Origin of the sequence: Streptomyces achromogenes (assembly GCF_030816715.1) — a bacterium.
In the GTDB taxonomy this organism is placed as follows: domain Bacteria; phylum Actinomycetota; class Actinomycetes; order Streptomycetales; family Streptomycetaceae; genus Streptomyces; species Streptomyces achromogenes_A.
In genome coordinates this window covers 7,384,499-8,307,244 of sequence record NZ_JAUSYH010000001.1, presented here as the reverse complement: position 1 = coordinate 8,307,244, position 922,746 = coordinate 7,384,499, and the positions used below count along the sequence as shown (strand labels likewise).

General features: G+C 72.9%; 674 protein-coding genes, 3 tRNA genes, 31 pseudogenes and 2 riboswitches (1 of these 710 running past the window's edge). Of the genes and pseudogenes, 335 read left to right on the top strand and 373 right to left on the bottom strand.

Annotation, left to right across the window (positions count from 1 at the left end; all coding sequences use genetic code 11):
• Positions 1-87: 87 nt before the first annotated feature.
• Positions 88-408 (top strand): helix-turn-helix transcriptional regulator, encoded by a 321-nt coding sequence (locus QF032_RS36545; RefSeq protein WP_307048655.1) that lies wholly within the window; start codon positions 88-90, stop codon positions 406-408.
• A 428-nt stretch (positions 409-836) separates the two neighbouring features.
• Positions 837-2,606, top strand: coding sequence for a C40 family peptidase (locus tag QF032_RS36540; RefSeq protein WP_307059431.1), 1,770 nt, complete (start codon positions 837-839; stop codon positions 2,604-2,606).
• Between the two features lie 97 nt (positions 2,607-2,703).
• Here the strand turns inward: QF032_RS36540 and QF032_RS36535 are convergent, their stop codons facing one another.
• The gene (locus QF032_RS36535) at positions 2,704-2,877 is read right to left on the bottom strand and encodes a hypothetical protein (RefSeq protein ID WP_306946169.1); all 174 of its coding nucleotides are present in this window, start codon (positions 2,875-2,877) and stop codon (positions 2,704-2,706) included.
• 224 nt (positions 2,878-3,101) lie between these two features.
• On the opposite strand from QF032_RS36535, the gene QF032_RS36530 reads away from it, so the two are divergent.
• Positions 3,102-3,737 (top strand): class I SAM-dependent methyltransferase, encoded by a 636-nt coding sequence (locus tag QF032_RS36530; protein ID WP_307059430.1) that lies wholly within the window; start codon positions 3,102-3,104, stop codon positions 3,735-3,737.
• A gap of 19 nt (positions 3,738-3,756) precedes the next feature.
• On the opposite strand, the gene QF032_RS36525 is transcribed toward QF032_RS36530, so the two are convergent.
• The 4 genes from QF032_RS36525 to QF032_RS36510 all read right to left on the bottom strand — a co-directional run bounded on the left by QF032_RS36525 (position 3,757) and on the right by QF032_RS36510 (position 9,056).
• A complete protein-coding gene (locus QF032_RS36525; RefSeq protein WP_306946171.1) occupies positions 3,757-4,329 on the bottom strand; it encodes a phosphatase PAP2 family protein in 573 nt (190 codons plus the stop codon).
• Complete coding sequence (locus QF032_RS36520; RefSeq protein ID WP_373430430.1) at positions 4,322-5,713, bottom strand: diacylglycerol/lipid kinase family protein; 1,392 nt, start codon at positions 5,711-5,713, stop codon at positions 4,322-4,324. Before QF032_RS36520 ends, QF032_RS36525 begins: the two co-directional genes overlap by 8 nt.
• A 224-nt stretch (positions 5,714-5,937) precedes the next feature.
• Positions 5,938-7,998 carry a DUF1996 domain-containing protein gene (locus QF032_RS36515; RefSeq protein ID WP_444875866.1) on the bottom strand — a complete coding sequence of 687 codons (2,061 nt, stop codon included), beginning with the start codon at positions 7,996-7,998 and terminating at the stop codon, positions 5,938-5,940.
• A gap of 245 nt (positions 7,999-8,243) precedes the next feature.
• On the bottom strand, positions 8,244-9,056 hold the full coding sequence (locus QF032_RS36510) for a hypothetical protein (RefSeq protein WP_373430429.1): 813 nt from the start codon (positions 9,054-9,056) through the stop codon (positions 8,244-8,246).
• 273 nt (positions 9,057-9,329) lie between these two features.
• On the opposite strand from QF032_RS36510, the gene QF032_RS36505 reads away from it, so the two are divergent.
• On the top strand, positions 9,330-9,737 hold the full coding sequence (locus tag QF032_RS36505) for a cupin domain-containing protein (RefSeq protein WP_307048649.1): 408 nt from the start codon (positions 9,330-9,332) through the stop codon (positions 9,735-9,737).
• Positions 9,738-9,993: 256 nt separating this feature from the next.
• Here the strand turns inward: QF032_RS36505 and QF032_RS36500 are convergent, their stop codons facing one another.
• Entirely contained in the window at positions 9,994-10,530 is a 537-nt protein-coding gene (locus tag QF032_RS36500) for an isochorismatase family cysteine hydrolase (protein WP_306946174.1), read from the bottom strand.
• Between the two features lie 247 nt (positions 10,531-10,777).
• Here QF032_RS36500 and QF032_RS36495 point away from each other — a divergent pair, with 247 nt between their 5' ends.
• The 5 genes from QF032_RS36495 to QF032_RS36475 all read left to right on the top strand — a co-directional run bounded on the left by QF032_RS36495 (position 10,778) and on the right by QF032_RS36475 (position 19,751).
• Positions 10,778-11,419 carry a lipoprotein gene (locus QF032_RS36495; protein WP_373430428.1) on the top strand — a complete coding sequence of 214 codons (642 nt, stop codon included), beginning with the start codon at positions 10,778-10,780 and terminating at the stop codon, positions 11,417-11,419.
• Between the two features lie 210 nt (positions 11,420-11,629).
• The gene (locus QF032_RS36490; RefSeq protein WP_307059428.1) at positions 11,630-14,359 is read left to right on the top strand and encodes a SpoIIE family protein phosphatase; all 2,730 of its coding nucleotides are present in this window, start codon (positions 11,630-11,632) and stop codon (positions 14,357-14,359) included.
• Positions 14,360-14,427: 68 nt separating this feature from the next.
• Entirely contained in the window at positions 14,428-17,124 is a 2,697-nt protein-coding gene (locus QF032_RS36485; protein WP_307048646.1) for a SpoIIE family protein phosphatase/ATP-binding protein, read from the top strand.
• A 177-nt stretch (positions 17,125-17,301) separates the two neighbouring features.
• A complete protein-coding gene (locus QF032_RS36480) occupies positions 17,302-18,666 on the top strand; it encodes an FAD-dependent oxidoreductase (protein ID WP_306946177.1) in 1,365 nt (454 codons plus the stop codon).
• A 119-nt stretch (positions 18,667-18,785) separates the two neighbouring features.
• Positions 18,786-19,751: a DUF1152 domain-containing protein gene (locus QF032_RS36475; RefSeq protein WP_307048644.1), complete on the top strand. Its 966-nt coding sequence runs from the start codon at positions 18,786-18,788 to the stop codon at positions 19,749-19,751.
• 22 nt (positions 19,752-19,773) lie between these two features.
• On the opposite strand, the gene QF032_RS36470 is transcribed toward QF032_RS36475, so the two are convergent.
• The 3 genes from QF032_RS36470 to QF032_RS36460 all read right to left on the bottom strand — a co-directional run bounded on the left by QF032_RS36470 (position 19,774) and on the right by QF032_RS36460 (position 22,982).
• Complete coding sequence (locus QF032_RS36470) at positions 19,774-20,790, bottom strand: hypothetical protein (RefSeq protein WP_307059426.1); 1,017 nt, start codon at positions 20,788-20,790, stop codon at positions 19,774-19,776.
• Entirely contained in the window at positions 20,787-21,155 is a 369-nt protein-coding gene (locus tag QF032_RS36465) for a PadR family transcriptional regulator (RefSeq protein WP_307060506.1), read from the bottom strand. The genes QF032_RS36470 and QF032_RS36465 overlap by 4 nt, the downstream gene beginning before the upstream one ends.
• 135 nt (positions 21,156-21,290) lie before the next feature.
• The gene (locus QF032_RS36460; protein WP_307059424.1) at positions 21,291-22,982 is read right to left on the bottom strand and encodes a serine/threonine-protein kinase; all 1,692 of its coding nucleotides are present in this window, start codon (positions 22,980-22,982) and stop codon (positions 21,291-21,293) included.
• Between the two features lie 187 nt (positions 22,983-23,169).
• On the opposite strand from QF032_RS36460, the gene QF032_RS36455 reads away from it, so the two are divergent.
• Entirely contained in the window at positions 23,170-23,847 is a 678-nt protein-coding gene (locus QF032_RS36455) for a hypothetical protein (protein WP_307048637.1), read from the top strand.
• Positions 23,848-23,934: 87 nt separating this feature from the next.
• Here the strand turns inward: QF032_RS36455 and QF032_RS36450 are convergent, their stop codons facing one another.
• A complete protein-coding gene (locus QF032_RS36450) occupies positions 23,935-24,423 on the bottom strand; it encodes a roadblock/LC7 domain-containing protein (protein ID WP_307048635.1) in 489 nt (162 codons plus the stop codon).
• 673 nt (positions 24,424-25,096) lie between these two features.
• On the opposite strand from QF032_RS36450, the gene QF032_RS36445 reads away from it, so the two are divergent.
• From QF032_RS36445 to tgmB, 4 genes are all read left to right on the top strand, one after another.
• Positions 25,097-26,287 (top strand): hypothetical protein, encoded by a 1,191-nt coding sequence (locus QF032_RS36445; RefSeq protein ID WP_307048633.1) that lies wholly within the window; start codon positions 25,097-25,099, stop codon positions 26,285-26,287.
• 251 nt (positions 26,288-26,538) lie between these two features.
• Positions 26,539-26,838 carry a DUF1232 domain-containing protein gene (locus tag QF032_RS36440; RefSeq protein ID WP_307048632.1) on the top strand — a complete coding sequence of 100 codons (300 nt, stop codon included), beginning with the start codon at positions 26,539-26,541 and terminating at the stop codon, positions 26,836-26,838.
• A 223-nt stretch (positions 26,839-27,061) separates the two neighbouring features.
• Complete coding sequence (tgmA, locus tag QF032_RS36435; protein ID WP_307048630.1) at positions 27,062-27,253, top strand: putative ATP-grasp-modified RiPP; 192 nt, start codon at positions 27,062-27,064, stop codon at positions 27,251-27,253.
• A gap of 17 nt (positions 27,254-27,270) precedes the next feature.
• Complete coding sequence (gene tgmB / locus QF032_RS36430; protein ID WP_307048628.1) at positions 27,271-28,257, top strand: ATP-grasp ribosomal peptide maturase; 987 nt, start codon at positions 27,271-27,273, stop codon at positions 28,255-28,257.
• A 169-nt stretch (positions 28,258-28,426) separates the two neighbouring features.
• Here tgmB and QF032_RS36425 read toward each other — a convergent pair whose 3' ends face one another.
• The 7 genes from QF032_RS36425 to QF032_RS36395 form a co-directional block, all read right to left on the bottom strand.
• Positions 28,427-28,675, bottom strand: coding sequence for a DUF5133 domain-containing protein (locus QF032_RS36425; RefSeq protein WP_306946186.1), 249 nt, complete (start codon positions 28,673-28,675; stop codon positions 28,427-28,429).
• Positions 28,676-29,057: 382 nt separating this feature from the next.
• Positions 29,058-30,332, bottom strand: a complete 1,275-nt coding sequence (locus tag QF032_RS36420) for an ABC transporter substrate-binding protein (protein WP_307048626.1) — start codon at positions 30,330-30,332, stop codon at positions 29,058-29,060.
• Positions 30,329-31,441 carry a branched-chain amino acid ABC transporter permease gene (locus QF032_RS36415; RefSeq protein ID WP_306946188.1) on the bottom strand — a complete coding sequence of 371 codons (1,113 nt, stop codon included), beginning with the start codon at positions 31,439-31,441 and terminating at the stop codon, positions 30,329-30,331. The genes QF032_RS36420 and QF032_RS36415 overlap by 4 nt, the downstream gene beginning before the upstream one ends.
• The gene (locus tag QF032_RS36410; protein ID WP_307048624.1) at positions 31,434-32,330 is read right to left on the bottom strand and encodes a branched-chain amino acid ABC transporter permease; all 897 of its coding nucleotides are present in this window, start codon (positions 32,328-32,330) and stop codon (positions 31,434-31,436) included. The genes QF032_RS36415 and QF032_RS36410 overlap by 8 nt, the downstream gene beginning before the upstream one ends.
• Positions 32,327-33,160 carry an ABC transporter ATP-binding protein gene (locus QF032_RS36405; RefSeq protein WP_307048621.1) on the bottom strand — a complete coding sequence of 278 codons (834 nt, stop codon included), beginning with the start codon at positions 33,158-33,160 and terminating at the stop codon, positions 32,327-32,329. Before QF032_RS36405 ends, QF032_RS36410 begins: the two co-directional genes overlap by 4 nt.
• Positions 33,157-33,939: an ABC transporter ATP-binding protein gene (locus tag QF032_RS36400; RefSeq protein WP_307048619.1), complete on the bottom strand. Its 783-nt coding sequence runs from the start codon at positions 33,937-33,939 to the stop codon at positions 33,157-33,159. The genes QF032_RS36405 and QF032_RS36400 overlap by 4 nt, the downstream gene beginning before the upstream one ends.
• Before the next feature lie 182 nt (positions 33,940-34,121).
• Entirely contained in the window at positions 34,122-35,471 is a 1,350-nt protein-coding gene (locus QF032_RS36395) for a PucR family transcriptional regulator (RefSeq protein WP_307059423.1), read from the bottom strand.
• A 301-nt stretch (positions 35,472-35,772) separates the two neighbouring features.
• Between QF032_RS36395 and QF032_RS36390 the strand changes: the two genes are divergently transcribed.
• From QF032_RS36390 to QF032_RS36380, 3 genes are all read left to right on the top strand, one after another.
• A complete protein-coding gene (locus QF032_RS36390) occupies positions 35,773-37,128 on the top strand; it encodes a diaminopimelate decarboxylase (protein WP_307048616.1) in 1,356 nt (451 codons plus the stop codon).
• 71 nt (positions 37,129-37,199) lie between these two features.
• Entirely contained in the window at positions 37,200-37,478 is a 279-nt protein-coding gene (locus tag QF032_RS36385; protein ID WP_307048614.1) for a hypothetical protein, read from the top strand.
• Positions 37,479-37,597: 119 nt separating this feature from the next.
• A complete protein-coding gene (locus tag QF032_RS36380; RefSeq protein ID WP_307059421.1) occupies positions 37,598-38,488 on the top strand; it encodes a Gfo/Idh/MocA family protein in 891 nt (296 codons plus the stop codon).
• An 80-nt stretch (positions 38,489-38,568) separates the two neighbouring features.
• Here QF032_RS36380 and QF032_RS36375 read toward each other — a convergent pair whose 3' ends face one another.
• Positions 38,569-39,456, bottom strand: coding sequence for a GNAT family N-acetyltransferase (locus tag QF032_RS36375; protein ID WP_307059419.1), 888 nt, complete (start codon positions 39,454-39,456; stop codon positions 38,569-38,571).
• Positions 39,457-39,690: 234 nt separating this feature from the next.
• On the opposite strand from QF032_RS36375, the gene QF032_RS36370 reads away from it, so the two are divergent.
• A complete protein-coding gene (locus tag QF032_RS36370) occupies positions 39,691-40,794 on the top strand; it encodes a PP2C family protein-serine/threonine phosphatase (protein ID WP_307059417.1) in 1,104 nt (367 codons plus the stop codon).
• Here QF032_RS36370 and QF032_RS40770 read toward each other — a convergent pair.
• Both QF032_RS40770 and QF032_RS40765 read right to left on the bottom strand, forming a co-directional pair.
• Positions 40,751-41,728 (bottom strand): MMPL family transporter, encoded by a 978-nt coding sequence (locus QF032_RS40770; RefSeq protein WP_373430512.1) that lies wholly within the window; start codon positions 41,726-41,728, stop codon positions 40,751-40,753. The genes QF032_RS36370 and QF032_RS40770 overlap by 44 nt on opposite strands.
• Before the next feature lie 141 nt (positions 41,729-41,869).
• Positions 41,870-42,997: pseudogene (locus tag QF032_RS40765) on the bottom strand (MMPL family transporter); the annotation flags it as partial.
• Positions 42,998-43,175: 178 nt separating this feature from the next.
• Here QF032_RS40765 and QF032_RS36360 point away from each other — a divergent pair.
• The gene (locus QF032_RS36360) at positions 43,176-43,382 is read left to right on the top strand and encodes a hypothetical protein (RefSeq protein ID WP_057581840.1); all 207 of its coding nucleotides are present in this window, start codon (positions 43,176-43,178) and stop codon (positions 43,380-43,382) included.
• A 77-nt stretch (positions 43,383-43,459) separates the two neighbouring features.
• Entirely contained in the window at positions 43,460-44,863 is a 1,404-nt protein-coding gene (gene sthA / locus QF032_RS36355; RefSeq protein ID WP_306946200.1) for a Si-specific NAD(P)(+) transhydrogenase, read from the top strand.
• A gap of 34 nt (positions 44,864-44,897) precedes the next feature.
• Here the strand turns inward: sthA and QF032_RS36350 are convergent, their stop codons facing one another.
• Positions 44,898-45,359 (bottom strand): DUF5709 domain-containing protein, encoded by a 462-nt coding sequence (locus QF032_RS36350; RefSeq protein ID WP_307059416.1) that lies wholly within the window; start codon positions 45,357-45,359, stop codon positions 44,898-44,900.
• 343 nt (positions 45,360-45,702) lie between these two features.
• Between QF032_RS36350 and QF032_RS36345 the strand changes: the two genes are divergently transcribed.
• Positions 45,703-47,175: an APC family permease gene (locus QF032_RS36345; RefSeq protein WP_307059414.1), complete on the top strand. Its 1,473-nt coding sequence runs from the start codon at positions 45,703-45,705 to the stop codon at positions 47,173-47,175.
• An 11-nt stretch (positions 47,176-47,186) separates the two neighbouring features.
• Entirely contained in the window at positions 47,187-48,146 is a 960-nt protein-coding gene (locus tag QF032_RS36340; protein ID WP_307059412.1) for a hypothetical protein, read from the top strand.
• Between the two features lie 13 nt (positions 48,147-48,159).
• On the opposite strand, the gene QF032_RS36335 is transcribed toward QF032_RS36340, so the two are convergent.
• From QF032_RS36335 to QF032_RS36325, 3 genes are all read right to left on the bottom strand, one after another.
• Positions 48,160-50,502, bottom strand: a complete 2,343-nt coding sequence (locus QF032_RS36335; protein WP_307059410.1) for a glycoside hydrolase family 65 protein — start codon at positions 50,500-50,502, stop codon at positions 48,160-48,162.
• Complete coding sequence (locus QF032_RS36330) at positions 50,499-51,251, bottom strand: HAD family hydrolase (protein WP_307048592.1); 753 nt, start codon at positions 51,249-51,251, stop codon at positions 50,499-50,501. Before QF032_RS36330 ends, QF032_RS36335 begins: the two co-directional genes overlap by 4 nt.
• A 174-nt stretch (positions 51,252-51,425) precedes the next feature.
• Positions 51,426-51,821, bottom strand: a complete 396-nt coding sequence (locus QF032_RS36325; protein WP_307048590.1) for a YybH family protein — start codon at positions 51,819-51,821, stop codon at positions 51,426-51,428.
• Positions 51,822-51,876: 55 nt separating this feature from the next.
• Here QF032_RS36325 and QF032_RS36320 point away from each other — a divergent pair, with 55 nt between their 5' ends.
• Positions 51,877-52,530 carry a nucleoside/nucleotide kinase family protein gene (locus QF032_RS36320; RefSeq protein ID WP_307059408.1) on the top strand — a complete coding sequence of 218 codons (654 nt, stop codon included), beginning with the start codon at positions 51,877-51,879 and terminating at the stop codon, positions 52,528-52,530.
• Positions 52,520-53,116 carry a hypothetical protein gene (locus tag QF032_RS36315; protein ID WP_307048586.1) on the top strand — a complete coding sequence of 199 codons (597 nt, stop codon included), beginning with the start codon at positions 52,520-52,522 and terminating at the stop codon, positions 53,114-53,116. The genes QF032_RS36320 and QF032_RS36315 overlap by 11 nt, the downstream gene beginning before the upstream one ends.
• A gap of 93 nt (positions 53,117-53,209) precedes the next feature.
• Here QF032_RS36315 and QF032_RS36310 read toward each other — a convergent pair whose 3' ends face one another.
• The 5 genes from QF032_RS36310 to QF032_RS36290 form a co-directional block, all read right to left on the bottom strand.
• On the bottom strand, positions 53,210-54,928 hold the full coding sequence (locus QF032_RS36310; protein WP_307048584.1) for a hypothetical protein: 1,719 nt from the start codon (positions 54,926-54,928) through the stop codon (positions 53,210-53,212).
• 2 nt (positions 54,929-54,930) lie between these two features.
• Positions 54,931-55,833, bottom strand: coding sequence for a carbohydrate ABC transporter permease (locus QF032_RS36305; RefSeq protein ID WP_307048582.1), 903 nt, complete (start codon positions 55,831-55,833; stop codon positions 54,931-54,933).
• Positions 55,830-56,741, bottom strand: coding sequence for a carbohydrate ABC transporter permease (locus QF032_RS36300; RefSeq protein ID WP_307048580.1), 912 nt, complete (start codon positions 56,739-56,741; stop codon positions 55,830-55,832). The genes QF032_RS36305 and QF032_RS36300 overlap by 4 nt, the downstream gene beginning before the upstream one ends.
• A 123-nt stretch (positions 56,742-56,864) precedes the next feature.
• The gene (locus QF032_RS36295; RefSeq protein ID WP_307048578.1) at positions 56,865-58,187 is read right to left on the bottom strand and encodes an ABC transporter substrate-binding protein; all 1,323 of its coding nucleotides are present in this window, start codon (positions 58,185-58,187) and stop codon (positions 56,865-56,867) included.
• Between the two features lie 273 nt (positions 58,188-58,460).
• On the bottom strand, positions 58,461-59,594 hold the full coding sequence (locus tag QF032_RS36290) for an ROK family transcriptional regulator (protein ID WP_373430511.1): 1,134 nt from the start codon (positions 59,592-59,594) through the stop codon (positions 58,461-58,463).
• Between the two features lie 324 nt (positions 59,595-59,918).
• Here QF032_RS36290 and QF032_RS36285 point away from each other — a divergent pair, with 324 nt between their 5' ends.
• The 5 genes from QF032_RS36285 to QF032_RS36265 all read left to right on the top strand — a co-directional run bounded on the left by QF032_RS36285 (position 59,919) and on the right by QF032_RS36265 (position 67,595).
• The gene (locus QF032_RS36285; protein WP_307048575.1) at positions 59,919-60,827 is read left to right on the top strand and encodes an N-acetylglucosamine kinase; all 909 of its coding nucleotides are present in this window, start codon (positions 59,919-59,921) and stop codon (positions 60,825-60,827) included.
• A 191-nt stretch (positions 60,828-61,018) separates the two neighbouring features.
• The gene (locus QF032_RS36280) at positions 61,019-62,935 is read left to right on the top strand and encodes a phosphatase PAP2 family protein (RefSeq protein ID WP_307048573.1); all 1,917 of its coding nucleotides are present in this window, start codon (positions 61,019-61,021) and stop codon (positions 62,933-62,935) included.
• Between the two features lie 544 nt (positions 62,936-63,479).
• On the top strand, positions 63,480-64,424 hold the full coding sequence (locus QF032_RS36275) for a MurR/RpiR family transcriptional regulator (RefSeq protein ID WP_307048571.1): 945 nt from the start codon (positions 63,480-63,482) through the stop codon (positions 64,422-64,424).
• Positions 64,425-64,729: 305 nt separating this feature from the next.
• The gene (locus QF032_RS36270; RefSeq protein ID WP_173985727.1) at positions 64,730-65,110 is read left to right on the top strand and encodes a hypothetical protein; all 381 of its coding nucleotides are present in this window, start codon (positions 64,730-64,732) and stop codon (positions 65,108-65,110) included.
• A 148-nt stretch (positions 65,111-65,258) separates the two neighbouring features.
• Entirely contained in the window at positions 65,259-67,595 is a 2,337-nt protein-coding gene (locus QF032_RS36265; protein ID WP_307060504.1) for a SpoIIE family protein phosphatase, read from the top strand.
• 106 nt (positions 67,596-67,701) lie between these two features.
• On the opposite strand, the gene QF032_RS36260 is transcribed toward QF032_RS36265, so the two are convergent.
• Both QF032_RS36260 and QF032_RS36255 read right to left on the bottom strand, forming a co-directional pair.
• The gene (locus tag QF032_RS36260; RefSeq protein ID WP_307059406.1) at positions 67,702-68,460 is read right to left on the bottom strand and encodes a peptidoglycan-binding domain-containing protein; all 759 of its coding nucleotides are present in this window, start codon (positions 68,458-68,460) and stop codon (positions 67,702-67,704) included.
• A 172-nt stretch (positions 68,461-68,632) separates the two neighbouring features.
• Entirely contained in the window at positions 68,633-69,466 is an 834-nt protein-coding gene (locus QF032_RS36255; RefSeq protein WP_307048567.1) for a hypothetical protein, read from the bottom strand.
• Positions 69,467-69,634: 168 nt separating this feature from the next.
• Between QF032_RS36255 and QF032_RS36250 the strand changes: the two genes are divergently transcribed.
• The 3 genes from QF032_RS36250 (at position 69,635) to QF032_RS36240 (ending at position 71,874) form a co-directional block, all read left to right on the top strand.
• On the top strand, positions 69,635-70,483 hold the full coding sequence (locus QF032_RS36250) for a bifunctional methylenetetrahydrofolate dehydrogenase/methenyltetrahydrofolate cyclohydrolase (RefSeq protein ID WP_306946218.1): 849 nt from the start codon (positions 69,635-69,637) through the stop codon (positions 70,481-70,483).
• A gap of 80 nt (positions 70,484-70,563) precedes the next feature.
• Positions 70,564-71,319: a TetR family transcriptional regulator gene (locus QF032_RS36245; protein WP_307059404.1), complete on the top strand. Its 756-nt coding sequence runs from the start codon at positions 70,564-70,566 to the stop codon at positions 71,317-71,319.
• A 141-nt stretch (positions 71,320-71,460) separates the two neighbouring features.
• The gene (locus QF032_RS36240; RefSeq protein WP_307048562.1) at positions 71,461-71,874 is read left to right on the top strand and encodes a Zn-ribbon domain-containing OB-fold protein; all 414 of its coding nucleotides are present in this window, start codon (positions 71,461-71,463) and stop codon (positions 71,872-71,874) included.
• Positions 71,875-71,980: 106 nt separating this feature from the next.
• On the opposite strand, the gene QF032_RS36235 is transcribed toward QF032_RS36240, so the two are convergent.
• Positions 71,981-72,361: a PPOX class F420-dependent oxidoreductase gene (locus tag QF032_RS36235; protein WP_306946220.1), complete on the bottom strand. Its 381-nt coding sequence runs from the start codon at positions 72,359-72,361 to the stop codon at positions 71,981-71,983.
• An 82-nt stretch (positions 72,362-72,443) separates the two neighbouring features.
• Positions 72,444-73,625, bottom strand: a complete 1,182-nt coding sequence (locus QF032_RS36230) for a MalY/PatB family protein (RefSeq protein ID WP_307048560.1) — start codon at positions 73,623-73,625, stop codon at positions 72,444-72,446.
• 39 nt (positions 73,626-73,664) lie between these two features.
• Between QF032_RS36230 and QF032_RS36225 the strand changes: the two genes are divergently transcribed.
• Complete coding sequence (locus tag QF032_RS36225; protein ID WP_307059403.1) at positions 73,665-74,705, top strand: hypothetical protein; 1,041 nt, start codon at positions 73,665-73,667, stop codon at positions 74,703-74,705.
• Between the two features lie 318 nt (positions 74,706-75,023).
• A complete protein-coding gene (locus QF032_RS36220) occupies positions 75,024-76,421 on the top strand; it encodes a S1 family peptidase (RefSeq protein ID WP_306946223.1) in 1,398 nt (465 codons plus the stop codon).
• A gap of 163 nt (positions 76,422-76,584) precedes the next feature.
• On the opposite strand, the gene QF032_RS36215 is transcribed toward QF032_RS36220, so the two are convergent.
• On the bottom strand, positions 76,585-76,755 hold the full coding sequence (locus QF032_RS36215) for a hypothetical protein (protein ID WP_107445596.1): 171 nt from the start codon (positions 76,753-76,755) through the stop codon (positions 76,585-76,587).
• Positions 76,756-76,944: 189 nt separating this feature from the next.
• The gene (locus tag QF032_RS36210; protein ID WP_306946226.1) at positions 76,945-77,640 is read right to left on the bottom strand and encodes a L,D-transpeptidase family protein; all 696 of its coding nucleotides are present in this window, start codon (positions 77,638-77,640) and stop codon (positions 76,945-76,947) included.
• 183 nt (positions 77,641-77,823) lie between these two features.
• Between QF032_RS36210 and QF032_RS36205 the strand changes: the two genes are divergently transcribed.
• On the top strand, positions 77,824-78,378 hold the full coding sequence (locus QF032_RS36205; protein WP_307059401.1) for a hypothetical protein: 555 nt from the start codon (positions 77,824-77,826) through the stop codon (positions 78,376-78,378).
• Positions 78,379-78,382: 4 nt separating this feature from the next.
• On the opposite strand, the pseudogene QF032_RS36200 reads toward QF032_RS36205, so the two are convergent.
• The 5 genes and pseudogenes from QF032_RS36200 to QF032_RS36180 form a co-directional block, all read right to left on the bottom strand.
• Positions 78,383-79,290 (bottom strand): annotated as a pseudogene (locus QF032_RS36200) (SDR family oxidoreductase).
• Between the two features lie 163 nt (positions 79,291-79,453).
• Positions 79,454-79,828 (bottom strand): DUF4180 domain-containing protein, encoded by a 375-nt coding sequence (locus QF032_RS36195; protein ID WP_307048551.1) that lies wholly within the window; start codon positions 79,826-79,828, stop codon positions 79,454-79,456.
• Between the two features lie 49 nt (positions 79,829-79,877).
• On the bottom strand, positions 79,878-80,507 hold the full coding sequence (locus tag QF032_RS36190; protein WP_306946234.1) for an MBL fold metallo-hydrolase: 630 nt from the start codon (positions 80,505-80,507) through the stop codon (positions 79,878-79,880).
• Positions 80,507-81,592 (bottom strand): S-(hydroxymethyl)mycothiol dehydrogenase, encoded by a 1,086-nt coding sequence (locus QF032_RS36185; RefSeq protein ID WP_307048549.1) that lies wholly within the window; start codon positions 81,590-81,592, stop codon positions 80,507-80,509. Before QF032_RS36185 ends, QF032_RS36190 begins: the two co-directional genes overlap by 1 nt.
• A gap of 138 nt (positions 81,593-81,730) precedes the next feature.
• Positions 81,731-82,018, bottom strand: a complete 288-nt coding sequence (locus QF032_RS36180; RefSeq protein ID WP_307059399.1) for a hypothetical protein — start codon at positions 82,016-82,018, stop codon at positions 81,731-81,733.
• Positions 82,019-82,187: 169 nt separating this feature from the next.
• Between QF032_RS36180 and QF032_RS36175 the strand changes: the two genes are divergently transcribed.
• The gene (locus QF032_RS36175; protein ID WP_057577438.1) at positions 82,188-82,553 is read left to right on the top strand and encodes a nuclear transport factor 2 family protein; all 366 of its coding nucleotides are present in this window, start codon (positions 82,188-82,190) and stop codon (positions 82,551-82,553) included.
• Positions 82,541-82,783, top strand: a complete 243-nt coding sequence (locus tag QF032_RS36170) for a hypothetical protein (RefSeq protein WP_307059397.1) — start codon at positions 82,541-82,543, stop codon at positions 82,781-82,783. Before QF032_RS36175 ends, QF032_RS36170 begins: the two co-directional genes overlap by 13 nt.
• A 155-nt stretch (positions 82,784-82,938) precedes the next feature.
• On the opposite strand, the gene QF032_RS36165 is transcribed toward QF032_RS36170, so the two are convergent.
• Positions 82,939-84,897 (bottom strand): RICIN domain-containing protein, encoded by a 1,959-nt coding sequence (locus QF032_RS36165; RefSeq protein ID WP_307048543.1) that lies wholly within the window; start codon positions 84,895-84,897, stop codon positions 82,939-82,941.
• A 218-nt stretch (positions 84,898-85,115) separates the two neighbouring features.
• Between QF032_RS36165 and QF032_RS36160 the strand changes: the two genes are divergently transcribed.
• The gene (locus QF032_RS36160) at positions 85,116-86,345 is read left to right on the top strand and encodes a glycosyltransferase (RefSeq protein WP_307050480.1); all 1,230 of its coding nucleotides are present in this window, start codon (positions 85,116-85,118) and stop codon (positions 86,343-86,345) included.
• 34 nt (positions 86,346-86,379) lie between these two features.
• Here the strand turns inward: QF032_RS36160 and QF032_RS36155 are convergent, their stop codons facing one another.
• Positions 86,380-87,054, bottom strand: a complete 675-nt coding sequence (locus QF032_RS36155; protein WP_307048541.1) for a TetR/AcrR family transcriptional regulator — start codon at positions 87,052-87,054, stop codon at positions 86,380-86,382.
• 189 nt (positions 87,055-87,243) lie between these two features.
• Here QF032_RS36155 and QF032_RS36150 point away from each other — a divergent pair, with 189 nt between their 5' ends.
• Positions 87,244-88,515 (top strand): YncE family protein, encoded by a 1,272-nt coding sequence (locus QF032_RS36150; protein WP_307059395.1) that lies wholly within the window; start codon positions 87,244-87,246, stop codon positions 88,513-88,515.
• 75 nt (positions 88,516-88,590) lie between these two features.
• On the opposite strand, the gene QF032_RS36145 is transcribed toward QF032_RS36150, so the two are convergent.
• The gene (locus tag QF032_RS36145; protein ID WP_307059393.1) at positions 88,591-90,462 is read right to left on the bottom strand and encodes an endoglycosylceramidase; all 1,872 of its coding nucleotides are present in this window, start codon (positions 90,460-90,462) and stop codon (positions 88,591-88,593) included.
• A gap of 308 nt (positions 90,463-90,770) precedes the next feature.
• Between QF032_RS36145 and QF032_RS36140 the strand changes: the two genes are divergently transcribed.
• Entirely contained in the window at positions 90,771-91,895 is a 1,125-nt protein-coding gene (locus tag QF032_RS36140) for an XdhC family protein (protein WP_307059391.1), read from the top strand.
• A gap of 235 nt (positions 91,896-92,130) precedes the next feature.
• Here the strand turns inward: QF032_RS36140 and QF032_RS36135 are convergent, their stop codons facing one another.
• Positions 92,131-92,631 carry a metallophosphoesterase family protein gene (locus QF032_RS36135; protein ID WP_306955822.1) on the bottom strand — a complete coding sequence of 167 codons (501 nt, stop codon included), beginning with the start codon at positions 92,629-92,631 and terminating at the stop codon, positions 92,131-92,133.
• Positions 92,632-92,760: 129 nt separating this feature from the next.
• On the opposite strand from QF032_RS36135, the gene QF032_RS36130 reads away from it, so the two are divergent.
• The gene (locus tag QF032_RS36130) at positions 92,761-94,734 is read left to right on the top strand and encodes a glycosyltransferase family 2 protein (RefSeq protein ID WP_307048533.1); all 1,974 of its coding nucleotides are present in this window, start codon (positions 92,761-92,763) and stop codon (positions 94,732-94,734) included.
• 121 nt (positions 94,735-94,855) lie between these two features.
• Here the strand turns inward: QF032_RS36130 and QF032_RS36125 are convergent, their stop codons facing one another.
• From QF032_RS36125 to QF032_RS36115, 3 genes are all read right to left on the bottom strand, one after another.
• Positions 94,856-95,026 carry a hypothetical protein gene (locus QF032_RS36125; protein ID WP_307048531.1) on the bottom strand — a complete coding sequence of 57 codons (171 nt, stop codon included), beginning with the start codon at positions 95,024-95,026 and terminating at the stop codon, positions 94,856-94,858.
• A 63-nt stretch (positions 95,027-95,089) separates the two neighbouring features.
• On the bottom strand, positions 95,090-95,458 hold the full coding sequence (locus tag QF032_RS36120; RefSeq protein WP_306946252.1) for a DUF6479 family protein: 369 nt from the start codon (positions 95,456-95,458) through the stop codon (positions 95,090-95,092).
• 73 nt (positions 95,459-95,531) lie between these two features.
• Positions 95,532-97,973 carry a SpoIIE family protein phosphatase gene (locus QF032_RS36115; RefSeq protein ID WP_307059389.1) on the bottom strand — a complete coding sequence of 814 codons (2,442 nt, stop codon included), beginning with the start codon at positions 97,971-97,973 and terminating at the stop codon, positions 95,532-95,534.
• 218 nt (positions 97,974-98,191) lie between these two features.
• Here QF032_RS36115 and lanKC point away from each other — a divergent pair, with 218 nt between their 5' ends.
• The 4 genes from lanKC (at position 98,192) to QF032_RS36095 (ending at position 104,978) form a co-directional block, all read left to right on the top strand.
• The gene (lanKC, locus tag QF032_RS36110; protein WP_307048527.1) at positions 98,192-100,852 is read left to right on the top strand and encodes a class III lanthionine synthetase LanKC; all 2,661 of its coding nucleotides are present in this window, start codon (positions 98,192-98,194) and stop codon (positions 100,850-100,852) included.
• Between the two features lie 82 nt (positions 100,853-100,934).
• Positions 100,935-101,051 carry a SapB/AmfS family lanthipeptide gene (locus tag QF032_RS36105; protein WP_095850724.1) on the top strand — a complete coding sequence of 39 codons (117 nt, stop codon included), beginning with the start codon at positions 100,935-100,937 and terminating at the stop codon, positions 101,049-101,051.
• 148 nt (positions 101,052-101,199) lie between these two features.
• A complete protein-coding gene (locus tag QF032_RS36100) occupies positions 101,200-102,975 on the top strand; it encodes an ATP-binding cassette domain-containing protein (RefSeq protein ID WP_307059387.1) in 1,776 nt (591 codons plus the stop codon).
• Positions 102,972-104,978 (top strand): ATP-binding cassette domain-containing protein, encoded by a 2,007-nt coding sequence (locus tag QF032_RS36095; RefSeq protein WP_307059386.1) that lies wholly within the window; start codon positions 102,972-102,974, stop codon positions 104,976-104,978. The genes QF032_RS36100 and QF032_RS36095 overlap by 4 nt, the downstream gene beginning before the upstream one ends.
• Here QF032_RS36095 and QF032_RS36090 read toward each other — a convergent pair.
• A pseudogene (locus QF032_RS36090) lies at positions 104,892-105,473 on the bottom strand (LuxR C-terminal-related transcriptional regulator); the annotation flags it as partial. The gene QF032_RS36095 and the pseudogene QF032_RS36090 sit on opposite strands and share 87 nt — an antisense overlap.
• Before the next feature lie 224 nt (positions 105,474-105,697).
• On the opposite strand from QF032_RS36090, the gene QF032_RS36085 reads away from it, so the two are divergent.
• Complete coding sequence (locus QF032_RS36085) at positions 105,698-107,848, top strand: SpoIIE family protein phosphatase (RefSeq protein WP_307050478.1); 2,151 nt, start codon at positions 105,698-105,700, stop codon at positions 107,846-107,848.
• 98 nt (positions 107,849-107,946) lie between these two features.
• Here QF032_RS36085 and QF032_RS36080 read toward each other — a convergent pair whose 3' ends face one another.
• Positions 107,947-109,470 (bottom strand): S1 family peptidase, encoded by a 1,524-nt coding sequence (locus tag QF032_RS36080; RefSeq protein WP_307059385.1) that lies wholly within the window; start codon positions 109,468-109,470, stop codon positions 107,947-107,949.
• A gap of 981 nt (positions 109,471-110,451) precedes the next feature.
• Here QF032_RS36080 and QF032_RS36075 point away from each other — a divergent pair.
• The 9 genes from QF032_RS36075 (at position 110,452) to QF032_RS36035 (ending at position 121,202) form a co-directional block, all read left to right on the top strand.
• Entirely contained in the window at positions 110,452-110,667 is a 216-nt protein-coding gene (locus tag QF032_RS36075; RefSeq protein ID WP_307048519.1) for a type A2 lantipeptide, read from the top strand.
• Between the two features lie 84 nt (positions 110,668-110,751).
• Positions 110,752-111,558: an HlyD family efflux transporter periplasmic adaptor subunit gene (locus QF032_RS36070; protein ID WP_306946265.1), complete on the top strand. Its 807-nt coding sequence runs from the start codon at positions 110,752-110,754 to the stop codon at positions 111,556-111,558.
• Positions 111,555-113,777: an NHLP family bacteriocin export ABC transporter peptidase/permease/ATPase subunit gene (locus QF032_RS36065; RefSeq protein ID WP_307059383.1), complete on the top strand. Its 2,223-nt coding sequence runs from the start codon at positions 111,555-111,557 to the stop codon at positions 113,775-113,777. Before QF032_RS36070 ends, QF032_RS36065 begins: the two co-directional genes overlap by 4 nt.
• Position 113,778: 1 nt before the next feature.
• Positions 113,779-116,601, top strand: coding sequence for an NHLP bacteriocin export ABC transporter permease/ATPase subunit (locus QF032_RS36060; RefSeq protein ID WP_307059382.1), 2,823 nt, complete (start codon positions 113,779-113,781; stop codon positions 116,599-116,601).
• 236 nt (positions 116,602-116,837) lie between these two features.
• Complete coding sequence (locus tag QF032_RS36055) at positions 116,838-118,340, top strand: MFS transporter (protein ID WP_307059381.1); 1,503 nt, start codon at positions 116,838-116,840, stop codon at positions 118,338-118,340.
• Between the two features lie 190 nt (positions 118,341-118,530).
• A complete protein-coding gene (locus QF032_RS36050) occupies positions 118,531-119,535 on the top strand; it encodes a Ppx/GppA phosphatase family protein (protein WP_307048508.1) in 1,005 nt (334 codons plus the stop codon).
• Positions 119,536-119,568: 33 nt separating this feature from the next.
• Positions 119,569-119,763 carry a hypothetical protein gene (locus tag QF032_RS36045; RefSeq protein ID WP_307059379.1) on the top strand — a complete coding sequence of 65 codons (195 nt, stop codon included), beginning with the start codon at positions 119,569-119,571 and terminating at the stop codon, positions 119,761-119,763.
• Positions 119,764-119,877: 114 nt separating this feature from the next.
• Complete coding sequence (locus QF032_RS36040) at positions 119,878-120,894, top strand: iron-containing redox enzyme family protein (RefSeq protein ID WP_307059377.1); 1,017 nt, start codon at positions 119,878-119,880, stop codon at positions 120,892-120,894.
• Between the two features lie 104 nt (positions 120,895-120,998).
• Entirely contained in the window at positions 120,999-121,202 is a 204-nt protein-coding gene (locus QF032_RS36035; protein ID WP_306946280.1) for a CDGSH iron-sulfur domain-containing protein, read from the top strand.
• A gap of 253 nt (positions 121,203-121,455) precedes the next feature.
• On the opposite strand, the gene QF032_RS36030 is transcribed toward QF032_RS36035, so the two are convergent.
• Positions 121,456-121,890, bottom strand: coding sequence for a subtilase-type protease inhibitor (locus QF032_RS36030; RefSeq protein ID WP_306946282.1), 435 nt, complete (start codon positions 121,888-121,890; stop codon positions 121,456-121,458).
• 484 nt (positions 121,891-122,374) lie between these two features.
• Between QF032_RS36030 and QF032_RS36025 the strand changes: the two genes are divergently transcribed.
• A complete protein-coding gene (locus tag QF032_RS36025; protein ID WP_307059375.1) occupies positions 122,375-123,544 on the top strand; it encodes a lactate 2-monooxygenase in 1,170 nt (389 codons plus the stop codon).
• Between the two features lie 30 nt (positions 123,545-123,574).
• Here the strand turns inward: QF032_RS36025 and QF032_RS36020 are convergent, their stop codons facing one another.
• The 4 genes from QF032_RS36020 to QF032_RS36005 all read right to left on the bottom strand — a co-directional run bounded on the left by QF032_RS36020 (position 123,575) and on the right by QF032_RS36005 (position 128,637).
• Complete coding sequence (locus QF032_RS36020) at positions 123,575-125,206, bottom strand: RICIN domain-containing protein (protein WP_307048500.1); 1,632 nt, start codon at positions 125,204-125,206, stop codon at positions 123,575-123,577.
• Positions 125,207-125,662: 456 nt separating this feature from the next.
• Complete coding sequence (locus QF032_RS36015) at positions 125,663-126,040, bottom strand: toxin Doc (protein ID WP_306946288.1); 378 nt, start codon at positions 126,038-126,040, stop codon at positions 125,663-125,665.
• Positions 126,041-126,043: 3 nt separating this feature from the next.
• Positions 126,044-126,289 carry a hypothetical protein gene (locus QF032_RS36010; protein WP_306946289.1) on the bottom strand — a complete coding sequence of 82 codons (246 nt, stop codon included), beginning with the start codon at positions 126,287-126,289 and terminating at the stop codon, positions 126,044-126,046.
• A gap of 110 nt (positions 126,290-126,399) precedes the next feature.
• Positions 126,400-128,637 (bottom strand): glycoside hydrolase family 9 protein, encoded by a 2,238-nt coding sequence (locus QF032_RS36005; RefSeq protein ID WP_307059372.1) that lies wholly within the window; start codon positions 128,635-128,637, stop codon positions 126,400-126,402.
• 344 nt (positions 128,638-128,981) lie between these two features.
• Here QF032_RS36005 and QF032_RS36000 point away from each other — a divergent pair.
• Positions 128,982-129,244: pseudogene (locus QF032_RS36000) on the top strand (AI-2E family transporter); the annotation flags it as partial.
• Between the two features lie 86 nt (positions 129,245-129,330).
• On the opposite strand, the gene QF032_RS35995 reads toward QF032_RS36000, so the two are convergent.
• Positions 129,331-130,761, bottom strand: a complete 1,431-nt coding sequence (locus QF032_RS35995; protein WP_307059370.1) for a non-reducing end alpha-L-arabinofuranosidase family hydrolase — start codon at positions 130,759-130,761, stop codon at positions 129,331-129,333.
• Positions 130,762-131,083: 322 nt separating this feature from the next.
• Positions 131,084-131,629 (bottom strand): annotated as a pseudogene (locus QF032_RS35990) (IS701 family transposase); the annotation flags it as partial.
• A gap of 98 nt (positions 131,630-131,727) precedes the next feature.
• Here QF032_RS35990 and QF032_RS35985 point away from each other — a divergent pair.
• Complete coding sequence (locus tag QF032_RS35985; RefSeq protein ID WP_307048493.1) at positions 131,728-132,294, top strand: cysteine hydrolase family protein; 567 nt, start codon at positions 131,728-131,730, stop codon at positions 132,292-132,294.
• 109 nt (positions 132,295-132,403) lie between these two features.
• Here QF032_RS35985 and QF032_RS35980 read toward each other — a convergent pair.
• Positions 132,404-135,494 (bottom strand): annotated as a pseudogene (locus QF032_RS35980) (glycoside hydrolase family 2 TIM barrel-domain containing protein).
• A gap of 297 nt (positions 135,495-135,791) precedes the next feature.
• On the opposite strand from QF032_RS35980, the gene QF032_RS35975 reads away from it, so the two are divergent.
• Both QF032_RS35975 and QF032_RS35970 read left to right on the top strand, forming a co-directional pair.
• Entirely contained in the window at positions 135,792-138,158 is a 2,367-nt protein-coding gene (locus tag QF032_RS35975) for a SpoIIE family protein phosphatase (protein WP_307059368.1), read from the top strand.
• 66 nt (positions 138,159-138,224) lie between these two features.
• Entirely contained in the window at positions 138,225-139,553 is a 1,329-nt protein-coding gene (locus QF032_RS35970; RefSeq protein WP_373430427.1) for an SLC13 family permease, read from the top strand.
• Positions 139,554-139,562: 9 nt separating this feature from the next.
• Here the strand turns inward: QF032_RS35970 and QF032_RS35965 are convergent, their stop codons facing one another.
• On the bottom strand, positions 139,563-141,650 hold the full coding sequence (locus QF032_RS35965; RefSeq protein ID WP_307060500.1) for a ricin-type beta-trefoil lectin domain protein: 2,088 nt from the start codon (positions 141,648-141,650) through the stop codon (positions 139,563-139,565).
• A gap of 468 nt (positions 141,651-142,118) precedes the next feature.
• Between QF032_RS35965 and QF032_RS35960 the strand changes: the two genes are divergently transcribed.
• From QF032_RS35960 to QF032_RS35950, 3 genes are all read left to right on the top strand, one after another.
• Complete coding sequence (locus QF032_RS35960; protein WP_307059366.1) at positions 142,119-142,943, top strand: phytanoyl-CoA dioxygenase family protein; 825 nt, start codon at positions 142,119-142,121, stop codon at positions 142,941-142,943.
• A gap of 172 nt (positions 142,944-143,115) precedes the next feature.
• On the top strand, positions 143,116-143,739 hold the full coding sequence (locus tag QF032_RS35955) for a LysE family transporter (protein WP_306946302.1): 624 nt from the start codon (positions 143,116-143,118) through the stop codon (positions 143,737-143,739).
• 149 nt (positions 143,740-143,888) lie between these two features.
• Positions 143,889-144,338, top strand: a complete 450-nt coding sequence (locus QF032_RS35950) for a nitroreductase family deazaflavin-dependent oxidoreductase (RefSeq protein WP_307048485.1) — start codon at positions 143,889-143,891, stop codon at positions 144,336-144,338.
• A 95-nt stretch (positions 144,339-144,433) separates the two neighbouring features.
• Here QF032_RS35950 and QF032_RS35945 read toward each other — a convergent pair whose 3' ends face one another.
• Positions 144,434-145,351 carry a cation diffusion facilitator family transporter gene (locus tag QF032_RS35945; RefSeq protein ID WP_307059364.1) on the bottom strand — a complete coding sequence of 306 codons (918 nt, stop codon included), beginning with the start codon at positions 145,349-145,351 and terminating at the stop codon, positions 144,434-144,436.
• Positions 145,352-145,728: 377 nt separating this feature from the next.
• Here QF032_RS35945 and QF032_RS35940 point away from each other — a divergent pair, with 377 nt between their 5' ends.
• A complete protein-coding gene (locus tag QF032_RS35940; RefSeq protein WP_307059362.1) occupies positions 145,729-146,793 on the top strand; it encodes a glutathione S-transferase family protein in 1,065 nt (354 codons plus the stop codon).
• Between the two features lie 8 nt (positions 146,794-146,801).
• Complete coding sequence (locus tag QF032_RS35935; RefSeq protein ID WP_057577503.1) at positions 146,802-147,098, top strand: DUF4235 domain-containing protein; 297 nt, start codon at positions 146,802-146,804, stop codon at positions 147,096-147,098.
• A 176-nt stretch (positions 147,099-147,274) separates the two neighbouring features.
• Here the strand turns inward: QF032_RS35935 and QF032_RS35930 are convergent, their stop codons facing one another.
• Positions 147,275-147,667, bottom strand: a complete 393-nt coding sequence (locus tag QF032_RS35930; protein WP_306946312.1) for a VOC family protein — start codon at positions 147,665-147,667, stop codon at positions 147,275-147,277.
• Between the two features lie 164 nt (positions 147,668-147,831).
• Between QF032_RS35930 and QF032_RS35925 the strand changes: the two genes are divergently transcribed.
• Both QF032_RS35925 and QF032_RS35920 read left to right on the top strand, forming a co-directional pair.
• A complete protein-coding gene (locus QF032_RS35925; protein WP_307059360.1) occupies positions 147,832-148,194 on the top strand; it encodes a DUF1304 domain-containing protein in 363 nt (120 codons plus the stop codon).
• Positions 148,191-148,754, top strand: a complete 564-nt coding sequence (locus tag QF032_RS35920) for a TetR/AcrR family transcriptional regulator (RefSeq protein ID WP_307048476.1) — start codon at positions 148,191-148,193, stop codon at positions 148,752-148,754. The genes QF032_RS35925 and QF032_RS35920 overlap by 4 nt, the downstream gene beginning before the upstream one ends.
• 120 nt (positions 148,755-148,874) lie before the next feature.
• On the opposite strand, the gene QF032_RS35915 is transcribed toward QF032_RS35920, so the two are convergent.
• Positions 148,875-149,825: a GlxA family transcriptional regulator gene (locus QF032_RS35915; RefSeq protein ID WP_307048474.1), complete on the bottom strand. Its 951-nt coding sequence runs from the start codon at positions 149,823-149,825 to the stop codon at positions 148,875-148,877.
• A gap of 71 nt (positions 149,826-149,896) precedes the next feature.
• On the opposite strand from QF032_RS35915, the gene QF032_RS35910 reads away from it, so the two are divergent.
• Positions 149,897-150,847 carry an NADP-dependent oxidoreductase gene (locus QF032_RS35910; protein WP_307048473.1) on the top strand — a complete coding sequence of 317 codons (951 nt, stop codon included), beginning with the start codon at positions 149,897-149,899 and terminating at the stop codon, positions 150,845-150,847.
• A 41-nt stretch (positions 150,848-150,888) separates the two neighbouring features.
• On the opposite strand, the gene QF032_RS35905 is transcribed toward QF032_RS35910, so the two are convergent.
• Both QF032_RS35905 and QF032_RS35900 read right to left on the bottom strand, forming a co-directional pair.
• Positions 150,889-151,995, bottom strand: a complete 1,107-nt coding sequence (locus tag QF032_RS35905; RefSeq protein ID WP_307059357.1) for an NAD(P)-dependent alcohol dehydrogenase — start codon at positions 151,993-151,995, stop codon at positions 150,889-150,891.
• A 30-nt stretch (positions 151,996-152,025) separates the two neighbouring features.
• A complete protein-coding gene (locus tag QF032_RS35900; RefSeq protein ID WP_307048469.1) occupies positions 152,026-153,480 on the bottom strand; it encodes an aldehyde dehydrogenase family protein in 1,455 nt (484 codons plus the stop codon).
• A 104-nt stretch (positions 153,481-153,584) separates the two neighbouring features.
• Between QF032_RS35900 and QF032_RS35895 the strand changes: the two genes are divergently transcribed.
• Positions 153,585-154,049 (top strand): MarR family winged helix-turn-helix transcriptional regulator, encoded by a 465-nt coding sequence (locus tag QF032_RS35895; protein WP_373430426.1) that lies wholly within the window; start codon positions 153,585-153,587, stop codon positions 154,047-154,049.
• Between the two features lie 247 nt (positions 154,050-154,296).
• On the top strand, positions 154,297-154,677 hold the full coding sequence (locus QF032_RS35890; RefSeq protein WP_307059355.1) for an anti-sigma factor antagonist: 381 nt from the start codon (positions 154,297-154,299) through the stop codon (positions 154,675-154,677).
• A 51-nt stretch (positions 154,678-154,728) separates the two neighbouring features.
• Here the strand turns inward: QF032_RS35890 and QF032_RS35885 are convergent, their stop codons facing one another.
• Positions 154,729-155,682 carry a ribose-phosphate diphosphokinase gene (locus QF032_RS35885; RefSeq protein ID WP_306946324.1) on the bottom strand — a complete coding sequence of 318 codons (954 nt, stop codon included), beginning with the start codon at positions 155,680-155,682 and terminating at the stop codon, positions 154,729-154,731.
• Positions 155,683-156,169: 487 nt separating this feature from the next.
• Here QF032_RS35885 and QF032_RS35880 point away from each other — a divergent pair, with 487 nt between their 5' ends.
• On the top strand, positions 156,170-156,868 hold the full coding sequence (locus QF032_RS35880; protein WP_307048468.1) for a DUF4230 domain-containing protein: 699 nt from the start codon (positions 156,170-156,172) through the stop codon (positions 156,866-156,868).
• 114 nt (positions 156,869-156,982) lie between these two features.
• Positions 156,983-157,621: a VanZ family protein gene (locus QF032_RS35875; RefSeq protein ID WP_307048467.1), complete on the top strand. Its 639-nt coding sequence runs from the start codon at positions 156,983-156,985 to the stop codon at positions 157,619-157,621.
• Between the two features lie 31 nt (positions 157,622-157,652).
• Here QF032_RS35875 and QF032_RS35870 read toward each other — a convergent pair whose 3' ends face one another.
• Positions 157,653-157,889, bottom strand: a complete 237-nt coding sequence (locus tag QF032_RS35870; protein WP_306946330.1) for a hypothetical protein — start codon at positions 157,887-157,889, stop codon at positions 157,653-157,655.
• A 130-nt stretch (positions 157,890-158,019) separates the two neighbouring features.
• On the opposite strand from QF032_RS35870, the gene QF032_RS35865 reads away from it, so the two are divergent.
• The gene (locus QF032_RS35865) at positions 158,020-159,060 is read left to right on the top strand and encodes a PHP domain-containing protein (protein ID WP_307048465.1); all 1,041 of its coding nucleotides are present in this window, start codon (positions 158,020-158,022) and stop codon (positions 159,058-159,060) included.
• Between the two features lie 39 nt (positions 159,061-159,099).
• Entirely contained in the window at positions 159,100-159,768 is a 669-nt protein-coding gene (locus QF032_RS35860; protein WP_307059354.1) for an HAD family hydrolase, read from the top strand.
• 272 nt (positions 159,769-160,040) lie between these two features.
• On the opposite strand, the gene QF032_RS35855 is transcribed toward QF032_RS35860, so the two are convergent.
• The 3 genes from QF032_RS35855 to QF032_RS35845 all read right to left on the bottom strand — a co-directional run bounded on the left by QF032_RS35855 (position 160,041) and on the right by QF032_RS35845 (position 163,113).
• Entirely contained in the window at positions 160,041-160,298 is a 258-nt protein-coding gene (locus QF032_RS35855; RefSeq protein WP_307059352.1) for a hypothetical protein, read from the bottom strand.
• A 450-nt stretch (positions 160,299-160,748) separates the two neighbouring features.
• Positions 160,749-162,059: an ROK family transcriptional regulator gene (locus QF032_RS35850; protein ID WP_307048459.1), complete on the bottom strand. Its 1,311-nt coding sequence runs from the start codon at positions 162,057-162,059 to the stop codon at positions 160,749-160,751.
• Positions 162,060-162,150: 91 nt separating this feature from the next.
• Positions 162,151-163,113 carry a phosphotransferase family protein gene (locus QF032_RS35845; protein ID WP_307059351.1) on the bottom strand — a complete coding sequence of 321 codons (963 nt, stop codon included), beginning with the start codon at positions 163,111-163,113 and terminating at the stop codon, positions 162,151-162,153.
• A 363-nt stretch (positions 163,114-163,476) separates the two neighbouring features.
• On the opposite strand from QF032_RS35845, the gene QF032_RS35840 reads away from it, so the two are divergent.
• Positions 163,477-164,076 carry an HD domain-containing protein gene (locus tag QF032_RS35840; RefSeq protein WP_307059349.1) on the top strand — a complete coding sequence of 200 codons (600 nt, stop codon included), beginning with the start codon at positions 163,477-163,479 and terminating at the stop codon, positions 164,074-164,076.
• 115 nt (positions 164,077-164,191) lie between these two features.
• Here QF032_RS35840 and QF032_RS35835 read toward each other — a convergent pair whose 3' ends face one another.
• Complete coding sequence (locus QF032_RS35835; protein ID WP_307059347.1) at positions 164,192-164,794, bottom strand: TIGR03086 family metal-binding protein; 603 nt, start codon at positions 164,792-164,794, stop codon at positions 164,192-164,194.
• 224 nt (positions 164,795-165,018) lie between these two features.
• Here QF032_RS35835 and QF032_RS35830 point away from each other — a divergent pair, with 224 nt between their 5' ends.
• The 3 genes from QF032_RS35830 to QF032_RS35820 all read left to right on the top strand — a co-directional run bounded on the left by QF032_RS35830 (position 165,019) and on the right by QF032_RS35820 (position 168,780).
• Positions 165,019-166,272 (top strand): FUSC family protein, encoded by a 1,254-nt coding sequence (locus QF032_RS35830; protein ID WP_307048450.1) that lies wholly within the window; start codon positions 165,019-165,021, stop codon positions 166,270-166,272.
• 28 nt (positions 166,273-166,300) lie between these two features.
• Positions 166,301-167,344 carry a hypothetical protein gene (locus QF032_RS35825; RefSeq protein WP_307048448.1) on the top strand — a complete coding sequence of 348 codons (1,044 nt, stop codon included), beginning with the start codon at positions 166,301-166,303 and terminating at the stop codon, positions 167,342-167,344.
• Positions 167,345-167,469: 125 nt separating this feature from the next.
• Entirely contained in the window at positions 167,470-168,780 is a 1,311-nt protein-coding gene (locus QF032_RS35820; protein WP_307059345.1) for a lactonase family protein, read from the top strand.
• Here QF032_RS35820 and QF032_RS35815 read toward each other — a convergent pair.
• The gene (locus tag QF032_RS35815; RefSeq protein ID WP_307048444.1) at positions 168,748-169,476 is read right to left on the bottom strand and encodes a DUF2470 domain-containing protein; all 729 of its coding nucleotides are present in this window, start codon (positions 169,474-169,476) and stop codon (positions 168,748-168,750) included. The genes QF032_RS35820 and QF032_RS35815 overlap by 33 nt on opposite strands.
• 92 nt (positions 169,477-169,568) lie before the next feature.
• Positions 169,569-170,183 (bottom strand): TetR/AcrR family transcriptional regulator, encoded by a 615-nt coding sequence (locus QF032_RS35810; protein WP_307048442.1) that lies wholly within the window; start codon positions 170,181-170,183, stop codon positions 169,569-169,571.
• 107 nt (positions 170,184-170,290) lie between these two features.
• Between QF032_RS35810 and QF032_RS35805 the strand changes: the two genes are divergently transcribed.
• Positions 170,291-171,970, top strand: a complete 1,680-nt coding sequence (locus tag QF032_RS35805) for a cytochrome P450 (protein ID WP_307059343.1) — start codon at positions 170,291-170,293, stop codon at positions 171,968-171,970.
• Here QF032_RS35805 and QF032_RS35800 read toward each other — a convergent pair.
• The 10 genes from QF032_RS35800 to QF032_RS35755 form a co-directional block, all read right to left on the bottom strand.
• Complete coding sequence (locus QF032_RS35800) at positions 171,932-172,762, bottom strand: pentapeptide repeat-containing protein (protein ID WP_307059342.1); 831 nt, start codon at positions 172,760-172,762, stop codon at positions 171,932-171,934. The two genes, QF032_RS35805 and QF032_RS35800, sit on opposite strands and share 39 nt — an antisense overlap.
• Positions 172,763-172,898: 136 nt before the next feature.
• The gene (locus tag QF032_RS35795) at positions 172,899-173,642 is read right to left on the bottom strand and encodes a PIG-L deacetylase family protein (RefSeq protein ID WP_307059339.1); all 744 of its coding nucleotides are present in this window, start codon (positions 173,640-173,642) and stop codon (positions 172,899-172,901) included.
• A gap of 28 nt (positions 173,643-173,670) precedes the next feature.
• Complete coding sequence (locus QF032_RS35790) at positions 173,671-174,972, bottom strand: alpha/beta fold hydrolase (RefSeq protein ID WP_307048433.1); 1,302 nt, start codon at positions 174,970-174,972, stop codon at positions 173,671-173,673.
• 104 nt (positions 174,973-175,076) lie between these two features.
• Positions 175,077-176,108 (bottom strand): LacI family DNA-binding transcriptional regulator, encoded by a 1,032-nt coding sequence (locus QF032_RS35785; protein ID WP_307048431.1) that lies wholly within the window; start codon positions 176,106-176,108, stop codon positions 175,077-175,079.
• Between the two features lie 91 nt (positions 176,109-176,199).
• The gene (locus QF032_RS35780; protein WP_307059337.1) at positions 176,200-177,624 is read right to left on the bottom strand and encodes a BNR repeat-containing protein; all 1,425 of its coding nucleotides are present in this window, start codon (positions 177,622-177,624) and stop codon (positions 176,200-176,202) included.
• 83 nt (positions 177,625-177,707) lie between these two features.
• Complete coding sequence (locus QF032_RS35775) at positions 177,708-178,028, bottom strand: L-rhamnose mutarotase (protein ID WP_307048427.1); 321 nt, start codon at positions 178,026-178,028, stop codon at positions 177,708-177,710.
• A gap of 17 nt (positions 178,029-178,045) precedes the next feature.
• Positions 178,046-179,128: a rhamnose ABC transporter substrate-binding protein gene (gene rhaS, locus QF032_RS35770; protein ID WP_306946369.1), complete on the bottom strand. Its 1,083-nt coding sequence runs from the start codon at positions 179,126-179,128 to the stop codon at positions 178,046-178,048.
• A 65-nt stretch (positions 179,129-179,193) separates the two neighbouring features.
• A complete protein-coding gene (locus tag QF032_RS35765; protein WP_306946371.1) occupies positions 179,194-180,186 on the bottom strand; it encodes an ABC transporter permease in 993 nt (330 codons plus the stop codon).
• A complete protein-coding gene (locus QF032_RS35760; RefSeq protein ID WP_307048425.1) occupies positions 180,179-181,246 on the bottom strand; it encodes an ABC transporter permease in 1,068 nt (355 codons plus the stop codon). Before QF032_RS35760 ends, QF032_RS35765 begins: the two co-directional genes overlap by 8 nt.
• On the bottom strand, positions 181,243-182,760 hold the full coding sequence (locus tag QF032_RS35755) for a sugar ABC transporter ATP-binding protein (RefSeq protein WP_306946374.1): 1,518 nt from the start codon (positions 182,758-182,760) through the stop codon (positions 181,243-181,245). The genes QF032_RS35760 and QF032_RS35755 overlap by 4 nt, the downstream gene beginning before the upstream one ends.
• Positions 182,761-183,034: 274 nt before the next feature.
• Here QF032_RS35755 and rhaI point away from each other — a divergent pair, with 274 nt between their 5' ends.
• From rhaI to QF032_RS35725, 6 genes are all read left to right on the top strand, one after another.
• A complete protein-coding gene (gene rhaI, locus QF032_RS35750; protein WP_307048423.1) occupies positions 183,035-184,195 on the top strand; it encodes an L-rhamnose isomerase in 1,161 nt (386 codons plus the stop codon).
• Between the two features lie 134 nt (positions 184,196-184,329).
• Complete coding sequence (locus tag QF032_RS35745; protein WP_307048421.1) at positions 184,330-186,369, top strand: bifunctional aldolase/short-chain dehydrogenase; 2,040 nt, start codon at positions 184,330-184,332, stop codon at positions 186,367-186,369.
• 5 nt (positions 186,370-186,374) lie between these two features.
• Positions 186,375-187,811 (top strand): rhamnulokinase, encoded by a 1,437-nt coding sequence (locus QF032_RS35740; protein WP_373430425.1) that lies wholly within the window; start codon positions 186,375-186,377, stop codon positions 187,809-187,811.
• A 73-nt stretch (positions 187,812-187,884) separates the two neighbouring features.
• Complete coding sequence (locus QF032_RS35735; RefSeq protein WP_307048419.1) at positions 187,885-188,640, top strand: (Fe-S)-binding protein; 756 nt, start codon at positions 187,885-187,887, stop codon at positions 188,638-188,640.
• On the top strand, positions 188,637-190,124 hold the full coding sequence (locus tag QF032_RS35730; protein WP_307059336.1) for a lactate utilization protein B: 1,488 nt from the start codon (positions 188,637-188,639) through the stop codon (positions 190,122-190,124). Before QF032_RS35735 ends, QF032_RS35730 begins: the two co-directional genes overlap by 4 nt.
• A complete protein-coding gene (locus QF032_RS35725) occupies positions 190,121-190,840 on the top strand; it encodes a LutC/YkgG family protein (protein WP_307048416.1) in 720 nt (239 codons plus the stop codon). Before QF032_RS35730 ends, QF032_RS35725 begins: the two co-directional genes overlap by 4 nt.
• 54 nt (positions 190,841-190,894) lie before the next feature.
• Here the strand turns inward: QF032_RS35725 and QF032_RS35720 are convergent, their stop codons facing one another.
• Positions 190,895-192,463 carry an FAD-dependent oxidoreductase gene (locus QF032_RS35720; protein WP_307048414.1) on the bottom strand — a complete coding sequence of 523 codons (1,569 nt, stop codon included), beginning with the start codon at positions 192,461-192,463 and terminating at the stop codon, positions 190,895-190,897.
• 82 nt (positions 192,464-192,545) lie between these two features.
• The gene (locus QF032_RS35715) at positions 192,546-193,124 is read right to left on the bottom strand and encodes a hypothetical protein (protein ID WP_307048412.1); all 579 of its coding nucleotides are present in this window, start codon (positions 193,122-193,124) and stop codon (positions 192,546-192,548) included.
• Between the two features lie 224 nt (positions 193,125-193,348).
• On the opposite strand from QF032_RS35715, the gene QF032_RS35710 reads away from it, so the two are divergent.
• Positions 193,349-194,206 (top strand): AAA family ATPase, encoded by an 858-nt coding sequence (locus tag QF032_RS35710; RefSeq protein ID WP_307048410.1) that lies wholly within the window; start codon positions 193,349-193,351, stop codon positions 194,204-194,206.
• An 81-nt stretch (positions 194,207-194,287) separates the two neighbouring features.
• Positions 194,288-195,556 (top strand): VWA domain-containing protein, encoded by a 1,269-nt coding sequence (locus tag QF032_RS35705; protein WP_373430424.1) that lies wholly within the window; start codon positions 194,288-194,290, stop codon positions 195,554-195,556.
• A gap of 80 nt (positions 195,557-195,636) precedes the next feature.
• Here the strand turns inward: QF032_RS35705 and QF032_RS35700 are convergent, their stop codons facing one another.
• From QF032_RS35700 to QF032_RS35690, 3 genes are all read right to left on the bottom strand, one after another.
• Complete coding sequence (locus QF032_RS35700) at positions 195,637-196,002, bottom strand: cupin domain-containing protein (RefSeq protein ID WP_307048406.1); 366 nt, start codon at positions 196,000-196,002, stop codon at positions 195,637-195,639.
• A 142-nt stretch (positions 196,003-196,144) separates the two neighbouring features.
• Positions 196,145-197,122 carry a pyridoxal-phosphate dependent enzyme gene (locus QF032_RS35695; RefSeq protein ID WP_307048404.1) on the bottom strand — a complete coding sequence of 326 codons (978 nt, stop codon included), beginning with the start codon at positions 197,120-197,122 and terminating at the stop codon, positions 196,145-196,147.
• Entirely contained in the window at positions 197,119-197,862 is a 744-nt protein-coding gene (locus QF032_RS35690; protein WP_307059333.1) for a helix-turn-helix transcriptional regulator, read from the bottom strand. Before QF032_RS35690 ends, QF032_RS35695 begins: the two co-directional genes overlap by 4 nt.
• Positions 197,863-198,041: 179 nt before the next feature.
• Between QF032_RS35690 and QF032_RS35685 the strand changes: the two genes are divergently transcribed.
• Positions 198,042-198,860: an SAM-dependent methyltransferase gene (locus tag QF032_RS35685; protein ID WP_307059332.1), complete on the top strand. Its 819-nt coding sequence runs from the start codon at positions 198,042-198,044 to the stop codon at positions 198,858-198,860.
• 65 nt (positions 198,861-198,925) lie between these two features.
• Here the strand turns inward: QF032_RS35685 and QF032_RS35680 are convergent, their stop codons facing one another.
• Positions 198,926-199,840, bottom strand: coding sequence for a helix-turn-helix domain-containing protein (locus tag QF032_RS35680; protein WP_306946398.1), 915 nt, complete (start codon positions 199,838-199,840; stop codon positions 198,926-198,928).
• Between the two features lie 216 nt (positions 199,841-200,056).
• Positions 200,057-200,287: a DUF397 domain-containing protein gene (locus tag QF032_RS35675; protein ID WP_306946400.1), complete on the bottom strand. Its 231-nt coding sequence runs from the start codon at positions 200,285-200,287 to the stop codon at positions 200,057-200,059.
• 130 nt (positions 200,288-200,417) lie between these two features.
• Here QF032_RS35675 and QF032_RS35670 point away from each other — a divergent pair, with 130 nt between their 5' ends.
• The 3 genes from QF032_RS35670 to QF032_RS35660 all read left to right on the top strand — a co-directional run bounded on the left by QF032_RS35670 (position 200,418) and on the right by QF032_RS35660 (position 202,454).
• The gene (locus QF032_RS35670; protein ID WP_307048398.1) at positions 200,418-200,879 is read left to right on the top strand and encodes an ATP-binding protein; all 462 of its coding nucleotides are present in this window, start codon (positions 200,418-200,420) and stop codon (positions 200,877-200,879) included.
• 28 nt (positions 200,880-200,907) lie between these two features.
• The gene (locus QF032_RS35665) at positions 200,908-201,402 is read left to right on the top strand and encodes a hypothetical protein (protein WP_307048396.1); all 495 of its coding nucleotides are present in this window, start codon (positions 200,908-200,910) and stop codon (positions 201,400-201,402) included.
• Between the two features lie 86 nt (positions 201,403-201,488).
• Complete coding sequence (locus QF032_RS35660) at positions 201,489-202,454, top strand: pirin family protein (RefSeq protein ID WP_307048394.1); 966 nt, start codon at positions 201,489-201,491, stop codon at positions 202,452-202,454.
• A 62-nt stretch (positions 202,455-202,516) separates the two neighbouring features.
• Here the strand turns inward: QF032_RS35660 and QF032_RS35655 are convergent, their stop codons facing one another.
• Positions 202,517-203,116, bottom strand: a complete 600-nt coding sequence (locus QF032_RS35655) for a haloacid dehalogenase (RefSeq protein WP_307059330.1) — start codon at positions 203,114-203,116, stop codon at positions 202,517-202,519.
• Positions 203,117-203,504: 388 nt separating this feature from the next.
• On the opposite strand from QF032_RS35655, the gene QF032_RS35650 reads away from it, so the two are divergent.
• From QF032_RS35650 to metK, 3 genes are all read left to right on the top strand, one after another.
• On the top strand, positions 203,505-203,849 hold the full coding sequence (locus tag QF032_RS35650) for a DoxX family protein (RefSeq protein WP_306946410.1): 345 nt from the start codon (positions 203,505-203,507) through the stop codon (positions 203,847-203,849).
• A gap of 43 nt (positions 203,850-203,892) precedes the next feature.
• A complete protein-coding gene (locus QF032_RS35645; protein WP_307059328.1) occupies positions 203,893-204,501 on the top strand; it encodes a nucleosidase in 609 nt (202 codons plus the stop codon).
• A gap of 83 nt (positions 204,502-204,584) precedes the next feature.
• Positions 204,585-205,808 carry a methionine adenosyltransferase gene (gene metK, locus QF032_RS35640; protein WP_307048388.1) on the top strand — a complete coding sequence of 408 codons (1,224 nt, stop codon included), beginning with the start codon at positions 204,585-204,587 and terminating at the stop codon, positions 205,806-205,808.
• A gap of 170 nt (positions 205,809-205,978) precedes the next feature.
• On the opposite strand, the gene QF032_RS35635 is transcribed toward metK, so the two are convergent.
• The gene (locus QF032_RS35635) at positions 205,979-207,343 is read right to left on the bottom strand and encodes an acyltransferase (protein ID WP_307048386.1); all 1,365 of its coding nucleotides are present in this window, start codon (positions 207,341-207,343) and stop codon (positions 205,979-205,981) included.
• A gap of 255 nt (positions 207,344-207,598) precedes the next feature.
• On the opposite strand from QF032_RS35635, the gene rfbH reads away from it, so the two are divergent.
• The gene (gene rfbH / locus QF032_RS35630) at positions 207,599-208,900 is read left to right on the top strand and encodes a lipopolysaccharide biosynthesis protein RfbH (RefSeq protein ID WP_307048384.1); all 1,302 of its coding nucleotides are present in this window, start codon (positions 207,599-207,601) and stop codon (positions 208,898-208,900) included.
• A gap of 79 nt (positions 208,901-208,979) precedes the next feature.
• Here rfbH and QF032_RS35625 read toward each other — a convergent pair whose 3' ends face one another.
• Both QF032_RS35625 and QF032_RS35620 read right to left on the bottom strand, forming a co-directional pair.
• Positions 208,980-210,203 (bottom strand): macrolide family glycosyltransferase, encoded by a 1,224-nt coding sequence (locus tag QF032_RS35625; protein ID WP_307059326.1) that lies wholly within the window; start codon positions 210,201-210,203, stop codon positions 208,980-208,982.
• Positions 210,204-210,254: 51 nt separating this feature from the next.
• On the bottom strand, positions 210,255-210,863 hold the full coding sequence (locus QF032_RS35620) for a dTDP-4-dehydrorhamnose 3,5-epimerase family protein (protein WP_307059324.1): 609 nt from the start codon (positions 210,861-210,863) through the stop codon (positions 210,255-210,257).
• A 187-nt stretch (positions 210,864-211,050) separates the two neighbouring features.
• Here QF032_RS35620 and QF032_RS35615 point away from each other — a divergent pair, with 187 nt between their 5' ends.
• Positions 211,051-212,052, top strand: coding sequence for an NAD-dependent epimerase/dehydratase family protein (locus tag QF032_RS35615; protein WP_307048380.1), 1,002 nt, complete (start codon positions 211,051-211,053; stop codon positions 212,050-212,052).
• 21 nt (positions 212,053-212,073) lie between these two features.
• Here QF032_RS35615 and QF032_RS35610 read toward each other — a convergent pair whose 3' ends face one another.
• From QF032_RS35610 to QF032_RS35595, 4 genes are all read right to left on the bottom strand, one after another.
• Positions 212,074-212,865: an AfsR/SARP family transcriptional regulator gene (locus QF032_RS35610; protein WP_307059322.1), complete on the bottom strand. Its 792-nt coding sequence runs from the start codon at positions 212,863-212,865 to the stop codon at positions 212,074-212,076.
• Entirely contained in the window at positions 212,859-213,863 is a 1,005-nt protein-coding gene (rfbB, locus tag QF032_RS35605) for a dTDP-glucose 4,6-dehydratase (protein ID WP_307048376.1), read from the bottom strand. Before rfbB ends, QF032_RS35610 begins: the two co-directional genes overlap by 7 nt.
• An 81-nt stretch (positions 213,864-213,944) precedes the next feature.
• A complete protein-coding gene (locus QF032_RS35600; RefSeq protein ID WP_307059320.1) occupies positions 213,945-215,192 on the bottom strand; it encodes an activator-dependent family glycosyltransferase in 1,248 nt (415 codons plus the stop codon).
• Positions 215,193-215,238: 46 nt separating this feature from the next.
• Positions 215,239-215,448 (bottom strand): ferredoxin, encoded by a 210-nt coding sequence (locus QF032_RS35595; protein WP_306946428.1) that lies wholly within the window; start codon positions 215,446-215,448, stop codon positions 215,239-215,241.
• 311 nt (positions 215,449-215,759) lie between these two features.
• Here QF032_RS35595 and QF032_RS35590 point away from each other — a divergent pair, with 311 nt between their 5' ends.
• The 6 genes from QF032_RS35590 (at position 215,760) to QF032_RS35565 (ending at position 227,609) form a co-directional block, all read left to right on the top strand.
• Complete coding sequence (locus QF032_RS35590) at positions 215,760-216,983, top strand: cytochrome P450 (protein ID WP_307059317.1); 1,224 nt, start codon at positions 215,760-215,762, stop codon at positions 216,981-216,983.
• Between the two features lie 63 nt (positions 216,984-217,046).
• Complete coding sequence (locus QF032_RS35585; protein ID WP_307059316.1) at positions 217,047-218,267, top strand: cytochrome P450; 1,221 nt, start codon at positions 217,047-217,049, stop codon at positions 218,265-218,267.
• Between the two features lie 5 nt (positions 218,268-218,272).
• Complete coding sequence (locus QF032_RS35580; protein WP_307048366.1) at positions 218,273-219,682, top strand: acyltransferase; 1,410 nt, start codon at positions 218,273-218,275, stop codon at positions 219,680-219,682.
• A 259-nt stretch (positions 219,683-219,941) separates the two neighbouring features.
• Positions 219,942-222,866, top strand: coding sequence for a helix-turn-helix transcriptional regulator (locus QF032_RS35575; RefSeq protein ID WP_307059314.1), 2,925 nt, complete (start codon positions 219,942-219,944; stop codon positions 222,864-222,866).
• Positions 222,867-223,587: 721 nt separating this feature from the next.
• On the top strand, positions 223,588-226,488 hold the full coding sequence (locus QF032_RS35570) for a helix-turn-helix transcriptional regulator (protein WP_307059312.1): 2,901 nt from the start codon (positions 223,588-223,590) through the stop codon (positions 226,486-226,488).
• 554 nt (positions 226,489-227,042) lie between these two features.
• Positions 227,043-227,609, top strand: coding sequence for a LuxR C-terminal-related transcriptional regulator (locus QF032_RS35565; protein WP_057583500.1), 567 nt, complete (start codon positions 227,043-227,045; stop codon positions 227,607-227,609).
• Positions 227,610-227,829: 220 nt separating this feature from the next.
• Here QF032_RS35565 and QF032_RS35560 read toward each other — a convergent pair whose 3' ends face one another.
• From QF032_RS35560 to QF032_RS35545, 5 genes and pseudogenes are all read right to left on the bottom strand, one after another.
• The gene (locus QF032_RS35560) at positions 227,830-237,339 is read right to left on the bottom strand and encodes a type I polyketide synthase (RefSeq protein WP_373430423.1); all 9,510 of its coding nucleotides are present in this window, start codon (positions 237,337-237,339) and stop codon (positions 227,830-227,832) included.
• A 61-nt stretch (positions 237,340-237,400) separates the two neighbouring features.
• A pseudogene (locus tag QF032_RS40955) lies at positions 237,401-237,898 on the bottom strand (acyl carrier protein); the annotation flags it as partial.
• A gap of 429 nt (positions 237,899-238,327) precedes the next feature.
• A pseudogene (locus QF032_RS35550) lies at positions 238,328-245,789 on the bottom strand (type I polyketide synthase); the annotation flags it as partial.
• A 150-nt stretch (positions 245,790-245,939) separates the two neighbouring features.
• Positions 245,940-247,556, bottom strand: a pseudogene (locus tag QF032_RS40950) (type I polyketide synthase); the annotation flags it as partial.
• A gap of 285 nt (positions 247,557-247,841) precedes the next feature.
• Positions 247,842-248,702, bottom strand: a complete 861-nt coding sequence (locus QF032_RS35545) for a 1,4-dihydroxy-6-naphthoate synthase (protein WP_306946443.1) — start codon at positions 248,700-248,702, stop codon at positions 247,842-247,844.
• A gap of 428 nt (positions 248,703-249,130) precedes the next feature.
• On the opposite strand from QF032_RS35545, the gene mqnE reads away from it, so the two are divergent.
• The 8 genes from mqnE (at position 249,131) to QF032_RS35505 (ending at position 258,360) form a co-directional block, all read left to right on the top strand.
• The gene (gene mqnE / locus QF032_RS35540) at positions 249,131-250,294 is read left to right on the top strand and encodes an aminofutalosine synthase MqnE (protein ID WP_307048353.1); all 1,164 of its coding nucleotides are present in this window, start codon (positions 249,131-249,133) and stop codon (positions 250,292-250,294) included.
• Between the two features lie 125 nt (positions 250,295-250,419).
• On the top strand, positions 250,420-250,737 hold the full coding sequence (locus tag QF032_RS35535; protein WP_307059308.1) for a ferredoxin: 318 nt from the start codon (positions 250,420-250,422) through the stop codon (positions 250,735-250,737).
• A 208-nt stretch (positions 250,738-250,945) separates the two neighbouring features.
• On the top strand, positions 250,946-251,707 hold the full coding sequence (locus QF032_RS35530; RefSeq protein ID WP_307059306.1) for a thioesterase II family protein: 762 nt from the start codon (positions 250,946-250,948) through the stop codon (positions 251,705-251,707).
• 49 nt (positions 251,708-251,756) lie between these two features.
• Positions 251,757-252,656 carry a menaquinone biosynthetic enzyme MqnA/MqnD family protein gene (locus QF032_RS35525; protein WP_307059303.1) on the top strand — a complete coding sequence of 300 codons (900 nt, stop codon included), beginning with the start codon at positions 251,757-251,759 and terminating at the stop codon, positions 252,654-252,656.
• 35 nt (positions 252,657-252,691) lie between these two features.
• Complete coding sequence (gene mqnC, locus QF032_RS35520; protein WP_307059302.1) at positions 252,692-253,897, top strand: cyclic dehypoxanthinyl futalosine synthase; 1,206 nt, start codon at positions 252,692-252,694, stop codon at positions 253,895-253,897.
• A 101-nt stretch (positions 253,898-253,998) separates the two neighbouring features.
• Positions 253,999-254,988 (top strand): ATP-binding cassette domain-containing protein, encoded by a 990-nt coding sequence (locus tag QF032_RS35515; RefSeq protein ID WP_306946455.1) that lies wholly within the window; start codon positions 253,999-254,001, stop codon positions 254,986-254,988.
• The gene (locus tag QF032_RS35510; protein ID WP_306946457.1) at positions 254,988-255,839 is read left to right on the top strand and encodes an ABC transporter permease; all 852 of its coding nucleotides are present in this window, start codon (positions 254,988-254,990) and stop codon (positions 255,837-255,839) included. The genes QF032_RS35515 and QF032_RS35510 overlap by 1 nt, the downstream gene beginning before the upstream one ends.
• A 10-nt stretch (positions 255,840-255,849) precedes the next feature.
• Positions 255,850-258,360: an AMP-binding protein gene (locus QF032_RS35505; RefSeq protein WP_307059300.1), complete on the top strand. Its 2,511-nt coding sequence runs from the start codon at positions 255,850-255,852 to the stop codon at positions 258,358-258,360.
• 144 nt (positions 258,361-258,504) lie between these two features.
• On the opposite strand, the gene QF032_RS35500 is transcribed toward QF032_RS35505, so the two are convergent.
• The 9 genes from QF032_RS35500 to QF032_RS35460 all read right to left on the bottom strand — a co-directional run bounded on the left by QF032_RS35500 (position 258,505) and on the right by QF032_RS35460 (position 347,353).
• Entirely contained in the window at positions 258,505-259,539 is a 1,035-nt protein-coding gene (locus tag QF032_RS35500; RefSeq protein ID WP_307048340.1) for a ketoacyl-ACP synthase III family protein, read from the bottom strand.
• On the bottom strand, positions 259,529-272,053 hold the full coding sequence (locus QF032_RS35495) for an SDR family NAD(P)-dependent oxidoreductase (RefSeq protein ID WP_307059299.1): 12,525 nt from the start codon (positions 272,051-272,053) through the stop codon (positions 259,529-259,531). The genes QF032_RS35500 and QF032_RS35495 overlap by 11 nt, the downstream gene beginning before the upstream one ends.
• 248 nt (positions 272,054-272,301) lie before the next feature.
• Positions 272,302-283,200 carry a type I polyketide synthase gene (locus tag QF032_RS35490; protein ID WP_307059297.1) on the bottom strand — a complete coding sequence of 3,633 codons (10,899 nt, stop codon included), beginning with the start codon at positions 283,198-283,200 and terminating at the stop codon, positions 272,302-272,304.
• A 37-nt stretch (positions 283,201-283,237) separates the two neighbouring features.
• Complete coding sequence (locus QF032_RS35485; protein WP_307059295.1) at positions 283,238-293,446, bottom strand: type I polyketide synthase; 10,209 nt, start codon at positions 293,444-293,446, stop codon at positions 283,238-283,240.
• Between the two features lie 66 nt (positions 293,447-293,512).
• Complete coding sequence (locus QF032_RS35480) at positions 293,513-317,551, bottom strand: type I polyketide synthase (protein WP_307059293.1); 24,039 nt, start codon at positions 317,549-317,551, stop codon at positions 293,513-293,515.
• A gap of 283 nt (positions 317,552-317,834) precedes the next feature.
• Complete coding sequence (locus QF032_RS35475) at positions 317,835-318,629, bottom strand: futalosine hydrolase (protein ID WP_307059291.1); 795 nt, start codon at positions 318,627-318,629, stop codon at positions 317,835-317,837.
• Positions 318,626-319,693 (bottom strand): glucose-1-phosphate thymidylyltransferase, encoded by a 1,068-nt coding sequence (locus tag QF032_RS35470; protein ID WP_306946474.1) that lies wholly within the window; start codon positions 319,691-319,693, stop codon positions 318,626-318,628. Before QF032_RS35470 ends, QF032_RS35475 begins: the two co-directional genes overlap by 4 nt.
• A 120-nt stretch (positions 319,694-319,813) precedes the next feature.
• Positions 319,814-334,828 carry a type I polyketide synthase gene (locus QF032_RS35465; RefSeq protein ID WP_307059289.1) on the bottom strand — a complete coding sequence of 5,005 codons (15,015 nt, stop codon included), beginning with the start codon at positions 334,826-334,828 and terminating at the stop codon, positions 319,814-319,816.
• 45 nt (positions 334,829-334,873) lie between these two features.
• Complete coding sequence (locus tag QF032_RS35460) at positions 334,874-347,353, bottom strand: type I polyketide synthase (RefSeq protein WP_307059287.1); 12,480 nt, start codon at positions 347,351-347,353, stop codon at positions 334,874-334,876.
• A gap of 384 nt (positions 347,354-347,737) precedes the next feature.
• Here QF032_RS35460 and QF032_RS35455 point away from each other — a divergent pair, with 384 nt between their 5' ends.
• The 5 genes and pseudogenes from QF032_RS35455 to QF032_RS35435 form a co-directional block, all read left to right on the top strand.
• On the top strand, positions 347,738-349,117 hold the full coding sequence (locus QF032_RS35455) for an NDP-hexose 2,3-dehydratase family protein (RefSeq protein ID WP_307059284.1): 1,380 nt from the start codon (positions 347,738-347,740) through the stop codon (positions 349,115-349,117).
• Positions 349,118-349,137: 20 nt separating this feature from the next.
• Positions 349,138-350,109, top strand: coding sequence for a Gfo/Idh/MocA family protein (locus QF032_RS35450; RefSeq protein WP_307048328.1), 972 nt, complete (start codon positions 349,138-349,140; stop codon positions 350,107-350,109).
• Between the two features lie 135 nt (positions 350,110-350,244).
• Complete coding sequence (locus QF032_RS35445) at positions 350,245-350,865, top strand: TetR/AcrR family transcriptional regulator (RefSeq protein WP_307048326.1); 621 nt, start codon at positions 350,245-350,247, stop codon at positions 350,863-350,865.
• Between the two features lie 154 nt (positions 350,866-351,019).
• Entirely contained in the window at positions 351,020-351,667 is a 648-nt protein-coding gene (locus QF032_RS35440; protein ID WP_307048325.1) for a VC0807 family protein, read from the top strand.
• Positions 351,668-351,682: 15 nt separating this feature from the next.
• Positions 351,683-351,841 (top strand): annotated as a pseudogene (locus tag QF032_RS35435) (TetR family transcriptional regulator); the annotation flags it as partial.
• Positions 351,842-352,034: 193 nt separating this feature from the next.
• Here QF032_RS35435 and QF032_RS35430 read toward each other — a convergent pair.
• From QF032_RS35430 to QF032_RS35410, 5 genes are all read right to left on the bottom strand, one after another.
• Positions 352,035-353,045 (bottom strand): pectinesterase family protein, encoded by a 1,011-nt coding sequence (locus tag QF032_RS35430; protein WP_307059282.1) that lies wholly within the window; start codon positions 353,043-353,045, stop codon positions 352,035-352,037.
• Between the two features lie 41 nt (positions 353,046-353,086).
• On the bottom strand, positions 353,087-353,974 hold the full coding sequence (locus QF032_RS35425; RefSeq protein ID WP_307059280.1) for a rhamnogalacturonan acetylesterase: 888 nt from the start codon (positions 353,972-353,974) through the stop codon (positions 353,087-353,089).
• A 571-nt stretch (positions 353,975-354,545) separates the two neighbouring features.
• The gene (gene trhA, locus QF032_RS35420; RefSeq protein WP_307048318.1) at positions 354,546-355,340 is read right to left on the bottom strand and encodes a PAQR family membrane homeostasis protein TrhA; all 795 of its coding nucleotides are present in this window, start codon (positions 355,338-355,340) and stop codon (positions 354,546-354,548) included.
• A gap of 130 nt (positions 355,341-355,470) precedes the next feature.
• Positions 355,471-356,103: a response regulator transcription factor gene (locus tag QF032_RS35415; protein WP_307050464.1), complete on the bottom strand. Its 633-nt coding sequence runs from the start codon at positions 356,101-356,103 to the stop codon at positions 355,471-355,473.
• A complete protein-coding gene (locus QF032_RS35410) occupies positions 356,103-357,374 on the bottom strand; it encodes a sensor histidine kinase (RefSeq protein ID WP_307050462.1) in 1,272 nt (423 codons plus the stop codon). The genes QF032_RS35415 and QF032_RS35410 overlap by 1 nt, the downstream gene beginning before the upstream one ends.
• A gap of 187 nt (positions 357,375-357,561) precedes the next feature.
• On the opposite strand from QF032_RS35410, the gene QF032_RS35405 reads away from it, so the two are divergent.
• Together QF032_RS35405 and QF032_RS35400 are read left to right on the top strand one after the other, a co-directional pair.
• Positions 357,562-358,311, top strand: a complete 750-nt coding sequence (locus QF032_RS35405; protein WP_307048316.1) for an ABC transporter ATP-binding protein — start codon at positions 357,562-357,564, stop codon at positions 358,309-358,311.
• On the top strand, positions 358,305-360,836 hold the full coding sequence (locus tag QF032_RS35400; protein WP_307059278.1) for an FtsX-like permease family protein: 2,532 nt from the start codon (positions 358,305-358,307) through the stop codon (positions 360,834-360,836). The genes QF032_RS35405 and QF032_RS35400 overlap by 7 nt, the downstream gene beginning before the upstream one ends.
• A 75-nt stretch (positions 360,837-360,911) precedes the next feature.
• Here QF032_RS35400 and QF032_RS35395 read toward each other — a convergent pair whose 3' ends face one another.
• Genes QF032_RS35395 through QF032_RS35385 form a run of 3 tightly spaced genes read right to left on the bottom strand, consistent with a single transcriptional unit; the run spans position 360,912 to position 363,471 of the window.
• A complete protein-coding gene (locus QF032_RS35395) occupies positions 360,912-361,577 on the bottom strand; it encodes a 3-oxoacid CoA-transferase subunit B (protein WP_307048312.1) in 666 nt (221 codons plus the stop codon).
• On the bottom strand, positions 361,574-362,269 hold the full coding sequence (locus tag QF032_RS35390; protein WP_307048310.1) for a 3-oxoacid CoA-transferase subunit A: 696 nt from the start codon (positions 362,267-362,269) through the stop codon (positions 361,574-361,576). The genes QF032_RS35395 and QF032_RS35390 overlap by 4 nt, the downstream gene beginning before the upstream one ends.
• Positions 362,266-363,471, bottom strand: a complete 1,206-nt coding sequence (locus QF032_RS35385; RefSeq protein WP_307059276.1) for a thiolase family protein — start codon at positions 363,469-363,471, stop codon at positions 362,266-362,268. The genes QF032_RS35390 and QF032_RS35385 overlap by 4 nt, the downstream gene beginning before the upstream one ends.
• A 71-nt stretch (positions 363,472-363,542) precedes the next feature.
• On the opposite strand from QF032_RS35385, the gene QF032_RS35380 reads away from it, so the two are divergent.
• The 3 genes from QF032_RS35380 (at position 363,543) to QF032_RS35370 (ending at position 366,885) form a co-directional block, all read left to right on the top strand.
• Positions 363,543-364,427 carry a LysR substrate-binding domain-containing protein gene (locus tag QF032_RS35380; RefSeq protein ID WP_307048306.1) on the top strand — a complete coding sequence of 295 codons (885 nt, stop codon included), beginning with the start codon at positions 363,543-363,545 and terminating at the stop codon, positions 364,425-364,427.
• A gap of 411 nt (positions 364,428-364,838) precedes the next feature.
• Positions 364,839-366,338, top strand: coding sequence for an arabinofuranosidase catalytic domain-containing protein (locus QF032_RS35375; protein WP_373430422.1), 1,500 nt, complete (start codon positions 364,839-364,841; stop codon positions 366,336-366,338).
• 160 nt (positions 366,339-366,498) lie between these two features.
• Entirely contained in the window at positions 366,499-366,885 is a 387-nt protein-coding gene (locus QF032_RS35370; RefSeq protein ID WP_307048301.1) for a hypothetical protein, read from the top strand.
• A 67-nt stretch (positions 366,886-366,952) separates the two neighbouring features.
• Here the strand turns inward: QF032_RS35370 and hypE are convergent, their stop codons facing one another.
• From hypE to QF032_RS35280, 18 genes are all read right to left on the bottom strand, one after another.
• The gene (gene hypE, locus QF032_RS35365) at positions 366,953-368,044 is read right to left on the bottom strand and encodes a hydrogenase expression/formation protein HypE (protein ID WP_307059274.1); all 1,092 of its coding nucleotides are present in this window, start codon (positions 368,042-368,044) and stop codon (positions 366,953-366,955) included.
• On the bottom strand, positions 368,037-369,164 hold the full coding sequence (hypD, locus tag QF032_RS35360; protein WP_307048296.1) for a hydrogenase formation protein HypD: 1,128 nt from the start codon (positions 369,162-369,164) through the stop codon (positions 368,037-368,039). Before hypD ends, hypE begins: the two co-directional genes overlap by 8 nt.
• On the bottom strand, positions 369,161-369,463 hold the full coding sequence (locus QF032_RS35355) for a HypC/HybG/HupF family hydrogenase formation chaperone (protein ID WP_307048294.1): 303 nt from the start codon (positions 369,461-369,463) through the stop codon (positions 369,161-369,163). Before QF032_RS35355 ends, hypD begins: the two co-directional genes overlap by 4 nt.
• 31 nt (positions 369,464-369,494) lie before the next feature.
• On the bottom strand, positions 369,495-371,885 hold the full coding sequence (gene hypF, locus QF032_RS35350) for a carbamoyltransferase HypF (RefSeq protein WP_307059272.1): 2,391 nt from the start codon (positions 371,883-371,885) through the stop codon (positions 369,495-369,497).
• Positions 371,882-372,679 carry a hydrogenase nickel incorporation protein HypB gene (gene hypB, locus QF032_RS35345; protein WP_307059270.1) on the bottom strand — a complete coding sequence of 266 codons (798 nt, stop codon included), beginning with the start codon at positions 372,677-372,679 and terminating at the stop codon, positions 371,882-371,884. Before hypB ends, hypF begins: the two co-directional genes overlap by 4 nt.
• A gap of 3 nt (positions 372,680-372,682) precedes the next feature.
• Entirely contained in the window at positions 372,683-373,078 is a 396-nt protein-coding gene (locus QF032_RS35340; protein ID WP_307059268.1) for a hydrogenase maturation nickel metallochaperone HypA/HybF, read from the bottom strand.
• Positions 373,079-373,218: 140 nt separating this feature from the next.
• Positions 373,219-373,323: a DUF6893 family small protein gene (locus tag QF032_RS40760; RefSeq protein WP_373430421.1), complete on the bottom strand. Its 105-nt coding sequence runs from the start codon at positions 373,321-373,323 to the stop codon at positions 373,219-373,221.
• A gap of 11 nt (positions 373,324-373,334) precedes the next feature.
• Positions 373,335-373,907, bottom strand: a complete 573-nt coding sequence (locus QF032_RS35335) for a hydrogenase maturation protease (RefSeq protein WP_307059267.1) — start codon at positions 373,905-373,907, stop codon at positions 373,335-373,337.
• Positions 373,904-375,364 (bottom strand): hypothetical protein, encoded by a 1,461-nt coding sequence (locus QF032_RS35330; RefSeq protein ID WP_307059265.1) that lies wholly within the window; start codon positions 375,362-375,364, stop codon positions 373,904-373,906. The genes QF032_RS35335 and QF032_RS35330 overlap by 4 nt, the downstream gene beginning before the upstream one ends.
• Positions 375,361-376,083, bottom strand: a complete 723-nt coding sequence (locus tag QF032_RS35325) for a DUF6084 family protein (protein WP_307059263.1) — start codon at positions 376,081-376,083, stop codon at positions 375,361-375,363. The genes QF032_RS35330 and QF032_RS35325 overlap by 4 nt, the downstream gene beginning before the upstream one ends.
• Positions 376,080-376,742: a DUF5947 family protein gene (locus QF032_RS35320; protein WP_307059262.1), complete on the bottom strand. Its 663-nt coding sequence runs from the start codon at positions 376,740-376,742 to the stop codon at positions 376,080-376,082. The genes QF032_RS35325 and QF032_RS35320 overlap by 4 nt, the downstream gene beginning before the upstream one ends.
• The gene (locus QF032_RS35315) at positions 376,739-377,275 is read right to left on the bottom strand and encodes a hypothetical protein (protein ID WP_307059260.1); all 537 of its coding nucleotides are present in this window, start codon (positions 377,273-377,275) and stop codon (positions 376,739-376,741) included. The genes QF032_RS35320 and QF032_RS35315 overlap by 4 nt, the downstream gene beginning before the upstream one ends.
• Positions 377,272-379,056 carry a nickel-dependent hydrogenase large subunit gene (locus QF032_RS35310; protein WP_306946548.1) on the bottom strand — a complete coding sequence of 595 codons (1,785 nt, stop codon included), beginning with the start codon at positions 379,054-379,056 and terminating at the stop codon, positions 377,272-377,274. Before QF032_RS35310 ends, QF032_RS35315 begins: the two co-directional genes overlap by 4 nt.
• Positions 379,057-379,139: 83 nt before the next feature.
• On the bottom strand, positions 379,140-380,228 hold the full coding sequence (locus QF032_RS35305) for a hydrogenase expression protein HypE (protein WP_307048279.1): 1,089 nt from the start codon (positions 380,226-380,228) through the stop codon (positions 379,140-379,142).
• A gap of 63 nt (positions 380,229-380,291) precedes the next feature.
• Positions 380,292-382,073 carry a hydrogenase maturation protein gene (locus QF032_RS35300; protein ID WP_307048276.1) on the bottom strand — a complete coding sequence of 594 codons (1,782 nt, stop codon included), beginning with the start codon at positions 382,071-382,073 and terminating at the stop codon, positions 380,292-380,294.
• A 186-nt stretch (positions 382,074-382,259) separates the two neighbouring features.
• Positions 382,260-382,517 carry a hypothetical protein gene (locus QF032_RS35295; protein WP_306946555.1) on the bottom strand — a complete coding sequence of 86 codons (258 nt, stop codon included), beginning with the start codon at positions 382,515-382,517 and terminating at the stop codon, positions 382,260-382,262.
• Positions 382,504-382,818: a DUF6400 family protein gene (locus QF032_RS35290; RefSeq protein ID WP_307048274.1), complete on the bottom strand. Its 315-nt coding sequence runs from the start codon at positions 382,816-382,818 to the stop codon at positions 382,504-382,506. Before QF032_RS35290 ends, QF032_RS35295 begins: the two co-directional genes overlap by 14 nt.
• A 321-nt stretch (positions 382,819-383,139) precedes the next feature.
• Complete coding sequence (locus QF032_RS35280) at positions 383,140-384,279, bottom strand: aromatic ring-hydroxylating oxygenase subunit alpha (RefSeq protein ID WP_307050460.1); 1,140 nt, start codon at positions 384,277-384,279, stop codon at positions 383,140-383,142.
• Between the two features lie 308 nt (positions 384,280-384,587).
• On the opposite strand from QF032_RS35280, the gene QF032_RS35275 reads away from it, so the two are divergent.
• On the top strand, positions 384,588-384,959 hold the full coding sequence (locus QF032_RS35275) for a tetratricopeptide repeat protein (protein ID WP_307059258.1): 372 nt from the start codon (positions 384,588-384,590) through the stop codon (positions 384,957-384,959).
• A gap of 135 nt (positions 384,960-385,094) precedes the next feature.
• Here the strand turns inward: QF032_RS35275 and QF032_RS35270 are convergent, their stop codons facing one another.
• Complete coding sequence (locus tag QF032_RS35270; protein ID WP_307059256.1) at positions 385,095-386,495, bottom strand: PepSY-associated TM helix domain-containing protein; 1,401 nt, start codon at positions 386,493-386,495, stop codon at positions 385,095-385,097.
• A gap of 177 nt (positions 386,496-386,672) precedes the next feature.
• Between QF032_RS35270 and QF032_RS35265 the strand changes: the two genes are divergently transcribed.
• On the top strand, positions 386,673-387,317 hold the full coding sequence (locus tag QF032_RS35265) for a peptide deformylase (RefSeq protein ID WP_307048269.1): 645 nt from the start codon (positions 386,673-386,675) through the stop codon (positions 387,315-387,317).
• A 13-nt stretch (positions 387,318-387,330) separates the two neighbouring features.
• On the opposite strand, the gene QF032_RS35260 is transcribed toward QF032_RS35265, so the two are convergent.
• Positions 387,331-388,749 (bottom strand): dihydrolipoyl dehydrogenase family protein, encoded by a 1,419-nt coding sequence (locus QF032_RS35260; RefSeq protein ID WP_307048267.1) that lies wholly within the window; start codon positions 388,747-388,749, stop codon positions 387,331-387,333.
• Positions 388,750-388,892: 143 nt separating this feature from the next.
• On the opposite strand from QF032_RS35260, the gene trxA reads away from it, so the two are divergent.
• The gene (trxA, locus tag QF032_RS35255) at positions 388,893-389,297 is read left to right on the top strand and encodes a thioredoxin (RefSeq protein ID WP_306946576.1); all 405 of its coding nucleotides are present in this window, start codon (positions 388,893-388,895) and stop codon (positions 389,295-389,297) included.
• A 52-nt stretch (positions 389,298-389,349) separates the two neighbouring features.
• Here the strand turns inward: trxA and QF032_RS35250 are convergent, their stop codons facing one another.
• The 4 genes from QF032_RS35250 to QF032_RS35235 form a co-directional block, all read right to left on the bottom strand.
• Positions 389,350-390,786 carry an aldehyde dehydrogenase family protein gene (locus QF032_RS35250; RefSeq protein WP_306946577.1) on the bottom strand — a complete coding sequence of 479 codons (1,437 nt, stop codon included), beginning with the start codon at positions 390,784-390,786 and terminating at the stop codon, positions 389,350-389,352.
• A 39-nt stretch (positions 390,787-390,825) separates the two neighbouring features.
• A complete protein-coding gene (locus QF032_RS35245) occupies positions 390,826-392,004 on the bottom strand; it encodes a 4-hydroxybenzoate 3-monooxygenase (protein WP_307059255.1) in 1,179 nt (392 codons plus the stop codon).
• 25 nt (positions 392,005-392,029) lie between these two features.
• Positions 392,030-393,079, bottom strand: a complete 1,050-nt coding sequence (locus QF032_RS35240) for a LacI family DNA-binding transcriptional regulator (RefSeq protein WP_307048264.1) — start codon at positions 393,077-393,079, stop codon at positions 392,030-392,032.
• Positions 393,080-393,331: 252 nt separating this feature from the next.
• Positions 393,332-394,021 carry a TetR/AcrR family transcriptional regulator gene (locus QF032_RS35235; RefSeq protein ID WP_306946583.1) on the bottom strand — a complete coding sequence of 230 codons (690 nt, stop codon included), beginning with the start codon at positions 394,019-394,021 and terminating at the stop codon, positions 393,332-393,334.
• A 100-nt stretch (positions 394,022-394,121) separates the two neighbouring features.
• On the opposite strand from QF032_RS35235, the gene QF032_RS35230 reads away from it, so the two are divergent.
• A complete protein-coding gene (locus QF032_RS35230) occupies positions 394,122-394,685 on the top strand; it encodes an NAD(P)H-dependent oxidoreductase (protein ID WP_307048260.1) in 564 nt (187 codons plus the stop codon).
• A 211-nt stretch (positions 394,686-394,896) separates the two neighbouring features.
• The gene (locus tag QF032_RS35225) at positions 394,897-395,844 is read left to right on the top strand and encodes an FkbM family methyltransferase (protein WP_307059253.1); all 948 of its coding nucleotides are present in this window, start codon (positions 394,897-394,899) and stop codon (positions 395,842-395,844) included.
• A gap of 52 nt (positions 395,845-395,896) precedes the next feature.
• On the opposite strand, the gene QF032_RS35220 is transcribed toward QF032_RS35225, so the two are convergent.
• On the bottom strand, positions 395,897-396,868 hold the full coding sequence (locus tag QF032_RS35220) for a TerC family protein (RefSeq protein ID WP_307059251.1): 972 nt from the start codon (positions 396,866-396,868) through the stop codon (positions 395,897-395,899).
• Positions 396,869-397,092: 224 nt separating this feature from the next.
• Between QF032_RS35220 and QF032_RS35215 the strand changes: the two genes are divergently transcribed.
• Positions 397,093-398,067 (top strand): alpha/beta hydrolase, encoded by a 975-nt coding sequence (locus QF032_RS35215; protein ID WP_307048256.1) that lies wholly within the window; start codon positions 397,093-397,095, stop codon positions 398,065-398,067.
• A gap of 55 nt (positions 398,068-398,122) precedes the next feature.
• Positions 398,123-399,121, top strand: coding sequence for a helix-turn-helix domain-containing protein (locus tag QF032_RS35210; RefSeq protein WP_307059249.1), 999 nt, complete (start codon positions 398,123-398,125; stop codon positions 399,119-399,121).
• Between the two features lie 65 nt (positions 399,122-399,186).
• Here the strand turns inward: QF032_RS35210 and QF032_RS35205 are convergent, their stop codons facing one another.
• The gene (locus QF032_RS35205) at positions 399,187-399,375 is read right to left on the bottom strand and encodes a hypothetical protein (RefSeq protein WP_307048252.1); all 189 of its coding nucleotides are present in this window, start codon (positions 399,373-399,375) and stop codon (positions 399,187-399,189) included.
• Positions 399,376-399,498: 123 nt separating this feature from the next.
• Positions 399,499-399,843, bottom strand: a complete 345-nt coding sequence (locus QF032_RS35200) for an ArsR/SmtB family transcription factor (RefSeq protein ID WP_307048250.1) — start codon at positions 399,841-399,843, stop codon at positions 399,499-399,501.
• Positions 399,844-400,002: 159 nt separating this feature from the next.
• Between QF032_RS35200 and QF032_RS35195 the strand changes: the two genes are divergently transcribed.
• Both QF032_RS35195 and QF032_RS35190 read left to right on the top strand, forming a co-directional pair.
• Positions 400,003-400,980, top strand: coding sequence for a quinone oxidoreductase family protein (locus QF032_RS35195; RefSeq protein ID WP_307059247.1), 978 nt, complete (start codon positions 400,003-400,005; stop codon positions 400,978-400,980).
• 136 nt (positions 400,981-401,116) lie between these two features.
• Positions 401,117-402,238, top strand: a complete 1,122-nt coding sequence (locus QF032_RS35190) for a PP2C family protein-serine/threonine phosphatase (protein WP_307048247.1) — start codon at positions 401,117-401,119, stop codon at positions 402,236-402,238.
• A gap of 97 nt (positions 402,239-402,335) precedes the next feature.
• Here QF032_RS35190 and cobN read toward each other — a convergent pair whose 3' ends face one another.
• Entirely contained in the window at positions 402,336-405,929 is a 3,594-nt protein-coding gene (gene cobN, locus QF032_RS35185) for a cobaltochelatase subunit CobN (protein ID WP_307048245.1), read from the bottom strand.
• Between the two features lie 53 nt (positions 405,930-405,982).
• Positions 405,983-406,059: riboswitch (cobalamin riboswitch) on the bottom strand.
• 103 nt (positions 406,060-406,162) lie between these two features.
• On the opposite strand from cobN, the gene cobG reads away from it, so the two are divergent.
• The 3 genes from cobG to QF032_RS35170 are packed head-to-tail and all read left to right on the top strand — an operon-like array spanning position 406,163 to position 409,610.
• Positions 406,163-407,452, top strand: a complete 1,290-nt coding sequence (gene cobG / locus QF032_RS35180) for a precorrin-3B synthase (protein ID WP_373430509.1) — start codon at positions 406,163-406,165, stop codon at positions 407,450-407,452.
• Complete coding sequence (locus tag QF032_RS35175) at positions 407,449-408,120, top strand: precorrin-8X methylmutase (protein ID WP_306946603.1); 672 nt, start codon at positions 407,449-407,451, stop codon at positions 408,118-408,120. The genes cobG and QF032_RS35175 overlap by 4 nt, the downstream gene beginning before the upstream one ends.
• Entirely contained in the window at positions 408,117-409,610 is a 1,494-nt protein-coding gene (locus QF032_RS35170) for a precorrin-2 C(20)-methyltransferase (RefSeq protein WP_307059244.1), read from the top strand. The genes QF032_RS35175 and QF032_RS35170 overlap by 4 nt, the downstream gene beginning before the upstream one ends.
• Before the next feature lie 116 nt (positions 409,611-409,726).
• On the opposite strand, the pseudogene QF032_RS35165 reads toward QF032_RS35170, so the two are convergent.
• Positions 409,727-410,470, bottom strand: a pseudogene (locus QF032_RS35165) (cobalt-precorrin-6A reductase); the annotation flags it as partial.
• An 18-nt stretch (positions 410,471-410,488) separates the two neighbouring features.
• On the opposite strand from QF032_RS35165, the gene QF032_RS35160 reads away from it, so the two are divergent.
• Positions 410,489-411,631, top strand: coding sequence for a cobalt-precorrin-5B (C(1))-methyltransferase (locus QF032_RS35160; RefSeq protein ID WP_307059242.1), 1,143 nt, complete (start codon positions 410,489-410,491; stop codon positions 411,629-411,631).
• Positions 411,632-411,665: 34 nt separating this feature from the next.
• Here QF032_RS35160 and cobM read toward each other — a convergent pair whose 3' ends face one another.
• From cobM to QF032_RS35145, 3 genes are all read right to left on the bottom strand, one after another.
• Entirely contained in the window at positions 411,666-412,415 is a 750-nt protein-coding gene (cobM, locus tag QF032_RS35155; protein ID WP_307059240.1) for a precorrin-4 C(11)-methyltransferase, read from the bottom strand.
• On the bottom strand, positions 412,412-413,710 hold the full coding sequence (cbiE, locus tag QF032_RS35150) for a precorrin-6y C5,15-methyltransferase (decarboxylating) subunit CbiE (protein WP_307059238.1): 1,299 nt from the start codon (positions 413,708-413,710) through the stop codon (positions 412,412-412,414). The genes cobM and cbiE overlap by 4 nt, the downstream gene beginning before the upstream one ends.
• Before the next feature lie 126 nt (positions 413,711-413,836).
• The gene (locus tag QF032_RS35145) at positions 413,837-415,225 is read right to left on the bottom strand and encodes a glycoside hydrolase family 43 protein (RefSeq protein WP_307048235.1); all 1,389 of its coding nucleotides are present in this window, start codon (positions 415,223-415,225) and stop codon (positions 413,837-413,839) included.
• A gap of 255 nt (positions 415,226-415,480) precedes the next feature.
• Between QF032_RS35145 and QF032_RS35140 the strand changes: the two are divergent.
• The 4 genes and pseudogenes from QF032_RS35140 to QF032_RS35125 all read left to right on the top strand — a co-directional run bounded on the left by QF032_RS35140 (position 415,481) and on the right by QF032_RS35125 (position 419,278).
• Positions 415,481-416,900, top strand: a pseudogene (locus QF032_RS35140) (amidase).
• A gap of 29 nt (positions 416,901-416,929) precedes the next feature.
• Positions 416,930-417,148 carry a hypothetical protein gene (locus tag QF032_RS35135; RefSeq protein ID WP_306946617.1) on the top strand — a complete coding sequence of 73 codons (219 nt, stop codon included), beginning with the start codon at positions 416,930-416,932 and terminating at the stop codon, positions 417,146-417,148.
• Positions 417,149-417,303: 155 nt separating this feature from the next.
• Positions 417,304-418,785, top strand: a complete 1,482-nt coding sequence (locus tag QF032_RS35130; protein ID WP_307059236.1) for a flotillin family protein — start codon at positions 417,304-417,306, stop codon at positions 418,783-418,785.
• Positions 418,786-418,831: 46 nt separating this feature from the next.
• The gene (locus QF032_RS35125; protein ID WP_307059233.1) at positions 418,832-419,278 is read left to right on the top strand and encodes a type II toxin-antitoxin system PemK/MazF family toxin; all 447 of its coding nucleotides are present in this window, start codon (positions 418,832-418,834) and stop codon (positions 419,276-419,278) included.
• Here QF032_RS35125 and QF032_RS35120 read toward each other — a convergent pair.
• A complete protein-coding gene (locus tag QF032_RS35120) occupies positions 419,263-420,225 on the bottom strand; it encodes a TIGR02452 family protein (RefSeq protein ID WP_307048229.1) in 963 nt (320 codons plus the stop codon). The genes QF032_RS35125 and QF032_RS35120 overlap by 16 nt on opposite strands.
• A 386-nt stretch (positions 420,226-420,611) precedes the next feature.
• Between QF032_RS35120 and egtA the strand changes: the two genes are divergently transcribed.
• Genes egtA through egtD form a run of 4 tightly spaced genes read left to right on the top strand, consistent with a single transcriptional unit; the run spans position 420,612 to position 425,045 of the window.
• A complete protein-coding gene (gene egtA, locus QF032_RS35115; protein WP_307059231.1) occupies positions 420,612-421,913 on the top strand; it encodes an ergothioneine biosynthesis glutamate--cysteine ligase EgtA in 1,302 nt (433 codons plus the stop codon).
• Positions 421,910-423,274, top strand: a complete 1,365-nt coding sequence (gene egtB, locus QF032_RS35110) for an ergothioneine biosynthesis protein EgtB (protein WP_306946624.1) — start codon at positions 421,910-421,912, stop codon at positions 423,272-423,274. The genes egtA and egtB overlap by 4 nt, the downstream gene beginning before the upstream one ends.
• On the top strand, positions 423,274-424,068 hold the full coding sequence (gene egtC, locus QF032_RS35105) for an ergothioneine biosynthesis protein EgtC (protein WP_306946626.1): 795 nt from the start codon (positions 423,274-423,276) through the stop codon (positions 424,066-424,068). The genes egtB and egtC overlap by 1 nt, the downstream gene beginning before the upstream one ends.
• Positions 424,065-425,045 (top strand): L-histidine N(alpha)-methyltransferase, encoded by a 981-nt coding sequence (egtD, locus tag QF032_RS35100; RefSeq protein ID WP_307059229.1) that lies wholly within the window; start codon positions 424,065-424,067, stop codon positions 425,043-425,045. The genes egtC and egtD overlap by 4 nt, the downstream gene beginning before the upstream one ends.
• Positions 425,046-425,191: 146 nt before the next feature.
• Here egtD and QF032_RS35095 read toward each other — a convergent pair whose 3' ends face one another.
• Positions 425,192-425,872: a hypothetical protein gene (locus QF032_RS35095; protein WP_307048222.1), complete on the bottom strand. Its 681-nt coding sequence runs from the start codon at positions 425,870-425,872 to the stop codon at positions 425,192-425,194.
• Between the two features lie 322 nt (positions 425,873-426,194).
• Between QF032_RS35095 and QF032_RS35090 the strand changes: the two genes are divergently transcribed.
• Together QF032_RS35090 and QF032_RS35085 are read left to right on the top strand one after the other, a co-directional pair.
• On the top strand, positions 426,195-426,371 hold the full coding sequence (locus QF032_RS35090) for a hypothetical protein (RefSeq protein ID WP_307048220.1): 177 nt from the start codon (positions 426,195-426,197) through the stop codon (positions 426,369-426,371).
• Positions 426,372-426,376: 5 nt separating this feature from the next.
• Positions 426,377-428,080 carry an aldehyde dehydrogenase family protein gene (locus QF032_RS35085; protein WP_307048218.1) on the top strand — a complete coding sequence of 568 codons (1,704 nt, stop codon included), beginning with the start codon at positions 426,377-426,379 and terminating at the stop codon, positions 428,078-428,080.
• Between the two features lie 42 nt (positions 428,081-428,122).
• Here QF032_RS35085 and QF032_RS35080 read toward each other — a convergent pair whose 3' ends face one another.
• Together QF032_RS35080 and QF032_RS35075 are read right to left on the bottom strand one after the other, a co-directional pair.
• The gene (locus QF032_RS35080) at positions 428,123-428,623 is read right to left on the bottom strand and encodes an Lrp/AsnC family transcriptional regulator (protein ID WP_307048216.1); all 501 of its coding nucleotides are present in this window, start codon (positions 428,621-428,623) and stop codon (positions 428,123-428,125) included.
• Between the two features lie 234 nt (positions 428,624-428,857).
• Positions 428,858-429,328: an Lrp/AsnC family transcriptional regulator gene (locus QF032_RS35075; protein WP_306946775.1), complete on the bottom strand. Its 471-nt coding sequence runs from the start codon at positions 429,326-429,328 to the stop codon at positions 428,858-428,860.
• Positions 429,329-429,453: 125 nt separating this feature from the next.
• Between QF032_RS35075 and QF032_RS35070 the strand changes: the two genes are divergently transcribed.
• Complete coding sequence (locus QF032_RS35070; RefSeq protein WP_307048215.1) at positions 429,454-430,860, top strand: pyridoxal phosphate-dependent decarboxylase family protein; 1,407 nt, start codon at positions 429,454-429,456, stop codon at positions 430,858-430,860.
• An 87-nt stretch (positions 430,861-430,947) separates the two neighbouring features.
• On the opposite strand, the gene QF032_RS35065 is transcribed toward QF032_RS35070, so the two are convergent.
• The gene (locus QF032_RS35065; RefSeq protein ID WP_307059227.1) at positions 430,948-432,213 is read right to left on the bottom strand and encodes an extracellular solute-binding protein; all 1,266 of its coding nucleotides are present in this window, start codon (positions 432,211-432,213) and stop codon (positions 430,948-430,950) included.
• A 230-nt stretch (positions 432,214-432,443) separates the two neighbouring features.
• Here QF032_RS35065 and QF032_RS35060 point away from each other — a divergent pair, with 230 nt between their 5' ends.
• Positions 432,444-432,659, top strand: a complete 216-nt coding sequence (locus tag QF032_RS35060) for a dodecin (protein WP_107445296.1) — start codon at positions 432,444-432,446, stop codon at positions 432,657-432,659.
• 7 nt (positions 432,660-432,666) lie between these two features.
• On the opposite strand, the gene QF032_RS35055 is transcribed toward QF032_RS35060, so the two are convergent.
• Positions 432,667-433,158: a phosphatase domain-containing protein gene (locus QF032_RS35055; RefSeq protein WP_307048211.1), complete on the bottom strand. Its 492-nt coding sequence runs from the start codon at positions 433,156-433,158 to the stop codon at positions 432,667-432,669.
• A gap of 119 nt (positions 433,159-433,277) precedes the next feature.
• On the opposite strand from QF032_RS35055, the gene rpmF reads away from it, so the two are divergent.
• The 3 genes from rpmF to QF032_RS35040 all read left to right on the top strand — a co-directional run bounded on the left by rpmF (position 433,278) and on the right by QF032_RS35040 (position 435,763).
• Positions 433,278-433,448, top strand: coding sequence for a 50S ribosomal protein L32 (rpmF, locus tag QF032_RS35050; protein ID WP_306946783.1), 171 nt, complete (start codon positions 433,278-433,280; stop codon positions 433,446-433,448).
• Positions 433,449-433,451: 3 nt separating this feature from the next.
• The gene (locus tag QF032_RS35045) at positions 433,452-434,612 is read left to right on the top strand and encodes a GTP-binding protein (RefSeq protein ID WP_307048209.1); all 1,161 of its coding nucleotides are present in this window, start codon (positions 433,452-433,454) and stop codon (positions 434,610-434,612) included.
• Positions 434,613-434,719: 107 nt separating this feature from the next.
• Positions 434,720-435,763 carry an LLM class flavin-dependent oxidoreductase gene (locus QF032_RS35040; protein WP_307059225.1) on the top strand — a complete coding sequence of 348 codons (1,044 nt, stop codon included), beginning with the start codon at positions 434,720-434,722 and terminating at the stop codon, positions 435,761-435,763.
• Between the two features lie 6 nt (positions 435,764-435,769).
• Here the strand turns inward: QF032_RS35040 and QF032_RS35035 are convergent, their stop codons facing one another.
• The 6 genes from QF032_RS35035 to QF032_RS35010 form a co-directional block, all read right to left on the bottom strand.
• A complete protein-coding gene (locus tag QF032_RS35035) occupies positions 435,770-436,858 on the bottom strand; it encodes an NAD-dependent epimerase/dehydratase family protein (RefSeq protein WP_307059223.1) in 1,089 nt (362 codons plus the stop codon).
• A 39-nt stretch (positions 436,859-436,897) separates the two neighbouring features.
• Positions 436,898-437,845 (bottom strand): lysophospholipid acyltransferase family protein, encoded by a 948-nt coding sequence (locus tag QF032_RS35030; protein WP_307059221.1) that lies wholly within the window; start codon positions 437,843-437,845, stop codon positions 436,898-436,900.
• Positions 437,842-438,624, bottom strand: coding sequence for a GNAT family N-acetyltransferase (locus QF032_RS35025; protein WP_307048200.1), 783 nt, complete (start codon positions 438,622-438,624; stop codon positions 437,842-437,844). The genes QF032_RS35030 and QF032_RS35025 overlap by 4 nt, the downstream gene beginning before the upstream one ends.
• Positions 438,625-438,988: 364 nt before the next feature.
• A complete protein-coding gene (locus QF032_RS35020; protein WP_307048198.1) occupies positions 438,989-439,738 on the bottom strand; it encodes a succinate dehydrogenase/fumarate reductase iron-sulfur subunit in 750 nt (249 codons plus the stop codon).
• Entirely contained in the window at positions 439,735-441,693 is a 1,959-nt protein-coding gene (locus QF032_RS35015; RefSeq protein WP_307059219.1) for a fumarate reductase/succinate dehydrogenase flavoprotein subunit, read from the bottom strand. Before QF032_RS35015 ends, QF032_RS35020 begins: the two co-directional genes overlap by 4 nt.
• A 2-nt stretch (positions 441,694-441,695) precedes the next feature.
• Positions 441,696-442,367, bottom strand: a complete 672-nt coding sequence (locus QF032_RS35010; protein ID WP_307060493.1) for a succinate dehydrogenase — start codon at positions 442,365-442,367, stop codon at positions 441,696-441,698.
• Between the two features lie 130 nt (positions 442,368-442,497).
• Between QF032_RS35010 and QF032_RS35005 the strand changes: the two genes are divergently transcribed.
• Positions 442,498-443,379: a LysR family transcriptional regulator gene (locus QF032_RS35005; protein ID WP_307048195.1), complete on the top strand. Its 882-nt coding sequence runs from the start codon at positions 442,498-442,500 to the stop codon at positions 443,377-443,379.
• Positions 443,380-443,481: 102 nt separating this feature from the next.
• Here the strand turns inward: QF032_RS35005 and QF032_RS35000 are convergent, their stop codons facing one another.
• From QF032_RS35000 to QF032_RS34990, 3 genes are all read right to left on the bottom strand, one after another.
• Complete coding sequence (locus QF032_RS35000; protein WP_307059217.1) at positions 443,482-445,617, bottom strand: putative bifunctional diguanylate cyclase/phosphodiesterase; 2,136 nt, start codon at positions 445,615-445,617, stop codon at positions 443,482-443,484.
• Positions 445,614-446,417 carry an SAM-dependent methyltransferase gene (locus QF032_RS34995; protein WP_307059216.1) on the bottom strand — a complete coding sequence of 268 codons (804 nt, stop codon included), beginning with the start codon at positions 446,415-446,417 and terminating at the stop codon, positions 445,614-445,616. Before QF032_RS34995 ends, QF032_RS35000 begins: the two co-directional genes overlap by 4 nt.
• Before the next feature lie 327 nt (positions 446,418-446,744).
• Positions 446,745-447,737, bottom strand: a complete 993-nt coding sequence (locus tag QF032_RS34990; protein ID WP_307059215.1) for an SCO0930 family lipoprotein — start codon at positions 447,735-447,737, stop codon at positions 446,745-446,747.
• 328 nt (positions 447,738-448,065) lie between these two features.
• Here QF032_RS34990 and QF032_RS34985 point away from each other — a divergent pair, with 328 nt between their 5' ends.
• The 3 genes from QF032_RS34985 to QF032_RS34975 all read left to right on the top strand — a co-directional run bounded on the left by QF032_RS34985 (position 448,066) and on the right by QF032_RS34975 (position 450,226).
• On the top strand, positions 448,066-448,692 hold the full coding sequence (locus QF032_RS34985) for a hypothetical protein (RefSeq protein WP_307048189.1): 627 nt from the start codon (positions 448,066-448,068) through the stop codon (positions 448,690-448,692).
• Positions 448,693-448,714: 22 nt separating this feature from the next.
• Positions 448,715-449,479, top strand: a complete 765-nt coding sequence (locus QF032_RS34980) for a bestrophin-like domain (protein WP_307059214.1) — start codon at positions 448,715-448,717, stop codon at positions 449,477-449,479.
• A gap of 216 nt (positions 449,480-449,695) precedes the next feature.
• A complete protein-coding gene (locus QF032_RS34975; RefSeq protein ID WP_307048064.1) occupies positions 449,696-450,226 on the top strand; it encodes a hypothetical protein in 531 nt (176 codons plus the stop codon).
• A gap of 103 nt (positions 450,227-450,329) precedes the next feature.
• On the opposite strand, the gene QF032_RS34970 is transcribed toward QF032_RS34975, so the two are convergent.
• Positions 450,330-450,836: a hypothetical protein gene (locus QF032_RS34970; RefSeq protein ID WP_307048062.1), complete on the bottom strand. Its 507-nt coding sequence runs from the start codon at positions 450,834-450,836 to the stop codon at positions 450,330-450,332.
• 333 nt (positions 450,837-451,169) lie between these two features.
• Between QF032_RS34970 and QF032_RS34965 the strand changes: the two genes are divergently transcribed.
• Positions 451,170-451,841, top strand: a complete 672-nt coding sequence (locus QF032_RS34965; protein ID WP_307048060.1) for a class F sortase — start codon at positions 451,170-451,172, stop codon at positions 451,839-451,841.
• Between the two features lie 27 nt (positions 451,842-451,868).
• Here the strand turns inward: QF032_RS34965 and QF032_RS34960 are convergent, their stop codons facing one another.
• Both QF032_RS34960 and lysX read right to left on the bottom strand, forming a co-directional pair.
• On the bottom strand, positions 451,869-452,708 hold the full coding sequence (locus QF032_RS34960) for a polysaccharide deacetylase family protein (protein WP_307059212.1): 840 nt from the start codon (positions 452,706-452,708) through the stop codon (positions 451,869-451,871).
• 149 nt (positions 452,709-452,857) lie between these two features.
• Positions 452,858-456,226, bottom strand: coding sequence for a bifunctional lysylphosphatidylglycerol synthetase/lysine--tRNA ligase LysX (gene lysX / locus QF032_RS34955; protein WP_307059210.1), 3,369 nt, complete (start codon positions 456,224-456,226; stop codon positions 452,858-452,860).
• Between the two features lie 86 nt (positions 456,227-456,312).
• On the opposite strand from lysX, the gene QF032_RS34950 reads away from it, so the two are divergent.
• Entirely contained in the window at positions 456,313-456,786 is a 474-nt protein-coding gene (locus QF032_RS34950) for a universal stress protein (RefSeq protein WP_307048054.1), read from the top strand.
• Positions 456,787-456,961: 175 nt separating this feature from the next.
• Here QF032_RS34950 and QF032_RS34945 read toward each other — a convergent pair whose 3' ends face one another.
• Complete coding sequence (locus QF032_RS34945) at positions 456,962-458,113, bottom strand: CapA family protein (RefSeq protein ID WP_307059208.1); 1,152 nt, start codon at positions 458,111-458,113, stop codon at positions 456,962-456,964.
• Positions 458,114-458,336: 223 nt separating this feature from the next.
• On the opposite strand from QF032_RS34945, the gene QF032_RS34940 reads away from it, so the two are divergent.
• From QF032_RS34940 to QF032_RS34920, 5 genes are all read left to right on the top strand, one after another.
• A complete protein-coding gene (locus tag QF032_RS34940; RefSeq protein WP_307059205.1) occupies positions 458,337-458,885 on the top strand; it encodes a sigma-70 family RNA polymerase sigma factor in 549 nt (182 codons plus the stop codon).
• A 156-nt stretch (positions 458,886-459,041) separates the two neighbouring features.
• Positions 459,042-459,557, top strand: coding sequence for a hypothetical protein (locus tag QF032_RS34935; RefSeq protein ID WP_307059203.1), 516 nt, complete (start codon positions 459,042-459,044; stop codon positions 459,555-459,557).
• Between the two features lie 141 nt (positions 459,558-459,698).
• Positions 459,699-460,364 (top strand): zf-HC2 domain-containing protein, encoded by a 666-nt coding sequence (locus QF032_RS34930; RefSeq protein ID WP_306946825.1) that lies wholly within the window; start codon positions 459,699-459,701, stop codon positions 460,362-460,364.
• Positions 460,365-460,572: 208 nt separating this feature from the next.
• On the top strand, positions 460,573-460,962 hold the full coding sequence (locus QF032_RS34925; RefSeq protein WP_307059201.1) for a hypothetical protein: 390 nt from the start codon (positions 460,573-460,575) through the stop codon (positions 460,960-460,962).
• A gap of 3 nt (positions 460,963-460,965) precedes the next feature.
• Entirely contained in the window at positions 460,966-462,870 is a 1,905-nt protein-coding gene (locus QF032_RS34920) for a caspase family protein (RefSeq protein ID WP_307059200.1), read from the top strand.
• Positions 462,871-462,930: 60 nt separating this feature from the next.
• Here the strand turns inward: QF032_RS34920 and QF032_RS34915 are convergent, their stop codons facing one another.
• The 3 genes from QF032_RS34915 to QF032_RS34905 form a co-directional block, all read right to left on the bottom strand.
• A complete protein-coding gene (locus QF032_RS34915) occupies positions 462,931-463,794 on the bottom strand; it encodes an Fpg/Nei family DNA glycosylase (RefSeq protein ID WP_307048045.1) in 864 nt (287 codons plus the stop codon).
• Between the two features lie 72 nt (positions 463,795-463,866).
• Positions 463,867-465,954, bottom strand: coding sequence for a SpoIIE family protein phosphatase (locus QF032_RS34910; RefSeq protein WP_307048043.1), 2,088 nt, complete (start codon positions 465,952-465,954; stop codon positions 463,867-463,869).
• 62 nt (positions 465,955-466,016) lie between these two features.
• The gene (locus tag QF032_RS34905; RefSeq protein WP_307059198.1) at positions 466,017-466,397 is read right to left on the bottom strand and encodes a hypothetical protein; all 381 of its coding nucleotides are present in this window, start codon (positions 466,395-466,397) and stop codon (positions 466,017-466,019) included.
• Between the two features lie 194 nt (positions 466,398-466,591).
• On the opposite strand from QF032_RS34905, the gene QF032_RS34900 reads away from it, so the two are divergent.
• A complete protein-coding gene (locus QF032_RS34900) occupies positions 466,592-468,013 on the top strand; it encodes a lipase maturation factor family protein (RefSeq protein WP_307059196.1) in 1,422 nt (473 codons plus the stop codon).
• Between the two features lie 72 nt (positions 468,014-468,085).
• Here the strand turns inward: QF032_RS34900 and QF032_RS34895 are convergent, their stop codons facing one another.
• A complete protein-coding gene (locus QF032_RS34895) occupies positions 468,086-468,910 on the bottom strand; it encodes an amidohydrolase family protein (protein ID WP_307048037.1) in 825 nt (274 codons plus the stop codon).
• A 70-nt stretch (positions 468,911-468,980) separates the two neighbouring features.
• On the bottom strand, positions 468,981-469,949 hold the full coding sequence (locus QF032_RS34890; RefSeq protein WP_307060492.1) for an aldo/keto reductase: 969 nt from the start codon (positions 469,947-469,949) through the stop codon (positions 468,981-468,983).
• A gap of 265 nt (positions 469,950-470,214) precedes the next feature.
• Between QF032_RS34890 and QF032_RS34885 the strand changes: the two genes are divergently transcribed.
• The gene (locus QF032_RS34885; RefSeq protein WP_307059194.1) at positions 470,215-471,570 is read left to right on the top strand and encodes an amidase; all 1,356 of its coding nucleotides are present in this window, start codon (positions 470,215-470,217) and stop codon (positions 471,568-471,570) included.
• 130 nt (positions 471,571-471,700) lie between these two features.
• On the opposite strand, the gene QF032_RS34880 is transcribed toward QF032_RS34885, so the two are convergent.
• Positions 471,701-471,874, bottom strand: a complete 174-nt coding sequence (locus QF032_RS34880; protein ID WP_266715955.1) for a hypothetical protein — start codon at positions 471,872-471,874, stop codon at positions 471,701-471,703.
• 505 nt (positions 471,875-472,379) lie between these two features.
• Here QF032_RS34880 and QF032_RS34875 point away from each other — a divergent pair.
• A complete protein-coding gene (locus QF032_RS34875; protein WP_307059193.1) occupies positions 472,380-473,162 on the top strand; it encodes an SDR family oxidoreductase in 783 nt (260 codons plus the stop codon).
• A gap of 90 nt (positions 473,163-473,252) precedes the next feature.
• On the opposite strand, the gene QF032_RS34870 is transcribed toward QF032_RS34875, so the two are convergent.
• From QF032_RS34870 to QF032_RS34850, 5 genes are all read right to left on the bottom strand, one after another.
• Complete coding sequence (locus QF032_RS34870; protein WP_306946864.1) at positions 473,253-474,761, bottom strand: SDR family NAD(P)-dependent oxidoreductase; 1,509 nt, start codon at positions 474,759-474,761, stop codon at positions 473,253-473,255.
• A gap of 104 nt (positions 474,762-474,865) precedes the next feature.
• A complete protein-coding gene (locus QF032_RS34865; protein ID WP_307059192.1) occupies positions 474,866-476,188 on the bottom strand; it encodes a wax ester/triacylglycerol synthase family O-acyltransferase in 1,323 nt (440 codons plus the stop codon).
• Positions 476,189-476,304: 116 nt separating this feature from the next.
• Positions 476,305-477,525, bottom strand: a complete 1,221-nt coding sequence (glgC, locus tag QF032_RS34860; protein WP_307048029.1) for a glucose-1-phosphate adenylyltransferase — start codon at positions 477,523-477,525, stop codon at positions 476,305-476,307.
• Between the two features lie 54 nt (positions 477,526-477,579).
• A complete protein-coding gene (gene glgA, locus QF032_RS34855) occupies positions 477,580-478,731 on the bottom strand; it encodes a glycogen synthase (protein WP_307048027.1) in 1,152 nt (383 codons plus the stop codon).
• Positions 478,732-478,769: 38 nt separating this feature from the next.
• Positions 478,770-479,579: a (2Fe-2S)-binding protein gene (locus QF032_RS34850; protein ID WP_307059190.1), complete on the bottom strand. Its 810-nt coding sequence runs from the start codon at positions 479,577-479,579 to the stop codon at positions 478,770-478,772.
• Positions 479,580-479,806: 227 nt separating this feature from the next.
• On the opposite strand from QF032_RS34850, the gene QF032_RS34845 reads away from it, so the two are divergent.
• Entirely contained in the window at positions 479,807-481,078 is a 1,272-nt protein-coding gene (locus tag QF032_RS34845) for a DMT family transporter (RefSeq protein ID WP_307059186.1), read from the top strand.
• Here the strand turns inward: QF032_RS34845 and QF032_RS34840 are convergent.
• Complete coding sequence (locus QF032_RS34840; RefSeq protein ID WP_307059184.1) at positions 481,068-482,411, bottom strand: transglycosylase family protein; 1,344 nt, start codon at positions 482,409-482,411, stop codon at positions 481,068-481,070. The genes QF032_RS34845 and QF032_RS34840 overlap by 11 nt on opposite strands.
• Positions 482,412-482,650: 239 nt before the next feature.
• Between QF032_RS34840 and gndA the strand changes: the two genes are divergently transcribed.
• Positions 482,651-484,090, top strand: coding sequence for an NADP-dependent phosphogluconate dehydrogenase (gene gndA, locus QF032_RS34835; protein WP_307048018.1), 1,440 nt, complete (start codon positions 482,651-482,653; stop codon positions 484,088-484,090).
• 655 nt (positions 484,091-484,745) lie between these two features.
• Here the strand turns inward: gndA and QF032_RS34830 are convergent.
• Both QF032_RS34830 and panD read right to left on the bottom strand, forming a co-directional pair.
• On the bottom strand, positions 484,746-485,093 hold the full coding sequence (locus QF032_RS34830) for a GNAT family N-acetyltransferase (RefSeq protein ID WP_306946879.1): 348 nt from the start codon (positions 485,091-485,093) through the stop codon (positions 484,746-484,748).
• Positions 485,094-485,128: 35 nt separating this feature from the next.
• Positions 485,129-485,548, bottom strand: coding sequence for an aspartate 1-decarboxylase (gene panD, locus QF032_RS34825; protein WP_306946881.1), 420 nt, complete (start codon positions 485,546-485,548; stop codon positions 485,129-485,131).
• Positions 485,549-486,139: 591 nt separating this feature from the next.
• On the opposite strand from panD, the gene QF032_RS34820 reads away from it, so the two are divergent.
• The 20 genes and pseudogenes from QF032_RS34820 to QF032_RS34725 all read left to right on the top strand — a co-directional run bounded on the left by QF032_RS34820 (position 486,140) and on the right by QF032_RS34725 (position 507,740).
• Positions 486,140-486,586 (top strand): hypothetical protein, encoded by a 447-nt coding sequence (locus QF032_RS34820; RefSeq protein WP_307059182.1) that lies wholly within the window; start codon positions 486,140-486,142, stop codon positions 486,584-486,586.
• A 46-nt stretch (positions 486,587-486,632) separates the two neighbouring features.
• Complete coding sequence (locus tag QF032_RS34815) at positions 486,633-487,217, top strand: Imm21 family immunity protein (protein ID WP_307059180.1); 585 nt, start codon at positions 486,633-486,635, stop codon at positions 487,215-487,217.
• A gap of 27 nt (positions 487,218-487,244) precedes the next feature.
• A pseudogene (locus tag QF032_RS34810) lies at positions 487,245-487,667 on the top strand (transposase); the annotation flags it as partial.
• A 77-nt stretch (positions 487,668-487,744) separates the two neighbouring features.
• On the top strand, positions 487,745-488,317 hold the full coding sequence (locus tag QF032_RS34805) for a TetR/AcrR family transcriptional regulator (protein ID WP_307048012.1): 573 nt from the start codon (positions 487,745-487,747) through the stop codon (positions 488,315-488,317).
• A 255-nt stretch (positions 488,318-488,572) separates the two neighbouring features.
• Complete coding sequence (locus QF032_RS34800) at positions 488,573-489,730, top strand: pyridoxal phosphate-dependent aminotransferase (protein ID WP_307048010.1); 1,158 nt, start codon at positions 488,573-488,575, stop codon at positions 489,728-489,730.
• 508 nt (positions 489,731-490,238) lie between these two features.
• Positions 490,239-491,513 (top strand): ABC transporter substrate-binding protein, encoded by a 1,275-nt coding sequence (locus QF032_RS34795; protein ID WP_307048008.1) that lies wholly within the window; start codon positions 490,239-490,241, stop codon positions 491,511-491,513.
• 217 nt (positions 491,514-491,730) lie between these two features.
• On the top strand, positions 491,731-492,681 hold the full coding sequence (locus QF032_RS34790; RefSeq protein ID WP_307059178.1) for a carbohydrate ABC transporter permease: 951 nt from the start codon (positions 491,731-491,733) through the stop codon (positions 492,679-492,681).
• Complete coding sequence (locus QF032_RS34785) at positions 492,678-493,571, top strand: carbohydrate ABC transporter permease (protein WP_307059176.1); 894 nt, start codon at positions 492,678-492,680, stop codon at positions 493,569-493,571. The genes QF032_RS34790 and QF032_RS34785 overlap by 4 nt, the downstream gene beginning before the upstream one ends.
• 111 nt (positions 493,572-493,682) lie before the next feature.
• Complete coding sequence (locus QF032_RS34780; RefSeq protein ID WP_307059174.1) at positions 493,683-494,672, top strand: alpha/beta hydrolase; 990 nt, start codon at positions 493,683-493,685, stop codon at positions 494,670-494,672.
• Positions 494,669-495,196, top strand: a pseudogene (locus QF032_RS40755) (sugar phosphate isomerase/epimerase family protein); the annotation flags it as partial. The gene QF032_RS34780 and the pseudogene QF032_RS40755, both read left to right, overlap by 4 nt.
• A 91-nt stretch (positions 495,197-495,287) precedes the next feature.
• Entirely contained in the window at positions 495,288-495,410 is a 123-nt protein-coding gene (locus tag QF032_RS34770; protein ID WP_307059170.1) for a hypothetical protein, read from the top strand.
• On the top strand, positions 495,407-496,501 hold the full coding sequence (locus tag QF032_RS34765; RefSeq protein ID WP_307047998.1) for a Gfo/Idh/MocA family protein: 1,095 nt from the start codon (positions 495,407-495,409) through the stop codon (positions 496,499-496,501). Before QF032_RS34770 ends, QF032_RS34765 begins: the two co-directional genes overlap by 4 nt.
• Positions 496,502-496,524: 23 nt before the next feature.
• Complete coding sequence (locus QF032_RS34760; protein WP_307059169.1) at positions 496,525-499,002, top strand: glycoside hydrolase family 2 TIM barrel-domain containing protein; 2,478 nt, start codon at positions 496,525-496,527, stop codon at positions 499,000-499,002.
• On the top strand, positions 498,999-499,649 hold the full coding sequence (locus QF032_RS34755) for an RraA family protein (protein ID WP_307059167.1): 651 nt from the start codon (positions 498,999-499,001) through the stop codon (positions 499,647-499,649). The genes QF032_RS34760 and QF032_RS34755 overlap by 4 nt, the downstream gene beginning before the upstream one ends.
• Before the next feature lie 9 nt (positions 499,650-499,658).
• On the top strand, positions 499,659-500,279 hold the full coding sequence (locus QF032_RS34750; RefSeq protein WP_307047992.1) for a TetR/AcrR family transcriptional regulator: 621 nt from the start codon (positions 499,659-499,661) through the stop codon (positions 500,277-500,279).
• 114 nt (positions 500,280-500,393) lie between these two features.
• Positions 500,394-503,924 carry an indolepyruvate ferredoxin oxidoreductase family protein gene (locus QF032_RS34745; RefSeq protein ID WP_307059165.1) on the top strand — a complete coding sequence of 1,177 codons (3,531 nt, stop codon included), beginning with the start codon at positions 500,394-500,396 and terminating at the stop codon, positions 503,922-503,924.
• A gap of 502 nt (positions 503,925-504,426) precedes the next feature.
• Complete coding sequence (locus QF032_RS34740) at positions 504,427-504,807, top strand: VOC family protein (protein ID WP_307047988.1); 381 nt, start codon at positions 504,427-504,429, stop codon at positions 504,805-504,807.
• A 135-nt stretch (positions 504,808-504,942) separates the two neighbouring features.
• A complete protein-coding gene (locus QF032_RS34735; RefSeq protein WP_307047986.1) occupies positions 504,943-505,719 on the top strand; it encodes an MBL fold metallo-hydrolase in 777 nt (258 codons plus the stop codon).
• Between the two features lie 109 nt (positions 505,720-505,828).
• Entirely contained in the window at positions 505,829-506,254 is a 426-nt protein-coding gene (locus QF032_RS34730) for a PPOX class F420-dependent oxidoreductase (protein ID WP_307047983.1), read from the top strand.
• A gap of 396 nt (positions 506,255-506,650) precedes the next feature.
• A pseudogene (locus QF032_RS34725) lies at positions 506,651-507,740 on the top strand (DNA polymerase III subunit beta family protein).
• Here the strand turns inward: QF032_RS34725 and QF032_RS34720 are convergent.
• Complete coding sequence (locus QF032_RS34720; protein WP_307060584.1) at positions 507,715-508,551, bottom strand: hypothetical protein; 837 nt, start codon at positions 508,549-508,551, stop codon at positions 507,715-507,717. The pseudogene QF032_RS34725 and the gene QF032_RS34720 sit on opposite strands and share 26 nt — an antisense overlap.
• Between QF032_RS34720 and QF032_RS40945 the strand changes: the two are divergent.
• Positions 508,513-508,668, top strand: a pseudogene (locus QF032_RS40945) (acyl-CoA dehydrogenase family protein); the annotation flags it as partial. The gene QF032_RS34720 and the pseudogene QF032_RS40945 overlap by 39 nt on opposite strands.
• A gap of 340 nt (positions 508,669-509,008) precedes the next feature.
• Positions 509,009-509,350, top strand: coding sequence for a winged helix-turn-helix transcriptional regulator (locus QF032_RS34710; protein ID WP_307047979.1), 342 nt, complete (start codon positions 509,009-509,011; stop codon positions 509,348-509,350).
• 38 nt (positions 509,351-509,388) lie between these two features.
• Here the strand turns inward: QF032_RS34710 and QF032_RS34705 are convergent, their stop codons facing one another.
• Entirely contained in the window at positions 509,389-509,784 is a 396-nt protein-coding gene (locus tag QF032_RS34705; RefSeq protein ID WP_307047977.1) for a nuclear transport factor 2 family protein, read from the bottom strand.
• 470 nt (positions 509,785-510,254) lie between these two features.
• Here QF032_RS34705 and QF032_RS34700 point away from each other — a divergent pair, with 470 nt between their 5' ends.
• Entirely contained in the window at positions 510,255-511,475 is a 1,221-nt protein-coding gene (locus QF032_RS34700; protein WP_307059164.1) for a metallophosphoesterase, read from the top strand.
• 101 nt (positions 511,476-511,576) lie between these two features.
• Here the strand turns inward: QF032_RS34700 and QF032_RS34695 are convergent, their stop codons facing one another.
• Both QF032_RS34695 and QF032_RS34690 read right to left on the bottom strand, forming a co-directional pair.
• Positions 511,577-511,765 (bottom strand): hypothetical protein, encoded by a 189-nt coding sequence (locus QF032_RS34695; protein WP_373430419.1) that lies wholly within the window; start codon positions 511,763-511,765, stop codon positions 511,577-511,579.
• Positions 511,766-511,842: 77 nt separating this feature from the next.
• Positions 511,843-512,412, bottom strand: a complete 570-nt coding sequence (locus tag QF032_RS34690; protein WP_307059161.1) for a TetR/AcrR family transcriptional regulator — start codon at positions 512,410-512,412, stop codon at positions 511,843-511,845.
• Between the two features lie 270 nt (positions 512,413-512,682).
• Here QF032_RS34690 and QF032_RS34685 point away from each other — a divergent pair, with 270 nt between their 5' ends.
• Complete coding sequence (locus QF032_RS34685) at positions 512,683-513,384, top strand: SDR family oxidoreductase (RefSeq protein ID WP_306946999.1); 702 nt, start codon at positions 512,683-512,685, stop codon at positions 513,382-513,384.
• A gap of 585 nt (positions 513,385-513,969) precedes the next feature.
• Here the strand turns inward: QF032_RS34685 and QF032_RS34680 are convergent.
• Positions 513,970-514,647, bottom strand: a complete 678-nt coding sequence (locus QF032_RS34680) for a helix-turn-helix transcriptional regulator (RefSeq protein ID WP_373430508.1) — start codon at positions 514,645-514,647, stop codon at positions 513,970-513,972.
• An 85-nt stretch (positions 514,648-514,732) separates the two neighbouring features.
• Between QF032_RS34680 and QF032_RS34675 the strand changes: the two genes are divergently transcribed.
• Both QF032_RS34675 and QF032_RS34670 read left to right on the top strand, forming a co-directional pair.
• Positions 514,733-515,167, top strand: coding sequence for a DoxX family membrane protein (locus QF032_RS34675; protein WP_307047969.1), 435 nt, complete (start codon positions 514,733-514,735; stop codon positions 515,165-515,167).
• Between the two features lie 306 nt (positions 515,168-515,473).
• The gene (locus QF032_RS34670) at positions 515,474-516,499 is read left to right on the top strand and encodes a 6-phosphofructokinase (RefSeq protein WP_307059159.1); all 1,026 of its coding nucleotides are present in this window, start codon (positions 515,474-515,476) and stop codon (positions 516,497-516,499) included.
• Positions 516,500-516,563: 64 nt separating this feature from the next.
• Here the strand turns inward: QF032_RS34670 and QF032_RS34665 are convergent, their stop codons facing one another.
• The 5 genes from QF032_RS34665 to QF032_RS34645 form a co-directional block, all read right to left on the bottom strand.
• Positions 516,564-517,796 carry a PP2C family protein-serine/threonine phosphatase gene (locus QF032_RS34665; RefSeq protein ID WP_307047965.1) on the bottom strand — a complete coding sequence of 411 codons (1,233 nt, stop codon included), beginning with the start codon at positions 517,794-517,796 and terminating at the stop codon, positions 516,564-516,566.
• A gap of 237 nt (positions 517,797-518,033) precedes the next feature.
• Positions 518,034-519,086 (bottom strand): hypothetical protein, encoded by a 1,053-nt coding sequence (locus QF032_RS34660; protein ID WP_307059157.1) that lies wholly within the window; start codon positions 519,084-519,086, stop codon positions 518,034-518,036.
• Positions 519,087-519,146: 60 nt separating this feature from the next.
• Positions 519,147-519,731, bottom strand: coding sequence for a TerD family protein (locus QF032_RS34655; RefSeq protein WP_306947014.1), 585 nt, complete (start codon positions 519,729-519,731; stop codon positions 519,147-519,149).
• Positions 519,732-519,847: 116 nt separating this feature from the next.
• Positions 519,848-522,202 (bottom strand): ABC transporter permease, encoded by a 2,355-nt coding sequence (locus tag QF032_RS34650; RefSeq protein ID WP_307059156.1) that lies wholly within the window; start codon positions 522,200-522,202, stop codon positions 519,848-519,850.
• Positions 522,199-522,936: an ABC transporter ATP-binding protein gene (locus QF032_RS34645; protein ID WP_307059155.1), complete on the bottom strand. Its 738-nt coding sequence runs from the start codon at positions 522,934-522,936 to the stop codon at positions 522,199-522,201. Before QF032_RS34645 ends, QF032_RS34650 begins: the two co-directional genes overlap by 4 nt.
• Positions 522,937-523,148: 212 nt before the next feature.
• Here QF032_RS34645 and QF032_RS34640 point away from each other — a divergent pair, with 212 nt between their 5' ends.
• The 3 genes from QF032_RS34640 to QF032_RS34630 all read left to right on the top strand — a co-directional run bounded on the left by QF032_RS34640 (position 523,149) and on the right by QF032_RS34630 (position 526,038).
• The gene (locus QF032_RS34640) at positions 523,149-524,444 is read left to right on the top strand and encodes a sensor histidine kinase (RefSeq protein WP_307047957.1); all 1,296 of its coding nucleotides are present in this window, start codon (positions 523,149-523,151) and stop codon (positions 524,442-524,444) included.
• Complete coding sequence (locus tag QF032_RS34635; RefSeq protein WP_307047955.1) at positions 524,441-525,142, top strand: response regulator; 702 nt, start codon at positions 524,441-524,443, stop codon at positions 525,140-525,142. The genes QF032_RS34640 and QF032_RS34635 overlap by 4 nt, the downstream gene beginning before the upstream one ends.
• A gap of 125 nt (positions 525,143-525,267) precedes the next feature.
• Positions 525,268-526,038 (top strand): methyltransferase domain-containing protein, encoded by a 771-nt coding sequence (locus QF032_RS34630; RefSeq protein WP_307047953.1) that lies wholly within the window; start codon positions 525,268-525,270, stop codon positions 526,036-526,038.
• A 252-nt stretch (positions 526,039-526,290) separates the two neighbouring features.
• Here the strand turns inward: QF032_RS34630 and QF032_RS34625 are convergent, their stop codons facing one another.
• From QF032_RS34625 to QF032_RS34610, 4 genes are all read right to left on the bottom strand, one after another.
• Complete coding sequence (locus QF032_RS34625; protein ID WP_307047952.1) at positions 526,291-527,388, bottom strand: magnesium and cobalt transport protein CorA; 1,098 nt, start codon at positions 527,386-527,388, stop codon at positions 526,291-526,293.
• A 153-nt stretch (positions 527,389-527,541) separates the two neighbouring features.
• Positions 527,542-528,210 (bottom strand): sigma-70 family RNA polymerase sigma factor, encoded by a 669-nt coding sequence (locus tag QF032_RS34620; protein WP_373430418.1) that lies wholly within the window; start codon positions 528,208-528,210, stop codon positions 527,542-527,544.
• A gap of 267 nt (positions 528,211-528,477) precedes the next feature.
• A complete protein-coding gene (locus QF032_RS34615) occupies positions 528,478-529,215 on the bottom strand; it encodes a hypothetical protein (RefSeq protein ID WP_307047950.1) in 738 nt (245 codons plus the stop codon).
• A 116-nt stretch (positions 529,216-529,331) separates the two neighbouring features.
• Complete coding sequence (locus QF032_RS34610) at positions 529,332-530,741, bottom strand: HEAT repeat domain-containing protein (RefSeq protein ID WP_307047948.1); 1,410 nt, start codon at positions 530,739-530,741, stop codon at positions 529,332-529,334.
• A gap of 183 nt (positions 530,742-530,924) precedes the next feature.
• Here QF032_RS34610 and QF032_RS34605 point away from each other — a divergent pair, with 183 nt between their 5' ends.
• Positions 530,925-533,066, top strand: coding sequence for a SpoIIE family protein phosphatase (locus QF032_RS34605; protein ID WP_307047946.1), 2,142 nt, complete (start codon positions 530,925-530,927; stop codon positions 533,064-533,066).
• 11 nt (positions 533,067-533,077) lie between these two features.
• Here QF032_RS34605 and QF032_RS34600 read toward each other — a convergent pair whose 3' ends face one another.
• Entirely contained in the window at positions 533,078-534,391 is a 1,314-nt protein-coding gene (locus QF032_RS34600) for a cytochrome P450 (RefSeq protein WP_307059154.1), read from the bottom strand.
• 222 nt (positions 534,392-534,613) lie between these two features.
• The gene (locus tag QF032_RS34595) at positions 534,614-535,969 is read right to left on the bottom strand and encodes a glutamine synthetase family protein (RefSeq protein ID WP_306947034.1); all 1,356 of its coding nucleotides are present in this window, start codon (positions 535,967-535,969) and stop codon (positions 534,614-534,616) included.
• Between the two features lie 388 nt (positions 535,970-536,357).
• Between QF032_RS34595 and QF032_RS34590 the strand changes: the two genes are divergently transcribed.
• The 10 genes from QF032_RS34590 to QF032_RS34545 all read left to right on the top strand — a co-directional run bounded on the left by QF032_RS34590 (position 536,358) and on the right by QF032_RS34545 (position 546,771).
• The gene (locus QF032_RS34590; RefSeq protein ID WP_307047942.1) at positions 536,358-536,546 is read left to right on the top strand and encodes a ferredoxin; all 189 of its coding nucleotides are present in this window, start codon (positions 536,358-536,360) and stop codon (positions 536,544-536,546) included.
• Between the two features lie 4 nt (positions 536,547-536,550).
• Positions 536,551-537,759: an NAD(P)/FAD-dependent oxidoreductase gene (locus QF032_RS34585; RefSeq protein ID WP_307047940.1), complete on the top strand. Its 1,209-nt coding sequence runs from the start codon at positions 536,551-536,553 to the stop codon at positions 537,757-537,759.
• Positions 537,760-537,770: 11 nt separating this feature from the next.
• Complete coding sequence (locus tag QF032_RS34580) at positions 537,771-538,577, top strand: acetoacetate decarboxylase family protein (protein ID WP_307047938.1); 807 nt, start codon at positions 537,771-537,773, stop codon at positions 538,575-538,577.
• Between the two features lie 33 nt (positions 538,578-538,610).
• A complete protein-coding gene (locus QF032_RS34575; protein ID WP_307059153.1) occupies positions 538,611-540,077 on the top strand; it encodes an aldehyde dehydrogenase in 1,467 nt (488 codons plus the stop codon).
• On the top strand, positions 540,070-541,050 hold the full coding sequence (locus tag QF032_RS34570) for a 3,4-dihydroxyphenylacetate 2,3-dioxygenase (RefSeq protein WP_307059151.1): 981 nt from the start codon (positions 540,070-540,072) through the stop codon (positions 541,048-541,050). Before QF032_RS34575 ends, QF032_RS34570 begins: the two co-directional genes overlap by 8 nt.
• A gap of 10 nt (positions 541,051-541,060) precedes the next feature.
• Entirely contained in the window at positions 541,061-541,906 is an 846-nt protein-coding gene (locus QF032_RS34565; protein WP_306947045.1) for a fumarylacetoacetate hydrolase family protein, read from the top strand.
• Positions 541,907-541,950: 44 nt separating this feature from the next.
• On the top strand, positions 541,951-542,598 hold the full coding sequence (locus QF032_RS34560; RefSeq protein ID WP_307050453.1) for a TetR/AcrR family transcriptional regulator: 648 nt from the start codon (positions 541,951-541,953) through the stop codon (positions 542,596-542,598).
• A 309-nt stretch (positions 542,599-542,907) separates the two neighbouring features.
• Positions 542,908-544,362 carry an APC family permease gene (locus QF032_RS34555; RefSeq protein WP_307059149.1) on the top strand — a complete coding sequence of 485 codons (1,455 nt, stop codon included), beginning with the start codon at positions 542,908-542,910 and terminating at the stop codon, positions 544,360-544,362.
• Positions 544,363-544,504: 142 nt separating this feature from the next.
• Positions 544,505-545,995, top strand: a complete 1,491-nt coding sequence (locus tag QF032_RS34550) for an aldehyde dehydrogenase (protein WP_307059147.1) — start codon at positions 544,505-544,507, stop codon at positions 545,993-545,995.
• 56 nt (positions 545,996-546,051) lie between these two features.
• Positions 546,052-546,771, top strand: coding sequence for a gamma-glutamyl-gamma-aminobutyrate hydrolase family protein (locus QF032_RS34545; protein ID WP_307047930.1), 720 nt, complete (start codon positions 546,052-546,054; stop codon positions 546,769-546,771).
• A 146-nt stretch (positions 546,772-546,917) separates the two neighbouring features.
• Here QF032_RS34545 and QF032_RS34540 read toward each other — a convergent pair whose 3' ends face one another.
• Positions 546,918-548,804, bottom strand: coding sequence for an ABC transporter ATP-binding protein (locus tag QF032_RS34540; RefSeq protein WP_307059145.1), 1,887 nt, complete (start codon positions 548,802-548,804; stop codon positions 546,918-546,920).
• 237 nt (positions 548,805-549,041) lie between these two features.
• On the opposite strand from QF032_RS34540, the gene QF032_RS34535 reads away from it, so the two are divergent.
• Both QF032_RS34535 and QF032_RS34530 read left to right on the top strand, forming a co-directional pair.
• On the top strand, positions 549,042-550,007 hold the full coding sequence (locus tag QF032_RS34535) for a lysylphosphatidylglycerol synthase transmembrane domain-containing protein (RefSeq protein ID WP_307047925.1): 966 nt from the start codon (positions 549,042-549,044) through the stop codon (positions 550,005-550,007).
• 458 nt (positions 550,008-550,465) lie between these two features.
• Entirely contained in the window at positions 550,466-551,563 is a 1,098-nt protein-coding gene (locus tag QF032_RS34530; protein WP_306947059.1) for a mechanosensitive ion channel family protein, read from the top strand.
• A 15-nt stretch (positions 551,564-551,578) separates the two neighbouring features.
• On the opposite strand, the gene QF032_RS34525 is transcribed toward QF032_RS34530, so the two are convergent.
• Positions 551,579-553,102 (bottom strand): M1 family metallopeptidase, encoded by a 1,524-nt coding sequence (locus QF032_RS34525; RefSeq protein ID WP_373430417.1) that lies wholly within the window; start codon positions 553,100-553,102, stop codon positions 551,579-551,581.
• 226 nt (positions 553,103-553,328) lie between these two features.
• On the opposite strand from QF032_RS34525, the gene QF032_RS34520 reads away from it, so the two are divergent.
• Positions 553,329-555,548 carry an NADP-dependent isocitrate dehydrogenase gene (locus QF032_RS34520; RefSeq protein ID WP_307059141.1) on the top strand — a complete coding sequence of 740 codons (2,220 nt, stop codon included), beginning with the start codon at positions 553,329-553,331 and terminating at the stop codon, positions 555,546-555,548.
• A 121-nt stretch (positions 555,549-555,669) separates the two neighbouring features.
• Here QF032_RS34520 and QF032_RS34515 read toward each other — a convergent pair whose 3' ends face one another.
• Entirely contained in the window at positions 555,670-556,011 is a 342-nt protein-coding gene (locus QF032_RS34515; protein WP_306947066.1) for a DUF5713 family protein, read from the bottom strand.
• Positions 556,012-556,098: 87 nt separating this feature from the next.
• Between QF032_RS34515 and QF032_RS34510 the strand changes: the two genes are divergently transcribed.
• On the top strand, positions 556,099-556,896 hold the full coding sequence (locus QF032_RS34510) for an N-formylglutamate amidohydrolase (protein WP_307047919.1): 798 nt from the start codon (positions 556,099-556,101) through the stop codon (positions 556,894-556,896).
• 76 nt (positions 556,897-556,972) lie between these two features.
• Here QF032_RS34510 and QF032_RS34505 read toward each other — a convergent pair whose 3' ends face one another.
• The 3 genes from QF032_RS34505 to QF032_RS34495 are packed head-to-tail and all read right to left on the bottom strand — an operon-like array spanning position 556,973 to position 559,597.
• On the bottom strand, positions 556,973-557,524 hold the full coding sequence (locus QF032_RS34505) for a hypothetical protein (RefSeq protein WP_373430416.1): 552 nt from the start codon (positions 557,522-557,524) through the stop codon (positions 556,973-556,975).
• 5 nt (positions 557,525-557,529) lie between these two features.
• Entirely contained in the window at positions 557,530-558,168 is a 639-nt protein-coding gene (locus tag QF032_RS34500) for an RNA polymerase sigma factor (RefSeq protein WP_306947073.1), read from the bottom strand.
• Positions 558,169-558,175: 7 nt separating this feature from the next.
• On the bottom strand, positions 558,176-559,597 hold the full coding sequence (locus QF032_RS34495; protein ID WP_307059139.1) for a S8/S53 family peptidase: 1,422 nt from the start codon (positions 559,595-559,597) through the stop codon (positions 558,176-558,178).
• Positions 559,598-559,758: 161 nt separating this feature from the next.
• Between QF032_RS34495 and QF032_RS34490 the strand changes: the two genes are divergently transcribed.
• Positions 559,759-562,377, top strand: coding sequence for a CHAT domain-containing protein (locus QF032_RS34490; RefSeq protein ID WP_307059137.1), 2,619 nt, complete (start codon positions 559,759-559,761; stop codon positions 562,375-562,377).
• A gap of 296 nt (positions 562,378-562,673) precedes the next feature.
• Here the strand turns inward: QF032_RS34490 and QF032_RS34485 are convergent, their stop codons facing one another.
• Both QF032_RS34485 and QF032_RS34480 read right to left on the bottom strand, forming a co-directional pair.
• Positions 562,674-563,603: a carbohydrate kinase family protein gene (locus QF032_RS34485; RefSeq protein ID WP_307047914.1), complete on the bottom strand. Its 930-nt coding sequence runs from the start codon at positions 563,601-563,603 to the stop codon at positions 562,674-562,676.
• Positions 563,600-564,286: a class II aldolase/adducin family protein gene (locus tag QF032_RS34480; RefSeq protein WP_307059135.1), complete on the bottom strand. Its 687-nt coding sequence runs from the start codon at positions 564,284-564,286 to the stop codon at positions 563,600-563,602. The genes QF032_RS34485 and QF032_RS34480 overlap by 4 nt, the downstream gene beginning before the upstream one ends.
• 58 nt (positions 564,287-564,344) lie before the next feature.
• On the opposite strand from QF032_RS34480, the gene QF032_RS34475 reads away from it, so the two are divergent.
• Positions 564,345-564,995: a TetR/AcrR family transcriptional regulator gene (locus QF032_RS34475; RefSeq protein WP_307059133.1), complete on the top strand. Its 651-nt coding sequence runs from the start codon at positions 564,345-564,347 to the stop codon at positions 564,993-564,995.
• Between the two features lie 230 nt (positions 564,996-565,225).
• Positions 565,226-565,582, top strand: coding sequence for a hypothetical protein (locus QF032_RS34470; RefSeq protein WP_373430415.1), 357 nt, complete (start codon positions 565,226-565,228; stop codon positions 565,580-565,582).
• A gap of 64 nt (positions 565,583-565,646) precedes the next feature.
• On the opposite strand, the gene QF032_RS34465 is transcribed toward QF032_RS34470, so the two are convergent.
• A complete protein-coding gene (locus QF032_RS34465; RefSeq protein ID WP_307059131.1) occupies positions 565,647-566,843 on the bottom strand; it encodes a serine hydrolase domain-containing protein in 1,197 nt (398 codons plus the stop codon).
• Between the two features lie 874 nt (positions 566,844-567,717).
• Here QF032_RS34465 and QF032_RS34460 point away from each other — a divergent pair.
• The 7 genes from QF032_RS34460 to QF032_RS34430 all read left to right on the top strand — a co-directional run bounded on the left by QF032_RS34460 (position 567,718) and on the right by QF032_RS34430 (position 584,154).
• Positions 567,718-574,812: an SDR family oxidoreductase gene (locus QF032_RS34460; protein WP_307059129.1), complete on the top strand. Its 7,095-nt coding sequence runs from the start codon at positions 567,718-567,720 to the stop codon at positions 574,810-574,812.
• A 143-nt stretch (positions 574,813-574,955) separates the two neighbouring features.
• Complete coding sequence (locus tag QF032_RS34455) at positions 574,956-579,626, top strand: beta-ketoacyl synthase N-terminal-like domain-containing protein (RefSeq protein WP_373430507.1); 4,671 nt, start codon at positions 574,956-574,958, stop codon at positions 579,624-579,626.
• Positions 579,623-579,952, top strand: coding sequence for an acyl carrier protein (locus tag QF032_RS34450; protein WP_306947095.1), 330 nt, complete (start codon positions 579,623-579,625; stop codon positions 579,950-579,952). Before QF032_RS34455 ends, QF032_RS34450 begins: the two co-directional genes overlap by 4 nt.
• A gap of 3 nt (positions 579,953-579,955) precedes the next feature.
• Entirely contained in the window at positions 579,956-580,771 is an 816-nt protein-coding gene (locus QF032_RS34445) for an alpha/beta fold hydrolase (protein WP_307059125.1), read from the top strand.
• Positions 580,768-581,961, top strand: a complete 1,194-nt coding sequence (locus QF032_RS34440; protein ID WP_307047902.1) for a glycosyltransferase — start codon at positions 580,768-580,770, stop codon at positions 581,959-581,961. Before QF032_RS34445 ends, QF032_RS34440 begins: the two co-directional genes overlap by 4 nt.
• Positions 581,958-583,070: a class I SAM-dependent methyltransferase gene (locus QF032_RS34435; RefSeq protein WP_373430414.1), complete on the top strand. Its 1,113-nt coding sequence runs from the start codon at positions 581,958-581,960 to the stop codon at positions 583,068-583,070. Before QF032_RS34440 ends, QF032_RS34435 begins: the two co-directional genes overlap by 4 nt.
• 142 nt (positions 583,071-583,212) lie before the next feature.
• Positions 583,213-584,154: an alpha/beta hydrolase fold domain-containing protein gene (locus QF032_RS34430; RefSeq protein ID WP_307060486.1), complete on the top strand. Its 942-nt coding sequence runs from the start codon at positions 583,213-583,215 to the stop codon at positions 584,152-584,154.
• A 91-nt stretch (positions 584,155-584,245) separates the two neighbouring features.
• Here QF032_RS34430 and QF032_RS34425 read toward each other — a convergent pair whose 3' ends face one another.
• Positions 584,246-585,034 carry an alpha/beta fold hydrolase gene (locus QF032_RS34425; RefSeq protein ID WP_307047900.1) on the bottom strand — a complete coding sequence of 263 codons (789 nt, stop codon included), beginning with the start codon at positions 585,032-585,034 and terminating at the stop codon, positions 584,246-584,248.
• Between the two features lie 216 nt (positions 585,035-585,250).
• Here QF032_RS34425 and QF032_RS34420 point away from each other — a divergent pair, with 216 nt between their 5' ends.
• Entirely contained in the window at positions 585,251-585,595 is a 345-nt protein-coding gene (locus tag QF032_RS34420; protein WP_307059123.1) for a cupin domain-containing protein, read from the top strand.
• Here QF032_RS34420 and QF032_RS34415 read toward each other — a convergent pair.
• Positions 585,585-586,643: a LacI family DNA-binding transcriptional regulator gene (locus tag QF032_RS34415; RefSeq protein ID WP_307059121.1), complete on the bottom strand. Its 1,059-nt coding sequence runs from the start codon at positions 586,641-586,643 to the stop codon at positions 585,585-585,587. The genes QF032_RS34420 and QF032_RS34415 overlap by 11 nt on opposite strands.
• Before the next feature lie 209 nt (positions 586,644-586,852).
• Between QF032_RS34415 and QF032_RS34410 the strand changes: the two genes are divergently transcribed.
• Positions 586,853-588,010 carry a Gfo/Idh/MocA family protein gene (locus QF032_RS34410; protein WP_307059119.1) on the top strand — a complete coding sequence of 386 codons (1,158 nt, stop codon included), beginning with the start codon at positions 586,853-586,855 and terminating at the stop codon, positions 588,008-588,010.
• Positions 588,011-588,157: 147 nt separating this feature from the next.
• Positions 588,158-588,826 carry a hypothetical protein gene (locus QF032_RS34405; RefSeq protein ID WP_307059116.1) on the top strand — a complete coding sequence of 223 codons (669 nt, stop codon included), beginning with the start codon at positions 588,158-588,160 and terminating at the stop codon, positions 588,824-588,826.
• 82 nt (positions 588,827-588,908) lie between these two features.
• Here the strand turns inward: QF032_RS34405 and QF032_RS34400 are convergent, their stop codons facing one another.
• Positions 588,909-589,943 carry a LacI family DNA-binding transcriptional regulator gene (locus QF032_RS34400; RefSeq protein ID WP_307047890.1) on the bottom strand — a complete coding sequence of 345 codons (1,035 nt, stop codon included), beginning with the start codon at positions 589,941-589,943 and terminating at the stop codon, positions 588,909-588,911.
• Between the two features lie 117 nt (positions 589,944-590,060).
• On the opposite strand from QF032_RS34400, the gene QF032_RS34395 reads away from it, so the two are divergent.
• The 3 genes from QF032_RS34395 to QF032_RS34385 all read left to right on the top strand — a co-directional run bounded on the left by QF032_RS34395 (position 590,061) and on the right by QF032_RS34385 (position 593,157).
• A complete protein-coding gene (locus QF032_RS34395; protein ID WP_307059114.1) occupies positions 590,061-591,230 on the top strand; it encodes a phytanoyl-CoA dioxygenase family protein in 1,170 nt (389 codons plus the stop codon).
• A 13-nt stretch (positions 591,231-591,243) separates the two neighbouring features.
• A complete protein-coding gene (locus QF032_RS34390; protein ID WP_307047885.1) occupies positions 591,244-592,020 on the top strand; it encodes an SDR family oxidoreductase in 777 nt (258 codons plus the stop codon).
• 132 nt (positions 592,021-592,152) lie between these two features.
• Entirely contained in the window at positions 592,153-593,157 is a 1,005-nt protein-coding gene (locus QF032_RS34385; RefSeq protein ID WP_306947116.1) for a Gfo/Idh/MocA family protein, read from the top strand.
• A gap of 131 nt (positions 593,158-593,288) precedes the next feature.
• On the opposite strand, the gene QF032_RS34380 is transcribed toward QF032_RS34385, so the two are convergent.
• From QF032_RS34380 to QF032_RS34365, 4 genes are all read right to left on the bottom strand, one after another.
• Positions 593,289-593,525, bottom strand: a complete 237-nt coding sequence (locus tag QF032_RS34380; protein ID WP_307059112.1) for a hypothetical protein — start codon at positions 593,523-593,525, stop codon at positions 593,289-593,291.
• Positions 593,526-593,736: 211 nt separating this feature from the next.
• Positions 593,737-594,654 carry an ATP-binding cassette domain-containing protein gene (locus tag QF032_RS34375; RefSeq protein WP_306947120.1) on the bottom strand — a complete coding sequence of 306 codons (918 nt, stop codon included), beginning with the start codon at positions 594,652-594,654 and terminating at the stop codon, positions 593,737-593,739.
• A gap of 8 nt (positions 594,655-594,662) precedes the next feature.
• Positions 594,663-595,739, bottom strand: coding sequence for an ABC transporter permease (locus QF032_RS34370; RefSeq protein WP_306947122.1), 1,077 nt, complete (start codon positions 595,737-595,739; stop codon positions 594,663-594,665).
• The gene (locus tag QF032_RS34365; RefSeq protein WP_307047881.1) at positions 595,739-596,758 is read right to left on the bottom strand and encodes a sugar ABC transporter substrate-binding protein; all 1,020 of its coding nucleotides are present in this window, start codon (positions 596,756-596,758) and stop codon (positions 595,739-595,741) included. Before QF032_RS34365 ends, QF032_RS34370 begins: the two co-directional genes overlap by 1 nt.
• 425 nt (positions 596,759-597,183) lie before the next feature.
• Here QF032_RS34365 and QF032_RS34360 point away from each other — a divergent pair, with 425 nt between their 5' ends.
• A complete protein-coding gene (locus tag QF032_RS34360; RefSeq protein ID WP_307059111.1) occupies positions 597,184-597,969 on the top strand; it encodes a GntR family transcriptional regulator in 786 nt (261 codons plus the stop codon).
• 45 nt (positions 597,970-598,014) lie between these two features.
• Here the strand turns inward: QF032_RS34360 and QF032_RS34355 are convergent, their stop codons facing one another.
• The 3 genes from QF032_RS34355 to QF032_RS34345 all read right to left on the bottom strand — a co-directional run bounded on the left by QF032_RS34355 (position 598,015) and on the right by QF032_RS34345 (position 600,731).
• Complete coding sequence (locus QF032_RS34355; protein ID WP_266725750.1) at positions 598,015-598,773, bottom strand: SDR family NAD(P)-dependent oxidoreductase; 759 nt, start codon at positions 598,771-598,773, stop codon at positions 598,015-598,017.
• A gap of 2 nt (positions 598,774-598,775) precedes the next feature.
• Positions 598,776-599,954: an acyl-CoA dehydrogenase family protein gene (locus QF032_RS34350; RefSeq protein ID WP_307047877.1), complete on the bottom strand. Its 1,179-nt coding sequence runs from the start codon at positions 599,952-599,954 to the stop codon at positions 598,776-598,778.
• A 204-nt stretch (positions 599,955-600,158) separates the two neighbouring features.
• The gene (locus QF032_RS34345; RefSeq protein ID WP_306947128.1) at positions 600,159-600,731 is read right to left on the bottom strand and encodes a TetR/AcrR family transcriptional regulator; all 573 of its coding nucleotides are present in this window, start codon (positions 600,729-600,731) and stop codon (positions 600,159-600,161) included.
• A 264-nt stretch (positions 600,732-600,995) separates the two neighbouring features.
• Here QF032_RS34345 and QF032_RS34340 point away from each other — a divergent pair, with 264 nt between their 5' ends.
• The 5 genes from QF032_RS34340 to QF032_RS34320 all read left to right on the top strand — a co-directional run bounded on the left by QF032_RS34340 (position 600,996) and on the right by QF032_RS34320 (position 606,705).
• Positions 600,996-601,802, top strand: coding sequence for a sensor histidine kinase (locus QF032_RS34340; protein WP_307059108.1), 807 nt, complete (start codon positions 600,996-600,998; stop codon positions 601,800-601,802).
• Positions 601,799-602,581 (top strand): response regulator transcription factor, encoded by a 783-nt coding sequence (locus QF032_RS34335; protein WP_307047873.1) that lies wholly within the window; start codon positions 601,799-601,801, stop codon positions 602,579-602,581. The genes QF032_RS34340 and QF032_RS34335 overlap by 4 nt, the downstream gene beginning before the upstream one ends.
• A 139-nt stretch (positions 602,582-602,720) precedes the next feature.
• Positions 602,721-603,800 carry an ABC transporter substrate-binding protein gene (locus tag QF032_RS34330; RefSeq protein WP_307059105.1) on the top strand — a complete coding sequence of 360 codons (1,080 nt, stop codon included), beginning with the start codon at positions 602,721-602,723 and terminating at the stop codon, positions 603,798-603,800.
• Entirely contained in the window at positions 603,797-605,554 is a 1,758-nt protein-coding gene (locus tag QF032_RS34325) for an ABC transporter permease (protein ID WP_307059103.1), read from the top strand. Before QF032_RS34330 ends, QF032_RS34325 begins: the two co-directional genes overlap by 4 nt.
• Positions 605,551-606,705 (top strand): ABC transporter ATP-binding protein, encoded by a 1,155-nt coding sequence (locus QF032_RS34320; RefSeq protein WP_307047867.1) that lies wholly within the window; start codon positions 605,551-605,553, stop codon positions 606,703-606,705. Before QF032_RS34325 ends, QF032_RS34320 begins: the two co-directional genes overlap by 4 nt.
• A gap of 258 nt (positions 606,706-606,963) precedes the next feature.
• On the opposite strand, the gene QF032_RS34315 is transcribed toward QF032_RS34320, so the two are convergent.
• The 5 genes from QF032_RS34315 to QF032_RS34295 form a co-directional block, all read right to left on the bottom strand.
• Entirely contained in the window at positions 606,964-608,151 is a 1,188-nt protein-coding gene (locus tag QF032_RS34315; RefSeq protein WP_307059101.1) for an ABC transporter ATP-binding protein, read from the bottom strand.
• Between the two features lie 90 nt (positions 608,152-608,241).
• Complete coding sequence (locus tag QF032_RS34310; RefSeq protein ID WP_306947141.1) at positions 608,242-609,075, bottom strand: carbohydrate ABC transporter permease; 834 nt, start codon at positions 609,073-609,075, stop codon at positions 608,242-608,244.
• On the bottom strand, positions 609,075-610,034 hold the full coding sequence (locus QF032_RS34305; protein ID WP_307047863.1) for a carbohydrate ABC transporter permease: 960 nt from the start codon (positions 610,032-610,034) through the stop codon (positions 609,075-609,077). Before QF032_RS34305 ends, QF032_RS34310 begins: the two co-directional genes overlap by 1 nt.
• A gap of 70 nt (positions 610,035-610,104) precedes the next feature.
• A complete protein-coding gene (locus tag QF032_RS34300) occupies positions 610,105-611,325 on the bottom strand; it encodes an ABC transporter substrate-binding protein (protein WP_307047861.1) in 1,221 nt (406 codons plus the stop codon).
• 523 nt (positions 611,326-611,848) lie between these two features.
• Positions 611,849-611,922, bottom strand: a tRNA-Pro gene (locus QF032_RS34295).
• A 100-nt stretch (positions 611,923-612,022) separates the two neighbouring features.
• On the opposite strand from QF032_RS34295, the gene QF032_RS34290 reads away from it, so the two are divergent.
• Positions 612,023-612,553: a DUF309 domain-containing protein gene (locus QF032_RS34290; protein ID WP_307059099.1), complete on the top strand. Its 531-nt coding sequence runs from the start codon at positions 612,023-612,025 to the stop codon at positions 612,551-612,553.
• A 37-nt stretch (positions 612,554-612,590) separates the two neighbouring features.
• Here QF032_RS34290 and QF032_RS34285 read toward each other — a convergent pair whose 3' ends face one another.
• Complete coding sequence (locus QF032_RS34285; RefSeq protein ID WP_307059097.1) at positions 612,591-613,364, bottom strand: sulfite exporter TauE/SafE family protein; 774 nt, start codon at positions 613,362-613,364, stop codon at positions 612,591-612,593.
• A 106-nt stretch (positions 613,365-613,470) separates the two neighbouring features.
• A complete protein-coding gene (locus tag QF032_RS34280) occupies positions 613,471-614,658 on the bottom strand; it encodes a thiolase family protein (RefSeq protein WP_307047857.1) in 1,188 nt (395 codons plus the stop codon).
• A gap of 101 nt (positions 614,659-614,759) precedes the next feature.
• Here QF032_RS34280 and QF032_RS34275 point away from each other — a divergent pair, with 101 nt between their 5' ends.
• The 4 genes from QF032_RS34275 (at position 614,760) to QF032_RS34260 (ending at position 616,852) form a co-directional block, all read left to right on the top strand.
• Positions 614,760-615,578 (top strand): alpha/beta hydrolase, encoded by an 819-nt coding sequence (locus QF032_RS34275; RefSeq protein ID WP_307047855.1) that lies wholly within the window; start codon positions 614,760-614,762, stop codon positions 615,576-615,578.
• Positions 615,579-615,674: 96 nt separating this feature from the next.
• Complete coding sequence (locus tag QF032_RS34270) at positions 615,675-616,007, top strand: WhiB family transcriptional regulator (RefSeq protein ID WP_307047853.1); 333 nt, start codon at positions 615,675-615,677, stop codon at positions 616,005-616,007.
• Positions 616,004-616,486, top strand: a complete 483-nt coding sequence (locus QF032_RS34265; RefSeq protein ID WP_307047851.1) for a Dps family protein — start codon at positions 616,004-616,006, stop codon at positions 616,484-616,486. The genes QF032_RS34270 and QF032_RS34265 overlap by 4 nt, the downstream gene beginning before the upstream one ends.
• A 33-nt stretch (positions 616,487-616,519) precedes the next feature.
• The gene (locus QF032_RS34260) at positions 616,520-616,852 is read left to right on the top strand and encodes a DUF3140 domain-containing protein (protein WP_306947157.1); all 333 of its coding nucleotides are present in this window, start codon (positions 616,520-616,522) and stop codon (positions 616,850-616,852) included.
• Positions 616,853-616,903: 51 nt separating this feature from the next.
• Here the strand turns inward: QF032_RS34260 and QF032_RS34255 are convergent, their stop codons facing one another.
• The gene (locus QF032_RS34255; RefSeq protein WP_307060484.1) at positions 616,904-618,148 is read right to left on the bottom strand and encodes an amidohydrolase; all 1,245 of its coding nucleotides are present in this window, start codon (positions 618,146-618,148) and stop codon (positions 616,904-616,906) included.
• Positions 618,149-618,415: 267 nt separating this feature from the next.
• Between QF032_RS34255 and QF032_RS34250 the strand changes: the two genes are divergently transcribed.
• Entirely contained in the window at positions 618,416-619,126 is a 711-nt protein-coding gene (locus QF032_RS34250; protein WP_307047847.1) for a response regulator, read from the top strand.
• 31 nt (positions 619,127-619,157) lie between these two features.
• Here the strand turns inward: QF032_RS34250 and QF032_RS34245 are convergent, their stop codons facing one another.
• Positions 619,158-620,021, bottom strand: coding sequence for a Cof-type HAD-IIB family hydrolase (locus QF032_RS34245; RefSeq protein ID WP_307047845.1), 864 nt, complete (start codon positions 620,019-620,021; stop codon positions 619,158-619,160).
• 70 nt (positions 620,022-620,091) lie between these two features.
• Between QF032_RS34245 and QF032_RS34240 the strand changes: the two genes are divergently transcribed.
• From QF032_RS34240 to QF032_RS34220, 5 genes are read left to right on the top strand one after another with little or no spacing between them, the layout of a single operon-like run.
• The gene (locus QF032_RS34240; protein ID WP_373430413.1) at positions 620,092-620,940 is read left to right on the top strand and encodes an SAM-dependent methyltransferase; all 849 of its coding nucleotides are present in this window, start codon (positions 620,092-620,094) and stop codon (positions 620,938-620,940) included.
• A 44-nt stretch (positions 620,941-620,984) separates the two neighbouring features.
• Complete coding sequence (locus QF032_RS34235) at positions 620,985-622,388, top strand: glutamine synthetase family protein (protein ID WP_307059096.1); 1,404 nt, start codon at positions 620,985-620,987, stop codon at positions 622,386-622,388.
• 1 nt (position 622,389) lies between these two features.
• Positions 622,390-623,622 (top strand): amidohydrolase family protein, encoded by a 1,233-nt coding sequence (locus QF032_RS34230; RefSeq protein ID WP_307047839.1) that lies wholly within the window; start codon positions 622,390-622,392, stop codon positions 623,620-623,622.
• A 15-nt stretch (positions 623,623-623,637) separates the two neighbouring features.
• A complete protein-coding gene (locus QF032_RS34225; protein WP_306947169.1) occupies positions 623,638-624,177 on the top strand; it encodes an NUDIX hydrolase family protein in 540 nt (179 codons plus the stop codon).
• A gap of 5 nt (positions 624,178-624,182) precedes the next feature.
• Positions 624,183-624,617, top strand: a complete 435-nt coding sequence (locus tag QF032_RS34220) for a (2Fe-2S) ferredoxin domain-containing protein (protein WP_306947171.1) — start codon at positions 624,183-624,185, stop codon at positions 624,615-624,617.
• Positions 624,618-624,760: 143 nt separating this feature from the next.
• On the opposite strand, the gene QF032_RS34215 is transcribed toward QF032_RS34220, so the two are convergent.
• Positions 624,761-625,702: a hypothetical protein gene (locus tag QF032_RS34215; protein WP_307059094.1), complete on the bottom strand. Its 942-nt coding sequence runs from the start codon at positions 625,700-625,702 to the stop codon at positions 624,761-624,763.
• A 390-nt stretch (positions 625,703-626,092) separates the two neighbouring features.
• Between QF032_RS34215 and QF032_RS34210 the strand changes: the two genes are divergently transcribed.
• Entirely contained in the window at positions 626,093-626,680 is a 588-nt protein-coding gene (locus QF032_RS34210) for a histidine phosphatase family protein (RefSeq protein ID WP_307047833.1), read from the top strand.
• A 35-nt stretch (positions 626,681-626,715) separates the two neighbouring features.
• Here the strand turns inward: QF032_RS34210 and hemC are convergent, their stop codons facing one another.
• Positions 626,716-627,663, bottom strand: coding sequence for a hydroxymethylbilane synthase (gene hemC / locus QF032_RS34205; protein WP_307047831.1), 948 nt, complete (start codon positions 627,661-627,663; stop codon positions 626,716-626,718).
• A 268-nt stretch (positions 627,664-627,931) separates the two neighbouring features.
• On the opposite strand from hemC, the gene QF032_RS34200 reads away from it, so the two are divergent.
• Positions 627,932-629,182, top strand: a complete 1,251-nt coding sequence (locus tag QF032_RS34200) for an alpha-hydroxy acid oxidase (RefSeq protein WP_307047829.1) — start codon at positions 627,932-627,934, stop codon at positions 629,180-629,182.
• A gap of 141 nt (positions 629,183-629,323) precedes the next feature.
• Here QF032_RS34200 and QF032_RS34195 read toward each other — a convergent pair whose 3' ends face one another.
• Together QF032_RS34195 and QF032_RS34190 are read right to left on the bottom strand one after the other, a co-directional pair.
• Entirely contained in the window at positions 629,324-653,359 is a 24,036-nt protein-coding gene (locus QF032_RS34195) for a non-ribosomal peptide synthase/polyketide synthase (RefSeq protein ID WP_307059092.1), read from the bottom strand.
• 110 nt (positions 653,360-653,469) lie between these two features.
• On the bottom strand, positions 653,470-654,702 hold the full coding sequence (locus QF032_RS34190) for a cytochrome P450 (RefSeq protein ID WP_307047825.1): 1,233 nt from the start codon (positions 654,700-654,702) through the stop codon (positions 653,470-653,472).
• Between the two features lie 180 nt (positions 654,703-654,882).
• Here QF032_RS34190 and QF032_RS34185 point away from each other — a divergent pair, with 180 nt between their 5' ends.
• Entirely contained in the window at positions 654,883-655,773 is an 891-nt protein-coding gene (locus tag QF032_RS34185) for a TIGR03621 family F420-dependent LLM class oxidoreductase (protein WP_307047823.1), read from the top strand.
• Between the two features lie 72 nt (positions 655,774-655,845).
• On the opposite strand, the gene QF032_RS34180 is transcribed toward QF032_RS34185, so the two are convergent.
• From QF032_RS34180 to QF032_RS34120, 13 genes are all read right to left on the bottom strand, one after another.
• The gene (locus QF032_RS34180) at positions 655,846-656,220 is read right to left on the bottom strand and encodes a hypothetical protein (protein WP_307047821.1); all 375 of its coding nucleotides are present in this window, start codon (positions 656,218-656,220) and stop codon (positions 655,846-655,848) included.
• 192 nt (positions 656,221-656,412) lie between these two features.
• A complete protein-coding gene (locus QF032_RS34175) occupies positions 656,413-657,534 on the bottom strand; it encodes a tryptophan dimethylallyltransferase family protein (protein ID WP_307047819.1) in 1,122 nt (373 codons plus the stop codon).
• A 19-nt stretch (positions 657,535-657,553) separates the two neighbouring features.
• On the bottom strand, positions 657,554-658,738 hold the full coding sequence (locus QF032_RS34170; protein ID WP_306947192.1) for a cytochrome P450: 1,185 nt from the start codon (positions 658,736-658,738) through the stop codon (positions 657,554-657,556).
• On the bottom strand, positions 658,716-659,957 hold the full coding sequence (locus QF032_RS34165; protein ID WP_307059090.1) for a nitric oxide synthase oxygenase: 1,242 nt from the start codon (positions 659,955-659,957) through the stop codon (positions 658,716-658,718). Before QF032_RS34165 ends, QF032_RS34170 begins: the two co-directional genes overlap by 23 nt.
• A gap of 362 nt (positions 659,958-660,319) precedes the next feature.
• Positions 660,320-661,408, bottom strand: coding sequence for a cytochrome P450 (locus tag QF032_RS34160; RefSeq protein WP_306947196.1), 1,089 nt, complete (start codon positions 661,406-661,408; stop codon positions 660,320-660,322).
• Between the two features lie 256 nt (positions 661,409-661,664).
• Positions 661,665-662,498: an ABC transporter permease gene (locus tag QF032_RS34155; RefSeq protein WP_307047814.1), complete on the bottom strand. Its 834-nt coding sequence runs from the start codon at positions 662,496-662,498 to the stop codon at positions 661,665-661,667.
• Positions 662,495-663,505: an ATP-binding cassette domain-containing protein gene (locus QF032_RS34150; protein WP_307047812.1), complete on the bottom strand. Its 1,011-nt coding sequence runs from the start codon at positions 663,503-663,505 to the stop codon at positions 662,495-662,497. Before QF032_RS34150 ends, QF032_RS34155 begins: the two co-directional genes overlap by 4 nt.
• Entirely contained in the window at positions 663,495-663,980 is a 486-nt protein-coding gene (locus tag QF032_RS34145; RefSeq protein WP_307047810.1) for a DNA-binding protein, read from the bottom strand. The genes QF032_RS34150 and QF032_RS34145 overlap by 11 nt, the downstream gene beginning before the upstream one ends.
• 177 nt (positions 663,981-664,157) lie before the next feature.
• Complete coding sequence (locus QF032_RS34140) at positions 664,158-665,291, bottom strand: histidinol-phosphate transaminase (protein WP_307047808.1); 1,134 nt, start codon at positions 665,289-665,291, stop codon at positions 664,158-664,160.
• Positions 665,288-665,524: an MbtH family protein gene (locus QF032_RS34135; protein WP_306947209.1), complete on the bottom strand. Its 237-nt coding sequence runs from the start codon at positions 665,522-665,524 to the stop codon at positions 665,288-665,290. Before QF032_RS34135 ends, QF032_RS34140 begins: the two co-directional genes overlap by 4 nt.
• Before the next feature lie 51 nt (positions 665,525-665,575).
• Entirely contained in the window at positions 665,576-666,334 is a 759-nt protein-coding gene (locus QF032_RS34130; protein WP_307059088.1) for a thioesterase II family protein, read from the bottom strand.
• On the bottom strand, positions 666,324-680,681 hold the full coding sequence (locus QF032_RS34125; protein WP_307059086.1) for an SDR family NAD(P)-dependent oxidoreductase: 14,358 nt from the start codon (positions 680,679-680,681) through the stop codon (positions 666,324-666,326). The genes QF032_RS34130 and QF032_RS34125 overlap by 11 nt, the downstream gene beginning before the upstream one ends.
• A gap of 114 nt (positions 680,682-680,795) precedes the next feature.
• Complete coding sequence (locus QF032_RS34120; protein WP_307059084.1) at positions 680,796-681,863, bottom strand: cytochrome P450; 1,068 nt, start codon at positions 681,861-681,863, stop codon at positions 680,796-680,798.
• A gap of 270 nt (positions 681,864-682,133) precedes the next feature.
• On the opposite strand from QF032_RS34120, the gene QF032_RS34115 reads away from it, so the two are divergent.
• Positions 682,134-682,937 (top strand): alpha/beta fold hydrolase, encoded by an 804-nt coding sequence (locus QF032_RS34115; RefSeq protein ID WP_307059082.1) that lies wholly within the window; start codon positions 682,134-682,136, stop codon positions 682,935-682,937.
• A 161-nt stretch (positions 682,938-683,098) separates the two neighbouring features.
• Here the strand turns inward: QF032_RS34115 and QF032_RS34110 are convergent, their stop codons facing one another.
• Positions 683,099-684,031, bottom strand: a complete 933-nt coding sequence (locus QF032_RS34110; protein WP_306947217.1) for a streptomycin biosynthesis protein — start codon at positions 684,029-684,031, stop codon at positions 683,099-683,101.
• Between the two features lie 731 nt (positions 684,032-684,762).
• Positions 684,763-685,050, bottom strand: a complete 288-nt coding sequence (locus QF032_RS34105) for a hypothetical protein (protein WP_306947219.1) — start codon at positions 685,048-685,050, stop codon at positions 684,763-684,765.
• A 304-nt stretch (positions 685,051-685,354) separates the two neighbouring features.
• On the opposite strand from QF032_RS34105, the gene QF032_RS34100 reads away from it, so the two are divergent.
• The 3 genes from QF032_RS34100 to QF032_RS34090 all read left to right on the top strand — a co-directional run bounded on the left by QF032_RS34100 (position 685,355) and on the right by QF032_RS34090 (position 688,893).
• Positions 685,355-686,536: a TetR/AcrR family transcriptional regulator gene (locus QF032_RS34100; protein WP_307047801.1), complete on the top strand. Its 1,182-nt coding sequence runs from the start codon at positions 685,355-685,357 to the stop codon at positions 686,534-686,536.
• A 258-nt stretch (positions 686,537-686,794) separates the two neighbouring features.
• Positions 686,795-687,166, top strand: a complete 372-nt coding sequence (locus QF032_RS34095; RefSeq protein WP_307059079.1) for a hypothetical protein — start codon at positions 686,795-686,797, stop codon at positions 687,164-687,166.
• A gap of 80 nt (positions 687,167-687,246) precedes the next feature.
• The gene (locus QF032_RS34090) at positions 687,247-688,893 is read left to right on the top strand and encodes a pyruvate, phosphate dikinase (RefSeq protein ID WP_307059077.1); all 1,647 of its coding nucleotides are present in this window, start codon (positions 687,247-687,249) and stop codon (positions 688,891-688,893) included.
• Between the two features lie 127 nt (positions 688,894-689,020).
• On the opposite strand, the gene QF032_RS34085 is transcribed toward QF032_RS34090, so the two are convergent.
• The 7 genes from QF032_RS34085 to tdh all read right to left on the bottom strand — a co-directional run bounded on the left by QF032_RS34085 (position 689,021) and on the right by tdh (position 694,174).
• Positions 689,021-689,094, bottom strand: a tRNA-Pro gene (locus tag QF032_RS34085).
• A gap of 109 nt (positions 689,095-689,203) precedes the next feature.
• Complete coding sequence (locus tag QF032_RS34080) at positions 689,204-689,563, bottom strand: MmcQ/YjbR family DNA-binding protein (protein ID WP_307047798.1); 360 nt, start codon at positions 689,561-689,563, stop codon at positions 689,204-689,206.
• A gap of 30 nt (positions 689,564-689,593) precedes the next feature.
• Positions 689,594-690,115 (bottom strand): GNAT family N-acetyltransferase, encoded by a 522-nt coding sequence (locus QF032_RS34075; protein ID WP_307059075.1) that lies wholly within the window; start codon positions 690,113-690,115, stop codon positions 689,594-689,596.
• Positions 690,112-690,699 carry a helix-turn-helix domain-containing protein gene (locus QF032_RS34070; protein ID WP_307047796.1) on the bottom strand — a complete coding sequence of 196 codons (588 nt, stop codon included), beginning with the start codon at positions 690,697-690,699 and terminating at the stop codon, positions 690,112-690,114. The genes QF032_RS34075 and QF032_RS34070 overlap by 4 nt, the downstream gene beginning before the upstream one ends.
• Before the next feature lie 101 nt (positions 690,700-690,800).
• Positions 690,801-691,703: a LysR family transcriptional regulator gene (locus QF032_RS34065; protein WP_307059073.1), complete on the bottom strand. Its 903-nt coding sequence runs from the start codon at positions 691,701-691,703 to the stop codon at positions 690,801-690,803.
• A 169-nt stretch (positions 691,704-691,872) separates the two neighbouring features.
• A complete protein-coding gene (locus tag QF032_RS34060) occupies positions 691,873-693,084 on the bottom strand; it encodes a glycine C-acetyltransferase (protein ID WP_306947235.1) in 1,212 nt (403 codons plus the stop codon).
• Between the two features lie 61 nt (positions 693,085-693,145).
• Positions 693,146-694,174, bottom strand: a complete 1,029-nt coding sequence (tdh, locus tag QF032_RS34055) for an L-threonine 3-dehydrogenase (protein ID WP_306947237.1) — start codon at positions 694,172-694,174, stop codon at positions 693,146-693,148.
• 303 nt (positions 694,175-694,477) lie between these two features.
• Here tdh and QF032_RS34050 point away from each other — a divergent pair, with 303 nt between their 5' ends.
• Positions 694,478-695,071 carry a GOLPH3/VPS74 family protein gene (locus QF032_RS34050; RefSeq protein WP_307047791.1) on the top strand — a complete coding sequence of 198 codons (594 nt, stop codon included), beginning with the start codon at positions 694,478-694,480 and terminating at the stop codon, positions 695,069-695,071.
• A gap of 39 nt (positions 695,072-695,110) precedes the next feature.
• On the opposite strand, the gene QF032_RS34045 is transcribed toward QF032_RS34050, so the two are convergent.
• The 6 genes from QF032_RS34045 to QF032_RS34020 form a co-directional block, all read right to left on the bottom strand.
• Positions 695,111-695,680 carry a GAF domain-containing protein gene (locus tag QF032_RS34045; RefSeq protein ID WP_306947241.1) on the bottom strand — a complete coding sequence of 190 codons (570 nt, stop codon included), beginning with the start codon at positions 695,678-695,680 and terminating at the stop codon, positions 695,111-695,113.
• Positions 695,681-695,741: 61 nt separating this feature from the next.
• Complete coding sequence (locus QF032_RS34040) at positions 695,742-696,413, bottom strand: GTP-binding protein (protein WP_306947243.1); 672 nt, start codon at positions 696,411-696,413, stop codon at positions 695,742-695,744.
• Positions 696,391-696,762 (bottom strand): DUF742 domain-containing protein, encoded by a 372-nt coding sequence (locus QF032_RS34035; protein WP_107447072.1) that lies wholly within the window; start codon positions 696,760-696,762, stop codon positions 696,391-696,393. The genes QF032_RS34040 and QF032_RS34035 overlap by 23 nt, the downstream gene beginning before the upstream one ends.
• A gap of 2 nt (positions 696,763-696,764) precedes the next feature.
• Entirely contained in the window at positions 696,765-697,199 is a 435-nt protein-coding gene (locus QF032_RS34030) for a roadblock/LC7 domain-containing protein (RefSeq protein WP_107447071.1), read from the bottom strand.
• A gap of 83 nt (positions 697,200-697,282) precedes the next feature.
• Positions 697,283-699,934 carry an ATP-binding protein gene (locus tag QF032_RS34025; protein WP_307059071.1) on the bottom strand — a complete coding sequence of 884 codons (2,652 nt, stop codon included), beginning with the start codon at positions 699,932-699,934 and terminating at the stop codon, positions 697,283-697,285.
• Between the two features lie 311 nt (positions 699,935-700,245).
• A complete protein-coding gene (locus QF032_RS34020; protein WP_307059069.1) occupies positions 700,246-701,475 on the bottom strand; it encodes an MBL fold metallo-hydrolase in 1,230 nt (409 codons plus the stop codon).
• A gap of 127 nt (positions 701,476-701,602) precedes the next feature.
• Here QF032_RS34020 and QF032_RS34015 point away from each other — a divergent pair, with 127 nt between their 5' ends.
• Together QF032_RS34015 and QF032_RS34010 are read left to right on the top strand one after the other, a co-directional pair.
• Entirely contained in the window at positions 701,603-702,784 is a 1,182-nt protein-coding gene (locus QF032_RS34015) for a Glu/Leu/Phe/Val dehydrogenase dimerization domain-containing protein (RefSeq protein WP_307047785.1), read from the top strand.
• Positions 702,785-702,826: 42 nt separating this feature from the next.
• Entirely contained in the window at positions 702,827-703,519 is a 693-nt protein-coding gene (locus QF032_RS34010; RefSeq protein ID WP_307059067.1) for a TetR/AcrR family transcriptional regulator, read from the top strand.
• Positions 703,520-703,703: 184 nt separating this feature from the next.
• Here the strand turns inward: QF032_RS34010 and QF032_RS34005 are convergent, their stop codons facing one another.
• From QF032_RS34005 to QF032_RS33985, 5 genes are all read right to left on the bottom strand, one after another.
• Entirely contained in the window at positions 703,704-704,462 is a 759-nt protein-coding gene (locus tag QF032_RS34005; protein WP_307059065.1) for an SIMPL domain-containing protein, read from the bottom strand.
• Between the two features lie 198 nt (positions 704,463-704,660).
• A complete protein-coding gene (locus QF032_RS34000) occupies positions 704,661-705,446 on the bottom strand; it encodes an SGNH/GDSL hydrolase family protein (protein ID WP_307050440.1) in 786 nt (261 codons plus the stop codon).
• A 126-nt stretch (positions 705,447-705,572) separates the two neighbouring features.
• Complete coding sequence (locus QF032_RS33995) at positions 705,573-706,280, bottom strand: DUF6250 domain-containing protein (protein WP_307059063.1); 708 nt, start codon at positions 706,278-706,280, stop codon at positions 705,573-705,575.
• 380 nt (positions 706,281-706,660) lie between these two features.
• Positions 706,661-707,632, bottom strand: a complete 972-nt coding sequence (locus tag QF032_RS33990) for a M23 family metallopeptidase (protein WP_307059061.1) — start codon at positions 707,630-707,632, stop codon at positions 706,661-706,663.
• 4 nt (positions 707,633-707,636) lie between these two features.
• Positions 707,637-707,794: riboswitch (cyclic di-AMP (ydaO/yuaA leader) on the bottom strand.
• 304 nt (positions 707,795-708,098) lie between these two features.
• On the bottom strand, positions 708,099-710,174 hold the full coding sequence (locus QF032_RS33985; protein ID WP_307059059.1) for an alpha-galactosidase: 2,076 nt from the start codon (positions 710,172-710,174) through the stop codon (positions 708,099-708,101).
• 223 nt (positions 710,175-710,397) lie between these two features.
• On the opposite strand from QF032_RS33985, the gene QF032_RS33980 reads away from it, so the two are divergent.
• Entirely contained in the window at positions 710,398-711,195 is a 798-nt protein-coding gene (locus QF032_RS33980) for a tyrosine-protein phosphatase (protein WP_307047773.1), read from the top strand.
• A gap of 8 nt (positions 711,196-711,203) precedes the next feature.
• Here QF032_RS33980 and QF032_RS33975 read toward each other — a convergent pair whose 3' ends face one another.
• The 20 genes from QF032_RS33975 to QF032_RS33885 all read right to left on the bottom strand — a co-directional run bounded on the left by QF032_RS33975 (position 711,204) and on the right by QF032_RS33885 (position 732,428).
• Positions 711,204-711,326 carry a DUF6126 family protein gene (locus QF032_RS33975; RefSeq protein ID WP_057583803.1) on the bottom strand — a complete coding sequence of 41 codons (123 nt, stop codon included), beginning with the start codon at positions 711,324-711,326 and terminating at the stop codon, positions 711,204-711,206.
• On the bottom strand, positions 711,323-711,955 hold the full coding sequence (locus QF032_RS33970) for a helix-turn-helix domain-containing protein (RefSeq protein WP_307059057.1): 633 nt from the start codon (positions 711,953-711,955) through the stop codon (positions 711,323-711,325). The genes QF032_RS33975 and QF032_RS33970 overlap by 4 nt, the downstream gene beginning before the upstream one ends.
• 96 nt (positions 711,956-712,051) lie before the next feature.
• Positions 712,052-713,437 (bottom strand): aspartate aminotransferase family protein, encoded by a 1,386-nt coding sequence (locus tag QF032_RS33965; protein ID WP_307047769.1) that lies wholly within the window; start codon positions 713,435-713,437, stop codon positions 712,052-712,054.
• Positions 713,434-715,356: a 1-deoxy-D-xylulose-5-phosphate synthase gene (gene dxs, locus QF032_RS33960; protein WP_307059055.1), complete on the bottom strand. Its 1,923-nt coding sequence runs from the start codon at positions 715,354-715,356 to the stop codon at positions 713,434-713,436. Before dxs ends, QF032_RS33965 begins: the two co-directional genes overlap by 4 nt.
• 30 nt (positions 715,357-715,386) lie before the next feature.
• Entirely contained in the window at positions 715,387-716,562 is a 1,176-nt protein-coding gene (ispG, locus tag QF032_RS33955) for a flavodoxin-dependent (E)-4-hydroxy-3-methylbut-2-enyl-diphosphate synthase (protein WP_307059053.1), read from the bottom strand.
• A 4-nt stretch (positions 716,563-716,566) separates the two neighbouring features.
• Complete coding sequence (gene hpnH / locus QF032_RS33950) at positions 716,567-717,589, bottom strand: adenosyl-hopene transferase HpnH (RefSeq protein WP_306947275.1); 1,023 nt, start codon at positions 717,587-717,589, stop codon at positions 716,567-716,569.
• A 5-nt stretch (positions 717,590-717,594) separates the two neighbouring features.
• Positions 717,595-718,236, bottom strand: a complete 642-nt coding sequence (locus QF032_RS33945; RefSeq protein WP_306947277.1) for a 5'-methylthioadenosine/S-adenosylhomocysteine nucleosidase family protein — start codon at positions 718,234-718,236, stop codon at positions 717,595-717,597.
• Positions 718,236-720,260: a squalene--hopene cyclase gene (gene shc, locus QF032_RS33940; RefSeq protein WP_307059051.1), complete on the bottom strand. Its 2,025-nt coding sequence runs from the start codon at positions 720,258-720,260 to the stop codon at positions 718,236-718,238. The genes QF032_RS33945 and shc overlap by 1 nt, the downstream gene beginning before the upstream one ends.
• 119 nt (positions 720,261-720,379) lie before the next feature.
• The gene (locus QF032_RS33935; RefSeq protein ID WP_306955843.1) at positions 720,380-721,444 is read right to left on the bottom strand and encodes a polyprenyl synthetase family protein; all 1,065 of its coding nucleotides are present in this window, start codon (positions 721,442-721,444) and stop codon (positions 720,380-720,382) included.
• A gap of 74 nt (positions 721,445-721,518) precedes the next feature.
• Positions 721,519-723,024, bottom strand: a complete 1,506-nt coding sequence (hpnE, locus tag QF032_RS33930; RefSeq protein WP_307059049.1) for a hydroxysqualene dehydroxylase HpnE — start codon at positions 723,022-723,024, stop codon at positions 721,519-721,521.
• Entirely contained in the window at positions 723,021-723,173 is a 153-nt protein-coding gene (locus tag QF032_RS40745) for a DUF6380 family protein (protein ID WP_373430412.1), read from the bottom strand. Before QF032_RS40745 ends, hpnE begins: the two co-directional genes overlap by 4 nt.
• A complete protein-coding gene (gene hpnD / locus QF032_RS33925) occupies positions 723,173-724,123 on the bottom strand; it encodes a presqualene diphosphate synthase HpnD (RefSeq protein ID WP_307059047.1) in 951 nt (316 codons plus the stop codon). The genes QF032_RS40745 and hpnD overlap by 1 nt, the downstream gene beginning before the upstream one ends.
• Complete coding sequence (hpnC, locus tag QF032_RS33920; RefSeq protein ID WP_307059045.1) at positions 724,120-725,022, bottom strand: squalene synthase HpnC; 903 nt, start codon at positions 725,020-725,022, stop codon at positions 724,120-724,122. Before hpnC ends, hpnD begins: the two co-directional genes overlap by 4 nt.
• A 356-nt stretch (positions 725,023-725,378) precedes the next feature.
• Positions 725,379-726,170 (bottom strand): ABC transporter ATP-binding protein, encoded by a 792-nt coding sequence (locus QF032_RS33915; RefSeq protein WP_307059043.1) that lies wholly within the window; start codon positions 726,168-726,170, stop codon positions 725,379-725,381.
• Complete coding sequence (locus tag QF032_RS33910) at positions 726,163-727,092, bottom strand: ABC transporter permease (protein ID WP_057582726.1); 930 nt, start codon at positions 727,090-727,092, stop codon at positions 726,163-726,165. The genes QF032_RS33915 and QF032_RS33910 overlap by 8 nt, the downstream gene beginning before the upstream one ends.
• Positions 727,093-727,189: 97 nt before the next feature.
• Positions 727,190-728,074, bottom strand: a complete 885-nt coding sequence (locus QF032_RS33905; RefSeq protein ID WP_307047753.1) for a glycosyltransferase family 2 protein — start codon at positions 728,072-728,074, stop codon at positions 727,190-727,192.
• Positions 728,071-728,850 (bottom strand): CDP-alcohol phosphatidyltransferase family protein, encoded by a 780-nt coding sequence (locus QF032_RS33900; RefSeq protein ID WP_307059042.1) that lies wholly within the window; start codon positions 728,848-728,850, stop codon positions 728,071-728,073. The genes QF032_RS33905 and QF032_RS33900 overlap by 4 nt, the downstream gene beginning before the upstream one ends.
• A complete protein-coding gene (locus QF032_RS33895) occupies positions 728,828-729,889 on the bottom strand; it encodes an iron-containing alcohol dehydrogenase family protein (protein WP_307047751.1) in 1,062 nt (353 codons plus the stop codon). Before QF032_RS33895 ends, QF032_RS33900 begins: the two co-directional genes overlap by 23 nt.
• On the bottom strand, positions 729,877-730,629 hold the full coding sequence (locus tag QF032_RS33890) for a phosphocholine cytidylyltransferase family protein (protein WP_307047749.1): 753 nt from the start codon (positions 730,627-730,629) through the stop codon (positions 729,877-729,879). The genes QF032_RS33895 and QF032_RS33890 overlap by 13 nt, the downstream gene beginning before the upstream one ends.
• Positions 730,626-732,428, bottom strand: coding sequence for a DUF5941 domain-containing protein (locus tag QF032_RS33885; RefSeq protein ID WP_306947296.1), 1,803 nt, complete (start codon positions 732,426-732,428; stop codon positions 730,626-730,628). Before QF032_RS33885 ends, QF032_RS33890 begins: the two co-directional genes overlap by 4 nt.
• A gap of 328 nt (positions 732,429-732,756) precedes the next feature.
• On the opposite strand from QF032_RS33885, the gene galE reads away from it, so the two are divergent.
• The 3 genes from galE (at position 732,757) to idi (ending at position 735,599) form a co-directional block, all read left to right on the top strand.
• Positions 732,757-733,725, top strand: a complete 969-nt coding sequence (galE, locus tag QF032_RS33880) for a UDP-glucose 4-epimerase GalE (RefSeq protein WP_306947299.1) — start codon at positions 732,757-732,759, stop codon at positions 733,723-733,725.
• Between the two features lie 145 nt (positions 733,726-733,870).
• Positions 733,871-734,806: a cation diffusion facilitator family transporter gene (locus tag QF032_RS33875; RefSeq protein ID WP_307059040.1), complete on the top strand. Its 936-nt coding sequence runs from the start codon at positions 733,871-733,873 to the stop codon at positions 734,804-734,806.
• Positions 734,807-735,005: 199 nt separating this feature from the next.
• Positions 735,006-735,599, top strand: coding sequence for an isopentenyl-diphosphate Delta-isomerase (idi, locus tag QF032_RS33870; RefSeq protein ID WP_307047743.1), 594 nt, complete (start codon positions 735,006-735,008; stop codon positions 735,597-735,599).
• 3 nt (positions 735,600-735,602) lie between these two features.
• On the opposite strand, the gene QF032_RS33865 is transcribed toward idi, so the two are convergent.
• Positions 735,603-736,121 carry an ATP-binding protein gene (locus tag QF032_RS33865; RefSeq protein ID WP_307050438.1) on the bottom strand — a complete coding sequence of 173 codons (519 nt, stop codon included), beginning with the start codon at positions 736,119-736,121 and terminating at the stop codon, positions 735,603-735,605.
• 300 nt (positions 736,122-736,421) lie between these two features.
• On the opposite strand from QF032_RS33865, the gene QF032_RS33860 reads away from it, so the two are divergent.
• Positions 736,422-737,171 carry an enoyl-CoA hydratase/isomerase family protein gene (locus tag QF032_RS33860; protein ID WP_307047741.1) on the top strand — a complete coding sequence of 250 codons (750 nt, stop codon included), beginning with the start codon at positions 736,422-736,424 and terminating at the stop codon, positions 737,169-737,171.
• Positions 737,172-737,184: 13 nt separating this feature from the next.
• On the opposite strand, the pseudogene QF032_RS33855 reads toward QF032_RS33860, so the two are convergent.
• Positions 737,185-737,349: pseudogene (locus tag QF032_RS33855) on the bottom strand (GlxA family transcriptional regulator); the annotation flags it as partial.
• 170 nt (positions 737,350-737,519) lie between these two features.
• On the opposite strand from QF032_RS33855, the gene QF032_RS33850 reads away from it, so the two are divergent.
• The 3 genes from QF032_RS33850 to QF032_RS33840 all read left to right on the top strand — a co-directional run bounded on the left by QF032_RS33850 (position 737,520) and on the right by QF032_RS33840 (position 740,907).
• On the top strand, positions 737,520-737,651 hold the full coding sequence (locus QF032_RS33850) for an LPFR motif small protein (protein ID WP_306947312.1): 132 nt from the start codon (positions 737,520-737,522) through the stop codon (positions 737,649-737,651).
• Between the two features lie 81 nt (positions 737,652-737,732).
• Positions 737,733-740,135 (top strand): Tex family protein, encoded by a 2,403-nt coding sequence (locus QF032_RS33845; RefSeq protein ID WP_307059038.1) that lies wholly within the window; start codon positions 737,733-737,735, stop codon positions 740,133-740,135.
• A gap of 184 nt (positions 740,136-740,319) precedes the next feature.
• Positions 740,320-740,907 (top strand): DinB family protein, encoded by a 588-nt coding sequence (locus QF032_RS33840; protein ID WP_307059036.1) that lies wholly within the window; start codon positions 740,320-740,322, stop codon positions 740,905-740,907.
• 4 nt (positions 740,908-740,911) lie between these two features.
• On the opposite strand, the gene QF032_RS33835 is transcribed toward QF032_RS33840, so the two are convergent.
• Positions 740,912-742,552: an ABC-F family ATP-binding cassette domain-containing protein gene (locus tag QF032_RS33835; RefSeq protein WP_307047735.1), complete on the bottom strand. Its 1,641-nt coding sequence runs from the start codon at positions 742,550-742,552 to the stop codon at positions 740,912-740,914.
• A 90-nt stretch (positions 742,553-742,642) separates the two neighbouring features.
• Between QF032_RS33835 and QF032_RS33830 the strand changes: the two genes are divergently transcribed.
• A complete protein-coding gene (locus QF032_RS33830; RefSeq protein WP_307059034.1) occupies positions 742,643-743,599 on the top strand; it encodes an FAD-dependent oxidoreductase in 957 nt (318 codons plus the stop codon).
• Positions 743,600-743,671: 72 nt separating this feature from the next.
• Here the strand turns inward: QF032_RS33830 and QF032_RS33825 are convergent, their stop codons facing one another.
• Complete coding sequence (locus QF032_RS33825; protein WP_307059032.1) at positions 743,672-745,630, bottom strand: Xaa-Pro dipeptidyl-peptidase; 1,959 nt, start codon at positions 745,628-745,630, stop codon at positions 743,672-743,674.
• Between the two features lie 231 nt (positions 745,631-745,861).
• Here QF032_RS33825 and QF032_RS33820 point away from each other — a divergent pair, with 231 nt between their 5' ends.
• Complete coding sequence (locus tag QF032_RS33820) at positions 745,862-747,355, top strand: M1 family metallopeptidase (protein WP_307059030.1); 1,494 nt, start codon at positions 745,862-745,864, stop codon at positions 747,353-747,355.
• A gap of 116 nt (positions 747,356-747,471) precedes the next feature.
• Positions 747,472-747,651: a hypothetical protein gene (locus QF032_RS33815; RefSeq protein ID WP_306947325.1), complete on the top strand. Its 180-nt coding sequence runs from the start codon at positions 747,472-747,474 to the stop codon at positions 747,649-747,651.
• A 32-nt stretch (positions 747,652-747,683) separates the two neighbouring features.
• Here QF032_RS33815 and QF032_RS33810 read toward each other — a convergent pair whose 3' ends face one another.
• Both QF032_RS33810 and QF032_RS33805 read right to left on the bottom strand, forming a co-directional pair.
• Complete coding sequence (locus tag QF032_RS33810; RefSeq protein WP_307060482.1) at positions 747,684-748,619, bottom strand: PfkB family carbohydrate kinase; 936 nt, start codon at positions 748,617-748,619, stop codon at positions 747,684-747,686.
• 29 nt (positions 748,620-748,648) lie between these two features.
• Positions 748,649-749,131 (bottom strand): macro domain-containing protein, encoded by a 483-nt coding sequence (locus tag QF032_RS33805; protein ID WP_307059028.1) that lies wholly within the window; start codon positions 749,129-749,131, stop codon positions 748,649-748,651.
• A gap of 125 nt (positions 749,132-749,256) precedes the next feature.
• Here QF032_RS33805 and QF032_RS33800 point away from each other — a divergent pair, with 125 nt between their 5' ends.
• Positions 749,257-749,970 (top strand): MerR family transcriptional regulator, encoded by a 714-nt coding sequence (locus QF032_RS33800; RefSeq protein WP_307047727.1) that lies wholly within the window; start codon positions 749,257-749,259, stop codon positions 749,968-749,970.
• 12 nt (positions 749,971-749,982) lie between these two features.
• Here QF032_RS33800 and QF032_RS33795 read toward each other — a convergent pair whose 3' ends face one another.
• The 4 genes from QF032_RS33795 to QF032_RS33780 all read right to left on the bottom strand — a co-directional run bounded on the left by QF032_RS33795 (position 749,983) and on the right by QF032_RS33780 (position 755,131).
• Positions 749,983-752,160 (bottom strand): 3-hydroxyacyl-CoA dehydrogenase NAD-binding domain-containing protein, encoded by a 2,178-nt coding sequence (locus QF032_RS33795; RefSeq protein WP_307059026.1) that lies wholly within the window; start codon positions 752,158-752,160, stop codon positions 749,983-749,985.
• Positions 752,161-752,200: 40 nt separating this feature from the next.
• The gene (locus tag QF032_RS33790) at positions 752,201-753,415 is read right to left on the bottom strand and encodes an acetyl-CoA C-acetyltransferase (RefSeq protein ID WP_306947330.1); all 1,215 of its coding nucleotides are present in this window, start codon (positions 753,413-753,415) and stop codon (positions 752,201-752,203) included.
• 11 nt (positions 753,416-753,426) lie between these two features.
• The gene (locus QF032_RS33785; protein ID WP_307059024.1) at positions 753,427-754,632 is read right to left on the bottom strand and encodes a CaiB/BaiF CoA transferase family protein; all 1,206 of its coding nucleotides are present in this window, start codon (positions 754,630-754,632) and stop codon (positions 753,427-753,429) included.
• A gap of 118 nt (positions 754,633-754,750) precedes the next feature.
• Entirely contained in the window at positions 754,751-755,131 is a 381-nt protein-coding gene (locus tag QF032_RS33780; protein ID WP_307047719.1) for an MmcQ/YjbR family DNA-binding protein, read from the bottom strand.
• A 92-nt stretch (positions 755,132-755,223) separates the two neighbouring features.
• Here QF032_RS33780 and QF032_RS33775 point away from each other — a divergent pair, with 92 nt between their 5' ends.
• Positions 755,224-756,396 (top strand): saccharopine dehydrogenase family protein, encoded by a 1,173-nt coding sequence (locus QF032_RS33775; RefSeq protein WP_307059022.1) that lies wholly within the window; start codon positions 755,224-755,226, stop codon positions 756,394-756,396.
• Between the two features lie 116 nt (positions 756,397-756,512).
• Here the strand turns inward: QF032_RS33775 and QF032_RS33770 are convergent, their stop codons facing one another.
• The 3 genes and pseudogenes from QF032_RS33770 to QF032_RS33760 form a co-directional block, all read right to left on the bottom strand.
• A complete protein-coding gene (locus QF032_RS33770; RefSeq protein ID WP_307047715.1) occupies positions 756,513-757,205 on the bottom strand; it encodes an endonuclease V in 693 nt (230 codons plus the stop codon).
• A 73-nt stretch (positions 757,206-757,278) separates the two neighbouring features.
• On the bottom strand, positions 757,279-757,602 hold the full coding sequence (locus tag QF032_RS33765) for a plasmid stabilization protein (protein ID WP_306947342.1): 324 nt from the start codon (positions 757,600-757,602) through the stop codon (positions 757,279-757,281).
• Positions 757,603-757,674: 72 nt separating this feature from the next.
• Positions 757,675-758,449 (bottom strand): annotated as a pseudogene (locus tag QF032_RS33760) (WD40/YVTN/BNR-like repeat-containing protein).
• Positions 758,450-758,758: 309 nt separating this feature from the next.
• Between QF032_RS33760 and QF032_RS33755 the strand changes: the two are divergent.
• The 4 genes from QF032_RS33755 (at position 758,759) to QF032_RS33740 (ending at position 763,204) form a co-directional block, all read left to right on the top strand.
• Entirely contained in the window at positions 758,759-759,175 is a 417-nt protein-coding gene (locus QF032_RS33755) for an SsgA family sporulation/cell division regulator (RefSeq protein ID WP_307047713.1), read from the top strand.
• Positions 759,176-759,456: 281 nt separating this feature from the next.
• Positions 759,457-761,079, top strand: coding sequence for an ABC-F family ATP-binding cassette domain-containing protein (locus QF032_RS33750; RefSeq protein WP_307059020.1), 1,623 nt, complete (start codon positions 759,457-759,459; stop codon positions 761,077-761,079).
• 158 nt (positions 761,080-761,237) lie between these two features.
• Positions 761,238-762,014 (top strand): dimethylargininase, encoded by a 777-nt coding sequence (ddaH, locus tag QF032_RS33745; protein ID WP_057582753.1) that lies wholly within the window; start codon positions 761,238-761,240, stop codon positions 762,012-762,014.
• A 215-nt stretch (positions 762,015-762,229) separates the two neighbouring features.
• A complete protein-coding gene (locus QF032_RS33740) occupies positions 762,230-763,204 on the top strand; it encodes an acyl-ACP desaturase (RefSeq protein ID WP_306947349.1) in 975 nt (324 codons plus the stop codon).
• 66 nt (positions 763,205-763,270) lie between these two features.
• On the opposite strand, the gene QF032_RS33735 is transcribed toward QF032_RS33740, so the two are convergent.
• On the bottom strand, positions 763,271-764,638 hold the full coding sequence (locus tag QF032_RS33735; RefSeq protein WP_307059018.1) for an SDR family NAD(P)-dependent oxidoreductase: 1,368 nt from the start codon (positions 764,636-764,638) through the stop codon (positions 763,271-763,273).
• Positions 764,639-764,914: 276 nt separating this feature from the next.
• On the bottom strand, positions 764,915-765,160 hold the full coding sequence (locus QF032_RS33730; RefSeq protein ID WP_173985792.1) for a WhiB family transcriptional regulator: 246 nt from the start codon (positions 765,158-765,160) through the stop codon (positions 764,915-764,917).
• 345 nt (positions 765,161-765,505) lie between these two features.
• Between QF032_RS33730 and QF032_RS33725 the strand changes: the two genes are divergently transcribed.
• The gene (locus tag QF032_RS33725; protein WP_307050435.1) at positions 765,506-766,297 is read left to right on the top strand and encodes a VOC family protein; all 792 of its coding nucleotides are present in this window, start codon (positions 765,506-765,508) and stop codon (positions 766,295-766,297) included.
• Between the two features lie 111 nt (positions 766,298-766,408).
• On the opposite strand, the gene QF032_RS33720 is transcribed toward QF032_RS33725, so the two are convergent.
• Complete coding sequence (locus QF032_RS33720; protein ID WP_307047707.1) at positions 766,409-767,455, bottom strand: LacI family DNA-binding transcriptional regulator; 1,047 nt, start codon at positions 767,453-767,455, stop codon at positions 766,409-766,411.
• Positions 767,456-767,658: 203 nt separating this feature from the next.
• Positions 767,659-768,711, bottom strand: a complete 1,053-nt coding sequence (gene ligD, locus QF032_RS33715) for a non-homologous end-joining DNA ligase (RefSeq protein ID WP_307047704.1) — start codon at positions 768,709-768,711, stop codon at positions 767,659-767,661.
• Positions 768,712-768,829: 118 nt separating this feature from the next.
• On the opposite strand from ligD, the pseudogene QF032_RS33710 reads away from it, so the two are divergent.
• Positions 768,830-769,907 (top strand): annotated as a pseudogene (locus QF032_RS33710) (ATP-dependent DNA ligase).
• Between the two features lie 68 nt (positions 769,908-769,975).
• Here the strand turns inward: QF032_RS33710 and QF032_RS33705 are convergent.
• The gene (locus QF032_RS33705) at positions 769,976-771,166 is read right to left on the bottom strand and encodes a zinc-dependent alcohol dehydrogenase (RefSeq protein ID WP_306947359.1); all 1,191 of its coding nucleotides are present in this window, start codon (positions 771,164-771,166) and stop codon (positions 769,976-769,978) included.
• 175 nt (positions 771,167-771,341) lie between these two features.
• Between QF032_RS33705 and QF032_RS33700 the strand changes: the two genes are divergently transcribed.
• A complete protein-coding gene (locus tag QF032_RS33700; RefSeq protein ID WP_307059016.1) occupies positions 771,342-772,511 on the top strand; it encodes a DUF3048 domain-containing protein in 1,170 nt (389 codons plus the stop codon).
• 22 nt (positions 772,512-772,533) lie between these two features.
• Here QF032_RS33700 and QF032_RS33695 read toward each other — a convergent pair whose 3' ends face one another.
• Complete coding sequence (locus tag QF032_RS33695; RefSeq protein WP_307059014.1) at positions 772,534-772,998, bottom strand: MarR family winged helix-turn-helix transcriptional regulator; 465 nt, start codon at positions 772,996-772,998, stop codon at positions 772,534-772,536.
• A gap of 330 nt (positions 772,999-773,328) precedes the next feature.
• On the opposite strand from QF032_RS33695, the gene pcaH reads away from it, so the two are divergent.
• From pcaH to QF032_RS33670, 5 genes and pseudogenes are all read left to right on the top strand, one after another.
• Complete coding sequence (gene pcaH, locus QF032_RS33690; RefSeq protein ID WP_306947364.1) at positions 773,329-774,102, top strand: protocatechuate 3,4-dioxygenase subunit beta; 774 nt, start codon at positions 773,329-773,331, stop codon at positions 774,100-774,102.
• A 6-nt stretch (positions 774,103-774,108) separates the two neighbouring features.
• On the top strand, positions 774,109-774,714 hold the full coding sequence (gene pcaG, locus QF032_RS33685) for a protocatechuate 3,4-dioxygenase subunit alpha (protein ID WP_307047700.1): 606 nt from the start codon (positions 774,109-774,111) through the stop codon (positions 774,712-774,714).
• Complete coding sequence (gene pcaB, locus QF032_RS33680; protein WP_307059011.1) at positions 774,711-776,054, top strand: 3-carboxy-cis,cis-muconate cycloisomerase; 1,344 nt, start codon at positions 774,711-774,713, stop codon at positions 776,052-776,054. The genes pcaG and pcaB overlap by 4 nt, the downstream gene beginning before the upstream one ends.
• A complete protein-coding gene (gene pcaDC / locus QF032_RS33675) occupies positions 776,051-777,178 on the top strand; it encodes a bifunctional 3-oxoadipate enol-lactonase/4-carboxymuconolactone decarboxylase PcaDC (RefSeq protein ID WP_307047696.1) in 1,128 nt (375 codons plus the stop codon). Before pcaB ends, pcaDC begins: the two co-directional genes overlap by 4 nt.
• A gap of 239 nt (positions 777,179-777,417) precedes the next feature.
• Positions 777,418-777,973, top strand: a pseudogene (locus QF032_RS33670) (TetR/AcrR family transcriptional regulator).
• Between the two features lie 487 nt (positions 777,974-778,460).
• On the opposite strand, the gene QF032_RS33665 reads toward QF032_RS33670, so the two are convergent.
• Positions 778,461-781,175 (bottom strand): ATP-binding protein, encoded by a 2,715-nt coding sequence (locus tag QF032_RS33665; protein WP_307047694.1) that lies wholly within the window; start codon positions 781,173-781,175, stop codon positions 778,461-778,463.
• 298 nt (positions 781,176-781,473) lie between these two features.
• Between QF032_RS33665 and QF032_RS33660 the strand changes: the two genes are divergently transcribed.
• Entirely contained in the window at positions 781,474-782,637 is a 1,164-nt protein-coding gene (locus tag QF032_RS33660; RefSeq protein ID WP_307059009.1) for a DUF2510 domain-containing protein, read from the top strand.
• A 180-nt stretch (positions 782,638-782,817) separates the two neighbouring features.
• On the opposite strand, the gene QF032_RS33655 is transcribed toward QF032_RS33660, so the two are convergent.
• Entirely contained in the window at positions 782,818-783,492 is a 675-nt protein-coding gene (locus QF032_RS33655) for a TetR/AcrR family transcriptional regulator (protein WP_307047690.1), read from the bottom strand.
• 302 nt (positions 783,493-783,794) lie between these two features.
• Between QF032_RS33655 and QF032_RS33650 the strand changes: the two genes are divergently transcribed.
• Both QF032_RS33650 and QF032_RS33645 read left to right on the top strand, forming a co-directional pair.
• Complete coding sequence (locus tag QF032_RS33650; protein WP_307059007.1) at positions 783,795-784,601, top strand: phosphatase PAP2 family protein; 807 nt, start codon at positions 783,795-783,797, stop codon at positions 784,599-784,601.
• Complete coding sequence (locus QF032_RS33645) at positions 784,598-785,629, top strand: DMT family transporter (protein WP_307059005.1); 1,032 nt, start codon at positions 784,598-784,600, stop codon at positions 785,627-785,629. The genes QF032_RS33650 and QF032_RS33645 overlap by 4 nt, the downstream gene beginning before the upstream one ends.
• An 85-nt stretch (positions 785,630-785,714) precedes the next feature.
• Here QF032_RS33645 and QF032_RS33640 read toward each other — a convergent pair whose 3' ends face one another.
• The gene (locus QF032_RS33640; RefSeq protein ID WP_306947381.1) at positions 785,715-786,533 is read right to left on the bottom strand and encodes a phospholipid scramblase-related protein; all 819 of its coding nucleotides are present in this window, start codon (positions 786,531-786,533) and stop codon (positions 785,715-785,717) included.
• Positions 786,534-786,812: 279 nt separating this feature from the next.
• Positions 786,813-786,965, bottom strand: coding sequence for a hypothetical protein (locus tag QF032_RS33635; protein WP_307060480.1), 153 nt, complete (start codon positions 786,963-786,965; stop codon positions 786,813-786,815).
• A gap of 233 nt (positions 786,966-787,198) precedes the next feature.
• Between QF032_RS33635 and QF032_RS33630 the strand changes: the two genes are divergently transcribed.
• From QF032_RS33630 to QF032_RS33620, 3 genes are read left to right on the top strand one after another with little or no spacing between them, the layout of a single operon-like run.
• Positions 787,199-788,266 carry an aromatic ring-hydroxylating dioxygenase subunit alpha gene (locus QF032_RS33630; RefSeq protein ID WP_307047684.1) on the top strand — a complete coding sequence of 356 codons (1,068 nt, stop codon included), beginning with the start codon at positions 787,199-787,201 and terminating at the stop codon, positions 788,264-788,266.
• Positions 788,263-788,439, top strand: coding sequence for a hypothetical protein (locus QF032_RS33625; protein WP_307047681.1), 177 nt, complete (start codon positions 788,263-788,265; stop codon positions 788,437-788,439). Before QF032_RS33630 ends, QF032_RS33625 begins: the two co-directional genes overlap by 4 nt.
• Complete coding sequence (locus tag QF032_RS33620) at positions 788,432-789,370, top strand: PDR/VanB family oxidoreductase (protein WP_307059003.1); 939 nt, start codon at positions 788,432-788,434, stop codon at positions 789,368-789,370. The genes QF032_RS33625 and QF032_RS33620 overlap by 8 nt, the downstream gene beginning before the upstream one ends.
• A gap of 87 nt (positions 789,371-789,457) precedes the next feature.
• On the opposite strand, the gene QF032_RS33615 is transcribed toward QF032_RS33620, so the two are convergent.
• Positions 789,458-790,126 carry an MmyB family transcriptional regulator gene (locus QF032_RS33615; protein WP_307059000.1) on the bottom strand — a complete coding sequence of 223 codons (669 nt, stop codon included), beginning with the start codon at positions 790,124-790,126 and terminating at the stop codon, positions 789,458-789,460.
• A gap of 241 nt (positions 790,127-790,367) precedes the next feature.
• Here QF032_RS33615 and QF032_RS33610 point away from each other — a divergent pair, with 241 nt between their 5' ends.
• From QF032_RS33610 to QF032_RS33600, 3 genes are all read left to right on the top strand, one after another.
• On the top strand, positions 790,368-791,021 hold the full coding sequence (locus tag QF032_RS33610) for a helix-turn-helix domain-containing protein (RefSeq protein WP_306947394.1): 654 nt from the start codon (positions 790,368-790,370) through the stop codon (positions 791,019-791,021).
• A 32-nt stretch (positions 791,022-791,053) separates the two neighbouring features.
• Positions 791,054-791,584 carry a toxin-antitoxin system, toxin component gene (locus QF032_RS33605; RefSeq protein WP_307050429.1) on the top strand — a complete coding sequence of 177 codons (531 nt, stop codon included), beginning with the start codon at positions 791,054-791,056 and terminating at the stop codon, positions 791,582-791,584.
• A gap of 296 nt (positions 791,585-791,880) precedes the next feature.
• Positions 791,881-792,141 (top strand): hypothetical protein, encoded by a 261-nt coding sequence (locus QF032_RS33600; RefSeq protein ID WP_307058999.1) that lies wholly within the window; start codon positions 791,881-791,883, stop codon positions 792,139-792,141.
• Between the two features lie 19 nt (positions 792,142-792,160).
• Here the strand turns inward: QF032_RS33600 and QF032_RS33595 are convergent, their stop codons facing one another.
• Together QF032_RS33595 and QF032_RS33590 are read right to left on the bottom strand one after the other, a co-directional pair.
• Entirely contained in the window at positions 792,161-792,877 is a 717-nt protein-coding gene (locus QF032_RS33595; protein WP_307058997.1) for a 4'-phosphopantetheinyl transferase family protein, read from the bottom strand.
• Complete coding sequence (locus QF032_RS33590) at positions 792,874-793,734, bottom strand: metallophosphoesterase family protein (protein WP_307058995.1); 861 nt, start codon at positions 793,732-793,734, stop codon at positions 792,874-792,876. Before QF032_RS33590 ends, QF032_RS33595 begins: the two co-directional genes overlap by 4 nt.
• A gap of 351 nt (positions 793,735-794,085) precedes the next feature.
• Between QF032_RS33590 and QF032_RS33585 the strand changes: the two genes are divergently transcribed.
• Together QF032_RS33585 and QF032_RS33580 are read left to right on the top strand one after the other, a co-directional pair.
• Positions 794,086-795,234 (top strand): ATP-grasp domain-containing protein, encoded by a 1,149-nt coding sequence (locus tag QF032_RS33585; RefSeq protein ID WP_306947401.1) that lies wholly within the window; start codon positions 794,086-794,088, stop codon positions 795,232-795,234.
• A 145-nt stretch (positions 795,235-795,379) separates the two neighbouring features.
• A complete protein-coding gene (locus QF032_RS33580) occupies positions 795,380-797,068 on the top strand; it encodes a carbohydrate binding domain-containing protein (RefSeq protein WP_307058993.1) in 1,689 nt (562 codons plus the stop codon).
• 340 nt (positions 797,069-797,408) lie between these two features.
• Here QF032_RS33580 and QF032_RS33575 read toward each other — a convergent pair whose 3' ends face one another.
• The 3 genes from QF032_RS33575 to QF032_RS33565 form a co-directional block, all read right to left on the bottom strand.
• Positions 797,409-800,471, bottom strand: coding sequence for an alpha-mannosidase (locus tag QF032_RS33575; RefSeq protein ID WP_307058991.1), 3,063 nt, complete (start codon positions 800,469-800,471; stop codon positions 797,409-797,411).
• A gap of 94 nt (positions 800,472-800,565) precedes the next feature.
• On the bottom strand, positions 800,566-801,903 hold the full coding sequence (locus QF032_RS33570) for a 6-phospho-beta-glucosidase (RefSeq protein WP_307047665.1): 1,338 nt from the start codon (positions 801,901-801,903) through the stop codon (positions 800,566-800,568).
• A complete protein-coding gene (locus tag QF032_RS33565; protein ID WP_307050427.1) occupies positions 801,900-802,664 on the bottom strand; it encodes a DeoR/GlpR family DNA-binding transcription regulator in 765 nt (254 codons plus the stop codon). The genes QF032_RS33570 and QF032_RS33565 overlap by 4 nt, the downstream gene beginning before the upstream one ends.
• Positions 802,665-802,859: 195 nt before the next feature.
• On the opposite strand from QF032_RS33565, the pseudogene QF032_RS33560 reads away from it, so the two are divergent.
• The 5 genes and pseudogenes from QF032_RS33560 to QF032_RS33540 all read left to right on the top strand — a co-directional run.
• A pseudogene (locus QF032_RS33560) lies at positions 802,860-803,282 on the top strand (PfkB family carbohydrate kinase); the annotation flags it as partial.
• 1 nt (position 803,283) lies between these two features.
• Positions 803,284-803,418 (top strand): annotated as a pseudogene (locus QF032_RS33555) (carbohydrate ABC transporter permease); the annotation flags it as partial.
• A pseudogene (locus QF032_RS33550) lies at positions 803,399-804,847 on the top strand (glycoside hydrolase family 2 TIM barrel-domain containing protein); the annotation flags it as partial. The pseudogenes QF032_RS33555 and QF032_RS33550, both read left to right, overlap by 20 nt.
• A gap of 40 nt (positions 804,848-804,887) precedes the next feature.
• Complete coding sequence (locus QF032_RS33545) at positions 804,888-806,729, top strand: LamG-like jellyroll fold domain-containing protein (protein ID WP_307058988.1); 1,842 nt, start codon at positions 804,888-804,890, stop codon at positions 806,727-806,729.
• 18 nt (positions 806,730-806,747) lie between these two features.
• A complete protein-coding gene (locus QF032_RS33540; protein ID WP_307058986.1) occupies positions 806,748-808,427 on the top strand; it encodes a histidinol-phosphatase in 1,680 nt (559 codons plus the stop codon).
• Positions 808,428-808,524: 97 nt separating this feature from the next.
• On the opposite strand, the gene QF032_RS33535 is transcribed toward QF032_RS33540, so the two are convergent.
• The 4 genes from QF032_RS33535 to QF032_RS33520 are packed head-to-tail and all read right to left on the bottom strand — an operon-like array spanning position 808,525 to position 812,355.
• A complete protein-coding gene (locus QF032_RS33535) occupies positions 808,525-808,980 on the bottom strand; it encodes a MaoC family dehydratase (protein ID WP_307047659.1) in 456 nt (151 codons plus the stop codon).
• A 40-nt stretch (positions 808,981-809,020) separates the two neighbouring features.
• Entirely contained in the window at positions 809,021-810,526 is a 1,506-nt protein-coding gene (locus tag QF032_RS33530) for an acyl-CoA synthetase (RefSeq protein ID WP_307058984.1), read from the bottom strand.
• 12 nt (positions 810,527-810,538) lie between these two features.
• On the bottom strand, positions 810,539-811,414 hold the full coding sequence (locus QF032_RS33525; protein ID WP_306955850.1) for an amidohydrolase family protein: 876 nt from the start codon (positions 811,412-811,414) through the stop codon (positions 810,539-810,541).
• A 23-nt stretch (positions 811,415-811,437) separates the two neighbouring features.
• Positions 811,438-812,355 carry an SDR family NAD(P)-dependent oxidoreductase gene (locus tag QF032_RS33520; RefSeq protein ID WP_307047657.1) on the bottom strand — a complete coding sequence of 306 codons (918 nt, stop codon included), beginning with the start codon at positions 812,353-812,355 and terminating at the stop codon, positions 811,438-811,440.
• A gap of 220 nt (positions 812,356-812,575) precedes the next feature.
• Between QF032_RS33520 and QF032_RS33515 the strand changes: the two genes are divergently transcribed.
• The 4 genes from QF032_RS33515 (at position 812,576) to QF032_RS33500 (ending at position 816,046) form a co-directional block, all read left to right on the top strand.
• Positions 812,576-813,001: a MarR family winged helix-turn-helix transcriptional regulator gene (locus QF032_RS33515; protein ID WP_306955851.1), complete on the top strand. Its 426-nt coding sequence runs from the start codon at positions 812,576-812,578 to the stop codon at positions 812,999-813,001.
• A gap of 79 nt (positions 813,002-813,080) precedes the next feature.
• Positions 813,081-813,875: an IclR family transcriptional regulator gene (locus QF032_RS33510; RefSeq protein WP_307047655.1), complete on the top strand. Its 795-nt coding sequence runs from the start codon at positions 813,081-813,083 to the stop codon at positions 813,873-813,875.
• Between the two features lie 94 nt (positions 813,876-813,969).
• Complete coding sequence (locus QF032_RS33505) at positions 813,970-814,407, top strand: GNAT family N-acetyltransferase (protein ID WP_307047653.1); 438 nt, start codon at positions 813,970-813,972, stop codon at positions 814,405-814,407.
• 244 nt (positions 814,408-814,651) lie between these two features.
• On the top strand, positions 814,652-816,046 hold the full coding sequence (locus QF032_RS33500) for a glycoside hydrolase family 16 protein (RefSeq protein WP_307058982.1): 1,395 nt from the start codon (positions 814,652-814,654) through the stop codon (positions 816,044-816,046).
• A gap of 134 nt (positions 816,047-816,180) precedes the next feature.
• On the opposite strand, the gene QF032_RS33495 is transcribed toward QF032_RS33500, so the two are convergent.
• Complete coding sequence (locus tag QF032_RS33495) at positions 816,181-817,089, bottom strand: helix-turn-helix domain-containing protein (protein WP_307047650.1); 909 nt, start codon at positions 817,087-817,089, stop codon at positions 816,181-816,183.
• 168 nt (positions 817,090-817,257) lie between these two features.
• Between QF032_RS33495 and tkt the strand changes: the two genes are divergently transcribed.
• The 7 genes from tkt to QF032_RS33460 are packed head-to-tail and all read left to right on the top strand — an operon-like array spanning position 817,258 to position 825,470.
• Positions 817,258-819,333, top strand: coding sequence for a transketolase (tkt, locus tag QF032_RS33490; protein ID WP_306947432.1), 2,076 nt, complete (start codon positions 817,258-817,260; stop codon positions 819,331-819,333).
• A gap of 28 nt (positions 819,334-819,361) precedes the next feature.
• Positions 819,362-819,868 (top strand): hypothetical protein, encoded by a 507-nt coding sequence (locus QF032_RS33485; RefSeq protein WP_307047648.1) that lies wholly within the window; start codon positions 819,362-819,364, stop codon positions 819,866-819,868.
• On the top strand, positions 819,865-821,409 hold the full coding sequence (zwf, locus tag QF032_RS33480; protein ID WP_307047646.1) for a glucose-6-phosphate dehydrogenase: 1,545 nt from the start codon (positions 819,865-819,867) through the stop codon (positions 821,407-821,409). Before QF032_RS33485 ends, zwf begins: the two co-directional genes overlap by 4 nt.
• Positions 821,406-822,341 carry a glucose-6-phosphate dehydrogenase assembly protein OpcA gene (opcA, locus tag QF032_RS33475; RefSeq protein WP_306947438.1) on the top strand — a complete coding sequence of 312 codons (936 nt, stop codon included), beginning with the start codon at positions 821,406-821,408 and terminating at the stop codon, positions 822,339-822,341. Before zwf ends, opcA begins: the two co-directional genes overlap by 4 nt.
• On the top strand, positions 822,334-823,974 hold the full coding sequence (gene pgi / locus QF032_RS33470) for a glucose-6-phosphate isomerase (RefSeq protein ID WP_307058980.1): 1,641 nt from the start codon (positions 822,334-822,336) through the stop codon (positions 823,972-823,974). The genes opcA and pgi overlap by 8 nt, the downstream gene beginning before the upstream one ends.
• 18 nt (positions 823,975-823,992) lie before the next feature.
• Positions 823,993-824,874, top strand: a complete 882-nt coding sequence (gene gnd, locus QF032_RS33465; protein ID WP_307050425.1) for a phosphogluconate dehydrogenase (NAD(+)-dependent, decarboxylating) — start codon at positions 823,993-823,995, stop codon at positions 824,872-824,874.
• Positions 824,875-824,882: 8 nt separating this feature from the next.
• Positions 824,883-825,470 carry a histidine phosphatase family protein gene (locus QF032_RS33460; RefSeq protein ID WP_307047642.1) on the top strand — a complete coding sequence of 196 codons (588 nt, stop codon included), beginning with the start codon at positions 824,883-824,885 and terminating at the stop codon, positions 825,468-825,470.
• A 258-nt stretch (positions 825,471-825,728) separates the two neighbouring features.
• On the opposite strand, the gene QF032_RS33455 is transcribed toward QF032_RS33460, so the two are convergent.
• Together QF032_RS33455 and QF032_RS33450 are read right to left on the bottom strand one after the other, a co-directional pair.
• The gene (locus QF032_RS33455; RefSeq protein WP_307047640.1) at positions 825,729-826,139 is read right to left on the bottom strand and encodes a VOC family protein; all 411 of its coding nucleotides are present in this window, start codon (positions 826,137-826,139) and stop codon (positions 825,729-825,731) included.
• A gap of 305 nt (positions 826,140-826,444) precedes the next feature.
• Positions 826,445-826,894 (bottom strand): PPOX class F420-dependent oxidoreductase, encoded by a 450-nt coding sequence (locus QF032_RS33450; RefSeq protein WP_307047638.1) that lies wholly within the window; start codon positions 826,892-826,894, stop codon positions 826,445-826,447.
• A 106-nt stretch (positions 826,895-827,000) separates the two neighbouring features.
• Between QF032_RS33450 and QF032_RS33445 the strand changes: the two genes are divergently transcribed.
• The 3 genes from QF032_RS33445 to QF032_RS33435 all read left to right on the top strand — a co-directional run bounded on the left by QF032_RS33445 (position 827,001) and on the right by QF032_RS33435 (position 830,335).
• Positions 827,001-827,627: a TetR/AcrR family transcriptional regulator gene (locus tag QF032_RS33445; RefSeq protein ID WP_307047636.1), complete on the top strand. Its 627-nt coding sequence runs from the start codon at positions 827,001-827,003 to the stop codon at positions 827,625-827,627.
• Between the two features lie 53 nt (positions 827,628-827,680).
• A complete protein-coding gene (locus QF032_RS33440) occupies positions 827,681-829,042 on the top strand; it encodes an MFS transporter (RefSeq protein WP_307060478.1) in 1,362 nt (453 codons plus the stop codon).
• A 63-nt stretch (positions 829,043-829,105) separates the two neighbouring features.
• Complete coding sequence (locus tag QF032_RS33435; RefSeq protein WP_307047634.1) at positions 829,106-830,335, top strand: serine hydrolase domain-containing protein; 1,230 nt, start codon at positions 829,106-829,108, stop codon at positions 830,333-830,335.
• Between the two features lie 42 nt (positions 830,336-830,377).
• Here QF032_RS33435 and QF032_RS33430 read toward each other — a convergent pair.
• The 4 genes and pseudogenes from QF032_RS33430 to ribA all read right to left on the bottom strand — a co-directional run bounded on the left by QF032_RS33430 (position 830,378) and on the right by ribA (position 834,568).
• Positions 830,378-831,578, bottom strand: a pseudogene (locus QF032_RS33430) (saccharopine dehydrogenase family protein).
• Positions 831,571-832,632 (bottom strand): saccharopine dehydrogenase, encoded by a 1,062-nt coding sequence (locus QF032_RS33425; RefSeq protein ID WP_307058978.1) that lies wholly within the window; start codon positions 832,630-832,632, stop codon positions 831,571-831,573. The pseudogene QF032_RS33430 and the gene QF032_RS33425 overlap by 8 nt, the downstream one beginning before the upstream one ends.
• On the bottom strand, positions 832,629-833,774 hold the full coding sequence (locus QF032_RS33420; RefSeq protein WP_307058977.1) for an NAD(P)/FAD-dependent oxidoreductase: 1,146 nt from the start codon (positions 833,772-833,774) through the stop codon (positions 832,629-832,631). The genes QF032_RS33425 and QF032_RS33420 overlap by 4 nt, the downstream gene beginning before the upstream one ends.
• A gap of 134 nt (positions 833,775-833,908) precedes the next feature.
• Positions 833,909-834,568: a GTP cyclohydrolase II gene (gene ribA / locus QF032_RS33415; protein ID WP_307058975.1), complete on the bottom strand. Its 660-nt coding sequence runs from the start codon at positions 834,566-834,568 to the stop codon at positions 833,909-833,911.
• A 38-nt stretch (positions 834,569-834,606) separates the two neighbouring features.
• Between ribA and QF032_RS33410 the strand changes: the two genes are divergently transcribed.
• Positions 834,607-835,371: a creatininase family protein gene (locus QF032_RS33410; protein WP_307047625.1), complete on the top strand. Its 765-nt coding sequence runs from the start codon at positions 834,607-834,609 to the stop codon at positions 835,369-835,371.
• 197 nt (positions 835,372-835,568) lie between these two features.
• On the opposite strand, the pseudogene QF032_RS33405 reads toward QF032_RS33410, so the two are convergent.
• From QF032_RS33405 to QF032_RS33385, 5 genes and pseudogenes are all read right to left on the bottom strand, one after another.
• Positions 835,569-836,627: pseudogene (locus QF032_RS33405) on the bottom strand (lysylphosphatidylglycerol synthase transmembrane domain-containing protein); the annotation flags it as partial.
• A complete protein-coding gene (locus QF032_RS33400) occupies positions 836,624-837,694 on the bottom strand; it encodes a methyltransferase domain-containing protein (RefSeq protein WP_307058973.1) in 1,071 nt (356 codons plus the stop codon). The gene QF032_RS33400 and the pseudogene QF032_RS33405, both read right to left, overlap by 4 nt.
• On the bottom strand, positions 837,691-838,884 hold the full coding sequence (locus QF032_RS33395) for a glycosyltransferase family 4 protein (RefSeq protein WP_306947460.1): 1,194 nt from the start codon (positions 838,882-838,884) through the stop codon (positions 837,691-837,693). The genes QF032_RS33400 and QF032_RS33395 overlap by 4 nt, the downstream gene beginning before the upstream one ends.
• Positions 838,881-839,279 carry a 6-pyruvoyl trahydropterin synthase family protein gene (locus tag QF032_RS33390; RefSeq protein ID WP_307047621.1) on the bottom strand — a complete coding sequence of 133 codons (399 nt, stop codon included), beginning with the start codon at positions 839,277-839,279 and terminating at the stop codon, positions 838,881-838,883. Before QF032_RS33390 ends, QF032_RS33395 begins: the two co-directional genes overlap by 4 nt.
• Before the next feature lie 111 nt (positions 839,280-839,390).
• Entirely contained in the window at positions 839,391-840,380 is a 990-nt protein-coding gene (locus QF032_RS33385; protein ID WP_307047619.1) for a zinc-dependent alcohol dehydrogenase, read from the bottom strand.
• Positions 840,381-840,488: 108 nt separating this feature from the next.
• Between QF032_RS33385 and QF032_RS33380 the strand changes: the two genes are divergently transcribed.
• Complete coding sequence (locus QF032_RS33380) at positions 840,489-841,244, top strand: CDP-alcohol phosphatidyltransferase family protein (protein WP_307058970.1); 756 nt, start codon at positions 840,489-840,491, stop codon at positions 841,242-841,244.
• A gap of 84 nt (positions 841,245-841,328) precedes the next feature.
• On the opposite strand, the gene QF032_RS33375 is transcribed toward QF032_RS33380, so the two are convergent.
• From QF032_RS33375 to QF032_RS33350, 6 genes are all read right to left on the bottom strand, one after another.
• On the bottom strand, positions 841,329-842,087 hold the full coding sequence (locus QF032_RS33375) for a YcnI family copper-binding membrane protein (protein ID WP_307058968.1): 759 nt from the start codon (positions 842,085-842,087) through the stop codon (positions 841,329-841,331).
• A gap of 70 nt (positions 842,088-842,157) precedes the next feature.
• Positions 842,158-842,763, bottom strand: coding sequence for a hypothetical protein (locus QF032_RS33370; RefSeq protein ID WP_307058967.1), 606 nt, complete (start codon positions 842,761-842,763; stop codon positions 842,158-842,160).
• Between the two features lie 70 nt (positions 842,764-842,833).
• Positions 842,834-844,054, bottom strand: coding sequence for an MDR family MFS transporter (locus tag QF032_RS33365; RefSeq protein WP_307060476.1), 1,221 nt, complete (start codon positions 844,052-844,054; stop codon positions 842,834-842,836).
• 5 nt (positions 844,055-844,059) lie between these two features.
• Positions 844,060-845,859 (bottom strand): ABC transporter permease subunit, encoded by a 1,800-nt coding sequence (locus tag QF032_RS33360; protein ID WP_307058965.1) that lies wholly within the window; start codon positions 845,857-845,859, stop codon positions 844,060-844,062.
• A gap of 4 nt (positions 845,860-845,863) precedes the next feature.
• Positions 845,864-847,396: an ABC transporter substrate-binding protein gene (locus tag QF032_RS33355; protein WP_307058963.1), complete on the bottom strand. Its 1,533-nt coding sequence runs from the start codon at positions 847,394-847,396 to the stop codon at positions 845,864-845,866.
• A 4-nt stretch (positions 847,397-847,400) separates the two neighbouring features.
• Positions 847,401-848,000, bottom strand: a complete 600-nt coding sequence (locus tag QF032_RS33350) for a GNAT family N-acetyltransferase (RefSeq protein ID WP_307058961.1) — start codon at positions 847,998-848,000, stop codon at positions 847,401-847,403.
• Between the two features lie 130 nt (positions 848,001-848,130).
• On the opposite strand from QF032_RS33350, the gene QF032_RS33345 reads away from it, so the two are divergent.
• From QF032_RS33345 to QF032_RS33335, 3 genes are all read left to right on the top strand, one after another.
• Positions 848,131-849,084 carry an ATP-binding protein gene (locus tag QF032_RS33345; protein ID WP_307058959.1) on the top strand — a complete coding sequence of 318 codons (954 nt, stop codon included), beginning with the start codon at positions 848,131-848,133 and terminating at the stop codon, positions 849,082-849,084.
• 55 nt (positions 849,085-849,139) lie between these two features.
• On the top strand, positions 849,140-849,532 hold the full coding sequence (locus QF032_RS33340; RefSeq protein WP_307047604.1) for an SCO5389 family protein: 393 nt from the start codon (positions 849,140-849,142) through the stop codon (positions 849,530-849,532).
• Positions 849,533-849,775: 243 nt separating this feature from the next.
• The gene (locus QF032_RS33335) at positions 849,776-851,521 is read left to right on the top strand and encodes a serine/threonine-protein kinase (protein ID WP_307058957.1); all 1,746 of its coding nucleotides are present in this window, start codon (positions 849,776-849,778) and stop codon (positions 851,519-851,521) included.
• Between the two features lie 113 nt (positions 851,522-851,634).
• Here QF032_RS33335 and QF032_RS33330 read toward each other — a convergent pair whose 3' ends face one another.
• Genes QF032_RS33330 through QF032_RS33315 form a run of 4 tightly spaced genes read right to left on the bottom strand, consistent with a single transcriptional unit; the run spans position 851,635 to position 856,196 of the window.
• Positions 851,635-852,993 (bottom strand): GH1 family beta-glucosidase, encoded by a 1,359-nt coding sequence (locus QF032_RS33330; RefSeq protein WP_307058954.1) that lies wholly within the window; start codon positions 852,991-852,993, stop codon positions 851,635-851,637.
• 47 nt (positions 852,994-853,040) lie between these two features.
• Positions 853,041-853,880, bottom strand: coding sequence for a carbohydrate ABC transporter permease (locus QF032_RS33325; protein ID WP_307058952.1), 840 nt, complete (start codon positions 853,878-853,880; stop codon positions 853,041-853,043).
• A gap of 7 nt (positions 853,881-853,887) precedes the next feature.
• Positions 853,888-854,874, bottom strand: coding sequence for a carbohydrate ABC transporter permease (locus QF032_RS33320; RefSeq protein ID WP_307058950.1), 987 nt, complete (start codon positions 854,872-854,874; stop codon positions 853,888-853,890).
• 5 nt (positions 854,875-854,879) lie between these two features.
• Positions 854,880-856,196 carry an ABC transporter substrate-binding protein gene (locus tag QF032_RS33315; protein WP_307058948.1) on the bottom strand — a complete coding sequence of 439 codons (1,317 nt, stop codon included), beginning with the start codon at positions 856,194-856,196 and terminating at the stop codon, positions 854,880-854,882.
• Positions 856,197-856,502: 306 nt separating this feature from the next.
• Here QF032_RS33315 and QF032_RS33310 point away from each other — a divergent pair, with 306 nt between their 5' ends.
• The gene (locus tag QF032_RS33310; RefSeq protein WP_307058946.1) at positions 856,503-858,341 is read left to right on the top strand and encodes a coagulation factor 5/8 type domain-containing protein; all 1,839 of its coding nucleotides are present in this window, start codon (positions 856,503-856,505) and stop codon (positions 858,339-858,341) included.
• A gap of 175 nt (positions 858,342-858,516) precedes the next feature.
• Here QF032_RS33310 and QF032_RS33305 read toward each other — a convergent pair whose 3' ends face one another.
• Together QF032_RS33305 and QF032_RS33300 are read right to left on the bottom strand one after the other, a co-directional pair.
• Complete coding sequence (locus tag QF032_RS33305; protein WP_307058945.1) at positions 858,517-860,706, bottom strand: elongation factor G; 2,190 nt, start codon at positions 860,704-860,706, stop codon at positions 858,517-858,519.
• A 427-nt stretch (positions 860,707-861,133) separates the two neighbouring features.
• Positions 861,134-861,823 (bottom strand): nucleotidyltransferase domain-containing protein, encoded by a 690-nt coding sequence (locus tag QF032_RS33300; protein ID WP_307047588.1) that lies wholly within the window; start codon positions 861,821-861,823, stop codon positions 861,134-861,136.
• A gap of 335 nt (positions 861,824-862,158) precedes the next feature.
• Between QF032_RS33300 and QF032_RS33295 the strand changes: the two genes are divergently transcribed.
• The 8 genes and pseudogenes from QF032_RS33295 (at position 862,159) to QF032_RS33260 (ending at position 870,460) form a co-directional block, all read left to right on the top strand.
• Complete coding sequence (locus tag QF032_RS33295) at positions 862,159-862,968, top strand: hypothetical protein (protein ID WP_307060474.1); 810 nt, start codon at positions 862,159-862,161, stop codon at positions 862,966-862,968.
• Between the two features lie 137 nt (positions 862,969-863,105).
• Positions 863,106-864,305 carry an NAD(P)/FAD-dependent oxidoreductase gene (locus tag QF032_RS33290; protein ID WP_373430506.1) on the top strand — a complete coding sequence of 400 codons (1,200 nt, stop codon included), beginning with the start codon at positions 863,106-863,108 and terminating at the stop codon, positions 864,303-864,305.
• Complete coding sequence (locus tag QF032_RS33285; RefSeq protein WP_307047583.1) at positions 864,302-864,601, top strand: (2Fe-2S)-binding protein; 300 nt, start codon at positions 864,302-864,304, stop codon at positions 864,599-864,601. Before QF032_RS33290 ends, QF032_RS33285 begins: the two co-directional genes overlap by 4 nt.
• Positions 864,594-866,037 (top strand): annotated as a pseudogene (locus QF032_RS33280) (FAD/NAD(P)-dependent oxidoreductase). The gene QF032_RS33285 and the pseudogene QF032_RS33280 overlap by 8 nt, the downstream one beginning before the upstream one ends.
• A gap of 47 nt (positions 866,038-866,084) precedes the next feature.
• Positions 866,085-867,041, top strand: coding sequence for a dihydrodipicolinate synthase family protein (locus QF032_RS33275; RefSeq protein WP_307058941.1), 957 nt, complete (start codon positions 866,085-866,087; stop codon positions 867,039-867,041).
• Positions 867,042-867,153: 112 nt separating this feature from the next.
• The gene (locus tag QF032_RS33270) at positions 867,154-868,155 is read left to right on the top strand and encodes a proline racemase family protein (protein WP_307058939.1); all 1,002 of its coding nucleotides are present in this window, start codon (positions 867,154-867,156) and stop codon (positions 868,153-868,155) included.
• 106 nt (positions 868,156-868,261) lie between these two features.
• Positions 868,262-868,996: a GntR family transcriptional regulator gene (locus tag QF032_RS33265; RefSeq protein ID WP_307060473.1), complete on the top strand. Its 735-nt coding sequence runs from the start codon at positions 868,262-868,264 to the stop codon at positions 868,994-868,996.
• A 177-nt stretch (positions 868,997-869,173) separates the two neighbouring features.
• Positions 869,174-870,460, top strand: coding sequence for a flavin-containing monooxygenase (locus QF032_RS33260; RefSeq protein ID WP_307058937.1), 1,287 nt, complete (start codon positions 869,174-869,176; stop codon positions 870,458-870,460).
• 167 nt (positions 870,461-870,627) lie between these two features.
• Here the strand turns inward: QF032_RS33260 and QF032_RS33255 are convergent, their stop codons facing one another.
• From QF032_RS33255 to QF032_RS33210, 11 genes are all read right to left on the bottom strand, one after another.
• Complete coding sequence (locus QF032_RS33255) at positions 870,628-871,797, bottom strand: tryptophan dimethylallyltransferase family protein (protein WP_307047573.1); 1,170 nt, start codon at positions 871,795-871,797, stop codon at positions 870,628-870,630.
• Positions 871,798-872,019: 222 nt separating this feature from the next.
• The gene (locus QF032_RS33250) at positions 872,020-873,366 is read right to left on the bottom strand and encodes a cytochrome P450 (protein WP_307058935.1); all 1,347 of its coding nucleotides are present in this window, start codon (positions 873,364-873,366) and stop codon (positions 872,020-872,022) included.
• Positions 873,367-873,374: 8 nt separating this feature from the next.
• A complete protein-coding gene (locus QF032_RS33245) occupies positions 873,375-873,968 on the bottom strand; it encodes a GTP-binding protein (protein ID WP_306947527.1) in 594 nt (197 codons plus the stop codon).
• Positions 873,943-874,320 (bottom strand): DUF742 domain-containing protein, encoded by a 378-nt coding sequence (locus QF032_RS33240; RefSeq protein ID WP_057582153.1) that lies wholly within the window; start codon positions 874,318-874,320, stop codon positions 873,943-873,945. The genes QF032_RS33245 and QF032_RS33240 overlap by 26 nt, the downstream gene beginning before the upstream one ends.
• Positions 874,317-874,718, bottom strand: a complete 402-nt coding sequence (locus tag QF032_RS33235) for a roadblock/LC7 domain-containing protein (RefSeq protein WP_306947531.1) — start codon at positions 874,716-874,718, stop codon at positions 874,317-874,319. The genes QF032_RS33240 and QF032_RS33235 overlap by 4 nt, the downstream gene beginning before the upstream one ends.
• Complete coding sequence (locus QF032_RS33230; protein WP_307047569.1) at positions 874,715-875,884, bottom strand: ATP-binding protein; 1,170 nt, start codon at positions 875,882-875,884, stop codon at positions 874,715-874,717. Before QF032_RS33230 ends, QF032_RS33235 begins: the two co-directional genes overlap by 4 nt.
• 432 nt (positions 875,885-876,316) lie before the next feature.
• Positions 876,317-876,401, bottom strand: a tRNA-Leu gene (locus tag QF032_RS33225).
• Between the two features lie 133 nt (positions 876,402-876,534).
• Complete coding sequence (locus tag QF032_RS33220; protein ID WP_307058933.1) at positions 876,535-877,218, bottom strand: GntR family transcriptional regulator; 684 nt, start codon at positions 877,216-877,218, stop codon at positions 876,535-876,537.
• Positions 877,219-877,574: 356 nt separating this feature from the next.
• Positions 877,575-878,522, bottom strand: coding sequence for a beta-ketoacyl-ACP synthase III (locus QF032_RS33215; protein WP_307047565.1), 948 nt, complete (start codon positions 878,520-878,522; stop codon positions 877,575-877,577).
• A 182-nt stretch (positions 878,523-878,704) separates the two neighbouring features.
• Positions 878,705-878,842: an MFS transporter small subunit gene (locus tag QF032_RS40940; RefSeq protein ID WP_444875776.1), complete on the bottom strand. Its 138-nt coding sequence runs from the start codon at positions 878,840-878,842 to the stop codon at positions 878,705-878,707.
• Positions 878,808-880,142 carry an OFA family MFS transporter gene (locus QF032_RS33210; RefSeq protein WP_307047563.1) on the bottom strand — a complete coding sequence of 445 codons (1,335 nt, stop codon included), beginning with the start codon at positions 880,140-880,142 and terminating at the stop codon, positions 878,808-878,810. Before QF032_RS33210 ends, QF032_RS40940 begins: the two co-directional genes overlap by 35 nt.
• Before the next feature lie 99 nt (positions 880,143-880,241).
• Here QF032_RS33210 and QF032_RS33205 point away from each other — a divergent pair.
• A pseudogene (locus QF032_RS33205) lies at positions 880,242-880,486 on the top strand (2Fe-2S iron-sulfur cluster-binding protein); the annotation flags it as partial.
• 7 nt (positions 880,487-880,493) lie between these two features.
• Positions 880,494-881,342: a formate dehydrogenase accessory sulfurtransferase FdhD gene (fdhD, locus tag QF032_RS33200; RefSeq protein WP_307047561.1), complete on the top strand. Its 849-nt coding sequence runs from the start codon at positions 880,494-880,496 to the stop codon at positions 881,340-881,342.
• Positions 881,343-881,380: 38 nt separating this feature from the next.
• Here the strand turns inward: fdhD and QF032_RS33195 are convergent, their stop codons facing one another.
• The gene (locus tag QF032_RS33195; protein ID WP_307047559.1) at positions 881,381-881,908 is read right to left on the bottom strand and encodes an isochorismatase family protein; all 528 of its coding nucleotides are present in this window, start codon (positions 881,906-881,908) and stop codon (positions 881,381-881,383) included.
• A gap of 118 nt (positions 881,909-882,026) precedes the next feature.
• Positions 882,027-883,016, bottom strand: coding sequence for a bile acid:sodium symporter family protein (locus tag QF032_RS33190; protein ID WP_373430505.1), 990 nt, complete (start codon positions 883,014-883,016; stop codon positions 882,027-882,029).
• A 257-nt stretch (positions 883,017-883,273) separates the two neighbouring features.
• On the opposite strand from QF032_RS33190, the gene QF032_RS33185 reads away from it, so the two are divergent.
• From QF032_RS33185 to QF032_RS33175, 3 genes are all read left to right on the top strand, one after another.
• On the top strand, positions 883,274-884,209 hold the full coding sequence (locus QF032_RS33185) for a LysR substrate-binding domain-containing protein (protein WP_307047555.1): 936 nt from the start codon (positions 883,274-883,276) through the stop codon (positions 884,207-884,209).
• A gap of 288 nt (positions 884,210-884,497) precedes the next feature.
• The gene (locus QF032_RS33180; protein ID WP_307050414.1) at positions 884,498-886,324 is read left to right on the top strand and encodes an AMP-dependent synthetase/ligase; all 1,827 of its coding nucleotides are present in this window, start codon (positions 884,498-884,500) and stop codon (positions 886,322-886,324) included.
• 125 nt (positions 886,325-886,449) lie between these two features.
• Positions 886,450-887,286, top strand: coding sequence for an aldo/keto reductase (locus tag QF032_RS33175; protein WP_306947543.1), 837 nt, complete (start codon positions 886,450-886,452; stop codon positions 887,284-887,286).
• 61 nt (positions 887,287-887,347) lie between these two features.
• On the opposite strand, the gene QF032_RS33170 is transcribed toward QF032_RS33175, so the two are convergent.
• The 4 genes and pseudogenes from QF032_RS33170 to QF032_RS33155 form a co-directional block, all read right to left on the bottom strand.
• The gene (locus QF032_RS33170; protein ID WP_307058932.1) at positions 887,348-888,049 is read right to left on the bottom strand and encodes an SDR family oxidoreductase; all 702 of its coding nucleotides are present in this window, start codon (positions 888,047-888,049) and stop codon (positions 887,348-887,350) included.
• 317 nt (positions 888,050-888,366) lie between these two features.
• Positions 888,367-889,293: a class I SAM-dependent methyltransferase gene (locus QF032_RS33165; RefSeq protein ID WP_307058930.1), complete on the bottom strand. Its 927-nt coding sequence runs from the start codon at positions 889,291-889,293 to the stop codon at positions 888,367-888,369.
• A 314-nt stretch (positions 889,294-889,607) separates the two neighbouring features.
• Positions 889,608-891,332, bottom strand: coding sequence for a glycoside hydrolase family 6 protein (locus QF032_RS33160; protein ID WP_307058928.1), 1,725 nt, complete (start codon positions 891,330-891,332; stop codon positions 889,608-889,610).
• A 60-nt stretch (positions 891,333-891,392) separates the two neighbouring features.
• Positions 891,393-892,899, bottom strand: a pseudogene (locus QF032_RS33155) (cellulase family glycosylhydrolase).
• 264 nt (positions 892,900-893,163) lie between these two features.
• Here QF032_RS33155 and QF032_RS33150 point away from each other — a divergent pair.
• The 3 genes from QF032_RS33150 (at position 893,164) to QF032_RS33140 (ending at position 899,581) form a co-directional block, all read left to right on the top strand.
• Positions 893,164-896,079 (top strand): glycoside hydrolase family 48 protein, encoded by a 2,916-nt coding sequence (locus QF032_RS33150; protein WP_307058927.1) that lies wholly within the window; start codon positions 893,164-893,166, stop codon positions 896,077-896,079.
• A gap of 341 nt (positions 896,080-896,420) precedes the next feature.
• A complete protein-coding gene (locus tag QF032_RS33145; protein WP_307058925.1) occupies positions 896,421-899,087 on the top strand; it encodes a cellulose binding domain-containing protein in 2,667 nt (888 codons plus the stop codon).
• A 110-nt stretch (positions 899,088-899,197) separates the two neighbouring features.
• Positions 899,198-899,581: a hypothetical protein gene (locus tag QF032_RS33140; protein WP_307058923.1), complete on the top strand. Its 384-nt coding sequence runs from the start codon at positions 899,198-899,200 to the stop codon at positions 899,579-899,581.
• 63 nt (positions 899,582-899,644) lie between these two features.
• Here QF032_RS33140 and QF032_RS33135 read toward each other — a convergent pair.
• From QF032_RS33135 to QF032_RS33115, 5 genes and pseudogenes are all read right to left on the bottom strand, one after another.
• Positions 899,645-900,079: pseudogene (locus QF032_RS33135) on the bottom strand (rhamnogalacturonan lyase family protein); the annotation flags it as partial.
• Between the two features lie 32 nt (positions 900,080-900,111).
• Positions 900,112-900,183: pseudogene (locus tag QF032_RS40740) on the bottom strand (hypothetical protein); the annotation flags it as partial.
• Positions 900,164-901,582, bottom strand: a complete 1,419-nt coding sequence (locus QF032_RS33130; RefSeq protein WP_444875865.1) for an IS30 family transposase — start codon at positions 901,580-901,582, stop codon at positions 900,164-900,166. The pseudogene QF032_RS40740 and the gene QF032_RS33130, both read right to left, overlap by 20 nt.
• 542 nt (positions 901,583-902,124) lie before the next feature.
• A pseudogene (locus QF032_RS33120) lies at positions 902,125-902,862 on the bottom strand (class I SAM-dependent methyltransferase); the annotation flags it as partial.
• 29 nt (positions 902,863-902,891) lie between these two features.
• Positions 902,892-903,194 carry a 4a-hydroxytetrahydrobiopterin dehydratase gene (locus tag QF032_RS33115; RefSeq protein WP_307058919.1) on the bottom strand — a complete coding sequence of 101 codons (303 nt, stop codon included), beginning with the start codon at positions 903,192-903,194 and terminating at the stop codon, positions 902,892-902,894.
• Positions 903,195-903,477: 283 nt separating this feature from the next.
• On the opposite strand from QF032_RS33115, the gene QF032_RS33110 reads away from it, so the two are divergent.
• From QF032_RS33110 to QF032_RS33095, 4 genes are all read left to right on the top strand, one after another.
• Positions 903,478-904,353 carry a helix-turn-helix domain-containing protein gene (locus tag QF032_RS33110; protein ID WP_307058916.1) on the top strand — a complete coding sequence of 292 codons (876 nt, stop codon included), beginning with the start codon at positions 903,478-903,480 and terminating at the stop codon, positions 904,351-904,353.
• A 127-nt stretch (positions 904,354-904,480) separates the two neighbouring features.
• Positions 904,481-905,344, top strand: a complete 864-nt coding sequence (locus tag QF032_RS33105) for a helix-turn-helix domain-containing protein (RefSeq protein WP_307058914.1) — start codon at positions 904,481-904,483, stop codon at positions 905,342-905,344.
• A 214-nt stretch (positions 905,345-905,558) separates the two neighbouring features.
• The gene (locus QF032_RS33100; protein WP_307058912.1) at positions 905,559-907,361 is read left to right on the top strand and encodes a right-handed parallel beta-helix repeat-containing protein; all 1,803 of its coding nucleotides are present in this window, start codon (positions 905,559-905,561) and stop codon (positions 907,359-907,361) included.
• Positions 907,362-907,446: 85 nt separating this feature from the next.
• Positions 907,447-907,893, top strand: a complete 447-nt coding sequence (locus QF032_RS33095) for a hypothetical protein (RefSeq protein WP_307058909.1) — start codon at positions 907,447-907,449, stop codon at positions 907,891-907,893.
• An 85-nt stretch (positions 907,894-907,978) separates the two neighbouring features.
• Here the strand turns inward: QF032_RS33095 and QF032_RS33090 are convergent, their stop codons facing one another.
• The 5 genes from QF032_RS33090 to QF032_RS33070 form a co-directional block, all read right to left on the bottom strand.
• Entirely contained in the window at positions 907,979-908,407 is a 429-nt protein-coding gene (locus QF032_RS33090) for an OsmC family protein (RefSeq protein WP_107446769.1), read from the bottom strand.
• A gap of 67 nt (positions 908,408-908,474) precedes the next feature.
• Complete coding sequence (locus tag QF032_RS33085) at positions 908,475-910,274, bottom strand: vWA domain-containing protein (protein WP_307058907.1); 1,800 nt, start codon at positions 910,272-910,274, stop codon at positions 908,475-908,477.
• Complete coding sequence (locus QF032_RS33080; protein WP_307047535.1) at positions 910,271-911,332, bottom strand: ATP-binding protein; 1,062 nt, start codon at positions 911,330-911,332, stop codon at positions 910,271-910,273. Before QF032_RS33080 ends, QF032_RS33085 begins: the two co-directional genes overlap by 4 nt.
• 104 nt (positions 911,333-911,436) lie before the next feature.
• The gene (locus tag QF032_RS33075; RefSeq protein ID WP_373430411.1) at positions 911,437-913,620 is read right to left on the bottom strand and encodes a phage holin family protein; all 2,184 of its coding nucleotides are present in this window, start codon (positions 913,618-913,620) and stop codon (positions 911,437-911,439) included.
• A 25-nt stretch (positions 913,621-913,645) separates the two neighbouring features.
• Positions 913,646-914,056: a hypothetical protein gene (locus QF032_RS33070; RefSeq protein WP_306947570.1), complete on the bottom strand. Its 411-nt coding sequence runs from the start codon at positions 914,054-914,056 to the stop codon at positions 913,646-913,648.
• An 85-nt stretch (positions 914,057-914,141) separates the two neighbouring features.
• Between QF032_RS33070 and QF032_RS33065 the strand changes: the two genes are divergently transcribed.
• Both QF032_RS33065 and QF032_RS33060 read left to right on the top strand, forming a co-directional pair.
• A complete protein-coding gene (locus QF032_RS33065) occupies positions 914,142-914,915 on the top strand; it encodes an MBL fold metallo-hydrolase (protein WP_307047530.1) in 774 nt (257 codons plus the stop codon).
• Positions 914,912-915,541: a DedA family protein gene (locus tag QF032_RS33060; RefSeq protein WP_307058905.1), complete on the top strand. Its 630-nt coding sequence runs from the start codon at positions 914,912-914,914 to the stop codon at positions 915,539-915,541. Before QF032_RS33065 ends, QF032_RS33060 begins: the two co-directional genes overlap by 4 nt.
• Before the next feature lie 143 nt (positions 915,542-915,684).
• Here QF032_RS33060 and QF032_RS33055 read toward each other — a convergent pair whose 3' ends face one another.
• The 4 genes from QF032_RS33055 to QF032_RS33040 form a co-directional block, all read right to left on the bottom strand.
• Positions 915,685-916,752 carry an MBL fold metallo-hydrolase gene (locus QF032_RS33055; protein ID WP_307058903.1) on the bottom strand — a complete coding sequence of 356 codons (1,068 nt, stop codon included), beginning with the start codon at positions 916,750-916,752 and terminating at the stop codon, positions 915,685-915,687.
• Positions 916,749-917,996, bottom strand: a complete 1,248-nt coding sequence (locus QF032_RS33050) for an aminotransferase class I/II-fold pyridoxal phosphate-dependent enzyme (protein ID WP_307047528.1) — start codon at positions 917,994-917,996, stop codon at positions 916,749-916,751. Before QF032_RS33050 ends, QF032_RS33055 begins: the two co-directional genes overlap by 4 nt.
• A 283-nt stretch (positions 917,997-918,279) precedes the next feature.
• Entirely contained in the window at positions 918,280-919,020 is a 741-nt protein-coding gene (locus tag QF032_RS33045; RefSeq protein ID WP_307047526.1) for a hypothetical protein, read from the bottom strand.
• Between the two features lie 238 nt (positions 919,021-919,258).
• On the bottom strand, positions 919,259-920,056 hold the full coding sequence (locus QF032_RS33040; RefSeq protein ID WP_307047524.1) for an RNA polymerase sigma factor SigF: 798 nt from the start codon (positions 920,054-920,056) through the stop codon (positions 919,259-919,261).
• A gap of 361 nt (positions 920,057-920,417) precedes the next feature.
• Here QF032_RS33040 and QF032_RS33035 point away from each other — a divergent pair, with 361 nt between their 5' ends.
• Positions 920,418-922,307 (top strand): thiamine pyrophosphate-requiring protein, encoded by a 1,890-nt coding sequence (locus QF032_RS33035; RefSeq protein ID WP_307058901.1) that lies wholly within the window; start codon positions 920,418-920,420, stop codon positions 922,305-922,307.
• Positions 922,308-922,338: 31 nt separating this feature from the next.
• Here the strand turns inward: QF032_RS33035 and QF032_RS33030 are convergent, their stop codons facing one another.
• A protein-coding gene (locus QF032_RS33030) for a hemolysin family protein (protein ID WP_307047521.1) crosses the window boundary here: on the bottom strand, positions 922,339-922,746 show its final stretch. It continues 666 nt past the right edge of the window; the window shows 408 of its 1,074 coding nt (coding positions 667-1,074); its start codon lies off the right edge, out of view; the stop codon is at positions 922,339-922,341.

Here is a 922,746-nt window from a genome sequence, read left to right as displayed (position 1 = left end):
TCACCCTCCGACCGTCATACGTCAACAGATACACGAAATGAAGTTCCGGCCTTTGTGTTCATGAAAGCTCGGACATAACATGACCTCATGGAGGGAGTACCCGAGCCACACAGCGGATGGACGTTTCTGACCAACCACGCCCGCGTACTGGCGGTCATCGCGGACAACCACAGCGCCCGCATCCGGGACATCGCCGCGCACTGCCGGCTCACCGAGCGTGCGGTCCAGAAGATCATCGCCGACCTGGAACAGGACGGCTATCTGTCCCACACGAAGGAAGGGCGCAGCAACATCTACCGGATCGAGCCGGGCCGGCTGCTGCGCCATCCCGCCGAAGCGGGACTGAGCGTGGCGGCCCTGCTGTCACTGCTGGCCCAGGACGAGGCGGGCCGCGCCCGGCGTCCGTGAGCCGGGAGGCCGTGAGCCGGGAGGCCGTGAGCCGGGAGGCCGTGAGCCGGGAGGCCGTGAGCCGGGAGGCCGTGAGCCGGGAGGCCGTGAGCCGGGAGGCCGTGAGGCCGGGAGGCCGTGAGGCCGGGAGTCACGAGGGGGATCGGCCCGCTTCTCGTGACCGACAGGGGTCGGCCGCACACAGCCGGACACCAGGATGCGCCACGACGTCGGCACGACGGTGGGCCACCACGGACACGAGACGAAGGTCACGAATACGTATCGGACATTTAACACCTCAATCTTCACACCAGGCACACAAGTTGGCTAAGTTGACGCCCAGGCCGTTCGACTGCCTTTCGGGGCAGGGGGCTTGGGTCACCCGCAACAGGGGTCGCCCGGATTCCGCCGGGAACACACCGGCGGAGCACGGAAGGAGAACGTCTTCCATGGCGACGGATCGCAGCCCTCGGTCCCCAGGCGGCGGCAACGAGCCGAGCCGGGCAGAGATCCAGCAGCGGGTCAGCTCGCTGTACGACCGGGCCGAGACCGACACGGGCACCTACAACGCCACGCGCGCCATGTCGAACCTCTCGCGCCGCAAGGTCGGCTCCGTCGCCAACAGCGGCCGCGGATCGGCCGATCCGTCACTCGAGGCGGTGGCCAAGCAGTGGTTCGACGTCGCCCGCGACAAGATCGGTCCCACCACTCCCGCGGTACTGCCGGCCGATCGCCGACCGCCCCGTCCGGCCAGGCCCGGGCCCTCCGCGGACAGTGCGACGATCCGCGAGCTCGAAGCGGCCGCGAGACGGATCCCGGAACTCACCGCACCCGCCGCGGCCGCCTCGCCCGCGGCGATCGAGGCGCGTCGCAGCGAGCCCAGGGCCCTGGAGGCCGCCGCACCGGCCGCGCTCACCGCACCCCTGCCCGCCCTCCCCGCGCCGGCCGCGCTCCCCGCCGCTCCCGCCTCCGCCGCCTCGCCCGCCGCCGCCCCCGCCGACCGGCAGGCCTCGCTCAGGAGCACCAAGGAACAGATCGGGCGCAAACTCGCCACGGCCCGTGAGGTGCTGGCCCGGGCCGTCGCCCAGCCCACGCCCTCCCAGCAGCCCGCGCTCACCGCGTTCATCCCCGCACAGTCCACGTCCTCACCCTCGATGCAGTCCCTGCCCACGGCGACCGCGCCGACGGGCTATCCGTCCGCCGTCGGACTGCCTCAGCAGCCGGCCGGCCCGCAGCCGGTCCAGCAGCCCTGGGACACCGCGGAACAGCAGGCGTTCCGTGCGGAGATCAGCGCCGCGTGGGCGGGAAAGTCCGCCGTCGCTCCCGCCGTCGCTCCGGCCGTCGCACCGTCGGCCGGGCCGGAAAGCCTCCTCGACACGGGCGGGTTCTCGTTCGCCGCACCGGCGCCGGCGTTCTCGGCATCCGACATCGCCCTGGTGGAACCGACATCCGACCACGGCGTCGCGGAACTCGGCGTCGGCGCACCGTCGTTCGGTCACCCGATACCCGGTCTCGGCGCCGCCGCGCCGGAGTCGGGCTACGCGACCTCCCCGACGGACGCGGTCGCACCGGGCTACCTCATGGACGAACTGGGGACGTTCACACCGCCCGCCGGTTACGCGTACCCGGAACTTCCGGTCACCGCATCCGAGTTCGGCTACGCCGCGGTCGGCTCCGCGCCCGCCCCGGCCTATCCCACGTCCGGACTCGGCCTCCCGGCGCCCACGCCGGACGCGCTGACCGCCCATCACGGCTACCAGACCTCCCCCGGCCCCACCGCGCCCGTGCCCCCGCTTCCCGAGCCCGTCCGGCCCACCGCACCGGCCGACGTCACCGTCAGCGCGACCGGGACGGCCTACCTGGGGAAGGCGGACAAGGCGCTCGCCTTCGCCCGTGCCCAGACCGGACGCCCCTGTGTGTGGGGAGCCACCGGGCCGGAGTCCTACGACTGCTCCAGCCTCACCCAGGCCGCCTGGAAGGCCGCCGGGGTGAGCCTGCCGCGGGCCGCCATCGACCAGGCCAAGGCCTTCACCCGGATCAGCCTGGCCGACCTGCGCGCCGGCGACCTCGTCTTCTTCTTCGACGACCTCAGTCATGTGGGCCTGTGCACGGGGAACGGCATGATGATCCACGCCCCGGGTCCGGGCGCCGCCATCCGCGAAGAGGCGATCCTTCCCTACGGGGAGGGCGCGCTGCGCGGCGCCGTCCGCCCCGCCTGAGGCCGGCCTCCGAGAGCGTCCGCGGCACGCGTCGCATGCCCGAAGAGGCCCCGAAGAGGCGCGGAGACCGGCCGCCGCGAGGTGAGCCGCCGGCCTCTCAGTGCACGGCGGGACGGGTGCGCGCCTGTGCCCGTCTGGCGTTGTTGTAGGCACGCAGAAGGAGTTTGGAGACGGCACACCGCGCTCCGTCGTAGTGACACTGACGGCACGTACGGGCATGCTCCTCGTACGCGGCGCGGGTCTCCTGCAGGGCGTCCTCGGGTGAGGTCATGGGGTCCTCCGAACGAAACGACGGTCCGCGGCAACCAGGGCTACTCACCAGTAGCTTCCGCGTCAAGAGGATTGGATCATGTTACTTACGGTAGTGGAAAACATGATTCCGGCCCGTTTCGGGAAGTCTTTCCGCTCACCTGGCGTGAACCCATCCGTGCGAAACGCCTGGGGCGTGTTTCTCCACACGCCCTCGGCGCCCGCACACCACGACGAGGAGCCGACGTGACGAGCGAGGACGACGGACAGCACGCGGCGCGGGTGTTCGACGCACTGGGGCCCGCGTACGAGAAGGCGTTCGCGCACTCGCAGGCGCACCGCAGATCCCTGGACCGGCTGCTCGGACGGCTCACACCGGGCAGCGACGTGCTGGACGTGGGCAGCGGAACCGGACGGCCCACGGCGGCCGTCCTGGCGGCCGCGGGCCATCGCGTGCTCGGCGTCGACGTCTCCCCCGTCATGGTCGACCTCGCCACGCGCCAGGTGCCGAACGCCACGTTCCGGTGCGTGGACGTACGCCGGCTCCCGCTGCGGGAGCGCTCCTTGAACGCCGTCTGCGCGTACTTCTCCCTGCTGCAGATGGAACGCGCGCAGCAGGCCGAACTCATCGGCCGACTGGCGCGGGCGCTGCTGCCTGGCGGCAGCCTCGCCCTGGCGACCGTGCCGGTGGACGTGGAGGGGGTCGACGCCGTCTTCATGGGGCAGCCGGTGCGGGTCACCAGCTACGGCCGGGACGGCCTCGTCGACGTCGTCACCGCCGCCGGCCTCACGGTGCTGGACGAGGAGAGCGTCCTGTTCACCCCCGACCACCCCGAGGCCGGCCCCGAGCCCCATCTGTTCCTGGACTGCGGCAAGCCGTAGGCCCGTCCGCCGCCGGCGTTCAGTTGCTGGAGCGGGCGGCGAGGGCGAGGACCAGTGCGGCGGCACCCGTGCCGAGGACCGCGCCGGCCACCACATCGCCCGGATAGTGCACACCGGTGTGGACCCTCGAGTAGCCCACCGCACAGGCCAGCACGCCGAGCGGGACCGCCGAGACCGGCAGCGTCGGGCCGACGGCGGCCGCGAAGGCGACGGCCGAGGCGGTGTGTCCGGACGGGAACGACGCCGAGTGCGGCATCGGCACATGCCGGCCCGGGTACGGCGAGTCCTCCGCGCGATGCGGCCGGGGACGGCGCACGAGCTGCTTGCCGAGCAGGTTGGCACTGGCGGAGGCGACGCCGATGGCCGCGACGCCGAGCACCGCGGCGCGGCGCGGGCGGCCGCCGCGCAGGGCGAGCGCGGCGGCGACCGCGAAGGAGAGCTTGGAGTGGTCGGCGGCCGCGGACAGCCGGCGCAGCGCGGTGTCCAGGGTGGGCGTCCTGGTCACGGTGACCGCCTCGTACAGGGCCTGGTCCAGGGTGGCGAGGTCACCGACCAGTCGCCGGGCGGTCAGCTTCGCTGGGCGGTCAGACATCGTAGGCCTCCTTGATCGTGCGGGGGTCGGGATGGCCGAGTGCGAGACGGGCGACGCGCCGCCAGTCGACCGTGGGGGGCGCGTAGGCCGCGCCCGGGCGGTGCCGCGGCACCCGGACCCGCAGCGCGGCGGGCCGTACCGTGCACACCACGGGAATGTCGAGTTCGAGGGCCTCGCCGTCGACGGCCACCGCGATGCGCTCGCGGTCGGCCTCGACGACGACGCGCTTGGAGGTCACCGAGGTGATGCTGCCCGCGCGCTCGCCGAGCAGGGCGAGTTCGGCGGCCTGCGCCGCGCTCTCCACCCGCACGCCGATCACCCCGAGGAGCCCGGAGTCCAGCCGGGGGCGACGGCCGCCGCCCAACGGGTCCGCGCGGGCGTACGCGTTGTTGCTGACCAGCAGCGCCTGCGGCGCGTGCACCGCGGTGTCGTCCGTGCGCACGGCCAGCACCGGGCCGGAGGCGCCCTGCAACAGGTCGGGCAGGTGGTCGAGGGCCGTGGCGGCCTTGGCGTCGCGGTAGTCGGGACTCTGCACTATTTCCGCGTACGCCCCGAACGAGACGGTGTTGACGAAGGGCCGTCCGCTGACGTCACCGAGGTCCACGCGCAGTTCGACGCCGCTCGTGAGGGCGTCGAGGCTGCGCACCGGGTCGGTGCGGTCGAGGCCGAGGTCCATGGCGAAGTGGTTGCGGGTGCCGGCGGCGACCACCAGGAACGGCACGTCGAGTTCGGCGGCCACGCCCGCGACCAGTGCCTGGGTGCCGTCGCCGCCCGCGACGCCGAGCAGGTCCGCGCCCTCGGCGACGGCCCGACGGGCCTCGGCCGCCGGGTCGACGTACCCGTCGTCGACGCCGAGCAGGATCACCCGCGCCCCGAGCGCCTCGGCGCGCGCCGCGAGGTCGTGCTTGACGACCTTGCCGCCTCCCGAGCGCACGTTCATGATCAGGACGGGTCGGCGCGGCGGCGGGGTCCTGCGGCCGTGGGTGCCCTTGGGACGGCGCACGCTGCGCAGGGCGGCCCGGGCCGAGGCCAGCGCCCCCGCCCACAGCGCGAGCGCGCCCACCGCCACCGGCCACAGCCCCGACGTCGCGTACAGCACCAGCACGCCCACGGGTGCGGTCACCGCCAGCAGACCGCCGAGCAGCCGGGGCCCGCCCCGGTGCGCCAGCATCCACCACACGCCCGCCGCGGCCAGCGCGAGCAGGGCGAACCCGGCGAGCAGCACCAGCCAGCCGCCGGACCCGGCCCCGGCCATGACGACCGCCACGCACGCGGCCACCAGCGCCAGGGCGAGCCGCGCCCAGCTTCGCGCGCGGGCGACGGCGTCCTGCTGCGCCGGGCCGACGTGCGGCAGCGCCCACTTCGATCTGCCTGTTCCGTTCACCGTGCGCCCGCCATGTTCGGAGGCTCCTTGTCGTGCGTCGACAGCACCAACGATCTCGATCAATTGTCCATGGCGCTGAGCCCCGTCGTGACCGCGCCCCCGGGACGGGGGAGCCGGGTCGGCGTTCGGGCCGCCTCGCGGGGGCCTCGCCCCGGCGAGACATACGACCGGGGGCCCGTCGCCGATGCGACGGGCCCCTGGTCGTGCCGACCGGACTCAGCAGCTCAGTTGCGCCGGGCGCCCCGGCGCAGGACGACGAAGCCGCCGATCACCAGGAGGGCGCCGAGCGCCCCGGGCCACAGATGGGCGCCGGTCTCGGCGAGGCCGCCCTGAACCGCCTGCTGCTCGGTGCCGCCGGTGCCGCCAGTGCCGGTACCCGTGTCGGCCGGAGGCTGGACCTGGGACTGCGACTGCGACTGCGCCGGAGCGGACGCGCTCGGCGGAGCGGTCGCGGGGGCGCCGATCTCGCCGCCCGAGCCTGCCGGAGGCGCCGCGGTGGCCGCCTTCGCCGACGGCTTCGCGTCGACGCGGGGCTGGTTCCTGGCCGGCGCCTCGGGAGCGGGCTCACCGGCGGACGGCTGTGCGCCCTGACCGGCTCCGTCGTCGTTTCCGGAACCGTTGCCGCCGGCGTTACCTGCGTCGTCGCCACCGGCGTTACCGGAACCGTTGCCGCCGTTGTCGTCGCCGTTCCCGTTGCCGCCGTTGTTCTCGCCGGTGCCGGTGTCTCCGTTGCCGCCGTTGTTCTCGCCGGTGCCGGTGTCTCCGTTGCCGCCGTTGTTCTCGCCGGTGCCGGTGTCTCCGTTGCCGCCGCCGTTCTGGCCGGCTCCGCACTGGCGGCCGCCGTTGATGCAGTCGACCATCTCCCGCATCAGGGACTCGTCGAAGACGTTGATGAAGTCGCCGTGGTCGGTGACCGCCTTGTGCAGCTGTTCCGGGAAGGAGTCCACCGCGAACAGCGGAGTCGTCCTGCCGCCGTCCTGCAGGCTCGGCGCGTCGACGTCGTACACGATGCGCTGCACCAGCTGCGGCACGGCCTCGAAACCGGCCGGGCAGGAGCCGTCGGCGCCGGCGAACGCCACATGGGTGCGGTGGTTGGCGCTGTCGATGTTGGAGCCGTCCCAGCAGCTCTGGAACCGGAAGGTGCGCACCACGTCGCTGCCGGACGGGCAGAGCGGGTACTTGTCCTTGAGCTGCCGGTCCTCGAACCCGGTGCAGCTCCACGACGCGTTGGCGTTGGCCGTGCCGTTGACGAAGGCCTTCGCGTCGCCGGTGATGATGCGCAGCAGCCGCGGCATGGCCGTGACCTTGGATCGCGGGTTGCCGACGAAGGTCAGCGTGACGTCCTTCGGGGTGATGATCTTGCCCGCGTTGCCCTCGACGCCGCCGCCCGGGCTCTGCGCGTCCTGCTCCTGGGCGCCGTTCTGCAGGCGCAGCACGGGCCAGTAGTAGGTCGACTTGTCGCCCTGGTCCACGCAGCTCGTCTCGGCCCTGGCCAGGTCGTCGTCGGAGGCGAAGGCAGTGTTCGACTGGTTGCCGACGTAGTCGTGGAAGTGGTGGGCGCCGTTGCTGACGCCCGGCGCCACGATCACGTTGTCCGAGTTGAAGAGGCCGCCTGCGTTGACGCCGCAACTGGTGACGAAGACGCCGCGGGAGGGGCCGGAGCGGGGGTCGGGGGTCTGCCGGGCCGGCTGGACGGAGGTGATGTCCGCGAAGTCGGCGGCGACCGGACCGTTCCCGGCCTGACCGCCGTTGCCCTGCCGGCCCTGCCCGTCCTGCTGGCCGCCGCCCTGGCCCTGACCGCCTTGGCCCTTGCCGTCCTGGCCTTGGTCGCCCTGGTCCTGGCCGTCCTGCCGGCCGTCGCCCCGGTTCTCGTCGCCCTTGCCGTCGGCGCCCTCGTCCGCCTGGTCGTCGGAGGCGCGCAGGGTGCAGGAGGCGAGGGACTCGAGGCCCTCCGGGCGGTCGCCGACCCGGTCGATGGCGACCGCGATCCGCTCGATCGTCGCGCCGCGCTTCTCCTTGAGCGGGTTCATCACCGCGTTGTCGGCGAAGCCCGCGTCCTCGCGCACGGACTGCGCCGACTGCTGGAGCTGCCGGTAGGCCGCGGCGACCTGCTCGTCGAGCACGGCGAGTTCGCGGTCGACCTCCGCGGAGGCCTGGTCCGGGACGGTCGTCAGTTTGGCGCCCACGTCCGGGCAGTCGATGGTGACGGCGCTGTTGCCGCCCTTGCGTACGGAGTTGCCCTCGGTGCCGTCCTCGGTCGCCGAGGCATAGACGTTCGCCGCCATCAGCCCGCCGCCGCCGAGGATGAGCGCCATCGCGGCGAAGCTGGCCCGCCGTCCGCCCGTCGGTCGTCTGCGCCTGTTCTGTGCCAAGGAGTGCTCCTACGCGTCGTCGGCGGCCACGGACATGAAATCCCCCGGCCTCATACGCTGCCGGACGCCGATGTGTTCAACCGCACGGCGAATTCACAGCAAGATCTCAGGCAAGCCGCGTCTCCCGCGCCTCACCGCGCACGGGGCGCCGCCGGCCGTCATCCCGCCGGAGCATCCGCGAGGCCGGGCCGCCGAGCCTGCCGCCTGCGGTCCGCACGCAGTTGCAGCAGACCCATGACGACGGCGGCGGCCACGGCGATCAGGTGCTCGCGGCCGGCGAGGTTGGGCTTGGCTATCGACTCCCACACCATCGAACCGCCGGTGAGCGTGAACACGACGGGCGCGCGGCGGACGACGGACAGATAGGTGAAGAGCCCGACGACCGCGGCGGACGGTCCGGTGTCGAGCACCTGTCCGGCCTCCGGCGGCAGTCCGAGGCCCCACGGGCCGGGTCCGATCGCCAGCATCACCCGCACGGTGAGGGTGCCGGCCAGGGTGGAGGCATAGGCGATCAGCAGGGTCCGGCGACGTCCGAGGGCCAGCTCCGCCAAGGCGAAGGCGAGGAACAACTGGGTGATGCCGGCCCACACCGGCAGGTCGAGGGCCGGGACGTACAGGGAGACCGGGGTGCGCAGCAGGGCCAGCCACAGAGGCAGGTCGCCCTGGACCCCTCCGAGCAGACGCACCGCCACCGCGCCCACGGGGTGCTGGGCGATGCCGTGGAAGAAGATCACGCCCACGCAGGCGACGACCGCCAGCAGCAGCGCGGCGGGCCCGCGCCGGACGAGCTGCCGCACGGGGTCGACGACGATGCCGTGCCACTCGCCCCGCAACGTGCGGCCGGCGAATGCGGCAGCCCGGCGGAGCGGGTTGGCGGGCGGCTTCGTCGCGGTGCTGTCGGCGCGAGGCTCGCCACCGGCGCGGCCCTCGTGAGGCCAATCCACTTCCGGGCGCAGGCGCAGCATGCTCATGGTCTCCCCAACCACTCGTCGCACGGGGTGTGTGCGAGTCCCGCCCTGAGAGACGCACAGAGCGGGCGGCAGGATCACTCGGCGGGCCGGCCTTGACTCCCGGTCACCCGGCCATCACCCACCCCCGTGTGACACGGGTGGGTTACTGTCACGGCTGTGGAACGCACTGACCAGCGGAACATGACCCCAGCCGACTTACCGGACACGGCGGGCCCCGGGGGGCTCCGGCGGGCCCGGCGCCCCGGGCCCCCCGCCGCTCCGGGCGACCGCCGCGTGAACTGCCGTCCGCCCGTCGGGAGCCGGGCCGCCGCCGAACCCGCCCCGGTTCTGCTCGCCGACGGCCTCCTCACCGAACGACTCGCCCTGGCCGCGCCCGAGGGCACCAGAGTGGTGGTCGCCGACTACGAGATCCCGCCGGGCGGCACGCTGCCCTGGCACTACCACGACGGCCGGGTCGTCGCCGTCGTGACGGCCGGGGTGCTGACCCGGACCCTGGCGGACGGCTCCGAGTGCGTGACGCCCACGGGGGCCTGCATCGTGGAGCCGGTGGGGCCGCGGGGCGTCCACATGGCGGAGAACCGGGGGTCCGGGCCGCTGCGCATCTGCGCCCTGTTCTTCCTCCCCCGGGACTGTGCGCTGTCTACGCGCGCAGACCCCCCGGCCGCGGCCGCGCCGGACTGACCGGTCCACGCTCGCGCCACGGACGGGACACGGACGGGGACACGGTTCGGGCGACCGGGTCGTCGGACGCCCGGGCCGACGCGTCAGCGCTGCGGGCGGGGGCCCGTCTCCTGGACGGGGAAGGTCTGGTCGGCGCCCGGCAGGGTGGGCCTGGGCAGGGTGGCGACGTCCGTGCGTCGGGTCAGCTCTGCCATGTGTGATGTGCCCCTCGGTGGTGGTGTGTCCGGCCGTCAGCCGCCGTGCTCTGCCGGGCCGTTCAGTTCCACAGCTCGTCGCTGTCGCACACCCGGGCGCCCATGTTGCGCCGCATCATGCTGAGCGCGGCGTCCGCCAGGTCGGCCTGGATGTGGGCGACGGCGTCCCGGGGGACGGTCACCTCGATATGGCGGATGTGGGCGTCGAGGGCGGAGTAGAGCACGCACTGTTCCGTGACCTGGCCGCAGAGCACGACGTGGTCGATTCCCTCCTGGTGGAGGAGGTACGACAGCGGGGTCTCGAAGAAGATCGAGTGCCGCGCCTTGACGACGAAGAGGGACTGCTCGTCCGGCACCAGCGGCTCGACGAGTGCCGTGTGCCGGCCGGCGAGCGCCGTGTCCAGGAGTTCGCCGTGGTGGGAGCGCCACTGGCCGAAGTTGTCGTTGACGTAGACGACGGGCACGCCCGCGTCGCGGGCCCGTGCGAGGAGACCGGCGATCACCGGGACCACCCTGTCGGCGGACGGCAGCAGCAGCTCCGCGTCCGGATGGTCGTAGGTGTTGATCATGTCGATGACGATCAGTGCGGTCTTGCTCATGCGGCTATGGGTTCCCGTTCGCCCCATGGGAACGCCGATATGACGGCATGTCACTCGTCCGCGTCACGGGACGTCACGGGGTGCGGCCCGGTGGTGCGAATCTCGGTGGCGAGGGCGGCGCACCTCTCGGTTACAGTGCTCCGCCGGCAACGCGCCGGCCCGGAGAGGAGACACAGCGGTGCGCTTTGGGGTGGGGAACGCGGGACACGCGGGTCGTGGGGGGCACGCGGGGAGGCTTCGGCGGGGGGTGACCCTGGCGGCCCTGGCGACCGGACTGGTGACGGGGTTGGTGACGGGGTGCACGACCGAGCGGGAGGGCTCGGACGCCGCGACCGGGACGTCCGGGAAGAGCGGCGTGAAGGTCGCGAAGCGCGGGGGGTCGGTGGGGGCCGCCGGGTCCGCCTGTGAGCTTCCGGTCGCCTTCGACATCGCGGAGTTCTGGAAGGCCGAGGCCGTCGACTCAGTGGACGCGTCCGCCGCCGGCACGGACCTGGCCGAATTCGGGGACCTGTTCCTGCACCAGGGCCCGGTCACCGCGGCCTGCGAGATCGACGCGAAGCCCGCCGGCAAGATCGGGTTCCTCCGGGTGTGGACCGGTGCTCCCGGCAAGGCCGACGCGCGGACCGTGCTGAAGGAGTTCGTGGCCGCCGAGCAGGAGGCGAGCGGGGCCGTGTACCGCGAGGTCGAAGCAGGTGACGTCACCGGCGTCGAGGTCGAGTACACCACCACGAGCAAGCTCCTCGAGGAGAGCAAGCAGGAGCACGCCTTCGCCGTCACCACGTCGAAGGGCCCCGTCGTCCTCCACCTGGGCGGTATGGACACCGGCGAGCACGAGGCGATGCTCCCCGCCTACGAGCTCGCCAAGAGCACCCTGCACACCACCGGCTGACGCCCGCCCGTCCGGCCTCCCGGAGCCGGTCACCCGGTCACCCGGTCAGCCGGTCAGCCGGTCAGCCGCCGAGCAGGGTGCGCGTGCTTGCGGCGGCCGGTTACCCCGTCCGGCGCTCATTTCTCCCGGCGAGCGGATGCACATCCGGTCACATGTGGCGCATTCTTGCTGTGTCGCCCCACGCGGCGGCGCACGGACGAGGTAGGGCCGATGACTGGGAGCGCCAGGGACGAGCGGAAGCCGTCCGGACCGCCGCCCGCGCTGCTGACCGGGGCCGTCACGGACGCGCTGCGGACGACGGCCGGGCGCGCGGCGGGCGTCTACCTGCGCTCGGGGAGCTCCGGGTTGCTGCGCCTCGCGGTCCTCTCCGGGCTGCCCGGCCAGCTGTTCCGTCCCTGGTGGCGGGTGAACGTGGACCGGCCGTTCCCGGTGGCCGACGTGCACCGGACGGGCGTTCCGGTGGTGCTGGCGAACGCCACGGAGGTGATGCGGCGCTATCCGCAGTTCGCGGCCGGACTCCCCTTCCAGTTCGGGTCGCTGCATGTGCCCGTCGTGGCGGAGGACCGGGCCTTCGGGGTGCTGACCGTGCTGCGGGCGTCGGCGGCCGACGCGGCGGAGGTGCAGGCGGAGGGCGAGCGGTTGTCGGCCGTCGCGGACGCCCTGGCCGCGGACCTGCTGCGGCTGGACGCGGACGGCGGGACCGTCACCTGGGACGACGCGCCGCTGTGCGTGCGTCCACCGGCCGCCGGACCTGCCCCGGGGCGCGTCGGGCGGTTCGCCTGGAACCAGGTGACCGGCGCCCTGGCCGTGGACGCGCGCGCCTGTGAGCTGCTTGGTCTGCCGGCCGGCGATTTCCCCGGCACGCTGGACGCCCTGGCCCGGGCCGTCGACCCGGCGGACGCCCACCGCCTGCCCGGCCTGCTGCACCGCACGGCCCTGGGCCGGCCCCCGTCGCTGCCGATCCAGGTGCGGACGGCCGCGGGCGGTCTGCGGTTGCTGGATCTGTGGCCTGCGACGGAGGCGGAAGCCGCGAGCATCGGCCCGGCCGCCGCACCCGCGCGGCCCGCCGTGCGCGCCGGGGAGGCACAGGAGCGGGGCCCGGCGACCGGGGAGACCTGGGGGGCGCCGGAATCCGGGGGGCCCGCCGCGTCGGACGGCGGCGGGGCCTCTGCCTCTTCCGACGCACCGCGCCCCGTCGCCGGGGTCCTCCTGGACCCGGGGCCGGGCGCGCTGGCCGACGGGGCGGCCGATCTGCTCCCTGAGGGCGTGTTCTGCCTCGACCGGACGGGCCTCGTCGTCTACGCCAATCCCCGGGCCGGCCACCTGCTGGGCGTGCCGCGGGAGCTGCTGGTCGGACGGCCGCTGTGGGAGGCCGTGCCGTGGCTGAACCAGCCCCCGTACGAGGAGCACCTGCGGGGTGTCCTGCTGTCGCCCGAGCCCGCCCACTTCGACGTGCGGCTGCCCGCCGTGGCGAAGGAGCCCGCGACGCCCCGTCCGTACGAGGGCGACTGGCTGCGGATGTCGCTGTACCCGGGCGCGGATCTCGTCACCTGCAAGGCCGTGCCCGCCGACCGTGTCCCGCACGACGACGTCCCCGAGGCCACCGGCCCGGACGCTCCCGCACCGGACGCCGCCGCCTCGGCGGCCCCGCTGTACCGGCCGATCGTGCTGGCCATCGCGCTGACGGAGGCGGTCACCGCCCGGCAGGTGTCGGCGGTGGTCATGCAGGAGCTGCTGCCCGCGTTCGGCGGCCGTCGGCTGGCCATCTACCTGCTTCAGGAGCGGCATCTGTACCTGGCCTGGGAGTCCGGGTTCCCCGAGGGCTTCCTGGCGCCGTTCGAGGGGGTCGCCCTGGACGCCCGGCTGCCCGGCGTGGAGACGCTCACCACGGGCCGGCCGCTCTTCTTCGACTCGATGCAGCAGCTGGCCGACGCCTACCCCGGTATCGAGCTCGACGCGGAGGAGGGCGCCCGCGCCTTCCTCCCGCTGATCGCCTCGGGCCGACCGGTGGGCTCGTGCATCCTCGGCTTCGACCGTCCGCGCAGTTTCGGGTCCAAGGAACGCACGGTGCTGACCGCGCTGGCCGGGCTCATCGCCCACGCGATGGAGAAGGCCCAGCGCTACGACACCGAGGCGGCCCTCGCGCGCGGCCTGCAGCAGGCCCTGCTCCCCCGCCGGCTGTCGCAGCACGCGCGCGTGGAGACCGCGGGGCGCTATCTGCCGGGCACCGAGGGCATGGACGTGGGCGGCGACTGGTACGACGTGGTGGAGGCCGGGGACGGGCTCGCCCTGGTCATCGGGGACGTCCAGGGCCACGGGGTGCAGGCCGCGGCGACCATGGGCCAACTGCGCAGCGCGGTACGCGCGTTCGCGCTCGGGGACCGGCCCCCCGAGGAGGTCATGGGCGGCACGAACCACCTCCTCATCGACCTGGACCCCGGTCAGTTCGCCAGTTGCTGCTACATCCGGCTGGACCCGTCCACAGGCCGCGCCCGGGCGGCCCGCGCCGGGCATCTGCCCCCGCTGCTGCGCCACCCCGACGGCCGGACCGACGTGGTGGACCTGCCCGGCGGGGTGGTCCTGGGGGTGGATCCGCGCGCCCACTATCCGGTGACCGAACTGCTGCTGGAGCCGGGCGCGATCCTCGCCCTCTACACGGACGGGCTGGTCGAACAGCCCGGCCACGACATCGACGAGGGCATCGCCGCGCTGCGCAGTGCGCTGGCCGAGGCCGGCGGAGCACGACGCCGCCCGGCCGCGGGGAACCCCGGCACCCCGCCCGAGGCCACCGGCGGCGCCGGCCCCTCGCTCGCCGGTGTGGCGGACCTGCTGACCGCGGCGGCCCGCCGGTCGGCGGACCGGTTCGACGACATCGCACTCCTGCTTGCCACCCGGCGCGACCGGGCCGGGCCGGGGCCGAAGCCGCCGCGGCGGGGCTGAGCGGCGCGCACTGTCACCCTGGGTGACGGCTCTCGCCTCAGGAGGCCGGGCAGTGTAGACATGAGCACATGGTCCGACTCCTGGGGCGCTCGGATGCCCGTCAGGCCCGTGGTCCCCGGGGCCCGCGGGGTCGGCGTGCTCCCGAGACCACGTTGGGCGGGCGCAGTCTCGCCGCGCAGGTGTTCGTGTTGCAGGTGGTCATCGTGCTGCTGCTGGTCGTGGCGGCCGTGGTGGCGCTGCTGCTGCAGGTGCGGCACGACAGCACGCAGGAGGCCCGCAACCGCTCCGTGGCCGTCGCGGAGACCTTCGCGAACTCGCCGGGCATGGTGGAGGCGCTGAACAGCCCGGATCCGACGGCCGTTCTGCAGCCCAGGGCCGAGGCCGCCCGCAAGGCCTCGGACATGGACTTCATCGTCGTCATGAACACCGACGGCATCCGCTACACGCATCCCAAGCCGGACCGCATCGGCAAGAAGTTCGTCGGGACCCTCCAACCGGCGCTGGACGGCGGCGTCGTGGTCGAGGAGGTCAACGGGACCATCGGCCGGCTGGTCCAGGCGGTCGTCCCCGTGAAGGCGCCCGACGGGCAGGTGGTCGGGCTGGTGTCGTCCGGCATCACGACCGAGCACGTGGGCGGCAACGCCGACCGGCAGCTGCCGCTCGTCCTCGGCAGCGCGGCACTCGCCCTGCTGCTGGCCACGGCGAGCACCGCGCTGGTCAGCCGCCGGCTGCAGCGCCAGACGCACGGTCTCGGGCCGCGCGAGATGACGCGGATGTACGAGCACCACGACGCCGTGCTGCACGCGGTGCGGGAGGGCGTGATCATCGTCGGCGGCGAGGGCGATCTGCTGCTCGCCAACGACGAGGCACAGCGGCTCCTCGACCTGCCCCCGGACGCCGAGCGGCGGCAGGTCCTCGAGCTAGGACTCGACCGGGAGACCGCCCGGCTGCTGGCCTCCGGGCGGATGGTCACCGACGAGGTGCACCTGGTCGGGGAACGGCTGCTGGCGATCAACCAGCGGCCCACCCACCTGGCGGGCGGTCCGGCCGGCAGCGTCGCGACGCTGCGCGACTCCACCGAGCTGCGGGCCCTGTCGGGGCGGGCGGAGGCGGCCCGTGAGCGTCTCGACATGCTGTACGCGGCCGGGGTCGGCATCGGGACGAGTCTGGACGTGACCCGGACGGCCGAGGAGCTGACGGCGCTGGCCGTGCCGAGGTTCGCGGACTTCGCGACCGTCGACCTGTTCGACGCCGTCCTGGACGGCGAGGAGCCCCAGACGCAGGGCACGCTGCGGCGCACGGCGGTCAGCGGGATCCGCAAGGGCGCCCCGCTGTACGCGGTGGGCGACCGGATCCGGTTCGTCGACTCCGCGCCGCAGGCCCGCAGTCTGGGCACGGCACGGGCCGTGCTGGAGGCCCGGCTGTCCCGGGCGCCGGGCTGGCGTGCCCAGGACCTGGAACGGACCGAGCAGGTCGTGGAGTTCGGCATCCACTCGCTGATCACGGTGCCGGTGCGGGCCGGCACGCTGATCCTGGGCGTGGTCAGTTTCTGGCGTTCGGAGCGGCCCGACCCGTTCGATCCGGACGAGGTGGCGCTCGCCGAGGAGTTGGTGGCGCGGGCGGCCATCTCCATCGACAACGCGCGCCGTTTCACCCGCGAGCACGGCATGGCCGTCACCCTGCAGCGGAGCCTGCTGCCCCGTACGCTGCCGGAGCAGAACGCCCTGGACATCGCCTACCGGTATCTGCCGGCGCAGGCCGGTGTGGGGGGCGACTGGTTCGACGTGCTGCCCCTGTCGGGAGCCCGGGTCGCTCTGGTCGTCGGTGACGTGGTGGGACACGGGCTGCACGCGGCGGCCACCATGGGGCGGCTGCGCACCGCGGTGCACAACTTCTCCGCACTGGATCTGCCCCCCGAGGAACTGCTGGGTCTGCTCGACGAGTTGGTGGCGCGCATCGACCAGGACGAGGCGGGCGACCAGGGCAACGCGGCCGTCTCCGGGGCGACCTGTCTGTACGCCATCTACGACCCGGTGTCCCGGCGCTGCACGATCGCCCGCGCCGGCCATCCCCCGCCGGCGGTGGTGCATCCCGACGGCCGGGTCGAGTACGCCGACGTGCCCGCGGGGCTCCCGCTCGGGCTGGGCGGACTGCCGTTCGAGACGGTCGAGCTGGAGCTGGCCGAGGGCAGCCGGCTGGCGTTGTACACGGACGGGCTGGTGGAGGACCGGGAGCGGGACATCGACACCGGTCTGGAGATGCTGCGCACGGCGCTGGAGCGGAGCGCCGACGGCTCGCCGGAGGAGACCTGCCAGGCGGTCGTGGACGCGCTGCTGCCGGCCCGGCAGGGCGACGACATCGCACTGATCGTCGCGCACACCCGGGCCCTGGGCGCCGAACGCGTCGCCGAGTGGGACGTGCCGGTGGACCCGGCGGCGGTCGGCGAGGTGCGGTCCGCGGCGATGCGGCAGCTGGCGCGCTGGGACCTGGACGAGCTGTCCTTCGCGACGGAGCTGATCCTCAGCGAGCTGGTCACCAACGCGATCCGCTACGGCAGCGGGCCCGTGCGGGTGCGCCTGCTGCGGGACCGCACGCTGATCTGCGAGGTCTCGGACGGCAGCAGCACATCGCCGCACCTGCGTTACGCGGCGATGACCGACGAGGGCGGGCGCGGACTGTTCCTGGTGGCGCAGCTCACCGAGCGCTGGGGCACCCGGTACACGCCCAAGGGCAAGGTCATCTGGGCCGAACAGCCGCTGCCCTGAGGGGGCGTGGGCCTCCGGCGTGCGGGCGTGTGTTCCGCCGCGGCGGGGCTCGGGGAGCCGCGTCCGCTCATAAATGGGGTTTATGAGCTCATAGAGTGGACCCGCGTACCGAGTTAGGCTTGCCTTAGTTTAGGCTTCCCCCGAGTCGATCTGTCACCGCTCGAAGGGAACCTGATCATGCCCCGCCCTCTGCGGGTAGCCATTGTCGGAGCCGGCCCCGCCGGGATCTACGCCGCCGACGCGCTGCTCAAGTCCGCCGTGGCCGCCGACCCGGGTGTCTCCATCGACCTCTTCGAGCGCATGCCGGCCCCGTTCGGCCTGATCCGCTACGGCGTCGCCCCGGACCACCCGCGTATCAAGGGCATCATCACCGCCCTGCACCAGGTCCTCGACAAGCCGCAGATCCGTCTCTTCGGCAACGTCGACTACCCGACCGACATCAGCCTGGACGACCTGCGCGCCTTCTACGACGGCGTGATCTTCTCCACCGGCGCCATGGCCGACCGGGAGATGTCGATACCGGGCATCGACCTCGACGGCTCCTACGGCGCCGCGGACTTCGTCTCCTGGTACGACGGCCACCCGGACGTGCCGCGCACCTGGCCGCTGGAGGCCGAGAAGGTCGCGGTCCTCGGCGTCGGCAACGTCGCCCTCGACGTGGCGCGCGTGCTCGCCAAGACGGCGGACGAGCTGCTGCCCACGGAGATCCCGGCCAACGTCTACGAGGGCCTCAAGGCCAACAAGGCGCTGGAGATCCACGTCTTCGGCCGACGCGGTCCCGCACAGGCGAAGTTCTCGCCGATGGAGCTGCGGGAACTGGACCACTCCCCCACGATCGAGGTCATCGTCGACCCCGAGGACATCGACTACGACGACGGCTCGATCGCGACGCGGCGCGGCAACAAGCAGGCCGACATGGTCGCCAAGACGCTGGAGAACTGGGCGATACGCGATGTGGGCGACCGCCCGCACAAGCTGTTCCTGCACTTCTTCGAGTCGCCGACCGAGATCCTCGGCGCGGACGGCAGCGTCGTCGGCCTGCGCACCGAGCGCACCGCCCTCGACGGCACCGGAAACGTCAAGGGCACCGGCGAGTTCAAGGACTGGGACGTCCAGGCGGTCTACCGCGCCGTCGGCTACCTCTCCGAGAAGCTGCCGAAGCTGCCCTGGGACCTCGACTCGGGCACCGTCCCGGACGAGGGCGGCCGGGTCATCGAGGAGTCGGGCGCGCACCTGCAGTCCACGTACGTCACCGGCTGGATCCGGCGCGGCCCGGTCGGCCTGATCGGCCACACCAAGGGCGACGCCAACGAGACGGTGTCGAACCTGCTGGACGACCACGCCAACGGCCGTCTGCACACCCCCGACGCACCCGAGCCGCAGGCCGTGGACGCGTTCCTCGCCGAGCGCGAGGTCCGCTTCACCACCTGGGAGGGCTGGCACCGGCTGGACGCCGCCGAGAAGGCGCTGGGCGAGCCGCAGGGCCGCGAGCGCGTGAAGATCGTCGAGCGTGAGGACATGCTGCGGGAGAGCGGCGCGTAGGCACGGTGACGGGGCCCGGGGGCGGACGCCTCCGGGCTCTTCCCTCCGGCGCGCACACCCGGCGCGCACCCTCGGCGAATCCGTTGGTCCGCAAGATCGCCGGCTGTTAGCGTCCGGGGGTGTTCTCCCTCCAGGAACCTCCTCTCTTCGCCCGGCTGCGCGATGCGCGCCGGGTGCTCGTGGCCGGCGCGGGCGGCGGTTTCGACGTGTACGCGGGGCTTCCGCTGGCGTTCGCCCTGCGGGCGGCCGGCAAGGACGTCCACCTCGCGAACCTCTCGTTCGCCGACCTGTACGGACTGCCCTCGGACGTGTGGCTGGAGCCCGACGTCGCGGCCGTCGGCCCCGACCTCGCCGTGCGCGGCGACTACTTCCCCGAACGCACCCTGGCCCGCTGGCTCGACCGGCAGGGGCTGCCCTCCACCGTGTACGCCTTCCCGCGCACCGGCGTGCGGCCGCTGCGCGCCGCCTACCGGGCGCTGGTGGACCACCTGGGCGGGGTGGACGCCGTGGTCCTGGTGGACGGCGGGACCGACATCCTGATGCGCGGCGACGAGCACGGCCTGGGCACGCCCGAGGAGGACATGGCGAGCCTCGCCGCGGTGCAGGGCCTCGACGACGTCCCCCAGCGGCTGGTGGCCTGTCTGGGCTTCGGGGTGGACGCGTATCACGGGATCAGCCACTCACTGGTGCTGGAGAACCTGGCCGAACTCGACCGGGCCGGCGCCTACCTCGGCGCGTTCTCCCTGTCGCGGCTGAGCCCAGAGGGCGCCCTCTACCTCGACGCGGTGGCCGACGCCCAGGCGTGCACGCCGGGCCACCCGAGCATCGTCAACGGCTCCGTCGCCGCGGCCGTGCGCGGCGACTTCGGCGACGTCCGGTTCACCGAGCGCACGAAAGACGGCGAGCTGTTCGTCAATCCCCTCATGGCCCTGTACTTCTGCGTCGACGCGCCCGGCCTGGCCCGCCGCAACCTCTACCTGGACCGGCTGGCCGACACCGTCCTGATGCGGCAGATCAGCTCCCGCATAGAGGAGTTCCGCGACGAGCTGCCCCGGCTGCGGCAGCCGCGCGTCTTCCCGCACTGAGGCGGGCACGCCGTTCGGGCGGTCAGCGGGCTGCGAGGTCACGGCCCCCGACGACCGCGAGGACGGCGGTCAGGAACAGCAGGGCGGCCGCCTGGACGGCGAATCCGGCCACCATCGCCGTGGGCAGGGGCATGGACACGTCGAGCCAGGTGTACGCGGCGGCCACGCGCAGCGTGAGGACCAGCAGCCCGAGCACGGCGAGGGCGAGCGCGCCCTCCCCGCCCGCGGTGCGGCCCCGGCGGCCGCGTCGCACCAGCCAGCCGAGTGCGCCGAGGACGAAGCAGGTGGTCGGCGCCCACACCGAGTCGGCCACTGCGGGCAGTACGACGACGGAGGCGCCCATCACGACACAGCAGCCGAGATGGACCGTGCCCGGTGTGCCGACGGGCAGCTCCGCCGGGGGCGCGTCGCGGTGGCAGGCGGTGCACAGGGCCAGCGCCGGCAGCCAGGCGAAGGCCGCCGCGGCGGTGGCGTACGCCGGCTCCGGCGGGGGGAAGTCGGTCACGAAGGGCGCGAGGAAGGGCCACAGGGTGGGCAGGGCGGCGAGCAGCACGCTGATCCGCGCGGTCCTGCGGCGGTCGCGCAGCAGGGCGAAGTAGCCGACCGTCCACCCCAGCGGCAGCACCCAGGCGGCGACCTCGGCCGTGGCGACGACCGGCCCCCGCCCGGTGAACCCGGACATGAACACGTCCCTGGCGAAGGTGCCGTGCGTGGACGTCCAGGTCAGCTCCAGTGCCCGGTCGGCGACCGCGGCGGCCGCCTGCAGCAGCACGGCAGCGAGCGCGAAGAGCCGGACCGCCGAGCCGAGCAGCGCGTAGCGGCGCGGCGCGGCTGCCGTGCCCAGCCGGGCCCGCAGGGCGAGGGCGGCGACGCTGGCCGCCTCGCCGAGGGTCGGCCGGCTCTGGTCCTGGAGATCGCGGTCGGTGTCCCCGAGGAAGACCTCGACCATCTCCTCCTCCCGCTGCTCGCGGTAGTACGCGGGCAGCAGCCGCAGCACGGCGCGGTATCGCGCTTCGAGAAGGGTCGTCGTGCCGGTCATGCCAGACCTCCGGCGAGTCCGGGCCCGGGGGCCGGCGGGATGACGGTTCCGGGGGCGCGGCGGCCCGCGTCGATGCGGCGTCTGGCCGCGCCGGCGCCGGCCGCCATGCGGTCGGCCTCCGCCGCCAGGGCCTGGACGCCCTCGTCGGTGACGCGGTAGTAGCGCCTGAGCCTGCCCTGCTGGACCTCCTCGCGGTCCAGGGCGATGAGTCCGTCGGCGGTGAGCCGGTCGAGCACTCCGTAGAGCGTGCCCACCCGCAACTGCACCTCGCCGTCCGAGAGTTCCTCTATCTCCCGCAGGATGCCGTAGCCGTGCCGCGGCTGGTCGGCAAGGGCCGTCAGCACGAAGAAGGCGGCCTGGGTCATGCTCCTCGATGCCATGGAACTGAATATATCGGCTCCCGATATATTCCGCATGACGAAACACCCCTTGGCACACTCCGGCCGAGGCCGGTGCGACGGTTCGGCGCCCAGGGCGTCACCGCCCGCCGCCGCCGGCCGTCAGCCGTCGTCGCGCGGGTAGGTCGCGATCACCCGTCCCTTGACGTCGGCCCGGAGGTAGCCGCTGCCGTACTCGTCGGACAGGTAGACGCTCATCGACGGCCCGGTGTCGAAGACGGTGGACCCCGGGTCGACCAACAGGTAACGGCTGGTGGGACGGGGGACGCCGAGGCTCTTCGCGGCCCGGGCCAGCAGCCCGGGCACCTTGTCCCAGTCATAGACGTCCAGGTCGACGGGGACCGCGCCGTTCATCACGGTGCCGCCCGGGCCGTCCTTCACCGCCACGTCCCCACCGCGGTACATGTACCGGTCGTAGAGCTTGGGGCGGCCCTTCACACAGACGTCGGCGATGGCGTACTCCTCGTACACCGCGAGGCTCGTCACCTTCGCCCCGCCCGTGGCCGCGGACAGCTTCGCGACGACGTTCTTGACGCCGTCCCCGCTGAGCAGGTCGACCTTCTGCGGGTCGGCCGCGTCACCGGAGGCCGCCCCCGAGGCGTCGCCGGAAGTGGCCCCGGACGCCCCGGAGGCGGCATGCCGGGCGCTCTGCGACGCGGACACGCCCGGCAGGGGTGAGGCCCCGCCGCTACCGCCGCTGTCGCCGTCGTCATGGAGGTACGGAACCAGCGTCCACGCGAGGAGCCCGGCCAGAGCGCCGGCCAGCACGGCGACGGCGACGCCCGCGCCACGGCCGCGGCGGGCGGGAGGCCGGGCGTCGGCGGGCGGGACGACGGTGACCGCGCCGGGCGGCGCCGCGGGCGGCGCGAGGGAGTACGAGGTCGTCGACGGCCGCGGAGCCTGGACCGCCGGCGGGACCGGAGCGGACGGGAAGGCCACGCCCGGCGTCGGCGCGGCGGCGGTCACGGCCGCCAGCATCAGGTCGACCCGGGCCGCGTCGGGGCGGGCCTGCGGGTCGCGCACCAGCAGCGCCGTGAGAACGGACGTCAGCGGTCCCGCGCCGCGCGGCGCGGGCACGTCCTCGCTCAGCACGGCGGCCAGGGTGGCGAGCGTGCTGCCCCTGCGCAGCGGATGGCGCCCCTCCACGGCGACGTACATGAGCATCCCGAGGGACCAGAGGTCGGCGGCGGAGCCGCCCTCCTTCCCGCTGACCCGTTCCGGAGCCATGTAGTCCGGCGAGCCGATGACCGAGCCGGTGGCGGTGAGGCCGGCGGACTCCCGGACGGCGGCGATGCCGAAGTCGGTGAGCACGGGCCGTCCGTCGGGGCGCAGCAGGACGTTGGCGGGCTTCACGTCGCGGTGCTCGATGCCGACGGCGTGCGCGGCGCGCAGCGCGGCCAGCACTTCGCGGCCCATCCGGGCGGCCTCGACCGGGGCCATCACGCCCCGTTCCAGCCGGTCCTGAAGGGAGCCGCCCTCGACGAGCTCCATCACGATCCACGGATACGTGTGTTCGCCGCCGTCCACGATGTGATGGATGGTGACGACGTTGGGATGGTGGACGCGCGCCAGCGCGCGCGCCTCGCGCAGGACGCGCTCGCGCAGCACGCCGGCGGCCGCCGGGTCGTGCTCGGCGAGGTCCGGGTCCGCGTGCCGCACCTCCTTCACCGCCACCGCGCGCTGCAGGACCAGGTCGTGGGCCCGCCACACCAGGCCCATCCCTCCCCCGCCGAGTCGCTCCACCAGCTCGAAGCGTCCGTCGACGACGCGTCTGTGGGTGCCCCCTGTGCTCATGGAGGGAGCTTAGAGGCAGCGACCGACACGCGGTGTGTCGGCCGGAGGGGCAACAGCGCGAATGGTCCGGGCGCCCACGGGCATGCTGTGAACGAGGTCACTTCCGCCGGGCCGTGCCGCAACCGCTCCCGGTCCGCTCCCTCTCCCTCACCCCCTCCTCTCGCCCTCCCCACGAAGGACGTGTGCTTTGGCTCTCCTGCACCCTGACGCCCCCTCGGCCCGCCGTCCGGGCCGCTGCTGGACGATCCGCGTGGTCGGGCACCGGGACCGCACCGCGTCGGTCACCTGCTCCTCCGCCTGCGCGATGCCGCCGCGCTCCCGGGACCTCGCGGCCCTGCGCCGTTTCGCCGAGGCCCACGCGGCCGCGCACGCCCGGGCGGCGGCGGTGCATCACGACGCCGCCTGCTGGTGCCGCCGTCAGCGGTGCGCGCCGCACGAGGACGTCCGGGTCTCCTGCGCGGGCACGGTCGTCCTCGTCCTGCGGCACGACCCGTCGGTCGGTCAGGTGTGGACGCTCAGCGAAGTGTGCTCCGCGTGCGCCCCGTTGATGCCCCACACGCGCGTGCTGAGCCGGGCGACTGCGCCGCGGCCCCGCGTGCCGGACCCGGCGGCGGCTCCGGAGGCGAACGCCCGTACGGCCGGCCCGGCGGGGGCTGCCGACTCCGGTGCGGGGCGGGAGGTGCAGGGCAGGCCCGCTCCGTCGGGACCCACGATGCCCGCCGTCGGACCGGCGCGGCTCGTCCCCGGCGGTTTCAGCGCGCCCTCCACGGGCGCCGGCGCCGGCCCGGAACGCAGCAGCGGTGCGCGGCGGCGCCCGGTCGCGGGGCGACGCGGACGCCCGGGAGCGGGTGGCGGCGCGGGGTGACGTACACCGTCCGCCGGCGACGCCTTCAGGGCGGTGGCGGGACCGGGTCCGGTTCTTCAGGGCCGGTGGCGGGACCGCGACCCGTGATCAGGGCCGGTGGCGGGACTGCGGCGGGATGCGGAGTGGCAGCGCGCCCTGGATCCGGTCGCCGGCCCGCGGCGGAGGGAACCGGCCGCCCCCGGCGTCGAAAGGCCGTTCGTCCGCGGACCGGGCGGCCATGAGCTCGGCTATGCGTGCGCCGCAGCGCCGCCCCTCCAGGTGCAGCCGGCCGACGTTGACCCGGTCGTCGGCGAGCAGGGTCAGCACGGCGGTCGGCCCGGCCGCGTAGGTCGCGAGGTAGCCGTCGGCGCCGCGTACCAGGAGTTCGCGGAAGTCGCCGCGGGCCGCCAGGTCGACCATGCGGCGTCCGACGCCGAGCGCCGCCGCGGTGAGCGCGGCCAGTCCCTCCGGCGGGACGTCCGGCATGTCCTGGGCCAGGACGAGGCCGTCGGCGCCGGCCGCCAACGCCCCCGTCAGCTGCGGCATGCGGGCGCGCAGGCGGTGCAGTTCGTCGGCGACCTCGACCTCGACGGCCATGACCGGTGTCCCTTCGGCGCGTTGGCGACTGGTGCGGAGCGAGTGCGGTGCGGCGCGGGATGGTTCGGGTGCCCCAGAGATTACGGAACGCGGCAGCCGAAGGCGACGACTTTGGCACATTCCTTTGGCATGCCCGGCGTTCGCCGACGGCAGGGGTCGGATCGTCCGCGGGGCCGCACTGCGAGGCGGCCCGGCGGGAAGGCGGGCCGGGAGCGGCTCGCACGGGAGCGGGCGCCGCCCCCGGGCGGGGGCACGGAGACGGCCGCCCGGCTCGCCCGGCGGACAGCGGCGCGGCGGGCGGGTCGGCGGGCGGCGCACGGACGGGGCCCGCCCCGAAGCGGATGGTGGGCGGGCCCCGTCCGCCGTCCCATTCTCCCGTCCCGCACCGGGAGATCCCATGAGTGCGGGGCGTCCGCCGTGGTGCACGGCGCACACCCCGGGCGGGCGGCGCGCACACTGCGCGTCGTCTCCGGCGGATGCGGCCAACCGGGCGGATTCGGACGCGTGACGGGCGTCGCGCCGGGGAAGGGGCTCCTGGAACGAGGGCGTCCTCGGGCGCCCTCGCCGCCACCCGTCGGACCGCCCACCCCCTGTGGCGAGCGATACTGGCCTTCGCGCGTCGTCGCCCCGTCGTCGCCGCGCCGCCGCCCGGCCCGCCCTCACGAATGGACCCATGCACATCGCCGCGACCGATTCGCCCATGACGCCCTCCACGGTGTGGCAGGCCCGTGGCCGCCACACCGGACCGACCGCGCCGGACGTCCTGCGCAAGAACCTCCAGGCCCTCAAGGACACCGGCGCCGTGCAGGATTTCGCGGAGCTGCCGGAAGCCGACACTCCCGACGGGGAGACGGCCTTCGAGGCCCGCTGGCAGCCCGAGGAGGACGTGACGGTCCGCGCCCGGCTCACCCTCGCCGAGTGGTCGGGCCGGGGCCAGGAGTGGACGCTGACGGCGGAGGCGGACCGCCCCTGGGACCAGCGCTGGCCGTCGCCCGCCGGCGTCTTCTGGCCCTGGGACGCGGACGCCCCGTGGGGCCACGAGACCGTCACGGGCGAGCGTTTCCTCGACGTCAACCCGCTGCCCGCGGACGACAAGGAGCTGCGGCGAACGCTCCGCGCCGCGCTGCGCGACACCTGGGCCGTGCACACCGTCGTCCACGAGGCCATGACGCCCGACGAGCAGGGCCGCCGCTCGCTGGTCCCGCTGCTCCCGCCCGGTCTGCATCACCGGGTCGTCGAGCACCGGGCCGCCCCGCACCAGCTGCGCACGGTGAACTGGGCCCTCAAGGAGTCGGGGGCGGAGGTGCCGCGCGGCGGTGCGCTGGTGCTGCCCGGCGTACCCGCTCCGGCCGACTACGACCCCGTCGCGTTCTCGGTGCGCAGCGTGTTCCTGGACGGCACGCATCCCACCGAGCTGCTGGACGCCGTGCGGCGTTTCGCCGCTCTGCCCCGGCCGCTGCCGGAGGGCGGCGACGCCGCGCTCACCGTGCTGCGGGAGGAGTGGCAGCTGCTGACCCTGGAGGAGGAACTCGCCCGTGAGCGCGCGCTGGTGACGATGTACAAGGACGCGCTGGAGGCGATGACGGAGTCCCGGGACCTGTACCGGGAGGCCGCCGAGCACGCCCACGAGGCGCTGGCCGCGTACCGGGAGGCGGCGGCCGAGGCCGACACGGCCGGAGTGCCGCGGCAGGCGCCGGCCAAGCGGACCGGCTCGCCCTTCCAGCAGCTGGGCCGGACGCTGGAGCGGTTCAAGGAGTCCACCAAGGGCCTGCGGCCGGTGCCGGCGAGCACGCCCGCCGAGGGGCCGGAGCAGGACCGCACATCCGGGCCCGGCGGCGCGGAGGCCGGCTCGACGCACCCGTAGGCGCAGGCCGCAGTGTCGCGCGCCCCGATTCGTCCCGCACGCCTGTTCCTCCCGCTGGCGGAGCCCTCCGGCCGGTCGCGTCCCTCGGACGCGGCGCCCGGGTGAGGGCGTCCGATGCGGTAATCCTGCCGGAAACGGGCATTCGAGCACCCGAAGCGGGGAAATCGACAGACAGGGACCGCGATCCGGGGTCCGGACAGGAAGCGCGGAGCACGGCCGGACGTAGCGCGACGGACCACAGGGGAGGACCCGTGGATGCGCCAACCACGCTCGTCGTCGTCGGGGCGGTGGCGGCCGTCGCGCTGTTCGCCGCGGCCGCCGCGGTGCTGACCCGGCTGATCCGGACCCGCCGGGGCCTCAGACGGGCCGGACTGCCCACCGGCCCGCGCTGGGTGTTCTGGGGGGCGGTCCTGTACTTCGTGTTTCCGGCCGATCTGCTGCCGGATCCGGTCTATCTCGACGACATCGGCATGCTTCTGCTGGCCCTTCGTTCACTGCGTCGCGCCCCCGACCGCACCACCGGGCACGTCTCCGAGCGCGTCCCCGACTGACCGCCGCGGAAGACGTTTTCACCACCGCTCGACCCGATCTCCCCTGCTCCACGCCCTGCTCGGCGCCCAACTCCCCGACGATCACGGAGAGTAGGGAAACCAACCACCCGTTCGATTCGTATAAGTGACTGAAGGGCGCACCAATCCAGCACCAAGCAGCGGGCCCGAGTGACGTCGCACAGCGGCACCGCTTGATCGAGGCAGTACCGACGAGGGAGAGACGATGCAACCGTTCACGCTCAACTACGCACGCCCCGCAGCTGAGTTGGAGTTTGCCACTCCGTATGTCTACGACCCCGGAATGCAGTTGAACGTACTTTTCGACGGCCGGATCGCCGCTCGCGACCACGCCCTCCTCAGAGAACTGGCGACCACCACCTCGACAGCGGGCTCCAAGACCCACTTCGACGACTGAACACAGGCCGACGAATAATGACCGTGCTCATCCTGACCTGTGAAGAGGACGTCACGGCGGACATGGTGGTCGTGCACCTGAACGCCGCGGGCGTCCCCGTCGTCCGGCTCGATCCGGCCGACCTGACCCATACCGTCGCGCTCTCCGGCGAGTACGTGCACGGAGCCTTCCGTGGCCATCTGTCCTCCGCCGGACGGCTGGTGAGCCTCGAAGGGCTGCGATCGGTGTGGGTCCGCCGGCCCGGCTCCCCCGCGGCCCGGGCGGCCCAGCCGTCCGCGTGGCTGACGGAGGAGGCGTCGCAGGCGCTCTACGGCATGCTCCGGGCGACCGGCGCGCGCTGGATGAACCACCCGGACGCCTCCGTCCGGGCCCGGCACAAGCCCTGGCAGTTGCGGCTCGCACAACGCAGCGGCCTGCCCGTGCCCGCCACGATCGTCACGACGTTCCCGCAGGCGGCCCGTGAGTTCGCGGACCGCTATCCGGACCTGGTCGTCAAGCCGGTGTCCGGAGCGCATCCGCAGGATCCGCCCCGCGCGGTGCCCACCACCCGGGTCCCGCCGGACGCCGACTTCGCCGCCGTCGCCTACGGTCCGACGCTGCTGCAGCGCCGGGTGGCCAAACGGGCCGACATCCGGCTGACCGCGGTCGGCGACCGCCTCCTCGCCGCCCGCAAGGAAACCGTCCCCGGCGGCGACCCCGACGTGGTGGACGTGCGCTACTCGCCCTCCGCGACGCCCTGGCGTCCCGCCGACGTCCCGCCGCGCCTGGCCGAGGCGGTGCGGACGTATCTGCGGGAGGCGGAACTCGCCTACGGCGCCTTCGACTTCGCGGAGGACGCCGACGGCACCTGGTGGTTCCTGGAGTGCAACCAGTCGGGTCAGTTCGGCTTCGTGGAGGTGGACACCGGTCAGCCCATCGCCCGTACCATCGCCGACTGGCTGGCAGGGCCGCCGACCGAGCGCGACGCCCTGCGCGCCGCCCGGTGCGGCTCCGCGGCCCCGTGAGACGCCCGGCGCGACGGGAGCTCGGGGGAGCTCCGCCGCGCCGGGCCCGTCCACCCGCCGTCGGCCCCCGCCCCGGTGCCGGTGGACCGGATGCCGACGGGCCCCGGGGCCGCATGCCGGCCGGCCCGGGGGCCGGACACCGCACGGCGGGTCCGGCCGTTCCATGGCCTCAGACGGCCAGCGACAGTCCGTCCGAGCCCTCCGCGGGCGTGCGCGTCACCGGAGCGGACTCCAGCAGGGCGTCGGCCGCGGCGACCGCCTCGCGGACGTCGGCGGTGCCCATGAGCACGCACAAGGTGTACGTCACGTCCTGGAGTTCACGAGACGCCTGCGGCGTCTCCCTCTCCGCCTGCGCGATCTTGAGCGTCGCGTAGCGGGTCAGCAAGGTCCTGGCGATTTTCGGGTCCGGAACGATCACGAGCGCCCCTCTCTCTGTTGTGCGCTGCGTGTGCCCGGACTCGAGCGAATCATGCATGACACACGGACTTCTCACTCCCCAGGGGCATGATCCGGCCAAGGCGGGCGCGGGCGCGGATCGGATGATCGCCCCGGTGGCGGTGGTCGAGCGGTCTTCCGTGCGACGACGCCACGGAAGCCGTCCGCCCGGTGGTCGTGTCGGTCGGCGGCGTCCGGTCCCGCGAGTCCACCGGCGGTCAGGGTGAGTCCCGTCGAAGTCCGGTGCGCCGGACGGTGATCGCGACGCACCGGACCTCTCCCCCCTGGCCCGCCGTCGGCCGCGGGTCCAAGGGAGATGAGCGAAGGCGTTCAGCAGCCGGGCCGCCGAATCGCCCGGGGGCCGGTCAGGAGCGGCCGGCCAGGTACTCCGTGACGCCCGGCGCCTGGTGCGCGTCTTCCACGCCCACCACACCGCCGAGCGCCTTCGCGTCCGGCTTCAGCACATAGGTGGACAGGGCGGCGGGCTTGGCGACGTCGGAGAAGTCCTGCGGCGAGCCGAGGCCGGTGTCGGCGTTCTTCTGCGAGCGGTGGGCCTTCACCACGTCCTCCCGGGCCAGGCTCCCTGCCGCGCAGGCCTTCTTGAGGTCGGCGCCGAGCAGTTGCGCGGCGTTGTAACCGGACAGCGTGCCGGCGTCCACCGGGGAGTCCGGGTACTTCTTGCCGTAGGCGGCCGCCATCCGTTGGACGCCCGGCAGGTCGGAGCTCACGGCGGGCGCCGCGCTCACCACGTTCAGCATGGCCAGCAGGGCCGGCGCCGCGGGGGTCTTCATGAGCTGGGGCGCGAAGCCGGGCGCGCTGCTGACGACGGGCACCCGCAGCCCGCGCGAGGCGGCGACCCCGACCAGCGAGGCCGTCTGCGCCGGACCCGCGCTGATCAGGACGGCCTGCACACCCGCCTTGCGCAGCGCCGACACCTGCGCCGACAGGTCCGTGTCGGTCGCCTTGATCTTCTGCGGCACGATCGTGAGCCCGGCCCGCCCGGCCGCCCAGGTGGATCCTTCCAGGGCGTTGGCGCCGTAGTCGCCCTCGAAGTAGACATGGCCGACGGAGTCGCCCTTGGCCAGTCCCTTCGTCCGGGTGAGGAAGTCGACGGCGGCGATCATGTCGACGTCGTAGGTGGTCCCGATGACCTGGACGGCGTCCTTGCCGAGCAGGGAGGCCGCCCACGCCTGCGGGAAGGTCAGCAGGTGGTCGCGTTCGATGTCGTCGAGGAGGGCGGCGACCACCGGGGATCCGATGACCTGCGGCAGGGCGACGACGTCCGGGGCGAGGTCGGCGTAGGCGGTGACCGCCTTCTGCACGTCGTAGCCGTGGTCCTTGACCACGATCTCGACCTTGCGGCCGCAGACGCCGCCGGCCGCGTTGGTCTCGTCGGCCCACATCTGCTGGGCCTGCACGATGGACTTGCCGAGGGTCGCGTAGGGGCCGGTCAGGTCGGTGAGGGCGCCGAGCCGGAGGGTCTTGTCGGTCACTCCCGGGCCCCCTTTGACGCCGTCGGCGCCTTCGGAACCCCCGCCGCCGCTCCCGGCCTTGGAGCTGCAGCCGGTGGCCGTGACGAGCAGGGCCGCGAGCGCGGCGGCGAGGACGGGGGCGCGGTGTCTGTGCTGCGTGCGGTTCACGGGGTGGGCTCCTTGGCTCGGACTGCGCTGGCGGGTGGACGGTTCGTGGCCGCCGGTGACGGGGCGGCGGGCCGCAGACGGGCGCGGACGCGGCGGGTGAGGCCGGCCAGTCCGTCGGGGGCGTACAGCAGGACGAGGACGATGGCCGCGCCGTACAGGTAGCGGGCCGCCTCGGTCGGGCCGACCCCGCCGTCGCCGGCGCCGGGGGCGGTCACCAGCGGCAGTTGGTCGGCGTAACGGGTCATCAGCAGGGGCAGCGCGGTGACGAACACGGCGCCCGCGGCGGCTCCGGCGACGGATCCCAGTCCGCCGATGACGATCATCGCCAGGTAGTCGACCGAGAGGGCCAGGCCGAAGTAGTCGGGGACCACCCGGCGGAAGGCCAGCGCCAGCAGGACCCCGGCGAGGCCGGCGTACATCGACGACACGACGAAGGCCGCCGAGCGGTGGCGGGCGACGTCGACGCCCATCACCGCGGCCGCGGTCTCACTGTCGCGCAGCGCCGTCAGGGCGCGTCCGGGGCGGCCGCGCAGCAGGCCGCGCGCGGTCCACCAGGTGGCGGCCAGCAGCACCAGTCCGAGGTACCAGAGGCGTTCCTCGCCGCCGAAGGGCACGCCGAGGACGACGAGCGAGGAGCCGTCGCCGGCGAAGGAGAACCCGCCGAGGGTCAGCGGGGGCACCGAGCGGCCGTTGAAGCCGCCGGTGACGGAGTCGGCGGTGAGCAGCACGTGGTGGCCCAGGAAGACCAGGGCGAGCGTGGCGACGCCCAGGTAGATGCCGCGCACCCGGCCCGCGACAGGGCTGAAGAGCCCTCCGGCCGCCCCGGCCAGCAGCACCGCGAGGAGCGCGGCGAGCGCGGTCGGCAGCCCGGGGCCGGGTTCGCCGGCCAGCCAGGTGTAGCCGTAGGCGCCCACTGCGAGGAAGAAGGCGTGCCCCAGGGAGAGCTGGCCGGCGGCGCCGGTGAGCAGACCGAGGCCGACGGCGCCGATGGCGGCGGCCATCGAGAACAGGCCGATGCGCAGCCAGAAGGCGTCGAGGTAGAAGGGCGGCGCGCACAGCAGGAGAGCCGCCAGGAGGGCGCCCGCGCCCTTGGGGATGCGCTCAGACACGAGCCGCTCCCTTCGCGCCGAACAGCCCGGTGGGGCGCACCAGCAGGACGGCGACCATCACCGCGTAGGGGGCGACGTCGCCGAACCCGTCGCCCAGCACGTGCAGTTCGGACTGGTAGCCCGCGGCCAGGGCCTCGGTCAAGCCGATGAGGAGACTGCCCGCGAGGGCGCCGGGCGGCGAGGCGAGTCCGCCGAGGATCGCCGCCGGGAAGGCGTTGAGGGCGATCTGGCCGGTGGTCCGCTCCAGCCCGGGGGCGGGGAACGCGGCGAGGAACACGGCCGCCAGGGCGGCGAGGGCGCCGGCCAGGCACCAGGCGAGCGTCCGTACCCGGCTCAGCCGCACCCCCATCAGGGCCGCGGCCTCCGTGTCCTCGGCGGCGGCCCGCAGGGCCAGGCCCCAGGGCGTGAACCGGAACAGGGCGAAGACGGCGCCGATGGCCAGCGCGGAGACGACGATCGCGGCGATCCGGCTGTCGGCGACGGTCACCGGGCCGAGCCGGGTCACCGAGTCGCCCCAGGGGTCGCCCAGGGTGAGCAGATCGCCGCCGATGCGCCGGGACAGGTCGGTCAGCAGCACGATGTCGACGCCGATGGTGACGATGGTCTGCACATGCGCGGCCCCGGGGTCGGGGTCGCCGCGTTGCAGCAGCAGCCGGTCCAGTGCGCCGGCGAGGCCCGCGGTCGCCAGGACGGACACCGCGAGCGCGCCGGCGAATCCCAGGTCGTCGTGGAGGACGGCGGTCAGGTAGCCGCCGAACAGCAGCAGGGATCCGTGGGCGAAGTTGAGCACGCCCGACGCCTTGAAGATGACGACGAAGCCGAGCGCGACCAGGGCGTAGACCGCGCCGAGGGCGAGACCCGCGAGGACGCTGTCGAGGAAGGCGGTCATACGGGGTCCTCTCCGGGGACGCCGAGGTAGGCGCGCAGCACCTCGGGGTGTGCGCGCACCTCGTCGGGCGAGCCGTGGGCGAGCGTCCGGCCGAAGTCGAGGACCGTGACCTCGTCGGCGAGACGCATCACCAGGCCCATGTCGTGCTCCACGAGCAGTACGGACAGGCCGAGTCGGGCGCGGACGGCGGCGATCGCCTCGGCCGTGCGGGCGCGTTCGGCGCCGTTCATGCCGGCCACCGGCTCGTCGAGGAGCAGCACGCGCGGTTCCAGGCACAGGGCGCGGGCGAACTCCACGCGTTTGCGGTCGCCGTAGGACAGCAGAGCGACGGGGGTGTCGAAGTGGGCGGCGAGACCGGTGAGTTCGGCGATCTCGCGGACCCGGTCGCGGTGCGCGCGTTGTTCGCGGACGGCACGGGGCAGGTGCAGCGCGCTCGCGGCGAAGCCGGCCCGCGACAGGGCGTGGCGGCCGAGCATCAGGTTGTCGGCGACGGTGCCCTCGGTGGTGACGATGTTCTGGAAGGTGCGGGCGACGCCGAGTGCGGCGATCCGGTGCGGGGCGAGTCCGGTCAGTTCGGTGTCCCCGAGCCGGACCCGTCCGGACTCCGGGCGGTACAGGCCCGACAGGACGTTGAAGCAGGTCGACTTCCCGGCGCCGTTGGGCCCGATGAGGGCGTGTACGGAGCCCGGCGCGACGGTGAGGGAGACGGCGCCGAGGGCGGTCAGGCCGGCGAAGCGCACGGTGACGTCCTCGACGTGCAGGGCGGGGGGCGGCGCCGGGGGCCGGTCGCCCGTGGCTCCCCGGGCGATGCGGGCGGTGCGGGCGTTCACGCGGCCCCCTGGTCGTCGGCCGGGTCGCCGAGGTAGAGGCGGCGGACCGCGTCCGTGCGCGCGAGTTCGTCGGCGGGGCCGGACAGCCGGACCTCGCCCACCTCGAGGACGTGGGCGTGGCCGGCGAGGGACAGGGCCATGCCCGCGTTCTGCTCGACCAGCAGGACGGCCGTGCCCTGGGCGTTGATCTCCCGGACCACCTCGGCGATCCGGTGCACCATGCGCGGGGCGAGGCCCAGCGAGGGCTCGTCGAGCAGCAGCAGCCGGGGCGCGGCCATCAGGGCCCGGCCGATGGCCAGCATCTGCTGCTCGCCGCCGGACAGCAGCCCGGCCGCCTGCCGCCCGCGTTCGGCGAGCACGGGGAAGAGGGTGTGCACCCGCTCGCGTGCCGCACGGACCTGCCCGGGCGCGCGCCGGCCGGGGCCGAGGCCTCCGGTGCGCAGGTTCTCCTCCACGGTCAGTCCGGCGAAGACCCGGCGGCCTTCCGGGACCTGGACCACGCCGGCCCGTACGGCCGCGACCGGGTCACGGCCGTCCAGGACGGTGTTGCCATAGCGGATCAGGCCGGCCGTGACGGCCCCGCGGTGCAGCCGGAGGGTGCCCGAGACGGCCCGCAGCAGCGTGGACTTGCCGGCGCCGTTGGCGCCCAGCAGGGCCACCACCGCGCCGTGCGGGACGGTCAGGGACACGGAACGCAGGGCCGACAGGGCCCGCCCGTACGTCACGTCGAGACGTTCGACGTGCAGGGCGGGCCGCTCCTGCGGGGGTGCCTGGGGCATCGCGGCTCCTCGGAACCGTGCCCGTGGGCACGGCGTTCGGGGGAAGGGGAGCTCACGACAGCACGGCGGACGAGGGGCGGTACAGCCGCGGCGGCGGGGTCGCTGCGCGCAACCAACGGGGGGCGGGGCGGCTTGTGCGGCTGCCCAGGCGCGGGCCGGTCCGCGCCGGGCCGGCGGCCGGGTCAGCGGGGGTAGAGACCCCGCGCCGTCAGGGCGAGGCTGACCTCCATCAGGTCGGCCGGCCGGGCCAGCGACCGGCCCGTCAGCTGCTCGTAGCGGCGCAGACGGTTGAGGACGGTGTTGCGGTGGCAGTACAGCCGCTCCCCCGCCCGCTGGGCGGAGCCGTCGCAGGCCAGCCAGGCGGCGAGGGTGTCGAGCAGGACGGCCTCGTCGGCGGGCTCCAGGTTCCCCAGTGGGCCGAGGGCCCGCTCGACCAGCGCCGCTCCCAGGTCGGGGGCGGAGACCACGAGCGCGGCCGGGAGGTGCTCGGTCAGCCGGATGGCGCCGCCGGTCCGGGGGCACAGGCCCAGCGCGACGTCCGCGAGCCGGCGGGCGTCCCCGACGGCGGCCAGGCCCGTCACGGCCGTGCTGACGCCCGTCCGTGCGCTGCCGGCGGCCGGCGCGGCTCCGGACGACCCGCTTCCGGTTCCGGTTCCGGGTTTGGGTTTGGCGTTCGGCGGCCGCTCGTGGCCGGGCCGGCCGACCGCCCCGGCGTCGGCGTCCTCGCCCAGCAGGACGATGCCGTAGTCCACCTCCACGCCGGTGTGCCAGTACACGCGGGCGCCCCGCGCGAGGGCGGCGCGCGCCCCGGCCCCGTCGGCGGGGCAGCCGGCGGTCACCGCCACCACGGCGTACCGGCCGTCCTCGGGAAGGTCCAGCGCCTGCGCGGTCTCCGGCAGGTCGGCGATGCGGCTGGCCCCGTCCAGAAGGGCGCCGGCCAGCATCCGCAGACGGTTCTCGCGCCGCCAGGCGAGCTGCCGTTCGACCTGTCGGTAGGCGTCCGCGACGAGGGTGCAGTGCTCGTCGACGAAGTTCCACACGTCGGTCGCGACGTGCACGAGCAGCCGCACGTCCTCGGGAGCGGTCCGGGCGGTCTCGTCGATGAGGCCCTGCCACACCAGGGACCCGCCCAGCCGGAACGCGTGCAGCAGGGCGTCCAGCGGGAGGCCCTGCTCCGCGCGGGTCGCGCCGATCCGCCACGAGCACCGGCGGGCCGCGTCCCGGCTGCCGCGCGGGTCCAGCAGCGAGGACACGCTGTGCCGCAGCGACCGGTGCACCTCCTGCCAGGTCGCGGTGGGGTCGCACGTCACCGCCGCGCGGTAGGCGGGCTCCTGCTCCTGCAGTACGGCGACCAGCCGGTCGGTGAGTGCGGCCAGGTCCTCCAGCAGCACCCGGGCGGCCCGGTGCAGGACCCGCAGGGCGTCGGCGTCGATCAGTGACCGCACGGGTTGCGGACGCGGCCGGTGCCCGCGGGCCGCCGGGGCGTCCTCCGCGGGACGGAACACGGTCCGTGACCGTAGGGCGTGATGCATCGCGGTCCTCCCCCGGGGCCGCTGCCCCGCCGTCCGACTCGTCCTGCCCCGAAGGATGGCATACCGTCCGGTCGGTCCCTAGGGGTGTGCAGTCTTCTTTTCGGCCCGCTCGGCCGTCCCGGTGACCGTCCGGGCCGGCCGAGCGGGCCGGTTCGGAGCGCACACGCCCTGCGCGGGGAAGACCGTCCACAGGTGGTAGCAGGGAGGGCGGGGAGGATCACCCCGCCCTCCCTGCTAGCCGGCCCCGCCCGGCCCCCGCCCGACCTCGTCCAGTTCGCCCCGCCCGAAGGAGACCGCAGACGTGCCGAGGCCCACCGAGAACCAGCAGACCGACGTCACCTCCGTCGCGCGCACCGTCCGCCGGGCCGTCGCGGACGGACTGATCGGCGAGGGCCGGCCCGTCGCCGGCTTCGTGGACGTGCGGGGTGTGCGCAGCAGCGTCGCCGCGCTGCGCGAGGCGTTCGCCCGCACGCCGGACGTCCTGCACACCTTCGCCGCCAAGGCCTGCCCGCTGGTGCCGGTGCTGCGCCTGCTCGCCGACGCGGGCATGGGCTGCGAGGTGGCCAGTCCCGGCGAGCTGCGGCTCGCGCTGGACGCGGGGTTCGCCCCGGCGCGCATCGTGCTGGACTCGCCCGCCAAGACCCGCGGGGAGATCCGCGAGGCCCTCTCCCTGGGCGTCGCGCTCAACGCGGACAACCTCGACGAACTCGACCGGATCGACGCCCTGCGCCCCGCCGACTGCCCGTCCGTGCTCGGCCTGCGGGTCAATCCGCAGGTCGGCGGCGGGTCCATCGGCGCGATGAGCACGGCGACCGCGACCTCGAAGTTCGGCGTGGCGCTGCGCGACCCGGGGGCCCGGGCCCGGGTCGTCGAGGCGTTCGCGCGGCGGCCGTGGCTGACCCGGCTGCACGCGCACGTGGGCTCGCAGGGCTGCCCGCTGCCGTTGATCGCGGAAGGTCTCGCCGCCACCCATCGGCTCGCCGAGGACATCGCCGACCGGGTCGGCCGCAGCCAGGTGACCAGTGTCGACCTGGGCGGCGGGCTGCCGGTGAACTTCGCCGACGACACGGTCACGCCCACCTACGCCGACTACGTCGCCGCGCTCACCGCCGCGGAGCCTGCGCTGCTGGACGGCCGCTACCAGGTGGTCACCGAGTTCGGCCGGTCCCTGATCGCCAAGAACGGGTTCACCGCGGCCCTCGTCGAGTACGTCAAGGACGCCGGCGGGCGCCGGGTCGCGCTCACCCACGCGGGCGGTCAGGTCGCCACCCGGACCGTCCTCATGCCGGACGCCTGGCCGCTGCGGATCTCCGCGTTCGGCCCGGACGGCCTGCCCAAACGGACCCCGCTCGTGCGGCAGGACGTCGCCGGGCCGCTCTGCTTCGCGGGCGACGTGGTGGCGCACGACCGGCCGCTGCCCGCGCTCGCCGAGGGGGACGTGGTGGTGCTCCACGACACCGGCGGCTACTACTTCTCGGCGCACTGGGCGTACAACAGCCTGCCGCGGCCCGCTGTGTACGGCGCTCTGCTAGACGAGGGCGGGGTCGCCTTCGCCGTGATCCGTCCGGCGCAGTCGGTGCGGGAGATCTCCGCGGAGAGCGGCCTGGCGCAGGCCGACGCCCTGCTGACGGGTTTCGACGCGCCGTTTCGCCACTGACGGCGTCCCGGCAGGCATCAGCGGCCCGAATCGGAGCACTCGCCAGGTTGTCGCCTGCCGAGGAGGGAACCGTGCTCTGGGTCGCCGTACTGCTCCTGCCGCTGCTGTCCGTCCTGCTGGCGGTGATGGACCGGGTCGAGACCCGCCTGCTCGCCCCGGCACCCGCCCACCGGCGTCACGCCTCGCCCCGACGTCGGCTGCGCCTGATCCGCGGCGGCGCGTCCGACGCCCCGGCACCCGCCGCCCCATCGCCCGAGGTCCCGGTCTCCGGGGTCCCGTCATCCGTGGTCCCGGTGTCCGACGCCGCCGCGGCCGAGCGCGTCCGGCCGTCGGAGGCCCGGGCCGCCTGATCTCGCAGCGCAAGCCGGGGGGTGACCCGGGGGGCGGGGTGTGCGAGGCTCACGTCGGCATGCGCGGCGAACGGGTCGTCCGTGTCACCGGCGGTTTCCTCGCAGGGAGAGTCAGCGGTATGCGCATCGGTCTGCTCGGCACCGGCCCCTGGGCGCGGATGGTGCACGCCCCCGTCCTCGCCGCCCACGACGAACTCGACCTCGTCGGCGTCTGGGGCCGGCGCGCCGAGGCCGCGAAGGAACTGGCCGACCGGCACGGCACCCGGCCCTACGACGACGTCGACGCCCTGCTGGCGGACGTGGACGCGGTGGCCGTCGCCCTGCCGCCGGACGTCCAGGCGCAGCTCGCCGTGCGGGCCGCCGGAGCCGGTTGTCATCTGTTGCTGGACAAGCCCGTCGCCACGACGGTGGCGGGAGCGCGGGCCGTGGTGCGGGCGGCCGAGCGGGCGGGGGTCGCCTCGGTGGTCTTCTTCACCACCCGGTTCGTGCCGGAGGCCGACGCCTGGATCGCCGAGCAGGCGGGCGGCGGGGGCTGGTTCACCGCTCACGCCGAATGGCTCGGGGACGTCTTCCACGCGGAGGGCGACAGCCCGTTCGGCACGCCCTGGCGCGGGGAGAAGGGCGCGCTGTGGGACGTCGGCCCGCACGCGCTGTCGGTGCTGCTGCCGGTCCTCGGCGACGTCCGGCGGGTGTCTGCCGCGGCCCACGGCCCCGGCGACACCGTCCATGTGGTCCTGGCCCACGCGGACGGCGTCTCCAGCACCCTGACGCTGAGCCTGACGGCGCCGCCCGCGGCGGCCGGCGCGGGTGTCGAACTCCGCGGCGCCGCGGGGGTGAGGCGGCTCCCCCAGGGCGACGCGGACGCCGGCCGCGCCTTCGCCCGGGCCGCGGACGCCCTGCTCGGCGCGGCCCGCGACGCGCGCCCCCACCCTTGCGACGCCGCCTTCGGCCTGCGCGTCACCGAGATCCTCGCGGACGCCGAGACCCTGCTGGCGGGCGCGGCACGCTGACTCACGTCCCCGCGAACGGTTCGTCGGACCAACGGAACCACGCCTCGCCCCCGCTGACGTGCGGCAGCGACAGCCGGCCGTCAGTCGAGCCGGAAGTTGACGCGTTCGCGGACGACCGGATAGCCGGCCTTCGCGAAGTGCGCCGCCATCGGGTGGTTGGTCCGGTCGGTGGCCGCGGCGATGAACTCCGCGCCCCGTTCGGCGAGGTGGTGCGTGCATTCGGCGAGCAGGTCGTAGGCGTAGCCGTGCCCCCGGTGTTCCGGCAGCACGCCGACGAAGCCGACGCACGGGCCGGACGGGTTGTGGGCCGGGACGTGGATGCCGGCCAGCGCGCCGTCAGCGGTGCGGGCGGTCTGCCACCACTCGCGGGGGGACGGGCACCAGCGGAAGAAGTCGATCTCCTCCTGGGCGGCCCGGTCGAGCCCGCCCTCGGCGACGGCCTTCAGCGCGTGGGCGTCGAGGGTGTCGGAGTGGATGCGGCGCAGGGCGTCGAAGAAGACCGCGTCGTCGGGCTCGGGTGCGAAGCGCAGTCGTCCGGGCCGCTCGGGCAGCCCGCACCGCGGCGTCCAGCGGTACACGAAGCGTTCCACCAGCGGGGTGTGGCCGGCCGCGCGGGCCGCCGCGTACCGGGCCTCGACGGCGGCCCGCACGACGGGGTCCGCTCGCCAGTCGCCGGGCATGACCAGCTCCAGGCCGACCCGCCAGGGCGCGGTGCGCAGGAGTTCCGCGCCCGCCGCCTCCTCGCCGTCGGCGAAGTCGAACCACTCGACCGTCAGCGGCTCGCTGTCGTCGGGTCCGCCCCACCAGGCGGCGCGGGCGACGACCCGCCCGTCGCGCAGGGCGACCCGCTTCCAGTGCGGCCGGTACGTGGCATGGCGGAACGCCTCGGCGGCGCGCAGCGGGTCGGGCAGGGTGTCGAAGAGATGGACGTCGCTCTCGTCGAGAGCGCGGATGACCAGATCGGTCACGGATTCCTCCGGGTCGCGTACGGCAGGGGGTGCGCTCCCGGGGGCGTCGGACGGACGTCAGACGCGGCACGCCGGGGTCACGGGGCGGGAGCGCGGATCAGGTGTGGACCGCATGGCGCTCGCCTCCTTCCGTGGGTGTCCGGGCGTGCTCCCACAGGTTAGGAGGCCTCCCTGGACGGCGTCCACCGGATTTCCCGGCGTGCGCCGGCCGGGCCCGGGAGGGAGCGTGGGGGTGTGGGAGAACAGGACGGGGACCGGCGGGGCTGGCTGCGGGGCGCGCCACCGCCTCGGTGGGTGCGGGCGCTGCCGCTGCTGCTGGTGGCGGGCGTCTGCGTGGCCACCCTGGTCAGTCCCAGCCCGCTGGACATCGGCTTCCTGCTGGGCGCGATCCCGCCGCTGGCGGTCCTGTCCTACGGTCCCGCGGTGACCGCGGTGCTCGGCGCGGCCGTGATCGTCATGCTGGACGTGCCCGCGTTCCAGCTCGACCGGCCGGGGCAGACCGATGTGCTGACGGTGTTCTCCGTCGCGGCCCTGAGCGTGTTCGTGGCGTTCGTGCGCCGCCGCCGGGACGTCCAGCTGGACACCGAGCGCACCATCGCGGAGGCGGCTCAGCGCGCCGTGGCGCCGCCGGTGCCCGAACGGGTCGGGCCGGTGCGGTGCGCCGGTCTGTACCGGGCGGCGCAGCGCGGGACGCTGGTCGGCGGGGACTTCTTCGACGTGCGCGAGAGCGCTCACGGGGTGCGGGCGGTGCTGGGGGACGTTCAGGGGCACGGGCTGGCGGCGGTGGCGACGGTGTCCTCGCTCCTCGGGGCGTTCCGGGAGGCGGTGCTCGACCAGCCGGACCTGGAGTCGGTGGCGGCCCGTCTGGACCGCAGGCTGGTGGTGGACTCGGCGCGGGTCGCGCACGCCGAACTGTTCGCGACGGCCGTGCTGGTGGAGTTCACCCCGGACGCGGACGCCGTGCGCGTCGTCGCCTGCGGGCATCCGCCGCCCCTGCTGCTGCGCGACGGCGCGGTCACCGAGGTGGACGTCGTGCCGTGGACGCCGCTGGGGCTTGGCCTGCCGGGGGGCGCCCCGGTCACCGCCCGCGTCCTGCCGCTGCGCCCGGGCGACCGGCTCTTCCTCGCCTCCGACGGCATCTCGGAGGCCAGGGACGCGACCGGGGTGTTCTACCCGCTCCTGGACCGGCTGCCCGCGCTGGCGGCCGGCGCCGACCCGGCGACCACGGCCGGCCGGGTCTGGACGGACGTGTCGCGCCACTGCCCCGACGTCCGCGACGACGTCCGCGACGACGTCACGATGCTGGTCCTCGCCCCGACGCCGGCGGCGGCCCGCTGAGGGTATCCGCCTCGCCCTCGGCGTCGATGTGCGGCAGGATCCGGTCCAGCCACCGCGGCGTCCACCAGGCGTGCGACCCCAGCAGGGTCATCACCGCGGGCACCATGAGCAGCCGCACGACGGTCGCGTCGATCAGCACGCTGACGGCGAGTCCGAGGCCCAGCATCTTGACGACGATGTTGTCGCTGATGATGAACGCCGCGAACACGCTCACCATGATCAGGGCCGCGCAGGTGATGACGCGGGCGGTGATCTCCAGAGCGTGGGCGACGGAGTCCTTCGCGTTCCCGGTACGCAGCCACGCCTCGTGCACCCGGGACAGCAGGAAGATCTCGTAGTCCATGCTGAGGCCGAAGATGATCGCGAACATCATCATCGGCACATAGCTCTCGATGGGCACGTCCCCGTTGACGCCCAGCGCGGGTCCGCCCCAGCCCCACTGGAAGACGGCGACGACCACGCCGTAGGAGGCCGTGATGGACAGGACGTTGAGGACGGCGGCCTTGACTGCGACGAGCAGGCCGCGGAAGACGGCGAGGATGATCAGGAAGGCGAGGCCGACGACCACGCAGATGATCAGCGGGAGCCGGCTGGCGACGATGTCGCGGAAGTCGACCTGGGCGGCCGTGGTGCCGGTGACATAGCCCTTGGCGTCGTAGCCGGAGACCGCGTCGGGCAGGGTGGTGTCCTTGAGCCGGTTGGTCAGGCCGGTGGTGACGGCGTCCTGCGGCGCCTGGGTCGAGTAGACGGTGCCGATCAGGACGTCGCCGTCCTGGGTGGGCGTCAACGGGGTGACGGTGGCCGCGTCCGGTACGGCGTTCAGCGTCTTCTGCGCCTGGGACTGCAGGTCGGAGCGCTTGTCGGAGGGGACGGACGTCTGGTCGACGACGATCGTCAAGGGGCCGTTGGAGCCGGGCCCGAAGGCGTCGGTCATCAGGTCGTAGGCGCGCCGGTCGGTGAAGGAGGTCGGGTCGGCGCCGTCGCCGATGTGGCCCAGCTGGATGGAGAAGACGGGGATGGCGAGGATCGCGATGGCGGCGACCCCTCCCCCGAGGTACTGCCAGGGCCTGCGCTCGACGCGTTTGGCGTACCGGTGCCAGGTGCCGTGCGGGGTGGCGCCGGGTTCGGCGTCGGTCTCGGCGACGGGTCTGCGCACATGCCAGCGGTCGATGTGGCGGCCGATGAGCCCGAGCATGGCGGGCACGAGCGTGAGGGCCCCGATCACGGCGGAGACGACGGTGACGGCGGCGGCGACGCCGAGTTTGCCGATGAAGGACACCCCGGACGCGTACAGTCCGGCCAGCGCGATGATCACGGTGGTGCCGGAGACGAGGACGGCGCGGCCGCTGGTGGCGGCGGCGTGTCCGGCGGCCTCGGCGGGATCGGCGCCGTCGATCAGGCTCTGCCGGTGCCGGGTGATCAGGAACAGCGCGTAGTCGATGCCCACGCCCAGCCCGATCATGGTGGCGAGGGTCGGGGAGACGGTGGCGAAGGTGAACGCGGCGGCCAGCAGTCCGAGGACGGCGAGTCCGCCCACCACGGCGATCAGCGCGGTGATCAGGGGCAGTCCGGCGGCGAGGACGCTGCCGAAGCCGATGAGCAGGACCACGACGGCCACCGCGAAGCCGATCGCCTCGCTGATGAAGTCGTTGGCCTTGGGACGGGCCAGTTCGCCGAGCGAGCCGCCGTACTCCACGTCGGCGCCGGCGGCCCGCAGCGGCTGCACGGCCTGGTCCACGCCGTTCAGGTAGGCGTCGCCGAGGGTGTTGGGCTGCTGGTCGAAGCGGATGGTGATGTATCCCGTCTTCCCGTCTCCCGACACCGGGCCGACCTTGGTGGGGCTCTGCGAGAGGGGGTTCTGCACGGACAGGACGTGGGGCAGCTTCTGCAGGTCGCCGACCGCGGTGGACATCTGCGAGCTCAGCGCGCTCAGGGCCTGCCCGTCGTCGTGCAGGACGATCTGCGCGCTGTATCCGCCGGCCTGCGGATCGTGCTCCTGGAGGACGTCGAGGCCCTTCTGGGACTGCGTGTCCGAGAGCGCGAAGTCGTCCTCGAAGGTGCCGCCGACGGCTCGGTCGATCACCTGGAGGGCGACCAGGGCCACCAGCCAGGCGATGATCACGACGAGGAAGTGACGGGCGCACCAGGCGCCGAGTCTGCGCAGTGCCCCCCGTTGGGGTTTCCCGGCAGTGGTGGGTTCCATGAGCTGGGCCTTCCATGCCGTGCGGTGTCACCGCACAGTGGTTGGGTCGCCCCGACACGGCTCATTAGACCTCCGCGCGATCATCGCGGCATCTCGGGCGGGGATGATCGGGATTGCGGGGCGCGGCCACAGGATGAATGGTGTTAGTACATTCCTTCGGACGCGAGGAGCAGACACCATGCCGACGTCACAGCCCGGCGCCGCCCGGCCCTCGCCGGACCGCACCACCCCGGACAGCCTGCTCCACACCCGCACCGGCACCGAGGTCTCGCCGGAGGACATGGTCCTCGCCACCGGTCGCGACCTCACCCCGCGCAACCTCGCGTGGGCCCGGCGCAAGCTCGACGAGGAGGGCCCCGGCGCGATCGAGAAGGTGCTCCCCTAGAACCCCCGCCGAAACCTCCGCCGCACCTCTTCCGCCGCCCTTTCCCTGGGCGCCCCCGCACTGCCAGACTGCGGAGGATGCCCGACTTCGACATGCTCGTCCTCGGATCCGGTCCCGGCGGTCAGAAGGCCGCCATCGCCGCGGCCAAACTGGGCCGCCGGGTCGCCGTCGTCGACCGCCCCGACATGGTCGGCGGGGTCTCCCTCCACACCGGCACCATTCCCTCCAAGACCCTGCGCGAGGCGGTGCTCTATCTCACCGGCCTCACCCAGCGCGATCTGTACGGTCAGAGCTACCGGCTGAAGGAGAACATCACCGTCGCCGACCTCACCGCCCGCACCCAGCACGTGGTGGGGCGTGAGACCGACGTCATCCGCAGCCAGTTGTCCCGCAACCACGTCGCCCTCTTCGCCGGCACCGGCCGCTTCGTGGACGACCACACGATCGCCCTGCGGGAGGTCACCGGCCAGGAGCGGCTGATCAGCGCCGAGCACATCGTGATCGCCACCGGCACCCGGCCGGCCCGGCCGGACACCGTCGAGTTCGACGGCCGGACCATCCTCGACTCCGACAACGTCCTGACGATCGAGCGGGTGCCGCAGTCCATGGTCATCGTCGGCGCCGGCGTGATCGGCATGGAGTACGCCAGCATGTTCGCCGCGCTCGGCAGCAAGGTGACGGTGGTGGAGAAGCGGGCCGGGATGCTCGACATGTGCGACGTCGAGGTCGTCGAGTCGCTCAAGTACCACCTGCGGGACCTCGCGGTGGCCTTCCGGTTCGGCGAGACCGTGGCCGCCGTGGAGAGGCACCAACGGGGCGCGCTGACCGTCCTCGAGAGCGGCAAGAAGATACCGGCGGACGCGGTGATGTACTCGGCGGGCCGGCAGGGGCTCACCGACGAACTCGACCTGGACAAGGCCGGGTTGGCGGCGGACCGACGCGGGCGGATCGAGGTCGACGAGCACTACCGCACGCCGGCCGGGCACATCTACGCCGTCGGTGACGTCATCGGCTTCCCGGCCCTCGCCGCCACGGCGATGGAGCAGGGCCGGGCGGCCGCGTACCACGCCTGCGGCGAGCCCGTCGGACGGATGCACCACCTGCAGCCCATCGGCATCTACACCATCCCGGAGATCAGCTTCGTCGGGCGCACGGAGGACCAGCTCACCGAGGAACGCGTGCCGTTCGAGGTGGGCGTCGCCCGCTACCGCGAACTGGCCCGCGGCCAGATCATCGGCGACGCGCACGGCGTCCTCAAGCTGCTGGTCTCCCCCGAGGACCGCACGCTGCTCGGCGTGCACTGCTTCGGCTCCGGGGCCACCGAGCTGATCCACATAGGGCAGACGGTGATGGGCTGCGGCGGTACCGTCGACTACCTGGTCGACGCGGTGTTCAACTACCCGACGCTGGCGGAGTCGTACAAGGTCGCCGCCCTCGACGCCACCAACCGGCTGCGGCAGTTGGAGCGGATGGACGACTGACCGGACCGCGCCCCCCGCTCCCCCGCGTGCCGGTCTACTCCTCGACGATGTGGACGGCGGCCTCCTCGGCGGCCGCCGCCCCGCCGTCGATGCCCACGTCCTCGGCGATCTCCTCCTTGACGGCGTCCGGGTGGGCGCCCTCGTCGGGGGCCACGAGCCGGCCCGCGCGCCGGTCGCCGGCCTCGGGGTCGACCGGCTCGCCCTCGCCGTCGGGCAGGTCGCCGACGCCGTCCCCGGCCGGCGCGGACACGTCCGGGACCTCCTGGGCGAGACGCTGGTCGAGGCTCTCGCCGTCGTGCTGCTCGGCCGCGGTGGTGCCGTACCTGGTGACGCCGAGCGGTTTCTCCGGCGGGGAGTAACCCTCGTCCAGCGCGTCGTCGTAGGTGCGTTCGTCGACGGCGTCCTGAAGGTCGAGCGGGGCCCCGCCCTCCTGCTCCTCGTCGGATCCGGTGGGCTGGTAGACGTCGTCGCCCCTCGCCTCGGACTCCGTACCCATGGGGTGCCTCCTCACTGGGCGGACTGCTGTTCTCCCCGTCCGCGTTTCCCGTGCGGCCCGGTCCAATCGCGACACATGCCACCTGCACGAGCGGCCCCGAACATTACCCAGCCGTCAATCTTGAAACCTCAAGAGTTGCGGCTATAGTCACTCGCACACTCGGTGTAACCGTCCGCCGACGCAGTGCTGAAGTCAGTGTCCTTGCGCGCCCCTCCCCGCCGACGTTCCCGAGGCCATCCCTCTTCGCGCGGCGGCGCTCCACGCAGCTCCACGTCCCACCCTCACCCCCATTCACCGCCGGACCCTTCCCCCTCCGGCGTGCACGACGAAAGCAGCGCCAACCATGAGCAACAGCACCGGCAGAGGGCTCCAGGCGAATGTGCTGAGCACCTTCGACACGGTGGTGATGGCGGTCGCGGGCAGTGCTCCCGCCTACTCCATCGCCGCCACCACGGCGGTCCTGGCGGGCGCCGTGGGCCTGGCCGGCCCGGCGGCCCTGCTGTACTGCGCGATACCCATGCTGGGCATCGCGCTGGCGTTCAGCCGGCTCAGCCGGATCGACGTCAACGCGGGCGCCAGTTACTCCTGGGTGGGGCGCACACTCCACCCCTTCCTCGGCTTCATCAGCGGCTGGGCGCTGGTGATCTCGGCGACCATCTTCATGGTGGCGGGGTCGCTGCCGGCCGGGTCGATGACGCTCGCCCTGTTCGACGAGGACCTCGCCGCGAACACCGCGCTGTCGACCGTGGTGGGTGCCGCCTGGTTCCTGGTGATGCTGGCGGTGGTGCTGGGCGGGGCCCGGCTCACCGTGCGCGCACAGCTGATCATGTCGGGGGTCGAGCTGACGATCCTGGCGCTGTTCGCGGTGCTCTGCCTGTTCCACACGGACAACGCCCTGCCGTTCGACTGGTCCTGGTTCGGCTTCGGTCACTTCGACGGGGTCTCCGGCTTCGCCGCGGGCGCGCTGGTCGCCGCGTTCTACTACTGGGGCTGGGACGTCACCAGCAACCTCAGCGAGGAGACCCGCAACAGCCGCCGCACGACCGGCCTGGCGGGACTGATCGGCGTGGGCGTCGTCTTCCTCCTCTTCGAGGTCTTCACCGTCGCCGTGAACATCGTCCTCAGCTCGCAGCAGATCGACGACAACGGCGCGAACGTGCTGGCCGCGCTGGGGGAAGCGGTGTGGCCGGGCTGGGGCGGCAAACTGCTGATCGTGGCCGTGATGCTGTCCACGGTCGCCACGCTGGAGACGACCCTCATCCAGGTGACGCGCTCGCTGTTCGCGATGGGCCGCGACCGCACGATGCCGTCGGCGCTGGGCCGGGTGCACCGCACCTGGAACACGCCCTGGGTGGCGATCGTGGTGGTGGGCGGGGTGGCGCTGGTGCTGTTCGTCGCCTCCAACGCGCTGGGCTCGGTGGGCGACATCCTCGCCGACGCGATCTCGGCGATCGGTCTGCAGATCGCCGTCTACTACGGCCTCGCGGGTCTGGCGGCCGTCGTCGCGTACCGCAAGACCCTGCTGAGCTCGCCGTCGGACTTCGTCCTCGGCGGGCTGTGGCCGCTCTTCGGTTCCGTGTTCATGTTCTGGGTGTTCGTGGAGTCGCTCGGCGAACTGGCCCCCACCGCCATCGCCATCGGCATCGGCGGGCTCGCCGTGGGGCTCGTGCCGATGCTCTGGTACTGGCGGCAGGGCAGTGAGTACTACCGGCCCGCCCGGCTGGACGCCACACGGACCGTCGAGGCCGACTATGTGCCCGACGGACGCCCGGACGAGCGATCGGTCGTCCACGAGGGCCTCTCCACCGACTTCTGAGAAGGAACGTGATGGCGCGGGACCGCTTCGCTCCCGATTTCGACCCCGACTGCGGGGACGCACCCCTTTCCTCCGTCAAGCACGACATCGTCATCGGGCGCTGGCAGGGTGTGCGGGAACTGCTGCGGTCGACCGGGCCCGACTGGCTCGCCCGCGGCCACCGGATGCGGATGCTCGCGCAGGCCTGCGCGAGCAGTTCCACGGTGGAGACCTGGCTGGCCGCCGAGCCGCACAGCGCCGACGCACTGGTGCTGCGCGCGGCCACGGAGACGGCCCGGGCGTTCAACCTGGCCATCTCCGCGGGCCGGGGCGCGCCGATCGACCAGACCCGGGTCGACGCCGCGGTCCTCGCGTGTCTGGCCGCGACCGAGGCCTATCTGGACGACCCGACGCCGTGGACCTCGCTGATCTCGGTCGCCCGCCTCTACCCGGCCGGCGTGCGACGGCAGGAACTGGCGCGCTGGTGGGACGAGTTGCACCAGCGCGACCCCTACAGCATGGAAGGGCACCTCCAGGTCCTGCACTACTACTCCGCCCGCTGGCACGGCTCGCACGGGCTGATGTACGACTTCGCCCGGGACGCGGCCGGGGTGGCTCCGCCGGGCTGCCCGCTGCCGGTGCTGGTGCAGTACGCGCGCGTGGAGGAGTTCCGCCACGCCCTCGACACCGCGCACGGGCGTGCCACCTCGGTGGCCCTCGCCCAGCACTGGAACAACGACGGCGCGGTCAGCGACGTCCGCCGCACCTGGGAACGCTGGTTCGCCGGCCGCCGGGAGGGCGCCTTCGCCCCGGGCGAGCTGCGCGACGTCAACCACCTGGCGCACGCGGCGTGCGCGGCGCGGGTCGGCGACGTGGCGGCCCCGCTCCTGGCCGGCCTCGGCCGCCGGGCGACGCGCACCCCGTGGTCCTGCACGGGCGACCCGGCCCAGCAGATCGTCAAATACCGCAGGGACCACGGGGTGCGCGACTGAGGGTGGTGCCCGGTCAGCGGACGTTGGGGCCCCGGTGCGTCGGCTGGCTGGGCGCCGGACGGGCCGGGACCGGCGGCGCGGGGCGCACGACGGGACCGTCCCCGTTCACATGGACGGGCTCCCCGTGGTGGCGGATCGTCAGCGGCGCCCCGGACAACAGGGTGTACGCGGTCTTCTCGGGGCCGATCTCCACCCGCAGGCAGCGGCCGAGCACCTGCACGCTGAAGGCGAGGCGGCTGAACCGCTCCGGCAGCCGGGGCGCGAACCGCAGGCTGTCCGCGTCCCTGCGCAGCCCCCCGAACCCGGCGACCAGGGCCGTCCAGGTGCCGGCCAGGGACGCGATGTGCAGCCCGTCCCGGGTGTTGTGCTCGAGGTCGGCCAGGTCCATCAGCGCGGCCTCGGCCGTGTACTCGTAGGCCAGCCGCAGATGTCCGGCCTGGGCGGCGATGACCGCCTGGCAGCAGGCGGACAGCGAGGAGTCGCGGACGGTCAGCGGCTCGTAGTAGGCGAAGTTGCGGGCGAGCTGCTCGTCGTCGAAGTGGCTGTCGCAGGTGTACATCGCCAGGACGAGGTCGGCCTGCTTGACCACCTGCTTGCGGTAGAGGTCGAAGTAGGGGAAGTGCAGGAGCAGGGGGTACTGGTCGGGGCGGGTGCCGTCGAAGTCCCAGTGCTGGTAGCGGGTGAAGCCGGCGTGCTGTTCGTGGACGCCGAGCTCGTGGTTGTAGGGCACGGACATCGCCTCGGCGGCGTCCCGCCAGGCGGCGCTCTCCTCGTCGTCGACGCCCAGCCGGGCGGCCTCCTGCGGGTGGCGCTCGACGGCTTCGGCGGCGGCGAGGAGGTTCGCCCGGGCCATCAGGTTGGTGTACACGTTGTCGTCGGCGACCGCGCTGTACTCGTCGGGGCCGGTGACCCCGTCGATGTGGAAGTGGCCGTGCGCGTCGTGGTGGCCGAGCGCACGCCACAGCCGGGCCGTCTCGGTCAGCAGCTCGACGCCCGTGGACCGTTCGAAGTCGCGGTCGCCGGTGGCCGCCACGTACCGCACCACGGCGTCGGCTATGTCGGCGTTGACGTGGAAGGCCGCCGTCCCGGCCGGCCAGTAGGCCGAGCCCTCGGACCCCTCGATGGTCCGCCAGGGGAAGGCCGCGCCGCGCAGCCCGAGCTGGGCCGCGCGCTCCCGGGCCGCGGGGAGGGTGTTCTGCCGCCAGCGCAGGGCCTCGGCGACCGCCACGGGCGCGGTGTAGGTGAGCAGGGGCAGCACGAACGTCTCGGTGTCCCAGAAGGCGTGGCCGTCGTAGCCGGAGCCGGTCAGCCCCTTGGCGGGGATGGCGCGCTGCTCGGCGCGGGCGCCGGCCTGCAGGACGTGGAAGAGGGCGAAGCGGACGGCCTGCTGGATCTCCTCGTCGCCGTCCACCTCGACGTCCGCGCGGGTCCAGAAGTCGTCCAGGTAGGCGCGCTGTTCGTCGAGGAGGCCCTTCCAGCCGCTGTGCCCGGCCGCGGCGAGGGCGGCCTCCACCTGATCGCTCATCGCGGGCCGGGAGCGGACCCCGGACCAGCCGTGGGCGACGAGCTTCTCCACCCGCAGCCGCTGGCCGGGCTCCAGCACGGAGGTGACGGTCAGCCGGGCCACGTCGACGTTGCTCTCGCTGCTGAGGGTGGTCCGCTCGGGGCCGCTCACCTCGTGGTCGGCGGCCACGGCGACGCGCAGCCCGCTGCGCTTCGTGCGGTGCACCAGCCGCAGCCGGCGGCCCACCGCGACGTCCTCCTCGGGTTCCAGCGGCGACTTCAGGGCGCGGGCCGCGCGCGGGTCGCCGTCGGGGTCGGGCAGGCTCTCGTTGGCCACCAGCTCGGACTGGATCACCACCCGGGAGCGGCTGCCGACGGCCTCCACCTCGTAGGCGACGGCGGCGACGGCCCGCTGGGCGAGCGACACCAGCCGGGTCGAGCGCACCCGGACCGTGGAGCCGGCCGGCGAGGTCCACTCACAGGTGCGCTCCAGCACGCCGCGCCGCAGGTCGAGCACGCGCTCGTGCGCGACGAGCCGGCCGTAGCGCAGGTCGAAGGGCTCGTCGTCGACCAGGAGTCGCAGAACCTTGCCGTTGGTGACGTTGATGACCGTCTGCCCGGACTCGGGGTAGCCGTAGCCCGCCTCGGCGTAGGGCAGGGGGTGCAGCTCGTGCACGCCGTTGAGGTAGGAGCCGGGCAGGCCGTGCGGCTCGCCCTCGTCGAGGTTGCCGCGCCAGCCGACGTGTCCGTTGGAGAGGGCGAACACGGACTCGCTCTGGGCCAGGACGTCCAGGTCGAGCCGCGTCTCGCGCACGCACCACGGCTCGACGGTGTAGGACCGGTCGGTGATCACGCGTCCCCTCCCTGCCCGATGAGGTCGTCCAGATCCTTGACGACGACGTCGGCGCCGTGCGCGTACAGCGCGTCGGTCTGTCCGACCCGGTCAACGCCGACGACGTGCCCGAAGTTCCCGGCGCGGCCCGCGTCCATGCCGGCCAGCGCGTCCTCGAAGACGGCCGCGCGGGCGGGTTCGACGCCCAGGTCGCGGGCGGCGGCCAGAAAGGTGTCGGGGCGCGGCTTGCCGGGCAGGCCCCGCTCGGCCGCCACGACGCCGTCGACCCGGACGTCGAAGAGGTGCTCGGCGTGGATGGAGCGCAGCACGTCGCGGGTGTTGGCGCTGGAGGAGACGATCGCCGTGCGCAGGCCACGCGCGCGTGCCGCCTCGACGTAGCGCAGGGTGCCGTCGTACGGCTCGACGCCGTCGGTGCGGATCCGCTCGAGGAGCAGCTCGTTCTTGCGGTTGCCGAGTCCGTGGACGGTCTGCGCGTCGGGCGGGTCGGCGGGGTCGCCCTCGGGCAGTTCGATGCCGCGGGAGGCGAGGAAGGTGCGGACGCCGTCGGCGCGGGGCCGGCCGTCGACGTACTCGTCGTAGTCACCGGCGGAGTCGAAGGGCCGGTAGTCCGCGCCCTCGCGCGCGCGCAGGAACGCGTCGAAGGTCTCCTTCCAGGCGGCCGCGTGCACCACCGCTGTCCGGGTGACGACCCCGTCGAGGTCGAAGAGGCAGGCCTGGATGTCGTCGGGAAGACCGAGCGTCGTCGTCATACAGCCCCGGTTCCCCCACAACGCCCCTCCCAACGGTGTGGCGCGCGCCACACATGCTTCCGTGACCGCCGGCCGGCCGTCGTCGTCGGCCGGACGCGGCCGCGTCCCTTGTCGTGCGCCTGTCGTGGCCCTCGTCGCGCCGGGCGTCGTGCCGGGCGTCGTGGCGCTCGTCGGTCAGTCGTGGGGGAAGGAGTGGTGCTCGTGCGCGATCAGCCAGCGGCCGTGCTCCTTGCGCAGTCCGAAGGTGAGCCGCAGCCGCAGGCCGGGGAAGTCCGCGAGTTCCTCGGGCGTGCCGCAGCGCAGCAGTGCGTGGGCGTAGGCGACGTCGTGACCGGCGGTGACGTCGAGGGTGTCGATGTCGAAGCGGGCGCCCTGGGCCTGCCAGGCGAAGAACGGCGGCCAGGCGGCCCGGTAGGCGGCAAGGCCCCGGATGCCCTCGTGCGGCGCGGGCACGTCGTACATCACCAGGTCCTCGGCGTGGTGGTCGACGACCGTCTCGAGGTCGCCCCGGTGGACGGCGTCGGCCCAGCGGGTGATCAGGGTGCGGATCTGCGTCTCGTCGTCGGACACGGGCGTCCTCCTCTCCTTGCGGGTCTCCTGCCAGGAGACTGCGACACTCTGCTGTGTGCTCACTTTCGACGATCTGGTCCGGCGGGCCCGCTCCCTCGCCGGGGACGGCGGCCGGCGCACCCTGCTCGGCATCGCCGGCAGCCCCGGCGCGGGCAAGACGACCCTCGCCGAGCGCCTGGTGCGGGAGCTGAACGGCGCCGGGGAGCCGTGGGCCGCGCAGGTCCCGATGGACGGCTTCCATCTCGCCGACGTCGAGCTGGACCGCCTCGGCCGGCGGGACCGCAAGGGCGCGCCGGACACCTTCGACGCGGCCGGTTACGCCGCTCTGCTGCGCCGGCTGCGGGAGGAGACGGACGGCGGGGACGTCGTGTACGCGCCGGGGTTCGAGCGGGTGCTGGAGCAGCCGATCGCGGGGTCCGTGCCCGTCCCGCCGCAGGTGCGGCTGGTCGTCACCGAGGGGAACTACCTGCTCCTCGGCACGGGGGCGTGGGCCCGGGTGCGGGCCGCGCTGGACGAGGTGTGGTTCTGCGAGACGGACGAGGACGAACGCGTCCGCCGGCTGGTCGCCCGGCACGAGGAGTTCGGCAAGGGGCACGAGGAGGCGGTGGCCTGGGTGGGCCGGAGCGACCGGCTCAACGCCGAACTGGTGGCGGCGACGCGGGACCGGGCCGACCTGGTGGTGCGGGTGGGAGGGCCGGATGGGGCTTGACCTCACCGTGCTGGCGCTGGACTGGGGTCGGCTGGAGCGCACGCCCTTGGCCGGGCTGCCGGGGCTGCTCCACGAGGCGGCGTGCCCCGAGGACCCGGACCCGGCCGCGGCGCCCGAGGCCGGCTGGGTGTTCCCCGCCTCACCGAAGGTGCCCTGGTGCGGCCGCTACGAGTTCTCCAGCACCACCGGGTCCTACGCGCCGCACTTCTGGGCGGGCGAGGGCTGGGACGCCGCCCGCGGGTTCGCCGACCCGGCGCTGCGGGACGCTCTCGACGGCTTCCTCCTCCCCCTGGTCCGGGAGGAGAGCGACCTGCCGGGGGCCGGCCTCCTCCCCTCGGATCGCACTCCGTGGGGCATGCGCCTGCTCCTCGTCGGCCCGCCCGCCCGGGTGGCCGGGCTCGCCGCTCACTGGGCCCGCGCACAGCCCCTGCTGGAGGGGCTGCGCACGGAGTACGACCGGCACGCGGCACGCCCCGGCGGCTCGATCGCGGACTTCGACGCGTTCACGGTGCTGCTGCGCGAGTGGGCGGTGGTGGTCGACGAGGCGACGCGGCGCGGCTGGGGACTGCTCGGGCTGCCTGTCTGACGGCCGGCCTCAGCCGCCCGCCGCACGCGGCGTCGGCCCGTCGGGGGCCGTCGTCCGGGCCGCCGGTCGGAGGACGGCGGGGCGGGCGTCCCGTCACACGGCCGGCGCGGGGCGGCCGGCGCGCAGTGCGACGGTCAGGGTGTGCGGGCCGAGTCCACCGAGGTAGACGCGGTTCCCGGTCGTCGCGTCGGTGCCGCCCACCACGGTGTGGTCCTGGCCGGGGTCGTACCGCAGTACGTCGCTCCGGTCCGGGCCGGCGAGCGGCTCGCCCGCCTCGACGACGGCCTCGATCCGGATCTCGTCGTCACCGACCCGGTAGGTCATCGGCTCCGTGGTCAGGCACCGGCGTCCGTCACCGATCGGTTCGCCGCCCCGCGTCACGCCGCCCGGCCGGAAGGTCAGTTCGAGCGCCCAGGGCACCCGCGGTCCGCTGATGTCGATGCGCAGGTCGGCGCCGTCCTCCCGCAGGTCCACGTCGACCCGGGTCGTGTGCGAGACCTCGTCCCGGGGCCGGTCCGCGAAGGACATGGCGGCCGAGAAGCGGCCCTCGTCCGCCATCCGGTAGGCGCCGTCGTCGCGCCGCCGGTCCTTCGGGAGCGGCTGGTAGTAGGCGGCCGTGAGGGTTTCGGTGAGCCGGTAGCGGTTGGCGGCGAGCTGCTGCATGTCGGCGGCGCGGAACGGGCCCAGGTCGAAGAACCCCCGCGAGAGGCGGACCGCGTCGAGGACGGCGTCGCCGGCGAACAGGCGCAGGAAGGTGGGGTTGCAGGCGAGGCCCGAGCGGATGCGCCGGTGTTCCGGCACGTCGGAGCCCCCGTACAGCACCGTGTGCGCGGTGGCCGAGGCGCGTGTGGCGAGGCGCGCGGTGGTGACGTACCGGTCGCGGGGCAGTGTCTCCGGGTCCGGTGCGGGCAGTGCGCGGCACAGGTCCGGGGTGAGGAGGGTCTCGGCGAGCAGGTCGGGGTCGTCGATGCCGCCGGCGGCCGCCAGCCGCGCCGCGCGGGCGAAGTCGCCCCGGCCGGTGCGGACCGCGAGCAGCCGGTAGTGGGGCAGGTAGGGCGCCAGCGGGAACGGGTGGTTCTGGTCCTGCCGTCGCGAGAGGACGGTCTCCACCGTGCCGTCCGGCCTGATGAGGTCCAGGGTGGCGGTGAGATTGCGTTCGACGGCGTCCAGCAGGTCGGCGCGGCCGAGGACGCCGGCGAGCAGCAGCAGCGACGGGTTGGACACATGGGCCGCGTAGTTGGCGCTCCGTTCGGAGTACAGGCCCTCCGCGTCGATGTCGACGCCCTCGTCGAGCCATTCCCCGACGCGGTCGAGCAGTCGGCCGTCGGGGAACGAGCGGTGCAGCCGGGCCAGCGCCGCGCACAGTTCCCAGCGGTGGTTCGGGGTGTGGATGCCGCCGGTCAGGAGACTGCCGGAGGCGGCGCCGGCGATCTCGGCGAGCCCGGCCGTGATCTCGCCCAGTTCGGGCCCCGCGCCGGCGGCGAGGACGTGCGCGTCGCAGACGTCGTTGACGGTGAACGCGGAGTCCGGCGGTGACTGCACGTTGTCGCCGCCCGCGAAGAGGCCGGTGGACGTCTGCGCGGCCCGCAGGGCGCGCAGGTGGGTCGCCGCGGCTGCGACGGCCCGGCCGCTGCCGTGCAGGGCCGAGTCCGCGCAACGGTACGCCGCGATCAGGGTCTTCACCCGGCGTGCCAGCGCGCGGTGGGGCATGCCGGCGGGTTCCTCGTCGGGACGGGCCGCCGCCGGGGCGGCCTCCCGGTCGGCGGCGCGGGCCACCGCGCGGACGAACTCGTGGTCGAGCGGGGTGGGCACGGTCAGTCCTTCAGTCCGGCGTTGATGTCGGCGCCCATGACGTAGCGCTGGAAGACGAGGAAGACGAGGATCAGGGGGATCATGGAGATCACCGAGGCGCCGAGCAGTACCGACCAGTTGATGTTCTGTGCGCCGACGATGCTCTGGATGCCGATCTGCACGGTGAACTTGTTGGGGTCGTTCAGCATCAGCAGCGGCCAGATGTAGTCGTTCCACCGCCACTGGAAGGACAGGATGGCGAGGGTCAGCATGATGGGCCGGGAGAGCGGCACCATGATCCGCAGGAAGATCGACAGTTCGCGGGCGCCGTCGATGCGTGCGGCTTCCACGAGTTCGTCGGGAACCGTCAGGAAGAACTGGCGGAACATGAAGCATCCGGTCGCGGTGAGCACGGCCGGGAGGATGATGCCGGCGAACGAGTTGTACAGGCCGAGGTTGCGGACGACCAGGAACTCGGGGGCGAGCATGACCTCGGACGGCAGCATCGTGGTGGCCAGGATGCAGAGGAAGAACGCCTTGAGCCACCGGTTGTCGTACTTGGCCAGCGCGTACCCGGTGCAGCAGCTGACGCCCACCGTGAGGATCGTCGTGATCACACACACGATGGCCGTGTTGATGAAGTACTGGGAGAAGTTGGCGCTCTCCCACGCCGTCTTGAAACCCGACAGGGTGGGGTTGTGCGGGACCAGCGTCAGTGGATAGGAGAACAGGTCGCTGGCCGGCTTGAGGGAGCTGAGGACGAACCACAGCACCGGCAGCCCGTACAGGCACGCCATGATCCACAGCAGTGTCGTCGCGGACACCGCCTGACGGAGTCCGCCGCTGCCCGCGCCGCGGGACCGCTTCTTGGAGACGGTCCGTCCCGGACCAGCGGCGACCGGGCGGGGGATCTCTGTGGTCTTCATCGGTTCTCCACCCGTCGGTTGACGATCAGCTGGATGATCGCGACGGCCATCAGGATGAGCATGAGCACGAACGACGCGGCGCTCGCGTAGCCGATCTGGCCCCGTTTGAAGCCGGTCTCGTAGATGTACTGGACGAGCAGGTTGTTGGAGGTGCCGGGGCCGCCGTTGTTGAGGGCGACGAACACCGGGTATTCCTTCATCGCGTTGATCGTGTTGAGCAGGATGACGATGAACGAGGTGGGCGCGATGCTCGGCAGCGTGATGCTGATGAACTGGCGCCACGGGCCGGCGCCGTCGAGCGCGGCCGCCTCGTAGTACGACACCGGCACGTTCTTGATCGCCGCGATGAACAGCAGCATCGAGAAGCCGGTCCAGGCCCAGGACGCCGCCATCACGACCACGATGAGCGACAGGTCGGCGTTCGACTGCCACGGGACGGCGCTTCCGCCGAACTGCTCGATGAGGTAGTTGACGAGTCCGAAGTTCTCGCCGAACAGCCACCGCCACAGGACGCCCACCACGATGGGCGACAGCAGCCAGGGGATGAAGAAGACGACGCGGGCCACCGACGCGCCCTTGGCGTGCTTGTTCACCACCAGGTTGGCGGCGAGCAGCGAGAGCCCGAAGTTCAGCGGGACGAAGAGCACGGCGTACAGCAGCGTCCGGGTCAGCGCGTCGTAGAAGGTGGAGTCCCCGACCAGGTGGTGGTAGTTGTCCAGTCCGACGAACTGGAACACCCCCACGCCCGTGTAGTTCGTGAAGGAGTAGATGAGCCCGAGCACCGCCGGCCAGACGAAGAACAGCGAGAAGAGCACGACATTGGCCGCGATGAGGACGAGCGGCGCAAGGATGTACTTGCTGCGTCTCCTGGGCGGGCTCGCGGACACGTCCGAGGCGCGTTTTGTCATCTTCCTGACTCCGTGCTGGTGGAAGGGATTCCTGTGGGCTCACGCCGTGAGCCCGGCATCACGTGGGCGCCCAGGGCCGGGCGGCGGTGTCTCGGTCCCGCCACCCGGCCCTGTGGCCCACGATCAGCCGCCGACCTGCTGGTTGTAGCCGGCCACGATGTTCTCCAGGGCCTTGTCGGCCGTCTGCTGACCGTTGATCGCCTTGCCGAGCTCCGTCTTGGTCGGGTCCTCGGTGAGGCTCTTGCCCTTCAGCACCCAGTTCGTCTGCGCGCCGTTGAAGTAGCCGGAGATCGGGGCGTAGAGCGGGATCGACTCGTTGTAGAGCTTGAACGCCGCCTGCGCCGCCTCGGAGGTGAAGGGGTACTTGGGGTTCAGACCGCTCTCGACCGGCAGGAACCCGGACGCCTCGCACAGCGTGCGGTAGTGGTCCGGCTCGTACAGCCAGGACATGAACTTCGTGGCGGCGGTGGCCGCGGCGCCGTTGTTGTTGAAGCCCACCATCAGGCCGCCGCTGTTGACGTCGCTGGCCTGCACCGGCTGGGCCGGGGTCGGGACGCTCGCCCACTCGAACTTCTTGATGCTTTCGGCGAAGGAGGCGACCTGCCACACACCGGACCAGTAGGCGACCACGTCACCGCTCTGGAACATGGCCGACGGGTCGGCGCCGCTGGTCCACACCGACTTCGGCATGGTCTTGTCGTCGTTCAGGCCGACGAAGTAGTTCACGGCCTTCTTGGTCGCCTCGTCCGCCGAGAACTTGCCCGAGTCGTCCGCGTGGACGTACTTCCCGCCCATCTCGTACACCATGGCGCGCAGTCGGGACGGCGACTGGTCGAAGGTCAGGGAGTACTTGGCGTTGGTCTTCTCACGGACCGTGTCCGCCGCCTTGATGAAGTCGGTCCAGGTCCAGGTCTTCTGGGGCGAGGTCGGGAAGGCGACGCCGGCCTTCTCGAAGAGCGACTTGTTGATGTACAGGCCGGACGCGGTGACGTCGGAGGGGATGGCCAGCACCTTCCCCGACGAGTCCTTGGCGATGAAGTTGGCGTTGATCTTGTTGGTCTTGTTGTTGGCGATGGAGCTGAGGTCGATCAGCTTGCCCGACCAGATCGGGTCCAGCGCCGGCACGGCCGCCACGTCGGGCAGGGAGTTCGCCTGCGCGGCGCTCTTCAGCTTCGTCGCGTAGCCGTCGTAGGGGATGTTGACGAGCTTGACGTCGACGCCGGCTTCCTTCTTGTACTGCGCCACCAGCTTCTTCCAGCCGGCGTCCTGCCCCGGAACGGTGGAGATCCAGAACGTCAGCGACTTGGAGTTCCCGCCCGAGTCGCCGTCCGACCCGCAGGCGGAGAGCAACAGGGCACCTGCCGTGGCAACGGCAGCGAGGGGAACCAGGCGGCGTATGCCGCCGAGGCCGAGTCGGCGGGAGCGCCGCACACCCACACTGGTCATCTTCGATCCCTTTTCGTCGTAGGGGACGGAGCACGGCGCCGAACGAGGCGGCACGGGTGCAGTTTGCAGGAAAGTTGCTTTCCGAGGGTGCGGCCTCGCCCGGCCGCATCGCCTTGACGGGTGGGATCCCCGGCCATGAGGGCCGTCGTCGCACAAGCGCGCCCTCGTGCGGCTGCCGTACTTCGCGTACCGGCGGGATGCTCAACCCAAGCCGACGTCCCGGCCGACTTAGAAAGCGCTTGTCCGGACATTGGCAGACCGAGTCCGAAGCCGTCAATCCTTGGGCCGCGCGGCCTGGGTCACGGTTTGGACTCCCCGGGCGACCGCGAGCCGTGCGGCGCCCGCGACGGTGCCGGAATCGCCGACCGTGCTGCTGACCACCTCGGTGGGCCAGCTCAGTCGTGCCAGCTCGGCCCGCACACCGGGCAGGAGCTGCGGATCCGCACCGGTGCTGCCGCCGAGCACGATGAGCCCGGGGTCCAGTACGGCGGTCACCGCGGCGGCGAGCCGGCCCACGTCCGCAGCGTGCCGGCCGACGATCTCGCCCGCCGTGGCCGTGCCCGCCCCGGCGAGGGCGAACAGCCGCTCGGTGGTGCGCGGACAGGGCCCGTCCGCGGCCTCCCAGGCCTCCCTGGCCCTGCGCAGCAGCGAGCGGGCGCCGATGTACTCCTCCAGGGCCTCCTGGCGCGGCTCACGGCCGTCGTCCCAGGGATAGGGCAGCCGCGCGAGCTCGCCGGCGGCTCCGTTCGAGCCGCGCAGCACCTGCCCCCCGACCACGATGCCGAGACCGATGCCCACGCCGATCCGCAGATAGCCGAAGGTGTGCCGGCCCCGGGCGGCTCCCTCGTGCAGTTCCGCGAGCGCCGCGCAGTTGACGTTGTTCTCCAGCTGGACGGGCACGCCCTGGGGCAGCGCGACCGCCATGGCGTCGAAGGCGGGTCCGGCCTTGGCGGTCGCGGGCCGCATGCCGCTGCCCAGCCGGTCCCGCGCGGCCACGTCGCCGACGGCGACCACGATGGAGCGCAGCGGCACGCCCTCGGGCAGCACGCCGAGCGCCTCGCGCACGGCGTCCGCGGCGTCCTTGCGGGAGGCGGTGGCCTCGGCGAGCAGCGCGCCGTCCAGGGCACAGCCCCTGACCCGGGTGACGGCCGGGCCGAGATCGACGGCCAGCACCGCGCCCGCGGCCGGGCCCAGGCAGTAGACGGCGGCGGAGCGACCGGTGCCGCTGGAGGCGGTGCCGGAGTGCGTGGCGAGCCGGGCGGCCTCGAGCTCCGCCACGGCGGAGGACACCGTCGGTTTGGACAGTCCGGCAAGGCTCGCGAGCTGCGGCCGGGTCGCACTGCCCGCCTGGGCCAGCACGGCGAACACGGCGCCGGCGCTCTCGGTCAGGCGGGGGGCTTCCAGCACGTCGAGTTCCACAGTTTCCCCCACACGGGTACAGGGCCGCGCGCGCCGGACGAGATCGTCTCGGCGGGCTGCGGCGATGGGATGCACCGACGTCGCGCGTTCCCGCCCCGTGCGGCCCGGCCGGGCCGCACGGTGGTCGAGTGCGCGATTCCTCTTGACGCACTGTACTTCGTTAGTTAACTTCCTAACGAACTTCACGGTACTCGCCTGCCGTGCTTCGTCAGAGGCCCGTCCCGGGGCTTCCCTAGTTCCTCCATGCCTGTTCCCTCGGTCACGGTTCGCCCGCCGTCGCAGCCCGTCAAGCGCATCGACGAAAGAGGATCCGTGCAGGACTCTCCCCCTTCGAGCCCCCTCGTGGTCGGCGTCGACGTGGGCGGCACCAAGACGCATGTGCGCGCGCTCGCGGGCGACCACGTCGTGGTCGACCACGTGCGCGCCAGCAGCGGCTGGCGGCCGCACGACCCGGCGGCCGCCGCGCACTGGCTGGTCGCCCTCCTCCGTGAGGCGCTGCCGGCGGGCGCGCGTCCCGCCGCGCTCGCCGTGGGGGCGCACGCCTGCGAGACCCCTCTCCAGTGCGCGCGGATCCGCGTCGCGCTCCAGGAACTTCTCGGCGCGCCCGCGCACCTCGTGGGCGACGCCGAGTTGCTCGTTCCGGCCGCGGGTCTGGACAAGGGCGTCGGCCTCGTGGCCGGCACCGGCTCGGTCGCGGTGGGACGGCTGCCCGACGGCGCCCCGGTCCAGGTGGGCGGCTGGGGCGCGGTCCTCGGCGACGAGGGCGGCGCCGCCGGTCTCGTCCGGGAGGCCGCCCGGGCAGTCTGGGCCGCGCACGACCGGGGCGACGCCCCCGACGCCCTCGCACACGGCCTGATCTCCTCCTTCGGCGTGCCGGAGGTCCCGGCGCTCGGCGCCGCGCTGGAGAGCGCGGCCGACGTCTCCGCCGAGTGGGGGCGGCACGCTCCCGTCGTCTTCGCGGCCGCCGCCGACGGTTCCGCACTCGCCCGGTCGGTGATCGCCGGGGCCGGCGAGGACCTCGCGTCGCTCGTCGCACGGCTCGCGGCGCGCGGGGTCGTGGTCGACGACGTGGTCGTGGCGGGCGGCACGGTGCTCGGGCAGCCCGCCCTGTACGAGGCGTTCGCCGACGCACTCGGGGCCGCGGTGCCGGGAGCGCGGCCGCAGCCGCTCACCGTGCCGCCGGTCGAGGGCGCGGTGGCGCTGGCGCGCTCGCTGCTGTGAGTCACCGCCGGCACGTTCACCCGCAGGACACGCACCGGTCGCCGGGCCCTCGCGAAAACGACACGACCCGGCCGTAGATCTTCGCTCAGACGCGTCTCCCGGCTCACGGGGCGTCGCAAGACCCTCGGACCGCAGTCGCGCACCCCCTCCCTCGGGCCCCTCGGCCGAGGCCACTCCAGGAAGGCACATCCATGCCGTCACCCGCCGGGCTCAGCTCTCCCTCGGCCGTGAACAGAAGGCGTTTCCTCAAGTTCTCCGTGGGCGGGTCGGCGGCCCTGGTGGCCGCCCCGACGCTGGCCTCGTGGCTGGCCGCCGCGGACGCCAAGGCCGCCACCGCTGCGCTGCCGTTCGTCGACGACTACAAGACGAACGTCATGGCGAACCTCACGCCCGAGACCAACGCGGTGGTCCGCGCCCTCGGCGGCTTCGCGAAGGTGTGGAAGACCGGCGGCGCCTGGAACACCGGCACGCCGCTGCGGCCCGACATCCTGCGCGCCAACGTGCGCTACTGCGTCGCGGTCACCCGGGCCCGCACGGAGGCGCAGGGCAGGGAGGCCTTCGTCTACGACCGCCAGCACCAGAGCTACTCGACGATCGCCGGCCTCGGCCCCCTGGCGGATCTCTACAAGGCCGGAGCCAAGGCCGTCACGTCGATCACCGCAGCCCCGGACGGCGTCCCCGCCACCAAGATCGACGACGCCGTGCCGGCCGACGCGCCCGCCGGCTCCGCGCTCGGCGCCGGTTCGTACGCCTCCGACCTCGGGCTGGTCGCCAAGCTCGTCGACACGGTGCGCGGCCCGTTCGCCTCCGGCAACCCCGGCAAGTACGCCTTCCAGTACCCGCGGCCGTGGCGCATGAACGAGAACAGCGAGGTCGTCGACACCGGGAAGACCGACGCGCTCGGCTTCCCCGTCTACGACTCCCAGGTGGTCGTCGTGCCGCAGCTGCTGCGCCAGCGCAGCAGCTCGCCGACGGACGACGGCGGATTCCCGAGCGGTCACACCAACGCATTCCACCTGGCGTCGCTGGCGTACGCGTACGCCGTCCCGGAGCGCTTCCAGGAGCTGGTGACGCGCGCCCTGCAGCTGAGCCACACCCGGATCGTGTCCGGCATGCACTCCACCGTCGACGTCCTCGGCGGCCGCATCATGGCCACCGCCCTCGCCGCCGCCACGCTCGCCGACCCGGCCAACGCCGAGCTCAAGGCGGCCGCCCGCGCCCAGGCACTGGCCTACTTCACCGAGAAGACCGGCACGACCGCCGACACCCTGTTCGCCTACGCGCACTCCGACGCCGACGACGAGTACGCCGACCGCGAGGCCAACGCCCGCGCCGTCGCGCCCCGGCTGACCTACGTCCTCCCCAGGGAGGGCCGCAAGGAGCCGCTGACGGTGCCCAAGGGCGCGGAGGTGCTGCTGGAGACCCGGCAGCCGTACCTCACCGCGGCCCAGCGCCGGGAGGTGCTGCGCACGACCGCGCTGCCCTCCGGGTACGTGATGCTGGACGGCTTCGAGCAGTGGGGCCGGCTCAACCTGTTCGCGGCCGCGGACGGTTACGGCGCCTTCGACCGCGACGTCACGGTCACCCTGGACGCCGCCAAGGGCGGCTTCCAGGCTGCCGACGCCTGGCGCAACGACATCGCGGGCGAGGGCGGTCTGACCAAGCGCGGTTCCGGCACGCTCACCCTCACCGGGCACAACCGCTACCACGGCGGCACCGTCGTCGAGGCGGGCGTGCTCGTGGCCGGGCACGCCAACGCCCTCGGTCAGGGCGACGTGCGGCTCACCGGCGGCACGCTGCGCGCGGGCGAGCCGGTGCGGGTGTGCGGCGCGTGGGCCCAGGGAGCCGGCGCGGTGCTGGATCTGACGCTTCGCGGGCACCACGGTCCGGCCCTGACGGTCTCCGGGCGGGTGCGCCTCGACCGGGGCTCGGTGCTGTCGCTGCGTCTCGACGCCGACCGGCCGCCGGCCGCGGGGACCACCGTGCCGGTGATCGCCGCGTCGGCGCTGCGCGGCCAGTTCGACCGCGTCGAGCTGGACTGCGCTCACCTGCGGGCCGTACCGGTGTACACCGCGCACGGCCTGTCGGTACGCCTGCTGAGGCGGTAACCCCGTCACGGCGGCCCCGGGCCGACCCGGTGCGGGCCCGTGGCCGGTCTCGGTGCCGGCCCGAGTCCGGGGCCGCCGCTCGGGCCGGGTCGGCTCTCGGTCCGGCATCACCTTCGGGACCGATGAGGGCGCGCCCGGGGCGCGGGCCGGCCGGCGGTACGGCCGGGCCCCGGGCGGGCGGAGGCGACGCGGGCCCCGGGCTGCCGGCGGCGACGCCGGACCCGGGCGGCCGGTGACCGCGTCAGGTCGCCGGCCGAAGACAACCTCGGACCCCGAGCGGCCGGTAACCACACCAGGCCCCCGGCGGCCGAAGACAACCTCGGGCTCCGGGCGGCCGTAGGCGACGCCGGACCCGGGCGGCCGGTGACCGCGCCCGGTTCCGGGCGCCGACAATCCCCCCGGGCTCCGAGCGGCCGGTGACCGCGTCAGGTCCGGGACGCGCCGTACCGGCGGTAAGGCACGATCACCGGGGGTGCGGGGGAGGCGTCCTCGCCCGCTTTCGGCCCTCCCTTGCCGGGCGGGTCCCTGAGCTATGTTGAGCCTCGTGGAAGACAAAGGAGGCGCACCGGCGCCATCGCCGCAGCAGGCACGCGCACAGGCATCCGCGATCACCTCGGGCAGAACCGGGCCGGAGACGGAGGTGTCCCCGACCTCCCGGCTGCGGGCGCTCTTCGACGGGCCTCAACTCTCCCCGGGACAACGGCGTATCGCCCAGTATCTGATCGAGCACATCACCGAGGCCGCGTTCCTGTCGATCACCGACCTCGCGGACCGGGTCGGCGTCAGTCAGCCCTCGGTGACACGGTTCGCCGCGGCGGTGGGCTTCAGCGGGTACCCCGCGCTGCGGGAGAGGCTCCAGTCGATCGCACTCGGCGCGCTGGCCGGCGGCCAGGCGGCGGAGGTGAACCGCAGCAACGAACTGCAGGCGGCGGTCGACGCGGAGATCGAGAACCTGGAGAACCTGCGGCGCGACTTCGCCGACCCCGACCATGTCATCGACGTCGGCCGGCAGCTCTCCCAGTCGACGCCGCTGACCATCCTCGGGCTGCGCATCTCCGCCTCGCTGGCCGAGTACTTCGCCTATGCCGCCCGCCGCGTCCACCCGGACGTGCGGCTGGTGACCCGGGGCGGCAGCGTCGCGTACGACGCGCTGCTGCAGTCCCGGGAGGCGGGCGGGACCTGGGTGCTGGCGTTCTCGATGCCCCGGCACGCGCAGGAGACCCTGACCGCCGTGCGGGTCGCGCGCAGCGCCGGCCTCAAGGTCGCGCTGATCACCGACCTCGCGCTGGGGCCGGTGGCCGACGAGGCCGACGCCACCTTCGCCACCGGCACGGGCTCCCGTCTGGTCTTCGACTCGTACGCCGCGCCGGGCGTGATGGCCGCGGCGCTGCTCCAGGCGATGACCGACGCCGGCCCCGAGCGCACCCAGGCACGGCTCGAGGAATACGAGCAGATCGCCGAGCAGCACCAGTTCTTCCTCCGGGAATGACCGTTTCATCCAGGACCACCCCCCTCCCACAGGCAAGACCAAAGGCATCATTGTGGGCATTTCACGCATGAATGTTTTCATACGTCTTGCAAAGCCGTCGGCATATATAAATACTGCTCACGGCCGCACCCGCCCGCGAAGGGCTCCTGTACGGGCACCCGAAGACCGCCGTCCCCTACCCACGTCGGCGCTCGGGGTGCTCGGGGCATCGCTAGCGCGAGCGCCCTAGGCGGCCCCGGTCATCCCCTGGACCGGGGCCGCCCCGAACCGTCGGACCACCGTCACGACGCCACATACCGGAAGCGATGATCATGACTCTGACGACGACGCGCATCAGCTCGGACTGGCCGTGCCAGGTCAAGACGCCCGGCAGCTACGACTGGGAGCGCTCGGCCGCCAAGTGGCTGCGTGAGCTCGTGCCCGCGCGGTACGCGAGTTACCCCGCCCTGCTGCGCCACCCGGTGCTGCTCGCCCGTCACGCGCAGATCCAGGTCCAGAACGAGGTCCGGGTCGCCCGCACCGCTCTGCAGACCGCTCGCGCCGACCTCCCCCGGCTCGGACTGGCCGAGTCCGTCATCGAGCACACCATCAAGATGTACGCGGCCGAGGTCATGCAGCTCCAGCACATCGCCCGCAGCGTCCGCGCCGTCACCCAGGCCCTGACGGAGCACAACGCCGGGCGCTGAGCGCGACGTCGCGACCGATGTCCGCGCAGGCCACAGAGCCTGGCAGGAGGGTTGCCGCAAGGCCTCGGTCCGATCCGCGCCCATGTGCCATGCTCAAGGCGTGACGAGCGAACCCGCCCTGCCCGCGGAGTCCGGCGGCGTCCCCGACATGGCGGCGCTGACCCGCGTCGTGGCCCGCCAGCGCGCCGAGATGGACCGGCTGCAGGACCTCGCGGCCACCGCGGCCGTGCTGGAGCGTGCCAAGGGCGCGCTGATGGCACAGCGCGGCTGCACCCCCGACGCCGCCCAGGAGGAACTGCACCTGAGAGCGCAGGCCGCGCGGCGGACGCTGCTGGAGGAGTGCTGGATCACCCTCGGCGCCCTCGCCGCACCGCCGCACACCGAGCCCACGGCGCCCTCCGCCGACTCACCGGAGCGGCAGAGCCCGCCGCAGCCGGCCGGCGACGAGATCGACGCCGCGGCCCTCGGCCGGCTCAGCCGGGCCCTGGTCCGGGTCGGCGGCTCGCAGGATCTCGCCCGCCGGCTCCTGGACCACCTCGCCCCGGACGTGGGCGCCGACGCCGTCATGATCTACGCGCGGCTGCCGGGCGGCGGGCTCGAACTCGTGGGGCACGCCGGGATCGACGAGACGCTGGCCGACCAGTGGGGCCGGGTGCCGCCGCTGAGCGGGATCCCCGCTCGCGACGCCCTCGAGTCCGGCCGGCCGTGCTGGCTGGAGGACGTCGACAAGGACGCGCAGCGGCATCTGCTGATCGGCGATCCGCCCCGGCGCTGGCCGACCCGGGCCTGGCTGCCGGTGGTCACCGGGGCGTCGGCCGACGTCGCGCTGGGCATCCTGCGCCGCCGTGAGGGTCCCTTCACCCCGCGCGTGCGGGAACATCTGCTGGCCGTCGCCCAGCTCTGCGCGGGCCCGCTGCGCACGTTCGACGCCCGCCCGCCCGCCGCCGGGGGCGGGGGCGGCGCGGAGGCCGTGCAGACGATGTTCGACCGGCTGCCGGTCTCCGCGGTGCTCCTCTCGCCCGTGCGTTCCGCGTCGGGGCAGGTCGAGGACTTCCGCGTCGACGCCGCCACCCGGATGACGTCCGACGCCAGCGGGCGCAGCGGGCGCGAGCTGGTCGGTCTGCGCTTCCTGGAGTGCTGGCCGGAGATGTCCGGCGAACCGCTGTGGCAGGGCTGCCTGCGGACACTGGCGGGCGAAGAGCCCTTCGAGGGCGAGCCGTTCGCCCTGCAGCAGATGATCGCCGGGTTCGGCGAGCTGTCCACCTACTCGGCGCGGGCGGCGCGGCTGGGCGAGGGACTGGTGGTCAGCTGGGTCCGCCACGACCCCTCCGACCGGCAGGAGCAACGGCTGGCGGACGTGCAGCGGCTGGGCAACCTCGGCTGGGCCACCTGGAACCTGGCGACGGGCGAGGGGGACTGGTCCTCCCAGGTCTTCGCCATCCTCGAACGCGACCCCGCCCTGGGCGTCGTCCCGCTTTCGAGTCTGCCGGGGCTCGCCCTGCCCGAGGACGTGCCGGTACTGGCCCGCTCCGTCGGGGAGCTGGTGCGCCACGGGCGGCCATGCGACGTGCCGTTCCGGATCGTCACCCGGGAGGGCGTCCGTCATCTGCGGATGGTCGCGGAGGCCGTGCCGGACGCCGAGGGCACGCCCGTCGAGGTGCACGGCTTCGTGCAGGACCTCACCGCACAGCGCAGTGCCGAACTCGCCCTCGTCGCCAGCGAGCGGGCGATGCTCACCCAGCACGGCGTGCTGCAGGCCGAACGCACGGCCGCCGCCCGTCTGCAGGAGGCGCTGCTCCCGCTGCCGAAGCAGCCCGTGCGGCTGGCCGGACTGCGGGTGGACATCGCGTACCTGCCCGCGCAGTCGGACCTCAGCGTCGGCGGTGACTGGTTCAGCGCCATCGAACTGCCCGACGGGGACGCCCTGTTCGTGGTGGGCGACGTGGCGGGGCACGGTCTGGGCGCCGTCGCCGCGATGGCGCTGCTGCGGTTCACCGCCAAGGGCATGATCATCACGGGGTCGTCGCTGACCGGGGCGCTCAGCCGGCTCAACGCCCTGCTGCTGCACTCCCGCGATCCGCACGGCTCGGCGACCATGGTGCTGGCCCGCTACAACCCGCGCGAGCACCGGCTCGTCTGGGCGCAGGCCGGCCATCCCCCGCCGCTGCTGCTGCGGGGCGGCGAGGCGCGCTACCTCGAGCGCCCGTACGGCATGCTCCTCGGTGCGACCGACGCGCCCCGCTACGAGGAGGCGGACGTCCTGCTGGAACCCGGCGACCGGCTGCTGCTGTACACCGACGGGCTGGTCGAACGGCCCACGGAGAGCATCGACCGGGGCCTGGAACGGCTCGCCCGGGCCGCCGCCCGACGCGGTCCGGCCGGTCCGGCGCCGCTGGAGCGGCTGCTCGGCGCGGTGCTGGAGCCCGACGGCCGCGACGACGTGTGCGTCCTCGACATCCGGCTGCCGAGGGACGGCGAGCGCTAGCACCGGCCGCTTCCCGCCCCGCCCGGGACAGCTTCCCACCCCGCCCGGCGCGCACCTCTCCGTCGCCCGGTCATCCCCGCCCGGCGCGCACCGGTCCGTCGCCCGGTCATCCGGTGGCGGCCGACGCGGTCCGGGACTCCAGGTCGCGGCGGGTGTCGTCGCCGTACACGCCGGTCTCGTCGCCGCGGATTCCGTACCAGAGCTGGAAACGGGCCACGGCCTCGGTGAGCACGCTGCCGTAGCGGCCGTCGGTGGGGCCGTGGTCGTAGACGTTCGGGATCCTCAGCAGACGCCGCTGGAGATCGGTCACCCGGGGGCCGCTGTCGCCCTCCCGGAGGGTGCCCGCGCCGTCGGGATCGGCGGACGCGCTCGCGTCGGCGGTCGGCGTGGGAGCGGACGCGGGTGGTTGCGCCCCGCCGGCGGCTCGGCCGTCGCGGCCGGGCAGGAGCAGTGCGCAGGCGAAGCCGAGGAGCGCGGCCGCGAGCACGGCGACGGCGGCGACCGCGACGCGGGACGGCCCGTCGGCCCGGCGGGGCGCGGTCCGGGCGGGGGCCCGTCCAGGGGCGGTCCGGGCGGCGCCGCCGGGGGCCGTGCGCGGGGCCGGCCGGACCCCGCGCACGGGTGGCGGCCCGGGTGCGCGCCGGGCACGCGCGCCGACGGCCGGCGGCGGGGGCAGTTCCCTGGTCTCGGCCTCGTCGCCCGGGGCCCTGCCAGGGAGCGGAACGGCCTCGTGGCCGTCGGCGGCGTCCTCGGTCATCTCGCGGAACAGTTCCGCGAGGGCGTCGGTGTTGCGCGGCCTCAGGACCCGGATGGGCTCCAGGACCTGGCGGTCGTGCGGCTGTCCGGGTTCCTCCGGTGTCGGCACCTGGTCTCCCTCCCGTGGGTCCCCCGGGAGGGATACGGGCGCAGGTGCCGCCGGGTTCACCGGCGCCCCGCCCGACGCGGCCCGCCGCCCGGACCGCTCCGCGCGGAAGGGCGGGGCCAGGGCCCTTCCGGCGGATCTCCGCGGCGCCCCACCGGGATCCGTCGGAAAAGCCCTAGTGGGCGAGGAAGTGGCGCAGGGAGCGGGTCGTCGCGGCGACGAAGGAGTCCCGCCCGTCCTCGTCGAGGGCGTCCAGGGAGAGGTAGGGGTTGAGGTCCTCCAGCTCCACCAGCAGCAGTTCGCCGTCCCGGGTGCGGCAGGCGTCGACGCGCTGGATGCCGTGCGCGAGACCGTTCCAGTCGACGAAGCGGTGGGCGAACTCCAGGTCCCGCACGGTGGGCCGGTACGGCTCGAGCTCCCAGCGGCGGTCGGGGCGCGGGGCGTACAGGGCGTACTGGAAGTCGTGGTCGACGTAGTAGAAGGAGACCTCGTGGACGAAGTCGACGCACGGCTGCAGGAGGAGCGAGCCGTCGGCGACGGCGGCGGCCGGCAGAGCGTCGGCCGCGACGACCCGCAGACCTGACGAGTCGGCGCCGAGTTTGGGCTTGACGACGTACCGCTCGGCCTCGGGCAGCCGGTGCAGGTCCTCGGCGCGGTCGACGGTGGGTATCACCGGGAAGCCCTCGGCGCCGAGGTCGAGGAGGTACTGCTTGCCGGCCATGTCGGCGCGGCCGGTGAGCGGGTTGTAGACGCGCACCCCGTCGCGCAGCGCGTGCTCCCGGAAGGCCTCGTACTGCGCCCGGTAGCCCATGACCGGTCCGCTGTTGCGGACGACGACGCCGTCGAAGGCGTGCATCAGCGCGGTCGCGTCCAGCGGATGGCACAGGGCGAGGTCGAAGTCCGCGCGCAGACGGGAGGAGAGGAAGACGTCCTCGTCGCCGTAGCGGCGCCCACGGGCCGGGTAGGCCAGGTCGGTGACGTAGAGGAGACGGGGGCGGGCGGCGGGCATGCGAGGTCTCCCGGTGGGCGGCGGAGCGGTGCGCAAAGATTACGTCAGCGAAAGTGCGGCCGACCTGGCGGTACGGCTGCGGCGGGCGGGACTCGTGGGTGCCGGCGGACGATGGGGTCGTACGATGACAGGACCGTCGTTCTTATCTCCTGAAGGGCTCGCGATCCCGTGACCACCGCAACACTTCTCGACGGCAAGGCCGCCGCGGCCGACATCAAGAGCGAACTCGCCCTGCGCGTACAGGCGTTGAAGGAACGCGGTGTCATCCCCGGGCTCGGCACGATCCTCGTCGGCGACGACGCGGGCAGCCGTTCCTACGTGGGCGGCAAGCACCGTGACTGCGCCCAGGTCGGCATCGCCTCGATCCGGGTGGAGCTGCCCGCCGACGCCTCCCAGGCCGACGTGGAGGCCGCCGTGCTCCGGCTGAACGCCGATCCGGCGTGCACCGGGTTCATCGTGCAGCTCCCGCTCCCCGCCCACATCGACACCCACGCGGTGCTGGAGCTGATCGACCCGGTCAAGGACGCCGACGGCCTGCACCCGACGAACCTGGGCCGGCTGGTGCTGGGCATCCCGGGCCCGCTGCCCTGCACCCCGCGCGGCATCATCGACCTGCTGCGCCGCAACCACGTGGAGATCACGGGGCAGCAGTTCTGCGTGATCGGCTGCGGCGTCACCGTGGGCCGGCCGCTGGGCCTGATGCTGACCCGCGCCACCGAGCACGCCACCGTGACCCTGTGCCACGAGGCCACGCAGGACACGGCCGCGCACGCCCGCGAGGCGGACGTGGTGGTGGCCGCGGCGGGTGTGGCCCACATGGTCCGCCCCGACTGGATCAAGCCGGGTGCGACCGTGCTGTCCGTGGGCCTCACGCGCACCGTCGAGGGCATCCTCGGCGACGTCCACCCGGACGTGAGCGACGTCGCCGGCTCCTTCGCGCCGCCGATCGGCGGCGTCGGGCCGATGACGCGGGCCATGCTGCTCACCAATGTGGTCGAGGCGGCGGAGCGGCTCTGACCGACACCGATCCGGCACTCCGTTCCCTGTAAGAGGGAACCGAGTGCCATCGGCGTGGTTCAGGTGTTACGTTCCCGTCCATGAGCGCGACTGACAAGGCGCAGCCCAAGCCGCCCATGCGGGACTCCCTGGTCGCGGCGGCCTTCCGGCTGTTCCTGGAGCGCGGGTACGAACAGACCACCGTCGACGACATCGTGGCGCTCGCGGGGGTCGGCCGGCGGTCCTTCTTCCGCTACTTCCCCTCCAAGGAGGACGTGGTCTTCCCCGACCACGAGCGGTGCCTGGCCGACATGACCGCCTTCCTCGCCGCGAGCGACGAGCGGCACGAGCCGGTGCGACGCGTCTGCGACGCCGCCCGGCTCGTCCTGCTGATGTACGCGGAGAACCCCTCCTTCTCCGTACAGCGCTACCGGCTCACCAAGCAGGTCCCCGGGCTGCGCGCGTACGAGCTGTCGGTGGTCTGGCGTTACGAGCGCGCCCTGGCCGAGTACCTGCGCGGCCGTCTCACCGGACGCACGCACGGCACCCTGCACGCCGACGTCATCGCGGCCGCGGTGGTGGCCGCGCACAACAACGCCCTGCGCTCCTGGCTGCGTTCGGACGGCCGGGGTGACGCGACGGCGACGGTGGACCACGCCCTCGGCTTCGTGCAGTCGGCCTTCGGCACTCCCCCCGCCCCCGCTGCCGCCCCCGCCCCCGCCCCCGCCTCCGCGGCGCTGTCGCCCGCCGCCGAGCACCCGGAGGACGTCGTGGTGGTGGTCGCCCGGCGCGGAACGCCGCTGTGGCGTGTGGTCCGGGAGATCGAGACGAGGCTCGAGCCGGACCGGAACCCCTGAGATCAGGGTACGCAGTGCCTTTACCTGTGACACTGAGTGCCATACGCTGTGGCCGTGCACGGCGGCACGGTCGACCGGGCACGTGCGTGCACGGGTGAACCGCGCACGTGGATTCCGGCCGAGTGCAGGGAGTTGACCCGCGTGTACCACCCCTCAGGAACCGCCGTACAGCAGACCGTCCGCTCCACGGCGGGCGTCCTCGACCGTCCGCGCGCCGACGGCGACACCATCCTCTTCCAGCGCTGCACCTGGTGCGCCACCACGATGTACCACCGGCTGCTGTGTCCGGTGTGCCAGGGCAGCGATCTGCGCACCGAGCGCAGCGAGGGCGCCGGAACGGTCCGTCACGCCACGGTCGTGCACCGCAACACCCCGGCCGCGCGCAATGTGTCGCTGGTCGAGATGGCCGAGGGGTTCGTCGTGCGCGGCAGGGTCATGGGACCGCTCGTCGGCATCCACAGCGGCGCCCGCGTCCGGCTGTCCACGGCGCAGGACCCGGTGCGCGGGGAGCCGGTCTTCCAGCTGCTCGACGAGCCGTACCGCGCCTGGCACTGAGCGCCGCGCGCGAGTGGTGGACGCGCCGCGCACCGACCCCGACGGCCGGAGAGGGCCCGGACAGCCCTACGGTCCGCACCCCCTCCCCCGCCGCGTCCTCGTCCGCTCACAGCGTGATGCGGATGCCCACCGTCCCGTCCAGCCCCCGGCGCAGCCGGCTGCCCAGCAGGGTGAGCCGGCCGAGGACGCCGTACTTGCGGGCGAGCAGCGTGCGGTAGCGGGCGGTGGTCCGCGCGTCACAGATCTCGGCGGTGGCCGGGATCTGGTCGCCGGTCGGGTTGCCCCGTACGTCGCACGGGCCGACGAGGACGTCGCCGCGCGCTCTGATGCGCTTCACCTTCCAGGCGTCGGCGGCCGACCAGGCCCCGAGCGCGTCGCCGTCGCGCACCACCCACACGGGGGTGGCGACCGGCGTCCCGTTCTTGCGGTAGCTGGTGATCAGCAGATACTTTCCCGCCGCCAGCCGGTCGAGCGACTTGTCGTCCATGGCCGCAGTCTAGGCACCCGCGCCCGCTCATCACCCCGGCGGCTCCCGCGGGACGGTCCGCCGCCGACGGTGATGACCGGCCTCAGCGCACGGCGGCGCGGGCCATCCTCCGCACCCCCTCGGTGAGGATCTCCGGCGAGGTGGCCAGATTCAGCCGCACGTGCCCGGCTCCGCCCGTGCCGAAGTCCGGTCCGGGGCTGAGAGCCACCCGGCCCCGCTCCAGGAAGACCGCGGCCGGATCGTCCCCGAGCCCCAGGGCCCGGCAGTCGAGCCAGGCAAGGTAGGTCGCCCCGCCCGGCCGGTACCCGACGCCGGGCAGGTGCTCGGCGAGGAGAGCGGTGAGCAGACGGCGGTTGTCGTCGAGGCCGGCGAGCAGCGCGTCCAGCCAGGCCGTGCCCTCGGACAAGGCCGCGGTGTGCGCGAGGACGCCGACATGGCTCGGCCCGTGGCCGACCTCCTCGGGCATCCGGGCGAGGTCGGCCGCCGCGTCGGGGCCCGCGATCGCCAGGGCCGCCTTGAGCCCGGCCAGGTTCCAGCCCTTCGAGGCCGACATCAGCGACAGACCGTTCTGTGCGCCCGGGACGGCGAGGTAGGGCACGAAGTCGCCGTCCGGGGCAGCGAGCGGGGCGTGGATCTCGTCGGCGACCACCCGTACGCCGTAGCGGTCGGCGAGCGCGGCGACGGCGGCCAGTTCCCGGGCCGTGTGCACGGTGCCGGTCGGGTTGTGCGGGCTGCACAGCAGGTGGGCGGCGCGCCCGCCGCCCGCGACGGCCCGCCGGTAGGCCTGCTCCAGCACGTCGAGGTCGAGCCGGCCGTCCGCGCCGAGGGGCGCCTCGGCGATGCGCCGGTCCATATGCGCGACGAACGCGAAGAACGGCGGATACACCGGCGGGTTGACCACCACGGCGTCGCCGGGTGCGGTCACCAGCTTCAGCATCTCGACGACGCCCAGCATCACGTCCGGTACGATCGCCGTCCGCTCGACCGCGAGCCCGTCCCAGCCCCAGCGCTTGGCGGCGAACTCGGCCAGCGCCCGCGCATAGGCCGTGCCCGACGGATAGCCGGTGTCGCCGAGCGTGAGGGCCCGCGTCACCGCGCGGACGACCGGCTCGGCGAGCGGCACGTCCATCTCGGCGACCCACAGCGGCAGGACGTCAGAAGGATGGGTCCGCCACTTCATGCTCGTGCGGCGGCGCAGCAGATCGAGAGTGAGGGCGTTCAGCGGATTCGGTTCACCTGGCGTCTCGTGCGGGATGCTGGTCATGGGCACAAGATAGGGGGCCGTGGTGTGACCTGGGATCACGTGAACGGGACAGTCGCGGCGGACGCCGCGGGCATCCGGGAGATCGCCTGCGACGAATCGGGCTCGGACGGCGAGAACCTCACCGGCGGCAACACGGATGTGTTCGCCCACGCCAGTGTGCTGCTGTCGGCCGCATCCGCCGCCGGGCACGTACAGGAGATCCGCGACCGGATCCGTTCGCCCGCGGAGGAGTACAAGGCGAACCATCTGCTCCGGGAGAAACACCGGGCCGTCCTGGAGTGGCTGCTCTCGCCGTCGGGGCCGCTGCACGGGCGTGCCCACGTGCACCTGGTGGAGAAACCCTTCTACATCGTGGACCGGGCCGTCGACCTGCTGCTGGACGATCCCGGGGCGGCCGTCTCCCTTTTCGCGGAAGGACGGCGGACGTTCACCGGGGAGGAGTGGACGTCGTTCCTGGAGGCGGCGAACCACCTGCTGTGGGTGCGTCACGACGAGCCGCCTGACACGCCGCACACGCCCGTGGCGCGCTTCTTCCACCTGGTCGACACCCTGCGCGGCCGGCATCCGGGGACACCGGCGGCGGACGTTCTCGGGCGGCTCTCGAAGGAACGCCCGCGCGCCCTGTCCTACCGCGCCGGAATCCAGGACGGTCCGTTCGTGCTCGCCCCGGTCCTCAATCCACTGCTCCCTTCGATCCTGCACACCGCGGCCCACTGGAGCGACGGCGGGCGTCCGGTCCGGCTCGCGCACGACCGCCAGAACATGCTCACCCCGGAGCGGATCGCCTGGATCGAGGGCGAGGCGCGGCGACGCGGCATCCGGCTCGCGGGGCTCCGGCTGGTCGTCTCGCGGTTCGACGCCCGGGTGCAGCTCGCCGACTTCCTGGCCGGCATCGCCCGCCGCATCGCCTCGGACGAGCTCAACGGCCGCGGCGACCCGGCGCTCTCCGCGCTGCTGCGGCCGTACACCGGCGCGGCGGCCGTGTGGGGCGACGAGCGGAGCTGGGCACGGCTGGGACCGGCCCGGGAATCGGGGGGACCGTCCGCTCCGGTCGACTCCCGCGCCCAGGGTCTTTCGTAGGCGGACGGTCCCGCAGTCCCGGGAGGTCACGTCGCTCCCGTACACCCGGAGATCCGGCCGGTCCGGCGGCCCCGGGGGCGCTGCGGTCGGGTGCGACGCGCCGCTTCCCACCGGTGGGCGTGAGGCGCCGGCAGCGGGACGCGAACGCACGAGGCCGCGGGTCTTCGCTCGGTCGGCGCGCGGTTGCCGGCCGCGATCACTTCCGGCGGCCGGCGGCTGAACACTCCCGGGTTTTCGCGCGTATGGAGGTGAGGGTGCTCAACGACCGGAGGGCCCCGCGGTGTTGAGTCCGCGCGTTCAGGGTTTCGGGAGCCAGGCATGAGGCACGTACGACGACGGACCGTCCGGCGAGTGACACGGCTGGCGGCGGTCGGCGGACTTCTCCTGGGAGGAGCCATGGTCACGCAGGCCGCCATGGCGAGCGAGCCGCCCGGCACGGCGGCGGTTCCGCGCAGCGCCGCGGAGTCCGTCGTCACGAACCCGGGGGCGGCGCTCGTCGAGAAGTTCGGCGCCGCGCGCACGGCCGGCACCTGGCTCGACTCCGAGGGGCGACCCGTCGTCGGCGTCACCGACGAGAAGACGGCCGAGGCCGTGCGGGCGGCGGGCGCCGTCGCGAAGGTCGTGTCGCACAGCATGAACGAGCTCAAGTCGGCCACGGCGGCGCTGCGTTCGGCTCCGCGGGTGGCCGGCACGGCGTGGGTGATGGACTACCGGTCCAACCAGATCGTCGTGCAGGGCGACAGCACCGTGTCGTCCTCGGACTGGTCGAAGCTGACGCGGACGGCCGGCGGTATCGGCAGCTTCGTCCGCATGGAGCGCACCACCGGCACGTTCACCACCCGGATCAACGGGGCACAGCCCATCCTGTCGACCGGCGGACGCTGTTCGGCCGGCTTCAACGTGACCAACGGGACCAGCGACTTCATCCTCACCGCCGGGCACTGCGGCCCCACCGGGTCGACCTGGTTCGCCGACAACCAGGCCAAGCAGCAGGTGGGCCAGACGGTCAACTCCAATTTCCCCGGCAGCGACTTCTCGCTGGTGCAGTACGCGAGCGGCAAGGCGGGGGCGAGCGCCGACGTGGTCGCCATCGGCAACGGCAACGGGGTACGGATCACGGGCACGGGCGACGCGGCCGTGGGCCAGCGGGTGTTCCGCAGCGGCAGCACCAGCGGACTGCGCGACGGGGAGGTGACCGGCCTGGACGCGACGGTGAACTACCCGGAGGGCACGGTCGGCGGGCTCATCGAGACGAACGTGTGCGCCGAACCGGGCGACAGCGGCGGCCCGATGTTCTCCGAGGGCATCGCCCTCGGCATCACCTCGGGCGGCAGCGGCGACTGCAAGACCGGCGGCCAGACGTTCTTCCAGCCGGTGGGCGACGCGCTGAACCAGCTGGGCGTCCAGCTGATTGTGGCGGCGCCGTCCGGCAACGGCCAGGGCGGGGCGCCCGCCTCGTCCGCCGAGCCCGCGCCGGCCGCCACCAACACCCAGTCGGCGGCCTCCCCGGGTTCGGCCTCGCCGGGCTCGACCACCCCGGTGACCGGTGGCGGCGAAACCGCCACCCTCGCCTCCCGGCTCACCGACCCGAAGAACATCGGCCCCGGTCTGCTGGTCCTGGCGGGCAGCATGGTCGCCCTGGTCGCGACCCGGTACATCCGCGCCGAACAGGACCGCAAGGCCTATCAGCGGTACTACTCGGCGACCTGGGGATGACCCGGCCGGGCGCCGACGCAGGCTCCGCCGGACACGGCGGAGCCCCCCGGCTCGGACGAAGTCCTGAGCGGGGGGCGGTGAGACCGGGAGGCGCGGGTCAGCCGGGGGGCCAGGAGCGCCGGTGCGTGGACGGAAGCGGGGCGGCCCGGTGGTCGGGAGGCGGTCAGGCCGCTTCGACGGGCTGCGGTGCGGCGGCCCACTCGAGGACGAGCCGCTGGTACTCCTCACGCTGCTCGACGCTCAGTGTCCCGCCGGACCGGAGCCACAGGGCCCTGATCTCCTCGTTGACCTCCGCGGCCGATCGCTCGGAGAGGGTTCCAACAGTGGTGGACATGGTGTGAATCTTACGGCGTCCGAGGTGAAGGCCGCGTGAGTCATCACGAATGAATCAGACATATCGGACGTGTTACTGATCACGTCCATCTGTCAACCCCCGCGGCACGGTTCAGCCCTCCGCTGAGCCCGGCGCCGGGACCCAGAGCGCCGGTCGCGCCGCGCCGCGTGACGCGGCGCGGCCCCCGGCTCAGGTGCCCGGCTTGCGCCCGTACACGAAGACGTCGTCGCCGTTCTTCAGCAGCGACCAGTACTTCTTGGCGGTCGTGCTCGTCATGTTCACGCAGCCATGGGAGCCCGGCGGGTTCCACATGCTGACGCCGACCGAGTGGAAGGCCTGGCCGCCGTCGAAGAACTGGCTGTAGGGCATGGGCACGTTATAGATGGTCGACACGTGGTCGATGTGCCGCCAGTAGATCTTCTTCAGACCCGTGCGGGTCTCGTAGCCGTTACGGCCGGTGCGGACCGGGACCGGTCCGTAGACCAGCCTGCTGCCGTCCTGGATCCAGCTGATCTGGAGGGTGAGGTTGACGCAGGCGATACGGCCCTTGTTGGTGGGGCACTTGCCCGCCTTGTTGGGCTTGTTGCCCACCGCCTTCTGCTTGTTCATGAGGTCCATCACGCCCCATGTGACGGGCCCCGCGTAGCCGATGTTCGGCGTGATGCCGTGCTTGTTCTGGAAAGCCCGGATCGCCGAGCAGTCGGCGCCCGACTGCTTGCCGTCCACGGGCCGCCCGAGGAACTTCTCCACCTGCTTCTGGTACGGCCCGGCCGACGTCGTGCAACTCGCGGCCTGGGCCGGCGCCGCGCCCAACGCGAGCGTCAACGGCGCGACCAGCCCGGTGATCCCGAGCACGACCGCCCCTCGTCTGCGTATGTCCCCCATGACCTGCCCTCTCCCTGCCACTGTTCCCGCGTTTTCGTCAACGTAGACCGGCCGGCGGGGGCCGTGGTTGTGGTAGGCACCGGTCTGTGACGAAACAGTGAACTTCCGGACCGTCAGATCAAGTGAAATGATCCGACGGTCCGTTGAGCGTCACCGTGCCCTCAGAAAGGGTTCCGTGCGGGTATGTCCGCGTTCCTCCAGCAGCTTCCCGCCCTCCTGGGCGTCGTCGTCGGCGCCCTCGGTTCGTATCTCGCGCTCGTGCGCAGCGACCGGGCAAGGTTCGCGCGCGAGCGGTCGGCGCGGTGGGAGGAGCGGCGGCTGTCGGTGTACGCCGAGTACGCGCGGGCGGTGAAGAGGTCGGTCAACCTGATGTACCGCGTCGCCTCGCACCTGGGCAACGACCCGCACCCCTATCCGCTGTCCCCGCAGGAGGCGGAGCCGCAGCTGGCGCAGGCCACCGACGGACGCGATCCGGCGGGTGAGGCGCTGGTCATGCTGGGCAGCCGCGACGTGGTGGAACGGGCGCGGACGTGGGTGACCGTGGTGATGGACATGGAGCGCTTCCTGCGGGAGGGAACACACGATCCGCGGGCCTGGCAGGCGCTGCTGGAGCGGCAGCGCGCCGGCCGCGAGGGCTACTACGCGGCCGTACGCGAGGACCTCGGCCTGCCGCCCGGCCACCCGGCACACTGGCCGACGATGCCGCCACCCTCGTCCTCGGCGTCGCCGTCGCCGTGAACGCTCAGCGGTAGCCGGTGGTGTCGGCCGGCTTTCCCGCGTCCTGCACCTCCACGAGGTAGCGCCAGGCGTCCGGACGGCTGCCGTCGAGGTCGGTGAAGCCGTACTCCCGGGCGAGGCCGCCGCTGGAGAGCGACTGTCCGTTGCGGCGGGCGACGTCCGGGTCGGCGGCGAGCGCGGCGACGGCGCTGCCGACGTAGCGGGGCGTCTCCGAGATGGCGAAGTGCGGGACCCGGTCGAGAGCGTCGCGCCAGTTGTCCTCGCGGACGCCGCGAGCATCAGCTCCGAGCGCAGCCAGCCGGGGGTGAGCGCCACGGCGGTGGCCCCCCGGGGCCCGATCTCGTGGGCGAGAGCGAAGGCCATGCGCAGGACGGAGGCCTTGGCGAGGTCGTAGAAGAAGTTCACCCGGTAGGTGTCGCGGTTGTACTCGGCGGTGCCGTCGGTCATCTCGACGACCAGTCCGCCCGGCGTGCGCAGCAGCAGCGGCAGGGCGTGGTGGCTGGTGACGGCGTGGGTCTCGACGGCGAGCCGCAGCATCCGCAGTCCGTTGTCCAGGTCGTGCTCCCAGACGGGGGTGTCCCACTCGAAGAGCTTCTCGCCGCCCCAGATGTCGTTGACCAGGACGTCGAGGCGGCCCTGCTCGTCCGCGACGCGCTCGACAAGGGCCCGCACCTGCGCCGGGTCGAGGTGGTCGGTGGGTACGGCGACGCCCCGGCCGCCGGCCTCGGTGACCAGGTCGGCGGTGTCCTCTACGGTCTCGGGGCGGTCGTACTCGGAGCGCCGCTCGCGGGTGGTGCGCCCGGTCACGTAGACGGTGGCGCCGGCCGCGCCCAGCTCCACGGCGATGCCCCGGCCGGCGCCCCGGGTCGCTCCCGCGACCAGGGCGACCCGGCCCTCCAGCGGTCCTGACATGTTCTGCCTCCCGGCTCCTCGGTGTGGGGTGTCACCACGAGGATCGCGGGAAATCCGGACGTCTTCTGTCGCCTTTCCGCGGACCTCACCCGGCCGGGCTCGGCCCGCGGGTGTCATCCGGCGGTCGTGCCCGGCCGGTGGCCGGGGTCAGCCGGTGCCGCGCTCAGCCGGTGGCCGGGTTCAGCCGGTCGTCCAGCGCGCCGTCGTCCGCCAGGAACCACAGCTGACTGCCGCGGTTCGCCTCCCGCACGAAGTCCCGCAGCGCGGAGCTCTCGGCCAGCTGCCGGGAGACGTCTCCGACGACGGCCAGCCGTATCCGGTAGTTCACGAACTTCTGCACGACCTCGCCGGCGACCCCGGACCGCAGCCGGAAGAAGTCCTCCCCGACGCGTTCCGCGGGCACGGCCACCAGCTGGGCGTCCTGGCCGAACGCGTCGCCGATCAGGTCGAGTGCGGCGCGCTCCCCGTCGAGCGGTGGGCCGTCGGGGGCGCACCGCAGGACGCGGGTGCCGTGCAGGGTCAGGAGAGTGCCGGTCATGCCCGTGAGGGTACGGCCGTCCGGTGCGGCGGCGCGCCGTCTTTTCGCGTCAGTGGCCCCGGTCGATCCACTCCTGGAGGTGGGGCGCCTCGGCGCCGATGGTGGTCGCTTCGCCGTGCCCGGTCAGCACCTTCGTCTCCGGCGGGAGGGCGAGCAGCCGGTCCCTGATGGAGGCGATGATGGTCGGGAAGTGGGAGTAGGAGCGGCCGGTGGCGCCGGGGCCGCCCTGGAAGAGGGTGTCGCCGGTGAACAGCACGCCCAGTCCGGGCTCGTGGAGGCAGACGGCGCCGGGTGCGTGCCCGGGGGTGTGCAGCACGGTGAGATCGGCGCCGGCGGCCTCGATGACCTGGCCGTCGGTCAGGTGGGCGTCCGGTTCGCGGTCCGGGTGGGTGAGCTTCCACAGCGGCAGGTCGTCGGGGTGCAGCCAGATCGTGGCGCCGGTCGCGTCGGCGAGGGCGGGCGCGGCGGAGACGTGGTCGTTGTGGGCGTGGGTGCACACGATGCCGGTCAGCCGTCGCCCGCCGAGGGCCGCGAGGATCGCGTCGGCGTCGTGCGCGGCGTCGATGACGATCGCCTCGTGGTCGTCGCCGACGATCCACACGTTGTTGTCGACGTCCCAGGTGCCGCCGTCGAGGCTGAACCGGCCGGAGGTGACGAGGCGTTCGATGCGCGCGGCCATCACAGCACCACCACCGAACGCAGGACGTCCCCGTGGTGCATCCGCTCGAACGCCTTCTCCACCTCGTCCAGCCCGATGGTCTCGGTGACGAACGCCCCCAGGTCCAGGCGGCCCTGCAGATGCAGGTCGATGAGCATGGGGAAGTCACGTGAGGGCAGGCAGTCGCCGTACCAGGACGACTTCAGCGCCCCGCCGCGGCCGAACACGTCCAGGAGCGGGAGTTCGAGCTTCATCTCGGGGGTGGGGACGCCGACGAGGACGACGGTGCCCGCGAGGTCGCGGGCGTAGAAGGCCTGCCGGTACGTCTCCGGGCGGCCGACCGCCTCGATGACGACGTCGGCCCCGAAGCCGCCGGTCAGCTCTCGGATCGCCTCGACCGGGTCGGTCTCCTTGGAGTTCACGGTGTGCGTGGCGCCCATCTCGCGGGCCTTCGCCAGCTTGCGGTCGTCGATGTCCACCGCGATGATCTTCGCCGCGCCGGCCAGCCGTGACCCGGCGACCGCCGCGTCGCCGACGCCGCCGCATCCGATGACGGCCACGCTGTCCCCGCGCGCGACCTCGCCGGTGTTGATCGCGGCGCCGATGCCCGCCATCACCCCGCACCCGAGCAGCCCCGCCACGGACGCCGACACCGAGGCGTCCACCTTGGTGCACTGGCCGGCCGCCACCAGCGTCTTCTCCGCGAAGGCGCCGATCCCGAGGGCCGGCGACAGCTCTGTGCCGTCCAGCAGGGTCATCCGCTGCGTCGCGTTGTGCGTGTCGAAGCAGTACCACGGCCGGCCCCGCAGGCAGGCCCGGCACTGGCCGCACACCGCCCGCCAGTTCAGGATCACGAAGTCGCCCGGCGCGACGTCCGTGACGCCCTCGCCGACCGCCTCGACCACGCCCGCCGCCTCGTGCCCGAGCAGGAAGGGGAACTCGTCGTTGATGCCGCCCTGCTTGTAGTGCAGATCGGTGTGGCACACCCCGCAGGCCTGGACCTGCACCACCGCCTCCCCCGGACCCGGATCCGGGATCACGATCGTCTCCACCCGCACCGGCTCGTCCCGGCCCGGTGCGATCACTGCGCGTACTTCCTGCGGCATGGGCTGCCCTTTCGTCGGCGGTCGTCCGTCCCTGTGCCGACCCTACGCTCGACTGATCGCCCGAGGGCGCGGACACCGTGAACGGGTGCGGGGGCCGCCCGGTGCTCCGGACGGCCCCCACGAGGAGAGATACGGCGCTCAGCCGAGCAGCCCGGTGACGGGGGCGGCGAGGTCGGTGACCTGGTGCAGCTCGCTCAACCGCTGGAGCGGGATCACCTTGTTGAGCTCGCCCAACTGCCTTGAGACGGGCGGGAGTTCGGAGCGGTGCTCCGCCGGGATCTGGGAGGTCGCGAGCGAGTCCAGCGCGGTCATCGGGTTGAGCCGGCCGGCGTCCGGGGCGTCGGCCGCGCTCGCCATGGGCGCCGCGAGGCCCGTGAGCCCGGCGGCGAGGGCGGCGAGGGCGGCGATGCGTCGAGTGGAGATCATGCCCTCAGCAACGCCGTGACCGGTCCGGCGGACACGGCCGGACGCCCGCGCTCACCCGACAGGTGGAGCGGGCCGCTGCGCTTGCCGAGCCCGGCTCGGCGGAGGAGCCTCGAAGGTGAGGGCCCGGCGGCACCTCTCCCCTCGGCCGCTGCCCTCCGAGGAGGTCACCATGGGCACCGCGGCAGGCTCCGCCTTCGACACCGAGGCGCTGCGCCAGGGCATTGAAGGACAGACCGCGGCGACACTTCTGTCGCTCTACGCCGACGACGCGGAACTGCGGCTCGTCGACCACAACACCCAGCCGAGCAAGCCCCGGGTGCTGCACGGTCGGGACGAGATCGCCCAGCTGCTCGACGACGTCTACAGCCGGGACATGACCCACAAGCTGGAGGAGTGCATCGTCCAGGGCGACCGTGCCGCCTACAGCGAATCCTGCCGGTACCCGGACGGCGTGCGCGTACTCGCCGAGTCGATGATCACCCTGCGCGACGGCAAGATCGTCGAGCAGACGATGATCCAGGCATGGGACGAGTAGGGAGGAAAACCGCCGGGGTCCAGGTCACCTCGCGGTTGACCTGGACCTTCTCGGTCCGGGCCGGCCCGGGCCGGTCGCGGACGTCCCGGCCCTCGCTGTCGGAGCCGGTCTTCGCGGTGGGGCGGCGGGCCACCGTCGTCCTGCTGGGGACGGCGCTGCGGGCGACCCGGCGGCGTCCGCTCCCGCCGGCGCCCGCCACGGGCCGCCGGCACCACGGCCGACGCCGGTGAGCGGCGGCGGACCCGGTGCCGCGGTCCCGCTGAGGCCTCGAGGCCTGAGAAAGGCCTGAGCCGGTGGGCTGCCGGCCACCCACGCCCAGAGGCACGGGCGGCCGGGCCGCGTCCTGCTGTGCCTGACGTCACGTCAGGCCTCGTTGCTGGTCAGGTCAGTTCAGGGTCCACTTCTGATTGTCGCCGCCGCCGCACGTCCACAGCACGATCGGGGTGCGGTTGGCCGTGGCCGCCCCGTACGCGTCCAGGCACAGGCCCGCGTTGACGTTCGTGATCGTGCCGTCGCCGTTGACGTTCCACTTCTGGTTGTTCTGGCCGGTGCAGTCCCAGATCACGACCTTGGTGCCGTTGGAGGTGCCCCGGTTGTAGGCGTCCAGGCACTTGTTGCCGTACACCACGAGTTCCTTGCGGGAGGTGTACGTCCAGGCCTGGTTGGAGCCGCCGTTGCAGTCCCAGATTTCCGCCTGCGTGCCGTTGGTGATGGTGCTGTCGAACATGTCCAGGCAGCGGCCGGACTGCTTGCCGACGACGAGGCTGCCGTCAGCGCCGGGCAGGGGCCGGACCGTGATGTCCGCGAGGGCCGGGGCGCCCGTGAAGGCGAGCGTGTTGGCGGAGCCCTTCGACAGGGCGACCTGAACGGTGATCGTGCCCTGCGTGGAGCCCGTCGGCGGGAAGGAGACGGTCGTCGTGGTCTGGCCGTTGACCTTGAGAGTCGCGGTGCGGGCGGTCGAAGCGGTGTTGGTGTAGGCGACGTCGACGACCTTCAGGCCGGTGTTGCCGGCGGTCACGCCGGAGAAGCTCGACGTTCCGGTGTACGTGCTGCCCGCCGCCTCGGTGCCACCGCTGACGGTGAGCAAGACCGAGCCGCCGGCCGGGACGTTCGCCGTGTAACCGGTGGCGAAGGCGCCGAGGTCGGCGCGGGCCCACGGGTCGCGCACGGTCGCGGAGGCACCGGTCAGGCCCAGGTCGGCCCAGCGGGCGGTGATGTTCGCGGCGGCCCCGGTCCGGTTGAGCAGGACGACGGCGCGCTTGCCGGTGCCGGCGAGGACCTTGCCGTACACCTGGAGCCCGCTGCTGTCCTCGGCGACCTTGACGCCCTGCAGGCCCCGCGCGTCCTGGTCGACGGCGAGGACCTCGGGGTTCTTGAGGATGTTCGCCGTCTCCGTCGTCATCGTGGCCAGGTTGTTGCCGGCGAGGAGCGGCGCCCCGGAGACGGCCCACAGGTTCATGTGGGTGCGGTTCTGGGCGGCGGTGAAGCCGTCCATGCCGACCATCAGCATGTCCGCGTCGTTGTAGTAGCCGGTGTGCTGGGCCGTGGGGTGCACGTTGCGGTCGAAGTTGGTCAGCAGGTTGGCCATGGACGGCTTGTTGCCGAACAGGATGATGTCGTCGTTGGTCCGCCACATCGCCCCCTGGCCTGGAGCCCAGTTCCACGGGTTCTGCCGGCCCCAGTTGCACAGCGACAGGGTCATCGGGCGGCCGGTCGTCGCCGTGGCGGTCGTGATCGCGTCGCTGATGGCCTGGAACGTCGTCTTCGCGTCGAGGCCCTCCTTGTCGCCGCCGCACCAGTCGACCTTCACGAAGTCGAAGCCCCACCGGGAGAACTGGAGCATGTCCTGGTCGTAGTGGCCCTCGCTGCCGCTGCCCGGGGCGGCGGGGCGGCCGGTCGGGAAGTAGTAGCCGCAGCCGTCCTTGCCGGCGTCGGTATAGATACCGGCCTTGAGGCCCTTGCCGTGGATGTAGTCGGCGATGGCCTTCATGCCGCCGGGCCACTCCGACTCGTCCACGGTGATGTTGCCCGCGCTGTCACGGGTGCCCTGCCACCAGCCCTCGTCGATGTTGATGTACTGGTATCCGGCCGCCGGCAGGCCCGCGGCGACGAACGCGTCGACCTGCTGCTTGATGACGTTGTAGTCGATCTTGGCCGCGAAGCTGTTCCAGGAGGCCCAGCCCATCGGGGCGGCCGGCACGGCGATCTGACGCGAGGTGGCGGCCTCGGCCGTGCCGGGCTGGGCGAACATCAGGGCGGCGACGACCGTCAGCAGCAGGGCGAGCAGCCGCGCGGCGGCGGATCTCCCGTGCCGGGCGAGGTGCGCGGGGGGTGGAGGAAACATGGGGCGGCTCCAGCTTCGGGGAAACTACTTCGATATATCGAACGAAGGTCGGCAAACCGAACGCATTGCGCGCCGAAAGTAGAACCGCCGGGGGATGAAGTCAACGGCTGCGACCGAAGTGATTGTGACCGCTCTCAAAATGCAACCGGCCGCCCGCTCGGGGTTCTTCACCCCGGTCCGGTTCCGCCGCCATACTGTCCGTCGTGCGAGTGGCGATCATGACGGCGGGTTCGCGGGGCGACGTGGCCCCCTTCACAGGTGTGGGCCACGCGCTCGTGCGTGCGGGACACCAGGTCACCCTGGTCACCCACGCGCGGTTCGCGCCGCTGGTGGCGGGCACGGGCGTCGCCTTCCACGCACTGCCGTTGGACCCGCGGGCGGAGCTGGAGTCCGCGCGGGGCCGGGGGCTGCATCGCAGCGCCACCGGCCCCGGCAAGCTGCTGCGGGTGACCCGGATGGCACGGACGCTGGTCGGGCGGATCGCCGACGATCTGCTGGCCGCCGCCCGCGAGGCCGACGCGCTGCTGCTCTCGGCCTCGGTCGCGCCCCTCGGCCACACGATCGCCGAGGGGTTGTCCCTGCCGAGCCTCGGGCTCTACCTCCAACCCGTCGCCCCCACCGGCGAGTTCGCCCCGCCGATGCTGGGCGGCGGCTCCTGGGGGGCGGTCGGCAACCGACTCGCCGGGCACGGCGTCGAGGCGGCCGTCGAGCGGATCTTCACCCCGGTGCTGCCGGCCGTGCGGGCCCGGCTGGGGCTGCCCGCCGCCCGCCGCGCCGTCACCGCTCCGCGAAAACGGCGGCGGCACGGCTGGCCGGTCCTGCACGGTTTCAGTCCGCAGGTGGTGCCGCGTCCCCGGGACTGGCGTGCGGAGCTGGACGTCACCGGATATTGGTGGCCCCACGACCGCGACACCCGGCTGCCGTCCGGTCTGCGGGAGTTCCTGGACGCGGGGCCGCCGCCGGTCTTCGTCGGGCTGGGCAGCGCGACGGTGCCCGACCCCCGGCGGCTCGGCGCCGAGATCGTCACGGCGCTGCGGCGGGCGGGGCTGCGCGGGGTGATCCAGCGCGGCTGGGCGGGGCTCACGGCCGAGGGCGAGGACATGATGACGGTCGACGAGACGCCGCACGCGCTGCTCTTCCCGCGGATGGCCGCGGTCGTCCATCACTGCGGTGCGGGCACGACGGCGGCCGGCGTACGGGCGGGCGTGCCTGCCGTGCCGGTGCCGATCCAGTTCGACGAGGGCTTCTGGGGCGAGCGGCTGGTCGCGCTGGGGGTGGCCCCGGGCACGGTCCCCCTGCGCCGGCTGACCGCCGACACGCTGGCGGCGGCCCTCGTCCGGGTCACCCGCGAGCCCGGATACGCCCGCCGGGCGGCGCAGCTGGGGGCACGGGTGCGCGGCGAGGACGGCGCGGGGCGGGTGGTGGAGGCGGTGACGCGGCTGGGGTGAGGCCGTCCGGCCGGATCAGGGGCACCGGGCGCTCCTACTGTGCGCTCCGCGGCCCGCCGGGCTCCTGTTCCCTCGGCCGCAGGATGTCCAGCAGTTGCCGGACCAGTTCGTCGACCACCTCGTCCAGGGTCGCGTCCACCCAGCCGGCGCTCCAGTCGTGCAGCAGGCCGTTGACGCTGCCGATGAAGGCCGTGGCCGCGAGGCGGTAGTCGCGCGGGGCGCCCTCGCCTCGGGCGGCGGCCGCCGTCGCCTCGGCGCAGATCAGGTCGATCCAGCGGGCCCGGCGGGCCAGGCGCTGCTCGTCCAGACGGGGGCTGACGCCGACGATCTCCACGAAGGTGATCCGGATGCGGCAGGGGTCGGAGGTGACGTTGGCGGCGTAGGCGCGGAAGATCGCGGCTGCGCGTTCGGCGAGCGGTCTGCCCTCGGCGGCGACGGCGGCGGCCATGACCGCCTCCTCGGCCCAGGCGTTCACCTGGAGGTGCAGCTCCGCCAGGACGTCCTCGAGGGTGCGGAACTCCTCGTAGAACTGGCGGGTCGACAGGCCGGCCGCCTCACTGAGCGAGGCGACGGTGGTGCCCCGGTAGCCGGGCGCGCCCCCGAACGACCGCAGCGCCGCGTCCAGGAACCTGCCCCGGCGCTCGGCCTGCCGCTGTTCGGCGGACTTGCCGCCGTAGCGGCCGGTCGGCGCCTTGAGTCTGCCCGCCATGACCCTCCCTCGTCTTCCGGTGTGCCCCCGCGGCCAATTTTGTCGTGTACGAGTCTTGTGGCGAAGGGCACCCCTTCCTTACTTTCCAGTAAGCACATTCTGAACGGGCCCGTGTTCAGACTTCGGCGGGTATTCCCCCGCCTTCGCACCCCTGCCCCTGACCTTCCCGCCCCAGAGGAGAGTGCAGTCATGGCTGCCTTCAGATCCAGGCACCTTTGCTCCATCGCCGCCGCCGTCGCCCTGACCGTCACCGCTCCAGCCGCCGTCGCGTCCGCAGCCCCGGCCGCCCAGGACTCCTCCAGCGCCGCCGCACTGCGCGAGGTGCTCTTCGTCGGCAACAACTGGGAGGGCACCGCGGACGTCATCAAGTCCAGCGGCGACTTCGCGAAGGTCGGCCGGATCAACGTGATCCCCGACAAGGACGCCCGGATGGCGGAGATCAACGGCGACCTGATCAAGTGGATCTACTTCATGGCCATCCGCAACGGCGTCGGCGAGGGCCACGACCAGTTCGTCGACGACATGTACACCACGCCGGACGGCGCGTCCGTGGTCGTCTCCCGGCCGAGCTTCGCCGACGTCGTCTCCATCGACCTGACCACAGGGAAGATCAACTGGCGGTTCCCGGTGTCGGGTTACCGCTCCGACCACATGGCCGTCTCCCCCGACGGCAAACGGGTCGCGGTCTCCGCGTCGATCTCGAACACCGTGCACGTCCTGGACATCGTGACCGGCAAGCAGGTGGGTTCGTTCAAGACCGGCGACAAGCCGCACGAGAACATCTTCACCAAGGACGGCAAGTACATCTACAACATGGCGATCGGTGACGTGAACACGTCCCAGGACGCCCCGTGGCAGGACTTCACGAAGGGCGACCGGCGCATCACCGTCGTCGACGCGAACACGTACCAGCAGGTCAAGATCATCGACATGCGGCAGCGGCTGGACGCGATCGGACTCAAGGACTACTCGGACGCCGTTCGCCCCGCGGTCTTCTCGCCGGACGAGTCCAAGCTGTACTTCCAGGTGTCGTTCTTCAACGGCTTCTTCGAGTACGACCTCGCCACGGACAAGATCACCCGGACGAAGACCCTGCCGAAGAACCCCACGACCAGCGACGACCGCACCACGTACGTCAACGACTCGCGCCACCACGGCCTGTCGATGAGTCCGGACGGCAGCAAGCTGTGCGTCGCGGGCACGATGGACGACTACGCGACGATCGTCAACCGCGCAACCCTCCAGGAAGGCCCGCTGGTCACCGCCTCCAAGCCCTACTGGGCCACGGTCAGCGGCGACGGCAAGGACTGCGTCATCTCCGAGAGCGGCGCCGACCAGGTGACCGCGATCGACTTCGCCACCGGGCAGAAGGTCGTGTCGGTTCCCGTGGGCGACCATCCGCAGCGGGTCCGGCTCGGCCATGTGGCGGCGGACTGGACAGGCACCGGATCCGGCAGCTGACGGCGGCCTTTCGGCGCCGAAGGGGTGGGTGGCGGTCGGTCGACCACCGCCCACCCCTTCGTCGTACCGGCGTCGCTACCCCACCTTCTGGGCCACCCACGCCGACAGTTCGGTGCGGGCCGCGGCCAGCTGGGTCGCGGACGGCGCGCTCGCGCCGTTGGTGACCAGTGCGAAGTGCACCGCGCCCGAGTCGGACGTGCTGAGCAGCAGGCGTCGGCTGCCCGTGCCGCCCGGTTCGACGGCCGCCGCGATCTTCGTGCCGGACGTGTAGGCCGGGGGCGCGTACACGGCGCCGAGATCGGAGACGACCGTGGTCGTGGCGGTCGGGAAGGAGGCGGGCAGATGCAGTTCGGTGGGCGCCGCGCCACCGGCCGAGCGCCACACGAGCAGTGCGTACTGGCCGGAGCCGACGAGCTGCTTCGTGGTGGGCAGGGATGCGGGGACCGGGTTCCAGGTGAGGGTGGTGGAGCCGTCGCGGGAGCGGTCCTCATAGGTGAAGGCGACGGTCGTGCCGGAGGTGGCGCTCGGGTAGACCCGGTCCAGGAGTCGCGCGTCCTGACGGAGCGTGGCGTTGCCGGAGTCGTCGAGGCGCACGGCCGACAGGTCCTCGTCGTTCCAGGCGTCGCCGCCGGTGAGCACCTTGTCGGGGTTGCCGTTCATCAACTCGTGATGGCGGCCCCAGTAGATGTCCCACTGCCACTGACTGCCGGAGAGGACCGGACCGGAGACGGCCGGGGTCGTCCACCAATTGGCGCCCTTCACCCGGGAGTCGAGCGCCTGGTACATGGCCTTGAGGACGGTCGGCGCCTTGTCGGAGACGTTGCCGGCCAGCGGATGGCCGAACTCGCTGACGACGGCCGTGGTCCCGGTCGTCGCGGCCCGGTCGCGGACGGTGCCGAAGTCGGTGACGTACTGGCCGTCCGCCGCCTTGCCCCACATCAGGATCCCGGAGATGGCCTTCTGGTCGTAGAAGTGAGTGTTGAAGACGTAGCGGGAGCCGAGCGTGCCCACGTCGAGGAGTCCGCCCTCCTGCCGCTGGGAGTCGATGTTGCCGTTCCAGAACATGTTCGGCTCGACGAAGGCGGGCTTGTCCTGCCAGCCGGCCGCGTCCATCCGGGCCCGGAACTTCACGTAGAAGGGCCACAGGAGGTCGCGTTCCCAGGTGCGGCTGGTCTGACCGGAGTCGTAGGTCCCGGCGTAGGGCTCGTTGTAGGGGTCGAAGCCGAGGACGCCGGCGAACTCCTCGGCGCTCAGGTGCTGCCTGACGTACGCCATGGTCTGCTGGGCGGTGGCGAGGAAGTTGTCCTGGACGCCGTGGGCGTTGTGCCAGAAGTCGTACTGGGCGGCCTTCACCGCGCCGTTCTGGGTGATGTTCTGGCCCCAGAAGAAGCAGATGCCGCAGGACTCGGCGGGGTAACCACCGAGGTCCACCGCCCACTTGGGGGCGCCGTCGCCGGTGTACCAGCTGCCCTGGTTGAACAGGTGGCGGGAGTAGAGGTCCTGGTGGAAGTCGGGGTAGACGCGGATGCCGGCGTCGAGGAAGGCGCGCATCTGCTCGGTGGCGGCGGCGAGGTAGCCGGTGTCGACCTGGCCGCGCACGGGCTCGGCATAGGCCCAGGAGAGCAGGAAGCGGATGGAGTTGCCGCCGCCGAGGGCGCGCAGCGCGGTCGCCGATTTCCTGGCGTCGGCGACCGAGGCGAAGGGCAGGCCCTTGTTCTCGTAGAGCTTGGTCTCGCCGGAGACGTTGTAACCGCGCAGCACGACCTCGCGGCCGTTGCCGTCGACGAAGCGGCCGTTGGACACGGTGAGGGCCGTGCCGTCGAAGGGGAGCGAGCCGGGGAACGTGGCGTCCGCGGCGGCGGGCGAGGCGCCCGCCGCCGTCAGGAAGCCGCAGAGTCCGCAGAGGACCACCAGAACAGCGAGCAGACGTGCCCGGATATTCGGCATGTCCACTACAGTCCGGCGATTTCCGTACACCGTCAATACCTTCTGACCCCCGAGTAAGTTCCTGCATATCCAGCCCAGTTGGCCACCCGACCGGTCACGCACACCAGGTACTCCCGGCGGTTCGGCGGTTTGCCGTCCGTACGGAGGCGCTCGGAGGCGCTCGGAGGCGCGCCGGGGGATCGGCGCGAGGGCGTCGCCCTCCCGACGGCGGGCCGACCGAACGGCGGACGGGGCGGCGGACGGGGCGGCGAACGCGACGACGGGCGGACGGGGCGGCGAGCGGAGCGGCGACGGATTACCGTGCAATCGTGCGTGAGATTCTGCCGGTGCTGAACGGGTGGTACGCGGCCGCTGAGCCGTTCGGGCTCGCCACCGTGGTCGCCGTCCGCGGCAGCGCGCCGCGCGCTCCGGGCGCCGCGATGGCGGTGGGCCCGGGCGGCGAGGTCGTGGGCAGTGTGTCCGGGGGCTGTGTGGAGGGCGCGGTGTTCGAGCTGGCCCAGGAGGTCCTGGCGGACGGGACGGCCCGGCGGGCGACCTTCGGATACAGCGACGACGACGCCTTCGCCGTCGGGCTGACCTGCGGCGGCGAGCTCACCCTGCTGGTGCGTGCGGTGACGCCGGACCTCGACCCGTCGTTCGGGGCGGTCGCCCGGTCGGTCGCCGCGGGCGAACCGGTGATCGTGGCCACGGTGACCGACGGCCTCGCGCCCCACGGGGCCGTGCTCGCCGTCTGGCCGGACCGGACCGCCGGCACCCTGGGGTCCGCGGGACTGGACGCGGCCGTCGCCTCCGACGCGCGCGGAGGCCTGGTGCTGGGCACCACCGGACTGCGGCACTTCGGACCGCACGGCCGGCGGCGCGAGGACACCGTCTCGGTGTTCCTGCAGTCCTTCGCCCCGCCGCCGCGCATGCTGGTGTTCGGCGCGATCGACCACGCGGCCGCCGTGGCCCGCATCGGCGACTTCCTCGGCTACCGGGTCACCGTCTGCGACGCCCGGCCGGCCTTCGCCACGCCGGCACGCTTCCCGGCGGACGTCGAGGTGGTCGTGGACTGGCCGCACCGGTACCTCGGCGGCACGCGGACCGACGACCGCACGGTGATCTGCGTGCTGACCCACGACCCGAAGTTCGACGTGCCGCTGCTGGCGGCGGCCCTGCGCCGGCCGGCCGCGTACATCGGGGCGATGGGCAGCCGGCGCACCCACGACGAACGCCGTGCGCTCCTTCTGGAGGCCGGGGTCAGCGACGCCGAGCTGGCGCGGCTGCGCTCGCCGGTGGGGCTGGACCTGGGAGCCCGTACGCCCGAGGAGGTCGCCGTGTCGGTGGCGGCCGAGATCGTCGCGCTGCGGTGGGGCGGCAGCGGCGCCCCGCTGACGGCGACGACCGGGGCGATCCACCCCCCGGCGGGCGATCAGGCGCCGCCCGCCCGGTAGTCCGGAGCGACGAGGCATCCCGGGGATTCACCGGAACGGCCATGTGTGGGGTGGCCCGTGACGGGGTACCCGCCCATAACGGACACGCATGCATGTCCCTCGGTCGTCTCACCAGTGAAGGAGGCCCAGTTGACGCAACGCACACTCGCAAGTTCCGGGCCGCCTCCGACCGCATCGGCCGGAAGCGGCCCGGTTCGTCCGTGACCCGGGTGCGCCCCGCCGACGTCGAGCGCGCTCAGCGCGGCGGCAGCCGGTGCAGGACGACGTCCGTGAGCCGGCCGCCTGCGGCGGTGGCCGTCAGATAGGTGCAGTACGGCTGCCGGCGGCGGTCCGTCGGGGAGCCGGGGTTGAGCAGGCGCAGGCCGCCGGGGGCCGTGGTGTCCCAGGGGATGTGGCTGTGCCCGAAGACCAGGACGTCCAGGTCGGGGAAGCGGGCTGCACAGCGGGCCTCCCGGCCCTGGGCCGGACCGGTCTCGTGGATCACGCCGAACCGCAGTCCGCCGAGTTCCGCGCGGGCGATCTCGGGCAGCCGGGCGCGCAGCTCGGGCCCGTCGTTGTTGCCGTGCACGGCCAGCAGCCGGCGGCTGCGGCTCTCCAGCAGGTCGAGGGTGGCCGCGTCGACCCAGTCCCCCGCGTGGACGACGAGGTCCGCGTCCGGGATCTCGTCGAGCAGCGGGGCGGGGAGCGCCTTGGCGCGCTTGGGCAGGTGGGTGTCGGACATCAGCAGGAGGCGCACGGCGACAGACTACAAAATCCGGATCAGGACGAACCAGGACAGGTGGGGCGCCGACTGCGGGGTTAGCATCGGGCTGCACGCACCCGCCGTCCGCACGGCAGGCGATCCGACGAGGGGGCCAGGAGCCCGATGCCGGTCAAGGTCAGCGTCATCGTCCCGGTCTACAACCCCGGCCGCTACATCGAGGACTGCATCGCCTCGCTGCTCGGGCAGTCTCTCCCGCCGGACGCCTACGAGATCGTCTTCGTCGACGACGGCTGCACCGACGCCACCCCGGCGCTGCTCGACGCGCTCGCCGCGCAGGACTCCCGGGTCCGCGTCGTACACCAGGAGAACTCCGGCTGGCCCGGCAAGCCGCGCAACGTAGGCATCGACGCCGCCCGGGGCGAGTACGTGATGTTCGTGGACGCCGACGACCACCTCGGCGCGGAGGCCCTGGAGCGGATGTACGACTACGGCGTCGCCAACGACGCGGACGTCGTCGTCGGCAAGATGGCCGGCCGGGGGCGCGCGGTGCCAGTGGAGCTGTTCCGCACGAGCCGCCCGCGCGCCACGGTCGAGAACGCGCCGCTCATCGACAGTCTCACCCCGCACAAGATGATCCGCCGGGCGTTCCTCGAGCGCACCGGTCTGCGCTTCCCGGAGGGGCGGCGCCGCCTCGAGGACCACGTCTTCGTCACCGAGGCCTATCTGCGTGCGGGCAACGTCGCCGTGCTCGGCGACTACGTCTGCTACTACCACGTGCGGCGCGGCGACGCCGCGAACGTGAGCTTCCAGCGGATCGACCCGGTGAGCTACTTCAAGGACCTCCGCGAGGCCCTCGACGTCGTCGAGCGGTACACCGAGCCGGGAGCCCTGCGCGACCGGCTGTTCCGGCGCTGGCTGCGGGTGGAGATGGTCGAGCGGCTGCGCGGCCGGCGCTTCCTCAACCTGCCCGAGGACTACCGCAGGGAGCTGTTCGAGGAGATCCACGGGGTCGTCGTCGAACGGTTCGGGCCGGGCGTGGCCGCTCCGCTTCAGCCCACCCAGCGGGTCGTCGCGGCCCTGGCCGCCGACGGGCGTTACGACGACGTCGTCGCGTTCGCGCGGTGGGAGGCGGGCGTCGGGCTCGCCGTCGAGCCGCGGGACGTCGAATGGCGGGGCGGGCTGCTGCGGATCGTCTTCGCGGCGGAGCTGACGCACGACGGCCGGCCGATGGTGTTCCCCGCCGCCGGGGAGCGTCCGCGGTGGCCGCCGCGGGACGTCGCCGAGGCGGTGCGCTGGCTCGGCCTGGACACCGCGGAACGCTTCGACCGGGCCTCGCCCGATCTGCTGCTGCGGGAGCGGGCCGGCGCGGCGCAGTACTTCCAGCCGGTGCGGACGGACCGGGAGCGGATCGCGGCCGCCGACGGGAACGGGGTGCGTCTGGTGCTGCGCGGCACGGCCGTCGTCGATCCCGCCACCGCGGTCAGCGGCAGCCCGCCCCGCGAGGGCCTGTGGGACATCTGGGTGAGGGTGGGCCTCGGCGGCTGGACGAAGGAGCTGCGGCTGGGCCCGGCGCCCCGGCACGGCCGGCCGGCCCCGCCCGCCGCGGTCGTCGCGGACCAGGTGGTGCTGCCCTACTGGACCGACCGGCACGCCGGACTCGCGCTGGACGTCGGCCACGCGAGCGAGCGGCTGGGCCTGGGCAGGGTCGCGGCGGGCGACGTCACCCTCGCCGGGGACCGCGGGGAGCGGTTCCATGTGCTCCTGCCGCTGCACGTGCCCGAGGCCGCCCCGGTGCTGCTGCGGCTGACGGGGGTGAAGCCGGGGAGCTCCCACGAGGTCTTCGGGACGCTCGCTCCGGGCGGCCGGCTGGACGCCGTCCTGCCGGTGGGCGATCTGGGGGGCCGGACCTGGCTCACGACGGTGTGTCTGACGCCGGAGACGGAGGGGGCGCGTTTCCATCCGCTGCCCTTCGCCCTGCACGTCGACCCGGACGGCGTCCTCGTGGTGCCCGCCCCGCAGCCGGGCGGCGTGCGCCGTACCGCCCGCCGGGTGCGACGGGTGGTGTACCGGGCGCTCGGCCGGCTCACCGCGGGCGGGCGCGTGGCGACGCGGCCGTCGCGTCGACGACGCCGGTAGGCGCCGGCGCGGGCGGGGGGACGCGTGGGCGGCGACCCGGGTCGTGCGCGCGGGGGCGTCTGCAGCGCGCGAGGGCCGGTCGGTCCTGCGCGAGGGGCGGTCTGTCGTGCGCGGCGGCCCGTCAGTCGTCGCCCCTGACGATGTTCCCCTCCGGGCCGGACCGCGTCCCGGGCGCGGCCACCGCGGGCAGGCAGGTGCGCGGTGCGGCGGAGCCGCAGCGTGTGCGGCGCGCCCTGGCCCAGCCCGTCTCGGGCCGGCGGATCGCGGGTTTGTCCTCGAGCTGCGAGGTCACGACGGTTCATCACCCTTCTCTGTCACGCTTCTCTGCCTTGTCACGATGCCCCTGAGGAGCGGGTCAGCGGGCGCCCGGGCCGCCGCTGCCGAACGAGCCGCCCGTGCCCTGGTCCCAGCGGGGCCTGGCGCCGTCGGCGCTGTCCCGGCTGCCGGTGGGTCGCAGCTCGTGCGGGGTGAGGCGCTCGCCGTCGGCCGCTCGGGGCATCTCGTTGGGTTCACGTGAGCGGCTCTCGTGGGTCGGGCCCGACGCGGGCATCCGGGGATGTTCGTGCGGCTGCGGAGGCGCCGGCTCCCGGCGGCGGATCTTGGACCCGAGCCGGAAGGCGAAGATCAGCCCGCCGACCAGGACGAGCCCGACGACGACGAACGCTACGGAGGCCAGTGCGGACCTTCCGGATGCCGCGAGGTATGCGGAGGCGAAGGTGTCCATGGGCGCCGGGTACCCTGCCCGCCGCCCGGGACACGTGGACGTCCGGCTCCAGGGACACGGGGCGTCCGGCTGTTCAGCGCTCCAGCAGCAGCTCGCTCCAGACCTGTTTGCCGCCGCTGACCGGCACGGTCCCCCAGCTGTCGGAGACGGCCTCCACCAGGAGGATGCCGCGCCCGCCGGTGGCCTCCCAGCCGGGGTCGGTGGGCTTGACCGGCGTGCGGGGCGAGGCGTCGGTGACGGCGACGCGGAGCCGGCGGTCGATGAGGGTGAAGTCGAGGCGGACCGGCCCGTCGGTGTGCACCAGCGCGTTGGTGACGAGCTCGGAGACGACGAGCAGCGCCGCGTCCATGGCGGTGTCGGCGACGCCCCAGCCCCGCAGACTGCGCCGGGTGAAGCGGCGGGCGTGCCGGGCCGCCTCGGGCACCCGCCACACCGTCCAGCCCTCGCGCCGGGGTTTGACCGCCATGCCGTCGTAGCGCAGCAGGAGCAGGGCGACGTCGTCGCCGCGGTGGGCGCCGCCGAGCAGCGCGTCGGCGACGGTGCCGAGCTGGGCGGGGTCTGCGGCGGACAGCTCTCCGGCGAGGCGGTCCAGGCCGGTCCCGATGTCGAGGTCGGCGGACTCCACGAGGCCGTCCGTGGTGAGGGCGACGACGGCGCCCGGCGTCAGCCGCAGCGGGGTCATCGGGAACTCGGCCTGCGTCAGGATGCCGAGGGGCGGGCCGCCGTCCGTCTCGGCGACCTCGGCCGAGCCGTCCGGGTGACGCAGGACGGGCGGTGGATGCCCGGCCCGTACGCACCAGGCGGTGCCGTCCTCCATGTCGACGTCGACGTAGCAGCAGGTGACGAAGAGGTCGGTCTCCAGCTCCATCAGCAGCCGGTTGGCGTGGGAGACCACCACGTCGGGCGGGTGGCCCTCGGCCGCGTAGGCGCGCAGGGCGGTGCGCATCTGGCCCATGAGGGTGGCGGCGGCGGCGCTGTGGCCCTGGACGTCGCCGATGACGAGGGCCACGTGGTGGTCGGGCATCCGGATCACGTCGTACCAGTCGCCGCCGACCTCCAGGCCCGCGGTGGCGGGCAGGTAGCGCGCGACCGCCAACCCGCCGGGGAGGTCGGGCAGCCGGCGCGGGAGCAGCTGGCGCTGGAGCATGCCGACGAGCTCGTGCTCGGCGTCGAAGGCGTGGGCGCGCATCAGGGCCTGTCCGGCGAGGCCGGCGGAGGCGGTGAGCAGGGCGCGCTCGTCGGGGCCGAAGTCGTGCGGCGCGTCCCAGCCGATGAGGCAGGCGCCTGCCATCCGGCCGCCGGCGGACAGCGGCAGGACGGCGAGGCCGCCGGGGCCGACCTCGGCGAGCGCGGGTTCCAGGGCGGTGCCGGCGGGCCAGATCCGGGCCCGGCCCTCGCGCAGCGCGGCGGCGAGTGTGGGCATGGCGCGCACGGGCGCGTCGGGCCATTCGCCGCGCCACTCCAGCTGCCACAGCTCGGGCCAGGAGTCGGGTTCGGGCGGGTCGAGGACGGTGACCACGAGCCGCTCGTTCTCCAGCTCGGCGAGGGCGATCCGGTCGGCCCGCAGCGGCTTGCGCAGGGCGACGACGGCCTGGCTGACGTCGCGGACCGTGCCGGCGGTGGCGAGCGCGGCGGCCAGGCGCTGGACGCGGGCGACGTCGGTGATCTCGGCGCGCAGCGTGGAGGCGTCGGCGACGGTGCCCTCCAGCCGGGCGGGGCGTCCGTCGCCGCCGGGTACCAGGCGGCCGTGCAGTCTGAGCCACTTCGGCGGCCCGGCGGGCTGGAGCACCCGGAACTCCAGCTCGCGGTCGCCGACCGACATGTGGTCGGCCTCGACGACGGACATCAGCGAGGGCAGGTCCTCGGGGACGGTGAGCCCGAGCAGGGTCTCCACCCGGCCGTCGAACGCGGCCCGCTCCATCGCGAACAGCTCCAGGATCGCGTCGCCCACCTCGACCCGTCCGGTGTCCATGGCCAGGCTGAAGCCGCCCGCGAGGAGCTCCTCGCCCTCGGCGCGGGCGGTCGGGGCGGGCAGTGCGACGGCGTCGGCGACCCGTTCCAGGCAGGCGCGGTCCTCGGCGTCGAACCCGCCGGGGCGCTCGCTGACGGCGAGCAGACAGCCGCCCGCGCCGTCACGGACGGGCAGGGCGGCCAGATGGAAGTCGCGGGCGGGCATCCGCCGCGCGTCCGCGCACTCGGCGACCTCGTGCGGGCCGAGCCACACCGGCCGCCCGGTGCGGTGGGCGTCGGCGGCCGGCGAGCCGCCGTCGAGGGGATAGCTCTCGCGCAGTCCGTACAGGGTCCTCGGCACGCCCGCCGACTCGGCCAGGCAGAGCAGACCGGCCTCCGGCGCGGGCGTGTAGACGGCGGCGAGGGCCGCACCGGCGAACACGAGCGCCTGTTCGAGGGTGCGGCGCACACGGTGCGGCGAGACGGGATCGGCGGTGACCGCCTTGAGGGCCGTCTCGACACCCAGAGGTCCCCTTCTGCGCTCCGCGGCACCCTCACTGACCACGTCCGCAATTACAGCGCCAATGCGGCCCGGGCGCAGCCCCTGGAACCGTTTCACGGACCACTCCGGGGGCATCGCGAGGGCCGCGCGCCCGGCTGTGCTCGAAACGGACCGAACATGTCTTTACGCATGCGTTCCGCACGGTGTTCTCGTGACACCGGTGACTGTCCGCGCCCCCGCCCGGCTTGCGAGTCTCATGGCCGGGCCACGAAGGGGGACGCATGGACAAGCGGTACGAGGTGTACGCGCTGGCGGACGCTCACTTCTACGAGACGCCCGACCGGCTCGCCGCCGGCGGGGTGGCGGCCTCGCTGTTCGACACGGCGCGCCGGCCGGTACCGGGGGGCTGGTCCTCGGGACGCGTCGGCGACTGGCTGACGATGACGCCGCTCGACGCCGACGGCAGCCCGGCGGCGGGCCCGGACCAGGGCTGGAAGATCCACGCCTCGGCCACCCGGGAGAACGCGGAGCGGATCGCGGCGATCGTGTGGGACTACTGCGTCGCGCACCGCGTCCCCTTCAAGTTCGTGCCGGGACCGCACCTGCTGCATCTGCGCAACACCAAGTACGCCGGCCGCGACACCAGCGGCAAGTTCGTCACGGTGTACCCGCGCGACGAGGAACAGCTGCACCGGGTGCTGCGGGAACTGGGCGCGCTGCTGGACGGCTTCGAGGGGCCGTACATCCTCACCGACCTGCGCTGGCACGACGGCCCGCTGTACGTCCGCTACGGCGCGTTCGCGCGCAGGTACGTCGTCGACGAGCGCGGCTCGCTCGTGCCGGCGGTGCGCGACGGGTCGGGGACCCTGGTCCCGGACCGGCGGGCGCCCTCCTTCCAGACCCCCGGATGGGTGACGCTGCCCGCGTTCCTGGAACCGCATCTCGCGGCCCGCAACACGACGACGGTGGGCGAGCTGCCCTACCGCATCGACAAGGCGCTGCACTTCTCCAACGGCGGCGGGGTGTACCAGGGCGTCGACACCCGCGACGGGCGCGCGGTGGTGCTGAAGGAGGGGCGGCCGCACGCCGGACTGGCCTCGGACGGCGCGGACGCGATATCCCGGCTGGAGCGGGAGAGGGAGGCCCTGGAGGCGCTGGCCGGCACGGGGGCGGCACCCGAGGTGCGGGACTGGTTCACCCTGGGCGACCACCGCTTCCTGGTCATGGACCTCGTGCCGGGCCGAACGCTCAACTCCTTCTTCGCCGAACGGCATCCGCTGCTCTCCCCCGACCCGGATCCGGCGGCCGTCGCCGCGTACACGGCGTGGGCGGTGCGCGTGCACCGGGCGGTGGAGCGTGCCGTGCGGACGGTCCACTCGCGCGGGATCGTCTTCAACGACCTGCACGTCTTCAACATCATGGTCGCGCCCGACGAGGAGTCGGTGTGCCTGATCGACTTCGAGGCGGCGGCCCCGGCCGGCCACAACGGCCGCCAGGTCGTGGCGCACCCCGGGTTCTTCGCCCCGCCCGACCGCCGGGGCGCCGATGTCGACCGCTATGCGCTGGCCTGTCTGCGGCTCGCCCTGTTCCTGCCCGTCACCACGCTGTTCGTGGTGGACCGGGGCAAGGCGGCCCATCTGGCGGAGGTGATCGCGGAGCAGTTCCCGGACGTCCCGCCGGAGTTCCTGGACGAGGCGGTCGCGGAGATCACCCGCTCCGTGCGCAGCGACCCGCACGCCGCCCCGGACGATGCCGGGAACGCGACCCGGACGGCCGGGCGGGTCACGCGCGTGCCGTCGGCGCCGGCCTTCCGGCTGGAGCCCGGCGACTGGCCGCACAGCCGTGACTCGATGGTCAAGGCGATCCTCGCCTCCGCGACCCCGGACCGCGCCGACCGGCTCTATCCCGGGGACGTCGCCCAGTTCTCCGACGGCGGCGGGCTCGGCCTGGCGCACGGCGCGGCCGGCGTCCTGTACGCGTTGGCGGCGACCGGCGCGGAGCGTCACGAGGAGGGCGAGCGCTGGCTCCTGGACCGTACGGCCCCGCCGCCCACCGGCACCCCGCTCGGGCTGTACGACGGGCTCGCGGGCGTCGCCCATGTGCTGGACCTGCTGGGACACCGCGGGCGCGCCCTCGACCTGATCGACGGCATACTCCGCGAGCGGTGGCAGAACCTCTCCTCCGACCTGCACGGCGGCCTGGCGGGGCTGGGGCTCGTCCTCGCCGGTTTGGCCCGCCGCACCGGCGAGCCGGAGCTGCGCGAGCGGGCGGCCGAGGCCGCCGACATCCTCGTACGGCGGCTCGCCGAACCGGTGCCGGACACCGCCGGGCGACGCCGGGCCGGGCTGCTGCGGGGTGCGAGCGGGCCCGCCCTGTTCCTGCTCCGTCAGTACGAGGAGAGCGGCGACCGGGAGCAACTGGCGGCGGCGGGCGCCGCGCTGCGCCGGGACCTGGCGTGCTGCGCGGAGCGAGAGGGAGGCGCGGTGGAGGTCGACGAGGGGTGGCGGACGCTGCCCTACCTGGGCGACGGCAGCGCGGGGGTGGGCATGGTGCTCGACGACCTCGTGTCCCATGTCCCGGACGTCGGCGCGGAGTTCGCGCGGGCCCGGGCCGGCATCCGCACCGCGGCAACCTGCCGCTTCTACGCGCAGCCCGGTCTCTTCCAGGGCCGCGCCGGCATGATCCTGCACCTCGCCCGCACCACCGAACCCGGCGCTACCCGGGCACGCCTCGACGAGCAGATCGCCGCGCTGGGCTGGCTCGCGATGCCCTACCAGGGCCAGCTCGCCTTCCCCGGGCACCAGATGATGCGGCTTTCCATGGACCTCGGCACGGGCACCGCGGGCTGTCTGCTCGCCCTGTCCGCCGCCCTCGACGCGGACGGCACGGGCCCCGGCGCCCACCTGCCGTTCCTTCCGCCGCCGCACCGGCGGCCCTCATGACGCGGCTCCCCGACGCATGACGGAGTCGTGACGCAACCCGTCCCCACGGGACGCAGCCATCCAACCGACGAAAGGACACACCATGGCCCTTCTCGACCTGCAGACGATGGAATCCGACGAGCACACCGGCGGCGGCGGCAACAGCACCGTCAGCCTGCTGTCGTGCGTCAGCGCGGCGAGCGTCCTGCTCTGTCTCTGACGGGCACGAACCGCACGACCCGCACCACCCGCACGACGCGTTCGCAGACGTCGTCGTGCTGACCGCCCCGGGCGGCCCGCTCCCCCACGAGGGAGGGGCCGTCCGGGGTCCTCCCCTCCCCGGGTCCCCGAGAACGCACGGGAGCAGCATGCCGACGGACCGGACCACCGACGACGGGCTGCTCGGCGCGGCGGCCCGGCACAGCGGCTCGCGTTGCGCGGCCCTGGGGCTGGTGGGCGTCCTGGCGACGGGCGCCGGACTGCTCCTGCCGGCCGCCCTCGGCCGGGCCCTGGATCTGCTGCTCGCCCACGCCCCCGCGACCCGCTGGGTGCTGTACTGCGCGGCTCTGATGCTGCTGCTGACCGTGCTGGACGCGTGCGAGACCGTCCTCGGCGGCACGCTCGACGCCCGCAGCACCGCCTTCCTGCGCCGCAGGGTCACCGGTCACGTCCTCGCCGCAGGCCCGCGGGTCGCCGTCCGCTTCGGGGCGGGCGACCTCGTGGCGCGGCTGGTCGGCAACGCCGCGCAGGCGGGTACGGGGCCCGGCGCCCGCGCCGCGCTGGCGGCCGCGCTCGCCGGACCCGTGGGGGCGGTGGCGGCGCTCGCCGTCCTCGACCCGTGGCTCGCGGCCGTCTTCCTGACCGGCGCGCCCCTCCTGGCCCTGCTGCTGCGCGCGCTCGCCCGCGACACCTCGGCGGCCGCGGCCGGTTACCAGCGGGCACAGGGGCGGATCGCCGACGCGCTGGCCGAGGCGATCGACGGCGCCCGCACGATCCGCGCGGCCGGCACGGCGGACCGCGACACGGCACGCGTCCTGCGCCCGCTGCCCGAGCTGTCGCAGGCCGGCCGGCGCATGTGGCGGGTGCAGGGCCGGGCGGCGGCGCAGGCCGTCACGGTGGCGCCGCTGCTGCACCTCGGCGTCGTCGCCGTGGCGGGCCTGCTGCTCACCCGGCACCGGCTGTCGCCGGGCGACGTGCTCGCCGCGTCGCGCTACGCCGTGCTGGCGACCGGCGTCGGCGTGCTGGTGGGACAGCTGTCCGGCCTGGCCCGGTCCCGGGCGGCCGCCGCCCGCCTGGGCGAGGTCCTGGCGGAGCCCGCCCGGGCCTACGGCGACCGCCGTCTCCCGCCGGACGGTCCGGGCCGGCTGGAGTTGCGCGGGGTGAGCGCCCGCCGCGGCGGCCGTACGGTCCTGGACGGCCTCGACCTGGTCGTGCCGGGCGGCACGACCCTGGCCCTGGTGGGCCGCTCGGGCGCGGGCAAGTCCCTGCTGGCCGCGCTCGCGGGCCGGCTCGCCGACCCGGACGCCGGGGAGGTCCTGCTGGACGGCGTCCCGCTCACCGCCCTCCCCCGGTCCGTTCTGCGGGCGGAGATCGCCCAGGCCTTCGACCGCCCGGCCCTGCTGGGCGCGACCGTCGAGGACACCCTCGCCCTGAGCGCCCCCGGCCGCGCCCCCTCCCCCGCCCGGGTCCGCGAGGCCGCCCGCACCGCCCGCGCGGACGACTTCGTCCGCCGCCTGCCCGACGGCTACGCCACGCTCTGCGCCGACGCCCCGCACTCCGGCGGCGAGGCCCAGCGCCTCGGCCTGGCACGCGCGTTCGCGCACGGCGGCCGCCTGCTCATCCTCGACGACGCCCTCTCCAGCCTCGACACGATCACCGAACGCCAGGTCACGGACGTCGTGTTCGGTCCCGCGACGGCCGCCACCCGGCTCGTCACCGCCCACCGCGCCACCACGGCAGCCCGCGCCGACCGGGTGGCCTGGCTGGACGGCGGACGCGTCCGCGCCGTGGGCACCCACCGGGAGCTGTGGCGGCTGCCGGAGTACCGGGCGGTCTTCGGCGCGGGAGGCGAGCCGACGGCCGACGCGCGGCCCGGGAACGGCGCGCGGTCCACCGGCGGCGAGGGCCCGGAGGGGGGCCGATGAGCACCGGTCGGGGCGGGCGACACGGGTTCGCCGTACGCGCGGGGCGGTTCCTGGCGCGACGGCGGTGGGCGCTGGTACGGCTCACCGGATGGTCGGTGCTGGAGGCCGGACAGACCTTCCTGCTCGGATACGCCCTGGCCCGGGCGCTGGACGACGGTTTCCTCGCCGGACGCGCCGACGTGGGGCTGTGGTGGCTCGGGGCCGCCGGGCTCGGGGTGCTCGCGGGGGCGTACGGCACCGCACGGGTGTACGGCGCGGTCGCCGCGCTGGTCGAACCGCTCCGGGACGGGCTGGTCGCCGGGGTGGTGCGGCGGGGGGTGCGCGAGGCGGACCGCGGGGCGCTGTCGGGTCTCACCCAGCAGGTGGAGATCGCCCGGGACGCCTTCGCCGGGCTGATCATGGTCTCCCGCTCGTTCGTGTTCACCTCCGTCGGCGCGCTGGCCGGTCTGAGCTCGCTCGCGCCGCCGCTGCTGCTGGTCGTCGCGCCCCCGCTGGCCGCCGGGGTGGCGCTGTTCGCGGTGACCCTCGGTCCGCTGGCCCGACGGCAGGAGGCGTTCCTCCGCGCGGACGAGGCGCTGGCGAAGGGTCTGGGCACCGTCTGCCCGGGCCTGCGGGACGTCACGGCGGCCGGCGCGGAGGACCGGATCGCCGCCGAAACGGCCGTCCTGGTCGACGCCGAGCTGCGCGCGGCACGCGCCCTGGCCCGATGGGGCGTGGCCCGCGTGGTGTGCCTCGCGCTGGGCGGCCACCTTCCCCTGCTCCTGCTGCTGGCCGGCGCCCCCTGGCTCCTGGCCCACGATGTGACCCCCGGCGCGCTGGTCGGCGCCCTCGCCTATGTGACGCAGTCCCTGCTCCCGGCACTGACCGGCCTCATCCACGGCCTGGGCACGAGCGGCTCACGCCTCACCGTCGTCCTGCGCCGTCTGGCGGCACCCGAGGAGAAGACCGGCACGCCCCCTCCCGACGGCGCCGGCCGACCGACCACCGCCCCACCCCCACACCACGACCCGCCCCCGACCCCGCCGCTCGGCCCTGCGAACAGCTCGCCCCACGGACCGGCGGATGTACGGGCGGTGGGGGGTGCACCGTCCGTCGCCGCTCTCTCCTTGGACGCCCTCTCCTTCGCGTACGGACCCGCCTCCGCGCCCGTCGTCGACGGCCTCACGCTGAGTCTGCCCGCCGGGGCGCATCTGGCCGTGGCGGGTCCCAGCGGGGTGGGGAAGTCGACGCTGACCGGCCTGGTCGCCGGGCTGCTGACACCCGTGGGCGGGGAGATCCGGATCTGCGGCCGGCCGGTGCCGGGCGCCGAGGCCGCCGCGCGGCGCGTGCTCATCCCCCAGGAGGCGTACGTGTTCGGCGGCACCCTCGGCGAGAACCTCGGGCACCTGCGGCCGGATCCCGTGCCCGAGGAGGAGCTGCGCGCCGCCGCCGCGGCGGTCGGGCTGGCCCCGCTGATGGACGCGCTGGGCGGGCCGGGGGCGTGGATCGACCCGGCGGCGCTGTCGGCGGGCGAGCGCCAGCTGATCGCGCTCACCCGCGCGTACCTGTCGTCCGCCCCGCTCGCCCTCCTCGACGAGGCGACCTGTCACCTGGACCCGGAGGCCGAGGCGCGCGCCGAGCGGGCCTTCGCGGCCCGGCCGGGCGGCACCCTGGTCGTCGTCGCCCACCGCGTCAGCTCGGCCCTGCGCGCCGACCGGGTGCTGGTCATGGACGGTCCGCGCACGACGTACGGAACGCACGACGAGGTGCTGCGCCGCTCCCCCCTCTACCGTGACCTGGTCGCCGGCTGGACGGCTGCGGACGGCGGGACGGCCGGGGACGGCGGACGGGCGTCACAGCCAGCCCTGCCCCTGCGAGATGCGGATGGCGTCGACGCGGTTGCGCGCGCCGGTCTTGCGGGTGATCGCCGCCATGTAGTTGCGCACGGTCCCGTGGGACAGGTGCAGGCTCCCGGCGATCTCCGCGACGGAGGCGCCCTCGGCGGCGAGGGTCAGCACGCTTAACTCCCGACGGGTCAGCGGCATCTCGGCGGCCTTGAGGAAACCGAACCCCAGCGACTCGGTGACGAAACGTTCCCCCTGAGCGACCCTGCGGATGCCCCGCAGCAGTTGCTCCGGCGTGCCCGCCTTGTCGACGTACCCGAGCGCCCCCGCCTCCAGCGCCCGTTTCAGCAGGCCCGGCCGGTGCGCACTGGCCAGGACCAGCAGCCGCGGCGGCGGCGTCCCGCCGCCGCGCGGGCAGAGGTCGCCCAGCGGTGGAATGCCGTACGCGTCGTCCGAGCAGTCGAGGTCCGCCGCGCACACGTCCGGCCGGACCGCCCCGACGCGGCCCGGCGCGCTGCGCCACGGAGTGTCCTCGACCCGCAGATCGGGCTGCCTGGACAGCCATTGCGAGAGGACCGATCTGACCAGACACACGTCGTGCACCAGAAGTACCCGGATCACTGCCGCCCCTTCAGCTCGCCGTACGCCGGCTCGTGGTGGTGAACGCGTGCCCATTGTTGGGCTCCGGGACCGCTCCACGGGCACGAAGATCCGGCCATCAGGGTGCGCGGGGGCGCACATGGGGCGGTCGTACGCCGTCGCGCGCTTCGGCCGAGGGGGCATGGAGCCGGCTCCGCGGGGTACGGGACGGCGGCTCCCGGCGGGGCCGTTCGCCGTGCGCGTCGCGCCGGCAGGGGGCAGATTTGGAGCCGGACATCCGCGCGACGCCGGGCGAGGAGGTGGTCGGCGTGCCCGAGCAGACCTCCGGCCAGGCCCCGGCGACCGTATGGGCGCCGGGCGGCCGGCCGCTGCTCTCCCTCGCGCTGACCTCGATGATGGACGCGGTCGGCGCGCACTCCGGCGCCGTGTACCTGCGTCCCGGCGACGGGACGGTCCTGGAGATGGCGGTGATGGCGGGGCTGCCCCGGTCCTTCGCCGCGCCCTGGGAGCGGGTCGGGCTGAGCGCGCCGATCCCGGTCGCCGAAGCGGTGCGCGAACGCCGGCTGGTGTGGGTGGGCGGAGAGGAGGAGATGGCCCGACGGTATCCGCGCATCGCGGTCGTCCTGCCGTACCCGTTCGCCCTCGCCGCGCTGCCCGTGGCCACCGGGACCCGGGCGTACGGCGCGGTCTTCGTCACCTGGCCCGGCTCCCACCCGCCGGAGCTGTCCGAGCGGGAGCGGCGGGAGCTGACGTCGGCCTGCGAGCGGCTCGCGCTGCGGCTGGAGCGCGCGGCGGCGCAGAATCGCGCGGTGCGGGCCGAGGCCGACGTGCTGGACTCCGGCCCGTTGGGCGGCGTCTCCGACACGCTGGGCACCGTGGAGGCGGCGCGGATGGTGGCCCGGCTGCCGTACGGGATGTGCTCACTGGATCTGAGCGGACGGGTGGGGTTCGCGAACGCCGCCGCCGCCGAGATGCTCGGCGTGCCGGTGAGCGGGCTGCTGGGCTCGCAGTTGTGGGCGGCGGTGCCGTGGCTCAACGATCCCATGTACGAGGAGCGCTACCGGGCGGCGCTGATCGGTCAGGACGCCACCTCCTTCGTCGCCCTGCGCCCGCCCTCCGAGTGGCTGTCGTTCCGGCTGTATCCGAGCACCACCGGCATCAGCGTGCGGATCAGCCGGGCCCGGTCCGTGTCGCAGATGGGGCCGGCCGAGGCCCGCTCCGGGGACGCGCCGACCCGGCTGGTGTCGATGTCGCAGGCGCTGAGCCTGGCCGGGGCGCTCACCGAGACGGTGAGCGTGCAGGACGTGGTGGGGATGGTGGCGGACGAGATCGCGCCGGCGGTGGGCAGCCGGGCGCTGGCGTTGCTCGGCGCGCGGGCCGGCCGGCTGCACGTGCTCGGGCACCACGGATATCCCGACCCGGCCACGGTGGAGCAGTTCGACGGGATGTCGCTGACCGCCCCGACGCCGGGCGCTCGCGCCGTCTCCCACGGTGTGCCGGCCTTCTTCGACTCCCCGCAGCAGTTGCGGCGCCTGTACCCGGACCGGCCCGGCGCCCCCGACGGCTTCGGCTCCTGGGCCTACCTGCCGTTGATCGCCTCCGGCCGTCCGGTGGGCGCCTGTGTGCTGGCCTACGCCGAGCCGCACCCGTTCTCCACGCACGAGCGCGCGGTGCTCACCAGCCTGGCCGGGCTGATCGCGCAGGCCCTGGACCGCGCCCTGCTGTACGACACCAAGCACCGGCTGGCGCACGGACTGCAGGCGGCGCTGCTGCCGCCGTCCCTTCCGCGGCTGGCCGGCATCGAGGCGACCGCCCGCTATCTGCCCGCCACGCGGGGCATGGAGATCGGCGGGGACTTCTACGACCTGGTGCCCTCGCCGCCGCTCGCGGCGGCCGTGATCGGCGACGTGCAGGGACACAACGTGACGGCGGCCGGTCTGATGGGGCAGCTGCGCACCGCCGTCCGCGCCTACACGACGGTGGGCCAGGAGCCGGCCGAGGTCATGCGCAGCACCAACCGGCTGCTGATCGACCTCGGCTCCGACCTGCTCGCGAGCTGTCTGTACCTGCGGCTCGACCCGGCCGGCGGCCGGGCGGTGATGGCCCGGGCCGGTCATCCCCCGCCGCTGCTGCGCCGGCCGGACGGTCGTGTCCGGGTCCTGGACCTGGCGGGCGGGCCGCTGCTGGGCATCGACGCCTCGGCGACGTACCCGACGACGGAGGTGGAGCTCTCCCCCGGCTGTGTTCTCGCCCTGTACACGGACGGGCTCGTCGAGAAGCCCGGGGTGGACATCGAGGAGGCGGTGGCCGAGCTGGGGCGGCGGCTCGCCGAGCGCGGGGACCGTCCGCTGGAGGAGCTGGCCGACGAGCTGGTGGGGCGCTACGCGGAGACCGAGGACCGGATCGACGACGTGGCTCTGCTGCTGCTGCGAGCCCGAGAAGGCGGCTGAGGGGCGGCCGAGGAGACGGCTGAGGGGGCGCCACCGGGGGCGGACGCGCGGACGGTCCGGCCCTCGCCGGAGGACCGGACCGTTCGGATGCCGCTGGGTCAGTGCGACTCGGTCACACCCGCGCCGTCCTGGTTGTTGTCGTTCTGGTTCTGGCGGCCGTTCTGCTTGCCGCCGTCCTGGTTCTGCTTGCCGCCGTTCTGGTCCGCACCGCCGTCGGCAGCCGCGTCGCCGCCGCCCTGAACGGCCTCGCCCGTGTTGTCGTCGATACCGTCACCGTTCTGGTCCACCGCACCGGCACCGGCACCCGCGCCGCCGCCCTGGACGGCCTCACCGGTGTTGTCGTCGATGCCGTCACCGTTCTCGTCCACCGCACCGGCACCCGCACCCGCGCCGCCGCCCTGAACGGCCTCACCGGTGTTGTCGTCGATACCGTCACCGTTCTCGTCCACCGCACCGGCACCCGCCTGCCCGCCGCCGACCGCGTCACCGGCACCGGCGCCGCCGTCGCCGAGAGTCGCGCCGACCGCCGCCAGCGCGGTGGTCACCGGCTGGAAGAAGGTCTCGCCGCCGACCGTGCAGTCACCGCTGCCGCCCGACGTCAGACCGATCGCCTGACCGTCCTGGGTGAAGAGCGAGCCGCCGCTGTCGCCGGGCTCGGCGCAGACGTCGGTCTGGATGAGGCCGGTGACCGTGCCCTCGGGGTAGTTCACCGTGGCGTCGAGGCCGAGCACCTGACCGTCCTTGAGGCCGGTGGTGCTGCCCATCCGGAAGACCTGCGTGCCGACGGTCGCCTCGGCCGCCTGGCTGATCGCGACCTTCTGCTGACCGGTGTTGACCTCGCTGGGCGCCTGGGTGTTCGCGTCGTCGTACTTCACAAGCGCGAAGTCGCCGTCGCCGGGGAACGTCGCCTGGTCCACGGTGGCGATCGGCTGGCCGTTCTCGGAGTCGGCCCACTGCTTGGCCGCGACACCGCAGTGACCAGCCGTCAGGAACGCCGGGGAGCCGTCGCCCGCCGTCACGTTGAAGCCGAGGGAGCAGCGCGCCCCGCCGCCGAATATCGCGTCGCCGCCGGAGACGAGCGGCCTGAGGGTGCCGGCCGACTTCTTGATGGTCGCCATGCCCGAGCCGAGGGACTGCACGGTCGAGTCGACCCGGTCCCACTTCTTGCCGGTGACGGTGGAGTCGGCGGTGACGAGGATCTTGTTCGTCCTCGGGTCGACGGCCCAGGAGGTGCCCGGGACGGTCGCCCTCGTCTTCAGCGTCTTGGCGGCCGCCTCGAGTTCGGCCGTGCTGTTCTCCACCTCGCGGACCTTGGCGCCCGCCTTCTCGGCCTGCGCCACGACGTTGTTCTTGTCGCCGGAGACGTTCACGACGTTGACGACCAGCTGCTTGCCGGCGTCGTCATAGTACGAACCGGCGAAGGCGTCACCGAGCAGCTTCTCGAGCTGGGACGCGAGGTCCGAGGCGTCGCCCGCCTTCAGGGTCTTCACCGAGGCGGCTGCGCCTGCGCCGCCGTCCTGGGAGGCGTTGGCCTGGGGAAGCAGGATGGCCGCCGCTCCGAGGGCCGCCACACCGCCTGCCGCGATGATGGCCTTGCGCTTCGTAACTCGCTTGTGACTCAAAAAACTCGACCTCCTGGGGGGACGGGGTCTGACTGCCGGTGTCGGCAGCTCCGTACATCCGTACAGCGGCGCCTGGTTGGCCATGGGTACGCAGGCGGCACGCGGGGCGTTCAATCGCGATTGCCAACTTCCTTTGCGAAACGCTGAATCGGCCATGACCCGCGACCGGCTCCGCGGGCCGGGGAGCAATCGCCCATATGGCGATGACGACCGCCGAAGCCGACAAGATCCTTTCCAGGGGTTTCGCGGCCTCGTCGCTCGCGCCGGGCCCGTCCGCCCCGGCCCAGGGAAAGGACCCGCCCGTTCCGCTTCCTCACTGGTCAACGACGCTCGCACCGGACGCCCGGGCACCGCGACGGCGGGCGTCCACGGGCGTCGCGACCCCGGGGCAGGCGAGCGGTGCGCAGACCTCCGGGCAGACCGGCCGAGGGGTTCCCTCCGATGGCCGACGGCGCGTCAGACGCCGCACGACGTCGGCCGGATCCGCGCACTGTGGCCGATTCCCATGCCTCGCGGACGACCGGATGCCCACACGTTCCGCATCCCTCCGGTGACCCTGCGTCGAGAAGGCGCGATGGAATCCCCGCTTCAGGAAATCTGCACAGCGCACGCCCAAGCGGGTCACCGTCGGGGCGGGTTCTGCACATCTGCGAAGCCCCGGCCGGGCCATTGGGGCCGGAGTGTCGGATTCGCCGCGAGGATGCAGGACGCTCATCCGAGCGAAGGCCGTCCGAGGTGTGAAGAAGTCGGCCCCAAGGCGTGGCCGCACCTGCACGGTTTGACGCTCCTGTGACGCAAGTGCCCAGGTGAGAGCGGTGATTGATTGGATGTCCGAGCCGTGGACCTGCTTTAGTCCAACGCACCGCAGGCCGCCGCGGTCTTCCGGAGACGGGAGCCCGGCGCCGGCGTTCGCGGCCGTCGTCTGTCCCCCAGAGGGGGCCGCTCCCCCTTATGAATACCCATGTGAAGGGAAGTCCCCCCATGAACTCCACCCCCCAGGTTGAGACCGTCGAGATCTCCGACGCCGAGCTGGACAACGTCTCCGGCGGTCTGGCCCTGAACGCCCTCGGCACCGTCACCGGCCTGGTGGACGGCATCGCCCCCGTCTCGACCCTGGTCGACACGGCCGTCGGCACCGTCGAGGGCGTCACCGGCCTGAGCACCGCCCCGGTCACCAACCTGGTCGCCGGTCTCTGATCGCGCCCTTGTGACCCGTTGAGTCCCGGAGCCGTCACCCGGCTCCGGGACTCGTCGGTGCGCCGAGACACCCAGGGAAGTCCTGTGCAGTTCCGTCAACAGGCCCTCGCCAAGCTCCAGTCTCCGGAGGAACTCGACCTGCCGGTGCGTTTCGCACGCCCGCAGGGCCGGCTGGTGCTGTCCGTGACGGTGGCCGTCCTGGCGGCCGCGTCCGTGTGGGCGGTGACCGGGTCGGTCACGTCCACGGTGGACGCACCCGCCGTCCTCACCCACGGCGAGGGCAGCTACCTCCTGCAGAGCCCCGTCGCCGGCCAGGTCGTCGCCGTCCTCGCGAAGGAGGGCGAACGGCTGCCCGCCGACGCCCCCGTGCTGAAGGTGCGCACGGCCGAGGGCGTCACCGTGGTGCGCACGGTCGCCGCGGGCCGGATCACCGCGCTCGCCGCCTCCATCGGACAGATCATCTCCACCGGCGCGAACGTGGCCGCCGTCGAGAAGATCGCCGGCGCCGGCGATCCGCTGTACGCCACGGTGTACGTCCCGGCGGAGAACGCGGCCTCGATCCCCGAGGACGCGGCCGTCGACCTCACCGTGCAGACCGTGCCGTCCCAGCAGTACGGCGTGCTGCGCGGCCGGGTGAAGTCGGTGGACCGCACGGCCCAGTCGGCGCAGCAGATCGCCGCGTTCCTGGGCGACAGCCAACTGGGCGAGCAGTTCAGCGAGGAGGGCCGCCCCGTGGCGGTCCTGGTCCGCCTCGAGACGTCCTCGGCGACCAAGAGCGGATACCGGTGGTCGTCCGCGGGCGGACCGCCGTACGGACTCGCCTCCATGACCACGGCCACGGGCTCGATCCGGCTGGCCGACCAGCATCCCGTCGATTGGCTGCTCCCGTGACCGCCGCCGGACAGACACGTGGCCGACGGCGGGCCGCGCCGCCCCGGCGCCCGGTCCCCAGGAGCCGGGTGAAGACCGTCCGCACACCCACGGTGCTGCAGATGGAGGCCGTGGAGTGCGGGGCCGCCTCCCTCGCCATGGTCCTCGCCCACTACGGCCGGCACGTCCCGCTGGAGGAGCTGCGCATCGCGTGCGGGGTCTCCCGGGACGGTTCACGCGCGAGCAACCTGCTGAAGGCGGCCCGCAGTTACGGACTGACGGCCAAGGGCATGCAGATGGACCTGGCCGCGCTCGCCGGGGTCGGCACGCCGGCGATCCTCTTCTGGGAGTTCAACCACTACGTCGTCCACGAGGGCCTGGGCCGGCGCTTCGGCCGCCGCGGCGTGTTCGTCAACGACCCCGCCAAGGGCCGGCGGTTCGTGCCCATGGAGGACTTCGACGGCAGCTTCACCGGCGTCGTGCTGGTGCTGGAGCCGGGTGAGGACTTCGAGCGGGGCGGACGCAGGCCCGGTGTGCTGGGCGCGATGCCGGCCCGGCTGCGCGGCACCGCGGGCACCCTGCCGGCCGCCGTGCTGGCGAGCCTGCTGCTGGTTCTGGTGGGCGCGGCGGTGCCGGCGCTGAGCCGGACCTGGATCGACACGTTCCTGATCGGGGGTCAGACCTCGCTGCTGGGCGTGCTGTTCGCGTCGATGGGCGCGTGCGTGGCGCTCACGGTCGCGCTGACCTGGCTCCAGCAGGCCAACCTCCACCACGGCCGGATCATCTCCTCGACGCTGTCCAGCGCCCGCTTCCTGCGGCATCTGCTGCGGCTGCCGGTGACCTTCTTCTCCCAGCGCAGCCCGGCCGACCTGGTCCAGCGTCTGCAGTCGAACGACGCCGTCGCCGAGACCCTGGCCCGCGACCTGGCGTCGGCGGGCGTGGACGCGGTGGTCGTCGTCCTGTACGCCTTCCTCCTCTACAGCTACGACCCGCAGTTGACGTACGTCGGCGTCGGGGTGGCGCTGCTGAACATCGTCGCCATGCGGATCGTCGTGCGGATGCGGGCGACCCGCACGGCGAAGCTGCGCGCGGACAACGCGCGGCTCACCAACACGGCCTACACCGGGCTGCAGTTGATCGAGACGATGAAGGCGACCGGCGGCGAGGACGGCTACTTCCGCAAGTGGGCCGGGCAGCACGCGACCACCCTGGAGGAGCAGCAGCGGCTCGGGGTGCCGAGCGCCTGGCTGGGCGTGGTGGCGCCGACCCTCGCGACGCTCAACAGCGCGCTGATCCTGTGGATCGGCGGGATGCGCGCGATCGAGGGCCATGTCTCGGTGGGTCTGCTGGTCGCCTTCCAGGCGCTGGTCGCCCGTTTCACGGCGCCGCTGACCCGCCTCAACGGCGTGGCGGGCCGCATCCAGGACTTCGCCGCGGACGTGGCCCGGTTGAAGGACGTGGAGAACTTCCGCGCCGACCCGCTCTACGACCGTCGCGAGGGCGCCGACTCCACGCGCCGGCTGCGCGGTCACGTCGAGCTGGAGAACATCTCGTTCGGCTACAGCCCGCTGGACAAGCCGCTGCTGACCGGCTTCGACCTGACCGTCGGGCCCGGGCAGCAGGTGGCGCTGGTGGGCGGCTCCGGCAGCGGCAAGTCGACGGTGTCGCGGCTGATCTCGGGCCTGTACGCGCCCTGGGAGGGCGTCATCCGGATCGACGGGCAGCGGCTGGAGGACATCGCGCGGGGGGCGCTGGCCTCCTCCGTCTCCTTCGTCGACCAGGAGGTGTTCCTGTTCGAGGGGTCGGTCCGCGACAACGTGGCGCTGTGGGACCCGTCGATCCCCGACGACGCCGTCGAGGACGCGCTGCGCGACGCGGCGCTCCTGGACGTCGTCCTGCGCAGGCCCGGCGGCATCCGCAGCAGGGTGGAGCAGGACGGGCGCAACTTCTCCGGCGGGCAGCGGCAGCGGCTCGAGATCGCGCGGGCGCTGGTGCGCCGGCCCAGCATCCTCGTGCTGGACGAGGTGACCAGCGCGCTGGACGCGGAGACCGAGCAGACGGTGATGGACAACCTGCGCCGGCGCGGCTGTGCGTGCGTGGTGATCGCCCACCGGCTGAGCACGGTGCGCGACAGCGACGAGATCGTCGTGCTCCGGCACGGCACGGTCGTGGAGCGCGGACGGCACGAGGAACTGGTGGCGCGCGGCGGCTCGTACGCGGCCCTGGTCAGGGAGCGATGAGATGACCGCGGTGTCCGAGGGCGAGCTCGACGTCGTGCTCGCCGCGCTGGGCCGGATGGGCTCGCGGATCGACTGCGCCGGCTCGGTCCGCCTCGATCTGGAGGGCCCGCAGGTGCTGTGGCTGGTCGCGTCGGGTGCGCTGGACCTGTTCGCGGTGGACGCCGAACAGCAGGGCCACTGGCACCACTTGGGCCGTCTGGAGGCGGGATCCCTGCTGCTGGGACCGGTCGCCGGGCCCCAGCACACCCTTGTGGCGCGTCCGTTGCGCGACTGCGTGGTGCACCGCGTCGGCCTGCGCGAGCTGTACCAGCCCGCGGACACCCGGACCTGGTCGTACGACGAGTACGGCAACCCCCTTTACGTGCCGCCGACTTCGAGTCCGCTGGAGTACGCGCTCGCCCTCGGTGTCGGCCGCGGTCTGTCGGTCCTCTTCCAGGCGCCGATGGCGACCGAGGGGTCCGCGGAGGTCCAGGACGACGACGTGTTCTGGATGCAGGTCCCGCCGGGCAGTGTGCGGTACGGCTCGCTGTACGGCGAGGAGGCGGCCGCCGACCTGCTGATGGACCCGGCGGTGTGGCAGTCCATGGTGGACCAGCAGTACCGGCTGCTGACCACGCTGGACCGCTGGATCGAGCAGCTGGAACGCGCCCACGAGACCCGTACGGCCGCCGGGATCAAGGCCGGCGAGGCGGTGCGCGCCCAGGCCGACCGGACGCTCCTCGCGTCGATCGGCGGGAAGTCGGGGCAGCGCGCGACGGCCGCCGACGCCGACGCGACCTTCGCCGCCTGCCGGCTGGTGGCGCGGGCCGCGGGGATCGCTCTCGTCGAGCCCGACCGGACGGGCTCCGACGGCGACCGGCTGGACCCGGTCGAGCGGGTCGCCCTCGCCTCGCGGGTGCGGGCCCGGGCCGTCCGCCTCGACGGCCGGTGGTGGCGTGACGACGTGGGGCCGCTGGTCGGGCACCGGGCGCTGTCCGGGGCGCCGGTCGCGTTGCTGTGGCGGCGCGGCGGCTACGTCGCCGTGCATCCGGCGACCGGCCGGGAGACGCCGGTCGAGAAGGCCAACGCGGAGGAGTTCGAGCCGCGGGCCGTGATGTTCTACCGGCCGTTGCCGGAGCGGCGGCTCAGCCCGCTCGGGCTGCTGCGGTTCTGTATGCGGGGCACCGCGGGGGACCTGACGAACCTGCTGCTCAGCGGGTTGGTGACGGTGGCGATAGGGGCGCTGGTGCCGATCGCCACCGGCAAGGTGCTCGGCGAGTACGTGCCGAAGGCCCAGCAGGGTCTGATCGCGCAGGTGTGCCTGTCCGTGATGGTCGCCGGCGTGGTCGCGGCGGCGTTCACGCTGCTGCAGAACCTGACCATCCTGCGGCTGGAGGGCCGGGTCGAGGCGACGCTCCAGCCGGCGGTGTGGGACCGGCTGCTCAGGCTGCCGACGGCTTTCTTCGCCGAGCGGTCCACGGGCGAGCTGGCCAGTGCCGCGATGGGCGTCAGCGCGATCCGCCGGCTGCTGGCGGGGCTCGGCCCGTCGGTCGCCCAGTCCGTCACGATCGGCGCGATGAACCTGGGGCTGCTGCTCTGGTACAGCGTGCCGATGGCACTGGCCGCGATCGGCATGCTGGTCGTGATCGCGTCCGTGTTCCTGGCGCTCGGGCTGTGGCAGATGCGCTGGCAGCGGCGGCTCGTCGTGCTCTCCAACAAGCTGAACAACCAGGCGTTCCAGACGTTGCGCGGGCTGCCGAAACTGCGGGTGGCGGCGGCCGAGAACTACGCGTACGCGGCCTGGGCGGCGCAGTTCGCGCGCAGCCGCGAGCTCCAGCAGCGGCTCGGCCGGATCAAGAACCTGAGCACGGTGCTGGGCTCGGTGTACCTGCCACTGTGCTCGCTGCTGATGTTCATGCTGCTGGCGGGCCCCGCCCGGGGGGCGCTGTCGGCGGCGGACTTCCTCACCTTCAACACCTCCATGACGATGCTGCTCACCTCGGTCACCTCGTTGACCGGCGCGTTCGTGTCGGCGGTGGCCGCGCTGCCGCTGTTCGAGGAGATCCGGCCGGTGCTGGAGGCCACCCCCGAGGTCCGCACCGCCAACACCCGTCCCGGCCCGCTGACCGGCGCGCTCGAGGCCCGCCGGCTCTCCTTCCGCTACTCCGACGACGGTCCCCTCGTCCTCGACGACGTCTCCTTCGAGGTGCGGCCGGGCGAGTTCGTGGCGGTCGTCGGCCCGAGCGGCTGCGGCAAGTCGACCCTGCTGCGGCTGCTCATCGGCTTCGACAGGCCCCTCTCGGGCAGTGTGCTGTACGACGGCCAGGACCTGGCGGCGCTGGACCAGGCGGCGGTGCGCCGGCAGTGCGGGGTGGTGCTCCAGCACGCCCAGCCGTTCACCGGCTCGCTGCTGGACGTGATCTGCGGGACCGGGGCCTACACGCCGGAGGAGGCGATGGCGGCCGCGGAGCTGGCGGGGCTCGCGGAGGACATCAGGCGTATGCCGATGGGGCTGCACACGATCGTCTCCGGCAGCGGGTCCGTCTCGGGCGGTCAGCGTCAGCGGCTGATGATCGCGCAGGCGCTGATCCGGCGGCCGCGCATCCTGTTCTTCGACGAGGCGACCAGCGCCCTCGACAACGAGACGCAGCGCACGGTCATCGAGAGCACCCGCAAGCTCAACGCGACGCGCGTGGTCATCGCGCACCGGCTCTCGACGGTGATGGACGCCGACCGGGTGGTCGTGATGGAGAACGGCAGGATCGCCCAGCAGGGCCCGCCGGCGCAGCTCCTCGCGGACACCGGCGGCCGGCTGCACGAGCTGGTGCGACGCCAGCTGGCGTAGAGCCCGCCGGACGCGCCCGGCCCGGTGGTCGCCCCCCCCCGGCTCGCACCCCACCCCCACCCCCGGCACCCGGCACCCGGCACCCGGCACCCGGCACCCGCGATCCGCGATCCGCGATCCGCGATCCGCGATCCACTAACGAAACTTTGCCGTTTCGCAGAATCTGGTCTAGCCTCCATGTGTACGAAACGGTTTCGTTTACGCGCTCATTGCCGACGGCCCTGGAGTGGTTCCCGATGTCCTCCAAAACCCTGACGAAAGACGCCCGCGCGGGCGCCGAACAGCATCCGTCCACGGCCTCCGCCAGGAAGTGGTGGATCCTCGCCGTGGTCGCCCTCGCCCAGCTGATGGTGGTGCTGGACGCCACCATCGTGAACATCGCGCTGCCCTCCGCCCAGGCAGACCTCGGCTTCTCCGACGGCAGCCGGCAGTGGATCGTCACCGCGTACGCCCTGGCGTTCGCCTCCCTGCTGCTGCTCGGCGGGCGCATAGCCGACCTCTTCGGCCGCAAGACGGCCTTCCTGATCGGCATCGTCGGCTTCGCCGCCGTCTCGGCGCTCGGCGGCGCCGCCGCCAACTTCGAGATGCTGGTCACCGCCCGCGCGCTGCAGGGCGCGTTCGGCGCGCTCCTCGCCCCGGCGGCGCTCTCCCTGCTCAACACCACGTTCACCGACGCCAAGGAGCGGGCCAAGGCGTTCAGCGTCTACGGCGCCATCGCCGGCGCGGGCGGCGCGGTGGGCCTGCTGCTCGGCGGCATCCTGACCGACGCGCTCGACTGGCGCTGGACGCTCTACGTCAACGTGGCCATCGCCGTCCTCGCCTTCGCCGGCGGCTGGCTCCTGCTCGCCAACCACCGCGACGCCGCGAACTCCAAGCTGGACGTGCCCGGCACCGTCCTGGTCGCCGCCGGCCTGTTCGCCCTGGTCTACGGCTTCTCCAACGCGGAGACGCACGACTGGGACTCGCCGCTGACCTGGGGCTTCCTGATCGCGGGCGGCCTGCTGCTGGCCGCCTTCACCTGGTGGCAGACCCGGGCCGCGCACCCGCTGCTGCCGCTGCGCATCCTGCTCGACCGCAACCGCGCGGCCTCCTTCTTCGCCGTGCTCATCTCCGGCGCCGGCATGTTCGGCGTGTTCCTCTTCCTCACCTACTACCTGCAGCTGAACCTCGGCTTCAGCCCGACGAAGACGGGTGTGGCGTTCCTGCCGATGGTCGGCGCGCTCATGGTCGCGGCGCAGCTCGGCACGACGGCCTTGGTGCCACGACTGGGGCCGAAGGCGGTCATCCCGCTGGGCTTCGCCGTCGCTGCGGCCGGCATGGCCTGGCTGACCGGGATCGGCGTCGGCTCGCACTACCTGAGCGCCGTCCTGCCGCAGCTGGTCGTCATCGGCCTCGGCCTCGGTCTGGTCATGCCGCCGGCCATGCAGCTGGCCACCGGCGGGGTCGCCGCCGAGGACGCGGGCGTGGCCTCGGCCACCGTCAACGCGATGCAGCAGGTGGGCGGATCGATCGGCACGGCCCTGCTGAACACCCTCGCCGCGAGCGCCGCGACGGACTACCTGGCCGGCAAGAACCCGGCGGACGAGCTGGTCCAGGCGCAGGCCACCATCGAGAGCTACACCACGGCCTTCTGGTGGTCGGCCGGCTTCTTCGTCGCGGGCGCGGCCATCGCCTTCGCGCTCTTCCGCCGCGGGGTGCCGGAGCCGGACGCGGACGCCGCGCCGGTGATCCACATGTGACGGACCGGGCGCGGGAACCGCCCACCGGGGAGAGGGGCCGCCGTCCGCACCGGACGGCGGCCCCCGCTGCCGTCCGGGCCTCGACGAACCTGCTTTGCCCCCATCTCTCCCGTCACGCTCCCTTTCGGCTCGGCGGCGGATGGAGGTTCGGGGCGGCGCATGGAGGTTTGGGCCTGGGTACTCGCGGGCCATGAGAATCAGCGTTCTGGACGTGGGGTCGAACACCGTACGGCTCGTGGTCGCCGACGCGGCGGGCGGAGTTCCGCTGCCGGTGCACACCGCCAAGTGGCGGCTGCGGCTGTCCGAACAGGTCAAACACGGTGACCCCATCCCGGAGGAGGCCGTGGAACGGCTCGTCCGGGCGGTCTCCGCCGCGGCCCGGACCGCGGACCGCTGGGCGGCCACCGGGCCCCTCGCCTTCGCCACCGCCGTGGTGCGCGCCGCCCCCAACCGGCAGGAGGTGCTGCGCACGGTCCGGGCGCGCAGCGGCGTCGCGCTGTCCACCCTGCCGGGCGAGGTGGAGGCGGAGCTGACCTTCCTAGGGGCCCGGCGCTGGATGGGCTGGCGGTCGGGACCGCTCGCCCTGTTGGACATCGGCGGCGGGTCCTTCGAGGTGGCCTTCGGCCGGGGCCGGCTGCCGGACTTCGTCGTCTCCCTGCCGTTGGGTGCGGCCCGCCTCACCCACGACTTCTTCGCCGACCACGACCCGCCCTCCCCCGAGCTCCTGCGTGATGCCCGCCGCCGGATCCGCCATCAGCTCAGGGACGTGGCCGCCCGGATCCGCTGGGAGGGTCCGCGTACGGCGGTGGCCACCTCCCGGACCTTCCAGCAGCTGGGGCGGCTGTGCGGGGCGGCGCCCGGGCGGCACGGCCCGTTCATGGACCGCACCCTGCGCCGCGGCGACCTGCGGAAAGCCATCGACACGCTGGCCGCCCTGCCCGCGGCCGAACGCGCCCGGCTGCCCGGCATCTCCGCGCCGCGCGCCGCGCAGAGCCTGGCCGGCGCGGTGCTTGGGCACACGGCGATGAAGCTGACCGGGCTCTCCACGCTCACCGTCTGTCCCTGGGCGATCCGTGAGGGCGTCATGCTGCGCCACCTGGAGGACGGCCCGGCCTGGTGGGCGGAGGTCACCCGGCTCGCCGACGACGGGGACGCACCCCCGGAGCCGGTCCCGCTGCGCCTCGCGAAACACTGAGGACCGATCCGAACCCGGCGGAAGGAAGCCACCGTGCCCGACGACGAACAGCGCCCCGACACCGGCCAGGACCGCTCCCGGACCCCGCTGGAGGAGCTCATCCAGGAGATAGAGGACGCCGAGACGCGCGTCGACGACCCGGAGGACGAGCGCTCCCGGCGCAGGGCGGAGGCCGCCGACGCCCTCGCCGCCGACCGGCGCGCCCAGGAGGAGCCCCGGAGCGACTGAGCCCCGCGAGCCGCACCCCGGAAGGGGAGCGCCGGGCATCCCCGCCGGGCGCCCCCCTTCCGTCGAACCGCAGGCCGAGGGGTGTACCGCCGCCCGCGGGGGTACCCGGCCCGCATGGCACACGACCTTGCAGGACCGCCGCTGCCGGCCCCCCGAGGCCCCCTCTCCACGGCCGTCCGCGCGTACCTGGAGGACGCGGGCCCCCTCCCGGCGACCGAGGCCGCGGCGGCAGCCTCCCCGTACGGCGACGACCTCCAGCTCGCCCTGTACCTCTGCTACGAACTGCACTACCGCGGTTTCGCCGGGGTGTCCCCGGACCTCGAGTGGGACCCGGCCCTGCTGCGGGTCCGGGCCGCGCTGGAACACCGCTTCCTGACCGCCCTGCGCACGGACACACCGGTCCACGCCTCCCTCGACGAGGCGCTGGCGGAGATCCTCGTGGAGCCGGTCGAGGGCACGGGGGTCAGCCACTTCCTGGCCGCCGAGGGCGAGGCCTGGCAGCTGCGCGAGTACGCGGCCCAGCGCTCCCTGTACCACCTCAAGGAGGCGGACCCGCACGCGTGGGTGCTGCCTCGGCTGTGGGGCCGGGCCAAGGCGGCCATGGCCGCGGTGGAGTTCGACGAGTACGGCGGCGGCCGGCCCGAGCGCGTGCACGCCCGGCTCTTCGCGGACCTGATGGCGGACCTGGGGCTGGACACCGGCTACGGCCGCTACCTCGACGCGGCGTGCGCGCAGGCGCTGGCCGTGGTCAACATGATGTCCCTGTTCGGCCTGCACCGGTCCCTGCGCGGAGCGCTCGTCGGACACTTCGCGGCGGTGGAGATCACCTCCTCGCCCGGCTCTCGGCGGCTCGCGCAGGCGATGCGCCGCGCGGACGCCGGCCCCGCCGCCGTGCACTTCTACGACGAGCACGTCGAGGCGGACGCCGTCCACGAGCAGGTCGTGCGCCACGAGGTGATCGCCGGTCTGCTCGAGGAGGAGCCCCACCTCGCGGCCGATATCGCGTTCGGCGTCGACGCGACCGGGATGCTGGAGGACCGCCTCGGCGACCGGCTGCTGGCCGCCTGGCGCTCGGGCGGGTCCTCCTTGCGGGTCCCGCTGCCCGAGCGGGAGACCGCCCGCGTCTCCTGACCGGCCCCGCCGCCCCACGGCGCGCCGAGAGGCGTCGAGAGGCGTCGAGAACCGAGGACGGGAAACGACGAGAAACGACGAGAACGAGGAGCTGGTGGTCGCCCGTGTCGAACTCCCCCGCCGACAAGCCCTGCCGGATCACCGTCCGCCGCCGGGGGCCCCTGCTCGTCGAGGGTCCGGTGGAGGTGGAGCTGGAGGACGGCACCACCGTCTCCTCCGACCGCTTCCGGGTCGCCCTGTGCACCTGCCGGCGCAGTCGCCGCTACCCCTGGTGCGACACCAGCCACCGGGACCGGGAGCGTTCCTGACGGGCCCCTGCCGCCCGAAGGCCGCACCCGCGCGGGCGGGTGCGGCCGGGTCGCGTGCGCAGAGCCGGTCGCACGCGACGGACCCGTCCGCTCGCGGCCGGGTCGTACACGAAAAGCCCGGAGGCCGGCGGCAGCCCCACACCGCCGGTCCGGCCTCCGGGTACGAGATCACAGCGGTCCCGCGTCAGGGGCTCGCACTCCCCACTTCACGAGCCTGCCCTCGGTGTCCACGGGGACCACGTGATCCCGGTCCTCAGAACGCGAAGAGGCTGCTCTCGGCAGCGTTCTTCACGCACTCGTTGGCGAAGGTGTGCGCGAAGGCCACGCGCCTGCCCTGCCACACGCCGTCCACGGTGACGACCACCGGGTCGTACTGCCGGGTGCACACGGCGTGGCCCGGGCCCGCCAGGAGTTCCGGGTCACCGCCGGCGGCGCGCAGTTCGGCGCAGGCCAGGGCGGCGGCCGGGTGCGTGCCGGAGGGCGTCGGGGCGCAGCTCAGGGTGACGGCCCGGGCCGCGTTGGCGGTGGCGGCGGTCTCTCCGTGGCCCACGGTCAGCACGAGTGCCGACGGGGCGTACAGGGAGGTCGGCGCTGCGGCCGGGGCGGCGAGCGCGGATCCGGTGAGGGATCCGCAGACGGTTGCGGCCGTGAGGCCGAGGGTCGCTGCCCAGCGCGCGGTGTTCCGCATTGTGTGCATCCTTCCGCTCGATTCGGGGGTGTGCCGGTCCGACTCGGTCGGTGCCGAACGCGGCGAGCGCGAGTCTGCCGAGTCCGCCGCCGAATCTCACATCGACCCCATGCGTTTCGGTAACCTTGCGTATTGAATCAGTGGCGCGAAGTCACCAAATTCGAACGTTCCAACGCCGAAAGCAAGCGCTTCATGATCCCTTGGGTCGATTCGGTGACCGGTTCTCGTAGCTTCGTTAATCGGCCTGAAACATTCCGCTAGCGCCCCCGAGCCCCCGACGATCTCTCCGGAGGCCGGCCGGGGCGACCGCGCACCACCCCGCGGGAGTCCCTCGAAGACCCCGGCGGGATCGCGCCCGGAGAGCCGGCACGGACCGGGACCACGGCGCCGACCCGCCGGTATGGTCGCCCCTGCGGCACCACGCCCGAGCGACTGCGCGACGGGACGACGGGGATGACGGGACGACGAGAGGCGGCACGGACGGATGGCCGAGCACTGGGGGGACTTCCAGTACGAGATCTACCTCAACGGGATGACCGGCGCGGTTCCCCGGCTGCCCACCGACCTGACCCGGCTGGAGGAGCTCACCGAGGGGCGGCTCGGACCGGGGCCGGTCGGCTACGTCGCGGGCAGCGCGGGCGACGGCAGCACCGCGCGGGCCAACCGGGCGGCGCTGGAACGCCGCCGGATCGTGCCGCGCATGCTGCGCGACGTGCGCGAGCGGGACCTGTCGGTCGAGGTACTGGGCCGCGCGCTGCCCGCGCCGCTGGCGCTGGCGCCGGTCGGGGTGCTGTCGATCATGCATCCGGAGGCGGAGTCCGCGGCGGCCCGGGCGGCGGCCGCACACGGCGTCCCGTACATCCTGTCGTCGGCCTCCAGCACGCCGATCGAGCAGGTGGCCGAGGCGATGGGGGACGCCGAGCGCTGGTTCCAGCTGTACTGGTCCAAGGACCGTGAGGTCACCCGCAGCTTTCTGGGCCGGGCGAGGGCGAGCGGCTTCACGGTGCTGGTCGTCACCCTCGACACCCCGATGCTGGCCTGGCGGCCCCGTGACCTGGACCAGGCCTACCTGCCGTTCCTGCACGGCGTGGGCACGGCCAACTACTTCACCGACCCCGCCTTCGCGGCAGGTCTCGCCAAGACCGTGCACGAGGATCCGAACGCGGCCGTGCTGCACTTCGTGAACCTGTTCGCGGACCCCGGCAAGACCTGGCCGGACCTGGCCTTCCTGCGGGAGAACTGGGACGGCCCGATCGTCCTCAAGGGCGTGCTGCACCCGGACGACGCCCGACTGGCGGCGGACGCCGGGATGGACGGCGTGGTGGTCTCCAACCACGGCGGCCGGCAGGTGGCCGGCTCGGTGGCGGCCGCCGACGCGCTGCCCCGGGTGGCGCGGGCGGTCGGCGACCGGCTGAGCGTGCTGTTCGACAGCGGGGTGCGCACCGGGGACGACGTCTTCAAGGCCCTCGCCCTCGGCGCACGGGCGGTCCTGCTCGGCCGGCCCTACGTCTACGGGCTGGGCCTGGACGGACAGTCCGGCGTCGAGCACGTGATCCGCTGCCTGCTCGCCGAGTTCGACCTCACGCTTGCCCTCTGCGGTCACCGCGGCCCGTCGACCGTCGGCCCCGAGGACCTCGTCGAGGACGGCGGCTGACGGTCCGCCCGGGCCCGGACGGACCGGGCCTCAGACGGCCCCGTCCGCCAGGTCGACGGGCCGGGCCGAGGCCGGCGCGTCGGTGCCGGCGACGGCGAGGGAGCCCGGGCTCGCCGAGGGGGCGTCGGTGAGCCAGCGCTGACTCGCCGAGTGGTCGCGCACCTTCACCACCACGTCGCTGCCCGCGTTCTCGCCGGCCGGGGCGAGCGCGAGCGCGTCGTCCCAGCGGGGCAGCAACTCGCCCTGCGCGGTGAGGTCGTAGCGGACGTCGTCGCCGCGGGCGTCGGTGGCGTCGACGCACCCGCCGAGGATGACGACGCCGGCGTCCACGTGCGAGTCCACGCACAGGTCGGGCCGGGCCACGCTGCGCACCTGGCCGTCGTCGCCGTACGACCACTGCTGGGTCACCTCGGACGAGCAGCCCGCCAGCTCGACGGAGGCGCCCGCCTTCGCCTCGCCGCGGACGTCCAGGCACAGGTCGGCGGCGGCGTTGCGCAGCCTGGTCTGCCGGGGCGTGGCGGGCAGGCGGGCGGTGCCGGGGGCGGTCGGCGAGGCGGTGGCGGTCTGCGAGTCGGTGCCGGGGACGCCGGTGCTGGAGGAGGCGGGGTCGGCGCCGCCGCCGTCCGTCCACAGGCCGGCCGCGAGCAGGGTGGTCACCAGGCCGGCCGAGGCCAGGCCGACGCCGGCGAACAGTCTGCGCGCCGAGCGCGGGCCGTCGGACGTGCGCCGGCGCGGCGTGGGGATCTTCGCGAGCAGGGCGCCGCGCCGGCCGCGGGTGCCGCCGCCGCGGTGGCGTGCCGAGCCCTTCAGGCGCACGGTCTGCTGACGGGCCCGGCCGGGCCGGGTGTCGTGGTAGCGGCGGGCGCCCCAGCCGAGCACCGCCTCGGCGAGCAGCAGGCCGAGGCCGTTCTCGAAGCCGCCGAGCTGTTCGGCGGCGGAGCGGCAGTAGCGGCACTCGTCCAGGTGCTTGCGCACGTCGGGCAGGAGTTCGCCGCCGCGCCGGATGGGCACGTCCAGCAGTCGGTTGTAGAAGCGGCAGTCCTTGCTCGGCGCGAGTTCCCGGTGGGCGCGCACGACGCCCTCGCGCAGCTTGTCGCGGGCCTGTTCGAGGGCCGCGGACACGGTCTCGGTGTCCATGCCGAGCAGTCCGGCCGCGACGGTGATCTGCTCGGCCTCGACCTCCACGTGCCACAGCACGCAGCGGGCGACCGCGGGAAGTCCCTGGAACGAGCGTTCCGCCAGCACCCGGTTCTCCGGGGTCATGGACTTCGCGGTGCGCATGCCCCGGGCCCCGGCCGGTTTGCGCAGCACGGGCAGGACGCCCGACAGCTGCTCGTCGGCGGACCACAGCCGGGCCATGTCCCGGACGGTCACCAGCAGTCGGGGGCGCAGCGCGGTGCCCGGCTCGCCCAGCTTGAGCCGGTCGAAGACCTGGTGGAAGGCGGCTGCGGTGATCATCGACGCGACGCTTCCGGAGGAGGCGAGGCAGATGACCGCGTACTCGTGCGCCGGCCGCCAGTGCCGGGCGATCAGCAGCGCCGTGGACTGGGCGACCTCGCTGTCCGCGCCGCCGCGGATTCCGGCGGCGAGGGACTCGTCGGATTCTCCGGGGCCCTCGCCCGGCGGGGGGTAGGGCGGAAGCGGAGGCTGGGGGGTGGGCACTGAGCGAATTCCTTTGGTACGTACCTGTTCGGTGCGGGCAGGGAGCGCCAATTCGCCTCCGCCGACGAACGCAGGGGACCTGGCCATGATCCCCCGCACGGGTGGTTCACCTTTGCACAACTAAGTCGCGCGCAACAAGGCGAGAGCCGAAGGCGCCCTTTGTTGATGGAAAGTCGATAAGCGAAAAGCGGCTCCCACCTCGTACGGCGTCTTTCCGCGAGGCAGGGTGTTCCGGTCGGAATCCGTTCTTGCGCCCCGTGTGAAACACGCGCACGCGGCGAGGCTCCGCGCACGCTCCCGCCGCACCGGCCCGGGTAGTTGGGTGGAACCGGCCACTTCCTCGGAGGCCCCGCGCAGGACGGCGGCTCTCCTGCGCGAAACGGCCGCCGGCCCTGTTCCTCCCGCCCTCGGCCGGCGGCCCGGAAGGTTTTCCCTTCGGCGTCCCGTGGACCCGCGTCATATCTGCCAGGAACGCAGCCGGTCCGCCGCGCCGTACACGTCGGTCTTCCCGTCGAGGAGATCCCGGGCGAGGTCGACGAGCGCGCCGTACGGCGGATCGATGCCGACGCCGCTGGTGAACATGTACGCCACCGCCGTCGCACAGGCGAAGCGGGCGTTGGCCGAGGGCAGCGGCCTGAGCAGGGTGAGCGTGTGCAGCAGTGCGGCCGCCCGCCAGGCGGGATCGGAGTCCACGCCCAGTCTGGGCGGGTCGACCCGGTGCCGGGCGACGGCCGCGACCAGGGCCGAGAAGTCGTTGACGGTGGGCTGCTCGGGCAGGACCTCTTCATGGCGCTGGAGCAGCCAGGGCACGTCGATGTGGATGACGGCTGTCATCGGTCAGGCGACCCGCCCCTCGCTCCTGGCGGCGTGCTCGTCGTCGGGGAAAGCGGCCGCGAACTCGTCGGCGTGGGACGCGAAGAACCTGCGAAATTCCTCCGCGCCCTCCTGCAGCGCCCGGTGCCGCGCGATGTCGGCGGCGGCCGCCTCCCGCACGAGTGCCTTCATCGACGTACCGCGTTCCTTGGCGATCTGCCGCAGGTCCTCCAGCTCGCGATCGCTGAACTCCACATTGAGGGCTGGCATGCCCTTCACGGTACCGCGCGGGTACTTACTCGTAAATCTCCCCAGGTCAAACTGATGACCGCGCGGTACCAGAAGATGTTCGTCCGTGCTCGCTCCCGACCGGTGGCGTCCTATTGCTGATCCGCCACGAAGGACGCCATCCGGGCCAGCGCCGCATTCCAGTTGATCGCCGTCTCGTTCGTCGACCAGGACTGAATGTCGTCGATGTAGCAGAACTGTCCGACGCACCCCTGGAGCTTGCCCTGCGCGAAGGGGTCCTGGATGCTCGAGTTCGGCCCGCCCGCGAGGGTTCCGGCCGGCGGGTCCGGCAGGCTCGGGTCGAGCTGGTGGGCGTACCAACGGCTGTGCTGACGGTGGGAGTTCACCTCGCCGTAGCCGGTGACGTACGAGATGTTGAGGGCGTTGCGGCCGAGGACGTAGTCCATGCTCTCGAGGGCCCCGTCACGGTACTTCGAGGCGCCGGTCAGGTCGTAGGCGGTGGCGATCACCACGGCGTTGTTCAGGACCTGGTGACTGGAACCCCAGTCGTAGCGGTTGCCGTCGGGCGCGTAGGGCATGCCGTACGGCTGTGCCGCCAGGGCGGCCAGATAGGTGTCCGCGCCGCGCACCACCGACCGGCGCACCTTGTCCCGTCCCGGCAGCTTGCTGGGCACGAGGGCGAGGTCGAGCCGCCCGGCGGCGGCAGTGCGGGACCAGTCGAATCCGTAGGGGACGAACACGTCGGCGGTGTGCACGGGCGAGCCGGCGACGAAGTCGGCGTACTGCTTCTCCCCCGTGGTCAGGTACAGCTCGGCCGCCGCCCAGTAGAACTCGTCGGTCGCGTCGTCGTCGTTGTAGGCGCCGCCGCCGGTGGCGTCGGCCGGGTCGGCGTACACCTTCGGGTGCGCCACGGCGGCCGCCCAGGCGGTGCGCGCCGCCTTCAGCGCCTTGGCCGCGAACGCCTTGTCGTAGGGCTTGTAGAGCCGGGCCGCCTGGGCGGCGGCAGCGGCCAGGTTGAGGGTCGCGGTGGTCGTCGGCGGGTGCAGCTCGCGCTTTTGCGGGTCGTCGTCCGGCAGCAGCGGCAGGCCCGTCCACTGCTCGTCGTGGACCTTGTGGTGGGCCATGCCCGCCAGCGGCTGTCCGGCCGGCACCTGCATCCTCAGCAGGAAGTCCAGCTCCCAGCGGGCCTCGTCGAGGATGTCCGGCGTCCTGTTGCCGCTCTCGGGCAGGGCGAGCGTGCCGTCGCCGAGCGCGGCCGGATGCCCGGTGCGGGCGTGCAGGGAGCGTTCGTAGGTGCTCATCAGCTCCCAGACCGCGATGCCCCCGTTGACGACGTACTTGCCGTGGTCCCCGGCGTCGTACCAGCCGCCGGAGACGTCGAGGGTGTAGTCGCACACCCCGGGCCGGCAGGGCACCGACGCGTCGCCCTGGTTGGGCGCGACGCCCACGTGTCCGGCGGCCCTGCCGTATCCGGGCCGCAGGTCGTCGCGGATCGCGATGCCGCTGCGCTGCGTGTAGTAGTACTTCGCCGCGTCGACGCGCAGCCGCCGATAGGCGGCCGTGCCGATGTCGAACGGGCGGCTGGTCTCCCCGTCGGCGACCAGGGTGAAGCCGGTGCCGCCCTTGCGGAAGGCGCCGAAGTCGATGGAGTGCACGCGCTGGCCGGAGGAGGCGTCGAGACCGCGCGGCACGCTCCAGCCCTTCGCGACCGTCGTCCCGGCGGCGTTCCTCAGCCGCCAGGGCAGTCTGCCGGCGGCGTCCGTCACCAGCGTGGCGTTCTTGGGCCCGCCGGGCAGGTAGGCGACCTGGTTGACGCGCACCCGCGGTCCGGTGTCGGGCTCGTACACCTCGGGCGGCACCCCGCCCAGCAGCGACACGTCGTCCAGGCAGAACCGCCAGGGGTCGGCGCTGCCGCCGACCTGGAAGGCGACCTGCCCCTGGGCGCTGTCGACGGGTGCGGTGAAGGTGTACGCGTACGACCCCGACGGGCTCAGCACCGGCGTCGCCTCGTACCAGGTGTCGTACGGCGCCGCCCCGAGGCCCACGACGGCGCGCACCACATGCCCCTCGGGCACTCCGGAGGCGCTGAAGGAGAACCGGTACGTCGTCCCCTTCAGCAGGGTGATGTCGTTCTGGCCGACGGCGGAGTCCCAGCGGTTGACGGTGCCGCCGGGCACGTCGGCGCAGAGCCGACCGTCGGTGAGGCCGGCGGTGACGTTGCTGGTCCACCACGGATCGGCGGTCGTGTCGAAGGTGCCGTTCCTGACCTGTTCGGTCTCGTCGGCACCGGCCTGCTGGGCGGGCAGCGCGGTGAGCGCCGCGCCCAGCAGGGCCGCGAGGGACAGCAGGGCGGTTCTGCGTCGGTTCACGTCCGGGCTCCTCGGAAGACGCGGGACGCTCCGCACGGAACCGGGCGGACCGATGGGAGCGCTCCCAGGGAGGGTCGAAGGACATGCTTGTTGCAGTCATGACACCCCGTCAACGGTGCGGACGAAATGACCTCGGGGCGTCGCCGCGGGGCCGCGTCGCTGGGGCGCGTCGCCGGGGCGGTTCCGCTCGGGCGCGTCGGCGGGGCCGCGTCGCTGGGGCCGCGCGGACGGCAACCGTACCGGCGGGTCGTTGTCAGTGGGGCGTCCTAGTACTGCAACGGTACTTGTTCTGAGTGCTGGGCACTTTTCAGGGGCTGTGTCCGCGTCGTTCGTGGGGTGGGCGCGGCGTGGTGTTCGCGGTGCAGATCCTCGAGGGAGCGTGCTCCAGCCGGTGATCCACAGCCGGACCGTGCAGATGCGCCCGGCGGCGATCCTGCCGGCGCTCACGGCGGGCGCCTCCATCGCCGGCATCCTCGGCATGCTCCTGTCGGTGCCGCTGACTGCGGCGGCGTTCGGCGTGCTGTCGGAGCTGCGCTCCCGGTACGGCGACGGCGCGGACCGGGCCGAACCCACGCGGCCGAAGGAGATCGCCGGAACGGCGGGATGACCCCCGGGGGCCCGCCGCCCGCCAAAGGGGAGGAACCCCAGCCGGCGGGCGGCTGGGGTTCCTTCAGGCGGTGCGTGTCAGGCGGATCAGCGTTGCAGGGTGAGGACACCCGGCCGGTACGGCCACGTCAGGTAGTCGGCGCCGTTCGGGGTGGCGCCCCTGCCCTGGTAGAGGAACTGCAGGTTGCAGGGGTTGATGGTCTTGGTCTGGTCGGGGTTGTTGCGGACCAGGTCACCGTGGCTGATGTCGTTGGTCCAGGTGGCACCGCTGTTGGCCTTGCCCGCGAAGGGGCTGCTCTCGCTGCCGGCCTGCACGGTCCACGGACCGTTCAGGTTGGAGGCGGTGTACGAGCGGAAGTAGCGCCCGTTCGCGCCCCTCGCCTCGACGATCATGAGGTACTGGTTCTGACCCTGGACCTTGTAGACCTCCGGCGCCTCGAACACCTTGTCCACGGTGTCGCTGATGACCGTCGTGTACGACGAGCCGAAGTTGCCCGGGAAGTTCGCGAGCGACATGCTCGTCTTGTAGATCTTGCCGTTGTCACCGGCGAAGAACAGGTACATGTTCTGGTCGTCGGCGATCAGGGTCTGGTCGAGCGCGCCCACGCCGCTTTCGGTGCTGGGGAGCTCGCCGGTGAACAGCGCCTGCGGCGCGGACCAGCTGTTGGGGTTGGTGGGGTCGGTCGACGTGCGGTAGTTGAACTTCCAGCCGCCGGCCCACTGGGAGGCCATCACCCAGATGTTCTTGGGCGCGAAGTAGATCAGCGTCGGCGCCACCGCGCCCTGGCTCATGGCGGTCTGGGGGGCCGTCGCCATGTCCGACCAGTTCGTGAAGGGGCCGAAGCCCATCGAGTGCCAGCCGCTGGCGTCGGCGTACGTCCCGTAGACCAGGTGCTTGCCCTGGTACGTCACGGTGGTGAAGTCCTTCTCGGAGTACCACCCGTTCGCCGGCTGCGCGAGCGGTGCGGTCGAGGTCCAGTTGTACGTCGACGGAAGAGCACACGTGGTGCCCGACGGGGTCAGGCCGGACCACTTCTGGTTGCTGCCGCCGTTGCACGTCGCGATCTCCACCGCCGTGCCGTTGGCCGTGCCGGCACCCGTGACGCTCAGGCACAGCCCGGACTCCGTGCCGACGACCGTGCCGTCGGCGTTCACCCGCCACTGCTGGTTGGTCCCGCCGTTGCAGTCCCAGATCACCGGCCGGGTTCCGGACGTGGTGGCGTGGCCAGGGACGTCCAGACACTTGTTGCCGTACACAGTCAGCTGGTTGCTGTCCGTCAGCGTCCACTGCTGGTTGTTCCCGCCCCAGCAGTCCCAGATCTGGGTGCTGGTGCCATTGGTCTGACTGGCGCCCGGCACGTCGAGACACCGGTTGGAGCCGACGCCGCGCAGGGCGCCACTACTGGCTGCCTGGGCGGTCGGACTGGCGACCAGCAGCGCCGTCAGCGAGACCAGGGTCGCGGTCGTGGCGGCGAGCACCGCGGACGGACGTCTGCGGCTGAAGCTGAGTCTGTGCATGGGGACCTCGTTTTCTGAGTGCGCGGCTCTGCCGGCCCCTCGGAGGCTGTGCGAATGGTGGTGCGGCACAACTATGTTCGTGATTTCGAACATCGATCGAAGTGTCGAGCGAGTGGATAATAAAGATCCGGCCACCGGCGTCAATACTTCTCACGGAATTCACGAGCCGGAAAAGTCACGAGCCGGAAGAAGGCCCAGTACTGCAACGGTGCTTGTTCTGATTGCTGGGCGGTTTCCAGGGGCTGTGTCCGCGTCGTTTGTGGTGGCTGATGCGGGCCTGGTGCTGGCGTCGTCGGCGCCAGTGGGACCAGTGGGACCAGTGCAAGATGTGGTCGACCGGGGTGGGGCGGCGGTCGGTGCGGCGGGCGAGGACCCAGTGCCGACGGTCCTCGCGGTGCCAGGGCCGAACCTCCACGCGGGCCCAGTCAAAGATCCGACGGCCATGGGCTCCTTCACCGCAGGACCGGCGTTTCCATTTCTGCCGCGGAAGGCCGGGAAACAGCTCGTGCACGGGATGGTCGATGGACCAGCGGGCGACGACGGTGTCGTGCCGGGTGGTGGCCATGACGTGGAAGACGTCCGCCTGCTCCAGCTCGAACCGCCAGCCCTTGCTGTAGCCGTAGGCGGCGTCCGCCGTGACCGTCCCACTCGATCCGGTTCAGCAGCCGGTGGATGCGATCGGGACCCGTGTGCCCGGCCTCCTCCGCCGGCGTCCAGCCGTTCTTCCGCTGCAGCGGCGCAACCAGATTTCGCATGCAAGCCAGCGCCGACTGCCTCGGCTCCTCCCGGTTGAACCGGTGCACGAACCGCTCATGCAGAGCATCAAGTTCCCCGCCCACAACCCGACATCAGCAAGGTCCCCACCCATAACCACACCAACGACCGAGCTGGCCAGCAGTCATGGTAAAGACCGTTGCAGTACTAGGGTGGACAGTCCGCACAGCGCTGCGAGATCGGGGAACCTCCATGACCACCCTGCCCGACCGGCCGCGTACGGCCCTGCTCGTCATCGACGTCCAGAAAGGCGTGGTGGCGGGCGCGCCCCGGCGCGACGAGGTGATCGCCAACATCCGCACCCTGATCGACACCGCCCGCGCGCAGGGGGCGCCGGTCGTCTGGGTGCAGCACTCGGACGGCGAACTGGTGCGCGGCAGCGAGAACTGGCAGTACGTCGAGGAGTTGGTCCGCCTCGACCCGGAGCCGCTCGTGCACAAGAGCTACTTCGACTCCTTCGAGGACACGGAACTGGAGTCGGTGCTCGCCGGACACGGGGTGGGCCGGGTCGTCGTCACGGGCGCGCAGACGGACGCGTGCATCCGCTCGACCCTGCACGGCGCCTTCGTCCGGGGCTACGACGTGACGCTGGTCGGCGACGCGCACACCACGGAGGACCTCAGCGAGTACGGCGCGCCGGCCCCGGAGCAGGTCATCGCCCACACCAATCTGTACTGGTCGTGGCAGAGCGCGCCCGGCCGCACCGCCGGCACGGTGGACACGGCGAAGGTGACGTTCGCGGGGGCCGAAGCGCTCTGAGGCGCTCATGCGGGCGTCGCGGACGCGCGGGCGCCGGCGTGCGGTGGCGCCCGGGCCGGTGGTCCCGGCCGGGGCGCCCCGCGGCCCGCGGCCCGGACCGGTCAGGCGGTCACGCCTCCCACCTCGTGATACGCACCGCGCCGCGGGCCGTGCCGGGCGCGCCGCTGGTGAGGCTCAGCCGGAGCTTCGAGCCGCGCACGGGGTCGAAGGTGAGCGCCGTGGGCGTGTTCGACGCGGTGGCCCAGTCGACGACCGCCCCGGTGACCGGCACGTACCGCCGGCCGTCCCAGACCTCGGCCGTCACCGAGGCGGGCAGGCTGTGCGCGGCGTCGACGGTGAAGGACACCTCCACCCGGTCGAACACCCTGGTGCGTCCGTAGTCCACCGACACCCAGTCCTTCGGCCGGGCCCCGCTGAAGGCGGGCAGCAGGGCGGTGGCCGCCTTGACGAACGCGTTGGACCACCCGGTGGCCGGGTCGCCGTCCAGCATCGCGGCCGGCAGGGTGTCCGGGCGGCCGGAAAAACTGGCGTCCGGCCTGGGGAGGCCGGCCGGGGCGGGGAGGTCCGCGGTGAAGGCGGCGGCCGGGGTGGTCGCGACCTGGCGGGCGGGCGTGGCGCGCACCGTGACCGTGCCCCCGCGCAGGCCGTCCGCCCGCGCGGTCACCTTCAGGGCTCCGGCCTGGACGCCTGAGCGCACGACGGCGAGCGCCTTGCCGTGGAAGGCGGTGCGGGTGGTGGCCTGATACCGCTCGGCGCTCTCCTGCCGGCCGTTGTCGAGGCCCGCGAGGGAGCCTCCGCTCACCTCGAAGGAGATGAGGTGCTCGGCGTCGGGCACCACGGTCCCGCGTGCGTCGACGACATCGGCGGTCACGAAGACCAGCGACCGCCCGTCCGCCGGGAGGGACCCGCGGTCGGCGGTGAGGCGCACGGCGTGCGGGGCGCCCGCCGTGCGCAGGACGTCGGTGGCGACCGTCCTGCCCTTCCTGCGGGCCACCGCCTTCAGCACGCCCGGCGCGTACGGCACCCGCCACGTCAGATGCAGCTTGCCGGCGCTGCCGCCCGGACTGGTGTAGCTGCCGGGGTAGGGCCCGGTGGTGAAGGTCTTGTCGTCGCCGGTCGCCTCGGTGGTCTCCAGGTAGGCACGTCCGTCGACGGTCCGCTTCACGTCGAACGTGCGCACGCCCAGGGACTTCCCGTCGAGGTACAGCTCGACGGTGTCGACGTTGGAGTACGCCCACACCTCGACCGTGTCGCCCGGCTCGTGGTTCCAGGTCATGGGCAGCAGGTGGACCATGGGCTCGTCGACCCACTGACTGCGGAACAGGTGGTACATGTCCTTGGGGAAGCCGGCCGTGTCGACCGCGCCGAAGAAGGACGCCTTGACCGGGAACACGTCGTACGGCGTCGGCTCGCCGATGTAGTCGATGCCGGACCACAGGAACTGCCCGGTGAACCACTTCCGGTCCCGGTCCTTCTTGTGCCCGTACTCGCCGCTCATCGTCCAGGAGGCGAGGTTGTTGTCGTAGGACGAGGTGGCCCGCCCGCCCGGGGTGTGGTTCTCGCCCGTGTTGAGGTGCTCGGGCTCCTGGTACGCGCCCCGGGTCGAGGTCTCCGAGGACGACTCGGACTCGAAGAGGAACAGGTGCGGATAGGCCGCGTGCAGGGCGTCCACGGACTGGGCGGTGTTGTAGTTGAGGCCGAGGCCGTCCAGCTTCGCCAGCATCAGGTCGGCGGCGGTGCCCTTGGCGGGCGGCCTGCGGTACTTGTCCGAGCCGATGACGAGCGGGCGGGTGTCGTCCGCCGCCCTGATCGCGGCGATGATCCGGTCGGCCATGGCGAGACCGGCGGTGGAGGTGGAGTCGGGGATCTCGTTGCCGATGGACCACAGCACGACGGCCGGCGAGTTGCGGGCCGCGAGCACCATCTCGGTGGCGTCCCGGCTCGCACCACTCGTCGAAGAACCGCCCGTAGTCGTACCGCGTCTTGCCGGTCTTCCAGCAGTCGAACGCCTCCACCAGCATCACGATGCCGAGTTCCTCGCAGACCCGGACCATCTCCGGCGAGGGCGGGTTGTGCGAGGTGCGGAACGCGTTGACGCCCATCGACTTCATGATCGTCATCTGTCGGCGGATCGCGTCGACGCTGACCGCGGCGCCGAGCGCGCCCAGGTCGTGATGGAGGTCGACGCCCTTGATCTTGGCGTGGACGCCGTTGAGGTGGAACCCCTCGTCCGGGTCGAAGCGGAAGGTGCGGATGCCGAACGGGGTGCGGCAGGAGTCGACGACCCGGCCGTCGACGCGCAGTTCGGTCTCCAGGGTGTAGCGGTGGTGCGGGGTCGCGAAGTCCCACAGCCGGGGACCCGCCACGGAGAGCTCGTGGGTCTCGGTGGTCCGCTCGGTCACGGCCACCGTGGAGGACGTACGGGCGACCGTGCGGCCGTGAGGCGCGCGGATCCGGGAGACGATCTCGACGTCCGCGCCCGCGCCGGACGCGTTCGCCACGGTGGTGGCGACCCGGACCACGGCCCGCTTCCCGGTGACCTCCGGGGTGGTGACGTACGTGCCCCAGCGGGTCACGTGCACCGGCTCCGTGACGACCAGACGGGCCTCGCGGTAGATGCCGCTGCCGGAGTACCAGCGGCTGCTCGGCAGCCGGTTCTGGACCCTGACCGCGATCACGTTGTCGGTGACGCCGTCGGTGTGCAGCAGGTCGGTGAGGTCGAAGGCGAAACCGGTGTAGCCGTAGGGGTGGCGGCCGGCCTCGACGCCGTTGCAGTAGACGGTGGAGTCCATGTAGACGCCGTCGAACTCGACCGAGATCCGCTTGCCGGCGTGCGCGGGCGACAGCGGGAAGGCGATCCGGTACCAGCCCAGGCCGCCCGGGAAGAAGCCGGTGCCGCTGGTCGTGCCGTTCTGCGTGGTGGGGGCCTGTTCGATGCTCCAGTCGTGGGGGACGGCCACGGCGCGCCAGGTGGAGTCGTCGTGGCCGGGGTCGGCGGCGTCCGCGTACCGGCCGGTGGGGTCGGAGAGGCCGCCTGGGTCGACCAGCGCGAACCGCCAGCCGTCACGCAGCGGGATCGTACGGCGCCCCGGTGCGCTCGTGGCGTGCGCGGCGGCCCGGGCCGGCGGGGCGCCGAGGACCGCTCCGGCGGCCGGTGCGGCCGCGGAGGCGGCAAGGACGGATCTGCGCGTGACCGTCATGGGCGGCTCTCCCTCATCTGGACATCAGAAACCAGAAGTGCTCACAACTCATCGTTTACTCACAGAATCTGACGACGCGACACTCCAGCCCGTCAAGGGTGCCGAAGCCCCCCGCCGCCCCCGGAACCCCTTGGGGCGCCCTCGAAGAAGATCGGCCGGTTCCGCCTCTTGACCCCGGCGCGCGACCGCTGCTTCGCCGCCCCACAGGGGTCGCGGTCCGCGCGCGGGCCGAACGCACTAGGCTGGAACGGAAGTGACGTGCCTGTTCACTGTGAGTGCCCGCGTTGGAGTGGCGAGATGAGCCCGGAGTATCCATTCGACGAGGCCGCGACGGCCCGGGCCGTCGTCGACGACGTCGGCACGCTCGTCGGGTGGAACGAGGGCGCTCGCGCCCTCCTCGGCTGGTCCCCGGACGAGGTCGTGGGACGGCCCGCGGCGGAACTCCTGACCGGACGGCCGCCCCTCCTCACCGGCTCCCGCTGGGACGGAACGGTGACTTTGCGCCACCGCGACGGCCGTACGGTGCCCACCTGGCTGCTCGCCCACCACAGCCCCTCCGAGGACGGCCGGGCCGGGCGGTGGCTCGTCGTCACCCCGCTCACCGGGAGCGACCCCGCCCCCGCGGACGAGCCGCTCGCCATGGCGGGGCTGACCCAGTCCCCCTGCGCCGTGGCGGTCTACGACGAACAGCTGCGGCTGCGCCGGATCAACGACGCGATGAGCGAGGTCATCGGGCTCCCCGAGGGGCGCGTCAGGGGACTGCGGCTCTCCGAGATCGGCGGCCGGTCGCAGAGCGCCGAACTCGAACGGCACATGCTGCAGGTGCTCCACAGCGGCCGGGCCCGGGACGTCGAGACGTACCTGCCGGCCGGCGGGGAGGACCGCGCGCGCGCCTGGCTTGCCCGGATGGCGCCGGTGACCGACCCGGCCGGCCGGATCCGGGGCGTGTGCCTGGCAGCCCACGACTTCACCGAGCACCACCGCTCCCGTGAGCGGCTCCAGTTGGTCAACGAGGCGAGCGTGCGCATCGGCAGCACCCTCGACGTGACCCGCACCGCCCAGGAGCTGGCCGAGGTGTGCGTCCCCGCGCTCGCCGACTTCGTCAGCGTCGACCTGCTCGACCCCCAGGACGGCGAACCCCCGGCCCGGTTCGCCCCGCCGGTGAGCCTGCGGCGCGCGGCACACCACTCGGTCAACCCCGGCAGCCCCGAGGCGGTGGCCAAGCCCGGTGAGGCGCAGGACTACCCGGCCGGGTCGCCGCAGGCCGACTCGCTGGCCGCGGGCCGCACCATCGTCGGCACGGTGGCCGGCGGCGGACTGGACGCTTGGCTGGCCTGGGACCCGGCCCGCGCCGCCCGGGTGCGGGAGATCGGCATCCACTCCACGATGTCCGTGCCGATCCGGGCCCGGGGCGTCACCCTCGGCGTCGCCGTCCTCACCCGGTTCCGGCGGCCCGAGCCCTTCTCCCCGGACGACGTGCTGCTGGCGGAGGAGGTCACGACCCGCGCCGCCGTCTGCATCGACAACGCCCGCCGCTACTCCCGCGAACGCGAGACGGCCCTCGCCCTCCAGCGCAGTCTGCTGCCGCGGACCCTGCCGCGCACGGCCGCCGTCGATGCCGCCTCCCGCTATCTGCCGGCCGCCCGCGCCGGGGTCGGCGGCGACTGGTTCGACGTCATCCCGCTGTCCGGGATGCGCGTGGCCATGGTCGTCGGGGACGTCGTCGGACACGGCGTCCAGGCCTCGGCCACCATGGGCCGGCTGCGCACCGCCGTGCGCACCCTCGCCGACATCGACCTGGCCCCCGACGAGCTGCTCACCCACCTCGACGACCTGGTGGTCCGGCTGTCGGAGGAGGCCGGCGGCGAGGGCAGCCCCGGTGAGGTCGGCGCGACCTGCCTGTACGCGGTGTACGACCCCGTGTCGCGGCGCTGCACCCTGGCGCGCGCCGGGCACCCCCCGCCGGTGCTGCTGCGGCCGGACGGCGCGCCCCGGCGGATCGAGCTGCCCGCCGGCCCCCCGCTGGGCGTGGGCGGGCTGCCGTTCGAGTCGGCCGAGCTGGAGGTGGCCGAGGGCAGTGTGCTCGCCTTCTACACCGACGGCCTGGTCGAGTCCCGCGAGCGGGACGCGGACGCCGGTCACCGAATGCTCGGGGAGGCTCTGGCGGACGCGCCGGGCTCCCTGGACGAGACCTGCGACCGGATCCTGCACACCCTGCTGCCGCCCGGCGGCGCCTCCGACGACGTGGCCCTGCTGCTCGCGCGCACCCGGGGCCTGCCCGCCTCCCAGGTCGCGACCTGGGACATCCCGGCCGACCCCTCGCTGGTCGCGCCGATCCGCAAGCAGGCCGTCGAGCAGCTGTCGCGCTGGGATCTGAGCGACGCGTCGTTCACCACCGAGCTGGTGGTGAGCGAGCTCGTCACCAACGCGATCCGGTACGGCTCCCGCCCCATCCGGCTGCGGCTCATCCATGACGCGACGACGCTGATCTGCGAGGTCTCCGACCACAGCCACACGGCCCCGCACCTGCGCCGGGCGAAGACCTGGGACGAGGGCGGCCGCGGCCTGCTCCTGGTCGCCCAGCTCACCCAGCGCTGGGGCAGCCGGCACACCGCCGAGGGCAAGACGATCTGGGCGGAGCTGGCGCTCCTCGAGGAGGAGTGAGGCGGCCCCCGGGCCGACCCGGCGGACGGGGCTCCCGAACCGGCCGGCCCGGGCTCTTACCCGAACATGTTTTCATGTACGGGCTCCCGGACCTCTCGATGGGCGGGCAGCGTCCCGCCCCCGTCCCGGAGAACCGCCCTGAACACCCCGCTCGCCGAAAGTCTGTCCATCCTCCTGCTCGCCGCCGCTCTCGGCTGGGCGGTGCTGCGACCCGCCGGGCGGTCGGAGGCCCTGGTCGCCGTCCCCGCGGCGGCGGTGCTGATCGCCCTGGGGGCGGTGTCGCCGGAGCACGCCCTGACCGAAGCCGAGCGGCTCGGGCCGGTCGTCGGCTTCCTCGCCGCGGTGCTGGTGCTGGCGCACCTGTGCGACGTCGAGGGACTGTTCACCGCGTGCGGCGCGTGGATGGCCCGCCGGGCGGCAGGCCGGCCCCGGCGCCTGCTGGTCGCGGTGTTCGTGCTGGCGTCGGCCGTCACGGCGGCGCTCAGTCTGGACGCCACGGTGGTGCTGCTGACGCCGGTGGTGTTCGCCACCGCGGCCCGCATGGGGGTGCGCTCGAGGCCGCACGTCTACGCGTGCGCGCACCTGTCGAACACCGCCTCGCTCCTGCTGCCGGTCTCCAACCTCACCAACCTGCTGGCGTTCACCACGAGCGGGCTCAGTTTCACCCGCTTCGCCGCCCTGATGGCGCTGCCGTGGGTGGTCGCGATCGGTGCCGAGTACCTGGTCCTGCGACGCTTCTTCGCCGCCGACCTGCCCGCCGCCGAGCCCACCGCCGACGACGGTCCGGAGCCCGAACTGCCGCTGTTCGCGCTGGTCACCGTGGCCTGCACGCTGGCGGGGTTCGTGGTGGCCTCCGCCGTCGGGGTCGAACCGGCATGGGCCGCGCTGGCCGGCGCCCTCGTCATGGCCGGGCGCGCGCTGGCGCGGCGGCGCGTGACGCCCCTGGTCGTGGTGCGGGCCGCCGCGCCGGGGTTCCTCGCGTTCGTGCTGGCGCTCGGGATCGTGGTGCGCGCGGTGGTCGACAACGGTCTGGCCGGCGCGTTGCGGCACGTGCTGCCCGGGGGCTCGGGTCTCCTCGCGCTGCTGGCCGTCGCCGCGGTGGCCGCCGTCCTCGCGAACCTGATCAACAACCTGCCCGCGGTGCTGGTCCTGGTGCCGCTCGCCGCCCCGGCCGGAACCGGGGCGGTGCTCGCGGTGCTGCTCGGGGTGAACATCGGCCCGAACCTGACCTACGCCGGATCCCTCGCGACGCTGCTGTGGCGGCGTGTGGTGCAGGAACGCGAAGAGCGCGTCGAGGTCGGCGAGTTCACCCGGCTCGGCCTGCTCACGGTGCCGGCCGCGCTGATCCCGGCCGTGGTGGCGCTGTGGGCCTCGCTCCAGGTGATCGGCGCCTGACCGCCCGGTTCAGCGCCCGGCGCCGTACCCTCCGTACCCGCCGTACCCGTACCCGCCGTACCCGTAGCCGCCGTTGCCGCCGTAACCTCCGTAACCGTATCCGCCGGAGCCGTGTCCGTAGCCGCCGGACGAGCCGGGCCGGCCGCCGGAGCAGGGGTTCCCGTACCAGCAGGAACCACCGCCCGCGCCCGGGGACGCCCCGGCGGACGCCGTCGGGGCGGCGGACGGTGTCGGAGTGGGCGCGGGCTTCGCGGCTTTCGGCGTGGGGGACGGGGCCGGGGCGTCGGAGGGGTCGCTGTCGGCGCCCCAGTTGACGAACTGCATCTGCGGGTCGGGCCGCGAGGTGTCGATCACCCAGCGCTGGGCGGCGCTGTCCACCCGGTTCTTCAGGACGAGCGCGCCCGAGCCGTCGGTGGCGGCGGGCGCCAGCGCGAGGTTCTGGCCGGAGCGCGGGACGAGCGTGCCCTGCAGCGTGAAGTCGTACTGGACGTTCCTGGCGTCCGGCTGGGCGGCGCCCGTGCAGGGCGCGAGCCGCACCGAGTAGCCGAGCCGGGAGTCGAGGCAGAGGTCGGGGGCCGCGGCGCTGCGCAGCAGTCCGCTCGGGTCGTACGCCCACTGCTGGCCGGCGGCGGAGGTGCAGGCGGCGAGTGCGGCCTCGGCGCCACTGACCGGCTTGGTCCCCTCGACGCCGATGCACAGCCCGGAGGCGACGTTGTGCAGACGGCCGCGCACGGTGCCCTGGACGGCGGCGTCGGCGCCGGTCCAGGACGGCTCGCCGGTGGCCTTGTCCGTGCCCGGCGCGTCGGGCTCCGCCGCACCGCTGTTGGCCGCCGGGGCGGATCCCTCGCCGGAGTCGATCACGGCCCACACCATGAGCGGCAGGACGACGAGCCCGCTCACGGTCAGCACCGCGGCGGCGAGGTTGCGCCGGCGGGCGGCGCGACGGGCCGCCTTCTGCGCCGAACGGCTCGCGCCGGGGCGGGAGTCGGCGTCCGTCGCGGAGCCGGGCGCGGATCCGTCGCCGGGACCGGCCGGGGCCGTGGCCGTCCCGGTCACTGTCGCGGTCGCGGTCGACGAGAGGTCGCCGAAGCGGGCCCCGATCCGGGAGGCCAGGCCGGACCGCATCCGGCCTCGGGTCGCGGGCCGGGCTCCGGCCTCGGCCGAGGCGGCCGCGAAGGACCCGTCCGTGAAGGCCTCGCCCGCATAACCGCGTGTCTTCTCGCCGGCCGGGTCGATGGACTCGCCGCGGCCCGCGACCCGGATCTCCACATAGGCCGCGGCGGCCCAGCCCAGGATGCCGTCGGCCAGGGCGGTGCCGAGCAGCCCCTCGAACTGCAGCAACTGGTCGGCGGTGTGGGTGCAGTGCCGGCAGCCGTCCAGGTGGGTGCGCAGGTCGGGGTCGAGGTCGCCGCCGCCGCGTCGGCAGGTGACGTCCAGCAGTCGGTGGTAACGGTGGCACTCGTCGTCGGTGGCGAGTTCGCGGTGCACCTGGAGGCACTCCTCCCGCAACCGCTCGCGGGACCGGCTCAACTCGCCGCGGGCGCCGTCCTCCTCGAGGCCCAGCAGGCCGGCCGGGACCGCCACGGGCTCCGCCTCGACCTCGACGTGCCAGAGCAGACAGCGGGCCGCCTCGGGCAGCCGCTGGAACGCCCGGGACAGCATGCGCCGGTTCACGGGCGGCAGCATGAGGGAGGCCGCGCGGTCGGCGATCACGCCGTCGCCGTCGCCCTCGGAGCGCAGTGTGGGATGCAGCAGGTCACGGCGGCCGTCGGCGTCCCACTCGGCCGCGATACGGCGAACGGTGACCAGCAGATGAGGGCGCCAGGCGGCCGTCGGACCGTTCTGCCGCAGGGTCTCGCCGAACAGCCGGGTGAAGGCGGCCGTGGTGAGCATGCCGGCCGCGCGCTCGTCGTCGGTGCACAGCCGGGCGTAGGCGAACGCGGCCTCCCAGTGCCGGTCCAGCAGTTCACCGACGGGATGCAGCGCGGGCGACGCCCCCGTCCACTTCTTCAGCTCCGCGCTGAGCTGTTCGTCCGTCGCGTCGAAGCGGCGCGCCGAAGGGGAATTCGACAGGCCTGCGTCATTCACGGGCTGCATTCCTTCCGGGGGCATGCGGCATAAAGTCCATACCATCGGGTTTGCGGTTCCGCCCGGGCGGCGGGACGACTCGCACAGGGTTCGGCGCCTCCGACGTCCACAGGGGACAGCTCTCGTGAAGCGTGGGGAGTGTGACGGGAGGCGTCTCGTGCGCACGATGGGGAAATCGTTGTCCGCGCGCCGACAAGGCACACCTTCGCACAACCCGACCAGGACGAACAAGGGATCACACGGTTTCGTACACGGGCCACCGGCCGCCGGATATTGACGAATCGTCAAAGCGGGATCGCCCTGTGGGGCGGTCCCGGTATTACTGTCCCTTTTGACGCCCCTTTCGGGGCATCTTTCGGGACGCGATTTCCGGACCTTTCCCTCATCCGACCGCCGCCGCCCGTGGCCCTTCTTTCGCATCGGCCGGTCCGGGGTTACGGTGCCGGTCCCGCGGCAGGCGGACCGAGGAGGCCACGCATGACAGTCACGGACAACGGCGCCGCCGGGACCCCCCGCCCGGGTGAGGCGGACCTGCGGCAGTACCGGGAGGACGGATTCACCGTCGTGCGCGGCCTGTTCACGCGGGACGAGGTCGACCGGCTGTGTGCCGGGTTCCAGGCCCTGCACGCGGCGGGGCGGCCGGTGCCCGGGCATTTCGAGCCGCGCCCCGGCGCCGTGGACCCGCTCGCCGCGTATCCGAGAGTGCTGCACCCGCACGAGATCAGTCCGCTCGCCCGCCGGGTCCTGCTCGACGCCCGACTACGGGCCGTGCTGGAGCAGTTGCTCGACGAGGAGGTGCTGGCCGCGCAGAGCATGTTCTACTTCAAGCCGCCGGGGGCCCGGGGCCAGGCGCTGCACCAGGACAACTTCTATCTGCGGGTCGAACCGGGCACGTGCGTGGCCGCCTGGCTGGCCTGCGACGAGATCGACCGCGACAACGGCGGTCTGGAAGTCGTGCCCGGCACGCACCGGATGGACCTGTTCTGCCCGGAGACGGCCGACGACCAGGTGTCGTTCGCGCGGGAGTACGTGCCGCCGCCGCCCGGGCTCGCGGCGACTCCGGTCGACATGGCCCCGGGCGACGTGCTGTTCTTCAACGGCAGTCTGGTGCACGGATCGCAGCCCAACCGGAGCGGCGACCGGTTCCGCCGGTCGTTCATCGGGCACTACGTCGGGCGCTCGGCTGAGCGGATCGGCGCGTACTACCGGACGCTGACGATGGACGGCGAGCGGTTGACCCTGCCGGTGAGCGAGGGGGCGGGACCCTGCGGCACGGAGTTCGCGCCGCCGAGCCCGCACTGACCGCGGTTCGGGGTGGGGCACGTGAAATCCGGTTGCCCTCGGGCGCTCCGCACCCGCAGGATCCAGCCATGCTCACTTTCGACGCCTCTCTGCCGCTGACGTCCGCCGCCGCTCCCCCGGCGCCGGTCCAGCAGCAGCCCGGCCGTCCCCGGAGGCGCGACGCCGCACGACGGTGACGGCCGCCCTCGTCGCGGGCCTGGTCGCGGGTTACGGCATCGCCGTGCCCGTCGGCGCGGTCGCGACCTACCTCGTCTCGCTCACCGCCCGCACCTCCCTGCGCACCGGGATGTGCGCGGCGCTCGGCGTCGCCACCGCGGACGGCCTCTACGCACTGGTCGCGACCGTGGGCGGCTCGGCCGTCGCGGCCGTGCTGCGACCGGTGCTGACGCCACTGCGCTGGGCCTCGGCTCTGGTCCTGCTGGCGCTGGCGGCCCGGGGCGCGCTGAGCGCCGTGCGCCAGTACCGGGCGCATCGGCTCGCCACCCGGTCCGGACCGCCTCCGCCCGGGCCGGCACGGGCCTATCTGAGCCTCCTCGGCATCACCCTGCTCAACCCGACGACCGTGGTCTACTTCGCGGCGTTGGTCCTGGGCGCCGGCACCGCCGACCCGGTACGGCCCCTGGAACAGGGCGTGTTCGTGCTGGCGGCCTTCGTCGCCTCGGCGAGCTGGCAGGTGCTGCTCGCCGGAGGGGGCGCCCTGCTGGGCCGCGCGCTCACCGGCCACCGGGGACGCCTGGTCACGGCCCTCGTGTCGAGCGGGGTGATGACCGTGCTCGCCGTCCGGATGGTGACGTAGGGACCGCACGTGCGGATGAAACACGCGGCCGTCGGTGTTGCAGCTCTGTGCGGGCCGGACGTGCGCGACGCGAACCACGCGAACCACGCGGACGGAGCGACGGCATGACGGCACACGGCACCAGTGACATGACGAAGGGGACGCAGACCATGCCTCTCGAAGGCGAGTACGAACCCAGCCCGACACAGTGGGTGCGCGAGCAGGTGGAGCTCTACGAAAGCTCCGGCGGCACCGAGGGCACGACCCTGCGGGAGACGGGACTGCCCGTCATCCTGCTGACGACCCTGGGTGTGAAGAGCGGCCGGATTCGCAAGACCCCGCTGATGCGCGTCGAGCACGACGGCCGGTACGCCCTGGTCGCCTCCCAGGGCGGGGCGCCCAAGCACCCCGTCTGGTACCACAACATCAAGGCCCTTCCCCAGGTCGAGCTCCAGGACGGGCCGCTCAAGCAGGACATGACGGCCCGTGAGGTCACCGGCGCGGAGAAGGCCGAGTGGTGGGAGCGGGCCGTCGCCGCCTATCCCCCGTACGCCGAATACCAGACGAAGACGGACCGGGAGATCCCGGTGTTCGTCGTGGAACCGGCCGGGAACCGCTGACCCTCCAGGTCGCGCGGGCGGCGCCCTCGCGGGCACCGCGAGCAGGAAATCCGCGGTGGGAACGCATCAGCGCGTTCCCACCGGGCACCCGAAGGTCAGGCCCCGCCGCGCTCCCCCGTCGCGGCGGGGCTTTGCGCCGTCTCTCCCGCGGGCCGGTCGGTCACGTCGAGGAAGACCTGGTCCGCCTCGGAGACCGTCGAGGCGATCGACCGCTTGATGCGCACGGCCACCTCCTCGACCCGCTCGCTGTCCAGGCCCGGCATGAGGTCCACGCGGGCCGCGACAAGAACCGAGTCCAGGCCCATCTGCATCGTGAACACCGCTTCCACGCTGTCGATCTCCGGCTGGGCGTCGAGGAGCGCGCGGATGCGCGCGCCGGTCTCGGGCGCGGCTGCCTCGCCGATGAGCTGGTCGCGGGCGTCGCGGCCGAGCCGGAAGGCGACGTAGACGAGCAGCGCTCCGATCGCCAGCGACGCGGAGGCCTCCCAGACGACCTGCCCGGTGACCATGTGCAGGGCCATGCCGATCGCGGCCAGGGTGACGCCGAGCACGGCCGTGCCGTCCTCCGCGACGACCGTACGCAGGGCGGGGTCGCGCAGGCCCGCGCTGCCGCCCTGCCGGCGCACCTGGTGCAGGGCCCGCGCCAGGGAGGCGCCCTCGGCGAGGAAGGAGACGCCGAGCACGATCAGGCCCGCCACGTAGCCACTGAGTTTCTCGTCGGCTCCCGTCCGCAGCGCCTCCACGCCCTGGAAGAAGGAGAAGCAGCCACCCATCACGAAGATCCCGACAGCGGCGAGGAGCGACCAGAAGAAGCGTTCCTTGCCGTAGCCGAAGGGATGCCTGCGGTCGGCCGGGCGCCGGCTGCGGCGCAGGGCGGCGAGCAGGAACACCTCGTTCAGGCTGTCGGCCACGGAGTGCGCGGCCTCCGACAGCAGCGCCGGCGACCCCGCGAGGACGCCGCCCAGCCCCTTGGCGACGGCGATGACCAGGTTGGCGGCCAGCGCCACGAGCACGGTGACGCGGGTCCGCCGATCGGCTGCTCCGTCGTCCGCACTGCGCGTGCTCCGCGCGTCGGGCGCGCCCGACGTGCCGGACGGGTCGGCTGTTCCGGGCGGGCCGGAGGGGTCGGACGGGTCGGCTGTTCCGGGCGGGCCGGATGTGCTCGGCCGGCCTGCACGTTCGCCTGGCGTCCCGGCTCTCCGGCCGATGCTGCGATCGTCCACCCCCTGACTCTCTCGGGCCTGCGTGTCGGCCGGGTGATCGGCGTTCCGTTCTGAAGGCGTCGCGCTCACCTTCGCCGGATTCCCCGGCCGGTCGCGATCACACCGTGCCACCGGCCGAAAACGGGGAACGCGTGGAACAGGAGACGCGACACCACCGGGAGGACGTCATGAGCGACGGGGGCGGCGACGGCAACAGCGCGTACGGGCACACGGCTTTCCGGCGCGCCAGGAGTCACTTCACCGACCGGATCACCGCGGACGGCCGGGACGGCTGGCCCGTCTCCGGGCACCGCTACCGGCTGGTGGTCAGCCGCGCCTGCCCGTGGGCGAGCCGCGCCGTGATCTCGCGGCGGCTCCTCGGTCTGGAGGACACGCTGTCCTTGGCGATCACCGATCCGGTCCAGGACGACCGCAGCTGGCGGTTCGGCCTCGACCCCGGCGGCCGCGATCCCGTCCTCGGCATCCGGTACCTCGCCGAGGCGTACGAGCGGCGGGAGCCCGGTCACCCGGGCGGGGTCAGTGTGCCCGCGGTCGTCGACGTGCCGAGCGGGAAACTGGTGACGAACGACTACCAGCAGCTCACTCTCGACCTCGCCACCGAGTGGACGGCCCTGCATCGCCCCGGTGCGCCCGACCTCTACCCGGAGCGGCTCCGCGACGAGATCGACGCGGTCATGGCCGACGTGTACGAGGACGTCAACAACGGGGTGTACCGGGCGGGTTTCGCCGACGGCCAGGACGTGTACGAGGAGGCGTGCGCGGGTGTCTTCCGGCGGTTGGAGCTGCTGACGCCGCGGCTGGCCCGGCAGCGGTACCTGGTGGGCGACACTCTCACCGAGGCGGACATCCGGCTGTTCACCACGCTGGTGCGTTTCGACGCCGTCTATCACGGTCACTTCAAGTGCAACCGCTGGAAGTTGACGGAGAACGAGGTGTTGTGGGCCTACGCCCGCGATCTCTTCCAGACACCCGGTTTCGGCGACACCGTCGACTTCGACCACATCAAGCGGCACTACTACCGGGTGCACGCCGGCATCAACCCGACGAGGATCGTCCCCCTCGGACCGGACCTGGCCGGCTGGCACACACCGCACCGCCGGGAGGAGCTCGGTGGCCGCCCGTTCGGCGACGGCACACCGCCCGGCCCGGTGCCGGCCGGTGAGGAGGTACCGGCAGCCGGCCGGGCCCGCCGTCCCTCCCCCGTGACAGAGAACATGACAGAGAAGGAGTGAGGAGATCCATGGCCAAGAAGAGGAAACTCCCCCTCGTCTACCAGCCCGTCGGATTCGCGCTGGGTTGGGCGAGCGGCGCCCTGGCGGGGCTCGCGTTCCGCAAGGCGTGGAAGGCGATCAGGCACGAGGACGACGCACCGGACGCCCTCGACCGGGACCGCGGCTGGGGCGAGGTCCTGCTGGCCGCGGCGGTGCAGGGGGCGATCTTCGCGGCCGCCCGCAGCGCCGCCGACCGCACCGGCGCCAAGGCGATCGAGCGCTCCACCGGCGTCTGGCCCGCCAAGGAGAAGGGCGGCCGCGACTGACGCCCGCCCGCCGTCGTCACGGGCCCGGGACACGGCGGCCCGGGACAGGGCGGCGCGGCGGTGCGGGGCGGGGCGGCGGCGGCGCGGAAGGCCTGGACGGCTTCCACGGTGCGGAAGCCTGCGGAGCGGCGGGCGCCTGCCGAAGGGCGGGGCCCGCCGCTCCGGGCGTTCCCGGCTCAGCCCTGCTTCGGGGCGGTCGACGGCGCCAGGCGCAGGGTGAAGGAGTGGCCCGCCGGATCGGCGTAGCCCCGTTCCTCGTGGGGGCCGGGCGCGCCTTTGGTCTCCAGGGGGCGGCCGCCCAGTCCGACCACCCTGCGTTCCACCTCGTCGAGGTCGTCGACCAGGAAGTCCAGGTGGGCCTGGAGGGAGTTCTCGGGGCGGGGCCAGCTCGGCGGGGTCGCGTTCACGTCGCGCCGGAAGGCCAGGCGGGTGCCGTCATCGCTCCTGATCTCCACGCGGTTCGCGGTCCGGTCGATCTCCTCGGCGTCCAGCAGCCCCTTGTAGAACTCGGCGAGCTTCTCGGGCTCGGCACAGTCGAGCACCACGACGCCCGCTTTCACCAGTGCCATGTCGTCGTCTCCTCCACGAGATCCGGGCCGGAGCGGAGCGCCCCGCCTCCGAACCCTGCGGTTACCCCCGTTTCGACGGCCCACCGGGGCCGGGCGACTGCCTCTGGACTTCCTGGACAGGTGTCCCGCTATAGTGGACACCTGTCCAACAAGTGAGGGAGACCATGGAAATCCTGGCGAACGTTCTGGTCGCGCTGGTGGCCGCGCTGCATCTCTACATCCTGGTGATGGAGATGTTCCTGTGGCAGAAGAAGCCCGGCCTGTCGTTCCACGGCTTCGAGCCGGAGATGGCGAAGAAGACCGCCGCGATGGCCGCCAACCAGGGGCTCTACAACGGTTTCCTCGCGGCGGGCCTGATGTGGGGGCTGATCGCGGCCGACCCCACCGGCTTCCGCGCCCAGGTGTTCTTCCTGTCCTGCGTGATCGTCGCGGGCGGGTACGGCGCCGTCACCGCGAACCGCCGGATCCTGTTCGCGCAGGCCCTGCCCGGCGCCCTCGCCCTGGTCGCCGTCCTCGTCGCACAGTGACGCGCAGGGAGCCCGAGGACCCGCGGGCGGCCCGCACCCGTGCGCGGCTGCGCTCGGCTCTCCTCGAGGAGTGCGCCGAGCGGCCGCTGGAGGAGGTGGGCGTGGCCGCCCTGGTGCGGCGGGCGGGCGTCGGCCGGGCCACCTTCTATGTGCACTATCCCGACCTGGAGGCCCTCGCCGTCGACGCCTGCGCCGACGTCGTGCGGGAGGCCGTGGAGGCGTTGCACGCCTGGCAGGGCCGCCCCGACCCGGTGCGGGCCCCGGCCGCGCTGGCGGGGTTCTTCGCGTCGCTGAGTCCGCACAGCGCGCTCTACCGCGGGCTGCTGACGCCGGGCGGCGGCGGGCCGCTCGGCCGGGTGCTCCACCGCGACCTGCGTGCCTACAGCCTGCGGGAGCGGCAACGGGCGGGCGCGGCGGACGCGCCCCTGGTCGCCTCGGCCGTCGCCGCGACCTTCGCCGGCGTCCTGGCGGACTGGCTGCACGGCGACCTGGACGGCTCCCCCGCCGAGATCGCCGACCAGGTGTGGCAGTTGCTGGTCGCGCTGCACGCCAGCCGCTGAGCGGACCCGGCCCACGCGCCCCGCGCCGAGCGCCTCCCGCCTCCCGCCGCCCGCCGAGCGGCAGCCGAGAGCGGCAGCCGACGGCGACCGCGGCAACCGACGGCGACCGGTGACCGGCGTTCAGCGGGGCGTCGTCTGGAACGTCCTGCGGTACGCCTGCGGGGAGACGCCGATGGCCGCGTGCAGGTGCTGACGCAGCGAGGCGCCCGTGGCGAAGCCGACGCGGCCGGCGATCTGGTCCACGGAGAGGTCGCTGGCCTCCAGCAGATGCCGGGCGTGTGCGACGCGCTGCTGGATCAGCCAGCGGCCGGGGCTCAGTCCCGTCTCGTCGTGGAAGCGGCGGGCGAAGGTGCGCAGGCTCATCCGCGCGTGCGCCGCGAGGTCGGCCAGGGCGAGCGGCTCGCCGAGCCGCCGCAGGGCCCAGGCGCGGGTGTCCGCCGTGCTCGCCGCGCCGGCCTCGGGGACCGGCTGTTCGATGTACTGGGCCTGGCCGCCGTCCCGGAAGGGAGGGACGACACAGCGGCGGGCCACCCTGTTGGCGAGTTCGCTGCCGTGGTCCTTGCGGACGAGGTGCAGGCAGACGTCGACGCCGGAGGCGGCTCCCGCCGAGGTCAGCACCTGGTCCTCGTCGACGAAGAGGACGTCCGGGTCGAGCTCGACGTGCGGGTACCTGCGGCGGAACTCCTCCGCGACACACCAGTGGGTGGTGGCCCGGCGGCCGTCGAGCAGGCCCGCGGCCGCGAGCACGAACGCGGCGGTGCAGATGGACACGAGGCGCGCCCCGGGACGGATCCGGGCGAGGGCCGCGGCGGCCGCGTCGGGCAGGTGGTCGGTCATCCGATCGGGCGCGACCGGGGCGATCACCACGGTGTCGGCGGTCTCCAGAAGCTCGGGGCCGTGCTCCACGCCGACCGTGAAGTCGGCGTTGGTGCGCACCGGCCGCCCGTCGACCGTGCAGGTCAGCACCTCGTAGTGCCCGTCGGCCGCGCCGAACACACGGCTCGGGATGCCGAGTTCGAAAGGGTAGACGCCGTCGAGGGCGAGGACGACGACGCGGTGCTTCGCAGGCATGGCACGATTCTATCGGAAGTTGGCAATCGTGCCATTTCCCGGCCGGGGGCGGCCCGGCAGGCTGGTTCACCATGAGCACTGTGAACACCATGCGCACCATCGGCCAGAGCGTCCTCGGCGGCCCCGAGGTCCTGAGGGAAGAGGAAGCGGAGCGGCCCGCGCCGGGCCCGAACCAGGTATTGGTGCGGGTGCGCGCCGCGGGCGTCAACCCGACCGACTGGAAGCACCGCGCCACGGGCGGCTTCCTCGGCGAGCCGCCGTTCGTCCTGGGCTGGGACCTCTCGGGGACGGTGGAGGCGACCGGCATCGGCGTGGCTTCCTTCGCCCCCGGCGACGAGGTCTTCGGCATGCTGCCGTACCCCTACGGCCACGGCTCCCACGCCGAGTACGCCGTCGCGCCGGTCCGCGCCCTGTGGCACAAGCCGGCCGGGATCGACCACGTCCAGGCCGGTGCGCTGCCGCTGGTCTCGCTGACCGCCTGGCAGGCGCTGGTGGAGACGGCCGGCCTCGGAGCCGGGCAGCGGGTACTGATCCACGCGGCCGCGGGCGGCGTCGGGCACGTGGCCGTGCAGATCGCCAAGGCGCGCGGGGCGTACGTGATCGGCACGGCCAGCGCGGGCAAGCACGGCTTCCTGCGGGAACTCGGCGCCGACGAGACGATCGACTACCGGGCGAGCGACTTCACCGAGGCCGTGAAGGACGTCGACGTCGTCCTGGACACCCTGGGCGGGGACACCTCGGTGGACTCCCTGCGCGTCCTGCGACCGGGCGGGATCGTGGTGTCGATCCTGCCGGTCGGTTCCGGAGAACTGCACGCCGAGGCCGAGCGCCTCGGCGTGCGGGCGGTGCGGATGCTGGTGGACGCCGACCGGGCCGGGATGCGAGAGATCGCCCGGCTGGTCGAGGCGGGGCAGCTGCGCGCCACCATCGCGGGGACGTTCCCGCTGGCCGGGGCCGCCGAGGCGCACAGGCTCGGCGACACCGGCCGGACCACCGGGAAGCTGGTCCTTACGGTCGACTGACGAGATGTCAGAACGCCGGCGGGAGCGGATTCGCCGGAAGATCAGAACGTCAGGACCGGCTTGATGGTCTTGCCCGAGGTCATGTCCTGGACCGCCCGGTCGATGTCCGCGAACGGGTACGTGCCGATCAGACGGTCCAGCGGCAGCCGGCCGGCCTTGACCAGCTCGACCAGGGCGGGGATGAAGCTCCGTGTCTCGCTGTCGCCGAGGGTGAGGCCGACGACCCGCTTGCCGCCGAGCAACCCGTTCACGTCCAGGGCGACTTCGCTGCCGAAGGGCGGTGCGCCGACCACCACCAGGGTGCCGCGGGCGGCGAGCGCGTCGACGCCCTGGCGCAGCACGGCGGTGTTGCCCGTGGTCTCCACGATGCCGTCGGCGCCGCGCCCGCCGGTGATCTCCGCGAGGGCGTCACCGAGGGCGTCCCGGCCGGCGTCGACGGTGTGCGTGGCACCCAATTCCTCGGCCAGTGACAGGCGTTCGGCGACCCGGTCGACCGCCACGATCGTGGTGGCCGGGGTGAGGGCGGCCGCCATGACCGCCGACAGGCCGACGGCTCCGGCCCCGAGGACGACGACGGTGCTGCCCGTCGTGGGCCGGAGCACGTTCCACACGGCGCCGACGCCCGTCTGCACGCCGCAGCCCAGGGGGGCGATCGACGCCAGCGGCACGTCGGGGTCGACCTTGACGAGGCTGCGCTCGTCGACCAGGGCCCGCTCGGCGAACGAGGACTGGCCGAAGAAGTGGCCACCGAGCGGCTCGCCGTCGCGGCTGAGCGTGCTGGTGCCGTCCGCGCGGCGGCCGCCGAGGAGGTTCAGCGGCAGCCATGAGGCGCAGTAGGCGGGGTGGCCGCCATGGCAGTTGCGGCAGTCCCCGCAGGAGGTGAAGGACAGCACGACGTGGTCGCCGGGGGCCACGGCCGTGACGGCCGCGCCGACCGCCTCGACGACCCCCGCGCCCTCGTGGCCGAGGACTCCGGGCAGCGGGAAGGGCAGTCCGCCGCTCGCCACGCCGAGGTCGGTGTGGCACAGTCCGGCCGCCACGAGCCGGACGACCGCCTCGTGCGGCGCGGGGTCCTCGAGGACGACCTCGGAGAGGGTGAAGGGCGCTCCGGCGGACTCGACGACGGCGACACGTGTGGTGATGGTCATGGGTGCGACTCCCTTGCTTTCGCGGCGCGTTCAGTCGAGCGAGACGACGACGGACTTGACCTTGGTGTACGACTGGAGCGCCTCGGGGCCGTACTCGCGGCCGAAGCCGGAGTCCTTGACGCCGCCGAAGGGGACGGCCGGGTCGAGCATCGCCCAGTCGTTGACCCAGACGATGCCGGCCTGGAGGCGGTCGGCGACGCGGTGGGCGCGGGCCAGATTGCCGGTCTGGACTCCCGAAGCCAGGCCGTACGGGGTGGAGTTGGCGAGCGCGACGGCCTCGTCCTCGTCGTCGAAGGGCTGGACGGTGAGGACCGGGCCGAAGATCTCCTCCTGCACGACACGGGAGTCGTTCGCGAGGTCGGCGATGACGGTGGGCCGGTAGTAGTAGCCGCCGTCGAGGTCGAGGCGCTCGCCGCCGCAGACGATGCGGGCGCCCTCCTTCCGGGCGAGGGCGACGTACTCCTCGACCTTGTGCAGGTGCTTCTCCCCCGCCATCGGACCGACGACGGTCTCCGGCCGCCGGGGGTCGCCGACGGGCACGCCCGGCACGGCCTCGGCGAGGATGTTCAGCATCGTGCTGTAGACCGGGCGGGCCACCAGCAGTCGCGGGCCGCCCATGCAGAACTGGCCGGTGTTGAAGACGAAGCCCTTGATGACGGCCCCGACCGCCTTCTCCAGGTCGGCGTCCTCAAAGACGAGGTGCGCGGCATTGCCGCCGAGTTCCATGGTCACCGGCTTGAGGTTCTCGCCGGCGATGCCCGCGGCGTGCCGGCCGACGGCGGTGGAGCCGGTGAAGGCGATCTTGTCGACGCCGGGGTGGCGCAGCAGTGCCTCGCCGGCCACCGGGCCGCTGCCGGTGACGACGTTGACGACGCCGTCGGGCACCCCCGCCCGCTGGAACAGGTCCGCCATGTACAGGGCGCTGAGCGGGGTCTCGTCGGCGGGCTTGTGGACGACCGTGTTGCCGGCGGCGAGGGCGGGGGCGATCTTCGAGCCGGCCAGGATGAGCGGGAAGTTGAAGGGGGTGATCGCGGCGACGACGCCGAGCGGGCCACGCCGGGTGTAGGCGAGGGCGTTCATGGGGGTGTCGCGGTTCGCGCCGTCCAGGGCGAAGGCGAGGGAGGCGAAGTACTCGTAGTCGTTGGCCGCGTTGGTGACGTCGACGGCGTGCGCCAGGGTGATCGGCTTGCCGACGTCGAGGCTCTCCAGCCGGGCGATCGCGTCGGCCTCGGCGCGGATCAGTTCGGCCACCCGGAGCAGGACGCGGCCGCGCTCCCGGCCGCTGAGGCCGGACCACTGCCCGGCGTCGAAGGCCTCCCGCGCGGCCCGCACGGCGGCGTCCACGTCGGCGGCGCCCGCCTCCGCGACAGTGGTGACGACCGCGCCCCGGGAGGGGTCGACCACCTCGGTCCGGGCTCCGTCCGCGGCCTCGCGCCACTGTCCCCCGATGAACAGTCGACCGGGGCCGGTCTCGAAGGTGGTCATCGCCACTCCTCAGCATCGTCGCCAAGATTTCAACAAACAGGATTCCTGTTGGTTCGCAGTCTCTTTACAGACAGGTTTCCTGTCAATGCTCTAGGCTCCGACTCATGGCCGGCACCCAGACGAGCAAGACTTCGTCCGCACCCTCGCCCCACCGGGCGCCCCCGTCCCTTCTCTACATGGTGAAGCAGGTCGAGCTGGTCGTACGCTCCCATCTCGACGAGCTGGTCAAGCCGTCCGGGATCACGGCCCTGCAGTACACGGCGCTCACCGTGCTGCAGCGGCACGACGGGCTGTCGGCCGCCCAGCTGGCCCGGACCTCCTTCGTCACCGCCCAGTCCATCGCCGACCTGGTCCGGTCCCTGGAGGGGCGCGGCCTGATCCGCCGCGAGCGCAATCCGCACAACCGGCGCGAGCTGCTGATCCTGCTCACCGACGACGGGCGCGAGCTCCTCGACCGGCACGCCGGCCCGGTGCGGGAACTGGAGGGGCGCATGGTGCGAGAGCTCACGGCCGCCCAGACGGAGCAGTTCCGCGCGGCCCTGTCGACGGCCTGGCACGCCCTGTCGTAACCCTCCCGCACCCGTGCCGGCACCCGTCCCACCCACTTCCGCCACCTCTCGGACCGCTCCTCGCACCCCCCTTCGCTCACGGCGCGAAAAAACTCGGCCAGAGTCGGTTGCATTTCGAAGACATATGTCAATCGAACATGCTGGAATTCACTCCATCGGGGGTAACTTGCTGGAGCGGGGAACTGCGGTGTGCTCCCCGCCCGTTGGAGGCTCCCGACCGGTGGAGCGGGTTGGAGGCGATGTCGTCGTGCAGCACGAATCCACGGCGGGCACCCCGCATCTACGCGTCCGCCAGGACGGGGGGTACACGGTGCTGGAGTTCCACGGCGAGATCGACATCGTCGCGGCGACCGAGATCGGCCCGCACCTCGACCACGCGACCGCGGGCGCCGCGCCGCGCATCGTGATCGACCTGACCCCGGTCGAGTTCTTCGACTGCTCCGGACTGCGCCTGCTGTACCGGGCCCGCGGCCGGGTCCTCGACCAGGGCGGCCGTCTGCACCTGGTCTGCCCCCACCCGCTGACCCTGCGGATCCTGCGGGCCACCGGGCTGTCCCGGCTGCTGCCGCCCGCCGCGACCCTGGAGGCCGCCCTGGAGCGTCCCGGGGCCGCCTCCGGCACGTTATGACGGCGCCGGGAAGCGCTGCTCGACGACCCTTCCGACCCGGCCGCCACCCCGCTATTCGCTGCGCGCCGCGTCGAACAGGGCGCTGACGGACTCGCCGTTGTGGATCCGGCGAACGGCCTCCGCGAGGGCGGGGGCGATGGACAGGATCCGCAGCTTGTCGGTGTGCTGCTCGACGGGCACCGGCACGGTGTTGGTGCACACGATCTCCAGCACGTCGGGCTGCTCGCTGAGCCGTTTCAGCGCACCGGCCGCGAACAGGCCGTGCGTGCACGCCACCCGTATCGACCGCGGCTGCGACTCCCGCAACCGGTCGAGCAGTTCGAGGACCGTGCTGCCCTTGGCGATCTCGTCGTCGAGGACGATCACGTCCCGCCCCGCCACCTCGCCGATCACGGCGCTGATGCTGACCCGGTCGTCGGCGAACCGCTGCTTGGCCCCCGCCGCCACCTGGGCGCCGATCATCCGGGCGAAGGCCGCCGCCTCCTTGGCGTTGCCGAGGTCGGGCGAGACGACGGTGGTGCGGGTGAGGTCGTAACGGCGGAAGTGGGCGGCCAGCTCCCGGTGGGCGTGCAGATGGTCCACGGGCATCGAGAAGAAGCCGTGCACCTGGGGCGAGTGCAGCGTCATGGTGAGCACCCGGTGGACGCCGGCCGCCGCCATCAGGTCGGCGACCAGCCGGCCGCCGAGCGAGATGCGGGGCGCGTCCTTCTTGTCGGAGCGGGCGTAGGAGTAGTGCGGCATGACGACCGTGATCCGGCCCGCCGAGGCGCCCCGGGCGGCGTCGCACATCAGCAGCAGTTCGACGAGGTGTTCCTGCACGGGCCGGACCAGGGGCTGGACGAGGAAGACGTCCCGTTCCCGGCAGTTGGCCTGGAGCTGGACCTCCAGGCAGTCGTTGGCGAACCTGCTGAGGCGGGTGGGACTCAGGGGCACGCCGAGGTGGGCGCAGACCTCGGCTGCCAGCTCGGGATGGGCACTGCCGCTGAACACGGAGATGTCTCGCACGATCGGCTCCTCGCGGATCATGTCCGGCTGGGGCGGGAGCTCCCATGCTACGGACCGCGTCCGTTTCGCCCACCCTCACCGGCACCCCGTGGTCCGCCGGTCCCCTCCCCCACCGCTCCCGGCCCCCGGGACGTCCGGTCGCGGTCCGCCGACGGCCCCGTCGGCCCGGCGGGCGGGACGCGCGGGGCGGGATCGGCCGCCCGGGTGACGTGGCCGGCTCCGCCTGCCGCGGTCGCCGTCGTGGTCACGCCGGTCGCGCCGGTCGTCGTGGTGAGCGTGACGGGGGAGCGGCGGCCCGGGCCGCCGGAGCGGGCGGCGTCAAGGCGCCCGGACACGGCCGTCCGCAGGCCGTCGGCCGCCCGCGCTCCGGCGAGGACGCCCGGCCGGCCCGCGTGCCGGGCGGGCCCGTACGTCACAGGTTGCCAACAAGGCGGTCTGACACCGCAATTGGCGGGAATCCGTGTCCTCAGGAAGGAGGGCCGTCCGCATGACGACTTCCATCGAGCCCACCGAGCCCACCAAGGCCGACAAGCCCACCAGGCGCCTCCCCGGCCGCATGCCCGGCTGGGCCAAGGCGCTCACCGCCGTCGTGGTCGTGCTCGTCGTGATGTTCGCCGGGATCCGGCTGAGCCTGCTGCCGGGACTGCGCGACTTCTTCGGCACCGAGACCCACGACCGTACGGGCCCCGCCCTGCTGCAGTCCATCCAGGACATGAGCCGTTACGACGCCGCCTCCGGCAACTTCCAGGTCGTCGTGGACCTGGAGAAGGACGCCAAGTACCTCCCCGACGCGATCCGCGGCACCCGCACCCTGTACGTCGGGGCGGGCACCGTGGACGCCTACGTCGACCTCGGCAAGGTCGGCGACGACGACGTGACGGTCGACGAGGACCGCACCTCCGCCACGCTCCGGCTGCCGCACGCGCGACTCGGCACCCCGGCGCTCGACCCCGACCGCTCCTACGCGGTCTCCAAGCAGCGCGGTCTCCTGGACCGCCTCGGCGACCTCTTCTCGGACAACCCCGGCGGTGAACAGGCCGTGCAGAAGCTCGCGGTCCGCCACATCGGCGACGCGGCGAAGGAGAGCGAGCTGACCGCGCGGGCCGAGAGCAACACCACCGACATGCTGGAGGGGCTGCTGCACTCCCTCGGCTTCACGGAGGTGAAGGTGGTGTACGGCTCCTGACCTCGCCCTCGGCGCCGGACCTCGTGTCCGGCGCCGGACGGGAAGGCCGGCATCCTCCGGGATTTCGCGGGTAATCGCCCTGTCACGCAGGGAAGTTGACTACTGGAGGACCGCATGGCCCGTGCAGCGCTACGTCCGCTCACCGCGTTCCGCCCGCGCGGCGCCAAGGAGCCCGGAAAACCCGGAAAGTCCTGGAAGCCCTGGAACAAGACCGAGGCGCCTCCGCGGAGCGGCGGGAAGACCGACAGGAAGGCCGGAGCGAAGACCGGCGCGAAGACCGGCGCGAAGACCGGCCGGCCGCTGCCGTTCCCGCTGCGGCTGCTCGCCATGCTGTGCGCCTTCGCGTTCATGGTCGCGTTCGCCGTCGCGCTCGCCCGCATCACGCTGGAGCCGTCCCCCGCCTCGACGGCCCTGGTGCACTCCAACCTGCGGCCGGGCGACTCGCTGCGGGCCTATCTGGACCAGCCGGAACTGCGCGACGCCGCGAAGCAGATCGGCGGCAACGTGCTGCTGGGCGTGCCCTTCGGCGTGCTGGTGCCGGTCGTCGCACCCCGGGCCCGCGGGCTGCTGCGCGTACTGCTGCTGACGGCGGCCGTCATGCTGCTGGTGGAGTTCGCCCAGGGCGCGCTGGTGACCGGACGCGCCTTCGACATCGACGACGTCATCCTCAACACGACGGGCGCGCTGATCGGATACCTGATCCTGGGGCGCAGGTTCGGCCGGGCGGTGCACGCCCGCAGGCAGCGCGCGTGAGAGCGGGGCGGGGGCGAGGACCGGACCGGCCTCAGTGCGGGTTCCACGTGTACCTGTCCCCGCCCACCCAGCGCACCACGTCCGGGTCGTCGAGGTCATGGACGGTGATGCCGTACGCGGCGGCGATCTCGAGGACGTCGGTCACGTCCCTGGCCTCGCCGACCACCTCGGCGTCGATTTCCACGATGCGGAACGGAACGGGGGCAGGCTGCACACCGAGCACCATGATCCGCGGTCGGGCGATACGGAGGCTCGCGATTTCGGTCATGACATAAAGGGTAGAGCGGAACAGGTCGTCACGAATCGTTCGATCGCTGACGTACGGGCAGGACGGGCTATCGCCTCCCCCGACGTGCGGCCCGCGCGCGGGCGGTGAACTCTGGAGCCAGGAGGTAGCGATGGACCCCGTCGAGGCCCTGGACCGGATCGCCTTCCTGCTGGAGCGGTCGCTGGCCCCCACCTACCGGGTGCGGGCGTTCCGCACGGCGGGCCGCGTGCTGGGACGGCTGCCCACGGCGGAGGTCGAGCAGCGATCGGCGGCCGGGACGCTGGAGTCGCTGAAGGGCGTGGGCCCCAAGACCGCCCAGGTGGTGCGTGAGGCACTGGCCGGGCAGCAGCCGTCGTACCTGACGACACTGGAGGACGAAGCAGGCCGACCGCTCACGGACGGTGCGGGGACCGGGCTGCGGGCGCTGTTGCGCGGGGACTGCCACCTCCACTCCGACTGGTCGGACGGCGGCAGCCCGATCGAGGAGATGGGCCGGACGGCGGCGGCGCTCGGCCACGAATGGGCCGTGCTCACCGATCACTCGCCGCGGCTGACGGTGGCCCGCGGGCTGTCCCCCGAACGGCTGCGCCGGCAGTTGGACGTTGTCGAGGAGCTCAACGCGACCTGGGCGCCCTTCCGGCTGCTGACCGGCATCGAGTGCGACATCCTCGACGACGGGTCCCTGGACCAGGAGCCGGAGCTGCTGGAGCGGCTCGACGTGGTCGTGGTGTCCGTGCACTCCAAGCTGCGCATGGAGGCCCGGGCGATGACGCGCCGCATGGTCAGGGCCGTGCGCGATCCGCACGCCGACGTCCTGGGCCACTGCACCGGACGGCTGGTGAGCGGGCGCGGGCGGCCGGAGTCGGAGTTCGACGCCGACGAGGTGTTCGCGGCGTGCGCCGAGTCCGGCACGGCCGTGGAGATCAACAGCCGGCCCGAGCGGCTCGACCCGCCGCGCCGGCTGCTGCGCCGTGCGGTCGCGGCGGGCACGCTGTTCTCCGTCGACACCGACGCGCACGCGCCGGGCCAGCTGGACTGGCAGATCCTCGGCTGCGCGCGGGCCGAGGAGTGCGAGGTGCCCGCGGAGCGGGTCGTCACCGCGTGGCCGCTCGGGGACCTGCTGGCCTGGACGCGCGAGGGCCGCACGCCGACGGGAGTGGCGAGCCGCTGAGGTGGTACCCGGCGGGTGGTTCGAGAGAGAGGATCCCAGATGACACGCGCCGCCGTGTTCGACGTCGACGGCACCCTCGTCGACACCAACCACCTGCATGTCGTCACCTGGTGGGAGGCTTTCCGGCAGGCGGGCCACCGGGTGCCGACGCACGCCGTGCACCGGGCGGTCGGGCTCGGTTCCGACGACCTGATCGCCCACCTGCTGGGCGAGGACCGGGACACGGACCGGGACGCGGAGCTCAGTGCCGCCCACAAGGCGCTGTACGGCCAGTACTTCGACCGGCTGCCGCCGCTGCGGGACGCCGGGCGGTTGCTGCGCCGGCTGCGCGACGACGGCTGGACCGTGGTGCTCGCCACCTCGGCGAGCGGGTCCGAGCTGTCGGCCCTGCGCGCCGCCATCGACGCCGACGACGCCATCGCCGCGACCGCGAGCGCGGACGACGTCGAGGCGGGCAAGCCCTCGCCGGAGCCGGTGGCCCACGCGCTGGAGCTGGTCGGGGCGTCCGCCGAGGGGGCCGTTTTCGTCGGCGACACCGTGTGGGACATGCGGGCCGGCCGCCGGGCCGGGGTGCGCTGCGTGGGCGTCCTGTGCGGCGGCATCCCCCGCGCCGACCTGCTGGAGGCGGGCGCGGAGACCGTGTACGACGACCCGGCCGACCTTCTGGCGTCCCTGTCGACGAGCCCGCTGGGCGGGGAAGCGGGGTGACACACGTCACCGCGCGCCGCCGCGGACCGGGGAACACCCAGGAGTGGTCACCCGTTGAACAGACCGTGGGTGCGGACGGGACAGTGTCCCCGGGCCTCACCTTCTGCCCACAGGGACGATCGTCCGGCTGAAGCCCTGCGGCGCGTCTCGCCGAGTGGCGACCGCCGTGCGCGCCCACACTCAGACCGCCCCGACCGTGATTCCCCCGTCCGGTCGGGGCTCTCCTTTGCCCGGCTCCCCGGGTGGGCCCGGTCGGCCGTGCCCGCGAATCCTCAGGCGGACGGCTCTTCGGGCACAGGCTCGTCGGACTGGTCGATGTCGGTGTGCGACGGGCCCGGGGACGCGCCCTTGCGGCCGGTGCCCGACTCGTCGGTGTCGGGGACGCTCTCGGCCTCCGCCGGCTTCCCCGACCCCTTCGGGCCGGCGAGGTCCCAAGGGTCCTCCGCATCCGCGTCCGCCTGCTGGTCCGGCGGGTCGCGCGGGATGGGTGCGCTGGTCTCGCCCGGGCCTTCGAGGTTGTGTGCGGCCACGACGGCCTCCCTTCGCGGTCGTGCCTGCCCGGACGCCGTCCGTCCGGCGCCACGCGAGTACCTTCCAGGCGGCGCGCGAAACGTCACGCGCGGGCACGGCGGGGGCAGGGGCACGGGCGAGCCAGGGGTGTCCGACGAGTGGCCCCTGCGAGGGCGGGGAGCGGCCGGGCAGGAGCGCCGGGACAGGAGCCGGGGTGCCGGACCGGAGTGCCGGGGCAGGAGTCGCGGATGCGGACCGGTGTGCGCTCGGCAGGGGAACGCCCGAGGGCAACGGTCCGAGTGTCCGCGCAGTCATGCGCGGCGGGCCGCAGTGGCGGCGCCGCCTTCTCGGACCGATGGCCGGACGCGCTTCGGCGGCCGGGCGCTTCGCCGGCCGAGACCCCGTCAGCGCCGGTACGGGCCCCTCGGCGTCAGCACCGGCAACCGGGCTCCCGGTGGGGCGCGGGCGCCTCAGCGTGGGGCGCGTTCCTCCAGCACCGTGCGCCAGGCGGGCGCCGGGCCGGTGGGGGCGGGGTCGGGACGACGGCCGCCGCGGGCGAAGAAGTCGGCGAGCGGGAGGATCGCCGCCCCGACGGTGACGGCGTCGGGGCCGAGCCGTCCGAGCTCGACACTGACCTTCTGCGCAGGGTGGCGCAGCGCGTACGCGGTGGCATGGCGGCGCACGGCCGGCAGGAAGCGCGCCCCGAGTTGCAGGCCGGCCCAGCCGCCGATGAGGATGCGCTCGGGCTGGAACAGGTTGATCAGGTCGGAGAGGCCCGCGCCCAGGTACTCCGCGGTCTCCTCCAGCACCGCGAGCGCCACCGGGTCGGCGGTCCGGCCGCCGTCGGCGGTGTCGCCGCCGACCAGTGGGTAGGCGGCGGCGAGCATCGCCGTCAGCGCCGTCTCCTCGTCCGCGCCCTCCGGCGGCCGGCCGCCGGCCTCGCGCCAGCGCTCCAGCAGGGCCTCGGCGCCGGCGTACGCCTCCAGACAGCCGAGGGCCCCGCACCGGCAGCGGCGGCCGCGCACCCGCACGGTGAGGTGTCCCCACTCGACCGCCCGGCCGTGCTCGACCTCGGGGGTGACGAGGCAGGCGCCGACGCCCGAGCCGAAGAGGACGACGACCGCGTTGTGCGCGCCGCGTCCGCCGCCGAACCACATCTCGGCCTGGCCGAGGGTCTTCGCACCGTTGTCGATGAAGTACGGGACCGACTCGGGGAGAAGAGAGCCCTCTCGCAGCAGCTCCTCCAGCGGGACGGCGTCCCAGCCGATGGTCTGACCGTGCACGACCGCGCCGCGCCCGGGGGTGTGCTCGACGATGCCGGGGACGCCGATGCCGACGCCGAGAAGCTGTTCGGGGGCGACGGAGGCCGCCGCCAGCACCTCGGCCACGCCGTCGCGGATGTGGCCGACGATGCCGCCGACCTCGTACCGCCGCTGCTCCAACGGCTTTTCCACGCGCGAGAGTTCGGTCAGCGTCAGGTCGAACAGCTCGATCCGCACCCGGGTCTCGCCGACGTCCACGCCGATCATGTGGCCGCTGCCGGGGGCCGCCCGCAGCAGGATGCGGGGCCGGCCGCCGTCGGAGTCGACGCTGCCGGCCTCCTCCACCAGCCCGTCCGCGATCAGCTCGCCGACGACGTTGCTGATCGATCCCGAGCTCAGACCGGTGGCCGGGCCGAGCTCGAAGCGGCTCAGCGGGCCGTCGAAGTAGAGCCGCTGCAGCACAGCCGTGCGGTTGGCCCGCCTCAGGTCGCGTACCGTGCGCCCGTTCCGCCCCGTCATGTCGCTCCCTCCGAGCCCTGCCCGACCTGCAACATACCTCCGCGGACGGGCTCGACGCGATATTCGTCCAACCCTTAGTTCACGATGTGAGCTAAGAGACGTCCGTCTCGGCGATCTCGTCCAGCGCGGCGACGAGCTCCGGGGCGACCGTCTCCTGCGTCCAGCGGGCGTGATCCTCGCCGACCGCCCGGGGAACCGTCTCGGCGAGCATGATCAGGTAGAGGTAGGCGCGGTAGAGCGCGAGCCGCCGCCGGGCCGACGCGTCGAACACGGCCCGGCCTCCGGCCTCCCGATAGCCGGCGAGGAACGCCACGTCCTTCCTGATGTCGCCGAGCAGGGCCAGTGAGACGAAGTCCGCGAGCGGGTCGCCCCAGAACATCCGCTCGCCGTCGATGAGGCCTCCGATGCGGGCCCTGCCGCCGGTGCGGTCGACCAGGACGTTGCCGGGCCACAGGTCGAAATGGACGAGGCGCGGGACGGCGACGTCGTCGAGGGCGCCGTACGCGGACCTGGCGACGGCGGCCACCTCGCCGGCCGGGCGGGGCAGTCGGGCGCCGTAGTCGCGGGCGTCGGCGAGCACGGCGTCGAACATCGCCGTGAAGGCGCTGCGCCAGTCGGCGGCGAGCGGGCCGAACACCCCGGAGGGGTAACCGAAGCCGGGCCCGGTCACCTGGTGCAGCCGGGCGACCTGGCGACCCAACTCCGTTCTCAGTTCGGCCTGTTCGGCGGTGGTGAGCGCGTCGTCCCACGGCTCGCCCGGGCACATCGTCATCAGCAGCCACTGCTCGTCGAGGGCCACGACGCGCGGCGCCGGCACGGCTGCCTCGGCCGCGCCCCGGCACAACTCCGCCTCTCCGAGCAGCAGTCGGCTCTCGTAACGCAGGGCCGGTGCGGTGGGTGCGACCTTCAGCGCGTAGCCGTTGCCGTCCGTGAGGCGGAGTTCCTCGACCGTGTTGTAGGTGCCGCCGCCCAGCGGGCGCACGCGGGCCAGGCGGTCCGGCGGGATGCCCGCCGCCGCCAGTACGCTCCGCGCCCGTTCCCGGGAGTCCGTCATCGTGCGCCCGCCCCTTCCCCTCCTCGGGCCGGTCGGCCGCGTGCCCGCCGTCGGGCGTGCCGGCCGCCCACGGCCGGCCCGTCGAGCCGTGTCCTGCCGGTCCGGTCGCCGGCCCCGCCCCGCGGCCCGGTCCAGGGTACGTAACGCGCGCCGGATGCGACGCCGCACAGCCGGCACCAGCGGTCCTCGGGGCGGGAGTCGGGGCGGGAGTCGGGGCGGGAGTCGGGGTGCGGGCGGCGAGTGCGGTCCCCTTCCGGCCGTGGTCGTCGTGGACGTCGTGGACGTCGTGGACGTCGTGGACGTCGTGGACGTCGTGGACGTCGTGGACGTCGTGGACGTCGTGGACGTCGTTAGGCTGGCGCGATGACCACCGTCTGGACCGTCCGGTCCATCGCCTCGGACGACACCTCGGACCCCGCGCTGCGCCCGATGCCGTCGGAGGCGGTACGGCTGCTGGACGAGATCGGCGCCCCGCCCCGGCTGGTGGCGCACCTCAGAGCGGTCCACGACGTCGCCGCCCAGCTCGTCGAAGGGGTCGCCCGGCAGTGCCCGCGCCTGCCCGTGGACCGGGAGGCGGTGCTGTTCGGTGCGGCCACCCACGACATCGGCAAGACGCTGCACCCCGACGAGCTGTCCGGACCGGGCGCGCGGCACGAGGAGGCGGGGCGTGAGCTGCTGCTGGCCCACGGGGTGCCCGCCGAGCGGGCGCGGTTCGCCGCGACGCATGCCTTCTGGGCGGCTCCGGGCGTGACGGTGGAGGACCTGCTGGTGAGCCTGGCCGACAAGGTCTGGAAGAACAAGCGGGTCGCGGATCTGGAAGATCGGGTCGTGGCGGAGCTGGCGCGGGCGGGCGGCCGTCCGGTGTGGCAGGAGTTCCTCGATCTGGACGAGTTCCTCACGGCCGTCGGGGAGGGCGCGGACCTGCGGCTTGCCTGGCAGGCGGCGCATCCGGTCCACGGGTGAGGCGGGCCTCCGTTCCGGCCGATCAAGGCGGAGCGGGAGGAGCGGGTCGGGCCTGGCTCCCGTCCGGCCGTTCGCCAGGACCTGGCGGGCCGTACGGGAGCGGGCAGGCGCCGTCTCAGTGCGCGACGGCGGTCCAGCGCGGGTCGCGGCCGAGGAAGGCCAGCAGCGCCTGCGCGGGGTCGTGGTCCGGGGCGGGCTCTCCGGCCGGGGCGAAGACCTGGTAGGCATCGCGCAGGTGGTTCACGAGCCGGTCGGCCGCCGGCCTGATGCCCTCGGCCGTGCCCACCGGCAGCGGGCGGTCCTGACCGGTGGCGACGGCGATGTCCCAGGCGTGCACGGCGGCGTCCATGGCGGCGGCGCCGAGGGCGATCCGCAGGGGCAGCGGGCCGAGCGGGGTCGGGGCCTCCTCGGTGTCCGCGGGCAGCGCCGCGTAGGCCTCGGCCACCATGGTCAGGACCTTGTCCAGTTCGGCCGCCGGGTCGCCGTCGAGGGCGTCGGCCGGGTGGAAGGGGTCGCCGTCGGGCCGGCCGCCGGTGAGCGCCAGACCGTAGCCCTGCTGGTCGATGCGGGCGTGGTTGAGCACCTGCCGCGCCGTCCATCCGGCGCACGGGGTCGCGCTGCCCCACTGTCCGTCCCCGACGCCCGCGACGACCTCGCGCAGGTAGTCGTGCGCCTGTGTGAGGACCTCGATCCCGACCGTGCCGGCCTTGTCCGTCATGCGTCTCCCCCTCGTCTCCCGCTCGGCTCCCGCGGCCCGCGCTCTCCCGGCCGCCGAGAACAATCTAGGCACACTTGCGGACAGCCATCGTCCTGAGTGGACATTGATCGATCAGACTGTCCCGGTCGGGGCATCCGGTCGCCGACGCGGCCGATCGGGCGGCGCGATGCGCGCGGCGCTGCGGAGACGTTCGAGGCCGCGGGCGAAGGGGAACGGGAGTGAGGATGCAAGAAGTACGTGAGCGGGCGGCGCCGCTGGTGCGGTTCGTACAGCGCCACCGGGACCCCGTCGTCGTCCAGGCGCTGCGGTCGGCCGCCGCGGCCACCCTCGCCTATGTCCTCGCGCTGCGCCTGAGCCCCGAGGCGCTGCCGCTCACCGCGCCGCTGACCGCGCTGCTGGTCGTGCAGGTCACCCTCTACGCGACGCTGACCAACGGCATCCGCCGGGTGAACGCGGTGGTGGCCGGTGTCATCGTGGCCATCGCCTTCAGCCTTCTGGTGGGTCTGACCTGGTGGAGCCTGGGGCTGCTGATCGTGGCCTCGCTGGCGGTGGGGCATCTGGTGCGGGTCGACGAGTACGTGCCCGAGGTGGCGATCAGCGCCATGCTGGTGCTCGGGGTGACCACCGTCGGGGACACCGCGTGGTCGCGGGTGGTGGAGACCCTGATCGGCGCGTTCGTGGGACTCGGCTGCAACCTGCTGCTGCCGCCCCCGGTGTGGGTGGAGGAGGCCGGCGAGTCGATCGAGGGGCTGGCCCGCCGGCTGCGGCAGCTGATGCTGCGCATCGGCGACGAGGCCGCCGGCCGCACCCCGTACGAACAGGCGGCCGAACGGCTGCACGAGGCACGCCGGCTGGACCACGACATCGTCGAGGTGGACGCGGCCCTGCGGCAGGCCGAGGACAGCCTGCGGCTCAACCCCCGCGTGCGGGAGGGGCTGCTGCACCGGGTGGTGCTGCGCACCGGCCTGGACACGCTGGAGATCTGCACGGTCGTGCTGCGGGTGCTTGCCCGCACCTTCACCGACCTGGCCAAGCAGCGGGAGTCGCAGCCGCTGTTCCCGGCCGGGACGGGGGAGGTGGTCGAGCGGCTGCTGTCGGAGATGGCCGACGCGGTGGTCAGCTTCGCGGTGCTGGTGACCACGCAGGTCAGCCAGAACGCCGACGCCGCCGAGTCACGGCTCACCGCCGAGCTGCGGCAGGCCGCGGCGACCCGGGACAAGCTCGCCCAGCTCCTGCTCGAACAGCTCCAGCACGACGCCCGCCAGTGGCAGCTGCACGGCGCGGTGCTCACCGAGGTCGACCGCATCATCGACGAGCTCGACACCGAACACCGCACCCAACGCCTGCTGGAGGAACTGGACCGCAACAGCCGGGAGCAGCGTGAGCGCCGTCCGTGGCTGCACCGGCTGAGGCAACGGCTGCGCGGTCGCTTCCGGCCGCGGCGGAACCGGACCACCACCGCACGTCGTTCCCGGTGACGTACACGACGACGAGGGGAGCGCACGGATGACCGACACGACCGTACGGATCGACGGGGACATGCTGCGGCTGCCGGGCGGGGTGGCGGTGCGGTTCATGCGGACCCTGCGACTGCCGGAGCAGGGCACCCACGACCTGCCGCCCGGCCTCGGCGTGTTCCCGGTGCGACGGGTCTCCGACCACGCCGGCACCGTGCCCGCCGAGTGGCTCGCGCGCGGGGGCGTGATGCTGCCGATGTACCTGCGCGAGGCGATGTGGCTGAGCTTCGCGTCGTCCTCGGAGCCGGCCGCGCTCCAGGTCGGGGCGGGCAAGGTGTGCGCGGTCTCCGGCAGGCCGTGGAGCGACCGGCTCTCCCGGGACCCGCAGAACTACGTGGCGCTCCCCCGCCAGCCGTGGCTGGACGGCATCAACTCCGGCAGCGGCACGGTGCGCCAGTTCGTCGCGGTGCCGCTGGGCCTGGGCGCGACCGTCGAGGGCCAGGTCACCGGCGAGGAGGTGTGGGGCGGGGTGCAGTTGCAGTCGTTCCCGCTGGAGGAGCGTCGGCGCGCCGAGTGGCTGGAGGCCGAGCGCAGCCGCCGCATCCCGCTGACGCAGGACCTGATCGGCGGGGTGTTCGGCAGCCTTCCGCCCGCGGCCCCGATGGCGGGCGCGGCGCCTCGTCCGGGCGGCGCGCCGCGGGCCCGGGCGGTCGCCGCGATGGGCCTCGGGGTGGGCGGTTCGATGCGCCAGGAGGTCTACCGGGACGAGCGTCCGCTCGCGCACTACACGACGGAGCCCGCCGCCCGGGTCTTCGTGCATCTGGTGACCCCGCCGGAGTGGCGCCGGATCACCGGCGAGGAGCCGCCGCCGTCGCCGGCCGACCGCGCCGCGTACACCAGGGCGGGCCTGCCGTGGTTCGACTACTACGACGACGACGCGCAGGACGTCGCCCCGAGCGACGCCCTGGGCGCGGTGCGGCCGGTCGGCGAATGGCTCGGCGACGATCTGGATCCGTGGGAGCCGCCCGCCCCCGGCCAGGTGCAGCACCTGAAGGACACACCGGGCAGCCCGGTGCAGGACGGCGACTGGTAGCCCCCCTCCCCCGCCGTCGGCGGCCCCGGCCGCGCCGCGCTTTTGCGTTCGACGGCGGTCCGGGTCAAGGTGGCTGTCACGGCGCGGGCGGACGACGCGGACGGACGACGACGACAGGTGCGGGCATGGGCAGCGGGACGGGCGCGGCGCGCGGGGGGTCTCCCCGCTCCGGCGGAGCCGACGGCGGCCGGGGCTGGAGCCGACGCCGCTTCGTCGGCGCGATCGGCGCCCTCGGCGGCGCGACGGCGGCGTCGGCCCTGGCCGGCTGCGCGGGCGACGGGGACGGCGGTGACGGCTCGGCGGCCTCGCGGGAAACCCCACAGGCCGCCCCGCCCGGGCAGCCGTCGTCGTCCGGGCCGTCGTCGTCCGCCGCACCCGCGACCACGCCGGGGTCCGCACCGGGCGCCTCCGGGCCCCGCCCCCTCTACCTGGGCACGTACACCTCCGCGGAGGGCGGCGGGAAGGGCGTCGGCGTCGCCTCGTACGACCCCGCCTCCGGGCGGATCACCGGCGGCGGCACGATCATCGGCGTCCCGGACCCGTCGTATCTCGCGGTGCATCCGGACGGCCGCACGCTGTACGCGGTGAACGAACGCGACCGGGGCGCGGTGACCGCCGTTCGGCTCGCCGACCGGACGGTGCTGGGCAGCAGGGCCACCGGCGGGGCGCACACCTGCCATGTGTCGGTCCACCCGAGTGGCCGGTGGCTGCTGAGCGCCGACTACGGCTCGGGGAGTGTGACCGTGCACCCGATCGCCGCCTCGGGGGCGCTCGGCGAACGCACGGACCATGTCACGCACCGCCGTCCGGCGCCCCGCAGCGGTCAACGGGGCCCGCATGCGCACCAGTTCGTCACCGCCCCGGACGGCGGCCATGTCATCGCCGTCGACTTCGGCACGGACACGGTGTACAGCTACCGACTGGACGGGAAGGCGGGCACCCTCACCGAGGTCGCGCAGGCGCACACCCGGGCGGGCGCCGGTCCGCGCCACCTCGTGTTCCACCCGGGCTGCCGGTACGCCTACCTGGCGAACGAGGCCGACGACACCCTCGCCGTCTGTGCCTACGACGCGTCGAGCGGCCGGCTGACGATCGGCCGGCCGCAGTCCACGGGCGCGAAGGCGGACGTCAACTACCCGGCGCAGCCCGCCCTGACGCCGGACGGCCGGTTCGCCTTCCTCGCCAACCGCGGCGACAACAGCCTCGCGCGCTACGCCGTGGAGCAGGACGGGGCCCGGCTGCGCCTGCTCGGCACGGTGCCGGTGGAGGGGGACTTCCCGCGCCAGATCGCCCTCTCGCCGGACGGCGGCCTGCTGTTCGCCGCCAACCAGCGGTCCGGCACGATCAGCGTCTTCCGGGTGGACGCGGGGGGTGAACTGCGGCTCGCCGGCGAGCCGTTCGCGTCACCCGTCGCCGTCTGCGCGCTGCCGCTGTAGGGCGGCGCGGGGACAGGACGCGGCGGCCGCCTGAGTGAGCAGCACGTGCATGCGCTCGGTGAGCTGGGAGACGTCGTCGGCCGGCGCGTGGAAGGGCAGGCGTACGTCGCCGTGGGCGCGGGCGCGTTCGATGCGCAGCGTCAGTCCGTGCCGGTCGACGGCGAGCGGCTGGACGCGGACGGCGCCGTGCAGGCTGTCGGACCGGACGAGCCGGGTCAGCCGCTCCACGGCCTCGGGATGGGCGTCGGCGAGATGTGTCAGCAGGTGCGCCTCGGCGCCGGCCAGCGGGTCGGGCGCGGCGGCGGCGAACTCGGCGAGGTCGACGACCACCGCGCCCTTGCTCTCCTTCAGCACGACGCGCGTGGCGTGGAGGGCGAGGCCGCCGTCCTCGGGGGCGAACCAGCCGGCGAGCCAGAGCCGGGCACGGATCCGGCCGCGCACCGGGACGGGTGCGACGTCGGCGAACTCCAGCACCGCGGCCGGCTCGCCGCGCGGCGCGCAGATCGCGGCCGTGCGCAGGGCGCTGTCCTCGGGCACCCGCAGGGTCACCCGGCCGTCGTCGTCGACGGTGTGCGCGCCGACGAACTCCTCGCGCCCGCCGTCCGCGGTCACCGCGCAGGACCACGAGGCCGCGAGCACCGAGCGGGCGCGCTCGGCGGCGGCAGGCGCGGCCGCCCAGCTCTGGTCGTCACCCATCCTGAACCTCCCAAGGTAAGGCTTGCCTAACCTATCGGAGATCCGCTCGTGCGCCAACCGCCGCACCGCACCCTCCGGCGTGGGGGGACAGATCACGCCGCAGGCGCGATGACCCCCAGCAGCGCCCGTGCGCACAGGTCCCGCACCTGCTCCCGCGACAGGTCCGCGCCGCGCAGCCACTCCAGACAGACCGCCGTGGTGAACGCCAGCCAGCCGCGCACCGCCAGCCGCACCTCGGGGCGCTCCTCGAACACCGGGCCGAACTCGGGGTCGACGCCGAGGGCGGCCAGGATCTGGCGCTCCTGCGCCGCCAGCGCCCGCCGGTAGACCGTGCGTACACCTCGGTCACCGGCGGCGTCCGCCCGGTGGAACGCGCGGTAGCCGTGCGCGTGGGTCTCCACGTACTCCAGGTAGGCGTCGAGCCCGGTAGCCAGCTGCACGCGGACCGGGACGCCGGGGACTGCCGCCGTCATGCGCAGCATCCGCTCGCTCTCGCGCTCGACGACCGCCGCGAAGAAGTCCCGCTTCGTGGGGAAGTAGTGGTACAGCAGCCCGCGGGAGACCCCCGCGATCTCGGCCACCTGCTCGATCCACACCTCGTCGTAGGGGCTCTCAGAGAACAGACGCGCGCCCACCGACAGAAGCTGTTCCCTGCGCTCCCCGGTGCTGAGTCGGCGCCGGGTGCGCTCGCCCTGGTTCGCAGCCATCCCCGCACCTTACTTGACGTCCGCTCGACGACGGGACCAGACTGGGCGCGCTATTGAACCCACGTACAACATGCTCAACCTGCCGGTGCATCAAGGGAGATCGCGTCATGGCGGAGACGGGGACGACGGGCACGACGGGAACGGGGACGGCCGGGGCGGCGGTGCCGGACGCGCTGCCGAAGGGGTTCCGCGGCGCGGAGCTCGGGTGGCCCGAACTGCACCGCATCCCCCACCCGCGGCACCGGCTCCCCCTGCTGGGCGACATCCTGGGCGCGAGCCGGCGCACCCCCGTGCAGGACTCCCTGCGCTACGCCGGTCAGCTCGGGCCGATCTTCCGGCGCAAGGCGTTCAACCGGGAGTTCGTGTTCGTGTGGGGCGCCGAGCTGGCCGCCGACATGGCCGACGAGCAGCGGTTCGCCAAGCATGTGGGACTGGGCATCGCCAACCTGCGGCCCGTCGTCGGGGACGCCCTGTTCACGGCGTACAACCACGAGCCCAACTGGCAGCTGGCGCACGACGTCCTCGCTCCGGGATTCAGCCGGGAGGCCATGGCTGCCTACCACCCGATGATGCTGGACGTGGCCGAACGGCTCACCGCGCACTGGGACCGGGAGCTGGCCGCGGGCCGGGCGGTGGACGTGCCCGCAGACATGACCAAGCTGACCCTGGAGACGATCGCGCGCACCGGCTTCGGCCACGACTTCGGCTCCTTCGAGCGCGACCGGCCGCACCCGTTCGTCACCGCGATGGTCGGCACCCTCAGTTACGCACAGCGCCTCAACACGGTGCCGTCCCCCGCGCTGATGCGGCGGGCCGCGCGCCGCAACCGGGCCGACATCGCCTACCTCGACCGCACCGTCGACGCCCTGGTGCGGGAGCGCCGCGCGCAGGGCGGCCAGGACGGCGACCTGCTCGACCGGATGCTTGACACCGCCCACCCCGAGACCGGCGAGCGCCTGTCGGACGAGAACGTCCGGCGGCAGGTCATCACCTTCCTGGTGGCCGGACACGAGACGACGTCGGGCGCGCTCTCCTTCGCCCTGCACTACCTCGCCCGCGATCCCCGTGTCGCCGCCCGTGCCCGCGCCGAGGTGGACCGGGTGTGGGGCGACACGGCCGTGCCCGCGTACGAGCAGGTGGCGAAGTTGCGCTACGTCCGCCGGGTCCTGGACGAGGCGCTGCGGCTGTGGCCGACGGCGCCCGCTTTCGCGCGCGAGGCACGGGAGGACACCGTGCTGGGCGGGGAGCATCCGGTGCGGCGGGGCGGCTGGGCGCTGGTGCTGACGGGCATGCTGCACCGGGATCCCGCGGTGTGGGGTCCGGACGCCGAACGGTTCGACCCGGACCGCTTCGACGCCCAGGCCGTCCGCGCCCGCGCCCCGCACACCTTCAAGCCGTTCGGGACGGGCGCGCGGGCCTGTATCGGACGCCAGTTCGCGCTGCACGAGGCCACGCTGGTGCTCGGGCTGCTGCTGCGTCGCTACGAGCTGCGGCCGGACCCGGCGTACCGACTGCGGGTCGCGGAACGTCTGACGCTGATGCCGCAGGGGCTGCGGCTGCATCTGGAGCGGCGTGCGCCGACGCCCTCCGGAGGACCGGATGCCCCGTCGGACCGGCCGGTGGACGAGGAGCGCGAGGCCGACGGTCGGACCGGGCGCGGCGGGGCGGGCGAGCGGGGCGACGCGGACGGGACAGGAGACGCGGGCTCGGGCTCCGGCTCTGGCTCCGGCTCCGGCTGGGAGTCCTCGTCAGACCGGCGTTGTCCAGTGCACCGGACGGGCGAGTGACTTCGGCACCCTGGTGGCCGCGCTCCCCCTGGCCGCGTTCAGCTGCGGCTGGGTGAGGAAGAACGCGCCGGTGAGGTCGGCGTCCGTCAGATCGGCGTCGCGCAGGTCGGCGCCGATCATGTCCGCCCGGCGCAGGTCGGCGCCCGTGAGATCGGCCGCTATGAGACAGGCGCCGCGCAGGTTCGCACCGTGCAGGTCGGCGCCCTTGAGGCGGGCGCCCATCAGGTCGGCGCCGCGGCGCTCCTTCCGGCGTCCGCCGACGCCGGCCCGGACCAGCTCGCTCGTCCTCAGCAGCAGCACGTTGACGTCCTGCCGGTGCGCCGGGACGTCGAGCGCGACCAGCTCTCTTGGGGGCAGCAGGGTCAGTTCCTCGGTTTTCGCCAGCGCCCGGCGCAGGTCGGCGTGGACCGGGCGGGCCGCGGGCAGGCCGAGCGCCTCGGTGAGGTACCACAGGAGTTCGTGGAGCTGCCGCACGACCGGGAACACCTCGGTCATCCGGCGGGCCTCGGCCGACGGAGCGGTGCTCCGGCCACGGCCGCCGAAGGTGACCTGGGAGACCTTCTGCCCGGCGCCGAAGCAGTCGTAGACCGTACAGCCGGCGAAGCCCTTCTGCCGCAGCCGTGCGTGGATGCCGCAGCGGTGGTCCTCGCCCAGGTTCGGGCAGGGCGTGCCGGCCGGCTTGTCGATCGCGAAGTCGGCGGAGCGGGCGAAGGGCAGGGCCACACAGCACAGGCCGAAGCAGTTGGCGCAGTCGCCGCGCAGCGCCGCCGGGTCCACCGTCTCATCGTGCATCCGTCCACCCTACTGACCTGCGGCCATGCTTCGTGCACCCGTATTCCGGCCCACCGGTCCGACCGGCACACACCGCCGAAGGCGACGTCCCGCACCACCGAAGGCGACGTCCCGCACCGCCGAAGGCGACGTCCCGCTACCGGGCGAACAGCTCGAACGCCACGGCCGGCCGGCCGCCGAACCGCTCCCCCACGGAGTTCGCCACCCCGGTCAGGAACCCCCGTGCGTACGTCTCGGGCTCCTCGTCGGTCAACGCCTCAATGTAGGCGCGGTGCTCGAGCAGCGAGCCGACGGCGCGCTCCAGCCCCGCCGCCGCGTCGACCGCGTGGGTGGGTGTCGCGGAACCCGCCACGGCGACCCAGCGCACGCCGTTCCAGGGCTGGAGGCCCTGCTCGACGAGTTCCGGGAAGATCCAGCGGTTGCCGGCGTCCCCGGCCGCGTCGAGGGTGGCGCGGCCGACGGCGACGTGGTCGGGGGTGTTCCAGGCGACGCCGCCCCAGGTGTCGCGGTGGTTGAGCGTGATCACGAGCTCCGGGCGGTGGCGGCGGATCGCGGCGGCGATGTCCCGGCGCAGGGCGGGGCCGTACTCGACGACGCCGTCCCGGTGGTCGAGGAACTCGACCGTCGAGACGCCCACCACGGCCGCGCTCGCCCGCTGCTCCCGCTCGCGCTGCGGGCCGCACTCGGCGGGCGCGAGGGTGTCGATGCCGGCTTCGCCGCGGGTCGCCAGCACATAGGCGACCTCACGGCCGGCGTCGGTCCAGGCGGCGATCGCCGCCGAGCACCCGTACTCGAGGTCGTCCGGATGGGCCACCACGGCCAGGGCGCGCCGCCAGTCCTCGGGCATGGGCTGGAGCTGAGTGATCGTCGGCTCGGTCATGTCCGCAGACTAGTGCGTGACACCGGCATCACGCTTCGTCACGGACCAGGGCGAGCAGCCGGTCCAGGACGCGGGGGCCGCCGGCCCGGACGCCGTCGTGCTCGAACTCGTCGGTGACCCAGGTGCGCAGGCCCCGGATCGCCCGCGCGGTGCGCAGGGAGTGGGCGGTGTCGACGTACAGGTCGTCGTGGTAGATCGCGGCCGCGACCGGGACCTCGTTGACGGCCAGGCGGGCCGGGTCGTACAGAGGCGTCCAGTCGGTGCGGGCGGCGAGGAGTCCGGCGGTCTCGCGCAGCGGGCGCAGCGCGGGGTCGGCGTCGAACATCCAGGGATGGATCGTCTCGCCGGTGAGCAGCAGCGGGCCGTCGCCGGTGAGCGTCCTCGCGGCGTCGAACTGCGGGAACTCGGCGCGCACCCGCTCGGCGGACCACGCGGTGGGGCGGGCGTCCTGTCCGTAGATCGCCTCGTGCAGGAGGGCGTAGAGCGGGTGCCCGGCGAAGGAGAGCCGGCCCTGCGTCTCCTCCTGGAAGGCGTCGGAGAGGGCGGGGCCCTTCAGGGTCGGCACGAAGGCGTCTTCGAGGAGGTGGTGCAGACGGTGACTGCCCTCGCCGCCGCCGAGGAGGATGCCGACGGTCTGGAAGGCCTCGGCGGTGAGCCGGTAGCCGCTCGGGAGGGTCACCTCGTGGTGCAGGAGGTGGTCGGCGACGCGGCGCGCGCGTTCGACGTCCTGCGGATAACGGGCGTAGTGCGCGGCGGCCTTGCGCTCCATGCGCGGGTACGCGGCGCGGTAGACGTCGTCGGCGTGGCCGTCCAGGGCGGGCAGACCGCCGGTGATCAGGGCGGCGGCCAGGCCCTCCGGTGCGGTGGAGAGGTAGGTGACCGTGCAGAAGCCCCCGAAGCTCTGGCCCAGCACGGTCCACGGGGCGCCGCCGGTGACCTCGCGGCGGATCAGCTCGCAGTCCCGGACGATGGAGTCGGCGCGGAAGTGCGCGAGGTAGTCGGCCTGTCCGGCCGGTCCGCCGCGCAGCGGCAACGTCTGGCGGTTGGCCGGGGTGGAGTGGCCGGTCCCGCGCTGGTCGAGGAGGAGGACGCGGTACTCCTTCAGCGCGCGGCCGAGCCAGGCCGGTCGGCCGACGAAGCGGTGGGCGCCGAATCCGGGCCCGCCCTGGAGGTAGAGCAGCCACGGCAGGTCGCGGCCGGCCCTGTCGCTCGCGACGACCTCGCGGGCGTACAGCGAGATCGTCTCCCCGGCCGGGTCGGCGTGGTCGAGCGGCACGGCGAAGCGGCGGTCGGTGAGTACGACGCCGGGCTGGCGGTAGCTGAGGGACAACAGGGGTCTCCCGGGACGCTCGGTGTACGGGCCGCGACCCAGTCCAGCACATCCGCGGCCGGCGCCGTGCCCGGGGGATCACGCTCCGGCTGCTGCACAGCCGCTCAGCGCGCCGACAGGCTCGACCGGCGGACCACCAGCTCCGGCTGGAGCACCACGCGACGGTGTTCGTGCGCCCGCTTCCCGTTCTCGTGCCCCTCCTCCGTCTCCTCCAGCAGCATCTCGGCGGCCAGGGCGCCCATGGTGACGGCGGGCTGCCGGACGGAGGTGAGGGGGACCGCCGCCGCGGCCGCGAACTCGATGTCGTCGTAGCCGACGATGGCGAGGTCGTCGGGGACGCCCACGCCGGCCGCGTACATGGCCTGCAGCACGCCGAGCGCGAGCAGGTCGTTGGCGCAGAACACGGCGGTCGGGCGGTCGGCGAGGCCCAGCAGTCGGGCGCCCGCGTCCCGGCCGGCGGCGACGTCGAGCCGCTCGGTGGGCAGTTCGCGCAGCCGTTCCGGGCCGAGGCCCGCCTCGGCGAGCGCGGCCAGTGCGCCGGTACGGCGGTCGCGGACCTGGGTGAAGCCGGGCGGCCCGCTGACATAGGCGATGGAGCGGTGCCCGACGTCGATCAGGTGCCGCACCGCGAGCGCCCCGCCCGCCACGTCGTCCACCGACACCGAGCACTCGGCGGTGCCCTCGGAGACCCGGTCGACGAGGACGAAGGGGATGCCGTGCCGGCGGAAGGACTCGATGTTGCGCCCGGTCGCGTCCGCCGGGGTGAGCAGCACGCCGCGCACCCGCTGCTCGGCGAAGAGCGACAGGTACTCGGCCTCCTCGCCCGCGCTCTCGGCACTGTTGCAGACCATGACGCCGAGTCCGGCGTCCCGGGCGGCGCGCTCGGCGCCCCGGGCGACGTCCACGAAGAACGGGTTGCCCATGTCGAGGACGAGCAGCCCCATGATCCGGCTGCGGCCGGCGCGCAGTTGGCGGGCCGACTCGCTGCGGACGTACCCGAGACGGTCTATCGCCGAGAGCACCCGGGCCCGGGTCTCCATGGCGACGCTGTCCGGGCGGTTGATGACGTTGGACACCGTGCCGACGGAGACTCCGGCGGCACGGGCGACGTCCTTGATACCCACCGACTGGGCCATCAGGCGTGAACCTCCAGGTGAACGGGGCACGGCGGGACGGCCTTCACATTACCGCCATGCCGCCGGGCCTCCGGCCGAGCCGGTGCGCCGGTCATGCGGGCAGTGTGAAGTCGATGACGCGGAGCGCCGACGGGGTCGTCCCGCTCGACTTCTCCTGGTACATGAACGACAGCGTGTTGTCGGCCTTGACCCGCATCTCGTCGATGACGACCTCGCCGAAGGCGTTGAGGCCGCTGCCGTCGAAGAGGATCTTCCAGTCGGTGTACCCGGATGCCTTCGAGGCGCCGGCGATCCTGCCGAACGGGAAGATCGCGTACGCGTTGTCGTACTTGTCCAGGATGAGCTTGGTGCGCTGGCTGGAGCCGAGGACGACCGGGATCTCCGTCTTCTGCCAGCTGCCGGAGGTGTTCTTGCGCAGGTGGAAGGCGCGGCCGTTGGCGGTGCGGTCGTTGACGTAGTCGGTGGTGCACTGGCCGAAGCGGCCGGGTACGTAGCTGATGATCGCGTGCGGCCGGCCCCCGGAGTCGGTGGCCTGGCTCTCCTGGTTCATCAGCGAGTGGTCGGGGTTGAGCGGGTCCACGACGAGCCCGCTGTCGGTGACCGCGACCTTGTCGGAGCCGCCGGTGACGCCGACGACCGCGCCGGCGTTGTTGCGCCAGGTCCGGCCGCGGTCGTCGGAGTAGACGTAACCGGTGTCGTGGTTGGTGATGCCGCCGCCGGAGCACATCACGGCGCCGTTCTGCTCGCGCCAGGTGAAGAACGAGTGCAGCCGGCCGTTGACGTCGTAGTCGATGCCGTGCAGGTACATGTTGCGGGCCGTGCTGGAGCCGTGCTCGCTGGTGTAGGTGCCGGTGGAGCTGGACCACTCGCCGAGGTTCTGCCAGGTCGAACCGTCGTACTCGGCGAGGGCGTTGCGGCCGTTGCCGGATATGGCGACCCGGTAGCTGAGCTGGAGCCTGCCCTCGGGGGTGGAGACGAACTGCGGGTAGGTGAACTGGGAGGTGAGCGCGAGTCCGTCGAGGGTGGTCTGGACGGCGCCGAACCTGGACGACGTCCAGGACGTGGTCGCCGGGTTGTCGAGGAGGCCGGCGACCGACTTGACGTAGAAGAAGCCGTCGCTGTGCGAGTCCATGTTGAGGTGGAGCCGGCCGTCGGTCTTCGAGACGCCCATGGAGATGACGTTGTGCGAGTCGCTGGACTTGAGCTGGTGCGCCAGCGTCACCGTGGACCAGGTGGTTCCGCCCAGGACCCGGCGGGCGACGACCGCGTTCCGGGTGGCGGTGTACCAGGTGGCGTACTGGTAGCCCTTGTAGGTCAGCAGACCGTTCTTCTGGAACGAGTTGTTGTTGACCAGGCCGTCGTAGGACACGAAGAACACGGCCTGGGCGTCGAGCAGCGTGGTCGTCCTCCTCGTGACCGCGGGGCCGGGGTCGGCGGCGCGTGCGGTGCCGGCGGCCAGCACGGGAGAGGCTGCGGCGCTGAGGAGGGCGCCGGCCAACAGGGTGCGTCGTCTCATCTCGGGACTCCGTTGTCGTGCGAGAGCAGGGGAAGAGGGTGGGGTGGGACGTGGGGGGTGCCGGCAGTCTCCGGGTAAGGGTCTCAGGCGAGGTGGAAGACCTCGGTGAGGGGTTTCATGGCCTCGTCCGGCCGGGCTCCGTCCAGGGACTCGAAGAACGGGGCCATCTCCGCCTGCCAGCGGGCGTTGACGTCGGCGGCCTCCATGCCGGCCCGGGCGGCGGCGAAGTCCTCGGTCTCCAGGTAGCCGACGAGCAGGCCGTCGTCTCTCAGGAAGAGCGAGTAGTTGTGCCAGCCGGTGGCCGAGAGAGCTTCGAGCATCTCCGGCCACACGGCCGCGTGGCGTTCGCGGTACTCGGCGAGGCGGTCCTGTCGGACCTTGAGCAGGAAACAGACGCGCTGCATGAAGTACCGCTCCAGACCTAGAAGTTGAACTGGTCGATGTTCTTGGCGTTGAACACGGTCGGCTTGCCGAGGTTGATCACGCCGTTCTTGCCGATGGTGTACTCGGCGCCGCCGGCCTTGAAGGTCTCACCCTCGGCGCCGGTGATCTGGCCGGAGACGAGCGCCACCGCGGTCTGGGCGGCCAGCGCGCCGAGCTTCGAGGGGTCCCACAGCTCGAAGGCGTCGACGGTGCCGTTCTTGACGTAGGTGCGCATGTCGTTCGGGGTGCCGAGGCCGGTCAGCTTGACCTTGCCCTTGTACTTGGAGCCCGACAGGTACTGCGCGGCCGCCTTGATGCCGACGGTGGTCGGGGAGATGATCCCCTTCAGGTTCGGGTACTGCTGGAGCAGGCCCTGGGTCTGCTGGAAGGACTGCTGGGCGTCGTCGTTGCCGTACGCCACCTTGACGAGCTTGACGTCCTTGTACTTGGGGTCCTTCAGCTCGTCCTTCATGAAGTCGATCCAGGTGTTCTGGTTCGTCGCGGTCTGTGCGGCCGACAGGATCGCGATCTCGCCCTTGTAGCCGATCTGTTCGGCGAGCAGCTGCACCTCGGTGCGGCCGAGGTCCTCGGCGGACGCCTGTGAGACGAAGGCGTTGCGGCACTCGGGGTTGGTGTCGGAGTCGTAGGTGACGACCTTGATCTTGTTGCTCATGGCCTGCTTGAGCGCGGTGCACAGGGCGCCCGGGTCCTGCGCGGACACGGCCATCGCGTCGACCTGCTGCTGGGTCAGGGTGTTGACGTAGGAGACCTGGCTGGAGGTGTCGGTGGCGCTGGAGGGGCCGACCTCCTTGTAGCTGGACCCCAGCTCCTTCAGGGCCGCCTCGCCGCCCTTGTCGGAGGAGGTGAAGTAGGGGTTGTTGACCTGCTTGGGCAGGAAGCCCACGGTCAGGCCCTTCTTGGTGGCCGCGTTCGGGTCGGCCTTGCCGGTGGCGACGGCCGCGCCGGTGCTCTCCTTCTTCACGTCCTCCTTGGTGGTGCCGCCGCAGGCGGTGGCGGCGAGGGCGAGGGAGGAGACGGCGGCGACGGCCGCACAGGCACGGCGGAGGGATGACTTGCGCATGGTGGGTGTGTCCTTAGAGAAGAGGGCGGAGCTGTGAGGACGGTGCGTGTGGCGCATTTGTCGGTTCAGGCCGTCGGGGTCGAGGCGGCGGCTCTGCGGCCCGCCCTCGCGACGGCGATCTGGCGTGCGACCCGGGGGCCGAGCACGGAGACGACGAGCAGGACGCCCGTGACGACGATCTGCGACTGGGCGGAGACGTTGAGCAGGCTCATCACGTTCTGCAGTGCGCCGAGGAGGAACACTCCCGCGATGGCGCCGCCCAGCGTGCCCTTGCCGCCGTCGAAGTCGATGCCGCCGAGCAACACCGCGGCGACGACGGAGAGTTCGAGGCCGGTCGCGTTGTCGTAGCGGGCGCTGGCGTAGTGCAGGGCCCAGAAGATTCCGGTGAGGGAGGCCATCAGGCCGGTCACCGTGAACAGGATGAGCTTCTGGCGCTTGACGCGGATGCCGGCGAACCGGGCGGCCTCCTCGCTGGCGCCGGTCGCGAAGAGCGAGCGGCCGAACGGGGTGGCGTGCAGGACGACCACCGCGATCGCGAGCAGCACCACGAAGGGCAGGAACGCCTGCGGGAGGAAGCTGTCCCCGACCCGTCCGGCCGCGAAGTCCAGGTACTGGGTGGGGAAGTCGGTCACCGCGTCGGAGCCGAGCACGATCTGCGCGATGCCACGGTAGGCGGCGAGGGTGCCGATGGTGACGGCGAGGGAGGGCAGGCCGAGGCGGGTCACGAGCAGACCGTTGACCAGCCCGCACACCACGCCCAGCAGCAGGCAGATGGGGATGATCGCCTCGATGGTCAGGCCCTGGTTCCACAGGGCGCCCATGACCGCGCCGGACAGGCCGGCCGTGGAGGCGACCGAGAGGTCGATCTCGCCGGAGACGACCAGCAGGGTCATCGGCAGGGCGATGAGTGCGATCGGCAGGGTGTTGCCGATCAGGAAGGACAGGTTCAGCGCGTTGCCGAAGCCGTCCACGAGGGAGAAGGAGAACAGCAGCAGGACGATCAGGAGGGCGCCCACGACGGTGTCCCAGCGGATCGCGCGGGCCAGGGACTCAGGCACGGGCCTCTCCCTTCTCTACGGCCTGCACGGAGGCCGACTTCTTCTTCAGGGCGGACGCCACCCGCAGCGCCACGATCCGGTCGACCGCGATGGCCAGCAGGAGCAGCACGCCGTTGACGGCGAGCACCCAGACGGAGCTGACGCCGAGGGCGGGCAGGACACTGTTGATGGAGGTGAGGAGCAGGGCGCCGAGGGCGGCGCCGTAGACGCTGCCGGAGCCGCCGGTGAAGACGACGCCGCCGACCACGACCGCGCTGACGACGGTGAGTTCGTAGCCGTTGCCGGTTCCGGAGTCGACGTTGCCGAACCGGGCCAGGTACATCGCGCCGGCGAGGCCGGCGAGGCCGCCGCAGAACGTGTAGGCGGCGAGGATCCGCTTGCGGACCGGGATGCCGGCGAGCCGGGCGGCTTCGGGGTTGGAGCCGAGCGCGTACAGCTCGCGTCCGCTGCCGAAGTGCTTGAGGTAGTAGGCGGTCGCGATCAGGACGGCGACCGCGATGAGCGCCAGCCAGGGCACCGCCGAGAGGCCGCCGGAGCCGAAGTGGACGAAGGAGTCCGGCAGGTCGGCCGCGGTGATCTGCCGGGAGCCGACCCAGATGGAGTCGATGCCGCGGATGATGTACAGCGTGCCGAGGGTGACGACCAGGGCGGGCACCTGACCGAGGCTGACCAGCAGGCCGTTGAGCAGCCCGAAGCCGACGCCCAGCAGGATCGCCAGGGCGATCGCGATCACCGGGTTGCCGCCGCCGTGCAGATAGGTGCCGGCGGCGAAGGCGCTGATACCGAGGGTGGAGCCGACCGAGAGGTCGACGTTGCGGGTGATGACGACCAGGGACTGGCCGGTGGCGACCAGCACCAGGATGGTCGCGTTCAGCAGCAGGTCCTTGATGCCCTGCTCGGAGAGGAACTCGCTGTTGCCGGCCTGGGTGACGGCGATCATCACCAGGAAGACGACCAGGATGGCGAGTTCGCGCATCTTGAAGACGCGGTCGGCCAGCCGGGTCCCGCTGGACTTCGGCGTCCCGGCGACGGGGGCCTCATGGGATGTGGTCACCGTCATGCGGCGGCCCTCCCGGTGGCTGCGGCCATCACGGTTTCCTCGGTGGCGTCGGTGCGGGCGATCTCGGCGGTGAGCCGGCCCTCGTGCATCACCAGCACGCGGTCGGCCATGCCGAGGATCTCGGGCAGGTCGGAGGAGATCATCAGGACGGCGACCCCGTCGGCGGCCAACTCGCTCAGCAACCGGTGGACCTCGGCCTTGGTGCCGACGTCGATGCCGCGGGTGGGCTCGTCGACGATCAGCACCTTGGGGCCGGTGGCCAGCCACTTGGCGAGCACGACCTTCTGCTGGTTGCCGCCGGAGAGGGTGTTGACGCTGTCGGCGATCCGGGCGTACTTCACCTGGAGCTTGACCGCCCAGTCGAGGGAGCGGCTGCGCTCGGCGCCGCGGTCCATCAGTCCGGCCTTCACCGTGGTGCGCAGACCGGTGAGGCCGATGTTGCGCTCGATCGACATGTCCATCACCAGGCCCTGGGCGCGCCGGTCCTCGGGGACCAGGGCGAGGCCGGCGGACATCGCGGTGGAGGGGGCTCCGTTGGTGAGCGGACGGCCGTCCACCGAGACCTCGCCGGCGTCCCAGCGGTCGATGCCGAAGACGGCCCGGGCGACCTCGGTGCGGCCGGCCCCGACGAGTCCGGCGAGGCCGACGATCTCGCCGCGCCGGACCTCGAAGGAGACGTCGGTGAAGACGCCCTCGCGGGTCAGCCGGCGGACGCTCAGGGCGACTTCGCCCGGTGTGACGTCCTGCTTGGGGTAGAGCTCGTCGAGATCGCGGCCGACCATACGGCGGACCAGGTCGTCCTCGGTCATGCCCTCGATCGGCTCGCCGGCGACCCATGCCCCGTCGCGCAGGGTGGTCACCCGCTGGCAGATCTCGAAGATCTCCTCGAGCCGGTGCGAGATGAACAGCACGGCCGCGCCCTGTTCTCGCAGGGTGCGCACCACGCCGAAGAGCCGGGCGACCTCGCTGCCGGTGAGGGCGGCGGTGGGCTCGTCCATGATCAGGACGCGGGCGTCGAAGGAGAGCGCCTTGGCGATCTCGACGATCTGCTGGTCGGCGATGGACAGTCCACGCGCCGGGCGCTCGGGGTCGAGATCGACGCCGAGGCGCTGCATCAGGGCGGCGGTGGCGGCGTGCGTGGCCTTGTGGTCGATGCGGCCGAGGGCCCGCCGGGGCTGGCGGCCCATGAAGATGTTCTCGGCGATCGACAGGTCGGGGAAGAGCGTGGGCTCCTGGTAGATCACCGCGATTCCGGCGTCGCGGGCGTCGCCGGGACCGTGGAAGACGACGGACTCGCCGTCGAGCAGCACCCGGCCGGCGTCCGGTCGGTGCACCCCCGCAAGGGTCTTGATCAAGGTCGACTTGCCCGCGCCGTTCTCACCGGCGAGGGCGTGCACCTCGCCGGGGAACAGCTCCAGGGAGACGCCCCGCAGGGCGCGTACGGCGCCGAAGGACTTGGTTACGTCCCTCAGTGCCAGCACCGGGGCCGGTCCCGTGTCGGACGGGTGGGTCATGGGTGGCTCCTCGACGACGTCCGCGGGCCGGGCCGCTGAGGGCCGCCGCTACGTCGTGAAAGGTTTCAACTGGATGGCCGGGACGTTAGGCATCCCGGGCATGTCGCGTCAATGGGTACACGTCGAAAACTTTTCGATACCCGTAGGTCACGCGCGGGTCACGATGGACACGCCACACCTGGGGGGTTGACACCCGTTCGACGGCCTCATAGCTTCCCGTTCTGAATCGTTTCATCCGGGAGTCGTTCTCGGACTGATGTCACAGGAGCCCGAAGTGACCGAACTCGTCGCCGTGAAGGCCGCGTTGAAGACCCAGGCCGTCGAGACGCCGTCATGGGCGTACGGGAACTCGGGGACCCGTTTCAAGGTGTTCGCCCAGCAGGGGGTTCCACGCACCCCGCAGGAGAAGCTGGACGACGCGGCACAGGTGCACGCGGTCACCGGGGCGGCCCCGACCGTCGCGCTGCACATCCCGTGGGACAAGGTGGAGGACTACTCCGCGCTGGCCAAGCACGCCGAGGACCGGGGCGTGAAGCTCGGGGCCATCAACTCCAACACCTTCCAGGACGACGCCTACAGGCTCGGCAGCATCTGCCACCCGGAGGCGGCGGTGCGCCGCAAGGCCGTCGACCACCTGCTCGAGTGCGTCGACATCATGGACGCGACGGGCTCCACCGATCTGAAGCTGTGGTTCGCGGACGGGACGAACTATCCCGGCCAGGACGACCTCCGCGCGCGCCAGGACCGGCTCGCGGAGGGCCTCGCCGAGGTGTACGAGCGGCTGGGCGACGGGCAGCGGATGCTGCTGGAGTACAAGTTCTTCGAGCCGGCGTTCTACGCGACGGACGTCCCGGACTGGGGCACGGCGTACGCACACTGTCTGAAGCTGGGCCCCAAGGCGCAGGTGGTGGTCGACACCGGGCACCACGCGCCCGGAACCAACATCGAGTTCATCGTCGCCACACTGCTGCGCGAGGGGAAGCTCGGCGGGTTCGACTTCAACTCCCGGTTCTACGCCGACGACGACCTGATGGTGGGCGCGGCGGACCCCTTCCAGCTGTTCCGGATCATGTACGAGGTGGTGCGCGGCGGCGGGTTCACCTCCGACGTGGCGTTCATGCTCGACCAGTGCCACAACATCGAGGCGAAGATCCCGGCGATCATCCGCTCCGTGATGAACGTCCAGGAGGCGACGGCCAAGGCGCTGCTCGTCGACGCCTCGGCCCTGGCCGGCGCCCAGGCCTCCGGCGACGTGCTGGAGGCCAACGCGGTGCTGATGGACGCGTACAACACGGACGTACGGCCGCTGCTGCGGGAGGTGCGCGAGGAGATGGGGTTGAACCCGAACCCGCTCGCCGCGTACAAGGCGTCCGGGTGGGCCGAGAAGATCGTCGCCGAGCGGGTGGGAGGGGAGCAGGCCGGTTGGGGCGCGTAGGCGTCCGCCGCCACCTGTCCGTCGCGGGCCGCGGGCCCGTCCTGGCCTGCCGCCCCCGGCGGAGCCGCATGCCGACACCACTCCCCGCCCCTCGGGGCGCTTCGTCACCCGCGTTCGAGAAGTAAGGAATCCGCATGACCACCCACCCCGAAGCCGCCGCTCTCCTCGCCCGGTCGAACCGGCTCGGCGCCGATCCCCGCAACACCAACTACGCCGGCGGCAACACGTCGGCCAAGGGCTCCGACACCGACCCCGTCACCGGCGGGGACGTCGAGCTGATGTGGGTGAAGGGTTCGGGCGGCGACCTCGGCACGCTCACCGGGGCCGGACTGGCCGTGCTGCGGCTGGACCGGCTGCGGGCGCTGCGGGACGTCTACCCGGGGGTCGAGCGCGAGGACGAGATGGTCGCCGCGTTCGACTACTGCCTGCACGGCAAGGGCGGGGCCGCCCCCTCCATCGACACCGCGATGCACGGACTCGTCGACGCCCCGCACGTCGACCACCTGCACCCGGACTCCGGCATCGCGCTCGCCTGCGCCGCCGACGGGGAGAAGCTGACCGCCGAGTGCTTCGGCGACGCGGTCGCCTGGGTGCCGTGGCGGCGCCCCGGGTTCCAGCTGGGCCTGGACATCGCCGCCATCAAGGCGGCCAACCCGCGGGCCATCGGCGTGATCCTCGGCGGTCACGGCATCACCGCCTGGGGCGACAGCGCCGAGGAGTGCGAGCGCAACTCGCTGCACATCATCCGCACCGCCGAGGCGTTCCTCGCCGAGAAGGGCAGGGCCGAGCCCTTCGGCCCCGTCCTCGAGGGCTACGGCCCGCTGCCCGAGGGCGAGCGCCGCAGGCGGGCGGCCGCGCTCGCGCCGTACGTACGGGCGATCGCCTCCCAGGACCGGCCGCAGGTCGGACACTTCGACGACTCGGACGTCGTCCTCGACTTCACCGCGCGGGCCGAGCACCCGCGGCTCGCCGCGCTCGGCACCTCCTGCCCCGACCACTTCCTGCGCACCAAGGTGCGGCCGCTGGTCCTGGACCTGCCGCCCGGCGCCCCGCTGGAGGAGGCCGTGGCCCGGCTCGGGGAGCTGCACACCGCCTACCGCGAGGAGTACGCCGCCTACTACGACCGGCACGCCGAGCCCGGCTCCCCCGCGATGCGCGGCGCCGACCCGGCGATCGTGCTGGTGCCGGGCGTGGGCATGTTCTCCTTCGGCAAGGACAAGCAGACCGCCCGGGTCGCCGGCGAGTTCTACGTCAACGCGATCAACGTGATGCGGGGCGCCGAGGCGGTGTCCTCGTACGCGCCGATCGAGGAGTCGGAGAAGTTCCGCATCGAGTACTGGGCGCTCGAGGAGGCCAAGCTCCAGCGGATGCCGAAGCCCAAGCCGCTCGCCACCCGGGTCGCCCTGGTCACGGGAGGCGGCAGCGGGATCGGCAAGGCGATCGCGCACCGGCTGGCCGCCGAGGGCGCCTGCGTGGTCGTGGCCGACCTGAACGGCGAGAACGCCGCCGCCGTCGCCGAGGAGCTCGGCGGACCCGACAGGGCCGTCGCGGTCACCGTCGACGTGACGTCCGAGGAGCAGATCGCCGCCGCCTTCGAGGCCGCCGCGCTCGCCTTCGGCGGGGTCGACCTGGTCGTCAACAACGCCGGCATCTCGATCTCCAAGCCGCTGCTGGAGACGTCGGCGAAGGACTGGGACCTCCAGCACGACATCATGGCCCGCGGGTCCTTCCTCGTCTCCCGCGAGGCGGCCCGCACGATGATCGCGCAGCGCCTCGGCGGCGACATCGTCTACATCGCCTCGAAGAACGCCGTCTTCGCCGGGCCCAACAACATCGCCTACTCCGCCACCAAGGCCGACCAGGCCCACCAGGTGCGGCTGCTCGCGGCCGAACTGGGCGAGCACGGCATCCGCGTCAACGGGGTCAACCCCGACGGTGTGGTGCGCGGCTCGGGCATCTTCGCCGGCGGCTGGGGCGCCCAGCGGGCCGCCACCTACGGCATCGAGGAGGAGAAGCTGGGCGAGTTCTACGCGCAGCGGACCATCCTCAAGCGCGAGGTGCTGCCCGAGCACGTGGCGAACGCCGTGTTCGCGCTGACCGGCGGCGAGCTCACCCACACCACCGGACTCCATGTCCCCGTCGACGCGGGTGTGGCGGCCGCGTTCCTCCGGTGACGGCCGTGCGGTCCTACGCCGCCGTCGACCTCGGCGCGTCCAGCGGGCGCGTCATGGTCGGCCGCGTCGGCCCCGACACGCTGGAGCTGACCGAGGCGCACCGCTTCGCCAACCGCCCGGTCCGCCTCCCCGAGGGGCTGCGCTGGGACGTGCTGTCCCTGTACGCGGGGGTGCTGGACGGGTTGCGCGCGGCGGGCCGGGTCGACTCCGTCGGCATCGACAGCTGGGCCGTGGACTACGGTCTGCTGGACGCCGACGGGGCGCTCCTCGGCAACCCGGTGCACTACCGGGACGCACGCACCGAGGGCGTCGCCGAGAAGGTGTGGGCGAGCATGCCGGCGGCCGAGCTGTACGCGGCGACCGGTCTGCAGTACGCGCCGTTCAACACCCTCTACCAGCTGACGGCCGCCGCCTCCACGGCCCAGCTGGCGCAGGCGCGGCGGCTGCTGCTCATCCCGGACCTGCTGACGTACTGGCTGACGGGCGAGCAGGGCACGGAGCTGACGAACGCCTCGACGACACAGCTGATCGACCCCCGCACCGGCGACTGGTCGCACGCCGTCGCGGACCGGCTCGGCATCGACCTCACGTTGTTCGCCCCGCTGCGGCGGCCCGGCGACCCGGCGGGTCTGCTGCGGGACCGGGTGCTGGAGGAGACGGGCCTGACCGGACCGGTGCCGGTCACCACGGTCGGCTCGCACGACACCGCGTCGGCCGTGGCGGCCGTCCCGGCCGTCGACGAGCGGTTCGCCTACATCTGCACCGGCACCTGGTCGCTGGCCGGCCTGGAGCTGACGGCGCCCGTGCTCACCGAGGAGAGCCGCGCCGCCAACTTCACCAACGAGCTGGGGCTGGACGGCACGGTCCGCTATCTGCGCAACATCATGGGACTGTGGCTGCTCCAGGAGTGCATGCGCGCCTGGGACCAGCCCGACCTGGCGGACCTGCTGCGGGACGCGGCGGCCGCGCCCGCGCTGCGCTCGGTCGTGGACGCGGGGGACGCCGTCTTCCTGGCGCCCGGGCGGATGCCGGAGCGGATCGCCGAGGCCTGTCGCGCCTCGGGACAGCCGGTCCCGGGCACGCCCGGCGAGATCACCCGGTGCATCCTCGACTCCCTGGCGCTGGCGCACCGCAGGGCGGTCGAGGACGCCCAGCGGCTGGCCGGCCATGCCGTCGACGCCGTCCACATCGTCGGCGGCGGCACCCGCAACACGCTGCTCTGCCAGCTCACCGCCGACGCCTGCGGACTGCCCGTGGTGGCCGGCCCGACGGAGGCTGCCGCGCTCGGCAACGTGCTCGTCCAGGCCCGGGCCCACGGGCTGGTCGGCGACCGCGCCGACATACGCCGGCTGCTCGCCCGCACCCAGCCGCTGACGCGCTACGAGCCGCGCGGCGACACCGGCCGGTGGCGGGAGGCGCAGGCCCGTCTCACCACACGGTGAGACGGGGCCTCCCCCGGAGCTCCGTGGCGGGCTACTCTTCATTCATCCGATGACCGATCCCCGAGGAGCCGCGATGCGTGTCGCCCTGTTCCTGACCTGTGTCAACGACACGCTCTATCCGGACACCGGCCGCGCCGTGGTGAAACTGCTGACCAGGCTGGGCGTCGAGGTCGACTTCCCGATGGCCCAGACCTGCTGCGGCCAGGCCCACTACAACACCGGTTACCGCCATGAGGCCGAGCCGCTCGCCCGGCATTTCTCCGATGTCTTCGGCGAGTACGAGGCTATCGTGACGCCGTCCGGATCGTGCGGGGCGATGGTGCGGGAGCTGTATCCGCGGATGGGCGAGCGGGCCCGGGCGGAAGGACGCGGGGACACGCTCGCCGCGACCCTCGCCCCGGTGGTCCCGAAGACGTACGAGCTCACCGAGTTCCTGGTGGACGTGCTCGGCGTGACGGAGGTCGGCGCGTACTACCCGCACACGGTGACCTACCACCCCACCTGCCACGGACTGCGCGGGCTGGGGCTCGGGGACCGGCCCCGGCGGCTGCTCCAGGCGGTCAAGGGGCTGGAGCTCAGAGAACTGCCGGGCGCCGACGAGTGCTGCGGCTTCGGCGGCACGTTCGCACTGAAGAACTCCGACGTCTCGGCGGCGATGGGCGCCGACAAGGTGCGCAACGCCGAGTCGACGGGCGCGGAGGTGCTGTGCGCGGCCGACAACTCCTGTCTGATGCACATCGGCGGGACGATGACCCGGCTGCGGACCGGGATGCGGCCGGTGCACATCGCGGAGATCCTGGCGAGCACGGAAGCGGAGCCGGCGCTGTGAGCGGGACGTTCGTCGGGATGCCGGCGTTTCCGAAGGCCGCCCAGGAGGCGGTCGGCAACCCCACCCTGCGCGCCAATCTGCGGCACGCCACGCACACCATCCGCGCCAAGCGGGCGGCGGCGGTCGCCGAGGTGTCCGACTGGGCCGCGCTGCGCGAGGCCGGCAAGCAGATCAAGGACCACACGCTGCGGCATCTCGACCGCTACCTCGTGCAGCTGGAGGAGTCGGTCACCGCGGCCGGCGGCACGGTCCACTGGGCGGCCGACGCCGACGAGGCCAACCGGATCGTCACGCGGCTGGTCAAGGAGACCGGCGAGTCGGAGGTCGTCAAGGTCAAGTCCATGGCGACGCAGGAGATCGGGCTCAACGAGGCGCTGGAGGCCGAGGGCATCCGGGCCTACGAGACCGATCTCGCCGAGCTGATCGTGCAGTTGGGCAAGGACCGTCCCTCGCACATCCTGGTCCCGGCCATCCACCGCAACCGGGGCGAGATCCGGGACATCTTCGCCGCGGAGATGAGCGAGTGGGGGCGCCCGGCCCCCGAGGGTCTCACCGACACGCCCGCCGAACTCGCCGAGGCGGCCCGGCTGCACCTGCGGGAGAAGTTCCTGCGGGCCAGGGTCGGCGTCTCCGGCGCGAACTTCATGGTCGCCGAGACCGGCACCCTGGTGGTCGTGGAGTCGGAGGGCAACGGCCGGATGTGCCTCACCCTCCCCGAGACGCTGATCTCCGTCGTCGGCATCGAGAAGATCGTGCCGACCTGGCGCGACCTGGAGGTCTTCCTCCAGACGCTGCCCCGCTCCTCGACGGCCGAGCGCATGAACCCGTACACCTCGACGTGGACGGGCACCACGGACGGAGACGGTCCGCGGACCTTCCATCTGGTGCTGCTGGACAACGGCCGCACCGACACCCTCGCCGACGAGGTCGGCCGGCAGGCCCTGCGCTGCATCCGCTGCTCGGCCTGTCTGAACGTGTGCCCGGTGTACGAGCGGGCCGGCGGCCACGCCTACGGCTCGGTCTACCCGGGCCCGATCGGCGCGATCCTCAGCCCTCAACTGCGGGGCACGGGCAGCGAGATCGACGCCTCGCTGCCGTACGCCTCCTCGCTGTGCGGGGCCTGCTACGAGGTCTGCCCGGTCGCCATCGACATCCCGGAGGTGCTGGTGCACCTGCGCGAACGGGTCGTGCAGGGCGGACCGGTGACCCTGGAGGGCAACCGGACGGTGCTCAAGCCGGCCAAGGGCCATGCCGCCGAGCGCGCGGCGATGCGGGCCGCCCGCTGGGCGTTCGCCCGCCCCGGCGCACTGCGTGCCGGTCAGCGGCTGGCGTCGCGCACCCGCCGGCTGCACCCCCGCACCCTGCCCGGTCCGGGCCGGGCGTGGAGCGGCAGCCGGGATCTTCCGCCCGTGCCCGCGGAACCGTTCCGCGACTGGTGGCAGCGGACCAACGGCGGCGACGCCGGCGAGGGGAGGGCGAAGTGAGCAGCAGGGAACAGATCCTGGGCCGGGTCCGGCGCGCGCTGGCCGACGTGCCGCGTGACGGCGCTCCGGACGGGCCGGACGGCCCGAAAAAGTCCGACGGGCCGAACAGATCGGACGGGTCCCACGGGCCCGGGCAGGTCGCCGGGTACGAGGAGGCCGTCGCCCGGGAGTACCTGCGGGAGCACGGCGAGCGCAGCGCCGCGCAGACGGCGGAGCTGCTGGCGGAGAACCTGGCCGACTACCGGGCGCTCGTGCACCGCTGCACGGAGGACGAACTCCCGTCCCTCATCGGCCGGTTGTTCGCCGACCACGGGACGAGGACGGTTCTCGCGCCGGCGGGCCTGGACCCCGCCTGGCTGTCCGCGACCGACGTGGAGCGGGTCGAGGACCGGGCCGAGAGCACCGCGCACGAGCTGGACGGCGTGGACAGCGTGGTCACGGCGTGCGCGGTGGCGATCGCGGAGACCGGGACGATCGTCCTGGACGGCGGGCCCGATCAGGGCCGGCGCCGCATCACCCTGGTCCCCGACCACCATGTGTGCGTGGTCCGGGTGCCCGGGCAGGTCGTGTCGTCCGTGCCGCAGGCCCTCGAACGGCTCGACCCGGCCCGCCCGTTGACATGGATCTCCGGTCCGTCGGCGACCAGCGACATCGAGCTGGACCGGGTGGAGGGGGTGCACGGTCCGCGCACACTGGAGGTCGTCCTGGTCGACTGAGGCCTGCCGGACCGGGCGGACCGGGCGAGCCCGACGGGCGGCCCGGCGCCGTTCTCAGAGGTCGCGGGGCTCCAGCGGGTCGACCGCCGGACCCTGCACGACCGCGCCCCGCACGTCGAACCGCGAGCCGTGGCAGGGGCACTCCCAGGCCCGCTCGGCGCGGTTGAAGGCGACGAGGCAGCCCAGGTGGGTGCAGCGCGCGGACAGGGCGTGCAGCTGTCCGTCCTCGTCGCGGTGGACGGCGCGGCGCTCGCCGCCGACGCGGAGCACCGCGCCGTCGCCCGGCGCGAGGGTCTCGACCGACGGCTCGGTGAGTGAGGGCAGCCGGTCGCCGACGAAGTGCCGGGCCACGTCGGCCTGCTGCTTGAGGAAGGCGGCGCCCTCGCGGACCACGGAGGCGAGGCGGCGAGGGTCGTACAGGTCGTCCCAGGGGCTCGTCCCGCCGGTGATCTGCTCGGCCAGCAGACGGCCGGCCATGACGCCCCCGCTCATCCCCCAGCCGCCGAACCCGGTCGCCACGTAGGCGTGGCGGCTGCCGGGATGCAGTGGTCCGACCAGGGGGACGGAGTCGGTGGAGTCGTTGTCCTGGGTGGCCCAACGGTGGGTGAAGGTCAGGTCGCCGAAGCGGTCCGTCGCCCAGGCGCACAGGCGGGCGAAGCGCTCTTCGACGTCGCCGCCGGAGCCCGGCGTGAAGTGCTCGCCCGTCACGATGAGCAGCCGTCGGCCGTCGTCCATCGGCGCGGTGCGCACCGAGCGCGTGTTCTGCTCCTGGGTGATGTACATGCCGAGCGGGGCGCCGATGGCGTCGAGCGGCGCGGCCACCACCAGTTCGCGGCGCGGGGAGAGCCGGCTGAAGAGCAGGGCCCGGTCGAAGACCGGGTAGTGGGTGGCGACGACGACGGACCGGGCGCCCACCTCGGTCGCGGACGCCGGCGACCGGGTGGTGAGCATGCAGGGGTCGCCCTCGGTGAGGCCGGTGACCCGGGTCTGCTCGTGGATCGTGCCGCCGAGCCGCCGGATGCCGTCGGCGAGGGCGAGGAGGTACTTACGGGGGTGGAACTGCGCCTGCCCGGTCACCCGGACCGCGCCGGCGACGGGGAACGGCAGGTCCGTGTCGGTCACGTACGCGGCCGGGAGGCCGGCCTCCCTCGCGGCCTCCGCCTCCGCCTTCAGGGCGTCGGTGCGGGAGACGTCCTCGGCGTAGGTGTAGGCCGCCGTCTCCTCCCAGTCGCAGTCGACGCCGAGCGCGTCCGCGGTCTCGGCGATGTGCCGGACGGCCTCCGCCTGCGAGCGGGCGTACAGTGCGGCCGCCTCCGGGCCCCGGGTGCGGCGCAACCGGTCGTAAATGAGGGTGTGCAGGGCGCTGACCTTGGCCGTCGTGTGCCCGGTGACCCCGGCCGCGATCCGGTCGGCCTCCAGCACGGCGACGGAGCGTCCCCGCCGGGCCAGCTCCCAGGCGGTGCTCAGTCCGGCGATGCCCGCGCCGATGACCGCGACGTCCACGGTGAGCGGCCCTTCCGGCGGGGGCAGCAGGGTGCCGGGGGGCGCGGTGTCCAGCCAGTACGACCCGTGGAGGTGCGCATGATCGGGATGCACATGATCGAGGTGCGCATGATCGTCCATATCGGCCGGGTTCCCACGGCCGGGCGGATCACACCGGGATCCGGCCCCCGCGGCGTGCACGCCCACCCGGTACGCCCGTGGGTCAGGACCAGGTCATCGGGCAGCCCTGCCGCAGGGCGTACCGTGCGGCGCGCAGGTACAGGGCCGTGTAGAAGGCCGCCTCCGGGTCGTCGGCCCACGGACCCGGGCGCGCCGCGGCCGCCGCACTGGCCTCGCCGTCGAGGAACCAGTTCGTCATTTCCAGGTTGCCGCCGGTCTCCGGTATCGCGTCCAGCGGCAGGTCGAGAGGCCGGGCCAGCCGCTCGGCGAGGGCGAGGACCTGCGGCGCTCCGGCGACCACCGTCTCGTCGACGTAGGCGCTGCCGATCGGCAGCGCCACCGCCCGGTCGAGGGAGACCGGCACCAGAACGGTCCAGCCGAGGAGCGTCTCCTGCTCGTCGGGGGTGAGGTGCGCCCGGCACAGCGCGGCGAACCCGGCCATGGACGGGCTCGCCTTCTCCTCGAACCAGTTCCGCGCCCGCGTGGCGGATTCCGCCGGCAGGTACGGCGGCAGTCCGCGCCGCCGCAGCTCCTCGTTCAGCGCCGAGGCCGTGTCACCGTGGCCGCCCTCCTCCTGCCCGAACCAATCCCGCGCGTCCACACTCACCAGATACACACCCATGCCCCGCAACGTAGCGCCCGCCACCGACAACGCCCCGCGGCGAGGGACGGCTGGACGGCTCCGCCCCCTGTGGCGAGTGGCGGCGGCGAAGGCCGGGGGCGGGGCCCGCAACCGGCGGGGCGAGGGGCGAGGGGCGACGGAAGGCTGATGACAAACCGGGTGAACAAGCGCTTAGATAGTTGGCGGATCACGCTCCCAGCCCGCGCCGACCGCCGGAGGCCCCGTTGTTCACGTCCGTCGACGATGTCTCCGCCCGGCTCGCCGAAAGCGGGTACCTGGCCTCCCCCGCCGTCGCCACCACCGTCTTCCTCGCCGACCGGCTCGGCAAGCCGCTGCTGGTGGAGGGACCGGCCGGGGTCGGCAAGACCGAGCTGGCCAAGGCCGTGGCGCGGGTGGCGGGGGCCAGGCTGGTGCGGCTGCAGTGCTACGAGGGCGTCGACGAGTCCCGCGCGCTGTACGAGTGGAACCACGCCAAGCAGCTGCTGCGCATCAGCGCCGGGCGGGACGAGACCTGGGACGAGGCCCGCACCGACATCTTCAGCGAGGAGTTCCTGCTTCCCCGCCCGCTGCTCACCGCCATCCGCGGCGACGAGCCGACCGTCCTGCTGATCGACGAGACCGACAAGGCCGACGTCGAGGTGGAGGGACTGCTCCTCGAGGTGCTCAGCGACTTCCAGGTCACCGTGCCGGAGCTGGGCACGATCACCGCGGCCCGCCGCCCCTTCGTGGTCCTCACCTCCAACGCCAGCCGCGAGCTGTCGGAGGCGCTGCGCCGCCGCTGCCTCTTCCTGCACATCGGGTTCCCCGAGGAGGAGCTGGAGCGGCGGATCGTCCGGCTGAAGGTGCCGGGCATCGACGCGGCGCTGGCCGAGTCCGTGGTCCGGGTGGTGGGCGCGCTGCGCGCGATGGACCTGCGCAAGGCGCCGTCGGTGGCGGAGACGATCGACTGGGCGCGCACGCTCCTCGCGCTCGGCGCCGACACTCTGGACGAGAACGTCGTCCGGGACAGTCTGGGCGTGATCCTCAAGCACCAGGACGACATCCTCAAGGCCGGCGCGAAGCTCGACCTGGACGCCGTGTGAGCGCCGGGGTCGCCGACCGGCTGGCCCGGCTTCGCCGCCGCCCTGCGCGCCCACGGCGTCCGCGTCGGCACGGGCGAGACCGTGGACGCCGCCGAGGCCGCCGCGGCCCTGGGATTCGCCGACCGGGCGCTGCTGCGCGAGGGACTGGCCGCGACGCTGCTGCACTCGGCGGACCAGCGGCGGGTCTTCGACACCGTCTTCGATCTGTACTTCCCGCGCGGTGTGGGCGCGCCCGGGGGCGAGCCGGGCGATCGGGACGACCTGCGCGAGCGGCTGGCCGCCGCACTCGCCGAGGGCGACGACGCGATGCTGGGCCGGCTGGCGATCGAGGCCGTCGACGGGCTGGGCGGGTACGGGAGTTCACCGGGTGCGGACGGCTGGTCGTCGTACCAGACGCTCGAACGGCTGCGCCCGCAGACGCTGCTGGCGCGCGTGCGGGACGACATGCGTGCGCGGGACGGCGGTTCGGGCTTCGCCGACCGGCTGCTGGAGGACGAGATCCGGCGGCGCATCGAGGCGTTCCGCGGCCTGGTGGCCGGGGAGGCGCGCCGCCGGGTGGCGGAGCGGCGCGGGCGGGACGAGATCGCCCGCCGGGCAGTGGCCCCGACCGCGGACCGGGTCGACTTCCTGTACGCGGGCCAGGACCGGCTGGCCGAACTGCGGCGGACGGTGCAGCCGTTGGCGCGCAAGCTGGCCACCCGGATGGCGGCGCGCCGCCGCCGGTCCGCCCGGGGGTCCATCGATCTGCGGCGCACGCTGCGCGCGTCGCTCTCGACGGGCGGTGTGCCGATGCGGCCGGTGCTGCGCCGCCGGCGTCCGGTCCGCCCCGAACTGGTGCTGCTGTGCGACGTGTCGGGCTCGGTGACCGGGTTCTCCGACTTCACGATGCTGCTGGTGCAGGCCCTGCACGACCAGTTCTCCAAGGTGCGGGTGTTCGCCTTCGTCAACCGGATCGACGAGGTGACCGGTCTGCTCGAACACGGCGCGGCCGATCCCGTGGGCCTCGGCGCCCGCATCCGGGCCGAGGCACGGCTGACGGGCTACCACGGCAGCAGCGACTACGGCGTGGCGCTGGGGGAGTTCGCCGAGCGCTACGACGCCGCCGTCGGGCCCCGCACCACGGTCTTCGTGCTCGGCGACGCCCGGACGAACATGGCCGACCCGAACCTGGCCGCGCTGCGCCGGATCGCCGGACAGGCCCGCCGTCTGCACTGGCTGAACCCGGAGCCCCGGTCCCTGTGGGGCACGGGCGACTCGGCCGCACCGGAGTTCGCCGAGCTGGTCGCGATGCACGAGTGCCGCAACGCCCTCCAGCTCGGCGCGCTCATCGGCCGGCTGCTTCCCGTCTAGACCATGTCGTCGGACCGGCTGGTTTCCGTGCGGACCGTGCCGGCCCGACTGTTTCCCGTCCGGGCCGTGCCGGGCGGCCCTCAGGCCTCCTTGGCCTTCGCGTACTCCGTGGCCATCGCCCCGGCGAAGTCGTACACGACGCACTGTTCGTCGCCCACGACCCACGCGTCGTGGCCGGGCGGGACCACGAACACGTCGCCGGGGCCGACTTCACTCTCGCCGCCCGCGTCCATGGCGATGTGCATGCGTCCGGAGACCACATAACCGTTGTGGTGGATCATGCAGGTGTCCGTGCCCATGACCCCCGCCAGCGACTCGGTCCAGCGCCACCCGGGCTCGAACGTCGCCCTGGCGAAGTCGAGCCCGGTCATGTGGACGGCCTCGATGTGGCCGCGGGGGAAATCGCGGCGCTCGTCCGGCTTGTCGAGCGTCTTCACTTCCAGCATGACGCTCCTCCCTTCCGGCCGCGTTCGACCACGGCCGGGGGCGGTCTCCCCGGCGGACCTGGACGCCACCGGCGGGAGCCGCGCCCCTACGCCTCCATCGTCCGCCTGTCCACCGGGGGCCGCCATACGGGGGTGTGCGGCCTCAGACGGCGACGCCGCACAGCTCGGCGAAGCGGCCGGCGTCGACGTTGCCGCCGGAGACGATCACGCCGACGCGCCGGGGCAGATCGTCGACCCGTCCGGCGAGGAGCGCGGCGAGCGGTGTGGCGCCGCTGGGCTCCACGACGATCTTCAGCCGTTCGAAGGCGAACCGCATGGCGGCGCGGATCTCGTCGTCCGAGACCAGCGCGATCGCGTCGACGAGCCGCCGGTTCACCGAGAAGGTCAGCTCCCCCGGCGTGTGCAGGGCCTGCCCGTCGGCGATGGTGCGCGGCACCGGGATCTCGACCCGGCGGCCCGCCTCCAGCGAGCGCTTGGTGTCGTCGCCGGCTTCGGGCTCGACGCCGACCACCCGGATGCCGGGCCGCAGCCCCTTGACCGCGGTCGCGCTCCCGGCGATCAGCCCGCCGCCGCCGACCGGCGCCAGCAGGGCGTCCAACTCGCCTGTCTCCTCCAGGAGTTCGAGGGCCGCCGTGCCCTGGCCCGCCATGACGTGCGGGTGCTCGTAGGGCGGGATGAGCGCCAGGCCGCGGTCGGCGGCCAGCGCCTCGGCGATGGCGACGCGGTCGCCGGCGTAACGGTCGTAGGTGACGATCTCGGCCCCGTAGTCTTCCGTCGCCGCCCGCTTGGAGCGCGGCGCGTCCTCGGGCATGACGATCACCGCGGTCGTGCCGAGTTCCCGGGCGGCCAGGGCGACGGCCTGGGCGTGGTTGCCGGAGGAGTACGCGGCGATGCCCCGGGCCAGCTGTTCGGGGGCCAGCCGGGAGGCCGCGTTGTAGGCGCCGCGGAACTTGAAGGCGCCGACGCGCTGGAAGTTCTCGCACTTCAGCAGGACCTCGGCGCCCACGATCCGGTCGAGGGTCCGGGAGCGCAGCACGGGGGTGCGGTGTGCGACGCCCTTGAGCCGGGCGGCCGCGTCGCGGACGTCGTCGAGGGTGATCGGCAGGGGCGTGGTCGTCACGAACGTGCTCCTTCAGGGGTGTCGTCGGCGCCGTCCGCCCCGGTCGTCGGGGTGGCTCTGGCCTGCGAGAGATAGGTGTAGGCGGAGGCGCGCGAGATGCCGAGGCGGGCGGCGGTCTGTTCGATCGCGCGTCGCACGGCGAACACACCGTGTTCGTCCAGGCTGCGGAAGAGGGCCAGCCGCCGCGGCCGGTCGAGACCGGCCCAGGTCTGGTCCTGGCGCAGCAGATGGGCGTCGAGGAGGGCGTCCACGACGGAGTCGATGTCGTCGCCGAACGTGGTCGCCGGCGGGTCGGACGGCCCGGCCGCCGTCCCCGCCAGAGCGGCCAGCACCGCGCGCGCCCGGTCCACCTCGGTGACGTCCACGTTGACGCAGAGGGCGCCGAAGACCGCGTTCGTGGAGTCGCGCAGCACCATCGTGGACGACTTCACCAGCTTTCCGGCGCCGGCGCGGGTGACGTAGTTCAGCTCGTCCACGGCGGCGTCCCCGCGGGCGAGGACCCGCATGCCGATCTCGCTCATGGCGCCGCCGACCGTCCGTCCGGTCACCGCTCCGGCGACGGCGACGACGGACCTCTCCGGCCGCCGGTAGTCGTGCAGCACCACCTCGCACACCGGACCGAAGGTCGCCGCGATGCCGCCGACGAGGGGGGCGAGGGCGCGAAGGATCACGTCCCGCTCCCGCTCCCGCTCCTCTACCGGCTCTTCTTCCCGCAAGGTCTGCGGATCCTGGGACTCCATGCAGTGATTAGACCATGAGTCCAGTCACTGGACCAGTTGTCCAATCAGGCAGGGTGGCGGGAATGGACAGCCCTCCCGGTGAACCGTCGGCCAAGGGGTGGCAGTGCCAACTGACCTCTCCCTAGGATGTGTTGTCGGCCGCGCCAGTCCGTGGCACGGCGGGGATCCTGGGGGAAGAGATGCAGCCGGGCAAGCAGCTGTCCACGAAGATCGATGAAACGATCCCGACGGCCGCGCGCATGTACGACCACTATCTGGGCGGCAGGGACAACTACGCGGCCGACCGTGCCGCCTGCGAGGAGCTCGACAAGGTCGTCCCGAGCACGCGCGCCCTCGCGCTGAACAACCGGCGCTTCCTGCGGCGGGCCGTGCGGACCCTGGCGCAGGACCACGGAATCCGGCAGTTCCTCGACCACGGCTCCGGCCTGCCCACGCAGGACAACGTGCACCAGGTCGCCCAGCGCGTCGACCCGAGCGCACACGTCGTCTACGTCGACAACGACCCCATGGTCCTCGTGCACGGCCGGGCCCTGCTGGAGCAGGACGAGCGGACCACCGTCATCCACGCCGACCTGCGCGACACGAAAACCGTCCTCGACCACGAGGACACCCGGCGGCTGATCGACTTCTCGGAGCCGGTCGCCGTGCTGTTCAACTCGGTCTTCCACTGCGTACCCGACAGCGAGAGCGACGGGCCGCAGGCGGTGGTGCGCCGGGTCACCGAACGCCTCGCGCCCGGCAGCTGTCTGGTGATGTGCCAGCTGGTCAGCGAGGACGCCGAGGTCAGGGCGTTCGTCACCGACTTCATGGACAAGGCCACCCAGGGCCACTGGGGCCGGGTACGCCAGGAGAAGGACGTGGCCGCGCTGTTCGACGGCCTGGAGATCCTGCACCCCGGGCTGGTCGAGGTCTCGGCCTGGCGACCGGACACCGACGTGGCGCCCCGCCAGCTCACTCAGGAGTGGATCGAGTTCGGCGGAGTCGGCCGGCTGGGCTGACCCGCCGGGGACGCCGCGGCGGCGGCCGCCACCAAGCAGTCCGCCGCAGGGCAGTCCGCCGCAGGTCAGGGATAGCGCTGCCGTGCGGTCGACTCCAGCAGCGCGACGGAGTCACGCGGGTTCAGCGCCTCGTCGGCCAGCCGGTCCAGGGCGACCCGGTATTCCTCCGTCTCGTCCCGGTCCTCGAGGAAGGTGGCGCTCCTGATCTGCTCCAGATAGACGACATCGGGCAGATCGACGCCGGCGAAGCGCAGATAGGTGACCGGTATGGCGGGCGCCGAGGCATGGGTGACGTCGAGCGGCACCACCTGGACGGTGACATGGGGCAGGGCGGCCAGCTCCACCAGATGGGCGAGCTGCTCCCGCATCACCTCGCGGCTGCCCAGCACCCGCAGCAGCACCGACTCGTCGAGGATCGCCCACACCTGCGGGGCGTCCGTCCGGCGCAGCAGTTCGGTGCGGCGGGTCCGCAGCTCGACCCGGCGCTCCACCTCCCGTGACGTCGCCGACGGCAGCCCCCGCTCCACGACGGCGCGTGCGTAGGCGGGCGTCTGGAGCAGGCCCGGCACATACTGGATCTCGAAGGTGCGGATCGCCGTGGCGGCCTCCTGCAGCCCCACCAGCCGGTCGAACCACTCGGGCATCAGCCGCTTGTCGTAGCGCTGCCACCATCCCGGCTCCCCCGCCTGCCGCAGCAGTCGCAACAGCACGGAGGCCTCGTGGTCGTCGGCCTCGTACAACGACAGCAGGGCGCGGACGTCCGCCTCGACGGGCGGTCTGCGCCCCTTTCCGGCCTCGATGCGCGACAGCTTCGCCGGACTGAACCCGAGGGAGCGGGCGGCCTGCTCCTGGGAGTAGCCGGCGTCCTCCCGGATGCCCGACAGCTGTACGCCGACCAGCATTTTCAGCAAGGTCGGGGCGGGTTCGGCCCGGTTCAGATACGGTTCGAGGCGGGAGACGCGAGGCGACTCGACAGACATCCTGACTCCCCGTGGACCGGCAGACGACAGACCGAAAGTATCGCATCCGAAGCCCTCCGGCCGCACGCCGCAGGGGAATTGAGCCCCTTTTGCGTCCCTCGGACCCCCGGCCGGCTCCGCACGACCCGTCTCCGGCCGCTCCGTCCCGCCCGGATCCGGCCGGGCCCGTCGCGCCTCGGACTCCCATCCGGCCCCCACGCGACCTTCACGCGGCCTTCACGCCAGATGGTCGAACTCCCCGCCCTTGGCCCCCGCGACGAACGCGGCCACCTCCGCCGGCGTGTACACCAGCGCGGGCCCGTCGGGATCACGGGAGTTGCGCAGCGCGACACCCCCGCCGTCGAGGGCCGCGACCTCGACACAGTTGCCCTCGGCGTTGCTGTGGCTGCTCTTGACCCAGCGCACGCCCAGCGAGCTCGCCCGCACTCCGTTCGGCACTGACGGCATCGCAACTCTCCTCACTTGTGCGCGCAATTTCCCGTGAAATTGCACGAGGACATCGTCAGCGTGGATAATAGCCCTGTCGTCAACCGCTCTTCCGGCGCCCCGTTCTGACGTCACCTCAGGGAGATGCACCGTGTCATCACCTGCGCAGTTCCGAAGTCCTGAGTCCGTCTCCGTCCGCGACTCGCCCAGAACCGCCGCCCTGCACCTCGCGGGCAGCGAGGAGGGATTCGCCCAGGCACGCGACTTCACCCATCGCACGCTGGACTGCTGGTCCCTCGGCCACTGCGGCGACGACGCGATCACCGTCGTCACCGAACTGGCCGCCAACGCGGTCCTGCACGCGCTCCCCCACAGCGGGACGGACCGGTTCCCCGTACGGCTCAGACTCACCCTTCGGCGCTCGCACCTGGTGTGCGCCGTAACCGATCCGAGCGACAGCCTGCCCGTCTGCCCGCAGTCCACGGACGACCTCCTCGAGCACGGCCGCGGACTGCACATCATCGAAGCCCTCTCGGAGCACTGGGGATGGACCCGCCGCTTCCCCGTGGGCAAGACCGTCTGGGCCATGCTGCCGACCCACCCCTCCATCTGATCCCCGACGCCCGACCCTGACCTCTGACATGACTGCCACGAAGAGAACGACCCCGCTCGCAGGCCTGGGACACGTGCCGTGGCCCGACATCAAGGACTCCACCGGGTCCGCCGCGGCCATCCCCTCCCTGCTCACCACACTGGCCCGGGGCGACGCCGCCAGCGCCGGCCCGGCACTGGGCCAACTGCGGCGACGCATCTGCCAGTTCGGATTCGTCGTAGACCAGGCGACGGCGGCCACGGTGCCCTTCCTCTGGGAACTCGTCCGGCTCCCCCAGGTCACCTGCCGCGCGGAGATACTGCGCCTGCTCAAGAGCATCGCCGACGCCCGCCAGTGGGAGACCACCGCCGCCGCCTACCCCAAGCTGCACCACCACCCCGACGACTACGTGGGGTGGGAGCGCGAGGCCCGCCATGCCGTCCACGCCCAACGCGACGTCCTGCGTCAACTGCTGCGGGAGCCGACCCCCGACGCCGAGATGATGCGGGCCACCAGCGAACTCGCCGCCGCCCTCGACGACTGAGACGCCCCCGACCGCCCGGGGCGCCGCAGCGGACGGCCCGCCTTCCGCGCTGCGCGCCCGCGCACCCGACCGCTAGGTTGGCCCGCATGAGCAACCTTGACCGCTCGCCCGTGCCGAGCGTGTGCGGCGGCCGTGGCTTCGTCGTCGCCGAGCCCGTCCGCGAGCTGCTGAGCCCCCGCCATGTGCAGCTCGGCGGATCGACGGAGGTGCGGCGGCTGCTGCCGAACCTGGGCCGGCGCATGATCGGCGCCTGGGCCTTCGTCGACCACTACGGCCCCGACGACATCGCCGACGAACCCGGCATGCAGGTCCCGCCGCACCCGCACATGGGTCTGCAGACCGTCAGCTGGCTGCACGAGGGCGAGGTGCTGCACCGCGACTCCACCGGCAGCCTCCAGACGGTCCGGCCCCGCGAACTCGGGCTGATGACCTCGGGGCGCGCCATCAGCCACTCCGAGGAGAGCCCGCGCTCACACGCCCGGTACCTGCACGGCGCCCAGCTGTGGGTGGCGCTGCCCGACGCGCACCGGCACACCGACCCGCACTTCGAGCACCACCCCGACCTGCCCGTCGTCACGGCCCCCGGCCTGCACGCCACCGTGCTCCTCGGCGGCCTGGACGGGGTCGTCTCACCCGGCACGGCGTACACCCCCATCGTGGGCGCCGACCTCACGCTCGCCCACGGTGCGGACGTACGGCTGCCGCTCCGGCCCGACTTCGAGTACGGCGTGCTCTCGATGTCCGGCGAGGCCCACGTGGACGGCGTCCCACTGCTCCCCGGTTCCCTGCTCTACCTCGGCTGCGGCCGCACCGAACTCCCGCTGCGCGCGGAGTCCGACTCCGGTCTGATGCTCCTCGGCGGCGAACCGTTCGAGGAAGAGCTGGTCATGTGGTGGAACTTCGTCGGCCGCAGCCACGCCGAGATCGAACAGGCGCGCGCGGACTGGATGACGGGCGCCCGTTTCGGCGAGGTGAAGGGCTACGACGGCGCTCCGCTGCCCGCGCCGGAGCTGCCGCCGGGGCCACTGAAGCCGCGCGGCAGGGTGCGCTGAACCGGGAAGACGCTGCCCTGCCGCCCGCGACTCCCACCGCTCAGCCGTTCGATCGCCGTTGCTCAGACCCTGCTGGCCGTCAGGCGCTGCAACTCGGGTATCACGGCGCGCAGGTCGTCTCCCTCGACGGAGGTGGTCGCGAGCGCGCTCACCTCCGACGGGGCGTTGAAGGCGATGGCGAGGCCGACCGAGCCGAAGAGCGGGCCGTCGGTCGGGCAGGCGCCCACGGCCGCGCAGCCGCGAGGCGCGACCCCGAGATCGTCGGCACGGCGCCGGACGAACTCGACCTGGTCCGCGGGCGTCTGCGGGCGGCCGGCCTGGCCCGTGAACCTGCCGTTCCTCGCGTCCAGGCAGCGCCCCGCGTACGAGTGAAAACCGAACCGCTCGGCGAGGTGTGCGCCGATCGGGGTCCAGGTGAGGCTGGAGACGATCGGAACCAGGCCGCTGCTCCAGCACCACTGCGTGGTCTCCGCGATTCCGGGGATCATGGGGAGCCCCGCGAGCTGGGTGTGCAGTGCGTTCTCCGGGATGCCCGACCAGCGTGCCGCGTCGGTCGCCCGGGTTTCATGCACGCTCGAGGCCCCGCTCAGTCCGAGGCGTTCCTCGACGAGGCGGGACAGGCTGCTTCCCCTGGTCAGGATGCAGTCCACTGAGAAAAACACGGCGGCTAGGGCAGACATGAGTCTCATTGGAGTATGCCACCGTGAGCGGTCTCACTGGAGGCACATCCGCGATCCGTCCTTCCGGTCTCGGCGCGGGCATACGGTCTGGTGCTGACTTCCTCATCGGATGCCCGCATATCGCCGTCGTATTCGGCGGGTGAGCGGGGCCGGCGGACGACGGCAGGTTCGCCTTCGTCGCGCCCCGGTCGTGCTCGTCCAACGACCGTCCGGCGCCCGCCCCGAGCACCCCGACTACCCCGCCGGCAGCCCCTGTACCCGCAGAACGCGGAATCCAGCACTAGGGATCTCCTGGACCGATCGCGGCCAGCATGGGGACGGCCGTCAGCGCACGGTCCCTCGCCGCCTCGTCCACCGGAGACCCGTGTCCATGAACTTCGCGTCCTTCACCATCGTCCTGTCGCTGGTCCTCCTGGTCTCGGCGCTGGGCAAGCTGCGACGGCAGGAGTCGGTGGTCGCCGCGATGCGCGGAGTGGGCGTGCCCGACCCGTGGCTGCCGCGGCTCGCCTGGGTGGAGATCGCCGGGGCCTCGGGACTGCTTCTCGGGCTGGCCTACCGGCCGCTGGGAATAGCCGCAGGCGCAGGGGTGTTCCTGTACTTCTGCGGCGCCGTGGTCTTCCATCTCCGGGCGAACGACCGCAAGGGGCTCATCGCGCCGAGCGTGCTCGCCGTGACGGCGCTGCTGGCCACACTGCTGACCGTCCGGAACACCTGACACCGGCCCACCTCGACCGGCGCCCCTCAAGAACAGGAATACCGTGCTGCTCCCCGCCCTGCCCGAAGCCGCCTTCACGGCCCGTCTCCGCGGCCGCATACGTCCCGATCTTCCGTTGATCGTGACGGCGGCCGAGGCGGAGGCGGCGCACTTCGACGACACCCTTCCCGTCCTGATCACCGGAATGGGGAAGGTGCGGGCCACCGTGGAGCTCTCGTGGGCACTGTCGTCGGCACGCCCACGGGAGATCGTCAACCTCGGTACGGCCGGGTCGCTCAGCGGCTCGCTGAGCGGTGCAGTCGAGGTGTCCCGGGTCATTCAGCACGACCTGCCGGACGAGGTTCTCCACCGGCTCAGCGGGGTGCACTACGGCCGTCCGCTGACCGTACGGCCCGAACCCGGACCCACCCTGGCCACCGGTGACTCCTTCGTCGCCGACGGCCGCACCCGCACCCTGCTGGCCGAGCGGGCCGACCTGGTCGACATGGAGGGCTACGCGATCGCCTCCGTGGCCGAGCGGTTCGGCCTGCCGGTGCGGATCGTGAAGTACGTCAGCGACCAGGCCGACGAGTCGGCCGAGCAGGCCTGGCCCGTGGCGGCCGCGGTGGCCTCCGGCGTCCTGGCCGACTGGATGCGCCGGCACCTGATCTGAACCGCACCAGCAGGCGCCGGAACCCGAACCGTCCGTTCTGTGCGGTGTCCCGTCGGGGGGCGCCGCGGTACCCCAGGAGAATCATGCCTCGTCGCCTGTTCACTTCGGAGTCTGTGACCGAGGGTCACCCCGACAAGATCGCTGACCAGATCAGCGACACCATCCTCGACGCCCTGCTGCGTGAGGACCCGGCCTCCCGGGTCGCCGTCGAGACCCTGATCACGACCGGTCTGGTGCACGTGGCCGGCGAGGTCACCACCAAGGCCTACGCGCCGATCCCCCAGCTGGTGCGCGACAAGATCCTCGAGATCGGCTACGACTCCTCCAAGAAGGGCTTCGACGGCGCCTCCTGCGGCGTCTCGGTGTCCATCGGCGCGCAGTCCGCGGACATCGCCCAGGGCGTCGACACGGCGTACGAGGCCCGGGTCGAGGGGTCCGCCGCAGGTGAGGAAGGGGACGAGCTGGACCGGCAGGGCGCCGGTGACCAGGGCCTGATGTTCGGCTACGCCTCCGACGAGACGCCGACGCTGATGCCGCTGCCGATCTTCCTGGCGCACCGGCTGTCGAAGCGCCTGTCGGACGTCCGCAAGAACGGGACCATCCCCTACCTGCGCCCGGACGGCAAGACCCAGGTCACCATCGAGTACGACGGGGACAAGGCGGTCCGGCTGGACACCGTCGTCGTCTCCTCGCAGCACGCGTCCGACATCGACCTGGACTCGCTGCTGGCCCCCGACATCCGCGAGTTCGTCGTGGAGCCGGAGCTGAAGGCGCTCCTGGACGAGGGCATCAAGCTCGACACCGACAACTACCGCCTGCTGGTGAACCCGACCGGCCGCTTCGAGATCGGCGGTCCGATGGGCGACGCCGGCCTCACCGGCCGCAAGATCATCATCGACACCTACGGCGGCTTCGCCCGGCACGGCGGCGGCGCGTTCTCGGGCAAGGACCCCTCCAAGGTCGACCGCTCGGCCGCGTACGCGATGCGCTGGGTGGCGAAGAACGTGGTGGCGGCGGGTCTGGCGGCCCGCTGCGAGGTCCAGGTCGCGTACGCGATCGGCAAGGCCGAGCCGGTCGGTCTGTTCGTCGAGACCTTCGGCACCGCCAAGGTCGACGTCGAGAAGATCGAGAAGGCCATCGACGACGTCTTCGACCTCCGCCCGGCCGCGATCATCCGCGATCTCGACCTGCTGCGGCCGATCTACGCCCAGACCGCCGCGTACGGTCACTTCGGCCGCGAGCTGCCCGACTTCACGTGGGAGCGCACGGACCGCGTGGACGCGCTGCGCGAGGCCGCCGGCCTGTAAGCAGCCGCGACGACAGGGGAAGCGACAGGGGGAAGGGCCTGCGGACACCGCCGGAACCGGTGCCAGCAGGCCCTTCGCCCTGCGGACCCGGCTTCCCTCTCCCCCGGTGGTGCGGTTCAGCACGCGCACCGACTCGCCGCTCGGCCGCGCGAGTTGACCGGGAGCCGCGATCAGAGGCCGCCAGGACCGTCGGCAGCGCCGCGCAGACGTTCGGCCCACCGGGGGCTGCGCAGGGCGTCGGCGGCTTCACGGGGAACGCTCAGGTGCACGTCGCGGCTGTGGTCGTCGTCGGGGGTGGGCGTGACGAGTGCCGTCCAGGGGATGGGGCTCGCCGGGAACTCGAACCAGAACGGCCGTCCGGCGCCGAACTCCAGCGTGTACACCGGCAACCTGCCGGAGTCGTTCAGGGCGACCGTGCCGTCGAAGGCGTCCAGTGACATGCGGCTGAGGACCCGGGCCGAGCGCCCGGCCTGCCGCTGGGCCTCGAGGAAGGCGGCCTCCTGACGCACCCGGACGGGCGTGACACGCTGCACGGCGGCGCGTACCGCGGCGACGGTGTGGGCGAGGGGCTCTTCGCGCAACTCCCGGGCCGACAGCACGGCCGTGGTGTTGGACACCGCATTGCCCCCATAGCCGTGCGGAAGGCGGTCCTTCAGCACGGCCCGCAGTCCGACCACGATCCCCAGGCGCTCCTCGGCCCCGGGTTCCCGGTCGCGCAGCGCGCCGAGGACCCGCCACAGGTGTGCCCCCAGCGCCACCGCGCTGGAGGCGGGAGGCAGGTCGCGGTCCTGTCCGGCGCGCGCGGCCGCGCGCAGGGCGAGGACCTCCGCCGCGGTCAGTCGGACGGTGACCGTTCGCACCTTCCACGCACGGGAGTTGACCCTCCAGATGAACCCGAACTTCTGCCGTCCGGTGACGACCTGGTACTGCGGGTCGTCCGGTGCGGGCCGCGCCTCGCCGGCCAGGCCGTCCAGCAGCGCGCGGTCGTACGGCGCCGCGGAACCGTCCTGTCCGGCATGCGTGCGCGACCAGTGGCGCAGGAAGTCGAGGTAGCCGCTGCCGTCGACGACGCTGTGGTTGACGGCGACGCCAAGCACGGAGCCGCCTCCCCGCATGTGGGTGACCTTGACCGTGAGCAGCGGTGTGTCGTGCCCGACGACGCGGAAGGCGTTGACGGAGTGGATGTACCGGCGCAGGTCCGGTTTGGCGGAGCGGTCCGGCCCGTAGTCCGGCATGACCTGGTCGGAGTGGGTGACGGCGAACATCGCGCCGGCGTCGTCGCACACCACGCTGAGGCCGCCGTCCGGGTCACGTTCGAGGCGTCCCGTGAGCAGCGGGTGGTGCGCCAGTGTGCGGCGCAGGGAGTCGGCCAGGGCGTCGGCGTCCAGGGTCTGCCGGTAGAAGAAGGTGCGTGGTGTGGCGAAAGTCCCGTTCAGCAGGTCGTGAACGCCGAGCCGGACCCGCTCGCCGGACGTCCCTCCTGAGCGCAGGACGACGATCTGCCCGGGCTTGCCCGACGGGCGGCCGTGCTTCATGGGTGCGTCTCCAGGGAGGGGCGAAAGGCCCACGCGGGCTTGGCACTTCAGAGTGCCGGGTCCGTGACGAGGAAATCCCTAGACCTCATGCTCTTGGTGGATCCCTAGAATCGTGCGGCGTGCCTGGCCCGCGGGCGGGCGCGCGTGCTGGTCTGGGGTTCCCCCGATCGAACGATACGGGCGTGGGGACTCGCTTCGACTGCGAGCCGGCGAGCACGTCTCGTCCCCACCGGCACATACAGGAGGCCATCAGCCGTGGGGAACGACAAGACCGAGATCCTCGACCTGGTGCGGGAATACCACCGCTCCACCCTCTCATCGGGGTTCGTGCCGGGCATCACGCCCGTGCTGGCGTCCGGCGCGGTGCTCAGCGAGGACGACCGGGTGGCGCTGGTGGAAGCGGCACTCGACATGCGCATCGCGGCCGGCGTCAGCTCGCGCAGGCTGGAACGTTCGCTGGCGAAGTACTTCGGGCTGCGCAAGGCGCACCTGACCAACTCCGGCTCGTCGGCCAATCTGCTGGCCCTGAGCAGCCTCACCTCGCCGCAACTGGGCGCGGACCGGCTCAAGCGCGGCGACGAGGTGATCACGGTGGCCGCCGGGTTCCCCACGACGGTCAATCCGATCCTGCAGAACGGCATGGTGCCGGTCTTCGTCGACGTCGAGCTGGGCACCTACAACGCCGCACTGGAGCGGGTGGAGGAGGCCATCGGTCCGCGCACCCGCGCGATCATGATGGCCCATGCGCTGGGCAATCCCTTCCAGGTCCGCGAGATCGCCCAACTGGCGGAGGATCGTGGCCTGTTCCTCATCGAGGACAACTGCGACGCGCTGGGCAGCACCTACGAGGGACAGCTGACCGGGACCTTCGGGGACCTGGCGACCGAGAGCTTCTACCCCGCCCACCACATCACGATGGGCGAGGGCGGCTGCGTCCTGACGGACAACCTGGCCCTGGCGCGGATCGTGGAATCGATGCGCGACTGGGGCCGCGACTGCTGGTGCGAGCCGGGTGAGGACAACCGCTGCTTCAAGCGTTTCGAGCACCAGATGGGTTCACTGCCGGAGGGCTACGACCACAAGTACATCTTCTCCCACGTGGGCTACAACCTGAAGTCGACGGACGTCTCCGCGGCGCTCGGGCTCCAGCAGCTCGGCCGCATCGACGAGTTCGGCAAGGCCCGGCGCCACAACTGGGCCCGGCTGCGGGAGGGTCTGGACGGGCTGCCGCACCTGCTGCTTCCCGAGGCCACGCCGGGCAGCGACCCGAGCTGGTTCGGCTTCGCCATCACCGTGCAGCCGGGCGCGCCGTTCCAGCCCGGCGCCCTGATCGACCACCTGGAGTCCAGCATGGTCGCCACCCGCCGCTTCTTCGCGGGCAACCTGACCCGCCACCCGGCTTACGAGGGACAGGAGTTCCGGGTCAGCGGACCGCTCACCAACAGCGACATCACCACCGAGCGGACGTTCTGGATCGGTGTGTACCCGGGCCTGACCGACGAGATGATCGACCACAGCATCAACACGGTGCTCGAGTACGTGACCCTGCCGCACTGACCCCGCGACACGTCCACGGGGTGGGTCCCGGCGCCTGAGGTCGCCGGGACCCACCCCGTTTCGTGTGCCGACGGACCGCTCAGCCGCGCGTGGGCGTCGCCGGAACCCGCGCCGCCCACGTCTGCAGCAGGTCGGCGGCACGGGCGGCGCCGCCCGCCGTGCGGACGGCCTCCCGCATCGAGGCGAGGGCCGCGGGTCCGCCGGGGTCGGCGAGCAGATCCTCCACCGTGGCGGCGAGACGCCGGGCGGTCAGACCGGCCCGGGACAGGGCCCGGCCGACCCCGCGGTCTTCCAGCCGCTGCGCGCTCAGCGCCAGTTCGTGGGCGCGGGGAAGGGCCACCACGGGCGTGCCGTAGGACAGGGACTCCATGAGGCTGCCCATGCCCGCGTGGCACACGAACACGTCGGCGTGCGGCAGCACGGCGGGGTGCGGCAGCCAGGGGTGCGCCTCGACATGCGCCGGCAGCGACCCGAGGAGTCCGGGGTCGCTGTCGCGGCCGAGCGTCATGACGACATGCCATTCGGCCGGCGAGAACGCCTCGGCGCACAGGCGGAAGAAGTCGCCCCGGTCCCCCGACTCCGTACCCAGCGACACCAGAGCGACGCGGCGCCCGTCGTCGGGCGGTGACCAGAGGCCGGGTTCGGGTTCGGTGAAAACGGGGCCGACGAAGGCGAACCGGTCGTCGAAGCCGTCCCCCTCGATCTGGAAGGCGCGCGGCAGGAAGACCAGGTTGCGGGTGTCCCATTCGGTGCCGTACCGGCCCATCTCGTCCAGTCCGATGCCGTGTTCGCCCATGAAGTCGATCAGCACCCTGGCTCCCTCGGCCATCAGCGGATGCCCGGGGTCCCACATCTGGGCGCGCAGGGAGAAGGTCTCGTTGGCGGCGTGACTGGGGCAGACCTGGACCGGCACGGCCCCCAGGACCCGTGCGGCCACCCGGCCGGCGGCGACGGTCTCGAAGTCGTAGAGCACCACGTCGGGCGGGTCGGCCGCCAGGGCCTGAAGTGCGGCGGGGAAGACGGTGTGCACGGTGTCGACGAGCAGGTCGTAGCCGTCGCGGGCGAGCCGGTCCGGGCTGGGGTCGGCGGCACGGTAGAAGTCGCCGCGCGCGGAGACGTAGGTGACGGCGCGGGCGCCGCAGTCCTCCACGAGGGGCCCGAACCGCTCGTCGACGACGTAGGTGACCCGGTGGCCGCGGGCGAGGAGTTCACGGGCCACTCCCAGGGTGGGGGCGATGTGGCCGAAGTCGGCGAACAGCAGCAGGGCGTAGTGGCGGGCGGGCGTGGGGGCGCCGGGCGTCATCGGCTCTCCGAAAGGGTGTCTGACGGCCCGGGGACGGGCCGAGGAGGTGGTTCAGCGGGCATCCGCCCGGAGCGCCTCGTAGTACGCCAGGCAGTCCTCGTACCGGGCCAGGAGTCCGGTGTCCCGGGCCTCGGTCACGGAGATCGCCGCCGAGTCCTTCACCGACATCAGGGGGGTCTCCGACAGGCTCCAGGGCAGGGCGAGATCGGGGTCGAAGGGATCGACGTCCACTTGCGTCCCGGGCACGAACTCGGTGGAACACAGATACGACACACAGGTGTCGTCGGTGAGGGCGAGGAACCCGTGCATCAGCCCTTCGGCGACGAACAGCGTCTCGCCCGACTCGGCGGACAGCCAGTTCGTCTCGTACACCCCCCACGTGGGGGAGCCGACCCGCAGATCCACGACGATGTCGAGGACGGTGCCGCGCACCACGCACACCACCTTGGCCTGCCCCGGCGAGAGCAGCGTGCCGTGCAGTCCGCGCAGGGTGCTGCGGCGCGACACGGAGTAGTTCACCTGAGCCACCGGCACCGGACGGCCGATCTCCTCGGCCAGCCGGTCGCGCCGGAACGACTCGTAGAAACTGCCGCGTTCGTCACGGAACTGATGCGGCGTGATGTGGTAGGCGTCCGGCACGGCCATCTCTCGAACCTTCATGGTGGCTCCACCGTAGGACGTCGGGATCGAGGACCGATCGAGAGCCGGCCATGAACGGCTCAGGTCGACGCGGCCTGGAGTGATCCTCGATCAAGGGCTGCTTGAGTGGTGTCGTCAGACCCGCGACCGAGCGGGGCAGCGACGGTGACCGGGCGTGCAGCGCGCGGGCCCGGGAGGAGAGACGGCAATGCCGGAGGTCGGTGCGCTGGGGCGGCCAGGCGGTGCGGACGGGAGGTCGGGCCGCGTGCTGCTCCTCGGGGCGACCGGATTCGTCGGCCGTCATGTGGGAACCGCCCTGGAGCGGGCCGGCTACGAGGTTCTCGCCGTCGCCCGTCACCCCCGCAAGACTCCGGCGTCCTGGCGCTTCCATCCCATGGATCTCGCCGACGCCGAGCCCCGGGCCCTGGTCGAGCTGATCGACGAGGCGCACCCCGAGGCCGTGGTGAACGCCGCCGGGGAGGTGTGGTCGCCCACCGCCGACCGTATGCGCCACAGCAACCAGCTGCTCGTGGAGCGGCTCCTCGCGGCGCTGGCCGCCGCCGGACCCCGGCCGCGGCTGGTGCAGCTGGGCTCGGTGCACGAGTACAGCCCGCAGCCCCGAGGGGTGTGGCTCACGGAGTCCTCGCCGGAGGTCCCGGCCACCGGCTACGGGCGGTCGAAGCTGCACGGCACGCGTGCGGTGCAGCAGGCCGTCGCGACCGGCGCGGCGGACGCGGTGGTGCTGCGGCTGTCGAACGTCATCGGCGCCGGCACCCCGCGGGGGAGTCTGCTCGGGCAGGTGGCCACGCAACTGCTCGAGGGAACAGCCGAGGGACGTACGGCCGAGGTGCGGGTGTCGCCGCTGCGCAGCAGCCGTGACTTCGTCGACGCGCAGGACGTGGCCCGGGCCGTCGTCGCGGCGCTGCGCTCCCCCGGCGCCGTCGGGCGCGTGGTGAATGTGGCGAGTGGCGCCTCGCAGCCCGTCCGGGACATGGTGGACCTGCTGATCTCCATCAGCGGGCGCCCGGCCCGGCTCGTGGAGCGTCCCGTCACGCAGTCGCGATCGCCGACGGACACCGACTGGATGGCCGTGGAGGTGTCGGCCGCGCGCACCGTCCTCGGATGGCAGCCGCGACGCACGCCCCGCGACATGGTGCAGGACCTGTGGCGTGCCGCGGCGGAGCAGCGGGACGGGTCGGTCGACCGTTGAGGAACCGACCGCGCGCCGATGTCAGCCGGGCAGCAGGTCCAGATCGGCCGTGCTGACCCGATCGGTGAGCACATGCTGGCGCAGACGCTGCAGGCCCGGTGAGGGATCCAGTCCCAGCTCGTCCCGCAGTCGCGCGCTCAGCCGCCGGTAGACGTCGAGCGCCTCACTCCGCCTGCCGCACCGTTGCAGGGCGATGATGAGTGAGCCCTGGAACCACTCGTGCAGCGGGTGCGCGCAGGCGAGTTCCTTCAACTCGCCGACGAGGTCACGGTGTCGGCCCAGGTGCAGACCGGCGGTGATGCGCAGCTCCTCGGCCTGGAGGTGGAGTTCGTTCAGACGCAGGGCGTGCCCGTGCAGCGCCGGTCCTGGCGCGACGTCCGCGAACGGCGGCCCGTCCCACAGCAGCAGGGCCTGGTCGAGCAGCACGACGGCGCCGGCCGGGTCGCCGTCGGCGAGTACCGTCCGGGCCCGGCCGGTGAGCTGTGCGAACGCCTCCGCGTCGCAAGCGCCGGGTCTGACCCGCAGCAGGTATCCGTGGGCGTGGGTGACGAGCGGGCCGCTGTCGGCCGGCCCGGGGTCCTCGCCGCCGTGCAGCGCCTTGCGCAACTGATAGGCGTACGTCTGCACGGTGGCGGTGGCGCTGCGCGGCGGGCGCCCCGCCCACAGCTCGGACGTCAGCGCGGCCAGCGGGACGACCGTGTCGTGCCGGGCGAGCAGCAGGGCCAGCACCTGGCGGACCTTCGGCGCGGTCGGTGTGACGTCCCGGCCGTCGGCCGAGACCCGCAGCGGACCGAGAGTGCGCCAGGTCAGCACGCCTCGGCCCCCGCCGCCGGGTCGGGGCGGACGGCCCGGCCCCATACCCCGGGGTTGTCCCGGTACCAGGCGACGGTTTCCGCGAGGCCCTCGGCGAAGTCCGTCTGCGGCTTGTAGCCGAGCTCGACATGGGCCTTGCGCCAGTCCACGGAGTAGCGGCGGTCGTGACCCTTGCGGTCGGTGACGTACTCCACGCTGTCCCAGTCCGCACCGCAGGCCTCGAGGAGGAGTCCGGTCAGACCGCGGTTGTCGAGTTCGGTGCCGCCGCCGACGTTGTAGACCTCACCGGCACGGCCCTGGGTGCGGACCAGCTCGACGGCACGGATGTGGTCGTCGACGTGCAGCCAGTCGCGCACGTTCAGGCCGTCGCCGTAGAGCGGGACCTTCTTTCCGGCGAGCAGGCGGGTGACGAACAGGGGGATGATCTTCTCTGGGAACTGGTGGTGTCCGTAGTTGTTCGAGCACCGGGTCACCCGCACGTCCAGGCCGTGGGAGCGGTGGTAGGCGAGGGCGATCAGGTCACTGGACGCCTTGGAGGCGGCGTACGGCGAGTTGGGGTGCAGCGGCTGCTCCTCGGAGCAGGAGCCCGCGGCGATGGAGCCGTAGACCTCGTCGGTGGAGATGTGCACGAACCGGCCGACGCCGTTGCGCAGGGCGGCGTCCAGCAGGGTCTGGGTGCCCAGGACGTTGGAGCGCACGAACTCGGTGGCGCTGGCCAGGGAGCGGTCGACGTGGGACTCGGCGGCGAAGTGCACCACCTGGTCGTGCTCGGCCATCAGCCGGTCTGCCAGGCCGGCGTCGCAGATGTCGCCGACGACGAGCCGGTAGCGGTCGGAGTCCGCCACCGGGTCGAGGTTGGCCAGGTTGGCCGCGTAGGTGAAGGCGTCGAGGACGGTGACGGTGACGTCGTCGGGCCCGAGGGGGCCGAGCAGGGTCCGGACGTAGTGGGAACCGATGAAGCCGGCACCGCCGGTCACCAGGATGCGCGTCTGACTCATCTGGGTGCGGCGCGTCACCGGGAGTGCCGGGCGGGCGCCGTCCTCCTTCCTCGTGGGTGTGCGTGCGGCTCCGCGGACCTTTCAGCGGGCCGCGGCGAGACGTTCGAGTTCCGGGACGATGGCGTGCGGGGTGGGCATGGCGGCGGACTCGTCGCGCAGCCGACGGGCGGCCGCGGCGTGGGAGGGGTCCTCCAGGAGTCGTCCGGTGAGGTCCGTGACCCGGTCGGGGTCGGCGTCGGTGTGGTGCAGGAAGAATCCGGCGCCGGCGTCCTCCAGGGACCGTCCGCGCAGTTCCTGGTCGGCGACGAGGGTGGACATCGCGAGCTGCGGCACCGCGTTGACGAGAGCGGTGGAGAACGAGCCCCAGCCGCCGTGGTGGACCACGGCGGAGCACGTCGGCAGCAGCGTGCTGAGCGCCACCTGACTGACGGCCAGGACGTTGGCGGGCAGGTCGTCAAGTTGCTCGGCCTGTTCGGGCACGAGGGCCGCGACGATCTCGGCGTCCAGCCGTGACAGGGCGCGCAGCAGGTTCTCGACGTCGACGTAGTCTCCGCCGTAGGCCTCGGTGTTGGTACGGCCGAGAGTGACGCAGACGCGGGGCCGTTTGGGCTCCTCGCGCAGCCATTCCCACTGCACCGCGGGGCCGTTGTGGGGCACGTACCGCATCGAGACCTGGTGCAGTTCGCTCGGCGGGCGCAGGCTCGGCGGCAGGGTGTCGAGGGTGAACTGCCCGTTGAGCAGCTCTTCGTCGCACCGCACCCCGTAGGCGCGTCCGCGTTCGTCGATCCAGTCGGCCAGCGGGTCGGCGCGCTGGTCCTCGGACACGTCCTGGGCCAGCTCGACGAACGTGGCGCGGGCCTGGCCGTAGACGTCCGCGGACCACAGCAGGCGCGCGTGTGCGGCGCCGCAGGCGCGCGCGGCGATGCCGCCCGCGTAGGCAATCGGGTCGTGCACCACGAGATCGGGCCGCCAGTGCCGCGCGAGTGCGACGAGGTCGTCGAGGATCGGGTCGTTGTAGCGGGCGAACCCGTACGGGACGCTGACGGCGTACCGCTCGACCAGGCTCGCGTGGTCGACGTCGCCGTATCCGAGACGGCTCCAGTTCGCCACGTCCGCGTCCTGCGACTCACGGGCCATGGCCATCTCGTGGTGGAGGTGGTGGTCCGTGCCGATCGGTGCGGCCACCAGTCCGGTGCCGGTGACCGTCTCGTTCAGCGACGGCGCGTTGGCCATCAGCACCTCGTGCCCAGCGGCCGTCAGGGCCCAGGCCAGCGGCACCATCGTGAAGACGTGCGACTTCTCCGGCAGGCCGGCGAACAGGACGCGCATGGGTTCCTCTCCTCATCGGTTCCGTGGCGGTGGCCCGGGGCGGCGCTCAGGCAGTTCTCTCCCGGTCTTCCGCCACGGCGATGGCGCTCATCGGGCAGGACTCGGCGGCCTCCCGCACGGCGGAGAACTGTGCGGCCGCGGGTCGGTCGACCAGCAGCAGGGCCGATCCGTCGTCGCCCTGGTCGAAGACCTCGGGGGCGATGAACGCGCACTGGCCGGCGCCGATGCACTTGTCGTGATCGATCGCGATGTCCATGCGGGCCTCCTGCGCGCTCGCCGATCCGATGGGTTGCCTGGGCGCCCATCTTGCGGTGTGGGGCGGGGGATCGACCGGGCACGGACCGCTGTCTGGGAATTCCTCCAGAGATTCGGCCGTGGCGCAGGACGCGGGAGCCGGGGCGCGCGCGGCCCTGATGGCCGGTACGCGGTGAATCCCTAGACTGCGCGGCCCGCTCTGGCCGGGCACCGCGCCGCCGTGCTGGAGTGGCCGGGCGATCGGACAGCGGCGCCGGCGAGTGTACGAGGCCCGCGCGACCGTCGTACGACATCTGCGAAAGGGGAATCCGGGTGGCGCAGCAAGGCACCTCGGACGTGCTCGATTCGACACCCGGGGCCGGACGCCGGCTCGAACACCCGCCGACCGTCGAACCCGACGGCGGCGTCGCGTTGCTGGCCTGGGCGGCGCGGATGCGCGAGGACCGGCCGGTGTGGCGGGACGGCAGCGGCCATGTGCACGTGTTCCGCCACGCGGACGTGCAGCGGATCCTCGCCGACACGGCGACGTTCTCCTCGGACACGGTGGGCCGGCTGTCGGGCGGTGAGAAGCAGGCCCCGCGGGGCACGCTGCTGCTCCTGGACCCGCCGCTGCACGGCAAGATGCGCCGCCTGGTCAGCCGGGCGTTCACCCCGGGCCTGATCACCGGCCTCGAGCCGTGGATCACCGAACTGACCGGGCAACTGCTGGACGCCGCCCCCGAGAACGCCTTCGATCTCGTGGACGTGCTGGCCAACCCGCTGCCGGTGACGGTCATCGCGCGCATGCTGGGTGTCCCGACCGAGGACCGCGACAGGTTCCAGGGCTGGGCGGACCAACTGCTGTCCACCGATCCGGACGACCCCGAGAGCGTGCGCCGGATGGAGGAGACCGCGGTCGCCATCTCCTCCTATCTCCAGGGCTTCATCGAGGCCCGGCGCGAGGAGCCGAGCGGCGATCTGCTGAGCACCCTGGTCGGGGCCGAACTCGACGGCGAGCGTCTTGAGGACGAGGACATCGCGAGTTTCGCGACGCTGCTGCTGCTCGCCGGGCACATCACCACGTCGGTGCTCGTCGGTAACGCGCTGCTGTGTCTGGACCGCGATCCGGAGCTGCTGGAACGGGTGCGTGCGGACCGTTCGCTGATACCGGCGGTGATCGAGGAAACGCTGCGGCTGCGCCCGCCGTTCACCTGGATCGAGCGGGTCACCACGACCGCGGCCACCGTCGCCGGGACGGATGTCGGACCCGACACCCTCGTCCATCTGTGGCTGCTGTCCGCCAACCGCGACGAACGGGTCTTCGAGGACGCGGACGCGTTCCGCCCGGACCGTGCCAACGCCCGGCAGGCCGCGTTCGGACACGGCATCCACTACTGCATCGGGGCGCCGCTGGCCCGGCTCGAGGGCCGGATCGCCCTCGACGCCCTGCTGGACAGATACGCCCGCATCGGCGTCGATCCCGCGGTGCGGCTCAGCTGGCACGGGACGAACGTCTTCGGCGCCCGGCACCTGCCCCTGCGGGTGCACCACGCCTGAGGCGGCGGCCCACGTCCCTCCCCCACCCCCCAGTCCCGGCCTCTCTCACGACGGAGCGACCCCATGAAGACCAGGCCCGACCCGCCCGTGATCCCCTCGGAACGGGGCAGGTGCCCGTTCGACCCGCCCGCCGAGTACGCGCGGCTGCGCGCCGAGCAGCCGGTCAGCCCGGTCACCTTCGAGGTGGCGCCGAAGGACACCTCGGGCTGGCTGGTGACCCGGCACGACCTGGTCCGGCAGATCCTCGCCGACGACCGCTTCAGCCACCGGAACGAGTTGCTGGCGCATGTGGTCGCGCCGCCGTTCCCGATGACCGAGTACGCCCCACAGCCCTCGCCGCCCGGCTCGTTCGCGAAGATGGACGCCCCCGACCACACCAAGTACCGGCGGCTGCTGGCGGGTCACTTCACGCTGCGGCGCATTCAGCAGTACGAGCCGCAGCTGACGCGCATCGTGGACGGGGCGCTGGCGGAGATGGCTGCCGAAGGCTCCCCCGCCGACCTGGTCTCCGGCTTCGCGGAGAAGGTTAGCCTGCGCTCGGTGTGCTCGTTGATGGACGTCTCCCCGGAACTGATGGACGGCATCCAGGAGCACTTCTCGGCACTGATGACCCTCACGTACACGCTGGAGGAGTTCATCCACCACGTGGAGTCGATGGACGGGCTCATCCGGCCGATGGTGCGGGAACGGACGGCAGAGCGGGGCGAGGACTTCTTCGGCCGGCTGGCGGCGACCGGCGAGTTGACCGAGGACGAAATGGTCAACCTCGCCGTCCTCACCCTGGGCGGCTCGCTCGACACCACGCCGAACATGCTGTCCCTGAGTGTCTTCGCCCTGCTGGAGAACCCGGACCAGCTGGCCCTGCTGCGGGAACGGCCGGAGCTGTACGAGGCCGGCGCGGTGGATGAGCTGCTGCGGTATCTGACGATCTCCCAGATGGGTTCCAGCCGGTGCGCGCTGGAGGACGTGGAGATCGGCGACGCCGTGATCAAGGCGGGTCAGACGGTGGTCCTGGCGCTGCCCGCCGCCAACCGCGACCCCGAGGTCTTCACCGATCCCGATCGGCTCGACGTCACCCGGGTCCCCCGTAAACACCTCGCGCTGGGCTTCGGCGCACACCAGTGCCTGGGTCAGCACCTGGCACGGGCCAGCCTGCGCATCGGACTGCGCGCCCTGTTCGAGCGCTTCCCCTCGCTGCGGCTGGCGACGCCGGCCGGGGAGGTACCGCTGCGCGACCGGGCCGTGCACTACGGCGTGGACCGACTGCTCGTGTCCTGGAGCTGACGGCCGTGGCACGGAAGAACTCCGCGCACCGCGCGGCGAGGAAGGGCCTGCCCGCGTTCCGCACCACCGTCGACAGCCGTGTGGAGCGGGTGCACACCGTGCGGGCCGGTGCGGCCGACGGCGCACGGATCCGGCTGACCGGCTACGACCTGCTGACCGGTCCGTGGTACACGCCGCTGACGTTCTTCTACCGCGGCACCCTCGACGGCGCGGCGCTGCGCGACTCGCTGGCGCGCACGCTGCGCCGCTACCCCCTGCTGGCGGGGCGTCTGGAGCGGGACGCGGACGGCGGACTGAGCGTGCTCTGCAACGACGCGGGCGTCCGGTTCACCGAGGCGTTCTGCCCCGACCCGATGCGCGAGTACGGCCACGGTCTGCGCGCCGAGCCGGTCATCGGGAAGTTGCTGCGCGAAGTGAGCGCCTTCGGCGTGGTGGGTCGGGACACGCCGCTCCTGAAGATACGGCTGACCCGGATGGCGGGCGGCGGCTCCGTTCTCGGCGTGCTCGTCAACCACAGCCTGGCGGACGGCGGTAGCACCCTCGCCTTCCTGGAGAGCTGGTCGCGCGAGCACCTCGGGGTGCCGTGGGAGGAGCCCAGTCACGACCGCGCGGCGCTGGACGGGCTCGGCCGGCCGGCCACGGACTCCGCCACCCTGGAGGCGCGGGCGTTCGTGGGTGTGGGCCGGGTCCGGCACCTGACCACCACGCTGCGGGTCGGCGTCAACAAGCTCGCGACCGTCACGACCCGGTTCGGTGCGGCGGAACTGGCCGCGCTCAAGGCCGAGGCCCAGCGGACTCTGCCCGGACCGAACGCGTGGGTGTCGACGAACGACGCGCTCACCGCGCACCTTTGGCAGGTACTGAGCGAACTGCGGGGCCGTCCGGCCGACGCCGTGGAGTGGCTCGGGCTGATCGTCGGCGCGCAGAGCCGGCTGGGTGACGCCCTGCCGTCCTCCTACTGGGGCAACTGCGTCAGCAACAGCTGGACCTCGCTCGGCGCCGCCCGGTTGCGCGAGTCACCGCTGGGAGCGGTGGCGAGGGACGTGCGGCGCTGTCTGGAGAGCAACACCGAGGACAAGATCCGCGACGAGATAGCCTTCCTCGGCTCCTACCGGCGCAAGGGCGTGTCCCGGCACGTGATGTCGGTGCGGGCCCCCGACGTGTCGACGACGTCCCTGTCGGTCAACAACTGGTCGCAGTTCCCGCTGTACCGGATCGACCTCGGCGCCGGACGCCCCTTCTGGTACGAGTTCCCCGACCTGCCGGTACCGACGGTGCACATCGCGCCCACGCCCGAGGAGGACGCCGGACGGGACGTGTATCTGTGCCTGCCCGAGGCCGAGGCCGCTGTGGCGGACACCGCGCCGTGGCGGGAGCGGCTGCACAGCCGCAGCGGGACATCCGTCGGATCATGACGTCGGCGGGCCGTGCGCCGTCATGGCACCCGGCCCGGTCGAAGCCCCAAACGGGCCCAGACGGGAAAGACGGGAAAGACGGGATGAAGGCGCAGCTAGCGGAAAAGAGTGATCCGGGCTTTCTGCCGGCCCGGTTTGAGCGAAGATGGCTCATCGGGAGGGGTTCCACGTGTCAGCACCGGTCTTCACGGCCGGTCCCGCGGGGCGTGGGCACAGGTCCCGGTCGCCACCGGCGCTCCGGGAGAGAGGTACAGGGTGGATGACCGCTGCGCACGGGAGCGTTCCCCGCGAACGGCAGCCGAGGGGGCAGGGCCCGGAGCCGGTGGAGCGTGAGGGCGAACTCGCCCTCTTCGTGGAGCTCACACGGCGCACCGCGGCCGGTGACCCGGCTCTGGTCATGCTCGAAGGCCCGGACGGCATCGGCAAGACGACCCTGCTGCGCGCTCTGATCGCCCAGGCCCGCGCCGAGGAACTGCGCGTGGTCCACACCACGGCCGGGCAGGAGGGTGAGCGGCTGCCCCTGAGCACTGCCCACACCCTGCTGGCCGGCCTCGACGCGGACGTGGGCCAAAAGCCCCTGACCGCGTGGACGCACGTGGACCGGACGCCCCTGACCGCGTGGACGCGTCCACCTGACCCCGCCGGCGGGAACGCGCGGTCACGGGGGCTTGCCTGCTACGACGTCGACGGAGAGAACCCGTCCTTCGGCGTACTCGCCGAACTGCACGAGGTGGTCCGGTCCGCTGCGGCGGACAGCCCACTGGTGATCGTCGTGGACGACTCGGAGGAGGCCGACACCGCGTCGCTGCGCTTCCTCGCGCACACCGCGCGCCGCCTGGCGGGTCTGCCCGTGCTGCTGGCACTCGCCCGCCGCAGTGGCGCCGACGAGCCGGCCCTCAACGACGTGGCAGCCCTGCCTCTGTGCCGGCTGGTGCGACCACGTCCCCTGACGAGTGAGGGAATCGGCCTGCTGACACTGCGGCTGCTCGGCTCGGAGACCGACGCGGCGTTCCAGGAGTCGTGTCTCGCGGCCACCAACGGCAACCCCCTGCTCGCGACGCGGCTCCTGACGGCGCTGCGCGAGGAGCGGCTGCCGCTCACCGCGGACCATGTCGCCTCCGTGCCCGGACAGGACATCCACGGGTTCCGCCTGCGTGCGGCGGATCTGCTGCACCGGCACCCGGCGGTCACCGTCCAGGCCGCGAGGGCCCTGGCCGTGCTCGGGGACAGGGTCACACCGGAGAACGGCGCCCGCCTCGCCCTGCTGGACAGTCCCGTCTTCGCCCGCTCCCTGCTCGCCCTCGTGTCAGGCGGGCTCGTCACGTCGAACAGCGACGGAAGCTGGTCCTTCTCCCACGCCCTGCTGCGCAACGTCGTCCTGGGCGACATGTCCGACGACGAGCGCGACGCCCTGCACGGTCGGGCGGCGCGGTTGCTGCACGACGACGGGGCGAGCCCCTCGGACGTGGCCGAGCACCTGTGCCACGCGCCGTCCACGGCACGTCAGCCCTGGGCCGCCGCCATCCTGCGCGACGCCGCCCGTGAGGCCGTCCTGCGCGCCTCACCGGTCCGAGCCGTGGAGCTGCTGCGCGCGTGCGTGCCGGAGGACGCCGAGGAAGCGGGCGACCCGAGCCTGCTCCTCGAGCTCGGCGTGGCGGAGATGAGGGTCGACGCCGAGGCCAGCGTCCGCCACCTGACGGCTGCGCTGGAGGGGGCGACCGAGCCGAAACTGCGTCTCGAGGCCCTCGGCGTGCTCGCCGAGGCGCTCACCCGCCAAGGCCAGGTGGGGCGGGCGGCGGTCCTCCTGGCCCGATGTCGTTCCGAAGCTGCCTCGACCGCTTCAGGTTCGGCCGATCCGCAGCTGATGGAGGCGCAACTGCTCATCGCGGCCTCCGCCAACCGGGCCGCCTACACCGAACTGCTCCAGACCGTCTCCTTCGACCTCTCCCTGCCCGGGGACACTCCCGAGCAACGCGCTCTGCTCGCCACCCGGGCCGTCATCTCGGCGTCCCGCATGGACCGCGTCGCCGAAGCCGTCGCGGCCGCCCGCACCGTCGTCCGCCGCAGCACGGCGACCACCGACGCCCCGGTCTTCCTCGGCGCCGCCGCGTCGGGACTGCTGTACGCGGACCTGCCGCACGAGGCCGAAGTGGTCTACCAGAGGCTGGTCATAGGGGTCGACGCCCTGCTCGACCCGGGCTACCGGAACCTGCTCGCCCTCAGAGCGGAGGCGCACCAGCGACTCGGAGCCCTCGGGGAGGCGTCACGCGCCAGCACCGCAGCCCTCGCGGGCATGACCGGCGCACGGGCCACCCCGTTCGAGGCTCTGGCGCTCGCCGTGCGCCTTCACACACTGCTCGACCAGGGCGATCTGGCTCAGGCCACCCTGTTGGAGGCGGGGATACCCGACCCCGTCCAGGACGACTGCTGGCAGTGGAACGAGGTGGTGAGCGCCCGTGGCCGGCTGTGGCTGGCCAAGGAGGACCCCACGCGGGCCCTGGCCCATTTCGAGGAGTGCGCCCGCATGCAGGCGGGTTGGCAGCGCACCAGTCCGGCTGTCTCGCCCTGGTGGTACTGGGCCGGACGCACCCATCTCGCCCTGGGCGACCGCGCTTCGGCCGTCGCGCTGGCGGAGAGGGCCGTCGCCGACGCCCGGTCCGCGGGCCTGCCGTGCGCGTTGGGTTCGGGACTCGAACTGTGGGCGGCGACGATGAGCGACGACCGGCGGCCGGCCCTCCTGGAAGAGGCCGAGCAGGTCCTCATGGGCACCCGGGCCGCCCTGTGGCTCGCCCGGGTCCGGGTCGCCCGGGGCCAGGCGCTCCAGCGGCTCGGGTACAAGAAGGCCGCCCGCGAGGTGCTGCGGCAGGGCTGGGAAGAGGCGTACGGCGTCGGTTCCCTGCCTCTCCACACGGTCGCGCACCGGGCGTTGCTCGCCACCGGCGCACGACCGCGTCGTCCCGTGTCCCGAGGACCGGGCGCGCTCACACAGAGCGAGTCCCAGGTCGCTCGCCTCGCGGCCGACGGCAGGTCGAACGCCTACATCGCCGAAACGCTGTTCGTCACGCGGCGAACGGTGGAAGTCCACCTGACCTCGGTCTATCGCAAGCTGGGCTTGACGGGACGGCGAGAGCTGCGGGACTCGCTGGAGTCGCAGGGCCTCCATGACGCCGGGCACGGACAGTGACGTTCCGGTCACCACACCGCCCCGGGCGAGACCCGAACCCCTGCCGGACGTCATCGGCTTTTGTTCCGCATGACGCAACAAGGCAATGTGACGTTCATTCAGGAGAGCGCCTCGCAATGGGGGGCTGAAAGCCCGCCTTTTCCCGGCGCCCCCGCGAGACGAGGGAGCCGGGCCACACAGGCATTTCCTGCAATTGCATGCGCGTCGGCGCATCAGGCCCTCGATGTTCGCGGACGCGATCCCGCATCGGCCCGCCGCGCCTCTCACCTGGCACGCCGTGCCGGGACGACCGTAAACGACCGGCCCGCCATGCCACCCGCCTCTGCCCGGCCGGGCTTTATGCAGCTTCCGCTGGGCGACGCTTTCGTTTGCCTTCCGCGCCCCCTTGCTGGCATACCTCTCGCTATGATCTGCTGAAGCTCAAATGGCAAGGGGTATGAGTGAACTTTCAGTACATCTTCTGTATGGGCGACTCCATGAATTCTCCGCACACGGCCACTCGCACCGCCACCTTTGCCGCGCATCGCCGTCCTGAGCCGACGGGTTCTTCCGGTCCCGGCCACCGATAGCAGTCCACGGCCCGGCACACCGCGCCCCGCGCGCCGACCGAGACACGTCCGCGCGGGGGTCACCACCCGATCCGCCGGTCTCGGTGGGCACAGCGACCACGCGGTTCCGCCGGCCGAGGCAGCCTCCGCGCGCACGAGGGAGTACCAGCACGGTGTTGTTAGAACGCGAGTCAGCCCTTGCACAGGCCACCGCGGCCCTGTGCCGCACGAAGGGCGGACAGGGCTCGCTGCTCGTCGTACGGGGCCCGCTGGGGGTGGGCCGGTCGGCGTTCCTGGAGTCCGTTGCCGCCATCAGCCGGGACCACGGTTTCGTGCTGCTCAGAGCCCAGGCGTCCGCTGCCGAGGAGCGGTTCCGGCTGGGCGTGGTAGGGCAGTTGGTGGATTCGTTGCGCGGGATCACCCTTCCCGGCGACATGGCCCGCTGGCTCCGGCAGGCGAACGCCGTCCGGCGCGAGAGCTCATCGGGCGCGGCCCTTGCGAAGGGCGCGCGCTCGGCGGACCCTCGGTGGTCCGAGCTCAGCCCGCAGCTGGCGCCGTGCTGGCTGACGGCGCTGCTGAGCGCCGTTTCCGAAGCCCGGCCCGCGGTGCTCATGGTGGACGACCTGCAGTGGGCGGACACCGGGTCCTTACAGGCCCTCTCCCTTTCGGTGGCGCAACGCGCGCGACGACGGGTCCTCTTCGTGTTCTCCGTTCTTCCCGGCGACGTACGCGTCAGACGGCCGCACGTGCGCGATCTGCTCGATCCCGAGGGGTGCGCGGCGGAGCCGAACGGCGGCGGGGACCCGCTTCGGTCCCGGGCAAAGGCATCGGACCAGGTCCTGGAACTGTCGCCACTCGGCCTCAACAGCGTGCGTCTGCTCGTGGAGAAGACCCTCGGCGACGCGCCGGACGCGGTGTTCGTGGAAACCGTGGCGGTGCGCTCCGGCGGGAACCCCCTGCTGCTGCAAGCGGTGCTGGACGAGGCCCAGTACCTGAGGCTGCGTCCGACAGCGACGGACGCCGCCGTCGCCGCGACCCTGCGGCCCGAGCGCCTGCGCCGCCGTCTCGACGCCTTCCTGCGGTCGCAGCCGGACCACGTGCGGCGGTCCGCCTACGCGCTCACCCTGCTCGGCGCCGCCGCGGATGAGCGCTTCGTGGCCCGCCTCGCCGAACTCGACGAAGAGGGAGGGGCACGGGCCGTCGAAGCGCTGCGCCTCGCCGGTCTCGTGGACCAGCGCGCGTGCCGGCTCACCTCGGGGACGATCCTGCGGGACCTGGTGGAAGAGAACATGCCCGCCCAGGAGCGCACCGCCATGCGCGGAGTGACGGCCGAGCTGCTGCACCGTACCGGGCATCCGGCCGAACTCGCCGCGGAGCAGCTGATGGCGGTGATTTCCCTGCGCGGCCCGGAAGCGGTGCAGATTTTGCGCACCGCCGCGGACAGCGCGCTGCGCCGCGGTTCGCCCCGGGACTCGGCGCGTTATCTGCGCCGCGCCCTCCTCGACTCCTCGCTCTCCGGACAGCACAGGGCGAGACTGCTCGTCGACCTCGCCACCGCCGAGCGCAGTTTCGCGACGGCCGCGGCGCTGCGGCACGTCGTGGAGGCCGCGCCGCTCCTCGAATGCGTACAGGAGCGGGCCGACGCGATGCTGCGGCTGGGTCCCCTCCAGATGGATCCGCCCTCCCTGCGCATCAATGTCATCAGAGCCGCCATCACCGACGAACTGCGTCAGTCGGTCACCGAGGACTGGGTGGAGCGCGAGCTGGTGCTGCGCCTGGAGGCACGCGAGCACATCCTGTCGGCGCAGGATCCCACGCACATCCGACGGGCGCTGCGGCGCTTCCGCGACCTCGGCCCCTGCCCCCGGCTGGCCACCAAGGGCGAAAGGGAACTGGTCACGTCGCTGATGCACATCGCATTCGTCGCCAACGCCGTTCCCGCGGAGCAACTGGCCAAGTCGTGCACCCGGGTGCTGGAGCACGAGCCGCCCACGCCGGAGCACGTCCACACCACCGCGCCGTTGGCCGTGAACATCCTCGCCGGTGCGGAGCAGACGGCGGGTGCGGCCAACTGGCTGCGTGAGGCGAACCGCCTCGCCCACCGCCGCGGCGGTGATGTGGAACAGGCCGTCATCCGCTGCGAACAGGCATTGGTCGCCCTCGCCGACGGGCACCGGGCCTACGCCCGGGACAAGATCATCCAGGCCGACGCCCTCGCGGGCCCCGAGACCGGCGGGCTGCCCACCGTCTGCGCCGCCGTCCTCTCCATCGTCGCGATGCACACCGACGAGCCGGAGCTGGCGGAACAGCTGCTCACCCAGCACCGGCTGCACGCCGAGAACGAGTATCTGACAGCACTCCTGCACCTGGCACGAGGCACCCTCGCGGCACGCCGTGACGAACCGCGCACCGCACTGGGCCACTACCGGACCGCGGGCCGGCACATCGAGCAGATCGGCTGGAAGAACCCGGCCGTCCTGCCGTGGTCGTCGTGCGCCGCCCTCATGCACCACCGCCTGGGCGAACACGAGGAAGCCGTGACCGCCGCACAGTCGGAGGTGAACAGGGCCCGCGCCTGGGGGTCGGCCACCCCGCTGGGGCGTTCCCTGGTCGTCCTCGGCCGGGTCACCTCCGGACGAAGGGGCCCCGAGCTGCTCGAGGAGGCCGTCACGGTCCTGGAGAAGGGCAACAACGGATATGAGCTCTTACGGGGCTTCTACGCGCTGGCAACTCATCCCGACACACGGCGGAACCGAAGATCGACCGCCCTCGGGCGCGCGCACGATCTGGCCGACGAGCATGACGTCCCCGGGCTGGCGGAGAAGATTCGCACCAGGCTGACCGAGGGAACGAGGAAATCCATAAACCGCGACAGCCGGCTGACCCCCTCGGAACTCAGAGTCGCGCGTCTCGCGTCAACAGGCCTCAGCAATTCAGAGATCGCAAGTCAATTGGGCACGTCGTCACGCATGGTGGAGAAACATCTGACGAACGCCTATCGAAAACTCGGCATATCCGGGCGCCCGGAGCTGGCCAGAGCACTCAAGAGAGCGGACGCCGAGCAGTCACCCTGACGCCTGGCACCGCACGGGCACACCCCCACAGCAAACTTTGCACACCGCTTCGACCCGTCCCGCGAGCAACCGACAGCAGCGCTCGGCGCACCACGGGTCCGACGCCCCGTCGCCTGCCGCCAACAGCCAACACCTCCGGGTTCAAGGCGAGTTGCACTTCGGCAACGGACAGGAGACGACCTGGGGCGTCCGAACCACCGAACCACCGAACCACAGTCTTTTAGGGCCACGCAAAGGTTTGCTTGACCGCCCCATGCCATATTCCTAGGCTCGACCACAGTTGATCAGAGGCACGCAGGAAGGGTCACCGCTCGATCTCCTACCTGCACAAGCAGCACCGCGTCCGATCAAACTCTGCCTCCGGGCAGTAGATCCCCCACATGAGTGCAGAAAGACGGTGCGTCGCAGTGACCACGCGAACAGCAGGCCCCTGGCCCGACAGAGACTGGGCGGCGGCCCCGCACACTTCTTCGACCGCGCACAGGGCCCAACCCGATCACCGCCCACGCACGGAAACCAGCCGTCGCCTCTACACGGCGCACATCGACACCGGCATGCACATCGTGGCAGCGGAGCCGGATTTCTCCCGCCAGTTCGGCAGTACGTCGGCCGACATCTGCGGACGAAGTCTGTACGAGCTGCTGCACCCCAGTTCCCCCTCCGTCCTCGACCGGCACTTCAACCGGCTTTCACAAGGGCGCTGCAACCGCTTCGCCGAGCGCGTGGTCGGTCTGGGGGACGAGGGCCGGGCTTTCTCCGGAGAGCTGACGGGCATCGCCGTACAGAACACCACGGGGCTCATGGCCGGCATCGTCGTACAGGTGAGGCCGGACAAGGAGGCCCCTTCCTCAGGACCTGAGGAAGGGGTGCTCAACCCGCGTGAACGGCTTCTCAGCAAGCTCGACGCACAGGTTCTCGAGGGTGTCGCCAGCGGCTCCTCCACCGTGCAACTCGCCGCCCGGCTCTACCTCAGCCGACAGGGCGTCGAGTATCACGTCGGTCTCATGCTGCGGAAGCTCAAGGCGCCGAACAGGGCTGCCCTCGTCGCGCGCGCCCACTCCATGGGCATGCTGACCGTCGGCCAGTGGCCCCCGCGGGTCCTGCCGGAATTCATCAAGTAGCGGCACCCTCGCCGAGGTTCCGTCCCCTGCCGCCCGACCCCACCGCCTGCCGCACCAGCCGCACGCCTCGTGCGGACCTGGTGGGCACGGCCTGCTCCTCAGAGCGGCCGTACCGTCCGATCGGTACGGCCGCCGGCTCATGTCCGACGTCAACGCGTCGACGCGGTGGGGCCGTTGCCGGAGGACGAGACGGGCCGGCCTCCGGCGAGGACAGCGGCGGCTACTGTTCCAGCTCGCGGCTGATGAGGTCGAACAGTTCCTCGTCGCTGGCCCCGTCCAGCTGGTCGCCGAGCGACGGGCCGTGAACGTCGGGGCCGGATCCGAGGAGTTCGATCTCGCCCAGCAGGGTCCGCAGCCGGGCGCCGAGCAACGAGCGGGCGTCCTGATCGGGATCCGCCTTCATGATGCGGGCGATACCCGCTTCCAGGTCCGCCAGCATGGTCGCCATCGTCCCGCTCTCCCCGGACAGTTCGGCGTCGAGGTGCTGTGCGAGAGCGGCCGGGGTGGGATGGTCGAACACCAGGGTCGCGGGCAGCGCCAGGCCGGTGTCCTTGATCAGGGTGTTCCGGAGTTCCACGGCGGTCAGCGAGTCGAACCCCATGTCGCGGAAAGCCCGGTCGGCGCCCATCGCTGCCGTGTCGTGGTGGCCGAGGGCCTTGCCCGCGGCCCGCCGTACGTGCTCGAGGAGGGCATCGGCGCGCCCTTGGGGCGGCAGGGCGGCGACGCGCTCGGCCAAGGCCGTCAGCGTGGCGCCGGCAGGGGAGGGCTCGGACGGCGCCCCGAGCGCCGCCAGGATCTCGGTTGCCTGGGGGAGGGTGGTGAGCAGGGGGCTGGGACGACGGCTGGTGAACGCCGGAACGAAACGCTCCCACTCCACATCAGCCACCACCACCGAACCCCCACCACCCTCCAGCACCGACCCCAACCCCACCAGAGCACGCCCCGGATCCATCACCCGCAACCCACGACGACCCAACTCCACCGCACCCTCACCCGACACCATCCCCCCACCCGCCCACGGACCCCACCCCACCGACACACCCACCAGACCACGACCACGACGCGACTCCACCACCGCATCAGCCCACGCGTTCGCCGCCGCATACGCCCCCTGCCCCCCACTCCCCCACACACCCGCAATCGACGAGAACACCACAAACGCAGACAGATCCCAACCACGCGTCAACTCATCCAAATACACCGCACCCCACGCCTTCGCCCCCACCACCCGCCGAACACCAGCAGCGTCGATGTCGTCGATCGCCTCCATGTCCAGGACACCGGCCACATGGGCGATGCCGTCGACGCGGTGGGCTTCGAGAAGGGCGGCGACCTGGGAGCGGTCGGCGACATCGCACGCGACGACGTCGACGCGTCCCGCTCCGGCCTGCCGCAGCCGAAGGACGGTGTCTGCCAGGCCGGGAGCGTCCGGACCGCTCCGGCTGGTCAGTACGAGTTCCTCCGTCCCGCGTGCGACGAACCACTCGGCGACGCGCACCCCGAGCACACCGGTCCCCCCGGTGACGAGCAGTCGCCGCGGAGCCGGGCGGCCGTGGCTCTGCGAAGAGACCGGATCCGTTCCGTTCAGCGGTGCCGGACGCAGCCGACGGCCGAAGACCCGCTCCCCGCTCACCGCCACTTGATCTTCGCTGCGATGCGCCAGCACCGAGGCGACAGCGGCGAGTTCCCGGTCGTTGGGCGTCGTCGGCAGATCGACGAGTCCGCCCCAGCGGTCCGGGTGTTCCAGAGCGGCCACCCGGCCGAACCCCCATATCGCGGCCTGCGCCGGATCGTCGGGGGCGCGGCCGGGGCCGAACCCTGCCCGGGTGACGACCCACAGGGGCGCTGCGACGCCTGCGTCACCGAGGGCCTGAACGAGAGTCATGGTGTGCACCACGTCGGCGTCCGGACCGGAGACGACATGGTCGTCGCCGAGACCCGGAAGGGAGAGGCAGGAGAGCACACCGGTCGGCGCGATGCCGTCGATGGCCGACTCCAGAAGATCGGTGAGCGATTTCCTGTCCCGCGCGTCGCAGGTGAGCCGCTCCAGACCGGGGATGAACCTCTCGAGCCCAGCGAGGGGAAAGGCGTCAGGTCCCTGGAGCAGCAGCCAACGCCCGTCCAGAGGCGTCGGGGCCGGCAGTGCCACCGGTTCCCATCCGACGCTGTACCGCCAGCCGTCGACCTCGGCGCGCGCCACCTGCTCGCGACGCAGTTCCGTCAGCGCGGGGAGCACGGCCTCCAGCACCTCCTCGGGCACTCCGAGGGTCGCCGCCAGATCGGGGGTCCCCTCCTCCACCATCGACCAGAAGGACGCGTCGCCGTCGGAGACCGGGGGATTCGCCGACACCACCGTGCGTGCGGTGACCGTGGGCCAGAAATCGGTGTGCTGGAAGGCGTAGGTGGGCAGGTCGACGGGTGCGTCGCCCGTGCCTTCCCCCAGTACGGCCGTCCAGTCGACGTCCGCGCCGTCGACGTGGAAGCCCGCCATCGCCCGCAGGGCCGCCACGTGCTCGGAACCGTCCTTGCGCAGCATCGATACGAACAGTGCGTCACCGGTGTCGTCGGGGAGGCTGTTCTGCGCGAGTGCGGTGAGGGTGGAGTCGGGGCCGATCTCCAGGAACCGCGTCACGCCCTCGCCGGCCAGCACACCCATCCCGTCGGCGAAACGCACCGCCTCACGCACATGCCGCACCCAGTACCCCGCCGACGCCAACTCGCCCTCCACCGCGAGCCGCCCGGACACGTTCGACACCAACGGAATCACCGGAGAGTCATAGGCGATCCCCTCCGCGACCTCACGGAAGGCCTCCAGCATCGGCTCCATCAACGGCGAGTGGAACGCGTGCGACACCCGCAGACGAGACGTCCGACGACCTCGCGCCTTCAACTCCGCAGCGATCTCGGTGACGGCCGCCTCGACACCCGCGATCACCACCGCACACGGGCCGTTCACCGCAGCGACCGACACCTCCGCCCCACGGCCCTCCAGGAGTGGCAGAACCTCGTCCTCGGACGCCTGCAGAGCGACCATCGCGCCACCCCCGGGCAACGCCTGCATCAACCGCCCCCGCGCCACCACCAGAGCACACGCGTCCTCCAGACAGAACACACCCGCCACATGCGCGGCAGCGATCTCACCGACCGAATGCCCCATCAGGAAATCAGGACGCACCCCGAACGACTCCACCAGACGGAACAACGCCACCTCGACCGCGAACAACGCAGGCTGCGCCCACTCCGTACGCTCCAGCCGCTCCACGTCCCCACCGAACACAACCTCCCGCAACCCACCGCCCACCCGCGCACACACCGCGTCGAACGCCTCCGCGAACACCGGGAACGACACATACAACTCACGCCCCATCCCCACCCGCTGCGCACCCTGACCCGCGAACAAGAACGCCGTCCGACCACCCCGGAGTCCTTCGCCCACGACGGTCCGCAGTCCGGGCACACCCAGTCGCAGGCCACGCAGTTCTTCGGCCAGCTCCTGACGGGTGCCTGCGAGCACGACGGCTCGGTGTTCGAAGGAGGTGCGGCTCGTAGCCAGTGCGCGGGTCAGGTCGGACGACGAGTCGTCCCGCTCTTCGAGCATCGTGAGCAACCGTGCGGCCTGGGCGTGCAGAGCCTCTTCGCTGTGACCACTGACGAGCCAGGGCAGTACCGCTCCGTCGTCCGCCGCACGGTCTTTCGGCGGTGCCGGATCGGCAGGGGCCTGTTCGAGGATGACGTGCGCGTTGGTGCCGGACAGACCGAACGACGACACCCCCGCACGCCGCACACGCCCACCCTCCCCGGGCCACGGCTGCCGTTGCGTCAGCAGCCGCACGTCCCCGGCCGACCAGTCCACATGCGACGACGGCTCACCCACATGCAACGTCGCCGGCAACACCCCATGACGCAACGCCTGCACCATCTTGATCACACCAGCCACACCCGCAGCCGCCTGCGTATGACCCACATTCGACTTCACCGACCCCAACCACAACGGCCGGCCAGACGGACGACCCTGGCCGTAAGCGGCAAGAAGCGCCTGCGCCTCGATCGGATCACCCAACCGCGTCCCCGTACCATGCGCCTCCACCACATCCACATCCACCGCCGACAACCCCGCCGACCCCAACGCCGCACGAATCACCCGCTGCTGCGACGGACCGTTCGGAGCCGTCAACCCATTCGACGCACCATCCTGATTCACCGCCGAACCCCGCACCACCGCCAACACCCGATGCCCCAACCGACGCGCATCCGACAACCGCTCCACCAACAGCACCCCGACCCCCTCACCCCACCCCGTACCATCCGCACCCTCACCGAACGCCCTGCACCGACCATCCGCCGCCAACCCACCCTGACGACCGAACTCCACGAAAGCACCCGGCGTCGACATCACCGTCACACCACCCGCCAGCGCCAGATCACACTCCCCCGACCGCAACGCCTGCCCCGCCAGATGCAACGCCACCAACGACGACGAACACGCCGTGTCCACCGTCACCGCCGGACCCTCAAGACCCAGCACATACGACACCCGGCCCGACGCCACACTCGCCGCGTTCCCCGTGCCGACATACCCCCCGAAGTCACCCTCCGACACACTCAACAACGCCGGATAGTCCTGACCGTTCGTCCCCACGAACACACCCGTACGACTCCCCCGCAACGACCGGGGATCCACCCCCGCCCGCTCCACCGCCTCCCACGACACCTCCAGCAACAACCGCTGCTGCGGATCCATCGCCAACGCCTCACGCGGCGACACCCCGAAGAACTCCGCATCGAAACCACCCACACCCGACAGAAAGCCACCACGACGGGGATACTCGCCGGCCTTGCCGTCCTCGTTGGCGTACCGGTCGTAGACGGGTTGCAGCGCAGCCCAGCCGCGGTCGGTGGGGAAGTCCCCGATGCCCTCGCGGCCGTCCGCGAGCAGCTCCCAGAACTGCTCCGGGGTCTCCACACCACCGGGGAAACGACAGGCCATGCCCACGATCGCCACCGGCTCGTCCACCGCGATCGCGGTGGTCCCGACCGGCGTGGCGGCAGCGGCGGCCTCCTCCCCGAACAACTCGGCGTGGAGGAACGCCGCCAGCGCCCGCGGGGTCGGATGGTCGAAGACCACCGTCGCCGGGAGGCCGACACCCGACACGGAAGCCAGGACATTGCGCAGCTCCACCGCGATCAACGAGTCCACGCCCAGGTCGCGGAAGGCCCGCTCCGCGCCGACCTGTTCGGTGCCCTCGTATCCGAGTATGGCGGCCGCCAGCTTCCGCACCTCCTCCAGTACGAGGCGCAGCCCGGTCTCACGCGACAGTCCTGCCGCCCGCGACCGCAGGCTGCCGTCGGCATCGCCGGATCTCGCGGCGCCGCCCGTTCCGGAGCCGGCGATGGGAACCGCGAGGCGGGAGAGAAGGGCGCTGGGGCGGGTGGCGGTGAACGCGGGGACGAAACGCTTCCAGTCCGCGTCCACGACGAGCTGCGTGGTGACGCCCCCGTCCAGTACCGCCCCGAGGGCGGACAGCGCGAGCTGAGGTGCGAGTGCGGTCATGGCGCCTTGGCCGCGACGCCGGTCGCCGGACGCGACCGCCATCCCGTCTCCCGCCCACGGCCCCCAGGCGATGGATGTGGCGGTGAGGCCGTCGGCGCGCCGACGCTCGGCGAGAGCGTCAAGGACCGCGTTGGCGGCGGCGTAGGCGCCCTGGCCGGGGCTCCCCAGTGTTCCCGCCAGCGAGGAGAAGAGGACGAACGCGGAGAGATCCCGGTCGCGGGTCAGCTCGTCGAGCAGGTGGGCGGCCGACGTCTTGGGACGCATGACCCGATCGACGCGTTCGGCGTCGGTCGACAGCAGCGTGGCGTCGTCCAGCACCCCGGCCGTGTGGAAGACGGCATCGAAGGAGTGCTCGGCAAGAAGGGCGGCCAGGTCCGCGCGCACGGAGACGTCCAGACCGCGCAGGGTGACCCGCGCACCCGCCTGCTCCAGTTCGGCGCGCAGCTCGGCGGCGCCGGGCGCGGTTTCGCCGCTGCGGCTCACCAGGACGAGATCGCGGGCGCCGCGCACCACGGCCCAGCGGGCCACGTGTGCTCCCAGAGCTCCGGTGCCTCCCGTGATCAGCACCGTTCCGTTCGGCTTCCAGGGGACGGCGGGCTGCGGCAAGGGCGCGGACTGCTCGAGCCGACGGCCGAAGACACCGTGCGGGCGGACGGCGATCTGGTCCTCGCCGCCCTTCAAACGCGTCAGCGCGTGCGTGAGACGGGTGCACGCCCGGTCGTCGACGCGTTCGGGCAGATCTATCGTTCCGCCCCAGACGTCCGGGTGCTCGAGCGCCGCGACGCGTCCCAGCCCCCATACGGCGTTGTGCGAGGCACGAGTGACGCGTTCGGTCCTGCCGACTGCGACGGCGCCTTGGGTGAGGGCCCAGAGTCGTACGCCCGGAGTGCGCGCGACGGCCAGCGCGCGCAGCACGTTCAGCGCCCCCACGACCGGTCCGGCGGATGCGGCGAAAGCGAGGAGCGAGAGGATGCCGTCCGGGCTTCGGGTGGCGTCGGGCGTGTCGGTCCCGTCCACGGGAAGGCGGAGGGCCTCGGCGCAGGCTCTGGGGTCGGCTGCGTCCACTTCGAGGAGGTGCGGGGTGAGTCCTTCCCTCCGGAGTCCGGAGACGAGGCTGTTCATCATCTCCCGCGAGTCGCCGTCGGCGTCGGACGGGACCAGGACCGTCCAGATCCCGGTGCCGGACGCGCCCGCCCCCGGCCGGGCCTCGTCGTCGCGGGTCAGCGGCCGCCAGGACACCTCGTACCGCAGGGCGTCGATCGCGGCCTGCTCCTGTCGTCGGTGGTACCACTTCGCGAGGGCAGGGACGACCGGAGCGAGCGCGTCGTGCGCGAGGTCGAGGCCTTCCGCGAGAGTCGGCACGTCCTCGCTCGCCACGGAAGCCCAGAAGTCCGCGTCGACCACAACGGAAGCCCGCGTCGGACCCGACGGGCCGCCGAGTGACGGTTGGCTCGGGGTGAGCCAGTACCGCTGCCGCTGGAACGGATATGTCGGCAGGTCGACGGGTGCGTCGCCCGTGCCTTCCCCCAGTACGGCCGTCCAGTCGACGTCCGCGCCGTCGACGTGGAAGCCCGCCATCGCCCGCAGGGCCGCCACGTGCTCGGAACCGTCCTTGCGCAGCATCGATACGAACAGTGCGTCACCGGTGTCGTCGGGGAGGCTGTTCTGCGCGAGTGCGGTGAGGGTGGAGTCGGGGCCGATCTCCAGGAAACGGGTCACGCCCTCGCCGGCCAGCACACCCATCCCGTCGGCGAAACGCACCGCCTCACGCACATGCCGCACCCAGTACCCCGCCGACGCCAACTCGCCCTCCACCGCGAGCCGCCCGGACACGTTCGACACCAACGGAATCACCGGAGAGTCATAGGCGATCCCCTCCGCGACCTCACGGAAGGCCTCCAGCATCGGCTCCATCAACGGCGAGTGGAACGCGTGCGACACCCGCAGACGAGAAGTCCGACGCCCCTGCGCCCTGAACTGATCCGCGATCGCGGTGACGGCCGCCTCGACACCCGCGATCACCACCGCACGCGGGCCGTTCACCGCAGCGACCGACACCTCCGCCCCACGGCCCTCCAGGAGTGGCAGAACCTCGTCCTCGGACGCCTGCAGAGCGACCATCGCGCCACCCCCGGGCAACGCCTGCATCAACCGGCCCCGCGCCACCACCAGAGCACACGCGTCCTCCAGACAGAACACACCCGCCACATGCGCGGCAGCGATCTCACCGACCGAATGCCCCATCAGGAAATCAGGACGCACCCCGAACGACTCCACCAGACGGAACAACGCCACCTCGACCGCGAACAACGCAGGCTGCGCCCACTCCGTACGCTCCAGCCGCTCCACGTCCCCACCGAACACAACGTCCCGCAACCCACCGCCCACCCGCGCACACACCGCGTCGAACGCCTCCGCGAACACCGGGAACGACACATACAACTCACGCCCCATCCCCACCCGCTGCGCACCCTGACCCGCGAACAAGAACGCCTGTCGCACGTCACCGTGGTCCTGGCCGACGATCGCGTTCGCCGAAGCAGTGCCGCGCGCCAAGGCGTTGAGAGCCTCGACGAGGCCTGTGCCGTCCTCGGCGACGACTACGGCCCGATGCTCGAAGTGCGTCCGCGTCGTCGCCAGGCACAGGCCGGCACGGCCGGGTGCGATGTCGGATCGGCGGTCGGCGAACGTCGCGAGAGCGCGCGCTTGGGAACGCAGGGCCTCCTCGGTCCGGCCTGAAAGCGGCCAGACGGTCGGTGCGGGGTGCGTGGTGGCAAGGGCCGAGTCGGCCTGGGGCTCCACCATCGGGGCCTGTTCGAGGATGACATGGGCGTTGGTGCCGCTGACCCCGAAGGCGGAGACACCGGCCACCCTGGGGCGGCCGGTGCGGGGCCATGGCTGCTGTTCCGTCAGCAGCCGCACGTCCCCGGCCGACCAGTCCACATGCGACGACGGCTCACCCACATGCAACGTCGCCGGCAACACCCCATGACGCAACGCCTGCACCATCTTGATCACACCAGCCACACCCGCAGCCGCCTGCGTATGACCCACATTCGACTTCACCGACCCCAACCACAACGGCCGGCCAGACGGACGACCCTGGCCGTAAGCGGCAAGAAGCGCCTGCGCCTCGATCGGATCACCCAACCGCGTCCCCGTACCATGCGCCTCCACCACATCCACATCCACCGCCGACAACCCCGCCGACCCCAACGCCGCACGAATCACCCGCTGCTGCGACGGACCGTTCGGAGCCGTCAACCCATTCGACGCACCATCCTGATTCACCGCCGAACCCCGCACCACCGCCAACACCCGATGCCCCAACCGACGCGCATCCGACAACCGCTCCACCAACAGCACCCCGACCCCCTCACCCCACCCCGTACCATCCGCACCCTCACCGAACGCCTTGCATCGGCCATCCGCCGCCAGGCCGCCCTGACGACTGAACTCCACGAAGACATCGGGGGTGGACATCACGGTGACGCCGCCCGCGAGGGCCAGGTCGCACTCCCCCGACCGAAGCGCCTGCGCCGCCAGGTGCAGGGCCACCAACGACGACGAACACGCCGTGTCCACCGTCACCGCCGGACCCTCAAGCCCCAGCACATACGACACCCGGCCCGAGACGACGCTCGCGGCGTTGCCGGTGAGCAAGTGACCCTCGACGCCCTCGGGCAGGTCGTCTCCCGAGACGGCCCCGTAGTTCTGGTTGCTGCATCCGACGAAGACACCGGTACGACTGCCGCGCACGGAGGCGGGCTTGAGGCCCGCGCGCTCCAGCGCCTCCCAGGACGTCTCCAGAACGAGACGCTGTTGGGGGTCCATCGCAAGGGCCTCGCGGGGTGACACCCCGAAGAAGCCCGCGTCGAAATCCGTGGCCGTGGCGACGAATCCGCCCTGCCCCGGGGACGTCGAGGAGGCCCCACCGGCCGGCTCCCAGCCACGGTCCGCGGGGAACGGCGTGACGGCGTCGACGCCGGCCGCGACCAGGTCCCACAGCTGTTCCGGGGTGGTGACGTCACCGGGGTAGCGGCACGCCATACCGACAATGGCGATGGGTTCGCTCGCTGCCCGGCTGAGTTCGTCGTTGCGCTGACGCAGTCGCTCGTTCTCGGTCAGGGAGGCGCGCAGCGCGGCGACGACGCGCTCTTCGGAGGTGGGCATGCTCAAACTCCACTGGTTCGTGGCCCGTTCGCGGGCGGACGGGAAGACGTGGCGGTGGGGTGGTGCTTCAGGAGGTGGAGTCGCCCAGGGCCAGTTGAACGAGTGCGTCGACGTCCATGGCGTCGATCGCGCCGGATACGGCCTCGTCGTCGTTCTGCGACTGCTCGAACGTGCCCGTGAGGCGGGCGGTGCCGTAAGCCGTGGGGCCGGACGGGACGGCCTCGTCGGCGGCCCGTCCGATCGGGCCGCTGTCCGCCAACGACAGCACGGCTGCCAACAGGCCGCTCTCCTCCCAACGCGTGAAGGGGATCGTGGCGAGTACGTCGCGGAACGACGTCTCGTCACCTCGTTCTGGGCGCAGCGGCGTTCCCGATTCCCTATCCCCGTGGTCCGGCCGGCCGAACAACTCGTCATGCAGGTGATCGGCGAGGTGGCGGGGGCTCGGATGGTCGAAGACCAGCGTCGACGGCAGCCGCAGTCCGGTCTCGGTGTGGAGCTGATTGCGGAGTTCGACGGCGGTGAGGGAGTCGAAACCCATGTCGTTGAAGGGCCGGTCGAGGTCCAGGGCCGAGCCTTCGGATCGACCGAGCACCACCCCGGCCCACTTGCGGACCAGTTCCCGCAACGCGCGCAGACGTTCCTTCTCCGGCCGGTGCGCCAATCGGGCGGTCAGCACGGCTCGAGCGTCCTCGGTCGCGTGCTCTTCGACGACGTCAGATCCGGTGAGGCGCGGGAGGGTGGTGAGCAGGGGGCTGGGACGGCGGCTGGTGAACGCCGGAACGAAACGCTCCCACTCCACATCAGCCACCACCACCGAACCCCCACCACCCTCCAGCACCGACCCCAACCCCACCAGAGCACGCCCCGGATCCATCACCCGCAACCCACGACGACCCAACTCCACCGCACCCTCACCCGACACCATCCCCCCACCCGCCCACGGACCCCACCCCACCGACACACCCACCAGACCACGACCACGACGCGACTCCACCACCGCATCAGCCCACGCGTTCGCCGCCGCATACGCCCCCTGCCCCCCACTCCCCCACACACCCGCAATCGACGAGAACACCACAAACGCAGACAGATCCCAACCACGCGTCAACTCATCCAAATACACCGCACCCCACGCCTTCGCCCCCACCACCCGCCGAACACCAGCGGCGTCGATGTCGTCGAAGGGCATGTGGTCCGGGACGCCTGCGACATGGAAGACGGCGCTGACGCGGTGCCGGGAGAGCAGGTCGGCGACCGCTGCCCGGTCGGACACGTCACACGCTTCGACGCTCACCCGTTGCGCGCCCGAGTCGCGGAGCTCGGCGACGAGTTCGTCGGCTCCGTCGGCGTCGGGGCCCTGACGACCGGTGAGGACCAGGTCGGTGGCTCCACGCCCGACGAGCCAGCGCGCGACGTGCGCGCCGAGAGCACCGGTGCCGCCGGTGATCAGGATTCTTCCCTCCGGTTTCCAGCCGGGTCCGGTGGGCCGCTGCGCGGACGCCTGCCGAAGTCTGCGGGCATGGATCCGGCCTTCGCGGAGCGCGAGTTGATCCTCCGAGGAGGATGAGAAGACCGATGCGAGGAGCTCGGGGGTGTCCGCGTCAGGCACCTCCGGCAGATCGATGAGGCCTCCCCAGCGGTCGGGATGTTCCAGCGCGGCGACACGACCCAGTCCCCAGACGGCGGCCTGCTCGGCCTGCAGTGGTCCGTCGTCGAGGTCGCCCACGGAGACCGCTCCCCGGGTCACCAGCCAGGTGGGCCCGGCTACCTTCGCGTCGCCCATTGCCTGGGTGGCGACGAGTGCCTGCACGACCGTGTCGCACAGGACGACGGCTCCGGCGATCTTCGGGCCCGGAAGGGCAGCGACGGCGCGGGCCAACTCCGCACGGTCGGGATCGTCGGCGAGGGACAGGAGCAGGTGCTCGGGCAGAGCAGCGGTCACCGTCTCCAGGTGAGGCGATTGCCTCGCCGAGTGGAGCACCAGCCACTGCCCGGAAGGGTCGTCACCGGGCGTGAGCGCGACCTCCTGCCAGTCGACACGATATTGCCAGCCATCCACCTCGGCCCGAACCGTGCGGTCCAGGTGCCGGGCCGACAGTGCCGCCAGGACCTCCTGGACGACGTCCTCGCCGATGTTCAACGTGTGCGCCAGCTCGCGCGCTTCCTCCGGTTCGGTGGCGTCCCAGAGTTCCGCGTCGCGCACGACTTCACTGCGCTTGGTCTGCGGCCAGAACCGCTCGCGCTGGAAGGCGTACGTCGGCAGGTCGACGCCTGCCGTGGAGGCCTCACCGATCAGTGCGGTCCAGTCGACGGAGAGCCCGGCCGTGTATCCAGCGGCAACGCACGCGACAACGGTATCCACCTCGCTCCTCTCCCTACGGAGCATCGATACGAACAGTGCGTCACCGGTGTCGTCGGGGAGGCTGTTCTGCGCGAGTGCGGTGAGGGTGGAGTCGGGGCCGATCTCCAGGAACCGCGTCACGCCCTCGCCGGCCAGCACACCCATCCCGTCGGCGAAACGCACCGCCTCACGCACATGCCGCACCCAGTACCCCGCCGACGCCAACTCGCCCTCCACCGCGAGCCGCCCGGACACGTTCGACACCAACGGAACCGACGCAGAGCTGTACGAGATCCCCTCCGCGACCTCACGGAAGGCCTCCAGCATCGGCTCCATCAACGGCGAGTGGAACGCGTGCGACACCCGCAGACGAGACGTCCGACGCCCCTGCGCCCTGAACTGATCGGCGATCTCGGTGACGGCCGCCTCGACACCCGCGATCACCACCGCACGCGGGCCGTTCACCGCAGCGACCGACACCTCCGCCCCACGGCCCTCCAGGAGTGGCAGAACCTCATCCTCGGACGCCTGCAGAGCGACCATCGCGCCACCCCCGGGCAAACGCCTGCATCAACCGGCCCCGCGCCACCACCAGAGCACACGCGTCCTCCAGACAGAACACACCCGCCACATGCGCGGCAGCGATCTCACCGACCGAATGCCCCATCAGGAAATCAGGACGCACCCCGAACGACTCCACCAGACGGAACAACGCCACCTCGACCGCGAACAACGCAGGCTGCGCCCACTCCGTACGCTCCAGCCGCTCCACGTCCCCACCGAACACAACGTCCCGCAACCCACCGCCCACCCGCGCACACACCGCGTCGAACGCCTCCGCGAACACCGGGAACGACACATACAACTCACGCCCCATCCCCACCCGCTGCGCACCCTGACCCGCGAACAAGAACGCCGTCCGACCGGGATCCGTCGCTGTGCCCTGAATCAGGTTGGCCGCTAGATCTCCGACGGCGAGGCAGTGGAGGCCGGCCAGCAGTTCCGCGTGATCGCGGCCGTAGATGACGGCACGGTTCTCGAAAGGCGTACGGGTGGCGATCAGAGCACTCGCCACAGCAACGGGGTTGAGGTCTTTCCTCGTCTGCGCGTAGGCATGCAGACGGCCGGCTTGTGAGCGCAGAGCGTCGGCGCCGCGTCCGGACAGCACCCACGGCACCACCGGCAGACCCTCACCCGCACCCCCGCCCTCGCCCTCGCCGTCCCCCTCAACCTCGTCCACCGGCTCGGCCGGAGCTTGTTCGAGGATGACGTGCGCGTTGGTGCCGGACAGACCGAACGACGACACCCCCGCACGCCGCACACGCCCACCCTCCCCGGGCCACGGCTGCCGTTGCGTCAGCAGCCGCACCTCCCCGGCCGACCAGTCCACATGCGACGACGGCTCACCCACATGCAACGTCGCCGGCAACACCCCATGACGCAACGCCTGCACCATCTTGATCACACCAGCCACACCCGCAGCCGCCTGCGTATGACCCACATTCGACTTCACCGACCCCAACCACAACGGCCGGCCAGACGGACGACCCTGGCCGTAAGCGGCAAGAAGCGCCTGCGCCTCGATCGGATCACCCAACCGCGTCCCCGTACCATGCGCCTCCACCACATCCACATCCACCGCCGACAACCCCGCCGACCCCAACGCCGCACGAATCACCCGCTGCTGCGACGGACCGTTCGGAGCCGTCAACCCATTCGACGCACCATCCTGATTCACCGCCGAACCCCGCACCACCGCCAACACCCGATGCCCCAGCCGACGCGCATCCGACAACCGCTCCACCAACAGCACCCCGACCCCCTCACCCCACCCCGTACCGTCCGCACCCTCACCGAACGCCTTGCACCGACCATCCGCCGCCAAGCCGCCCTGACGACCGAACTCCACGAAAGCAGCAGGTGTGGACATCACGGTGGCGCCGGCGACGAGGGCCTTCGAGCACTCGCCGGAGCGAAGCGACTGCGCGGCCAGATGCAGGGCGACCAGGGACGAGGAACACGCCGTGTCGACCGTGACCGCCGGGCCCTCAAGACCCAGCACGTACGACACCCGGCCCGACGCCACACTCGCCGCGTTCCCCGTGCCGACATACCCCCCGAAGTCACCCTCCGACACACTCAACAACGCCGGATAGTCCTGACCGTTCGTCCCCACGAACACACCCGTACGACTCCCCCGCAACGACCGGGGATCCACCCCCGCCCGCTCCACCGCCTCCCACGACACCTCCAGCAACAACCGCTGCTGCGGATCCATCGCCAACGCCTCACGCGGCGACACCCCGAAGAACTCCGCGTCGAACTGACCGACATCGGACAGGAACCCGCCATGACGGGAGTACGCCGGTGTGTCGCGTCCGGCGCCGCCCAGGTCGTCGAATGCGGTGAGGTTGTCCCAGCCGCGGTCCGTGGGGAAGCCGCCGATGGAGTCCTCTCCTTGCAGGAGCAGATCCCAGAACTGTTCGGGTGTCTCGACGTCCCCCGGGAATCGACAGCCCATGCCGATGATCGCGATGGGATCGTCGGCGAGCGCGGCGGGCTCGGAGAGGCGGACCGCGGAGGCGTTCGAGTGCGGGGTCGGCGCCAGTTCGGTCTGGAGGAGTTCGGTGACCGCCTCGGGCGTGGGGTGGTCGAAGACGAGGGTCGCCGGCAGCCGTATGCCGGTCGCTTCGCTGAGGGAGTTCCGCAGTTCCAGCGCGGTCAGGGAATCGAGTCCCAGCTGCGTGAACGGCGTGTCCGGGCGGATGTGCGTCTTGGGGCCGTGCCCGAGCACGTCGGCCAGCGTGCTCCGCACGAGTGCGGCCAACGCGTCGCGGCGGCGGGACTCGGGCAGGTCGAGGAGGTCGAGCTGCGGGGCGGCGGCTCGCGCCGCGGAGGCAGCCTCGCGCAGAGCGGGGCGGCCCGCGAGGGCACGCAGCAACGGGGGCAGCCTGTCGGCGGTCCGGCGAAGTGCGGCGCGGTCCAGGCGGAGCGGGATCGAGGTGATGTCGGTGTGGGTCAGGGCACGGTCGAAGAGGGCGAGGGCATCGCCGGTGGGCAGCGCGCCGATGCCGTTGCGGGCGGCGCGGCTCTGCGCGGCATCTGTGAGACCGCTGGTCATGGCGCTGTCGGCTTCCCACAGGCCCCAGGCGACGGACACCGCGGGACGTCCGGCGGCGCGCAGACCGAGGGCGAAGGCGTCGAGGAAGGAGTTCGCGGCGACGTAGTTGCCCTGACCAGGACCGGCGAACGTGGCGGCGGCCGACGAGAACAGCACGAACGCCGACAGGTCGAGGTGTCGTGTCAGCTCGTGGAGATGGACCGCCGCGTCGACCTTGGGCCGCAGCACCGAGGTGAGCCGCTCCGGGGTGAGGGAGGTGACGACGCGGTCGTCGAGCGTTCCCGCGATGTGCACCACGGCACCGAGCGGGTGGTCGGGCGAGATGTCGCGGATGCTGTCGGCGAGCGCGTCGCGGTCGGCCACGTCGCAGCTCACGACGGTGACCCGGGCGTCGGCGGCGGCGAGTTCGGCGATCAGTTCGGCAGCGCCCGGGGCCTGCGGGCCCCGCCGGGTGACGAGGAGCAGGTGACGCACACCGTGGCGGTGCACGAGGTGGCGGACGGTGGCGGACCCCACCGTGCCGGTGCCACCGGTGACGAGCACCGTCCGGTCCGTGGGGAAAGCCGCTGCGGCCCTTCGCTGCGCGGGGGCCGCGATCCGTGTGAGCATCGGAGCGAGCAACTGCGCCTCGCGCAGCACGAGTTCGTCTCTTCCCTGCCTGGCCGCGTCCTTGAGCTGGTCGTCGGTGGGAGTGACGTCGGTGTCGGTGTCGAGGAGCAGGATCCGCCCGGGGTTCTCCGACGCGGCCGACTTGAACAGCCCTCGCGCCGCGGCGGCGGGCAGGTCGGCCACGGTCTCGCCGGGGCGCGCGGCGACCGCACCTTGGGTGAGCAGCAGCAGACGCGAGTGGTCGGCGCGCGCTTCGGTGAGCCAGCTCTGGAGCAGGCGGAGCGCTTGGTCCGCGGCAGTGTGCACGTCGGGCACGAGCCCGGCGCCGCTGTCGGCGTCCGCGGTGCGCCACGGGAGGGCGACGAGGTCGGCGAAGGGGGCGTCGTCCGAGGTGGCAGACAGGGCGGTCAGGAGCTCATCCGGGCTCATCCGGGTCACGGCCCCGACGTCGTCCCGCTCCGTGGCGGCCTCGGCCGCGGTCCACGTGACGGTGTAGAGGTCGCTGCCGCGGTGCCGGACGGCGTCGGGACGTTCGTCGGCGTCGAAGGGCAGGACGGCTACGGTCGAGGCGGTCAGGACGGGGGCCCCCGTGACGTCCAGCAGCCGGAGCCCGGATTCCGTCGTCGAGCGCGGAACGACGTGCAGCCGTATGCTCGCCGCCGCACGCGCGTGGAGGGTGACTCCGGACCAGGCCACGAGGTGCGGCATCGGCAGTCCGGCTGCCGTCAGGACGAACAGGGCGGAGTCCAGGAGGGCGGGGTGAACGGCGAACCCGGCCGCCTCGGCTTCCGCCGTCTCCGGCAGAGCGGCCTCCGCGAAGACCTCGTCTCCCAGACGCCACACTGCTGTCAGCGCCTGCGAACGAGGCAGGTCGGGGTCCGTGTACACCTCGTCCAGGTGGACGGGCACCGCGCCCGGCGGGGGCCAGGCCGCGGCGGCTTCGGAGGCGTCGGAGCTCGGGCCGGTCGGATCTTCGGGGCCGCCGAGCAGGGTTCCGCGGGCGTGGCGGGTCCAGGGCCGGTCCTCGTCCGCCGGGCCGGCGTCGGGGTCGTACGGTCGTCCGTACAGAGCGAAGGTCCAACGCCGCTCGCCCTGGACCGCCTCCGTGACCGTCTGTACCTCGATCTCCCCGGTCGTGGGGAGCGGCATGGGGGCGTCGACGCGCAGTTCGGCAAGGTGATGGGCGCCGATGCCGCGTCCGGCGTGAAGAGCCAGGTCCGTCAGGACGGAGGCGGCCACGAGGGAGCCGCCGCCGGTGGCGAGCTCGCCGAGCCAGGGCTGCGTGCGCGGGGAGAGACGTCCCGTGGCCACGACGGTGGTGGAGTCGGCGAGGCCGATTCCGTCCGAGAGCAGCGGGTGTTCCCCCCGACGTCCGGCGGGGTTCGCGACGGGATCGAGCCAGTACCGCGTCCGCTGGAAGGGGTACGTGGGCAACTGGACCGACTCGTACGTGTCGTTCAGAAGCGCCGTCCAGTCCACGGGCCTGCCGGAGGCGTGCAGCGCCGCCATCGCCGCCACCGTGGTCCGAGACTCGTCCCGGTCCTTACGGAGGGTCGCGACGAAAAGGGCTTCGTCGCCGGTTTCTTCGGCAACGGCACGGGCGAGTGCGGTGAGGGTGGAGTCGGGGCCGATCTCCAGGAACCGCGTCACGCCCTCGCCGGCCAGCACACCCATCCCGTCGGCGAAACGCACCGCCTCACGCACATGCCGCACCCAGTACCCCGCCGACGCCAACTCGCCCTCCACCGCGAGCCGCCCGGACACGTTCGACACCAACGGAATCACCGGAGAGCCATAGGCGATCCCCTCCGCGACCTCACGGAAGGCCGCCAGCATCGGCTCCATCAACGGCGAGTGGAACGCGTGCGACACCCGCAGACGAGACGTCCGACGCCCCTGCGCCCTGAACTGATCGGCGATCTCGGTGACGGCCGCCTCGACACCCGCGATCACCACCGCACACGGGCCGTTCACCGCAGCGACCGACACCTCCGCCCCACGGCCCTCCAGGAGTGGCAGAACCTCGTCCTCGGACGCCTGCAGAGCGACCATCGCGCCACCCCCGGGCAACGCCTGCATCAACCGCCCCCGCGCCACCACCAGAGCACACGCGTCCTCCAGACAGAACACACCCGCCACATGCGCGGCAGCGATCTCACCGACCGAATGCCCCATCAGGAAATCAGGACGCACCCCGAACGACTCCACCAGACGGAACAACGCCACCTCGACCGCGAACAACGCAGGCTGCGCCCACTCCGTACGCTCCAGCCGCTCCACGTCCCCACCGAACACGACGTCCCGCAACCCACCGCCCACCCGCGCACACACCGCGTCGAACGCCTCCGCGAACACCGGGAACGACACATACAACTCACGCCCCATCCCCACCCGCTGCGCACCCTGACCCGCGAACAAGAACGCCGTCCGACCACCCCGGCGGGCGGTCGCGGTGATGACGTCGGGTGAGGTGCCGCCGGCGGCGAGGACGTCGAGGCCCGCGGTGAGGGTCTCGCGATCGGTGCCGAGGACGACGGCGCGTTGTTCGAAGAGAGAGCGTCGAAGGGTCAGCGTGCGGGCGACGGCCAGGTCGTCGATCCCCGGGTGCGTGTCGAGGTGGTCGAGCAGGCCGGCGGCCTGAGCTCTCAGGGCGTCGGCGGTCCGGGCGGAGAGGACCCACGGGATGACCGGCGGCGCCGTGGATCGGGGTGTCGCCGTGGGTTCGGGTGCCGTGTCCCCGTCTTCCGGTTCCGTGGCCTCGGCCTCGTTCGGCGGGGTCTCCTCCAGGATGACGTGGGCGTTGGTGCCGGAGACCCCGAACGCGGACACCCCGGCCCGCCGCGGCCGGTCGCCGGGCGGCCACACGACGGGCTCGGTGAGGAGACGTACGTGGCCCTCGGTCCAGTCGACCTTGGTCGTGGGCGCGTCGACGTGCAGAGTGCGGGGCAGGCGGGCATGGCGCAGCGCCATGACCATCTTGATGACGCCGCCGACGCCCGCGGCGGCCTGGGTGTGACCGATGTTGGACTTCAGGGAGCCGAGCCACAGCGGCCGGTCCTCGGCGCGGTCCTGTCCGTAGGCCGCCAGGAGTGCCTGGGCCTCGATGGGGTCGCCGAGGGTGGTTCCGGTGCCGTGCGCCTCGACGGCGTCGACGTCCAGCGGGGAGAGCCCGCAGGAGGTCAACGCCTGGCGGATGACGCGCTGTTGGGACGGCCCGTTGGGGGCGGTGAGTCCGCTGCTCGCGCCGTCCTGGTTGACGGCGGAGCCGCGGACGACGGCGAGCACCTCGTGGCCGTTGCGACGCGCGTCGGAGAGGCGTTCGAGCAGGAGGACGCCCGCGCCCTCGCTCCAGCCGGTGCCGTCGGTGGCGTCGGCGAAGGACTTGCAGCGTCCGTCCGGCGCGAGTCCGCGCTGCCGGCTGAACTCCAGGAAGGTGACCGGAGTCGACATGAAGGCGACACCGCCCGCGAGGGCGAGGTCGCACTCGCCCTGCCGCAGTGACTGCACCGCGAGGTGGAGGGCGACGAGGGAGGAGGAGCACGCGGTGTCCACCGTGACGGCGGGCCCCTCGAAGCCGAAGGTGTAGGAGACGCGACCGGAGGCGATGCTCGCGGCGCTGCCGTTGCCGAGGTGGCCCTCGACGCCGGGGGGCGGCTCGGGGAACCGGGTGGCGTAGTCGTTGTACATGACTCCGGCGAACACCCCGGTGGCGCTTCCGCGCAGGTCGGCCGGGCGCAGGCCGGCCCGTTCGAGGGATTCCCAGACGATCTCGAGCAGGATCCGCTGCTGCGGGTCGGTGGCGAGGGCCTCGCGCGGGGACATGCCGAAGAAGGCGGGGTCGAAGTCGGCGGCGTCGTGGAGGAAGCCGCCTTCCCGGGTGTAGCAGGTGCCGGGGTTGGCGGGATCGGGGTCGTAGAGCGCGCCGAGGTCCCAGCCGCGGTCGTCCGGGAAGGCGGAGATGCCGTCGGTGCCCGTGTCGACGAGGTGCCAGAGGTCTTCCGGCGTGCGCACCCCACCGGGGTAGCGGCAGCTCATGGAGACGACGGCGATCGGTTCCGTTGCCCTGCCCTCGACCTGACGCAGCCGGGCGCGGGTGCGCTGGAGGTCGCTGGAGACTCGGGTCAGGAACTCGCGCAGCCTGTCCTCGCTCACGGATCGGTCTCCCTTCGGCGGCGGGCACGCTGGCTCGCGGTGGGGCACGGGGGCATCGGGTCGGCCCCGGCACCTCGTGGGCGCCGGGGCCTGGTGAGGGCCGGTGTGCCGTCCGACGCCCTCGTGGGACGGGCCGCGGCGCTCCCGGTGCCAGGACTGTCCCTCGGGCCGATTATGGGAAGGGTTGCGCCCGTTTCGGGCTGTGGTCCGGGCGGCTCTAAGAGAACTTCTAGCGTTGCCGGGCAGGCCGGAGACCGGCCGGGCTGCGGGACCACGACCCCGCGCTCACAGGCGGAGGGTCGCGTCCAGTGCGTCGTCGGCGACGCGCGGCAGGAGGCCAAGGTCGGCCGAACGGTCCAGGAGAGTGCGCACGGCGTACAGTCCGTCCTGGCCGAGCGCGGCGGTGAACTCGTTGACGTACAGGCCGATGTGCTGGTCGACGACGTCCGGTTCCATCTCCTGGGCGTGCCGGAGGACATGGGCGCGGGAGGCGTCGGGGTTCTCCCGTGCCGCGCGGAGGGAGGCGCGGATCGTGTCGGTGAGCCGACGCAGTACGGGTTCCCCCAGGGAACGGCGGGCGACGATGGCGCCCAGCGGGATGGGCAGTCCGGTGCGCTTCTCCCACTCCTCACCCATGTCGGCCGTGCGGTGCAGACCATAGCGCCCGTAGGTGAAGCGGGCTTCGTGGATGACGAGTCCGGCGTCGACGGCGCCGTCCCGGACGGCGGGCATGATCTCGTGGAACGGCAGGACGACGATCTCGCCGACACCGCCCGGTATCGCGTCGGCCGCCCAGAGCCGGAACAGCAGGTAGGCCGTGGACGTGGTGCTGGGCACCGCGACGCGGGCGCCGGCCAGGGCGGCGGGCTCACCGGGCTCCGCCACCAGGACGAGGGGACCGCAGCCGTGGCCCAGGGCGCCGCCGCAGGGCAGCAGGGCGTAGTCGGTGAGGATGCGCGGCAGTACGCCGTAGGAGACCTTCAGGACGTCCAGTTCGCCGCGTTCGGCGAGGCCGTTGGTGATGTCGATGTCGGCGAGGGTGAGCCGGGTGCCCGGCGCGTCGGGGAGCAGCCCCTCGGTCCAGGCGTGGAAGACGAACGTGTCGTTGGGGCAGGGCGAGTGCGCGAGGGTCAGGGGCGCCGTCATGGCCGGTCCTTCCTTCTTGTCCGTGGTACGGCAGCGTTCTGGTCCGTGGTGCGGCAGCGTTCTTGTCCGTGGTGCGGCAGCGATGCCCTCAGCAAAGCCGTTGCGGATGTGGGGTTTTCCCCAGACTGCCCTCCGCGAGGATGAGCGGGCCCCACCCGACACGGCGTCGATGCCCGCCGTCCGGCCGGGGGCCCGCGGTTGCCGGATCGTTGGCCGGTTCCGCGGGTCGCCCAGGCCGGTCGGACCGACGGGTCGCCGTGTGGTGCGGATCCGTGCCGTGCCGCCCGGCCACCACCGGTCGGGAGGGCCGGTTCCGCGGGGCGTCGCGGTCGCGCCCTGGGGACCGTCGACGCGGCAGACCACGCCCATGCCACGTGCGCACCGTCACCACGCGTGCCGCCTGGCACTGAACGAGGAGGTTCCCGGCCATGGACGCTGGGCTCAAGCGCGAGCTGGAGGAGAAGGTCTTCTCCGGTGAGCGGCTGTCCCGCGAGGACGGCATCGCCCTGTACGAGTCGGACGACCTGGCGTGGCTGGGCGGACTGGCGCACGAGGTGCGGACCCGCAAGAACGGTGACGTGGTCCACTTCAACGTCAACCGTCACCTCAACATGACGAACGTGTGCACCGCGTCGTGCGCCTACTGCTCCTTCCAGCGCAAGCCGGGTGAGCAGGACGCGTACACGATGCGCATCGAGGAGGCCGTGCGTCTGGCCAAGGCGATGGAGAACGAGCACCTGTCGGAGCTCCACATCGTCAACGGCCTTCATCCCAATCTGCCGTGGCGCTACTACCCGCGCTCGCTGCGCGAGCTGAAGAAGGCACTGCCCAACGTCGGTCTGAAGGCGTTCACGGCGACGGAGATCCACCACTTCGAGACGATCAGCGGGCTCACCGCCTCGGAGATCCTCGACGAGCTGATCGACGCCGGCCTGGAGTCGCTGACCGGCGGCGGCGCGGAGATCTTCGACTGGGAGGTCCGTCAGCACATCGTCGACCACCGCACCCACTGGGAGGACTGGTCGCGCATCCACCGCCTCGCGCACGAGAAGGGGCTCAAGACGCCGGCCACCATGCTGTACGGCCACATCGAGGAGCCCCGCCACCGCGTCGACCACGTCCTGCGGCTGCGTGAGCTGCAGGACGAGACGAACGGCTTCCAGGTCTTCATCCCGCTGCGCTACCAGCACGACTTCGTCGACATGAAGGACGGCAAGGTCCGCAACCGGCTCCAGGCCCGCACGACGATGGCCACGGGCGCGGAGGCGCTGAAGACGTTCGCGGTCTCGCGGCTGCTCTTCGACAACGTCCCGCACGTGAAGGTCTTCTGGGTGATGCACGGCGTCCAGACCGCGCAGCTCGCGCTCCAGCACGGCGCGGACGACATGGACGGCTCGGTCGTCGAGTACAAGATCACGCACGACGCCGACAACTACGGCACGCCGAACAAGCTGACCCGCGAGGACCTGCTGGACCTCATCCGGGACGCCGGGTTCCGCCCCGTGGAGCGCAACACCCGCTACGAGATCATCCGCGAGTACGACGGCCCCGACCCGGCACGGCGCGAGTCGCCGCAGCCGATGCGGGTGTGATCCGCCGGCCCGGCCGCGGCGGCCGGGCCCTTCGTGTACCGCGTGCACGACTCCCCCACGTGTGCGGTGCGTACTCCGCTCGGTCCCGAGCAGATGTCCGCGCACCGTGTTCACACCACGACGACATGGCCAGGCAGGTGTTTATGTCCCCACGGACGACGAATGACGAGGACCTGGAAGTCTGGATCGACCAGGACCTGTGCACCGGCGACGGGATCTGTGCCCAGTACGTCCCCGAGGTGTTCGAGCTGGACGTCGACGGGCTCGCCTACGTCAAGAGCGAGCAGGACGAACTGCTCCAGGCTCCGGGAGCGACGACGCGCTTCGCCCTGGATCTGCTCACGGACGTGGTCGACTCGGTCAAGGAGTGCCCCGGCGAATGCATCCACGTGCGCCGTGTCTCCGACGGGGTCGAGGTGTACGGCCCCGAGGCCGCCGACTAGGCCCTCGTCCTCGCACCCGTCCCCGGAGCGGCCGGGTCCGTCTCCCGGTGGCGGATCCACCGCCCGGTGGCCGGGTTCACCGCCCGGTGGCCGGGTTCACCGCCCGATGGCCGGGTCGCCACTCCGCCGGACCGCCCCGGCCACCGGGCCGCCCCGGCCACCACACCGCCGGGCCGCCACATCGACGCACGGGAAGGACACACGTCCGATGAGTTCCACCACCGACAACCTGTGGGTCCGCAGGTTCCGGCCCTCCTCCGAGGCGGCCGAGCGGCTGGTCTGCTTCCCGCACGCGGGCGGTTCGGCCAGCTTCTACCTGCCGGTCGCCGCCGCCCTCAGCCCCGGCGTCGATGTCGCGGCGATCCAGTACCCCGGTCGTCAGGACCGCAGGCACGAACCGGGCCCCGCCTCGATCGCCGCACTCGCCGACGAGGTCTGCGCGGCCCTCGCGGAGTGGGACGACGACCGTCCCATGACCTTCTTCGGTCACAGCATGGGCGCCTTGGCGGCCTTCGAAGTCGCGCGCCGCATGGAGCGCGCCGGAGCGGGACCCGTCCGGCTGTTCGCCTCCGGGCGCCGCGCCCCTTCGCGGGTCCGGAACGAGAGCGTGCACATGCGCGACGACGACGGTGTGATCGCCGAACTGCGCGCTCTGGCCGGCACCGACGCCCAGGTCCTCCAGGACGAGGAGTTGCTGCGCATGGTGCTGCCCGCGATCCGCAGCGACTACCGGGCCGTCGAGACGTACCGCTGTGAGCCCGGCGCCGCGGTGCGCTGCCCGGTGACCGTCCTCACCGGCGACGCGGACCCGCGTACGTCGTTGGAGGAAGCCCGCGCGTGGGGTGAGCACACCGGGGCCGCGTCGGATGTGCGGGTCTTCTCCGGCGGGCACTTCTTCCTCTCGGAACGGCCGGCCGAGGTGCTGGCCGTGCTGAACGAGCACTTCACCGCCGCGGTCCCCCGAGTCTGACGGCACCCCTCTGTCCTTCCCCCTCGACCCGTTCCGGGAGTTGTGCACCATGACCCAGCAACTCGCGCCCGACACAGTGCGGTCGACGCCTGTGCGCCGGCGCCGGCCCCGCGTGGGCCACATACAGTTCCTCAACTGCCTGCCGCTGTTCTGGGGACTCGCCCGCACCGGGTCCCTCCTCGACATGGATCTGCACACCGACACGCCGGACGGCCTCAACGACGCGCTCGCCGCGGGCGATCTGGACATGGGGCCGATCAGCCTGCTGGAGTTCCTGCGGCACGCGGACGAACTGGTCGCCCTGCCGGACATCGCGGTCGGCAGCGACGGAGACGTCATGTCCTGCCTGATCGTCAGCCAGGTACCGCTCGAGGAGCTGGACGGGCAGCCGGTGGCACTGGGTTCGACGAGCCGCACGTCGGTCCGTCTGGCACAGCTGCTGCTGGCGGAGCGCGTCGGGGTGAACCCCGAGTACTTCGTGTGCCCGCCGGACCTCCGCACCATGATGTCCGAGGCGAAGACCGCGGTGGTCATCGGCGACGCCGCCCTGCGCGCGGCCCTGCACGAGGCGCCCCGGATGGGCCTGGAGGTGCACGACCTGGGCCGGATGTGGAAGGACTGGACGGGACTGCCCTTCGTGTTCGCCGTGTTCGCCGCCCGCCGCGACTTCCTGGCCCGCGAGCCCGCCCTGGTGCGCCAGGTCCACGCCGATCTGCTGGCCTCCCGGGACCTGTCCCTGGCGGAGGTGGCGAAGGTCTGCGAACAGGCCGCGCAGTGGGAGGAGTTCGACGCCGCGACGCTCGAGCGCTACTACACCACGGCCCTCGACTTCAGTCTCGGCGAGGAACAGCTCGCCGGCATCGCCGAATTCGCGCGCCGGGTCGGCGGCGGCGGCGAGGGCTTCCCTCCCGACGTCGCCGTCCGGCTGCTCGGTCCCATCGCCCCCTGAACGCCCCACGCCACCGGAAAGGCCCGGCCACCACCATGCCCCGACCTCCGCAACACCGCCTCCAGTCCGTCCTCGACCGTGCCGCCGCCGGTGGGCGGATCACCCCCGAAGAGGCTCTCGACCTCTATCGCGACGCCCCGCTGCACGCGCTGGGCACGGCCGCCGACGCCGTACGCCGTCGTCTGTACGCGGGGACCGAGCACATCGCCACGTACATCATCGAGCGGAACATCAACTACACGAACGTGTGCGTCACGGCGTGCAAGTTCTGCGCCTTCTACGCGGCCCCCAAGGACACGGCCAAGGGCTGGACCCGCGACCTCGACGACATCCTGCGCCGCTGCGCGGAGACCGTCGAGCTCGGCGGCACCCAGATCATGTTCCAGGGCGGCCACCACCCCGACTACGGCGTCGAGTACTACGAGCGGCACTTCGCAGCCATCAAGAAGGCGTTCCCGCAGCTGGTGATCCACTCGCTGGGCGCGTCCGAGGTCGAGCACATGGCGCGGATCTCGAAGGTGGGCGTGGAGGAGGCGATCACCCGGATCCACGCGGCCGGCCTCGACTCCTTCGCGGGCGCCGGCGCCGAACTGCTGCCCGCCCGGCCGCGCAAGGCGATCGCCCCGCTCAAGGAGTCCGGCGAACGCTGGCTGGAGATCATGGAGACCGCGCACGGACTGGGCGTCGAGTCGACGTCCACCATGCTGATGGGCACCGGCGAGACCAACGCCGAGCGCATCGAGCACCTGCGGATGATCCGTGACGTGCAGGACCGCACGGGCGGCTTCCGCGCCTTCATCCCGTACACGTACCAGCCCGAGAACAACCACCTCAAGGGCCAGACGCAGGCCACGCAGTTCGAGTACCTGCGGATGATCGCGATCGCCCGCCTGTTCCTCGACAACGTCCGGCACATCCAGGGCTCCTGGCTGACCACCGGCAAGGAGATCGGCCAGCTCTCCCTGCACTACGGCGCCGACGACCTCGGCTCGATCATGCTGGAGGAGAACGTCGTCTCCTCGGCCGGCGCCAAGCACCGCTCCAACCTGCTCGAACTGATCCAGCTCATCCGGTCGGCCGGCCGCGTCCCGGCCCAGCGCGTGACGACGTACGAGCACGTCGTCGTGCACGACGACCCGGCGAACGACCCGGTCGACGAGCGCGTCGTCTCCCACGTCTCGTCCACGGCCATCGCGGGCGGCACGGCCCACCCCGAGCTGAAGCTCATCGCCGCCACCTGAGCCGCCGGGCCGGGTGTTCGGGGCGCGGGCATCCGGCCCGGGGCGCCCGCCCTCGTGACTCACCCCGCCCCATCCCTGCACACACGAGGACGGAGAACCCCATGGCGGGTGCCATCCACGCCACGGGTCTGGTCAAGACCTTCGGCGAGACCCGGGCCCTGGACGGAGTGGACCTTGACGTGCCGGAGGGCAGCGTACTGGGACTGCTCGGCCCCAACGGGGCGGGCAAGACCACGACGGTGCGCCTGCTCGCCACCCTGCTGCGGCCCGACGCGGGCACCGCCGTCGTGGCCGGCCACGACGTGGTCCGCCACCCCGACCGGGTCCGGCTCTCCATCGGCCTCTCGGGCCAGTTCGCCGCCGTCGACGACCGGCTCACGGGCCGGGAGAACCTGCGGATGATCGGTGAGCTGTACGGGCTTCGCTCCCGGGCCGCCCGTGGGCGCGCGGACGAGCTGCTGGACCGGTTCGACCTCACCGGGGCCGCCGACCGGATGTCCAGCACGTACTCGGGCGGCATGCGGCGGCGTCTGGACCTGGCCTGCGCGCTCGTCGTGCGCCCTTCGGTGATGTTCCTCGACGAGCCGTCGACCGGCCTGGATCCGACCAGTCGGCTGATGCTGTGGGACGCCATCGAGGACCTCGTGTCGCAGGGCACCACACTCCTGCTCACCACGCAGTACCTCGAGGAGGCCGACCGCCTGGCCCGGGACATCGCGGTCGTCGACCACGGACGGATCATCGCCCGCGGCACACCGCGCGAACTGAAGGCGCAGGCGGGCGGCCAGCGGGTCGAGGCGGTCGTCGCCCGGCGCGGGCAACTCGACTCCGCGGCCGCCCTGCTGGCCCGGTACGGCACCCGCGCACCGGACGTCGACGGTCCCCGCGGCATGGTCTCGGTTCCCGTCGACGGCGGGGTGCGGCTGGTGACCCAGGTGATCGCCGCACTGGACGCCGCGGGCATCGAGGTCACCGACATCGGACTGCGCCGGCCCACGCTCGACGAGGTCTTCCTGGCCCTCACCGAGGTCGCCCCGCGGGACACATCGCGCACGGCGGTCGGTGCCGGCGCGGCGAACGAGAAGGAGTGATGAACGTGTCGGCCACGGCATCGTCCGTACCCGAGCTGAGGCCCGGATCGGCCGCCAAATCACTGCGCGACGTCCTCGTCGTGACGCGGCGCAACGTGATCCGGACGATCCGCATCCCCGAGGTGGTCGTCCTCAGTCTGGTGCAGCCGATCGTCTTCGTGCTGCTCTTCGCCTACATATTCGCCGGGTCGTTCAGCCTGCCCGGCGCCGCGAACGCCGCCGCATACCGCGAGTACATGATGCCCGGGTTCTTCGCGCAGACCATCGCGTTCGCCACCGCAGGCAACAGCAGTGTCAGCATGGCCAACGACATGCAGAGCGGCATGGTCGACCGGTTCCGCTCCCTGCCGATGGCGCGGGGGGCGCTGCTCACCGGCCGCACCCTCGCGGATCTCGTGCAGAACGTCATGGTGATGACGGTGATGGTGCTGTGCGCGCTGCTGGTCGGCTGGCGCATCCATCACGGGGCGCTGCGAGCCGCCGCCGCCTTCGCTCTGCTGCTGCTCATGGGTTACGCGCTGTCGTGGGTGGGTGTCGTCATCGGCCTGTCGGTGCGCGCCCCGGAGGCGGCGGCAACCAGCAACTTCCTGTGGCTGTTCCCACTGACGTTCCTCTCCAACGCGTTCGTGGCGCCCTCCACGCTCCCGACGGTGCTGCGCTGGGCCGCCGAGTGGAACCCGCTGAGCGCGACGGTGCAGGCGACCCGGCAGCTGTTCGGCAACCCGGGGCTCGCGGCCACGGGCGCCTGGCCCGCTCAGCATCCCGTGCTGGTGTCGCTGTCCTGGTCGGTGCTGATCGCGGTGGTGGGCCGGACGCTGGCGGTGCGCCGCTACCGTTCGGCCGGTACGTGAGGAGGAAGTCGTGACCGCGGACGCCACGTTCCAGGCGGAGCTCATCCGCCCGGTGCACGAACTGCTCGCCGGGCACGCGGCCAGGCAGCCCGACCGGATCGCGTTCAAGGACGCCGATCACGCGGTGACCTGGGCCGAACTGGACCGGCGTACCGCCCGGGCGGCCGGTCATCTGGTGGGGCTGGGCCTGGCACGAGGCGCGTCGGCGGTGATCTGCCTGCCCAACCGGGTGGAGGCGGTGGAGAGTTACCTCGCCGTCACCCGGGCGAGCGCCGTCGGAGTACCGCTGGACCCGGCGTCGACCGACGCGGAACTGGCGTACCTGCTGGACGACTGCGCGGCGCGGCTGGTCATCACCGACGCGGCGCGGCTGCCCCGGCTGCGCCGCGTGCTGGCCGACCGGCCGGACGTCGTCGTGATCCTCGTCGGACGGGACTCCGAGCCGGGGTTCACGGAGGCGGCCGACGACGAACTGCCGCGCTGGGAGGAACTGGCGTCGACGTGGTCGTTGCGCGATCCGCCCCGCGACGACCTGGGCCTGGACGAGCCTGCCTGGGTGCTCTACACCTCCGGGACGACCGGCCGGCCCATCGGGGTCGTGTCCACGCAGCGGACGTCGCTGTGGACGACGGCCGCCTGCGACGCACCGCTGCTGGGGCTGTCCCCCGAGGACCGGGTCGTGTGGCTGGTGCCGCTCTTCCACGCGGCGGCGCACCACGTGTGCGTGCTCGGTGTCGTGGCGGTCGGCGCCACGGTCTGCATCACGGACGGCCCGGCCGCCGACGAGGTGCTGCGCCGGGCCCTCGAGGAGGACGCCACCTTCCTGGTGGGCGCGCCGGCGATGTACCACCAGATGGTGGAGCTCGCCCGGCCCGGCGCGGTCTGCGTGCCACGGCTGAGGGTGTGCGTGGTGGCGGGCTCGCCGTGTCCGCGGCCCCTGCACGAGGCGTTCCGCTCCGCGTTCGGCATCGCGCTGCTGGACGGCTACGGCTCGACGGAGGCCGGCGGCGCGATGACCACGAACCTGCCGGGGGGCCCGTACGTGCCCGGTTCGTGCGGTGTGCCGCTGCCGGGACTGACGCTGCGGCTCACGGACCCGCGCACCGGCGACGAGGTGGAGCGGGGTGCCGAAGGTGAGGTGTGGGTGTCCAGTCCGGCGCTGATGCCCGGCTATCACCGGCAGCCGGAGGAGACCGCGAGGGTGCTGTCCGAAGGCTGGTACCGCACCGGTGACCTGGCCCGCCAGGACGCGGACGGATATCTGACGCTCACCGGCCGGCTCAAGGAGCTGATCGTCCGGGGCGGGGAGAACATCCACCCGCGCGAGGTGGAAGAGGCCCTCGTGCAGGCGCCCGGGGTCGCGGACGCGGCCGTCGCGGGCGTCGCCCACGGGACCCTCGGGGAGGTGCCGGTCGCCTACGTGGTACCGACGGCCGGGGAGCTCGACGTGGAGGCGGTGCTGTCCGCCTGCCGACGGAGGTTGTCCGCGTTCAAGCTCCCGGAGGAGATCCACGAGGTCCCCGAGATTCCTCGCGATCCGGCGGGGAAGGTCGCCCGCAGACTGTTGGCGGGACTGCCGGCACGGCCGCTGTGGCGACGGTCCCGGAAGCGGTCGCACGAATCGCTCTGCTCTTCCGACGCCGTCGAGCTGGGGCTGGACGACGCGGGCCATCCCCTGCTCTCGGCAGTGGTCGAACTGCCCGGGCGCGACGAACTGGTGTGCACGGGCTGGATCACCGCGGCCGGCGGCGACCCGACGCTGCCGCAACGCGTGGACGGCGCAGCGGTGTTCGCCGGAGCGGCCCTGCTGGACCTGGTGCTGCACGCGGCGGGCCGCGTCGGCTGCGCCCGGGCGCTGGACGTGGCGGCGGACGAACCGCTGGTCCTGCCGCGCGACGGCGGCGTGCAACTTCGGGTGACGGTCGGGGCGCCGGGGGCCGACGGGACCAGGCCGGTGACGGTGCACGGGCGGCGCGACCCACGAGGTGCGTCACGAAGACCGTGGACCCGGTACGCGACGGCGACGGTGGCGCCGGTCTCCCCCGCGGTAGCCGACGTGAGCTTGTCCGTGTGGCCCCCGCAGGGCGCCCGCCGGGTCGTCGGGGACCGCGGCGCCGGCCGGCCGGACGCCGCGCGGACACCGCGCGCCGTGTGGCGGCGCGGCGACGAGTTCTTCGTCGAGGTGGCGCTGCCCGACTGGGTGACGGGCCAGGACCGTCACGCGCTCCATCCGGTGCTGTTGGACGCGGCGCTGGCCGGCACCGTACGCCTGGCCCGAGAGCCGGCACCGCACGACGCGGAGCCGACGGCGGCGGTGCGCTGGCGAGACGTGTCCCTGTACACCCCCGGCGCGTCCGTGCTGCGTGTGCGGCTGCGGCCGACGACAGACGGTTCCTGGGACCTGGCGGCGGCCGACGGCGCCGGGGACCCGGTGCTGACCGCGCGCTCGGTGACCTGCGCGCCGCTGCGCGGCGACGCCGTACCAGCCGCGTCGGCGGCACACCAGGACGCCCTGCTTTAGATCGTGTCCGCAAAGTCCCGTCCGGCGCGCGACGCCACTGTGCGGACACGCCCTGGCACTGCCGGACTCGTACGAACCCGCACCGCCGCCGGCGGCCGTCCTCGACTCATCGAGGACGGGCGCGCGGTGGCAGAGGCCGGCACGTCATAGCGCCCAGGTGGGAAGGTCGACGAGGGTGACGACAGCGGCCGTGCACATCCAGCCCGGGCCCTGGGAGATCAGCAGTACGTGGTCGCCGGGAGCCACCTCGCGCGCACGGACCAGATGCTCCAGGGTGATGAACACATCGGCGCCGCCCACATGCCCGATGCCCTTGCCGAAGTCCCACGTGGAGCGGTCCATGGGCAGGCCGAGCGGCATCATGACCGAGTACTCGATCATCCGGCCGTCGATGTTGATCGGCACGACCTTGGCGATGTCGTCGGCATTCAGGTCGGCGTCGACGAGTGCCCGGCGGATGACACCGAGGTTGAAGAGGGTGAGTTTCTCGAGGGTCTCCGAGAGCGGGGTCTCGGTCTCGCTGTAGCGAGTGGCTCGTTCGGCCATGTCCCCGTCGCTCTCCCGGCCTTCGTCCGCCAGCAGCGGGCCGTCGCCGCGATGCCACCGTTCGAGCTCCGGCAGGATGCCCGCGCTCAGCGACCTGATCTGCGCGAAGCCCTCCTCCGCACTGATCAAGGCCGCGGCGCCGCCGTCGGAGAGGAAGTACGCCTGGCCGATTCCCGTGTAACGGTCAGAGCCCGTGGCGGTGAAGTTCTCACCGGAGGTGAGCAGTACGTTCTCCGCCTGGGCGGCGCCCGTCAGCTGCCCGACCGCCACCTCCAGGGCCCCCAGCATGCCGTTGCAGCCCTGGCGCAGGTACAGCGACGAGACCGGATCGACCTCCAGTTCGCGCAGGACGTATCCGGGTGCGTAGGACCCGGGCGGGCCCTGGTAGTACACACCGCTGTGCACGTGGTGCGTGATGTCTTCCCGTTGCAGCTTCGACCGGTCCATGGCGACGCGCGCGGCGGAGATCGCGAGTTCCACGGCCGGGATGTCGTGCGCCAGATGGGTGCCGGTCAGCCCGTTCGCGTCCACGAGCTCCTGGCTGATCAGTCCCTTGGACACAGCCCGCTCGACCGGCTCGAACTCGTGCAGCGTGACACCGATCGAGTCGATGAACACATGGTCAATTCTCATCCGAGGGCCCTTCCGTTCCATGGAGGTGTGAGGGTGCCGAAGCGAGGATCCGCTCGAGCAGGTGCTCCGCGAGGTCCACCGGGGTGTCGAACTCGAACGCCACCCTCGTCGGCAGCCTCAGCCCGGTCGCCTCGCCGAGTGCCGTGCGCAGTTGCAGAGCGGTGAGCGAGTCGAATCCGAGGTTCTTCAGCCGGGCGTCCGCGGCCACGCTGTCCGGTGTGGCGTGGCCGAGGACGGCACTCGCCCGGTCCCGTACGAGGTCGGTCACCACCGCCTCCCGCTCCGCCTTGCTCATCGCCGCCAGCCGGTGTCGCAGGTCCGTCTGCTCCGCCGGGGTGGCCCGGGCCGTGCGGCGGGTGCCGACAGGCACGAGGGCCCGCAGGACGGAGGCCACATCGCCGGTCTCCGCGTCGCCGGTCAGTCCGGCGAAGTCCAGCCGGGACGCGATCACGAGACCGCGCCCGGCCGCCCATGCCGCGTCGAAGAGCCCGAGACCCTGCTGTTCGACGAGCGGACGCGTTCCGCGCGGCGCCACCGGCCGCCGGTCCTTCCCGGACCGCCCCGGCAGACTGCCCGCCCCGGCCCACGGACCCCATGCGATCGAGGTGGCGGCGACGCCCCGGGACCGCATGTGGTGGGCGAACGCGTCCAGGAAGGTGTTCGCCGCGGCGTAGTCGGCTTGTCCCGGGCCGCCCAGGATGCCGGCGACCGAGGAGAACAGCACGAACTGCCGTACGCCTGCCTCACGGACCAGTTCGTACAGGTTCACGACCGCGTCCACCTTGGGGCGCAGCACCTTGCTCAGGCGCTCCGCGGTCAGAGCCGGGAGACTTCCGTCGTCCGCCGTGCCGGCCGTGTGCACCACGGCCCCGATCCGCCGGTCCGTGAGCAGGGCGGCCAGGGCTTCGTGGTCCGCCACGTCGCAGGCGGCCACCTGGACCCGGGCTCCCAGCTCCGTCAGTTCGGCTTCCAGGACCGCCGCCTCCGGCGCGTCCGGACCCCGACGGCTCGTCAGCAGCAGGTCACGCACACCGTGCTCGGTCACCAGGTGGCGGGCCATGGCCGAGCCCAGCCTGCCCGTCCCGCCGGTGACCAGCACCGTTCCGTCCAGGCCGACGTCCAGTCTCGGCAGAGCGCTGCCCGGTACGAGGCGGGCCAGCCGCGGGACCCGCGTCGTCCGCCCGCGCAGCGCCCACTGCGGTTCCGTGGAGGACGCCACGCGATCCAGGGCGCGCCAGGTGGGCTTGGCGAGGTCGGTGTCCACGAGCACGAAGCGGTCCGGGTGTTCCGTCTGCGCGCCGCGGATCAGACCCCAGACGCCGGCTCCCGCGAGGTCGAGCGGTGACGTGTCGTCGGGCCCGGCCACCGCGGGGACCGCGCCACTGGTGAGGAACACCAGCCGGGAGCGGTCGAAGGCCGGTGTGCTCACCCAGGCACGGGCTGTCTCCAGGGCACGGACCGTCGTGGCGTGGACGGCGTCCACCAGTTCCTGCCCGGCCGGCTCGCCGTACTGCGCCAGGAAGGGGACCACGACGATGTCGGGGACGGGTCGGCCACCCTCCACGGCGGCTGCCAGCGCCGTCAGGTCCGGGTACGTCTCCGTGTAGCGTCCCGCGGTCATCAGCGAGGACCGCATGCGCGCGGGATCCTCGCCCACGATGGCCCATGTGCCGTCGGCGTCGGCGGTGTTCGCCCGCGTGTCCACGGCGGTCCACTCGATGCCGAACAGACTGTCCTGCTGCGCCACGTCCGAGGCCCTGAGCTCCTGGCGCACGACGGGTGCGATCCGCAGGGCCGGGATCGAGAGGACAGGGGATCCCGTGGCGTCGGCAGCGGCCAGCGACACCGAGCCGTCCGGCCCCGGGGAGAGTCGGGCGCGCAGGACGGACGCGCCGGAGGCGTGCAGCGAGACCTCCCCCCAGGCCTGTACCCGCCAGGACGCGTCGGCCTCGGGCGCGACGCCCTTCATGCCCGCCAGGCTGAGCAGAGCCTGTGCCAGCGCCGGGTGGAGTCCGAACCGCCGCGCCTCCTCACGCAGCGCGTCCGGTACGAGGATCTCCGCGAACACCTCGCCGTCCCGTCGCCACACGCCCCGCACGGCGGCGTGCAGGGTGGGGTGGTCCAGGCGCAGCTCGGGTTCGGGCACCGGGAGGGCGTCCGCGGGCGGCCAGGCCTCGAGATCCCAGTCCGGCTCGGCCGCCGCTGCGACCAGTTCCCCCGTCGCGTGGCAGGTCCAGGGCAACCCCAGGACGTCGTCGCCGCGCCGGGAGTGGACGGCGACCGTGCGTACGCCGGGCTCCCCACCCTCGCCGACCGTGACGCGGACCTGAACGGCGCCGGACCCCGGCATCACGAACGGCGCCCGCGCGGTCAGGGCGCGCAGCCGGCTCCTGCCCAGCTGCCCGCCGGCCGCGAGGGCCAACTCCGCAGCGAGCCAGTCCAGTTCTCGCTCCCCGCCCTCGGTGTGCTCTTCCGCCGACCACGCGGGCCTGCCCGCCGAAAGCCGGCCGGTGAACACCACGGTCTCGGTGCCGGGCAGTTCCACGGCCGCACCCAGCAAGGGATGCGAGGTGGGAACCGCGCCCAGGCCGGACGCACCGCGCGAAGTGCCTGTCGGTGCGTTGAGCCAGTGGCGGGTGCCCTGGAAGGGGTAGGTGGGGAGGTCGGGGTGGACGGGTGTGGGGGTCGGGTGGAGGGTGACGCCTTGTGTCCAGGCGGTGCTGAGGGAGTGTGTCCAGTCGTGGGTGTCGCCGTGGTCGCGGTGGAGTGTGGCGAGGACGGCGGGTTGTCCGGTGAGGTCGTCGAGTGTCTCGAGTGTTTCCTGGGTCGGGAGGGTGAGGACGGGGTGGGGGCTGACCTCGATGAAGGCGGTGACGCCGGTGTGGGCCAGTGCGCGGATGGCGGCCTGGTAGTCGACGGTGTGGCGCAGGTTGCGGTACCAGTAGTCGGCGTCGAGTCGGGTGCCGTCGACGGGGCCGCCGGCGAGCGAGGAGTAGAAGGGCAGGTCACCGCTGCGCGGCGTGATCGGTGCGAGCGCTTCGAGGATCTGGTCCTTGATGGCTTCGGCGTGCACGGAGTGGGCGGCGTGGTCGATGGGGATGCGTTGGTGAAATACGTCGTGCTTGTCGCACCGGGCGCTGAGTTCGTCGAGTGCTTCCGCGGTGCCGGACAGGACAGTGTTGGCGGGGCTGTTGACCGCTCCGATGTCCAGTCCGAGGTCGGCGGCGATGGTCTCGGCCCGCTCGCGCGGCACCGCCAGGGAGATCATTCCGCCGAGGCCGGCGATCTGCGAGATGAGCTGCGAGCGCAGGGCCACGATGCGTGCGCCGTCGGCAAGGGTGAGTGCGCCGGACACGGTGGCGGCGGCGATCTCGCCCTGTGAGTGACCGATCACCGCGGCGGGCCGGATGCCCGCGGCCTGCCATTGTGCGGCGAGGGAGACCTTGACGGCCCAGAGGGCGGGCTGCACGACATCCACGCGGTGGAAGTCGGGCTGGTCCGGCTCGTCACGCAGCACCGCGAACAGGTCCCAGTCGACGAACGGCCGCAGCGCCTCGCGACATTCCTGCAGACGTTGCGCGAAAGCACCGCCGTGGTCGAGGAGTCTCACGGCCATGGTGGTCCACTGGGCGCCCTGACCGGGGAACACGAACGCCGGAGCACCCAGTCGGCCACCGGTGCCGCGCACCACACCGGTATCGGTGTCCTGGTCCGTGTCGGCCAGCGTGCGCAGGCGTGTCAGCAGTCGGGTGCGGTCGTCTCCGGTGACCGCCGCGCGGTGTTCGAACACGGTTCGCGAGCCGGCGAGCATGCGTGCCACCGCGTCGGTGGGCAGGTCCGGGTGGCGGTCCAGGAAGTCCGCCAGCCGTCCCGCCTGGGCTCGCAGCGCGCCCTCGCCACGCCCCGACAGCAACATCGGCAGCGCCACGCCGGACGGTTCGGCGACGGCCACGGGAACGGGCTCGGCGGGCGCCTCCTCCAGGATCAGATGCGCGTTCGTACCACTGATCCCGAACGCGGAGACGCCGGCGCGACGCGGGGTGCCGGTGCGCGGCCAGGGCTGATTCTCCGTCAGCAGTCGGGCCTGGCCTGTGCTCCAGTCGACGTGGGGTGAGGGTGCGTCGATGTGGAGGGTGCGCGGCAGCGTGTCGTGCCGCATCGCCATGACCATCTTGATGACGCCGGCGACGCCGGCGGCGGCCTGGGTGTGGCCGATGTTGGACTTCACCGATCCCAGCAGGAGAGGCTCTCCGGCCGGACGGTCCTGACCGTAGGTGGCCAGGAGGGCCTGAGCCTCGATGGGGTCGCCGAGGGTGCTGCCGGTGCTGTGGGCCTCGACGGCGCTGATCTCGGCGGGGGCGAGGGCGGCCTGCGCCAGGGCGGTGCGGATCAGCCGCTGCTGCGCGGGACCGTTGGGGGCGGTGAGCCCGTTGGAGGCGCCGTCCTGGTTCACCGCAGAGCCTCGCACCACGGCCAGGACCGGATGCCCGAGTCTGCGGGCGTCCGAGAGTCGTTCCAGCAGGACCAGGCCGACTCCCTCGGCGAAGCCCGTGCCGTTCGCGCCGGCCGCGAACGCCCGGCACCGCCCGTCGGGGGACATGGCGCGCTGCCGGCTGAAGGCGGTGAACGTGCCGGGGGTCGACAAGACGGTGGCGCCGCCCGCGAGGGCCAGGGTGCACTCGCCCTGCCGCAGCGACTGCGCCGCCAGATGGATCGCCACCAGCGACGACGAGCACGCCGTGTCCACCGTGATCGCCGGCCCCAGCAGACCCAGCAGATACGAAAGCCGACCGGAGATCACACTGGTGGCGTTGCCCGTGAGCAGCATGCCGTCCAGGCCGTCAGGGGCTTCGTGCAGCAAGGTCGAGCCGTACTCCTGGGCGATCGCGCCGACGAACACGCCGGCCGTGCTGTTGCCGAGGGACGTCGGGTCGACGCCCGCGCGTTCGAAGGTCTCCCAGGCCGTCTCCAGCAGCAACCGCTGCTGCGGATCCATCGCCAGCGCCTCACGCGGCGATATCCCGAAGAACGCCTCGTCGAACCGCCCGGCCTCCTTCAGGAAGCCACCGCTGCGGGAAGAGGAGGTGCCCGGTTTATCCGGGTCGGGGTCGTACAGGGCGTCCAGGTCCCAGCCGCGGTCGGTGGGGAAGTCGCCGATCGCGTCGGTTCCGGAGCGCAGCAGCTCCCACAGGTCCTCCGGGCCCGCGACCCCGCCGGGCAGGCGGCACCCCATCGCGACGATGGCGATGGGGTCCGCGTCCGTCGTGGCGCTCGCCCGGAGCGCCGGGAGGGGCGCCGCGGCCGTGGCTCCGTCGCGGCTCTCGGCCAGGTGCTCCGCCAGGGCCTGCGGGGTCGGATGGTCGAAGACCACGGTCGGGGCCAGCCGGAGGCCGGTGGCGGTGTTGAGGCGGTTGCGCAGTTCGACGGCGGAGAGCGAGTCGAAGCCGATGTCCTTGAACGCGCTGTCGGCGCGTACGGCCTGCGGCGACTCGTGTCCGAGGACCGCTGCGGCGTGCCGGCGCACCGCGTCGAGCAGGGCGCGTTCGGCCTCCTTCGCCGAGAGTCCGGCGAGCCAGGCGCCGGTGTCCTGCGCGTCACCGGATTCGACGGCGGCGGTACGCCGCGTGACGGCGCGGACGAGACCGCTCAGCAGCGTGGGCACCCCGCCGGAACGCCGTCGCAGAGCGGCGTGGTCGAAGAGGGCGGCCACGAAGGCGGCACCTCGCCGGGCGACGGCGGCGTCGAGCAGTGCCAGTCCCTGCTCGGCGTCGAGCGACCGGACGCCGTTGCGGGCGATGCGGACGCGGTCGGTGGCACCCAGATGCGCCGTCAGACCGCCGGCCGCCCAGAGGCCCCATGCCACCGCGGTGGCGGGCAGTCCGAGCGAGCGCCGGTGCTCGGCGAGGGCGTCGAGGAAGGCGTTGGCCGCGGCGTAGTTGGCTTGTCCCGGACCGCCCAGGACGCCGGCGACCGACGAGAACAGGATGAAGTGCTTCAGGTCGGCGTCGCGCGTGAGGTCGTGCAGGTGCAGTGCCGCGTCCACCTTGGGCCGCAACACCGCGGCGACCTGCTCCGGGGAAAGGCCGGACACCGTCCCGTCGTCGAGGACGCCGGCGCTGTGCACCACGGCGGTCACGGGCCGGTCGAGGCCGGCGAGCACCGTCGCCAGGGACTCCCGGTCGGCCACGTCGCACGCTTCGACCGTCACGGACGCGCCCAGGGCGGTGAGTTCGTCGATCAGGTCGGCGGTGCCGTCGGCTGTGCGTCCACTTCTGCTCAGCAGCAGCAGGTGGCGGGCGCCGTGTGCGGCGACCATGTGCCGGGCGACGAGCCGGCCCAGGCCGGTGGTTCCGCCGGTGACGAGGGTGACGCCCTCGGGATCGAGCGTCCGCGGTTCCTCGGACGCCAGGTCGGCGGCGCGCGTCAGACGGGGGACCAGAACCAGGCCTGCGCGAACGGCGGTCTGGGGCTCACCGGACGCGACCGCGGCGCGCAGCCCGGCCACGTCCGCGGCGAAGGAGTCCGCCTCGGGGTCCAGGTCGATCAGGACGAGCCGCCCGGGGTGTTCGGCCTGCACCGTCCGGGCGAGACCCCACACGGAGGCCCCGGCCAGGTCGGCGACGCCGGACGCGGGCGCGGCCGCCACGGCGCCACGGGTCGCGAGAACAAGACGGGTGGCCTCGTACCGTTCGTCGCGCAACCAGTGCTGCACCTGCGCGAGGGCGGCCTGCACGCGCGCATGGACCGCGGCCGCGGTGTCGGCCGTGATGTCGGCGGCTTCCGGCCCGGGACGGTCGCAGAGCACGAGCAAGGTGTCGGGCGCGGTCCCCGTGGCGTCCGCCGTCAGGTCAGGCGCCCCGTGCGCGTCGAAACCCGCGTCGGTGAGGGCCGAGGCGATGTGCGCGGCGTCGGGTCCCACCGCAAGCCATCGGCCGGCGGGCTGCAGCTCGGGCGGGCTTGTCACAGGCTGCCACTGCGTGTGCAGCAGCATCTGCCGGACGGTGTCGGCCTCCGCGGCAGCCGCTTCCCCCATGGGCCGCGTCGACAAGGTGCCCACGGAGACGACAGGGGCTCCTGCCGGGTCCACGGCGAGCAGCGCGACGCCCTCCGGCTCCGGCCGGGTCAGCCGGACTCGCAGCGTGGTGGCGCCGGCCGCGTGCAGTCGTACACCGTGCCAGGAGAACGGCAGGTTGAGCGGCCGGGACGCGTCCTTGTCCACCTCGCCCAGGACGTCCGGGTGCAGGGCGGCGTCCAGCAACGCCGGGTGCAGACTCCAGCCGTCGGTCGTCTCCCCTTCGGGCAGGGCGATCTCGGCGAAGACTTCCGCGTCCCTGTGCCACACGGCCCGCAGGCCTCGAAACGCGGGGCCGTAGCCGTATCCGGCCTGGGCCATCCGTTCGTAGGCGTCCTCGACGGGCATCGCTCGCGCGCCCTGCGGCGGCCAGGTCGCGAGCGCTTCGGCGGCGGCGGTGTCATCCGGCGGGGCGGGGACCAGGAAGCCGTGGGCATGCCGGGACCACAGTGGGTCGGCCGTCGATTCGGCGCCGCTCTGCGGCGCGGAGTGGACGCTCACGGCACGGCGTCCGGACGCGTCCGGTGCCCCGACGGTCACCTGCAGGCTGACGGTCTGCTGTGCCGCGACCACGAGCGGGGCCTCGAGGACCAGTTCTTCCAGACAGGTGGTGCCCACCTCGTCACCCGCCCGGATCGCGGCCTCGACGAAAGCCGTTGCGGGAAACAGGACGGACCCGCGCACCACGTGGTCGGCCAGCCATGGATGCGTGGCCGTGGAGACCCGCCCGGTGAACACCACGCCCTCCTCGTCCGCGCGGTGGATCGCGGCGCCCAGCAGCGGGTGCGCGACGGGGCGCAGACCGAACGACTGCGGGTCGCCGCCTGTCGGTGTGTTGAGCCAGTGGCGGGTGCCCTGGAAGGGGTAGGTGGGGAGGTCGGGGTGGACGGGTGTGGGGGTCGGGTGGAGGGTGACGCCTTGTGTCCAGGCGGTGCTGAGGGAGTGTGTCCAGTCGTGGGTGTCGCCGTGGTCGCGGTGGAGTGTGGCGAGGACGGCGGGTTGTCCGGTGAGGTCGTCGAGTGTCTCGAGTGTTTCCTGGGTCGGGAGGGTGAGGACGGGGTGGGGGCTGACCTCGATGAAGGCGGTGACGCCGGTGTGGGCCAGTGCGCGGATGGCGGCCTGGTAGTCGACGGTGTGGCGCAGGTTGCGGTACCAGTAGTCGGCGTCGAGTCGGGTGCCGTCGACGGGGCCGCCGGCGAGCGAGGAGTAGAAGGGCAGGTCACCGCTGCGCGGCGTGACCGGTGCGAGCGCTTCGAGGATCTGGTCCTTGATGGCTTCGGCGTGCACGGAATGCGAGGCGTAGTCGATGGCGACGCGTCGGTGGCGTACGTCGTGCTCGTCGCACCATGCGGTGAGTCGCTCGAGTGCGTGGAGGGGGCCGGACAGGACGGTGTTGGCGGGGCTGTTGACCGCTCCGATGTCCAGTCCGAGGTCGGCGGCGATGGTCTCGGCCCGCTCGCGCGGCACCGCCAGGGAGATCATTCCGCCGAGGCCGGCGATCTGCGAGATGAGCTGCGAGCGCAGGGCCACGATGCGTGCGCCGTCGGCAAGGGTGAGTGCGCCCGACACGGTGGCGGCGGCGATCTCACCCTGTGAGTGACCGATCACCGCGGCGGGCCGGATGCCCGCGGCCTGCCATTGTGCGGCGAGGGAGACCTTGACGGCCCAGAGGGCGGGCTGCACGACATCCACGCGGTGGAAGTCGGGCTGGTCCGGCTCGTCACGCAGCACCGCGAACAGGTCCCAGTCGACGAACGGCCGCAGCGCCTCGCGACATTCCTGCAGACGTTGCGCGAAAGCACCGCCGTGGTCGAGGAGTCTCACGGCCATGGTGGTCCACTGGGCGCCCTGACCGGGGAACACGAACGCCGGAGCACCCAGTCGGCCACCGGTGCCGCGCACCACACCGGTATCGGTGTCCTGGTCCGTGTCGGCCAGCGTGCGCAGGCGTGTCAGCAGTCGGGTGCGGTCGTCTCCGGTGACCGCCGCGCGGTGTTCGAACACGGTTCGCGAGCCGGCGAGCATGCGTGCCACCGCGTCGGTGGGCAGGTCCGGGTGGCGGTCCAGGAAGTCCGCCACCCGTCCCGCCTGGGCTCGCAGCGCGCCCTCGCCACGCCCCGACAGCAACATCGGCAGCGCCACGCCGGACGGTTCGGCGACGGCCACGGGAACGGGCTCGGCGGGCGCCTCCTCCAGGATCAGATGCGCGTTCGTACCACTGGCGCCGAAGGAGGAGACGCCGGCGCGGCGGGGAGTGCCGGTGCGCGGCCAGGGCTGGGCTTCGGTCAGGAGCTGGAGTCCGCCTGTGCTCCAGTCGACGTGGGGTGAGGGTGCGTCGATGTGGAGGGTGCGCGGCAGCGTGTCGTGCCGCATCGCCATGACCATCTTGATGACGCCGACAACGCCGGCGGCGGCCTGGGTGTGGCCGATGTTGGACTTCACCGATCCCAGCAGGAGAGGCTCTCCGGCCGGACGGTCCTGACCGTAGGTGGCCAGGAGGGCCTGAGCCTCGATGGGGTCGCCGAGAGTGGTGCCGGTGCCGTGCGCCTCGACCGCGCTGATCTCGGCGGGGGCGAGGCCGGCCCGCGCCAGGGCGGTGCGGATCACCCGCTGCTGCGCGGGACCGTTGGGGGCGGTGAGCCCGTTGGAGGCGCCGTCCTGGTTCACCGCAGAGCCTCGCACCACGGCCAGGACCGGATGTCCCAGCCGACGTGCGTCCGAGAGTCGTTCCAGCAGGACCAGGCCGACTCCCTCGGCGAAGCCCGTGCCGTTCGCGCCCGCCGCGAACGCCCGGCACCGCCCGTCGTCCGAGAGCGCCCCCTGGCGGCTGAACTCCACGAGTGCGCCGGGCGTCGACATGACGGTGGCGCCGCCCGCGAGGGCCAGGGTGCACTCGCCCTGCCGCAGCGACTGCGCCGCCAGATGGATCGCCACCAGCGACGACGAACACGCCGTGTCCACCGTGATCGCCGGCCCCAGCAGGCCCAGCGTGTAGGAGATGCGGCCGGAGGCGACGCTGACGGCCGATCCGTTGCCGAGGTAGCCCTCCAGGTTCTCGGGGGCGCGCTCGTGGAGGCCGGGGCCGTAGCCCCCGTACATCACACCGGCGAAGACACCTGTCCGGCTGCCCTTCAGCGACACCGGGTCGATGCCCGCGCGTTCGAAGGTCTCCCAGGCCGTCTCCAGCAGCAGTCGCTGCTGCGGATCCATCGCCAGCGCCTCACGCGGCGATATCCCGAAGAACGCCTCGTCGAACCGCCCGGCGCCCTCCAGGAACGCGCCCTGCCGGGCGGACGACTTTCCACCGCCGCCGCCCTCGTCGCCCAGGAGCCGGTCCAGGTTCCAGCCCCGGTCGTCGGGAAGCGGGCCGACCGCGTCGGTTTCCGCCACGAGCAGGTCCCACAGTTCCCCGGGCGTCCGGGCCCCGCCGGGCAGACGGCAGCCCATCGCGACGATGGCGACGGGCTCGTCCGACTGCCCCGTCATCGCCGTTCCCTCGGCGTCCCCCGCGCTCTCCGCGCTCTCCGCGCCGGGGCCGCCCTCCCCCAGGCCGTCGAGGTACCGCGCGAGGGCCTGCGGGGTCGGGTAGTCGTAGGCCACGGCGGCCGAGAGACGGTGACCGGAGGCGGCCGACAGCCGGTCGCGGAGGGCCACGGCGGACAGGGAGGTGAAACCGAGTTCGTGCAGAGGCCGATCGGCGGCCACGTCCTCGGCGGGCAGACCGAGGACGTCCGCGACCACGGAGCGCACCAGGCCGAGCAGCCCGTGCCGCGTCGTCGGGAGGACGGTGTCGCCGGACACCGGCGTCACGGCGGGCGCTGTTCCGGTCGGGCCTTCGGCGGCCAGATCGGGGCGGACGTTCACCGACGGATTGACGACGAGCAGCGTTGCGGGCAGCTCGGCCAGCCGCCGCCGGGCGGTCTTCCCCGTCGACGTACGCGGGATGGCGTCGACGACGTGGAACTCGTCGGGCACCTTGAAGTAGGAGAGTTCCCGGCGGCAGGTCTCCAGAAGCTCACGGGTGTCGATGCCCCCGGGGCCTTCCGGACCCGGCACCAGGTAGGCGACGGGTACCTCACCCAGTACGGCGTGGGGCTTGCCCGCCACCGCGGCCTCGGCCACGCCGGGCACCCCGGCCAGGACGTGCTCCACCTCCGCGGGGTGGATGTTCTCGCCGCCGCGGATGATGAGTTCCTTGACCCGGCCGGTGATGGTGAGCCTCCCGGCGGAGTCCTGCCGGCCGAGGTCACCGGTGCGGTACCAGCCGTCCACGAGCACGGCCCGGGTCGCCTCCGGGGCGTTGTGATATCCGGTCATGGTGGCCGGGCTGTGCACCCAGATCTCGCCCTCGTGGCCGGCGGTCACCTCCTCGCCGGTCAGCGTGTCCGTCAGACGCAGCGTCAGGCCGGGCAGCGGGGTGCCGGTGGTGCCCAGGACGCGTGGCCCGGTGAGTGCCTGCGTGGTGATCGCGCCTCCGGTCTCGCTGCTGCCGTAGCTGTCCAGGAGGCGGATGCCGAAGGCGTCCTCGAAGGCTTCGTGCAGCGCGGGCGGGCAGGCCGAGCCGGCCGCCATGCACACCCGCAGCTCCGGCAGTTCGAGCCCGCGCTCACGCGCGAGGTCCACCATGCGGTGGTAGGTGGTGGGGGAGCCGACCAGGAAGGTGGCCTGCTCGCTGCGGACGGTCTCCATGATCTCGTCCGGGGCCGAGCCCTCCAGGATGTGGGCGAAGGCCCCTACGGCCAGCGTGGCGAGCACACCGATGTTGTGCGAGGCGGCGTGGTACAGCGGCATCGGCCACACGAGGCGGTCGGTCGCGGACAGGCCGAGGATCGGCCGGGTGCATGCGGCCGTGGCCCAGAGGGACTTGCGCTGGGTCGTGACCACGCCCTTGGGGCGTCCGGTGGTGCCGGAGGTGTACAGGATCCAGGCCGTCTCGTCCAGGTCCAGGTCGTCCCGCGCGTCGACGGGCGGCGGAGTGACGGCGAGGTGCTCGAAGTCGGTGGCGCCCGCCACCGGCTCGGTGGCGCCGACGACGATCAGGCAGCAGTCCAGGCCACTGCTGCGACCGGTCCTCAGCATCTGGGGTATCTGTGCCGCGCCGCTGATCACCGTGCGGGCGCCGCTGTCGAGGAGATGGTGGGCGAGCTCGGCGTCGGAGGAGCGTGGGTCGACCGGCACACCGACGGCTCCCGCGCGCGTGACGGCGAGGTAACTCTCGACCATCTCGACCCGGTTGCCCATACGCAGCAGGACGCGGTCACCGCGTTGGACCCCGAGTGCGGCGAGGTGCCCGGCCAGGAACCGGGTGCGCCGCTCCAGGGCACCGTAGGTGACGGACCGCCGGGAGTCCTGGAAGACCCGCTCGTCCGCTCGCTGCAGTGCGTGGTGCGTGAGGATCTCGTGCAGCGGGCGGACAAGTGCGACGGAGGGCTCTTCGGTCACAGCTCGGCTTCCAATCACATGGGGGCGATGGACGGACTCTGACAATCCGGGGCCGCCATCCCCCAGGCACCGTCGGCACAAGGAGCGGCAGAGATCGTTCCCGATCCTTGCCAAGCAGTATGTCGAGGGCGGCACTAGGTCTTTCTCTAAACCCGGCCCGGCGACGCCCTGTCCGCCGCCGCCCGGCAAGGCCGAGGGCCCTGCCCCCGTCGAGCGGGGGGGCAGGGCCCTCGGTGCGGGGGGGCCGGTCAGGCGCCTCGGGCGGTGAGCCAGTCGTCGGTGGCCCCGGCGGTGGAGCGGGCGTGGTCCTCCATCATCGTGAAGTGGTTGCCGGGGACGTCGAGGACGGTGTGGGCCCGGTGCCAGGACGTCTGCCACTCCTCGGGCGGCATCTCCTCACCGGGTCCGGCGGGCACCGGGGGCTCGCTGGAACGCACCAGCAGCACGGGGCACTCCAGGGGGCCCGGCTCCCATTCCCCGATCATCGCGACGTACCAGCTCATCGCGGTGAGCCGTGCCGAGTCCATGTGCGCGAACATCGACTCCCGTTCGAACATGCCGCTGAGCATCTGCTGGGAGAAGCGCAGGAACGGGGAGTCGGCCCGGGGCATATAGGTGTCCAGCAGGACGACGGCGGCCGGCGCGGCCCCGCGTTCCTGCATCCGCCGAGCGGCGGAGAGGGCGAGGACCCCTCCGGACGACGACCCGAGCAGGACCGGCCGAACGTCCCCGACGGTCCGCCGTACGGCGGCGGCGTGCAGGTCGGCCACCGCGTCGAAGGTCGCCGGCAGCGCCTCCCCCGTGCCGAAGCCCTGGGTGGGCAGCGCCCAGACGTCGCGCCGGCCGCGGAACGGCGAGGCGAACCGGGCGTACTGGTGGACACCGGCGAGGGCGACATAGGAGCTGAAGCAGACCAGCGGTGCCGCCGCGCCGCCTGCCGAGAGCCGGATCGCCCCGGGCAGACCGGGGAGTTCGTCCGGCGAGGTGAAGGTGGGACGCAGTTCCGCCGCCGCCTGGAGCAGGGTGAAGCCGTCGTCGACACGGTCGTCGAGACAGGCCTGCTTGAACAGGCCCCCGAGGGTGTCCCCGGGGCGGATGTCCGGCGCGCCCGCGACCGTCTGTTCCCGGCCGGTCTCCTGGGTGGACCGCTCGGCGAGCCGGCCGTGCAGATGGGCGGCGAGGGCCTCGGGCGTGGCGTGGTCGAACAGAAGGGTCGGCGCCAGCTTCAGGCCGGTGGCGGTGGCGAGGTGGTTACGGAGTTCGACCACCGTGAGGGAGTCGAAGCCCTGCTCGGTGAAGAGCCGGTCGGGCTCCACCTCGTCCGCGCCCGCGTGCCCCAGCACGGTGGCGGCGAGGTCGCGCACCAGACCGAGCAGCAAGGCGCCGCCCTCTTCCGGGGAGCGTCCGGCCAGGAGCGACGGGCCGGCCGGCTCCGACGGACCGGACGCGCTCCTGCGTCGCGCCGCCGCGGTGCCGGGCCGCAGCATCGAACGGACTCCCGCCCGGCCCGAACCGGTGGCGACGGCGATCACCGCGGGGTCGGCCGTGGTGAGGGCGTCGTCGAGAAGGGTGAGGGCGTCCTCGGTGGTCAGGGGACGCAGGCCGCCGCGGCTCAGTCGGCCCCGGTCGGTTCGGGACAGACGGGCGGTGATGCCGCTGTCGTCGCTCCACAGGCCCCAGGCGACGGACGCCGCGGGTCGTCCGAGTGAGCGTCTGAGGGCGGCGAGGCCGTCGAGGAAGGCGTTCGCCGCCGCGTAGTTGGCCTGGCCGGGAGCGCCGAAGGTGCCCGCCGCCGAGGAGAACAGCACGAACGCGGCCGGACGGTGGTCCGTCGTGGCGTGGTGCAGGTTCCAGGCGCCGTCCGCCTTCGGGCGCAGCACCGTGTCGAAGCGCTCCCCGTCGAGTGCGGTGAGGACGGCGTCGTCGGTGACACCGGCCGCGTGGATCACCCCGGTCAGCGGCGCGTCGGCGGGCACGTGGGTCAACAGCCGCTCGACATCGGCTCGCCGGGCGACGTCGCAGGCCTCCAGGCGTACTCGGGCGCCCAGCTTCGTCAGCTCGGACACCAGAGCGTCCGCGCCGTCCGCGGCGGGGCCGCGTCGACCGGCGAGCAGCAGCGAACGCACACCGTGCCGGGTGACGAGGTGACGGGCGACGGCCCGGCCGAGGGCGCCGGTGGCGCCGGTGACGAGCACCGTGCCCGCGGCGAGGTCGGGTACGGCGCCGGGGGCGGCGGGCACGGCGTCGGGGTGCAGGACCCGTCCGTCGCGGACCGCGCTGTGCGGGTGACCGGAGGCGATCGCCGCGAGCAGTGCGGCCTCGTCGCCGGTCCCGGCCCCGCCGGGCAGGTCCACCAGCTGGAACCGGCCGGGGTGTTCGCTCTGTCCGGCGCGGACCAGTCCCCACAGGGCGGCAGCGGTCACATCCGGCGGGACCACGCCCGCGGCTTCGTCGCCCGGGCCCACCGTCACCGCACGGCGGGTGACGAACACCAGCCGGGCGTCGGCGTACCGCTCGTCGGCGAGCCAGCCGCTCATCACCTCGTGGGTGCGGGACAGGCGGCCCCGCAACGCCTCGGGCATGCCGTGCTCGTCGACGTGACACGGCTCCGGTGCGACGACGACCACCTCGGGCATCGTCATACCGGTGTCGACGGCCTTGGCGAGCGACTCGAGGTCGGCGTAGGTCTCCACATGGACCCCGGTCGCGTCGAGGGAGGCGACCACCCGGTCGTCGCCCCCGCCGAGGACGATCCAGCGCACCGTGCGCGGAGCGGGCAGCTCGGGGGCCGCAAGCGTCTCCTGCCAGTCCAGGCGCAGCAGTTCGGGCCGGGCCGTCCCCGGCGCGGCCTGGGCGGCGGGCACCTCCCGCAGGGTGATCGCATCGGCGGTGGCGACGGCCCGGCCGGTGGTGTCGGTGACCAGGACCCGGTAGCCGTGATCGTGGCCGGCGGGGGTCAGACGCACCCTCAGCGCGGTCGCGCCGGTGGCGTGCAGGGTCAGCCCGGTCCACGCGAACGGCAGCATCGGCGCCGTGTCCTCGTCGTCGCCCCGCAGCCCGGGCCGCCTGACCAGCAGAGCCTGGACGGCCGCGTCGAGGAGGGCGGGATGCAGGGCGTGCCGGAGGGCGTCCTCCCGGTACGGTTCCGGCAACGCGACCTCGGCGTACACCTCCTCGCCGCGCTCCCACACGCTGCCCAGACCGCGGAAGCTCGGACCGTAGGCGAAGCCCGCGGCGGCGAAGGCCGGGTAGGGGTCCTCGTCGGAGACGAGGGAGGCTCCCGACGGAGGCCAGGCGGCCAGGTCGCCGGCCGGCACGGACCTCGGCTGCGGAGCGAGGACGCCCTGGGCGTGCCGCTGCCACTCCCCGTCGTCCGCCGAGGGCCTCGACCACACGGCGAAGGCACGGCGGCCCTGACCGTCGGCGGCTTCCACTGTGACCTGAAGGTGGGCGGCGCCCTCGGCGGGCACGACGAGCGGGCTGAGCAGGGTGAGTTCGCTCAGGTGGCCGCAGCCGGTGCGGTCGCCCACGTGCACGGCGAGGTCGAGGTAGCCGGTGGCGGGCAGGATGACCTGCCCGAGGACGGCGTGGTCGGCGAGCCAGGGTTGGCCGCGCAGTGAAAGCCGTCCCGTGAACAGCAGGTCGTCCGAGCCTGCGCGGGCGACCTCGGCCGCGAGGAACGGATGGTCCGCGGGGTGCAGTCCGGCGGCGTCGGGGTCGCCGGCCGCGGCCACGGTCGGCAGCCAGAACCGCTGCCGCTGGAAAGCGTAGGTGGGCAGCGGCACGGCGCGGGCGCCGGGGAGGAGCGCCGTCCAGTCGGGCTCGGCGCCGTGCGCGAACAGTGTGCCGACGGCGCGGAGCAGAGAGCCGGTCTCGGGCTCGTTCCGCGGGACGGCTGCCGCGAACACCGTTTCGGCCGTGTCGGGCTCCGCCTCGGCGAGGGCCGTCTCGGCGAGCGCGGTGAGCGAGGCGTCCGGCCCGACCTCCAGGAAGCGTCGGACGCCCAGGCCGTGCAGCCGGGTGACGCAGTCGTGGAAGCGGACCGGCTCACGGAGGTGCCGCACCCAGTGCTCGGGGTCGGTGAGCAGACCGGCGGTGGCCGGTTCACCGGTCCGTGCGGAGACGACGGACAGGACCGGCTCGTCGTAGGAGACGCCGGCGGCGACCGCCCGGAAGTCGTCGAGCGCCGGCTCCATGAGCGGGGAGTGGAAGGCGTGGCTGACCCGGAGCCGCGTCGTGCGCCGGCCGGCCGCCGAGAAATGCTCGCAGATCCGGGCGACGGCCTCCTCCGTGCCGGAGACGACGGTCGCCAAGGGCCCGTTGAGGGCGGCGATGCCGACTTCGCGTTCGCGTCCGGACAGCAGCGGCAGGATCTCCTGCTCGGTGGCCCGGATCGACGCCATCGTGCCGCCGGAGGGCAGCGCCTGCATGAGCCGGCCGCGGGCGGTGACCAGGGCGCAGGCGTCGTCGAGGGAGAACACTCCGGCGACATGGGCCGCGGCGATCTCACCGACGGAGTGGCCGGCGACGTGGTCCGGGCGGACGCCCCACGACTCCAGCAGGCGGTAGAGGGCGACTTCGAAGGCGAACAGGGCGGGCTGTGCGTGCTCGGTGCGGTTCAGGAGTTCGGCGTCGTCTCCCAGGACCACCGCCCGCAGCCCGGGAACGCGTGCGCACACGGCGTCGAAGGCCTGCGCGAACACCGGATGGGCGGCATGCAGTTCGCGGCCCATGCCGGGCCGCTGCGCCCCCTGGCCGGTGAACAGGAAGGCCGTACGGCCGCCAGCGCGTGCGACGCCGGTGACCGTGCCGGGCAGCGGCGTTCCCTCGGCCAGGGCCCGCAACCGGGCCGCCAGACCGTCGTGATCGTCGCCGATGAGGACGGCTCGGTGGGCGAACGGCGTCCGGGTGGTCGCCAGCGCCAACGCGGTGTCGGCGACGTGGACTTCGGGATGCGCGCTCACGTGGTCGAGCAGCCGGGCGGCCTGGTCGCGCAGGGCGTCACGGCTACGACCGGTGACGATCCAGGGCACCGGGACCTGCACCGGGACCTGCGCAGGCACCGGCGCCTGCGGCTGCGATGCGACGGCGAGGGGTTCGTCGGTGCGCGGTTCGCCGGCGTCGGACGTGTCGTGCGGTGCCTCGGCGACGCCCTCCAGGATGACGTGCGCGTTCGTGCCGCTGATACCGAACGACGACACACCCGCACGCCGCGGACGCCCGCCCTCCTCCTCCCAGACCCGCGCCGCCCTCACCAACTCCACCGCACCCGCCGACCAGTCCACATGCGACGACGGCTCATCCACATGCAACGTCGCCGGCACCACACCCGACCGCATCGCCAGCACCATCTTCATCACACCCGCCACACCCGCACCCGCCTGCGTATGACCCACATTCGACTTCACCGACCCCAACCACAACGGCCGATCCACCGAACGCCCCTGACCATAGGTCGCCAGCAACGCCTGCGCCTCGATCGGATCACCCAACCGCGTCCCCGTACCGTGCGCCTCCACCACATCCACATCCACCGCGGACACACCCGCGTCCGCCAACGCCGCCCGGATCACCCGCTGCTGCGACGGACCGTTCGGCGCACTCAACCCGTTCGACGCACCATCCTGATTCACCGCCGAACCCCGCACCACCGCCAACACCGGATGCCCCAGCCGACGCGCATCGGACAACCGCTCCATCAACAGCAGACCACCCCCCTCCGAGAACCCCGTCCCGTCCGCCGCCTCAGCGAACGCCTTGCACCGACCGTCCACCGCCAACCCCTGCTGACGACTGAAGTCCACGAACAGACCGGGCGTCGACATCACGGTGACACCGCCGGCCAGCGCCAGGTCGCACTCCCCCGCGCGCAGCGCCCGCGCCGCAAGATGCAGGGCGACCAGCGACGACGAGCAGGCGGTGTCGACGGTGACCGCCGGCCCTTCCAGCCCGAAGGTGTAGGAGACGCGGCCCGACAGGACGCTTGCGGAGTTGCCCGTGCCCAGGTGGGCGCCGACGTCGTCGCCGGGCGCGATCGGACGGGAGGTGTAGTCCTGGTAGTTCGTGCCGGCGAACACCCCGGTCCGGCTGCCGCGCAGCGACCGCGGATCGATCCCCGCCCGCTCGAACGTCTCCCAGGCGGTCTCGAGCAGCAGCCGCTGCTGCGGGTCCATGGCCAGTGCCTCGCGGGGCGAGATGGCGAAGACGCCGGGATCGAAGTCGGCGAAACCGTCCAGGAATCCACCGGTGAGTGTGGCGGTACGGCCCGCCGTGCCGGGTTCGGGATGGTAGAGCCCGGCCACGTCCCAGTCCCGGTCCTGCGGGAACGGGCCCATCACGTCGGTCCCGTCGGCCAGCAGCTGCCAGAACCGCTCCGGGGTGTCCGCCCCGCCGGGGAAGCGGCAGGCCATGCCGACGATCACGACCGGGTCCTCGGCCGTGTCCCGGCGGGTGACGGCGACCGCGGAGGCGGCGGCGCCGGCCGGGGCGAGCTGCTCGCCGAGGTGCTCGGCCAGGGCCGCGGGCGTGGGGTAGTCGTACACGAGGGTGGCGGGCAGCCGCATGCCGGTCGCCTCGCCGAGGGTGTTGCGCAGTTCGACGGCGGTGAGGGAGTCGAAGCCGAGTTCCCGGAAGGCCCGGGCCGGCTCGACGTCGTCGGGGCTCGGATGGTTGAGGACGTAGGCGATGTGTCCGCGCACCAGCTCGAGCAGGGCATGCCGGCGGTCGGCCTCCCCGAGGGCGGCGATGTGGGCCATCACGTCGTTGTCGTCGTCGCCGGACACGGCCGGGGCGGCGGCGCGCTGCGCGCGCAGCTGTCCCAGATCCGGAAGGTCTGCGTAGAGGCGGCGCGGGCGGCCCTTGCCGAGCTCCGCCCCGAAGACCTCCCAGTCGATGTCGGTGACCACGAGCGCGGTGTCGTCCTGATCCAGGGCGTGTCGCAGGGCCGTGACGGCGACGGCGGGGTCCATGAGGCGGACGCCGTGGCGCTGGAGCCGCTCCCCGACCGTGCCGGAGGCCATGCCTCCCTCGGCCCAGCCGCTCCACGCGATCGCCGTGGCGGGCAGACCGCGCGAGCGGCGGTCCTCGGCGAGGGCGTCCAGGAAGGCGTTGCCGGGGGCGTAGTTGCCGTGTCCGGGGCTGCCGAAGACACCCGAGGACGAGGAGAACAGCACGAAGGCGGAAAGGTCCAGGCCGGCGGTCGCGGCGTCGAGGTTCCGGGCGCCTCCCGCCTTGACCCGCAGGACCTCGGCGAGGCGCTCGGGCGTGAGCGAGCCGATGACCCCGTCGTCGAGAACGGCTGCGGTGTGGAAGACGGCGGTGAGAGGGCGCTCCTCGGGGACGGAGGCCAGCAGGCCGGCGAGGTCCGCGGAGTCGGCGATGTCGCAGGCTACGAGGTCCGCGCGGGCGCCGAGGGCGGTCAGTTCGGCGAGCAGCCCGGCGGCGCACTCCGCCTCGGGGCCGGAGCGGCTGACGAGGAGAAGGTGCGCCGCTCCCTCGCGGGCGAGCCAGCGGGCCACGTGACGGCCGAGGGCGCCGGTGCCGCCGGTCACGAGGACGGTGCCCTCCGGTCGCCACCGGCGTCGGCCGGCGAGCCCGCCGACGGCGGCGCGCTCCAGCCGGCGGCCCAGTGTGCCGGTGGCGCGTACGGCGACCTGGTCCTCGTGGTCGGTTCCGGCGAGGACGGCGACGACCCGGTCGGCGGTGCGCGCGTCGAGCTGGTCGGGCAGGTCGATCAGGCCGCCCCAGCAGTCGGCCTGTTCCAGGGCGACGACCCGTCCGAAGCCCCAGACGAGGGCCTGGGCCGGTGCGGCGGGGGCCTCGCCGGAACGGGTGGCCACGGCGCCGCGGGTGAGGAACCACACCGGCAGCCGGACGTTGAGGTCGTCCATGGCCTGCACCAGGGCGACGGTGGCGGCGAAACCGCCGTGCAGCTGCGGGTGCCGAGGATGCGCGCTGCCGTCGAGGGCGAGCAGGGACAGGACACCGCGGGCGTCCGCCGTCGCCTCGGCCAGCACGGCGGCGAGGGCGGTGCGGTCGGCGTGCTCTTCGACCACGACGAGGGCGCAGTCGGCGCCGGCGCGGGCCAGGGCGGCCTGCACGCCGGTGGCCTCGGGCCCGTTCCGGTGGCCGCGGGGTACGACGAGGGTCCAGCGGCCGGTGAGGGCCGGTGTCGGCGTGTCCTGCAGCGGGCGCCAGGTGATGCGGTAGCGCCAGCGGTCGGCGGTGGCACGGTCGTTGCCGCGCCGCCGGTAGTCGCCCAGGGCGGGGAGCAGTGCGGCCGTGGCCTGTTCGTCGAGGCTGAGCGTTTCGGCGAGGGTGGTGAGGTCGCCTGACTCGACGGCGTGCCAGAAGGGGGCGTCCGCGGCGTCGGCGGTCACGGTGGGCGCGGCGGCGGTGAACCCCGGCCAGTACCGGCGGCGTTGGAAGGCGTAGACGGGCAGGTCGACGCGGTGCGCGGGCTCGTCGTGGACGGCGTCGAAGTCGACGGAGACGCCGCGGACCGCGAGTCCGGCCACGGACGTGAGGAAGCGTTCGGTCCCGCCCTCGTCGCGGCGCAGGGTGCCGAGGACTGCGCCGCCGGTGATGCCGAGGTCGTCGAGGATGTCGCCGACCGCCGTGGTGACCACGGGGTGCGGGCTCATCTCGACGAAGACGCGCTGTCCGGCTTCGGCGAGAGCGCGCACCGTGCTCTCGAAGCGGACGGTGCGGCGGATGTTGTCGTACCAGTAGGCGGCGTCGAGCGTGGTGGTGTCCTCGACCCGGTTCCCGGTGACGGTGGAGTGGAACGGGATCTCGGCGGGGCGCGGGCGCACCGGCGCGAATCCGGCGAGCAGGGCGTCGCGGACCTCCTCCACCTGGGCACAGTGCGAGGCGTAGTCCACCGGCACACGGCGGGCGCGGATTCCGTCTTCGGTGAGGCGGGCCAGCAGTTCGGCCAGCGGTTCGGCGTCCCCGGACACGGTGACGGACCGCGGGCCGGTGACGGAGCCGACGGAGATACGGCCGTCGTAGGGGGCGATGAGGCGTTCGACCTCGGTGAGCGCCAGCGGTACGGCGACCATGCCGCCGCGGCCGGTGATGGCGGTGAGTTCCCGGGAGCGGGTGACGACGACCCGGGCCGCGTCCTGGAGGGTGAGGACGCCCGCGATGTGTGCGGCGGCGATCTCCCCCTGGCTCTGTCCGGCGACCGCGGCGGGGCGGACCCCGCACGCCATCCACAGCCGGGCGAGGGCGACGCAGACCACGAAGAGGGTGGGCTGGACGACGTCGAGGCGCTCCAGGGGCGGGGCGCCGGCGGCACCTCGCAGCACGTCCAGGACGCAGAAGTCGGCGAACTCCTCCACGGCGGCGGCGGCTTCGTCGAAGAAGGCGCGGAACCGGGCGTCGGCGTCGTGGAGTTCGATGGCCATGCCCTCCCACTGCGGCCCCTGGCCGGGGAAGAGGAAGACCGGGTCGCCCTCGGTGTCGGCGACGCCGCGCACCACGGCGGGGTCGGGCGCGCCGTCGGCCAGGGCGGTCAGGCCGCGCAGGAGCACGTCGGGGCCGGGGGCGACGACGACGGCACGGTGTTCGAGTGCGGACCGGGTGGTCGCGAGGGACCAGGCGAGGTCGGCGAGGCGCGGTGCGCCGTCCGGATCGGCGCGCAGGCTCGCGGCGAGCCGGCGGGCCTGGTCGCGCAGGGCGGGCGCGGTGCGGCCGGACACGGTGAAGGCGCGCGGGCGGGGCGTGTCGCCCGCGGGCCCGGTTTCGTCGTCCTGCTCGGTGGGCGGGGCCTGTTCCAGGATGACGTGGGCGTTGGTGCCGCTGACTCCGAAGGAGGACACGCCCGCGCGGCGCGGGCGGTCGCCGACGGCGGGCCAGCCGCGGGCCTCGGTGAGCAGTTCGACGTTTCCGGCGCTCCAGTCGACGTGCCGGCTCGGCCGGTCGACGTGGAGGGTCGCGGGCAGCCGGCCCGCGCGCAGCGCGAGGACCGTCTTGATGACGCCTGCGACGCCTGCCGCGGCCTGGGTGTGGCCGATGTTCGACTTCACCGAGCCGAGCAGCAGCGGCCGGTCCGCGGGCCGGTCCTGTCCGTAGGTGGCGAGCAGGGCCTGCGCCTCGATGGGGTCGCCGAGGGTGGTTCCGGTGCCGTGCGCCTCGACGGCGTCCACGTCGGCGGGTGCGAGCCTCGCGTTGGTGAGCGCCTGCCAGATGACTCGTTCCTGGGAGGGGCCGTTGGGAGCGGTCAGACCGTTGGACGCGCCGTCCTGGTTGACGGCGGAGCCGCGCAGGACGGCGAGGACGGGATGGCCGTGGCGGCGGGCGTCGGAGAGCCGTTCGACGACGAGGACTCCCGCGCCCTCGCCCCAGGCGGTGCCGTCGGCGGTGTCGGCGAAGGCGCGGCAGCGGCCGTCCGGCGACAGGCCGCGCTGGCGGCTGAACTCGAGGAAGATCGTGGGCGTCGACATGACGGTGACGCCGCCGGCCAGCGCCAGGTCGCACTCCCCGGCGCGCAGCGCCTGCGCCGCCAGGTGGAGGGTGACCAGGGAGGAGGAGCAGGCGGTGTCGACGGAGACCGCGGGGCCTTCGAGGCCGAGGGTGTAGGAGATCCGGCCGGACAGGACGCTGGGCGCGTTGCCCACCCCGTCGTCGCCTGCGTTGTCGGACAGGCTGAGCAGGGTGGTGTAGTCCTGGAGGTTGGTGCCGGAGAACACGCCGGTGCGGCTGCCGCGCAGGGCGAGCGGGTCGATCCCGGCGCGTTCCAGCGCCTCCCAGCAGATCTCCAGGAGGATCCGCTGTTGCGGGTCGGTGCCGACGGCCTCGCGCGGTGAGATGCCGAAGAACCCGGCGTCGAAGTCGCCGACACGGTCGATGAATCCGCCGGTGCGGGTGTAGCTGCGGCCGGGCGTGCCGGGCGTCGGGTCGTACAGGGCGTCGGCGTCCCAGCCCCGGTCGCGGGGCCACTCGGACATGGCGTCGCCGCCGTCGTCGAGCAGCCGCCACAGATCGTCGGGGTCGCCGACCCCGCCCGGGAAACGGCAGCCCATCGCGACGATCGCGACGGGGTCGTTGCGGTGTGCCTCGGCCGCGGCCAGGCGCTGTCGCGTCTGGTGGAGGTCGGCCGTGACCTTCTTCAGGTAGCCGAGGAGTTTTTCCTCATCGCTCATGTGTTGTCACCCGTTCTCAGGTCCCTTGGCCGCGCCGTCAGGAGATGCCGAGGTCGTTCTCGATGAAGTCGAAGATCTCGTCCGCGCCGGCGGACTGGATCCGGTCGCTGACGTCGTCACCGCCGGTGGCGGGGACGGCGACGGCGGGGCCGCCGGTGAAGCCGGTGAAACCTGTGAGGAGCGACTGCAGCCGGGCCCCGATGCGGTCGCGCCGGACGTCGTCCTTCGCCAGTGCGGCCAGGGCCGCCTCCAGGGAGTCGAGGCCGGCGAGGACGGTCTCGGAGCCTTCGGCGTCGTCCGAGAGCCGGCCCCGCAGATACGCGGCGAGCGCGGTGGCGCTCGGCTGGTCGAACAGCAGGGTGGCGGGCAGGGCGAGGCCGATGGCGGCGCCGATCCGGTTGCGCAGCTCGACCGCCATCAACGAGTCGAAGCCCAGGGCGTTGAACGCCGTGGCGGCGCCGACCCGGTCGGTGCCGGTGTGGCCGAGGACGGCGGCGGCCTCGGTCCGCACCAGTGTGGTCAGGGTGCGTTCGCGTTCGGCCGCGGACTGTCCGGCGAGCCGTTCACGCAGGGCCTGCGGGGCGCCCGTGGCGCTCTGCGGGCGGCGGGCGTGCAGGTCACGGACCTCGGGGAGTCCGGCGAGCAGCGGGCTGGGCCGGGAGGTGGTGAAGCCGGGCGCGAAGCGTGCCCAGTCGATGTCGGCGACGGCGAGGACGGCTTCGGTGCGTGCGACGGCCCGGCCGAGGGCGTCGACCGCCCGCTCGGGATCGAGCGGGTCGAGGCCGCCACGCCGCATGCGGTTCTCGGCGTCGGCGTCGGCGGTGGCCATGCCGCCGCCCGCCCACGGCCCCCACGCCACAGAGGTGGCGGGCAGGCCGGCGGCTCTGCGCTGTTCGGCCAGGGCGTCCAGGTAGGCGTTGGCCGCCGCGTAGTTGGCCTGGCCGATGGTGCCGAGGGTGCCGGAGATCGACGAGTACAGGACGAACGCGGTGAGTTCGCGTCCGCGCGTCAGTTCGTCGAGATGGCGCGCTGCCGCCAGTTTGGGCCGCAGGACGCGGTCCAGGGCTGCGGCGTCCATGCCGTCGAGAAGCCGGTCGTCGAGCACGCCGGCGGTGTGCACGACGGCGTCGACGGGGTGCTCGGCGAGCAGTGCGGCGAGCGCGTCGCGGTCGGCGGTGTCGCAGGCGGCCAGGACCAGTTCGGTGCCGGAGTCGGCGAGCGCGTCCTTGAGGCGGGAGGCGCCGTCGGAACCCGGGCCGGACCGGCTGACGGCCACGATGCGGCCGGCGCCCTGCGCGGCGAGCCAGACGGCGGTGCGCAGACCGAGCGCGCCGGTGGCCCCGGTGAGCAGGACGGTGCCGGACCAGTCGGGCGCGGCCGCCACAGGCGCGCCGGCCGGGACGCGCTCGAGGCGGCGCACGAACGTGCCGGCGGGCCGTACGGCGATCTGGTCCTCGCCTGCCCGATCGGCGAGCGCTGCGGCCAGGCGGCGGGCCACGTCGCCCGCGACGGCGGTGTCGGTGCCCGCGGGCAGGTCCACCAGCCCACCCCAGAGCTGCGGGTGTTCGAGGGCGGCGGTGCGGCCCAGGCCCCACACGGCGGCCTGTTCGGGGACGACGGGCGCCTCCGTCCCGAGGACGCCGGCGGCGCCCGCGGTGAGCGCCCACAGGCGCACCGCGTCGGTACCCGCGGCTCCGTCGGCGAGGGCCTGGACGAGGGCGGCGGTCGCGGCGAGACCGGCCGGGACGGCGTCGAGTCCGGGCAGTGCGGCGGTGTCGGCGGCGAGCAGCGACAGCACGCCCGTCCAGGGCCCGTCGCCGTCCTCGCGCAGGGAGCCCAGGGCGGTTGCCAGGGCCGTGCGGTCGACGGTGGCGCAGTCGACGGGCAGGACACGGACGCGGGCGCCGTGCGCGGTGAGCGCGTCCGCGACGGAGGTCGCCCAGGCTCCGCCGTCGAGCCGGTCCGGGACGGCGAGGACCCAGGTGCCGGCGGGCGTGGCGGCGTTCTCCGTGGTGGGCCGCCACACGACACGGTGCTCCCAGCCCTGGATCTCCGCCTGCCTGCGGTCCTCGCCGCGCCAGGCGGCGAGGGCGGGCAGGACGGCGCTGAGCGGGGCGTCGGGGTCGACCGCGAGGCGCTCGGCGAGGGCCGAGGCGTCCGTCGCCTCGACGAGTTCCCAGAACGCGGCGTCCTGGCCGGCCGCGGCGGGGGCCGGCGCGGACGCCTCCAGCCAGAAGCGCTCGCGCTGGAAGGCGTACGTCGGCAGGGGCACCCGCCGGGCCGCGGCGTCGGCCGGCGGCCCCGGGACGTCGCCGAGCCCGTGTACGTGCAGCGTGGCGGCGGCGAGCAGCGCGGAGCGGCCCTCGGGAATGTCGCGGCGCACCAGGGGTACGGCGGTCACCGCCGCGGAGGCGCTGATGCCGTCCTGGACCAGGGTGGTGAGGGTGGCGTCGGGGCCGAGTTCGAGGGTGAGGGTGACGCCGCTGGCCTCCAGGGTGCGGACGGTGTCGCCGAAGCGGACGGCCCGGCGGACGTGGCGCACCCAGTAGTCGGGGGTGGTCAGGTCGTCGCCGGCCGCGAGGTCGCCGGTCACGTTGGACACGACGGGGACGGCGGGCCGGTGGAAGCGGACGCGGGCGGCGACGGCGCGGAAGTCGTCGAGCATGGCGTCCATCAGCGGCGAGTGGAAGGCGTGGCTGACCCTCAGGCGGCGGGTCTTGCGGCCGCGGGCCGCGAACCCGGCGGTGATGGCCTCCACGTCCTCGGCGTGGCCGGAGACGACCACGGAGACCGGTCCGTTGACCGCGGCGACGGCGACGCGGTCGGCGCGGTCCGCCAGCAGGGGCCGGACCTCGTCCTCGGTCGCCTCCAGGGCTGCCATGGCGCCGCCCTCGGGCAGGCTCTGCATGAGCCTGCCCCGGGCCGCGACCAGGGCGCAGGCGTCGGTCAGGTCGAGGACTCCGCTGACGTGGGCGGCGGTCAGTTCGCCGATGGAGTGCCCGGCGAGCACGTCGGGCAGCACGCCCCAGGACCGGACGAGGGCGTGGGCCGCGGTGCCGTACGCGAAGAGGGCGGCCTGTGTGTAGGCGGTGCGGTCCAGCAGGGCGGCCTCGGCGCTGTCCGGGGCGGCGAGGACCACGTCGCGCAGCGGCGGTCCGTCGAGGTGCGGGTCGAGTCCGGCGCACACCTCGTCGAAGGTGCGCGCGTAGACGGGGTGCGCGTCGTACAGGTCGCGGCCCATGCCGGGGCGCTGGGCGCCCTGTCCGCTGAACAGGAGGGCGAGCCGTGCGCCGCCGGCGGTGCCGGTGGCGGTACGGGCGTCCGGCTCGCCGGCGGCGACGGCGGCGAGCGCGGCCAGGAGTTCCGCGCGGTCCGCGGCGACGACGGCGGCGCGGTGGGCGTGTGGATGGCGGGCTACGGCGAGGGTGTGGGCGAGGTCGCGGGGGTCGTCCTCGTGGCGCAGCAGGTGGGTGTGCAGCCGGGCGGCCTGGGCGCGCAGTGCGTCCGGGGTGTGCCCGGAGAGGGGGTGTACCCGGGGCACGGCGGCGGGCTCCGCCCGTTGGTCGGCGGGCCGGGCCGCGGGCGGCTCCTCCAGGACGACGTGGGCGTTGCTGCCGCTGATCCCGAAGGAGGACACGCCCGCGCGGCGCGGCCGGTCGGGGCGGGCCGGCCAGGGACGGGCCTCGGTGAGCAGCTCGATGGCGCCGCTGGACCAGTCGATGTGCGGGGAGGGCTCGTCGACGTGCAGGGTGCGCGGCAGTTCGCCGTGGCGCATGGCCATGACCATCTTGATGACGCCCGCGGCGCCAGCGGCGGCCTGGGTGTGACCGAAGTTGGACTTCGCGGATCCCAGCAGGAGGGGTTGCGCGTCCCGTTCGCGACCGTAGGTGGCGAACAGCGCCTGGGCCTCGATGGGGTCGCCGAGGGTGGTTCCGGTGCCGTGCGCCTCGACGGCGTCGACGTCGGACGGGGAGAGCCCGGCCGAGGCCAGCGCCTGTCGGATGACGCGCTCCTGGGAGGGGCCGTTGGGGGCGGTCAGGCCGTTGGAGGCGCCGTCCTGGTTGGTGGCGGAACCGCGGATCACGGCGAGGACGGGGTGGCCTTCGCGGCGGGCGTCGGAGAGGCGTTCCAGCAGGAGCATGCCGACGCCCTCGGAGAAGCTGGTGCCGTCGGCGCCGGCGGCGAAGGCCTTGCAGCGGCCGTCTGCGGCCAGCCCGTTCTGGGCGGTGAACTCGGTGTAGGTGCCGGGGGTGGCCATGACCGTGACCCCGCCGGCCAGGGCCATCGAGCACTCGCCCTGGCGCAGGGCGTGGGCGGCGAGGTGCAGGGCGACCAGTGCGGACGAGCAGGCGGTGTCGACCGTCATGGTCGGCCCCTCCAGGCCGAAGGTGTAGGCGACCCGGCCGGAGATGACGCTGCCGGACACGCCGAGTCCGATGTAGCCCTCCATGCCTTCGGGGATGTCGGCCAGGCCGGAGGCGTAGCCGGAGCCCATCGCGCCGACGTAGACGCCGGTGCCGCTGCCGCGCAGGGAGAGCGGATCGATCCCGGCGCGTTCGAAGACCTCCCAGGAGGTCTCCAGCAGCAGCCGCTGCTGGGGGTCCATGGCGAGCGCCTCGCGAGGTGCGATACCGAAGAGGGAGGCGTCGAAGTGCGTGGCGCCGTAGAGGAATCCGGCCTCCAGGCCGGGCAGGCGGTCCAGGTCCCAGCCACGGTCGGTGGGGAACGCGCCGATGGCGTCGCCGCCCTCGGAGACGAAGCGCCACAGGTCCTCGGGGGAGGTGACCCCGCCGGGGTACTGGCAGGCCATGGCGACGACGACGACCGGGTCGTCCTCCTCGGCCGCGGCCCTGGTGGTGGCGAACTCCTCGGTGACACCCGCGAGTTCGCGCAGGAGGTGACGGGCGAGCGCGGTGGGGCGGGGGTGGTCGAAGACGAGCGTGGCCGGCAGCCGTAGTCCGGTCTCGGCGTTGAGGCGGTTGCGCAGGTCGACGGAGCTGAGGGAGTCGAAGCCGAGGTCCTTGAAGGACTGTTCGCCGTCGACGGAGCCGGCCGAGCCGTGGCCGAGGGCGACGGCGGCGTGGCGGCGGACCAGCTCGAGCAGGTGGCGCTCCTGTTCGGGTGCGGACAGGCCGGACAGGAGGCGGCTCAGCGCGGAGGAGTCCGCGTCCGCGGCGCGGGCGGTCCGCCGGGCCGGGGCCGCCGGGACGAGGCCGCGCAGGAGGGCGGGCAGCCGTGCGGACGAGGCGGCGGAGCGCAGCGCGGCGGGGTCGGTGCGCAGCGGCGCGAGCAGCGGCTCGCCGACGGCGAGCGCCTCGTCGAGCAGGCGCAGGGCCCGGTCCGGGGCCAGGGCGGGCAGTCCGGAGGCCGCGATGCGGCGCCGGCCGTCCTCGCCGAGCCCGCCGGTCATGCCGCCGTCGTGGTCCCACAGCGTCCAGGCCAGCGAGGTGGCGGGCAGACCGGTGGCGCGGCGGTGCTGGGCCAGGGCGTCCAGGACGGTGTTGGCGGCGGCGTAGTTGGCCTGTCCGGCGCCGCCCAGCAGGCCGGATGCGGAGGAGAACAGGACGAAGGCGGTGAGGTCGGCGTCCCGGGTCGCCTCGTGCAGGGTGAGCGCGGCGTCCGCCTTGGCCCGCAGCACGGCGGCGAGCCGGTCGGGGGTGAGCGAGCCGAGCACGCCGTCGTCGAGGACGCCGGCGGTGTGCACCACGGCGCGCAGCGGCCGCTGCGCGGGCAGCGTGCCGAGGAGGCCGGCCAGGGCTCCCGGGTCGGCGGCGTCGCACGCCTCGACGCGTACGACGGCGCCGTGGGCGGTGAGTTCGGCGGTCAGCTCGCGGGCGCCGGGGGCTTCGGCGCCCCTTCGGGAGGTCAGCACCAGGGAGCGCACGCCGTGCGCGGCGACCAGGTGGCGGGCGACCAGCGCGCCCAGCGCGCCGGTGCCGCCGGTGATGAGGACCGTGCCCTCGGCGTCCCAGACGGGTGCCCGGCCGGCTGCGGGGATGCGGGTCAGGGCGGGGGTGAGCAGCATGCCGTCGCGCAGGGCGAACTGGGTCACCCCTGTGCTGACGGCGGCCGCGAGGGCCGCTCGGGAGGCTGCGGTGTCGTCGACGTCGGCGAGGACGACCCGTCCCGGGTTCTCGGTCTGGGCCGAGCGGACCAGGCCCCAGACGGCGGCCGCCGACAGGTCGGCGACGTCCTCGCCGTCGACCGCGCCGACGGCTCCGCGCGTGACGATCACGATCGGGGCGCTGTCGGTGCGCGGATCGGCCAGCAGCGTCCGCAGGCCGGTCAGGACGCGGCCGGCGATGCCGGCCGGGGTCTCGTCGGGCGCGGAGACGCACGGCAGGACCACGGCCGAGGGGGCGTCGTCGCCGGCGCCGAGCACCGGCCAGGCGGGGACCACGCCCGCCGGATCGTCGCCGGCGAGCCGCAGACCGTCGGCGACCGCGTCGCCGGGAGCGGCGTCGGGAGCGGCGTCGGGCAGGGCGGTGTCGCTCCAGCGCACCGCGTACAGGGCACCGTCGGCGGGCCGGGAGGTGTGCGGGGCGGCCTGGGAGACGGGGCGGCTGACGAGGGAGCCGACGGTGGCGACGGGGCGTCCGGTGCCGTCGGCGAGGTGCAGGCTCACGGCGCCGGAAGGACCGCGCTCCAGGCGGACCCGGAGCCCGGTGGCGCCGACGGCGTGCAGCATGACGCCGCTGAACGCGAACGGCAGGCCCACGCCTTGCCGACCGCCACCACCGCCGCCCCCGGCGTCGTCTCCGGCGTCGTCGGCGTCGGCACCGGCGAGCTGGGCGTGCAGGGCGGCGTCCAGAAGCGCCGGGTGCAGGCCGAAGCGGGCGGCGTCGCGGTGCTGGTCCTCCGGGAGGGCCACCTCGGCGTACCAGGTGTCGCCGGACCGCCACGCGGCCCGCAGGCCCTGGAAGGCGGGGCCGTACTGGTAGCCCTGGACGGCGAGAGCGTCGTAGAAGCCGTCCAGGGGGACGCTGCGGGCGTCGGCGGGAGGCCAGGCGACGGGCGGCTCGGCCTCGGGCGCGGCGGGCACCGGTGCGAGGACGGCGGTGGCGTGCCGGATCCAGGGGCCGTCGTCGTCGGCCCGGGAGTGCACGGCGACCGGCCTGCGGCCGTCCGCGTCGGGGGCGCCGACGGCGATCTGCAGCTGGACACCGGAGGCGTCCGGGAGCGCCAGCGGGGCTTCGAGCGTGAGGTCGTCCAGGAGACCGCAGCCGACCTCGTCGCCGGCCCGCAGCACGAGTTCGACGAACGCGGCGCCCGGCAGCAGGACCGTGCCGGACACGGTGTGGTCGGCGAGCCAGGGCTGGGCGCGGGTGGACAGCCGTCCGGTGAGCAGGACCCGGTCGTCGTCGGCGACGCGGACGACGGCCCCGAGCAGCGGGTGGCCGGCGCCGACGAGCCCGGCGCCGGTGACGTCGCCGGTGCTCAGGGAGGGGCGCAGCCAGTAGCGGTCGCCCGTGAAGGCGTAGGTGGGCAGGTCGACCCGCGGGTCGGCCGGGTCGCTGCCGAGCAGGGCCTCCGGTTCGACGGAGGCGCCGTGGACGTGGACGGCGGCGACGGCGGCGAGCAGGGTGTGCGACTCGGGGCGGTCCTTGCGCAGCACGGGCACGCAGAGGCGGTCGGCGGTGTCGTCGGGCAGCGCGGTCCGGGCGAGCGCGCTGAGGGTGGCGTCGGGGCCGAGCTCCAGGTAGCGGGTGACACCGTGGGTGGCGAGCCAGTCGACGCCGTCGGCGAAGCGGACGGTGTGGCGCAGGTGGCGCACCCAGTAGTCGGCCGACGCCAGTTCCTCGGCCGTGGCGGGGCGTCCGGTGAGGTCGGAGACGACGGTCAGGCGCGGGGGGTGCGATGTGACGCTTTCGGCGACGGCCCGGAAGTCGTCCAGGACGGCGTCCATGCGTGCCGAGTGGAAGGCGTGCGAGACCCGCAGCCCGCGGGTGGTGCGGCCGCGGGCCGCGAGTGCGGACGCGATGGCTTCGACGGCGGTCTCGTCACCGGAGATCACGGTGGCGCGCGGGCCGTTGACGGCGGCGACCGACACGGCGTCGCCGTGTGCGGCGAGCAGCGCGGTCACCTCGTCCTCGGCGGCCTCGACGGAGACCATGGCGCCGCCTCGCGGCAGGGCCTGCATCAGCCGCCCGCGGGCGGCGACGAGCCGGCAGGCGTCGGGCAGCGACCACACACCGGCGACGTGCGCGGCGGAGAGTTCGCCCAGCGAGTGACCGAGAACGTACTTGGGCGTGACGCCCCACGACTCCAGCAGACGGTAGAGGGACACCTCGACGGCGAACAGGGCGGGCTGGGCGAGGCCGGTCTCCCGCAGCGCCTCGTCGTCCGGGGCGCTGTCGAGGACGGCTTTCCTCAGGCTCAGGCCCAGTTCGGGGTCGAGATGGGCGCAGACCGCGTCGAAGGCGCGGGCGAAGGCGGGGAACGCGCCGTACAGTTCACGGCCCATGCCGGGCCGCTGGGCGCCCTGGCCGGAGAAGAGGAACGCGGTCGCGCCGCGCAGGGTGCGGCCCGTCACGACGTCCGGATGCGCCTCCCCCGCGGCGAGGGCGCGCAGGGCGTCGCGGGCGCCGGCCTGGTCCTCGGCGAGGACGACGGCCCGGTGCTCGAAGGCCTGCCGTGTACCGGCGAGTGCGCGGGCGGTGACGTGCGGGTCGTCGGCGGGGTGGGCGTCGGCGTGCTCGAGGAGGCGGGCGGCCTGGGCGCGCAGCGCTTCGGCGCCGCGCGCGGACAGCAGCCAGGGCGCCAGCGGCAGCCGCGCGGCGGTCGCGGGAGCCGCACCCGCGTCCTCGCTCCCCTCGTCCCCCTCCGTCCCGTCGGCCCCCTCGGCCTTCTCGGTGTCGCCGGGCGCGGCCTCCAGGACGACGTGGGCGTTGGTGCCGCTGATGCCGAAGGACGAGACGGCGGCGCGGCGGGGACGTCCCTCGGTGAGCGGCCAGTCGGTGGCCTCGGTGAGCAGCCGGACGTGACCGGCGTCCCAGTCGACGTGTGTGGACGGCCGGTCCACGTGCAGCGTGCGCGGCAGCCGTCCGTGCCGGAGGGCCATGACCGTCTTGATGACGCCGGCGACGCCTGCCGCCGCCTGGGTGTGGCCGAGGTTCGACTTCAACGAGCCCAGGTGCAGCGGATGTTCGGCGTCCTTGGCACGGCCGTAGGTGGTGAGCAGGGCCTGGGCCTCGATGGGGTCGCCGAGGGTGGTGCCCGTGCCGTGCGCCTCGACGGCGTCGACGTCCGCGGCGGTGATCCCGGCGTTGGCGAGGGCCTGCTCGATGACGCGCTGCTGGGCGGGACCGTTGGGCGCGGTCAGACCGTTGGAGGCGCCGTCGGAGTTCACGGCGGAGCCGCGGACCACGGCCAGCACCGGGTGTCCGTTGCGGCGGGCGTCGGAGAGGCGTTCCACCAGCAGCAGGCCCACGCCCTCGGACCAGCCGGTGCCGTCCGCGGCGTCGGCGAAGGCCTTGCAGCGTCCGTCGGGGGCGAGGCCGCGCTGCCTGCTGAACTCGAACAGCAGGCCCGGGGTGGCCATCACGGCGACGCCGCCGGCCATGGCGAGGTCGCACTCGCCCGCCCGCAGGGCCTGCACCGCCCAGTGCAGGGCGACCAGGGAGGAGGAGCAGGCGGTGTCGACGGTGACGGCCGGCCCTTCCAGGCCCAGGACGTAGGAGATACGGCCGGAGGCGACCGAGGTGGCGTTCCCGGCGAGCATCAGTCCGTGCACGTCCTCGGGCACCTCGACCGGGCCCTGACCGTAACCGGAGGTCGCGGCGCCCACGAACACGCCGGTGGAGCTGCCGCGCAGGGTCCGGGGCCGGATCCCGGCGCGCTCCAGCAGCTCCCAGGACGCCTCCAGCAGGATCCGCTGCTGCGGGTCGGTGGCGAGGGCCTCGCGGGGGCTCATGCCGAAGAAGGCGGCGTCGAAGGAGGCGGCGTCGCGCAGGAAGCCGCCCTCGCGGGTGGAGAACGTGCCGGGCCGGTCGGGGTCCGGGTCGTAACGGTCGGCGATGTCCCAGCCCCGGTCCTCGGGCAGTGGGCCGATGGCGTCCCGGCCCTCGTCGACGAGCCGCCACAGGTCCTCGGGCGATCGGATGTCGCCGGGGAAGCGGCAGCTCATCGCGACGACGGCGATCGGCTCCCGGCTGCGGTCCTCGACCTCGCGCAGCCTGCGGCGGGTCTGCCGGAGTTCACCCGTGACCCGCTTGAGGTATTCAACGTACTTGTCGTCGTCAGCCACGAAAGTCACTTCCTTGAACCGGGCGGGGCCGGGGCGTCGGGTGCGTGCGGAGGACCTGCGGGGTGCTCATGCGTCCCCCAGCTCGCGGTCGATCAGGTCGAAGAGGTCGCCCGCCGTCTCGACGTCGGCGAGCTCGTCGTCCCGTGCGGCGGGGACGGCGGCGGCCACGACGGGTTCGCCCTGCCAGCGGGAGAGCAGCTCGCGCAGCCGGGCGGTGACCTTCTCGTGGTCCTCACCGGCCATGTCGGCGTCCGCCAGGGAGCCCTCCAGGCGGTCCATCTCCGCGAGGAGGGCCTGCGCGGTGCCGGGCGGCTCGGGCAGGGGCAGTTCGTTCAGCAGGTACCGGGCCTGGGCCAGGGCGGTCGGGTAGTCGAAGACGAGGGTGGCGGGCAGCCGCAGGCCGGTGGCGGCGCCGAGCCGGTTGCGCAGCTCGACCGCCGTCAGTGAGTCGAAGCCCAGCTCCTGGAAGGTCTGTTCGGGATCGATGTCGGCCGCCGAGCCGTGTCCGAGGACGGCGGCGGCCTGCTCGGCGACCACGTCGAGGAGGAGCTGGTCGCGGTCCGCGGAGGACAGCGGAGCCAGCCGGTCGGCCAGCGACTGAGGAGTCCCCGTGACTTGAGCGGTCCCGGCAGCCGTGGCGCGGCGCCGGGCGGGGGTGCGGACCAGGCCGCGCAGGAGCACCGGCAGGACGTCGTGGTGTTCGCGCAGCGCGGCCGGGTCCAGGTCCATCGGCAGCAGTGCGGCCCGGTCGGTGCCGGCGGCGGCGTCCAGGAGCCGCATGCCGGTGGTGGCGTCGAGCGGCACCATGCCGGTACGGGCGTGCCGTTCGCGGTCGGCGTCGCCGAGTTCTCCGGTCATGCCCGCCTCGGGCAGCCAGCTGCCCCAGGCGAGCGACACGGCGGGCAGGCCCTGGGATCGGCGGTGCTGTGCGAAGGCGTCCAGGAAGGCGTTGGCGGCCGAGTAGTTGGCCTGTCCCGCTCCGCCGAACGTGCCGGCGACGGAGGAGAAGACCACGAACCGGGCGAGGTCGAGGTCGCGGGTCAGTTCGTGCAGCGCGATCACGGCGTCGGCCTTGGGACGCAGCGCCTCGTCCAGTCGGTCCGGTGTCATCGAGGACAGCACGCCGTCCGCGAGGACACCCGCGGTGTGGACCACGGCCGTCAGCGGCCGGTCGGCGGGGACGCCCGCGAGGAGCGCGGCGAGCGCGGTGCGGTCGGCCACGTCGCAGGCGGCCACCGTGACGTCGGCTCCCAACCGGGCGAGTTCGTCGCGCAGTTGGGCGGCGCCGGGCGCGTCCGGGCCGCGCCGGCCGGCGATCAGCAGGTGCCGTACACCGTGCTCTGCGACGAGGTGACGGGCTGTGATGCGGCCGAGTCCGCCGAGTCCGCCGGTCAGCAGGACCGTGCCGGCCGGGTCGGGCTCGGCCGGCAGGGTCAGCACGACCTTGCCGATGTGCCGTGCCTGGCTGACGAACCGGAAGGCGTCGGGTGCCCTGCGCACGTCCCATACGGCCATCGGCAGCGGCCTGAGAACGCCGCGGCCGAACAGGTCGGCCAGGTCGGCCAGGATCTCGCCGATCCGGTCGGGGCCGGCCTCGACCAGGTCGAACGCCCGGTAGACGACGCCGGGATGATCGGCGGCGATCTGTCCGGCGTCGCGTACGTCGGTCTTGCCCATCTCCAGGAAGCGGCCGCCGCGCGGCAGCAGCCGCAGGGAGGCGTCGACGAACTCCCGGGCCAGCGAGTCGAGGACGACGTCGAAACCGCGGCCGCCGGTGGCGGTGCGCAGCCGCTCCTCGAAGCCGAGGTCGCGGGAGGAGGCGGTATGGGCGTCGTCGAGGCCGGCGGCGCGCAGCGCGTCCCACTTGGCGGGTGAGGCGGTTCCGTAGACCTCGGCGCCGAGGTGCCTGGCGAGCTGGACGGCGGCCGAGCCGACGCCGCCGGCCGCCGCGTGCACGAGCACGCTCTCGCCGGGCTCGAGTCCGGCGAGGTCGACCAGCGCGTAGTAGGCGGTGAGGTAGGCGATGGGGACGGTCGCGGCCTCGGCGAAGCTCCAGCCCTTCGGGATCCGCGTGACCATCCGGGCGTCGGCGACCGCGACGGGCCCGAAGGCGCCGGCGAACATGCCCATCACCCGGTCCCCGGGGGCGAGGACCGTCACCTCGGCGCCGACCCCGGTGACCACGCCGGCGCCCTCCAGGCCGATCGCGGTGGCGTCGCCGGGGTACATGCCGAGCGCGGTGAGGACGTCGCGGAAGTTGACGCCGGCGGCGCGCATCGAGATGCGCACCTCGTTGGGGGCGAGCGCCGCGTCGGCCTCCGGGCAGGCCTCGAGACGCAGGCCGTCCAGGCTGCCCTTGTGTTCCACGCCGAGCCGCCAGGCGCCGGCGCCGGCGGGCGGGAGGAGGGCGCGGTCGGCGGCCAGCGGGACGATGTGCGGTGCGGCCACCGTCCCGTCCCGGACGACGAGTTCGAACGCGGTGTCGCCGAGCGCGGCGGGCAGTGCCCCCGCCGAGGCGTCGCCGCCGTCGGTGTCGGCGAGGACGAAACGGCCCGGGTTCTCGGTGCGGGCGGCCCGCACGAGGCCCCAGACCGCGGCCTGCGCCGGGTCGGCCGGCCGGGGGTCCGCGGGGACGGCGTCACGGGTGACGACGGCGAGCCGGGCGTGCGCGAACACCGGGTCGTCCGCCCACTGCCGGACGACGGCGAGAGCCTCGGCGAGGGTCGCGCGGGTCGCGTCGACGAGACCTGCGGCGTCGCCCGGGACGTCCGCCGTGACGGGCACGGCGTACAGGACGGTGTCGGGCACCGCCCCGGCCTCCGCCAGGGCGTCGAGGCCTGGGACGCGGCGCACGGTGTGACCGGCGGCGCGCAGGGCGCCGGCCAGTGCCTCCGCCTCGTCCGCGCCGACGATCGTCCAGGCGGCCGGCGCGACGGCGGCCGGCGCGGCCACCGGCTGCCAGTCCAGTTCGTACAGGCCCTGACGGTCCGCGGCTCCGACGGTGGAGCCCGCCAGATCGCCGGTCAGCTCGCGCAGGGTGAGCGAGCCGACCGATCCGACCGGGCGGCCCGTCGGGTCGGCGAGGGCGAGGCCGACGGCCTCCGGGCCTTCCTGGACCATCCGCAGCCGCAGCGCCGAGGCGCCGACGGCGTCCAGGCGCACGTCGCTCCACGAGAAGGGCAGCCGTCCGGCGTCCTTCATGGGCACGAACATCACGGCGTGCAGCGCGGCGTCGAGCAGAGCCGGGTGCAGGTCGAAGGCGTCGGCGGCCGGGGCGGCGTCCGCGGGCAGCTCGACCTCGGCGAACACCTCGTCGCCGCGCGTCCAGACCCGGGTCAGCCCCTGGAACAGCGGGCCGTAGAGGTGGCCGCGGTCGGCGAACGCCTCGTAGAAGCCGTCGAGCGGGACCTCCGTGCCGTGCTCGGGAGGCCAGACGGTGAAGTCGTACGGTGCGGCCGCCGGTTCGGCGGCGGCGGTGAGCAGACCGCCGGCGTGCAGGGTCCACGGTGTGCCGGCCTCGGCGGCGTCGGGCCGGCCGTGCACGGTCAGGGGGCGGGCGCCGGTGGCGTCCGGGGCCTCCACCCGTACCTGGACCTGGACGCCGCCCTGGGCGGGCAGGGTGAGCGGGGCCAGGATCGTCAGCTCCGCGACCTGTTCGCAGCCGGTCCGGGCGCCGGCGTGCAGGGCCAGGTCGAGGAACCCGGTCGCCGGGAACAGGGCGGTGCTGGTGAGCGCGTGGTCCCTGAGCCACGGGCTGCTGCCGAGCGCGAGCCGGCCGGTGAGGACATGGGTGTCGCCGTCGGCCAGTTCCACGGCCGCGCCGAGCAGGGGGTGGCTGCTCGCGCCCAGCCCGGCGGAGGTGACGTCGCCGAGGAGCCGGGGCGGCCTGGGCCAGAAGCGCCGGCGCTGGAAGGGGTACGTGGGCAGCTGCACGGTGCGGGCGGCGGCGCCGTCGAACAGTCGCGGCCAGTCCACCGGCAGGCCGTGCGTGAAGGCCTGGGCGACGGCGTCGAGCAGCGTCTCGCGCTCGGCGCGGTCCTTGCGCAGCGACGGCACGAGGAGGACGCCTTCGGCGTCCGGCAGGCAGCTCTGCGCCATCGCGGTGAGGGTGCCGTCGGGGCCGACCTCCAGGAACCGGTCGACACCGTGCTCGGCGAGCCAGCGGACGCCGTCGGCGAAGCGGACGGCCTCCCGTACATGGCGCACCCAGTACTCCGGGTCCTGGAGTTCGCCGCCGGCGGCGCTCCCGGTGACGTGGGAGACCACCGCCATCCGGGGCGCCTCGTAGGCGATGCCCGCGGCGACCTCGCGGAACGCGTCGAGCATCGGCTCCATGAGCGGGGAGTGGAAGGCGTGGCTGACCCGCAGCCTGGTGGTGCGTCGCCCGTCGGCGGCGAGGCGCGCCGCGATGCCGGTGACCGAGTCCTCGGCGCCCGAGACGACCACCGAACGCGGGCCGTTCACCGCGGCGATGCCCGCGTCGCGGAGCCCCTCCAGCAGGGGCCGTACCTCGTCCTCGGTGGCTTCGAGCGCGAACATCGCGCCCCCTGGGGGGAGTTCCTGCATGAGCCGGCCGCGGGCGGTGACCAGGGCGCAGGCGTCCTTCAGGGAGAACACTCCGGCGACATGGGCCGCGGCGATCTCGCCGACGGAGTGGCCGGCGACGTGGTCCGGGCGGACGCCCCACGACTCCAGCAGGCGGTACAGGGCCACTTCGACGGCGAACAGCGCGGGCTGGGTCCACTCGGTGCGGCCCAGCTGCTCGGCTTCGCCGCCGAGGACGAGGTCGCGCAGTTCGTCGCCGAGGTGGGCGCAGACGGCGTCGAAGGCGTCCGCGTAGACCGGGAACGCTTCGTACAGTCCGCGTCCCATGCCCGGGCGCTGGGCGCCCTGTCCGGAGAAGAGGAAGGCGGTCCTGCCCTCGCCGCGGCGGACGCCGGTGACGATGTGCGGTCCGCTCTCGCCGGAGGCGATCAGCCGCAGTCCGTCGGTCAGCGCCGTCCGGTCGGCGCCGAGGACGACGGCGCGGTGTTCGAAGGCGGTGCGGGTCGCGGCGAGTGACAGGCCGATGTCGGCGACGCTCGTGTCGGGCGACTCCCGCAGGTGCTCGAGGAGTCGGGCCGCCTGGTCGCGCAGGGCGTCACGGCTGCGTGCGGTGAGGACCCAGGGGGCGGGCGGGGCGTCCGCGTCGCCGGCGTCGGACGTGTCGTGCGGTGCCTCGGCGACGCCCTCCAGGATGACGTGCGCGTTCGTGCCGCTGATACCGAACGACGACACACCCGCACGCCGCGGACGCCCGCCCTCCTCCTCCCAGACCCGCGCCGCCCTCACCAACTCCACCGCACCCGCCGACCAGTCCACATGCGACGACGGCTCATCCACATGCAACGTCGCCGGCACCACACCCGACCGCATCGCCAGCACCATCTTCATCACACCCGCCACACCCGCACCCGCCTGCGTATGACCCACATTCGACTTCACCGACCCCAACCACAACGGCCGATCCACCGAACGCCCCTGACCATAGGTCGCCAGCAACGCCTGCGCCTCGATCGGATCACCCAACCGCGTCCCCGTACCGTGCGCCTCCACCACATCCACATCCACCGCGGACACACCCGCGTCCGCCAACGCCGCCCGGATCACCCGCTGCTGCGACGGACCGTTCGGCGCACTCAACCCGTTCGACGCACCATCCTGATTCACCGCCGAACCCCGCACCACCGCCAACACCGGATGCCCCAGCCGACGCGCATCGGACAACCGCTCCACCAACAGCAGACCACCCCCCTCCGAGAACCCCGTCCCGTCCGCCGCCTCAGCGAACGCCTTGCACCGACCGTCCACCGCCAACCCCTGCTGACGACTGAAGTCCACGAACAGACCGGGTGAGGCCATGACCGTGACGCCGCCGGCGAGGGCGAGGTCGCATTCGCCGCTGCGCAGGGACTGTGCGGCGAGGTGCAGGGCCACGAGGGAGGCGGAGCAGGCGGTGTCCACGGTGACCGCCGGGCCTTCCAGCCCGAAGGTGTAGGACAGCCGGCCGGAGACGACGCTGGCGGCGTTGCCGGTGAGCATGTAGCCCTCGAAGTCCTCGCCCGATGCGGCGAGCATTCCGGTGTAGTCCTGGCCGTTGGTGCCGGCGAACACTCCGGTCCGGCTGCCGCGCAGCGACCGCGGATCGATCCCCGCCCGCTCGAACGTCTCCCACGCCATTTCCAGCAGGAGCCGCTGCTGGGGGTCCATCGCCACGGCCTCGCGCGGCGAGATGTTGAAGAACGCCGGGTCGAATCCGCCCGCGTCGCTGAGGAATCCGCCGGTCCGGGTGTAGACGGCGCCGGCCTTCCCGGGCTCGGGGTGATAGAGGGCGTCGAGATCCCAGCCGCGGTCCTCGGGGAAGGGGACGAGGCCCTCTTCGCCGTCCAGGAGCATCCGCCACAGCTGGTCGGGGGTGCTGATGCCGCCGGGGAACCGGCAGCCCATGGCGACGACGGCGATCGGGTCGTCGTCGGCCACGGTGCGGCGCGGGGCTTCGTCCGGCGCGGCGGGTGCGGTGTCGTCGGCGACCTGGGTGAGCAGGAAGTCGGCCAGCGCCCGGCAGTCGGGGTGGTCGAAGACGAGGGTGCTCGGCAGGCGCAGGCCGGTGACGCGGTTCATGCCATTGCGCAGTTCGATGGCGCTGAGCGAGTCGATGCCGAGGTCGGTGAAGGGACGTTCGGGTTCGACGGCGTCGGCCGAGGGGTATCCGAGGACGCTCGCGACATGTCCGCGCACGATCTCCAGGGCGGCGCCGGCCCGTTCGTAGTCGGGCAGGGCCGTCAGGTGGGCGTGGAGCGACGACACCTCGGCCGCCACCGTCGCGTCCTGCGGCGCGGTCTGCAACGCCCGCCGTGCGGCGGGGAGTTCGTCGAGGAGACGGGTCGGCCGCGGGGCGGTGAAAGACAGCGCGTAGGTGTCCCAGCGCAGGTCGGTGACGACGACGTGGGTGTCGCCGAGGTCGAGGGCACGGCCGAGGGCCTCGCAGGCCTCGGCGGTGCCCATGGGGTGCACTCCGTAACGGCGCATGCGGTCGCCGGCGGCGTCTCCCACCATGCCGCCCTCGGCCCACAGGCCCCAGGAGACGGCCGTGGCGGGAAGGCCGGCGGCTCGGCGTTCGGCGGCGAGGGCGTCGAGATACGCGTTGCCGGGAGCGTAGTTGCCGAGTCCCGCGCCGCCCAGGACGCCCGCGGTGGAGGAGAACATGACGAAGGCGGAGAGACCGAGGTCGCGGGTGAGTTCGTGCAGGGCCCGGGCGGCGGTGGCCTTGCCGCGCAGGACCGGTTCCATACGGTCGGCGCCGAGCGATTCGATCACACCGTCGTCGAGGGCGCCGGCGACGTGGAACACCGCGTCCAGCGGCTGGTCCGCGGGGAGTGCGGCGAGCAGGCGGGCGAGGGCGGTCCGGTCGGACACGTCACAGGCCGCGAGGGTGACGTCGACTCCCCGGGCGGTGAGTTCGTCCCGCAGGCCGACGGCGCCCGGCGCGTCGGCGCCGCGGCGGCCCGCCAGCACGAGGCGGGTCGCGCCGCGGTCGGCGAGCCAACGGGCGACGTGACCGCCCAGGGCTCCCGTGCCCCCGGTGACCAGGACGGTTCCGCGGGGCTTCCAGGGCTCGGCAAGGACGTCCGCGCCCGGGGCGTGGACCAGCCGGCGGCCGTGGGCGCCCGTGGCGCGCAGCGCGATCTGGTCCTCCTGGCCGGGGTGGGCGAGGACGGCGGTCAGGCGGGCGGCGGAGCGGGCGTCGAGGTCGGCGGGCAGATCGATCAGACCGCCCCAGCGCTCGGCGTGCTCCATGGCGGCGACCCGGCCGAAGCCCCAGACGAGGGCCTGGGAGGCGTCCGGCGCGGGGTCGGCCGCGCCCACCGCGACGGCGCCACGGGTCGCGCACCACAGGGGTGCGTCGACGCCGAGGTCGCCGAGTGCCTGCACCAGGGCGAGCGTCGAGGCGAGACCGATCGGGACGGCGGGGTGGGCGGGGTGGTCGCGGGTGTCGAGTGCGAGCAGGGAGAGCAGGCCGTCGACGCGTCCCGTGTCCTGGTCGGCGGTGAGGAGGCCCGCGAGGGTGGCCCGGTCGGCGTCGCCGTCCGGCAGGACGATCCGCCGGACCGTGCCGGCGCCGCCCGCGGCCAGCGCGTCGGCGACCGCGTCGGCGACCGCGGTGTGGCCGGCGGCGTCGGCGGGGGCGAGCAGCAGCCAGGTTCCGGTGAGGGCGGACGGCCCGGGGTCGAGCGGCGTGAAGGCGACGCGGTAGCGCAGGGCGTCGGTGGTGGCCAGTGCCCGGCGGGCGCGCCGCCAGCTGCCCAGCGCGGGCAGCACGGTGCTGAGCGGGGCGTCGGCGGGCAGGTCGAGGGCGTCGGTCAGGCTCTCCAGGTCCTCCTGCTCCACGGTCTGCCAGAAGCGGGCCTCGACGGAGTCGGCCGTGAGCCCGCCGTCGGCGGCGAGGTCGGCGGCGACCGCCTCCCGCAGGTTCGGCCAGTAACGCCGGTGCTCGAACGGGTAGGTGGGCAGGTCGGTGCGGGTGGCGCCGGTGCCGGCGAAGAGGGCTTCGAAGTCGATGCCGACGCCGTGCACGTGGGCCTCGGCGAGCGCGTGGAGGAACTGCCGGAGGTCGCCCCGCTCGCGTCGCAGGGAGCCGAGGACGGCGCCGTCCGTTCCGGCCGCTTCGAGGGTGTCACGCAGTCCGACGGCGAGCACGGGATGCGGTCCGACCTCGACGAAGGTGCGGTGTCCGGCGGCGATCAGGCCGCGCACGGCCTCCTCGAAGCGGACGGTCTCGCGCAGGTTGGCGTACCAGTAGTCGGCGGTCAGCGCGGTGGTGTCGATCCAGTCGCCGGTGAGGGAGGAGCGGAAGGGGATGTCCGCCTCCCGCGGCGTGATGCCGTCCAGTGCGGCGAGGACGGTGTCCCGGATCGCCTCGACCTGCGCGGAGTGCGACCCGTAGTCCACGTTGACCTTGCGGGCCCGGATGCCGTCACCGGTGAGCGCGGCGTGCAGTTCGTCCAGCGCGCCGGCCTCGCCGGAGACGACGACGGACGCGGGTCCGTTGACGGCCGCGACGGCGAGCCGGTCCGCCCACGGCGCCATGCGGGCGCGGGTGTCGTCGGCCGGCAGCGGCACGGACATCATGCCCCCGGCGCCGGCGATCGCGGTGATGGCCCGGCTGCGCAGGGCGACGACGCGGGCGCCGTCCTCCAGACTCAGGGCGCCGGCGACGCACGCGGCCGCGATCTCGCCCTGGGAGTGTCCGACGACGGCGGCCGGACGGACGCCGTGAGCCCGCCACAGGGCGGCGGTCGCCACCATGACGGCCCACAGGGCGGGCTGGACGACGTCGACGCGGCCGAGGTCGGCGCCGTCCTCGTCGCCCCGCAGCACCGCCGTCAGGGACCAGTCGACGTGCGGGGCGAGCGCCTGCTCGCACCGGTCGATCCACTCGGCGAACACCGTTGATTCGTCGAGGAGTTCGCGTGCCATGCCGACCCACTGGGCGCCCTGTCCCGGAAAGACCAGCACGGGGTCGTCGCCTCCGGGGACGGCCGCGCCGACCACCGCCGGCGCGCTGAGCGGTCCGTCGGCGGCGAGCGCGGCGAGCGTCTCGGCGAGCCGGTCCGCGTCGTCGGCCAGGACGGCGGCGCGGTGGGCGAAGGAGGCACGGCCGACGGCGAGGGTGTAGCCGAGGTCGGTGAGCGAGGTGCCGGGCCGGGCACGCAGGTGGGCGCGCAGCCGGACGGCCTGGGCGCGCAGCGCGGCGGGCGTGCGGGCGGACAGCAGCACGGGGACGGCGGGCAGCGCGGCCCGCTCGGCGGGCAACGCCGGCGCGTCGGGGGCCTGCTCGACGATGACGTGCGCGTTGGTGCCGCTCATACCGAAGGAGGACACCCCGGCGCGGCGGGCGCGGCCGGTGACGGGCCAGGGTCGTTCCTCGCTCAGCAGCCGGACCTGACCGGCGCTCCAGTCGACGTGCGGGGTCGGGTCGTCCGCGTACAGGGTGCGCGGCAGGATCCCTTCGCGCAGGGCCATGACCATCTTGATGACGCCGCCGACGCCCGCGGCGGCCTGGCTGTGCCCGATGTTGGACTTCAACGAGCCCAGCCACAGCGGCCGGTCCTCGTCGCGGTCCTGACCGTAGGCCGCGATCAGCGCCTGGGCCTCGATGGGGTCGCCGAGGGTGGTTCCGGTGCCGTGCGCCTCCACGGCGTCCACGTCCTTGGGGGACAGCCCCGCCGCCGCCAGTGCCTGCCGGATGACCCGCTGCTGCGACGGCCCGTTGGGGGCGGTCAGACCGTTGGACGCGCCGTCCTGGTTGAGGGCGGATCCGCGGACGACGGCGAGCACCTGGTGACCGTTGCGGCGCGCGTCGGAGAGGCGTTCCAGGACGATCATGCCGACGCCCTCGGCCCAGCTCGCGCCGTCGGCGTCCGCGGAGAACGGCTTGCAGCGGCCGTCCTCCGCGAGGGCGCGCTGACGGCTGAACTCGATGAGCGAGCCCGGCGTCGACATCACGGTGACGCCGCCGGCCAGGGCGAGCTCGCACTCTCCCTGGCGCAGCGACTGGGCGGCCAGGTGCAGGGCGACCAGGGAGGAGGAGCAGGCGGTGTCGACGGAGACGGCCGGGCCTTCCAGACCGAGGGCGTAGGAGATGCGGCCGGACAGCACGCTGGGTGAGTTGCCGGTGCCGACGTAGCCCTCGAAGTTGTCGTCGGAAGCGGCGAGGATCGTCACGTAGTCCTGGTAGGTGACGCCGGCGAAGACGCCGGTGTCGGAGCCGCGGGCGGCGACGGGGTCGACGCCTGCGCGCTCCAGGGCCTCCCAGGACACCTCGAGGAGCAGACGCTGCTGGGGGTCCATGGCGAGGGCCTCGCGCGGACTGATCGCGAAGAACGCCGGGTCGAAGCTGCTCGCGTCGTGGAGGAAGCCGCCTTCCCGGGTGTAGACCGTGCCCGGGTGGTCGGGGTCGGGGTGGTAGAGCCGCTCGGGATTCCAGTTGCGGTCGGTGGGCAGGGGCGAGATGCCGTCCACTCCGGCGCGCACCAGGTCCCACAGGTCCTCGGGCCCGGCGATGCCGCCGGGGTAGCGGCAGGCCATGCCGACGACCGCGATCGGGTCGTCGTCGACGGCACGGCGGACGCGGGCGGGCACTCCGGCGACGGCGGCGCCGAACAGGTCGTCGGCGAGGTGCCGGGCGAGGACGGCCGGCGTCGGATGGTCGAAGACGAGGGTGGCGGGCAGGGTGACGCCGAGGGCGGCGCTGAGGGCGTTGCGCAGTTCGACCGCGGTCAGGGAGGTGAGGCCGAGGTCGGTGAAGGGTCTGGCGGGTTCGACCTCGTCGGGACCGCTGTGGCCGAGTACGGCGGCGACCCGGTCCCGGACGGTGGCGAGGAGTGAGCGCTCGCGTTCCGCGGCCGGCCGGCCGGCGAGCCGTTCGAGGAGGCTCCCGGGGGGCTGGGTGCGGGCGGCGGCCCGGCGGCGGCCCGGTTCCGCGACGGGCGCGCTCTGCGGGCGGGCGGCGGCCGCGGAGGTCGCGGTCGCCCCGGGTACCGGCCGCAGCAGCAGCGACCCGACGGTGAGAACGGGGTCGCCGACCGCGTCGGCTGCGGTGAGGGACAGTGTGTCCGCCCCGCTGCGTTCCAGGCGGACGCGGAGCGTCGTGGCGCCGGTGGCGAACAGCCGGACCGCGCCCGCGGAGAACAGCACGCGGCCCTCGCCCAGGCCGTCGAACGTCCCGAGGCCGAGCGGGTGCAGGGCGGCGTCGAGCAGGGCCGGGTGCAGGTCGTGGCGGCCGGCGTCGGCCGTGGCGGACTCGGGGAGCGCGACCTCGGCGTACACGGCGGTCCGGTCCCGCCAGGCTGCCGTCAGGCCCTGGAAGACGGGCCCGTAGTCGAGACCGGCCTCCCGCAGCCGCGTGTACAGCCCCCGGGTGTCCAGTTCCTCGGCGCCGGGCGGCGGCCATGCCGTCAGGTCGTGGTCCGGGGCCGGTTCGGTCTGCGCCGTGAGGACACCGGTGGCGTGCCGGTTCCACGCGGCGCCGGTGTCGGCGGCCGGGCGTGCGTGGACGGCGAAGGCACGATCGCCTCGGGCGTCGGGCGCGTCCACGCGGATCTGCAGGGCGACGGCGTCGTGCTCGGGCAGTGACAGCGGGCGTTCCAGGACCAGTTCCCGAACCTGCGGGCAGCCCGCGTGGGCGCCGACGGCGAGGGCGAGCTCGAGGAAGGCGGTGCTCGGGACGACGGCCGTGCCGCCGATACGGTGGGCGGCGAGCCAGCTCGCGGCCCGGGTGCCGAGGCGGCCGGTGAACAGCAGGGAGTCGTCGACGGCGGACGGGACGACCGCGCCGAGCAGGGGGTGGCCCGCGGGCATGAGTCCGGCGGCGGCCGGGTCGCCCCCCGCCGCCCCCGCCTCGATCCAGTACGGGCGGTGCTGGAAGGCGTAGGTGGGCAGCTCCACCGGGCGGGCGCCGGGCGCGGCGGCGTCGAGCACGGCGCGCCGGTCGACGGGTGCGCCGTGGGCGTGCAGGGCGCCGACCGCGGTCAGGAACGTCTCCGCCTCGTCGCGGTCGTCGCGCAGCGTGGGCACGGCGAGCGGCGCGCCGCCCTGCCAGGATCCCTGTGCCAGGGCGGTCAGGGTGGTGTCGGGGCCGAGTTCGACGAGGCGGACGACGCCTTGCTCCTCCAGGGCGGCGACCGCGTCGGCGAACCGTACGGCGTGCCGCACGTGCCGCACCCAGTACGCGGCGTCCGTCAGCTGGCCGGGTTCGGCGACGCGGCCGGTGAGGTCGGAGACGACGGGGATGTGCGGCTCGGTGTAGGCGACGGTGTCCGCGACGGCCCGGAAGTCGTCGAGCATCGGCTGCATGCGCGGCGAGTGGAAGGCGTGACCGACCCGCAGCCGGGTGGTCTTGCGGCCCTGCGCCGCGAAGTGGGCGGCGACGGCGAGAGCGGCGTCCTCGTCGCCGGAGACGACCACGGACCGGGGTCCGTTGACGGCCGCCACCCCGATGGCCTCCTCGCACCCGGCGAGCAGCGGCAGGACCTCGTCCTCGGACGCCTGGAGGGCGATCATCGCGCCGCCCTCGGGCAGCGCCTGCATCAGCCTGCCGCGGGCGGCGACCAGGCGGCAGGCGTCGGGCAGGCTGAACACCCCGGCCACGTGGGCGGCGGCTATCTCGCCCACGGAGTGGCCGATCAGGTGGGTGGGCCGCGCCCCGAACGACTCCAGGAGGCGGAAGAGGGCGACCTCCACGGCGAACAGGGCGGGCTGGGCGTACTCGGTGCGGTTCAGGGTGTCGGCGTCGCCCTCGTGCACCATCTCGGCGAGAGGCCGTGCGAGGAGCCCGTCGAAGTGCCCGCAGACGGCGTCGAAGGCGTCGGCGTACACGGGGAACGCGTCGTGCAGCCCGCGGCCCATCCCCGGGCGCTGGGTGCCCTGTCCGGCGAACAGGAACGCGGTGCCGCCCCCGCTCAGGGTGTCCCCGGTGACCACGGCGGGGTTCGTCTCTCCCGAGGCGAGCGCACGGAGTCCGGCCAGCAGTGCGGCGCGGTCGGAGCCGGTGACGACGGCGCGGTGTTCGAGCGGCGCGCGCGTGAAGGCGAGCGAGTGGGCGACGTCGGCGGCGTCCAGAAGCGGGCGCTGTTCCAGGTGGGCGAGGAGGCGGCTCGCCTGGTCACGCAGGGCGGGCGCGCTGCGCGCCGCCAACAGCCACGGCAGCGCGGTCCGTTGGCGGTCCGTTCCGCCGGGGCGGGGGGCACTCGGCTCGCGCCCGGCAGCGGCCGGTTCGGCGAGGACGACGTGTGCGTTGGTGCCGGAGACGCCGAACGCGGAGACACCGGCACGGCGGGTTCGGTCGCCGGCGTGCCAGGCCACGGCCTCGTCCAGGAGGCGGACCCGACCGGTGTTCCAGTCGACGCGGGAGGAGGGGCGGCCGGCGTGCAGGGTGGCCGGCAGCATCCCGTTGCGCAGGGCGAGGACCATCTTGATGACGCCGACGGCTCCGGCCGCGGCCTGGGTGTGGCCCAGGTTGGACTTGACGGAGCCCAGCCACAGCGGCCGGTCCTCGTCGCGGTCCTGGCCGTAGGCCGCGATCAGCGCCTGGGCCTCGATGGGGTCGCCGAGGGTGGTTCCGGTGCCGTGCGCCTCCACGGCGTCCACGTCCTTGGGGGACAGCCCCGCCGCCGCCAGCGCCTGCCGGATGACCCGCTGCTGCGACGGCCCGTTGGGGGCGGTCAGACCGTTGGACGCGCCGTCCTGGTTGACGGCGGTCCCCTCGACGACGGCCAGCACACGGTGACCGTTGCGCCGCGCGTCGGACAGCCGCTCCACGACGAGGATGCCGACACCCTCGGCCCAGCCTGTGCCGTCGGCCTCCTCAGAGAACGCCTTGCACCGGCCGTCCGGGGCCAGTCCGCCCTGAAGGCTGAACTCGACGAAGGCGCCCGGGTCGGCCATGACCGTCACGCCCCCGGCGAGGGCCAGGTCGCTCTCGCCGGACCGCAGCGACTGCGCGGCCAGGTGCAGGGCGACCAGGGAGGAGGAGCAGGCGGTGTCGACGGTGACGGCCGGACCCTCGAGTCCGAGGGAGTAGGCGATGCGGCCGGAGACCACACTGCCCGCCTGACCGGTCAGCAGATGTCCGCCGAGGCCCTCGGGGATCTCCGTCAGACCGGTGGCGTAGCCGGAACTGCCGGCGCCGACGAAGACGCCGGTGCGCGAGCCCTTGAGCGCGGTGGGGTCGATGCCGGCGAACTCCAGCGCCTCCCAGGAGGTTTCCAGCACCAGCCGCTGCTGCGGGTCGAGCGCCTGCGCCTCGCGGGGGCTGATGCCGAAGAACGCGGCGTCGAAGGCGGAGGCCCGGGTCAGGAAGCCGCCGGAACGGGTGTCGCTGACCTGGAGCAGGGACGTCAGGTCCCAGCCGCGGTCCTCGGGGAACCCGCCGACGGTGTCGCCGCCCGCGGCCAGCAGCTCCCACAGCCGGTCGGGGCCGTCGATGCCACCGGGCAGCCGGCAGCCCATGCCGACGATGACCACGGGGTCGGTGTCGGCGATCCGCGCCGTGACCTCGTGCCGGACCTCCACGGTCCCGAACAGCACGTCCCGGAGGTGCTCGGCGACGGCGAGCGGCGTGGGATGGTCGAAGACCAGCGTGGTCGGCAGCGGGACGCCGGTCTCGGCGGTGAGGTCGTCGCGCAGTTCGACCGCGGTCAGCGAGTCGAAGCCCATGTCGCGGAAGGCCCGTCCCACGGTGACCGCGGCCGGGTCGGCGTGGCCGAGCGCGGCGGCGGCACGACGGCACACCAGGTCGAGCAGGCCGGCCTCGCGCTCCTCCGCGGTGAGCGGTGCGAGGCGCTCGCGCAGCGTGCTGCCCGCCTCCGTGACGGCTCCGTCCGCGGCCGGGGCCGCGGCCGTGCCGGCCGGCACGGCGAGCAGAGGGCTGGGACGGCCGGTGGTGAAGGCGGCCAGGAACCGCTCCCAGTCCACGTCGGCCACGACCACGGTCGTGTCCCGGCCGGCCAGTGCGCACTCGAGCGAGGTCAGCGCGGCAGCGGGATCGAGCGGCCGCAGCCCCCTGCGGATCAGCAGCTTCGCCGCCTCCTCGTCGGCGGCCATGCCGGTGTCGCCCCACGGCCCCCAGGCCACGGAGGTGCCGGCCAGGCCGCGGGCGCGACGGCGCTCGACCAGCGCGTCCAGGTGGGCGTTGGCGGCGGCGTACGCGGCCTGCCCCCCGCTCCCCCAGACGCCGGCTATCGAGGAGAACGTCACGAAGGCCGACAGCCCGCTGTCACGGGTCAGTTCGTCGAGGTGGTCGGCGGCCACGGCCTTGGCCCGCAGCACGGCCGCGAGCCGGTCGGGCGAGCAGGCGGCGATGACGTCGTCGTCGAGGACGCCCGCACAGTGCAGCACCGCGTCCACGGGGTGCTCGGCGAGGAGCCGCTCGACCGCGTCCCGGTCGCCCATGTCGCAGGCCACCACGGACACCCGCGCGCCGAGCTCGGCGAGTTGCGCGCGCAGCTCGTCCGCGCCGGGCGCCTGGGGCCCACGACGGCCGGTCAGCACCAGCTCGCGCGCCCCGCGCCCGACGGCCCAGTGCGCGACACGCGCACCGAGGGCGCCGGTGCCGCCGGTGATCAGGACACGTTCCGGGGACGTCCACTCCCCCGTGCCGGCGGGGACGGGAGCGGGCACGAGCCTGCGGGCGTAGGCCTGGGCGCCGCGCACCGCCACCTGGTCCTCGTCGGCGGCCTCCAGAACGGCGGCGGCCCGAGCGAGGGCGCGTCGGTCCGGCCGTGCGGGCAGGTCGAGCAGACCACCCCAGACATCCGGATGTTCGAGCGCGGCGACCCGCCCGAGGCCCCACACGGAGGCTGCTCCGGGCTCGATCGCGGCCTCGGTCCCGGCTCCCACGGCCACGGCGCCGCTGGTGACGATCCACAGCCGCGCGCTGAGCCCGGCGTCACCGTGGGCCTGCACCAGGGCAAGCGCGCTGTCCACACCCGGCAGGCACGAGAGCACACCGGCGACGGGAACGCCGTCGGCCATGGCCGCGCCGAACAGATCGCGCAGAACCGTGCGTTCCCTGCCGGTGGCGCAGACCACGCGCTCGACTCCCGGCACGAACTCCTCGATGCCGGGCAGTGCCTCGTCGTCACCGGCCTGCAGCAGCAGCCAGCGACCGCTGACCGTCCGCTCGACTCCCGTCGCCAGACGATCCCAACGGACGCGGTAGCGCAGCGAATCCACGGCGGTCCGTTCGAGCTGAGCACGCCGCCATTCCGTCAGCGCCGGGACGACACCGTTCAGTTCTCCGCCGCCGAGGCCGAGGAACCCGGCGAGTCCATCGGCGTCACCCTGATCGACGGCAGCCCAGAACGCGGCCTCCCCGGCCGTCACCACGTCCGTCGCCGCAAGGGCCCTCTTCTTCACCTCGGGCCAGTACCGGGTGCGCTGGAAGGCGTACGTGGGCAGCGGCGCGGGGCGCACGCCGGCGAAGAACCCGCCCCAGCGGACGGGAAGTCCGCAGGCGTACTGAGCGGCCATCGCCGCGAACAAGCCGTCGACTTCGGGGCGGCCCTTGCGCTGCACGGGAACGCAGAGGACACCGTCCCCGAGAGCGGCACGGGCGAGCGCGGTGAGGGTGGAGTCGGGGCCGATCTCCAGGAACCGCGTCACGCCCTCGCCGGCCAGCACACCCATCCCGTCGGCGAAACGCACCGCCTCACGCACATGCCGCACCCAGTACCCCGCCGACGCCAACTCGCCCTCCACCGCGAGCCGCCCGGACACGTTCGACACCAACGGAATCACCGGAGAGCCATAGGCGATCCCCTCCGCGACCTCACGGAAGGCCTCCAGCATCGGCTCCATCAACGGCGAGTGGAACGCGTGCGACACCCGCAGACGAGACGTCCGACGACCTCGCGCCTTCAACTCCGCAGCGATCTCGGTGACGGCCGCCTCGACACCCGCGATCACCACCGCACACGGGCCGTTCACCGCAGCGACCGACACCTCCGCCCCACGGCCCTCCAGGAGTGGCAGAACCTCGTCCTCGGACGCCTGCAGAGCGACCATCGCGCCACCCCCGGGCAACCCCTGCATCAACCGCCCCCGCGCCACCACCAGAGCACACGCGTCCTCCAGACAGAACACACCCGCCACATGCGCGGCAGCGATCTCACCGACCGAATGCCCCATCAGGAAATCAGGACGCACCCCGAACGACTCCACCAGACGGAACAACGCCACCTCGACCGCGAACAACGCAGGCTGCGCCCACTCCGTACGCTCCAGCCGCTCCACGTCCCCACCGAACACAACCTCCCGCAACCCACCGCCCACCCGCGCACACACCGCGTCGAACGCCTCCGCGAACACCGGGAACGACACATACAACTCACGCCCCATCCCCACCCGCTGCGCACCCTGACCCGCGAACAAGAACGCCGTCCGACCTTCGCCCACCGTTCCGGTGACGGCATGAGGGTCGGCTTCTCCTGCCGCCAACGTTTCGAGGGCGTGGAGGAGTTCGGTGCGGTCCCGGCCCCAGACGACGGCCCGGTCCTCGAACGCGGTACGCGTCGCGACGAGGGCGGCGCCCACCTCCGCGCAGTCGATGCCGGGGGTGGACCGCACGGCGTCCAGCAGACGGCCGGCTTGTGAGCGCAGAGCGTCGGCGCCGCGTCCGGACAGCACCCACGGCACCACCGGCAGACCCTCACCCGCACCCGCGCCCTCGCCCTCGCCGTCCCCCTCAACCTCGTCCACCGGCTCGGCAGGGGCCTGTTCGAGGATGACGTGCGCGTTGGTGCCGGACAGACCGAACGACGACACCCCCGCACGCCGCACACGCCCACCCTCCCCGGGCCACGGCTGCCGTTGCGTCAGCAGCCGCACGTCCCCGGCCGACCAGTCCACATGCGACGACGGCTCACCCACATGCAACGTCGCCGGCAACACCCCATGACGCAACGCCTGCACCATCTTGATCACACCAGCCACACCCGCAGCCGCCTGCGTATGACCCACATTCGACTTCACCGACCCCAACCACAACGGCCGGCCAGACGGACGACCCTGGCCGTAAGCGGCAAGAAGCGCCTGCGCCTCGATCGGATCACCCAACCGCGTCCCCGTACCATGCGCCTCCACCACATCCACATCCACCGCCGACAACCCCGCCGACCCCAACGCCGCACGAATCACCCGCTGCTGCGACGGACCGTTCGGAGCCGTCAACCCATTCGACGCACCATCCTGATTCACCGCCGAACCCCGCACCACCGCCAACACCCGATGCCCCAACCGACGCGCATCCGACAACCGCTCCACCAACAGCACCCCGACCCCCTCACCCCACCCCGTACCATCCGCACCCTCACCGAACGCCCTGCACCGACCATCCGCCGCCAACCCACCCTGACGACCGAACTCCACGAAAGCACCCGGCGTCGACATCACCGTCACACCACCCGCCAGCGCCAGATCACACTCCCCCGACCGCAACGCCTGCCCCGCCAGATGCAACGCCACCAACGACGACGAACACGCCGTGTCCACCGTCACCGCCGGACCCTCAAGACCCAGCACATACGACACCCGGCCCGACGCCACACTCGCCGCGTTCCCCGTGCCGACATACCCCCCGAAGTCACCCTCCGACACACTCAACAACGCCGGATAGTCCTGACCGTTCGTCCCCACGAACACACCCGTACGACTCCCCCGCAACGACCGGGGATCCACCCCCGCCCGCTCCACCGCCTCCCACGACACCTCCAGCAACAACCGCTGCTGCGGATCCATCGCCAACGCCTCACGCGGCGACACCCCGAAGAACTCCGCGTCGAACTGACCGACATCGGACAGGAAGCCACCGTGCGCGGTGTGGCTGGCGTAGGGGTTGTCCGGGTCAGGGGCGAAGAGCAGGTCGAGGTCCCAGCCGCGGTCGGTGGGGAAGTCGCCGATGCCCTCGCGGCCGTCCGCGAGCAGCTCCCAGAACTGCTCCGGGGTCTCCACACCACCGGGGAAACGACAGGCCATGCCCACGATCGCCACCGGCTCGTCCACCGCGATCGCGGTGGTCCCGTACGACGTGGCGGCAGCGGCGGCCTCCTCCCCGAACAACTCGGCGTGGAGGAACGCCGCCAGCGCCTGCGGGGTCGGATGGTCGAAGACCACCGTCGCCGGGAGGCCGACACCCGACACGGAGGCCAGGACATTGCGCAGCTCCACCGCGATCAACGAGTCCACGCCCAGGTCGCGGAAGGCCCGCTCCGCGCCGACCTGTTCGGTGCCGGTGTGTCCGAGTGCCGCCGCGGCCCGGGCGCGGACCTCTGTGACGAGCTCCCGCAGGCGCGCCTCAGGGGCGAAGCCGCGCAGACGCGCCTGGAGTCCGGTCGTGACGGTCTCGGCGGTGACCTGGGGTCCGACCGGGGCGCGGTACACCTCTCCGAGGAACGAGCTGTGCCGGACCGCTGTGAAGGCGGCGCCGAAACGGCTCCAGTCGACGTCGGCCACGAAGGCCGTGGCAGCCGCGTCCCCAGCGGCGGCGGCGAGGGCGTCCAGGGCCCGGTCGGGGTCGAGGAGGCCCACGCCGCCTCTCGTCTGCCGGCCCTCCGCGTCGGCGTCGGCGGCCATGCCGCCGCCTGCCCACGGCCCCCAGGCGATCGAGGTGGCGGGCAGCCCCTCGCTCCTGCGCCGCTCCGCGAGGGCGTCCAACAGGGCGTTGGCGGCGGCGTAGTTGGCCTGTCCGGCGGAGCCGACCGTGCCGGCGAAGGACGAGAAGAGGACGAAGGCGGAGAGCTCGCGGTTGCGGGTCAGCTCGTCCAGGTTGCGTGCGCCGGCGGCCTTGGCGGCGAAGACCTTCTTGAAGGCGGCCGGCGTCAGGCCGTCGAGGACGCCGTCCTCCAGCACCCCTGCCGTGTGGACGACCGCGTCGACAGGGTGGGCGTCGAGCAGCGCGCGCAATGCCTTACGGTTCGTCAGATCCAGTGCTGCGAACGTCACTTCGACGCCGGCGTCGAGCAGTTCGCCGCGCAGGTCCTCGGCGCCCGGCGCCCGGTCCCCGTTGCGGCTGACCAGGATCAGGTGCGCGGCGCCCGCCCGGGCGGCCCACCGGGCCACTCTGGCGCCCAGCGCGCCTGTGCCGCCGGTCACCAGCACCGTGCCGGACGGCTGCCAGGCGGATTCCAATGCGGGAGAGGCCGGAACCAGGCGGCGGCCCAGGAGTCCGCGGGAGCGGACCGCGACCTGGTCCTCGCGCGGGCCTGCGGCCGTCGCGCCGTCGGCGAGCAGGGTGACCAGCCGGGCGGCCGAACGCCGGTCCAGGGTCGCGGGCAGGTCCACGAGACCGCCCCAGCGGTCGGGGTGTTCCAGGGCGACGACGCGTCCCAGGCCCCAGACGGCGGCCTGGTCGGGTTCCGGGGCCGGATCGCCGGCCGTGGCGGTGACGGCTTCCCGGGTCATGGTCCACAGCGGCGCCGGGACAGCGGCGTCTCCGAGGGCCTGGACGAGTACCGTGGTCGCGAGAACACCGTCGGGCACGTCCGCGTTCCCCCCGCGCTCCAGGGCGAGGGTGGAGACGACGCCGGCGACCGGGGCGTCGCCGACGGCCACGGCGATACGTCGCGCCAACTCGGCCCGGCCGTCGCTGTGGTGGTGCTCGACGGCGACCAGTTCCGCACCGGCGTCGTGCAGTGCGCCGGTCAGGGCGCCGTCCCAGCCGTCCGCGCCGGCCGACGACACGGGCCGCAGGAACAGCCAGCGCCCGGACAGCCGCGCGCCCTCGGGCAGGCCGGCGACCGTACGCCAGACGACACGGTGGTGCAGGCCGTCGACGGCGACGGCCGAGCCGTCCTCGGCGTAGGAACGCTCCAGCCAGAACCGGTCGCGGTGGAAGGCGTACGTGGGCAGCTCGACCGTCCGCGCCGCCGGAAGGAGCGTGGACCACGCCACCGCCGCGCCGCTCACATGCAGTCGCGCGAGGGCCGTCACGAAGTGCCGGGACTCCTCACCGTCCTTGCGGAGGACCGGCGCGTACAGCGCGTCGTCCGCCGCGTTGTTCTGCGCGAGTGCGGTGAGGGTGGAGTCGGGGCCGATCTCCAGGAAACGGGTCACGCCCTCGCCGGCCAGCACACCCATCCCGTCGGCGAAACGCACCGCCTCACGCACATGCCGCACCCAGTACCCCGCCGAAGCCAACTCGCCCTCCACCGCGAGCCGCCCGGACACGTTCGACACCAACGGAATCACCGGAGAGTCATAGGCGATCCCCTCCGCGACCGTGCGGAAGGCCTCCAGCATCGGCTCCATCAACGGCGAGTGGAACGCGTGCGACACCCGCAGACGAGAAGTCCGACGCCCCTGCGCCCTGAACTGATCGGCGATCGCGGTGACGGCCGCCTCGACACCCGCGATCACCACCGCACGCGGGCCGTTCACCGCAGCGACCGACACCTCCGCCCCACGGCCCTCCAGGAGTGGCAGAACCTCGTCCTCGGACGCCTGCAGAGCGACCATCGCGCCACCCCCGGGCAACGCCTGCATCAACCGGCCCCGCGCCACCACCAGAGCACACGCGTCCTCCAGACAGAACACACCCGCCACATGCGCGGCAGCGATCTCACCGACCGAATGCCCCATCAGGAAATCAGGACGCACCCCGAACGACTCCACCAGACGGAACAACGCCACCTCGACCGCGAACAACGCAGGCTGCGCCCACTCCGTACGCTCCAGCCGCTCCACGTCCCCACCGAACACGACGTCCCGCAACCCACCGCCCACCTGCGCACACACCGCGTCGAACGCCTCCGCGAACACCGGGAACGACACATACAACTCACGCCCCATCCCCACCCGCTGCGCACCCTGACCCGCGAACAAGAACGCCGTCCGACCACCCCGGGTCGTCCCGATCGTGGTGCGCGCGTCGGGCCCGCCCGTGGCCAACGCGGAGAGTCCGGCGAGGAGTTCGGCGCGGTCGTGGCCCTGGAGCACGGCGCGGGCCTCGAAGGCGGTGCGGGTGGTGGCCAGGGAGGCCGCCAGGTCGTAGAGGTCGGTGTCCGGGCGCTCGGTCAGGTGGGCGGCCAGACGACCCGCCTGGCCCCGCAGCGCGGTCTCGTCGCGGGCGGACAGGAGCCACGGCAGGACCGGGAGGGCGGTACGGGGTTCCGGTTCCGGGGTGGTCTCGTCCGCGGCGGGTTCGGGAGCCTGCTCGATGACGGCGTGCGCGTTGGTGCCGGAGACGCCGAACGCGGAGACTCCGACTCGGTGCGGGTGGTCGACGTGCGGCCAGTCGACGGGCCCGGTGAGCAACCGGACGTGACCCGCGCTCCAGTCGACGTGGTGCGAGGGACGATCGGCGTGCAGGGTGGGCGGCAGGACGCCGTGCCGTAGCGCGAGGACGGACTTGATGACGCCGACGACGCCCGCTGCGGCCTGGGTGTGGCCGATGTTGGATTTCGCCGAGCCGAGCCACAGCGGCCGGTCGGCGGTACGGCCCTGGCCGTAGGTGGCGAGCAGCGCCTGGGCCTCGATGGGGTCGCCGAGCGAGGTGCCCGTGCCGTGGGCCTCCACGGCGTCGATCTCGGACGCGGGCAGGCCGGCGTTGGCGAGGGCGGCGAGGATGACGCGCTGCTGGGCCAGGCCGTTGGGGGCCGTGAGGCCGTTGGAGGCGCCGTCCTGGTTGACCGCGCTGCCGCGCAGCACCGCCAGCACCTGATGGCCGTTGCGGCGGGCGTCGGAGAGCCGTTCGACGACGATCGTCCCGGCGCCCTCGGCCCAGCCCGTCCCGTCCGCGTCGTCGGAGAAGGCCTTGCAGCGGCCGTCGCCGGCCAGGCCGCCCTGCTGCTCGAACTCGACGAAGGCGCCGGGGCTGGACATGACGGTGACACCGCCGACGACGGCGAGAGAGCACTCGCCGGAGCGCAGCGACTGGGCGGCCAGGTGCAGGGCGACCAGGGAGGACGAGCAGGCGGTGTCGACGGTGACGGCCGGGCCCTCCAGCCCGAGGGTGTAGGCGACACGGCCGGAGAGGACCGACATGGAGTTGCCGGTGAGCAGATGACCCCGGACGTCGTCGGGGATTTCGCGCAGCCCGGAGGTGTAGCCCTGGTCGCTGCACCCGACGAACACCCCCGAGCGGCTGCCCCGCAGGGTGGTGGGATCGATGCCGGCACGCTCGAAGGCTTCCCAGACCACTTCGAGCAGCAGACGCTGCTGCGGGTCCATCGCGAGCGCCTCGCGCGGGGAGATGCCGAAGAAGGCGGGGTCGAACCGGTCGGCGTCGTCGAGGAAACCGCCACGGCGACGCCCGGCGGCGCCGTGGTCCGGGCCGGGCGCGGTGGACCAGCCCCGGTCGGCGGGCCAGTCGGTCACCGCGTCGGCCCCGTCGATCAGCAGGTCCCAGAAGTCGTCGGGTGTGCGGACGCCGCCGGGCAGGCGGCAGCTCATGCCGACGATGGCGACGGGCTCCTGCTCGCGGGCCTCCAGCTGCCGCAACCGGCGGCGGGTGTTGTGGAGATCCACGGTGACCCGCTTGAGGTAGTCCCGAAGCTGCGCTTCATTCGTCATGGACTGCCCCCATGCTGATCGGTTCTGTGACGGAACGTGTCCCCGCGCGTGGTCGGCGGGCCCTGTGGGCGCCCGACTGCCGGTGTACTCCTCGAGCGGTGGGGACAGCATGACCCGGCCCGGGAGCCTTTCTCGGCACCCGGCCGGGTTCTCTGGGGAAACCCTTGGAAATCATGAGCCCGCCGCCATTCACGCAGGCCGGAGCAATGGCCGGTCGGACGGCCCGGACGTGCCGGGGCCCCGGACAGCCGTTTCTTCCACGGAAGTTCGGGGCCCGGGCTGCTCAGACGTACGGCGGTGGGGCGCCCCGGGCCAGCACGGTGTACAGGACCGCGAAGGCGTCCTGAAGTGCCGTCAGGGCGTCGGGGATGCGCCAGGCGGCGCGGTCGCGGGGGCCGACGGCGTTGGAGACGGTGCGCAGTTCCAGCAGCGGGACGCCGTGGACGGCGGCGGCCTCGGCGACGCCGAAGCCCTCCATCGCCTCGGCCGCGGCTCCGTGGCGTTGCCGTAGACGCTGGGCGCGTTCCGCGGTACCGGTGACGGTGGAGACGGTCAGGACGGGGGCGTGGACGGCGCCGAGGACCCGGGCGACGGCGGCGGAGAGGTGGGGTGCGCAGGCGTGCTCGGAGACTCCGAAGCCGAGGCAGTCCATGGAGAGGAATCCGTCGGGGGTCTCGCAGCCGAGGTCGGCGGCGATGACGCGGTCGGCGACGACGACGGAACCGACGTCGGCGACCGGCACGAAGCCCCCCGCGATGCCTGTCGAGACGACCAGGTGGTACCGGTCGCCCCGGACGGCCGCCGCGGTGAGTGCCGCGTCGGTCGCCGCGGCCGCGGCGGCGGGGCCCACTCCCCCTGCCGTCAGGTCGGCGACGAGCTGCCGGTGACGGACGGGACCCTGCCCCGCCGCCGTGCGGTCGGCCCGCTCCGACGAGGCGTCCCCGGTGCAGTCGATCCGGAGCATCTCGCGGCCCGGCAGGGCGCCGCACTCGACCGCCGCGGCAGGGCCCAGACCTCGCGCGACGGCGTCGCGTTCGGCTCGTACCGCGGTGACGACGAGGAGGCGTACGGCGGTCATGACGAGAGCTGGACGTGCCCGTGATCGCCTATGACGAGGCGGTGGGTGGCAGGCAGTCCGGGGGCGACGGCGACTTTGACGTTGCGGCCGACGAGGGACGCCGCCACACGCCGGATCCGGTCGAAGGACGACTCCCGCAGCACGATCGAGTACTCGATCTCGCTGTGGGAGATACGGCAGTTCTCCGCGACCGACGTGGAGGGGCCCACGTACGAGTCGCTGACGACGCTGCCGGCGCCGATGATCACGGGACCGACGATGCGGGAGCGCCGGACCTCGGCGCCCGCCTCGATCCGGACGCGTCCGATGATCTCGCTCTCGTCGTCGACGTAGCCGTTGACGCAGGGCTGGAGGCGTTCGAGGAGGGTGCGGTTGACCTCCAGCATGTCGGTGACGTTGCCGGTGTCCTTCCAGTAACCGGTGATGACCGTGGAGCGGACCTCCATTCCCTGGTCGATCATCCACTGCAGCGCGTCGGTGATCTCCAACTCGCCGCGGGGGGACGGCTGGACGGCCCGCACCGCTTCGTGGACGGCCGCCGTGAAGAGGTACACGCCTGCGACGGCGAGATCGCTGCGCGGCTTGCGCGGTTTCTCCTCGAGCACGAGGACGTTGCCGTTGTCGTCGGTGACCGCCACGCCGAAGGCCGTCGGATTGCTCACCCGGGTGAGCAGCACCTGGGCGTCGCGTGGGTCCTTGCGGAACTCCTCGACGACGTCGGTGATGCCGTCGAGCACGAAGTTGTCACCGAGGTACATGACGAAGTCGTCGTCGCCCAGGAAGGATTCGGCGATGAGCACCGCGTGGGCGAGCCCCAGGGGTTCGCTCTGCGGGATGTAGGTGACGGTCAGGCCGAAGGCGGAGCCGTCACCGACGGCTGCCTCGATCTCCGGGGCGGTGCTGCCGACGATGACACCGACGTCGGTGATGCCCGCCGCGGCGATGGATTCGAGACCGTAGAAGAGGATCGGTTTGTTGGCGACCGGGACCAATTGCTTGCTGGACGTGTGGGTGATCGGTCGCAGTCGTGAACCTGATCCCCCCGCGAGCACGAGAGCCTTCACTGTTCCATCCAGGTGACGGGTGAGAGGTGATGGGTGGGAGGTGATGAGTGAGAGGTGGTGGGTAGGGGGTGGTGGCCGTTCCGGCCCGGACGCCGTGTCCGGGCCGGAACGAGGCCGGGTTCAGACCTCGTCGAGGTCGCCCTCGAGGAAGGCGCGCAGTTCGTCGTCGGAGACCTCGTCGGCGGCCTGCCCCGGCGCCGACGGCACGGGACCGACGGCGGTCCCGGCGGCCGCGTCGTCGTCGAGCCGGGCCAGCAGTCCGCTGAGCCTGCTGCGCAGCCGCTCCTGGACGGCGCTGTCCAGGACCGACGCGGTGAACTGGGCTTCCAGGGCGTCGAGACGGTCGAGGACCGGGGAGGTGGCCGGCTGCGCCTCGTGGGTGAGGCGTTCCAGGAGGTGCGCGGCGAGCCGTTCCGGCGTCGGGTAGTCGAACATGAGGGTCGCGGGCAGTCGTGCTCCTGCGAGGGCGCCGATGCGGTTGCGCAGTTCGACGGCGGTCAACGAGTTGAACCCGCTGTCCAGGAACCCTCCTTCCGGGTCGATGGAGTCGGGGCCCTCGTGCCCGATGACCAGGGCCGCCTGAGCGAGTACGGCGTCCAGGACGACGGCGTGCCGGGCATCCGGGGCGAGCCCGGCGAGGCGGGTGCGCAGCTCGCCCTCCGCGGGCGCCGCCGACGCGGCGGTGGCCGGTGCGGCCCGGTGCCGGGGGCGAGCCGGGACGAGGTCGCGCACCAGGTCCGGGACCGAACCGTCAAAGGCGCGTAGCCCGGCCGGGTCGAGGTCGACGGGCGCGTGGTACGGATCCCGGGAGCGCAGCGCCGCGTCGAGCAGGGCGAGCGCGTGGGTGGTCTCCATGGGCCGCAGTCCGCTGCGGGCGATGCGGCGCATGTCCGCTTCGCCGAGCTTGCCGGTCATGCCGCTGCGTTCGGCCCACAGACCCCAGGCGAGGGACTGGACGCGGCGTCCGCCGGCGGCGCGGCGGGCAGCGAAGGCGTCGAGGAAGGCGTTGGCGGCCGAATAGTTGCCCTGACCCACGCCGCCGAGGGTTCCGGCGATCGAGGAGAACAGAACGAGCGCGGCACCGGTGTCGCGGGTGAGTTCCTCCAGCAGGACGGTCGCGTCGGCCTTGGCCCGCAGCACCGTGTCGACGCGCTCGGGAGTGAGCGACTGCACGATGCCGTCGTCGAGGACGCCCGCGGTGTGGACGACGGCGCGGAGCGGCCGGTCGGCGGGGATGTCACCGAGCAGGGCGGTCAGGGCGTCGCGATCGGCGACGTCGCAGGCCGCGACGGTGACGTGGGCCCCGTGGCCGCTGAGCTCCTCGTGGAGTTCGGTCATGCCCTCGGCCGCCGGGCCGCGCCGTCCGGCCAGCACCAGGGAGCGCACGCCGTGGGCGGAGACCAGGTGGCGGGCGATCTCCCGTCCCAGGATGCCGCCGGCCCCGGTGACCAGGACGGTGCCGTCGGCGAATGCGCCGTCCGCCGTCTCGGCGGGCGGCGCCGCCTGGGTGAGCCGGGGTGTGAGCGCGGTGCCCTCGCGCAGGGCGATCTCGCTCTCGTCCGAGGCCAGCACGGCCGGCAGCCGTGCCAGGGAGGCGGCACTGCCGTCGTGGTCGATCAGGGCGAAGCGGCCCGGGTTCTCGGCGCGCGCCGCACGGACCAGGCCCCAGACGGCCGCCTGGGCCGGATCGGTACGGGGCGCGTCCCCGGATCCGGTGGTGACGGCGTGCCGGGTCAGCACCACCAGCCGGGAGGCGGCCAGGCCGTCCTGCGCCAGCCAGCCGGTGAGCAGGCTCAGCGCGTGGGTGGTGGCACGTCGCGTGGCGGCGGTGACGTCGGCGTCCGCGTCGGACCGGGTGTCGGGTATCGCCGCCAGGACCGTCGCGGGCACGGCTGCGCCGGTGGCGGCGTACAGCGCGGCGGGGTCCGGGTGCCGTACGGCGGCGCCGAACGCCGGTGTGTCGGGCGGCAGCACGCTGCCGACGAGATGCGGCGTGGCGACGGGCGCCGTGTCGATGGCGGCGGGCGTCCAGCGGATCCGGTGCAGTGCGCCGCGCCCCGGAGCGGACGGCAGGGCGCTGGTGTCCACGGGGCGCAGGGTGAGCCCGTCGATGTCGGCGACCCGGCGTCCCTCGCCGTCGAGGAGGCCCACCCGGTAGGTGTGCTCGCCGACGGGGGTGAGTCGCACGCGCAGCGCGGTGGCGCCGGCGGAGTGCGGGACGACGTCGGAGAAGGTGAACGGCAGGACGCTGCCGGTGCCCGCGGCGGGGGTCAGGGCCACCGTGTGCAGGGCGGCGTCCAGCAGGGCGGGGTGGACGCGGAACCGGTCGGCGCCCTGCAGGTGTTCGCCCTCCTCCGGGGCGATCTCGGCGTACACGTCGTCGCCGTCGCGCCAGGCCGCGCGCAGCCCGCGGAAGGCGGGGCCGTAGGCGAAGCCGGCGGCGGCGATGCGGTCGTACAGGCCGCTGACGTCCACCGGGGTGGCGGTCGCCGGCGGCCAGGCGGCCGGCAGAGGTGCGGGAGCGACGGCCGACGGCGTGTCGGTGAGGGTGCCGTCGGCGTGCCGCGTCCAGGAGGCGCCGGGGGCGGGTCGGGAGTGCACCGAGAGGGCGCGGTCGCCGTTGCCGTCGGGTGCCGAGACGGACACCTGGAGCTGGACGGTGCCGTTCTCCGGGAGCACGAGCGGCGTCTGGAGGGTGAGGTCGCCGATCCGGGGGGCCCCGACGTGCGCGCACGCCTCCATGGCGAGGTCGAGGAACGCGGTGCCGGGGAAGAGGATGCGGCCGTCCAGGGCGTGGTCGGCGAGCCAGGGCCGGTCGTTGACAGAGACGGTTCCCGTCAGCACGACGCCGGAGCTGTCGGCGAGGGCGACGGCGGCGGTGAGCAGCTGGTGGCGTACGGGGTCCAGGTCCGTGCGGGTGCTGTCGGAGCCGGTCGCCTCGAGCCAGTACCGGCGCCGCTGGAAGGGGTAGGTGGGCAGGTCGGTGCGGACGGCTCCGGAGGGGGTGAACCAGCTGTCCCAGTCCACGCGGTGGCCGTGGGTGTGCAGCCGGGCGAGGGCGGTGGTCAGCGAGGCGTCTTCTTCGGCGTCGCGCCGCAGCGTCGGCACGAGGGTGGCGACGCCGTCGAGGCAGTCTCCGGCGAGCGCGGTCAGCACGCCGCCCGGGCCGATCTCGACGTAGGTGGTGACGCCCTGTTCCTCCAGTGTGCGCATGCCCTCGCGGAAGCGGACGGCCTCGCGCACCTGGCAGACCCAGTAGGTGCCGTCCATCGGCTCGTCGGCGGTGACGGGGCGTCCGGTGACCGTGGAGACCACCGGCAGGGCGGGGGCGGAGTGGTCGAGGAGCGCCGTGTGTGCGGCGAACGCGTCGAGCATGTCGTTCATGTGGTGGGAGTGGAATGCGTGACCGACCTGCAGACGGTGTGTCTTGCGGCCCCGGTCGGCCAGTTCGGCCGCCACCGCGGTGACGGCTTCCTCGTCGCCGGACAGGACGGTGGCGAGCGGGCTGTTGACCGCCGCGACGGACACCCGGCCCTCGTGGGCGGCGAGCAGCGGTGTCACCTCCTGCTCACCGGCCTGTACGGAGATCATGACGCCGTCCGTCGGCAGGTTCCCCATGAGTTTTCCGCGCACGGCGACGAGCCGGCACGCGTCCTCCAGGGTGAGTACCCCCGCGATGTGGGCTGCGGCGATCTCGCCGACCGAGTGTCCGAGCACCGCGTCGGGCCGTACGCCCAGGCTCTCCAGCAGGCGGTACAGGGCGACCTGGACGGCGAAGAGTCCGGCCTGGGTGTAGGCGGTGCGGTCCAGGAACGCCGCCTCGGGACTGCCCGGTTCGGCGAACAGGACGTCGCGCAGGGGCAGTTCGAGTTCGGCGTCGAGGTGGGCGCAGGCCTCGTCGAGGGCGTCGGCGAAGGTCTCGTACCGCTCGTACAGGACCCGTCCGGTGGCAGCCTGCTGACTGCCCTGTCCGGAGAAGAGGAAGGCCACCTTGCCCCCGCGGGCCCGGCCGGTGGCGAGCAGCGGGTGCTCCCGGCCCTCGGCGAGAGAGGTGAGCGCGTCGGTGAGTGCGGCGGTGTCGCCGGTGGTGACGGCCGCGCGGACGTCGTGGTGGGCGCGTGTGGTGGCCAGGGAGAGCGCCAGGTCGGCCGGAGCGCTGTCCGGGCGGGCGGCGATGTGGGCGAGGAGACGGCGGGCCTGGGCGCGCAGGGCGGCGTCGCCACGGGCCGACAGCAGCCACGGCAGGGTGCGGCAGGAGCCGTCGGCCGGACGGGCCTCCACCGGGGCGGATGTCTCGGGTTCTTGGATGATCACGTGTGCGTTGGTGCCGGAGACGCCGAACGAGGAGACACCCGCGCGACGCGGGGTGTCACCGGGGGCCCAGTCGCGCGCCTCCCGCAGCAGGCGCACGGCGCCGGACGACCAGTCGATGTGCGGGGACGGCCGCTCGGCGTGCAGGGTGCGCGGCAGGACGCGGTGACGCATCGCCATCACCATCTTGATGATGCCGGCGACGCCGGAAGCGGCCTGTGTGTGGCCGATGTTGGACTTCAGCGCCCCGAGCCACAGCGGCCGCTCCGCAGGCCGGTCCTGACCGTAGACGGCCAGCAGCGCCTGCGCCTCGATGGGGTCGCCGAGGGTGGTTCCGGTGCCGTGCGCCTCGACGGCGTCGACGTCCAGCGGGGAGAGGCCGGCGGAGGCCAGCGCCTGTCGGATGACCCTCTGCTGGGCGGGTCCGCTGGGTGCGGTGAGTCCGTTGGAGGCGCCGTCCTGGTTGACGGCGGTGCCGGCGACGGTGGCGAGCACGGGGTGGCCGTTGCGGCGGGCGTCCGACAGGCGCTCCAGCAGGAGCAGGCCGACGCCCTCGGCCCAGCCCGCGCCGTCGGCCTCGGCGGCGAACGGCTTGCAGCGGCCGTCCGGCGACAGCGCACGCTGCCTGCTGAACTCGACGAAGGTGTCCGGGGTGGAGATCACGGTGACACCGCCGGCCAGGGCGAGTTCGCACTCCCCGGACCGCAGGGCCTGCACCGCCAGGTGCAGGGCGACCAGGGAGGACGAGCAGGCGGTGTCGACGGTGACGGCCGGTCCTTCCAGACCGAAGGTGTAGGCGATGCGTCCCGAGGCGACGCTGCCGGCGCTGCCGGTGGCCAGGTAGCCCTCCAGCTCCTCGGGGGCCTTGCGGGCACGGCTGCCGTAGTCGTTGTAGTTGGATCCGACGAAGACGCCCGCGCGGGCGCCGCGGATGCGGTCCGGATCGATCCCGGCGCGTTCGAACGCCTCCCAGGACGTCTCCAGCAGCAGCCGGTGCTGCGGGTCGATGGCCACGGCCTCGCGGGGGGCGATCCCGAAGAACGCGGGGTCGAAGCGGTCGGCGTCGTGCAGGAAGCCGCCGTGCCGGGCGTACGAGTGGCCGATGCGGTCGGGGTCGGGATCGTAGAGGTTCTCGACGTCCCAGCCGCGGTCGGCGGGGAACGGTGTGATGGCGTCGGTGCCGTCGGCGACCAGTTGCCACAGATCCTCGGGTGAGACGACACCGCCGGGGAAGCGGCAGCTCATGCCGACGATGACGACCGGGTCGTCGTCGACGGCCGCCGTCGGCAGTTCGGGCAGCGGCTCGGCGGCCGCCCCCGTACCGAACAGTTCTCCGTCCAGGTAGGCGGCGAGGTCTCCTGCGGAGGGGTGGTCGAAGGCGAGCGTGACCGGCAGACGCAGCCCGGTGGCCTCCGCGAACCGGTTGCGCAGTTCGACGGCGGTGAGCGAGTCGAAGCCGACGTCCCGGAAGGCACGCCCGTCGGGGACCGCGCCGGGATCGGCGTGGCCGAGAACGGCGGAGGCCTGGGCGCGGACCTCGGTGACCAGCGCGGCACGGCGCTCCGCCGGGGCCAGCCCCGCGAGGCGCTGGACGAGCGGCGGTCCGTCGACGGAGTCGGCCTTCTTCTCGCCGCTCTCCGTGGAGAGCGGCGCCCGGGCCTCGGGGAGCTCGCGCAGCGCGGCGAACGCGCGGGCGGTGATCAGCTTCCAGTCGACGTCGGCGACGATCAGGAACTCCTCGTCCTGCTCCAGCGCCTTCTGCAGGGAGGCGATGGCGAGTTCGGGGTCCATCGGGGGTACGCCGTCGCGGCGCAGCCGCTCGGCGACCTCCTCCCCGACCATGCCGCCGCCCGCCCAGGTTCCCCAACCGATGGAGGTGGCGGGCAGTCCCTCCGCCCTGCGGCCGGCGGCCAGGGCGTCGAGGAAGGCGTTGGCCGCGGCGTAGCTGCCCTGTCCGGGACCACCGAGGGTGCCTGCCATCGACGAGAACAGCACGAACGCGTCGAGGTCGAGATGGCGGGTGGCGGCGTCGAGGGCGAGCGCCGCGTCGGCCTTGGGTCGCAGGACGTCATGGGCGCGCTGCGGGGTGAGCGCGTCGATGAGGCCGTCGTCGATGATGCCGGCGGTGTGCACCACTGCCGTGAGGGTGCCGCCGCCGGGCAGGTCGTCGACGAGGCGCCGCACCGCGTCGGCGTCGGCGACGTCGCAGGCGACGACGGTTGCCGGGGTGCCCGACTCGGCGAGCTCGGCCACGAGTTCGCCGGCGCCCGGCGCGTCGGGGCCGCGCCGGGAGGCGAGCACGAGGTGTTCGGCGCCACCGCGTGCGAGCCAGCGGGCGACGTGCCGGCCGAGCCCGCCCGTGCCGCCTGTCACCAGGACGGTGCCGGACGGCTGCCAACTGCCCTCCGGCCGCGGCCCGTCACCGGCGCGCACCAGCCGCCGGGCGAAGAGTCCGGAAGCGCGCACCGCGAGGTGGTCCTCTTCGAGCGTCCCGGACAACGCGCCGATCAGCCGGCGCGCCGCACGGTCGTCGAGCGTGCCGGGCAGGTCGACGAGCCCGCCCCAGCGCTGCGGGTACTCCAGGGCGGCGATGCGGCCGAGACCCCAGGTCATCGCCTGCAGAGGGCTGGTCAGCCGGTCGCTGCGGCGCACGGAGACAGCGCCGCGCGTGGCACACCACACCGGGGCGTCCAGGCGGACGTCCCCGAGCACCTGAAGCAGAGTCGTGGTCAGGACCAGGCCGGTGGGCAGCACGCCCTCGGCCGACCAGGGGGACTCGTCCAGCGCGAGCAGCGACAGCACGCCACCGACCTCGACGCCGTCGGCCAGGGCGCGCAGGAGGTCGGCCATGCGGTCACGTTCGGCGTCCGGGCCTCCCACGACGAGGACGCGGGCCCCGGCCGGCCTGTCGCCGATCGCGGCGCGCACATCCCTGACGAGGGGGTCGTCCTCGTATCCGGCCGGTACGACGAGCAGCCACGTGTTCACCAGCTCGTGGGTGCGTGCGGGCTGTTCGGTGCGGGGCCGCCAGGCGACCCGGTATCGCCAGCCGTCGAGAGTGGAGTGGTTGAGCCGGTCTCGCCGCCAGGACGACAGGGCGGGCACCACCTCGGCGAGTGAGCGCACGTCATCGAGTCCGAGGCTGTCGGCCAGGGAATCGAGATCGTGGTTGTCCACGCTGGCCCAGAACCCGTCGTCGGGAAGGTTCACCCCGCCGGACGTCCCGGTGTCGGCAGCGGTCTGCGGGGCGGTCGGCTCCAGCCAGTAACGGCTGCGCTGGAACGCATACGTCGGCAACTCCACCCGACACGGCGACAACCCCGCAAACACCGGCCCCCAATCAACCCCGACACCCCCCGCCCACGCCTCACCCAACGACAGATAGAACCGCCCCAGACCACCCTCACCCCGACGCAACGAACCCACCACCACCGCATCCGAACCCACAGCCTCGACCGTCTCACCGATCGGCACCGTCAACACCGGATGCGGACTCATCTCCAAAAACGCCCCAAACCCCTCCCCCACCAAACGCCGCACCACCGGCTCCAACAACACCGTCTGCCGCAAATTCCGGAACCAATACCCCCCATCCAACACCGCACCCTCAACCCACTCACCCGACACCGTCGACAAAAACGGCACCGACGGCACCAACGCCACAACCGAACCCAACGACCCCGCCAACTCCTCCTCCAACGCCTCCACATGAGCCGAATGCGACGCATAATCCACATCAATACGCCGCACCCTCACCCCCGACCCCTCAGCAAACTCCACCAACTCCTCCAACGCCCCCACATCACCCGACACCACCGTCGACGACGGACCATTCACCGCCGCCACCGACACCCGACCACCCCAACGCCCCACCAACTCACCCACATCCTCAGCAGGAAGAGCCACCGACACCATCCCCCCACCACCCGCCAACGCCACAATCGCCCGCGACCGCAACACCACCACCCGCGCACCATCCACCAACGACAACGCACCCGCCACCACCGCAGCAGCAATCTCCCCCTGCGAATGACCCACCACCGCAGCCGGCCGCACACCGAACGACTCCCACAACGCAGCCAACGACACCATCACCGCCCACAACACCGGCTGCACCACATCCACCCGATCCAACCCAGGCGCACCCCCCACCCCCCGCACCACATCCACCAACGACCACTCCACCAACCCCTCCAACGCCACCCCACACTCACCAAACCGCGCAGCGAACACCGGCGACACATCCAACAACTCCACCGCCATCCCCACCCACTGCGCACCCTGCCCCGGAAACACGAACACCGGGTCAACGGTGTCGCCGATACGCCGGGTGGCGCCCCGCGCGACGGCGGTGCCGGACGTTCCGGCGGCCAGAGCGCGCAGTGAGGCGACGAGGCTGTCGCGGTCGGCGCCGACGACGGCCGCACGCTGCTCCAGCGCGGCACGGCCGGTCAGGAGGGAGTGCGCGATGTCGACGGGATCGCCGTCCACGCTCTCCAGATGGGTCAGCAGCTGCTCGGCCTGGGCGCGCAGCGCGTTGTCCGAGCGTGCGGACAGCAGCCACGGCACGACGGTGCGGGGCGGGTCGGCGACGAGCGGTGCCGGCTCCTCCGCGGCGAGCGGCGACTCGGGCTCCTCGAGGATGATGTGGGCGTTGGTGCCGCTGACGCCGAAGGAGGAGACGCCGGCCCGGCGAGGCCGGCCGTCGCTTTCCCAGGGGCGGGTGTGCGCGAGGACCTCGACCTGTCCTGCCGACCAGTCGACGATCGGGGAGATCTCCTCGGCGTGCAGGGACTTCGGCAGGGTGGCGTGCCGTATGGCCTGCACCATCTTGATGATCCCGGCCATGCCCGAAGCGGCCTGGGTGTGGCCGATGTTGGACTTCACGGACCCGAGCCACAACGGGCGGTCGCCGTCACGCTCCTGGCCGTAGGTCGCCAGCAGGGCCTGCGCCTCGATCGGGTCACCCAGCCTCGTCCCCGTACCATGCGCCTCCACCACGTCCACATCCGCCGCCGACAGACCCGCGTCCGCCAACGCCGCACGGATCACCCTCTGCTGCGCGAGACCGTTCGGAGCCGTCAACCCGTTCGACGCACCGTCCTGGTTGATCGCCGAACCCCGCACCACCGCCAGCACCTGATGCCCCAGCCGACGCGCGTCCGACAACCGCTCCAGCAACAGCACACCCACACCCTCGGCCATGCCCATGCCGTCGGCTTCGGCGCCGAACGCCTTGCAGCGGCCGTCGACGGCCAGGCCACGCTGACGGCTGAAGCCGACCAGGCCGATGGGCTCGCCCATGACGGCGGCGCCGCCGGTCAGTGCGAGGGAGCACTCGCCCGAACGAAGAGAGCGCATGGCCTGGTGCATGGCCACGAGCGCGGAGGAGCATCCGGTGTCCATCGTCACGGCCGGCCCTTCGAGGCCGAGTGTGTAGGAGATACGGCCGGAGGCGATGCTGGTGACGGTGCCGGTGATGAGGTGGCCTTCGAGTCCCTCCGGCACGCCCCCGCTCGCTCCGTAGCCCTGGTGGGACACGCCGACGAAGACTCCGGTGTCGCTGCCGCGCAGGCTGTCGGGGGCGATGCCGGCCCGCTCCAGGGTCTCCCAGGCGGTCTCCAGCAGCAGTCGCTGCTGCGGGTCCATCGCGGTCGCCTCACGCGGCGAGATCCCGAAGAAGGCCGCGTCGAACTCGGCCGCGTCGTGCAGGAATCCGCCGTCGCGGGCGTAGGTGGTGCCCGCTCGGTCCGGGTCGGGGTCGTACAGGTTCTCCACGTCCCAGCCGCGGTCGACGGGCAGGGACGAGATGGCGTCGGTCTCGTCGAGGACGAGCTGCCAGAAGTCGTCCGGTGAGTGTGCTCCGCCGGGGAAGCGGCAGCCCATGGAGACGATGGCGATCGGTTCGTCCTCACGGGCCGGGCGGGCCGCCGGAAGGGCCGGGAGTGCGGTGGGCCGCTCCTCGGCGGTGTCGTCGACGAGCTGTCCGCGCAGATGGCGCGCGAGGTCGCGGACGTTGGGGTGGTCGAAGACGATCGCGGCGGGCAGCGTGAGGCCGGTCGCCTCGTTGAGGCGGTTGCGGAGTTCGACCGCGGTGAGGGAGTCGAATCCGAGTTCGCGGAACGCACGTGTGGCGGCGACGTCGTTGCCGTCCGCGTAGCCGAGGACGGCGGCGACCTGGGTGCGGACCACTTCGGTCAGGGTCCGGTCGCGTTCCGCGGAGCTCTGGCCGGCGAGTTCCGCGCACAGGTCACCGCCGCGTTCCGAGGCGCGGTCGAGGACGGCCTCGTCGGCCCGCATCGCGGCGGCCACCTCGGGGACCTCATGCAGCAGGGGTCGGGAGTGCGCGGCGGTGAAGACGGGGACGAATCGCTCCCAGTCGATGTCGGCGACGGCGAGGAAGGTCTCGTCGTGGTCGAGTGCCTGCTCGAGGCCCGCGACGGCGAGTTCGGCGTCCATGAACGGGATGCCCCGCCAGCGCAGTTGCTCCCGAACGACGTTGACGGCCATGCCTCCGCCCTCCGGGCTCCAGATGCCCCAGGCGAGGGACATGCCGGTCAGCCCGCGCGCTCTGCGATGGTCGGCGAGTGCGTCGACGTACGCGTTCGAGGCCGAGTAGGCGCCGTGGTCGCCGCTGCCCCAGGTGCCGGCGACGGAGGAGTACAGGACGAAGGCGTCCAGCCGGTCGTGGTCGAAGAGTTCGTCGAGGTTGACGGCGCCGAGCAGCTTGGCGCGGGCTCCCTCGGCGAAGAAGTCGAGGTCGGTGTCGGCGAGGGAGGCGAGCATGCCGACGCCCGCGGTGTGCACGACGGTGCGGATCGCGGGGCCGTCGGACTCCACCTGCTCGACGAGACGGTGCAGCGCTTCCCGGTCGGCGACGTCGCACGCGGCGATGGTCACCCGGCAGCCCAGAGCGGTCAGTTCCTGCCGCAGCGCTTCCGCGCCCGGCGCCTGGTCCCCGTGGCGGCTGGTCAGCACCAGATGCTCGGCGCCCTTGCGGGCGAGCAGTCGAGCCGTGTGGGCGCCGAGGCCGCCGGTTCCTCCGGTGATCAGCGCGGCGCCGCTGGTGCTCCAGGACCGCGATGCGCTGCGGCCGGACAGGGGGGTGCGGACGAGCCGTCGGATGTGGGCGCTCGCCCCGCGCAGGGCGATCTGGTCCTCGTCGCCTCCTGCGGCGAGGACGGCGACCAGAGCGCGCGCGGTATCGGGGTCGGGTGCGGAGGGAAGGTCGACGAGTCCGCCCCAGCGCCGCGGCTGCTCCAGGGCGACGACGCGGCCGAATCCCCAGAGCGCGCCCTGTATCGGATGGCTGACGTCGTCCCCGTCACCGGTGCTGACGGCCTCGCTGGTCAGGAGCCACGTCCTGGCCTCGATGCCGGCGTCCAGCATGCCCTGGACCAGGACCAGCGAGGACATCATGCCGACGGTCGCACCCGAGTGGTCCGGGGCGAGGCGCTCGTCGAGGGCCAGCAGGGACACGACGCCGCGCACGGAGTCCGTTCCGGCGAGGCGGTCGGTCCCGGTGTCGGGCCCGGCTACGGCGGCCGTGAGGCGCGCGGCGACGAGTGCGCGGTCCAACTCGTCGGCGGCCATCGCGAAGGTGACGGCGGTCGCGCCCGCCTCGCCCAGGGCGTCGGCGACGGCGGCGGCCAGCGGCGACCGGACATGCTCTTCGGGGACGACGAGCAGCCAGGTCCCCTCGAGCGCGGCCCCTTCGTCGAGCTGATACGGCCGCCAGGCCACCCGATAGCGCCAGCCGTCCAGCTTCGCCCGGCCCTGCCGTCCCCGGTGCCAGGCCGACAACGCCGGCAGGAGATCACCGAGACCACCGGTCTCGTCCAGCCCGAGCGTGCCCGCGAGCCCTTCGAGGTCACCCTCCTCGACGGTCCGCCAGAACTCCTCCTGCACCGGATCCACCCCGGCCCGCACCTTCGGCAGATCCAGCCAGTAACGGCTGCGCTGGAACGCATACGTCGGCAACTCCACCCGACACGGCGACAACCCCGCAAACACCGGCCCCCAGTCAACCGCCACACCCCCCGCCCACGCCTCACCCAAAGAAAGGTAGAACCGCTCCAGACCACCCTCACCCCGACGCAACGAACCCACCACCACCGCATCCGAACCCACAGCCTCGACCGTCTCACCGATCGGCACCGTCAACACCGGATGCGGACTCATCTCCAAAAACGCCCCAAACCCCTCCCCCACCAAACGCCGCACCACCGGCTCCAACAACACCGTCTGCCGCAAATTCCGGAACCAATACCCCCCATCCAACACCGCACCCTCAACCCACTCACCCGACACCGTCGACAAAAACGGCACCGACGGCACCAACGCCACAACCGAACCCAACGACCCCGCCAACTCCGCCTCAAGCACCTCCACATGAGCCGAATGCGACGCATAATCCACATCAATACGCCGCACCCTCACCCCCGACCCCTCAGCAAACCCCACCAACTCCTCCAACGCCCCCACATCACCCGACACCACCGTCGACGACGGACCATTCACCGCCGCCACCGACACCCGACCACCCCAACGCCCCACCAACTCACCCACATCCTCAGCAGGAAGAGCCACCGACACCATCCCCCCACCACCCGCCAACGCCACAATCGCCCGCGACCGCAACACCACCACCCGCGCACCATCCACCACACTCAACGCACCCGCCACCACCGCAGCAGCAATCTCCCCCTGCGAATGACCCACCACCGCAGCCGGCCGCACACCGAACGACTCCCACAACGCAGCCAACGACACCATCACCGCCCACAACACCGGCTGCACCACATCCACCCGATCCAACCCAGGCGCACCCCCCACCCCCCGCACCACATCCACCAACGACCACTCCACCAACCCCTCCAACGCCACCCCACACTCACCAAACCGCGCAGCGAACACCGGCGACACATCCAACAACTCCACCGCCATCCCCACCCACTGCGCACCCTGACCCGGAAACACGAACACCGGGTCGAGGGGGGAGCCGGGGCTCTCGGTGAGGCCGCGGGCCGCGCTCGTGGGTCGTTCACCCCGGGCCAGGGCGCGCAGGCCGTCGACCAGGCCCTCGTGGTCCGTGCCGACGACGACGGCGCGCTCCTCCAGCGCGGCGCGACCGGTGGCGAGCGTGTGGGAGACGTCCACGGCGGAGAGGCCGCCGGACTCGACGCGGTCGAGCAGCCGCTGTGCCTGCTCCTTCAGCGCGGCCTCCGACCGGGCCGACAGCATCCAGGGCAGGACGACACCGGTCTTCTCCGCCTTGTCCGCCGCCCTGTCCGCCGCCTTGGCACCCGTCGCGTTGGCACCCGTCGCGTTGGCACCCGTCGCCTCGGCGCCCGTCGCCTCGGCGCCCGTCGCCTCAGTGCCCGTCGCCTCGGCATTCGTCGTCTCGGCGGCTTCCGCCGGTTCGGCGGCCGGCGCCTGCTCGAGGACGACGTGCGCGTTCGTGCCGCTGCCTCCGAAGGAGGAGACGCCCGCGCGGCGCGGCCGTCCGGTGTCCGGCCAGTCGACCGCCTCGGTGAGCAGACGCAGCGTGCCGGAGGACCAGTCGACGTGCGGGGTGAGCTCCTCTCCGTGGAGCGACTTGGGAGCGACGCCGTGCCGGAGCGACTCGACCATCTTGATGATGCCCACGACACCGGAAGCGGCCTGGGTGTGGCCGACGTTGGACTTCAGGGAACCGATCAGCAGCGGGCGGTCGCCGTCGCGCTCCTGGCCGTAGGTGGCCTGCAGCGCCTGTGCCTCGATCGGGTCCCCCAGCTTCGTCCCCGTGCCGTGCGCCTCCACCACGTCCACGTCCGCCGCAGACAGACCCGCGTCCGCCAACGCCGCACGGATCACCCGCTGCTGCGACGGACCGTTCGGAGCCGTCAACCCGTTGGACGCACCGTCCTGGTTGATCGCCGAACCCCGCACCACCGCCAGCACCTGATGCCCCAGCCGACGCGCGTCCGACAACCGCTCCAGCAGCAGCACGCCGACGCCTTCGCCCCAGCCCGTGCCGTCGGCGCCGGCCGCGAAGGGCTTGCAGCGGCCGTCGGCGGCCAGGCCGCGCTGACGGCTGAACTCGATGAAGTTGCGCATGCTGGCCATGACGGTGACACCGCCCGCGACCGCCATCGAGCACTCGCCCGAGCGCAGCGCCCGGACCGCGAGATGGAGGGCGACCAGCGAGGAGGAGCACATGGTGTCGAGGCTGACGGCCGGTCCCTCGAACCCGAAGCTGTAGGAGATGCGCCCCGACAGCACGGCGGCGGATCCGCCGGTCAGCAGGTGCCCTTCGATGCCCTCGGGCGCACGGGTGCCGTCGGGCGCGTAGGCCTGGTTGCTGGCGCCGACGAACACACCGGTGGAACTGCCCCGCAGGGTCGTGGGGTCGATGCCGGCCCGTTCGAACGCCTCCCAGGTGGTTTCCAGGAGCAGTCGCTGCTGCGGGTCCATCGCCGTCGCCTCACGCGGCGAGATCTCGAAGAACCCGGCGTCGAACTCGGCCGCGTCGTGCAGGAAGGCGCCCTGGCGGACGTAGCTGGTGCCGATGCGCTCCGGGTCGGGGTCGTACAGCGCCTCGATGTCCCAGCCGCGGTCGGTCGGCAGGTCCGAAACGGTGTCGACGCCGTCGGCGACGATCCGCCACAGGTCCTGCGGGCTGCGCACTCCACCGGGCATGTGACAGGCGGTGGCCACGATGGCTATGGGCTCGTGCGCCCGCGTCTCCAGGTCGGTGAGCCTGTGACGGGTCTGTCGCAGGTCCGTGGTGACGCGCTTGAGGTAGTCCCGCAGCTTGTCCTCGGTGTTGTGCGTGTTGGCCATGCCGGTCAGCCCTTCGAGAATCGGGAAGTCGTGTCGGGGGTGCGCTCAGGAGATCCCGAGTTCCTTGTCGATCAGATCGAACATGTCCTGGTCGGAAGCGCCGGCCAGTTCCTCGTCCACGGTGGCGGGGGTGGGTGCGCCGTTGGGCGCCGCCCAGGAGTCGAGCAGGCCGCGCAGCGCCTCGGCGAGTTCCGCCCGGCCGGCCGGGTCCGAGGTGGCGCGGTAGGCCGCCTCGATCCCCAGCAGTCGGGGGTCGAGCCCGGTGTCACCGTCGTCCTCGGGGAAGAGTTCCGCGCCCAGGTGGTCGGCGAGGGCGTTCGGCGTCGGGTGGTCGAAGACGAGCGTCGCGGAGAGCCTGGCGCCGAGTGCGGAACCGAGCCGGTTGCGCAGTTCGACGGCGGTCAGGGAATCGAATCCCATGTCACGGAAGGCCCGGCCGGGCTTGACCACGTCGGCGGCTCCGGATTTTAGGACCGCGCCTACGTGCGTCCGGACCAGCTCGGCCAGTCGGCGCTTGCGCTTGGCAGCCGGCAACGCGGCCAGTTCGCCACGGAGCCCGCCGACCGCTGTGCTCGCGTCAGCGGTGTGCCCGGCCGTCCTTTCGGCGTCCTGCGCGGCCAGCAGGGCCTGTACGTCCGGGATCTCGTCGATCAGCGTGCGGTGCCCGTGGGCGCAGTACGCGGGCACGAACCGGTCCCAGCGGATGTCCGCCACGACGACGGTGGTCTCGTCCGCCGCCACCGACTCGCGCAGGGCGCGCACGGCGAGCGCCGGCTCCATCGCGGGCACTCCGCGCCGCGCCAGTTGCTCGCCGACCTCGGCGTCGACCATGCCGCCGCCGGCCCAGGCGCCCCAGGCGATCGAGGTGGCGGGCAGGCCGGCGGCGCGGCGCCGTTCGGCGAGCGCGTCGAGGTGGGCGTTGGCCGCCGCGTACGGTCCCTGACCGCCGTTGCCCCAGACGCCGGCTCCGGAGGAGAAGAGCACGAAGGCGTCCAACGGGCGTGCGCCCAGCAGCTCGTGCAGGTTCTCGGCGCCCACGACCTTGGCGTGCATCAGCTCGACCGCCTCGTCGGCGTCGATCTTCGTGAGCGGCCGCGCCCGGTCGACGGCGCCCGCGGTGTGGACGACCGCCGTCAGGGGAGTCTCTTCCGGGATGCCTCCCATGACCTCGGCCAGCGCGCCGCGGTCGGCCACGTCGCAGGCGGCGATGGTCACCCGGCATCCGAGGTCGGTGAGTTCGCGCTCCAGCTCCGCCGCACCGGGCGCGTCGGGACCGCGTCGGCTGGTCAGCACCAGATGCTCCGCGCCCTCCCGGGCGAGTTCCCTTGCCACATGGGCGCCGAGTGCTCCGGTGCCTCCGGTGACGAGTACGGCGCCTCGCGGTTTCCACACCGGCGCCTCGGCGGGTCCGGCGAGCGGTGAGCGCACCATTCGCCGGACGCGCACTCCCCGCTGCCCGGGCCGGAGCGCGAACTCGCTCTCTCCGCCGGACGCGTCGCCTGCCGCGAGCAGCGCGGGCAGCCGCACCAGCAACTCGGTGCCGCCGTCCACGGGGAGGTCCACCAGTCCGCCGGACCGCTCGGGATCGTCCAGCGCGGCCACCCGGAGCAGACCCCATGCGGCAGCCTGGCCGGCGACCGGCTCGTCCTCGCCGTCGACGGCGACGGCTCCACGCGTCAGTGACCACAGTCCCGCCTGGATCGCGTTGTCCGCGAGGGCCTGGCTCAGGGCCATGGAGCCGAGCACTCCCCTGGTGACACCCGGGCTGCGCTTGTCCGGTGCGTCGTCCAGGGCCAGCAGCGACAGCACGCCGGCGGGCGCGTCGCCGGGTTTCACGGCGGCGTCCAGCAGTTCGGCGACGACCGTCCGGTCCGCCCGCTCCGGCACGACGACGGGGATGACTCGCGCCGCCTCCTCCAGAACGCGTCGCGCCCCGACCGTCACGTCGTCCTCCGTCCGCCCTTCGGGGACGACGAGCAGCCAGGTCCCCTCGAGCGCGGCCCCTTCGTCGAGCTCATACGGCCGCCAGGCCACCCGATAGCGCCAGCCGTCCAGCTTCGCCCGGCCCTGCCGTCCCCGGTGCCAGGCCGACAACGCCGGCAGGAGATCACCGAGACCACCGGTCCCCTCCAGCCCCAGCGTGCCCGCGAACCCCTCGAGGTCACCCTCCTCGACGGTCCGCCAGAACTCCTCCTGCACCGGATCCACCCCGGCCCGCACCTTCGGCAGATCCAGCCAGTAACGACTGCGCTGGAACGCATACGTCGGCAACTCCACCCGACACGGCGACAACCCCGCAAACACCGGCCCCCAGTCAACCGCCACACCCCCCGCCCACGCCTCACCCAACGACAGATAGAACCGCCCCAGACCACCCTCACCCCGACGCAACGAACCCACCACCACCGCATCCGAACCCACAGCCTCGACCGTCTCACCGATCGGCACCGTCAACACCGGATGCGGACTCATCTCCAAAAACGCCCCAAACCCCTCCCCCACCAAACGCCGCACCACCGGCTCCAACAACACCGTCTGCCGCAAATTCCGGAACCAATACCCCCCATCCAACACCGCACCCTCAACCCACTCACCCGACACCGTCGACAAAAACGGCACCGACGGCACCAACGCCACAACCGAACCCAACGCCCCCGCCAACTCCGCCTCCAACGCCTCCACATGAGCCGAATGCGACGCATAATCCACATCAATACGCCGCACCCTCACCCCCGCCCCCACAGCAAACCCCACCAACTCCTCCAACGCCCCCACATCACCCGACACCACCGTCGACGACGGACCATTCACCGCCGCCACCGACACCCGACCACCCCAACGCCCCACCAACTCACCCACATCCTCAGCAGGAAGAGCCACCGACACCATCCCCCCACCACCCGCCAACGCCACAATCGCCCGCGACCGCAACACCACCACCCGCGCACCATCCACCAACGACAACGCACCCGCCACCACCGCAGCAGCAATCTCCCCCTGCGAATGACCCACCACCGCAGCCGGCCGCACACCGAACGACTCCCACAACGCAGCCAACGACACCATCACCGCCCACAACACCGGCTGCACCACATCCACCCGATCCAACCCCGGCGCACCCCCCACCCCCCGCACCACATCCACCAACGACCACTCCACCAACCCCTCCAACGCCACCCCACACTCACCAAACCGCGCAGCGAACACCGGCGACACATCCAACAACTCCACCGCCATCCCCACCCACTGCGCACCCTGCCCCGGAAACACGAACACCGGCGACCCAGCACCACCCACCACAGAACCCGACGCCAACCACTCACCCGCGACACCCACCGACCGGCACTCGAACACCGACCGCGACCGCCACAACGACCACGCCACATCCACCGCGTCGGCTGCCGTGGACTCCAGGTGTGCGGTCAGCTGCCGGACCTGGGCGGCCAGCGCCGCTTCCGTGCGGGCCGAGGTGAGGAGGGGCACCACCGCCCGGTCGCGCGCCGGATTCCGCTCGACGGGCTCGGAATCGGCGTCCGCGGCGTCCTGCGGCGGCGCTTCGAGGACGACGTGGGCGTTGGTGCCGCTGATGCCGAACGACGACACCGCCGCCCGCCGCGGCCGCCCCTCGGTCTCCTCCCACACCCGGGCCCGCGCCAGCAACTCCACCGCACCCGACGACCAGTCGACGATCGGGGAAGGCTGATCGCCTCGCAGCGACTCGGGGAGCGTGGCGTGGCGCATGGCCTGCACCATCTTGATGATCCCGGCCATGCCCGAAGCGGCCTGCGTGTGGCCGATGTTGGACTTCACGGACCCGAGCCACAACGGGCGGTCGCCGTCACGCTCCTGGCCATAGGTCGCCAACAGGGCCTGCGCCTCGATCGGGTCACCCAGCCTCGTCCCCGTACCGTGCGCCTCCACCACGTCCACATCCGCCGCCGACAGACCCGCGTCCGCCAACGCCGCACGGATCACCCGCTGCTGCGCGAGACCGTTCGGAGCCGTCAACCCGTTGGACGCGCCGTCCTGGTTGATCGCCGAACCCCGCACCACCGCCAGCACCTGATGCCCCAGCCGACGCGCGTCCGACAACCGCTCCAACAGCAGCACACCCACACCCTCGGACAGGGCGAATCCGTCCGCGTCGGCGGCGAAGGGCTTGCAGCGGCCGTCGGGTGCGAGGGCACGCTGACGACTGAAGGCGACGAACGCCCCGGGTCCCGACATCACGGTGGCTGCGCCGGCCACCGCCAGACGGCACTCACCGGCGCGCAGCGCGCGCACCGCCAGGTGCAGGGCGACCAGCGAGGAGGAGCAGGCCGTGTCGACGGTGACCGCCGGGCCCTCCAGTCCCAGGGCGTAGGCGATGCGACCGGACGCCACACTGGCTGCCGCTCCGGTCGCGAGGTATCCCTCGTTGTCCCCGGAGGCAGCGCGCAGCCGGGCGGCGTATTCCTGGTCGGTCAGGCCGACGTACACGCCGGTCGAGCTGCCCCGCAGGGTCTTGGGGTCGATGCCCGCGCGCTCCAGGGTCTCCCAGGCGGTCTCCAGCAGCAGTCGCTGCTGCGGGTCCATCGCCAGCGCCTCACGCGGCGAGATGCCGAAGAAGGCCGCGTCGAACTCGGCCGCGTCGTCGAGGAATCCGCTCTCCCGGACGTAGCTGGTGCCCAGGCGGTCGGGGTCGGGGTCGTAGAGGGCGTCGAGGTCCCAGCCGCGGTCGGTGGGCAGCGGGGAGATGACGTCCATGCCGTCGGCCACGAGACGCCACAGGTCCTCGGGGGCGCGGACGCCGCCGGGGAAGCGGCACCCCATCGACACGATCGCGATCGGTTCGTCGGCGGCCGTCGGAACGGCCGCGCCCGCGGTGTCCGTGGCGGGCCGCGCGTCCGCGTGCCTGCCACCGAAGGCCAGGTCGTCGACGCAGGCGGCGAGCGCGGAGATGCTGGGATGGTCGAAGACGACGGTGGTGGGCAGCTTCAGGCCGGTGGCACGGTGCACACGGTCGCGCAGCGCCACAGCGGTGAGGGAGTCGAAGCCGAGCTCCTTGAAGGCCGCGTCGACGCTGACCGCTTCCGTGTCGGCGTGCCCCAGCGCCGCGGCCACGTGAGTGCCGATCAGGGCGCGCAGTGCGGCGGTCCGCCGCTCGGGCTCGAGATCGGCCATCTCGCGCAGCGCGGCGGAGACGCCGTCGCCCCGGGCGGCCCCGGGCGCCGTTTCCGACGTCTCGGCGCCGGAGGGGGAGAGTTCCGAGAGGAGGGCACTGCCCCGTACGGAGGTGAAGACCTCCGCGAACCGTCGCCAGTCGACGTCGGCGACCGCGACGACCGTGTCCTCGTGGTCGAGGGCCTGCTGAAGGCCGGTGATCGCGGTGGCCGGCTCGATGACGGGGACGCCGCGACGGCGCAGGTCGTTCTGGACGGACTCGGCGATCATGCCGCCGCCGGCCCAGGGTCCCCAGGCCACGCTGAGCACGGGCGCGCCGTCGGCGCGTCGGCGTTCGGCTCGGGCGTCGAGGATCGCGTTCGCGGCACCGTAGGCGGCGTGGTCGGCGACCCCCCAGGTGCCGGAGATCGAGGAGAAGTAGACGACGGCGTCGAGTTCGGCCGTGTCCAGTACCTCGTCGAGGTGGGCGGCGCCGAGAACCTTGCCGGACAGCGTCGCGGCGAGGTCGTCGACGTCGGTCTCCGTGATCGGGCCGAGCACGCTGACGCCGGCCGCGTGGACGACCGACCGCACCGGACTGCCGCTGCCGGCAAGGCCGTCGACCAGGTCGGCGAGCGCCTGGCGGTCGGCGGTGTCACAGGCGGCGACGGTGATCCGGGTGCCGTGGTGCGCGAGTTCGTCCCGCAGGCCGGCGATGTGGGAGCCGTCGCCACGACGACCGGTCAGGACGAGGTGTTCGGCTCCACGGGTGGCCAGCCAGCGGGCGACATGGGCGCCGAGCGCGCCGGTTCCCCCGGTGACGAGGACGGTGCCGCGCGGGCGCCAGTCACGCGGTGCCGGCTTGCCGCGGGTAGCGGCGTGGACGAGCCGACGGCCGTATGTCCTGCCGTCCCGGAGGGCCACCTGATCCTCCGCCACGCCTGCCGTGACGGCGTCCAGCAGCAGCTCCGTGAGGCCGTTCGCCCCGGCCTGCGGCAGGTCGACGAGTCCGCCCCAGCGCCTGGGGTGTTCCAGGGCGGCGCTCCGGCCGAGGCCCCACACGCCGGCCTGCCCGGGCGCCGCCGGCCCGTCGTCGTCGCCGACGGCCACGGCGCCTCGGGTCACACACCACAGCGGTGCGTCGATGCCCACGTCGCCGAGGGCCTGCAGCAGTGTGAGGGTGCCGGCGAGCCCGAGCGGTACGGCGGGCTGCCGGGGGTGCGGCCGCTCGTCGAGCGCGAGCAGGGACAGCACCCCGGCGAACACGTCGGCGGTGGTCAGCAGTGCCGCGAGCGCCGCGCGGTCCAGCCGGGCGGCGTCGACGGCGACGACGACGGCACGGGCTCCGCGCGCCTCCAGTTCCGCCCGCACGTCGGTGACCAGGTGGTCACCTTCCATCGACTCGGGGGCGACGATCAGCCAGGTTCCTCCGACGGCGGTGGGGGCGTTCGCGGTCAGCGGCCGCCACTCCACCCGGTGCCGCCATCCGTCGACCACTCCCCGCTCGCGGTGTGCGGTGCGCCAGGCGGCGAGAGCCGGCACGACGCTCTCCAGCCCCTCCGCCACACCGAGCGTGCCCGCGAGCCCTTCGAGGTCACCCTCCTCGACGGTCCGCCAGAACTCCTCCTGCACCGGATCCACCCCGGCCCGCACCTTCGGCAGATCCAGCCAGTAACGACTGCGCTGGAACGCATACGTCGGCAACTCCACCCGACACGGCGACAACCCCGCAAACACCGGCCCCCAGTCAACCGCCACACCCCCCGCCCACGCCTCACCCAACGACAGATAGAACCGCCCCAGACCACCCTCACCCCGACGCAACGAACCCACCACCACCGCATCCGAACCCACAGCCTCGACCGTCTCACCGATCGGCACCGTCAACACCGGATGCGGACTCATCTCCAAAAACGCCCCAAACCCCTCCCCCACCAAACGCCGCACCACCGGCTCCAACAACACCGTCTGCCGCAAATTCCGGAACCAATACCCCCCATCCAACACCGCACCCTCAACCCACTCACCCGACACCGTCGACAAAAACGGCACCGACGGCACCAACGCCACAACCGAACCCAACGCCCCCGCCAACTCCGCCTCCAACGCCTCCACATGAGCCGAATGCGACGCATAATCCACATCAATACGCCGCACCCTCACCCCCGCCCCCACAGCAAACCCCACCAACTCCTCCAACGCCCCCACATCACCCGACACCACCGTCGACGACGGACCATTCACCGCCGCCACCGACACCCGACCACCCCAACGCCCCACCAACTCACCCACATCCTCAGCAGGAAGAGCCACCGACACCATCCCCCCACCACCCGCCAACGCCACAATCGCCCGCGACCGCAACACCACCACCCGCGCACCATCCACCAACGACAACGCACCCGCCACCACCGCAGCAGCAATCTCCCCCTGCGAATGACCCACCACCGCAGCCGGCCGCACACCGAACGACTCCCACAACGCAGCCAACGACACCATCACCGCCCACAACACCGGCTGCACCACATCCACCCGATCCAACCCCGGCGCACCCCCCACCCCCCGCACCACATCCACCAACGACCACTCCACCAACCCCTCCAACGCCACCCCACACTCACCAAACCGCGCAGCGAACACCGGCGACACATCCAACAACTCCACCGCCATCCCCACCCACTGCGCACCCTGACCCGGAAACACGAACACCGGCGACCCAGCACCACCCACCACAGAACCCGACGCCACCCACTCACCCGCAACACCCACCGACCGGCACTCGAACACCGACCGCGACCGCCACAACGACCACGCCACGTCCACCGCGTCAAGTGAGCTGGACCCGGCGGTGAACTGCGTGAGCCGGGACTCCTGCTCCGCGAGTGCGGCCGGAGTGCGGGCAGAGACGAGCCAAGGCAGTGCGACCTCACGGGCGGGCGCCCCCGCGACCGAGTGAGCGAGCTCGGTCACGGCCGCCTCCGTCACGGCCGGTTCGGTCACGGCCGGCTCCCTCACGGCCGGTTCGGTCATGCCTTCGAGGACGACGTGGGCGTTGGTGCCGCTGATGCCGAACGACGACACCGCCGCCCGCCGCGGCCGCCCCTCGGTCTCCTCCCACACCCGGGCCCGCGCCAGCAACTCCACCGCACCCGACGACCAGTCGACCAGCGGCGAGGGGGTTTCGGCGTGCAGGGACTTCGGCAGCACCGCTGCCCTCATGGCCTGCACCATCTTGATCACGCCGCCGACGCCGGCCGCCGCCTGTGCGTGGCCGATGTTCGACTTGAGGGACCCGAGCCACAACGGGCGGTCGCCGTCACGCTCCTGGCCATAGGTCGCCAGCAGCGCCTGCGCCTCGATCGGGTCACCCAGCCTCGTCCCCGTACCGTGCGCCTCCACCACGTCCACATCCGCCGCCGACAGACCCGCGTCCGCCAACGCCGCACGGATCACCCGCTGCTGCGCAAGACCGTTCGGAGCCGTCAACCCGTTCGACGCACCGTCCTGGTTGATCGCCGAACCCCGCACCACCGCCAGCACCTGATGCCCCAGCCGACGCGCGTCCGACAACCGCTCCAGCAACAGCACACCCACACCCTCGGCCCAGTTGGTGCCGTCGGCGCCGGCCGCGAAGGGCTTGCAGCGGCCGTCGGCGGCCAGGCCGCGCTGACGGCTGAACTCGACGAACATGCCGGGGCCGGACATCACGGTGGCGCCGGCGGCGAGGGCCAGTGAGCACTCTCCGGAGCGGAGCGCGCGCACCGCCAGGTGCAGGGCGACCAGCGAGGAGGAGCAGGCCGTGTCGACGGTGACCGCCGGGCCCTCCAGTCCCAGGGCGTAGGCGATGCGACCGGACGCCACACTGGCCGTCGTCCCCGTGAGGAGGTGGCCCTCGACGGCTTCGCCCGCTTCGTGGAGGCGGGGGCCGTACTCGGGCGCGGTGACTCCGACGAAGACGCCGGTTGCAGTGGCGTGCAGGGCGCGGGGGTCGAGTCCTGCCCGTTCGATCGCCTCCCAGGAGGTTTCCAGGAGCAGTCGCTGCTGCGGGTCCATCGCCGTCGCCTCACGCGGGGAGATCCCGAAGAAGGCGGCGTCGAACTCGGCCGCGCCCGCCAGGAACCCGCCCTCGCGCACATAGGTGGTGCCGGTGCGGTCGGGGTCGGGGTCGTAGAGGGCCTCGACGTCCCAGCCACGATCGGTGGGGAACGCGGTGACGGCGTCGGTCTCGTCGCGGACCAGGCGCCACAGGTCCTCGGGGGCACGGACGCCGCCGGGGAAGCGGCACCCCATCGACACGATCGCGATCGGTTCGTCGGCGGCCGCGTGGCGATCGTGGGAGGCGGCTTCGGTGGAGGCGGGGGCAGGGGCGGAGGCGCTCAGGCTCTCGGCGAGCCGGGCGGGCGTGGGGTACTCGTAGACGGCGGTCGTCGCCAGGGTGAGGCCGCCGACGGAGTTGATCCGGTCGCGCAGCTCGACGGCGGTGACGGAGTCGATGCCGAGCTCTTTGAAGGTCCGCTGGGGGGCGACCAGGGCCTGGTCCGGGTAGCCGAGGACGACCGCGGTGCACTCGCGGACGAGGCGGAGCGCGTCACCGCTGCCGAGCCCTGAGGCCGCCTCGTCGGAGACGGTCGCCGTGGCGGTCGCCGTGGTGGTCCCGGGGGCGTCGGCGGCGGGGGCCGTCGCGGTGGGCGTCGGCCCGTTCACGGCGTTGTCCGAGACGCCGGTGACCCAGTGGCGTCGGCGCTGGAAAGCGTAGGTGGGCAGATCGCGACGCCGGGGCGCCAGGCCGGTGAAGACGGGGGTCCAGTCGACGTCGGCGCCGTGGCTCCACAGGGCGCCGAGGGAGGTCTGGAACCGGGTGGCTCCGCCCTGGCCCCTGCGCAGGGTTCCGGTGACCACCGCCTGCCGGGGGCCGGTCGCGGCCTCGACGGTCTCCTTGACCGGGGCGATGAGCACGGGATGCGGGCTGACCTCGACGAAGGCGCCGTGGCCCGCGAGCGCCAGAGCACGCACGGCCGGCTCCAGGAGGACGGGGTTGCGGAGGTTGTCGTACCAGTACCGGGCGTCGGTGACCGGGCCTTCGAGCCAGTCTCCGGTGACGGTGGACAGGAAGGGCACGTCCGGCCGGCGCGGGGTGATCCCCGCGAGGAGGTCGAGCATCTGCTCACGCACCGGGTTCACGTGCGGAGAATGGGAGGCGTAGTCGATTCCGACGCGGCCGGCGCGGACGTTCTCGCGCTCCGCGGTGGCGAGGATGTCGTCGACGGTCTCGATGTCGGCGGAGACGACCGTGGAGGCAGGGCCGTTGAGGGCGGCGACGGTGACGCGATCGTCCCATTTCCCGGTGAACCGGCGGGCGGCGTCCTCGGAAAGGGTGAGCGCGACCATTCCGCTGCGGCCCTCGAGCGGTACGAGGATCCTGCTGCGCAGAGCGACGACCAGTGCGGCGTCCTCCAGGCTGAGGGCTCCGGCCACGCAGGCGGCGGCGATCTCGCCCTGTGAGTGTCCGACGACGGCGGCGGGCCGGACGCCGTGCGACTGCCACAGGGCGGCCAGGGACACCATGACGGCCCACAGCACGGGCTGCACGACGTCGGACCGGTCCAGGGGCGGAGCGTCGGCGTCGCCGCGCAGCACGGCGGCGAGATCCCATGCGACGTGCGGAGCCAGCGCCTGCCCGCACTCGGTGAGGCGTGCCGCGAAGACAGGTGAGGACGCGAGGAGTTCGGCGGCCATGCCGGCCCACTGGCTGCCCTGGCCGGGGAAGACGAACACGGGCCGGTTCACGTCGCCGTCGAGAGGGTGGGACGGGGCCGCTGCGGTGATGCCGCTGAGCAGACCGGCGGTGTCCGAGCCCACGGCGAGGGCCCGGTGCGCGAGCGGGGTGCGGGCGGTCAGCAGGGACCACGCGATGTCGACGGGGTCGGCGTCGGTGTCGCGGACGTGTGCGGTGAGGCGGTCCGTCTGGAGGCGGAGCGCGCCAGGGGTGGCGGCGGACAGCAGCCAGGGCACGGTGGCGGGGGTGGCGCGCGGCGGCCGCAGGTCCTTTTCGGCCGCGGGGGCTTCTTCGAGGACGAGGTGGACGTTGGTGCCGCCCATGCCGAAGGAGGAGACTCCGGCGCGCAGCGGGTCGCCGGGGGCGGCCGGGGCCCAGTCGGTGGTGTCGCGGTGGACGCGCAGGCCGAGGCCGTCGAGGTCGATGGCGGGGTTCGGCTCGTCGTGGTTCAGGCTGGGCACGAGTTGACGGTGGGACAGGCAGAGCACCGTCTTGAGCAGTCCCGCGATGCCGGCGGCGCCTTCCAGGTGCCCGATGTTGGTCTTCACGGAGCCGACGGCCAGTGGGGCGCGTCGCCCGTCGGCGGTGCCGAGCACCGCGCCGAGGGCGGCGGCCTCGACGGGGTCGCCGACGCGGGTTCCGGTGCCGTGGAGTTCGACGTAGCCGATGCCGGCGGGGTCGACCCCGGCGCGCAGGCACGCGGTGCGCAGGACGGCCGCTTGAGCGTCGGCGTCCGGGGTGGTGATGCTGGTTCCGGTTCCGTCGTTGTTGAGGGCGCCGCCGCGGATGACGGCGTGGATGTGGTCACGGTCGGCGACGGCGCGTGAGAGCAGCTTCAACACGACGATGCCGCCGCCTTCGCCGCGTACGTAGCCGTTGGCGCGGGCGTCGAAGGTGTGGCAGGCGCCGTCCGGGGAGAGTGCCCCGAACTGGGCGGCGGCCAGGGAGCTTCGCGGACTGAGGTTGAGGTGCACCCCGCCGGCGAGGGCGAGGTCGCAGTCACCGAGCCGGAGGCTGTCGCAGGCGAGCTGGACTGCTACCAGGGAGGACGACTGGGCGCTGTCGACGGTCACGCTGGGGCCGCTGACGCCGAGCGCGTAGGACAGCCGGTTGGCGATGAGGGAGCGGTGGAGGCCGGTGAGCGTGTGGTGTCCGGTTCCCTGTCCCGCGTCGCGGACGACGTCGGCGTAGTCGCACCCGTCGGCGCCCACGTAGACCGCCACGGCGCGCAGGGCGGCGGTGACCGGGACGCCGGCGTGCTCCAGGGCCTCCCAGCCCAGTTCGAGAGCGAGGCGGGCCTGCGGGTCCATGGCGTCGGCCTCGCGGGGCGAGATGCCGAAGAACGCGGCGTCGAAGTCGGCGGGTGCGCTGATGTAGCCGCCGCGCAGGGGTGCGGTGCCACCGTGCGGGGTGGGCCAGCCCTGGGCGGGTACACCGGTGCGCCGGTCCTGCGGAGTGTCGGTGACGGCGCTGCGGCCGGCGGCCAGCAGCTCCCAGTAGGCGGCCGGATCGTCGGCGCCCGGGAGCCGGCACGCGAGGCCGACCACGGCCACGGGCTCGTGACCGGGAGCGGTGTTGCGGGCGGCGGTGGGCACCGGCTGGTTCATCGATGGCACTCCAAGACCGGGGGCGGGAGGCTGGGGGTGGCTCACACATTCGCACGCGGACAGGGGCCGTCCGGCGATCCGGGGAAACGCTCTAGGGGAATCTCTAGGCACGTCGTGGGCCGTGCCCGGTCGTCGTCCCGGTCGGTCGTCCCGGTCGGTCGTCCGGCCGGCCACGGCCACCGCCGCCGGACGCGGTGGCCGTGCCATAGCCAGTGGCGGGGCCCGCCGCAAGGGGCGGCGGTCTAGGCGAATGCTCGAATGCGGACGGGCACTCTGTGGGGACGGATTGCACTGCGCGTCCTTCGGCGCGGGTGCGCGCGCCGGCGGCCGCCCTGGTTGATCACGCGAACGGTCGCACTCCGCGGTCGAGAGAAGGGCTGATTGATGACTCCGACAATCGCGCCTGCGGCGTCGTACGGCGAGGAGGCCCGCACGCTGGCGGCGCTGGCGGTCTCCGCGGCGACCGTCGACGGCGGTGTGCTCAGCGACGGGGAACTCGCGGCGTGGCTGGAGGACAGGCGTCGCGCCCAGCCGCAGCAGGTGGAACGGGTGCCGTTCGCGGGGCTGTCCGGCTGGCGGTTCGAGGAGGGGACCGGCGATCTGCGGCACGCCAGCGGTGGTTTCTTCTCGGTGCACGGACTGCGGGTCCACTCGGACTTCGGTCCGGTGTCCGAGTGGGAGCAGCCGATCGTCGATCAGCCCGAGATCGGGATCCTGGGGATCGCCATGCGGGACTTCGGGGGGATACCTCATCTGCTGATGCAGGCGAAGTCGGAGCCGGGCAACGTGAACGGGATGCAGTTGTCGCCGACCGTCCAGGCGACGAAGAGCAACTACCGGCGGGTGCACGGTGGTTCGGCCGTCCGGTACCTGGACTGTTTCCGCAGTCCCGAGCCGGGTGCGGTGGTGGCCGACGTCCTCCAGTCGGAGCAGGGTTCGTGGTTCCTCCGCAAGAGGAACCGCAACATGATCGTGCGGGTCGGTCCGGAGGTGGAGGCGGGCGAGGACTTCGCCTGGCTGACTGTACGTCAGGTGAACATGCTGCTCAAGCAGGACAACGTCGTGAACATGGACGCCCGGACGGTCCTGTCGTGCCTGCCCGACTGGCGGGCGGACGCCTCCGCCCTGGCCGGATCGCTGCACCCGGACGCCGAGATACGCAGTTGGATCACTCGGCGACGGGCGGAGCACGACGTGAGGGTCGCTCCGATCGGACTCGCGGACACACAGGGCTGGCAGCACGATCCGCACACGGTGTCCCACGTGCGCGGACACCACTTCAGCGTGGTGGCCGTGGACGTCGTCTCGGGCCGCCGTGAAGTGGCGGCGTGGTCGCAGCCGCTCATCGAGCCGCACGGGACGGGCATCGCGGCCCTGTTCGTACGCCGGGTCGACGGCGTACGCCACGTGCTGCTGCGGGCGCGCGCCGAGGCCGGCTTCCTGACGGTGGTCGAGCTGGGGCCGACGGTGCAGTGCACGGTCCAGAACTACTCGCACCTGCCGCGCACGTCGTGGCCGCCCTACCTGGACGAGGTGCAGAACCGGCGCGGCGGTGCCGTGTACGACGTGCTGCTGTCGGAGGAGGGCGGGCGGTTCCTCAACGCGCAGAGCCACTACGTGATCATCGAGATCGAGGACGAGGCGCCTCTGGAATCGGAGGAGTTCCGCTGGGTGTCGCTGCGGCAGGTCGACGAACTGCTGCGCTACAGCCACAACTTGAGTGTTCAGGCACGTACGCTGATCACCGCGCTGAGGTCGCTGTGACGGCCCCGGCGGCGCGGCCGATGCGCCTGGGGGTGATCGGTACCTCGTCGATGGCCGAGCGGCGGGTCCTGCCGACGGTGACCCGTATGCCGGAGTGGGAGCTGGTGGCCGTCGCCGGACGCGCGGCGAAGAAGGCGGCCCGCTTCGCGGAACAGTTCGGCTGCGCGGCCGAGGAGGACGCCGGAGCGCTGCTGGAGCGAACGGACGTGGACGCGGTGTACGTGTCGACCCCGACGGGCCTGCACCGTCACTGGGCCGAGCGGGCGCTGCGGGCGGGCAAGCACGTGCTGGTGGAGAAGCCGATCGGGGTCGACGCCGCCGAAGCGCGTTCCCAGTGCGCGCTGGCAGCGGAACGCGGACTGGCGCTGCGGGAGAACTTCATGTTCCTGCACCATCCGCAACACGCCAGAGTGCGGGAACTGATGGCCGACGGCCGCGTGGGCCGGCCGGCCTCCTTCCGTGCCGCGTTCTGCATTCCGCCGCTGCCGCAGGACGACATCCGCTACGACGCCCGGCTGGGCGGCGGTGCGCTGCTCGACGTCGGCGTGTACCCGCTGCGGGCCGCCGTGCACCTGCTCGGGCCGGGACTGGAGGTGGCCGGGGCGACGTTGCGCACCCGCGCCTCGGACGGCCTCGATCTGTCGGGTCAGGTACTGCTCACCTCACCGTCGGGGGTCCTGGCCGAGTTGGCGTTCGGCTTCGAGCACGCCTACGCGTCGACGTACACGGTGTGGGGCGATCGGGGCCGGCTGACGGTGACCCGGGCGTTCACTCCGCCGGCCACCCACCAGCCGCTGCTCGTCGTCGAGGAACAGGACCGCGAGGAGCGGCTGGTTCTGCCCGCCGCCGATCAGTTGGCGCTCCTGCTGGCGGAGTTCGCGCACGCGGGCCGCTCGGGCGGCGGCGACACCCGGCGGCTCATGGACTCGGTCGCGACGATGGACCTCGTCGACGCCGTCCGCAGGACGGCTCGACGGATGCCGGTGTGCTGACGGCAGACCGCCCGAGGCCGCCGGACCGAGGGGCCGGAGAAGGGGCCGCAGGGGACGGGGGAGAGATATCTCGACGAGGCAACGAACCTCCGGACTCTAGGAAAATCACGATCAAGACCCGGTTAATCTGAAGTCATGACGGCCAGAACAGCCAAGGCGAACACCAGGACTTTCACGCAGAATGCGCGGCGGGCGCAGATAGTACAGGCGGCTATCGAAACGCTCGCCGAATCCGGCTACACAAAGGCGTCGTTCAGCAGAATCTCGCAGCAGGCCGAACTCTGCAGTACGGGAATGATCTCGTACCACTTCTCCGGCAAGCCCGAGCTGTTCGCGGAAGCCGCCCGCGTCATCGTCGAAATGGCCGAAAAGGTGGCCGGAATGCGCATGGGCGACGAGCGGACGTACCGCGGCAAGCTGAGCGCGTACATCACGTCGAACTTCGACTTCATCACGAGCTATCCGATGCACACCCGGGCGCTCACCGAGATCGTCAAAATGATCCGGGACCGGCAGATCACCGGTCTGGAGGAAGTCGAACGCAACATCATGTCCGTGGACCGGCTCGCCGCCCTGCTCGAACAGGGCTGTGACGCAGGGGAGTTCGGCAGCTTCGACTGTCTCACCATGGCCCTGGCCATCCGTGGCGCGATCGATGCCGTCGTGCGCCGCCATCTGTCCCAGGCGGCGATAGACCTGGACCGGTGCGCTCGCGAACTGACGGTCGCGTTCGACCGCTGCACGACGCCCGTGTGAGACCACGTTCGGCCGGCATGCCCAAGGCCACGACTCCGGAGCACATCTCATGACCTCCCCCACACCCCGCCCTGAGTCCACGACGCCCACGTCCGCACCTTCCGCGACGCCATCCGCCACCACATCGGACAGCCCCTCTTCACCCTGGGCTTTCGTGGTCACGGTCGTCTGCGACATCGTGCTTCCCGTGGGGCTCTATTACCTGTTGCGCGCGTGCGGAGCGGGTGAGATCACCGCCCTGCTGCTCAGCGGTTCGGCGCCCGCTCTGCACACGCTCCATTCCGCGATACGCCATCGAAGACTGGACGCGATCGGGGTTTTCACCCTCGCGCTGCTCGCGGTGAGCGCGGTGGCTTCGCTGCTGACCTCGGACCCGCGCATCGCGCTCGCCCGCAACGGCCTGTTCACCGCGCTGGCCGGAATCTGGCTGCTGGTCACCCTGTTCACCGGGCGCCCGTTCACCTACCAGGCGCTGCGCACCCTCCTGCCCGGCAAGAGCGCGACACTGGAGCGGTTGTGGGCGTCGGACGCGTCGTTCCGGCGTGTGTGGCGCGGCTTGACGGTGCTGTGGGGCGTCGGTCTGCTGTGCGACGCCCTGCTTCGGCTTCTCATGGCCTACACCTTGCCCGTCGACAGCGTCCCCGCGCTGGACGGCGTCCTGTACGCGGTCTCGTGGATCTTCCTCCAGGTGATCACTCAGGTCGTGCTGGTCCGCACCCGCACACTCGTCAAGATCTTCGGCACCCTCGGACCCCGCCGCGCCTTCACGGCGACGACTCGGCAGGACGAGGCGAGCGACTGAGCCGCGCGCCGCCTCGGCGCCGACCCCGACAGGCCCGAGGACACGAGGCCGAGCGCACTGACCGGCGCCGCGCTCGCCTGCCTGGACGCGGCCTCCACGGCCTGGGTGGCCTGCGAGGGCACGATCCCGCTGGCCGTGCTGCTGGACCGGGCCGTGGGCGCGTTGGCGAAGTAGCCCCGCGCCCGGCCCCGGTGGACGAGGACCCCCCGGCGACTCACTCCACTCACCGACCGGGCGTCCGGTGAACCCGCCCGCCACCTCGGTGGAACGGTAGCGTCCGTCGAGGCGGGCGAGGACGTCCGTGCCGGTTCCGTCACCGATCCCCGGTTCGATGTCGTCCGTGTCACGTCACGGCGAACGACGGCGGTTACTGCACGGGGTTCCAGCCGTCACTGCCGGCCAGATACTTCTGCGAAGTGTAGTTCGCCGCGGTTGCGCCACTGATCTGCGGGCGGTCGCTGGTGCCGGCGCCGGCTCCGGAGCCGGTGTTGTTGTATTCGTTGAACCGGCAGGTCTTCCAGGAGAAGCCGCCCATGTCCTGCCAGGCCCCGGCTTGGCGGATGTGTGCCCCCAGCGTCGAGTCGCGGACCAGCACCTGACCGATCGCGTCGGCCGCCCCACCGGCGTGCCAGCAACGCCCCAGGGCGACGGTCCGCGCCGCGGCCGAACTCAACAGCGTCGACCTGGTGATCAGAATGCCGTACCGGTTGCTGGAGTTGGTGGCCGCGGCGGTGATGTAGCCGTTGTTGGTGCTGCCACGGTCCAGTGAGCGGATGGTCGTGGAGTCGACGACCAGGGCGCCGTTGCCGTAGATGAAGTCGACGGCGCCCTCTATGTAGCTCTTGTAGACGTATTGGCGAACCTGCGCGCTTCCTGTTCCGCCCCAGGACAGGAAGGTGTCCTGGTAGCCCAGCAGGCGCACGTTGCGGTAGACCTGCCGGTCGCCGCCGGCGTACAGGGCCAGTGCCTGACTGTCGTGCCGGTCGTAGGTGTTGGCGATGGTCACACCGGTGACGGTGGTGTTCTTGGCCATGTTCAGTACGGTCGCGCTGCCCGCGGTTCCGGCGGTGGAGGCGGGAGCGTTGCCGGTGATCACGACGTCCGTCGCGGTCCCGGTCGTCCCCTGCAGGGTGATGCCGGGCTTTGCCGCCGGGATGGACACCTGGCCGCGGTAGGTACCCGGTTTGATCTTGATGGTCGCGCCGGACGGGGCTGCCGCGATCGCGGCCTGGACGGTCGTGTAGTTCCCGGAGCCGTCACTGGCCACCGTGATGGTGGTGGCGGCTTCCGCCGGGGCGGTCAGCCCGAGGACAACCAGGGGTAATGCGGCGAGGGCGCCGGCGACCGCAGAGGTCCGGCGCTTACCGAGCGGGTGCATGTGGGGCCCTTTCGTCGTTTCTTCGGGGACGTCGATCCGCGTCAGCGGGAGGCTGGTGATCCTCGGTCCGGTGCGGCCGAGGGCCATACGATCGCGCCGGCGGGGACGGGGTCGGTGAGCCGTCGGAAATCGGCGGCCGGCAGGACGCCCTGGTTGCGCATGGCGGCGGCGACGAGCCGGGCGACCTCGATCGCACCGAGGGCCTGGAAGTGCGTGTTGTCCTGGCTGCCGTTGGGGTAGTTCGGGTACTGGCCTGCCGGGAGGATCATGAAGTGCTTCTTCGTTCCCTCCACGCCCGCGCGGTTCCACAGCCCGGTACTGGAGGCGGTCAGGTCGATCAGCGGTACGCCTTTGGCAGCGGCGAGTTGGCGCATGGCCGCCGGATAGGCGCCGTGCGAGGGGGAAATGACCCCCGCGCTGTTGAAGTGACGCCGCTCCACGGGCGTGACCAGCACCGGGATCGCTCCCTTGGCCCGGCTCCTGTCGATGTACCGGGAGAGGTACTGCTTGTACGTGGTCGACGGCTCGGTGTACCGGGAGGGGTCGTCGGACTTCTCGTCGTTGTGTCCGAACGAGACGAGAAGAAGGTCCCCGCGCTTGATCACGGCCAGGATGCGGTCGAGGCGGCCCGTATCGACGAAGCTCTTGGAACTGGCCCCGGACTGGGCCTCGTTCACCACCTCGACACCGGAGGTGAGGAACACCGGCAGCGCCTGTCCCCAGCCGGCCCGGGGAGCCTTCGACGAGACGTAGGTGGAGGCTGTGGAGTCTCCCGCGACATGGACGTGAACGGTGGCCGCCGCCGAGGCGGCCGCGGCCTCACCGGCCAGTGCGGTGATCGACGAGGCTGCCACGATGCCGGCCAGCGCGACGCGCAGGACGAGCCGTCGGCTGGTGACCCGGTGCCCCGTCGGGCGTCGTAAGAACATGCTCTCTCCGTTCATGAGGCGGACCACCGGCGACGTTCTTCTCTCGGACAGCCAGGACGATCGGGTGTCGGCCATGGTGAGCCAGGACAAGCCAGGAAGAGCCAGGACGTGGGACACCGGAGCCGTACCGCTCGGCCCGCGTCCGGCGCCCGGACGAGGTACGGCCCGGCCGAGGCGCTGGTGCCACCCGGGCCGGCCGCCGTTCCACCGCTCATCGGGACGAGTCGCCGAAGCACTCCCGCGGGCCGGGAGCGGAGGCGGTCGAACCTGTTGTGCGGTGTTCAGCGGACGGGCGACTCCGACGTCCGGCCGGCAGCGGTGTCGGGCGACGGTGGGTGGCATGTGCAGCGTCGGCGCGTCGCGGTGCGGAGGCGTTCGTATGCGTCGGTCACCCTGACCTCCGTGTGGGGGAAGGGAAGGCGGTGCCGGGCAGAAGGCGTGAACAGTGCGGTTCTCGCTGGGTGTGGGAACGTTCCCACACCCAGCGAGCGTAGGTACTTGTTGGTGGACCGTCAAGGATGCCGTTCGTTTGTGTTTCGGCCGTGTGCGGAGGGGGGCGGCGGCTGTGCGGCTATGCGGCCGCGAGGAGGATGGCCGTGTAGTGCGAGGCGAAGGCGGCGATGGTCAGGGCGTGGAAGACCTCGTGGAAGCCGAACCACGAGGGTGACGGATCGGGGCGCTTGAGTCCGTAGACGACGGCTCCCGCGGTGTAGAGCAGGCCGCCCACGATGACGAGGACGACGACGGCTGCACCGCCGGTGCGCGCGAAGTCGGGGAGATTGAACACGGCCACCCACCCCAGGGCGATGTAGCACGGGGTGTACAGCCACCGGGGAGCCCCGATCCACAGGATGCGGAAGGCGATCCCGGCCAGCGCGCCCGCCCACATCACGGCCAACAGCAGCCGCTGCCGGTCCGCGGGCAGCAGCAGTACCGCAAGCGGGGTGTAGGTGCCGGCGATGATGAGGAAGATGTTCGCGTGGTCCATCCGCCGCAGCACCGCCTCACCGCGCGGGCTCCACGTCCCGCGGTGGTAGACCGCGCTGGTGCCGAACAGCAGGCAGGCGGACACCGCGTACACCGCGCAGGCCGCCACCGCCGCCGCCGAGCGTGACATGACGATCAGGACGATCCCGCCGGCCAGCGCGAGCGGGAACACGCCGGCGTGCAGCCAGCCGCGCATCCGCGGCTTCAGAGCCGCCGCCGCCCGCTCCATACCGCCTTCGAGGCCGGTGGCAGCCGTCGGCCGACGGGGCGCGACGGGAGACTCCGCTTCCGTCGCGCCCCGCGGGACGTCGGACGGGTTGCCGGCTCCGGGGTTCGGCTCTCGGCCCCGGGACGGCGGCTCGGCTTCTTCGGCGATCATGCTCTCATTGTCTCCGAGTGCCGCAGGCAGGCGGTCCGGCGGGGTGGTCGTCATCGTCGAGACGGCCGTACGCGTCCTCCGATGTCGTCCGGGTCTCCGTGGAACGCGTCGAGGGGGTGCGCTCGGCGGGTCAGGCCCGGAGGTAGGTGAGGACGGCCAGGACCCTGCGATGGGTGGTGTCCGTCGGAGGCAGGTCCAGCTTGGTGAGGATGTTGCCGATGTGCTTGCCGATCGCCGCTTCGGACACCACCAGTTCCTTGGCGATCGCGCCGTTGGACCTGCCCTCGGCGATCAGCGCCAGCACCTCGCGTTCGCGCGGGGTGAGCTGCTCCAGCGGATCGCGGCGGCGGCGCAGCAACTGGCGCACCACCTCGGGGTCGACCACCGTCCCGCCGTCCGCCACCTTGCGCAGCGCGTGCACGAACTCCTCGACCTGGCCGACCCGGTCCTTGAGGAGATAGCCGACGCCGGTTCCGTCGCCGGAGTCCAGGAGTTCGGCGGCGTACGTCCGTTGCACGTACTGGCTGAGGACCAGGACGGGGAGTGCGGGGAGCTTCTCCCGCAGCCGCACCGCCGCGTGCAGGCCCTCGTCCTGGTAACCGGGCGGCATGCGGACGTCCGTCACCACGATGTCGGGGACATGCTCCTCGACCGCGGCGATCAGCGCCGGCGCGTCCCCGACGGCCGACACCACCTCGTGGCCGCAGCGGTCGAGCAGGCCGACGAGTCCTTCCCGCAGCAGCACGCTGTCCTCGGCCAGCACTACGCGAAGCGGTCGGCCGCCTTGGTCACTTCGCAAGGAAACTCCACACGCAACAGGGTCGGTCCACCTGGCGGACTGGTCAGGGCAAGTCTGCCATCCAGGACCGAGACCCGGTCGCCGAGGCCGGTGAGGCCGCTGCCCGCCGAAGGGTCCGCGCCGCCGCGGCCGTCGTCGCGCACTTCCAGGAACAGGCGTCCGTCATGATGGCCGCCGCTCACCCGCGCGCGGCCGGCCCCGCTGTGCCTGGCGACGTTCGCGAGCGCCTCGCAGACGACGAAGTGGGCCGCGGACTCGATCGCCGGGGTCAGCCGTCCCGGCAGTTCGAGGTCGACGTCGACGGGGACCGCGCAGCGGTCGGCGGCGTCGCTGACCGCTGCCTGAAGGCCGTAGTCCGTGAGGACCTTGGGGTGGATGCCGTGGATGAGCTCCCGCAGTTCCACGAGCGCCTGGCCCGCCTCCTCCTGGGCCTTGGCGAGCCGGTCGGCGAGCGGGCCGGGCGGGGCGTCCAGGCGGGCCAGGCCGAGGGCCATCGTCAGGGCCACGAGGCGTTGTTGGGCGCCGTCGTGCAGATCGCGCTCGATACGGCGCCGTTCGGCCTCGAAGGCGTCGACCAACCGGACGCGGGAGCGGGCCAGTTCGACGACCCTCGCGTCGAGCTCGCCCTCGCGTGGGGCGATCAGCAGCCGGGCCAGCCCGGCGCGGGCGCCCGCCGTGACGCCGAGCAGGTAGGCGCACAGGCCCATGAGGAGCAGGCCCAGTACGGCGACGCCGAACGCGGTCGGCCAGGTGGTGACCGTCCACTGCTTGAGCACCTTGACCTCGCGGCCGTCGCCGGCCGTGGCCATCAGCAGCGGAGTGGCGACCATGGACAGGGGACACAGCAGCGCCAGCGTGACGGCCAGGGCGTCGACCGGCCACAGCAGCCCGGCGAACAGCAGCGCGTACCCGAGCTCCCGCCAGGTCGACTGTTCGCGCAGCCGGGTGGTCAGCCAGGGCCGCAGTCCCGGCGTGGACGGCGTCCGGTGCCGACCAGCCGCCGGATCACGGTCGATCAGGCGCATCCTGCACCGTTCCGCCCGCGCCACCGGGATCCCGCCGAGAGCCGGCACCACGAGCAGCGGCAGCCCCACCAGGACGAGGGCGAGCGCACCGCAGACCACCACCGACACCACGATCCCCGCCAAGGTGACGACGCCGGTCAGCGCGCCGGTGAGCAGATACCCGGCGGAGCGCCAGGGCCAGGCCGACAGCACAAAGCCCGGCCGGGACATGGCCTGCCACACATTCCGAGGGTGCATGTGCATGACCGTAAGCGACCCCGTCGGTCCGGCTCCATCGGGCCAGGATCCGTATGAGGGGTAGGTCTGGCCCTACCCCAGGACTCGTTCCGCCCTTACTGCGCCACCAGGGGCTTCCGCGGTTTCGTTGAGCCACCGACGAGTTGAGGAGCAGGTACTGATGGGGGAACACATGAGCGACGACGCGGTCCGGTTGAGTTCGGTGACCCGGCGGCACGGCTCCGGCGACACGTCCGTCACCGCCCTCGACCAGGTGTCGCTCGCCTTCCCGAGAGGGACCTTCACCGCCGTGATGGGCCCCTCCGGGTCCGGCAAGTCGACCCTGCTGCAGTGCGCCGCGGGTCTGGACCGGCCCACGTCGGGCTCGGTCACCGTGGGCGGCACGGAGTTGACCGGGCTGAGCGAGACCGCGCTGACCCTGCTGCGCCGCGAGCGCGTCGGCTTCGTGTTCCAGGCGTTCAACCTGGTGTCCTCGCTTACCGCCGAGCAGAACGTGTCCCTGCCGCTGCGGCTGGCCGGCCGCCGCCCGGACAGGGCACGGGTGCGCGAGGTGCTCCGGCAGGTCGGCCTCGGCGACCGGGCGCGGCACCGCCCGACGGAGATGTCCGGCGGCCAGCAGCAGCGGGTGGCCCTGGCCCGCGCCCTGATCACCCGCCCCGACGTGCTGTTCGGCGACGAGCCGACCGGCGCCCTCGACTCGCGGACCAGCCGCGAGGTGCTGACACTTCTGCGCGGCATGGTCGACCGGGACGGCCGGACGGTCATCATGGTCACCCACGACCCGGTCGCGGCCTCCTACGCCGACCGCGTCGTGCTCCTGGTCGACGGCCGGGTCGACGGCGAGCTGCTCGGCGCCGGTGCGGACGCCATCGCGGCGCGCCTGTCCGGGCTGGAGGCGGCGCCGTGCTGACCACCACGCTGTGCACCCTGCGCACCCGCTGGGTCACCTTCGTCGGCAGCTTCGTCGCCCTCTCCCTGGGCGTGGCGCTGATCGCCGTGATGGGACTGGCCCTGGCGTCCTCGCCGGACGCACCCGGGCGCGGGCCGGAGCGGTTCGCCGCCGCGCCGGTCGTCGTCAAAGGGCAGGACACGCTGCGGGTGCCGACCTCGATCGGCGACCGGACCCAGAAGCTCGCCCAGCCGCGTGCGGTGCCCGCCGACGCGGTCGCGAGACTGCGGGACCTCGGCGCCGTCGTGCAGGACCGGTCGTTCGCCGTACGGGCGGAGGGCGGGCCCGCCGGTCTGGTGGGGCATCCCTGGCCGACCGCGGCCTTCGCGCCGTACCGGCTCGACGCGGGACGCGCGCCCGAGGCCGCGGACGAGGTCGTCGTCAGCGGTGACTGGACCCGGCCGGGCGCCCGGGTGCGGACCGACGGCGGTGTCGTGCGCGTCGTCGGCACCGTGCGCGTCGTCGGCGCCCCGGCCGGGGCGGGCTTCGAGAACGCCGTGTTCTACACCGACGCCCGCGCAGCCGAACTGTCGCCGCGCAGCCTCCAGCTCGTGGTGAACGCCGATCCGGCGGCCGTGCGCGAGGCGGTGCGCGGCGCCGAGGGCGTCCAGGTCCTCACCGGGGACGCGCGCCGGTACGCCGACGCCGGCCCCGACCGCGACCGCGCGGCCCTCACCGCGATGAACGCCCTGTTCGGCACGGCCGGCGGCGTCAGCGGGTTCGTGTCGGTGTTCGTGGTGGCCTCGACGTTCGCGTTCGCGGTGGCCCAGCGGCGCCGCGAGTTCGGGTTGCTCCGCACCGCCGGGGCGACCCCGGGACAGATCCGCCGCATGGTCGTCGGCGAGGCGCTCGCGGTCGGCGTGCTCGCCTCGGCCGCCGGATGCGTGATCGGTTCCCGCGCGGCTCCGGGGCTCGCCGCGTGGGCGGTCGACGAGAGCCTCGCGCCCCGCTGGTTCACCGTCGGCGACCACACCTGGCCCTACCACATGGCGTTCTGGACGGGGTTGTCGGTGGCCCTGGGCGGTGTGCTGGCCGCGTCCTGGCGGGCCGGACGCACCGGTCCCGCCGAGGCGCTGCGCGAGGCGTCCGTGGACGCCCGGCCCATGACACGGGGCCGCCTGCTGTTCGGCGCGGCCCTGCTGGTCACCGCCGTGGTGACGCTCGTCCTGGCCCTGGTGACGGACCCGGGCGAGCTGTTGCAGCGCAAGACCTATGTGAGCCGTCCCATGCTGCTGATCACCGCGGTCGCCCTGCTCGCGCCGCTGCTGGTGCGGCCGTCGGTCCGGCTGATCGCCTGGCTGCCGGCCCGGCTGCCGGGCGCCGCCGGGATGCTGGTGCGGGAGAACGCCGCCGCCGGGGTGCGCCGCACCGCCGCGGTCGCGGCGCCGGTGCTGGTCACGGTCGCGCTGGCGGGCTCCCTGCTGGGCGCCGCCGCGACCCTCGACGCGGCGAAGGCCACCGAGGTGCGCGAGCGGACGGCCGCCGACTTCGTGGTCGCCTCGGCGGGCGAGGCCGGATTCGACGAGGCTACGGTGCGACGGCTGCGGGGCGTGTCCGGCGCCGACGTCTCGGCGAGTTCGCCGAGCGCGGTGTACGTCCTGGAGGACGGCGTGGCGCTCATCAGGTCCGACGCCAGGGCCGTCGAGCCGCAGACGTTCGCGGCGACGGCCCGTCTTCCGCTCGCCGCCGGGACGGTGAGCGCTCTCGACGACGACTCGATCATCGTCAACGAGGAGTGGGAGAAGCACACCGTGGGCGAGCGGGTGGACGTGTGGCTCGGCGACGGCACGCGGAAGTCCCTGCGGATCGCCGCGGTCATGACCGTCGGCACCGGCGACAACGGCGTCTACGTCACCCCGCGCAACGCCGCCGCCGCGCCCGTCGACCGGGTCGACGTACGCCTCGCGGAGGGCGCCGACGCGGACGCCGTGGCCGCCGGACTGCGTCGGGCGGTGCGGGCGTCGGACGGGGAGGTGGTGACCAGGGACGCCTGGGTGCGCGCGATGTACCCGCAGACCGACCGGACGACCCGGGCGGGCTTCTTCCTGGTCCTCGGGATCGCCCTGCTCTACACCGGCATCTCGCTGGCCAACACGATGGTCATGGCGACCTCCGACCGGTCCCGCGAACTGGCTGTGCTGCGGCTGGCCGGCGCGACCCGCCGGCAGGTGCTGCGGCTGGTGGGCGCCGAGGCGCTGACGGTGGTCGTGGTCGGCGGGGCGCTCGGAGCACTGGTCGCCGGTGTCGACCTGGTGGGCATGTGGGCCGCGTTGGGCCTGCGCTCGGTGTGGACGTCCGTCGAGATGCCGTGGGCGACGCTCGCGGCGATCCTGGGCGCCTGCGCGGTGCTCGCCGTGATCTCGGCGGTCGTCCCGGCCGGCCTCGCCCTGCGCCGCGGGGCGATGGAGCCGGCGGGCACGCCGGAGCAGCCCTTCCGCCCGGCGGGGCGACGAGGGGCGAGAGGACGGCGGGGAGAGCGGCCATGAGGGGACCGGCCCCGCGTCCGAGGCCGGCCTGTGGCCTCGTCCGCCCTCGCCGCCCGCGCTCCTCGTCCGCGACGATCAGGAGGGCGGCGTGATGCCGAGTCGCTCCGCGAGTTCGTCGGCGCCGACGCCGTACGTCTCCCGGATCCGTACGCCCTCGGGGCCGACGTCGAAGACGCCGTGGTCGGTGTAGACGCGGCTGACGCAGCCGACGCCGGTGAGGGGGTACGTGCAGTGCGGCACGAGCTTGGGCTCGCCGGAGCGGGTGAAGAGCGTCATCATCACGTAGACGTCCTTCGCGCCGATGGCGAGGTCCATGGCGCCGCCGACGGCGGGGATGTCGTCGGGCCGGCCGGTGTGCCAGTTGGCGAGGTCCCCGTCGAAGGCGACCTGGTAGGCGCCGAGGACGCAGACGTCGAGGTGCCCGCCGCGCATCATGGCGAAGGAGTCGGCGTGATGGAAGTACGCCGCCCCCGGCAGTTCGGTCACCGGGACCTTGCCGGCGTTGGTCAGGTCGGGGTCGACCGCGTCGCCCTCGGCCTTCGGGCCCATGTTGAGCATGCCGTTCTCGGTGTGCAGCACCACTCCGGATCCGGCCGGCAGATGATCGGCGATCCTGGTGGGCTGGCCGATGCCGAGGTTGACGAACGCGCCGGCCGGGATGTCCCGGGCGATGACGGCTGCCAGTTCGTCCATCGAGAGCCGGTGGTCGGCGCCGGCCTGATCGCTTGGCGCGGTGGTCATCGTGCCCCCTGGACGGTGTAGCGACGGGCCGCCACCTGGACGACCCGGTCGACGTAGATGGACGGCGTGACGACGGCCTCGGGGTCGAGTGTCCCGGGCGCGACGATCTCGTCGACCTGGACGATGGTCGTCGTCGCGGCCGTGGCCATGACCGGTCCGAAGTTGCGGGCGGTCTTGCGGTAGACGAGGTTGCCCAACGTGTCCGCGAGGTGCGCGCCGATCAGTGCGTAGTCGCCCTTGACGGGGTACTCCAGCAGGTACGTGCGGCCGTCGATCTCGCGGACCTCCTTGCCCTCGGCGAGCGGTGTGCCGACCGCGGTCGGGCAGTAGAACGCGCCGATGCCGGCCCCGGCCGCACGCATCCGCTCGGCGAGATTGCCCTGCGGCACGACCTCCAGCTCGATCTTTCCCGCGCGGTAGAGGCCGTCGAAGACCCAGGAGTCGGCCTGGCGCGGAAAGGAGCAGAGCACCTTGCGCACCCGGCCGGCGGCCAGCAGCGCGGCCAGCCCGACGTCACCGTTGCCCGCGTTGTTGGACACGATCGTGAGGTCCTTCGCCCCCTGCCGGATGAGCGCGTCGATCAGGTCGAACGGCATCCCGGCCAGGCCGAAGCCACCGACGAGGACCGTGGACCCGTCCTCGATCCCGGCGACCGCGGCGTCGGTGCTGTCGACGATGTCCGCCCGGCTCACCGGGTCTCCTCCGTGACGCCGCAGTTCTCGAGCACGACGGCCAGGCCCTGGCCGACCCCGATGCAGACGGCCGCGACACCGTAGCGCTGCCGGGTCTCGCGCAGCACCTTGGCCAGGGTGGCGAGGACGCGGCCGCCCGAGGCGCCCAGCGGGTGCCCGATCGCGATGGCGCCTCCCTTCTGGTTGACGAGGGCGGGGTCGACCTTCCACGCGTCGAGGCAGGCGAGCGACTGCACCGCGAAGGCTTCGTTGAGCTCGACCGCGCCCACCCGGTCCCAGCCGATCCCGGCCCGGGCCAGCGCACGGTTCGCGGCTTCGACCGGGGCGTAGCCGAAGGCCTGCGGCTCCAGCGCGCTCATGCCGCGGCCGGCGATGCGGGCGACCGGGTCGGCCCCGATCGTGGCCGCGGCCTTCTCGCTGCCCAGCAGCACGGCGGAGGCCCCGTCGTTGAGGGGGCTGGCGTTGCCCGCGGTGATGGTGCCGCCCTGCTCCGGCGTCCGGAAGACCGGCTTGAGCCCGGCCAGCACCTCCGGCGTGGATCCGGCCCTGATGCTCTCGTCGCGGGTCAGGCCGACGCCCTCGACCGGCGCCACCAGGTCGTCGTAGAAGCCCGACTCCCATGCCTGGTGGGCGAGTCGGTGGGAGCGGGCGGCGAACTCGTCCTGGCGTTCGCGGGAGATGCCGAAGCGCTCCCGGAGCTGCTCGTTGGCCTCGCCGAGGCTGACCGTCCACTCCTTGGGCATCCGCGGGTTGACGAGCCGCCAGCCGAGCGTGGTCGAGACCGCGGTGACGTCGCCTGCCGGGAAGGGCTTCGCCGACTTGGGCAGCACCCACGGCGCCCGGGTCATCGACTCTACGCCGCCGGTCAGCACCACCTCGGCGTCGCCGGTCTCGATCATCCGCCCGGCCGTCATCGCCGCGTCGAGGCTCGAACCGCACAGCCGGTTGACCGTGATGCCGGGCACGCTCACCGGAAGCCCGGCGAGCAGCGCCGCCATACGGCCGACGTTGCGGTTCTCCTCGCCGGCTCCGTTCGCGTTGCCCCACACCACGTCGTCGATCGCGGCGGGGTCGAGGCCAGGCACCCGGGCGAGCGTCGAGGTGATCGCGGCGGCGGCGAGGTCGTCGGGGCGGACCCCGGCCAGCGCGCCGTTGAAGCGGCCGAACGGCGTCCGGGTCGCGGCGTACAGGAATGCACTCATGGCAGCGACGCTAATCCCGGCCCGCGATATTCTGAAGTACGCGTATCCGAGCCGATTGATACGGATGACCTATGGATCTGCGTCACCTGCGGTACTTCGTCGCCGTAGCCGAGGAGCGCCACTTCGGCCGTGCCGCCGAGCGGCTGCACATGGCCCAGCCGCCGCTCTCCACGCAGATCCGGCAGCTCGAGGCGGAGCTCGGCGTCGAGCTGCTCCATCGCACGACCCGCCGCGTCGACCTCACCGAAGCCGGCCGGGCCTACCTCGGGCGGGCGCGCGCGATCCTCGCCGACGTCGACGAGGCGGCCCGGCACGCCCGGCTCGTCGCCGCCGGCTCGGTGGGCCACCTCGCGATCGGCTGCGTGGGATCGGCGACGTACAGCCTGCTGCCCGCCCTGTCGCGGCGGCTCACGGAGGAGCTTCCCGGCGTCGACTTCTCCTTCCGCGGCGAGATGCTCGCGCCCGACCAGGTCGAGGCGCTGCGCACCGGCGCGATCGACGTGGCGCTGCTGCGCCCCGTGGCGGCCGGCCCCTCCCTCACCGTGCACAGCCTGCGCCGGGACCGGCTCGTCGTCGCCGTGCCGGTCGGCCACCCCCTCGCCCGCCGGAAGCGGCTGCGCGCCGCGGACCTGGCCGGCGCGGACCTGATCGTGCACTCCGCCGGCCGCCGGTCCGTGATGTACGACGTCGTCCTCGGCCTCCTGCGCGACGCCGGCGTCGAGCCGCGCATCCGCCACGAGGTCGGCGAGACCTCGACGCTGGTCACTCTGGTGGCCGGCGGTCTCGGTGTCGCGGTCGTGCCGGGGCCCGTGACCGCGTTGGCGCTCGACGGCGTCGCCTATCTGCCGCTGGCCGGACCGGACGCGCGCGTGGAACTGGCCGTCGCCCACCGCGCGGACCGCTCCGAGCCGCATCTGGCGCGCACCGTGGGAATCATCCGGGCGATGTTCCGGTGACTCCGGTTCATGTCGACCTCTTCGGTCGTTGTCGTCGATGGATTGTTAGCGCCCACATTCTGCTCCGGCATAACAGAAATCAAGGTCAAGGAATGGCATGGCCTTTGTTTCCATACTCTTGACTGTTCAACAGTGTTGACCCGATGTTCACACCGGCGTAAAAAGGCGGAGTCACGGGACCGGTCGATCACCGCCAATCGTATGAGCACCGTCCAGGCACAACCCTGGACCAACTCCGACACAGAGCCACCGACGAACCGTTCACACCCCGCCCCACGGCTCGGATGAGCGGCGGCATCCGGGCTTCCCGATTGTTAGCGCTCACAATTTTCGTTCGCCGGCTGGACGTCCCCCGCTGCCCGCGCCTTCGGTACCGGGCCAGTGAAGAACGCACGACGGAAGAGGTTCACAGTGATAGCCAGACACCTGAAAGGGCTTCGCCTGAGGGTGGTGGGCGCAGTCCTCGCACTGCTCGCCGGCCTCCTGGCCGGGGTCATCAGCACGGCGGGCACGGCCGAGGCCGCCTCGTCCCTGCCGTGCGACATCTACGCGTCCGCGGGCACTCCCTGCGCCGCCGCCCACAGCACCACACGGGCGCTCTACGCCGCCTACAACGGCTCTCTCTACCAGGTCAAGCGCGCCTCGGACTCCGCCACCGCCGACATCGGCCTCCTCAGCGCCGGCGGGTACGCCAACGCGGCGGCGCAGGACTCCTTCTGCTCGGGCACGACCTGCATCATCACCAAGATCTACGACCAGAGCGCGAACCACAACGACCTGACCATCGAGGGGCCGGGCGGCAACGGCGGGCAGGACGTCGGCGCGATCGCCAACGCGCTGCCGGTCACCGTCGGCGGTCACGCCGCGTACGGCGTCTTCGTGTCCGCCGGCGTCGGCTACCGCGACAACAGCACCACGGGCATCGCCACCGGCAGCTCCCCCGAGGGCGCCTACATGGTGACCAGCGGCCACCACGTGAACAACCGCTGCTGCTTCGACTACGGCAACGCCGAGACGTCCGGCAACGACACCGGCAACGGCCACATGGACGCGATCAACTTCGGCACGGAGTGCTGGTTCTCCTGCGCCGGCGCCGGATCGGGCCCCTGGGTCGAGGCCGACCTGGAGAACGGGCTGTTCTTCGGAGGGAACGGCGCCAACTCGGCCAACACCGGAAACTCCAGCGAATACGTCACCGCCATGGAGAAGAACAACGGCAAGACGACCTACGCCATCAAGGGCGGCAACGCGCAATCGGGCTCACTGACGACCTGGTACGACGGGGCGCTGCCCAACCTCGGCGGATACACCCCCATGCACCTGGAGGGCTCCATCGTCCTCGGCACCGGCGGTGACAACAGCAACGGGTCGGACGGCTCCTTCTTCGAGGGCGTCATGACCTCCGGCTACCCGACCAACGCCGCCGACAACGCGGTGCAGGCCAACATCACCTCCGTCGGCTACACCACCCCGGCCGTCACCTTCCCGGTCGCCGGCACCGCCTACCGGCTGACCAACCCCGGCTCCGGCAAGGTCCTGGACGCGGTCAACTGCGGCACCGGCAACGGCACGGCGGTCGACCTCTGGTCCTCGCTCGGCAACGCCTGCCAGCAGTGGAAGTTCGCGGCCGCGGGCGACGGCCACTACACCATCACCAACGTCAACAGCGGCACGGTCCTGGACGACAAGAACTGCGCGCAGTCCAACGGGACGGCCGTCCAGCTGTGGGCCTCACTCGGCAACCGCTGCCAGCAGTGGGACGTCACGAGGGTCGGCACCCACTACACGATCTCCAACGTCAACACCGGCATGACGCTGGACGTCACGAACTGCGGAACGGCCAACGGCACCGCCGTCCGCCAGTGGCAGCAGCTCGACAACGTCTGCCAGCAGTGGGACATCGCCCCCTGACCCCATTCCGGTCACCGACGGCCCGCCGGACTCCCCACCGGCGGGCCGTCGCGCTCCGATCCCCCACGACATGCCCGCCCGTACACAAGAGGGGATAATTTACCCATATCGGGTGGGCGTGAGCAGCGTCCCCGCTGACCGCGAAAGGGCGGATCGGACCATGTCGAAGAAACCACGTTCGTCCGAACCACCGCACGGAGAGGGTCCCAGCCGTCACCAGGGCGGCGAGCACCACGGCTGGTCGCCCGACGTGGACGAGACGCGCCGACAGGACAACCCGAGCGCCCGTCGCTCGTTCCACGCGGGTGAGCACGCCGGGAAGCGGGGCCGCGGCCGGACGAAATCCGCGGAGGAGACGAAGTCCGTGCCGGGAGACACGGTCGAGAGTCCCGGCACGAGCGGCGAGGAGTACGGCGACGCGCAGGAGAAGGGCAGGCGCGACACCGGACGCAGGGGCCGCTCCCAGCGACCCAGCGGCACCAAGGACGCCTCCTCGAGAAGCGGCGTGGACCCGCAGGACCCGCCGTCCGGGCCCCGAGCGGGCTGAACCCCCGATCAGGGCCGGACGGGCGGACGGGCGCGCTCCTCGACTCCACGAGCGGCGCGCGGCCGGGTCAGCAGATGCGCGGCAGTTGCTCCCCCAGCGGCAGATCGACGACGCGCGTCCCGCCCAGACCGGTCCGGGTCACCACCATGCCGGGGTGCTCCTCGACGGCCTCACCGATGATCACGGAGTCCGCGCCCAGCGGATGGGCCCGCATCGCCTCGAGCACGGCGTCGGCGTGCTCGCGCGGGACGAAGGCCACCAGCTTGCCCTCGTTGGCGATGTACAGGGGGTCCAGTCCGAGAACGGCGCAGGCGTTGGCCACGGCGGGCGGGACCGGGACGTCGCGTTCCCGGATGACCACCCCCGCGCCGGAGGCCGCCGCGATCTCGTTGAGCGATGCCGCGAGGCCGCCCCGGGTGGGGTCGCGCAGGACGTGCAGATCCGGGGTGACGGCGAGCATGGCGTCGACCAGGCCGCCGAGCGCCGCGCAGTCGCTCTTGATCTCCACGCCGAACTCCAGGCCCTCGCGCACGCTCATGATCGCCACCCCGTGGACGCCGATGGCGCCGCTGACGATCACGACGTCGCCGGGGACGACCCGCTGCGGACGCAGGTCGACGCCCGGTGGGACGAGACCGATGCCCGCCGTGTTGATGAAGATCCCGTCGCCGTGGCCGGCCTCCACCACCTTGGTGTCCCCGGTGGCCACCTGCACGCCGGCGGTGCGCGCGGCCGCGCCCAGCGCCTCGGACACCCGCGTGACCACGTCCAGCTCGACGCCCTCCTCCAGGATGAATCCGCAGGAGAGGTAGGCGGCGCGGGCGCCGCTCATGGCGAGGTCGTTGACGGTGCCGTTGACGGCCAGGTCGCCGATGCTGCCGCCGGGGAAGAACAGCGGCCGCACCACGTAGGAGTCGGTGGAGAACGCCAGCCGGGCGCCGCCCAGGGAGAGGACCGCGGCATCCCCCATCTGGGCGAGCACCTCGCCCCCGTAGGCGGGCGCGAAGATCTGCTGGACCAGTTCGGCGGAGAGGGCTCCGCCGCCCCCGTGGCCCATCACGACACGCGGCCGGTCGCGCACGGGCGCCGGACACGTCCACGCCTCGATGTCCAGGGCGGCGGCCGGGACAGCTGTGGGGGCAGCGGTGGTGTCAGACAACGGGGGTCGCCTCCCTGGTCTTGCCGGCGGGCATGTCGAGCCGCCGGTAGAGGTAGTACGCGGCGCAGGCGCCCTCGCTGGAGACCATGGTGGCTCCCAGGGGGGTGCGCGGGGTGCACACGGTGCCGAAGGCCTCGCACTCGTGCGGCTTGAGCAGTCCCTGCAGGACCTCCCCGCTGCGGCACGCGGCGGGTTCCTCGGTGCGGATGCCGTCGACCTGGAAGCGGTGCTCGGCGTCGTGGTCACGGTACTTCGACGACAGCCGCCAGCCGCTGCCGGGGATCACCCCGATGCCGCGCCAGGCGCGGTCGGTGACCTCGAAGACGTCCTCCAGCATGGCGCGGGCGGCCGGGTTGCCTTCCGGGCGCACGGCCCGCGCGTAGGCGTTGTCGACGGTGTGCTCACCGCGTTCCAGCTGGCGGACGGCGCGGCGCACGCCTTCGAGGATGTCCAGCGGCTCGAAGCCCGTCACGACGATCGGCACCCGGAAACGCTCCGCCAGTCCCGGGTACTCCCCCATCCCCATCACGCTGCAGACGTGACCGGCCGCGAGGAAGCCCTGCACACGGCAGCTCGGCGACGACATGATCGCCTCGATGGCCGGTGGCACGCGGACATGGGACACCAGCATGCTGAAGTTGGCGATGCCCAGCTTCCGCGCCTGATGGACCGTCATGGCGTTGGGGGGCGCCGTCGTCTCGAAGCCGATGCCGAAGAACACGACCTGGCGGTCGGGGTTCTGCCGGGCGATGCGCAGGGCGTCGAGCGGAGAGTAGACGACGCGTACGTCACCACCCTCGCTCCGGACCTGGAACAGGTCCCGTCCGGTGCCGGGCACGCGCAGCATGTCGCCGAAGGAACAGAAGATCACCTCCGGCCGGGAGGCGATCTCCAGGGCCTTGTCGATGACCTCCAGCGGGGTCACGCACACCGGGCACCCCGGCCCGTGGATCAACTCGAGCTCCTTCGGGAGGAGTTGGTCGATCCCGTGCCGGATGATGCTGTGCGTCTGGCCCCCGCACACCTCCATCAGGGCCCACGGCCTGGTCACCGTGGCGTGGATGTCGTCGAGGAGCCGGCGGGCCAGCTCGGGGTCCTGGAACTCGTCGATGTACTTCACTTCCGCACCTCTTCCACGGCGTCCTCGTCCGCCTCCGTCGCCGCCGCCTCCCAGGGGTCGCCGAACTCCTCCTGCAACAGGCCCAGTTCGGCGAAGAGTTCGAGCGTCTGCCGCGCCGACTCCTCGTCCAGCCGTTGCAGGGCGAACCCGACGTGGACGATGGCGTACTCGCCGACCCGGAGGTCGGGCAGGTACTCCAGGCACACCTCCTTGACCACGCCGCCGAAGTCGACGGTGGCCATCCGGGTGCCGTCACGTTCTTCGATGTCCAGCACTTTGCCGGGTACCGCCAGGCACATGAGCCTCTCCTCGCTGTGGGTCGCGCGTTACTCAGTCGGTCGGACGGGAAACGGACCGGGCGGCCACCATCAGCTGGCCCAGCGCCAGGCCGCCGTCGCCCGGCGGCACCAGGCGGTGCCGCAGGACGGTGAAGCCGTCCTCGCGCAGGACGGCGGCACAGGCCGAGGAGAGCAGCGTGTTGGCGAACACGCCGCCCGTCAGGGCCACCGTGTCCAGCCCCTGCCGCTCCCTCGCCCGCACGCAGACCCGGTGCACCAGGGCGGTCACGGCCCGGTGGAAGCGCGCCGCGACGACGTCCGGTGCGGCGCCCGCGCGCAGGTCGTCGACGATCGCCGCGAGCACGGGGGCCGGGTCGGCCCGCAGGGCGCCGTCGCGGCCCTCCTGCGCCCCGTGCAGGGCGAAGGCGTACGCGGCGCCGTCCTCGACGGGTGCCTGCACGGCCGCCCCCTCCAGTTCGACGGCGGCCTGCGCCTCGTACCCGGCCCGGTGGCACACCCCGGCGAGCGAGGACACCGCGTCGAAGAGCCGGCCCATGCTGGAGGTGGGGACACAGTTCAGTTTGCGCTCCAACTGCCGTTCAAGGAACTGGAGTTCGTCGGCCGGGCAGGCCGCCGTGCAGGCGAGGTCCGCGGACCGGTCGATCCCGGCCGCCCTCAGATGCGCCAGCGCCATGCGGTAGGGGCGGCGCACCGCGGCGTCACCGCCGGGCAGCGGCACGTACGCGAGGTGCGCGAACCGGCTGAAGCCGTCGTAGTCGGCGAGCAGGAACTCCCCGCCCCACACGGCGCCGTCGTCACCGTGGCCCGTGCCGTCGAAGGCGACGCCGATCACCGCCCGGGTGCCGTCCAGCCCGTGCTCGGCCATGGCGGCGGCGATGTGCGCGTGATGGTGCTGGACGCGTACGACCGGCCGGTGCGCCGCGTTCCGCTCGGCCCACCGGGCGGACCGGTAGCCCGGATGCCGGTCGGACGCCAGGGTCTCGGGCCGCACGCCCGTGATGCCCTGCAACTGCGTCACCGCGCGGCCGAACGCCTGCTGCGTGGCGATGTCGTCCATGTCGCCGATGTGGGCCGACAGCCAGGCCCGTCGGCCCGCTCCCAGGCAGAACGCGTTCTTCAGGTCTCCGCCGACGGCGAGGGCCGGCGGCACGGCCAGCGGGAGGGGGACCGGCAGCGGCGCGTACCCCCGGGAGCGGCGGATCACCAGCGGCTCGCCGTCGCACACGCGGACGACGGAGTCGTCGCACGGGACGTGGATCGGCCGGTCGTGCGTGAGCCAGCCGTCGGCCAGGTGCGCGAGCCGCTCCAGCGCCTCGGCGTCGTCGGTGACGATCGGCTCACCGGAGACGTTGCCGCTGGTCATGACGAGCAGCCGGGGGCCTTCCGGGTCGCCGGGCAGGCCGAGCAGCAGATGGTGCAGCGGCGTGTACGGCAGCATCACGCCCAGGTCCGGGCTGCCGGGCGCGACGGCCTCGGCGAGGCGCACGCCCCCGTCGGCGTACGACGGCCGCGGGAGCCGCCTCATCAGGACGACCGGCCTGGCCGGGTCCTCGAGGAGGCTCCGCTCCTCGGGGCCGAGCCGGACGAGGTGACGGACCTCGTCCGCCGTCCCGGCCATGACGGCGAACGGCTTGTCGCCGCGCGCCTTCCGGCGTCGCAGGAGCGCCACCGCCGTCCGGTTCGTGGCGTCGCAGGCCAGGTGATAGCCGCCGAGGCCCTTCACGGCGAGGATCGCGCCCCGCGCCAGCAGGGTGCGCGCCTCGGTGACCGGGTCCGCCCCCTCCCGGCTTCCGGGCCCCGCTTCCCCGCCGAGGACCAGCCGCAGCCGCGGCCCGCACGCGGGGCAGGCGACCGGCTGCGCGTGGAAACGGCGGTCGGCGGGGTCTGCGTACTCCCGGGCGCAGTCGGGGCACATCGCGAAGCCGGCCATGGTGGTGTGGGACCGGTCGTAGGGCACGCCGGTGACGATCGTGAAGCGCGGGCCGCAGTGGGTGCAGTTGACGAAGGGGTGGCGGTGCCGCCGGTCGGCCGGGTCGGCCAACTCGGCGAGGCAGTCGGCGCAGGTGGCGGAGTCCGGGGAGACCAGGGTGCGGGCGGGTCCGTCGGTGCGGGAGGCGAGGATGGTGAAGGCGGTGTCGCCGGCCGGAGGCACGTCCCGGTGGCGCACGGACTCGACGCGGGCCAGTGGGGGCGCCTGGGCGGCGATCCGGTCGCAGAACCGGGCCACGGCCGAGGCGGCGCCCTCGACCTCCACGACGACGCCCTCGGGTGTGTTGGTCACGTGTCCGGCGAGGGCGAGTCCGGTGGCGAGGCCGTACACGTAGGGCCGGAAACCCACGCCCTGCACCACTCCCCGGACGGTGACCCGGCGTCGTAGCAGGGTGTCCTCGACGAGGGCGGCCCGGGCCGGCGGACCGCTCACGGGTGGGTGTGGGCCATGGTGCCGTCGGCCTCCGGGTGCGCGTGGGAGTGACCGTCGTGCGGGTGGGTGTGGCCGTGGTGCGGGTGGGTGTGGCCGTGGTGCTGCGGCGGCCGGGCCATCACGGGCGTGTGGACCGGTTCCCCGGCCGCGGCCGCCGTCGCCCGGTCCAGCAGCGCGCCGATCCCCCGCCCCCGGCGTGCCGAGGTCAGGATCACCTCGACGCCCGGGTTGACCCGTTCCACGTTCGCGCGGAACGCGATCTCGTCGAACTCGACGGCCTCCGCGATGTCGGTCTTGGTGAGCACGACCAGGTGGGCGAGGCCGAAGGCGGTGGGGTACTTGAGGGGCTTGTCCTCGCCCTCCGTCACGCTGGCGAGCGTGACCCTCAGGGTCTCCCCCAGGTCGTAGGAGGCCGGGCAGACCAGGTTGCCGACGTTCTCCACGAACAGCAGCCGGGTGTCGTCGGGCAGCCATCCGTCGAGGTGACCGGCGAGCATCCCCGCCTCCAGATGGCACAGGCCGTCGGTGAGGACCTGCTTCACGGGGACGCCCGAACGCGCGAGGCGGACCGCGTCGTTCTCGGTGGCGAGATCGGCGCTCAGCGCCGCGACGGGAACGGACCGCTCCCGTGCCCGCAGCAGTTCCTGCTCCAGCAGCGCGGTCTTGCCGCTGCCGGGACTGGACAGCAGGTTGACGACGGCCGTGCCGCGGGCGGCGAGGCGGGCGCGCAGTGCGTCGGCGCTCGCGTCGTTCTTCGCGAGTACGGCCTGCCGCAGATCGACGACACGGCACATGGTTCAGCGCTCCTCGGAGATCGGTTCGCGGGTGGACGCGTGCGGGGGGCCGTCCTCCCAGTGCACGTCGACGATTCGCAGCTCCCGGCCGGCGAGCAGCTCGGTGTGCGTCGCGCCGCACGCGGGGCAGGTCAGCCGGGGTGGCATGCCGACGGCCCATTCGTGCGCACAGGGCGTACAACGGGCCCGCCCCGGCACCGCCTCGGTGATCAGTTCGGCGCCTTCCAGCAGGGTTCCGGCGCACGCCAGCTCGAACGAGAAGGCGAGAGCGTCCGGTACGACGCCGGCCAGTTCGCCCACCTGGAGCCGTACGGATCGCACGGCCGTGACGCCTGCGGACCGGCCGGCGGCCTCGGCCACCTGGTCGACGACGGCCAGCGCCACGGACATCTCGTGCACGGGTTCCGTCCTTCCGCAGACTGCCTCCGCCGGGCTTCATTAGAGGCGCGCCCTCCCGGGTCGCACGGCCCGGCACGCCGTCACGGCGCCGCGGGTACGCCGTTCGACGCAACCGCACGGCGTACCGGGGGCGCCGGCGGTCACATCCGTCGGATCCGCAGGTAGCGCCTGATGTCGGGAAACACCTCGGCGAAGACGGCGACCACGGCGGCCAGGGCCGCTCCGCCGATGACGATCTTCTTCATCCCGTCTCTCCTCATGTCGAAGCACGTGCGGTCGGGGTCTGTGCGGTCGGGGTCTGCGCGGTCGGGGTCTGCGCCGCGGACGGCTCGCCGCTCCGCAGCAGTTCTTCGATCAGCCGGACGGCCCGTGGCACGGCGTCGGACACCGGCGCGCTCAGCCCGACGCCCTCCTCCACCGAGGCCGGTTCGCAGCCGACGACGAGGACGCGGCGCGGCGGCTCCGTGCCGGTGCCGGCGCAGAGGGTGGCCAACAGCGCGAGGACGGTGTCGGGAGTCATCCGGTGGCCGTCCATCGCGGCGGCGGGCGGCGAAGGGGCCGCGCCGACATCGTGTTCGATGACGTACAGGGTGCCCGGGGCCTCGCCGCGGGACGTGGCGTCCACGAGGACGAGGGTGTCGTAGCCGTCCAGCAGCTGGTAGGCGAGGTGCACCCCCCGTACGCCGATGTCCACGACCTCGGTGCGGCCGGGCAGGTCGCGTTCGGCGAGCCGGCGGACGGTCTCCACGCCGAAGCCGTCGTCGCCGAGGAACACGTTGCCGATGCCGGCGACGAGGGTTCTGGGGTCCGGCGGTGCGGAGGGCTTCATCCGTCCTCCTCCAGCGGTGTGACCTCGTCGGGCTGGAAGTACAGGAACCGCCCCTGCTCGCGCCGGATGTCGGCGCCCGGGTCGCCGTCGACCGTGACCGCCAGGTGCACCCCGCCGTCGACGTCGTGCAGGACCGCCTCGACGGTCGCCGTGCGGCCCTGCAGGAAGATGTCCTGCGCGTCGGTGCGCCGCAGGCCAGGTCGCAGCGCGACGCGGCTGCCCTTGCCCACCGGCAGGCCGTCGACGAGCACCCGGTCCCGCGCGGGGTCGAAGCCGGCCTCGCTCGCGGGGTCCCACCAGGGGGTGTCGGGTCTCTGCACCCCGTACTCGTCGGGGAAGCCCGTGTGCGGGACGGCGGGGTCGGCGGCGGCCGGACCCGGCGCGGCGGGGCCCGGGCCGGTGACCTCGCGCAGGCTGCGCACCGCGCCGTGCAGCCTCTCCAGGACCTCGGCCGGCATGGAGTCGGCCAGCTCGATCACCGCGGCCGCCCGCTCGTCGGTGCCCCGGGCCTCCCGTTTCTCCTCGTCGGTGAGGGCCGCGGTGCGCAGCGCGAGGATCTCGTCGATCTCGGTGGCGTCGTAGAGCGCGCCGGGGCTCTCCGGGGCGATGGCCGGATGGTCCTCCAGGATGATCGGCGAGGACAGCACGAGGTCGGCGCGGCCGGGTTCGCCGGCGAGCACGGGCCAGGTGTGCAGGTTGCGGCAGGCGGCGACCGCGCCCTTGGCCCACTCGGGGGGATCGGTCATCGACAGGAACGATCCGGCGCTGAGCGCCATGAGGAGGTGGGTGGCCACCAGGGAGTGCGGCAGCGCCGCGTCCCGGCCGGCGCCGTGGCTCCCGGAGGGCGCCCAGTCGCTGGTGTTCTCGACGACGGCGGTCAGCCGCAGGGTCCGGTAGGGGCCGTCGAGTTCGCGGACGGACAGCCGGATCGTCCCGCTGATCTCCTCGCACCGCCGGACCAGCCGGCCCACGGTGCGGCCGGCCGCGTCCAGGACCGGTTCGGTGTCCTCGCGGGCGGGGCGGCGGAAGGGATGCGTGACGCCGTCCCCGAGGAGTTCGTCCACCGACGCGACCACCTCGACCCGTTCCTCGCTCCCCTCGTCCCAGGGCATCAGCACCCGGTCGTCGAGGCGGAGTTCGGGCACCGTGTCGTAGCCGCCGTCCGGGCGGGTCCGCTGCACGGTGCGCCGTCGGGCGTGCAGGAAGCGCACCTCGACCGAGAGGGTCGCGCCCGCCTTCGGCTCCATCAGGCACTCGGTGTGCTGGAAGTCGTGCTCCTCGCACTCCGCGCCCCAGCCGGGCGGCACCAGCACCCCGAACTGCCAGCGCAGCCGGTTCTTGGCGGCGGAGGCCCGGTACGGGTAGAGCACATAGCCCTCGAAGAGGACGGCGTCGGCCACCTGCCGGGCGAGGGCGAACCGTTCCTCGGTCTCGGGCGCGAAGGCGGTCACGGTCACGGATCCGTCCTTCCGGTGCTCCCGGTGAGCGCGCGGAACGGGTCGCGCGCGGGCGGTGCCAGGACACCGTCGTCGCCGCCGTCCCCGTTGCCGCCGCCGTCGTCGCCGAGCAGGGCCTTGAGGGTCGCCTCCCAGGACGTCAGGGCGTGCCGGGAGCGGTAGGCGAGCAGGGCGTCCATGGTGTCGCGCGGCAGCCGGATCCAGCCGCAGCCGGGGAAGTGCTGCTCGATCATCTCCCGCCACGTGGTGACCGGCATCCGGAAAGCCGCCTCCCGGTCCCACGGAACCGGCTCGACCTGGAATCCGCCGTCGCCGGTGAAGGCCGTGCCGGAGAACAGCATCAGCAGCGGGACCTCGCCGTCGGTGAGGGCGGTGAGATAGCGGGTCGCGGCGACGTCCATGTCGTACGTGCAGGGCACCACGAGGTCGGTCTCGATCTCTCCGGTGAAACTCGGGACCATAAGCGCGACCTGGGCGAACTGCACCGGCTGGAGCGTGCTGCCCCAGCGGGAGCGCTCGCCGAAGAGGTCGGACAGTCCGTCGGCCTCGGCCGCCCCGTAGGCCCGGCGGGCGGGTTCGATGCGGATCTGGCAGCGCAGCGCGAGGGCGTGCACGCGTGCGCCGGCCGCGGCGGTGACCCGCAGCCGGAAGACCAGGGTCGGTCCTGCGGCGTACCGGTCGGCGCGCACGCCGGTGCAGGCGAAGGAGAAGTCCGTCACGGCCGCACCGCCTTCCGCGACGGGCGCTCCGCCTCGTCCACGGGCCGGGCGCGGCGCGCGACGTCCGCGAAGAACGCGTCCAGAGCGGCGCGGGCCTCGGCCCCGCCGTCGAAGCCCTGCCACAACAGGCGCATACGGCCGACGAGTTCGTAGCAGACGTCGATGGGGACGAGGTGGCACGCGCAGCCGCCGTCGGTGCGGCGCAGCAGCAGCGCCTCCACATCGGGTTCGAGCAGTGCGGCGAGGCGGCTGCCGCCGAGGACGTCCGTCCAGGTGGCGGGGTCGAGTTCGCTCTCGGTGGCGCCGGCCGGGCTCGGGTAGAGGGCGACCAGCCGGTCGAGTGCCGCGTTGCGGAAGAGGAAGGCGACGCCGACCGGGATCTGCAGGGCGTCCCACGCGCTGTCGTCGAGGTGGTGTGCAGGGTCGGCGAGGTAGCGGTGCGGGACTGTGCGGAAGCGGCCCGCGGCGGCCCCCGGCTGTTCCATCAGCAGCCCGCAGGGGGCGCAGGCGCAGACGAGGGCGCGTTTCTCGGTGTCGACCAGGTGGCGGTGGTCCGCCGGGACCGTCACGGCGCACAGTTCGCACCGTTCGGGCTGCGGGGCGCGTTCGGTGACGAACCTCCGCAGGCCGTGCGTGCGCGTCGCCGGGGACGCCGTCATCGGGCGCCCTTCGGGACGGTGCCGATCTGCAGGAGCGGGGGCCCCGCGGGCGCGGTCCGCACGTCGACGGCCCTGACTTCCGGCGCGAAGCAGGCGAGGGCGGCCTCCGCGGCCTGCCGGGCATCCGCGCCGGAGCCGCATCCGCAGCCGCCGCCGGATTCCTGGGCCCGCAGCGACAGGGTGCCGCTGCCCTCGTCGAAGTCCACCATCTCCAGGGCGTGTTCGCGGACGCTGTCGAGGGCCCGCGCGATGCGGGCGTCGCGGTCCTCGGGGTGCAGGTCGTGCAGGACGAGCAGGCTCGCGACCAGCTCGTCGCCGAGCAGCCGCGCCGCCGGACCGCCCGGGGCGGCGGACAGCAGGTGGAGGATGCGGGCCAGACCGGCGCCGTAGAAGTCCATGAGGGACCGCACGAGTTCCTCCGCGGCCGCGGCGGCGGCCGGGTCGCCGCTCGCGGTCAGCCGCTCCAGCACCTCCTCGACACGGCGTCCGGTCTGCTCCGCGTTCACCGGCGTCGCCGCCGTCGCCGCGCTCATCCGCCCAGTCCGCTCAGGCCGGTGGGCACGTGCATCGACTTCACCGTCTTGCCGCCGCCGACGTACATGTGGACGCCGCAGGGCAGACAGGGGTCGAAGCTGCGGACGGCGCGCATGATGTCGATGCCCTTGAAGTTCTCCGGGGTGTTCTCCTCGAAGATGGGCGTGTTCTGCACGGCGTCCTCGTACGGGCCCGGGGTGCCGAAGGTGTCCCTGGTGCTGGCGTTCCAGGGGGTGGGCGGGTACGGGTGGTAGTTGGCGATCTTGCCGTCGCGGATCACCATGTGGTGGGACAGCACGCCGCGGACGGCCTCGGTGAAGCCGACGCCGATGCCCTCGTCGGGGACCTCGAACTTCTCCCAGGTCTGGGTGCGTCCGGCGCGGACCTCCTCGAGGCCCTTCTCCGCGAAGTGCAGGGCGACGGCGGCCGCGTACGCCTGGAAGTAGGTGCGGGCGCGGTTGCGCTCCAGGGCGTTGGACCACTGCGGGATCTTCCACTCGAAGGTGGTCTCCGGCTTGGTCATGGTGCGGGGCAGGTTGATGACCACGCTGTGGCCGGTGGCCTTGACGTACCCGATGTCGACGAGTCCGGACAACGCGGTCGACCACAGGCGGGCGATGGGGCCGCCGCCGGTGTCCAGCGCGAGGTGGTCCTTGCCGTCGAACCAGCGCGGCGACATGACCCAGCTGTATTTGTCGTCGAAGTCGCGCTTCTGCGGGGCGGGGATGGTGTGCTGGTTCCACGGGTGGCGCGGGTCCACCGGGTTGCCGAGCGGGTCGCGGGTGACGAACTGCTCCTGGCCCTGCCAGTCCTCGTAGTAGGAGCTGCCCAGCAGGATGCGGATGCCGAGGTTGATCTCGGTGAGGTCGTTGGTGACCAGTTTGCCGTCGACGATGACGCCGGGCGTGACGAACATCCGCCGGCCCCAGTCCGTCATGTTGGCGTAGGTGAAGTCGCAGTGCTCGGGGTCGTTGAGCGCGCCCCAGCAGCCGAGCAGGACACGGCGGCGGCCCACTTCCTCGTAGCCGGGCAGCGCCTCGTAGAAGAAGTCGAACAGGTCGTCGTGCAGGGGCACGACGCGCTTCATGAACTCCACGTAGCGCATCAGGCGGCTGAGGTAGTCCGTGAAGAGCTGGACGGAGGCGATGGTGCCGACGCCGCCCGGGTAGAGCGTGGAGGGGTGCACATGGCGGCCCTCCATCAGGCAGAACATCTCGCGCGTGTAGCGGCTGACCTGGAGGGCCTCGCGGTAGAACTCGCCCTCCAGGGGGTTGAGCGAGCGCATGATGTCGGCGATCGTGCGGTAGCCGTGCTCGGCCGCGTGCGGGGCCTCGGTGCGTTCGGCGAGTTCGAGGACGCCGGGGTTGGTCTCCCTGACCATCTTCTCGCAGTAGTCGACCCCGACCAGGTTCTCCTGGAAGATGTTGTGGTCGAACATGTACTCCGCGGACTCGCCGAGGTTGATGATCCACTCGGCGAGGTGCGGGGGCTTCACGCCGTACGCCATGTTCTGCGCGTACACCGAACAGGTGGCGTGGTTGTCCCCGCAGATCCCGCAGATGCGGCTGGTGATGAAGTGGGCGTCGCGGGGGTCCTTGCCGCGCATGAAGACGCTGTAGCCACGGAAGACCGACGAGGTGCTGTAGCACTCCGCGACCCGTTTCTGCTTGAAGTCGATCTTCGTGTGGATGCCCAGGCTGCCCACGATCCGGGTGATCGGGTCCCAGGCCATCTCCACCAGGCCGGTGCCGTCGCCGGCCGCCTTCGTCTTCGGTGCCATCTGTGTGCCGTGCCCTTCGTTGCGCGGGAGGTACGGGGTGTGTGGGGGGTGCACGAAGCGGGGAGCGGACTACCTGCTGCCGCTCACCACGGGGGTCGGTATCCGGTGGTGATCCGGTCTCCGGTGCGGCGCCACTTGGGCTCCTTGTCCACGGTCCGGGCGGTGATCGACCGCAGTGTGCGCACGACGGCGCCGTACGCCCCGCTGGCGCCGCTGGACACCTTGGCGCCGGGCGGCTCGTCCATGAACGGCATGAACTTGTCGGGGAAGCCCGGCATCGTGCAGGCGATGCAGATGCCGCCCACGTTGGGGCAGCCGCCGATCCCGTTCATCCAGCCGCGCTTGGGCACGTTGCACTTGACGACCGGGCCCCAGCAGCCGAGCTTGACCAGGCACGTCGGGGAGTCGTACGACAGCGCGAACTGGCCCTGCTCGTAGTAGCCCGCGCGGTCGCAGCCCTCGTGCACGGTGGCCCCGAACAGCCAGGTGGGGCGCAGCTTGTCGTCCAGCGGGATCATCGGGGCGGAGCCGGCCGCCTGGTAGAGCAGGTAGGTGAGCGTCTCGGAGAAGTTGTCGGGCTGGATCGGACAGCCCGGGACGCACACGATGGGGATGCCCGCGTGGGACTTCCAGTCCCAGCCGAGGTAGTCCGGCACGCCCATGGCGCCGGTCGGGTTGCCCGCCATGGCGTGGATGCCGCCGTAGGTGGCGCAGGTGCCGATGGCGACGACCGCGAGGGCCTTCGGGGCGAGCCGGTCGATCCACTCGCTGGTGGTGATCGGCTGGCCGGTCTCCGGGTTGTCGCCGAAGCCGCACCAGTAGCCCTCGGGCTTGATCGCCTCGTTGGGGATGGAGCCCTCGACGACCAGGACGAACGGGTCGATCTCGCCCCGCTCCCCCTTGAAGAACCATTCGATGAACGTGTCCGAGCCGCCGATCGGGCCGCACTCGAAGTCGATGAGCGGCCAGTGGACGGCGATCTTCGGAAGACCCGGCAGCACACCGAGCACGATCTCCTCGATGCTGGGCTGCATGGCGGCCGTCAGCGCGACCGAGTCGCCGTCGCAGCTCAGCCCCGCGTTGATCCAGAGAATGTGGATCGTGGGTGTCTCGTCGGCGGGCGCGCCGTCCGCGTCCGCAGCGCCGACCGTGCCCGGCGTCGCCTCAGTCATGGGATCGCCTCCTGGGGAGGTAAGGGATGAAGGCCCGCATTTCGGCCGTCGTCTTTCTTCGTATCAGCCGATCGGCCGTGACGGGACGCCATCGTGGGCCGTTCCGGTGACAGCGGCGGCAGTGGGGACGGGAACGGGTTGCGCAACCGCGGCGGAGGCCAGGTGCGGCGGGGTGCGGGCCGGCCGTTCCTTGTGGACGAAGGAGCGGCGCAGGGCGTGGTAGGAGGCGTCCGGGTCGTCGAAGGTGCGGCGCATGAGGGCCAGCTCCCGCTCACGGAAGCCGGCCAGCGGGGTGGCGGCCTCCAGCCGGTCCAGTGCGGTCTTCTTCGCGGTGATCCGTGCCGCCGTCGCCGGGAGGGCCGCCAGCCGGGCCGCCAGAGCGCCGGCCTCCCGCGCGAACGCGTCCGGGCCGCAGTCGACCACGCGGTCGGCCAGTCCGAGGCGCAGGGCGCTCGCCGAGCTCACCGGCAGGGCCTCGCGCATGAGCCGGTCTGCCGTCGCGGGCCCCACCCTGCGTGGAAGGGTGTACGTCCAGTACTCCGATCCGTACAGGCCCATCAGACGGTAGTGGGGGTTCAGCACGGCGCCCGAGCGGCACCACAGCTCGTCGGCGGCGAGGGCCAGCATCACCCCGCCCGCGGCGGCGTTGCCCGCGACCGCCGCGACCACCAGCCGGTCCGTCGTCGTCAGGACCGCCTCGACCAGGTCGTCGATGGCGTTGATGTTCGCCCAGGACTCGGCCGCGGGGTCGGCCGCGGCCTCGATGACGTTGAGGTGGATCCCGTTGGAGAAGAAGTCCCGTTCGCCGCCCAGCACCAGCACGGACGTGGGCCGTGTGCACGCTTCCCGGTAGGCGTCCAGCAGACGTCGGCACTGCTCGGTGCTCATGGCTCCGCCAGGGAATGAGAACGACAGGCAGCCGACGTTGCCGTCCTCGCGGTAGCGGATGTCGGTCCAGGTGCCGAGGTCCGCGTCGGGCAGCGGGGGCAGGGGGTGCTCGGGCAGCGGCGGCAGCCGGTCGCCCAGCGCCCGGACGGCCGGCAGCCTGAACGTGGGGGGCTGTCCGGGCTCGCGCCGGGGCCGCAGTTCGGGGATCCACACCGCGCCGTCCCGGGTGGCCCGGCAGACCGCTCCGGCCCGGGTGGCCAGCAGGTCGCCCGGGCGGCCGCGCAGCACGTTCTCGGGGTGGCCGCCGTGCAGGTACCACTCGCCGCCGAGCAGCGTGTCCAGCACCCCGGGCTGGGAGTCCGCCGCTCTGAGCCGGCGCAGGACGTCCTCGGTGGAGTCCGCGGCCCAGTCGATCCGCCGGACGCTCTGGTCGAGGTACGGACGCGTGCCCGGGCGGGCGTCCGTCGTACCGGACGCGGGTTGCCGCAGGGGTACGTACGTTCCGCCGGCGAAGCGCTCCACCGCGAGCATGAGGGCCTCCAGCGCGGCGTCGGCGATCTCGCCCCGGTACAGCTCGCTCTTGGACACCGGCGGGACCCGGCACGGGACGCAGGCCCACACGTCACCGGCGTCCATCTCCCGGTCCGCCTGGAGGACGGTGACGCCCCACCGGTCGACGCCCTCATGGATCGCCCAGTCCAGGGAGGACGGTCCGCGGTCGCCCACAGGCCCCGGGTGGACGACGAGGCAGGTGTACGCCGTCCAGACCTCCTGCGGAATCGCCGTCTTCAGCATCGGCGCGACGACGAGCTCGGGTGCGTGCCGCCGCACGGCTTCCGGCAACGGGCCGCCGGCCAGCGCCAGCTCCACCGCCACGGTGTGGCCACGATCGCGCAGTTCGGCGTGGGCGCGCTGGGTGAGGCTGTTGAACGCGCTGGCAAGGAGCAGGATGTGCACAGCTGCCTCCGGGCGGGAGAACGGCAGGCAGGGATGTCCGCCGACCGCGATCCTCGGCCAGGGCGGGTCCGCCGTCCCCGGCGACAGACGGTGGGGTCACCCGAAAGTCGGCACCGATGCGCCGTCCGGCCTCCCACGGCCGGGGACGGTGAGCACACCGCCGGTCAGACCGGCCGTCGTGCGCGGTCAGCGTCGGCGCAGGCCGCTGGTGATGCGCTCCCACGGGGAGCGGGTGGCGCCGAAGTGGGTCTCGTGCGTCCAGATGTGGGTGCAGGACCGGCACTGCAGGTGGAGCAGGCTGCCGGCGTGGGAGAGCAGATAGCGCCAGTGCTCGGAGCAGGTGCGCCCCTGCTCGCAGGCAGCGCAGCCGCGACGGTCGTCGCAGTTCGGGCAGGGCACCCAGGCGCGACGCCCGATGTCGGCCTGCGGGTCAAGCGGCAGCATGGCCGCCCCCTCCGCGCGGGAGGACACCGGCCGAGACCAGCTCGTCGTACATCCGCTGCTGTTCCGGGCTGAGGCCCGAGTAGAGCAGCTCGTACGCCGCTTCCTCGCCGCGCAGCGCGGCGAGGGGGTCCCAGGCGGCCCCGAGGGCGTCCAGGACATGGGCGCGGCGGAGCATTTCGTGCGAGCTCAGGTCGATGTCCAGGCCGACCAGGGCGGACGCGCCGGGCCGGTCCGCGGCAGGCCCGCGCGTCTCGGCGGGTTCGTCGGGTTCGGCGGGGAAGGCGTCGCCATGGGAGGACATGCGACCGAACGTAGGTAAGCGCTCCGCGCCCCGGCAAGAGCAGGTGGGAGAAGTCACAGCGGGCCGACCCCGCCGGATACGCGACCGCCGTCGGGGCCGGGAGGGTGTCGGCGACGGGTGTCGGCGTCCGGTCACCGGCCTCGGCCTGTCGATCGTCGCGGCGGTGGCCGACGCCCAGGGAGGCCGCGTCGCCCTCCAGAGCGCCCCCGGCTCGACCACCTTCACCGGCCGCATCCCCGCCTGCCAGGGTCCTGACCCGTGCGTCGACGAGGGCCGAGCCGCGCCCGCCGATCCGGCGAACCGCCGGTGGCCCGCCCGGCGTCAGGGCGAGCAGCCGGCGCCGCCTCCGCAAGGGCCCGCACCGGCGCGCGCCGTGGTGGGGCGCAGCGGGACCCCGTTGTTCCGCAGCACGTCGCGGACGCGCAGGATCAGCGGGAACACCTCCTGGTTGCGGTCCTCGCCCTGCTCGTCCCAGGCCCGCTGCTCGGCCTCGACGGCCATCCGGTCCTCCGCGAAGACCCGTTCGGTGAACCTTCGGATGAACGGCCGGGCGGCGTGCAGGGCACCCGGGATCGGCGGCTTCGCGATCATGAGCAGTCCGAAGGTGTGGTTGACGCGCTGCTCGGCGTCCTGCGGCACGTAGGCGGCCCACAGGGAGAACGCCGGGAGCTCGGCCTTCTCCGGGACCGCCCGCAGCGTCTGGTACGGGTACTGGGTGCGGACGGTGATGACGTCTGGCGAGGAACCTCCGCCCAGGCCCTCGGCGGACAGCAGACCCGCGCCCCGGTCCTTCTTCCCTCCCGCGGGAACGAACAGGTACCGCGCCTCGACGAAGTCCGGGCCCGTGTCGAATCCCAGCAGTTCGGGCCGGATCCTGCCGAGGACGCCCCGGTGCAGGAACTGGTGGTTCATGTCGAGCAGGTTCTCGTGCATGAACGAGTAGTGGCATCGCACGGTGCGCGAGAACGTCATGGTCATGTGCCGGGCCGAACCGAACTCGGGCAGGTCGGGCAGCGGCGTCGCGGCGGCCTTCTCGGGATCGCCGGGAAAGACGAAGACCAGGCCGTAGGCCTCCTGGACCGGATAGGCGCGCACGCCCCGCGGCGGCCGGCCCACGCCCTTGGGCAGGTACGGGATCTGCGAGATGCGGCCGTTCCCCCGGTAGGCCCAGGCGTGGTAGCAGCAGCGCAGCACCTCGCCCTCGACCACGCCCATGCTCAGGGGCACCTGACGATGGGCGCAGCGGTCCTCCAGGGCGAAGACCGTGCCGCCCTCGCCGCGGTACAGGGCGATCCGCTCCCCCGCGAACCGGGCGGCGAACGTCTTCTTCCTCGCCACGCTCCGGGACACGGCGACCGGATACCAGTAGTCCGGGTCGATCCCGCGGCGCCGGAGGTCCGGGACCGCTCCGTTCCTGTGCTCGAGCGACGGATACGGACCGCTCGCGGATTCAGTCTCGATTGCCTTGTCCCTTTCCCTGTTCGCGTCCGTGCCGGCGATCGGGCACTCGGGGCGGGTCCGTCCACCGGCGCTCAGAGGCCATACGTCCCCCTCGCGCGCCGAGGCTTCACGGCCCCCGCAGGCCACCACCCGGACGGCCGAGCGTGCCGGGCACCCGCGAGGAGCCCCGCCCGGCGTGCGCCGGGGCGAACATCGGGGACCGGGCGCCCACCACGGGGCGGGCCCCGGCACCGGAGCCGCCGCGCCTCGTAGTGGAATTTTCAACTATGCGGTTCGGTTGACGGCTCCGAAGGAGGTCGGCAGTGGACATGAGGTACGAGAGGGCACGCGGCGGGACCGAGGAGTACTACTCCCACGGGACGCCGGCCGAACGCTGGGAGCGGGCGCAGTTGTTCTTCGGGGCGCGCGAGTACACCGCCGCGGCCCGGGTGCTGGCCGGCCTGGTCGAGGAGGCGCCGGAGCAGACCGGTCCGCGCCTGCTGCTGGCCCGCGCCTACTACCACTCGGCCCAACTGCGCCGCGCCGAGTCCGAGTTGCGGCTCATCGTCGAGCGCGATCCGGTCGAGCACTACGCCCGGCTGATGCTGGGCCGCACCCTGGAGCGGCAGGGCCGGCACGCGGAGGCCGGACCCCACCTGCGGATCGCCTCGGCGCTGACGGGCGACTTCCCGCAGGACTGACGGCCCGGCTCCCCACCGTCCGGGACGGTCACCGCCCCGGACGGCCGGGCGGGCCGGCAGTGGACGGCCCCGACGGTGAGCGGCCCGGCGGTGACGACTGCTCACCGCCGGGCCGCTCACGCCGTCCGCGACGGCTCAGGCGACGGACGTCCGCCGGTCGCGCCGGTGCGCGATCTCGCCGAGGACGACGTCCACCACGAGGAACCCGGCGAGCGGGATGCCGAGCAGCGGGACGAGGTAACCGACCACGGCGACCGCCGCCATCAGCGGGACCAGGACGTACGGCGGAACCTGCGCCCAGGCGCCGCGCGGGATCGGCCGGCCGAACGCGCCGCCCCGGCCGCGCTGCCACCACATCCGGTAGCCCCACACGATCAGCAGGATCAGCGCGAGCGCGAGGAGCATCAGCGCGATCTGGTTGGCCAGGCCGAACAGGACGCCGGTGTGCAGGTCGATGCCGTACCGGGTCAGCTTGGCCAGCAGCGGGTGGTCGGCGAACCGCAGGGTGTCGGTGACCTCCCCGGACGCCGGGTCCACCGCGACCGCGTCCTGCTTCTCGGGCCAGCTGCGCTGCACCTGCTTGACGACGTAGGCGGACGAGGCGTCGGCGGGCGGGACGATCTCGACCGGGTCGCCGAGGCCCTCGGCGCGCGCTGCGGCCAGGACCTTGTCGAGACCCACGCCGTGTGCGCCGTCCCCGCCCGCCCTGGACGCCGCGTCGTGGCCGGCGTGGTCGCCGCCGCTCGCGGCGGCCGACACCGACGGGGTGGCCTGGCCGAGCGAGGTGCGCAGCTCGTCGATGTGGGCGCCCGCGTACGCCGACCAGGTCAGACCGGTCGCGGACAGGAAGAAGAAGCCGGCCGCCGCCCACACGCCGACGGCGCCGTGCAGGCCGAGCGTGCGGCGCCGTCCGGTGACCCCGCGGACCTTGCGCTGCGCGCGCCGGCGGGAGAACCACAGCGCGACCCCGCCGCCCGCGATCACCCAGAGCCAGCTCGCCGCGAGTTCGCTGTAGAGGCGGCCGTTCTCACCGAGGTGGAGGTCGCGGTGGAACTCGTCGATCCAGGTGCGCAGCGGCAGCGCGCCCGTCGAACCGTACTGTTCCAGCGCGCCGCGCACCTCGCCGGTGTACGGGTCGACGAACACCGCGAGGGCGTGGGTGGCGCCGACCCCCTCGACGCCGGACAGCATCACGCGGGTGGAGGCGTCGTCCTCGGGTGAGGGGCGCACCGCCGAGACGGTTCCCTCCGGGTGGGCCTTGCGGGCCGCGTCGACCTGCCGGGATATCGGCAGCTTCGCGTCGCCGACGGGCACCGTCATCTCGTGCGCGTACAGGAGCTTCTCGGCCTGGAACGAGGCGGCGTACAGCAGGCCGGTGACGGCGGCGACCAGCAGGAAGGGCGCCACGAACACGCCGGCGTAGAAGTGCAGCCGCAGGACCAGGGGGCGCAGTGCGGCCCACGGGCCGCGGGACTTCGGCTCGGGGGCCGCCGGTTGCGGGGCCTCTTCCGCGGTGAGGGAGGGAGCGGTGGACATCGGCGGCTTCTCCGGGGAAAGGGGAGCGAACGGGGCGGGGTACGTGGGCGGGAACCCAGGCCGGGACGAAAACCGTGCTCGGCCGTGCGCTCCGGTAGTCGGGGGGCGGCGCCGGCGAGTTCCCCCCACTTCGAGTGACCTGCGTCACGTCGGGTGCGGCCGTGGCATGCTGGCTCGATGGCATCTCCCCGTCCCCTCGCCCCCCTTGCCGAACGGATCGAGGAACTCCTCGCGCCCGGCGGCCCGTTGCCCCTCGTGCTGGCCGGAGATCCCGTTCTGCGGGTGGGCACGGCCCGTTACGAGGGTCAGCTCGACCCGGCGCTGCTGGCCCGCTTCGTCGAGGCGCTGCGCCGCACGATGCACGCGGCGCCCGGCGTCGGTCTCGCCGCGCCGCAGGTCGGCGTGGAGCTGCGGATCGCGGTCGTCGAGGACCCGGCGACGGTGCCGGAGGAGGTGCGGCAGGCCCGCGGCAGGGTGCCCCAGCCGTTCCGGGTGCTGGTCAACCCGTCGTACGAACCGGTGGGTTCGGCCCGGGCCGCGTTCTTCGAGGGCTGTCTGAGCGTGCCGGGCTACCAGGCGGTGGTGGCCCGGCACGCGGAGGTCCGGCTGACCGGCGAGGACGAGCACGGCAGGCCGCTGGACGAGGTGCTCGGCGGCTGGCCCGCCCGGATCGTCCAGCACGAGACGGACCACCTCGACGGCATGCTCTACCTCGACCGGGCCGAACCGCGCTCGCTGGCCGCGGACCCCAACGTCCTGCGGCGGTGGGCGCAGCCGACCCCGGCCGAGGCGGCGCGGGCGCTGGACTTCGAACTGCCGTAGGCCGGTTGTCCGGTCAGTTGTCCCGGAACGCCTCCAGCAGGCGCAACCACACCTCGCTGATCGTCGGGTAGGACGGGACGGCGTGCCACAGGCGGGCGATCGGCACCTGGCCGACGACGGCGACAGTCGCGGAGTGGATCAGCTCACCGACGCCGGGACCGACGAAGGTGACCCCGCGCAGGGTCTCCCGCTCCAGGTCGACGACCATCCGGGCGCGACCCTTGTAGCCCTCGGCGTACAGGCCGGCCCCCGCCACCGACGACATGTCGACGTCGACGGCCCGCACCCGGTGTCCGGCCCGTTCGGCCTCCGCGAGCGAGAGGCCGACGGAGGCCGCCTCGGGGTCGGTGAACACGACCTGCGGGACGCACTCGTGGTCGGCGGTGGCGCTGTGGGCGCCCCACGGGTCGTTCTGCGTCAGGGGTGTTCCGGCGGCGCGGGCGGCGATGGCCGCGCCCGCGATGCGGGCCTGGTACTTGCCCTGGTGGGTGAGGAGGGCACGGTGGTTGACGTCGCCCACGCCGTAGAGCCAGTCGGTGCCGGTGACGCGCAGGCTGTCGTCGACGCCGAGCCAGGAGCCTGGTTCCAGGCCGACCGATTCGAGGCCGATGTCGTCGGTGCGCGGGGCGCGGCCGACGGCGAAGAGGATCTCGTCCGCCTCGATGCGCTCCCCGGTGTCGGTGACGACCACGACCACGCCGTCCGTGCGGGTCACCGACGCCACCGAGGTGCCGGTGCGCACGTCCGCGCCGGCCTCGGTGAGCGCCTCGGCGACGAGTTCGCCGGCGAACGGCTCCATGCGGTCGAGCAGGCCCTTGCCCCGCACCAGGAGAGTGACCTGCGAGCCGAGGGCCTGCCAGGCGGTGGCCATCTCGGTGGCGACGACTCCCCCGCCGACCACCACGAGCCGGCCGGGCGCGGCCTGGGCGCTGGTGGCCTCCCGGCTCGTCCAGGGCCGGACGTCGGCGAGACCGGGCAGGTCGGGCAGGGCGGCGCGGGTGCCGGTGGCGACGACGACCGCGTGGCGGGCCGTGAGCACGGTGTCCCCCACCGTCACCGTGCGCGGGCCGGTCAGTCTGCCGTGGCCCCGGTGCAGGTCCGCGCCGATGCTCTTGAGCCAGTCGGCCTGGCCGTCGTCCGTCCAGTCGCCGGTGTACCAGTTGCGGCGGGCGAGGACCGCGTCGGCGTCCAGAGGACCCTGCACGGCCTGACGCAGGCCGGGCAGCCTGCGGGCGTCGGCGCGGGCGATGACCGGGCGCAGCAGGGCCTTGCTGGGCATGCAGGCCCAGTACGAGCACTCGCCGCCGACGAGTTCGCTCTCCACGACCGCGGTGGTGAGGCCGGCCGCGCGGGTGCGGTCGGCGACGTTCTCCCCCACGGGCCCGGCCCCGAGCACCACGACGTCGTACGTGTTGGTTTCCGTTTCCGTCATGGGGTCAGTCTGGTGGGTGGTGTGGCGGGTGGCCACACGGGTAGGGGCGCGGAATACGCGTCCGGCCGCGCGCGTTGTGAGGGGCGGCTTCACCTCCTGTCGGGACGCACCCGACTGGAACTCCGGGAAGAAGGAATCAGGTCATGAGCAGCACCGTGGAGCTCACCAAGGAGAACTTCGACCAGACGGTCACCGACAACGACTTCGTCCTGATCGACTTCTGGGCGTCCTGGTGCGGGCCGTGCCGTCAGTTCGCCCCGGTCTACGACAAGGCGGCCGAGGAGAACCCCGACCTGGTGTTCGGCAAGGTGGACACCGAGGCCCAGCCCGAGCTGGCCCAGGCCTTCGGCATCCAGTCGATCCCGACGCTGATGATCGTGCGCGACCGGGTCGCCGTGTACGCCGAGCCGGGCGCGCTGCCCGAGGCCGCCCTGACGGACGTCATCGGGCGGGTGCGTCGGCTGGACATGGACGAGGTGCGCAGGTCGATCGAGGAGCAGCAGGCGAAGGCGGCGGCGGGCGAGTCCCCGGCCGCCCAGGGCGAGTGACCGCCCGGGCGGCGGGATCTGCGCGTGCCTCCTCCTTCGGAAGGCCCTCGGTCTAGAACGGGTACGGTGCCACGTCGGCGCGCACCGTCGTCCAGCGCACGTCGGTGAAGGCCTCCAGGTTCGCCTCGCCGCCGAACCGGGCGCCGGTGCCCGAGGCGGCCACGCCGCCGAAGGGCGCCACGGCCTCGTCGTTCACGGTCTGGTCGTTGATGTGCACGATGCCGGTCGGGACGCGCTCGGCCAGGTCGAGGCCGCGGGCGGCGTCACGGGTGACGATGCCGAGCGACAGCCCGTAGGAGCTGCGCGCGGCCAGTGCCGCCGCCTCGTCCGGCGTGGTGAAGGGGCGCACGGGGGCCACCGGTCCGAAGACCTCCTCCGCGTAGGCGGGGGTGTCGTCGCCGACGCCCGCGAGGACCGTCGGCCGGTAGAAGCGGTCCTGGTGCGTGCCGCCCGCGGCGAGCTTCGCCCCGGCCGCCGTGCTGGCCTCGACCAGGCCGTGCACCTTGGCGAGCTGGCCGTCGTCGATGAGCGGCCCGAGGTGCACCTGGGCGCGGTGCGGGTCGCCGACGGCGAGCGCGTCGGCCTTCGCCGCGAGCCGTTCCACGTACTCCTCGTAGAGGGAGGCGTGCACGATGTGGCGGCCGGTGGTCATGCAGATCTGGCCCTGGTGGAAGAACGAGCCCCAGGCGGCCGTGGAGATGACCGCGTCGAGGTCGGCGTCCTCCAGCACGATCAGGGCGGAGTTGCCGCCGAGTTCGAGGTGCGCGCGCTTGAGGTGACGTCCGGCCGCCTCGCCGACGGACCGGCCGGCCGCGGTGGAGCCGGTGAACGAGATGACCGGCACGCGCGGGTCGGCGACCAGGGCCTCCCCGGTCTCGGCGCCGCCCGGCAGGACGTGCAGCAGGCCCTCGGGCAGTCCCGCCTCCGCGAACACGGCGGCCAGCGACAGTCCGCCGCAGACGGCGGTGCGCGGGTCCGGCTTGAGGACGACGGCGTTGCCGAGCGCGAGGGCGGGCGCGACGGAGCGGATCGACAGGATCAGCGGGGCGTTGAAGGGGGAGATCACCCCCACGACGCCGACGGGGACCCGCCGGGTGTACGACAGCCGGGGCGCCTCGCTGGGCAGGACCTGGCCGGCCGGGCGGGAGGCGAGGGCGGCGGCCTCGTAGCACTCCTGGGCCGCGACGTGCAGCTCGAAGTCGGCCTTGCCCGCGATGGAGCCCGACTCGCGGACGATCCACTCGCGCAGTTCCTCGGCGTGCGCGGCGAACAGGTCGCCGGCCCGGCGCAGCACTCCTGCGCGGACGAAGTGCGGGACGCGGGCCCACTCGGTCTGCGCGGCGCGGGCCGCCTCGGTGGCCGGCGCGACGTCCGCGCCGGCCGCCAGGACGACCGTGCCCAGTTGCTCGCCGGTGGCGGGCTCGGTGACGGTGTACCGCGGTCCCGACAGGGTGCGGGGCTGCCAGTTGGTGGGGTCGAGCAACGGCATGGGGGCTCTCCGATCGGTGACCCGCGGGCTTCGCCGCTCTCACGGGGAGAGGGGAAGTCCCGTGTAGTTCGCCGCCAGTTCGGCGGCCGCGTGGCGGGATGCGGTGATCCGGCGCAGCCGGGCGAGCTGCATCCGGTGGTCGAACGCATCCCCATCTGGTTGAGCGTGCAACATCCTAGTCATGTCGTAGGAGAACCGGGTCGCCTGCCACACACGTCGCAGGCACAGGTCCGAGTACCCGTCCAGGAGTCGCGCCGACCCGTGGGCGTGCAGTTCGGTGAAGGCCCGGGCCAGGAGCCGGACGTCGGAGACGGCGAGGTTGAGTCCCTTGGCGCCGGTCGGCGGGACGATGTGGGCGGCGTCCCCCGCGAGCACCAGCCGGCCGTGCCGCATCGGCTCGTGGACGAGACTGCGCATCTCCGTCACGGACCGGGCGGTGATCGGACCGCGGCGCAGCGTCCAGTCGGCGTCCACGGCGAAACGCGCGGCGAGTTCGTCCCAGATCCGCTCGTCGGACCAGTCCCGCAGGCTCGTGCCGCGGGGGACCTGGAGGTAGAACCGGGAGACCCGTGGTGAGCGCATGCTGTGCAGGGCGAAGCCGCGGGCGTGGCGTGCGTAGATCAACTCGTCGCAGGAGGGCGGCACTTCGGCGGTGACGCCGAGCCAGGAGTACGGGTAGTCGTGGGCGTAGGTGCGGCCGGAGGCCGCCGGGAAGGCGTTCCGGGCGACGCCGTGCGAGCCGTCGCAGCCCGCCACCCATACGCAGCGCAGGGTGCGTTGCCGGCCTTCGTGCCGGAACCGCACGACGGGCGCCTCGCTCTGCGGCTGCTCGACGGCGAGCGCCTCCGCCTCGAACAACAGGGGCGGCCCGTCGGCCAGTTGGAGGGCGATGAGATCCTTCACGATCTCCGTCTGGGCGTAGATCGTGACCGTGCGGCCGCCGGTGAGGGCGGGGAAGTCGAGGTGATGGCGTTCACGGTCGAAGCGCAGCTCGATGCCGTGGTGCACCATGCCCTCGACATCGAGCCGGTCGGCGGCGCCGGCCGCGCGCAGCGCGTCGACCGTGCCCTGCTCCAGCATTCCGGCGCGCTGACGCCCTTCCGCGTAGGCGCGCGTCCTGCTCTCCAGCACGACACAGGCGATTCCCGCGCGGTGCAGCAGGCGGGCGAGCAGCAGCCCCGCCGGGCCGCCGCCGATGATGCCGACCGTGGTGCGCATGGCGTGCCTCCCCCTGGACGGTAGTTCAGCTGGAGTCGCGGTGCACCACGGCGACCGAGAACAGCGCGTGCGACTCGGGGGCGGCCGCGGGGTTGCGGACCGCCCGGTCCACCAGGGAGGCGAGCTCGCGGCCCAAGGGCAGCGTGATCCGCACGGTGCTGAGCCGCGGCCGCAGCAGCCGGCCGAGCAGCAGGTCGTCGGCTCCGATGACGGCCACGTCCTCGGGAACGCGCAGGCCGGCGTCCCGCAGGGCGCGCAACAGCAGCATGGCGTACTCGTCGTTGTAGCCGAACACGGCGTCGAGGCCGAGACCCCGCCAGCGCGCCGCGAGGGCGTCCGCGGCCTCCTCCGTGTAAGCCAGCGGCAGCTCCGTGACGGTGGCGTCGGCGCCCCGCAGGGCCTCACGGGCGCCGGCGAGGCGGGGCGCGGAGAACAGCTCCATGCCGGGCTCCTCGGGGACCACCACCCCGATACGGCGGCGCCCCCGGGCATGGAGGTGCCCGGCGGCGCCCCGGCCGACGTCGGCCTGGTCCAGGAGCATCGCGTGGGCGCCCTCGACGGCCTCGGGGCCGAGGGTCACCACCGCCCGGGCGCCGGACCGCTTGAGGATGGCCACCCCCTCGGGTCCGATGCCGGTGCCGGGCACCAGCACGGCGACGGGCCGCAGCTCCGCCCACGCGCGGGCGGCCTCGTCACCGCCCACACCGCTCGCGCCGTACTGGACGACCGTGTAGTCGAGGCGGCTCATCGCGCCCTGGAAGTCGTGCACGAACCGGCTGTAGAGCGGCCCCGCCGGCACCGGCAGGGTGGGCATGAGGACCATCCGGCTGTGCCCGGCGCGCAGGGTGCGGGCGGCCGCGTGCGGCACGTACCCGAGTTCCCTCGCGGCCTCGCGGACCCGCCGGCGGGTGGGCTCGCTGATGCGTACGGCGCTGGTGTTGTTCAGGACGTAGGAGACGGTCGCGCGCGAGACTCCGGCCAGGCGGGCCACGTCGGCGCTCGTGGGCACGGGGCGCGGCGCCGGCGGCATCGTCGACGCGGGCTTGTTCGGTATCTGCACCATGACGTACCGCATCTTGGCAGAAGCCGCGAGCCGGGTCCCGGGCGGGGGAGGCCGAATCCGACGATCCGTCAACGGACACGGTCGGGACGGGGCGTCGACACACGCTGCGCGGCGCCGCCGCTACCACCGTTCCCGCTGCTGCGGCTCGGCGCGGCCGCCGCGGCGCTATCCGCCGGGCGTGGCGCCGGGCGGTTCGCCTCCGCGCGTGGCAGGCCGTGGCGGGCCTCTGCCCGACCCGGCCCCGAGCCGGTGGGTCGCAGCGCGTCACCCGGCGCCCGTCCGGCGGTGCTCGCCCGTGACCCGGTCGACCAGGTCGCTCCAGCCCGCCTCCAGACGCTCCGGCGGCATGCCGCACTGCCGGGTGAGGTGGTGGACGAGCACGGGGTTGAGGTATCCCATCAGCGTGTGTGCGAGGAGTTCGCCGTCCGCGTCGGGCAGCGCCTGCTCCAGCAGCATCGCCAGGTGATGGTGATGCACCCGGCGCACCGGGACCGAGTGCCGGCGGTCCGGCCCCGGCTCGGCCGCGAGTTGGAGATCCAGCTGGTCGACGGAGCGGGCGAGAAGCGCGAGGCCGAACGCCCGCAGCCGCTCCACCGGCGGCGCGCCCGGCCCCAACGGCGCGGGGCCGCTCAGGAAGGCCGCCTGGAACTGCTTCTCCGAGTGGTCCAGAAGGGCGTTCAGCAGGCCCGTGCGATCACCGAAGCGGCGGAAGACGGTCCCTTTGCCGACGTTCGCCGCGCTCGCCACCGCCTCCATCGTGACCCCGGCCGCGCCGTGCTCGGCGATCAGACGGGCGGCGGCGTCCAGCAGCCTGGCCCGGTTGCGGGCCGCGTCGGCGCGCAGACACGGCTCGTCACCCGCCGGGCCGAGTTGCAGCAGCTCCGGCTCGGCGGCGCTCTCCTCGGGCTCGGGACACGGGGGCAGCACGGCGGACATGACGCCAGCGTAAAGCATCGGGAATGAAACTGGACCGCGGTCCGGTTAGGGTGCTAGAACATTAAACGGACCCCGGTCCGGATCAATTGACGCAGTGTCTCAGCCTCTGGGAGTACCCATGTCTGTCCGCATCCTCGCGCTCGTCGGCAGCCTTCGCGCCGGCTCGACCAACCGCCAGCTCGCCGAGGCGGCCGTCAAGGTCGCTCCCGAGGGCGCGGAGGTCGACCTCTTCGAGGGCCTGGCCGAGATCCCGTTCTACAACGAGGACCTCGACGTCGAAGGCAGCGTCCCGGCCGCCGCCGCCCGGCTGCGCGAGGCCGCCCAGGCCGCCGACGCCTTCCTGCTCTTCTCCCCCGAGTACAACGGCACGATCCCGGCCGTCCTCAAGAACGCCATCGACTGGCTGTCGCGCCCCTACGGCGCCGGCGCGTTCGGCGGCAAGCCGGCCGCCGTGATCGGCACCGCGTTCGGCCAGTTCGGCGGCGTGTGGGCGCAGGACGAGGCCCGCAAGGCCGTGGGCATCGCCGGCGGCAGGGTCATCGAGGACCTCAAGCTCTCCATCCCGGGCTCGCTGACCCGCTTCGCCGAGACCCACCCGGTCGACGACGCCGAGGTCGCCGCCCAGCTGACCGAGGTCGTCGCCCGTCTGCACGGCCACGCGGGCGAGGCCGCCGCAGCCTGACGCCCGGCCGGCGCCGCGCCGACCGACGGCCGCCCCGACCTGTGGCACGCCGGGCCGGGAACGGCCGGCGAGGCGGCAGCACACCCGAAGGGGCCCGGAACGCGTTTCCGGGCCCCTTCGGCGTGCGCGTGCTTCCGGGTCGGGTGAGAGGAGCGGCGAATGTCGGTCAAGCCGCAGACCGCGGGCCGTCCCGTCTGATAGGGCTGGGGAGATGAGCACCCTTTATCGACGACTGCTCGATCTGATGCCGCGCATCGGCGTCCAGGTGACCGACCTCGGGCCGGGGAAGGCGGTGGTCTCCCGGCGCGGCGGCCCGTACCGGGTGACCGGCGCCGGCAAGGACACCTGGGTCCTGCGGCCGACGGGCGACGCGGCCCGCTCCGAGGCCGCCGAGGACGAGGCCGTACGGCTGGGCGACAGCGGCGCCGTGCTTCTCATGGACCCCTCGGCCCGCCGGGACGAGCGCGGGACGCAGCTGGCGGCCGCCGCGTACCTCTGCACCCAGCATGTCGCCGCGATGCTCGAGCTCTACGGCGTGAACTGCGTGTTCGACGTCGGCGCCAACACCGGCCAGTACGCCAAGGGGCTGCGCAGGGCCGGATACACGGGGCGGATCGTGTCGTTCGAGCCCACGTCGGCGACGTTCGCCCGGCTGGTGAAGGCGGCCGAGGACGACCCGCAGTGGCAGGTGCACCGGTGCGGGCTGGGCCGCGAGGAGTCGACCGCGCGGATCCACACCGGCTGGAAGACGATGAACTCCCTGCTGCCGGCCAGTGAGTACGGCAAGGGCCGCTACAGCCGTTTCGCGAAGGACGACACGGAGGAGATCCGCGTCCGCCGGCTGGACGAGGTCATGGACGAGGCACTGGCCGGCCTCGCCGACCCGCGCCCCTACCTGAAGATGGACACCCAGGGCTATGACCTCGAGGTTTTCGGCGGGGCCGGGGAGCGGATCGCGGAGTTCGTCGGGATGCAGTCCGAGGTGGCCGTGCTGAAGCTGTACGAGGGCAGTCCCGGCATGGGCGAGGCCGTCGCGCGCTACGAGGCGGCCGGGTTCGGCATCACCGGCATGTATCCGGTGACCCGCGAGGCGACGACCGGGCGGGTGATCGAGTTCGACTGCGTGCTGATGCGGGCCGCCGCGGCGCCCACCGTCTAGGCGCGGCCCCCTGCCGGAGGAGCCGTCTCGAGGGGGCCGCGCCGCGGATCCGTCACATCGGTGACGTGTCCGGCGCGGCCTCCACCTGCCGCCCGGCCGCCCGCAGACTGGTGAAGGTCGTCACGGCGAGGACGGGCACGATGAAGCCGAGCGAGAACGGTATGCCGATCTCGGGCACGTGCACCCCGGACTCGTGCAGGGCGTGCAGCAGCAGCTTGACGCCGATGAAGCCGAGGATGATCGACAGGCCGTAGCTGAGGTGGACCAGCTTCTTCAGCAGACCGCCGATGAGGAAGTACAGCTGGCGGAGCCCCATCAGAGCGAAGGCGTTGGCGGTGAAGACGATGTACGGGTCCTCGGTCAGCCCGTAGATCGCCGGGATCGAGTCGAGGGCGAAGAGCACGTCCGTGGAGCCGATCGCCAGCATCACGACCAGCATCGGGGTCATGACCCGCTTGCCGTTCTGCTCGATCCACAGCTTGGTGCCGTGGTAGCGGTCCGCCACGCCGAAACGCTTCTCCACCGCCTTGAGCAGCTTGTTCTCGTCGTACTCCTCCTCGTGCGCGCCCTTCTTGGCGTCCTGGATCAGCTTCCACGCCGTCCAGATCAGGAACGCGCCGAACAGGTAGAAGACCCAGGAGAACGTCGAGATGATCGCCGCGCCGGCCGCGATGAACAGGGCGCGCAGCACGAGGGCCATCAGCACGCCGACCATGAGGACCCGCTGCTGGTATTGCGAGGGCACCGCGAACTTGCCCATGATCAGGACGAACACGAAGAGGTTGTCCACGCTCAGCGACTTCTCGGTGATGTACCCGGCGAAGAACTCGCCCGTCGGCTTGCCGCCGCCGAAGACGAACACGCCGAGACCGAACAGGCAGGCCAGCACGACCCAGACGATCGTCCAGGTCCCGGCCTCCTTGACCGAGACGTCGTGCGGCTTGCGGCCGATGAAGAAGTCGACGGCGACGAGCGCGCACAGCGCCGCGACGGTCAACAGCCAGACGGTGAGGGAGACGTTCACGGGTGATACTCCTGGTGCCGGTGTGGGGGGTGAAAATCGTTGTCGTGTGAACCGCCGGTTGTCCACCCTTCACAGATGAACAGAAGGTCACGTACTGGCAAGGGCGCGGGCGCATGCCGGGTGCCACCCGCCGAACGGCGGGCAGGTTCCGCCGAACGGCGGCGCTCCGCCGGGCGCGGGTGCGCGGACCATGGCCGCAGGAGCCGCCCCGTCGAGGAGACGCCATGACATCCGTCCCACCGCCGTTCGACCCGGAACTCGCCGCCGCGCTGGAACTGATCAAGGACATGATCCAGCCGGGCATGGCCATGGAGGACATCGAGGCCATCCGCCAGGGCCCGGCCCTGGCGCTGCTGTCCCAGCTGGACCTGACGGCGGGCGGCGCCTTCGAGGTCGAGGACCGCACCGTGCCGGGGCCCGAGGGCGCCCCCGAGATCTCCCTGCTGATCTGCCGCCCCGCCGCGCCGGCCCCCGACCGGCCGCGTCCCGTCGTCTACCACGTGCACGGCGGCGGCATGGTCCTCGGCAACAACCGGGCCGGCGTGGACGTGGCGCTGGACTGGGCGCGGGCGCTGGACCTGGTCGTGGTGTCGGTGGAATACCGCCTCGCGCCCGAGCACCCGCACCCGGCGCCCGTCGAGGACGTGTACGCCGGGCTGCTGTGGACGGCGGAGCACGCCAAGGAGCTGGGCGGTGACCCGGACCGTATCGTGATCGCCGGCACCAGCGCGGGCGGCGGGCTGACCGCCGCGCTCGCCCTGCTGCTGCGCGACCGCGGCGGGCCGCGGCCGATCGGCCAGCTGCTGATGTGCCCGATGCTGGACGACCGCAACGACACCGTCTCCTCCCACCAGATGGCGGGCCTCGGCGTGTGGGACCGCACCGCCAACGACACCGGCTGGACGGCGCTGCTCGGGGCGGCGCGCGGCGGCCCGGACGTCTCGCCGTACGCGGCGCCCGCCCGCGCCGAGGACCTGTCCGGGCTGCCGCCGGCCTTCCTCGACGTGGGCTCCGCCGAGACCTTCCGGGACGAGGTCGTCGCCTACGCCTCCCGGATCTGGCAGGCCGGCGGGATCGCCGAACTGCACGTGTGGCCGGGCGGCTTCCACGGCTTCGACGGTTTCGCACCACAGGCCACCCTGTCGAAGTCGGCCCGCGCGGCCCACCTGGACTGGCTGCGCAGGCTGCTGGCCGAGTAGCCGGGGCGGTGCCTCGGCTCTCCTCACCGAGGGGTGCGTGCCGCATGATGACCGTATGAAAGAGCTGGCGGGGCGCCTGACGGCACTGGACCCGGACGCCGGCGCCGCCGTCCGCGTCATCGCGTACTTCGACCGGCTGACGGAGGGCCGCGCCGGGGTCGAGGCGCTGGTGCGCGGGGCCGCGGTGCTCGCCGGGGTGCCCGCGCTGCTCGTGGACGCCGAGCGGCGGGTGCGGATCCGGGTCGAGCCCGACGGCGTCCGGCGGGACCGCGGCCTGCCGCCGGACCCCGCGTGGCCGTCCGCCGCGCTGACCCCGGACGGGGCGCCCGCCCTCTGGCTGGAACGCGCCGACGCGACGCCGAGCGTGGTCGACGCGGTGATCCTGGAGCGGGCCGCGGGCGCGGCCCGGCTGGTCCTGGACCGCACCCGCGGCCGGGCCCCACTGGACGATCCCGCCCTCGTCGAGACGCTCCTGGACGCCACCGCCGCCGAACCGGCCAGGCTGCACGCCGCCCGCCGTCTCGGTCTCGACCTCCTCGCACCGGCCCGCGCCCTCGCCACCCCGGCGGGCCGGCCCGGGGTCGTCCCCGCGCCCGCCGCGCCCGTCGCCGCCGAGCCGCCCGCCGTCCGCACCGGGATCGGCCCGGCCGTGCCCGTGCTGGAGCTGCCCGGGTCGTGGGACGCCGCCCGGACCGCGCTGCGGTTCACCGCGGAGGGGGGAGCGCTCGATCCCGGGCCCCGGGTGGTGTCCGCCGAGGATCTCGGCGGGATCGCGCTGCTGGCCGAGCTCATCGCGCCGGGCGCCGACCCGCCGCCGGACGTCCGGGCGCTCGACACCGCCGCCGCGGACGCGCCCTGGCTGCTGACCACGCTGTACGCCGTCACGGCGACGGCGAGCCTGCGGGCGGCGGCCGCCGAGGTCAACGTGCACCACTCCACGCTCCAGGACCGGCTGGCACACGCCGAGCACCTGCTGGGCTGGCCGGTGCGCACCCCGCAGGGCCGCCTGCGGCTGCACCTCGCGCTGACGATGCGACGACTGGCCCGGCCGTAGCAGCCGGGCGGCGGCGGGCTCCCCTCCGAGCCGGCCGTACCGTCCACGCCGTGCTCCCGGTCAGCTCAGATCCTGGCCTGCTCGGGCTCGGCCGCCCGGTCCGCGACGTCCTCGCCCACGGTCGCGGCGCGCGCGGCGGGGATGGCGGCCGCGATGGCCGCGGAGACCAGCGCGAGCCCGCCGCCGACGAGGAGCGCGGTGCGGAACCCGTCCTCGGAGGCGACGGCGGACGCCCCTGGCCGCGCCCGTAGCACGGACGACGCCGCCCGGCCTGCGCGACGCGGCCGGGCCCGACGGCGCATCGGTCAGCCGCACACCAGGCGGCGCGCACCGGTCGGCGGACCGGTCAGTCGCGGATCGGCCAGGCGGCGCGTCGGTCAGTCGGCGGTGTCGCCGCGGAGCACCAGGTCGAGCAGGCCGGGGAAGCAGGCGTCGAACTCCTCGCGGCGCAGCCGGTTGGTCCGCCTCGGGCCCTCGTCGCGCTGTTCGACCAGGCCGGCGCCGCGCAGCACCGCGAAGTGGTGACTGAGCGCGGCTTTGCCGACCGGCACGTCGAAGCCGCCGCAGCTGCGCGTCCAGTCGGCGGAGCCCGCCAGCTCGCGGATCAGCTGGATGCGCACCGGGTCGGCGAGCGCGGACAGCGCGGTCAGGACCGGCACCTCACCCGGGTCCGTGTGCACCGGCGCCGCGCGGTGACTGCCGCCCTCGGTCCCCTTCGCCATGCCTTCTCCTCGTCCCGCACTCGCCGCTTCCCGCCCCGCACCCACCGGTCGGGCCGGCCGCGTGCCGCTCCGGCGGGTTGCCCGGTGTTCGATGAATATCTTACAGTCCCAGTGTTCGCTTCCCATTGAACAGTCGTCGAAGGGTGCGGTGACACCGTCATGCGCGCAGTGGAGTTCCAGGAGTACGGCGGTCCCGAGGTGCTGCGGGTCGTCCAGGTCGAGACGCCCGAGCCGGGGCCGGGACAGGTCACCCTCGACGCCGCCTACGCGGGCGTCAACTTCGCGGACCTCAAGGCCCGCGCGGAGGGGTACCGGGTGGGTTCCCTGCCCTTCCGTCCGGGGCTGGAGGTATCCGGACGGATCCGGGCCGTCGGCCCGGGCGTCACCGGGCTGCGCCCGGGGCAGGAGGTCGCCGCCCTGGTCGACCGCGGCGCCTACGCGGAGGTCGTGGTCGCCGAGGCCGCCGCCGTCCTCCCGCTCCCCGCGGGCGTGGACCTGCGCACGGCGGCCGCGCTGCCCACCGTGCTGCCGACCGCGCACGCCCTGCTGCACGAGGTGGGGCGGCTGCGCGCCGGCGAGACCGTGCTGGTGCACAGCGCGGCGGGCGGCGTCGGCACGGTCGCCGGGCAGCTGGCGCGGGCGGCCGGCGCGGTCGCGGTGTACGGCGTCGTGTCCTCCGCGGCCAAGGCGGCGCACGCGCTCGAGCACGGTTACGACGAGGTCTTCACCGAGGACGCCTTCACCGACGGCGTCCGCCGCGCCACCCGCGGCAGGGGGGTCGACCTGGTGCTCGACCCGGTGGGCGGCGACACCCTGCGGCGCGGCCTCGACACGCTGGCCGTCTTCGGACGCCTGGTGTCCTTCGGCAACGCGAGCGGGGCGCCCCCGTGGCAGGTCGGGCAGCCCGAGCTGTACGAGGGGGGCCGCTCCGTCGCCGGGTTCTCCATCCTGAGCCTGGCCCGGTCGGCGCCCGAGGAGCTCCGCCGGCTCACCGAGCGCGCCCTGCGCACCGTGGCCGAGGGTTCGGTGCGGGTTCCGGTCACCGCACAGTTCCCCCTGGCGGACGCGGCCGGCGCCCACGAGCTGATGGGCGGCCGCACGTCGACCGGCAAGCTGCTGCTGCGGATCTCCGGCTGAGCGCCGCGGGCGGTGGCGCCGGCGTCCTGCCGCCGGCCGTCCTCCCCCGGCCCGTGCCATCGCCCACGGCTCGGCTGCCGCGGTGACCGACGGTCTGTCTAAGGTGGAGAGGATCGCCACGCGCCCGGGAGTCCCCATGATCGGTATACGTCGGAAGAGACCTGCCGACGCCCTCGACGCCATCGAGCCCCCGGGCAACGCAGAGACGGTCGTCGGCGTGCTCTCCGTGACGGTGCTGGTCGAGGTGCTCGGCGTGCTGTCCGGGTCCGAGGTGTGGCTGCTCGGACTCCTGGTGTTCCTGCCGGGAACGGCGTCGGCGCTGTGCACCGTGCAGCAGACCAGGTTCGTCGCCGCGTGGACCACCCTGTTCGTCTCCCTCACCCTGTTCCTGCGGGCCGGCGACAGGGCCGGGTGGCTGGACCGCAGTGTCCTGGTGCTGCTCACCCTGGTCCTCGGGGTCGTCTCCGTGTACGCCTGCCACCGCCGCATCGCGCGTGAGCAGGAGATGCTGCGGCTGCGCTCGACCGCCGCCGCGATGCAGCGGCACATCCTGCACCCTCTCCCCCTGGTCACCGACGACGTCCTCGTCAACGGTGTCTACGAACCCGTGCAGGAGGACCGGCTGGTGGGCGGCGACATCTACGACGTCGTCGACTCGCCGTGGGGCACCCGCGTGCTCATCGGAGACGTGCAGGGCAAGGGCCTGACCGCGGTGGGCGCCGCGTTCGCCGTCATCGGCGCCTTCCGGGAGGCGGCCTACCGGGAGCCCACGCTCACCGCGCTCGTCGACGCCCTGGACGCCGCGGTCGTCCGGCACAACTCCTACGCCGAACAGACCGGGGACGACGAACGGTTCGTGACCGCCCTCATCGTCTGTGTCGACGCGGACGACGAAGCGCAGGTCGTCAACTGCGGCCACATACCCGCGCGACTGGTGCACGAGGGCGCCGTCACCACGGCCGCGGTGGACCCGGGCGTCCCGCTCGGGCTCGCCGAACTGGCCGTCGAGCCCACGACCGTGGACTGGTTCGCGTTCCCGGCCGGCGCCACGCTGGTGCTGACCACCGACGGGCTCACCGAGACCCGTGCCGCCGACGGCACGTTCTATCCGCTGGACGAGCGTCTGATGAAGCACCTCGACCGCTCCCCCACCGAACTGCCCGGGGCCCTGCACGAGGACGCCCGCGGCTTCGCCGGGGACGGCCGCCGCCACGACGACGTCGCCGTCCTGACCGTCCGCCGGGCACCGAGGCGCTGAAGCACCCGGTCCGGGCCCGCGCCGGGCGGGTCCAAACCGGTCGCGCACGCCACGGCGTCGCGGCGGCGGACGCGGTCGAGCGGGCGGGAGGGGCCGGTCAGTCCTCGCCCTCGAGGTCGCCCTCCGTCTCCAGGTACACCTGCCGCAACCGCTCCAGCACCGCCGGGTCGGGCTTGGCCCACATCCCGCGCGACTGCGCCTCCAGCAGCCGCTCGGCGATGCCGTGCAGCGCCCACGGGTTGGCCTGCTGGAGGAACTCGCGGTTCGTCGGGTCCAGGACGTAGGTCTCGGTGAGCTTGTCGTACATCCAGTCGGCGACCACGCCGGTGGTGGCGTCGTAGCCGAACAGATAGTCCACGGTGGCGGCGAGTTCGAAGGCGCCCTTGTAGCCGTGGCGGCGCATCGCCTCGATCCACTTCGGGTTGACGACCCGGGCGCGGAAGACGCGGGAGGTCTCCTCGACGAGCGTGCGGGTGCGGACCGTCTCGGGGCGGGTGGAGTCGCCGATGTACGCCTCGGGGGCGGTGCCGCGCAGCGCGCGGACGGTGGCGACCATGCCGCCGTGGTACTGGAAGTAGTCGTCGGAGTCGGCGATGTCGTGTTCGCGGGTGTCGGTGTTCTTCGCGGCCACCGCGATCCGCCGGTAGGCCGTCTCCATCTCGTCGCGGGCCGGACGGCCGTCCAGTTCGCGGCCGTAGGCGTAGCCGCCCCACACCGTGTAGACCTCGGCGAGGTCGGCGTCGGTGCGCCAGTCGCGGGAGTCGATGAGCTGGAGCAGGCCGGCGCCGTACGTCCCCGGGCGGGAGCCGAAGATGCGGGTGGTGGCCCGGCGTTCGTCGCCGTGCTCCGCCAGGTCGGCCCGGACGTGCGCGCGCACATGGTTGACCTCGGCCGGCTCGTCGAGCGAGGCGGCGAGGCGGACCGCGTCGTCCAGCAGGGCGATGGTGTGCGGGAAGGCGTCCCGGAAGAAGCCCGAGATGCGCAGGGTGACGTCGATGCGCGGGCGGCCCAGCTCCTCGTGCGGGACGGCCTCCACGCCGGTCACGCGGCGCGAGGCGTCGTCCCAGACGGGGCGGACGCCGAGCAGGGCGAGGGCCTCGGCCACGTCGTCGCCGGCGGTGCGCATGGCGCTGGTGCCCCACAGGGACAGCCCGACGGACGTCGGCCATTCGCCGTTGTCGGTGCGGTAGCGCTCCAGGAGCGAGTCGGCGAGGGCCTGCCCGGTCTCCCAGGCGAGCCGGGAGGGGACGGCCTTGGGGTCGACGGAGTAGAAGTTGCGGCCGGTCGGCAGGACGTTGACCAGACCGCGCAGCGGCGAGCCGGAGGGGCCCGCAGGCACGAATCCGCCGGCCAGCGCGTGCACGGCGTGGTCGAGTTCGGCGGTGGTGCCGGCCAGCCGCGGGACGACCTCGCGGGCGGCGAACTCCAGGACGGCGGCGACCTGTTCGCCGTGCTCGGCCGGGACTGCGGCCGGGTCCCAGTCCGCGTCCTCCATGGCTTGGACGAGGGCCCGGGCCCGGGCCTCCGCCTCGTCGGCCGTCGTGCGGGTCGCGGCGGACTCGTCGAGGCCGAGCGCCTCGCGCAGGCCGGGCAGCGCGGTGGCGCCGCCCCAGATCTGGCGGGCGCGCAGGATCGCGAGGACGAGGTTGACGCGGTCGGCGCCGGCCGGCGGGTTGCCGAGGACGTGCAGGCCGTCGCGGATCTGGGCGTCCTTGACCTCGCAGAGCCAGCCGTCGACGTGTAGCAGGAAGTCGTCGAAGCCGTCGTCGTCGGGGCGGTCGGCGAGGCCGAGGTCGTGGTCGAGCTTGGCGGCCTGGATGAGGGTCCAGATCTGGGCGCGGATCGCCGGCAGCTTCGCCGGGTCCATGGACGCGATCTGGGCGTACTCGTCGAGGAGTTGCTCCAGCCGCGCGATGTCGCCGTAGGAGTCGGCGCGGGCCATCGGCGGGACGAGGTGGTCGACGAGGGTGGCGTGCGCGCGGCGCTTGGCCTGGGTGCCCTCGCCCGGGTCGTTGACCAGGAAGGGGTAGACCAGGGGGAGGTCGCCGAGGGCGGCGTCTGGGCCGCAGGCGGCGGACAGACCGGCGTTCTTGCCGGGCAGCCACTCCAGATTGCCGTGCTTGCCGAGGTGGATCATCGCGTCGGCGCCGAAGCCGCCGTCCTCGGTCCGCGCGGCGATCCAGCGGTAGGCGGCCAGGTAGTGGTGCGAGGGCGGCAGGTCGGGGTCGTGGTAGATGGCGATCGGGTTCTCGCCGAAGCCGCGCGGGGGCTGGATGAGGATCAGCAGGTTGCCGAAGCGCAGGGCGGCGAGGACGATGTCGCCCTCCGGGTTGCGGCTGCGGTCGACGAACATCTCGCCGGGCGGCGGGCCCCAGTGCTCCTCGACGGACGTGCGCAGCTCCTCGGGCAGGGCGGCGAACCAGCGGCGGTAGTCGGCCGCCGGGATCCGCACCGGGTTGCGCGCCAGCTGCTCCTCGGTGAGCCAGTCCTGGTCGTGGCCGCCCGCCTCGATGAGCGCCATGATCAGCTCGTCGCCGTCGCCGGAGGCCAGCCCAGGCACGTCGGCGCCGCCGAAGTCGTAGCCCTCCTCGCGCAGCCGGCGCAGCAGCGCGACCGCGCTGGCGGGGGTGTCCAGCCCGACCGCGTTGCCGATGCGGGAGTGCTTGGTGGGATAGGCGGAGAGGACCAGCGCGAGGCGCTTGTCGGCGGGCGGGATGTGGCGCAGCCGCGCGTGGCGTACGGCGATGCCGGCGACGCGGGCCGCCCGTTCGGGGTCGGCGACGTAGGCGGGCAGTCCGTCGGCGTCGATCTCCTTGAAGGAGAACGGGACGGTGATCAGCCGGCCGTCGAACTCCGGGACGGCGATCTGTCCGGCCGCGTCCAGCGGGGAGACGCCCTCGTCGCTCGTCTCCCAGTCGGTCCGTGAGGAGGTCAGGCACAGCGCCTGGAGGATCGGGACGTCCAGGGAGGTCAGCGCGCCGGCGTCCCAGGACTCGTCGTCGCCGCCCGCGGAGGCCTCGGCGGGGCGGGTGCCGCCCGCGGCGAGCACCGTGGTGACGATCGCGTCGGCGGCCCGCAGTTCCTCGATCAGCTCCGGCTCGGGGGAGCGCAGGGAGGCGACGTACAGCGGGAGCGCCCGGGCGCCGGACGCCTCGACGGCGTCGCACAGGGCGTGCACGAAGGCGGTGTTGCCGCTCATGTGATGGGCCCGGTAGTACAGCACGGCGATGGTCGGGACCCGGGGGGCGTCGGCCCGCGCGGGCCGCTCCAGCGGGCCCCAGGTGGGGGCGGACGCCGGGGAGTCGAAGCCGTGGCCGGTGAGCAGGACCGTGTCGGAGAGGAAGCGGGCGAGCTGCTCCAGGTTGGCGGGGCCGCCATGGGCGAGATAGGCGTGGGCTTCGGCGGCGATGCCGACGGGGACCGTGGAGGCGGCCATCAGCTGGGCGTCGGGGGCCTGTTCACCGGTCAGGACGACGACCGGGCGGCCGTCGGCGAGCAGCAGGTCGAGGCCGTCCTGCCAGGCGCGCACCCCGCCGAGGAGGCGTACGACGACGAGGTCGGCGCCGTCGAGGAGCGCGGGGAGGTCGTCGAGGACCAGCCGGGCCGGGTTGGCGAAGCGGTACGGGACCGGGCCGGCTGCGGCGCGGGCGCTCAGCAGGTCGGTGTCGGACGTCGACAGCAGAAGGATCATGGGGCGTCGGCCTTCCTCGGGGTGTCCGCGCCCCGGGCGGTGTCGGACGGCGGGAGTTCCTGGCTCGCCCGGCCGGTGAGGGCCGGGTTCACAGTGGCGGGACCGCGCCGGATTCGCACCGGGCTTCCTCCCCTGTCGCCGTCGTGGCGATGGCGGACCGGATGATCCACCGCAGAGCATAGTAAGGGGCCGGGGGAAGAGGGCACAGGCATACCTCCCAGGTGGACGTGGGTATGCTCGCCGCCATGTCCTCGGCTGACCTCCGTCCAACATCCCTGGCCACAGCGGTCTCACGGGACCGCGGTGACGCCTGCCCCGGGGCGTTGCGGCTGCACGCGGCGGACGACGGGGCGCTGGCCCGGATCCGGGTGCCCGGCGGGGTGCTGAGTGTCCGTCAGGCCGAGGCGCTGGGCGCGGCGGCCGGGCGGCTGGGGGACGGGGAACTCCATCTGACCTCGCGCGGCAACGTGCAGTTGCGGGGTCTCGCGGACGGCTGCGGCACGGAGCTCGCCGCCGTGCTGGACGCGGCGGGGCTGCTTCCCTCGCCCGGGCACGAGCGGGTGCGCAACGTCGTCGCCTCGCCGCTGTCCGGCCTCGACGGACGGAGCCTGCACGACGTCCGGCCCTGGCTGCCGGACCTCGACGCGGCGCTGTGCGCGAGCGGGCCGGCCCGGGAGTTGTCCGGCCGGTTCCTGTTCGCCCTGGACGACGGGCGCGGGGACGTGGCCGGGCTCGGCGCCGACGTGGCGCTGCGGGCGACCGACGACGGCGGCGCGGTGCTCGATCCGGGTGCGGTACGGGTGTCCGCGCGGGACGCGCCACGGGCCGCGCTGCTGGCGGCGGAGACGTTTGTGGAAGCGGTCCGGGAGTCCGGCTGCAAAGTCTGGCGGGTGGCCGAACTCACCCTGCCCGAGGGCGTGTTGGCCGAGCGGGTTCGCCATCGCCTGGCCGCCGAAGGCATCGGCCGGTCGCCCCTCACGGAGGTCGCCCCCGTCCCGGTCGCGGAGGTGCCCGCGCCCGGCGTCGTCGGCGACGCCCTGTCCGCGCACGTGCCGCTGGGGCGGCTCTCCGCCGAGCAGTGGCGGGAGTTGACGCGGGTCGCCGGGACCGAGCTGCGGCTGACCCCGTGGCGCGGAGTCGTCGTCCCCGTGCCGGGCCTGGGCGCGCGGCAGCGGGCCGAATCTCTCGCCCGGCTGGCCGCCGCCGGTCTCGTCACCGACCCGGCCTCGCCCTGGCCGCGCGTCGGCGCGTGCGTCGGACGGCCCGGGTGTGGCAAATCCCACGCCGACGTCCGGGCCGACGCGGCCGACACTGTCGACGCGGCCGGCGCCTGCGCCCTCCCGCTGTACTGGTCCGGCTGCGAACGGCGCTGCGGGCATCCGCACGGCGACCGGATCGACGTGGTCGCCTCCGCGGACGGCGGCTACCGGCTGGCCGCCGTCCGGTCGGGCCGTCCGACGCGCACCGCACCGATGAACGACCCCGACGACCTCGCCGCCGCCCTGGCGGCGATCACCTCATGAGCCGTACCACCATCGAGAGCAGCGAGACGAACACCGTGAGCAGCTACGACTACGAGAAGGACGGTGCGGCCATCTACCGCCGGTCCTTCGCCACCATCCGCGCGGAGTCCGACCTCGAAGGGCTGCCCGCCGACGTCAGCCAGGTCGCGGTCCGGATGATCCACGCCTGCGGGATGGTCGACCTCGCAGGGGACCTGGCGTACACGCCGTCCGTCGTGGCCCGCGCCCGCGAGGCCCTGCGGGCCGGCGCGCCGGTCTTCACCGACGTGCAGATGGTGGCCAGCGGGGTGACCCGGCGTCGGCTGCCCGCCGCCAACGACGTGCTGTGCACGCTGTCCGACCCGGGCGTCCCGGAGCTGGCGGCGCGACTGGGCACCACGCGCACCGCCGCCGCGCTGGAGCTGTGGCGGGACCGGCTCGAGGGCTCGGTGGTCGCCGTCGGCAACGCGCCCACCGCCCTCTTCCGGCTGCTGGAGATGATCGAGGAGGGCGCGCCCCGGCCCGCCGCCGTGATCGGCGCGCCGGTCGGGTTCATCGGCGCGGCCGAGTCCAAGGACGCGCTGGCGGCGAACTCGCTCGGCCTGGAGTACCTGGTGGTGCGCGGACGCCGTGGCGGCAGCGCCATCGCGGCCGCCGCGCTCAACGCGATCGCGAGCGAGGAAGAATGAGCGGCAAGGGCAAGCTGTACGGCGTCGGGCTCGGCCCCGGCGACCCGTCCCTGATGACCGTACGGGCCGTCGAGGTGATCGGTGAGGCGGACGTGATCGCCTATCACAGCGCCCGGCACGGCCGGTCCATCGCCCGCTCGATCGCGGCGAAGCACCTGCGCGCCGACCACGTCGAGGAACGTCTGGTCTACCCGGTCACCACGGAGACCACCGACCATCCGGGCGGCTATCAGGGCGCCATGGACGAGTTCTACGCCGAGGCCGCCGCCCGGCTCGCCGCGCATCTCGACGCGGGGCGCACGGTCGCGGTGCTCGCCGAGGGCGATCCGCTCTTCTACGGCTCCTACATGCACATGCACAAGCGGCTCGCCGACCGCTACGACACAGAGGTGATCCCCGGTGTCACGTCGGTGTCCGCCGCCGCCGCCCGGCTGGGGGCCCCGCTCGCCGAGGGCGAGGAGGTGCTGACGGTGCTGCCGGGCACGCTGCCCGAGGAGGAGCTGACGGCGCGGCTCGCCGCCACCGACGTGGCCGTCGTGATGAAGCTGGGCCGCACCTTCCCCAAGGTGCGGCGCGCGCTGGAGGCCGCGGGCCGGCTGGACGAGGCGCGGTATGTGGAGCGGGCCACGATGAGCGGGGAGCGGACCGGCGAACTGGCCGACGTGGACCCGGAGTCGGTGCCGTACTTCTCGGTGGCCGTGCTGCCCAGCCGGGTCGACGCCGAGCGTCCCGTGCGGCCCCGTGGGGACGTCGTGGTGGTCGGCACCGGCCCGGCCGGCCCGCTGTGGCTGACGCCCGAGACCCGGGCGGCGCTGGCCGCCGCCGACGATCTGGTGGGCTACACCACATACCTCGGCCGGGTGCCGGTACGGCCCGGCCAGCTGCGGCACGGCAGCGACAACCGGGTGGAGTCCGAGCGCGCCGAGTTCGCTCTGCAGCTGGCGGAGCGCGGCCGGCGGGTGGCCGTCGTCTCCGGCGGCGACCCGGGGGTGTTCGCGATGGCGACCGCCGTCCTGGAGGCCGCCTCGCAGCCCGAGTACGCGGACGTGCCGGTGCGGGTGCTGCCGGGGGTGACCGCCGCCAACGCGGCCGCCGCGCGCGCGGGGGCCCCGCTCGGGCACGACTACGCCACGATCTCCCTCTCCGACCGGCTCAAGCCGTGGGAGGTGATCGCCGAGCGGCTGCGCGCGGCGGCCTCGGCGGACCTGGTGCTGGCGCTGTACAACCCGGGCTCGCGCAGCCGCACGTGGCAGGTGGGCAAGGCGCGCGAGCTGCTGCTGGAGCACCGGGCGCCGGACACCCCGGTCGTGGTCGCGCGGGACGTCGGCGGCCCCGGTGAGCGGGTGCGAATCGTGCGGCTGGCCGATCTGGACCCCGCCGTGGTCGACATGCGGACGATCCTGCTGGTGGGCTCCTCGCAGACGCGTGCCGTGCGGCGGGGTGACGGCGAGCAGATCGTCTGGACCCCTCGCCGACACCCCGAGGCGTGACCCTGCGGCGGCGCCGGCCGACCGACGCCGCCGCCGCAGGCACCAGGGGCGGGGGCGCCTCCTGCGCGGGCGGCTCGGGCCGGGGCGTGAGCGGGCCGGGGAGTCAGGCGCGGGGCGCGGTGGGCGAGGCGTTCCGCCACCCAACGGGCCGCCTGCTCGGGCTCCCCGACCTCGGGCACGCCCTCCGGGACGGGCGGCCGCCGGACCACGACCACGGGCAGCCGGGCCTCACGCGCCGCGGTCAGCTTGGGCGCGGTCGCCGCTCCTCCGCTGTCCTTCGTCACCACGACGTCGATGCGGTGGCGGCGCAGCAGCTCCCGCTCGCCGTCCAGGGTGAAGGGGCCGCGGTCGAGCAGGATCTCGCCGTGCGAGGGGTGCGGGGTCTCGGGCGCGTCGACGGACCGCACGAGGAACCACAGCTCGTCCAGGGCGGCGAACGCGGGCAGGCCCATCCGTCCGGTGGTGAGGAACACGCGGCGGCCGAGCGCGGGCAGCAGCCGCGCCGCGTGCTCCAGGGAGCCGGCCTCGTGCCAGCGGTCGCCCTCGACGGGGACCCAGCCGGGGCGGCGCAGGGCGAGCAGGGGAACATGGGCGGTGGCAGCGGCCCGCGCCGCGTGGAAGCTGATGGTTGCGGCGAAGGGGTGGGTGGCGTCGATGAGCGCGTCGACGGCCCGCTCGCGCAGCCAGGCCGTCAGCCCCTCGGTCCCGCCGAAGCCACCGACGCGGACCTCGCCCGGAGGCAGCCGGGGACTGGCCACCCGTCCGGCGAGGGAACTGGTCAGCTCCAGGCCGGGCGTGCCGTGCAGCAGCCCGGCGAGGCGGCGGGCCTCCGTGGTTCCGCCGAGAATCAGTACGTGCACGAGAGTCCGGATCCGATCATGAGCAGTGACGTGGCAGGCGCGGGCGACCCGAAGGGCGGCCGCGGCGCCCAACTCAAGCACACCGGTCTGCGGCCCGGCTGGACGACCGGCGCCTGTGCGACGGCGGCCACCACGGCCGCCTACACCGCCCTGCTGACCGGTGAGTTCCCCGACCCGGTGACGATCACGCTGCCCAGGGGGCAGACGCCGGCGTTCGCGCTGGCGGCCGAGGAGCTGACGGACGACCACGCCATGGCCGGGGTGGTCAAGGACGCCGGCGACGACCCGGACGTCACGCACGGGGCGCTGGTCCGGGCCACGGTGCGGCTGCTGCCGGCCGGGGCCGGGGTGGTGTTCCGGGCGGGGCCCGGTGTGGGCACGGTCACCCGTCCCGGACTGCCTCTGCCGGTCGGGGAGCCCGCCGTCAACCCGGTCCCCCGCCAGATGATGCGCGACCATGTGGCCGAGGCGGCGGCCCGGCACGGCGGCGCGGGCGACGTCGAGATCACCGTCTCCGTCGACCACGGCGAGGAGATCGCCCGCTCCACCTGGAACCCGCGTCTGGGCATCCTCGGCGGGCTGTCCATCCTCGGCACGACCGGGATCGTCGTGCCGTACTCCTGCTCGGCCTGGATCGACTCCATCCGGCGGGGCGTGGACGTGGCCCGGGCGGCGGGCCGCACGCATGTCGCCGGGTGCACGGGGTCGACGTCGGAGCGGACGGTCGTCGCCGAGTACGGGCTGCCCGAGGACGCCCTGCTCGACATGGGCGACTTCGCCGGGGCGGTACTGAAGTACGTCCGCCGCCACCCCGTGGAGCGTCTGACGATCTGCGGCGGCTTCGCCAAACTCTCCAAGCTCGCCGCGGGCCACCTGGACCTGCACTCCGCCCGGTCCCAGGTCGACAAGGGCTTCCTCGCCGAGCTGGCCCGCAGGGGCGGCGCGGACCCGGCGCTCGCCGCGGAGGTGGCCGGGGCCAACACGGGGCTCGCCGCGCTCCAGCTGTGCGCCGCGGCCGGGGTTCCGCTCGGCGACCTCGTGGCGACGGCCGCCCGCGACGAGGCGCTGGGCGTGCTGCGCGGGGCCCCGGTCGCGGTCGACGTCGTCTGCATCGACCGCGCGGGGACGGTGGTGGGCCGCAGCACGGTGGCCGGCCCGTAGCCGGAGCCCCGCTACCCGCTACGGGGGCGGGCGTTCAGCAGATGTGACGGTCGCGGTCGGGTGAGTAGAGGTGGCTGTCACGGAACTGCTCCGCTCCCAGCGTCCGGCCGACCAGGATGACGGCCGTGCGCAGCACCCCGGCCTCCTTCACCCGGCCGGCGATCTCGTCGAGCGTGCCGCGGATGATCAGCTCCTCGGGGCGGGAGGCGTAGGCGACGACGGCGGCGGGGCAGTCGGCGCCGTAGTGCGGAAGGAGCTCGGCGACCACCCGGTCCACGTACCGGGCCGCGAGGTGCAGCACGATGAGCGCGCCGCTGCGGCCGAGGGTGGCGAGGTCCTCGCCCTCGGGCATGGCGGTGGCGCGGTGGGCGATCCGGGTGAGGATGACGGTCTGGCCGACGGTCGGCACGGTCAGCTCGCGCTTGAGGGCGGCGGCCGCGGCGGCGAAGGCGGGCACGCCGGGGACGACCTCGTAGGGCACGCCGGCCGCGTCCAGCCGCCGCATCTGCTCGGCGACGGCGCTGAACACCGACGGGTCCCCGGAGTGCAGCCGCGCCACGTCGTGCCCCTCCTCGTGGGCGCGCACCAGCTCGGCGGTGATCCGGTCGAGGTCCAGCTGGGCGGTGTCCACCAGCCGCGCGCCCGGCGGGCATTCGGCGAGCAGCTCGCGCGGGACCAGACTGCCCGCGTACAGACAGACCCGGCAGGCGGCGAGCGTGCGCGCGCCACGCACCGTGATCAGGTCGGCGGCGCCGGGCCCGGCGCCGATGAAGTACACGGTCATCGGTCTTCTCCCGCAGAGGTGTCGAGGGTCTTGTGGACGGCCCACTGGGTCACCGGCATCGCCTGCCGCCAGCCGGTGAACGCGCCGACGGGGACGGCGTGCGCCACGGCCAGCCGCACCAGCTCGCCTCCGTGGCGGCGGTGGGCCTCGGCGAGCAGCGCCTCCGACTCCAGCGTCACGGTGTTGGCGACCAGCCGTCCGCCGGCCGGCAGCGCCTCCCAGCACGCGTCGAGCAGCCCGGGCGCGGTGAGCCCGCCGCCGACGAACACCGCGTCGGGCGACGGGAGTTCGGCCAGGGCCGCCGGGGCCGCGCCGGTGACCACGCGCAGTCCGGGCACCCCGAGCCGGTCGGCGTTGCGGGCGATGCGCGCGGCCCGCGCCGGGTCCTTCTCGACGGTGACGGCGCGGCACGAGGGGTGCGTGCGCATCCACTCGATCGCGATGGAGCCCGAGCCGCCGCCGACGTCCCACAGCAGCTCGCCGGGGGCGGGGGCGAGGGCGCCGAGCGTGGCCGCGCGGACGTGCCGCTTGGTGAGCTGGCCGTCGTGCTCGTACGCCTCGTCCGGGAGCCCGGGTCCCGCGCCGAGCCGCAGCGCGTCCGGGGCGCGGCGGCATTCGACGGCGACGACGTTCAGCGGGTCGCCGAGCGGTCCGCCGGCGGGCCAGTCGTCGGCGGTGCGCGGCGCGGTCGTGCGTTCCCTCGCACCGCCGAGTTGTTCCAGGACCCGCATCGGGCTCGGCCCGAACCCGCGGTCGCGCAGCAGGGCGGCGATCTCCGCGGGGGCGGCGGCGTCCGCGCCGAGGACGAGGAGCCGTCGGCCGGTGTGCAGGGCGGCGGCGAGGCGGGCCGTGGGGCGGCCGACGAGGGTGACGACCTCGGCGTCCTCCAGCGGCCAGCCGAGGCGGGCGGCGGCGAGGGAGACCGACGAGGGGTGCGGCAGCACGTGCAGCCGCGCGGGGCCGAGTTCCTCGGCGAGGGCGCGTCCGATGCCGTGGAACATGGGGTCCCCGCTGGCCAGGACGGCGATCCGGCGGCCGGCGTGCGCGGCGAGGAGGCCGGGGACGGCGGGTCGCAGCGGGGACGGCCAGGGGACGCGCAGTCCGGCGCAGTCGGGCGGCAGGAGGTCCAGCTGGCGCGGACCTCCGATCAGGACCTCGGCCGCGCCCAGCGCGGCGCGGGAGGCGTCCGGGAGGCCCGCCCAGCCGTCCGCTCCGATCCCGACGACGGTGACGGCGGTTGTGGCGGCGGCTGTGGCGGTGACGGCGGGCGACGGTCCTGGTCGTGCGGGGGTCACTGCGCGCTACCTCGGTGTTCGTGGACGGCTCGGGGACGACAGGGGCGCACTCTACTGGGCGGTGGCCTGGGCGTTCGCCCCGGGTGCCACCGCCCGCCTCCTGCCGCGCGGCCGCGGCGGTGCAGCTCAGGACCAGGCTGTCACCGGTACGAAGGAGCTGTCCTGCCGGAAGAGGTCCGTGCCGTCGGACTGCTCGACGCGCAGTTCGTAGTTGTAGTGGCGCAGGTAGTTGCCCGGGTAGTTGTACGACTCGAAGCGGACCGAGCCCGCGGCCGTGCCGGTGCGGGCGATGAAGGTGGCGTCCCGCGCGAAGGTGGACGTGCCGTCGTTGGTGTCGAAGCGGCCGCGGAAGGAGTAGTGGCGCAGGTACTTGCCGGCCGCGTCGCGGAACGAGTAGGCGTTGGCGTCGGCGAGCCCGGCGACGACGGTGAAGGTGGCCGCCTGCTTCTCGGCGGCGGTGCTGGAGCCGGTCACCACGGGCAGGTTGAGCAGGGCGGACTGCTCCTGCCAGTAGCGGGTGGTGTAGTTGCCCGACCGCAGGGAGCGGGTGGCGTTCTTGGTCAGGGTGGGGCCACCGGTCACCGTCTCCTTGATGACCGTGAAGTGGCGGGCCGTGCCGGAGATGCCGGGCAGCGCCTTGGGGGCGCTCCAGGTCGCGAAGGAGTCGTAGCTGTCGCTGTAGTAGTACTTGTGGTCGCCGTAGCCGTCGAAGAAGATTCGCCAGGCGCCGTTGTCGAGCTGGATGACGGTCGGGCCCTCGCGGTAGCTGCCCCAGCCGGCCCAGTCGCCGGTCTTCTTGATCGTGTAGGGGCCGGCGAGGTTGGACGCCGTCGCGTACTCGATGTACTTCGCCGTCTCGTTCTTGGTGAACGCGTGGTAGGTCGACCCGGTCTTCACGATGTACGTGTCGATGTGGTTGGCGCCGATGCCGGACAAGGCGACCGGTGAACTCCAAGCCGTCAGCGAGGAGTTGGTGGCCTTGAGGAGGTACGGCGTGAAGATCCACTCGTCGTTCGTCGTCGAGCAGGACACGATGACGTTGACGCTGCCGTCGCTGTCGACGAAGAACTCCGGCGCCCAGGCGCGGGAGAGGTTGGCGATCGGGACCGTGTAGTCGTACAGGAACGTCCAGTTGACCCGGTCGGAGCTGCGGGCGAATCCGATGGTGGTGCTGGCGTCCTGCCAGGTGTGGGTGGTGTAGGTGATGTAGTAGTAGCCGTTGGTGTGCTTGAAGACGCTCGCGTCGCGGATGCGGTTGCTGGGCGGGGTGTACGCGGAGGCCTGCACCAGCCGGAAGTCGGTGGCGTCGTCGGACTGGTAGACGTTCACCGTGCCGTCGTTGCTGTCCAGGAACGGCACGATGGTGTAGCGGCTGGCCGATCCGGCGGCGGGCGCGGCGGCGAGGGCCGTGCCGAGCAGGCCGGGGGCCTCGCCGAGCACGAATGCGGCGGCGGGCAGCACGGCCATCGCGCGCAGCAGGGCACGGCGGGACGGGGCGGGGGGACGTGTCGTCATGGTGCGGCTCTCCTACGGCTCAGGGTTCGACATCCCGAACAAGGTCCGGAAAGTCGATCAGAAGCTAGGGGTGGGGCGGGAGCACGTCAATCCCCTGCGCAGGAACACGCGGTGCCTGTGGGGTGGCTGTGCCGCCGAAGGGTCGGCCCCGCCCTCACCAGGACGTCCGGCTCGATGTGGTGCGCGCGCCGTTCCGCTGTCCGGCGGCCGCAGGTTACCGTGCGGTAGACAACGTCGTCCCGGAGGTGCCCCCGCATGACGCCCGACCGTGCCGCAGGTCTGACGGACACCGTACGCGCCCTGGCCGGGGGCGAGGTGTCGTCCCGCACGCTCGTCGAGCGGACCCTCGCCCGGATCGAGGCGAGCCAGGGCGTCCTCAACGCCTTCCGGGTGGTGCGGGCCGAGGCCGCGCTCGCCGAGGCCGAGGCGGCCGACCGGGAGTTGGCGTCCGGCGTGCGCCGCCCGCTGCTCGGGGTCCCCGTCGCCGTCAAGGACGACATGGACGTGGCGGGCGAGCCGACCGCGTTCGGCTGCGCCGGCGTGTACCCGCCCGTCGCCGAGGACGGTGAGGCGGTCCGGCGGCTGCGGGCGGCCGGAGCCGTGATCGTGGGCAAGACCAACACCTGCGAGCTCGGACAGTGGCCGTTCACCGAGGGGCCGGCCTTCGGCGCCACCCGCAACCCGTGGAGCACCGGGCACACGCCCGGCGGCTCCTCCGGCGGTTCGGCCGCGGCGGTGGCGGCGGGACTGGTGCCGGCCGCCCTCGGGTCGGACGGGGCCGGCTCCGTCCGCATCCCGGCCTCCTGGACGCATCTGATCGGCGTCAAACCGCAGCGGGGCCGCATCTCGACCTGGCCGCGCGGCGAGTCCTTCCAGGGCATCACCGTCAACGGCACCCTGGCCCGGACCGTCGCCGACGCGGCCCTGCTGCTCGACGCGGCCGCGGGCAACCACGCACACGACCCGCACCGGCCCCCTGCCGTCGACGCCTCGGCGGCGGTGCGCCGCGACCCCGGCCGGCTGCGGATCGCGCTGTCGCTGAAACCGCCGTTCACCGCCGTGGCCGCCCGGCTGCGGCCCGAGGTGCGCGCCCGGGTCCTGGAACTCGCCGAGAAACTGGCCGGCCTGGGCCACACGGTCGAGGAGGCCGATCCGCCGTACGGGCAGATCGGCCTCACCTTCGTGCCCCGGGCGACCGCGGGCATCGCCGAGTGGGTCGCCGACGCGCCCTTCCCCGCGCTCCTGGACCGGCGCACCCGGGACGCCGCCCGGCTGGGCAGACTGCTCGGCGGGGCGCCGCTGCGGGCGGCCCGGCGCGCCGAGACGGTCCTGCACCGCCGCGTCGGCGCCTTCTTCGCCGGTTACGACGTGGTCCTCGCGCCGACGACGGCCGCTCCCCCGCCGCGCATCGGGGCCATGCTGGAGCTGAGCGGGTTCGCCACCGACCGCGCCATGATCGCCGCCTGTCCGTACGCCTGGCCGTGGAACGTGCTGGGCTGGCCCGGCGTCCAACGTCCCGGCCGGCTTCGCCCCCGGCGGGCTGCCGGTGGGCGCCCAGCTGCTCGGGCCGGCGCACAGCGAGCCGCTGCTGCTCTCGCTCGCCGCCCAGCTGGAGGCGGAGCTGCGCTGGCACGAACGGTGGCCGAGCGAGGCGGTCGCCGACTCCCCTGCCTGACGGCCGTGTTGTGCCCGTACCCTGTGACCATGGACGACGCGTCGATGGTGGGGCTCATGGGGCGGGTCACCGGGACGATCGGGCCGGGGCTCGTCGGCGAGGTCATGGTCCGGGTGCGCGGCGGGGCCGAGCACTTCCTCGCCTACGCGGCGGACGGCACGGCCCGCATCGAGTGCGGCACCGTCGTGATGGTGGTGGAGCACCTGCCGCCGCGATCGGTCTACGTCACCCGCGCGTACGACAGTTGAGCCCGCCGCGGCCCAGGTGAGGGCCGCTTTCGTACGGCTTCGGGAACGTAAGCGTCAAGATTGCAACAAGGATGCGTCAGCGCCTTCAACCGGGGGCCGGCGAGGCGCACACTCCCTTCGTTCGGTGCCGAAAGGGCACCATCACAAGGGGGCGTATGCCGATGGTTGTCGGCGTCGTTGCGGGGGTGGCGGTTGTCGCCGTCCTCGCGCTGATCGGTCTGTTCAAGATGATGTGGCGCGTCGCGGAGCCCAACGAGGCACTCGTCATCTCCGGCTCCAACCACCGCACCGAGGGTCTCGAGGCGGGCATGGGTTTCCGCATCGTCACCGGGCGCGGCACGCTGGTGATGCCCGGCGTGCAGGTGGTGCGCAAGCTGTCGCTCGACCTGAACGAGACCGAACTGCAGGTGGACTGCGTGACGCACCAGGGCATTCCGCTCAGGGTGCGGGGCGTGGTCATCTTCAAGGTGGGCGACGACTTCGTGTCGATCGCCAACGCGGCCCGGCGTTTCCTCGACCAGCAGAAGCTGATGTCGGAGCGGGTGCACAACGTCTTCGCCGGTCATCTGCGGTCCATCGTGGGCGGGTTGACAGTCGAGGACATGATCCGCGACCGGGAGAAGCTCACCGGGCAGACCCGTGCCGCCTGCGGTACGGAGATGGAGAAGCTGGGCCTGATCGTGGACTCGCTGCAGATCCACGAGATCGAGGACCCGACCGGTTACATCAAGAACATGGCGATGCCGCACGCGGCGGCCGTGCAGCGGGACGCGCGCATCGCCCAGGCGGAGGCGAACCGGCTCGCCACGGAGGCGGAGCAGGCCTCGTTCGCCCGGATGGCGGAGGCCACCCGGGACAGCGAGATCCTCCAGGCCGGCTACCAGGCCGAGCGGGACAAGGCGGGCGCCAAGGCACGTCAGGCGGGACCCCTCGCCGACGCCGCGGCCCGGCAGGAGGTCGTCGTCCAGGAGACGCGGGTGGCCGAGCTCGAGGCGCACCGTCGCGAGCAGCAGCTCCAGGCGGACGTGCGCAAGCCCGCGGACGCGCAGGCCTACGAGAAGCGCACGCTGGCCGAGGCCGAGCGCGACGCCCGGATCTCGGCGGCCGAGGCCAAGGCGAAGGAGACGGAGCTCGCGGCGGCCGCCGAGGCGACCCGCGTCAAGCAGGCCGCCGGCGCCGAGGCCGAGGCGACCAGGACCCGGGGTGAGGCCTCCGCGGCCGCCACCCGGGCCACCGGTGAGGCCGAGGCGGCCTCCGCACAGGCCAGGGGCCTGGCGGCGGCCGAGGCGGCGAAGGCACAGGGTCTCGCGGAGGCGGAGGCCATCAAGGCCCGCGCCGCCGCGCTCGCCGAGAACCAGGAGGCGGTCGTCGCCCAGCAACTCGCCGAGAACTGGCCGGAGATCGTGAAGGCGGGCGCGTCCGCCTTCGGCAACGTCGACAACATGGTGCTGCTCAACGGCGCCGACGGCATGGCGGACGTGTTCGCCAAGGCGCTCACCATGGGCGGGACGGGGCTGGGGCTGGCCCGGCAGCTGCTCGCCTCGATGAACCAGAACGGCCAGGCCCCCGGCGGGACTTCGCCGCTGAACGGGTCGGCGGGACCGGCTTCGCAGAAGGTGCCCGTCGAGGAGAGGTGACACGCCGGTGAGGCACGGTCACGGGGACACCGCTTAGGGTGCCCCCGTGACCGCGTTTACCGATGCAGACGTCCCGGGCCGCTCCGGCCCCACCGCCACCGTCGAGGCCGCCCCGCGTGAGGTCGGCCGGGTGCGCACCGAGTACTCCCCCGCGCACGACGGCGACCCGGACCCCGGCGAGATCGTGTGGACCTGGGTGCCGTTCGAGGAGAACGACGGCCGGGGCAAGGACCGTCCGGTGCTCGTCGTCGCCCGGGAGCCGGGCGGCACCTTCCTGGCCGTGCAGCTGTCCAGCAAGCGGCACGACGGCGACCGGGAGTGGGTGGCCATCGGCAGCGGGCCGTGGGACCGGACCGGCCGCGACTCCTGGGTGGACGTCGACCGCGTGCTGCGGCTGCACGAGGACGGCATGCGCCGTGAGGCCTGCGCGCTGGACCGCATGCGGTTCAACCTGGTGCGGCAGCGCCTCCACGAGCGCTACGGCTGGACCTGAGCACCCGTCCGGCCGAACGCGTGCCCGAAGGCGGCGCGGACCGTGCCGCCCGGGGTCCGGTCCAGCACCCCGAAGACCACGTGGGCGAACCGGTGCTCGAAGCGTCCGCCGGCCGCCAGCAGGGCCCGGAACGCCTCCGCCACCTGTGCGGGGTCGTTGCGGAACACCCCACAGCCCCATGCGCCCAGCACCAGGCGCCGGTAACCGTGCGCGGCGGCCGTCTCCAGGACCCGTTCCGCGCGGGCGGACAGGGCGCGCGGCAGCTCGCCGGCCCGCTGCGGCGTCGTCCGCAGCACCACGCCCGCGTTCGGCGCGGCGGCCGTCAGGAAGCCGACGGTGTACGGCTCGTCCAGCAGACGGCCCCGGTCGTCGCGGAAGACGGGGACGGCCGGTGAGTGGATGACGCGGTCCGTGTAGAACGCGTCGCGGTGGGCGCGGTGGTGGTCGTAGAAGCCACGGGCCTCCAGCAGGCACGTGTACAGCGCGGAGGCCCGGCACAGCGCTTCCTCCTGCGCCTGGGCCCCGTTGAGGAAGCCGCCGCCGGGATTGCGCGCGGAGGCGAAGTTGAGGACGGCGACCGCGTCTGCGTCTGCCCGGATGGCCGGCTCTCCCCCGGCAACCGGCTTCACCCCGGCGACAGGCTTCCCTGCGGCGACCGGCGTTCCTCCGGCGACAGTCGTCCCTCCGGCGGTCGGCAAGCCCTCCGTGGACGCGCCGACGAGCCGGCGGGCGGCCTCCAGGCTGCTCTCGCCGGTGACCTCGACGCGCAGGTCCACCGGCGGGGCGGCGGGCACCTCGACCGGTCCCGGTCCCGCCGTCCGCGTGCCGGCCCGGGCGGCCTCCACCGCCGCGCCGAGGGACACCGTGCGCCCGTCGGAGGCGCGGTAGCCGCCGGCGGCCACGATCTGCTCGGTCTCCCGGGCGATGCCGCGCAGCCGCGCGCTCATGGGGCCACCCCCGTGGACCCCATGAGCGCGCGCCGTGCGGTCACTCCTGCCCCGCACCTCGCTTCGCGCAGCACGCCGCGCGTCTCCCCCGTCGAGCTCATGCACGCATCGTGAGCGATCCTGGACATCGCGTGCAACAAGATTTTCCGGCGCCCGGAGCAGGTGACGCATGCTTCGGGTCCGCCCGGGAAGCAGCCCCGAGGCGAGGGGAAACCGGCGGTGAACCGGCGGAGAATCGCCACGGAATCCGGGCTTCACGGTCCTGAAAGTGCCGATGTGCACCCTTGTGCGAATCGGATCCAGGGTCTTGGGTGGAACGAGCTCTGCCGGTCCGGCCGCACCGAGGCCGGACCGGTGGCATGGTGGAATCTCAGGAGGATCCCGACATGTCCGACTCGGTCAGCGACTGTACGAACGGAGCAGAGCCGCGCATCGCCGTCACCGAAGCCGAGGTGGAGGCGCTGGTCAGGGGAATCTGCTTCAAGACCGGCCCACCCCGCACCGTCGGGGTCGAGGTGGAATGGCTCGTCCACGAGCTGCGCACGCCGCAGCTCCCCGTCACACCCGAACGGCTCGAAGCGGCCTACGCCGCCCTGCGGGACGTGCCCCTCCGCTCGCCGCTCACCGTCGAACCCGGCGGTCAGCTGGAGCTGAGCTCGCCGCCCGCCGCCTCCCTCATGGAGTGCGTGCACACCGTCTCCGCCGACCTGGCCGCGGTCCGCGCGACCCTGCGCGAGCAGGGACTCGCCCTCGTCGGCATGGGCACCGACCCCTGGCACACACCCCGGCGGTTCCTGCACGAGCCCCGCTACGACGCCATGGAGTCCTGCCTCGACCGCACGGGACCGGCGGGCCGCGCCATGATGTGCACCTCGGCGTCCGTGCAGGTCTGCCTGGACGCCGGGTACGAGGAGCCGGGCCCCCTCGGGCACGGCCGGCGCTGGTGGCTGTCGCACACGCTGGGCGCGGTGCTGGTGGCGGCCTTCGCCAACTCCCCACTGCTCGGCGGCGCCCCCACCGGCTGGCGCTCCACGCGGCAGCTGCTGTGGATGGAGATCGGCGCCGGCCGCGCGGGCGGGCCGGCCATGGACGGCGATCCGCGGACGGCCTGGGCGCGGCACGTGCTGGACGCGCCGGTGATGTGCGTCCGGCGTGGCGACGGGGCCTGGGAGGTTCCCGACCGCCTCACCTTCCGCCAGTGGACCCGAACGGGTGAGCCGACCCGGGAGGATCTCGACTACCACCTCACCACCTTGTTCCCGCCGGTCAGACCGCGCGGCCATCTGGAGCTGCGCATGATCGACGCGCAGCCCGGCGACGACGGCTGGATCGTGCCGCTCGCCGTGACGACGGCCCTGTTCGAGGACCCGGAGGCCGCCGAGTTCGCCTACCGCGCGGTCAAACCGCTGGCCGAGCGGGCCCGGCCGCTGCCGGCTCCGCACAACCCGCTGTGGATCGACGCGGCCCGGCACGCGCTGACCGACCCCGAACTGCACGAGACGGCGGTCGCCTGCTTCGCCGCGGCGCTGCGGGCCCTGCCCCGCCTCGGCGCCGACGACACCGTGCTGGAGGCCGTGACGGACTACCGGGACCGCTACGTCCTCGAGGGGCGCACCCCCGCCGACGACCAGCTCGACCGCCTGCGCGGCACGGACGCCCGCGCGCACGGGAAGGACCTCCGCCCATGACCGAGCCCGCCCTGGACGCGGAGCCCGCACCCGCCGCGCCCGCCTCGAACGCGGCCGCCCCGGACGCGGACGTGCTGCGCGCCCGCGCGCTCGCCTCGCTCACGACGGCCCGCGCCCGCACGACGCTGCTGACCACCTGCGTCGAGGAACCCGACCTCACCGCCCAGCACTCCCCGCTGATGTCCCCGCTGGTGTGGGACCTCGCCCACATCGGCAACCAGGAGGAGCTGTGGCTGCTGCGCGCGGTGGCCGGCCGGGAGGCGATGCGCCCCGAGATCGACGGCCTGTACGACGCCTTCGAGCACTCGCGCGCCGAACGCCCCTCGCTGCCCCTGCTGCCGCCCGCCGAGGCCCGCCGGTACGCGGCGGAGGTACGCGACCGGGTCACCGACGTGCTGGAGTCGGCCGACTTCCACGGCACCCGGCTGACGGAGTCCGGCTTCGCCTTCGGGATGATCGCGCAGCACGAACAGCAGCACGACGAGACCATGCTGATCACCCATCAGCTCCGCACGGGGCCACCGGTGCTCACCGCACCCGACCCCGAACCGGTCCCGCTGTTCACCGGCCCGGCCGAAGTGCTGGTCCCCGGCGGCCCGTTCACCATGGGCACGTCCGGCGAGCCCTGGGCCCTGGACAACGAACGCCCCGCCCACCGGCGTGAGGTGGCGCCCTTCCACATCGACACGACCCCGGTGACGAACGCGGCCTACCAGGCGTTCATCGAGGACGGCGGCTACGACGAGGAACGCTGGTGGACGAGCCAGGGCTGGGCGCACATCCGCGGGCACGGCATCCACGCGCCGCTGTTCTGGCACCGTGACGGCCGGCAGTGGCTGCGCCGCCGGTTCGGCGTCACCGAGGTCGTGCCGCCCGACGAGCCGGTGCTGCACGTGTGCTGGTACGAGGCCGACGCCTACGCCCGCTGGGCCGGACGCCGGCTGCCCACCGAGACCGAGTGGGAGAAGGCGGCCCGTTTCGACCCCGCGACCGGCGGCTCGATGCGCTACCCGTGGGGCGACGCCGATCCCGCGCCGGAACACGCCAACCTGGGCCAGCGCCATCTGCGTCCGGCCCCGGCGGGCAGCTACCCGGCCGGCGCCTCCCCGCTCGGCGTACGGCAGTTGATCGGCGACGTCTGGGAGTGGACGTCCAGTGACTTCCTTCCCTACCCGGGCTTCCGGGCGTTCCCGTACAAGGAGTACTCGGAGGTGTTCTTCGGGCCCGATCACAAGGTGCTGCGCGGCGGTTCGTTCGCGGTGGACCCGGTCGCCTGCCGGGGCACCTTCCGCAACTGGGACTACCCGGTCCGGCGGCAGATCTTCTCCGGGTTCCGCACCGCGCGCCCGGCGGCCGTCTGATGTGCCGTCACCTCGCCTACCTGGGGCCCGAGGAGCCGCTCGGCAGGCTCCTCGTCGATCCCCCGCACGCGCTGTACCGCCAGTCGTGGGCGCCGCGGCGGCAGCGCCACGGCACGGTCAACGCCGACGGCTTCGGGGTGGGCTGGTACGCCGAGGGCGACCCGGCGCCGGCCCGCTACCGCCGGGCCGGGCCCATCTGGGCGGACCTGTCCTTCGCCGACCTGGCCCGGGTGGTGCGCAGCCGGGCCGTGCTGGCCGCCGTCCGGGACGCCACCCTGGCCGGCGCCGACGCGGAGGCCGCGGCGGCCCCGTACGCGGCGGACGCCTGGCTGTTCAGCCACAACGGGGCGGTCGCCGACTGGCCGCGCTCGCTGGAGCCGCTGGCGCGCACCCTGCCCGCCGCCGACCTGCTGTCCATGGAGGCCCGCAACGACTCCGCGTTCGTGTGGGCGCTGGTCCTCGCCCGGCTGCGCGCCGGGGACCCGGCGGGCCAGGCGCTGACCGACACCGTCCTCGAGGTCGCCGCCGCCGCCCCGGGCTCCCGGCTCAACCTGCTCCTCACCGACGGGGCGGCCGTCACCGCGACCGCCTGGGGCGACACCCTCTGGTACCTGACGGAACCCGGCGGGGGCACGGTGGTCGTGGCCTCCGAACCGTACGACGACGATCCGCGCTGGCAGGAGGTCCCGGACCGGACCCTGCTCGTGGCGAGCCGCGCCGACGTGCTGCTCACCCCGCTCAAGGACCCGAGCGCGGACCCGGCACCCGCACCATCCGAGGAAAGGCAGTCATGACCGGCACCCGCGCCTACGGCTACACCGACACCCTCGACGCCGAGCACTACGCCAGGGCTCTGCGCGCCGACATCCGCGGCGGACTGACCAGCACCCCCAAGTCCACGGCGCCCACCTGGTTCTACGACGCCCGGGGCAGCGAGCTCTTCGAGGAGATCACCCAGCTCCCGGAATACCCGTTGTGGAGGGCGGAGCTGGGGTTGCTCCAGCTCCACGCCCAGGACGTGGCCGCGCAGACCGGGGCGCGCAGCATGATCGAGCTCGGGTCCGGGAGTTCGACGAAATCCAAGCTGATCATCGAGGCGCTGGGACCGGCCGACCTGAACTACGTGCCCGTCGACGTCAGCGCGGACGCGCTCCAGCAGGCCGCCGCCCAACTCGTGCAGGACTATCCCGGGATCCGTCTGCACGCCCTCCGCGCCGACTTCACGGCTCCGCTCGTGCTGCCGGCGCTGCCCGAGGAGGGCCCACGGCTCATCGCCTTCCTCGGCAGCACGCTGGGGAACTTCCGGCGCCCGGCCCGCGGCCCGTTCCTCCGTGGGCTCCGGGACATCATGCGACCCGAGGACTTCCTTCTGCTCGGCGCCGACCTGGTCAAGCCGGAGCACGAGATGATCGCCGCCTATGACGACGCACAGGGCGTCACGGCCGCGTTCGACAAGAACCTGCTGCACGTCCTGAACCACGAACTGAACGCCGACTTCGACCCCGACGCCTTCGACCACGTATCGGTGTGGAACAGCACCGAGAGTCTCATCGAGATGAGGCTGCGCAGTCGAGCCGAGCAGCTGGTGAAGATCCGGGAACTCGACCTGGCGGTGCCGTTCGAGCGCGGAGAGGAATGGATCACCGAGCGCAGCGCCAAGTTCACCGTGTCCGGGCTGCGGGAGGAGATGGCTGCGGCGGGCCTTCGCACCCGTCAGCTCTGGTCCGACCCGAACGCCGGCTTCATGCTCACCCTCGCCACCGCTCACTGAGCGGCCCGCCGCCCGCCCACGGGACATCCCGGGGAGCGCTCCGGGCGCGGGACACCGCGAGGGCGGGGCTCACGGCGTGAGCCCCGCCCTCGTCCGGGCTGTCGGCGGCGGCCCGGCGGGCCCGCCGCCTGCCCGCAGCCCGCCGGTCACGGATGGAAGGGGTCCCAGCCCGGCTCCCCGGTGGGCGGGGGGCCGGCGTTGGGCCGGCTCGGGGCGCACCGCGCGGGATCGGGCGGCGGGAACAGCCGGTACGCGCCGACCCGGTCCGTGGCGAACCGTACCGGCGTGTGCTCGTCGGCCGACGGGCCCGGTGTCACCCGGGGCAGTTCTCGTTCGGTCAGGGGTTCACCCGCGTACACGGCCGCGAGCACCCCGACGCAGACACCGTCCCGCCCGGCGGGAAGATCACCGGGGAAGCCGACGGTCCGGGTTCTGCCACCGTCCGCAAACAGGTGGTAGCGCCTGACGGACGACGACTCGGTCCGCGTCGTCGCGGTCGTGGTCGTGAGGGTCCAGAACTCGACCTGCACGTCGAGCGGACGACACAGCCGCCGGGCGTCGGCCGACCGCGGTGCGCCCACGACGACCGACGTCCTCGCGTCCGACGCGGCAGTGCCCTCGACCGTCCGGAAGGAGACCGCGCCCCGCAACCAGGCGGCCTTCTGCCGTCCCGACCATCCGTCGTCGGCACGGCAACCTCCGGTCTGCGTGGTCTCGGACGCCTTCGAGCAGCCGGCGGTCAGCAGGGCGAGGACCGCCGCGCAGGCCGTCAACGCCCCGCGGCGGAGTCGGGTCGGGTTGGTGTGCATGGTTTCCTCGTTCGTCACGGCCGGCCCGCGGACCTCCCACGGTGCGGGCGGCGAGCAGTCTGCCGGGGGCCGGCCCCGGCGGGGACGCCGGAAAGCCGCTGTGTCCGCTTCGTGATCATGGGGATGGCCTGTCACGCCCCGGACGGCGTGCCGTTCGTCTCGTGGCCGAGGTCCCGGAGGTTCTCCGGGGAGACGGTTTGCCGCGCGGAACTCCCTTTTCCGGCGATCCGTAGCCGAAATCGCCCAAACAGTTGAGCGATCGGCTTCCCGTCTTCACGATTTCCCTGTCGAACGCCCGACGGGAGACCCCGGGCCCCAGCGCTGCAGAAGCGAGTCGAGCATGGTGCGTGTCCGTGCGTCTCTGTCCCAGCTGCCCGCCCAGGTGCCGGGCCGCGATGTGCCCGACTCCCGCTCCGACGTCGTCCGCCCGTTCCCCGGCGAGCGCGTCCGGGTGACGGTCGGGCTGCCGGCGGAGAACGACGCCTTGCTGGCGCTCGCAGCGAGCCGGAGAGGCTGACGGCCATGCGCCCGGGCCCCTACGAGCGTCACCGCGAGCTGTTGCACAGCGTCGTCCGTGCCCTCGCCGCCGGTGAGTGCCACCGTCCCTTCTCCGAGGCGACCGTCCAGGACGCGGCCGACGCGGGCATGCGGTCGACCCGCACCGCGGGGAAGGTGTTCGGCTCGCTGCTGGGGCGGCCCTTCGACCTGGTGCAGCCCGGCGAAGTCGCCCGGGTGCGCACGGAGTCGTCGCCGTACGGGCTCGGCCTGGCCATCGCCTATCCGCGCTGTGAACCCTCGGAGCTGGTCGCGGCGGCCGCCCGGGCGGCGCCCGGATGGCGGGCCGCGGGGACCGGTCAGCGTGCCGGGCTCGCCGTGGAGATCCTGCGGCGGCTCAACACCCGCAGTCACGAACTGGCCCTCGCGGTGCACCACACCACCGGTCAGCCGCTGCGGGCCGCACTGCACGCCGCCGGACCACGCGCGCAGGACCGTGCGCTCGAGGTGGTGGCCCAGGCCTTCGCCGAGTCCGAGCGGGTTCCGTCCGGCCTGCACTGGGAGAGCGCGGGACGACGCGGTGGGCCACCGCTCGCCCTGCGGGGTACCTGCACCCTGGTGCCCCGCGGTGTGTCGCTGCTCATCGGCTGTCCCGACTTCCCGCTCTGGAACGGCTACCCGGGCCTGTTCGCCAGCCTGGTCACCGGCAATCCCGTCGTCGTCGCCCCGCATCCGCGCTCGGTGCTGCCGCTGGCGATCACCGTGCGCGTCGCCCGGCAGGTGCTGGAGGAGGCCGGTCACGACCCGAACCTGGTGACCCTCGCCGTGTCGGAGCCGGGACGGCGGGCGCACCTGCGGCTGGCCACCGACCCGGCCGTACGGATCGTCGACTTCACGGGCTCCGCGCGCGTCGCGGACTGGCTGGAGCGGCACGCCGCGCAGGCCACCGTGTTCGCCAACCGGACCGGGCTGAACACCGTGGTCGTGGACTCGACCGACGACTACCCCGGCCTGGTCCGGGGGCTCGCCCTCTCCTCCTGCCTGTGCAACGGGACGGTGCGCACCACACCGCAGAACATCCTGGTGCCGGAGCACGGGTTCGACACCGACGAGGGCCCCAAGACACTGCGTGACCTGGGGACCGACCTCGGTGACGCCGTGGACCGGCTGCTCGGACACCCGGTGCGCGCGGCGGGGGTGCTGGGTGCGACCACCGCCGACGAGGTACGCGCCGCGATGACCGAGGCCGCACGGTACGGCCCGGTCGTGCACGCCTCCGGCCCGGTGCCCCATCCGCGCCATCCGGGCGCCGAGCTGCTCAGTCCGCTGCTGGTGCGGCTGCGCGCCTCCGACGAACAGGTCTACACGCGGGAGTGGCCCGGACCGGTCTCCTTCCTGGTCGGCACCGAGTCCACCTCGCACAGCCTGGCGCTCCTGCGCCGTACGGTGGCGCGGCACGGCGCGCTCTACGCCTCGGTGCACTCCACCGACACGCTGGTCCTCGCGGCGGCCGAGACTGCGGCGCTCGACGCCGGGGTCCCACTGGTGGAGAACCTGGACGATCTGCCGGCCGACCCGTCCTCGGCTCTCGCGGATCTGCCGGGCGGGGGAGCCCACTTCGTCACCGGGCGGTTCCGCGTGGTGCGCTCACGCCGGCACGCCACGCCGACGGCTCCCGTCCCGGCGCCTGCGCGGCGCGCCGGGGCGGCAGCCGAGCTGGTGGACCGGTGAAAGGCCGCCGCGGAGCCGGCGGACCGGTGAAGCCGCCGGTCCTCAGTCCGTCCAGGTGGCGCCGCGCCCCCGCACCTCGTCGAAGACCAGCCAGGTACGGGTGGAGCGCACACCCGGCACCGCCTGGACGCTCTCCAGCACGACCTTGCGCAGGGCCAGGTTGTCCGGGGCGCGCACCAGCACCAGGACGTCGAAGTCGCCGGTGACGAGGGCGACATGCTCCACGTAGGGGATGCGGCGCAGTTCGCGGGAGATGTCACGCCAGGCGTTCTGCTCGATGCTCATCGTGACGTATGCGCTCGTGCCGAGGCCCGCTCGCTGGGCGTCGAGCTGCGCGGTGAAGCCCGTGATGACGTCCTCGGCCACGAGCCGGCCGATGCGGGTGTAGGCGTTGGCCCGGGAGATGTGCACCTGCTCGGCGAGTGAGCGGACCGAGATCCGGCCGTCCTCGAGGAGCCGGCCGAGGATCTGCCGGTCGATGTCGTCGAGCGGGACGGCGGTGCGTCCGGCCGCTGCCGTCGGCGGCGAGTCTCCCTCGGACACCTTGTCCTCCCCGGCCGTCGATTTCGGCAGTTCATCACCGGTTCGGTGGTGCCGCTGAACACATATTCAGGTGTTGCCGCGCTTCTCCTGTCAAGTGTCCAGAGACGCCGAGTGCGTCCCAGGCCCGGAACCGGGGGTGTCCGCGGGCTGCGCATCCGCCTGCCTCGTGGTGACGTTCCGCGCGCCGGAAGGGCGCCCGGGCGGCCCCGTCGGGGTCACCGGCCCCGGCGGGCATCAGGGGCCGGTGTGGCGTTGCAGGAGCGGGCGCACGCTGAGGGGCTGCAGTTCCATCAGCACGATGGTGGTGTTGGAGCGGACGACGCCGGGGACTTCGAGGAGGTGGTTGGTGATGCGGTGGAGGTCTGTCGTGTCACGGGCGACGACCCGGGCGAGGAGGTCCGCGTCGCCGGTGGTGACGAGGAGTTCGACGACCTCGGGGATGCGCAGGATGCCCTCGCGGGTGGGCTCTCCCACTCTCTGGCTGATGGACAGGGTGATCAGGGCCAGCAGGGGGTAGCCCAGGGCGGCCGGGTCGACGCGGCGGCTGGGTTCCTTGAGGTGGCCGCTTTCCTCGAGCCTCCTCAGCCGGCTCTGGACCGTGTTGCGGGCGAGGCCGAGCCGGTCGGCCAGGGCGACGGTGGTCGCCTGCGGGTCTGCGTCGAGCGCGAGGAGGATGCGGGCGTCGACGGCGTCCACGTTTCGCATGATGCCCAGTATGCCACGGCACACGGGATCGACCTTGAGCATAATGCTCAAGATATTGGACGCATATTGCGCATACTGATGGCTGTTTCTAGGTTTCCGCCATGCAGAAAGCACCATGCGATGGCATGTCAGTGAAGAGCGTCCCCCCTGCCGAGGGCCGGGTGTGGGGCGACGAGGACGAGGTGGTCTCGGTTGCCGTGCAGTACGCCTGGCAGCGTCTGAGGCAGGACCCGGATCCGGTGGCGGGCGCCCGCCCCGCGGCCGACCTGGCCGAAGCCGCAGGCAGCACCGTCACCGCCCCCGGTATCGGCGCCGCCGCCGCGCTCGGCCTGTTCGACCGCGTCCTGGCGCCCGCCACCCGCGCCCAGAACGGGCCGACGAACCTGGCCTACATCCCCGCGGCCCCCACCCGGGCCGCGCTCGCCTTCGAAGCCGTCACCGGTGCGGCGAACATCTTCGCGGGAACCTGGGAGGCCGGGGCCGGGGCCATCCACGCCGAGAACGAGGCGCTCGCGTGGCTCACCCGGCTGCTCGGCTGGCCCGCCACCGCGGCGGGATGCTTCGTCAGCGGCGGCACCATGGGCAACCTCTCCGCCCTCGTCGCGGCCCGGGCCGCCGCCGCGGAGCGGCCCCGCCCGGCGGGGGGCTGGAAGATCGTGTGCGCCGACAGCGCGCACTCCTCGATCCGGTCCGCGGCGCGCGCCATGGACGTGGAGGTGGTCACCGCGCCCGTGGACCGGCACGGACACCTCACCGGAGCCGCCGTGAACGCCGTCCTCGACGCCACCGACGGGGTGTTCGCCGTCGCGGCGACCGCGGGAACCACGAACGCGGGCCTGGTCGACGAGCTCGACACCATCGCCGACGCCTGTGAACGCCACGGCGTGTGGCTGCACGTCGACGGCGCCTACGGCGGAGCCGGCCTGGCCGCTGCCAGCGTGCGTCACCGCTACACCGGCATCGAACGCGCCGACAGCTTCATCGTCGATCCCCACAAGTGGCTGTTCGCACCGTACGACTGCTGCGCGCTGCTCTACCGCGACCCCGCACCGGCACGGGCCGCGCACAGTCAGTCGGCGCACTACCTCGACGCCATCGACCGCGATGCCCACAACCCGTCGGACCTGGCGCTCCACCTCAGCCGCCGCGCCCGTGGCCTGCCGTTCTGGTTCAGCCTGGCCGTCCACGGCACCGACCGTTACGCGACGGCCGTGGAGCGGACGCTGACCACCAGCCGGCAGGTCGCCGACGCCGTCCGGGCCAGTGACCACCTGCGTCTGGTGGCCGAACCCGAGTTGTCCGTCGTCCTCTTCGAACGGCCGGGATGGAGCGCGCAGGACTACGCGGCGTGGTCCGCGCGGGCCGCCCGAACGGGCGCCACGCTGTGCGTGCCGACCCGGTGGAACGGCAGGACGGTCCTGCGCATGGCCTTCGTGAACCCCGACACCCGTGCGGACGAGGTGATCGAGGTCCTCCACACGCTCGGCGGGCTCGTCCGGCCGGGTCCGCCGCCGGCCGCGGACGCCCGGTGACGGTCCCCGCGCGGCATCGCCGAGGAACGCGAGGAGCCGTCACCGGGATGTCGGCGAGGTGGCGCGAGGGACGGCGCGGGGACGCCGTCAGGAGGTCACCGTCAGCGCCCGGGTGATCTCGCGGGCGGCGCGGCGGGCCTCGGTCGCCGGGTCGGCGCCGGTGAGCACCTTCGTCATGCAGCCCTTGATCGGGTTGTCGGCCTCGACGGCGGCCCACTCGGGTGTGCTGGGGGTCGCGCGGCCCTGCGCGGCCCCCGCCGCCATGGCCGCGGCGCCCTCCTCCCCGGCGACGGCTCCGGCCAGCTTGGCCTTGTTGGGCACGTAGTCCATGGTGCGGGCCAGCTCGGTGTCCCATCGGGCGCCGGTCAGCGCGGCGACGACGGCGACGGCGCCCTCGCGGACGTCGGTGTTGCGGGGGACGACGAGATCGGATCCGCCGGTGAAGACGGCGCCGGGCCGGTCCGCGCTCTTGCCGGGCACCGGGAAGAAGCCCAACTCGCCCTCCAGGGCGGGGTTCTGCTCCAGCACGGCGCGGGCCAGTCCGGGCACGGCGACGATCTGCGCCACCCGGCCCGCGGCGAACACCCCCGCCTGGGGCGGATGTTCCTCGTCGGCGCCGACCGGGCCCCGGCCGAGCGACTGGAGGCGCCGGTAGAAGTCCATGCCGCGCAGGGCGGCCTTCGTGTCGAGGGCGCCCTGCCAGCGCCCGCCGTCCTCGGTTGCGAGGTCGCCGCCCTCGTCCCAGATGAACCCGGAGAGTGTGTACCAGTCCTGACCGGCGAGGTAGATGCCCTGCCGGCCGGCCGCGTTCAGCTTCCCGGTGGCGGCGAGCCACTCGGCGCGGGTGCGGGGCAGGGCGGTGACGCCGGCCTGCTCGAAGAGGTCCTTGCGGTAGATCACCACCCGGTTGGCGGCGTACCAGGGGATGCCGTACTGGTGGAAGCGCTGCTGTCCGGGTTCGGCGAGACCGGGCAGCCAGTCGTCCCTCCCCCACTTCGCCGCCGACTCCAGTGTCAGGTCGAGCAGCCCGCGCCCGACGACGTACCGCGGGACCTGGGTGTTGCCCACCTCGATGACGTCCGGCCCGTTCCCGTCGTCGGACTCGGACTCCAGAGCGGCCTCCACCTTGTCGCCGACGCCGGTCCACTCCTGGACGCGGATGTCGAGGTCGAGGTCGGGGTGACCGCGTTCGAAGTCCGCGGTGAACCGGTCCAGGAACTCCTGCGAGGCGCTGTCCTTCATCAGCCAGACCGTGACCGTGCTCCGGTCGGGTCCCCCCGTCCCGGGCAGTACCCCACAGGAGGTCAGAAGGGCGGCGGACACGCAGAGGAGGGCGAGGAGGCGACGTCGCACGGGGGTCCTGTTCTGTCTGGCGGACAGGGCGGGGGCCCGACATGGGGGACGAGCGCGGCGCTCGAACGGGTGTCCCGGATTTTGGTATGGACCAATGCGGCGGGTCAAGGGGATGCGCCCGGAACCCGCTCGTCCGCCTCGACGTCTCGCGCTCCGCCGCAGCTTGGGGCACGGTGGAGTGACGCGTGACACACGTGACGATGCCGTCACGGTCGAGAGGAGCAGCCCCGATGTCGAACCACACCTACCGGGTCACGGAGATCGTCGGCACGTCGCCGGACGGCGTCGACCAGGCCGTCCGCAACGGGCTCGCCCGCGCCTCGCAGACGCTGCGCAACCTGGACTGGTTCGAGGTGACCCAGGTGCGCGGCCAGATCGAGGACGGCGACATCGCCCACTGGCAGGTGGGCCTGAAGGTCGGCTTCCGTCTGGACGAGTCGGACTGAGCGGCGCTCAGGTACGGCCTTCACCCTCCTGCGCCTGTTCCAGCTCGGCCGAAGGAGCGGTCCAGCGCGCCCGCACGACGGCGAACCCGGCCCGTTCGGCGTCGGCGCAGACCAGCTCGTCGTCGTCCACCAGGACACGCACGGTCCGGTCACGGGCGAGCCCGCGCAGGATCTCCAGCTTGGCGAGCCGGGCCGGCCGGCGGTCGCCGTTGCGCCGCATGTGCACGCGCCCCTTCGGCAACCCCTGCGCGGCGAGCCACTCCTGCGTGTCGCGCCGGCAGCGCTCGGGCCGGCCGGTGAGGTAGACGACCTCGCACTCCTCGGCGCTGGACAGCGCCAGCGCGACGCCTTCGGGGATCGGCGGATCGTCCGGCGCGGCCGCGAAGAACGCGTCCCAGTCGCGCGGCCTGCGCTCCAGGAACCGCTGCCGGTGGGCCGTGTCGGCGAGGGTGTTGTCCAGGTCGAACACCGCGAGGGGCCGCCTGCTGCTCTCGTTCACGCCACCCACCCTAGCCAGGCGCCGCCGCCGGGCAGCCTCCGGCACCCGCCAATTGCTCATGGGAACCATTTTCATATAGCGTCCTCGAAGCTCACCGCGAGCCGACCGAGGAGGTTCCCATGGCCGTTCCCAAACGGAAGACGTCCCGCAGCAACACCCGCCACCGCCGCGCCCAGTGGAAGGCGACCGCACCGGCCCTGGTGCCGGTCACCGTCGACGGTGTGCGTCACCTCGTCCCCCAGCGTCTGCTGAAGGCGTACGAGCGCGGCCTGCTGCACCCCGAGGGCTGAGGCGTGCGCGACCGCCCGCTGCCCGTCACCGTCCTGTCCGGGTTCCTCGGGGCCGGCAAGACGACGCTGCTCAACCATGTCCTGGCGGGCCGCGCCGGCCTGCGGGTCGCCGTCGTCGTCAACGACATGAGCGAGGTCAACATCGACGCGGCCCTGGTGCGCGGCGGTGCGGCGGCGCTGTCGCGGACCGAGGAACGGCTGGTGGAGCTCACCAACGGGTGCATCTGCTGCACCCTGCGCGACGACCTGCTCCAGGAGGTCGACCGACTGGCCCGCGAGGGCCGTTTCGACCATCTGCTCATCGAGTCGAGCGGCATCTCCGAACCGATGCCGGTCGCCGCCACCTTCGCGTTCGCGCGCGACGACGGCGCGACCCTGGCGGACGTGGCCCGCCTGGACACCATGGTCACGGTCGTCGACGCGGCGAACTTCCTGACCGAGCTGGCGAACGGCGACGAGCTCGACGAACGCGGCCTCGCCCCGTACGAGGACGACGAGCGCACGGTCAGCGATCTGCTCGTCGACCAGGTCGAGTTCGCGGACGTCATCGTGCTCAACAAACTCGACCTGGTGGACGAGGAGGCGGCCGGCCGGCTGCGGGCCGCGCTCACCCGGCTCAACCCCCTTGCGCGCGTCGTGTCCGCCGTGCACGGCCGGGTGGACCTGAACGAGGTGCTGGGCACCGGTCTGTTCGACCTGGAACGGGCTCAGCAGGCGCCGGGCTGGGTGCGCGAGCTCAACGGCGACCATGTGCCGGAGACCGAGGAGTACGGCATCTCCTCCACGGTGTTCCGCTCCGGACTCCCCTTCCATCAGGGGCGGTTGTGGACCTTCGTCACCGAGGGGCTGGACAGCGGGCGGTACGGGCGCGTCCTGCGCTCCAAGGGGTTCTTCACGCTGGCGAGCCGGCCGCGGGTGACGGGACTGTGGTCCCAGGCCGGCGCGGTGGCCCGGTTCGAGCCGTCCGCCGCGCGGGACGCCGACGCGCCCCACGCGCAGGAGCTGGTGTTCATCGGCACCGACCTGGACGCCCACGCGCTGCGCGCCGCCCTCACGGAGTGTCTGCTGGCCGACGGCGAGGGCACACCGGCCGACGACCCGTTCCCCGCCTGGGACGCCTACGGCCTCGACGACGTCTGCGAGCACGAGCACGCCGCCCGGTAGGGACACGCGAGCACGGAACGCCCGAGGTGGGGACGCGAAGTGGGGGGCGAGCGGGCCGGCGCACCGGGGCCGAGGAATCCCGTGGGCCGCGAGGCGTTGAACCCTGTATGAGCTCCCTGATCGCCTCGGCCCGCTTCTCCGTCCTCGACCGCTCGCGCATCCGTGAGGGCCACACCGGCGCGCAGGCGCTGCGGGACACCGTGGCGCTGGCGCAGGAGGCCGAGCGGCTCGGCTACCACCGGTTCTGGGTGTCGGAGCACCACGGGGTGCCGGGTGTCGCCGGGTCCGCGCCGACCGTCCTTGCGGCCGCCGTGGCCGGTGCGACCGACACCATCCGCGTCGGCACCGGCGGGGTGATGCTGCCCAACCACCGCCCGCTGGTCGTGGCCGAGCAGTTCGGCGTCCTGGAGTCCCTGTTCCCGGGCCGCATCGACATGGGGCTCGGGCGTTCGGTGGGCTTCACCGACGGGGTGCGCAGGGCGCTGGGCCGGGACAAGGACGACGCCGACGACTTCGCCGGGCAGCTGCAAGAGCTGCTCGGCTGGTTCACCGGCGCCTCGCCCACGGGGGTCCGTGCCCGGCCGTCGGAGGGTCTGGCCGTGCCGCCGTTCGTGCTGGCGCTGGGCGAGGGCGCGGAGATCGCCGCCCGCGCGGGCCTGCCGCTGGTGGTCGGCGACCTCCGCGACCGCGCGAGGATGCGGCGCGGCATCGACCGCTACCGCGCCGGCTTCCGGCCCTCGCCGTGGGCGGCGGAGCCGTACGTCGTCCTCTCGGGGACGGTCGCGGTGGCCGCGACGCCCGAGGCCGCGCGCCGGCTGCTGATACCGGAGGCCTGGTCGACGGCGTACTCGCGGACGCACGGCACCTTCCCTCCGCTGCCGGCGGCCGAGGAGGCCGAGCGGCGGCCGATGACCGCCAAGGCGCGCGGGTTCTACGAGGCCGGGCTCACCGGCGGCGTCGTCGGCGACGAGGAACAGGTCGCCCGGGAGCTCGAGACCGTGCTCGAGGAGACGGGCGCGCAGGAGGTGCTGGTGACGACCAGCACCTACGACCGGGCCGCGCTGCTGGAGTCGTTCCGGCGGCTGGCCGCGATCGTCGACCGGGAGCGCGGCGACGCCCCGCGCCGGGCGGCCGCGCTCCCGCGCGCGTAGGTCCGCTCACCGCCGGACGCCGCTGAGCGCGCTGCTCCGGCGGGCGCGCTGCTCCCGCCAGGCCCGGTAGTGGTCCGTCACGGTCTCCTCGATCGGGCGGTAGACGAGCCCCAGTTCGTCGATGCTCCTGCGGTTGTCGACGCGGAAGCGGATGCCGAGGTGGCTGCGGATGTAGGCCTGGGAGAGGCCGAAGGCGGGCCCGAGGACGCGGACCGGCCAGTGCGGAAGGGCCGTCCGGGGCAGGCGCAGGTTCCTCGGGTGCTGCTCCAGGAGGATCTTCGCCATCCGGTGGAAGGAGGTCATCTCCTCGGCGGCGAGGATGTACCGGCCGTGGGCGCCGGGGTGTTCGGCGGCCGCGATGTGGGCCGCGGCCACGTCCCGCACGTCGACCGTGGTGAAACTGAAGTCCGGGGCGCCGTAGAAGAAGTAGCCCTTGAACAGTTCGTCCAGCAGGAACAGGCTGCCCGAGTCGGAGGACGGGGTGAGCGAAGGGCCCAGGATCAGGCCGGGGTTGAGGGAGACCATGCGCCAGCGGTCCTGCGCGGCCTCGGCCTCCCAGGCCGCCTGTTCGGCGACCGTCTTGGCGTAGTGGTAGGGGTTGTTCTCCACCGTGCTGGTGGTGTTGACGTACTTCTCCGACAGCGTCCCGCCGTCCATCTGCCGTACGTCGGCGTAGTCGCCGAAGATCGCGCCCACCGTGGAGGTGAGGACGAGCCGGCGGACCGTCGGCGTGCGCTCGATCGACGCCACGACGTTGCGGGTGCCCCGCAGGGCGGGTTCCACGACGTCCCGCCGGCCGTCCTTGATCTTCTCCGGCATCAGGAACGGCGAGGCGACATGGAAGACCACCGCGCAGGCCCGCATCGCCTCGTCGAAGGAGCCCTCGGTCAGCAGGTCGGCCTCGAAGAGGTCGAGGCGGCCGGGAAAGGCGTCCTGGAGCGCGTGCAGCGGGCCGCACTTGGCCGCGTTCGCCGTGGAGCGCACGGTGGTGTGCACGCGGTAGCCGCGTGCGAGGAGCTGCTGGACGAGATGAGCGGCCACGAAGCCGCTGCCGCCCGTCACCAGCACCGATGTGCCGACCGGATCCGTACTCACACGCGCTCCCCTCGGAGGTCGGGACGCGTCATGATCCCATCAACTCGGCGCAACCGTCACCGCGTTGCCGGGAATCGCCGTGGCGGCCGGCTCCCGCCGCGCGGCCGTCCGTCGCCGACCGGCCCGCCGCCCGCCGCCGACCGCCCGCCGCCGGCCACGCGGGCCGTGCCGGACGGCGGCCGGGACGAGCGAGGACCGCTCACGCGGCGCGTCCAGCACCCCGGCCCCGGCCGCCGCGGCCAGTGCCCTGCGGTCCGCGTGACCGTCCGCCGCGAGGGCGGGCAGCACCTCGACCTCGGCCACCAGGCCCCGGGTGGACGCCACCCTCCACAGCGAGGCGAGCAGGGAGTCGTCGCCGACGAAGGCGGCCGCCGTGCTGACCGCCCCGGCCGCGTCGCGGTAGCCGATGCGCACCGGCTGGACCAGGGCGCCGGCGTCCAGCGCGGCCTGGAACACCGCCCTGTGGAAGCTCCCCTGCGCCCGGCCGCACCAGGTGCTCCCCTCCGGGAACACGGCGACCGCCCGGCCGGAGCGCAGCACCCGCGTGATCCGTTCCACCGTGGCGGGCAGGGCGCGCAGCCGGTCGCGGTCGATGAACAGCACGCCGCCGCGCACGGCCAGCGCGCCCGCCACCGGCCAGCGCCGGATCTCGGCCTTGGCGAGCATCCGCGCCGGGCGGACGCCCGCCAGCAGTGGGACGTCCAGCCAGGAGATGTGGTTGGCGACGAGGAGCACTCCCCCGGCGGCCGGCGCGCTCGCGCCGGTCACTCGGACGCGCACCCCGGCGGCCCGGACGACGGTGCGGCTCCACCGTCGCACCGCGCCCGCCGGGATCCGCCCGCCGAGCGGCGACAGCGCCGCTCCCGCCAGCACCAGCACGGCGACCGCCGTGAGCCGCAGCACGGCCCTCGGGACGCCCGTACGGGACGCCGTCCCTCGCACACACGCCACCGGAGTGCAGGGCGCCGCGGGCAGCCAGACGCTCACGCGGCGGCCACGAGGGAGAGGAAGTGCCGCAGGTAGCGCGGGTCGACCCGGCTCATCGGCAGCAGCACGTACAGATCGGCGACGCCGAAGTCGGGGTCGTGGGCGGGCTCCCCGCACACCCAGGCGCCGAGGCGGACGTAGCCACGCAGCAGGGCGGGCAGCTCGGTGCGTCCGGCTGCGGCGGCCGAGGCGGCCGGGGAAGGCGTCCACGGCCGCAGCGGGCGCACCCGGAACTCCTCGGGCGCCAGGTGCTTCACGCGCACCCGCTCCCAGACGCCGGCCGCCAGCGCGCCGCCGTCGGCCAGCGGGACGGAGCAGCAGCCGGCCAGCCACGCGTGGCCGTGGTCCACCATGTACCGGGCGATTCCGGCCCAGATGAGGCCGATGACGGCCCCGTCGCGGTGGTCGGGGTGCACACAGGAGCGGCCGACCTCGACCAGGCCGGGCCGGATCGCGTCGAGCGCGCCGAGGTCGAACTCGCCGTCCGAGTAGAGGCGTCCGGCGGCCGCGGCGCGCTCCGGCGGCAGCAGCCGGTAGGTCCCGACGACCTGGCCGGTGTGCGTGTCGCGCACCAGCAGGTGGTCGCAGCGGGCGTCGAACGGGTCGACGTCGAGGCCCGGCTCGGCGGACGCCAGCGTGGCGCCGAGCTCGCCGGCGAACACGTCGTGCCGCAGCCGCTGCGCGGCCCGTACGTCGTCCTCGTCGCGGGCCAGGGTGACGGTGTAGCGGGCGGGTGCCGTGGACTGCTGGGGGCGGTCGAGCGTGGAAACGCCGGTCATGGCTCTCTCCTGTCGCGGGCCGGGTGGGCGCAGCGGCTGCAGCCCCCTGGCGTGGGTGCTGCCGCCCCTGTTCTTCCGCTCCCGGCCGACCTCGGCGTGACCGGCGCGAGGAGAGCTGATGTGCGCTTGCTGAACGGCTCGGGCCGACGCCGGGGACGGGGTGGCGGGCGCCGGCCGGGACGGGGCGGAGGGCGCCGGTCGCTTCACCGGCCCGTTCACCGGCCCGTCGCCTGTAGGTCCACCGGTCGGTTCACCGGTTCGGGGCCGCGCCCCGCCCGTGCCCGCGGACGCGAGACGGGGCCGGGGAGCACCACTCCCGGCCCCGTCCGTCCGCACCCTCGGCGAACGCTTCACATGCCCGGCGCTACCGCTTGGCGGCCTTCCGGGTCGCCCGCAGCCATTCCCTGTTCATGCCGGTGATGGACGTCAGCGGGATGCCCTTGGGGCAGGCCGTCGCGCACTCCCCGGCGAGGGTGCAGCCGCCGAACCCCTCGTCGTCCATCTGCGCCACCATGTCCAGCACCCGGGTCTCCCGCTCGGGCGCGCCCTGCGGCAGCACGTTGAGGTGGTTGACCTTGGCGGAGGTGAACAGCATCGCGGCCCCGTTGGGGCAGGCGGCCACGCACGCCCCGCAGCCGATGCACTCCGCGTGCTCGAAGGCGTAGTCGGCGTCCGGCTTGGGCACCGGTGTGGCATGCGCCTCGGGCGCGGCGCCGGTGGGTGCGGTGACGTACCCGCCGGCCTGGATGATCCGGTCGAAGGCGCTGCGGTCGACCACCAGGTCCTTGACGACCGGGAAGGCGGCGGCCCGCCACGGCTCGACGTCGATGGTGTCGCCGTCCCGGAAGGACCGCATGTGCAGCTGGCAGGACGTGGTGCGCTCGGGGCCGTGCGCGTCGCCGTTGATGACGAGCGAGCACGCGCCGCAGATGCCCTCGCGGCAGTCGTGGTCGAAGGCGACGGGATCGTCGCCGCGCAGGATGAGCTCCTCGTTGAGGGTGTCGAGCATCTCCAGGAAGGACATGTCGGGCGAGATGCCGTCCACTTCGTACGTGGACATGGCACCGTCGGCGTCGGTGTCGCGCTGCCGCCAGACGCGCAGGGTGAGCCTCATGCGTAGCTCCGCTGGGTGGGGTGGACGTACTCGAAGACCAGGTCTTCCTTGTGCAGCACGGGGGCCTCGCCCGGCCCGGTGAACTCCCAGGCCGCCGCGTAGGCGAACTCGTCGTCGCGGCGGGCGGCTTCGCCGTCCGGCGTCTGAGACTCCTCGCGGAAGTGGCCGCCGCAGGACTCGGCGCGGTGCAGCGCGTCGAGGCACATCAGCTCGGCGAGCTCCAGGTAGTCGACGATCCGGTTGGCCTTCTCCAGTGACTGGTTGAACTCCTCGCCGACGCCGGGAACCCTGATGCGCCGCCAGAACTCCTCGCGGATCTGCGGGATGCGCTCAAGAGCCTTGCGCAGTCCGGCGTCGCTGCGGGCCATGCCGCAGAACTCCCACATCAGTTCGCCGAGTTCACGGTGGAAGGAGTCGGGGGTGCGGTCGCCGTCGACGGACAGGAGCAGGTGGAGCCGGTCCTGGGTCTCGGCCAGCACCTCCTGGACGGCGGGGTGTTCGTCGCCCACCTCACTCTGCCGCGGGGTGCGGGCGAGGTAGCCGTTGACGGTCGCCGGGAGGACGAAGTAGCCGTCGGCGAGGCCCTGCATGAGGGCGCTCGCGCCGAGGCGGTTCGCGCCGTGGTCGGAGAAGTTGGCCTCGCCGATCGCGAACAGGCCGGGAACGGTGGTCTGCAGGTCGTAGTCGACCCACAGTCCGCCCATCGTGTAGTGCACGGCCGGGTAGATCCGCATCGGGACCTCGTAGGGATCCTCGTCGGTGATCCGCCGGTACATGTCGAAGAGGTTGCCGTACTTCGCCTCGACGGCCTTGCGGCCCAGGCGCGCGATGGCGTCGGCGAAGTCGAGGTACACGCCCTGTCCGCCGGGGCCGACGCCCTTGCCCTCGTCGCAGACGTTCTTGGCGGCGCGGGAGGCGATGTCCCGCGGGACCAGGTTGCCGAAGGAGGGGTAGACGCGCTCCAGGTAGTAGTCGCGTTCCTCCTCGGGGATCCGGTTCGGCGGACGGTCGTCGCCCTTGGCCTTCGGCACCCAGATCCGGCCGTCGTTGCGCAGCGACTCGCTCATCAGCGTCAGCTTCGACTGGTGGTCGCCGGTGCGCGGGATGCAGGTCGGGTGGATCTGGGTGAAACACGGGTTGGCGAAATAGGCGCCACGGCGGTGCGCCCGCCAGATCGCGGTGGCGTTGGAGTTCATGGCGTTGGTCGACAGGTAGAAGACGTTCCCGTAACCGCCGCTGGCCAGGACGACGGCGTCCGCGACGTAGGCGTCGATCTTCCCGGTGATCAGGTCCCGGGCCACGATGCCCCGGGCCCGGCCGTCGACGACGATCAGGTCGAGCATCTCGGTGCGCGGGTGCATCTCGACGTTGCCGGCGGCGATCTGCCGGCTGAGGGCCTGGTAGGCGCCGAGGAGCAGTTGCTGCCCCGTCTGGCCGCGGGCGTAGAAGGTCCGCGAGACCTGCACGCCGCCGAACGAGCGGGTGTCGAGCAGGCCGCCGTACTCGCGGGCGAAGGGCACGCCCTGCGCGACGCACTGGTCGATGATCTCGACGGAGATCTGCGCCAGCCGGTGCACGTTGGACTCCCGGGCCCGGAAGTCGCCGCCCTTGACGGTGTCGTAGAAGAGCCGGTGCACGGAGTCGCCGTCGTTGCGGTAGTTCTTCGCCGCGTTGATGCCGCCCTGCGCGGCGATGGAGTGGGCGCGGCGTGGGGAGTCCTGGTAGCAGAACTGGACGACGCGGTAGCCCTGTTCGGCGAGGGTGGCGCCGGCGGAGCCGCCGGCGAGGCCGGTGCCGACGACGATCACCGTGTGCTTGCGCCGGTTGGCGGGGTTGACCAGACCGGCCTCGAAGCGGCGCTTGTCCCACCGCTCGGCGACGGGGCCGGACGGGGCCTTGGCGTCGACGACCGGCTCACCGGTCGTGTAGTGCGCGTAGGAGGGGAAGGGACTCATGTTCAGCTCACCACTCCGGTCATGACGCCCACGGGCACGGCGAGGAATCCGGCCGTGAGCAGCAGTGCGAGGACGTCGGCGAAGATCTTGAGGGCGCGGTCGCGGGTGCGGCTGCCGACGCCGAGGGTCTGGGCCGCGCTCCAGAAGCCGTGCCGCACGTGCAGGCCGAGGGCGAGCATCGCCACGGTGTAGACGGCGTTCCCGTACCAGGTGGAGAAGGTGTCCACGACGTTCTGGTACGGGTGGCCCTCCTGGAAGCCGCCGCTGTGCGCGGTGCCGGTGGTCAGGTCGAGGATGTGCCACACGATGAACAGGGCGAGGATGATGCCGCCCCAGCGCATGGTGCGGGTGGCGTAGCTCGCCCGCGGCTTCCTGTGCACGTACCCGGTGGGCCGCGCTCTGAGGTCGCGGCGGCTGAGCTGGTACGCGGAGACGGCGTGGGCGATCACCGCGACGACCAGCACGACGCGTACGAGCCAGAGCGTCCACTCGTAGTGCATGAACGGTTCGCCGACCGTGCGCAGCCAGTGGGCGTAGTGGTTGAACTCCGCCGGGCCGAAGAAGATCTTGAGGTTGCCGATGACATGGGCGACCAGGTACATCAGCATGATCATGCCGCTGACGGCCATCACCGTCTTCTTGCCGACGGAGGAGTCCCACACGGTGCGCGCCATGGACGACCGTCGGTCCGTCCGCGTTGCCAGAGCCATGTCTGCAGACGCTACGGCCGCGCCGGCCGATCGGTCCAAGACATGGTCCGCCTGGAATCCATAGGCTCCGCCTATGGCGGCGTACGCTTGCGGCATGCAGTTCCAGCAGCTCCAGTACTTCGTGGCGGTCGCCGAGACCCGGCACTTCACCCGGGCCGCCGAGCTCGTGCATGTGGCGCAGCCGTCGCTGTCGCAGCAGATCAAGGCGTTGGAGCGGGAGTTGGGGGCGGATCTGTTCCTGCGGGCGCGGGGCAACATCACGCTCACCGACGCCGGCGAGGCGCTGCTGCCGCCGGCCCGCCGGATCCTCGCGGACGCCGAGGCCGCCCGGTACGAGGTGCAGGAGCTGGTGCAGCTGCGCGGCGGCCGGGTGCGGCTCGGAGCGACGCCCAGTGTCTGCACGGGCCTGCTGCCGGACGTGCTGCGCGCCTTCCACGACCGCTATCCGGGCGTCCGGCTGGTGATCGAGGAGGGCGGTTCGCACGACCTCGTCCGCGAGCTGGCGCGCGGGGCCCTGGACCTCGCCCTGGTCGTCCTGCCCCTGCCCAGCCCGTCGCCGGCGCTGACCACGGTGGAGCTGCTGCGTGAGGACCTGGTGGTGGTGTCCTCGCCGGAGGCGCCCCGGCCGGGGCAGGGGCGCACCGTGCGGATCGCCGACCTGGTGGGTGAGCGCATGGTGATGTTCCGGCATGGCTACGACCTGCGGGAACTCACCGTGGCGGCATGCCGCGCGGAGGGTTTCGAACCCGACTTCGCGGTCGAGGGCGGCGAGATGGACGCGGTGCTCGGCTTCGTGCGGGCCGGCCTCGGGGTGGCCGTCGTCCCCCGTATGGTGGCCGCCCGCTCCGGCCGGGGCCTGCGGGTCACCCCGCTCGCCCGGCCCGGCCTGCACCGCACGATCGCCCTGGCCCACCGCAGCGACGTGGCGCCGCCCCGTGCGGCGCGGGAGCTGCAGCGCATGCTGCTGGAGCGGTGAGCCGGCCCACGTGTGCGCGCGGCCGGCCGGCCCGCCGCTCGCGGGCTCCCGGTCCGTGCCGCGACCGCCCCGCTCCCCCGCCCGGTGCAGTCGCGCCCGAGGTCAGCCCGTCGCGTCCACGAGTGCCAGGTCGTGGAGGCGGTCCGGGGGGCCGGGGCGGGCGTAGTACCAGCCCTGGGCCGTGTCGCAGCCGAGTATCCGCAGCTGCTCGGCCTGGGCGCCGGTCTCCACGCCCTCCACGGTGACCGCGAGGTCCAGACTGTGCGCGAGCGAGACGATCCCCTCGACGATCTTGAGGTCGACGGGGTCCGCCGGGAACTGCTGCATGCCCTGGGTGAAGGAGCGGTCCAGCTTGAGCACGCTCACCGGGAGCCGGCGCAGGTTGGCGAGGTTGGAGTACCCCGTGCCGAAGTCGTCGAGCGCGATGTCCACGCCCATCTCGGCGAGCCGGCGCAGCGGTTTGAGCAGGGCGTCGTCGGCGCCGATCAACGCCGACTCCGTCACCTCCAGGCACAGCGCGGCCGGGTCGACGCCCGCGCGCTCCAGGATGTCCACGGTGTCCTGCACCAGGCCGGGGTGGGTGAGCTGGCACGGGGAGAGGTTGACGTTGATGCGCAGCGGGCCGGTGTCCTCGTTGCGGTCACGCCACTCACCGGCCTGCCGCACCGACTCCTCCAGCACCCAGCGGCCCAGCGGCACGATCAGCCCGGTGTGCTCGGCGAGCGGGATGAACCGGTCGGGCCCGAGCACCCCGTGCTGCGGATGCAGCCAGCGCACCAGCGCCTCCGCGCCGCGCACGCTGCCGTCGCCGAGGTGGACCAGCGGCTGGTACTCGATGAAGAACTCGCCGCGTTCGAGGGCCGCCGGAAGCGCCGTGGTCAGACCGTGCCGGGTGATGGCGCGGGCGTCGGCCTCCGGGTCGGCGACCTCGAAGCGGTTGCCGCCCGCCGACTTGGCCCGGTACATGGTGATGTCGGCGCTGCGCAGCACCTCCGCCGCGCTGCGCTCCCCGGCCGGCCCTTCGACGATGCCGATGCTGCCGCGCACGGTCAGCTCACGGCCGTCGATGCTCACCGGCGCGACCAGGACGTTCATGATGCGCGCGGCGAGCTCGTCGACCTCGTGGCGGGTGTCGGGGCCGGTGGTCAGCGCCACGAACTCGTCGCCGCCGAGGCGGGCGACCATCTCGCCGGGCGCGGTCGCGCAGGACTGCAGCCGGTCGGCGACCTCCACCAGCAGCCGGTCGCCGGCGGCGTGTCCGAGGCTGTCGTTGATGGTCTTGAAGCCGTCCAGGTCCAGGTAGCACAGACCGAACCTGCGGCCCTCGCCGGCCGCCAGCACCTTCTCCAGCCGTTCGAAGAACAGGGTGCGGTTGGGCAGTCCGGTGAGCGCGTCGTGGGTGGCCTCGTAGCGCAGCCGCAGGTTGAGCAGCCGGCGCTCGGTGGTGTCCTCCATCAGGGCCAGCTGGTACTGCGGGGCCCCGTCCGCGTCCCGCAGCAGCGACACCGTCAGATTGGTCCACAGGACCGTTCCGTCGGGGCGGCTGAACGCCTTCTCCGTGTGGTAGTGCTCCCGTTCGCCGCGGACGAGCTCGTCGTAGAGCCGCCAGGTCTGCGGCGCGTCCTCGGGGTGGGTGAAGTCCTGGACCTTGCGGCCCAGCAACGACCGCTCCGAACCGCCGAACATACGCAGCAGCGCCCCGTTGACCTGGAGGACGTTGCCCTCCAGGTCGGCGATGCTGATCCCTATCGCGGCGCCCTCGAAGACCGCCCGGAAGCGGGCCTCGCTGGCGTGCAGCGCCTGCGCGACGACGCCCTGGGCGCGCAACGCGGCCTGTGCGATGGCCTCCTGCTCGGCGAGGGTGCGCTCGCGCAGCGCCACCGCGTAGCCGGCCGCCATGGCGTGCTGCAGACGCGAGGCGCGGGTGCGCAGGTCCTCCTGGGGGCCGCCCTCGCCGCAGTAGAGCACCAGATAGGCGTCGACGCAGTCGAGCGTGCGGCTGAGCGCCTCGGGGTCGGTGCAGTGCGCGTCGACCAGGGCGGCGCCGACCGCCTTGGCGGCGTCGGCGTCGAGGGTCCGCTCCAGCAGCGCCTCACGCAACCGCCGCGCCAGCGGAAGGAGTTGCTCTTCGAGTTCGGGGCGGGTCAGCGACGTCGAGGTCACCGGGTACACGGCCCGGCTCCAGATCGTCACGAACCGCCGCAGTCTGTCCTCCGGCCCGTCCGGCTCCGCACTCACGCCGTACGCCCCACGCCGGCGAAACCGGAGAAGGCCCAGGGGTCCTCGTCCTCCGGCGCCGTGTCCGGCCGCCAGTGCGGCATCGGCACCAGTCCCGGCTCCACCATGTCGTACCCCTCGAAGAACCGCCCGATCTCGTCACGCGAGCGCATGACCAGCGGATTGCGAATGTCCTTGTATACGTCGACGGCGCCCTCGGCCCGCTGCGGGATTCCCTCGTACGAGGCATGCGTGAGCACCAGCAGGCTGCCGGGCGCGAGCGCGGCGCCGAGTTCGGCCACCGCCGCGTGCGGGTCGTCGGCGTCCTCGACGAAGTGGAGCACCGCGACCAGCAGCAGGGCCACCGGCCGTTCCAGATCGAGCAGTTGCTCCACCTGCGGGCTGGTGAGGATCTCCTGCGGCTTGCGCAGGTCGGCGGCCACGACGTCGACGCCGTCGCAGCCGGCCAGCACCGCCTCGCTGTGCGCCACGGCCACCGGGTCGTGGTCGACGTAGACCACGCGCGCGTCGGGGTTCGCCGCCCGGGCGATCTCGTGCGCGTTGCCGAACGTGGGGATCCCGGAGCCGATGTCGAGGAACTGGGTGACGCCCTCGGCGACCGCGTACCGCACCGCACGGCGCATGAACGCCCGGTTCGCCTGACTGATCTTCGGCAGTCCGGGGATGAACTCCATGGCCCTGCGGGCCGCTTCCCGGTCCACCTCGAAGTTGTGCGATCCGCCCAGGTAGTAGTCGTAGATCCGCGAGACGCTCGGCACCGAGATGTCGATGCTCCGAGGGGCCCAGGCGGGACGCTCCATCTATCTCTCCAAGGCGTAGGCGATCCGGTGTTCGAGCTGAGGCTACTGATCGCCCGCCAAACGGGCGAGGGGAAACGGAAATTGACCGTCCGTTCCCGGTCACTGCCTCCGGCACGTGCCAAAACGACGCCCCCCGCGGGGCTACCAAAAGTGTCCGGGCCGCTCCGGAGGGTTCCGGAAGCGGCCCGGAGGGCGGCCGAATTCTACGCACAGGACAAGGGGGCCCGACAAGCACAGCGGTCCGCCCCCTCCGTGCGGCGCGGAGGGGGCGGACCAACGGGTCGTGCGCGAGGGGCGGCTTCGGGAACCGGCCCTGGGGAGGCGTTCCTACTGCCCCGGCGCTCCGACCAGCTTTCCGTCGGGCGCGACGGCGTACCACGTGCCGCCCACACCCTGGCCGTTGATGTCGCCCGGAGACTTGTCACCGGAGAAGGTGTAGATCGGCGAGCAGTTGACCGTCTGCTGCTTGACGCCGTCACCCCGGGTGAAGCTCATCAGGCCCTTCTTCTGGACGCCCTTGGTGTCGTTCGCCTCGACGGGCGCCACCGCCGGCCACTTCTCCAGGCACGCGCCGTTGCAGTTCGACACCGGCTTGGGCCACGCCTTGTCCTTGAGGAACCGGTAGACGGTCATGCCGTTCTTGTCGACGACGATGTCGCCGAGGTTGGGGTCCTTGCGGACGGACAGCCCCGCCAGGGCGGCATCGCCGCCACCGCCACCGCCCCCGCCGCCGCCGCCCTTGGCCTTCTTGCCCTCGGGGGTCAGCGCGAACCACTTGTTGCCCACGCCCTGACCGGTGGTGTCGCCGGCGTTGGCGTCCTTGGCGTAGTAGTAGGCGGGCCAGCCGCCCACGGTGAGCTGCTTGCTGCCGTCGGACCGGGTGATCTCGCCGAGCAGCGACTTGTCGATGCCGTCGCCGGCGCTCGCGTCGTCGGCGGACACCGGCGGCCAGGCGGTCGCGCAGTCGCCGTCACAGTTCGACTTCGGGGGTTCCGCGGTGTCCGCGTCGAAGCGGTAGAGGGTCTTGCCGGCGCCGTCGGTGAGGATCTTGCCCAGTTCCGGGTTCGCGGCGACGGCCAGTTCGCCCGTCGATCCGCCCTGCGCTCCGGTGCCCGAACCGACACCGCCGGGCGCGGGGCTCGCACTGGCGCCGACCTGGCCGTAACCGCTGCCGACGCCCCCGATGCCACCGGCCGGAGCCGTGGCCCCGACGTTCTGGCTCGACGCTGACGTGCCGCTTTCCGATCCGCACGCCGTCGTCAGCGCCAGTACGGCCACGGTGCCAGCCGCGAGTGAGGCGCTCCGCCAGGTGGTCTTCATCGTCAACAACTCCCCGATCGTCCCAAGGTGTTGCGGCGCCCTGCTGCGCCACCGCACGACACTGGGTACGCATACGGACGTCCGTTGTGTTCAACGGCGGCACAAATTTCTTTCGACGGCCCGTGACGCGCGCCGCCCCGGCCGCTCACGACGACCCCCGGACCGGGCGCCCCCAACGGCCCGGACCGCGCCGATCGCACAGACGGACGACGGGCCGCATAAGCGAACGCACCACCCGGCAAACCCGGGGAACCGTTCTTCCCCCGTTCGGGGCAATCCCCGCCGGGTGAGGACTCCGGCCGCCGCACGAGGCCGCATGATCTCCGTCGTGCATGGACCCGAACCGACCCGATCCGTCCTCGTCACACGAGGTCTGGCCCTGGTGACCGCGGTGTGGATCCTCGCGGCCGTCCCGGCCGGTGTGGCGACGGCCGACGCGTGCGCGTACGCCTCGACGGGCCCGGACGGCACCGAGGCGGTCGCCGTCGCGGGGAGTTACGGGTGGGAGGGCTCCCCGGTGTGCCCGCAGCCCACCCCGCCGCCCGAGCCGCCCGAGCCACCGAAGCCGCCGAAGCCGCCGAAGCCGGAACCGCCCGAACCGACGCCCACACCCACCCCCACGCCCACCCCGCCGCCGCCCCCGGCACCGACCCCGAAGCCGCCGCCCCCCGCACCCCGGCCGCCGGCGCCGAAGCCGCGCCCGAAACCGCCCGCGCCGCCGCGCCGCGCGGCACCGCTGCCGCCGCCGGCCCCCACACCCCCGCCGGCCCCCACGCCGGCCCGCACCCCGGAGCCGACGCCCACCCCGCCTCCCTCGGCGGCTCCGGTGACCTACCCCGCCTACCACGCGACAGCGCGCCAGCGACCCGCCCGCGGGGGCCAGTCGCCCGTCACCTATGTCCTGCTCGTCACCGTGCCCGCGCTGATCGCCGTCGCCGCGCTGCGACCGCGCTGAGTGCCGATCCTGGAGGCTTTCCTTGCCGGAATGGCTTGTTCTCACCCTCGCGATGCTCGCCGCCTGCGCGGTGGTGGTCGTCATCACCCTCGTACGGCACCGCAGGGCACCCGAGGACGAGGACCCCTCGGAGACCCCGGACGTCATCGAGTACATGACGATGTGGATCGGCGTGGTGTACGCCATCGTCCTCGGTCTGGCCATCGCCGGCGTCTGGGAGGCGCGGAGTGTCGCCCAGGACCATGTGCAGGCCGAGGCGCAGGCGCTGCACGAGATCTCCGAGCGGGTGCGCGTCTATCCGGCGGACGTGCGCGACCGTATTCGAGCGGATGTCAACGCCTATGTCGGACACGTCGTCACCAGGGAATGGAAGGAGATGGCCGACGGCGGCGACGTGAGCGGGCGCGGTGACGAGCTCCTCCAGCAGGTCCGGGTGGACGTCACGGACTACCGGCCGGCCTCCGACTTCCAGGCGCAGGCCTACCAGCCGCTGCTCGACCAGCTGGCCGCGGCCGACCAGGCGCGCAACGCCCGCGCCGAGTCGACGGGGGCGACCATGCCCGGCGTGGTGTGGTTCGGGCTGTTGGCGGGGGCCGTCATCACCATCGGCATGGTGTTCGCGCTGCAGATCCGGCGCACCACCCGCGAACTGGTCCTGGCCGGGCTGTTCTCCGCGCTCATCGCCTTCCTGCTCTTCCTCATCTGGGATTTCGACGCGCCGTACAGCCGCGGTGTCACCGCGTCGGCGGAACCGTTCCTCCGTCTGTTTCCGGGAATCGGGAGCTGAGGCTCTCGGACTGACGCCCGCTCACCACCACGTCCGCGCGCCGGAGGGCGGCCGCCACGCCGCCGCCTTCCCCCGGGTGGCCCACACCCGTGCCCCATTCGCACGACAGCGATCGCGGGAGCGCACACGTGTTCCTAGTGTTTCGGTCATCGAGGTGCATTGTCGGAGAAAGCGGAACAGTTCCGCGGCCTGCTCCTCGGGACCGGAGGATCCACCATGCGCGCGATACGCGTCGCTTCGGCCGCACTGCTGGGCGTCACCGCCCTGACCTGCTTCGCACCGGCCGCCGTCGCGAGCGACGACGACAACCACTACGTCATGTCCAACGGCTACCGGGTGCTGCCCTCGACCGTCGCCGCGGGCGGCGAGGTCGTTCTCCAGGTCGACCGCGTCACCAGCGGCTGCCGGAACTCCGTGACCGTCACCTCGGGGGTGTTCGACGCCGTCGTCATCCCGAAGGGCTCCACGTCGGCGGTGGCACGGATCGACCGGGACGCCGAGCCGGGCGCCTCGTACCGGGTGACGTTCAGTTGCGGCGGCGTCAGCGCCGTCAAGGAACTGACGATCGCCGCCGTCCGTCCGGATCCGGTGCGCCCCCAGCCGCCCCGGGGTGTGCACGCCGGTGAGGGCGGCAGCTCCGCCGGGTTCGACCTCCAGGAGATCGGGCTGGGCGCGGCGCTCATCGCGGGTTCCGTCGGGGCCGCCTACCGCGTCGCGCGACGCCGTACGGGCGAGGACGGCGGCTGACGGCTCGCCGCGCACGGGGCTTCGCCCCGGATCCCAGCAGGTCCGGGGCGAAGTCCGGTGTCACGCGCGGTCCGCGCGGATGCGGGCCGCGCAGGGGCGGACGTCAGATGCGGCGTTCGGCGCGGCGCCGCATCCAGAACAGTCCGCCGCCGACCACCGCCGCGGCGACGAGCCCGCCGCCGATCGCGACGTCGGTCGGGGAGGCGCCGCTGGTGCTGCTGCCGCCGAGGCCGCCGCGTACGCCGCCGATGACGGTGAAGGCCGCCGGGCGGGTCAGGGTACGGCCGGAGCAGTTGACGGTGACATCGTAGGCGCCCGGGCGGGCGGTCTCGTTGACGGTGGCGGTGCCCCTGGCGGTCTGGTTGGCGCCGGTGATGGGCGTCAGCTGGGTCTGCGGGAACGCGGCCGAGGTCGCGGCGCCGCCGCCTGGGCAGCCGTCGACGGTGATCGTGAGCTGGCCGCCGCGGGCGATGACGGCGGGCAGGACGACGATGTTGCTGGGGTTGGCGCCCATGCCGTCGCGGGCGACAGCGGCGGGGGCGGTGAGAGCGAGGGCGGCGACCGCGGCGGCGGAGACCGCCGAGGCCGCCAGAGCACGAGTGGTACGCATGTGATCCTCCGCGGAAGGCGCCCCGGGTCCCGTCCCCGGCATGTCGGCGAGAAAGCGCCTCCCGGACCGACCCTCGGATGCCGTGCGGCCGCCCGCATTTCGGCAATGGTCCGTCCTGGTGAGCGGACACGCCGGGAGGCATCCACACAATCGGATATCACCGCAGGTCACGGGCTGTCAGAAAATATCTGCCGTCGTCAACTCGGATGGCGCACCGGGCGAAGCGGTCACCACCCGTTCGCCGTTGCCCCGTCGCCGGTTTCCGTCACGGCACTTAGCGTTCTCGTATGCGCGAAAGGACGCGGCGACGGCCGCGTCGAAAGGGGATGGCGAATGTCTGCGTACGAGCTGTCCGAGGTGGCGGAAGAGGAGGAACGGCGGAGGAAGCGCGCACCCTGGGGCGTGATAGCGCTTGTTCTGCTGACCGGTCTCGCGCTCATCCGGAACGGGTCGGGAGAGTTCGACATCGGCCCGCCGCAGCCGGCCGCGGCGGCGGCCGCGGACGGCCGGACCGCCGGTGACGTCTTCGGACGGACCGCGGCGGCCCTGCCCTACGCCGAGCCGGACCGGGTGCGGATCCCCGCCATCCGGGTCGACGCGCCGGTGATGGCGGTCGGCCTCGACACGGACGGCTGGGTGGGAGCGCCGCCGCCGGAGGACCCGAACCTGGCCGGCTGGTTCACCGGCGGCGTCTCACCGGGCGAGAAGGGGACGGCGGTCGTCGTCGGCCATGTCGACAACAAACTCGGACCCGCCGTCTTCTACGGCCTCGGCGCGCTGAAGAAGGGAAACCGCGTCGAGGTGTCGCGCAAGGACGGAAAGACCGCGGTGTTCGAGATCTACGGCATCGAGGTGTTCGCGAAGAACAACTTCCCCGGCGACCGCGTCTACGCCTCCAAGGGATCGCCGGAACTGCGGGTCATCACCTGCGGCGGCGGATTCTCCAAGGCGAACGGATACGACGGGAACGTCGTCGCCTTCGCCCGCCTGGTCGAGGTCCGCTGAGCGGCCGCCGACCGGGCGGGCGCCGGGTCAGGCGCGCGGCGAGTGCGGCAGCGTGAGGTGGTAGCCGGAGTCCAGCAGCCGCGGCAGATATCCGCGCAGCGCCCGCACACTCTGGCTGCGGTCGCCCCCGGCGTCGTGCGAGAGCACCACGACGCCGGGGGCGGCGCTCTTCTCGACCCGGTCGACGATCACGCCGGTGCCGGGGGTGGTCCAGTCGAGGGTGTCGACCGTCCAGGCGAGCGGTTCCATGCCCAGTTCGGCGCCGAGCTGGAAGGCGGCGCGGTTCCACGCGCCGTAGGGGGCGCGGAACCAGCGGGGCCGCTCCCCGTAACCCTCCTCGATGACGTCGCTGGTGCGGGACATCTCGGAGCGGATCTGACGGCGGGTCAACCTGGTGAGCAGGGGATGGGACCAGGTGTGGTTGCCGACGACGTGGCCCTCGTCGGCCATCCGGGCCAGCAGGTCCTGGTTGTCGACGGCCATCTCCCCGCACACGAAGAACGTCGCGCGCACGTCGTACTCGGCCAGCGTGTCGAGGATGCCCGGGGTGTAGTGGGGGTCGGGTCCGTCGTCGAAGGTCAGCACCATGGTGCGGCCGCGGCCGGTCATCCGCAGCAGGGGTTCGTGGCGCACCGGGGTGCGGGCGGGTGCGGCGCGCGGGGGGCCGTAGCCGGTCAGCGGTCGCAGACGGTAGGCGGAGGGTTTCAGCGGGAGACTGCGCGCCGGGGCGCCCGAGACGGGGACGCCGACCCTGACCGGCTCGCCCTTGTCGCCCCAGACGAACACCCCGGCCGTGCCGGCCGCTCCGACGGCGGCGGCGCCGGCGAGCAACGCCCGGCGCCGCGTGAACAACTGCTCCTTCTTCATGCAGTCATCAGTCGCCCGACCGGCCCCCGGCGCACCCTGCCGACACCGGACCGGCGGCATGATTCCACCCGCCCGGCGCAGCGCCGCCGGTGCCGCGCCCTGCGCCGGCTGCCGCTCACCGGTGCCGCACCAGCGGGAACGGCAGGGTCTCAGCGGTGCCGCACCAGCGGGAACGGCAGGGTCTCGCGGATGGTGAGCCCGGTGAGGAACATGACCAGGCGGTCGACGCCGATGCCCAGGCCGCCGGTCGGCGGCATCGCGTACTCGAGGGCGTCGAGGAAGTCCTCGTCGAGCTCCATCGCCTCGGGGTCGCCGCCGGCGGCCAGCAGGGACTGCTCGGTCAGCCGCCGGCGCTGCTCCACGGGGTCGGTCAACTCCGAGTAGGCCGTGCCGAGTTCGGTGCCGAAGGCGACGAGGTCCCAGCGTTCGGCGAGACGCGGGTCGAGGCGGTGCTGCCGGGTGAGCGGGGAGACGTCGGTGGGGAAGTCCTTGTAGAAGGTCGGCAGCAGGGTCCTCTCCTCGACGAGCCGCTCGTACATCTCCAGGACGACGTCGCCCCGGCCGTCGTCCGGCGTGTACGGGACGCCGGCGCGGTCGCAGTGCCGCAGCAGGGCCGCCAGGTCCGTGTCGGCGTCGATCTCCTCGCCGAGCGCCTCGGAGATCGCGCCGTGGACCGTCCTGACCGGCCACTCCCCCGAGATGTCGTGCTCGCGCCCGTCCTTGTGGACGACCGGTGAGCCGAAGGCGGCCGTGGCCGCGCCCTGGATCAGCTCGCGGGCCAGGTGGAGCATCTCGTCGTAGTCGGCGTAGGCCTGGTAGGCCTCGAGCATCGTGAACTCGGGGTTGTGCTTGTAGGAGACGCCCTCGTTGCGGAAGGTGCGGCCCATCTCGAAGACCTTCTCCAGGCCGCCGACGCACAGCCGCTTCAGATACAGCTCGGGGGCGATGCGCAGATAGAGGTCGAGGTCGTAGGCGTTGATGTGGGTGGTGAAGGGCCGGGCGTTGGCGCCGCCGTGGATCTGCTGGAGCATGGGCGTCTCGACCTCGAGGTAGCCGCGCTGCAGCAGCCCCTGGCGCAGGGCCTGGACGGCGGTCGAGCGGGCGCGGACGACGTCGCGGGCGGCGGGGCCGGCCACCAGGTCGAGATGGCGCATGCGGACCTTGGCCTCGGGGTCGGTCAGACCGCGGCGCTTGTCGGGCAGGGGGCGCAGGCATTTGGCGGTGAGCTGCCAGGCCGTCGCGAAGACGGTCGGTTCCCCCTTGTCGCTGACGCCTGCCGTGCCGGTGACGCAGAGGTGGTCGCCGAGGTCGGTGTCGGCCCGGAAGGAGCCGAGGGAGCCCCCGGAGCCCCCCGAGACCGCGGAGACCCCGGAGCCCCTGGAAGGGCCGGCGCCCGGGGAACCGGGGACCTCCCCGGAGCCGAGGGCGTCGCGGGTGAGGGCCAGTTGGTGGTCGCCCGACCAGTCGCGCAGGGTCACGAAGACGATGCCGCCGAAGTCGCGCACGCGCATGATCCGGCCGGCGACGGTGACCGCCTCGCCGGTGCCGGCGAGGGCGCGGGCCTCGGCGAGGGTGTGGGTGCGCGCCGGGACGCCGACCGGGTAGGGGTCGGCGCCCCGGGCACGCAGCCGGTCGAGGGTGCGGCGCCGGACGCGGACCTGGTCGGGCAGGCCCGCGTCCGGACCGCTCCGTCCGGCCTCGTCCCCTCCGTCGAGGCCCAGCGCCGCCAGCGACGGCAGGCCCTCGGTCGTGGCGGGTCGGGGCCCGCCCGTCGGGTGCCGCTTGCCCCAGAGCTTGCGCAGGGAGGGCACGGAGACGAAGCCCTCGGCGATGCCGGAGGCCAGGCCCACCCGGGCCAGCGAGCCGGCGTCGCCGTAGCACAGGAAGCGTGGGTACCACTCGGGCCGGTACTTGGCGTTGGAGCGGTAGAGCGCCTCCAGCTGCCACCACTTGGAGAAGAACAGCAGCAGCCGGCGCCACAGCCGCAGGACCGGTCCCGCGCCGATGCGGGCGCCCTCCTCGAACGCCGAGCGGAAGACGGCGAAGTTCAGCGAGATCCGGCGCACGCCGAGCTTGGGGGCGGCGGCGCACAGGTCGGCGACCATGAACTCCATGACGCCGTTGGGGGCCGAGCGGTCGCGGCGCATCAGGTCCAGCGAGACGCCGTCGGCGCCCCAGGGGACGAAGGAGAGCAGCGCCAGCAGGCGGCCGTCGCCGTCCAGGGCCTCGACGAGGAGGCAGTCGGCGTCGGCCGGGTCGCCGAGGCGGTCCAGGGCCATCGAGAAGCCGCGTTCGGTCTCGGTGTCGCGCCAGGCGTCGGCGCGGTCGACCACGTCCTCCATCTCCTGGTCGGTGAGGGCCGAGTGGCGGCGTACGCGGCAGGTGGCGCCGGTGCGGCGGACCCGGTTGACGGCCTGCCGGGTGACCCGCATCTCGCGGCCGCCCAGATCGAAGGAGGCGACGTGCAGGATGGCCTCGTCGCCGAGTTGCAGCGCTCCGAGTCCGGCGCGTGCGAAGGCCTTGGCGCCGTCCTCCGAGGCGCCCATGACCGCGGGCGCCCAGGCGTGCCGGCGGGCCGCGTCCAGCCAGGCGGCGATGGCGTGCGGCCATGCCTCGCGGTCGCCTACGGGGTCGCCGCTGGCCAGGCAGACGCCGGCCTCGACCCGGTAGGTGACGGCGGCCTTGCCGCTGGGCGAGAAGACGACGGCCTTGTCGCGCCGGGTGGCGAAGTAGCCCAGCGAGTCCTGTTCGCCGTACGCCTTCAACAGGGCGCGGATACGGGTCTCCTCGTCGTCGTGCAGGGCCGCTTCCATGCGCTGCGAGCGGAACAGCACGGCGGCGGCGTTGAGCAGGGCGAGGGCGCCGAAGAGGCCGAGCAGGAAGAACAGGGCGCGGGGCGGGCGGCCGTCGAAGGAGCCGGCGGAGACCAGGCCGCCCAGCACCCGGTTGGCGGCCCAGCCGAGGCGCTGCCCGGCGGGGAGGGTGCCGGGGAACGCCTCCACCAGGCCCCAGCCGGCGAGGATCGCGAGGCCGAGCCCCACGAACAGCACGGCGAGCGCCCGCCGGAGCGCCGCCCGGCGGGAGGCGGCGTAGAACTCGCGACGGGCGAGCACGAGCAGGGTCAGCGCGAGGGCGCAGACCGCCAGGGACGGAACCGACTGCACGTACAGGCCGACGGCGACGCCGAGGACGTCGGTGAGGACGAGCAGCCCCAGGTAGACGACGACCAGCCACCAGGCGACCTTCTTGCGGGCGGCGGTCGCGGCGGCGAGCAGGAAGAGGAAGACGGCGTAGGCCAGGTTGGCGCTGACCGGGACGATGAGCAGGTCCAGGAAGCGGACGACCGGGCGCAGCAGGCGGCGCAGCGGCGGGATCAGCGCCAGCAGGACGCACAGCAGGCCGAGGGCGCCGAGGAAGGCCGCGAACGCCTCGGGGACCCGGGTGAGGACGCGGCCTGCCGGACGCCGGGCCGGGCCCGTGGTGCGGTCGGCCGCGGTGCGCTCCACGGTGGCACTCATGCTCCGACTGTAGGAACACCTGGGCCGGGCCGCCCGTCGGACGGCCCGGCACCGGCGGGACCTGGGGCTTCCGATAGCCTCGGGCCGTGACGGAACACCACGCGCAGCAGCCCGCGCACCGGTTCGAGCGAGGCACCGACGGCCCCAAGGTCGTCCTCGTCGGCGTGGACGGATCGGACTCCTCGCTGCGCGCGGCGGCCTACGCCGGCGGGCTGGCCCGTCGCCAGCACGCGCTGCTCGCCGTGGTGTACGTGCAGCCGGTGATGACGGCGGGCGCCGCGCTGGGCGTGCCTGTCGTGGAGACGACCGACGCCGTCGCCGATGACCTGGTCGCCCAGATCCGCGAGGCGACCGAGCGGACCCGGGGGATATTCGACGTGCGCTGGGAGTTCCACACCTTCCGCGGCGATCCCTTCAGCGGCCTGGCGAGCGCGGCGGACCAGCTGAAGGCGGACGCGGTGGTGGTGGGCGCCTCCGAGCAGGCCGGGCACCGGATCGTGGGTTCGGTCGCGGTGCGGCTGGTGAAGGCGGGGCGGTGGCCGGTGACGGTCGTGCCGTGATCCGCCGCCACGGTCCGGCCGGGTTCACCGGTGTGCCCGGCGGGTGACCCGGGGCTCCGGACCGATGGCCGGGGGCGCCGGCCCGTGACCGCTGGGCCCGGCCGCCGCCGCGTGACCGGGGGGCGCCGACCCGCCCGCCGCGTGACCGAAGGGCGCCGACCCGCCGGGTCCGCCGCTACTTCCCCATCACCAGCCCGTCCTTGGCCGCGCCCCTGCTGAGGACGACGTCCTTGATGCGGTCGCGCACCCCCTGGACGCCGGCGCCCTGGGCGAGGGCCTTGTTCAGGTCGACGACCCGTCCCGCGTCGACGTCGAACATCTGGGGCACGAACTCGGCCCTGCGCACCTTCCAGCGGCCCCCGGCCCGGGCGGGCGGGGCGAAGGTGAAGCGGGCGACGGTGGACTGGTTGCCGCGCGCGTCCTGGGCGCCCTGGTGGTTGAACATCTCGCCGGCGATCTGGTCGCCCATGCCGTAGACGACCCAGGTGCCGTTGATTTTCTCGTAGGCCTGGGGGACGTGGGCGTGGGTCCCGAGGATCAGGTCGATGTCGGGGCGGCCGTCGGTGCGGGAGGCGGTGAGCGTGCGGGCGAGGGTGAGCTGGCGGTCGTCCGGGGCGTCCTGCCATTCGGTGCCCCAGTGCAGGGAGACGACCACCACGTCCGCGCCCGCCTTCCGGGCGACCTTGGCGTCGGCGAGGATGCGGTTCTCGTCGATGAGGTTGACGGTCCAGGGCTGCCCGGGCGGGAGGGGGTAGCCGTTGGTGTCGTAGGTGTAGGCGAGGTGGGCGACGCTCGCCGGGCCCGCCCGCAGCAGGGTGACCGAGTTGCCCTCGGCTTCGGTGCGCGCGGTGCCCGCGTGCCGCACGCCGGCGGCGTCGAGCGCGTCCAGGGTGCGCTGCACGCCGGCTGCTCCGTCGTCGAGGCTGTGGTTGGAGGCGGTGGAGCAGCCGTCGTAGCCGGTCGCGGCGACGGCGGCGGCGATCTCGGGCGGGGACTTGAAGGCGGGGTAGCCGGTGTAGTCGCCGTTCGCGCCGTACACCGTCTCCATGTGGCACAGGGCCAGGTCGGCGCGGGAGACGACGGGTGCGATCCCCGCGAGCATGGGACGGAAGTCGTAGGCGACGCCGCCGCCGTCGAAGCGGGCGCGGTCGATGACGGTGGTGTGCGGGAGGATGTCGCCCGAGGCGACGAGGGTGAAGCCGCGGGCGCCGGCGGGCGCCGGACGTCCGGGCCGTTCTCCCGGCCGGTGGTCCCGGGCCTGGCAGGCGGCGGCCGCGGTGAGGACGACCGTCAGGGCCAGGGCCACCTGGTGTCTGCGCGCGATCACCGGGCCACCCCCCGTTCGGTCAAATTGTCATATTTATGCATGTCTCACTACTAGTCGATTCGGGACGTCCGACCGGCGCGGCACTCCCTTCGTCCACGGGCGATGCCCGCGATCGGCGTAGCCGGGACCGTTCGTCGAACCGTTCGTCGACGCGATCGACCGTCCGCCGCAGACCCCTGTGCACACCCTGTCTGAAACCGGCCCCTTGAGATGCCATACGCCCATGACCGCAACCGCCGCCCTCAACACCCGGACGACGACCGCCGAACACGAGCTCGCCGCGCTCCAGCGCGAGCACGGCCGGCCGCTCTTCGCGCTGCTGCTGCGGCTGTGCGACGGCGACCGCCAGCGCGCCGAGGACCTGGTCCAGGAGACTCTGGTCCGCGCCTGGCAGCACCCCGAGGCACTGCGCGCCGACGCCTTCGACTCCGTGCGGCCCTGGCTGCTCACCGTCGGCCGGCGGCTCGCGATCGACGCTCGGCGGGCCCGCCAGGCCCGGCCCGCCGAGGTCGGCGACGCGGTGCTGGAGAACGCGCCGGTCTGCGCCGACCACGCCGAGCGGGCGGTCGCGACCCTCGATGTGCGCGAGGCTGTGAAGACTCTCACTCCGGAGCACCGTGAAGTCCTGGTGCTGGTGTATTTCCGCGGGGCGAGTGTGGCGGAAGCCGCCGAAACGCTCGGCATTCCGCCCGGTACCGTGAAGTCCCGCGCGTACTACGCGCTGCGCGCCCTGCGCCGGGTGCTTCCGGGATACGCGGCCGACCTGCACTGAAACCCACGGTCGGGTCAAGCCTTCGCAAAGCGCCTTGCCGAGGACCCCCGTTGGGTAATCGGGTGTCCTTATCCGTGTTCCGGACGGGTCCGGGAAGCGGGTCTCCAGCGTCCCGGCGACGGGCGAAGCGCACGCACCGGAGGAAGGCAGGAAGGGATGCTGCACAGAGGGCACCAGAACACGGACGGCACCGGCGGCGGCGAACTGACCGTCCCCATGGCCTGGTTGTACGCCGAGTACATCGCCGACGAACTTCTGCGGACCGGTGATCTCATGCCGCCGACGTCCTTCGAGTTCCGCGCCGGGCGCGACGCCCTGGCACTGACGATCTTCCTGTCCGACACCGACGGCGAACTGCCCGGCATCCGGGTCCTCACGCAGCTGGAGACCTGGCTTTCGCTCACGGCGTACGACCAGCCGTGGCAGGACTGGATCGGCGTACGTATGTCACAACTGACGGACGAGGCGTCCGCGTCGGAGGGGCCCGCGCCCGATCTGGAACTCGCCGCCGCGGCCTGGCGCTGGCTGGAGGAGACGGAGCTGCTCGCTCCCGACCTCAACGCGGTGCCGGGCGGCTCCGCGGGCGTCGGCGAGGACGACGGACCCAAGGTCTGGACGCCCGCCTGGCAGCTCGGGCTGCCCCTCGGCCACCTGGCCATTCACCTTTTCTAGACTCGCACCAATCCGCGGGCCGGGCCGCTCCGAACATCTGGGTCACGATTCGGTACGCGGCTTGAGTGATTCGTCTGCCAGGTGCGTACCGGTGGGAGCAACGAGTAACCCCACTGGCACTCAACGGCACGAGGTTTCGGCATGAGGTCCCTGGAAAGGCATCGCGACGTCGGCGCGTACGCGCTCGGCGTGCTGGACGAAGCAGAGGCTTTCCGCTTCGAGGACCACCTCATGGAGTGTCCTCAGTGTGCGGCACAGGTCACCGAGTTCGGACCCACCGCGCGGCAGATGATGCTCTACCGGCGTGCCACCCCGCGCGCCGTGCACCCCTTCGCCGGGCCCGGCCCGCAGCTGCTGGACCGGCTGCTCGCCGAGGTGGCGGCCCGGCACCGGGCGGTGCGCCGGCGCGTGCTGTACGCCGTGGCCGCCTCCGTGGTGGTGGCCCTCGCCGGTCCCGTGATCGCGATGATGGCGGGCGGCGGCGGTGGCGACGACGGCGCGAACGCCGTGCGGCTCACCGCGACGGACGAGAAGTCCGGGGTGTGGGCCCAGGTCACCGCAGAGGACGAGGAATGGGGCAGCCATGTGCGGCTGGAGGTCAAGGACGGCGCGGGCCCGCGTTCCTGCCGCCTGATCGCCGTGGGCCGCGACGGCTCCGAGCAGACCGTCACCAGCTGGAACGTCCCCCTGCACGACGCCCGCCCCAACACCATGCAGGGCGCGGCGGCCTGGCACCTCGACGAGATCGCCCGCTACGAACTGCGCACGTCGGGCGGCGAGCACCTGGTGACGCTCCCCGCACGGTGACCGGCCGGAGTGAGTTCAGGTCACTCCGGCACCGTCTCACCCGTACCTGGGACGACCGTCGCGCGAGTCGGCATTTCCGCCGATCTGCCGTATACGGCACGGAATTTGCGAGCCCGGTGAATACGCCGGAAAATAGAGTTGAAGACGTGGAGCCATCGTACAGCCGACTCCGCGCCGCCCCTGCGCACGACCGAAAAGGGGCCGACCGGTGGAGAACAACACCTTGCGCATCCTCCTGACCGAGGAGGGCGCGGACGCCGAGGACGTGGCCGAACTGACCGGCTTCCTGCGCGCGGAACTGCTCCAACTCGACGTGGACGACGTGACGTCCGTTCCCGGCGGGGAGGCGCCGCCCGGCGCCCGGGCCGTCGACGTGACCGCGATCGGCGCCCTGCTCGTGAGCCTGGGCACCTCGGCGGGCGCGTTGACCCAGGTGATGAACGCCGTCCGCGAATGGCGCGGCCGCTTCCGGGGCGCCCGTCCCACACTGCGCCTGGCCCTCGACGACGACGTCCTGGAGATCTCCGACGCGACGCCGGAACAGGTCTCGGAGGCGTTCGACCTGTTCGTCAGCCGCCATTCCACGCTCGGAGCGTGAGCCATGGACCAGTCCCGCCACGCGCTCATCGTCGCCAACGACCGGTACGACGACCAGGGCCTCAGGCAGTTGCGTTCACCGGCGCAGGACGCCCTCGCCCTCGCGGAGGTTCTCGGCGATCCACAGGTGGGCGATTTCGACGTGGAAGTGTTGAGAAATGAACCGGTGCATGCGATCAGACGGGTCGTCGAGCGCTTTTTCTCCGAGGGCGGACGCGACGACACACTGATGCTGCATTTCTCCTGTCACGGTCTGAAAAGCGAATCGGGGTCGCTCTATTTCGCGGCCCGCGACACCGAACCGCGACTGCTGGAGGCCACCGCCGTCTCGGCCCAGTTCGTCCGCCACTGCATGTCCCGCACCCGGGCCCGCCGCACCGTGCTGTTCCTGGACTGCTGCTACGGCGGCGCCTTCTCCCGGGGCGCGTCCGGGGTCCGCGCCTCGGAGGACGTCCACGTCCTGGAGTCCTTCGGCGGCGAGCAGGCCGGCGGCCGGGGATGGGCCGTCATCACGGCCTCCAACTCCATGGAGTACGCCTTCGAGGGCGCCGACCTGGCCGAGGGCTCCGCGCCGCGTCCGTCGGTGTTCACCCACGCCGTGGTGGAGGGCCTGACCACCGGTGAGGCCGACCTCGACGCGGACGGCAAGGTCTCCCTGGACGAGCTGTACGACTACGTCTTCGACCACGTACGCCGGCAGAACCCGAACCAGACGCCGGGCCGCACCGTCGACATGCAGGGCGACCTGTACCTCGCCCACAGCCGCCGTCGGCGCATCGTGCCCCGGCCGCTGCCGCAGGCCCTGCGCCGCGCGGTGGAGGACCCCGACTTCTACACCCGCCTCGGCGCACTGGCGGAGCTGCGCGCCCGGATGCAGGACACGGATCTCTCCGTCGCACTGGGGGCGCGACAGGCCCTGGCGGAGATGGCGCAGAACGACATCAGGATCGTCTCGGACGAGGCGCGGCGCGCCCTCGCCGAGTCGGAACTGCGGCCCGACCCGGACAGCCTGGACTTCGGCCGGGTGCCGCTGAACTCGGTCGCGCCGCACCGGCCGGTACGTCTGCTCGGGCCTCCGCTGGCGCGGGACTGCGGTCCGCAGCCCGCCCGGCCGGGGCAGGACTGGCTGCGGGCCGCGGAGACGCCCGAGGGGCTGGACGTCAGCATCGACACGGCCACGGCGGGGCGGCGGAGCGGGGAGCTGCGGCTCAAGGGGGCTGTCGGCGAGGCCGTGGTGCGCGTCGAGGCGGAGGTGGTGCCGGAGCCGGCCGGGACGACTACGCCGCCCCGGCCGCCGTCCCCTCCCTCGTCGGTGCCGTCCTCGCCGCCTCCGCCGCCCCCATCGCGTCCCCGTCCGCCTTCCCCGACGCAGACGGCGGGTCCGGCGGGTGGGCCGAGGCACACGGCGTCCGCCGGAGGCGGGGCGGCGGGCCGTCGTGGCCGGGGCCGTCCGCAGGGCGGGGCCACCGTGGGGATGCCCCGCCCCGCCGCGGCGGGGACGCCGGCCCGCGACGCGCCCCCGGAAAGGTCGCTGCGCGCCCCGGGCCTCGCGGCGGCCGCGCTGGCCCTCGCCCTGGTTTCGGTCGCCACCGTCGCCTGGGCCGCCGTCCGTGCCGGCAGCGCCGCGGAGGAGCGGGTGGCGACGGGGGACTCGATCGACCTCTCCGAGCACGTCCACGACTTCGGCGTCCTGCCCCCGCTCATCGCGGCTCTGATCACCGCGGTGGCGGCACTCGTCCTCTGCGCCTACGCCCGGCACGAACTGGCCTCCGGCGTCCGCCGCCCCACGCCGTGGGCGTCGGGCACCGCGCGATCGCTGGCCTGGACGGCGATGTTCCTGTCCGTCGCGTCACTGGCCCTGGGCGCGCTCATGGCAATCGCCTACCCGATCACGAACCACTTCTGGTGAGCGGGCGCCGGGTTCTCCTTCCGAGCGGGCTCGGGTCCTTCCGGCCGGATTCCGGGCGGCCTACTTCAGCAGCCGGGACATTCTCCGGTCCGCCAGCGGTCGGCCGCCCGTCTGGCAGGTGGGGCAGTACTGGAGCGAGGAGTCGCTGAAGGAGACCTCGCGGACGGTGTCGCCGCAGACCGGGCACGGTCGGCCGGTCCGGCCGTGGACGCGCAGACCGCTCTTCTTCTCGGCCTTCAGCCGCCCCGCCGCCACTCCCCGCGAGCGCTCGACCGCCTCCGTCAGCGTCGTGCGCAGGGCCTCGTGGAGGGTATGGGTCTCCTCCGGCGTCAGGGAGGCCGCCAGCTTGAACGGGGACATCCTCGCGGCGTGCAGGATCTCGTCGCTGTAGGCGTTGCCGACTCCGGCGATCAGGCTCTGGTCGCGCAGGGCGCCCTTGAGCTGACGGCGTTCACCCGCCAGCAGGGCGGCGAAGCGGGCCTCGTCGAAGTCGGCGGCGAGCGGGTCGGGGCCCAGCCGGGCGACGCCGGGCACCTCCTGCGGATCGCGGACCACGTACACGGAGAGCCGCTTCTGGGTGCCGGCCTCGGTGAGGTCGAACCCTTCGCCGGTCTCCAGCGCGACCCGCAGGGCGAGGGGGCCCTTGCCGGGACGGGGCGGGCCGTCGGGGAGGCGGTCCTTCCAGTGCAGCCAGCCCGCGCGGGCGAGATGGGTGACGAGGTGCAGGCCGTCCGCGGTCGTCAGGTCGAGGAACTTGCCGTGCCGGTGCACGGCGGTGACCTCCTGCCCGTCCAGGGCGGTGACGGGCGGGTCGTACGTCTTCAGCACGCTGATCGCGACAGGCAGTACGCGCACGATCTCGTGGCCGACCAGATGCTCGGCCAGGAAGTCCTTGAGCGCTTCCACCTCGGGAAGTTCCGGCATACGTCCACAGTGCCACGCGGGGTGGTGAGCCGCTGGCGGCGGGACGCACTCCCGCTCGGTCCCCAGGAACGGTCAGTGGTGCTCGTGCACGAGGAACTCGCACCACACGCACTTGCCGCCGCCCCGGGCCTCCACTCCCCAGCCGTCGGTGAGCAGGTCCACCAGGAGCAGGCCGCGGCCGGAGACGCCCGACTCGCCGGCGTCGCGGCGGCGGGGCAGCGCGCTGGAGGAGTCCTCGACCTCCACCCGAAGCCGGCGGTCGCCGCCGGTCAGCGCGCGCAGGGTGACGATCGCCGCGCCCTCGGTGTGCATGAGGGCGTTGGTGACCAGCTCGTCGGCGACCAGCTCGATCTCGTCGGAGCGGTCCCGGGCCCCCCAGGAGCGGACGGCGGCACGGATCATGTGCCGGGCCTCGGTGAGGGCCTCCGGGTCGCCGGGCGCCACATGCTGCTGGAGCCGGTTGCCGGACTGCGGGTTGTCCGGCCCGCGCCGGCGCAGCAGCAACAGGGCCACGTCGTCGTCCCCGCCGCGTTCCTCGGCGATCCCGATGAGCCGGTCGGCGAGTTCGCGTACGTCCTCGGGGCCCGCGGCGATGAAGGCGGCGAGGGTCTCCATGCCGTCGTCGAGGTCGATGCCGGGCTGCTCCACCAGGCCGTCGGTGCACATCAGCAGGGTGTGCCCGGGATCGAGCTCCACCGTGCCGACCGGGTACCCGAGACTGCCGAACTCGGCGGACAGGCCGAGCGGCAGTCCCCCGGGCACCGGGACGCGCCGGCAGTTCCCGTCCGGGCCGCGCAACAGGGGCTCGATGTGCCCGGCGCGTACCAGCTGGACGACTCCGGTGGACAGGTCTGCCTCCGCGTACAGGCAGGTCGCGAAACGGTCGGTGTCGAGCTCGTGCAGGAAGACGGAGGCCCGGGCCATCACGGCGGCAGGGGTGTGTCCCTCGGCCGCGTAGGCCCTCAGCACGATGCGCAGCTGGCCCATGACGGCGGCCGCGTGCGTGTCGTGGCCCTGGACGTCGCCGATGACCGCGCCGACCCGGCCGCCGGGCAGCGGAATCAGGTCGTACCAGTCGCCGCCGATGTCCCGGCCGTTCGCTCCGCCTATGGTGGCGGCGCGGTAGCGGACGGCCACGTCGGCGCCGCGCACGCTGGGGATGGTGCGCGGGAGCATGGCCTGCTGGAGGCCCTGGGCGATGTCCTTCTCCTGCTCGTAGAACATGGCCCGTTGCAGGCTCTGCGCGATGCTGGAGCCGAGCGCGACCAGGATGTTGCGCTCCTCGGGCGTGAAACCGTGCCGGTCGCTGTAGAGCAGACCCATCGCGCCGATCGGACGGGCCTGCACGATGAGCGGCAGATAGGCCGCCGAGGTGATCCTCAGGTCGGTGAGGTGCGGCCACAGCACGGGGTAGCCGCCGGCGAACTCCTCGGGTGACTCGATGAAGCGGGGGGTGAGGGTCCGCACGACCTCGCTCATCGGATACGGCTCGTCGATCCGGGTGACCAGCGTGCCGGGCACGAAGCTGCCCTCCGGCCCCTCGGCGATCAGCCGGATCCGGCCGGCCTCGACCAGGCCCATGACGAGACTGGTCGCCCCGAGGTGGGTGAGGCCGTGGGTGTCCTTGAGCACGTCGATGACGTCCTGGACGGTGCGGGCGTGCGCGAGGGCCGCCGTGGTGAGCTGGACGACGTTGGTCTGCTCCCGGCGCGCGTCGTCGAGGGCGGCCGCCTCGTGGCGGTCGGCGAGGTCGTGCAGCTCGTCGGTGGCGTCGCGGACGATGCCGACGATCCGGCGCGGCCGGCCCGTGCCGTCGCGCCGGATGTAGCCCTGGGTATGGGTCCAGCGCAGGGTGCCGTCGCGCAGCCGCAGGCGGAAGTAGGCGCCGTAGTTCTCGCTGCCGTCCTTGATGGCCTGGGAGACCAGCTCGTCCAGGCGGATGCCCTCGTTGGGCGGGACGCGCACGGCGAGCGAGGCCGGGTTGCCGTCGTACTCGTCGGGCCGCAGGTCGAAGATCTCGTGCGCCCGCGCGTCCATCTGGAACACACCGGAGTCCAGGTCCCAGTCGAAGCCGCCCATGCGATTGAGCGCCAGGATCGGATCCGGGTGGGCGGGCCAGTCGTCCGGGAGTGACAGGGCGCTCGCTCCCCGATCAGCCATGGGCCCACCTTGCCAGGATTTGCCCGATTCTTCGACCGGGGAGCGCCGGGCCCGCGCCATCGTCAGCCCAGGGCCACATCGACGGGGCTGCCGAAGATGGCGTCGGACTCGTCGGGTCCGTCCGGGATCAGCCCGCCGCCGTCGAGCGGGTCGGGCAGCTCCGGCACGGTCTCGGGGCCGATCGCGTCGGGGTCGAAGGCGCCGGGATCGAGTCCGCGGTCGAGGTCCGAGCCGTCCGCGTCCGTACCGACATCGGCGTCGGCGTCGGCGTCGGGAGCCGAGCCGCCGGTGACGTCGCCGAAGAGGGCGTGGCCCTCGGCGGCCGGGAGGACGACGTCCGAACCCGGCATCGTGTGGTTCGCCGCCTCGCCGCCGCGGCCGGCGACGACGAGCGCCGCCGAGAGCGCGCAGGCGGTGAGGAGAGTGGCTGTGGGTAGTCGCACCACGTGCTCCGCATCGTCCGAACAGAGCGAACCGAAGTGGTTCGCCCACTATTGTCTGCTTGACCCGCTCCGGTCACGCAAGCGGAGCAGGCTGCCACGCACAGTGACACGCGGATCGGAGAGGGCCTGAGCCCGGACCGGAGAAGGTCCTGAGCCCGGCCCCGGACAGGACCTGAGCGAAGGAGCGCACGGCCGTGGAGTGGTTCGCCGCACCCGACTTCTGGCTGAGCCGGCTGGTCTTCCAGCGCGCCCTGGCGGGCCTGTACGTGGTCGCGTTCCTGGCCACGGCGCTGCAGTTCCGGGCGCTGCTCGGGGAGCGGGGCATGCTGCCGGTGCCCCGGTTCGTCGAGCAGGTGCCCTTCCGGCGGGCGCCCAGCCTGTTCCAGCTGCGCTACTCCGACCGGTTTTTCGCGGGCTGCGCGTGGACGGGGTGCGCGGTGTCGGCGGCGCTGCTGGCCGGTGTCGACGGGCTGCTGCCGCTGTGGGCGGCGATGGCTCTGTGGCTGGTGCCGTGGGCGCTGTACCTGTCGATCGTCAACGTGGGCCAGACCTGGTACGGGTTCGGCTGGGAGTCCCTGCTGCTGGAGACGGGCTTCCTCGCGGTGTTCCTGGGCAACGACGAGGTGGCCCCGCCGGTCGTCGTGCTCTTCCTGATCCGCTGGATCCTGTTCCGGGTCGAGTTCGGCGCGGGCCTGATCAAGATGCGGGGGGACGCCTGCTGGCGGAAGCTGACGTGCCTCTACCACCACCACGAGACGCAGCCGATGCCCGGCCCGCTGAGCTGGTTCTTCCACCGCCTGCCGGGGCCGCTGCACCGTGTCGAGGCGGCGGCCAACCACATCACCCAACTCGTCGTGCCGTTCGCGCTGTTCGCCCCGCAGCCGGTGGCGTCGGCGGCCGCCGCGCTGATGATCCTCACCCAGCTGTGGCTGGTGCTGTCCGGCAACTTCTCCTGGCTGAACTGGATCACCGTCGTCCTGGCGGTCCCGGCGCTGGCACTCCCCTCCGACCACGGGCCGGGCCCCGACGCCCCCCTCTGGTACGAGGTCGTCGTCCTCGCCGTGGCCGCCCTGCTGCTGTTCCTCAGCCACCGTCCGGTGCTCAACATGCTCTCCCGCCGGCAGGTGATGAACCGGTCCTTCGATCCGCTCCACCTGGTCAACACCTACGGCGCGTTCGGCAGCGTCAGCCGGATCCGCTACGAGGTGGTGGTCGAGGGCACGCGCGACACCGTGCCCCGCGAGGACTCCGACTGGCGGGAGTACGAGTTCAAGGGCAAACCGGGCGATCCGCGGCGCTGGCCGCGTCAGTTCGCCCCCTACCATCTGCGCCTGGACTGGATGATGTGGTTCGCGGCGCTCTCCCCCGCCTACGCCGGGGCGTGGTTCGCCGCCCTGGTGGAACGGCTGCTGGAGAACGACCGCGACACGCTGAAGCTGCTGCGCCGTTCCCCGTTCCCGCCCGGCGAGCCCCCGCGCCACGTCCGCGCCCGTCTGTTCCGCTACCGGTTCACGACCTGGCGTGAGCTGCGGGCGACGGGCGCGTGCTGGGAGCGGACGTACGTGCGCGAGTACCTGCCGCCGACCCGGCTCGCGAGAACGGCCCCGAGGCCGTAGCCGCCGGCCGCCCCGAGGCCGTGGGCGCCGGGGTGGCTCGGAGCGCTCGAAGGCCGTGGGCGCCGGGGCGGTTCAGAGGTCGTAGACGCGGGCCGCGGTGGTCTCGAAGATCTGGAGGTGGTCGCCCGGGTCGGTCAACCGCCGTGCGAGGTCCACGACTTCCCCGTACGACGCGGCCACCGTGCACACCGGCCAGTCCGAGCCGAACATCAGCCGGGCCGGTCCGAAGGCTTCCAGCACCGTGTCCGCGTACGGGCGCAGGTCGTCCACGGTCCAGGACGCGGGGTCGGCCTCCGTCACCATGCCGGAGAGCTTGCAGACGGTGTGGGGCAGGGCGGCGAGCGCCCGGACGTCGCGAGCCCAGGGCTCCAGGGCGCCGGAGGCGATGGGCGGCTTGCCCAGGTGGTCCAGCACGAAGGTGAGTCCGGGCAGCGCGGCGGCCGCGCGGACGCAGGCCGGCAGCTGGCCGGGCAGCACCACCAGGTCGTAGACGAGACCGGCGTCGGCGACGGCGGCGAGCCCTCGCAGGACGTCGGCCCGCAGCAGCCATTCCGGGTCGCTCTCGCCCTGCACCTGGTGCCGGATCCCCTTGAGGTACCGGCCGCCGGGCAGCTCCCGCAGCCGGGCCAGTTCGTCGGCGACGTCCGGGCGGGTCAGGTCGGTCCAGCCGACGACGCCGGCGACCAGGTCGTTCCCGGCCGCGAGGGCGAGGAACTCGGGCGTCTCCTCGGCCACGGTGACCGTCTGGACGAGAACCGTGCGGTCGACCCCCGCCGCGCGCGCCTCGGGCGCCAGATCGCCGACGCCGAAGTCCCGCCGCAGCGGGCTGCCTTCGGCGATCCAGTCCTGGTCGCGCACCGACAGGTCCCAGACGTGGTGGTGCGCGTCGACGCTCACGCCGACTCCCGCTCGACGGGTGCGGCGACGGCGACGCGGTCCCCGCGGCGCACGGTGGACGGGGCGGGTCTCATGACGGCTCCTCGGGGGGAAGCAGGCCGGTGTCCCGCAGCTCCTGCCAGAGAGCGGCGGGGACGGGCATGGTGAACTGTACGGCGCAGTCGCGTGCTTCGTCGGCCGAGCGGACGCCGACCAGCACGCTCGCGACGGCCGGATGGGCGGCGCAGAACGCCAGGGCGGCGGCGCGCAGGCCGACGCCGTGCCGGGCGGCGGCGTCCCGCAGGCGCAGAGCCCGGTCCACCAGCCCGGCGGGGGCCCGCGCGTACTCGTACGTCGCCCCGGGCCCGGGGTCGGCCAGCAGGCCGGAGTTGAACGCGCCCCCGACGACCACCGACACGCCCCGCTCGAGCGCCGCGGGCAGCAGCTCGGCCCCGGCCCGCTGGTCGAGCAGCGTGTACCGGCCGGCGCACAGGACCACGTCGACGTCCGTGTCGCGGACGAAACGCGTGAGCATCTCCGCCTGGTTCATGCCGGCCCCGATCGCCCCGACGACGCCTTCGGAGCGCAGCTTCTCCAACGCCGGGTAGCCCTCCCGGAAAGCCTGCTCGGCGTGGTCGTCGGGGTCGTGGAGGTAGACGACGTCCACGCGGTCGAGACCGAGGCGTTCCAGGCTCGCCTCCAGGGTGCGGCGGACGCCGTCGGCGCTGAAGTCCCACACGCGGCGGTGTGCGGAGGGGACGGCGAAACTGTTGGCCAGGTCGTCGCCGCGGCCGTCGGCCGGCTCCAGTCGGCGGCCCACCTTGGTGGAGACCGTGTAGTGCGCCCGGGGGTGCTCGCGCAGCGCCGCGCCGAGGCGACGTTCGGACAGGCCGAGGCCGTAGTGCGGCGCCGTGTCGAAGTAGCGGACGCCCTGCTGCCAGGCGGCCGCCACGGTCTCCTGCGCCTGCTCCTCTTTGACCTCGGCGAAGAGGTTGCCGAGGGCGGCGGCGCCGAGGCCGAGCGGGCTGACCTGGACACGGCTGCGCCCGAGCCGGTTCACCGGGCCGATGCCGGCGGCGCCCCACGGCACCGGGACCGTCGGCTCTTCGAAGTCGCTCACCCGGCGTTCCCTCTCCCGCTCAGTGGTCCTGCGCTCCTTCGACCGTACCCGCCGGGAGCCCACCGGCGGAGGACCGGCCGGCGTGGGACCGGCGTGGGACCGACGGTCGGCCCGCGATCGGCCGGCGGCCCGGGCCTCTCGACTCGGGGCGTCCGCCGGGGCACAGTTCTCCCTACGTACTCGCGAGTAGTGCAGAGGAGCTGCCGTGGCTGCCTGGGTCGGCCGGACCGCCGTCGAGATCGCCGCCGCCGTGCGGGAGAAGCAGGTCACGCCGCGGGAGGTGGTGGCGGAGCACCTCGCGCGGATCGAGCAGCTGGACGGCCGCGTCGGCGCGTTCCGCACGGTGCGGGCGGAGGCCGCACTCGCGGAGGCCGACGAGGTGGCCGCCCGGCTCGACCTGGGCAAGCTCCCGCTGGCCGGGGTGCCGGTGGCGGTCAAGGACAACCTCGGCGTGCGGGGCGAGGCCATGCGCGTCGGCTCGGCGGCGACGCCCGACGCTCCGTCCACCGCCGACCATGTCACCGTGGCCCGGCTGCGCGCGGCCGGCGCGGTGGTCGTGGGGCTGACGAACGTGCCGGAGCTGTGCGTGTTCGGCACCACGGAGGGCGTCCACGGCACCGCCCGCAATCCGTGGGACGTCTCCCGCACGGCGGGCGGCTCCTCCGGCGGGAGCGCGGCCGCGGTCGCCGCCGGGATGACGCCGATCGCGCTCGGCAACGACGGCATGGGCTCGCTGCGCATCCCGGCGGCCAACTGCGGCCTGGTGACCGTGAAGCCGGGTCACGGGGTGGTGCCGGCCGGGATCGGGGACGGCGACTGGTTCGGGATGTCGGAGAACGGTCCGCTGGCGACCACGGTGGGGGACGCGCGGCTGATGCTGTCCGTGCTCGCGGGTGCCGACGTCACGACGGCCGACGCGTCCGGGGCGCTGCGGATCGCGGTCTCCGTGCGCAGTCCGCTGGCCGGGGTCGCGGTGAGCGCTCCCTACGCGGGCGCCGCCCGGGACGCGGCCGGGGTACTGATGAAGGCGGGGCACCTCGTGCGGCGGGCCGATCCGCCCTATCCGCTGTCGCTGGGCGTGACCTCGCTCGCCCACTGGACGGCGGGCACGGCCGTGGACGCGGCCCGTCTCGACGCCCGCCTGCTGACCCGGCGCACCCGGGTGCACGCGGCGCTCGGCCGGCGCTTCCTGAACGGGGTGCGCGAGGGCTCGGCGCGCGAGGCGCTGCGGCGCCGGCTGGAGCCGTTCTTCGCGGAGTACGACGTGCTGCTCACCCCGGCGCTGGCGCGACGCTCACCGAAGGCCGCGCCGTGGCACGAGCGGGGCTGGCTGCGCAACGTCGCGGCGAACACGAACTACTCGCCGCTGACCCCGCCGTGGAACCTGACCGGCTGGCCGGCGATGGCGGTTCCCTTCGGCACGCTGCCGTCCGGTGCGCCGGCGGCCGTACAGCTGGTCGGGCGGCCGGGTTCGGAGGCGGAGCTGCTGCGCGTGGCGGAGCAGTTGGAGAACCTGCGCCCCTGGCGGCGCACGGCGCCGCTCGATCAGGGCGCGCCGTGAGGCCCGAACGGGCCGGCCCCGGCCACGACGGCCGGGGCGCAGGCGGGGCGCAGGCGGGGCGGCACGGGCGTGGCTCGGGTGGGTGCGCACGCCCATGCCGCGGTGATCGCGCGAAGCGCGACCCGTGGGGTCAGTCCACGCTGGGCAGGATGTGGTCCTCGGCCAGGTCGTCCTCGTAACCGGCCAGGCGGATGGGGGCGGAGCGGGCCCACACGTCGAGGTTGCCGATCTCGCCGGGCCTGCGGCCGGCCCGCTCCGTGCGTTCCTTGGGGCGTTGCTCGCGATTCGTCTTCTCCGGTGTCACCGCGCACTCCTTATGTGTCGGGTCACCCTCGGGGCGTGCCGGCCAGTCTGCGGTCCGGCGCTGAACGCTCCCTCGGGTCTGGCTGGAGTCGGTGGCGACACGGTGGCGCCGGTGACTCCCAGGAGAGCTGGCCGTGGTGAACCGGCTTGTCCCAGACGGACGGTGGGTGTGGGTGGCACTCCGTCCTGCTGTCCGTCCGCTACACATTAACCAAATGAGCGGGGTGCCGCTCGATAGGGCCTGAAGATTTGACACAACCATGGCGCGTCACCCACAGGCACCCGTAAGCGAATTGAACCCTTTCCACCGCTTCAGAACCCTTTGAGTTCACCCGGACGGCGTATGTCGCCGAACACCCCTCCCGGTCCCTCGCGCCGTCCTGACGCCGCTCGCCCGGCCCGTCCGGCCTCGCCGACGCCGCACGGCCGCCGCCCGGCGGTGGCGTGGATGCACAACTCCCCTCCTGAGCCTGTCGATTGGGAGCGGACCGTGAGACCGTACGCCGATGACGTCGTCGTACGGCTTGCGCGGCAGGGCCGCCCTCGTCACCGGGGGCACACGGGGCATCGGATGGGCGGTGGCCCGGGCGCTCCGCGACGCCGGGGCGCGGGTGTGCGTGAGCGCGCGGGACCCCGACGAGGTGCGGCGCGCCGCCGCCGAGCTGGGCGGGGTGGGACTGGCCGGGAGCGTCGCGGACCCCGGTCACCCCGAAGCGCTCACCGACCTGTGTCTGCGCTCCTTCGGGCGGCTGGACGTCCTGGTGAACAACGCGGCGACCAACCAGCCGTACGGCCCCCTCATGGACGCCGACCCGGACGTCTGGCGGGAGGCGTTCGCCGTGAACGTCGAAGCCCCGTTGCGGCTGGTGCAGTGCGCGTGGCACGGCTGGATGCGCGAGCACGGCGGGGCCGTGGTCACCGTGTGCACGGAAGGGGCGGGCCATGTGGGGCCGGGCGTCGGCGCCTACGGCACCAGCAAGGCGGCCCTGCTGCACCTCACCCAGCAGCTGGCGGGCGAGCTGGGCCCGGGGGTGCGGGTGAACTCCGTCTCCCCCGGCCTCGTCCGCACCGAGATGGCACGGTTCGTCTGGGAGCCGGGGGAGCGGGACATCGCGCGGGAGCTGCCGCTCGAACGCATCGGCGAGCCGCAGGACGTGGCCCGGGCGGTGCTGTGGCTGTGCTCCGACGAGGCCCGCTGGATCACCGGCGCGGACCTGCTGGTGGACGGCGGCACACGGGTGCGGGCGGCACGCGCCGCACGCCCGGAGCCCGGGGCCGGGCACGGGTGACGCGCGGCTCCGCCGACCCGTTCCGCCACCCGGTTCCGAGCGGTCACCCGTGCCGCGCCACCGGCTCCTGCCGGGCGGCGCGAACCCGGGTCACCACTTGCCCGGCGCGTAGTCCTTGAGGAAGACCCCGTACACGTCCTCGCCGGCCTCGCCCCGCACGACCGGGTCGTAGACCCGGGCCGCGCCGTCCACCAGGTCGAGCGGCGCGTGGAAGCCCTCCTCCGCGAGGCGCAGCTTGTCGTAGTGGGGACGCTCGTCGGTGATCCAGCCGGTGTCGACGGAGGTCATCAGGATGCCGTCGGTCTGGAACATCTCCTGGGCGCTGGTGCGGGTCACCATGTTCATCGCGGCCTTGGCGGCGTTCGTGTTCGGGTGCCCGGCGCCCTTGTAGCCGCGGCCGAAGACGCCCTCCATCGCGGAGACGTTCACGACGTACGCACGCCCACTCCCGGCCTTCGCGGCGGCCTCGGCCATGGCCGGCCGGAGCTTGCTGATCAGGATGAACGGCGACGTGTAGTTGCACAGCTGGGTCTCGAGCAGCTCCACCGGGGAGATCTGCTCGATGGTCTGCACCCAGGTGTTGGTGTCGACGACGTCGGGGACCAGACCGCCCGCGTCGATGGCCGTGCCGTCGAGGTGCCGGGCGACGCTGGCGTTGCCCGCGACCAGGGCGAGGTCGGCGACCTTCTGCGCGTCCAGGGCACTGGCTCCGACCGGCAGGGCGGCGAGCCCGTCGACGGCACCGGAGCCGAACGCGCCGATGACGTGGTGGGCGGGCAGCTCGCCGGCGGGCAGCGGGGCGCTCTCGCCGCCCACCAGTGCGGCGTACGCGGAGGGCAGCCGTCGCACGGTCTGCGTGGCGTTGTTGATGAGGATGTCGAGCGGACCCGCCGCGGCGACCTGCTCGGCGAGGGCCACGGCCTGCGCCGGGTCGCGCAGGTCGATGCCGACGACCTCCAGGCGGTGGATCCAGTCGGCCGAGTCGTCCATGGCCTTGAAGCGGCGGATGGCGTCCTTCGGGAAACGCGTGGTGATCGTGGTGTGCGCGCCGTCGCGCAGCAGCCGCAGCGCGATGTACATGCCGATCTTGGCGCGGCCGCCGGTGAGCAGCGCGCGCTTGCCGGTGAGGTCGGCGCGCACGTCGCGCTTGTCGCGGTTCAGGCGGGCGCACTCGGGACACAGCTGGTGGTAGAAGTAGTCGACCTCGACGTACCGGGTCTTGCAGGTGTAGCAGGAGCGCGGTCGCTGGAGTATCCCGGCGATCCTGCCCTCCTCGGTGACGGACGACGGCAGGATGCCCTCGGTCTCGTCGTCGATGCGCTGGGCGGAGCCGGTCGCGGTGGCCTCGGTGACCGTCTTGTCGTGGGCGGTCTTGGCGGCCCGGCGCTCCTGGCGGCGGCGCTGCTTGACCGTGCGGTAGACGCCCGCGGTGGCCCGGCGCACGGTGATCGCGTCCGGGTGGTCCACGTCGAGCTTGTCGAGCTCCTCCAGCACCCCGAGGCAGACGGCGAGCCGCTCGGGATCGATGCCGGGCCCGTGCACGACCGTGTCCACGGCCTCCTCGGTGATCGCCGCCGAGTTGTCCTCTGTCACCGTCATCGCGCTGCCGCTTCCCTGCTCACCCGGGCGGCGCTCCGACCGCGCCCGCCTTACGAAGGGGGAATTTTACGGAGCGCCGCGCCTCTCCTCCAAACGCGTTCCCGTCAAGGGCCGCAGGCCGTGATGAGCGTCTCCACCTCGACGGTCAGCGCGTGGGCGACCCGGTCGAGGTCGGGGACGGCCTCGGCGTCGGCGACGAGGCCGTAGTGGACGCGGCCGCGGTAGGTCGAGACCGCGACGGCGAGGGCCTGGCCGCGGGCCAGCGGCGCGTAGGGGAAGACCTCGTCGACCGGGTTCCCGCCGAGCTTCAGGCCGAGGCTGGGCAGCGGGACGCTGGTGACGAGGATGTCGAACCAGAACCGGGCGGCCTGGCCGGCCAGCGGCCCGCCGAGCCGGTGACCGAGGGCCGGGACGTGGTCGGCGAGCAGGGCGACGGCGCCCGCGCCCCTGGCCGGCCCGGCGTCCTTGTTGCGGTCCATGGTGGTGCGGACGTGGGCGAGCCGGCCGAGCGGGTCCGGGTCGTCGACCGGCAGCCGCACCACGTACCCGGAGAGGCGGTTGCCCTGCGGGTGGGCGGTGCGCGGTCGGCGCTGGGAGACGGGGATCAGGGCGCGCGGCCGTACGCCCGCGCTGCCGTCGCCGCGCTCGTCGAGCCAGCGGCGCAGGGCTCCGGCGACGACCGCGATCAGCACGTCGTTGACGGTGCCGCCGGCGACCTTGCGGATCCGGTGCACGTCGTCGAGGTCGATGACCACGCCGGCGGTGCGGCGGGTGCCGCTGGGCGCGGCGGTGAGCGCGGTACTGGAGCGCACGCCGAGGCCCGAGACGGCGAGCGAGGCGCCGATGTCGAGGGCGCGGCCCACGTCGGACACGGCCCCGCGCAGCAGTTCGCGCATCCGCTCCACGTCGGGGACGAGCCGCCGGGCGGGCTCGGCCGGGCGGGGCCGGCGCTCGGGCAGGTCCATCGGGTCGAGGACGGCCGCGGCCAGCGTCAGGGCGCGCAGGCCGTCGGCGAGGGCGTGGTGGAACTTGAAGAGGACGGCGAAGGAGGCGCCGTCCTCGCCTGGCAGGACGTGCGCCTCCCAGGGCGGAAGGCCGCGCTCGAGGGGCCGTTCCATGAGCCGTCCGGCCGCCGTCTGGAAGTCGGCGGCGGGGGCGTGCAGACGGACGTGGTGGCGGGGGTCGAAGTCCGGGTCGGCTTCGCGCACGGCTCCCCCGAAGGCGAGCGGCTGCCACACGTCGCGGATCCGCATGCGCAGCCCGGGGACGCCGGACGCGCGGGCGGCGAGCAGGTCGGCCGCGTGGGCGCCCGCGGTGGGCGAGTGCGCCGAGAAGACGCCGAGCGCGCCCAGGTGCATGGGGTGCTCGGCCGACTCGAGGTTCCAGAACGCCAGGTCGAGGGGGGCCAGCAGATCATCAGCAGTCACGGACTTGCCTCGCGTCGAGGACGGGGTGTGAAAGACGGGTGTGAAGGCAGTCAACCCCCTGGAGGTGATTACGGTCAAGCACGATCAGGCTACGCACAGTTAACATCGGATTAAGTTCATGACACCTGGCAGCCCTTGCCCAGGGCGATCACTCCGCCCGGGGACATTGTGTAGAGCTCCGCGTCCCGCTCCGGGTTCACGCCGATGGTCGCGCCCGGAGGGACGTCGACGTTCTTGTCCAGGACCGCCCCGCGCACCACGGCCCCCCGTCCGATGTGCACGTTGTCGTGCAGGATGGAGCCCTGGACGACCGCCCCGGGGTCGACCACCACCCCCGGCGACAGCACGGACCGGGTCACCTGTCCGCGGATCAGGCAGCCCGAACTGATGATCGACTCGCCGGCGATGCCTCCCGCGTTGAAACGCGCCGGGGAGAGCTGGCCCGAGTGGGTGTAGATGGGCCAGCTGCGGTTGTACAGGTTGAACGCGGGGCGCTCGGCGATCAGGTCCATATGGGCGTCGTAGTAGGCGTCGAGCGTGCCGACGTCGCGCCAGTAGCCCTGGTCCCGGGTGGTCTCGCCGGGGACGTGGTTCTCGCTGAAGTCGTACAGCCCGGCCTCGCCGCGTTCGGTGAGCTGGGGCAGGATCGAGCCGCCCATGTCGTGCACGGACGCCTCGTCCTCGGCGTCCCGCTGCAGCGCCTCTATGAGGGCCTTGGTGGTGAAGATGTAGTTCCCCATCGACGCGAACACCGACTCCGGGTCGTCGGCGAGCCCCGGCGGGTCGGCCGGCTTCTCCAGGAAGCGCTCGACCGTCTGGCCGTCCGACCCCGGGGTGATCACCCCGAAGGAGGAGGACTCGCCGCGCGGCACGCGGATCCCCGCCACCGTGACGCCCGCGCCGCTCTCGATGTGCTGGGCGAGCATCTGGCGCGGGTCCATGCGGTAGACGTGGTCGGCGCCGAACACCGCCACGTACTCGGGCCGCTCGTCGTAGATCAGGTTCAGCGACTGCAGGATGGCGTCCGCGCTGCCGAGGTACCAGCGCGGCCCGAGCCGCTGCTGCGCCGGCACCGGGGTGACGTAGTTGCCGAGCAGGCTCGACATACGCCACGTCGTCGTGATGTGCCGGTCCAGCGAATGCGACTTGTACTGCGTCAGCACGCAGATCCGCAGGATGTCGGCGTTGACGAGGTTGGACAGCACGAAGTCGACGAGCCGGTAGGTGCCGCCGAACGTGACCGCCGGTTTGGCCCGGTCCGCGGTGAGCGGCATCAGCCGCTTGCCCTCACCGCCCGCCAGCACGATCCCGAGCACCGTAGGTCCTCCACGCCGCATGGCCGCTCTCCTCACCCTGGTCGGATACCCATGGCTGCCCCGGCGCGGGGCTCCCTACGCCTGTTTGACGATCTCCTCGTACAGCCGGACCGTCCGCCGGGCCACCGCGTCCCAGCCGAACTCCCCCACCGCACGGGCCCGCCCGGCCTCGCCCATCCGCGCCGCGGCCGCCGGGTCGCCGAGGATCTCGTCCAGCGCGCCCGCGAGGTTCCCCTCGAAATCCTCGTCGACGGTCACGAGCCTGCCCGTCACCCCGTCCTCGACGACCTCGGGTATCCCGCCGACCCGGGAGGCGACCACCGGGGTCCCGCAGGCCATCGCCTCCAGGTTGACGATGCCCAGCGGCTCGTACACCGAGGGGCAGACGAACACGGCCGCGTGCGTGAGGAGTTGGATCACCTCGGGGCGCGGCAGCATCTTCGGGATCCAGTGCACCCCGTCCCGGGCACCGCGCAGCCCGGCGAAGAGGTCGCGGAACTCCTGCTCGATCTCCGGGGTGTCGGGGGCTCCGGCGCACAGCACGACCTGCGCCGCGGGATCGATGTCCCGTACCGCGCGCAGCAGATGCGGCACGCCCTTCTGCCGGGTGATCCGGCCGACGAACAGCACGAACGGCCGGTCCGGGTCGAGGCCGATCCGGGTGAGCGCGTCCGTGCCCCGGTCGGGCCGGTAGAGGGCCGTGTCGATGCCGTTGTGCACGACGTGGACCCGCTCCGGGGCGAGCGAGGGGTAGCAGGCGAGGATGTCCTCACGCATCGCGCCGGAGACCGCGATCACCGCGTCTGCCGCCTCCACCGCGGTCCGCTCGGCCCAGCTCGACAGGGCGTAGCCGCCGCCGAGTTGCTCGGCCTTCCAGGGGCGCAACGGCTCCAGCGAGTGCGCGGTCACCACGTGCGGGACGCCGTACAGCTCCTTGGCGAGATGACCGGCCAGGTTCGCGTACCAGGTGTGGGAGTGGACGAGTTCACGCCCCTCGAGGGCGGCCGCCATCGCGAGGTCGACGGAGAAGGTGCGCAGCGCGTCGTTGGCGCCGTCCAGGGCCGACCACGGCCGGTGGCGCCGCACCCCGTCCGTGCGGCCCTCGCCCCAGCAGTGCACGTCGAGGTCGATCAGCCGCCGCAACTCGCGGGCGAGGAACTCCACATGGACGCCCGCACCGCCGTACACGTCCGGGGGATACTCCCGCGTCAGCAGGCCTACTCGCACCCGGAACCCCCAGTCTCAGCGGCCGACTCCCTTCATGGTCACCCAGACGGGGCGCGCGGGGAAGAGCGCGGGGGTCGTGTGAAGCAACAGTCGCCGCAGACGCCTCCGCCGGGGACCCGGTAGTACAGGCAGCAGCTGCGACGGCGGAAGACGCCGTCGGACAGCGAGCCGGTGTCCGCGAGGAGCGGGTGGGCGAAGAGCGCCGCCGTGAGATCACGCGTGCGGGCGGCGACGTCGGGACGGCTGTGCTCGTCCGCCCACCGGACCAGCAGCCGGGCCGTCGCGGCGAGGGCGGAGGCGGCGTTGCCGCGCAGCAGCCCGGGCGCGACCGGACAGCGGGCGCGCAGGGCCACGGCGAGAGGTTCGAGGTGATCCTCCAGGACGGTCGCCGCCACGGACTCGGCCACGGTGCGAGGCACGCTCGCCGGGCCCTCGGGCCGGGCCCGCACCCGCGTCAGCCACAGGTCGTCCGGAGCGCCCGCGTCCGGGTCCCAGCGCAGCAACCCGGGGGCGAGGTCGGGAACGCGCCCATACAGGGCGGCACAGCCCAGGGCGACCGACCACAGCCGGGCCGCCAGCCCCTGCTGCGCCACCGACGCGCCGATCCGCTCCTCGGGGGCCCGTAGCGCGCGGGTCACTTTTCGGACACGAAAGGCCAGCGGATCGTCGTGAGGTTCCGCTCCCGAGCGCCCCGGAGCCCCCGCCGAGTCCGGCGCGGGAGCCCGCGCGTAGGCCTGCGCGAGGGTGGGCGGCCGCCGGTCGGGCTCTCCTGGGCTCCCTAGTGGGATGCGCAGGGTGAAGAAGCCGCCCAGCGGGCGGAGCAGGGCGAGTTCGGGGTCGAGGTCCACGAAGTGCAGTAGTACCAAGGCGGGTAGGGGTCGGGGTCAGGGGGATCCCTGGTCCGTCACCCGCCTGAGGGAGGACGCAGGGCCCGTCGTACTCCATCGGCAGTAGGACCCAATGCGTGCTCAGGGACGACGACGGGAACAGATCGACAAGGCATCGTGTTGGTTATGAGAGCCGACCGTTCGCCGCGCCGGGCCGTGTGCCCCCGCCTCACGCAGAGGAGCAGCTCATGAGCGCCCTCGCGTTGTCCGTGGTCCTGTCGCTCGTCTCCGCTGTCGCGTACGCGGCCGGGGCGATCGTGCAGGAGCAGGTCGCGGTGTCCTCGCCCGACGAGGAATACGCTCCGCTGCGCCGCCCGGGCTGGTGGGCCGCGGTCGCGCTGAACGGTCTCGGCGGACTCCTGCACGTGGTGGCGCTCGCCTACGGCCCGCTCAGCCTGGTCCAGCCGCTGGGCGCGCTGACGATCGTGTTCGCGCTGCCCATGGCCGCGCTGTTCGTCGGCCGCCGGGCCGGGGCGACGGCCTGGCGGGGCGCGATCATGGCGACGGTCGGTCTCGCGGGTCTGCTGTCCCTGGTCGGCGCGTCCGACGCGCAGTCGCTGTCCACTCCCCAGCGGGTCACGGTGGCCGTGGTCACCGCCGGCGCGGTGGTGGCCCTGATGATCGCCGGGCGGGCCGCTCACCGGCACCCGGTGGTGCGCAGCGTGCTGCTGGCGACCGCGTCGGGCATCGCGTTCGGCATGTCGTCGGTGTTCACCAAGACCGTCGCGGTCGACTGGACGGGCGGCGTCTCGGCGGCCGACATCCCCTCGCTGGCCGTGATCGGAGTGCTGGCCACGGCCGGCATGATGCTCTCCCAGGCCGCCTACCGGGGCGCGGGCCTCGCGGCACCGCTGGCCACGCTGACCGTGGTCAACCCGGTGGTGGCGGCCGCGGTCGGCATCACGATGTTCGACGAGACCTTCCGCCACGGCACCACGGGCACCGCGCTCGCCCTGGGCTGCGCCGTGGTGGCGGCGGGCGGACTGATCCTGCTCACGACAGAGCGTCTCCAGACCACACAGACCACACAGGCGCAGCCGGAGCCGGCGACGACCGGTGTGCCGGCCGGTCTGCCCGCCGCCCGCACCCGGACCGACACCGTCAAGGTCGTGCTCCCGGCGCCGGCCGCGGTCCTGGAAGCCGCCGCGGAGCCGCGGCAGGTGGTTGCGGAGCCGCGGCCCGTGGTCGTGGCCGGCCCGGACCGCCTGGTGGCGGTCTCGGGGGCCGACGCCGAGGCACGCCGAGCGGACGACCGCCACGGCGACGGCCGGTACGACGACGTCCGCGACGACCTGGACGATCTGAACGGCCTGGACGACCTGTACGAGGACGCACACTCCGGGCAGACGGCGCCCGTGACGGCCGCCGTCCTGCCGTCGTTCTACACCCCGCTCTACGGAGGGCTGCACATCCCGGTGCCGGTAGCGGTGGACCGGCACCGGGAGCGGGTCAAATCCTGACGCCGCCGGCCCTCAGATAGGCCACCGGGTCGACGTCCGATCCGAAGCCGGGCCCCGTCCGCACCTCGAAGTGCAGATGCGGGCCCGTGCTGTTGCCCGTGGAGCCGGACCGGCCGATGCGCTGACCGCCGCCCACCGACTGGCCGTCCCGCACGGAGATGGCCGACAGGTGGGCGTACTGGGTGTAGCGGCCGTCGCCGTGCCGGATGACCACCTGGTAGCCGAACGACCCGCCCCAGCCGGCGCTCACCACTTCCCCTGCCGCGACCGCCTTCACCGTCGTCCCCGTGGCCACGGGGAAGTCGACCCCGGTGTGATAGCCCTTCGACCACGACGAACCGGACGCGTGGTACCGCGTTCCGGTGGCCGCGTCGACGGGAGCCACGAAGGAACGGCCGGTCGACGTCCCGCCGTGGGCCTTCTCGCCCTTGGAGCTCTTGCCGCTCTTGCTGCTCTTGGCCGGCTTGCTCTGCTTGTGCTGCTCGCCGTGACTGCCGGGCTTGCCGTGACCGCCGGGCTTGCCGTGACTGCCCGGCTTGCCGTGACTGCCCGGCGTGCTGCCGGTGGACGACGCCCCGGCCCGCAGGCTCAGCCGCTGACCGGGCAGGATCAGGTCGGGGTCCGCGCCGATGGTCGTCCGGTTCGCGGCGTACAGGCCCTGCCAGCCGCCGCGGACGTCCTCGTCGTCGGCGATGCCGGACAGGGTGTCGCCGCGGACGACCGTGTACATCTGCGCGGTGCCCGCCCGCGACTGGGGGGTGCTCTGCGGCCGCACGTCGTCCAGGGACGTCTTCGCCGCACCGCCGGACCGCGCGGACGCGCCGGACTTCTTCGCCCCGGCCGCTCCGGTCGCCCCGGCCTCCCGGGACGTGCCGTCCTTTCCGCTCCTGGCGCTCTTGCCGCTCTTCGCGGCCGTCTTCGCCGAGCCGTTCGGGTGGATGCCGGGGTCCCCGTCGCCTCGGCTCAGGCCGGCCCGCACCGAGCACACCGGCCACGCGCCGGGCCCCTGTCCGTCGAGCACCTTCTCGGCCACGGCGATCTGCTGGTCCCTGGTGGCCAGATCCGCGCGGGGCGCATACCGCGTGCCGCCGTACGCCTCCCAGGTGGACTGCGTGAACTGCAGTCCGCCGTAGTAGCCGTTGCCGGAGTTGATGTCCCAGTCGTTGGTCGACTCGCAGGCGGCGACCTTGTTCCAGGTGTCGACGTCGGCCGCCTGGGCGGTTCCGGCGCCCATGAGCGGTATCGCCATGCCGGCGCCGCCTGCCGTGACGGTGAGTGAGGCGCGGTTGATCCTGTTCGGCTGATACCGGCGGTGCCGGCCGCGTACGGCCATGGGGTCCCCCTCGACATTGCGTCAGGAGCGGCAAAAGTATGGGCTGCGAACAGGCCATGACAAGGCGACAACCGGCCGCTCCGGCGCCGCCCGGAGCGTGGCAGCCGCAAGGGGGCTCCCGACGGGCCGTCCGAGGGCCGGTCGCGGAACGAAACGGCCCGGGAAACCCGTCAAGATGGACCCGAGGACGACAGGATGACAGCACGCTACCGACGCGCACCTCTGGAGGGGCCACCCGTATGAGCACTTCAGCCCAGATCGGCGTCACGGGACTCGCGGTCATGGGCCGCAATCTCGCCCGCAACTTCGCACGCAACGGCTACACGGTCGCGGTGCACAACCGCACGGCGGCACGCACCCACGCGCTGGTGAAGGAGTTCGGTCACGAGGGCGAGTTCGTGGCGGCCGAGACGGCCAAGGACTTCGTCGCGGCGCTGGAACGCCCCCGCCGCCTGGTCGTCATGGTCAAGGCGGGTGAGCCCACCGACGCGGTGATCAGGGAGTTCGCCCCGCTGCTCGAGCCCGGCGACATGATCATCGACGGCGGTAACGCGCACTTCGCCGACACCCGCCGCCGCGAGCGCGAACTGCGCGAACAGGGGCTCCACTTCGTCGGCGCCGGCATCTCCGGCGGCGAGGAGGGCGCGCTGCACGGCCCGAGCATCATGCCGGGCGGCTCCCCCGAGTCGTACGAGTCGCTGGGCCCGATGCTGGAGAAGATCTCCGCCAAGGCCGCGGACGGGGCGCCCTGCGTCACCCACGTCGGCCCCGACGGCGCCGGCCACTTCGTGAAGATGGTGCACAACGGCATCGAGTACGCCGACATGCAGCTCATCGGCGAGGCCTACCAGTTGCTGCGCGACGTCGCCGGGTACGAGCCCGCGCAGATCGCGGACATCTTCCGCACCTGGAACACGGGACGCCTCGACTCCTACCTGATCGAGATCACCGCCGAGGTGCTGTCCCACGTGGACGCGGCGACCGGCAGGCCCTTCGTGGACGTCGTCGTGGACCAGGCGGAGCAGAAGGGCACCGGCCGCTGGACCGTCCAGATCGCCCTCGACCTCGGGGTTCCGGTGTCGGGCATCGCGGAGGCGGTCTTCGCCCGGTCGCTGTCGGGACACGCGGGGCTGCGCGAGGCCTCGCGCGGTCTGGCCGGGCCCAAGGCGGCCGCGCTGGGCGAGGCGGAGGCGCAGGCCTTCGCCGACCGGGTCGAGCAGGCGCTGTACGCCTCCAAGATCGTGTCGTACACGCAGGGCTTCCACGAGATCGCGGCGGGCAGCGAGGAATACGGCTGGGACATCGACCTCGGCGCCGTCTCCTCGATCTGGCGCGGCGGCTGCATCATCCGCGCCGCCTTCCTGGACCGGATCCGGGCCGCGTACGACACCCGGGCCGACCTGCCGAGCCTGCTCTCCGACGCGACGTTCGCCTCGGAGATCGCGGCGGCGCAGGACGCGTGGCGCGAGGTGCTGGTATCGGCGACGCTGCAGGGCGTTCCCACCCCGGGCTTCGCCGCGGCACTGGCCTACTACGACGCCCTGCGGGCGGAGCGGCTGCCGGCTGCGCTCACCCAGGGGCAGCGGGACTTCTTCGGGGCGCACACGTACCGGAGGGTGGATCGCGAGGGAGCGTTCCACACGCTGTGGGGCGGGGACCGCTCGGAGGTGGACGCGTAGACGCCGTTCCCGGGAGCAGTGCGGGAACGGCCCGTCGGGTGGCGGCGGTGAGCGGCGTCGGGGCCGCCCACCGCCGCCGCGTCAGGTCAGGGGCGGCCCGGGTTCCGGGCTGGGGACCGGCTCCGGCCCCGGCGGGATCGGGGACGGCGACGGGTCCGGCGGCCCGGGCCGCGGGGGCGGCGCCGGATCCGGGCCGGGCGGTTGCGGGCCGGGGGGCTGAGGGCCGGGGGGCTGCGGTTCGGGCGTGGGCACCGGGCTCGGGAAGGGATCCGGAAGTACCGGGTCGGGGCCTGGCGTCGGCCCGGGCGGGACGGGGTCGGGGTACGGGTCGCTCATCGTGTCCTCCGGCCGCTTGCGGGGCTTGGCTGTGGAACTACTCCCCCGCGTACCCGGGCCCGCCCCGCACACTCACCCGGCCGGCCCCGCCCGACCGTCACCCCTGCGGCGCCCGAGCGGACGACGGGGCCCACGGCCGGCGGAGGCTGCGGAGGCCGTGCGCAGGCCGCCCCATCGAGGACTGCACTCGGCTCGGACCACCGGTGACGCCACCCACGCCCCGATCGCCGCGATCGCCGCGCGACGGCAGGCCACCCGCATCGCGGGCGCCCGGCTCGCGAGCCGCCGAAGGACAGACCGCGGGGCCTGGGCGCGAAGGTCAGAACCTGCCGGGGTGGGCGCGCAGCCAGTCCTTCGCGGCGCTCAGCAGCCCGGGGTCCGCGGCCGGAGCCTCCTCGGGGTGGCGTGCGGCCCACTTCACGACGTACGGGCACAGCGGCGCCACCGGGACGCCGTCGCGCGCGGCCAGGGCGTACAGCTCGCGCGCCAGCGACCCCGCGATGCCCTTGCCCTCGTGCGCGGGTTCGACGACGGTGTGCACCGGCACCAGGGCGGCAGCGGGCGAGTCGAGGACGAAGTACTCGATACGGCCGACGACTTCACCGCCGTCGCCGACGGCTTCGAGGCGGCCCGCCGCCCGGTCGTCGCGGATCTCGATGTCGCTCATGGGGCTCTCCCGGTGCGGTGACTGCGCTGACGGCGTCAGACCGACACCGCGTGCGGGCTGCGCTCCTGGTCGGTGCCCGGTACCGGCTCCGAGGGGTCGGCCCCCAGGGCCACGATCCGGTTGTCACCGTCCACGTGCACGATCCGCGGCTCCAGTGCCCGCGCCTCGGCGTCGGTCACCTGAGCGTAACTGATGATGATCACCAGGTCACCGGGGTGCACGAGATGCGCGGCGGCGCCGTTGATGCCGACGACACCGGAGCCGCGCTCCCCTTCGATGACGTACGTCTCCAGCCGCGCCCCGTTGTCGATGTCGACGATGTGCACGAGCTCGCCCGGCAGCAGATCGGCGGCGTCCAACAGGTCGGCGTCGATGGTCACCGATCCCACGTAGTGCAGGTCGGCCTGGGTGACGGTGGCACGGTGGATCTTGGACTTGAACAGAGTACGCAGCAATTTGGACTCCTGGAAGATGGCTCCCTGCCAGCTTTGTGCAGGTCAAGGGCGGTCTCGACTGTACACCGGGACACGCCGGTCGAGGAAGGTGAGGAACATCGCTCCGCTCGGGCGAGACGGCTTCACGCCTCGGCTTTCGCGCCGCACCGGCGCCTGTTCGGGCAATCCCCCGGGAAAGCCCGGCGACTCGTGCTGACCGGATGCTGACTACCTGATACACGGTCCCTTTGGCCCTCGGCCGGTCGGCGCTGTCGGCGCTGTCGGCGCTGTCGGCACTGTCGGGAATCCTGCCCAACGTCTTCGGCAGCGGCGAACGGGACGTTCAGGGGGTTCGGAACGAGATCAGGTTCGCCGCCCACGAGGCCGGCCTGATCGGCGAACTCGTACGCCCGCTGGCGACCCGATCTCGCGCGCCGAGTGGAGCTTTCCGCACCACGCCGCCGCGCAGTCCCGTCGGTACCGGGTCAGCACACACCCGGCGGAGCGGAAGGACGGATTACTCAAGCTGGGCGAAGGGCCTGGCCCGGGTGCTGGGCGTCGCTGCTTCTGGACATCGCGCAGCAGGGTCACCCGGCGGCAAAGGACACCGCGTTGTCGCTGCTTGACGAGGCTCTGTCGTGCTGTCCGCATGCCGGGTACACGCGGGTAGTGGCTCCTGACGGCACCGCGGTTCCCGTCTGTTGTGCCATCGCGCACCATCTGCGAGATCGCACGGATTTCCTGGTCGGGCTGGGCAAGAGGGGCAAGTCATTGCTGGCCGATGCGGCCGCGCACTGGCGTTTCGACATCCGTGAGTGCGTCGCCGACAGCGGCGACACGGCAGCCTTCGGCCTCTTGGCCGGCTGTCTCCCCGACGGCATGCACGCGGCGGAAATGCACCTCGCTGGTGTCATCACCGTGCTGAGCGAACTCACCCTCGAATACCCGCCCGCGAAGGGCTCTCTCGAAGCACGCCTGCGGGTGAGCGCCCGGCATCCGGGCGAACTGCCGCCAGGTGCCGTGTTGTTTCCGGCGGAGTGCGGGGATTGTGTGCACTGACTGCTCCCATGCAGGCCTTGTCAGGGCCTGAATGCACACTGACGCCATGAACACATCGTCGTCCGAAGCCGCCGGTTCAGCCGAGTACACCCACACCTGGGTGGAGTCGATGGGCGGGCCGCTTGTGGTCGTGCCCGTTTCCGCGCTGGCCGAATGGGGTGGTTGCACCGAATCGGGGATGCTCATCGGCGGCACCGACACGCCGGACGACTATGACCGGGCCTGCGAGGTGGAGGGACTGGCCGAGGCGGTCGCCATGAGAGGTGAGGGGGGCGAGGCTCTGATTCTGGGAGACGAGCCTGCCACCACCTGCTACCTCCCGGAGCACCGTGCCTTCTTGCGATGGCTTGCGGCCTCGTCCGAAGCCGAGCTGGTCGCAGTGGCCGAGCGCGTCCTCACGAGCCCTTCTATTGCCTGGGAGGACTGCGGCACCTGGACGACGGACGGCCCGGCGGTGCTCATGGACTCGGTGAATGCCGGCGCCGATCTGGACGTCGAGTACCCACATGGCGGGCTGCCCGATTCAGCTTCCGTTCCTTTGTCCGCCGGCACCTGGAAGGTCCGCGCCGTTCATACCGAGGCCGATGAGCACACGTGGGTCGGTCTGGTGCAACTCCTTGCCGGACCATGAGGCCAGCTCAGTGGGAAGTACCCCGACGAGTTGCGTGAGCGAGCCGTCCGCGAGGTGAGGACCTCAGGCCGTCCGGTCGCGCATGTCGCCCGGGATCTGGGCATCCACAAGGAAGCCCTGCGGCTATGGGTCCGCCAGGCCGAGGCCGACCAGGGCGACCGGCCCGATCTGCTGACCACCGCCGAGAAGAGCGAACTCGCCCAACTCCGCAAGGAGAACGCCGATTTGCGGCGAGCCAATGAGATCCTCAAGGCCGCGTCGGTGTTTTTCGCAAGATCCGCTCGCCCAGCCCTCCGGGTCAGCGGCCCGGGGGGCACACCGAGGAAGACGGCGCATGGTGCAGCCTTGATACCAGCTCGGCAGAGCCATTCATGCAGATCCCGGCACCGGGCGAGGCCCCGCCGCTTGAGCGACTCGGACGGACCTCACTATCGTCTTGCCCAAAGGTGAGACATCTCTCTCCGATGAGGCATCCCGGGAGGCTCCCCCTGACGGTCAAGAACGAGGAACAGGGTGCCGGTCGTGGCATGCGCCGCGACGCGGTCCGCAACCGGCGCAAGCTCCTGGAGGCCGTGGGGGAAGCGCTCAGGACCGAGCCCGGCGCGATGACCATGGCGGTCATCGCGGAGCGAGCCAACCTGTCGCTGGCCACGGCATACCGGTACTTCCCGTCGGTCGAGGAGCTCCTCAAGGCCTACCTGCTCGGCGTGATCGTCCAGTTGCGCAACTACAGCCACGACTGCCCCAAGACCGGCCCGGACCTGTTCGAGGAGGTCGTCCGGGAGTGGGCTCGTCTGGTCCGCAGCTACGGCCCCGCCATGGTCCAGATCCGATCGCGCACGGGGTTCCTCGCCCGCCTGCGCGACAACGACGAGGTGATCACCCCGGTCCGGGACGCCTGGGAGCGCCCCATTCGCAGTGTGATGCGGCACCTGAACGTGCCGGATGAGCATTTCGATCACGCGTTGTTCCTGTACAACGCCATGTTCGATCCACGCGAGATCCTGGACCTGATCAGCACCGGCCTCCCGGAGGAGGAAGCGATCAGCCGTCTGACGGCGGCCTACTACGGGGCTCTCCAGGGCTGGGCCGGCGCCTGACGCACACGACCGGCAGCCGGTGAGGGGCGGCTCCCTCCGGGGGCCATAGCTCAGCACCAGGAACCAACCACCCACGGCGTCTGCGGTGGGCTTCAGGCATGCCCCCCGGACCACGGCGCGCCCACCGCGCACCCGCTCGGGCATGTGCAACCACCTGCCTCCGGCCGATCCAGCCGCGTCCCCACCCTTGAACCGCTCATCACGATGTGAGAATGTTCTCGCACTTTACATCCATCGTGACTCCCTGGAGATCGGATGAGCACCCTCCCCTCCCGAACGGCCAGTTCTCTCCCGGAACGCATCAGAGCAGCGTCGAGGCGGCCCCAGACACTGGGAGGTGCGGTGCCGGGCCTCATCTCTCTGGCCATGGGTGAACCGGACAGCAACACGCCGCAGCCGGTAGTGGAGGCTGCCGTCCGGGCGTTGCGCGCCGGTCGCACTCGTTACTCGCAGATCACAGGATCGCCGGATCTCCGGCAGGAGATCGCCTCCCACCTGGCACGTTTCCAGGGCCTCGGGGTCGAACCGGCGAATGTCGTCGTCACTCACGGAGGCAGCGCCGGCCTCGCAGCCACCGTCCTCGCTCTGCTGAACCCGGGCGATCGAGTACTGCTCCCCGAACCGACCTACTCCCTGTACGCGGACCACGCGGCGATGGCAGGGGCCAAGACCGAGTGGATCTCCACGCGGCCTGACGGCTCGATCGACCTGCACAAACTCGCGGCGGCCGCAGCGGGAGCCCGCATGCTCATCCTGTGCAATCCCGTGAACCCCACCGGAATGGTGTTCTCCAAGGCCGATATCGAAGGAGTCGGCGCCATCCTCCGCGATCACCCTGACCTCTACCTCCTGTCGGACGAGGCATACAGCGACATCGTCTTCGACGAGATCGCGTTCACCTCGGCATCTGAACTGATCTCCGTACGGGACCGGGTGGTGCTCTCCGGCACGTTCTCCAAGTCGTACTCGATGACCGGCTGGCGCATCGGTTTCATCTGCGCCGCCGCCACTGTCGCCGAAAAGATCAACCTCGTTCACCGGACGATCAACGGGCCTCTGAACACCTTCGTCCAGGACGCGGCCGTCGAGGCGCTACGCATTCCCGACAAAGATCTGCACGCACTCTCGGCACGCTTCCAGCGCCGCCGCGATCTGGTCATGCAGCACCTCGACGGTCTCGATGCGGTGAGCGTCGTCCGGCCTCTCGGAGCGTTCTACGCATTCCCCCGTATCGACAGCGCCCTGTCCTCCGTCGAACTCGCGCAACGGTTCGCCGACGGAGGCGTGCTCGTACGCGCCGGGTCCGAATTCGGCCCGTCGGGCGAGGGACACGTACGCCTGTCCTTCGCCACGGACGAGGCTGCGCTCGAAGAGGGTCTGCGCCGCTTTTCACACGTCATCAACGCGCTTTAGCACTGCCTCCTCGATTTCGGTCACATATCGGCCTGACCGACAGAACGCATACACATGGACCCCGGAGATCTCGAGTGCGTCACAGAGGTCCCGAAGCCCGTGCTGCCCAGCGACCCTTTCGGTGAGCCAGACTCTTTACCAAGAGTCGACGAGAAAGCGTTGACAGGCGGCGCACCCGGCCCCATAGTCAACGCAACTGAGATTCGCTTCGCACTTCAGAGTGAGCTGCTCGGTTCGACCGCAAGCACTCCGAGCCTCGGACGCTGCTCCGCGGGGCCGGCGCATCACGTAGGCCAGACGGGCCAACAAGGGCTGGCGCACACCTCAAGCGAAACCCCAATCGCAAGCCGTTCGGCAGTGTTCGTAGGGATGAGTCCCCGAAGACGGGAAGCTCTCAACGACTCCGTGCGCGACACGCCGCTCGCAGATCAACCGGCAAGCTCCGCAAGGCGGACGGCCGACGGAAGGAGTTCCCATGGCTTCACGGTGGGTGAAGGGGGCTGGGGTCATGTTGACCGTTGCCTCGCTCGTCACGCTCAGCGCCTGCAGCGGGTCCGGCGACTCGGGCGGTTCGAGTTCCGGCGGCAAGCCGGTGACGGTGGAGTTCTGGGGGGCGGCGGTCGGCCTCGACAAGTCCGTGGCGCTGTGGAACAAGTCCCACCCCGACATCAAGGTCAAGTACAGCCAGATCCCGGCGGGCAGCATCGGCGGCTACGCCAAGATGCAGAACGCGGTGAAGGCCGACAACGCACCCTGTCTCGGACAGGTGGGCTACGACACCCTCTCGAACTTCATCGCCACCGGCGCGCTGGAGGACATCTCCCAGTACGCCGACTCCGCCAAGGACAAGTTCGTGCCGTGGACCTGGCAGATGTCCAGCGTCGGCGACAGGGTGTTCGGCATCCCCGTCGACACCGGGCCCATGGCGATGTACTACCGCACCGACCTGTTCAAGAAGTACAAGATCTCGCCACCGAAGACCTGGGACGATTTCGCCGCGGCCGCGCAGAAGGTGCACAGCGCCGACCCCTCGGCCTACCTGACGACCACGCCGCAGGACGCCTATGACCTGGGGGCGCTGACCTGGCAGGCCGGAGGCAAGTGGTTCGGTACCGAGAACGACCGGTGGCAGGTGACCATCGCCAACCCGCAGACCAGCAAGGTCGCGCAGTACTGGCAAGGCCTGCTGGACAAGAAGCTGGTCACCAGTGACCCGATGCTGGACACGGCCTGGTTCAAGAAGGTGCAGGACGGGCAGCTGCTGTCTCTCGTCAGCGCCGTGTGGGCGGCTCCGCTGATCTCCAAGAACCTGCCCGAGCTGTCCGGCAAGTGGGCCGTGGCGCCCATGCCCCAGTGGTCCGCCGGACAGAAGGCGGCCGGTAACCGCGGAGGCTCGGCGACCGTGGTGCTCAAGGGCTGCGACCACCCGAAGGAAGCGACGGAGTTCGCGACCTGGATGAGCACCGACAACGACAGTGTCACCAGTCTGATCAAGAACACGGGCATCTACCCGGCCGCGACGAGCGGACAGCAGCTGCCTGCCGTGGACCAGCCGTCGGCGTACTTCGGCGGACAGAACATCTACGACGTGTTCAAGACAGCGGCCGCGAACACGAGCACGGGCTGGGTGTGGGGCCCGACGATGAGCCAGGTTCAGTCCGACATGAAGGACGGGCTCAAGAAGGCCGGAGCCGGGCAGGGCACCATCCCGAAGACCGTGACCTCCGTCCAGGACAGCACCGTCGCGGCCATGAAGAGCCAGGGGCTGAGCGTCGGGAAGTGACGCGCGCGGTGAACGACGGCGGGCGCCCGGCGGCCTTCCTGACCCGCCGGGCGCCGGCGCCCCGCGGCTTCACGCCCTCGGCCCCGACATGCGGGGCTCCGTCCTCCCTCCGTACCACCACCGCTCCCGCCCCCGCAGGGCGACGACCAGCCCGACCAGCACCCATGACCAGTCGGTCCCTCACTTCACGGGGCCACTTCACGAGCAAGGAACAGGCATGGCGACAAGAACGCCTGGCGACGCTCTCGCCCACCCCATCGCCGGCTCGGCAGCGAAGCGTGTCCCCGGCCGTGGCCACACTCGTTCCGCGGTGCTCTTCCTGGCACCGTTCGGGCTGTTGTTCACGGCGATGTTGCTCGCACCGATCGGCTACGCGGTTTACCAGAGCTTCTTCAGGACGCGCCGCAGCGGCCTCGGACTGGGACCGTCGACGACTGTCTTCGCCGGGTTCGACAACTACGTGACGGCTCTGCACGACAGCCGGTTCATGTCGTCGTTCCTTCGGGTGTTCACGCTCGGCATCGTGCAGGTGCCGGTGATGCTGGGCCTGGCGCTCCTGCTGGCGCTGCTGCTGGACTCGCGTGGCGCCGTGTTCAAGAAATTCTTCCGGCAGATCTACTTCCTGCCCTACGCGCTGCCGGGCGTGATCGCCGCGATCATGTGGTCGTTCCTGTACGCACCGAGCGTCAGCCCGTTCACCGCTGCCCTGCGGCACATCGGTCTCGAAGTGAACTTCCTGTCCGACGACCTCGTGCTCGCCTCGATCGGCAACATGATGACGTGGGCCTGGACCGGCTTCAACATGCTGATCATCTACTCGGCCTTGCAGGCGATCCCCGGCGAACTCACCGAAGCCGCTGTGATGGACGGCTGTTCCGGGTGGCGGGTCGCCTGGCACGTGAAGATTCCCGCGGTACGGCCGGCGCTGATCCTCACCACCGTGTTCTCCATCATCGGTACCGCCCAGCTGTTCAACGAGCCCGCGGTGCTGAGTCAGGTCGCCCCGACCGTCTCCCCCACCTATACACCGATCCTGGCCACACAGCAGTCGGCGGACATCAACAACTACAACTACGCGGCCACCCAGTCGGTCATCCTCGCCCTGTTGACCTTCGTGCTGTCGTTCGGCTTCCTCAAGTTCACCCAGCGGAAGGGCACCTTCGCATGACGACCGTCACTCCCTCAGCAGCACGTGCCGCCGCCGGGCCTCCCGGGCGACCGCGTACGTCATCGCTGGCCGGCCGGGCGGGCGTGTTCGCGGTCATGGCGCTCTTCGCCCTGTACACGCTCATCCCGGTCTGGTGGCTGCTGGTCACCGCGACGAAGAACAGCGGCTACCTGTTCACCACGAACGGGCTGTGGTTCTCCCACTTCGACCTGTGGACCAACATCCGTGACGTCTTCCAGGAGCAGGACGGCATCTTCGCCCGGTGGCTGCTGAACAGCGCTCTCTACAGCATCGGCGGCGCGGCGGTGAGCACGACGCTGTCCGCCATGGCCGGGTACGCGCTGGCCAAGTACCCCTTCCGCGGTCGCGACCTGACCTTCAACGTCATCCTCGGCGCCGTCCTGATCCCGGACGTCATGTTCGCGCTGCCCCTGTACCTGATGTTCAGCCAGGTCCACCTCGTCAACACCTACTGGGCCGTCTTCCTGCCCAGCGTCGTCAGCCCGTTCGGGGTCTACCTGTCGCGCATCTACGCCGGAGCGTCGGTACCGGACGAACTGATCGAAGCCGCGCGACTCGACGGTGCCGGCGAGGCCCGGATCTTCTGGCGGGTCGCCATGCCGATCATGTCGCCCGCGCTGGTCACCATCTTCCTGTTCCAGTTCGTCAGCATCTGGAACAACTACCTGCTGCCCCTGCTCATGCTCAACAGCGACGAACTTCAGCCGGTCACCGTCGGGCTGGCCAACTGGAGGGAAGGGGTGAACCAAGGCATCCCCTACAACATCACCATCACCGGCGCGTTCCTCTCTGTGATCCCTCTGATCGTCGCGTTTCTCGTCCTGCAGAGGTTCTGGCGCTCCGGACTGACCGCCGGGAGCGTGAAGTAGGCCTGCCCGCCCGGCACTCCGGCCGGCCACGCGGCTGAGCGGACATCCCCCACCGCCTCCCGCCTACGCGCGCTGCACCCGATTCCCCGCACTCCTGGAGACCTGACCCTGATGGCTCTGCATCCCAGCATCTCCGCGCGGCTCAGCCTGATCGAGGACCTCCCGTCCTGGCGCGAGGCACTCGCCGATCCGGCTGTGCAACCGCGCCTGCAGGAATACCGGACCTGGAAGGCGGCACCGGCACTGCCCTCCGTCGAAACCAGCGACGAGAGCATTCCCGGCCCGCACGGCCCGATAGCCGTGCGCGTCTACCGGCCGCCGTCAGCACCGCAGCGGCCTCGCCCCGGCCTGGTCTGGGTGCACGGCGGCGGATGGGTCTTCGGCGATCTCGACATGCACGAGGCCGACTGGACCGCCCGCGAGGTGTGCGCCAGGGCCGACGCCGTGGTCGTGAGCGTGGACTACCGGCTCGCGGTCGACGGCGTGACGTATCCGGTGCCGCACGACGACGTCGTGGCGGGCGTCCAATGGGTTCGCGAGAACGCCGCGGTGCTCGGCATCGAACCGGCGCGGATCATCGTCGGCGGCGCGAGTGCGGGGGCGAACCTCGCCGCAGGAGCCGTACTTCGCCTCCGGGACGACGACAAATGGCTGCCCGCCGCACTGGTACTGGCCTATGCGACCCTGCACTCCGTCCCGCCGCCCCTCTCGCCGCCGCTGGTCGAAGCGTTCGCGCCGTTGCCGCGCATGGTCCGGATCCTGCCGGAGGACGTGGCCGAGATGACGGGAAACTACCTGGGCCGCACGCCGGATCCGCACGGCTACGCCCTCCCCGCCAACGGCGTCCTCGACGGCCTCTGCCCCGTCTTGCTGCTCGACGCCGAGTACGACGATCTGCGTGCGAGCAGCGAGGCGTTCGCGGCCACTCTCGTGGACGCGGGGGTACCCGCGCGGCACGTCACGGTGCCCGGCGTACTGCACGGCTTCCTCAACCTGCCCGCTTCCCTGGAACCGGTGGACCACGCGCTCGCCGTCCTGGCCGAAACGGTGACAACGGCTCATGCGGGAGAACTCGCGCTGGACCAGGGAGAACGCGGATGACGGAGCGCCTGTACTCAGTGCAGCTCTATACGCTGCGCAAGGCCATCGAGACCGATCTCCCGGGGACGCTCGCGCGCGTCGCCGCGATGGGATTCGAGAACGTGGAGCTGTGGAGGTTCGAGCAGTACCGCGACGCGTACCGGCGTGCGCTGGCCGAGACACCGCTGCGCCCGCTCAGCGCACACGCGAGCCTCGTCGATGGAAACGCTTCCGCAGCTGTCCGCATGGCAGCAGAGCTCGGAATCGGCACGCTCATCGAACCGCGCATCATCGCTCAGCGCTGGACCACGCGGGCGGACATCGAAGCGGCGGCCGCGAGTCTGAACGGCGTCGCGAGGCTTGCCCGGGACGCAGGCGTCACCATCGGGTACCACAACCACGACCACGAGGTCCGTCAGGACTTCGGCGGCAGGACCGGCCTCGAAATCTTCGCGGAGGCGCTGGACGAGGACGTCGTCCTGGAGCTCGACACCTTCTGGGCCGAGGTCGGTGGCGCTTCCGCCGTGGAGTTGACCTCCCGGCTCGGGGCGCGCGTCAGGTTCCTGCACCTCAAGGACGGCCCCGTACACCACAACCCTCCTGGAGCAGCAGCCGGTCGGCCAGGGTGCGATGCCGGTGGCGGACATCCTGAAGGCCGCACCGGACGCGGTCCGCGTCGTGGAACTGGACGACTACGCGGGCGACCCGTTCGAAGCCGTGCAGCAGAGCCTGCGTCACCTGGTGGAGGTCGACCGGTGAACTCCAAGCGAGTGGGTGTCGGCGTCATCGGCGCCGGCGTCATCAGCAGCCACTACCTCGAGAACCTGACCCGGTTCCCTGATCTGAACGTGGTCGCGATAGCGGACCTCGACCAGGAGCGCGCCCGTGCCCGTGCGCGGGAGTTCGGGTTGCGGCACCTGCTCGTCCACGAGCTCCTGGCCCACGACGACATCGAGATCGTGCTGAACCTCACCGTCCCCGCCGCCCACTACGACGTGTCGGCCCGGATCCTCGCGACCGGCAAGCACGTCTGGAGTGAGAAGCCCCTCGCCACCAGCCGCCGCGACGCACGGTTGCTGCTGGACAAGGCCGGTCGGAGAGGACTTCGCGTGGCCTGCGCGCCCGACACGTTCCTCGGTGGTGCCCTGCAGACGGCGCAACGAGCGGTCCTCGCGGGCCGCATCGGCGAACCGAAGAGCGCGCTCGCGATCATGCAGTCCCCGGGACCGGAAGGCACCCACCCGAATCCCGCCTTCTACTACGACCAGGGAGCCGGCCCGCTGCTGGACATGGGGCCGTACCACGTCACCGCGCTCGTGCAGACCTTGGGTGCCGTCCGGCGCGTGAGCTCGGTTTCCTCAACCGCACGGGCCGTCAGGCGCGTCCTCGTCGGCGCGGGCGCCGGGACCGAGTTCGACGTGCGCGTACCGAGTCAGCACATGGCTCTGCTCGAGTTCGCCTCCGGCGCCCGGGCGGCCCTCGTCACGAGCTTCGATTCGGGCATCCGCCGCGACCTCCTCGAACTGCACGGCACGGAAGCCTCACTCGAGGTCCCCGACCCCAACCGCTTCGCTGGAACAGGCAGGTTCGTCCCTCTCCATGCGGAACCGGAAGACGTACCCGCTGTCGGGTCCACGTGGGGCCGGGGAGTGGGGGTGCTGGAGCTCGCTCGCTCCATACGCGACGACGTACCGGAACGCGCCTCCGGCGCTCTCGCCTGCCACGTTCTCGACGTGCTCCTCGCCATCGAGGAGGCGGCACGGGCCGGGACACCGCTGACCCTCGAATCCACCGTGGCATCGCCGGCCCCCCTGGACGAGAACTGGGACCCCACGGCCGCGACCCTCTAGAACGATCGAGCAAGGAAGTTCCAATGATCCGCATCCCGTTCAACGACGCGTGGCGCGTCGGCCCTCTCGTGTCCGTTCACGAGGCGATCGTGGTCGCCGGTGCCGGTGCCGGTGAGGAAGAAGTCACCCTGCCGCACGACGCCATGCTGAAGGGAGGGCGGTCCGCGGAGAACTCCGGTGGACCGCAGACGGGCTACTTCCGCGACGGAAAGTGGACCTACGAGAAGCAGTTCGACGTGCCGGAGGAATGGGCGACGAAGCGAGTCACCTTCGAGTTCGAAGGTGTCTACCGCGACGCGATGGTCTACATCAACGGTGCTCTCGCCGGTCAGTGGGCAGGCGGATACTCCCGCTTCCACGTCAGCGCGGACCCCTTCCTGTACTACGGCAGGGCCAACACCGTTCGGGTGGACGCGCAGGCACACCAGGACTCCCGCTGGTACTCGGGGGGCGGCCTCCACCGTCCCGTCAACGTCCTCGTCGGTGACCTCGTCCACGTCACCCCGACCGGCCTGCGACTCATCACGCCGGACATCGACGCCGATCTCGCCACCGTGGTGGCGGCGACCGAGATCGTCAACGAGGACGTCTCCACCCGCGTCGTCGAAGTGCTTCTCGAGATCCTGGACGCCGGGGGCGAGGTCGTGGCGTCCGACCGGGCCCGGGTCACCCTCCTGGCGGGCGACGGGATCACCACCCATCAGCGGGCGTACGTCCAGCGGCCGTCCCTCTGGAGCGTCGACTCGCCGCATCTCTACCACGCGACCGTGCGCCTCTTCGACGACAGCGGCCCGCTCGACGAGACTTCCACGCACTTCGGTGTCCGCACCGTCACCGCCGACCCGATCCGCGGCCTGCGGATCAACGGCGAGACCGTCAAGCTCCGCGGCGGTGCGATCCACCACGACAACGGCATCCTCGGCGCGGCCGACTTCGCCGACGCCGCCGAGCGGCGGGTACGGATGCTCAAGGCCGCGGGCTTCAACGCCGTACGTTCCGCGCACAACCCCATGAGCGTCGCCCTGCTCGACGCGTGCGACCGTCTCGGCATGCTCGTCATGGACGAGCTGTTCGACGTGTGGACGGTCGCGAAGTCCGGTGACGACTACTCGCGCAGATTCCCGCAGTGGTGGGAACGCGACGTCGACTCGCTCGTGGCGAAGGACTTCAACCACCCCAGCGTGATCATGTACTCGATCGGCAACGAGATCATCGAAGCCGGAACCCCGCACGGCACGCGCCTGGGCCGCCGCATCGCCGACCGGGTGCGCGCGCAGGACCCGACCCGCCTGGTCACCCACGCACTCCAGGGCATGTACATCGCCCGCGACAAGATCCCCGCGCTGAAGGCGGAACTGGGGCAGGACGCCGCCCCCGTCCGGGGGCTGAACGACTATCTGGGCCAGGTGACGCATCTGATCGACGCCCTCATGGCCTCGCCGGTCGTCGGGGAGCGGCTCGCCGAACCCGCCTCCGTTCTCGACGTCGTGGGGCTCAACTACGGCGAGAGCCGGTACGTGCTGGACAAGGAGGCGTACCCCAACCGCGTGGTAGTGGGCTCGGAGACATTCCCGACGAAGATCGACCGGCTGTGGCAGCTCGTCACGGAGAACCCCCACGTCATCGGCGACTTCACCTGGACCGCATGGGACTTCCTCGGCGAGGTGGGAACCGGCCGGCACGTCTACCCCGAGGACCAGCAGGTGCACCGCGCCCCCTACCCGTGGCTCACCGCCGAGTGCGGGGACATCGACATCATCGGGCAGCGTCACCCGATCTCCTACTACCGCGAGATCGTCTACGGGCTCACGCAGACGCCCTACCTCGCCGTGCGACGCCACCGCGATGACGGCTACGTCATCAAGCCCAGGGCATGGACCTGGGCCGACGTCTCCCCCAGCTGGACCTTCGATGTTCCTGTCGGCTCGCCGCTCCATGTCGAGGCCTACGCGGCGGCCGAGGAAGTCGAGTTCCGGCTCAACGGCATCACCGTCGCGACCGTGCCCGTCGGCACCGAGCGGAACTTCGTCGCCGAAGCCGACGTGCCCTACGAGCCCGGTCTCCTGGAGGTGGTGGCGTACCGCGACGGAGCGGAGGTGGGACGCTCGGCGCTGCACACCGCCGGCGAACCCACGCACCTGAGCCTGAAGACGGACCGCACCGAACTCGGCGCCGATCCGCAGCGGTTGGTCCACATCGACATCACCCTGACCGACGGAGACGGTGTGCTCAACCCGAACCGGGACACAAAGATCACGATCCAGGTCGACGGTGCCGGGGTGCTCCAAGGATTCGGTACGGGAGCTCCGGCCACCGAGGAGAGCTTCCTCGACCATTCCGCCACCTCGTTCAAAGGACGTGCCCTGGCGATCGTCCGGGCCACCGGGGAAACAGGACGGATCACCGTCACAGCCCGGGCGCACGGAGTCCCGGACGCCTCCCTCGAGATCGACGTCGTCCAGGCACCCACTCATCACGTGACACGGGAAGGACAGAAATGAGCTACGCGCCGACATCCGCCGGCTCGCCCAACATCGAGGTCGGCCCGAAGTGGCGGCGTCCTGACGGGGAGTTGCTCGCGCAGTTCCAGCGGCACTCGGTCGCGAACATCGGAGACGCACTCGGGCGCCTCGGCATGCCCGACGGTGGCATCACACCCCTCTGGGACGGCTGCCGTGCCGTGGGCAGCGCCCTGACGGTCCTGACCGTCGCAGGAGACGACCTGGCCGTGATCGACGCCGTCGCGCACATCGAACCCGGCGACTTCCTCGTCATCAACGGATTCGGTTACCCGGGCCGGGCCGTGATGGGCGACATCCTCACCCAGTACTTCTCCTCGCGGGGTGCCGTGGGAGCGATCGTCGACGGAGCGGTCAGGGACCGCGACGAGATCCGGCAGCAGCAATTCCCCGTGTGGTCGCGTTCGATCACGCCGGCCGGGCCGTGGAAACACGGCCCCGGAGCCATCGGGACGCCCGTCGCCATCGGCGGTGTCGTCATCAACCCCGGTGACGTGGTCGTGGCCGACGCCGACGGCGTCGTCGCAGTGCCCCTGACGAAGGCGTACGACATCGCCGCCGAGCTGGCGCAGATCGCGGAATCCGAGCAGGGCATGCGCACGCAGGCCAAGCAAGCGCCCACGAAATGAGCCGCGTACATGAAGAGGACGCGCATGCGCAGGGATCAGCGGTTGAACAACGCCAAGCTGATCCAGGCCGCCGCAGAGCTTTTCGAGCGTTGCGAGCAGCCGATCAGCCTCGCCGACATCGCTCGGCAGGCGGATGTGTCGGTCGCGACGGCCTATCGGCACTTCGAGTCCGCGGACGACGCCCTCAGTGCCTACCGGCGGGACATCGTGAGCAAGTTCCGCGATCACAGTCTCGAGCAGCGAAGCAACGGTCTGGCCCTGCTCGAGAGTGTCTGCGGCTTCTGGGTGGATCTCGTCCTCGCCGAAGGCGCGGCGCTGGTGCACCGCCGGTCGTCGGAAGGGTTCCTCGCGCGGTACAAGGCCCAGGAACCGTACTTGGAAGGCCAGGCGGAGGCCCTCGCCCGCCCCATCCGCGAACTCGTGGCGATTCTCGGGGTCGGCCAGCTCGTCGGCGTCGAGGACGAGGCCGCCTTCCTGTGGAACGTCCTCTTCGACCCCCGGGAGATCTTCGATCTCCGTGACACGCTCGCGCTGTCGCCCGCGCAGATCACGCACCGACTGGTGTCGGCGTTCCGCGGTGCGCTGCTCGGCTGGGCGACCGCGCGGCTGACCGAACCTGTGCCGCGGTGAGGAACTACGTCGCAGATCCCGGCACCCTGCCCTGCCCGGAGGCAGTCGGCGGAGCTCGCCGTTCAACGGCCATCAGAGGGGCAGTGGCCCCGAATCGTTGTCAGGAAGAGGACGATGACCCCATCCATCACCGAGGCGCAGCAGCCGGGCGGCCGACGCTTCCGCCTGGAAGACCGCTACCTGCGTGAAGAAGGCGTCCTGCACCTCTCCGGAATCCAGGCTCTCGTCCGCGTCCTCCTGGATCGATCCAGGCGTGACCGTCTGAACGGACTGCACACCGCGACGTTCGTATCCGGGTACGAGGGATCACCACTCGCCGGGTACGACATCGAGTTGGCACGGCGCGAGGCGTTGCTGCACGCGCACGACGTCGTCCACCGACCGGGGCTCAACGAGGAACTCGCCGCGACCGCCGTCATGGGCAGCCAGTTGGCCGGCCAGATCGGAACCTCACGGTGCGACGGCGTCGTGGGCGTCTGGTACGGCAAGTCCCCCGGCCTCGACCGCGCCTCCGATGCCCTGCGCCACGCGAACCTGGTGGGCACGGGCCCCTCCGGTGGCGCTGTCGCTCTGGTCGGCGACGATCCGGGAGCCAAGTCGTCCAGCGTGCCGTGCGCCAGTGAGGCGACGCTCGCGGACCTGGCGATCCCGACGCTGTACCCCGCCGATGCGCAGGACGTCCTCGACTTCGGGCTGCACGCGCAGTTCCTCTCCCGGTTCAGCGGCGTGTGGTCGGGCCTGAAGGTCACCACCGCGGTCGCGGACTCGGCGTCCACGGCCGTCGTGGCGCGCGATCGGATCTCGGTCGTGGAGGGCGACCTGGGCGCCGGCTCGCACGAGCCGAACTCGATGCTCCTCGGCGCCCATCTCATGGCGCTCGAGCGCAGCCTGCACGAGGTCCGGCTCCCCCGCGCCGTGGAGTACGCACGGCTCAATGGCCTCAACCGCGTGGTCCAGCGCGGGCCGTCGGACAGGATCGGCATCCTGACGTCCGGCAAGACCTACCTCGACGTCCGCGAGGCCCTGCGCATCATCGGTCTCACCGACGAGGACCTCGCACGGTACGGGATCAGGATCCTCAAACTCGGCATGATCTTCCCCCTCGAACGTGACGCCGTCATCGAGTTCGCGGAAGGTCTCGACCAGGTGGTGGTCGTCGAGGAGAAGCGGCCGTTCCTGGAAGCCGCCGTCAAGGAGATCCTCTTCGGCCGCCCCCGGGCCCCGTTCGTCCACGGCAAGCAGGACCAGGACGGGCGGTCCCTGTTCAGCCGCTCAGGAGAGCTCGACGCGGACGGCATAGCCACCGGACTGTCCAGAGTGCTCGCACGGCTCGGCATCGATGCCGCCCGCACATGGCGTCAGCGGCCGAGGGCCCGTACGGCGTCGGTGCTGCCACTCCTGGCCCGCAGCCCGTACTACTGCTCGGGGTGTCCGCACAACACCTCGACCACCGCAGGCGGGGACTCGCCGGTCGGCGCGGGGATCGGCTGCCACTCCATGGTCGTGTTCATGGATCCCGAACAGGTGGGCCCGGTCGTCGGCATGACCCAGATGGGCGGGGAAGGGGCTCAGTGGATCGGGATGGAGCCGTTCGTCGACGCCGACCACTTCGTGCAGAACATCGGGGACGGCACTTTCATGCATTCGGGCAGCCTGGCCGTCCGGGCGGCGATCGCCGCGGGGGTGAACGTCACGTTCAAGCTGCTCTACAACGGGACGGTCGCCATGACGGGAGGCCAGGACGCCGTCGGCGCGCTGCCGGTCGACCGGCTCGCCGCCACGCTCCTCGACGAAGGCGCCACCAAGGTGATCATCACGACGGAGGACCGGGCCCGCATCCCGCGGGCCCGGCTTCCGAAGTCGGTGAAGGTCCTCGACCGGGCCGTGATCGAGGACGCACTGGCGGAGCTCAAGGCCACCGCCGGCGTCACGGTCCTCATCCACGACCAGGAATGCGCCGCCGAGAAACGGCGTGCCCGCCGGCGCGGCAAGGCCCAGGCACCGACGACGCGAGTCTGGATCAACGAGCGCATCTGCGAGGGCTGCGGTGACTGCGGCCGCAAGTCGAACTGTCTGTCCGTCCACCCGGTCTCGACCGAGTTCGGCCGCAAGACCAGGATCGACCAGTCCTCGTGCAACCTGGACTACTCGTGCCTCGACGGCGACTGCCCGGCGTTCATGACCATCGTGCCTGCCGGTAAGCCGCCGCGCGCGGAACTGCCCGCCCTGGCGGCCACCGACGTCGCCGAGCCGGCCCGCACCGCCGGTGCCGGCTCCTTCGGCATGCGGATCACCGGGATCGGGGGCACGGGCATCGTCACCGTCTCCCAGGTGCTGGCCACTGCGGCCGTGATCGACGGCCGTCACGCGCGCAGCCTCGACCAGACCGGTCTCGCCCAGAAGGGCGGCGCCGTCGTCTCCGACATCAAGATCACAGAGGGTGTCGTGGAAGAAGGGGGCAAGATCGGTCAGGGGCAGTGCGACCTCTACCTCGCATGCGACCCGCTCGTCGCGACCGATCCGAAGTACCTTTCCGCCGCCTCCCCGGACCGAACTGTCGCCGTCATGACCACGACAGAGATACCCACCGGGGAGATGGTGGTCGACACAGCAGTCAGCTTTCCGGCTCCCGCTGCCGTGCGCCACGCCGTCGGCAGTGCGACGCGCCGGCTCGTGGCTCTGGACTCCGGCTCACTGGCCAGGCAGCTCTTCGACGACGATCAGTACGCCAACATGCTGTTGGTGGGAGCCGCCTACCAGACCGGGCTGCTGCCGATGCCGGCTTCGGCCATCGAAGAGGCCATCGCACTGAACGGCGTCGCCGTCGATCGCAACGTGCAGGCCTTCCGGCGAGGCCGCCAGGCGGTCGCCGACCCGCAGGCGTTGCGGGCCGGGCTGACGGGCTCGACATTCGCGGAGGCGGGGCCGCGGCTCGCCGCAGGAACCACCGAGCTCGTGGCCTCGGTCACCGATGACGAGGAGTCGGAGCTGCATCGTCTCCTCACCATGCGCGTGGCCGACCTCATCGACTACCAGGACAGGCGCTACGCCCGCACGTATGTCGACTTCGTCAAGGCGGTGGCGGTCGCGGAACGCGCTGCCGTCGGCGATTCCACCGAGTTGGCCGAGACTGTCGCTCGTTATCTCCACAAGCTGATGGCGTACAAGGACGAGTACGAGGTGGCGCGGCTCGCCCTCGATCCCGTCGTGGACGACCACATCACCGCCACATTCGGAAGCGCGAGCCGACGCTCCTACCGGCTGCATCCGCCTGTTCTGCGAGCCGCGGGTATGACGAGGAAAGTCGCTCTGGGGAGCTGGTTCCGTCCGATCCTCAGCCTGCTGCGAGCACTGCGGCGCGTTCGAGGGACCCGCCTTGACGTGTTCGGACTTCAGCACATGCGACGGATCGAGCGTCAGCTCGTCGACGAGTACCGCGAGTCGATCAACGCCGCGCTCGGGCTCTTGAACGAGGAGAACCTGGCCGAGGTCCGCCGGCTCGCGGAGCTGCCGGATGCCGTTCGCGGATACGAAGGCGTCAAACTCCCGACCGTAGAGCGCTACCGGGCCGACAAGACCCGCATACTTCGTGAGCTGCGGGAGAGCGCGGACCCCGAGTCGACGGGCGCCGGACGGGGCCGTTGAACTCCGTGGCGTAGCGAGTGCGGTGCCAGGCGTACCTCCGGCGCAAGGTCTCCCGCGCACGCCCCTGCGCGGGACGTCGGCGTGAGAGAGCGTCGGCATCTGCGCTGCGCAAGGGCCATCGCGGCAGGCACTCACTCCTCGAGAGCACGGGAATACGGTCGTGAGGCGAGTGCGTGCCAACTGTGCCGGGGTGGAGCGTGCTGGCCGAGTTCCCGGCGGACCTCGGCATCGGACGAGGCCAGCTCCACCACGCGGACCTGTGACTTCTCGCGGGCCGAGATCCACGTCGACCATGTGGCCGCAACCGCCGACCGTCTCCACTGGGGCGATCCAGTGGCGGTCGGCAGTGGCGGCCACGGAACATTCATCTACGGAAGTTGCTTCCATGGAATGCATATGTCTAGGCTGAGCGCGGCAACTCCGGAAGGCGCCCACCGGCTCCGGTCGTGGCGCGCGGAGCGTGCCGCCATGTCCCCCGCTGTCAGACGTAAAGGAGAGTTCGATGCCCGGTCCTGCCCTCAACTCCGTCGCCTGGTTCGAGATCGGCACCGACCAGCCGGAAGAGGTCAAGCACTTCTACGGCCGGCTCTTCGACTGGAACTTCCAGCTCAACACCAACACCCCCGGCGTCAACTACCACGCCGTCGTCACACCGGGCGCCCAGCAGCCCACCGGTGGCGTGTGGGAGTCGGAGGGGAGGTTCCCCGACTACGCGGTCTTCTACGTGCTCGTCCAGGACGTCGCCGCGACCGTCCAGCACGCCGAGGAACTGGGCGGCAAGGTGCTCATGGCACCGATCACCGACGCCGCGGGCCTCACCTTCGCCCGCCTGGAAGACAGCGCGGGCCACCACTTCGGCGTGTTCTCCGCACCCGCCCCGTGACACGTCCCGTGCAAGGAGGCCGGGTCCGCCACGCGCCGCCTCTCGGTCGATCTGCCTTTTGACGGAACCCGGACGGTCCTCCGCACCGTCCAGTACCGCCAAGTTCTCCCGCGTCAACACACGGAAGGTTTCCCCATGTCCAGCCCCACCGGCGAGCAGGTCCCCGTCCACGTCCACGGCGGCCCCACCACCCTCATCGAGTACGGCGGTCTCCGGTTCGTCACCGATCCGACCTTCGACCCGCCGGGCGACTACCCCATGCCCCTCCCCGGCGACCACAAGCTCGTCAAGACCAAGCCGTCACCGGTCACCGCCGCCGACCTCGGCCGCATCGACGCCGTCCTGCTCTCCCACGACGAGCACGACGACAACCTCGACCACGCCGGACGCGCCCTCCTGTCCGAGGTACCGGTCGTCTTCACCACCGTCAGCGGCGCCGGCCGCCTGGGCGGAAACGCCCGGGGCCTCGCCTTCTGGCAGACCGCCGAGCTCGAGCGGCCCGACGGCGGCACCGTGACCGTCACCGGCCTGCCCGCCCGGCACGGCCCCGAGGGATGCGAGCCGATCACCGGCGACGTCGTCGGCTTCCTGCTCACCTCCCACGACCTGCCCTCCGTCTACGTGAGCGGCGACAACGCCAACCTGGAGCACGTCAAGGAGATCGCCACGAAGTTCGCCCCCGTGGACACCGCGGTCCTCTTCCTCGGCGGCGCCCGCATGGACTTCGCCTTCGACGGTGGCCTGCTCACCCTCGACAGTGCCCTGGGCGCCCAAGCCGCCAGGATCCTCGGTGCCCGCCGGGTCGTCCCCGCTCACTACGACGGCTGGGCCCACTTCCAGGAGGGCCGCAAGGAGATCGAGGCCGCGTTCTCCGAGGCCGGCCTGGCCGACCGCCTCGACTTCGCCCGATAGGCCGCGCCGCGTCCGAACACAGTAACCGCGACAAACCGTGCTCCCTGTGTGGGGAAGCCGGACCGCCGGGCTTCCCCCCGACCCGGCGCCCGATCAGAGGAGGCAGACCATGCACAGGATGACCGACCAGCAGTGGCGGGCCTTCGTCTCCCACGGCACCCGCACCGGCAAGCTGTCGACCGTCCGGCCCGACGGCAGCCCGCACGTCACACCCGTGTGGTTCCTGCTCGACGGAGACGACGTGGTGTTCAACACCGAGGAAGACGGGGTCAAAGGCCGCAACCTGGCCCGCGACGGCCGCTTCGCGCTCTGCGTGGACGAGGACCGGCCCCCGTACGCCTTCGTCCTGCTCCAGGGCCGTGCCGACATCTCAGAGGACCCCGACGAGACACTGCGGTGGGCCACGCGCCTCGGCGCCCGCTACATGGGCGAAGACAGCGCCGAGGAGTACGCAGCCCGCAACGGCGGCCCGGGAAACCTCCTCGTCCGGGCCCGCATCGACAAGGTCATCGCCTTCGCCGGCATCGCCGATTGAGCCGTGCAGGCGGACGCGGGGTTGCGTACCGCCGAAGGCCGGCACCCACGGCTCGCAGGCCACCTCGTGGCCGGGCAGCCGCCGGCCCAGACGGACGAACTGCCGGGCGCTGTCGATCAACTGGGCTGGAGCCGCCTTCTGGGCGACGGGCTCCGTGCTCGGGCTCGCCACGTTGCCGGCGACCTCGCGCGTGGTACACGACGTGCTCCGGCTCGCGGGCGCGGCCCTACCGGCATCGGGACCGCCGACGCCCGTGCAACCGTGGGTGCGGCGTCAAATCCGTTCGGGCACGGCCGCCACAGAGGCCGACTGCCCGGCCTGAGTGACGTCTCCGGGCCGGCCGGAGTTGACCCTCGACCTTGTCGAGGGATCAGAGTTCCGGGAGTGGAGAACGACATGCGCAGCATCGGGGAGATGGCCCGGGACGGCGGACTGGGCGTGAGCGCGCTGCGGTTCTACGACCGGGCCGGTGTGCTGGTCCACCGCCTGGGTGGACCCGGTCAGCGGGTACCGCTGGTACGAGGCCGGGCAGCTGGAGGAGGCCCGGTTGCTGGCCCGGTTACGCCGGGCGGGCATGCCGCTGGCCGATATCCGGCTCGTGCTGGCCGCGTGGTCCGGCGCCGACATGGACCTGGTGCGCGGTCTGCTTCAGGCGCACCTGCGCCGTCTCGAGCTGGGACTCTCCGATGCCCGCAGCGAGTTCTCCGCGCTCCGAGCACTACTCGACCGCAGGGAGACACACCCCATGAACTCGCTCCACACCGCCACCACCGCCCGGTTGTCCGTCCCCGCGCCTGAGTTGGCCGCCGCGCTGGACGCCGTCCGCTTCGCGGCCGGTACCGACGCGGAGCTGCCGATGCTCGGCGGAGTCCTCTTCGACGTGGAGGGCGACGGCCTTCACCTCGTGGCCACCGACCGCTACCGGATGGCCGTCGCGCAGGCACCCACGACCGGGCACGGCGGGCCCCGGACACAGGTCGTCGTGCCTCTCCCGCTCGCCGACGCGATGCGGGCGCTGCTCACCGGTGAGGAGCCCGTCCACCTCCAGCTGGACGGTGACCGCGTGACGATGGAGACAGGCGACCGGCAGACGGCCGGCCGGAGCCTCGGCCACGAGTTCCCCGACTACCGTCGTCTCGTCGACCTCCCGGCCGGCCGCCGGGCCCACATCGATACGGCGGCCTTCCGTCAGGCTCTGGAATCGGGCCCGGTCCGCCTGAGCGAGACGCGTGAGCAGGACGGCGAGCCGCACGACCTCAGCGTGCTCAGGGTGGCGGAGAACGGGTCCGTGATCGTGTGCGACGACAATGACGACGACCAGGCCAACGTGGCAGTCAACCGCGAGTTCCTCCTGGACGCGCTCGCCGCCGGGGCCCGGGACGAACTGATCCTGGAACTGGGCGCGCCCACGGCCCCGCTCGCGATCCGCCGGCCCGACGACGAGGATGCCTTCTCGCTCCTCATGCCGGTCCGGTCGGAAAACTAGGTTCCGCCCGGCGGATGTCTCCGACCTGCTCGATCGCCTGCCTGGCGGTGAGGGCGAGCAGGTCGGGCAAGGACATCCCGTCGTCCGGGTTTGTGGGGGTCGGGCGGAGGATGCCGGCGGCTTCGGGGGCGTACCGGGTGCCGTCGCATGCGGGGCAGGCGATGTCGACGTCGGGCAGGAACCGGACGTCGAGGGAGACCTGGCCGGTGCCCTCGCAGCGGGGCCAGCGCAGGGAGCCGGTGTTGTGGGAGAAGTCCGCGGCGGTGAGCCCCCGCTGCTTGGCCGCATCGGTGGCGGCGTAGGCGCGGCGCAGGTCGTCGAAGATGCCGCTGTAGGTCGCGACGGTGGAACGGACGTTGACTCCGGTGGGGGTCGCGTCGACCGTGTTCACCCGGGTGATCGCCTGCGCGTCCACCGCGGCCACATGGTCGGGCAGTGCTCTGCCCGCGGCTTTCGCCTGGAGCGCGGGGATCAGGCTTTCGAGGATCAGCGTGGTCTTGCCCGATCCGGACACGCCGGTCACGGCGGTGAGGCGGCCCCGGGGGATGTCGACGTCCAGGGCGTGCACGGTGTGCAGGGGCCGGGTGGAGAGGTGGATGCGGCCTTGGTCGGACATCGTGTCGCGGTCGGCCCGTTGGCGGACGAGGACGGGTTCGCGGCCGGTGCGGAATCCACCGATCAGGGAGTGGGGGTCCTTGCCGAGAGTGGTGACGTCGCCGGTGGCCAAAACGGTGCCGCCTTCGGTGCCCGAGCCCGGGCCGATCTCGATGAGCCAGTCGGCTTCGCGCAGGAGTTGGGGCGGATCGTGCACGCCGCCGTGGAGACGGGCGCGGCCGGCGATCCCGTCGTGCGCGAGCGACTGGTGCGGCTGTGGGCGGAGTTGCGGACCATGCGGTGGAACGCGTTGCGGACGCTGGGCGAGGTAGCCGAGGCCGAGTTCGACCAGGAGAGGCGAGGCGGCGAGCAGGTCGCTCGACCCACCTGCGTCGGACGTGACAGCGCCCGCCGGCCGACCGGCCTCGCCTGCCGGGATCCGAGCGTGAAGGCGACGCTCGCCCCCCTCCTTGACCCGCGGTCCCTCCGCAGCGTAGGAAAGCCCTGACCCCCGCCATGCTTCCGTGCGCCGAGAACACGGCGGCTTCGGTCGCCCGGCGGGGCGGTCCCGCGAGAATCCCGCCTGCCGGGTCCCTGCACTCACCTTCGGTGACCATCGCCTCGACACAACCGATGAGGGCGTTCACGTGCCACAGTTCCCGACGTTCGATGTCATGACGGCGACCTGCCCGTCCCGCACCTCGCTCGCCCGCATCGCCAACAAGTGGACGGCCATGGTGGTCATCGCGCTCAGCGTCGGCCCCCTGCGCTTCCGCGACCTGCGCACCAGCGTCGACGGCATCAGCGCCAAGGTCCTCACCGAGACGCTCCGGGACCTGGAACGCGACGGGCTCGTCACCCGGCACGTGTACGGCGAGGTCCCGCCCCGGGTCGAGTACGAGTTGACCGCACTGGGGCGCACCCTGTACGCCCCGCTTCAGGCAATCGCCCTCTGGGCCGAGGAACACTTCACCGAGGTACTCGCGGCACGCGAGAGCTACGACGCCCGCCAGTGACCTGACCGGTGCTTCCGCCCGGGAAGGGTAGGGGCGGCCTACTTCCCCCAGAAGGCGTCCTCGGCCACCTGGTCGTGGGAGAACAGCCACATCTCGACGATCTTGCCGTCCTCGAGGCGCAGGACGTCCACGCCGTCCATGCTCATGGACGCGTCCTCGCGCCGCCCGGCGAAGTGGATCGAGGCGGCCACCATGTCCCCGTTGCCCATGAGGGCGTGGATCGCGTCGATGGCGAAGGAGCCCTGGCTGGCCTCCATCATCCCGCCGAGCATCGCGAAGACGGCGTCGCGCCCCTTGCGCTCACCGGAGAACCGGTTGGCGCCCGGCTGGTGCCAGACGATCTCCTCGTCCAGGAGCTCGCCCACCTTGGCCAGGTCACCCGTCCGGACGGCCTGGAAGTACTCACGTGCGATGTCGACGTTCTTGCTGGTCATGACAACACTCCTTACGCCTCTGACGCGGAGGCGGGACGACTACCGTTACGAGGTGGATGCGAGCCGCGACGTGCGCGACTCGGGATGGATCAACGACGCGCGGTCCGGCGTCGGCAGACCTGCTCCCCGGGCGCCGCCCCGGAAGTCGTCGGCCTGCCGGCCCGCCGAGAAGAGCCGGACCCCGCGGTGCACTTGGCCTCGATCCGCAGGCTCTCTCCTTCGGCGAGTTCTCCTGCTGCGTCTCCATACTCACCATCGGTGTCCGGTCACCTCAACGTAACCAATGGGATGACGTGACGCACGTCACACGCCGCGCCGATACTGCCGGGAGTCCGTCCCCCAGGGCAGGATCCGCGGTCGCGTGGCGCGACGCGGCGCGGCGCGGGCGTCGCCCATGAACGCCGGTCCGGCCGGTCCCGGGGCGACCGGATAGAGTGCGCGAAACGGCAGCCTGGTCAGGGAGCGGAACCGTGACCGACACGAGCGACACCCGGCCCGCGGACAGTGCGGCGCAAGCGCCGCGGCGCAGCCGACTGCACCGCCTGATGCGCTATCTCCCCCTGATCGCCCCCGTGCTGCTGTGGGCGGTGCCCTGCGTGGTGCTCCTGCACACCGGGCAGCACTGGCCGCTGTCCGTCATGGTGGCCGGCACCGCCCTGTGCGTCCTCGGCCTCGTCGGTATGCCGCTCGCCATGGTGCGCGGCCACGGCCGGCGTCAGCAGGACCGGGCCGCGATCGTCGGTGACACCCTGCTGGGCACGGGCTGGGTGCTGTTCACCTGGTCCGTTCTGCTCGGTGTCCTGCTGCGGCTCGCCCTGACCCTGGCCGGCGTCGGCGAGAGTCAGGACCGGGCCCGCGTCGTCACGTGGGCGGTCCTCGGTGTCAGCGCCGTGCTGCTCGCCTGGGGGTACGCAGAGGCCCGCCGTGTGCCGCGCGTGCGTCGACTGGACGTGCTACTCCCGCGGCTGGGAGCCGGGTTGGACGGCACCCGGGTCGCCCTCATCACCGACACCCACTACGGCCCGCTCGATCGCGCTCGCTGGTCGGCACGGGTGTGCGAGACCGTGAACACCCTGGAAGCCGACCTGGTCTGCCACACCGGCGACATCGCGGACGGCACGGCCGAACTCCGCCGCGCCCAGGCCGTCCCGCTCGGTTCGGTGCGGGCCACCCGGGCCCGGGTGTACGTCACCGGCAACCACGAGTACTACAGCGAGGCCCAGGGCTGGGTCGACCTGATGGACGAGCTGGGCTGGGAACCGCTGCGCAACCGCCATCTGCTTCTCGAACGGGGAGGCGACACCCTCGTGGTCGCCGGTGTGGACGACGTCACCGCCGAGTCCTCCGGCCTGGCAGGCCACGGCGCCCACCTCGCCGGAGCCCTGAACGGCGCCGACCCCGACCTGCCCGTCCTGCTCCTGGCGCACCAGCCCAAGTTCGTCGACCGGGCGGCGGCCGCCGGTATCGACCTCCAGCTCTCCGGCCACACCCACGGCGGCCAGATCTGGCCCTTCCACCACCTGGTCCGCATCGACCAGCCCGTCGTCGCGGGCCTGAGCCGGCACGGCGCCCGCACCCTCCTCTACACCAGTCGCGGCACCGGCTTCTGGGGCCCGCCGTTCCGCGTCTTCGCCCCCAGCGAGATCACCCTGCTCGTGCTCCGCTCCCCGCACCCGCCCACGCCGTCGTAGGAGCACCGGGCGGGCCGGCGCACCCCCTGGAGCACGGTTTCACAGGCGCACCGCGGAGCCGCCGTCGTCAGCGCCGGGCACGCCCCGGGTTCTGCGGTGGGTCACCAGCCCAGCGCGCCGTGCCGGTCGCGCAGGGCTCCGGTCGGGCCGTCCGCCCCGATGGTGGCGAGTCCGACGACGGCGTCGGTCCCCTCGGCCACCGTCTGAGCGCCGCTGTGCCCGTTGAAGTCGGTCGCGGTGTAACCACGTCGACGGCTCCTCGCCTCCGGGGCCCGGCCTGCTCTCGGCACCGTGACACCTCGCGAGAACGACGGGACGTCGGTACGGCCGTGACGAGGCTGCGCGCCGGATCCCGCGGCGTGGCGGGTCAGCGCATGCCCGCCGCGTCGAGCAGGACGGCCACCGTGGGAGCGATGAGCCCCGCCGGTGTGTCGGCCCCGATCCCCGCGCGGGCACTTGCGCCGTCGAAGATCAGGATCAGCTGCCGGGCCAGCAGATCCGGGTCGCTCGCCCCACCCTGTCCGGCCTCGGAGCGGAAGAAGGCCGTCAGGTTCTCCTTGACCCGGCGGGCCACCCGGCTCGCCGGGTGGCCCTGATCCTTGAGCTCGATCTGCACGGCGAGGTACCGACAGCCCAGGAAGTCGGGCGCACCCGCCTGTGACGCCAACTGGTCGAACACGTGCATGATCCGCTCGCGCGGTGAACGGTTGTCGTCCGATGCGGGCAGGAGCGTCGCCGCGTAGGCGGAGGCGCGAGCCTCCAGGCTCGCCGCCAGCAGTTCGTCCTTGCTCTCGAACAACTGGTACATGGAACGCTTCGACACCCCCGCCGCCTTGCACAGCGCGTCGACGCCGACACCGACACCGTCTCGATAGGTGAGCGCGGCTGCCGCCTCCAGCAGGCGCTCTCGGGGACTCGGCTTCGCTTCGGTGGTCATACGGCGAGGTTAACTCCATTTCGCCCCATTGCAAACCGATCGGTTTACAAGGCTCGACGGGGCGGCTCCCGACGCCGTCCACGGCCGGGAACCGGGCGATCCCGGCTCAGCGGGCGATCACGAGGCGACGGTGGCCACGAGCGCCGTGCTGATCGAACCGCCCATCCGCCGGCCCGCGTCGACCAGCGCTCCCTCGTGGCGCTTGCGCTGGGATACCGATCGGTTTACTGTAGTGGAAACCGATCAGTTTCCAATTCTGCGGAGGCAGTCATGACCGTTCTGAAGGGTGCGAACGTCCTCGTCACCGGCGGCAGCCGGGGCATCGGCAAGGCCCTGGTGGAGGAGCTCTACGCACGCGGCGCAGGCAAGGTCTACGCCACGGCCCGCGACCCGCGCGGCGTGACGCACCCCGACGCGGTGCCCGTGGCGCTGGAAGTCACCGACCCGGCCTCCGTGGCGGCCGCCGCCGCACAGGCGGGGGACGTGACCGTGGTGATCAACAACGCCGGCGCCTCGGTCGGCGCGTCCTTCCTCGACTCCCCGGTCGACGACGTGCGCCGGGAGTTCGAGACCAACTTCTACGGCCCGCTGCTCGTCGCCCGTGCCTTCGTGCCGGTCATCGAGCGCAACGGCGGCGGCCACCTCCTCAACGTGCACTCCGTGCTCTCCTGGATCGCGCTCGGCGGCTCCTACAGCGCCTCCAAGGCCGCCCTGTGGTCGCAGACCAACTCCCTGCGTCTGGAGCTCCAGCCGCGCGGCATCTCCGTCACCGGACTGCACGTCGGCTACGTGGACACGGACCTGGCGGCCGGCGTCGACGCACCGAAGTCCGACCCCCGTGACGTCGCCGCACTCGCCCTCGACGGCATCGAGAGCGGGGCCTACGAGGTCCTCGCCGACGACATCTCACGCCAGGTCAAGGCCGGCCTCGCCGGCGACCTGACCGGCCTGTACGCCCAGCTGGCCGACTAGGCCACCTCACACGGGGAGACCCACCCAGGACCCACGTCCGCGGATCCACGTCCCCGGGACCACCAGCCGCACCATCCCCAGACGCGCAGGACGCCACGCGGTCCTCGCTCCTCGCCCGCGTGGTGGTCGGCGGCGTCCTGCGGTGCGGGTGGGGTGCGGGTGGGGTGCGGTGATTCGAAGGCGAGTTCATGACCTTTCCTGATGTCCTGCCTCAGTTCTCCAGGACGAAGATCGGCTTGTGGCCGGCGCGGCGGAGGTCAGCACGTCGGGGATCTCGTCCCATCCATAGATCCCGCTGGTGACCAGCTCGGGGTGGAGCAGCCCGGCGGCCACCGCCTCCAGGGTCGGCGTCATGTTCGGCCGTGCGTGGCCCTTGCCGTTGCGGAAGTGGACGCCGCGCTGGTACAGCGACAGCAGCGGGAGCGGGACCTCGTCGAAGTGGATGCCGACGCTGTTGCCACGAGGCCGGCGCCATCCGCCCGGGGGTGACCGCCGCCGACGTCCTCCGCGCCGGCGCCGGCATCTGGCAGATCGACGCCAACGGCGACCGGCACGCTCACGGTCCGGTGCCCTTCCGTGCAGCGATCAGGTGACGGGCTCCAGGCGGACGCAGCACCGACCCGGGCCGGGCGAAAGACAGGCCTCGTATCCGCGCTCCCCCAGCCCGTGCAGGACACCGCGCAGCAGGTGCAGGTTCATGCCGCAGACCGTCTGCGTGTGCTCACGGGCCAGGGCGTGGAAGGGACAGTTGCCCAGAACGATGGCGTCCTCCTCACGGTGGGGCTCGAATCCGTATCGCTCCAGGACGCCGGACAGGACTGCGCCGCCCGCCTCCCCCAGGTGAGTACCGAGCTCTTCGGCCTTGCGGTGCAGCACCTGTTCCACCGCCTCACCGGTCGCGGCGGATTCCTCCACGGCCTGGGCGAGCAGCCGCCCGGCCAGCTCGTAGCGCCGGTCGGGCAGGCTGACCGCGATCTGTTTCGCCGAGCGCCGGTACAGCTTGGCCGGCCGGCCCGCACCCGGCCCCGTCCGCCCGCTGCGCCGCTCGTAGACCACGTCGAGGAGGGACTCGTCGGCGAGGCGGTCGAGATGGAACGCCGCGGTCTGGCGAGCCAGACCCAGCGCGGCCGCGGCCTCGTCCCGGCCGACGGGGGCCGGCTGGCGCACGACATGGTCGTACAGCCGCCTGCGCGTCGGCTCGTCCAGAGCGGCGATGGCGGAGACGTCGGCGTCGCGTACTTCCTTCGGGTCGGTCACGAACACCAGTGTAAAACCCATGGCCATTGACTAAAGAAGAGTTCCGAGCTTCTATAAGTAATGAGAGTCTCTTATAGAAGGAGTGGTCGTCATGTCCTCCGTCACCACAAGCACCACGCCCGCCGCCGCGCGGCGCGGCCTGCTCGCCGATCCGGGCTATCAGGCGTTCGTGATCCTGCGTACGGCCTTCACGGTCGCGCCGATCCTGTTCGGGCTGGACAAGTTCGCCAACCTGCTCGTGGACTGGCCCGCCTACCTCGCGCCGTGGATCGACGACCTCGTTCCCGGCAGCGCCCAGGCCGCCATGTACGCGGTGGGCGCCATCGAAATCGTGGCGGGCATCGCCGTGGCCCTCGCGCCCCGCTTCGGAGCCTGGCTGGTCGCCGGCTGGCTGGGCGGCATCATCGTCAACCTCCTGACCATTCCCGACTACTACGACATCGCGCTGCGCGACTTCGGACTCCTCCTCGCCGCCGTCGCACTCGCCCGCCTCGCCGAGCGCTACCACGGCGCGCGACGGCACTGAACAGGCGCGACACGTGCCGGCCTGCTCCGGCGGGCGGACCTTCCGAGGACCGCCCGTCACGGCCTGCGGACCCTTCGGCCGGAGCAACCGACCGGCACGGCCCGCACCTGGTCAGCGAGGCCCGGGACGGGCCGGAAGCCGGACGGAACCTCTCACGAGCGAGCGGTTCGGACCCCGCGTCCGTCGAGTGGCCGCCGGGTGGCGAACGGGGGGAGGCTGGAAGCAGGCGACCTTGTTCCCGGCAGCGGTCCCGATCGCCGCGGGGGCGGCGGTCGCGCGGGCCGTCCAGCGGATGGGAGAAAGCCCATGAGGGTCGGAGTACTGACCGGCGGTGGTGACTGCCCCGGCCTGAACGCCGTGATCCGCAGTGTCGTCCGCAAAGGCGTCGACGCGTACGGCTTCGACTTCGTCGGGGTACGGGACGGCTGGCTCGGCCTGCTCCGCGATGTCGTCCTGCCCCTGGACATCGCCAGGGTGCGGGGGATCCTCCCCCGCGGCGGAACCATCCTCGGCTCCTCCCGCACCAACCCGCTCACCCACGAGGACGGGCTGCGACGCGTCCAGGACACCCTCGCCGCGCACGACGTGGACGCGCTGGTGGTGATCGGCGGCGAGGACACGCTCGGCGTGGCCACCGAACTGAGCCGTCGGGGAATCCCCCTGGTCGGCGTGCCCAAGACCATCGACAACGACGTCTCCGGCACGGACTACACCTTCGGCTTCGACACCGCGGTCGGTATCGCGACCGAGGCCATCGACCGTCTCCACACCACCGCCGAATCCCACATGCGCGCCCTGGTGGTGGAGGTCATGGGACGGCACTCCGGATGGATCGCCCTGCACGCCGGCGTCGCGGGCGGCGGCAACGTGATCCTCGTCCCGGAGCGGCCCTTCGACATCGACCAGGTCTGCGAGCAGGTGAAGAACAGATTCAGGATCAACTACGCCCCGATCGTCGTGGTCGCCGAGGGGGCCGCTCCGAAGGAGGGGCAGGTGGTCCTCAAGGACCGGTCGCGCGACGAGTTCGGCCATGTACGGCTGTCCGGCGTCGGCGAGTGGCTGGCCCGGGAGATCTCGGAGCGCACCGGCAAGGACGCCCGCACCACGGTGCTGGGGCACGTCCAGCGGGGCGGCACCCCGAGCGCCTTCGACCGCTGGCTGGCCACGCGCTTCGGGCTGCACGCCATCGACGCGGTGAAGGACGGCGACTTCGGCGTCATGGTCGCCCTGCAGGGCACCCGGATCGTCCGCGTCCCCCTCGCCGAGGCCACGGCGAGCCTCAAGCTCGTCGATCCGTCGCTGTACGACGAGTTCGAGGTCTTCTTCGGCTGACCGGCCCGGTCCGTCGCCGATCGCGACGGGAGGCGGCGGACGAGGGGCGGCCGGGCCGGGAGGTTCACAGACGGAGGACGACCAGCGCGGTGTCGTCGGTGGCGCCGGTCGGGGGCAGCAGGTCGGCCAGGAGGGCGTCGGCCAGAGCCTCGGGGTCGGACCGCCCGTGGCGGACGAGGGAGTCGGCGAGACGGGCCAGGCCGACGTCGATGTCCTCGTGGCGACGCTCGATCAGGCCGTCGGTGTACAGGACCAGGGTGGCGCCCTCGGCGAAGGCCGTGCGGGCCTGCGGCCGCGGGACGTGCTCGGGGCGCGCGCCGAGGGGCGGGTCGGTCGCCTGGTCGAGGAAGGTCACGGTGCCGTCCGGGGCGAGCAGGGCGGGCGGCGGGTGGCCCGCGCTGCTGTACGTGACGGTGTGGGTGGCCCAGTCGATGAAAATCTTCACCACGGTGCTCGACTCGGCCCCGTCGACATGGCGGGCGTACAGACCGAGGGCCTCCACGGCCCGGGCGGGGCCGTCGGCGACCCGGGAGGCCGCGCTGAGCGCGCTGCGCAGCTGCCCCATGACACCGGCCGCCCGCAGGCCGTGGCCGACGACGTCACCGACGGCGACCGCGATGCGGTCACCGGGCAGGTCGACCAGGTCGTACCAGTCGCCGCACACGTTGAGGGTGCCGACGGCGGGCCGGTAGCGGACGGCCGCCCTGTGGTGCCCGACCGGTGTGGGGGCGGGCAGCATCGCCGCCTGCAGGGCCAGGGCGACCTCGCGATCGTGCGCGTGGGCGCGGCGCAGACGTTCGTTCACGTCCTGCAGTTCACGGGCACGGGTGTACAGCTCGGCCTCGAGCACGCGGGCCCGGCTGCTGTCGCTGCCCGTGCCGCCGCGGGCGCGGATGAGTTCGGTGACCTCCTCCACCCGGTGCACGATCAGCACCACGTCCCCGTCCGGGCCCAGGACGGGGGCGTTGACCGGGCTCCAGAAGTGCTCCACCCAGTGGCCCGGCCGCGCACTGTCCTCGATGTCGTAGCGCAGCAACGCCATGGTGTCGCGCTCTCCGGTTGTCACCACGCGCAGCATCGACGCCTGGGTCTCGCGCATGCCGGCGGCGGCCGCGTCGTTGGGGTTCTCCGGGAAGACGTCGAACATGTAGCGGCCGAGCAACTGCTCGCGGGTGCGCCCGGCCAACCGGAGGAAGTCCTCGTTGGCGTCGGCGTACACCAGGTCCGGGGTCAGCAGAGCCACCATGCCGGGGAGGGCCCGGAACACGGCCGCGTAGTCGATCCGCGGTTCCCTCATGTGCTGCCCGCCTCGGTGCCGCCCGTCACTGTGCTGCTCCACGATAGGAGGGAATGCGCCACCGAGCCCCGGCACTGCCCCTTCCGGCCCACGGCCGTCACCTGCGCGGCCCCACAGCGACGCCCGACGTCCCGCACCGCGTGCGATCGGACCGGTTCATCCGGTCAGGGACCGATGTCCCATGGGTCCGGGCCCGTCGGCCCAGGACGGGCGGGCGGACGGGGCGACATCCGTCGCCTAGTCACCCCCGCCGCCGCCACCGTCCCCTCCTCCGCCGTCACCCCCGCTGTCGCCTCCGCCGCCGTCTCCGCCGTCCGCGCCCCAGCCGTCGCCGCCACCGGGTTCGTTGTCGTCGCTCCCCTTGCCGAGGTTGGTGAACCAGGGGCGGTCCCACCCCTCGTCGGCGGCGACGGGCCCGGACCCGCTCGCCGGGCGCCGCTCCGACCGGAACCGCGCCGAGCCCGTGGTGTCGCCGAGCCCGAAGGCGACGGCGAAGACCTGCGCCATGACGGCGTCCAGCGGATCAGGGCTCTCGTACCGCACGGGAGCCAGCGGCAGCAGTACCGCCCCCGGCTCGGGCGCCGGCCGGCGAGGGGGCCTCGACAGCAGGGCGACACACCGTTCGTCGCGCAGCAACCGCGAGGTCAGCGCGTTCTCCCGGCGCAGCACCCAGCGCTGCCCCGGCAGTCGCACCTCCACGTGACTCCTGGATCTGCGCAGCTTCCTCTTCAGTGCCAGCTGCGCGGCGACGCCGTCGACCGTCAGGCGCAGCCCGGCGGACTGTTCGGGGGCGTAGGGGGTGAAGCCGTGCGGTGCCCGGATCCGCACGACGGGGGCGTGCGGCCCCCAGACGTCCACACGCGCCAGACGCCGGTCCACGGCGACGGTTATCGGCCCGGCCGGGCCCGGTGCGAAGCGCCGCGCGATCCACAGCGGCACCTCCTCGGCCCGGGCCCGGTCCGCCAGGGCCGCCACCTGGGCGGGCCCACCGCACCGGCGCACCGCCAACTCTCCCAGCCTGCGGGCGAACTCGGCGGCCTGCCGCACCCTCACCGGCATGGCGGCGCCCGTGGCACGGGTCACCGGCACCACCCCCGCACCCTCCGCCAGCCGCTCCAGCGGGCGTTCCGTCCCGCCGCCGCCGAGCCAGTACCCGCGCTGGAACGCCTCGGCCATGGCAGCGAGGTTCAGTTCACTCAGCGGGGTGGTCCTGCCGCCCCTGCGCACGTGGTCCTCGGTCAGGTCCACGGTCCGCGCGAGCGGGTTCCACGACCGTTCACCGTAGAGCACCTGGTTCACCCTTGCCCCCGTTCACGCACTCGGTTCGACAGAACGCACCTGCACACATCGCTACTTGCTGACGGCGAAACGCATCAGGGCGTGTTCGTCGCCCTGCTTGACCTTGCCCGTCACGTTGATCACCTCGAGTTTCCAACTGCCGCCGACCCGCAGGGCCTTCGCCACGGCGCAGCCGTTGTCCTGGGTGAGCAGACTCGGCCAGATGTCGGCGACCTGCTGGGGGTTGCCGCCGGTCGCGTCATAGACCTTGAAGCTGATGTTGCGCGCCTTCTGGAAGGAGCTGCCCTTCTTGTAGGCCGCGGCGACGAACACGATCGACGTGATGTTGGCCGGTATCCGGGCGAACTCGACGGTCACCGTCTCGTCGTCGCCGTCTCCGTGCCCGGTCTGGTTGTCACCGCTGTGCACCAGCGAGCCGTTGCCCATCGGGTCGAGTGAGTCGAGACCCGCGAGACGCACCGGATCCGCGCCCTGCATGGCGACGGCGATCAGGTCGAGGTCGGTGCCGGTCTTGCGGCGCAGCTTGCCCAGCACGCCGCCGCTGCTGCCGGCGGTGGGGTCCCAGGAGACCCCGATGGACAGATGGGTGACCCCGTCCAGGTCGGCCGGGCCGTCTTCCTTGGTGAGGGTGATCATGGGTGGCTCATCCTTAGGTCAGAAGGGACTACAACCGCAGAGTCTGCCTGGTGCCTCCGCGGTTCCCGCATCGCGGTCGACGAGCGGGCGTCCGTCGGCCCGACGGCTCCCCGGGCCTACTCGGTGCGCAGGGCGGTCGCGGTACGCGCCGCAGCCGCCCGGCCCGCGGGCAGCAGCGCCCCCAGGACGGCGATGAGCAGGCCGCCCAGCGCGAGCAGGGACAGCCGGTCCGCGGGGTAGACGGCGAGGACGGAGTCCGGGAGTTCCAGTCCGGCGCCGCGGCCCATGGCGGGCACGACCCGGCCGTGCAGGGCGACGCCGAGCAGAACGCCCAGGACGCCGCCGGCCAGCCCGGTCAGGACGACGGAGGTGACGACCATCGCGATCATCTGCCGGGGGGTCATGCCCAGGGCCTTGTGGACGCCGAGTTCACGGACGCGCTCGCGGGTGTCGAGGACGACCGCGTTGAGAACGCCCAGGGCCGCAACGGCGACGAGCATCAGCGTCAGGAGCGCGGACAGTGCGTTCAGGGTGGCGACCACGTCGCTGCCGCCTTCGGTCCCGCCGGCCCGGGCGGTGACGCCCAGGGGCGCCAGGCTCGTGTTCAGCGCGTCGGCGTAACCGGCGGCGGGGGTACCGGATGTCACCGCGATGTGCTGCGTGGTGTCGGTCAGGTCCGGGTGTGCGGGTGCGAGCGTCGCGGCGTCGGTGAACACCTGCATGCCGTCGTTGCGGGGGTCGAGCACCTCGCCGACGATCCGGACGGTGACCGCCTCGCCCGTGCCGCCCAGACCGCCCAGCGCGACGCTGTCCCCGAGGTGCGTGCCGGTGGCGGTGAGGAAGGGCGTGGGCACGGCGGCCTCGCCGGGCTCGGCGATCCAGCGGCCGGAGACCATCGCGTAGCCGCCCCAGGACGCGTCGCCGGTGAAGGCGACGACCGTGGTGGTCCCGGCCGCACCGGAGACGGTGGCCCGGGCCGTCGCGGTCGTGTAGTACGCCCGGGTGCCGGGCTGGGCCTCGATCGCCGCGGCGACGGCGGCGGCGTCGGGCTCGGGCCGTGTGCCGGGGACCGGCCCGTCCGGGCCGGGTTCCGGCAGGGGCGCGGCGACGGTGACGTCGGCCGCCTCGTGTGCCCTTGCCTTCATGACCTCGCCGAGCGACGCCCCCATGCCCACGGTGAAGGTGACGGCGGTGGCGCCGAACAGGATCGCCGTCCCCGTGGCCAGGGCACGGGCGGGGCGGGCGAAGGGGCGGGTCAGTCCCAGGGCGAGCGGCCGTGACAGGGGCAGCCGCCCGGCCAGGCGCGCCGCCCACCGGCCGCGGTCCGTCCGCGCGCCGTGCCCGAGGGCGATGGCGTCGGCCGTGCGCAGCCGGCCGGCCCGCCAGGCGCTCGCCCAGGCGGTCACCGCGATCAGTCCGAGGACACCAGCGACCACGGACGCGTCGACCCAGGGGGCGACCGCCAGGGACGTGGTGCCGTACACGTCCTCCGTCTCGGACATGACCGGCACCGCCAGCAGATGGGCCGCCAGGAGGCCGAGCACCGTGCCCGCCGCCGCCGTGACGAGCGCCTGGCCGACATAGGCCCGTACCACCTGCGCCGGGGTGAAGCCGACGGCTTTGAGGACGCCGATCCTGGGCAGTCCCGCGCCCACCGCGCCGGCGACGACGTTGCCCACGATGAGCACCGACATGACCAGGCCCAGGACGCCGAACGCGAGGAGGAAGGGCACGTACAGCGCGGTGTCGCGCTCGGCGGACGCCCTGACGCTGAGCCAGGACCGCGTCGCGGTCACCGCCCTGCCCCCCGCCGTCACGGCCACGCGGCCTGCCGCGACCTGCGCGGCCGTGTCGGCGGCGGTGAAGCGGTAGAGCATCTGGTGGCCGCCGGGACGGCCGGGCGTGGTGAGGGCCGCGGCCTGGGCCGGTGTCACCCACGCGTCGGCGCTCCCGGTGACCGAACGGGCCGCGCCCACCACTGTCAGGACGGGGTCGCCGGGCAGTCCCGGGAAGGCCAGTTCGAGCCCGAGGTCGGGAAACAGCGAGGCGTCGGCGTTCAGCACGATCTCGCCGGGCCGGACGGCCCACCGCCCGGCGCTCAACGTGAGGTCGTCGACCGGGCCGTCGGGATCGCCGCGGCCCACGACGGTCATCGGCCACACGGCCCTGCCCCCGCGGATCCGCGGGCTTGCCGACACGGTGCGGAACGGTCCGGCCACGGCGGCCACCCCGTCGGCGCGCCCTGTCTCCTTCACGCGGCCGGCGTCGGTGCGGGCCGCGTCGAACTCGACGGACAGGTGCGCGCCGTGCTGCCGGGCGAAGGCGTCGTCGAAGGGCGCGCCCGAGACCACCAGCAGCGAGCCTCCAAGGACGGACGCGGCGACCGCCACCATCGCGGTCAGGCCGATCACGAACGTCTGCACCCGGCGCCGCTCCACGCCCGAACGCACCACCCGGCTCAGCGCGCTCACGGGGCCACCTCCACGCCCGTGTCCGCCACACCGGTGCCGCCCATGCCGATGCCCTGCACACCGGCGTCCTCGGCGATCCGGCCGTCGACGATCCGTACGGTGCGGCGGGTGCAGGAGCGGGCCAGGGCGAGGTCGTGAGTGACCATCACCAGGGTCTGTCCCTCGGCGTTGAGCTCCCTGAGCAGTCGGCCGACGTCGTCGCCGGCGGCCGTGTCCAGTGCGCCGGTGGGCTCGTCGGCCAGGATCAGCGGCGGGCGGTTCATCAACGCCCGGGCCACCGCGACGCGTTGGCGTTCACCGCCGGACAACCGCCCCGGGTGGGCGCGGGCGTGCCGGTCGATGCCGAGGGTCTCGAGGAGTTCCGCGGCGCGGCGGTGCGCCGCTCCTCGCGCCATGCCGGCCAGTTGCGCGGGCAGTGCGACGTTGTCGGCGACGGTCATGTCGTCGAGGAGGTGGAAGAACTGGAAGACCATGCCGACCTTGGCGCGCCGGTAGCGCGCCGCCGCGGCCTCGCCCAGCCCGTCGACCCGTACGCCGTCCACGGTCACGGTCCCCGCGTCCGGCCGGTCCAGGCCCGCGATCAGGTTGAGCAGCGTGGACTTGCCGCTGCCGGACGGACCGAGGATCACGACCGCCTCACCGGCTCCCACGGTCAGCGACACGTCGTTCAGGGCGGGCGGCCCGTCGTCGTATCTGCGGCTCACGTCGCGCAGTTCGATCAGCGGCTCGGTCATGAAGGCTCCTTGCTTCCGCGTGTCCGGCGCCCTGGACGCTAGGCGGGCACCGGGGCCGGCCACGTCCTTCGCCCGAGCCGTTCGCGGTCCTCCGTGGGAACGAGGGCCTGCCGGGGTCCTCCCTGAGAAGTAGGCGTCCGGCGTAGGAGGTGCGCCGGAAGTGATCTCCGGGACGGATCCCGCGGGGGCGGCGCGACGGCGAGAATGTGCCGGTGACGAACGAGACGACCGTGGTGGACCGGGTCCGTGAGGCAGCCCGCCGTGCGCTGCGCCCGACCGGGCCGGCACCGCGCCTCACCCGGCGCGGCCGGCGGTTCGACCTGGCGCTGGCGGCGGCCTTCGCCGTCACCACCGTGTACTACGCCGTCGACGTCGCGGACAACCAGGTCCGCGAGATCCTCCCCGGTGTGGGCAAGGCGATCCACCCGGCCGGGACGCCCGCCGCGATCGCCCTGAGCGCCCTGGCGCTCGTCACCTCCGGCGCACTGGTGATGCGCCGCCGCTTTCCGCTGGCCGTGCTCTGCGCGGTGACCTGCCTGGCCCTGCTCACCCCGCAGGACGTCGCCCGGCTGACCTTCTACCCCCTCGTCGTCGCCGTGTACAGCGCCGCCGCGTACAGCCCGTACCGCACCCCCACCCTGGTGGCACTCCCGACGGCGGTCCTCCTCGTCTACACGTCGGGCTCCTCGACCACGCACGTCTACCCGTACCAGCCGGGCATCGTCCCGAACGAGTACGTGGTCCTGTGGATCCTCGGGCCGCTGGCGATGGCCGCCAACGGCCTGCGGACCTGGCGGGTGCGCACCGACGAGGGCCGCGCGCGGCTGACCGCCGTGGAACACGAGCAGGCCGACGCGCTGCGTCGGGCCGTCGCCGAGGAACGCGCCAGGATCGCCCGCGAACTGCACGACGTCGTCACCCACAACGTCAGCGTCATGGTCATCCAGGCCGGCGCCGCCCGCAGGGTCATGAGGGCCGTACCAGACGAGGCCGACGAGGCGCTGCTCGCCGTCGAGGCGAGCGGACGGGCCGCGATGACCGATCTGCGTCACGTCATGGGCCTGCTCACCATGGACGGCGACGGCCACGCCGCGGACCGCGCCGGGGAGCTGGCCCCGCAACCGGGCCTGAAGCAGCTGGAAACGCTCGTCGGGCGGGTCCGTGACACCGGCCTGCCGGTCGACCTCGAGGTCACCGGAGTGGCCCGCCCCGTACCGCCGGGCATCGGGCTCACCGCGTACCGAGTGGTCCAGGAGGCGCTGACCAACACGGTGAAACACGCGGCCGGGGCGCGGGCGGCCGTCCGTGTCGAGTACTCCCCCGGCCTGCTCCGGGTGGAGGTCTCCGACACCGGCGGTGCTCCCGGCCCGGCCGCGGCCGCCGGCAACGGGCGCGGGCTGCTCGGCCTGCGCGAGCGCCTCTCCGTCTACGACGGAACCCTGGACACCGGCCGGCGCCTCACGGGTGGTTACCGTGTCGAGGCACTCATCCCCCTGGAGGCACCGTGACCGAGCCGCCGCCCCGCGTGGTGCTCGCCGACGACCAGACCCTCGTCCGCACCGGCTTCCGGATGATCCTGCGCTCCGACGGCATCGAGGTGGTCGCCGAGGCCACCGACGGGGCCGAGGCCGTCGACGCGGTCCGGCGCACCCGGCCCGACGTGGTCCTGATGGACGTCCGGATGCCGGAGATGGACGGCCTGGAGGCCACCCGCCGTATCCTCACCGGCGTTCCGGGCGAACCCCGCGTGATCATCCTGACCACCTTCGACCTCGACCAGTACGTCTACGCGGCGCTGTCCGCCGGCGCCAGCGGATTCCTCCTCAAGGACGTCACCCCCGAACAGCTGATCTCCGCCGTCCGCACGGTCCGCTCGGGCGACGCCCTGCTCGCGCCGGCCGTCACCCGGCGTCTCGTCGAACGGTTCACGCGGCAAGGGAGCCAGGGCGCCGCGATCCACCGCGACCTGGCCTCGCTGACCTCGCGCGAACGCGAAGTCCTGGGTCTGGTCGCCCGCGGACTGAGCAACGCCGAAGTGGCCGGCCGTCTGCATCTGGCCGAGACCACCGTCAAGACCCATGTCTCCCGCGTCCTCGGCAAGCTGCAACTGCGCGACCGCGTCCAGGCCGTCATCGCCGCCTACGAGACCGGGCTGGTCAGCGTGGGCGAGCGGGGGCCCGAGCAGCCGGCCGCCGGACACCCGTGAGGCGGGCCGGCGGTCGCCGGTGGCGCGGCACCTCGTCGAAGCCGTGAATTCGCCGTCTCGCTGCGCGCCGGAGTCCGAAAATCCTATGCTGACCCGAGGGTGGCAACGACCTGGGGAGATGCCTGATGAGCGCAGCAGGCAAGGGCACGTCGGCATGGAAGTCCGGGGTCAAGCGGCTCCTGGGGCGCACGGGGTTCGACATCGTGCGCAGCGGCAACAACCTGGGGGGCGTCGACGACTTCATCCCCTTCGAGGCGACGATGCGGGCCGCCCGGGCGTCCGGTATGTCGGTCGGCGACCACATCGACACGGTGATGAACGGGACGCCCGGCGCCACCCGGTCCACCATCGACGAACTACGCGCTCTCGGCGTCTTCGCCGCCGGTCCGGCAACGGTGCTGGAGATCGGCCCCGGGTCCGGACGGTATCTGGAGAAGACGTTGAAGGAGTGCGCGCCGGACCGCTACGAGATCTACGAGACGGCGGCGCCCTGGGCCGACTACCTGGTGAACACGTTCGGCGTGATCGCTCTGCCGACAGCGGGGTCCAGTCTCGCGCCGACCCCCGACGCCAGCGTCGACCTCGTTCAGGCACACAAGGTCTTCAACACCGTGACCTTCCTCTGCGCCGTCCGCTATTTCTTCGAGATGGCACGTGTCACGAGGCCCGGTGGCCGGATCGTCTTCGACGTCATGACCGAGACCTGCCTGGACCCGGCCGCGGTGCGCACCTGGGCGACGCAGGGCGGGACGGGGCACGGCTCCTTCCCGGCCGCCATGCCGCGCGGGATGTGCGTGGACCTCTTCGCCTCCCTCGGCTGCGGCCTGGAGGCCGGCTTCCTGGCTCCGATGGGCGTCGCCTCCACGGAGGTTCTCGTCTTCCGCAAAGGGGCCTGACCCAGGGAGCGGGTGAGCGGGGGAACCGACCCTGACGGAACAGGCGTTCCTGACGGCCGGACTCGAGGCGCGCGTGGCGGAACTGCGTGCCGCGGCCCGGACGACCCGCAGGGCACGGCTTCACCGCCGACGCCCGCTCCTGTCTGGTCGGCGACGAGGAGCCGGGTACGGATGCGATCCGTCGCCGACGGCAGAGAGCTGTTCGCTGCGGCCACGCCGAGCGACGGCGGGGCAGACCTTACGGAGCCCCTACTAGAGCCAGCCGTTGCGTTTGAAGCCGCGGTGGATGACGACACAGGCGGCGGCCATGACGGCGAGGGCGAGGGGGTAGCCGAAGCGCCAGCGCAGCTCGGGCATGTGGGCGAAGTTCATGCCGTAGACGCCGCACACCATGGTGGGGACGGCGATGATCGCGGCCCAGGCGGTGATCTTGCGCATGTCCTCGTTCTGGGCGACGGTGACCTGCGCCAAGTGGGCCTGGAGGATCGAGTCGAGCAGGGCGTCGAAGGCGGCGATCTGTTCGGTGACGCGCAGGAGATGGCCGGCGACGTTGCGGAAGTACGTCTGTATCTCCGGGTCGACGCAGCTCCGCGGATCGGTGGCGAGCCGGTCGAGGGGGCGGCTGAGCGGGACGACGGCACGCTTGAACTCGAGGAGCTCGCGTTTGAGCTGGTAGATCCGGCCGGCGTCGGCGGCTCGGGGGCTGAGCGGGGAGAAGACGTCGGTCTCGGCCTGCTCGATGTCGTTCTGGACCGCGTCCGCGACGGTGACGTAGTCGTCCACGACGTGGTCGGCGATGGCGTGCAGGACGGCGGAGGGGCCCTTGGCCAGTTGCTGCGGGTCCGCCTCGAGGTCCTCCCGCAGGGGCCCGAGGGAGCCGTGCCGGCCGTGGCGGACGGTGACGACGAAGTCGGGGCCGGTGAACACCATGATCGATCCGGTGTCGACGACCTCGCTGGACGCGGTCAGCTCGGTGTGTTCGACGTAGGTGACGGTGTTGAACACGGCGAACAGGACATCGCCGTACTGCTCGACCTTGGGGCGCTGCTGGGCGTGGACGGCGTCCTCGGCGGCGAGCGGATGCAGCCCGAAGAGCTCCGCGGCTCCGGCGAATTCCTCCGCGCTCGGTTCGTGCAGGCCCAGCCAGACGAATCCGCCCCGGTGCTTGCGGGCGTACCCCACGGCCTCCTCCACGGAGTCGGCCGGCGGTCGACGGACCCCGTCACGGTAGACGACGCAGTTGACGACGGCGGAGCCGAGCGGGGAGCGGGCCGGATGACTGAGGTCCACGCGCCGTCGGCTGCGCCGAGCCAGGCTCGCGACTTTGCGCAGGTGGCCGACCATGGACATGCGGGACCTCTTTCACCGGGGTGCGGACAGTGTGCCAAACGCCCCCGCGCAGGACGTGAACCGGACCTGGCGGAACGCCCGGCCCCGGGAGGGGCACGGACGTTCCGGCGGCCTGCCGGGCACCCATGACGCCGGGCAGGCCGCGACGTCGCGTCAGGCGGCGAGGGGGGTCGGGGCCTCGGCCCCGCCCCCTCCCTCGGCGCCGTCGGAAGCCTCGGCCCTCTCGGCTTCCTCGAGGAGGCCGACGAGGGTCGCGCGGGCCCGGGCCACCCGCGAGCGGATCGTCCCCACCGGGCAGCCGCCGGCCTCGGCCGCCTCGGTGTAGGGAAAGCCCGCCAACTGCGTGAGGACGAACGCCTCCCGGCGCTCGGCGGGCAGCGCGTCCAGCAGGTCGAGCAGGGCCACGCCGTCGTCGAAGCCGGGCAGGCCGGCGGGCTGGGCGCGCTCGGCGCAGCTCGTCCAGTCGTCCACGTCGGCCCGCCGCGGCCGGGCGGCGGCGTGGCGCAGGCTGTCGACGACCGTGCGGCGCGCGATGGACAGCAGCCAGGTGCGTGCCGACGAGCGCCCCTCGAACCGGTGCAGGCTGCCGAGCGCCCGCAGGAACGTGTCCTGCGCGAGGTCGTCGGCCAGTTGCCGGTCCGCGGAGAGGTACGTGACGTAGCGGACGACGTCCGGATGCAGGGCCCGCACGAACCGGTCGACGGCGTCGGGATCGCCGGTGCGGGCGGCGAGCGCCCAGCCGGTGGCCGCGTCGTCGGGCGGCGTCGTCCTGAGGTGCTCGTCGGACGACGCCGGGAGCAGGGGGAGGACAGGAGTGATCACCTGAAGTCCTTCTCGGGTGGTCCGGGACGATCGGCGCAGCGAGGCGAGACGAGGCGACGCGCGGCGGCACAGCGCGGCACGGCGCCGGGCAGGCGCCCGGAGGGACGTGCACGCTGTGAGGTCCGCCGCTGCGGAGGGTCCCGGGACGGGAGGGAGACGGGGACGGGACGAGGACGCACGACGTGTGCCCGCCCCGCGTCCGAAGCCTCGGAGCCGACGCCGCGACAGACGCGGCGGCGGCAGGACGGCTTCGGGAAGCCGGCTGTCTCAGACGACAGCGGTCCCGGCCGGAGGCCCCCGAGAGATGATCGTGTGCGTGAGCGTCAGCCGCGGGATCCGCCCGGCACGCTCGCGCGTCGGCCGCAGGCGGGGCCGGCGCGGCGGGGCGGGCAGGTCGGCGAGCGGCAGGAACAGCGGTGCGGCGAGCCGTCCGGCGACGGCGCGCAGGAGCCGGAACGCGGCCCGCTCGCCGTGGGCCAGCCACAGACCGGTCAGCAGGGCGGCCAGCGTGTGGGCGGCGAGCATGCCCAGCGACGACATGCCGCCGGCGCTGTGGACCATGTGCCCGAGGTGCTCGGCGTGCGCCGCGTGCCCCATGCTCATGGAGTTCATGGAACCCGGCGAGCCCATGTCCATCGCGTCCATGGACATCGAGCCCGCAGAACCGGCGGACATCGAACCGGCGGACATCGAGCCCGTCGACATATCGCTCGAGTCCTGTGCCGCCGAACCGATCCCGGACGCCGGAGCCGCCGTCCGGCCCCACGAGAAGGCCGAGTGCAGCGCCCCCTGAGCGACGACCACGACGGTCACCACCAGCGGGAGTCCGCGCTCACGCCCCGCCAGAGTCCAGCCGACGCCGGCTGTGGCGGCGAAGCCGGCGGACATCGTCCACCACGGCACGGAGGAGCCCGACATGAGTACGTGTCCGAGGGCGGCGAGCAGCACGCAGACGGCCGCGAACACCGCGGCGCGTACCGTGCGCGCACCCCACCCAGCAGTCATGACGGCCTCATCCTCGCATCCGGGCTCCGCTCGTCACGGATGGGTACGCACAACACCCCGGCCCGGCACTCACTGTGCGAAGAGTGATACAGGACACAGCGCCAGGAGGCGATGCGTCAGACCGGAAGTGCCCCTGCCGGGTGCCCGTGTCGGCGGCCGCACGCGGTCAGCGCGAGCACCCCGTGCCCGCCGACGGTCGTCTCCGCTCCGACGGAGCCGGGGTCGACCGACAGCCGACGGGCCACGTCGACGGCGTAGCACGTGTCGGGGATCGCGAGTTCCTCCTTCACCTGGCGGTATCTGGCCTGGAACGCTTCGCTGTCCGAAGGGTTCACGCCGTCGAAGGCGTCGTCGGGGAAGCCGTCCTGATGGGGCAACAGGTATCCGGCCTCCGCCGGGTGGGCCGGTCCCCCGTCTCCGGTGCCGCCGTCCGCGTCCTCGTCGCTCTCTTCGGCGTCGAAGGCGTCGTAGTAGCGCACCACTTCGCCGCCCTCGGCGACGCACCAGGCGGTCCAGTCGTCGCCGCAGCTCATCCCGTACCACTGTGCCGCCCCGAATCGCCTGCCGAGAGCCGCGCACCGCTCCCGCACCACGCGTTCGCGGACCTCGTCACGGAGGGCGTCGTCGGCGTCCTCCATGCGATGGGTGTCCTCGGACGAGGCGCCGAAGACGAGTGTCCAGCCGTCCAGCACCGGGCTGACGAACACCCGTGCGCAGTCTGCGTGTTCGCGGCGGTGCCGCCAGTCGTGGTGATCGTGGTTCCAGGCGGCCGCCCCGGTGCGCAGGGTGACCGGTTCGGCGTCCCCCAGATCGAAGGCGTCAAGCACGGCGCTCCGATCGGCGCTCGGCACCGCGTACCAGGACCCGCAGAGGTGCATGGCCTCCGGGATCTCCCCGGTCCGCAGAATCGTCGTCAGCCGTCGCCACGCGTCCAGGTCTTCCGGGTCCAGCGCGGCCGGACCGCCGACGGCCGCGAGCGCCTCCAGCGCGCCGGCCCGCAGCCGGGGTCCGGGGGCGGGCTCCCGGCGTACCCGCCGCAGCGCGGGAACGACTCCGCCCCCGATGGCCGCGAACGCCCACACGGCTCGCTGCCGGACGCTCTCCCGGGGATCCCCCAGCAGGGGGATGAGCTGATCGGTGAACTCCAGCGCCGCTTCCCCCTGACACTGGAAGGCGAACAGCGCGTCTTCGCGGACCCTCGGGTGGGAGTGACTCAGCAGCGGCACGTAGACCCCCGCGTCTGCGACCTTCAGACGCCCGAGCGCCCAGCCGGCCCTGCGGGCCGTCTCCGGGGAGTCTGCCGATGCGGCCCGGGCGAGGGCCTCGGCCAGCGGGGCGAGTGCGGGCTCGCCGATCCGGCACAGCACGTCCGCGGGGACGACCCAGTCCACGGGCGACCGCTCGTCGCAGAGCACCTCCAGGACGGGCGCCACGGCCTGGGCGCCTCGTTCCACGAGGGCGTCACGGGCGGTCCGGGTCTGCTCCCAGGAGCCGGTGAGTCGTTCGATCAGCGAGTTTCGGTCCACGGCGGGGACTGTAGCCCCGGCCACTGACATGGATACCGGGGCGGCCCCGCCCGTCCCGGTGCCGGGCGTGCCGGTGGGTTCGCGCACTGCGCGACCGGGGGGCGTGGGGGGCGTAGGGTCCGGTAATGAGGGAGTCACCTCTGACCGCGCTCCCTGGCCCTGCGCTCCGGGGAAGGTGAGAACGTGGCGGACGCCGCCGCCGAGGACCGCCGTGCCGGCTCCGGTCCGGAGCTGCTGGAGCCGGTGCTGGTCGACCTCGCACGGCGGACCGGCGCTTCCGTTGCGGCCGTCTATCTGCTGGAGGAGGACGAGCCGGTCCTGCGGCTGGCCGCGCTGGGCGGGGCCCCGTGGGAGATCTCCATGCCCTGGGCGCGGGTGATGCTGGACGCCGTCTCTCCGGTCTCCGACGCCGTGCGGGAGCGGCGCCTGGTGTGGGTGGGCGGGCAGGAGGAGAGGGCGCGCCGTTACCCGCGGCTGGCGCTCGTCCTGCCGTACCGCTTCGCGCTGGCCGCCGCCGCGGTGGCCACCGGCGCCGACACCTGGGGCGGTCTGGTGGTGCACTGGCCCGCGTCGCACCCGTCGGAGCTGAGCCCGCGCGAGCGGGAGGCGATCACCGGCGCGTGTCACCGGCTGGGCCTGATCCTGCGGCACGCCGCCGAGGAGGGCCGGCGGGTGCGGCCGGGCGCCGAGCCGCTGATGCTGCCGCCGCTGCGGGCCCGCACGGTGGGACCGGACGAGGCGCAGGCGGCGGTGGACTTCGTCGAGCGCCTCCCCCGCGGCTGCTGCTCACTCGGCGTGGACGGCCGTATCGCCTTCGTCAGCACCAGGGCCGCCGAGCTGCTGGGCGCCGACATCGACGCCCTGCTCGGCAGGAAACCGTGGGAGGCCCTGCCCTGGCTGGACGAGCCGACCGCCGAGGACAGGTACCGGGCGGCCGTGCTCAGCCGTGAGCCGGTGTCCTTCACCGCCCTGCGCCCTCCGGACCGGTGGCTGTCGTTCCGGCTCACCCCGGACGCCTCCGGCATCAGCGTGCACATCGCGCCCACCCACTCGGCCCACGCCCACGCGCCGGTCTCCGCCCCGCCCCGGCCGGACGCGGGCGTGTCCACCGCTCCCGGGCGGGCCGCCACCCTGTACCACCTGATGCATCTGGCCGCCACGCTCACCGAGGCGGTCGGCGTGCGGGACGTGGTCGACCAGGTCGCGGACCAGATGCTGCCCGCGTTCGGCGCGGAGGCGCTCGCGCTGATGACCGCCGAGGAGGGCAGGCTGCGGATCATCGGCTACCGCGGCTATTCGGCGGACGTCATGGAAGGCTTCGACGCCGAACCGCTCACCTCCGCCACCCCGGCCGTACGCACCCTGGCGACGGGCGTGGCCGCCTTCTTCGGCAGCTTCGCCGAGCTCCAGCGCGCCTATCCGCCCGCGGTGGCGCAGGACGGCATGGCGGCCTGGGCCTTCCTGCCGCTGATCACCTCCGGCCACCCGGTCGGTTCCCTGGTGCTCGCCTACGGGCGGCCCCGCGCCTTCGCCTCCGAGGAACGCGCCGTCCTCACCTCCACCGCCGGACTGATCGCGCAGGCCCTCGACCGCGCCCGCCTGTACGACGCCAAGCACCAGCTCGCGCACGACCTGCAGGCCGCCCTCCTGCCGCACGCCCTGCCCGACGTGCCCGGCCTGGAGGTGGCCGCCCGCTACCTCCCCGCCACCCGCGGCATGGACGTCGGCGGCGACTTCTACGACCTGATCCGCCTCGACGCCACCAACGCCGCCGCGGCCATCGGGGACGTCCAGGGCCACAACATGACGGCCGCCGCGCTGATGGGGCAGGTCCGCACCGCCGTCCACGCCACCGCGGGCGCGCCCCCGGACGAGGTCCTCGCCCGCACCAACCGGCTACTCACCGACCTCGACCCCGGCCTGTTCACCAGCTGTCTCTACGCCCACATCGATCTCACCGAGCAGCGCGCGCGCCTGGCCACCGCCGGGCACCCGCCCCCGCTGCTGCGTCACCCCGACGGCCGCACCGAGGTGCTGCACCTGCCGCCCGGACTGCTGCTGGGCATCGATCCCGACGTGCCCTACTCGTCCACCGAGGTCCCGCTGCCGCCCGGCTCCGTGCTGGCCTTCTACACGGACGGGCTCGTCGAGGCGCCCGGGGTCGACCTCGAGGACGCCGTCGACGCCCTGGCCCGCCAGCTGGAGCGGGCCGGGCCGGGCACCCTGGACGCGCTCGCCGACTCGCTCGTCCAGCACGCCCGCCGCTCCGCGCCCCGCAGCGACGACATCGCGCTCCTGCTCATCCGCCCCACCGGGCGGCCCTGAGGCCGCTGCGCTCAGGCGAGGGTGACCTCGACCGGCAGCTTCTTGATGCCGTTGACGAAGTTGGAGCGGACCCGGGGGACGTCGCCGGCGAGCTTGATGTCGGCGATGCGAGGGATGAGCTCCTCGAACATGATGCGGATCTCGGTGCGGGCGAGGAGGTTGCCCAGGCACAGGTGGGGGCTGCCCTTGCCGAAGGTGACGTGGTCGTTGTTCTGCCGGCTGACGTCGAAGTCGTACGGGTTGCCGAAGACGGCCTCGTCGCGGTTGCCGGAGGCGTACCACATGACGACCTTGTCGCCCTCCCTGACCTGCTTGCCGCCGAGTTCGACGTCCCGGGTGGCGGTGCGGCGGAAGTGGTACACGGGGGAGGCCCAGCGCAGGAACTCCTCGACGGCCGTCGGGATCAGCGAGGGGTCGTCGCGCAGCCTGGCGAGCTGGTCGGGGTGCTGGAGCAGGGCCAGCATGGAGTGGGAGATGGTGTGGCGGGTGGTCTCGTTGCCGGCGACCACCAGCAGCAGGAAGTAGTTGTCGAAGTCCTGGGCGGAGAGCGGGACCCCGTCGCGCGGGGTGGTGTTGACGAGCTTGGACACCAGGTCCTGGCCTTCGCCGCCGCGCCGCTGCCGGGCCAGCTCGCGGCCGTACTCGAAGACCTCGAGCGAGGCGGGTGAACGGAACGGCAGGTCGCGGTACTTCTCGCTCTCCGCACTGTGCAGGAGGACGTCGGCGTAGTCGGGGTCGGTGTTGCCGATGATGCGGTTGCCCCAGTCGATGAGCTGCTGGTTGTCCTCCGGCGGCACGTCGAGGAGCCGGGCGAGCACGTTGATGGGGAAGTCGGCGGAGACGTCGGCGACGAAGTCGAAGGTGCCCTTGGCCAGGGCCGCGTCCAGGGTCTTCGCGGTCAGGCCGCGCAGGAAGTCGCTGTAGCTGTTGATGACGCCGGCGCCGAACTGGCGCTGGATGACGCTGCGCAGGGCGCGGTGGCGGACGCCGTCCATCTCCAGGATCGAGGCGCGCTTCTTGATCTGGTCCTCGTCGACTTCCTCCAGGTTGACGAAGCGGGTGGAGGTGAAGGTGTCGGCGTCGCGGTCGACGCGGGCGATGTCGGCGTGCCGGGTGACCGCCCAGAAGCCGGAGTTGGGAGCCTCCTCGGGCTGCCAGTGGACCGGGTCCTCGTGACGCAGGGTGTGGAACATCCGCCACGGGGTGACGCCGTCGGCGAAGTTGTCGAGGTCGGCGAGGTCCACCCGGTCCAGCGGCAGGGGCTCTTCGAGGGCGGCGCGCAGCTCTGCCCGGCTGGCGGGGACGGCGGCGGCGGGGCTGTTCATCGGTGATCTCCTGTGCGGGACGGGACGGGACGGGAAGGCGCGGGCGGGACGAGCGGGGCCGGCGGGGCGGGGCGGGCAGGGCGGGACTGACCGGAGCGGCCGGAGCCGGGGCCGGTCGAGCGCTCGGACCTTCGGGCGGGCTCGGGCTCGGGCGGGCTCGGGCTCGGGTGGGCTCGGGCTCGGGCGGGCTCGGGCGGGCGCGGGCGGGCGGGCGCGGCCGGGTCAGAGGTGGTAGGCGTACTCGGTGAACTCCCAGTCGGTGACGTGCCGGCCGAAGCGCTCGGCCTCGTTGCGCTTGTAGGTGAGGAAGGAGGCGGTGAAGTCCTTGCCGAGGACGTCGGTGAGGGCGGTGTCCGCCTCCAGCGCGTCGAGCGCCTCCGGCAGGCTCGTGGGCAGCAGGGCGGAGCGGGCGGTGTCGTACCCGTAGCCCTCCAGGGGGGCGGCCGGCTCCTCGCCCGCCCGGATGCCGAGCAGGGCGGCGGCGATCGTGCCCGCGACGAGCAGGTAGGGGTTGGCGCCGGCGTCGCCGAGGCGCAGTTCGAGCCGGGCGCCGCTGCCGCGCTCCGGGGGGATGCGGACCATGGCGCTGCGGTTGTCGAGGCCCCAGTCGATCAGCCACGGCGCGAGGGTGTCGGGACCGAAGCGCTTGTACGAGTTCACGGTCGGGTTGGCCAGCGCCGCGAGCGCCGGCGCGTGGGCGAGGATGCCCGCGACGGCGTGCCGGGCCGTGGCCGAGAGGCCGTGGGCGCCGGCCGGGTCGTCGAAGGCGTTGCGGCCGTCGGCGTCGTCGCAGGAGAGGTGGAGGTGGAAGCCGGAGCCTCCCGCGTCGCCGAAGGGCTTGGCCATGAAGGTGGCCAGTCTGCCCTCCTTGCGGGCCAGTTCCTTGACGGCGGCCTTGAAGCGGAAGGCGCGGTCGGCGGCGTCCAGGGCGTCGGAGTGGGTCAGGTTGATCTCGATCTGGCCGCCGTCGAACTCGTGGTTGCCGTTGGTGACGCCCAGGCCGAGGTCGCGCAGCAGGCGCAGGGTGCGCAGCAGATGGTTGGCGGGGTCGGCGCGCAGGCCGGCGGTGTAGACGGCGCCGGTCGTCTCCGGGGCGCGGCGCCAGCCGGTGGGGGTGCCGGGGGCCGGTTCGAGGAGGAAGTACTCGAGTTCGGGGCCGACCACGGGTCGCAGTCCCTGCTCGGCGCAGCGGGCCAGGACGGTGCGCAGCAGGTCGCGCGGGGATTCCGCGGCGGGTTCCCCGGTCGCCGGGTCGGTGACCTCACCGAGGCAGGCGGCGACGCCGGGTTCCCAGGGCAGCGGGACGGCGGTGGACAGGTCGGGGCGTACGCAGACGTCCGGCAGTCCGGCGTCGAGGCCGCCGGGCACGGGGACCACGTCGCCCTGGGGGGTGGTGTGGTAGACGGCGCGGCAGAAGGCCAGGCCGTGCTCGCCGGCCGAGGGCAGGTGGTCCAGCAGGACGTCGCGGGCGCGGTCGGTGCCCATCAGGTCGGGGTACTGCACCCGGACCACGTCGACGCCCTCGGCGGCGAGCCGCTCCATGTGCCGGCGGATGTCTGGGCTGTCGGATGCGCTCACCGGGTTCTCCTAGGGCGGAAAGGCGGGGCTCCCTCGGGGGGGGCGACGGCCGGACGGGAGGCGCACAGGAGGCGGGTCCGGGGCCGGGAGGGAGCGGGAAGACGGTCCCGGGCGAACCCCTGGAGCCGTTCGTTTGATCCCGAACGGTAGGGAAGGGAGTCGCGACCCCGCAAGGGGGCGGTGGAAAAAATTTATCCATCTGGACAGGTATTGACCAGGGGGCGACGGCTTCCTATGTTGTTTGACGCCAAACGAGTCAGGGCGGCGGCTCTCCCGCCGCCCTGTGGCACCGGGGCCCGGCCCTCACCGGACGCTTGCGGCCCGCGGGCCGGGCCCTCCCACCTCCTCCCCCTCCGCTCCGATGCGCTCACCCCTCAGGAGGACCGCCATGAAGGTCGTCGTCGACATGAACAAGTGCCAGGACCACGGCCAGTGCGTCTTCGCCGCCCCGGACGTCTTCTCGCTGGACGACGACGGACGGCTCGCCTACGTCCCCGACGCCGACGAAGCTCTGCGCGACGAGGTCGAGGAAGCCGCCGACGTCTGCCCCTTGCAGGCCATCCGGATCGAGGGCTGATCCCATGACCGGGACGATTGTCGTCGCGGGCGGCTCGATGGGCGGACTGCGCGCCGCCGAGCAGCTGCGCGCGGCGGGCTGGACCGGGTCCGTCACCGTCGTCGGCGACGAGCCCCACATGCCCTACAACCGGCCTCCGCTGTCCAAGGACGTGCTGGCCGGCAAGGCGCCGTTCGCGTCACTGGCCTTCACCCCGAAGGCGTCCGCGGCCGACGTGGAGTGGCTGCTCGGCACGAAGGTCGTCGCCGCCCGGCTCGACGAACGGACCGTCGCCCTCGACGACGGCCGCGCGCTGTCCTACGACGGGCTGGTCGTCGCCACCGGGATGCGGCCGAGACGGCTGCGCTGCCCCGGACCGCTCGCCGGCCGCCACACCGTCCGCACGCTGGACGACGCGAAGGGCCTGCGCGACGAGCTGACCGGACCCGGGGTCCGGCTGGTCGTCGTCGGCGCGGGATTCATCGGCTGCGAGGTCGCCGCCACCGCCGTCCGTCTCGGCGTGACCGAGGTGACCGTCGTCGACCCGCTGCCCCTGCCCATGGCCGGCCCGCTCGGCGAGCTGCTCGGCCGCGCGCTGCTGAAACGGCACGAGGAGCGCGGGGTGCGCTTCGCGCTGGGCACGGGAGTGGCCGGCTTCCGGGGCGACGAGCGGGTGACCGGCGTCGTCCTGTCAGACGGCCGCGTGCTGCCCGCCGACGTGGTGGTCGAGTCGGTCGGCTCGGTCGCCAACGTGGAATGGCTCGACGGCAACGGCCTCGACCTCGCCGACGGCGTCCTGACCGACGACCGGCTGCGGGTCGGCGGCCGGCCCGACGTGGTCGCCGTCGGCGACGTGGCCCGCTTCCCCAACGCCCGTTACGACGGCGTTCCCCGCCGCGTCGAGCACTGGTCGATCCCCACCGACACCGCCCGGCACGCCGCGAAGACCCTGGTCGCCGGTCTCACCGGCGCCGACGCCGGTCCCGGCCCCTTCGCTCCGCTGCCCACCTTCTGGAGCGACCAGCACGACTTCCGCCTGCAGTCCTTCGGGGCGCCCGGTCTCGGCACGGACGACGTACGCGTCCTGGACGGCGACCCCGAGGGGGACGTCCTGGTCGGCTACCACACCGGCGGCCGGCTGGTCGGCGTCGTCGCCCTCGGCGGTCCGGCCACCGCGACGGCCGCCGCCCGCTACCGCGCCCAGCTGCTGAAGTCGCCCGCCCTCACCCCGTAAGGAAGCCCGTCATGTCCCCTGTCCGTGGTTACTTCCACCCCAAGACGGCGAGCGGCGCCTCGTCGCTGATCCCGTCGCCGCCGTGGCGCTACTCCGGCGACCTGCTCACCGTCGAGTACCGGACCGATCCGGCCCGGGTGCGCGAACTGCTGCCCGAGCCGCTGGAGCTCGCCGACGAGGACCCCGGGGCGGTGGCGTTGATCTGGGCCGACTGGCAGTCCTGCGCCGCCTCCGGCGACGAGCTGCTCGACCCGGTGCTCTCCCAGTACAAGGAGGCCTTCGCGGTCGTCCGCTGCCGGTACCGGGGACAGACCTACTCGCGGTGCGTCTACATCTGGGTCGACAAGGACTTCGCCATCGCCCGCGGACTGCACCAGGGCTACCCGAAGAAGCTCGGCTCCATCCACCAGACCCGCCCGCACCCCTACGGGCCGGCCCCGCGCATCGAGGCGGGAGCCCGGTTCGGGGCGACGCTGGCCGCGGCGGACCGGCGGCTGGCCCAGACGGTGGTGACGCTGCGCGAGCCGTCGGAGACGAACGGGTTCGTCAACGCGCACCCCATGGCCCACCACCGCTGGCTGCCCTCGATCGAGAAGGGGAAGGGGCCGGCCCTCGACGAGCTGATCGAGACCGGTGCGGCGTCCTTCGAGGCGGGTCCCGCGTGGGTCGGCGAGGCCGAACTCGAGCTGTTCGAGGCGCCCACGGAGGAACTGGCCCGCCTGGAGATCCACGAACCGATCGCCGCCTACTACCGGCAGGTCGGCGTCGTCTGGGACGGCGGCCGGCTGCTGGAGTCCGGCACCTCGGGCGCCGAGTAACCCCCTCACGCATCACAGAACCTGGAGACCGGCATGATCGAGCACACCCTCACGGTGGCCGGGGTCACCGTCGACACACGGCACTGGATCGGCGGCGAACGCGTCGCCTCCGCCGAGACGTTCACCGACGTCTCGCCCATCGACGGCCGCGCGATCGGCGAGATCGCGCGCGGCACCCCGGCTCAGGCCGCCGCCGCCGTGGCCGCCGCCAAGGCCGCCTTTCCCGCCTGGGCGGCCACCCCGCGCGCGACACGCGCCCGGATCCTGCACGCCGTCGCCGACGGCGTGGAGAAGCGGCTCGAGGATCTGGCGATCGTCGAGACCACCGACAACGGGGCCCTGCTGCGCTCGCACCGCCGCGGGGTGATGCCCCGGGTGGCGCACAACTTCCGCTTCTTCGCCGACTGGCTGCTGAAGCTGGACCACGAGGACTTCGAGACCCGGGGCCACACCAACCACGTCTCCTGGGACCCGGCGGGCCCGAGCGTGCTGATCACCCCGTGGAACGCCCCGCTCATGCTCGCCACCTGGAAGGTCGCCCCGGCCCTCGCCGCCGGCAACACCGTGGTCCTCAAGCCCGCCGAGTGGTCCCCGCTGACCGCGTCCCTGCTCGCGGACATCGCCGCCGAGGCCGGGCTGCCGGCCGGGGTGCTGAACGTGGTCCAGGGCTACGGCTCCGAGATCGGCGACGCGCTCACCTCCCACCCGGACGTCCGCCGCATCAGCTTCACCGGCTCGGTCCCGACGGCCCGGCGGATCGCCGCATCGGCCGCCGCCCACCTCACCCCGCTCAGCCTCGAACTCGGCGGCAAGTCACCGCTGCTGGTGTTCGCCGACGCCGACCTCGACCTCGCCGTCGACCTGGCGGTGGAGCAGTACGACAACGCCGGCCAGGTCTGCCTGGCCGCCACCCGGTTCCTGGTCGAGGAGTCGGTCGCCGAGGAGTTCACCCGGCGGTTCGTCGAGAAGGCCGGGCAGCTCACCCAGGGCGACCCCCGCGAGGAGGCCACCGACATCGGGCCGAGCATCCACCCGCGCCAGCTGGAGAAGATCGACGGGTTCGTGCGGCGGGCGCTCGACGCCGGGGCACGCGCGGTCATCGGCGGGCACCGCAAGGACGGTCAGTACTACGCGCCGACGCTGCTCACCGACGTGGCCCAGGACTCGGAGATCGTCCAGGAAGAGGTCTTCGGTCCCGTCCTCACGCTGCAGCCCTTCACCACCGAGGACGAAGCCGTCCGGCTCGCCAACGACACCCGCTTCGGCCTGGCGGCCACCCTCGTCACCGGCGACCGTGAGCGCGCCGAGCGCGTCACGGCACGACTGGTGGCGGGCACGGTCTGGGTCAACTGCTTCTTCGTCCGCGACCTCCAGGCTCCCTTCGGCGGCTCCCGCCAGTCCGGCGTCGGCCGCGAGGGCGGCTCCTGGAGCTTCGACTTCTACTGCGACCTGAAGAACACCGTGACCGCGCCGAACGGATGGAGTCAGGACCATGGGTGAGATCGTCGGGGCGGGGCTGCTCGCCCACGTCCCCACCATCGTGCTTCCCGAGCAGGAACGGCGGAAGCTCAACCAGGGCAAGGAGATCACCCTCGTCACCGGGCTGCGGCAGCTGCGCGAGGACGTCTTCGCCCGCGACGACTACGACACCGTCGTCGTCCTCGACTCGCACTGGGCGACGACCGTCGAGTTCGTCGTCACCGCCCAGCGGCGCCGCGCCGGGCTGTTCACCTCCGAGGAGCTGCCGCGCGGCATGTGCCGGATGCCGTACGACTTTCCCGGAGACCCCGAACTCGCGGAGAACATAGAGAAGTTCGCGGACCAACACGGCACCTGGATCACCGCGATCGAGGACGACTACCTGCCGGTCTACTACGCCACGATCAACCTGTGGAAGTTCCTCGGCGAGGGGCTGCCCGACAAGCGGTGGGTGACCATCGGGGTGTGCCAGACCGGTGACATGGAGGACCATCTGCGGCTCGGCCGCGCGCTGGCCGACGGCATCGCCGCCACCCCCGGCCGCCGTGTCCTGCTCATCGCGTCCGGCGCCCTCTCGCACACCTTCTGGCCGCTGCGCGAACTGCGCGACCACGAGTCCAGCGACCCGGTGCACATCCGCACGCCCGAGGCCCGCGAGGCCGACCACGAGCGCATCGCCTGGTTCAAGGAGGGCCGTCACGACAAGGTCCTCGACACGATGGACGAGTTCTGGAAGTACCGGCCCGAGGCGAAGTTCTTCCACTACCTGATGATGGCCGGCGCCCTCGGCGAGCAGGCCTGCGTCGCGACCGCCCGCCAGTACGGGGAGTACGAGAACTCGATCGGCACCGGCCAGGTGCACCTCTGGTTCGACCGCCCGTCCGACGGCTGGACCGGCACGGCTCCGGCCGCGGCCGGCCCGGCGCACACCCCGCCCGGCAGCCTCCCGGACAGCCGTCCCGCCGCCGGCCGCACCCCGCACAGCCACCCCTAGGAGCCCCGCCATGCCCGAGTACCGCCGCATCCTCCTCGACGGCGCCGCCGTCCAGGTCACCGTCGACGGGGACGAACTCGTCGCCGGCGACGGCCGTCGCGTCAAGACCGAGGAGGCGCAGCACCTGCCGCCGGTCGTGCCGTCGAAGGTGATCGCCGTCCACCTCAACCACCGAAGCCGCGTGGACGAGTTCGGGATCGACCTCCCGGCCACCCCCACGTACTTCCACAAGCCGACCTCCTCCCTCAACTCCCACCGCGGCGCGATCGTCCGCCCGGAGGGCTGCAAATGGCTCAACTACGAGGGCGAGGTCGCCATCGTGATCGGCAGGACCGCGCGCAACATCTCGCCCGCCGAGGCCGGGGAGTTCATCGCGGGCTACACCGTCGCCAACGACTACGGTCTGCACGACTTCCGCGACACCGACGCCGGCTCCATGCTCCGGGTGAAGGGCTCCGACACCCTGTGCCCGCTCGGGCCGGGGCTGGTCACCGACTGGGACTTCCGCGGAAAGCGGCTGCGCACGTACGTCAACGGCGAGGTCGCGCAGGACGGTTCGACCGACGAGATGCAGTGGGACATGCACTATCTCGTCGCCGACATCGCCCGCACCATCACCCTCCACCCCGGCGACGTCCTGCTGTCCGGCACCCCGGCGAACTCGCGGCCCGTCCAGCCGGGAGACGTCGTCGAGGTGGAGGTCGAGGGCCTCGGGCGGCTCACCAACCACATCGTGACCGGCCCGACCGCGGTCCGCGCCGACGTCGGCGCCCAGCCCACCGAGTCCGAGGAGGTGCTGTCCACCGCGCTCGGCGGCGACTGGGAGTTCCGCGGCGTCCGCCCGCCCCGGCGATGACACCCGCGAGGGCCGCCGCCGGGCCGGCGGGTAGGGTCACCGGCATGACCGACTCCGCGGACGCCCCGACGGGCCGCCGGCCGAGGAAGCGCCTGCACTACGGCGAGGGGCGCGAGGCCCTGCTGAACGCCGCCGTGCGCGTGGTGGCGCGGGGCGGTCTGCGCCGGCTCACCTACCGGGCCGTCGCGGAGGAGGCCGGGGTCACCCACGGTCTGGTCGTGCACCACTTCGGTTCCCGCGACGCGCTGATCGAGGCGGCCCTCGCCCACACCATCCGCACCTCGCTGAGCAGCAGCGCGCTCGAGCCGGGCACCGGGGAGATCGCCGACTTCTCGACGGGGCTCTCCGAGATGGTCTCGGCGGACCCGGGCACCCAGGCCTTCCAGTACGAACTGCTGCTGGAGTCCCGCCGCCGGCCCGAGCTGCTGCCGCAGATCCGTGAGCTGTACGACGAGTACTTCGAGGCCAGCCGGCGCGAGCTGGGCCGGATGCTGCCGGCCGGCGCGGACGAGGCGCTGGCCCGGCTGGTCTTCGCCGCCCTCGACGGGCTGGTGCTGCACCAGCTCGTCCTCGGCGAGCCCGACGTCACGGACGCCGCGCTGGAGCAGCTGCGCTCCCTGCTGAGGCTCCGCGCCGCCGGCGACCCCGGCGACCTCGGCCACGTCCACGCGGAGCCCTCCGACCGCGCGTAGCCTCCGACCGCGCGTAGCCTCCGACCGCGCAGGGCCGTCCGACCCGCGTGATCATCCAACCCACTTGATCTTCTGAGCTGCGCGTTTCCCTGTTCCGGCACCGGACGGACGGTGTCGGGCGTCCCGCGCCGGCGATCCCCGGCGCACGCCGGAGACGGACGACTCCGGGCCGGGCGCCGGCGCGTCCGGCGCCGGCGCGGAAATCTTTCCGCAGAGCCTTGCCAAACGGATAGTTCGCGACCACGATGAGGCAACTCGTTTGGCTCAAAACAAACTCCCATCCCTTCCCGTCCCCGACAGGTGATCCGAGTGGACAGTCAGACGGCGGTCGCCCCGCACTCCCCGCACGACACGAGCACCACAGGCAGGCTCAAGCCCGATTCCCTCGGCGTCCTGGGCATCCTGTTCTTCGTCCTCTCCGCCCAGGCCCCGCTGACCGGCATCGCCGGGGCGGTCCCCATCGCCGTCGCCATCGGCAACGGGGCGGGCGCGCCCGCCGCGTACCTCGCCGCCGGCGTCATGGTCCTGCTGTTCTCCATCGGCTTCGTCGCCATGGGCCGCCACGTCGTGGACGCCGGCGCCTTCTACACGTACATCGGCAAGGGCCTCGGCCGCTCGGCCGGCTCCGGCAGCGCCGCCGTCGCCCTCTTCGCCTACTGCGCCATCCAGGCCGCCATGTACGGCCTCTACGGCGCGACGGTCGGCGGCCTCGTCGCGTACTACACCGACGTGCACCTCGCGTGGTGGGTCTGGACGCTGCTCACCATGGCGGTCGTCCAGGTGCTCGGCGCGGCCGGCATCGAGATGGGCGCCAAGCTGCTGGCCGTCTTCGTCCTCGCGGAGTTCAGCATCCTGATCGTGTTCGCCCTCGTGACCTTCTTCAAGGGCGGCGGCCCCGAGGGCCTCGGCTTCGGCGAGAGCTTCTCGCCGCACGCCGCGCTCCAGGGCGCTCCCGGCGTGGCGCTGATGTTCGCCGTGGCGTCGATGTTCGGCTTCGAGGCCACCGCCATCTACGGCGAGGAGGCGCGGGAGCCCCGCAGGACCGTGCCGCGCGCCACCTATCTGTCGGTCGCGGTGGTCACCGGCTTCTTCGCCTTCACCTCGTGGATGCTGGTCTCGGCGCACGGTGCGTCCGGTGCGACGCCGCAGGCGGGCAAGGCACTGGAGTCCGGTGACGCGACGTCGTGGGTGTTCGCGCCGATCACCGCCCTGTTCGGTTCCTGGGCCGGTGACGTGCTGCCCGTCCTGCTGGCCACCTCGCTGTTCGCCGGCATCCTGGCCTTCCACAACTCCGCCAACCGCTATCTGTTCTCCCTCGGCCGTGAGGGGCTGCTGCCGCGCCGGCTGACCAGGCTCAACCGGCGCCACTCGCCCTGGGCGGCCGGCACCGTGCAGACGGTGATCGCGGCGGCGCTGGTCGTCCCGTTCGCACTGCTCGGCAAGGACCCGGTGCTGACGCTGTTCTCCTGGTTCAGCGGAGTCGCCGTACTGGCGATGATGCTCCTGTACTTCCTGACGTCCGTCTCCGTGGTCGTCTTCTTCCGCCGCTCCCGCGCCGACATCCGGCTGTGGAACACGCTGGTCGCGCCGGTGCTGGGCGCGCTCGGCATCGCCGGCGCCATCTGGCTGATCATCGAGAACTTCACCACGCTCATCGGGGGCGACCGGACCACCGCGGTCTGGCTCCAACTGACCGTCCCGGCGGTGCTGGTCCTCGGGCTGTGCGTGGCACGGCTGACCCGCGGCGGGCACGCCGCCGCCTGACCCCGGCGTTCCGTGAACGGCCGGCGGCGGCCTCACTCCCCGGACGCCGCCGCCGGCCCCGGATCCACGGCCGGGATCACGGCCCACGGGCCACCCCGCGCACACCACCACAGACCGACAAGAAGAGAACAGGAGAGCCGAGATGCCGGCCCTCACCCATGACGATCTGCTGCACCGCGCCGAGAAACTGCGGCTGCCGGCCCAGCACCACATCGACGGGGCGGACGAGCCGGGTTCGGGCGCCGCGTTCACCGTCGTCTCGCCCAGGGACGGACAGGTCCTCGGCGAGGTCGCCGACGCGCACGGAGCCGAGGTCGACCTGGCCGTGGCCGCCGCCCGCCGGGCCTTCGACTCCGGGCCCTGGCCGCGGCTCGCGCCCGCCGAGCGGGGCCGGATCCTGCTGCGCGTGGCCGAACTCCTCGAGGAACAGCGGGAGACGCTCGCCCTGACCGTCAGCCTGGAGATGGGCAAGCCGTTCACCGACGCGTACGGGATCGAGCTGCGCGCGGCGATCAACACCTTCCGCTGGTACGGGCAGTTGGCGGACAAGCTGACCGACGAGTCGCCGCACGCGGCCCCGGACGCCCTTGCGCTGGTCACCCGGGAGCCGACGGGCGTCGTGGGCGCCGTCGTGCCGTGGAACTTCCCGCTGACGCTGGCGAGCTGGAAGATCGCGCCGGCGCTGGCGGCGGGCTGCACGGTCGTGCTGAAGCCGTCGGAGAACTCACCGCTGTCCGCCCTGATGCTGGGAAGGATCGCCACCGAGGCGGGGCTGCCGCCGGGCGTGCTCAACGTCGTCGCCGGGGACGGCCCGACGGCCGGCCGGGCGCTGGGCCTGCACCCCGACGTGGACGTGCTGGCGTTCACCGGCTCCACCGCGGTCGGCCGGCACTTCCTGCGCTACGCCGCCGACTCCAACCTCAAGCGCGTCTGGCTGGAACTGGGCGGCAAGTCGCCGAACATCATCCTTCCCGACGCCCCCGACCTGGAGAAGGCCGCCGCCACCGCCGCCTGGGGCATCTTCTTCAACCAGGGCGAGATGTGCACCGCCCCGTCCCGGCTCCTGGTGCACTCCTCCGTCGCCGAACGCGTCACCGAGGCGATCGTCGCCCGGGCCCGTGACCTGCGGGTCGGCGACCCCCTGGACCCGGCGACCGAGATGGGCGCACTGGTGGGCGAGGGGCACCTGGAGCGCGTCCTCGACCACATCGGCGCCGGGGTCGGGCAGGGCGCGCGACTGCGGGCCGGCGGCGCCCGCACCCTGACCGGCACCGGCGGCAGCTACCTGCACCCCACCGTCTTCGACCAGGTGGACCCGGGCATGCGCCTCGCCCGCGAGGAGATCTTCGGCCCGGTGCTCTCGGTGCTGACCTTCGACGACGTGGAGGAGGCGGTGCGGCTGGCCAACGCCACCGAGTACGGTCTCGCCGCCGGTCTGTGGACCTCCGACCTGTCCACCGCCCACCGCATCTCGCGGGCGCTCAAGGCCGGGACGGTGTGGGTCAACTGCTACGAGGAGGGCGACCTGACCGTCCCCTTCGGCGGCATGAAGCAGTCCGGCAACGGACGCGACAAGTCCGCGCACGCGCTGGAGAAGTACACCGAGCTCAAGACCACCTGGATCCAGCTGTGACGCATCCGGCGGTGAGGCATCCGGCGGTGAGGCATCCGGCTGCGACGGACCCGGCTGTGACGACGGCCCCGCGCCCCCTCGTCGCGATCCCCGCCCGCTTCAGCGCGACCACGTCCGCGCTGCGCTACGCCGCCGAGGTCAACGCCCGGGCCCTGGTCGAGGCCGTCTGGCGGGCCGGCGGCGAACCGGCCGGCCTCCATCCCGCCGACCAGGACGAGCGGGACGTCGCCGCCCGCCTCGCCCGCTTCGACGGCGTCCTGCTCCCCGGCGGCGGCGACCTCGCCCCGCACCGCTACGGCGCCGCCGACGCCCACCACAGCGTCTACGACGTCGACGAGCTGCAGGACGCCTTCGATCTGCGGGTCGCCCGCGCCGCACTGGACCTGGGGCTGCCGCTGCTGGCGATCTGCCGGGGGCTCCAGGTCGTCAACGTCGCGCTGGGCGGCTCCCTGGAGCAGGACATGGGCGGCCCGGAGCGCGAACACCGGCACGTCGTGCACCCGGTGGCGGTACGGAGCGGCTCTCTGCTGGAGCGGGCCGTCGGCGCCGGGAAGGTCGACGCCTCCTGCTATCACCACCAGCGGGTGGAGCGCACCGCCGAGGGCCTCACGGTCACCGCGCGCGCCGCCGACGGCACCGTGGAGGGCCTCGAACTCCCTTCGGGAAAGGGGTGGTTCACGGCCGTCCAGTGGCATCCCGAGGACACCGCTCACGAGGATCCCGCGCAGCAGGGCCTCTTCGACGCCCTCGTCCGGGCCGCCCGCGACGGACGCTGACACCGGCCCGGCGCTCTCGTCCGCCCGGCGCTCGTCCGCCCGGGCCACCCGCGCCGCGCGACAGCCGCCGCCGGCCCGGCCCGCCCCCGCCGCCCGCCCGGGCAGCTGACTACCGGACCGGGGCGGGCGGCCGCCTCAGCGGGGTGTCACAGGACGACCGCATCGGTCGGGGCCGGCTCGTCGAACTGGGTCCGGTACAGCTCCGCGTACCGTCCGCCGGCGGCCAGCAGTTGCTCGTGGTCGCCGCGCTCCACGACCCGGCCGGCCTCGACGACGAGGATCAGGTCGGCGGCGCGGACGGTGGACAGCCGGTGCGCGATGACGACGGCCGTACGGTCCGCGAGCGCCTCGGCGAGGGCCTCCTGGACGGCCGCCTCGGAGGTGTTGTCGAGGTGGGCGGTGGCCTCGTCGAGGATGACGACGCGCTGACCGGCCAGCAGCAGCCGGGCGATGGTCATGCGCTGGCGTTCGCCGCCGGAGAGCCGGTAGCCGCGTTCGCCGACGACGGTGTCGAGGCCGTCGGGCAGGGAGCGCACGAGGTCGTCGAGACGGGAGCGGCGCAGCGCGTCCCACAGGTCGTCCTCGGTGGCCGACGGGCGGGCGAGCAGGAGGTTGGCCCGGACGGTGTCGTGGAACAGATGGCCGTCCTGGGTGACCATGCCGAGCGTCGCCCGCAGAGAGCTCGCGCTCAGGTCGCGGACGTCCACGCCGCCGATGCGCACGGCGCCCTCGTCGACGTCGTAGAGGCGCGGCAGCAGTTGGGCGATCGTCGACTTGCCGGCGCCGGAGGAGCCGACGAGGGCGACGGTCTGCCCCGGGTCGGCGCGGAAGGAGACGCCGTGCAGGACCTCGGCGCCGCCGCGGGAATCCAGGACGGCGACCTCCTCCAGGGAGGCGAGGGAGACCTTGTCGGCGGACGGGTAGCCGAAGCGGACGTCGTCGAACTCGACGGAGACCGGGCCCTCGGGCACCTCGCGGGCGTCCGGCTTCTCCTCGATCAGCGGCTTCAGGTCGAGCACCTCGAAGACCCGCTCGAAGCTGACCAGCGCGCTCATCGCCTCGACACGGGCCCCGGCGAGCGAGGTGAGCGGGGCGTAGAGGCGCGTCAGCAGCAGGGCGAGGGCGACGACGGCGCCCGGTTCGAGGGAGCCCTTCAGCGCGAGGTGGCCGCCTAGGCCGTACACCAGGGCGAGGGCCAGCGCGGAGACGAGGGTCAGGGCGGTCATGAACACCGACTGGGCGGTGGCGGTGCGGACGCCGATGTCGCGCACCCGGGCCGCGCGGGCCGCGAACTCGGCCGACTCCTCCTCGGGGCGGCCGAACAGCTTGACCAGCGTGGCGCCGGGCGCGGAGAACCGCTCGGTCATCCGGGTGCCCATCGACGCGTTGAGCGCGGCCGCCTCCCGCTGCATGCCGGCCATCCGCCTGCCCATCCGCCGTGCCGGGATCACGAACACCGGCAGCAGGACCAGCGCGAGCAGCGTGACCTGCCAGGAGAGGGTGAGCATGACGGCGAGGGTGAGCACCAGGGTGACCAGGTTGGCGACCACTCCGGAGAGCGTGTTGCTGAACGCGCGCTGCGCTCCGATGACGTCGTTGTTGAGTCGGGAGACGAGCGCTCCCGTACGGGTACGTGTGAAGAACGCGACCGGCATCCGCTGCACATGATCGAACACGGCCGTGCGCAGATCGAGGATGAGCCCCTCCCCGAGCGTCGCCGACAGCCTCCTGCCCAGGATGCCGAGCGCCGCCTCCAGCACCGCGATGCCCGCGATGAGCAGCGCCAGCCGCACCACGGTGCCCGGGTCGCCGTGCGACACGATCGCGTCGACGACCTTTCCTGCGAGGACGGGGGTGGCGACGGCCAGCAGTGCGGTCAGCACCCCCAGCACGACGAACAACGCGATGCGGCGGCGGTGCGGGCGGGCGAACGCGCCGATGCGGCGCAGTGTCGCGCGGTCGAAGGGGCGGCGTTCCTGTTGGCTGTTCATGACGCTGTACAGCTGCGTCATGGCGATCGCGTCCATGCTCATGGGACCGACCGTAGAACCTCAAGCATTATTGAGGTCAAGTCCTTTCCGACGTCCACCCGTACGAACGCCTCCGACACCGTCGGGGGCTCCGGCCCGAAGACCGCTTGCCCGAAGGTCCCCGGCACGGGCGCTCCGCGCACGACGCCCCCGAACACGAAGGCCCCGATGACCGTGAGCAATGTTCCGTCCACGCTGGTGAAACCGGCGGTCGGCCCCGTTCGGGAACCCTCGGCGGGTGTGACAGCGGTTCCTCCCGCCCGCGGCGGAGCGGCCCGGCGGCTGCCGGTGCGTCAGCTCCTGTGCCTGCTTCCGCTCCTGCTGGTCACGGTGGTCGCGGTGCGGCACCGGTCCGTACTCGCCGACGGGGTGGCGCAGTTGCGCGGCGCCGAGGTGCCCTGGCTGCTGGCCGCGGTCGGCGCGACCTGCCTGACCTGGGTGGCGGCGGCCGTCACCCGGCAGGGCGCGGTCGTGCAGCGGCTGCCCGGACGGCGGCTGCTGGCGGCGCAGTTCGCGGCGGGCGCGGCCAACCACCTGCTGCCGACGGGGCTGGGCGCGAGCGCGGTCAACCTGCGGTTCATGTCGGTGTGCGGGGTACCGCTGGCCCGTTCCTCGGCGGCCCTCGCGCTGTACCTGCTGGCGGAGGGCGTGGCCCGGGTGGGCCTGCTGACCGCGCTGCTGCTCGCCTTCCCGGACGCGCTGCGGCTCGGCCCGCTGCTGCCCGGCGGGTCGTTCGGCCCGCTGCTCGCCGCACTCGCGACGGTGGCGCTGGTCGCGGCGGGCGCGCTCGCCTGCGTGCGGCGGCTGCGTGCGGCGGTGTGCTCGTTCCTGCGGACCGCGCTGGGCGAGGCGCGTTCGGTGCACTCCCGGCCCGCCCGGGCGCTCGCGCTGTGGGGCGGTTCGCTGGCGTTCCCGCTGCTGCAGGCGGCCGGCTTCGCCGCCGTGGGGCAGGCGTTGCGCCTGCCGGTGCCCGCGGCCCACATGGCGGTCGCGTACGTGGCGGCCACGGTGGCCGTGGCGCTGGTGCCGACGCCGGGCGGGATCGGCTCGGTGGAGGCGGCCCTGGTGGTGGCGCTGGTGGCGGCGGGCGGGCCGGTGGCGGTCGCCACCGCGGTGGTCCTCGGCTACCGCATCATCACCGTGTGGCTGCCGCTGGTGCCGGGCGCGCTGACGCTCGCGGCACTGGTGCGCATGAAGATCGTCTGAGCCGGTCGACGACGGCGGCCCGCCGCACGCCCGCGCACACCGTCGCGGCGCGGACGCGTCAGCGCGCCGGGGGCGTTTTCGGCCGTCCCTGACCGCGGGCCCGTCCGACCCCTCCCGGCTGCCCCGGCTCCTCCCCCGCCTCAACCCGGCTTCCCCCGGCTCCTCCCGGCTCCTCCCGGCTCCTCCCGGCTCCTCCCGGCTCCTCCCGGCTCCTCCCGGCTCCTCCCGGCTGCGGCCGCGTGCCTCGCCCGAGTGGCGCGATCCCGCCGTCGCGACCGGATCCTCCGGTACGAACGGCCGTGCCGGATACGGCAGGATGAGCGGTCGCGCCCCGGGTGCCCGACCGGGCGGGGGCGCCATCGCACATCCCGGAACCGAACAGGTGACATCGTGACGAGACTTCACATCCGGCCGTCGGCGGCCGCGTCGGCCGCGGATCGACTTCCCGGAGGTGACCGGTGAACCGCGCACTGACCCTCGACGACGGCGTCCTCGCCGGAATCGCCCTGGCCACCGGTCTGTTGACGGCCTTCCTGTCGCGCACCGTGCTGCGCTGGCTGGCGAAGCACGCCAAGCGCACGAAGTGGAGCGGCGACGACGTCGTCGTGGACGCGCTGCGCACCGTCGTGCCGTGGGCCGCGATCGCCGGCGGCGCGGCGGCCGCGGCCGCGGTGCTGCCGCTCACCAAGGCGGTCCAGCACACCGTCAACCAGTGTCTGACGGTGCTGCTGATCTTCGTGGTGACGGTGTCGGCGGCGCGGGTCGTCGCCGGACTGGTGCAGACGGTGACGTCGTCGCGCTCCGGCGTCGCCGGGTCGGCCACCATCTTCGTGAACATCACCCGCATCCTGGTCCTGGCGATCGGCTTCCTGGTGATGCTGCAGACGCTGGGCATCTCCATAGCGCCCCTGCTCACCGCCCTCGGCGTCGGTGGTCTGGCGGTCGCGCTCGCCCTCCAGGACACCCTCGCGAACCTCTTCGCGGGCATCCACATCCTCGCCTCCAAGACCGTCCAGCGCGGCGACTACATCAAGCTGAGCAGCGGCGAGGAGGGCTACGTCGAGGACATCAACTGGCGTCAGACGACCGTGCGCGCGCTCTCCAACAACCTGGTCGTCATCCCCAACGGGCAGCTCGCGAAGACGAACATGACCAACTACATGCGTCCCGAGCAGCAGTTGACGGTCCTGGTGCAGGTGGGCGTGGCCTACGACAGCGATCTGGAGCAGGTGGAGCGGGTGACGTCGGAGGTCATCGCGGAGGTCATGACGGGAGTGGACGGCGCCCTGCCGGAACACGAGCCCGCGATCCGCTTCCACACCTTCGGCGACTCGCGGATCGGCTTCACCGTGATCCTGGGCGTCGGCGAGTTCAGCGACCAGTACCGGATCAAGCACGAGTTCATCAAGCGGCTGCACCGCCGCTACCGCGAGGAGGGCATCCGGATCCCGGCGCCCGCCCGCACCGTGGCGTTGCAGTCGGGCGCCGTCGTCATCCCGCAGCAGCGGACCGGCGAGGGGGTCGTGCAGGGCGAGATGTCCGCCCTGCACGACTGACGGCGCTCACCCGGGTCAGAGCGTGGCCGAGTTCTCGTGCCGGCGCGCGTCCGTCTGCCGGCGCGGCGCGGTGAGGGACGGCGGCACCGGGGTGACCGTCCAGTCCGGGTGACCGGGCATCCTCGGGGTCGTCGTGCCGTACAGCCAGTCGCGCAGGAACCCGGAGACGTCCTGCCCGCCGACGTGCGAGGCGACGGCGATGTAGTCCTCCGTCGACGCCGAGGAGTCGCGGTAGCGGGCCAGGAAGGCCCGCTCGACCGCGTGGAAGGCGTCCTCGCCGATGAGCTGGCGCAGCGCGTACAGGACGAGGACGCCGCCCAGGTAGCGCTGGCTGTCGAAGAGGTTGGCCGCGTTCGGCGCGGCGACCGGACCGGAGGACTTCCGCCACTGGTCGCCGCGCGCGTAGGTGTCCTTCATCCGGGCCTCGAACGAGGTCAGGCCCAGGGAGTCCGCCCAGCCGCGCTCGTAGCGGTACAGCAGCCCGTAGAAGTCGGCGTGGCCCTCGTTGATCCACAGGTCGGCCCAGGTGGCGGGGCTGACGCTGTTGCCGAAGTAGGAGTGGACCAGCTCGTGCATCATGTGCGAGCCGATCTTCGGCTCCGCCTGCAACAGGAAGTTCGGCTTGTAGAGGGTGAGGGTCTGCGTCTCGAGGCCGGTGAAGTCGAAGGCGTTCGGGGCGTCGGAGTTGCAGGGCAGCAGTCCGTACGTCTCGAACGGGTAGGCGCCCAGCCGCGCCTCGAGCCACTCGACGAGGCCCGGGGTGAGGGCGAGCGCCGGCTCCAGGGCCTCGGCGCGGGCGACCGGCACCACGTCGCGCAGGCGCAGCCCGTGCGGCCCCTGACGCTCCTTGACGACGTAGTCGCCGACCGTGATCTGCACGAGCTCGGTGGCGATCGGCGAGCGGGAGCGGTAGGTGTACGCGGTCCGGTCGCCGGCCAGGTTCTCGGTGCACACCAGCGAGCCGTTCGCGACGGCGCGCAGCGCTGCGGGCACGGTGAGGCGGAAGGTGAAGTCCGCCTTGTCCGACGGGTGGTCGTTGCAGGGGAACACGGTGTGCGCCGCGTCCGGCTGGGGGCATATCGCGAACCCGTCCGGGGTCGGGACCCAGGCGGTGTGCGCGAGGGTGCGCCGCGGGTCGGCCGTGTACGTCACGCACACCGTGACGCGCTGCCGGGCGCGCAGCGGCCGGGCGGGCGTGATCCGCAGCTTCTCGTCCGCCTGCTCGAAGGCGGCGGTGCGGCCGTCGACGCGGACCGTGCGGATGTCGAGGCCGAGGGAGTCGAGGGAGAACCGGGTGAGGGCCTGGGTGGTGCGCAGGTCCAGGGTGGCCGTGGCGTCGACGAGGGTGGTCGTCGCGTCGTAGGAGACGTCGAGGTGGTAGGCGGTGACGCGGTAGCCGCCGTTGCCCAGGTTCGGGAAGACGGGGTCCGCGAGCGTCTCGGGGGCCGGGGTGTCGTCGGGCTTCCCGTCCGCGTGAGCCGTGGTTCCCCCGGCCAGGACTGCTGCCGTGCCGATCAGGGCGGCCGCCGGGGCCGTCACTCTGCTGCGATATCTCATGGTCCGCTTTCGCTCGGGCGGCCGGGTGGTCGGTCCGGCCGTCGGACAGGTTCGAGGATCTACCTGCTTGACCGCGGAAACGGTCGCTTCGGTTGCATCCGGCGGACACCGGGGCCGTCCCGGATGTGAGGAGACCGCTGTCGAGCCTGACCCGAGCACGAGATATCTTGATGTCGAGCAATGTTGCAGACGTGGAGCGGAGCACCCGGTGACTGACTCGACCATCATCTATACGCACACTGACGAGGCCCCGGCCCTGGCGACGTATTCGTTCCTGCCGGTGGTCCGGGCGTACGCCTCGCAGGCGGGTGTCGCGGTCCAGACGCGGGACATCTCGCTGGCCGGACGCATCATCGCCCAGTTCCCGGAGTACCTGACCGAGGACCAGCGGATCCCGGACGCGCTGACCGAACTCGGCGAGCTGGCGAAGACGCCCGAGGCCAACATCATCAAGCTGCCGAACATCTCGGCGTCGATCCCGCAGCTCAAGGCCGCGGTCGCCGAGCTGCAGGCCCAGGGCTACGCGCTGCCTGCCTACCCGGACGACCCGAAGACCGACGAGGAGCGGGACGTCCAGGCCCGCTACGACAAGGTCAAGGGCTCGGCCGTGAACCCGGTCCTGCGCGAGGGCAACTCCGACCGCCGCGCCCCCGCGTCGGTCAAGAACTACGCCAAGACCCACCCGCACCGCATGGGCGCCTGGTCGCCGGAGTCCAAGACCAACGTCGCGACCATGGGCGAGAACGACTTCCGCTCCACCGAGAAGTCCGTGGTGATCTCCGAGGCCGGTTCGGTGCGGATCGAGCTGGTCGCCGAGGACGGCTCCACCACGGTCCTGCGCGAGTCGGTACCGGTCCTCGAGGGCGAGGTCGTCGACGCGTCCGTGATGCGCGTGGCCGCGCTGCGCGAGTTCCTCACCGCGCAGATCGCCCGCGCCAAGGCCGAGGACGTGCTGTTCTCGGTGCACCTGAAGGCCACGATGATGAAGGTCTCCGACCCGATCGTCTTCGGTCACGTGGTGCGCGCGTTCTTCCCGAAGACCTTCGAGCAGTACGGCGCGACGCTCGCCGCCGCCGGCCTCTCCCCCAACGACGGCCTCGGCGGCATCCTCAAGGGCCTTCAGGCCCTGCCCGAGGGCGACGCGGTCAAGGCGTCCTTCGAGGCCGAGCTCGCCGAGGGCCCGGCCCTGGCGATGGTCGACTCCGACAAGGGCATCACCAACCTGCACGTGCCGTCCGACGTCATCGTCGACGCGTCGATGCCGGCCATGATCCGCACCTCCGGCCACATGTGGGGCCCGGACGGCCAGGAGGCCGACACCCTCGCGGTCCTGCCGGACTCCTCCTACTCCGGCGTCTACCAGGCCGTGCTCGACGACTGCCGCGCGCACGGCGCGTACGACCCGTCGACCATGGGCTCCGTCCCGAACGTCGGCCTCATGGCGCAGAAGGCCGAGGAGTACGGCTCCCACGACAAGACGTTCGAGATCAAGGCCGCCGGCACGGTCCGTCTGGTCGACGCGGCCGGCAACGTCCTCATCGAGCAGCCGGTCGCCGCGGGCGACGTCTTCCGCGCCTGCCAGACCAAGGACGCGCCGATCCGCGACTGGGTGAAGCTGGCCGTCACCCGCGCCCGCGCCACCGGCGACCCGGCCGTGTTCTGGCTGGACGAGACCCGCGCGCACGACGCCAACCTCATCGCCAAGGTCAACACCTACCTGGCGGACCACGACACCGAGGGCCTGGACATCCGCGTCCTCGCCCCGGTCGAGGCCACCAAGCTGTCGGTGGAGCGCATCCGCCGCGGCGAGAACACCATCTCGGTGACCGGCAACGTGCTGCGCGACTACCTGACCGACCTCTTCCCCATCCTGGAGCTGGGCACCAGCGCCAAGATGCTGTCGGTCGTCCCGCTGATGGCGGGCGGCGGCCTGTTCGAGACGGGCGCCGGCGGCTCCGCGCCCAAGCACGTCCAGCAGCTGGTCAAGGAGAACTACCTGCGCTGGGACTCGCTCGGCGAGTTCTTCGCGCTCGTGCCCTCCCTCGAGCAGTTCGCCACGGCCACCGGCAACACCCGCGCCAAGGTCCTCGCCGACGCCCTCGACCGCGCCACGGCGACCTTCCTCAACGAGGACAAGTCCCCGACCCGTCGCGTCGGCGGCATCGACAACCGCGGCAGCCACTTCTTCCTGTCCCTGTACTGGGCTCAGGAGCTGGCCGCGCAGACCGACGACGCGGACCTGGCGAAGGCGTTCGCGCCGCTCGCCGAGACGCTCGCCGCCAAGGAGCAGACGATCGTCGGCGAGCTGATCGCCGCCCAGGGCGAGCCGGCCGACATCGGCGGCTACTACCAGCCCGACCCGGCCAAGGCGGCGGCGGTCATGCGCCCGTCGGCCACCTGGAACGAGGCCCTCGCCTCGCTGAGCTGACGCGACGCGGCCGAGCGCCGCACCCGTCCGTACGGCACCCCCGCGCCCCGACCGGCACCACCCGGCCGGGGCGCGGCGCGTCGCCCCGGGCGCGGCACCTCCGCCGTGCGCGGCCCGGTGTTCACCAGTCCCGGGTGGCGATCAGCTTTTCCACGTCCGCGTCCGCGAAGCCGTAGGACCGGGCGACGAACCAGAAGTCCCCGGCTATCTCCTCCCGGGCCACGGTCTCGATCTCGCTGTCGGCCTCCCAGAAGGCGTCCTGGAGGGCGTTGAACTCCTCGGTGGCGGCGTGGGTGAGGGCGTACAGCGCGTCGAGTCCGGCGGGCCGCTCGGCCTCGACGCGCTCGCACAGCCGCAGCAGGATCTCCCTGCCCCGGTCCACCAGGTGATCCGGGTAGTAGCCGTCCCGGTACAGCGCCTTCAGGAACGTGTGTCCCGTGACCTGCTCGTTCGTCGGCGCCATGCCGCTCCCCCGCCCTCTTCGCCGTCGTGCTGTGATGGCGTCTCCGATCATGCCCCACGCCACTGACAACGCCCCCGGAGCAGCCCCGTGACCGCTGACGCACCGTCCTTCACGTTCCTTCCCGGCGACGCCGGCTCGCCGGTGATCCTCCATGTGCCGCACTCGGCGCGGGAGATACCGCAAGAGGTGCGGGCGGGCATCGTGCTGGGCGACGGGGCGCTGGAGCGGGAGCTGGACCACATCACCGACACGCACACCGCGCGGATCGCCGAGGAGGCGGCCCGGCTGGCGGGTGCGGCTCCCTGGCGGTTCGTGAACCGGCTGTCGCGCCTTGTCGTCGACCCGGAACGGTTCCCGGACGAGCGGGAGGAGATGCTGGCCGCCGGCATGGGCGCCGTCTACACCCGGACCACGCACCGCGAGCCGCTGCGGCCCGAGGACACCGACCCCGAGCCGCTGCTGGCCCGCTACTTCCGGCCGTACGCCCGGGCGATGGCGGACGCCGTCGGCGAACGGCTCGCGGCCGTCGGACGGGTCGTCGTCGTCGACGTGCACTCGTATCCCGCCGCGCCGCTCCCCTACGAGCTGCACGGTGACGGGCCGCGGCCGGCGGTGTGCCTGGGCACCGACGGCTTCCACACGCCGCCGGAGCTGGCGGCGGCCGCGCGGACGGCGTTCGGGGAGATCGGCGACACGGGCCTCGACAGCCCGTTCGCGGGGACGTACGTACCCCTTGAGTACTACGGGAAGGACCCCCGGGTGAGCGCGCTGATGGTGGAGATCCGCCGGGACACGTACATGAGCGAGCCGTGCGGTCCGGCCGGCCCGGGGCTGACCCGGCTCGCATCGGCGCTGGCGGCTCTCGTGGACGCCGTCACCGGCTGAGCCCCACCGGCCGGCCGCCCCGCACGACCCGCCCCGCACGACCCGTCCGGCGCGACCGGCCTGCGGGGCGGAGGCCTCAGGCGCGCAGCCACTCCGTGACGACCACGTCCCCGCCGGTCCGCAGCCGCAGAGCGAACGGGCCGGCAGGCGGTGCGGCGGAGGCGAAGCGGCCCAGGTCGTCGGCGGTGAGCGCGGCTCCGGCCCGGGGGCCGTGCAGGACCTCGATCGACGCGGGCTGCGGCGGCAGCAGCTGTCCCAGCAGCCCGTCCTCGGTCACCTCGACGTCGACCGTGAGCCCGTCCGAGTGGAACGTCAGCATCCGCGGCACGTCCACCGCCCCCCGCACCGGGACGGCGTCGACCAGCGAGTCGAAGGTCAGCTCGGCGATCCGCGCGTCCAGGTCGTGCAGCGCGTACGCCTCGACGGCGGCCCGCCTCAGCTCGGCCGGCACCGGGTCCAGGACGGCGGCGGCGCCGCGGAGTTCCTCCTCCATCCGGTCGTGGTCGAACTCCTCGTCGACGAAGGGGACGTCACCGAAGAGGTCGTCCGGCTCGCCGTCGTCCACGTGGTCCATGGGGATCTTGGGGTTCTTGGGGTTCTTGGGGTTCATGCCGTTCGTGTCGCTCATGGCGTTCACAGAGCTCCCCGTGCGTCGAGTCGGGCGCGCAGCCGGCGCAGACACCGCTGGCGCATCGGGCCGATGCTGCCCACGGCGATGCCCAGGGCCGCCGACACCTCCTGGTAGCTGGGCGGCGGCGTGGCGATCAGCACCCGCAGCAGCTGCCGGCAGCGCTCGCCGAGCGCCTCGAACTCCTGCCACAGGAAACGCACGCGCTCGCCCTGGGCGGCTGCCTCCTCCGAGTCCAGCACCGACTGCTCGGGCGTGCGGTCCTCGCTGGCCCGGTCGAGCAGGTGGGGGTCGTCGGTCGGGGTGAGCCGGCGCAGACCCTTGATCACTTTCAGGCACTCGTTGCGGGCGGTGCTCGCGAGCCAGGACCCCGCCTTGTGCGGCTCGCGGATGCGTCCGAGGTGCTGGGCGAAGCGGAACCAGACGGTCTGGTACACCTCGTGACCGTCGGCGTCCGAGAGCCGGTGGGCGCGCACCACCGACCACACCAGTGGGCTCAGCCCGTCCACCAGGCCCTTCCAGGCCGCCGCGTCGCCGTCGACGGCGGACTGGACGAGCGCTCCGACCTCAGTACGGTCCACCGTCCCACCCCTCGTGTACGGCCTGTCATCGTACGCCGTGGCGGGGTCCGTCCCGGACGTCATGAGGCCCTCACGCGGCACCGACCGGGACCGGCCGCCAGGTGGGCGGCAGCAGGGCCGGCACATGGACGCCCCGCACCTCGGCGAACTCGGCGTTGCCCGCGAGCAGTTGGCGGGCCGCGGCCCGGGGGTCGGTGAGCTGGTTCGCGGTCATGTGGGCGGCGACCAGGCCCGCGGCCAGCGGGGTCGCGAACGACGTCCCGCTCCAGGACGCGAGACCTTCGAACATCACCTGGTCCGGCTTGCCCGGGGCGGCATGCCGCTCCTCGCTCAACACCCCGGTGTGACGCGGGGAGCGGCAGGTGCAGGAGTAGGAGAAGCCGTAGCGGCAAGCCTCGTACGTGGAGTGCTGGTAGACGTACGGGACGGGCGTGCCGAAGCCGGTGAAGGCGCTGACCAGCCGCTCACCGGGGGCGTACGCCGTCACCCAGGGGCCGTGGTTGCTGAAGCACGCGCCGAACGCGCCGTCGCCGCGCAGCGCGCCCACCGACAGGACCGCGTCGGCGTGTTCGGGCAGGGCGGCGTAGGCGGCGGGCCAGAACGGCGCCGCGCTGGCGTTGTTGCCGGCGGCGGCGACCAACAGGGTGTGCCGCGAGCGGAGTTCGTCCATGAACGCCGCCACGCCGAGCAGACCGTCGACGCGGCCGTTGGAGGTGCCCGCGGAGAGGCTGAGGATGTCGGGCCAGCCGTCCTCGACGGCGTCGAAGAGTCGCTCGCCGAACTCGGACTCCAGGATCGCGCCCGCGTCGTTGAGCGTGCCGCGCACGGTGACGTCGGTGTTCGGCGCGACGGCCGCGACGAGCCCGGCGATGAACGTGCCGTGACCGACGTACTGCTGGAGGACGCCGTCCTCGTCGGTCTCCCTGACCTGGAGGTCGCCCTCGGTGTGCGCCAGCAGCGGGTAGGAGCGGTAGTCGTGTGTGAGGCCGGTGTCGACGACGAGGACGCCGACGGCGCGCGCCGGGTCGTACGCCGTCCCTGCGGCGGCGGGGTTGGCCGGCCCGGTGCGCGGCGCGGGCACCGGCTCGTCACCGGGGCAGGCGTTCACCGCGATCGACACCACGTGGTTGCGGCTGACCAGCCGGCGGCCCGCGCGGCCCTCCGTCTCGCGCAGCGCGCGCAACGCCCCCGCGACGGCGTGGTCGGCGGCGCGGCCCCCCTCGCCCGGGTCGCCGACCCGGATACGGGTGATGCCCGACCGGTTGGCCCGCGGGCCCGCGTGGCGCACATGGTCCGCGGTGAGGCCCTCGGTCGCGGTGAAGTGCGTGCGGACTGCCTCCTCGACGACCTGGGCCTCCTCGCCGTCACGGGCCAGGACGACGCCTTTCTCGTAGATGAACTCGGCGGAGTCGTCCGGTCCCATCGCCAACGGGACATCGGGCAGCGAACGCTGGATCTGGTCGAACTGCTCGTGGAAACGCTGCGGTGCCATGGCATGTCCTCCCGTGCAGGCCGGTGGTCGTCAGAGTGAGCCGCGAGGCCGTCGTCTGATACAGGTGGTGCGACGGCGGATGAGGGTGGTGCGGTTGCGGCCGCGCGCCCCTTCGTCGCGAACCGGTGTGCTGTGCGGCCCCGAGCACTACCATCCCTGGGGTGACAGCGGGAAACGACTCGGTGCTCGCACTGCTGCCGATGGTTTTCGCCTCCCCGGGCGACGCGTTGTCGCGGGCGGAGGAGGTGCTCGACACCGATCCGACGCCGTTGCACGCCTCGGTCGCCCATCAGGTGATCGGCATCTGGCAGCGGGACTGGGGGGACGTCCGGCTCGCCCTCGACCATCTGCGCCGCGCCCGGGACCTCGCGGCCCGCTCGGACTCGGCCGAGCGTGAGGCGGACGTCCTCGGCACGCTCGGCGTGGCGCTGGTGCACGCGGGCCGCACCCGGCAGGGGCTGGCCGCGTTCGAGCGGGGCGTCGCCCGCGGCACGGGCCACACGCGCGCGCGGGTGCTCTACCGGCGGGCCTACTCGCTGTGGGTGCTCGGCCGTCATCGCGAGGCGCTGGAGGACGTCCGCCGGGCGATACCCGTGCTGCGTCAGGCGGACGACGTCATCTGGACGGCGCGCGCCCGCACCCTGCGCGCCACCGTGCACCTGGCCCTCGGGGCGGTGGAGCGGGCCGAGGCGGACTTCGCGGCGGCCGAGGCACTGTGGGACACCACCGGCCAGGAACACGACAAGGCGGACGCGGTGGAGAGCCGGGGGCTGGCGGCCTTCCACTCCGGGGACGTGCCCGCCGCGCTGCGGCTCCTCGACGAGGCGCAGGAGCGGTACGACAAGCTCGGCACGCCGACGTTCATGCTGGCCATCCGGCGGTGCGAGGTCCTGATGGCGGCCGGTCTCGCCCCGGAGGCGCTGGCCGAGGCGGACGCCGCGATCGGCGTGCTCGACGGGATCGGCGGTCAGTCCACCCGCAAGGCGGAGCTGCTGCTGACGGCGGCGCGGGCGGCCCGGCTGGCGGACGATCCGGGGACGGCGATCGCCCGCGCGGCCGTCGCCGAGCGGCTCTTCGCGGGTCAGCGCCGCACCTGGTGGGAGGCGCACGCGCGGCTCGTGCTGATCGAGGCCCGGGCGGCCACCGGGCGGAGGTCGGGCCGCCTGGTCGCGGACGCCGCCCGGCTCGCCGAGCGGCTGGCGGCGTTCCAGGCGCCCGCCGCGCCGGAGGCCTGGCTGCTCGCGGGCCGGATCGCGCTGGACCTCGGCCGCGCCGCGGACGCCGAGCGGTATCTGCGGATCGCGGCGCGCAGCCGGCGCGGCGGTCCGCCGCTGGCCCGGGTGACGGGCTGGGCGGCGCAGGCGCTGTGGGCGCGGGCCACCGGCTCCGGCCGGGGCGTGCTGGAGGCCTGCCGGCGCGGCCTCGACGTCCTCGACGACCACCGCACGACACTGGGGGCCTCGGAACTGCGGGCCCGCGCGACCGCGCGGGGCGCCGAACTGGCCTCACTGGCCCAGCAGGTCAGCCTGGAGCGGGGCGGGCCGCGGCGACTGCTGGCGTGGAGCGAGCGCTGGCGGGCCACGGCGCTGTCCACGCCGCCGACCCGGCCGCCGGCCGATCCGGTGCTGCTGAGCGGACTCACCGCCTTCCGGGTGATCGCCTCCCGTGCGGAGGCCGCCCGCAGGGACGGCCGGCCGGTGCCCGCGCTGGAACGCGAACAGCGGCGTCTGGAGCGGGAGATCCGCTCCCGGACCCTGCACATCCGCGGGGTCACGCCCTGGGGCGGCGACCGCTTCGGCGGCGACCGGTTCGACGCCCGGCGGTTGCTGGACCGGCTCGGTGAGGGGCGGCTGGTCGAACTGGCCGTGCTGGACGGCCGGGTGCAGGTGCTGCTGTGCGGAGGCGGGCGGGTGCGCCGGTTCGCGGGCGGGCTGCTGGCCGACGCCGAGCGGGAGGCCGAGCACGTTCAGGCCGGGCTGCGCCGGCTGGCCCATCCCGGCGCGGAGGGGCGGCTGCCGGTGGTGGAGGCGATGGGACGGCGGCTGGAGGAGCTGCTGCTCGGTGAGGCGGCCGGGCGGCTGGGGCCGGGCCCGGTCGTGGTGGTGCCGCCTGCCCGACTGCACCGGGTGCCGTGGGCGCTGCTGCCGGCGCTACGGGAGCGGGTGGTCAGCGTGTCGCCGTCGGCGAGCGGCTGGCTGCGGGCCCGGGAGACGGACCCGCCCCCGGACGGACGGCAGGTCCTCGTGCGCGGGCCGGGGCTGGCCACCTGCGGGGCGGAGGTCCCGGAGGTCGCCGGGCGGTACGGCACGCCCGTCGTGCTGGAACACGGGGACGCCCATGTGCCGCGCGTGCTGGCGGAGTTGGACGGGGCGGCGCTGGCGCACATCGCCGCGCACGGCACGTTCCGCGCCGACAGCCCCATGTTCTCCTCACTGCGCATGGCGGACGGCCCGTTGATCGTCCACGACTTCGAGCGACTGGCCCGCAGCCCGTACCGGATCATCCTCTCCAGCTGCGACACCGCCCGGCTCGCCTCGGTGGGCGCGGACGAACTGCTCGGCCTGGTCACGGCGTTGCTGCCGCTGGGCACGGCGGGAGTGGTCGCGAGCAGCGCACCGGTCAACGACGCGGCGGTCGTTCCCCTGATGCTGGCCCTGCACGAGGGCCTGCGCCGCGGACTGTCCCTCGCCGAGGCCCTGCGGGACGCGCGGGCCGCGCTCCCGGGAGACGCCCTGCACCAGGCGACGGGGTGGGCGTTCACGGCGTTCGGCGCCGCGTGAACGCGCCCTCGCGCCAGGCCGGTTGCTCCCGAAGGCCGCGGCCCCGCCCGGGCCCGGCCCCGCCCCGGACCGCACAACCCCCTTTGGGACTCGCCCGGTTCGACCGTCACCGCGTGAACACGCCCCGGCGTCAGGCCTGTTGTCCCCGGAGGCCGCGGACCCCGCCCGGGCCCGCCCCACCCCGGACCGCGCCACCCCGGTCCGACCCGTCCCGCCCTGGTCCGGTCCGTCTCACCCCGGACCGCCTCACCCCGCTGCGGCCCCTCCGGCGTCCTCGGTGCTCGTACGCGGTCGGCTCACCGGCGGGGTTTGTGCGTCGCGGCGAACTCGTCGGCGGCGGCGAGGTCGAAGTCGCCGTGGTCGCTGCCGAGTCCCCGGGCGACGAGTGCGGCGGCGGCGCTGCCGAGCACGGCGGCGTCGCCCGGCGTGCGGCCCAGGCTGACGCCCCTGAGGTAGCCCGCCGAGAACGCGTCGCCGCATCCGGTGGTGTCGACGACGTCGATCTCGAAGGCGGGCACCGGCTCCGCGCCGTCCGCCGTCACCACGAGCGCGCCGTCCCCGCCGCGCGTGACGGCGACGACGCCCACGCCGGCGGCGAGCAGCTTCCGGGCGCCCGTGAGCAGGTCGCTCTCGCCGGTGAAGCCGAGGACCTGGTCCTCGTTGGGCAGCAGATGGTCGATGTACGGCAGGGCCGCCTCGATCTGCTCGAAGCTGCCGAGGACGCCGGGGGCGAGCAGGTCCACGGAGGTCACGACGCCGTGTTCCCTGGCGTACGACAGGATGCGCGCCGCCGCGTCGACGCCGATCAGCTCCGGGCCGCCGAGGTGCAGATGGGTCGCCTCGGCGAGGGCGTCCCACGGGACGTCGTCGGGGCCGTACGTGATGTTCGCGCCGAGCAGGTGCAGCGAGGGACGGTCGCCGTTCGGCCGGATCGGCAGGACGCTCGCGGAGGTGGCGGTGTCGGTGCGGCGGACCAGGAACCCGGTGTCGACGCCGCCCCTGTTCAGCAGCTGGATCAGCATGTCGCCGGTCGGGTCGGAGCCGACGGCGCCCGCCGTGCGCACCTCGGCGCCCAGTTTGGCGAGGGTGAGGGCGGTGCCGCCGGCGGTTCCGGCGGCGGTCATCCGGATGTCGTCCACCAGGGTCGCGCCCTGGCCCTCGGGTATCTCCTGCACCGGACGCACCAGTACGTCGAGTACGTGCACGCCCATCGTGACGACCTTCATCGGACTTCCTCCTGCGCGGGTGGAACGGGGTGGGTGGCGCCGTAGTTCCGGGCAATCGCGGCCTCGACGACCGCGAGCTGCTGCTGTTCGTCGAGGACGCGCGGCCGGCCCATGGCTGCCGCGCGCTGGTAGACGCCGCAGGCCCATTCGAGGAGCAGCGCGTTCTCGACGGCCTTGCCGAGGGTCGGGGCGTGGGTGAGCGCGCCGTGGTTGGCCATCAGGGCGGCGCTGCGGCCGTCGAGCGCGGTGAGCACGGACTCGGCGAGTTCGGGCGTGCCGAACGTGGCGTACGGCGCGACCCGCACCGTGCCGCCGAGCGCGAGCAACTGGTAGTGGATGCACGGCAGTTCGTCGAGCACGCAGGAGACGGCGGTGGCCATCGGGGCGTGGGTGTGGACGACCGCGCCGGCTCCGTAGCGGCGGTAGACGCCGAGGTGCAGCTCCAGTTCCGAGGTCGGCTGCAGGTCCCCGGTCACGACCTTGCCGTCCAGGTCGACCACGGTCACCTGGTCCGGGGTGAGGTCGGCGAGGACGGCGCCGGTCGCGGTGATGGCGACCCGGTCCTCGACGCGTACGCTCACGTTCCCTGCCGTGCCGATGAGAAGGCCTTCGGCCCCCAGACGCCGGCAGGCGCCCGCCACGGCGGTCCGCTCCCTGCCCGGCGTCGCGCTTGAGGCGGTCATGGGCGCGAAGGTAGCGTAAACGTGAAACAAAGTCACGTTCAGATTTGGAGGCAGTTCCTTGGTCCAGGCGACCGCGGGTCCCGACGGCGGCGTTCCCCTGCGCCGCACCCCCCGGCAGGCGCGCAGCAGGGCACGGCTGGCGCTGATGCTGGAGGCCGCCGAGCGCATCCTGGTGGACGAGGGCGTCGAGGCGCTCACCACGACCCGGGTCGCGGCGGAGGCGAAGGTGTCGGTCGGGTCGCTGTACCAGTACCTCCCCGACCGGAACGCGATCATCGACGCTCTCGCGACGGGGTACTTCGCCCGGCTGGAGGGCGTCATGGACGACCTGGTCCGGGCCGCGGCGCGGGAGCGGTGGGACGATCCGGTGGGCGTCCTGGTCGACACGTACGCCGAGGTGTACCGGACCGAGCACGGCTTTCGCGCCCTGTGGTTCGGCAGCGGGCTGACCGAGCAGACCCGGGCCGCCGACCGCGAGCACAAGGGCCGGATGGCCGACGGGATCCGCCGTGTGCTGCGCGCCCTGGGCGTGGCCGGCGACGACGAGGCACTGGCCAGGGCGGGCCACGCCGCGATCCTCGCCGCCGACGCCCTCGCCCAGGAGGCGTTCCGCCGCGCCCCGGAGGGGGACGCGCTCCTGCTCGACGAGGCGAAGACGATGCTGCGCGCCTACCTCACGGAGATCACGACACGGCACGACGGGGCGTGAGGGCGCCTGGGGCGGCGACCGCCGATGCCGCGGAGCGCCTCCTTCGAGCGGTTCGGCTCGCGCGAGGTGGCCGTCCTGGCGCGGCGGGGCGCAGGCACGCGTGGTCGGTGCCGGGCGGTCCCGCGCCGACCGCGGGCAAAGTCGCTGGCCCGCGTGGCGCGACGGCGGATACCGTCGGGCGTCAGCAGACCGCACCGGCGGTCGCCGCACCAGGAAGCGAAGCGATTCCCGTGACCAGGCAGCACCGAGACACCACGACCCTTTGGCGTCCCACCGGCCCCCGGGAACTGGAGCTGGTGCGTGAGCTCGAGTGGCACGCCTGGCCGCCCCGGCTCCCGGAGCAGCCGATCTTCTATCCGGTGCTCAACGAGGACTACGCGGTCAGGATCGCCCGGGACTGGAACGTCAAGCACGACGGCGCCGGGCACGTCACCCGGTTCGAGGTCGACACGGAGTTCCTGCGCAGATATCCGGTGCAGCGGGCCGGCGGGCGGACGATTCTCGAGCTGTGGGTTCCGGCGGAGGAGTTGGCCGAGTTCAACGCGCACATCGTGGGCGAGATCCAGCTGGTCCACACGTTCTCGTGACACGGTCCGGTGGCCCCGTCCAGGCGAAGGAGGGCGGGGCTCCGGCCCGTTCGAGCGCGGGTGGTCAGGTGCCGAGCGGGTGCTGCGGGTCCAGCAGTTCCGCGATCCGCTCGGTGATCGTCTGGGAATTGTTGCCGCCGGGCGCGTTGCGGCCCACCGTCGTGGACACGGCGATGGACAGCCGCTTGTGCGGTTCGTACGCCATCACGGCCGCGTAGCCGAAGAAGGACGGGTTCTGGACCACCCAGCCGTTCTTGACGACGACGCCGACACCGAAGTGGAAGTCCTCGGTCATGGGCAGGCAGACCGTCGCCGGGCAGGTGGCGGTCGGGTGGCCGAGGCCGACCGTGCCCGGGTTCAGCTGGGTGCGGAAGGACTGCGGCGAGAGCAGCTCACCCGAGCCGACGGCCTGTCCGGAGCGGGCGAGATCGCAGATGTCCTGGGTCAGGACGGCGCCGGGCGCGGTGGTCCAGGAGGGGTTCCAGTAGGTGGACTCCTCGTAGGTGCCGCGCTCGTCGTCGTAGGCGTGCAGCACGGGCTCCGGGATGACCGCGGTGTCGTTGCTGCGGGTGTTGCGCAGGCCGAGCGGCCGGTAGACGCGTTGGCGCAGCAGGCGGTCGAGCGGGGTGCCGGAGATCTTCTCCAGGGCGCGGCCGAGGAGGACGAAGTTGGCGTGCGAGTAGCTCCAGTTGGTGCCCGGCGCGTACCACAGGGGGTGCCTGAGGGAGAACCCGACGACCTCCTCGGGGGTCCAGTGCTGCCAGGGGTCGGCGTAGAGCTTCTTGAGGAAGGCCGGGTCGGTGACGTAGTCGTGCAGGCCGGACGTGGAGTCGCCGAGCATGCGCAGGGTGATCTTGTCGCCGTGCGGCAGTCGGGGCAGCCACCGGGAGACCGGGTCGTCGAGGTGCGCCCGGCCCTCCTCGACGAGCTGGAGCAGCACGGTGCCCATGAAGGCGATGCCGACCGAGCCGGTCCGGAAGTGCATGGCGGGGGTGGCGGGGACGTCCGTCATGGACTCGCCGACGGCGGCCGTGACGAGTTCACGGCCGCCGACCGTGACCTTGACGAGGGCGGCCTCGAGGTCGAGCTCCTTCTTGGCCCTGCGGACGATGTCGAGGACCTCGCGTGCCTGACCCCGCGGGTCACGAGTCGTGGTGCAGGCGCGGTCGTGGCGCTCGGGGAGGGCTGCCGCGACCGCGGTCTGCAGGGTCGAGGCGAGGAGGGCGGCGGCGCACAGCAGCGCCGTACGGGTACGCGTCATACGCGCACTATGGGCTGATTGTCACAACGGTCCGGCGGCCAACACTCCGGACACCCGTGCCACGGACCCGGACGGAGGACGGGGCGTCCGCCGACTGCCGTTCACCGGACCGCCCCGGCTCGCGCGCCGGGACCACGCAGCCAAGCCGGCCGACGACCTCCCGAGGACCGGCTTGACTGCGGAGTCGGCCCAGTCTTGGCAGCCGCCCGGTCCACGTCAAGACCCGTCTCACCGCCGAGCCCACGCGACTCGGACGGCCCGGCGCCACCCGGATGTCGTCCGGGCGCCGCCACCCCGCCGCCCGTGCTCCGCCGAGGGGCCGCCCGCGTTCCACCGAAGGGCCGCTCGGGGCTCCGTCGACCGGCCGCTCGGGTCCGACCGCCAGGCCGCCCGCGAGCGGTGCCCACGAAGAGCTGTTCCAGGACATCCGCGGCCGGAGCGGGGTCGGGAGTGGTCATGACCACGAAGCCTTCCCCGCCGCTCAGGGGCCGACACACGGATCGTGACCCGCCGTGCGGACGATGCCGGAAACCGACGTCCCGATGTCGGACTTGCGGCTCCAAGGGGCCTATTTCCAGGGATTGTTGATGCTTCGACGACACCCGCGGCCGGTGGTCGCGGGCGGCGGCAGAAGGGGTTCATCCGCATTCCGGCACCCCGCCCCGTGCGTGCGACTGACCGAATCGTTGCGGCTGAATACCGGCCGATCGTTCGAACGTTGACCAGTGAGTAATAAGAGCACTACCTTGCAACGCGTTTCGAGCACGCGTTGTAGAACGGCGTTCCGCGGTGAACCTCTGCCCGCTGGAACCCGGTGAGTCGCCTTTGCTGTCCCGACCCCCCACCGTGCAGTCTCACCTTGGTTCGGAGAATCATGACGTCCGCTGTGCGTCCCGAGGACATGATCATCGGCATCACTCCGTTCGGAGAGCCCGACGCGGGGCTCGCCCTGGCGGTCTGCCGGGCCGGCGGCCTGGGCGTGCTCGACCTCGGGCCGGGTGACCGAAGATCCCGGGAGGCCCTCGCCCGCCTGCGCCGGGCCTGCCCCGGCGCGTTCGGCGTCCGGCTCGGCGCGCACTGCGCGCTCGGTCCCGCCGACCTGCCGCCGGACGGCCCGCACACGGTGATCCTCACCGCGGAGGCGGCCTTGGACGCGCAAAGCCCCTGGCATGTGAGCAGTTTGACGAAGCATCACCGTCTGCTGGTGGAGGTCTCCGACCTGGCGGGGGCGCGGGACGCGATGCGCGTCGGGGCGCACGGCCTGGTCGCGCGCGGCGCCGAGAGCGGTGGCCGGATCGGCGAACTGAGCACCTACGTCCTGCTCCAGCAGCTCCTCGCCGCGCCCGAGGTGAGCGCCCCGGTGTGGGCGTGCGGCGGCATCGGCCCGCGCACCGCGGCCGCCGCGGTGGCCGGCGGGGCGGCCGGAGTGGTCCTGGACAGTCAGCTGGCGCTGCTCGCCGAGTCGGCCCTGCCCGAGCCGGCCGCGGCCGTGCTGCGCACCCTGGACGGTTCGGAGACCGTCGTCCTGGCCGGTCACCGCGTCCTGCTGCGGCGCGGCCCGGACGCGCCGCGGCTCGCGCCGGACGCCACCGCCGAGACGGTGGCCGCGATGCTGGGCGCCCAGGATCCGCGCACCCAGCTGCTCCCGGTGGGCCAGGACGGGTTCCTCGCCGCCCGGTTCGCCGAGCGCTGGGTCGACGTCCGGCGGACGGTCCGCGCACTCAGGGACGCGGTCCTGGACGCCCTGCGCGACGACACCGCCGGGCGGGCGCTGCGGGACGGGTCGCCGATGGCCCGGGCGCTCGGCACCCGGCTGCCGGTCGCGCAGGGTCCCATGACCCGGGTGAGCGACGACGCGGCGTTCGCCGCGGCGGTGGCGGCGGACGGCGCCCTGCCGTTCCTCGCGCTGGCGCTGGCGGACGGCGAGCGGACCCGGGCGATGCTCGCCGAGACGCGCGAGGCGGCCGCCGGCCGGCCCTGGGGCGTGGGCGTCCTCGGCTTCGCGCCGGAGGAGGTGCGCGCCGCCCAGCTGGAGGCCGTACGGGAGCTGCGGCCGACCCACGCGATCATCGCGGGCGGACGGCCCTCCCAGGCGCAGGCGCTGGAGCGCGACGGTGTGCGCACCTTCCTGCACGTGCCGTCCCCGGGACTGCTGCGGCAGTTCCTGGAGGCAGGGGCGCGCCGGTTCGTCTTCGAGGGCGCGGAGTGCGGCGGACACGTCGGACCGCGCGCCAGCTTTCCGCTCTGGGAAGCCCAACTCGCCGTACTCGAAAACTTCTTGACGGACCGTGAGGCAACGGACGTCGAGGTGTTCTTCGCGGGCGGGGTGCACGACGAGCGGTCGGCGGCGATGGTCGCCGCGCTCGCCGCCCCGCTGACCGCGCGCGGAGCGGCCGTCGGCGTGCTGATGGGCACCGCGTACCTGTTCACCGAGGAGGCGGTGGCGCTCGGGGCGATCCGACCGCTCTTCCAGCGGCAGGTCATGGCGGCCGGGAGCACCGCGCTCCTGGAGTCGGCGCCGGGTCACGCCACACGGTGTGTGCCGAGCCCGTTCGCGGCCGGCTACCGCGACCGGGCGGCCCGGCTGCGCGCCGAGGGGGCGCCGGAGCGGCGGATCTGGGAGGAGCTGGAACGGCTCAACGTCGGCCGGCTGCGGGTCGCCAGCAAGGGCGTGACCCGCGACGCCGACGGTCTCCTCACCCCCGTCGACGAGGAACGCCAGCTCGCCGAGGGGATGTTCATGGCCGGGGAGGTGGCGGTGCTGCGCTCGGCCCCGACCACCCTCGCCGCCCTGCACACGTCGGTGACGACGGGCGCGCTCGGCCATCTCGCCCGGCGCGCGGCCGAGTTCGGCCTGCCCGAGGAGCCGGCCGAGGCAGCGGCTCCGGCTCCGCTGGACGTCGCCGTCGTCGGTATGGCCTGCATGTTCCCCGAGGCGCCCGACCTCGCCGCCTTCTGGGCGAACGTCGTGGGGGGCGTGGACGCGGTGGGCGAGGTCCCGGCGGACCGCTGGGACCCGGCCGTCCACCACGGCACGTCCACCCCGTCCAAATGGGGCGGCTTCCTGCCCCGCATCCCCTTCGACCCGCTGCGCTACGGCATCCCGCCGGCCTCCCTCGGCAGCGTCGAACCGGTGCAGCTGCTCGCCCTGGAAGCCGCCCGGCGCGCCCTGGAGGACGCCGGGTACGGCGACGGGGGGCGGCGCTTCGACCGCTCCCGCACCTCCGTGGTGTTCGGCGCGGAGGCGGGCAGCGACCTGTCGAACGCGGCCACCCTGCGGGCGGTGCTGCCCTCCTACTACGGCGAGGTCCCGGCCGGCCTCGACGGGCAGCTGCCACAGCTCACCGAGGACTCCTTCCCCGGCATGCTCGCCAACGTCATCTCCGGACGGATCGCCAACCGGCTGGACCTCGGCGGCGCCAACTACACCGTCGACGCGGCCTGCGCCTCCTCGCTGGCCGCCGTGGACGTCGCCTGCAAGGAGCTGGTCGGCGGCACCTCCGACGTGGTGCTGTGCGGCGGCGCCGACCTGCACAACGGCATCAACGACTACGTCCTGTTCTCCTCCGTGCACGCCCTGTCCCCGACCGGCCGCTCCCGCGCGTTCGACGGCTCGGCGGACGGCATCGCCCTCGGCGAGGGCGTGGCCTGCGTGGTCCTCAAGCGTCTCGCGGACGCCGAACGCGACGGCGACCGGATCTACGGCGTCATCAAGGGGCTCGGCTCCTCCAGCGACGGACGTTCGCTCGGCCTGACCGCGCCGCGGCCGGAGGGGCAGCGCTCGGCCCTGGAACGCGCCTACCGCAACGCGGGCGTCTCGCCGGCCGACGTGGGACTCGTCGAGGCGCACGGCACCGGCACGGTGGTCGGCGACCGCACCGAACTGCGCATCCTCACCGAGGTGTTCGACGAGGCCGGGGCGAAGCCGGGGAGCTGTGTCCTCGGGTCGGTGAAGTCGCAGATCGGGCACACCAAGTGCGCCGCGGGACTCGCCGGTTTGATCAAGACGCTGCTGTCGCTGCACACGGGCGTCAGGCCGCCCACGCTGCACGTCGAGGCCCCCAACCCGGCCTGGGACGCGACCGCCAGCCCCTTCGCCTTCCACGCCGAGGCCCGCCCGTGGGCGGCTCCGCCGCGCGAACGCCTCGCCGGGGTGAGCGCGTTCGGTTTCGGCGGCACCAACTTCCATGTGGTGCTGGCCGCTCACGCCGACGGCGTGCCGCCGGTGCGCGCGATGGACGCCTGGCCGGCCGAGCTGTTCGTCTTCCGGGGCCGTGACGAGGCCGCCGCCCGCCGTTCGGTGAGCGAACTCCTCGACGCCGCGCGGACCGAGGGACGGCCGTGGCGGCTGCGGGACCTCGCGCTGAGCGCGGCACGCCGGGCGGACGCGAGCACGGACCCGACGTGGTTCGCGGTCGTGGCGACGGACGTCGACGACCTGGTGGAGAAACTGCGGCGGCTGACGGCCGACCCGGGCGAGACCGCGCCGGCCCGCGGCATCCACCGGGCCGTCCGCCACGAACAGCACGACGAACACCCCGGCGACGGCCCCGGTGCCGAGTCCGCTGCTGCTGCTGCCGGCACCGGCACCGGCACCGGCACCGGCACCGGCACCGGCCGGAACGACGCCGGGGAGGGCAAGGTCGCCTTCCTCTTCCCCGGACAGGGCAGTCAGCGCACCGGCATGCTCGCCGACCTGTTCGTGGCCTTCCCCGAGCTGCGCCCGTACCTGGAGCTCGGGCGCGCCCACGCCGACGCCCTGTACCCGCCGGCCGCCTTCGACGACGCCGGCCGCGCCCGGCAGCAGGCGGCGCTGACCGACACCCGGGCGGCCCAGCCCGCCCTCGGCCTCGCGGGCCTCGCCGCCCACGCCGTGCTCACCGCGGCCGGGGTGCGCCCCGACATGGCGGCCGGGCACAGCTACGGCGAGCTGGTCGCCCTCTGCGCGGCGGGCGCGCTGACCCCCGAGACGCTGCTGGAGCTGAGCTCGGAGCGGGCCGCGGCGATCCTGGAAGCCGCAGGACGCGCCGACGGCGAGAGCGGCGGGAACCGCGGTGACGGCGACCCCGGGACCATGGCCGCCGTCACGGCCGGCGCCGAGGCGGTGACCGAGGCGCTGAAGGCGGGGGCCGCACCGGACTCCGTCGTCCTCGCCAACCGCAACTCGCCCCAGCAGACGGTGATCTCGGGACCGACGGACGCCGTCGCCGAAGCCGTCCGGGTGCTGCGCGAGGCCGGACTCGGGGCCCAGCGCATCCCCGTGGCCTGCGCCTTCCACAGTCCGCTGGTGGCGGGCGCCGCCGACCGGTTCGCCCGAGCTCTCGCCGACCGCCCGGTACACGCCCCCGAGTTCCCCGTGTGGTCCAACCGCACGGCCGCCCCCTACCCCGCCGACGCGGACGCCGTCCGGGCCGGGCTCGCCGCCCAGATCGGCGCACCCGTCGCCTTCGCCGAGCAGATCGAGGCGATGTACGCGGCCGGGGCGCGGGTCTTCGTCGAGGCGGGACCGGGGTCGGTGCTCACCCGGCTGGTCGGCCAGATCCTCGGCGATCGCCCGCACCGCACGGTGGCCTGCGAACCCCGGCCCGGCAGCGGGCTCGGCGGCTGGCTCGACGCCCTGGCCGCGCTCGCCGTCGCGGGTCGGCCGGTGCGCGCGGGATGGCTGCTGCGCGGCCGGGACGCGGTGGACGCGGTGCGCACCCCCGTGCCGAAGCGGCCCGGCTGGACGGTCGACGGCCAGCTGGTCCGCACCGCCGCCGGCGCCCTCCTTCCCGGTGCGCTCGCACCGGCCCGACGAGTCGCGGAGACCCAGGAGACGACTGTGACGACCAACCCCCCGCCCGGCGTCCCCTCCGACCGGGACGCGCTCATCTCGGAGTTCCTGCGCACCAGCCGCGAGATGATCGCCGCCCAACGGGACGTGCTGCTCACCTACTTCGGCGGCACGCCCGGGGCCGCGATCGCCGCTCCCGTGGTCGTCGTCCCGCAGCCGCAGACGGCGCAGGCGCCGGCCGAACTCGCCGTACCGCGACCGCAGTCGGGGGGGCCGGGGACCGCGGCGGCGGAGGCGGGCGCGGCGGACACGGGAGCGGCGGCCGAGGCCGTGGCGCCGGCCGACGGGCCGCCGGACGTCCAGCAGGTCGTCCTGGAGATCATCAGCGAGCGCACCGGTTACCCCGTCGACATGATCGAGCCCGACCTCGATCTGGAGGCGGACCTCAGCATCGACTCCATCAAGCGGGCGGAGATCGCCGGCGAGCTGGCCCGGCGGCTGGGCGGCGCCGGCGCGGACCTGACCGCGATGGACGACGCCGAGCTGGAGGAACTGGCGAAGGCGCGCACCGCCGCCGCGGTGACCGACTGGCTCACGGCCCGGCTGGGCGGCGGCCCGGCCCCCGGGACCGCACCCACCGCGCCCGCTCCCACGGCGCCCGCCCCCATCGCACCCACCGCGCCCACCGCCCCCGAAACGCCGGGCACCGACGAGGTGCCCGCCGAGGCTCCGCGACGGCACGTCCTGCGGCCGGTGCTCCTGGACGCCGCGGCGCCCGCCCCCGCCGACCCGTCCGCGGTGCTCTCCGGCACCCGCTGGACCGTCCTCGGGGACGCCCCGGAGGTCGCCGCCCGGCTGGTCTCGCACGGCGCCGACGTCACCGTCCGCGGCCGGGACCACGTCCTGTCGCGGGACGACGGGGCGGTGGACGGGGTGCTGTACCTCGGGGCTCTCACCAGCTCCGGCGACGGCGCGCCGGTGCTGCCGGACGCCTTCCCCGTGCTGAAGGCGGCCCTCGAGGGCGGCCCGCGGTGGCTGCTGGCCGTCCGGCGCGCCGACGGCGACACGCCCGACGCACGGCCGGCGGGACTACGCGGTCTGTTCCGGACCCTGGCGCGGGAGTGCCCGGACACGCTCGCCCGGGTCGTCGACCTCACCGACGTGTCGGCGTCCGCCGTCGCGGACGCGGTGGTCGCCGAGGCCCTCGCCGCCGACCGCACGCCCGTCGTGCTGCGGACAGCGGCCGGACGGCACGGGTTCGAGCTGGTGGAGGCGCCGCTCGGCGCGCTCGGCAGCACGGGCGCCGGACCGGCGGGGGGCGGCGTCGCGGAGGCGGCAGCGCTCGGCCTGGACCGGGACTCGGTGGTGCTGCTGGCGGGCGGCGCCCGGGGCATCACCGCGCAGTTCGCAGCCGCGCTCGCCGGGGCCGCCCGTTGCCGGCTGGAGCTGCTCGGCCGCACCCCCGCGCCGGACGGCCCCGAGGACGCGGACACCGCGGCCGCGCGCACCCCGGCCGCACTGCGCGCCGCGCTCGCCGCGCGCGGCGGCCGGAAGCCGGCCGAGATCAACCGCGCGGCCGAACTCCTGCTCGCCCAGCGGGAGATCACGGCCACGCTGGCCGAACTCGAAGCGCTCGGCGGACGGGCCCGCTACCGCACCGTCGACTTCCGGGAGCCGGACGCGGTGCGCCAGGCGGTGAAGGAGATCCACGCCGAGCACGGCAGGCTCGACGGCGTCGTCCACGCGGCCGGCGTCATCGAGGACCGGCTGATCGGCGAGAAGAGCGCCGAGTCGTTCCAGCGCGTCTACGGCACGAAGGCGACCGGCGCGCACGCCCTGCTCACCGCGCTGGAGGAGCTGCCCTGCGCGCCCGCGTTCACCGTGCTGTTCGGCTCGGTCTCGGCCGTCCTGGGCAACCGGGGCCAAGTGGACTACGCGGCCGCCAACGACGCCCTGGAGACCCTCGGCGCGGCGTTCGCGGCCCGCACCGGCCGCCGCGCCGTGACGGTGCACTGGGGTCCGTGGGCGCCCGCCGCCGGTCACGCCGGCATGGTCGGGGCCGAGTTGGCCCGCGAGTACGCCCGGCGCGGCATCCGGCTGATCGACCCCGAGGAGGGAACCGCGGCGCTGCTGCGGGAGCTGGCCTGGGGCGAGGAGTCGGCCACCGCCGTCGTCTACACCGCCTCGGGCTGGTGACCGCCGCGGTGACGTCGTCCGGGCCGGCCGACACGGTTCCGGCTCCGGTGACGGGACGTCGGGCCCCCGAACACCACGTGCCGGAGCACCAGGTGACTGATGATCAGGCGACGGTGCGTCAGGTGCCGGTGGCCATCGTCGGGATGTCGGTGCTGCTGCCGGGCGCCGCCGGGCTGGACGCGTACTGGCGCAACCTGCGCGACGGGGTGGACGCGATCGGCGAGGCGCCGGAGGGACGCTGGGACTCCGCGTTCTACCGGCCCGGCACCGCCGCCGACCCGGCCGTCGCGGACCGGGTGTACACCCGGCGCGGCGGGTTCGTGGACGGGCTCGCGGAGGTCGAGGTCACCCGGTTCGGGATCATGCCGAACTCGGTGGCCGGGACCGAGCCCGACCAGCTCATCGCCCTGCACGTGGCCTCGGCCGCGCTCGAGGACGCGGGCGGCGCGGACCGTCTCCCCGAGCGGGGGCGTGTCGGCGTCGTCCTGGGCCGGGGCGGCTATCTCACGCCCGGTCTGGTCCGGCTCGACCAGCGGGTGCGCACCGCGGGCCAGCTGGTGCGCACCCTGGGCGAACTGCTGCCCGACCTGACGGACCGGCAACTCGGCCGGGTGCGCGACGCGTTCACCGAGCGGCTCGGCCCGGACAGTCCCGAGTCCGCGATCGGCCTGGTGCCCAACCTGGCCGCCTCCCGGATCGCCAACCGGCTCGACCTGCGCGGGCCGGCGTACACCGTGGACGCGGCCTGTGCCTCGTCGCTGGTCGCCGTGGACCAGGCGGTGGGCGAACTCGCCTCCGGCCGGTGCGACCTGATGCTCGCCGGCGGGGTGCACCACTGCCACGACATCACGCTGTGGAGCGTCTTCTCGCAGCTGCGCGCCCTCTCCCCCAGCGAGCGCATCCGCCCCTTCCACCGGGAGGCCGACGGCATCCTGATCGGCGAGGGCACGGGCGTCGTCGTCCTCAAGCGGCTGTCCGACGCCGAGCGCGACGGGGACCGGGTGTACGCCGTCATCCGGGGCACCGGGGTGGCCAGCGACGGCCGGGCGGCCGGGCTGGTCAACCCCGATCCGGGCGGTCAGGCGCTGGCCGTGCGGCAGGCGTGGCGGGCCGCCGGGCTCGATCCGGCCGCGCCCGGCTCGGTGGGTCTGCTGGAGGCGCACGGCACCGCCACCCCGGCCGGGGACGGTGCCGAACTCGCCACGCTGGCCGAGGTGTTCGGCCCCGGCGACGGCGAGGCGGTCCTCGGGTCGGTCAAGTCGATGATCGGGCACACCATGCCCGCCGCCGGGGTCGCCGGACTGGTCAAGGCCGCCCTCGCCGTCCATCACCGCACGCTGCTGCCGACGCTGCACTGCGACGACCCCCACCCGGCGCTGGCCCGCACCCGGTTCCGCACCCTGGACAAGGCCGCCGACTGGGAGACCACGACGGGGCAGCCCGTGCGGCGGGCCGCCGTCAACGCCTTCGGGTTCGGCGGCATCAACGCGCACGTGGTGCTGGAGGAGGCGCCCGCCGCCCGCGGGCCGCGCGCCGCGGCGGCCCCCCGCGCGGTCCTGGACGTCGCCGAGCCCGAGCGCGTCCTGCTGCTCGCCGCAGGCTCCCCCGCCCGGCTCGCCGCCCTCCTGGACGAGGCGGACGACGCCGTGCGGGCCACCGGTCTCGACCCCTCCCGACCGCACCCGGACGCGGGAGGGGCCCGCCTCGGCATCGTGGAGCCGACCGCCAAACGGCTCGCGCTGGCCCGCCGCGCCATCGCCAAGGAGCGTGCCTGGCATGGCCGCAGCGACGTCTGGTTCCGGCCGAGCCCGCTGCTGGGCGCCGGCCGGGGCCGGCTCGCGTTCCTGTTCCCCGGACTCGAGGGCGACTTCACCCCGCAGGTCGACGACGTGGCCGCGCACTTCGCGCTGCCCGCCCCGGCCGTCGACGGCGACCGGACCGGCGACGTGGGCCGGCACGGCTTCGGCGTCGTCGCCGTCGGCCGCCTCCTCGACGCCGCGCTGCGCCGCAGCGGGATCGTGCCGGACGCGGTCGCCGGGCACAGCGTGGGCGAGTGGACGGCGATGGCGGCGGCCGGTCTGTACGCCGGGGCCGAGGTCGACGCCTTCATGGCGGAGTTCGACCCGGACACCGTAGCGGTCCCCGGGCTGGCCTTCGGCGCGATCGGCGCGTCCGCGGAGCGCGTACTGGCCGCCCTGCACGACGAGGGCGGGGCGGGGGCGGGTCTGGTGCTGTCCCACGACAACGCGCCCGGCCAGTCCATGGTGTGCGGTCCGCAGTCGGCGGTGGAGGACTTCGTGCGGGCGTTCCGCGCCCGGGGCGTGCTCAGCCAGGTGCTGCCGTTCCGGTCGGGCTTCCACACACCCATGCTGAGGCCCCACATCGGCCCGATCGAGGCGGCGGCCGGGCGGTTCCGGCTGCATCCGCCGCACACCCCGCTCTGGTCGGGGACGACCGCCGCGCCGTTCCCCGCGGACGAGCACGGCATCCGGTCCCTGTTCGTGCGGCATCTGCTGGAGCCCGTCCGCTTCCGGCAGCTCGCCGAGGCCCTGCACGCGGCCGGTCACACGGCGTACGTCCAGGTCGGACCCGGTCAGCTCGGTTCCCTCGTCGGCGACACCCTGGGCGGACGCGACCACCTGGTGATCGCCGCCAACTCGCCCCACCGCACGGGCCTCGCCCAGCTTCGCCGGGTCGCCACCGCGCTGTGGACGGCGGGCGCCGCCGTGGCCCCCGCCCTGCCGCCCTCGTCCGCCGTCCGGCCCCGCGACGCCCGTCGCCTCCCGCCGACCCGGCTGGACCTGGACGGCGCCCTGGTCTCGCTCGCCCCGCAGCGACTCGCCGAACTACGAGAGGAACTGCGGGAAGGGCGGCGGGAAACACGGGAGAAGACGCAGGTCGAAACACGGGAAGCACTGCGCGCCGGGCCGCCCGCCTCCTCCCTCACAGTCCCCGCGGCCCCCGCCAACGTGGCCCCCGCCCACGCGGCCTCCTTCCCCGCGGCACCCGCCGCGTCGGCACCCGCCCCCACCGCCGGCCCCGGCGGTCCGTCACCGCTGGACGCCCTCGTCGCGCACTCCCCGGTCGCCGCCGAACTGAGCGCGCTGCTGCGCGACACGGCGGACACCGCCGCCGCCCTGATGACCGCGCACACTCCGGCGCCCGTGGCCCACGGGCCGGTCACGCCCGCGCCGCACCACCGGATCACGCCCGCGCCGCACCACCCGGTCGCGGCGCCCGGACGCACGACGGTCCGCGTCTCCACGGACGCCATGCCGTACCTCCTGGACCACTGCTTCTTCCCGCAGCGCCCCGGCTGGCCGGACCTCGCCGACCGCTGGCCGGTCGTCCCGGCCACGACGATCGTGCAGCACATCATGGACGCGGCCGCGGACGCCGCACGGGCCGCGGACGCCGGTCGGGCGGTGCCGGTCGCCGTGCACGGGGCGCGCTTCGAGGAGTGGCTCACCGCCGCCCCCGCCGTCGACGTGCCGATCACCCTGACGCCCGAGGGCGCGGACCGCGTGACCGTCTCCTTCGGCCCGCGGGCCCGGGCCACCGTGGAACTCGCCGGGACCCATCCCGCGCCGCCGCCCGCCCCCTGGCCCGCCCGCCCCGGACCCGAGCGCACCCCCGACCACACCGCCGCCCAGCTCTACGACGAGCGCTGGATGTTCCACGGCCCGGCGTTCCGCGGCGTCACCGAACTCACCGCGATCGGCGACCGTCATGTGCGCGGGGTCATCACCACCCCGGCCGCGCCCGGTGCGCTGCTGGACAACGTGGGCCAGATCCTCGGCTACTGGATCATGGCGACCCTCTCCGAGCGGACCGTGGTGTTCCCGGTCGGGATGCGGGAGATGCGCTTCCACGGCCCGCATCCGACGCCCGGCACACGGGTGGGATGCCTGGTGCGGATCACCTCGCTCACCGACGCGTTCCTGGAGGCCGACGTCCAACTGACGGTCGACGGCACGGTCTGGGCGGAGCTGCGCGGCTGGCAGGACCGGCGCTTCGACAACGACCCCAGCACCCGGCCCGTCGAGCGGTTCCCCGAGCGCCACACCCTGTCCGAGACCCGCCCGGGCGGCTGGCAGTTGCTGCACGAGCGATGGCCGGACCTGGCCTCCCGCGAACTGATCATGCGCAACTCGCTGGGCGGCGCGGAGCGTGCGCAGTACGCGGAACACGCGCCGCGCGGACGGCGGCAGTGGCTGCTGGGCCGGATCGCGGCCAAGGACGCGGTGCGGCAGTGGCTCTGGGACCACGGCGAGGGCCCGGTGTTCCCGGCGGAACTGCGGGTGCGCAACGACGCGGCCGGCCGGCCGTACGTCACCGGCGAGCACGGCCGTCCCCTGCCGCCGCTGGACGTCTCGCTGGCCCACTGCGCGGAGGCGGGCGTGGCGATCGTCCGCCCGCACCGGCCCGGCCCCGGGCCGGGCATCGACGTCGAGGAGGTCGTCGAACGCACCCCGCAGACCCTCGCCACCGCCCTGGGCACGGACGAACTGGCCCTGCTGGGCGCCCTGTCCGCCGCCGGCGGCGGATCCGAGGCCCTGTGGTTCACCCGCTTCTGGGCGGCCAAGGAGGCCGTCGCGAAGGCGGAGGGCACCGGATTCGGCGGCCGACCACGGGACTTCAGGATCCTCGACGCGACACCGGCCGGCGACCGGCTGACCGTCGCGGGCCGCCTGGAACGCGCCTACACCGTGCACTGCGCACCGGCCGCCAACCCGCCCCGGTTGCCGGAGCGCGCGTACACGGTGGCCTGGACGACGGGACCCTCGACCGCGAAGGAGTACGACACCCCATGACATCCCCCACCCCCCACTCCCCCCTCACAGCCGAGGAGGAGTCCGTCCTCGCCGACCTCAGCGGGATGCTCGCGCGGCTCCTGGAGGACGAGTACGGCCTCGACGACGTCGAGATCGGCATGCACACCACCTTCAACCGCGATCTGGAACTGGAGAGCATCGACCTGGTCACCCTCGCCGGACTGCTCCAGGAGCGGTACGGCGACCGGGTCAACTTCGCCGAGTTCCTGGCCGGCATGGAGTTCGACGAGATCATCGAACTCACCGTGGGACGGCTCGTCGAGTACGTCGTGACGAGCCTGAAGGCCGCGGCGGAGGCGGGCTGAGCCATGGCGATGGTCGACACCGGCGCCGTCCGGTTGCACGTACAGCGGCTCGGCCCCCGGGAGGGCCGGCCGGCCACCGCCACCGTGGTGCTGGTGCACGGTCTGCTCACCGACAGCCTGGCCAGCTACTACTTCACCGTCGCGCCCGGGTTCGCGGCCGCGGGACTCGACGTCGTCATGTACGACCTGCGCGGCCACGGCCGCAGCGCGCGCCCCGCCGAGGGCTACACGCTGGACCACAACGTGGACGACCTCGAGGCGCTGCTCGACCGGCTGGGGGTGACCGGCCCGGTGCACCTGGTCGGCAACTCCTACGGCGGCACGATCGCGTTCGGCTACGCGGCCCGGCACCCCGGGTGGGCGGCGAGCGTGACCCTCGTCGAGTCCGAACCGGCCACCGCCGCCTGGGCGGTGAAGCTCGGCGGCATCCTGGACCGGGTGGTGACCCAGCTCGCCCACAACGAGCCCGACGCGATCGCCTGGATCAGCGCCCACCGCGGACACAACACGGCACGCCTGGCCAAGGGCGCGGCCCGGCTCGCCCGCGACACCACCCTCGGCCGGGACATCCCAACCAGCCGGGTGCTGACGGAGGACCGCATCGCGGCGGTGCGCTGCCCGGTGCTCGCCGTGTACGGCGGCGACTCCGACCTCGCCGCGCTCGCGCCGTGGCTGGAGTCGGTGCTGCCGGACTGCCGGACCGTGGTGATCCCGGGACATGAGCACTCGGTGCTGGTGGAGGCGTCGGGCGTCGTCGGCGGACACATCCTGTCCCTCGTCGAGGACGCCGGACGGACCGTGGCGAAGGCCGCCGGATGAGCCGGTTCCTGTTCGTCGTCCCCCCGCTGACCGGCCACGTCAACCCGACCGTCGGAGTCGCCGCCGAACTCGCCGCACGCGGCCATCCGGTGGCCTGGGTCTGTCCCGACCCGGAGCTGGTCGGCCGGCTGGCGGGGCGCGCGGCGGGCCCGGTCTTCGCCTGCGGCGGGGCGCCGGCGGGCGAGCGGCCCGCGGATCTGCGCGGGCCGGAGGCGCTGAAGTTCCTGTGGGAGTGGTACCTGCTGCCCCTGGCCGAGGCGATGGCGCCGGGGGTGCGGGCGGCCGTCGAGGCGTTCCGGCCCGATGTCGTCGTCGCCGACCAGCAGGCCTTCGCCGGCGGGCTGGTCGCCGAGCGGCTCGGCCTGCCCTGGGCGACCTCGGCGACCACCTCCGCCGAGTTCACCGACCCGCTGGCCGGGCTGCCCAAGGTACGCCAGTGGCTGGACGAGCGGCTCACCGCGTTGCGGGCGACCGTCGGCGACCCCGCCGGAGCCGGCGACCCCCGCTTCTCCCCGCATCTCGTTCTCGCCTTCAGCACACCGGAGTTGGCGGGTGAGCCGCCCGGTGTCCCCGTGAGCGGCGGGGGCGGCGGGAGCATCTGCTGGGTCGGCCCGTCGGTCTCGGCCCGGCCGTCGGCAGCCGGCTTCCCGTGGGAGTGGCTCGACGACGGCCGCGCCACCGTCCTGGTCACGCTGGGCACCGCGAACGCCGGCGTCGGCGGCCGGTTCCTCGAGGTGTGCCGGAGCGCGCTGCGGGAGCGGGCCGACCGGGTGCAGGGGGTGATCGTCGACCCCGGCGGCACGCCGGCGGCGCGGGAGCCGGACAAGGACGTGCTGACCGTGCCGTCCGTGCCGCAACTCGCCCTGCTGGAAAGGGGGGTCGGCGCGGTGGTCTGCCACGCGGGTCACAACACCGTGTGCGAGGCCCTGTGGCACGGGATTCCGCTCGTCGTCGCCCCCATCCGCGACGACCAGCCGGTGGTGGCCGGGCAGGTCGTGGACGCGGGTGCCGGGGTGCGGGTGCGCTTCGGCCGGGTCACCGCGCAGCGGTTCGGGGCGGCGCTCGACTCCGTCCTGGACGACCCCGGACACCGCGCGGCGGCCGACCGGATCCGCACCGCGTTCCGCGCCGCGGGCGGCGCAACCGCCGCGGCAGCCCGACTCGACGCACTGGCACGGGAGTTCAGATGACCGATCAGACCACGGCCGGCAATCCGGCCGAGTCCGCAGAGCCCGCGGAGTCCGTCAAGCCCGCCGAGCGGATAGCCGGGCTGCGGCCCGCCTACCAGGCGGACCTCGCCGCCGGCCTCGAGCGCTTCTTCGAACCCCGGCGCACCGACTGCCCCTGGTGCGGCGCGCGGGAGCTGTCCACCCGCCTGCGCACCACCGACCTGCTCCAGCACAAGCCGGGCCGGTTCGTCCTGGACCGCTGCGAGCGCTGCGGACACACCTTCCAGAACCCCCGGCTCAGCGCGCAGGGCCTGGAGTTCTACTACCGGGACTTCTACGACGGACTCGGCGAGAAGAAGCTCGGCGACACCTTCGGCGGCCGGACGAAGATGTACCGCGGGCGGGCCGAGTCGATGCTGCCGCACGACCCCGCGCCGAAGACCTGGCTGGACGTCGGCACCGGGCACGGTCACTTCTGCGCCGCCGCCCGGGAGGTGCTGCCCGGCACGGTGTTCGACGGGCTCGACTTCACCGACGGCGTCGAACTCGCCGAACGGGAGGGCCGGGTGGAGCGCGGCTACCGGGGTGACTTCCCGGACCTGGCGTCCGAACTGACCGCCCGTTACGACGTGGTGAGCATGTTCCACTACCTGGAGCACAGCACCGATCCGGACCGTGAGCTGCGCGCCGCCCGGGAGACCGTCCGGCCCGGCGGACACCTGCTGATCGAGGTGCCGGATCCCGAGAGCCGCTACGCGCGGCTGCTGGGCCGCTGGTGGCTGCCCTGGCTCCAGCCGCAGCACCTGCACCTCGTGCCGGTGGCCAATCTTCGGGAGCGGCTCACGAGCCTGGGGTTCACGGTGGTGGCGGAGCAGCACGCGGAGCCGCACGACCCGGTCGACCTGCTGGCCGGCGTCTGGCTCGCGCTGGACCACGCGGCGCCGCGCGACGACGCGCCCTGGCTGCCCCGCCCGCCCGGCGCGCTGCGCCGCACGCTGCGCGGGACGCTGCTGGTCGCCGGCATCCCGGCGCTGGTCGTGGCCACCTTGCTGGACCGGTTCGCGGTGCGGCCGCTGTCGCACCGGCTCGGCGTGTCCAACGCCTACCGGCTGGTGGCCCGCCGGGACTGACGGCCGGGACCGGCCGGTCCGGCGGGCGGACGGCAGCCTGTGCGGGCAGGGCTGTGCGGGAGGGTTGTGGCGTGTTAGCTTCACCCCGTCCATCAACAGGATTCCTGATGATGATGTGACCGGGCACGACGAACGGATCAGCATGTCCTTCCTCGCCAGGCCGTCGGTGGCCGCTCTCGCCGCGCGCACGATGCAGCGCCTCACCGCGCTGGCCGGCCGCCGCACGACCGGCCCCGGCTCGACCGCGGGCCGGCTCGCCCGACTGCCCGAATGCCCCCGTAGCACACGGGAGTTGACCGTGCCGACCTCGGTCGCACCGGCGCCGGTCACCGTGTACGCGCCTCTGGCGGAAACCCCCGATCCGCCCGTTCACGTCAACTTCCACGGCGGCGGGTACGTCATGTCGATGCCGGAGATCGACGACGCGCTGTGCCGTCTGCTCGCCGTCGAGGCGGGGGTGGTCGTGGTCAACGTGAAGTACGCGGTGGCGCCGCGGTTCCCGTTCCCCGGTCCGCCCCGGCAGGCCTACGAGGTCGTGCGCTGGGTCGCGGAGCACGGCGCCGCACACGGGTGGGACGGCGCCCGGCTCACCGTGGGCGGCCAGAGCGCCGGCGGCGGCCTCGCGGCGGCCGTCGCCCGTCTGGCCCTGGAGGAGGGCGGTCCCTCGATCGCGCTCCAGGTGCTGCACTATCCCCCGCTGGACCTCGCCACCGGCGCCCGGGACAAGCGGTCCGCGATCGCCAGACCGATATTGCGGCCCTGGATGGCGGACGTCTTCGACTCGTCGTACGTCCCGGATCCGGCGCTGCGCGCCGACCGGCTGGTCTCGCCCGCCCACCCGTCCGACACCGCCGACCTCACGGGCATCGCCCCCGCACTGGTGATCACGGCGGCGCACGACCTGCTGCGGGCCGAAGGCGTGCGGTACGCGGAGCGGCTGGCGGCGGCCGGCGCGCTCAGGGAGCACCACGACGTGCCGGGCGTCGACCACGGCTACGACGGCGACGAGGAGAAGGAGGAGCAGGCCCGCGCCTCCTACGCGCTGATCGCCCGCCACGTACGGCAGGCCACGCCCGGCGCCTGAGCGACCCCCGGCGCGCGAGGCCGCGTCCGTCACCCGACGCGCGGCGTCGGCGACCGCGACCGCGAGAGGTCCGGTCCCCCGTCCGGACCTCTCAGCGCACCGTCGCCGCGGCCGCCTCGGCGACGACCGCGGCGACGGCGGCCGGCTGCTCGACGAGGGCGAGGTGCCCCGCGTCCGCCACCGCGACCGTGCGGACCCGCGGGCAGGCATCGAGGCCCCGCCGCTCGCCGTCCGTCAGGCCGATCCCGTCCCGGTCCCCGCGCACCACCCAGGCGGGGACCCCGGCCTCGCACAGCCGCGGGACCAGGGACGGATACCGGTCGAGGTAGGCGTAGTAGGCGCGGACGATCCGGCGGCAGGCCACCGGGTCGCTGCTGCCCATGGCCGCCGCCAGCGCCTCGGCGCGGTGCGGCGGCAGTTCGCGTTTCAGCGCCTTGGGCAGCAGCCGGATCATGGCCGTCCAGGCCGCGCCGCCCAGCACGGGCACCCGGCCCAGGGCGTTCAGGACGGTCAGGAACGTCTCCTCGTCGCCGTGCGAGAAGGTCGGGGACAGCAGCACCAGCGGGCCGTGGAACAGGCCCAGCGCGGCCATCTCCAGCGCCACGTTCGCGCCCAGGCTGTGGCCGACGACGGTGTCGCAGCCGGCGTCGGCGGCGACGTCGGCCATCAGCCGGGCGTAATGCTCCATGGAGACGTCCGCCGGCGCCTCGGTGGGGCCGAAGCCCGGCTGGGTCACCGCGATCATCCCGAGCCCCGCCACCGCGGGCTCGGCCATCACGTCCGCGTAGAACTCCGTCGTGCACATCCCGCCCGGGATCATCAGCACCCGGTGCGGGGCGTCCGCCGCGCCCGCCCGCCGGATCTGCCACCGTTCGCCCATACCCCGAGCCTGCCCCCGAACCCGCGAGGCCGCACCCGCAACACCGGACAAGGGGACGCCGGACAAGGGGCCGCGGACGGCGGGAGGACGCCCACCCGGCACACGGCCCGGCGCGGCCCCGCCCCGCCCCGCCCCGACGATCTGCCGCCCGGCCGGGGCGCACGCCACACATGGTGTCCAGCCCGCGGGGGCGGCCCGCCTCGCTAGGGTCGCCGCATGACCCACAGCTTCGCTCTCCACATCCCCGACGCCGCGCTCGAACCCGACCCGCTCGACCCGGCGCAGATCGTCTCCGGCACCCCCGAGGTCAGCGGCACGGTGGTGTGGGAGTCCGACGACGGCCGGCAGATCCGGGGGATCTGGCAGATCACCCCGGGCGTGGTCACCGACACGGAGGCGGACGAGCTGTTCGTCGTGATCAGCGGTTCGGCGACCATCGAGGTCGAGGGCGGGCCGACGCTGACCGTGGGCCCCGGGGACATGGCGGTGCTGCGCGAGGGCGACCGCACGACCTGGACGGTCCACGAGACGCTGCGGAAGGCCTACGCGGTCAACCGGTGAGCCGGACCGGTGGAGCCGTCGTCCCGCGGATCTCCAGCAGCGGCGCGGCGAGCTGCAGCCGCCCCGCTCCCCCGCCCCCTGCTCCCCCGCCCCCCTCGAACCGGTCCAGGAGGCAGCGGGCGGCCCGTCGGCCGACCTCGTGGCCGGCGTTGTCGACGGTGGTCAGCCACAGGTGCCGCAGGCGGGAGATGCTGGTGTTGTCGTAGCCGACCACCGAGAGGTCTCCCGGGACGCCGAGGCCCAGCTCCTCGGCGGCCGACAGCGCGCCGACACCGGCCATGTCGTTCACGGCGAACACGGCCGTCGGCCGGTCGGAACGGCCCAGCAGCCGCACGGCGGCACGGTGGCCGCCCTCCTCGGTCATGTCACTGGCCTCGACGGCGGGCCGCTCCACACCGTGCTCCCGCATCACCGCCTCGAAGCTGCGCCGCCGCAGCTCGCCGACCGCGCCGTACCCCGCGATGTGCGCGACGCGGCGGTGACCGAGCGCCAGCAGGTGCTCGGTGACCAGGCGCGCGCCCTGTTCGTCGTCGCCCGCGACCACGTCGACCCCCGGCGGGACGGGTTCCCGGGCGCCGGCGACGACGACCGGGATCCGCTCCGCCACCGCGCCGAGCGCCGCCGGGTCGGGCAGCGTCCCGACGATCACCAGTCCGTCCGCCCCGAGGTCCAGGAACGGGCCGGCCGGGTCCTGCCCGACGCGGCGGTGCAGACGGGCGTCGGCGAGCAGCATGTGCAGGCCGTGCGCGTGCAGCAGGGAGTTGAGGCCGTCCAGGAGGTCCACGTACCAGGGGTTGCGCAGGTCGTGCAGGAGGACGCCGACCATGGGGGTCCTCCCGTCCGGTCGTGCCGGAGGGCCCGGGAGGGCGCGCTGTTCACTGAGGCTGCGCGCGGCCGTGTTCGGCCGGTAGCCCAGTTCGCCGGCCGCGCGCAGGACGGCCTCCCGTTTCTCCGCGCGCACCTGCCCGGTGCCGCGCAGCACGAGAGAGACCAGGGATTTGGACACGCCCGCGCGCTCGGCGACGTCACGGATGGTCGGCGGTCTCATGACATGGACCGTTCCATGTCACCGCGCGGCTGTCAAAGGGTTCCGTCTCCGGCTGTCTCCCTCGCCGTCTCCCTCACTGTCTCTCGCTGCCCCTCGGCGCATCGAGGCCGCGAAAGGGTTGACACCTTCGACGGACCGCCCTCAGGGTGACTTGGACAGGACATGGACCGGTCCATCGAGGGCCGGCCGAAGGCTGAGAGGTGGCCGTCATGGTGGACGCGCTCGGTGTCGCCGTCGTCGGGTTCGGCTGGATGGGCCGGGTGCACACCCAGGCGTACGCCCGCGTCCGGCACCACTACCCGCAGCTCGCCCTGCGTCCGGAGCTGGTGGTCGTCGCCGAGGAGGTCCCCGGCCGGGCGGAGGAGGCCGCCGCGCAGTTCGGCTTCACCGCCACCACCCGCAACTGGCGTGAGGTGGCCACCGACCCGCGCGTCCAGGCCGTCAGCATCACCGCACCGAACTTCCTGCACCGCGAGATCGGCGTCGCGATGGCCGAGGCCGGCAAGCACATCTGGATCGAGAAGCCGGTGGGCCTCGCCCGTGAGGACGCCGTCGCGGTGGCGGACGCGGTGGCCCGGGCCGGGGTCCAGGGCGCCGTCGGCTTCAACTACCGCAACGCGCCCGCCGTGGAGACGGCCCGCGCGCTGATCGCCGCCGGCGAGCTGGGCGCCGTCACCCATGTCCGCATCCGTCTCCTCAGCGACTACGCGGCCCACCCGGACGGCGCGCTGACCTGGCGGTACGAACGGGAGCGCGGCGGCAGCGGGGTGCTCGGCGACCTGGCCTCGCACGGCGTCGACCTGGCCCGCTTCCTGCTCGGCGACATCACGTCGCTGGCGGCCGACACCGCCGTCTTCGTCCCGGAGCGGGCCCGCCCGACAGGGGCGACGGCGGGCCACAGCCTCGCGGCGGGCGGCGAACTCGGCCCGGTCGAGAACGAGGACTACGTGAACTGCCTGCTGCGCTTCGCCTCCGGCGCGCGGGGCGTGCTCGAGGCCTGCCGGGTCTCGGTCGGCGCCCAGAACGACTACGGCTTCGAGGTGCACGGCACCGAGGGCGCGGTGTTCTGGGACTTCAGGAGGATGAACGAGCTGGGCGTCAGCCGCGGCACGACGTACCAGGACCAGCCGGTCAGCACGGTGTACGTGGGTCCGGGCGACGGCGAGTTCGGCGCCTTCCAGCCGGGCGCCGCGAACGCGATGGGCTACGACGACCTCAAGGTCGTGGAGGCCCACCGCTTCCTGCGCTCGGTCGCCGAGGGCGCCCCGCACGGGGCGACGCTCGCGGACGCGGTGCGCAGCGCGACCGTGCTGGAGGCGATGTCGCGCTCCGCCGAGAGCCGCTCCTGGGTCGACGTGCACCCGTAGGGGTGGCGTCAGAACCACCCCCGATCCGGCGCCCAGGCCCCGCGACCTGGCCCGCGCGAGGCGGCAGTCTTCAGGGGCCGGCCCGGACGGGCCTCGCGGGATCCGAGAGGCCGGCGCCGCATCCACGCCGAAACCTCGGGGGACCCCATGTCCGAAGCCGTCGCCCGGCGCCTGACCGGCCTCGCCGCCGTCGTCGCCGCCGTCGCCCTCATCGTCCAGGTGCCGCTGTACTTCCTGTACTCGGGGCCCCCGCCGGACGTCAACGTCCTGTCCCGGCTGCTGGTCGGGATCGTCGCCCTGGCGTTCCTCGTCGTGTTCGTGACCGCGTTCCGGGAACTGGTCCGGCGCGTCTGTCCCGACCACGAGTGGATCGGCTCGATCGCCTTCGCGACCGGACTCGTGTACGCCACGGTCACCCTGGTCTCGATGGGTCTCGAGGCCGGCGCGGTCATCGCCGTCGACCACCCGATCGACCCGACGATCGACGTCAGCGGCACCTACATCCTGTACGGGTCGGTCTCCCGCCTCATGCTGGCGCTGTTCCTGACCGCGTTCGGCCAGGCCGTCGTCCGCACCGGGCTGCTGCCGCGCTGGACCGGCCGCTCCGCCCAGGTCCTGGCCGGCGTCAACCTGGTGTTCGTGCCGTCGCTGTTCTTCGGCAACGACCCCGCGTTCTTCTACGCGGCGAACGGCTGGGCCACGACGGCGCTGATGGGCTTCGTCCTCAGCTACTGGCTGCTGGCCGTGGGGATCTCGACGTACCGCAGCGCCGCCCGCGTCGCCCCGGCGGCCGCCGCCCCCGCCCTGCGCGCCTGAGCCGCGGGGAAGGCGTCCGCGCCACCCGGCCGGACGCCCGGGAGGACCGGAGGAAGCGCACGCCCCCGGGCGGCGGCCCGCGTCAGCCGGCCGCCGCCCGGGGCGGCATGTTGTACGGCGTGACGACCTGGATCGCCGACGGCAGCGAAGGCCCGGCCGGCGGCAGCGCGCCGTGCGCCCGCATCACGGTGTGGCAGGCCTCGCGCACGTCGTGGCGCAGGTCGTGGTGGAGGACCGCGGACAGCCGGTGCTCGCTAAGCAGCAGGGTGTTGTCCTGGTCGAGGTCGTGGGCGACGAACACCGCGCACGTCCGTCCGAGGTCGGCGAAGGCGCGCAGGGCGGCGATGTTGCCGCCGCCGATCGAGTAGACGGCGCGGATCTGCGGGTCCCGCTCCAGTGCGCCGCGCACGAGGTCGTACTGGGTGGCGTCCAGGCCCTGACCGCCGACGATCTCCACGAGCGCCCGCTCCGGGTGCCGGGCCCGCATCACGCCGCGGAAGCCCATCTCGCGCTCCTCCTCGTTGCGGAAGAACCCGCTGCTCAGGCTGGTGAGGACATTGCCGGGCCGGTCGCCCAGCCACTGGCCCATGAGATAGGCGGCGGTCGCACCCGCCGCGCGGTCGTCGATGCCGACGTAGGCGAGCCGAGCGCTGGCGGGCAGGTCCGTGACCAGCGTGACGACCGGGATGCCGGCCGCCACCAGCCGGCCGACGGCCGCGGTGACCTCGGGAACGTCCGGCGCCTTGAGGATCACGCCCTGCGAGCCGCGCCGGGCTATCCGGTCCAGGGTCGCCACCAGTTCCCCGGCCGGTCCGGTCTCGCGGAAGTGGAAACGCGAGCGCAGCACCGCCGGGTGCAGCGACGGCAGCTCGGCCTCCAGGGCGGAGCGGACGGCGGTGGTGAACCGTTCCGGCGCCTGCATCACGATGTCGATCATGAAGGTGCGGCCGACGAGCCTGACCTGGGTGCGCTGGCGGTCCAGGTCGGCGACGGCCCGGCGCACCTCCTGCGCGGTGGACTCGCGCACCCCGCCCCTGCCGTTGAGCACCCGGTCGACGGTCGCCTCACTCAGACCGGCCTGACGCGCGATCTCACGGAGGGGGAAGGGGTGGCCCACGGAAGGCTCCTCGGCATCGGCTTGAGGGGTTTTTGACGGCTGCCTGCTGGTTGTTCGACGGGTTTGTCATGACAAGAATGGCAGGGCTGAGCCGCCGTTGTCATCGAAGGGACGCCGATGTCCTTCACCTCCGCGCAGGGTCCCGCCCGGCCGACCGGGCAGGACTGCGACCTGGACGTGTTCCGCTCGCTCGTCGAGCGCACGACCGACCTCGCCGGCTTCCCGCACGCCGCGGCCGTCGAGGAGAACGTCCTCGTCTACGACAGCGCACGCCTGCGGGCGGCCGGTGACGGCGGCCGTGCGGTGCGCGCCGAGCTGGTGCGGGCCTTCTCCGACGGCCCCGGCGTGGTCGTGCTGCGCGGCGCCTTCCCCGACACGGCGGTCGTCGACCGGCTGACGGCCGTCTTCGACGCGCTCATCGCCGCGCAGCACGCCTCGGGGGCGACCGCCGGGGACCACTTCGCGAAGCCCGGCGCCAACGACCGCGTCTGGAACGCCCTGGAGAAGGCCGCCCTCCACGACCCGGAGGCCTTCGCCGACTACTACGCGAGCGACGTCCTCGCCCTGGTCGCCGGCGCCTGGCTCGGTCCCGGCTACCAGGTGACCTCGCAGGTCAACGTGGTCAACCCGGGCGGCGCGGCACAGAGCCCGCACCGCGACTACCACCTGGGGTTCCTCTCCGACGAGGCGGCCGCCGCCTACCCCGCGCACGTCCACCGGCTCTCCCCCGTGCTCACGCTGCAGGGCGCGGTCGCGCACTGCGACATGCCGGTGGAGTCCGGGCCCACGCTGTATCTGCCGTACTCGCAGACCTATGAGCCCGGCTATCTCGCCTGGCGGCGGCCGGAGTTCCAGGCCTACTTCGCCGAGCGGCACGTGCAGCTGCCGCTGGCCAAGGGCGACGCCGTGTTCTTCAACCCTGCCGTCTTCCACGCCGCCGGCGCCAACCGCACGGCCGGTGTGCGCCGGACGGCCAACCTGCTCCAGGTGTCCTCGGCCTTCGGGCGCGCGATGGAGACCGTGGACCGGGAGGCGGTGGTGAACGCGGTCTTCCCCGTGCTGCTCGGCCGCCGGTCGCGGGGCGCCGGCGAGGAATGGCTGGAGCGGGTCGTCGCCGCGAGCGCCGAGGGCTACCCCTTCCCCACCAACCTCGACGCCGACCCGCCGGTCGACGGACTGGCCCCGCCCTCGCAGGCGGACCTCGTACGGCAGGCGCTGCGCGAGGAATGGACCCCCCGGACGCTCCGGGAAGCGCTGCGAACCGGCGCCGCACGGCGCACCAGCTGAAAGGACCCCGTACATGGGACTTCTCGACGACAAGGTCGTCCTCGTCAACGGCGGCAGCCAGGGCGTGGGCGCGGCCGTCGCGCGGGCCGCGATCGCCGAGGGTGCCCTCGTGGCCGTCACCGGACGGCGGCGGGAGCCGGGCGAGGCCTTGGTCGCGGAACTGACCGCCGCGGGCGGCAAGGCCGTGTTCGTCCGGGCCGACCTGGCGGACGCCGAACAGGCGCGGGCGTCGGTGGCCGAGACGGTGGCGGCCTACGGACGGGTCGACTGCCTGGTGAACTCGGCGGGGCTGACCTCCCGGGGCACGCTGCTGGACACCTCGCCCGAGCTGTTCGACCAGCACATCGCGATCAATCTGCGGGCGCCGTTCTTCGCCATGCAGGCGGCGGTCGCGGACATGCTGTCCCGCGAGGCCCCCGGCACGATCGTCAACGTCATCACCTCCTCGGCGCACGGCGGACAGCCCTTCCTCGCGCCGTACGTCGCCGCCAAGGCCGGCCTCATGGGCCTCACCCGCAACGCCGCGCACGCCCACCGCTTCGACCGCATCCGGATCAACGGCCTCAACATCGGCTGGACGGCCACCGAGGGCGAGGACGCCACGCAGCGGGCCTTCCACGACGCCGGCGACGACTGGCGCGAGCAGGCCGCCGCGAGGTTGCCGATGGGCAGGCTGGGCCAACCCGACGAGATCGCCGACTTCGTCGTCCTGCTGCTGTCGGACCGGTCGGGCGTGGTCACCGGTTCGGTGATCGACTGGGACCAGAACGTCCTCGGCGGGCTCGACTAGACGGCCGCCCGCCGCCCGTTCCCGTCCGTCCCCCGTACCCGTCCCGGCTGCCCCTCGACGTTCCGTCCCCTCACCGTCTCCGTTCCCTCCCCCTCCCCCTCCCCCGCAAGACCCTCAAGGAGCTGCACCCTCATGCGCATCGGAATCCTCGGCCTCGGCCGCATCGGCGCCTTCCACGCCGAGACCCTCTCCGGACTCGACGCCGTCGAGTCGCTCGTCGTGGCCGATCCGTTCGCCGAGGCCGCCAAGACCGCCGCCGAGCGGTTCGGCGCCGAGGTGGCGGACTCCCCCGAGGCCGTGCTGGCCGCCGGGGTGGACGGTGTCGTGATCGCCGCCGCGACCGACGCCCACCCGGGTCTGATCCTCGCCGCCGTCGAAGCGGGCGTCCCCGTCTTCTGCGAGAAGCCCGTCGCCCGGACGATGGCCGAGGGCGTCGAGGTGCTCAAGGCGGTCCAGGGCAGTGCGGTGCCCATCCAGATCGGCTACAACCGCCGTTTCGACGCGGGCTTCGTGGCCGCGCGGGCCGCCGTGCGCGCCGGTGAGCTGGGCACACTGCACACGGTCCGCTCGACCACGCTGGACCCGGCCCCGCCGCCCGCCGCGTACGTGGCCGGCTCCGGCGGCATCTTCCGGGACTGCTCCGTGCACGACTTCGACATCATCCGCTGGGTCACGGGCCGCGAGGTGAGCGAGGTGTACGCGGTGGGCGGCAACCGGGGCGCCGACTACATCAAGGCGGCGGGCGACGCCGACACCACCGGCGCGATCCTCACCCTCGACGACGGCACGATCGCCGTGGTGTCCAACTCCCGCCACAACGCCCGGGGTTACGACGTGCGCATGGAGATCCACGGCTTCACCGACTCGATCGCCGTGGGCCTGGAGGACAAGCTGCCGCTGCGCTCGGTGGAGCCCGGGGTCACCTTCCCGGCCGGCACCCCGCACGACTTCTTCATGGACCGCTTCACCGCCGCGTACCGCGCGGAACTCACCGCGTTCACCGAGGTCGTGGCCGGTGCCCGCCCCTCGCCCTGCACGATCGAGGACGCGCTGGAGGCGGGCTGGATCGCCGAGGCGTGCACGCTGTCCCTGCACGAGCACCGGCCGGTGACGATCGCGGAGGTACGGGGTTCCTGACACCACCGGTGCCATGACCGGAAAGGTTCGCCGAGCCGGTGAACCTCTCCGGTCACGGCACCGGAAGCGGCCGGGCGAGGGCGGCCGGGACCGGGGCGGACACGCCTCGGTCCCGGCCGCCCTCGCCGGGCTCACAGGCCGTAACGGATCGCGACCTGGTCCGGGTCGTAGGCGTCGCGCGCCGGGTCGCGCGGGGTCGCCGGCCTCTCCTCCACCAGATCCCGCGGGTCCACCCGCTCCGGCAGTGCACCGAAACGCGCCCGGCGCCCGGCCTCGGCGGCGTCCGCCTGCTGCTCCTGCCCTGCCTGCTGTTCCTGCGGTTGCTCCGCCTGCTGCTGGGGTTGCTCCGCCTGCTGTTCTTCCTGCATCTCGTCCTCCCCGCCCTGCTCGGCACGATCCCGTCCCGTGCCTTGTGTCCTCTGCAACGTGCTCACCGCGCCGCCGGTTCCGCAGGGAGGTCGAAGACATGGTCCGGCGGGACGATCCTCGTGATCGCGTCGCCGAACAGTTCCGCCGAACGAGCGCGGGAGCGTCGCCGCCTGTCGGCGACGGACGCTCCCGTCCGGTCCTGCGGGTGCCTCAGGACGTGCCCTCGTCCGTGTTCGCCACGGGTGCGGTGAGGTCCTTCACCTCCGGGAGCTCGTCGACGTCGACGCCGCGCACCTGGGACAACTCGTGCTTGAGAGCCGCGAGTTCGGCGCCGCCGGCCATGTGGTTGGTGAGCTCTTCGAGGCTGACCCGGTCACGGGAGGCGGTGAGCTCCATCGTGCCGAGGCGCAGGACGCTGAAGTGGTCGCCGACCATGTAGGCGTGGTGCGGGTTGTGGGTGATGAAGATGACGCCCAGGCCGCGGTCGCGGGCGGCGGCGATGTACTTCAGGACCACCCCGGACTGCTTGACGCCGAGGGCGGCGGTGGGCTCGTCCAGGATCAGCACCCGGGCGCCGAAGTAGACGGCACGCGCGATGGCGACACACTGGCGCTGGCCGCCGGAGAGCGTGCCGATGGGCTGTTCCATGTCGTCCAGGACGATGCCCATGTTGCGCAGTTCGCGGTCGGCGGTCTTCTTCATGGCGTCGATGTCGAGACGCCGCACCGGCCAGCGGCCCCGGGTCATCTCCGAGCCGAGGAAGAAGTTGCGCCAGACCGGCATCAGCGGGACCGTGGCGAGGTCCTGGTAGACGGTGGCGATCCCGCGGTCGAGGGCCTCGCGGGGCGTCGTGAAACGCACCGGCCGGCCGTCGACGAGGAACTCGCCCTCGGTGTGCTGGTGCAGCCCGGAGACGATCTTGATGAGGGTGGACTTGCCGGCGCCGTTGTCGCCCAGCACGCACGTCACCCGCCCGGGATGGACGGCCAGGCTCACACCGTGCAGGGCACGGATGTTGCCGTAGGACTTGCCCGCACCGCGCAGTTCGACGATCGGGCCGTCCCCTGGCTCGGGGACCGGGTCCGCGATGACGGCCCCGTGGGCAGCGCTCTTGTCGGTGGATGTCATGGGGTGGGTCACCTCCGGGTCGCCGTGCGGCTGACCCACAGATTGATCAGGACGGCGCCGAGGAGCATCACGCCGAGGAAGGCCTTGAACCAGTCCGGGTTCCAGCCGGCGTAGACGATGCCCTGCTGCACCATGCCGAACATGAACGCACCGAACACCGGACCGATCGCCGAGCCCGCGCCGCCGGTCAGCAGACAGCCGCCGATCACCGCCGCGGAGATGTAGATCAGCTCCTGGCCCACGCCCTCACCCGACTGCACGGTGTTGAACGTGAACAGCTGGTGCATCCCCACGAACCAGGCGCCGAAGCCGACCAGCATGAACAGCGAGATCTTCGTGAACGTCACCGGCACGCCGACCGCCCGCGCCGACTCCTTGTTGCCGCCCACCGCGAAGACCCAGTTGCCGTACCGGGTGCGCAGCAGCACCCAGGTCGCCAGCGCCGCGAACACCAGCCAGTACACAATGGTGATCTTCACCTGGACGTCGCCGATGTGGAACGACGACGCGAAGACCTTCCTGGCCTGCCCGAAGCCGTCCATGTCGCTGATGTCGTCGGTCGCCACGTTGGTGGTGACCAGCTTGGTCACCGCCAGGTTCACACCCTGCAGGATCAGGAAGGTTCCCAGGGTGATCAGGAAGCTCGGCAGGCCGGTCTTCACCACCATCCACCCGTTGAGGAACCCGATCCCCAGCGACACCATCAGCGCCACCACCACGCCCACCCACACGTTCATGGTGAGCTGGTAGCTGAGCATGCTCGCGGTGAGCGCCGAAGTGATCACCGCGACGCCCGACGACAGGTCGAACTCGCCGCCGATCATCAGCAGCGCCACCGGCAACGCCATGATCCCGATGGTCGACGACTGGTAGAGGACGTTCGCCATCGCGCTGCCCTCGCGCACCGGCGGGGCCGTGATCAGGAAGAACACATACACCGCGACCGCGCCGAGGAACACCCCCACCTCGGGACGCGCCAACAGCCTCAGCGCCAGCGGACGCCGGGCGGTCCGGCCGTCGGCCTGCTGCGGGCCGGAGGCCGGCGGTGTCCCCACCGCCGGCTCCGCATGCTGGGTCCCGCTCATCACCGGGTGCCCTTCGCGGCGTACGCGGCGACCGCCTCGACGTTGGACTTGTCGACGAAGGCCGGGCCGGTCAGCACGGGCTGCTCGCCGCCGCCCATGTAGTTGCCGTTGTTCTTGTAGAGCCACAGCGAGTCGATCGCCAGGTAGCCCTGGAGGTAGGGCTGCTGGTCGACGGCGAACTGGATCGTGCCCTTGCTGATGGCCCCGGTCAGGTCCTTGTTGAGGTCGAAGGTGGCGATCTTGGCCTTGCTGCCCGCGTCGGCCACCGACTGCACCGAGGTCAGCGCGAACGGGGCGCCGAGGGTGACCACGTAGTCGATGGCCTTGTCCTGGCTCAGCTTGGCGGTGATCGTCGACTTGACCGACGGCATGTCGGTGCCGTTGACGTTGAGGACCTCGGTGGTGCCCTTGAAGGTCTTCTTCACGCCGTCGCAGCGCTGGGTGAGGCCGATGTTGCCCTGCTCCTGGATGACGCAGACGGCCTTCTTGGCGCCCTCGGTGTTGAGCCGGTTGCCGAGGGCCTCGCCGGCCACGGTCTCGTCCTGGCCGAAGAACTCCATCAGGCCGAGGTTCTTCCACTCGCTGACACCGGAGTTGAGGCCGACCACGGGTATCTTCGAGGACTTCGCCTTGGCTATGACGTCCTTGAGCGCGTCCGGCTTGGCCAGGGTGACGGCGATGCCGTCGACCTTCTGGTCGATCGCGTTCTGGATCAGGTTGGCCTGGTTGCCGGCGTTCGGGTCGGCGGAGTAGATCAGCTTGACGTTGTCCTTGGCGGCGGCGGCCTCGGCGCCCTTGCGGACGATGTCCCAGAAGGTGTCGCCGGGGGACTGGTGGGTCACCAGCGCCACCGTCATCTGCGGGGTGCTCGCCTTGCCCGCGGAAGCGCCGTCCGCGCTCTCCTCGGACTTCTTCCCGCCGGAGCTGCTGGAGCAGCCTGCGAGGGTCAGAGCCACTGCCGCGGCCATGGCCACGACCGGAGCGATGCTGCGTGAGCGGGACGGAGAAGAGCTGTCCATCTTTCCTGCACCTCACTGTGCGACGGAGAATACGACGGGAATCGGGTGGAGGCGATCGGGAGGACCCGGGGCCCTTTTCTTCTCAGATTGGGGCCGGGGGGCCGGGTCCGCGACTGTTCAGGTGTCCCGGACCCGGCCTGTGCACTGCTGGGACCGGATTCAATTCCTTGGCGAGCCGACTGTCAATACTTTGTTATGACATCATTTCACGAGCAGGTCCGAATGTAAGAACAAAGTCTTGACAGTACGAGCTCCCGGGACCTACACCTGGGGGCAAGGTCCTGATCGCCGTGAGGAGCCTCCCATACGGCGCGATCAGCCGGGCAACCGGACCTGATCTTGACGAAAGGCGCACAGGTTCCACGGCCGCACCACACCGCACCGCACCGCACCGCACCGCACCGACGACCCGAAGGGGTGCCCCGATGGCGAGGACGAGCGCCCGGACCCGTGCCGCGCCGGGCTGCGCGCTCGACGCGCTGCACTTCGCCCTGGACCGCACCAGCCCGGTGCCCCTCTACCACCAGCTCGCCCAGCAGCTGGAGAAGGCGATCGAGCGGGGGGCGCTCGCCCCGGGCAATCTGCTGGGCAACGAGATCGACCTGTCGGCCCGGCTCGGACTGTCCCGCCCGACGGTCCGCCAGGCGATCCAGTCGCTCGTCGACAAGGGGCTCCTGGTGCGCCGGCGCGGCGTCGGCACGCAGGTGGTGCACAGCCAGGTGAAGCGGCCGCTGGAGCTCAGCAGCCTGTACGACGACCTGGAGGCGGCCGGCCAGCGGCCGACGACACGCGTCGTGCGCAACGAGCGGGTGCCGGCGACCGCGGATGTCGCCGCCGCGCTGGCCGTCGCGGAAGGCAGCGAGGTCACCCTGCTGGAGCGGCTGCGCGGTACGCACGGGCAGCCCGTGGCGTTCCTGTCCAACTACCTGTCCCCGGCGCTGCCGGACTTCGACACCGGGCGCCTGGAGTCGACGGGCCTGTACCGGCTGCTGCGCACCGCGGGCGTCACCCTGCACAGCGCCCGCCAGACGGTGGGCGCCCGCTCCGCCACCGCCGAGGAGGCCGCCCTCCTCGCCGAAGCGGAGGGGGCGGCCCTGCTGACCATGCGGCGTACCGCGTACGACGACACCGGCCGGGCGGTCGAGTACGGGACGCACGTCTACCGCGCGTCCCGGTACGCGTTCGACTTCCAGCTGCTGGTCAGACCGTGAGGCCACGCGCCCCGGCACGCCGAGGGCGCGGCCGCCCCGGTCGGCTCAGCGGGGCGCCATGCGCAGCGCGCCGTCCATCCTGATGGTCTCGCCGTTGAGGTAGTCGTGGTCGACGATCGTCAGCGCCAGCCGGGCGTACTCCTCGGGGCGGGCCAGCCGGCGCGGGAAGGGCACACCGGCCGCGAGCGAGGCACGGAACTCCTCCGACACGGTCGCCAGCATCGGCGTCTCCACGACGCCCGGGGCGATGGTGCACACCCGGATGCCGTACTGGGCCAGGTCGCGGGCGGCCGGCAGGGTCAGCCCGACGACCCCGCCCTTGGAGGACGCGTACGCGGCCTGGCCGATCTGGCCGTCGTAGGCGGCGATCGACGCGGTGTTGACGATGACGCCGCGCTGGCCGTCCCCGTCGGCCTCCGTCTCGGCGATGGCCTCCGAGGCGAGCGCGAGCACGTTGAACGTGCCGATCAGGTTGATCTGGATCACCTTGGCGTACAGGCCGAGGTCGTGGACGCCCTTCTTGCCGAGGATCCGCGCCGACGGGCCGATACCGGCGCAGTTGACGACCGTCCGCAGCGGCACGCCGGACCCGGCGGCGGTCGCGACGGCGGCCCGGACCTGCTCGGGGTCGGTGACGTCGGCGGGCACGTAGGTGACGCCGTCGACCTCGGGCGCCTGGTCGACGCCGTCCTTGAGGTCGAGGGCGAAGACCCGCGCGCCGCGCCCGGCGAGGGCCTGCGCGGTGGCCGCGCCGAGGCCGGACGCACCGCCGGTGACGAGGGCGGCGGTGTTCTCGAGCTGCATCATCACTCCTTGCCGAGGACGGTGAGCACACCGCCCTCGTCGCGGTCCAGCGCACGGGAGATGATCATGCGCTGGATCTGGTTGGTTCCTTCGAAGATCTGCATGACCTTGGCCTCGCGCATGAAGCGCTCCACCGGGAAGTCACGGGTGTATCCGTACCCGCCGAGGACCTGCACGGCGTCCGTGGTCACCTTCATGGCGTTGTCCGTGGCCACGAGTTTGGCGATGGACGCCTCCCGTGTGAAGGGCAGGCCGAGGTCCTTCAGCCGGGCGGCGGCCAGCGCGGTGGCCCGCGCCGACTCGATGGCCGCGCCCATGTCGGCGAGCACGAACGCCAGGCCCTGGTGCTCGATGATCGGCTTGCCGAAGGTCTCCCGCTCGCGGGCGTAGCGCACCGCGTGGTCGAGGGCGCCCTGGGCGAGACCGGTGGCGACGGCGGCGATGCCCAGGCGGCCGCAGTCCAGGGAGGCGAGCGCGATCTTCAGCCCCTGCCCCTCCTCCCCGATCCGGCGTTCGACGGGCACCCGGACGTCCTCGAACCGCATGGTGGCGGTCGCCGAGCCGGTCAGGCCCATCTTGCGCTCCGGCGGGTCGGCGCTGAGCCCGGGGGCGTCGGCCGGGACGAGGAAGCAGGAGATGCCGTGCGTCCGGTCGTCGGAGGTGCGGGCCATGACCGTGTAGAAGTCGGCGTAGCCGCCGTGCGTGGTCCAGGCCTTGGTGCCGTTCAGCACGTAGGTGTCGCCGTCGCGGACGGCGCGGGTGAGCATGGCCGCCGGGTCGGACCCGGCGTGCGGCTCGGACAGGCAGTACGCGCCGAGCAGCTCACCGGCCAGCATGTCCGGCAGCCATCGGCGCCGCTGCTCCGCGCTGCCGAAACGGGCCAGCGGGAAACAGGACAGGGCGTGCACGGAGATCCCCACGGCGACGCTCGACCAGACGGCGGCGACCTCCTCGAGGACCTGGAGGTAGACGCCGTACGGCTGGTCCGCCCCGCCGTCCTCCTCGGCGAAGGGAAGCCCGAGCAGGCCGCTGCGGCCGAGGGTGCGGAAGACGTCCCGGGGGAACGCCCCGTCCGCCTCCGCGTCGGCGACCCGGGGGGCGAGTTCCTTGCCGGCGAGGGTGCGGGTGAGCTGGATGAGCTCGACGGCTTCCTCGGTCGGCAGGGCGCGGGTGGCAGGCATGGTGACCTCCACGGAGGAGTGCGGAAAGTGCGGAGTACTGCGAATGATACTGGCGTGCGTACGAACGTATCATTCACAGTACGCCATCGAAGCCGGGCACAGCCAGGCCGGAGAGACGCTCGAGCGGTGTCGGCGACGGGATCGCGGAGGGGCGGCCCGGACGGAAGGCCGGACCGCGAGCCGGACGGAGGCCGGACGCGCGGGTCAGGAGGAGACGGCGTGCACGATCAGTGAGGCGAGTTGTTCGTAGGCCTCGGCATCGGTCAGTCCGGTGCGCGCCTGCAGCTCGCCCGTCTGGATCTGCCGCATGGTGGCGGCTGCCACCTCGCCGACGAACGCGGTGTGCACCTCGCGGAAGGCGCCGTCCGACACGCCTTCCGCGATCAGCCGGCGCACCCGCTCGGCCGCCATCCGTGTGTTGGCCTCGTACACCTCGCGGGCGGGCGGGAAGTCGGCCACGTCGTCGAGGAAGCCGCGGGAGAGCGGGCGCAACTGCTCGGCCACGGCGGTCAGGTAGGCCCGCACGCGGTCCGAGGGCTCGGCGGTCAGCGCGACCCGCTTCTCGACGGCCTCGGTCGCCCCGCGGAAGTAGTGCTTGACCGCCTCGACGACCAGCCCCTGCTTGCTGCGGGCGAGCTGGTACAGCGTCGTCTTGGAGCAGCGCAGCCGCTCGGCGAGATCGTCGAGCGTGAGATGGGCGAACCCCTCCGCCGTCACCAGTGCGACGAGTCGTTCCAGCAGGTCGGCCTGTCTGGCGGTGCGGCGGGAGGACGGCATGATCCCCAGCCTAGCCTCCCTGGTTACTCCCCGGTCAGTGCCCGTCGCGGATCTCGCTTCGTGCGCCGGTCTCGCGAAGTGCGCTTGCGCGCAAGAGGTCGGGCCCGGACGGTCGGCCCGGTGAGATCCGGGCGAGGGTCGCGGGCGAGGCCCCCGGGGGAAATGTCGGGCTGGGAACCGATTGTCGTAAGGGGGGACGCCGTGCACAATGCACGAGTCCGCCTCGCCCCGTGCACGACGGCGGTCCCTTGAGGAGGACGGGCCATGGTCACCGCCTGGTGGTTGCCGGTGGCGGCGCTCGGCGGTGCGGGCCCCGCCGGCCTGCTGACGTTCTGGCGCATGCGCAAAGGCGCCTCGGCCCGGGTGGCGGAGCTGTCCCGGCTGGAGCACCTGGTGGAGCGCCGGGCCGAGCAGGTCACCGCGCTCAGCCACGAGCTGCGCACCCCGCTCAGCATGATCAAGGGGGCGGTGGATCTGCTGCGGGAAAGGTCCCCGGGTCCGCTGACCGCGGCGCAGGAGCGGCTGCTGCTGGTCGCCGACCATCAGTCGACGCAGGTCATCGGCCTGTGCGAGAGCCTGCTGATCCAGGCGAAGATCGAGGCGGGACTGTTCACGCCGCGCATGGAGAAGGTGGACGTGTCGGTGGTGGCGCGGGACGTCGTCACGGCGATGCGTCCGCTGTGCGCCCAGCGCGACCAGCGGGTCGGTCTGGACGTCCCGCAGGTGATGCCGCGGATCCCGGCGGACCCGATGCTGCTGCGACAGGCCCTGACGAACCTGCTGTCGAACGCGAGCCGGTTCACCACCACCGGCGGGAGCATCGACGTCCGCGTCGCGCTCATCGACACCGGCGTCGCCGTGTACGTCACCGACGACGGAGCCGGCATGACACGGGCCGAGCGGCACCGGCTGTTCCACCGCTTCGCCACCGGACGGCCGCTGGCCGACGGGACCGGCCTCGGTCTCGTCATCACGAAGACGGTGGTGGAGCTGCACGGAGGCGAGATCATGGTGCACACCGCGTCGTCCCGCGGGACGACGTTCCTGCTGACCCTGCCCGACGCGTCATGACGACTTCGGCACAGACCGCGGCCGGGCCGACCGTGCTGGTGGTCGACGACGAGCCGCAGATGACGATCATCATCGAGTTCGCCCTGCAGACGCAGGGGTTCACGGTGCTCACCGCGCACGACGGCGCGACCGCGCTGAACCTGCTGCGCCACCACGCCGTCGACCTGGTCGTGCTGGACGTGATGATGCCGGCGATGGACGGGCTCACCCTGTGCGGGCGGATCCGGGCCCGGTCGGACGTGCCGGTCATGCTGCTCACCGCGCTGTCGGGTCACGACGACGTGATCGCGGGCCTGGAGCACGGCGCCGACGACTACGTGACCAAGCCGTTCCACCCGCGCGAGGTGGCGTTGCGCGCCCAGGCCCTGGTGCGCCGGCACCGGCGGGGCGGCGGCGGCGCGGTCCGTGTGGGCCGTCTGGTGATCGACCCGGCGGCGCAGTCGGCGACGCTGGCGGGGCGCCGGCTGGACCTGCCGTTCACGGAGTTCAAGCTGCTGTGCCACCTGGCCTCCCGACGGGGTGTGCCGCAGTCCTGGCAGGACCTGCTGAGGGAGGTGTGGGGCGCCACGGACCTGCTGGGCGGACGGGACGTGGTCAAGTCCACGGTGTACCGGCTGCGTTCGCGGCTGGCCGGCGCGCCGGGCGGCTCGGCGTACCTGCGCACGCTGCGCGGCGTCGGCTACCTGATGCCGGACCTGCCCGTGGCGGACGGCGCGGGCGGCGAGGGGGGCGAGGACGATCCCGGCGAGGAGCCGCAGGAGCCGGCGGCGGCCCGCTGACGGCGCCCGCACGCTCTGGTGACGGCGCTGTCACCGAGGCTCACCACACCGTCACCGCAGGCCCGTTCACCCGCTCCTAACGTGGCCGCAACATCGCTCGGCCGAGCCGGCCGGGCCCACACACGCGGAGGTCGACGTCGTGACAGTCGTGACCAGGGGAAGACGATCGCGCCACGGCGCGGCAGTGACGGCGGCGGTTCTGGCGGCCGTGGTCGCCGCCGCGAGCGGCTGTGCCCGCGAGGCGGGCGACGTCGGCGCCGCACAGGACGGTGGCGTCGTGCACGTCGCCTGCGGCGCCACCGAGGAGTGGTGCGCCGCCACCACGAAGCAGTTCGCGAAGACGTCCGGGGTGAAGGCCGACTTCGTCCGGCTCTCCAGCGGCGAGGCGCTGGCCCGGATCCAGGCCGGCAAGGGCAACGCGGAGTTCGACGTCTGGTACGGCGGCCCGGCGGACGGATACGCGGCCGCCGGCGACCAGAAGCTGCTGGAGCCGTACGTGTCGCCGAACGCGGCCGTCATCCCCGCCAAGTACAAGGACGCCTCCGGTCTGTGGACCGGCGTCTACGTCGGCGTGCTCGGATTCTGCAGCAACGGCGCACTGCTGAAGGAGAAGGGTCTCAGCGCCCCGCGGTCCTGGGCCGACCTGCTCGACCCGAAGCTGAAGGACGACATCGGCATCGCGCACCCCTCCACGTCGGGCACGGCCTACACGGCCCTGTGGACGCAGGTGCAGCTGGCCGGCGGGGACGAGGACAAGGCGTTGGCCTACATGCGCAAGCTGCACCCCAACGTGCTGCAGTACACCAAGTCCGGCTCGGCGCCGGCGCAGATGACAGCGCGTGGCGAGGTCGCCGTCGGCGTCATCTTCTCCCACGACTGCACGGCCACCAAGGAGGCCGGCTTCCCGGGTCTGCAGGTGACCTTCCCCGCCGAGGGAACGGGCTACGAGACCGGTGGTGTCGCGCTGGTCAAGGGCGGGAAGGACCCGGTGAGCGCGCGGAAGTTCGTCGACTGGGCCCTCACGCCGCAGGCGCAGGAGATAGGCGCCGGCGTCAAGGCCTACCAGGTCCCCACCAACCCCGCTGCCAAGGTCTCCGGCAAGGTCGTGGACCTGGCCGCCGTCAAGCTGGTGGACTACGACGCGGCCCGGGCCGGAGCGGCGAAGCCGACGCTGACCAAGCGGTTCGACGAAGAAGTCGCGCAGGCGCCGAAGTCATGACCACGACGCTCTCCGGCCGCGCGCCGTCCCCGGCCGCCCCGAACGGGGCGGCGGTGCCGCGCAGGCGCCGCCGGCCCGACCCGGGCGTGGGCATCCTGATCACCGCCGTCGCCCTGCTGGTGGTGATCGGCGCGGCGGTTCCCCTGGTCGCGGTGCTCGCCACCGCCTTCGCGCCCGACGCGCTGCCGCGCTACGCGGAGTTCTTCACCTCGTGGGTCGACCTGGTCGTGCTGCGCAACACCCTGGTGCTCGGCACGCTCGTCGGGGTCTGCGGCACGGCGCTCGGCTTCCTGTTCGCGTTCGTCCAGGCCCGGCTCGACGTGCCGGGCAAAAGGATCCTGCACGTCGTCGCCCTGCTGCCGATCGTCAGCCCGCCGTTCGCGATCGCCACGGCCACGGTCGTGCTGTACGGGCGGCGCGGCGTCGTCAGCAGCAACGGCGTGTTCGGCATGGAGTACGACATCTACGGCCTCGACGGGCTGGTGTTCGTGCTGTCGCTGTCGCTCTTCCCCGTGGCGTACCTGGGGCTGCTCGGCATGCTGCGGGGGCTGGACCCGGCGCTGGAGGAGGCGGCCATGAACATGGGCGCCTCCCGGTGGCGGATCCTGCGCACGGTGATCCTGCCGCTGGTGGCGCCGGGGCTGGTCGCACCGTTCCTGCTGCTGTTCGTGGAGGCGATCGCCGATCTGGCCAACCCCCTGGTGCTGGGCGGCGACTACACCGTCCTGGCCGGCCGCGCCTACCTGGCGGTCACCGGTGAGTACGACATCACCGGCGCGTCGGTGTACTGCGTGATCCTGCTGGTGCCGTCGCTGGCGATGTACTTCGGACAGCGGCGGTGGATGAACCGGAAGGTGCGCACCACCATCACCGGCCGGCCCTCCGGCAGCGTCCATCTGATCGGCGGCTGGGCCAGGTGGCCGTTCTACGGCCTGGCGCTGCTGGCCGCCGCGGTGATCCTGAGCCTCTACGGCACCGTGATCGTGGGATCCATGACCCGGGTGTTCGGCGTCGACAACACGTTCACCCTCGACTACCTCAAGGAGGTCGTCGCCGGGGTCGGCGTGGAGGCGGTGCTGGACACGCTCAAGTTCGCCGCCATCGCCACGCCCGTGGCGGGCATCGTCGGTCTGGTCATCGCCTGGCTCGTCGTGCGGCACCTGGACCGCACGGCCTGGCTGCTCGACCTCGGCGGCACGCTGGGCGTCGCCGTCCCCGGCACCGTGCTGGGCATCGGGTTCGTGCTGGCGTACCGGCCGGACCGGTGGATCGGCCCGGTGCACGCGCTGCCGAGCCTGGTCGGCGGGAGCGCCGTCGCCGGGGGCGCGGTCGCCATCGTGCTCGCGTACATCGTCCGCAGCGTTCCGGCCGGCCAGCGCACCGCGGTGGGCTCGCTCACCCAGCTGCACCCTTACATCGAGCAGGCGTCGACCGACCTGGGGGCGAGCCCCCTGCAGACCTTCCGCCGGGTGACGCTCCCCCTCATCCGGCCGGCGCTGCTGACCGGGCTGAGCTACAGCTTCGCCCGCAGCATGACCTCCGTCTCCACGATCGTCCTGCTGGTCACCCCTCAGACGAAGATCATCACTTCCCAGGTCCTCAGCGCCGCCGGCACGGGCCGGTACGGCGTCGCCTTCGCCTACTGCACCGTGCTCACCGTGCTGGTGCTGGCGGGCTTCGCGGTCATCCGCGTCCTCGTCGGCGCCGGCGCCGCCCTGCAGCGCACCGCCACCTCCGAAAGGCAGAAGTCATGACCGCCGCCGCACCCGAACTCCACCCCGCGCCCGTGCGCGAGGCCGACAGCGGCCATCTGCGGCTCGACGCCCTGACCAAGCGGTTCACCGGCCGCTCCGGCACGGTGACCGCCGTCGACAGCGTCGGTCTCGACGTCGAGCCCGGGGAGTTCATCACCTTGCTCGGACCGTCCGGCTGCGGCAAGACCACCACCTTGCGGATGGTGGCCGGCTTCGAGGAGTCCTCCAGCGGCAGCATCCTGCTCGACGGCCGGGCCATCGACGCGATGCCCCCGCAGCGCAGGCCCATGGCGATGGTGTTCCAGAGCTACGCGCTGTTCCCGCACATGACGGTGGCGGAGAACATCGCCTACGGGATGCGGCTGCAGCGCCGTTCCCGCGACGACATCGCCACCAGTATGCGGATGGCCGTCACCAGCATGAACCTGGTCGGTCTGGAGGACCGCAGCCCGCACGAGCTGTCCGGCGGCCAGCAGCAGCGGGTGGCGCTGGCCCGCGCCCTGGTGGTGCAGCCGAAGGTGCTGCTGTTCGACGAGCCGCTGTCCAACCTGGACGCCAAGCTGCGGGACGCGATGCGGGCGGAGATCCGGCGCATCCAGAAGATGTTCGGCATCACCAGCCTCTACGTCACCCACGACCAGGACGAGGCGATGAGCATGTCCGACCGGATCGTGGTGATGAACAAGGGAAGGGTGGAGCAGGCGGCGACGCCGGGTGAGATCTACGCGAGGCCGGCCAGTGTCTTCGTCGCCGACTTCATCGGCCGCGCCAACTTCCTCGAGGCGGCCCCCGAGAGCGTCGCCGACGGCCGGGCGACGGTGAGCGTGCTCGGCCGCCGGCTCACCGTCGCCGCGCACCCCAAGGTGACGGCCGGCGCGACCGACACGTATCTGATGGTGCGTCCGGAGACCGTCAGGCTGTCCCCCGTCACCGACGGCGGCGCGGGGATCGGCGCGGTCCTGCGCTCCACCTTCCACGGGCCGACCACCGACTACGAGGTGGAGACGACCGGCGGCACCATCACCGTCACCGAGCCGGGCGTCGACCCGCGCGAGGCGTTGACCGAGGGCACCAACGTCGACGTCACCCTCGACCCGGACCGGGCCTACCTGCTCACCCAGGGCCAGACCCTGTCGTCCTCGGGGCGCTGACGGAAAACCCGCGGAGGCCGTACCGGAGTCTGCCCAGCGGCCGAGCTGACGCCGCGCCAGGTGAGGACCGGGGCCGGGCGAGCCGGTCCCCAAGCCGCTCCAGAAGAGCACCTGGCGCCGGCCGCCGGCGGCGCCTGACACCACGCGCCGCCTCCGCGGGGAACACCCTTTCCGGGACGCCTGCGTAGTCGACAAAGACCAGCCGCCTGGTGAGTCGCCGGGTACACGGCTGCGTAGCGCGCCCTGTGTGGTGCATCATCAGTCCGCCCTCACTGGATGCGTAAGGTTCGCTCCGGTCGCCGGGTCGAACACGTGAGCCTTGGCCATGTCGACCTGTAGCTCCACCGGTTCGCCCTCGCGGGCACGGGTGGCGGCGTCCAGGCGGGCCACGATGTTATGGGTGTCGGCGCCGGTGTCGCGCAGGCCCGAGTCCTTGGCGAGCTCTTCCAGTTCGGCGGTCGTCGCGGGCCCGCCCTCCGCGGTGAAGTAGACATACGCATCGGAGCCCAGCGACTCCAGTACCTCCACGGTGGCGGTGAAGACCGGGCCCGTCCGGTCCCGGTCGTGTGCCAGGGCCACGTCCTCGAATGCCTCCGGTCGCAGCCCGACGATGACCTCGCGGGGCGCGTTCTGTCTTTCCAGCGCCTGCCTCGTACGGTCGTCGAGGGTCAGGTCGCCCAGGGACGAGCGCAGGGCACCGCCCTCCAGAGTGGCGTTCAGGAAGTTCATCGCCGGGGAGCCGATGAAGCCCGCGACGAAGATGTTGCGCGGCAGGTCGTACAACTCGGCAGGTGTGCCGATCTGTTGGACCAGGCCCTGCCTCATGACCACGACCCGGTCGCCGAGCGTCATCGCCTCGGTCTGGTCGTGGGTGACGTACACGGTGGTCGTGCCGAGGCTCCGCTGCAGCCGGGAGATCTGAGTGCGCATCTGTACCCGGAGTTTGGCGTCCAGGTTGGACAGTGGCTCGTCCATCAGGAACGCCTTGGGATCACGGACGATCGCCCGCCCCATGGCCACGCGCTGGCGCTGACCACCCGAGAGGTTGGCGGGCTTGCGGTCCAGGTGCTCGGTGAGGTCAAGGATCCGGGCGGCTTCCGTCACCTTGGCGTGGATGGTGTCCTTGTCCACCTTGGCCAGGCGCAGCGGGAAGCCCATGTTCTCCCGGACGTTCATGTGCGGGTACAGGGCATAGCTCTGGAACACCATGGCGACGTCGCGTTCCTTGGGAGCCAGGTCGTTGACGACTCGGTCTCCGATGCGCAGGGTGCCCTCGGTGATGTCCTCCAGTCCGGCGATCATGTTCAGGGTGGTGGACTTGCCGCATCCCGACGGGCCGACCAGGATCACGAACTCGCCGTCGGCGATCTCGAGGTCCACGTCCTTCACGGCGAGGGCCCCGTCGGGAAAACGCTTGGTGACTCCCTCAAGGATGATCTCGGCCATGGATGGTGCCTCCTTGCCTTGATGCCTTCCGGCTCCGGGTACCGCGGTCGGCGTCCCGGACCGGTGGCCTGTCTGCGGCGGTCGGCCCGTTCACCCCTTGACTGCTCCGGAGGTGAGTCCGGCGACGATCCGCCGCTGGAAGAACAGGACGAAAACGATGATCGGGATGGTGATGACCACAGCGGCGGCGGCGATCGACCCCGTGGGCTGCTGGAACTGGGAGCTCCCGGTGAAGAACGCGATCGCGGCAGGCACCGTGCGCGCGGACTCGGTGGAAGTCAGCGAGATCGCGAACAGGAAGTCGTTCCAGCAGAAGATGAACACGAGAATGGCGGTGGTGAACACGCCCGGCGCGGCCAGCGGCACGATGACCATCCGGAATGCCTGCGCGGGCGTCGCCCCGTCGACCTTTGCGGCCTTCTCCAGATCCCAGGGGATCTCCCGGAAGAAGGCCGACAGGGTGTAGATCGCGAGCGGCAGGGAGAAGGTCATGTACGGGATGATCAGCCCGACCCAGGTGTCGAAGATCCCGATGATCCGCTCGATGTTGAACAGCGGTGACACGAGGGAGATCGGAGGGAACATGGCGATCAGCAGTGACATGCCGATGAGCACCCGCTTGCCGGGGAAGCGCAGCCTGGCCACCGCGTAGGCGGCCATGGTGCCCAGCGCCACCGCGATCACCGTGGAGATCAGGGCGATACCGATCGAGTTGATCAGTGCGCGGGTGAACTCGGAGGTGTCGAAGATGCCCCGGTAGTTCTCCAGGGTCCAGTCCCTGGGGATGTAGTCGCCGTCCGTGAGGGTGGTGGGGTCCTTGAAAGACAGCGCGGCGATCCACCACACCGGGAACAGGGCGTACAGCACCACCACCACGTTCATGACACCCCATCGGGCGGCATGCGTCTTTCCCGCCGCGGCCATCAGCGCTTCACCTCCGCGCCCGGTGCTGCGGCGCCGAACAGTTTGACGAAGGCGAAGGCGATGATCCCGACGCAGATGAAGATCAGGACCGAGATCGCCGACCCGATGCCCAGGTTCAGCGCGGTGAACAGGTTGTCGTACCCGAGGATGGACAGCGAGCCGGTCCCGTGGGCGCCCGCGGTCAGGATGTAGATGTTGTCGAAGATCCGGAACGCGTCCAGTGTGCGGAAGAGCAGGGCCACCAGGATGGCCGGTTTCATCAGCGGCAGCATGACCTTGGTGAACCGCTGCCAGGCGGTGGCACCGTCCACCATGGCCGCCTTCAGGGTCTCCTCGGGGACCAGCGCGAGGCCCGCGAGGAGCAGCAGGGCCATGAACGGCGTCGTCTTCCACACCTCGGCGAGGATGATCAGCCAGAGGGCGGGCCACTGCTCGGTCAGCGGAGCCTCTCCGCTGGGCAGCAGCTCGGCGAGGTATCCGAGGTTCGGGGTCCAGGCGTACTGCCAGGAGAAGGCGGCGACCACGGTGACGATCCCGTACGGAATGAGGACCGACGTGCGGACGACGCCGCGCCAGAAGAGCGTGCGGTGCATGACCAGAGCGAGCCCCATGCCGAGGACCAGCTCGATCACCACGGACACGACGGTGATGAACAGCGTGACCCAGAAGGCGTCCCACCAGAACGGGGAGGACAGCACCGCCCCGTAGTTGCTCAGGCCCACGAACTTCGCCTGTCCCGGGAAGCGCAGGTCGTACCGCTGGAGGGACAGGTAGATGGCGTACCCGATGGGGTAGGCGGTCACGGCGATCATGACGACGACGGCGGGCGCGCAGAGCAGCCATCCGAGCCGCCGCTCCTGCCTGGCACCCGCCGAGAGTGCCGCCCGGTCCGGCTCCGTCTGCTCCGTCCCCGCCCCGGGGGACGGCGGGGTTCCGGCCGGTTGCGCCCGCGTGCTCATCTCGTGCCGTCCGAGGACGAGGCCCGCGCGCCGCGGCACCGGCTGACGGAGTGGTGCGGGAGGTGGTGGTTCACGGGATCACACCCTCGGATCGCAGGGCATCGTCGATCTGCTCCCTGATGGTGTTGACGGAGCTCTCCGGTTTGATCCCGGACGGCGGGGACAGCGTGTGGGAGACCGCGATCGACACGTTCTGGTAGACCGGAGTGATGGGGCGCACGCTCGCCGACTCCAGGGCGGCCAGCACCTCCGCGGAGAAGGGGTACTCCTTCATGAACGCCGGCTCGTCGTACACGGCGCGCAGGGTGGGCGGCAGACCGCCCTCGAGCGCGGCGGTGAGCTGGTTCTCCCGGTTGCGCAGGCACAGCGCCGCGTCGAAGGCCAGGTCGGGGTGGCGCGAGTAGGCGCTCACCGCGAGATCGATGCCGCCGATGGTGGGCCGTGCCGGGCGGTTCGGGTCGACCCGGGGGTACGGCGCCCAGCGGAAGTTCTTGAACAGCTCCGGGTTGTTCGCCTTCATCGACGGATAGACGAACGGGTAGTTGAGTTCGAACGCCGCCGTCCCCGACTCCATGGCTAGGCGGTTCTGGTCCTCCATCTGGTTGGACAGGGAGGGGTCCGCGGCCGGGGAGTTCGCCAGCTCACGCATGATCCCTGCGGCCCGCACAGCGGGAGGACCGAGGGAGGGCTCGGTCGCGCTCGCGTTGAGGATGGAGCCGCCCGCACTGTTGATCAGCGTGTTGAACCAGACGGTCAGGCCCTCGTACTGGGCACCCTGGATTTCCACGAAGTGCGGTTTGCCCTGCCGGGCGAGGGCGCCGGCCATGTCGAGCATCTCGGCCCAGGTCCTGGGCGGGGTGGGCACCAGGTCCTTGCGATACCACAGCAGTTGGGTGTTGGTGTTGTACGGGACGGCGTACAGCTTGCCCTTCCAGGTCGAGGTCTGCAGGGGTACGCGCAGGGTGCCCTCGACAGCCTGCTGCTTCGCCGCCCCCGTCCATTCCCGGATCCAGCGCGCCTCGGCGAACTCCGCCGCCCAGGTGACGTCCAGGCCCAGGATGTCGAGCGAGTCGTCCTCGGCGGCGAGTCTGCGGACAAGTTGCTGGCGCTGGCCGTCCGCGGCACGCGGGAGCTTGTTGTAGCTGATCCTGTAGCGGCCGCCTGACGCCTGGCTGCACCGGTCGGCCGCCTTCTGGAGCGCACCGGAGTCGTCGGGGAAGTTGTACCAGTTGAGGGTGGGCCTACCGGAGCCCTCGTCACTGCCACAAGCGGCGAGCACCGACGCCAGCAACGGCAGTACGGCGAACGCCCGCAGCCATCGCGACCCTCCGGGACATCCCTTCTGACCTGAAACATTCCGAAAGTCGCACCTCGCATGCACGCGCTCCACACCTCCCTTCCGGACGGTGGCACGGGACTGGGACCTCGCAGCGTTTTCCTCCCGGCGAACCTAGATGCCACATAAAGCAAGATCAAGCACATATCGTGCCCAATCGCCACACCGGCCCAGTAAGAGGACCGGCTCGGCGAACCCACGGGCGCGGAAGGGAGTGCGATCTGCTCGACCTGGAGGAGTCCGCCGACCCGGTGGGGGCGCCAGTTGCGCGACGCCGTGCGCTGTCGGCCGGACGCGGCGACAAGGAAACGTTTGCGGAGTTCAGAGCGTTTGACGATCGCCCCCATAGCGCACCTTGACCGAGTCAAGGTGCGCTACATAACCGCCTATAGCACTCGGTCCCCAACTGGTCCCCGAGAACAACAAAGAGGCCACTTCCGATCAACTGGAAATGACCTCCGACCTGCTACTTCGCAAGTCGGGACGACAGGATTTGAACCTGCGACCCCTTGACCCCCAGTCAAGTGCGCTACCAAGCTGCGCCACGTCCCGGTGCGCTTCGCACGGTGTTCCCCGTGTGATCGCGCGAACAGCACTTTACCCCACGCGGAGCGCTGCGCCGAAGGGGGCCCGCGCGCGGGACAATCGGGATATGGACCGTTGGATCAGCACAGGAGGCACGAGCGGCGGCCGGCCCGCCGGCGCCAGGGACCGGGACGGCGAGGGTCGGGCGCGCAACGCCCGGCCGCGGGACGGGCTCGGCCGGCCCCTTCCGTACGGCACGCCCGGTGTGGAGCGGCAGCCCGAGGGCGTCGTCCGTACCCCGGAGGAGACCGTGGCCGGGGCGCAGGCGCTGCTGGACGCCGGGAAGCCCTTCCACGCGCACGAGGTCTTCGAGGACGCCTGGAAGTCGGGCCCCGCCATGGAGCGCCCCCTGTGGCGGGGGCTCGCCCAGCTCGCCGTGGGTCTCACGCACGCGGCCCGGGGGAACCTCACGGGCGGGGTGCGGCTGCTGCGGCGCGGCGCCGGGGCCGCCGAGGAGTGGGCGGCCGCCGCGGGAGAGGACCGGCCATACGGGCTGGATCTCACCGGGCTGGCACGGTGGGCGCGCGAGCTGGCGGCGTCGGTGGAGCGGACGGGCACGGCGGTGGACGCGGAGGCCCGGGCGCCCCGGCTGCGCTGACGCCGGACCCGACCCCGCCCGGCCGGGCCCGGACCGTCTACCGCAGCAGCAGCTGCAGTCCGCCCACGACGGTCGCCGCGATCACGAGCTGCTCGAACAGCCGCTGGTTGATGCGGTGCACCGCCCACTTGCCGAACAGCGCGCCGGGGATGACGAACGCGGCGAGCGCGGCGTCCAGAAGCAGCGAGCGGCCGTCGATGAGGCCGAGGCCCACGCTGAACGGCACCTTCGACACGTTGACGATCAGGAAGAAGAACGCCGAGGTGCCGAGGAAGCCGAGCTTGCGGAAGCCGGCCGAGAGCAGGTACATCGACATGACCGGGCCGCCGGCGTTGGCGACCATCGTGGTGAAGCCGCCGAGCACGCCGTAGGAGCGGGCCTTGAGGCGTCCGGCCCGGGTGACCACGGCGTCGGGGTCGTCCGCCGCGTCGGCCGTGCGCCGCCGCCACACCGTGACGCCCGCCATCAGCAGCAGGATCGCCCCGATCGAGGTCCGGACGGTCCCGTCGTCGGCCCACACCAGGAACAACGTGCCGAGGACCACGCCGGCCGCGACCGCCGGGAACAGCCGCCACAGCGTGGGCCAGTGGGCGTGCCGCCGGTAGGTGAGGACGGCCAGGACGTCCCCGGCGATGAGGATCGGCAGCAGGACGCCCGTGGAGGCGCGGGCGGGCAGGACCGCCGCGAAGACGGCGAGGCTGACCGTGTTGGCCCCGCTGACGGCCGTCTTGGAGAAGCCGACGAGCACGGCCGCGAGGGCGAGGGCGGCGAACTCCCAGCCGGTGATGTGCCACAGGGTCATCGTGTTCATGCGGGGACCGATGCTACGCACATCTATCGAACACCCGGCGGGCCGTCTCGCCAGGTGACCGGTGCCACCGGCGCCGGGAGGCGACGCCGGCGGCCGGTGGGCCCCGTCAGTGCCGTTCGACCAGCACCGCGGTGCCCTGTCCGACGCCCACGCACATCGTGGCCAGCCCGCGCTCGGCTCCGGTACGGCGCATCCGGTGCAGGAGCGTGGTGAGGATGCGGGCCCCCGAACCGCCCAGCGGATGGCCGAGGGCGATCGCCCCGCCGCTGGGGTTGACCAGGTCGGGGTCGACGCCCAGCTGGTCGACGCAGGCGAGCGCCTGGGCGGCGAACGCCTCGTTGAACTCGGCCTCCTGGACGTCCTCGACGTTCCACTCCGCCCGGGCCAGCGCCTTGCGGACGGCGGGCACCGGGCCGAGCCCCATCACGTCGGGGTGGACGCCGGCGGAGGCGCCGGCGACGTAGCGGCCCAGTGACTCCAGGCCCAGCTCGTTGAGCGCCTCCTCGCTGACCAGGAGCAGCCCCGCCGCACCGTCGTTCATGGGCGAGGAGTTGCCGGCGGTGACCGTGCCGCCCTCCCGGAAGACCGGCTTCAGCCGGGCCAGCTTCTCGTACGAGGTGTCCTCGCGGATGCCCTCGTCGGCCTCGACCAGCACGCCGTCGGGACGCCGCACCGGCAGCATCTCGTCGTCGAAGTGGCCTTTCTCGCGGGCCTGCGCGGCCAGCCGGTGGCTGCGCAGGGCGAACTCGTCCTGGCGTTCGCGCGTGACGCCGTACCGGACGGCGACCTCCTCGGCCGTCTCCCCCATGGCCAGCAGGCCGTGCAGGTCCTTCATCGCGGGGTTGACCAGGCGCCAGCCGAGCCGGGTGTCCACCGTCTCGACGCGGTGCGGAAGGGCCTCCTCGGGGCGGGCCAGCACGAAGGGGGCGCGGCTCATGGACTCGGAGCCGCCCGCGATCACGATGTCGGCCTCGCCCGCGGCGATGGTGCGGGCCGCGGTCGTGACGGCCTCCAGTCCGGAGGCGCACAGCCGGTTCACGGTGGCGCCCGGCACGGTCTCGGGCAGGCCGCCGAGCAGGGCGGCCATCCGTGCGACGTTGCGGTTGTCCTCGCCCGCCTGGTTGGCCGCGCCCCAGTAGACGTCGTCGACGCGGGCCGGGTCGAGCGCGGGCACCTCGGCGACGAGGCCGCGGACGACGACGGCGGCGAGGTCGTCGGGCCGGACGGAGGACAGGGCTCCGCGCAGTCTGCCGACGGGGGTGCGGCGGGCGGCCGCGAAGTGGACGGGGCGCACGACGGACTCCTTGATTAGCACTGCTAGTTTTCGACTATAGACCCCGACCCGGCACCCTGGGAAGATCCCCGGACGCCTTCGTCGACGCAGCTGGAGCAGCGATGACCGCACCCGTCGTCACCGGTACCCACGTCCTCACCGGGACCCACGGCACGATCGCCGCGCGCGAGTGGTCCCCTCCGGTCCCCCGCAGCCTCGCCCTCGTGGTGCACGGCTACGGCGAGCACTCCGGCCGCTACGGAGAACTCGCCGGCGTCCTGGCCGGTCACGGCGCGGCCGTCTACGCCCCCGACCACCGCGGGCACGGCAGGTCGGCGGGCGAGCGCGTGGTGATCGAGGACTTCGAGGACGTCGTCACCGACCTGCATGCCGTCGCGGAGCTCGCCGGGGCCGCGCACCCGGGCCTGCCGCTGGTCGTGATCGGGCACTCGATGGGCGGTCTGATCGCGGCCCGGTACGCCCAGCGCCACGGCGCCGGCCTCGCCGCGCTGGTGCTCTCCGGCCCGGTGATCGGCGACTGGCGGCTGCCGGCGCGGCTGCTGGCGTACGACGAGATCCCCGATGTCGCGGTCAGCCCGGCCGCGCTCTCCCGCGACCCGGCGGTCGGCGCGGCGTACGCGGCGGATCCGCTGGTCTGGCACGGACCGATGAAGCGGCCCACGCTGCGGGCCTTCGAACGGACCCTGGCGACCGTCGCCGGGCACGGCGGCGTCGGCGCGCTGCCGCTGCTGTGGCTGCACGGCGACGACGACCGGCTGGTGCCGCTGCCCGGCAGCCGGCCCGGCGTCGAGCGGCTCGGCGGCGGCGCGCACACCGAGCGGATCTACCCGGGAGCCCGGCACGAGGTCTTCCACGAGACGAACAGGGCCGACGTGTTCGCGGACCTGACCCACTTCCTCGACGGGGCCCTCGCCCCCTGAGTCCGATCCCCTCCCACCTCGCCGGATCCGGGGCCCGGGGACCTGGCGACCGGGGACGGGGAGCGAGGGATCGGGGCCGGGGAGCGAGGAGCGGACATGGGTGAATCGGGGAACGGGGTGATCGGGGAAAACGCCTGTTTGCCGTGGTACGCCCGGGGCACCCGCGCCTCCATGGAGTGGTTGCGCGTTGCCGCCTGCGTGGGCGAGGACCCCGAGATGTTCTTCCCCGTGGGCACGGCCGGCCCGGCCCTGCGGGAGGCCGAGGCGGCCAAGCGGGTCTGCGCCCGCTGCCCGGTGAGCGCCGAGTGCCTGTCCTACGCCCTCGGCAGCGGACAGACCTCGGGTGTCTGGGGCGGGACGGGCGAGCAGGAACGCGTGGCACTGCTCCGTACCGCATCACACGACGCGACGAGGAGGAGCACCGTATGACTGTCGTGAAGAGCCCCCTGCCCGAACCGGCCCGCCAGATCACGTTCGACGCGCTGCAGGGCACCCTCGTGGATCTCCTCGGCCTCTCCCTGATCGGCAAGCAGGCGCACTGGAACATCGTGGGACCCCGGTTCCGCTCGATCCACCTCCAGCTGGACGAGGTCGTCACCGCGGCCCGCTCCTACGCCGACACCGTCGCCGAGCGGGCCGCCGCGCTGGGCCTGCCGCCGGACGGCCGCCCGGAGACGATCGCCTCCGCGTTCACCCTGCCTTCCCCCAAGGACGGCTGGGTGCGGGACGAGGACGTCGTCCAGGTGATCGCCGAGTCCCTGGGGGCCGCCATCACACGGCTGCGCGAGCGGGTCGCGGCGACCGAGGAAGCGGACCCGGTGACCCAGGACCTGCTGATCGGCATCACCGCCGACCTCGAGAAGCAGCGCTGGATGTTCGAGGCGGAGAACTGGCCGCGCGAGAACTGACCGCGCCCGACCCCACCCGGAGAAAGGCCCGCCATGACCGACGCACTCGAACTCGACGCGCTCTGGGAGGAGTTCCACCACGCGGTGAACATGACCTCGCAGGAACTCGCCGCCTGGCTGCGGGTGCGCGACGCCGGCGAGAGCACGCAGCCGTTGCCCGACCGGGCGGGCGCGGCGACCGGGCAGCGGGTGCTGGAGATCCTGCAGAAGCGGCGCACCGACCTGACCGACGACGACGTCCGGGTGATGTACCGGGTCGTGGACACGGTCGCCGCCCGCACTGACGAGGCGAACGAGTCCGAGGCGCGGGAAACCCGGCGCCGTCACCACCTCATGACGATCGGGCACGATCCGCTCAAGCCGTAGGCCCCGAGCGGAGTGGGCGCGTAGACCCCGAGCGGAGTGGGCGCGCCGCCCTCAGCGGGCGAGCCGGGACAGCGCCGCCGAGACGAGGGTGCGCACGCCCGGCGCGAGCACCGAGAGGTCCGGCGCGAACAGCGGACTGTGGTTGCCCGGCACCCCCGCCGCCTTCTCCCACACGCCCTCCCCCGGCGCCGCCTCCCACACCGGCGCCGGGGTCGAGGTCACATACCAGTAGTCGTACGGCACGCCGTGCGGGGCGAGCAGGGAGAAGTCCTCGCTGCCGAGTGCCTGGCCGAAGTCGAACACCGTGTCCGGGCCGAAGAGTTCCCGGTGGACGGCGGCGATCTCGTCGTCCAGCGAGGGGTCGTTGACCGTGGTCGGGCAACCGGGCCGGACGGTGACGTCCGGCGGGCGGGGGCAGCCCGCGGCGGCGCACTCGGCCTCGGCGATCCGCCGGATCGCGGCGAGGAGGCGGGCCCGCACGCGGCTGTCCTGGGTGCGCACGTTCACCCCCAGCCGCGCCTCGTCGGGGATGACGTTGGACGTCGTGCCGGCGTGGAAGCGCCCCACGGTGAGCACCGCGGGGTCGTTCGCGGCGATCTCGCGGGCGACCACGGTCTGCAGCCGGGTCACGACGAAGGCCGCGGTCACCACGGGGTCGACCGTCGACTCCGGCCGCGACCCGTGTCCGCCCACGCCGTGCACGACGACGTCCACGTCGTCCGATGCCGACAGGGTCAGTCCGGGGGTGTGCGGGTAGAAGCCGGCGAGCCCGGGCGCGACATGCTGGCCGAACAACACGTCGGGGCGCGGGAAGCGGTCGTGGACGCCGTCGGCGACCATCGCCGCCGCACCGCCTCCGGCCTCCTCCGCGGGCTGCCCGACGACGACGAGCGTCCCGGACCACGTCTCACGGGCGGCGGCGAGCGCCTCGGCTGCCGCCGCCAGCCAGGTGACGTGCAGGTCGTGGCCGCAGGCATGCATGACGCCGTCGTTCGTGGAGGCGTAGGCGAGGCCCGTCGCCTCCCGTACGGGCAGCGCGTCCATGTCGCCGCGCAGCCACACCACCGGTCCGTCGCCGTTGGCCAGTACCCCGACCACGCCGGTGCGGGCCACGCCCTCCGTCACCCGGTACCCGGCCCCCCGCAGTCGCGCGGCCAGCGCGGCGGCGGTGCGGTGCTCCTGGAAGGACAGCTCGGGGTGGCGGTGCAGATCCTGGTAGAAGTCCTCCAGCCGCCCGGATTCCAGGTCCGGGGTGATCTCCCGGGCCAGTCGGGCGACGACGGCCGGTTCGGTCATTCCGCGCATGCGGCCACGTTACGCGGACCGCCCCCGCACGCGGGCCGCCCCGGCACCATCGGCGGAACGGGTCCCGGCCACCCGGCCGGCCCGGAGTGGACGTCCGGCTGCCGCACGAGGGCGGCGCACGCCCCGGGGCCGCTCGCGGCGTCCCGCGGTCTCGCCGCGAGCGGGCCCGGCCGGAAGGCCGCGCGCGAGCGGGCCCGGCCGAAGACCGCCGCCCGCCCTCACCCCCGCCCGCGCCTCGACCTGAGGCATGATCGAGGCATGACCGCCCCGAGCCCGTCGGGCCCCACCGCCCCCATCCGGGTCCTCCTCGCCGACGACCAGGACATGGTCCGCACCGGCTTCCGTTTCTTCCTCGACGCGCAGCCGGACATCACGGTGGTCGCGGAGGCCGCCGACGGCGAGGAGGCCGTCGCGCTGGCCCGCGACGTGCGGCCGGACGTGTGCCTGCTGGACATCCGGATGCCGAAGCTGGACGGTCTCGCGGCCACCCGGCTGCTGGCCGGACCGGACGTCGCGGACCCGCTGCGGGTGGTCGTGGTCACCACCTTCGACCTGGACGAGTACGTGTACGGGGCACTGCGCGGCGGCGCCTGCGGCTTCCTGCTGAAGGACTCCGGGCCCACGCTCCTCGCGGAGGCGGTCCGGGCGGCCGCCGCGGGCGACTCCCTGGTCTCGCCGTCGGTGACCGTACGCCTGCTCCAGCACCTGACCGGCCCGCGGACCCCGGCCGCCGACCGCCCCGTCGCCCTCCCGGACACGCTCGCCGAACCGCTGACCGAACGGGAGCTGGACGTCGTCCGGCTCGTCGCCCTCGGCCGGACCAACGCCGAGATCGCGGCCGGACTCTACGTCTCCCTGTCGACGGTGAAGACGCACCTGTCGAGCGTCCAGCTGAAACTGGGCGCCCGCAACCGCGTCGAGATCGCGGCCTGGGCCTGGCAGCACGGGCATGCACGGCCCCGGACCTGAGGCCGGCGCGGGTGCGGAAGCCGGCGCGGGTTCAGAGGCCCAGCACGCGCGTGATGGTGCGCAGCACCCCGTCGTCGTTGTTGGAGGGCGCCAGGTGGCGGGCCCTGCGCACCACCTCGGGATGGGCGTTGGCCATGGCGAACGACCAGTCGGCGGCGTCCAGCATCTGCAGGTCGTTGAGGTAGTCGCCGAACACCATGGTCTGCGCGGGCGTGACGCCGAGCTCCTGCTGCAGGCGGCGCAGCGCGGCGCCCTTGTGGGCGGTGCGGTTCAGGACGTCGACCCAGTGCTCGCCCGACACCACGACCTGGTGGGTCCGCGCGAAGGGCGCGAGCGCCGGCGCGGTGCTCTCCTCGGCCGAGCCGAAGTCGAACAGGGCGATCTTGAGGATGTCGTCGTCGACGGCGGTGACGTCCTCGACGACCCGGTGGCGCAGGTAGTACCTGGCCACTTCGGCCACGAACGGCTCGTCGGACCGCTCGACGTACGCCGACCGCTTCCCGCAGACCACGGCGCCGAGGTCGACCCCGTCGGCCGCGAGCTCGCGCACGGCCTCCGTCACCCGCACGACGACGGCCGGGTCCAGCGGATCCGAGCTCAGCTCCTGCCCGTCGCGCACGACGTACGCGCCGTTCTCCGCGATGAACGCCATCCCCTCGGCCGCCCCCGCGACCTCGGCGAAGTCCGCGGCCAGCGTGGCGTACTGACGTCCGCTCGCCGGGGCGAAGTGCACCCCGCGCTCGCGCAGCAGCGCCAGCACGCGCCACAGGTCCGCGGGCGCCTTCTTCTCGTCGTCGAGCAGCGTGCCGTCCATGTCGGTGACGATCAGCCGGATGTCTGCGGGGCCCGTCGGGGGTTCGGAGGCGACCGGTCCGGGGGCGTGCGAGTACGGCATGTGCTGCTTCCTGTAGGTGAACGACCGGATTTCACCCTACCGGGGACAACGGTGATCATCCGGCGGCACAATGGCGGCGAGGCCCGGGACACGGCAGGGCGCGGGCAGGACGGGAAGGGGCGGTCACGTGAGCGGGCCGGGACGGCTGGACACCAGCGTGGCGCACAACGCGCGGGTGTGGAACTACTGGATCGGCGGCAAGGACAACTACGAGGTCGACCGCGGCGTCGGCGAGCACGTCGCCGGGATGTTCCCGCTCATCCGGGAGATCGCCCGCGCGGACCGCTGGTTCCTCGGACAGGCGGTGCGGTTCCTCGCCGAGGAGCGCGGGGTGCGGCAGTTCCTCGACATCGGCACCGGGCTGCCGACGGCGGACAACACCCACGAGATCGCCCAGCGCATCGCGCCGGAGTCGCGGATCGTCTACGTCGACAACGACCCCATCGTGCTGGCGCACGCCCGCACCCTGCTGACCGGCACCGCGCAGGGCCGCACCGACTACATCGACGCGGACGTGCACGACCCGGCCGCGATCCTCGAACGCGCGGGCCGCTCCCTGGACTTCACGCGGCCGGTCGCGGTGATGATGCTGGGCATCCTGAACTTCGTCCTGGACGTCGAGGCGGCCCGGGACATCGTCCGGCGGGTCATGGCCGACGTCCCGGCCGGCAGCTTCCTGGTCCTGACGCACCCCACCCACGACAGCGAGGTGGGCGGCGAGGGCCAGATCCCGGCGATGAAGTTCTGGAACGAGAACGCCAAGCCGCCGATCACCGCCCGCAGCGGCGCGGAGATCGCCGCGTTCTTCGAGGGCCTGGAGCTGCTGGAACCGGGCCTGGTGTCGTGCTCGCGCTGGCGCGGCACGGCCGACTCCCTCCCGGTGGTGCCGCAGTACGGCGCGGTCGCCGTGAAACCCTGACGGACGTACGGGCACACGCCGCACGCGCCGATCGTGGAGGACGTATGACCACCCTTGCCGATCCCGTCCCCGGCGGGCGTCCCGGAGACGTCGAGCGGGCGACCGCGCTCGGCGGGGAGCTGGCCTCGGCGGGTGTGCACGGCGTCGTGCTGGCCTACGTCGACACCGCGGGGATCGGCAGGGTGAAGGCGGTCCCCACGGGGAAGCTGGCCTCGGCGGCGGCCTGGGGCGTCGGGATGTCGCCGGTGTTCGACACGTTCCTGGCGAACGACTCCATCGTCACGACCGAGGCGCTGGGCTCGCCGGACGGCGATCTGCGCCTCTACCCGGACCTCGACCGGCTGGTCGTCCTCACGGGTCAGCCCGGCTGGGCGTGGGCGCCGGTCGACCGCGTCACCCAGGACGGCGACCGTCATCCGGGCTGCTCCCGCACGTTCCTGCGGCACGTCGTGGCGGACGCGGCCCGTGTGCACGGTCTCGCCTTCCGGGCCGCCGTCGAGATCGAGTGGGCGGTCGGCCTGGACGCCGCGCCGGCCGGCGAGTTCGTCCCGGCCGCTGCCGGACCGGCGTACGGCGCGACGCGGCAGGTCGAGCTGAGCGAGTACACCGCCGACCTGCTGGCCGCGTGCGCGGCGCAGGGCGTCGACGTCGAGCAGATCCATCCCGAGTACGCGCCCGGCCAGTTCGAGATCTCCGTGGGCGCCCTCGACCCGGTGGCGGCCGCGGACCGCAGTGTCCTCGTCCGGCAGACCGTGCGGGCGGTGGCCCGCCGGCACGGGCTGCGGGTCTCCTTCTCCCCCGCGGTCGTCGCGAAGGGCGTCGGCAACGGCGGCCACCTCCATCTCTCCGCGTGGCGGGACGGCGTGAACCTGCACGCGGGCGGCGACCGGCGGCACGGCATGACGGCCGACGCCGAGGCGTTCGCGGCCGGCGTCCTGGCCCGTCTCCCGGCGCTGACGGCGGTGACCGCGCCCAGCCCGGCCAGCGCGCTGCGGCTGCGGCCCTCGCAGTGGGCAGGGGTGTTCACCGCCTGGGGGCTGGAGACCCGCGAGTGCGCGGTGCGCCTGGTACGGGGCACCGCGGGCCGGCGCGCGGAGCAGGCCAACCTGGAGGTCAAGCCGGTCGACCTGGCCGCCAACCCGTATCTGGCCCTCGGCTGCGTCATCGCGGCCGGGCTGGACGGGGTGGCCTCGGGCGCGGTGCTGCCCGAGGAGAGCACCGGGGACCCGGTACGGCTCGGCGCCGGGGAAGCGGCCGCCCGGGGCGTGCGCCGGCTGCCGTCCTCGCTCGCCGCGGCCGTGGCCGAGTTCCGCGCCGACGAGGTGCTGCGCGCCGCCCTCGGCCCGGTCCTCGCCGACGCGGTGACCGCCGTGCGGCAGGGCGAGATCGACGCCGTCGACGGGCTCGACGACGACCAGGTGGCCGCGGCGTACCGCTGGGTGTACTGAGGTGGCCGGCCGAGCGGTCCACGAGGTGCTCGCCGAGCTGGAGCTGGTGGACCACCACTGCCACGGCGTGGTCACCGCCCCGCTGGACCGGCCGGGTTTCGAGGCGCTGCTGACCGAGGGGGACGCCTGGCCGGGCTTCTCCACCTTCGACACGCCTGTCGGTGTGGCGGTGCGCCGACACTGCGCGCCCCTGCTCGATCTCGCCCCGCACGCCCCCGCCGACGCCTATCTGGCCCGGCGCGCCGCACTGGGCCCACGGGAGGTGAACGGGCGGTTCCTCCGGGCCGCCCGCACCGGTGTGTTCTGCGTCGACACCGGGTTCGCCCCGCACCCCGTCACGACGCCCGCCGAGCTGGCCGCGGCCGCGGCGGCGCCGGCGGTCGCGCGGGAGGCGATGCGGCCGGAGGGGGTGCCGCCGGAGGGGGTGCGGCCGGAGGCAGCGATCCCGCAGGAGGCGGTGCGGCGGGGTGCGGTCGCGTACGAGGTGGTGCGGCTGGAGGCGGTCGCCGAGGCCGTCGCCGCGCGGGGCGTCGACGCCGACGGGTACGCCGACGCCTTCCGGGCGGCCGCGCTGGACGCGGTCCGGCGGCCGGGCGTGGTGGCGGTCAAGTCCGTCGCCGCCTACCGCACCGGCTTCGACCTCGACCCGGCCCGGCCCCCGGACGCCGACGTCACCCGGGCCGCCCGGCGCTGGCTGGCGGACGGCGGACGGCTGGCGGACCCGGTGCTGACGCGGCATCTGCTGTGGACGGCGGTCGATCTGGGGCTGCCCCTGCAACTGCACACCGGCTTCGGCGACAACGACATCCGGCTGCACCGGGTGGACCCGACGCATCTCACGGACTGGCTGCACCTCACGGCGGGCACGATCCCTGTGCTGCTCCTGCACTGCTGGCCCTACCAGCGGCAAGCCGCCTACCTGGCCGCGGTGTTCGAGCAGGTGTACCTGGACGTGGGGCTCACCCTGCATCATGTGGGCCCCGTGCGAGCGCGGGCGGTCCTGGAGGAGGCGCTGGAGATCACACCGTTCCGCAAACTGCTGTACAGCTCGGACGCCTATGGTGTGTCGGAGTTCTACTGGCTCGGCGCGCTGGCCTTCCGCCGGGGTCTCGGAGACCTGCTCCAGGACCGGGTGGACGCGGGCGAGCTGGACCTGCCCGACGCGCTGCGCCTGGCGCGCCGGGCCGGAGCCGACAACGCCCGCCGGGTCTACCGGCTTCCCGACGGACACTGAAAGTATGATCGAACAATGTCTGACTTGACCGAGACCACACCGGGTTGGCTGAGCTCCGACGAGCTCGAGATGGCACGCGCCCGTATGCCGATCCTGTACGTCGAGGCCGTGCCCGTGCGCGTCGACGACAGCGGCGAAGTCACCAGCGTCGGCCTGCTGCTGCGGATAGGGCCGGACGGCAATGTCAACCGGACCCTGGTGTCCGGCCGCGTCCTGCACCACGAACGCGTCCGGGACGCCCTGCTGCGCCACCTCGAGAAGGACCTCGGCCCGGTGGCGCTGCCCCGGGTGCCGACCTCGCTCCAGCCGTTCACGGTGGCCGAGTACTTTCCGACCCAGGGCATCACCCCGTACCACGACCCGCGTCAGCACGCCGTGTCGCTGGCCTACATCGTGCCGGTGACGGGCGACTGCCGGCCGCGGCAGGACGCGCTGGACCTGGTGTGGTTCAGCCCGCAGGAGGCCGCCTCCCTGGCGGTGCAGAGCGAGATGCCCGGCGGGCACGGGTTCCTGCTCCGGCAGGCCCTGGCCCACGTGGGCCTCTCGGCCTCCTGACCGGGATGCCGCCGGCCCGGCGAGCGCTGGTGGGAGCCGCCGGGAGCCGCCCCTGCACGCTCGTGGTGTGCAGGGGCTGCTGTTGCGGCGACGGCCGCAAGCATCCCGGCTTCGACCACGACTGGCAGCTGGCGCGGCTGCGCGCGGCCGCGGACGCTTCGGGCGGCGCCTTCGCCGTCCGCACGACGGACTGTCTCGGCCCCTGCGACCAGGCGAACGTGATCGTCGTCCAGCCCTCGGCCGCCGGCCGACGGGCCGGCGGCCGGGCCGCCTGGGTGGGCTTCGCCATGGACGACGACTGCACGGAGGAGATCCTGGCGTGGGCGGCGGCGGGCGGCCCTGGCCTGGCCGACCCGCCGATGACGCTGGAGCTGCAGTTCATCGACCCGCCCAGGGGCGCGCGGACCCGCGGCCGCCGTCAGGGCGCGGTCCGGAAGTGACGTCGTAGGCCCGCGGGTCGCACGCGGAGCCCGCCCCGGCGCGCGACTCGCGGGGCGCGCGGGGCGCGTGCGGACGCGGGCAGCTTCACACCCGGCTGGACGGCGACGGTCGGGCCCCGGTGATGCCCCGCGGATCCGCGGACTCAGTCCTCGTGGCCGGTGTTCTCGCTCGGCAGGAATCTCTGGCGGGCCCAGAGGCTCAGCAGTGCCGTTCCCCCGACCAACAGCGGCACCGGGTCCCGCACGGACGGACCCAGCGCGAATCCCAGCGCCGTGGCCGTGCAGACCGTCAGCGGAACGAACCCCGCCGCACCCTCCATCCCGCGTCGCAGCGAGGGCCGAGCGGTGCCCAGCGCGCTCGCCCCGCCGGGCACCCAGGGGCCGACGGCGACCACCAGCAGCCCCGCGGTGACGCAGATGTCGACCAGCTGACAGGACATCACCTCGGGGCCGTGCGGGCCGACCGTCCGCAGTCGCAGGGTGTCGCCGACCAGCATGAGGGACAGCCCCGCGATGCCGACCCACAAGGTGGCTCTCCGGTCGCTCCGCACCAGGCGGCGCACGGCGAGGAGAAACCCGAGGAACACGACTTCGGCGGCCCACAGGACACCGACCATCCCCGTCCCCAGCCGCCAGCCGTCACCGGCGCCCCGCAGCAGGACCCATACGGTCATGAAGACGGCCCCCGCGGTGACGACCCCGTCGAGCACGCGCCGCAGCAGCACATGCCGGCCGGTACCGGCATCGGCCGCGACCACCAGACCGGCCATCCCCAGACCGACCGTCAGCGTCACCCCGGTGACCATCACCGCACCCGGCAACGACCGGACGTCCCACCCCGAAGCCGCGGGCTGAGCCGACAGCACGGCGACCACCCCCCGGTACCCGCCTCCGGCGACCGCGGAGCCGGCCAGCAGCAGCCCACGCGTCCGCACCCGCCCGCTCGTCACCCTCGCGCGGAGCATCAGGGAGGCCGCCAACGCCCAACTGCCCGCGGACGGCCCGAAAGCCGTGATCCGCGCCGCCCCGCCGCCGGCCGCCCAGGACCATCCGAACGTCAGCACCGCCCCCGTCAGGCCTGCCACGCAAACAGCTCCCCAGCTCCGTGCCCAGGTCCGTCGGCGGCTGCCCGCCCGAAGCCTGAGCGCGTCCGGCGACTTTCCCAACCCCGACATCAGGTGCGCCTTTCCACCGGTCCCCCGTCCGCAGGGCCTCTCCCGCAATCCCCGGACCCACTCGGAAACCGTAGAGACTCGACACCGCCCCCCGATCGGAACCGTCGGTCCATTCACCCGTACTGCGTACGGGAGGGGAGCGAGTGACACCGGCGCGCCGGTCCCCGGCGGGCACCACGCGTCACCCGTTCGACCCGGCGCCGTTCGCGGACCCTCGGCACACCCTCCTCGCGACGAAATGTTGATACCATCCGGATGTTACGAACATCTCTGTCTTCACCTCCCCCGGAAGGGCATGACATGGCGACTCGGCGTCTGTTCATGGTCAGGCACGGCGCGGCGGACGCCTTCGGGAGGCTCACCGAAGTCGGGCGGCGCCAGACGGAGTTGCTCGCGGAGCGCCTGGCCCGGCTGCCGATCGACACGGTGTGGCACTCGCCGCTGCCCCGGGCGGTTCGCTCGGCCCAGATCCTCGGCGAGCGTCTGCACGGGGTCCCCGTGCGGGAGGCGGCCGAGCTGACCGACTGCATCCCGCACGTGCCGAAGAGCCCGCCGGCGGCATGGGCGGGGGTGTTCGACGGCTACGACCCCGCCGAAGCGGCCAAGGGGGAGCGCCTCGCGGACGCGCTGACCGACCGGTTCGCCCGCCCCGCCGACACCGAGACGCACGAGGTCCTGGTCACCCACGCCTACCAGGTGGCCTGGCTCCTGCGGCACGCGCTCGGCGCGCCACGTGAGCGGTGGTTGGGGATGAGCTGCGGGAACACGGCGGTGACGGCGATCGAGTACTACACCGGCGCGGCCCCCTCACTGGTGGTCTACAACGACATGAGCCATCTCCCCGCGGACCTGCGCTGGACGGGCTTCGGGCCCGGCGCCCGGCCCTGAGCGGACGAGCCGTGGGCACCCTCGGCGCGCCACGCTCACCCACCGCCTCCGGCGCCGTTGCCGTCGATCAGTTCGCGGGCCCCTTGGCGGAGCAGCGCCACCCCGACCGACATACCCAGGGTCTCGGGGCCGAGGGGCCCGGCCCACTCGTGGGCGTGGAGGCTCTTCTTGCCGTCGGCGCTGAAGACGCGGGCCCGTAGGGAGAGTTCGCCGTCCCGGGACGTCCTGGCGAACCCGGCGATCGGGCTGTTGCAGTGGCCTTGGAGCACATGCAGCAGCATGCGCTCGGCGGTCACCTCGCGGTGCGTGTTCTCGTCGTCGAGTGCGCCGACCGCCGCGATCAGCTCGGTGTCGCCCTCGCGGCACTGCAGAGCCAGCGCTCCCGCCCCCAGGGCCGGCATCATGGCCTCGGGGTCGATGACTTCACTGATGGCGTCCCGGCGGCCGATCCGCTCCAGGCCGGCCACCGCGAGCAACAGGGCCTCCGCGTCGCCCGCGGCCATCCGGGCCAAGCGCCGGTTGGCGTTGCCCCGCATCGGTACACACTCCACGTGCGGGTGGGAGGCGGCCAGTTGGGCCGTGCGGCGCACGGACGAGGTGCCGATCCGGGTGCCCGGCGGCAGCCGGTCGAGAGTGAGTCCGTCGGGGTGCACCAGGGCGTCGCGGATGTCGTCCCTGGCCAAGAAGGCGGCGAAGACGGTGCCCTCGGGCAGCGGCCGGTCGGCGGGGACGTCCTTCACGCAGTGCACCGCGAGGTCGGCCGTGCCGTCCAGCAGCGCGGCGTCGACCTCCTTGACGAAGGCGCCCTTTCCCTCGACCAGCGACAGGTCGCCCAGCCATCGGTCGCCGGTGGTGCGCACCGCGACCACTTCCGTCGCCAACCCGGGCTGTACGGTGGCGAGTTCGGCGCGGACCCGCTCGACCTGCGCCAAGGCCATGGGCGAGTCACGGGAGACGATCCGGATCACCTCGGGAAGGCTCATGGCGTAAACGATAGGCACGAGGTCCGTGGGACTCGTGCGCAGTTGAACGCAGGCCGTCACCCCCCACAGGCCTGCGCGGAGGGGCAGCACGGCTCCGACGGGCTGGCGCGGAGGGACGGTACGGGTCGGACGGCCTTGCGCAGCCGAACAGTTGTCGTCGGGCGCCACACCCCGGCCGTACAGTGCCCGTGACCTGGCAGGACGGCCCCCGGGTCTGCCGGGCACAGCCCGTGGCCGGCCGCGAGGGCTCTGAGAACGAGGAGGGGCCTTGGACAGCTTCCCGTCACCACCGGTGGGCGACCGCCTCCGGCGCCGGTTCCCGCGCCCGGCCGAACTCGCGCCTCTGCTGAGACCGCGGCGGCCCCGGCCCGGCGGGGCCCAGCGACGGCTCGCCGCCGCCGCCGACGTGGCGGACCTGCGGGCCGCCGCCCGCCGGCGTGCCCCAAGAGCCGTCTTCGACTACACGGACGGTGCCGCGGGCGAGGAACTCTCGCTGGCCCGCAACCGGTCCGCCTTCCGCCGGATCGAGTTCCGGCCCACCGTGTTGCGGGACGTCTCGGCGGTCGACACCTCGGCGGCTCTGCTCGGCGAGGTGTCCGCTCTGCCCGTCGCGCTCGCTCCGACCGGCTTCACGCGGATGATGCACCACGAGGGCGAGGTGGCCGTGGCCCGGGCGGCCGCCGCCCACGGGGTGCCGTACACGCTGTCCACGATGGGCACCACGGCCGCCGGGACGCTGGCCGCCGCCGTGCCCGGCGTACGCCGCTGGTTCCAGTTGTACCTGTGGCGGGACCGGGCCCGCAGCCTTGATCTGGTGTGCGGCGCCGCGGAGGCCGGGTACGAGGCACTGATGTTGACCGTGGACACGCCGGTCGCGGGATCGCGGCTGCGGGACGTGCGCAACGGCATGACGATCCCGCCGGCGCTGACCGCGCGCACCTTGCTGGACGGGGCGCTGCGGCCGTGGTGGTGGCTGAACCTGCTGACCACCCCGCCACTGGAGTTCGCCTCTCTCACCCGTTGGCAGGGCACCGCCGCGGATCTCGGCAATCTGATGTTCGACCCCGGGGCGACCGCCGACGATGTGGCGTGGCTGCGGGAGGTCTGGCCGGGCAAGCTGATCGTCAAGGGCGTCCAGACGGCCGAGGACGCACGGGTGATCGTCGGCCTCGGAGTGGACGCCCTGGTCGTCAGCAATCACGGCGGGCGTCAACTGGACCGCTCGCCGGTGCCGTTGGAGGAACTGCCCGCGGTGGTCAGGGCGGTGGACGGTGCCGCGGAGGTCTATCTCGATGGCGGGGTGCGCTCCGGTGCGGACGCCGTGGCGGCGGTCTGCATGGGCGCCACGGCGGTCCTCGTCGGCCGCGCCTACCTCTACGGACTGATGGCGGGCGGCGAGGCCGGCGTGCGCCGGGTACTGGACATCCTCTCGGCCGAGGTCCGGCAGACCATGCAGTTGCTGGGCGCCACCTCGGTCAAGGACCTCACCCCGGACCGCGTCCGGTTGCGCGTCGGTTAGAGATTCCGCCCAGCGTCGCCGGGCACCGAGGTCGCGCGTGCCGACGTCGCCGGCCTCGGTGGTCCTCGGCGTCTCTGAACCTCCCCGTCCCCTCGCCTTGGGCGTGTTTCGAAAGTCCCGCCTGCCTTCGGGCAGTCGACGCTACTTCCGAAACACGCCCAAGGAGCCGTCCGTCCCGCGCCGCAGGCGGTCCTGGATCATTGCGCCGATACGGTGGAGCGTCTCCGGTTTGAGCATGCCGGCGTGGGAGCAGTCCATCCGCCGGTACTCCAGCGGCCCGTCGACGAACTCGTGCCAGACGTCCGGCTCCAGCACGTTGTCGGTCTCCTGGGTGGCGGCGAACAGCATCATCTCGGTCGCGACCCGCTGGTGCCGATAGCGTCCGGTGATGTCGATGTTGTTCTCCATCACCCGCATGATGGTGAGGAACTCGCTCTCCTCGATGCTGCCCAGCACGGTGTTCGTCGTCCGCGCCACCGCCGCGAACTCGTCGAACGTCATGTCCTCCGTGGGGACTTCGACGGTGCTCACCCCCAGCAGTTCGAGGATGCCGCGGTAGTACTCCTCGTGCGCGTGCTCGGGGATGTCCTCCTGCGCGGCAGGCTTCGCGTCGAGGCAGACCATCAGCTCGACCCGTTGCCCCCGTCCGGCCAGCCGGGCCGCGACGGCGTGGGCGACGATGCCTCCGAAGGAATGCCCCATGAGCCGGTACGGCCCTTCCGGCTGCACCCGGAGCATCGCCTCGATGCAGTCGTCGGCCACCTCCTCCACCGAGCCCGGCAGGTTCCCGGGATCGGACAGCCCGCGTGCCTGGAGTCCGTAGAGGGGGATGTCGGCGTCGATGTGCGGCAGCAGGCTCGCGTAGTTCCAGCACATCCCGCCGCCCGAGTGCAGACAGAACAGCGGGGCCTGGTCGCCCTTGGTGCGCAGCGGCAGGAGTACCTCGAACGCGGTGGAACGACCGCTGCCGCCCTCGCCCGCGCCGGACCCTCCGTCGGCGTCCTCGTCGAGGCGCCGGGCGAGTTCGGCGACGGTGGGGGCCTCGAAGAGGGCACGCAGGGGCAGTTCGACGCCGAGGACCGCCTGGATGCGGCTGATCAGCCCGGTCGCCAGCAGGGAGTGCCCGCCGAGGTCGAAGAAACCGTCGTCCACGCTCACCCCGGGCAGGCCCAGCACTTCGGCGTAGAGGGTGCACAGCACCTCTTCCCGCGGGGTGCGCGGCGGGCGCCCGCCCCGGCCGCCGTAGTCGGGGGCGGGCAGCGCCTTGCGGTCCACCTTGCCGTTGGGGCTGAGCGGCAGTTCGGGCAGGGCGGTCACCGCCGAGGGGACCATGTAGCCGGGGAGCCGCTCGCGCAGGGCCTCGCGCACGGCGGCCGCGGAGAAGCCGCCCGGGTCCTCCGGCACCACGTACGCCACCAGCCGCGGGTCCGTCCCGCCGTGCCGGTGGACGGCCACGAAGGCCTGGACGAGGCCGGGCAGGCGCAGCAACTCGGCCTGGATCTCGCCGGGTTCCACCCGGAAGCCGCGGATCTTCACCTGGTCGTCGGCACGACCGAGGTATTCCAGCTGGCCGTCGGCGTTCCACCGCACGACGTCGCCGGTGCGGTACATCCGCTCCCCCGGGCCGCCCAGCGGGTTGGCCACGAACCGTTCGGCGGTGAGCCCCGGCCGGCCCAGGTAGCCGCGGGCCAGGCCCGCCCCGGCCACGTACAACTCGCCGACGACCCCCTGCGGCACCGGGTGCAGACCGCCGTCCAGGACGTAGCCGGACAGTCCGAACAGCGGCCGCCCCATGGGGACGACGCCGCTTTCGCGGCCGGTCAGAGGCGTGCTCATGGCCGCGCCGACGGTGGACTCGGTGGGCCCGTACGCGTTGATCATGCGGCGTCCGGGTGCCCAGCGTTCCGTGAGGTCGGGCGAGCATGCCTCGCCGGCCACCAGGAGAACCGCCAGGTCGGGGAAGGGCACGCCGGGCCCCCGCGCGTCGAGGGTCGCCAGCACCGAGGGCGGCAGCGTCACATGGGTCACCCGCCGCCCGCTGAGCGTTTCCGCCAGCGCGTCGCCGGCCAGCGCTTCGGCGGAGGCCGCCACGAGGGCCGCGCCAGAGGCGAAGGCCATCACCAGTTCCCAGACCGACACGTCGAAGCTGGGCGAGGCGAACTGCAGCACCCGGCTGTCCGGGGCGAGCGCGAAGGCGTCCAGTTGCGCACGCGCGAGGTTGGCGAACCCGGCGTGGGTGACCTCGACGCCCTTGGGGCGGCCGGTGGACCCTGAGGTGTAGATGACGTACGCGGTGTGCGCGGGATGGACCGGCACGCCCGGGTCGGTGTCGGGCAGCGCCGCCTCGTTCATCCCGGCCGTCCAGGCGTCGTCGAGGACGACGGCCGGATCCGCGTCGGCGAGCATGTACGCGATCCGCTCGGCCGGATAGTCCGGGTCGACCGGGACGTACGCGGCGCCGGTCTTCACCACACCGAGGACGGTGGCGACGAGCTCCGGGCCGCGCCGCATCCGCAGCGCCACCCGTTGGCCGGGTCCGACGCCGAGCCCCAGCAGGTGGTGCGCGACGCGGTTCGAGCGGCGGTCCAGTTCGGCGTACGACAGCTCGCTGTACGACGTCCCGCCGCGGCCCGAGATCGTCGCCACGGCGTCCGGTGCCCGTTCGACCGCCGACCGGAAGAGTTCCGGCAGGGTCACCGGGGGCAGGTCGGCGCGGTCGGCTCCGGACCATTCGAGCAGCGTCCCGCGCTCGTGCGGTGCGAGGATCTCCAGCGACCTGACGGGCCGGCGGGGGTCGCCGATCGCCGAGTCGAGCAGTCGCGTCCAGCGCGCGGTGAAGGCATCGATGGTCGTCGCGTCGTACAGGTCGGTGGCGTATTCGACGAGGCCGGTGAGGCCGGCCGGCTCGCCCGCTTCGTCGAAGGTCTCGGTGACGCTGACGAAGACGTCGAACTTGGCCGACCCCGCGCCCGCCTTCTCGGCCCCCACCTGGAGCCCCGGAAGGTCGAAACGCGCGCCGTCGTCGTTCTGGAGGACCAGCACGACCTGGAACAAGCCGTCGTCGTTCTGGAGGACCAGCACGACCTGGAACAGCGGGTGGTGGGCGATGGAGCGCTGCGGGTTGACCTTCTCCACCAGGTACTCGAACGGCAGGTCCTGGTGCGTGTACGCGGCCAGGCAGGTCTCGCGCACCCGGGCCAGCAGCTCGGCGAAGGTCGGGTCCCCGGAGGTGTCCGTGCGCAGCACCAGGGTGCTGACGAAGAACCCGACGAGGTCGTCCAGGTTCTCGTCGCCGCGGCCCGCTATGGGCGAGCCCACGGGAATGTCGTCCCCGGCGCCGAGCCTCGACAGCAGTGCCGCCAGACCCGCCTGGAGGACCATGAACAGCGTCGAGTCCGCGGACCGGGCCAGCGCCCGCAGCCCGGCATGGGTCTCGGCGCCTGTCCGGAACTGCGTGACGTCGCCGCGGTAGGAGGGAAGCGCGGGGCGCGGCCGGTCGGGCGGCAGCGTGGCCTGCTCCGGCAGCCCGGCCAGTTGGTCCGCCCAGTACGCGGCTTGCCGTACGAAGAGGCTGTCCGGATCGGAGTCGTCCCCGAGCAGGTCGTGCTGCCACAGGGTGAAGTCCGCGTACTCCAACGGGAGCGGAGCCCACTCGGGTCGCGCCCCGTCCCGGCGCGCCGTGTACGCGGCGACCAGGTCACGCGTCAGCGGTCCCATCGACCAGCCGTCGGCCGCGATGTGATGGATGACCACGACCAGCACGGACGCGTCGGGCCCGGTGACCAGCAGCCCGGCCCGGAACGGTATCTCCCTGTCCAGTTCGAACCCCTGCCGCACGATCCGGGCCACCCGCTCGGGCACCTGCTCCTCGCCGATCTCCTCCACCTCGACGCCGATCCGCGCCTGCTCCGGACCGAGCACCCGCTGGCGGGGCCGTCCGTCGACGTCGGGGAAGACGGTCCGCAGCGGCTCGTGCCGTGCGATCACGTCGTTGAGCGCGGCCTCCAGGGCGCCGATGTCCAGCTTCCCGGTGAGCCTGAGGACGAGCGGCATGTTGTACGTGGCCGACGCGCCCTCGAACTTGTACAGGAACCACAGCCTGCGCTGCGCGAACGACAACGGCAGCACCTCGGGCCGCACCCGCCGCTCCAGCACCGGACGCGAACCCGCATCGGACAACCGACCCGCGAGCCCCGCCACCGTCGGCGCGTCGAACAACGCCCGCAACGGCACCTCCACCCCCAACACCGCACGCACCCGACTCACCAACCGGGTCGCCAACAACGAATGACCACCCAGATCGAAGAAGTCGTCGTCGACACCCACCGCCGGAACACCCAGCACCCCGGCGAACAACTCGCACAGGACCTCCTCGGTCTGGGTGCGCGGCGCACGGGACGTATCGGACCCGCCGTACTCCGGCGCCGGCAGCGCGCTCCGGTCGATCTTCCCGCTCACGGTCAGCGGGAACGCGTCCAGCGCGACGATGGCCGACGGCACCATGTACCTGGGCAGGTCACGGCTCAGCGACTCGCGCAGAGCACCGAGGGAGCGGCCGAGACGGTCCTCGGGGACGATGTAGGCGACGAGGCGGGTGTCGTCGTGGTGCGGGCGCGCGACCACCAGGGCCTGGGACACACCCGGCTCCGCCTCCAACGCGGCCTGGATCTCACCCGGTTCGATACGGAACCCACGGATCTTCACCTGATCGTCTGCACGACCCAGATACTGAAGCTGACCATCGGCGTTCCAGCGCACCAGGTCACCCGTCCGATACAGCCGCTCACCACCAGCGCCGAAAGGACTCGCCACAAAGCGCTCAGCGGTCAGACCCGGCCGGCCCGCATACCCACGCGCCAGCCCCGGCCCGGACACGTACAACTCCCCCGGCACACCCACCGGAACAAGAGCCAGGTTTTCGTCCAGCACGAACACACCCGCCCCGGGCACGGGACGCCCGATCGGGACGCCACCGCCGGCAGTCAACGGATCGCTGATCGCCGCGGCCACCGTGATCTCCGTCGGACCATAGGCGTTCACCACACGCCGTCCCCCACACGACCAGCGGGCTATCAACTCCGGCGGACACGCCTCCGCACCCACCGCCAGAGCCACCAGGTCATCCAGCCGCTCCCACGCACCCTCCGGCAGCGTCGCCACCACCGACGGCGGCAAGAACGCATGCGTCACCCCGCCCCCCGCAAGAGCCTCCTCCAGTTCCTCGCCCGCCAGACCAGACCCCTCCGGCACGACCAGCGCCGCCCCAGAACCCCACGCCAAAACCAACTCCAGCACGGACGCGTCGAAACTCAGCGACGCCGTACGCAACACACGGCCACCGGCGCCGACACCCATCCGCTCCACCAGGCCCGCCGCGAACCCCGCAATACCCGCGTGGGTGACCTCCACACCCTTCGGACGACCCGTCGAACCCGAGGTATAGATGACATACGCCGGATGGGAGAGCCGCAACGGCACCACCCGCTCGACGTCAGTGATCTCCTCACCCGACAGGAACGCGCAGGCCTCGGTGACCGACGGATCGTCCACGGCCACCACTTCCACCGGCAGCCCCTCCGGCAGACTGCCCGCAGCCGTACGCGTGGTCAGCACCAGCCCGGGCCGCGCGTCCTCCAGCAACCAGCCGATCCGCGCCCCCGGATACTCCACGTCCACCGGCACATACGCGGCCCCCGCCGACACCACACCCAACAACGACACGAGCTGCTCCACACCCGCCGGCACCGCGACCGCCACCAGATCCCCCGGACCCATGCCACGGTCGATCAGCCACCGGGCCAGCCGGTTCGCACGCTTGGCCAACTCCCCGTACGACCACACCTCATCCCCGCACACCACAGCCACCGCATCCGGGCACTCCCGCACCCGCCCGGCAAACAAGTCGGGCAACGTAGTCGGCACCGGCGTGCCGTCCGCCGCGGACCACCCCAACAACCGCTCCCGCTCACCACCACCCAGCACATCAAACCCACCCACCCGCAAACCGGGCCCGGCGACCGCCGCGCTCAACACCCGCACCAGCCGCGCCCCGAACAACTCCACCGTGCGCGCGTCGTACAGGTCCGTCGCGTACTCGATCAGCCCGGACATGCCGGCAGGGTGACCGTCCTCGTCGAACGTCTCACCCATGTTGACGGTGAGGTCGAACTGTGAACCGGATACGCCCGGGTCCTCGAACTCGGCTCGAACACCCGGGAGTTCGAATGCCAGGTCGGTGCTGTTCTGGAGCGCCAGCATGATCTGGACGAGCGGGTGGTGGCCGGGCGAGCGCTGCGGGTTGAGCCGTTCCACCAAGTATTCGAAGGGGATGTCCTGGTGGCTGTACGCGGCGAGACTCGTCTCACGGATCTGTGTCAGCAGTTCGCGGAACGTGGGATCCGATGTCACGTCAGCGCGTATGACCAGGGTGTTGACGAAGAAGCCCACCAGGTCGTCCAGACCTTCGTCGGTGCGGCCGGCGATGGGCGAGCCCACCGCGATGTCCCGCCCCGCGCCCAGCCGCGACAACAGCGCCGCCAGGCCCGCGTGCAGGACCATGAACAGCGTCGCGTCCGCCGCCCGGGCGAGCTCCCTCAACGCGGTATGCGTCGAGGCGTCGAGTGCGAAGCTCACGGTGTCGCTGCGACCGGAAGGGGTCGCGGTTCGCGGACGGTCCGTGGGCAGCGAGACGACGTCGGGCAGACCGCGCAGGTGGTCGGTCCAGTACGCGGCTTGGCGGCGCAGCAGACTGTCGGGGTCGGTGTCCTCGCCGAGCAGTTCGTGCTGCCAGACGCTGTAGTCGGCGTACTGAACCGGGAGCGGGGTCCACTCCGGCCCCTCGCCTCCACGCCGGGCCGCGTACGCGGAGGCGAGGTCGGCCGCGAGCGGAGTCATCGACCAGCCGTCGGCGGCTATGTGGTGCATCACGAGCACCAGGACGGCTTCCCTCGGCCCCGAGGTCAGCAGCTCTGCGGCCAGCGGGATTTCGCTGTCCAGCTCGAATCCGTGCCGAACACACGCCGCCAGCCGGGAAGCCACCGCGTCCCCCGACCGCGCGTCTTCCACAGTGAGGGTGAGGTGGGCTTCGGTGGGGGTGAGGATGTGCTGGTAGGGCTCACCGTCGAGGTCGGGGAAGACCGTCCGCAACGGCTCGTGCCGGGCGATCACGTCGTTGAGGGCCGCTTCCATGGCCGGCACGTCCAGCTCACCGGTCAGACGCAGCACCAGCGGGATGTTGTACGTCGCCGAAGCCCCCTCGAACTTGTACAGGAACCACATGCGGCGCTGCGCGAACGACAACGGCAGGCGGTGCGGCCGCTCACGCCGTTCCAGCACCGGACGCGACCCGGCCGCCGACAGACGCCGCACGACACCGGCCACCGTCGGCTGGTCGAACAACGCCCGCAACGCCAGATCCACCCCCAGCACGCCCCGGATCCGGTTCACCAACCGCGTCGCCAGCAGCGAATGCCCACCCAGCGCGAAGAAGTCGTCCTCCACCCCGACCGCCGGCAGACCCAACACCTCGGCGAACAGAGCACACACGATCTCTTCCTGCGGCGTCCGCGCCGCCCGCGACGCCGTGAAGGCGTACTCCGGAGCGGGCAACGCCCCCCGGTCCACCTTCCCGCTCACCGTCAACGGCAGAGCCTCCAGCACCACGAACGCCGCCGGCACCAAATGCGACGGAAGCCGCTCCGACAGACTGCGACGCAGCGTGGACACCAACTCGCCCACCACCCGCGTCCGCACCGGATCACTCGCCGACCCGGCAAGCGACCCCCCACCCACCGGAACGAAAACGTCCGACACCGCACCCGTAGCCGCCCCACCGGGCAGCAGGACCACGTCAAAGGTGTCGAATTCCTTCTGCCCGACGGTGACCACGGCGTCCCAGCCTCGCGCCCGCGCCCAGAGGCACACCTCTTCGGGGTCCAGCCCGCTCCCCCCGTCCAGGAGCTCCCGTACGCGCTCGACGGGCTCGTCGGCGGCCATCGCGCGGGCTGCCGCGACCTCCCCGGTCAGCCGGGCGTTGGGCACCCCGGACACCCGTACCGGCAACGCCACATCACCCAACGCGTCCAGCGCCTCGACGTCCCGCCCCCACCCCATGACGGGTGTCCGGGCGAGAGAGAGAAGCTGCGAAGGAGCCTTGTGCAGGACCACGTCGTAGCGGTGCCGCGTCAGCTCGTTGTGCGCGGCGCCCCGCTTCCACCGCACATCCACGCCCACCGCCTCCGGCCGCCCAGCCGCCCAGGCGGCGAAGAAACCGGGATCCAGCAGCAACTCCTTCTCCGTCACCACTGCCTGCTCCACCGCCGCACGCAACCGGGCCGTGTCCCCCACACCCGACTGACGCACCTGTACAGCCGTCTGGAACGCCCGCAACAACCCCCGATGCCGCACGTCTCCGACGATCAGCCGGCCGCCCTCGGCCAGCAGCCCGAACGCCTGGTCCAACACCCGTTCCAGATACTCCCAGCCCGGGAAGTACTGCACGACCGAGTTGATGACAATCGTGTCGAACTCCCCGACAGGAAGCCCCGACACGTCATCGGCAGCCTGGCAGCGCACCACCACGTGATCCCAGCCCAGCCCCGCCACCTGACCGCGCAACCGCTCCACCACCGACGACGAGAAGTCCGTCGCCCAGTACGACTCCACCCCCGCCGCCACATGCCCCATCAACAACCCCGAACCGACACCGATCTCCAACACCCGGCGAGGGGCAAACCCCCGGATCCTCTCCAGCACCTGGTCACGCCATTCGCGCATCTCCGGCAACGGGATCGGCTCACCCGAGTACGAGCTGTTCCACCCCTCGAACCCCTCCCCCAGCACGTCCGCCCCGGCCTCGCCGTCGTGAACGGCGTCTCCGTAGACCGAGTCGTAGATCTCCCGCCATTCGTCGACCTGCTCACCGGTCGTGCCTTCCGCCTCCGCCGACGCGGGGACGATGTAGGCGACGAGGCGGGTGTCGTCGTGGTGCGGGCGCGCGACCACCAGGGCCTGGGACACACCCGGCTCCGCCTCCAACGCCGCCTGAACCTCACCCGGTTCGATACGGAACCCGCGGATCTTCACCTGATCGTCTGCACGACCCAGATACTGAAGCTGACCATCGGCGTTCCAGCGCACCAGGTCACCCGTCCGATACATCCGCTCGCCACCAGCGCCGAAAGGACTCGCCACAAAGCGCTCAGCGGTCAGACCCGGCCGGCCCGCATACCCACGCGCCAGCCCCGGCCCGGACACGTACAACTCCCCCGGCACACCCACCGGAACAAGAGCCAGGTTTTCGTCCAGCACGAACACACCCGCCCCGGGCACGGGACGCCCGATCGGGACCCCACCGCCGGCGGACAACGGATCGCTGATCGCCGCCGCCACCGTGATCTCCGTCGGACCATAGGCGTTCACCACACGCCGTCCCCCACACGACCAGCGGGCTATCAACTCCGGCGGACACGCCTCCGCACCCACCGCCAGAGCCACCAGACCCTCCAGCCGCTCCCACGCACCCTCCGGCAGCGTCGCCACCACCGACGGCGGCAAGAACGCATGCGTCACCCGTCCGACGGACAGCGCCACTTCCAGTTCCTCGCCCGCCAGACCAGACCCCTCCGGCACGACCAGCGCCGCCCCAGAACCCCACGCCAAAACCAACTCCAGCACGGACGCGTCGAAACTCAGCGACGCCGTACGCAACACCCGACCCCCGACGCCGACACCCATCCGCTCCACCAGGCCCGCCGCGAACCCCGCCACACCGGCGTGGGTGACCTCCACACCCTTCGGACGACCCGTCGAACCGGATGTGTAGATGACATACGCCGGATGGGAGAGCCGCAACGGCACCACCCGCTCGGCGTCAGTGATCTCCTCACCCGACAGACCTTCGGAGCCGACCTCGTCCAGCGGTACGACGTCCACGGACAGGCCCTCCGGCAGACTGCCCGCAGCCGTACGCGTGGTCAGCACCAGCCCGGGCCGCGCGTCCTCCAGCAACCAGCCGATCCGCGCCCCCGGATACTCCACATCCACCGGCACATACGCGGCCCCCGCCGACACCACACCCAACAACGACACGACCTGCTCCACACCCGCCGGCACCGCGACCGCCACCAGATCCCCCGGACCCACCCCGCGACCGATCAACCAACGACCCAGCCGGTTCGCACGCTCGGCCAACTCCCCGTACGACCACACCTCATCCCCGCACACCACAGCCACCGCATCCGGGCACTCCCGCACCCGCCCGGCAAACAAGTCGGGCAACGTAGTCGGCACCGGCGTGCCGTCCGCCGCGGACCACCCCAACAACCGCTCCCGCTCACCACCACCCAGCACATCAAACCCACCCACCCGCAAACCGGGCCCGGCGACCGCCGCGCTCAACACCCGCACCAACCGCGCCCCGAACAACTCCACCGTGCGCGCGTCGTACAGGTCCGTCGCGTACTCGATGAACCCCGACAACCCCGCCGGGCGGCCGTCCTCGCCGAACCTCTCCGACAGACTCACGGTCACGTCGAACTTCGCCGTGCCCGTGCCCACCGACTCGGTCCGCACCCCGAGCCCCGGCAACGCGAACCGGCCCTCCTCATTGTTCTGCAACACCAACGCCACCTGGAACAACGGATGCCGGCCACCCGAACGCGCCGGGTTCAGCCGCTCCACCACCAACTCGAACGGCACATCCTGATGCGCGAAAGCCTCCAGACACCCCTCACGCACCCGCCCCAGCAACTCACCGAACGACGGATCACCCGACACATCCGTCCGCACCACCAACGTATTGACGAAGAAGCCGATGAGGTCGTCCAGCCCCTCGTCCATCCGCCCCGCGACCGGCGAACCGACCACGACGTCCGATCCCGCGCCCAGCCGTGACAGCAGGCTCGCGAGTCCGGCGTGCAGCACCATGAACAGGGTGACGTCCGCGGACCGCGCGAGGTCCCGCAGCCCGGCGTGCAGGTCGGCGCCGATCTCGAAGCCGGTCACCTCACCGTCGTACGACGCCGAAGCGGGACGCGGCCGGTCCCCCGGCACCGTCACCTCCTCCGGAGCCCCGTCCAACTGGTTCTTCCAGTAGGCGAATTGGCCGCCGATCACGCTCGACGGGTCGTCCACGTCCCCCAGTACCTCGTGCTGCCACACGGTGTAGTCCCCGTACTGCACCGGCAGCGCCGGCCACGCCGGGGCCTCGCCGCCCGAGCGGGCCGCGTACGCCGCCACCAGATCCCGTGCCAGCGGACCCGCCGACCACCCGTCCCCCGCGATGTGATGCAGCACCAGCACCAGGACCGCGTCATCGCTCCCGGTGATGTCGAGCAGGTGGGCGTGGACGGGGACGTCGCGGTCGAGGCGGAAGCCGTGCCGGATGGTCGCGGCGATACGAGGGGTGACCTCCGGCTCCGTGACCGGCTCGACGGTGAGGGGCACCCGGGCCTCGTCCACCGGCAGCACGCACTGGTACGGACGGCCCTCCCTCTCGGGAAAGACCGTGCGCAGCGACTCGTGGCGCACCACGACGTCGTTGATGGCGGCCTCCAGCGCGTCACGGTCGACGTCGCCGGTGAGGCGGAGGGCGAAGGGCATGTTGTAGGTCGCCGAGGGCCCTTCCAGTTTGTGCAGGAACCACAGCCGCTGCTGGGCGTACGACAACGGCAGCGACTCCGGACGCGGACGCGCCTCCAACGCCGGACGCACCTGTCCCGCATCCAGACGGCGTACGAGCCTCGCGACGGTCGGCGCCTCGAACAGCACCCGCAACGGCAGTTCGACACCCATGGCGCGGCGGACCCTGCTCACCAGGCGCGTCGCCAGCAACGAGTGACCACCCAGGTCGAAGAAACTGTCGTCCACGCCGACCGCCGGCACCCCCAGAATGTCCCCGAACAGGCCGCACAGGATCTCCTCCTGCGGTGTGCGGGGCGCGGTCGCGGTGTGCCCGGCGTATCGCGGTGTGGGGAGCGCTGCCCGGTCGACCTTTCCGTTCGGTGTCAGCGGCAGCGCGTCCAGCAGAATGACCGTGGACGGCACGAGGTAGTCCGGCAGTACCTCCTGGAGGTCCGCGCGCAGCGACGCGGGCGTGATCTGGGCGTCCGGCACGGGTACGGGGACCGCGTACGCGGCGAGCCGCAACTCGCTCCCGTGCACGAACGGCGCCACGACCGCCTGTGCCACCGCGGGCAGCCGCCGCAGCGCCTCCTCCACCTCGCCCGGCTCCACCCGGAACCCGCGGATCTTCACCTGGTCGTCCACCCGGCCCAGGTACTCCAGTTGGCCGTCCGCGTTCCAGCGGACGACGTCGCCGGTGCGGTACATCCGGCCGCCCGGCGCGTCGAACGGGCACGCCACGAACCGCTCCGCGGTCAGACCCGGCCGGCGGACGTATCCGCGCGCGAGGCCCGGGCCCGCCAGGTACAGCTCTCCGGGTACGCCCGGTGGCACGGGGGTCAGGCCGCCGTCCAGGACGAACACGCGGGCGCCGACGACCGGTGTGCCGATGGGGGCGGTCGTCCCGGTGAGCGGCGGGCTGGTGGTGGCGTAGACGGTGGCCTCGGTCGGGCCGTAGGCGTTGATCATCAGGCGTCCCGCGGACCAGCGTGCGGCCAGGGCGGTCGGGCAGGCCTCGCCCGCGACCACCAGGGACCGCAGGTCGGGCAGGGCCGACTCGGCGGAGGCCGGGAGGGTGGCCAGGACGGACGGCGGGATGAAGAGGTGGGTGGCCCGGTGGGTGGCGAGCGCGGCGGCGAGTTCGTCGCCGACCAGGTGCTCGGTGCCGGTCTGTACGAGCGCGGCGCCGACGGTGAAGCCCGTCAGGAGTTCCATCACGGACACGTCGAAGTTGGACGAGGTGAACTGCAGGGTGCGGCTGCCCTCGCCGAGGCCGAAGCGTTCGGCGGTGGCGGTCAGGCCGGCGAGGCCTGCGTGGGTGACGGTCACGCCCTTCGGGGTGCCCGTGGAGCCCGAGGTGTAGATGACGTACGCGGCGTTGGACGGGCACAGGGGTGCCGTGCGGTCGCGGTCCCGGAGCGCCCGCGTCGGCTGCCTGTCCCACGCGGCGGCGGTCGCCGGGTCGTCGGTGAGGACGAGCGGCGCCCGCACGTCCAGGGGCCGGGTGGCCAGCACCAGTGCGGGCCGGGCGTCGGAGACCAGGTACGCGATCCGCTCGTCGGGATATCCGGGGTCGATCGGCAGGTAGGCCGCTCCGGCCTTGAGGACGCCGAGGATGACGGCGATCTGGGTGCGGGAGCGGTCGACTGCGACGCCGACCGGAGACTCGGGGCCCGCGCCCCGGGTGATGAGCCAGTGGGCGATCTGGTTGGCGCGCGCGTCGAGTTCGGCGTAGGAGGCCGTGCCGTCGGCGTCGATCAGCGCGGGTGCGTGCGGGGTGGTGCGCACCTGCCTCTCGAAGAGTTCGGGCAGGGTCGCCTGCGTCTCGGTGCGGGGCGATGTGCTCCACGTGGCCAGGGTGTGCCGTTCGTCGGCGTCGAGGATGTCCAGTGCTCCGACGCGGCGGTGCGGGTCCTCGGCGGCGGCGGCCAGCAGGCGGGTCCAGCGGGCCGCGAAGGCGTCCACGGTGGCGGCGTCGTAGAGGTCGGTGGCGTATTCGATCATGCCGGTCAGCCCGGCGGGCCTGCCGTCCTCGTCGAGGCTTTCGACCAGGTTGAGGGTGAGGTCGAACTGTGAGCCGCCGGGGGCCGGGGCTATGAGCTCGGTGTGCAGGCCGGGCAGGTCGAAGCGCAGGTCCGCGTTGTTCTGGAGGGCCAGCATGACCTGGATGAGAGGGTGGTGGGCGGTGGAGCGCTGCGGGTTGAGCTTCTCCACCAGGTACTCGAACGGAAGGTCCTGGTGGGTGTAGGCGGCCAGGCTGGTCTCCCTGACCTGCGCCAGCAGATCGGCGAACGCGGGGTCACCGGAGGTGTCGGTGCGCAGGATCAGGGTGTTGACGAAGAAGCCGACCAGGTCGTCCAGGTTCTCGTCGGTGCGTCCGGCGATGGGTGAGCCGACCGCGATGTCCGCGCCGGCGCCCAGCCGTGTGAGCAGGGCCGCGAGGCCGGTGTGCAGGACCATGAACAGGGTGGCGTCGGCCGAGCGGGCCAGCTCGCGCAGGGCGGCATGCGTCGGGGCGTCGAGGGTGAACGCGGCCTCGGCGCCGCGCTTCGACGCGACGGGGGGCCTCGGCCGGTCCGTGGGGAGGCTCACGACCTCGGGCAGGCCCGCCAAGTGCTCGGACCAGTAGGCCTCCTGGCCGGCGAAGAGGGCGTCGGGGTCTGTGCCGTCGCCTAGCAGTTCGTGCTGCCAGAGGCTGTAGTCGGCGTACTGCACCGGCAGTGCGGACCATTTCGGCCGCTCACCCTCGCGGCGGGCGGTGTAGGCGCTCTTGAGATCGTCGGCGAGCGGGCCCAGCGACCAGCCGTCCCCGGCGATGTGATGGATCGTCAGCACGAGGACGTGGGAGTCCGGGCCGGTGCTGAGCAGCCTGGGCCGGACGGCGACCTCGCGGTCGAGTTCGAAGCGGTGACGGACGCAGTCCTCCACCCGTGCGTCGAGCTCGTCTTCCGGGACCGGCTCCGGCGTCAGTTCCAGGCGGACGTCCGCGGCGTCCCGTACGCACTGGTAGGGCTGTCCGTCGACGTCGGGGAAGACGGTCCGCAGCGGCTCGTGCCGTGCGATCACGTCGTTGAGCGCGGCCTCCAGGGCGCCGATGTCCAGCTTCCCGGTGAGCCTGAGGACGAGCGGCATGTTGTACGTGGCCGACGCGCCCTCGAACTTGTACAGGAACCACAGCCTGCGCTGCGCGAACGACAACGGCAGCACCTCGGGCCGCACCCGCCGCTCCAGCACCGGACGCGAACCCGCATCGGACAACCGACCCGCGAGCCCCGCCACCGTCGGCGCGTCGAACAACGCCCGCAACGGCACCTCCACCCCCAACACCGCACGCACCCGACTCACCAACCGGGTCGCCAACAACGAATGACCACCCAGATCGAAGAAGTCGTCGTCGACACCCACCGCCGGAACACCCAGGATGTCCGCGAAGAGGGTGGCGAGGATCTGTTCCTGCGGTGTGCGGGCGGCCCGCCTAAGGGTGCTCGTGAAGTCGGGAGCGGGCAGCGCGGCCCGGTCGAGCTTGCCGCTCGGTGTGCGCGGCACGGCGTCGAGCACGACGAAGGCGGAGGGGACCATGTAGTCGGGCAGCCGGTCGCGCGCCGCGTCCCGTACCGCCGACACCGACAGTTCGCGCCCCTCCTCCGGCACCAGGTAGGCGACGAGCCGGCTCACGCCGTCCTGCTGTTCGTGGGCGGTCACCGCGGCCTGGGCGACGTCCGGGCGGCCGCGGAGCACGGCCTCGATCTCGCCGGGTTCGATCCGGAAGCCGCGGATCTTCACCTGGTCGTCGGCACGGCCGAGGTATTCCAGCTGCCCGTCGGCGTTCCAGCGGGCGAGGTCGCCCGTGCGGTACATGCGTGCGCCGGCGCCGGCGCCGGTGAAGGGGCAGGCGACGAACCGTTCGGCCGTCAGGCCGGGGCGGCCGACATAGCCGCGCGCCAGGCCCGCCCCCGACACGTACAGCTCTCCCCACACGCCCGCCGGGGCCAGTTCGAGCCGCTCGTCGAGCACCAGTCCGGACAGCCCGGGCAGGGGCCGCCCGATCGGGACCACTCCGGTCTCCCGGCCGGCCGGCAGGGGGCTCATCGCGGCGCCCACCGTCGACTCGGTGGGCCCGTACGCGTTGATCATCCGGCGTCCCGGGGCCCACCGCGCGGCCACGTCGGGCGGGCATGCCTCGCCCGCGACCGCCAGCGTGGTCAGGCCGGTGAGCCGGTCCGGCCCGTGGGTGTCCTCCAGGGTGACCAGGACGGACGGCGGGAGGGTCGCGTTGGTGATCCGCTCGCGGTGGAGCAGCTCGGCGAGCTCCCGTCCGGCGATGCCGGTCTCCTCGGGCACCACCAGGGTCGCCGCGGCACTGAAGGTGGTCACCATCTCGGAGACCATGGCATCGAAGCTGGACGGCGAGAACTGGAGCACCCTGTCCCCGGGGCGCAGCGCGAAGGCGGCCCGCTTGGCCGCCGCGAGCCCGGCGATCCCGGCGTGCGTGACCTCGACGCCCTTGGGGCGGCCGGTGGAACCGGACGTGTAGATCACGTACGCGGTGTACGCCGGGTCGACGGTGATGCCGAGGCCCGTGTCGGGGCAGTCCGTGAAGTCCTGTCGGACCCACTCGTCGTCGAGCACCACCGCCGGCTCCGCGTCGCCGAGCATGTACGTCCGCCGGTCCGCCGGGTAGTCCGGGTCCACGGGCACGTAGGCCGCGCCGGTCTTCAGCACACCCAGCAGCGCGGCGAGCAGGCCGGGCCCGCGCCGCATCAGTAGCGCCGCCCGCCGGCCCGGACCGAGACCGCGGTCGGCCAGCAGCCGCGCGATCCGGTTCGACCAGGCGTCCAGTTCGGCGTACGTCAGCTCCTCGTCGCCGCGTACGACGGCCGGGGACGTCGGGGCGCGCCGCACGGCCTCGGCGAACAGGCCGGGCAGCGTGAGCGGTTCGAGGCGCGCCGAGCCGTGCGCGCCCGACCAGCCGAGCAGTTGCCGGCGTTCTTCCGGGGCGAGCAGGTCGAGGGTGTCGATCGGCAGGTCCGCGGCGGCCGCGGCGGTGTTCAGGAGCCGTATGTAGCGCGCCCCGAACGCCGCGACGGTGTGGGGGTCGTAGACGTCGGTGGCGTACTCGACGAAGCCGGTGATGCCCGCCGGTCCGCCGTTCTCGTCGAAGGTCTCGCCGATGTTCAGCAGCAGGTCGAACTGCGAGCTGCCCTGCCCCGGGTTCTCCAGCCGTGCCTGGAGCCCGGGCAGGTCGAAGCACACCTCCGCGGTGTTCTGGAGGGTGAGCATGACCTGGACGAGCGGGTGGTGGGCGGTGGAGCGCTGCGGGTTGAGCTTCTCCACCAGGTACTCGAAGGGAATGTCCTGGTGGGTGTAGGCGGCCAGGCTGGTCTCCCTGACCTGCGCCAGCAGATCGGCGAAGGACGGCCGCCCCGAGGTGTCGGTCCGCATGACGAGGGTGTTGACGAAGAAGCCGACCAGGTCGTCGAGGCCCTCGTCGGTGCGTCCGGCGATGGGGGAGCCCACCGCGATGTCCGTGCCGGCGCCGAGCCGCGACATCAGCCCGGCGAGGCCCGCGTGGAGCACCATGAACAGCGTCGCTCCGTGGGCCCGCGCCAGCTCCCGCAGGGCGGCATGGGTCGGGGCGTCGATCTCGAACGGCAGCATCTCACTGTTGTGCGACGCCTCGGACGGCCGCGGCCGGTCGGTGGGCGGGCACACGACGTCGGGCAGACCGCGCAGGTGGTCGGTCCAGTAGGCGGCCTGGCGGCGCAGCAGACTGTCGGGGTCGGTGTCCTCGCCGAGCAGTTCGTGCTGCCAGAGGCCGTAGTCGGCGTACTGAACCGGCATCGCGGACCATTGCGGCGACCGGCCCTCACGCCGGGCCGCGTAGGCGGTCACCAGGTCCTCGGCCAGGGGTGCCATCGACCAGCCGTCACCAGCGATGTGATGCAACGTCAGCATCAGCATGGCCTCGCCGGGCCCCGTCGTCAGGAGCTTCGCGCGCAACGGCATTTCCCGGTCCAGCTCGAATCCGTGCCGTGCCATGTCGTGCACCAGCCGATCCCGCCGCTCCCCCGACCGCGCGTCTTCCACAGTGAGGGTGAGGTGGGCTTCGGTGGGGGTGAGGATGTGCTGGTAGGGCTCACCGTCGAGGTCGGGGAAGACCGTCCGCAACGGCTCGTGCCGGGCGATCACGTCGTTGAGGGCCGCTTCCATGGCCGGCACGTCCAGCTCACCGGTCAGACGCAGCACCAGCGGGATGTTGTACGTCGCCGAAGCCCCCTCGAACTTGTACAGGAACCACATGCGGCGCTGCGCGAACGACAACGGCAGGCGGTGCGGCCGCTCACGCCGTTCCAGCACCGGACGCGACCCGGCCGCCGACAGACGCCGCACGACACCGGCCACCGTCGGCTGGTCGAACAACGCCCGCAACGCCAGATCCACCCCCAGCACGCCCCGGATCCGGTTCACCAGCCGCGTCGCCAGCAGCGAATGCCCACCCAGCGCGAAGAAGTCGTCCTCCACCCCGACCGCCGGCAGACCCAACACCTCGGCGAACAGAGCACACACGATCTCTTCCTGCGGCGTCCGTGCCGCCCGCGACGCCGTGAAGGCGTACTCCGGAGCGGGCAACGCCCCCCGGTCCACCTTCCCGCTCACCGTCAACGGCAGAGCCTCCAGGACCACGAACGCCGCCGGCACCAAATGCGACGGAAGCCGCTCCGACAGACTGCGACGCAGCGTGGACACCAACTCGCCCACCACCCGCGTCCGCACCGGATCACTCGCCGACCCGGCAAGCGACCCCCCACCCACCGGAACGAAGACGTCCGACACCGCACCCGTACCTCCGGGAACGAACACCACATCCATGGTGTCCGCGCCGTCGGAACCGACGGTGACCACGGCGTCCCAGCCTCGCGCCCGCGCCCAGAGGCACACCTCTTCGGGGTCCAGCCCGCTCCCCCCGTCCAGGAGCTCCCGTACGCGCTCGACGGGCTCGTCGGCGGCCATCGCGCGGGCTGCCGCGACCTCCCCGGTCAACCGGGCGTTGGGCACCCCGGACACCCGTACCGGCAACGCCACGTCACCCAGTGCCTCCCAGGTCTCGATGTCCCGGCCCCAGGTGAGGACCGGCACGCCGGCCAGCTGGAGCGGTTGGGCAGGAGTTTTGTGCAGGACCACGTCGTAGCGGTGCCGCGTCAGCTCGTTGTGCGCCGCGCCCCGCTTCCACCGCACATCCACGCCCACCGCCTCCGGCCGCCCAGCCGCCCAGGCGGCGAAGAAACCGGGATCCAGCAGCAACTCCTTCTCCGTCACCACTGCCTGCTCCACCGCCGCACGCAACCGGGCCGTGTCCCCCACACCCGACTGACGCACCTGTACAGCCGTCTGGAACGCCCGCAACAACCCCCGATGCCGCACGTCTCCGACGATCAGCCGGCCGCCCTCGGCCAGCAGCCCGAACGCCTGGTCCAACACCCGTTCCAGATACTCCCAGCCCGGGAAGTACTGCACGACCGAGTTGATGACAATCGTGTCGAACTCCCCGACAGGAAGCCCCGACACGTCATCGGCAGCCTGGCAGCGCACCACCACGTGATCCCAGCCCAGCCCCGCCACCTGACCGCGCAACCGCTCCACCACCGACGACGAGAAGTCCGTCGCCCAGTACGACTCCACCCCCGCCGCCACATGCCCCATCAACAACCCCGAACCGACACCGATCTCCAACACCCGGCGAGGTCCGAAGCGACGGATGCGTTCCACGACCGCGTGGCGCCATTCGCGCATCTCCGGCAACGGGATCGGCTCACCCGAGTACGAGCTGTTCCACCCCTCGAACCCCTCCCCCAGCACATCCGTCCCGGCCTCGCCGTACACCGAGTCGTAGATCTCCCGCCACTCCTCCACCTGCTCGCCGACCGTGCCTTCCGCCTCTGCCGACGCGGGGACGATGTAGGCGACGAGGCGGGTGTCGTCGTGGTGCGGGCGCGCGACCACCAGGGCCTGGGACACACCCGGCTCCGCCTCCAACGCCGCCTGAACCTCACCCGGTTCGATACGGAACCCACGGATCTTCACCTGATCGTCTGCACGACCCAGATACTGAAGCTGACCATCGGCGTTCCAGCGCACCAGGTCACCCGTGCGATACATCCGCTCACCGGGACCACCGAAGGGGCCGGCCACGAAACGGTCTGCGGTCAGACCCGGCCGGCCCGCATACCCACGCGCCAGCCCCGGCCCGGACACGTACAACTCCCCCGGCACACCCACCGGAACGAGAGCCAGGTTTTCGTCCAGCACGAACACACCCGCCCCGGGCACGGGACGCCCGATCGGGACCCCACCGCCGGCAGTCAACGGATCGCTGATCACCGCCGCCACCGTGATCTCCGTCGGACCATAGGCGTTCACCACACGCCGTCCCCCACACGACCAGCGGGCTATCAACTCCGGCGGACACGCCTCCGCACCCACCGCCAGAGCCACCAGACCCTCCAGCCGCTCCCACGCACCCTCCGGCAGCGTCGCCACCACCGACGGCGGCAAGAACGCATGCGTCACCCCGCCCCCCGCAAGAGCCTCCTCCAGCTCCGCCCCCGCCAGCCCGGACCCGGCCTCCGGCACGACCAGCGCCGCCCCAGAACCCCACGCCAAAACCAACTCCAGCACGGACGCGTCGAAACTCAGCGACGCCGTACGCAACACCCGACCCCCGACGCCGACACCCATCCGCTCCACCAGGCCCGCCGCGAACCCCGCCACACCGGCGTGGGTGACCTCCACACCCTTCGGACGACCCGTCGAACCGGATGTGTAGATGACATACGCCGGATGGGAGAGCCGCAACGGCACCACCCGCTCGGCGTCAGTGATCTCCTCACCCGACAGACCTTCGGAGCCGACCTCGTCCAGCGGTACGACGTCCACGGACAGGCCCTCCGGCAGACTGCCCGCAGCCGTACGCGTGGTCAGCACCAGCCCGGGCCGCGCGTCCTCCAGCAACCAGCCGATCCGCGCCCCCGGATACTCCACATCCACCGGCACATACGCGGCCCCCGCCGACACCACACCCAACAACGACACGACCTGTTCGACGCTCGCGGGGACGGCGACCGCCACCACATCCCCCGGACCCACCCCGCGACCGATCAACCACCGACCCAGCCGGTTCGCACGCTCGGCCAACTCCCCGTACGACCACACCTCATCCCCGCACACCACAGCCACCGCATCCGGGCACTCCCGCACCCGCCCCGCGAACAACCCCGGCAACGTCACCGGTACCGGCGTGCCGTCCGCCGCGGACCACTCCAACAACCGCTCCCGCTCACCACCACCCAGCACATCAAACCCACCCACCCGCAAGCCGGGCCCGGCGACCGCCGCGCTCAACAACCGCACCAACCGCGCCCCGAACAGCTCCACCGTGTCCTGGTCATACAGGTCCGTCGCGTACTCGATGAACCCCGACAACCCCGCCGGGCGGCCGTCCTCGCCGAACCTCTCCGACAGACTCACGGTCACGTCGAACTTCGCCGTGCCCGTGCCCACCGACTCGGTCCGCACCCCGAGCCCCGGCAACGCGAACCGGCCCTGCTCATTGTTCTGCAACACCAACGCCACCTGGAACAACGGATGCCGGCCACCCGAACGCGCCGGGTTCAGCCGCTCCACCACCAACTCGAACGGCACATCCTGATGCGCGAAAGCCTCCAGACACCCCTCACGCACCCGCCCCAGCAACTCACCGAACGACGGATCACCCGACACATCCGTCCGCACCACCAACGTATTGACGAACAGGCCGACCAGGTCGTCCAGCCCCTCGTCCATCCGCCCCGCGACCGGCGAACCGACCACGACGTCCGAACCCGCGCCCAGCCGCGAGAGCAACGCCGCCAGCGCGGCCTGCAACACCATGAACGGTGTCACGTCCGCCGACCGCGCCAGGCCTCGCAGCCCGGCATGCAGGTCGGCGTCGAATTCCAGGGAGACCAGTCCGCCTTCGTACGACGCCGAAGCGGGACGCGGCCGGTCCCCCGGCACCGTCACCTCCTCCGGGGCGCCCGCCAACTGGAGTGCCCAGTAACCGAACTGACGGGCCATCTCACTACCGGCGTCGTCCACGTCCCCCAGCACCTCGTGCTGCCACACGGTGTAGTCCCCGTACTGCACCGGCAGTGCCGGCCACTCCGGGGCCTCGCCGCCCGATCGGGCGGCGTACGCCGCCACCAGATCCCGTGCCAGCGGACCCGCCGACCACCCGTCCCCCGCGATGTGATGCAGCACGAGAAGCAGGACGGCGGCGTCCGGATCGTCCTCGGTCCGGAAGAACCACACCTTGGCCGGGATGTCGGCCGCGAGGTCGAAGGGGTGCCGGGCCGCGGCGCGGATCTCCGCTTCGAGGCGGTCCTGCCCGACGGTGACGGTGCGCAGCGCCAGGTGTGCCCGGTCCGCGGGCAGGACGCGCTGGACGGGCCCGTCGGCGGTTTCGGAGAAGACCGTGCGCAGCGGCTCGTGCCGCACGACCAGATCGTTGATGGCGGCCTCCAGCGCGTCACGGTCGACGTCGCCGGTGAGGCGGAGGGCGAGCGGCATGTTGTAGGTCGCCGAGGGCCCTTCCAGTTTGTGCAGGAACCACAGCCGCTGCTGGGCGTACGACAACGGCAGCGACTTTGGACGCGGACGCGCCTCCAACGCCGGACGCACCTGTCCCGCATCCAGACGGCGTACGAGCCTCGCGACGGTCGGCGCCTCGAACAGCACCCGCAACGGCAGTTCCACGCCCATGACGCGGCGGACCCTGCTCACCAGGCGCGTCGCCAGCAACGAGTGACCACCCAGGTCGAAGAAACTGTCGTCCACGCCTACCGACGGCACCCCCAGAATGTCCCCGAACAGGCCGCACAACACGGCTTCGGTCTCTGTGCGGGGTGCGCGGGAGACGCCGGCGCGGTCGTACTCGGGGGCGGGGAGCGCGGTGCGGTCGATCTTTCCGTTCGGTGTCAGCGGCAGCGCGTCCAGCATGACCACGGCGGACGGCACGAGGTGGTCGGGAAGCACCTCCTGAAGGTCGGCGCGCAGTGACGCGGGAGTCACCTCGGCGTCGGGGGCGGGGACGGCGTAGGCGACGAGCCGCGTATCGCCCGTGGTGTGCGTGAGGGGCAGCACGACGGCCTGTGCCACCGCGGGGTGCCGACGCAGCGCCTCCTCCGCCTCGCCCGGCTCCACCCGAAACCCGCGGATCTTCACCTGGTCGTCCACCCGGTGCAGGAACTCCAGTTGACCGTCCGCGTTCCAGCGGACGACATCGCCGGTGCGGTACATCCGGCCGCCCGGCGCGTCGAACGGGCACGCCACGAACCGCTCCGCCGTGAGGCCCGGCAGCTCCACGTATCCGCGTGCGAGTCCGGGGCCGGTCACGTACAGCTCCCCTGCCCTGCCGGCGGGCACCGGGGCCAGCACGTCGTCCAGGACGAACACCTGGACCTCCGCCACCGGTGTCCCGATCGGGACCTGTGCGGGGCCGCCGTCGAGGGCGGTGAGCGGTTCGGTCAGGGTGGTGGCGACCGAGCACTCGGTGGTGCCGTAGCCGTTGACCAGCTCGTGGTCGGCGGACCACCGGCGCACGAGGTCGGGCGGGCAGCTCTCGCCGCCGATGTGCAGCCGGCGCAGGTCGGGCAGCGTGGACTCGGTGCCGACGGGGAGCGTGGCGAGCACCGGGACCGGCAGGGTGACGTGGGTGATCTGTTCGTCGGCCAGCACGTCGGCGAGTTCCTCGCCCAGCAGACGGCTGTGCTCGGGGACGACGAGGGTGCCGCCTCCGGCGAAGGTGGTGAGCAGCTCCCAGATCGCCACGTCGAAGGTGGGGGGCGCCAGTTGGAGCACGCGGGAGCCGGCGTCGGTGGTCTGGTGCCGGGCCGCCGTGGCGACGAGGGCGGCGAAACCCGTGTGCGGGACGCCGACCGGTTTCGGGGTGCCGGTGGAGCCCGAGGTGTGGATGACGTAGGCGAGGTCCCTCGGGAGCAGCGGCCGGGTCCGGTCGTCGTCGTGGGGCGCGGTGGCGGGGCAGGCGGCGAGCGCGGCGCCGGTGGCGGGGGCGTCGAGCAGGAGCGGTCGGGCGTCACCGGGCGGCAGACGGCGGGCGAGGCCGGCGTGGAGCAGGACGGCTTTGGGCCCGCTGTCCCGCAGCAGGCGGGCGAGGCGTTCGGTGGGCTGCTCGGGGTCCAGCGGGAGGTAGGCGGCGCCGGCCTTCATGATGCCGAGGAGGGCGGCGATGTGTTCGGCGCCGCGCGGCAGGGCGACGGCGACCCGGTCGTCGGGACCCAGGCCCTGGCCGATGAGCCACCAGGCGATGCGGTTGGCGCGTGCGTCGAGTTCGGCGTACGTCCAGGTGGTCGTGCCCGCGCTGACGGCGAGGGCCCGCGGGGTCAGCGCCGCGCGGGTCCCGAAGATGTCCGGCAGCGTGGTGGGGTCGGGTGCCGCCCCCTGGTGCCCGCTTCCGTCCGTGGACCGTCCGCTCGTGTTCGGCTCGTCAACGTATCGCATGATGAATTCTTCTGCCCCTGGGGTCCGAGTGGTTCGCGACGCGGCGGAGTTGTGGTGGCTGTGGAGTCGGCGGCGGGCGGAGGGGTGGGAGCCGTCGGCGGCGGTAGCCGTCAGCCTCGTGCGACGGCGACGGGGAAGGACCTGAGACCGGCGATGCTCGGGTTCCGGTAGTACTGGAGGGGGCCGTCGGTCCTCTCGAGGACGGGGTACCGCCGCAGCAGCGCCGTCAGCGCGATCCGGATCTCGGTGCGGGCCAGGGGCGCGCCCAGGCAGTAGTGGACGCCTTGCCCGAAGCCGACGTGCTGGTTGTGCTGCCGGTGGATGTCGAAGCGCTCGGGCTCCTCGAACTGCCGCTCGTCGTGGTTGGCCGACAGTGCGGAGAGCGACACGAACTGCCCGGCGGGGATGGCGACTGTGCCGAGTTCGGTGTCACGAGTGGTCAGTCGCAGGCTGTTCGGCACCGCGGGGCGGTAGCGGACCGACTCCTCGACGGCGGCCGGTATCAGGCCCGCGTCCTGCCGTACGGCGGTCAGCGCGTCGGGGTGGCGCAGCAGCTCGAAGACGAGGCTGGCGAGTGAGCAGGCGGTGGTGACGTGCCCGCCGATGAGCAGCAGTTTGCCGATGTTGACCACCTCCTCCTCGGTGAGCCGTTCGCCGTCCACCTCGGCCTGCGCGAGCCTGCTGAAGAGGTCGTCCTTGGGTGCGCCGCGCCGTAGCCGGTAGTGCTCGCGCAGGTAGGCGAGGAGTTCGGCGCCCGCCGCGTCGATCGCCTTGACGAGTTCCTCGCCGGCCAGGTCGCCCGCCTCGAAGGAGAGCAGCCGGTCCGCCCAGCCCCGCAGCAACTCGCGGTCCTCGAAGGGGAGCCCGATCAGTTCGGCGATCACCATGACCGGCAGGGGGTCGGCCAGATCGCGGGCCACGTCGATCTCGGGGTTGCCGTCGACGGCGTCCAGCAGGCGTTCCACGGTGGCCTCGATCTCCGGGGCGAGGCCGGCGACCGTCCGCTGGTTGAACGCCTTGCCGATCAGTGCTCGCAGCAGCCGGTGCCTCGGCGGGTCCATCTCGGTGAGTCGGCCCTGGCCCCAGGCGTCTCCCTTGCCCCACTCGGCCGGGTAGGCCCGCCACAGTTCGGAGGAGTACGTGGCGTGGTCCAGGCTGGCGGTGACGACGTCGGCGTACCGGAGAACCATCCAGGCGCCGGTCACGGGGTCCTGGTGGACGGGGTGTTCGTCCCGCATGGCGCGGAACCAGTCCTGGAGCGCTTTTCCGTCGTCCTCGGAATAGGGCGGGGCAGGTATCGAATTCCCCGCGGTGGTTTCGGCGGGTGCTTGCTCTGGGCGCACGAAAAACTCCTTCTCCCCACGCGATGAAGGAAACAAGGCAAGTGACATTCGTCCCGAGACTCGATCACGGCCTTGCCGGTGTCAAGATTGCAGAATTTGAACAGCCGACGCGGAAGTACCGGTCGTGGACGCAAAAGCGCGTTCATTTTCGGATTCCGGCTCCGCTGCTAACGTCGCCCCATGACTCTTCCCGAGAATCGGCCGTTCCGTTTCGGCGTCAATCTCGTCACGCCCGCGCCGCGGCGTGAATGGGCAGAAAAGTCCCGCAAGGTCGAGGACCTGGGATTCGATGTGCTGGGCGTGCCGGACCACCTGGGCGCGCCCGCCCCGTTCCCCGCCCTGGTGGCGGCGGCCGAGGCCACCGAGCGGATCCGGGTGACCTCCTTCGTCCTCAACGCCGCGTTCCACAACCCGGTGCTGCTGGCCCGGGAGGCGGCCACGGCCGACCTGCTGACCGACGGCCGCCTGGAGGTGGGGCTGGCGGCCGGCTCCATCCGTCAGGGCACCGGTTCCGACGGAGTGCCGTTCCCGTCCGCCGGTGAGCGCGTCAGCCAACTGGAGCGCACGGTCAAGGAGTTGCGCGGGCTGATGGTGAACCCCGATCACTCGCCCCGGCCGGTGCGGCCCGGCGGCCCGCCGCTGCTGGTGGCCGGCAACGGCGACCGGGTGCTGCGGCTGGCCGCCGAGCACGCCGACATCATCGGCTTCACCGGCATCTTCGCGGGGCGCGGGGAGTTCCCGCAGCTGGCGAGCCCGGAAGAGCTGGGCGAGCGGGTGGCCCTGGTCCGCGAGCAGTTGGGCGCCCGGGTCGCGGAGGTGGAACTGAACCTGCTGGTGCAGCAGGTGATCGTCACGGACGATCCGCGGGGCACCGCCGAGGAGTGGGCGCGGCATCCGCTGGCCCACTTCACCCCCGAGCAGCTGCTCGCGGCGCCGGCCTGGCTGATCGGGTCGCAGCGGGAGATCGCCGATCGGCTGACGGAGTACCGGGAGCGGTTCGGCCTCAGCTACATCGTGGTCCTGGAACCGTGGCTGGAGTCGTTCGCACCGGTCGTCGAGATGCTGAAGTGACGGTTCGGTCCAGGTGCCGGGCGGGCTCACCGCCCGCCCGGCCGTGCTTTCATGGCCCCCGGCACCGTGCTTTCACCGCCCGCCGGGCCCCGTACCCTCCGGCCCTGTGCCGTCGCCGCCCGCCGCGAGCACGTCCGCGGCGCGGCTGATCTTCTCCAGGGCCTCGTCGCGGAGCTCGAGGCCGTGCCGGTAGTAGGCGCCCTGGCTCTCAGGGTGCTCGTGGAGGACGTCGCGGACTGCGAGGAGACCGGCCGGCCGGACCGGTTCGAGGCAGGGCAGAGGGCCGCCCACGGTGCCGTTGAGCAGGTCGACCGTACGCCAGCCGAAGAAGTAGAAGGCGTCGGTGTACACCGACGCCCAGTCCCATGCCCGAAGGAATACCCGACGTTCGTCGGCGGCGGTCTGCCTTTCGTCCGCCGATGCCCACGACGAATCCAGAACCGTCACGACGGATTCCATCAGCAGGTCAAGCTGCCCGAAACGGGTATGGATTTCCGCCAGCACCCCCGGCGGAACACGCCAGGGGGTGCCGGGCCTGTCCACCAGTCCCGAATATCGCTTCCACGCGTCGACCACAGGCTCATACACGAGGCCCGATTATGGCACGTTGTCAGTGACGGGCGGCAGCCCTTTCGACGGTCATTCCCGCCCTTCGAGGGCGTACCGCGCCGTCGGGTCCGTGTGCCGCAGTTCGGGCGAGAAGTACGCCTTGAGCCGGGGGCGGCCGGGGCCCGGACGCCAGGCCACGTAATTGTGGATGCCCCGGCCCGCGGCGAGCGGGCGGGACGCCACCTCGCGCAGCGCGCGTTCGTAGAGGCCGGAGGACCGGTCGCAGGCGGCCAGCGCCGCCTTCATCCGGCGGCGCACCGCCTCGTCGTCCGGGGCGTGGATCCACATGGGGAGGTAGACGGTCGCGCCGCCGGCCCCGGCGGGCCGCGCCCCGGTGAACGACAGGCAGGTGACCGGGGGTTGAGCGGAGAGGTCGGTGGCCGCCTCGGGCAGCATCGTCTCGCAGAACCGCCGCACGGGGGCGGCCGCGAAACCCGGGTACGGCGCCATGAGTTCGGCCAGGCCGTCGGCATCGGTGGCGTAGTGCCGGAAGTACAGCTTGACCCGCGCCTCGGGGTCCGCCGAGAGGTCGAGCGAGAACATCACCGGCCGGTCAAGACGCTCGCCCCGCGCCATGTGCGCGGTCACCGCGGGCCAGGCCGCGCCGAGCCCGACAGCGGCAAGACCCCGTTCGCACAGCTCCGCGGCCCGCTCGGGCCCGCCGACGGCCGGGTAGAACCAGACCTTGAACCGGGCGTCCCCCTGCCGTCGCACCTCGGCGCCGAACATCGCGACGTGCTCGGTGGCCGGCTTCTCGGGCAGATACAGGTCGGCGACCTGCGCCCACCGCCGCTCGTCCGTTCCGTACCGGCGGACCAGGCCGGCCATCGTGGCGCGGGCGGAGACGACGCGGTCCACCGGGCAGTCCCCCGGGCGCAGGGCCTCCACCGCGAACTGCAGCGCGGGGTCGTCGTCGAGGCCGATCGCGAACTCCATCGGCGACCCGTCGGACGACACGTCGGACTCGGCCAGTTGCGCGGCCGTGGCCGTGCCCCAGGAGCCCGTCATCGCGCCGAAGGCCTCCACGCACACGCCGCTTCGGTCACCGAGGCCGAGGCCGGACGCCAGCCGGGCCAGCCGTGCCTCGCCCGCGGCCCTGGCCGAGGGGGCCGGCCGGACGCCCGCCTCGCTGCTCCCGCTCACCATCTCCATCGCCGCCGACTCCTTCGGGTCAGCCGAGTGCGAGCGGTAGCCGGGAGAGGCCGCGCAGCGTGCCGTTCGGCCGCACCACCGGTTCGCCCGCCGCGTGGACACCGGGATGCCGCAGCAGGGCGCCGAGCGTCACATGTGCCTCGATCCGGGCCAGGTTGAGGCCGAGACAGGAATGCGCGCCTCGGCCGAAGCCCAGGTGGTTGTTGGGGTTGCGGTCCAGTCGCAGCGTCTCGGGGTCGGGGAACTGTGCGGGGTCGCGGTTGGCAGCGCCGATCAGCGCGGTCACCACCTGCCCGCTCCTGACGGTGACCCCGCCCAGCTCGGTGTCCTCGGTGCAGGCACGGGCCAGTGCCTGCACCGGGCCCACGTACCGGATCAGTTCCTCGACGGCGGTGTCGAGGCCGATGTCGCCGTGTACCAGGGACTCCCACGCGCCGGGCGTGGCCAGCAGGGCCGCGAGGGCGTTGCCGAGGAAGCGGCTGGGCACCTCGAACCCCGCGTGGAAGAAGGCGCGTACGGAATTGACCAGTACGTCGTCGGCCTCGACGCCGGAACCGGGCAGGCGGCGCACCACCTCCGGCAGGACACCGTGCGGGCCGGGGGCGGCGAGCCAGGTGCGGACCAGGTCGTTGAAGTGGGCGCGGGCGCGCAGTCCGGGTTCCTCCGCGTCGGGGTCGAGCTGCGCGTCCATGCTGTGGTCGAGGTCGTCGTTGAAGCGGGCGAACGCCTCGTCGGTCTCGGGTGGTTCGACGCCGATGAACCGGGTGATGGCCCGCAGGGTGAACACGTCGGCGTAGTCGTGGATGAAGTCGAAGGACGGCCGGCCCGCCAGCTCGTCGAGCAACCGGTCGGCGAACGCGCCGAGTTCCTTGCGCAGCGCGTCGAGGTCCTGCGCGCGTACCGCGTCGAGGGCGAGGTGGCGCAGCGGGGTCTGGTCGGGGGGGTCGAGGGTCTGCAGGCTGAGCAGGGTCGGCGGGGTCGGGATGCCGATCTTCCGGAAGTCGGTGCTGAACCGGGCGGAGTCGCGCAGGATCGCCGTGCAGTCGGCGTGCCGGGTCATCAGCCAGGAGTCGATGCCCGCGTGCCAGTAGACCGGCCGGGCTTCGCGCAGCCGCCGGTAGACCGGGTAGGGGTCGGCGAGCACCGCGGGGTCGAGGGGGCTGAACAGGGGGTCGGTGGCCTCAGGGGCGGGCGATACGGTCACGGCTGTCTCCGGTGTTGGCGCCGACGCTGACGGGCGGCTCTGGGTCCGGTCCGTGGGCCTCGCCGGCGGCCGTCGGAGCGTGTCCGGTGACCGGGCAGCGGCCGGGGGCCGGTGCTTGCAGGAACGAGGGCGACGACTCGTGGTCGTCGTAGTAGCGGTGGAAGACGGGGGTCACGCCGCCCGAGAGAGGGGGCACGATCCAGGACCAGTCGGCGGGCACGGTGCGGCCGGCCTTCTCCTCGCGGCGCAGGTGGCGCAGGAACCGCTCCGACTCGGTGTGGTGGTCGGTGATGGTGATGCCGTCCCGCTCGAACGACCAGAGCACCGCCACGTTCAGCTCGACCAGCGCCCGGTCCTTCCACAGCGTCCTGTCACTGGTGCGGTCCAGGCCCAGCCGGTCGGCGATCTCGGGCAGCAGGTCGTAGCGCTGGGTGTCGACGAGGTTGCGGGCGCCGATCTCCGTGCCCATGTACCAGCCGTTGAAGGGGGCGGCGCCGTACCGTACGCCGCCGATCTCCAGCGCCATGTCGGAGATGACGGGCAGCGCGTACCAGCGCAGGCCTAGGTCGGCGAACCAGTCGTGGTCGGGGTGGCGCAGCGGGACCTCCCGCACGGCGTCGGGCGGGAGGTCGAAGAGCCGGGCCGCGCTGCCCGGCTCCTCGACGAGCAGCGGCAGGACGTCGAAGCGGGTGCCCGGGCCGCCCGGCCAGCCGAGGGCGCGGACGCGGTCGGTGAGGTCGGCGGAGGCGGGGTCGCCGGTGACGCGGCCGCCCGGGCCGCGGTAGCCGGCGTAGCGGATGAGCTGCGGGTTGTGGATGCGCGGTCCCGTGCCGTCGGGTCCGTCGGCCGCGAACACGCTGATCGTGGGGCGGATCCGGCCGCCGTTGAAGGCCAGCCGCAGGTGTTCGACGCACGCGCGGTGGATGTCCTCGGCCGTCCGCAGGTGTCGCAGGTCGCGTACGACGAGGCCGGGCCAGTACAGGCGGCCGATGCAGCGCCTGCTGTTGCGCCAGGCGACCTTGGCGCCGAAGGCCAGTTCGCCGGCGGTGTGCACGTAGGTGCCGCTCTGGCGGATCTCGCGGCGGATCTCGGCCATGCGGTCGGCCGGCGGGCGGTCGACGGCGTTCTCCGAGCTGTACAGCCGGATGAACTCATCGGCGCGTGCGATCAGTTCGGGTATGCCGAGGTCTGCTGTGTCGGTGTCTGCGGGCCGTGCCATGCGCAACCCCCGTCAACGGTGCCGTAGCCCGGCTGGTCTGACCATGCCGGGCTACGGCCGTACGTTCTCATCTCTGCTTTCAGTGCAGGTAACGCATATCGGTTCACCTCCCCGCATGGTCCGCTTTTCCACGGCACCTCCCCGCACTCTCGAATATCTCGGGAGTGCTGCAATCAATTGCTTTTCGGGAGGCGGGAAATTCGGGCAGTCGTCAATCTATGGTTCGACCCGACTGCCGTCAATGAAGCACTCGAACACCCGGGAATTTCGTCATCGGGGCCGCGTGCTTCCTCGAGTCATTTCGCAAGCCGATTCCCGCGAAGGACGCGAAGGACTCGGAGGACTCGGAGGACTCGGAGGGTTCAGAGGGTGACCGGGAGCGCGGTGAGGTGCCAGCTGCCGGGGTTGGGCAGCCGCGGCACCTCCTCGGGCGGGACGGCGAGCGCGACGTCGGGGAAGCGGCTCAGCAGGGCCTCGAGCGCCACCTCCGCCTCGACGGCGGCCAGGGAGGCGCCGATGCAGTAGTGCGCTCCGTGGCCGAAGCCGAAGTGGACCGCGGCGCCGGCGGGCCGGGTGATGTCGAGGGTGTCGGGGTCGTCGAAGACGCGGGGGTCGCGGTTGGCGGAGGCGATCACCGCCACCACGGAGTCCCCGGCGCGCACCCGCGCGCCGCAGAGCTCGAAGTCCTCCAGGACGTAGCGGATGGCGGTCAGCAGGAGCGGGGGCCGCCACCGCATCAGCTCCTCAACGGCCCGGGGCATCAGGGACGGGTCGGCGCGCAGGGCGGCGAGCTGTTCCGGATGGGAGAGGAGGGCCACCACGGAGTTGGCGATGAAGTTGGCGAGATTGTCCTGACCTGCGAAGACCGTGTGCCACACCATGGTGACCAGCTCGGTGTCGCTGATCCGGTCCGCGTCCTCGGCCTGGGCCCGCAGAAGGTCGGAGACCAGGTCGTCGCCGGGCTCTTCGCGCCGCAGTTCGATGACCCGCTTGGCGCCCTCGATGGCATCGCGCAGGGCCTCGTCGTAACTCTGGCCTCCGGAGCTGATCCGGGCGACGTAGGCGCGCCACAGTGGCCGGTCCGCCTCGGGGATGCCCATGACGTCGCCGACCACGAAGGTGGGCAACGGCTGGGCGAAGTGTTTCAGGAGGTCGACGGAGCCCTCTTCGGCGAGACCGGGCAGGGCGTCGAGGAGCCGGTCGGCGCTCTGCCGGATCATGTCGCGGCGGGCTGCGGCGCGACGGGCGGTGAAGGCCCGTACGGCGAGCTTGCGCAGCCGGCCGTGGTCGACGCCGTCCATGTGCGACATGGTCAGCATGTAGGGACGTACGTCGTCCGGGATCCGCTGGTTCCAGCTGTCGGCGGTCATGGCGAGGCGCGGGTCGCTCAGCATGGCCTTGGCGTCGCTGTGGCGGGTGACCGCCCATATCGAACCGAATCCGGGCGCCATGAGGCGCACTATGGGGGTCTGCTCCCTCGCCCTCCCATAGGCGGAAATCGGATCGCTGAGTACCTCGGGGTCGACCATCGCGATCTCGGGGACGTCGACCCGGGAATTCTCACTGTTGAGCACGGCGCTCCCCCAATAAAATTCGGACGATTTCCGGTGCGGTGGGGACGATGCTATCCACGGTCTCCACCGGCGGCAAACGTTCAAAAATTACGAGGGGAACGCCGTTTGACGGGCTGAATTACAGCCCGCTCCTTTATTCGCTCTTGTTGTAGCGCAGCAGGCTGAGCGGCACGAACAGGATCAGCAGCACCGCGCAGGAGACGAGGGCGGGAGCGAGGTCGGCCGTGCCGTCCCCGTTCATGAGGGAGCGGCTCGCGGTGACCACGTACCCGATGGGGTTGATGTCGACGAACGCCTCCAGCCAGCCGGGCATGGTGGTCGGCTCGGCGAAGATGTTGCTGGCGAAGGTCAGGAGCGACAGCAGCAGCATGCCGAGCGCGGAGACACCCTGCGGGGTGCGCAGCACCAGGCCGAGGAACGTCCAGATCCATGAGACGCAGAAGCCGAAGAGGACGGCGAGGAGCACGCCGCCGGTGACGCCGAGCACTCCGCCGTCGGGCCGGAAGCCCAGGGCGAGCCCGACGGCGACCACGACGGCCGACGAGATCAGATAGCGCACCACGTCGCCGATCAGGGCGCCGGTCAGCGGGGACGGCCGCCAGATCGGCATCGACTTGAAGCGGTCGAAGATGCCCTGTTGGAGGTCGGTGGTGAGGGCCACACCGGTCTGTGTGGAGATGAACAGCACGCCCTGCACGAGGATGCCGGGCAGCAGGAACTGCAGGTACTCGCGGCTGCTGCCGGAGATCGCGCCGCCGAAGAGGTAGGTGAAGATCAGCGTGAACATCACGGGGGTGATGGTCGCGTTGAACAGCTGTCCCGGCGAGCGCTTGATCTTCACCAGCGCCCGCCAGCCCATCGTGAGCGACGTGGACAGCGCCCCGGGCCGCTGCTGGGGGCGGGTGTCCTCGCCGAGGACCCTGAGCAGCCTCTCCTCCGCCTCGATCGGGCGCGCGGCGGTCGTCATCGGCTCTCCTCGTTCGTGGCGGGCTTGCGGCCGGACTTGCGGCCCGGCTTGCGGGCGGCGGGCACCTCGGAGGTCGGGGGCCGCCCGGTCAGCGCGAGGAACACCTCGTCCAGGCTCGGGCGGTCCATGGCGAAGTCGTCGACCTCGATGGTGCGGGTGAGTTCGCCCAGGGCGTGCGCCACGCTCCGGGGATCGGTGCCCCGCGCGGTGAGTTGGGCCGGGCCGGTGGTCTCGGCCGGCACACCCAGAGCACCGACGAGGATGCGGCTCGCCTCCGGCAGATCGTCGGGGTCCGTCAGTTCGACGCGCAGTGAGCCGCGGCCCACCGAGGACTTCAGCTCGCCGGGGGTGCCCTCGGCGACCAGCTTGCCGTGGTCGATGACCGCGACGCGCTGCGCGAGCTGGTCGGCCTCTTCCAGGTACTGGGTGGTGAGCAGCACGGTCGTGCCGCGCTCGACGGTCGCCCGGATGATGGCCCAGACCTCGTTACGGCTGCGGGGGTCGAGTCCCGTGGTCGGCTCGTCGAGGAACATCAGCTGAGGCCGGACGATGAGCCCGGCGGCCACGTCCAGCCGGCGGCGCATTCCGCCGGAGTAGCCGCGGGCCGGGCGGTCGGCGGCCTCGACCAGGTCGAACGCCTCCAGCAGGTCGCGTGCGCGCTCCCGGGCGGCCGTGGCGCGGTATCCGTGCAGCCGCGCGAGCAGCAACAGGTTCTCCATGCCCGTGAGGTCGTTGTCGACGCTGGCGAACTGGCCGGTGAGGCTGACTCGTTCCCGTACGCGGTTCGCTTCGCGGACGACGTCGTGACCGAAGACCCGGGCGCTGCCCGCGTCGGGTGCGAGCAGTGTCGCCAGGATGCGCAGGGTCGTGGTCTTGCCGGCGCCGTTGGGTCCGAGGACTCCGTAGACGGCGCCGGCCGGGACGGACAGGTCGAGGCCGTCGACGGCCTTGGTGGTCCCGAAGGACTTCACCATGCCGACGGTCTCGACCGCGAGTTCAGTGCTCACATTCACCCTTGGGGTCGCTTGCGGCTGGGGTCTGTGGCCGTAACGGTGGGGTCGGGCCCGGGCTCTGGGTGCCGCGTCCGGCCCGCTTCTGCGCCGCCTGCGGGGACCGCAGGCCGAGGCCGTAGGCGATGTCCTGCCAGGTCAGGCCGATGTCCCGGGCGACGAACAGCAGGCTCGCCTCCAGTACGTCCAAGTCGGCGCGGGCGCGCGGGAGCAACGTCAGGGCCGCCATGATGTCGGTCCTGTCCATCTCGGGCGCGTCGGCAAAACGCCCGCCGCCGGCGGCCCAGGAGGCGATGAGATGGACGGCCTCCTGAGCGGTGAGGCGAGCCGCCGGGTCGGTCGGCCCCGGCCGCTCGGCGTCGGCCAGCCGCTCGACCACGTGCCGCAGCGCGACATGCTCCCGGCGGGCACGGGCATGGTCGGGGTCTTCGGCACGATCCAGGGCGTCCGGCCCCTCCGCATGATCGGTCATGGGAGGAGCCTGGCAACTTCAACCAGTAGTTGTCAACCAGAAGTTGAAAACCAGCGGATGAAGTCACCGGAACGGAGGAACGGAGGAACGGAGGAACGGAGGAACACAGGCACGGAGACAGCAGCTACACAGGCACGGAGGCACCGAGGGCAGGTGTCGCGTGGGAGCCGGACGGCTTCATCTCCCGACGGCGCCGCCCGCGTCGATGGGGGCGAACCGTGCCGCCGCGGCCAGGAAGGCGTCGTTCTCGGTGTCCGCGCCGACCGTCACCCGTACCCCCTCGCCGGGAAAGGCCCTGACCAGGATCCGCTGCTCGCGGCAGTGCGCGGCGAAGGCCTCCGCGGCCGAACCGGCAGCCAGCCACAGGAAGTTCGCGCCGCTGACCGGCACGTCCCAGCCCGCGTCGAGCAGAGCGGCCCGGACCCGCTCCCGCTCCTCGGTGAGGTGCCGGCAGCGCTCCCGCACTTCCCGCTCGCAGTCCAGCGCGGCGACCGCGGCCCGCTGGGCGAGGGTGCCGACCGCGTACGGGACCGCGACCCGGCCCAGCAGTTCGGCCACCGGCGGGGCGGACAGGCAGTAGCCGATCCGCAGCCCGGCCAGCCCGTACGCCTTGGAGAAGGTGCGGAGCGCGACCACGTTGGTACGCCCCTGCCGCAACAGGTCGCGCACCAGGCCGAACCCGTCGAGCGGGTCGGCCTCCTGCTCGGTGAACTCCGCGTACGCCTCGTCGAGGACCACCAGGACGTCCGGCGGCACCTCGGCGAGGAAGCGCTCCACGGCCGACCGGGACACGGATGTCCCGGTCGGGTTGTTGGGCGAGCACACGAAGACCAGCCGGGTGCGGTCGGAGATCGCCGCGGCCATCGCCGGCAGGTCGAGGGCGTGCCCCGAGGTCAGCGGGACCCGGCGCACCACCGCGCCCGCCGTCCCGGCGAGGGACGGATAGACCTCGAACGAGCGCCAGGGGACGATCACTTCGTCGCCCGCCGCACAGGTGATCTGGATCAACTGCACGCACAGGCCCACCGACCCCGGCCCCAGACAGACGGTGGCGGGCGGCACTCCGTGACGCTCGGCGAGCCGGGCGGTGAGGTCGGCGGACGAGTTGTCGGGGTAGCGGTTCAGCCCCTGGACGGCACCGGACAGCGCGGCCTGCACGGCTGCGGGCGGCGCGAACGGCGACTCGTTGCAGTCCAGGCCGATCGTTCCGGGTTCGGCGGCCCTTCCCCGGAAGAGCGGCAGGCCGTCCAGATCCGTCCGGACCCGCGGCCGGGCCGCGGGCGGACGGCCCGGGCCGGACGGGGTGGTCATTCGGTGCGGTCCCGGGCGCCGGCCGCCGCGCCCATCGCGTCCACCAGGCTCTTGGGACGCATGTCCGTCCAGTGCTGGTCTATGTAGTCCAGGCACTCGGACCTCGGGGCCTCACCGAACACCGAGTGCCAGCCGTCGGGAATGTCGACGATCACCGGCCACAGCGAATACTGAAGTTCGTCGTTGATCAGTACCACGTACGCGGCGTTTTCGTCCTCGAACGGATTCGACATCGCCTCTCCATTCTCTTCATGCATTTCTTTTGGATGGCGCCCGAAAGACTCTCACGGGCGTTGCGGCATCACAAGGCTGCACTGCACGAGGTCCAGCAGTTCCGCGGCGTTCTCATCGAGAAAGAAGTGACCGCCGGGAAACACCCTGAATGCGAAGGCCGCGCCGGTGTGCGGCCGCCAGTCCGCGGCGTGCTCCGGCCCCGCTTTCGGGTCCTCGCGCCCCACGAGCACGGTGAGCGGCACCCTGACGCACGCGCCGGGAGAGGGCCGGTAGGCGGCCAGCGCGCGGTAGTCGTCGCGCAGGGCCGGCAGGGCCTGGCGCAGCGCCTCCTCGTCGGAGATCAGCCGGTCGCCGGTGCCGCCCAGGACGCGCAGCTCGGCGATGATCCGCTCGTCGGTCCACCGCGCCCGCTGGACCTCCTCGCGCGGGCGGGACGGCGCGCGACTGCCGGAGGCGAAGAGGTGCCCGACGGCTCCCGGCCGCTCCCGCTGCAACAGCCGTACGGTCTCGAAGGCGACCAGCGCGCCCATGCTGTGGCCGAGGACGGCGGTCGGCAGATCCCGCTCGGCCAGCAGCGCGTCCGCCGCGCCGCGCGCCAGGCCGCGGATGTCGGTGACGGCCGGTTCCGTACGGCGCCACAGGCGTCCCGGGTACTGGACGCCGACCACCTCCAGTCCGGGCGGCGCGGCGCGCGCCAGCGGGAAGAAGGCCCCGGCGGAACCGCCCGCGTGCGGAAAGCAGACCAGGCGGAACCGTGCGTCCCGGCCCGGGTTGAAGGACATCGTCCAGCCGCCCGCGTCAGTGCTCATGGCCCGCCCCCCGCATGTCGCCGATCCCCTTCCCGTCATCGATCCCCTTTCCGTCGTCGATCCTCTTTTCGTCGTCGATTCCCGCGTCCCTGTCGATTTCCGTCCCCTTGCGGTTCCCCGTTCCGTTCGCGCTTCCCGTTCCGTGAAGGGGGCGGTCGCCGTCGGGCCAGTCCGGGTATTCCTCGCGCAGATGGCCCGCCAATGCCTTCGGGGACGGGAAATCGTAGATGAGGGTGGACAGCAGCGGGACGCCGGTCGCGGCGACGATGCGATTGCGCAGTTCGATCGCTCCGAGCGAGTCGAAACCGAGCTGGGGGAAGAGCGCTTCGGGCGCGACGGCCTCCGGCGAGTCGTGTCCGAGCACCGAGGCGGCTTCCGCCCGCACCAGTTCGAGCAGCGACCTTCGGCGGACCGCCTCGGGCGGCCCGGCGGGCCCGGCGCCGTTCGTCACCGCGGTGCTGCTCCCGTTCGCCGCCGCCGGGGTGCTCCCGTTCGCCGCCGCTGCGGTGTCGGGCCGGGCTGCGGGCGGGGGCGTGGTGAGGCGGGCCGCGACCGCGACCGGGGCCGCGGTGGCGATGGCCTCGTCGAAGAGGGCCAGCCCCCGGTCCGCGGACAGGGCGCGGATGCCGTGACGGGCGAGCCGGTCGTGGTCCTCGGCGCGCAGCCGCCCGGTGATGCCGCTCGCCGGCTCCCACAGCCCCCAGGCGATGGACAGCGCGGGCAGTGACCGGGCGCGGCGGTGCTCGGCAAGCGCGTCCAGGAAGGCGTTGGCCGCGGCGTAGTTGCCCTGTCCGGCCGAGCCGGTCACGCCGGCCACCGAGGAGAACAGGACGAAGGACGAGAGGCCGTGGTGCGCGGTCAGTTCGTGCAGGTTCAGGGCGGCGACCGCCTTGGCCCGGAGCACTTCGGCCATCGCGTCCGCGGTCAGCGAGCCGATCGCCGCGTCCCGCGTCATGCCCGCCGCGTGCACCACCGATCCGATGCGGATGCCGCGCCCGGACAGCTCACTCAGGAGCGCCGCCAGGGCTTCCCGGTCGCCCGCGTCGCACGCGGCGACGGTGACGCGGGCCGTCGATCCGCGCAGCTCTTCCGCCAGTTCGGCGCTGCCGGGGGTCGCCTCGCCGCGTCGGCCGACCAGCACGAGGTCCCGTACCCCGTGCCGCGTCACGAGATGCCGGGCGACGAGCGCGCCCAGTGTGCCGAGACCGCCGGTGATCAGCACCGCGCGGTCGGTGTCGAAGTCCCGGACGGTGAGGACCACCTTGCCCACGTGCCGTGCTTCGGCGACGTACCGGTAGGCGGCCGGGGCGTCGCGCACATGGCGCAGGGTGAGCGGCGGAGGCGTCAGCGTGCCGTCCTCGAAGAGCGGCAGGAGGTCGGCCAGCATCCGCTGTATGCCGTCGGGCCCCGTCTGCCGGATGTCGAAGACGGTGTACGCGGCGCCGTCGTACGCGGCGGCCACCTCCTCGGGGTCGCGCGGGTCCGTCTTGCCCATCTCCAGGAACCGGCCGCCCGGCGCGAGGAGCCGCAGGGACGCGTCGGTGAGCGGTCCGGCGAGCGAGTTGAGCACCACGTCCATGCCCGCCCCGTCGGACGCGGCACGGAAGGACGCCTCGAAGGCGCCGTCGCGGGAGGAGGCGATGTGGTCGGAGCCGATGCCGGCGTCCCGCAGTACGGGCCACTTCGCCGGGCTCGCGGTGGCGAAGATCTCCGCCCCCGCGTGCAGGGCGAGTTGGCGGGCCGCGAAGCCGACCGCACCGGTCGCCGTGTGGATGAGCACGCGTTCTCCGGCGCGGAGCCGGCCGAGCTCGACGAGGCCGAAGTAGGCGGTGAGGAACGCCACGGGCACGGCGGCCGCCTCGGCGAACGACCAGTGCGCCGGGACGGGCGCGAGCAGCCTCTCGTCGGTCACCGAGACCGGTCCGATCCCGTCGAAGAGGCCCATCACCCGGTCCCCCGGACGCAGTCGGCCCGCTCCCGGACCGGCCTCGACGACCACGCCCGCGCCCTCCACGCTCTGCCGCCCCTCGCCCTCGGGCACGCCGGCCCCCGGCTCGACGACGCCCAGCGTGAGCAGCACATCGCGGAAGTTGACCCCGGCCGCGTGCAGCGCCACACGCACCTGGCCCTCGCCGAGGGGCGCGTCGGCGTCCGGCCACTCCACGAGGGCCAGGGCGTCGGGGGTCCCGCGTCCGACGAAGTCCAGCCGCCAGCTTCCGTCGCCGGACGGCGCGTCGAGCAGGCTGCCGGTCGTGGGCGTCAGCTCCGGGGTGAGCCACTCTCCCTTCCTGAGGGCGACCTGGGGGAGGCCGGACCGCAGGGCCCGGGCGAGCGACTCCGCCGACTCCTCGCTCGCGTCGATGTCCACCAGCCGGATCCGTCCCGGCTCCTCCTGCTGCGCACACCGGCCGAGTCCCCATACGGCGGCGGCCGCGGCGTCCGTCGCCGGGTCGTCGTCGGCGGTGCCGACCGCTCCGCTCGTCACCAGGGCGATCCGGCACCGGGCGAGCGCCGGTTCGGCCAGCACCTCCTGTACGACGGCGAGCACGCCGGCGGTCACCTCGTGGACCTCGTCCATGGTGCCCGCCGGGCAGGGGATCACCACCGTGTCGGATACTCCCCCGGGTGCCCGTCGGACCAGTTCGGCGACGTCGGCGCAGCGCTCGGCGTGCAGGGTGGGCAAGGCGTCGTGAGGCTTACGGACGCCGGCGCCGCCGGGAACGATCAGCGCGAGCCGGTCGGGCCGCTCGCAGTCGCCGGACCGTTCCCCGGTCTCGTCGCCGGCGCGTCGGTCGGCCGTCGTCCAGCTCAGGCGTCGCAGCCGGCTGTCGTCCGCCGTCGACGGCGAGCGCAGGGCCAGCCCTCCGACCGACAGGACCGGGTTGCCGTCCATGTCGGACAGCTCCAACGCGACCTCGTCCCGCCCCACGGCGGTCAGCCGGACCCTCACGCGAGGACTGTTCGGGCGTGCGTGGTGGGTCATGTCGCGCCAGGTGAAGGGGACGCGAACGCCGGGCGCGCGGACGCCGGACGCGGAGGGCTCGCCCGCGAGGCCGAAGAGTTCGATCGGGTGCAGGGCGGCGTCCAGCAGAGCGGGGTGCAGGCCGAAGAGCGTGGTCTGCGAGGCGATGGGCGCCGGCGGTGCGAGTTCGGCGCAGATGCCGTCGGCCGTGCGCCACAGGGCACGCAGTCCCCGGAAGGCCGGCCCGTACGCGAGGCCTCGGGCGGCGAGGCGGGCGTAGTCGCCCTCCTGGTGCAGCGGCAGGGGCTCGGCGTCGGACGGCGGCCAGGTCACCGACGGGATCGGGGCGGCAAAGCCGTCCGGGGCGGCGGCCAGCACGCCGGTGGCCGTGGGCCGCCATGCGAGGTCGGGGTCGGCGGACGTGCGCGCGTGGACGGTGAAGGGCCGACGTCCGGAGCCGTCCGCGGCACGGGCCACCACACGGAGTTCGAGCGCCGCCCGGTCGGGCAGGACGAGGGGGCTGGCGAGGACCAGTTCCTCCACCCGGGGGCACCCCGCCTCGCGCGCCACCCGGCAGGCCAGTTCGGCGAGCACGGCGCCCGGCACCAGGGCCTGACCGGCCACCACATGATCGGCCAGCCAGGGGAGTTCCGCCGGGTCCAGCCGTCCGGACCACACCAGTTCACCGCTGTCCGGCAGGTCCAGCGGTCGGTCCAGCACGGGGTGGTCCGTGGTGCGCGCAGCGCCTGCTCCGGCCGACTCCGTCGCGGACTCCGTCGGGTTGAGCCAGTACCGCCGGCGTTCGAAGGGGTAGGTCGGCAGAGTGGTCAGTTCACCGCCCCAGGCGGCGGCCACGGCCGGCCAGTCCACGTCGAGGCCGGAGGCGAAACCGGCCGCGAGTCCGTCCGCCGCCGTCCGCGCCTCGTCGCGGGCACCGCGCAGCAGCGGCACCACCACGGAACGGCCGTGCGCCTCGTCCCGCCCGGGGTCCTCGGCGAGGCCGGTGAGGATCGCCGTCGCCATGGACGACAGCGTGCCGTCGGGGCCGATGTCCACGAAGTGCCGCCCGCCTTCCGCACGGGCGGCGGCGATCTGGTCGGCGAAGCGGACCGGGCGCCGTATGTGGTCCGCCCAGTAGTCGGGCGACATGAGCTCCGCCGCCTTCGCCATCCGGCCGGTCACGTTCGAGACGAGCGGCAGGACCGGCCGCCGGTACGTCAGCCCCGCCGCGATCTCCCGGAACTCGGCGAGGATCGGCGTCATGAGAGGTGAGTGGAAGGCGTGGCTGACCGTGAGCGCCGTGGTCCGGTGACCGGCGGCCTGCAACCGGGTGACCACGTTCGACACGGCGTCGCTCGCGCCGGAGACCACCACCGACCGGCGGCCGTTGACGGCGGCGATTCCCACCACGTCCTCGAGGCCGGCGAGCAGCGGTTCGACGTCCGCGAGGGCCGCCCGTACCGCGACCATCGCGCCGCCCGACGGCAGCGACTGCATGAGCCGGCCGCGCGCCGCGACGAGTGCGGCGGCGTCGGCCAGGGAGAAGACGCCCGCGACCTGCGCGGCGACCAGTTCACCGACGGAGTGGCCCAGCACGATGTCCGGCCGCACGCCCCAGGACCGCAGCAGCTCGGACAGCGCGTACTCGGTGGCGAAGAGCGCGGGCTGGGTGAAGGCGGTCCGGTGCAGTGCCGCCGCCTCGGCGCTCGCGTGGTCCGCGAAGACGACGGAGGCCAGCGGCCGCTCCAGGTGCGGGTCGAAGGCGGCACACGCCTCGTCGAAGGCCTCCGCGTACGCCGGGAACCGCTGGTGCAGCTGCTTGCCCATGCCGGGCCGCTGGGTGCCCTGCCCGGCGAACATGAGCACCCGGCGTCCGTCTGCGGGGCCTGCCACGCCTCGTGACAGCGGGGCTGCCGGGCGGTCCTCGGCCAGTGCGGCGAGGCCGTCGAGGAGAGCGGTCCCGTCCTCGTGGACGATCGCCGCGCGGTGATCGAAGCCGGACTGGACGCGGGCGGTGGTGTAGGTGACCGCCGCGAGATCCAGGGCGGTCGGGGCGTCGTCCGGCAGGTGCTGCTTCCCGGACGGCCCGCTCAGCAGGTCATGGAGGCGGCGGGCCTGGGTGCGCAGGGCTGTCGGCGTCTTCGCGGACAGCACCAGCGGCAGCGCGCCACCCGGGTGGCCGGCTGAGGAGTGGTCACGAACGTCCGTGCGCGCGGGGGCAGTCCGTACGTCCGCGCCCACGGGAGCCGTCCGTACGTCCGTGCGCGCGAAGGCGTTCCGTACGTCCCTGCCCGCGGGAGCCGACGTATCGGCAGGGGGTTCTTCGAGGATGACGTGCGCGTTCGTCCCCGAGATCCCGAACGACGACACCCCCGCCCGCCGCGGCCTGCCCTCCACCGACTCCCACACAACCTCCCGCGTCAACAACCGCACCGAACCCCACTCCACCCCACCCACCGGCTCCACCACATGCAACGTCCGCGGCAACACCCCATGCCGCAACGCCTCCACCATCTTGATCACACCACCCACACCCGCAGCCGCCTGCGCATGCCCGATATTCGACTTCAACGACCCCAACCACAACGGCCGCCCCACCGGCCGCCCACCACCGAACACACCCACCAACGCCCCCACCTCCACCGGATCCCCCAACACCGTCCCCGTCCCATGCCCCTCCACCACATCCACCCCCGACGCCGACACCCCCGCATCCGCCAACGCCCGACGAATCACCCGCTGCTGCGCCACACCCGAAGGCGCCGTCAACCCATTCGACGCACCATCCGAATTCACCCCACTCCCCGCCACCACCGCCAACACCCGATGCCCCAACCGACGCGCCACAGACAACCGCTCCACCAACAACATCCCCACACCCTCCGACCACCCCGTCCCCGAAGCATCCGAAGAAAACGAACGACACCGCCCGTCCCCCGACAACCCACCCTGACGAGAAAACTCCACAAAAGCACCCGGCGTCCCCATCACCGTCGCCCCACCCACCAACGCCACATCACACTCACCCGACCGCAAAGAACCCACAGCCAAATGCAAAGCAACCAACGACGACGAACACGCCGTATCCACCGTCAACGCAGGACCCTCCACCCCCAACACATACGCCAAACGCCCCGACAACATCCCACCGGCAGAACCCGTCAACAAATAACCAGCCGACCCCCCACCCCCCTCCCACAAACGCGGACCGTACTCATAACCCATCCCCCCGACAAAAACCCCCACCCCACCACGCCCACGCAACGAACCCGGCGCCACCCCAGCCCGCTCCAACACCTCCCACGACACCTCCAACAACAACCGCTGCGCAGGATCCATCCCCGCCGCCTCCCGAGGCGACACACCAAAAAACCCCGCATCGAACAAACCCACACCCTCAACAAAACCCCCCTCCCGCACCCCACACACCTCACCCGACAACACCCCCGCACCCCACCCCCGATCCACCGGAAAACCAGACACCACATCCCCACCCGACACCACCACATCCCACAAACCCTCCGGCGAAACCACCCCACCAGGAAAACGACAAGCCATCCCCACAATCACCACCGGATCACCGGAGGAAGCCGTATTACCGGTGGTCGGGCGCGCCGGCGAAACAGCCGGAACCGCTTTCTCGGCCGCCCGGTCCTCGGCAGGCGGATCCGCGAGCAGAGAACCCAGGAACGTGCCCAGGGCGAGCGGTGTCGGATGGTCGAACACCACGGTCGGCGGCAGCCTCAGCCCCGTCACTTCACAGAGCCGGTTGCGCAGTTCCACCGCCAGCAGCGAATCGAAACCGGCGTCCCGGAACGCGAGGCCGCCGTCGAAGCCGCTCCCGCCCAGCACCTCGCCCGCGATCGACATGACGAGGCGCCGGCTCTCCGTCGTCCGTTCGCCCTCCGGCAGTTCGGCCAGCCGCCGTGACCACGGGGTCCCCGTCCGATCAGCGGCGACGGTGGGGGCGGCGGCAGGGGCGACGGTGGGAGCCGCGGCCGCGGCGAACGCCCGGACGAACTCCGGGTCGAGTGCCGCGGCCACCACGGTCGGCAGGTCCACGGTGCGGGCGGCGTCGTACATGCGCAGACCGCGGGCCGCGTCGAGCGGCCGCAGCCCGGTGCGGCGTCCGAGGCGTTCGACGGCGTGCGCCGTCAGCCGTCCCGCCATCCCGTCCGGAAGGTCCCACAGGCCCCACGCCAGCGAGCGCGCCGGGAGGCCCAGGTCGGCGCGGTGCCGGGCGAGGGCGTCGAGGAAGGTGTTGGCCAGGGCGTAGTTCCCCTGTCCGGCGGCGCCGAGCGTGCCGGTGGCGGAGGAGAAGAGGTCGAAGAAGGCGAGCGGGGCGGAGCGGGTCAGCTCGTGCAGGTTCCAGGCGGCCTCGGCCTTCGGACGGAGCACGGCGTCGAGTTGCTCGACCGTCAGCGCACGGACGGTCGCGTCCTGGACGACGCCCGCGGCGTGGACGATGCCGGTCAGCGGACGGTCGGCGGGGACGGCGTCGAGCACCGCGGCGAGCGCCTCCCGGTCGGCGCAGTCACAGGCGGCGATCCGCACCCGGGCGCCCATGCCCCGCAGCTCCCGTGCCAGGTCGTCCGCTCCCGCGGCACGGGCGCCGCTGCGGCTGGTCAGCAGCAGGTGCCGTACGCCGTGGTGGGCCACCAGGTGCCGGGCGATGCGCGCGCCGAGCGCACCGGTGCCGCCGGTCACCAGGACGGTGCCGTGCGGACGTACCGGTGCGGCGGCGACCTCGACGGGGTCCGGCGTCCCGGTCGGCCGCGGCACGGGCGTCGGCCGCGGCACGGACGACAGCCGGGGCACGAGCAGCGCACCGTCGCGCAGGGCGAGTTCGGGTGCTGCGCCGGCCGCCACGGCGGTCAGCACCTCGCGCGTCAGACGGGTCTCGTCGAAGTCCCCGTCCAGGTCGAGGAGGGCGAAGCGGTCCGGATGCTCCGATCGCGCGGTGCGGACCAGCCCCCACAGCGGTGCGTGGGCCAGATCCACCGGCGCCTCGTCGGGTCCCGCGCCCGTGCGCACCGCCCCCTGGGTCACGAACACCAGCCGGGTGTCGGCGAATCGGCTGTCGTCCAGCCAGCTCTGGAGCAGCGTCAGCGTCGCGCGGGCCGCGCGACGCACGCCGTCGGGCACGCGGGCTTCCCCGCCCGAGACGGCCGACGGCAGGCAGGGCACCAGCACGGCGGCGGGCGGCGGGGTCCCGGCGTCGAGACGCGTACCCGCCTGCGCCATGTCGAGAACGGCGGTGAGGCCTGAACGCGGGGCGGACCCGAGCACCCAGCACGCGCCGGCGTCAAAGGCCGGTTCCGACAGAGGGTGGTCCAGTGGGCCCCACGTCACGTGCAGGAGTCCCTCGTCCGCGGGACCGTCCGAAGCGGCCCGCAGCACCAGCGAGTCCACGGCGGCCATCGGCGTGCCGTGCCCGTCCGTGATCCGCAGCGCCACCGCGTCCGGTCCGACAGGTGACACCCGTACGCGCAGCTCCGTCGCGTCACGGCCGTACACCCGCACGCCGCTCCACGAGAAGGGCAGCCGTACGCGACCGTCGGCCGCGCCCTGCCACACGGTCGCGTGCAGCGTCGCGTCCAGCAGTGCCGGGTGCAGGCCGTACCCGGACGTGTCGGTGCCGGCGGGCAGCCGTACGTCGAGACACAGGTCCTCGCCCAGCCGCCACGCGGCCTCAAGGCCACGGAAGGTGGGGCCGTACGCGTAGCCGGCCTCGGCCAACTCCTCGTACATGCCGCTCAGTTCCACGGGTTCCGCGCCTGGCGGCGGCCAGTCCGCCTGGTCGAAGTCCACCGGTGTCCGGGGAGCACGCGCCGCGAGAATCCCGGTGGCGTGACGGGTCCAGTCGGCGGCCGGGCTCTCCTCGCCGGCCCGCGCCGACTCCCGGGCACGGCCGGGACGCGCGTACACGGTGAAGGGCCGTTCTCCTGTCTCGCCGACCGCGCCGACGACGAACTGGACCTCGACCGTCCTGCCGTCGTCGGGGAGGCGAACCGGCGCCTCCTGGGTCAGTTCGGTGACCGTCGCGGCGCCGTCGAGCGCGGCGATGTGCGCGGCCAGTTCGACCAGGGCCGTTCCCGGCAGCACGGTGTGGCCGTCGATCCGGTGGTCGGCCAGCCAGGGGTGCGTGAGGGTGGACAGGGTGCCGGCGAGCGCCCGCGCGTCGCGGTCCGCGAGGGTGACGGCGGTGTCGAGCAGCGCATGCTCCCCGCTGTGCGGCGGGCGCGGCGCGTCGGCGTTCAGCCAGTACCGCCTCCTCTCGAACGGGTAGGTCGGCAGGACGGCCAGGGGCCGCCTGGGGATGACGGTCTGCCAGTCCACCGGCAGGCCGCGCGTGTAGGCGGCGGCCAGTGCCGACAGGAGGCCGCCGGCGCCGTCACCGCCGGGGCGGAGCGCGTCCAGTAGCCGCGGGGGGCCGGCTGCGTCCGGGTGACCGGCGTCCCGACTGTGCGGTGTCGCGACGAGCCGGGAGGCGGCCGGCATCGCTACGAGGGTGCGGCTGCCGTGGTCTGCCAGGTGGCGCAGCGCCGCGTCGAGGTCGGCGGGTTCCCGTACGGCGCGCAGCCAGTACTCGGCGGTCAGCTCCCGTTCGGCGTCGAGCGGCATGCCGGTTCGCGACGAGCAGAGGTCGGTCTTCGTACGGCGCGGGGTCACCGTGGCCATGACCGCTCGCAGTTCGTCGTCGGAGTCTCCGCGCACGCGGGCCGCGCAGAGGCGTGCCGCCTCGTCCAGCGTCAGCGCCCCGGTGACATGGGCCGCGACGATCTCTCCCACCCCTTGCCCCAGTGCCGCGTCGGGCCGCACACCGCACTGCTCCCACAGCCGGGCGAGACCGGCTCCCACCACGAACGCCACGGCTTCCGGAGGGTCGGCAGGGATCAACTCGCCCACATGACGGCCGAGATGGACGGCCAGGGCTTCGGCGCACTCCTGCACGTGCCCGGCGAACACGGGGGACGCGGCCAGCAACTCCCTTGCCGCGGCTGCGTAGTCAGGGCCACCACCGGCCGCAGCGGCACCGGCACCGGCCTCGGCTCCGGCTCCGGCTCCGGCTCCGGCTCCGAAGACGAACACGGGCCGGGCGCGCCCGCTCACGCTCCCGGTCGACACCAGGGCGTGCGGCAGCCCGGCGGCCAGAGCGTCCAGTGCCCCTCGGTAGTCGCCGTCCGCGCCGGGCAGCACGGCGGCGCGGTGGCCGAACCCGGACTGGACGCAGGCGGCGGTGTACGCGACGGCGGACGGGTCGACAGGGCCGTCGTGCGCGGGCCGGTGCTCAGCGCCGCCGGAGAGGAAGTCATGGAGGCGGCGGGCCTGGGTGCGCAAAGCAGTCGGTGTCTTCGCGGACAGCACCAGCGGCAGCGCCAAGGCCCCGGCGGTCTCATCGGCGGCGCTGCTCCGGTCGGCGCCGGCGCCGTCGGACCGGGCGCCCGGGAGGCCGGAGGCGGCCCGCGGGTCCCGGAGGACCGACGCCGGGTGCTCGGCGGTCCCGTCCACTCCCCCGGTCCCCGTCTCGAAGTCGCCGGCCTCAGGGGGTTCTTCGAGGATGACGTGCGCGTTCGTCCCCGAGATCCCGAACGACGACACCCCCGCCCGCCGCGGCCTGCCCTCCACCGACTCCCACACAACCTCCCGCGTCAACAACCGCACCGAACCCCACTCCACCCCACCCACCGGCTCCACCACATGCAACGTCCGCGGCAACACCCCATGCCGCAACGCCTCCACCATCTTGATCACACCACCCACACCCGCAGCCGCCTGCGCATGCCCGATATTCGACTTCAACGACCCCAACCACAACGGCCGCCCCACCGGCCGCCCACCACCGAACACACCCGCCAACGCCCCCACCTCCACCGGATCCCCCAACACCGTCCCCGTCCCATGCCCCTCCACCACATCCACCCCCGACGCCGACACCCCCGCATCCGCCAACGCCCGACGAATCACCCGCTGCTGCGCCACACCCGAAGGCGCCGTCAACCCATTCGACGCACCATCCGAATTCACCCCACTCCCCGCCACCACCGCCAACACCCGATGCCCCAACCGACGCGCCACAGACAACCGCTCCACCAACAACATCCCCACACCCTCCGACCACCCCGTCCCCGAAGCATCCGAAGAAAACGAACGACACCGCCCGTCCCCCGACAACCCACCCTGACGAGAAAACTCCACAAAAGCACCCGGCGTCCCCATCACCGTCGCCCCACCCACCAACGCCACATCACACTCACCCGACCGCAAAGAACCCACAGCCAAATGCAAAGCAACCAACGACGACGAACACGCCGTATCCACCGTCAACGCAGGACCCTCCACCCCCAACACATACGCCAAACGCCCCGACAACATCCCACCGGCAGAACCCGTCAACAAATAACCAGCCGACCCCCCACCCCCCTCCCACAAACGCGGACCGTACTCATAACCCATCCCCCCGACAAAAACCCCCACCCCACCACGCCCACGCAACGAACCCGGCGCCACCCCAGCCCGCTCCAACACCTCCCACGACACCTCCAACAACAACCGCTGCGCAGGATCCATCCCCGCCGCCTCCCGAGGCGACACACCAAAAAACCCCGCATCGAACAAACCCACACCCTCAACAAAACCCCCCTCCCGCACCCCACACACCTCACCCGACAACACCCCCGCACCCCACCCCCGATCCACCGGAAAACCAGACACCACATCCCCACCCGACACCACCACATCCCACAAACCCTCCGGCGAAACCACCCCACCAGGAAAACGACAAGCCATCCCCACAATCACCACCGGATCACCGGAGGAGGATGCGCGTGACGTCTTTTCGGCGGCCTGCACGGGAACGGTGTCGGTGGCATTCTCCTGAAGAGCGGCCAGGAAATCGCTGAGGGCCAGTGGGGTCGGGTGGTCGAATACCGCAGTCGACGGAATGTCCAGGCCGGTCGCCTCGGACAGCCGGTCCCGCAGTTCGGCCAGCATCAAGGAATCGAAGCCCGCGTCCCTGAACGCCGCTCCGCCGTCGAACGCGCCGCCGCCCAGCACGTCGCGGACCGCCGAGAAGACGGTCTCCTCGGCGGAGATCCCCGAGCGGGGCGTGGGCCCGGACACCGGACCCTCGGCCGCTTCCGCGCCGGCCTCGGGCCACCAGTACGACTCCCGCTGGAAGGCATACGAGGGCAGTCCGACGACCGTGGGCCGGGTGCCGGCGAAAGCGGGGCGCCAGTCGACCGGCACGCCCCGCACGTACAACTGCCCGAGGGCCCCGAGGAAGTCCGGCTCGGACGGCGAACCGTTCGGGGTGCTCCAGGATCCCGTCTCCGGCGTACGCACGCCGAGCCGCCCCGTGGCGTCCAGCCACAGGGCGTCCGCGGCGGGAGGGCCGGCGAACTCAGCGCATTCGGGGGCCGCTTCGCCCGTGGCGACGAGGCGAGCGCCCTCCTGCGGTGTCAGCAGGCCCCGGACGACCGCTGCGGCCACCGTGCCGGGCCCCGCCGGGACACTCACCGCGTCCGGCCGGACCCCGTACGCACGCCAGACCGCCGCGAGCGCGAGCGTGACCGCGAACACGCACGCCGTGGAGTCCTCCGGCCCGGGCCCGTCGGCCTCGGTGCCGCGCAGTACGTCGCCGGCGGGCCGCAGGCCGTAGGGCGCGAACACCTCGTCGTACGCGGCGAGGGCCGCCTCGAACTCGGCCGAACGGGGCAGCAGCGCCCGCCCGGCGTCGAGGCACGCGGCGGCCGTACTGGGGAACACGAACGTCAGCGGTTCCCTCGACGCCGTGACACTGCCGGCGGTGACCGCGTCCGTCACCGTGCCGAGGGCCAGGGCCTCGAGAGCCGCCACGAAATCCTCACGGGCCGCCGCGACGACAACCGCGCGGTGGGTGAAGGCGGTTCGGGTGGTGGCCAGTGAGTAGCCGATGTCCTCGGTCCGGCCGCCGGGGTTCGCCGTCACGTGGTCCCGCAGCTTGCGGGCCTGGTCCCGCAGGGCCTGCGCGCCGCGTCCCGAGAGCACCCACGGCATGGGCGCCCGGAGCTGCGCGACGGCGTCATCGGCCGGTCGGTCCCGAGCGGCCGAAGCGACGGACACGTCGGGCGCCGCCGACACGACGACATGACAGTTGGTGCCCCCCATGCTGAAGGAGGAAACCCCGGCCACCCGCTCCGTGCCCTCGTGCGCGGGCCACCGCTCGGCTCGCGTCTGCACGCACAGGCCGAGTGCGTCGAGGTCGATCCCGGGGTTGGCCGACTCGAAGTTGAGGCTCGCGGGGATGACGCCGTGGGCCAGGGCCAGCGTGACCTTGAGCAGACCGGCGATGCCCGCCGCCGCCTCCAGATGGCCGATGTTGGTCTTGACCGATCCCACCCGGAGCGGATCACTGCCGCTTCGTCGTGCCCCGAACACCGCGCCGAGGGCGTCCGCCTCGATCGGGTCGCCCACCTTCGTGCCGGTGCCGTGGAGTTCGACGTACTGCACGTCTTCGGGGGCGACCCGGGCCTGGCGGTGGGCCGCGCGCAGGGCATCGGCCTGCGCCGCCGCGCTGGGCACGGTCAGTCCCGCGCCGCTGCCGTCGTGGTTGACGGCGCTGCCCCTGATCACCGCGTGGACGCGGTCGCCGTCGGCCAGCGCCCGGGCCAGCGGCTTGAGCACGACGAGGCCGGCGCCCTCGCCCCGTACGAACCCGTTGGCGCGCGCGTCGAAGGCACGGCTGCTGCCGTCCGGGGACAGCCCGCCGAAGGCCTCCGCCAGTTCCGCGCCGTCCTCGGTGAGGTTCAGCTGCACACCGCCGGCCAGGGCCAGGGACGACTCGTTGCCCCGCAGACTGGCGCAGGCCAGGTGCACGGCCACCAGGGACGAGGCCTGGCCCGCGTCGACGGTGAGGCTCGGACCGTGCAGATCGAGTGCGTACGAGACGCGGTTGGCGACGACGCTGCGGTGGATCCCGGCCATGGCGTGGTGCGAGAGCGGCGCCGCTCCTTCGCGTCGCACGACACCGGCGTAGTCGTTGGCCGAGACGCCGAGGAAGACGCCGGTGTCGCCGCCGCGCAGCCCGGCGGGGAGCAGTCCCGTCGACTCGAGGGCCTCCCAGCTCAGTTCCAGCGCCAGCCGCTGCTGCGGGTCCATGGCGTTCGCCTCACGCGGCGATATGCCGAAGAAGCCGGCGTCGAACCGGTCCCGGTCGGGCAGCGTCCCCTCGTACCTGCCGGTCCCGGACGAGCGGCTGATGGCCGAGCGGCCGTCGTGCAGCAGGTGCCAGTAGTCGCCCGGCGCGGGGGCCTCGGGGAAGCGGCATGCCATGCCGATGATCGCGATCGGCTCGTCCTGCGCCGTCTCCGGCTCCGCCTTGCCGTCCGCCACGTGTGCAGCCACTGTCGGTTCCCTGCCCCTTCTGATCCCACTGGTTCTGCCGGTGCTTCTGGTTCTGCCGGTGCTTCTGCTCTGTGGGTCTTTGTGGCTCCGTGTCCTACGGGCGCCGGCGACGGCTCACCACGTCACCCGCAACGAGCTGAGGCCCCGGGTGATCAGTCCGTCCTTCCACACGACGGCGGGCGCCGCGGGCCCGTCCTCGGCCAGCCGCAGTGCGGGAAAGAACTCGAACAGTTCAACGAGCGCCGTCCGCACCTGGAGCCGCGCCAGGGGCGCTCCGAGACAGCGGTGTATTCCGTGTCCGAAGGTGAGATGGGCCGATGGCCTGTCGTCCCGCAGGAGCTCCGGTTCAATGAATACCTTGTCGTCGCGATTTCCGTGCAGCAAGGAGACGACCACCGCTTCACCCGCCCGTACCCGGATATCACCGAGTTCGATGTCCTCGAGAGCCACTCGCGGGAAACTGATCGCCGTCGACGGGGTGACACGGAGCAATTCTTCGACCAGTGCGTCCGCCCGCGTTTCGTCCTTGACGAATTCCCGGGGAATCTCCTCCTGGAGCACGGCGAGTGCGGCGAGGCCGATCTGCCCGACCGTCGTCTCATAGCCGGCGGTGAGCAGCGCGAGGCCGAGGCTGACGAGTTCGGCCTGGGAGAGGGCGTCGCCGTCGTGGGCCCGGATGAGGTCGGTGAGGAGGTCGTCGTCGTCCCGCAGTCGCTTGCGGTCGATCAGGGTGGACATGTAGTCGACCAGCCGGAGCCGCTGACGGCTCTTCTCCAGATCGCTGCTGGCGGTGATGTCGAAGAGCACCTCCACCCAGGAGCCGAAGATCTCCCGGTCCTCGACGGGCACCCCGAGCAGGGTGCCCAACACGGCCACCGGCAACGGTTCGGCGAAGGAGGACACCAGGTCGGCGGGGCTGTCGAGGCGGCTCATGCCGGCCAGCAGATCGGCTGCCGTCCCCCGCACCAGCGGGGCCATGCCGGTCATCTTGCCCGTGGTGAAGGCGGCCGCGACGATCCTGCGCAGCCGGGCGTGGTCGGAGCCGTCCAGGCTCATCATCGATGTGGGGGACGGCGCCGCCGAGTTCAGCCGTGGGGCGCCCGGCGCCACCGCGGCGGCCCTGCTGAACCGCCGGTCGGACAGCACCCGGCGTCCCAGGGCGTAGTCGCTCACCAACCACATCTCGTCACCGGGCGGCGTCCGTACGCGCTTTACCGGAACGGTGTCGGCACCGGTCATGAATTCCGGTAACGGACCCAGGTGTTGTGGACGCAGAACGGCGGACAATCTGACACCTCGCCTCTTCTTCTGAAACCAGCTCGGCGACCGACTCGCCTGCTCCATGCGATATTTGGTGGCCCCGGTCCGGACGTCAGCGTAGCCGCGCCCACGAGATGTGACCACGAACGCTCGCAAAGCCCGATCGAGTACGACGAGTACGAGAGGTGACCCATGGATATCGCGACCAAGCAAGGCACATTCAGCACCGGCCTGCCCCATCTCGCCTTCGGTTCCGGAAAGCCGCTGGTGTGCCTGTCCGGATTCACGATGACGCATACGGTGCCGCCGCCCGGTGCGCAGCGGCGCCGCGCGGCCCGGCTGGTGGCGCCGTTCGTCGCCGCCGGGTACGAGGTCTTCTGGACCAACCGTCGCCCCGGCATGCCGGTCGGCACGACGATCGGTGAGCTCGCCGCCGAACACGCCGAGGCACTGCGCGCGCGGTTCGCCGGTCCCGTGCCCGTACTCGGACACGGGACCGGCGGCTCGATCGCCCTGCAACTGGCGGTGGACCACCCCGACGTGGTCGACCGGCTGGTCCTGGCCTGCGCCGCGTACACCCTGGGTCCGGTCGGCAGGCGCTTTCACCGGGATCTGATCGCGGCGGCCGAGCGGGGCCGCTCCGGTATGCATCGAGCGGCCCCCGCCCTCACCCGCAACCCGGTGCTGCAACGCCTGCTGATGGTGCCGCTGTGGCTGGCGGGACGCCTGAATCCGCCGCCGCGCGACCCCTCGGACATGAGGGCGACCCTGCTGGCCGAGGACGGCTTCGATGTCCGGGACCGGCTGGCCGAGGTGAGTGCGCCCACTCTGGTGCTGTGCGGCGGCCGCGACCACTTGTGGCCGCAGGAGATGTTCGACGAGACCGCGGCGGGGATACCGGACGCCCGGCTGGTGCGGTACCCCCGCCGTGGTCACAACGTCCTGGGGGCACCGGAGTTCGCCCGCGACGTCCGCGCGTTCCTCGACGCGCCCTGAGCTCGCGCCGGCCGGCTACGAGCCGTCCGCAGAGACCGTGCGCACGGGCCGTGCGCACGGCCCCCGTACGCACGCCGGGACACGGCCGCACCGCCCGGCCGTGTCCCGGTGCCGCTTCCCCGCTCCCCGTCCGGTTCGCGGACAGGGCCCGGGGAGCCGGCTCACCCCGCCTCGGTCGAGGACTCGCCCGTCCGTTCCGACAGCCGGTCCGCGAGGCACTGCCACGCGGTGGCGCACTCCCGGGCGAGGCGGGCCACCACCTCCTGACGGTGGGGCGGCACCGCCTCCACGATGCGGGCCCATCCGTCCGCGTCGACCGAGCAGACCCGCAGCGCGCGCAGCAGGATCTTGCCGGCCATGGTGAGGCGTAAGGAGGGGTCTTTGCTGAGGCTCACCAACAGGACGTCGCTGGCCGGGCCGTCGGGCCGGAAGGAGCGCCGGGCCATCGCTCCCGGAGGGCTCTCCCGTGCCACGGCCTGCCGTTGTTGCGGCGTGACCAGCGGCTCCCCCCGGTTGAGCCGGGCCCGGACGTCGCTGGCGGTGGCCGCCGAGATCCCCGCGAGCCTGGCTATCTCGCGCAGCGAGGCCTCCGGGTTGGCTCTCATCAACTCCCCCGCGCGCAGCCGTCCTTCGGCTCCGTTGCGGGGGCGCACCCGTCCGTCCCGGCCGATGCTGGCGTTCGGCTGCTCATTTTGCGCAGTCGAACGCTGCCGTACGGCCCCCACCGTGTTCGCGGCCAGCCCCACGACCTCGGCGATCCTGCGGTCGGACCACTGGGGGTGCGAGGCGACGATCCGGACCGCGGCGGCCTTGCGGTCGGAGAGCGAAAGCGGCAGTCCGTGCTCGCTGTTGAGCTGGACCGCGAGGACGAAGGCGTCCCCCTCCGCGCCGTCGAAGTAGCGGACCATGATGTGGTCGTCGCCGCGCAGGAGTGCGGCGCGCAGTCGGTGCGCGCCGTCGATGACGCGCATCGTGGGGCGATGCACCACGATGGGCGGGAGCTGTGTGTGCAGCGCCGCCAGCAGTTGGACGTGCTCCGCGTCCTCCCCGCCGGTGCGGGGACCGCCCGACGTCTGCAGGGCTTCGACGGGCACGCTCTCGGCGGCCGGTGGCGGTGCGCCCCGGGCGGCCGAAGCCGTGCCCCTCCCGCCGCCCCGTCCCTGGACGTCACCACTTGACACCTCCGCCGTCCGAACGGCATGGGCTTTTAACCTACCGATCATTGATCAATCACCTCGGGGTGCGTGGTTGGGGGGCCGGAAGGCGATCAGGCGTCGGTGGAAACGGGCAGCCCGGCAGGGCCGCTTCTGCTGTGACGGGTGTTTTCGGTGTGGCTCAGCGGCGCGTCATGCCGAGCGGGCGGAAGCGATAAGTCGATAGAACGTTCACGGTTCGGCGGCGGGCCCGGGCGCCATGAAGGCGCACCGCTTCACTTTTCTCCAGGCCGTTTCGGCGTTATTTCGGCGCGACAATTTCTCAGGCAGGGAGAAGGCGAGGGTCATCTCGTGACGGCAGAAATAAATCGCAGTCCGCACTGTCTTCGCATACGAACATCGCCCCCCGTTGCAGAATATCCCCGTCCATCGGATTCCTGGTTCGCCCCTCGGTCAGGGAACACCGTGACACTGTGCAAATTTGATCTCTTTCGGTCGATGTCTGTCAAGACGAAGAGTCTGTACAGACCATTCGGCAGGCCCCTCGCAGACTGATGGTTTGAACCGGTGCGAACGCCTCCGAAGCCTGATACCGCACGGACGGCGCGGCGGCGAGGGGGCTGAACCGGACGCGCCGTCCCAATGTTCCGGGACGGCGAAACATACGGTCATCACGTGCGGAAGGTGGCGTTCCGATCCCGGCGGCGCACCTCGGCGAGCAGATCCTGCCAGCTGAACGGGGCACCGCCGTAGGACCGCTGGAGGCGGCGCAGCAAACGCCGGCGCGCCAGCCGGAATGCCATTGCGCACACCAGAATCGTAATTCCGGGCACGACCGCCGTGAACGAAAACCCGAAAGCGTGACGGGGGTGCGGTATGTACGCGCCGAAGGCAGCGCAGCGGGCAATGTCATCGATATCGTCGCGGCTGAGGAATTCATAAGATGCTCGTTCACCCATCGATCGAGCATCCCAACCCGCGAGAAATCGGGCAAGAATTCATCCAGAACCATTCGACGGGAAGATGCTCCACGAGCCCCGGAAACCACTGGCCGAGAAATAAACATCGGATTTTCCGGTCGGTCCCGGGGTCGCTCTGTCGACTTCGCCCGTCGGCCCGCGCCGCGCCCACCGCACTCGGCCGGGCCACTCGGATGGTCTCACCATCAGGATGTTCGGTGTATCTTCTGTCGTGAGCGGGAGACGCTTGACAGCTGAACCGACGGCGCGCACGAGGGCGACGTACGAACGGAAGGGGTCGCGGATGGTCCGGTTGACACGGGCTCAGCAGCAGGAACGCACCCGCGCCGCCGTGCTGACCGCGGCGAAGGCCGAGTTCACCGAGCGTGGATACGCCACGGCGAAGGTGGACGGCATCGCCGAGCGGGCCGACCTGACGCGTGGCGCGGTGTACTCGAACTTCCCGAGCAAACGCGCCCTCTATCTGGCCGTGCTGATCGACATGGTCGAGCGCGCCGCCGCCGCGGAGCACGGCACCGCCGACGGGATCCGTCCCTCGGCGGCGCCACAGGCGGGCGGGCGGCCGCACGCCCGGACCTCCACCGCCGAGGCCCTGGGGGCCTTCGCCCGTATCTGGCTCGAACGGCTGCCGCTGGCCGGCCAGGGCCCCTCCGCCGGCCCGGCGCACCTGGGCTCACTGACCGAGGTGCTCGACGACGAACCGATCCGTGCCGCGTTCGGCCAGGTGACCCGCCTGGAGGCGCTGTTGCTGGCACTGGCGCTGGAGTCGTCGGACTCCCGCGCCTGTGCCGACACGCCACCCGCGCGACAGGTACGGCGTGCTCAGCTGGTCCTGCGGCTGCTGGACGGTCCGGGGACCACGGCGGATCCGGCCCTCGGATTCGGCGACCCCTTCGACATCGCACAGGCCTGCGCACACCTGGGCGGGCTCGCCCTCGCCGACACCTGGAACCCCCCGCACCTGCCCTACGTCCCGCCCGCGCGAGCCTGCCGGGACCGATGGGAGCCCCCGCGAGAGCTGCGGGACCTGCTCAGCGGGCGCATGGTCGGAGTCACCGGGGACGGTGTGATCACGGTCCTCGGCACCCACCGTCTCGAAGCCGCGGAAGAGGCCGTCCGCAGCGCGCGGGCCGGTGATCTGATCACCGTGGCCGTCACCACGTCCGCCCCCGCCGAGACCGGACGCCTCGTCCAGCTGAGAATCGGCGACTTCGCCCGCTGCCTGGAGCGCGCCTTCGACCCCGACGACCGGCCGGGCCTGCGCGTCGTCCTCGACGAGCGCGGCCTGCTGGCGTCGGCCGTCGGCGTACCGGACGCCGACGACACCACCGAGTACGCGGTCCGCGTACGGCACGACACGATCGTCACCCGAGCCCAAGGACCGGGTGCCGCGTACGCCGCGGCCACCCACGACCTCACCACCGCAGACGTTTCCCACACCACACCCGATGGGGCCGCACCATGACCCGACCCGTTTCGTCCCACGCCACCAGCACCGATCTGCTGGTGCTCCACGCCCTTCGCTGCATCGGCTTCTCGGGCCTGTCCGCAGTGGCCGGGGCGACAGGACTGCCCGAGTCCGACGTCGAGTCGGAACTGATCGACCTCGCCGTCGCCGGACTCGTCACACGCACCGCGGGCGACTTCGGCGGCTGGGGTCTCACGGACGCAGGCCGCGCCGCGGACGCCGAGCGGATCGCGCGACGAGGTGGCGACGGCCGGTGTGCGCCCCGTTCTGACCGCGGCCTTCGACCGGTTCCTCGTCCTCAACCCCGAACTCCTCGACCTCTGCACGGCGTGGCAGACCCACATCGTCGACGGCGCCATGACGATGAACGACCACAGGGACTCCTCCTACGACGCCCGTGTCCTCGACCGGTTCACGGAGTTCCACCAGCGTGCCGAGCCCCTGTGCGCGGAGCTGTCCGCGGCCCTGCTCCGGTTCCGGCGCTATCCGGTCCGGCTCGCGGACGCGCTCGCCCGCGCGAGGTCCGGCGCGCTGGAGTACGTGACGGACAGCACCGCCTCCTACCACACCGTGTGGTTCCAGTTGCACGAGGACCTGCTGGCCACGCTCGGCATCCCACGCCACTGAACCCAGCCCACCGGCCTTCGCCCGTGGCACCCCCTCCCCCGCAGCCGAAGCAGCAGAGGCGACGCAGAGATGACAACGCGATGACCTTTATTCACCCGCTCTCGGCAGAGGTCGAGGAGACAGCGGACGTCCTCGGCGGCAAAGCGCACGGGCTCATCGTGCTCCGACGTCTGGGGCTGCCCGTGCCACCGGGGTTCGTCATCGGTACGGAGGCATGCCGTGCCTACCTCCGCACCGGGCGGCTGCCCCACGGCCTCGCCGCCGAACTCACGGCCGCCGTAGCCGGGTTGGAGGCCGCCACGCACCGCGAGCTCGGCGGCTCGGAGCGTCCGCTGGCGGTGTCGGTCCGCTCTGGCGGCAAGGTGTCGATGCCCGGCATGATGAGCACCGTCCTCAACCTCGGGCTCACCTCCCGGGCGACGGCCGCGCTGGCCGAGGAGATGGGCGACCCGCGTTTCGCGCTGGACTCGCGGCTGCGGTTCCTGACCAGCTTCGCCTCCCAGGTCGTGGGCGTGGGCCAGGAGAGCCTGGCGAGCGTGGACCGGGCTATCGCCGGGCGCGACGGCGACCCGAGCGACTTCGAGACGGCGATCCACGAGGTCGAGCGGCTCGTCCGCGAGCACAGCGGCGAGCCCGTTCCCGAGGACGCGGCCCGGCAGTTGGAGCTCGCCGTCGAGGCGGTCTTCTCGTCCTGGGACACCCCGCGCGCCAAGACCTACCGCGCCCTGCACGACATCCCCGGCGACCTCGGCACGGCCGTGACCGTCCAGGCGATGGTGTTCGGCAACCGCGACGAGCACAGCGGTACGGGTGTCGCCTTCAGCCGCGATCCCAACACCGGTGAGCACGTCCCGTTCGGCGAGGTCCTGTTCGGCCGCCAGGGCGAGGACGTCGTCTCCGGCACCTCGCTGACCGGACCCCTGCGGGAGCTGGCCGACCGGGAACCCGCCGTATGGGCCCTCCTGTTGACCGCCCTGGACCAGCTGGAGGCGCACTACCGCGACGCGTGCTACGTCGAGTTCACCTTCGAGGCAGGCGAGTTGTGGATCCTCCAGGTGCGTCCCGGGCGATTCGTCGGGCGTGCCGCGGTACGGGTCGCGGTCGACCTCGCCGAGGCGGGAACGATCGGGCGTGACGAGGCGCTGTTGCGCGTCTCCCCACAGCACCTCGCCCAGGTGCGGACGCCGCGGATCACGGCGATCGACCCCGGGGACGTCTTCACCCGCGGGCTCGGAGCCTCTCCGGGAGTCGCCGTCGGCCGGGTGGCGACCACCGCCGACAGCGCGGCGCGGCTGGCGGCGGGCGGACCGGTCGTCCTGCTGCGCCCGGAGACCTCCCCGCTCGACATGCACGGCCTGGCGGCCGCGACCGGGGTCGTCACCGCACGCGGCGGGCCGACCAGCCACGCCGCCGTGGTGGCGCGGGCGATGGGAAAGCCCGCCGTCGTGGGGGCCACGGGCCTCACCGTCGACGCCGCCGGCGGCTGTGTCCGGGCGGGTGGGCGCACCCTGCCCGAGGGCACGCTCATCGCCGTCGACGGAACGGGCGGCGAGGTCGTCGTGGGTGAGCCTCGCATCGTCGCGGACGCGACCGACCCTCACCTCCGCCAGCTGCTCGGCTGGGCAGACGACGTCGTGAGCGGCGCCGACGGCGACCGTGACGAGAAGGAACGCCTGTCCTCGGCGCAGGCCGTCCTGCGTGGTGCCCGCCGTGGGACGCCCGGCTGACCCGCCCGGCACGTCCGGGGCGCGGTCCGCGCGGCCGCCGAGCGTCGGGGCCCGGCATGGTCCCCGAGAATGACCAAGGGCCGGTTCGGATTTCTCCGAACCGGCCCTGACCTGCGACTGTCTCCAGTCGGGACGACAGGATTTGAACCTGCGACCCCTTGACCCCCAGTCAAGTGCGCTACCAAGCTGCGCCACGTCCCGTTGCCCGCCTGACCTGGGGTTTCCCCTGGCCGAACGTGCAGGGAAACCATACCGCACTCGGGTCGGTGGTCGCGCATCCGTTTCCCGGGCCGCGGCCGTCCGGGCGCCGTCAGCCGCCGCGGACGACGCCGAGGTCCGGATAGGCCTCCAGCAGGCGCTGCGGGGCCGCCTGCCGCCAGGAGTCGGCGAGGACGTCACGCAGCTCCTCCTCGTCCTCGAGGGCGGCCAGCCGGGCCCGCACCCAGGCGAACTGGGCCTCGTGGTCGGCGATCCAGAACTTCCCGGGCTCCGCGAGCACCAGTTCGTCGCGCTCCTCCTTGGGGCAGCGCACGGCGAGGGAGGTCTCCTCCTCGGGCAGGGTGGCGAACATCTTCCCCGCGACCCGGAAGGTGGGCATGCTCCAGGCGGTCTTCTCCGTGGTCTCCGGCAGGGACAGGGCGATACGGCGTACGTCTTCGGCGTCCGGCATGCTCCGCACCGTAGCGGCTGCCGCTGACAGTCACCCCGCGGCGAGGTGTTTGTAGTACAGGGTGGTCGGCCGCAGCACTCCGTACGGGTTCGCCGCGTAGTCGGGGACGATCCCCGCCCTGGTCCACCCGGTGGCGCGGTAGAGGTGTTCGGCGGGGCTGCCGGTCTCCGTGTCCAGGTGGAGAAGGGTGACGCCGGCCGCGGCGGCGGCTTTCTCGGCGATGCCGAGCAGGGTGCGGGCGAGGCCCTTGCCGCGGGCGTCCCGGTGGACCATCAGTTTGACGAGTTCGGCACGGTGACGGCTGTTGGGCTTGTCGGCGAAGGCGAGGCTCACGGTCCCCACGGCCCGGTCGCCGTCCAGGGCGGCCCAGACGGCGAGCCGTCCGGCGGCGACCTGTTCCGCCCGCTCATGCCACCACGCGACGGCGTCCTCCGGGTCCAGCGGGGCGAGGAAGCCCACCGAGGCGCCGCCGTCCACCGTGTCGGTCAGCAGGCCGGCCAGTTCCCGCGCGCGGTCGAGGAGGCCGGGGGCGTCGAGGCGGGTCGGGGTCACGGGAGCACCACCGCCAGCACGTACCGCGCCTCGGCGTCGCCGGCGCACCGGAACCGGGTCGGCCCCCACACCCGCAGGCGCAGGCAGTCTCCGGCGGCGAGGCGGTGCACGGTGTCCTGGGCCGTCACCTCGAGGACGCCCTCCAGGAGCCACACATGCTGCTCAAGACCTGCCACGGGCGGCCGGTCGTAGGCGATGTCCGCGCCGACGGCGAGCCGCCCCTCGACCAGCTCGCCGCGCAGCGCCGGGTGCGGCGGAGACACGGAGCGCCGGACGAACCCGGAGGCCCGGTCCGTCCAGACGGGCTGCTCTTCGGCACGCACCAGCGGGGCGGGTTCCGCCTCGACCTCGCCGAGCAGGCGCGACATGGTCCGCCCGTAGACATGGCACAGCCGGTTGAGCTGCGAGGCCGTGGGACTGATCTCCGCCCGCTCGGCGCGCGACAGGGTGGACCGGCTCACCCCGCTGCGCTCGGCCAACTCCCCCAGTGACCAGCCGTGTTCGGCCCGCAGCTCGGCCAGCCGGCCGGCGAGCCGCGCGTCGACGGGGTCGGGTGTCTCCACGGCGTCCGCTTCTCGTCTCATATCCGGGAATCTATCCCTGATATGAGACGTCTGCGTTACGCGGACCTCACACCGCGAGGCCTAGCTGTATCGCCCCGCGGAGGCTCGCACCGCGGCGGCCCTCACACCGCGGCGGCCTCGCCGAGGGCCTTCAGCACCGGCCGGATCAGCGGGTGCTCCTCGGCGCCCCGGCGGACGGCCGCGAAGACCCGCCGGGTCGGCGCGACCCCGTCGACCGGCCGGACGACCACCCCCGTGAGATCCATGCCGCGCAGCGCCGAACGCGGGACGAGCGCCACGCCCGCGTCCGCCGAGGCCAGCGCGACGACGGCGCGGAAGTCGTCGGAGGAGTGCTCCATGCGGGGCTGGAAGCCCGCGTTCTCGCAGGCCAGGACGACCACGTCGTGGCAGGGGTTGCCGGGGTAGGGGCCGATCCAGGTGTCCTTGGCCAGCTCGGCCAGCGGAACCTCGGCGGTGTCGGCGAGCCGGTGGGAGACGGGCACCACCGCGTCGAAGGGCTCCGCGTACAGCGGCAGGTGCGTCAGACGGGGATCGTCGGCGGCCGGGGCCCCGCGGTACTCCACCGCCACGGCGACGTCGACCTGCCGGTCGAGCACCATCGGCAGGCTGGCGTCGCCCTCGGCGTCCTGGACGCGGATCCGTATCCCCGGCGCGGTGCGGGCGAGCCGCGCCACCGCGGGAGCCACCACGAGGGCGATGCCGGTCGCGAAGGCCGCGACCGTGACCGTGCCCGCCGCGCCGGAGCTGTACGCGGCGAGCTCCGCCTCGGCCCGCTCCAGCTGGGCGAGGACGGCGTTGGTGTGACCGAGCAGGATCTCGCCGGCGGGGGTGAGCCGTACGCCCTTGGCGCCGCGCTCGACCAGCCGGTGGCCGGTCTCCTGCTCCAGGGCCGCCAGCTGCTGGGAGACGGCGGACGGGGTGAGATACAGCGCGGCGGCCGCCGCCGTCACGGTGCGGTGGTCGGCCACCGCACGGAGGATGTGGAGCCGCCGCGCTTCGATCATGGGATCGATTATCGCAATATGTCGGGGCCCTCAGGGCCACGGCCCGACCGGACCGTCCACGGAGCGCCTCGCCCTCCCGCCACCCACCGCCCATCCCGGGTGCGGACGGACGGACCGCCGGTTCCGGGCCGCGGCCGGTTCCGGGCCGGGGCCGGTGCGAAGCCGCGGCTCAGACCGTCGCGGCCGCCGACTCCCCCAGCTCCGCCCGGGCCGCGACGAACGCGTCGACGGCGCGGTCGACGTCGGCCGTGGAGTGCGCGGCGGACAGCTGGACGCGGATGCGGGCCTGCCCCTGCGGAACGACGGGGTACGAGAACCCGATGACGTACACCCCGCGCTCCAGCAGCAGTTCCGCCATCCGGCCCGCCGTCGCCGCGTCGCCGATCATCACGGGGGCGATGGCGTGCTCGCCGGGGAGCACGTCGAAGCCCTCGGCCGTCATCCGGCGGCGGAACAGCGCGGTGTTCTCGGCGAGCCGCACCCGCAGGTCGTCCGCCGACTCCAGCAGGTCGAGGACCTTCAAGGAGGCCGCGGCGATGACCGGGGCAAGGGTGTTGGAGAACAGGTACGGGCGCGAGCGCTGACGGAGCAGGGCGACGATCTCCGCGCGGGCGGCCACATAGCCGCCGGACGCGCCGCCCAGCGCCTTGCCGAGGGTGCCGGTGAGGATGTCCACCCGGTCCATCACGCCGTGCAGCTCGGGCGTCCCGCGTCCGCCGGGGCCGACGAAGCCGACGGCGTGCGAGTCGTCGACCATGACCATGGCGTCGTAGCGGTCGGCGAGGTCGCAGATCTCGGCGAGGGGCGCCAGATAGCCGTCCATGGAGAACACGCCGTCGGTGACGATCAGCCGCCGCCGGGCGTCCGACGCGTCCTTCAACTGCCGTTCCAGATCCGCCAGATCACGGTTGGCGTAGCGGAACCGGCGGGCCTTGGACAGCCGGATGCCGTCGATGATCGAGGCGTGGTTGAGGGCGTCGGAGATCACCGCGTCCTCGGGGCCGAGGAGCGTCTCGAAGACGCCGCCGTTGGCGTCGAAGCAGGAGGAGTACAGGATCGTGTCCTCCTGGCCGAGGAACGCGGACAGCCGCGCCTCCAGCTCCTTGTGCACCTCCTGCGTCCCGCAGATGAAGCGCACGGACGCCATGCCGTAGCCCCAGCGGTCCAGAGCCTCGTGAGCGGCGGCGATCACCTCGGGGTGGTCGGCGAGCCCCAGGTAGTTGTTGGCACAGAAGTTGAGGACCTCGCCCGGCCGGCCGCCCGCGGTCACGGCGACCGTGGCGGACTGCGGGCTGCCGATCACCCGCTCGGGCTTGTGCAGACCGGCGGCGCGGATCTCGTCGAGGGTGGCGCGCAGGTCGTCACGCACGGAGTCGAACATCGGAAGGCTCCTAGGAAACACTCGGAAGCGGCGGAAGCGGTATGCGGCGGAAGCAGACGGTTCACGCGGTCCAGTCGAGGATGACCTTGCCGCCGCGGCCGCTCGCCGCGTCGGCGAAGGCCGCCTCGAAGTCGCGGTGGCCGTACCGGCCGGTGATCACGGGGGCGAGGTCGAGACCGCCCTCCAGCAGCACCGACATCGCGTACCAGGTCTCGAACATCTCCCGGCCGTAGATGCCCTTGATCGTGATCATGGACGTGACGATCCGGGCCCAGTCGACGGGGAACTCCTCGGCGGGCAGCCCCAGCATCGCGATCCGGCCGCCGTGCGTCATGTTGGCGATCATGTCGCGCATCGCCTCGGGCCGGCCGGACATCTCCAGGCCGATGTCGAAGCCCTCGCGCAGCCCCAGTTCGCGCTGTCCGTCGGCGATGGACGCCTGGGAGACGTTCAGCGCGAGGCTCGCGCCGATCTTCCGGGCCAGCTCCAGGCGCTCCTCGCTGACGTCGGTGACCATGACGTTGCGGGCTCCGGCGTGCCGGGCGACGGCGGCGGCCATCAGGCCGATCGGGCCGGCGCCGGTGATCAGGACGTCCTCGCCGACGAGCGGGAAGGACAGCGCGGTGTGGACCGCGTTGCCGAACGGGTCGAAGATCGCCGCCACGTCGAGGTCCACCGGCACCCGGTGCACCCACACGTTGGCCGCGGGCAGGGCGACGTACTCGGCGAAGGCGCCGTCCCGCCCGACGCCGAGGCCGACGGTGGCCCGGCACAGATGGCGGCGGCCGGCCAGACAGTTGCGGCACTTGCCGCAGACGAGGTGTCCCTCGCCGCTGACCAGGTCGCCCGCGGCGATGTCCGTGACGTCCCGGCCGGTCCCGACGACCTCGCCGACGAACTCGTGCCCGAGCACCAGGGGCGCGCTGATCGTCTGCTGCGCCCAGCCGTCCCAGGACCGGATGTGCAGGTCGGTGCCGCAGATGCCGGTGCGCAGCACCTTGATCAGCACGTCGCCGTGCCCCACCACGGGCTCCGGAACGTCCGTGAGCCACAGTCCGGGCTCCGCCTTCTCCTTGACCAGCGCCTTCAACGCAACGGCTCCTGTGATGAGGGCCCGACGCGGGCAGGCCGACAGGCCCCGCAGCCGGGAAGACGGGTGGATTCGCCCAGCAATCTGCCGCACTCCGCCCGGCCAGGTCCATCGAGCTTTTCTTAAGCGCCGCCACAGCTCTGCTTCACACCGGTTCCCACGGGTCCCACCGCGTGCACCCGCGTTCACCCGGTCCAACCGCGTGGCCGCGCCCGCCTGGTCCGGCTTCCCGCACACCACGGTGGGCCGTGCCACCCTGGACCGCAACCCGCACGAGGCCGGCCGACTGACGTGGAGCTGCTGATGACCACAGCACAGGACCTGATGATCGTCGCGATCGACATGGCGGCGGCCCGACCCGTCGGGCAGGGCGATCTGTCGCTCGCCCTCGCGGGCGCCGAGGTGCTCGACCTGGTCGGGGCCGGGGTGCTCGCCCTGGACGGCGGCCTCCTCGTGCCCGGCCCGCCGTCGGCGCCGTCCGATCCCCTCCTTCAGGAGGCCGCCTCGGCGCTGCTGCGCGAGCCGCCGTACGAGTCGGTCGAGGACTGGCTGTGGCGTCGCGGGCGTGGTCTGGCCGCGGCCTACACGGCCCGGCTGGAGGCGGACGGCGTGCTCGGCCGGCCGCGTCGCCTGATCGGCGCGCGGACCGCGCCCGTGGATTCGCCGGCCCGCAGCGGCGCCACCGCACGCTGGACGTCGCGGGAACCGGTGCTCGCCGGGCTGGCGGCCGCCGTCGGTCTGCGCGAGGAACCGGCCGGCGGCCTCCCGGACGCCCTCGGCGAAACGGTCGTGACGGTGGTGGCGACGGTCGCCGACGCGGTGACGGAACTCGAGGCCGTCCGGCAGCGGCGGTCCATCGAGAAGGCGGCGTTCGACAACGTGTGGCGGGCTCCCTGACAGGTGCTCAGGGCGGGGCCCAGAGGACGCCCGGGGCGCTCAGGGCGGGGGGTCGCCGGCGTCGCGCCGCTGCAGCCGTCCGACGAGGTCGGCGGCCGTGGCCTTGATGGTCTCCAGTCCGGCCTTGCCCCAGGGCCGGGGCGCGAGGGCGGCGACGCACACCGTGCCCAGCACCATCCCGGTGGTGTCGATGAGCGGGGCGCCGAGATAGGAGCGGATGCCGTACTCGTCGACCACCGGGTTGCCCGCGAAGCGCGGGTAGTCGCCGACGTCCTCCAGGACCAGCGCCTTGCGCCGGACGACGACGTGCGGGCAGTAGCCGTACTCGCGGGGCAGTCGGCGGCCCACCTCCGGCTTGCCGCCGCGAGCGGCCCGACCGCCCTGCGGGGTGTGCAGCCCGGCGAAGAACTGCCGTTCCCCGTCGAGGAAGTTGACCATGGCGTACGGCGCTCCGGTCACTTCGGCGAGGCGGTCCGCGAAGGCGTCCAGGGCGGGTTCGGGCTGTTCCCCGAGGCCGAGTCGGCGCAGCCTGCGGGCACGGGCGGGAGCCTCTCTGTCCTCCGGGGTGAGCAGCAGACGACCGACCGGACGCGGTGGGTCGTAGCTCATGGCCGGGCTCCGTCACTGTGGACGAACGTCATATGCGGCTCCGGGGCGTTGTGTGCGGGCGTCACATGTGTGCGCCGCGGCTCGGCTGGGGTGCGGCCGGCGCGTGGGCGATGAGGTGTTTGACGAGGGTGAGCAGGGTCTGGACGCCCGAGGCGGAGATCCGCGCGTCGCAGCGCACCACGGGGATCTCCGGGTCCAGGTCGATGGCGGCCCGCACCTCCTCGGGGTCGTAGCGGTGGGAGCCGTCGAACTCGTTGACGGCGACGATGAAGGCGAGTCCGCGTTCCTCGAAGAAGTCGACGGCCGCGAAACACTCCTCGAGGCGCCGGGTGTCGGCGAGGATGACCGCGCCGAGGGCGCCCTCGGACAACTCGTCCCACATGAACCAGAACCGCTCCTGTCCGGGCGTCCCGAACAGGTACAGCACATGCTGCGGGTCGAGGCTGATCCGGCCGAAGTCCATGGCGACGGTCGTCTCGACCTTGTTCTCGATGCCGTCGAGGTTGTCGGTCGCGGCGCTGACGGTGGTGAGCAGTTCCTCCGTGCTCAGCGGCGCGATCTCGCTCACGGCGCCCACGAAGGTCGTCTTGCCGACGCCGAAGCCGCCCGCGACCAGGATCTTCAGTGCGGTGGGGAAGGGGTCCGAGCCGCCGCCGTCGTGCGCTCCGTGGCGGCGGTGCGCACCGTACGCCTCGTACGCGTCGTCGTGCTCAGAGCTGTCGTCGTAGTCCATCGAGCACTGCCTCCAGAAGGGCCCGGTCGGTGGGGATGTGGTGGTACTCGGGGGGTTTGGTGGTCAGCGCCCCGCAGTCGAGGAGGTCGGACAGAAGCACCTTGGTGACCGCCGCCGGCAGCTTCAGATGGGCCGCGATCTCGGCGACCGACACGGGCGCACGGGTCAGGTCGAGCGCCAGTGCGTGTTCGGGTCCGAGGTAGCCGAGGGGGGTCGCCCCGGTGGCCATCACCTGCGACATGAGGTCGAGGGCGACGCTGGGCCTGGTACGGCCGCCGCTGACCGTGAAAGGGCGCACCAGCCGTCCGGCCGCGTCGTCGAGCCAGGGCCCGTCGCCGGCCGCCGCCACCCTCAAGGTCCCATCACCGACGGTTCGACGGCGTGCTGCCGGGGCGCGGTCGTCAGATACGGCCGGACGCTCTTCACCAGCATCGCCATCTCGTAGCCGAGCACGGCGGCGTCGGCCTCCCGTCCGGCGAGCACCGCGAGGCACGTGCCGGAGCCGGCGGTGGTGACGAACAGCAGCGTCGAGTCGAGTTCGACGACGACCTGCCGGACGTCGCCGCCGTCGGCGAACCGGACGCCGGCGCTGCGGCCGAGGGAGTACAGGCCGGACGCCAGCGCCGCCATGTGGTCGGCGCTGTCGGCATCGAGGCCGTGGACCGACTTCACCAGTCCGTCGCAGGAGAGCAGCACCGCGCTCATGGTGTGCGGCACACGCTGCACAAGGCCGCTCATCAGCCAGTCGAGGTCGGATACATGGCCGGTCGGCGCATCGCTCGCCATGGTGGATCGACTCCTTGGGGTACGAAGGTCTGCGGGAGCGCTGAGGGTGGGGGTGAGAGTGCGGGTGGGGGTGCTCGCAGGGCTCATCCGGCTGGTGCGCTCCCGTCGTGCCGGGTGGTGGATCGGTCGGGTTCGGGCAGGTCCAGCCCGTCGCGCGCGCCGTACGCCTCGGGGGGCGCGGCGGTGTGCGCGGGGCGCGCCTCGGATATCCCGGGCCGGTGCGCCGGCAGTGCGTCGATGGCGAACGGCGCGGGCGGCAGGAGCGGGAGCGGGACGCCCCGCGCGGCTGCGGCCGTCGCGTCACCGCCGTGACCGGCGTCGTCCGGATGCCCGCCGCGCCCCCGCGCCGACGCGTGGAGCGATCCGGTGTCCCACGGCCGCTCGGTCGGTGACGGCTCGGGCTGGACGGCCGACTGCGATGCGTACGGCTCGGGGCGGAATGCCGGCCGCGATCCGTACGGCTCGGGGCGCGCGGTGGGCTGCGATCCGTGCAGCTCAGGGTGCGCATGCGGCTCCGACCCGTACGGCTCGGGGCGGGTGGCGGGCTGCGATCCGTACGGTTCGGGGCAGGTGGCCGGCTGCGAGGTTTCCGCCAGTAGGGAGGAGTCCGGCAGCAGCTTCGGGGACGGCTCCGCCGCGTCCGCCTCGAGGCTCTGCTGAGCCTCCGCGAGGCCGACGCCCCGTTGGAAGGCGGCCATCAGACCGGGGTCGTGACCGGCGGACGGTTCGACGTCCGGGCGGGGGGCCGGCCCGCCGCGCAACTGGGGGACGATGTGCTCCTGGGCGCGGCGGCGGGGCAGGTGGGGTTTGCCCATGGTGCCGCGCACCGTGCCGACGCGCGGGGTGGGCGCGATGCCCTCGTGCTCCTCGACGACGGGGCGGTCGCCGCTCCGGATGCCGGGCACGGCCTCGGCCGGGTTGGGTCGCGCCGCCCGGGCGCCGCGGACGGGGAGCGGGGCGGGCCGGTCGCCGTCGCCCCGCGGAGCGCCGGTCTCGGGCGTCTGCGGGGCGTGACCGGTGCGCCCGGCCGCGGAGGCTCCCTGCGGTGACCGGAGGCCCGCACTCCCCCCGGGCTCGGGCGTGTTCGGGGCCTGCGACGACGCGATCGGCCCCGGCGGCCGCCCCGTTCCGGACGAGACCCGGACCTCCCCCGGCATTCCGCCGCCCGAGGAGCCGACGGACGCGGCGTCCTGCGTCTGCGGGTACGCCTGCGCCGGCGAGGGCTCGGTCCGGTTGCGCGCCGCAGCCGTCACGTGCGCAGGGGCGTTGACGGGGGCGACAGCGGGGGTGGGGGCGAACGACCTGCCCGCGCCCCGCGTGTCCCGTGCCGTCGTCCCATCGGCGCCGGCGACGAGTCGCGGCCCGGTACGGCCGGGTCGGGCCGGCGAGACCGCGGGCAGCGGCGGCGGGGCCGCGGCCGTCGTACGCGGCGTCGCCGCCGGGGTGACGACGGGTGCCGTGGCGGGCGCGAGCGGCCGTCCCGCGCCGTCGGTGGCCGGGCCCGGTGACGCCGCCGCGAGGACGCCCTGGGCGGAGCCGAGCAGGGCCTGCGGCACGACGAGGACGGCCTGGACGCCGCCGTAGATGTTGCTCTGCAGGCGGACCCGGATGCCGTGCCGCCGGGCCAGTTGGGAGACGACGAACAGTCCGATGCGCCCGTCGGCCAGCAGCCGTCCGACGTTGACCTGGTCGGGGTCGGCGAGCAGGGCGTTCATCCGGCTCTGTTCCTCGACCGGCAGGCCGAGCCCGCGGTCCTCGACCTCGACGGCCAGCCCGGAGGTGACCAGGTTCGCCCGCAGCAGCACCTGGGTGTGCGGCGCGGAGAACACCGTGGCGTTCTCGACGAGTTCGGCGAGCAGGTGGATCACGTCGGCCACGGCGTGGCCGCGCAGTTCGCCGTCGATGGGCGGGACGAGTTTCACGCGGGCGTACTGCTCGACCTCGGCGATGGCGGAGCGCAGCACCTCGGTCATGGGGACCGGGTTGCTCCATTGCCGGCGCGACACCGCCCCGCCGAGGACGGCGAGGTTCTCGGCGTGCCGGCGGATGCGGGTGGCGAGGTGGTCGACGTGGAAGAGGCCCTTGAGGAGATCGGGGTCCTCGATCTCGTTCTCCAGCTCGTCGAGGATCGAGATTTCACGGTGTACCAGGGATTGCAGACGCCGTGCGAGGTTGACGAACACCTCCAGCTTCTGTTCGCTGCCGGCCTGGCTCGACAGCTGTGCGGCCTGCACGACGGCGCCGACGGCCCCGTCGTGGGCGCGTGCCAGGTCGGCCGCGAGCAGTTCGAAGTCGTCCGCGCCGGCGGGCGGTCCGCCGCGCGAGGTGCGTTGCGGGGGGACCTCGCCGCGGCGCAGTGCCTCGATGACGGCGCGCAGGTCGGCCTCGTCGCGTGCGCTGCGGCGGCGCAGGACGGCAAGGCGGTCGCTGACGGAGCGGGCCGCGCGGTCGGCGGCCACCGCCGCGATCACGATGCCGACGCCGGTCACCGCGGCGGCGCCGACCAGGACCGCCCACAGGGTCGGGCCGGGGCGCATGCCGCTGGAGCGCACCGTGAACAGGACCACCGCGCAGGCGCTCAGCGCCACCGCGGTCGGGGGGAGCACGGCGAGCCGCACCAACTGGGGCCGTATGTGTGTCTCGGCCGGCGCCGGTGCGATGCGGGCCACGGGCCGCCCGTGCCGCCCGCCCTCACGGCGGTCTGCTCGTGCGGCGGGTGCGCGGAGGTGAGACATCGGTGTCCTCGTACTGGTCCGTCGAGCCGGGTCGTCGGTCGGGAGAGCCGGGAAACACGGCCCGGTGTCGCCCGACGACCACTCACAGTAGTCGGCAACCCATCATGTGCGGTGGGCAGTTGACAAAGTCCACCGGCGAGCGTCCCGCTCTGGTATGAGGGGTCGTACGACAGACCGATAAGCCTGCGCGTCCCACGAAGCAGCACCAAAAGAATTCGATCAGACCTGTTCAGAGGCGATCCGAAAACGACCGAGCGGGCCGAGGAGCCTTTCGCCCCCGACCCGCACGTTCGTACGCCGCAGTGCTCCGGTCAGCCCGCCGGAACCGCCTCCGGCGCCTCTCCGCCCTCAGCGGCACCCGTCTGGACGTCACTCTCGGTATCGGCGTTGGCCTTGGGTGTCGGGTCGTAGAGCGGGCGCCATCCCCCTGCGGGGGCGACGGCCGCACCGCGCCACCACGGCTCCTGCGGAACGGTCTCGGCCGTGGGCTCGAAGGGCTCCCCCGGGCGGGGCACCGCGACCCGCGCACCCGCGGCCAGGCCGGCGGCCAGCGTGCCCTCCCCCGGCTCGGCCCACGCGTGCGTGGCGAGGTTGAAGGTGGCCCAGTGAATCGGCATCATCACCCCGCCGGCGCCGCCCTGAAGGTCGAGGTGGGCCCGCATGCCCTCGTCGGGCGTCATGTGGATGTCCGGCCAGAAGTCGGAGTACGCCCCGATCTGGATCATCGTCGCGTCGAACGGGCCGTGCGCGGCGCCGATGTCGCGGAAACCGTCGAAGTAACCGGTGTCCCCGCTGTGGAAGATCCGGTGCTCCGCGCCCGCCACCACCCACGAGGCCCACAGGGTGTGCTGGGTGTTGCGCAGGCCGCGGCCGCAGAAGTGGCGGGCCGGGGTGGCCGTCAGGGTCAGCCCGCCGACCTCGGTCGCCTCGTGCCAGTCCAGCTCGCGCAGCCGGCCGGCGGACACGCCCCAGTGCTCGAGATGGGCGCCGACGCCGAGCGGCACCGCGAACAGGGTGTCCGTGCCGGCCAGCGCCTTGATCGTGGGCAGGTCCAGGTGGTCGTAGTGGTCGTGCGAGATGACGACGACGTCGACCGGGCCGAGCGCGGCCAGCGGAAGCGGGACCGGGTGCAGCCGCTTGGGCCCCGCGAAGGCGAACGGGGAGCAGCGCTCGCCCCAGACGGGGTCGAACAGCACCCGCTGCCCGTCGATCTCGGCGAGCACGCTGGAGTGCCCCAGCCACGTCACCCTGAGGCCGGTCACCGGCGGCTTGGCGAGGTCGGCGAGGGTGGTGGCGTGCACCGGCACGGTGCCCGCGGGAGCCCGCCGGGGGCGCTGCTCCTTGTCGAAGAAGACCTTGGCGAAGTCCAGCATCGAGCCCGACGGGCGGGTGCGCGCCGGGCCGCCGGGGTTCTGGAAGACGCCGTCCTGGTAGTGCGGCGATCTGCGGATGCGCGCCAGGCGCTCACCGCTCGGATCCGCGCCGAAGGCCTCGGGCTGCAGACCGCGGAGCCCGGAGCTCAGGGAACGGAAACCGGACACGGTACCTCCAGGTGGAGTCGCTGAGGCATTCCATTATGGTCGCCTCGCCCGACAACGCGTTGACAGCCCTCGCCGCACGTCCCGATACTGACCCACTGTTCAGTAACGCCCCGGTCCTGGAGTCCGTGTGTCCGACGCCCCTCTGTTGTCCCTGACCTGGACGGACGACGTCACCGGCCGTCGGGGCTTCCTGGTCGTCGACCGTCTCGTGCGCGGCGTGTGCAGCGGCGGACTGCGGATGCGGGAGGGCTGCACCCTGGCGGAGGTGACCGGTCTGGCCCGCGGCATGAGCCTGAAGGAGGCGCTGCACTACGATCCCGGGGCGGCGTACGTCCCGCTGGGCGGGGCCAAGGGCGGCATCGACTGCGACCCACGGGATCCGCGGGCGTACGGGATGCTGGTGCGCTACCTGCGGGCGATGCGTCCGTACGTGGAGAGCTGCTGGACCACCGGCGAGGACCTGGGCCTGACCCAGGACCTGGTGGACCGGGCCGCCGCCGAGGCGGGTCTCGTCTCGTCCGTGCAGGCCGTCTACCCGTTGCTGGACGACGCGCGGGCGGCCCGCGCGCGCCTCGCGGACGCCTTCGCGGTCGAGGTGGACGGCATCGGCCTCGACGAGCTGGTAGGCGGCTGCGGAGTGGCCGAGTCCGTGCTGACGGCCCTGGACCGGGCCGGCGTGCCGTACGCCGGGACCCGGGTGGCGCTCCAGGGGCTCGGCACCATGGGCGGCGCCACCGCGCGCTTCCTCACGCGCGCGGGGCTGACGGTGGTGGCCGTCGCCGACGTCCGGGGCACGATCGCCCACCCCGACGGGCTCGACGTCGAGGCGCTGCTGGCCGCGCGGGACGGCCACGGCACGGTCGACCGGTCCGCGCTGCGACCCGGCGACCGTGAACTGCCGGGCGACGCCTGGCTGTCGGCGGAGGCCGAAGTGCTGGTGCCGGCCGCCGTGTCGTACGCGATCGGCGTGCGGGAGCAGGAGCACATCACCGCCCGCTGGATCGCCGAGGCGGCCAACATGCCGGTCCTTCCGGAGGCGGAGGCGCTGCTGAACGCGCGCGGGGTGAGCGTGCTGCCGGACGTCGTCGTCAACTCCGGGACGAACGCCTGGTGGTGGTGGACGCTCTTCGGCGACGTCGGCGCGGACGCACAGGAGGCCTTCGAGTACACGCGCCGCTCGATGCGCGGCCTGACGGAGCGGGTGCTGAATCGCGCGGAGGGCGACGGGACGACCCCGCGGGCGGCCGCGCACGCGCTCGCGAAGGAGCGGCTGCGGGCCGTCACGGAGCGGTTCGGCGACGGCGGATGACGGCGTCGGGGCAGCTCACAGCCCCTGTGTAGGGTGACGGGCGTGGCGAGGGTCCGGTTGAGCGTGGCCGAGCGGCGGGAGGAACTGCTGCGGGCGGCCATCGAGCAGATCGAGGTGCGGGGCGTGGCGGCGGTCAGGATCGCCGACGTGGCCGCGGCCCTCGGGGTGAGCAACGCGCTGGTGCTGTACCACTTCTCGACGAAGGAGCGGCTGGTCGCCGACGCGTTCGCCCACGCGGCTCAGGACGACCTGGCACATCTGCGCAAGCTGGTCGGCCGCCGCACCACGGCGTTGCGCCGGCTGCGGTCGGTGGTGCGCTGGTACGCGCCCACCGGCCAGGCCAAGGGCTGGCGGCTGTGGATCGAGGGCTGGGCGGTGTCACTGCGCGAGCCGGCGCTGCGGGAGGTCGCCCGCCACCTCGACCGGGAGTGGAAGGCCGCGCTCGCCGGAGTGATCGCGGAGGGCGTCGCCGCGGGTGAGTTCCGGTGCCCCGATCCGGCCGCCACGGCCCTGCGTCTGACGGCCCTGCTCGACGGGCTCGCCGTGCAACTGACGTCCTACTCGGGCGCGGTGTCCCGGGCCCGTGCGCAGGAGTGGGTGAACGAGGCGCTGGCCCGCGAACTCGGGCTGCCCGTCGGCACCTCCGCCCCTTCCGGCCCTTCCGGCCCTTCCGCCCCTTCCGGCCCTTCCGGCCCTTCCGGCCCTTCCGGCCCTTCCGGCACACAGGGACCCTGACCGGGATCCTGCCCGCCAGCACCGATGGGAAGCCGGGTCCGGAAGCCAGAAGTCGGCCGGGACCGGACGACCCGCGAGCGCCGCAGTCCGTCAGCCCCCGCTGCCGCAGGCGCACGGAACCCCGGACGGCGAAGGCGGCCAGGACGGCCGGCCTCGCAGACGGGCCGTACGGCCTGAGCGGTGCTCAGTCCAGGGCGTAGACCGCAGTCACGGTCGCCGTCGCCCGGATCTCGCCGGGCGCCGCGGGTACGGCGGCCATGCCGGCGCCGGGCGTGTCACCTGCCGAGGGGACGGGGCGCGGTGTGGTGGACGCGTCCTCGCTGAGCGAGATCAACCGGCCCAGCTCACGGCCGCTGAGGCGGGCGTACTGCTCGGCCTTGGCCCGGGCGTCGGCGTGCGCGGCCTCCCGCGCGCGGGCCCGCAGCGGGGCCGGGTCGGAGACGTCGAAGACCACGAAGCCGATGCGGGCCGCGTCGCCCGCGGCGTCCGTGACCGCCTGCAGGACCTTGCCGGTCCTCGACACCTGGCGCACTTTGACGGTGAAGGACTGCGCGGCCTGGTAGCCCGTCAGTCGGGAGGCGCCGCCCGTGGAGTCGTAGACGGGGTGGAGGGACACGCTCTCGGTGTGGACGTCCCGGTCGGCGACGCCCTCGGCGCGCACCGCGGCGAGCAGCGCGGCGGCCGCACCGCTCTGGGCGTCCATCGCGGCCTGCGAGGTCTTGGCGGTGGCCTCGACGCCGGCGCCGACGACCGCGAGGTCGGGCTCCGCGCTCGCGCTGCCCTCGCCGGTCACCGTCACGGTGGAGGCGTCGGCCGCCAAGGCGCCGGCCGCGGTCGCGGGCTGGGCGGGCAGCGCCGCCGCCGTGGGCGCGGTGAGCGCCGGGCCGCCGAGGGCGAGCAGGGCGACGAGCGCCGCGGTGACGGACGTACGGGAAAGGGACATACGGGACCGGTCCTCGAGGTGTCGGCCGCTCACGGTGCGGGCGCGGGCACGGACGGTGCGGGTGCGGTCATCCCAGCACCGGCCCAGGGTCCCGCCCCGACGCCACTCCCGTGCGATCACCTCACTGGTGGAGCGGCCGGCCGTACGACGCCGACGGCCGGCCGTTCCCTCAGGTGCGGGCCGTGACCCGGGACCCCGCTACGCGACGGCCGCGATGCGCATCCTGATGTCGTCCGGCGAGAGCGCGCCCTTGGCGATCACATGATCGCCGGAGGACTCCCCGCGCAATCGGCGCCCGATCCAGGGCACCAGGTACTCGCGCGCCCAGTGCACGTCGTCGCGCCGTACGTCGAGGGCGCCGCGCGGCGGGAGCAGCGGCCAGGGCTGCTCCGGATCGGCCGGCACGTCGAGGCCGAGGACCTGCCCGGCGCGCAGGGCCACCCGCGTGTGCCCCTCCGGGGAGAGGTGGAGCCGGTCGCCGTCCCAGGCCCTGCGGTCCTGCACGGACTTCAGGGACCACAGGTCGAGCACGGGACAGCCGTACCGGTCGGCGACGGCGCGGACGTGCCCGTTGTAGGTGGCGATCTTGCCGCGCAGGTGTTTCAGCACGGGGACGCCACGGGTGTCGAAGCCGGTGGTCACCATGACCGTGCCGGCGACGGCGGTCAGGGAGGAGATCGCGCGCTCGAAACGCTCGGCGACCTCGTCCGGGTCGGTGCCGGGACGGAGGATGTCGTTGCCGCCCGCGCAGAAGGAGACCAGGTCCGGGGCGAGTTCCACCGCCCTGGGGAGCTGGTCCTCCATGATCTGGTCGAGCAGCTTGCCGCGGACCGCGAGGTTGGCGTAGGCGAAGTCGCCTTCGGGCCGCAGGTCCGCGAGAAGCACCGCGAACCGGTCGGCCCAGCCGACGAACGCCCCGTCGGGGCCGGGGTCGCCGACGCCTTCGGTGAAGCTGTCCCCCACCGCCACGTACGACCCGATCACTGATCTGTTGTCACTCTTCGAATCGTCTGCCACGGCAGATCATGATTCACCTTCGAATGTGACCTACGCGACCGTAGGCAGGGCTTGACGGTCGGTGAGAAAAGCCACTCCTAAAGAATTTGCCAATCAGGGAATAAGGGACCACACGCGGAAGTCGTTGATGCGGAAGTGGCTCCAGGTGGTGCGGAAGGCGAAGTGGCCGCTCGTGTAGGGCTCCGGGTCGGTGTGGTCGAAGACCAGCCGGCCGTTGTTCCACCAGCGCACGACCGAGCCGTCGGAGACGATCCGCACGTGGTGCGGCCGGTTCGCGACGAGCAGCGGCTCGGTGTAGTCGTACAGCAGCGGGCGCACGCCCGGCTCGCCCACGTAACGGCGCATCCTGGTCGTGGTGTTGCCGTTGGCGCCGTAGCCCACGTAGTACGTCTTGAGATGGTCGTACTCGGCGAGGGCGCCGCCGCGCGCGGTGGCGAAGAGATCGTCCGGGGAGCGGACGTCGACGGCGTTCCAGAAGTTGTTGAGATCGGAGACGCGGTCGTTGGGCCCGCCGGCGGAGACGGGCGTGGCGACGTACTCGAGGACGTACGGCCCGTCGAGCCGCCGCGTGAACCAGACGGTCGCGCCGGCGGGCACGTCGATCTCGAGGCTTCCGCAGGAGGCGGTGACCGTACCGCCCCGCTCCCGCTCGACGGCCCATCGGCCGAGGCCGTGCCGGAAGTCGTCGTGGGCGATCAGCCGACGGCGGCGGGGTGCGGCGCTCGCCGTCGTCGATGGGGCGAGGGCGGCCAGGGCGGCGGAGGCGGCGAGTGTGCCGAATGCTCTGCGCGTCGTCGTCACGGGATGCGGCTCCTTCGGTGGGACCGGGGCGGCGGGCGGCCTCCGTGCGCGGCGGACCCCGCGCCGACGCCCGGTCGGCGTCCCCTCGGGTCCGAGGCCGACGCCGAAAGCGCTTGCCGTCTGACCGGACCACTGTGTCCGTATCGGCGTCGCCTGTCGACGGTGCGACCGGACACGCCACACGACCGCAATCGAACGATCATGAACGAGCGGAGTCGGCGGAGTCAGCGGGGGTCCGCGGGGCCCTTGGAGTCCGCGGGGTCCGCGGGGTCCGCGGGGTCCGCGGCGCACCCACACCGGACACGCCGAAGGCCGGCCCCGGATCGTGCGATCGGGACCGGCCTTCGGCTGCGTGTCAGGCGCGGGGTCGTCGGAGGGGGTCAGCCGACGGAGACGCCGTGGGAGCGGAGGTAGGCGATCGGGTCGACGTCCGAGCCGTAGTCCGGCGTGGTGCGGATCTCGAAGTGCAGGTGCGGTCCGGTCACGTTGCCCGTCGCGCCGGAGAGCCCGACCTGCTGGCCCGCGCCGACGGTCTGGCCGGCCGAGACGGAGAGCTGGGACAGGTGGGCGTACTGGGCGTAGTAGCCGTCGTTCAGCTTGATGACGACCTGGTTGCCGTAGGCGCCGCCCCATCCCGCGGAGACGACGGTGCCCTCGGCGACGGCCTTCAGCGAGGTGCCGGTCGGGACGACGAAGTCGACGCCGGTGTGGTAGCCGCTGGACCACATGCTGCCCGACTGGTGGTACGGGGTGCCGACGGTGGCGCCGGACACGGGCAGGGTGAACCCGGCCGCGCTCTCGACGGCCTGGGTGGCCGCCTTCGCGGAGGACCCGGAGGACGACGACTCCGACGACTTCGACGCCTTCGACGCCTTCGAGGACTTCGAGGACTTCGAGGACTTCGAGGAAGAGTCCGCCGAGGACGAACCGGCGGACGGGCCGGACGACTTGGCGGCGCCGGTCGCGGCCTTCCCGCCGATCGACAGCTTGAGGCCGGGGTGGATCAGCGAGGGGTCGGCGCCGACGGCCTCACGGTTGTCCCGGTACAGCCTGTGCCAGCCGCCGCTGACGTGCTGCTCGGTCGCGATCTTCGAGAGGTAGTCGCCGGAGCGCACGGTGTAGGTCGTGGCGGCGGTCTTCCGGGTCACCGGAGCGGCCTGCGCGGACTTGTGCGAAACCGTCTGCGCGACGGTCTGGGAGACCGCCTGGGACGCGGACTCCGGAGTGGCCGCGTGAGCGCCGGAGGCGGCCATGAGCGGAAGGGCGAGCGCGGCCCCGCCGGTTCCGGCGGCGGCTATGGAACGGGTGAAACGCTGGGCCTTGGGACGGCGGTGCTTACCCTTCGCGGGCATGACGAATTCCTCTCCGGCGCCTGCGAGGTGAGCTGTCGGGTGCGGACTGGAGATGTCCGGCCACGTCGGGACGCGGCTTTACCCCGAGCCTGTTCCGGGACCGGAACAGGCGGTGATGCCTGTGGGTCCCCCGCTCCTGCCGTGCACGGGTGAGTGTGCGGATTCCGGGCGGCGGCAGGATTAGGCGTCCGTCCGGATTGGTGTGGAACGTAAGCGACCAAGACGCACAGGAACAAGCAGAGGTTGCACGGTGATGGCGTTTGTCTTGATCCGCCGCGGGAATTCCCGGTCACGCTCCGTGAGCCCAAAAGGCCCTATCGGGTCAAGCGCCCCGGAAATCCGCATGAATTACGTGAGCATGACGGGCGACGTACGGTCACGGATATGACGCTGCTCACGTGACGCTTCTCCACCTTTTCCTATTCCAGGGCGAGTTGGAACGAAGATTCCAATTCGGACAGAACCCTCAGATACGACGCAGTCGGATAACCGTCGCATCGAGGTCGCCCCGCAGTCCGGTGCGCATCCCGTGATGCAGGAGTACCGCACCTCGGTGGATTTCACCTGTTTCACGGCATTCGTACGACGCCGTCGGGTCGAGTCCGCGCAGCCGCAGCGCCGGAACGGGCTCGCCGAACCGCTGGGCCGGGAGCCAGGCGAGGACGACCGTCTCGTCGCCGAGCACGTACTGGACGGCGCTCAGGCCGCCCGCCGGCGGACGCAGCCGATACAGGTCGCCCTGCTGCACGAGGGTGCGGATGTCTTTGTAGCAGTCCACCCACCGGCGCGCCTCGGCGAGCTCCTCCTCGCTCCACTCGGCGAGGTCCCCGCCGACGCCGAGCACCCCGGCCATCGCGCTGACGAACCGGAAGCGCAGCGAGCTGACCCGCCCGTTGAGCTGCGTGTTGGGGCTGTCGGTGACCCACGCGGCCATGACCCGTGCGGGGTGGATCTGACTGAAGCCGTGCTGGATGTCGAGCCGGTCCAGCGGGTCGGTGTTGTCGGAGGTCCACACCTGGTCGGTGCGGCTCATGATTCCCAGGTCGACGCGCCCGCCGCCGCCCGAGCAGGACTCGAAGGCGACGCCCGGGTGGGCCGCCCGCAGCCGGTCCAGGAGGCCGTACAGGGCCCGTACGTGGTCGACCCACAGGCGTTGCGGATAGGGGTCGTCCGGCCAGCCGGCGTCCGTGAAGCAGCGGTTGAAGTCCCACTTGACGTAGTCGATCGGTGCGCTGGACAGCAGCCCGTCGAGCTGTTCCCAGAGGTACTCCTGGACGTCTTCACGCGCGAGGTTCAGCATGAGCTGATTGCGGAACTCCGTCCGCTTTCGTCCGGGTTGAAACTGCACCCAGTCCGGGTGCGCCCGGTAGAGGTCGCTGTCCGGGTTGACCATCTCGGGCTCGACCCAGATGCCGAACTGCATGCCGAGGGCGCGCACGTAGTCGGCGAGGGGCTTCAGCCCGTTCGGGAAGCGGTCCGGGTTGGGCTGCCAGTCACCGAGCCCGGCATGGTCGCCGGTGCGGGCCCCGAACCAGCCGTCGTCCACCACGAAGAGCTCGACGCCGATCGCCGCGGCGCGCCGGGCGAGGGTCGCCTGCTGCTCCTCGGAGATGTCGAAGTAGGTGGCCTCCCAGGAGTTGAACAGCACCGGCCGGTCCCGCTCGGCGTCCGGGACCACATGCGCCCGCTGGTAGGCGTGCCAGGCGCGGCTCGCCCCGCCGAAGCCGGCGTCGCTCCACAGGCCGGCGAAGACCGGCGTGGCGAAGGACTCGCCCGCCGTCAGACGCAGCAGGCCCGAGTCGTCGTACCCGGCGCCGCCGGTGATCTGCACACGCGCGTCGGGGAGCCGGGCGACGGCGATCCGCCAGGAGCCCGACCAGCCGAGGGCGCAGCCGTAGACCTCGCCGCGCTCCTCGGTGGCGTCGGTGTCGAGGGCGACCCAGGGCAGGTGCTGGTGGCCGGTGTGGCCGCGGCGGCTGCCGATGACCGTCTCGCCGTGGCCGAGCGGGGTGCGCGCGAGCCGCGACTCGGCGGCCCAGCGGCCGTGCAGCTGCGACAGCCGCCAGTCGTCCCGTTCGGGCAGGGTCCAGGTGGCCGAGTCCGCGCGGAGCAGCTCCAGCGGCTGCTCGCCCTCGTTGCGCAGGGTCGTCCACCGCTCGACGACGTCGCCGCGCATCCGGTAGTGCAGGGTGACGGCGAGGCCGGCGTCCCGGAAGCGCAGCCGCAGTTCGTCGCCGTCCCGCTCGTGCGCCTCGAAGGTCCATTCGGTGCCGCGGCGTTCGTCGGTGCGCACCGAGAGGGCGGGCCGGACGAACCGGGGGCCGCCCTCGACCGGGTACTCCTCGCGGCCGTCGAGCGGGGACTCGAAGGACGCGCCCCGCTCCGACCAGGGAAGCGCGGCCAGCGCCTCGGCGTCGGCGAGCGCGATGCGCGGGCCCCAGTGCAGATGGACCAGCTCGTGGGCCTCGGTCAGGTGGAGGGCATAACTGCTCGTGGGCCCGGACAGGACCCAGGTGCGGCCGGCGTCGGCGATCTCGGGCATCAAAAACCCCCACTGATACGAACAGGTGCGATCAAGCGTCAACATCATCGGACGCGGTCGGCCCGTCCGGCAACTTCCGGCGGACGACGCCCCACCTGGGCGGACGCCCGACCGGCCGGCCTGCGGACGACGCGTTGCCCCGACGACCCGTGTCGTATGGTCGAGGAGGTCCTGTCGGCCACCACGAGCCGCGCCGACGCGGACCGACTGGGAGGGAGCCCCCGTGACGCAGCAGATCCCGTCGACCGAGCCCGAGCTGGCCGGCGTGCGCAACTTCCGGGACGTGGGGGGTCTGCCGACCGTCGACGGCCGGCGCGTGCGCCACGGCGTGCTGTTCCGCAGCGGCCACCTCGCGCACGCGACCGACGAGGACGCGGCGTTCCTCGCCGGCCTGGGCCTGCACACCGTCTTCGACTTCCGCAACACCGCGGACCAGAAGCTGGAGGGCCCGGACGTCGAACTGCCGGGCGTGCGCAACGTGAACCTGCCCCTGTCGGACCCGGCGGACGGCGCCGAGTTCTGGAAGATGGTGCGGGACGGCGAGATCGACCAGCTGCGCGGCATCCTCGGCGACGGCAAGGCGGCCGGCCGGATGATCGCCTCCTACCGCAGGATCGTCACGGAGCGCACGGCGGAGCACTCACAGGTGCTGCACGCGCTCGCCGAGGACAGCGTGCCGGCGCTGATGCACTGCGCGGCGGGCAAGGACCGCGCGGGCCTGTCCGTCGCGGTGACGCTGCTCGCCGTGGGCGTGGAGCGCGAGGCGATCCTCGGCGACTACCTGGAGTCCAACGCCAAGCACCGCCGCTACAAGGTGCGCCGCAGCGCCACCTCGGCCGCCGCCTACTCCCCCGAGGTCATGGAACTGCTCGGCCCGCTCTTCGACGCCCGCGCGGAGTATCTCGAGGCGGCCTTCGAGACCGTGGAGCAGACCTGGGGCGGCGTCGACGCCTATCTGGAACGGGGCCTCGGCCTCTCCCCCGAGACCCGCGCCCGACTGCGCGAGCGGCTCCTGGACTGACGGCCGCGCTACTGCTTGGCGCCCACCTCGAACAGCAGCCAGAGGAACCCCGCGAAGAGATGTCCGACGGCGATGTAGATGATCAGCCGGATCCACAGGGTGCGGGGGAACTTCTCCTCGATGTCGCTCATGACGTCACTCCGGTCTCCGACGGGTTGGGGCCCAGGCACAGCGTGGCCGTGGGGCTCTGCAGCAGGGTGTGGACGAACAGGAGCTCGACCCCGTCGGCGTCCTGGGCGGCGATGCGGTGCGGGGTGAGCGAGTCGAAGTGCGCGCTGTCACCGGGCCCGAGCAGCTCCGTGGTGTCCGCGAGGCGCAGCCGCAGCCGCCCGCGCAGTACGTGCAGCCATTCCTCGCCGGGGTGCACCCGCACGATGTCGCCCTGCGCCCCGTACGGGACGTGGACCCGCAGGGCCTGCATCGCCCGCCCGGAGGCGCCGGTCTGCCAGTACGTCCACCCGCCCGCGCGGGTCGGCTCCATGGTGGCGGCGCGCACCACGGCGTCCCGGTCGGCGGCCGTCTCGCCGAGCAGCTCCGAGACCGTCGTACCGTAGACGCGGGCGAGAGCGAGCAGCATCGGCAGCGAGGGCTGCCGCTGCCCGGTCTCCAGCCGGGAGAGATGCGCGGGCGAGAGCCCGGCCGCCCGGGCGGCGGTCTCGAGGGTGAGGGCGGCCCGGCGGCGCAGGTCGCGCAGTTGCGGGGCGACGGCGGAGAGCGTCTCGGGCTGTTGAGCCGGGTGCTCGGACTCGGTTGAGCTCATGCCTTTATTGGACGCCCGTTTTGCCTCTGCGGCAAATCTCTTGCCTCAGAGGCAAAACGGGCGGCGCTGCCGCCGACGGCGTCAGCGGTCGGGGCGTCAGCGGTTGGCGACCGCCTGCTTGACCAGGGTCTTGCTGAAGTCCCACATCAGTCCGCCGCCGCTGTGCGCTTCGTCCATCACCGCGGTGAAGGCGTCGACGAACCGGTCCACCTCCCGCTCCCCGACGATCAGCGGCGGGATCAGCTTGATCACCTCCAGATGGTCGCCGGAGACCTGGGTGAGGATCCGGTGGCGTTGCAGCAGCGGCACGACCACCATCTGCGCGAAGAGTCCCTTGCGGGCCGCCTGGAGCATCGTCCAGCGGCCGCGCAGCTTCAGCGATCTGGGTTTTCCGAACTCGATGCCGATCATCAGACCCCGACCGCGGACGTCGGCCAGCAGCTCGTACGTGTCGACGAGGGCCGCCAGCCGGGTCCTGAGCAGGTCGCCGGTGGCCCGGGCGTTCGCCACGATCTGCTCGTTCTCCATGACGGACAGCACGGCGAGCCCGGCCGCCATGGCCTGCGCGTTGGAGCCGAAGCTCGCCGAGTGCACCAGCACCCGGTCCATCGAGGAGTAGACCTTCTTGAAGATCCGGTCTTTGCCGAGGGTGGCCCCGACCGGCACATAGCCGCCGGAGAGCGCCTTGGCCACGCACACGAGGTCCGGCTCGACGCCCTCCTCGTGCTGGTAGGCGTAGAAGTCGCCGGTCCGCCCGAGGCCCGTCTGCACCTCGTCCGCGATGAGCAGCGCCTTGTGCTTGTGCAGCAGTTCCTGGGCCGCACGCAGATAGCCGGGCGGCGCCTCGTGCACCCCCTTGCCCTGGATCGGCTCGACGATCAGGGCGGCGACGTCACCCTTCTTCAACTCCCGTGCCAGCGCGTCGAGATCGCCGAGGGGGACCGCCGTGTCGGGCAGCAGCGGGGCGAAGCCGTCCCGGAAGCCCGACTCGCCGTTCACCGACAGCGAGCCGGTGGTGAGCCCGTGGAAGGCGTGGTCGCAGTACAGGATCCTGGGCCGGCCGGTGGCGTACCGGGCGAACTTCAGCGCCGTCTCCACCGCTTCGGTGCCGCTGTTGCCGAAGAACGCCCGGTCCAGGTGGGGGCTGTGCGCGAGCAGCTTCTCGGCCAGCAGCCCCGGCAGCGGCTGGCAGTCGAAACGGGTGAGGTCGGCGAGCCCCGCGTCGAGGACGTCGTGCAGCGCCTTGCGGACGACGGGGTGGTGACGGCCGAGGCCCATCACCCCGAACCCGGCGAGCATGTCCAGGTAGTCGTGGCCCTCGGCGTCCCAGAAGTAGGCGCCCTCGCCCCGCTCGTAGACCTTGTCGAAGCCGAGGGTGTGCAGCATGCGCGGCAGCTGGTGATTGAGATACCTGCCGTGCAGCTCGTAGCGCTCGGCGCCGCGCTCGGCCAGCAGCGCGCCGAGGTCGAACTCCGTGGTCATTCGGGCTTCTCCTCGAGTGTGCCGGCGAGCGGACCGTCGGCGGACGTGACGCCCCGCACGGCCAGGCTCGCGCTGATCCGGCCGGCGATCTCGACGGGCGTGAGACCGACGTCGGCGAGCACCTCGCCGCGCTTGGCGTGCGCGAGGAACTGCTCCGGAATGCCGAACCGCCGGACGGGCACGTCGACCTCGGCGTCCCCGAGGGCCAGCGCCACCGCCGATCCGACGCCCGCCGCCCGGCTGTTGTCCTCCACGACCGCCACCAGCCGGTGCTCGGCGGCGAGACCGGGCAGGGCCCGGTCGACGGGTTTGACCCACCGCGGGTCGACGACCGTGCAGGCGACCCCCCGCGCCCGCAGCAGCTCGGCGGCCCGCAGGCACACCGGAGCCATCACGCCGACGGCCACCAGCAGCACCTCGGGCCGGTCGGCGCGGTGCAGGACGTCCATGCCGCCCACCGTGCCGACCGCCGGGATCTCGGGTCCGACCGACTCCTTGGGGAAGCGGATCACCGTCGGCGCGTCGTCCACCGCGACGGCCTCCCGCAGCTGGGCGCGGAGCTGGTCGGCGTCGCGCGGGGCGGCGATTCTCAGTCCGGGCACGACCTGGAGCACGGACAGGTCCCACATCCCGTTGTGGGACGCCCCGTCGACGCCGGTGACCCCGGCCCGGTCCAGGACGAACGTCACCCCGCAGCGGTGCAGCGCCACGTCCATCAGCAGCTGGTCGAAGGCGCGGTTGAGGAAGGTCGCGTAGACGGCAACGACGGGGTGCAGGCCGCCGGTCGCCAGGCCCGCCGCGCTCACCGTCGCGTGCTGCTCCGCTATGCCGACGTCCCAGACGCGGTCCGGGAAGCGTTCGGCGAACCTGCCGAGCCCCACCGGGTGCAGCATCGCCGCGGTGATCGCCACGACGTCGTCGCGCTCCTCACCGATCGACACCATCTCGTCGCCGAAGACGGACGTCCAGGACGGCCCGCCGGCGGGCGCGAGCGGGGCGCAGGTGAGCGGGTCCATCGCGCCCACGGTGTGGAAGTGGTCCTCCTCGTGGGCGAGGGCGGGTTCGTAGCCGCGGCCCTTCTCGGTCAGGCAGTGCACCAGCACCGGCCCGTGGAAGCGCTTCGCCCGCCGCAGCGCGGACTCGACGGCCTTGACGTCGTGCCCGTCGATCGGGCCGACGTACTTCAGACCGAGGTCCTCGAACATGCCCTGGGGGGCGAAGGCGTCCTTGAAGCCCTTCTTCGCGCCGTGCAGGGACTCGTAGACGGTGTGCCCGACCAGCGGGGTGCGCAGCAGGACGTCCTTCCCCCAGGCCAGCACCCTCTCGTAGCCGTCGGTCGTGCGCAGCGCCGCCAGGTGGTGGGCGAGGCCGCCGATGGTGGGCGCGTACGACCGCTCGTTGTCGTTGACGACGATGATCAGCGGACGGTCCCTGGCGGCCGCGATGTTGTTCAGCGCCTCCCAGGCCATGCCGCCGGTGAGCGCGCCGTCGCCGACGACCGCGACCACATGACCCTTCCCGCCCCGCACCTGGCGCGCCTTGGCGAGCCCGTCGGCCCAGCCCAGCGCGGTGGAGGCGTGACTGTTCTCGATGACGTCGTGGACGGACTCCTCGCGCGAGGGGTAGCCGGACAGGCCGCCCTTCCCGCGCAGCTTGGAGAAGTCCTGACGGCCCGTCAGAAGCTTGTGCACATAGCTCTGGTGGCCGGTGTCCCACAGGATGCGATCGTCCGGCGACTCGAACACCCGGTGCAGGGCGACGGTCAGTTCCACCACGCCCAGGTTGGGCCCCAGATGTCCACCGGTCCTGGCGACCGCGTGGATCAAAAACTCTCTTATCTCGTCCGCCAGTTCACCGAGTTCCGCCTCGGAAAGCGCCTTCAGGTCGCGTGGTTGCCGGATGGTCTCCAGGATCGTCACGTCGGTCCCCCTCTCGGTCCGTGCCCTGCCTCAACTCACCGTCACTGCCGGGGTCCCCGTGGCCACGGGGACCCCGGTCGCGGCCCCGTCCTGCTCCAACTGCTCGGCGATCCGCATGGCCTCCTCGATGAGGGTCTCCACGATCTTCGACTCGGGGACGGTCTTGATGACCTCGCCCTTCACGAAGATCTGGCCCTTGCCGTTGCCGGAGGCGACGCCGAGGTCGGCCTCGCGGGCCTCGCCGGGGCCGTTGACGACGCAGCCCATGACGGCGACGCGCAGCGGGACCTCCATGCCGGTGAGACCGGCCGTGACCTCTTCGGCGAGCTTGTAGACGTCGACCTGGGCGCGGCCGCAGGACGGGCAGGAGACGATCTCCAGACCGCGCTGCTTGAGGTTCAGGGACTCCAGGATCTGGTTGCCGACCTTGACCTCCTCCACCGGCGGCGCCGACAGGGAGACCCGGATGGTGTCGCCGATGCCCTCGCAGAGCAGCGCGCCGAAGGCGACCGCCGACTTGATCGTGCCCTGGAACGCCGGACCCGCCTCGGTGACGCCCAGGTGGAGCGGGTAGTCGCACTGCGCGGCGAGCTGCCGGTACGCCTCGATCATCACCACCGGGTCGTTGTGCTTGACCGAGATCTTGATGTCGCGGAAGTCGTGCTCCTCGAAGAGGGACGCCTCCCACAACGCCGACTCCACCAGCGCCTCAGGGGTCGCCCTGCCGTACTTCTGCAGCAGCCGGCGGTCCAGCGAACCGGCGTTGACACCGATACGGATCGGCGTGCCGTGCTCCTTGGCCGCCTTCGCGATCTCCCGCACCTTGTCGTCGAACTGCTTGATGTTGCCGGGGTTGACGCGGACCGCCGCGCAGCCCGCCTCGATCGCGGCGAAGACGTACTTCGGCTGGAAGTGGATGTCGGCGATGACCGGGATCTGCGACTTGCGGGCGATCGTCGACAGGGCGTCGGCGTCGTCCTGCGTCGGGCAGGCCACGCGGACGATCTGGCAGCCGGACGCGGTGAGCTCGGCGATCTGCTGGAGCGTGGCGCCGATGTCCGACGTGCGGGTCGTGGTCATCGACTGCACCGACACCGGCGCGTCTCCGCCCACCGCCACTGAGCCGACCTGGATCTGCCGGCTCCTGCGGCGCTCGGCCACCGGCCGGACCGGCATCCCGGGGACGCCGAGGTCGACGGCGGTCATCGCCTCACTCCCGGTTTCCGCTGACGGTCTCGCGCATCGCGCGCAGGGACTCCTTCAACGACCCCATGGTGGCGAGGACGGCGGTCGGCTCGTAGCCGCAGTGCGCCATGCAGTTGGCGCAGCGGGGGTCCTTGCCGCGGCCGTACTTGTCCCAGTCGGTCTCCTCGATGAGTTCGCGGTACGTGGGCACGTATCCGTCGCTCATCAGGTAGCAGGGGCGCTGCCAGCCGAACAGCGAGTAGTTCGGGATGGCCCACGCGGTGCACGGGAAGTCGACCTTGCCCTCGAGGAAGTCGAGGAACAGCGGCGAGTGGTTGAGCCGCCAGCGACGCCGGTTGCCGCCCGAGAACGCCTTCTTGAACAGTTCGCGGGTCTGCTCCACCCCCAGGAAGTGCTCCTGGTCGGGCGCCTTCTCGTAGGCGTAGGCGGGCGAGATCATCATCTCGTCGACCTTGAGGTCGTCGTTGAGGAAGTTGAGCACCTCGACGATGGTCTGCGGGGTGTCGGTGTTGAAGAAGGTCGAGTTGGTGGTCACCCGGAAACCGCGCCGCTTGGCCTCCTTGATGGCCGCCACGGCCTCGTCGAAGACGCCTTCCTTCGCCACCGACTCGTCGTGCCGCTCCCGCAGTCCGTCGATGTGCACGGCGAAGGCGAAGTAGGGCGAAGGCGTGAACTTCTCCATCTTCTTGCGCAGCAGCATGGCGTTGGTGCAGAGGAACACGTACTTCCTCTTCGCCACCAACTGCCGGACGATCTCGTCGATCTGAGGGTGCATCAGGGGCTCGCCGCCCGCGATGGACACCATCGGCGCGCCGGACTCCAGCACCGCGCCGACGGCCTGGGCGACCGGCATGCGCTGTTTGAGCACTCCCGCCGGGTGCTGGATCTTGCCGCAGCCCTCGCACTTGAGGTTGCAGGCGAAGAGGGGTTCCAGCTCGACGATGAGCGGGAACTTGTCCCGCTTGCGGAGCTTCTGTTCAGCCAGGTATGTAGCGACCTTGATGGACTGGCGCAGCGGCATGGCCATGTGGCTCACCTCCGGGGGAGCAGAACATTACGGTGCCATTCGAAAAAAGCAGGCAGGACGCAGCGAAGGACGCGGAAAGCCGATATTCCACCGCGCACCGTGCCGATCCGGACGAGTTCATGTTCAGGAGCGTCCACGACCACCCGTACGGCCGCAACCGGGCGCGGTTCGGCGCGCACGGCGCTCAGGAGGGTGGACGCCGACTCCATGTCGACCGCGATCGCGCCCGTCGCGCGCAGGTCGGCCCGCTCGGGTCCGCGTACCACGTGGTCGGAGCCGGTGAGCGGGCCGGTGTGCACGGTGCGGCCCGGCAGAATCCGCACGAGCTCCTTGACCAGCAGGTCGACGCCGACGCAGGGCACCCGGCCGCGCGGGTCCCGGGTCTCCTCGGCGACGACCAGGTCGCCGGGGTGCATGCCGGGGGCGAGACCGGCGCAGAAGCCGGTGGCCAGCACGGCCGCCCCGCCGAGCACCGGGCCGGCCAGCACCCGGGTGACGGAGCGTTCGGCCGCTCTGGGGCCCATTCCCGTCCGCAGGACGGTGACCGGCCCGTCGGCCCCGCTGCGGTCGCCCAGGCGCAGGGCGAGGTGCTCGATGCCGAGCGCGCAGGCGATCAGCAGCGGGGCCGGGACGGGCTGCGCGCTCATCAGCTCCCCTCGGCCTCGACGGACACCGCGTGCGGGGAGGGCTTCTTGCTGAACGGCTCTCCGTGCAGGTACCGGCCCAGTGCGGTCAGCGGGAAGACCTGCCGGTAGAGGTGGTAGTTGATCGAGAAGTCCCAGGGGAAGCCGGTGCCGGTGAAGTACGGCTCGTCCCAGGAGCCGTCCTCCCGCTGTGTCGCCGCCAGCCAGGCGACACCGCGTTCGACGGCCTGGGAGTCCCGCTCCCCCGCCGCCAGCAGCGCCATCAGGGCCCACGCGGTCTGCGAGGCCGTCGAGGCGCCCCGGCCGCTCCAGCGGACGGGGTCCCGGTAGGAGCGCAGGTCCTCGCCCCAGCCGCCGTCGTCGTTCTGCACCCGTTCCAGCCAGGCCACCGCCCGGCGGATCGCGGGATGCTGTGGGGACAGTCCGGCCGCGGTGAGGGCGGGTACCACCGACCCGGTGCCGTAGACGTAGTTGACGCCCCAACGTCCGAACCACGAGCCCTCCGGCTCCTGTTCGGCCAGCAGCCAGGTGATGCCGCGCCGGGTGCGCGGGTCGTGCGAGAGCCCCTCGACGGCCAGCATCTCGACCACGTGGGCGGTGACGTCGGCGGACGGCGGATCGATGACCTCGCCGAAGTCGCAGAACGGCAGCCGGTCGGGGAACGGGCTGGTGTTGTCGACGTCGAAGGCCCCCCACGCGCCGTTCTTCGACTGCATCCCGAGGTTCCACCGCACACCGCGCGCGATGGCGCGGTCCATCCGCTCCGGGTCGTGGTGTGCGACCCGGCGCAGGGCGAGCACCACCTCGGCGGTGTCGTCGATGTCCGGGTAGTTGTCGTTGTGGAACTCGAACGCCCAACCGCCGGGCGGCAGTTGAGGCCGTCGCACCGACCAGTCGCCGGGGCGCACGACCTGCTCGCCGAGCATCCAGTCGGCGGCCTTGACCAGTTGCGGATGGTCGGCGGGCACTCCCGCGTCGGCCAGCGCGATGGTCGCCAGGCAGGTGTCCCACACCGGTGACTGGCAGGCCTCGATCATCCGGGCGCCGTCCTCGCGCCACACCGCGTAACGGTCGAGCGACCGCAGCCCGGCCCGCATCACGGGGTGTCCGAGGTCGTAGCCGATCAGGTGCAGGGCGATGACCGAGTACACGGCGGGCGGCTGGATACCGCCCCAGCAGCCGTCGTTCTCCTGACGCTCGACGATCCACCGGGCGGCGGAGTTCAGAGCCGCCCTGCGCAACCTGCGCACCGCGACCCGCCGGTAACCGCGCACCACCTTGTCGAGCCGCTGGAAGAGGCCGTCCCAGCTGTTCACGGGGGCAAGCGGTCGGGGCGGGTTCGGGTTCGCCGGGTCGGTGTGCAGCTCGTCGAGCGGGAACGGCGCCGGGCGCACCGGGCGCTTCGCCGAGACGACGGTGAGCGGCACGATCGTCTGGCGGCCCCAGCAGCCGAAGTTGTAGATGCTCAGCGGAAACCATCTGGGGAAGAACAACAGCTCGGGCGGCAGTTCGGGCAGGTCCTCCCACTTCCACCAGCCGAACAGGGCCAGCCAGATCCGGGTGAAGACCCGGGCGGCCGCGATGCCCCCCTGGTCGCGGATCCAGGCGGAGGCCCGGGCCATGTGGGGCGCGTCGGGTTCGTCGCCGGCCAGCCGCAGGGCGACGTACGCCTCGACGGTGGCGGAGAGGTCGGGCGGGCCGCCGTAGAAGGTCGCCCAGGTGCCGTCCTCACGCTGCTCGCCACGGACGAAGAGCGCGGTGGCCCGGGTGGTGGCCTCGTCGCGGATGCCCAGGAACTGGCGGAGCAGCAGGTCCTCGGCGTCCATCGTGACGTTCGTCTCGAGGTCGCCCTTCCACCAGCCCTCGGCGTCCTGCCGGGCGAGCAGGAAGTCGGTGGCGCGTTGCGTGGCGCGGGCGGCGGCTTCTTGTACCCCGGCCGCCACGGGGACGGTGAGGGCGGTTTCGCTGGCCGCGGCAGCCCGGGGCGGCAGGGCCGCCCCGGTGCTTCCGTCGGTCGTCGCTGTCATGGCTTCCCCTTCGTGCAGTGTGCATGGCGTTGCGTCTGCTGTGGGTCCGCCGTCGGCCGGTGCTCTCTCTCCTCGCACACCGGCCGGCGACTACGCGAGGGCTATTCGACCGATAGTGATCATCTCTTTCGTACGACGACGAAGTCGGCGAGCGCCGTGAACCGCTCCCGCACCGGCTCGGGCATGTCCACGGCGTTCAGGGCCTCGATGGCGACGGCGTGCTGCCGGCGTGCCTCCCCGGCGGTCCACTCGCGGCCGCCCGCCTCCTCGATCAGGGCGGCCCGGGCCGCGAACTCCTCCTCGGAGAAGTTGTCGAAGTCGCTGCTCTTGGCGTCCGCGGCGAGGATCTCGCCGAGCCGCTCGGAGGCGGGACCGCCCGCGGCGAGGGCGGCCACCACGGGCAGCGACTTCTTGCGCTGGCGCAGGTCGCTCCAGGTCTGCTTGCCGGTGGCCTCCGGGTCGCCCCAGATGCCGAGGAGGTCGTCGACGGCCTGGAAGGCGAGGCCGAGGTGGTGGCCGTATTTCTCCAGGGTGTCCGCGGTGCGCTCGTCGGCCCCGCCGAGCACCGCGCCGATGGAGCTGGCGCAGGCCAGCAGGGCGCCGGTCTTGTTGCCCTCCATCTCCAGGCACTCCTCGACGCTGACCCGGTCGCGGTGTTCGTAGGAGATGTCCTGGGCCTGACCGTCGATGAGGGCGCGGGTGGCGGTGGTCAGCCGGCGCGTGGCGCGGCCGGCCTCCACGGTGCCGAGTTCCAGCAGGATCTCGTTGGCGAGGGCGAACAGGGCGTCGCCGACCAGGATGGCCTGGGCGGGGCCGTGCACCTTCCAGACGGTGTCGCGGTGCCGGCGCTGTTCGTCGCCGTCCATCAGGTCGTCGTGCAGGAGCGAGAAGTTGTGGACCAGCTCCACGGCGACCGCGCCGGGGACGCCGGCCTCGGGAGCGGCCCCGGCGACCTCCGCGGAGAGCACGGCGAGCGCGGGGCGCACCGCCTTGCCGCCGTCGCCGTCGGTCGGGTTGCCCTGCGCGTCGATCCAGCCGAAGTGGTAGGCGGCGACCGTGTCCATGGGCGGCGCCAGACGGTCGACGGCCGCCCGCAGCACCGGTGTGGCCAGGGTGCGGCCGCGCTCCAGGAGCGCGGTCACGTCCACCGCGGTCCGCCGGACGGCCGACGTGGCCGGGGGCACAGTGGGCACAGATTCTCCTCTTGTCGCGTTACCGGAGGGGGTGCGGGGGTGTGCCGAGCCATGCTGATCGAACGTCACCGGGTCCCACCTCGCAGGGGCACGCCGGTTCCCTCCGGCTGTCTGCCGGGGGTGCGGGGGTCGCCCCCCGAGGCGATGCAGTGGGCCGCTTCCTCGAAGGCGAACAGGCGGCGGGGTCGGGGCCGGCCCAGCGCGCCGAGCGCGGCGTCCGCCGCACTCACACCGCTGCGGACCGCACTCTCCATGGTCGCGGGCCACCCTGTGGCGGTCCACGCTCCGGCCAGGTACAGGCCGGGTGCTTCGGTGCGGGCGCCGGGACGTAGCCGTCCGACGCCGGGGGCGGGGGCGAACGTGGCGGTCCGCTCCCTGGTCACGAAGAAGTCCTTCACCTCGGCCCGGCGAGCGCCCGGCAGCAGCCGTCGCAGCTCGGGCAGGTAGCGCTCGCGCAGGGCGGCGACGGGCTCGTCGATCTCGTCCTGCGCGGCGGACTGGGAGAGGGCGAGGTACTGGCCCGCGCGCAGTCCGGAGGCGTGGGTGCGGTCGAACACCCACTGCACGGGGGTGCCGAGGGCCGCGAAGAAGGGCGCGTCGAGCACCTCGCGGTCGTAGACGACGTGCACGTTGAGGATGGGCGCGGTGCCGATCTCGAGCAGTCGCCGGGCGTCGTGGAGCGCTCCGTCGGGCAGCAGGTCGTAGGCCTCGCGCTGCGGTACGGCGAGCACGACGGCGTCCGTGCGGAGCGTCGCGCCGGGAACCCGCACGCGCCAGGTCCCGTCGTCGCCCTGTGCGAGGGAGGTGACGCGGGCGCGGACCTCGGTGCGCACGCCCGCGGCGTCGAGCGCCCTGCGGGCCAGCCGGTCGTGCAGCTCGCCCAGCGGGACGTGCGCCCAGCCGATGTCGGCCGCCCCCGGGTCGGACAGCAGGCCGGTCTTGAACACCATCGCGGCGAGCCCCAGCGAGCAGTCGCCGGCGACCGCGTTGAGGGTGGCGACCCCGACCAGGTCCCACAGGGCCTCGACGGCGCGCGCCGACTGTCCGTGCGCGGTCAGCCAGCTGCCGAAGTCCTGGGCGTCCAGGGCCGGATCGGCGAGGTCGAGGCCCTTGAGGGCGAGTGCGGCGCGGCCCACCTTGGCGCGTTCGGCGAGCGAGAGGTGCGGGTACGCGGCGAGGCTGCGCCCCAGGTGCAGGGGCACCGGCAGCGGGTCGCGGCGCAACCTGCCGAGCCGCCGCCCCTCGGGCTTGTCGACGTCGACGACGGGCACATCGAGACGATTCTGCAGCGGTGCCAGCGCGCTGCCGTCGATGCGGTCGAGGAACCACCGGTAGGCGGTGCAGCAGCGCAGGTAGACGTGCTGTCCGTTGTCGACGGTCAGTTCGCCGCGCCGGAAGGAGAAGGCGAGGCCGCCGAGCCGGGGCCGGCCCTCGAGCAGGGTGACGCGCACGCCCGCGTCGGCGAGCGCGAGCGCGGCGGTGACTCCGGCCAGCCCGCCCCCGACGACGACGGCGGTGCGTCCCGCGGGTTCGGGCGTGTGCGCGGCGTCCGCGAGCTGCTCGTCGTTCATCGTGCACCCTTCTGTGCGGGCCGACCATGGCGCTTGAATGCTGCACCGCAGGCCGTCGCAGTCAGGGACGCCGCGCCGCACCGGAGGGTTGCCCACCGCTTTTCTTCGGTGGCGTCACCGCGGTTCCCGTCGTCGCCCGGCACGTCCATCAGGCGTGCCTCCTGACGCTCCGTCGCGACACGTGCCGGGCGTCCAGGCCCGACAGGCCGCGCACGGCGACATAGGCCTTCTCCCGGCCGGGCAGCGAGACGCGGCCGCGCAGCACGGCCCCGGGGTCGCGCTCGATGCGGTCGAGGAGCCGACGGTAGATGCCGGCCATGGCGGCGACGCAGGCGCCGCTGCGCCGGTCGAGCATGGGCAGCAGCCGGTAGCCCTCGGCGAACAGGGCGCGGGCCCGCCGCACCTCGAAGTGGACGAGACCCGCGAAGTCGGAGCCCTCCGGCGGCTTGGGGCCGTCGAACCCGGCCGAACAGCCGAACTTGGCGAGGTCGTCGGCGGGCAGATAGGTCCGGCCCCCCGCCGCGTCCTCACGGACGTCCCTGAGGATGTTCGTGAGCTGGAGTGCGAGCCCGAGCGTGTCGGCGTACTCCGGCGCGCGCTCGGCGCCACGCGCCCCCGGCTGGGTGCCGAACACACCGAGGGAGAGCCGCCCGATGGCGCCCGCCACACAGCGGCAGTACACCTTCAGGTCGTCCCAGGTCTCGTACGTCTCGCCGCGCACGTCCATCAGCACGCCGTCGATCAGCTCGTCCAGACCGCCCAGCGGGACCGGGAAGGCCCGGGCCGTGTGCGCGAGGGCGACCGCGACGGGGTCGGTGTCGTCCTCCTCGACCTCGCCCGCGCGGACGCGGGTGAGCAGCGCCCTGGTGTCCTCGAGCCGGGCGTTCTTGACGTCGCCGTCCAGCGCGCCGTCGCCGATGTCGTCGACGCGGCGCGAGAAGGCGTAGAGCGCCGACATCGCGCGGCGTTCGGGCGTGGGCAGCAGCCGGATCCCGTACGCGAAGTTGCGGGCCTGCTGTCCGGTGACGGTCTCGCAGTAGCTGTAGGCGGCGAGTACCGGTGCGGACACGTGCGCGGACGACTCCACGGTCCGGATCACCCCTCTCCTCGCAGGGTCACGCCCACCTCGCGCAGCAACTGGAGCTTGCCGGGCTTGGGCGGGCCGGGAAGTACGTCGTACTCGGCGGCGGCGATCGCTCGGATCGCCGCCCTTCCTCCCGCCACGAACCCCGCGAGCAGCAGTCTCAGCCTGCCGTGGACGCTACCCACCAAGGGGGCGCCTTCATTCAGGAGATCGCGCGCGCGTTGCGCCTCGTAGGCGACCAGTGCGCGTACCGACGCGCCCGCGGTCGTCACGGCGAGGTCCGCCTCCCGGACGTGAAAGCGCTTCATGTCCGCGGCGGGCAGGTAGACACGGTCGCGGCCGAGGTCCTCGGTCACGTCCTGCAGGTGTTCGACGATCTGCAGTGCGGTGCAGATCGCGTCGGAGAGGCGGATCCGCTCGGGGGTCGAGGCGCCGGTGACGGCGAGGACCAGGCGGCCCACGGGGTTGGCGGACAGCTCGCAGTAGGCGAGGAGGTCGTCGTAGGTCTCGTAGCGGGTGACGAGCTGGTCCTGCCGGTTGGCGGCGATCAGACCGAGGAAGGGCTCGGGACCGAGCGCGCGGCGGCGGACGGCCGGCTGGAGGCGGCGCAGCAGGGGGTGCCGGGGCGTGCCGTCGAAGACCCGTCGCAGATCGGCCTCGAACGCGTCCAGCAGGACCATGCGGTCCGCCGCCTCGGCGGCCGGCACGCCGAGCAGCCGGGCGTCGGCGCCGCCCCGCGCGAGGTCTCCGTCGCCGATGTCGTCGACGAGACGGGCGAAGCCGTACACGGCCATGAGGTCGTCACGCCAGGCCCGGGGCAGGAAGAAGGGGGCCACGGGGAAGTTCTCGTGCGCGGCCTTGGCCAGGGTGCCGTCCACCGGGTCGCCGGTACGTGGCGCGGCGGACGCCGTCATCCCCGGCCGCCCGCTGCGGAAACGGCGCGGCCTGCGCTGAGCTGGGGAGTTTCCGTAGCCAATGCCGTCACATCTCCCGTTCTACACTGCCGACCCAATACACACTATTTCGGACACGCCGCCCGCACGTCGGCGCGAGGCTTCGGCCGTGGCACTGAGCGTTATCGCCCCACTTGACTCGTTTCGGGACCGGTCCAGCTTACGTCGTACAACGCAGCGCGGTGCGCAGGGGGTGTTCTGCACATCACAACAACACACCGATCGGCGTCAAGATTCCTTGCGCGGAGGGGAGTTGACGCTTCTTTTGCAGACGCGGGGCCCCGCCGGACAGTTCCGGCGGGGCCCCGGCGCACGGCCTACTTGCCCGAGAACTTCTCGTACTCCCGCAGGACCTCTTCCGTCGGCCCGTCCAGGCGCAGTTCACCGCGTTCCAGCCAGAGCACGCGGTCGCAGGTGTCCCTGATCGACTGGTTGCTGTGGCTCACCAGGAACACCGTGCCGGCCTGCTCGCGCAGCTCCCGCACCCGCGCCTCGGAGCGCCTGCGGAACTTGGCGTCGCCGGTGGCGAGGGCCTCGTCGATCATCAGGACGTCGTGGTCCTTGGCCGCGGCGATGGAGAACCGCAGCCGGGCCTGCATGCCGGAGGAGTAGGTGCGCATCGGCAGGCTGATGAAGTCGCCCTTCTCGTTGATGCCCGAGAAGTCGACGATCCCCTGGTAGCGCTCCCTGATCTCCTCACGGGACATGCCCATGGCCAGACCGCCCAGGGTGACGTTGCGTTCGCCGGTGAGGTCGTTCATCATCGCGGCGTTGACGCCGAGCAGCGAGGGCTGTCCGTCGGTGTACACCCTGCCGCTCTCCGGCGGCAGCAGCCCGGCGATGGCGCGCAGCAGCGTGGACTTGCCGGAGCCGTTGGAGCCGATCAGGCCGATGGCCTCGCCCCGGTGGGCGACGAAGGAGACGCCGCGCACCGCGTGCACCTTGCGCACGCCGCGCTCCTCACCGCGCTTGACGATACGGCTGAGGGCGGCGGTGGCGCTGCCCTTCCCGCTCTTGGCGCCGTTGACGCGGTAGACGATGTGGACCTCGTCGGCGATGACCGTCGGAACCCTGCGTCCCGCCTGGTCTGCCGGAAGCGGATCAACCACGGCCGTACCTCTCCTCCGCCTTCCAGAAGTACACGAACCCGCCGACGGCCATGAGGACCGCCCAGCCGCCCGCGACCGCCCACACATGGTCGGGCAGGTTCTCCGCGCCGTACTCCTCGATGAGCGCGAAGCGCATGAGGTCCATGTAGATCGCGGCGGGGTTCCACTGCAGGACGTTCGCCACCCACTGCGGCTTGTCCGCGAGGAAGACGGGGATGGAGAACATCACGCCGGAGGCGTACATCCACGTGCGCATCACGAACGGCATCAGCTGCGCCAGGTCGGGGGTCTTGGCGCCGGCCCGCGCGAACACCAGCGCCAGGCCGGTGTTGAAGCAGAACTGCAGGGCCAGCACCGGGACGATCAGCGTCCAGGACAGGTCCGGGTAGCTGCCCATGCCGATCACCACGGCGAACAGCACCAGCATCGAGTACAGCAGCTGCTGGAGCTGCTGCAGCGCGAAGGAGATCGGCAGCGAGGCGCGCGGGAAGTGCAGCGCGCGCACCAGGCCGAGGTTGCCGGAGATCGCCCGGACGCCGCTCATCACCGAGGTCTGCGTGAAGGTGAACACGAAGACGCCCGTGACCAGGAACGGGATGTACACGTCCTTGGGCATCCCGCGGCTGGCGTTGAGGAGCAGGCCGAAGATCATGAAGTACACGGCCGCGTTCAGCAGGGGCGTGGCCACCTGCCACAGCTGGCCCAGCTTGGCCTGGCTGTACTGCGCGGCCAACTTCGCCCGGGAGAAAGCCAGGATGAAGTGACGGCGCCCCCACAGCTGGCGGACGTACTCCCGCAGCGGTGGCCGGGCGCCGCTCACGGCCAGCCCGTACCTGGCTGCCAGCTGCGCCGCCGTGAGGCCCTCGTCGGGCGACGGAAGCGCGCTCACGGCGACTCCGACGTCATGCGTTGTCTCACTCACAGGTAGGAAACCTTCGTCTTCGGGATGCGCAGCCCCGGGGGGACCCGCATGAGCCGGGGGCCCGCGGTACGTCCCGGGGCCCTCAGGGACGAGCTTGTCAGATCACCGGAGGCCGGCCCAGCCGGGTCAGCCGCCACACCGTACGCCACTTCATGGGCCTGCGCGGCCCGCAGGGAGTGCTCCAGCCCTCCCGGAAACCGCCGAACCACGCCTTCAGGGCCGGCCCCGAGGGGCGGCGGACCAGCGTGAGCAGCAGCCAGACCCCGAGGTAGACCGGGACCAGCGGGGCGGGCAGGTTCCGGCGGGCCAGCCACACCCTGTTGCGGGCCACCATGCGGTGGTACACCGCGTGCCGTGAGGGTGCGGTCGTCGGGTGGTACAGCACCATGTCCGACCGGTAGTCGATCATCCAGCCCGCGTCGAGCGCCCGCCACGCCAGGTCGGTCTCCTCGTGGGCGTAGAAGAACTCGCCGGGGAGACCGCCCACCTGCCCGAGCACCTTCGTGCGGACGGCGTTCGCGCCGCCGAGGAAGGTGGTGACCCGTGAGGAGCGCATCGGGTCGGAGGCGCGCAGCCGGGGCACGTGGCGGCGCTGGGTGACGCCGGTGTCCGGGTCGGCGATCCGGAAGCTGATGATGCCCAGTTCCGGATCGGCGTCGAAGGCGCGGCGGCACAGTTCGGCGGTGTCCGTGTGGGCCAGCAGGCCGTCGTCGTCCAGGAACAGCAGGATGTCGACGTCGCGGCCGCCGGGCCCGAAGGCCTCGATGCCGACGTTGCGGCCGCCGGGGATGCCGAGGTTCTCGGGCAGCTCGATCGTCCGGACGCCCTCGGGGACGTCCGGGACGGGCGCGCCGTTGCCGACCACGACCACCTCGACCCGGTCGCCGTCCTGCTTGGCGATCGAGTCGAGCAGGGCGCGCAGCTCCTCGGGGCGGTTGCCCATGGTGATGACGACCGCGCCGACCTTCGCCGCCGCGCTCACTTGAGCCTGCTCGAGACGAGGATGGACACCAGGTGCAGCAGCGTCTGCAGCAGCGCGATGGCGGCCAGCACGGCCACGCCGAGCCGGGAGAAGAACAGGTCGCCGCGCACCTGGTCGGCCACGGCCAGGACCAGGATGAGCAGGGACGCCTCGATGCCGAGGATCAGCCGGTGGAACTTGAGCGCCGCGGCGGCCCGGCGGGCCAGGGCCATGCCGGAGGAGCGCGGCTCGGACGCCGCCTCCTTGACCGGCGGCAGCCCGCCCTGATGACGGGCGACGCCGACGAGGTCGGTCTCCGCCTTGATCAGGATGGCGCCGAGCGCGGCCAGCGTGCCGAGGAAGGCCCACAGCCAGTCGATGCGCCCGCTGCCCCACAGGTCGGCGGCGCGCAGACCGAAGCCGACGAGCACCGCCGCGTCGGTCAAGTACGCGCCGACCCGGTCCAGGTAGACCCCGGCCAGCGAGTACTGCTTCTTCCAGCGCGCGATCTCGCCGTCCACGCAGTCCAGCAGCAGGTACATCTGGACGCACACCACGCCGAGCACGGCGCCCGTGATCCCCGGCACCAGCAGGGCCGGGGCCGCGAGCACCCCGAAGACGGTCATCAGATACGTGAGCTGGTTGGGCGTGACCCTGGTGTTCACCAGATAGCGGTCCACCCGCAGGGACACCTCACGCATGTAGAGGCGTCCCATCCAGTGCTCACCGCTGCGCCGGTCCTTCACCCCCGGGGGGTGGACGACCGGTCTGAGTTCAGCTACCGATGGCCTTGACATATTCGGTGTAGACGTCCTTGATCTGGTCGGGCTTGAGGTCGAGGTGTTCGAGGATCGTGTAGCGGCCCGGCCGGGTCTCGGGAGCGAACCCCACGACGCGGACGAACTCGTCCACCGTGAAGCCGATCTCCTCGGGCAGGACGGGCAGTCCGTGCCGGCGCAGCACCTGGGCCATGTAGGCGGACTCCTCGTGGGCGCCGCGCAGGTACATCGCGAAGGCCGCCCCGAGTCCGCACTGCTCCCCGTGGGCGGCGGCCCGCCGGGGGAAGAGCAGGTCGAAGGCGTGGTTGATCTCGTGGCACGCGCCGGAGGAGGGGCGGGAGTCGCCCGACACCGACATCGCGATGCCGCTGAGCACCAGCGCCTCGGCCAGCACCTGGAGGAAGCCGGTGTCGCCGACGCCGCCCGGGTGCCGCAGCACGGCCTCGCCGGCCTGCCGGGCGATCGCGGCCGCGAGACCGTCGATCTTCTCGCCCTTGACCCGGTTGGCGAGCTCCCAGTCGGCGATCGCCGAGATGTTGGACACCGCGTCGCCGATGCCGGCGCGCACGAAACGCACCGGGGCCTCGCGGATGACGTCCAGGTCGATCACGACGGCGATCGGGTTCGGCACTCCGTAGGAGCCGCGGCCCGCGTCGTTGTCGAGGGTGGCGACCGGCGAGCACAGGCCGTCGTGCGCGAGGTTCGTCGGCACGGCGACCAGCGGCAGTCCCACCCGCGCCGCGGCGAACTTGGCGCAGTCGATGATCTTGCCGCCGCCCAGACCCACGACGGCGTCGTAGTGGCCGGCCTTTATGTCGCCGGCCAGCTGGACGGCGTCGTCGAGGGTGCCGCCGCCCACCTCGTACCAGGTGGCGCCGGACAGGGCCGGGGTGAGGCGCTCGCGCAGCCGGGCGCCCGAGCCGCCGCTGACGGCGATCGCGAGCTTGCCCGAGTGCGAGATGCGCTCGTCGGCGAGGACCCCGACCAGGTCGTCCAGGGCACCCGGGCGGATGTCCACGACGACCGGTGAGGGGATCAGCCGGGTCAGTACTGGCACGCGATCTCCCGTCCGCGGGCGAGATCGTCGTGGTTGTCGATCTCCACCCACTTGACGTCGCCGATCGGCGCCACGTCGATGCGGAAGCCGCGGTTCACCAGTTCCTGGTATCCGTGCTCGTAGAACTGCTGCGGATCGGTCTCCCACACCGTCTTGAGCGCGTCGGCCAGTTCGGGGGCCGCGTCGCCCTCGATGAGGGTGACGCCGATGTACTCGCCGGTGGCCTCGGCCGGGTCCATCAGCTTGGTGATCTTCGTCATGCCCTTCTCGGGGTCGACGACGACCTTCATCTCCTCGTCCGCGAGGGACTTCACGGTGTCCAGCGCGAGGATGATCTTCCTGCCCTCGCCGCGGGCGGCGAGCAGCGTCCGCTCGACGGAGACCGGGTGCACCGTGTCGCCGTTGGCGAGGATCACGCCGTCCTTGAGGGCGTCACGACCGCACCACAGGGAGTAGGCGTTGTTCCACTCCTCGGCCTTGTCGTTGTCGATGAGGGTGATCTTGAGGCCGTACTTCGCCTCCAGCGCCGCCTTGCGCGCGTACACGGCCTCCTTGCGGTAGCCGACGATGACCGCGACCTCGGTCAGCCCGATCTCGGCGAAGTTGCCGAGCGTCAGGTCCAGGACCGTGGGCTCGCCTTCTATGCCCGCGGGCCCCACCGGCACCAGCGCCTTGGGCAGGCTGTCGGTGTAGGGGCGCAGACGCCGTCCGGCGCCGGCCGCCAGCACGAGGCCGATCATGCGGGTTCTCCTTCATCGTGTACGGCGGGAGCGCCGCCCTTGTGGGCGGCCACCCAGAAGCGGATGCTCTCGAGGAGCACCAGCACGGCGACGGCCACGGCGAGGACCGTGAGCGCGACCGTGAACTGCGAAGCGGTGAGCAGCGCGGCCAGCACGGCCACGAGCAGCGTCCGCCCCTCCTGCCCCCCGACGGTGCGCACCAGCCAGGCCGGCGGCGCTCCGGCGTCGCCGCGGATGCGGTACACCGTGTCGTAGTGATGGTAGGCGACGGCGGCGACCAGCCCGAAAGCCGCGGGGAGCGCTCCATCCACGTCGGCCCGGGCCGCGAGGATCAGGACCGTGCCGTACTCGGCGGCGCGGAACAGCGGGGGGATCAGCCAGTCGAGGGCGCCCTTGAGGGGATGGGCGACGGCCTCGGCGGACGCCAGCGCGTACGCGCCGGCCATCAGGACGACCCACCAGCTCGGGCCCCACATCCAGGCCCCCAGGGTGACCAGGACGGCGCCCACGGCGGCGCTGAGGGGCGCGGTCGGCCGGGGCTTGCCGGGAAGGAGGCGGACCAGCGCCTCGGTCAGCGGCCCGCTGTCCGCGAGGTCCGCCAGCGCCTGCGCCGCCCGGTCCGTCCGCCTGGCCTTGCGGGTCAGCGAGCGCAGGACGCGCCCCGCCGTGGTGTACGTCGCCGCGAAGGCGCAGCCGACGAGCAGCGCGTAGAAGGTGATGCGGGGGGTGGTGACCGCGGTCAGCACGGCGATCATGGCCCATCGTTCGCCGATGGGCAGGACTATCATCCGCCGCACCCAGACCGTCCAGCCGACGCTGTCGAGCTTGTCGGAGAGGGCGGCGGTGGGGCTGGTGTTGGCGGTGGCGTCGTGGTTGGCCTCGTTGAAGGAGAAGTCCACGACGTGCCGGCAGGTCTGCAGGACCATGGCGCCCAGCGCGAGCGCCCACACGTCGTCGCCGCCGCGGGCGGCCCCCAGGGCGAGACCCGCGTAGTAGGCGTACTCCTTGGCCCGGTCGAAGGTGGCGTCGAGCCAGGCGCCCAGGGTGGAGTACTGCAGGGAGTAGCGGGCGAGCTGTCCGTCGGTGCAGTCCAGGACGAAGGAGGCGATCAGCAGGACGCCGGCCGCGACGAACCCGCCGCGGGTGCCGGTGGCCGCGCAGCCCGCCGCGATCAGCGCGGTGATCAGCGAGGCGGTGGTGACCTGGTTCGGGGTCAGACCTCGGCGGGCGCACCAGCGGGCGATGTAGCGGGAGTACGGGCTGATGAAGTAGGTGGTGAAGAAGCCGTCGCGGGCCTTGACGGCCGACTTCAGGCGCACCGCCTCGTCGTCCAGGGCGGCCACGGCCTGCCGTGCCTCGTTGCGGGTCTGCGGGTCGACGGGCACCTGCGCGACCAGGCTGCCCAGTTCGGGGCGGTGCACGCCGGCGCCGTCGGCGTCGAGGGCGGCGACCACCCGGTCGGCGAGGCTCTCGACGGCCAGCAGGGTGCCGCCGCTCGCGGAGTTCTCGCGGGCCATCGCGCGGGTCAGGGCCTGCCGGCCGGCCGGCTGCGCGGTCAGCGCGCCCGGGATCGCGGCGAGCGGGAAGCGGGGGTCGGTGAGTCCCAGGCGCAGCGCGTGCTCGTGCCCGACGAAGCGGGCGTCCACGACGGCGACGCGCTGGTCGCCGGGGACGGCGGCGAGGAGTGCCTCGGCGTCACCGGCGTCGGAGGCGGTCAGGACGTCGAAGCCGAGGGACCGCAGGTCGCCCTCGATCGACGATCCGGGGACCGGCGAGCCGGTGAGGATGGCGGTCGACAACCGAACTCACTCCCTGGGTCCGGCGCGCTTCACGCCGGTCATGAACGATGGGGGGCGCCCCTTGGCTGCACCGGCGACCTCACCGGCGCCGCACCAGGCGGGCGGCATGTCGGCAGAGGCTATCGGATGCCGGGAAGGCCGCGTTCACCGCCCGTTGCGGCACGGCCGACACGGTCCCCGGCGCCACCGTCCCCCGGTGGAACCGGCCTTCGCCGAGATCATCATGGGTGATCGGCGGCCCGGCCGACAAACCGCGCCGCCCGGAGCCGACATCCGGGACACCGCCCGCGGCCCGGGCCCTGACCGCGGTCGGCATAGGGTCACAGGCATGACGTGGCTGATCACCGGCGGAGCCGGATACATTGGGGCACATGTGGCGCGGGCCGTGACGGGGGCCGGCGAAAGGGTCGTCGTCCTGGACGACCTCTCGTCCGGCGTCACCGCCCGGCTCGGGGCGGACGTCCCGCTCGTCAGGGGCTCGGCACTCGACGCCGACCTGCTCGGGAAGACCCTCGCGGAGCACGCCGTGACCGGTGTGGTGCACCTGGCCGCGCACAAGCAGGTCGGCGAGTCGATGGCGCGGCCCACCCGTTACTACCGGGACAACGTGGGCGGTCTCGCCACGCTGCTCGAGGCGGTCGCCGAGGCCGGGATCCGGCGGTTCCTGTTCTCCTCCTCCGCGGCCGTCTACGGCAATCCCGATGTGGACCTCATCACCGAGGACACCCCGTGCGCTCCGGTGAACCCGTACGGCGAGACCAAGCTCGCCGGAGAGTGGCTGGTGCGGGCGGCGGGGCAGGCGCACGGCATCGCGACGACGTGTCTGCGCTACTTCAACGTGGCCGGGGCGGCGGCGCCCGAGCTGGCCGACACCGGGATCTTCAACGTGGTGCCGATGGTCTTCGACCGGCTCACCCGCGACGAGGCCCCGCGGATCTTCGGCGCCGACTACCCGACGCCGGACGGGACGTGCGTGCGGGACTACATCCACGTGGCGGACCTGGCCGAGGCCCATCTCGCGGCGGCCCGGCGGCTGAGCGCGCCGGACGCGGCGGGCGACCTGACGGTGAACATCGGCCGGGGCGAGGGCGTCTCGGTGCGCGAGCTGGTCACCCTCATCGGCGAGGTCACCGGCGACACCCGCCCGGCGGTCGTCGAGGGGCGCAGGCCCGGGGACGCGCCGCGCGCGGTGGCCGCGGCGGGACTGGCGGCCCGGGAACTGGGGTGGACGGCCCGGCGAGGGGTACGGGAGATGGTCGAGTCGGCGTGGCAGGGCTGGCGGCTGCACCGCTCCTGACCGGGTGAAACGTCCTGACCTGCACTTCGTTTCCGCAGGTCAGGGCACATGACAACGGTGTTCAGTGCCGCGTTGCCGGATACCCCCCACCCGTAGTTCACTGTGAGCCCGGGCAGCACGCACGGACCACAGGAAGGCTGTTTCCATGGGGGCTGGGCACGACCACGGCCACACGCACGCAGCGCCCACCGGCACCGCCGCGGCGGCGTACCGCGGCAGGCTGCGCGGCGCTCTGGCGATCACGCTCGGCGTCATGGTGGTGGAGATCGTCGGCGGGGTGCTCGCGGACTCCCTGGCGCTGGTCGCGGACGCGGCGCACATGGCGACGGACGCGCTGGGGCTGGGCATGGCGCTGCTCGCCATCCACTTCGCGGGCCGGCCGCCGAGCGCGAACCGCACCTTCGGGCTCGCCCGCGCCGAGATCCTGGCAGCCCTCGCCAACTGTCTGCTGCTGCTCGGGGTGGGCGGTTACGTCCTGTACGAGGCGGTCCAGCGGTTCTTCACGCCGGCCGCCACCGAGGGCGGGCTGATGATCTGGTTCGGCGCGATCGGCCTGGCGGCGAACATGGTGTCGCTGACCCTGCTGATGCGCGGCCAGGCGGAGAGCCTGAACGTGCGCGGGGCATTCCTGGAGGTGGCCGCCGACGCGCTCGGCTCGGTGGCGGTGCTGATCTCGGCGGCGGTGATCCTGACCACCGGCTGGCAGACCGCCGACCCGATCGCCTCGCTGGTCATCGGCCTGATGATCGTGCCGCGGACCGTGAAGCTGCTGCGCGAGACGCTCGACGTGCTGCTGGAGTCGGCCCCCAAGGACGTCGACATGGCCGAGGTGCGGTCCCACATCCTCGCTCTGGACGGGGTGGAGGACGTCCACGACCTGCACGCCTGGACGATCACCTCGGGCATGCCGGTGCTGTCGGCGCACGTGGTGGTGAGCTCGGAGGCGCTCAACGCGATCGGCCACGAGAAGATGCTGCACGAGCTCCAGGGCTGCCTGGGCGACCACTTCGACGTGGAGCACTGCACCTTCCAGCTGGAGCCGAGCGGGCACGCCGAACACGAGGCGCGGCTCTGCCACTGAACGCCCTCGGGGTGCGCCACCCGATTCGCGCAGAGATTCGAAACGGTTCCGCGGACCCGTCGCCGGGCAAGATCGCCTCCGGGGTCCCCGCCGCGCCGACGGGACACGCGCGCGGGACATGCGCGCTTTCCCGCCAACGACCGGGAGCGCCGGGCGGGTGCGGCAGACTGGGACGCGAGGACCGATGCTAAGGATGGGTATGCCGATCACACCTGCCACCGCGACACACGACTCGTCGAACGGGATCGCTGAAGCGATCTTGCTGGAGCTGGTCGACGAGAACGGCGTCACGATCGGCACCGCGGAGAAGCTCGCCGCCCACCAGCCGCCCGGGCAGCTGCACCGCGCGTTCTCCGTGTTCCTCTTCGACGAGCGGGGCCGGCTGCTGATCCAGCAGCGCGCGCTCGGCAAGTACCACTCCCCCGGCGTGTGGTCCAACACCTGCTGCGGCCATCCCTACCCGAACGAGGCGCCGTTCGCGGCGGCCGCCCGGCGCACCCACGAGGAGCTGGGCGTCTCCCCGTCGCTGCTCGCCGAGGCGGGGACGGTCCGCTACAACCATCCGGACCCGGACTCGGGCCTGGTGGAGCAGGAGTACAACCACCTGTTCGTCGGGCTGGTGCAGTCCCCGCTGCGGCCGGAGGCGGACGAGGTCGGCGACACGGCCTTCGTGACCCCCGCCGAGCTGGCGGAACGACACGAGAAGGAGCCGTTCTCCTCCTGGTTCATGACCGTCCTGGACGCGGCGCGGCCCGCGGTCCGCGAGCTGACGGGCCCCTCGGCCGGCTGGTGAGGCTCAGGGCGTCCGCACGGGCTTGAGCGGCAGGGCGGCCCAGATCACCTTGCCGCCGCCCGCCGTGTGCTCGACGTCGCACACCCCGCCCGCCTCCCTGGCGATCTCCCGCACCAGGAGCAGCCCCCGGCCGCCGGTGCGGCCGTGATCGGCCTCCAGGGCGGTCGGGCGGTAGGGGTGGGCGTCCTCCACGGCGACCCGCACCCACTCGGCTCCGACGGCGACCTCCACCGCGAGCACCGGCGACAGCAGGGCCGCGTGCCGGACGGCGTTGGTCACCAGCTCGGAGACGATCAGCAGCAGCCCCTGGGCCAGGTCGTCGGAGAGCGGCACCCCTTGGCGGTACAGCAGGTCCCGCACGGCGTGCCGGGCCTGCGGGACGGAGGCGTCCACGGCGGAGGCGGTGAACCGCCAGACGCCTTCGTAGGGCAGCGGGCGCGGCACGGACTCCGCGGGGGGCTCGGGAAGTGCGCCTGCTCCGCCCTCTGGGCGTGGGTCGGGCCCGCGCCCGTGATCGTCCATCGTCCGGTCGCCGCCCTCGCGCTCGATTGTCGCCACATCCGGAATGTTGGCAACGAGGCGGTCCTCTTCGGATGGCTGAACAGAAGTCAGCGGTTATCGAGCGTTTTCGACCGCATCCGGGAGACCGGGGCGACCGCAGGACCGTTTCTTTCGCGTTCACGCCACCTTCGCGCCCTCTTCGGGTCGTACGGGTCCGGCGGCGACGCTCTTCCCGTTTTGACTGCTTTTGCCGGCGTCGCCGTTCCCGCCCCCGTCGGCCCACGTGATCATGGGACGGTCCGGGTGGTTAGCATCCGGGGCATGGAGCCCGAACTGCTGCACGGCGTCACGGACGCGGTCGCCACCGTCGTCCTGCACCACCCTGCGAAGCGCAATGCCATGACGGCCGCGATGTGGGCGGGGCTGCCCCCGCTGCTGGACGCGCTCGCCGCCGACCCCGCGGTACGGGCGCTGGTGCTGACGGGGGCGGGGGGCACGTTCTGCGCGGGTGCCGACATCTCCACGCTTCAGGACTCGCCGGACGAGGCGCAGGCGCTGGCGGTGCGGGCCGAGGAGGCCCTGGCGGCGTTCCCCAAGCCGACGCTGGCGGCCGTGCGGGGGCACTGCGTCGGCGGCGGCGCCCAGCTCGCCGCCGCCTGCGACCTGCGGTTCGCCGAGGAGGGCGCGCTGTTCGGGGTGACGCCGGCCCGGCTCGGCATCGTCTACCCGTCCTCCGCCACCCGGCGACTGGTCTCCCTGGTGGGACCCGCCACCGCCAAGTACCTGCTGTTCTCCGGCGAGTTGATCGACGCCGGGCGGGCGCTGCGCACCGGGCTGGTCGACGAGGTGCTCCCCGCGGACGCGCTCGACGAGCGGGTCGGCGAGTTCACCCGCCTGCTGACGTCGCGCTCGCAGCTGACGCAGGCCGCCGCCAAGGAGTTCGCGAACGGCCGCACCGACCGGGACGCCCACTGGAGCGCGCAGGCGCGCGGCAACGGCGACACCGCGGAAGGCGTCGCCGCGTTCCTGCAGCGCCGGGAGCCGCGCTTCACCTGGACTACGTCAGGATGAAGCGGCTGCGGGCCAGTCCGCCGGAGGTGCGCACGGGCCGCCCGTCGAGGGAGGCGGTGCGGATCCGGTAGGCGCCCGGGGTGTGCTGCTCCGCCCCGGCGAAGACCTCCAGGGGGCCGGTGACGTCGAGGCTCTGGACACCGTCGAAGAGGACGAGGAGAAGGGTTCGCTGCGCCATGCGCACGATTCTTCGCCCGGCCCGGCACGGCGGCAATGACGCATTCCCCACCTTTCCTGCCATGCCCCGGGCGATCACCGGCATGGACGGCCCGCCCCGAGGTACCCGTCCGAGGCAGCCGTCCTGTCAGAACCCGGCCGTGACCGGCCGGGCGAGGAAAGGGGAAGTTCGTGTTCCGTGCGATCGCAGACGTACTGCGGCAGATCGGTGGCGCCGTCGCCACCGTGGTGACGCTGCCCTTCCGGGCGCTCGCCCGCCTCTTCGGCGGCGCGTCGGGCTCGGCCCACGGCCGCAGGGCCTGATGACCGTGCCCTGATCCCCGATTGTCGGTGCCGCCTGCCACAATTGCCGCGCAACCTCAGTGGAGAAGGCGGTACGGGATCGTGACGACACCCGGGTCCATCGAAGCAGGATCCATCGAAGGCAGGATCGCCGAGGAACTCGGCGTACGGGAGCGGCAGGTCAAGGCCGCCGTGGAGCTGCTCGACGGCGGCTCGACGGTGCCCTTCATCGCCCGCTACCGCAAGGAAGCGACCGAGATGCTCGACGACGCGCAGCTGCGCACGCTCGAGGAGCGGCTGCGCTACCTGCGGGAGCTGGAGGAGCGGCGGTCGGCGGTCCTGGAGTCGGTCCGCGAGCAGGGCAAACTCACCGACGTCCTCGAGGCGCAGATCCGCGGCGCGCAGACCAAGGCGCGCCTCGAGGACATCTACCTCCCGTTCAAGCCCAAGCGGCGCACCAAGGCGCAGATCGCACGCGAGGCGGGCCTCGAGCCGCTCGCCGAGGGCCTGCTCGGGGACGCCTCGGTGGACCCGCTCGCGGCCGCCGCCGCGTTCGTGGACGCCGACAAGGGCGTCGCCGATCCGCAGGCCGCGCTGGACGGCGCGCGGGCCATCCTCACCGAGCGGTTCTCGGAGGACGCCGACCTGATCGGCGAGCTGCGCGAACGCATGTGGGCGCGCGGGCGGCTCGCCGCCAAGGTGCGCGAGGGCAAGGAGGAGGCGGGCGCGAAGTTCGCCGACTACTTCCACTTCGCCGAGCCGTTCACCGCGCTGCCCTCGCACCGGATCCTGGCGATGCTGCGCGGCGAGAAGGAGGAGGTCCTCGACCTCGTATTGGAGCCGGAGGAGCCCTCCGAGCAGCCCGGCCCCTCGTCGTACGAGCCCCTCATCGCGTCGCGGTTCGGGATCGCCGAGCGTGGTCGCCCCGGCGACAAGTGGCTGAGCGACACGGTCCGCTGGGCGTGGCGCACCCGCATCCTGGTCCACCTCGGCATCGACCTGCGGCTGCGGCTGCGCACGGCCGCCGAGGACGAGGCGGTGAACGTGTTCGCCGCCAACCTGCGTGACCTGCTGCTCGCCGCCCCGGCCGGCACGCGCGCGACGCTGGGCCTGGACCCCGGCTTCCGTACGGGTGTGAAGGTCGCCGTCGTCGACGCCACCGGCAAGGTCGTCGCCACGGACGTGATCTATCCGCACGTCCCGGCGAACAAGTGGGACGAGGCGATCGCAAGGCTCGCGCGGCTGGCGAAGGAGCACGCGGTCGACCTGGTCGCCATCGGCAACGGCACCGCGTCCCGCGAGACCGACAAGCTGGCCGGCGAACTCATCGCGAAGCACCCGGAGTTGCAGCTCACCAAGGTGATGGTGTCCGAGGCGGGCGCCTCCGTGTACTCGGCCTCCGCCTTCGCCTCCCAGGAGCTGCCCGACATGGACGTGTCGCTGCGCGGCGCGGTGTCGATCGCCCGCCGGCTCCAGGACCCGCTCGCCGAGCTGGTGAAGATCGACCCCAAGTCGATCGGCGTCGGCCAGTACCAGCACGACCTGTCCGAGGTGAAGCTGTCGCGTTCGCTGGACGCGGTGGTGGAGGACTGTGTGAACGGCGTCGGGGTGGACGTCAACACGGCCTCGGCGCCGCTTCTGTCGCGGGTGTCCGGCATCTCCTCCGGTCTCGCCGAGAACATCGTGGCGCACCGGGACGCCAACGGGCCCTTCACCTCCCGCTCCGAGCTGAAGAAGGTGGCCCGGCTCGGCCCGAAGGCCTACGAGCAGTGCGCCGGCTTCCTGCGGATCCGCGGCGGCTCCGACCCGCTCGACTCCTCCAGCGTGCACCCCGAGGCGTACCCGGTGGTGCGGCGCATGGTGAAGACCTCCGGCCAGGAGGTGGCCGCCCTGATCGGCAACACGGGCGTCCTGCGCTCGCTGCGGCCGGCGGACTTCGTGGACGAGACGTTCGGACTGCCGACCGTCACCGACATCCTCAGGGAGCTGGAGAAGCCCGGGCGTGACCCGCGGCCCGCCTTCAAGACGGCGACCTTCAAGGACGGCGTGGAGAAGATCTCCGACCTCGCCTCCGGGATGGTCCTGGAGGGCGTGGTGACGAACGTGGCGGCCTTCGGGGCGTTCATCGACATCGGCGTCCACCAGGACGGACTGGCACATGTCTCCGCGCTGTCGAAGACGTTCGTCAAGGATCCCCGGGACGTCGTCAAGCCCGGCGACATCGTCAAGGTGAAGGTGCTGGACGTCGACATCCCGCGCAAGCGGATCTCGCTGACGCTCCGGCTCGACGACGAGGCGGCCCCGCAGGGCGGCCAGGGTCAGGCCGCCGGCGGGGGCCGTTCTCAGCGCGGCGGCGGGCGACCGCCGCAACAGCGGCAGCAGGGCGGGCAGCGCGGCGGCGGTGGCGGCGGCGGTTCGCGCCAGGCTCCGCCGCCGGCCAACAGCGCGATGGCCGACGCACTGCGCCGAGCAGGCCTGGCGGACCCGAAGAGGGGCCGGGGCTGACCGACGAGCGACCCGGGCCCGCGGCACGCTTCAAGCCGCGGGCCCGACAGGGCGCGGCGGGCCGGCAGGGCTCCGCGGGCCGGCAGGGCTCCGCGGGCGCGGAGAGTGGCGGCGGGGTCGGCGGGTGGCTCGGACGCGGCGGAAAACGCGTTGCCCTGGATCATCCGATCAGCAGACTGAACCCATGACCGGACGAGATCCCAAAGCCGACCTCCAGATGTACCTCCAGGACGCCCGCGACGTCCTGCTGTGGAAACTGGACGGACTGTCCGCGTACGACCAGCGGCGGCCTGTGACACCGACCGGCACGAGCCTGCTGGGGCTGGTGAAGCACCTGGCGGGCGCCGAGGCGTTCTACCTCGGCGCGGCCTTCGGGCGGCCCTTCGCCGGCACCCCGCTGTCGATCACGGGAGACGCCGAGCCCAACGCGGATCTGTGGGCGCGAGCCGACGAAACCCTCGAGGAGATCACCGGGCTGTACCGGCGGGCCTGCGCGCACGCGGACGCCACGATCGCGGCTCTGCCGCTCGACGCGGTCGGCTGGCTCCCGGGTGACGCGGGCACCGAACTCACGCTGCATCACAGCCTCGCCCACATGATCGCCGAGACGCAGCGGCACGCCGGCCACGCCGACATCGTCCGGGAACTGATCGACGGGGCGACGGGCCAGCGCAGTGCCGGAGCCAACACGGCGGAGGGGGATCCGGCGTGGTGGGCGGCGCACCGTGAGCGCGTCGAACGGGCGGCGCGGGAGGCCGGCGGGCCGGCCTGACGTTCTACCGCTCCGTCACCTTGCCGTCCGCGACCTCCAGGCGGCGGGTGACGTGGACCGCGTCCAGCATCCGCCGGTCGTGGGTGACCAGCAGGAGGGTGCCCTCGTAGGCGTCGAGGGCCGACTCCAGTTGTTCGATGGCCGGCAGGTCGAGGTGGTTGGTCGGCTCGTCGAGGACCAGGAGGTTGACGCCCCGCCCCTGGAGCAGCGCGAGAGCGGCACGGGTGCGCTCGCCGGGCGACAGGGTCGCCGCGGGGCGCATGACGTGGTCCGACTTCAGGCCGAACTTGGCCAGCAGGGTGCGCACCTCGACCGGCTCGGTGTCGGGGACGGCGGCGCGGAACGCCTCCAGCAGCGCCTCCGCGCCGTGGAACAGCGCCCGCGCCTGGTCGACCTCGCCGACCAGGACGCCCGAGCCCAGGGCCGCGTGCCCGGCGTCCAGCGGGACCCGGCCGAGCAGCGCCCCGAGGAGGGTGGACTTGCCCGCGCCGTTCGCGCCGGTCACCGCGACCCGGTCGGCCCAGTCGATCTGCAGCGTCACCGGCCCGAAGGTGAAGCCGCCGCGGCGCACCTCCGCGTCGCGCAGCGAGGCGACGACCGCGCCGGAGCGCGGGGCGGCCGCGATCTCCATGCGCAGTTCCCATTCCTTGCGCGGCTCCTCGACGACCTCCAGGCGCTCGATCATGCGCTGGGTCTGCCGCGCCTTCGCGGCCTGCTTCTCGCTGGCCTCGCTGCGGAACTTGCGGCCGATCTTGTCGTTGTCGTTGGCCGCCTTGCGGCGCGCGTTCTTGACGCCCTTGTCCATCCAGGAGCGCTGGGTCTGTGCCCGGTCCTGGAGGGCGGCCTTCTTGTCGGCGTACTCCTCGAAGTCGTCGCGCGCGTGCCGACGGGCCACGTCCCGCTCCTCCAGGTAGGCGTCGTAGCCGCCGCCGTAGAGGTTGATCTGCTGCTGTGCCAGGTCCAGTTCGAGGACCTTGGTGACCGTGCGGGTGAGGAACTCGCGGTCGTGACTGACGACGACCGTGCCGGCGCGCAGACCGGTCACGAAGCGTTCGAGGCGTTCCAGCCCGTCCAGGTCGAGGTCGTTGGTCGGCTCGTCGAGCAGGAAGACGTCGTAGCGGGACAGGAGGAGGGAGGCGAGGCCCGCGCGGGCGGCCTGGCCGCCGGACAGGGAGGTCATCGGCTGGTCGAGGTCCACGCCGAGCCCCAGCGAGTCGGCGACCTCCTCGGCGCGCTCGTCGAGGTCGGCGCCGCCGAGGTCGAGCCAGCGTTCCAGGCTCGTCGCGTAGGCGTCGTCCGCACCGGGCGCCCCGTCGACCAGGGCCTGGGTCGCCTCGTCCATCGTGCGCTGCGCCTCGGCGACGCCGGTGCGGCGGGCGAGGAACTCGCGGACGCTCTCGCCGGGGCGGCGCTCCGGTTCCTGGGGAAGATGGCCGACGGTCGCGGTCGGCGGGGAGAGCCTGAGCTCGCCCTGCTCGGGCGCGGTGAGCCCGGCGAGGAGCGTCAGCAGGGTGGACTTGCCCGCGCCGTTGGCGCCGACCAGCCCGATCACGTCCCCGGGGGCGACCACGAGGTCGAGCCCGGAGAAGAGGGAGCGGTCGCCGTGCCCGGCGGCGAGGTTCTTGGCGACGAGAGTGGCAGTCATCAGACAGCAGATCCTAGTGCGCGTGCGGCGTCGGGGGCGCCGGTGTCCGTCCGGTCGCCGAACCTGGGCGCGGTCGGTTAGCGTCCGGGCGTGGACACTCGGGTGAGCGGCGGAGTCGTCGTGGTCGGCGGCGGGGTCATCGGGCTGGCGACGGCGGTCGTCCTGGCCGAGCGGGGCCGACGGGTGCGGGTGTGGACGCGGGATCCCGTGGAGCGGACCACCTCGGCCGTCGCGGGCGCGCTGTGGTGGCCGTACCACATCGAGCCGATGGCGTCGGCGCGCGCGTGGGCGCTGCGCTCGCTGGAGGTGTACCAGGAGCTGGCCGGGCGGCCCGAGGAGAACGGGGTGCGGCTGGTCGAGGGCGCCATGAGCCCGGCGGACCCGGCGGGCGTCGAGGCCTGGGCGGCGGGCCGGCTGTCCGTGCTGCGGCGGGCCACCGTCCGGGAGCACCCGGCCGGGAGCGCCTTGTGGACGCGGCTGCCGCTCATCGACATGGCGGTTCACCTTCCGTGGCTGCGGGAGCGGCTGCTGCGGGCGGGCGGCACGGTCGAGGAGCGGGTCGTGCCCGATCTGACGGCGGTGGACGCGCCGGTCGTCGTCAACTGCACCGGCCTCGGTGCCCGTGACCTGGTCGCGGACCGTACGGTGCGGCCGGTGCGCGGGCAGCTGGTCGTCGTGGAGAACCCGGGGCTGCGGACCTGGCTGGTCTCCACCGCCCCGGACGGGGAGACGGCCTACCTCTTCCCGCAGCCGGGGCGGCTGCTGCTGGGCGGCACGGCCGAGGACGGCGTGTGGTCCCTGGAGCCGGATCCGGCGCAGGCGGCGGCGATCGTGCGGCGGTGCGCGGCGCTGCGGCCCGAGGTGGCGGGGGCGCGGATCCTGGAGCACCGGGTGGGCCTGCGGCCGGCCCGGCCGGCGGTACGGCTGGAGCGCCAGACGCTGCCCGACGGCCGCGCGGTGATCCACAACTACGGTCACGGCGGCGCCGGGGTGACGGTCGCCTGGGGATGCGCGGAGGAGGCGGCCGCGCTGGCCGCCTCCTCCTGACCGGTCACGGACGCCGGTGCGCGGTTCCCGGCCGGCCGGTCACGGATTCCGGAGGTCGCTTCGGCCTGTCGGTCACGGGATCCGCAAGGCGCTCCTCGGCGCGCCGGCGCCGGCCCGCGGAGCCGCGTGCGGTGCGGGGTGCGACGTGCCGGCCGCCGGTGATCCGGCCGTCGCGGCGGCGAACGCCTTCGCGCCGCCCACGACGGGGACCCGGGCCGAGGTGCGGGCCAGGTCCAGGGTGAGCGTCGGCCGGTCGGCGGGCGGGTCGATGAGGTCCTTGTCGGTGCCCGCGACGATCAGTGCGAGGCGGTGGCCGGACGGTACGACGTGGTCGGTGGCCGCGAGGTCCAGGGTGATGGTGTACGCCCTGCCCGGGGTCAGCGGCACGCCCCTGCCGGGATCGGCGAAGGTCCCGAGGTCGGCCCAGCCCCGGCTGACGACGGTGGCGCCGACGTCGGCCGTCGCGGCCTTCGTCGCCTTGAAGCAGGCGCTGTCGCCCGCGGTGCTCGCGCCCCAGCAGGTGCGGTCGGCGAGGGTGGTGATCCCCTCGCCTCCCGCCGCGTAGTCGCGGATCGTGTCGGGGCCGAGGTCGACGAGGACGGCGCTCAGGTGGGCCGTCGGCGTGCTGGGCGTGACGGTGACGGTGACCTGCGAGGAGCCGGACAGCCGCAGGTCCCGGCTGAAGGCGCCGGTGACGAAGCCCGCCTTGTCGGGCGTCGGGGTGTCGATCTGCGCGGCCCAGTCGTTCTCGTCGTGCTGCGGGTCGTCGGTGAAGGCGGCGGCGCCGGTGCTCCTGCGCAGGCCGAGCGTCCCGACGCCGGGGCGGTCGCCGGCGGCCGGGCGCAGGGTCGTGGTCTGCGTGCCGCGCGGCGGCCAGGACGTCGAGGTGACCCACTGGTCGGGGTGGCGTTCGACGTCGGCCATGGGCTCGCGGTCGATGCCGTTGTCGTAGCCGAGGAGTTCGTGGTCGAACCAGCGGTGCAGGGTGTCGACCCAGGCGGCGCGGCGGAAGTCGAAGGGGTCGACGTGGCCGGTCTGGGAGAGCCAGATCTTGCGGTGCACGCCGTTCTTCGCGAGGGCGTCCCACCACTGGCCGAGGTGCTTGGTGCGCACGTTGAGGTCCTGCATGCCGTGCACGAGGAAGACGCTGGCCTTCACGTTGTGCGCGTCCTTGACGTAGTCGCGCTCGGTCCACAGCCGCGTGCGGTCGCCGGTGCGCGGGGCCTCGTCGACGAGCCGGCGCTGGACGGCGGTGCACCCGGCGCGGGCGTCGGGGCTGCTGACGTGGTCGGCGAGGGCGTCGGGGCCGGAGTCGTAGAGGGGCGCGCCCTGGGCGAAGTAGTAGTCGTACCAGGAGGAGATGGCGGCGATGGGGACGATGGTCCGCAGCCCCGGCACGCCGGTCGCGGCGACGGCGTTGGCGATGGTGCCGTCCCAGCTCTTGCCGATCATGCCCGTTCTGCCGTTGGTCCAGCTCGCCTTGGCGGTCGCGCCGCCGGTGCGGGTGGTGTAGCCCTTGGCGCGGCCGCCCAGCCAGTCGACGACCGCCTTCGCGGACTGCACCTCGCCACGGCCGCCGACGTCCTCGCAGCCGTCGGAGCGGTTGGTTCCGGCCAGGTCGACGCCGACGAAGGCGTAGCCCCGCGGCACGAAGTAGTTGTCGTAGAACAACGGCATCCGGACGACGCGGCCCTCGGCGTCGTAGGTCTTGCGCTGGCTCTCGTTGCCGCGTCCGCAGCAGGAGTAGTAGGGGCTGGCGTCCATGATGACGGGCACTTTGCGGCCCTGCGCGGCGGGTTCGCGGGGCCGGACGATGTCGACGGCGACGCGGTCGGTCCGGCCGTCACCGTCGGCGTCGAGTCCGGTGTCGACCCAGACCGCCTCGCGGACGGCGTTCTCGTAGGAGTAGACGGGTCGGCTCTCCCGGGGGGCGCCGTGGGCCGCGACCGGGGTGAGGAAGGCGGCCACCAGAAGGGTGATGGCGGCCGTCGCGAGCGGTCTCCAGGTCGTGAAGCGCATGCGTGTCCACATGTGCTTCGACGGTACTCGCGTCAACTCCCGCGCAGAAGAGGGCAGATGAGGCGGCGGCGGACAGTGCGGCGGGAGGTGCGGCGGTTCCGGCCGGGACCACGCGTGCCGAGGCGGACCGCTCGTGACGGCCGAATGGCGATCGTGTGACGGAAGCGGTGTCGGGCAGGTCCTGAGGCACAGGGAGTCCATAGGCTCCGAACGGACCGCGCTCCTCGACGACTTGGAGTTCACGTGCACCGCAGACTCACCGCGCCCGGCGCACTCGCCGCCGCCTCCGTCCTGCTGGCGATCCCGGCGTCGGCCGCGAGCGGCTCCCCCGGAGCCCCGGGCATCGGCGACCCCTACTATCCGGCGTACGGCAACGGCGGCTACGACGTCTCCCACTACGACCTGCGGCTGAAGTACCGGCCGGCCACGGACGAACTGGAGGGCACGGCGACGATCCTGGCGAAGACCACGCAGGACCTGTCGCGGTTCGACCTGGACTTCCTGCTCGACGTGAGCGAGGTGCGGGTCGACGGCGCGGTCGCGGCGTTCGCCACCTCGGGCGAGCACGAGCTGGTGGTCACGCCGAAGAAAACGCTGGCGGAGGGGGCGCAGGTCACCGTCGTGGTCCGCTACCGCGGCGTCCCGTCCTCGAAGCAGGCGTACGGCTTCACCAGCTGGCACCGCACCCCGGACGGCGGGGTCGGCGCGAACGAGCCCGAGGCGGCCTGGTGGTGGTTCCCGAGCAACGACCACCCGCTCGACAAGGCCACCTACGACGTGTCCGTGCAGGTGCCCGACGGCACCCAGGCCCTCTCCAACGGCACGCTGCAGTCGACGAGTTCACGGGCCGGCTGGACCCGCTTCAACTGGCGCTCCGGCAAGCCGCAGGCCACCTACCTGGCCACGCTCGCCGTCGGCAGGTTCGACCTCACCACCGGCACGACCGAGAGCGGCATCCCGGTCGTCAACGCCTACAGCAGGGATCTCGGCGACAACGCGGGCGCGGCGCGGGCGAGCGTCGAGCGGACCGGGGAGATCGCCGACTGGCTGAGCGGGTACCTCGGGCCGTACCCCTTCGACGCGCTCGGCGGGTACGTGCCGAACACGAACACCGGGTACGCCCTGGAGACGCAGACCCGGCCCTTCTACAGCCCGCGGCAGTTCGCCGGCGGCTCCAACACCTCCGTGGTGGTGCACGAACTGGCCCACCAGTGGTACGGCGACTTCGTGTCCGTCGCCGGGTGGAAGGACATCTGGCTGAACGAGGGCTTCGCGCGGTACGCGCAGTGGCTGTGGTCCGAGCACGAGGACGAGGGCACGGCCCGGGAGATCGCGGACTACGTGTACGCCTCGCATCCCGCCGACGACGCCTTCTGGACGGTGAAGCCCGGCGACCCGGGTCCGGAGAACCAGTTCGACATCGCCGTGTACGACCGGGGCGCGCTGGCGGTGCAGGCGCTGCGCGACGAGATCGGCGACGAGGCCTTCTTCGCCGTCCTGAAGGGCTGGCCGCGGGAACACGCCTACGGCAACGCGACGGTGTCCGATTTCGTGCGATACGCCGAGCGGGTCTCGGGCAGGCAGCTGGGCGCCCTGTTCGACGCGTGGCTGTTCCAGCCGTCGAAACCGGCGGCTTCGACCGCGCGGACGGCGGCGGCCGCGAAGGCGGCGGCCGCTCCCGCGCAGCCGAAGTCCTGGAAGAAGATCGCGGCGACGAACGACGTCCACGCGCACTGAGCGCCGATCGGCCGCCCGTTCTGCCCTCGATGCCGGAAAATTACGAACTCCTGTCTGATATACGGCGGCTGTGGGTATCAAGCCGTGCAGGAACTGCGAGGAGAGCGGGGGCGGTCATGGCTGCTGCACGGAACGGCAACGAGGGTCTGGGCGTGTGGAGGGTGGTGCCGCTGATCGGGGCGGTGGTGATGGCCGTCGGCCTCATCGGCGGCATCCCTGTGCTGACCCTGCTGGGCGCGATCGTCGCCCTCGTCGGGGTGGTCGGCCTCAGCGCTGCGAGACGTAAGCAGAACTGACGTCAGAACCGACGTCGCCGAAGCCACCGCGGTCAGCGGGCGTCCGCCCGTGCCAGCAGCTCGGCGCGGGGCAGGGCGGCGCTCTCCGTCGCCGGCACCGTGCACGCGTACGCCCCCGCCAGTGCCCCGAACTCGGCGCACCGGCGGGGCGGTTCGCCGTGGAGACGGCCGAACAGGAAGGCGGCGGCGAAGGCGTCGCCCGCGCCGTTGGAGTCGACCACCGGTCCGGGCGGGGCGACGGCGGGGACATGTGTCAGCTCGCCTCCTGCCAGCAGATACGCTCCCTCGGCTCCCGCGGTGGCGACGACCGCTTCGGCGCGGCCGCGCTCGGCGATGCGGCGCATGGTCGCCCGCGGGTCGGGCAGTGCGGTCGCGGAGACGAACACGACGTCCGCCGCCAGGGCGAAGGCCGCCTGGTAGGGGTTCTCGCCGTCCCAGTTGTGCAGGTCGGTGGAGATGCCGACGCCCGCCTCGCGCAGGACGGGCAGCGCCTCGGCGCAGGGCTGCGTGATGGACACGTGCACATGGCGGCTCGCCGCGGCGAGGCCGCGCAGGGTGTCCTCGGGGAAGCGGTCGCCCGCTCGCCCGCGGCTGGTGTCGTACAGCGACAGCCGCCTGCCGTCCGGGCTCACCAGGTTCACCGCCCGCTTGGTGCCGGCGGGCTGCTCGATCGCGGTGAGGGCGATGCCGTGCTCCTCGTGCAGGGCGCGGACCAGGTCGCCCTCGGGGTCGTCGCCGAGGAAGTCGAGATGGTGGGTGCGCAGGCCGAGGGCGGCGAGGCCCAGGGCGACGAAGTCACCGGTCTGGCCCGCGCGGGCGCGGATCCCGCTGTCGATCAGGTAACTGTCGGCGTACGGGAGCGGCAACTCCGGCACGTACACGATCGTGTCCACGCCGGCCCCGCCGAGCACCAGCACATCGATGCCGCGGACCTCCTCGACATCGCCGACTCCTGCGACGCCGTCCATGTGCCTGCCGGTCCGTGCGCGCATGGGCGCTACCCCTCCCCGTGGTCGTACACCGTCACCGCGACGCCCCGCCGCACGAGCCGCTCACTCACGAGCGGCTCGACGCGGGACCACTTGCCCCCGGCCAGGCCGCAGCCTATCCGTGGCATGTGCACGGACGCGTGGAGTTCCCGTGCGGGGCCGGCCAGCCGGGCCAGCGCCGCGTCGATGGCCTCGTACCGCACGGGGACGCCCTTGCTGCCCGTCCGCACGCCGCGCTGGCCGATCATGTCGGCGACCCACACGTACGGCTCCACCTGGACCAGCTGGAGCGCGCCCGGGCCGAAGTCGTTGGAGGCGCCCTCCCGGTGCCAGGCGCGGTAGGCCGCCTCCGGTTCGGGCCAGCGGCGGGACAGCGCGAGGACGAAGCCCTTCCCCCCTCCCCCGATGTCGTTGCAGACATGGGCGATCACCTTGACGCCCTTCACCGACGGCACGGTGGCGTCGCCCCTGACACAAGTGATCTCCCCCATGACGCCACGGTAGGCGACGCCACCGACATCGGCGCCGGTCCGCAGGTGCGCCGGTCCTTGCCGTGCGCCGGTCGCTCCGCCGTCGCGGGTTTCACAGCATCGGTGTGACAGCGATACTGCTGCACATGACGAGCGAGACCGAGGAGCCGGCCCTCACGGTCGACGAGCTGGCCGCGCGCGCCGGGGTCACGGTGCGCACGGTGCGCTTCTACGGCACGAAGGGGCTGCTGCCGCCGCCGGTCATCGGGCCGCGCCGGGTGGGGCGTTACGGCGCCGGGCACCTCGCGCGCCTGGCGCTGATCGAGGAACTGCGCGGGCAGGGTCTGACGCTGGCGGCGATCGAGCGCTACCTGGAGCGGCTGCCGCCCGGTCTGGACGCCCACGACCTCGCCGTGCACCGGGCCGTGGTGGCTTCCTGGGCGCCGGACGCGGTGGAGACGGTGAGCCGGGAGGAACTGCAGCGGCGGGCGGGGCGCACGCTCGGCGAGGAGGATCTGGACCGGCTCGTCGCGATGAACGTCGTACGCCGCGGCGACGACGGGTACGGGGTCGACCCCGGCCTGCTGCGGCTGGGGGTCCGGCTGCTGGACATGCCGTTGTCGCCGGAGTCCATCCGCGCGGCGCGCACCGTCCTGCTCGACCATGCGCGCGCGGCGGCCCACGAGCTGTCGCGGCTGCTGCGCGAGGAGGTGCCGGAGCGCGACGCGCGGGCGGTGCGGTCGCTGTCGGCGCACATGCAGCCGCTGGTCGTCCAGGCGCTGCTGACGGCCTTCCAGCGCTCGCTCACGGAGGAACTGCGGGAGTGGCTCGGGGAGCCGCCGGCGGACGGCTCCCCGTGACGGTCCGATCGCTCAGCGCGCGTCCGTGAAGGTCTCCCCCCGTTGCGCCTTCTCCACCAGCAGGGGGGGCGGGGTGAAGCGGTCGCCGTAGCGTGCGGCGAGCTCACGCGCGCGAGCCACGAAGCCGGGGAGCCCGCCGTCGTAGCCGTTGATGTACTGGAGCACGCCTCCGGTCCAGCCGGGGAAGCCGATGCCGAAGAGGGAGCCGATGTTGGCGTCGGCGACGGAGGTCAGGACGCCCTCCTCGACGAGCCTGACGGTGTCGAGGGCCTCGGAGAACAGCATGCGCTCCTGCATGTCCTCGAAGGGGATCTCGGCGCCCGCGCGGGTGAAGTGCTCGCGCAGCCCCGGCCACAGACCGGCCCGCCCGCCGTCCTCCCCGTACTCGTAGAAGCCGGCGCCGCCGCTGCGCCCCGTGCGGCCGAACTCGTCGACCATGCGGTCGATGACGGCCTCGGCGGGGTGCGCGGTCCAGACGCCGCCGGCCTCCTCGACGGCTCGCCTGGACTCCCGCCGGATCTTCTGCGCAAGGGTGAGCGTCAGCTCGTCCATCAGGGAGAGCACCTTGGCGGGGTAACCGGCCTGCGCGGCCGCCTGCTCCACGGAGGCGGGCTCGATGCCCTCGCCGACCATGGCGACGCCCTCGTTGATGAAGTGGCCGATCACCCGGGAGGTGAAGAAGCCGCGCGAGTCGTTGACGACGATCGGCGTCTTCTTGATCTGCCGCACCAGGTCGAAGGCGCGCGCGAGCGCCTCGTCGCCGGTGCGCTCGCCCTTGATGATCTCGACCAGCGGCATCTTGTCGACGGGCGAGAAGAAGTGCAGCCCGATGAAGTCGGCCTGCCGCTCGACCCCTTCGGCGAGGGCGGTGATGGGCAGCGTGGAGGTGTTGGAGCACAGCAGGGCGTCGGGCGCGACGACCTGCTCGATCTCCTGGAACACCTTGTGCTTGAGGGCGGTGTCCTCGAAGACGGCCTCGATGACGGCGTCGCAGCCGGCCAGGTCGGCGGGGTCCGCGGTGGGCGTGATGCGGGCGAGGAGCGCGTCCGCCTTCTCCTGGGTCGTGCGGCCGCGGGAGACGGCCTTGGCACACAGCTTCTCGGAGTAGGCCTTGCCCTTGAGCGCGGCCTCCAGGGAGACGTCCTTCAGGACGACGTCGATGCCCGCGCGGGCGCACGCGTAGGCGATGCCCGCGCCCATCATCCCGGCGCCCAGGACGGCCGCCCTGCGCACCGGTCGGGGTGCGACGCCCTTGGGGCGGCTGAGGCCCGAGTTGACGGCCTGGAGGTCGAAGAAGAACGCCTGGATCATGTTCTTCGACGTCTGTCCCGCGGCCAGCTCGACGAAGTAGCGGGCCTCGATGACCTGTGCGGTCTCGAAGTCGACCTGGGCGCCCTCGACGGCCGCGGCGAGGATGTTGCGCGGCGCGGGGTAGGGGGCGCCGCTGGTCTCCTTGCGCAGGCTGGCCGGGAACGCGGGCAGGTTGGCGGCGAACCGGGGGTTCGACGGGGTGCCGCCCGGGATGCGGTAGCCCGGCCGGTCCCAGGGCTGCTGCGACTCGGGGTTCGCGTCGACGAAGGCGCGGGCCTTGGCGAGCAGGTCCTCGGGCGAGTCGGCGACCTCGTCGACCAGACCGTTCTCCAGGGCCCGCCGCGGGCTGTACTGGGTGCCCTTGAGGAGGACCTTGAGGAGGGCGTCGGTGATGCCCAGCAGCCGGACCGTGCGCACGACGCCGCCGCCGCCGGGGAGCAGGCCGAGGGTGACCTCGGGGCAGCCGATCTTCGAGCCGGGCGCGTCGAGGGCGATGCGGTGGTGGCAGGCGAGGGCGAGTTCGTAGCCGCCGCCGAGGGCCGCGCCGTTCAGGGCGGCGACGACGGGCTTGCCGAGGGTCTCGATGCGGCGGAGGTTGCGCTTGATCTCCAGTCCGCCGTCCAGCAGCTCCTGGGCCGTGTCCGGGGTGACGCGGATGAGGTCGCGCAGGTCGCCGCCGGCGAAGAAGGTCTTCTTGGCGGAGGTGAGGATGACGCCCCGGACGGAGTCCTTCTCGGCCTCCAGGCGGTCGGCGACGGCGGCCAGGGAGGCGCGGAAGGCCGCGTTCATGGTGTTCGCGGACTGGTCGGGGTCGTCGAGGACGAGGGTGACGAGGCCGGTGCGGTCCTGTTCCCAGCGGATGGTGGTGCTCTGTGTCATGACGGGTTCTCCGTAGAGGTCTCGGGTTCCGCTGGGGTGGTCAGACGCGCTCGACGACGGTGGCGATGCCCATACCGCCGCCGACGCAGAGGGTGGCGAGGCCGTAGCGCTTGTCCTGGCGCTCCAGTTCGTCGACGAGGGAGCCGAGGATCATCGCGCCGGTGGCGCCGAGCGGGTGGCCCAGCGCGATCGCGCCGCCGTTGACGTTGACCTTGTCGAGGGACAGGCCCATGTCCTTGACGAAGCGCAGGACGACCGCGGCGAACGCCTCGTTGATCTCGACGAGGTCGATGTCGTCGATGGTCAGGCCGGCCTTGGCGAGGGCCTTGCGGGTGGCGGGCGCGGGGCCGGTGAGCATGATCGTCGGCTCGGAGCCGGAGACGGCCGCGGAGACGATCCGCGCGCGCGGGGTGAGCCCGTGGCGCTCGCCGACCTCCCTGGTGCCGATGGCGACCAGGGAGGCGCCGTCGACGATGCCGGAGGAGTTGCCCGCGTGGTGGACGTGGTCGATCTTCTCCACCCAGTGGTACTTCTGCAGCGCGACGGCGTCGAACCCGCCCAGTTCGCCGATGTCGGCGAAGGACGGCTTCAGCTTGGCGAGGGAGTCCGCGGTGGTGCCGGGGCGGGGGTGCTCGTCGTGGTCGAGGACGACCAGTCCGCTGCGGTCCCTCACCGGGACGACCGAGCGGTCGAAGCGGCCCTCCTTCCAGGCCGTCGCCGCCCGCTCCTGCGACAGGGCGGCGTACTCGTCGACGTCGCGCCGGGAGAAGCCCTCGATGGTGGCGATGAGGTCGGCGCCGATGCCCTGCGGCACGAAGTTGACGCCCAGGTTGGTCATCGGGTCGTTGAACCAGGCGCCGCCGTCCGAGGCCATCGGCACCCGGGACATCGACTCGACGCCGCCCGCGAGGACGAGGTCCTCCCAGCCCGAGCGCACCTTCATGGCGGCCAGGTTGACGGCTTCCAGACCCGAGGCGCAGAAGCGGTTCTCCTGTACGCCCGCCACGGTGTCGGGCAGGCCGGCGGCGATCGCGGCGGTGCGCGCGATGTCGGATCCCTGGTCGCCCACGGGGCTGACCACGCCGAGCACGATGTCGTCGATCGCGGCCGGGTCCAGGCCGGGGAAGCGGTCGCGGAGTTCGTGGATGAGTCCGACGACGAGGTCGATGGGCTTCGTTCCGTGCAGGGAGCCGTTCGCCTTGCCGCGCCCGCGCGGGGTGCGGATCGCGTCGTACACGTACGCTTCGGTGCTCACTGGTGGGCCTTTCAGGAGGGTGGGCCGGGCGGTGGGGGCGGGGGTCGGTCGCCCCGGGCCGGGGGGTCCGGCAGGGGCTGTTCCAGGTCGGGCGCGAGCTCCGGTACGTCCCAGTCACGAGCCACCTGGTGCGTGTCGGCGCCGGGCCGTGCCGGGCCGGTGCGGACGGCCGTGGGGGTCGCGGAGAACCGGGGCGCGGGGGCGGGCTGGGTGATGCCGCCGTGGTGGACGAAGGTGCCGCGGGCCGCCAGGTGCGGGTGGTGCGGGGCCTCGCGCAGCGACAGCACCGGCGCCACGCACGCGTCGGAGCCCTCGAAGACATCCGTCCACGCGTCCCGGGTGCGGGTGCGGAAGCGGGCGGCGACGGCCTCGCGCAGCTCTCCCCAGCGCGTCCAGTCCTTTCGGGCGTCACGGAGATCTTCGCCGAGGCCGAGGAGGTCCACGAACGCGTCGTAGAACTGCGGCTCCAGCGCGCCGACGGCCATGTGCCCGCCGTCGGCGGTCTCGTAGACGCCGTAGTACGGGCAGCCGCCGTCGAGGAGGTTGGCGCCGCGCCGGTCCTGCCAGCCGCCGGCCGCGAGCATGCCGTGGATCATCGCGGAGAGGTGGGCGGCGCCGTCCACGATGGCCGCGTCGACGACCTGGCCGACGCCGCTCACGCGCGCGTGGTGCAGCGCCGCGAGGACGCCGACGACGAGGTAGAGGGAGCCGCCCGCGTAGTCGCCGAGCAGATTGGCGGGGGCCGGCGGGGGTGTGTCCGGGGGGCCGATCAGACCCAGGGCTCCGGTGACGGCGATGTAGGCGATGTCGTGGCCGGCGCGCTGGGCGAGCGGACCCTCCTGGCCCCAACCGGTCATCCGGCCGTAGACCAGTCGGGGGTTGCGGGCGTGGCACTCCGCGGGGCCGACGCCGAGCCGCTCGGCGACACCCGGCCGGTTGCCCTCGATCAGCACGTCGGCGCGGGCGGCGAGGTCGAGCACGCGCGCCGGGCCGCCCGGCGCCTTGAGGTCCACGACCACCGAACGCTTGTTGCGGTTGGTGACGTCGTGGGCGGGGTCGATGCCGAGGGAGGGTCCGCCGGGACGGTCCACCCGGACCACGTCGGCGCCGAGATCGGCCAGCAGCATGCCCGCGAAGGGGCCCGGGCCGATCCCGGCGAGCTCCAGCACGCGCACGCCGGCCAGCGGGCCCTGCCCGGTCGTCCGTCCCGTCGTCATCCAGTCCCCTTGCTGTGACACAACTGATGTAACACCAGTGATGCTAGGAACGTGTCCCCGCGGACACAAGGGTCGAGCGAGCAAGCGCTTAGTCGGTTCGCGGCGAGCCGCCCGACGGTCAGCGCGTCTCCAGCTCCGTTATGAGCCGTCGGGGAGCGATCGTGCGGTAGCTCTCCTCCACCCAGTCGCAGAGCAGCTCGGCCTCGGGCGCGCCCCTCTCCCCCAGCGGGAGCCGCACCCAGCCCGACCTGCCGAGGCCGTAGCCCGCCGGCCCGGCGCCGGGGGCGGCCAGCGCGTGGGCGTGCGCGGTCTCGTCCGTGAGCTTGACGGTGACGCCGAGCGGGTGACTGCCGTCGTCGACACCGAGGAAGACGAACACCTTCCCGTTCACCTTGGCCACGCTCTCGCCCCAGGGGAACTCCTCGGCCGCACCGGGCAGCCCGAGCGCGAACTCGCGCACTTTCTCCCACTTCTTCAGGGCATTGCGGTCCACGGTCACCTGCTGCCTCCGGGCTCGTCGTCGGCCTCCGCACTCCTCACGCTAGCCTCAGCCACCGACAGCGGCACGGGCTGCCACCGCGAAGGGATGTCATGAGCAGGCTGAAAACGAGCGACCGTCCGTACGACATCGTGCTCTTCGGGGCGACGGGCTTCGTGGGAACGCTCACCGCGGAGTACCTCGCCGTCCATGCGCCCGCCGGGCTGCGCTGGGCGATCGCCGGGCGGGACGAGCGGAAGCTGGAGCGGCTGCGCGAACGGCTCGGCGTGGACGTCGGGGTGCTGCGCGCCGACGTCGCCGACCCGGCGTCCGTGCGCGCGCTCGCGGAACACGCGCGCGTGGTGGCCACGACGGTGGGCCCGTACGTGCGCTACGGCGAGGACTTGGTGGCCGCCTGCGCGGACAGCGGCGCGGACTACCTCGACCTCACCGGCGAGCCGGAATTCGTCGACCTGATGTACGTCCGTCACGACGCACGCGCGCGGGAGACGGGGGCGCGGCTGATCCACGCGTGCGGCTTCGACTCCGTCCCGCACGACCTCGGCGTGTACTTCACCGTCCGGCAGCTCCCCGAAGGCGTGCCGCTGACCGTGGACGGCTTCGTGAGGGCCGACGCCTCCTTCTCGGGCGGCACCTTCGCCTCCGCGCTCGGCCAGTTCGCCCGCGGCCGGCAGATGCTGGCCGCCGCACGGGAACGGGGACGGCACGAGCCGCGGCTCATGGGCCGCCGGGCCGTCGCACCGGTGGGCGCGCCACGGTTCGCCGGGGAGGTCGGCGCCTGGGCGCTGCCGCTGCCGACCATCGACCCGCAGATCGTGCTCCGGTCGGCTCGGGCGCTGCAGCGCTACGGCCCGGACTTCCGCTACCGGCACTACGCGGCCGTCCGGCGGCTGCCCGTCGCCGTCGGCGGCGTCGCCGCGGTCGGGACGCTCGCCGCGGCGGCGCAGGTGCCGCCCGCCCGGCGCTGGCTGTCGGACCGGTTCAAGCCCGGTGACGGGCCGAGCGCGCAGAAGCGGGCGCGGAGCTGGTTCTCGGTCCGGTTCGTCGGCGAGGGCGGCGGACGGCGGGTGTACACCGAGGTCGCGGGCGGCGACCCCGGCTACGACGAGACGGCGAAGATGTTCGCCGAGGCGGCGATGGCGCTGGCCTGCGACGACCTCCCGCCGACGGCCGGACAGGTCACCACGGCCGTGGCGATGGGCGACGCGCTGACCGAGCGGCTGACCCGCGCCGGCGTCCGTTTCCGCGTCGCGGCGCGCCGCTGACCGCGACCCCGTCGGGCCACGCCGTGCGGCACGGCGTGTCCCGAAGGGGTCTGTCCCCTCTGCTTGAGGGTCTCCCCGACCACGCTCCCGAGATTCCCGGAGTACCGGGAGGCGGGTCAGTGGCGGATGGTGGCTTCCTGAAGGGCCCGGCGGCACAGTGAGTCGGCCCGGCGGGTGGTCTCCGGGAGCCGGAAGCGCGGGGTGAGGGCGAGGGTGTGGGCGCAGGCGTCGTCCAGGGTGACGCGGTGGCCGACGGAGACGAACACCGGCTTCACGTCCGCCCGGGTGCGCAGCGCGCGCCCCACCTCCTCGTCGCCCGCCAGCAGCGGGGACGCCGATCCGCGCGGGGCGTCCGGGTCGGCGTGGGTGAAGACGAACGGGTTCTTGGCGACGCCGATCGTCGGCAGGCCGGTGAGCACCCCGAGGTGGCTGGCGAGGCCGAAGCGGCGCGGGTGGGCCAGACCGTAGCCGTCGCACACCACCAGACCCGGCTCGTACGGCAGGGCGTCCAGGGCGGCGAGCACGGTGGGGATCTCACGGAACGCGAGCAGTCCGGGCACGTAGGGGAAGGAGATCCGCCCGACGGCGGTGGCCTCGGCGACGACCTCCAGGCTCGCCGCGTCCAGCACGACGGCGGCGGCCGCGACGACGTCGCGCTCGTCGTCGTAGGCGACGTCGACCCCCGTCACGTGCCCGGCGCCCACGGGCGGCCCCGGCTCGAGCAGTACGCGGGCCCGCAGCTCGTCCTGGACGGCGCGGGCCTCTTCCTCGGTCGCGGGCCAGCCCGCGGGAACGCTGACGGTCGTCATGGTGAGGACGAGCGTACGGCCCCGGCGGGCTGGCCCGCGATCACGTTTTCCGTTCGCGCGGCCGACGTCGGCGTCAGTCGCCGAGCGCGCGCCGCAATTGGCTCTTGTTCATGTCCGAACGGCCCTTGACGCCCCGCCGCTTGGCCTCCTCGTACAGCTGGTCGTAGGTGGGCCCCTGAGAACCCTTGCCGGACCGCTGACCGCCCCGCCTGCCGGACGACATGTCCTCGGTGGAGGTGCGGCTCGCGGTCTTCGACTCGCCGGACCGGGCGCGTTCCTTGTTGACCGTCCGCGCGGCGATCTCCTTCGCGCGGCCGGCGCTCTCTCCCCGGTCCTGCGCGCTCTCCTTGATGTGCTCGTACTGGCGCTCCCGCTTGGGGCTGGAACCGCGTGGCATGGACGCTCACTCCTTCCGCGTTCGTCCCCACCGGGTACCCGGAGAGGGACGTCCGGGTACCCGCAACGGGGCTCAGCTCTCCAGGCATGCCACGCGTCCCTGTTCGCCCGCGGCCCAGCAGCCGAGGTCGGGCGTGCAGTCCACGGTGTCGTACGAGCCGGTGTCGAGGGTGCGCCGGGTACGGCCGGCGTCCGTCGTCAGGTCGGTGCCGGCGGGGCCGACCGCGAGGGCGGCGGTGCGGCTGTGCGGCAGTCAGCGACGCCGGAGCGGTAGGCGGGCGGCGGGCCGGCCGCGGGCCGCCAGATGCGGCCGCCGTCCGTGGTCGTGGCGCGGCCTGCGGGGAAGGGCTGGTCGGGGCGGTGGTCGCCGCCCACGGCGAGGCCGTGCGTGCGGTCGCGGAAGGCGAGGGCGAGGACGCCGCGCGCGGGGTCCCCGGCGGGGACTTCGGCGGCCCTCCAGGTCGTCCCGCGGTCGGAGGAGTGCAGCACCCGCGCGCGTGCGGCACCGCCGGTCGCCGACCAGACGTCCCGGGCACCGGCTGCCACCAGGCACCGGCCGCTCGCGGCGAACCCCGCCTCGCCCTCCTGGGCCCACGGCGCGGCGCGCGTCGAACGCCTCGACGTCGCGGAAGTTCAGGCCGGCCGCGCCCGGCGGGGAGACGTCCCGCCAGGTGGCGCCGCCGTCGGCGGTGCGCAGCACGACGCCCTGGGCGTCGGCGACCCCCGCGGTGTGGCGGTCGACCGCCGCGAGACCGCGCAGGCGTGCCGGTGACGCCGGTGTCCTTGAGCTCCCAGTGGGGCGCCGCCGGACGTTCCGGATGGGCGTGCGGGGGCAGTGCGGTGAGCACGGCGAGCGCCGCCCGGCAGGCGCCGCCGCTCGGTCGTCGCCCCGCGCTGTCCGTACCGTGCGTCGCGTCTTCCCCAAGCGCCTCATGGCAGGCGAAGCCGGTCCAGGCTCCCGCCGGCGTCCAGAGGCCGTCGTCCGTCCCAACCGCCTTCTGGGGCACGGCAGGAGAGCTGAGTCACTCCCGTGCATGAAACGCGGTGACCGAGGTCACTCGAAAGTGGTGTGCACGGATCGGCCGGTTCCGGCGTCTCTTCCAGTGTCCGGTCCCACCGCCCGGAGTTTCGTCCCGCCGTCACGAGGGAGCAAGGCGTTGTCCACCGTCATCGAACAGCTCGTAGAGGCCCGTCTGGTCGCCGCCGCGCCTCGCATGCCCAACATCCCCGCCACCTTGCACTACGACCGCCTGGACCCCTTCGCCGTGCGGATGACCTTCCCGGCTCCGGCCACCCTGGAAGGCGTCGAGGTCTGCTGGACGTTCTCGCGCGAGCTGCTCGCCGCGGGCCTGCACGACGCCGAGGGCCACGGCGACGTCCGGGTGCGCCCCTACGGGTACGACCGCACCGTCCTGGAGTTCCACGCGCCCGAGGGAACGGCCGTCGTGCACGTCCACTCGGCCGACATCCGCCGCTTCCTGCAGGCGGCGGGCGAGCTGGTGCCCACCGGGACGGAGCACCGTCAGCTCGACCTGGACCACGACCTGGCGGAGCTGATGCGGGACGCCTGCTGACCCGTCGTAAACCCTTTGACGGCCCTCCCCTGCCCTCCTACGGTGTGAAGCGCTTCTGTTGCCGCCGATCGGAGTAGGACGTTGCTCGTCTGAGGTCCCGAGACACCCCGCGCCACACCTCTCACAGGTGTGTGCGCAGCGTGCGACCTCGGCCTCGAGCCGTCCCGGCGGAGCAGGGCTTTTCGTGCTCTCTCCGCGCCCCCGCTCACCGCGGTGGTCGCCGCCCTCCGGTGTCTCGACACGTGTCGTCCCTGACCGCACACGCACCCACGAGGCCCGCTTTGCATCAGTCCATCACCTGTACCTCCCTCGCCTTCTCCTGGCCCGACGGCACCCCCGTCTTCGACGGCCTCGACGTCGCGTTCGGCAACGGCCGCACCGGGCTCGTCGGCGTCAACGGCTCCGGCAAGTCGACCCTGCTGAAGCTGATCGCCAAAGAACTGAAACCCGCCGACGGCGCCGTGCGCGTCGCGGGCGAGGTCGGCTACCTCCCGCAGAACGTCACCCTGGACACCGCCCTCCGCATCGACCAGGCGCTCGGCATCGCCGACCGGCGGGCCGCCCTGCACGCCATCGAGGCCGGCGACGCGGCCGAGGAGCACTTCGAGACCGTCGGCGACGACTGGGACGTCGAGGAGCGCGCCCTGGCCACCCTCGGCGAGCTCGGGCTCGGCCACGTCGACCTCGACCGCACGACCGGCGAGGTCTCCGGCGGCGAGTCGGTGCTGCTGCGGCTGGCCGCTCTGCTGCTGCGCCGGCCGGACGTCCTGCTGCTGGACGAGCCGACCAACAACCTCGACCTGTACGCCCGGCGGCGGCTGTACGCGGCCGTCGCGTCCTGGCCGGGCGTGCTGGTCGTGGTCAGCCACGACCGTGAGCTGCTGGACCTCGTCGACCAGATCGCCGACCTGCGCGCCGGGGAGATCACCTGGTACGGCGGCAACTTCACCGCCTACGAGGAGGCCCTGGCCACCGAGCAGGAGGCCGCCGAGCGCATGGTGCGCGTCGCCGAGGCCGACCTGCGCAAGCAGAAGCGCGAACTGGCGGACGCCCAGGTCAAGCTCGCCCGCCGCAAGCGGTACGGGCAGAAGATGTGGGACAGCAAGCGTGAGCCGAAGATCGTCATGGGGGCGCGCAAACGCGCGGCGCAGGAGTCGGCGGGCAAGCACCGGATCATGCACGAGGAGAAGCTCGCCGAGGCCAGGGACCGGCTCGACGACGCGGTGGAGGCCGTGCGCGACGACGACGAGATCCGCGTCGACCTGCCGTACACGGCCGTCCCGCCGGGGCGCGAGGTCCTCACCCTCATGGACCTGCGGCTCGCCCACGGCGCGCGCGTGGAGGGCGGTCTCGACCTTCGCGGCCCCGAGCGGGTGGCGCTGGTGGGGCGCAACGGGTCCGGGAAGACGACACTGCTGCGCACGATCGCCGGGGAGCTGGCGCCGGAGGCGGGCGAGGTGCACGCGCACGTGCCGCTGCGTTTCCTGCCGCAGCGCCTCGACGTCCTCGACGGCGACCTCACGGTCGCCGAGAACGTGGCCCGTTTCGCGCCCGGAGCGACCAACAACCGGATCCGGGCCCGGCTCGCCCGCTTCCTGTTCCGGGGCGCGCGCGCCGACCAGAAGGCGGCGACCCTGTCCGGTGGGGAGCGCTTCCGGGCGGCCCTGGCGGCCCTGATGCTCGCCGAGCCGGCGCCGCAGCTGCTGCTGCTCGACGAGCCGACCAACAACCTCGACATGGCGAGCGTGCGCCAGCTGACGACGGCGCTGGAGTCGTACGAGGGGGCGCTGATCGTGGCCGGTCACGACCTGCCCTTCCTGGAGTCGATCGGCATCACACGCTGGCTGCTGATGGACGGCACGCTGAGGGAGACGACGGCGGAGGAGGTGGCGGACCCGGCATAGGGCCTCGCGTCGCCCGGGGGGTCCCGCGTCGCCCGCGCGGGTCTCGGGAGGGCCACATTGTTACTGAGGGGTTTTGTCCTGGTGGTCCCGCGCTGCATGATGGCTGACCGGCGCCGCGCCCGAGGCGCCGGTTTTCCACCCGATTCGGAGACCTGGACGTGCCCAGCAAGAAGGCCCTCATCCGCCGCCCCAGCCCCCGACTCGCCGAAGGCCTGGTGACGCACGTCGAGCGGGAGAAGGTCGACGTGGAGCTCGCCCTGGAGCAGTGGGAGGCCTACGCCGACGCCCTGCGGACGCACGGCTGGGAGACCGTCGAGGTCGATCCGGCCGACGACTGCCCGGACTCCGTGTTCGTCGAGGACACGGTGGTGATGTACCGCAACGTCGCCCTGATCGCGCGCTCCGGCGCCGAGTCCCGGCGCGAGGAGACCGTCGGCGTCGAGGAGGCCGTGGCGCGCCTCGGCTGTTCCGTGAACTGGATCTGGGAGCCCGGCACGCTGGACGGCGGCGACGTGCTCAAGGTCGGGGACACGATCTACGTCGGCCGGGGCGGGCGGACCAACGCGGCCGGCGTCCAGCAGCTGCGGGCCGCCTTCGAACCGCTCGGCGCGACGGTGGTGGCGGTGCCGGTGAGCAAGGTGCTGCATCTGAAGTCGGCGGTCACGGCGCTGCCCGACGGCACGGTGATCGGTCACATCCCCCAGGTGGACCGGCCGTCGCTGTTCCCCCGCTTCCTGTCGGTGCCCGAGGAGGCCGGCGCACACGTGGTGCTCCTCGGCGGCCCCCACCTGCTCATGGCGGCGAGCGCGCCGAAGACGGCGGATCTGCTCGCCGACCTCGGGCACGAGCCCGTCCTCGTCGACATCGGCGAGTTCGAGAAACTCGAGGGATGTGTGACATGCCTCTCGGTGCGGCTGCGGGAGCTGTACGCCTGACGGGTGACCGGATCACCTTCTCGGCCCCGGGACCTGCGATTCCCGGGGCCGTTCCGGCATGTCCCGAATTGTTCGGGGAACCCGGCTGATCAGCGATCTTTACGCCCTGCTTAGTCTGAGGCTTCGTAACCTACGGGTTCGTAGCCTACGATCCCGTAAGTTCCGGTCCCGCTCGCCGGACGGTTCCACTCCGCTTCACGTCCCCTGGAGTCCTCGTGTCGATCACCTCCTCTCACCTCGGCAATCCGGCCGTCTGGACCGACGCCAAGCTGCTGTTCGCGTTGGAGGAAGTGGTCGAGACGGAACTCAACCGGCACCTGAAGGTCACCAAGGACTGGATGCCCCACGAGTACGTGCCGTGGAGCGACGCCCGCAACTTCCCCGGCTTCTTCGAGGACGGCGAGGCCTGGGGCAAGGAGCAGTCCAAGGTCACCGAGATCGGCCGGATCGCGCTGGTCGTGAACCTCCTCACCGAGGACAACCTGCCCAGCTACCACCACGAGATCGCCTCGCTCTTCGGCCGGGACGGCGCCTGGGGCACCTGGGTGCACCGCTGGACGGCCGAGGAGGGCAGGCACGGCATCGTGATGCGCGACTACCTGCTCGCCTCGCGTGCGGTGGACCCGGACAAGCTGGAGCAGTTCCGGATGGCCCACATGGGCGAGGGCTTCGAGTCGGACAACCGGCACTCGATGCTGCACTCGGTCGCGTACGTGTCCTTCCAGGAGCTCGCGACCCGTGTCTCGCACCGCAACACCGGCCACCAGTCCGGCGACCCGGTCTGCGACCGCATGCTGGCCCGTATCGCGACCGACGAGAACCTGCACATGGTCTTCTACCGCAACCTGCTGAAGGCCGCCTTCGAACTGGCCCCCGACCTCACCATGCAGGCCGTGCGGGACGTCATCGTGAACTTCCGCATGCCCGGCCACGGCATGCCCGGCTTCGAACGGGCCGCCGCGCAGATGGCGATCGGCGAGATCTACAACCTGCGCATCCACCACGACGACGTCATCCAGCCCGTGCTGCGCTTCCTGAAGGTCATGGAGATCGACGGCCTCGGCCCCGAGGGGCGGCAGGCGCAGGAGGAGCTCGGCCTGTACATGGGCGGCCTGGACGCCGAGGCCCTGAAGTTCGACGAGAAGCTGGCCGCGCGCAAGGCCCGGATGGCGGCCCGCGCCGCGGGCTGACGGCACCGCCCACCACGGACGGCCCGCACCGGAGGCGACGCCTCCCGGCGCGGGCCGTCCGCCCGCTCACCAGTCCGCCTCCCGGTAGTCCTTGAGGAACACTCCCGAGACCGGGTCCCCCGCCTCGCCCCGCACGATCGGGTCGTACACGCGCGCGGCGCCGTCCACGACGTCCAGGGGAGTACGGAATCCCGCGCTCGCCATCCGGGCCTTCTTCGGCGCCGGGTTCTCGTCCGTGATCCAGCCGGTGTCGACGGCGCACATGTGCACGCCCTGAGCGGCTAGCGCGGCGGCGCTGGTGCGGGTGAGCATGTTCAGGGCGGCCTTGGCCATGTTGGTGTGCGGATGCCCGGGCATCTTGTTGCGCACCGCGAACCGGCCCTCGACCGCGGTCACGTTGATCACGTACCGGCGCGGACGCGGGGACGCCAGCAGCAACGGCAGCAGCCGGTCGCACAGCAGGGCGGGGGCGAGCGCGTTGACCAGCTGGGTCTCCAGCACCTCGGCCGGGTCGAGCGCGCCCAGCCGGGCCGACCAGGAGTTCTCCGGGGAGGGGTCGGGCAGCAGTCCGGCCTCGTCGGCCTCGCGCAGCGCGGCCGGGAGCGCCGACACCGTGCCGCCGAGTCCCTCCAGCATCCGCATCGGCGTGAAGCCCGGCGCCCGTCGGGCCCCCTCGGGCAGGGCGTCCCGCTCCCCGGCGGCCAGCAGGGCGTACGACTCGGGCGGCCGCCGCACCGTCTGCGCCGCGTTGTTGACGAGGATGTCGAACGGCTCGCCCTCCCGGCGCAGTTCGTCGCACAGACCCAGCACCTGGCGGGGGTCGCGCAGATCGACGGCGAGGACCGTGAGCCGGTGCAGCCACCGCTCGCTGCCCGGCTCGGTCCGGAAACGGCGGACGGCGTCGTGCGGGAACCGGGAGGTGACGACGATCTCCGCGCCGTCCCGCAGCATCATCAGCGCCAGCTGGAAGCCGATCTTGACCCTGCCGCCGGTCAGCAGCACCCTGCGCCCTCTCAGGTCGGTGCTCAGCGCGCGGCGGGCGGTGTTGTCGGCGGCGCAGCCGGGGCAGAGGCGGTGGTAGAACGCGTCCGCCTCCCGATAGGGCGACTTGCAGACGTAGCAGGGCCGCGACCGGCGGAAGACGCCGCCGCCCCCGCCGCCGTTCACCAAGGGCGCGTCCTCGCGCCGGTCCGGTGCGCCGGTGGCGGTGGCGGCCGTCGTCGCCGCGTCGGCGGCCGTCGCCTCGGCGCTCCGCATCCGGCGCCTGCGCCGCCATCCGTCGCGCGCGAAGGACGTGGCCACCCGCTCGGCGTGCAGCCGTACGGGATCGTCGACCGGCAGCGCCCGCAGCTTGCCCACGACCTGATGGAAGGCGGCCAGCTCCGTCTCGGTGACCTGTGAGGTCTTCGCCGCCCCCGTGTTCTCCTCGCCCATTCCCTCACCCCCGGCCCGCCCCTGTGCTCCGTGCCGTGGTCCCGACCGGACGCGGACCGGCGTATCCACCCGACAAGGTGTCCACCCGGCCTCTGCTCCACGGAACCGCGCACGCGTTCGGGGCGCCGGTGGGAAACCGGCGTGACCGCCGGTGCGGGGCGATACGCCTGCCTCCGCACCACGCCCGAACACGCCCCCGGATCCTAACCGCACCCCCGCGACGCGGTCGTTCGAATTCCGGGGCGGCGACGGGTCGTTGCGTCACCGCGGCACGGGTCAGTCGGCCGTGCGCCTGATCTGCAGTCGCTCCTTCTCGGACAGGCCGCCCCAGACGCCGAAGCGCTCGTCGTGGGCCAGGGCGTAGTCCAGGCAGGCGGGACGCATCTCGCACATGCCGCAGATGCGCTTGGCCTCGCGCACCGAACTGCCGGGCTCGGGGAAGAAGAAGTCCGCCCCGGTCTGCGCGCACAGCGCCTCCCGCTGCCAGGAGAGGTCGGGCGTGGGAATCGTGTCGGTGTACATGGCCAGAACGGTGCCCGGCGGCGCAAAACATTCGATCAACGCCGGGTATACGCGCGGCGCGACGGGCCGCCCGATGACGGCCTCGCCGGCGACCGGCCGCACGGCGGCGCGCGGAACGGAACGACCGGAACGACCGGACCGTCGGACCCTGCGGCATCCGGCACGCACCGGGCGGGCGCCCGGCGTCGCCGCCGCGCTCGGGCGCCCGACCAGCGGCTGCCCGCGGGGTCGGCGCGGGCCGCCTCCAAGGGCTTCGGACGGCGGGTGCGCTCGGGCAGCGATTGTCAGTGGGCGGTGCCAGACTCGGCAGTGCAGAGAACGGGACCCCTTTCGAGGAGGGCGATGATGCTCACCACCCGTTTCGTCGACGGCGCTCCGAACTGGGTCGACGTCGGCACGCCCGACATCGACGGCGCCACCTCCTTCTACGACGCGCTCTTCGGTTGGCGGTTCCGGTCGGCGGGACCCGACGCCGGCGGCTACGGCTTCTTCCAGCTGGACGGCAGAACCGTGGCGGGCGGCATGCAGACCACCCCCGAGCAGGGGCCGCCGTCCTGGACGGTCTACTTCCGGACGACGGACGCGCAGGCCACCGCCAAAACCGCCGAGCAGGCCCACGGCAGGGTGCTCCTCCCTCCGATGGACGTGATGGGCCAGGGCACGATGGCGGTCCTCGCCGACCAGGCGGGCGTCACGTTCGGCCTCTGGGAGCCGGCCCTGACCAAGGGTGTGGACGTGGCGGACCAACCCGGATCGCTGTGCTGGGTCGAGCTGTACACGCCGGACATCGCCGCGGCGGCGGCCTTCTACCACACCGCGCTGGGCCTGGAGACCTCCGCCGCCCCCTTCCCCGGCGGCACGTACACCTGCGTCAACCCGGCCGACGGCGGGGAGGAGGCGATGTTCGGCGGGATCGTCCCGCTGGCCGACGATCCCGCGGAGGCCGGGTCGGATCCGTACTGGCTGCCGTACTTCGAGGTCACCGATGTGGACGCGGTCGTCGCCGAGGCCACGGGCCGGGGCGGCGGAGTGCGGATGCCCGCCACGGACGTGGAGGGCGTCGGCCGCATCGCCAAGCTCGCCGACCCCTACGGGGCACGCTTCGCGGTGATCAGAAGCGCCCCGCAGGAGGCGTGACACGGCGGCCCGGGTCACGGTGAAGGCCGCGAAGGCGACGAGCGCGCCGCCAAGGCGGGCGCGCGGCCCGCAGCCCCGGCGCCCTCCCCTGCCCGGTGCGCGGCGCCCCGGCTAGGCGGAGGCGCGGCGCACCAGCGTGGTCGGCAGCACCACCGGGGCATCGCTGCCGTCCGCGCCGCCCGCAGCCCCGTCGGCGGTGCGCCTCTCCAGGCGGCGCAGCAGGAGGCGGGCCATGATCCGGCCCATCTCCTCGATGTCCTGGCGGACCGTCGTCAGCGGCGGGTCGGTCTGCTCGGCGACGGGCATCATGTCGTCGAAGCCGACCACGGCCACGTCCTCGGGCACGCGCCTGCCCCGTTCCCGCAGCACACGCACGGCGCCCGCGGCGGTGAGGTCGTTGGCGGCGAACACGGCGTCGACGTCGGGGCACCGCTCGAGGAGTGCGCGCATGGCGCGTTCGCCGCCGCCGGGGGTGAAGTCGCTCTCGACTACCAGACCCGGATCGGCGTCGCCCATGACCTCCCGGTACCCGTCGAGCCGGTCCGCCGCGGAGGTCTGGTCGAGCGGGCCGGTGATGTGCGCGATGCGGGTGCGGCCGAGACCGGCCAGCAGGCGTACGGCGTCACGGGCGCCGCCGCGGTTGTCGCTGTCCACGTAGACCACGTCGCGCGTGCCGTCGCTCCAGCCGGGCCGCCCGCCGAACACGGTCGGGACCCCCGCGCCCTGGATCAGGCCCGGCAGCGGGTCGTCGAGGTGCAGGGAGAAGACCAGAGCCCCGTCGACATGGCCGCCGGCGAGGTAGCGGGCGACGCGAGCGTGGTCGTCCCGGCCCTCGGTGAGCAGCAGCACGAGCTGGTTGTCGTGGGCGGTCAGCTCCTTGCTGATGCCACGGAGCTGGAGCGCGAAGAAGGGGTCGGCGAAGACCCTGGTCTCCGGCTCGGCGATGACGACGGCCACGGCGTCGTGTCGCTTCGTCACGAGGCTGCGCGCGGCCTGGTTGGGCACGTAGCCGAGTTCCTCCACGGCCTGCCGCACCCGTTCGACGAGCGGTTCCCGGACGCCGTCGCCGCCGTTGACGACTCGCGACACGGTCGCCCGGGAGACCCCGGCCCGCTCGGCCACGGCCTCCAGCGTGGGACGCGACGCTGTCTCGGTCACTTCGGGGCTCCTCCTGGCCGGCTGCGGATCAGGATAGCCCCGGACCACGAGCCGGACGGGAGCCCGATGAGAGCGCTCTCGCCGCACCGGCGGGTACCGCACCCCGTCCCTACAGCACCCCCGTACCGCCGCACCGCGGGTAGCGCACCGGCGGTGCCGCACCGCGGCGGATGTGGCCTCTGAGCGGAGCCCGGCCGTCCGGATCAGGGGGTCGTGGCGCCCGCCGGGGGCTCTTCCGCGTCGGACGCCCCCTTCTTCGCCCTGCTGGGCTGCACCCGCTTCGGCTCACCCGGCATCTTCGGGTACTCCGGCGGATACGGCAGGTCGCCGAGGCCGTGGTCGTGCTCGTCGCGCCGGGCCAGGTCGAGGAGGGCGTCGAGGGAGAAGGCGTGGTCGTCCATGTCGGCGTGGACGTCGCCGAGTTCGGCGTAACGGGCGGGCATGCTCGCGATGTCGAAGTCGCGGGGGTGGGCCTCGCCCACCTCCTCCCAGCGCAGCGGCGCCGAGACGGGAGCGTGCGGGCGCGGACGTACGGAGTAGGCGGAGGCGATGGTGCGGTCGCGGGCGGTCTGGTTGTAGTCGACGAAGATGCGCTCGCCGCGTTCCTCCTTCCACCAGCGGATGGTCACCTGGTCCGGCATCCGCCGCTCCATCTCCCGGCCCACGGCGATGGCGGCGCGCCGGACCTGGGTGAAGGTCCAGCGTGGCTCGATCGGCACGAAGACATGCAGGCCGCGCCCGCCGGAGGTCTTGGGCCAGCCGCGCAGACCGCCGAACTCGTCCAGCACGGACCGCAGTTCGTGGGCGGCGCGGACGGCGTCGTCGTAGTCGGTGCCGGGCTGCGGGTCGAGGTCGATGCGCAGTTCGTCGGGACGGTCCACGTCGGTGCGGCGCACCGGCCACGGGTGGAAGGTGAGGGTGCCGTACTGGGCGGCCCACAGGACGGCCGCCTCCTCCGTCGGGCACATCTCGTCGGCGCTGCGTCCGCTGGGAAAGGTGATGTGCGCGGTCGGGATCCAGTCGGGCATGTTCTTGGGCGCCCGCTTCTGGAAGAAGGACTCCCCGGTCACTCCGTCTGGGTAGCGCTCCAGGGTGGTGGGGCGGTTGCGCAGGGCGCGCAGGATGCCCGGGGCGACCGTCTGGTAGTAGCGGGCGAGGTCCAGCTTGGTGAAGCCGCGCTCCGGGAAGAACACCTTGTCCGGGCTGGACAGGCGCACCGTCCGGCCGGCTGCTTCCAGTTCCACCGCATCGCCCATGCGAGCCACGGTAGACACACCCCCGGCGACTCGCATGCGCGCGCATCCCGGCGACGCGCACGCGCCCGGCGGCCTCGCCCGCCGGGCGGCGCGGACGATCGGCGCGCAGAATCGCACCATGGATCTGCCCGTGATGCCGCCCGTGAAGCCGATGCTCGCCAAGTCGGTGGCGGCGATCCCGCCGGGCATGCAGTACGAGGCGAAGTGGGACGGCTTCCGCGCGATCGTCTTCCGGGACGGGGACGAGATCGAACTGGGCAGCCGCACCGGAAAGCCCCTGACCAGATACTTCCCCGAGGTGGTGGAGGCGTTGCGGGAGCGGGTGCCGCAGCGGTGCGTGCTGGACGGCGAGATCGTGATCGCCCGGGAGGGGCACCTCGACTTCGACGCGCTGACGGAGCGCATCCACCCGGCGGACTCCCGGGTGCGCACGCTCGCCGAGCGGACGCCGGCGTCCTTCGTCGCCTTCGACCTGCTGGCGCTGGCCGACGACGCCGTCCTCGACGTGCCGCAGAGCGACCGGCGTGAGCTGCTGACCGCGGCGCTGGCCGGAGTGACGGCGGCCGGTGCACGTGGCGCCGGCGACGACCGACGTCGAGGTGGCCCGGCAGTGGTTCGAGGAGTACGAGGGCGCGGGCCTCGACGGGGTGATCGCCAAGCCGCCGAACCTGCGGTATCTGCAGAACGAGCGCGCGATGTTCAAGGTCAAGCACGAGCGCACGGCGGACGTGGTGGTCGCCGGATACCGCTTCCACAAGAGCGGGCCCGTGGTGGGCTCGCTGCTGCTGGGCCTGCACGACGACGCGGGCGTCCTCCAGCACGTGGGCGTCTGCGCGGCCTTCACCATGAAGCGCCGGGCGGAGCTGGTCGGGGAGCTGGAGCCGCTGCGGATGGCGGAGGCGGCCGGGCATCCCTGGGCGGCCTGGTCGGACGAGGCGGCGCACGAGAGCGCCCGGCTGCCCGGGGCGCCGAGCCGCTGGTCGGGCAAGAAGGACCTGTCCTGGGTGCCGCTGCGGCCCGAACGGGTGGTCGAGGTGGCATACGACCACATGGAGAACGGGGCGCGGTTCCGGCACACGGCACGGTTCCGCCGCTGGCGCCCGGACCGCACCCCGGAGAGCTGCACGTACACGCAACTGGAGGAACCGGTGCGCTACGACCTGGCGGAGATCCTCGGGGCGCCGCCGCGCACCTGACCGCCGCCGCGCACCTGACCGTCCACCCGCGCCGGAGACGGCGCCCGGCCCGCGGCCGGGCCTGCGCCCTACGGCGTCATCAGGACCTTCACCGCGCCGTCCTGTTTGTGCTGGAACATGTCGTACGCGTGCGGGGCCTCCGCCAGCGGCACCCGGTGGGTGGCGAAGTCGTCGACGCCGAGTGGGTCGTCGTCGGTGAGGTAGGGCAGGATCCGGTCGGTCCAGCGGCGTACGTTCGCCTGGCCCATGCGGATCTGGAGCTGCTTGTCGAACATGGTGAGCATGGGCAGCGGGTCGGCCATCCCGCCGTAGACGCCGACCAGGGAGAGCGTGCCGCCGCGGCGCACCAGCTCGATGGCGGTGTGCAGGGCGGCGAGCCGGTCGACGCTGAAGCGTTCCGCGAGCGGGCCGCTGAGTTTCCGGGGCAGCAGGGCGGAGGCGTTCTGGACCATCCGGGCGGCCGCACTGCCGTGCGCCTCGGTGCCGACGGCGTCGATCACGGCGTCCGGGCCTCGGCCGTCGGTCTCGTCGCGGATGGCGGCGACGAGTTCCTTCTCGCTGTCGAAGCTGCGCAGGTCGAACGTCTCCACGCCCCGTGCGCGGGCCCGGCGCAGCCGGTCGCCGACCAGGTCCACGCCGAAGACCCGGCCCGCTCCGCGCACCTGGGCCACCCGGCAGGCCATGTCGCCGATGGGGCCGAGGCCCAGCACGGCGACGCTGCCGCCCTCGGGCACGTCCGCGTACTCGACCGCCTGCCAGGCGGTGGGCAGGACGTCGGAGAGGTAGACGAAGCGGTCGTCGGGCGGGCCCTCGGGCACCTTGATGGGGCCGAACTGGGCCTGGGGCACGCGCAGGTACTCGGCCTGGGCGCCCGGCACCGCGCCGTACAGCCGGGTGTAGCCGAACAGGGCGGCGCCCATGCCCTCACCGGTGACCTGGGTGGTCTCGCACTGGGTGGGCAGGGAGTTCAGGCACATCCAGCAGTTGCCGCAGGCGATCTGGAAGGGCACCACGACCCGGTCGCCGGCCTTCAGGTCGGGCACGGCCGCGCCGACCTCCTCGACGATGCCCATGGGCTCGTGTCCCAGGATGTCGCCCGGGGTCATGAACGGGGTGAGCACCTCGTACAGGTGCAGGTCGGAGCCGCACAGTCCGGTGGACGTGATGCGGATGACGGCGTCCGTCGGTTCCTGGACGGTGGGGTCGGGCACGGTGTCCACCCGCACGTCCCGCTTGCCCTGCCAGGTCACAGCCTTCATCGTGCCGCACTCCCTCCGCCGGCCGGTCCGTCCCGGCGGGTCCGGGTGTCCCGGGTCCTGGCTGCCGCCCGGGTACCCGTGCCGCGGTCCCCGAACCGCGGCGGCCGTTCGCGGTCACGGATGGCCGCCGTCGCCCGGCGAGCGCACAATCGAGACACCGAACGGGGTGGACACGATGAGCGCGAGAGATCCGAGTCGTCCGAAACGCTCCAGACGTCCGGCGCGCGCGGTGCGCGCCGGACGCTCCCCGGCCGCCGCGGCGGCGTTGCTGGCCTCGGCGCTGGCCGCCGCGCTGGCGGTCTCGCTCACGGCGGGCTGCACGACGTCCCGGGAACCTTCGGGGGACGACGGCCGCAGCGCGTCGCAGAAACGAAGCCCCGGCGGGGACCGTCCGAGCGCGGTCGCCGCCCCGGTGCTCGCCGTGAAGATCGACAACGCGCCGGCCGCACGACCGCAAACCGGTCTCGGCGCGGCGGACGTCGTGTACGCGGAGCAGGTCGAGGGCGGGCTGAGCCGGTTGATGGCCGTGTATGCGACACGTCTGCCGAAGGCGGTCGGTCCGGTGCGCAGCGCCCGCGAGTCCGATCTGGAGTTGCTGCGCCAGTTCCACCAGCCGGTGCTGGCGTTCTCCGGCGCGCAGGGCAGGCTGCTGCCGCTGATCGACAGAGCGCCGCTGGACGCCGTCACGCCCTCCGACGCGTCCGGCGCGTACTTCCGCGGCGCGGACCGGGCGGCGCCGCACAACCTGTTCGTGCGCCCGAGCGGTCTGCTGCCCTCCGCGCCGGGCGCCGCCGCGCTGACCACGGGGTTCCGGTACGGGCCCGGGCCCTCGGGCGGCACGGTGACGGTCTCGCGCACGGTGCGCTACCCGGCGGCCCGCTTCACCTTCACCTGGTCCGCGAGCAGGGCGGGCTGGCTGGTCTCGACGGACGGCGCGGCGGCCGGGACGAGCGACGGGGTGCCCCTGGCGCCGGCCACGGTGGTCGTGCAGTACGTGAAGGTGCGCGCGTCGCGCTTCCACGACTTCCTGGGCAACAACACGCCGTACACCGAGACGGTGGGTTCGGGAAAGGCGCAGGTGCTGCGGGACGGACGGGCCTACGACGTGAACTGGAAGCGCGGCACGGCGACCGAGGGCACCGACTTCACCACCGCCGACGGCGCTCCGGTCGGCTTCGCCCGGGGCCAGGTGTGGGTGGTCTTCGCGAACGCGTCCTCGGCCGCGCCCACCTCCGCCTCCCCGGCCGCGGCCGCGTCCCCGGCCGCCTCCCCGTCCTCGGTCTCCTCCGCGTCCCCGGCCTCGAACGCGGCACCGGCGCGAGCGCCCGCGTCGCACGCGCCGTGACCGGGACGCCAGAGCCGGCCGGTCAGGACGGGGCGGTCAGCGGCTCTCCCGGGTTGCGCAGCCCCTCGGCCGCGTCCGACACACGCTGGATGAGTTCGAGGAACGCCGTCTGTTCCGCGGCCGAGAGCGGCGAGAGGAAGACCTGGTTCATCCGGGCCGTGCGCACGGTGAGCTTGCGGTGGGCGCGCAGCCCTTCCTCGGTGAGCCCGAGCAGGAAGCGGCGGCCGTCCCGCGGGTCGCGGACCTTGTCGAGGAGTCCCCGGCGGATGAGCCGGCTGATGACCTCGGCGACCGTGGAGCGGTCGAGGCCCACCCGCTCCCCCACCGTGCGCTGGTCGAGGCCGGGCTCGGCGACCAGCGCGTTCAGCACCGCGAACTGCGGGGAGGTGATCTCCTCGGAGACCATCGTGTTCCACAACAGGTAGTGCGCCTGTTGCAGCCGTCGGGCAAGATGCCCGGGGTGGCTGGTGAGGTCCACCGCTGCCATGTGCGCTCCTCTGCATGGAGTCGACGTCTGCCCTGGTACCGAGATTTCATCGGTGCACTGAACGATACTCGCCTTCACTCGGCCAGATCTCGCGTGACGCCGACATCACCCATCTCCCGGCCTGGGGTCTTGACGAGGCGCGCCCCCGATGACAGCGTGGGAAATCCTCCGAAGAATAATCAGTGCCCTGATTAATTGCCCCGATCAGTTGACCGGATCGCCCACCGGGCGGCGGCGTGGCGGCCGCCGCTCTCCGCCTCGGCAGTGGGCCTGGGCCCCGCCCCCCGACCCCGCCCCCGTCGCCGAACGTCAGGAATCACGGGAAACGTCATGACTCTCACGCAAGCCGACATCGACCTGGAGATCGCGGCCGAGCACGCCGCCTACGAGAAGCGGCTGGCCGGCGGCGCGCCCGTGGAGCACCAGCCGCGGCGCGACTACGCACCGTACCGCTCGTCCGTCCTGCGCCATCCGCGGCAGCCGCCGGTCACCATCGACGTGACGCAGGACCCGGAGCTGGTGGAGCTGTCCTCCCCCGCCTTCGGCGAGCGGGACATCACGGAGATCGACAACGACCTCACCCGCCAGCACACCGGCGAGCCGGTCGGCGAACGGATCACGGTCTCCGGCCGGTTGCTGGACCGCGACGGACATCCGGTCCGCGGTCAGCTGGTGGAGATCTGGCAGGCCAACTCGGCGGGACGGTACGCCCATCAGCGTGAGCAGCACGACGCGCCGCTGGACCCGAACTTCACGGGCGTCGGCCGCACCCTGACCGACGACACGGGTTTCTACCGCTTCACCACGATCCAGCCCGGCCCCTACCCGTGGCGTCAGCACCTCAACGCGTGGCGGCCGGCCCACATCCACTTCTCGCTGTTCGGCACGGCGTTCACCCAGCGGCTCGTGACCCAGATGTACTTCCCGAGCGACCCGCTGTTCCCGTACGACCCGATCATCCAGTCGGTCACGGACGACGCGGCCCGGCAGCGACTGGTCGCGACCTACGACCACAGCCTGTCGGTGCCCGAGTTCTCCATGGGCTACCACTGGGACATCGTGCTCGACGGGCCGCACGCCACCTGGATCGAAGAAGGACGCTGAGCTGCCATGACGAAGATCGACACGAGCCGTCCGGAGAGCGTGCTCCCCACGCCGTCGCACACGGTCGGCCCCTTCTACGGCCACGCGCTGCCGTTCCCCGGCGGCGGCGACATCGCCCCGGCCGGCCACCCGGACACCCTCGCGCTGCAGGGCCATGTGTACGACGGTGCGGGCAACCCGCTGCCGGACGCGTTCCTGGAGCTGTGGGGCGCGGACCCCGAGGGCAACGTCGCGCGGGTCGACGGCTCGATGCGGCGCGACCCGGCGAGCGGCGGATTCCTCGGCCGCAACGGCGTGGAGTTCACCGGGTGGGGACGGATCCAGACGGACGCGAACGGCCACTGGTCGGCGCGTACGCTGCGGCCCGGCGCGCGCGGGCGGAGCGCCCCGTACCTGAGTGTCTGCGTGTTCGCGCGCGGCCTGCTCGTCCACCTCTACACCCGGATCTACCTGCCCGGCGACGAGGCAGCGCTGGCCGCCGACCCGCTGCTGCGGCGGGTGGACCCGGCGCGGCGCGACACACTGATCGCCACCGACGGCCCGCTCGGCACCTACCGTTTCGACATCCGCCTTCAGGGCGAAGGCGAGACGGTCTTCCTGGAGTTCCAGTGACACCCGCGTCCTGCGACGTCCCGCACGGGACCGGTCTGCTCTCCCCCGGGTGGGCCGGCTCACCCGCCGACTCCGCCACCGACGACCGGGCCTGGCTGCGGGCGCTGCTCGACGCGGAGGCCGCGCTCACCCGCGCCCAGGAGGCCCTGGGACTGGCCCCGGAGGGGGCCGGGGCCGCGGTCACCTCGGCCGCGCGGGGCGGTGGTTTCGACGTGCGCTCCCTCGCCGAGCGCGCCCGAGGCGGCGGAAACCCGGTGATCCCGCTGGTCGCCGACCTGACGGCGGCGGTCGGCGAGCCGTACGGCCCGTACGTCCACCGTGGTGCCACCAGCCAGGACATCATGGACACGGCGGCGATGCTGGTCGCCGTGCGCACGCTCGGCCTCGTCCTGGCCGACCTCGACCGCACCCGGAGCGCGCTGACCGGCCTCGCCGTGGCGCACCGGGACACGGCGATGCCGGGCCGGACGCTGACCCAGCACGCCGTACCGACCACCTTCGGACTGAAGGCGGCCGGGTGGCGTTCCCTGGTGCTGGACGCCCGGGACCGGGTGACGGCCGTACGGGACTCACTGCCCGCCCAACTCGGCGGCGCCGCCGGGACCCTGGCCGCCTTCACGGCGTACGGCGCCGCGGACGCGACGGCACTGCCCGCCGCCTTCGCCCGCGAACTCGGCCTGACGGCACCCCTGTTGCCGTGGCACACCCTGCGCACGCCCGTCGCCGACCTCGCCGGCTGCCTGGCGTTCACCGCGGGCGCCCTCGGCAAGATCGCGGCGGACGTCCTCACGCTCGCCCGCACCGAGATCGGCGAGCTGGCCGAGGACAGCGGGGGCGGGTCCTCGGCCATGCCGCACAAGGCGAACCCGGTGCGCTCGACGCTGATCGCGGCGGCCGCCCGGCGCGCCCCGCAACTCGCGGCCGTGCTCTACGGGTCGCTGGCCGCGCAGGACGAGCGCCCCGCCGGCGCCTGGCACGCCGAGTGGGAGCCGCTCCGGGACCTGCTGCGGCTGGTCGGCGGAGCCGCCCGGGACGCGGCGGAACTCACCGAGGGGCTGCGGGTGGACGCGGACGCCATGCGCTTCAACCTCGGGCTCACCCACGGACTGATCGTCTCCGAGCGGCTGTCCGCCGAGCTGTCGGCGCTGCTCGGCCGCGCCCGCGCCAAGGAGCTGCTGACGGAACTCGCCCGGCGCGCCTACGCCGAGAACCTGCCCCTGGGCCGGCTGCTCGCCGAAGAACCGGACGTCACCGGGACCGACCTCGGCGAGCTCACCGACCCCGCCCGCTACACCGGCTCCGCCGGAGCCCTCACCGACCGTGCGCTGGAGCGACGTTGACCGAGAGCCTTCTCCACCACCGCGCCGAGGGCCCGGCCTGCGGCCCCCCGCTGCTGCTCGGACCCTCCCTGGGCGCCTCGTACGCCGTGTGGGGCAAGATCGCGCCCGAGCTGTCCGCCACCCACCGGGTGGTCCGCTGGGACCTGCCCGGGCACGGGGGCTCGGCCGCCGGCCTGATCGGTCCCGGAGCCACCGTGGGCGACCTCGCCGACCTGGTGCTGGCGCTCGCCGACTCCCTCGGCCTGGAGCGGTTCGCGTACGCGGGCGTCTCCCTGGGCGGGGCGGTGGGCCTGCATCTGGCGCTGCACCATCCGCAGCGGGTGTCGTCGCTGGCGATGATCTGCTCGTCCGCCCACTTCAACGGGTCGAGGCCGTGGGAGGAGCGGGCCGCGCTGGTGCGCGGGGAGGGTCTGGCGGGGCTCGTCGAGACCGCGGACGCGCGGTGGTTCACGCCCGGGTTCACCGTGCCGGAGCTGATCGCGGACCACCGCGCCGCGGACCCGGAGGCGTACGCCGCGTGCTGTGACGCGCTGGCCGCGTTCGATCTGCGCGAGCGGCTGCCGGAGATCGCCGTACGGACCCTGCTGATCGCCGGTCGCCGGGACCCGGCGACGCCGCCGGCGCATCTGCGGGAGATCGCGGACGCGGTGCCGGACGCCACGCTGGTCGAACTGCCGGGGGCCTCCCATCTCGCTCCGGCGCAGTGCCCCGAGGCCGTGCTGACCGTGCTGCGGGCGCATCTCGACGGCCCGGCGAAGCGTGGCATGGAGGTGCGGCGCGAGGTGCTGGGCGACGCCCACGTGGACCGGGCCCAGTCGGGGCAGAACGCGTTCACCGCCCGATACCAGGACTTCATCTCCCGCTATGCGTGGGGGGAGATCTGGACCGACCCGACGCTCGACCGGCGCGAGCGCAGCATGATCACCCTGACCGCGCTGGTGGCGCACGGCCACTACGACGAACTGGCGATGCACGTCCGGGCGGCCCGCCGCAACGGGCTCACCCCCGAGGAGATCGGCGCCGTGCTGCTCCAGACGGCCGTCTACTGCGGGGTCCCGGCCGCGAACTCGGCCTTCGCCACGGCCCAGCGGGTGCTGGCGGAGGAGGACGACCCGACCGGTTGAGACGGTACGTCCGACAGGCCCTTGCGAGGTGTTCCCTCTCCCGGCGCAGCAGGACGGCGGCCAGGTCGCGCCGGCCGTCCTGCGGCCCGCCACGGCCGGGGCACCGTGCGCAACGGTGAGCCGCGCGCCGTCACGCTCGTCGTGGCCGGCGGTCGCGTAGACGATGACGATCGTCATATCCAGGGGAGCCGGAAGGGAGCACGGCCTCGGCCCGATCCAGCGCGCCGTCACGCGATCGCATCGTGGCCGGTGCGGCCGACCTCATCAGCAGGCGCGGCCTGAACGCCGCGAGCATCCGCGAGGTGGCCAAACACGCCGAGGCGCCGCTCGGCTCGACCTACCACTACTTCCCCGAGGGCAAGCAGCAGCTGGCCACCGAGGCCGTGCGGTATGCGGGAGGGGCGGTCGCCCGCATCCTGCGCAAGGAACTTCAGGCGGGCCCGGTCGCCGGCCTGCGGGCTTTCCTGGACCTGTGGCGCGGCATCGTCGTCGCGAGCGAATTCCACGCCGGATGCCCCGTGCTGACCGTCTCCGTGGAGGAGCCGCCGGCCGACGATCCCGCCGGCCGTCACCGCAGCCGCCGAGGCGTTCGAGGAGTGGGAGCGGCTGCTCGCCCAGGCGCTCCGGGCGCACGGCGCCGACTCGGAGCGGGCGCCGGAGCTCGCGGCCCTCATCGTGGCGACCGTCGAGGGCGCCATCGCCATGTGCCGCGCCGAGCGCAGCATGGACCCGTTGGACCAGGTGGCTCGGCAGCTCGAAACCATCATCTTCGGCGCGCTCGGCCGTCCGGCCTGACGCACGGCCGTACGCCTAGCGGCCCTCGTGCGCCTCGTGGCCGTGCGCGTCGCGGGGGGGGTGGTTCGCCGATCCGGGCGCAGGTCGCCTCGCAGGCGGCGTGGTCCTTCGCCGTCACGCCGAGCCCCGCACCGGAGTCAGCGGGAAGAGCCTCCACGGCCCCCGTCCGGCTCGCGGTCCCCGAAGTGCACGTGGAACCCGGCCCGTGCGGCCGACGTGAACTCGCCACTCGCCGGTCTCGCCGAGTGTCATGTATGCCGAAGCGAAAGGAGCTGTCGGGCGACCAGGCGGCCGACCGGCGCCAAGCACCGCCGCGCCGGGGCCCGTCGGAGTCTGCGCCGCGAGCGCACGCGTCGGCGTACGCCCGGCACAGTCGGCGTACGCCCACCACGCGTCGGCTACGACCGCAGGCGCGCGCCGGGCGGCGCACGGCCGGCCGGGGAAGCCGCTCAGCGTCCGGGACCGCGGCGTCCCGGCTCCGCCGCCCCTACCTCCTGGTCTGGCCCGGGACCAGGCCGGCCTGCGGTGCGCCGAGCCCCTGCAGGGCCTGCTGCGCCTTCTGCACCAGGCCGTCCGCACCGCAGGAGCGGGCCAGCGTCAGGCCCCGGCCGAGTTCGGCGACCGAGCGGGAGAGGATGCCGTACTCGACCCGCGCGGCGGCGTGTTCGTACTGGCAGGGCGACAACTCCAGGTAGGTGACCGCCTGCTGGGCGAGCCGGACGGCACGCTGCCCGGTCTCCAGGGCGGCGGCGCACCGCAGGGCCTCGCCGATCGCGGTGTCGGTGCCGAAGCGCTCGGCCTGACGGCGGGCCTCGGTGGCGAGCCGGCTCGCCCGTGCCGGGTCCTCCACGGCGAGGGCCCGGGCCAGGTCGACGGCCCAGGGCACCATCACCGGGTTGAGGTGACCGCGGGCAGCCGCCGCCTTCTCGGCCTCCTCCAGCTCGTTGACGCCCTCCTGGACCCGGCCGACGGCCAGCAGCAGCCGGCCGCGCACCGACCGGGGGTCGGGCAGCACGATCGTCGACGGGTAGGGCGGGGCGAAGCCGTACTGTTCGGCCACCTCCCAGGCCCGGTCGGCATGGCCGCGCACCAGCAGCGTGTCGACCAGGTTGCAGGTCGCCGACCAGTACAGGGGCAGCCCGCGGCCGACGCGTTCGGCGAGACGCAGGGACTCCCTCAGCGATTCCTCCGCCTCCTTCAGGCGCCCCCTGCGGCGCAGCCCGAGGCCGAGGTAGGCGTGGGCCAGGGCGAGGTGACCGCCGCTCCAGCCGGCCGACACATAGGCGCGCAGGGCCTCGTTGAAGAGGGCGTCGGCGCGGTCGAGCCGGTCGGTGTAGGCGTAGGAGCTGGCCAGCATCATCAGCAGCTCGATGCCCCACTCCTGGTCGGTCCAGCCGAGGCCCGGGGCGAGGCGGCCGTTGACGAGGGCGCGGTCGCAGAACTCGACGACCTCCTCGGCGTTCTCGCCGTGGGTCATCAGGTCGAAGCCGCGCAGGATGAGCAGGGCGCGCTCGGAGTCGTCCCGGCCGGTGCAGGACACCGCGAGGGACGCGAGCTTCTCGGAGCGGCGGGCGGACGTCGGCTCACCGGCGTTCACGCCCTCCCACATGAACTGGACGGCCTGCAGCCGCAGCCGCGCGGGTCCGGGTGCGAGTCGTGCGGCCTCCGCCTCGACCGTGCGGACGGCCTCCCCCAACTGGTCGTTGTGCAGCAGCGCCTGGGAGAGGCGGTAGACGGCGTCGACCCGCTCGTCGCCGTCGAGGCCCGGCAGGGACAGCGCCTCGCGCAGGTGCTCGATGGTCCTGGCCGGCGCGGTGAGCAGGGTGGCGCAGCCCAGTTCGTACAGCACGCGCGCGTGGACGTCGGGCACGGGCGGTTCGCGCAGGGCCCGCTCCAGACAGCGGCGGGCCGCGTCGGGGGCGCCGACGGCGAGGTGTTCCCGGGCGGCCTCGCGCAGCTGCTCGACGAGTTCCTCGTCGCCCTCCGCGTGCACCTGCAACAGATGCCGGGAGGCGGCCGCGAGGCCCTTCCCGGCGTCCGCGACGACCTGGGCGGCGATGCCGTGCATCGCGGTGCGCAGGCCGCCGGGGATGGAGTCGTACACGGCGGAGGCGATCAGCGGGTGGACGAACTCCAGGTCGCCGTCCTCGGCCGGGGCGGCGGCGGGGTCGGGCTCGGTGAGGATACGGGCGTTGCGCAGCAGCTCGGCGCAGCGCGCCGCGTCGTCACGGCCGAGGCCGGCGAGCCGGGCGGCCTGTGCGACGGAGATGTCGGCGCCGAGGATCGCGGCCGCCATCGCGAACTTGGTGGCGTCGACGCCGAGTTTCTCCAGGCGGTCGACGAGGCCTCCGCCGCGGGCCGCCCGGTTGAGGGCGCGGAGTTCGGTGGCCGAGGACTCGCTCGGCGTCAACTCGCGGTCGCGGACCTTGGCGAGGAGTTCGACGGTCTCGTACGGGTTGCCGTCGGTGACCGCCCACACCTCGCGGCAGAAGGAGGCCTCGGCGTGGTCGCCGAGGGTGGCGCGGGTCAGGCCGGCGACCGCGGCCGGGGTCAGGGCGCTGAGGCTGCTGACGGCGCGGCCCGCGGCCTCGCCGACGGCGTCGAGGTGCCGCGCCGCCTCGCCCTTCACGTCGCCGGGCCTGCGGGCCACGACGATCAGGACCGGCAGTTCGTCGAGGCGTTCCACGAAGGCGACGAGCCAGCGCAGGGATTCCTGGTCGGCCCAGTGCGCGTCGTCGACGAGCAGCACGAGCGGGTAGTCCCGCCGGGCGAGCCGGGTGACGGCGGCCACGAGGCCGTCGCACACGCCCTGCGGGTCGGCGTTGCCCTCCCCGGGTTCGACGATGCCGAGGGCGGGACCGGCGATGCCGAACCAGTCGCCGAGGTACTCGCGGGCCTCCTCCGGGTGCAGGGACATCAGTGCGGGCTGCAGCAGTTGCCGCACCATGTTGAAGGGGACGGACCTCAGTGTCTCGCCGCCGCGGGCCGACCAGACCGCGCAGCCGCGGGCCTCGGCGATGCGGCGCGTCTCGGCCAGCAGGGCGGTCTTGCCGAATCCGGCCTCGCCGCGGAGCACCAGCAGGTGACCCGTGGAGGACCGGTCGGCGCAGAGTGTCTCCACCGCCTGCGCGATGGCGGCGACCTCCGCGTCGCGCTCCCACAGGGAAGCCGAGGCGGCCGCCGCCGGCCTGACCTCCGTCATCCCGCTACCTCCCCAAGTCGCCCGAACGACGTACCGACGTCGAGCGTAGCTCTCCGAGGGCGCGCGCGGAGGGTGGTCCACGCAGGTCCCGCCTCGACGGGTGACGGGTCGCGGCGCCGAAGGGCCCGGCGGGCCTGCAGAAGTGCTCCCGTGACGTCAACGGGGAGCGACGCGCGCCGAATTGACGTCGAATTCGCGCCACGCCGAGGGAGCCCGGCCGGCCGGGCGTCGGGGTCCGGTTCCGACGGAGTGTCCTCCCTCTCATCCGGATCTCACCGACGCCTCATACGGTGGGGGTATGACGCAGGTGACTCCTCCCGGGTGGTATCCCGATCCGGGGCAGACGAATGACGGTCCCGCCACCGAACGCTGGTGGGACGGCAAGGCATGGACGGACCAGACCCGCGCCGCGGGCTCGGCCGCCGCTTGGGGTCCGCCGGCGCAGACCGCGGCCGACGGCACGCCCGCGGCCCACCCGGGCGGCGCCGGGCGACCTGGGTACCCCGCAGGCCCGGCGTACCCCGCGGGCCCGGGGTATCCCGGAGCCCCGGCGTATCCCGGAGGCCCCGCCTACTCGGGCGGCCCCGCGTATCCCGGGGGCCCCGCGTATCCGGGAGGCCCCGCGAGCGGCCCCGCGTATCCGGGGGACCCCGGATACGCGGGCTACCCGGGGTATCCGGCGGCGCCCGCGGCCGGCCGGCGGCGCGGGCTGCGCACGGGCATAGCCGTGGCGGCCGCGGTCGCCGTCCTCGCCAGCATCGGGGTCGGCGTGTACGCCCTCGCCAAGGACGACAAGTCGGGCGGCGGCGGTGGCACGGCCCAGGGACCGGGCGGGCGGGGCGGTCCCGGGGGCCCGGACGGACAGGACGGCGGCGGGTCGGGCGGCTCGGACGGGCCGTCGTCCTCGCCCGGAGGGTCCGAGCCGCCGACGATCAAGAGCGGTTCGGTGACCGACGCGCTCAACGGCATCAGCATCCCGATCCCGAAGGGCTGGTCGGGCCAGCAGCTCCAGGTGGGCGTCCAGGTCGTCTCCGACGCCTCCTACAAGTGCCCGGGCGACACCACCAAGACCTGCACCAAGGGGGGCGTGTACTCGTCGCCCGCCGAGGCGCTGGGGAGCAAGGGCGCCACGGCCGAGGAGGTCGCGAAGGCGGACGTCGCGGCCAACGCCGAGCAGTCGTACGGCGGCACGACGTACGGCGCGATCACCTCGCACCAGGTGCTCGCCTCGAAGGCGGTGACGGTGGCCGGGCAGAAGGGCTATCTGGTGCGCTGGAAGGCGGTGACCAGCAAGGGCGCGGACGGCTATGTCGAGTCGCTGGCGTTCCCGGCGCCGGCGGACGCCAAGCGCTTCGTGGTGCTCCGCTTCGGTCTCGACACCGATCAGGACGTGTCGGTCATCGACACGATCACCAAGAGCGTCAAGGTGTCGACGGGCGGCGGCAGCGGACAGGACGTCTGAGCGCCCGACCCGCCCCGCGGGACACGCCGGGCGGGACACGGCCCGCCGGGCGGGAACACCCCTGCGTTCAGGGATGTCCCCGCCCGGCCGGGGGTGCGCGCCGCCCCCGTCCCCACGGTGCGGCGCGATACAGGTCGCCGTCCGGTCATCCCGTGGACGGCGGCCTGGGTCCGTTCGGTCTCAGGCCGGCCTCGGAGCGGCCCCGGCCGGTCCCCCGGCCGGCAGGTCGCCGCCGGAGCGAGGGACGAGGCCCAGAGCCGGCAGCACGGCGGCCTCCACGAAACGCAGCAGGTACTCCCCGTCCGCGTACTCCCCGTCGACGACCGGACGGGCGCGGATCACCCCGAACAGCTGCGCGGGGACGTACTCCAGCGCCGGATGGTCGCCGGCGATCTCGCCGCGTTCCACCCCGCGCCGCAGGATCTGCCGGAGCGCGTCGATCTCCGGGGCGACGATCGCCTCCCGCAGCGCACGGGCGAGTTCCTGGTCGCCGGTGACCGCGTGACCGAGGGCCTGCATCAGCGTGGTGTCGTGGGTGGACCAGCGCCCGGCGGCCCGCGCGGCCTCGCGCAGGTCCCCGGCGAGCGAGCCGGTGTCGATGCCGGTCAGCCGGGCCTGGCGGCGGGAGCGCAGGGCGGCGACGACGAACTGCGGCTTGGTCTTCCACTGCCGGTAGAGCGTGGACTTGCTGCAGCGGGTGCTCGCCGCGACGCCCTCCATGGTCACGGCTTCGTAACCGCATTCACGGACCTGGTCGAGCACGGCGTCGAAGAACTCCTGCTCCCGCTCGGGCGTGATCTTCGAGCGGCGCGTGGCGGCGGCCGACTCCGGTCCGTCCGCGGCCTGCGACGTCATCTGCTCTCCCCCTCGCTTCTCTTCCGCTCGGCGCGCCCGCCCGAAGGCGGTGCGGCCCTCCGATCGGCCCGGTCTCCGGCGGTCGGATCGGCCCGGTCTCCAGTGTGGCGCACATCAATCGATACGTCAGTGTACCGATACTGCTTCGTTTCGGTACACTGACGTATCGGAACGACATCGTATCGATGGTGTATGCACGAGCCACCGCCCGACGACACCACCTGGACGACCTGCGCCACCCGCATCACCTGCACCACCTGTTACCACCTCACACGCACCGCCGTCAGCGAAGGGGCCGGGGGATGAATGCCCGCACCGAGCCTGCAGAAGCGGAGCCCGTCACACCGGCGAGGCCGCCCGTAGTCCGTGAGCTCCTGCTCGTCGCAGGTCTCTTCGCCGTCTACAAACTCGGCCGCCAACTGGCCGCGGACCACACCGGCGAGGCGTTCCGCGACGCCCGGGACGTGTGGCACGCCGAGCGGTGGCTGCACCTGCCCGGCGAGGGCGCCGTGCAGTCCCTGCTGCTGCACGGCGACGGCCTGGCCGAAGCCGCCAACGCCTACTACGCGACCGTGCACTTCCCGGCCACCCTGGCCTTCCTGGTCTGGCTGTACCTGCGCCGCCCGGCGCACTACACCTGGTCGCGGCGGGTGCTGGCCGCGGTGACCGCCGCCGCCCTGCTGCTGCATCTGGCGTTCCCGCTCGCCCCGCCGCGGATGCTGGCGGCGACAGGCCTGGTGGACACCGCGCGCGTGTACGGGCCGTCCGTCTACGGCCCACCGCAGACGGACCACCTGTCCAACCAGTTCGCGGCGATGCCCTCGCTGCACTTCGGCTGGGCGCTGATGGTGGCGATCGGCCTGATCGTCGCCACCCGGTCACGGTGGCGGTGGCTGTGGCTGCTGCACCCGCTGCTCACCCTGCTGGTGATCGTGGGCACGGCGAACCACTACTGGCTCGACGCGATCGCCGCGGCCGCCCTGCTCGGTGCGGCGCTGGCGCTGATCCAAGCGCCCCGGCGCACGGCCACCACGGACACCGCGGGCGGACGCGACGCGCGCGAACTCGTCCCCGCCGAGCGGCGGGTCCTAGTCGGAGCGGGCCGATGAACGCCACCCTGATCGCCGTCGTCCTCTCCCTGTTCTCGGCCGTCGCGTACGCGGCCGCCGCGGTCGCCCAGGAACGGCTCGCCTCCCGGCACCCGGGCTCCGGCCTGGCCCGTCTGCTCGGCAACGGGGCCTGGTGGTGCTCAGTGGGGCTGAACGCCGGCGCCGCGCTGCTGCACGTCGTGGCCCTGAAGTACGGCCCGCTCACCGTGGTGCAGCCGCTCGGCGCGCTCACCCTGGTGGCGGCGGTGCCGATGGGCGCGCGGGTCGCGGGACGCCGGGTGAGCGCCGCCGAGTGGCGGGGCACCGCCCTCACCCTGGCCGGCCTGGCCGCGATCCTGGTCACGGCTTCGGGGCCGGCCCCGGAAGACGTCCTGAGTGGGCCCGAGGCGGTGGCCGTGGCAGGGGCCACGGCCGTGCTGATCGGGCTGCTGGCCCGGCGCGGCGCCCGTCCGGGGCTGCGGCACGCGACGGCCTCCGGCTTCGCCTCGGGCGTCGCCTCGGCGCTCACCCAGACGGTGACGGTGGCCGCGACGGACCGCTCGGGTTCGCTGCTGAGCCCGCCGGTGATCGGGATGGCACTGCTGGTCGCGGCCTTCGCGACGGGCGGACTGCTGCTGTCGCAGACCGCCTACCGGGACGGTCTCGGCGCCCCGCTGGCCATGGTGACGCTGGCCAACCCGGTGGCCGCCGCGGCGATCGGCCTCGCGCTCCTCGGCGAACGGCTCCAGGGAGGGCTCGCGGGGCTGCTCCTCGCCCTCGCGGGAGCAGGGCTGGCGGGGCGGGGCGTGGTGCTGCTGTCGCGGGCAGCGCCGCACCCGGCGGCCGTCACGGAGTCCGTCACGGAGCCCGTCCCCGCGTACGTCACGGAGTCCGTCACGGAGCCCGTCCCCGCATACGTCACGGAGTCCGTCGCGGATGAGGAACACCCCGTGGCGGCGGTGCTGGCACTGCGGCCGGAGACGGCGTCCGCCGAACCGGCGCTGCTCCCCCGGCCGACGACCGGCCCGGAGCACCTCACCCCGTTGTGAGGCGCGGCCGGGTGGCACCTTCCGGGAACGTGCCACCCGGGCGCGGAGGGTGTGAGCCGCGCCCCGCGCGCGTCCGCCGGGAGGGTCAGCCGAAACCGCGCGCGTCCTGCTTGAGCGCGGTGTCGACGGTCAGGGCCGTGGCGACGACCAGGCTCAGCAGCGGCTCGGGCAGCTGGTAGTGGATCTGCAGGACGTAGTTGTCCGCGGTGGTGAACATCGTCTTGGCGAGGCCTTCCCAGGTCTTGGTGATCCGGGCGACCTCGTTGTCCGCGTGGTCGACGATCGCGAAGTTCCACGCCCGCCAGTTCTCCGCCTTGATGGCGCCGACCTGTCGGCCCTCCGCGTTGATCGCGAAGTTGATCTTCCCGAAGACGTTCTGCTGGACGATCTCGCCGACCGGCTGCCCGTCGGGACGGGTCACCAGCACCCGCGACTTGAAGATCTTCGCCGGACGGGTCAGCAGCAGCACCGGCTGCCCGTGGGCGTCGCGGATCTCCAGTCGTTGCGTCAGGTACTGGTCGATGCTGGCGAGGAAGCGCACGATCTTGCGCAGCGTGCTCTGGCCGACCTGGACCACCGAGCCGAGCTGGTTGCCCTGCTGGTCCATCACCTTGTACTCGTTGGTGAGTTCGATCAGCTTCGCCTTCTGGTTCACCACCAGCACCGGCTCGCTGAACAGGGAGCCGCCGCCGGGACCGCTCGGCGCGACGCCGGCCTGCTGCTGCACCTGGCGCTGGACCCGGGCGTCGGGCCCCGCCTGCTGCGGTATCTGCGGGACGGGGCCGCCCTTGCCCTCGGCGTGGGTCTGCTCGGTCCACTGGGCGCCGTCCCAGTAACGCAGGGTCTGGGCCGCTCCGTGCGGATCGGGATACCAGCCTGCAGGCGTGTTCGAATGCGTGTTCACCGGGGCACACTACCCCGCGCCCACCGGGACCCGACCAGCCCCCGCGATCCGGCACTCCTCGCACGTTCACCGCGACCACCGGTCCAGGCACGCACCGCCGAATGCGGGCCGGGGGGAAGCGAGCGCATGGCGGCAGCAAGGGGCACCCCGACCGGGTGGAATCGATTCACATGGCATCATTCGGCCGGCGTGGCAAGCGGGCGTCCTGAGGGAAGCGGCCGGTGGCGCGGCGCAGGTCGGAGACGACGGCGGCGTCGGTGGCGTCGCGGTCCGCCTCGGTCACCGGCCACAGCGCGAGTGGGCACGGCCGGCGTCCACCGGGAACCTGTCGCGGGCGAAGTTGCGCAGTGACGGTGGCGCGGCGCAGGGGTCGCCGAGCAGGGCGGCCCACCCACGGTTCCACCACGCCGGTTGCCAGTCCGCCGCGAACACGGCGACCGGCACGTCCCCGAGCCGGGCGAGCACTGGGCATGCCGGGCGGGAGATGATCGGAGATCGCGCCGTCCGTCGGCGGGACGAGCTGGGCCAGTCTCTGACCAGCTCTTTCGTAGATGCACTTCCGCCTGGCAGAAGCCTCCTTGCGCACTGACCACGCGCCTCACGACCCTGTTTCCAACCACGGCACGCGGGGCGACGGCGCCCCGCCGACAGGGACGGGAACCCCCATGCCTCACATGACCGCCTTCGCCAGGAACCAGTGGTACGTCGCCGCCTACAGTCACGAGGTCGGACGCGAGGAGCTGCTCGGGCGGACGATCCTCGGGGAGCCGCTGGTCTTCTACCGGACCGAGGAGGACGGCACGCCGGTCGCGCTGCACGACCGGTGCGTGCACCGCCGGTTCCCGCTCTCCGAGAGCCGCCTGGACGGCGACCGGATCGTGTGCGGCTACCACGGGTTCACCTACGACACGACCGGCGCCTGCGTGTACGTGCCGGGGCAGAAGCGCATCCCGCGCACCGCCCGGGTCACCGCCTACCCGGTCGTCGAGCAGGACTCCCTGGTGTGGGTGTGGATCGGCGACCCGGCGCTCGCCGACCCGCGGACCATCCCGCGCGCCCGGCACCTGGACGCCCCCGGCTGGACGACCGTGCGCGGCATGGAGCCCATCGACGCGGACTACGGGCTGCTCGTCGACAACCTCCTCGACCTGTCCCACGAGACGTATCTGCACGGCGGTTACATCGGCACGCCCGAGGTCGCCGAGACGCCGATCACCACCGAGGTCGACGAGGGCGCCGGGATCGTCCGGGTGAGCCGGCACATGGACGACGCCGAATGCCCGCCCTTCTACGCCCGTTCGACCGGCATCGAGGGCCGGATCACCCGATGGCAGGACATCGAGTACCACGCGCCGTGCCTGTATCTGCTGCACAGCCGCATCGCGCCGGTGGGCGTGCTGCCGGAGGCCGACGGGAGCGACCCGAACGGGTTCCACACCGAGATCACGTACGCGATCACCCCGTCCGCCGACGGCAAGGTGTACGACTTCTGGATGGTCTCGCGGGACTGGGCGACGGACGACGACGAGGTCACCGGGTTCCTGCGCGGCAACAACCACACGGTGGTCATGCAGGACGTCGACGCCCTCAACCTCCTGCAGCGGACGCTGGGGTCGGAGCGGTCCGGCTACCAGGAGCTGAGCATCAACATCGACACCGGCGGTCTCGCCGCCCGCCGCATCCTCGCCCGGCTGGTGGAGGAGGGCGACAAGCCGGCGGAGCGGGTCCTGTGAGCAGCCCCACCGGCGAGGTCTACCGCATCGACTGGCTGCCGGGCACCGACGTCCTGCACGGCACCTGCCACTGCGGAGCCGAGCACACCGAGCAGGACCCGGTGGTGATGTGGGAGTGGATGCTCGCCCACCCCCAAGGTCACGAGCCGCGGAAGGGAGCACCTCATGAGTGACGTCCAGGAAGTCGAACTCGTCGTAGAACGGAGGGAGTTCGCGGCCGACGGCGTGCTCGCGCTCACCCTGCGCCATCCCCTGGGCGAGCCGCTCGCGGCCTGGGAGCCCGGCGCCCACGTCGACGTGGCCCTCGGGCCGGACCTGGAGCGGCAGTACTCGCTCTGCGGCGACCCGGCCGACCGGAGCGCCTGGCGGATAGCGGTGCTGCGCGAGCCGGCCGGGCGGGGCGGGTCGGCTCATGTGCACGAGGAGGTGAGGGAGGGCGACAAGCTCCGGGTGCGCGGTCCGCGCAACCACTTCGCCCTGCGCCCGGCGGCCCGTTACCGGTTCATCGCGGGCGGCATCGGGATCACGCCCGTCCTGCCGATGCTGGCGGCCGCCGAGGCGGCGGGCGCCGAGTGGACTCTGCTGTACGGCGGCCGCACCCGCGACTCCATGGCGTTCACGGGAGAGTTGGCGCGGTACGGCGAACGGGTCACGGTCGCGCCCCAGGACGAGACCGGTCTGCTGGACCTCGGCTCGGTGCTCGACGAGCTGCCCGAGGACGCCCTCGTCTACTGCTGTGGCCCCGGTCCGCTGCTGGACGCGGTGGAGGAGCGCTGCCCGGCCGGGGCGCTGCACGTCGAGCGGTTCCAGGCCAAGGATCAACCCACGGGCACGGACGTGGAGTTCGAGGTCGAGCTCGCGCAGAGCGGCCGTACGGTGACGGTCGCGCCGGGCGTGTCCGTGCTGGACACGGTGCGCGCGGCCGGCGTCGAGGTGCTCTTCTCCTGCACCGAGGGCACCTGCGGCACCTGTGAGACCGATGTGCTGGACGGCGTGCCCGAGCACCGCGACTCGGTGCTCACCGCCGAGGAACGGGAGGCCGGGGAGACCATGATGATCTGTGTGTCCCGGTGCCAGGGCGGGAAGCTGGTCCTCGACCTGTGACCCGCGGGACGTACCTGTGACCCGCGGGACGTACCTGTGCCCCGCGGGACGTGCCGCGGCCCGCGGGGCGCCGACGGCCCGGGGGTCTCATGCCTCCGCGGGCGGCACCACCCTGAGGTGGCCGGCGGCGCGGCGCCCGGCGCGCGCCCTGCGGGTCGCGGGGGCGGGACGCGCCTCGCGCAGCACCAGCGTGAGCCGCGTGTACCCCATGTCGCGCAGGGCCGTCGGGGTGTCCTCGACGATGCGGCAGTCCGTGGCGCCCCAGCGCGGGTCGGGATGCACCAGCGGGCGGACCGCCCCGTCGTGCTCCGCGGCGCCCTCGCCGACCGCGCGGATCCAGTGCGGCAGGCCGTACCGGTAGGCGGCCTCCATGATCGGGTCCTGGGCGATGTCACGGCGGATCGCCAGCAGCCCGTGGTCGTGGCCGTGCCGCTCCACGGCCGCCGCGAAACCGGCGAGCATCGGCAGGCACCAGCCGGCCTCGTGGTCGCCGAGCACCGAGGGCGCGTCGGGGTGGAAGAGCACGAAGCGCAGGAAGTTGTCGCCCGGCTGGGCCGTCGGATGCGGGCTCACCGCCCGGAAAAGTGACGCGAAAGCAGCGTTGGACTGCACCACGTCCCAGCGGTGGTCGACCACGACGGACGGGAAGGGGACGGCCTCCAGGTAGACGGCGCAGTCCTGCAGATACGCCTGGGCCTCGGGTCCTTCGGGGACGGGACGCGGTATGGACCGCTGCCCACCTGCCTGATGCGCCATCGGGAGGTCACCCCTCTTGCCTCTGCGGCCTTCACGCGGCGCCCCGATCCTGCTGCCGGGGCGCAGTCATGTCAACTATCGTGGCATTCCATGCTCGTTGACGGCTGAAATTGGCCACAGTTGTGGCGAGACCTGGATGTGAGTTCGAAACACCCGCTACTCTCCACAAGTTCACGGCGACCGTCTGTGCCGATGAGCGTGCCCCGGTGAGAGGGACGTGAGAGACCTAGGAGACCTGTCGGTGGCGGAGGATGGCTTCGAGGTTCCGGGCGCCACGGCGACGGTGCTGCTGTCGGCCGTCGTCGCCCGTGTCGCCGGGCTCGCCGACCGGCTCGGCGTGGCGCACGCGGAGGTCTTCGGCACCGGGCGGCTGTCCGTCGCCTCCGGTGTCCCCGAGCCCGTGGTCAGGGCCCTGTTGAGCGGCCGGCCCGCCGGCGAGCCCGATGTCCAGGCCCGCTTCCTGCAACGCCTGGACCTGTTGCGCCGTACGCGGCTCAAGCCGAACGGCCGCAAGTACACCCAGCAGGAGATCGCCGACGGCGCGGGCATGTCGCGCCAGCAGGCGGGCGCCCTCATCAACGGCGACCGGCGTCCCACGATGGAGCACTGCGACGCCCTTCAGCGCTTCTTCCGCGTGCACGCGGGCTTCCTCACGGCGGAGGACCCGGAGGCGCTCGCGGGGGCGTTGCAGCACACCGAGCAGGAGCTGCTGCAGAAGCTCGCCGCGCGGGAGGCGGCCGCGGCCGCCGAGGACCCGCTGGAGCGGCTGCTCCAGGACCACGGCGTGCGCGGGATCGCGTGGCGGGCCGCCCAGCTGCCCACCGACCAGCACCGCGACAAGGTCGCCGAGTGGCTGGACATGCTCCTGGAGAGCGTGAAGCGGCCCGAGTCGTGATCCGGGGGAGAACTGTGAGCATCGCGAAGGAAATGCGCCGGCTCAGCGGCGAACTGGTCTCGGAGCTGACCCTCCCGGCCCCCGCCCCGCCGGCCGACCTGTACACCGCTCTGTGCGACGGGATGAGCAGACGGCGCGGCCGCCCCGTGCACTTCCGGATGGCCCCCTTCCCCGCGGACACGGCCAGCGGGCTGTGGCTCGACATGGCGGACCAGGACCTCGTCGTCATCGAGGAACGCACCGCGCCCGACCACCAGTTGGTGATCCTCGGGCACGAGCTGTGGCACATGAAGGCGGGGCACTGCAGTCATCACGTCGAAGGCGCGGCGGTCGCGGCCCGTTTACTGAACGACGGAGCCGACCTGCGGGCGACGGTCCGCAGCGTGGCGGCGCGCACCCGTTTCGACCTGGCCGACGAGCGGCAGGCGGAGAGCTTCGGTCTGCTGCTGGCCAGCAAGTGCCGCACCTGGCTGCCGGGGTCGGCACCCCGGGGCCGGGGTCAGCGGGACCACCTGGCGGGCCGTATCGAGGCCTCGCTCGGGTACTTGGGACCGCAGAACTGAGCGGCGGCGCCCTCGGGGGCGCGCGCCGGGCGCGTTCGGCGGGTGACGGACCTTGGCGCGCTCCGTCCCGATCCGGGCCTCCGGCGGCCCGTACACGGGCCCTTCACGCAGCTCAGGAACGGTTTCCCGCACGGAGTCCGGCGCGGGCGGCGCCTGCGCTGAGCGGGCGAACCGACGTGGAGGACGGCCGGATTGTCAGTGGTGGGCGGCAAGCTGGGGGTGCGCCGCCGCACGGTGGCGTACGCGCCGTGGGGGCGCGTGGCAGACGACGACGCCGACACGGGGAGAGCCGACCGATGCCCACTGCCGTACTGACCGACCGCGAACGCACCGCCGTCCAGGCCTATCTCCGGCTGCTGCACACCGTGCGGGCCGCCTTCGGCGACGAGGAGGGCGGTGCGCACGCCGGCGCCTCCCTGCCGCCGCACGACCGTCGGCCCCCGGTGGTGCCGCCCGCCGTGCTGGCGGAGGCCGAGCAGGCGCTGGCCGACGCGGGGCTGACCGGCAACGAGGAGGAGTTCTTCCGGCTGCTGCACAGCTGGTGCCCCGGCAGATGAACCGCGGGCGGCGGCAGCCTCAGGAGTGCGGCACCGTCACCGCCGTGGCCACCAGCCCGTGGCGTACGGTCCAGCGGCCGTCGAAGTGCTCGACGCGACGCCCGCCGACCACCGGCCCGGGGACCAGCAGCCGGGCCCGGAACCCGCCCTGCGCACCCGCGGCCGGCCCGGTAGTGACGGCGGTGCGGCCGTCGTCTGCCGAGATCTCGATGTCGGCCTCCCCGAAGTCCAGCCACTTTCGGGTGAGGGGGAACCACGCCTTGTAGACGGACTCCTTGGCACTGAACAGCAGCCGGTCCCAGTGCACCTCGGGACGGTCCGCGGTCAGCCGCTCGAGCCGCGCCTTCTCCGCGGGCAGGGCGACGGCGGCCAGCACGCCCTCGGGCAGCGGCCCGTGGGGTTCGGCGTCGATGCCGAGCGAGGCCAGGTCCGCGGCCCGCACCAGGGCCGCCGCCGAGTAGTCGGCGCAGTGCGTCATGCTGCCCGTGACGCCGTCCGGCCAGCACGGCGCGCCGCGCTCGCCGGGCAGCACGGGCTGCGCGGGCACCCCCAGTTTCTCCATGGCGCGCCGGGCGCAGCCGCGGACGACGGTGAACTCGCGGCGCCGCTTGTCGACGGCCCGGACCACCAGCGCCGCTTCCTGCGGGTACAGCGGCGTGTTGCCGAACTCGCGGACGCCCTCCTCGCCGAACGCCTCCACCGCCACGACGGAAGCGGGCAACAGTTCATCGATCACGAGGTCTCGTCCTCCCGGGGCAGGATGCGCCGCAGGCGGCCCGGCGGCTGCGGGCGCTTGCGCCACTCGCGTGGGTAGCCCACCGACACCTCCTCGAAGCGGACGCCGTCCTGCCGGGTGGTGCGTGGGATGTGCAGGTGGCCGTAGACCATGGCCTCGACGCGGAACCGGCGGTGCCAGTCCGCGGTGAGGGCGGTGCCGCACCACATGGCGAACTCGGGGTGCCACAGGACGTCCATGGGGTGACGGTGCAGCGGGTAGTGGTTGACGAGGACCGTCGGCAGGTCCGCGTCGATCTCGGCGAGCCGCCGCTCGGTCTCGGCGACCCGGGCCCGGCACCACGCCTCGCGGCTCGGGTACGGGTCGGGGTGCAGCAGGTACTCGTCGTTGCAGACGATGCCCGTGCCCTCCGCGTAGGCCAGCCCCTCCTCCTTGGTCGTGCAGCCGGCCGGCAGGAACGTGTAGTCGTACAACAGGAACAGCGGCGCGACGACAACCGGGCCGCCGGGGCCCTCCCACACCGGGTAGGGATCCTCGGGGCTCGTCACGCCCAGGTCGCGGCAGAGCTCCACCAGGTGCTCGTAGCGGGCGACCCCGCGCAGGGTGACCGGGTCGGTGGGGTGCGTCCACAGCTCGTGGTTGCCGGGAGCCCAGACGACCTTGCGGAAGCGGCTCGCGAGGGTCTTCAGCGCCCAGCGGATGTCGGCGGTGTTCTCCGAGACGTCGCCGGCCACGAGCAGCCAGTCCTCGTCCGTCTCGGGGACCATGGCCTCGACGAGGGCCCGGTTCTCCGCATAGCCGATGTGCAGATCGCTGATGGCCAGCAGTCGCCCGGCGGCACCGGCCTTCGACGTCACTTCACACCCCCCGCTCAGGAGCCCACGCTCCGTATCCACATGCACACACCAGTGTGCCCACGAGAACACATTCGCGGCCCCGGTACAAGGTCGAATCACGTCGTCCGTGGCGCCCGCACAGGGCTTCACCTGCGCCGGAGCGCCCCCTTACCGGATCGGGCGCCACACGTGAACAAGATCGGCGATTCCGTAACACCCGCGTTGCACGCGGCACCCCCGGGAAGCCGTATGATCGCCCCAACACCACCGCCATGGACGTCCCTTCCGCAGGGCGGTTTGGTGACCCACCATTCCCCCTGCCCGGGCCGGGCCTGCTTCGCCCTGCCCGCGAACCGTGAAAGGCGGCCTCGCATGGTCTCTCGCGTACGCGTCTGGCTCAACCGCACGTACGCGGAGAACGTGTTCTTCACGGATCAGCTGCGACGAAATCCCAGCGACCGCGCCGTCGAGATCCATGCCACGCACGGTGACGCCGACTCCCCCGTGCTGGCCGCCGCCGACACCGCCGAGCTCGAGCCGGAGGGCCTCTCCCCGGCGGCGTACGTCGAGTACGCGCTGGCCCAGTGCCGGCGCCGCGGCATCGACGTCTTCGTGCCCCGGCTGCACCAGTCGGCGATCGTGGCGCACCGCGCCGACTTCGAGGCGGTCGGCACCGCGCTGCTGGCGCCGCCGCCGGAGGCCGTCGCCGTCTTCCACGACAAGGTGATCGCGTACGAGGCCGTGCAGGCGATCGGCGTGCCCGTGCCGCCGTGGTACCGGATCCGGTCGGCGGACGAACTCGTGGCCGCTGTCGAGGAGTTGGAGGACGCGGGACACAAGCCGTGCTTCAAGCCGGCGTCCGGCGCGGGCGGGGTCGGCTTCCGCATGATCACCCGGGCGCCCTTCTCGCTGTCGCACCTCACCGGCTTCCCCAGCCCCTACGTCCAGCTGGACGCGGTGGTCGAGGTACTGAAGCAGGCCGAGGAGCAGGACGGGGAGACGGTCGACTGGCTCGTCATGCCGCGCCTGGAGCAGCCGGAGGTGTCCGTGGACTGCCTCACCGGCCCCGACAACGTCGTGCGCATGGCCATCGGCCGGACGAAGAACGGCCGCCGGCGGGGCTTCACCCTGCACGAGCAGTGGCTGGAGCCGGCGCGGCTCATCGCCGAGGGCTTCGGGCTGCACTACCTGTCCAACATCCAGTTCCGGATGTTCGGCGACCGGCCGGTCCTGATGGACGTCAACACCCGCCCGGCCGGCGGACTGCACCAGCTGTCCCTGTGCGGCGTCAACGCCCCTTGGGCCGCAGTGCAGTTGGCGCTCGGCGAGGATCCGGGCGAGGTCGTGCCGCCGTTCCTGGGACAGGACTACACGGTGGTGTCGGGCCCGCGGCCGCTGCGCGCGGTGACGCTGCCGCACCAGCGCATGGACGAGGTGGCGGCCGAGCCGCTGCTGCCGGCCATGCCCGCCCCGGCCGACTCCGTCGAGGTGGCGCCGGCCGCGCAGGCGCTGCCGTTCTAGAAAGCCCGAAACGGATATATCGCTCACCGGTATGGACCAATCCTGTCCGTCGCCTTGACAGGCGGATTGGTCCATACCAACTTTGTTGCGCACCCCCTGCACTCCCCTGCACTCCCGAACACCCCCATTCCTTCAGGGAGATCGCGTGCGCAGCACACCCCTTCGACGCCCATGGCGTCGCTTCCTCGCCCTGCTCGGCACCGCCGGGCTCGCCCTCGCCGGCGCCGTGGCCCTGCCGGGCACCGCCCAGGCGGCCAACGTCCTCACCAATCCCGGATTCGAGTCGGGCGCCCTGTCGCCCTGGTCCTGTACGGGCAATCTCGGCTCCGTCGTCTCCTCGCCCACCCACAGCGGGTCCAAGGCCCTCACGGGGGCGGTGAGTTCGAGCGACAACGCCCAGTGCAGCCAGACCGTCTCCGTCCGGCCGAACACCGCCTACGCGCTGACCGGCTGGGTGCGCGGCTCCTACGTGTACCTCGGCGTCGACGGCGGCGCCTCCACCTGGACGTCGTCGCCCTCGGCGTACAGCCGGCTGTCGGTGTCCTTCACCACCGGGGCCTCGCAGACCAGCGCCACGATCTACGTCCACGGCTGGTACGCCCAGGGCGCCTACCAGGCCGACGACGTCAGCCTCGACGGACCCGGCGGCGGGGACGGCACGGACACGCGGGCCCCGACCGCGCCCGGCGGGCTCACCTCGACCGGCAGGACGTCGTCCAGCGTGTCGTTGTCCTGGAACGCCGCCACCGACGACGTCGGCGTCACGTCCTACGACGTCTACAGCGGGTCCGCGAAGGTGCTCACCGTCTCCGGCACGGCCGCCACGGTCAGCGGGCTGTCCGCCGGCACGGGATACACCTTCACCGTGAAGGCGCGCGACGCCGCCGGGAACACCTCGGCGGCCTCCAACTCCGTGTCCGTCACGACCAGCGCGGGCGGGGGCGGCGGCACCGGGTTCAAGCAGGCCGCGCCCTACCTGTTCGAAGGGTGGGGAGACCCGCCGAACGTGACCACGGTGATGAACGCGACCGGCGTCAAGTGGTTCACCATGGCGTTCGTGCTGGACGGCGGCGGCTGCAACCCCCTGTGGGACGGCAACCGGGCGCTGGCCGGCGGGGTCGACCAGAGCGTCGTCAACCAGATCCGCTCGGCGGGCGGCGACATCGTGCCCTCGTTCGGCGGCTGGCAGGGCAGCAAACTCGGCGCCAACTGCTCCTCGGCGGGCGCGCTCGCGGGCGCCCTGCAGAAGGTGATCGACGCCTACTCGCTCAAGGCGATCGACATGGACATCGAGAACACCGACGAGTTCGAGAACGAGGCCGTGCAGGCACGGATCCTCACCGCGCTGAAGACCGTGAAGGCGAACAACCCCGGGCTGAAGACCATCGTCACCTTCGGGACGTCGACCACCGGGCCGACGTACTACGGCAACCGCCTCGTCGAGCAGGCCAGGTCGCTCGGCGCCGACATCGACGTCTTCACCATCATGCCGTTCGACTTCGGCGGCGGCTCGGACATGTACGGCAACACCGTGAACGCCACCGAGGGCCTGAAGAACAAGCTGAAGTCCACCTTCGGCTGGGACGACGCGACCGCCTACGCCCACATCGGCGTCTCGGGCATGAACGGCCTGTCCGACCAGCAGGAGAACACCACCCCGGCGATCTGGACATCCATCCGGGACTGGGCCAACTCCCACCACATCGCCCGGCTCGCCTACTGGGCCGTCAACCGCGACCGGCCGTGTCCGGGCGGGGGCGTGGTGAGCAACTGCTCCGGCATCAGCCAGAGCACCTGGCAGTTCACCTCCATCACGGCCGGCTTCACCGGCTGAGCCTCCCGGCGCGAGCCGAGGAAGCCCGGCCGAAGCCTCCCCCACGGCCGTGAAAGTCCCCCGGATCCCGGTCCGGGGGACTTTTTTCCACCAGGGGTGTATCAGGGGCGTACCCACGGACTCTCAAAGGGGAAGGGCCACCGGGGGAGCGCCGGCCCTTGGGGGGAAGCACAGGGAACGACGGGGGAAGCCCCGGGGATCGACGGGGGATCCTCGGGACACGGGGGATCGGGCCGGCCGGCCGCTGTCACGGGGAACGGCCGGCCGGCCCGACGGTGTGTCAGGAACGGTCGGCCGGCGGTAGGCGAGGAACGGCCGGGCCGGCGGTGCGCGCCGGACGTCACGCGCCCCGGCGCAGTCGCAGCGTCAGGATCTGGAAGGGGCGCAGGGTCACCTCGACCGTGCCGTCGCCGGGCACCGCGGCGGCGGCCTCCTCCTCCAGCGGCCGTTCCAGCAGGTCGGTGACCTCCGCGCCGGCCAGCGGGAAGCCGGCGCGCAGCACGCCCCGGGCCCGTCCGCCGCGGGACTCGTACAGCCGCACCACGACGTCGCCCGACCGGTCGTCGGCGAGCTTGACGGCCTCCACGGTCACGCCGTCGCCGTCCACGGACACGACCGGCTCCGCGGCGCCGGCCGACTCGGCCACCCGCAACGGCAGGTTGAGGGCGTAGCCCTCGGCGACCGCGTCCGCGATCGTGGCGCCGGGCAGCAGGGAGTACGTGAAGCGGTGCCGGCCCTGGTCGGCCTCGGGGTCCGGGATGCGCGGGGCGCGCACCAGGCTGAGGGCGACCGTGGTCGTCGTGCCGCCGTCCTCGCGGACCGTGCGGGAGACGTCGTGGCCGTACGTCGAGTCGTTGAGGACCGCGACGCCGTAGCCGGGTTCGCCGACGTGCACCCAGCGGTGGCCGGAGACCTCGAAACGGGCCGCCTCCCAGCTGGTGTTGGTGTGGGTGGGCCGCTGGACGTGGCCGAACTGGATCTCGGCGGACGAGTGCGGCGCGCGGACGTCGACCGGGAAGGCGGCCTTGAGGATCTTCTCGGCCTCGTGCCAGTCGAGGTCGGTCTCGATGTCGACGCGGGGGCTGCCGGCCCGGAGGGTGATCGTCTGGGTGAGGGTCGAGCCCTTGCCGAAGGACCGGGTGACGCGCAGGGCGCCGAGCAGCGGGTCGTCCTCGACGACGGTGACCGAGTCCGGGTCGAGCAGGTCCGTGAAACGGTTCTTGTAGTGCTTGTCGATGTCCCAGGCGTCCCAGTAGTTGGGCAGGTCCGTGTGCAGGCGGAGCAGGTTGCCGGGGCCGGCGAGGACCTCGCGGTCCGCGCGCAGGTCGCGCACCGAGGACAGCGTGCCGTCCGCCGCCAGCTCCACGCGGACCAGGCCGTTGTCGAGGGTCAGGCCGGTGACCGTCACCGGCTGCGGGGACCCGACGGTGGGCGCGGCCAGGGGCGCGGTGCCGTTCGCGGGGACCTCCACGTAGGCCGGCGCCCCCGCGGAGGTGCGGAGGACCTCGGCGCGGTCGTAGGGGCTGGTGTTGAACACCCGGGTGGCGCCCGCGCCCAGCGCGGCGACCGCCTCGGCGGTCAGCGCCTCCAGCTCCCCGGCGACCCGGGCGTACTCGGCCTCAGCCTCGCGGTGCACCCAGGCGATCGAGGAGCCCGGCAGGATGTCGTGGAACTGGTGCAGCAGCACCGTCTTCCAGAGCCGGTCGAGCCGGTCGTACGGGTAGGCGTAGCCCGGCGCGTGCAGCGCGGCCGTGGTCGCCCACAACTCGGCTTCGCGGAGCCGGTGTTCGGACCGTCGGTTGCCTTGTTTGGTGCGTGCCTGCGTGGTGTAGGTGGCGCGGTGCAGCTCCAGGTAGAGCTCGCCCACCCACACCGGGGCGTCCGGGTATTCCTCGCGGGCCTTGGCGAAGAAGACGTCGGGGTGCTCGACGACGACCTTCGGCGAGCCTTCCAGGTCGGCGAGCCGGCGGGCCCGTTCCATGATCTCGCGGGTGGGACCGCCGCCGCCGTCTCCCCAGCCGAAGGGGGCGAGGGAACGCGTACCGCCGCCCTTCTCGGAGTAGTTGCGCACCGCGCGGTCCATCTCCTCGCCGCTGAAGCGGGCGTTGTAGGTGTCGACCGGCGGGAAGTGGGTGAAGATGCGGGTGCCGTCGATGCCCTCCCACCAGAAGGTGTGGTGGGGGAACTTGTTGGTCTGGTTCCAGGAGATCTTCTGGGTGAGGAACCAGTCGTTGCCGGCGAGCTTGGCGAGCTGGGGGTAGGCCGCGTTGTAGCCGAAGGAGTCCGGCAGCCAGACACCCCTGGTCTCGACGCCGAAGTGCTCGAGGAAGAACCGCTTGCCGTGGACGAGCTGCCGGGCGATGGCCTCGCCGCCGGGCAGGTTGCCGTCGGACTCGACCCACATGCCGCCGACCGGGACCCACTGTCCCTTCTTCACCGACTCCTGGATGCGCGCCCACACGTGCGGGTAGTTGTCGCGCACCCACTCGTACTGCTGGGCCTGGGAGCAGGCGAAGACGAAGTCCTCGTACTCGTCGGCGAGCGCGGTGACGTTGGAGAAGGTGCGGGAGGTCTTGCGCTTGGTCTCGCGGATCGGCCACAGCCAGGCGGAGTCGATGTGCGCGTGACCGACGCCGGAGATGGTGTGGGCGCTGGCGTGCGCGGGCCGGGCCAGGACCGGGGCGAGGACCTCGCGGACGGCGGCGGCGCTGCCGGAGACGTCGTCCAGGTCGAGGGTGTCCATGGCCCGGTCCAGGGCGTGCATGATCTCGTGGCGGCGCGGCTCGTGCTCGGCGAGGTGGACCATCAGCCCGCGCAGCACCTGGAGGTCGAGGTCGAGGTGCCAGACCTGCTCGTCGAGGACGGCGAGGTCGGCGCGGCGGAAGGTGTACAGCGGACGGTCGCCGGCCGTCAGCACGTCGCCGAGCGGGGTCGGCGCGGCGAAGTCGCCGGCCAGGATGTCGGGGTTGGAGGCCGCCTCGACGAGGTAGTCGACGCTCTCGCCGCCCGTCGCAGGGTTGCCGATCGGCACGTACTGGTTGAGCGGGTTGACGGCCTTCAGCGGCGTCCCGTCGGTGCGGTGGACGAGGGCCTCGGCCTGGTTGCCGGGCCAGTCGCCGACGAAGCCGAGGTCGATGACGGCCTCGACGCGCCGGCCGGCCCATTCGGCGGGCACCCGGCCGCGCATCCGGAACCAGGTGGTGCCCCAGGGCGGGCCCCACGGGGTGTCCATGGCGAACGGCTCGTAGGCGGCGGCCGCGGCCTCCTCGAAGCTCACCGGCTCCCCCGGCGCCTGCCAGGCCTCGACCTCGAGGGGCACGGTGGCCGCGTAGACCGCGGGCTTGACGCGCTGGTTGTGGACGCGCTCGACGCGCTCCTCGATGCGGCGGCGTTCGTCATGCATGGGGAATCTCCAGGGAGGGACCACGAAGTGCGGGGAGGCCCGGGGGCCGGGGGGCGGGACCCACCGGAGGGAAAGCGCTTGCCCTCCGGTGGGGCTACTTAAGGTACGCGAGCCCTGGGTGGACGTCGGTGTAGCCCTCGACCAGCCGTCGGGCCACGTTCACCGAGTCGACCAGCGGATGCAGCGCGAACGCCTTGACGGCCCTCGCCCGGGAGCCGGACCCGGCGGCGGCGAGCACCTCGCGTTCGACGCCCTTCACCGCGCAGACCAGCCCGGTGGCGTGCTCGGGCAGCGGGGCGACGGCCACCGGATGGGCGCCGCCGGAGTCGACGAGGCAGGGCACCTCGATCACGGCGTCGGCGTCCAGCACCGACAGGGCGCCCTGGTTGCGGACGTTGAGGATCAAGGTGGTGCGCTCGTCGCGGGCGATGGCCCGCATCAGGGCGAGGGCGACGTTCTCGTAGCCTCCGGAGAGGTCGTCGGCGTCGCGTTCGCCGGCCCCGGCGCTCTCCCGGTTCTCGGCCATGTAGGTGGCCTCGCGTTCGGCGCGGGTGCGGTCCCAGGCGGCCAGGGCCGCCGCGCCGGGGTCGCGCATCTCCTCGTAGAAGCGGGCCTGCTGGTCGGCGAGGAAGGCGCCGCGGGTCTTCTCGGCCTGCTGGTAGGCGCGGACGGTCTCCCGGTTGAAGTAGTAGTAGTGCAGGTACTCGTTGGGGATCGCGCCGAGGGACTGCAGCCAGTCGACGCCGAAGAGCTTGCCTTCCTCGAAGGAGCCGAGCAGGTCGGGGTCGGCGAGCAGCCGCGGGAGTTCGTCGCGGCCGGCGATCCGCAGGCCGCGGACCCAGCCGAGGTGGTTGAGGCCGACGTAGTCGATCCACGCCTGCTTCGGGTCGGCGCCGAGCACCCGGGCGATACGGCGGCCGAGGCCGACGGGCGAGTCGCAGATGCCGATGACGCGGTCGCCGAGGTGGCGGGACATCGCCTCGGTGACGAGCCCCGCCGGGTTGGTGAAGTTGATGACCCAGGCGTCGGGGGCGAGACGGGCCGCCCGGCGGGCGATGTCGACGGCGACGGGGACGGTCCGCAGACCGTAGGCGATGCCTCCGGCGCCGACCGTCTCCTGGCCGAGGACGCCCTCGGCGAGGGCCACCCGCTCGTCGGCGGCCCGGCCCTCGAGGCCGCCGACGCGGATCGCGGAGAAGACGAAGTCGGCGCCGCGCAAGGCCTCGTCGAGGTCGGTGGTGGCGGTGACCCGGGGGGCGTCGGGCACGGCGGCGGCCTGCTCCGCGAGCACCCGGGCGACCGCCCGCAGCCGGTCGTCGTCCAGGTCGTGCAGGACGACGTCGGTGACGCGCCCCTCGCCGCGGTCCGTCAGGAGCGCGCCGTACACGAGCGGCACCCGGAAGCCGCCGCCGCCCAGAATCGTCAGTTTCACGCCTGCACCTCTCCTGCCAGCACCACCTCGACGCCCGCCTCCTCGAAGGAGGACCGGGTCGCCGGGTCGACCGGCCCGTTCGTCACCACCACGTCCAGGTCCTCGGGACCGCAGACCTTCGCCATGCCCCTGCCCGGGAACTTCGCCGCGTCGGCCAGCAGGACGACCTTGCCGCCGGCCTTGATCATGGCCCGTTTGACCGGCACCTCGACGACCGTCGTGTCCATCACCTGCCCGCCCGGGCGCACTCCGCTGGTGCCGAGGAAGAGCCAGTCGGCGTGCAGCTGGCGCAGGTTGTCCTCGGTGAGGAAACCCACCAGGGAACGGTACTCGCGGCGGACCATGCCGCCGAGGAGCACCAGCTCGATGCCCTCGTCGTCGGCGAGCTCCTCGTAGACCACCAGGTTGCTGGTGATCACCGTGAGTCTGCGGCCGTGCAGCTGCCGGGCCAGCCGGTAGGCGGTGGTGCCGATGTCGAGCAGCACCGTCTGGCCGTCCTCGACCATCGCCGCGGCCCGGGCGGCTATCGCGTCCTTCTCGGCCACCCGCACCTCGGCCACCTCGGCGAGGGGCTGGTCGCCCTGCTCCGCGACGGCCCCGCCGTGCACCCGGGTGAGCAGACCGTCCTCCTCGAGCCTGACCAGGTCGCGCCTGATCGTGGCCGGGCTCACACCCAGCTCCTCGGAGAGATCGGTCACGGCCGCGGGGCCCCCGGCGCGCAGGGCCCGCAGGATGAGTTGATGTCGTCGTTCTGCCAGCACGACGTGAACACTACTCGTCATCTTCAATCAAATCTATGCTCACTTCTGCTGAAGTACTGACCAATCTCGCGGAGGGGCGCACGATTTCGGTCACCGAAATGAAGACTTTTGACGAGAGGATGTGCGGTGGACGACGACCGGCCCGAGGTGCTGCTCACCGGGCTGCTCTTCTACGACCTCGTCCTCACGGGTGGCCTGCTCGATCAGCTGGCCCTGTGCCACGCCTTCCTCCCCAACGAGACCGAGGCGACGGCGTGCACCCGCACCGACAGCGCGGTCGCCGCGCTCGGCACGCTCGCCGAGCTGGTGCCGGTGGCCGTGGTCACCCGGGGCGCGCACGGCGCGATCGCGGTCGACCAGACGACCGGCGAGTACGCGGAGGTCCCCGCCCTGGACGTCGACGTCCTGGACGCGACCGGCGCCGGAGACGTGTTCGGCGCGAGTTTCGTGGCGGCCTCGCTCGGCGGCTGGCCGCTGGCGGAGCGGCTGCGGTTCGCCGTCCTCGCCGCCTCCCTGTCCGTGCGGCACCACGGCGGCGCCCTCGCCGCGCCCGGCTGGTACGGCGTCGACCGCTGGTGGCGCTCGCTCACCGACCAGGGGCTCGCGCGGGCCTACGGCTGAGCTCCTCGACGCCTCCCGCATCGACGGCGCGCACTTCCTGCGCCAGTACTGGCACGTGGCCCTGCCCGTCGTCCGGCCGGGCCTCGCCTTCCTCGGCGTCTTCACCTTCATGGAACGGGCGGCAGACCAAGCCGCTCATCCAGTGCGAGTACTCCCACGCGATGGGCAACAGCAACGGCACGCTGGCCGACCACTGGGCCGCCATCGAGGCCACCCCGGGTCTTCAGGGCGGGTTCATCTGGGAGTTCTGGGACCACGGCATCCTCCAGGGTGTGAACGACGCGAGACCGGTCGGGCGTGGGGGCGCCGGACTCTATGACAACGGTGTCGCCGCGCCCGGCTACCGCTGGGCGTACGGCGGCGACTTCGGCGAGCAGGACCACGACGGCGCGTTCATCGCGGACGGCGTGGTCTTCCCCGACCGCACCCCCAAGCCGGTGATGTCCGAGCACCGGGAACTCGCCGCGCCGGTACGGCTGCACGGCCTGCGGGAGGACGGGGTGGTGGTCGCCAACCACCAGCACTTCCGCACTCTGGAGTGGCTCGCGGGCGAGTGGGAGCTGTCGCTCGCCCACGGCGGCACGCTCACCGCGGCCGCCGAACTGCCCGACCTGCGGCCGGGCGGGTCGGCCGTGCTGCCGCTGCCCTTCGACCTTCCGCCGGACGGCGGCGAGGCATGGCTGACGCTGCGGGTGACGACGGCGCGGGACCTGCCGTGGGCGCCGCGCGGCACCGCGGTGTGCGCGCCGCAGGTACGGCTGCGGACGGCCGGGCCGTTCGGGGCGGCGGCGGGGACCGGCCGGGTCGAGACCGACGCCGCCGGACTCCTCGTCCACCCGCTGCTGCACGCCGCGCCGACGCTGTCGCTGTGGCGGGCGCCCACCGACAACGACGAACTGGGCGGCATGGCGGGGCGCTGGCGGGCGTGGGGCCCGGACTCCCTCGTGCGCAGGCTGGTCTCCGTGCACCAGGACGGCGACGGCGTGACCGTGCTCGCCGAGTACGCGGGCACGGGCGGCGTCGTACGGCACCGGCAGGTGTTCACGCCGGTCGAGGGCGGGCTGCGGATCGACGAACAGGCGGAACTGCCGGAGGAGTTCGACGACGTGCCGCGGGTCGGCTCGGTCTTCGAGACGATCGCGGGACCGGACCTGCTGGAGTGGTTCGGGCAGGGCCCTTGGGAGTCCTACCCCGACCGCTGCTCGGGCGCGCCGGTCGGCCATCACTCGCTCGCCGTCGACGAGGCCTTCACCCCCTACCTGCGTCCGCAGGAGAGCGGCGGCCGGCACGGCGTGCGGCACTTCACGCTCTCGGCGCCGGACGCCACGGGGCTCGCGGTCACGCTGGACGAGCCGCGCCAGGTCTCCGTCACGCGCTACCGCGCCGAGGACCTGACGGCCGTCGCCCACCACGACGAGCTCACCGCGCGCGGGGGCTGCGTCGTGCACGTGGACTCCGCGCACCGCGGCCTCGGCACCGCGTCGTGCGGCCCCGACACCCTCCCCTCCTACCTCGTCCCGGCAGGCGTCCACCGCTGGAGCTGGATCCTGCGCGTCCTGTGAACCCCTCTCCCCGGTAACGGACTTCGCAACGGAGCAGCACGTGTGTACTTCGCATGCCCACATTCAGGAAGAGGCCGTCGCGTCTGCCGGCGCCGGCAGACGCGGCTTTCTGCGGGCCACCGCCGTGCTCGGCGCCGCCGCGACGGCCGGCCTGGCACTGCCGGCCACCGCCGAGGCGGCTCCCGCCCGGTGGCGCCCGGACCCCGACAGCCGCCGTTTCACGCTCGCCGTCATGCCCGACACGCAGTACCTCTTCGACGGGCCGAGCATCGACAGGGCGCCGGTCGAGGCGTCGCTGCGCTATCTGCTGGCGCGGGGCGGGGACGAGAACCTCGTGTTCCTGTCCCACCTGGGGGACCTCACCCAGAACGGCGCGCAGGCGGAAGTCGCCGCGATCGGCGAGGCGTTCGGGCTGCTTGACCGGCGCGGGGTGGGCTACAGCGTGCTGGCCGGCAACCACGACGTGAAGTCGTCGACGACCGACCAGCGCGGCACGACCCCGTACCTGGAGGCCTTCGGCCCGCAGCGCCTCCGGGGGAAGCCCACCTTCGGCGGAGCCTCCCCGGACGGCTACAACACCTTCCACCTGTTCCGCGCGGGCGGCCGGCAGTGGATGGTGCTGGCGCTGGACTGGCGGCTGTCGGAACAGGGGTACGCCTGGGCCGCCGGCGTCCTCGCCCGGCACCCGAGGACGCCGGTCGTGCTGACCACCCACGAGCTGGTCGCCGAGGACGACGCGCTCTCGGCGTACGGGCAGCAGCTGTGGGACCGGCTGATCGAGGACCACGACCAGATCTTCCTCACGCTCAACGGGCACTACTGGCCCGCCGGCCGCGCGACGCGGAAGAACGCCGCCGGACACGACGTCCATCTGCATCTGACGAACTACCAGAACCGGTACTTCGGCGGCGCCGCGATGATCCGCCTGTACCGCTTCGACCTCGACCGGAACGTCATCGACGTGGAGACCGTTTCGCCCTGGATCATGGGGCGGGCGGCGGAGGGGCTGGGCGAACTGGAGCGGCAGGAGCTCGAACTGAGCGGCGACGCCGACCGGTTCACGGTCGGCATCGACTTCGCCGAGCGTTTCGCCGGGTTCGATCCGGTGCCGGCCCGCCCGGCGCGGCCCGTGTCGAAGGTCCTCGTGCCGGGCACGGCGGCGTACTGGCGGTTCGACGGGCACGCCGACGGCTCGGCCGTCTCCGGGACCGTGCGTGACCTGTCCGGGCGCGGCAACGACCTCACGGTCGTCGCGGTCGGCGGCGGCACGCTCGGCTGGTCGTCCGACCACCATCCCGACCAGCCCGGACACGGCAGCCTGGAGTTCCGGGGCTTCAAGTCCCCGCTGAGGGGCGCCTACCTGCGCACGGTCGACGGCGCCCCGCTGAACTCGGCGACCTTCGCACACGGTTACACCGTCGAGGCGTTCTACCGTCTTCCCGCCGACTGGGACCCGGCGCACCACGCCTGGTCGGGGCTGGTCGGCCGGACCGGCACGGGCGGCGCCGCGGGCAAGTCCGCCGACGACCCGGACGAACCGCTCGCCACCCTCTCGCTCTCCAACGACCGGGAACCGCAGTGGGCGACGCGTCCGCTGAACCAGCAGGGCATCGCCACCCACTGGGGCCAGGAGACGCCGCTGGAGACCTGGTGGCACCTCGCGGTCGTCAACGACGGCCGGCACACCACGCTGTACGTCGAGGGCTGCCCCGTGGTCCGCAACCCGAAGGCCGCGGCCGTCGGCATCGCCTCCGTCGGGCTGCCCTGGCTGCTCGGCGGCTACACGTACGCCGGACAGATCGACCAGATCCTGCACGGCCGCCTCGGCGACGTGCGCATCGTCGAGCGGGCGCTGCCCGTGACCTCCTTCCTGAACCACTGAGACCTCATGGACGTTGCGATGACCGAGCAGCAACTGCCCGACTGGGCCGACCCGTCCGTCTCCTCCGCCGCGCTCGACCCCCAGGGCGTGTCCCGGCGTCAGCTCCTGCGCCGTGCCGGCCTGTTCGGCGCCGCGTTCACGCTGGGCGGCGCGACCACGCCCGCCCTCGCCGGTCCGGCCGCGGCCGACGAGAGGGGCTGCGGCGGCGAGGACCCGCGGCTCGCCTACCTGGTCGGCGACCACCACGTGCACTCCGTGTACAGCCACGACGCGAAGTACACGTTCTCCCAGCAGGCGCGGGCCGCCGCCCGGTACGGCCTGGACTGGATGGTGTTCAACGAGCACTCCAACTTCGGGCACGCCCGCTACGGCGCCGCGCTGGAGCACCGGGAGATCGTCAAGGCCCGCGCCGCGAACCCGCGCCGGCTGATCTTTCAGGGATTGGAGTGGTACATCCCGGCCGCCGAGCACTGCACGGTGTTCGCCGCGCCCGGCCCGCACGAGGTCGACCTGCTCACCCGGTTCGAGCTGGCCTACGACGGCAAGCTGCTGGGGTACGACAAGGGCGGTGCCGCCGACGCGGACACCGCCCGCAACGAGGCGCACGCGGTGAAGGCGCTGAAGTGGCTGGCCGAGCAGCGTCGCACCGGCTACGTCGACGACGTCCTCGTGCTCGCCAACCACCCGCTGCGCCTGGGCATCGACTCCCCGCACGAGCTGCGCGGCTGGCGCGACGCGGCCCCCGACATCATGATCGGCATGGAGGGCGCGCCCGGCGCCCAGGGCGCGGCGCTCCCCGGCCTGCGCGGCGTCACGTCGATCCGCGGCGAGTACGAGAACAAGCCGTCGGCGCAGTCCTGGGCGGGTTACCCGGCGGACGCGTACCTCACGTACGGCGGCTTCGACTGGGCGACCGCGACCGTGGGCGGTCTGTGGGACTCGATGCTGGCCGAGGGCCGGCTGTTCACGATCACCACCAACTCCGACAACCACCGGACCGTCTTCGACACCTGGAAGAACGGCGACTGGCCGGCCGGGCAGACCTTCGACGACACCGGCAGGCTGCCGGGCCCGGTGCACACCGACGCCCCACAGCCGGGCAGCGACTTCTGGCCGGGCCAGTTCAGCCGCACCCATGTGGGCGTCACCGGCTACGGCTACCGCGCGGTGATGACGGGCCTGCGGAAGGGCCGCGTCTGGCTGGACCACGGGCATCTGCTGGACGGGCTCGAGGTGCGGCTGCGGCGCGAGCACGGCGGCGGCCGGGGCGTCACCCTCGGCGGACGGCTGCGGGTGCGCCGGGGCGAGAAGCTCACCCTGGACATCACGGTGACCACCGCCTCCCGCCCCAACCCGCAAGGGGTCCTGCCGGAGTTGGCGCACGTGGACGTGATCCGCGGCGCGGTGCGCGGTCCGGTGGCCGACCGGGACTCCTGGCGGGCGCCCGACACCAGGGTGGTGTGTTCCACCGACGTGAGCGGCCGCAAGGGCACGTACACCCTGTGCGTCCCACTCCCGGTGGGCGACGAGTCCTTCTACGTCCGGCTGCGCGGCAGCGACGGCAACCGGGGCGGAACCGGTTACCTGGGCGCTTCGGTGGACCCGCGGGGTCCGGTCCCGCACGAGCCGGGCAACGGCGACCCGTGGGCGGACACCTGGTTCTACTCGAACCCGGTCTTCGTGGACGTCGCGAGCTGAGGCGCCCCGGAAGGGGTGCGGGGAACCGCGCGGCCGGCCACCACCGGTCCGCGGTTCCCCGGCTCACCTCACCCCCGCGGTGCTCGGGGCACAGCCCTCATCCGTAGAACCGCGAGAGGCTCTGCAGCACGGCCGCGGGCTTCGTGCCGCCCTCGATCTCGATCGCCCCGTCGACGGTGATCTGCACACCGCCCGGGACGTCCTCGACGTCGGTCAGTTTGCCGACGAGACGGATCCGCGAGCCGACCTTGACCGGCGAGGGGAAACGGACCTTGTTCAGGCCGTAGTTGACCTTGGTCGTGACGCCCTGGACGTCGAGCAGCTCGGTGAAGAGGGGGATGAAGAGGGACAGGGTCAGGTAACCGTGGGCGATCGGCGCTCCGAAGGGTCCTGCCGCGGCCTTCTCCGGGTCCACGTGGATCCACTGGTGGTCGCCGGTCGCGTCGGCGAACGTGTCGATGCGCTCCTGGGTGACCTCGATCCACTCGCTGGTGCCCAGGTCGCTGCCGGACAGCTTCCTCAGCTCGTCCAGACCGTTGACGATGATGCTCATATACCGTTCCTCACAAGGGAGTTGCTCTGGGCGGAGTTGTTCAGGAGTCGGTGCCGAACCGGGAGCGCACCCGGGCTTTGAGGAGCTTGCCGGAGGCGGTGCGCGGCAGTTCGTCGGCGACCACCACCGACTTGGGGATCTTGTACTTGGCGAGCCGGCCCGCCAGCGAGGCCAGCACCTGGTCGGGGTCGAGCCGGACGCCCTCGCGGGATACGACGACCGCGCGGGGCACCTCGCCCCACTTGTCGTCCGCGACCCCGATGACCGCGCACTCCACGATGTCGGGGTGGGCCAGCAGCAGGTCCTCGATCTCGGCGGGGTAGATGTTCTCCCCGCCCGAGATGATCATGTCCTTGATGCGGTCGACGATGTGCACGTATCCGTCCTCGTCGACCCGGGCGGCGTCCCCGCTGCGGAACCAGCCGTCGGCGAAGGCCGCGGCCGTCTCCTCGGGCAGCCCCCAGTAGCCGGGCATGACGTGCGGACCGCGGACCACGACCTCGCCGGTCTCGCCGGTCTCGACGGGGGCCAGGTCCGGCCCTACGACCCGCACGTCGCTGAAGAAGTGCGGGACGCCCGCCGAGCCGGCCTTGCTGACGGCGTGCTCGGCGTCCAGGAAGAGCGTGCCGGGCGAGGCCTCGGTCATGCCGTAGCCCTGCAGGAAGGTCAGGCCGCGTTCCTGGTAGGCCGCGATGAGCGGGGAGGGCACCGGGGAGCCGCCGCAGGTCAGGATGCGCAGCGAGGACAGGTCGGCGGCGGCCCAGCGCGGATGCCGGGCGACCTGGTCGAACATGGTCGGCACCCCGAACATGAACGTGATCCGGTGCTGCTCGATCAGGCCGAGGGTGGCCTCCGGGTCGAAGGCCTCGACGAGGACGCAGCAGCCGCCCTTGAGGAGCACCGGCAGGGTCAGCATGTTCAGTCCGGCCGTGTGGAACAGCGGCGCGGAGACGAGGGCGCGTTCGTCGGCGATCAGGTCCGTGTCGACGAGGACGTTGATCGCGTTCCAGGTGAGGTTGCCGTGGGTGAGCATCGCCCCCTTGGGGCGGCCGGTGGTCCCCGAGGTGTACATGATGATGCAGGTGTCGTCGGGGGCGACCGGTGTGTCGATCGGCTCGTCGGGCGCCGAGCCGAGCGCCTCCTCGTACTCGGCCCCGACCTCCAGGTACGTCCGGACGTCCGTGTGCCCGGGCAGTCCGGCGACGAGGCCCGCGTGCGAAGGCCCGTAGATGAGGGCCTTGGCTCCGGAGTCGGCGAGCTGGTAGGCGATCTCGGGCCCGGCGAGGCGGGTGTTCAGGGGGACGAACACCGCGCCGAGGACGCCGGCGGCGAACAGGGCCTCCAGGTAGGAGGGGTGGTTCGGGCCGAGGTAGGCGATGCGGTCGCCGCGATGCACGCCCCGGGCGCGCAGCGCGTGCGCCAGGCGCGTGGTGCGGGTGTGCAGGGTGCGGTAGTCCGTCGGCAGGCCGTCGTGGACCAGGGCGGTGCGGTGCGGGGTCTTGCGGGCCCGGCGGGCGGGCCAGGACCCCAGTCCCTCGTTGCGCATTGTCCACGCCCCTTACGGTGTGGTCAGCCCGAGCAGACGGGCGGCGTTCTCCTTGAGGATCTTCGGCTTCACCTCGTCCTTGATCGTCAGCTTGTCGAAGTCGGCGAGCCAGCGGTCGGGAGTGAGGACGGGGAAGTCGGAGCCGAAGAGGACCTTGTCCTTCAGCAGCGTGTTGGCGTACTGCACGAGCTGCGGCGGGAAGTACTTCGGCGACCAGCCGGACAGGTCGATGTGCACGCCCGGCTTGTGGGTGGCGACCGCCAGGGCCTCGTCCTGCCAGGGGAACGACGGGTGCGCCAGGATGATCTTGAGGTGCGGGAAGTCGGCGGCGACGTCGTCCACGTGCAGCGGGTTGGAGTACTTGAGCCTGATCCCGCCGCCGCCCGGGACTCCGGCGCCGATGCCCGTCTGGCCGGTGTGGAACAGGGCGATGGTCCCCGTCTCCTCGATCACCTCGAACAGGTCGTACGCCACCGAGCGGTCGTTGGGGAAGAAGCCCTGGATGCTGGGGTGGAACTTGAAGCCCTTGACCCCGTACTCCTCCACCAGACGGCGGGCCTGCTTCACGCCCGCCTTCCCCCGGAAGGGGTCGATGGAGGCGAACGGGATGAGGACGTCGGCGTTGGCGGCGGCGGCCTCGGCGACCTCCTCGTTGGGCACCGGCGCCGTGCCGGTCGCGGACTCGGCGTCCACCGTGAAGATCACGGCGGCCATTCTGCGCTCACGGTAGTAGCGGGCCGTCTCCTCCAGTGTCGGCTTCCGCTTGCCCTCGACCTTGAAGTAGGCGGAGGACGCGTCGTGCAGGTCGTCGTCCAGGGAGGAGTGCCCCTTGGACGACACCTCGGCATGGGTGTGGACGTCGATGGCGACCAGTTCGTCGACGTTCATGGCGGGGGTCGCGGCGGGACTCATCACGCCTCCGGGAACGTGGGGGCCGGGATGCCGACCGACTCGAGTGCGGCGCCGACCGAGGTCGGGAAGACGTCGGCCAGTGTCTCGGGCGTCCAGCCGCCGTCGGCGTAGGCCGTGCGGATCTCCTGCGGATGCGACCAGAGTGCCACCTTGTCGCCGCCGATGCCGATGGCCTGGCCGGTGACGCCCCGGGCGGCCTCCGAGGCCAGGAAGGGCACGAGCGCCGCGCAGTCCTCGGGGGTGCCGAAGCCCTCGCCCTTGCGCAGGAAGTCCGGGAACGGCTCGCCGTTCTTCAGGGCCTCGACGTACGGGGCGAAGGCGGGGATGGTCTCGGTCATCGCGGTGGCGGCCACCGGGACGATCGCGTTGACGGTGATGTTCGCGCGGCCCAGCTCCATCGACCAGGTCCGGGCGAACGCGGCGATGCCCGCCTTGGCGGCCGCATAGTTCGTCTGGCCGAAGTTGCCGCGCTGGCCGGCCGGGGAGCCGACGAGGATCAGCGTGCCGCCCTCGCCCTGCTCGCGCATCCGCACCGCGGCGGCGCGGGCGCAGGTGAAGGTGCCCTTGAGGTGGGTGGCGATCACCGCGTCGAAGTCGTCGTCGGTCATCTTCCACAGGACCTTGTCCCGCAGGATGCCCGCGTTGGTGACCAGGACGTCGAGCCGTCCGAACTCCTCCACGGCCCGGTTCACCAGCCGCTCGGCCGCCTCGGTCGTACCGACCGGGACCACCTCGGCGACGGCCCTGCCGCCCGCCTCGACGAGGGACTTCACGGCCTGCTCGGCGACCGCCTCGTCGACGTCGTTGACGACGACGGCCGCGCCGTGGGCGACCAGGGCGTGCGCGTAGGCGAGGCCGAGGCCCCGGCCGCTGCCGGTGACGACGGCGACCTTGCCGGTGAGATCGATGCTGGGCACGACGGTGTCCCTTCACATGGGGGGTGCGGCTTCTATATCGAAGCTAAGAGCAATAATTGTTGTCGTCAATAGTTGTTGTCATCCTGTACGTGCGGCATGCTGAAATCTGTACGACGAACCGCCCCGGGAGGGGACCGAGACCACCGAGACCAGGGAGCCCGCCATCGCCCGCCAGCACAACGCAGTGAACGCCGCCCCGATCGACGGCGACGAGCCGTGGATGCGCGCGTTGCACGCCGACACGGGCTACCTGCTCTACCGCCTGGGGCTGCGCTCGGGCCAGCTCTTCAACACGTTCCTCCAGGAGTCGGGGCTGCGGCTGCGCCACTACGCGGTGCTGCGTTTCCTCGCCACCTCCGAGGGCGCGCTCCAGCGCGAGCTGAGCACCCGGCTGGGATACGACCCCAGCGCGATCGTCGGCCTCGTCGACGACCTGGAGAAGCTGGGCTTCGCCGAGCGCAGGCCGTCCCCCGACGACCGGCGCAGCAGGATCGTCGTCCTGACCGAGGACGGCCGCGCGTTCCTGCGCGGCACCGACGAGGCGGGCCTGCGGGTGACGAACGAGCTGCTCGGCCCGCTCGCCCCGGCCGAACGCGACGCGCTGCACGCCCTGCTGCTGCGGATCGCCGAGGACGGACTCGCCTGACGCGGTGAGCCCTCCCCCAGGAGCCGCCGCGCCTGCGGACCGGACCGCCCCGTCAGCCCGACGCCGTGAGGAGGACCCGATGGACCGGCCGGCTCTCGCCGCCAGCGCCCGATCCGCGAACGCCCGCTCCGCGCCCGACCGCCTGCTGGCCGTGCTGGCGGCGTTCGACCACACGCATCCCGCGCTGTCCCTCAGCGACATCAGCCGCCGCGCCGGCCTCACGCTCAGCACCGCCCACCGGCTGGTCGCCGCGCTGACCGACTGGGGCGCACTGGAGCGCGACGGGTCCGGGACGTACCACGTGGGGCTGCGGCTGTGGGAGGTCGCGGCGCTCGCGCCGCGCGGCCTGGCTCTGCGGCAGGTGGCCCTGCCGTATCTGGAGGACCTGTACGAAGCCACGCACGAGAACGTGCAGTTGGCTGTGCGGGACGGCCACGAGGTCGTCTACACCGAGTGGCTGTCCGGCCGGTCTGCGGTCGGCGTGCACATCCGGGTGGGCGCCCGCTGGCCCCTGCACGTCACCGGCGTCGGGCTCGTACTGCTGGCACACGGCGTCCCGGAACTCCAGGAGGCCTACTGCGCAAGGCCGTTGACGTCCTACACGGCCCACACCATCACCGATCCCGTGCGGTTGCGCAGGATGCTGGCCGAAGTGCGGCGCACGGGCGTCGCGGTGAGCAGCCGTCAGGTCACGGACGACGCCCTGTCGGTGGCCGCTCCGGTGCGCGGCCCGGACGGCGCCGTGACCGCCGCCGTCTCGGTCGTGGTCCCGCACGCACACGCCCAGGTCCCGGTACTGGCCCCCGCCGTCCGCCTCGCCGCCCGCGGCATCTCCCGAGCCCTGGGCTGGCAACCCCAGGGCCGCCAGGACTGATCCGACCCGCAAGACCACCGACACCACCTCACCGACCGCACACGCGAGGAAACCGGTTGGCACGGTCACCGTCTCCCGACGAGAATGCGCGACCATGATCGAGACCGGTCCACTCGGCCCTGAGGACCGCGCCGCCTGGGAAACACTGGCGCGCGGCTACAAGACGTTCTACCGAACCGAGGTGCCCGCCGAGGCGTACGAGGCGACGTGGCGACGCCTGCGGGACGGGACCGAGGTGCGCGCGGTCGCCGCCCGGGCGGAGGGAAGCCTGGTGGGCATCGCGCACTACCTGTTCCACTCCACGGCCTGGACGGCGGACAGCTGCTACCTCCAGGACCTCTACGTGGACGAGGCGGCCCGCGGCCGGGGCGTGGCGCGCGCACTGATCGAACGGGTGGCCGGCGCGGCGCGCGAGCGGGGCGCCGCCCGGCTGTACTGGACCACCCAGGAGGGCAACGCCACCGCCCGCGCCCTGTACGACAAGGTGGCGGGCTTCCACGGGTTCATCCGTTATGACTACCCGCTCGCGTAGGACCTCACGGATCAGGGGCGCGCCGCACGCCGTCGGGGCCCGCGTCGACAACTTGGTTTCGGACAGCGCGCTTTCACGCGTTTGCGCGGTACACACCCTGAACTTCCGCGGCGTGAAAGGAGTTTCTTCGCTTTAAGTCTTGACGGTCCTCGGGGCGGAGAGCACATTGGGCGCACTTTGAGAGCGCTCTCAAAGGTTGGGAAAGGCACCCGCGCCATCACTCCGTACCCGAGAGGCCCCCCTCATGAGTGCATCCTCCGGCATCCCCCGACGGCGACGCGCGCTCATCGCCGTGCTCAGCACGCTCGGTCTGGCGGCGGCCGCCGCCGCAGCCGTCACCCTGCCCGCGAACGCCTCCGCGCCCACGCCGCCGTCCGGGTGGACGCAGGTCTTCCTCGACGACTTCAACGGCGCCGCCGGCACCGGCGTCAACACCTCCAACTGGCAGTACAGCACAGGCACTTCGTATCCCGGCGGACCCGCCAACTGGGGTACGGGCGAGGTCGAGACGATGACCGACAGCACGGCCAACGTCTCGCTCGACGGCAACGGCAACCTGCGCATCACCCCGCTGCGCGACTCCGCCGGCCGCTGGACCTCGGGCCGCATCGAGACCAACCGCACCGACTTCCAGCCCCCGTCCGGCGGCAAACTGCGCGTCGAGGCGCGGATCCAGATGCCGAACGTGACCGGCACCGCCGCCGAGGGCTACTGGCCCGCGTTCTGGGCGCTGGGTGCACCGTACCGGGGCAACTACCAGAACTGGCCGGGCGTCGGCGAGCTGGACATCATGGAGAACGTCCAGGGCCTGAACAAGGTGTGGGCGACGATGCACTGCGGCACCAACCCGGGCGGCCCGTGCAACGAGACGACCGGCATCGGCAACTCCGTCGCGTGTCCGAACACGACGTGCCAGTCCGGCTTCCACACCTACAGCATGGAGTGGGACCGCTCGGTGAGTCCCGAGGCGATCCGCTTCTACGTCGACGGCGTGAACTACCACACCGTCACCGCGAACCAGGTCGACGCGACGACGTGGACCAACGCCACGAACCACGGCTACTTCGTCATTCTGAACGTGGCGATGGGCGGGGCGTTCCCCGATGCCTTCGGCGGCGGCCTGGACGGCGGCACCCAGCCGGGCCGTCCGATGGTGGTCGACTACGTGCAGGTGCTGCAGGCCGCGGGCACCGGCGGCGGCACCACGACGCCCCCGCCGTCCGGCAGCCGGGACGCCTACGGCACGATCCAGGCCGAGTCGTACGACAGCCAGTCGGGCACGATCACCGAGTCCACCTCGGACACCGGCGGCGGGCAGAACATCGGCTCCCTCGCCCATGGCGACTGGGCGCTGTACAAGGGCGTGAAGTTCGGCTCGTCCGCCGCGACCCAGTTCCGCGCACGGGTCGCCGGCGGTGCGGCGGGCGGCGTCAGCGGACTGGTCGAGGTGCGGCTCGACAGCCGCAGCGCCACCCCGGTCGGCAGCTTCGCGGTGGCCGACACCGGCGGCTGGCAGAGCTGGCGGACGATCCCCGCGAACATCAGCTCCGTCACCGGCACCCACGACGTCTACCTGACCTTCACGAGCGGCCAGCCGGCGGACTTCGTGAACGTCAACTGGTTCACCTTCGGCCACTGACCGACGGCTCGACCACGCCGGGGGCCGGCCTCCCACCGAGGCCTGCCCCCGGCCTCGTCTTGCACAGGTGCGCACGCCCCGCGCACGCCGCACGCGCGCCCCTGTGCAGACCCCCGCGCAGGCCCCCGCCGCCGTCAGCCCTGGTCGGCGCGGAAGGCCACCGGGGTCTGGCCGGTGTGCAGTTGGAAGTACTTGGAGAAGTTCGCCGGGTCGGGGAAGCCGACCGCCGCGCCCACCCGGCCGATCGGCAGGTCCGTGTGGGCCAGCAGCCGTTTCGCCTCCAGGACGACCCGCTTGTCGATGAACCCCTTGGGCGTCTCGCCGGTGGCCGCGCGGACCGCCCGCACCAGGGTGCGCCGTGAGTAGCCGAGGGAGTCGGCGTAGGCGCTGACGCTGTGGTTGGCGGCGAACTCCTTCTCCACCGCGTCCCTGAACAACGTGAACGTCGTGTCCGCCTGACGCCGTGTCGCCTCCGCGCCGCTCGCCGCCAGATGCGCCAGGCGCAGCAGGAACGCCGTCAGCGAGTGCCGCAGCACCGCCGTGTGCAGGCTCAGCGGCAGGGTGCCCGCGGCCCCGTCGTCGTACTCCCCTCGCAGGTAGGTCAGCGCCGCGCGCAGCCCGGCGAGTTGCGCCTTGCTCGGATGCAGCAACGGCGGCAGGTCGTAGCGGTAGAGGCCGGTCGCCTCGACGGTGGCGCGCGGCAGGAATCCGGGCTGCATGGTCAGGGCGGTTCCGCGGTACTCGCTCGACGTCGAGAAGCGGTGGACCTGGCCGGGGCGGATCCACAGCACGTCGCCCGCCGCCGCCTCGTACCGGGTGAAGTCGATCATGTGGCGGACGGGACCGGCGTCGAACAGCATCACGACGTGGAAGTCGATGCGGTGCACGCGGTCCGGCGGGGCATCCGTGTGCCAGGAGCGGCCGTCGTGCGCGGGACCCATCGGGCCCACCTGCATGCCGACGCCGCCGACGCTGTGCTCGACCGGGAAGGGAAAGGTTCTGATGCCGTCTCCGGCGCCGCCTTGGGTAGGTGTGTCCGCCATGTCCTGCTCGCGCCGCCCAGTTGCCGGCCCGGGGTGCTCATCTGTCGCCCGCGGGTGTCCCACTTTCACCACAGCCTGACACAGGGAGACCTACCCGCCGAAAAGTCAGACTTTTAAGTTTGAACACGTCAGAGCCGCTGACCCGCTCCCGTCGAGGATTTCTTGAAGATGAGCACGCAGACGCCGAACGACTTCACCTGGACCGACACCGACCGGCGTGCGGTCGACACCGCCCGACTGCTGGCGGCCGACGCCGTGCAGCAGGTGGGCAACGGGCATCCCGGAACGGCCATGAGTCTGGCCCCGGTCGCCTACACGATCTTTCAGAAGGTGATGCGGCACGATCCGGCCGATCCGGAGTGGACCGGGCGCGACCGCTTCGTGCTGTCCCCGGGACACACCTCGCTGACCCTCTACACCCAGCTCTTCCTCGCCGGCTACGAGCTGGAGCTGGCGGACCTGAAGCGCTTCCGCACGCACGGCTCGAAGACGCCCGGACACCCCGAGTACGGGCACACCGCCGGCGTCGAGACGACGACCGGGCCTCTCGGCCAGGGTGTCGCCAACGCCGTGGGCATGGCGATGGCCGCGCGCTACGAGCGCGGTCTGTTCGACCCCGACGCCCCGCGGGGCGAGTCCCCCTTCGACCACACGATCTGGGGCATCGTCTCCGACGGCGACCTTCAGGAGGGCGTCTCGGCCGAGGCCTCCTCGCTGGCCGGCCACCAGAAGCTCGGCAACCTCGTCCTCGTCTACGACGACAACCACATCTCCATCGAGGGCGACACCGCCACCGCGTTCTCCGAGGACGTGCTGGGGCGGTACGCCGCCTACGGCTGGCACACCCAGCGCGTCGAGCCGGCCGGGGACGGCGACGTCGACGTCCCCGCGCTCCACGCGGCCCTGCGGGCGGCGCGGGCCGAGACCGGCCGCCCGTCGATCATCTCGCTGCGCACGATCATCGCCTGGCCCGCGCCGAACGCCCGCGACACCGGGGCGGCGCACGGCTCGGCGCTCGGCGCGGACGAGGTCGCCGCCACCAAGCGCGTGCTGGGCTTCGACCCGGAGAAGTCCTTCGAGGTCGAGGAGAAGGTCCTCGCGCACACCCGCGCCGCTCTCGACCGGGGTGCGCGGGACCACGCCGCCTGGGACGGGCGGCTCGCCGGGTGGCGGGCCGCGAACCCCGCGCGGGCGGCCCTGTTCGACCGGGTCGTCGCGGGCCGCCTCCCCGACGGCTGGGAGGACGCGCTTCCGGTGTTCGAGCCCGGCGGGTCGCTCGCCACCCGCGCCGCGTCCGGCAAGGTGCTCCAGGCGCTCGGCCCGGTGCTGCCCGAGCTGTGGGGCGGCTCCGCCGACCTCGCCGGCTCCAACAACACCACCATCGACAAGACGTCGTCGTTCCTTCCCGAGGGCAGCCCGCTGCCCGAGGCGAGCCCGTACGGACGGACCGTCCACTTCGGCATCCGCGAGTTCGCGATGGCCGCGACGATGAACGGGATCGCACTGCACGGCGACACCCGCGTCTACGGCGGCACCTTCCTGGTGTTCTCCGACTACATGCGCAACGCCGTCCGCATGTCGGCGCTGATGCAGCTGCCGGTGACGTACGTGTGGACGCACGACTCCGTCGGCCTCGGCGAGGACGGCCCCACCCACCAGCCGGTCGAGCACCTCGCGTCGCTGCGCGCGATCCCCGGCCTGAACGTGGTCCGCCCGGCCGACGCCAACGAGACCGCGATCGTCTGGGCCGAGATCCTGCGGCGGCACGCCACCCGTCCCGCTCCGCACGGCCTCGTCCTGTCCCGCCAGGGCCTGCCGACGTATGCGCCGAACCCGGACGCGGCCAAGGGCGGCTACGTGCTCCGGGACTCCTCCTCGGACGTCCCCGACGTGGTGCTCGTCGCCACCGGCTCGGAGGTGCGGCTGGCCGTCGACGCGCGCGAGGCGCTGCGGGCCGAGGGGATCGACGCCCGGGTCGTGTCGATGCCGTCCGTGGAGTGGTTCGAGGAGCAGCCGCGGGCCTACCGCGACCAGGTGCTTGCGCCGTCCGTGCGGGCCCGGGTCGCCGTCGAGGCGGGCATCGGCCTGCCCTGGCACCGGTTCGTGGGCGACGCCGGGCGCATCGTCTCCCTCGAGCACTTCGGCGCCTCCGCCGACGCCGGGACCCTGTTCGCCGAGTACGGCTTCACCGCCGAGAACGTCGCCGCCGCGGCCCGGGAATCCGTGGCCGCCGCCCGCGGTTGACCGCAACGCCAGAAAGAAGATGATCACAGTGACCGAAGCGACCGCGACAGCGGGAGCACTCAGGCACCTGTCCGAGGAGGGCGTCCGCGCCCGGCCGGACGGCCTGCCCCGGCGGCGGATCGCGTCCGGCGGCCGCTGGAGCGCGGCGGCCGGAGCCAGGACCGGGGCCGCGGCTGAGGCTGAGGCCGGGAAGGGCCGGCGGCGTCCGCTGGGGGCGTCCACCGGTGTGAAGCATCCTGCTTACAGGGACACGCCGTACGGGGACGACCCGGTGGCTCCGGGCACCGCCGACGGCAGGCCCGAGGCCATGCCGGAAACCGCCGCCGGCCACGGCGCGCACCCCGGCGGCACCGTCCCCTGGGGTCCCGCCGGGTCGGCCGCCGGCCTCGCCTCGGTGCAGGCGCCGGGCATCTCCGCCGACGAGATGGTCACCCGGTTGGCGGACGAGGGCGTCGCCGAGTTCGAGGCGGCGTGGCAGGACCTTCTGGACGCGGTCGCGAAGTCGCCGACGATCAAGGGAGTTGACGCGGAATGAGCAGCAGCAGTCTCGGCGCGGCCTGGGAGAACCCCCTGAGGGACCCCCGCGACCGGCGCCTGCCCCGCATCGCGGGCCCGTCCGGCCTCGTCATCTTCGGGGTGACGGGCGACCTGTCCCGCAAGAAGCTGATGCCGGCGGTGTACGACCTCGCCAACCGCGGGCTGCTCCCGCCGGGCTTCTCGCTCGTCGGATTCGCCCGCCGTGACTGGGAGGACGAGGACTTCGCGCAGATCGTCCACGACGCGGTGCGCGAGCACTCCCGCACGCCGTTCCGCGAGGAGGTCTGGCAGCAGCTCGCCGAGGGCATGCGGTTCATCCCCGGCGACTTCGACGACGACACGGCGTTCAAGCAGCTCAAGACAGCCGTGGAGGAGCTGGACGCCTCCCGGGGCACCGGCGGCAACTTCGCCTTCTACCTGTCCGTGCCGCCGAAGTTCTTCCCCAAGGTCGTCGAGCAGCTCAAGAAGCACGGGCTGGCGAAGGCGCCGGAGGGCTCCTGGCGGCGCGCGGTCATCGAGAAGCCGTTCGGACGCGACCTGGTGAGCGCCCAGCAGCTCAACGCGGTGGTGCACGACGTGTTCGAACCCGACCAGGTCTTCCGCATCGACCACTACCTGGGCAAGGAGACCGTCCAGAACATCCTGGCGCTCCGCTTCGCGAACACGATGTTCGAGCCGATCTGGAACCGGTCCTTCGTGGACCATGTGCAGATCACCATGGCCGAGGACATCGGCATCGGCGGCCGGGCCGGCTACTACGACGGCATCGGCTCGGCCCGTGACGTCATCCAGAACCACCTGCTCCAGCTGATGGCGCTGACCGCCATGGAGGAGCCGGCCTCCTTCGACGCCGCCTCGCTGCTCACCGAGAAGCTCAAGGTGCTGCGGTCCGTGAAGCTGCCGGACGACCTGGGCCGGCACACCGTGCGGGCCCAGTACGCGGGCGCCTGGCAGGGCGGTGAGAAGGTGCGCGGCTACCTCGAGGAGGACGGCATCGACCCGTCGTCCACGACGGACACCTTCGCCGCCGTGAAGCTGAACGTCGACAACCGCCGCTGGGCGGGCGTCCCGTTCTACCTGCGCACCGGCAAGCGGCTCGGCCGGCGGGTGACCGAGATCGCGGTCGTCTTCCAGCGGGCCCCGCACTCCCCCTTCGACTCCGCGGCCACCGAGGAGCTGGGCGCGAACGCCATCGTCATCCGGGTCCAGCCGGACGAGGGGATCACGGTCCGCTTCGGCTCCAAGGTGCCCGGCACCTCCATGGAGATCCGGGACGTCACGATGGACTTCGCCTACGGCGAGTCCTTCACCGAGTCCAGTCCCGAGGCGTACGAGCGCCTCATCCTGGACGTGCTGCTCGGCGACGCCAACCTGTTCCCGCGCCACCAGGAAGTGGAAGAGTCCTGGAAGATCCTCGACCCGATCGAGGAGTACTGGGCACGGCACGGCAGGCCCGCGCAGTACCCCTCGGGCAGCTGGGGCCCCGAGGAAGCCGACGAGATGCTCGCACGAGACGGACGGAGCTGGCGCAGGCCATGAAGATCGACCTGACCGACACCACTGCAAGCAAGATCAACAAGGCGCTGGTGAAGGGCCGCCGCGCCATCGGCACACCGGCCGTGGGCATGGTCCTGACGATGGTCATCGTCACGGACGAGGAGAACGCCTACGACGCCATCAAGGCGGCCGAAGAGGCCTCGCACGAGCATCCCTCGCGCACCCTCGTCGTCATCAAGCGGCACGCCCGCACCCCGCGCGAGCGCACCCGGTCCCGGCTGGACGCCGAGGTCCGCGTCGGCTCCGAGGCCGGCACCGGCGAGACGGTCGTGCTGCGGACCTACGGCGAGGTCTCCGACCACGCCGACTCCGTCGTCCTGCCGCTGCTGCTGCCGGACGCGCCGGTCGTCGTGTGGTGGCCCGTCGACGCGCCGCAGAACCCGTCGAAGGACCCGTTGGGCGCGCTGGCCCAGCGCAGGATCACCGACCTGTACGCCGTCGAGAACCCGCTGCGGGCCCTGGAGACGCGGGTGCGCTCCTACGCCCCCGGCGACACCGACCTCGCCTGGACCCGCCTCACCCCGTGGCGCTCGATGCTGGCGGCGGCCCTGGACCAGGCCCGGGTGCCGATCGTCTCGGGCGCCGTCGAGGCCGAGGCGGACAACCCCGCCGCGGAGCTGCTGGCCCGCTGGCTGGAGGCGCGGCTGAAGGTCACGATCGACCGCGTCGTCACCGACGGGCCGGTCGTCACTGCCGTGCGGCTGGGCACCGCGGACGGTGACATCGTCATCGACCGCCCCGAGGGCCCGCTGGCCACGCTCACCCTGCCCGGCCAGCCCTCGCGCACCCTCGCACTGAAGGTCCGCACCACCTCCGAACTCATCGCCGAGGAGCTCAGGCGCCTCGACGCGGACGAGATGTACGCCATCGCCCTGCGAGGCGAGGGCACCGAGGAGACCCCTGCTCATGTCTGACACCCCCCGCCCCGACCTGCGGCCCGAGTGGACCGCCCTCCAGGACCACCGCGCCGGATGGGAGGCGAGTCTGCGGGACCTGTTCGCCGCCGACCCGCAGCGCGCCGAGCGGTACGTGGTGCGCGTCGGCGATCTGCGCATCGACTACTCCAAGCACCTCGTCACCGACGAGACGCTCGCGCGTCTGCGTGAACTCGCCTCCGCCACCGACGTGTTCGGGCTGCGGGACGCCATGTTCCGCGGCGAGCGGATCAACCTCACCGAGGACCGCGCGGTGCTGCACACCGCCCTGCGCGCCCCGCGCGACGCGGTGATCGAGGTCGACGGGGAGAACGTCGTCCCCGCCGTGCACGCCGTCCTCGACAAGATGGCCGGCTTCGCCGAGCGGGTGCGCTCCGGAGAGTGGACCGGCCACACCGGCCGGCGCATCCGCAACGTCGTCAACATCGGCATCGGCGGCTCCGACCTGGGCCCGGCGATGGCCTACGAGGCGCTGCGGCCCTACACCGCACGCGAGTTGACGTTCCGGTTCGTGTCCAACGTGGACGGCGCAGACCTGCACGAGGCGGTCCGCGACCTGGACCCGGCGGAGACGCTGTTCATCGTCGCGTCGAAGACCTTCACCACCATCGAGACGATCACCAACGCCACCTCGGCCCGCTCCTGGCTCCTCGACGGGCTGGGCGGCGACGAGAAGGCGGTCGCCCAGCACTTCGTCGCCCTGTCGACGAACGCCGGGAAGGTCGCCGGCTTCGGCATCGACACGGCCAACATGTTCGAGTTCTGGGACTGGGTCGGCGGCCGCTACTCCTTCGACTCGGCGATCGGCCTCTCCCTCATGATCGCCATCGGCCCGGACCGCTTCCGGGAGCTGCTCGACGGGTTCAGGATCGTCGACGACCACTTCCGCACCGCGCCCGCCGAGTCCAACGCCCCGCTGATCCTGGGCCTGCTGGGCATCTGGTACGGCAACTTCCACGACGCCCAGTCGCACGCCGTGCTGCCGTACAGCCACTACCTGTCGAAGTTCACCGACTATCTCCAGCAGCTGGACATGGAGTCCAACGGCAAGTCGGTGGACCGCGAGGGCCGGCCCGTGCGGTGGCAGACCGGGCCGGTGGTGTGGGGCACGCCCGGCACCAACGGGCAGCACGCCTACTACCAGTTGATCCACCAGGGCACGAAGCTCATCCCGGCCGACTTCATCGGCTTCGCCCGGCCGGTCGACGAGCTCAGCGGCGAACTCGCCTCCCAACACGACCTGTTGATGGCGAACTTCTTCGCGCAGACGCAGGCGCTGGCCTTCGGCAAGACGCCCGAGGAGGTCCGCGCGGAAGGAGTGCCGGAGGAACTGGTCGCCCACAAGACGTTCCAGGGCGACCACCCCACGACCACGATCCTCGCGACCGGACTGACCCCGTCGGTGCTCGGTCAGCTCATCGCCCTCTACGAGCACAAGGTGTTCGTGCAGGGCGCGGTGTGGAACATCGACTCCTTCGACCAGTGGGGCGTGGAGCTCGGCAAGGTCCTCGCCAAGCGCGTCGAGCCCGCCCTCACCGAGGGGGCCGAGGTCCCCGGTCTCGACTCCTCCACCACCGCACTCGTCGCCGCCTACCGCGCACTCAGGAAGTAGAGAACTGACATGACATCGATGCAGCTGGGCCTGGTCGGTCTGGGCAAGATGGGCGGCAACATGCGCGAGCGCATCCGCCGCGCCGGCCACACCGTCGTCGGCTACGACCGCAACCCCGAGGTCTCCGACGTCAAGGACCTGGCCGAACTCGTCGGCAGGCTCGAGGCGCCGCGCACCGTGTGGGTGATGGTCCCGGCCGGCGCGGCCACCCAGTCCGTGGTCGACGAACTCGGCGACCTGCTCGAGCCCGGCGACACCGTCGTCGACGGCGGCAACTCCCGCTGGACGGACGACGAGAAGCACGCCGCCGAACTCGGCGCCAAGGGCATCGGCTTCGTCGACGCGGGCGTCTCCGGGGGCGTCTGGGGCCTGCAGAACGGCTACGCCCTGATGGTCGGCGGCGACGCCGAGCACATCGCCCGCGTGCAGCCGGTCTTCGACGCGCTGAAGCCGGACGGCCCGTACGGCTACGTCCACGCGGGCAAGGTCGGCGCCGGGCACTTCTCGAAGATGGTCCACAACGGCATCGAGTACGCCATGATGCAGGCCTACGCCGAGGGCTGGGAGCTGCTGGAGAAGGTCGACTCCGTGGAGAACGTGCGCGAGGTCTTCCGCTCCTGGCAGGAGGGCACGGTCATCCGGTCCTGGCTGCTGGACCTGGCCGTCAACGCCCTCGACGAGGACACCCACCTGGACAAGCTGCGCGGTTACGCCGAGGACTCCGGCGAGGGCCGGTGGACGGTCGAGGCCGCCATCGACAACGCCGTGCCGCTGCCCGCGATCACGGCCTCGCTGTTCGCGCGGTTCGCCTCCCGGCAGGACGACTCGCCGCAGATGAAGATGATCGCCGCGCTGCGCAACCAGTTCGGCGGCCACGCCGTCGAGTCGGCGGAGAAGTAGGTCCGGCCGTGGGGGACCTCCTGCTGGTCCGCCACGGGGAGACGGAGTGGAGCAGGTCGGGACGGCACACCAGCCGGACCGACCTGCCCCTCACCCCGCACGGCGAGGACCAGGCAAAGTCACTCGTCCCGCTGCTCTCCGGCCGGACCTTCTCGCTCGCTCTGACCAGCCCGCTGCACCGCGCGACGCGCACCGCGGAACTCGCCGGCGTCCCCGGCGTCGCATCCGAGCCCGACCTGCACGAGTGGGACTACGGCGGCTACGAGGGCGTCACCACCGTCGACATCCACCGCACCCGTCCCACCTGGGACCTGTGGACGGACGGCGTGCCGCCCGGTCCGCAGGGCCACCCCGGCGAGTCACCCGACGAGGTCGGACGGCGCGCCGACCGGGTGCTGGAGCGGGTGGTGCCGGCGCTCGCCCGCGGGGACGTCGTCCTCGTCGCCCACTCCCACTTCCTGCGGGTGCTGACGGCCCGCCGGCTCGGCCTGCCGCCCGCCGAGGGGCGGTTGTTCCAGCTCGCCACGGCCACGGTCAGCCGTCTGTCGACGGAACACGGGCGACCCGTGATCGCCGAATGGAACCTACGGGCATAGGCGGTTGACACCGCTCACGAGGGCCCGCCGGAGTCGCGGCTGATGAGATCGACGCACTGACACCGGCCGAACGACGAGTCTGGCGGGCCTTCGCCACGGGGCGACCGTGGACTTCCGCGTCGGGGTCGAGGAGAGCGGCCACCAACCCCGCCTGCGGGCGACGGTGTTGCGGGCGCTGCTCCCCAACGGCCCCCGGGGAAACGGGGGAGACAGCCGCCCTCGCGGACGGCCGGATCGATCTGCGCGGCGCCCGCGCGGTCACGCGTTGGACCATCCGCGGCGGCACAGCACCAGCCGGTACCCGTCGGGGTCCTCGACGGTCACTCCCCACTCGTTCCAGTACGGGTTGGGCGACCGCACCTGCCTGCCGCCGCCTTGTTCCAACCGGGCCACCAGGTCGTCCGGGACGGGCCCGTCGACGTAGATCACCAGAAGGTCCTCCTCCGTCGGCCGGGGTTCCACCGGGCGGCCGGGCTCGTGCACCAGCTCCAGGTGCCAGCCGGCGTCGGGCCAGCCGAGCATCAGCAGCGCGTGCTCGCCGGGCCCGTCGCCGCCCTCGGCCCGCCACAGGACACGCAGGCCGAGCCCTTCCGCCCAGAACCGCTCCGCCGCGGCGAGATCGCGGGAGGGGCGGGCTACACGAAGGTGGCTGCGGCCGTCGACGGGCATCTCGGCTTCTCCTCATCAGGGGGCGACGGACGTGTGTCCGCCCTCGCAGCGTAGGCGCGCGCGACCCCTGGGACATCGGCCGTCGGACCTGCGCCCGCAGGCCTACGACCTGGCCGGACACGGGCGGGGGCGGACGCCGGCCGACCCGGACTCGCGCCTGGCCGGACGGGGGCCGGCGCAGGCCGGGCGCAGGCCGGGCGCAGGCCGGGCGCAGGCCGGGCGCAGGCCGGGCGCAGGCCGGGCGCAGGCCGGGCGCAGGCCGGGCGCAGGCCGGGCGCAGGCCGGGCGCAGGCCGGGCGCGGCGTTCAGCCGCCGGAGGCGCCCCTCGGGATGCCGTACGCCCGCTCCACCCGCAGGCGCAGCACCAGCCGCCGGTCGCGGACCATCGCGGCGCGGTAGTCCTCCCAGTCGGGGTGTTCGCCCTGCACGTCGCGGTAGAGACGGACCAGTTCCTCGACCGTCTCGTCGTAGGGGTCCTCGGCGACCGGCGTGAGGTCGGCGGTGCCCTCGGCGACGGTGTAGGCGCGGTGGCCGGGGACGGTGACGTGGTAGGAGGCCCGGGGGTCGCGGCGCAGGTTGCGGGTCTTGGCGCGACCGTCGGTGACGGAGATCCGGATGACGCCCTCGTCCGGGTAGTAGTGGTGACTGACGTTCGACAGCTGGGGCCGGCCGTCGCGCTTGAGGGTGACCAGCACCCCGGTCCGGCCCTCGGAGAGCAGCGCCAGCAGTGCGTTCTGCGTCGTGTCCTGAGTCATGCCCGGCACAACCATTGGCGCCCCGGGTCACATTCCCCCGACCTGTCCGATATGCCCCACCCCACGTCGATAGACACTGTCTACGTCGCCCTGGTAGACAGTGTCTATGAGTGAACCGGAGAAGCCCGACCCCGATCTGCGCACCCGCCTCGTGGACGTCGGCGTGGACCTGCTGGCCCGGGAGGGCGCCGGAGCCCTCACCCTGCGGGAGATCGCCCGCAGGGCCGGCGTCTCGCACGGCGCGCCCCGCCGCCACTTCCCCACCCACCTGGAGCTGCTGTCGGCGATCGCGCACCGGGGCTTCACCGACCTCGCCGCGCGGGTGACGACGGCACGCGGCGGCGAGGCCCGTGACCCGCGCGCGGAACTCGCCGAACTGGCCCGCACCTACCTGGAGTTCGCCCTGGAGAACCCCGGCATGTACGAGTTGATGTTCCGTCATGATCTGCTGGAGAGCGGCCATCTGAGGCTGCGCGACACCAGCCTGCCGCTGTTCGGCGTGCTGGTGGAGCTGGTCGCCGGGGCCCGCCCCGACATCGGCGACGGCTTCGGCGCCGGCTCCGGCTCGGCCCCAGGGGCCCGCACGGTCGCGGGCGCGCTGTGGGCGAACCTGCACGGCATCGCCCAGCTGTGGCGCTGGGGCAGCCTCCGGCTCGCCACCGGGACGGACGACTTCGGCCCCCTGCTGCGCACGGCTCTCGACGCGCACCTCGGTCCGGAGGCGGGCAGGTGAAGGGCTTCGGCCGCTCCCCGGCCCTGACGCTGACCGGCAGCGTGGCCGGCGCCATGGTGGTCGCCCTGGACGGCACCGCCCTCACCGTCGCCCAGCCCACCCTGCGCGGCGACCTGGCCGCCTCCCTCGCCCAGGTGCAGTGGGCCGGCACCGGATATCTGATCGCGGTGGCCGGCCTGCTGGTGTTCGCCGGGCGGCTCGGCGACCGCCATGGCCACCGCCGCCTCTTCGGCGTCGGCATGCTCGGCTTCGGCGCCGCCTCGGCGGGCCTCGCACTGGCTCCGGACATGCGCTGGGTGATCGGACTGCGGGTCGTACAGGGGGTGTTCGGCGCGCTGCTGCAACCGGCCACCCTGGGCATGCTGCGGGCCTCGTACCCGCCCGAGCGGCTGCGGACCGCCCTCGCCGTGCGCACCGCGTCCATCGGCGTGGCCGCGGCGGCCGGTCCGCTGGTGGGCGGGGCGCTGGCCACGGAGTTCGGCTGGCGGGCCGTCTTCCTCCTCAACATCGTGCCGACCGTGCTGTTCGGCGTCCTCGCCCTGGCCTCCCGGGAGCCGGCCCGTCCCGACCCGGGCGGGGCGCTCGACCTGCCGGGCGCGCTGCTGCTCGGCCTGGCCCTGGCCTGCCTGGTGCACACCCTCGTCACGCTCCCCGCGGTCAGCTGGTCGGCGCCACTCGCCCTGCTCGCCGGCGTCGCGGTCGTCCGGCACGAGCGACGCGCCGTCTCCCCGCTGCTGCCGCCGGACGTGATCGGCTCCCCGGCGGTCGGCGCGGCGCTCGGGATGCTCGTCGTCGCGTCGGCGGCCCTCAACGGCGGGCTGTTCGCCTGCGTCTACGTCCTCCAGGACGGCCTGGGACACACCGCGCTGCACAGTGCCCTGCTCAGTCTGCCGCTGCCCGTGCTGCTGGTGGCCGCCGCGCCCGCCTCCGCGGTCCTGCTGCGCCGGGCCGGCGCCCGCGCCACGGTCGCGGGCGCGACAGCGGTCCTCGCCGCCGGGCTCCTGGTGCTCGCCGGGGCCTTCGGGCCGATCACCTTCTGCACCGGGTTCGCCCTGGTGGGAGCGGGGTTCGGTGCGGTGATGGTGGCGGCGACCCATGTCGTCGTCCGGCAGGCTCCCGCGGAGTCGGCGGGGGTCGCGGGCGGTCTGCAGCAGACGGCGATGAACGTCGGGCCGGTGCTGGGCGTGGCGACGGCGACCGTACTCATGGGCCTCGGTCCGGCCCGCTCGCCGCTCCTCGTGCTGGCCCTGGCCGCCGCGGCGGCCCTGCCGGTCTGCCGCGCGCTGCCCCGCCGCCCGTCACGCGCCTCTTCCGCCGTCTCCGTTCCCCCGGCCGGTCGACGCGACGCAACGCACATCGATCTTGACGTCGAAAGGGGTCCGCGCGGCCGGTCCCTGGGCGACCATGAGATCTGAGGCCGTCCGGGCGAGCCGGGCCGGGACCGCGCCTCGAGCGAGCGCACCAGAGGAGAACCAACGATGGCACTGCTGCGGCAAGAGGTCGAACCGAGCGAGGCGGGGCTCGACCCGGAGGCGCTGGACCGCCTCGACCGGCATGTCGCCCGCCAGGTCGACGCGGGGCGCCTGCCCGGATTCCTCCTGGCCGTCTCCCGCGGCGGCCGGGTCGCCCACCTCACCGCGTACGGCCGTCGCGACATCGCCGCCGGACTGCCCGTCGAGCACGACACCCTCTACCGGATCTACTCCATGACCAAACCGGTCACCTCGGTGGCCGCGCTGATACTGATGGAGGAGGGCCGGCTGCGGCTCGACGACCCGGTCGCCGACCATCTGCCGGCCTTCGCCGGGCTGCGGGTGTACGAGGCCGGCTCCGGCGCGGATCTCACCACCCGCCCGCTCGAGCGGCCCCTGCTGGTGAAGCACCTGATGACCCACACCGCGGGTCTCACCTTCGCCTTCTACCACTGTCACCCCGTCGACGCCCTCTACCGCGAGGCGGGCCTGGAATCGGCGGTGCTGCCGGGCTCGGACCTGGCCGGGACGGTGGAGGCGTACGCACGGCTGCCGTTGCAGTTCGAGCCGGGCACGCAGTGGAACTACTCGGTCGCCACCAACGTCCTGGGCCGGGTCATCGAGGTCGTCTCCGGCCAGCCGCTGGACGAGTTCCTCGCCGAGCGGATCTTCCGCCCCCTCGGCATGCCCGACGCCGGCTTCCAGGTCACGGCCGGACAGGCCGGCCGGCTGGCGGAGCTGTACGGCGACAGCGACGGCGGCGGCATCGAGCCGATCCCGGGACTGCCGTTGTCCGGCCGCCCCCGCTTCCTGTCCGGCAGCGGCGGCATGGTGGCCACCGCCTACGACATCCACCGTTTCACCGAGATGCTGCGCCGCCGCGGCGAGCTCGACGGGGTGCGGCTGCTCCGGCCGCGGACGGTCGACCTGATGACGTCCAACCACCTGCCCGGCGGCGTCGACCTGCGCGCCTTCGGCAGCCGTCCCGCCCACGACGAGCCCGGGAACGACGGCGTCGGCTTCGGCCTCGGCGTCTCCGTCGTCGTCGACCCGGGCCGCACCCAGGCGCCCTCGGGGCTCGGCGCCTACGGCTGGAGCGGCGTCGCCACCACGACGTTCTGGGTCGACCCGAGCCACGACGTGAGCGTGCAGTTCCTGACCCAGCTGAGGCCGCGGCGGTCCCTGAAGCTCTACCCCGACCTCAAGCGTCTGGTGCACGAGGCGATCAAGGACTGACGGCGCGCCCGCCGGCCGCCGCAGCCCTCCGGTCCTCGGCCCTCACTCCCCCGGCCACGAGGTGAACTCCAGTCCCTCGTCGACGAGTTCACGCAGCCATGCCTCGGAGCGGGCGGCGGTCCCGGCGGCCCGGTTCAGGCCCGGCGGCAGAGAGCCGTCCAGGATGTGGCGGACGCCGAGGGCGAGCGGCCGGGAGACGCAACGGGCCATCGCGCTCTCCGTCTCGTCGCCCTCCAGGTCCAGCAGATGACTGCCGTACCAGGAGCGGCTCGTACCGGCGCCCCCTCCGATCGCGGCGCCGGGTCCGACGCCCGCCGCGTCCGCGTGGACCTCCAGCGACACGGCGAGGACCACGCGGTCGCGGTCGGCGTCGGTGGTGGGGTGGGCGGCCGCCAACTCCCGGGCCAGGGCCGCGATCCGGGTGTCGTCGCCCGCCCCGCAGCTCCTCGAACACCGGCTCCCAGGCCCGCAGCCAGCCGTCCAGACGCAGCGTGCCGCGCACGAAGGTCTGCGGCCGCCAGGACGGCGGCAGCGCGTACTGCGCGATGAACGGGACGCTGTCCCGGTTGGGATAGGCCTCGAAGCTCTCGCCGCCCACCATGAGGGCGCGGGTCGCCTCCCAGGGCCGGGCGGCCACGGTCTCCCTGCCGTCCTCCACGTAACGGGCGGGCGCCCGCAGGGCGTTGAGGACGCCGAGCGGCGCCCAGCTGAAGCGGTAGCGGAACGCGTCGGGGACGGCGGGCACGCCTCCGCAGTAGGAGGTGAGCCGGTACGACGCCGCCGTGTCGTCGCCGATCGCCTCCCGGGCCCGGGCGACGAGGCGGTGCGCGAAGAGATGGTCGATGCCGGGGTCGAGACCGGCCTCGGTGAGGACGACGGTCCCGGCGTCGGCCGCCGCGGGCGCCAGCTCCAGGAACTCGTCCGAGACATAGCTGGAGCAGGCGAAGTGGGCCCGCCGGGCCACGCACGCCGACAGCAGCGCCGTATGCCCGGACGCGGGCAGCATCGACACGACGACGTCCCCGGGGGCCAGTTCGGCCGTCAGAGCGTCGAGGGTGTAGGCGCGCGGCTCGGCGCGGCCGGTGAGACCCAGCCGGTGGAGCGCCTCGGCCGCCCGCGTGGCCGTGCGGTGCCACAGGCGCACCCGGTCGGTGTGGGCGCACAGGGCCGCCAGACCGCTGCCCGTGGACAGGCCGGCGCCGACCCAGTGGACGGTGCCGGAGGCGGGGACCCGGTCAGACACGGCCGGACTCCCCTGCGGTCAGGCCGAGTTCACGGCAGGCGGCGTGGAAGCGGTGCAGGCAGCGCCCCCACGGTCCGGCGGCGCCGAAGTCCAGCAGCACGGGGGTCAGGGCCGCCGAGAAGTCGGCGCTGGCCTCGCGCGGCAGCAGGGACGGCAGGTTGTCGATGGCGATCAGGTCGAGTGGTGGCTCCTTGCGCAGCCGGCGCACGGGGTCCGTCCACTCGGTGGTGCGGTCGTACACGGGCAGGACGTTGAGCGGCGAGCCCACGTCGCAGGTGACGTCGGAGAGGGTGCGCAGCCGCCGGCCGGGGTCGTCGAGATCCTCCTCGCGGACGAACGGCGGCACCGGGGTCGTGGCGAGGACGCAGTTGACCAGGACGTCGTGGGCCAGCAGCGCGGTGCGGTCCAGGTCGCGGGTCTCCGCCAGGTCCCAGCAGCCGGGCTCGACGCCGGCCACGCCGAACGCGGCCCGTGCGCCCCGGCCGCTGCGGCCCAGGGCGCCGACGACGAGGGCGGTGAACTCCTCTTCGCCGGGAGCGGGGCGCAGCGCTTCGTCCCACTCGGCCTTCTCCGAGGGGCGTAGGGGCCCGGCGAGCCTGCCCCGGTGGTGCAGCACCGCCAGTGCCGCGCCGAGGTAGCCCGCCCAGTACCCGAAGGCGGCGAGGCGGCGGCCGTGGTCGTCGACCAGGTACTCCAGGTCGAGGAGGGCCCCTCCCCCGGCGGCGAACCGCCGCAACAGGTCCCGTGCGCCAGGCTGTTGCTTGTAGGCGTGCCCGAAGAAGATATGGCGGTGCGTCAGCTCGCGCGGGGCGTCCGGGAGTTCCTTCAGTCCGAGGACGACCGTGTCGCGCGGCGCTGACGTCCAGGAGCCGGCGGGAGCGATCCGGGCGCCGGCCGCCTCGTAGGCGTCGGTCGCGAACACGCGCTGCGGGGAGTCCTCGACGGTCAGCGCCACCCCGGCCTCGAGGAGGCGGCGGGCGTCGTCGGGGACGACCGGGGTGCGCCGTTCGGTGGTGCGGGCCTCGTGGCGCAGCCACAGGTGCAGTTCGGTCATACGCGGTTGACCTCCGGACGCGGGGCGTCGGCCGCGAAGCGGTCGGCGCTCAGGGGGGCGACGTCCACGAAGGGTACGCGGCCGAGGTACAGGTCGCGGACGACCTCGCCGACCGCCGGGCCCTGCAGGAAACCGTGGCCGGAGAAGCCGGTCGCGTACAGGAAGCGGGACACCGACGGCGCCTCGCCGATCAGGGCGTTGTGGTCCGGGGTGACCTCGTACAGGCCCGCCCAGCCGCCCGTGCGGCGCAGGTCGAGCAGGGCGGGGGCGCGGCGCTGCATGGCGTCGGCGAGGCGCGGGATCCACCGGTCGTGGGCGTCGGTGGCGAAGCCAGGCCGCTCGTCGGGGTCGGACATGCCGACGAGGAGGCCGGGGCCCTCGGCGTGGAAGTAGAGGGTGCTGCTGAAGTCGATGGTCATGGGCAGGTCCGGCGGCAGTCCGGGGACCGGTTCGGTGACCGCGATCTGGCGGCGCAGCGGCTGCACCGGCAGGTCGACGCCCGCCATCGCGCCGACGGCCCGGGACCAGGCGCCGGCCGCGCAGATCACCGTGTCGGTGGTGATGCGGCCGAGGGTGGTCTGCACGGCGGTGACGGCGCTCCCCTGCCGTTCGATGCCGGTGACCGCGGTGTGCCGCAGGATGCGCGCGCCGCAGCTGCGGGCGGCGGCCGCGTACCCGTGGACGACGGCTTCGGGCGTGCAGTGGCCGTCGTCGGGCGAGAACGCGGCCGCGAGTAACCCGTCGGTGCGGATCAGCGGGGAGAGCCGCCCGGCCTCGGCGGGGCCGATGAGGCGGCTGGGCACGCCGAGTGCGTTCTGCAGCCGCACGCCCGCCTCGAAGGAGTCGACGTCCTCGGGGGTGGAGAGCAGGAACAGGTAGCCGACGCGGCGCAGCCCGATGTCGTGCCCGATCTCCTCGCCGAACCGCGCGAACGCCTCGAGGCTGCGCGCGCCGAGCTGGATGTTGAGCTCGTCGGAGAACTGGGCGCGGACCCCTCCGGCGGCCTTCGAGGTCGAGCCCGCGGCGAGTTCGTCCCGCTCGACGAGCAGGACGTCGCGGACGCCCGCGGCCGCGAGGTGGTAGGCGATGCTCGTACCCATCACCCCGCCGCCGATGACGACGACCGAGGCATGCGTGTTCACGCGAGCGGCTCCTTTCGGCGCCGGCCCCGGCCCGTACGCCGGGGCCGGGGCGGTGGTACGCCGGTTCCGCTGTGTTCCCTACCCGCGGGGACCACGGTCCGAAGCGCGCTCAGGACCAGTGGGCCGTCGCGCGCTCAGGACCAGTGGGCCACCGCGTCCAGGTGGGGCAGCCGGTGGTCCATCCGCTCCCGCTTGGTGCGCAGGTAGGTGATGTTGTTCTCGCACGGCTCGATCAGCAGGGGCACCTCTTCGGCGACCCTGATGCCGTTGTCCGTCAGCGCCTCCCGCTTGCGCGGGTTGTTCGACATCAGGCGGACGGATTCCACGCCCAGGTCGCGCAGGATGTCGGCGGCCACCTTGTAGTCGCGGGCGTCGACCGGGTACCCGAGGGCGACGTTCGCCTCGACGGTGTCCAGGCCCTCCGCCTGCAGGGCCATCGCGCGCAGCTTGCCCAGCAGGCCGATGCCCCGGCCCTCGTGGCCGCGCAGGTAGACGACGATGCCGCTGCCCTCGGCGACGACGGCCCGCAGCGCGGACTCCAGCTGCGCGCCGCACTCGCAGTGCTGGGAGCCGAACGCGTCACCGGTCAGGCATTCGGAATGCAGCCGGGTCAGCACCTCCTCGGTGCCTATCTCCCCGTACACCAGGGCGACTTGTTCGTCACCGCGGTCGTGGTCCATGTAACCGATCGCCTGGAATTTGCCGTACACGGTGGGCAGGGGGGCATTCACCACGCGTTCCACACCGGTGCGCTGCGGGGTCTTCGTGCCGAGTACGCCAATTTTTTCTGTCATGATCTGGTTCCTAAGCAGAGACGAAGGGCCGGGAAGAAATGAGTGGTTCGGACATACGGTCGGCGGCGTACGGACTGGTGCCGACGGACACTACCGAAGACGTACGGACCCGGGGCGCCGGCGTCTCGACGCAGGTGGCGGTTCTTCCCGTCGGGAGCTTCGAACAGCACGGCCCGCACCTGCCGCTGGCCACCGACACTTTGGTGGCCTGCGCCATCGCGCGGGAGATCGCCGGGGCGTACCCGGTGCACCTCCTCCCGCCGGTGACCATCGCCTGCTCGCACGAGCACGCGGCCTGGCCGGGAACCGTCAGCATCTCCTCGGTGACCCTTCACGCGGTGGTACGGGACATCGCGGCGTCGCTGCGCCGCTCGGGCGTCGAGGCCCTGGTAGTGGTCAACGGACACGGCGGGAACTACGTCCTGGGCAACGTCGTCCAGGAGTCCTCCGCCGCGGGTGAGCGGATGGCGCTCTTCCCGGCCCCGGAGGACTGGGAGGCGGCGCTGGCGCGGTCCGGGGTGTCGACCTCGCTGCTCACCGACATGCACGCCGGGGAGATCGAGACCTCGATCCTGCTGCACGCCCACCCCGAACTCGTCCGGCCCGGTTATGAGTCGGCCGATTTCGTCGCGGACGACCGCCGTCATCTGCTCACGCTGGGAATGTCCGCCTATACCGATTCGGGCGTCATCGGCCGTCCTTCCCTGGGGTCCGCGGAAAAGGGGAAGGAACTCCTGGCGGGCCTGGCGGATTCCTTCGGCGCGTATTTCTCCTTGCTCACCGCGGAAACCTCCGGATCCTGAACGGCCTCGGCCGCCCCGGCGGTCACCCCGACGGTCGCTGCGGCCTCGGCGGACTCGAAGAGCGGCGCGGACGAGGCCGCCGCCGGGGCGGACGGCTCCGCGACCGGAGCCCCGTCGCGCGCGGGCCCGGCGCCGGCGTTCCGCTCACGCAGTCCCGCGTACCAGCGGACGACGAGCACGACCGCGCCAGGCAGCGCCGCGACGAAGCTGAGCACGCCGTACACGACGGCGACCGCGAGGCCGGTGCTCGCGCCGAGCCCGGCCGCGCCGAACGCCCACGCGGTGACGCCCTCGCGGGGACCCCAGCCGCCGACGTTCAGCGGCAGGCCCATGGCGAGCAGGGCGAGGACGGCGATCGGCAGCAGCGTGAGCGCGGAGGCGCCGGAGCCGGCGACCCGGGCGGCCACCACGAACATCCCGAGGTGACCGGCCAGCACGACCGCCGAGGACAGGGCGACGCCCGGCCCGTTGCGCCGCGACACCAGCCCCTCGCGCGCCTCGGCCAGCATCGCCCGCAGCCGGCCCCCGCGCCGCGGCGCGGAGGACTTCCTCCGGACGGCGAGGACGACGGCGAGCGCGCCCGCGCCGGCCAGCAGGGCGATCGGCGTGATCTGGCGGGCGTCCGCCATGACCGGGGAGGGCAGGGTCAGCAGAATCGTCACGCCCGCGACGGTCAGCGCGAGCTGTCCCGCGGTGCGCTCCAGGACGACGGCCCGCACGCCCCGTCCGACGTCGCCGGCGCTCTGCCCGTGCCGGACCGCGCGGTGCACGTCGCCGAGGACGCCGCCGGGCAGCGCCGCGTTGAGGAACAGGGCCCGGTAGTAGTCGGCGACGGCGGGGCCGAGCGGCAGCCGGATGCGCAGCGCGCGGGCCACCAGCGCCCACCGCCAGGCGCTGAACACGGTGGTGACCGCGCCGATGGCGAGCGCCGCCAGCAGGGTCGGCACGTCGATCCGCCGCAGCCCGTCCAGGAACACGCCGGTGCCCAGCCGCCACAGCAGGACCGTGAGGATGACGACTCCGGCGACGGTCCCGAAGTGCGTGCGCAGCGCGCGGTTCGCGAGCAGGGCGCGCAGCCGTGACGGCTTCGTGTGCGGCGCGGTGACGATGACCCCGATGCGGGCCTCGGACACGGCGGGGCCCGTGCGGACGGCCACCGGGCCGCGCTGCGGCCGTCGCGCGGCCGGCAGGGCGCCCTCGCCCCACAGCACGGGTGCCGCGACCGCCACCCGCGGGCCGACCGTCTCCGCGCTCATCCGGCTCCGCCCGTCGGGCGGGCCAGCGCCAGCAGGTCGCTGTGGTGCACGGTGACGTGCAGGTCGCCCGCCGCGCAGGCCGCGAGCCGGGCCGCCAGGTAGGGCTCGGCGCGCTCGGCCAGTTCGGGGCGCTCCTCCACGGCGGCGCCGACCCAGCCGCGCAGCCACTGGGCGGTCAGGCCGACGTTCTGCGGGCCGAGCCGCCACGGGCTGGGGTGCACCTTGACGGTCGCGCCCTGGTCGGCGAACGCCTCGCAGGCGACGTTGACCGCGTCGGGGCCGAGGAGGCCGTCGCGCCGCTGGTGGTCGTTGAAGGCGGCCGCGATCTCCTGGTCCAGCGGGTCCGGCGCGCTGAGTTCGACGCGGCCGGCGACCGACAGCGTCAGCAGCGCCGGGCAGCCCGCGCCCGCACAGGCCGCGGCGAGCGTCTCGATCTCCTCGCGGGTGAGGACGTCGAGCAGCGCGGAGGCGGTGACCAGCGAGGCGCCGGCCAGCGCGTCCGGGGTGAGCCGGGCGACGTCGCCGCGCCGGGTCTCCACGGTGACCCGGCTGCCGTCGGCGGCCGCCCGCGGCGAGGCGACGGCCGCGAAGTGCAGGAGGTAGGGGTCGCGGTCGTGCAGGACCCAGTGCTGGGGGCCGTCCAGCCGGGGGGCCAGCCAGCGGCCCATGGAGCCGGTGCCGCAGCCCAGGTCGTGGATGGCGAGCCCGCTGCGGCCGGGCAGGTTGGCGAGCCGGATCCGCAGCGGGTCCAGCAGCTCCATCGCGCGGGCGGCGGCGTCGGCGGGCTCGCGCAGCTCCAGCCATTCGGGGGCGTAGCGGGGCTGCTCCTCCGGCGCGCTGTCGCGCAGCCGCACGGTTGGCCGCTCGCCGGGCCGGCCGACCGGTCCGGCGCCGGCGATGACGCCCGGCGCGACGGCCTCGACGCCGTGCACCGCGGGCCGCAGGGGGCCGCCGTCACCGGGGATCAGGGTCTCCGTCACCGAACCGGGCTCCGTCCGGCCCGGCTGGGCGAGGATGCCGCCCACGCGTCGCGCCACGTCGGCCGGGGTCGCCGTCGTCTTCCTCATGCCGCCCTCCGGGGATCGCTCGGGAGCCGGCCGAGCACGCCGGCCAGGCTCTGGGCGGTGCTCGCCCAGCCGTTCAGGGCCGCCCGGCGGCTGCGCGCGGCCGCCTTGAGGCGGCGTCGCACGTCGGCCTCGCCGAACCAGCCGCGCAGTTCGGCGGCGAGCGCGGCCGGGTCCTCCGGCGGGACGAGGATGCCGGGGACGCCGCCGTCGGGGGCGCGGCCGACCGCCTCGGGCAGACCGCCGACGTCGGTCGCGAGGACCGGGATGCCGCGGGCCAGCGCCTCGGTGACGGCCATGCCGTACGTCTCGGCGTAGGAGGTGAGGACCATGAGGTCGGCGGAGGCGTAGGCGGCGTCGAGTGCGGCGCCCGCCTTGGGGCCGGCCAGCTCCAGCCGGTCCTCGAGGCCGTGTCTGCGGATGAGGCCGCGCAGATGGTCGACGTACTCCGGGTCCTGCCCGAGGCCGCCCACGCAGGAGCAGGTCCACGGCAGGTCCCTGGCCGCGGCCAGCGCCTCCACGAGCCGGTGCTGGCCCTTGCGCGGTGTTACGGCGGCCACGCACAGCAGCCGGGACACGCCGTCGGTGCCGGAGGCGAGGGGTGCGATGTCGGCGCCGGGGGCGGCGACGTGCACGCGCTCGGGGGCGAGGCCGTGGTGGGAGACGAGACGGCGGACCGCCCACTCGCTGGTGGCGATCACCGCGGGCACGGCCCGCAGCACGGCCCGCTCCTTGGCGTCGAGTTCGGCCGCGGTCTCCGGTGCGAGTCCGCGCTCGTCGCCCAGCGGCAGGTGCACGAGGACGGCGAGCTGCAGCCGTTCGGCCTCGGGCACGATGATCTCCGGCACCCCGCAGGCCACCAGTCCGTCGAGCAGGACGATCGTGCCGTCGGGGAACTCACGCAGCGTGCGGGCCAGTTCCGCACGGGCGGCCGCTTCCGGCCGGGGCCAGGACCCGGCCGCCAGGTGCTTGTGGACCTGCCAGCCGAAGCCGGGCAGATCAAGGCAGAGGCGGCGGTCGTAGGCGTTGCCGCCGCTCGGGTTCGCCGCGTCGTCGACGCCGCCCGGCATCACGAAGTGCACGGAGCGCAGGGACATGGGGATGATCCCGCCGATCTGGGGGAGCGCTGCCTGCGCGGGCACGTAGGCGAGCGGGGCCGCGGGTACGGCCTTCTCCAGGGTCGCATCGGTCACAGCGCACGCTCGTAGCTCGCCCAGGCGATGTGCGACTCGTGCAGGGAGACGGCGATGGCGGTGATGCCCCGGGCGCCCTCGCCGAGCGCGCCCTTGTGGATGCGCTCCGCGAGCCGGTCGGCGATGACCTTGGCGAGGAACTCGGTCGACGTGTTGACCCCGGCGAAGTCGGGCTCGTTGTCGAGATTGCGATAGTTCAGCTCGCTGACCACGGCCCCGAGCTCCTGCGTGGCGAGTCCGATGTCGACGACGATGTTGTCGTCGTCGAGCTGCTCACGCCGGAATGTGGCGTCCACCAGGAACGTCGCTCCGTGCAGGCGCTGCGCGGGTCCGAAGACCTCGCCGCGGAAGCTGTGGGCGATCATGATGTGATCGCGGACGGTGACACTGAACAACGGACGACCCTCCAGGTGCGGCGCGTCTGGTCCCCCGGCCATTGCCCGCCGGGGGATGCCGTGTAGTACGGCTCCTCGGTTCCCCCCGTTCAGCCGGATCTCACTCTTTTCTCAGGTCAGGCGCTCCTGTCCGTACCCGATGCGGTGGCACAGGGCCGGGATCTCGCCGGATGCGAGCTTCGGCATGACCTCCGGCAGCTCCTCGAAGGCGCTGTCTCCGGTGACGAGGGCGTCGAGCGCGGGGTCGGCCAGCAGTTCCAGCGCGAGGGCGAGCCGGTCGGCGTAGGTGCGGCTGGAGCGGCGGGCCGGGGAGACGGCGCCGACCTGGCTGCTGCGGACGACCAGCCGGCGGGAGTGGAAGTCCTCGCCCAGCGGGAGGGACACCTTCCGGTCGCCGTACCAGCTCAGTTCGAGGACCGTGCCCTCGTCGGCGAGGAGCTCCAGGGAACGGGTGAGGCCCTGCTCGGTCGCGCTGGCGTGCACCACGAGGTCCCGGCCGCCGAGCGCGTCGGCGGGGGTCGCGAAGTCGACGCCGAGCGCTTCGGCGATCGTCGCGCGCGCCGGGTCGGCGTCGACCAGCTGGACGCGTACGCCGGGGAAGCGGGCGAGCAGCGCGGCCACCGAGCAGCCGACCATGCCGCCGCCGACCACCGCGATCCGGTCGCCGGCCAGCGGCGCCGCGTCCCACAGCGCGTTGACGGCCGTCTCGACGGTGCCGGCGAGCACGGCGCGTTCGGCGGGCACCGTTTCCGGCACGACGGTCACCGCCGTCGCCGGGACGACGTACCGCGTCTGGTGCGGGTAGAGGCAGAAGACCGTGCGCCCGACGAGCGCAGCGGGACCCTGTTCCACCACCCCCACGTTGAGATAGCCGTACTTCACGGGCCCGGGGAAGTCGCCCTCCTGGAACGGGGCCCGCATGACGGCGTGCTGGCTCTCGGGCACCCCGCCGCGGAAGACGAGGGTCTCCGTGCCGCGGCTGACGCCTGACCACAGCGAACGCACCAGGACCTCGCCCTGCGCGGGGTCCGAAACGTCGACGTGGCGGATCTCGCCTTCTCCCGGAGAGCTGACCCAGAACGCACGTGCGCCGGTCGACATCCACATCCTCCTGAACGATCGGGAACCTGTTCACGTACCGAGGTGTGCACAGTCCGCGCACAGTACGCGGCACTGATCATCTCTGTCATCTGGCCGGAGGAACGTGCGGTGGCCCTGAACAACACTTACGACGCGAGGCTCGTCCAGCAGGAGACCGCTGTGGGAGCGGGCGTGCAGATCCTGTTGCTGGCCCTGCTCGGCTCGGCGATCGGCCTGGGGCCGGCGGGCTGGGTGACCGGCCTCGTCTTCGCCATCGCCACCTGGGCGGTTCTCTCCCGGGCGCTGCACCGCTCCAGCCTGCGCTCCTTCGGCCCGGCCAACCGGGTCACGCTCGGCCGGGCGACGCTGGTCGGCGGGGTGACGGCGCTGGTCGCGGACTCCTTCGAGAGCACGCCGCCGGTGACGCTGCTGGTCGGTCTGACGGCCGTGGCCCTGATCCTCGACGGCGTCGACGGCAAGGTCGCCCGCCGCACCAACACCTCGACGGCGCTGGGCGCGCGCTTCGACATGGAGGTCGACGCGTTCCTGATCCTGGTGCTCAGCGTGTACGTGTCGATGGCGCTGGGCCCGTGGGTCCTGCTCATCGGCGGCATGCGGTACGTGTTCGTCGCGGCGGCCCGCGTCGCCCCCTGGCTCAACTCCCCGCTGCCGCCGAGCACCGCCCGCAAGACGGTCGCCGCCCTGCAGGGCGTCCTGTTGCTGCTCGCCGGCGCCGATCTGCTGCCGTACTCCGCCAACTTCGCGGTCGTGCTGCTGGCGCTGGGCTCGCTGGTGTGGTCGTTCGGCCGGGACGTGCTGTGGCTGTGGCGGACCTCGCGGGTCGCGGCGCAGACCCCGGCGGAGAAGGTACTGGAGCTCGTGTGACTCGTGCAGTTCGTCGCTTCCCGAGGGGAGGGGGCCCGGACCGTGAGCTCGGTCCGGGCCCCTCCCCTTGTGGCTGTCTCGCGGTTACGACCGGTTCGGGCGCGTCCGTAGGACGGCGAAGGCGGCTGCCGCGAGGCCGAGGGCGCCTACGGCCAGCCCGGCGCCGCCCAGCCCTCGGGCGGTGGAGTCATCGGCGCGGGCGGCCTGTGCCGTGCCGCCCGTGCTCTTCGCGGGGGCGGAGGAGGCGAAGGAAGGTCCGTCGTCCGCCGCCGCCGGCGTCAGCTTGAGCACCGGCGCCGGGTTCTCCGGCTCGTCCGCTCCCGCCGCGGCCTCCTCGATCCAGCGGACGGTCTTGCCGTCGGAGTAGGTCTGCAGGGTCTTGAAGGTCAGCCTGCCGGTGTCGTCGGGGAGTTGCCCGAAGGCGACGTCGAAGTCCTCGTACTGGCCGACGCCGATCTTCCCGCCCGTCCAGGTGATCTCGGAGGCGGCTTCGGTGATCGTGCCGTCGTCCGTCTTCACGGGGGTCTTCAGCTTGGTGGTGGTCACCTTCGCGGACCAGCCGTCCTGCGGGTGGACCAGCACGCCGAGCACGGGGTGGTCGGTGGGCAGGAAGACCCGCACCTCGGTGGTGCTCGCGGTGTCCTCCTCGTCGGGGACCCGGAAGCTGAGCACGCCGTCGGTGGCGCCCTCGGCGTAGCTCTCGGGGTGCACGGTGACGTGCGCGGAGGCGGGGCCTGCGGCGGCGAGGACCGCGGCGGCGGCGAGCACGGCGCCGAGACCGGCGCGGCGCAGGGCGGGGCGTGTCGAGGACCCGGGCGCCGGGGACTTGGGTGTCGAGGGCATGGGTGTCGAGGGCATGGGTGGGTGATCTCCGTACAGGAAGGGTGTGGGTCCGGCTCGGGCCGGTTCGGGGTCAGATCGCGTACGGGATCGGGGCGGGCGGGCCGCGACGGCTCACCGCGTGGCGGAGCAGCAACTGCCGTGCGGGGACGGGAGCGGGCGCGGCGGCCCGGATCTCGGGGACGGGCGTCGGGACGCGGGCGCCCCGCCACCAGGCGGCGAGGCCCGGCAGGAACGCCACCGCCCGGCGCAGCAGCGACCACAGGGCCGCCTCCCCGCGCCGCAGCCACCAGGAGGCGGCGAGCGCGGCGAGGACGTGGGCGGCCGTGGTGTGCGGGGTCACAGCGGTCGCGTGGGCGTGCAGGTGCATGCCGTGCGCGCACGTCATGGGCATCGCGGGCACGGTGCGCACGGCCGCCCGGGATCGGGAGTGGACGGCGTCGAAGGCGACGTGCAGGCCGGCCTGCGTGACGAGCATGGCCGCGCCGATCCCGGGCAGCGAGCGCTCGCGGGCGCCGAGCAGCCAGCCGGCGGCGAAGACCGCGACGAGGCCGGCGCCGTCCGCCCACGGCGGGGGCGGGCTGCCGGTGGCGACCCCGTGTCCGGCGGCGGCCAGCAGGACGCACACCGCGGCGAACACCGCGGCGCGCAGACTCCGGACGGCCGGGGACGCACTCATCGTGGGGGATCCTGCCACGTCCACCTGGTACGTCGGCCACGGCCCGCGCGTTCACCCGCGGTCCGCGCGTTCACCCGTGGCGCGGCAGCAGCACGACGGCGGTGGCCGGCACCGCGGCGAGCACCAGCCAGGGGACCGCCGGCGGCAGTCCGGTGTCGAGGAGGGCGCCGGTGCCCGCGCTGCCGAGCAGCACGATCAGCCCGGAGACGGAGGACAGCGCCCCGGTGTACAGACCGAGCCGGCCCTCCTCGGCGAGGTCGGGCACCCAGGCCCGGGCGGCGGGCGCGACGAGCATCTGGCCGAGGGTGAGCAGCACGACGAACCCGGCCGCCGGCACCAGCCCGGCCGTGCCGGTCCGGCCGGCGGGCAGCGCGGCGGCCACGACGGCGAACCCGGCGGCGATCAGCACCAGTCCGGCGGCCATCGAGCGGCGCAGGCCGATCCGCTCCCCCGCCCACCGGGTCACCGGCAGCTGCGCGGTCACCACCAGCAGCGAGGACAGTGCGAACAGCCAGGCCAGCGGCGCCTGCGAACCGGACGCCCGCTCCACCTCGGCGGGCAGGGCGAGGTACAGCTGGTTGTAGGCGAGGAGGTAGGCGCCGTACGCGCAGCACAGGGCGAGGAAGCGGCGGTTGCGCAGCAGCGGGCCCGTGCCGCCGCGCACGCGGACGCGGGTGCGTCCCGGGAGGTGCCGCGGCAGCAGCCGGGCGTGACCGGCGAGGACGAGCACGAAGACCCCGGCGCCGGCCAGGCACACCGTGCGGAAGTCGGCCTCGAGGAGCAGCGCGCCGAGCAGCGGCCCGACGAACGCCCCGGCCTGCCCGGCGACCGTGAACAGGGCCAGCACGCGGGTCCGCGACCCGCCGCCGGCCTCCTCGTGCAGGACGGCCTGTCGCGCGGCCTCGGACTCGACGGCGGGCGAGAACAGCGCGGCCGCGAACCCGGTGAGGAGCACCGCCGCGACGACCGTCCAGGTCTGTTCCGCGTAACCGAGCCAGGCGAAGCCGGCGACGCGCAGCGCGCACCCGGCGAGGACGACGGGCCGTACGCCGTGGCGGTCGGCGAGCGCCCCGCCGACCACGAACAGCCCCTGCTGGCTGAACGTCCGCAGGCCCAGCACGAACCCGACCAGCCAGCCGGCCATGCCCACCGCGTCGCCCAGATGCTCGGCGAGAAAGGGAAGGACGGCGAAGAAGCCCACGTTGAAGGCGAACTGAGTGCTGATCAGCAGCTTGAGCAGGGAAGGGAGTCGGGTCCTTTCCTTCGTCCGGCGCAGCGCGCGCTGTCGCACCGCCGTCACGCCGCCCCCACCAACTCGGTTCGTGACGAGGGATGTTCACCGGAGTGCGGGCGGGAGTCCGCTTCTGCCGCACGACGCCGTCGCGGGCCGGGCCGCAGTCCGGCCGCCGTCACCGCCAGGGCGCCCAGCAGGGCGAGGACGGCGGCGGGGGCGAGGACGGCCCAGGGGGCGCGTTCGGCGTAGGGCTGGTTCTCGGCGAGCAGCAGGCCCCATTCGGGGGACGGCGGCTGCGCGCCGAGGCCGAGGAAGCCGAGGGAGGCCAGGGCGAGGGCGATGCCGGGCAGGCGCAGGAGGGCGTGGCGGGCGACCGGCGGCAGGACGGCGGGCAGGAGTTCGCCGGTGAGCAGCCGCCAGGGTCCGGCGCCGAGGGCCCGGGTGGCGGTGAGGTGGAGGGTCGCCCGCTCCTCGCGCAGCAGCGCGGAGGTGTGCGCGGCGAGCGGCGCCCAGGCGACGACGGCCACGGCGAGGACGGGCGTCCAGGCTCCGCCGCCCCGGACGGCGGCGACCAGGAGCGCGGCGAGGACGGGCGGGACGGCGTTCACCGTGTCGACGAGCGGCCCGGACAGCCGGGGCAGCAGTCCGAGCAGGAGGCCGACGGTCAGTGCGATCGCACTGACCGCGAGGGCGAGCGCGAGGGTGTCGAGGGCGCCGTGCGCTACCCGGGCGAGGACGTCGCGACCCAGTGCGTCGGCGCCGAACGGGTGGGCCGCGGAGGGGGCTTGGAGGCGGGCGTCGGTGTCGAGGGCGAGCGGGTCGCGGGGCAGACCGGCCAGGACGACGGCGAGCAGCGCGACGCCGAGGGTGAGCGGAGGGAGCCGGCGGGCGGGCGGCGCCGGCCGGTGCAGGGTGCGCAGGGCCCCGTCGCGCAGGGCGGGCCCGATGAGTCGCCGGGCGGCGAGCCGGACCACGGCGGCGGTGACGGCCGCGAGCGCGACGAGCACGAGGACGCCCGCCTGGAGGACGGGGAGGTCCTGGGCGATCGCCGCTTGGAGGGTCGTCCGGCCGAGGCCGGGGATGTCGAAGATCTGCTCCACGGCGACGGATCCGCCGGTCAGTCCCACCAGGAACAGCCCCAGGTTGGGCAGCAGCGCGGGCACGCAGCGGCGCAGCGCCTTGCGGGCGATGCTCGGACCGGCCAGTCCCCGGGCGGCCGCGGCGAGCGCCCAGGGCTCGGCGAAGGCGGCGGGCAGCTGGTCGTCGAGGAGCCGGCCGAGGACGGCCCCGGCGGGCAGGCCGAGGGCGAGCGCGGGCAGCACGGTCCACTGCGGTCCGTACCAGCCGAGGGCGGGCAGCCACCCCAGTTGCACGCCGACCACCGTGGCGAGGACGGAGGCGATGAGGAACTCCGGCAGCGCGGCGAGCACGGCGGATCCGGTGCCGCCTGCGGGCCGGCCGTCGAGGAGCCGTCGCGCGCCGAGGCGCAGGGTGCGGGCGCACACGCCGACGGCGGTGACCAGCGCGACGGCCAGGGCCACCGTCACCAGCAGCAGGGACGCGCCCAGGGCGGCGAGGACGTCGGGCATCACCTCGGCGCCGGAGATCCAGGACCGTCCGGCGTCGCCGCGCGGCAGGCCCGCCAGCCACTGCCCGAGCAGGTCCAGTGGGCCGTCGTCCAGGCCGAGTCGGGCGCGGACGTCGGCGAGCGCCTGCGGGGTGGCGTCCCGGTCGGCGGACTGCGCCTTGAGCACGGTGAGCGCCGGGTCGGTGTGCGAGATCCACGGCAGCAGCCCGGTCCCGCACACCAGCAGCGCGGCCAGTACGGCACGCCAGAGCAGCGTGCCCGCCTTGCTTCTCATGCCGTCAGCGCCGGGTCCCGGCGCCGACGAGGGCGCGCTCGTAGGGGTCGAGGAGCACACCCCTGACGTCGTCGTCCACGCCGGTGACGATGCGCTGGTGGACGAGCGGGACGACGGCGTCGGTGCCGAGCACCGCGGCCTCGGCGGCCATGGCGGCGTCCTGGCGTTCGCCGGGTCCTTCAACCGCCTGTGCCGCGGCGACGGCCCGGTCGACCCTCTTGTCGCAGAGCAGGGCGAGGTTGTAGCCGCCGGCGCAGGTGAAGTCGCTCGCCAGGAGCGACACCGGGTCGCCGGTGTCCAGGAGGCTGTTGCGGGCCCCGACGACGGCGTCGAACTTCCCGGCGAGCGCGTCGGTCTCCAGCCGGGAGTACTCGCGCACCTCCAGCTTCACCGTGAAACCGGCCTTCTCCAGCTGCTGCTTCAACACCTGGGCGACTTCGGGGAGTTCGGGACGGTTGTCATAGGTGGCGAGGGTGAGGGGGGCTCCGCCGGGGGTGGCGGGCTCGGCTCGTCCGGTGGGCTGGACGCGCTTGCTCGCGGCCCAGGTGACGGCGGGGCCGTAGATGCCGGCGCCGGCGTCGGCGTGTCCTTCGTAGACGCCCTCGGCGAGGGCGGCGGTGTCGACGGCCGCCCGGGCGGCGGCGCGCAGTGCCGGGTTCTTGAAGACGCCCGACCTGGTGTTGAGGTGCAGGCTGGCGGTGCGGGTCGTGGCGGTCTCGCGTCGGGTGTCCGCGTCGAGGCCGGCGGCCTGCGCCACGGGTATCGACTCGGCGATGTCGACCTGGCCGGTGCGCACGGCGTTGGCGCGGGCGCCGCCGTCGGCGATGAACCGCACGTCGATGCCCGGGGCCTGGGCGCGGCCGCCCCAGTAGTCGTCGAAGCGGTCGAGGACCGCGGCGGTGGCGCCGTTCACGTCGGTGAGTTCGAAGGGGCCGGTGGCGGTGCCGGCGGGGTCGACGGCGCCCTTCTTCGCGTACGCCTTCGGGGAGAGGACGGCGAGGGAGGCGCTGGACAGCCGCAGGGGCAGGACGGGGTCGGGCCGCGCGGTCGTGACGCGCACGCCCGTGCCGCCTTCCGCCTTCACCGTGAGGGTGACGCCGGTGAGGGCGGCCGGGGCCGGCCTGGCGAGGGTGGCCCGGGTGAGGGACGCGGCGACGGCGGCGGGGGTGACGTCCGTGCCGTCCTGGAAGACGGACTCGCGCAGGGTGAACAGCCAGGTGCGGTCGTCCTCGCGGCGCCAGGACGCGGCGAGCGCGGGGGCGGCGGCACCGTTGGCGTCGAGGGCGGTCAGCCCCTCGGTGACGCCGAGCCGGCTGAGGATCGTCGCGTCGGCGCCGTACGGGGAGAGGTGCTCGGCGGGCGGGAAGGCGAGGGCGACGCGCAGCCGGGCGCCGTCCCCGGCGGCGGACCCCTCGCCGTCGCCGTCGTCGCCGGAGGCGGCGAAACAGCCGGTGAGCAGCGGGGCGAGGCAGAGGGCGGCGAGGAGCCGGGGGCGGCGGGGGCGGGGTGAGTAAGGGGCGAGCGGAGCGAAGCGCATGAGGTTACCGGCCTGGGGTGCGGGGACGGGGGGAGAGGTAGGCGGGGAGGAGGGCGTCGAAGGGGACGTCGAAGTGCACGATGCCCTGGCCGCCGTCCGCCTCCTTCCGTTCGTCGTGCACGACGGTGGCGAGCGACCGCCAGAACGCCTCGGCGCCTTCGACGGCGGGGTCGGTGTGCAGATAGACGGAGCGGTACCCGCCGTCGGCGACCGCGAAGGCGAGCAGTTCGGCGACGAGCCGTCGGGCGAGACCGCGCCGACGGTGCTCGGGACGGACGTAGACGCGGCGCAACTGGGCGGTCGTGCCGCAGGGGTAGCGCTCGGCGAGGTGCCGGGGGTTCGGCGGATGCGCGGGGCCGCGGGAGTCGAGCGCGGCGGTGGCGACGACCTCGCCGCCGCCCCCGTCGCCGCCGTTCCCGCCGTCGGTCGCGACCAGCAGGGTGTGGCGGTCGGGGGCGAGGTAGGCGGCGGCGGGATCGATGATGTCGCGGTGCCAGCGGGGCACGTAACCGCTGCCGAACTCCCGGTAGACGGTGTCCAGCATGACGGCCCGGGCGCCGTCCAGGTCCTCGGGGCCCGCAGGCCTTATGCAGTAGTCACGCACTTGCACATCATATGCAGTAAGCGGAGCGAGGGTGATCATGGCGTCACCGCTCCCGGACGTGGATTTGACAGAGATCACGGGGCACCCCTAAATCTAGCCACATGACATTCATTTTCAACAAGGCGGTGTGATGCGCGTCGCATTCGTGGGGAAGGGCGGCAGCGGCAAGACGACCCTGTCGGCCCTGTTCGCCCGCCGGTTGGCGCGGTCCGGTGCACCGGTGCTGGCCGTGGACGGCGACATCAACCAGCACCTGTCCGAGGCCCTGGACCCCACGGCCGGCGCACCGCCGTTCACGGCCCCGCCGCTGGCCGCGCACCTGGGTGACATCAAGGACCTGCTGCGCGGCGACAACCCGCGGATCGCCTCCCGCGAGGCGATGGTCAAGACGACCCCGCCGGGCCGCGGTTCACGGCTGCTGCGCCTGCTGGGCGACGACGAGCTGCACACCCGTCACGTACAACGGGTCGGCGGCGTGCCGCTGATGGTGACCGGCGCGTTCGACGAGAGCGACCTGGGGGTGGCCTGCTACCACTCCAAGCTGGGCGCGGTGGAGCTCTATCTGAGCCACCTGCTCGACGGCCCGGGTGAGTACCTGGTGATGGACATGACGGCGGGCGCCGACGCCTTCGCCTCCGGCCTGTTCGCCCGCTTCGACATGACGTTCCTGGTGGCCGAACCCACCCGCAGGGGCGTCTCCGTCTACCGCCAGTACCGCGACCACGCCCGCGAGTACGACATCCCCCTCGCCGTCGTCGGCAACAAGGTGACCGGCGAGGACGACCTGCTCTTCCTCAAGGAGGAGGTGGGCGACGACCTCCTCACCCACGTCGCCCTCTCCCCCTGGGTCCGCTCGGCCGAACGCGGCGACCCACAAGGCGAGTTGGAGGGAGTCAACCGCCACGCCCTGGACGTCCTGCGCGGCGCGGTCGACGCCCGCCCGAAGGACCGGCAGGCCCTCCACCGCCACGCCGTCCACTTCCACCTCCGCAACGCCCGCTCCTGGGCGAACGAGGCGACCGGCCAGGACCTGGCCGCCCAGGTGGACCCGGACTTCACCCCGCCCCCGGCACCCCACCTCTGACCACCCCCCACCACTGCCCCTCAGCACTGCCCCCCACCAAAGGAACAGGACCCCCATGTCTCTCGACGTCTCCCCCGAGCTCCTTGCCGAAGCCGAAGCCGGTGCCATCCGCGAGGAGGACTTCGTGGACACGATCCGCACCTCCCTCCCCTACGCCTACAACCTCGTCTCCGACCTCTCCACCCAACTCCACGCCGGTATCACCGAGTTCGCAGACAACCAGACCCCGCCCGCCTCCGAGCAGGAGCGGGGCCAGCTGCTGCGCGCCCTCGCCAGCGACGCCATCCGCGGCAGCCTGGAACGCCACTTCGACATCACCCTGGCCTTCCAGAACTGCCACCGCGTCGCGGCCTTCCGCCCGGGAGCCCGCGGCGGCGAAACGCACACCCGCTTCACCTCCACCCGAGCCCAGATCCTGAACCAGTCGGCAGAACTGCGCGACTGCTGACACCCGGGCTGCAAGGGCGGCCGGACCCCGGTCCGGCCCGACCTCGCGCCCAGACCGTCCGCACGAGCTTTGACCACTTCTCCGTCGGACCACAGCGTCGCGATTCCCCGTCCCCATCACAGCCCTCGACACCCGGAGCCCACAGCACGAAAACGGTCCACCGACGGTGTGTCCTCGCGGTCGCAGGCGTGGTGTGTAATGACGCGGGTGCGCACGCACATGGGGTGATTCAGGGGGAGCGTGATGGAGGCGCTGAAGCCGACCGATCCGCGGCAGGTGGGCCGGTACCGGATCTCCGCGCTGCTGGGCGCCGGCGGGATGGGACGCGTCTTCCTCGGGCGTTCGCCCAGCGGGCGTCTCGTCGCGGTCAAGGTGGTCAGGGCCGAACTGGCCGAGGACCCTGGGTTCCGTCGCAGGTTCGCCCAGGAAGTGGCGGCCGCCCGCAAGGTCACCGGTTTCTACACGGCCGCCCTGGTCGATGCCGACCCCGATGGTTCACCCCCGTGGCTGGCCACCGCCTATGTGCCCGGAATGGCCCTGGACCAGGCCGTCGCGGCACACGGCCCCTGGCCGGTGGGCCCGGTGCGCATGCTGGGCGCGGGCCTGGCCGAGGCCCTCGAGGCCATCCACGCGGCCGGTCTGGTCCACCGGGACCTGAAGCCGTCCAACGTGCTCATCGCCGCCGACGGGCCCCGGGTCGTCGACTTCGGGATCTCCGTCGCGGCCGAGTCCACGGCGCTCACCCGCACCGGGACGATCCTGGGCACGCCCGGCTTCATGGCTCCCGAACAGCTCACCGGCGACCCGGTCACCCCGGCCACCGACGTGTTCGCGTTCGGCGCGGTGCTGACCTACGCGGCCGTCGGCACCGGCCCCTTCGGCACCGGCTCGGCGCAGTCGCTCAACTTCCGCATCGCCTACGAGGAGCCCCGGCTCGACCGGTTGCCCGGACCGGGCCTGGAGATCGTCGCCCGCTGTCTGGCCAAGAAACCGGCCGACCGCCCGGCGGTGGGCGAACTCATCGAGGAGCTGGCCCAAGTGGCGGGCGTGGGCGGTTACACACCCACCGAAGTCGTCACCGAGACCGCAGCGTGGCTGCCCGGTCAGGTCGCCCGCGCCCTGTCGGCCACCCTCACCGGACCCGGCGTCACCGATCCTGGCGGAGCCGAACCCGGGGTCACCGAACCCGGCGTGACGGGGCCGCCCGCGTCTCCTGCGGCCCGTACCCCGAAGCCTCGAGTCGCGCCCCCGGCTTCTCCGCCCGCCCCGCCGGCCCGACTCGGGCCGAAGGCGACCCCGTCGGCCTCGACCCACCCCACGGCGGCTGCCACCGGCTCAGCCCTCCCCGCCGACCCGGCCGCCGCCACTACCGCCACCGCCCCCCGCTCCGCACCGGGCACGACCGCCCGGCCCAAGCAGCCCAAGCAGCGGGAGCAGCCCGCGAACGCCGGCACCGCGCCGCCGCTTCCTGCCGTTCCGTCAGGCGTGGTCCCCCGCCCCGTGCCGCCCGCCGCACCGACGGCGGACGTGACCCCGCCGCCCCCGCCGCCCTCGGCACTCCTGCGCGCCCTGCCCTTCGGCTTCGCCGGAGCGGCCCTGGTCCTCGCCCTGTGCCTGCCCTTCCACGGCCGCATGACCGTCGTCGCGAACCTGTTCCAGCAGTACTGGATGTACGCGACGATCTGGCCGTTCGGCGGCGCGTGGCCGTTCGCGCTGGTCGCATTGGCGGGTCTGGGTTCGTGCGGCGCGGTGCTGGCCGCGCTGCGGCGCTCCCCCTGGGAAGCCGTGCCGCGTCCGATCCGGCGTCTGCACCTCCTGATCACCGCGCTCACCACCGCGCTGTACGCCTTCTGGCTGAGCAGCCTGCTCATCCTCCGAGGGGACCTGTCCTTCATGGAGCCGGGCGCGTGGTGCTGTGCCCTGGCGTGCGTCTCGCTGATCCGGAGCGCGTTTCGGCTCCGGGCCCCGAAGCACGTCCCCGCGTCCTGACGCGAGCGGCAAGGCCCCGGGGCCCGAGGCGTGGAGCGCGGGACCGTCCAGCCGGCCTCCCCCGTGCCCCCCGTCCCGGCCGGACGAGGTCCCGGCCGGACGACCCGACGGCCTCAGGCGGCCTTTCGCCCCCGCTCGCGGTGGCCGCGGATGATGTCCGCGTACCGTTGGCCGGTGCCCTTGATGGTGCGGGTCTGGGTGCGGTAGTCGACGTGGACGAGGCCGAAGCGCTTGTCGTAGCCGTACGCCCACTCGAAGTTGTCCAGCAGGGACCAGGCGAAGTAGCCGGCCAGCGGGGCGCCCTTGCGGGCGGCGGAGGCGCAGGCCGCCAGGTGCTTCACCAGGTAGTCCTGGCGTTCGGGATCGTCCACCGTGCCGTCGGGGCGGACGACGTCCGGGAACGCGGAACCGTTCTCGGTGACGTACAGCTTGCGCGCCCCGTACTCGTCGGTGAGGCGGAGCAGCAGATCCTCGATGCCGCTCGCGTCGACCTCCCAGTCCATGCCGGTGCGCGGGACCCCGGACCGGCGGACCGTGCGGACACGCGGCGCCGGGCCGGTCGGGTCGTCGGCGACGGTCTGCGGGAAGTAGTAGTTCAGGCCCAGCCAGTCGAGCGGGGCGGCGATCGTCGTCAAGTCACCCTGCAGTTCCGGGAGTTCGACGCCGTACTCCTCGCGCATGTCGGCCGGGAAGCCGCGGCCGTGCACCGGGTCGAGCCACCAGCGGTTGGTGTGGCCGTCCATGCGGCGGGCGGCGGAGACGTCCTCGGGGCGGTCGGTGGCGGGGTGGATCGTGGAGAGGTTGTTCACGATGCCGACCCGGGCGCCGGGGGCGGCTGCGCGGATCGCCTGCGTGGCGAGGCCGTGGCCGAGGAGCAGATGGTACGAGGCGCGGACGGCCGCCGTCAGGTCCTTCAGGCCGGGGGCCATCGTGCCCTCCAGGTGTCCGATCCAGGCCGAGCACAGGGGCTCGTTGAGGGTGGCCCAGTGGGTGACGCGGTCGCCGAGCCGTTCGGCCACGACCGAGGCGTACGCGGCGAAGTGCTCGGCGGTCGCCCGCTCGGGCCAGCCGCCCCGGTCCTGGAGGACCTGCGGAAGATCCCAGTGGTAGAGGGTGACGGACGGGGTGATGCCCGCCTCCAGCAGCCCGTCGATCACCTGGTCGTAGAAGGCGAGGCCCTTGGCGTTGGCCGGTCCGTCGCCGCCCGGCACGATCCGCGGCCAGGCGATGGACAACCGGTAGGCGTCGGCGCCCAGTTGCCGCATCAGCGCGATGTCCTCGCGCCAGCGGTGGTAGTGGTCGCAGGCGACGTCGCCGTTGTCGTCGTTGGCGACCTTGCCGGGGGTGTGGGAGAAGGTGTCCCAGATCGACGGCGCACGTCCGTCCTCGGCCACGGCCCCCTCGATCTGGTACGCCGCCGTGGCCGTACCCCACAGGAAGTCGTGCGGGAGGGCGGCGAGGTCGATGGTCACGGAAGTCCCTTCGGAGGAGGGGGAGGAGGGGGAGGACGCGGTGGAGGTCACTTGACGGCGCCCGCCGTCAGGCCGGTGACGAGATAGCGCTGGAGCAGCAGGAACCCGGCGACCACGGGCACGCTGACGACGAGCGAGGCGGCCATGATCTGGTTCCAGTACACGTCGTTGAGGGTGGAGTAGCCCTGGAGTCCGACGGCGAGCGTGCGGGTGGTGTCGTTGGTCATGACGGACGCGAACAGCACCTCGCCCCAGGCGGTCATGAAGGCGTAGACGGCCACGGCGACGATGCCGGGGGTCGCGGCCGGCACGACGATCCGGAACAGCGCGCCGAGCGGGCCGCAGCCGTCGACCAGGGCGGCCTCGTCGAGGTCGCGCGGCACCGAGTCGAAGTACCCGATCAGCATCCAGACGGAGAAGGGGAGCGAGAACGTCAGATACGTCAGGATCAGGCCGCCCCGTGAGCCGAACAGCGCGATGCCGGTGGCGTTGCCGATGTTGACGTAGAGCAGGAACAGCGGCAGCAGGAAGAGGATGCCGGGGAACATCTGCGTGGACAGGACGGTGACCGTGAAGGTGCGTTTGCCGCGGAAGTCGTAACGGCTCACCGCGTACGCGCTGAACACCGCGATCACCACCGAGCAGACCGTCGCCGCACCCGCCACGATCAGCGAGTTCACGAAGTACCGGGCGAGCGGGACGGTGGACCAGATGTCGATGTACGGGCGGACGGTCAGACCGCTGGGCAGCCAGCGGAACTCGCCCGTGACGTCTGCGAGCGGCTTGAGCGAGCTGGAGACCATCACGTACACCGGCAGCAGCACGAAGCCGGTGAGCAGGGTGAGGAAGATCCGCCGGGACCAGAGGAAGGAACGCGGCGGCGCCATGGGTGAGTCACCGCGCACGGGACGACCTCCGGTTGCGCGAGGTGAGGGTCAGGTAGACGCCCGTCACGGCCAGCAGGAAGAGCAGCAGCAGGACCGACATCGCCGATCCCGTGCCGAAGTTCCAGGTGACGAAGGACGCTTGGTAGATGTGGACCGAGATGAGGTCCGCGGCCTCCGGGGCGGCCCTGCCGAACAGGACGTAGGGGGTGTTGAAATCGTTGAACGTCCACAGGAACAGCACCAGCACCAGCACCTGGTTGACCTGGCTCAGGGACGGCAGGGTGATGCGGCGGAGCTGCTGCCACACCCCGGCGCCGTCCAGCGCGGCCGCCTCGTACAGCTCGCGCGGGATGTTCTGCAGGCCCGCCATCACGATGAGGAAGGCGAACGGCCAGCCCTTCCACACCGACACGGTGAGCAGCGCGTAGAAGCTGTTGTCCCCGATGAGCCAGAACGACGGCTTGTCGGTGAGGTGCAGCTGGTCGTGCAGGACGTGGTTCACCAGGCCGTTGTCGTGCTGGAACATGAAGACCCAGGTGATCACGGCCGCGTAGACGGGCAGCGCGTACGGCACCAGGAACAGCGCCCTCAGGAGTCCGCGGCCGCGGAAGGCGTCCTGCATGAAGACCGCCGCCGCCGTGCCGATGAGCCAGCACAGGCCGACCGACAGCAGGGTGAAGCCGACGGTGACGAGGAACGAGTGGAGCAGGGCCTCGCCGACGGGCGCGTCGAAGTCCACCGACACCCGGTAGTTGTCGAGGCCGGACCAGGGGGCGGTGCCCCAGTCGCGGATGTAGAACTGGGTGAGTTCCTTGAAGCTCATGACGATGCCGATCACCATCGGCACCAGGTGGACGAGGAGTTCCAGGATCAGGGCGGGCAGGAGCAGCAGGTAGGGCAGTCCGACGCGGCGGAGGCGGCCGGGGCGCGGTCGCCGGGTCCCGCCGCCGGCGGGGCGTACGGGAGGTTTCGCGACCTCGACGGCGGTGGTCATCGGGCTCACTTCGCCGGCATCTGCTGCTGGGCCTTGGCGAGCCTGGCCTTCACCGACTCGGTGGTGACCGCGCGGCCGGCGGCGGCGTCGGCGAACAGTTCCTTGACGGCCGTGCCGACCGTCGTCTCGAACTGCGACTCGTCGGCGACCTGGGGCAGCGCGGCGGCGCTCTTGGCCAGGGTGTCCTTGAGGACCACGTTCGCCGGTGAGTTGAACGCGGCGTCCGACTGGGCGGCGGCGACCGGCGGGATGGTGCTGTAGGCCGTGTTGAGGATCTTCTGCTCCTCGTCGCCGGTCATGAACTTCACGAACTCGGTCGCGCCGTCCAGGTTGTCGGTGTTCTTGAAGACCGCCAGGTTGATGCCCGCGACCATCGAGTTGACCTGGGCTCCTGCGCCCGGGGAGCCGGACCGCACGGGCACCGGGGCGATGCCGTACGCATCCGCGCTCATGCCCTGGGACGTGAGGTTGGCGGACGCGGACTGCCACAGCAGCATCGCGGTCTTCCCCTTGGCGAAGTCGCTCACGGACTGGTTCTGCGCGTACTCGGCGTTGCCCTGCGGGATGACCTTGTCCTTCGCCATCAGGCCGACGTACTGCTCGACCGCCGCGACCACGCCGTCGGAGGTGAAGTCGGGCTTGCCGTCGGCGGTGAAGAAGTCCGCGCCGTGCTGCTCGGCGAAGACGAAGACGTGGTGGATGTTCTCCGCGACGTTCGCGCCCTCGGCGCCCAGCACCTGCTTGCCCTTCGCCTGGATCTTCTTGCCGTCCGCCACCAACTCGGCCCAGGTGGCCGGTGGTTGTGCGATGCCGGCGTCGGCGAAGATCTGCTTGTTGTAGTACAGGGCGTATGCCATCGAGTACAGCGGCACCGCGGCCGGGTCCTGCCCCTGTGCGCCGGTCGAGCCGAGCGCGGAGGCGACGAAGCGGTCCTTGCCGCCGATCTTCGCGAGGTTCGCGTCGTTCCAGGGCAGCAGCGCGCCCGTGGCCTGGAGCGAGGCCGACCAGGTGTTGCCGATGTTGAGGACGTCGGGGCCCTGACCTGACGTGGTCGCGGTGAGGATCCGGTTGAGCAGGTCCGACCAGGGGACGACCTCCAGCTTCACCTTGATCCCGGTGCGCTTCTCGAACTTGTCGAGTTCCGGCTGCAGGACCTTCTTGTCCACCTCGATGCTCGCGCCCTGGTTGGAGGCCCAGTACGTCAGGGTCTTCGGCGAGTCGTTGGATCCCCCGCCGTCCGTCGAGCCGCCTCCGCAGGCCGTGGCCGCGAGGGCGAGTGACATGACGACGGCTCCTGTGGCCGCGGCTCGAATGGTGCGCATGGGTCGGCTCCCGGTGTCATCAGGACTTAATTTAGGACGTGAGTTAAACCTCGGAAGCGGCTCACGTCAAGAGTTCCGGCGCACAGGGCCACACCGGGGCCGCACCGGGGCCGCACCGGGTCCGCGCCGGAGTCACACCGAAACCTCCAGGGCTGCTTCGGCGGACGACTCCGGTCGCACCACTTGACGGACACGTTCGGGTAGTTGAAGCATTCAGCGCTGAGAGAGCGCTCTCAAGCACGTGCCCGTTCACTTCCTTTAGCCAGCCGCTCCCCCGTGAGCGGCCCGCACCGAGGAGAGCCGCCCATGCCCCAGGCCCAGCCGCCTTCGGAAACCCCGGCCGTGCACCGCAGATCCGTGCTCGCGGTCGCAGCCACGGCCGCAGCCGCCCCCGCCCTCACCGGACTGGCCGCCGCACCGGCGTCCGCCGCGTCAACCGGCGTCGCGTCGGCCGGCAGCGCCAGGGTCGCCGCCTCGCGCGGCAGGCGTCCGTGCGCCCTGCCGGGCGGCGGCGACCTCGGTCCGAACGTCCTCGTCTTCGACCCGTCGACCCCCGGCATCCAGGCCCGCCTCGACGAGGTGTTCCGGCAGCAGGAGTCGGCCCAGTTCGGCACCGGACGCTACGCTCTGCTGTTCAAGCCGGGCGTCTACCACGGACTCAACGCCCAACTCGGCTTCTACACCTCCATCGCCGGCCTCGGCCTCTCCCCCGACGACACCACCATCAACGGCGACGTGACCGTCGACGCGGGCTGGTTCGGCGGCAACGCCACGCAGAACTTCTGGCGTTCGGCGGAGAACCTCGCGCTCGTCCCGGTCAGCGGCACCAACCGATGGGCGGTCGCCCAGGCGGCCCCGTTCCGCCGGATGCACGTCCACGGCGGCCTCAACCTCGCGCCGTCCGGCTTCGGTTGGGCCAGTGGCGGTTACATCGCCGACAGCCGGATCGAAGGCGAGGTCGGCCCCTACTCGCAGCAGCAGTGGTACACCCGGGACAGTGTCATCGGCAGCTGGCTCAACGGCGTGTGGAACATGGTGTTCTCGGGCGTCGAAGGCGCCCCCGCCCAGAGTTTCCCCAGCCCGCCCTACACCACGCTCGAGACGACGCCCGTCTCCCGGGAGAAGCCGTTCCTGTACGTCGACCGCGGCGGTTACCGCGTGTTCCTGCCCGCCAAGCGCACCGACGCACGCGGTGTGACCTGGGGCCGCGGCACCCCGCGTGGCAGTTCGCTGCCCCTGTCGCGGTTCTACGTGGCCAAGCCGGGCGTCTCCGCGGCCACCCTCAACCAGGCTCTCGACCAGGGCCTGCACCTGCTGCTCACACCGGGCGTGTACCACCTCGACCGGCCGATCCGGGTGAACCGGGCCGGCACCGTCGTCCTCGGCCTCGGCTACGCCACGCTGATCCCCGACAACGGCGTCACAGCGCTCAAGGTCGCCGACGTGGACGGCGTCCGGCTGGCGGGCTTCCTCGTCGACGCCGGCCCGGTCGACTCCGCGACCCTGCTGGAGGTCGGTCCGCCCGGAGCCCGGCGCGACCACTCCGCCGACCCGACCACCGTGCAGGACGTGTTCATCAGGATCGGCGGGGCGGGCCCCGGCAGGGCCACCACCAGCATGGTGATCAACAACCGGCACACGATCGTCGACCACACCTGGGTCTGGCGCGCCGACCACGGCGAGGGCGTCGGCTGGGAGACCAACCGCGCCGACTACGGGGTCGTCGTCAACGGCCACGACGTGCTCGCCACGGGCCTGTTCGTGGAGCATTTCAACAAGTACGACGTGCAGTGGTACGGGCAGCGCGGCCGCACGATCTTCTTCCAGAACGAGAAGGCGTACGACGCCCCGAACCAGGCGGCGATCCGCAACGGCGCGCTGAAGGGCTACGCCGCCTACAAGGTCGGCGACGACGTCACCGCGCACGAGGGCTGGGGCCTGGGCAGTTACTGCTTCTACAACGTCGACCCCACGATCGTCCAGCATCACGGCTTCGCGGCCCCGAACGTGCCGGGCGTGAAGTTCCACGACCTGCTGGTGGTCTCGCTGGGCGGCCAGGGCCAGTACGAGCACGTGATCAACGACCTCGGCGCGCCGACGTCCGGCACGTCGACGGTGCCGTCGACGGTGGTCTCCTACCCCTGACGGCGGCCTGGCCCCCGGCTTCCGACGGTGCACCGGGGCTGCCACCCGGGCACCGGGCCCCAGGCACCGGATCCCGGGGCCCGGGATCCGGTGCGTGCCGCGGACACGATCTGTTCGCGGCACGCACCGGGGAGCCCCGGGACGGAACACCCCCAGGCCGGTTCCGCGCCCGGAGCTAACGCGCCTGTGTCGCCGTCGGCGCCGGGGCGTAGCCCGTCGGGCGGGCCGAGAAGGCGCCGCGTCCCTGGGTCCGGCTGCGCAACCGGGTCGCGTAGCCGAAGAGTTCGGCCAGCGGCACGGTCGCGGTGACGACCGCCGAACCGCCGCGCACGGTCGAGTCGGTGACCCGCCCGCGCCGGCCTGCGAGGTCGCCGAGGACCCCGCCGACCACTGCCTCGGGCACGGTGACCGTGACCTCGACGACCGGTTCCAGCAGCACCATCGCGCAGCGGCGCAGGGCCTCCCGGAGCCCGAGCCGGCCGGCCGTGCGGAAGGCCGTCTCGGAGGAGTCCTTCACATGCGTCGCCCCGTCGGTCAGGGTGACCCTGAGGCCGGTGACCGGGTGTCCGCCGAGCGGGCCCTCGGCGAGGGCGTCGCGGCAGCCGGCCTCCACGGCACGCACGTACTCCTGCGGCACCCGTCCGCCGACGACGGCCGAACGGAACACGAACCCGGTCGCGGCACCGCCCTCCGCACCCGGCGACCCGGCGTCCGGCGACCCAACACCCGCCGACCCGGCGCCCGGCGACGCAGTGCCGAGCGGTTCGGCGTCGAGTGGTTCGACGTCGAGCACGACATGCGCGAACTGCCCGGCCCCGCCGTCCTGTTTGACGTGCCGGAAGACGAGGCCGGACACGCCTCGGGCGACCGTCTCGCGGTAGGTCACCCCAGGACGGCCGACGGTGACCTCCACCCCGAGACTGCGGCGGATCTTCTCCACCGCGACCTCCAGATGCAGTTCGCCCATGCCCGACAGGACCGTCTGACCGGTCTCCGGGTCGGTCCTGACCACCAGCGACGGGTCCTCCTCGGCCGACCGCGCCAGCGCCGACGCCAGACGGTCGGCGTCGGCACTCGTCCGCGCCTCCACCGCCACCGACACGACCGGGGCCGCCACGCCGGGCGGCTCGAGGACGAGGGGGGCCTCCGGCGCGCACAGCGTCGAGCCCGCGCGGGCCGCCTTCAGCCCGACGACCGCCACGATGTCCCCGGCGACCGCCCGCTCCAGCTGGGCGTGCCGGTCGGCCTGCACCCGCAGGATCCGCCCGATCCGCTCGGTGCGCCGCGTGCCGGACTCCCACACCGCGTCTCCTTTCTCGATCGTGCCCGAGTACACCCTGAGGTAGGTCAGCCGGCCCGTGGGCGTGGCGCCGACCTTGAACGCGAGAGCCGCGAACGGCGCGTTCGGGTCGGCGGGACGCTGCTCCCCGCCCGCGTCGCGCTGCCGGCCGGCGCCGCGGCCCCCGCCGCCGGCCGGGTCCGCACCGCGTACCGGCGGCACGTCCAGGGGCGACGGCAGATACGCGACGACGGCGTCGAGCAGCGGCTGGATTCCCCGGTTGCGGTAGGCGGAGCCGCAGAGCACGACCACCCCGTCGCCCGTGCGGGTGAGATCGCGCAGGGCCGCGGAGAGCGTTGGCGCCGACAGCGTCCCGCGGTCGCAGAACTCCTCCAGGGCGGCCGGGTGCCGCTCCGCCACGGCTTCCTCCAGCCGCCTGCGCCGGCCCAGCGCCTCCTCCCGCAGGCCGTCCGGAACGGGTGTGTCGACGGGCGTGTCGCCGTCGTCCGCGCGCCAGGTCAGCGCCCGCATGCGCAGCAGGTCGACGACGCCCGTGAAGGAGTCCTCCGCCCCGATCGGCAGCTGGACGACCAGCGGCACCGGGTGCAGACGGGCCCGGATGGACTCCACCGCGGCGTCGAGGTCGGCGCCCGCCCGGTCCAGTTTGTTCACGAACGCGATCCTGGGCACGCCGTGACGGTCGGCCTGCCGCCACACGGACTCGCTCTGCGGTTCCACGCCCGCCACGGCGTCGAACACGGCCACCGCCCCGTCCAGTACCCGCAGGGACCGCTCCACCTCGTCGGCGAAGTCGACGTGCCCGGGGGTGTCGATCAGGTTGACGCGGTGGCCTTCCCACGCGCAGCTGACGGCCGCGGCGAAGATGGTGATGCCGCGGTCGCGTTCCTGGGGGTCGAAGTCGGTGACGGTGGTGCCGTCGTGGACCTCGCCGCGCTTGTGCGTGGTCCCGGTGGCGTACAGGATCCGCTCCGTCACGGTGGTCTTGCCCGCGTCGACGTGGGCGAGGATGCCCAGGTTGCGGACGGCGGAGAGACGGGTGAGGTCACGATCGAGGTGGTTGCGCACGGCCCTTGGCCTTTCGGGGTGTTCCTGGGAACGGGCAGCGCGATGTGCCGGACGGAGGCGGGAGGCGACGGACGGGCAGGGACAGCCGCACGGCGGAACCGATGGTGATGGTTCGTCAGATGTACGGCGGTGACTGCCTCTCGGGTCGCTCAGGCCTTCGTCAGGAGATCCGGTGCCGGCCGCGCCGCGGGCACCGGACGGACGAGGACACGAGGATCACCTCGTACCGGGAGCGGGGAGCGACGACAGCGGTGTGGTCACGCATGGCCGGGCCCCCCTCGTTCGTCGCGGTACGGCGCGCCGCCGTGGAGGCGGCCGCGCTCGATCTGCAGCGAGTGTAGGAGCGAAGGAGCGGCCCGGCACGCGATTTATCGTGGCCGGGGGCGGAGGACCCCGGCGCCTGGCCGCGCCGGCGCTCGGGGCCGGACTACGCCGCCGCGTAGAACCGCCTGCGGACCCGGCGCAGCCAGGCGTCGGCGGCGCGCTCGTCGGGCTGGTCCGGCAGGACGCTGCGCGTCTCGGCGAACGCCTCCTCGACGCGGCGCAGCATCGGCAGCGCGGCGTCGGGATCGGCGGCGACCTCCTCGCCGAACCGGTGGTAGCTCTCCGGGTCCTCGACCCGGATCGTCAGGCGTCCCGTGGAGTAGAGCTCGTACCCCTGGGCGCACAGCCGCTTGAGATGCCGGGCGTGCTTGGCGCTGCGTCTGCGGCCGCCCGCCGCGGGAGAGTCCTCGCTGCGGTTCCGCAGCTTGCGGAACTGCTGGGTGGCGTACCCGAGATAGGCGTCGCGGACCCGCCCGGCGCTGAGCAGCGTGGTGCGCAGGGCGATGAGTTCGTCGCCGAGCGGGGTGCGCACCTCGTACAGTTCGTCGGGCAGCCAGACGAGTTCCATGACGGTCGGGTTGCCGCCGAGGGCGAGCCGGCACCACTTCGCGGCCTCGTGCAGGGTGCGGTCGGGCGCCGTGCTGACGTGCGACTCCTTGGGAGTGTGCAGGCCGTGCAGTTCCTCGGTGGGGGCGGCGAACATGCCGAGCCGGTCCACGTCGGAGCCCTCGCGGGCGAGTCCGTAGGCGGTCGAGCCGACGATGCCGGACAGCAGGATGTTGGTGACGGTCACAGGTGCCCCCGGTCGTTCCCCCGACGATGATCAGCCGGGCGCCGCGATCGGGCGCTCGGGATCGCCATGATGCCCTGCGCCCGGCGCGCGCCACCTCGTATTTTCCCCGCGGGCCCGCAGCCGCGAGGCCGGCCGCCGCCTGCGCCGCGGCCTCACCCGTACGGCTCCTTGCGCTGGTCGAGCGGCCCGGCCGGTGGTGCCGTGGAGGGCAGGGCAGCCGACCCCGTCCTCTGGAGGTACCCGTGAGCACCCCTCGTCCGTCGTCCCGCCCGACCTGCCCGCCCCGCCCGTCGGGCCCGGCCGGGCCGACCCGCCCGGGCCGCCCCAGCCGCCCGGTGCGGGCGCTGACCGCCGTCCTGGCCGCCGGAACGCTGCTCGCCACGGCGGCCGCCTGCTCCGGCGGCCAGGACGGCGCGTCCAGCGCGTCGAGCGCGTCCGGCGTCGCGGCCTCGCCCGTGGCCGAACGGACGACCACCGCCTCCCCCGGGAAGAAGACGCTCACGTCGGCGGGCGCACGGACCGCTCTGATCACCGAGGGCGACCTGGAGGACGACTGGAACCAGGTGCCGAACGCGGCGTCCTGGGAGGACAAGCTCCTCATCGGCACGGTCGACGCCCAGCAGTTCCTCACGGGCAAGACGCAGGCCGCCGACTGCCAGCGGCTGCTCGACGGGCTGTACGGCGACGACCTGCTGGGCCGCCCGTCCGGCGCGTCGGCGCTCACCGGCTTCACCCAGGGCGACTCCCGGCTGCTCTACCAGGTCGCCGCCTACGACCGGGACGACCTCGACAAGTCGCTGGACTGGCTGGGGTCGCTGACCACCGAGTGCGACCAGTTCGACGCGAAGGCCTCCGACGGCTCCACCCGCACCGTGCAGGTCGTCGAAGCCTCCCTCCCGAAGGCGGGGGACGCCCGTGAGGGCATCACCGTGACGGTGAAGGGGACCTCCGGCGGCTCCCCGGTCACCCTCACCCTGGACGTCGCGGCCGTACGGGTCGGCAACGACGCGATCACCGTGACCAACGGCGGGTACGACGGTGCGGACCACGACAGCACCAAGGACGCGGTGAGTCACGGCACCACCCGGCTCAAGGACGTCCGGGAGGGCCGCACTCCGGCCCCGGAGCCCAGCGAGTTCGACTGAGCGCGCCGGCTCGGCGGTCCGGCTCAACGAGCCGTCGGCCCGCGCCAGTACACCGTCTTCCTCGGCGCAGCGCCATGTGACATATTACTGGCGTGACCAAGCGACCGAGCGGTGACGTGGTGGTCGTCGGCGCGGGCATGGTGGGCGCGGCCTGTGCGCTGTACGCGGCGCGTGCCGGACTCGACGTGATCGTGGTGGACCGCGGCCCGGTGGCCGGCGGCACCACCGGCGCCGGCGAGGGCAATCTCCTCGTCTCCGACAAGGAGCCCGGCCCCGAGCTCCGACTGGCTCTGCTGTCACTCCGGTTGTGGCAGGAGCTGGCCGCCGAGGAGGAGTTCGCCGCGGCCGTGGAGTACGAGCCCAAGGGCGGCCTCGTGGTGGCGTCGAGCGCGGAATCCCTGGCCGCGCTGACGGTCCTCGCGGCCGGGCAGCGCGCCGCCGGGGTGCGGACCGTCCCTGTCGACGCGGCTCGACTCCGGGACCTGGAACCCCACCTGGCGGCCGGACTCGCCGGCGGCGTGCTGTACCCGCAGGACGCCCAGGTCATGCCCACCCTCGCCGCCGCCCACCTGATGCGCGCCTCGGGCGCACGGCTGGAGACCGGCCGTGCCGTGACACGGATCCTGCGCGGCCCCGACGGCGCGGTGCGGGGCGTGCGGACCGACCGCGGCGACATCCTCGCGCCGGCCGTGGTCAACGCGGCGGGCGTCGCGGGAGCGGAGGTCGCCGCCCTGGCCGGCGTCGCACTGCCCGTACTGCCCCGCCGTGGCTTCGTCCTGGTCACCGAGCCGCTGCCGCCGCGGGTACGGCACAAGGTGTACGCCGCCGACTACGTGGCCGACGTGGCGAGCGACTCGGCGGCCCTGCAGACCTCCCCGGTCGTCGAGGGCACCGCGGCCGGGCCGGTGCTGATCGGCGCGAGCCGGGAGCGGGTCGGGTTCGACAGGTCCTTCTCGCTGCCGGTCGTGCGCGCCCTGGCGGCGGGGGCCACCCGCCTCTTCCCGTTCCTGGCGCACGTCCGGGCGATGCGCACCTACGTCGGCTTCCGCCCGTACCTGCCCGACCACCTGCCCGCGATCGGCCCGGACCCACGGGTGCCCGGACTGTTCCACGCCTGCGGACACGAGGGCGCGGGCATCGGCCTCGCCACCGGCACGGGCCGGCTCCTCGCGCAGACGCTCACCGGCGCGAGCCCGGAGCTGGACCTGACGCCGTTCCGCCCCGACCGCTTCGACCGCCCGCACCGCGCACACCGTTCCCCGCGTCCAGGCCGCCCGGGTGGCCGATCCGGCCGATCCGGCCGTGCGGAACCCTTCGGCGAGGAGGCCTCCCCGTGAATCCCCTGCGGTTGGTCCGGGCCCGTCCCGGCGCTCCGTTCACCGTCACCTTCGACGACAGGGCGATCGAGGCGCTGCCCGGGCAGACGCTGGCCGCCGCGCTGTGGTCGTCCGGTGTCACGGCCTGGCGCACGACCCGGGGTGCGGGGCGGGCGCGCGGGGCGTTCTGCGGCATCGGAGTCTGCTTCGACTGTCTGGTCACCGTCGACGGCCGGCCCAACCAGCGGGCCTGTCTGGTGCCGGCCACGCCCGGAGCCGTCGTCCGCTCGCAGGCCGGGTCGGGCCACGATGAGTGACCGCCGCCCGGTCCTCGCGGTGATCGGCGCCGGCCCGGCAGGGCTCGCCGCCGCCCTGGCGGCCGCGGCGCGCGGTGTGCGCGTGGTGCTGACCGACTCCGCCGCCGAGGCGGGCGGGCAGTTCTACCGGCAGCCCGCGCCCGGCCTCGGCGCCCGGCGCCCCCAGGCGCTGCACCACCAGTGGCGCACCTGGGAGCGGCTGCGCGCCGGACTCGACGCCCATCTCGACGCGGGTCGCGTGACGCACCTGAGCGATCGTCACGTCTGGTGCGTGGAGCGGGAGTCGGGCTCCCTCGTCGTGCACGCGTTGCTCGGTCCGCGGCAGGCGGAGTCCGTCGCCGTGCGGGCCGACGCGGTACTGCTGGCGACCGGCGGATACGAGAAGGTCCTGCCGTTCCCCGGCTGGACCCTGCCCGGAGTGGTCACCGCCGGCGGCGCGCAGGCGCTGCTCAAGGGAGGGCTGTCGCTGCCCGGCCGTACGGCCGTCGTCGCCGGCACCGGCCCGCTGCTGCTGCCCGTGGCGACCGGTCTCGCGGCGGCCGGCGCCCAGGTCGCCGCCCTGGTCGAGTCGGCCGGCCCCAGGGGCCTCGCACGCAGCGCCCGCGCCTGGGCGGCGGCCCCCGCGAAGCTCGCCGAGGGAGCGGCCCTCGCGGCGCGACTGGCGCTGCACCCGCGTGCCGGTGATGGTCCGTCATGTAGTGCTGAAGGCCCATGGCGTCGACCGACTGGAGTCGGTCACCGTGGCCGCGCTGGACGCCGACGGCCGTCCCGCGCCCGGCAGCGAACGGCGGCTCTCCTGCGACACCCTGGCCGTCGGCCACGGTCTGCTGCCGCACACGGATCTCGCGGACGGGCTCGGCTGCCGTCTCGACGGACCGGGCGTGTGGGTCGACGCCGAGCAGCGCACCGACGTGCCCGGCGTCTGGGCCGCGGGCGAGACGACGGGCGTCGGCGGCGCCACGCTGTCGCTGGCGGAGGGGCACATCGCCGGCCGCTCGGCGGCGGCGAGACTGACCGGACGGGTCCCCGACCCGGCCGGCTGGGCCCCGGCCGCCCGGACCCGTGACCGGCTGCGGGCGTTCTTCTCCGCGCTGGACGCCGCGTACGCCGCGCAGCCCGTCCGGTGGACGGAGCAGGTGACCGACGAGACGGTCGTGTGCCGCTGCGAGGAGGTGCCCGCCGGCGCCGTCCGCGAGGCCGTCGGCACCCTCGGCGCCGGTGATCTGCGTACCGTGAAACTCCTGACCAGGGCCGGCATGGGCTGGTGTCAGGGCCGCATGTGCGAGCCCGGAGTAGCCGGCGTGGCGGGCTGTGCGCTCACCCCGGCACGACGGCTGCTGGCCCGCCCGGTCCCGCTCGGCGTCCTCGCCGCCCCGGCCGAACCCCCGGCCGAACCCCCGGCCGAACCTCCCGTCGAACCTCCGGTCACCCAGTGACATGTCACACCTCACCCCCACGTCACCGCTTGTGAAGGGACCCGTGCATGACCACCCCCGCCACCCCGCCCGCGCCCGCCCGTCCCCCGGCCGCCGCCCCGGCCGCTCCCACCGCCTCCCGGCGGCGCCCCTGGCACGGCGTCCTCGTCGCCACCGCGCTGCCGCTCGACGACGACCTCCGCGTCGACCACGACCGGTACGCCGAGCACTGCGCCTGGCTGGTGGCGAACGGCTGCGACGGCGTCGTCCCCAACGGATCGCTGGGCGAGTACCAGGTGCTCACGCCCGAGGAGCGCGGACGGGTGGTGGAGACCGCGGTCGCCGCCGTGGGCGGGTCGCGCGTCATGCCCGGGGTCGCCGCGTACGGCTCCGCCGAGGCCCGCCGCTGGGCCGAGCAGGCGGCCGGGGCGGGCTGCTCGGCGGTGATGCTGCTGCCGCCCAACGCCTATCGCGCCGACGAGCGGGCCGTCGTCGCCCACTACGCGGAGGTGGCCCGGGCGGGCCTGCCGGTGGTGGCGTACAACAACCCCGTCGACACCAAGGTCGACCTGGTGCCGGAACTGCTGGCACGGCTGCACGGCGAGGGTCACGTGCACGCCGTGAAGGAGTTCTCCGGCGATGTGCGCCGCGCCTACCGCATCGCCGAACTCGCTCCCGAACTCGATCTGTTGGCGGGTGCGGACGACGTGCTGCTGGAGCTGGCCGTGGCCGGCGCGAAGGGCTGGGTGGCCGGCTACCCCAACGCGCTGCCGAGGGCCTCGACGGAGCTTTACCGGGCGGCCGTCGCCGGTGACCTCACCACCGCGCTCCCCCTCTACCGCCAGTTGCACCCGCTGCTGCGCTGGGACTCGCGCGTCGAGTTCGTCCAGGCCATCAAGCTCTCGATGGACGTCGTGGGCCGGCACGGCGGCCGCTGCCGTCCGCCACGGGTCCCGCTGCTGCCGGACCAGGAGGCGGCCGTCCGGGCGGCCACCGAGAAGGCCGTCGCCGCCGGTCTCGCGTGACGCGTCCCCCCACGGCGCGCGCGCCGGAAGAGACCCCCCGGGACGCCCCCACCACCACCCCAGCAGACGACCACCGCCCGGCGGCCGGCCGCACGGCACGGAAAGGCACCTCATGCGCAGCAAGCTCGTCCTGCACGCCGTCGACTCGCACACCGAGGGCATGCCGACCCGGGTGATCACGGGCGGCGTCGGCGTCGTCCCCGGCGCGACGATGAACGAGCGCCGGCTGTGGTTCCGTGAACACCGGGACGACATCAGGCAGTTGTTGATGAACGAGCCGCGCGGGCACTCCGCGATGAGCGGCGCGATCCTCCAGCCGCCCAGCCGGCCGGACTGCGACTGGGGCGTGCTCTACATCGAGGTCTCCGGCTATCTCCCGATGTGCGGGCACGGCACGATCGGGGTGGCGACCGTCCTCGTCGAGACGGGCATGGTCGAGGTCGTCGAACCGGTCACCACGATCCGGCTGGACACCCCGGCAGGGCTCGTCGTCGCCGAGGTCGCGGTCGCGGACGGCGCGGCCACGTCCGTCACGCTGCGGAACGTCCCCTCCTTCGCGGTCGCGCTGGACCGCAGGGCGGCACTGCCCGACGGCCGCACGGTGACCTACGACCTGGCGTACGGCGGGAACTTCTACGCGATCCTGCCGCTGGAGGAGTTCGGGATCCCCTTCGACCGCGCCCGCCGGGACGACATCCTGCACGCCGGGCTGTCGCTGATGGAGGCGATCAACGCCGAGGGGGAACCGGTCCATCCGGAGGATCCCTCCATCCGCGGCTGCCACCACGTCCACCTGTACGCGCCCGGCGCCACCGCCCGGCACTCCCGGCACGCGATGGCCATTCACCCCGGCTGGTTCGACCGCTCGCCGTGCGGCACCGGCACCAGCGCGCGCATGGCCCAGTTGCATGCGCGCGGCGAACTGCCGCTGCACACCGAGTTCGTGAACGAGTCCTTCATCGGCACCCGTTTCACAGGCCGGCTCCTCGGGCGCACGGAGGTCGCCGGCCGTCCGGCGGTGCTGCCCAGCTTCACCGGCCGAGCCTGGATCACCGGCACCGCCCAGTACCTGCTGGACCCCACGGACCCCTTCCCGGACGGCTTCGTGCTCTGACCGGCGTCCTTTCCGCGCCCGTGAGCAGCAGGCGGCCCGCCTCCCGGCCGACCGGTGCGTGATACTGGTGGCACGTGACATGGCACAGCGTTTCGAGGAGATCCCCATGGCCCCGCGCACCGGCAGCCGGACACCCGCCTCACCGGCGCCCGCACCGGCCGCGGCGCCCGCTGTGCCCGCGCCCGCGCTGCCGGTGCTCGGCGGCCGCCGGAGCAGTTACCGCGAGCGGGTCGCCGACGCCCTGCGGGCCGCGCTGATCGCGGGTGAGCTGCTGCCCGGCGAGGTGTACTCGGCGCCGGCCCTCGCCGCCCGCTTCGGCGTGTCGGCGACCCCGGTGCGCGAGGCGATGCTCGACCTCGCGAAGGAGGGTCTGGTCGACGCCGTCCCGAACAAGGGGTTCCGGGTCACCGACGTCTCCGACCGGCAGCTGGACGAGTACACCCACGTCCGCGCCCTCATCGAGATCCCCACCGTGGTCGCGCTGGCCGGCACCGCCGACCCGGTGTCCCTGGAGGCGCTGCGTCCGGCGGCCCGTGAGATCGTCGCCGCCGCGGTCGCGGGCGACCTCATCGCCTACGTCGAGGCCGACACCCGCTTCCACCTCGGTCTGCTGGCCCTCGCCGGCAACGCCCATCTCGTCCAGGTGGTACGTGAGTTGCGCGGTCGCGCCCGGCTGTACGGGTTGACCGCCCTGTCCGCGTCGGGCCGTCTGCTGGCCTCCGCCGAGGAACACCTGGAGCTCCTCGACGCCCTGCTGGCCCGCGACGAGCGGGCGGTGCGCGAGATCATGACCCGGCACCTCGGGCATGTCCGGGGCCTGTGGGCCGCCGCTCGCGCGTAGCCGCCCGCCCGAAGTGGGCGGCTCGCCCCACGAAGTCCGCCCTACCCCCCGCGCCACCCCGGCCCGTCGGGCACGGCTGTGATCCATGTCGCGGGTGGCGGAAGCGTGGTGGGTGTGCCGAACGGGCATGCAACTGCCCGTGCGCGAAGGATCGGTGTCTTTTCTGTGGGGGAACGCGTGAGTCTGTGTGTCATCGGTGCCGGACTGTCGGGGCTGGCGGCCGCCCACTCCCTGAAGTCCGAGGGCGTCGACTTCGTCGTCCTGGAGCGGGCGCCCGAGGTCGGCGGGCTCTGGCGGCAGCCGCAGGCCGGCGAACGCGGGCCGGGCTACCTCTCGCTGCACCTCAACACCAACAAACGGCTCACCGGTTACGCCGACTACCCGATGCCCGACTCCTACCCCGTCTACCCGAAGCACAGTGACGTCGCCGCGTACCTGCGTGCCTTCGCCGAGTGGGCCGGCGTGACGGACCGCATCGAGCTGGGGACGACGGTCGAATCCGTCACCCGGAGCGCCGACGGTTCCTGGACGGTGGTCAGCCGGGACGCCGGGGGGCGGCGCACCACACGCGACTTCAGCCAGGTCGTCGTCGCCTCGGGGCACAACACCGAGCCGGTTCTGCCCGCTCCGCTCCCGGGTTCCGACACCTTCGAAGGAGCGGTTCTGCACGCTCTCGACTACCGCGACGGGAGCGACTTCACCGGCCGGCGAGTCGTCGTGGTGGGGCTGGGCGCCTCGGCGGTGGACATCGCCGCCGACCTCTCCCGGTACGCCGCGCAGACCGTCCTGTCCGTGCGCCGGGGACTGCACATCGTGCCCAAGCAGCTCTTCGGCATGCCGTTGGACGATGTCGCCGAGGCGCCGTGGTGGACGGCCATGAGCCTGGCGGAGCAGCGCCGCTTCATCGAGCAGGCCCTGCTCGTCGCGCGCGGCAAGCTCTCGGACTACGGGCTGCCCGAGCCGGACCATCCGATCTTCGCCTCGGCCGTGACGGTGTCCGACGAGATCCTCACCCGCATCCGGCACGGCGGGATCGTCCCCAAGCCCGCGATCGAGCGCTTCGACGGCGGCCGCGTGGTCTTCACCGACGGCACCTCCGTGCCTGCCGACGCGGTGGTCCACTGCACCGGGTACCGCATGGCGTACCCGTTCCTGCCGCCGGGCTGCCCGATCGGTCCGCAGGGTTCCGTCGAGCTGTACAAGCGGGTCGTCGCGCCCGACCACCCCGGTCTGCACTTCGTCGGCCTGGTCCGCCCGCACGGCTCCGTCACCCGTCTGGTGGAGGCCCAGTCCCGCTGGGTGGCACGGATCGTGGCGGGCAGGGTGACACTGCCGGAGCGGGAGGTCATGCGCAAGGAGATCTCCGGCTACCTGGACGGCATCGCCGGTCAGTACGGCCAGGTGCAGAGCGCGTCCATCCAGGTCAACGTCGCGCCCTATCTGGAGGAGCTGCAGGCCGAGTGACGCCGTGTCACCTGGCGTCGGCGCCATCGGGGACGAGTCCGGCGCGTCCGTCCGCCCGGGGGCGTCCCGGTGGCTTCGCGATCCGTGCGGGCGAGGGGAGCGGTTCGACGGCGTCGGCGCAAGGCCCCCCTCGGCGTTCTCATCCCCGGGCGCGGGTCACCACGCGCTCACGCCTCGGCGGCCACGGGGGCCGGGGGCGGGGCGACGACCGGCACGACGTCCGGCACGACGTCCGGCGACAGGACCGTGGGCGGCCGGACCTCGTACGCCTCCGAGGAGATGTACGTCATCACCCGCGGCGGACGGCCCCGTTGGTGGGCCAGCCCCAGATAGGCGACGAGGCCCACGCCGTCCTCCATCTGCCGCGAGGTGACGGCGGCCGAGGCGCGCCGCACCGAGACCGGGTCGATGCCGTAGCGGGCGTGCAGTGCGGCGGCCCGGTCCAGGGCCACGCCGTCGTGGCGGGCGTAGTCGCGGACCGGGATGTAGACGGTGAAGCCGCTCGGCAGGCCGGTCCGCGTCTCGGTGAAGGCATGGCACGTCTGGACGGGCCGGCGGTCGAGCTGCGGCTTGTGCTCCTCCCCCGCCACGATGCGGAAGAACTCCTCGATCTCCACGCTGCCGGGGCCGTCGCCCGTACGGCACAGGGCGCCCGCCTCCGCGGCCGACAGGTCGTCGTGCGCCAGATAGACCTTCACCCGTGGCTCCGCCCAGTCACCGAGGTCCAGGGCGAAGAACAGATGGCGGTCACCGTCGGGCAGCGCCTGGAACGCCTTGCGGTGACCGAGTCGTTTCAGCGCCTGCCGTACGGTCCTGGCGGCCCGCTTCTCTCCCGAGGCCGCGGGGTTCAGATAGACCTTGACCTTGGGGACGCCGCCCGCACGCAACTCCAGCGCGCACCAGAGCGCCAGCGGCCCCTGCGGCGACGGCGGGAAGAACAGGTCCTCCAGGTCGTCGAGCGGGTCGGTGCCGAAGCCCCAGCGCCGGCCCATCTCGCGTATCACCCGCAGTCCGGTGCGGCCGTTGTCCGTCAGGTCGCCGGCGCCCGCCCCCGGCTCGAGGAGCACCCGCAGGGTCGGCGGCGCACCTGGTTCGCAGGAGAGGGAGAACTCCACGGGGGTGTGGTCGTCCGAGAGGAAGCTCCGGCTGGGCGGCGGCAGTTCCAGCGGTCGCTGGGCGATCGGGCCCAGCACGTCGAGGAGTGTGCGCGCGTAGACCTCGGAGTCGGCGGCGGGCAGTCCCGCGATCTCGCTCAGTCGCAGTAACTGACGGGCCGCGTGGCCGCCGAGCGTGCCCGCCGCCGGCTCGCCCGGGAACCCGGGACGCGAGGCGGTCATCGGACGCCGCCCTCGGGGACGGGCCGGGCACGAAGATACCCGCCTGGGGAGGCGGGTATCAGGGTGTGCACGACGATGGGGTCTCGTATGAAAACGGCGTCGGCGGATATGTGGTCCACGACACCTCCTCTGACTCGTGAGCAACACGGAACACCGCGTTCCTCACTACCCGTGAGGTTGAATCGTCATGCAGTGGTGAGGAATTGGCGGGTGTTGTGTGAATCACCTCGTCAGCCAGTTGAGGAACTGGCTCCACACGCCTCCACGTTCGTTCCTGCCGCCCGCCGGGGCGGTGTTCTGCGGACGCACCGGGGCCTCCCTGCGGGCCGGCGCGGGCCGCTGGACGACCTGGACCGGGGTGAACTTGGCGGGCAGCGCCGTGAGTCCGCGGTTGAAGGGGCCCGGCCGCCAGGTCAGGCTCTCGGTGGGCACCGCCAGCTCGACGTCGGGCAGCTTGTTCAACAGGTTCTCGATGGCCGTCACGGTGATCTGCCGGGCGGGCTCCTTGGACGGGCAGGCGTGCGGGCCCGCGCTCCAGGCGAGGTGGGCGCGGTTGCTGCCGGCCTGGCGGGCCGCCGTCAGCGCCGGGCCGGTGTTGGCCGCCGCATAGCTGACCAGCACGAGGTCACCGGCCTGCAGCTTCTGTCCGGCGAACTCCATGTCGGACACCGGGTAGTGGGCGCCGAGGTTCTGCATCGGCGGGTTCTCCCACAGCGTGTCGTCGATCGCCTCGTCGATCAGACCGCCCTGGTGGGCGTACGCGTCGTGGGTGAGCAGACGGTGCAGCGTGTTGCCGATGAGGTTGCGCAGCGGCTCGTTGCCCGCCACCAGCAGGAGGGCGATCTGGTGGACCATTTCCTCGTCGGTGAGCTTGGCCGGGTGCTGCATCAGCCACGAGGGGACGTCGTCGCCGGGCTTGGACCGCTTGAGCGCGACGAGTTCACCGATGGCCCCGAACATCACCCCGACCGCCTGCTCGGCGTTCACCCCGTCGAACATGCCGGTGATGCCGAAGACGACGCGGTCCCCGATGTCGGCGGTGCAGCCGAACAGCTCGTTGAACACGAACAGCGGCAGCTGCTTGGCGTAGTCGCCGAGCAGATCGGCCGAGCCGCGCGAACCGAACTGCGAGATCAGGTAGTTGGAGACCTGCTCGGTGGTCCGGCTCAGCTTGCGCGAGTCGACGCGCGCCATGCTGTCCGTGATCGCCTGGCGCAGCCTGTGGTGTTCCGCGCCGTCGCTGAACATGGCGTTGGGCCGGTGGGCCAGCAGTGGTGCGACCGGGCTGTCCGCGGGGATGCGACCTTCGTTGAGGTCCCGCCAGCGGCGCGCGTCCTTACGGAACGCGCCCGAGTCCTGGAGCAGTTGGAGGGCGAAGGCGTAGTCCGTGACGAGGGTGGCCTCGACCCCCGGCGACAGCTCGACGGGCGCGGTGGGACCGTAGTGGCGCAGGTAGCTGTAGTAGGCCTGCGGGTCGGCCGCGAAGTCCGGCCCGTACAACGGCACTCTGCCGTCGGCCTGGTGCGCCGGGCACCCGGGCGGGGGCACGGGTGCGGTGGGTTGTTCCATGTGTGCTCCTAGTGTGCACGTTCCTGCAGATGGCGGACGAGGGTGATCAGCGCGTCGGCCGACGACCGCTCGTCTCGCGCGTCGCAGGTGACGACGGGGGTGTCGTCGAGCAGGTCGAGCGCTTCGCGCAGAGCGTTCTCGTCCCGCGGCGGGGCGCCGTCGAAGTGGTTGACGGCGATGGCGTAGTCGAGTCCGTACTGTTCGATCAGGTCGATCACGGCGAAGGAGTCCGCGAGCCGCTCGGGGTCGACGAGCACCAGCGCGCCGAGCGCGCCGCGCGCCATGTCCTCCCACATCTGCACGAAGCGCTGCTGGCCCGGCGTTCCGAACAGGTACAGCACGACACGGTCGCTGATGGTCAGCCGGCCGAAGTCCATGGCGACCGTGGTGGTGGTCTTGCCCTGGACGCCCTTGAGGTCGTCGACCGCCTCGGCCGCCCGGGTCATCGTCTCCTCGGTCGACAGCGGCTCGATCTCGGAGATCGCTCCGATGAACGTGGTCTTGCCGACCGCGAAGTGACCCACGACGAGGATCTTGACGGCTGTCTGCGTCTCACCGCGGCGGACGTACGCCTGCTCATCCAAACTTGGCCCTGAGACCATTCAGCACCTCCTCCAGGATGTCCCGGTCGGCGAGCGGAGCCCGCTGGACGGGCGGGCGGGTGATGAGGTAGCCGCCCTCCGTGAGCGCGGCCAGGAGGATCTTCACCACGCCCAGGGGCAGTTGGGTGTGCCCGGCGATCTCGGCGACCGACAGGTAGCCGGCCGCGCACAGGTCCAGCAGCTTCTGTTCCTCGGGGGACAGCCTGGTGGGCCGCTGCTCGTGGTCGGCGGCCGCCGTGACCAGCGTGATGAGGGACAGCTGCCCTTCGTCGGGCAGTCCGCGCCCCTTGGTGATGACGTACGGGCGCACTAACTCCGGCGTCTGCGGCTCCAGTTCCCCGTAGCCCGTCATGACCGCACGCCGAGGTTCTCGCGCGGCGGCGTGGTGAGCGCCTTGCCGAGCTGGCCGACGAGCTGCTGCATCCGGAAGGTGATGTCCGCCATGTCGACGTCCGGGGAGGCGGAGACGCCGAGGTAGGCGCCCTCGCCGGCGGAGATCAGGAAGACCCAGCCCCCGTCGAACTCGACCAGCGTCTGCCGCCAGCGCATCTGCGCGTCCTCGCAGAAGAAGGCGAGTGAGCGGCTGAGCGACTGCACACCGCTCATCGCGGCGGCGACCCGGTCCGCGTCGTCCTTGTCGAAGTCCTGCGTCCGTGCCATCAGCAGGCCGTCGGCGGAGATCAGGACGGCGTGCAGGGCCCCGGGAATCTCCAGGGCGCTGTCAAGCATCCATGACAGATCGTCATTCACGAGAACTCATGCCCTTCGCTGCTTGCACCACGGGTGCTCGACTGTTCCGCCGGGTCGGCCTGTACGGCCCGGCCAGACCGGGTGCCGCGCTGGAAGGCGCCCATGATGGCCGCGGTCTCCGCTCCCGTCCGGGAGGGGCCGGAGGCGTTCGACGCGCTGCCGGGGACGATGGCCATCGGCCGCTTGCGGCGCCGCTTGGGCAGGCCGTCGGACGTGGTGGCCGCGGTCAGCGCGGTCTCGGGGCCGCCGCCCACGGGGGCGGGCGAGGCAGCGGGAACGACCGGGGCCGGTTCCTTCTGCTCGGGTGCGTTGGTGAGCAGGTCGTGCGGCAGGAGGAGAACCGCCCGGACGCCTCCGTACGGCGAGGTGGAGTCCACGGACACCTCGAAGCCGAAGCGCTCGCTGAGCACGCCGATCACCGCGAAGCCGAACTGCGGGGGGTTGCCGAGGCCGGAGACGCCCGACACCCGTTCACTCGAGAGGAGTTTGTCCGCCCGGGCGCGCTCCTCGTCGTTCATTCCGACGCCGGCGTCGTCGACGACGATGCAGATGCCCTTGGGCACGGTGCGAATGTTGATCTCGACGACGGTGTCCGGGCTGGAATAGCTCGTGGCGTTGTCGAGCAGCTCGGCGAGGGCCAGCGCGACGGGCTCGACGGCACGGCTCGTGATGCCGAAGTCGACCTGGGAGAGGATCTCGACCCGCCGGTAGTGGCGCACCCTGCCCTGGGCGCTGCGCACCACGTCGTAGACGGACGCCACATCGCGTGCGCGTCCCAGCCAGCCGTCACAGAGCACGGCGATCGACTGGGCGCGCCGGCCGAACTGCGAGTTGGTGTGGTCGATCTCCAGGAGGTCCTGGAGGATGACCGACTCGCCATATTTGTTCTGCAGCCGGGAGACGATCAACTGCTGCTCCGCGGCAAGGCCCTGAAGGGTCCGCATGGCGGACTTGAGGACCGTTTTCGTAGCCTCTTCGGCTCTTTCCTGAGCAGCCTCGACCGATTGCGCGTACTCGTTCTCCAAGGCGGAGTAGTGGGATCTGAGCCCCACAATCTCCTGCCTTAAGGCACGCGCCGCCCTGCGCTGGCGAACAATGAGGGCGACTGCGCTGAGTACGGCGGCGAGGAGAGCCCAGAGTACCGGGTTCTGTATGTAATCAGTCATAAGACTCTCTTCAGGCGACTGACGGCCAGTTGCTGAATTCCCGTCAACACGGGTGGACCGGCGGACCGCCCGCACGGGGATGACCGCCCGGACTGTCCCCCGTAGCCGGAGATGTCGTCTTGCACCCATCCGCCCGCCCACAAGCGAGCGTGATCGTATCACCACAAGAAGGAACCAGAGTCCGCCAATATCCCCACCGAGATGAACATTGACGATGCGTCAGTCGTACTGGTGGGCGACGGTGGAGCGACCGGGCAATCGCCTTTGTGACAGCCACGTCAAGCAGCGCGACACGACAACCGATAAACGGCCTTCCGCGACATTCCGGATCCAATGGATACCGAAAACAACAAAACCCGCATCCGGCAGAACGCCGAATACGGGTCAATGAGCTGTCACCGAGTGAAATCCGCTCGGTACGGAGAGTGAGAGTGTCCGAGGGGGGACTTGAACCCCCACGCCCGATAAAGGGCACTAGCACCTCAAGCTAGCGCGTCTGCCATTCCGCCACCCGGACCAGGTGATGCCGCCCTGCGAGGCGTTCCCCGCGGCGACACGGACAACAATACCAAGCTTTCGGGGTGGCTCTCACCTGCATATCCGCTGGCCGCGCAGGGTGACGGCGCCCTCACCGCTAACTCCGCACGTCGTCAGGACGTGGCGCGGATGGAGTGCGAACTCATGGCGTGCTCGGTGTGCTCGCGCATCAGCCGGGTGGCCCTCTGTTCGTCGTGATCGGCGATGGCCGCGATCAGGTCGCGGTGCTCGATCCACGACTCGTGGCCGCGCTGCCGGGCGATCGGCGTGCAGTGGCAGCGCACCCGGCGGTCGACCTGGGCCGCCAGCTCGGCGAGGACCGCGTTGCCCGAGAGCTCGACGACCTTCGTGTGGAAGCGGGCGTTCAGGGCGAGCGCGGCGTCCACGTCGTCCTCCGTGACGGCCGGCACGCTCTGCGCCAGGATCTCGTTCAGCGCGACGATGCCGTCTTCGTCCGCGTGCGCGGCCGCGAGACGTGCGGCTTCCGCCTCCAACAGGGTGCGCACGGCGAGAAGTTGGTTCACCTCTTCCGTGGTCGGCTCGTGCACGAACGCGCCCTGGGCCGGCCGGAGATCGACCCAGCCCTCGGTGTTCAGCCGCTGCAGCGCCTCGCGCACCGGCTGCCGCGAGACGCCGAGGTGACCGGCGAGCTCGCTCTCGACGAGGTGCCGGCCGGGCTGCAGAGCGCGCGTGGTGATGAGTTCGAGCAGTGCCTCGTAGACGCGGTCGCGCAGCGGGCCGGGCCGTTCGAGCTTGGGCACCGCGCCGTGCGGCAGCGGCAGTCCTGTCGACAACATCGGTCGGTCCCCTCCTGGACAAGCGCCGGGCGACCGCGGCCGAAGCCGAAGCCGCGGATCGGATGACGTCGCGAACGGCTGCCGTCGCCCCGCGCGGACGACCGGACACCGGGCAACCGGCCATCCGACGGCGGACTGTGGGGCGTTGGCGGTTGGCGGTGGGCGCGCGAGCAGTCGGTGCGCCGGTGCGACAACCGGGCGGCCGCCTCCGGCCGAGTATCGGTCGTCTTTCGTCTACAGTCTACGGCGCACGGATGCCGGTCCCGGAGGCGGTCGTCGCCACTCGCCATGTCGCACGGTCACGCGGCCACGCAGGTCACACGGCCGCGGAGGCACGGAGACACGGAGGCGCAGAGTCACGGGCAGCGCACGACCTGCCCGGCGTAGGACAGGTTGCCGCCGAAGCCGAACAGCAGCACCGGGTCACCCGCGGAGACGGCGCCCTGCTCGACGAGCTTGGAGAAGGCGAGCGGGATGCTGGCGGCGGAGGTGTTGCCCGACTCGGTGACGTCACGCGCGACGACCGCGTTGACGGCCCCGATCTTCGCCGCGAGGGGCTCGATGATGCGCAGGTTGGCCTGGTGCAGGACGACGGCGGCCAGGTCCTCGGGCCTGAATCCCGCCCGCTCGCAGGCCTGCCGGGCGAGCGGCGGCAGCCGGGTGGTGGCCCAGCGGTACACGCTCTGTCCCTCCTGGGCGAACCGGGCCGGCTGACCCTCGATGCGCACCGCGTGCCCCATCTCGGGCACCGAGCCCCACAGCACGGGCCCGATCCCGGGCTCGACGCCCTCGGGACAGGCCTCGACCACGGCGGCGCCCGCTCCGTCGCCGACGAGCACGCAGGTGGTGCGGTCGCTCCAGTCCGTCACCTCGGACATCTTGTCGGCGCCGATGACCAGGGCCCGGGTGGCGGCGCCGGCCCGGAGGGTGTGGTCGGCGGTGGCCAGCGCGTGGGTGAAACCGGCGCAGACGACGTTGACGTCCATCGCGGCGGGCTGCGGGATGCCGAGGCGGGCGGCGACCCTCGCGGCCATGTTGGGCGAACGGTCGACGGCCGTGGAGGTGGCGACGAGCACCAGGTCGATCTCGTCCGGCGTGAGGCCCGCCGTGGCGAGCGCCTTGGCCGCGGCGTGCGCGGCGAGCTCGTCCACCGGCTCGTCGGGACCGGCGATGTGGCGCGTGCGGATGCCCACCCGGCTCCTGATCCACTCGTCATTGGTGTCCACCAGTTCCGCCAGGTCCTCGTTGGTGAGCACCCTGGCGGGCTGGTAGTGGCCGACGGCGGTGATGCGCGAGCCGTTCATTCGGGGGGTCCCCTCGTTGCCGTGGGTTGCGGGATCCACCAGTCTGATCAGTGACTCACCGGTACGAGGGCGCGTGAAGCGACAGGAATCCGGATTCCCGGTTGTCGGCTTCCCCATAGCTCTCGGACGCCCGATCACCTGTCGAACACCTGCCCGCCGAACACGCGCCCCGCGGTTCACCGCTACCCGGTGAAGAGCTGCGTGGCCTTCTGCACGAGCTCGTACAGCCCGTAGACGAGCGGCGCCCCCACCCACAGCCAGGCGAAGGCGGTCAACGGCCGCCGGTCAGGCCGCGGACTCGGGCTGCTGTCGTTCGGCATCGGCTGCCTTCCTCTGGGCGGGTACATGGTGGCGGACGTGGACGGGCCGGACGAGCTCGTTGGCGACGAAGCCGATGGCCAGCAGCCCGATCATGATGAACAGGGACAGGGTGTACAGCGACGAGCCGTCCTCGCCGGCCTCCTCCTGGCGGTCGGCGATCCAGTTGACGATCAGCGGGCCCAGCACGCCGGCCGTCGACCACGCGGTGAGCAGCCGGCCGTGGATCGCGCCCACCTGATAGGCCCCGAACAGGTCCTTGAGGTAGGCGGGAATGGTCGCGAAGCCCCCTCCGTAGAAGGAGAGGATCACCAGCGCGCACAGGACGAACAGCGGTTTCGACGAGTCGCCGATCAGGGCGATGAGGGCGTACATCAGGGCGCCGGCGCCCAGGTACAGACGGTAGACGTTCTTGCGCCCGACCAGGTCGGAGGTCGACGACCAGCCGATCCGGCCGGCCATGTTGGCCGCGGACAGCAGGGCGACGAACCCGGCCGCCGCGGAGGCCGAGACCGGGGTGGAGGTGTCGGCGAAGAAGTCCGTGATCATGGGCGCGGCCTTCTCGAGGATGCCTATGCCGGCGGTCACGTTCATGCAGAGCACGATCCACAGACACCAGAACTGCGGGGTGCGCACCGCGCTGCGCGCCGAGACCTGCACGCCCTCGACGGCGGTCGGCGCACCGGCGACCGGACGCTCACCGCGCGGCACCCGCACCAGCAGGACGCCCAGCGTCATGAAGACCGCGTAGGAGAGAGCGTGCACGAGGAAGGCGAGGGCGATGCCCGAGCTGTCGGAGCCGAACGACTGGAGCATCTGCGCCGACCAGGGGGAGGCGATGAGCGCGCCGCCGCCGAAGCCCATGATGGCGATTCCGGTGGCCATGCCGGGGCGGTCCGGGAACCACTTGATCAGAGTGGAGACGGGCGAGATGTAACCGATTCCCAGCCCGATTCCGCCGACGAAGCCGTAGCCGAGGACGATCAGCCAGTACTGCTCGACGGCGGCGCCGAGGGCGGAGATCAGGAACCCGGACGAGAAGCAGACCAGGGCGACGGTCATCGCCCAGCGCGGCCCGTTTCGCTCCACCAGGGTGCCGCCGAAGGCCGCGGACAGGCCGAGCATCACGATGGCGAGCTGGAACGGAAGCGCGCTCTGTGTGCCGCTGAGGCCGAGCGCGGACTCCAGCGGCGGTTTGAACACGGACCAGGCGTAGGCCTGGCCGATGGAGAGGTGGACCGAGAGGGCGGCCGGGGGGACGAGCCAACGGCTCCAGCCGGGCGGCGCGATGGGGGGACTCATGAAACCTGAACGGTAGAAACCCGTTTCTGACGCTGAGAAGGGGAAGCGTGGAGCGTGTGCGGTGAGCGGTAGGCGGGATGCGCCGAACGGTCGGACCGTCCGACCGGGGTTCCGCCGTTCAGGCCGGAGTACGACCGGTGGGCGGGCGGGGAACCGGGACGAGGCGGCACGGGCGCGGACCACGGCCGTGTGCGCCTGCTGCGGGGTGGACCGGGGTCGCACGCTTTCTGTGCAGGACAATGAGATCGTTGAAGGTCACGTCACCGCCCGACAACCCGGTGACCCACGGCAACCTCTGCATCCAGGGCCGCTTCGGCTACCAGCACGTACAGAACCGGGGCTGATCACGACATGGGACGAGTCACCGAACGACGCAAGGTGGTCCGCATCAGGGACGGCGTGGTCTCCACCCGCCCGGACACCCTGGTCGCCGAGGAGCCACTGGAGATCCGGCTCAACGGCAAACCGCTGGCGATCACGATGCGCACGCCCGGTGACGACTTCGCGCTGGCCGCCGGTTTCCTGGTCAGCGAGGGCGTGCTGGCCGAGCGGGACGACCTCCAGAACATCGTCTACTGCGCGGGCGCCACAGCCGACGGGAGCAACACCTACAACGTGGTGGACGTGCGCACCGCGCCCGGCGTGGCGATCCCCGACCTCACCCTCGAGCGCAACGTCTACACCACCTCCTCCTGCGGCCTGTGCGGCAAGGCCAGTCTGGACGCGGTCCGCACGACGACCCGCTGGCCCGTCGCCGACGCTCCCCGGCTCCGGATCGAGCCCGGACTGCTCGCCGTCCTGCCCGACCGGCTGCGCGCGGCCCAGCGGGTGTTCGACCGGACCGGAGGGCTCCACGGGGCGGCCCTGTTCTCCGAGGACGGCGAACTGCTCGACGTCCGGGAGGACGTGGGCCGGCACAACGCGGTGGACAAACTGGTCGGCCGCGCTCTGCAGAACGGGGACCTGCCCCTGTCGCGGGCGATCCTGCTGGTCTCGGCCCGGGCCTCGTTCGAGCTGGCGCAGAAGGCCGTGATGGCGGGCATCCCGGTGCTCGCCGCGGTCTCCGCGCCCTCCTCGCTGGCGGTGGACCTGGCCGCGGAGACCGGACTGACCCTGGTGGGCTTCCTGCGGGGCAGCTCCATGAACGTGTACGCGGGTGAGGACCGCATAGCCCTAAGTGCCGCGGCCACCCGGAGCTGACCCGGCCCTCGCGGCACGGCGGCACGGCCCTTTTTGTCTCAGCCGCGCGTGAAGCGCACGTCGGCCGTGCGGACCACGGTGCCGAGCCGGGGGAAATCGAGCTTCACGGAAGCCTCGTGTTCGGGCCCGGTGAGGGCGGCCATCGCGTCCTCGACGAAGACCAGCTCGTATCCGAGGTCGCCGGCGGCGCGGGCGGTGGACTCGACGCCGAGATTGGTCGCGATGCCCGCGAACACGCAGGTGGTGACGTCCCGTTCACGGAGCCGGCCGTCCAGGCCGGTCCCCTGGAAGGCCCCGACCGTCCGTTTGACGATCTCCACGTCGCCCTCCCGCGACAGCCCCTGGACCAGTTGGCTGCCGGACGGCTGCTCGGCGACCCCCGGACGCTCGACGCGGACGAGCACGACGAGGGCTCCCGCCGAGCGGAAGGATTCCGCCAACTCCTGTGCCGCCAGCAGCACTTCCGTGCCCTTACGGGGCGCGAGGGGGAGGGCGACGATGCGGTCCATCAGGTCGACGAGGATCAGTGCGGTGCGCGCGGGTTCGAGCGCGAGGGGGACGGTCATGACGGAACGTTATCCCCCGTCAGCCCTCCGTGCCGGAGATCCAGGATCAACAGGCGCGTGAACTGCTTCACGGGCCAGGAGTCGCAACCCCGCCTTCTCCCCTCCCCCGGCGGCCGGCTCACGCCGTCGACGGTGTCCGCCCGCCGGTGCGTTCGTGCGGCGGCTCCAGCGGATCGCGGGCCCGGCGCTTGGCGATGACCGCGCACACCATGAGCTGCGTCTGGTGGAAGAGCATCAGCGGCAGCACCGCGAGGGAGGCGTGCGCGCCGAACAGGACGCTCGCCATGGGCAGTCCGGAGGCGAGGGACTTCTTGGAGCCGGCGAACTGCAGGGCGATCCGGTCCGCACGGCCGAACCGCAGCGCCCTGCCGCCGTACCAGGTCAGGGTGAGCATCACCGCGAGCAGCACGGCCTCGACCGCGAGGAGTCCGCCCAGCCGCACCGCGCTCACCTGGTGCCAGATGCCCTGGACCATGCCCTCGCTGAAGGCGGTGTAGACGACGAGGAGGATCGAACCGCGGTCGACGAGCGCGAGCACCTTCTTGTGCCGCGTGACGAAACCGCCGATCCAGCGGCGCAGCACCTGCCCCGCGAGGAACGGCACGAGCAGTTGCAGCACGATCTCGACGAGCGAGTCCGTGGAGAAGCCACCGCCGCCGCTGCCGAGCAGGACCGCCGCCAGCAGCGGGGTGACGACGATGCCGACCAGGGAGGAGAAGGAGCCCGCGCAGATCGCCGCGGGCACGTTGCCGCGGGCGATCGAGGTGAAGGCGATCGACGACTGGACGGTCGACGGCACGAGGGTGAGGAACAGCAGCCCCTGGTAGAGCGGGTGGGTGAGGAAGACCGGGACGAGGCCGCGGGCGGCCAGGCCGAGCAGCGGGAAGACCACGAACGTGCAGGCCAGCACCGTCACGTGCAGTCGCCAGTGCTTCAGCCCGTCCAGCGCCTCGCGGGTGGACAGGCGGGCGCCGTACAGGAAGAAGAGGAAGGCGATGGCCGCGGTCGAGGCGCCGGAGGCCACATCGGCGGCGGTGCCGTGCGCCGGAAACAGCGCGGCGAACCCGACGGTCGCGAGCAACAGCAGGATGTAGGGGTCGACCGGCATCCGGCTCGGCCACTGCAGGCGTTTCACGGTGCTCCACGTGCTGTTCGAAGGAGTGCTTGTTCCGGAAAGGCTTACGACCCGTTGCACGCGGACCGCCGGCACGCACCTGAGGTCCGTCGCTCCGGGCGGGCAGGACCGAGGACCGGAAGGCCTCTCACCATCGGGTCCATCGTCCCCCTCGGGCCCGTGATCGGGAATCCCGTACACCGCTCTCACTGTCATCACGGATCACGATGACCGGTACTAGGGTGGCGCATGTGTATGAGCCCACCCATCTGCGCACCTTCCTCGCCGTGGCCCAGACGCTCAGTTTCACGCAGGCGGCGCGGCGGCTCGGGCTGCGCCAGTCCACCGTCAGTCAGCACGTGCGGCGGCTGGAGGAGGCGACCGGACGCGCCCTGTTCACCCGGGACACGCACTCGGTGGAGCTGACCGAGGACGGCGAGGCCATGCTCGGGTTCGCACACCGGCTCCTGGACGTCCACGAGCAGGCCGCCGCGTTCTTCACCGGCACGCGGCTGCGCGGTCGCCTGCGCTTCGGCGCCTCCGAGGACTTCGTGCTGACCCGGTTGCCGGAAATCCTGGAAAGTTTCCGCTCCGATCACCCCGAGGTCGACCTGGAGCTGACGGTGGAGCTGTCGGGCACCCTGCACGAGCAGCTCGCCGCGGGAAAGCTGGACCTGGTACTGGCCAAGCGGCGCCCCGAGGATCCGCGCGGCGAGCCGGTGTGGCACGACGAGCTGGTCTGGATCGGCGCGGAACGGCTGCGCCTGGACGCCGGGCGGCCGGTCCCGCTGATCGTGTTCCCGCCGCCGGGCATCACCCGCGCCCTGGCGCTGGAGGCACTGGAGCGCCAGGGGCGGTCCTGGCGGATCGTGTGCACGAGCGGAAGCCTCAACGGCCTCATCGCCGCGGCCCGGGCGGGCCTGGGCGTGATGGCGCACTCCCGGGGCCTGATCCCGCCCGGCCTGGTACGGATCCCGGACCGGGCCGGACTGCCCGAGCTGGGCAAGGTCGACTTCGTGCTGGTGCACGGGCGCCGGCGGACGTCGGCCGAGAGCGCCGCCGACGCCCTGGCGGCGGCGATCCTGGCAGGCGGCGACCGGCTGCACCGACGACCCGCCGCCCCGCGACCTGCCCCGCGTCCGCCCGCCGCCGAGGGCTCGCCGCCGAGGGGGGCCGCCGCGCCGTGAAGGGACCGGCGGGAGGGCCGGGCGGGATGGCCCGGCGAGAGGGCCCGGCGGAGGTCGGGCGGCGTAAGCGGTACGGGCAGATTCGGTGGAGATTACGGTACCGAAACTTACTCAACCGTCAGCTTTGTGTCCGACCCTTCCCCTTGTGGGCCCTTTTTCCCGCCCTGACCAGCGTGGACGGGAACGTCGCCCGCCGTCGGCACCCCTCCCGCCCTGTCGCCCGGTGGGGTAGCTTTCACGGCGCTGTGCGGCCATGGGAAAGCGGGGTGCGGAAGCGGGGTGGGAAGTTTGCGGGAGTTCACCAACCCTGCGTTGGCGCTGCCACCGCCGGTCGGCGGTCTGGCCGACGTCGTGTTCCGGCACGCCCAGGAGGACCCGCACTACATCGCGCTCGGCCGCAAGGACGAGCACGGCGAGTGGCGGGACGTCACCTCCGCCGAGTTCCGCGACGAGGTCCTCGCCCTGTCCAAGGGCCTCCTCGCCCAGGGCATCCGGTTCGGCGACCGCGTCGCGATCATGTCACGCACCCGCTACGAGTGGACCCTGTTCGACTACGCCCTGTGGACCATCGGCGCCCAGGTGGTGCCGGTCTACCCCACCTCGTCCGCCGAGCAGTGCTTCTGGATGCTCTACGACGCCGAGTGCACGGCCGCCGTCGTCGAGCACGAGGACCACGCCATGACGATAGCCACCGTCATCGACCGCCTGCCGCAGCTGCGGCAGCTGTGGCAGCTGGACTCGGGCTGCGTGCAGGAGCTGTACGACGCCGGCGCGGCCATCGAGGACGAGGTGGTCCACAGGCACCGGGAGGCGGTCACCCCCGACTCGACCGCGACGATCATCTACACCTCGGGGACCACCGGCCGGCCCAAGGGCTGCGTCATCTCGCACCGCAACTTCATGTTCGAGGCGGACACCGTCATCGAGCGCTGGGAACCGGTGTTCCACTCCAGGAAGGGCGACGAGGCGGCGACCCTGCTGTTCCTGCCGCTGGCGCACGTCTTCGGACGGATGGTGCAGATCGCCGCGATCCGCGGCAGGGTCCGCTTCGGGCACCAGCCCCAGCTGAACGCGTCCGCGCTCCTCCCCGACCTGCAGGCGTTCCGTCCGACGTTCTTCCTGGCCGTGCCGTACATCTTCGAGAAGGTGTTCGGCGCGGCCCGGCGCAGGGCGGAGCGGGAGGGCAGGGCGGGACCGTTCGAGAAGGCCGTGGACGTGGCCGTGCAGTACGCCGAGGCGGTCGAGGCGAAGGCGTGGGGCACCGGACCGGGCCCCTCGGCCGGGCTGCGCATGCAGCACCAGCTGTTCGAGAAGCTCGTGTACGGCAAGCTGCGCGCGGCCATGGGCGGCCGCGTGCGGCAGGCGATGTCCGGCGGCTCGGCCATGGACCGCAGGCTCGGCCTGTTCTTCTCCGGCGCGGGCGTGCAGATCTACGAGGGTTACGGCCTGACGGAGACGACGGCGGCGGCGACCGCCAACCCGCCCGGGCGCACCCGGTACGGCACCGTCGGCCAGGCCATCCCCGGCATGACGGTGCACATCGCGGACGACGGCGAGATCTGGCTGCGCGGCGACAACGTCTTCCAGGAGTACCTCAACAACCCCAAGGCCACGGACGAGGCACTGCACGACGGCTGGCTGGCCACCGGCGACCTCGGGGCCCTGGACGAGGACGGGTATCTCACCATCACCGGCCGCAAGAAGGAGATCCTGGTCACTTCCGGGGGCAAGAGCGTCGCGCCGGGGCTGCTGGAGGAGCGGGTGCGCGACCACCCCCTGGTCCACCAGTGCCTTCTGGTGGGCAACGACCGGCCGTTCGTGGCCGCCCTGGTCACGCTCGACCACGAGGCCGTCGAGCACTGGCTGCAGATGCGCGGCAAGCCGCAGATGACTCCCGCGGAGCTGGTCCGCGACGCCGACCTGGAGGCGGAGGTGCGGCGAGCGGTGGTGGCCGCCAACACGCTGGTCTCGAAGGCGGAGTCGATCCGCACCTTCCGCATCCTCGGCCAGCCCTTCAGCGAGGAGCACGGGCTGCTGACCCCGTCGCTGAAACTGAAGCGCAAGGCGATCGAGAGCGCTTACGCAAACGAGGTCGAGGCGCTGTACCGCTCCTGAGCCGGAGGGGGCCCGAGGTCTTGGACGGGCGGGGAACGGGTAACCGGAGGGGAGGAATGCATCGACCGTCGTGATCGTTGACGATGGGAGTACCCCTTGACGGACAACCGAAGGATCAAGAGCTCGTGAGCAGCAAGGTCCCCCCGATCATCCTCAACAACGGCGTCGAGATGCCCCAGCTGGGCTTCGGGGTCTGGCAGGTGCCGGACGACGAGGCGGAGCAGGCGGTCACGACCGCACTGGAGGCCGGGTACCGCAGCATCGACACAGCGGCGATCTACGGCAACGAGGAGGGCACCGGCAAGGCCCTCGCGGCGTCCGGCGTACCCCGCGAGGACGTCTTCGTCACCACCAAGCTCTGGAACTCCGACCAGGGACACGACGCGACGCTGCGCGCGTTCGACGCCTCCCTGCACAAGCTCGGCCTGGACTACGTGGACCTGTACCTGATCCACTGGCCGCGGCCGGCCCGCGGCCAGTACGTCGACACGTACAAGGCCTTCGAGAAGCTCCTCGCCGACGGCCGCGTCAAGGCGATCGGCGTGTCGAACTTCCTGCCGGAGCACCTCGAGCGGCTGATCGACGAGACGTCGGTCGTGCCGGCGGTCAACCAGATCGAGCTGCACCCGCATCTGCAGCAGCAGGCGTCCCGCGCGTTCCACGCGGAACGGGGCATCGCCACCGAGGCCTGGTCCCCGCTCGGCCAGGGCAAGGGCCTGCTCGAGGTCCCGGCGGTCGTGGCCATCGCCCGCAAGCACGACCGCACCCCCGCCCAGGTGGTGCTGCGCTGGCACCTCCAGCTCGGCAACGTGGTGATCCCGAAGTCCGTGACGCCGTCGCGGATCAAGGAGAACATCGACGTGTTCGACTTCAGCCTGGACTCCGAGGACCTCGCGGCCATCAGCGCCCTGAACGAGGACCGTCGCATCGGTCCGGACCCGGCCACGTTCGACATCGGCTGACGGGCCCGAACCACGTGGGGGCGCCCCGGTCCGGGGCGCCCTCGGCGCGTCGGGCGGCTCGTCAGTTGGGCTGCCCGACCGGCCGGACGACGACGGTGTTGACGTCCACTCCGGCCGGCTTCCTGACGGCCCACACGACGGAGTCGGCGATCTGGTCGGCGGTCAGCAGATGGCCGGGCGGCAGGCTGCCGTAGCTGTCCCAGAACGGGGTCTCCACCCGGCCGGGCGCGACCAGCGTCACGCCGACGCCCCACTCGGTGACCTGGCGACGGGTGTTCTCCGCAAGTCCGGTGACCGCGTACTTGGTCGCCCCGTAGAGGTTGCCCGGGGTCGGCACGAAGCCGGCGACGCTCCCGATGAGCACGATCCGTCCCCGGGTCTCCTTCAGCGCGTCGATCGACGCCCGGATGAGCAGCGCGGGGCCGAGGACGTTGGTCAGCACCATGTCGGTCCACCCGGATGGATCGCCTTCGGCGACCGAGTCGTGGGTGGCGGTTCCCGCGTTGGCGACGACCGTGTCCAGCCGGCCGTAGGCGTCGAGGGTACGGTCGACCGCCGACCGTACGCTGTCGTAGTCGGCGGCGTTCCCGGCGAACGTCGACAGGGCCTTCGGGTCGCCGAGGCCGGCGGCGAAGGCGCGCAGCCGTTCCTCGCCCCGGCCGGTGACGGCGACCCGGTGCCCGAGGTCGAGCAGTTGCCGTGCGACGGCGGCGCCGATGCCGCTGCCGCCGCCGGTGATCAGTGCGACCGGAGAGTCGGTCATGGTTGCCCCCTGTTGTCTCGGTGTACGGCGGGATTCCATCAGCTGGAGTGCTCTCGAAGTCAAATGCCTTCCCAGGTAAGGCGGTAGGCGACAAAGGAGAGGCAGCGACCGCCGCGCCGGGGACGCCGCCCGCCCGCCCACCGCGGCGGTGGCGGCACCTGCGTCCAACTGGTCTGTGCGGTCGCGCAGATGAGGGGTCGCGAGGTGCAACTCGTCGCCGTCCACGGTGAGTCGAGGGCGGGGGTGGGGATGGGGGCGGGGGCGGCACCGCCAGGCAGGACGAAGGGCGGCAGGCGGCAGCCCGCCGGATTACGCCGTCAGTCCGCCCGTACGGCGGTGTGGACGGTGTGGGCGGCGAGCACGAAGACGTCAGGCCGGCGGTGCACGCTCGCCGCGTCGTCGGGGTCGAGCAGGCGGTCGACGGTGGCGCGGTCGTCGGGGGCGAGGTCCTCGCCGAAGGCCTCGCGCAGCCGGGACAGGCTCGCGACGACGTAGGCGCGGGCCCGGTCGGAGGCGGGCGCGGGCAGGTCGAGCAGGAAGCTGCGGCTGCGGCTGTGCCTCAGGCCCGCGGCGGCGAGCAGCGCCGCCCAGTCCTCGGTCTCGGCCACGGAGCCCGGCAGGCCGGCCCGCATCCGCGCGAACCACTCCGCCTCCAGCACGTCGAGCCGCGCCTCGAGACCCGGCCGCCCGAAGCCCAGGTCGCGCGGCAGGAACCGGGTCGGCAGTCCGCCCTCCATGATGGCCAGGGTTCCGCCGGGCCCGAGTCGCCGCGCGAAGGCCGCCAGGGCGGCGCGCTGGTCGCCCAGGTGGTGCAGGCTGCGCCCGGCCCACAGCAGGTCGGCCGGGTAGTCCAACTCGCCTAGCACATCGGGCAGTTCACCGGACAGGGTGCCGAACCGGTCGGCGTACCCGAGCCGGGCGGCCCGTTCCCCGGCCCGCCGCAGCAGCGGCTCGGAGCCGTCGACCGCCATGACGCGCGCGCCGGGGAAGGTCTCCGCGAACAGGCAGGAGACGACCCCGGGGCCGCTGCCCGCGTCCACGATCAGCCCGGGTTCGGTCACTTCCCTGCCGAGCCAGGACAGGGCCCGCTCGTAGAGGGGGGTGAAGAGTTCGGCCTGCGCTTCCAGATGCTGCGCCATCTGGGCCCAGTCGATGTCGGTGCGGTGGTCGTGACCGGGACCGTGCGGGTGGCTGTGACCGTGCGGGTCCTGATCGTCGTGGGGTGCGTGCGGGTGGTGCGCCATGGCGGTCAGCCTCTCGTCCGGTGTGCGGTCAGCGTGCGCCGACGCACCGGAGGAGTGCCACTTCTGTTGCCGGGACGGCAAAAAGACGGGTGCGGACGGCAAGCCGTTCCGCACCCGTCTTCCCCGCCCGTTTCCGCGTCCGGCGCGGCCGCCGCTGCGCCGGACCGGCCCCGGTGAGCCGGGGCACGGAAGTGGACTGGACGGACCCGTCCGGCCGTCGGGTCGGCGATCCGCCGGGGCCCGGCCCGGGAGGGCCGGCCGCCCGACGGATCACACCGATCCCGGTTTCACGACCGGGCGGATCCGTTCACCGGCTACAGCGCCGGGTACGCGTTCTGCATCAGCTGCTGGAACTGGGCCGAGAACCAGCGTCCGGCCAGCGGGGCGTTGCCCAGGGCGCCCGACATGCTGTTGCCGTTGCGGGCGTTGCCCGTGTAGGTCGGGTCGCACATCCGGTCGAAGCCCTTGCCCTCGTCGTTGGGGATGACGGAGCTGGCGCCGTCGGACTCACCCGGCGGCTTCATCCAGACGTACGCGTCGATCCCGGCGGCCGGAGCGGCCTTCGGGCGCTCGCCGAGTCCGGCGCCGGCCTGGTTGCACCAGTTGCCGACGTGGATCCGACGGTCGTAGCGTCCGCCGTTCACGTAGGTGTCCACGCTGGTCGTGGCACCCGGGCCGGCGGGCCGGGCGGAGCCGCCCCAGCCGTTGCGGGAGGTGTCGATCAGCATGCCGATGTTCGACCGGAAGCCGGTCGTGACCAGCTGGTTGCGGAAAGCCTGGGCGTACGACAGCTCATCGGTGTACCGGTTCCAGTCCACCCACTTGGACTCTCGGACCGACTTGCCGGCCACCTGGTCGTTGATGGTGAAGTTGTTCTCCTTCAGGGCGCTGTAGTTCGCCGTGTTGGTGATGAAGCCGTGCACGTCGTCGACGGTCGCGCCCTCGGCGTTCGCGGCCTGGAACATGATCTGGGCGGAAGGGGCGAAGTTGTCGTCCCAGCCGAGCCAGCCGTGGTGACCGGCGTCGATGTAGTTGTAGACGTTGGGGACGGCGCCGAGCTTCTTCAGCGCGTAGCCGACGCCCTTGATGTAGTTGCCGTTGGCCTTCATGACGTCACAGGCCGGAGTGGCGGTGGGGGTTCCGCCGGCGTTGGTGACGAGGTTGGGCAGCGAGTCGATCTCGACGGTGGTGACGATCCGCAGGCCGGCGTACTTGCTGTCGGACAGGATCGCCGCGATCGGGTCGATGAACTGCGTCTTGTACTTGTCGATCTCCGTCGGGCCGAGCTCGCCGTTGGAGGCGAGTGCGGAGCAGTCACGCCCGGGGAGGTCGTAGACGACCAGCTGGACGACCTCTTCGCCGCTGCCCTTCTGGGCGAGGGCCGCGTCCAGGTGGGCGCGCAGCCCCATGCGCCCGCCGGCGCCGTTGATGGCGGCGATGCGGTCGAGCCAGATACCGGTGGGCTGGTTGGAGACGCGGCTGCCGCCCGGTTCGGCGGCGGCGTTCGCCGACCACTCGGGGTTCACGTACACCTTGGCGCCGGCGTAGGGGTTGTCGACCCTGGTGGACGGGGTGCCGGGGCCCGGATCGGTCGGGCCCGGATCGGTGGGTCCGGTTCCGCCGTCCACGTTGCAGGTGACCCCGTCGAGGGTGAACGCGATCGGGACGGCGTTGCTGCCGCTGTAGGTTCCCTGGAACCCGAAACTGACCGAACCGCCGGTCGCCAGGCTCCCGTTGTAGGTCTCGTTGGCGGCGGTGACGGCCGTACCGGACTGGGTGACCTTGGCGTTCCAGGCGTTGGTGATCTTCTGGCTGCCAGCGTACGCCCACTTTACCGCCCAACTCGACTTGGCGGCCGAGTTGTTGGTGATGGTGACGGCGGCGGTGAAGCCGCTGCCCCAGTCGTTCTGCACCTTGTAGTCGACGCTGCACGGGACGGCGGCGAGCCCCGAGTCACCGGGGACCACGGCGAGTGCCGTCCCCGAGGCGCCGGCGACCAGCGCCAGCGCGGCGAGTACCGCTGTTCTGCTACGGCTCATGAGTGCGGGTTTCCTTCGTGGTCGAGGGTGGTGTCCGTTCTGCTGCTTGCGGGGTGGCGCCTATCCGTCGAGTGCGCGCAGATGGTCGCGCAGTCCGATGCCGTACGTCGTGGGCGTCCCGTCGTAGGCGGAGATGAGGGACGGACCGGTGGAGCAGTCCCAGGCGTTCCAGGTCCAGCCCAGATACGACAGGCCGCGATCGTCGAACCACTTCATGACGCGGTCGACGAAACCGTGTGAGCAGGTGTTCTCGCCGATCTCCCCGGCCACCAGCGGCACCTGGGCGGCCACGGGGGCGAGTGTGGAGTTCCAACAGCTTTCGTCGGCACAGGAGTTGAAGTTGTAGACGTGGTACGCGGCGGCGAGATTGCCGGTGGGGTCGGTGGGCTTGTGGGCCAGCCACTGACCGAGGTCGTTGGAGTAGGCGAGCCCGCCGGCCAGGATCACGTTCCGGGCCCCGGTCGCCCGTACGGAGTCGACGAGGTCCTGCATGCCGGCGACCTCGTAGCCGATGCCGGGACAGGTCCCGCCGTCCCGCCAGCACTGCCACGCCTGCGCGGTCGTGGCGGTGGCGCGGTCCGGGTAGGGCTCGTTGAACAGGTCGAACACCACGCTCTGGTCGTTCTTGAAGGCATTGGCGACCGACGTCCAGAACGACGGCGTGTACTGCATGCCGGGCATCGGCTTCTGGCAACTGGCGTGCACGTCGGAGCAGCCGGCCGAGTTGCCCGTGTACTGGCCGTACGTCCAGTGCAGTTCGACGATCGGGGTCATGCCGTGCGCCTTGACGCGGGCGACCAGGTCCTTCACGGCGTTGACGTAGGTGGCGCCGCGGTAGGCGGGATCGATGTTCGAAAGTCCCAGCCAGCACTCCTCGTTGAGGGGGATACGGACGGTGTCGACGTGCCATGCGGCGATCGCCGCGACGGCGGCGTCGTCGACCGGTCCGTCCCAGATGCCGCGCCCTTGCACGCACATGAACTCGCCGCCGGAGCGGTTCACGCCGAGCAGTCGGCGGGTGTTTCCGGCGGTGTCCACGAGCTTGTTGCCCGAGACGTGCAGGGCGGGCGGCTCGTCACCGGCGCCGGGCGGGTCGGTCGAGGGCGGTGCGGTGGGGGTCGGGGTGGGTGTGGGTGTGGGGTCCGTACCGGCGTTGCAGGGCGTGCCGTTGAGCCGGAAGCTGCTCGGCACGGCGTTCACCCCCGCCTTCGAGGCGATGAATCCCGCGCTGACGCTCGCGCCGGTGCCCAGGGAGCCGTTCCAGCTCTCGTTCACCGCGGTGACGGTCGCCCCGGACTGGGACCACTTGGCGCTCCAGCCCTGGGTGAGCTGCTGGCCGCCCGCGAAGTCGAAGGCGAGACTCCAACCGCTCACGGCCGCCGTGTTGTTGGTGATCTTCACGGCGCCCTGGAAGCCGGTGTCCCACTGACCGGTGACCGAGTGACGAGTACTCCACCGTGCAGGCAGGCGTCGCTCCTTGCGCCGTGACGACCGGTGACAGGGCGCCCGCGACGAGGGCGACCGCACCGGCGACGGCTAAAAGTACTGAACGCGGGGGGTGACGCATGAGCGACTCCTTGCAGCTCAGGCGCGCCGTGACGGACGCGTCGACTGTTGGAACCGCTCCCACTGGTGTCTCGAAGTTAGCGCCACGTGCTGGCAAAGAACAGTGGGAGTGACTGACTTTTACTCAACTCCCGCCGTCGAATCTTTTCGACTCTTCAAGCATCTTGACCCCGTTCACCCGCATCCCCACTATGGGAGCGCTCCCACTGGTTCAAGGCTTGTTGCTCCTCCCCCACTCCCCGAGCCGCAAGGAGGAACCAGCACCATGAAACCCTCACGCAGACGTCGCGGGGCGCGGCGCCTGTGGACCGCCGCCCTGGCGGCCCTGGCGCTCCCTCTCGCCATGCTCAGCACGAGCACGACACCCGCCCAGGCGGCCGCGCTCGCGTGCAGCGTCGACTACAAGACCAACGACTGGGGCTCCGGGTTCACCGCTGACCTCACCCTCACCAACCGGGGCACCGACCCGATCAGCGGCTGGGCCCTGACGTACTCCTACGCCGGCAACCAGAAGCTGTCGAACGGCTGGAACGGCAGCTGGTCGCAGTCCGGTCAGCAGATCACGGTGAACAACGCCTCCTACAACGGGACGATCGCCCCCGGCGCGGCGGTCGGCACGGGCGCGCAGTTCACCTACAGCGGCACGAACGCCGCTCCCACGGGCTTCGCGGTCAACGGCACGCCGTGCGTCGGCGCGCACCAGCCCCCGGTCACGGTGCTGACCAGCCCGGCCGCGGGCGCCGTCTACACCCAGGGCGCCGCGGTGCCGCTCGCGGCGACCGCCGCGGCCGCCGACAACGCGACCATCACCAAGATCGAGTTCTACGACGACACGACCCTGCTGGGCACGGACACCAGCGCCCCGTACACCCTGTCCGCCTCGGGGCTGTCCGTGGGCAACCACTCCCTGGTCGCCAAGGCCTACGACAGCCTGGGCGCGTCGGCGTCGTCCACACCCGTCGGCATCACGGTCGCCTCGGGACCCGCCGTGGTCGCCTCCACCACCCAACTGGCCGTACAGCAGGGCAAGACGGGCACGTTCACGCTGAAGCTGTCGACCCAGCCCTCGGCCAACGTGACCGTCACGACCGCCCGCACCGGCGGCAACACGGGCCTGACGGTGACCGGCGGCGCGAGCCTCACCTTCACCCCGTCGAACTGGAACACCGCCCAGAACGTGACCATCACCGCCAACGCCTCCGGCACGGGCGCCGCGACCTTCGAGTCGACGGCCACCGGGCACGCGAAGGCGACGGTCACCGCCACCGAGATCGCCGGGACCAAGGCGTACGACGCCCGCTTCCTCGACCTCTACGGCAAGATCACCAATCCGGCGAACGGCTACTTCTCCCCCGAGGGCATTCCGTACCACTCGGTCGAGACGCTGATCGTCGAAGCACCGGACCAGGGCCACGAGACCACGTCCGAGGCCTACAGCTACCTGCTGTGGCTGCAGGCGATGTACGGGAAGATCACCGGCGACTGGACCAAGTTCAACGGCGCCTGGGACATCATGGAGAAGTACATGATCCCCACTCACGCCGACCAGCCGACGAACTCCTTCTACAACGCGTCCAAGCCGGCCACCTACGCGCCCGAGCTGGACACGCCGAACGAGTACCCGGCGAAGCTGGACACCGGGGTGTCCGTGGGATCGGACCCGATCGCCGGTGAGCTGAAGTCCGCCTACGGCACCGACGACGTCTACGGCATGCACTGGCTGCAGGACGTGGACAACACCTACGGCTACGGCAACGCGCCCGGCAAGTGCGAGGCCGGCCCGGCCGACACCGGCCCCTCGTACATCAACACCTTCCAGCGCGGCGCCCAGGAATCGGTGTGGGAAACGGTTCCGCAACCGACCTGCGACGCCTTCAAGTACGGCGGCAAGAACGGTTACCTGGACCTCTTCACCGGTGACGCCTCCTACGCCAAGCAGTGGAAGTTCACCAACGCCCCGGACGCCGACGCACGCGCCGTGCAGGCCGCGTACTGGGCGGACATCTGGGCCAAGGCCCAGGGCAAGGGCGGCGACGTCTCCGCGGCCGTCGGCAAGGCCGCGAAGATGGGTGACTACCTGCGCTACGCGATGTACGACAAGTACTTCAAGAAGGTCGGCAACTGCGTCGGACCGACCGCCTGCCCGGCCGGCACCGGCAAGGACGCCTCGCACTATCTGCTCTCCTGGTACTACGCCTGGGGCGGCGCCACCGACACCAGCGCCGGCTGGGCCTGGCGCATCGGCTCGAGCCACACGCACGGCGGCTACCAGAACCCCCTGGCCGCCTACGCGCTCAGCAGCTACGCCGATCTGAAGCCCAAGTCGGCGACGGGCCAGGCGGACTGGGCGAAGTCGCTCACCCGGCAGATGGAGTTCTACCGCTGGCTGCAGTCCAGCGAGGGCGCCATCGCGGGCGGCGCGACGAACAGCTGGGCGGGCCGCTACGCGACTCCGCCGGCCGGCACGTCGACTTTCTACGGCATGTACTACGACCAGCAGCCCGTCTACCACGACCCGCCGTCCAACCAGTGGTTCGGCTTCCAGGCGTGGTCCATGGAGCGGGTGGCCGAGTACTACCAGCAGACGGGGAACGCGAGCGCGAAGGCGGTCCTCGACAAGTGGGTCGACTGGGCGCTGTCCAAGACCACGATCAACCCGGACGGCACCTTCCGGATCCCCTCCACACTCCAGTGGTCGGGCCAGCCCGACACGTGGAACGCCTCGAGTCCGGGCGCCAACAACGGACTTCACGTCACCGTCGCCGACTACACCGACGACGTCGGGGTGGCCGCCGCGTACGCCAAGACCCTGACGTACTACGCCGCCAAGTCCGGTGACACGGAGGCGAAGACGACGGCCAAGGCGCTCCTGGACGGCATGTGGACCCACAACCAGGACGCCCTCGGCATCGCGGTCCCCGAGACCCGCGCCGACTACAACCGCTTCGACGACGGCGTGTACGTCCCGAGCGGCTTCAGCGGCAAGATGCCGAACGGCGACACGATCAGCTCCTCCTCGACCTTCGCCTCGCTGCGGTCCTTCTACAAGAACGACCCGGCCTGGTCGAAGATCGAGAGCTATCTCGCGGGCGGCGCCGCGCCCGTGTTCACGTACCACCGCTTCTGGGCCCAGGCGGACATCGCCATGGCCATGGGCTCGTACGCGGAGCTTCTCGAATAAGCCCCCGCTGAGCGCTCCGCGGGTCGGGCGGTGTCCGGCTGCGGGCCGGATGCGGCCGGCCGCGCAGTTCCCCGCGCCCACTGGGCGCCCCTTCGGGGGCCCCGGGCGCGGGGAGGCACCGCTCCCCCGCGGAACCGCTCGAGGCTTCGCGTACGTGGCTCCGTCACCGGACGACGGGGCCCTGGCCGGGCGGCCCCCACCCGCACAGGGGGCCGCCCGGCAATCGCACGTCCCGCTGGCGCACGCCCAGCCCGTACACCCACGACCGTACGTCACGCACCCCGCACCTCCCCCCGCACCCGTCTCCTCCCCATGGCTTTTCGCGAGGAAGGACCCCCACCGTGCGAAGAACCCGCATCCTCACGGCCGTACTGGCGCTCGCCGCCGGCCTCGTCGCGGGCAGTCCGCCCGTCCTGGCCGCGGCCGGCAGCCCGCGCACGACCCTGGCCGCGGAGTCGTACACCTGGAAGAACGCCCGGATCGACGGCGGCGGCTTCGTCCCCGGCATCGTCTTCAACCGCAAGGAGAAGAACCTCGCCTACGCGCGCACCGACATCGGCGGCGCGTACCGGTGGCAGGAGTCGAGCAAGACGTGGACGCCGTTGCTGGACTCGGTCGGCTGGGCGGACTGGGGACACACCGGCGTGGTGAGCCTGGCCTCCGACTCCGTCGACCCGAACAAGGTGTACGCGGCGGTCGGCACGTACACCAACAGCTGGGATCCGGGGAACGGGGCGGTGCTGCGCTCCGGTGACCGGGGCGCGAGCTGGCAGAAGACGGACCTGCCCTTCAAGCTGGGCGGGAACATGCCGGGCCGGGGCATGGGCGAGCGGCTCGCGGTCGACCCGAACCGCGACAGCGTGCTGTACCTGGGCGCGCCGAGCGGCAAGGGCCTGTGGCGGTCCACGGACTCGGGCGTCACGTGGTCGCAGGTGGCGAACTTCCCCAACGTCGGCAACTACCAGCAGGATCCGACCGACACGAGCGGGTACGCGTCCGACAACCAGGGCATCGTCTGGGTCACCTTCGACGAGTCGACGGGCACGTCCGGCACCGCCACGAAGACGATCTACGTCGGCGTGGCGGACAAGGAGAACGCGGTGTACCGCTCGACGGACGCCGGCGCGACCTGGTCGCGGCTGGCCGGGCAGCCGACGGGCTATCTGGCGCACAAGGGTGTGCTGGACGCCGTCAACGGCTATCTGTACCTGGCCTACAGCGACAAGGGCGGGCCCTACGACGGCGGCAAGGGCCGGCTGTGGCGCTACGCGACGGCCACCGGGACCTGGACGGACATCTCCCCGGTGGCGGAGGCCGACACCTACTACGGCTTCAGCGGGCTGACGATCGACCGGCAGAAGCCGGGCACCGTCATGGCCACCGCCTACAGCGCCTGGTGGCCGGACACCCAGATCTTCCGTTCGACGAACAGCGGCGGGGCCTGGACGAAGGCCTGGGACTACACCTCGTATCCCAACCGCTCCAACCGTTTCACGATGGACGTCTCCTCGTCGCCGTGGCTGACGTGGGGTGCGAATCCGTCGCCGCCGGAACAGGCTCCCAAACTCGGCTGGATGACCGAGGCGTTGGAGATCGACCCGTTCAACTCCAGCCGCATGATGTACGGGACGGGCGCGACGATCTACGGTACGGAGAACCTCGCCGACTGGGACAGCGGCGGCCAGTTCACCGTCCGGCCGATGGTCCAGGGGCTGGAGGAGACGGCGGTCAACGACCTCGCCTCTCCCCCGTCCGGCGCCCCGCTGCTGAGCGCCCTCGGTGACATCGGCGGGTTCCGCCACACGGACCTGACCAAGGTGCCGTCGATGATGTTCACCTCACCGAACTTCACGACGACGACCAGCCTGGACTACGCCGAGACGAACCCCGGCACCGTGGTACGGGTCGGCGATCTCGACTCGGGACCGCATGTGGCGTTCTCCACGGACAACGGCGCCAACTGGTTCGCGGGAACCGACCCTTCGGGCGTCAGCGGCGGCGGCACGGTCGCCGCGTCCGCGGACGGCGGCCGCTTCGTGTGGAGTCCGGCGGGCGCGGGCGTGCAGTACACCACCGGGTTCGGCACCTCGTGGTCGGCGTCGAGCGGCATCCCCGCCGGTGCGGTCGTCGAGTCCGACCGGGTCGACGCAAAAACCTTCTACGGTTTCAAGTCCGGTAAGTTCTACGTGAGTTCGGACGGCGGCGCGACCTTCACCGCGTCCGCCGCGAGCGGCCTGCCCAGCGGCGACAGCGTGCGGTTCAAGGCGCTGCCCGGCGTCAAGGGCGACGTCTGGCTGGCCGGCGGGGCGAGCGACGGGGTGTACGGGCTGTGGCACTCCACCGACTCCGGAGCCACCTTCACCAAGCTGTCGTCCGTGGAGCAGGCCGACACGATCGGCTTCGGCAAGGCGGCCGCGGGGGCTTCGTACCAGACGCTCTACACCAGCGCGAAGATCGCCGGGGTTCGGGGCCTCTTCCGCTCGACGGACAAGGGCGCCACCTGGACCCGCATCAACGACGACGCCCACCAGTGGGGTTGGACGGGCGCGGCGATCACCGGTGACCCGCGGGTGTACGGGCGGGTGTACGTCTCGACGAACGGCCGGGGTGTGATCTACGGAGACACCTCCGACACCGGCGGCGGTGGCGGTGGGGGTGGGGGCACCGACCCCACGCCCACCCCGACGGGCGCCTGCACGGTGACGTACACGATCACCAACCAGTGGTCGGGCGGCTTCCAGGCGGACGTCAAGCTCGCCAACACCGGCACCAGCGCCTGGTCCGGCTGGAGCCTGAACTGGACGTTCGCGAACGGGCAGAGCGTCTCCCAGCTCTGGAACGCCGACTACACCCAGTCGGGTCCGACGGTGACGGCGAAGAACATCGGCTGGAACGGCAACGTGGCGGCCGGCGCGTCCGTGAGCTTCGGCTTCACGGGCAGTTGGTCGGGCGCGAACGCCAGACCGACGGCGTTCAGACTCGGCGACCGGAGCTGCGCGGTGGGGTGAGCCCGCCGGCGCCAACCGGACGAACCCGTTCAGCACCACGGCTCCCCTCTTCGCTCATACGATCGATCCTGCCTCCGTCCCGGGAGGCAGCGGAGCGGGGAGGGGAAGCCATGGGAGTGTCCAGACGTGCCCTGTTGGGGTACTCGAGTTCGGCCGCGGCGGGCGCGGTGCTGACGTCCGCCGGACCGGCCCGGGCCGAGGAGGCCGACGTGAGCGACGGGACGGCCGCGGCCCGGCAGGGCGGCGTCACCGAGCAGGCCTCCGGTTCGGACACGGAGTGGGGTGGAAGCACCCAGTTCCGCGGCACCACCACCCCGCCGAGTCCGGAGGACGAGGGGTACATCGTCATGACCTTCAGCATCGACCAGATGCCCTCGCCCACGATGCAGAAGGTCACCGCCCTGGACGTCGCCGAGGCCGTCAACGAGCTCCTGGCATCCCGTGGTTGGCCCGCCATCACGTTCTACGGGAACGTGCCCAAGGCTCTGAATTGACCTGCCGCACGAACGTGGGGAGGCGGCTCCGCCCGATCCGGGCGGAGCCGCCTCACTTCTCCGTCACGGGGTGCAGACCGCGGGCCTGGGCGCGGTGGCCATGCCGTCGCCGAGGAAGAAGCTCGGGTGCGGCGGCTGGTTGTAGGCGGTGTTCTGCCAGGCCAGGCCGGTGCGGTACATCGTGTCGTGCAGCAGGGTCGTGATCCGCGTACTCGTCTCGTACGGCGTCGAGTAGATGCGCAGGGCCCGGCTGTCGCCGGTCGGCCAGACGACCTCCTCACGCCAGTCGCCGAGGATGTCCCCCGACAGCGACGGCGTCGCCTTGGTGCTGTTGTTGGAGTGGACGCCGGAACCGGTCAGCAGCCGGGTGTCCGAGGCGGGCCCGTACTTGTCGATGTGGGTCCCGTCGAGGAGTTCGCGCACCGGATCGGCGTCCCACCAGGAGAGGAAGTTGACGGAGGACGGCTCCCGGCCCTTGGTCGCGCCCGCCTCGTCGCGGTCACCTTCGTGCCGGCCCGGTACACATTGAAGGAAACGGTGTCGGAATCGGTTCCGAGCCAGCGCCAGCTGACCAGGGCGAGTTCAACCAGTCGTTGCAACACCGGGCTGTTGCAGCGAGCGTAGCTGTTCTTCGAAGACCTCGGTCGGCGTCCGCCAACCCAGGACTTTGCGGGGCCGGTTGTTGATCGCCATGGCGACGGCTTCGAGGTCCGTGAACGACCAGCGGGAGAGATCGGTGCCCTTCGGGAAGTACTGGCGCAGCAGCCCGTTCGTGTTCTCGTTCGTCGGTCGTTGCCAGGGCGAGTGCGGATCGGCGAAGAACACCTTCGTCCCGGTATCGAGGGCGAACTGGGCATGAGCGGAGAGTTCCTTCCCGCGGTCCCAGGTGAGGGTTTTGCGTAGCTGCTCAGGCAATTGCGTCATCGACGTGGTGAGCGCTGTGTTCATCGCGATCGCGCCATAGCCCCCGAGCGAGGGGCCGTTCTTCACGGGCGGCTTCTCGCCCCAGCCCTCGAGCCGGGGCAGGTGCACCAGGAGCGTGGAGCGGCTGCTGCGCTCGACGAGCGTGCCGATCGCGGAGCGGCCCGTCCCGATGATCAAATCGCCTTCCCAGTGTCCGGGGACCGCGCGGTCCGTGGCCTCGGCGGGGCGTTCGCTGAGGACGACGTCCGCGGTGACATGCCCCTGCGGTTTGTTCTGCGACCGTGCACGGGGAGTCCGCAGCGCCCGGCCGGTACGCAGACACGTGACCAGCTCCCGCTTGAGCGCGCCACGGCCCTCGATGAACAGCGCCTGGTAGATCGCTTCGTGGCTGATGCGCATGGACTCATCATCGGGGAAGTCGGCATGGAGACGGTGCGAGATCTGCTCCGGGCTCCATGCCGTCGCCCATCGTCTGTCCTGCCGGTGCGGCTTGTTCAGCCCCTTCCATGCGGGCGTCCTGGGTCCGGGGACGATCGTGCTGTCGGGGCGGCGGATGCTGTCGGCGAGCCGGTCCTGCACGTACTCACGCAACCTGTCGTTGCCTGCGAGCTTCGCGGTCTTCGGCCGCTTGGCGGCCTGCTGTGCTTTCCACTGGGCGACCGTCGCGCGGTACTCCTGCTTGCCGCTGCGCGTGGCGGCGTTGCGGCGCAGTTCGCGAGAGATCGTTCCGGGGTCACGCCCCAGGGCGCGGGCGATCTCGCGCACGCCCTTGCTCATCGCCCTGAGGATCGCGATCTCCTCGCGCTCTTCGAACGTGAGGTACCGGCCCGTGGGCTCGGCCAACGAGATCGGAGGCATGCCGCCAGCGTGACGAAACCACCTCGCACCCACCGGCCACGACACGCCGACCGCCAACGACGCCTCCACCGTCGTGACCCCCGTGGCGATCAGTCGCCAGAACTGGCGCTGCACGACCCGAGACGGATCAGGCCGCCCCGGCGAACGCATCGCCGGCCGCAACGCACGGTCAGCGCGCCACTGCCGACGCCGCCCCTCCGGGACATCGCTGGTCTTCAAACTCCAGTCCGCCGTAGCCACGTCGCACACCTCCGAGATCAGGGTGTTGCGACGACCAGTTGAATCCACCCAGGTTGCCGCTGTCGGTGTGCACGCTCACGACGCCCCGGTCGAGGGCCTCGACCTGACGGGCGGTGGCGGCCGGCGGGGCTGCTCCGGCGCGCGTGAGCTCGAGTGCGGGGGACGCGCCTCCGCCGAGGGCGGTCGGTCCGGCGCCCACCAGGACGGCGGCGCAGGCGAGCGCGGTGAGGACGACCCTTCGTCTGCGGTGCCTGCGCGGACGCGACCGCGACGGCTGCTCCGTCCGCGGTGGTCGCGACTGCCGAGGGGGGTGGGCGTGCGGGTGCGGCCGCTGCACGGGACGTACCTCCTGAGAGGGACGGACGGGTTCCGCTCTCTCAGTCGCCGCCGCGCGCAGCCGAGTTGCCGGGTCGGGCGACCGGGTTCAGGACGCCCCGCGGGCCCGGGCGACGCTCCTCCGACGGCCCGGAGCAGTCGTCCCGCGGGCCCGGGGGACGTCCCTTCGGCAACTGGGCGGGAAGCGGCTTCCGAAACGCTCTCAGGGCGAACACGGGATCCGGGCGGGGCCGGTCCTGGTCGGGCAGGGCCGCGAGGCGGGCCGCGAAACCGTCGGCCAGCGGATGTCCGGGCGGCAGTGTGACGAACCAACCGCGCCGCAGGTCGGCGATGGCCCGGCGCGGGCTGCGGCCCTGACCCCGGCCCGGGAAGCGGGCCTGCCCCGCAGGGACCAGGCCGGCCGCGACGGCGTACGACTCCACGACCGCGGCGGCGTCCGAGGCCGGCCGACGCGGGCGTGAGGCCAGCACGACATCGATGTCGCTGCCCACGTTGTGCGACGCGCCCTTGTCGACCGTGGTCACGTAGACCCCGCCCGGACGCAGCACCCGGGCGCACTCGGCGACGATCCGCCGCGCGTCCGCCGGGTCCTCCACGAGGTGCAGCAGCCAGACACTGCTGACGGCGTCGAACCGTCCCGCGCCGAAGGGGAGCCGGCGGGCGTCGGCGAGGGCCACCGCGCCCGGCAGCCGGGCGGCGGCGTGGCCTGCCATGGCCGGGGCCCGGTCCACGCCCGTCACGCGCAGGCCGGCCCGTCCGTCGGCGAGCCGCCGGGTGACGATGCCGGTGCCGCACGCGACGTCCAGCAGACTGCGCGCCCCGCCCGGCACCAGGCTGAGGACGCCGTCCGCCGCCGCGGCGGCCCGGGGCTCGCCGCCGCGCAGGGTGTCGTAGCGTTCGGCTTCCTCGTCGTAGTCCAGCACCGCCCGTCCCCCCTCGCCGGCCGCGCGCGTCAGCGCGCCCCGTGCGCGGGGGCCACGGCCTCCACACGGCGGGCGAGCTCGACGTCCAGACCGGTGACGGCGCCACTCGCGCTGTGGGTGTGCACGCTGAGCGCCACGGTGTTGTAGCCGAGGGTGAGCTCGGAGTGGTGGTTGAGCTCCTCCTGGATCTGCGCGACATGGATGACCAGGGAGGTCGCGGCGAAGTGCGAGTCGAGCCGGTAGGCGCGGGTGAGGCGGCCGCCGTCCAGGGACCAGCCGGGCAGCTCGCCCAGACGCTCCTCGATCTCGCTCTGCGACAGCGGTTCGGCCATGACCGGCTCCCTTCGTGGGCGTCGCGTACCCGTCCAGCGTGCCACAGGAATCCCGGGACGGCCCTGGTCAGCAGGGCTGGGCGGGCGGGAAACTCGACGATCAGGGGGTGGCCATCAACCCGGCAGCCGCCCCCCACGCCCCCGCCGGGCGCCGCCGGGCGCGCAGTCGGGTGGCGTTCGGGCACCGTCGGGTGGCGGCCGGACGCCGACCCGGGCACCGACCGGGTGCCGACCGGCCGCGTCCCCCACTCGGAGGGCGCGTGGGTGAACTACGGTCGTAGGCATGACTGTTGTCGCGACCGGCACGGAATCCGCCTCCGCCGATCCCGCCGTCTCCGCAGATCCCGCCGGGTCCGCCCGATCCGCCGACGCCGGTGGCCGGGGCGTGGGCCCGCTGCTGCGGGCCTGGCGGGAACGGCGGCGGATGAGTCAGCTGGAGCTGGCGCTGCGCGCCGACTCCTCGGCCCGGCACGTCAGCTTCGTCGAGACGGGTCGTTCCCGGCCGAGCGAGGACATGGTGCTGCGGCTCGCCGAACAGCTCGACGTGCCCGTGCGCGAGCGCAACGCCCTGCTCCTGGCCGCCGGTTACGCACCGCGTTTCCCGCAGACCCCGCTGGACGACCCGGCGCTGGACGCGTTGCGCGCGGGCCTGGATCGGCTGCTCCAGGGCTACGAGCCGTATCCGGCGCTGGTCATGGACGCCCACTACGACGTGGTGGCGGCCAACCGGGGCATCACGATGCTGCTCGAGGGCGTCCCGGAGTCGCTGCTGACGCCGCCGCTGAACGCGATGCGCCTCACCCTCCACCCGCGGGGACTCGCCCCGCGCATCCGCAATCTGCGCGAGTGGCGCGGTCACCTGCTCGGGCAGATGGAGCGCCAGATCGCCCTCTACCGCTCGAAGCCGCTGCGGGAACTGTACGAGGAGGTGGCCGCCTATCCGGTCGCACACCCCGAACCGGCCGGTGAACCGGGCGAGCCCGTGCCGTACTTCGCGCTGCCGATGCGGATCGAGCACGAGGGGCGGATCCTCTCCTTCATCTCGTCGGTCGCCACCTTCAACACCCCCATGGACGTGACGGTCGCCGAACTCGCCGTCGAGACGTTCCTGCCGGCCGATCCGGCGACTGCCAAGTACCTCCACAGTCTCGACGGCTGACACCCGGTCAGTCACGGTGCCACCCGGTCGAACGCCTCGGTTGAATGCCCCACTCCGCTATCCGTGAGATCGGGGCCGGGACGTGACAGACTGGCCCGCGTGCCTCGACACGCAGGGGAGACGTGGGGTGAGTGAGCGACGGCCCGCGCCCACGGTGGGCCAGGTGGTACTCGGCAGACGGCTGCAGGAACTACGCGAGGCGGCCGGCCTCAGCCGCGACGAGGCAGCCCGTGCCCTGCGCGTCGCCCCGGCGACCGTACGGCGCATGGAGACGGCCGACGTCGCGCTGAAGGTGCCGTACGTGCAGGTCCTCCTGGAGGCGTACGGGGTCCCCCGGGACGAGGCGGAGGCGTTCGTCTCGCTCACCGAGGAGGCGAACCGGCCCGGCTGGTGGCAGCGCTACCACGACGTCCTGCCGGAGTGGTTCAGCCTGTACGTGAGCCTGGAGGGCGCCGCCCGGCTGATCCGCTCGTACGAGCCGCACTTCGTGCCGGGCCTGCTGCAGACGCGGGCCTACGCGTCGGCGGTCCTGGAGGCGGGGACCGTCGGGCGCACCCGGCCGGACTCCCTCGAACGGCACGTGGCCCTGCGCATGGCCCGCCAGCGACTGCTGGAGAGCGCCGACCCGCCCCGCCTGTGGGTGGTGATGGACGAGACGGTGCTCCGCCGGCCGGTGAGCGTCGACGCCGCCGTGATGGCCGAACAGCTGGACAAGCTGCTGGAGTTCGCCGAGCGGGACCGGATCACTCTGCAGGTTTCCGAGTTCGCCGCGGGCCCGCATCCCGGCACGTCCGCGCCGTTCTCGCTGTTCCGTTTCGGCGAGCCCGAGCTGCCCGACATGGTCGTCACCGAGTATCTGACCGGCGCGCTCTACCTCGACGACCGCAAGGAGGTCTCCGCGCACCTGGAGGTCCTCGACCACATGACGACGCACGCCGCGTCCGCAGAGCACACCCGGCAGATCCTGCGGGACACCCGCGACGGCCTCTGACCCGGCCGGCCGGGAGCCGCGTCCCGCGAAGAATCCGGCCGGGAGCCGGGGCCTTGTGGCAGGTTCCGTGAAGGCCTCTTGCCGCCCACCCGGCACGGCAGTCCCGCTCGGGTAGCATCGGTGACGGACAGTCAACAGCGTTGCACAGGCGATCAGCAGGGCTGTAGGGGCAGTCAAGGGTGTTGCTCGGGCGGGGGCTTCGGGAGAGGCGGGCATGGTCAGGAAGTACGTCGTCTCTCCGGGCGGTCGCCGCGGCGCGCATCCCGACATCGGGTCCGCGCTGCGAGCCGCGGCCGCGCGCGGCCGCGCCGCGCGCATCGAGATCGCGCCCGGCCAGTACGAGGAACAGCTCACGGTCCACGGCGAGGTCGAGCTGGTGGCGGTCGGCGAACCCGGCTCCGTGGTGGTGAGCCGGCCGCGGGGCACCGTGCTGACCGCGTTCGGGTCGGTGGTGGTCCGCGGACTCGTGCTGACCGGGCGGGACGCCGACGCCGGAGTCGTCGACTGCCGGGCCGGATTCCTCACCCTCGACCGGGTGGAGGTGCGGGCGCACCACGGGGTGTGCGTGCACGTGCGGCCGGGCGCCTCCGCGACGCTGACGGACAGCGGGTTCCGGTTCGGCCGCACCGTTTTCACCGGCGCGACCGCAGTCGTCGAGCGGTGCCGGTTCGCCGGTGCGGCCGACAACGCGGTCGCGGTGATCGAGAGCGCCCGGGTCACGATCCGGGACAGCCGCATCGACGGCGCCCGGATCCACGGCGTGCGCGTCAGCGACGCCTCGGCGCAGCTCACCGGTTGCGAGATCACCGGCACCGAGCGGGCGGCCGTGATCGCGGACACGCAGGCGGAGTTGACCGTCGAGGGCTGCCGGATCGAGGGCGTGCACGGGCCGGCGCTCCAGTTCGTCGAGCAGTCCCGGGGCGCCGTGCGCGGCACCCGGGTCCGCGACGCCGAGAACGGGATCGTGGTGGCGAGCGGCGCCGACCCGCAGGTGCGGGACTGCGTGTTCACCGGCTGCCGCGACACGGGCATCCACGTCCAGGAAGCGGGCCGGGGCGCCTTCGAGGACTGCGAGGTCGTCGACGCGGGCAACGTCGGGGTGCTGTCGACGCGGGGTGGCGCTCCGCACGTGAGCGGCTGCCGCGTCTCGGGCGGCAACGTGGGCATCGCCGTCACGGATCGCGCCAGGGGCAGGTTCACCGGCTGCCATGTGCACGACCTGACCGGCGTCGGGTTGCGGGTCTGGGACGAGAGCAAGACCGTGTTCGAGGACGTCCGCGTCGAGCGCTGCCCGTTCGGTCTGGACGCCAAGGGCAACGGCGGCACCACGGCAGAGCTCACCGGTGTGGCCTTCGGTGACTTCGACATGATCGCCGTGGCCGCCGTCGGCCAGTCCCGGGTGACGCTCAGAGCGGCCACCGCCGAGCGCGGGCTGCTGGGCTTCGGCGCGGGCGAGGAAGCCCAACTCCAGCTGCACGACTGCACCGTCATTGGGGTGGAGACCGGCGGGGCCCTGGCGTTCGGGACGGCACGGCTCGTCGCCCGGAACCTCACCGTGACGGGGGCGCAGTCGTACGGACTGTGCGGGACGGGCTCCGCGTTCGTGGACGTCGCCGGCAGCCGTTTCGAGGAGTGCGCGGCCACGGGCCTGCGCTTCGACGAGTCGTGCGGCGGCCGGCTGGTGGACTGTTCCGTGACCGGGACGTCGGGGACCGCGGTGCAGCACAACGGGCGCGTCCAGCTGGTCTCGTTGCAAACGACGCTGCCGGTCAAGGAGATCACCGAGCCCGCCCCGCCGCCGACGATCGTGAACAACTACCACGGCCCCGTCTTCGTGGAGGCCGTGCACAGTGCCCAGTTGGCGTGGGGCAACACCAACGTCGTCCAGCAGCAGACACACCAGAGCCGACCGGACGACCGGAGCGAGCAGACCGCGCAGAGCGTGCGAACCGAGCAGACCGGGCGAACCGAGCGGACCGATGACCCCGGCCACGTCGACCCCGTCGAGCGACCCTGACACGTCCGGCCTCTCCCACCCCACCCACCGCACACACCGACCCCACCGCACACACCCACCCCACCGACCCGGACGGAGCCAGCCGGTGAACGAGCCGAACGACCCGAGCGCAGCGAACGGTGCCGACGGCCGGCAGCAGGTGAACCATTACGACGGCCCGGTGTTCAACAAGGTTGTCTCGAACGCCCAGTTGGCGTGGAACAACGAAACTGTCACCCAGAATCAGCAGATCAACGACGGCTCGGTCGCGCCCGGTTACGAGGCGCTCGCGGCGCTGGTGACCGATCTGCTCCGGCAACTGCCCGGGGCGGGTCTCGACGACCGCGACCGTGCGGACGCCGCGACGGCGGCCGAGGAGGTCATCGCGGAGATCACCGGCTCCGGCTCCCCCGAGCCCGGCCGCGTCCGCCGTGCGGTCACCACGCTCAAGGGGGCCCTGGCCCCCGTGGCGACCGGTCTGGCGGCGGGAACGGCCGTGGGAGCGCAGGAGTGGGCCCAGTCGGCGATCAGGGGTCTGACCGGCCTCGTCTGAACCGCGAGGCGGGTCGGACCGGCCCGGGCCGGGCGCGCGGACCGTCCGTCGGGAGCGGCCCGGCGTGCCCGGCGAGGGCGGCCGGTCAGGCGAGCTTGGCCGACAGCGTGATCGGGACGGCCTTCAGGGCCTGGCTGACGGGGCAGTTGACCTTGGCCTGCTCGGCGGCGGCGAGGAAGCCGTCCTCGTCGAGGCCGGGCACCGTGCCCTCCACGGTCAGGTGGATGCCGGTGATGCCCTCGCCCGGCTGGAAGGTCACGTCCGCCGAGGTGACGAGCTTGGCGGGCGGCGTGCCCGCTCCGGCCAGGGCGTGCGAGAAGGCCATGGAGAAGCAGCTGGAGTGGGCTGCCGCGATGAGCTCCTCGGGACTGGTCTTGCCGTTCGCCTCCTGGGTACGGGCGGCCCACGTCACGGGCTGCTGGTCGATGGCGCCGGAGGAGTCGAAGGTCACGACCCCGTTGCCCTCGATCAGATTGCCTTCCCAGACGGTGTGTGCGGAGCGCGTGGTGGCCACGGTTCTTCCTTTCGCATGGGGATCCCGCTGGACGGGATTGCCTGCCCCCATCCGATCACACTCCGCCTCACCGCACCCGGAACACCGGCCCCCGAGCCGTGAACGGCAGCCGTCGGCCGGGCGGCACCAAGTAGGCGTGCTCGCGCCGCACCCGCAGGACGTCGCACCATCCGTCGGTGATCACCAGCAGGGGTGCGCCGGGAGGGAAGTCGTCAGCGCGGTCCAGCAGGTCGACGCCGGGCTGCAAAACCGTCCCGCCGCGTCCGTGCACGCGGACCCGGCCGGCGATCTCGGTGACCGGGAGGTAGCCGGCGTCGTGCGGCACGGTGTCGCAGAACACGACCCGGGCGGCCGGCACGTCACGGGCCGCGGCGTACGAGGCGATCGCGCCGAGCGCCTTGCCCAACAAGGTCCGGTCCATGGAGCCGGAGGTGTCCAGGACGACACCGAACGTGCAGCGGGCGATCTCCTCGGGCGGAAACCAGCGGCCGGCGCGCGGGATGCCGGGTGTGGACGCCTGGCGGCGCGCGGGACGGGCGTACGTGCGCGCCGGCTGCGGACGCGGCACGAACTCGTCGAACCAGCGGGCCAGTCGGGCGTCCCAGGGCAGCGGCGGATGGCTGAGCGCGCGGATCTCCTCCACCAGCCCTCCCGGCAGGAAGCCGCGCTCCTGCCGCTGGTGCAGGTCGAGGCCCTGGGCGAGGCCGCGGCGGTAGAAGCCGTCGAGGTCGACGTGGTCGCGGGGCGGGCCGAGCGGGGCGCCGAACACGTCGCCGAGTCCTTTGCCGCGCAGGGTGGCCAGTCGTCGCATGCGGCGCAGGTCCGCGGTGATGCGGTCGTACACCTCCTCGGCCGACAGGCCCGCCAGGTCGGGGTCGAACAGGAGCCCCTCGGGCATGGTGCCGACCTGCATGTCGCACAGCCAGCCGTTGACGACGTAGTCGCAGGCGACGTTGAAGAGAAAAGGGTCGCGGGCGCCGCCGCGGTCGCCGTGCCGCAGGGCGGCGTGCAGCATCTCGTGGGCGAGGATGAACCGCCACTCCTCCTCGTCGAACCGGCACAGCGGGTTGACGTAGATCTCGCCTGCCTCCGGGTTCACGGCGGCGATCGATATGCCGTGTCCGCGGGCGAGTTCGGCGTCGGCTACCAGCCTGATGCCGGCCGCGAGGCCGCCGAGCAGCGGGTAGGACGAGACGAACCAGCCGAGCGCGCGCTCCCATGGCTGCCGGGCGGTCACGCCGCCGTGCAAGGTGTCTCGGCGGCCGCCCGCCAGGTCCATCGCGGCGGACACGGTCCGGGTCAGGGCGCCGGCGAAGGCCAGCTGCCAGTCCGGCAGTTGCCCGCCGGACCGGTGTTCGGCGGGCACGAGCACCTGGTCGGCCCGGTCGCCCGCCGTGCCGCAGCGCCCGTACACGGCCGGCAGCCCGGTGCGCCGCCAGCCGGCGGCGAGCCGCTCCTCGTCGCCGTCCGGGTACGACAGCGGCAGTTCGTCCGGCGGGCGGCCGACGGGGAAGGTCAGCAGGAAGCGGTTGACGATCGTGCAGCGCGCGGCGATCTCGTACCGGTCGGGCTGGGTGCGGCTGCCCCGGGCCGCCGGGAGGTGCCCGAACCCGAGGTGCAGCACCGCGTGGGCGAGCGACCAGGCCCACAGAGCGGGGTCGGCGATCCGGTCCGGGGGGACGTGCAGAACGCCGGCCGAGTCGACACGGACCAGCCCGTCCCGGGGCGCCGCCGGGCATTCCTCGTGACGGCACACGGTGTAGTCGAGGGAGGACAGCGCCGGGTTGGCCCGCGCCAGCGCCAGCCCCGCGTCGAACGCCTCCCGCGCGAGGTCCCGCTTCTTCCTGCCGCCCCCGGTCCCGCTCACCGCCGCGCCTCCACCAGCCGCGGCATGTCCCGGGCCGCCTCCACCAGGAACCAGGCGGGCAGCACGGGGTTGCCGTCGGCGTCGGAGGCGATGACGGTCTGGGCGACCTCGACGGAGATCTCGGCGAGCCGTACCAGAAGCGACTTGGCGCGGTACGCGATCTGCCGCGCGCCCGCGGACATGTGCTCCCGGCTGGCCGGCAGCTCCTTGACGAGCCGGCCGCGGAACGAGTCGGCGAGGTAGTAGAGCAGGTCGCGGTCTTCGACGCGGTGCGGCCAGGGGGCCTCGCCCTTGAGGACGGCGTCGATTCCGTAGCGGCTGCGCACGATCTTGACGTAACCGCAGAAGGCGGTGGCGTGCGCGGGCGTCAGCGTGCCGTGGGCGAGGACCTTCAGGGTGTCCTCGCCGAGGTCGCGGCCGAAGGAGTGCAGGGCGTCGGAGAGCATGTGCCAGGAGCGGGGTGTGGAGAACGCCTCCTCGGTCTTCGGCGGCTTCGACCACAGGTGATCGGGCCGGTCGGTGAGGTGGTCGAGGATCCAGGGGTGGATGCCGTGTCCCGCCGCCCAGGCCAGCCAGTCCCCGGGGGAGACCTCCAGGTGGACGTGGGTGAGGCGGTTGACGAGCGCGGAGGCGATCGGGCGGGCGAGCGCGTTGTCGGTGGCCCGGTTCCCGGCGCCGATGACGATGGACCCCTCGGGCAGCTCGTAGTCGCCGATCCGGCGGTCGAGGATCAGCGAGTAGAACGCCTTCTGCACGTCCGGCGAGGCCGCGTTGAGCTCGTCCAGGAACAGGCAGTACGGCTCGTCGCGGGCGATGGCCCGCGGCGGGCAGAACACCGACCGCCCGTCCCGGATCTGGGGCACGCCGATCAGGTCCTCGGGCGCGAGCTGTGTGCCGAGCAGGCTCACGCACTCCAGGCCGAGCGACTCGGCGAACTCCCTGACCAGAGAGGACTTTCCGATGCCGGGGGCGCCCCAGAGGAACACGGGCCGCACGACGGCGAGGCCGAGGAGGAGGTCGGGGACGCGGGAGGGCGTGACGGTGACGGCAGCCTGCAAGGCGAAGGTCCTCGGGGGAAGCGAAGGGTGCGCGAGTGCGCGGGACGGCGAAAGGGATCCGCACGGACAGTGTGGTCCCGCGCGGCTCCCGGCGCAGCCGGTTTTCAGGCGGCGCGTTCCTCCTGGGCGGGCTCCTCGGGTGCCGTCTCCAGCGGGACCTGGGGGCCTTCGGACTCGCGCAGCCAGCGGCGCAGCACGCGGTGCACGTGTTCCGCGCCGACGAGTTCCGCGCCGTCCCGGGCCGGCGCGGACAGGGCCAGCGGGGACATCAGGAACGGCCGGGCCTGGGCGCCGCCGAGGCCGCCGTGCGAGCCGATCTGCTCCTCGAAGGCGAGGACCTCGCCGTCGGCCGGTTCGAGGCAGGAGTTGACCATGATGTCGGCGGTGTGCGGGAAGCCGTGGGTGCGGCGCACGGCGTCGGCCGCGCCGGCCCCGAACGCGGCCAGCGGGCCGGGGTCTTCGTCGAGCCGGTCGAGGGGGATCTGCGCACCGTACGCGCCGAGGACGACCCCGCCGTGCTCCTCGCTGCGCACCAGCAGGAAGCCGACGCCGGGATGGTTGGCGAGCGTGGACAGCAGCGCGGGGTGACGGGCGTCGATCTCCTCCTTGCTCATCCGGTGCGCGACGTCCGGGAAGGAGATCAGGCCGAGGTTGCCGGAGGCCAGCACGATCGGCTCCGAGCGGCGGCCGGACGGCTCCCGGCCGCCGGTCGTCTCCTCGACGGGGCGGCGCAGCGCGGCGCGGACGGCCGCGCGGGCCTCGGCGCCGCTGTGGGTGCGTTCCGCCCTGCGCGGCACGGGCAGTCCGCAGCCGGCCCGCACCAGGTCGCCGAGGGTGAGGCCGTAACGGGCGCGAAACGTTTCGCCGGGACTCTGGCCGTGATCGGACAGGACGACGATCCGGTAGGGGCGGGGGGCGTGCTCGGCGACGGTCTCGATCAGCGCGAGCGCCCGGTCGAGCCGGCCGAGGACCTGCTCGGTGTCCCGGCCGAGCGGCCCGGAGTGGTGCGCGACCTCGTCGTACGCCACCAGGTCGGCGTAGACGGCGCTGCGCCCGGCGAGCATGTCGCCCATCACCGCGGCCACCACGACGTCGCGTTCGACGACGGTCGCGAAGGCGCGGACGACGGGGTAGAGGCCGCCGCGGCCCACGCGCGGGCGGTCGCCGCGCAGCCGGGCGCGGGTGGACTGGCCGATCTCGCGGACGACCTCGGCGACGAACGACAGTGCGGTGCGCACGGCGTTGGCCGGGTCGCTGAAGTACGCGAAGTAGCCGGCCCGGGAGCGGGTCTCACGGCTGCGCCGGCGGGTGGCTATGGACAGCACGAGCGCCTGCTCGTCGGCGCCGCCGCCGAACAGGTTGCCGCGGCTGGCGCCGTCGGCGGACAGCAGCCCGCCGTCACCGGTGCGTTCGACCGCGCGGCGCTGGAGTTCGGCGGCGCTGGTCGGACGGTTGCAGACCATCACCTCCCCGGTGTCCTTCTCGTACCAGCGGAAGGCGGGCACGTCGTGGTTGCTGCCGTGCAGGATGCCGAGCTGGCTGGCGCCTGTCTGGCTGGACCAGTCGGTGCGCCAGTGGGTGAGCCGGTGCGTGGCGCGCGGCGGGCTCCCCGGTGCGCCGGCGCCGCCTTCGGCCGGCGCGTCGCCCAGCCACTGCGCGACGGTCGGCATCAGCCCCTTGCGCACGGCCGCCACCAGCACGTCGTGGCCCACGCCGTCGAGCTGGAGGAAGACGGTGCCGTGGGTGGCGGGGCAGGCGGGGCCGCCTCTGCGCCGGCGGTCGGCGAGGCGGTACAGGCGGCGACGGTAGGCGTCGTCGTCGCGCACGGCCAGGGCCGCGCCCGTCGCGGAGGCGACGGCGGACATCACGGCGGCGACGATGACGGCGGTCTCGGGGGCCGCCTCGCTCTGCCCGGAGGGGTTCAGCCGCAGGGCGAGGAGCAGCAGCGAGCCGTTGAGGAAGAACACCAGCAGGCCGAGGACCAGCGCCGGCACGAGCAGCAGGAGGCGGACCAGCAGCGGCCAGGCCAGGGCGGACAGCACGCCGAAGACGCCCGCGCCGACGGCGGCGGTCATGGCGACGGTGGTGGCGCTGTCGCCGTCGGGCGACTGCAGCCGGAAGTCCGGCAGGATCCCCGCCAGCACGAGCATCGTCAGGGTGGAGACGGCCCACACCGTGACGCTCCGCCCGGCCTGACTGACGGCCCGCCGCCATCGCACCCCACGCACGCCCCGTACACCTCGCGTTCCGGCCCCGACGCCCGTGGGAGCCGTCTTCCACCCTGCCATACCGCGGCGAGGGGCACGCCGGGGACTACCGTCCGTCGTAGCCGGCCGTCGGCATGGACAGCCTGCGGTGCACCCGGGCCTTCATCTGCGCGTCGTAGGCGGGTTCGGCGCTGCCGACCGTCTCCACGCGCACCCCGCGCCGCGCACACTCGGCGGCGAACTCGTCCACGGACGACAACGCGCTCTCCAGCACCCGGCGGCTCGGCGCGACGAACAGGTCGACGCCGGGCACCACCCCGTCCCACAGCACGCTGTGGTCGGCGCGCAGTCCGCGCACCAGCAGTTCCCGGCTGACGACGTGTCCGCGCTCCGCGGCCCACCGCGCGCACATCGCGTGCTGGCTGCGGGAGTCCACCAGGAAGGGATCGGCGTCCAGTTCCTCGAGCGGCGTCAGACTCGCGATCGCGGTGACCCGCGTTTCCCGCAGCGGTCCCATGGCGTCCCCCCTCACCTCCGGGTTCAGTCGCCGACCCTACTCCTGCCCGTAGGCTTCGGGGGAGTCGCGCGAAGGAGGCAAAGAGGTGCCGGTGGAGATCACGTGGTGGGGTCACGCGACCTGTACGGTCGAGGATTCGGACGTGCGTGTGCTCACCGACCCCTTGTTCGTCCGCCGGCTCGCGCATCTGCGCCGCCGCCGGGGCGCCCTGCCCCCGCCCGGGGCCTGGAACGCCGACGTGGCGCTCGTCTCGCACCTGCACGCCGACCATCTGCACGTGCCGTCGCTGGCGCGCCTCGCGCCGGGCACGCGCCTGCTGGTGCCCCGGGGCGCGCCGCGCGCCGTGCCCGGGCTGCGGCGGCTGCGGCATCTGCGGCTGAGCGAGATGGAGCCGGGCGACGAGACGTCCGTGGGCGGGGTCCGGATACGGGCGGTGCCCGCGCGGCACGACGGACGGCGGCTGCCGGTCGGCCGGCGCTCCTCCCCCGCGCTCGGGTACGTCGTCGAAGGCGCGGCACGGACGTACTTCGCCGGAGACACCGGCCTGTTCGAGGACATGGCCGAGGAGGTCGGGCCGGTCGACGTGGCGCTGCTGCCGGTGGGCGGCTGGGGGCCGCATCTGGGCGAGGGGCACCTGGACGCGGGACGGGCGGCCGAGGCGCTGGCCCGGCTGGGGCCGCGCAGCGCGGTGCCGGTGCACTACGGAACGTACTGGCCGATCGGCATGGACGCGGTGCGGCCCCACGAGTTCCACGCGCCCGGCGAGGAGTTCGTGCGGCTCGCGGCGGAGCGTGCGCCGGGCGTGGCCGTGCACCGGCTGGGGCATGGGGAGAGCGTGCGCCTGGAGGAGGCGCGGTGACTCTCGCGGCCGCCGCGGTCACGACGGTCATACCGACCGAGGCCACGCAACAGGCGCTCGGCTATCCGTCGCTGTTCTTGCTGGTGCTGATCGGGGCGCTGGTGCCGGTGGTGCCGACGGGGGCGCTGGTGAGTACGGCGGCCGTGGTCGCGTTCCATCAGAAGGCGCCGTTCTCCCTGCTCCTGGTGTTCGTGACGGCGTCGCTGGCCGCGTTCTGCGGGGACGCGGCCCTGTACTGGCTGGGGCGGCGCGGGATGCGGTCGAAGAACGGCTCGCGCTGGCTGGAGGCGATCCGCTCCCGGGCGCCCGAGGAGCGGCTGGCGCAGGCGCAGGGCAAACTCGCCGACCACGGCACGGCGGTGCTGGTGCTGTCCCGGCTGGTGCCGGCGGGACGCATCCCGGTGATGCTGGCCTGTCTGATGGCGAAGTGGCCGCTGCGCCGCTTCTCGCGCGGCAACCTTCCGGCCTGTCTCGCCTGGGCGGTGACGTACCAGCTGATCGGCATTCTCGGCGGCTCGCTGTTCCCCGAGCCGTGGGAGGGAGTGGTCGCCGCGATCGTCCTGACCGTGCTGGTCGGCGCGGCCCCGAGCCTGTGGCGCCGCGTCCGGGGGACCCGGACGGCCTGAGAGCCCCGGGCCCCGGCCCGCCCGCCGACGCGGCCCTGCGCGGCAGCGCCCCGCCCTACGGCACCGTGCATTGCGGCACCCCGCCCTTCGGTGCCCCTCCCTTCTGCCGTCCCGTACTGCGGCACCCCGCCCTTCGGGCGGGGCTAGTCCAGTACCCGTGAGCCTCCCACCGGCAGGTCCCACAGGGCGTCGCGGTCCAGGCCCGCCTTGTGCCAGGCGGCACGCACACGCGTGAGGGGTTCGAGGACGGGCTCGGCGGAGAGCACGAAGGTGCCCCAGTGCATGGGGGCCATGCGCCGCGCGCCGAGGTCGAGGGCGGCGCGGACCGCCTCTTCCGGGTCGCAGTGCACGTCGCTGAGCCACCAGCGGGGGTCGTAGGCGCCGATCGGCAGCAGTGCCAGGTCGATGCCGGGGTGACGTCGGCCGATACGGGAGAACCAGTGGCCGTAGCCGGTGTCCCCGGCGAAGTAGACGCGCCGGCCGTCGGGGGCGGTGAGCACCCAGCCGCCCCAGAGGGAGTGGCAGGTGTCGGTGAGACTGCGCTTGGACCAGTGGTGCGAGGGCACGAAGTCGAAGCGCACGCCGGACAGTTCGGCCGCCTCCCACCAGTCCAGCTCGGTGACCCGGGTGAACCGGCGGCGCAGGAACCACCGTCCGAGCCCGGCCGGCACGAACACCGGCGTGTCGCGCGGGAGTCGGCGCAGCGTGGGGGCGTCCAGATGGTCGTAGTGGTTGTGGCTGATGACGACGGCGTCGACGCGCGGCAGCGCGGCCCAGGGGACGCCCACGGGGGTGATCCGGGCGGGGGTCCCGAGGATGCGGCGGGACCACACCGGGTCGGTCAGGACGGTCAGGCCGCCGATGCTCACCACCCAGCTGGCGTGCCCCGCCCAGCTGACGGCGAGGGTGCGGGCGTCCACGCGGGGCAGCGGGGCGGGCGCGAAGGGCAGTCGGGGAACGTCGGCGAGGCCCTCCTTGCCGGGGCGCACGGACCCTTCGCGGGCGAACCGGGCGATGGCCTTGAGGCCGGGCAGCGGCGAGGTGAGCCGGTCGTGGAAGGTCCGCGGCCACACCCGGCGCTCGCCCGGCGGCCTGGGTTCGGCGAGCGGCGGGACGGCGGGCGCCGGCGCGAGGGGGGACAGGGACGGCGCGGCGCCGACGGCCCCGCCGGTCACCGTGCTGGTGGCGGTCGACTCGGACTGCTGCGTCATCGAGGAGGCTCCCATCGCTGAGCTTCGTCACGGAGGTCGTCGAAGACCGACCTCATGAGCGTCAACGCACGTTGCACGTGGGGCAGTTCCCACGGTGTGGGCGAGGTGAGGCGTTCCGTGCGCCGGGCGTCCGCGCCATTGAGCAGCATGCCGGTGGAGAACCGGACGTGCAGGGCGCTGAGGTCGTCCCCGAAGCGGTGTCCGCCCGGCGCGGGCATGCCGAGCCGGGCGGAGAGGAAGTCCTCCAGTTCCTGTGCGTCGCCGACGCCGTGGGCGGACAGCGCGTCGCGCAGCGGGCCGAGGTCTGCGTAGAGGTGGCGGCCGGCCCGGGGCGGCAGGGCCAGGCCGCCCGCGGCGACCACGGCGGCGTGCATCTCCCGTGCCACGTGCGCGTGCAGGCGGACGGCGGCGGCCACGCGCGCGGTGACGGGCTCCGGCTCGGTCAGGGCGTACGCGGCCGCGGCGGCGACCGGCGCGGCCACCCGGGCGTCGAGGGCCGTCAGCACGTCGAGCACGCGCGCGTGCAGGGCGTCACCGGCGGCCGAGGCGGGGAACCGGGCGACGGCCGCCGGCCAGCCGACGGGCAGCAGGGCCCCGGCCAGGTCGCTGACGACGGTGACCTCCCCGGGCAGCATCTCGGCGGGGCTGACCAGCACCGTGTCCTGCGGGGTGTGCAGGGTGTCGCGCCAGGTCTCGTCGCTGACCAGGTGCAGGCCCTCCCCCGCGGCGGCCTCCACGGCCTCGTGCAGGACTTCCGGCGGCGCCACGGTGGCGGTCGGGTCGTCGGCGACGGACAGCACCAGCAGGCGCGGGTCGCCGCCCTCGGCACGCACCCGTCGCACGGTCTCCAGCAGGGCGTACGGGTCCGGGACGCCGCCGCACTCCGCGGGCGTCGCGACGTGGAACACGGGCCTGCCCAGCAGCCGGGCGTACGGCGCCCACCAGGCCGCGCAGGGCCGCGGCACCAGGACGTCGCCGCCGAGCACGGCGGTCAGCGCGAGCAGCAGGGCGGGGGCTCCGGGCCCGGCGACGACCCGTCCCGGTTCGGCGGGGCCGCCGCGCCGGGCCCAGTAGCCCCGGGCGGCGTCGAGAAGAGCGCGGCCGCCGCCGACCGGCTCGCCGTCGGCGCGGTCGGCGGCCGCGGCGAGCACCGAGGCGAGTTCGGGCAGCACGGGCAGGCCGTCCGGGGGGAGCGGCGGGCCGTAGCGGACGGGGCCGTGGTCCTCCGGTTCCGTCCGCCGCATGTGGCCCTCCGTGCAGTCCCTGCCTGGTGCCGTGCCGTGCCTGGTGCCGTACCCGGTGCGTGCCTGCCGCCCGGTGCCACCGCGGCCACCGGAGGCCGTGCCGCCCACGGCCGACGGACGCCGTCGTGGGCCGTGTGGTGCGTGACGTCCCGTACGGGGCGCGGCGCTCGCACGGGGCGGTTCGTGCCCTCAGGGTTCTGAGTACCCGGTGGGGCCGCGCGTCATGACCGGCTTCCCGCGTTGCGCCGGTCACAGCGCGGGCCCGCAGGCCGCGCAGGCGGCGTCAGGCGTCGCCGGAAGGTCCGCGGCGGCGCAGCCGGTGCGCGGCGGCGCCGAGAGCGCCGGCGATCAGCAGGCCGCCGGCGGCGAGCGCGGGGACGGAGTCGGTGAAGGCGCCGCCCGCGCCGGCCCGCGCTCCGTGGTCGACGGTCGCGGGCGGGCAGGCGGCGGGGGACGCGGCACCTCGGGGCTGCTCCTCGGTCCGGCCGCAGGGCGGTGCGGTGCGGCAGCCGGCGGAGTGCGGCTGCGCGGTGGTCAGGGGCTGCGGGCAGGGCCGGGCGGTGGGGCAGGACGCTCCGCCGGCCGGTCCGCACGGCGGGGCCGGGGTGCGCGCGACGTCCAGGGTCGCGCTCCACGGCTTCCCCGGTCCGCCGGGCGCGGCCGGGCAGGTGCCGTCGACGGTCCAGGCGGCGTCCGGTCCGACGGCGTCGGGGCTCACCTCGAGCTCCGCGGCGGGGGCGACGAGGGCGGTGCCCTGATACGCCGCGTCCGCCTGCGCGTCGCCCCCAGGAACCTTGGTCAGTTTGACGGCCCCGTCGGCGAAGGCCTGCGAGGTCGCCTCGAGGCTCTCGGGCGCGGCGACGCCGAGAGCGCCGCAGGAGACGGACACGGTGACGCTGCCGCCCGGGGCCACGCTGCCGGGGCTGACCTCCGCCGACGGGTCGGCCGCCGCGGCCGGTCCGGCGCCGACCAGCACGGCACCGGCCACGGCGAGGGCGGAGAGGAAGTGGGCGGTGCGACCCATGGGACGGCTCCTTCGGCCGGGGACAGCGGGGCGGGGCGTTCCTGCCCCACTGCCATCACAGCCCGAGGGATCGCCGGCCGCGCGCGGCCGGACGCCATTGGCGGGACGGCGGCACCCAAGCGGGTGACGCCGCGCCCGGCCGTTCCCGCAGCGGTCCCCCGGACCGGCTTCTACAGCGGTTCCGGCGCGGTCACTCCAGCGGTCACCGCACCGGCTGCCGCATCGCTCTCCACAACGGCTACCGCAGCGGTTCCCGCAACACCTGTTCCCGCAGCCGGTCGCAGCACCGGCTGATGAGGCGGGAGACGTGCATCTGCGAGATGCCCAGCTGCTCCGCGATCCGGCTCTGCGTCATGTCCCCGAAGAACCTCATGTAGAGGATCGCCCGTTCCCGCTCGGGCAGGGCGGCCAGCCGGGGCCTGACCGCCTCCCGGTCGACGACGGTGGCCAGCGCCGGGTCCACCGCGCCCAGCGCGTCGCTCAGGGAGTACCCGTCCTCGCTGCCGGGCAGTTCCGCGTCCAGGGACAGCGCGGAGAAGCTCTCGAGCGCCTCCAGACCGGTGCGGACGTCCTCCTCGCTGAGCTGCGCGCGCTCGGCCATCTCGGCGACGGTGGGACTGCGTCCGGAGACGGTCTGGGACAGTTCCTGCCCGGCGATGCGCACCCTGTTGCGCAGGTCCTGGACCCGGCGCGGCACGTGCAGGGTCCACATGTGGTCGCGGAAGTGCCGCTTGATCTCGCCGGTGACGGTGGGCACGGCGTAGCTCTCGAATGCGTGGCCGCGCGCGGGGTCGTAGCGGTCGACGGCCTTGACCAGGCCGAGGGCGGCGACCTGGCGCAGGTCCTCGTGGTTCTCGCCGCGGTTGCGGAACCGTCCGGCGAGGCGGTCGGCCATGGGCAGCCACGCCTCGACGATCCGGGCCCGCAACGCGTCGCGCCGGGGCCCCGCGGGCAGGGCGGCCAGTTCGCGGAAGGCGTCGGCGGTGTCGGGGGCGTCGTCGTGCGGGTGGCGTTTCGTGTGCGTTCGGTTCGGCATGGGGTGCAGCAACTCCCTTGGAAGTGCTCGAATTCGGCCGGGTCACCGGGGAAGCGGCAACAGCCCGACCGGGCCTGCCGGGGGCCGCGCGGCGCGGCGTTCCCACGGAGGTGCCTCCGGTCCGAAGCACTGGGGCTGCGCCTGCCCCCGACGCACGCCTCCAAACACCGTCCAGGTTTTCCCGCCGGAGTCCGGGTCACCCGTCATCCGTCACACCCCTGCACGAGCCGTGCCCACGTCCTGCCCGCGTCCTTGCCCATGTCCCCGCCCACGCCCGCCCCCTGTCCACGCCCACCCTCACCCCCACGCCCACCTCCACGCCCGACGGGCGTGGTTCCCCCGGCCCCGGGAGGCCCCTTCCATGAGCGTCAGAGTCTCCGACCACGTCCTGCGACGGTTGCGCGCATGGGGAGTCGAGCACGTCTTCGGGTACCCCGGCAGCGGTCTCCGCGGCCTGCTCGCGGCGTGGGGGCGGGCCGGGGACGAGCCGCGGTTCGTGCAGGCGCGGCACGAGGAGACGTCCGCGCTCCAGGCGGTCGGCTACGCCAAGTTCAGCGGCCGGCTGGGGGTCTGCGCGGCGGCCTCGGGGCCGGGCGCGGTCCATCTCCTGAACGGCCTGTACGACGCGAAGCTCGACCACGTCCCGGTCCTGGCGATCGTCGGCACGACGGACCGGGCGACGGAGGGGACGGCTGACGGGTCGACGGACGCGACGGCGGTGAGCGGCGGGCTCCGACGGGAGGTGGACCTGCACGCGCTGTTCGCGGACGTCGCCTCGGAGTTCATGGCGACGGTGACCGCCCCCGAACAGCTGCCGGACGTCCTGGACCGGGCGATCCGCACGGCGTACGCCCGGCGCTGCCCGACCGTGGTCGTCATCCCGGCGGACATCCAGGATCTCGTGTACGCGGCCCCCGAGGACGAGTTCACGACCTCGGTCCCCGGCCCGGACCACGACGACCCCGCTGCCGTCACGTCGGACGTCCCGTCGGACGAGTCCCTGCGGCAGGCGGCCGAGATCCTCAACTCCGGTGACAAGGTGGCGATCCTGGCAGGTCAGGGTGCTGCCGGGGCGCGCGCGGAGGTGGAGCGGATCGCCGAACTGCTCGGCGCGGGCGTGGCGAAGGCGCTGCTCGGCAAGGACGTCCTGAGCGATGAACTCCCCTACGTGACAGGGGCGATCGGCCCGCTGGGCACCCGGCCCTCCTACGAGCTGATGCGCGACTGCGACACGTTGCTGACGATCGGCTCGTCCTTCCCGTACGCGCAGTACCTGCCGGAGTCCGGCAGGGCGCGCGGCGTACGCATCGACGTGGATCCAAGGGCGGTCGATCCACAGCCGGTCGATCCACAGCCGGTCGGGATGCGTCCCCTCTACGAGGTGAACCTGGTCGGTGACGCGAAGGAGACCCTGCGCAGGCTGATCCCGTTGGTCCGGGGCGCGGAGCGCGGCCGGGAGTGGTTCGACACGGTCTGCGCGAACGTCCGGCGCTGGGACGAGGTGTCCGAGCGCCGGGCACGGCTGTCGGCCGATCCGATCAACCCCGAGTACGTGGCCCGGGTCCTGGACCCGCTGCTGCCGCCCGACGCGATCGTCACCTGCGACTCGGGCTCGGTGACGACCTGGTACGCCCGCTGCCTCAGCATGCGGCCGGGCATGCGCGCGTCCCTGTCCGGCACGCTCGCGACGATGGGCTGCGCGGTGCCGTACGCCATCGGCGCGAAGTTCGCCCACCCGGACCGGCCCGCGATCGCCCTGGTAGGGGACGGCGCCATGCAGATGAACGGGCTCGCGGAGCTGATCACGGCGGCCAAATACCGCGACCGGTGGCAGGATCCGCGGCTCGTCGTCGCGGTCTGGAACAACCGCGACCTCAATCACGGCACCTGGGAGTTGCGCGCCACGGAGGGCGCTCCGTCCTTCCTGCCCTCGCAGCAGCTGCCGGACGTGCCGTACGCGCGGTTCGCCCGCTCGCTGGGGCTGACCGCGGTGCGCGTGGAGCGGCCCGAGGACGTGGCGGCGGCCTGGCGGACAGCCCTGGAGGCGGACGGTCCCGCACTCGTGGAGTTCCTCACCGACCCGGCCGTGCCGCCGCTCCCGCCGCACACCACCTGGGAGCGACTGGAGGCCACGGCCGCGTCGATGCTCGCGGGCGACGCCGACCGGGGCGCGGTGATCCGGCAGGGCCTGAAGGCGAAGGTCCAGGAGTTCCTGCCGGGGCGGGAGCAGGGCGAGGACACCCACGGTTGACGATGAGGGGGTGACCCACCGGGCGTCCGGCCTACCTGCCGGTCTGCCTACCTGCCGGCCGGCCTGTGGGCGTGACCGACCGCCGCTGTGCCGTCTGCGGGTGCGTCAGCCGGCCGAGCAGGTCGTCGAGGGTGACGATGCCGGTCAGCCGGCCGGTGCCGTCGCGGACGACGGCGAGCGAGGCGCGGCGTCGGCGCAGTTGCTCGATGGCGTGGCTGATCGTGTCCTGTTCCGTCAGTTCCGGCAGCGGACGGGCCAGGTCGCGGGCCGTGGCCGACCGTCCGCGGGCGCGGGCGATGAGCGCGTCACGCGCGTGCACCGAGCCGACGACGCGGTCGCCGTCGCGTACCAGCAGCCGGTTGCGGTCGTGTTCGGCCGCCAGGGCCAGGATCTCGTCCACGTCCGCCGCCGCGGGCACCGCGGTGATCTGCGCGGCGGG

Bases quoted from the DNA above. Each gene is read 5' to 3' on its own strand.
- QF032_RS36295 (WP_307048578.1), bottom strand. From the start codon at position 58,187: ATGACCAGTGTGGGTGTGCGGCGCTCCCGCCGACTCGGCCTCGGCGGC.
- QF032_RS35960 (WP_307059366.1), top strand. From the start codon at position 142,119: ATGACAGTCACGGACAACGGCGCCGCCGGGACCCCCCGCCCGGGTGAG.
- QF032_RS36380 (WP_307059421.1), top strand. From the start codon at position 37,598: ATGCGCATCGGTCTGCTCGGCACCGGCCCCTGGGCGCGGATGGTGCAC.
- QF032_RS33045 (WP_307047526.1), bottom strand. From the start codon at position 919,020: ATGGGTCGCACCGCCCACTTCCTCTCCGCCCTCGCCGTGGCCGGTGCC.
- QF032_RS35575 (WP_307059314.1), top strand. From the start codon at position 219,942: ATGACCGCTGCGCACGGGAGCGTTCCCCGCGAACGGCAGCCGAGGGGG.
- QF032_RS33070 (WP_306947570.1), bottom strand. From the start codon at position 914,056: ATGGGACCGCTGCGGGAAACGCGGGTCACCGCGATCGCGAGTCTGACG.
- QF032_RS36305 (WP_307048582.1), bottom strand. From the start codon at position 55,833: ATGAAGACCACAGAGATCCCCCGCCCGGTCGCCGCTGGTCCGGGACGG.
- QF032_RS34500 (WP_306947073.1), bottom strand. From the start codon at position 558,168: ATGACGTCCGGGACGGACCCCGCCACGGCGTACGATGACAGGCCGTAC.
- QF032_RS34840 (WP_307059184.1), bottom strand. From the start codon at position 482,411: ATGGCCGTACGCGGCCGGCACCGCCGGTATCAGCCGAACAGGATCAAC.
- QF032_RS35475 (WP_307059291.1), bottom strand. From the start codon at position 318,629: ATGACCGCCGTACGCCTCCTCGTCGTCACCGCGGTACGAGCCGAACGC.
- QF032_RS36500 (WP_306946174.1), bottom strand. From the start codon at position 10,530: ATGAGCAAGACCGCACTGATCGTCATCGACATGATCAACACCTACGAC.
- QF032_RS33505 (WP_307047653.1), top strand. From the start codon at position 813,970: ATGATCGAGACCGGTCCACTCGGCCCTGAGGACCGCGCCGCCTGGGAA.
- QF032_RS35595 (WP_306946428.1), bottom strand. From the start codon at position 215,448: ATGGACATCGCGATCGATCACGACAAGTGCATCGGCGCCGGCCAGTGC.
- QF032_RS34225 (WP_306947169.1), top strand. From the start codon at position 623,638: ATGTCTGACTTGACCGAGACCACACCGGGTTGGCTGAGCTCCGACGAG.
- QF032_RS34065 (WP_307059073.1), bottom strand. From the start codon at position 691,703: ATGATCGAAGCGCGGCGGCTCCACATCCTCCGTGCGGTGGCCGACCAC.
- QF032_RS35465 (WP_307059289.1), bottom strand. From the start codon at position 334,828: ATGGCCAACACGCACAACACCGAGGACAAGCTGCGGGACTACCTCAAG.
- QF032_RS33275 (WP_307058941.1), top strand. From the start codon at position 866,085: ATGACCACCCCCGCCACCCCGCCCGCGCCCGCCCGTCCCCCGGCCGCC.
- gndA (WP_307048018.1), top strand. From the start codon at position 482,651: ATGAGCACTTCAGCCCAGATCGGCGTCACGGGACTCGCGGTCATGGGC.
- QF032_RS33985 (WP_307059059.1), bottom strand. From the start codon at position 710,174: ATGCCCGAGATCGCCGACGCCGGCCGCACCTGGGTCCTGTCCGGGCCC.
- QF032_RS33865 (WP_307050438.1), bottom strand. From the start codon at position 736,121: ATGGACGATCACGGGCGCGGGCCCGACCCACGCCCAGAGGGCGGAGCA.
- QF032_RS34365 (WP_307047881.1), bottom strand. From the start codon at position 596,758: ATGGACAGCTCTTCTCCGTCCCGCTCACGCAGCATCGCTCCGGTCGTG.
- QF032_RS36190 (WP_306946234.1), bottom strand. From the start codon at position 80,507: ATGGCCGCGCGCATCGAACGCCTCGTCACCTCCGGCCGGTTCAGCCTC.
- QF032_RS34995 (WP_307059216.1), bottom strand. From the start codon at position 446,417: ATGGAGCGTCCCGCCTGGGCCCCTCGGAGCATCGACATCTCGGTGCCG.
- pcaG (WP_307047700.1), top strand. From the start codon at position 774,109: ATGACGAAGATCGACACGAGCCGTCCGGAGAGCGTGCTCCCCACGCCG.
- QF032_RS35245 (WP_307059255.1), bottom strand. From the start codon at position 392,004: ATGCGCACCACGGTCGGCATCATCGGCGGCGGCCCGGCGGGGCTGCTG.
- QF032_RS35320 (WP_307059262.1), bottom strand. From the start codon at position 376,742: ATGACGGCGTCCCCGGCGACGCGCACGCACGGCCTGCGGAGGTTCGTC.
- QF032_RS36340 (WP_307059412.1), top strand. From the start codon at position 47,187: ATGGCGCGGGACCGCTTCGCTCCCGATTTCGACCCCGACTGCGGGGAC.
- QF032_RS35040 (WP_307059225.1), top strand. From the start codon at position 434,720: ATGAGCTCCCTGATCGCCTCGGCCCGCTTCTCCGTCCTCGACCGCTCG.
- QF032_RS33310 (WP_307058946.1), top strand. From the start codon at position 856,503: ATGCCCCAGGCCCAGCCGCCTTCGGAAACCCCGGCCGTGCACCGCAGA.
- QF032_RS36215 (WP_107445596.1), bottom strand. From the start codon at position 76,755: ATGTCCACCACTGTTGGAACCCTCTCCGAGCGATCGGCCGCGGAGGTC.
- trhA (WP_307048318.1), bottom strand. From the start codon at position 355,340: ATGATCGCCGAAGAAGCCGAGCCGCCGTCCCGGGGCCGAGAGCCGAAC.
- tgmA (WP_307048630.1), top strand. From the start codon at position 27,062: ATGCAACCGTTCACGCTCAACTACGCACGCCCCGCAGCTGAGTTGGAG.
- QF032_RS33810 (WP_307060482.1), bottom strand. From the start codon at position 748,619: ATGGACGGCGTCGCAGGAGTCGGCGATGTCGAGGAGGTCCGCGGCATC.
- QF032_RS33700 (WP_307059016.1), top strand. From the start codon at position 771,342: ATGAGCGCGAGAGATCCGAGTCGTCCGAAACGCTCCAGACGTCCGGCG.
- QF032_RS36515 (WP_444875866.1), bottom strand. From the start codon at position 7,998: ATGGCGGCGAACGTCTATGCCTCGGCGACCGAGGACGGCACCGAGGGC.
- hpnE (WP_307059049.1), bottom strand. From the start codon at position 723,024: ATGAACGACGAGCAGCTCGCGGACGCCGCGCACACGCCCGAACCCGCG.
- QF032_RS35625 (WP_307059326.1), bottom strand. From the start codon at position 210,203: ATGACGCCCGGCGCCCCCACGCCCGCCCGCCACTACGCCCTGCTGCTG.
- QF032_RS35070 (WP_307048215.1), top strand. From the start codon at position 429,454: ATGTCAGTGAAGAGCGTCCCCCCTGCCGAGGGCCGGGTGTGGGGCGAC.
- QF032_RS34100 (WP_307047801.1), top strand. From the start codon at position 685,355: ATGGTCCGGTTGACACGGGCTCAGCAGCAGGAACGCACCCGCGCCGCC.
- QF032_RS36235 (WP_306946220.1), bottom strand. From the start codon at position 72,361: ATGGACGACAAGTCGCTCGACCGGCTGGCGGCGGGAAAGTATCTGCTG.
- QF032_RS36485 (WP_307048646.1), top strand. From the start codon at position 14,428: ATGGTCCGACTCCTGGGGCGCTCGGATGCCCGTCAGGCCCGTGGTCCC.
- QF032_RS34030 (WP_107447071.1), bottom strand. From the start codon at position 697,199: ATGGCGAGCGATGCGCCGACCGGCCATGTATCCGACCTCGACTGGCTG.
- QF032_RS34235 (WP_307059096.1), top strand. From the start codon at position 620,985: ATGACCACCCTTGCCGATCCCGTCCCCGGCGGGCGTCCCGGAGACGTC.
- QF032_RS34370 (WP_306947122.1), bottom strand. From the start codon at position 595,739: ATGAGCGGGACCCAGCATGCGGAGCCGGCGGTGGGGACACCGCCGGCC.
- QF032_RS34630 (WP_307047953.1), top strand. From the start codon at position 525,268: ATGAGCGCAGCAGGCAAGGGCACGTCGGCATGGAAGTCCGGGGTCAAG.
- QF032_RS34430 (WP_307060486.1), top strand. From the start codon at position 583,213: ATGTCCTTCCTCGCCAGGCCGTCGGTGGCCGCTCTCGCCGCGCGCACG.
- QF032_RS36145 (WP_307059393.1), bottom strand. From the start codon at position 90,462: ATGCCGAATATCCGGGCACGTCTGCTCGCTGTTCTGGTGGTCCTCTGC.
- QF032_RS36510 (WP_373430429.1), bottom strand. From the start codon at position 9,056: ATGAGCATGCTGCGCCTGCGCCCGGAAGTGGATTGGCCTCACGAGGGC.
- QF032_RS36025 (WP_307059375.1), top strand. From the start codon at position 122,375: ATGGCCGAGCACTGGGGGGACTTCCAGTACGAGATCTACCTCAACGGG.
- QF032_RS35760 (WP_307048425.1), bottom strand. From the start codon at position 181,246: ATGACGGTGACCACATCCCATGAGGCCCCCGTCGCCGGGACGCCGAAG.
- QF032_RS33035 (WP_307058901.1), top strand. From the start codon at position 920,418: ATGAGCGTCAGAGTCTCCGACCACGTCCTGCGACGGTTGCGCGCATGG.
- QF032_RS34070 (WP_307047796.1), bottom strand. From the start codon at position 690,699: ATGAGACGAGAAGCGGACGCCGTGGAGACACCCGACCCCGTCGACGCG.
- QF032_RS33620 (WP_307059003.1), top strand. From the start codon at position 788,432: ATGAGTGACGTCCAGGAAGTCGAACTCGTCGTAGAACGGAGGGAGTTC.
- QF032_RS34120 (WP_307059084.1), bottom strand. From the start codon at position 681,863: ATGTGGTTGGTGAGCGACTACGCCCTGGGACGCCGGGTGCTGTCCGAC.
- lysX (WP_307059210.1), bottom strand. From the start codon at position 456,226: ATGAGTGCCACCGTGGAGCGCACCGCGGCCGACCGCACCACGGGCCCG.
- QF032_RS36155 (WP_307048541.1), bottom strand. From the start codon at position 87,054: ATGGCGGGCAGACTCAAGGCGCCGACCGGCCGCTACGGCGGCAAGTCC.
- QF032_RS33335 (WP_307058957.1), top strand. From the start codon at position 849,776: ATGGAGGCGCTGAAGCCGACCGATCCGCGGCAGGTGGGCCGGTACCGG.
- QF032_RS36015 (WP_306946288.1), bottom strand. From the start codon at position 126,040: ATGACAGCCGTCATCCACATCGACGTGCCCTGGCTGCTCCAGCGCCAT.
- QF032_RS36350 (WP_307059416.1), bottom strand. From the start codon at position 45,359: ATGGGTACGGAGTCCGAGGCGAGGGGCGACGACGTCTACCAGCCCACC.
- QF032_RS34175 (WP_307047819.1), bottom strand. From the start codon at position 657,534: ATGGAGATGGTGAGCGGGAGCAGCGAGGCGGGCGTCCGGCCGGCCCCC.
- QF032_RS36095 (WP_307059386.1), top strand. From the start codon at position 102,972: ATGAGCACCGGTCGGGGCGGGCGACACGGGTTCGCCGTACGCGCGGGG.
- QF032_RS34830 (WP_306946879.1), bottom strand. From the start codon at position 485,093: ATGAGCGACATCGAGATCCGCGACGACCGGGCGGCGGGCCGCCTCGAA.
- QF032_RS33100 (WP_307058912.1), top strand. From the start codon at position 905,559: ATGGTCAGGAAGTACGTCGTCTCTCCGGGCGGTCGCCGCGGCGCGCAT.
- QF032_RS35805 (WP_307059343.1), top strand. From the start codon at position 170,291: ATGGCGGAGACGGGGACGACGGGCACGACGGGAACGGGGACGGCCGGG.
- QF032_RS34455 (WP_373430507.1), top strand. From the start codon at position 574,956: ATGTCGGTGCTGCTGCCGGGCGCCGCCGGGCTGGACGCGTACTGGCGC.
- QF032_RS35745 (WP_307048421.1), top strand. From the start codon at position 184,330: ATGACCACCCACCCCGAAGCCGCCGCTCTCCTCGCCCGGTCGAACCGG.
- QF032_RS33725 (WP_307050435.1), top strand. From the start codon at position 765,506: ATGCTCACCACCCGTTTCGTCGACGGCGCTCCGAACTGGGTCGACGTC.
- QF032_RS35795 (WP_307059339.1), bottom strand. From the start codon at position 173,642: ATGACCGAGCCGACGATCACTCAGCTCCAGCCCATGCCCGAGGACTGG.
- QF032_RS35880 (WP_307048468.1), top strand. From the start codon at position 156,170: ATGACGACTTCCATCGAGCCCACCGAGCCCACCAAGGCCGACAAGCCC.
- QF032_RS33240 (WP_057582153.1), bottom strand. From the start codon at position 874,320: ATGACGGGCTACGGGGAACTGGAGCCGCAGACGCCGGAGTTAGTGCGC.
- QF032_RS33535 (WP_307047659.1), bottom strand. From the start codon at position 808,980: ATGAGCATCATCGTCAACGGTCTGGACGAGCTGAGGAAGCTGTCCGGC.
- QF032_RS35225 (WP_307059253.1), top strand. From the start codon at position 394,897: ATGAGCACCCTTTATCGACGACTGCTCGATCTGATGCCGCGCATCGGC.
- QF032_RS35145 (WP_307048235.1), bottom strand. From the start codon at position 415,225: ATGACGACACGTCCCCCCGCCCCGTCCCGCCGTGCCCTGCTGCGCGCG.
- QF032_RS36030 (WP_306946282.1), bottom strand. From the start codon at position 121,890: ATGCGGAACACCGCGCGCTGGGCAGCGACCCTCGGCCTCACGGCCGCA.
- QF032_RS35450 (WP_307048328.1), top strand. From the start codon at position 349,138: ATGCGCCTGGGGGTGATCGGTACCTCGTCGATGGCCGAGCGGCGGGTC.
- QF032_RS33245 (WP_306947527.1), bottom strand. From the start codon at position 873,968: ATGGTCTCAGGGCCAAGTTTGGATGAGCAGGCGTACGTCCGCCGCGGT.
- QF032_RS33605 (WP_307050429.1), top strand. From the start codon at position 791,054: ATGCGCCGGCTCAGCGGCGAACTGGTCTCGGAGCTGACCCTCCCGGCC.
- QF032_RS36230 (WP_307048560.1), bottom strand. From the start codon at position 73,625: ATGACCAGCATCCCGCACGAGACGCCAGGTGAACCGAATCCGCTGAAC.
- QF032_RS35965 (WP_307060500.1), bottom strand. From the start codon at position 141,650: ATGCAGCCCGTGAATGACGCAGGCCTGTCGAATTCCCCTTCGGCGCGC.
- QF032_RS35755 (WP_306946374.1), bottom strand. From the start codon at position 182,760: ATGACCCACCCGTCCGACACGGGACCGGCCCCGGTGCTGGCACTGAGG.
- QF032_RS33655 (WP_307047690.1), bottom strand. From the start codon at position 783,492: ATGACGTCGCAGGCCGCGGACGGACCGGAGTCGGCCGCCGCCACGCGC.
- QF032_RS33860 (WP_307047741.1), top strand. From the start codon at position 736,422: ATGGAGCCCGAACTGCTGCACGGCGTCACGGACGCGGTCGCCACCGTC.
- QF032_RS33320 (WP_307058950.1), bottom strand. From the start codon at position 854,874: ATGACCACCGCCGTCGAGGTCGCGAAACCTCCCGTACGCCCCGCCGGC.
- QF032_RS34380 (WP_307059112.1), bottom strand. From the start codon at position 593,525: ATGCAGGAAGAACAGCAGGCGGAGCAACCCCAGCAGCAGGCGGAGCAA.
- QF032_RS36175 (WP_057577438.1), top strand. From the start codon at position 82,188: ATGGGCACCGCGGCAGGCTCCGCCTTCGACACCGAGGCGCTGCGCCAG.
- QF032_RS35335 (WP_307059267.1), bottom strand. From the start codon at position 373,907: ATGAAGCCCTCCGCACCGCCGGACCCCAGAACCCTCGTCGCCGGCATC.
- QF032_RS34420 (WP_307059123.1), top strand. From the start codon at position 585,251: ATGACCCACAGCTTCGCTCTCCACATCCCCGACGCCGCGCTCGAACCC.
- QF032_RS33410 (WP_307047625.1), top strand. From the start codon at position 834,607: ATGAGTGGTTCGGACATACGGTCGGCGGCGTACGGACTGGTGCCGACG.
- QF032_RS35425 (WP_307059280.1), bottom strand. From the start codon at position 353,974: ATGTTCTTACGACGCCCGACGGGGCACCGGGTCACCAGCCGACGGCTC.
- QF032_RS35935 (WP_057577503.1), top strand. From the start codon at position 146,802: ATGGCCAAGAAGAGGAAACTCCCCCTCGTCTACCAGCCCGTCGGATTC.
- QF032_RS34800 (WP_307048010.1), top strand. From the start codon at position 488,573: ATGAGCACCCTCCCCTCCCGAACGGCCAGTTCTCTCCCGGAACGCATC.
- QF032_RS35240 (WP_307048264.1), bottom strand. From the start codon at position 393,079: ATGCGGTACGTCATGGTGCAGATACCGAACAAGCCCGCGTCGACGATG.
- QF032_RS35835 (WP_307059347.1), bottom strand. From the start codon at position 164,794: ATGACGGACAAGGCCGGCACGGTCGGGATCGAGGTCCTCACACAGGCG.
- QF032_RS33170 (WP_307058932.1), bottom strand. From the start codon at position 888,049: ATGACCGACTCTCCGGTCGCACTGATCACCGGCGGCGGCAGCGGCATC.
- QF032_RS34965 (WP_307048060.1), top strand. From the start codon at position 451,170: ATGTCTGCGTACGAGCTGTCCGAGGTGGCGGAAGAGGAGGAACGGCGG.
- QF032_RS33775 (WP_307059022.1), top strand. From the start codon at position 755,224: ATGAGCAGGCTGAAAACGAGCGACCGTCCGTACGACATCGTGCTCTTC.
- QF032_RS35995 (WP_307059370.1), bottom strand. From the start codon at position 130,761: ATGCACAGACTCAGCTTCAGCCGCAGACGTCCGTCCGCGGTGCTCGCC.
- QF032_RS36360 (WP_057581840.1), top strand. From the start codon at position 43,176: ATGCCGACGTCACAGCCCGGCGCCGCCCGGCCCTCGCCGGACCGCACC.
- QF032_RS35975 (WP_307059368.1), top strand. From the start codon at position 135,792: ATGAGCCCGGAGTATCCATTCGACGAGGCCGCGACGGCCCGGGCCGTC.
- galE (WP_306947299.1), top strand. From the start codon at position 732,757: ATGACGTGGCTGATCACCGGCGGAGCCGGATACATTGGGGCACATGTG.
- QF032_RS34760 (WP_307059169.1), top strand. From the start codon at position 496,525: ATGATCCGCATCCCGTTCAACGACGCGTGGCGCGTCGGCCCTCTCGTG.
- QF032_RS35410 (WP_307050462.1), bottom strand. From the start codon at position 357,374: ATGTCCCGGCCGGGCTTTGTGCTGTCGGCCTGGCCCTGGCGCTCCGCC.
- QF032_RS34045 (WP_306947241.1), bottom strand. From the start codon at position 695,680: ATGAGCTACGACCCACCGCGTCCGGTCGGTCGTCTGCTGCTCACCCCG.
- QF032_RS35265 (WP_307048269.1), top strand. From the start codon at position 386,673: ATGGCATCTCCCCGTCCCCTCGCCCCCCTTGCCGAACGGATCGAGGAA.
- QF032_RS34845 (WP_307059186.1), top strand. From the start codon at position 479,807: ATGAGCGCCCTCGCGTTGTCCGTGGTCCTGTCGCTCGTCTCCGCTGTC.
- QF032_RS34735 (WP_307047986.1), top strand. From the start codon at position 504,943: ATGTCCAGCCCCACCGGCGAGCAGGTCCCCGTCCACGTCCACGGCGGC.
- QF032_RS36450 (WP_307048635.1), bottom strand. From the start codon at position 24,423: ATGGCCGTCGAGGTCGAGGTCGCCGACGAACTGCACCGCCTGCGCGCC.
- QF032_RS34960 (WP_307059212.1), bottom strand. From the start codon at position 452,708: ATGAAGAAGGAGCAGTTGTTCACGCGGCGCCGGGCGTTGCTCGCCGGC.
- tgmB (WP_307048628.1), top strand. From the start codon at position 27,271: ATGACCGTGCTCATCCTGACCTGTGAAGAGGACGTCACGGCGGACATG.
- QF032_RS35815 (WP_307048444.1), bottom strand. From the start codon at position 169,476: ATGGGTGACGACCAGAGCTGGGCGGCCGCGCCTGCCGCCGCCGAGCGC.
- QF032_RS33875 (WP_307059040.1), top strand. From the start codon at position 733,871: ATGGGGGCTGGGCACGACCACGGCCACACGCACGCAGCGCCCACCGGC.
- QF032_RS35275 (WP_307059258.1), top strand. From the start codon at position 384,588: ATGAGGTACGAGAGGGCACGCGGCGGGACCGAGGAGTACTACTCCCAC.
- cobM (WP_307059240.1), bottom strand. From the start codon at position 412,415: ATGACCGTGTACTTCATCGGCGCCGGGCCCGGCGCCGCCGACCTGATC.
- QF032_RS34355 (WP_266725750.1), bottom strand. From the start codon at position 598,773: ATGCAGCTCGAGAACACCGCCGCCCTCGTCACCGGCGGTGCGTCCGGC.
- QF032_RS35535 (WP_307059308.1), top strand. From the start codon at position 250,420: ATGGCCAGGCAGGTGTTTATGTCCCCACGGACGACGAATGACGAGGAC.
- QF032_RS34570 (WP_307059151.1), top strand. From the start codon at position 540,070: ATGGGTGAGATCGTCGGGGCGGGGCTGCTCGCCCACGTCCCCACCATC.
- QF032_RS34390 (WP_307047885.1), top strand. From the start codon at position 591,244: ATGGGACTTCTCGACGACAAGGTCGTCCTCGTCAACGGCGGCAGCCAG.
- QF032_RS34485 (WP_307047914.1), bottom strand. From the start codon at position 563,603: ATGAAGGTCGTCACGATGGGCGTGCACGTACTCGACGTACTGGTGCGT.
- QF032_RS35405 (WP_307048316.1), top strand. From the start codon at position 357,562: ATGGGGGAACACATGAGCGACGACGCGGTCCGGTTGAGTTCGGTGACC.
- QF032_RS34310 (WP_306947141.1), bottom strand. From the start codon at position 609,075: ATGGCCGCGGCGGGAAAGACGCATGCCGCCCGATGGGGTGTCATGAAC.
- QF032_RS34270 (WP_307047853.1), top strand. From the start codon at position 615,675: ATGGGTGAATCGGGGAACGGGGTGATCGGGGAAAACGCCTGTTTGCCG.
- QF032_RS34350 (WP_307047877.1), bottom strand. From the start codon at position 599,954: ATGCCTGCCACCCGCGCCCTGCCGACCGAGGAAGCCGTCGAGCTCATC.
- QF032_RS33150 (WP_307058927.1), top strand. From the start codon at position 893,164: ATGAAACCCTCACGCAGACGTCGCGGGGCGCGGCGCCTGTGGACCGCC.
- QF032_RS35290 (WP_307048274.1), bottom strand. From the start codon at position 382,818: ATGTCCTCCCATGGCGACGCCTTCCCCGCCGAACCCGACGAACCCGCC.
- QF032_RS34160 (WP_306947196.1), bottom strand. From the start codon at position 661,408: ATGGCGCCCGGATTCGGTTCGATATGGGCGGTCACCCGCCACAGCGAC.
- QF032_RS33400 (WP_307058973.1), bottom strand. From the start codon at position 837,694: ATGAGGAAGACGACGGCGACCCCGGCCGACGTGGCGCGACGCGTGGGC.
- QF032_RS33770 (WP_307047715.1), bottom strand. From the start codon at position 757,205: ATGACGACCGTCAGCGTTCCCGCGGGCTGGCCCGCGACCGAGGAAGAG.
- QF032_RS35370 (WP_307048301.1), top strand. From the start codon at position 366,499: ATGTCGAAGAAACCACGTTCGTCCGAACCACCGCACGGAGAGGGTCCC.
- QF032_RS34910 (WP_307048043.1), bottom strand. From the start codon at position 465,954: ATGGCTGATCGGGGAGCGAGCGCCCTGTCACTCCCGGACGACTGGCCC.
- QF032_RS33825 (WP_307059032.1), bottom strand. From the start codon at position 745,630: ATGTGGACACGCATGCGCTTCACGACCTGGAGACCGCTCGCGACGGCC.
- QF032_RS33375 (WP_307058968.1), bottom strand. From the start codon at position 842,087: ATGCCCTCGACACCCAAGTCCCCGGCGCCCGGGTCCTCGACACGCCCC.
- QF032_RS34425 (WP_307047900.1), bottom strand. From the start codon at position 585,034: ATGGGCGAACGGTGGCAGATCCGGCGGGCGGGCGCGGCGGACGCCCCG.
- rhaS (WP_306946369.1), bottom strand. From the start codon at position 179,128: ATGCGCAAGTCATCCCTCCGCCGTGCCTGTGCGGCCGTCGCCGCCGTC.
- QF032_RS33500 (WP_307058982.1), top strand. From the start codon at position 814,652: ATGAGTGCATCCTCCGGCATCCCCCGACGGCGACGCGCGCTCATCGCC.
- QF032_RS33495 (WP_307047650.1), bottom strand. From the start codon at position 817,089: ATGGCGGACACACCTACCCAAGGCGGCGCCGGAGACGGCATCAGAACC.
- QF032_RS33190 (WP_373430505.1), bottom strand. From the start codon at position 883,016: ATGCCGGTCGACCCCTACATCCTGCTGTTGCTCGCGACCGTCGGGTTC.
- QF032_RS36345 (WP_307059414.1), top strand. From the start codon at position 45,703: ATGAGCAACAGCACCGGCAGAGGGCTCCAGGCGAATGTGCTGAGCACC.
- QF032_RS33970 (WP_307059057.1), bottom strand. From the start codon at position 711,955: ATGAGCTCAACCGAGTCCGAGCACCCGGCTCAACAGCCCGAGACGCTC.
- QF032_RS35845 (WP_307059351.1), bottom strand. From the start codon at position 163,113: ATGACGGACTCCCGGGAACGGGCGCGGAGCGTACTGGCGGCGGCGGGC.
- QF032_RS34625 (WP_307047952.1), bottom strand. From the start codon at position 527,388: ATGTCCATGGTCGGCCACCTGCGCAAAGTCGCGAGCCTGGCTCGGCGC.
- QF032_RS33695 (WP_307059014.1), bottom strand. From the start codon at position 772,998: ATGGCAGCGGTGGACCTCACCAGCCACCCCGGGCATCTTGCCCGACGG.
- QF032_RS35480 (WP_307059293.1), bottom strand. From the start codon at position 317,551: ATGACGAATGAAGCGCAGCTTCGGGACTACCTCAAGCGGGTCACCGTG.
- QF032_RS33075 (WP_373430411.1), bottom strand. From the start codon at position 913,620: ATGGCAGGGTGGAAGACGGCTCCCACGGGCGTCGGGGCCGGAACGCGA.
- QF032_RS34060 (WP_306947235.1), bottom strand. From the start codon at position 693,084: ATGTTCGACTCCGTGCGTGACGACCTGCGCGCCACCCTCGACGAGATC.
- QF032_RS35985 (WP_307048493.1), top strand. From the start codon at position 131,728: ATGACCACCCTGCCCGACCGGCCGCGTACGGCCCTGCTCGTCATCGAC.
- QF032_RS34405 (WP_307059116.1), top strand. From the start codon at position 588,158: ATGTCCGAAGCCGTCGCCCGGCGCCTGACCGGCCTCGCCGCCGTCGTC.
- QF032_RS35260 (WP_307048267.1), bottom strand. From the start codon at position 388,749: ATGACGGAAACGGAAACCAACACGTACGACGTCGTGGTGCTCGGGGCC.
- QF032_RS35545 (WP_306946443.1), bottom strand. From the start codon at position 248,702: ATGACGGCGCCCCTGACCCTCGCGCACTCGCCCTGCCCCAACGACACG.
- QF032_RS40760 (WP_373430421.1), bottom strand. From the start codon at position 373,323: ATGAAGAAGATCGTCATCGGCGGAGCGGCCCTGGCCGCCGTGGTCGCC.
- QF032_RS34105 (WP_306947219.1), bottom strand. From the start codon at position 685,050: ATGGGTGAACGAGCATCTTATGAATTCCTCAGCCGCGACGATATCGAT.
- QF032_RS33525 (WP_306955850.1), bottom strand. From the start codon at position 811,414: ATGAACGTCGACGAACTGGTCGCCATCGACGTCCACACCCATGCCGAG.
- QF032_RS35525 (WP_307059303.1), top strand. From the start codon at position 251,757: ATGACCCAGCAACTCGCGCCCGACACAGTGCGGTCGACGCCTGTGCGC.
- QF032_RS36280 (WP_307048573.1), top strand. From the start codon at position 61,019: ATGCCGTCACCCGCCGGGCTCAGCTCTCCCTCGGCCGTGAACAGAAGG.
- QF032_RS33515 (WP_306955851.1), top strand. From the start codon at position 812,576: ATGCGCGCGTTGCACGCCGACACGGGCTACCTGCTCTACCGCCTGGGG.
- QF032_RS34505 (WP_373430416.1), bottom strand. From the start codon at position 557,524: ATGAGCGACACGAACGGCATGAACCCCAAGAACCCCAAGAACCCCAAG.
- QF032_RS35800 (WP_307059342.1), bottom strand. From the start codon at position 172,762: ATGCACGATGAGACGGTGGACCCGGCGGCGCTGCGCGGCGACTGCGCC.
- QF032_RS34345 (WP_306947128.1), bottom strand. From the start codon at position 600,731: ATGCCGTCCTCCCGCCGCACCGCCAGACAGGCCGACCTGCTGGAACGA.
- QF032_RS33965 (WP_307047769.1), bottom strand. From the start codon at position 713,437: ATGACCACGGAGTTCGACCTCGGCGCGCTGCTGGCCGAGCGCGGCGCC.
- QF032_RS35310 (WP_306946548.1), bottom strand. From the start codon at position 379,056: ATGGCACCGAAGACGAAGGCGGCCGGCGACGGCACCGGCCTGGTGGAG.
- QF032_RS36185 (WP_307048549.1), bottom strand. From the start codon at position 81,592: ATGCCGCAGGAAGTACGCGCAGTGATCGCACCGGGCCGGGACGAGCCG.
- QF032_RS34600 (WP_307059154.1), bottom strand. From the start codon at position 534,391: ATGAACAGCCCCGCCGCCGCCGTCCCCGCCAGCCGGGCAGAGCTGCGC.
- QF032_RS35430 (WP_307059282.1), bottom strand. From the start codon at position 353,045: ATGCACCCGCTCGGTAAGCGCCGGACCTCTGCGGTCGCCGGCGCCCTC.
- QF032_RS35720 (WP_307048414.1), bottom strand. From the start codon at position 192,463: ATGGACGATCATGCGCACCTCGATCATGTGCATCCCGATCATGCGCAC.
- QF032_RS33510 (WP_307047655.1), top strand. From the start codon at position 813,081: ATGGACCGGCCGGCTCTCGCCGCCAGCGCCCGATCCGCGAACGCCCGC.
- lanKC (WP_307048527.1), top strand. From the start codon at position 98,192: ATGGACAAGCGGTACGAGGTGTACGCGCTGGCGGACGCTCACTTCTAC.
- QF032_RS34440 (WP_307047902.1), top strand. From the start codon at position 580,768: ATGAGCCGGTTCCTGTTCGTCGTCCCCCCGCTGACCGGCCACGTCAAC.
- QF032_RS35160 (WP_307059242.1), top strand. From the start codon at position 410,489: ATGAGCAGTGACGTGGCAGGCGCGGGCGACCCGAAGGGCGGCCGCGGC.
- QF032_RS34670 (WP_307059159.1), top strand. From the start codon at position 515,474: ATGAGGGTCGGAGTACTGACCGGCGGTGGTGACTGCCCCGGCCTGAAC.
- QF032_RS35930 (WP_306946312.1), bottom strand. From the start codon at position 147,667: ATGGCACTGGTGAAAGCGGGCGTCGTGGTGCTCGACTGTGCCGAGCCC.
- QF032_RS34080 (WP_307047798.1), bottom strand. From the start codon at position 689,563: ATGCCGGACGCCGAAGACGTACGCCGTATCGCCCTGTCCCTGCCGGAG.
- QF032_RS34435 (WP_373430414.1), top strand. From the start codon at position 581,958: ATGACCGATCAGACCACGGCCGGCAATCCGGCCGAGTCCGCAGAGCCC.
- QF032_RS33800 (WP_307047727.1), top strand. From the start codon at position 749,257: ATGACGAGCGAGACCGAGGAGCCGGCCCTCACGGTCGACGAGCTGGCC.
- QF032_RS35355 (WP_307048294.1), bottom strand. From the start codon at position 369,463: ATGTGCCTGGCGGTACCCGGCAAAGTGCTGGACATCGAAGAACGTGAC.
- QF032_RS35620 (WP_307059324.1), bottom strand. From the start codon at position 210,863: ATGAAGGTTCGAGAGATGGCCGTGCCGGACGCCTACCACATCACGCCG.
- QF032_RS34265 (WP_307047851.1), top strand. From the start codon at position 616,004: ATGACTGTCGTGAAGAGCCCCCTGCCCGAACCGGCCCGCCAGATCACG.
- QF032_RS34385 (WP_306947116.1), top strand. From the start codon at position 592,153: ATGCGCATCGGAATCCTCGGCCTCGGCCGCATCGGCGCCTTCCACGCC.
- QF032_RS36535 (WP_306946169.1), bottom strand. From the start codon at position 2,877: ATGACCTCACCCGAGGACGCCCTGCAGGAGACCCGCGCCGCGTACGAG.
- pgi (WP_307058980.1), top strand. From the start codon at position 822,334: ATGTCTGACACCCCCCGCCCCGACCTGCGGCCCGAGTGGACCGCCCTC.
- QF032_RS35715 (WP_307048412.1), bottom strand. From the start codon at position 193,124: ATGGGTGTGTATCTGGTGAGTGTGGACGCGCGGGATTGGTTCGGGCAG.
- QF032_RS35650 (WP_306946410.1), top strand. From the start codon at position 203,505: ATGAACTTCGCGTCCTTCACCATCGTCCTGTCGCTGGTCCTCCTGGTC.
- QF032_RS35700 (WP_307048406.1), bottom strand. From the start codon at position 196,002: ATGCTGGAAGTGAAGACGCTCGACAAGCCGGACGAGCGCCGCGATTTC.
- QF032_RS35215 (WP_307048256.1), top strand. From the start codon at position 397,093: ATGACATCCGTCCCACCGCCGTTCGACCCGGAACTCGCCGCCGCGCTG.
- hypB (WP_307059270.1), bottom strand. From the start codon at position 372,679: ATGTGCCGTGTCGTCGATCTGCGGCAGGCCGTACTCGCGAAGAACGAC.
- QF032_RS35500 (WP_307048340.1), bottom strand. From the start codon at position 259,539: ATGAGAATTGACCATGTGTTCATCGACTCGATCGGTGTCACGCTGCAC.
- QF032_RS34705 (WP_307047977.1), bottom strand. From the start codon at position 509,784: ATGACCAGCAAGAACGTCGACATCGCACGTGAGTACTTCCAGGCCGTC.
- QF032_RS33815 (WP_306947325.1), top strand. From the start codon at position 747,472: ATGGCTGCTGCACGGAACGGCAACGAGGGTCTGGGCGTGTGGAGGGTG.
- QF032_RS34975 (WP_307048064.1), top strand. From the start codon at position 449,696: ATGCGCGCGATACGCGTCGCTTCGGCCGCACTGCTGGGCGTCACCGCC.
- QF032_RS34940 (WP_307059205.1), top strand. From the start codon at position 458,337: ATGACCGCAACCGCCGCCCTCAACACCCGGACGACGACCGCCGAACAC.
- QF032_RS33255 (WP_307047573.1), bottom strand. From the start codon at position 871,797: ATGACCGCCTCGCGTCCCGGGTTCCCGGGCGAGCCGGCGGCGGGCACG.
- QF032_RS34550 (WP_307059147.1), top strand. From the start codon at position 544,505: ATGCCGGCCCTCACCCATGACGATCTGCTGCACCGCGCCGAGAAACTG.
- QF032_RS35380 (WP_307048306.1), top strand. From the start codon at position 363,543: ATGGATCTGCGTCACCTGCGGTACTTCGTCGCCGTAGCCGAGGAGCGC.
- QF032_RS35905 (WP_307059357.1), bottom strand. From the start codon at position 151,995: ATGACCATCACCACACGTGTCGCCGTCGTCGAGTCCGCCGGAGCGCCC.
- QF032_RS34240 (WP_373430413.1), top strand. From the start codon at position 620,092: ATGGCGGCGAGGCCCGGGACACGGCAGGGCGCGGGCAGGACGGGAAGG.
- QF032_RS36270 (WP_173985727.1), top strand. From the start codon at position 64,730: ATGATCATGACTCTGACGACGACGCGCATCAGCTCGGACTGGCCGTGC.
- QF032_RS34875 (WP_307059193.1), top strand. From the start codon at position 472,380: ATGACGTCGTCGTACGGCTTGCGCGGCAGGGCCGCCCTCGTCACCGGG.
- QF032_RS34585 (WP_307047940.1), top strand. From the start codon at position 536,551: ATGACCGGGACGATTGTCGTCGCGGGCGGCTCGATGGGCGGACTGCGC.
- QF032_RS35875 (WP_307048467.1), top strand. From the start codon at position 156,983: ATGGCCCGTGCAGCGCTACGTCCGCTCACCGCGTTCCGCCCGCGCGGC.
- QF032_RS36130 (WP_307048533.1), top strand. From the start codon at position 92,761: ATGCCGGTCAAGGTCAGCGTCATCGTCCCGGTCTACAACCCCGGCCGC.
- QF032_RS33265 (WP_307060473.1), top strand. From the start codon at position 868,262: ATGGCCCCGCGCACCGGCAGCCGGACACCCGCCTCACCGGCGCCCGCA.
- QF032_RS34210 (WP_307047833.1), top strand. From the start codon at position 626,093: ATGGCGACTCGGCGTCTGTTCATGGTCAGGCACGGCGCGGCGGACGCC.
- QF032_RS35675 (WP_306946400.1), bottom strand. From the start codon at position 200,287: ATGCCGTCAGTGCCGAACGGAGTGCGGGCGAGCTCGCTGGGCGTGCGC.
- QF032_RS35460 (WP_307059287.1), bottom strand. From the start codon at position 347,353: ATGAACCAGCCGGTGCCCACCGCCGCCCGCAACACCGCTCCCGGTCAC.
- QF032_RS35810 (WP_307048442.1), bottom strand. From the start codon at position 170,183: ATGGCTGCGAACCAGGGCGAGCGCACCCGGCGCCGACTCAGCACCGGG.
- QF032_RS35680 (WP_306946398.1), bottom strand. From the start codon at position 199,840: ATGTCTGTCGAGTCGCCTCGCGTCTCCCGCCTCGAACCGTATCTGAAC.
- glgC (WP_307048029.1), bottom strand. From the start codon at position 477,525: ATGCGGCGTGGAGGACCTACGGTGCTCGGGATCGTGCTGGCGGGCGGT.
- QF032_RS34795 (WP_307048008.1), top strand. From the start codon at position 490,239: ATGTTGACCGTTGCCTCGCTCGTCACGCTCAGCGCCTGCAGCGGGTCC.
- QF032_RS34540 (WP_307059145.1), bottom strand. From the start codon at position 548,804: ATGAGCATGGACGCGATCGCCATGACGCAGCTGTACAGCGTCATGAAC.
- QF032_RS33325 (WP_307058952.1), bottom strand. From the start codon at position 853,880: ATGGCGCCGCCGCGTTCCTTCCTCTGGTCCCGGCGGATCTTCCTCACC.
- QF032_RS36465 (WP_307060506.1), bottom strand. From the start codon at position 21,155: ATGACCCAGGCCGCCTTCTTCGTGCTGACGGCCCTTGCCGACCAGCCG.
- QF032_RS33600 (WP_307058999.1), top strand. From the start codon at position 791,881: ATGCCCACTGCCGTACTGACCGACCGCGAACGCACCGCCGTCCAGGCC.
- QF032_RS34165 (WP_307059090.1), bottom strand. From the start codon at position 659,957: ATGGCACGGCCCGCAGACACCGACACAGCAGACCTCGGCATACCCGAA.
- QF032_RS33735 (WP_307059018.1), bottom strand. From the start codon at position 764,638: ATGGGCGAGGAGAACACGGGGGCGGCGAAGACCTCACAGGTCACCGAG.
- QF032_RS35295 (WP_306946555.1), bottom strand. From the start codon at position 382,517: ATGCTGCCGCTTGACCCGCAGGCCGACATCGGGCGTCGCGCCTGGGTG.
- QF032_RS34685 (WP_306946999.1), top strand. From the start codon at position 512,683: ATGACCGTTCTGAAGGGTGCGAACGTCCTCGTCACCGGCGGCAGCCGG.
- QF032_RS33435 (WP_307047634.1), top strand. From the start codon at position 829,106: ATGGCACTGCTGCGGCAAGAGGTCGAACCGAGCGAGGCGGGGCTCGAC.
- opcA (WP_306947438.1), top strand. From the start codon at position 821,406: ATGAAGATCGACCTGACCGACACCACTGCAAGCAAGATCAACAAGGCG.
- QF032_RS34375 (WP_306947120.1), bottom strand. From the start codon at position 594,654: ATGACATCCACCGACAAGAGCGCTGCCCACGGGGCCGTCATCGCGGAC.
- QF032_RS34590 (WP_307047942.1), top strand. From the start codon at position 536,358: ATGAAGGTCGTCGTCGACATGAACAAGTGCCAGGACCACGGCCAGTGC.
- QF032_RS35010 (WP_307060493.1), bottom strand. From the start codon at position 442,367: ATGGCGCGCACCGTGTGGGACTCCTCCGTCGGCAAGAAGACGGTGATG.
- QF032_RS36150 (WP_307059395.1), top strand. From the start codon at position 87,244: ATGGCTGCCTTCAGATCCAGGCACCTTTGCTCCATCGCCGCCGCCGTC.
- QF032_RS40770 (WP_373430512.1), bottom strand. From the start codon at position 41,728: ATGACCGACGCCTTCGGGCCCGGCTCCAACGGCCCCTTGACGATCGTC.
- mqnC (WP_307059302.1), top strand. From the start codon at position 252,692: ATGCCCCGACCTCCGCAACACCGCCTCCAGTCCGTCCTCGACCGTGCC.
- QF032_RS36205 (WP_307059401.1), top strand. From the start codon at position 77,824: ATGTCCGCGTTCCTCCAGCAGCTTCCCGCCCTCCTGGGCGTCGTCGTC.
- QF032_RS33110 (WP_307058916.1), top strand. From the start codon at position 903,478: ATGACTGTTGTCGCGACCGGCACGGAATCCGCCTCCGCCGATCCCGCC.
- QF032_RS34325 (WP_307059103.1), top strand. From the start codon at position 603,797: ATGACCACGACGCTCTCCGGCCGCGCGCCGTCCCCGGCCGCCCCGAAC.
- QF032_RS35785 (WP_307048431.1), bottom strand. From the start codon at position 176,108: ATGGCCCAGTCGGTGGGTATCAAGGACGTCGCCCGTGCCGCCGGAGTC.
- QF032_RS35925 (WP_307059360.1), top strand. From the start codon at position 147,832: ATGGAAATCCTGGCGAACGTTCTGGTCGCGCTGGTGGCCGCGCTGCAT.
- QF032_RS33160 (WP_307058928.1), bottom strand. From the start codon at position 891,332: ATGAGCCGTAGCAGAACAGCGGTACTCGCCGCGCTGGCGCTGGTCGCC.
- QF032_RS36460 (WP_307059424.1), bottom strand. From the start codon at position 22,982: ATGAGCACAGGGGGCACCCACAGACGCGTCGTCGACGGACGCTTCGAG.
- QF032_RS34260 (WP_306947157.1), top strand. From the start codon at position 616,520: ATGACCGACGCACTCGAACTCGACGCGCTCTGGGAGGAGTTCCACCAC.
- QF032_RS36545 (WP_307048655.1), top strand. From the start codon at position 88: ATGGAGGGAGTACCCGAGCCACACAGCGGATGGACGTTTCTGACCAAC.
- QF032_RS35015 (WP_307059219.1), bottom strand. From the start codon at position 441,693: ATGAGTCCCTTCCCCTCCTACGCGCACTACACGACCGGTGAGCCGGTC.
- QF032_RS36525 (WP_306946171.1), bottom strand. From the start codon at position 4,329: ATGTCTGACCGCCCAGCGAAGCTGACCGCCCGGCGACTGGTCGGTGAC.
- QF032_RS34395 (WP_307059114.1), top strand. From the start codon at position 590,061: ATGTCCTTCACCTCCGCGCAGGGTCCCGCCCGGCCGACCGGGCAGGAC.
- trxA (WP_306946576.1), top strand. From the start codon at position 388,893: ATGAGCAGCACCGTGGAGCTCACCAAGGAGAACTTCGACCAGACGGTC.
- QF032_RS34870 (WP_306946864.1), bottom strand. From the start codon at position 474,761: ATGACGGTGACAGAGGACAACTCGGCGGCGATCACCGAGGAGGCCGTG.
- QF032_RS35865 (WP_307048465.1), top strand. From the start codon at position 158,020: ATGGACCCCGTCGAGGCCCTGGACCGGATCGCCTTCCTGCTGGAGCGG.
- QF032_RS33630 (WP_307047684.1), top strand. From the start codon at position 787,199: ATGCCTCACATGACCGCCTTCGCCAGGAACCAGTGGTACGTCGCCGCC.
- QF032_RS34580 (WP_307047938.1), top strand. From the start codon at position 537,771: ATGTCCCCTGTCCGTGGTTACTTCCACCCCAAGACGGCGAGCGGCGCC.
- QF032_RS33455 (WP_307047640.1), bottom strand. From the start codon at position 826,139: ATGCCCGTCGACGGCCGCAGCCACCTTCGTGTAGCCCGCCCCTCCCGC.
- QF032_RS33705 (WP_306947359.1), bottom strand. From the start codon at position 771,166: ATGAAGGCTGTGACCTGGCAGGGCAAGCGGGACGTGCGGGTGGACACC.
- QF032_RS33945 (WP_306947277.1), bottom strand. From the start codon at position 718,236: ATGAGCGCGCAGCCCGTCCCGGCCCCGCTGCTGATCGCCTGCGCGCTC.
- QF032_RS36445 (WP_307048633.1), top strand. From the start codon at position 25,097: ATGCACATCGCCGCGACCGATTCGCCCATGACGCCCTCCACGGTGTGG.
- QF032_RS35615 (WP_307048380.1), top strand. From the start codon at position 211,051: ATGCCGGAGGTCGGTGCGCTGGGGCGGCCAGGCGGTGCGGACGGGAGG.
- QF032_RS35250 (WP_306946577.1), bottom strand. From the start codon at position 390,786: ATGCCGTTGCTCGACCCCACCAACTGGCAGCCCCGCACCCTGTCGGGA.
- egtA (WP_307059231.1), top strand. From the start codon at position 420,612: ATGTCCGACTCGGTCAGCGACTGTACGAACGGAGCAGAGCCGCGCATC.
- QF032_RS36180 (WP_307059399.1), bottom strand. From the start codon at position 82,018: ATGATCTCCACTCGACGCATCGCCGCCCTCGCCGCCCTCGCCGCCGGG.
- QF032_RS33270 (WP_307058939.1), top strand. From the start codon at position 867,154: ATGCGCAGCAAGCTCGTCCTGCACGCCGTCGACTCGCACACCGAGGGC.
- hemC (WP_307047831.1), bottom strand. From the start codon at position 627,663: ATGAGCCTTCCCGAGGTGATCCGGATCGTCTCCCGTGACTCGCCCATG.
- QF032_RS34750 (WP_307047992.1), top strand. From the start codon at position 499,659: ATGAAGAGGACGCGCATGCGCAGGGATCAGCGGTTGAACAACGCCAAG.
- QF032_RS36300 (WP_307048580.1), bottom strand. From the start codon at position 56,741: ATGACAAAACGCGCCTCGGACGTGTCCGCGAGCCCGCCCAGGAGACGC.
- QF032_RS35200 (WP_307048250.1), bottom strand. From the start codon at position 399,843: ATGGCGAAGGGGACCGAGGGCGGCAGTCACCGCGCGGCGCCGGTGCAC.
- QF032_RS36165 (WP_307048543.1), bottom strand. From the start codon at position 84,897: ATGTTTCCTCCACCCCCCGCGCACCTCGCCCGGCACGGGAGATCCGCC.
- QF032_RS35270 (WP_307059256.1), bottom strand. From the start codon at position 386,495: ATGTCCACCGCTCCCTCCCTCACCGCGGAAGAGGCCCCGCAACCGGCG.
- QF032_RS35850 (WP_307048459.1), bottom strand. From the start codon at position 162,059: ATGACGGGGCGGAACGGGCGCACGGTACGCGACCTGAGGCGGGCCAAC.
- QF032_RS35665 (WP_307048396.1), top strand. From the start codon at position 200,908: ATGACTGCCACGAAGAGAACGACCCCGCTCGCAGGCCTGGGACACGTG.
- QF032_RS36060 (WP_307059382.1), top strand. From the start codon at position 113,779: ATGACCGCGGTGTCCGAGGGCGAGCTCGACGTCGTGCTCGCCGCGCTG.
- QF032_RS34935 (WP_307059203.1), top strand. From the start codon at position 459,042: ATGCTGCACAGAGGGCACCAGAACACGGACGGCACCGGCGGCGGCGAA.
- QF032_RS33540 (WP_307058986.1), top strand. From the start codon at position 806,748: ATGACCGAGCAGCAACTGCCCGACTGGGCCGACCCGTCCGTCTCCTCC.
- QF032_RS35175 (WP_306946603.1), top strand. From the start codon at position 407,449: ATGAGCCGTACCACCATCGAGAGCAGCGAGACGAACACCGTGAGCAGC.
- QF032_RS33440 (WP_307060478.1), top strand. From the start codon at position 827,681: ATGGTGGTCGCCCTGGACGGCACCGCCCTCACCGTCGCCCAGCCCACC.
- cobG (WP_373430509.1), top strand. From the start codon at position 406,163: ATGCTCGCCGCCATGTCCTCGGCTGACCTCCGTCCAACATCCCTGGCC.
- QF032_RS34445 (WP_307059125.1), top strand. From the start codon at position 579,956: ATGGCGATGGTCGACACCGGCGCCGTCCGGTTGCACGTACAGCGGCTC.
- QF032_RS33445 (WP_307047636.1), top strand. From the start codon at position 827,001: ATGAGTGAACCGGAGAAGCCCGACCCCGATCTGCGCACCCGCCTCGTG.
- QF032_RS35900 (WP_307048469.1), bottom strand. From the start codon at position 153,480: ATGACCACCTTCGAGACCGGCCCCGGTCGACTGTTCATCGGGGGACAG.
- tkt (WP_306947432.1), top strand. From the start codon at position 817,258: ATGAGCACGCAGACGCCGAACGACTTCACCTGGACCGACACCGACCGG.
- QF032_RS34565 (WP_306947045.1), top strand. From the start codon at position 541,061: ATGCCCGAGTACCGCCGCATCCTCCTCGACGGCGCCGCCGTCCAGGTC.
- QF032_RS34480 (WP_307059135.1), bottom strand. From the start codon at position 564,286: ATGACCGCCTCAAGCGCGACGCCGGGCAGGGAGCGGACCGCCGTGGCG.
- pcaH (WP_306947364.1), top strand. From the start codon at position 773,329: ATGACTCTCACGCAAGCCGACATCGACCTGGAGATCGCGGCCGAGCAC.
- QF032_RS34465 (WP_307059131.1), bottom strand. From the start codon at position 566,843: ATGACGCGTACCCGTACGGCGCTGCTGTGCGCCGCCGCCCTCCTCGCC.
- QF032_RS35950 (WP_307048485.1), top strand. From the start codon at position 143,889: ATGCCTCTCGAAGGCGAGTACGAACCCAGCCCGACACAGTGGGTGCGC.
- QF032_RS35735 (WP_307048419.1), top strand. From the start codon at position 187,885: ATGCGTGTCGCCCTGTTCCTGACCTGTGTCAACGACACGCTCTATCCG.
- QF032_RS34315 (WP_307059101.1), bottom strand. From the start codon at position 608,151: ATGGCCGAGATCATCCTTGAGGGAGTCACCAAGCGTTTTCCCGACGGG.
- QF032_RS35085 (WP_307048218.1), top strand. From the start codon at position 426,377: ATGCGCCCGGGCCCCTACGAGCGTCACCGCGAGCTGTTGCACAGCGTC.
- QF032_RS35895 (WP_373430426.1), top strand. From the start codon at position 153,585: ATGGCCGGCACCCAGACGAGCAAGACTTCGTCCGCACCCTCGCCCCAC.
- QF032_RS36105 (WP_095850724.1), top strand. From the start codon at position 100,935: ATGGCCCTTCTCGACCTGCAGACGATGGAATCCGACGAGCACACCGGC.
- QF032_RS33230 (WP_307047569.1), bottom strand. From the start codon at position 875,884: ATGACTGATTACATACAGAACCCGGTACTCTGGGCTCTCCTCGCCGCC.
- QF032_RS34135 (WP_306947209.1), bottom strand. From the start codon at position 665,524: ATGTCGAATCCGTTCGAGGACGAAAACGCCGCGTACGTGGTACTGATC.
- QF032_RS35530 (WP_307059306.1), top strand. From the start codon at position 250,946: ATGAGTTCCACCACCGACAACCTGTGGGTCCGCAGGTTCCGGCCCTCC.
- QF032_RS34615 (WP_307047950.1), bottom strand. From the start codon at position 529,215: ATGACTGCTGGGTGGGGTGCGCGCACGGTACGCGCCGCGGTGTTCGCG.
- QF032_RS35135 (WP_306946617.1), top strand. From the start codon at position 416,930: ATGGACGACGCGTCGATGGTGGGGCTCATGGGGCGGGTCACCGGGACG.
- fdhD (WP_307047561.1), top strand. From the start codon at position 880,494: ATGGGACGAGTCACCGAACGACGCAAGGTGGTCCGCATCAGGGACGGC.
- QF032_RS36540 (WP_307059431.1), top strand. From the start codon at position 837: ATGGCGACGGATCGCAGCCCTCGGTCCCCAGGCGGCGGCAACGAGCCG.
- QF032_RS34250 (WP_307047847.1), top strand. From the start codon at position 618,416: ATGACCGCCCCGAGCCCGTCGGGCCCCACCGCCCCCATCCGGGTCCTC.
- QF032_RS34970 (WP_307048062.1), bottom strand. From the start codon at position 450,836: ATGCGTACCACTCGTGCTCTGGCGGCCTCGGCGGTCTCCGCCGCCGCG.
- QF032_RS34710 (WP_307047979.1), top strand. From the start codon at position 509,009: ATGACGGCGACCTGCCCGTCCCGCACCTCGCTCGCCCGCATCGCCAAC.
- QF032_RS34245 (WP_307047845.1), bottom strand. From the start codon at position 620,021: ATGCCGTACTCGCACGCCCCCGGACCGGTCGCCTCCGAACCCCCGACG.
- QF032_RS34690 (WP_307059161.1), bottom strand. From the start codon at position 512,412: ATGACCACCGAAGCGAAGCCGAGTCCCCGAGAGCGCCTGCTGGAGGCG.
- QF032_RS34515 (WP_306947066.1), bottom strand. From the start codon at position 556,011: ATGGCGCCGACGAACGAGCAGGTCACGGGACACACGTTCCTGAAGGCG.
- QF032_RS35060 (WP_107445296.1), top strand. From the start codon at position 432,444: ATGTCGAACCACACCTACCGGGTCACGGAGATCGTCGGCACGTCGCCG.
- QF032_RS34990 (WP_307059215.1), bottom strand. From the start codon at position 447,737: ATGAAGACCACCTGGCGGAGCGCCTCACTCGCGGCTGGCACCGTGGCC.
- QF032_RS35915 (WP_307048474.1), bottom strand. From the start codon at position 149,825: ATGCCTGCGAAGCACCGCGTCGTCGTCCTCGCCCTCGACGGCGTCTAC.
- QF032_RS35940 (WP_307059362.1), top strand. From the start codon at position 145,729: ATGAGCGACGGGGGCGGCGACGGCAACAGCGCGTACGGGCACACGGCT.
- QF032_RS34195 (WP_307059092.1), bottom strand. From the start codon at position 653,359: ATGCGATACGTTGACGAGCCGAACACGAGCGGACGGTCCACGGACGGA.
- QF032_RS35600 (WP_307059320.1), bottom strand. From the start codon at position 215,192: ATGCGCGTCCTGTTCGCCGGCCTGCCGGAGAAGTCGCACGTCTTCACG.
- QF032_RS33730 (WP_173985792.1), bottom strand. From the start codon at position 765,160: ATGTACACCGACACGATTCCCACGCCCGACCTCTCCTGGCAGCGGGAG.
- QF032_RS33040 (WP_307047524.1), bottom strand. From the start codon at position 920,056: ATGCCGAACCGAACGCACACGAAACGCCACCCGCACGACGACGCCCCC.
- QF032_RS40940 (WP_444875776.1), bottom strand. From the start codon at position 878,842: ATGCCGAACGACAGCAGCCCGAGTCCGCGGCCTGACCGGCGGCCGTTG.
- QF032_RS33765 (WP_306947342.1), bottom strand. From the start codon at position 757,602: ATGCCACGCGGTTCCAGCCCCAAGCGGGAGCGCCAGTACGAGCACATC.
- QF032_RS35005 (WP_307048195.1), top strand. From the start codon at position 442,498: ATGCAGTTCCAGCAGCTCCAGTACTTCGTGGCGGTCGCCGAGACCCGG.
- QF032_RS34655 (WP_306947014.1), bottom strand. From the start codon at position 519,731: ATGATCACCCTCACCAAGGAAGACGGCCCGGCCGACCTGGACGGGGTC.
- QF032_RS34220 (WP_306947171.1), top strand. From the start codon at position 624,183: ATGCCGCCGGCCCGGCGAGCGCTGGTGGGAGCCGCCGGGAGCCGCCCC.
- QF032_RS35970 (WP_373430427.1), top strand. From the start codon at position 138,225: ATGTTTTCATGTACGGGCTCCCGGACCTCTCGATGGGCGGGCAGCGTC.
- QF032_RS36480 (WP_306946177.1), top strand. From the start codon at position 17,302: ATGCCCCGCCCTCTGCGGGTAGCCATTGTCGGAGCCGGCCCCGCCGGG.
- QF032_RS33615 (WP_307059000.1), bottom strand. From the start codon at position 790,126: ATGGCGCATCAGGCAGGTGGGCAGCGGTCCATACCGCGTCCCGTCCCC.
- QF032_RS35510 (WP_306946457.1), top strand. From the start codon at position 254,988: ATGAACGTGTCGGCCACGGCATCGTCCGTACCCGAGCTGAGGCCCGGA.
- QF032_RS33055 (WP_307058903.1), bottom strand. From the start codon at position 916,752: ATGACGCAGCAGTCCGAGTCGACCGCCACCAGCACGGTGACCGGCGGG.
- QF032_RS33050 (WP_307047528.1), bottom strand. From the start codon at position 917,996: ATGCGGCGGACGGAACCGGAGGACCACGGCCCCGTCCGCTACGGCCCG.
- QF032_RS36210 (WP_306946226.1), bottom strand. From the start codon at position 77,640: ATGGGGGACATACGCAGACGAGGGGCGGTCGTGCTCGGGATCACCGGG.
- QF032_RS34915 (WP_307048045.1), bottom strand. From the start codon at position 463,794: ATGCCGGAACTTCCCGAGGTGGAAGCGCTCAAGGACTTCCTGGCCGAG.
- QF032_RS34090 (WP_307059077.1), top strand. From the start codon at position 687,247: ATGACCTTTATTCACCCGCTCTCGGCAGAGGTCGAGGAGACAGCGGAC.
- QF032_RS33425 (WP_307058978.1), bottom strand. From the start codon at position 832,632: ATGACCGAACTGCACCTGTGGCTGCGCCACGAGGCCCGCACCACCGAA.
- QF032_RS34115 (WP_307059082.1), top strand. From the start codon at position 682,134: ATGGATATCGCGACCAAGCAAGGCACATTCAGCACCGGCCTGCCCCAT.
- QF032_RS35130 (WP_307059236.1), top strand. From the start codon at position 417,304: ATGCCGATGGTTGTCGGCGTCGTTGCGGGGGTGGCGGTTGTCGCCGTC.
- QF032_RS33795 (WP_307059026.1), bottom strand. From the start codon at position 752,160: ATGACACAGAGCACCACCATCCGCTGGGAACAGGACCGCACCGGCCTC.
- idi (WP_307047743.1), top strand. From the start codon at position 735,006: ATGCCGATCACACCTGCCACCGCGACACACGACTCGTCGAACGGGATC.
- QF032_RS33250 (WP_307058935.1), bottom strand. From the start codon at position 873,366: ATGGAACAACCCACCGCACCCGTGCCCCCGCCCGGGTGCCCGGCGCAC.
- QF032_RS35825 (WP_307048448.1), top strand. From the start codon at position 166,301: ATGACCGACACGACCGTACGGATCGACGGGGACATGCTGCGGCTGCCG.
- QF032_RS36100 (WP_307059387.1), top strand. From the start codon at position 101,200: ATGCCGACGGACCGGACCACCGACGACGGGCTGCTCGGCGCGGCGGCC.
- QF032_RS33340 (WP_307047604.1), top strand. From the start codon at position 849,140: ATGTCTCTCGACGTCTCCCCCGAGCTCCTTGCCGAAGCCGAAGCCGGT.
- gnd (WP_307050425.1), top strand. From the start codon at position 823,993: ATGCAGCTGGGCCTGGTCGGTCTGGGCAAGATGGGCGGCAACATGCGC.
- QF032_RS34050 (WP_307047791.1), top strand. From the start codon at position 694,478: ATGACCACAGCACAGGACCTGATGATCGTCGCGATCGACATGGCGGCG.
- egtC (WP_306946626.1), top strand. From the start codon at position 423,274: ATGTGCCGTCACCTCGCCTACCTGGGGCCCGAGGAGCCGCTCGGCAGG.
- QF032_RS35385 (WP_307059276.1), bottom strand. From the start codon at position 363,471: ATGAGTGCATTCCTGTACGCCGCGACCCGGACGCCGTTCGGCCGCTTC.
- QF032_RS33450 (WP_307047638.1), bottom strand. From the start codon at position 826,894: ATGACTCAGGACACGACGCAGAACGCACTGCTGGCGCTGCTCTCCGAG.
- QF032_RS34185 (WP_307047823.1), top strand. From the start codon at position 654,883: ATGACTCTTCCCGAGAATCGGCCGTTCCGTTTCGGCGTCAATCTCGTC.
- QF032_RS33530 (WP_307058984.1), bottom strand. From the start codon at position 810,526: ATGCGCAACGAGGGACTGGGGTCCTGGCCCGCCCGCCGGGCCCGCAAG.
- cobN (WP_307048245.1), bottom strand. From the start codon at position 405,929: ATGATCCTTCTGCTGTCGACGTCCGACACCGACCTGCTGAGCGCCCGC.
- QF032_RS34145 (WP_307047810.1), bottom strand. From the start codon at position 663,980: ATGACCGATCATGCGGAGGGGCCGGACGCCCTGGATCGTGCCGAAGAC.
- QF032_RS34285 (WP_307059097.1), bottom strand. From the start codon at position 613,364: ATGAACACGATGACCCTGTGGCACATCACCGGCTGGGAGTTCGCCGCC.
- QF032_RS34415 (WP_307059121.1), bottom strand. From the start codon at position 586,643: ATGAGACCGCCGACCATCCGTGACGTCGCCGAGCGCGCGGGCGTGTCC.
- QF032_RS33210 (WP_307047563.1), bottom strand. From the start codon at position 880,142: ATGAGTCCCCCCATCGCGCCGCCCGGCTGGAGCCGTTGGCTCGTCCCC.
- QF032_RS36120 (WP_306946252.1), bottom strand. From the start codon at position 95,458: ATGGACACCTTCGCCTCCGCATACCTCGCGGCATCCGGAAGGTCCGCA.
- QF032_RS36160 (WP_307050480.1), top strand. From the start codon at position 85,116: ATGACGGCGGGTTCGCGGGGCGACGTGGCCCCCTTCACAGGTGTGGGC.
- QF032_RS33215 (WP_307047565.1), bottom strand. From the start codon at position 878,522: ATGAACGGCTCGCGCATCACCGCCGTCGGCCACTACCAGCCCGCCAGG.
- QF032_RS35820 (WP_307059345.1), top strand. From the start codon at position 167,470: ATGGGCAGCGGGACGGGCGCGGCGCGCGGGGGGTCTCCCCGCTCCGGC.
- mqnE (WP_307048353.1), top strand. From the start codon at position 249,131: ATGGACGCTGGGCTCAAGCGCGAGCTGGAGGAGAAGGTCTTCTCCGGT.
- QF032_RS35490 (WP_307059297.1), bottom strand. From the start codon at position 283,200: ATGAGCGATGAGGAAAAACTCCTCGGCTACCTGAAGAAGGTCACGGCC.
- QF032_RS36255 (WP_307048567.1), bottom strand. From the start codon at position 69,466: ATGCCCGCCGCCCGCCCCCGTCTCCTCTACGTCACCGACCTGGCCTAC.
- QF032_RS36010 (WP_306946289.1), bottom strand. From the start codon at position 126,289: ATGCCAGCCCTCAATGTGGAGTTCAGCGATCGCGAGCTGGAGGACCTG.
- rpmF (WP_306946783.1), top strand. From the start codon at position 433,278: ATGGCCGTTCCCAAACGGAAGACGTCCCGCAGCAACACCCGCCACCGC.
- QF032_RS35775 (WP_307048427.1), bottom strand. From the start codon at position 178,028: ATGCAGCGCGTCTGTTTCCTGCTCAAGGTCCGACAGGACCGCCTCGCC.
- QF032_RS35445 (WP_307048326.1), top strand. From the start codon at position 350,245: ATGACGGCCAGAACAGCCAAGGCGAACACCAGGACTTTCACGCAGAAT.
- QF032_RS34785 (WP_307059176.1), top strand. From the start codon at position 492,678: ATGACGACCGTCACTCCCTCAGCAGCACGTGCCGCCGCCGGGCCTCCC.
- QF032_RS35910 (WP_307048473.1), top strand. From the start codon at position 149,897: ATGAGCACTGTGAACACCATGCGCACCATCGGCCAGAGCGTCCTCGGC.
- QF032_RS34025 (WP_307059071.1), bottom strand. From the start codon at position 699,934: ATGTCTCACCTCCGCGCACCCGCCGCACGAGCAGACCGCCGTGAGGGC.
- QF032_RS34745 (WP_307059165.1), top strand. From the start codon at position 500,394: ATGACCCCATCCATCACCGAGGCGCAGCAGCCGGGCGGCCGACGCTTC.
- QF032_RS35120 (WP_307048229.1), bottom strand. From the start codon at position 420,225: ATGAGCGCGCGGCTGCGCGGCATCGCCCGGGAGACCGAGCAGATCGTG.
- QF032_RS33385 (WP_307047619.1), bottom strand. From the start codon at position 840,380: ATGTCGACCGGCGCACGTGCGTTCTGGGTCAGCTCTCCGGGAGAAGGC.
- QF032_RS35685 (WP_307059332.1), top strand. From the start codon at position 198,042: ATGCAGCCGGGCAAGCAGCTGTCCACGAAGATCGATGAAACGATCCCG.
- QF032_RS33315 (WP_307058948.1), bottom strand. From the start codon at position 856,196: ATGCGCACCATTCGAGCCGCGGCCACAGGAGCCGTCGTCATGTCACTC.
- QF032_RS35235 (WP_306946583.1), bottom strand. From the start codon at position 394,021: ATGCTTTACGCTGGCGTCATGTCCGCCGTGCTGCCCCCGTGTCCCGAG.
- QF032_RS34305 (WP_307047863.1), bottom strand. From the start codon at position 610,034: ATGAGCACGCGGGCGCAACCGGCCGGAACCCCGCCGTCCCCCGGGGCG.
- QF032_RS34740 (WP_307047988.1), top strand. From the start codon at position 504,427: ATGCCCGGTCCTGCCCTCAACTCCGTCGCCTGGTTCGAGATCGGCACC.
- QF032_RS36170 (WP_307059397.1), top strand. From the start codon at position 82,541: ATGGGACGAGTAGGGAGGAAAACCGCCGGGGTCCAGGTCACCTCGCGG.
- QF032_RS34005 (WP_307059065.1), bottom strand. From the start codon at position 704,462: ATGTCCCTTTCCCGTACGTCCGTCACCGCGGCGCTCGTCGCCCTGCTC.
- QF032_RS35075 (WP_306946775.1), bottom strand. From the start codon at position 429,328: ATGCGAAACGTGGACGCCGTCGACGCCCGCATCCTCCTCGCGCTCGAC.
- QF032_RS36265 (WP_307060504.1), top strand. From the start codon at position 65,259: ATGGCGGCGCTGACCCGCGTCGTGGCCCGCCAGCGCGCCGAGATGGAC.
- QF032_RS36050 (WP_307048508.1), top strand. From the start codon at position 118,531: ATGAGAATCAGCGTTCTGGACGTGGGGTCGAACACCGTACGGCTCGTG.
- QF032_RS34255 (WP_307060484.1), bottom strand. From the start codon at position 618,148: ATGACCGAACCGGCCGTCGTCGCCCGACTGGCCCGGGAGATCACCCCG.
- QF032_RS36075 (WP_307048519.1), top strand. From the start codon at position 110,452: ATGAACTCCACCCCCCAGGTTGAGACCGTCGAGATCTCCGACGCCGAG.
- QF032_RS33650 (WP_307059007.1), top strand. From the start codon at position 783,795: ATGAATGCCCGCACCGAGCCTGCAGAAGCGGAGCCCGTCACACCGGCG.
- QF032_RS34275 (WP_307047855.1), top strand. From the start codon at position 614,760: ATGACCGCACCCGTCGTCACCGGTACCCACGTCCTCACCGGGACCCAC.
- ligD (WP_307047704.1), bottom strand. From the start codon at position 768,711: ATGGGCGATGCGGTGGAACTGGAAGCAGCCGGCCGGACGGTGCGCCTG.
- hpnH (WP_306947275.1), bottom strand. From the start codon at position 717,589: ATGGCCATGCCGCTGCGCCAGTCCATCAAGGTCGCTACATACCTGGCT.
- QF032_RS34645 (WP_307059155.1), bottom strand. From the start codon at position 522,936: ATGACCGAGCCGCTGATCGAACTGCGCGACGTGAGCCGCAGATACGAC.
- QF032_RS33785 (WP_307059024.1), bottom strand. From the start codon at position 754,632: ATGACGACGGGACGGACGACCGGGCAGGGCCCGCTGGCCGGCGTGCGC.
- QF032_RS35395 (WP_307048312.1), bottom strand. From the start codon at position 361,577: ATGACCACCGCGCCAAGCGATCAGGCCGGCGCCGACCACCGGCTCTCG.
- QF032_RS35455 (WP_307059284.1), top strand. From the start codon at position 347,738: ATGACTCCGACAATCGCGCCTGCGGCGTCGTACGGCGAGGAGGCCCGC.
- QF032_RS34340 (WP_307059108.1), top strand. From the start codon at position 600,996: ATGGTCACCGCCTGGTGGTTGCCGGTGGCGGCGCTCGGCGGTGCGGGC.
- QF032_RS36410 (WP_307048624.1), bottom strand. From the start codon at position 32,330: ATGACCGCCTTCCTCGACAGCGTCCTCGCGGGTCTCGCCCTCGGCGCG.
- QF032_RS33345 (WP_307058959.1), top strand. From the start codon at position 848,131: ATGCGCGTCGCATTCGTGGGGAAGGGCGGCAGCGGCAAGACGACCCTG.
- QF032_RS34290 (WP_307059099.1), top strand. From the start codon at position 612,023: ATGGACCGTTGGATCAGCACAGGAGGCACGAGCGGCGGCCGGCCCGCC.
- QF032_RS33140 (WP_307058923.1), top strand. From the start codon at position 899,198: ATGGGAGTGTCCAGACGTGCCCTGTTGGGGTACTCGAGTTCGGCCGCG.
- metK (WP_307048388.1), top strand. From the start codon at position 204,585: ATGCCTCGTCGCCTGTTCACTTCGGAGTCTGTGACCGAGGGTCACCCC.
- QF032_RS34560 (WP_307050453.1), top strand. From the start codon at position 541,951: ATGACCGACTCCGCGGACGCCCCGACGGGCCGCCGGCCGAGGAAGCGC.
- QF032_RS35230 (WP_307048260.1), top strand. From the start codon at position 394,122: ATGTCTGTCCGCATCCTCGCGCTCGTCGGCAGCCTTCGCGCCGGCTCG.
- QF032_RS34790 (WP_307059178.1), top strand. From the start codon at position 491,731: ATGGCGACAAGAACGCCTGGCGACGCTCTCGCCCACCCCATCGCCGGC.
- QF032_RS35690 (WP_307059333.1), bottom strand. From the start codon at position 197,862: ATGGAGTCCCAGGATCCGCAGACCTTGCGGGAAGAAGAGCCGGTAGAG.
- QF032_RS33990 (WP_307059061.1), bottom strand. From the start codon at position 707,632: ATGCCCGCGAAGGGTAAGCACCGCCGTCCCAAGGCCCAGCGTTTCACC.
- QF032_RS35840 (WP_307059349.1), top strand. From the start codon at position 163,477: ATGACCACCGTCTGGACCGTCCGGTCCATCGCCTCGGACGACACCTCG.
- QF032_RS34665 (WP_307047965.1), bottom strand. From the start codon at position 517,796: ATGAGGGAACCGCGGATCGACTACGCGGCCGTGTTCCGGGCCCTCCCC.
- QF032_RS36470 (WP_307059426.1), bottom strand. From the start codon at position 20,790: ATGACCGGCACGACGACCCTTCTCGAAGCGCGATACCGCGCCGTGCTG.
- QF032_RS34320 (WP_307047867.1), top strand. From the start codon at position 605,551: ATGACCGCCGCCGCACCCGAACTCCACCCCGCGCCCGTGCGCGAGGCC.
- QF032_RS33660 (WP_307059009.1), top strand. From the start codon at position 781,474: ATGACGCAGGTGACTCCTCCCGGGTGGTATCCCGATCCGGGGCAGACG.
- QF032_RS34140 (WP_307047808.1), bottom strand. From the start codon at position 665,291: ATGACCACCCCGTCCGGCCCGGGCCGTCCGCCCGCGGCCCGGCCGCGG.
- QF032_RS35315 (WP_307059260.1), bottom strand. From the start codon at position 377,275: ATGAGCGCGGCGACGGCGGCGACGCCGGTGAACGCGGAGCAGACCGGA.
- QF032_RS34130 (WP_307059088.1), bottom strand. From the start codon at position 666,334: ATGAGCACTGACGCGGGCGGCTGGACGATGTCCTTCAACCCGGGCCGG.
- QF032_RS34920 (WP_307059200.1), top strand. From the start codon at position 460,966: ATGGACCAGTCCCGCCACGCGCTCATCGTCGCCAACGACCGGTACGAC.
- QF032_RS34930 (WP_306946825.1), top strand. From the start codon at position 459,699: ATGAGGTCCCTGGAAAGGCATCGCGACGTCGGCGCGTACGCGCTCGGC.
- QF032_RS33835 (WP_307047735.1), bottom strand. From the start codon at position 742,552: ATGACTGCCACTCTCGTCGCCAAGAACCTCGCCGCCGGGCACGGCGAC.
- QF032_RS33890 (WP_307047749.1), bottom strand. From the start codon at position 730,629: ATGATCGGCCTCGTGCTGGCGGCCGGCGCCGGACGGCGTCTGCGCCCC.
- QF032_RS34495 (WP_307059139.1), bottom strand. From the start codon at position 559,597: ATGGCACCGCAGCGTTTCCACGAGCAGTTCGACCAGATCCAGCGTTCG.
- QF032_RS36055 (WP_307059381.1), top strand. From the start codon at position 116,838: ATGTCCTCCAAAACCCTGACGAAAGACGCCCGCGCGGGCGCCGAACAG.
- QF032_RS36220 (WP_306946223.1), top strand. From the start codon at position 75,024: ATGAGGCACGTACGACGACGGACCGTCCGGCGAGTGACACGGCTGGCG.
- QF032_RS35830 (WP_307048450.1), top strand. From the start codon at position 165,019: ATGCAAGAAGTACGTGAGCGGGCGGCGCCGCTGGTGCGGTTCGTACAG.
- QF032_RS35660 (WP_307048394.1), top strand. From the start codon at position 201,489: ATGAGCAACCTTGACCGCTCGCCCGTGCCGAGCGTGTGCGGCGGCCGT.
- egtB (WP_306946624.1), top strand. From the start codon at position 421,910: ATGACCGAGCCCGCCCTGGACGCGGAGCCCGCACCCGCCGCGCCCGCC.
- QF032_RS34360 (WP_307059111.1), top strand. From the start codon at position 597,184: ATGGCGAGGACGAGCGCCCGGACCCGTGCCGCGCCGGGCTGCGCGCTC.
- QF032_RS33290 (WP_373430506.1), top strand. From the start codon at position 863,106: ATGGTGGGCGCGGCCTGTGCGCTGTACGCGGCGCGTGCCGGACTCGAC.
- QF032_RS35860 (WP_307059354.1), top strand. From the start codon at position 159,100: ATGACACGCGCCGCCGTGTTCGACGTCGACGGCACCCTCGTCGACACC.
- QF032_RS33645 (WP_307059005.1), top strand. From the start codon at position 784,598: ATGAACGCCACCCTGATCGCCGTCGTCCTCTCCCTGTTCTCGGCCGTC.
- QF032_RS33575 (WP_307058991.1), bottom strand. From the start codon at position 800,471: ATGCATGACGAACGCCGCCGCATCGAGGAGCGCGTCGAGCGCGTCCAC.
- rfbB (WP_307048376.1), bottom strand. From the start codon at position 213,863: ATGAGTCAGACGCGCATCCTGGTGACCGGCGGTGCCGGCTTCATCGGT.
- QF032_RS35780 (WP_307059337.1), bottom strand. From the start codon at position 177,624: ATGAGACGACGCACCCTGTTGGCCGGCGCCCTCCTCAGCGCCGCAGCC.
- QF032_RS33165 (WP_307058930.1), bottom strand. From the start codon at position 889,293: ATGGCGCACCACCCGCACGCACCCCACGACGATCAGGACCCGCACGGT.
- QF032_RS34755 (WP_307059167.1), top strand. From the start codon at position 498,999: ATGAGCTACGCGCCGACATCCGCCGGCTCGCCCAACATCGAGGTCGGC.
- QF032_RS33900 (WP_307059042.1), bottom strand. From the start codon at position 728,850: ATGTCAAGGCCATCGGTAGCTGAACTCAGACCGGTCGTCCACCCCCCG.
- QF032_RS35305 (WP_307048279.1), bottom strand. From the start codon at position 380,228: ATGACTGAGGCGACGCCGGGCACGGTCGGCGCTGCGGACGCGGACGGC.
- shc (WP_307059051.1), bottom strand. From the start codon at position 720,260: ATGACAGCGACGACCGACGGAAGCACCGGGGCGGCCCTGCCGCCCCGG.
- QF032_RS36195 (WP_307048551.1), bottom strand. From the start codon at position 79,828: ATGACCGGCACTCTCCTGACCCTGCACGGCACCCGCGTCCTGCGGTGC.
- QF032_RS34040 (WP_306947243.1), bottom strand. From the start codon at position 696,413: ATGGACTACGACGACAGCTCTGAGCACGACGACGCGTACGAGGCGTAC.
- QF032_RS34780 (WP_307059174.1), top strand. From the start codon at position 493,683: ATGGCTCTGCATCCCAGCATCTCCGCGCGGCTCAGCCTGATCGAGGAC.
- hpnC (WP_307059045.1), bottom strand. From the start codon at position 725,022: ATGACGGCGTCCGCCGCGCCACGTACCGGCGACCCGGTGGACGGCACC.
- QF032_RS34460 (WP_307059129.1), top strand. From the start codon at position 567,718: ATGACGTCCGCTGTGCGTCCCGAGGACATGATCATCGGCATCACTCCG.
- ribA (WP_307058975.1), bottom strand. From the start codon at position 834,568: ATGACAGAAAAAATTGGCGTACTCGGCACGAAGACCCCGCAGCGCACC.
- QF032_RS33370 (WP_307058967.1), bottom strand. From the start codon at position 842,763: ATGAGTGCGTCCCCGGCCGTCCGGAGTCTGCGCGCCGCGGTGTTCGCC.
- QF032_RS33975 (WP_057583803.1), bottom strand. From the start codon at position 711,326: ATGAGCGACATCGAGGAGAAGTTCCCCCGCACCCTGTGGATCCGGCTG.
- QF032_RS35515 (WP_306946455.1), top strand. From the start codon at position 253,999: ATGGCGGGTGCCATCCACGCCACGGGTCTGGTCAAGACCTTCGGCGAG.
- QF032_RS34335 (WP_307047873.1), top strand. From the start codon at position 601,799: ATGACGACTTCGGCACAGACCGCGGCCGGGCCGACCGTGCTGGTGGTC.
- QF032_RS36490 (WP_307059428.1), top strand. From the start codon at position 11,630: ATGACTGGGAGCGCCAGGGACGAGCGGAAGCCGTCCGGACCGCCGCCC.
- QF032_RS36395 (WP_307059423.1), bottom strand. From the start codon at position 35,471: ATGCATCACGCCCTACGGTCACGGACCGTGTTCCGTCCCGCGGAGGAC.
- QF032_RS35090 (WP_307048220.1), top strand. From the start codon at position 426,195: ATGGTGCGTGTCCGTGCGTCTCTGTCCCAGCTGCCCGCCCAGGTGCCG.
- egtD (WP_307059229.1), top strand. From the start codon at position 424,065: ATGACCGGCACCCGCGCCTACGGCTACACCGACACCCTCGACGCCGAG.
- QF032_RS34815 (WP_307059180.1), top strand. From the start codon at position 486,633: ATGAACACATCGTCGTCCGAAGCCGCCGGTTCAGCCGAGTACACCCAC.
- QF032_RS35195 (WP_307059247.1), top strand. From the start codon at position 400,003: ATGCGCGCAGTGGAGTTCCAGGAGTACGGCGGTCCCGAGGTGCTGCGG.
- QF032_RS33220 (WP_307058933.1), bottom strand. From the start codon at position 877,218: ATGTTGTCGACAGGACTGCCGCTGCCGCACGGCGCGGTGCCCAAGCTC.
- QF032_RS35020 (WP_307048198.1), bottom strand. From the start codon at position 439,738: ATGAGGCTCACCCTGCGCGTCTGGCGGCAGCGCGACACCGACGCCGAC.
- QF032_RS34410 (WP_307059119.1), top strand. From the start codon at position 586,853: ATGGTGGACGCGCTCGGTGTCGCCGTCGTCGGGTTCGGCTGGATGGGC.
- sthA (WP_306946200.1), top strand. From the start codon at position 43,460: ATGCCCGACTTCGACATGCTCGTCCTCGGATCCGGTCCCGGCGGTCAG.
- QF032_RS36330 (WP_307048592.1), bottom strand. From the start codon at position 51,251: ATGACGACGACGCTCGGTCTTCCCGACGACATCCAGGCCTGCCTCTTC.
- zwf (WP_307047646.1), top strand. From the start codon at position 819,865: ATGAGCAGCAGCAGTCTCGGCGCGGCCTGGGAGAACCCCCTGAGGGAC.
- QF032_RS33355 (WP_307058963.1), bottom strand. From the start codon at position 847,396: ATGCGCTTCGCTCCGCTCGCCCCTTACTCACCCCGCCCCCGCCGCCCC.
- QF032_RS34155 (WP_307047814.1), bottom strand. From the start codon at position 662,498: ATGACGACCGCCGCGCGCCCGATCGAGGCGGAGGAGAGGCTGCTCAGG.
- QF032_RS34450 (WP_306947095.1), top strand. From the start codon at position 579,623: ATGACATCCCCCACCCCCCACTCCCCCCTCACAGCCGAGGAGGAGTCC.
- QF032_RS35025 (WP_307048200.1), bottom strand. From the start codon at position 438,624: ATGACCGGCGTTTCCACGCTCGACCGCCCCCAGCAGTCCACGGCACCC.
- QF032_RS33195 (WP_307047559.1), bottom strand. From the start codon at position 881,908: ATGACCGTCCCCCTCGCGCTCGAACCCGCGCGCACCGCACTGATCCTC.
- QF032_RS35210 (WP_307059249.1), top strand. From the start codon at position 398,123: ATGAAAGAGCTGGCGGGGCGCCTGACGGCACTGGACCCGGACGCCGGC.
- QF032_RS33115 (WP_307058919.1), bottom strand. From the start codon at position 903,194: ATGGCCGAACCGCTGTCGCAGAGCGAGATCGAGGAGCGTCTGGGCGAG.
- QF032_RS34805 (WP_307048012.1), top strand. From the start codon at position 487,745: ATGCGCCGCGACGCGGTCCGCAACCGGCGCAAGCTCCTGGAGGCCGTG.
- ispG (WP_307059053.1), bottom strand. From the start codon at position 716,562: ATGACCGCCGTCGACCTCGGCGTCCCCGGGATGCCGGTCCGGCCGGTG.
- QF032_RS33360 (WP_307058965.1), bottom strand. From the start codon at position 845,859: ATGAGAAGCAAGGCGGGCACGCTGCTCTGGCGTGCCGTACTGGCCGCG.
- QF032_RS33805 (WP_307059028.1), bottom strand. From the start codon at position 749,131: ATGGGGGAGATCACTTGTGTCAGGGGCGACGCCACCGTGCCGTCGGTG.
- QF032_RS33585 (WP_306947401.1), top strand. From the start codon at position 794,086: ATGGTCTCTCGCGTACGCGTCTGGCTCAACCGCACGTACGCGGAGAAC.
- QF032_RS35565 (WP_057583500.1), top strand. From the start codon at position 227,043: ATGCACATCGTGGCAGCGGAGCCGGATTTCTCCCGCCAGTTCGGCAGT.
- QF032_RS34730 (WP_307047983.1), top strand. From the start codon at position 505,829: ATGCACAGGATGACCGACCAGCAGTGGCGGGCCTTCGTCTCCCACGGC.
- QF032_RS36040 (WP_307059377.1), top strand. From the start codon at position 119,878: ATGGCACACGACCTTGCAGGACCGCCGCTGCCGGCCCCCCGAGGCCCC.
- QF032_RS35870 (WP_306946330.1), bottom strand. From the start codon at position 157,889: ATGACCGAAATCGCGAGCCTCCGTATCGCCCGACCGCGGATCATGGTG.
- QF032_RS36245 (WP_307059404.1), top strand. From the start codon at position 70,564: ATGAGCGCGACTGACAAGGCGCAGCCCAAGCCGCCCATGCGGGACTCC.
- QF032_RS40745 (WP_373430412.1), bottom strand. From the start codon at position 723,173: ATGGACGTGCCGGGCGACGACGGGAACCGCGGTGACGCCACCGAAGAA.
- QF032_RS35170 (WP_307059244.1), top strand. From the start codon at position 408,117: ATGAGCGGCAAGGGCAAGCTGTACGGCGTCGGGCTCGGCCCCGGCGAC.
- QF032_RS34575 (WP_307059153.1), top strand. From the start codon at position 538,611: ATGATCGAGCACACCCTCACGGTGGCCGGGGTCACCGTCGACACACGG.
- QF032_RS33840 (WP_307059036.1), top strand. From the start codon at position 740,320: ATGACCGGACGAGATCCCAAAGCCGACCTCCAGATGTACCTCCAGGAC.
- QF032_RS33665 (WP_307047694.1), bottom strand. From the start codon at position 781,175: ATGACGGAGGTCAGGCCGGCGGCGGCCGCCTCGGCTTCCCTGTGGGAG.
- QF032_RS35585 (WP_307059316.1), top strand. From the start codon at position 217,047: ATGAAGACCAGGCCCGACCCGCCCGTGATCCCCTCGGAACGGGGCAGG.
- QF032_RS34675 (WP_307047969.1), top strand. From the start codon at position 514,733: ATGTCCTCCGTCACCACAAGCACCACGCCCGCCGCCGCGCGGCGCGGC.
- QF032_RS36400 (WP_307048619.1), bottom strand. From the start codon at position 33,939: ATGCCCCAGGCACCCCCGCAGGAGCGGCCCGCCCTGCACGTCGAACGT.
- QF032_RS35635 (WP_307048386.1), bottom strand. From the start codon at position 207,343: ATGAAGCACGGCCGCCCGTCGGGCAAGCCCGGGCAGATCGTCGTCCTG.
- QF032_RS35190 (WP_307048247.1), top strand. From the start codon at position 401,117: ATGATCGGTATACGTCGGAAGAGACCTGCCGACGCCCTCGACGCCATC.
- QF032_RS36315 (WP_307048586.1), top strand. From the start codon at position 52,520: ATGGGGCTTGACCTCACCGTGCTGGCGCTGGACTGGGGTCGGCTGGAG.